Here is a 918227-nt window from a genome sequence, read left to right on the forward strand (position 1 = left end):
GCGGCCAGGTAGGCGGCGAAGCGCTGCCGGACCGTGTCCGACCCCGGCGAGGTGTCCGCCGCGAGCAGCCGGCGCACCTGGTCCGCGTCGGAGGTGAACGCGGCGCCCAGCAGCGGCCGGTAGTCCTCGTCGACGACCCAGCGGCTCTGCCGCGCCTCCGCGTCGGCCGCCGCGACGGAGGCCTGGGCGAGCCCGGCGTAGGGGGTGTAGCCGCGAGTGACCGCGTCCTGGACCGCGGCGCCGGACCCGGCCATGGCCGAGGTGGTGCCCACGAGCAGCGCCAGCACGGCCGCGGTCCCGGCGAGCAGCGGCAGGTTGAGGACGCGTCGGTGGCGCACCGCCAGGTCGCGCTGCCACCACAGCAGCACGAGCACCGCGGCGGCCCCGACGAGGCCGAGGAGGGCCGCGTAGCGCAGGGCCGCGCCGCGGGCGGCGTCCCGGTCGTGGCCGACCTGCTCGTCCGCCTGCGCGAGCAGGGCCTTCACCTGGGGCAGCAGCGTGCTCTGGAGCAGGCTGTCGGCCTGCGCGTAGGTGTCGACGGCCACCGGCAGCGGATGCCCGACGACCGGCTGGGCCTGGGTGCCGACCGCGTACTCCTCGGTGCCGGTCCAGGCGTCGTAGAGGGCCAGCGAGTCGAGCAGCCCCTGCACGTCGGTCGGCCCCGCGGGCCCGGCGGACGCCGCGAGTCGGGCCAGCGCGCGGTGTGCGGCACGCTGGTCCGCCTGCGCGGTCAGCGAGGCCAGGACGCCGTCGTCGACCAGGACCGGCCCGGCGCCGGGGTCCCCGGAGGGGACGGCGGAGTAGCCGACGACGAGCGACTTGGCGCGCTGGGCGTCCAGGTCGGACAGCGCCTGCATGAGCTGGGCGGCCGCGACGGCGCGCGGCTCGGAGACGTCGACGAGTTCGTGGACGCGCGCGGAGGTGTCGGAGAACCCCACCAGGGCGAGTGCGAGCAGCGCCGCGACGAGCAGCATGGCCGCTGCCGCCTGGGCGCGCAGTCGCAGGACCGGCCCGCCGGAGCGCGGCAGCCTGATGCCTGGTCTGCCGGCTGTGGGCCCGCTCGGCGGGTCCAGGTCCGGCCGCGGTGTGGCCGACGGCGCGGCGGGCGGCTGGAGAATGGCGGTCACGGTGACGAGGGTAGGAAGCGTGTGCGTCACCGAGCTGACGGGAAGTCAGCCGAATGGTGAACGCGGTGTCACGATGCGACAGCGGAGGGTCCGGAACCGGCGCCGACGGCCGAACTCCCAGGCTTTACCCAGGTAAGAAGGCCGTGATCTGGGTCACCAGGGGCGGCTTCGGGTGTGATCATGTGACCGGCTAGCGTTGTTCGTCGACAAGCGGCACGGTACCGGGGGCGAACCGAGCGGATCTTTAGTGGGACACAAGTGACGACGACAAGGGAGCTGGAAGCGTGAGTGGGGTGCTTGCCTTCCTGGGATCGTCGTGGTTCCTCCTCGCCGCGCTGCTGGCCGTCTTCTCCGACGCCTTCGTGCCGTTCGTGCCGAGCGGCACGGTGGTGGTCGCCGCCGTGCTGGAGTCCGGCGAGACGCACACGCCGCTGCCGGTGCTGGCCGGGGGTGTGGCGCTGGCCTCCTTCGCCGCGGACCTGGTCCTGCTGCGGCTCGCGCGCAGGGGCGCGGGCCGCGCACGCCGCTGGCTCGAACGGCGGGCCGGAACGGCGGACGCGGCGGCGTCGGTGCTGCGCGCGCTGGAGCGGAAGACCGCGCGGACGGTCATCGTGGCCCGCTTCGTGCCTGGCGGCCGCTCGGTGCTGGACCTCGCGGTCGGCACGGCGGCACGCCCCCCGCGACGGTTCATCCGGTGGTCCGCGGTGTCGGCGACGATCTGGGCGACGTACATCGTCGGCATGGGGTGGCTGAACGAGCACGCGTTCAACACGTTCTGGCTGAGCTTCGCGGTCTCCTGCGCGGCGACCACCACGATCAGCGCGCTCGTCGCCCGCCGCGTCGCGCGCCACCGCGCCCGCACGCGAGCGGAGCTCGCCGAAGCGGCGTAAGCCGCTTCCTTCTTGTGGGGCGCGCGAGGCCACCCCGCCGCAGGCTCTTCTCCGACGCAGCCCGTTGCAACCTCCAGGGGCGCGGGGAACTGCGCGAGCAGCCACCCCGTGCGGACGGCCCTGCACGGTGAGGACCATCCGCATGCGGGTGGCTTTGCGCGCAGTTCCCCGCGCCCCTGGTGGTGCAACTGGCCCCTTGTCGGTAAAGCCCGCGTCCGCGCGGCTTGGCCGCGCAGTTCCCCGCGCCCCTGACGTGGTGCAACTCACCCGCTGCCCGAAAGCCCGCGCCCGCCCGACGGAGGCGCGCAGTTCCCCGCGCCCCTGGTGGTGCCACCGGCCCCTTGTCGGTAAAGCCCGCGTCCGCGCGGCTTGGCCGCGCAGTTCCCCGCGCCCCTGACGTGGTGCAACTCACCCTCCGCCCGAAAGCCCGCGCCCGCCCGACGGAGGCGCGCAGTTCCCCGCGCCCCTGGTGGTGCCACCGGCCCCTTGTCGGTAAAGCCCGCGTCCGCGCGGCTTGGCCGCGCAGTTCCCCGCGCCCCTGGCCCAGTGCAACTCACCGTCCGCCCGAAAGCCCGCGCCCGCCCGACGGCGTCAGCCCTGGAGCAAGGCCTCGGCGATCCGGAGGGCCGGGGCGGGTGCGGTCAGGACGGTGTAGTGGTTGGTGTCGGGGATCACGTCGAAGGGGACGCGGTCGGTGTCCAGGCCGGCGGCAGCCACGCGGGGGGCGTCGAGGAGGGCCTGGGGTTCGTCGAAGAGGCCGCGTTCGGCCAGCAGCAGGCGGGTCCTGGGGGCGAGGTCGTGGACCGCGGCGAGGACTTCGTCCTCGAAGAGGCCCGCGCCGTCGGCGCGGATCGCCGGGAGGACGCAGGAGGAGCGCAGCGTCGGCTCCTTCCCCGTCAGGTCGCGTTGGACGTACGCGTCGACCAGGTCCGACCACCCGCCGCCCACGGCGGGATGCGCCTGCCAGAACGCGCGGTACGCCTCCCGTGACGCGAAGGTCATCGACAGCCGCGTCATCGCCGGCCCGATCACCGCCGTCAGCAGCTCGTCGCCGGAAAGACCCGGCGGCGGCGGGAAGCCGACGCCGCCGTCGACCAGCAGCACCGAGCTGAACAGCTTCGGGCGCCGCGCGGCCGCCAGCGCGGCCACGAACGCGCCCATCGAATGGCCCGTCAGGGCCACGGGGCCGCCGCCCGCCAGCGCCTCGACGACCGCCGCCGCGTCCGCCGCGTGCGCGGCGATGCCCCAGGGCCCGGTCACCCCCGCGCTGCGGGCGCGGCCGCGCAGGTCCGGTGCGAGGAGGGTCGCCCGGCCCGCCAGCGCCTCGGCGACCGCGCCCCAGGCCAGGCCGTTGGCCGTGATGCCGTGCAGGGCGAGGACGACCGGCGCGTCCGGCGTGGTCGCGCGCCACCGCAGCACCGCCAGCTCGCCGCCCTCCACCGGGACGGTCAGCTCCTCGTGACTCATGCCCGAGCCCTCCTCAGCCGCGCGGGCAGACCCGCCACTCCGCCCGGCAACGCGTAGACGACGATCACGAACAGCACCCCCAGCAGGAACAGGGGCTGCGACAGCGGAACCCGCAGCGCCGAGGGCAGGCCGGCGATCGTGTCGGAGCCGGCGAGCCCCGCGAGCCGGTGCTGCGCCCAGGTGTAGAGCACGCCGCCGACCAGCGGGCCCCAGCGCGTGCCCGAGCCGCCCAGGATGACCATCACCAGCAGCGACAGCGTGAAATCCGAGCTCGTCGCCTGCGGCGTCGCGCCACCGGTCAGCAGCAGGTAGACGATGCCGCCGAGCGCGGCCAGCGTGCCGGCCAGCACGAAGGCGACCAGCTTGAAGCCGTAGGGGCGCAACCCCAGCACCTCGACCCGGCGTTCGTTCTCCCTGATGCCCTCCCAGACCCGGCCGATCGGCGAGCGGACCGCCCACTGCACGGCGGCCAGCGTCAGCACCAGGTAGGCCAGGGCGATCCAGTACAGGTTCGCGGTGTGCTGGATGCCGACCAGCCAGCCCGGCAGGCCGGTCGCGGCCAGGCCCTCCTCGCCTCCGGTGACCCCGCCGGGATCGCGCTGGACCAGGATCGAGCCGGCCTGGGCGAAGGCCAGGGTGACCATGGCGAAGCCGATTCCACTCATCCGCAGGCTGACCGCGCCGAGGAGCGCGGAGAGCGCCGCACCCGCCAGCAGCCCGAGTCCGGCCGCCGTCCAGAAGCCGAGCCCGGCCGAGGTCAGCAGCAGGTCGGTGGCGTAGGTGCCGGAGGCGAAGTAGAGCGCGTGGCCGAAGGAGAGCAGGCCGGTGCGGCCCAGCAGCAGGTCGTAGCCGGTGGCCAGGGCCCCGAAGACCAGGCAGAGGGCCAGCAGTTGCAGACTGCCGGGACTGCCGATCGGGCCGTCGAGCAGGCCGGGCAGCGGCAGCGCGCTGTAGGGGACGACCGCGAGGACGACCAGCCCGAGGGCAGGCCACCAGCGGCGCAGGACGTTGACGAGCGGGTTCACGCGAGCCTCCCGGTCAGGCCGCTGGGCCGCACCAGCAGCAGCGCGGCGAGCATGGCGACCACGGCCAGGTCGCCCAGGCCGGAGGTCGTGTAGTAGTTGGCGAACTGCTGGACCAGCCCGACCACGACGCAGGCGAGCGCCGCGCCGCCGACCGAGCCGAGGCCGCCCATCACCACGACGACGAAGCCGAAGATCAGCAGGGAGCTGCCCTGGGTCGGGTCGACGGAACCGAAGTAGAGCCCGGCCAGCGCCCCGGCGAGGGAGGCGGCCGCGCCGCCGATGGCGAAGACCAGGGTGAAGGCCTTGCGCACGTCGATGCCGAGCGCGGTCACCATGGCCCGGTCCTCGACGCCGGCCCGGACCACGAGCCCGTGCCGGGTGCGGCCGAGGAACAGCTTGAGGGCGAGCAGCACCAGCAGCGCGGCGCCGACGAGCACCAGCCGGTTGACCGGAACGGCCGCGCCGAGCACGGTGAAGGTGCCCGCGAGCGCGCCCGGCACCGGGAAGGTGCGGGCGTCGGCGCCCCAGATCGCGGAGAGCAGCGCGGGGACCGCGAGCCCGACCCCGACCGTGGCCAGCACCTGCTCGCGCGGACGCTGGTAGAGCGGGCGGATCAGGCCGAGTTCGAGCGCGACGGAGGCGAGGGTGCCGACGCCGGTGCCGAAGAGCAGCGCAAGCGGGTAGCCGAAACCGTTGCTCGCACCCCACCAGGCGGCGTACGCGCCGATGGAGAGCAGCGCGCCGTGGGCGAAGTTGAGCACGTCCATCAGGCCGAAGATGAGCGAGAGCCCGGACGCGACCAGGAAGTAGAGCGCTCCGAGGCCGAGGCCGGTCATGGTGAGCAGGACGACGGTTGCCATCAGCGGTCTCCTCCCGTGGCGGGGGTGTGGACCCGGCGGCCGACGCCGAGGAGGCTGCGGGAGGCGTCGGGGTCCGCGAGCAGTTCGGCGGCCGGGCCGGCGTGGGCGGTGCGACCGTCGGCCAGGACGACGCAGTGCTGGGCCAGGCGACGTACCAGCGCCAGGTTCTGCTCGACGAGCAGGACCGGGACGGCCTGCGCGGCGCGCTCCAGCGCGACGGCGACCTCGGTGACGATGCGCGGCGCGAGGCCCTTGGTCGGCTCGTCCGCGATGATCAGGCGGTTGCCGCGGTTGAGCAGGGTCCGCCCGATGGCGACCATCTGCTGCTGGCCGCCCGACAGCGTGCCCGCGGCCTGCCGGGCGCGCTGCCTGAGCTCGGGGAACAGCTCGTGGACCAGGTCGTAGGCGGGATCGGGGTCGCGCTCGGCCAGTCGCAGGTTCTCGGCGACGGTCAGCGCGGCGAAGATCCCGCGGTCCTCGGGGACGTAGCCGATGCCCCGGCGCACGAGTTGATGTGTCGCCAGGTCGACGGTCTCGACGCCGTCGTAGCGCACCGAGCCGCTGCGGGGCAGCAGGCCGAGGACGCCGCGCACGGTGGTGGTCTTGCCCGCGCCGTTGCGTCCCAGCAGCGCGGTGACGCCGCTGGGGGCGACGTCGAGGTCGACGCCGTGCAGGATGTGGCGGCCGCCGATCACGACCTTGAGGTCGCGCACGGCCAGCAGCGGGGCGGGCGTCGCGGCGGACGCGCTGGTCGCGGTCACAGGCTCTCCCCCAGGTAGGCGAGTTGCACGGTCTCGTCGGCCATCACCGTGTCCGGCACGTCCAGGGCGAGCAGCGTGCCGTGGTGCATGACGGCGAGGCGGTCGGCGAGGCCGAGCAGCACGTCCATGTGGTGCTCCACCATCAGCACGGTGCGGCCCTCGTCGCGGTGGAGCGAGCGGATCAGCTCGGTCAGCGCGGGGACCTCCTCGGCGCTGACGCCGGCCATCGGCTCGTCGAGCAACATCACCCTCGGGTCGCCGACGAGCAGCACGGCCAGCTCCAGCTTCCGCTTCTCGCCGTGCGAGAGGGAGCCGGCCAGGGCGTCGGCGCGGTCGGCGAGGCCGGTGCGGTCCAGCGTCGCGGTGACCTCGGCGTCGTAGCGGCGGGCGCGCCGCCAGAGCGCGAAGGAGCCGCCCTGGGCGGCCTGCGCGGCCAGCCGGACGTGGTCGGCGGCGGTCAGTCCCGGCCAGAGGCTGGAGGTCTGGAAGGTGCGGCCGAGCCCGCGGCGGGCGCGGGCGTGCGGGGCGAGCCCGGTGATGTCCGCGCCGTCCAGCGCGATGCTCCCGCGCGAGACCGGGCTGAGGCCGCTGATCAGGTTGAACAGGGAGGTCTTGCCCGCCCCGTTGGGGCCGATGAAGGCGAGGAACTCGCCCTCGTGGACCTCCAGCGAGACGTCGTCCAGGATCACCGCGCCGCCGACGCTCCACCCCACCTCGGTGAGGGAGAGCACCGGCGGCGCCGTCGGTGCGGTGGTCACCCGGCTCAGCCCGCCATCGTCCTGGCCGGGGGCGCGACCTGGTCGGCCGTCAGGGTCGCCAGCAGCTTGGGCGCGGCGGCGGCCCCGGTGCCGGTCAGGGTGGCCTGGAACATGGGCTGCAGCAGCGCGTGGTCGGCGGCCCTGACCTGCTCCTGACCCTCGGGGCCGGCGAAGCTCCAGCCCTCCAGGGCCTTGACCATCGCGCCGGTGTCGCTGTCGCTGGCCTCGATCGCGTGGACGACCATCATCGCGGCGGTGAAGCCGTCGGGCGAGAAGAGGTCGGGGGTGCCACCGGACTTCTTGATTCCGTTGATCATCGCCGTCTCGACCGGGTTGCCGCCGCCGGCGCCGGGGAAGTAGTGGGCCAGGAAGGACACCTTGGTCCCGGCGTCGCCGAAGATCGGGTAGGAGGTGTTGCCGGCCAGGCCGGTGACGACCTTGGTGGAGCCCAGCACGCCCTGCTGGTTCAGCGCCGTCCACAGCGCGGGCGCGGTAGAGCCGGCCCAGGCGACGTAGACCAGGTCGGCCCCGGCGGACCGCACCTGGCGGGCGAAGGGCGTCAGGTCGGTCGCGCTCGGTGGCGCGAGCACCGAGGAGACGTGCGCGCCCTTGGCGCCGAGCACGGCGGTGACGGCCTTGACGTTGGCCTGGCCGAAGGCGCTGTCCTGGGCCAGCACCAGGATCTTCTTCCCCTTCGGGTCGCCGACGAAGGAGCCCGCGGCGGCGATGTCCTGGTAGCTCTCGCGGCCGGAGCGGAAGGTGTACTTGTTGACGCCGGTCAGCGCGTCGGTGGCGGCCGGCCCGGAAATGTAGAGGATCTGGTTCTGTGCGGCCAGCGGCGCGAGCTGGAGGCCGATGCCGGAGTCGACGGTGCCGGCGATGATCTTGACGCCCTTGCCGATCAGGTCCTTGGCGTCGGCGACGGCGGTGGCCGGGTCACCGGTGTCGTCCTGCTCGGACAGCACGATCTGATGGCCGTTCACCTTGCCGGTGCCGTGGGTGGCGTAGTCGAGTCCGGCCTGGAAGCCCTGCTCGTACTGCTTGCCGTAGTCCGCCAGCAGCCCGGTCTTGGAGAAGAGCAGCCCGACCTTGACCGGCGCGGCGGACGAGCCGCCGCCCGACTGGGCGGTGCCGGCCGAGGCGCAGCCGGCGAGCAGCGCAGTGGCGGCTGCCGCCGCGGCGAGGGCGACGGCGCTTCTACGGCGGGAGGGCCGGTCGGCGAGGTGGTGGCGGTCGGCGTTGGTCATGGCTGCGGCTCCCTGGCCCTGCGTTCGTCACTGAGTGGATGCCGGAACGGTAGGAGCCCCGCCCGGCACGGGACATGTGACCGGACACCGCATCGCGGGGGCGAAGCATGTGGCCGACCGACATGGCCGCCCGCCGCGCGCGCTGGCGAAGGTGAAGGCTCCCCCGAGAACACCCCGCGGTGGACCGCCGCCGCAGGAGCTGGAGCTGACATGGACAAAGTGATCGGATCGGCCGCGGAGGCCGTCGCGGACATCCCGGAAGGAGCCACGCTCGCCGTGGGCGGCTTCGGCCTGTGCGGCATCCCCTCGACGCTGATCGCGGCGCTGGTGGACACGGGCACCGGCGGACTGCGGGTCGCGTCCAACAACTGCGGCGTCGACGACTGGGGGCTCGGGCTGCTGCTGAGGGCCGGCCGGATCGCCCGGATGACCTCCTCGTACGTCGGCGAGAACAAGGAGTTCGCCCGGCAGTACCTGAGCGGCGAGCTGGAGGTGGAGCTGGTCCCGCAGGGCACGCTGGCCGAGCGGCTGCGCGCGGGCGGCTGCGGGATCCCGGCGTTCTACACCCCGGCCGGCGTCGGCACCCAGGTGGCCGAGGGCGGTCTGCCGTGGCGGTACGACGCCGCGGGCGGGGTGCGGGTGGCCTCGCCCGCCAAGGAGGTGCGCGAGTTCGGAGGCCGCGCCTACCTGCTGGAGGAGGCGATCAGCGCCGACTTCGCCCTGGTCAGGGCTGAGGTCGCGGACCGCCACGGAAATCTGCGCTTCCACGCCGCGGCCCGCAACTTCAACCCGCTGGCGGCGATGGCCGGGCGGACCACCCTGGTCGAGGCCGAACGCATCGTCGAGGCGGGCGAACTGCCGCCGGACGCGGTCCACCTGCCCGGGATCCACGTGGACCGCGTCGTGCGGGCCGACCCGGACGACAAACGGATCGAGCGCCGCACCACCCGCCCGCACGCCTCCCTGGAGATCTGACCGCCATGACCAGCACGCAGAACACCGAGGCCGCCGGGGCCGCCACCGCCACGACCGCCCTCACCCCGGCCCCGCCCACCCCGCTCACCCGTGACGCGCTGGCCGCGCGCGCCGCGGCCGAGCTGCGGGACGGCCAGTACGTCAACCTGGGCATCGGGCTGCCCACGCTGGTGCCGAACCACCTGCCGCACGGCGTCGAGGTGGTGCTGCACTCCGAGAACGGCATCCTGGGCACCGGCCCCTACCCGTACGCCGGGGACGAGCACCCGGATCTGGTCAACGCGGGCAAGGAGACCGTCACGGTGCTGGACGGCGCCGCGTACTTCGACTCCGCCGCCTCCTTCGGCATGGTCCGCTCGGGCCGCGTGGACGTGACGATCCTGGGCGCGATGCAGGTGTCCGCCGAGGGCGACCTGGCGAACTGGATGATCCCCGGGAAGATGGTCAAGGGCATGGGCGGCGCGATGGACCTGGTCCACGGGGCGCGCCGGGTCGTGGTGGTGATGGAGCACACCGCGAAGGACGGCAGCCCGAAGCTGCTGGAGCGCTGCACACTGCCGCTTACCGGACGCCGCGTGGTCCACCGGATCATCACCGACCTGGCCGTCTTCGACGTGCTGCCGGACGGCACGGGCCTGCGCCTGGTCGAGACCGCACCGGGTGTGACGGTGGACCAGGTGCGCGCCGCCACGGAGGCTGAATTCGAATCCTGATTCGAGACATCCCCCGTTCGCGTTAATCCGGCGCAATCCGACGCCGACGCGTAGTCACCCGAAGCAGGCTGGGCACAGTCGCCGGTTCAGGGGAGAGCCGGCGTGCTTCGCACCGCACTCGGGGGCAGGCCGCACAGCTGCGAGGCAGCGGTGCGGCCTCAGGGGGGTTACATGACTCAGTTGTCCGCTGCGCCGCGCGCGGCCGGAGAGGCCGGGAGGACGCAGGCGGAGGCCGGTACGGGGGCGTCCGCCGAGGCCGCCGCCGGTTACGACTACGAACGCTTCAGCCGCCTCGCCGGGCCCGTCGTCGACGCCCCGCCGGGGCCGTACCGGGTGCAGTACCGCAGCCTGCACGCCGACGCGAGGAACCGCCGCAAGGTCCGCACGCTGATGGTGCTGGCCCCGCTGATGGAGCTGGCGCTGCTGGTCTGGATGTCGCTGCCGCGCAACTGGACGACCAGACCGTACGATCCACGCGCCTGGCTGACCGGGCTGGACCGCGTCGTCCTCGGCTGCATCATCGTGATCGAGCTCTTCCGCCTGCTCCAGGTGCTGTCGAACGCGCACGGCTCGCTCTTCGCCCGCGACCCGGTCCCGGTCCGCGCGCAGAGCGGCACCAGGGTCGCCTTCGTGACCACGGCCGTGCCCGGTTCCGAACCGGTCGAGATGCTGCGCCGCACCCTGGAGGCGGCGGTCCGGATCCGTCATGTCGGCACCCTGCACGTCTGGCTGCTCGACGAGGGCGACGCCCAGGAGATGAAGGCGCTCTGCGCCGAGCTCGGCGTGCGGCACTTCTCACGGCGCGGCGTCGACGCGTGGAACACCCGCAAGGGCGGCTTCCGTGCCCGCACCAAGCACGGCAACCACAACGCCTGGCTGCAGGCCCACGGTTCGGACTACGACTTCGTCGCCGGCGTCGACCCCGACCACGTGCCGCACCCCTCCTATCTGGAGCGCACCCTCGGCTGGTTCCGCGACCCCGACGTGGCCTTCGTGGTCGGCCCCCAGGTCTACGGCAACTACGACACGCTGATCACCAAGGCCGCCGAGAGCCAGCAGTTCCTCTTCCACTCGGTGGTCCAGCGCGCCGGCAACCGCTACCGCGCGCCCATGCTGGTGGGCACCAACAACGTGATCAGGATCGGCGCGCTGCGGCAGATCGGCGGCTACCACGACTCCATCACCGAGGACATGGCCACCGGCCTGATGCTGCACACCCGCGCCAACCCGGAGACGGGCCGCCGCTGGAGCTCGGTCTACACGCCCGACGTGCTCGCCGTCGGCGAGGGGCCGTCGTCCTGGACGGACTTCTTCCGCCAGCAGTCGCGCTGGAGCCGGGGCACCTACGAGACGCTGCTCAAGCAGTTCTGGTGGCGGGCCTGGCGGCTCTCCCCCGGGCGCATGGTCAACTACACGCTGATGCTGACCTTCTACCCGATGTCGGCGATCTCCTGCATCCTCGGCGGCCTCAGCAGCGTGCTCTACCTGGTGATCGGCGCGTCCGGGGTCGACGTGCCCACCTCCACCTGGATGATGCTCTACAGCGACGCGGTGCTGCTGCAGATCGGGCTCTACGCCGTCAACCGCCGCCACAACATCAGCCCGCACGAGAAGCCCGGCTCCACCGGCATCGGCGGCATGGTGATCGGCGCGCTGGCCACGCCCATCTACGCCACCTCCTTCCTCGCCGCGCTGCTCCGGCTGCCCAGCGGCTTCCGGGTCACGCCCAAGGGCGACTCCGTCAGCGGCGACCGCGTGCTGACCTTCACCACCCACCTGCTCTGGGCGCTGCTCTTCGGCGGCGCCCTCACCGCCTCCTTCGTCACCCACAACACCTATCTGGCGATGCGGATCTGGGCCGGCATAGCCCTGCTCACCAGCCTGCTGCCGATCGTCATCTGGCGCATCGACGCGGCCCGCAGCGCGCGGAGGACCTCGTGAGCTCCACCCTTTCCCAGCTGCGCGCCCGACGCCGCGCTGCCGACACCCACCTCTCCCTGCGCACCAAGCGCCTCGCGCTGGGCAGCAGCCTGATGCTGACCGTGCTCGGCATGAACGCCCCGGCCGCGGTCTCCTTCGCCCAGCAGCAGTACCACGCGTACGAGATCGCCCAGCCCGCGTACAAGGCCGCCTACGGCTCCTGGAGCACGCTCGTGCTGCCGGGGCAGTTCCGGGTCAACGCCATCCACGCGAGCCTGCTGCGCACCGGCAAGGTGCTGATCGTCGCGGGCTCGGGGAACGACACCGAGAACTTCAAGGCGGGGAGGTTCAAGACCCTGCTGTGGGATCCGGTGAAGGAGACCTACAAGCTGATCCCCACCCCCGACGACATGTTCTGCAGCGGCCACGCCCAACTGCCGGACGGCAACCTGCTCGTCGCCGGCGGCACGCTCAGGTACGAGCTGCTCGGCCGCGCCGTCACCACGGCGGGCGGCACCATGCAGGTCTTCAACGAGGATCCGAACAAGGCCCGTACGGTGCCCAAGGGCACGGTCTTCACGGCCCCCGACGGGCGCCGCTACCTCTCCGACGACGATCTCGTGCTCGCTCCGGCGGCCAAGGTCCGGGTGAGCGCGCCCAAGGCGCCCGGCGGTTACCGCACGGTGGTGCGCCACAGCCAGCGGGCGGTCTTCGTGATCGCGCAGAAGCCGGGCCCGAGCGAGATCGTCAAGGCGAGGGCCAGGTTCTCGGTCTCCGGGCAGCGCGGCAACGACGCGAACACCCTGTACGGCATGGCCGACAGCATCAACACCGGCGACCAGGCCTTCCAGGGCATCAAGGCCGCCTACGAGTTCGACCCTGACACCGAGCAGTACGAACTGGTCGACCCGATGCAGTACGCCCGCTGGTACCCCACCCTCGCCCCGCTGCCCGACGGCAAGGTCCTCGCCGTCTCCGGCCTGGACGACACCGGCACGGTGCTCAACGGCCAGAACGAGATCTTCGACCCGGCGACGAAGTCCTGGTCGCCCGGCCCCACCCGCTACTTCGCCACCTACCCCGCGCTCTTCCTGACCGCGCAGGACAAGCTCTTCTACTCGGGCTCCAACGCCGGTTACGGCAACCCGAAGAAGGGCCGCACACCCGGCCTGTGGGATCCGACGACCAACAGCTTCCAGGTCGTGCCGGGCCTGGCCAGACCCGACCTGACCGAGACCTCCTCCTCGGTGCTGCTGCCGCCCGCACAGAGCCAGAAGGTGATGTTCCTCGGCGGCGGCGCCCCCGGCGAGTCCGCCGTCTCCACCGACCGCACCGCCGTCGTCGACCTCGCCGCGGCCGCCCCGCACTACGTGGCGGGCCCCAAGCTGCCCGGCGGGCCCACCCGCTACCTCAACAGCGTGATCCTGCCGAACGACACCGTGCTCACCACCGGGGGCTCCAGCGACTACCGGGGCAAGCGCGGCAGCGACATCCTCAAGGCCGACATCTACCACCCGGACAGCAACAGCTTCACCCCCGCCGCCGACCCGACGGTCGGCCGCGACTACCACAGCGAGGCGCTGCTGCTGCCCGACGGGCGCGTGGTCACCCTCGGGTCCAACCCGCTCTTCGGCAACAAGCAGGACGTCGGGCCGCAGTTCTTCGAGCAGCGCATCGAGATCTACACGCCCGCCTATCTCTACCAGCGAGGCGCACGGCCGAGCGTGAGCTCGGGGCCGCAGCAGCTCCGCCGGGGGCAGACCGCCGCCTTCGGCGTCTCCTCGCCAGACGACATCGGCGCGGTCCGGCTGATGCGTCCCTCCTCCGTCACCCACGCCACCGATGTGCAGCAGCGCAGCATCGCCCTGCCGTTCACCCGCACCGCGGACGGCTCCGGCCTGCGGGTGAAGGTGCCGACGAGCAGCGGCCTGGTGCCACCGGGCTGGTACATGCTCTTCGCGGTCAGCAGGGCGGGCGTCCCGTCCATAGCCCGGTGGGTGCAGGTCCTGTGAGCCGCCGGCTGCTGGCCCTGGTCCTGGCGGTGGCCGCGATGGCGGCCGGGGTCGTCGGATACGCCGTACTGCGCGGCTCCCCTACGGCTCCGGGGGCGCCGGAGGCCGTGAGGGCACAGTCCGACGACTCCACGGCCGACGGATCGGCGGCCGGCTGGTCGACGGTCTGGCGCGACGACTTCGACGGCCCGGCCGGGGCCGGTCCCGATCCGCGAGGCTGGATCGTCGACACCGGCACCGGCTATCCGGGTGGCGCACCGCACTGGGGCACGGACGAGGTCCAGCGCTACACCGCCGACCCGGCCAACCTCCGGCAGGACGGCCAAGGCCATCTGCTGATCACACCCCTGCGCGACGCCGCCGGCGGTTGGACCTCGGCCAGGATCGAGACCCGGCGCAGGGACTTCCGCCCGGCGGCGGGCTCGGTCCTGCGGATGGAGGCACGGCTCAGGCTCCCCGACGTGACGGGCCCCCAGGCGCTGGGCTACTGGCCCTCGTTCTGGGCCCTGGGCTCCGGCGAGCGCACCGATCCGAACGCCTGGCCCCGCATCGGCGAGTTCGACGTCGTCGAGAACGTCAACGGCGACGACACGGTGCGCGGCACCATGCACTGCGGAGTGGGCCAGGGCGGTCCCTGCAACGAGCGGGTGGGCCTCGGCGGCACGACCCCGTGCCCCGGCGGCACGTGCCGGACCGCCTTCCACACCTACGCGGTGGAGTGGGACCGCAGCCTGCCGGTGGAGGAACTGCGCTGGTACGTGGACGGCGTCCGCTACTGGACGGTCAAGGCCACCGACGTCTCGCCCGACGCCTGGACGGCGGCCACCACCGCGGGCGACTTCCTGCTGCTGAACCTGGCGATCGGCGGCCAGTTCCCCGACGCGCTGGCGCCCGGGGTCCGTACGCCGACGGCGGGGACGAAGCCGGGCGTGCCGATGGTCGTCGACTCCGTCGCGGTGCTGCAACGCGCGGGCAGCAGCATGAGCCCCGTCCCGACGTCCGCCGCGCTGCCGACGCTCACCGGCGACAAGGCCACGGCGCGGCTGCAGGACTTCGACTTCGGCTCCGCGATCACCCCGGCCACCCGCGTCGCCGTCCGCTACCGGGCGTCCGAGGCCGTCAAGCTGGAGCTGCGCGTCGACGACGCCGCCGGCCCGACCATCGGGGCACTCGACCTGCCGGCCGGCACGGGCACGGTCACCGCGGCGCTGCACGTGCCGACCAAGGGCGTCCACACGCTCTGGCTCACCCTGGTCGCCCCGGACAGCGCCGGGCGACTCACTCTCGCCGCGCTCGACTTCAGTCGCTGAGCTGCCAGTTGATCGGCTTCTGGCCGAAGTCGGCCAGCGCCTTGTCGATCTGCGAGAAGGGCTTGGTGCCCAGGAAGTGGCGGGCGGAGAGCGGCGAGGGGTGGCCGCTCTGGACGACGACGTGGCGGGAGGTGTCGATCAGCGGGAGCTTCTTCTTCGCGTAGCCGCCCCACAGCACGAAGACGACCGGCTCGGGGCGGGCGCTGACCGCCTTGATCACCGCGTCGGTGAACTTCTCCCAGCCCTTGCCCGCATGCGAGCCCGCCTCGTGGGCGCGCACCGTGAGCACCGCGTTGAGCAGCAGCACGCCCTGGTCGGCCCACTCCTGGAGGTTGCCGTGCTTGGGCGCGGTGACCTCGATGTCGGAGGCGAGCTCCTTGTAGATGTTGCGCAGCGACGGAGGGACCTTGACTCCGCGGCGGACCGAGAAGCACATGCCGTGCGCCTGGTTGTCGTCGTGGTACGGGTCCTGACCCAGCAGCAGGACCTTGACCTCGCTCAGCGGCGTCGACTCCAGCGCGGCGAAGACCTCGCCGCGGGGCGGGAAGACCTGCCCGGCCTCGCGCTCGGCGGCGACGAACGCCGCGAGCTCGCCGAAGTACGGCTGCTCGATCTCGCCCTGCAGGGCGTCGCGCCAGGACTCGGGCAGCACGAACTCGTCGGTGAGGGCGGGAGTGGACATGCGTGAACCTCCGGAGCCGGCCAGGGTCGGTCCCTAGCTCGTCGTCGTACCGGAAACGGTATCGCCCGCGACTGACACGGCGTTCCGGGTGACGTGGCCAGCACGCTGCAGGGTCACGGCGATGCCGTCGAGGACCTGGTCGAGGCCACGCCCGAACACGACGTCGGGGTCCGGGTGGTCGTCGGCGTCACGGACGTAGCGGGCCAGCAGCGGGTGCCGCCCCTCGGCCATGACCCGCTTCAGGTAGGGGCCGACGGCGCTGCGGTAGTCGTCCTCGCTGACGCCGGTGCGGCGGATCGTCTCGGCCTCGGCGAGCTCGCTCATCACATAGCCCCGCACATAGGCCATCACGGTCCAGCCGAAGCGCGCCATCTCCTCGATGTCGAGGCCGAGTCCGTCCATCGCGCCCAGCATCCGCTCGGTGTTGTCGAGCACGTTGGGACCGAGCGGCGGCCGGGAGCCGGAGACGCCGAGCACCCACTGGTGGCGCAGCAGCAGGGCCCGGTAGCGGACGGCGATGCCGCGCAGTTCGGCGCGCCAGTCGGGGTGCGGCGCGGGGCGCTCCTCGCCCTCGCCGCCCATGACCTGATCGGTCATCAGGTCGAGCAGGTCGTCCTTGGTCTCGACATAGCGGTACAGGGACATGGTCCCCACCCCGAGCTCGGCGGCGATCCTGCGCATCGACACGGCCTCGACGCCCTCGGCGTCGGCGATGGCGACGGCGGCGTCCACGACCGCCTCGACGCTCAGGGACGGCTGGGGCCCCCGCCCGGCGCTGCGCGTCCGGGCCCACACGGGGGTACGGGCTTCCGCCAAGGCGGCCTCCTCCACGACTGGTGCGTACATTGTACGCACCAGCGTTCAGCGGACGGCGGCCAGGTGGGCGAAGAGGACGACGTTGCCGGTGTACTCGTGCCTGGCCCGGTCGAAGCTCCCACCGCAGGTGATCACCCGGAGCTGCGCGCCGGGGCCCTGGCCCGGGCCGTAGACCTCCGCGGCTGGGAAGGCCGCCTTGGGATAGGAGCGCACCTGGTCCACGGTGAAGACGGCGGTGCGCCCGTCGAGACGGCCGACGTCCACCTCGGCCCCGGGCCGGACGGCGGCGAGGTTCCAGAAGACGGCGGGGCCGGTGGCGGTGTCGACATGCCCGACGATCACCGCGGTGCCGGCCTCCCCCGGCGAGGCGGAGTCGCGCAGCCAGCCCGCCGTGCGCGGCAGCGAGAACGGCGGCAGCTCGGCGGCGCCCTTGCCGTCCATGCCGAGGCCGAGCAGCGGCGCGGTCAACCGCACGGACGGGATGGCGAGCGAGAGCGGCGTCGATCTCGGCAGGTTCGCCGGCTGCGCCAGGGCCGTCCCGGCTCCCGTCGTCCGCCCCGTCGGCGTCACGGCGTCCGACCCGGGCCGCGCGGCCGGGCCCCGCCCGCCCGCGCCACCACCGCACCGCCCCGCAGGGACACCCCGCCGATCCCCCCGAGCACTCCCCCGAACGCGACGACGAGCAGCCCCGCCGACACCCCGCCCAGCACTGTCACCAGACGCCCCGTCACCCGCGCCCTCCCATCCCCGGCCCGGTCCTCGCCCCTGCCCACACCCGCCCCGACACCGACCCCGCGGCGGCCCCCACCCGAAGCGCCCTCCAGAGCGCCCGCCCCACGGCCACCCGACCGCTCCACGAACCCACCCGAGGACCGCCGCACGGCCTCCCCCACCCGCGCAGCCTCCACCGCACCACCGCCACCCGACCGCCGCACGGAGCGTGCTGCGGGTGCGGGGGTGGTCTCTGCCGTGCCCGGCACGGTGGTCCTCACCCCGGACACCGGCCGCCCTGCCGCGTTGCCGCTCTGCCGCGACGTCGCCGAGGCGCGAGCCGGGGATGCGGAGCCGCGCCTGGTGGCTGTCGTGCGGCCGCCGGGGTCACGCATCCGCGTCGGCGGCCTGCGTCGCCGGAGCCGCGGCGGGGCGGCGGCGGAGGACGAGCGCGGCGTAGGCGACGACCGAGGCCAGGATGAGGGCGACCGCGGCGTCGCGCAGCAGCGGGGACGGGGCCGCAGCCGCGGCGGTGGTCGTGGAGACCGTGCCCGGCGCGGCCGCGCCCGGGCGGATGGCGCGCCAGCCGCCGCCCGTGGCGGGGGCGCCGAGCTCGGCGATGGTGATCTTGCCTGCGGCCACCGGGTGGCCCGCGCAGAACTCGTGGACCAGGTAGGTGCCCGGCTTGGCGTCCGGCGCGATCCGTGCCGCCGCGTAGAGGCCGCCGTCCGCGGCCAGCGCCAGCCCGACCGGGGTCGCGAACGCGGCCGAGCGGACCTGGCCGGTGCTGGTGCCGCCGCAGTCGGCGAAGGTGCGCAGGTCCACCGAGCCGCCGGCGCGGCTCTCCGCGGGGTCGACGTTCAGCGTCTCCAGCACCACCGGCGGCTGTGCCGGCACCGCGCCCAGCCGGCCCGTCGCGGGCAGGCTCAACGGGGCGTCGCCGACCGTGACCAGGGTGGTGCCGCCGGTGTCGCTGCTTCCCGGCTGCTGCCCGGCCGCGGCCACGCCCGCCGAAGCCGCGGCGACCGCCACACCCGCGCCGCTCCCCAGCAGGAGCGCGCCGGACGCGAGCACGGTCGCGATCGCCCCACCCAGCTTCGTCATCGCCGTCTTCCCTTCGATCCGTCAGGTTCGGACTGACTGACCGTAAGAAATATGACGATCGACCCAATGCTCAAACGGACGGCTGGGCCGCACGGGTGAGCGCCGCGAAAGCGCGGCACTCGATCGGCTCAGCCCGATGCCCGAGGCGTTCGATCAGGCGATCGTGCGGACCGAACGGACGCGGGTGAGCCGACCGCTCGCGGGCCGATTCCACACCGCGGACGACCGCGGGGTCGGCGACCCCGAGATCGCTAGGCTTGAGCCACCCCACAGGCATCGTGACCCCCAGGAGAGTCTCCCCATGGCAGAGCGCAAGCCCATCGATTCCTGGCTCACCGACATGGACGGGGTGCTCATTCACGAGGGCGTGCCAATCCCCGGCGCCGACGCCTTCATCAAGCGCCTGCGCGAGTCGGGCAAGCCTTTCCTGGTACTGACCAACAACTCCATGTACACCGCTCGCGACCTGCACGCCCGCCTGTCCCGGATGGGCCTGGACGTGCCGGTGGAGAACATCTGGACCTCGGCCCTGGCCACCGCGAAGTTCCTGGACGACCAGCGCCCCGGCAGCACCGCCTACGTCATCGGCGAGGCCGGGCTGACCACCGCCCTGCACGACGTCGGCTACGTCCTCACCGACGCGGACCCCGACTTCGTCATCCTCGGCGAGACGCGCACCTACTCCTTCGAGGCCATGACGAAGGCCGTGCGGCTGATCAACAACGGCGCGAGATTCATCGCGACCAACCCGGACGAGACCGGCCCGTCCGCCGAGGGTGCGCTGCCCGCGACCGGCTCGGTGGCGGCGCTGATCACGAAGGCCACCGGCAAGGAGCCGTACTTCGTCGGCAAGCCCAACCCGCTGATGATGCGCGCCGGGCTGAACCACATCGGCGCGCACTCCGAGACGAGCGCGATGATCGGCGACCGGATGGACACCGACGTGCTCGCGGGCCTGGAGGCCGGCATGACGACGTTCCTGGTCCGCACCGGCCTGACCTCCGACGCCGACCTGGAGCGCTTCCCCTACCGCCCCTCCAGGGTGATGGACTCGATCGCGGACCTGGTCGACCTCGTCTGACCGCCCTCGGAAGCCGACGGACGCCGCCGATCGCCGTCCGGACACCACAGGGGCCCTCCCGCAACCGCGGGAGGGCCCCTGTGCCGCTGCTGACGACGCTTCCGCTACAGCACCAGCGCGGGCAGGTCGGCCACGCTCGCCAGGACCTTGGTCGCGCCGTCGGCCAGCAGCCGGTCCGCGTCGTGGGCGCCGGTCAGCACGCCCGCCACCAGGCCCGCACCGGCCCGGACGCCGCACTGCATGTCGTAGCCGGTGTCGCCGACGACGACCATCTCGGCGACGTCGTCCGCCGCCTGCGTCCGCAGGAACGCCGCGAGCGCCAGGTCCGGGTAGGGGCGGCCGCGGCCGCCCGCGTCGGCCGGGCAGAGGACCAGGTCGACCAGGTCCTGCCAGCCGAGCGCGTCGAGGATGCGCTGCTGGGTCGGCCCGGAGAAGCCGGTGGTCAGGACGACGGTCAGGCCCGCGTCGCGCAGTTGCCGGATCGCCTCGACGGCGCCGGGGATCGGGGCGCAGTGGCCCTCGCCGACGAGCCGGTCGTAGGCGGCCTCGAAGGCGACGTTGGCGCGCTGGGCGAGCTCCTCGTCGCCGAAGAGGCGGCGGAAGACGGAGATCTTGCTCTCGCCCATGGTGGCGCGCACGTCGGCGAGCATCGCGTCGTGACGCTCGCCGCCCGGCTCCACGCCGAGCTCGCGGGCCGCCGCCTCGAAGGCCAGCTCGACCAGGCCCCCGTCGGCGACGGTGGTCCCCGCCATGTCGAGGACGACCAGCTTCGTCCGCACTCCCGCAGCCATCACAGCCCCATCTCGTTCGCAGTGTCCTCGCCGATCGCCGGCGAGCAGGTCATGCCACGGCCTCCGGGGCCGGTCACCAGCCACACGCCCTCGCGCACCCGCTCGCGGTGCACCACCCGGGTCGTGTCCAGGCACTGGGCGTAGACGCCGGCCCAGCGGCGGCGGACGGCCGGCATCGGCCGGCCCAGCAGCTCCTCGACCACGCCGCGCAGGTAGGCGTAGGGCTCCTCGACGACGTCGAAGCCGAAGGGCTGGTCGTACTCGTGGGTGTCGCCGACGGTCAGAGTGCCGTCGCGGCGCTGGACCAGCAGCAGTTGCATCCGGTGCTCGGCGGCGACCTCGTCCTGGGCCTGACCGGCGTTCAGCCGGTCCAGGGCGGGGCCCTGGTAGGCGGGGTAGTAGCGGAAGCTGTCGCCGTCGGCGACCGAGGTGGTGAGCGGCACGTCCAGCGGCTCGGTCTGCATCATCTGCAGCCGGACCTTGCGCACCGGCAGCTGCGGGGCCAGCTCGCGGACCAGGCCGCCGAGCCACGCGCCGGTGCAGAGCACGACGCGGTCGCCGCTGTGCAGCTCGCCGCGGTCGTCGCGGACCGCGTGCTCGCCGAGGACCTCGCGGACCTCGCGGCCGCCGAGGAAGCTGTAGCGGCCGCTGCGGGCCAGGTGGGCCTGGAGCGCGCGCTGGGTGACCCGCGGTTCCACCTGGGCGTCGTGCGGGCTCCACAGCGCGCCGAGCAGCTTGCCGCCCAGAGCCGGGTTGGCGGCACGGACGGCGTCCTCGTCCAGCAGCTCCCAGCCGCGCCGGGCCGCGTCCGGCCGCGCCGCGGCCTCGGCGGCGACCTCGCGCTCGGCGTCGGTGCGCACCACGGTGAGCGAACCCGAGGCGCGGAAGCCGACCTCGGGCACCTCGGCCGCGATGGACTCCCACAGCTCGCGCGCCCGCAGCGCGGTGTCGAGTTCGGCGCCCTCGGACCGGCCGCCGACCCAGACGAGCCCGAAGTTGCGCACGGACGCACCGCGCGCCTGCTCCTCCCGCTCCAGGTGGACGACCTCATGACCGCGCTGGACCGCATGCCAGGCATGCATGGTTCCGAGCGCTCCTGCTCCCACAACGATGACCTTCACGCCGACGACCCTCGGTCTCCTCGATTGCGCGTCGGGACCTTCCCGGTGAATCCAGGATGAACAGCGGCGGCATGTTTGGACTAGACCCGTTACCGATCCGTTATCGAATTGCCCACGGGTCGGCCCTCTGACCTCAGTCGGCCGCCCCGGTGGTGAGCTCGGTCGAGAAGCTGAAGCGGTCGCCCCGGTACAGCGTCCGGACCCGCTCGAAGGGCCGCCCGGTCACGTCCCAGCTCCTGCGGTGAAGCAGCAGCATGGGCAGTGCCGGCGGCGTGCCGATCAGCAGCGCCTCGCGCGGGGTGGCCAGGACGGTCTCGATCCGCTCCTCGCCGCCGCCGGAGACCAGACCCCCGGCCTCGCGGGCGTAGGCGTAGAACGACCCCGCCGGGTCGAAGTCCTCGTCCATCCTGGGCAGCAGCGCGGTCGGCGCATAGGTGCTCTCCAGGCCGACCCGCTCGTCGTCGACCAGCAGCACGCGCTCCAGATGCCAGACGAAGTCCCCCCGCTCGACGCCGAGTTCGCCGGCCGCCGCGGCGTCGGCGGCGAAGCGTTCGAGGCCGATCAGCCGACGTCCCGGCACATGGCCGCGCCGCCGGACGCCCTCGGTGTAACTGCCGAGCGAGAGCGGCTGCTCGATCTTGGGACCGGCGACGACCGTTCCGCGCCCCTGGCGGCGGACCCGGCCCTCCAGCAGCAGCTCGCGCAGCGCCAGTCGGAGCGTCTCGCGGGCGACGCCGTAGCGCTCGGCCAGCTCACGCTCGGCGGGAAGCACCGCCCCCTCCCCCAACTCGTCGAGCAGTTCCGCGAGCTGAGCTTTGGCCAGGTAGTACTTCGGCATCCGGCCGTGCTCGGGGATGCCCGCCCTGACCGGCGCGCCGGGCGAGTGCGACGCGCGGGACGGACGCGGGGCCTGCGAAGGTGGTGGACTCACGCCCCCACGGTAGCCGGACGCGGCTGCTCGCCGACGAGATGTCCCCAGGCCACCATCCGGTACAGGGAGGTGAAGGCCGGGGTGCAGGTGGTCAGCGTGAGGTAGCTGCCGGGTGCGCGGTAACCGTAGGCGGCCTCGGAGTGGAACGCGCTGTAGGGCTCGGGCAGGATCACCGCGCCGTCCGTCGGCTCGGTCTGCGGCAGGATCGAGTCGATCCGGTAGACGTAGTCCCAGCCGGAGACCTCGACGATCACGACGTCGCCCACCGAGAGCCGGTCCAGGTGGCGGAAGGGCTCGCCGTGGGTGTTCCGGTGGCCCGCGACGGCGAAGTTCCCCTGCTGCCCCGGCATCGCGGTGCCCGGATAGTGACCGATGTAGCCGTGGTTGAGCACCGCGTACTTGTCGACGCCCTCGGCGACGGGGAAGACCACGCCGATGCTCGGGATCCTGAGCACCGCGAAGGCGGTCAGGTCCCTGGCCATGCTGTCGATGCCGCTCCCGCCGCCGGATCCCCCGTCCGATCCCCCGCCGGAGTTCCAGCCCGACCCCCCGCCGCCTCGGCCCGTGCCCGCGGCCGCCGCCCCCGGCGAGGCGGGAGCCCCGTCGGCCGGCGTGGGGGCGCCCCCGGCGGAGGCGCGGGCCTGGGCGTCCCACTGCCGCTCCAGCGTCGCGACGGTCTGCGTGGCGTTGGCGTCGGCGGCGCGATTGGTCCACCACAGCTCGTAGCCCGCCAGCAGCACCACGACCAGGCCGACGGTGACGGCCAGCTCGCCGAAGAGAATGAGACCGCGGCGCAGTCCCCACAGCCACCGCGGTCCCATTCCTGCCCCCAGGCGTCTCGGTCACATCCTCTGACGCCGCGTCAGATTACGCTCCGGCGCGCCACCCCGCCAGATGCGCGTCGATCTCGCCGAGCAGCACGGCCTTGCCCGTCTCGTCCTGGAACGAGGAGCGGACCGCCTGCTTCGCCAATTCCGCGACGCCCGCCTCGTCCAGGCCCAGCAGCCTGGCGGCGACCTCGTACTCCTGGTTCAGGTCGGTGCCGAACATCGGCGGGTCGTCGCTGTTGATCGTGACGACCAGACCGGCGTCGACCATCTGCCGGATCGGGTGCTCCTCCATCCGCTCGACCACGCGGGTCGCGATGTTCGAGGTCGGGCAGACCTCCAGCGGGATGCGGTGCTCGCCCAGGTGGTCGACCAGCGCGGGATCCTTGACCGCCTGCGTCCCGTGCCCGATCCGCTCCGCGCCCAGGTGGCGCAGGGCGTCCCAGACCGTCTCCGGCCCGGTGCTCTCCCCCGCGTGCGGGACGCTGTGCAGTCCGGCGGCGCGGGCCCGGTCGAAGTAGGGCTGGAACTGCGGCCGCGGCACGCCGATCTCCGGACCGCCGAGACCGAAGCTGACCAGGCCGTCCGGTCGCAGCCCGAGCGCGAGCCGCTCGGTGACCTCGGCGGACTCGAGCCCGGCCTCACCGGGGATGTCGAAGCACCAGCGCAGCGTGACGCCCAGCTCCTTCTCGGCGGCGTGGCGCGCGTCCTCGATGGCCTCCATGAAGGCCTCCCCGGGGATGCCCCGGCGTACCGAGCTGTACGGGGTCACCGTCAGCTCCGCGTAGCGGATGTTCTGGCGGGCCATGTCCTCGGCGACGCCGTAGGTCAGCGCGCGGACGTCCTCCGCGTCGCGGATCAGGTCGACGACGGACAGGTAGACCTCGATGAAGTGGGCGAAGTCGGTGAACTCGAAGTACTTCGCCAGCTCCGCCGGATCGGCGGGCACGTTCGTGTGCCCCTGGTACCGCGCCGCCAGTCCGGCGACCACATGCGGCGACGCCGAGCCGACGTGGTGCACGTGCAGCTCGGCCTTGGGCAGGCCGGCGATGAAGGCCCGGAGGGATCCGTCAACAGCGTTCGCAGTCATCCCCCCAGCCTCTCACGCGGCACGTCCGACCCTCCGGACCACCCGCGCCGCCTTCCCGCTGCGCCGACGGCCTCGACCGCCCACCGGCGCCGTGCCCGGCGCTCAGACCAGTGTGGAGACCGTGTGGATCAGCAGGCCGGCGATCGCGCCGACGACGGTGCCGTTGATGCGGATGAACTGGAGGTCGCGGCCGACGTTCGCCTCGATCTTGCGGGAGGCGTCGTCGGCGTCCCAGCCGGCCACGGTCTCCGAGATCAGCGAGGTGATCTCGCCGCGGTAGGTGTCGACCACGTACTCCGCCGCGTCCTCCAGCCAGCCGTCGACCTTGGCCTGCATCCGCGGGTCCTCGGCCAGGCGGGAGCCGAAGCTGCGGACGCCGTCGCGCATGCGGACCCGCAGCTGGCTCTGCTCGTCCTCCGCCGCCTCCAGGACCATGGCGCGCACCGCGCTCCACGCCGAGGCGATCAGGTCCTGGACTTCGGAGCGGGCCAGCAGGTCCGCCTTGGCCCGCTCGATGCGGCTGATGGTCTCCGGGTCGTCGCGCAGCTCCGTGGCGAAGTCGGCGAGGAAGCTGTCCACCGCGCCGCGGGCCGCATGGCCGGGGTCGTCGCGGACCTCGGTCGCGAAGCGCAGCAGTTCCTTGTGGACGCGCACGCCGATCTGGTTGTCGATGAATCTGGGGGTCCAGCCCGGCGCCTCCTCGGAGATCGTCCGGACGACCTGCTCACGATGCTCCACCAGCCAGTCGTGGGCGCGGATCACGCACAGGTCGACCACGCCGCGGTGGCCGCCCTCGTCGACGATGCGGGCCAGCATCCGGCCTATCGGCTGGGCGATCGGCTGCGCCGCTGCCCGACGGGTGACCGCCTCGCCGACGACGGCCTGGACGTCCTCGTCGCGCAGCACCGCCAGCGCGCCGCGGAGCGCGGCGGAGGCCTCCCTGGTGACCTTCTCCGCACTGCCGGGCGCGGAGAGCCACAGACCGACGCGTCGCCCGACGCCGAGCGCGGCGAGCCGGGCCCGGACGACCTCGACCGAGAGGAAGTTCTCGCCGACGAAGGTGCCGAGGCTGACGCCGAAGGCGTCCTTCTTGGTGGGGATGATCGCCGTGTGCGGGATCGGCAGCCCGAGCGGACGCCGGAACAGCGCGGTCACCGCGAACCAGTCGGCCAGCGCGCCGACCATGCCGGCCTCCGCCGCGGCCTGCACGTACCCGGCCCAGGAGCCCGCCCCCGAGCGCTGCGCCCAGGTGGTCAGGACGTAGACGACGGTCGCCGCGACCAGGAACCCGGTCGCGATGGTCTTCATACGCCGCACGCCACGCCGTTTCACCTCGTCGGAGGCGGTGTAGCGCACCGCGCCCGCCCCGGCTGGCATACGGTTTCCCCGCGCGTCGGACGCTTCTTTCGGCTTCATCGGGAGCGTTTCCACGGAGCAAGTGTCACCCGGCCGTCGGCAAAACGGTCGAACCGTCGGAGAGATCTCGGGGAGATCCATGTCCAGGCCCGCGAGCGCCGCCCGGTCCGCCGCCCATTCCGCCCCGCTGTCGGGGGGCCTGTCGGGCGGCGCGTCCGGCGCCCCGTCGGACAGCGTGTCCGGCGGTCTGTCCGGGTACGGCGAGCACTTCGTCGAGCCCGACGGCTATCTGGACTTCGCCCGCTTCGGCCCGCCCTCCACCGACGTGCTCGACACGACCCGCCGGCTGCAGGAGCAGAGCGCCCGCGCCGGGGCGGACACCGTCGACGAGCTGATGCGGCAGGAGCTCCGGGGCCGCCAGGCCGCCGCGCGACTGCTGGGCGGCGTGCCGGTGGACGCGGTGGCGCTGCTGCCGAACGCCAGCACCGGCCTCTTCCACGCCGCCTTCGGCCTGCCGCGGGGCACCGTGCTGGTGCCGGCCGGGGAGTTCCCCTCGAACGCCTATCCGTGGCTGCGCGCCGCGCAGCTGGGCCGGGTCAGGCCGGTGCCGCTGGAGCCCGACGCGCTGGGCCGGGTGACGCCGGATCTGGTCCGGCAGGCGCTGACGACCGAGACCGTGGCCGTCGCGCTCTCCGCCGTCGACTTCCGCACCGGTTACCGCGCCGATCTCGCCGCGATCCGTGAGGTGATCGGCCCGGACCGGCTCCTCGTCGTGGACGCGATCCAGGGGATGGGCGTGACGCAGCTGCCCTGGGCCGCCGCCGACCTCCTGGTGACCGGCGGTCAGAAGTGGCTGCGCGGCGGCTGGTCCACCGGCTTCCTCTACGCCTCACCACTGGCCCTGGAGCGCCTGGAACCGACCCTCACCGGGTGGACCGGCGTCGCGGACGCGGGCCTGTTCGACGGCCGGGAGCACCGCCCGGCGCCCGGCGCCGGGCGCTTCTCGCTGACCAACCTCAGCCCGGTGGCGGCGGGCGGCTTCGCCGCGGCGCTGGAGCTGGTGCTGCAGGTCGGCGTGGACCGGGTGCAGGCGCACGTCGCGCTGCGCACCGCGCAGCTGATCGACACGGTCCGCAGCGTGGGCGGGCTGGTCCTGTCGCCGGAGGCGGAGCAGGAGCGGGCCGGCATCGTCGCGTTCACGATGCCCCGCGCGGATCCGGCCGTGGTCGCCGAGCACCTGGCGAAGCACGGCGTCACCGCGACGGCTCGCCCGGACCAGCTGCGGCTCTCGGCGCACGCGTCGACCACCCTCGCCACCGTCGACCTGGTGCACCGGGCGCTGTCCTGCCTCCCGGTCTGACCGCCTTCCGGTCCGACGGCCTCCGGGCGCAGATGCGTCCCGCCCCCTAGGCGATCGCGCACGCCCGCCCTACGCTCAGAACCGAACACGGCCAAACAACTTCCCACAGCGAGGACGGCCATGTCTGGTTCTGCCGCCATAGCCCACGACCCCGCCACCCGGACCTGGCTCCTGACGACGCGTGCGACCTGCTACGCCCTCCGCGTCGCCGAGCACGGTGTCCCGCTCCACGTCCACTGGGGCGGCCCGCTCTCCCTCGCCCAGGCGGTCGAGCTGCCGCCGAGCGGCGTCGGCCCGCGCAGCAGCTTCGAGGGCTTCGGCATCGGCGAGGAGCTGACCGTCGACGGCGGAAACCGCTACGGCCCCCCAGCCCTGCGGGTCCGCTTCGCCGACGGCACCCGGGCGCTCACCTGGCAGGCCGCCGGCCACGAGCAGCCCGATCCGGCCACCCTGCTGCTGCACTTCACCGACTCGCACTACCCGCTGCGCACCACACTCGGCTACCGGGTCCACGCCGGGACCGACGTGATCGAACGCTGGACCGCCCTCACCCACACCGGCACCGCCGACGAGATCGTCCTGGTCCGCGCGGACTCCGCGACGCTCTCCCTGCCCCCGCGCGACGACTACCGGCTCAGCCACGCCGTCGGCCTGTGGGCCGCCGAAACGCAGCTGAAGCGGGATCCGCTGCCCTTCGGCGAGACCGTGCTCACCAGCCGCACCGGCACCACCAGCCACCAGGCCCAGCCCTGGGTGATCCTCGACGCGGGCGACGCGGACGGCGGCTGGGCCGACGAGACGCACGGCCAGGTCTGGAGCGCGGCCCTCGCCTGGAGCGGGTCCTGGCAGCTGACCCTGCACCACACCCCCGACAACCGGCTCTCGCTCAACGCGGGCGCGGGCCACGACGCGGTCACGGTCGCCCTGCGCCCCGGCGAGACCCACACCACCCCGTCCCTCCTCACCCTGCACACCCCCGACGGCGGCTTCGGCGGCCTCAGCCGCGCCTGGCACGCGCACCTGCGCACGGCGGTGCTGCCGCACCCGGAGGAGACCCGACCGGTGCTCTACAACTCCTGGGAGGCCACCGGCTTCTCGGTCACCCTGGAGAACCAGTCCCGGCTCGCGGCCCACGCGGCGGCGCTCGGCGTCGAACTCTTCGTCATGGACGACGGCTGGTTCGGCGGCCGTCGCGACGACCACGCGGGCCTCGGCGACTGGACCCCCCACCCCGGCGCGTTCCCCGACGGCCTGCGCCCGCTGGCGGACGAGGTGCACCGGCTCGGCATGGCCTTCGGGTTGTGGGTGGAACCGGAGATGGTCAACCCGGACAGCGAGCTGTACCGGGCCCGACCGGACTGGGTGCTGCACTTCCCGCACCGCGACCGCACCGAGCTGCGTCACCAGCTCGTCCTCAACTTCGCCCGCCCCGACGTCGCGGAGTGGGCCCACGGCTGGCTGACCCGGCTGGTCGCCGAGAACGACGTCGACTACCTCAAGTGGGACATGAACCGCCCGTTCTCCGAGGCCGGTTGGCCGGACGAGCCGAGCGGCCGCAGCGACCGGCTCTGGTTCGACCACGTCCGCTCCTACCACTCCGTCCTGGACCGGCTGCGGGCCGACCACCCGCGGCTGCGGATCGAGGCCTGCAGCGGCGGTGGCGGCCGCGTCGACCCCGCGGTGCTGGCCCGCACCGACCAGGTCTGGATCTCCGACAACACCGACGCCGCGGACCGGCTGGTCATCCAGCACGGCTACACGCAGATCTACCCGGCCCGGACGATGGCGGCCTGGGTCACCGACGTGCCCAACCAGCAGACGGGCCGCTCGATCCCGCTGCGGTTCCGCTTCCACAGCGCGATGAGCGGAGTGCTCGGCCTCGGCGGCGACCTGACGCGCTGGCAGCCGGCGGAGCTGAAGGAGGCGGAGCAGCTGATCGCCGAGTACAAGGCCGTGCGGCACGTGATCCAGCACGGCGAGCTCTTCCGGCTGCGCCCGCCGGGCGATCTGCAGGCCCTGTCCGCCGTCCAGTACGTCACGCCGGACGCCTCGGAGTCGGTCGTCCTCGCCTGGCTCCCACAGCCCCGCTTCGGCCTCCCCCCAGCCCCGCTCCGCCTCTCCGGCCTGCCCCCCGAGTCCCGCTACCGCGACCTGCGCACCGGCGCCCTCCACCACGCCCGCAACCTCACCGAACGTGGCCTCGACCTCGCCCTTCCGCCCACGGACTGGGCCAGCACCCTGGTCCACCTGGTCCGGGTCCAGGACCCTTCGTAGTCAGCCCTTCCCCAGCCGGGCGCGCACGTCGGCGGCCTCGGGTGCGTCGAGCTCCTCGTAGATCGTCAGCGCGTCGGCCAGGGCCTCCCTGGCCGCGCCGGTGTCGCCGAGGCCCTCGTGGGCGCGGGCCAGCCAACTCAGGGCGTTGGCCTCGTCCTGGCGGGAGCCGGCCTCGCGCAGCAGCGCCAGGGACTCGGTCAGATGCTCGGCCGCCTCCGTGAAGCGGCCGAGCCGGATGTTCGTGTCCCCGACGTTGGACTGGAGGACGCCCACGTACAGCGGGCTGTCAAGGGTGCGGGCGTGGGTCAGGGCCTCGGTGTAGGTGTCCAGCGCCTCCAGGTCGCGGCCGGTCTCCTCCAGCATGATGCCGAGGTTGCACAGGGTGATGGTCATCGAGCGCACGTTGCCGTGCCGCCGGTTCAGCTCCAGACTCGCCTTCAGCGACCTCTCGGCCAGCGCGAAGTCACGGGTGAAGTTGCCGACCACCCCCAGGTTGCTCAGCGACATCGCCTCCAGCGCCGGATCGTCGAGCTCGCGGCCCAGCTCGACCGCTTCGAGGTAGAGCGGCTTCGACTCGTCGTAGGCCCCGCGCTCGTCCCTGAGGGTTCCCAGGCCGTTGAGCAGCCGTCCGGTCCAGGCCAGGTCGCCCACCGCACGCGCCGCGGCCAGTCCCGCCTCGCCGCTGACCTGCCACGGTTCCCAGTCGCGTCGCAGCCGGTAACAGCCCATCAGTGCCACGGACAGCCTCAGGCAGAGCTCGTGGCGTGCCGTGACCGCGGCGCGGTCGACGACGGCGGACAGATTGTCCCGCTGGCCGTCGTACCACTCCAGGGCGGCCGCGCCGGAGGCGAAGGTCAGCGGCTCGGGCTCGCCCGGCAGCGTCGGCAGGGTCGGCGGCAGCGGTCGCGGCTCGACCGCCCGCGAGGCGCTCTCGGCCGTGTGCAGGTACCAGCCGAGCAGGCGGTCCTGGGCCGCCTCCCGGTCGCGTCCGGGCTCGTCGGTCTCCGCGCGGCGGGCCGCGTAGGCGCGCAGCAGGTCGTGCAGGGCGTAGCTGTCCTGGCCCAGCTCCTGGACCAGGTGCTCGTCGAGGAGCAGTTCCAGTGCGGCCGCCGCCTCCGGCTCGGGGACCCCGGCCAGGGCGGCCGCCGCTCGGGCGGTGAAGCTGTGGCCCGGCTGCAGGCCCAGCAGGCGGAAGAGGCGGGCGGTGTCGGCGGGAAGGCCGTCGTGGGACAGGTCGAACGCCGTCCACAGATGGCGGTTGCGGGGTGCGACCGAATGGGCGCCGTCCTGGCGCAGCAGCCGGGCGACGTGCTCCAGGGTCCAGGTCGGTCTGGAGCGCAGCCTGGCGGCGACGAGCGAGACCGCGAGCGGCAGTTGTCCGCACAGGGCGGCGATCTCGGCCGCCGCGCCCGGTTCCGCACCGACCCGGTCGGCCCCGGCGATCCGGGAGAGCAGATCCAGTGCCTCGCCCGGCGCGAACACGTCCAGCACGTGCAGGGCCGCGCCGTCCAGGGCGGCCAGGCTGCGTCTGCTGGTGACCAGCACCAGGCAGGTGGGGGTGGCCGGGATCAGGTCGCGCACCTGCTCCTCGCCGGCCGCGTTGTCGAGCAGCAGCAGCACGTCCCTGCCGTGGATCCGGTCGCGGAACATCGCCGCCCGCTCGTCCAGCCCCTGCGGGACCTGCTGCGGCGGCACACCCAGCTGCCGCAGCAGGCCGTCCAGCACGTCCGCGGGGTCGGCGGGCGGGTGCTCGGGGTCGAACCCGCGCAGGTTCACGTAGAGCTGCATCTCGCGGTAGCGGCCGGCCCGCACCAGGGCGTGGGCCGCGTGGACGGCCAACTGGGTCTTGCCGACGCCGCCCATGCCCTCGATCGCGGAGACGACCACGGTGGTCGCCGGCCCGTCTCCGGCCGGCGCGCACTCCTCCAGAAGCCGCTTCAGCTCCTCCTCGCGCCCGGTGAAGGTGGCCAGGTCCGCCGGCAACTGGCGCAGCACCCCCGCGGAGCCTCCGGTTCTCGTCGGCCCGTGGACCCTGACGCAGGCCTCGCGCCAGCGGGGAACGTCGGCCTCCGGCACGTCCAGCGCCCGGACGATCGCCAGCACCAGGTCGAGGTCCAGGCGCCGTCGGCCCTCCTTGAAGGCGTCGACGACCGTGAACGGCGAGACCTCCCGCGCGGGCCGCATCAGCGGACCGACCCGCTTGGCCAGCGCCCGGTAGGAGGGCAGGCCGGCCCAGGCGCGCAGTTCGCCCAGCAGGGCGACGAATGCGGCCATGTCGGTGGCCGCTCCAGGATCCGGCGCTGTCGCTCGCTGCTCGTCCACGGCGGTTCCGTTCCCTGTCGTCGTGCCCCTGACAGGGATCAGTCTAGGAGCAACGGGTGTGTGGGCTTGTGTGGGAAACGCGACGTCGCACGGCAGCCGGTGGCAGGGTGGTCCTGCCGCTTCGCGCGACCGGTCGACGCGGCAGCCGGCGGGGGAAACGCGCCGCCAACGGGGACGACGTCCAGCCAGGTTCGGCGTGTTGTCGCAGCTCGTCACGGTCGCGCAGGTCGGCTACGGGGGTGCCGGCCTCGGTCGCTGGACCGGGGCCGTCGGGCCGGGCCGCTCCCCACAGCGGGAGCGGCCCGGCCCGTCGCCGTTCTACCCCTGCTTCCAGGGAACACCGGACGCGAGCGTGTAGGTCCAGCCCTGCGCGGCCCACAGCGGGGCCTGCGCGGCCAGCCGGACCCGGAAGTCGGACCAGGTCCGCGACACCTGCGGGGTCCAGGCGACCTCCGCCAGCGCGGGGATCCGCGGCAGTTCCATGATCTGCAGGTCGGAGTCCGAGGAGAGCGTCTCGGTCCACAGCAGCGCCTCGACGCCGGCGACCGCGTCGGCGGGAACGCCCGGCACGACCGCGTCCGGGTTCCAGTCGTAGGCCTGCTCGACGCTCACGTAGCCGGCCCAGTGCAGGCCCAGCGCCGTCGTCCCGTCGTACTTCTGGTCCACGTAGGCGTGCTCGGCGGGCGACATGACGACCTTCGCGCCGCGGTCCGCCGCCGCCGCGACGCCGGCCTGCAGCTGCGGGGTCGTCTGGAACGGCGGATGCCAGACCTGGACCACGTCCGGGCCGGTCGGGGCGGCCTCGTCCCAGGCCTCGACCTGCTTGCCGTGCGCGTGGCCGATCGCGATCGCCCGGGTGACGAACGCGCGGTACTCGCTCTCGGAGAGCGTCTTCGCCTCGTCGCCGCCGATGTGGAGGACCGGCCCCGGGGTCAGCTTCGCCAGCTCCCCGATGACGTCGTCGACGAACCGGTACGTCGACTCCTTCGTCGTGCAGACACGACTGAAGCCCACGTCGATGCCCGTGTACGGCGCGGGCGCCGGGTCACCGGGGCAGGCCAGCTCGGGATAGGAGTCGATCGCCGCGTTGCTGTGGCCGGGGAGGTCGATCTCGGGGACGACGGTGATGTGGCGCGCCGCCGCGTAGTCCACGATCGCCGTGTAGTCGCCGGCGGTGTAGAAGCCGCCCTGGCCGCCGCCGACCGCGGTCGCACCGCCGACGGCGGTCAGCTGCGGGCGGCTGCTGATCGCGAGGCGCCAGCCCTGGTCGTCCGTCAGGTGCAGGTGCAAGTGGTTGAACTTGTACATGGCCAGCAGGTCGACGTAGCTCTCGACGGAGGCCACCGAGAAGAAGTGCCGGGCCACGTCGAGGCCGCCGCCCCGGTAGGCGTAGCGCGGCCGGTCCTTGACGGTCACGGCCGGCACCGTGCCGGCGCCGGCCGCCGGGAGGAGCTGACGCAGCGTCTGGCCGCCGTAGAACAGTCCGGCGCCGTCCGCGGCCGTGATCACCACGCCGGAGGGGCCGGAGGTGAGCCGGTAGCCCTCCGACCCGGTCCCGGCCGCAGGGTCCAGCCGGAACGTGATGCCCGCGCCGGGCGTGCCCGAGGGGCTCGCGGTCGGCAGGTGCAGCTCCCAGGCCATCAGCTTCGCGGTCGTCCCGGCCTCCGGGCCGCCCTCGGCGAGGACCGGGGTGGACGCCGTGACCACGAAGCCCGCGCCCCGGCCCGGCGTCATCTCGACCGGCCGGGGCACGACGGACAGCGCCGACGCCGCGGATCCGCGGCCGTCCCCGGCGCCGTTCCCCCCGCCCGAGGAGCATCCGGTCGCGACCAGTGCCAGCACCCCGGCCGCGACACACGCGCGACCGATCCCCCGCCCCAAGATCCCCGTCATGGGGACATGCTGGCACTTGGTCTGGACCAATTTCAATCGATCGGCCCGATCAGCCGGCGTACTCCTTCAGGCAGAGCACGAAGTCGTTGCCGACCTCGGTGTGGGTGAAGCTCTGCGTCGTGTCCGAGGAGCAGCCCGTGTCCGAGGTGGTGTCGGTCAGCTTCTGCATCACCTGGTAGGTGCCGGACCCGCAGGTGACGATCTCCAGGTCGGGCAGGCTGTCGGTGCCGTAGTTCTTGACGCAGTCGCCGACGACCGCACTGTCGCCGGAGTTGGGGCCGGACGTCGCCGGGTCCGTGGGCGTCGTGCCGTCGGTCGGGCTGTCGGTCACCACCGGGTAGGTGCCGCCGCCGTACGGGTCGGAGTTGTCGCTGGAGTTGGAGCTGGTGGCGATGGCGACCACGAGCAGCACCAAGGCCAGGACCGGGAGCAGGAAGCCCAGCGCCTGCGGGCGCTGCAGCAGCGGCTTGCCCGGGTTCATCGGCGGGCCCGGCGGGTTGGGCGCGGGCTCGGGCAGCGCCTTGATCTTGCTGAAGGCGAAGAGGTTGATGAACAGGGTGATCGGTGTGATCAGCGAGGAGCCGTAGCCCCACCACCCCTGCACCAGCGTCTGTGCGGACATGTCGCGGACCGCAGCGGTGCCGCAGGTCTTGCAGAACGGGCCCGGCAGCCGCCGGAAGTACATCATGATGATCAGGCCGCGGTGCGCCCGCACGGTCGTGTTGACCGCAGGAAAGCCGCCGCAGAAACGGCAGGTGACGCCGTTGGGCGCGGGCATGTTCCACTCCGCCGGCGCCATCGGCTGCGGCGGGCCTGGCTGCTGCGGGAAGCCGTACCCCGCCTGCTGCGGCGGCGCCTGGTCCTGCGGGTAGCCGTACCCGGGCTGCGGCGGGACGGGCGGCGCGACCGGCGCGGAGGGCTGCTGCGCGTACGGGTTGCCCTGCAGCGGCATCTGGTCGGCGTAGGGGTTCGGCGCCGGCTGCCCGTAGCCCGGCGCGGGCTGGCCGTACGGGCCGGGCTGGGCGGGCTGGTACGGGTTCGGCTGCCCGTACGGGTTGCCGGGACCGGGCGGCTGCGGCGGTGTGGCCAAGAGGATGTCCCCCATCGAACGGATGTCGCTACATGTCTGACGCTCTCGAACATGCGGACCTTATCCGTTCCTTACCACGCCCCGCAGACCGCCCCCTGCCCCGTCAGCCGCCGACCGCCGCCTCCCTCGGCGCGTCCGCGGACGTCTCCGCGTACATCCGGGCGATGACGTCCTCGATCTCCGGCTCACGCACCGACAGATCCCGCAGCTCGTAACGGCTCGCGACCGCGGCCACCAGCGGCGCGGCGCTCGCCGCCGCGGGGAAGGCGAGCCACTGCCGGCTTCCCTCCACCCGCACCACCCGCGCGCCGGGCAGGTCGATCGGCGGGGCCTCCAGCTCCAGGTCCACGACGAGGGTGCGCTCGCTGCGGCCGTGGTCGTGCAGTCCGTCCAGACCGCCGTCGTAGACGACACGGCCGTGGTCGATGACCATGACCCGCGAGCAGAGCTGCTCGATGTCGGTCAGGTCGTGCGTGGTCAGCAGCACCGTCGTGCCCTGCTCCGCGTTGACCTGGGCCAGGAACTCGCGCACCCGGCGCTTGCTGACCACGTCCAGCCCGATGGTCGGCTCGTCCAGGTAGAGCACCTCGGGTTCGTGCAGCAGCGCCGCCGCGATGTCCCCACGCATCCGCTGGCCGAGCGAGAGCTGCCGTACCGGCACCTCCAGCAGCGGGCCGAGCTCCAGCAGTTCGACGCAGCGCTCGAGATTGCGCGCGTAGGCCGCGTCGGGGATCCGGTAGATGCGGCGGGCCAGTTCGTAGGAGTCGCGCAGCGGCAGGTCCCACCACAGGGTGGTGCGCTGCCCGAAGACGACGCCCATCCGCTGGGCCAGCCGCACGCGTTCGCGCACCGGATCCGCGCCGGCGACGCGCAGTCGGCCACTGCTCGGCAGCAGGATGCCGGTGAGCATCTTGATGGTCGTCGACTTGCCGGCCCCGTTGGGCCCGATGTAGCCGACCATCTCGCCGCGGTCCACCCGGAAGTCCAGGCCCGCGACGGCGTCCACCCGAACCCTCGTCCGCCGCAGCCGGCCCGCGCGGCGGCGGACGACGAAGCTCTTGGTGACGCCCTCGACCTCGATCAGTGCCTCGCTCATGAATCTGCCCCTTCGGTCAGTGCGTGTCAGTGCGTGTCGGTGCGTGTCGGTGCGTGCCGGGTGGACGGTCAACTGCCGGTACTGCGGTAGGAGCGGATGCCGGCCCGCCAGAGCAGCCCGGCCGCGGCCACGCAGGCGAGCGCGGCCAGAGGCGCGGCGAAGCGGAACCAGCCGGGGAGCCCGAGCGGGTCGGACCGGCCGAGCACGTAGAGCGCGGGCAGCCAGTTGACGAAGGCCAGCGGCACGCCGTAGACGGTGCCGCGGACGATGTCCTTGGCGAAGACCGTCGGCGGGTACTGGAGCATGGTCGCCCCGCCGTAGGTGAAGGAGTTCTGCACCTCCGCCGCGTCCGCGACGAAGAACTGGAAGGCCGAGCCGCCGACGAAGACCGCCCCGAAGATGACCGTCCCGCAGAGCACCAGCGAGACCATGACCAGCAGCTTCTCCGGCGTCCACGCCAGCCCCAGGTGCGCCAGCGACCAGCCCAGCACCGCGCCGGACTGGACGACCCTGCCGAGCCTGCGCAGCGCGAAGCGGTCGGCCGCGAGCTGGGCCAGCGCGGGGACCGGGCGGACCAGGACGGTGTCGATCGAGCCGTCGCGCACCCGCACGCCGAGCTGGTCCATGCTGCCGACCAGCAGGTCGGCGAGCCCGAGGGTGATCCCCGAGGTGCCGTAGAGGAAGGCGACCTGCGGCAGCGTCCAGCCGCCGAGCGCCCCGGTGTGCAGGAAGATCACCGCGATGACGACGAAGTCCATCACCGAGGCGGCCATGTTGCCGAACGTGGTCATCCAGAAGGAGGCGGGATAGGCGAGCGCCGCCCTGGTCCACATCCGGACGATCAGTCCGTAGGCGCGCAGCGACCGCAGCACGGTCACCGTCGCGGAGCCGGCCGGGTCAGCCACCCTGGACCACCACCTTGAGCACCGCGCGCCCCTGCACCAGCCGGCCGGCCCCGAGCAGCACCACGGCCCAGGCGAGCTGGACCCCGAGCGCGGCGAGGGCGCCGGGGGCGTCGTAGCGCTGCAGGAAGAGGTCGGCCGGCACCTGGAACACCGCCACGAAGGGCAGCACCCCGGCGAGCCCCTCCAGCAGGGGCGGGAAGAGCGTGATCGGCAGGAAGAAGCCGCCGAAGAAGGAGCAGAACAGGTAGTAGACCAACTGCACGCCGCGGACGTCGAGCAGCCAGAACGCGGTCAGCGCGACCAGGTAGCGCAGCGCGAAGCTGACCACGGCGGCCAGCGCCAGGGAGAGGGCGAAGGCCGCCCAGACGCCGGCCTCCTGCACCGCGCCTCCCTGCGGCAGTCGGAGGTGGAAGCAGAGCGCGCCGGTCAGCATCGGCACGAGGCCGTTGGCGAACAGCTGGTAGCCGGCCCGGCCCAGGTCGACCGAGAGCCACCAGCCCTGCAGGTCGACCGGCCGGAACAGGTCGACGGCGACGTCGCCGTTGGTGATGCGGTTCTGCAGGTCGTCCAGCGCGCCCTGACCGCCCACGGCGATGAAGGCGAACATGGCCTGGCCGATCCAGACGTAGGTGAGCGCGGCGGACAGGTCGTAGCCGCCCAGGTGCGGGCGGACCTGCCAGAGCGCCTGGTAGGTGTAGGCGATGATGAAGCCGAAGGCGGTGTTGGTGACGACCCGGGCCCAGGTGGCGGCGCGGTAGGTCGCGTAGCGCCGGAAACTGCGGGCACAGACTGCGGCGTACATCACACTCCTCTCTGTGCGGTCCAGTGACGCGTTCCTCTGCCGTTCCTGTGCGAGACCTCACGAAGGCGTCAAATGTCGACATGTCGACAGCCATGACGACGGGCGCCCACCGCCGTGCGGGAACGCCGAAAAGGCCCCGTCCGCCGACACCCGGGGGGTGTCGCGAAGGGGCTCTCGCCATCGCTCTTCGATTGTGGTCCAGCTGTGGAACTGCTCTCACAGGGTAGCCGAACGGCTCCTTGCAGTGTCACAGCCCCGCCACAAAAGAGCGACGTGACCCCCAGTCTGTTCGCCCGCGCCTTATCGTTCCGGCAAAGTAGACGGGAATGCCCCGTTTGGGGCGTTTAACGATCATGCAGACGAGGCGGGACACGACCTCGGTCCAGCAGTTCAGCGGTACAGAAGGCGGAGCACCACCGGCATGGGCAAGAGCAGCAGCGGGCGCGGCATGGACGATCCCGACAGCCTCGCCAACCCCATGGACCGCGCCACGCTGGAGGCGGAGGACCGGGCCGAAGGAGGCGGAATGGGCGCCAGCGGGCGCGATCGGCGTCAGGCCAAGAAGGCGGCACGCACGGCGAGGCGTGCGGCGCTGCCGTGGTACCGCCGGATCATCCCGACCTGGCGGATGACCGTCGGCACGCTGCTCACCGTCGTCGCGCTGGGCATGACCGCCTTCGTCGGCATCTACCTGAACGTCGAGCCGCCGAACGCCAACGCCGCCGCGATCGCCCAGGCGAACATCTACTACTACGACGACGGCAAGACGGTGATCGGCCAGACCGGCACGATGAACCGGACCATCGTCCCGATCAGCCAGATCTCCCTGGACATGCAGCACGCGGCGGTCTCCGCCGAGGACCGCACCTTCTACTCCAACCAGGGGATCAGCCTCACCGGCATGGTCCGCGCCGGCTGGGACACCCTGAACGGGAACGGCGTCCAGGGCGGCTCGACGATCACCCAGCAGTACGTGAAGAACTACTACCTGAACCAGAACCAGACGGTGACGCGTAAGGCCAAGGAGTTCTTCATCGCGCTGAAGGTGGACCGGACCGAGAGCAAGCCGGACATCCTGGCCGGCTACCTGAACACCTCCTACTTCGGCCGCAACGCCTACGGCGTCCAGGCGGCCGCACAGGCCTACTTCGGCATCAACGCCGCGCAGCTCAACGCCGAGCAGAGCGCCTACCTGGCGGCGCTGCTGCAGGCCCCGAGCGCCTACGACGTCGCCACCGCGACCGCCGCCGGCAAGCAGGCCGCGACCGACCGCTGGAACTACGTGCTGGACGGCATGGCCAAGCTCGGCTACCTGACCCCCGAGCAGCGGGCCGCGGCCAAGTTCCCGACGGTGAAGCCGAAGGCGCACGTCAAGGGCCTGGACGGGCAGGCCGGCTACATGATCGACATCGCGGTGAACTACCTGGTCAGCAATCACGTGGTAACCAGGGACGAGCTGGCCCAGGGCGGCTGGAAGATCGTCACCACCTTCTCCAGGACCGACCAGAACGCGCTGGCCGACTCGGTGAAGACCCAGCTGCACGACCAGCTGCCGAACACCGCGGCGGCCAAGCAGATCCGCGCCGCCGCGGCGTCGGTCGACCCGAAGACGGGCAAGGTCGTGGCCGCGTACGGCGGTCCCGACTACGCCACCCAGGAGTACAACGACGCGCTGCGCAGGGACATCCAGATCGGCTCGACCTTCAAGGCGATCGACCTGGCGGCGGCGCTGCAGAACGGCTCCACGACCCAGGACGGCACGCCGATCACCCCGAACACGCTCTACGACGGCACCAGCCGCCGTCAGGTCGTCGGCCTGCCCTCCAACGTGTCCTCGTACAACCCTCCCAACGAGGACGACATGAACTACGGGTCGATCAGCGTCACCCGGGCCATGGCCAAGTCGGTCAACTCCGTCTTCGCGCAGATGGCCGCCGACGTCGGGCTGGACAAGGTGCGGCAGGCGGCGCTCGCGGCCGGGCTGCCCGCGGACACCCCGGACCTGAGCGCGAGCAACCCGGCCCTCGCGCTCGGCATCGCCACGCCCAACGCGATCCAGCTGGCGGGTGCGTACGCGACCTTCGCCAACCACGGCATGCAGATCACCCCGTGGTCGGTGCAGTCGGTCACCCACGACGGCGAGAGCCGCACACTGCCGAAGCACGACGCGGTCAAGGCCTTCGACCGGGCCGTCGCGGACACCGTGACCGAGGTGCTGCAGGGCGTCATCCAGAACGGCACCGGCTACAACGCCCAGGCCCTCGGCCGCGACGCGGCGGGCAAGACCGGTACCACGGACAGCAACAAGTCCGCCTGGTTCGCCGGCTACACGCCGCAGCTGTCCACGGCGGTCGGCCTCTTCGCCCAGGACGCCAAGAACAACCGGGTCAGCCTGGGCACGGCCGCCGGGCTCACCCGCATCAACGGCGGCGCGTTCCCGACGCAGATCTGGACCGACTACATGACGCAGGCGCTCGCGAACCAGCCGGACGCGAGCTTCGACCTGCAGACGGGCGACTGGACCACCGCCGCGCCGGCGACCCCCACCCCCACGCCGAGCACCTCGAACTCGCCGACCACCACCCCGACGGCCCCGGTCCCGACCCCGTCGACGCAGACGCAGCCGACCCCGACGTACACCCCGCCGGTGGTGCCGACGCCCACGCCGACGCAGACCACCACCAACCCGACGCCGACGCAGACGACGCCCACCAGGCCGACGCCGACGCGTCAGATCACCCCACCGGTGACGCTTCCGCAGTGACAGAAGGCGGCGGGGCCCGGGGCTGCTGCCCCGGGCCCCGCCGCCTTCTGTCCCGCCGGTCCCTCGCTCGCCGAACCGCGGCTCAGAAGTTGATCATGTGCCCGGCCAGGCCGTGGATGGCCTCCTTGACCGCCTCGCCCAGCGTCGGGTGCGCGTGCACGTTGCGGGCGACCTCGGTGACCGTCAGGTCCCACTGCTGAGCCAGGGTCAGCTCCGGCAGCAGCTCGGTGACGTCCGGGCCGATCAGGTGGGCGCCGAGCAGTTCGCCGTACTTCGCGTCAGCGATGATCTTGACGAAGCCGCCGGGCTCGCCGATGCCGTGCGCCTTGCCGTTGGCCGTGAAGGGGAACTTGGCGACCTTGACGTCGAAGCCCTTCTCGCGGGCCTGCGCCTCGGTCCAGCCGAAGCTGGCGATCTGCGGCTGGCAGTAGGTCGCCCGCGGGATCATCACGTAGTCGAGCTCCATCGTCTCCTCGTCGGCGATGGTCTCGGCGGCGATGACGCCCATGGACTCTGCGGCGTGGGCGAGCATCAGCTTCGCCGTGACGTCACCGATCGCATAGATGTGCGGGACGCTGGTGCGGCAGCGCGCGTCGACGTCGATCGCGCCGCGCTCGGTCAGCCGCACGCCGGTGTTCTCCAGGCCGTAGCCGGTGACGCGCGGCGCGAAGCCGATCGCCTGGAGCACCTTGTCGGCCTCCAGCACCTGCTGCGCGCCGTCCTTGCCGGTGACCGTGACGCGGACCTTCGCGCCGCTGTCGTCGATCGAGTCGACCCGGGTCGAGGTCAGCACGTTCACGCCCAGCTTGCGGTAGCGCTTGGCGAGCTCGGCGGAGACCTCGGCGTCCTCCAGCGGCACCATCCGGTCGAGGAACTCGACGATGGTGACCTTCACGCCGTAGTTGTGCAGCACGTAGGCGAACTCGACGCCGATCGCGCCGGCGCCCGCGATGATGATGCTCTCCGGCAGCGTGTCGGCGAGGATCTGCTCCTCGTAGGTGACCACGCGGTCGCTCAGCTGTGTTCCCGGCAGCAGACGGGTCGTCGCGCCGGAGGCGATGATGCAGTGGTCGAAGGTGATCGTCTCGGTGCCGCCCTCGACCAGCGCCACCTGCAGCGTGTTCGCGTCGGTGAAGTGGCCCCGGCCCTGGAACTGCCTGATCTTGTTCTTCTTCATCAGGAAGTGGACGCCCTTGACCCGGCCGTCCGCGACCTGACGGCTGCGCTCGAACGCCGCCTTGTAGTCGAAGGTGACCTGCCCCTCGACCCGGATGCCGAAGGTGTCCGCCTCCTGGGTGAACAGGTGCGCGAGCTCGGCGTTGCGCAGCAGCGCCTTGGAGGGAATGCAGCCCACGTTGAGGCACACCCCGCCCCAGTACTTCTCCTCCACGATCGCCGTCGTCAGGCCCAGCTGCGCGGACCGGATCGCGGCCACGTAACCGCCGGGGCCTGCCCCCAGCACCACCACGTCAAAGTGCTCACTCATGCCCCGGACTCTACGCCGAACCCGCTCCCCCCACCCGACCTGCCGGGTGTTGCCTGGACCACTCCCAAGCCCACTCCCACGCCCACTCCCACGCCTTCGGCCTCGCTCGGCGCAGCACGTCCCTCGTCCACCCGGCCGGATCGGCCCCGAGCGGGTGCGGCCCGGCCAGAAGGCGCGCAGCCAGGCGGCCCGCGAACTCGGCGTTATGGTCTTCTCGTGACACGGCAGCACCTCCTTTCCCGCCCGGCCTCACGCAGCGGCGCTCGGGATGCTTGCAGGCGACTTTCCCCGGACGTCAGTCGCCGGGGCGCCGCGCGGTTCCGGGCTGCGTCGCCGGAATGCGCTGGAGGAAGAAGAGTCCGACGAGCCCGGCCAGGGCGAGGATGGCGAGGGCGACCTTGAGACCGTCGATGCGGGCGTCGGCGTTGGCGTCCAGCGCCGCCTGACTCACCTCCGAGTTCACGCCGGACTTGTCGAGCGCGGCCTGGAGCTGGGCGTCCGAGACGAACGGGACGCCGGCGGAGAGCTGCACGCTGGCCTGGCTCTTGACCTCGGCGGGGATCGCCTGGCTCTGCTCCACGTTGCTCAGGAACGACGAGGTCAGCACCGCGATCATGACCGACCCTGCAAGCGCCGTGCCGATGGAGGCGCCGAGGTTGGTGACGGTGTTCTGGATGCCCCCGACGTCCGCGCTCTGCTCGTCGGGGACGGCCGAGACCGTCACCGCGCCGAGCTGAGACGCGAGCGCGCCCATGCCCAGGCCGATCAGCAGCAGCGGAACCGTGGTGACCTCCGCCCCCGAGCTGGTGTCCAGGGCCGCCATCAGGACCAAGGCACCGGTGATCATCGCCAGCAGACCGAGCCGCACGACGGCCCGTGGGGACACGTCCGGCAGCAGGCGCGGGATCCCGATCGCCGCCGCGAGCAACGTCAGCGACAACGGCAGGATCCGGACGCCCGTGTCGAGCGCGGAGAGGCCGAGCGCGACGGACAGGTACAGCGGGACGACGAAGAAGACGCCCATCTGGATCAGGTACTGGAAGAAGAACATCGTCAGGCCGCCCGAGAGCTGCCGGTTGTGCAGCATGTCCAGGTCCACCAGGGGCTCCCGGCCCTGCTTCGTCAGCCTGGCCTCCCAGCGGAAGAACAGCCACATCACCAGCAGCCCGGCCAGCATCAGCCAGACGACCGGTGACAGGCCGAACCAGGAGGGCCGGCCCGGCTTCGGAGCGAACCACCCCCACTCGTCCGAGCGGAGCACGCCGTAGACGAAGCCGCCGAGACCGAGCGCCGACAGCACGGCGCCCACGACATCGACCCGAGGACGCCGGTCCGGCGCCGCGTCGGCCACCCGGCGCGCGAGCACCAGGATGCCGAGAACCATCACGACCTCTCCCGCGAAGACCCAGCGCCAGGAGAAGTAGGTCGTGGCGATCCCACCGATGAGCGGCCCGAGCCCGATCGCGACCGCTCCGGCGGCCGCGACCAGCCCGTATGCGGCCGGGCGCTGTCGCTCCGCGAAGTTGCCCGCGACCAGGGCGACGATCGCCGGCAGGATCAGGGCCGCGCCGACTCCCTCCAGGAACGACCAGCCCAGCAGGAGCACCGGCAGGTTCGGCGCGAGCGCCGTGGTGAGCGAGCCGCAGCCGTAGACGACGCACCCGATCATGAAGGCCCGCCTGCGGCCGATGATGGCGCCGACCTTGCCGCCGGGGATCATCAGCACGGCCATCACCAGCGTGTACGCCGTGATCGCTCCCTGGATGCCGGTCACCGAGGTGCCGACGTCCTTCGCCACCGTCGCGATCGACACGTTCATCACGGAGCTGTCGAGCGCCATCAGGAACTGCCCGGATGCGAGCGTCAGAAGGACGAGCCTCGCAGCGCCGGCCGTCGCCGACCGGCCTTTCGCATCGCCGCCACTCTCAGCCATGCCGCATTCTCACCCCGGGGCGTCACCACCAGGGTCCGCCCCGCCGAGGCGAGCGCAAACCCGGCCCCCGGACACCCGAACGGCGGGAACGCCCGGACTGACTGGCGGCGGGTAACCCGGAATGTCACGCTTATACCGTCCTTATCACAGCAGGTGCCAGACCGCATGCCGTCTCCGCCCGAGGCCCCGCACGCCTCCGCGAGTCACGACCTACGGCAGCATGAAAGGGAGGTCACCATGAGCAACGAACGCATGGCGCGCTGGATGGGTCCGCTCGCACTCGCGTTCCTGGTCTCCATCGTTCTGGGCTTCTTCGTCTTCGCCCCCAGCCCGCCGAACCAGAACGCCTCGGCCGCCTCGGTCATCGCCTACTACCAGCTCCACGGGACCGCGGCGCTCGCCAGTATCTACGTCATCGGGGTCGGGCTGGCCCTGCTGACCTTCTTCGTCAGCGCCCTGCGGATCGCCCTCACCGGGACCGGCGGCGGCCACGACTGGATGGCCACCACCGCCTTCGCGGGCGGCATCCTGTTCATCGGCGCGTTCGCCGTCAACGGGGTCCTGCACTACGCCCTGATCCAGGCCGCCCACAACGGCCGCGCCGACATGGTGCGGACCTTGAACTTCCTCGACCAGAACAACCAGATCGCGGTCTTCCTCGGCATCTCCGTGCTGGCACTGGCCACCGGCGCGGCCGTCCTGACCGAGGCGTCCCTGCCCGCCTGGCTCGGCTGGGTCTCGATCGTCATCGGTGTGCTCCCGGTCATCGGCGGGCTCGGCTTCATCGCGCTCCTGGCCCTGCCGGTCTGGATGACCGTCCTCGGCTTCATGCTCGGCAACCGGGCCACGAAGACCGCCCCCGAAGGCGCCGCACCTCCGGTGCCCCGGACGACGACACCCACCCACCGCAGACTCACCCTCCGGCACCACTGAACACCGGCCGGACACCGACCGACCATCACGAACGACCCAAGCTCTACGGTCACCTTCAACCGGCGTGGCATGAGCGACCCGTCAGGTGCGACGTTCGATCCGGACCACGGCTCCATCGCCCCGGGGCACACCTCCGAACCGATCACCGTCACGGATCCGTTCATCTGCCCGATCGCTCTGATCTTCCAGGACGACGATCGGCATCTGCAGGTCACCTACCGCTACGACGATCCGTGCAAATGACGTGACAGCTCCAGGAAGTGGGTGGCCCCGATGAGTTCCGGGACCGCCCACGTGGCAGGAGGACGACGCCCGCTCGTTACAGGTAGAGCCCCGTGCTGGTGCCGTCCGCGTCGCTCACCCGTTCGGAGGCGACCGCGTGGATGTCGCGTTCGCGCAGCAGGACGTAGATCATGCCGCGGACCTCGACCTCCGCGCGGTCCTCCGGGTCGTACAGGACCCGGTCCCCCGGCTCGATGCTGCGCACGTTCTGCCCGACAGCCACGGCCTCGGCCCACGCGCATCTCTTGGAGAGCTCCGCCGTGGCCGGGATGAGGATGCCGCCGGTCGAGCGGCGGTCGCCCTCCGGGCCCTCGGTGCGCACCAGGACCCGGTCGTGGAGCATCCGGATGGGCAGCTTCTCGCCGAAGGAGTCGTGCTTCTTGGTCTGGTCCGCGTTCACGCAGAAACCTTAGCTTGATCTTTAACCGGCGGCCGTTTGTTTCGCGAGATGAGCCTCGAGCGTGAGTTCGCGTTTTACGGTCTTCCCGACGTCGTAGCGGGGTGCTGGCCTGCGGTTCTTTGAGCCCGGCGGGCGCCCCGGGCCGGGGCGTGTCGGTTGCGGCACACCCGCCGGAGAGACGGTCTTCGCGTGGATGTGGCGGAACCCGCGTCGGACCCGGGCTGGCGTGAGCCTGTTCGGCGGCGCCGGCCGCTCCCAGGGGCGTCGTAGGTCGGCTGCGAGGGGGCGGGCCAGGCGGAGCTGGGTGTAGGCGACGATGACCAGCCAGGTCCACAGGTCTGCGCCGTCGGGGTGTCGGATCTTGGGTGCGGTCCAGCCCAAGGTCTGTTTCAGGAAGCGGAAGGTGTGTTCAAGATCGAATCTGCGCAAGAACGCCTGCCACCGCACATCCATCTCCGCGCTGGTCAGGGCGGCTGCCGAGGACCACAGCCACAGCGGCTTGGCCTCTCGTTCACCGGGCAGGCGCTCGACCTGCAGTCGGATCAACGTGCCGTGCAGCACGGGGAGTTCGGCGTCGGTGTACTCCAACCATGGTCCGCGACGCTGCAGCCGGGGGTGCATGTGATCCCACGCCAGCGCCTCGGCCTTGCCGTAGCGGGTGGTCTCGGTCCGGCTGGTGGCATCGGGAGTGTGCCAGGTCTCGGGGCGGGCGAAGGTGAGCACGCCGCCGTGGCGGCGCGGACGCCCGCCGCGGGCGGTGGAGCGGGGCGGGCCCGGATCGCGAAGCATGACGCGGTCCGAGCGCAGCCGCACCACGATCTCCACCGGCAGATCCGCCAGCACGTGGGCCAGGCGTGCGCCGTCGTAGCCGGCGTCCATGACGATCAAGATGTCCCCTTCGGTCTCCTTCCAGTGGCCAGCGGCAATCAACCGCTCGACAACGTCGCGTAGTTGGGTGGCAGTGACGGCGGTGGCGTCGTCGGCAGGCCCCAGGCGCACTGCGTCCAGCAGGGCGACCCAGGAGGTCCGCCCGCGCTCCACCGCTGCGACGAAGGAGTAGGGCCAGCCCGGCACGAACTGGTCACTGGCCCGGCCGCCCCGGCCGTAGCAGTGGCAGAACAGCCGATCGCTGCTGGTGGGGGCGTCGGGCCGCAGCCAGTTGGACACGTCCACAGCCAGCACGATCCGCCCGTCGGCCGCCCTCGGCAGCGGCAGGTTCGCGAGGGTGCGGCGCAGCCGTGTCGGCTCCAGCCAGCCCCGGTCCAGCGCGGCGTACAACGCGCCGTGCCCGCGCCGGTGCTCGACCGCCAGGCTGAGCTCGACCAGGGTCTTCACCGGACTGTCCACGCACAGCACTGCGTCGGTGAGCTCGAAGAGCGAGTCCGCACGGGCGTACAAGCAGTCGTAGAACTCAACTCGAAAGCGGGACAACAGGCCCAACGCGTCACCAGCGGACGGAACGAGGGGCAGACTCATATGCGGCGGCCGTTCTCTCGTGCTTCATGACTCGACATCTCGAAGCGTGGAGAACGGTCGCCCTCGTTGTCCCGGGAAGAACCGCAAACCAGCAGGTCGGGTGACCTGCGAGGTTAAATTTCAAGCTTAGAACGTCCCTACTTCCGCCGCCGCAGCAGGACCAGGCCGACCACCACCGCGCCGGCGACCGCCGCCACCGGCACGATCCGCTCCGGGCGCGGCCTGCCCTTCTCGTTCACGAACTGGACCCTGACCTGCTCGACGCCGCGGTTCACCGCCACGAAGGCCTTGCCGACCGTGCGGTCGACACCCGCCTTGGCCTGCGCCTTCGCCTGACCGACCAGCGTCGAGGGGTGCACCGCGACGGCCAGCTCGTCGAGCGTCGCCGCCAGCTGGGCGCGGGTGCGGACGATGTCCGCCTCGATCTGGGCCGCGCTGCGCCTGTCCCGGCTCTCGTCCCTGGTGCTGACCTCGCCCACGAGGACACCCTCTCTCGCTCGCCTGCCGACTGTTACCTCTACCGGACAGTCTGTCAGGTCGTTCACGGCTCTGCGCAGCGGCACCCCGCAGCGGCACCTCGCGTGATCACCACCCGGGCCGGGCCGGAGCGGTACCGTCGCAGCATGAGTGCCCGACTTGAGCCCGGCGACGCCGCCCCCGCCTTCACCCTGCCCGACGCCGACGGGAAGCCCGTCTCCCTGGCCGACCACCTCGGCCGCAAGGTCATCGTCTACTTCTACCCCGCCGCACTGACCCCCGGCTGCACCAAGCAGGCCTGCGACTTCACCGACAACCTCGACCTGCTGGCCGAGGCGGGCTACGACGTCATCGGCGTCTCCCCCGACAAGCCGGAGAAGCTCGGCAAGTTCCGCGAGAAGGAGCACCTCAAGGTCACCCTGGTGGCGGACCCGGAGAAGGAGGTGCTGCAGGCCTACGGGGCCTTCGGCGAGAAGACCATGTACGGCAAGACGGTGACCGGCGTGATCCGCTCCACCTTCGTCGTGGACGAGCAGGGCAAGGTCGCCCACGCGTTCTACAACGTCCGGGCGACCGGCCACGTCGCCAAGCTGATCAAGGACCTGAAGATCTGATCCGTCTGAACCGTCTGATCCGGTACGCGAAGAGGGCCCCGGCGGCTGCCGGGGCCCTCTCGCGTTCACGTGTCTACTGCATCGAGCTGTTCATGGTGTTGATCAGCGAGCCGGAGGAGTCGTCACCCTCGAAGGAGAAGGCGAAGATGCCGCCCAGGCCCTTCGTGGTGGCGTACTGGCCGCGCGCGGTGATCGCCTGCGGGGTGTCGCCGGTGAAGAAGTTCGAACCGTCGTAGATCCAGGAGCTCTGCGTGGTCGGGTCCCAGTGGACCGTGGAACCGGTGGTCAGGCCCTTCGCCACCAGCTCCTTCCAGTCGGCGATGCCCGCCTGCTGGGTGTAGGTCTGCGCCGGGCTGCCGCCGGTCGCCGACTGGTAGAGGCCGTAGTTGCTGCCCGCCGGCACGCCGGTCCAGCCCCGGAAGTAGAACGGGACGCCCAGCACCAGCTTGTTCGCCGGGAAGCCGCCGGTGATGCCGTAGGACGAGTCGCCGGTGGTGTAGTCCTTGATGGTCTCGTCGATGTTGTACTTCGCGGTGCCCGGAGCGATCGCCTTGCTCGGGTCGGACGCGGTGTCGTGCAGCGGGTCCTGGAAGTTGGTCGGACCGGTCGAGTCCCACGCGCCGTGCATGTCGTAGGTCATCAGGTCGCCGTAGTCCAGGTACTGCGAGATCGCGGCGGGCTGGATCAGCGAGATCTTGTCCTGGCCGGACGGCAGCGCCGCGGTCAGCAGGTAGTGCTTGCCGACGGTCGCGCCGTAGGCGTCCAGCTCGCTGCGGAACTCGCCCAGCAGCGCGGTGTAGTTGGCGGTGTCGGCGGCCGAGGTGTGGTTGCCGGTGTGGCCGCCCGTCGAGGCCGGGTACTCCCAGTCGATGTCGATGCCGTCGAAGAGGCCGGCCGCGGAGCCCGCGCCGCCCGAGGCGTCGCCCGAGATGTTCGTCGGCAGGTTGCCCTTGATGAACATGTCGAGGCAGGAGGAGACGAACTTCTTGCGGGACGCGTCCGTGGCGGCCACGTCGGAGAAGTACTTCGAGTAGGTCCAGCCGCCGATGGAGAGGTTGATCCGCAGGTTCGGGTACTTCGCCTTCAGCTCACGAAGCTGGTTGAAGTTGCCCTTGATCGGCTGCGACCAGCTGTCCGAGGAGCCGTCGACGGAGATGTCGCCGGTGTAGGACTTCTGGTAGTCGGCGAACGCGTCGCCCGCACCGTCACCGGCGTTCGGGTCGGACTCGTTGGTGGAGTCCGAGGCCTTGACGGTCTCGAAGCAGGTGAGGTTGGTCGGGTCGATGTTCTCGAAGGCGTAGGTGATCACCTTCATGTTCCCGGCCGCGCCGGAGGTGCCCACGTTCTTCGGGTAGTACGCGTTGCCGTAGATCGACCACTGGTCGAAGTAGGCCGACTTCATCGCACCGGACGGCATCGCGCCGGTGGTCGCCGAGACCGGGGCCGACTGGGCGGAGGAGTGGCCGTCCTTGTCGTAGCCCTGGACGGTGAAGGTGTAGGCGGTGTTCGGCAGCAGCGAGCTGACCGTGACACTGGTGCCCATCGAGGTCGCGACCAGGTTGGCGCCGTTGTAGACGTAGTAGCCGGGCACGTCGCCCGTCTGCGAGCCGTCGGTGGAGGCCGCCCAGGACAGGGTGACCGCGTTGTTGGTGACCTTGGCCGTGATCCCGGTCGGGGTGGAGACCTTGCCGTCGCCACCGGGGGCCGTGCCGCCGCCGCTGGTCGACGTCGCCGAGGGGCTGGCGGACGCGGACGCGCTGGCGCTCTGGCTCGGGCTCGCCGACGCGGACTGGGACGGGGAGGACGACGCCGAGGCCGAGGGGCTGCTGCTCGCCGAGGCGGAGGCGCTCGGGCTGGCGCTGGTCGAGGACGCGCTCGCGGACGGGCTGGAGCTCGCGCCCGCCGGGCCGGTCAGCGTGACGTCGTCGGCGTAGTAGGTGCCCTGGCCGTACCAGCCGTGCGTGTAGACCTGCACGGAGGTGGTGGACGCGCCGGTGGTGAAGGTCGTCGACAGCTGGGTGTAGCTGCTCGCGCCCGGGGTCCAGTTGCTGGCGGTGACGCCGGTGCCGGTCGCGCCGATGTAGACGTAGTTGCCCTGGACGTAGCCGGCCAGCGTGTAGGTGGTGTTCGGCAGCACCGAGACCGTCTGCGTGCACTGGGCGTCGTCACCGGCGCTGGCGGCCCCCTGGAGGGCGTGGCTGCCGCCGTGGACCGGGGTCGAGACCACCGTGTCGAGGGTCGAACAGGACCAGCCGCTGAGCGTCCCGGCCTCGAAGTCGCCGTTCGTCAGAATGTTGGTGGAGGCCGCGTCGGCCCCAGTGATGCCGGCGGCGAGCGCGAGGGATCCGGCGACCAGCGCCGTGGCGGCGGCCAGGGCGGTGCTGCGCTTCATCCTCCGCTCCGGCGTCGTCGAGACGGGCAGGGCACGCTGGTGCATGGTGCTACTCCGTGGGTTGTGGGGGTGGAGCTTGCGATCCCGTGGGGGGATTGAGGGGGTGGTGACCACCCGCGCCGGAGTGTGGGGCCTTCCGGCGCGGGTGGGTCTCTACGGCTGAGGGAGGATCAGCCGTTGTACTGGGTGAGGATCTTCGTGAAGTCGTAGGGGTTCTGGGTCACGCTGGAGCAGGCCCCGTCGGCCCAGTTGTGGACGACGCTCGGGTCGCAGGCGCGGTCGCGGTTGACGTCCCAGTAGGAGAAGGCCGCGGCGTGGTTGGCCTGGACGTAGCCGAGCAGGTCGGTGAAGGTCTGCTGGGTGTACAACTCGCTGGGCTGGTCGGTGTGACCGTTCATCAGCTGCACCGAGAGGTGCGACCAGGCGGTCGCGGCGGACCAGCCGTAGAGCGTCTGCAGCTGCTGGACGGTGTCGGCGGCGACGGTCTCGGCGGCGGCGGTCATGGTGCCGCTGTTGAGGCCGAAGTCGAAGTCCATCAGGTTGACCCGGTCGATCCTGGCGCCGTTGTTGATCGCCTGCTGGATCTCGTCGCGGCCGGTCAGCGGCAGGCCCACGGTGGTGGCCGGGATGGTGAGGGTGACCAGCAGGTTCGGGTTGGCCGCCTCCAGCTGCTTGATCGCGCCCCAGCGGACGGTCATGTTGGAGTCGAGAGCGGTGTTCTCCCAGTCGAGGTCGATCCGCTTGAGGTTGTACTTGTTGATGACCTGCTGGTACGCGGCGGCCAGCGCGGAGCTGCTGCCGCAGGACGAGCCGAGCTCGGTGCCGTTGTAGCCGCCGAAGGAGATCGCGACGTCACCGCCGGCGGCGCGGGCGGCGTTGACCATGCCCAGCACGGCCGTGTCCGAGGACACCGGGGTGGACGCGTTCCCGCCCCAGGCGGGGGTGCAGCCGCCGGAGTCGAGTACGAAGGCGAGGTTGAACTGGTTCTCGCCGGAGCCCGCGATGATGTCCGAGACGGACTGCGGCGAGTTGTCCAACGGCATGAAGTAGACGGGGTGGTGGAAGCCCGTGTCGGCCGGCGGCGTCACCGTGCTGCTCGGGCTCGGGCTGCTGGACGCGCTGGCACTGGGGCTGGGGCTCGCGCTCTGGGACGGGCTGCTGCTCGGGCTCGCGCTGGCACTGGCGCTGGCACTCGGGGACGGCGACCCGCCGCCGGGCGCGGGGCCGGTCAGCGTCAGGCTATCCGCGCCGAAGGTGCCCTGGCCGTACCAGCCGTGGACCCAGACGGTGACCGAGGTGGTGTTGGCGCCGGTGGTGAACGTCGTCGAGAGGGAGGACCAACTGGTGGCGCCGGGGGTCCAGTTGGAGGTGTCGGTGGTACCGGTGCCGGTGTCGCCGAGGTAGACGTAGTTGCCCTGGACCTGGCCGGAGAGGGTGTAGCTGGAGTTCGGCAGCACGGCGACCGTCTGCGAGCACTGCGCGTAGTCCTGGCCGGCGGGCGTCCCCGACAGTGCGTACGAGCCTGCGGCGACGGGGCTGCTCACGACCTTGTCGTCGGCGGAACAGCTCCAGCTGCTCAGCGAGCCGGACTCGAAGCCCCCGTTCACCAGCAACTGCGCGTTGGCCGCCTCGGCGGCGCCTCCGGCGAGCGCCAGCCCGCCGACCCCCAACAGCCCTGCGGTACACACCGCGAGCAGTGCCTTCACCCGTGCGGGGTTCCTGTCTTCCATGCCTGCTGCCTCCGCGAAGGGACGTCATCGTTGTACGCCGGCAATAACCCGTGCAGATCCACGCCACCCGCCTCCCCGGGCCCCACACGAACTCCCGGGTAACGGTTGCGCATGGCATAAATTGGCCTGGACCAACCCTCAGCGTCAAGACCCCATTTGGCAACGTGTCACTTAAGAGCGCTTAAGGTTCACCGAACTGCCAGCTCGGAGGCATGGTGGCCAATACTGGCCTAGTCCTATTGGTCTCAACCACATGCATCCGGAACCCTTGACGCCACATGTGACGCAGGCCACACTGGGCCGCACGTGACACATCCGCTCCGCCCTCGTTGATCCGTACGAGAACGGAATGGGGGGCCATGCCGAACGAGCCGACGTACACACGCGAACTTCTGACCGCGCTTGCCGCCGAGGGCGGCTCGCTGGACGACATGCTGCGGCGCGCCGGGCGCGAGCCCACGCGCTACACCCGCCGGTATCTCAGACAACGACTCATCGCGCACGGGCTGGCGATCCCCGAACCGCGGAGCTCCCCGTCTACACACCCGAGGTTCTCGCCGAGGCGGTCGCCGCGTCCGTCAGCTACGCGGGGGTGGTCCGGCACCTGCGGGTGCGCCTGGCGGGCGGCACCCACGCGCACATCGCCCGGCGCATCAGGGCCTTCGGAATCGACACCAGCCACTTCACCGGGCAGGCGCACAACAAGGGCGCCCGACGTCCGAGACTCGCCCCCGCGGAGGTGCTGACCAGTCGGCCCGCGGATGCGAAGCGCGTCCCCGGCAAGCGCCTGCGACAGGCGCTCTGCGCACTCGGAAGAGCCCGATGTCTGCGTGGGCTGCGGCACGAGCCCGAGCTGGCACGGCAGGGAGCTGAGCCTCGAGGTCGACCACATCAACGGCGACTGGTCCGACAACCGCCGCGAGAACTTGCGCATCCTCTGTCCGAACTGCCATGCCACCACCGACACATACTGTGGTCGGAACAAGGGGCGGAAAGACAGCGGCCGGGCGCGGGACGCCGCGCCACCGCGGCCCGTCAACCCTGGCGACGAGCAGCCACGCTCTTGAGTACGATGGCTCTGCACGCGGCTGTGGCGAAGTAGGCATACGCGCCAGACTTAGGATCTGGTGGTGGAGACACCGTGAGGGTTCGAATCCCTTCAGCCGCACCAGGTCCCTGCCTTGGAAACGACGGCCCGCCCCGAGTGATCGGAGCGGGCCGTCGTGGCTCTCAGCCGGCGTCTCAGCCCAGCAGCTCCCGCACCACCGGAACCAGTCCGCGGAACGCCTCGCCGCGGTGGCTGATGGCGTTCTTCTGGTCCGGTGTCAGTTCCGCGCAGGTGACGGTGTGGCCGTCCGGCTGGAGGATCGGGTCGTAGCCGAAGCCGCCGGAGCCGACCGGCTCGAAGCGGAGGGTGCCGCGCAGGCGGCCCTCGACGACTCGTTCGGTGCCGTCCGGGAGGGCCAGAGCCGCCGCGCAGGCGAAGTGCGCGGCGCGGTGGGGGGCGGCGATGTCGGAGAGCTGGGCGAGCAGCAGGTCCAGGTTGGCCCGGTCGTCACCGTGGCGGCCTGACCAGCGGGCGGAGAAGATGCCCGGGGCGCCGCCGAGCACGTCGACGCAGAGGCCGGAGTCGTCCGCGACCGCGGGCAGCCCCGTGCCGCGCGCCAGCGCGTGCGCCTTGAGCAGGGCGTTCTCCGCGAAGGTCACCCCGGTCTCGGCCACGTCCGGAATCTCGGGGAACGCGTCCGCGCCGACGAGGTCGACCTCCAGGCCGGCCGCGCCGAGGATCGCGCGCAGCTCGCCCACCTTGTGGGCGTTGCGGGTGGCGAGTACGAGCTTGCGCATCAGCCCTCCAGGACCTTGCGCTGCAGCGCGTCCAGCTCCGCGCAGCCGAGCTGGCCGAGGTCGAGCAGCTGGTTGAGCAGGTCGCGGTCGAAGGGCGCGCCCTCCGCGGTGCCCTGGACCTCGACGAAGCGGCCGTCGCCGGTGCAGACGATGTTCATGTCGGTCTCGGCGCGGACGTCCTCCTCGTAGCAGAGGTCCGTCATCGGGACGCCGTCGATGATGCCGACGCTGACCGCCGCCACCGAGCCGACGATGGGCTCGGCCTTCGCGCGGGTGATCTTCTTCTCCTGGGCCCAGCGCACCGCGTCCACCAGGGCGACGTAGGCCCCGGTGATCGCCGCGGTGCGGGTGCCGCCGTCGGCCTGGAGCACGTCGCAGTCGAGCGCGATGGTGTTCTCCGACAGCGCGCGCAGGTCGATGACGCCGCGCAGCGAGCGGCCGATCAGCCGGCTGATCTCGTGGGTCCGGCCGCCGATCTTGCCGCGGACGGACTCGCGGTCGCTGCGGGTGTTGGTGGAGCGGGGCAGCATCGCGTACTCGGCGGTGACCCACCCCTCGCCGCTGCCGCGCCGCCAGCGCGGCACGCCCTCGGTGACGCTGGCGGTGCAGAGCACCTTGGTGTCGCCGAAGGAGACGAGGACAGAACCCTCGGCGTGCTTGCTCCATCCGCGTTCGATGGTGATGGGACGGAGCTGTTCGGGGCTGCGGCCGTCGATGCGAGTCATGTTCTCGACCCTACCGAAAGACCACACCACGGACGGCCCGAGCCGGGTGGCGCGGGCCGTCCGTGGTGCCCCTCGCAAGGGCGGCTGTGCGATGGATCAGGACGGCCGGTCCTTCACTCCATCATGTCTTCGATGTCGGCGGCGATCGGGTCCGCGTCGGTGCCGATGACGACCTGGATCGCGGTGCCCATCTTCACGACGCCGTGTGCCCCCGCGGCCTTGAGCGCGGCCTCATCGACGAGGGAGGAGTCCTTGACCTCGGTGCGCAGGCGGGTGATGCAGCCTTCGACCTCTTCGATGTTGTCGATGCCGCCGAGTCCCGCGACGATCTTCTCAGCCTTGCTGGCCATCTGGTTCTCCTGTTCTAGCCGGGACACCAAGTCTTATGGCAGTCGTCCCGAGATGTCACGTTAACGCACTAATGGCCCAACTTCGCGAGCGAAGATCAAACAGCGGCCCGAGGATGTGCACTACGGGCACGCCTCACACCTAACTGGTCTACACCAATCCACGGAGGAGACCAAACGCCGGAGTGCAGGAGGGGGACCCGACTCCGCCCACGGGACAGAGGGAGAAGTCGAGATGACGACGGTGCAGGCCACTCCGGGCCCATCGCCCTGGCAGTCGCTCTACAGCGGCATGCAGAAGATGGGGCGGAGCCTGCAGCTCCCCGTCGCGGTCCTGCCGGCCGCCGGCATCATGAACCGGCTCGGCCAGGACGACGTCTTCGGCAAGACCGGACTCGGCTGGAACAACGTCGCCAAGGTGTTCGCCGCCGCCGGCGGAGCACTGCTCAACGCCTCACTCGGCCTCCCCCTGCTCTTCTGCATCGGGGTCGCCATCGGCATGGCGAAGAAGGCCGACGGCTCGACCGCGCTCGCCGCCGTCGTCGGCTTCCTGGTGTACTACTCGATCCTGCAGCAGTTCCCGGCCCAGTGCCCCGGAAGGTCCGAGTTCACCAACGGAGTCTGCGCCGACTTCGCGGCGAAGACGTCGACGATCGCCCCCTACCAGAACCCCGGCGTCCTCGGCGGCATCCTGATGGGCCTGCTGACCGCCTTCCTGTGGCAGCGCTACCACCGCGTCAAACTGGTGGACTGGCTCGGCTTCTTCAACGGCCGCCGCCTGGTCCCCATCATCATGTCGGGCGTCGGCCTCGTCCTCGGCGTCCTCTTCATCAACCTCTGGCCGCCGATCGGCACCGGCCTGAACAGCTTCAGCGACTGGCTGACCAAGCTGGGCTGGCTCGGCTCCGGGATGTTCGGTGTCGCCAACCGTCTGCTGCTGCCCATCGGCATGCACCAGCTGATCAACACCTACGTCTGGTTCCAGTACGGCACCTGGCACTACCAGGGCCAGACCTACCAGGGGGACATCCCGCGCTTTCTGCACCACGACCCCAGCGCCGGCATCTTCATGACCGGCTTCTTCCCCATCATGATGTTCGCGCTGCCCGCCGCGGCGCTGGCGATGGCCCACTGCGCCAATCCGCACCGCCGCAAGGAGGTGATGGGCATGATGATCTCGCTCGGCCTGACCTCGATGATCACCGGCGTCACCGAACCGATCGAGTTCTCCTTCGCCTACATCGCCCCCGCGCTCTACGGCATCCACGCACTGCTGACCGGCTGCTCCATGGCGATCACCTGGGCTCTCGGCGTCCACGACGGCTTCAGCTTCTCGGCGGGCCTGCTCGACTACGCGATCAACTTCAACCTGGCGACCAAACCGCTCATCATCATTCCGGTCGGAGTCGTGTTCGCGTTCGTCTACTACGCGCTCTTCCGATTCGTCATCACGAAGTTCGACCTCAAGACGCCCGGCCGAGAGCCGGAGGCGGAGGACACCGAGGTGGGCGTCACGAAGGACTGAGCCCGGCACATCGCCGGGCGCCCGCACAAGGGTCCTTGGGACGCGCGTCCCGAGGACCCTTGTCGCGTGCTGCCCGGACCCCCGACCCGAAATCGATAACGATGGTCGGATGAGGGCCGGATTCCCCTACTTCCTCCTCATCTCCCTTGATAGGACAGGTCTAGACCACATCGCCGTGGCCCGGACCGACCGCACGCGAGGGAAACGATGAGCGCCACAACCGCACCCCCAGCCATGAGCGCCAGGCCGAAGCCCGGCGCCGGCCTGCTCCAGGGCATGCAGAAGATCGGCCGCAGCCTCCAGCTCCCGGTCGCCGTGCTGCCCGCCGCGGGCATCCTGATGCGCCTGGGCCAGGACGACGTGTTCGGCAACAGCGGCCTGCACTGGGACAAGGTCGCCGCGGTCTTCAACGCGGCCGGCGGCGCGCTGTTCAGCAACCTGCCGCTGCTCTTCTGCGTCGGCGTCGCCATCGGCTTCGCCAAGAAGGCCGACGGCTCGACCGCCCTGGCCGCGCTCGTCGGCTACCTGGTCTTCAAGCAGGTGCTCACCGTCTTCCCGGTCGCCGGGTCGGTGACCGCGGCACTGCCCGCCGGGAAGCCGCAGGATCCCGGCGTGCTGGGCGGCATCCTGGTGGGCCTGCTGGCCGCGGTGCTGTGGCAGCGGTACCACCGCACCAAGCTGGTCGACTGGCTCGGCTTCTTCAACGGCCGCCGTCTGGTCCCGATCATCATGGCCTTCGTCGGCACCGTCCTCGGTGTCGTCTTCGGTCTGGCCTGGGGCCCGATCGGCACCGGCCTGGAGCACTTCGGCAGCTGGCTGACGGGGCTCGGCGCGACCGGCGCGGGCATCTACGGCGTGGCCAACCGGCTGCTGATCCCGGTCGGCATGCACCAGTTCCTGAACACCTTCTTCCAGCAGCAGGTGGGCAGTTTCACCGACCCCCACGGCCAGGTCTGGCACGGCGAGATCCCGCGCTTCATGCACGGCGACCCGACGGCCGGCCAGTTCATGACGGGCTTCTTCCCGATCATGATGTTCGCCCTCCCGGCCGCCGCGCTGGCCATCGCGCACTGCGCCCGCCCCGGGCGCCGCAAGGCCGTGACCGGCATGATGATCTCCGTCGGCCTCACCGCGTTCGTCACCGGCGTGACCGAGCCGATCGAGTTCTCCTTCATGTTCCTGGCCCCGGTCCTCTACGGCATCCACGCCCTGCTGACCGGCGTCTCCATGGCGCTCACCTGGGGCCTCGGCGTCCATGACGGGTTCACCTTCTCCGCGGGCCTGATCGACTACGCCCTGAACTGGAGCCTGGCCACCAAGCCCTGGCTGATCATCCCGATCGGCCTGGTCTTCGCCGCCGTCTACTACGGACTGTTCCGCTTCGCGATCGTCCGGTTCAACCTGCCGACGCCGGGCCGCGAGCCGGAGAGCGAGATCGAGGACCTCACCAAGGCCTGAGCCGGGGCCCGAGCCGGACCGAGCCGGGTTCGAGCGGGGAGATAAACGGAAGCAAACGTTCCACAAACATCACAACTCCGACACGGACGGACGCGGGTCCGTAAAGCCGTGCTAAGAATGGTCTACACCACGTGGTCTAAACCACTAGTGGGTGGACCATTCTTGTCGTTGTTAGGGAACACCATGAGCGCAACCACCGCCGCCGGCACGGTGGCCCCCGCGAAGAAGCGGGGCTCCGGACTCTTCGCAGGCCTCCAGAAGGTGGGCCGCAGCCTCCAGCTGCCGGTCGCGGTGCTGCCCGCGGCAGGTCTGCTGATGAGCCTCGGGAACCTCATCTCGACCTACGGCCACGGCGCCTTCTGGACCAAGACCTCGGCGGTGCTGCTCGGCGCGGGCGGAGGCATCCTCGACCCGAAGCTCGGGCTGCCGCTGCTGTTCTGCATCGGCGTGGCCATCGGCTTCGCCAAGAAGGCCGACGGCTCGACCGCGCTGGCGGCGGTGGCGGGCTTCCTGGTCTACCACAGCACGCTGGCCGCCTTCCCTGTGGCCGGCTCGGTCACCACCCTCGACCCGGCCGGCACGCCGCAGAACCCCGGCGTCCTGGGCGGCATCCTGATCGGCCTGATCACCGCCGTCGTGTGGCAGCGCTACCACCGGACCAAGCTGGTCGACTGGCTCGGCTTCTTCAACGGCCGCCGCCTGGTCCCCATCCTGATGGCCTTCATCGGGACGGCCCTCGGCATCGTCTTCGGCCTCGCCTGGCAGCCGGTCGGTGACGCGCTCAACAGCTTCAGCAGCTGGCTGGTCGGCCTCGGCGCCCTCGGCGCGGGCATCTTCGGCGTCGCCAACCGCCTGCTGGTCCCGATCGGGATGCACCAGTTCGTCAACACCTTCGTCTGGTTCCAGACCGGCTCCTACACCAGCGGCGGCTCCACCTACCAGGGCGACCTGGTCCGCTTCATGCACGGCGACCCGACGGCCGGCCAGTTCATGAGCGGCTTCTTCCCGATCATGATGTTCGGTCTCCCCGCCGCCGCCCTGGCGATCGCGCACTCGGCCCGTCCCGAGCGCCGCAAGGCCGTGATGGGCATGATGATCTCGGTCGGCCTGACCTCCTTCGTCACCGGCGTGACGGAGCCGATCGAGTTCGCCTTCATGTTCCTGGCGCCCGCCCTGTACGTGATCCACGCCCTGCTGACCGGCCTGTCCATGGCCGTCACCTGGGCGCTCGGGGTGCACGCGGGCTTCAACTTCTCCGGTGGCCTGATCGACTACGTCGCGAACTACCACATGGGCCACAAGCCCTGGCTGATCATCCCGATCGGCCTGGTCTTCGCGGTGATCTACTACACCGTCTTCCGCGTCGCCATCGCCAAGTTCAACATCAAGACCCCCGGCCGCGAGACGGACGAGGAGCTTGCCGAACTGGAGGAGCTGACCAAGGCGTAACGCCTCGTCAGAGTTCGTACACCGCGCCCGGTCGAGCCAGCTCGACCGGGCCGCTGTACACCTCGGCCGCGTCGGCGGCGTTCTGGGCCGGGTCCGTCCACGGGGGGATGTGGGTCAGCACCAGGCGGCCCACGCCGGCCTGCGCCGCCAGCTCGCCGGCCTGGCGGCCGTTGAGGTGGACGTCGACGTACTCCTCCTTGCCGTGCGTGTACGCGGCCTCGGAGAGCAGCAGGTCGGCGCCCTCGGCGAGGGTGGCCAGCTGCTCGCAGGGGCCGGTGTCGCCGGTGTAGACGAAGGAGCGCCCGCCGTGCGCCACCCGGAAGCCGAAGGCCTCGACGGGGTGCGCGACGCGGGTCGCGGTGATCGTCAGCGGGCCCAGGTCGAAGCTGCCCTCGCGCAGGGTGTGGAAGTCGAAGACCTCCTTCATCCCCGGGTGCTCGTCCATGTCGTACGCGCGGGCCAGCCGCTCGGCGGTGCCGGCGGGGCCGAAGACGGGGACCGGGTCGGGGCAGCCCTCGACGCGGTAGTTGCGGGCGACGTAGTACGCGCACATGTCCACGCAGTGGTCCGCGTGCAGGTGGCTCAGCAGCACCGCGTCGACGTCGTAGAGGCCCGTGTACTTCTGCAGCGCGCCGAGCGCGCCGTTGCCCAGGTCGATCACGAGCCGGAAGCCGTCCGCCTCGACCAGGTAGCAGGAGCAGGGCGAGTCAGCCGAGGGAAAGCTCCCGGAGCTTCCCACCACCGTCAGTTCCATGCCGCCAGCCCTCCGCGTGCTCACTTCACACACCCGGCTCCATTGCCGTGAGGTCGTGAGTTCATGAGTTTCGAGAGTAAAGCGGAGGCGGGCCCGCGCTCCCGCCCACGGGGCCGGTTGTGTTCGGAATCACCAGGACGAGGGGCCCGCGCGCCGTCTCAGTCGCGATTGTGCGGGCGACGTCGTACCCATGCTCGGATCGTGTCCGCGTGCCAGCGCGGTTGACCGAAGGCGGTGACCAGGTCCGGCGCGGGGAGGATGCCCTGGCGGCGGTACGACTTGACGGTCTCCGGCTTCACGCCGATGTGCGCGGCGATCTCGCGGTAGGACCACAGATCGGCGGAGCTCATGGGGGGCCTCCTGCGTCGGGCTCGGAATCCGCTGGATCGAAGTGAAATCCAGCGTTTTCCGGCCCAACGAGAGGAAAGTCCGGCCATTGGCGCCTGTGGGCGTTCTGTGACGATGCGGTAGCAGGAAACGGATAAAGAATCCCGGTCCGGCGCCGTCTCTCCGGAAGGGGGAGCTGTGCCCGCTGCTGCCGGCCCTGCCGGACCTACGCCCAGAGCTGGCCTTGCAGCGCCTCGACCGCGTCCTCGGTGGTCTCGGCGGTGTAGATGCCGGTGGAGAGGTACTTCCAGCCGCCGTCGGCGACCACGAAGACGATGTCCGCCCGCTCCCCCGCCTTCGCGGCCTTCCGGGCGACGCCGATGGCGGCGTGCAGGATCGCGCCGGTGGAGACGCCCGCGAAGATGCCCTCCTGCTGCAGCAGCTCCCGGGTGCGTTGCACGGCGTCGGCCGAGCCGACGGAGAAGCGCGTGGTCAGCACCTCGGCGTCGTAGAGCTCGGGGACGAAGCCCTCGTCCAGGTTGCGCAGCCCGTAGACCAGGTCGTCGTAGCGCGGCTCGGCCGCGACGATCTGCACGCCGGGGACCTTCTCACGCAGGAACCGGCCGACGCCCATCAGGGTGCCGGTGGTGCCGAGCCCGGCGACGAAGTGGGTGACGGTCGGCAGGTCGGCCAGGATCTCCGGGCCGGTGCCGGCGTAGTGGGCGCCCGCGTTGTCGGGGTTGCCGTACTGGTAGAGCATCACCCAGTCCGGGTGCTCCGCCGCCAGCTCCTTGGCGACGCGGACCGCGGTGTTGGAGCCGCCCGCCGCCGGGGAGGGGATGACCTCGGCGCCCCACATGCGCAGCAGCTCGCGCCGCTCCTCGCTGGTGTTCTCGGGCATCACGCAGACCATGCGGTAGCCCTTGAGCTTGGCCGCCATGGCCAGCGAGATCCCGGTGTTGCCGCTGGTCGGCTCCAGGATCGTGCAGCCGGGGGCGAGCCGGCCTTCGGCCTCGGCGCGCTCGATCATGTGCAGCGCGGGGCGGTCCTTGATCGAGCCGGTGGGGTTGCGGTCCTCGAGCTTGGCCCACAGGCGTACGACACCCGCCTCGTTGCCCGGCACGGCCGCGCTCAGGCGCGGCAGACCGACGAGGGGGGTGTTGCCGACGGCTTCGAGGGGGGTGTCGTACTTCATCTCAGCGCGCGCCGCCGGCCACGGCGGGCAGGATCGTCACGTTGTCGCCGGCGGCGAGGGCGGTGTTGATGCCGGCCAGGAACCGGACGTCCTCGTCGTTCAGGTAGACGTTGACGAAGCGGCGCAGCTCACCGGCGTCGACCAGGCGCTCCCGCAGGCCGGGGTGGCGCGCGTCCAGGTCGCTGAAGAGGGCGTCCAGGGTGTCGCCGCTGCCCTCGACGGCCTTGGCGCCGTCGGTGTAGGTGCGGAGGATGGTGGGGATGCGGACCTCGATGGCCATGGCTGCACTCCAGGGTGGTCTCGTGGGAGAGGGTGAAGCAGGAGGGGGCGGCGCGTGACGCGGTCGCGCGCTGGCGTTCTTCGGGGGCAGTCGTACCGGGGACGGCGGCTGCGGCGGGCTCAGGCGGCGCGACAGATGGCGCTGGCGAGGCGGCACAGGTCGACGTGCAGCCGCGCGACGAGGCGGATGCCGGGCGCGTGAGTGCTCATGTCGACGGAACGCATGGGGTCATCGTATAGATTCCCGACCCCCGAAAGGGATCCCCGTCCCATCTCGCGGACGTTTTCGTCCCACATGCCGAAAAGCCGGCCGGCCCGGCGCGCTGCGCCGGGCCGGTCGGGGTCAGACGTCGGCGCCGAGGACCTCGACATCTTCCTCTGTGATCACGCCGTCCACGATGCGGAACGAACGGAACTGGAAAGGGCCCTCGTCGTTGCCGCAGTCGGCGGTGGAGACGAGCACGTAGTGGGCGTTCGGCTCGGACGCGTAGGAGACGTCGGTCCGGGACGGGTACGCCTCGGTGGCGGTGTGGGAGTGGTAGATCACGACGGGCTCCTCGTCGCGGTCGTCCATCTCGCGGTAGAGCTTGAGCAGGTCACCCGAGTCGAACTCGTAGAAGGTGGGCGAGCGCGCGGCGTTGAGCATCGGGATGAACCGCGCGGGCCGGTCGCTGCCGGCGGGTCCGGCGATCACGCCGCAGGCCTCATCGGGATGATCGGCACGGGCGTGGGCGACGATCGCGTCGTGCAGTTCGCGGGTGATGGTCAGCATGGGCCTAAGAATAGGCAGGCGTGGGCGGGCGGGCGGCCACCCCCGTGCCTCACACCACGGCGGCGACCAGCAGGGCGAAGGCGGCGACGAGCACGGCGACGCGGAGGTAGTGGTAGCGGTCCCAGCGGTTCGCCTGCTGCTTCCAGTCGGCGGGCCGGTTCTCCGCGGTCCAGGTCTTGCTCAGGTTGTTGATCGGCACGAGCAGCAGCACCGACATGACCACGCTGACGATCAGCAGTCCGCCGGAGGCCACGGCGAGACCGGCTCCGTGGTGGTGCCGGCCGACGAAGGCGCAGACCGCGACGAGGGCGAGCGAGGAGAAGTACCAGACCGGCATCACCGCGCCGAGCATCCGGCCGCCGTGGGCGCGGGCCTGCACGGTGCTGTCGTCGGGGAGGGCGTTGACGATGGGGTTGATGACGAAGGCGACGGCGAACTCCACCCCCACCATCACGCCGACGACCACGGTGGTGAAGACCTCGAGTGCGTTGAGCATGACGACCCCTTCGGATATCTAGCATTGCTAGCTGATGAGGCAACGCTAGTACTACTGCCGCTCGGTTGTCTAGCAGTGCTAGCATCAACGCATGTCGGTACAGGAACGCAAGGAACGCGAACGGGCGGAGCGCGAGCGCCTCATCGTGGCGACGGCCCGCGAACTCGCCGAGCAGCAGGGCTGGGACGCGGTCACCACCCGCCGTCTGGCCGAGCGCATCGAGTACAGCCAGCCCGTCCTCTACAGCCACTTCCGCGGCAAGCGCGAGATCATCGGCGCCGTCGCCCTCGAAGGCGCCACCGAGATGGCCGCGGCGCTGCGGGCCGCGACCGCCGCCGCGGACGGCCCGCGGTCCCGGGTGGCCGCCCTCGCCCACGGCTACCTCGACTTCGCCGAGAGCAACCCGGCGGTCTACGACGCCCTGTTCCAGCTGGACGGCGGCCTGGCGTACGCGCAGGAGGACACGCCCGCGCCGCTGAAGGACGCCTTCGCCGCGCTGCTGGAGAGCCTCTCCGAGGTGGCCGGCGACGGCGTCGAACCGGGGCTGTTCACCGAGGTGTTCTGGGCCTCCCTGCACGGTCTGGCCACCCTGACCCGGGCGGGCCGACTGCTGCCGCAGGACGCCGCACGGAGGGTGGAACTGCTGACGGACCGCCTCGCCGTGCTCTGACCCGTACCGCCCCGGCGCAGGGGCTCAGCGCATCAGGACGTCGAGCAGACTCTCCTGGAGGCCGCCGAGCCAGAGGTAGGCCATGACCAGGGGCTTGCGCTCGTCCTCGTCCGGCAGGGAGTACAGCGAGTCGTCCTCCTCGCTGACCTCCAGGCGGCTGCCCAGCGTGAGGCGCAGGTCGTTCAGCGCGCCCAGCGCCCGCCCGCAGCCGGCGGCGTCGAGTTTGACCACCGGCCGTCCGCGCCGGTCGAGTTCCGCGCCGTCCAGCGCGCGGACCAACGCGAACGCGTCCTCGCGCTTCCTGCTGCGCAGATCGTTCTCGGTGAAGCGACGGAACTCCGCCGACTGCTCGTCGGCGTCGGGGCCCTCCGCGTACGCGTTCGGGAAGAGACGGGCCAGGGCCGGGTCGGTCGGGGCCTGGCTCGGGCCCTCGGCGAACAGCGCCGCCAGGGGGTCGTAGTCCGCGTCGGACTCCTCCCCCGCCGGACCCGGACCGATCAGCTCCAGCATCTGCACGACGAGACTGCGCAGGATGGAGGCCTCGATCGGGTCGAGGGTGAGCTGCGCACCGCCACCGTGGGCGCGCTTGAACAGACCGGTCATCGATCGCCCGTCACTTGTCGTGCTGCAGCGTGGCCCACAGCCCGTAGCCGTGCATCGCCTGGACGTCCCGTTCCATCTCCTCGCGGGTACCGCTGGAGACCGTGGCACGCCCCTTGTGATGCACGTCGAGCATCAGCTGACGGGCCTTCTCCTTGGGGTAGCCGAAGTACGCCTGGAAGACGTAGACGACGTAGGACATCAAGTTAACAGGGTCGTTGTGGACGATCGTCACCCAAGGGACGTCGGGGTCGGGCACCTCGAAGGGCGCCGATTCCGACTCGGTGCGCTCGATCTCCACCGGCGCAACGCTCACGCTTGGCACTCCCCGTCCACATTCGCGTCCTACCTGATGCACAGCTGGCACCCCCCATGCTGCCATCCGGGCGATCCCGAAGCGATCCGGGGGCCGTCCGGGTGATCATCGCCGGAGACTATTCGTCAAACTGACGAATACTGCGATACGATGATGCACATGGATGCTGCACAGGCGTCGACCGCCCTGCTGACCGACCGCTACGAGCTCACCATGCTGCAGGCCGCCCTGCGCAGCGGCGCGGCGCAGCGACACTCGGTGTTCGAGGTCTTCACCCGCCGACTGCCCGAGGGACGCCGCTACGGCGTGACCGCCGGGATCGGCCGGGTGCTGGACGCGGTCGAGAACTTCCGCTTCACCGTGCCCCAGCTGGACTGGCTGGCCGACCAGCGCATCGTCGACGAGGACACCCTGCGCTGGCTCGCGGACTACCGCTTCACCGGCGACATCCGCGGCTACGGCGAGGGCGAGTGCTACTTCCCCGGCTCACCGCTGCTCGTGGTCGAGGGCACCTTCGCCGAGGCGGTGATCCTGGAGACCACGATCCTGTCGATCCTCAACCACGACTCGGCCGTCGCGGCCGCCGCCTCACGGATGTCCGCCGCCGCCGGGGACCGCCCGCTGATCGAGATGGGGGCCCGGCGCACCCACGAGGCCGCCGCCGTCTCCGCCGCGCGGGCCGCCTACGTCGCGGGCTTCGGCAGCACCTCCGACCTGCAGGCGGGCTTCCAGTACGGGATCCCGACCAGCGGCACCGCCGCGCACGCCTTCACACTGCTGCACGACACCGAGCGGGACGCCTTCACGGCACAGATCGAGTCGATGGGCCGGGGCACGACCCTGCTCATCGACACCTACGACCTCGGCGAGGCCGTCCGCACCGCGATCGACGTGGCGGGACCGGACCTGGGCGCGGTCAGGATCGACTCGGGCGACCTGCTGCTGCTGGCGCACCGGGTCCGCCGCCAGCTGGACGAGCTCGGCGCGGCCAAGACCCGGATCGTGGTCACCAGCGACCTGGACGAGTACGCCATCGCCGCCCTGGCCATCGCCCCGGTGGACGCCTACGGGGTCGGCACCTCGCTGGTCACCGGCAGCGGGCAGCCGACCTGTTCGATGGTCTACAAGCTGGTCGCGCGCGGCGCCTCCGCCGATCCCGAGGCGCCGCTGGTCCCGGTCGCCAAGCGCTCGGCGGGCGCGAAGGCGAGCCGCGGCGGACGCAAGTGGGCCGCCAGGCGGCTGGACGCGGACGGCGTGGCCGAGGCCGAGGTCGTCGGCACCGGCGAGCTCCCCGGCACGCTGCGGGAGAACCTGCTCCATCGGGAACTGGTCAAGGCCGGAGAGGTCGTCGGTCGCGAACCGCTGGCCGAGGCGCGGGCAAGGCACCTCCGCTCGCGGGCGCAACTTCCGCTGTCGGCAACCCAGTTGTCGAAGGGTGACCCGGTCATCCCGACCGAGTACCCGGAGGGCTGAGGGCGGCGCGGGTCCGCCTCCCGCCACCGCCGCGCCCCCTACCCCTCGCGCAACACCGCGCCCCTCCCTACTCTGCTCTCAACAGGCTGCGACAGCTGAGCTGCGACACCCGAAGAATCGCGTCGAGGAGACTCACCGCCATGCACCGCGCTCTGATCATCGTGGACGTGCAGAACGACTTCTGCGAGGGCGGCAGCCTGCCGGTCGCCGGCGGCGCCGAGGTGGCCGCCGCGATCACCGACCTGGTGGCCGAGACCACCAGCGGTTACGACCACGTCGTCGCGACCCGGGACCACCACATCGACCCCGGCCCGCACTTCTCCCCCGAGCCGGACTACCGCGACAGCTGGCCGGTCCACTGCGTGGCGGGCACCGAGGGCGTCGGCTTCCATCCCAACTTCGCCCCCTCCGTCACCTCGGGCGCGGTCGAGGCCGTCTTCGACAAGGGCGCGCGGGCGGCCGCGTACAGCGGCTTCGAGGGCCGCAACGAGAACGGCGTCGGGCTCGGCGACTGGCTGCGCGCCCACGCCGTCACCGAGGTGGACGTGGTCGGCATCGCGACCGACCACTGCGTGAAGGCGACCGCTCTGGACGCGGTGCGCGAGGGGTTCACGACACGGGTGCTGCTCGATCTGACGGCTGGTGTGGCGAAGGCCACGACGGAGGCGGCACTCACCCAACTCCAGTCGGCCGGGGTGGGCTTGACCGGCACTCCAGTGGTTCTGGCGGGCTGATCCGAGAGGATTTCGACGGGGTACGTGATCCCGTGCGCCCCCCTGTGCTCCGGCTGCCGAGGTTAGGCTGGGCTGACCGGCACGTGCACCGGGTATCTGCCGTACGAAAGCGTTTGTCCCCCGCTCGACCCTCCCCCGGCGGGCCTCGATTGTTCCGTGCCGTGGCCCGCAGTCCCGAAGCGAAGGACGGAACAGCCATGCCACGACTGACACCCTCTCAGCTGGGCCTCGGCACGCTCGCCGTGGTCGCCCCGACGGTCGCCCTGCTGGCCATCTCCGGCGCGCAGAGCGTCCTCGCGATCACCATGCTGGTGGTGGTCTGCCTGGCCATCGGCACCCTCGCCGCGACGCGAAGGCGACGGCCGGCCACCGGCTCCCGCGTGGTCGCGCAGGGAAGCCCGCCCGCGGTCGAGTCGATCCCCGCCGCCGGAACCGTCGCCTCCGTCCCCGAGCGCGAGCGGGTCCACCACTGACGCGGGATCCCCGAACCGGGCCGCACGTCGCAGCCCGTCGACGCGGACCACAACGGCGCGGCGCCCCCTGCCCGGGGCGCCGCGCCGCGTCCTTGCCCGCGACCCCGCGTCAGACCACCTGGACGACGACGGTCTTGGCGGCCTTGTCGTGGATGCACTGCCGGTAGGGCTGGTCCCAGGTGCACCAGAGCGCGTCCACGATCTGCCAGCCGCAGCAGAGGATGGCGGGAAGATCCCAGACCGCGGCCCGCGTCCAGCCGCTCTGGTTGGTGGGCGCCGAGCCGTCGGCGAGGTTGGCGACGCGGATCCGCATCACCTTCTTGCCCACGGTCTGGCCGCCGGCGTGCGTCAGCATCAGTCCCTCGTAGAGGAAGGCCGCGAACAGCGTGACCACCTGGGCCACCACGCTCAGGGCCTGGTGGTCGTTGCCGTTGGCCACGGCCGCGACGATCGCCAGCGGCACCGCGATGACCAGCAGGATCAGCCAGTCGATGATGCGCGCCACCAGCCGCTTGCCGAGAGCGGCGAGCGGCGGCATGCCGACGATCGTGTCGGCGGGCCCCGGGACGCCGCCGTAAGGCTGGGCCCCGCCCGGGCCCGGCGCGGCGTACGGGCTGCCGTACGGACTGGCGTAGGGATCCGCGGACGGGGTGTCGTACGGGGAGCCCCCCTGCGCCGAACCGCCCGCGCCCGGCCGGTCCTTGTCGAAGGAGGGCGGCGTCGGCTCGTCCGGGGGTTCAGGAGTCGTCATAGACAGGAGTGAAGCATTTCGCCTGCGCGGTTTGTCGGATCTTGGGGCGTTTCCTCACGACAGGCCCGATGACCGCGCGTCAGCGCTTGGCCACGAAGGTGCGGGAGAGCCGGTCGTGCCAGCTCTGCCGCAGGCGACGGTCGGCGGCGCACGGAACCAGTTCGAGGATGCCGACGGTCAGGAAGACGAAGGTCTGGCACAGCGCGGTGCGCAGCAGCGCCTGACCGAGCGAGGGGCGCGACCTGGTCCTGGCGTCGAGGACGACGAGCCCGAGACTCGCCTTGCCCAGCGTCCGCCCCCAGACCGCGGTCGGGATCGCCTCGTAGATCACGCCGACGGCGAGCAGCGCGCCGAGCAGGATGCCCGCGTCGGCGAGCACGGTCCAGTCGACCAGCCAGACCGTCTGCGGCAGACCGCTGGCGCGGGCCGCGTCGATCCGCCCCTGCAGATGCGTCACGACGCGCTGCACGAGCACCACGCCGAGGACCCCGACGAGCGCGTAGGCGACGACGGTGTCGATCAGCCGCGCGCCGATCCGCGGCCCGAGCAGGGCGGGCCGCGGCGCGCGCTGCCGTCGCGCTCCTGCGCCGCTCCGCGCGGAGGCCCCTGCCGCGGGTGCGGTCCCGCCGCGACCCGGCGTCGGGGCCGTGGACGCCGAAGCGGTGGACGACGCGGAGAGCCCTGCCGTCGGCACGCCGCTTGGGCGCGGACCGGCGGCGGACAGGGGCGCGGCGGGGGCCGGGGCCGGGGGCTTCGCCGGCGCCGTGCGGTGCGCCGATCCGCCGACCGCCCCGGTGGGAGCGGCGGGAGCGGGCTTCGGCGGCACGGGGGCGGGGACGGGTGCGGGCTCGACGGTCTCGCGGGGCGGCCAGTCCGGGTGGGGCTCCAGCCGCGGTCGAGCGGCGCTCGACGCCTCCGCCGCCGGGGCGCTGCCCGCGGTCGAGCCCGGCACGGCGGACTGCGCCGGGCGCTCGGCCGAACGCTCGTCGGCCACCGCCGGGGCGACAACCGCGGGGGCGAGGCCGGACCACTGCGGTGCTCCCGCGTCCGCGACAGCCTTCGGCGCCGGGGCGGCGACCGACTCGGGTGCGCGGCCCTGCAGTTGGCGTTCGGCCGCGCGCAGGGCCGGAGCCGCGGCCATCGGCCCGCGGACGGTCCAGCCCGCACCGGACTGCTGAGGCGCTCCGGCTGCCAAGCCGACCGCCGGACCGCCGCCGAGCGTGTCCGGCGCCGGAAGGGGCTCGGCCGGGGCGGCCTCGGCGACCGCCGGGCCGTCCGCCGCCCAGTCGAGGTCCGGCCGCACCCCCGGTGCGGGGGCGGCCGGGAGGCCGGACGCGGCAGGAGTGTGCCGTTCGGGCCAGGCGGGCGACTCGTAGTGCGCGGCGGGCGGGAGTTGCGCACGGCGGGTCTGCGTGAGGGCCAACCGCAGGGCGGAGGCGAGCTCCTCGTCGGCGTCGGCCTCCGACGCCCCCGGCGTCACCGAGGCGCGCGCGGCGGGCTCTGCCACCCCCACGGGCCCGGCGGGCTCGGCCGCTTCGGGTTCGGGGACGCCCCAGGAGACGTGCCGTGGCACCGAGCCCGTCTCCAGCAGCCCGTGCTGGGAATCGGGCGACGCGCCCCAGACCGACGGCGCGCGCTCCTGCTGCCGCGCGGCCCCTCCGTCCTGCGCCGTCCCGGCCTCGGGGACCAGCAGCGCGGCCGCGCCCGTCTCGTCGAGGAACACCGGGCCCGTCTCCTCCATCGCGCGCACCTCCTGCCGTGGAGGCGGCGGCGGGGCCACCTGCACGCCGCCCCGCGACCCGGCCCTCGGCGGCGGCGGCATCGGCGCGCCGTCCACCGGTGCGGGACGGGCGCTGCCGGGCGTCCAGACGTGGCCGTCCCAGTAGCGGATGAAGCCGGGGATCGAGGGGTCGGGGTAGTAGCCGGGCGCGGGGCGCTCCGCGGGGGGCTGGACCGTCATTGATTGCGTTCCCGCTTCGTCGCTGCATCGGTCGGGGGAGCGCGGTGGGCCGGGGCCGGACCGGGCCCGTGCGCCGCCCGAACACGACGCGTCCTCACCGCGTCACAAAGCGTAGTACCGCACCCCCGGAACTGACGCGAAAAACATCGCAAACCACTGTAAGAGGCGGGATCGAGCGCGCTCTCTCCCTGTGAAGCGCCCGCACCGCGCGAGCCGGGACCGAGAAGGGGAGTGCCGATCATGACCGCCGCCGACCACCGCAACGAGCACCACGACGAGCCGTCCGCCCACACCTGCGTGGAGCAGGAGCTGACCGTGCAGCTGGTGCTCTCCCCCGAGCGCGGCGTGCCGGTGCCGGCGCTGCTGGCGTACTGCGCGGACGACCCCTACGCCGTGCACATGACCTTCCACCTGGGCCAGGAGTCCCCGGTCACCTGGGTCTTCGCGCGCGAACTGCTGGTCGAGGGCGTCTTCCGCGCCTGCGGCAACGGCGACGTGCGGATCTGGCCGACCCGTGCGGGCGGGCAGTCGCTGCTCTGCTTCGCGCTCAGCTCGCCCGCGGGCGACGCGCTGCTGGAAGCCCCGGCCGCGCCGGTCGCCGGCTGGCTGGAGCGGACGCTGCGACTGGTCCCGCCGGGCACGGAGGCCTCCGTCCTGGACGTGGACGCGGCCCTGACCTACCTGCTGGGCAGCTCCTGAGCGACCGCCGTACCCCCGGACCCCCGCTTCAGCCCCGCGCCCCCACGCGGGGCCGCTCGCGCGCCGGGATCCCGCCCGGCGTGCTGCGCAGCTGCCACCGCCGCACCCGCAGCAGCACGAAGCCGAGCAGCGCCAGCCCGAACAGCCCGTACACCGAGGCGAGCGGCTGCAGGTAGGCGGCGACGTTCACCACGGTCCAGCTCCGGTGCGGGACCATCCACATCGCGAAGGAGCAGAAGACCACGCCCGTGGCGGCCGTCAGCGCCCGCCACCGGCGGCCCCGCCAGCCGGCGACCCCGCGCCGCCGCTCCGCGGAGACCTCCGCGCCGAGCAGCACCAGCAGCGGCACGCACCACACCCAGTGATGCGTCCAGCTGATCGGCGAGACCAGCACCATCGTCACGCCCACGGTCACCACCGACCAGGCCCGCGCCCGCGGCATGCCGCCGCACCGGCGTTCGATCAGCACGGCCGCCGCCAGCCCGGCCACCACGACCACGGCGACCAGGGCGGTGGCCGCCACGCCGCTGTGGGTGGTGCCCAGCATCCGGTCGACCATGCCGCGCAGGGACTGGTTGTCGACGATGAACTCCTTGCCGACCCTGGTCGTGTCGTAGAGCTCCTTGGTCCAGAAGTCCCAGGTCGCGCCGGGCAGCGCGAGCATGCCGAGGAGCACCGTGCCCGCCCCGGCCGCCGCGGCCGCCGCGGCCGCGCGGTAGCGGCGGGTCAGCAGCAGGTAGACGACGAAGAAGCCGGGCGTCACCTTCAGTCCGGCGGCGATCCCGATCGCGATGCCCTTGCGGCGGCGGCTGTCCGGCAGCGTCAGGTCGTAGAGCACCAGGCCCAGGATGAGCAGGTTGACCTGCCCGTAGCGCAGCGTCGTCCAGACCGGTTCGAGCCAGACCGAGAAGCCGGTCACCAGCATGACCGCGGCCGGACGCAGCGGCCGGCTCGGCCAGTCGGCCAACTTGCAGGACAGGTACGCCACGACGACGAGCTGCAGCAGGTTCACCGAGGTCACCACGACGCGCAGGGCGCCCACCGAGAGCAGGGCGACCGGGGTGAAGAGCATCGCCGCGAAGGGCGGATAGGTCGCGGGCAGCGAGGCGGTGCCGTCGACGACCCGCAGCTGGTAGAGGTCGTGTCCGTGCAGCACGGCCGAGCCCTCGGCCTGGTAGACCAGCGCGTCGATCATCGAGACGTGGACCAGGTGGCGCAGCAGCACGTACGCGAGCAGCGAGAGGAGCGAGGCGACGCCCGCGAGGACCGTCGTTCGGCGCGGCGCCTCACGCAAGGTCCGCCGCAGCGCGTCCTGGACGGAACGCGCTTCGCGCACGAGACTCGATCCCCGTTTGTCGGTGGTCACGCAAAACTCCTCAGTCTCCTACCCTGCGTGACACTAGCCCAAGAGCACGCCCCCCGACATGACGAAAACGGTGCCCGGCGGGGTTCCCCCCGGCCCGGACACCGTCTCCGACCTGTGGTTTCCTTCTTCGCGACGCGGCGTTCGCCGGCCGTTCAGGCTTTTCAGCCCGCGTAGGCCCCGAAGGCCTTGGTGAAGGCCAGCGGCGACTGGACGATGCTGCTGCAGGTCGCGTCGGCGTAGCTCTTCGCACCGCCCGAGCACTGGGCGTCACGCGTCGCGGACCACATCGACAGCCAGCCCAGGTGCTTGCCGGACGCGAACTGCGCCAGCTGCGAGGCGTCGGCGACGCCGAAGACCTCGGTGCTGGTGTCGTTCACGCCGATCATCGGGGTGACCGCGACGTGCTTCCACGCGGTCGCGTCGTCCCAGCCGAAGATGCTCTTGACCTGCGCCTGGGTCGCCGTCGCGGCGTCGATCGCGTACTGGCCCATCTTGCCGCTCGGGTTCGGGGCGGCGCCGTCGCCGAAGTCCATGGCCATCACGTTGACGGCGGAGACGGCGACGCCGGCGGACTTGGCGTTCTGCAGCAGGTCCGTCCCCGTCTGGACCAGGCCGGAGGGCAGCACCGGCAGGGTGAACGAGACGTCCAGCGTCTTGCCCTTGCTGCGGGCGGTGGCCTGGAGCTGGGCGATCGCCTGGTCACGGCGGGCGATGCCGGCGGTGTCGCTCGTCGCCGCGCCCTCGACGTCGAAGTCGATCTTCGTCAGGCCGTAGGCGTCGATCGCCTGCTGGTACGCGGCCGTCAGCGCGCTCACGCTGGTGCAGGAGTCGGCGAGCTCGGTGCCGTTCGCGCCGCCGAAGGAGACCCTGACGTCCCCGCCCATCGCGCGCAGCGCGCCGATCTGGCCGGGCACCCCGTCGTTGGTCAGACCGGTGACGCCGCCCCACTTGGGTGTGCAGCCGCCGCCGTCGACGATGAAGGCGAGGTTGAAGTTCTTCACGCCCGTCGCCTTGGCTGTGGCGATCATGTCGTAGGCGGGGTAGAGCGAGGTGTCGATGTAGGGCGAGAAGCCGGCTCCCGAGGCGCTGCCGGTGCTGGTCGGCGTGGGCGTGGGCGTGGGCGTCGGCGTCGGGGTCTTGCTCGGGGTGGGGGTCGGGCTCGGGGTCCTGCTCGGGGTGGGCGCGGGCGTCGGCTTACTGCTCGTCGGCTGACCGGACGGGGTCGGCGCGGCGCCGGTGGAGCAGTCGGCGCCGTTGATGCTGCAGTTGACCGGCGCGCCGGAGCCCTGGACCACGAAGCCGACGACGGCGTGCTGGTCGGACGCGAGGGTGCTGTCCCAGGAGGCCGGGGTGACCTTCACGTGCTGGCCGCTGGCGGTGTAACTGGCGTTCCAGAGCGAGCTGATGTGGGCGCCGGCCGGCAGGTCGAAGCTCAGCGTCCAGTTGCTGACGGTGCCGGAGGTCGGGTTGCTCACGTCGTACTGACCGCTGTAGCCGGTGCCCCAGTCGCTGGTGGTCGAGTACACCGCGCCCACGCTCGCCGCGTTCGCGCCTGCGGCGAGCGCGACCGCACCACCGCCGGCGAGGACGACGGCGACTGCGGACGCCCCGAGGACGGCGCGGCGGCGCGGACGGCGGCGGGAACGATGGTTCGACATGCGGGATTACCTCCACGGTGCGGTCGGGGAAGTGAGAGATCGCGCGGCGGTGCCCAGTCTTTGTGGGGAAGAAGGGAAGTCCCACGGCAACATTCCTGACGCCGGGTCACCACCGCCACGCGATCCGTCGTCCGCGACGCTAGCCCCTTCCCGGGGCCGTATCCGTCCCGCTCAGGCCTAGGTAGTACGGACTTAGGCCCCCTTTAAGGAAGAACTCGCTCCGCATCCACGCGCGAACGCTGCGTGGCAACTTCCAGGGGCGCGAGGCTGGTTCTCGCGTGCAGAAGACGGAAGTCAGCGCGTGGCGCGGACGCGGCGGCGGGGGCGGGGTGGGGGGGTGGGGCGCTGGAGGAGGCGGACGCGGAGTTCCGTGCCGCCGAGGACGGACCGGCCGATGGCCACGTCGCCGCCGGTGCCCTCGGCGACCCTGCGGACGATGTCGAGGCCGAGGCCGGTCGAGCCCTCGCGTTCCGCACCGACGCCGCGGCGCACCGCGGACTCGGGGTCGGCGATCCCCGGGCCCGCGTCCGAGACCAGGACGATGACGCCGTCGCCCGTCTCGTGCACGTCGATCGCGAAGGCCGTGCCCTGCTCCGTGTGCCGGAAGACGTTCCCCAGCATCGCGTCCAGCGCCGCCCCCAGCTCGGCCGCGGCCACCGGCACCAGGACCGGGCGCTCCGCGCCCGCAAGCTGCCAGGGCCGTCCCTCGTCCTCGGCCAGCGCGGACCAGAACTCGGCGCGGTCGCGGATGACCTCCGCCGCGTCGCAGGTCATCGGCTCCGCCGTCGCACCTGACGCCTGCTCGACACCGCGGCCCCGCACCGCGCGGATGATCTGGTCGACCTCGCGCTCCAGCTGCGCGACCGCGTGCCGGGTGGCGTCCGCCGCGACGCCCTGGCCCAGCGACGCCGCGTTCAGCCGCAGCACCGTCAGGGGGGTGCGCAGCCGGTGCGAGAGGTCCGCGGCGAGCTCCCGCTCCGCCGCCAGCAGGCGGACGACCCGGTCCGCCATCGTGTTGAACGCCTCGGCCGCCTCGCGCAGCTCCGGCGGGTTGTCGTCGGCCTGCGGGACCCGGACGGCGAGGTCGCCGCCGCCCAGCGCACGGGCCGCGTTGGCGAGCCGGCGGGCGGAGCCGACGATGCGGGTGCCGAGCCGGTCGGCGACCGCGACCGAGATCAGCACCAGCACCACCGCGACGCCGCTGAGCACCAACCAGGCCGTGGTCACCCCGCGGGTCAGCTCCGCGTCGGGGATGTAGACCTCGACCACGGCCACCCGGCCGTCGCTCACCGCGACCGGCTCCAGGTAGGCGAAGCCGCCGCGCACGCCGACGGTACCGCTGCGCCCGTTCGCCGCCGCCGCCACGACCGCGCCGTCGCCGGCCCGCTCGGTGCCGACGGTCAGGAATCCGGTGCCTCCGCTCGCCCCGCCCCCGGGCAGGTGGATGGCGATGAGCCCGGCCGCGCCGTCCTGCGTGCTGGCGAGCGCACGCCGCAGCGCGTTCTGGTCGGTGGTGATCGCCAGTGCCGGGCCGACCGTCGCCGCCTGCCGCTCGGCCGCGGTGAAGGCGCGTTCGCGCGCGCTGTCACGGACCATCAGGCCCAGCGGGATCAGGAAGGCCAGCGCCACCATCGTGGTGACCGCGACGCAGACCTTGAACAGGGCCCATCTCACTGCGCGTCCACCGGGACGTCGAGCCGGACCCCGACGCCGCGCACCGTGTGCAGATAGCGGGGACGCGACGCCGTCTCGCCGAGCTTGCGGCGCAGCCAGGACAGGTGCACGTCGATGGTCTGGTCGGTGCCGTACGGCTGCCGCCAGACCTCCGCGAGCAGCTCGCGCCGCGAGACGACGACGCCGGGGCGGCCGGCCAGGTAGGCGAGCAGGTCGAACTCACGGCGGGTCAGATCCAGCTCCCGCCCGTCCAGCACCGCCTCGCGCCGCTGCAGGTCGATCCGCAGGCCGCCGGCCTGCAGCAGCTGCCCGGCGCCGCCGCCCGCGCCGGCCCGGCGCAGCACCGCCGCCATCCGGGCGGTGAGGTGTTCCGCGGAGAAGGGCTTGACCAGGTAGTCGTCCGCGCCGTCGTTGAGCAGGCGGATGATCTCCGTCTCCTCGTCGCGGGCCGTGGAGATGATGACCGGGGTGTCGGTCAGCCCGCGGATCATCTTCAGCGCCTCACCGCCGTCGAGGTCGGGCAGACCGAGGTCGAGAATGACCAGATCGCAGCCGACCTGGGCGATCTCGCGCAGCGCCGCGAGGGCGGTGCCGACGCTGCGGACCGCGTGACCGGCGTCCGCCAGATGACGAATCAGGGCAGAACGAACAAACGGATCGTCCTCGACCACCAGCACTGTTGCCATGGCCGTGACGCTACGCCATAAGGGGTAATGGCCAGTACTGCCGGGACGGCATACTGACTCCGTGCGAAGAGAGCTGGTACAGGGCGCCGCGTGGGCCGCCGCCACCGGGGCGGCCGTCTGCGTGTCCTGGTACGGCGTGCACCGCGTGCTGGCTGACGACGGATACCACCAGCCCACCGCACTGGCCCTCTCCGTCGCCGGCTCGGGCTCCTCCCGCACGCCGGCCCCGCCTCCGCCGGCCATCGGCGACCCGACCCAGGTCCCTGCTCCCTCGGCGACCCGTCACGGCCCGAGCCCGTCGCCCGGCCGCTCGCATCCGGGCGGGGCGGCCCCGACCTCCGCGGCGCCGACGTCCGGCACGCCCTCGGCATCGGCCGACGCCTCCGCCTCGGCCTCCGGCGACGTCAGCAGCTACACGCCCGAGGGCGGCCGCGTCGCGGTGTCGATGGGGGCGAGCTCGGCGAGCCTGGTCTCCGCGACCCCGGACAGCGGCTGGTCCATGCACGTCTGGTCCGGCGACGAGTGGCTCCGGGTCGACTTCACCTCCGGCACCGTCGACTCGGCCTTCTACGTCACCTGGAACGGCCACCCGCCGATGGTGTCCACCTGGATCGGCACCCAGGCCCAGTAGCCGTGGGCGACCCGCGCGGGTGAGGCCCGGTCAGAACAGCTTGCCCGGGTTCATGATGCCCAGCGGGTCGAAGACCGCCTTGACCTGGCGCTGCAGTTCAAGGCCGACCGGGCCGAGCTCCCTGGCCAGCCACTCCTTCTTGAGCAGGCCGACCCCGTGCTCACCGGTGATGGTGCCGCCCAGCTCCAGGCCGAGGGACATGATCGCGTCGAAGGAGGCGCGGGCCCTGGCCGACTCCGCCTCGTCGTGGGCGTCGAAGACCACGACCGGGTGGGTGTTGCCGTCGCCCGCGTGCGCGCACATGCCGATCGTCAGGTCGAACTCCTGGCCGATCCTGGCGACCCCGGCCAGCATCTCGCCGAGCCTGGTGCGCGGCACCGCCACGTCGTCGATCATGGTCGTGCCCAGCCGGTCCAGCGCCGGAAGAGCCAGCCGCCGCGCCTGGAGCAGGAGTTCGGACTCGCCGCTGTCCGAGGCCGGGACCACCTCGGTCGCGCCCGCCTGGCGGCACAGCTCGCCGACCGCGGCAAGGTCGGAGGCCGGGTCCAGGCTGTCGAAGCCGACCAGCAGCAGCGCGGCCGTCGAGTCCGGCAGCCCCATCTGCGCCATCGCGTTGACCGCGCGGACGGTGGTGGTGTCCATCAGCTCCATCAGCGAGGGCACGTGCCCGGCCGCCATCACCGCGCAGACCGCCGCGCAGGCCTCGTCGGTGGAGGCGAACTCCGCCGCCAGCACCAGCTGCGGCGGGGGCGCGGGCCGCAGCGCCACGACGGCGCCGACGACCACGCCGAGGGTGCCCTCCGCTCCCACGAAGAGCCGGGTCAGGTCGTAGCCGGCCACGCCCTTGGCGGTCCGGCGCCCGGTGCGCAGCAGCCGGCCGTCCGGCAGCACGACGTCCAGGCCGAGCACGTACTCGGCGGTGACCCCGTACTTCACACAGCAGAGCCCGCCCGCTCCGGTGCCGATGTTGCCGCCGACCGTGCACGACTCCCAGCTGGAGGGGTCCGGCGGGTAGCTGAGCCCGTGCCGGGCCGCGGCGCGGGAGAGATCGGCGTTGACGACGCCGGGCTCGACCACCGCGATCCGGTCGACCGGATCGAGCTCCAGGATCCGGTCCATCTTCACCAGCGACAGCGCGATGCACCCCGCGACGGCGTTGGCCGCGCCGGAGAGCCCCGTCCGCGCGCCCTGCGGCACGACGGGGACCCGCAGCTCGGTCGCGGTCCGCATGACGTGCTGGACCTCTTCGACCGTGCGGGGGAGGACGACCGCCGCGGGCAGGGCGGACTCGCAGAAGCCCGCCATGTCCTGCTGGTAGGCGGCGGCGACGTCCGGATCCTGCACGACGGCAGCCTCGGGCAGCCCCTCGCGCAACCGGTCGACCAGATCGCTCATTCGGCTCTGCCCCCTCGGCAGGGGCCCGTTCCGGACCCCACCTCTACATCTTCGCCGGTTTGCCCGGTCCGTACAGCCAGGTCGCGAAGAGAGCGTCCAGGTTCTTGTGGGAGACGCTCGCGCTGAGGGCCTCGAAGTCGGCCGTGGTGGCGTGGGCGTGTCGGTGCGCGGAGGTCCAGCGCTTGAGGATGGTGAAGAAGTCGGCGTCGCCCACCGCCTCGCGCAGCTCCTGCAGCGTCATCGCGCCGCGTGCGTAGCTGGGCTCCCCGAACAGGTGCGCCAGACCGCCCGGGTCGCCTGCCGGGTTGGCCCACAGCGGGTCCGTGGCCGGCAGCGCGTAGAGCGCGGCGAGCCGCTCGTGCGTGCTCTTGCCTCCGTGGGCGGCGTCCCAGAGCCACTCGGCGTAGGTGGCGAAGCCCTCGTTGAGCCAGATGTCCTTCCACTGCGTCAGCGTGACCGAGTCCCCGAACCACTGGTGCGCCGTCTCGTGCACAAGGGTGTCCACGTCCGGCGCCTCGTCGTAGAGCGGGCGGGTCTGCGTCTCCAGCGCGTAGCCGATGTCCTTGGCGTGGGCCACGATCGCCCCGGCCGCGTCGAAGGGGTAGGGCCCGAAGTTCTGCGCGCTCCAGGCGATCACCTGGGGCAGCTGGTCCAGCACCGGATCGGCGTCGGCGGCCTCGGCCGGGTCGACGGCGGTGTAGACGGGCAGCCCGCCGGACGTCCAGTACTCGCGGACGTCGAAGCGTCCGACGCTGGCGGTGGCCAGGTAGGCGGCCATCGGCGCGGACTCGTGCCAGGCGAAGGTGCTGCGGCCGTTGATGGTGCGCTGGCTGCGCAGCACCCCGTTGGAGACGGCCGTGTAGCCGGCCGGAACGGTGACGGTGACGTCGTAGCTGGACTTGTCGGCGGGGTGGTTGTTGCAGGGGAACCAGGTCATCGCGCCCTGCGGCTCCCCCGCGACGAAGGCTCCCTGGTCGCCGGGCAGGGCGATCCACCCGTCGGCGGAGCCGTCGGCGTCGGTGACCGACTGCGGTTTGCCGCCGTAGTCGACGGCGATCTCGAAGGTGGCGCCCTTGGCGACGGTGCGGCCGAGGGTGATCCGGAGCTCCTGACCGTCCCGGCTCCAGCTGACCGGCTGCGTGTCCACGGTGATCTTGTGGACGTCGAGGCCGAGCAGGTCGAGGTCGAAGCCGGAGAGATCCTCGGTCGCGGTGGCCGAGAGGACGGCGCCGCCGTCGAGGCGCCGGGTCTTCGGCTGGTAGGAGAGCGTGAGCGCGTAGTGGCGCACGTGCAGGCCGCCGTTCCCGGCGAGCGGCAGGTAGGGATCGCCCACCCCCGCCGCGCCGACCGCACCGGCGGGGGTCGGCGAGACAGGGGTGGCTGCCCCGAGCAGCCCGCCGCAGGCGAGGGTGGCGGCAGCGGCAAGAATCAGACGGTTCGTCACCTGACCAACCGTAATTTCGACGCACCGTCAGTCGCCTGCGGAAGTAGCCCAAAAGGTGACCGAGGTCACACAGAAGCGGACGGCTGCCCGCCGCTGCGACTACAGGTTGCCGCGGCGGTCCTGCTCGCGCTCGATCGCCTCGAAGAGCGCCTTGAAGTTGCCCTTGCCGAAGCCCATCGACCCGTGGCGCTCGATCATCTCGAAGAAGACGGTCGGCTTGTCCTGCACCGGCTTGGTGAAGATCTGCAGCAGGTACCCGTCCTCGTCCCGGTCCGCGAGGATCTTCAGCTCGCGCAGCTCCTCCAGCGGGACGCGGGTGTCGCCGACCCACTCCCCCAGGGTGTCGTAGTACGTGTCGGGGGTGTCCAGGAACTCGACGCCGGCCGCGCGCATCGCACGCACCGTGGCGACGATGTCGTTGGTCGCCAACGCGATGTGCTGGACGCCGGGGCCGCCGTAGAACTCCAGGTACTCGTCGATCTGCGACTTCTTCTTCGCGATCGCCGGCTCGTTCAGCGGGAACTTGACCTTGCGGGTGCCGTCGGCGACGACCTTGGACATCAGCGCGGAGTACTCGGTGGCGATGTCGTCGCCGACGAACTCCTTCATGTTCGTGAAGCCCATGACCCGGTTGTAGAACTCGACCCACTCGTTCATCTTGCCGAGCTCGACGTTGCCGACGCAGTGGTCGACCGCCTGGAACAGCCGCTTGCCGGTCTCCACCATGGGCTCGCGCGCGACGAAGCCGGGCAGGTAGGGGCCCGCGTAGCCGCTGCGGTCGACCAGCGTGTGGCGGGTCTCGCCGTAGGTCGCGATGGTGGCCAGCACCACCGTGCCGTGCTCGTCCTTGAGCTCGTGCGGCTCGGCCAGGCCCTGCGCGCCGTGGGCGACCGCGTGCTCGTAGGCGTGCCAGACGTCGGGGACCTCGATGGCGAGGTCGATCACGCCGTCGCCGTGCGCCGCGACGTGCTGGGCGAGGAAGGTGCCGTGGTCCGTCGACGGCTTGATCACGGAGGTGAGGACGAAGCGGGCGCCGCCGGAGGTCAGCACGTAGGTCGCGGTCTCGCGCTCGCCGGTCTCCGGCCCCGCGTAGGCGACCAGGCGCATGCCGAACGCGGTGGAGTAGTAGTGGGCGGCCTGCTTCGCGTTGCCGACGGCGAAGACGATGGCGTCCATGCCCTTGACCGGGAAGACGTCGGTCTGACTGCTCATGGTGGTGCACCTCCGTGGTGGGCCGATGCGCGTACCGTCTCCCCGTTCCACGAGCTGCGCAACCATGGCCCACATCGCTGCGCAAGCTGTACAGCTCACCCCCTTCGGGCGGGCCTCAGCTGCGCAGACTGCTCACTTCCCTCCATTCTCCCCTCCGGACGGCCCAGTCAGCAGTGCGGGACGTCGGCGGCGCCGGTCTGCAGCGCCGAGAGCGCCTTCACCGCCTGGTCCAGCGTGTCCACCGGGACCAGCCGCAGGCCCTTCGGGGTGTTCACCTCGGCGTCCGAGCACTCGCTGCGGGGGACCAGGAAGACGGTGGCCCCGTCGGCGGCCGCGGCCTGCGTCTTGAGCGCGACGCCGCCCACCGCGCCGACGTCGCCGTTGTCGCTGATCTCGCCCGTGCCCGCGACGACCTTGCCGTTGGTCAGGTCCCCCGCCGCACCTGGTTTGCCGCTGCCGTTGCCGCTCAGCTCGTCGATGATCCCCAGGGTGAACATCAGCCCCGCGCTCGGTCCGCCCACGTCGGCCAGCTTGAGCTGCACGGTGACCTGCGAGGCGGGAATCCCGAGATAGCCCAGCGCGGCGGTGGTGGCGGCCTGCTGGGAGTCGTTCATCGCCTGCTGGTTGGTCGCGTTGACCTGCGAGACGGACTGGCCGGCCGGATAGATCGAGTTCCGCGGCACGATCGCGCGCTTCGGGTCCCACCAGGCCTCGGCGATCTCCCCGATGCGGGGCGAGTAGTCCGGCAGGCTCGCGGCGATGGTGGTCATCCTGAGCTGGCCCTCGGGCTGCCTCGTCGGATGGCCGGTGATCGTGATCACCTCCACGCCCTGGTAGCTGCCCAGGGTGTTCACCGAGATCCCCGGCGTGAGCACCGTGTAGGGCAGCGGCACGGACGCGGCCACGGCGATCGGGGCCGCGACGGCGACGGCGCACAGCGCCAGCCGGGTGCGACGCGGGGCGAGCCAGGACAGGTAACGGGACACGGGCGAATTCTAGTGCCGCGCCCCCCGACCTTCGCTGTGCGGCCACGGCCGGCGGACGTACGGCCGCAGGCGGCGACCGGGGCTCACGCGGTTCGCGGCCGGGCGAGAGTCTCGGAGGAGGCACGGGCGGGCGCCGGGCGAGGCCGTCGGGCGGATCCCGGCGAACCCTCCCGGCCGATCGCGGCGCGGGGTCAGCGCAGTGCTTCGGAGACCTCGGTGGCCGCCTCTGAGACGCGCGGGCCGACCCGCTCCGGGGTGAGCCCCGACAGCATCAGCACCCCGACGCTCCCCTCGATCCCGCTCAGACCCAGCAGCGGCGCGGCCGCGGCGCTCGCGCCCGAGCGCTCGTCGGTCGCGGTCACCCAGCCGGGTTCGGGCTGCTGCCCGTAACGGAGCTCGCGGGCGGCCAGGATCGCGCGGCCCGCCGCGTTCTCGTCCAGTGCGTGCCGCACGCCCGTGCGGTACGCGACGTGGAAGTCGGTCCAGCTCGGCTCGACGACCGCGACGACCAGCGCCTCGTTGCCGTCGACCAGCGTCAGGTGCGCCGTCGCGCCCAGGTCCTCCGCGAGCCCGCGCAGGGCCGGCAGGGCGGCCTCGCGCAGCAGCGGGTGCACCCGGTGCGACAGCCGCAGCACGCCCAGCCCGACCCTGGCGCGCCCGCCGATGTCACGGCGGACCAGGCCGTGCTGCTCCAGCGTGGCCAGCAGCCGGTAGACCACCGTCCGGTTGACGGCCAGTCGGATGGCCAGTTCCGTGACGGTCAGGCCGCCCTCGGAGTCGGCGAGCAGCTTCAGAACGCGCACGCCGCGGTCGAGCGTCTGCGATGTCTCTGCGGTCACGACGCGTGCCTCCTTCCGCATGCTGGGAGATTCCGGTGAATCCGGGGTGAGTGCGAGGAACGTAATGACGTTGCACCGCTCTGCGGAAGTACCTGTCCAGATTTCGGTCACCATTCGTTATGAGCGAAGCCCCTGGAAAATGGGCGAATCAGAGCGTTCGGGGCATGAACCGGATCAGTTCGTGGAACCGGCAACCAGGCTGATCGCGTATGTGTTTCAGTCGTTGACAGTCGTACGAATCCGTCGTACGTCCCAGACCCGGGGGCCCCGCTCAGATGCACCGCGCCAAACCACGTCCGCGCCGCAGATCCGCGAGAACGCTGCTCACCTTGGCGCTCGTCGCCTTGGCGCTCGGCGGCGGCTACGCCCTGCTGGGCGTGCTGCGCGGCGGTTCGAACCCCGCGGTCGCGGCACCCGCAGCGCTGAGCTCCCCGGCGCCCTCCCCGTCCACGGCGTCCGCGGGCGACCCGGCGCCCGCCGCGCCGAAGCCGAGCGTGTCGCCCTCACCGCGCGCGACCGCGATCGTGCAGCGCGGCGCCGGCACGTACGGCTACGCCTCGGGCGGGACGGACGTCGTCGGACACGGCCGGCTCTTCCGCTACCGCGTCGCGGTCGAGAACGGCATCGGCGTCAGCCCGGCCACGTTCGCGGCCCAGGTGGACGCGATCCTGGACAACACGCAGCGCGGCTGGAGCGCGGGGGGGCAGTTCTCCTTCCAGCGGGTCCCCTCGGGCCCGGTGGCCTTCACGGTCTTCCTGGTCTCGCCGCAGACGGCGATCACCAAGTGCTGGAACCTGATCCACCTGCACGTGAACGAGTACGGCGGGGTCAACTGCAGCAACAACGGCGACACCGTCGTGATGAACATGAACCGGTGGATCAACCTCACCGGCTACTACACCGGCCAGACCGACCTCTACCACGCCCTGGCGATCAACCACGAGGTCGGCCACTCGCTGGGCCACGGCCACGTCTCCTGCCCCGGACCCGGCCGACCGGCCCCGGTGATGATGCAGCAGATCAAGGGCCTCCACGGCTGCGTCCCCAACGGCTGGCCCTACACCCCCTCCGGCGCCTACCTCACCGGCCCTCCCACCCGCTGACCACAGCGGAGGGCCGGTTGGGGGCGAGGACGCGGCACCTCACTGCGCAGGACGTTGCACCACCCCAGGGGCGCGGGGAACTGCGCGATGAACCACCCGGCGCAGATGGCCCTGCGCGTTGGGGACCATCCGCACGGGGTGGCTTGTCGCGCAGTTCCCCGCGCCCCCGAGGAGTTGCCACTGGCCCCCTGCTGGAACCGACCCGCCGTAGGCAGGCGGCTCAGCCCAGGCGGAGGAGGCCCTCGCGGACCGCGGTGGCGACGGCGGCGCCGCGGGTGTCGACGCCGAGTTTGGCGTAGATGCTGGCGAGGTGGCCCTTCGCCGTCGCCTCGCTGATGTAGAGGCGCGCAGCGATCTTGCGATTGGGCAGGCCCTCGCCGAGCAGCTGCAGGACCTCGACCTCGCGGGAGGAGAGCACCGGCGCGCTGCCGCGCACGCGCCGCAGGACCCTGCGGACCGCGCTCGCGCCCAGGACCGTCTCGCCGCGCGCGGCAGCGCGGATGCCGGAGAGGAGGGCGTCGGGGTCGGTCTCCTTGCCGAGGAAGCCGACCGCGCCCGCGTCGATCGCGGCGAAGATGTCGGCGTCGCTGTTGTGGCCGCTGAAGACCAGCACCGCGGGCGGCTCGTCCATCGCGTCGAAGCGTCGGACCAGGTCCAGGCCGCCGGCCGTGCCCTGGCCGAGGTCGAGATCGAGCAGGACGACGTCGGGCCGCTCCTGCGGCTCCGCCCGCAGGACGAGTCGCAGCGCCTCGCCGACGGCGCCGGTCTCGGCCACCAGCCGGAGATCCTGCTGATCCTCGATCAGTACGCGCAGGCCGAGGCGGATGGCAGGGTGGTCGTCGACGACCAGAACGCGCACACGGGCGTCGGCTTCCGGTCCGTGCGCTGCCACTGCCGCATCAACTCCTCGCCCTGTTTCCGGAACAAGTCTAGGGGGCAGCCCTCTCCGGCAGGACGAGAATGGTTGGCTTTCGCTACTTACCAGCTCGGGATGATGTCTGTCCAGGTTCGATCGGCTGGTTTTTCTGCACCCTTTCAGTCCGATTTGATCCCCACCGAGCGGGGATGAACCCACCGTGATCGATCAGAAATGATCACACCAACGGGCTGCGCGACGGGGGGATACCGTCCGGCACCCTTCCCGGTCCATGGATCGGGGACATCCTCGGAAAGGTACGGACAGACACGATGAACAGCACGCTGCGTGGCCAGATCCTGATGGAGCTGGCCACCCCCGCCGGAGTCAGCTTCCAGATTCCGGTCCGGCTGACGTTCACCAGGATCAAAGCCTGGTCGATCCAGCTGACCTTCTTTCTGCCGGGCGACGAACCGGTGCAGTGGAACGTCTCGCGCGAGCTGCTGCTGGACGGGCTGAGCGACGTCGCCGGCGAGGGCGACGTGCGGGTGCGTCCGTTGGCGTGGCACGACGGCGAGCTGGTGGCCATCACCCTGCGCTCCCCGGAGGGCGAGGCCGAACTGGTGGCCCCGGCCACCGCGTTGCACGCGTTCCTGCTCCGGACGGACCTGCTGGTGCCGTTCGGCGAGGAGTTCTCCGACGAGTGGCTCGACCAGGGCATCGCCCGCCTGCTCACCGACGCGGAGTCCCGCCGCTAGCGCGGCCCGGCCCGGCCGCCGACGCGGCGTCAGGCGCTGAGCCGGGCGGGGCCCGGCAGCGGCAGGTCGACCGAGACGACGGTGCCCCGGCCCACCCGGGAGGAGAGCGCGAGCTCTCCTCCGACGCGTTCCACCCGGGTCCGCATCGCGCCCAGGCCCAGTCCGTCCTGCGCGGGCGGGCGCTCCGCACCGGCGACGACGCCGGGCGGCAGGCCGACGCCGTTGTCGCGGACCTCCACGGTCAGCCGGTCCGTCAGATAGGCGAGGGTCACCTCGACCCTGGTGGCCCAGCCGTGGCGCAGCGCGTTGTTGACGGCTTCCTGGATCACCCTCAGCAGCGCGCTCTCGGTCGCCAGCGGCAGCCGGAACGGCGCGCCGTGCAGCGTGAAGACCAGCGCCTGCTCCTGGCCGCGCACCTGTTCCCGCGCGACCAGGCCGCGCTGGACCAGGGTGACGTAGCGCCGCACGGCCGGTGGCAGCCCGCCCTCGCCCAGCTCGGAGAAGGCGATACCGTGGACGATGTCCCGCGCCTGACCGAGCGTCACCGAGTTGATCTCGGCCGCCGCCCTGAGCCGGGTGCGGGCCTTGTCGAGGTGGGCGACGCCGGGCAGCGAGTCGGCGGCGGCCTGGAGCAGCATCGCCATCGCCGTGAGCCCCTGGGCCACGGTGTCGTGCACGTCCTGGGCGAGTCGGCCGCGCTCCTCGACCCGGCCCGCCTCGCGCTCCTCCTGCATGGTCGACTCGCTGACCCGGCGCAGCTCCTCCGTCAGCGCACGGTCCCGGCTACGGAGCCGGCCGATCAGTACCAGGCACCGGGCCAGGCCCAGTGCCAGGCCCGCGCCGACGAGCAGGCCGAAGGCCGAGAGCGAGGCCTCGGCGCCGTGGGCGACGGCGCGCAGCAGCAGCGCGGCGAAGGTCAGGCCGCCGACCACGTAGCCGGGGCGGACCGGCAGCACCAGCAGGTGGACGAAGTAGAGCGGGGCGACCAGCACCTCGAACTCCAGCACCACCACGGTGAGCGAGAGCCACAGCGAGGTCAGCGCGACCAGCCAGAGCACCGCCTCGGGCGCCACCGCCTTCGCCGTCGACCAGCGCGGCGCGTCGGCGCCCGCCCGGCGGCAGACCTCGGGCGCGAGCAGGTACACCGCCGCGAAGCCGGCGACCAGGGCCAGCACCAGGGGCGCCCTGCGGTGGTGCCCCTCCAGGACGACCACGTGGAAGGTGACCACCAGCAGCAGGCCGAGGACGACCAGGTGCACGGGTGCGCCGAGATCCCGCCCGGCACTGCGCACCAGATCGCCGACCCTGCGGACGTCGCGGACCGTGCCGGCCACTTCTCCCCCTCCGTAGCTCGCGCGGTCCCGCTCGGTGCCCCTGCCCGGATGTGCTGGTCCGGATGTACCTGTTCGGCATATGCCCGCGTGGGAGCACAGCCTACTTCGCACTCAATCGATCCTGGTGGCCCACTCGCGGATCTTGCCGATCCTGGACTGGAGTTGGTTGGCCGTCGCCTGCGCGGTCAGCGGGCCGCCGCAGATCCGGCGCAGCTCGTTGTGGATGGTGCCGTGCGGCTGTCCGGTGCGGTGGTGCCAGGCGCCGACCAGGCCGTTGAGCTCCTTGCGCAGCTCCTGCAGCTGCTTGTGGGTGACCACCGGGCGCTTCTCGGCCTCCAGCTCCAGCAGGTCGGCCTCCTCGGCGGGCTTGCTCCTGCTGCGCTGGATCTGCCGGTGCTGGCGGCGCTGCAGCAGCATCTGCACCTGGTCGGGTTCGAGCAGGCCGGGGATGCCGAGGTAGTCGGACTCCTCCTCGGAGCCGGCATGCGCCTGCATGCCGAACTCCTTGCCGTCGTAGAGCACCCGGTCGAAGACGGCGTCGGACTCCAGCGCCTCCCACGGCATGTCGTCCATGCCGCCGTCGGCCTCGTCCTTGGTCTTCTCGGCCTCGGCGAGCAGCGCGTCCTCCTCCGAGAAGAGGTCGTCCTCGCCCTGCTTCTTCGGCTTGTCGAGGATGTGGTCGCGCTGCACCTCCATCTCGTTGGCGAAGGAGAGCAGGGTGGGGATGGTGGGGAGGAAGACGGACGCGGTCTCGCCGCGCTTGCGGGCGCGGACGAAGCGGCCGACGGCCTGGGCGAAGAAGAGCGGTGTGGAGATCGAGGTGGCGTAGACGCCGACGGCGAGCCGCGGCACGTCGACGCCCTCGGACACCATGCGGACCGCGACCATCCAGCGCGAGGTCCCGGCCGAGAAGTCGCTGATGCGCTGGGAGGACTCGGCCTCGTCGGAGAGGACCAGGGTCGCGCCCTCGCCGGTGATCTCCCTGATGATCTTGGCGTAGGCGCGGGCCGACTCCTGGTCGGAGGCGATGACGAGGGCGCCCGCGTCGGGGATCGACTTGCGCACCTCGGTCAGCCGCACGTCGGCCGCGCGCAGCACGTTGGGCATCCACTCGCCCTGCGGCGCGAGCGCGGTGCGCCAGGCCTGCGCGATGACGTCCTTGGTCATCGGCTCGCCGAGCCGGGCGGCGAGCTCGTCGCCCGCCTTGGTGCGCCAGCGCATGTTGCCGCTGTAGGAAAGGAAGATCACCGGGCGGACCACGTGGTCCTGGAGCGCGTTGCCGTAGCCGTAGGTGTAGTCGGCGATGCTGCGCCGGATGCCGTCGCCCCCGGCCGCGTACTGCACGAAGGGGATCGGGTTGGTGTCGGAGCGGAACGGCGTACCGGTGAGCGCCAGCCGCCGGGTGGCCGGCTCGAACGCCTCCAGGCAGGCCTCGCCCCAGGACTTGGAGTCGCCCGCGTGGTGGATCTCGTCCAGGATCACCAGCGTCTTGCGGTTCTCGGCGCGGTTGCGGTGCAGCATCGGGTTCACGCCGACGCCCGCGTAGGTGACGACGACGCCGTGGTAGTCCCGCGACAGCGGGCCGCTGCTGTAGGCCGGATCCAGCTTGATCCCTATCCGGGCGGCGGCCTCGGCCCACTGCTTCTTCAGGTGCTCGGTCGGCGCGACGACGGTGACCTGCTGCACGACATGGCTGTGCAGCAGGTACGACGCCAAGGTCAGGGCGAAGGTGGTCTTCCCCGCTCCGGGGGTCGCGACCGCGAGGAAGTCACGCGGCTGCTGCTCGACGTACTTCTCCATCGCGGCCTGCTGCCAGGCACGCAGCTTGCCGGCCGTACCCCAGGGCGCACGGCCGGGGAAGGCGGGTGAGAGGTGGTGCGACGCGTGGGAAGAGGTGGCGGTACTCACGGTCTCCGGCGGGGTCGACGTCAGGGACGCTGCCCACCGGACCCGAGCGGGCCCTCGGTCGGACAACCCGGCAAGCTTACCGGCGCGGCGGCGCGGTCTCGTGGAGCACGCGGGGTCGGAGCGCGATGTCGGGCGGCCGGATCGCCGTCCGGCTCACCCGCCGAGGCGTTCCAGCAGGTCGCGCCAGCGGGCGGCCTCCTCGCGGGCGGTGACGGCGACGCCGAGACGGTGGCCCTCGGCGGTCAGGTAGTCGCGCAGGACGCGGGTGGCGAGGGCCTGCGGGGCGACTCCCTCGGACTCCGCCTGGACCAGCAGCGCGACCGAGAGTGCTTCGTCGAGGCTGACGTTCATGGCCATGCCTCCACGCTAACCCCGTCGGCCGCCCGTCAGGAGCGGGCGCGGCCGCAGACCGCGACGCCGACCACCATGAAGGCCGTCATCGCGACGAAGACCGCGGTGAAACCGGAGGTCGTGCCGGTGCCCAGCACGGTGAACAGCACGCCCGCGAGGCCGGTGCAGACGATGTTCCCCAGCGCGTCGCTGACCTGCAGCGACGCCGAGTTGGCCCCGGTCTCCTCGGGAGCGGACAGGGAGAACATCAGCACCCCGATGCTGGCGATCGCCAGCCCCATTCCGGCCCCGCCGAGCGCCCAGGCGGCCGCGACCAGCGGCGCCGGGGCGGACGGCTGCGACGCGAGGGCGACCAGCGCGACCGAGACCGCCGCGGCGGCCAGACCCGCCTGGACCAGCCGCAGCCGGTGGGGCTCCGCCCACGGCCGCCCCTGGAGCCAGGAGCCTCCCGCCCAGGAGACGCCGCCTCCCGCGAGCGAGAGCCCGGCGAAGGTGGGCGAGTAGCCGTGCTGGGTGACCAGCATCAGCGGGATGAACGCCTCGGCGGAGATGAACGCACCCGCGGCGACGCCGCGCAGCAGGATCACGGTCGGCAGTCCGCGCCGGGCGCGGAAGGTCCCGCGCGGCAGCAGCCGCAGCGCGGCCGGGACCAGCAGCGCGGCGCCCACGACCGCAGGCGGCAGCGACCACACGTCCAGCCGCTGCCCGGCGTACTGCAGCAACCCCGCCCCCACGGAGAGCGCGAGCGCCAGCCACAGCCGCCTACGGTCCAGCGGCTCCCCGACCGCGTCGCCGCCGCGCAGTCCGCGCAGCTGCGGCAGCATCAGCACCAGCGGCGCGACGATCAGGACCGGTATCGACAGGAACACCCAGCGCCACCCCACGTGCTGCGTCACCGTGCCGGCCACCAGCGGACCGATCACCGACGGCAGCACCCACGAGGCGGCGAAGGCCGCGAACACCTTGGGCCGCAGCCGCTCCGGGTAGCGCAGCCCGACGACCACGTACAGCGCGACGATCACCAACCCGGCCCCGAACCCCTGGGTCACCCGCCCGCCGACGAAGGTCCACATCGTCGTCGCCGTCCCGGCGAGCACCAGCCCCGCCCCGAACACCGCGATCCCGACCCCGAGCGGGACCATCGGCCCGCGCTTGTCGCACCACTCCCCCGAGACCACCATGGCCAGCAGGCTGGAGGTGAAGAACCCGGTGAACGCGAAGGCGTACAGCCCCACCCCGTGCAGCGCCTTGGCGGCGACCGGCATGGCCGTGTTGACCGCCATCGCCTCGAAGGCGATCAGCAGCACGCAGGCCACGATCCCGACGGTGAGCATGCGGAACGGGCGGTCGAGGATCCCGGCGGAGGACGCGTCGGTGTCGGTGGGACGGGTGAGGGTGGTCACTGACCGAGTGTAAGGGGTGGTGGCGAAGAACGCCCCTGTCTTTTGTTGCCCTTCATGACGGTCGCGTGGCCCCCGACGAAGCCTCGCCCGCAAGCGTTGACCGCCCCCGGGGGCACTCCCCTACGGTCTTTCTCAGCAGCAAGGAACAACGCGAGAACGACTGGCCCGTGTACCCGAGCGGTAAGGGAACCGCCTGCAAAGCGGTAGTCACCGGTTCGAATCCGGTCATGGGCTCTTGACCCCTCACGGGGGCGGCGGTGCAATCCCCCCATGGGGGATTGGATGACGCTGCTCATGCTGGGCGTCGGTTTCGGGCTGACCGGATGGTGGCTGGGGCGGAAGATCAGCGGGTACGAGGCCGCCCTGGGCTACCTGCCCTGGTTCCGCGACTACGGCAGCCCCGCGGCGCCCTGGGTCTCCCTGCTTCCCGCCGGCGGCATGGTCCTCTACCTGGCCGTCATCCTCGGCACCGGCCTCGCCACCGTCGACCCGATCGTCGGCTCGACCACGTTGTCCGCCAGCTATCTGCTGACCGGCGTCGTCAGCTACGTACGCCACCGGTCGACAGCGGACCGGTGACGCGCGCGGTGCCCGCGGCGTGGGCCTCGAAGTCGCCGGGATACGCCGCCATCGCGGCGATCAGCAGCCGCGCGGCGGCGTCCGCGTGCCGACAGCGGCCCCGGGCCTGGGACTGCGTCGCCCAGCGCACGACGGTGTCGAACGCCCCCGGCCGGCTCAGGTCCGCGAGCGCGTCGGCGATGCGGGGCAGATCCCCACTGCAGTCACAGGCCTGCGCGCGCAGCAGGCGCAGGGTCTCCGTGACGCCACAGGGCTTCGCGGGCGCGACGGTGGTCATCGGCGTGTCACTTCTTCCCGGCGCGGGGGACGACGACGGTCCCGCTCCTGGGGTTCAGCCGACGCAGCGGAGCCTCGCCGGGGCGCTTGGATGCCGCGTTCAGGATCATGGTCGTTCTCCCGTCGTGTTCGTCTTCCGCCTACGACAGTCACACTTCCCACCGGCGATGAGAGCCCGATAAACGTTCCGTCCCGATTGCGATGAGAGAGTGCGTTGCAGCCTCCAGGGGTGCAACTCGCCCTTTGCTGGCAGTCCCGCGTCCACGCGCCGAAGGCGCGCAGTTCCCCGCGCCCCTGCGGGGCTAGACCGCTGCGTCTTCCGGGCGGATGGGGAGACGGGTGACCGGCATGCCCGTCGCGGCGCGGACCGCGGAGGCGATGGCCGCCGGGGCCACCGCCGCGGACGCCGCGCCGACGGCCTTCGCGCCGAAGGGGGCCACCACGTCGCGGTCCTCGACGAGGGCCGCCACGCGGATGTCCGGGGCGTCCAGGGACGTGGGCAGGCGGTAGCCGACGAAGTTCGGGGCGAGCAGGCGGCCGTCGCCGACGGCCAGTTCCTCCATCAGGGCCAGGCCGAGCCCCTGCGTCACGCCCGCCTCCACCCGCGCCGCGATCTGCCGCGGGTTCAGCGCGCGGCCGACGTCCTGCGCCGCCGTGACCTCGACGACCCGGACCGTGCCCAGCTCGATGTCCACGTCCACGACCGCCCGCATCGCGCAGAACCCGATGCTGACGAAGGCGTCGCCCTGGCCCGTCTCCGGGTCCAGCGGCTCGGTCGGGTGCGGCCGGCACTGCGCCGTCGCCCAGAGGTCCTTGCCCTCCAGCGCTTCGAGCACCGGCATGCCGAGCACGCCGTCGTAGGAGGTGATCCGACCGTCCTTGATGCTCAGCAGCTCCGGCGACATCGCGAACCGCGCCGCCAGCGGCTGCAGCAGCTGCTGGCGGACCATCAGCGCCGCCCGCTCGACCGCGCCGCCGGCCACCCACGTCTGCCGGCCGCGGGCCGACGGGCCCGCCGCGGGTTGGTCGGTGTCGACCGGGGCGATGTAGACCTCGTCCACGCCCAGGATCTCCTGGACGATCTGCTTGGCCAGCGTGGCGAAGCCGGTGCCGGGGTCCACCGCCGCGCAGATCACCGACGCCTGGGAGCCGGTCACCCGCACCGACGCCGTGGCGACCTCGTCCGTGCCCTCGATGCCGAGCATGTGCACCATGCCGACCGCGTAGCCGATCCCGCGCCGGACCGCCGCGGGGTCGCCCGCGCCGCCGGGGCCCTCGGGCAGCAGCCACTCCGCGTCCGGCCGGTCGACCGGCAGCGGCGGCAGCGGCTCGTCCGCGACCGCGTCCAGCAGCTCGCGGACGGGGGCCGGGCAGGTGACGGCCTGTCCGGTCGGCAGCAGGTCGCCCGTCGCCATCACGTTGCGGCGGCGGATCTCCAGGGCGCTGAGGTCGAGCGCGGCGGCGAGCCGGTCCAGCTGCGACTCGTACGCGAAGCAGACCTGCAGCGCGCCCTCGCCGCGCATCCGCCCGGCGGGCGGGTTGTTGGTGCGCACCGCCCAGGCGTCGACGAAGACGTGCGGGACGACGTACGGTCCCGCGGCCATCGCCGCGGCGGCGGCCAGCACCTCGCTGGAGACGTCCGCGTAGGCGCCGCCGTCCAGCAGGATCTGCGCCTCGACCTTGACCAGGCGGCCCTCGGCGTCGGCGTGGTGGCGGTAGCGCAGCAGCGTGGGGTGCCGGTGGGCGTGGGTGAGGAAGGACTCCTCACGGGTCAGCGACATCTTGACCGGATGGCCGGTGCGGATCGCCAGCAGCGCGAGGGTGGCCTGGAAGCCGAGGTCGTCCCGGTCGGCGGTGGCGCCGGGGACGCCGGAGACGACGAGCCTGACCCGGTCGGGCTCGATGCCCAAGCAGGCGGCGGCACGGTCGCGGTCGCCGTGCGGGTCGGTGGAGGCGACGTGCAGTTCGACCCCGCCGTCCGGGCGGGGGACCGCGAGCCCGGCCTCGGCGCCGATCGGCGCCGGGTCCTGACGGCCCACCTGGTACATGCCCTCGACGACCACCTCGCCGACGACCTCGGGGTCGCCGAAGCGGATCGGCAGCTGGCGGAAGACGTTGCCGTCCGGGTGCAGCGGCGGGGCCTGGAAGGCCTGCTCGGGGTCGGTCAGCGGCGGCAGCGGCTCCCACTCGACCATGATCGCGGCGGCGGCCAGCCGTGCGGTGTCGGGGTGGTCGGCGGCCACGGCGGCGAAGGGCTCGCCGTGGTGGCGCACCACCCCGGCCGCCAGCACGGGCCGGTCGGCGACGACGGGACCGGTGGGCGAACCGCCGGGCGTGCCGTCGGGGCCGGCCGGAAGATCGTCCGCGGTGAGCACGGCGTAGACGCCCGGCACCGCCAGGGCCGGGCGGGTGTCGATGCTGACGATACGGGCGTGCGCGTAGGGCGAGCGGGCCAGCGCACCCCACAGGAGGCCCTCGGCCCACAGGTCGGCCGCGTAGGGGTAGACCCCCATCGCCTTCGCGGCGGCGTCCTCGCGCAGCGGGGAGGCGCCGATGCCCCCGCCGGTCGGGCCGTGCTCGGCGAGGCGCTGGACGGGCGCGGTCGCGGTGACCTCGCCCGCGGGCAGCGTCGCGGTGCTCGCCGTCGCCGGCGCGCCGAGCAGGATCCCGCCGAGCGCGGCGCCGGTGGCGCTGCCGGGCGCGCCCTCGCGCACCGTCGTCGCGCTGGTGAGCGTGTCCTCGCCGGACGACCCTGAGGGGGCGGAGGGGGTGGTCACGAACCGTTCTCCTGGCCGTGCTGGTGGGGCAGGACATACACGCCGGTCGTGGGATCGAGCGACGTCGCGGGATCGGCGTAGCCGGGGACGGGTCCGCCGTAGTGATAGCCCTCCGCCTCGGCGGCAGGGCCGCCGGCCGGCTGAGCCTCGCCGTGCAGCGCGTCGATCCGGAACGAGCCTGTGGTCTCCGTGCCACCGAAGTCCGCGCCGCCGAAGGCCGTCGCGTCGGCGGCGGGCTGGAAGCCCGCGGCGTGCTCGTTCCGCAGCGCGTCGACCCGGAACGAGCCCGTGGCGTCCGCCCCGAGCGACTCCAGGGACGCGGCGGCCGCCGTGACGTCCGCGCCGGCGCGCAGCCGGGCGGCGACTGACTGCGCGCGCAGTCCCGCGCCGAGCGCGGCGCCGAGGCGGAGCTCGCCGCTCCGTTCGGCCGCGGACTCCTGCGGGGGCGCCTGCTGCTCCGTCGGCGGGGAGTCGACCAGCAGCGAGCCGACGGCCTCGGCCGTCTCCGTGAACTGGATCGATCCCGCCGCGCTGCGCGAGCCGGGGCCGTCGGCCTGGCCGGGGAACCGCCCGCCGAACGGGCCGCCGGGATAGGGGCCCTGGCCGTAGCCGGAACCGTCGTGGCCGCCGTACCCCTGGTCCCCGTAGCCCTGGTCGCCGTAGCCGGTGTCCTGGGGCGTGCCGTAGCCGTAGCCGCCGTGCTGCGGGGGCACGTCGACGTAGACCGGCAGTTCGTCCTCCCCGTCGTCGTCCAGCGGGTCGAAGCCCGACTCGTCCAGCACCGGGATGGGCAGCGGGACCAGTTCCTCCACCGGGGAGGTCGCCTCGATCAGCCCGTCGACGGGACCCTCGCCGAAGTAGCCCGCTCCGGCCGGCGAGGAGTCCGCGCTGTCGCCGTCCTCCTCCGCCGCCTCGGTGCGCGCCTCCGCGACCGCCTGGACCGCGGCCAGCGCGCCCTGGTAGCCGGTGCAGCGGCAGAGGTTGCCGCAGAGCGCCTGGCGGGCCTCGAGCTCGCTGGGGTGGTGGTTGCGCTCCAGCAGGTCGTGCACGGCCATGGCGAGGCCCGGCGCGCAGTAGCCGCACTGCACCGCGCCGCTGTCGGCCAGCGCCTGCTGCACGTCGGAGGGCACGCCCTCCTCGGCCAGGCCCTCGACCGTGCGGATCTCGACCCCGGCCGCGAGCGCCGCCGGCACCAGGCAGGCGGACGTCAGCTGGCCGTCGACCTGCACCGAGCACGCGCCGCACTCGCCCTGTTCGCAGCCGCCCTTGGCGCCCGCGAGGCCGAGCCGTTCCCGCAGCACGTAGAGCAGGCTCTCGCCGATCCACGCGTCGTTGACCGGGCGCTCCAGGCCGTTGACCCGGAGCGTGTAGGAGGCGCGCGGCGAGTCCTCCGCGCCGAACCCCAGCGAGGCGGTCAGATAATCCGTCACTTCAGCGCCCTCCCGAGTGCGCGGCGGGCCAGTACGGAGACGGTACGCCTGAGCCGTTGGGCGGCGGCCGCCGGGTTCTGCAGTGCCCCGGCTCCCTGGGCGCCGGACTCCTCCGCGGCGTCGGGGACGCAGGCGGAGGCGACGTACTCGCCGAAGGCCTGCGCCACCGCCGGGTCCACGGTCCGTTCGCCGTCCCAGTCGATGCAGCCGGCCACCCACTGCTCGGCCTCCAGCGGGCGCAGCGGGACCGGCGCGACGGCGCCCACGGCGCAGCGCACGGCGCGCCGCGCCGGATCGAGCACCAGGGCGACCGAGGCCACGGCGCGGGCGGGGCCGGTCCGGCCGCCGGACTTGAGGAAGACCTGGGGGGCGTGCAGCAGCGGAACTCGGACAAAAGCCAGCAACTCGCCCGCACGCAGGGGGTCCAAACCGGTCAGAAGGTGACTGACCGCCACTTCTCGCCCACCTTCGGGCCCGATCAGGGTGACCGTCGCCTCGAGAGCGGACAGCACCGGCAGCGTGTCCCCGGCCGGATGCGCGCTGACGATGTTGCCGCCCAGCGTGCCGACGTTGCGCACCTGCGGCGGGCCGACGGTGCCCGCGGCCTCGGCGAGCGCCGGGATCAGCGCGGCGAAGTCGGGGCGGGCCATGCGCGCGTGGGTCAGGCCGGCGCCGAGCAGCGCCGCGCCGTCCTGGTACTGCCAGCCCCTGAGCTCGGTGACGCGCCCCAGCCCGAGCAGCGCCATGGGGCGCAGCAGCCCGGCGTTGACCGCGCCCATCAGGTCGGTCCCGCCCGCGACCGGCACCGCGCCCGGCGACGCCGCCAATGCGCTGACGGCCTCGTCCAGCGAGGCCGGGAGCATGATCGTCTGGTTCACTCGTGTCCCACCGTGCTCGGGCCGCTCACGCCGCCACCCTCCTGGCCGTACGGTACGTGGAAACGCACCTGCTGCGCACCCTCCTGTGGTGGCGTGGAAGCACCACTGTGGCACACCGGGGCAAGCGGGGAAGCGGGCACTACCCCCAGGGGCGCGGGGAACCGGGCCCCAACGGGCGGAGCCGAGCGCACGCGCCGGTTCCCGCGTGCCCGTCCGTCGCGGTCGCGCGCGGACCGGGGCTACAGCGGGCGGCCGAGCACGCCCGGACGGCGCTGCCAGGGGCGGGGCCCCTCGGGTCGCCGGTACTCCACGCCGAGCGCGTCGAGCCTCGCGTAGTGCGTCTCCATCCGGGCGGCGAAGCCGTCCCAGTCGCGGGCCTCGGGATCGCGCGGCAGCTCGGACCAGGCGACCTCGGCGAAGGCGGCGAGGCGCGGGAACGCGTGGTAGTCGACCTCGCGGACGTCGTCCATGAACTCGGTCCACAGATTCGCCTGAGTGCCGATCACGTGCCGGGCCGCCTCACCGTCCTGACGGAGCTCCGGCGGCACCGGCTCGTAGCGGTAGACGTCCTCCAGGGTGCGCACGTAGCCCACCGGAATCGGTTCGTCGGCGTCAGCCGACTGGCGGTGGTCCAGATAGACGTACTGCTCGGGACACATCACCACGTCATGTCCCGCCCGCGCGGCGGCGATCCCGCCCTCGTAGCCGCGCCACGAGGAGACGGCGGCCCCGGGGGCCAAGCCCAACTTGGTGACCTCTCCTCCGGGCGCTCCTGACCCGCCGTCGACGCTCCCTTCGGCTCGGCCACCGCCTTCGAGGATCTCGTCCCAGCCGATCAGCCGACGCCCGCGGTCGGCCAGCCAGCGGTCGAAGTGACGGATGAACCAGCTCTGCAGCTCGTCCTCGCCGGCCAGCCCCTCCTGCTTGATCCTGGCCTGCGCGGCGGCACTGGCGCGCCACTGCTCCTTGGGGCACTCGTCGCCGCCGAGGTGCACGAAGTCGGACGGGAAGATCTCCAGGATCTCGGTGAGGACGTTCTCGTAGAAGCGCAGCGTGGCGTCCTCGACGTTGAGCACGTTCGGGTTGACGCCCCAGTCCGTCCAGGTGCGCAGGGCCGCGGTGTCGACGACGTCGTGGTTGCCGAGCTCGGGATAGGAGGCGATCGCGGCCTGCGAGTGGCCGGGGATGTCGATCTCGGGGACCACGGTGATGTGCCGGGCGGCGGCGTAGGCCACGATCTCGCGCAGGTCGTCCTGGGTGTAGTAGCCGCCGTGCGGGCGGTCGTCGCGGCGGTTGCCGTCGCGGAAGCCGACCATCGAGCGGTCGCGGGAGGCGCCGACCTCGGTCAGCCGGGGGTAGCGCGCGATCTCGACCCGCCAGCCCTGGTCGTCGGTCAGGTGCAGGTGCAGCACGTTGAGCTTGTGGGCGGCCAGCAGGTCGAGGTAACGCAGCACGTCCGCCTTGGGCAGGAAGTGCCGGGCGACGTCCAGCAGTACACCCCGCCAGCCGAACCGTGGCGCGTCCTGCACGGTGAGGTGCGGCAGCGACCAGCCGTCGGGGCCGGGCCGGACCTGCGCCCGCCGGAATGCGTCCGGGCCCAGCAGCTGCCGCAGGGTCTGCGCGGCCCAGAACACCCCGGCGGCGCTGCCGCCCACGAGCCCGATGCCGTCCGCGTCCACGACCAGCCGGTAGCCCTCCGCGCCCAGGGCCGGGTCCAGGGCCAGCCGGACGCCGCCACCGCCCGGGGGCAAGGCCAGCCCGACGGCCGCGCCGAGCTCGGCGCGGAGCCAGACGGCGACGCCCTCCGTGCCCGGCGCGGCGTCCAGCGGGGTGGTCTCGGTGAGCGCGAACCGGCCCGGCGCGGCGGGATCGGCGAAGGACTGCGGCGCGGGAATCAGCATGGCCTCATCCTGCCGCGCCGCCGCCGTCCGAACCACCGGCGAAAGGCCCTTTTCGTCAGGGACCTTTACTGCTTGTCGCCGCCCTTGTCCTTGCCCTTGTCGCCACCGGGACCCATGCCCTCCCAGATCTCCTTGCAGAGGGGACAGACGGGGTACTTCTTCGGGTCGCGGCTCGGCACCCAGACCTTGCCGCAGAGCGCGACCACAGGCGTGCCGGAGAGCGCGCTCTCCATGATCTTGTTCTTGTCCGCGTAGTGGGCGAAGCGCTCGTGGTCGCCGTCGCCGTGGGAGGTCTGCGGGACCTCCTCGATCAACGTGCCGGTGCCGGTTCCGGTGACGCGCTCGGGCTCAAGGGTGCTCATGCCGGGCAAGTCTAGTTCCGACCGCGCCGAACGAGTCGGCGCGGGGCCGCCGAGTCAGTTGAGGCTCGGATCGTCCGGGTACGTCGCCACGAGCGCCAGCTCGCCGCGCTGGCGGCGCAGCACCGCGCGCCACAGGCGCTCGGGGTCGGGTGCGGAGACGTCGCCGGGCTCGGAGTCCACGACGTACCAGGCGCCCTCCAGCAGCTCGTCCTCCAGCTGGCCGGGGGCCCAGCCCGCGTAGCCGGCGAAGACGCGCAGCCCGCCGAGCTCCGCCGCGAGCAGCTCCGGCGGGGCCTCCAGGTCCACCAGGCCGATCGCCCCGTGCACCCGGCGCCAGCCGAGCACCTCCTCCTCGCCGGGATGCTCCCCCGGCACCACGGCCAGCGCCAACGCCGAGTCGAGCCCCACCGGACCGCCCTGGAAGACCACGGCCGGGTCCCCCGCCAGATCGGCCCAGGACTCCAGCACCGCGCCCACCTCGACCGGCGTCGGGCGGTTCAGCACGACGCCGAGGCTGCCCTCCACGTCGTGGTCGAGCAGCAGCACGACCGCGCGGTCGAAGTTCGGATCGGTCAGTGCGGGCGTGGCCACCAGCAGGCGGCCCGTGAGCGAGACGGGCTCCGTCATGCCAGACATGATCCCGCAACCGGCCCGTGCGCGCGCCAGAACGCGCAGCGGGTCCCGGACCTGCTCTTGCGCCGGGGACAGCCGGAATGAGAGCTTCCCCACAGCCGCCCAGGGCCCATACGCGCTCCCGCCAGGGGCGCAGCGTTTTTGCGGCCGTAAGGAACCACGGTTCGGGCCACTACCATCTCTCAGGGTGCGCACACCCTTGCACACCCGCTCGACCGTCCCACCTCCGCCACCCCGACCACCCCAGGATCGCGAGAACATGACCGACGATGTCCTGATCGTCCACGGCGGCACGCCGCTCGAGGGCGAGATCCGTGTCCGCGGCGCGAAGAATCTCGTGCCGAAGGCCATGGTGGCCGCACTCCTGGGCCACGAGCCCAGCCGGCTCCGCAACGTGCCGGACATCCGCGACGTGAAGGTCGTGCGCGGCCTGCTGCAGCTGCACGGCGTCACCGTCCGCGCCGGCGACGAGGAGGGCGAGCTCGTCCTCGACCCGACCTACGTCGAGAGCGCGAACGTCGCCGACATCGACGCGCACGCGGGCTCCTCGCGCATCCCGATCCTCTTCTGCGGCCCGCTGCTGCACCGGCTGGGCCACGCGTTCATCCCCGGCCTCGGCGGCTGCGACATCGGCGGACGCCCGGTCGACTTCCACTTCGACGTGCTGCGGCAGTTCGGCGCGGTCATCGAGAAGCACCCGCAGGGCACGGTGCTGACCGCGCCGCAGCGGCTGCGCGGCTGCAAGATCGAGCTCCCGTACCCCTCGGTCGGGGCGACGGAGCAGGTGCTGCTGACGGCGGTGCTGGCCGAGGGCGTCACCGAGCTGGCGAACGCGGCCATCGAGCCGGAGATCGTGGACCTCATCTGCGTGCTGCAGAAGATGGGCGCGATCATCTCGATGGGCACCGACCGCACCATCCTGATCACGGGTGTCGACCGCCTCGGCGGCTACAACCACCGCGCCCTGCCGGACCGCCTGGAGGCGGCCTCCTGGGCGTGCGCGGCGCTGGCCACCCAGGGCGACATCTACGTCCGCGGCGCGCGCCAGCTGGAGATGATGACCTTCCTGAACACCTTCAGGAAGGTCGGCGGCGCCTTCTCGGTGGACGACGAGGGCATCCGCTTCTGGCACCCTGGCGGCGAGCTCAAGGCCATCGCGCTGGAGACGGACGTCCACCCCGGCTTCCAGACCGACTGGCAGCAGCCGCTGGTCGTGGCGCTGACGCAGGCCTCCGGCCTGTCCATCGTCCACGAGACGGTGTACGAGTCGCGGCTCGGCTTCACCTCCGCGCTCAACCTGATGGGCGCGCACATCCAGCTCTACCGCGAGTGCCTGGGCGCCACCCCGTGCCGCTTCGGCCGTCGCAACTTCCTGCACTCGGCCGTCGTCTCCGGCCCGTCCAAGCTGCAGGGCGCCGAACTGGTCATCCCCGACCTCCGCGGCGGCTTCTCGTACCTGATCGCGGCGCTGGCGGCGCAGGGGACCTCGCAGGTCCACGGCATCGCGCTGATCAACCGCGGCTACGAGAACTTCATGGACAAGCTGAGGGCCCTCGGCGCGCAGATCGAGCTGCCGAGCGAGCCGAAGTAGCGTTCGCGGGCTCAACGCAGCGAGCCGGTCACCCCGCTGACGCGGGGTGACCGGCTCGCTGCGTCAGACGCCGAGGGCTCACTTGCCCTTGGCGGCCTCCTTGAGCTTGGAGCCCGCGGAAACCTTGACGCTGAAGCCGGCCGGGATGTTGATCGGGTCGCCGGTCTGCGGGTTCCGGGCGGTACGAGCGGCACGGTGGGTCCGCTCGAAGGTCAGGAAGCCGGGGATGGTGACCTTCTCGTCGCCCTTGGCGACGACGTCGCCGACGACCTCGGCGAAAGCCGCGAGGACGGCGTCCGCGTCCTTGCGGGTCACCTCGGCGCGCTCGGAGAGCGCGGCCACCAGCTCACTGCGGTTCATGTGTACTCCATTGTGGTCTGTCGCGTTGCGATCCTCGGCTGCCCCGGAGGACCGCCGCCTCGGCTGCCGGGCCGACCCACCGTTCAGCGTGGCTGTGGTGGCGTCCCGACAGGCGATGGGGTGTGCCTGAGCACGAATCCTGCCCCCACTGCCGCCGGTAAAGCGAATCCGGCACCCGCGAGAGTCACACGAACGGTGCCAAGCGGCTCCGCCCGGACTCTCGCCGGTCACTTTAGGCCGACGTTTCCGCATCTGTCGGAAACGACGCGCCGAGTCCACCGTATCGGTTGCGCTCCGTAGTCCCCAAACAGGAGCCGTCCGGGGGCGCGGGGAACGGCGCGGGGCACCACCCTGTGCGGATGGCCCCGCGCGTCCGGCCTCCGCCTGCGTGGGTGGCTTGTCGCGCACGCAGGCGATCAAGCAGAGCCCCGCGCCCCCGGAGGTGCGACTAGCCGATGGTGGGAATGCTGCCGGTCTCGGACAGCTGGGCCTGGGCGGTGCCGTCGGCGACCGCCGCCTCGCGGACGGCCGCGGCGACCGTCTTGGCCACGTCGGCGTGGAAGACGCTGGGGATGATGTAGTTCGCGTTGCGCTCCTCCGCGCTCACCGTCGCGGCCAGCGCCCGCGCCGCGGCCAGCATCATCTCCGTGTTCACCGTGCGGCTCTGAGCGTCCAGCAGGCCGCGGAAGACGCCGGGGAAGACCAGCACGTTGTTGATCTGGTTCGGGAAGTCGCTGCGGCCCGTGGCGACCACCGCCGCGGTCTGACGGGCCACGGCCGGGTCGATCTCCGGGTCCGGGTTGGCCAGGGCGAAGACGATCGCGTCGTCCGCCATCGCGGCGATGTCGTCGCCGTCCAGGACGTTCGGGGCCGAGACGCCGATGAAGACGTCCGCGCCGTGCACGGCCTCCTTCAGCGAGCCCGTGCGGCCGCTGCGGTTGGTGTTCTCCGCGATCCAGCGCAGCGAGTCGTTGAGGTCGTCGCGGCCCAGGTGGACCACGCCCTTCACGTCCGCCACCGTCGCGTGCGCGACGCCCGCCGCCATCAGCAGCTTCAGGATCGCCGTGCCGGCCGCGCCCGCGCCCGACATGACCACCCGTACGTCGCCGATCTCCTTGCCGACCACCTGCAGCGCGTTCGTCAGCGCGGCGAGCACCACGATCGCGGTGCCGTGCTGGTCGTCGTGGAAGACCGGGATGTCCAGGGCCTCGCGCAGGCGGGCCTCGATCTCGAAGCAGCGCGGGGCGGAGATGTCCTCCAGGTTGATGCCGGCGAAGCCGGGGGCGATCGCCTTGACGATGGCCACGATCTCGTCGCTGTCCTGGGTGTCCAGGCAGATCGGCCACGCGTCGATGCCGGCGAAGCGCTTGAACAGGGCCGCCTTGCCCTCCATGACCGGCAGCGCGGCCTTCGGGCCGATGTTGCCCAGGCCCAGCACCGCGGAGCCGTCGGTGACCACGGCGACGCTGTTGCGCTTGATGGTGAGCCGGCGGGCGTCCTCGGGGTTCTCCGCGATGGCCATGCAGACGCGGGCGACGCCCGGCGTGTAGATCATCGAGAGGTCGTCACGGTTGCGGATCGGGAGCTTGCTCGACATCTCGATCTTGCCACCGAGGTGCATCAGGAAGGTGCGGTCGGAGACCTTGCCGATGGAGATGCCCTCGATGGTCCGCAGCTTCTCGACGATCTCGTCGGCGTGGGCGACCGAGACCGCGGCGATGGTGACGTCGATGCGCAGCGACTCCAGACCGGAGGCGGTCACGTCCAGGCCGGTGACGGTCCCGCCGGAGGACTCCACGGAGGTGGTGATCTGGCTCACCGCGTTGCCGCGGGCCGGGACCTCCAGTCGCACCGTGATCGAGTTGGAGACACTGGGAACCGCCGCCATCGACGTTGCCTTCTTCCTGTACCCGCTGCTTCGACTGCCGCTGTGGTGAGTCGTCACGATCGTCCCACCTACTCGTCGGTAGGCGGAAATATTGTTCCGCAGCGCGGACAGCGGGTGAGACGGGGCGGGATGTTTCCCAGGCGTTCTCCCGCGAGGGGAATGCGTTTCCGAAGAGCTTTGTTACTCTGGCTGTACGACACCGGCTCGATCCAAGCCCCCGGGCCCAACCTTAGTCGCCTAGAGCGACCACTTGCCGCGAGGCGAGCATGGCGGGTCGGTGTCGTACCAGACGGAGAATCAGCGCGGGCCCCCTACCGATCAGGTAGGGGGCCCGCGTCGTGCTGACCCCGCCTCAGCCGCCTCTCGACCGCGCGTCCGTCACAGCCCGGCCGCCCGTCAACCGTGCAGCAGCGCGGGCACGCCGGCCGCGTCCGGCAGGTCCAGCGGACCGCTCAGCACGGTCAGCCGCTGGGTCGCGCGGGTCAGCGCGACGTACAGGACGCGCAGGCCCGCGTCCGACTCCCCGGCGATGCCCGAGGGGTCGGCGACGACCGTCGCGTCGTACTCCAGGCCCTTCGCCTCCAGGCTGCCCAGGGCGACGGCACGGTCGCCCAGGCCCTTGATCCAGCCGCGCGCCTCCTCGCGGCGGTCCATCGGCACCACGATGCCGACGGTGCCCTCGACCTCCTCCAGCAGCCGGCGCACCTCGGCGCGGGCCGCCTCGCCCAGCGCCTCCTCGCGCGCGACCGCGGCGAAGCGCGGCGCGACGCCGGTCGAGCGGACCGCGACCGGCGGCTCGGTGCCCGGCGCGGCCTGGGCCAGGATCCGCGAGGCGACGTCGGCGATCTCCGCAGGATTGCGGTAGTTCGTCGTCAACGTGAAACGGCGCCGCGGCTTTCCCGACAGCGTCTCGTCCATCGCCGCCTGCGCCTCGGCCGGGTCGATCCAGCTGCTCTGCGCCGGGTCCCCGACGATCGTCCAGGTCGCGTTGCGGGCCCGGCGGCCGACCATGCGCCATTGCATCGGGGTGAGGTCCTGTGCCTCGTCCACGATGATGTGCGCGTAGTCGCGGCGCTCGGCGGCGGCCGCGGCCGAGCGCGCCTCCTGCTCCCTGCGCTGGCGGTCGCCGTACACGCTGACCTCGTCCAGGCCGGTGAGCAGGTCCATCGGGTCGACCTCGCGCGCCCGCGGCCGGTACGGCTCGCCCAGCAGCAGCTGCAGCTCGTCCAGCAGTGCCACGTCGTGGGCGCTGACACCGCCGCGCTCCTGCCGGTCCAGATGGCGCCAGGAGTCCGAGAGCAGCCGCAGCTCCTGCCGGCTGAGGACGCCGCGCGCCTGGCCCGCCAGCCGACGGGAGTCGGCCAGCGTGGTCAGGACCCGGCGCGGGGTGAGCGCCGGCCACCAGGCCTCCAGGAAGTCGAGGAACGCGTCCTCGTCGCCGACGTACTCGTCGAAGCTCTCCCGCTGGCGCTGCTGCTCCTCGCGCTCGTAGCGGTCCACCGGCTTGGCCCGGCCGCGCTGGAGCTGTGCCCACAGCGCGTCCAGCAGCAGCCGCCTGGCCCGCGGACGCAGCAGGTTGACGGGGGTCGTGCCGCCCAGCACGCTGCGGCGCAGCTGCCGCAGCGTCTCCGCGTCCAGCCGCAGCACCTCGCCCATCGCGACGATCCGCAGCTCGGCGGGGGTGTCCTTGCTGTCGAGCGCGGCGCGGGCGGCGCGGCGCAGCAGCGGCAGCATCCGCGAGGAGCCCTTGACCCTGGCCGCCTCGGGGCTGTCGTAGCGGTCGGCCTCCTCGCCCTCGATCAGGCTGCCGATGGCGCGGATCGCGACCTGCCCCTCCTCGCCCAGGGCCGGGAGCACGCCCTCGGTGTAGGAGACGAGCAGCGGGGTCGGGCTGACCACGAGGATGCCGCCCGCGTAGCGGCGGCGGTCGTGGTAGAGCAGGTAGGCGGCCCGGTGCAGCGCGACGGCGGTCTTGCCGGTGCCGGGGCCGCCGGTGACCAGGGTGGCCCCGGCCGCCTGCGCCCGGATCACCTCGTCCTGCTCCTGCTGGATGGAGGAGACGATGTCCCGCATCGCGTGGCCGCGCGCCCGGCCCAGCGTGGCCATCAGCGCGCCGTCGCCGACCACGGCGACCGGCTGCCCGTCCAGGCGCGGCTCCAGGTCCGGGCGGAGCAGGTCGTCCTCGACGCCCAGCACCCTGCGGCCGCGCGAGCGGATCACCCGGCGGCGCAGCACGCGTCCGGGCTGGCGCGGGGTGGCCCGGTAGAACGGCGCGGCGGCGGGCGCGCGCCAGTCGATCACCAGCGGCCCGTACTCGGCGTCGAGCACGCCGAGCCGCCCGATGTGCAGGGTCTCGGCGATGTCCGGGTCGGCCGGGTCGAGCGGCGTCTGCGAGGGGAAGCCGTCCTCCTCGGGACGGTCCGGCTGCTGCAGGTCGATCCGGCCGAAGAGGAAGTCCTCGAACTGGTTGGTGAGCCGCTGGAGGTGCCGTCCGGCCTGGTAGCTCTGCGCGTCGCGCTCGGCCAGCGCGCCGGGGGTGCCGGCCTGGGACTTGCGGTTGGCGTCGTCGAGCAGGAACTCCGCCTCGGCGAGCTTCTCGCCGAGGCGGTGGTACACCTGGTCGAGATGGGCCTGCTCGACCGCGACCTCACGGTCGAAGACGGTGGTCCCTTCCACAGCTCTGCGGTCTGCGCCGGTGTGATCGGCGGTCTGGTGGGTGGGCGAGGCCAAGAGATCCCCTGAGGTCCAACGTGGGCTGCTGCGCGTCCCCTGCAAAAGGGAACTGTTGATCCTACGCCCTCGGGCCGCCCAGGTGGAGGCGCACCGTCCGGGACGCCGCGCTCGGGGCCAGGAAGGCCAGCAGGGCCGTGGCCTCGGCCTCGACCTCCTCCTTGACGGCGGCGGGCCGGTCCCCGAACAGCTCGACCGTCAGCTCGGCGGGTGCGCCCTTCCGCTTCGGCTTGGCGTACGCCCACGCTCCGGCGAGCCTTCCGTCGACCAGCAGACCGGGACGGTAGCCGTTGCCGTTCGAGAAGAGCCCGATCCGGTCCGCCTCGTCCATGACCCGGCTCCGCCGGGCGTGCCCGATGAGCACGTTGTCGTAGTCCGGGAGGAAGCGCACCGGCGCGGGCGTCTCCGGATCGGGGCGCGGCGCGTCCGGCAGGTCGAAGAGCTCGCGGCCGGTCCCGGCGTCGGCGAACACCACCAGCTGGGGCCTCAGCTTCTCGAAGACCTCGCCGAGCCGGGTCACCCCGCACCAGTGCTGGGCGTCCTGGACGCTCGCCGGCCCGAACGCGGCGAGGTAGCGCAGCATGACCGCAGCGACGTCGGGCTCGCGCTGCGGCCGGCCCAGCCAGCTCTCGACGGTGGTGAGCGTGGCCGCCCCGCTCCGCCCCCACTCGCCGCGCGGCGTCACCTGGACCAGGGCGAACTTGTACCGCACGGCGGTGCCGAGCGCGGCGGGCTCGTACCCGGGAAAGCGCTCGGCGAGCGCCTGCCCGAGCCTGCCGGTGGCCAGCGGCCCGGCGTCGAGCAGCTCCCTCGCGACGGCCCACAGCGCGTCCGGCTCGACGCCGGCCAGCTGCGACCGGAAGACGCTGCGCTCGCCGTAGGGGGTGGCCTGGTGCACGGGCTGGGTGAAGGCCCGCAGGGTGAGCGCGTCCTCGACATCGTGCAGGTGCACGGTCCCGCGCAGGGTCGACATCCGCACGGTCTCGCGATTCGCCAGCAGCAGGGACGCCTCGGCGGGATCGAAATCGGCGATCCGCGACCAGAACGCGGTATAGGGGTTCCCTGGAATCTGCGACTGCATTCCGACCAGATGCCGCACCGTCTCCAGCGGCGAACGGTCCCCCCGCGCGAGCAGCGACTGACGCGCCATCAAGGCGCGATTCAGCGCCCGATCGTCCAGTGATCCCAAGACCATGATTTCAGCCTACGGTTCCCCGCCGGGGGCGCGGGGAACCGCGCGAGAAATCCACCCTGTGCGGATGGCCCTGTTCGGTGAGGACCAGCTGCTCGTCAGTGGCTTGTCGCGCAGTTCCCCGCGCCCCTGAGGTTGCCACCGGACGTCGTGCCCTATCGCCCCGCCGGAGGCGTACTTGCAAGATCCACCCGTCGCCATGTTGGGTGTGTGCATGACCGGAGACCCCGTCCTGTACCTGCTCGGCACCGGAGCACAACCCGTGCTCAACATCGCCGTCGCAGTCGAGCGCGCCCAGGTCGACGGATGGCAGGTGTGCCTCGGGCTCACCCCCACCGCCGCACGTTGGCTGCACCCCTATCTGCCCGGCCTGGAGGCGCTCACCGGCAGTCCCGTGCGCTCGCACTACAAGCTGCCCGGTCAGGACGACGTCTGGCCGACCGCCGACGTCGTCCTGCTCGCGCCGGCCACGTTCAACACGGTGAACCGCCTCGCCCTCGGCCTGACCGACTCCTTCGTCGTCGGCTACGCCGCTGAGGCGCTCGGCGGGGGCATACCCACCGTCGTGGTGCCCTGCGTCAACGCCGCGCTCGCCGCGCACCCGCAGTTCGCCCGGTCCGTCGAGACGCTGCAGGCGGCCGGCGGTCGCCTGCTGCTGCCGGAGACGGCGACCGCGCCCGGTCAGGACGAGACCCCCGGCTTCGACTGGGCCCTCGGGCTCGCCGAGGCGCGCGCCGCCCACAACGCAACGAGCCGCCCGGTGTGACCGGACGGCTCGTGCTACATGGGATTCTCTCGGTGGAGGTGGCGGGAATCGAACCCGCGTCCTGTGGTGCGGAACCAGGGCTTCTCCGAGCGCAGTCTGCTGTGCTTTTCTCGGCCCCGGCAGTCACGCAGACAAGCTGCCGACGGGCTCAGTCACTGTTTGATTTCCCGTACGTCCCCGTGACCGGGGCGGACGGTGGAGTTCCCTAGATTATGCCAGGGTCCGGGACGGGAACGCGCCCGGTCTGACACCTTCAAGGCCTCGCTCAGGCGGCGAGGGTGAAGGAATCGCGCTTGTTGTTGGCGATTATAGTTTGCGACACGTGGTTAACGAGATCATTGCCGCGTTTCTCGGCTCGCTTCTCCTGCCTCGACATCCCCAGTCGAAACCGATCACCCCCATGCAGGGTGCTATTCAGTTTTCAAGGCGCCGGATTTCTCCGCCGCCGGCCCTCGCGGTCTGGGGGACCGTCCGGAACGCTGTCCATGCTACGGCTCACCCCGTGGCAAGGTCCAGTTCATTAAGTGCGCCGCTCAGCCCTGCCGCCGGCGGGCCGCCGACAGTGCGCGGTCGGTCTCGCGGCGGTCCTGCTTCTCGCGCAACGTCTGCCGCTTGTCGTGCAGCTTCTTGCCCTGGGCCAGGGCGATGTTGATCTTGGCCCGGCCGTCCTTGAAGTAGAGGGAGAGCGGGACCAGCGTGTAGCCCGTCTCCTTCAGCTTCTGGTCGAGCTTGGCGATCTCCCACTTGTGCAGCAGCAGCTTGCGCTTGCGCCGCGCGGCGTGGTTGGTCCAGGTGCCCTGGGCGTACTCCATGATGTGCACGTTGTGGAGCCAGGCCTCCCCCTGCTCCACGTCGGCGAAGCCGTCGATCAGGGACGCACGCCCCTGTCGCAGCGACTTCACCTCGGTGCCGGTGAGCACCATGCCGCACTCGTACTCGTCGATGATGTTGTAGTCGTGCCGCGCCTTCTTGTTGGAGGCGATGAGCTTGTTGCGCGGGTCGTCTTTCTTCTTCGCCATAGTGCGGGCCATTCTCGCACCTCGGACGCCTCGCGGGCACGGGCGTTTCCCGACGGGTCCGGCGAACCGGCGAACGCTACTGCCCGTTCCCGCCGGAGAGGTCGTCCAGCACCGTCAGCGCCGTGTCCTCCGCCGCCTGCGGGTTCGCCCCCGGCGGCACCAGCACGTCCGGCTGGACTCCCTGGCCGTCGGGCGAGCCGCCGGACGGCGTCAGGTAGTTGCCGACGGTGTGCTCCTGGACCATGCCGTCGGAGAGGGTCTGCGGCTGCTGCACCGCGCCCTTGCCGAAGGTGGGGCGGCCGACGACGACCGCGCGCCCACGGTCGCGCAGCGCACCGGTGACGAGTTCGGCCGCGCTCATCGTGCCGCCGTCGACCAGCACCACCAACGGCGTGGCGGTGTCGCCGCCGCGCGCCGCCGTGAGCACCTGGCGGGGTCCGCCGCCCTCGGGCTGGTAGAGCGCGACCTTGCCGCCGTCGAGGAAGGCGGAGGCCGTCGCGACCGCCTCGCTGACCAGGCCGCCGGAGTTGCCGCGCAGGTCCAGCAGGATGCCGCGGCCGTCCTTGGCCGGATGCAACTGCGCCTGGTGCACGGCGGCCTGCACCTGCTCCGAGACGCCGGCGGTGAAGGCGTCCATGCTGATCCGGGTGACCCCGTTCTCCGGGTGGTCGACCCGTACGTCGTCCTCGTCGAGCACGGCGCGCCGCAGCGCCACCAGCCGGACCTCCGACCCGCGCTGGAGCAGCAGGGCCACCGGCGAGCCCACCCGGCCCGCGGCGCCGCCGCGCAGCAGGGCGACGACCTCGGTGACCGGCATCCCGGTGACCGGTACCCCGCCGACCTCCAGCAGCCGGTCCCCCGCGCGCACGTCCGCCAGCCCGGCCGGTCCCTTGGGAAGGGCGCGGCTGACCCGCACCTGGCCCTGCGGCGAACCGACGACCCAGAGGCCCACGCCGACGTAGTGGCCGTCGAGCTCCTCGGAGTAGGCGGCGAACTCCTCAGGGGTGTAGTCGGCCGCCCAGCGGTCGCCGACCGCGGCGGAGCCGCCTCCCGCGCCCAGGACGTCGGCGCTGGACCCACTTCCGGTGCGCGACGCGGCGGTCGGCTCGGGATGGCCTTCGCTGCCCCACGCGCCCGTCGCGACGCCCACGCCGCAGACCGCGGTGAACACCAGCCCCAGCGTGAGCTGGAGGCGGAGTGCGCGTCGTGTGGGTGACATGGTCGAAGAGTCTAGAGGCGAACGAGCCGTATGAGGGCGCACACCCGACGAAAAGCCCCGGACGCAGTACGCGATCCGGGGCTTGTTCGCATGAACTGACGAGCAGTTCGTCAGACGCGGAGGTACTTCCGCAGCGTGAGGAAGGCCGCCAGGGCGGACATCACCACACCGATGACCAGCAGCAGCGGCATGATCTGGAAGACCGGGCCCCAGCCTATGAAGTTGATCAGGGTGATCTGCTTCTTCAGGAACTGATCGATCATCACGTACTTGCCGACGGCCAGCAGACCGGAGGCGAGCACGGCGCCGACGATGGCCGCGAAGGCGGCTTCCGCGATGAACGGCATCTGCACGTAGTAGTTGGACGCTCCGACCAGCCGCATGATCCCCGTTTCACGTTTGCGGCTGAAGGCCGAGACGCGGACGGTGTTGACGATCAGCAGCAGCGTGACGCCGAGCATGATGCCCATGATGACGAGGGCCGTCACCTGGGCGCCGTTGAGCAGGTTGAACAGCGGCTTGAGCACGGCGCTCTGGTCGTCGACCTTGGCGACGCCGGGCTGGCCCTCCATCTGGGCGGCCACGACCTGGTACTGCTGCGGGTTCTTGAGCTTGACCCGCAGCGAGGACTCGAACCAGTCGGCGGTGGCGTAGCTGAGCAGCGGGGAGTCGGGGAACTCCTGCTTGAAGCGGGACGCCGCCTGGTCGGGGCTCTCCGTGTAGACCGTCTCGACCAGCGAGTTCTTGTTCAACTGCGCGTGGGCGTCGTCGATCTGCTGCTGCGAGGCGACGCCCGCGGCGCAGTTCTTGAGCGCCGGGTTGGTGCCGGCCTGCTTGGTGTCGGACTTGCTGCAGAAGTAGATCGACACCTGGACCTTGTCGCCCCAGTACCCCTTCATCTGGTCGACCTGCACACGCAGCAGAATGGCCGCGCCGGCCAGGGAGAGGGACAGGGCCACACTCACGATCACGGCGACGGTCATCGTCAGATTGCGGCGGAGACCGATCCAGATCTCCGACATGACGAATTGGGCTCGCATTGATATGTCCTAACTCAGTGCTGGTAGCCGTAGACGCCGCGGGACTGGTCGCGGACCAGGTGGCCCTGGTCCAGCTCGATGACGCGCTTGCGCATCTGGTCGACGATCGCCTGGTCGTGGGTGGCCATCAGCACCGTGGTGCCGGTCCGGTTGATGCGGTCCAGCAGCTTCATGATGCCGACGGAGTTCTGGGGGTCGAGGTTTCCGGTCGGCTCGTCGGCGATCAGCAGCATCGGGCGGTTCACGAACGCACGCGCGATCGCGACTCGCTGCTGCTCACCACCGGAGAGCTCACCGGGCATCCGGTCCTGCTTCCCGGCCAGGCCGACGAGTTCGAGGACCTCGGGCACGACCTTGTTGATCGTGGCGCGCGGCTTGCCGATCACCTCGAGGGCGAAGGCCACGTTCTGGCCGACGGTCTTGTTGGGCAGAAGGCGGAAGTCCTGGAAGACCGTGCCCAGCTGGCGCCGCATGTGCGGGACCTTCCAGTTGGACATTTTGGCCAGGTCCTTGCCCAGCACGTGCACCTCGCCGGTGCTCGGCCGCTCCTCGCGCAGGATGAGGCGCAGGAAGGTCGACTTGCCCGAGCCGGAGGAGCCGACCAGGAAGACGAACTCACCCTTCTCGATCTCGAGCGAGACGTTGTCCAGGGCCGGACGGTTCTGCTTCGGATAGGTCTTGGAGACGTTGTCGAATCTGATCACGGCTGCATCACGGTGGGCCAGTGTAGGCGGACAGGGCTTGGCCGACCTTACGCGAAGCGGACGCGCGCTCGCAGGCTCGTGTCGGGAAAGGTGGGAGAGTTCACGGACAGTAGCGGGCAAAGTTGGACAAAATGGCAGGCTTTTCTTGGCTCGGTAGGCAGAGCGTGACAGAGTGCAACAACCGGAACCGGAGGAATCAAGCTGGATCGCGCGTGACGTGGCACAGTGGAGGGAACCCACTGAACAGGGTTCTGCGTTGTGCACATCAGAGGAGGAGATCGCGATGACGCTCGACCGCCTGGTGTGCGCCAACTGCTCGGGTCCCGTCAGTGAGGGCCGCTGCCCCACCTGCCGGGCGAGCCGTGCGCGCATGATGCAGCAACAGGGATTCTTCGCCGCCCTGTCCCCCATGGCACTGATCGCGCTGGTGACGGCGCTGGTCGCGTGCGTGCTGATAGCGCGCCACGCGTTCGCGTAGGGTCGCGCGGCCCCCAGGAAGCCGAAAAGGGCTCCGGAACCTCGGTTCCGGAGCCCTTTCCCTTGCCCGTCGGCGCTCGTGCCCGTCAGTGCCTGCGGCTGCCCGCCGCGCGCGGACCGAAACGGAAGACCGCTCCGCCCAGCACGAAGGTGAAGCCGCCGGCGAGGATCATCGGGGTGGCGCTGCTGCTGCCCGTCTCGGCGAGCTGCGTGCGCGCGGGAGCCTGCGTCATCGTCGCGGCGGCGGTGGACGAGTCCTCGCCTCCGGCGGTGGCGTTCGCCCCCGCGTCGGAGCTGTCGCCGGTGTCCGTGGCCGTCGCGGTGGCGGTCGACGTGGCCGTCGACTTTCCGCCCGCGGGCGCGGCCGCGGCGGTGCCGGTGTCCGTCGCCGTCGGGGTGCCCGCGTCGGTCGGCGTGTCCGTCGCCGTGGCGGTGTCGCCGCCGTTCCCTTCGCCGTTCCCGTTGTCGTTGCCGAGCACGACCGTGACGTTGTCGTTCGGACCGTCGACGACCTTGTCCGTCGCCGCGTTGGCCACGCCCGCGATCGTCAGTCCCGCTCCGGCCAGCGCGAGTGCGACGCCAGCGACGCGTATGCCGCTGCTCTTCCTCCGGTGTCCGCGTGTCACGCCCACCCCTTCCATGTGCCCTTGCTGTGCAAAAGACTCTCTTAAGGCCGATACCGCGCGACAGCATGGTGCGACGAGGGCCCGGCGGTCAACTTGCGACCGCCGGGCCCCGGCTGACTCCGTGAAGGAGGCGTGAAAGCAGTGTGTGCGGACTACTCCGCCTTCTCCTGCTCCTTGCGCCAGCGGATGCCCGCCTCGATGAATCCGTCCAGGTCACCGTCCAGGACCGCCTGCGGATTGCCCACCTCGTACTCGGTGCGCAGGTCCTTGACCATCTGGTACGGGTGCAGCACGTAGGAGCGCATCTGGTTGCCCCAGGAGCTCCCGCCGTCCTTGAGCGCGTCCATCGCGGCACGCTCCTCCTGGCGGCGCCGCTCCAGCAGCTTGGCCTGGAGGACGTTCATCGCCGAGGCCTTGTTCTGGATCTGCGAGCGCTCGTTCTGGCAGGAGACCACGATGCCCGTCGGCAGGTGCGTGATGCGCACCGCGGAGTCGGTCGTGTTGACGCCCTGGCCGCCGGGGCCGGAGGAGCGGTAGACGTCGATGCGCAGCTCCTTCTCGTCGATGTCCACGTGGTCGCTGGACTCGACGACCGGCAGCACCTCGACGCCCGCGAAGGAGGTCTGGCGACGGCCCTGGTTGTCGAAGGGCGAGATGCGCACCAGGCGGTGCGTGCCCTGCTCGACGGAGAGGGTGCCGTAGGCGTAGGGGGCCTTGACGGAGAAGGTCGCGGACTTGATGCCGGCCTCCTCCGCGTAGGAGGTGTCGTAGACCTCGGTGGGGTAGCCGTGGCGCTCGGCCCAGCGCAGGTACATGCGCATCAGCTGCTCGGCGAAGTCGGCGGCGTCGATGCCGCCCGCCTCGGCGCGGATGTTGACCAGCGCCTCGCGGGCGTCGTACTCGCCGGAGAGGAGGGTGCGGACCTCCATCTCCTGGACGGACTTGCGCACCGAGTCGAGCTCGGACTCGGCCTCGGCGCGCGCGTCGGCGTCGCCCTCGGCCTCGGCGAGCTCGAAGAGGACGCCGAGGTCCTCGATCCTGCTGCGCAGGGTCTCGATCTTGCGGAGCTCGCCCTGGAGGTAGGAGAGCCTGGAGGTGATCTTCTGGGCGTGGTCGACGTCGTCCCAGAGGTCCGGTGCGGCGGCCTGCTCCTCGAAGACCGCGATGTCGGCGCGGAGCTTGTCCAGGTCGACGACTGCCTCGATCGACCCCATGGTCGATTCGAGGGACTTGAGTTCTTCGGAAGGATCAATGGCTGCCACGTGCCAAGCGTAATGCAGAGCGGCAAGCTGGTTGCCGTTCCGCCTCAGTGGCCGTGGGTGAACTGCAGGCCGCCGCCCGGAGTGACCCGGAACAGGGTGATCCCGCCGCCGTCCGCGTAGGCGGCCGGCGCGTACGAGGACGAGGGGGCCGCGGGCAGGGTGCCGCCGCTCCAGGCCGCCGCCGAGGCGCTCGCGGCCGCGTAGCCGCTCCCGGTGGAGAAGAGGTAGATCCCGCCGGAGGCCGCCTGCACCGCCTCCGGGCGTCCGTCCGCCCCGCCGGCGGTCGCGCCGGACACCGGACGGGAGAAGTGCCACAGGCCGTCGGCCAGGTGGGTGTGCTGGATCTGGCCGGCGGGGGACGCCACGAAGGCGTCGGTGGTCCCGTCGTTCTCGGCGATCAGCGCGGGGGCGCCGGCGACCTGGCCGACGGTGGAGACCGCGGCCCAGACCGTCCAGGCCCCGCCGACGAACGAGGTCGTCGCCAGCTCGCCGCCGATCCGCGCCACCAGGTCGATCCGGCCCGCAGCCGAGGCGACCGCCGCGGGCGGGGCGTCCACGTGGGTGCGGCCGTCCAACTGGCTCCAGGGCGACCAGACCCCGCCGGCCAGGTCGCGCTGGTAGATCAGGCCGTCGGTGCCGCGGGCGAAGAGGCGCAGGTTTCCGCCCGGCAGCGACACCGGCGCGGGCTCGCCGCTGACGTGTATGCCGGTGAGCTTGCCCCAGGGCGCGAAGGCGGATCCGCTCCGGGCGAGGTAGCGGATCGCGCCGGAGGCGTCGGTGCCGAAGACGTAGGCCGTGCCGCCGACCTTGACCGCGCGGACCCCGCTGACCAGCGGTGCGGGCGGGGCGGGCGCGTCGGCCCAGCCGGACCAGGCGGGCAGCCGCGGCGCCCCGCCCGGCGCGGCGGCGTCCGAGGCTCCGGCGACGGGGGCCTTCGGCAGGCCCGCGCTGCGGTCGGGGTGCGGGCTCGGCCAGGCGGCGTCCCCCGGGTTGCCGTGGCGCTGGGTGCCGCCGGAGCCGGAGAACGCGGCGTAGCCGCCGAAGGCGGTGAGCGCGAGGACGACCGCGGCCGTGCCCGCGAACAGCCGGCGCCGTCGGCGCACCGCGGCGCCGCCCGCTCCGCTGCGCTGCGCGCCGGCCGGGCGACGGCCGGCCGCGCCCGCACGCTGCGCGCGGGAGGCCTCGGCGAGTCCGGCCAGCTCCTCGGGACGGGGGCGGCGCAGGTTGGTGTGGGTCTCCCGGTTGGAGTCCGGGAGGCTGCCCGGCACCAGGGGCACGGCCGAGCCGCGGCGGCGGCGCGCACGGGCGGTGTTCGCCGCCTCGTCCTCGTCCTCCTCCTCGTCCAGCAGGTCGGCCGGGTCGTAGCCGGGCAGCGGCGGGACGTCGGGGGCGTCCGGGTGGGCGATGTGCAGGGCCGGCAGACCCGCGAGACCGGGGAGCAGTTCGCGCAGGCCCGCCGCGAGCTCGGCGGCCCGCAGCCGGGAGGCGGGGGCCTTGGCGAGGCACTGGGCCAGCACCTTCCACAGCGGCTCCGGCAGGCCGGGCAGCGGGGGCACCGTCTCGGTGACGTGGCGGCGCAGCACCGCGCCGGTGTGCCCGCCGCCGAAGGGCGTGAAACCGGCCAGCAGTTCGTAGAGGACGGTGGCCAGCGCGTAGATGTCGACGGCGGCGCGCGGCTCCAGGCCCTCGATGATCTCGGGCGCGAGGTAGTCCGGCGTGCCGATGATCCGGGTGGCCCTGGTCCTGCGCGGCGCGTCGACGAGCCTGGCGAAGCCGAAGTCGGAGAGCTTGGCGCGCGGCGCACCGCCAGGTCCGGGGCTGGAGGCCTGGTCGAGCAGGATGTTCTCCGGCTTCACGTCCCGGTGGATGATTCCCGCGGCGTGCGCGGCGGCGAGCCCTTCGGCGACGTCGGCCGCGACGGAGACGGCGGCCTGCGGGGTGAACGGGCCCTCACGGTCCAGGCGCGAGCGCAGGTCGGCGCCGTGCACCAGCTCCATCACCAGCGCGAGGTCGTCGCCGTCGACGACGAGGTCGTGTATGCCGACCACGCGCGGGTGGTCGAGGCTGGTCAGGGCGGTGCGTTCCTGCACGAAGCGGCCTACCAGGACCTGGTCGGAGGCGAGGTCCTCACGCAGGATCTTGATCGCGACCGGCCCCTCCGGGCCCTCTCCGAGCCAGACGGTGCCGGCCGAGCCACGGCCGATCACCGTGTGCGCGGTGTAGCGGCTACCGATCTTGCGTGCCAAGGCTGCTCCGTGCGCGATGTTGGGGCCGATGGGGCCATCAGCCTGTCGAGCGTCAGCGACCAAAGTACGCGGCTTGGAGCCGTTTGGGGGACAGCAGGGGGTGGACGAGCCGCCAGGTGTCGACAAATCGTCAAACCTGCGGCCCGCCCGGGGGCGGAGGACGCGGCGTCCGGCCGACTCGGGGTCAGTTGCCCGTCGGCGGGACGGCGTGCTTGACCTTGTTCGCCGTGTTCGTGATCTGGTGGTACCAGTCCACGACCTGGTTCCACCAGCCGTGCACGACGTTGACGGCATGGTCGATCCAGCCGTGCAGCGGCGAGAACCGCCAGACCAGGAACCCGACGACGATCATGAAGAGCAGGACCTTCAGGCAGCCCATGCCCGGGATGTGCAGGCGCCGCCGCCTGCGCGGCGCGCGCTCGCGGGACCGGTCGGGCTCACGGTCGTAGTCGCGCTCGCTCGGGCGCTCCCGCTCGCGCTGCGGTGCGGGGCGCTGCGGCTCGGGGCGGCGCGTGGGCGCGGCCGCGCGCGGGGCCGGCTCCGGCCGGGCCTGGGGCTGCGGCCGGGCCTGAGGCTGTGCCTGGGCCTGGGGCTGCGCCTGGTACGGACGCGGCGCGACCTGCGGTCGGCGCTGCGGGGTCTCCGGCTCCCGGTAGGGCGGCGGCTGGTAGGCCTGCGGAGCCACCTGGGGAGCCGGCGCGAACGGGTCGTCGACGGCGAAGCCGCCCATCGGACCCACCTGCGTCTGCTCGTTGCGGGTCCGCGCCGCCCGCAGCTGCGACTCCCACGGGTGCGGGCCCTGCGGGGCCTGCGGGTCCGCCCCCGGCTGCTGGGCGCTCAGCGCGCTCGCACCGCCGGCGGCGGCCGTCGGCATCACCCGCGTGCGGTCGGCCGGGTTCGTCCCCTGCGGCAGTACCGCGGTCGGATCGGCCGCGCCGGGCGTGAACGCCTGCCGCGGATCGGGCGCGCCGCCCGGGCCGGCGGCGAAGGCGTTCGGCGGCAGGACCTGGGTCGCGTCGGCCGCGCCGTAGGAGGCCGCGGCGGCCGCACCCTGGGGCAGCACCTGCGTCGGGTCAGCCGGTCCCGGCACCAGCGGGCCGCCGCCGGTGGCGACGCCGTGGGGCAGGGTGGGGTCCTCGCTCGGGGAGCTCGCGCCCGGCAGGTAGGGCGGCGGTGCGAGCAGCACCGCGACCGCGTTCGCGGCCTCGATCTCGGCGACCGTCGCATGCACGCCGATGCCCGCCGCGACCGTGCGCAGCGCCGTCGCCAGCGCGACGGCGGTCGGACGCCGCGCCGGCTCCTTCTCCAGGCAGCGCTCGATCACGGTCCACAGCGGCTCGGGCAGGTTCCGCGGCCGCTCGGGCTGCTGGGACAGGTGCGCCTGAAGGATCTGGATCGGCCCGTCGCCGGAGAACGGCGGTCGGCCGGTGAGCAGCTCGTAGAGCATGATGCCCGCGCCGTAGACGTCGACCGCGGACGTCTGCGGCCGCCCCTCCGCCGACTCGGGGGCGACGTAGGCGGGGGTGCCGACGAACTCGGCGGTCCTGGTCAGTCCGGGGGAGTCGGCCAGCCGGGCGATGCCGAAGTCGGTGAGCAGCGGGTGCATGACCGGACCGCCGGGCCCGTCCACCGTCGCCAGCAGCACGTTCGCCGGCTTCAGGTCGCGGTGCACGACGCCGTCCGCATGGCTGGTGGCGAGCGCGTCGGCGATCTGGGCCATCAGCAGGGCGCCCGCGACGGGCGAGAGCGGGCCGTTGGCCCGCAGGTACTTGTGCAGGTCGGGGCCGTCGACCAGGTCCATCACCAGGGCCAGCAGCTCGCCCTCGACGACCAGGTCGCGGACTCTGACGATGTTGGGGTGCACCAGGCGCACCAGCACCGCGCGCTCGCGCAGGAAGCGCATCACCACGTCGGGGTCGGTGGCGAGCTCCTCCTTGAGCACCTTGATCGCCACGAGGCCCGACTCGTCGTCCCTGGTCCGGGCACGCCAGACCGTCCCGGTGGCGCCGCGTCCCAGCGGCTCCTCCAGCAGGTACTTACTGCCAACCGGCCGCACCGTGCGCTCCTCGTCGTGCCTCGCGCCGTAGGTGGCCGGTCCCCCCGGCCCCGCCGGGCTGCTCGCGTTTTCGGCCACTCTAATGGCGTTCGATCGGATCGGCGTGCCGTGCACGCGACACTGGCCCGGCACTCACCCGATCCACCGATGCAGACGCGTCGGGACGGCCGATACGTTCCGAAGATCATCCGATTGGGTGCCGTGCGCGAACTGACGGTGGCGGATGGGAGGATGCATGCGACACCGTGGCGACCACCATCGCGTGCGGGGCGGGAAGGGGAAGGGCGCATGCAGATCCGGCTGACCGTGCTCGGGCCGCGTGAGGGCGGTCCCGCGTCTGCGACGACGCATTCGACGTCGTCGGCGCAGGCCGCCGCGCCCGCCGCGGACGTGCTGGTCAGCGCCCCCGTCGGGACGACTCTGGGGGCGGTGGCCGCGGCGCTCGCGGGCGCGGTCGGGGTCCGTTCCGGCGGACGCACCGGGCGCGCGGCGACGCACATCCATCTCTTCGCCCAGGGCCGAAGGCTCGACGAGCGTTCCGTGCTCGGGCATCCGCCCCTGGTCGACGGCGCGGTGCTGCGCCTGGACACTCCGGACCCCGACGACGCGGTGGAGCCGGCCGGATCCTCGGCCGCGCTGCACGTGGTCGGCGGCCCCGACGCGGGCGGCATCCACCTGCTCCATCCGGGTCGGGTCGTGGTCGGGCGCTCCGCCGACGCGGACGTCCCTGTGGACGATCCCGACGTCTCCCGCTTCCACCTCGCGCTGGAGGTCGGCGCCGACGGCCGGGTCAGCGTCGCGGACACCGGCTCGACGAACGGCACGGCCCTGGACGGCGCCCCCGTCGGCGGGGAACCGCGGCAGGTCCCGCCCGGCGGGCTGATCGAGCTCGGCGAGAGCGCGCTGCGGCTGGTCCCGGCGCAACTGGGCCGGGCCGAGCTGGTGCCCGACGGCCAGGGCGCGGTGCAGGTCACCACGCGGGCCGCGGGGCGCGGGCCGGTCCCGTCCCGGCCGAGCGGGCGCACCGCCTCCGGCACCGGCTCGCTGCCCACCGCGCACTCACCCGCCGCCCCGCACCACCCGCAGCCGACGCACGGCCGCGGCTTCCGGCTCGGGCTGCGCCGCAGTGCGCCCGCGGCCTCCGCCGTGGTGCCGCCGCAGTCCCCGCCGCGCGAGTCGGGACGCTGGCCCGATCCTGCGGAGCTGCTGCTGACCGCGCTCGGTCCCGGTCCCCGGCTCTGGGAGCGCCACCCCGACCACGAGGACGCCCTCGTCGTCCGTCTCGGCACGCGTGCGCACGCGCCCGTCACGCTGGATCTGCGGGCGGTCGGCAGCGTCGGCCTGACCGGGCCGCGCGCCCGGCTGGCCGGTCTCACCCGCGGCCTGCTGGCCCAGCTGGCCGTGCTGCACGCCCCCTCGATGCTGGAACTGGTCCTGATCGCGGCCGATCCCGCCCGTCCGCTGGACGACCGGACCGACAGCTGGTCCTGGCTCGCCTGGCTCCCCCACCTGCGCCCCACCCACGGTCAGCCGTGCCGCGCGCTCACCGCCTTCGACGCCGGCCAGGCCCAGGCCCGCCTCGCCGAACTCGCGCCCGGCTGGGGCGAGGACGCCCCCGAGGGTCCGCCCCCGCAGCAGAGCGGCGTCACGGCCCGCCAGGGCCACGGCCCCTCCCGCGGACGGTCGACGGTCGTGGTCGTGGACGGCGACCCGGGCAGCGAGGCGGCCCGCGCCGCCGTCGCCGAGCTGATCGCGCACGGCGGCGCGCGCGACGTCCACGTGCTGCAGCTGGCCGAGCACCCCGAGGAGCTCCCGCAGGCCTGCGGGGCGCTGGTGGCGATCACCGGCGAGGTCGGCACGCTGCTCGACATCGAGCGTCCGGCCGACGGCACCGGAGCCGGTCGCGCCGCGGGCCAGCATCGCGCGGCGCCGGAACGGGAGTTGCTCGCGGGCGTCGCCCTCGACGCGGTCGGCGCGGCCTGGGCCGGGAGGCTGGCCCGCGCGCTCGCCCCGCTGCGGGAGCCCGACACGGCGAGGCGTCAGGGCGGCAGGTCCGCGCTCCCCGAGGCCGCCCGGCTGCTCGACCTGCTCGGACTCGACCTGGTCACCCCCGCGAAGATCTCCGCCCGCTGGGCCGAACTGCGGCTCAGCTCGGGCGAGGTCCCGACGGCCACGGTCGGCGTCGGCCGGGACGGCAGCTGCGCGCTCGACCTGACGGACCATCTGCTGATCGGCGGCGCGCCCGGCTCCGGGCGCACGGAGCTGCTGCGCTCACTGCTCGCCTCGCTCGCGGTCGCCGAACGCCCGGACCGGCTCGGCCTGCTGCTGATCGAGGGCCGCCCGCCGCAGGAGCCGACGCGGGGCCTCTCCCCCGCCGTCGAACTCCCGCACGTCGTCGGCCACGTGGCGACCACCGACGGGCCCGCGCTGCGCGAGGCCGCGCACGCGCTCAGCGTCGAGCTGGACCGCCGCGCGGCGCTGCTGCAGGGCCGCTCCTTCGCCGCGTGGCACGCGGAACGGGCCCTCGCCAGCCTCGCGCCGCCGCGACGCCCCGCGGACGACTACCCGCCGCAGCCTTCGGGCTCGCTGGCCGTCGACCCGGAACCGCTGCCGCACCTGGTCGTGGCGGTCGACGACTGGGACGCGCTGCTGAGCTCCCCGCTGGCCCACGTCCTGGAGGACGCGGCGCTGCGCGGCCCGCGGCTGGGCGTCCGCCTGGCGGTGACGACGTCCGCGCCCGAGCGCACGGCGGGCTCCGCCGTCGACGACTCCGCACAGTTGCGGATCGCGCTGCGGGTGGACTCGCCGATCACCTCGGCCCTGCTGATCCACGTCGACGACGCGGCGTCCCTGGCCGACGACCAGCCCGGCCGCGGCCTGGTCCGCCACCCCGACGGCGGCGTCGTCGCCCTCCAGACGGCGCGGGTCACCGGCCGCATCCCGCGTACCGCGACCCTCCGCCCGACGGTCACCCCCTTGGACTGGTCCTCCCTCGGCGAACCCCCGTCCTCCCGCCCCATCCGCGAACTCGGCAACGGCCCCACCGACCTCGCCCTCCTCGCCAGCGCCCTCCAACGCGCCACCGACACCCTCGGCACTCCCCCGTCGGCGCCGCTGCTCTGACCGAACGACTCGAGGCCCAGTTGCGCTCACCTGAGGGGCGGGGGCTCTGCTTGATCGACTGCCGTGCGCGAGAAACCACCCTGGGTGGCTGGCCCCTCACGATGAGGACCATCCGCACGCGGGTGGCTTGTCGCGCACGCAGTCGATCAAGCAGAGCCCCGCGCCCCTGGGGAGTTGCAACCGACCGCCCGCTTCAGTCCTGGAGGCGGGAGGCGAGGCGGGTCCAGAAGAGGAGGACGGCGGGGAGGGCGAAGTAGCCCCAGCGGCTCGCGGGAGCGAGGGCGAAGGCGAGGGCGAGACCGAGGGCGAGGCGGTCGGCGCAGGCCACGGCGTTGCGCGGGGGGCGGCGGACGAGGGAGACCGCCAGCAGGACCGCGCTCAGTGCCAGCAGGCCGAGGGCGAGGGCCGTGCCGCCCGCGCCCAGGCCGGCCAGCAGCACGCCCGGCAGGGGGCTCTTCGCCGGGGTGGCCACCGCGCCGTGGCCGGTAGGGAACAGGAAGACCTGGTCCACCAGCGCCTTCGGCGCGCTCAGCGCGAACGGCAGGACGACCGCCCCCGCGCCGGCCACCGTCACCGCGGCGCACCTCAGCGCGGCCCGCCGCCCGTAGAGGGCGAACAGCGCCGCCAGGACCACAGGGACGACCGGCCACGCGGTCCACTTCAGGGTGCAGGCGAAGGCCAGGACCAGGCCCGCCGCCACCGGCCGCCCCCGCAGGGCCAGCGCCGGAGCGAGACAGCAGACGCCGATCAGCGGGATGTCGACGCCGCTCACGCAGAGCGGCAACGCCAGGAACGGCGAGGCCACCAGCGCCCCGACCGCCGTGCCGTAGGAGATCCCCGACCTGCCGTAGTCGCCGCCGAAGCCGAACCCCAGCGGCGAGCCGCGCAGCACCCTTCGCCCGACGGCCAGGCACAGCGCCAGGAACGCCGCGCAGCACAGCCGCGCGTCGCCCAGCGGGCCGAACACGCCCAGCGCGTGCGGCAGTCCGAAGAGCGACTGGCCCGGCAGGTAGGGGTTGTAGTCGTTCAGCCCGGCAGGTCGTGCCACGTACGGGCTGCCGGTGTGCAGCAGCAGTGCCATCGAGCGCTCCATGACCCGGACCTCCGCCTGCGCCTGCCCGGTGAGCACCAGCCAGGTGAGCGGCAGCGCCACCGCGCCGACCAGCGCGAGGATCACCGACAACCGAAGCCGCCCGAACGCGGCCACGCCCGCCGCCGCCAGATACGCGACCGCCGCCGTGGCACCCCAGGTGCGGTGCGTGACCTGGTCCGAGATGACCAGGAACGATCCCGCCCAGCCTGCCGCGACCAGCCAACCGGCCGCCCAGACCGCGCTCCGCTCCGACCGGGTCCTGCGTGCCGCGACCGGCGGTGCCGCGACGGGCGCGGGTGCCTCGACGATGACGCTGCTCACGGTGGTCCCTCCCTCATCTCCTGCTGACACAGCAGAAGTTACGGTCGGGGCCGGTCACCGCACGTCGGCCGTCGAAGCGACCTTTCGTCCCTCGCCGGAACGACGCCGACGCGACGTCATCCCCGCGATGTACGCCGTTGTGCGGGCACGCGCGTGAGCCGGCCGCCCCCCGGGGCGGCCGGCTCACGCCGTGGGTCGTTCGGGCTCAGCCGTTGGGGCCGGCCGGGGTCGTGGTCGTGGTGAAGCCCTCCAGCTTGTTCGCCGCGATCACGAAGTCGTTGGTGAAGGTGGTGGAGAGGTCGGCCGAGGAGTTCGCGTTGCCGGCCAGCTCCTCCGTCGCCAGCGAGGTCTTCGGGCCGCCGGCCGGCATCAGGCCGTCCGGCAGGAACTGGCCCTTGTCCTGGGTCAGCGCGGTGATGTAGTCGTCCTTGGTCACCAGCGCGTTGGAGACGAACGAGCTCGGCAGGTTGTTCGCGATGTCCGTCGCGGTGTGGGTGTTGATCCAGTGCATGGTCGCGACCAGCGCGTCGACGACCTTCTGTGCCGCGTCCTTGTGGGAGTTGACCCAGTCCGTGCGGGCCAGCACCGAGGCGGCGGGCCACATGCCGCCCAGCGCGGCCGTCGCGCCGCTCGTGGTGGCCAGGTCGATCGCCGAGTAGGCGATGCCCTTCTTCTCCAGCGCGGCGACCGTCGGCTGCGTGGTGATCGCGCAGGCGGCCTTGTGGTTCTGCAGGGCGGCGACCACGGTCGAGCCCGCGCCGACGCCGAGGCGGCTGAAGTCGCTGGTCTTCAAGCCCTTCTGCGCGGCGAGGAACTTGATCAGGGTGTCCGTGCCGGACCCGATGTCCGTGACGCCGATGACCTTGCCCTTGAAGTCGGCCGCGGAGTGGACGTTGGTGCCGTTGGCGCACATCACGCGCTCGCCCGGGGCGCCGGAGAGCTGGATGATGTCCTCGACCGCCTTGCCCTTCATCTGGAAGTCGATGGTGTGGTTGTACCAGGCGCCGGACATGTCGACCTGGCCGGAGGCCATCGCGTCCTCGGCGCCGACACCGCCGTCCTGCTCGGTGCTGAGCACGACGTTGACGCCGTACTTCTTGTAGAAGCCCAGGTTCTGCGCCAGCTGGTAGGGCAGGTAGATCTGCTTGTCGATGCCCCCGACCATGAGTCTCACCGTCGGCACGGCGTGGCCGTTCGCGTCGGTGCTGGTGCTGGAGCCGGAGGAGGAGCAGGCGGTCGCCGCGCCGAGGGTGGCCAGGGCGAGACAGGAGGCGACGAGGGTGCGCTTGAACATGAGGAGCCACGTACCTTTCAAGGGTGGGGGTGCGTACGCGTCAGATGGCGTTGGACGCCTCGGAGGGAGCGGCGGGCCGCCAGGACAGCAGGCGGTGCTCCAGCTTTCCGATCAGCCACTCGGCGACGAGGACAAGGGCCGCGATCAGGAACATGGCCGCGAAGACCGTGTTCGGGTCGAACTGGTTCTGCGCGGTCTTGATGACCAGGCCGAGGCCCTTCTGGGCCCCGAGCACCTCGCCCACCAGGGCGCCGACGATGGCGAACCCGAAGGCGCTGTGCAGCGAGGCGATGATCCAGGTCAGCGCGGAGGGGACGATGACGTGCTTGGTGACCTGGAACCGCGAGGCGCCGAGCACCTTGGCGTTGGCGAGGATGTTGCGGTCCACCTCGCGCACGCCCTGGAAGGCGTTGAAGAAGACCACGAAGAACACCAGCACCGCGGCGAGCAGGATCTTCGGCAGCGTCCCGATGCCGAAGGCGACGATGAAGATCGAGCCGAGGACGATGCGCGGAATGGCGTTGACGATCTTGATGTAGGGGCCCAGCACCTCGGCGAGGAAGCGGCTCTGACCCAGCGCCACTCCGACGACGACACCGGCGAGCGCACCGACCGCGAAGCCGATCAGGGCCTCCTGGATGGTGACCCAGATGTTCTCGTAGATGGAGCCGAACTCCGTCCCGTGCTGGAACAGGTTGAGCAGGCTCTTCCAGATGCCCGAGGGCTGCCCGTAGAAGAACGGGTCGATCACGTTCGTCCGGGCGGCGATCTCCCAACCGCCCAGGACCAGAACGGCGAAGCCGAACCTGGCCGCCCAGACGGCCGCCTTCCGGCGTTGGACCGCCCGCCTCCCGGCGCGGGCGACGGCCTGTCCCTGGGCGACGGGAGCGGCGTCGACCGGAGCGGCGGATGCGGAGGTGGATGCGGTGCTCATGCTGCCTTGCCTTCCTGCGTGGGGCCCCCGGCGGTGTGCGCGTAGGCGCGCTCGACCTCCTCGCGGAGGGTGTCCCAGATCTGGTGCTGCAGTTCCAGGAAGCGCGGCTGGAAGCGGATCTCCTGGACGGAGCCGCGGGGACGGGGCAGGTCGATGTCGTAGACCGCCTTGACCGTGCCCGGGCTCGAGGTCATCACGACGACCTTGTCCGCGAGGGCGACGGCCTCGTCCAGGTCGTGGGTGATGAAGAGGACCGCCGGACGGCTCTGCTCCCACAGGCCCAGCAGCTCGTTCGACATGATCGCCTTGGTCTGCACGTCCAGGGCGCCGAACGGCTCGTCCATCATGAGGATCTTGGGCTCGTTGATCAGCGCCGCGGCCATAGCCACGCGCTTGCGCATACCGCCGGAGAGCTGGTGCGGATAGCGGTCCTCGAAGCCGGCGAGACCCACCCGGCGCAGCCAGTCCCGCGCGCGGGACTGCGCCTCGGCCTTGCCGGCGCCCTTGAAGACCGGCCCGAGAGCGACGTTCGCCAGCACCGTCTTCCAGGGCAGCAGTGCGTCCGCCTGGAACATGAAGCTGACGCCGTCGGTGATCCCGTCGACCACCTTGCCGCCGACCCTGACGGTGCCCTCGCTGGGCTTGTCCAGACCGGAGACCAGGCCCAGCGTGGTGGACTTCCCGCAGCCGGTCGGCCCGACGACGGCGCAGAACTGGCCCGGCTCGACGGTGAACGACACGTCCTGAATGGCGGTGAAGATCTCGCCGCCAGGCGTCAGAAAGCGCTTGGTGACGCCTTCAATCTCGATTCGGCCATTGTTCGTATCGGCCATGAGTCCCGCTCCTTCCAAAACCCCGGTTCGAGGTATTCAGAAGCTAGAGCGGGACTCTTGTTACGTCTCTGTTTCCCTTGTTGTTGGCCGTTGGCCGCGTAAAAGCCTTTCTGCGCGTTCTGCTCAGCCCTTGACGGAGCCCGCCAGCAGACCCCGCACGAAGTAGCGCTGGAGCGAGAAGAAGACGATCAGCGGGATGATCACGGAGACGAAGGCGCCGGCCGTGAGGATCTCCCAGTGGTCGCCGAAGGAGCCGGAGAGCTGGGCCAGCCGTGCCGTCATCGGGGCCACCTCCGGCGTGCCGCCGGTGAAGGTGAGGCCGACCAGCAGGTCGTTCCAGACCCAGAGGAACTGGAAGATCGCGAACGAGGCCAGCGCGGGTGTGGCCAGCGGCAGCACGATGGAGCGGAAGACGCGGAAGTGGCTGGCCCCGTCGACCCTGGCCGCCTCGATCAGGTCGCGCGGCAGCTGGGCGATGAAGTTGTGCAGCAGGAAGACCGCCAGCGGCAGAGCGAACATCGTGTGCGCCAGCCAGACCGGCGCGTAGGTGCCACCGAGACCCAGCGCGGGGAAGACCGTCGCGCTGCCGACGTGCGCACCGCCGGAGAAGAGCTGGAGCAGCGGCACCAGGGCCATCTGCAACGGCACCACCTGGAGCGCGAAGAAGACGAAGAAGATGGTGTCGCTGCCCTTGAACGGCACCCAGGCGAGCACGTACGCGGCCATCGACGCCAGCGCGATCGGGAAGACGGTGGCCGGGATGGTGATCGCCAGCGAGTTGACCAGGTAGGGCATCAGGCCGTCGCTGACGCCGAAGCCGCCGTTGAACAGGACGTCGTGATAGTTGGACAGGGTGAAGTGCGGGTGGACGAAGACCTCCCACCACCCCGACTGTGCGACGTCGCTCTGCGGGCGCAGCGAGGTGACCAGCAGACCGAAGGTGGGCAGCGTCCACAGCAGTGTCATCACCAGCACCGCGAGCGTCGCGAACGGGCTGCTGAGGGCGCGGCGGACGCCGGTGGGCCGCGCGAGAGTCCCCTGCCTCGTCATCGGACTTCCCGTTCCTTCCGCAGCAGCATGATGTTGTACGCGACGAGCGGCAGCACGGCGAGGAAGAGCAGCACGGCGAGGCTGCTGCCGCGGCCCACGTTGAACTCCACGAAGGCCTGCGAGTACATCTCGTTGGCCAGCACCTGGGTGCCGAAGTTGCCGCCGGTCATGGTGCGGATGATGTCGAAGAGCTTGAGCGTGGTGATCATGACGGTGGTCAGCACGACGATCACCGTGCTGCGGATCATCGGGATGGTCACGTGCGCGAAGAGCCGCCAGCCGCGGGCTCCGTCCAGGACGGCGGCCTCGGTGACGTCCTCGGGGATGGCCTTGATCGCCGCGGACAGGACCACCATGGCGAAACCGGTCTGCACCCAGATCATGACGACCATCAGCAGGAAGTTGTTCAGCGGGTGCGACAGGATCCAGTTCGGCGGATGGGACCAGCCGAGCCAGATGCAGATCTGGCTGAGCAGGCCGATCTGCGGCTGCGCGGGATCGCGGTAGTCGTAGACGAACTTCCAGATGATGCTCGCGCCGACGAAGGAGATCGCCATCGGCAGGAAGATCAGCGACTTGTAGACGGCCTGCCCGCGCAGCCGGTCGACCAGCAGCGCGAGTCCGAGCCCGAGGCCGGTGGTGACGAGCGGGGCGACGACGATCCACAGCAGGGTGTTCAGCAGGACCTGGTGGATGTCGTCGTTCTGGAGGGCCCAGGTGTAGTTGCCGGCGCCAAGGTACTTGCTGCTGTCGTCGTTGAAGAGGCTCAGGTAGATCGTCCGCACGACGGGCACCGCCAGCCCGACGACGAGCAGCAGCAGGCCGGGCCCGAGCAGGATGACGATGGCGAGCCGCCGCGACATGCGCCCCTTGGCGCGCCCGCCGAAGTAGAACAACACCAGCAGCACGCCCGCGAAGCCCGCGAGCGCGCCGAAGGTGTTGACGAACTTGACCGATGCGTCGGCCCACATAAGCGTTTCGCTCCTAGGTCAGCCCTCAGGGGCGCGGGGAACTGCGCGAGCAACCCACCCGGTGCGGATGGCCCTGCTCGTTCGGCGACCCACCACACTCGGTGGCTTGTCGCGCAGTTCCCCGCGCCCCTGGAGGTGCAGCTACCTCACTGGGGCCAGGCGGCGTCGATGTCGGAGGCGGTCTTCGTGACCGACTGGTTCTGGGCGAACCAGGCGGTGAAGGACTTCCACTCCTGGCCCGCGCCCACTGCGGCCGGCATCAGGTCGGAGGCGTCGAAGCGGAAGGTCGCCGACGGGTCGGTCAGGTACTTCGCCGAGAGCTGGTCGACCGGGTCGGTGTAGACCGAGGGGTCGACGCCCTGGTTCGCCGAGACCCAGCCGGGAGCCACCTTGATGCGGCTGGTCGCCCAGTCCGAGGTGGACAGGTAGTTCTGCACCGCCTGCACCTCCGGCCTGCTGCTGAAGGCCGCCACGAACTCGCCGCCGCCCTCGACCGGGGTGGTGATCGCCGGGTTCGCCGCCGGGAGGTGGAACGCCCAGATGTCGCCGTCGGGGCCGATCTTGGTGCCCTTGGGCCACTGCGCCTCGTAGAAGGAGGCCTGCTGCAGCATCGAGCACTTGCCGGTCAGGATCGGCGCGCCCGCGTCCTGGAAGGTCGTCGAGGCGATCGACTGCACGTTGCCGATGCCGCCGTTGACCCAGGCGGAGTTGTGCATCCAGCCCTGGACCGTGTTCATCGCGTCGATGATCTGCGGGTCGGAGAACTTGATCTGGTGGCTGACCCACTTGTCGTAGACGTCGCCGCCGTACTTGCCGAGGACGACCTCCTCCAGCCAGTCCGTCGCGGGCCAGCCGGTCGCCGTGCCGGAGCCGATGCCGCCGCACCACGGCTTGTTCTTGCCCGCCTTGGCGATCTTGTCGCTCAGCGACATCAGGTCGGCCCAGGTCGTCGGGACCGTGTAGCCGGCCGCGGCGAAGGCCTTGGGCGAGTACCAGACCAGCGACTTCATGTTGGCGCTCATCGGCGCCGCGTAGAAGGTGCCGTCGACCGACCCGTAGGTCTTCCAGACGGCGCTCCACTTGGCCTCGTTCGCCACGGTCGCGGCCGGGGGCTTGACCACCTTGCCGGTCTTCACCATCTGCTGCAGCAGGCCCGGCTGCGGGATGATCGCCAGGTCCGGGGCGTTGCCGCCGCTGACCCTCACCGGGAGCTGGGACTCGAAGTCGTTGGAGCCCACATACGAGATCTTGATGCCGGTGCAGGAGCTGAACTTCGCCCAGGACTGCTGGAGCGAGTCGGACTCCGGGCTCAGGATCGAGGCGAACATCGTCACCGTGGTGCCGGAGTGCCCCGCGTAGGCCTGGAACGGCGCGCAGTCGCCGGCCAGGGTCGGCGTCGCGCTGGCTTTCGTGCCCGTGCTGGTGGAGGAGTTGGAACAGCCCGCGAGGAGCACGAGCGCGGCGGCTGCCCCCACCGCGAGCACGCTGCGTGCGGAGCTGGTGGATCTGTGCATTGCGAGCCTCCAAGAGGGGTGGCTGGTGCGCGCCGTGCAGGGAGCCAAACAGTGGAGCCGAACAGCGAGCCAAGCAGAGAGTTAGGACCATAACCTGAGGCCAAGTCCTGGCCAAGAGGTCGTGCCGCGTTCAGATCTTGAACGTCATGAAAACGTGATGGGGGCTCCCGGCACAAGCCGGAAGCCCCCGTCGATCACCTGCGGCTCAGCGCATCGACCCGGTCCGCAGCAGCGTGCGGATGACCCGCATCGCGACGCTGAGGTTGGCCAGGTCGTACGACTCCGACGTCCTTATGTCGTCGAGCGTGGTCCGGGCGCGGTTGACCAGCGTGGCGTTGGTCTCGGACCAGGCCTGGAAGCGCTCCTCCGGGGTCGCGCCGGGCTCGCCGTGGCCCAGCATGTCCGCGGTGAGCGTGGCGTGGGCCGCGAAGAGGTCCTCGCGGATGGCCGCGCGGGCCATCGACTGCCAGCGGTCGGTGCGCGGCAGCTCGATGATCCGGTCCAGCAGCTCGGCGATCTGCAGGCGCGAACCGAGGTCGTAGTAGACCTTGGCGACCTCCATCACGTCGGCGCCCTTGCGGTCCGCCACCTCGATGATGTCCAGCGAGGGGAAGGCCGAGGAGAGACCGGCGAACCTGATCGCCAGCTCCTCGGGGACGCCGGCCTCCAGCAGCTCGTCGCGGACGCTCTCGTACCAGGCCAGGTCCGAGCCCTGGACCAGCTCGGGCACCCTGTCCCAGACCAGGTTGACCCGCTCGCGGAAGACCTCGATGGTCTCGGCGATGTCGAGCGGCTGGCGCCTGTTGTTGAGCAGCCAGCGGGTGGCGCGCTCGACCAGACGACGCGCGTGCAGGCGCATCTTGGTCTGCACGTCGGCCGGGACCTCGTTGTCCAGCGCCTCGACGGACCGCCACAGGCCCTTGAGGTCGAAGATCGCGCGGGCCGCGCTGTGCGAGCGGACGATCTCCTCGTAGGTCGCGCCCGTCTCCTCCTTGAGGCGGAAGGCGAAGGTGCAGCCGCCGCGGTTGATGGTCTCGTTGACCACGACCGTGGTGATGATCTCGCGGCGCAGTGCGTGCGAGTCGATCTGCTGCTCGAAGCGCGTCTGCAGCTGCGGCGGGAAGTAGCGGTGCAGCTTGCCCTGGAGGTACGGGTCGTCCGGCAGGTCCGAGGCGAGGATCTCGTCGGCCAGGGTGATCTTCGTGTAGGCCAGCAGCACGGCCAGCTCGGGCTGGGTCAGCCCGCGCCCGGCCGCCGCGCGCTCACGGATCTGCGCGTTGCTGGGCAGGAACTCCAGGGCCCGGTTGAGGTGCCCGTCCGCGACCAGCCTGCGGATCATCCGCTGGTGCACGTTGAGCATGCTCGGCGCCTGCGAGAGGGCGTTGGCCAGGGCGACGTTCTGCGCGTAGTTGTTCTGCAGCACGTGCTCGCCGACGGCGTCGGTCATCTCGGCCAGCAGGGCGTTGCGCTGCTTGGTCGTCATGTCGCCGTCCATGACGACCTGGTTGAGCAGGATCTTGATGTTCACCTCGTGGTCCGAGGTGTCCACGCCCGCCGAGTTGTCGATGGCGTCGGTGTTGACCGCGCCGCCCTCGCCGCCGTTGCCGAGGGTCGCGAACTCGATCCGGCCCAGCTGGGTCGCGCCCAGGTTGCCGCCCTCGCCGAGGACCTTGACCCGCAGCGCGCCGCCGTCGACGCGGATCGCGTCGTTGGCCTTGTCGCCGACCTCGGCGTTGTTCTCGGTCGAGGCCTTGACGTAGGTGCCGATGCCGCCGTTCCACAGCAGGTCGACCGGGGCGAGCAGGATCGCCTTCATCAGCTCGGCCGGGGTCATCCGGGAGACGCCCGCCTCGATGCCCAGCGCCTCGCGCATCTGCGGGGTGATGGTGATCGCCTTGGCGCTGCGCGGGAAGATGCCGCCGCCCGCCGAGATCAGCTTGGCGTCGTAGTCCTCCCAGGAGCTGCGCGGCAGGTCGAAGAGGCGCTTGCGCTCGACGAAGGTGCCGGCGGAGTCCGGGTTCGGGTCCACGAAGATGTGGCGGTGGTCGAAGGCCGCGACCAGCCGGATGTGCTCGCTGAGCAGCATGCCGTTGCCGAAGACGTCACCGGACATGTCGCCGATGCCGACGACGGTGAAGTCCTCCGCCTGGGTGTCGTGGCCCAGTTCGCGGAAGTGGCGCTTGACCGACTCCCAGGCGCCGCGGGCGGTGATGCCCATGCCCTTGTGGTCGTAGCCGGCCGAGCCGCCCGAGGCGAAGGCGTCGCCCAGCCAGAACTCGTACTCGCCCGCCACGCCGTTGGCGATGTCGGAGAAGGTCGCGGTGCCCTTGTCGGCGGCGACGACCAGGTAGGTGTCGTCGGCGTCGTGGCGGACCACGTCCTTGGGCGGCACGACCTCGCCGGCGACCAGGTTGTCGGTGATGTCGAGCAGACCCGAGATGAAGGTCCGGTAGGAGGAGATGCCCTCGTCCATCCAGGCCTGGCGGTCGGCCGCCGGGTCGGGGAGCTGCTTGGCGAAGAAGCCGCCCTTGGAGCCGACCGGCACGATGACGGTGTTCTTCACCATCTGCGCCTTGACCAGGCCGAGGATCTCGGTGCGGAAGTCCTCACGGCGGTCGGACCAGCGCAGGCCGCCTCGGGCGACCTTGCCGAAGCGCAGGTGCACGCCCTCGACCTGGGGCGAGTAGACCCAGATCTCGAAGGCGGGACGCGGGGCCGGCAGGTCGGGGATGGCCTGCGGGTCGAACTTCATCGACACGTAGGCGTGCGGCTCGCCCGCCGCGTCGCGCTGGAAGAAGTTGGTGCGCAGGGTGGCCCGGATCAGCGAGAGGAAGGAGCGCAGGATGCGGTCCTCGTCGAGGCTGACGACCTGGTCCAGGGCGCCGTCGAGCTCCTCCAGGATGCCCTCGGTCAGCTCGGCCGCGCTGTGCGTGTGCGCGGGCGAGAGCCGGGCCTCGAAGAGGTTCACCAGCAGCCGGGTCACGTGGACGTTGTTGAGGAGCGCGTCCTCCATGTAGTCCTGCGAGAAGGCGACGCCCGCCTGGCGCAGGTACTTGGCGTAGGCGCGGAGCACCATGGCCTGACGCCAGCTCAGCGCGGCGCGCAGGACGAGGGAGTTGAAGCCGTCGTTCTCCGCCTTGCCGGTCCAGACGGCGGCGAAGGCCTCCTGGAAGCGCTCGCGGCTCTCGTCGGTGATGCTGTCGGCGATCTCCGGACGCAGCTTGAGGCCGAAGTCGTAGACCCAGGCCACGGCGTCGTTGGTGCGGCGCAGCTCGTAGGGGTGCTCGTCGAGCACCTCGACGCCCAGGCGGGAGAGGACCGGCAGCACCTCGGTGAGCGAGACCGAGCCGCCCTCCCAATAGATCTTGAAGCGGCGCTCGTCGCCCTCGGCGTCGACCGGCTGGTAGAGGTTGAGGCGGAAGTCCCCGGCCCCGCTCAGCGCCTCCAGCTGCCGCAGGTCGGCGACGCCGGTGGCGGGGGTGAAGTCGGCGCGGTAGCCGTCGGGGAAGGCGTTGTTGTAGCGACGGGCCGCCTCGGCGGCGCGCTCCTCGCCGCACTCGCGGACCAGCACCTCGTTGAAGCCGTCGGCCCAGGAACGGGCGGCCTCGGCGAGCTTGGCCTCCAGCCGGTCGATGTCCGACTCGGTCAGGTGCGGCAGCTCGGTGCCGGAGGGCACCCGGATGACGAAGTGCAGACGGGCCAGGACCGACTCGGTGTTCCACGCGGTGTAGTCGATCGTGGCGCCGCCGAGCTCCTGCATCAGCAGGTCCATCAGGCGGAGCCGGACACGGGTGGTGTAGCGGTCACGCGGCAGGTAGACCAGCGCGGAGAAGTAGCGGCCGTACTCGTCCTGGCGCAGGAACATGCGCAGCTTGCGGCGCTCCTGGAGGTAGAGCACGGAGTGCGCGATGGAGAGCAGCTCCTCGACCGGGGTCTGGAAGAGCTCGTCGCGCGGGTAGGTCTCCAGGATCTGGACCAGGTCGCGGCCGTCGTGGCTCTCGGCGCTGAAGCCGGACTCGGCCAGCACCTCGGTCACCTTGCGGCGGGCGACCGGCACGCGGTTGACCGACTCGGTGTAGGCGGCGGCGGAGAGCAGGCCGAGGAAGCGGCGCTCGCCGATGACGTTGCCCTGGGCGTCGAACTTCTTGACGCCGACGTAGTCCAGGTAGGACGGGCGGTGCACGGTGGCGCGGCTGTTGGCCTTGGTCAGCACCAGCAGCTTCTGCTCGCGGGCCTTGGCGCGGGCCGGCGCGGTCAGGCGGCCGAAGGAGGAGGACGAGCTGGCCTTGGGGTCGGAGCGCAGGATGCCGAGGCCGGTGCCGGGCACGGCGTGCAGCGCGTCCTCGCCGTCCTCGGTCTGCACCAGGTCGTACTCGCGGTAGCCGAGGAAGGTGAAGTGGTCGTCGGCGAGCCAGCGGAGCAGGTCCCAGGTCTCGGCGACCTCCTGCTCGGCCAGGCCGGCCGGCGGGGTCGCCTGGAGCTCGTCGGAGAGGCGGAGCGCGGAGTCGCGCATCTTCGACCAGTCCTCGACGACCTCGCGGACGTCGCCCAGCACGCGGCGCAGGTCCACCTCGATGGCGCGCAGGTCGTCACGGTCGGTCTCGCGGTCGATCTCGATGTGCATCCACGACTCGAGCAGCGCGTCGGCCGGGCGGTCGGCGGCGCAGGCGTCGGCGTCGAGGACCTCGAGAAGCTTGCCGGTGATGTCGCGGCGGACCAGCAGCTGCGGGTGGATCACCACGTGGATGCCGCGGTCCTGGCGGGTCAGCTCGTTGGTGACCGAGTCGACCAGGAAGGGCATGTCGTCGGTGACGACCTCGACCACGGTGTGGCCGCAGGACCAGCCGTTCTCCTCGACGGTCGGGGTGTACACCCGGACCTCGGCCGAGCCCTGCGGGCGCTTCGCCGCGAGCCGGTGGTGGGAGGCCGCCGCGCCGTAGACGTCGACCGGATCCCGGTCGAGCAGGTCCTCGGGGGCTGTGTGCAGGTAGTAGTGCTTCAGGTAGGAGGCAAGGGCGCCGTTGCCGAGCGCCTCTCCCTGAGCTGCCTTGCTGAGCAGTTCGGCCTTAGCTGCGTCCAGCTGGGTCTGCATGACTGATCCTGGCTCCTGTCGCGCGCCGTTGCGTGACTCGGTGGGTGCACGGTTACGTCGGTAGGCATCGGTTTGCCCATGATCCACCGGGTCTGTCCCTATCCTCCCCCATCGCGAGGGATGATCGGACAAGCCTTGGTGGTTCCGGTCGAGCCTAACCGGGGTAGGAGTACATGTCCCGGGCCGGATCGGTGCACTGCGTCAGGATCTTTGGGCCGTGCTGTACGACTTGTCCAAGGGCATGCGTACGAGGCCTTCCACCTTGTTCACCTGGGAGCCTCTCCCCTCGGCCTCACACGCCCCACCAGCCCCTCGCCACTCCTCCGGCGCCCCTCACCCCATGTGCGGATAGCGGTGGTCGGTCGGCGGCACGAACGTCTCCTTGATGGAACGCGTGGACGTCCAGCGCAGCAGGTTCTGCTTCGCGCCCGCCTTGTCGTTGGTCCCCGAAGCCCGTCCGCCGCCGAACGGCTGCTGCCCCACGACCGCGCCGGTCGGCTTGTCGTTGACGTAGAAGTTGCCCGCGGCGAAGCGGAGCCTGGCCGTGGCGCGGGCGATCGCCGCCCGGTCCTGGGCGATGACCGCGCCGGTCAGGGCATAGGGGGCGGCGGCATCGACCAGGTCCATCGTCTGTTCCCAGCGCGCGTCCTCGTAGACGTGCACGGCCAGGATCGGGCCGAAGTACTCGGTGGCGAAGATCTCGTGGCGTGGGTCGGTGGAGGTGATCACGGTCGGGCCGACGAACCAGCCGATGGCGTCGTCGCAGTGGCCCCCGGCGACGATGTCGAGGCTGTGGTCGTCACGGGCGCGGGCGATGGCGCCGGCGTTCTTGGCGTAGGCGCGGTCGTCGATCAGCGCGCCCATGAAGTTGGACAGATCGGCCACGTCGCCCGCGGTCAGCCCGCGCACCTCGTCGAGGAAGTCGTCCTTGATCGCCCGCCAGACGCTGCGGGGGATGTAGGCGCGCGAGGCGGCCGAGCACTTCTGGCCCTGGTACTCGAAGGCGCCACGGATCAGCGCCGTCTTCAGCACGGCGGGGTCGGCGCTCGGGTGGGCCAGGACGAAGTCCTTGCCGCCGGTCTCCCCGACCAGGCGCGGATAGGAGCGGTAGGAACCGATGTTCGCGCCGACCGTCTGCCACAGGTGCTGGAAGGTGGCGGTCGAGCCGGTGAAGTGGATCCCGGCGAGTGCGGGGTGGGTCAGCGCGACCTGGGAGAGCGCGCGGCCGTCGCCGGTCACCATGTTGATCACGCCGGGCGGCAGCCCGGCCGCCTCCAGCACCCGCATCACGGCGTGGGCGGAGAGCGTCTGGGTGGGCGAGGGCTTCCAGACGACGGTGTTGCCCATCAGCGCCGGAGCGGTGGGGAGGTTGCCGGCGATGGCGGTGAAGTTGAACGGGGTGACGGCGCAGACGAAGCCCTCCAGCGGCCGGTGGTCGGCCCGGTTCCACACCCCGGGGCTGCTGACCGGCTGGTCGGCGAGCAGCTCGCGGGCGAAGTGCACGTTCCAGCGCCAGAAGTCGACCAGCTCGCAGGGCGCGTCGATCTCCGCCTGCTGCGCGGTCTTGGACTGGCCGAGCATGGTGGCGGCGGCGACGGTCTCCCGGTAGGGCCCCGCCAGCAGGTCGGCGGCCTTCAGGAACACGGCCGCACGGTCGTCGAAGCTCAGCTCCCGCCAGGCTGGCGCCGCGGCCAGAGCAGCGTCGACGGCCTGGCCCACGTCCTCGGCCGTCGCGTTCCCGAGCACGCCCAGCCGTGCGGAGTGGTGGTGCGGCTGCGCCACGTCGATCCGTTCGCCGCCGCCGAGACGCTGCATGCCGCCGACGGTCATGGTGAGCGGGGTGTCGCTCGCCGCGGCGAACTCGGCCAGCCGCGCCTCCAGTCTGGCCCGCTCGGGACTGCCGGGAGCGTAGCCGTGGACCGGCTCGTTCAGCGGGGCCGGGACCTGGGTGACCGCGTCGAGATCTGACATGCAGTCATCATGCGACGAGCGCCTCCGCGCAGGCGACAGCCTCGGCCAGAGTGTCGGCCACCGGCACTCCGATGCGGGACAGCTCGCGCCGCGATCCGGCCCCGCCGGTGTACAGCACCGACCGCACCCCCGCCTCGGCGGCGGCCGCGGCGTCGTCGGGGACGTCGCCGATCAGGACGACGACGGCCGGGTCGACCTCGCCGCCGAGGTGGGCGAGGTGCCGTATCAGGTACTGGCCCTTGCCGGAGATGCCGGAGGTGCCGTCCCGGCCGTCGACCCGGCGGAAGTGGCTCTCGATCCCCAGGCTGCGCACGAGCGGGACCAGTTCGTCGTGCCCGTACATGGACAGCAGCGACTGCGAGGCCCTGGCCCGCAGGATCTCCATCGCGCCCACGGCGAGGCCGCAGCTGTCACGCCTGGCCGTGTAGTGCTCGTGGAAGACGGCGTCCATCCGCTGCCACTCCTCGGTGGACGGCATCCGGCCCAGGCGGTCGGCATAGCAGTCGATCACCGGCACGCGGTACCACTCGCGGTACTCGGCCACGCTGAACGACGGCAGCCCGAGCTCCGCGAAGGCGGCGTTGCTCGCCCCCACCACGGCCTCGATGTCGTCGAAGAGGGTGCCGTTCCAGTCCCAGACGATGTGTGCGCGCATGGTGGCGACGGTATCTCCTCGGTCCGACAGCGCGGCCGGCGCGGGTGAGAGGGTCACGGCAGCAGCCCGGGGATCTCCTGCGTCGCGAACCAGAGCAGCTCGTGGTCCTCGGCGCCGTCGACGGTGAAGCGGGCGTCCTCGTCCCCCGCGTCGGCGGCGGGCAGCGCGAGCGCGGCCGCGGCGACGTCCTCCAGCACCTCCGCGTCGTCCGCGTCCGCGTGCACGGCTGCGGCCTTGGCCAGCCGCAGCGACTCGCCCAGCAGCACGGCCCCGAGCGCGGCGGCGTCCTCGTGCTCGGCGTTCACCTGCAGCGTGACCGTCGCGTCCGGCACGTCCGCGGCGACGACGACCCGGCGGCGCGGCGCGTCCCCGTCCGCGGCCAGCAGCCGCAGCGACGCCTGGGCGGCGCGGACCAGGGCCGCGTACTCCAGCTCCTCGATGTCGTCGCTCAGGTACCACTCGCGCAGGGCCGGCGTCACCGCGTAGGCGCGCAGCGGCGCGGGCGCGACGGCTCCGTCGGCGTGGGCCTGCGCGAGACCGGTCAGGGTGAGGGGCACGTACACGCGCATCGCTGGCGCTCCGGTCGGGAAGGGTCGGCAGGGGTGGTCGGGCTTCCGGGCCCAGGATAGGCGGTCAACCCGACGCCGGTACGGCGGTCGCGCAGCGTAGCCGATCGAGTGGCTTTCCGTCGCTCCCGGTAACCGTCGGGCCATCGGGGGTTCGTACATCCTTGCAGGTCAGCATGGCATTTTCACTCGGATAAGTGATTCTGCCGACGGCCTCCGGCCGGCTACGGGACTGCTTGCCGCGTCCCACGGGGCCGGATAGCACTGCCCCATGAACACGACGACCCGCACCGCGCAGCGCCAGGCCGCCCCCGCCAACGTCCGGATCGGCCGCGTCCACAGCCTGGGCGCGACGCGCCGCCAGGCCCCCGGCACCACCCCGCACAACGCCTTGGCCCGCGCCTACGCCCAGCGCCTGCTGGAGGTCCTGACCGGCCTGCGGCCGCTGGAGCAGCTGCTCGCCTTCGCGACGGAGGACGTCTACTCCCGCGTCCGCACCCTCCGCGCCCTGGCCTGCCTCCGCGCCGACGGCTCGGCCCCGGTCCTGCACCGCGTCTTCGACTCCGCGCCGCGTCGCGACGCCCTGGAGATCACCGCCCTGGTCCGCGTGGGCGACCGCACCGAGACCCTCGCCTTCCGCCTCGAATGCCGCGCCCTCACCCGCAGCCAGCAGGCCACCTGGCGCTTCACGGCTCTGGAGAGCCGCTGGTGAGAAGCGAGCCAGTGGCAACGCCAAGGGGCGCGAGGAACTGCGCGAGCAACCACCCTGTGCGGATGGCCCTGCTCGTGCGGCGACTCCCCACTCACGGTGGCTTGTCGCGCAGTTCCCCGCGCCCCTGATGGTGCAACGGGCCCGGCAGAGACTCGCGCCCCTGGAGAGTGCGACTACTTCTTGCGGCGACGGCCGCCCTTCGCGGCCTTGCGGCGCTCCGCGCGGGTGAGGCCGTCGTCCTCGGAGTCGTCGTCCATGGAGATGTCGGTCTCCACCACGCCGTCGGCGGTGTCCATCGTCGGCGCCTTGTAGTGCAGGCGGTCCGGACGCTGCGGGGCGTCCAGCCCCTTCGCGCGGATCTCCACCGGAGCCGCGTCCACCGGGACCTCCTCCACCTGCTGCTCGACCTGGACCTCCAGGTTGAACAGGTAGGAGACGGACTCCTCCTTGATCCCGTCCATCATCGCGTTGAACATGTCGAAGCCCTCACGCTGGTACTCCACCAGCGGGTCGCGCTGCGCGAGAGCGCGCATGCCGATGCCCTCCTGGAGGTAGTCCATCTCGTAGAGGTGCTCGCGCCAGCGGCGGTCCAGGACCGACAGCACGACCCGGCGCTCCAGCTCGCGCATGACCGTCTCGCCCAGCTGGTCCTCGCGGTCGACGTAGCGGCCGTGGACGTCCTCCTTGACCGCCTCGGACAGCATGTCCGCGGTGATGCCGGAACGGTCGCCGTTCTCGTCCTCCAGGTCCTCGACCTTGAGGCTGATCGGGTAGAGCTGGGCCAGCGCGGCCCAGAGCTTGTCCCAGTCCCACTCCTCCGCGAAGCCGTCCGCCGTGGCGTCGCGCACGTACGCGTCGACGGTGTCGTCGATGAAGTGGTCGATCTGCTCGTGCAGGTCCTCGCCCTCGAGCACGCGGCGGCGCTCGCCGTAGATGACCTCGCGCTGCCGGTTGAGCACCTCGTCGTACTTGAGGACGTTCTTCCGGATCTCGAAGTTCTGCTGCTCGACCTGGGTCTGCGCGGACGCGATCGCGCGGGTCACCATCTTCGACTCGATCGGCACGTCCTCGGGGACGTTCGCCATCGAGAGCACGCGCTCGACCATGCCGGCCTTGAAGAGGCGCATCAGGTCGTCGCCCAGCGACAGGTAGAAGCGGGACTCGCCCGGGTCGCCCTGACGGCCGGAACGACCGCGCAGCTGGTTGTCGATACGGCGGGACTCGTGCCGCTCGGTGCCGAGCACGTAGAGGCCGCCCAGATCCTGGACCTCCTCCTGCTCGGCCTTGACGGCCTCCTTGGCCTTGTCCAGGGCGGAGCCCCACGCGGCCTCGTACTCGTCCGGCGTCTCGACCGGGGAGAGCCCGCGCTGCGCCAGCTCGGCCGCGGCCAGGTGCTCAGGGTTGCCGCCGAGCATGATGTCGGTGCCACGGCCGGCCATGTTGGTGGCCACCGTCACCGAGCCCTTGCGGCCGGCCTGCGCCACGACCTGGGCCTCGCGCTCGTGGTTCTTCGCGTTGAGCACCTCGTGCTGGACCCCGCGCTTGCGCAGCTCCTGCGAGAGGTACTCGGACTTCTCGACCGAGGTGGTGCCGACCAGGACCGGCTGGCCCTTCTCGTGCTTGTCGACGATGTCCTCGACCACGGCGGCGAACTTCGCCGGCTCGGACTTGTAGATCAGGTCCGGCTGGTCCACGCGCAGCGGCGGCTTGTTGGTCGGGATCGGCACGACGCCGAGCTTGTAGATCTGGTGGAACTCCGCCGCCTCGGTCGAGGCGGTACCGGTCATGCCGGAGAGCTTCGTGTAGAGGCGGAAGAAGTTCTGCAGGGTGATGGTGGCCAGGGTCTGGTTCTCGTTCTGGACCTCCACCCCCTCCTTGGCCTCGATCGCCTGGTGCATGCCCTCGTTGTAGCGGCGGCCGGCGAGGATACGGCCGGTGTGCTCGTCGACGATCATGACTTCGCCGTTCATGACGACGTAGTCCTTGTCCGCCTTGTAGAGCTCCTTCGCCTTGATGGCGTTGTTGAGGAAGCCCACCAGCGGGGTGTTGGAGACGTCGTAGAGGTTCTCGATGCCGAGGTAGTCCTCGACGCGGGTGACGCCCGCCTCCAGGATGCCGACGGTGCGCTTCTTCTCGTCGACCTCGTAGTCCCGGTCGATCTTGAGGCGCTGCACCATCTTGGCGAAGTCGCCGTACCACTTGGTGGCGGCGTCGGCCGGTCCGGAGATGATCAGCGGGGTACGGGCCTCGTCGATCAGGATCGAGTCGACCTCGTCGACGACCGCGAAGTTGTGGCCGCGCTGCACCAGCTCGTCCTTCGACCACGCCATGTTGTCGCGCAGGTAGTCGAAGCCGAACTCGTTGTTGGTGCCGTAGGTGATGTCGCAGGCGTACTGCGCCCGGCGCTCGGCGGGCGACATGTTCGCCAGGATGCAGCCGACCTCGAGGCCGAGGAAGCGGTGCACCCGGCCCATCCACTCCGAGTCGCGCTCGGCGAGGTAGTCGTTGGTGGTGATCAGGTGCACGCCCTTGCCGGCGAGCGCGTTCAGGTAGGTCGGGAGCGTGCCGACGAGGGTCTTGCCCTCACCGGTGCGCATCTCGGCGACGTACCCGAAGTGCAGCGCCGCGCCACCCATGATCTGAACGTCGTAGTGACGCTGACCGAGGGTGCGCTTGGCGGCCTCGCGCACGGTGGCGAAGGCCTCGGGGAGGATGTCGTCCAGCGTCTGGCCGTCCGCGAGGCGCTCACGGAACTCTTCGGTGAGCGCACGCAGCTCGGCGTCCGTCAGGTTGACGAAGTCCTCTTCGATGGAGTTGACCTGTTCTGCGATCTTGGTGAGCTTGCGAAGGATCTTTCCTTCGCCTGCACGCAGGATCTTGTCGAAGACGGACACGTGGGCTGGCTCCTTGCCTGGGCGGACCGGGCGGCTGGTTTCTGGCACCTTGCTCGCGGTAACGATTGGGCCACCGCGAGCCCATCGTATGCGAGGAGCCCCACCAGCCGGGAGGTCCGTCAGCACGAGGGATGATGTCGTCCTTGAGAGTGGCATTCGTTTTACGGCGACAGCGGTCGAAAACGGACAGCGGAAATGCGGATGTTCGAAGGTGGGGCTTCCGGGATACTTCTTCGATGGACCCTGTGATCTTGGAAACCGCGCGTCTCTCGCTCCGCCAGTTCACCGACGCGGACATCGACGGCATCCACGCCGCCTGCCAGGACCCGGACACCCAGCGGTTCACCAGCGTGCCGGTGCCGTACCGGCGTGAGCACGCGGAGAGCTTCGTCAGGGAGATCTGCCCCAAGGGCTGGGCGGAGGAGACCCTGCTGAACTTCGGCTGCTTCCGCAGGGACACCGGCGAACTGGTCGCCTCCACCGGCTTCCACGGCCGCCAGTTCCGGACCGACGGCGTGCTGGAGATCGGCTACTGGAGCGTGCCGTCCCAGCGTCGGCAGGGCTTCACGGCGGAGGCGGTGGCCGCGATGTGCGACTGGGCCTTCGACGAGGTCGGCGTGGCCAGGATCGAGTGGCTGGCCATGGTCGGGAACCAGGGCTCCCGCGCGGTCGCCGAGAAGGTCGGCTTCCGCTTCGAGGGCACCCTTCGCTCCCGGCTGCTGCAGCACGGCGTCCGGAGCGACGCCTGGATCGGCGGACTGCTCAGCACGGATCGCGCCATGCGTCGAGACTGAGGTGCTTGCGGATCGCGCTCAGCCCGAGCCGTCGGGATTCCGCACAGAAAGCCGACCCCGGCAGGTGGTACTCGGCCTCGAAGACGGGCTTGTGCGCGGCGACGAAGGGACTGAGCAGGGCGCACTCCTGGAACTCGGCGCACTGCTCGTTGACGGCGAAGTCGAAGTCCGGCTGGAGCGCGACGACCTGGTCGAGGTCGTTCTTCAATCCGACGGCGAGCCCGCGCGCGTGCGCGAGGCGCGCGACGAGCCGGTCGAAGGCGAGCTGGTCCGCGGCGGTGAGGGGAAAGCCGGTGTCGTTGGCGTAGCCGTCGAGCTGGTCCGGCTCGACCCCGTCGAACCCCTTGGCCCGACATGCGTCGACGCGCTGCGCCAGGAGCGGCGCCAGCAGGTCCAGCCGCCGCACGTCCAGCCAGCGCTCGTCGGGCCACCCTTCGAGCGCTTTTCCGAGCAGCGCCTGGGGATACCGCCCGGCGTCGGGCCGATACGGCTCCCACGCACCGGCGTTGACGTAACAGACGACCCTCCGTCCGGCGGCGTGCAGGGTCGCCACGACGGCGGCGGAGTTGTCGACGGCGTCGATGTCGTAGACCTGCGCGGCGACGGTGGTGTCGACGGGCGTGGTCAACTGCCACTGCCAGCTCTCCCCCACCGCTGGCACCCACCGCGCCTGCGCGCTCCGCGCCGACGGCAAGGACGTGGGCGTGACCTCCACCGGTGCAACCCCTCCGGCACACGCGGCCAGTGTGAGCGCGACCCCTGCACACGCGAGGCCCGCCCGAATCGCACGCGGGCCCCTACCGCGCGGGCCCAGCTGCACCATCAGGGGCGCGAGGAACCGGGCGACAAGCCACCCACCCGGGTGGACCCCGAACGCGCAGGGCCATCCTCCCCCAGCCTTCGGCCGGGGGTACCCACTTCGGGTGGGTGTTCGCGCAGTTCCCCGCGCCCCTGGGTGCGTGCACCTGACCCACCATTGCCAAGGGCTCATCGGTGCCTCGTCGCGTCGCCGACGGCCAGCGCGGTGACCGCGAGCAGCACGCAGGCCGCCGCCGCGCTGACGCAGGTCTGCGCCGGGCCGGGAGGCACGCCCGCCGCGCGGGCGGCGACGAGCGCGGCCGCGCCCGCGCAGACCGCGGCGGTCGCCCGGCCCAGCAGGCCGAGGGACTGGAGCAGTTGGGCCGTCCAGATCGCCGCCGCGAGGGCCACCAGACCGCCGACGCCGGGGCCGCCCGCGTTCGGCCAGAGGAGGCCCACGGCCCAGGTCAGCGCCGCGACCACCAGCAGGTAGCCGCCCAGGCCCCGCAGTACCGCGGCGAGGACCAGGCGTTGGAACTCCCTCGTCGCGCCCGCCCGGCCCAGGGCCAGCTCCGTCGCGCCGCGGCAGCGGGCGAGGAACCACTCCGCGCCGCCCATGCTGAGGGTCAGCGCCAGGGTGGCCGGTCCGATGTCCGCCAGGGTCAGCAGGGCGACGGCGAGGCCGAAGCAGCCGGCCTGGAGGGCGTCGCGCCATTCGGGGAGCCAGTCGCCGCGCCGCGCCGTCGCCGGGCGGCCCGTCTCGCGCCAGCCGGCCCGGACCGCGAGGGCGACCGACAGCAGCAGCAGGACCGCGCCGAGCCAGTCCGGCGGGCCGCCCGCCCCCACGTGGCGTGCAGTGAGCATCCACAGCGCGCCGGTGGCCATCGGGGCCAGCGCCGCGACCAGCGCGCGCTCGCGGCCCAGCACCAGCAGCGCCGTCGCCGAGGCGAAGTACAGGGCCTGCCCGGTGGCGAAGACCACCGCGAGCGCCGACGAGCCCGGCGCGAGCGCGGCGAGCAGCGTCGCCAGCACCGCGCCTGCCACACCGCCGCGCGCCAGCACCGCGGCCGCGCCGGTGACGTCCTCGCGTCCCCGCCGGACGTAGGCGAGATGGGCGACGCCCTGACTCCAGCTCCAGCTGAAGAGCAGTGCCGCGCCGACGCTCCACTGCGAGCCGTGCGGCGGTCCGCCGAGGACGTAGCCGAGGCCCGGCAGGGCGAAGAGCAGTCCGCGCAGCGCGCAGCGCGAGGCGGGGACGCCCCAGGCGGACGACGCCGCGTGCTGACGCAGTCGCTTCGGCACCCGCTTGCGCGACGGCCGCGGCTCCGTGTGCGCGCGGTGGAACAGCTCCTCGCCGAGCTCGAAGGCATCGCGTCGGCCGTAGCGCTGTTGGATCTGGCGGTCGGTGAGGCCCTCGGCCTCGATCGCCGCCACGACCTCGAGCGGGTGGACCGCGCTCGCGGCCACCCCGGCGAAGCGCTCCGCGATCTCCTCGCCCGGATCCTCCGCCACCGCGTGCGGGAGCGGCTCGGGCGCCGACTCCAGACGCAGGCCGCGCACCAGCTCCACGAACCCGCTCACGTCGCGACCCTCGCCCTCGCGCCGCCGCCGACCCGCTGCGTCGGCAGCATCGCCCTCAGCGACGACGCGGAGACCGTCTCTCCCGACAACTCACCGTAGAGGGAACGGAATTGCGCGACGGTCCGCTCGACCGTGAACTCCGCCTCGACCCGGCGTCTGGCCGCGGCGCCCAGCCTGGCCCGTTCCGCCGGATCGCGCAGCAGGGCCAGCGTGGCGGCGGCCAGCGCCTCGGGCTCGCGCGGGGGCACGACCAGACCGGTGTCGCCGACCGCCTCCCGCACGCCGCCGACGTCGGTCGAGACGGTGGCCCGGCCGCAGGCCATGGCCTCGATCAGGCTGAAGGGGAACCCCTCGGAGATGCTGGAGAGCAGCACGACCGAGCCGGCCGCGTACGCGTCCTTGACCGCGTCGATGCGGCCTTCGAAGACCATCGCGTCCGTCACCCCCAGCTCGGCGGCCAGCGCGTCCAGGCGCTCGCGGTACGCCTCACCGCCGGCGGGAACCCCGCCGAAGAGGCGCAGCCGCACCTGCGGCAGCTCGGCCCGCACCAGCGCGAAGGCCCGCAGCAGCGTCTCCAGATCCTTGATCGGATCGACCCGCCCGGCCCAGCTCAGCGTCAACTCGGCGGGTTCGGCACCGGCCTGCGGGAACTGCTCCAGGTCGACGCCGTTGTAGACGGTGCGGATCCGGCGCGGGTCGCAGCCGCCCCGTTCCTCCCACCGCCGGTTGTAACGGTTACAGGGCGCCACGATATCGGCACTGCGGTAACTCTCCGTGGCGAGCATCCGGTAGAAGCCCAGCAACAGCGTCTTGACCGGCCGGGAGAAGGGCGCCGCCCGGAAGCTCAGGAAGCGTTCGCGCAGGTAGATGCCGTGCTCGGAGAGAAGCATCGGCACACCGTGGAAGCGCCGCGCGGTCAGCCCCGGCAGCGCGGCCAGACCCCCGGTCGCGACGTGCACGACCCCACGGGCCGGCGGCTGCACGGCGAGCGGCCGCAGCGCGTGCTCCAGCAGGTCCGTTCCCTCCAAGGCGTCGCGGAAGGTCGGCTGGTCGCGGCTGGTGGGCAGGAACGGCAGCCGCCAGACGCCCTGGAGCGAGCGCAGCGCGCCCTCACTGCGCAGGGCGGCGGTCAACGAGCCGCCGGTGAGCGCGAACTCGGAGAGTTCGTAGAGCTCGTCGGCGAAGTACTGCTCGAAGTCCGGGTCGAGCAGGGAGAGCAGGAAACGCTCGTAGCCGGCGAGAAAGCGGCGCAGAGCCCGGCCGCGCGGGGCCCTGCCCGGAGCGGGCGGCCCCCACATCGCCACCGAGCTGACCGAGGCGACCTGCTCGGGCAACGGCCAGACCACCGGCTCCTGGCCGCTGCCGGTGATCCCCAGAACGTGGAATCGCACCTCCGGCATGCCGCGTACCAACTGGTCGCACCAGGTGCTGACACCGCCGTGGATGTACGGATACGTGCCCTCCGTCAGCAGGGTGACCTCCAGCGGCCCCGGGCTGTTCATGCGGGCTTGCCCCCCTCGTGCAGTTGTCGTTCGTGCGGAGTTCGGGGGCGTGCGGCCGCCTGGCCGCACGCCCCCGGTGGTACGGCCGGGCTACTTCTGCCCGTGCAGCAGCTTGGCGACGCCGGTGACCGTGAGCGGGACCGCCTTCGCCACCGTCGAGAGCTGGAGCGGCTGCTGGGTGGTGGGCGCGGCCGGGGTCGCCCCGGAGGTGGCGGCCGGAGCGGCGGGCGCGGCCGGGGTGCCGGCCGCGGTCAGCTTGAGCGTGATCGAGCTCTGCAGCGTGCCCGGGCTCATCCAGCCCGAGAGCTCGCCCGCGTAGGCGCTGCCGACCGGGCCGGAGCCGAGGCCGAGCAGCAGCGTCTGCGTCGTGCCCGTCGGCATGGTGACCGGAACCTGCACCCCGGCCGGGGCCTGGAGGGTGACCGTGCTGCCGACCCGGTAGGCGGTGACCTGGTTGGCCGCGACCGCCGACTGCCAGGCGGCCCGCTGCTGCAGCTCCTTGCCGATCGCGGATTCGCGCAGGTTGACGATCGGGGTGTTGGCCGCCATCAGGCTCGCGTAGTCGGCGAACAGCGAGTTGAGCACCGGGTAGAGGATCCGGTCCTCGGCCAGGTTGGACTGGTGCGCGTAGTGCGGGTCCGGGTTGTCGCCGAGGATGTGGCCCATGTCGATCCTGGACTCCAGCGGCACGATGTAGTCGCTGTAGCCGGTGGAGAGGTCGAGCGGGGCCGGCATGCAGGTCGTCGTGGCCGGGTTGGCGGTGCAGATGCCGCTGCCGCCCTGGGTCGAGGCCGTGTAGAGCCAGTTGTACTCGTCGACCTCGTCGGCCACGTGGCCGGCGTTGTAGTAGACGTTCATCGGGAAGCGCGGCACCGTGAGCGCGCCGCCGACGGCCCGCTGGTCGGGCTCGCGGGAGTGGTCGCTGCCGGTCCACTTGATGCCCGCGCTGTTCAGCGCGGGGGCCAGGTTGGGGTTGTCCACCGGCTGCTGCGGCAGCGTCCTGAGGCCCGAGTGCTCGCCGGTGACGAGCTCGGTGGCGTCGATGGACAGGCCCTTCTGCCGGGCCCAGGTGACGTTCTGGGTGATCGCGTCCTGGATCGTCTTCTGGTCCGTCCAGACCGTGGCGCCGCTCGCGTCCGTGGTGCAGGACCAGGGGACGGTCGTGGTGTTCTGCACGCAGCCGAGGAACGGGTGGCTGTAGGTGTGGTCGACCCAGCGGAACGAGGCCTTGTTCTGCAGCAGGGAGTCGGTCAGCGGGTCGTCGACCGTGCCGTTCTGGGTGGCGTCGTCGCTGCCGCCGGCGTTGAAGAGGAAGTCGAGGGTGAAGTTGTTCGTCTTCTCCCACTGCTGGGCGTAGGTCACGTCCGCCGGGGTCATCCGGATCTGCGACTCGGCGGGCGTGCCCTGGCAGGCCGAGGCGGCGTCGCCGGGGGTGCACTTGGCCGTGCTGCTCCAGCGGTCGTCCGGCAGCATGACGTCGTCGATGTGCATGGCGAAGTAGTTGCGGTCGTAGCCGATGTGGACGCCCTGCGTCATCCAGTCGACGATGCCGCGCGCCAGCAGGCGGTACTGCTGCTGGTACTGGTTGTAGGCGAAGGTGAGCACCAGCTCCGACACGCCGCCGTGGTCGTACTCGCCGGCGAGCACGCCCTGGGCGCCCCCGCCGTTCGGGATCGGCATGGTGACCATCGGGGTGAACGAGGCGCCCGCGGCCTGCGTGGCCAGCGGCGTGGCCAGGTACCCGTAGCTCTCGGTCACGCTCGGGTCGTTGTCCTCGAAGGGCACGCTGCCCTTGAGGTAGCGGAACGGGCCGCCGAGGCCGGCCGTGGTGACCGCGCCCTGCATCCCGTCCAGCGCGCCGATGTAGCCGGGGGAGGCCGGCCAGTTGAGCCCGACGGCGGGCTGCGCGTAGGTGTACGCGTCGACCTGGCGGACGCCGAAGGTCTGCTCGTAGCTCGCCAGCGCCGCCATCTCCGCCGAACCGGCGGGGAACGGCGCGTTGTTGGGCAGCACCACGGCCTGGTAGCGCGCCTCGGCCCGGCCGCTGGAGTCCGTGCCGCTCAGGAAGGCGGCGTTGATCGTGGGCCGCGACGCGTCCGAGAGGCTCACCCTGGTGTAGGGCGTGCCGGTGAGGTCCAGCTCGTTGACGATGGCGGCCACCGAGGGCCCGCCGTCGTCCACGACGAGGACTCTGAGGTCGATCCGCTGCGCGGTGTTCGCCGCGCTCGCCCCGACGGCCGGCGCGCTGAGCGCCAGCAGTCCCGCCGCGGTGAACGCGGCGGCCCAACGGGTCCTACGACCCATGTCGTCCCTCCCAGGGGCGTGCACGGACAGATTTCGCGCACGCCGAAAGAATCGAAGAAGAAAGAATGAAAGGAATCCCCGAAACAGTCCCGAAGACCCGCAGAACCCCCAGCCCCCCGCGGGCAGCTCTCCGGCTGCGAATGCCAGGCTAGGAGCAGCCGGGGCGGCAAACCCACTCCGATCGGCTTTCTCCACTCGTCGGCGTGAGCTTGTGGACGGTCGTTTGATTAGCGTCACTCGCAACGGTGAGGACTGTCAGTGGCGCGGCCTAGGCTGCGGTGCATGACCACCTCGCCGCAGCTTCCCGAGCTCACCGCCGACCAGGCCCGTCGGATCGCCCTGCGGGCGCAGGGCCTGCTCGGGGCGCCCGACCGCCGGGCCGGCGTGCGCGGGATGCTGCGGCGGCTCGGCTCGGTCCAGCTGGACACGATCTCGGTGCTGGCCCGCTCGCACGAGCTGATCCCCTACGCGAGGCTCGGGGCCGTCGGGCGGCCCGCGGTCGAGGCCGCCTACTGGAGCGGCGGCCGGTCCTTCGAGTACTGGTCGCACGCCGCCTGTGTGCTGCCGGTCGAGGAGTGGCCGCTCTTCGCGTTCCGCCGCCGCCGCTTCCTGGAACGCGGCCACCGCTGGCACCGGATGGAGGACGCCGAGCGCTCCTGCGCCGAGATCGTCGCGAAGCTCCGCGCCGAGGGCCCGCTGCTGACCTCGGACCTGGGCGGCGCCAAGAAGGGCGGCGAGTGGTGGGACTGGTCCGAGTCGAAGATCGCCGTCGAGTGGCTGCTGGACACCGGCGTGGTGGTCTGCTCGGAGCGCCGCGGCTGGCGCCGGGTCTACTCGCTGGCCGAACAGGCCGTCCCTGCCGAGCTGTTGAACACCGAGCTCGACGACGCAGCCTGCCTGCGGCAGTTGGTCGCCCAGTCCGGCACCGCCCTCGGCGTGGCCACCGAGAAGGATCTGGCCGACTACCACCGGCTGCGGATCGACCAGGTCGCCGCGGCCCTGCCGGGTTCCGGTCTGGTGCCGGTCAGGGTCCACGGCTGGGCGAACGGCTCGAAGCGCGGCGGCGACGGCGTCACGGCCTGGGCGGATCCGGCCGCCCTGGCTGAGGAGCCGCGCGGCCGTCACCGCACGACGCTGCTCTCGCCGTTCGACTCACTGATCTGGGACCGGGCCCGCACCGAGCGGGTCTTCGGCTTCACCCACCGCCTGGAGGCGTACACGCCGCGGCACAAGCGGGTCCACGGCTACTTCACCATGCCGCTGCTGGCCGGCGGCCGTCTGGTGGGCCGCGTCGATCCCGCCCGCGAGGGCCGGACGCTGGTGGCCCGTCAGGTCTCGCTCACCACCCCCAAGGCCCTGGACGCGCTGGCGGAGGCGCTGCGCGAGGCAGCCGGCTGGGTCGGCTGCGACGCGGTCAGGGTCGAGCAGCTGCACGACGAGTCCCTGCGCGCCCCGCTGCAGAAGCGGCTCGACGCCTAGCCCCGTCCAGCGGCGGGCTGCGCGCGGTGGGAGGCGGTCAGCCTATTTCGAGGATCTTCTCCCGCATCGCGTAGACCACGGCCTCCATCCGGGAGTGCAGCTGCAGCTTCTCCAGGATGTTGCGCACGTGGTTCTTCACGGTGTTCTCGCTGATGAAGAGCTGCTTGGCGATGTCACGGTTGTTCAGCCCCGTCGCCACGAGCTTCAGCACCTCCATCTCGCGGTCCGTCAGCCGTGGTGCGGGCAGCAGCTCCTGCTGGTCCGTCCGCTTCTGGATCATCGACTTGAACTCGGTCAGCAGCTTGGCCGCCATGGAGGGGCTGATCTGCGACTGGCCGTCGGCGACCGCGCGGATGGCCGTGGCCACCTCGTCCGTGGAGATCTCCTTCAGCAGGTATCCGGTGGCGCCCGCCTTGATCGCCTCGTAGAGGTCCGCCTCCTCGTCGCTGATGGTCAGCATGATGATCTTCGTGCTGGGCGCGACCTCCTTGATGGCCGTGCACGCCTCGATGCCGCTGCGGCGCGGCATCCGCACATCCATCAGGATGATGTCCGGCAGCAGATCCGCCGCCTTCTCCACCGCTTCGGCCCCGTCTCCGGCCTCGCCGACGACGGCGATGTCCTCCTCCTGGGCGAGGACGATCTCCAGTCCGCGCCGGAAGAGCGCGTGGTCGTCCACGACCAGTACCCGGATCGGCTCCACCATCCGGTCCTCCCCCTCGGTGGGCGGCTGTCAGCGACATGATTCCACGCTTCGCGGGAGTCGCGATCACCCGTCCACAGAGGGTTCCCCCGGAAGTGTGCCGGGGGAACCCTCGAACGCGACGCTGTGTCGTCGCTTCGTTACGCGGTCACGGCCTGTGTCACCACGGCGGTGACGGCCGTGGAGAGACTACGCCTCGACCTTCAGGTGGATCACACCGTAGTCGTAGGCGTGCCGGCGGTAGACCACGCTCGGCTGCTTGGTCTCCGCATCCACGAACAGGTAGAAGTCGTGGCCGACCAGCTCCATCTCGTACAGCGCCTGGTCCAGCGCCATCGGCTCGGCGGGGTGGGTCTTCTCGCGGACCACCAGCGGCCCGTCGCCCTCCACCTGCACCGATCCCTGCATCGTCTTCCTGGGCGTCGGGTTGAGCTCCTCGGCGGGAGCCTGCCCGGGAGTGTCCGACAGGGACGCGGTCGCCTCGGCGACGCTCATCGGCGCGCGCGGTCCCTTGCTGATCCGCCGCCGGTCCGCAGCCTTGCGCAACTGCGCGTCGAGCTTGGCCGAGGCCAGGTCGAGCGCGGAGTACGGGTCGGAGGAGCTCGCCTCCGCCCTGATGACCGGGCCGCGACTGTGCAGCGTGATCTCCACCTGGTCGGCGTGGTCGGACTGGCGCGGGTTGTGTTCCTTCGAGAGCTCCACGTCGACGCTGATCACCTTGCCGTCGAGCTTGTTGATCCGCTCGAGCTTCTCGGCGACGTGCCTGCGGAACCGCTCCGGAACCTCGGTCTTGCGACCCTTGACGACGATGTCCACGCAGAACTCCGATCTTTCGCGCTTCATGCCCACGGACCCGTAGGTCCTTCGGGCCCATCGAGTACGCTGCGCCGCCCGCTCGGGGCCGGGCGGTGCGCCCCTCAGTCCCCTTCATCCCCAATCGGAACGGTGGGAACCCCATGGAACAACGGTTCCCCGGGATCCGCCTGTCCGACTCGGGCCGAAATTTCCGACCGAGGGGGCCATATGTCCTGACCTCCCAAATTCGCGGCGCAGAGGGGTCTTGTACAGCCCCCGCGCGGTACCTACCCCCGTTCGGATGAACATCGCGTAAATGCTCCACGTCAACGGGGTGCCCGGGGCACTCTTGGCTCCGCTTCGACACCTACCTCGACCGTACCCCCGACCGCGCCGGGAGGCTCCCGTGGAGCGGCCCTCCGTCTCGTTGCTCGACGCCGCCCTCGACCTGCTGCTGCCCGCGTGCTGCGTCGGCTGCGGTCTCGGTCACGCGCAGCTCTGCGGCCCCTGCCGGGCGCTCCTGGAGGGCGCCGAGCCGCATCTGGCGCGCCCTCTCCGGCCGCCGCCGGGGCTGCCCGAGGTCTACGCCGCGCTTCCCTACGACGGCACGGTCCGCCAGGCGCTGCTCGCCCACAAGGAACGGGGAGCCCTGCGGCTCGCTCCCGCCCTCGGCCACGCTCTGGCGCGCGCCGTCCGGGCCGCCGTCCCGCTGGATCCCGGTCACGCGGCGCCGCTGCTGCTGGTCCCGATGCCGTCCACCGCCAGGGCGACCCGCGCCCGCGGCCACGACCCGACGACACGCCTGGCCCGCGCGGCCGCCAGGACGCTGCGCGGCTCCCATGTCCCCGCCCGTGTACTGCCCGTGCTGCGACACGCCCGCGCCGTCGCCGACCAGGCCGGCCTCGACGCGGCGGCACGCCGACGCAACCTGCGCGGCGCGCTCCGCGTGGACCGGCCCTGCCGCGAGCTGCGCTCCGGCCATGTTCTGGTGGTCGACGACCTGGTCACGACCGGCGCGAGCCTCGCCGATGCGGCCCGTGCCCTCAGCGAGGCCGGCGCGGACGTCCTGGCCGCCGCGGTGGTCGCCGCACCCACACGGCTCTGACGCGACACCGGCTCGGCGCCGAAGGGCCGGCGCCCGTCGCTGCTAGCCGGGGTAGCGGACCGCAGTCCCCTTGGGCTCGGAGCCGATCGTCGCCCAGGTCCCCACCGCCTGCTGGAAGAAGACCTGGCCGGCCTTGGCCGTCGTCGCGAAGAGCGGCTCGTCCGGCTCCCCCGGGTTGGCCGTGATGTCGGCGATGTCGGTGAGCGCCTGGAGGGTGCCGGGCGTCGGCGACGAACCGTCCATCTCGACGGAGACCACACTGGTGGTCCCCGCCTGCTGACCGACGACCACCAGACTGTCGCCGTCCTGCCACGCCAACGAGCTGACGGAGCTGATGTCCCTGGCCGTGTCGCGCAGCGCGTCCACCTCGATCTGCGGCGCACTGTCGCTCCCGGTGCGCAGCACCCGGCCGATCTGCACCTTGGTCTGCGTCCCGTCCTGGACCAGCAGCGCCACCCGCGCCCCGTCGGGGGCGACCCTCACCTGCTGCACCACACCCTGGAGGTTCTGGACCCTGACCCGGGCCTCCCGACCGTTGATGACGACCCGGAGCCTGGGATTCCCCGGGTCCAGATCCGCGACCCACAGCGTGCTCGTCCCGTCCCAGCTCGGCGCGGAGAACCCTCCGGGAGCCGCGCTCTGCAGCGTCGACTTGGCGGGCGCCGTCGTCGCGTGCAGCGAACTGACGTACAGCGACTGGCCGTTCTGCGACACGGACGCGACCTGCTGCAGCAGGGTCGGCGCCACCGCGAAGGAGCCGATGGTCACGTTGGCCGGAACCAGCTGCCCGTTGACGCCCGCCACCGAGGCGCCACCCCCGTTGCCGGCCGAGGGAACGACACTCGTCAGATGATGATCCGCGTTGAGGTAGTACGCGGTCCCGCCGTTCGGAGTGACCGGGTTGGCGCTGCCCTCACTGTTCGCCGTGCACCCCGCCCCGCCGCCGTGCCCCGGATAGAGCGCGACCGACTTGGGCTTGGTGACGCCCTGGACCCGCACCTCCAGCTGCGTCAGCGTGGCGTAGAACTGGGCTGCCATCGCCAGGCAGTCGCTGGCGTTCCAGTCCCCGCCGCGCCCCAGCGTCAGATACACCTTCGCCTGGTCGCTGCTGGTGTCCAGATTCACCGAGGAACCGGCCGGGAACGGTGAGGACACGACCGGGGAGAGCCAGTCGCTGGGGCCCGCCAGCAACTGCCGCGCCGCCGTGGTCAGCGGATCGATCCGGCTGCGCAGATAGACCGGGTCGGCGACCAACGGGCTCACCCTGTTGCCGTTCAGTCCCCTGGCGGCGGGAAAGTACAGGTTCACCGACTCGTATATCCGCGAGAAGTCCTGCTGGCGGATCAGGATGCCGTTCGGCAGCGACTTGATCCGCCACTGGCCCTTGTCGTTCTTCGCGAAGACGAAGGTCTGGGAGACCACCTGACCGGACCCGGGCGTGTACGAGCCGTGCACGTCCAACGTGGCCGTCTCACGGCCCTCGACCGTGACGTCGGCGGTCTTGCCGTCGGCGAGGACGTCGGGCGGGGGAACCTGCACCGAGTCCAGGACGGTGACCTTGGCCTGCGGATTCCAGGCCGTGCCGTCGGCCAGGTACCGGCGCGCGACGCTGTAGTTCGCCTCGTCGCTCGCCAGACCGTCCAGAAAACCCTTGGCCAGCGCCTGCGGGTCCTCGCCGTCCTTCGGCGGGGCCGCGATCAGCTCCGCCCGGGTGTTCAGCGTGTTGCCCGTCGCCTCGGCGGAACCGGCCGGGATCGGACCCCGGTCGGGCATCGTCGCGCAGCCGGCAAGCACCAGCACGCCCCCGGCCAGGGCGGTGCCGCGCACCACGTTCCGACGTGAACCGGCCGCACGACGCCCGTCTCGACGTGACATCTCAGGACTCTCCACGGGGCAGCTCACGGTCGTCGGTCTGGTCGGCGGAATCGGGCGCGGCCGCACAGGCGCCCCGCGGCTCCTTGGCCACGACCACCTGGGCGTTCCCCGTACCGAAGCCCGCGCCCAGCCCGGACACCGGGCCGAGATCGGCGGGATTGCTGGCCGGCAGGCCCCGGCCAGGACCCGGCAGCGCCGGAATCACCGAGCCGTAACCGAGCACGCCGCCCAGCCCCGGGCCCAGGCTCGGCTGCTGCTCCACGTCGCCCGCCGTGGCCAGCACGGCCGTCGCCCCCGCCGGGCGGGCCCGACGGTAGGGGCTGCCGGAGACGTCCAGGCCCAGGTTGCCGCGCGAGTCCTCCGGCTCCAGCGGAATCGGCGAACGCGTGATCTCGTGGCCCGCGTTGCGGGGGATCGTCAGCCGGAACTGCGAGCCGCCGCCGGGTTCACCCCAGGCGTGCAGCCAGCCTCCGTGCAGCGCGGCGTCCTCCAGGGCGATGGAGAGACCCAGCCCCGTGCCGCCCGTGGTCCGGGCACGAGCCGGATCGGCCCGCCAGAAACGGTTGAAGACGCGGGCCGCCTCGCCGGGCTTCAGGCCGATCCCGTGGTCCCGCACGGCCACCGCGACCGCGCCGTCGCCGGCCGCGAGCCGCACCTCGATGTCGCGGCCCTCGCCGTGCTCCAGCGCGTTGACGACCAGATTGCGCAGAATCCGCTCGATCCGGCGCGGGTCAACCTCGGCCACGACCGGCTCGCCGCCGCCGATGACATGGACCTCACTGCCCTTGCGCTCGGCCAGCGGACCGGCGGCCTCGATGACCCGGCCCACGACGTCGCGCAGGTCGGCGGGCTCGGAGTCGAGAATCGCCGCGCCCGCATCGAAGCGGCTGATCTCCAGCAGATCCGCGAGCAGCGACTCGAAGCGGTCCAGCTGGTTCTGCAGCAGCTCGGCCGAACGCTCGGCCGAGGGGTCGTTGAAGTCCTCGCGGGACTCGTAGAGCAGGTCGGCCGCCATCCGCACGGTCGTGAGCGGCGTCCGCAGCTCGTGCGAGACGTCCGAGACGAAGCGCCGCTGGACCCGGGAGAGCTCCTCCAGCTGCCGGATCTGGGCCTGGAGCGCACCGGCCATCCGGTTGAAGGACTCGCCGAGCCTGGTGATGTCGTCGGTCCCGGAGACCTTCATCCGTTCTTCGAGGCGGCCGGAGGCCAGCTGCTCGGAGATCTCGGCGGCCATCCGGATCGGCGTGACGACCTGGCGCACGACCAGCCAGGAGATGGCGCCGAGCAGGATCACCACGAACACGCCGGCCGTCGCCAGTGTCCCGGTGACCAGGCTCAGCGTCTTGGTCTCCTGCGTGAACGGGAAGACGTAGTAGAGCTGGTACGGGCTGCCGTCAGGAAGCGAGATCTGCTCGCCGAAGACCATCCCCGGCTCGGACGCAGAACCGTTTCGGTAACTCACGGAGGTGAAGGAGCCCTGGCGGCTGCCGGGGTTGGCCTGGACCCGCTGCTGGAGATCCGCGGGAATCGTCAGACTCGGATCCACGCCGCCGGTCACGAAAACCCCGCGCGAGGTCGGGCTGCTGCCCGAGTCGAGACCGTTGTCAGGCAGTATGCCGACGATGTCGGACGAGCCGGCACCGCTGGTGGCGAGCGCCTGCACCTCGTCGGACATGGCGTCGCCCACGTTGATGGACGTGACGCCGGACCCCGACTGCCCCGCCGGGGTGGTCTTGTGCCCGTTGTAGGCACTGCCGAGGTTGCTCGCGGCCGCCTTGGCGGCGCCGAAGCCGCTGTCCGCCTGCGTCGTGGCCGACTGCAGCTTCGCCTGCAACAGACCGTTCCGGACCTGGTTCATCACCACGACGCCCAGCAGCAGCACGACGCCGAGCGAGAGCACCAGCGTCATCGCGACGACGCGCAGCTGGATGGAGCGCCGGTACAGCCGCACGGCACGGCGGAAGGGACGACGGAGCTGCCGGCGGACCGCCGCGAATATCGGCTTGGAACGCTCGGTCTTCGTTTCGGTCGACTGCCCGCCGTCGGTGTCGGGCTCGACGACGGGCGCCAGACCATTCATGTCAGTTCGGCCCCGCCTTGTAGCCGACTCCGCGCACCGTCACCACGATCTCGGGCCGCTCGGGATCCCGCTCGATCTTGGACCGGAGCCGCTGCACGTGGACATTGACGAGCCGCGTGTCGGCCGCGTGACGGTAGCCCCAGACCTGCTCCAGCAGCACCTCGCGGGTGAACACCTGCCAGGGCTTCCTGGCGAGCGCGACCAGCAGGTCGAACTCCAGCGGCGTGAGCGGGATGCTGCGGCCGTCACGCTTGACGGAGTGGCCGGCCACGTCGATGACCAGATCGCCGATGGCCAACTGCTCCGGGCTCGGCTCCTCCGCCCGACGCAGACGGGCCCGCACGCGGGCGACCAGTTCCTTCGGCTTGAACGGCTTGGTCATGTAGTCATCCGCACCGGACTCCAGGCCGACGACGACGTCGACGGTGTCGGTCTTGGCGGTGAGCATGACGATCGGCACGCCGGACTCGGCACGAATCTGCCGGCAGACGTCGATGCCGTCCCTGCCAGGGAGCATCAGATCCAAGAGCACGAGGTCGGGCTTGACCTCACGGAAGACGGCCAATGCCTTGTCACCGTCGGCAACGAAGCTTGGCTCGAATCCCTCCCCGCGCAGCACGATGCCAAGCATCTCGGCCAGAGCAGTGTCGTCATCGACGATCAGGACGCGTCCCTTCATACCTTCCATGGTCTCATCTCCCAAACGTGACCTGGGGCACAGTCGACGAGACTTGCGCCACTCGTTCGAGCGGGACGCCCGGGACGGGAGTGACGAGAGGGAGGGACCATACGGGTCCGGAACGCAGTGAAGCCCCCTGACCTATGGTCAGGGGGCTTCACTGGAAAGGTTGTTCGGCGGCGTCCTACTCTCCCACAGGGTCCCCCCTGCAGTACCATCGGCGCTGTGAGGCTTAGCTTCCGGGTTCGGGATGTAACCGGGCGTTTCCCTCACGCTATGACCACCGAAACACGGTGAAACAAGCGGTGATCGCTGTCTCAGAACAGCACAGTGGACGCGTAGCAACTATGGACAAGCCCTCGGCCTATTAGTACCGGTCAGCTCCACCCCTCACAGGGCTTCCACATCCGGCCTATCAACCCAGTCGTCTACTGGGAGCCTTACCCCATCAAGTGGGTGGGAGTACTCATCTCGAAGCAGGCTTCCCGCTTAGATGCTTTCAGCGGTTATCCCTCCCGAACGTAGCCAACCAGCCATGCCCTTGGCAGGACAACTGGCACACCAGAGGTTCGTCCGTCCCGGTCCTCTCGTACTAGGGACAGCCCTTCTCAATACTCCTGCGCGCGCAGCGGATAGGGACCGAACTGTCTCACGACGTTCTAAACCCAGCTCGCGTACCGCTTTAATGGGCGAACAGCCCAACCCTTGGGACCTACTCCAGCCCCAGGATGCGACGAGCCGACATCGAGGTGCCAAACCATCCCGTCGATATGGACTCTTGGGGAAGATCAGCCTGTTATCCCCGGGGTACCTTTTATCCGTTGAGCGACGGCGCTTCCACAAGCCACCGCCGGATCACTAGTCCCTGCTTTCGCACCTGCTCGACCCGTCGGTCTCACAGTCAAGCTCCCTTGTGCACTTACACTCAACACCTGATTGCCAACCAGGCTGAGGGAACCTTTGGGCGCCTCCGTTACATTTTAGGAGGCAACCGCCCCAGTTAAACTACCCACCAGACACTGTCCCTGATCCGGATCACGGACCCAGGTTAGACATCCAGCACGACCAGAGTGGTATTTCAACGTCGACTCCACAACAACTGGCGTTGCTGCTTCAAAGTCTCCCACCTATCCTACACAAGCCGAACCGAACACCAATATCAAGCTATAGTAAAGGTCCCGGGGTCTTTCCGTCCTGCTGCGCGAAACGAGCATCTTTACTCGTAATGCAATTTCACCGGGCCTATGGTTGAGACAGTCGAGAAGTCGTTACGCCATTCGTGCAGGTCGGAACTTACCCGACAAGGAATTTCGCTACCTTAGGATGGTTATAGTTACCACCGCCGTTTACTGGCGCTTAAGTTCTCAGCTTCGCCTGGACGAATCCAAGCTAACCGGTCCCCTTAACGTTCCAGCACCGGGCAGGCGTCAGTCCGTATACATCGCCTTACGGCTTCGCACGGACCTGTGTTTTTAGTAAACAGTCGCTTCTCGCTGGTCTCTGCGGCCACCCCCAGCTCTGGCAGCAAGTGCCGTCACCAGGCGTGGCCCCCCTTCTCCCGAAGTTACGGGGGCATTTTGCCGAGTTCCTTAACCATAGTTCACCCGAACGCCTCGGTATTCTCTACCTGACCACCTGAGTCGGTTTGGGGTACGGGCCGCCATGAAACTCGCTAGAGGCTTTTCTCGACAGCATAGGATCATCCACTTCACCACAATCGGCTCGGCATCAGGTCTCAGCCTATTGTGTGGCGGATTTGCCTACCACACGGCCTACACCCTTACCCCGGGACAACCACCGCCCGGGCTGGACTACCTTCCTGCGTCACCCCATCGCTCAGCTACTACCCTGTTGGGCCGGCGGCTCCACCACTCCCCTTTGTCCGAAGACTCCGGGGCGGCTTCACGGCCTTAGCATTCAGAGGTTCGCCGTTGGCGCTTCAAAGCGGGTACGGGAATATCAACCCGTTGTCCATCGACTACGCCTGTCGGCCTCGCCTTAGGTCCCGACTTACCCTGGGCAGATCAGCTTGACCCAGGAACCCTTGGTCAATCGGCGCAAGAGTTTCCCACTCTTGTATCGCTACTCATGCCTGCATTCTCACTCGTGAACCGTCCACCACTGGATTCCTCCGCGGCTTCACCCGGCACACGACGCTCCCCTACCCATCCATGCACCCGTTGGGGCTATAGCATGAATGACACGGCTTCGGCGGTGTACTTGAGCCCCGCTACATTGTCGGCGCGGAATCACTTGACCAGTGAGCTATTACGCACTCTTTAAAGGGTGGCTGCTTCTAAGCCAACCTCCTGGTTGTCTCTGCGACTCCACATCCTTTCCCACTTAGCACACGCTTAGGGGCCTTAGCCGGTGTTCTGGGCTGTTTCCCTCTCGACCATGGAGCTTATCCCCCACAGTCTCACTGCCGCGCTCTCACTTACCGGCATTCGGAGTTTGGCTAAGGTCAGTAACCCGGTGGGGCCCATCGCCTATCCAGTGCTCTACCTCCGGCAAGAAACACGCGACGCTGCACCTAAATGCATTTCGGGGAGAACCAGCTATCACGGAGTTTGATTGGCCTTTCACCCCTAACCACAGGTCATCCCCCAGGTTTTCAACCCTGGTGGGTTCGGTCCTCCACACGGTCTTACCCGCGCTTCAACCTGCCCATGGCTAGATCACTCCGCTTCGGGTCTTGGGCGCGCGACTCATTCGCCCTATTCGGACTCGCTTTCGCTACGGCTACCCCACACGGGTTAACCTCGCCACACACCGCAAACTCGCAGGCTCATTCTTCAAAAGGCACGCAGTCACACCGAAGTGCTCCCACGGCTTGTAGGCACACGGTTTCAGGTACTATTTCACTCCGCTCCCGCGGTACTTTTCACCATTCCCTCACGGTACTATCCGCTATCGGTCACCAGGGAATATTTAGGCTTAGCGGGTGGTCCCGCCAGATTCACACGGGATTTCTCGGGCCCCGTGCTACTTGGGAGTTGCATAAGCGAGCCGAGAACGTTTCGTCTACGGGGGTCTTACCCTCTACGCCGGACCTTTCGCATGTCCTTCGACTACACTCTCGGTTTCTGACTCGCCCAGCCGCCGGCAGACGACTGAAACACAATCCCACGACCCCATGATGGCAACCCCTGCCGGGTCTCACACCACCATGGTTTAGCCTCATCCGGTTTCGCTCGCCACTACTCCCGGAATCACGGTTGTTTTCTCTTCCTGCGGGTACTGAGATGTTTCACTTCCCCGCGTTCCCTCCACATACCCTATGTGTTCAGGTATGGGTGACAGCCCATGACGACTGCCGGGTTTCCCCATTCGGACACCCCCGGATCAAAGCTCGGTTGACAGCTCCCCGGGGCCTATCGCGGCCTCCCACGTCCTTCATCGGTTCCTGGTGCCAAGGCATCCACCGTGCGCCCTTAAAAACTTGGCCACAGATGCTCGCGTCCACTGTGCAGTTCTCAAACAACGACCAGAAGGTTCAGACTGTTTCACCAGCCCGTTCCCTCAGGACCCAACAACGTGCCCGACCCGCAGATCCTCCGAGGAGAACGTTCCACGCCGAAGCAGTACTGGTTCTCTCATCGTCTCTGCGTGCCGAATAGTCAACGTTCCACCCATGAGCAACCGTGCGAGACATGCGCTCGCAAGCGGCTATGTGCTCCTTAGAAAGGAGGTGATCCAGCCGCACCTTCCGGTACGGCTACCTTGTTACGACTTCGTCCCAATCGCTGGTCCCACCTTCGACAGCTCCCTCCCACAAGGGGTTAGGCCACCGGCTTCGGGTGTTACCGACTTTCGTGACGTGACGGGCGGTGTGTACAAGGCCCGGGAACGTATTCACCGCAGCAATGCTGATCTGCGATTACTAGCAACTCCGACTTCATGGGGTCGAGTTGCAGACCCCAATCCGAACTGAGACCGGCTTTTTGAGATTCGCTCCGCCTCACGGCATCGCAGCTCTTTGTACCGGCCATTGTAGCACGTGTGCAGCCCAAGACATAAGGGGCATGATGATTTGACGTCATCCCCACCTTCCTCCGAGTTGACCCCGGCAGTCTCCTGTGAGTCCCCGGCATAACCCGCTGGCAACACAGAACGAGGGTTGCGCTCGTTGCGGGACTTAACCCAACATCTCACGACACGAGCTGACGACAACCATGCACCACCTGTACACCGACCACAAGGGGGCGCCCATCTCTGGACGTTTCCGGTATATGTCAAGCCTTGGTAAGGTTCTTCGCGTTGCGTCGAATTAAGCCACATGCTCCGCTGCTTGTGCGGGCCCCCGTCAATTCCTTTGAGTTTTAGCCTTGCGGCCGTACTCCCCAGGCGGGGCACTTAATGCGTTAGCTGCGGCGCGGACCACGTGGAATGTGACCCACACCTAGTGCCCAACGTTTACGGCGTGGACTACCAGGGTATCTAATCCTGTTCGCTCCCCACGCTTTCGCTCCTCAGCGTCAGTAATGGCCCAGAGATCCGCCTTCGCCACCGGTGTTCCTCCTGATATCTGCGCATTTCACCGCTACACCAGGAATTCCGATCTCCCCTACCACACTCTAGCCTGCCCGTATCGAATGCAGACCCGGGGTTAAGCCCCGGGCTTTCACATCCGACGCGACAAGCCGCCTACGAGCTCTTTACGCCCAATAATTCCGGACAACGCTCGCACCCTACGTATTACCGCGGCTGCTGGCACGTAGTTAGCCGGTGCTTCTTCTGCAGGTACCGTCACTTGCGCTTCTTCCCTGCTGAAAGAGGTTTACAACCCGAAGGCCTTCATCCCTCACGCGGCGTCGCTGCATCAGGCTTGCGCCCATTGTGCAATATTCCCCACTGCTGCCTCCCGTAGGAGTCTGGGCCGTGTCTCAGTCCCAGTGTGGCCGGTCGCCCTCTCAGGCCGGCTACCCGTCGTCGCCTTGGTAGGCCATCACCCCACCAACAAGCTGATAGGCCGCGGGCTCATCCTGCACCGCCGGAGCTTTCCACCCCGGAGCATGCGCTCCAGGGTCGTATCCGGTATTAGACCTCGTTTCCAAGGCTTGTCCCAGAGTGCAGGGCAGATTGCCCACGTGTTACTCACCCGTTCGCCACTGATCCACCCCGAAGGGCTTCACCGTTCGACTTGCATGTGTTAAGCACGCCGCCAGCGTTCGTCCTGAGCCAGGATCAAACTCTCCGTGAATGTATTCCCGTAATCGGGCATTCGCGTTGAGCGGCACGACATCCCACCGGAATAAGGGGGACTCGTGCACAGCGTCCTCGCTGATTTTAAAACATCTCAAAAGTAACTGGCGTTGACTTTTGGCACGCTGTTGAGTTCTCAAGGAACGGACGCTTCCTTCGCTTCCCTTTCGGGCCGCTCCGGGCGCTTCCTTCGTTTTCTACTCTATCAGAACTTTCCGGTCCCGATTTCGCAGTCCCCGTCAACCGAATTTCTCCGATTATCCGAGGGGTTTGGCGCCCCGCTCAGCGGGGCAACTCGAAGAACATTACGTGGCCGTCCGGGCAGAGTCAAATCCAGGGACCTGGTGGCGTCTCCAGGTCCTCCAGCTCCACCCCAGGGGCGGAAAGCACCACGTCACCGGCCAGATGCACCAGCCCCTCCTCCCCCGTCTCCAGGTCCGCGACGCGGAACCGGCGGACCGTCAGCGGGCCGCTGTCGGTGGGGTGTGTTTCGATCCCTTCGAGGGTCCAGCCCTGGTCCAGCGTGCGGGGAGCCAGGACGGGCTCGGTGAAGGAGACGACCCGTACGCGGGTGGACGCGCCCTCGCTCAGGGCCAGCATCCGCGCGGTGGCGACGAGAAACGCGGGCGAGCGGCCGGCGAAGGCGTGTGCCTTCTCCTGGCCCTCGCGGGTGTGGCTGAGATCCACGTCCTCGACATGCGTGCGCACCCAGGTGAGTCCGGCGAGCGTGCCGCCGCGCACCTGCCAGCCTTCCCGACGGAGTTCGAGCCGGACCGGGCGGAAGCGCGAGTCGAGGGTGAGGTCGACCGCGCCGTCGGCCCGTCCGTCGGGCGCGAAGGTCTGTGACGTGTAGCGCCAGCCGGACGGCCCCGCCGCGCAGCTGAAGCGTTCCTCACCCAGGGGGGTGTCGTCGTGCGTGTCGTGGAACGAGTAACGGCCGCTGGGCATAGGTGGAGCCTATGCGCCAGCGGCCGCCGGAGAATCCTCAGGCTGTCCCGGCAGGGATCAGTAGCGGTACTGCTCGGGCTTGTAGGGGCCCTCGACCTTGACGCCGATGTAGTCGGCCTGGGACTGGGTCAGCGTGGTGAGCTTGACGCCGAGGGCGTCCAGGTGGAGGCGGGCGACCTTCTCGTCCAGCTCCTTGGGCAGCGTGTAGACGCCGACGGGGTACTGCTCGGGCTTGGTGAACAGCTCGATCTGGGCCAGGGTCTGGTCCGCGAAGGAGTTCGACATCACGAAGGACGGGTGGCCCGTCGCGTTGCCCAGGTTCAGCAGGCGGCCCTCGGACAGCACGATGATCTTCTTGCCGTCCGGGAAGGTCCAGGTGTGGACCTGCGGCTTGACCTCGTCCTTGACGATGCCCTCGATCTTCGCCAGGCCGGCCATGTCGATCTCGTTGTCGAAGTGGCCGATGTTGCCCACGATGGCCTGGTGCTTCATCTTGGCCATGTCGGCGGCCATGATGATGTCCTTGTTGCCGGTCGTGGTGATGAAGATGTCCGCGAGGCCGACGACCTCCTCCAGGGTGGTGACCTGGTAGCCGTCCATCGCCGCCTGCAGCGCGCAGATCGGGTCGATCTCGGTGACCACCACGCGGGCACCCTGGCCGCGCAGCGACTCGGCGCAGCCCTTGCCCACGTCGCCGTAGCCGAACACGACCGCGACCTTGCCGCCGATCAGCACGTCGGTGGCCCGGTTGATGCCGTCGACCAGCGAGTGCCGGCAGCCGTACTTGTTGTCGAACTTCGACTTGGTCACCGCGTCGTTCACGTTGATCGCCGGGAACAGCAGCGTGCCGTCACGGTGCATCTCGTACAGACGGTGGACACCGGTCGTGGTCTCCTCGGTCACACCCTTGATCTCGGACGCGACCTCCGTCCACTTCTTCGGCGACTCACGCAGGGTGCGGTTGAGCAGCTCCAGGATGATCCGGAACTCGTCGCTGTCCGCGGTGGACGGGTCCGGAGCGGCACCTGCCTTCTCGAACTCGACACCCTTGTGGACCAGCAGCGTGGCGTCGCCGCCGTCGTCCAGGATCATGTTCGGGCCGGAGTGGCCCTCCCAGGTGAGCGCCTGCTCGGTGCACCACCAGTACTCCTCCAGCGTCTCGCCCTTCCAGGCGAAGACGGGAATGCCCTGCGGGTCCTCCACCGTGCCGTTCGGGCCCACCGCGATCGCGGCCGCCGCGTGGTCCTGCGTGGAGAAGATGTTGCAGGAGCACCAGCGCACGTCCGCGCCGAGCGCGGCGAGGGTCTCGATGAGCACCGCGGTCTGCACGGTCATGTGCAGCGAACCGGTGATCCGGGCGCCGGCCAGCGGCTGGGCGGCGGCGTACTCGTTGCGGATCGCCATCAGGCCGGGCATCTCGTGCTCGGCGAGAGTGATCTCCTTGCGGCCGAACGCGGCCAGGGAAAGATCGGCGACCTTGAAGTCGCCGGCGTTGAGGGACGTCACGCTTGTCTCCATCACGTCGAGGGTTGCGGGCGGCGGTGGCCCGGAATCGGCACTCGGCCGCGGACACGCCGAAGAGGCCGCGGGTTACGGGAACCCTTGCGCGTACCTCAACCGTATGACCGATTGTTCCGGACCAGTGCGTCGGAGGCCCTCTCTCCCTCGGCGTGCCCGAGCCTGGAGCCCGGAACCCGCCGACCGCCATCAGCAGCGACGTAAAGGTTCTTGAGACGAATCTACACCGTGCGTACATTCCGAGGGGCGCAGAAAAGTGTTCGCGAAGCCGGACGGGAGTGGGACGGGATGACGGTTCCATGGGGCGGAGGTGGGCTGCCGCCCGCCGCCGCCGAGCGCATGGCGGAGGTCAGCCGGAGCGGAACGTGGACATCCGCGCTGTCGACCGGCGAGTTCGCCTCCGTGAAGGCGGTCGGCTTCGAGCCGGTCGGCCAGGTGATGGGCTCGGCGGTGTTCCAGGTCGCCCGGAGCGGCCGGTACTGGGGCTACCACGACTGCCTCTACACCGGCGCCGGCTACGGCTTCAGCTACGGCAACCGGGGGGACGCGCCGGTCGCCCTCTCCGGCCAGGGCGCCCCTTCGCGCCAGTTGGTCGGCGTCTTCGACCAGGCGCGGCGGACGGCGCTGGGCCGGATGAGGGCGGAGTGCTCCGCGCTCGGCGGCGACGGGGTGGTGGCCGCGCAGCTCACCATGCAGCCCTTCCCCAGCGCGCCCACCTGCCTGGAGTTCAAGGTGATCGGCACCGCGGTCCGGGCGCAGGGGCCGGTGCGTCCCAAGCATCCCTTCACCTGTCACCTGGACGGGCAGGGCTTCGCCAAGCTGATAAGCGCGGGTTGGGTGCCGTCGGAACTGCTGGTCGGCATGTCGATCGGGGTCCGCCACGACGACTACCGCACCCGGTCGCAGCAGTACTCCTGGCAGAACACGGAGATGACCGGCTGGAGCCGGCTGATCCACGACATCCGCGCCGACGCCAGGGAGCAGCTGCGGCGGCAGGCCGGGCAGCGCGGCGGCGACGGCGTGGTGCTGGCCAGCGGGGACCTCCGGGTCTGGGAGGAGTCCTGCATCCGCGCCGCGAACACGAACAACTCGGAGCAGCGTGACCACGTGGCCGAGGCCACCATGGTCGGCACGAGCATCGCCCGCTTCCGCACCCGGGAGCAGCCGCCGCGCACGCTCTCCGTGATGCCGCTCGGCAATCGCGGCGACCGGCTGCGCAAGCGGCTGGAGGCCGTCGCGTCCAGCCCCTACGGCGACCCGAACGAGTACCGCAGGCTGGCCACCGAACTCCGCGACCTCGGAGACCAGGGATGACCACGGCCACGTCCACGACCACCGCCATGACCTTCCTGACCCACACACGACGGGGAGCTGCCCGATGAGCACCACGGACCCGACCGCCCAGGGCGTGCCCGCCGACGCGATGCGGCGGCTGGCCGAGCTGCAGCCAGGCAAGGCCGGCTCGATCTTCACGAGCGACCTGTCGGTCAACGAGTTCCTGCTCGTCCGCGAGGCCGGCTTCAAGCCGATCGGCCTGGTGCTGGGCAGTTCGATCTACCACGTGGGCATCCAGTTCGGGCGCTGGGGCAAGAACCAGGAGCTGGAGACCCTGAGCCAGGCGATGTACCACGCCCGCGAGCTGGCCATGACGCGGATGGAGGCGGAGGCGGCCCAGCTGGGCGCGGACGGCATCGTGGGCGTCCGGCTCTCGGTGGAGGCGCGCGAGTTCGGCAACGACATCGCGGAGTTCATCGCCATCGGCACGGCGGTCAAGGCCGACCACGCGCCCCCCGGCGGCGGCAGCTGGCGCAACAACAAGAACCAGCCGTTCACCTCGGACCTCTCGGGCCAGGACTTCTGGACGCTGATCCGCGCGGGCTACGCCCCGCTGGGCATGGTGATGGGCACCTGCGTGTACCACATCGCACACCAGCGGATGGGCGCGGTGTTCTCGAACATCGGCAAGAATGTGGAGATCGAGCAGTTCACCCAGGCCTTGTACGACGCGCGCGAGTTGGCGATGGCGCGGATGCAGGCCGAGGCCGAGGCGCTGCACGCCGAGGGAGTGGTGGGGGTTCAGCTGAACGCCCACAACCACCGCTGGGGCGGGCACACCACGGAGTTCTTCTCGATCGGCACGGCGGTCCGCCCGCTGCGCCCGGACCACGAGATCGAGCGGCCGACGATGGTCCTGAGCCTGGACGGCTGACGCGAAGAGGGAGAGCGAGCGGGATGAGCGAGATCGAGCTGCTGGCGGCGGCGTTGCGCCGGGACGCGGCGGATCTGGACATGTATGCCCAGGTGCTGACGGGTTCACTGGCGGACGCGCTGCCGCCGGGCTCTGTCGAGTTCACGCGGAAGCGGTCCGTCTCCGACCGGCTGGCGGGCCGCGCCGGCACGGTCGAGCGGCTGGAGATCGCGCTGGACGACCGCCGCCTGATCCTGCTGCTGGCTCACGGCCGACCGCAGGGTGAGGTGGCCACCGTGGTCCGCGGCGTGGTCCTCTCCCGCAAGCAGGTCGCGCTGGACGAGTGGGTCCACGAACTCGCGACGGCGGTCTCGGCTCGCGCCCAGTCCGACGCCCGCGCCCGCGCGGCACTGGAGAAGCTCGTCCTCGGCCTCTAGTGGCACCACCTCGGGGGCGCGGGGAACTGCGCGACAAGCCACCCGCTGCGGATGGTCCTCCGTGATTCAGGGCCATCCGCACAGGGTGGTTACTCGCGCAGTTCCCCGTGCCCCTGAGGTAGTGCAGCCGGCTCAGAGCGAGACGGTGGTGCGGAAGAGGGTCGTGGCGGTGCCGGACGCGGTGACCGGCGGGGCGCCCGCGGGGAGGAAGCAGGACTGGCCGCGGGTCAGGGTGAGGCGGCGGCCGGTGGCGTCGGTCAGGGTCGCCGTGCCCTCCGTGCAGAGGAGAATCTGCGGGGTGTCCGTCGGCAGCGGGGCCTCGCAGCCCAGGCGGTAGCGGGAGAGCCGGAACTCGTCGATCGGGCAGGGGTAGAGCTCCTCCCCCGGGTGCTCGGGGACCGGCTGCGGGTGGATGACCTCCAGCTCCCTGGCCCGGAACTCCACGACCCGCAGCAGCTCGGGCACGTCGATGTGCTTCGGGGTGAGCCCGGCCCGCAGGACGTTGTCCGAGTTGGCCATCAGCTCCACGCCCAGGCCGCGGAAGTACGCGTGCGGCACCCCCGCGCCCAGGTAGAACGCCTCGCCGGGCCGCAGGGTCACATGGTTGAGCAGCAGCGCGGACAGCAGCCCGGGGTCGGCCGGGTAGTGGTCGGCCAGCATCGCGTAGTCCCGCAGCATCGCCGCCTCGTCCGCCGAGGACGCCGCGTCGGCGGACGAGGCGGCCCGCAGCAGCGCGTGGCGGGTCTCGGCGACCAGCCGGAGCACCGTCGGCTGATCCAGCGTCAGCACGAGCGTCAGCGCCTCCCGCAGGGCCTCCTGCTCGGGCTTCCCACGCAGGACCTCGATGACGGAGTCCAGGCCGGGGACGGCGAGCCGTTCCAGCAGCAGCGCCGTCGCCTGCGGGGCGCGGAAGCCGCAGACGCCGGTGAACTCGTCCAGCGCGCAGAGCATTTCGGGCTTGTGGTTGGCGTCCCTGTAGTTGCGCTCCCGCGCGTCCAGGGGAACGCCGGCGGCCTCCTCGGCCGCGAAGCCGGCCCGTGCCTGGGCGAGGTCGGGGTGGACCTGCACGGACAGCGGCTCGCCCGCCGCCAGGACCTTGAAGAGGAACGGCAGCGTGGGCCCGAAGCGGGCGATCGTCGCCGCGCCGAGCTCGGCCTCGGGGTCGGCCGCGATCAGCCCGTCCAGGCTCTGCGGTCCACGACCGCGGTCGACCGCCGACGGGCTGCCGGGGTGCGCACCCATCCACAGCTCCGCCTGCGGCTCGCCGGTCGGCTCCACCCCCAGCAGTCCGGGGATCGCCGTGCGGGAGCCCCAGGCGTAGCCCCGGACGCTGTTCTCCATCAGGTCCATGCGGTCAGCGCCCCCCGGTCTCGGCGGCGAGGCCGAGATAGACGGCTGCGAAGTCGGTGAGCGCGACGAGCTCCGCCAGCGCCTCGACCGGATCGCTGCGGAGCGAGGCCAGCTCCCGCAGGCCGACCTGGTGGTCGGCGGCCAGGCGGTGCGCGCGTGCGACGGTCCGGCGGGAGCGCATCGCGTCGCCCGCCTCCCTGATCTCGTCGGCCGAAGGCTCCTCGGCGTCGTCGGCGCGGCTGCTCGGGGTGTGGCGGAGCAGGACGAGCTGGAGCCTGAGGGCGCCCTCGTCGTCGACCCGGTCCCGGAAGAAGTCGTCCGGGTCGCCGCCGGCCCCGAGGTTGCCGGAGAACAGGCCGCGCTGCACGCTGAGCGCCTCGGGCAGCAGGCCGGTGAGGGCCGGGCGGGCGGCGTGGTCGGCCAGCATCGCGGCGAAGCGGCCCGCGACGGCGGACGCGCAGGGATCGTCGCTCCACAGCAGCGGCAGCGCCGCGTCGAGCTGGACGGCGAGCGCCTTGGCGGGGTTGTCGTAGGCGTCGGCGGAGGGCCGGCAGCGGACGGCGGCCTGGTCGAGGCGGTCGGCTGCGGAGTGCAGGCCCGCTTGCTCACCGTCGACGACGCCAAGGCGCCGCGCGAGTGCGAGCAGGGGGGCGAGGACGCCCCAGAAGTCCGACGGGTCCTCACGGGGCAGGTCTGCGTCCGGTCCGTCGCCGTGGCTGTCCAGGGCGGCGGGCACGCCGGGGGTGTACGGCAGGGGGAGTCCGCGTGCCTGGAGGGCGGCCTCGGCGAGGCCGGATCCGGGCGGGGCCACGGCCACGATCGAGCAGCCGCGCGAGTACGCGCGCTCGACGAGGGTGATCAGTCCTGGACAGCTGCCGACGGTGGCCGCGACGACCAGCAGATCGGAGGGGCCCGCCCAGCCGGGCAGGGTCCAGTCGAGCCCGAGGGCGAAGACGTCGCTGCGGGTCACCTGGTGCACGAGCGCGGGGTCCGGCACCACCGGGGCGGGCCGGAGCACCGTCACCTGGCAGGCGCCGTTGCCGAGCGCGGCGAGCACGTCCCCCGCCTGGGCGGCGGCGCCGTGCGCGGCCACGAGCACGGCGCGGGGCCGCCCCTCGGGGCGCAGCGCCGCGAGGCCCGCCTCGTCGGCGAGCCGCAGGCCGGTCCGCACGCGCGCGCCGGCGGACGCGAGCGCCAGGAGGGCGCCGCGGGCGTCGGCGCGCGCGAGCGCGTCCGTGTCGTCGAGCAGCCGCTCGTCGATCATGCGGGCCGTCGGGCCTCGTCGACGAGCAGGACCGGGATGCCGTCCCGCACGGGGTAGGCGAGTCCGCAGCTGCTGCTGGTGCAGAGCAGTTCCGCCGCGTCGGCGTCCTCGCGCAGAGGTGCGTGGCAGGCCGGGCAGGCGAAGATCTCGAGCAGGGCGGGTTCGATGCTCATGTCGCTGGCGCTCCGGAAGTCGATGGAGGTGTGTTTCGGCAAGCAGATTACTTGCACTCTCGGACGCGCGGTGACGCCGCACTCCCCCCGGGGGCGCGCTCCGCGGTGACGAGCCGGTCGCAGAGCCCTCCGGGGGCGGGGCCCTGCTTGATCAACTGCGTGCGCGGGAGACCACCCTGTGCCGATGGCCCCGCCCGTTCGGCCTGCCACCCGGGCGCAACCGACCGACGTGCGATCGGCCTCTCGTCCGAAGGACTAGGCGCGGACGATGGCCAGGACCGCGTCGCGGCGGGCCGCCATCGTCGCGGCGTCGCGGGCCTCGACGTTCAGTCGAAGGAGGGGCTCGGTGTTGGAGGCGCGGAGGTTGAACCACCAGTCGGAGCCGGAGACGGTCAGGCCGTCCAGCTCGTCGAAGGTGACGCCCGGCTCGTCCGCGAACGCGGCGCGGACCGCGGCGACGCGCTCGGCCTGGTCCGCGACGGTGCTGTTGATCTCGCCGGAGTCCACGTAGCGGTTGTAGGCCGAGACCAGCTCGGACAGCGGCTTCTGCTGCTCTCCCAGGGCGGCCAGCACGTGGAGAGCGGCCAGCATGCCGGTGTCGGCGCGCCAGAAGTCGCGGAAGTAGTAGTGCGCCGAGTGCTCGCCGCCGAAGATCGCGCCGCTGGTGGCCATCTCCTGCTTGATGAACGAGTGGCCGACCCGGGTGCGGACCGTGCGGCCGCCGTTCTCGGCGACGATCTCCGGGACGGCCCAGGAGGTGATCAGGTTGTGGATGATCACCGGTTCGGTCTCGCCCGCCGCCTTCGCCTTGGCCAGCTCGCGGACGGCGACCAGCGCCGTGATCGCGCTCGGGCTGACCGGGTCGCCGTTCTGGTCCACGACGAAGCAGCGGTCGGCGTCGCCGTCGAAGGCGAGGCCGATGTCGGCGCCCACCTCGCGGACCTTGGCCTGGAGGTCGACCAGGTTCTTCGGGTCCAGCGGGTTGGCCTCGTGGTTCGGGAAGGTGCCGTCCAGCTCGAAGTACATCGGGACGATCTCCAGCGGGAGGCCGCCCAGCACGGTCGGGACGGTGTGGCCGCCCATGCCGTTGCCCGCGTCGACGGCGACCTTCAGCGGGCGGATCGACCGCAGGTCGACCAGGCCGAGGAGGTGGTCGGCGTAGGGCTGGAGTTCGTCCTGCTGGGTCAGCGTGCCCGGCGTCACGTCCACCGCGGGGACGGTCACCGCGTCGTCCGCGCCGATCCACGACTGGACCAGCTCACGGATCTCGACGAGGCCGGTGTCCTCGCCGACCGGGGCCGCGCCCTTGCGGCACATCTTGATGCCGTTGTACTGGGCCGGATTGTGGCTGGCGGTGAACATCGCGCCGGGCAGGTCGAGCTTGCCGCTGGCGAAGTAGAGCTGGTCGGTCGAGCAGAGACCGATCTCGACGACGTCCACCCCGCGCGCGGCCGCGCCCTCGGCGAAGGCGCGGGCGAGCGAGGGCGAGGAGGGGCGCATGTCGTGACCGACGACGATCGCGTCCGCACCCGTGACCTGCACGAACGCGGCGCCGAAGGCGCGGGAGAGCTCGGTGTCCCACTGGTCGGGCACGACGCCTCGGACGTCGTACGCCTTCACGATCTGCTTGAGGTCACGCACCGTGGCTCTCCGTCATTCTGTGGTACCGGTCACACTGCCTGTGGCAATCCGCTCCGCACCATACCGGGTGGGGATGAGCAGGTGTTTTGCTTCTCGTGACGGGAGACGTCCGAGCTGCGACGGAGCGCCGCGGGTTCACTCCTCGGGCGGGCGCAGCACGCGCAGGTGGCCACGGCGGCCGACCTCCGTGGGATCCGCCTCGGAGCCGCCGTCCTGACGGCGGGCCGGAGGGCGGGCGACCTCGCGGACCGCGTTGGCCAGGGCCTCCAGGTCGTCGCCCGAGGGGCGGATCGGGCCGGTGTCGACGTTGAGCCGGACGACCTCCCAGCCGCGCGGGGCGGTGAGCCGCTCGGAGTGCTCGGCGCAGAGGTCGTAGCAGTGCGGCTCGGCGTAGGTCGCGAGCGGGCCGAGGACGGCGGTGGAGTCCGCGTAGACGTACGTCAAAGTCGCCACCGCGGGGCGGCCGCAGGCGGTGCGCGAACAACGACGGACAGGGCTCACGACGTTGGACGGTACCGCACTCCTGACCGGGTCGCGAAGACTCTCCCCCAGGATCGGCTCCCGTGTCGCCGTCAGGACCGCCGGGGGCCCTCCCGGAGGGGGAATCCGAGGCCGCGCGGGGGTTGCCGTCGGTGGCAGTGGATACGCTTGGTCGTGATGGAGAGACCACCCGTATCCGCAGGAGCGCCGCGTCGGCGTCGCGACCGCCATGGCCGGGGCCTGCGCGGCCCCCTGGCACCCCGGCAGGTTCCGATCTCGCTGAGCCGCTCGGAGCTTTTCGACGACTACGTCCGCGAGTCGGTGGAGCGGCTGGAGCGGCGCTGGCCGCAGCTGGAGGAGGTCGAGTTCGCCGTCCAGGAGGTGCCCGCGCCGCTTCCCGGCGAGCCGGAGCCTCCCATCGACGACGTCCGGGCCGACGAGGTGCCGTTGGGGCGGCTGGTGGCGGCGGCGAAGGGCCGTCCGGCCAGGATCGTGGTCTACCGGCGGCCGGTGGAGATCCGGGCGAAGGGACGCGAGGAACGCGCCGCGCTGGTCCACGACGTGATGATCGAACAGGTCGCGGAGCTGTTGGGGGTCGAGCCCGAGGCGGTCGACCCCCGCTACGGCGAGGACTGACCACCCCGGGCTCCGGTCCCGGGCCGGACCGGCGGACCGACGCGCGGTCCGGGCGGTCCGGGCGGTCCGGGCCTGCCTACTGCACCAGGATGGCCGGGTTCTGGATCGCGCTGGGCACCATGACGGTGGAGCCGTCGTCGCTGATCTGCTGGATCGTCAGCCCCGACTTGCGGGCGAGCTCACGCGCCGCGTACACCGGTCCGCCGCTCGCCGGGGTGACCGTGACGGCGAAGGTGGCCGCACCCGACGGCGCGGTCAGCGGGACGCCGACGGTCGAGCCCGCCGGGATCTGGACGGTCTTCGTCGTCGGCGTGCCGCCGTTGCCGAGCGTGGCGACGGTGACGCTCGCCGCCCCGTTCGGAGCGGTCAGCAGCAGGGTCGCGTCGCCGCCGGTGTTGCCGGCGACGGTGCCGCGCTGGGTGATCGGCGCGACGGAGGCCAGGTAGGCGGTGTCGCTCCGGCTGCTCGACGTGGCCTCGACGCCCGCGACCACGGGCGTGGCCTGCTTCGGGTCGCTCGGGACCAGACGCAGCAGACCGGGCTGCCCGTGGGTGACGTCGCCGAGGTTGACCATGGTCAGCATCCCGGCCTTGACGTGGACGGTCTCGTGGCCGGCCGGGGTGATCCAGCCGCTCTGCGAGGCCAGCTGGACCTTGAGGTCGGCGTCCGAGTCCCCACTGGCCACGGCGACGGCCAGGTTGTACTGGTGGACGTCGCCCGGCAGGCCGGGGACGGCGACGGTCGGCGCCATCGTCGTCGGGGGGACCCAGTCGTCGCCCGCGTCGGTGGCGGCGTGCAGCGCCGCGGCGATCTGGCCGCTGCGGACGAGCACGTGGACGGCCAGCGTCTGGTTGTCGTTGCCCGGCTGGACCAGTGTGGACAGCAGCAGCGAGCTGGTCCCGTTGGCGGGGACGCTGACGCTGCTCGCGGCGCTGGTGTCCACCTCGCCGGCGGTGCCGAAGATCTGGACGTCGACGTCCGAGTTGTTCGGCGAGGCGTTGGTCAGCTCCAGGTAGTCGCTGCTGGTCTTGACGCTGTCGGCGCCGACGAACCAGAAGTCCGTGCCCGGCCTGGTGCAGCCGGCCCCGGAGAGCCCCTTGTTGCTCGTGGTCGTCTGCTGGACGGTGAACCCGGGGGCGACGGATCCGTTGGCGACCGCCACCACGCCGGGCGCGTTCGCGCCCGCGACGGCCTTGCCCGTGGTCGAGCCGCCGACCTGCGACTGCTGCGCCAACGGGGCGGGAGAGGCCGCGCCCGCGGGAGCGCCCGAGGGCGAAGGCTTGGCCGCGCCGGACGGGGATCCGGAGGGCGAGGGCGTCGTGCCGGGGCTCGCCGCGCCGCCGACCGCCCCGGTGATCGGCGTCAGCGACGCGCCGCCGCCGGAGCCGGTCGAGGAGTCGTGGCCGGGCACGGCCAGGCTGTAGACGGTGCTGCCGGTGACGCCCTGCAGCGGCGGCGGGCAGAGCAGCGAGGTCTGCGTGACCGCGGTGCGAACGCTGTCGCCGGTGGCCGCGGCCTGGCCCTGCGGGGGCCGCAGTTCCGCGATGCCGAGGGCGAGGGCCAGCACCCCGAGCGCGCCCAGCAGGGACTGGGTGGTCCGGTTCATCATCTGGTGCTCAGCTCCCCTGCTCCTGGCCGTGGCCACCGCCCTGGTGACCGCTGCCGTTGTGGCCGCTCAGCCACGGGTCGTCGGGCTCCAGCGAGCCGTACTGGCCCTGTCCCGACGTCGCGTCGTGCCAGCCGTAGGACTGGCCGGGAACGCCCTGCCCGCCCTGGGCCTGCTGGTCGTAGCCCTGCGGTCCGAAGTCGGACTGCGGGTAGCCCTGCTGGTCGTAGCCGCCCTGCTGGTAGCCGCCCTGCTCGTGGCCGGGCTGCTCGTGGCCGGGCTGCTGGTAACCCTGGTGGTCGAAGCCGCCCTGGTCGTAGCCGTTCTGTTCGAAGCCGCCCGACTCGTAGCCGGGCTGCGGGTAGCCGCCCTGCTCGTAGCCGGGCTGCGGGTAGCCGGGCTGCTCCGCGGGGTAGCCGTAGCCGGCCGGGTCCGCGTAGTAGCCCTGGTCCTGGCCGGTGCCCTGACCCATGCCTCCGGCCGGCTGCTCGTGTGCCCGGTCGGCCGACTGCTCGGCGGCCACGGCGGCGTAGACGCCCTCCTGGGCCGCGGCCTCCTCCGCCTCCTGGGCCGGTCCCTCTCCGGCGGCCGCCATCCGGCGGGCCCGACGGGAGCCGGGAACCACCGGCTGCGCCGCCGCCGCGGCGGCGTGGGACAGCTCCTCGGCAGCGCCGTCCTCGGGGCGGTCGTCGTCGACGTTCCGGCGACGGCCCGGCAGCGCCAGGATCACCAGCGCCGCGGCGAAGAAGCACTGCAGGCCGACCCAGCCCAGGCGCAGCGTGCTCTCGTGGTAGCTGACGGCGAGCTTGCCGCCGCTCGCGGGCAGCTGGAAGCCCTGGGCCCAGCCGTCCACCGTCTGCGACTTCAGCGGCTGCCCGTCCAGGGTCGCCGTCCAGCCGGGGTCCGCGCTGTCGGCCAGGCGCAGCACGCGCCCGTCCTGACCGGCCGGAACGGTGGCGTTGACGTCGATCGGGCCGGCGGCCACGGAGACGTCGGGGCTGCCCTGCGTGCGGATCAGCACCCGCGGGGTGGGCTGCTGGACGCGCCAGTAGCTGGCCTGCTGCTGGCTGCTGACGCGGGCGAGCCCGGCCGTGCTGTCCAGCGTCGCGGCCAGCTTGCCGTCGACCGGCGCGAGGACCTCGATGTACTGGACCGCGAAGTCCGCCAGCTCGGTGGACTGGTTCCCGGCCGAGCCGGAGACCAGGGCGTCGACCAGCTGCGTCAGCTGCGCCGAGGGCGCGGCCGCGTTCGTGGTCTCCGAGCTGCCGACGGTCGGACCGCCGGCGCGGACCAGCGTGTAGGAGATGACCTGGCCCTGGTCGCCGGTGCGCAGCACCAGCGACCGGCTCTGGTCGGGCCCCTGGGCCTGCTGGGCGATGAAGGCGGGGACCAGGAGGCCGTCGCCGCGCTTGAGCGGGCCGTCGGCCCCGCGCAGCAGCCACCAGCCGGCGGCCGCCACCGGTGCCAGCGCGGCGGCGAGCACGACGAGCGCGGCGACCGGCTGCCGCCAGCCGAAGTTGATGGCGGCGACGCGCTCTCGCGCGTGGTCGGCGCCGATGGCGGCGGCCGCGAGCAGGGCGACGCCGGTGATCAGGGTGGTCGGGCCGGCCCAGGCGGGGACGGGGGTCTGTCCCGGTCCCGGCACGACGGTGGTGGTGCCCACCAGCGCGGTGCCGATCAGGCCGACGCCGGCCGCACCCCAGGCGGCGACGACGGCGCGGCGGCGGTCGGCGCGCAGCAGCGCGGCGAGCGCGGCCAGCACGACGCCGGCGACCAGGACACCGGGGACCGCGCCGTTGCCGCCGGGGTCGAGCGTCAGCAGGTCCACCGGCGTGGCGGGCGCGCCGACCAGGCCGGGGATGCCGGCCTCCAGCAGGAACCTGCCGGGGTGCAGGAAGAGCCCCAGCGACCAGGGGGCGAGCACGAGCAGCGGGGTGCCGATGATGACGAGCACACGCGGCCCGAGGCCGCGCAGCGCGTCGACACCCTGCCCGAACGCGCCGCCGCGCAGGAACGCGGCCAGCAGCGCGCCGCCGGCCAGCATGAGGCCGAGCACCCAGGCCAGCGGAACGAAGGCGGAGGAGAGGGTCAGCGTGAACGCGGCGACCCAGGCGCTGCGCCAGCCCGGGCGGCCGCCTCGGGCGGCGGTCTCGCGGCGGATGCCGAGGCCGACGCCGATGGCCGCGGCCCGGGCCAGCGGGGGCAGCAGCACGGCCAGTACCGCGGTGCCGATCCGGCCCTGCGCGATGGCGCCGGTGGCGGCGGGCAGCAGCGCGTAGGTGGCGCTGGCCCAGGCGCGGACCAGCCGGGAGTCGATCAGCGGCCGGGAGACCAGGTAGGCGGAGACGCCGGCCAGCGGCACGGTCAGCAGCAGGATGACCGACATGGCCAGGCCGGGGCTGCCGAAGGTGAGGCTGGACAGCGCGGCGAGCACGCCGAGGTAGGGCGGCGCTCCGGCGGCGGTGCCGACGCCGTTCGGCTGCCAGCTCGCCGCGTACTGCTGCCACAGGTCGCTCGCGCCGCCGGGGGTGGGCAGCAGCGAGCCGCCGTAGAGTGCTCCGCTGCCGAGCAGGCCGCGGCAGGCCACCAGGGTCAGCGCGAGCAGGCCGGCGAAGAGCACCGGAGCGGGCTTCCTGGCGATGCGCTTGATCAGCGCGAACTGCTCGACTTCGAGGATGTCGTTGTCGTCGTCCACCGGCCCGGACTCGACCGAGCCGTGCCGGCTGGAGAAGGCCTCGCCGGACCGGCCGCCGCCGAACTCGGCGATCAGGTTCTCCAGCGCGGCGCGGGTGGTGGCGCCGGGCGCGGGGAAGAGCGAGCGGTCGTCGAGCGCGTCGGAGGCGCGGGTGCGGCGGCGCCTGGCGCGGCCGGCCAGCAGCGAGCCGAAGCGCAGCAGGACGTGGCCGAGGCCGCCGATCTCGTCCAGGGCCAGGCCGGGCGTCTTGGCCAGGACGTAGCCGAGGGCGCGCAGCAGCGTGGAGAGGGTGATCCGCAGCAGCAGGTAGGGCAGCAGCAGCGCACGGGAGTTGGCCAGCAGGGTGTAGACCGCGCCGGCCTTGTCGATCCGGTGCGGGCGGTCGGGCCTGGCGCAGTCGATGGGGCGGCGCTCGCGGCTGGCGGCCTCGGCGTGGCGCAGGATCGCGTCGGGTGCCACCACCGCGCGGTGTCCGGCGGCGGCGACGCGCCAGCACAGGTCGACGTCGTCGCGCATCAGCGGCAGCTGCTTGTCGAAGCCGCCGATCTGCTCGAAGACGTCGCGACGGATCAGCATGCCGGCGGTGGAGACCGCGAGCACCGGGCGGACCTGGTCGCGCTGGCCCTGGTCCTGCTCGCGTCGGTCCAGGCCGGTCCAACGGCGGCCGGAGCGGGCGATGCTGACGCCGACCTCCAGCAGCTGCCGGCGGTCGTACCAGGAGCGCAGCTTGGGGCCGATGACGGCGGCGGTGGGGGTGGTCTCGGCAACCTGCAGGAGCTTGCGGAGCGCGTCCGGGTGCGGCTCGCAGTCGTCGTGCAGCAGCCAGATCCACTCGACCGGCTCGGTGCGTCCGCCGCCGCGCAGCTGCTCGCCCGCGAGCTCGTCGTGGTGGCCCAGCGGGTCGCCGAACTGGTCGACGCCGCCCTCCTCGGGGTCGAGCGGGTCGTAGCCGTTCGAGATCGAGTAAGGCAGGTTCTCCGCGTACAGCGGGGGCAGACCGCGGACGCTCTCGTTGACGGCGGTGCCGAAGCCGGTGCGGCGTCCGTACTGGAGGACGGCGTCCTGGCCGAGGGCGTCGGCGAGGAGACGCGGCGTGGCGTCGGTGGATCCGGTGTCGGCGGCGACGATGCGCTGGACCGGACGGTCCTGCTCGAGCAGGCCGCGGAGCGCCTGGGGCAGCCAGCGCGCACCGTCGTGGGCGACGAGCACGGCGGTCACCAGGTGCCGGGGGTAGGCCGGCGGTCGTCCGGCGCCCGGTTGCCCTGGCTGGTGGGTATAGGCAGACATCGCTTTTGCGGACCCCGGTTCGCTGAGTGGCACGACGCGGGCGCGCGTCAGGCGCACCGCTGGCGGACCACACTAACGGGTAGCCGTGGGGTGCGGTGAGGGCTGTCGGGCACGAGGGCCGCGAGGGAAGCCTTCACCTGCGATGTCGTCCTGCTGACGGTTCTGCTTCCGGGAGCGTCGCCGATCCTCCGTTCGCACCACCCGACCGAAGGTCGATCGAGCGTGCGATATGCGGAGGAATCGGGCACTGCCTGTTGAGGTCCCGTCAGACGACGGCCTTCTTCAGCCGCCGGCGCTCGCGCTCGGAGAGCCCGCCCCAGATGCCGAAGCGCTCGTCGTTGGCGAGGGCGTACTCCAGGCACTCGTTGCGGACCTCACAGGCGAGGCAGACCTTCTTGGCCTCGCGCGTCGAGCCGCCCTTCTCGGGGAAGAAGGACTCCGGATCCGTCTGGGCGCACAGGGCGCGCTCCTGCCAGCCAAGCTCTTCCTCGGCCTCTGCCTCGTCGCCGATGACCAACAGATCAAAGAGCTCGCTCATCCGCGCGCCTCCTACCCCTCGTGCTTCTTGCATCCCCGTGATGCGTCCGTGACCTGATGCGGCGTTTGGACACGGGTGAAATTACAAGTGCGTTCTTTCACTGCCGTCAAGCCGAGCTCTGGTATTGGGTCCAGGATTCACTCCCCGGAACCAAGCCGTCACCATAAGTGTGCAAATCCGGACAAACCGGAGGTGCGGCCACCGCCTGACGAAAGCTCACAGCGAGCGCGTCGAGGGCGGCGTTCCCGCCCTCCGACCACTCCAAACCCAGTGGGTGATTTATCCCCCGATCAGGTGATCCAACCCCCACTGTCCCAGAAGTCCCGTCGAGGGGAGTTGACAAGGGCGCTCTTGACAATGTCTGCTAGCTCCATGTCTTCGCACCGCCCCACGTCGAGCAGCCTCCATGGCTCGCTTCGTCGTGCCGCGAGTGCGCTGTGTTGTTGTCGCTGTAGCTAGGGCCCCATCTCCCCCCTGTCTGCTCACAGCCCACAAGGACGACACAGCCGTGACCTCCGGTTCCCTGCCTTTCGCCGTACCCGCACCCACCGCTTCCGCATCCGTCTCCCGCTACCCCGACGGCCTCAGCGACGTCAGCATCGCCGGCGACCCGCTCGCCTGGCCCCACCTGGCGCCCGCCCCGCTCGCGCACCCGACGACCGTCGGCGACTTCGCCGCGCTCGCCCGCCGCGTCGCCGCGGACCGCGCCCGCTGGGAGCCGCTGGTCAGGTACGACGCCCTCACCCGCTGGTACGCGCGGCTGGAGACCGGGCCCGGCTACGAGGTCTGGCTGCTGAGCTGGCTGCCCGGCCAGGGCAGCGGCGCGCACGACCACGGACGGTCCTCCGCCGTGATGACGGTCCTCCAGGGCGAGCTGACCGAACGTTCGCCGGACCGCGATCCGCGCACCCTCGCGACGGGCACGCAGCGGGTCATCGCACCGGGGTACGTCCACGAGGTCGTCAACGACTCACTGGAGCCCGCGGTCACGGTGCACGTGTACTTCCCCGGACTGACGGAGATGACCCCGTACCCGAAGCCGAGCCTGCACCGGCCGACTGTCGCGGGACAGGGTGCGCTGCACGCCCGGCCCGCCGACCTGTCGCACCGCTGACCGCCCCGGCCGGCTCCGGCCGGACAGCCGCGCGCCGACCGGCCGCGCGCCGAAGGCCCGTGCCCACCAGCACCAGTGCCAGCGCCGCCGCGTAGGCGGGTTGTTGCGCGCCCCCGCCGAGGAGGTACTCGGCCATCCCGGCCGCGGGCACGCCCAGCCACTCCCACCGGCCCTCCAGTGCGGCGAGCGCCAGGAGCAGCAGGCTGTACCAGGGGTAACTCGGCGTCGCCAGCAGCAGGGCCGTGCCCGTCACCGTCAGCGCGCCGCGCCACGGCCGCGACGGATCCCCGCGCAGCGCCACCGCCAGCGAGAGCCCGGCGAGCGCCACCGCGGCGACCGGTCCACGCCAGGACTCCGGCACCTGCGCCAACGCCAGCAGGCCGAAGCGGCCGCCCTGGTCGTAGCCTTCCTCCCTGAGGTAGCCGGGCAGGTAGCCGATCACGCCGACGCCGGACAGCACCACGTAGGGCAGATAGCTGAGCAGGAAGGCCCCGCCCGCACCGAGGGCGATCCGCCACCGTCCGCGCCGGTCGGCGAGCGCACCGGGCAGCGCCAGCGCGGGGACCAGCTTCGCCGCCGCGGCCGCGCCCAGCAGGACGCCGGCGAGCAGCGGACGGCGCGCGGTCGCCGCGACCGCCAGTCCGAGCAGCATCAGCAGCACCCCGAGGGTGTCCACGTGCGCGTCGTTCACCGACCAGATCGCGACACCCGGGCACCACGCCCACAGTCCGGCCCAGTAGGCCGGGGCGCGCCGCTCCCCGAGCATGCGCAGCAGGACGACGGTGACGGCGACGGCGAGCAGCAGCCCCAGCAGCTGCATCACCCGCACCGTGCCGCCGAGTGCGTGGCCCAGCAGGAACCAGCCCTCGGCGACGGGCGGATAGATCGTGTGCACCGTGGGCCGGTTGATGTGGGTGCAGATCCCGGCGACCTGCCGCAGGTCCCAGCCCTGGCAGGCCGAGTGCGGTGGGAAGAGCGCGGGCGCCTGCGCGCGCAGCGCGGCGAGGGCGGGGTCGGCGGGGGCGTGGGCGTAGGGCGAGATCCCGGCCGCCTGCACCTGCCCGTCCCAGACGTAGCGGTACACGTCGTCGCTGGTGCGCGGGGCGGCGAACAGCCCGGTCGCGGCGACGGCGACACCGCCGGCCAGGACCAGCGCGCGGCCGACGCGGTCGGGCACGCCCCGGGCGAGCAGCAACGCGAGCCCGAAGAGCAGACCGTCCGCCAGGTACCACCCGTGCAGCGGCTCCGGCCGCCCGAGATTCCCGCCCCCGGTGAACGTCCGCACGAGAGCGAACGCGAGCCCGGCGAGCACGATGGCGCACCCGACGGTGCGGATCTTCACGACCATGCGACCACCGTGGCACCCGCAGCCGCCCCCGGGCAGGCCCGGCGGGCGTTCGTCCGCGTTCCGTAAGACCTGGTCGGCGGGTGGCTCGTGCCCTGCCCGTACAGTGAGGCCGCCCCGGCGACTCCGCCGCGCACGGCACCGGCAACACCGCAAGGAACCACGCTCATGCACCACCCCCGTCGTACTCGTCCCGTCGTCGGCCTGCTCGCCGCCGCGCTCGCCACGGCCTCGCTCGCCGCCTGCGGCGCGCAGACGCCCACCGGCTCGGCGGGCGCGGGCGCCACCGCCTCGCCCACGGCCCCGAAGTCCACCGTCGACCCGGCCACGGCCGCCCGGGGTGCGGAGTTCGCGAAGCTGCGGACCGAGATGGCGCAGGCCATGCGGGCAGCGGGCTTCGACGCCTCGAACACCGAGAACCTGCACCCCTCCGGCTCGCTGACCGGAGTCAAGTACTGCCTGAACAGCTACCTGCTGGTGGTCTCGGAGGCGAAGGCCGCCCAGGTCTCCGCGTCGCTGGCCGGCTCCATGAAGGCGGCGGGCTGGAAGCCGGACCCCGGTGCCGCCCCGGGTGCCGTCACCCTGGAGCGAGGCGACTGGCAGCTCACCGTCACGCACCAATCGTCCGGAACCGACGTCAGCCCGGCGACGGGCAAGGTCCGCAACGCGCCGCTGAGCTTCTTCCAGGCGAAGGACACCAGCTTCGACTGCTCCTGACCCCGGCTCCGGCCGGGTCAGCGCGCGAGCGCGAGGAAGGCGCGGCCGTCGGTGTGCCAGCTCTCGGTGATGCCGAGGCCGGCGGCCGCGGCGGCGCGGCGGGTGGCGGTGGGGCCGAGGCGGGCCCAGGGGAAGGCCGGGCCGGGGGCGGTGTCGGGGGATTCGAGACGGACCGTCAGCCGCTCGTCCACCTCGGCGGGCTCCACCTCGACCAGCAGGTGACCGCCCGGGGCGAGGAGCTCGGCGGCGCGGGCGAGGAGCGCGTGGGGATCACCGCCGATGCCGAGGTTGCCGTCGGCGAGGAGGGCGGTGCCCCAGCGGCCCTCGCCCGGCAGCCGGTCGAAGACCGAGCGGCACAGCGCGCTGCCGCCCAGGCCGACGGTGCGGGCGACGGCGGCACGGGTGATGTCGACGCCCAGGGCCGGCAGACCGCCCCGCTGGAGGGCGGTGACCAGACGGCCGGGGCCGCAGCCGATGTCCAGCGCCGGAAGGCGGCGGCGCAGCGCCCGCGTCAGCAGGCCGGCGTCCGCCGCGTCCGGCTCGCCGCACCAGCGCTCGACGTGCAGCGGCACGCGTGCGCCGGTGTCCTCGCGACGGAGCCAGAGGGGACCGCGGCCGGTCCGCATGGCCTCCGCGAAGGGGTCGTCGACGCGGCCCCAGCCCGGCGACGCGACCGTCGCCGTCACCGTCACCCGCGCACCGCCGCGACCCGCAGCGCCCGCCAGGCGGCGGCGAAGCGGGAGCCGGGGGCCAGCGCGGCGACCTCCGCCGCCGTGGCCGCGGTGTCCACGTCCGTCAGTTCCGGCAGCTCCCGCACCCGCAGTCCCGCGCCGGCGAGTCTGGCCAGCAGCGCCGCGCCGGTGACGGGCGTGGAGATCGGCAGTCCGGCCAGCAGCCGCGTCGCGAGCTCCGGCGTGGGCCGGGCCAGGCCCAGCGCCCAGAAGCCGCCGTCCGCGGCCGGGCCGAACCAGGCGTCCACCCCGGCCCGCGCCGCCGCCGACAACGGCTCGGCCAGGGTGCGCGCGGCGAGCTGCGGCGTGTCCATCCCCACCAGCAGCGCGGGGACCTGACCGGCCACCCCGGCGAAGGCCGCGGCCAGCCGCCGGTCCAGGCCGCCGCCGACCTGGGGGACGACCTCCCAGCCCGGCCGCAGCCAGCGCCCGGGCGCGCCCTCGAGGACCAGGATCCGGCGTGAGGCGGGGATCTGATCGAGCGTCGTCAGCGTGTCCGCGAGCGCCGCCTCGGCCAGTCCGGCGGCGTGCTCCGCCGTGAGTCCCTCGCCGATCAGCCGGGTCTTGACCCGGCCCGCGACCGGCGCCTTGGCCAGCACCAGCAGGACCGGTGCGGGCGCGGCCAGGATCGCGCCCATGTCCCGCACCGCCTGCCGGGTGCCGCGCAGCGTGCCGGTCACCTTGGAGCGGCCCTCGCGCGGCCGGTAGGCGACCGGGATCTCGGCCAGCCGCATGCCCGCCGCCCAGGCGGACAGCACCATCTCCAGCGGATAGCCGGAGCGCCGGTCCCCCAGCCCCAGGGCCAGCAGCCGCTCGCGCGAGGCCGCCCGCATCGGCCCGAGATCGTGCAGCGAGGCGCCCGTGCGCGCCCGCAGCCGCCGGGCGAGCTCGGCGTTGGCCAGCCGGGCGTGCACCGGCCAGGCGCCGCGTCCGGCCGGGACCCTGCGCCCGAGGACGAGGTCCGCCCGGCCCGCCGTCAGCGGTGCGAGCAGCCGGGGCAGCTCCGCCGGGTCGAGCGAGGCGTCGCAGTCGCAGAAGGCCACCCACGGCGCCCGCGCGGCCAGCAGGCCGGCGTGGCAGGCGGCGCCGAAACCGCGCCGCGGCTCGTGCACGACCGTCGCACCGAGGCGGGCGGCGAGTGCGGCCGACCCGTCCGTCGAACCGTTGTCGACCACGATCGGGCGGACTCCGGGCGGCAGCCGGTCGAGCACCCACGGCAACGCCGCGGCCTCGTCCAGGCAGGGAAGTACCAGGTCCACGGCGTCAGCTGCGATCGCCGTCTGCTCCAGGGGCGTCATGCGGCCCACGCTACGAGCGCGATCCGTCCCGCAGGCGGCGACGGCACCTTACGGAACGCGAACATCGGCGCTCCGAAGGGGATCATCGCAGGCGGAAGGCTTCTACCGTGGAGGGGTGACAGAAGCACCCGACGACGCGGCCCCGGCGGTACTCGCCCCGCTGCCGCGCCGGATCCTCGTCGTTGACGACGACCCCACCGTGGCCGAGGTGGTCGCCGGCTACCTGATGCGGGCCGGCTACACCGTGGACCGGGCCGGCGACGGCCGCACCGCGCTGGCCGAGGCGGCGGTGTTCCGGCCCGACCTGGTCGTGCTGGACCTGATGCTGCCGGAGCTCGACGGTCTGGAGGTCTGCCGTCGCCTGCGCGCGGAGCCGTCCACGCGCCACGTGCCGGTGGTCATGCTGACGGCCAAGGGCGACGAGCACGACCGGATCCTCGGCCTGGAGCTCGGCGCGGACGACTACGTCACCAAGCCCTTCTCCCCGCGGGAGCTGGTGCTGCGGATCCAGTCGGTGCTGCGTCGCAGCACCGGGCTGCCCGCGCCTGCCGCGGAGGAGGGCCCGCTCGTCTCCGGCGACCTGCGGCTCGACCCCGCAGCCCGCCGCGCCTGGCGTGGGGGACGCGAACTGACGCTGACCCTGCGCGAGTTCGACCTGCTGGCGTTCCTGCTGGCGCACCCGGGCACGGCCTTCGGCCGCGACGAGCTGATGCACCGGGTCTGGGGCTGGGACTTCGGCGACCTGTCGACGGTCACGGTGCACGTGCGGCGGCTGCGCGAGAAGGTCGAGGACGACGCCGCGGCGCCGCAGCTGATCACCACGGTCTGGGGCGTGGGCTACCGCTTCGACCCCTCGGACGGGCCGTCCCGCGCCCAGGAGACGGCGGTGCCCGATGCATGACCTGCTGGAGATGGCCGCCTACGCGGCCCTGGGCGCGGGCCTGGCCGGGCTGGCGGGCTGGCCCGCGGTGCGGCTGCTGCGGCGGCGCTCGCTGTCGTTGTCGCTGTTCACGGTGGCGCTGGTGACGGTGCTCGCGGTGGCGGCCGGCACGATCGCGGTGGCGCAGGCGATGTTCCTCTCACGCCACGACTACGGGGTCGTGGTCGTGGTGCTCTGCATGGGCTCGCTGGTCGCGCTGTTCGTCGCCTGGCTGCTGGGACGTCAGGTCGCGATCGCCAGTCGGCAGTTGACCCGCGCCGCGCGGACGGTGGGCAGCGACGCGGGCTTCGCGGCGCCGGAGGTGCCGCTGAGCTCGGAGCTGTCGGCGCTGGGCGCGGAGCTGGCCGCGACGAGCGCCAGGCTGGCCGAGTCGCGGCAGCGCGAGCGCGCGCTGGAGTCCTCGCGGCGCGAGCTGATCGCCTGGATCTCGCACGACCTGCGCACGCCGCTGGCGGGGCTGCGGGCGATGGCGGAGGCCCTGGAGGACGGCGTCGCGGACGACCCGCGCCGCTACCACGCGCGGATCCGCCTCGAGGTGGACCGGCTCACCGGCATGGTCGACGACCTCTTCGAGCTCTCCCGCATCCAGGCGGGCGCGCTCACCCTGACGCTCTCCCGCGTCTCGGTCTACGACCTGGTCGGCGACGCGATCGCGGGTGCGTACCCGCTGGCTCGCGAGCGCGGGGTGCGACTGGTCGGCGGCGGGATCGAGCCCGCGCCGGTGCAGGTGGACTCGCGCGAGATGACCAGGGTCCTGGCCAACCTGCTGGTCAACGCGATCCGCGCGACTCCGGTCGACGGCACGGTGGCGGTCGCGGCGTGGGCCGCGGAGCGCGAGGTGGTGGTCTCGGTCACCGACAGCTGCGGCGGCATCCCCGAGGCGGACCTGCCCCGCGTCTTCGAGACGGGCTGGCGCGGCGGCGCGGCGCGGACCCCGCGAGCGCCCGCCGCGGGCGAGGCCGGCGCGGGCCTGGGCCTCGCCATCGTCCGCGGCATCGTCGAGGCCCACGAGGGCCGCGCCAGCGTCCACAACGTCCTCGGCGGCTGCTGCTTCGAGATCGCCCTGCCGTCGGCGAGCGGGTGACCGGGGTGGGCACGTAGCCTGGCCGCATGCGCGCACAGGAGCTGGTCGAGAGCCTCGGTCTCGAGCCGCATCCGGAAGGGGGCTTCTTCAGACGGATCTACACCAGCCCGCACGCGCACCACACACCCGGCGGCGAGCGTCCGACGGCGACCTCGATCCACTACCTGATGACCGACGCCCGGCCGTGCGGTCGGCTGCACCGCAACCGCAGCGACATCCTGCACTTCTTCCTCGAAGGCGATCCGGTCGAGTACCACGTGCTGGACGCCGAGGGCCGCCACCGCGTCCACCTGCTCGGCCCCGACACTCCCGGACGGTTGCTGACCGTGCCCGGCGGCCGCTGGAAGGCGTCGAGGCTGCCACCCGGCTCGCGTTACACGCTGGTGGCGGAGGTGGTCACCCCGGGCTTCGACTTCGCGGACCACGAGTTCGCCACGGAGCACGACCTGCCGCCCGCTCGCCTCGGCCTGTTCCGCCGCTTCCTCGGCTAGGGCCGGGTCCAGGGGGTACGCCACGGTCTTCCCGGGCCCGGCCTGCCTGGCACACACGCCGGCCGCGTCGGCGAGACACCCACGTCCTTCCGGTCCGGGGGCGTCCCGCCGCCTCGCGGTCGCGTGCCGGACACCCCGGACGACCCTGGGCCGATCCGAGAGGATCCGCCTGCCCTGGCTCTCCCCGCGGGAAGGCGCCCGGCGCGACGTCCCTGCGGCAGACCTCCGCACTCGTGCACGGCATCGACACGAGCCGCACGGAGAGCCGCGCGATGCCGGCCGAGCTGGACGACCGCACGCTCGGCCGCTCGGCGGGCGCCGGGGTCAACCCGACCACCCACGGCCCTGGAACGGGGAAAGCTCGACGGAGTCAGTCGGCGGCCCGGGAGAACTCCGCCATCCCCTGGGCGAACGCGACCTTCGGCGCCCAGCCCAGCTCCCGGCGGAGCCGGCGGGAGTCGGCGGTGATGTGGCGCACGTCACCCAGGCGGAACTCGCCCGTCACCTCGGGCTCCGGGCCGCCGCAGGCGGCCGCCAGGGCTTCCGCCAGATCGCCCACCGTGTGGGTCTCGCCGCTGCCGACGTTGTAGGCGCGGAAGAAGCCGGGCTCGCGGCTGTCCAGGGAGGCGAGGGCCGCGAGGTTCGCCGAGGCCACGTCGGAGACGTGGACGAAGTCGCGGCGCTGGGCGCCGTCCTCGAAGACGCGGGGCGACTCGCCGCGGGCCAGGGCGGAGCGGAAGAGCGCGGCGACGCCCGCGTAGGGGGTGTCGCGGGGCAGGCCGGGGCCGTAGACGTTGTGGTAGCGCAGCGCCACCGCCGCACCGCCGCAGGCGCGGGACCAGGCGGAGGCCAGGTGCTCCTGGACCAGCTTGCTCGCCGCGTAGACGTTCCGCGGATCGGTCGCCGCGTCCTCGTCGACCAGGCCCGGCTTCAGCTCCGCGCCGCAGCGCGGACAGCAGGGCTCGAAGCAGCCGGCTTCCAGATCCGCGTACCGGCGCGGCGGCGCGCCGACCCTGCCGTGCTCGGCGCAGTCGTACCGGCCCTCGCCGTAGACCACCATCGAGCCGGCCAGCACCAGCCGCCCCACGCCCGCGCGCGCCATCGCGGCCAGCAGCACGGCCGTGCCCAGGTCGTTGCAGCCCACGTAGTCCGGCGCGTCGTCCAGGTCCACGCCGAGGCCGACCTTCGCCGCCTGGTGGCAGACCGCGTCGACGCCGCGCAGCGCGTCCGCGACCACGGCGGGATCCCGCACGTCGCCCACGATCCCGCCCGGCACCGGCCGGTTGTCCAGCACCCGCACCTCGTGCCCCGCCGCGAGCAGCGTCCGTGCCACGGCCGTTCCGATGAAACCGGCTCCCCCGGTGAGCAGTACCTTCATGCCTGCGACGCTAGGGCCGTCCGGCTCGCCGCGCAGCGGGCAGCGCCCGCGCGTCATGACTCCGTAAGACGCCTGCGAGGATAGGCGGCATGCGCATCACGGTACTGGCCGGAGGAATCGGCGGAGCGCGCTTTCTGCGCGGACTCAAGGCGGCGGTCGGTGAGCAGGACAGCATCACCGTCATCGGCAACACGGGCGACGACATCCACCTGTTCGGGCTGAAGGTCTGCCCGGACCTGGACACCGTGATGTACACGCTCGGCGGCGGCATCAACGAGGAGCAGGGCTGGGGGCGCGCGGAGGAGACCTGGTCGGTCAAGAACGAGCTGGCCGCCTACGGCGTCGGCCCCTCGTGGTTCGGCCTGGGCGACCGGGACTTCGCCACCCACATCGTCCGCACCCAGATGCTCGGCGCCGGCTACCCGCTGAGCGCCGTCACCGAGGCGCTGTGCGACCGCTGGCAGCCGGGCGTCCGGCTGCTGCCGATGTCGGACGACCGGATCGAGACCCACGTCGTCATCGAGGACCCCGAGCAGGACGGCAAGCGCCGCGCGGTCCACTTCCAGGAGTACTGGGTCAAGCTGCACGCCTCCGTCCCCGCACAGGCGATCCTGCCGGTCGGCGCGGAGACCGCGAAGCCCGCGCCGGGCGTGCTGGAGGCGATCGCCGAGGCGGACGTGATCCTCTTCCCGCCGTCCAACCCGGTCGTCAGCATCGGCACGATCCTGGCGGTGCCCGGCATCCGCGAGTCGATCGTCGCGGCGGACGCCCCGGTGGTCGGACTCTCCCCCATCGTCGGCGGCGCACCGGTGCGCGGCATGGCCGACAAGGTCCTGGAGGCGGTCGGCGTGGAGAGCACGGCGGCGGCCGTGGCCAAGCACTACGGCCCCGGCCTGGTCGACGGCTGGCTGGTGCACACCTCCGACGAGGCGGCGATCGCCGAGGTCGAGGCCGCGGGGATCACCTGCCGCGCGGTGCCGCTGCTGATGACCGACACGGCGACCACCGCGGCGATGGCCCGTCAGGCGCTGGAGCTGGCGGAGGAGGTGCGCGGATGAGCGAGGTGCGGATCCTGGGCGTCGACGGCGTCCCCGAGGTGGCCGAGGGCGCCGACCTGGCCCGGCTGCTCGTGGACACCGGCGTGGCGCTGCAGGACGGCGACGTCCTGCTGGTGACCTCGAAGATCGTCAGCAAGGCCGAGGGCCGGCTGGTCCGGGCGACGGACCGCGAGGCCGCGATCGACGCGGAGGCGGTCCGGGTGGTCGCCCGGCGCGGGCGGACCAGGATCGTCGAGAACCGGCAGGGCCTGGTGATGGCCGCGGCCGGCGTCGACGCCTCCAACACGCCGTCAGGCACGGTGCTGCTGCTGCCCGAGGACCCCGACGCCTCGGCGCGGACGCTGCGCAAGCGGCTGCACGAGCTGACGGGCGCGCGGGTCGGCGTGGTCGTCACGGACACGTTCGGGCGCCCCTGGCGCAACGGGCTGACCGACGTGGCCATCGGCGCGGCGGGCGTCGCGGTCCTGGAGGACCACCGCGGCCGGGTGGACAACCACGGCAACGAGCTGGCCCTGACCGTCACCGCGCTCGCGGACGAGCTGGCCGCGGCGGCGGACCTGGTCAAGGGCAAGACCTCGGGCCGTCCCTTCGCGATCGTGCGCGGCCTGGCGCACGTGGTGACGGAGGAGGACGGCGACGGCGTCCGCCCGCTGATCCGTCCTGCGGACGAGGACCTGTTCCGGCTGGGCACCTCGGAGGCGATCCGCGAGGCCGTGCACGGCAGGCGCACGGTCCGCGCGTTCACCGACGAACCGGTCGACGCCGGCGCGGTCCGCCGCGCGGTGGCGGCGGCGATCACGGCCCCGGCCCCGCACCACACCACTCCGTGGCGGTTCGTCCTCCTCGAATCCGCGGATGCGCGGACGCGCCTGCTGGACGCGATGCTGGCCGCGTGGAACCGCGACCTGGTCGAACTCGACGGCTGGGACGAGGAACGGGTCGCCCGCCGGGTCCGCCGCGGGGACGTCCTGCGGAACGCGCCGTACCTGGTCGTCCCGTGCATGGTGATGGACGGCTCCCACCCCTACCCCGACGCCCGGCGCGAGGCCGCGGAGCGGGAGATGTTCGTGGTGGCGCTGGGCGCGGCGGTCGAGAACCTGCTCGTCACCCTCTCGGGGGAGGGCCTCGGCTCGGCGTGGGTCTCCTCGACGATGTTCTGCCGCGACACCGTCCGCTCCGTCCTCGACCTGCCCTCCGACTGGGACCCCATGGGCGCGATCGCCGTCGGCCGCCCCGCCGAACCCCCGCGCGACCGCGCCCCCCGCGACCCGGAAGCCTTCTGCACAGTGCGGTAGTTCGTCAGGGGCGCGAGGAACCGCGCGGCTCTGCCGCGCGGACGCGAGGCTTCCGGCCAAGGGCTCGTTGCAACACCCCGGGGGTGCGAGGAACTGCGCGGCAAGCCACCCGCTGCGGATGGTCCTCAACGCGCGGGGCCATCCGCACAGCGTGGTTTCTCGCACGCAGTTGATCAAGCAGAGCCCCGCGCCCCCGGACAGTGCAACGGGCCCTTGGACTGCGAGGTGCCGCGTCCGCGCCCCGGAGGCGCGCAGTTCCCCGCCCCCCTGGGGGTTGCAGCTACATGTCGCGGAAGTCCAGTGGGCTGTACTTCGGGGCGCGGCGGGGCGCGGCGACGTGCAGGGTGCGGAGGAGGCGGCAGACGCGGTAGCGGTGGGGGCGGTAGGGCTCCAGGAGTTCCAGCATCACCGCGTCGTCGCTCCGTTCCCGCCCGGCAAGGGCCCAGCCGACCGTGTTCGGCAGGTGCAGGTCGCCGACGGACACGGCGTCCGCGTCGCCGTTGCTGCGCTGCAGCGTCTCCGCCGCCGTCCAGACGCCGATGCCGGGGACCGTCGTCAGCCGGGCCTCCGCGTCCGCCGGGGACATCGCCGAGGCCTCCTCCAGCCGCGGAGCGAGCCGCGCCGCCCGCACGACCGTCGCCGCACGCTTGCCGTCGACGCGGGCCCGGTGCCAGGCCCAGGAGGGGATCATCGCCCAGTCCCGCGCCGCGGGCGGCGCGTACATGTACGGGGGCACCGCCGAACCGCCGGGCGCCGGCTCGCCGTACTGGCGGAGCAGCGTGCGCCACGCCTCGTACGCCTCACCGGTGGTGACCTTCTGTTCCAGGATCGCCGGGACCAGCGACTCCATCACCAGCCCGGTGCGTCCGATCCGCAGCCCGGGATTGCGCGCGTGCGCGTCCCGCAGCAGGCGCTGGCCGCGCGGGTCGAACGCGGACGGGTCGTCCTCCGCGCCGAGCCACCGCGGGACCGCGTCCAGCAGCCAGGGCGCGCCTGCGCCCCACGCCGTCGCCTCCACCGCGCCCTCCGCGGGGCGGGTGCGCAGGCGCAGCGTGCCGACGCCGCCGGGGGTGCGGGAGACGCGCCACAACGCGCCGTCGCGGTCGCGGCGGTAGGACGGATCGAGGGGGCCGCGCCGCAGAAAGCCGAAGGTCTGCGCGAGGTCGAGCGGGCCGTCCGGCCGCCACATCCGCGTCGTCTCGCGCGCCCGCGCCACCGCTCCTGTCCCGCTGTCCACCCGAGTCAGGCTACTCGCTGGGAAAGTTAGCGGCGGGGGTCTGGTCTGTTCACCGGTTCCACGCCGTAGGCTGGGCACCACCATGAGCCAGACACCTCTCAGCGGCGCAGAGACCCCCGCCGATCTGCTGCGCTCCCTCCTTGACGCCGATCCCGCCCGTCCGCTGATCACGTACTACGACGACGCGACCGGCGAGCGGGTCGAGCTGTCGGTGAAGACGTTCGACAACTGGGTGGCCAAGACGGCCAACCTGCTGCAGGACGATCTCGCCGCCGCTCCGGACGACCGCGCCGCGCTGTTGCTGCCCGCGCACTGGCAGACCGCGATCTGGCTGTTCGCCTGCTGGTCGGTCGGCGTGCTGGCCTGTCCCGGCGGGGAGCCGGCGAAGGCGCAGCTGGTGGTGAGCGGGCCCGACAGCCTGGAGGAGGCGCTGGCCTGCGAGGGCGAACGGGTGGCCCTCGCGCTGCGGCCGCTCGGCGGGCGGTTCCCGCAGCTGCCGGCCGGCTTCGTGGACTACGCGGTGGAGGTCCCCGCGCAGGGGGACCGGTTCGTCCCCTACGCGCCGGTCGACCCCGACCGGCCCGCGCTGGAGATCGACGGCGAGCAGCTGAGCGGCTCGCACACGGTCGCGCTGGCCGCCGAGCACGCCCGCCAGCTGGGGATCGGCGCGGAGGACCGGGTCCTGTCCACGCTGACCTACGGCGACTGGGACGGTCTCGCGGGCGGACTGCTGGCCCCGCTGGCGGCCGGTGCGAGCGTCGTGCTCTGCCGCAACAGCGAGTCGCTCGCCCCGGAGACCCTGGCGCGCCGCATCGCCGACGAGCGGGTCACCCGCCAACTCGGCTGACTCCGGCCGACCCCGACCGCCCCGGACCGACGGGAGGGCCAGGACCGCCCGGTGGACCCTCCCCCGGACGGGTCAACCCGTCGTGTGCCCGGGCGGGACCCCGGTCATGATCAGTGGAGGGCGGCAAGGGGCTGCCCTCCGTCGACCGGGGGTTCCGTGGGCCGCAGCCGAAGAGACCGCGACAAGACGCCCGGCGGCCACCGCCGCCGGGTGCTGCTGTGGATATCGGTCGGGCTCGGCCTCCTGCTCGTCGTCGCCGCCGGCACGGCGTGGCTCGGCTACAACAAGCTCAACGGCAACATCCACACCGACACCACCACCGACCGGCTGCTCGGCCCCAGCTCGTCCCGGCCGACGCAGGTGAACGGCGAGAACATCCTGCTGATCGGCTCGGACTCGCGCGCCGGGGCGAACGCCGCCTACGGCACCGCGGTCGGGGCCCGCTCGGACACCACGATCCTGCTGCACATCTCCCGCGACCGCCGGCGCGCGGTCGGGGTGAGCATCCCGCGCGACGCGATGGTCGACGTACCCGCCTGCACCCTGCCGGACGGCCGGGTCACCGCTCCCTACCTCGGGATGTTCAACTCCGCCTTCGAGCAGGGCGGCACCGCCTGCACCATCCGCACCGTCGAGCAGATGACGGACATCAGGATCGACCACTTCGTCGTGGTCGACTTCACCGGCTTCAAGAAGATGATCGACGCGATCGGCGGCGTCGACGTCTGCCTGTCCAAGCCGGTGGTGGACAAGGACTCCCAACTCGACCTGCCGGCCGGGCGGCAGAACCTCGACGGCGAGCAGGCCCTCGGCTACGTCCGGGTGCGCTACGCGCTGGGCGACGGCAGCGACACCGAGCGGATGGGCCGTCAGCAGGACTTCCTCTCCTCCCTGGTGCAGAAGGTGGAGAGCTCGGGCGTGCTGCTCAACCCGACCCGGCTCTATCCGCTGCTGGACGCCGCGACCTCGGCGCTGACGGTCGACCCGGGGCTGAACACCCTGAACAAGCTGTACGACCTCGCGTCGAGCCTGTCCCACATGCCCTCCGGCGCCACGGAGTTCCTGACCGCGCCGCGCGAGCCCTACGCCTACGACCACAACCGCGACCAGCTCCAGCAGCCGGAGGCCAACCAGCTGTTCCAGCAGCTGCGCAACGACGAGCCCGTCACCGTCGCGCCCCCGCAGCCGTCCCCGTCCCCGTCAGCCACCACCCCCGCCTCCGGATCCGCCTCTCCGTCAGCCGGCGCCTCGGCCGCCGCGGCGCTCTCCGGCGCCCCCGGCGCGTCCCCCTCACCCGGCCCGGTCAAGGCGGCGTCCGCGGACCTGACCCGACTGCTCTCCGTGGGGGTTGCAGCCGCCTCACCTGCGCCGACCTTCACCGGGCGGAACGGCGCGCAGGACATCTGCTCCACACCCTGACACCGGCTCCCAGGACGCCCCGCTACGCTTGCGCCGCACGATCGGCACGGAACGGAGCGGCACGTGGGCACGCGCGGCAAGAGCAGGCGACGGGCACAGGGCTCCCACAGCGGGCCGTGGCTGGCGGGCGCGGCCGGGTTCCTCGCCCTCAGCGGCGTCGGCGGCTTCCTGCTGCTGCACGGCGGCGGCAGTCCCACGGCGTCCGCGCACGACGCCCTGACCCCGAGTCCGACGGCGTCGTCGTCCGCCGCGGCGTCCGCCTCCGCCGCGCCTGACTGCACCGCGCGGCCCGCCGACGCCGCGTTCGCCGCCGCCGGGCCGAAGGCCAAGCCGATCAACGTCCGGGTGACGGTGCTGAACGGCAGCGGCACCTTCGGGCAGGCCGAGACGGTGCTGAGCTGGATGCAGAACACCGAGAAGTACCTGCGCACCAGCAACGGCGGGCCGGCCGCCCACCGTCAGGCGACGACGACCCTCGTCTACGCCCCCGACCACGTCGACCAGGCGCGCGCGCTCGTCGCCGCCCTGGGCCTGCCCGTCTCCGCGCTGCACGGCGACGGCACCGCGCGAGGGGCGCGGGATCCGATGGTGCTGACCCTCGGCTCGGACTTCCACGGGGTCGGGAAAACTTTCTCCGTCTGCTGAGGAACCACGTCGGGAACGCCTGCGTCCGTGCTGCGCAGGGAGGAAAAACAGCGGGTGAACACAGCGGATTTCCCTGCACACGGCGCGTGACCGAGCGCACCGGAACTAGGGGTTTCTCTTGCCGTTCCCCGACTCCTCCCAGTGAACTCCAGGCAGTGAATGGTTAAAGTCTTCGGGTGCGGCGAGCGGGGGCCGGGCCGCAACCGAACGTTCCGAGGGGGATTGAGCCCTGATGTACGAGGATGACCGTTTTGGTGACACCGTGACGGACAATCCGGCAGAAATACCCCGACAGGGCGGTCGGGCAGCTGCCAGAAAGGCCCTCAAAACAAGACGCAAGAAAGCAAGCCGCGGAAAACGAATACTGAAATGGACCGCGGTCGGCACGGCGTCCGCGGTGCTGGTGACCGCGGGCGGCTTCTATGTCTACCTGAAAATCCTCGACAGCAATATCAAGACCGGCGATCTGCATTCCGGTGGCGTGGGCCCGAATACCGTGGCCGAGCACGCCGGCCCCAACGGCCAGCTGCCGATCAACGTCCTGGTCATCGGCTCGGACTCGCGCAACAACGCCGAGGACGTGTCGCTGGGCGGCTCCCAGTCCTCGGTCGGCGGGGCGCCGCACGCCGACGTCGAGATGCTGGTGCACATCTCCGCCGACCGCACCAACGCGTCGATCACCAGCATTCCGCGTGACACCTTCGTGCACGGCTTCGCCTGCGGCGGCAAGACGCTGCCGTTCGACCGGATCACCGACACCCTCGCCCACGGCCCCGGCTGCGTGCTGGACACCTGGGAGAGCGTCACCGGGGTCCACATCGACAACTGGGTGATGCTCGACTTCTCCGGGGTCGTGAAGATGGCCGACGCCATCGGCGGCGTCCAGGTCCGGGCCTGCAAGAACGTCTACGACTACTACGTCTACCGGGACGCCCAGGGGGTGCGGCACGAGGAGGGCTCGCACCTCGAACTGCCCGGCGGCCCGCACACCATCTACGGCATCCAGGCGCTGGAGTGGCTGCGCACCCGCCACGCCTTCGGCGACGGCACCGACCCCGGGCGCACCGCCGCCCAGCACCAGTACCTGAACTCGATGATCAGGAAGTTCAAGTCGGCGGGCACCCTGCTGAACCCGGCGAAGCTCAACTCGCTGGCCGTGGCGGCGACGACCTCGGTGAAGACCTCGCCGGGCCTCGGCAGCATCGAGGCGATGAGCGGCCTCGCCCTGGAGTTCAACAAGGTCCCGTCCAACCGGGTGACCACGACGACGATCCCGTTCTCCCACATGACGGAGCCCGGCTACACCAACCCGAACAACTGGGTGCCGATCTTCAACGACCAGACCAAGCAGCTGTTCCAGATGATCGCCAACGACATCCCGCTGGACAAGAACGGCGCCGCGCCCTCCGCCTCGGCCTCGCCCAGCCCGACCGCGACCCCGGTCGCCGTCGACAAGGCGGGCATCGCCCTCACGGTGGAGAACGCCAGCGCGACCGTCGGCCGCGGCAAGGCCATGGCCGAGCACCTGGTCTCACTGGGCTTCAGCCAGGCGCAGCGCAGCACCAAGCCCGTCACCGGGACGACCGAGCTGACCTACCCGACCGCCGACAAGGCGCAGGCCGAGGCCGTCGCCGCCGCGCTCGGGCTCACTCCGGGCACGCTCAAGGCGTCCGCCTCGGCCACCGGACTGACACTGAAGATCGGCACGGAATGGCCCAACGGCGACGACTACCGGTCCACGCTGCCCAAGCAGGGCACGCTGCCGACCGGGACCGACGCCCAGAACGCCCAGGACGACTCCGGCTCGTGCATGCCGGTCGCCCCAGGCCACACCTGGACGTCGAGCACCCCGCCCGTCGTCCCGCAGCCTGCGGGCTACCGGCAGTACACGACCCCGTAGCGGGTCGGAGCGGGCGGACGCGTCAGGAGGCGGGCGCGTCCGCGGTGCCGCGGGTGCTCGCGATCACCCGGTTCGCCAGGGACCTGGGGCTCGTCAGGAAACCCCAGCCCCAGGACATGTGCATGGTCGCGAGCGCGACCGGGAGCTGCGCGCGGGCGGCGGGCGAGAGGCCGCGGCCCTCCTTCGCGGAGCCGAGCAGGATCGCCGCCGCGTAGCCGCCGGGCAGCACGAAGGCGACCGGCGTCAGCGCCACGCCCGCGACGAGTCCGACCGCGCAGCCCAGCAGGGCGGCCGGCGGGGCGAGGTAGCGCAGGTTGACCGAGCCGCGGTGGTAGCGGGTGACCACGCGCCGCCACCGGCCGTAGTCCTTGTACTGCTTGGCCAGCGCGCGGACGCTCGGGCGGGGGCGGTAGGTGACCTTCAGATCCGGGGTGAACCAGATCAGGCCGCCGTCCTGGCGGATGCGGTAGTTCAGCTCCCAGTCCTGGGCGCGGATGAACTCCTCGTTGTAGCCGCCCTGCCGCTCCAGCACCTCGCGCCGGAAGACGCCCAGGTACACCGTGTCCGCAGGGGCGGCCTCACCGCCGGTGTGGAAGGCGGCGTTGCCGACGCCGATCTTCGAGGTCATCGCCGCCGCGACGGCCTTCTCCCACTCGGTCTCGCCCTCGGCGTGCATGATGCCGCCGACGTTCGCCGCGCCCTTCTCGTCGAGCAGGCCGACGGCGGTGGCGATGTAGCCGGGGGTGAGCAGGCCGTGACCGTCGACCCTGACCACGATCGGGAAGCGCGAGCCCTTGATCGCGGCGTTGAGCGCGGCGGGCGTGCGGCCGGACGGGTTCGGGACGGTGTGCACCTCGCGTCGGCTGCCCGCGGTCTCGGCGACCAGCTGGGCGGCGATCTCGTCGGTGTTGTCCGCGGAGGGGCCGAGGGCGATCACCACCTCGATGTCGCCGTCGTACTCCTGCTCGAGGATGCGCTCGACGGCGGTGCGCAGGTGCCGGGACTCGTTCAGCACCGGCATGATCACGGAGACTGCGGGGTGGGGCGTGGCGTCCATAGTGCCGCCACGGTACAGCGAGGATCCGGCCCGATTCCAACGCGCGTAAGGAGACGGTGGAAGGTTCGCATCAGGTTTGCTACAGCTTTCCTTTATGTGGCATTCGTCCTTCCGCGGGCCTGCGCGCATCCGGCATGCTCGGCTGCATGAGCGATCAGTCCGGCCCCGGCGGCTTCCACAACTGGGAGACCCACACCTCCCCCGTGGGCGGCACCCCGAGCGGTGAGCCGCCCCTGCCCCCCGAGCTCAACCCGCGTGGCGGCGGTGCGCCGGCACGCCCCCGGCTGCACCAGGGAGCGCCCTCGGTGCCGCGCCCGGGCGGTTCCGCGTCGGCCGCGACCGGCGGCCCGGCCGCGGGCACGCCCAGCGGCCCCTCCGGTTCCGGCCCCGGCCTCCCCGGCACGGGAACGGCCGGCCGGCCGCGCAAGTGGTCGCGCAAGCGCAAGCTGCGGCTGACCGCGACCGTCCTGGTCGTCGGCCTGATAGTCGTCGGCGGCGGCAGCTACGCCTGGGCCAGCTCCAAGCTGAACCACACCGACGTGCTCACCGACTACGCGGGCCGCCCGGCGGCGGGCAAGGGCACCAACTGGCTGATCATCGGCTCGGACAGCCGCGCGGGCCTGTCCACGGCGGACCAGCAGCGGCTGCACACCGGCTACGACGTCGGCGCGCGCACCGACTCGATGATGATGCTGCACATCGGGTCCAACGGGAACACGCTGATGAGCATCCCGCGCGACTCCTACGTCACCATCCCGGCCTGGACCGACAGCAAGGGCGTGCAGCACCACGCGTCCAAGAACAAGATCAACGCTGCCTACGCGTACGGCGACGGCCCGCTGCTGGTCAAGACGCTCGAGTACAACACCGGCATCCACATCGACCACTACGCCGAGATCGGCTTCTCCGGCTTCGTCAACGTCGTGGACGACCTCGGCGGCGTCGACATGTGCCTGGACAAGCCGATCGTCGACAAGGCCTCGGGGGCGAACCTCAAGGCGGGCTGCCAGACCCTGAACGGCACCCAGGCGCTCGCCTTCGTCCGCGAGCGGCACCAGGAGGCCTCCCAGGACCTCGCCCGGATGCAGCACCAGCAGCAGTTCCTGAACGCGCTCGCCCACAAGGCGACCTCGATGGGCACGCTGCTGAACCCCTTCACGCTCTACCCGACGATGGACAGCGGGCTCTCCATGCTCTCCGTCGACAACGGCACCGGCCTGACCGACCTGGGCTCGATGTTCTTCGCGATGAAGGGCCTCAAGAGCGGCGACGGCAAGACCATGACCGTGCCGATCGCGAACGCGAACTACCCGACCCCGGCCGGCGACGCGGTGAAGTGGAACATGACGGAGGCCCAGCAGGTCTTCGACGCCTTCAAGAACGACACCAAGGTGCCGAGCTTCTCGAACTGACGCAGTCTTGGATGCGTGACCGAGCCGCCGCTTCCGCCCGAGCTGAACCCCCGTGGCCCGCAGGCCGCCCCCGAGGCGGCGCGGGCCCGGCGGCGGCCCGGCTGCCTGAAGCTGCTGCTGCTCGGCCTGCTGGTGCTGCTCCTGCTGGCAGCGGGGGTGCTGGGCGGCACGTACATCTGGGCGAACGGACGGCTGGACAAGGTCGCCGCGATCGCCCCCTACGCCGGCCGCCCGGCCGACGGGCCGGGCACCAACTGGCTGCTGGTCGGCTCCGACAGCCGGGCCGGACTGACCGGCCGCCAGCAGCAGGACCTCCACGTCGGTTCGGACGCGGGAGTCAACACGGACACGATCATCGTGCTGCACAAGGGGGCCCACGGGCCCGTCCTGATGAGCATCCCGCGCGACTCGTACGTGACGATCCCGGCCTGGACCGACAGCAAGGGCGTGACGCACGCCGCCCACAAGGACAAGATCAACGCGGCCTACGCGAGCGGCGGCGCTCCGCTCCTGGTGCGAACGGTGGAGACCACCACCGGCATCCGGATGGACCACTACGTGGAGGTCGGCTTCACCGGGATCGTCGACGTGGTGAACGCGCTGGGCGGCGTCCCGATCTGCCTGGACCAGCCGATCAAGGACAGCCGCTCCGGAGCGGACCTCCCCGCGGGCTGCCAGACCCTGAACGGCGTCCAGTCCCTGGAACTGGTCCGCACCCGCTACTCCCTGCCGAACTCGGACCTCAGCCGGATCCAGAACCAGCAGGCCTTCCTGAAGGCCCTCGGCGAGAAGGCGCTCTCCCCCGGAACGACGCTCAACCCGTTCCGCCTCTACCCGTTCCTGAGCGCGTCCCTGGACGCGCTCACGGTGGACCGGGCGAGCAGCGTCTGGACGCTGGGCCAGTTCGCCCTCCAGATGCAGTCCGTCGCGGGCTCCTCCGGCAGGTCGCTCACGGTCCCGCTGGCATCGGAGAACTACACCACCCCGTCGGGCGCCTCCGCCGTCCTCTGGTCCTCCAGCGCGACCAAGCTCTTCCAGGCGATCCAGGGGGACCGGGCACTTCCTTAGCGGTCGTGTCCTGCGGCCCGGCCGTCCCACTCGGCCTTCACCCGCAATGCGCGCAACTCCGTGGCCGTCGTCCCGCTGAGCCGCCGGGCGGCGGAGCGGAGCTCGGCCTCCCAGGCTTGGAAGGCCTCCGGCTGCTCGTCCGCAGTGTTGTCGAGGTAGTAGTCGTCGCCTATGGCCTGAAGAAACGCGTGCTCCGCGTCGGTCCGCGCGGCCGTCAGGCTCTGCCAGACCTTCGCCGCCACCTCGCCGGGGGTCATCACCCCTGCCGCGAGTCGGCCGGCCAGGTGGTGAAGAAGGCAGCGTTCGGCGGTCTCCTGGTCGGGCATGGAGCCGCCGAGCTCGTGCACGGCTTGCCGGAACAACGCCGCAAGTTCGGTGGTGACCTCGCGCCTGCCGCGTCCGGCCAGGTCGCGCAGAGCGGGCGAATCCATGCCCGCGGCCAGCAACCGGGCGGCCTGCATCGGTAGGTCCTCGGACCGGACGATACCGACGACGTACTGCCACGCGACCGTGAACAACTGATCCATGTCGGAATCTTGCCGAATGCGGAGTCCGTCCACGACTGCTTTCCAGGCCCGGTCATGGACCCCGAACCGGACGCGCCGACCTGGGAGGAGCTGGACGCAGGACATCCCGTTCGGTGGCTCAGCCCCCGACGGACCGAGCCCACACGGGAAGGGGCGCAGGGCCGGGAGGGGGCTGGTGGTTCCTCAGGAAGCCTTCCACGACCGGTCCGAGATCATCGGCGAGCACGTGCGCGCCGCCGAAGGGCAGCTGGTCCGGGGGTACCGATCCGGTGGAGCACCGGAGCCGGCCGGCCTGCTGGTCGTGCCAGACGTAGAAGGTCGCCGGCCCGGTGAAGCCCGTCTCGCGGAGGCGGAGCCGGATGGCTGCGGCGGTGCGCTCGAACGCGGCGACGACCTCGGGTACGGACAGGGCCCGGCGGTCGGCGTCGTCCGCGCCGAGCGACCAGGTGTTGGTCGCCCACTCCACCGGCCGGTCACCCGGTTCCAGCATCAGCGGCTCGTCCGCCACCTCGGCGATCCATGTCAGCAGCATCCGAGAAGTATCCAGGCGGAGTGGGGCCCTACGCGCCGGCCGCCGTCACGATGGCGTCGGTGAGGAAGCCCGCCACGACGCCGGCCAGGATGCCCCAGGTGACCAGTTCCTTCATGGCGACCTTGCGGGCCACCGCCAGCAGCTCGATGACGACGTAGAGGATGGACCCCGCCGCCAGCGTCAGGAAGCCGATCGCCAGGGTGTCGTTGGTGACGGACTGCCCCACGACCGTGCCCAGGAAGGTCGGCCCGCCGCCGATGAGGCCCAGCACCGCCAAACGGCCCCAGGACGGCCGGGTGCCCTCCGCCGCCAGCGGGGCCACGATGCCGAAGCCCTCCGTCGCGTTGTGCAGGCCGAAGCCGATGATCAGCAGGACCGCGAGCTGCAGCTCGCCCGACGCCGCGCTGTTGCCGATCGCCAGGCCCTCGGCGAAGTTGTGCAGGCCGATGCCGATCGCGATCATCATCGACAGCGTGTCGAAGCGCGAGCGGCCACCGCCCGTCAGCTCGCCGGCCGCCGCGGTCTTCCTGGCCATGAGCCGGTCGAAGTAGACCAGGCCCATCAGGCCCACACCGAAGCAGCCGAAGAAGACCAGGCCGTTGCCGGTCGCGGAGCCGTAGTGGTGGTTCGAGAGAGCGTTGTCGATCGGCTCCCAGGCGTGCGCGAGCACGTCCCACAGCAGGAAGACCAGGATGCCGATCGCCACCGCGTTCAACAGCGCCCGAGTGCGCGGGAGAGGCGCGCGAAGGCGGCCGACCGGGAGGCCCAGAAAGATGGTGAACCCGGCGATGGCGCCCAACAGCGCGATCTCGGACGAGGACATGGCAGGAGGCCTCTCGACGGCAGGAGTACATGCTTGCGGCGAGTTAGGTTAGCCTAAGCAACTCTTCCCCAGAAACCCTGCCCCACTGCGGCGAGCGTCACACGCGCGCAGGCGCCTCAGGCCTGGCCCGCCCGGCGGGCCAGGGGGTTCGAGCCGATGGAGTTGGCGACCGCGAAGCTGACCGTGCCGGAGACGTAGCGGTCGTCCGACCACTCGATGGGGCGGCCCGCCGGGGTCGTGGTGACCCGGCGGATCCGCAGCAGCGGGCTGCCCCGGCGGATGCCGAGCAGACGGGCATCCTCCGCACCGGCCGCGACGGCGTCGATCACGTGCTCGCCGTAGGCGAAGATCATGCCGATGTCGTCGTAGAGCGCCTGGACCACGGACTCGCAGTCGGCCGGGAGCCGCTCCACCGCGTCCGCCATCCAGTCCGCGTAGACGTTGCGCTCCAGCAGCACCGACTCACCGTCAAGTCCGCGCACCCGCAGGACCTGCAGCACCTCGTCGCCGGGCTGGACCAGCAGGCGCTCGGCGTCCTCGACGGTCGCCGGCCGGCGGAACTGCTGGATCACCTCGCCGGTGGCGGTACGGCCCATCGCGTGGGCCCACTGGGCGAAGCTGCGGAGCTCCGCGAAGCTCTGGCTGCGGCGGCTGCCGAGCACCACCCGGCGGGCGCCCTGACGGGAGCCGATCCGGCCCTCGGCGGTCAGCGCCGCGACGGCCTGGCGGACCGTGCCGCGCGAGACGGAGTAGCGGGCCGAGAGCTCGGTCTCGGTGGGCAGCGTTCCGCCCACCCGGTACTCGCCCCGGTCGATGGCCTCGCGCAACGCCTCGGCGATCTCCTCGTGCCGTGCGGCCACAGTGCGCTCCTCGTCTGGTCCCGAACCACCGCTCCACGCCCTTCGCGGCAGCGGCGTGATCGTACCGTTACGTGCACGACCTGCGAAATGCCGGTCCAGCGTGGGGAAACCCGACAGTGAAATGCATACGGCTGTTGACGCGCCGTTCACCATCCGGACACCATGCTCGGGCGTACTGTCATCGACTTGTTCGGACAAGTGATTCGCAACTGACGCCTCCTCAGGAGACCATCGTGACCCCCTCCCCCGCCAGGGCCGCCGCACTCACCGGTGTACTGGTCGCCTCCGCTCTCGCTCTGACCGCCTGTGGTTCCGCCGCCTCCGTCAAGGGCGGCAGCGCCGGTTCGAATGACGCGGCCAAGGCCTCCACCGCCACCTCCGCCGCCGACTTCGGCGGCATGGACGCGCTCGTCGCGGCGGCGAAGAAGGAGGGCACGCTCAACGCGATCACCCTCCCCCGCGACTGGGCCAACTACGGCAAGCTGATGGACGCCTTCACGGCCAAGTACGGGATCAAGATCAACGACGAGAACCCCGAGGGCTCCAGCCAGGACGAGATCAACGCGATCACGACCCGCAAGAACCAGGACCGGGCGCCCGACGTCGTCGACGTCGGCGGCGCCTTCGCGGTCCAGGGCCAGCAGCAGGGCCTGTTCGCCTCCTACAAGGTCGCCAACTTCGCCGAGATCCCGGCCGGCCGCGCCGCCACCGACGGCACCTGGTTCAACGACTACGGCGGCTACATCTCCATCGGCTGCAACTCCGGCAAGGTCAAGGAGTGCCCGAAGACCTTCGCCGACCTGCTCAAGCCCGAGTACAAGGGCATGGTCGCCCTGAACGGCGACCCGACGCAGGCCAACGCCGCCTTCTCCGCCGTCTACGCCGCCGCGCTCGCCAACGGCGGTTCGCTGGACAACGTCCAGGCGGGCATCGACTTCTTCGCCAAGGTCAAGAAGGCCGGCAACTTCAACCCGGTCAAGGCCACCCAGGCCACCGTCGAGTCGGGCGAGACCCCGATCACCATCGACTGGGACTACCTGAGCGCCGGCTACGCCGCCGAGTTCCAGTCCAAGGGCATCAACTGGCAGGTCAACGTCCCGACGGACGGCCTGTACGCGGGCTACTACAACCAGGCCATCAACAAGTGGGCGCCGCACCCGGCCGCCGCCCGCCTGTGGGAGGAGTTCCTCTACTCCGCCGACGGCCAGAACGGCTTCCTCCAGGGCTTCGCCCGCCCGGTCCTGATGGACTCGCTGAAGACGGCCGGCACCCTGGACAGCGCCGCCGCCGCCAAGCTGCCGACCGTGACCGGCACCGCGCCGATCCCGACGCAGGACCAGATCACCAAGGCCAAGGCGACCGTCTCCGCCAACTGGGCGAAGGCCATCGCCGGGTGAGCACCGCTCCCCTGAGCGCGACGCCCGCCCGCCGCCGCCTGCGCAAGGCGGCGGCGGGCCGGCTGGCCGTCGCCCCGCTGCTGGTCTTCGTCGCCCTGGCCTTCGGCGTGCCCGCCGTGGCCATGGCCTTCGGCGCCTTCACCACGTACAACCCCGGTCAGCCCAGTCAGTACACGATGGGCAACATCACCGCCTCCCTGCACGGCGGCTACCTCGACTCGCTGCTCGGCAGCGTCAAGCTGTCGGCGCTGTCCGCGCTGATCGGCGTGGTGGCCGGGCTGCTGCTGGCGCAGGCCGTGGTGACCTCCCGCTTCAAGATGCTGCGCACCGCGGTGCTCAGCGCCTCCGGCGTGCTCGCCAACTTCGGCGGCGTGCCGCTGGCCTTCGCCTTCATCACCACCCTGGGCAACGCCGGCATGCTGACCACCCGGCTGCACCTGGACCAGCACGGCTGGAGTCTCTACTCCTTCGACGGCCTCACGCTGGTCTACCTGTACTTCCTGATCCCGCTGATGGTGCTGAGCGTCATCCCGTCCCTGGACGGCCTGCGCCGCCAGTGGCGCGAGGCCGCCCAGAACAACGGCGCGACCACCTGGCAGTACTGGCGGCACGTGGCCCTGCCGGTGCTCACCCCCTCGCTGCTGGGCGGCTTCGTGCTGCTCTTCGGCACCGCCTTCGCCGCCTACGCCACCGCGGCGGCCATGGTCGGCGCGAGCGTCCCGCTGATCACGCTGCAGATCGCCACCGCGCTCAGCGGCAACGTGTCCGCGGACGCCACCAACGTGGCCCTGGCCATGAGCCTGGACATGGTCGTCATCGCCACCCTGGTCATGGTCGTCTACCTCCCCCTGCAACGCCGGAGCGCCCGATGGCTGGTCTGACCGCGTCCGCCCCGATCCCCGAGCTCTCCGCCTCGGACCCGAACACGGGCGGCCGCCCGGCCGGCGGCGTGCTGGCCCGGCTGGGCCGGATCCGCTTCGGCCGGGCGTCGGTGCTGCTGATCGCGGGGCTGTACTTCGTCACGCCGCTGCTGAGCACGCTCTGGTTCACGGTGGACAACTCGCCCTCGGGCTTCAGCCTGGACGCCTACCGGCAGATCTTCACCGTGCCGGGGCTCTGGCCCGCGCTGCAGCTGTCGCTGCTGCTGGCCCTGGGCACCATCGCGCTGGTCTTCCTGCTGCTGATCCCGACCGTGGTCGCGGTCCGCCTGGGCAGCCCGAGGCTGCGCACCGTGGTCGAGCTGACCTGCACGCTGCCGCTGGTCGTCCCCTCGATCGCGCTGACCGCCGGCATCTCGACGGTGCTGCGCTGGTGCAACGACAACCTGGCGCCGACGCCGTTCTACCGGACCTTCCTGCTCACGCAGAACGGCACCTTCCCCGTCGTGCTGCTGCTGGCCTACGTCGTCATGGCGCTGCCGCTGGCGTTCCGCACCCTCGACGCGGGCATGCGCGCGCTCGACGTGCGCACCCTGCTGGAGGCCGCGCAGAACAACGGCGCGAGCCGCGGCCGGGCCATCGTCACCGTCATCCTGCCCAACATGCGCACGGCACTGCTGAACACCGCGTTCCTCACCCTGGCCCTGGTGCTGGGCGAGTTCACCGTGGCCTCGATCCTCGGCTACGTGCCCTTCGCCGTCTGGATCGTCAACGGCAACAGCGCCGGACAGGGACCCGTGACCGTGGCCGTCTCGATCGTCAGCCTGCTGCTCACCTGGCTGCTCCTGCTCGTGCTCTCCGCCGGCGGCCAGCGCCGCGGCGGCGGCGCACCGGCCGGCAGCTGAACCATCGTCAAAGCATCACCTCCGAGGAGCTCCAGGAGTGTCCATGACCACCGACCCCGCGCCCGCGACGTCCGTCGCCGCCGTGCCCTCCCCTGCGGGGCCGACGGACGCACCCGTTGCACCCACTGCAGCACCCACCACTGACAGCTCTCGGGAGACCACCGGCGCGACGGTGGAGTTCGTCGGCCTGCGCCGCGCCTTCGGCGCGACCACCGCCCTGGACGGCCTGGACCTGACGGTCCGCCCCGGCGAGCTGCTGGCCCTGCTCGGCCCCTCCGGCTGTGGCAAGACGACCGCGCTGCGGATGCTGGCCGGCTTCGAGTCGCCCGACTCGGGCCAGGTGCTGGTCGACGGCGTCGACGTCACCTCCATTCCCGCGCATCGCCGTGACGCGGGCATGGTGTTCCAGTCCTACAGCCTCTTCCCGCACCTGAACGCGCGCGACAACGTCGCCTTCGGCATGAAGATGCGCAAGGTGGCGACGGCGGAGCGCCGCCGCCGCGCGGACGAGCTGCTGGAGCTGGTGGGTCTGCCGACCCACGGCGACCGCTACCCGCACCAGCTCTCCGGCGGCCAGCAGCAGCGGATCGCGCTGGCCCGCGCCCTGGCCCTGCAGCCGCGGGTGCTGCTGCTGGACGAGCCGCTGTCCGCGCTCGACGCGAAGGTCAGGCTCAACCTCCGCGAGGAGATCCGCCGCCTGCAGCAGGAGCTCGGCATCACCACGCTGTTCGTGACGCACGACCAGGAGGAGGCGCTGTCGATGGCGGACCGCGTCGCGGTCATGCACGCGGGCCGCCTGGAGCAGTGCGACACCCCGGCCGAGCTGTACGCGCGCCCGGCGACGCCGTTCGTGGCGGAGTTCGTCGGCACGATGAACCGGCTCCCCGGCGTCGTGGCCGAGGCGGGCGACGTGGTCGAGGTCCTCGGCCGGAGCCTGGCGGTCGACGGGACGACCGCGGTCCGCGGAGAGGCGGACGTCCTGGTCCGCCCGGAGAACCTCCTCGTCACGGCGGGCGGCGGCCAGGGCTCCCTGGTGACCGGCACCACCTTCCTCGGTGCGGTCACCCGCCTGGCGGTCCAGCTGCCCGACGGCTCCGTCGTCAAGGCCGACCTCTCCACCCACGACGCGGCGGAGCTCCCCGCCGGCACGGGCGTCACCCTCTCCCTCCCCGACCGCCCGGTCCTGGTCGACGCTCGCAGCGACAGCTAGCTGCACCTGAAGGGGCGCGGGGAACTGCGCGAGAAACCGCCCTGTGCGGATGGCCCTGCGCATCGAGGACCATCCGTCGTGGATGGCTTGTCGCGCAGTTCCCCGCGCCCCTGGTAGTGCAACCGACTCTTCTGACTTCTACGAAAGGCGATACCGCGTGTCCAGCCGCACCACCCTGCAAGCGGTCCTGTTCGACATGGACGGCACCCTCGTCGACACCGAAGGACTGTGGTGGCAAGCGGCGGAGGAGGAGGCGCGGACGCTCGGGATCACGCTGGGCGAGGACGACGTCCCCGAGGTGCTCGGCCGGGCCGTCGAGCACACGGCGACGCACCTGCACCGGGTCTCGAACGGCAGCCGCAGTGAGGCGTCCATCGCCGCCGCGCTGGACCACCGCTTCGTCGAGCTGGTGTCGCAGCAGGTCGTCCCGCTGCCAGGCGCGCTGGAGCTGCTCGACGGGCTCGCCGACGCGGGGATCAGGACCGCGCTGGTCTCAGCCTCGCCGCGGCACGTCGTCGACCTGGTCCTGGACGCGCTCGGCCGGCGTCGCTTCGCGACGTCCTTCGCCGCCGGGGAGACGCCGCAGACCAAGCCCGCACCCGATCCGTACCTCGCCGCCGTCCGCGCGCTCGGGGCCTCCCCGGAGAGCTGCGTCGCCGTCGAGGACACCCCGACCGGCGTCGCCTCCGCCGAGGCCGCGGGGGTCGCGGTCATCGCCGTGCCCTCGATGACGCCGATCGCGCCCGCTCCCGGCCGCGCGGTCGTGCGGAGCCTGCTGGACGTCGACCTGTCGCTGCTGCAGCGCCTGCTCGACTCCGCGGCGGCGTGAGCGCGGGAACGGCCCGGGTAGCGTTGCCGATCATGCCTGCTCTCTTTCTCGCCCTCGCCATCAGCTCGGAGATCTGCGCCACGATCTCGCTCAAGTACAGCCATGGCTTCACCCGGCTGCTGCCGAGCGTCATCGTGGTGATCGGCTACGTCGCCTCCTTCGCGCTGCTCAGCCAGGCGCTCAAGCACATCCCGGTCAGCACCGCCTACGCGATCTGGTCGGGGGCCGGCACCGCCGTCGTCGCCGCGATCGGCTTCGCCTTCCTCGGCGAGGGCGTGAACGTGTGGAAGGCCTTCGGCATCGCGCTGATCATCGCGGGCGTCGTCGCCCTCAACCTCGGCGGCGCGGCGCACTCCTGACCGGCTCGTAGCATGACGGCATGACGGACGGGGTGGGGCTGGCGGAGCCGGAGGACGAGCGCGCGGCGGGCGAGGAGCCGACGGAGTTCGGCGAGAAGCGGGTCAGCTACGCGGAGGCCTTCTTCGACCTCGTCTTCGTCCTGTGCGTCACCCAGATCTCCGGCCTGCTGCACGGGGAGCACGACTGGGCCGGGGTCGGGCGCGCGCTCATCGTCTTCATCCCCGTGTTCTGGTGCTGGGTCGGCACGAGCGTGCTGGCCAACACCAGGGACACGGACAATCCGCGCGGCCGGATCGGCATCTTCGCCGTCGGGTTGTGCGGACTCTTTCTCGCACTGGCCCTGCCGCAGGCGTACGGCCCGCGCGGGCTGCTGTTCGGCGGCGCCTATCTGGCGGCGCGCTGGCTGCTGGGCGGCCAGATCGCGGCGGCCGGGGGCGTGCTGGTCGGCCCGATGGGGATGGGCGCGCTGGTCACCGGGCCGCTGATGCTGACCGGCGGCTTCGTCCACGGCCATGCGCGGCTGACGCTGTGGGCCGTGGCCGCCGGCCTGGACCTGCTCACTCCGGTGCTGGCCAGGCGGCAACTGCTGGCGGTCCGCTTCCACCCCACCCACCTGCCCGAGCGCTTCGCGCTCTTTCTCCTGATCGCCCTGGGCGAGGCGATCGTCTCGATCGGCGGACCGGTCGCCGCCGGGCCGACGTTGCGGGCGGACGAGGTGCTGGCGGTGGCGGTCGGCTTCGTCGCGGCCTGCGGGTTGTGGTGGGTCTACTTCGGCTACGCGGCCGACGCGATGCGGCACGCGATGACCACCTCCCGGGTGCCGACGGACATCGTGCGGCAGGTGCTCTCGTACGGGCACCTGGCCTTCGTCGGCGGCGTGATCGCCTTCGCGGCGGGGGTCTCGGCCGCCGCGACGCACCCCGACGAGCGGCTGCCGACCGGTGCGCTGGCCCTGCTCTTCGGGGGCTGCGTCCTGTTCCTGGCGACCTTCGGCTACACCCGCTGGCGGATGTTCAGGAAGATGGCCTGGCCGCGGCTGATATCCGCGGGAGCCGTGCTGCTGGTCGCGCCGCTCTGCGCGCGGCTTCCCGCTCTGGGCGCGCTCGGCGCGCTCGCCGGGGCGTTGCTGCTGCTCAACGCCGTGGAGTACTGGCGGGTGGAACGCTCACCGCGCCACGAGGTCTGAGCGGGCGTCACGCCGTCACGTGCGCCGCAAGGCCTTGGATCTTCCTCCAAAGCCTTACACATTCTGTTGACGCGGATCTTGGGCAGACCTACGTTTTCCTTCAATCGAAATGCGGATACCACATCGCGGAATTTTGCCTCTCCCGGCCCACCCCCGGAGGTCCCCGAGTGCCTGCGTCTCCCGCGTCCTCTCCTGCCACCACCCACCCCGTCGACGAGCTGCTGCCCGCGCCCAGGCTGATCGCCTACGGCCTCCAGCACATCGCCGCGATGTACGCCGGCGTCGTCGCCCCACCCCTGATCATCGGCACCGCCGTCGGCCTGAGCGGCAGTGAGCTCACCCTGCTCATCGGCGCGGCACTGCTGACGTCCGGCCTCGCCACCCTGCTGCAGACCCTCGGCGTCTGGCGGATCGGCTCCCGGCTGCCCTTCGTCAACGGCATCAGCTTCGCCGGCGTCGCACCGATGCTCGCCATCGTCAAGCAGTCCCATCCCGGTCAGGCCCTGCCCGCCATCTACGGCGCGCTGCTGATCGCCGGCGCGGCCGCGTTCCTGGCCGCTCCCTGGTTCGGCCGCCTCAACCGCTTCTTCCCGCCTGTGGTCAGCGGCACCGTGATCACGCTGATCGGCCTCTCCCTCTTCCCGGTCGCGGCCGGCTGGGCCCAGGGCGGGAACCCCGCCGCCGCGGACTTCGGTTCGGCGTCCAACATCGCCCTCGCGGGCGTGACGCTCGCCGTCGTGCTGATCCTCAACCGCTTCCTGCGCGGCTTCCTGGGCAGCATCTCGATCCTGCTCGGCCTGGCCGCGGGAACGCTGCTGGCGATCCCGCTGGGCAAGAGCGACTTCGGCGCGCTCGGCAGGGTGCCGGTCTTCTCGATGCCCTCGCCGTTCCATTTCGGGGCGCCCACCTTCCAGCTGGGCGCGATCATCTCGATGCTGATCGTGATGCTGGTCTCGATGACCGAGAGCACCGCGGACCTGCTCGCCCTGGGCGAGATCGTCGAGCGTCCCGCCGACGAGCGGGTCATCGAGGGCGGCCTGCGCGCCGACGGCGCGGCCACCGTGCTGGCGGCCGTCCTGAACGGCTTCGCCGCCACCGCCTTCGCCCAGAACATCGGCCTGATCGCGCTCACCAAGGTGCGCAGCCGCTACGTGGTGGCGACCAGCGGGGTGATCCTCATCCTGCTCGGCCTCTTCCCGGTGGCCGGCGCGCTGGTCAGCGTGGTGCCGCAACCGGTCCTCGGCGGCGCCGGGCTGGCGCTCTTCGGCACGGTCACGGCGAGCGGCGTGCGGACGCTCACCGCGGCCCGGCTGGAGGAGAGCGGCAACCTGCTGACGGTCGCGGTGGCTCTCGGCTTCGGCGTGCTGCCGATCGCCGCGCCGGGCTTCTACGCGCACTTCCCGCAGCTGGTGCAGACGGTGATGGACTCCGGCATCAGCGCCGGCTGCCTGGTCGCCATCAATCTCAACATCTTCTTCAACCAGCTGGGCCGCCGCCCCGCCCCCCTGGTTCCCGAGGTCGCGCCCGAGCCGGTGGGCACCCCGACCGGCTGAGCCCGACGGGGTAGGCTCCGGAGCCATGAGGATCACCGTCATCGGAACCGGATACCTGGGCGCGACCCACGCCGCCTGCATGGCCGAGCTCGGCTACGAGGTGCTGGGCCTGGACATCGACCCGGAGAAGATCGCCACGCTCTCCCAGGGCCGCGTCCCGATGTACGAGCCGGGCCTCGAAGATCTGCTGGAGCGCCACGTCTCCAGCGGCCGGCTGCGCTTCACCACCGACTGGGCCGAGGTCGGCGCCTTCGGCGACGTGCACTTCGTCTGCACCAACACCCCGCAGCGCAAGGGCGAGTTCGCGGCCGACATGTCCTACGTCGAGGCGGCGTTCGACGCGCTCGCCCCGCACCTGCGCGAGGACGCGGTCGTGGTCGGCAAGTCGACCGTCCCGGTCGGCAGCGCGGCCCGGCTGGCCGAGCGGCTGGCCGCGGTCGCGCCCGCCTCGGTCGAGCTGGCCTGGAACCCGGAGTTCCTGCGCGAGGGCTACGCGGTGCAGGACACCCTGCGCCCGGACCGCCTGGTCGTGGGCGTCCGCAGCGAGCGCGCGGAGGCGGTGCTGCGCGAGGTCTACGCACCGCTGACCGGGGCCGGCGTCCCCTTCCTCGCGACCGACTTCGCCACCGCCGAGCTGGTGAAGACGGCGGCGAACTCCTTCCTGGCCACCAAGATCTCCTTCATCAACGCGATGGCCGAGGTCTGCGAGGCCTCCGGGGCGGACGTGGTCCAGCTGTCGGCGGCGCTGGCCTTCGACGAGCGGATCGGCGGCAAGTTCCTCAACGCCGGTCTCGGCTTCGGCGGCGGGTGCCTGCCGAAGGACATCCGCGCCTTCATGGCCCGCGCCGGCGAGCTCGGCGCGGACCAGGCGCTGACCTTCCTCCGCGAGGTCGACTCGATCAACATGCGGCGCCGCTCCCGCATGGTCGAGCTGGCCCGCGAACAGTGCGACGGCGGCTTCCTCGGCCGCCGGATCGCCGTCCTCGGCGCGGCCTTCAAGCCGAACTCGGACGACGTCCGCGACTCCCCCGCGCTGAACGTCGCCGCGCAGATCCAGCTCCAGGGCGGCCAGGTCACCGTCTACGACCCCAAGGCGATGGACAACGCCCGCAAGCTCTTCCCCGGCCTCTCCTTCGCCCCCACCGCGTTCGAGGCCGCGGCCGGCGCGCACGTCGTGCTGCACCTGACGGAGTGGCAGGAGTTCCGCGACCTCGACCCGGCCGAGCTCGCCGCGGTCGTCGCCGAACCCCGCGTCCTCGACGGCCGCAACGTCCTCGACCCCCAGCGCTGGCGCGCCGCGGGCTGGACCTACCGCGCGCTCGGCCGCCCGGGCGAGTGAAGGGAATGCAGCCCTCCGGCGACGCGTTCTTGTCGGGGTAGGCGGCACTACGGCAGGAGGACGGGAATGTACGGCGACGCGGAGACGGTGCGGAAGATCCTGACGGAGTCCGGGGACACCTGGGCCGTCGTCGGGCTCTCCTCCAACGAGCACCGTGCCGCCTACGGCGTGGCCAGGGTGCTGCAGCGGTACGGCAAGCGCGTCGTGCCCGTCCACCCGAAGGCGGAGACCGTCCACGGCGAGCAGGGGTACGCCCGACTGGCCGACATCCCCTTCCCCGTCGACGTCGTCGACGTCTTCGTCAACAGCGATCTGGCCGGTGCCGTCGCGGACGAGGCCGTGGCGGTCGGCGCGAAGGCGGTCTGGTTCCAGCTCGACGTCGTGGACGTCGAGGCCTACGCCCGTGTGCACGAGGCCGGCCTCGACATGGTGATGGACCTCTGCCCCGCGATCGAGATCCCGAAGCTCTGACCAGTTCGTGAGGTCGCGGCGGCGCGCGGGTGCTGCTGAACTGAGGGCATGTCATCGACGCACCCGCTGCGGCTCTTTCCCGAAGGGCACCGGCACGCGTCGTTGGCTCCGCTGCTGCTGGCGCTGACGTTCGTCGGCGGAGTGGTCGACGCGGTGAGCTTCCTGAGCCTGGGCCGGGTCTTCGTGGCCAACATGACCGGCAACGTCGCCTTCCTCGGGTTCGCGCTCGCCGGGTTCACGGCCCTGTCCGCGACGGCGTCGCTCGCGGCGCTGGCGGCGTTCATGGCGGGCTCCGCCGTGGTGGGACGGGCCTGGCCGCAGCGGTTCGAGGGGGCGGGGCTGCTGGCGCAGGTGGTGGGGGTGCAGTTGGTGCTGGTCGGTGTCGCGCTGGCCTGCCAGGCCGGGACGGGCCGCCGCTACGCGGTGCTGCTGCCGCTGGCGCTGGGCATGGGGATGCAGAACGGCGTGGTCCACCGGCTGGCCGTGCCCGACCTGACCACGACCGTGGTCACCCGCACCCTGGCCGGGCTCGCCGCCGACCCCTGGCGCCCGGCCGGCCTGCGCCGCGTCCTCTCCGTCGTCTGCCTCTTCCTCGGCGCCCTCGCCGGCGCGCTGATCAACCAGGCCTTCGGCCCCTCCTGGACCCTCGCCGTCTCCCTCCCCCCTCTGGCCGCCATCGCCCTCACCACCGCCCGCCTGGCGAAACAGCGCTGACCCACGCAGGCCACTGCCACCACGCCGGGACCACCACCCTGTCCTCCGCCGGCCCGCAGGAGGCTCCGCCCGGCGCCTGACCCAGGGTTTCCCCCACGACCGACCATCCCCTCCCCGACCGGGGCCCGCACCAGGGGTGTCCGGCAGGCGGGCGGGCATTGACCCGGGCCGGGAGGGCTGCTGCACAATGGCCGGATGCACTCCGAGACGCACCTGGTGATCAGGGCCCACATCGACTTCGGTCGCGTGTGGTCCGCCGCGTGTCGCTGATCCAGCGCCCGCCCACCGGCCTGTCCGTCTCCCACCGTCCCGGAGTCCTCCCATGTCCGACCGCGCCCCGGGCGCGCCCGCGCCCGTTCGTGTCGACCCGCGCGGGCCGCGTTTCGCCGCCGTGCTCACCTCTCTGGTCCTGCTCGTCGTGCTGGCCACCGGCAGCGGCGCGCTGCTCGCCGCGCAGGCGGTCGTGTTCGCCGTCGGGGCGGGCCTGGGCCTGCGCTACTCCCCCTACGGTTGGCTGTACCGACGCCTGCTCCGGCCGCGGCTCGCGCCGCCCCGCGTGTGGGAGGACGAGCGGCCGCCGCGCTTCGCGCAGGCCGTCGGCTTCGGGTTCGCAGCCGTGGGGGCGGTCGGCTACCTCTCCGGCGCGACCTGGCTGGGCCTCGCCGCGACGGGGGCCGCTCTCGCCGCCGCGTTCCTGAACGCGGCCTTCGGCTACTGCCTGGGCTGCGAGATCTACCTGACCGCCGTCCGCGCCAGGGCCCGCCTCGGGCACCAGGTCTGAGCAGGGAGGACGACGATGATCGACCCGACCGGACTGGCCGTCGCCCTCGCCGTGCTCGCCGCGGCCACCGTGTTCGGCCTGCTGCGCGCCCGGCGCGACGGCAGGCTCCGCGCCGCGAGCGGGAGCGCCGCTCTCCGCTTCTCCGCGGACGAGCTCGGCGACGACCTGGGCGCACGCGCCACCCTCGTGCAGTTCTCGACGAGCTTCTGCGCGAACTGCCCGGGCACCCGTCGCCTGCTGGCCGAGGTCGCCGGAACGGCCGAGGGCGTCCGGGTGATCGAGATCGACGCCGAGTCCCGGCTGGATCTCGTCCGCCGGGCGGACGTGATGCGCACCCCCACCGTCCTGGTCCTGGACCGGGCCGGCCACCTGGTGCGTCGTTCCTCCGGCGCGCCCGGCCGCGCCGAGCTGCTGACCGCGGTCGAGCTGGCCACCGCGGTCTGAGCGGCAGGCGCTCCCGGCTCAGCGGTCCAGGTCGGTGATCTCCGCGGCGAAGACGGTGCCCAGCGGCTCGGGCCCGACGTAACGCTGGCAGTTGCACTGCTTCGTCTCGTAACGCAGCACCTTGCCGTCGGCGTCCCAGGCCGCGGGGGCCTGGACCTCCTCGTGGCACTTGCCCGAGGTGTCGTGCTTGGCGAGATGGTGCTCGCAGCCGCAGATCGGCACGGGCGGGCGGCCCGCCGCCTCCAGTGCGTCCTGCTTCCGCGTGGTGGCCTCGATCCGGGCCAGCTGGCGTTCGTGACGGTTCTTCTGCGAACGCCGGACCGTGTCGCCGACCCAGCCGCCGCCACCCAGTACCAGCGGAATGAGCACCCAGACCCAACCGCCCATCGCTTCCCTCGCCCCCATGCCGTCCGCGCGCCGCGCGCCCGCGCGCGGTCCTGTCCGCAGCCTACCGGCCCGGACCAGCCGCGGAGAACGGCACGGCCGGGCCTAACCGGCTGCCGCGTCCCGGCGGGCGAACGCGGCGGCGAGGGCCGCGTCGGCCTCGGCCTCGGTCGTCGCGGCGAAGACCGGGTCCTCGCCACGCTCGTAGCCCCGGCCGTCGGCGCTCGCGACGGCCGCGTCCAGACCCATGATCGCGCCCAGGCCCATCGCCGGCATGTCGCCGTAGAGGCACTGGTAGGCGCCGGCCCTGATCGAGAGCATCTCGTGCCAGATGCCGACGGCACCGTTGCTCCTGAAGTACCGCTTCCAGAAGGCGTCCTGGGCCGGGCGGTGACCCCGCTCAGGGGCGTGCGCGAAGGCGCGGATGTCACCCGCGCGACGCCAGTACTGGACCACGGTGGCCTGGCCGGGGGCGGGACCCAGCAGCAGCCGGTAGCCGAGCAGACCGCTGTCCGCGTCGGCGGCGAGCTCGCGCAGCATGCGCGGCATCGCCATCAGCACGGGGAACCAGAAGCGCACCGCGCGCCAGCGGTTGACCCGCAGTCCGATCAGCAGGATCGCGACCGGTTCGTCGTTGACGGCGACGAAGCGGCCGCGCATCGGCCCGCGCCCGTACTCGGCCGTTCGGGGGCCGGGACGGGTCCATTCGGGACGGGCGAACAGGCGTATACCGTTGGCGATGTCGTTTCCACCCATGCATGGATAGTCGCACTATCCTTGCCGTCTGTCGACCCGTCAGAACGGAGATCTGTCCGTGCAGCTCTCGGAGTTGAGCGAACGCAGCGGGGTCTCCGTCGCCAGCGTCAAGTACTACCTGCGCGAGGGCCTGCTGCCCGCCGGCACACCCGTCAGCGCGCGGAAGGCCGACTACACCGAGGAGCACCTGCGCCGGCTGCGCCTGGTCAGAGCCATGCTGACGGTCGGCGGGATGTCCGTCGCGCAGGCGCGCGACGTGCTCGCCGTCGCCGAGGACCCGGCCTTCGGCCGGCACACCCGGCTGGGCGTCGCCCAGTACATGCTCCCCCCGCACGTCACGCCTCCGGCCGAGGACGCCCCCGAGCGGGACGCCTGGACCGCACTGCGGACGGAGGTGCTGACGCTGCTCCAGCAGGAACTCGGCTGGCGGATCCACGACGCCGCCCCCGCCCTGGACACCCTCACCCAGGCCGTCGGCACCCTGCGCGCCCTCGGCTACCGCGCCGGCGCGGACCTGATCCGCCGCTACGCCGAGGCGCTGCACCCGATCGCGGACGCCGAGTACCAGGTCATCGAGGAGTTCCCGGTGCTGGAGGCGGCCATCGAGGCGACGATCGCCTACACGATGCTCTACGAGCCCGTGCTGCTCTCCCTGCGCCGCCTCGCCCACGAGGACGTCTCGGCCAGGCTCCACGCGGAGCCCTGACCGGTCCCGCGGACCGCGTCAGCGACCGGCCGAGAAGACCCGCTCGCCGCCGACGAAGGTCTGCTCGACGCGGGTCGCGCCGATCTCCTTCGCCGGGACGGCGAACGGGTCGCGGTCGACGACGGTCAGGTCCGCGAAGGCGCCGGGGCGGATGACACCGGCGTCTTCGAGGTGGTTCACGTGGGCGCTGCCCGCGGTGTACGCGGCGATCGCGGTGGTCAGGTCGAGACGCTGCTCCGGCAGGAAGACCTCACGGTCGTCGCCGTGGTTGACCCGGTTCACCGCGACGTGGATGCCCTCCCACGGGTTCGGCGAGGAGACCGGCCAGTCGCTGCCGGCCGCCAGCGTCGCACCGGCGCGCAGCAGGTCGCCGAACGGGTACTGCCAGGAGGCCAGCTCTCCGCCCAGGAAGGGGATGCAGAGGGCGTCCATCTGCGGCTCGTGGGCGGCCCACAGCGGCTGCAGGTTCGCGATCGCGCCGAGCCGCGCGAAGCGCGGGACGTCGTCGGGGTGGACCACCTGGAGATGGGCGAGGTGGTGCCGGTTGTCGCGGTGCCCGTTGGCCTCGATCGCGGCCTCGACCGCGTCGAGCGCCTCGCGCACCGCGCGGTCGCCCAGCGCGTGGAAGTGGACCTGGAAGCCCAGCGCGTCGAGCTCGGTGACGTGCGAGCGCAGGGCGACGGGGTCCACGAAGCTCAGACCGGCGTTGCTCGTCGTGCAGCCGCAGGCGTCCTTGTAGGGGACGGTCATCGCGGCGGTGAAGTTCTCGGCGATCCCGTCCTGCATGATCTTGACGGACCCGGCGCGGAACCGGCCCGCCGTCAGCTTGTCGCGTCTCGCGACCAGCTCGGGGATCTGCTCGGCGCCGCGCTCCCTGTCCCACCAGAGCGCGCCGTTGACGCGCGCGGTCAGCCGGCCGTCGGACGCGGCGGCGAGGTAGGCGTCGGAGACGTCGGGCTGCCCGTTGAAGACGCCGAGGATGGCGTCCTGCCAGGCGGTGATGCCGAGCGAGTGCAGGTGCGCCTGCGCGCGCAGCAGCCCCTTGACCCGGTCCTCGACCGTCGCCTTCGGCACCATCCGGGCGACCAGCACGGTCGCCCCCTCCTGCAGCATGCCGCCGGGCGTCCCGTCGGGCTCGCGCTCGATCCGGCCGTCGGCGGGGTCGGGGGTGTCGGCGGTCAGACCGGCGAGTTCGAGGGCGCGGGTGTTGGCCCAGGCGCCGTGGTGGTCCCTGTTGAGCAGGAAGACCGGCCGGTCGGGCACGATCTCGTCGAGCTGGGCCCGGCTGGGCAGCCCGCCGTCGAACGCCTCCATCGACCACCCGGCGCCGGTGATCCACGGCCGGGTCGGCTGCGCGGCGGCGTACTCGGCGATGCGGCGCCGGTACTCACCGAGGTCGGTGGCACCGGTCAGGTCGCACTCGCCCATCTCGACGCCGGCGTACACGGCGTGCACGTGGGCGTCCTGAAAACCCGGCAGCAGGGCGCGTCCGCGCAGGTCGACGATCTCGGTGCCGGGGCCCGCGAGCTCCCGCAGGTCGTCGTGGCCGACGGCGAGAACCCGCCCGTTGCGGACGGCGACGGCGGTCGCGCGGGTCCGCGCGGCGTCCATCGTCAGAACGGGGCCGCCCACGAAGAGGATGTCGATGTCGTTCGCCATGCGGTCTCCCCCAGTCAACGGCGTTGTCACCGCCCAACATGCTAACCGCAACCATCCCCCGGCCTGCGCAGACACCCCCTCGGGGAGACTCACTCACCCGAGGAACCAGGCAGGTGCTCAGGGGCGCGAGGAACTGCGCGAGAAACCACCCGAGGTGGATGGCCCTGCGCGTTGAGGACCATCCGTATGCGGGTGGCTTGTCGCGCACGCAGTTGATCAAGCAGAGCCTCGCGCCCCTGAGGTGGTGCAACTGGCCCTCTGCTCGAAGACGCCGCGCCGGCGCGCCAGAGGCGCGCAGTTCCCCGCGCCCCTTGAGGTTGCCACGAGCCCGCCGTCGCGAAGCGTGCCGGTTCAGGCGTCCAGCTGCTCGATCGTCGCGATCGAAGGGGTCTGCGCACGCAGGTCGCGGGCGACGACCTCCGCGTCGCGGAGGACGCGGACCGCGTTGCCCCAGGTGAGCTTGGCGAGGTCCGCGCGGGACCAGCCGCGCCGCATCAGCTCGGCGATCAGGTTCGGGTAGCCCGCCACGTCGTCCAGGCCCTGCGGGGTGAACGCCGTGCCGTCGTAGTCGCCGCCGACGCCCACGTGGTTGACGCCGGCCACCTCACGCATGTGATCGAGGTGGTCGGCGACCGTCGCCTCCGTCGCGACCGGGCGCGGGTTCGCCGCCTCGAACTCCGCCTGGACCGCGAGCCCGGCCGGCGAGAGGTCCAGCGGGTGGAAGCCGTGCTCGACCATGTTCGCGTCCGCGTCCTGCGTCCAGGAGACCGCCGCGGGCAGCACGAACTTCGGCACGAAGGTCGCCATCGCCACGCCGCCGTTCGCCTGCAGCTGCGCCAGGACGTCGTCCGGGATGTTGCGGGGGTGGTCGCAGACCGCGCGCGCGGAGGAGTGCGAGAAGATCACCGGCGCCCGGGTCACCCGCAACGCCGACCGCATCGTCTCCGCGGACACGTGCGAGAGGTCGACCAGCATGCCGAGGCGGTTCATCTCACGGACGACCTCCTCGCCGAAGCGGGTCAGGCCGCCGGCCTTCGGTTCGTCCGTCGCCGAGTCCGCCCACGCGGTGTTGTCGTTGTGGGTGAGCGTCATGTACCGCACGCCCAGCGTGTGCAGCGCCCGCAGCGTGGCCAGCGAGTTGTTGATGGAGTGACCGCCCTCGGCCCCCAGCAGCGAGGCGATCCGGCCCCTGGCCCGCGCCTGCTCCATGTCGTCCGCGCTCAGCGCCAGCCGCAGCCGGTCCGGGTAGCGGTCGACCAGCGTGTGGACGCAGTCGATCTGCTCCAGCGTCGCGCTGACCGCGTCGTCCCCGGCCAGGCTCGAGGGGACGTAGACGGACCAGAACTGCGCACCGACCCCGCCGGCACGCAGCCGGGCGAGGTCGGTGTGCAGGTGGGCGCGCTGGTCGGTGCTGATGTCACGCCGGGTCAGGTCGTAGCCGACCTGCTCGCGGAGCTTCCACGGCAGGTCGTTGTGGCCGTCCACGATCGGGTACTCGGCGAGCAGGCTCCGCGCCTGCTCCAGCAGCTCCGCCGACTGCGTCACGGTGCTCAGCCCCCGAAGCCGAAGCTGCCGCCGCCGCCCGCGACCTTGGACCGCAGCTTGCGGCCCTTCTCCGCGGCCTGCTCGTTCAGCTCCTGCTGGAAGTCGGCCATCCGCTGGGCCAGGTCGGCGTCGAACGCCGCCAGCAGCCGGACCGCCAGCAGGCCCGCGTTGCGGGCGCCGCCGATGGAGACGGTGGCCACCGGCACCCCGGCCGGCATCTGCACGATGGACATCAGCGAGTCCATGCCGTCCAGGTACTTCAGCGGCACCGGCACGCCGATGACCGGCAGCGTGGTGACCGAGGCCAGCATGCCCGGCAGGTGCGCCGCGCCGCCCGCGCCCGCGATGACCGCCTTGAGGCCGCGGCCCGCGGCGTGCTCGCCGTAGGAGATCATCTCGCGCGGCATCCGGTGCGCGGAGACCACGTCCACCTCGAAGGGGACCTCGAACTCCTCCAGCGCCTGCGCGGCGGCCTCCATGACCGGCCAGTCGGAGTCCGAACCCATGACGATCCCGACGAGCGGACGCCCGTTCTCGGTCATTCTGTGATGTCCCCTCGGAGGTAGGCGGCGGCGTGACGGGCGCGTTCGCGCACGTCGTCCAGATCGTCGCCGAAGACTGTGACGTGGCCCACCTTACGGCCGGGCTTCACGTCCTTGCCGTACATGTGGATGCGCAGCCCGGGGTCGCGCGCCATGCAGTGCAGGTACGCGCTGTACATGTTCGGGTAGTCGCCGCCGAGCACGTTCACCATGACCGTCCAGGGCTGCCGCGGCCGCGGGTCGCCCAGCGGCAGGTCGAGCACGGCCCGGACGTGGTTCTCGAACTGCGAGGTGACCGCGCCGTCGATGCTCCAGTGGCCGGAGTTGTGCGGACGCATGGCGAGCTCGTTGACGAGCACCCGGCCGTCGCGGGTCTCGAAGAGCTCCACGGCCAGGTGGCCGGTGATGTCCAGCTCGCCCGCGATCCGCAGCGCCAGCGCCTGGGCCTCGGCGGCGAGCGCGTCGGACAGCTCGGGCGCCGGGGCGGTGACCTCGTGGCAGATGCCGTTGACCTGCACGGACTCGACGACCGGGTACGCCACGGCCTGCCCGTGCGGGGAGCGCACGACATCGGCGGCGAGCTCCCTGACGAAGTCGACCTTCTCCTCGGCGAGCACCGGCACCCCGGCCAGGAACGGCTGGGCGGCCTCGGTCTCGTCCGCGACGACCCAGACGCCCTTGCCGTCGTACCCCCCGCGGGTGGTCTTCAGCACGACGGGGTAGCCCTCACCCTCCTGGGCGAACTTCGTCACGTCGGCGGGGTCGGCGACCAGGCGGTGCCGGGGGCAGGGCGCGCCGATGGCGTCGAGCCTGGCCCGCATCATGCCCTTGTCCTGGGCGAAGACCAGCGCGTCGGGGCCGGGGCGGAAGACGACGCCTTCCGCCTGCAGCGTGCGCAGGTGCTCGGTCGGCACGTGCTCGTGGTCGAACGTGATCACGTCACAGCCCGCCGCGAAGCGGCGCAGCGTGTCGAGATCGCGGTAGTCGCCGAGCACGACGTCACCGACGACCAGGGACGCCGAGTCCTGCGGCGTGTCCGCCAGCAGCTTGAACCGCACGCCGAGCGGGATCGCCGCGTCGTGCGCCATTCGGGCAAGCTGCCCGCCACCGATCATGCCAACCACGGGAAAAGTCACATGGCCAGGATATCGGTCCCGGAATGAACGGATCCGCGCAGGCCACAGATGGTGCGAATCGGACAGGCTTCCGCGAAGATTTAACAAGAGAAGTATTTGTCACACCGGAGTGCGCTATATCGTCGTCGAGAACACCCCCACGCGCTCCGACAGCAGAGACGGACCCAGCCATGACCGCAACCCCCCTCGGTGGCGACCGTACGCCCGGTACGCTGCGCCGCCTGCTGAACGAGGTGGCGAAGTTCGGCATCGTCGGGATATCGGGTGTGGTGATCCAGCTGATGGCCCTCGCGGTCCTGCTGGACTTCATGCAGACGGTCCGCGCGAACATCGTGGCGACGTTGATCGCGATCGCGACCAACTACGTCGGCTACCGCTACTGGGTCTACCGCGACACGGACAAGAAGACCCGCTCGCGGGAGATCACGCTGTTCCTGATCTTCAGCGGCGTCGGCCTGGTGATCCAGAACGGCGTGCTCTACGCGCTGACGTACGGCCTGGACTTCCACACCAAGCTGGAGAACATGATCTGCAGCATGGTCGGTATCGGCGTGGCCACGCTCTTCCGGTTCTGGGCCTACCGCACCTGGGTCTTCAAGAACGGCGTCCCGCAGGCCGAGGCGGCGATCGAAGCCGCGGAACAGATCCTCGCCGCGGAACACGTCCACCGCGCACCGGCGTACCGCTCCGGCTCCTGAGGTAGTCGCACCACCCCAGGGGCGCGCGGGCGCGAGCCCTTGAGCGGAGAGACGGCTGCACTTCCCCGGGGGCGCGAGGAACTGCGCGAGAAACCACCCTGTGCGGATGGCCCTGCGCGTTGAGGACCATCTGCATGCCGGTGGAATCTCGCGCAGTTCCCCGAGCCCCGGGGGAGTGCAACTGTCCGAGTCAGTCGTCTGAATGCCCCGCCAGGAACAGCGCGAAGACCGGGGGCCGCTGCGAGAGCAGCTCCAGGCGGCCGCCGTCGGCCTCGGCGAGGTCGCGGGCGACGGCGAGGCCGATGCCAGTCGAATTGTGGCCGCTGACCGCGCGCTCGAAGACCCGCGCGCCCAACTCGTCGGGGACGCCCGCGCCCTCATCCTGGACCTCGATGACGACCTTGGTGTCACGGACCCTGGTCCGCAGCGTGACGGACCCATCACCGTGCATCAGCGAGTTCTCCACCAGCGCCGCGATCACCTGGGCCACCGCGCCCGGCGTGCCCACCGCCCAGAGTCCCGGCGGGCCCTCCAGATACAGCTTCCGCCCGTAGCGCCGCAGCGCCGGGCGCCACTCCTCGGCCTGCTGCTTGATGACCTCGTCCACGTCGAAGGCGACAGCCGACGTGTTCCGCGACTCCCTGCTGTTGGTGAGCAGCCGCTGGACCACGTCCGTGAGGCGTTCCACCTGGCCCAGCGCGATCGCGGCCTCCTCCTTCACGGTGCCGAGGTCGTCCGTCTCGACGATCTCCTCCAGCCGCATCGAGAGCGCAGTCAGCGGCGTGCGCAGCTGATGGGACGCGTCGGCGGCCAGCCGGCGCTCCGCCGTGAGCATCCGGCCGATCCGCTCCGCGCTCTGGTCCAGGACCTCGCCGACGCGGTCGAGCTCGGCCATGCCGTAGCGGCGCTGCCGCGGACGCGGGTCGCCGGAGCCGAGGCGCTCCGCGGTCTCCGCCAGGTCGAGCAGCGGGCGGGTGATCCGCTTGGCCTGCCACAGGGCCAGCGCCATCGCCGCCGCGATCGTCAGCGCGGCGACGCCGACGAGCAGCAGAAGCATCCGCAGCACCGAGGCGTCGACCGGCTCGCGCGACTCCTGGACCACGACGGTCTCGCCGTGCGGGCCGGTCTCGGTCGCGGTGACCGGGTTGCCGCCGCGCGGCGGGCTGCCGAGCGTGATCGGCTCGTGGCCCGGGATGCTGATCGTGGCGTAGCGCTCGGAGCCCTTGTCGTTCAGGCCGGTCAGCGCCGCCGGGTCGATCGGCTCCCTGGCCGCGTAGCGGTTCTCGACCACGCCGAGCAGATGCAGCGCCTCGGTCCGCACCGAGTCCTGCGCCGCCCCCTCGATGCTGCGCTTCTCGACGAGCGCCAGCGGCACACTGAACAGGGCGACCGTCACCAGCACCACGGCCAGCGTGGAGTTGAGCAGCCTGCGTTTCACCGGACCGGTCCCGCCTAGCCCTTTTCGAAGCGGAAGCCGACGCCGCGCACCGTGGTGATGTAGCGGGGGCTGGCCGCATCGTCGCCGAGCTTCTTGCGGAGCCAGGAGATGTGCATGTCCAGGGTCTTGGTCGAGGTCCACCACGTGGTGTCCCAGACCTCGCGCATGATCTGCTCGCGGGTGACCACCCGGCCGGCGTCCCGGACCAGGACTCTGAGCAGTTCGAACTCCTTGGCGGAGAGCTGCATCTCCTCGTCGCCGAGCCAGGCCCGGTGCGAGTCGACGTCGATCTTGACGCCGTGGGCGCCGGTGGTCAGGTCCCCGGTGCCGCGGCGGAGCAGCGCGCGGACGCGGGCCAGGAGCTCGGCGAGGCGGAACGGCTTGGTGACGTAGTCGTCCGCGCCGGCGTCGAGACCGACGACGGTGTCGACCTCGTCCGCGCGGGCGGTGAGCACCAGCACGGGGAAGCCGTGGCCCTCGGCGCGCAGCCGACGGGCGACCTCGAGACCGTCCATGCCGGGAAGGCCGAGGTCGAGCACCAGCAGGTCGACGCTGCCGCCCGTGCTCGCGGTCTCCAGGGCGGAGGGCCCGTCCTCGCGGACGATCACCTCGTAGCCCTCGCGGCGCAGCGCGCGGGCGAGGGGCTCGGAGATGGCGATGTCGTCCTCGGCGAGCAGTACACGCGTCATGGCTCGATCGTAGTCCGCCCCGGCACCGGCGTTCCGCTTCCATCGAACGGAGCATGACGGCCCGTCCTGCCGGGCTGAACGCTCCTGCCTGCCCTAACGTCGTCAAAAGGTATGAACCACCTGAATACGGCAGCGGGTCGGACGGCCGGCGAGAGGCGGATCGCGCGATGGCTCAGGATGTGGTGCCGGACCTGTCGGAGCGGCCGCACCGCACCTTCTTCGGGCATCCCTGGGGGCTGGCGACCCTCTTCACCACGGAGATGTGGGAGCGGTTCAGCTACTACGGCATGCGGGCGCTGCTGGTCCTCTACCTGACCGCCACCCCCGCCGAGGGCGGGCTCGGCTACTCGGCCAGCACCGCCACCGCGATCTACAGCGTCTACGTGTCGATGGTCTACCTGCTGACGCTGCCGGGAGGCTGGGTCGCGGACCGGGTCTGGGGGCCGAAGAAGACCGTCGCCGTCGCCGGCGTCGTCATCATGGCCGGCCACTTCACCCTGGCGGTGCCCTCCTCCGGCGCGTTCTTCGTCGGCCTGGTGCTCATCGCACTCGGCTCCGGCCTGCTGAAGGCCAACATCTCCACGATGGTCGGGCACCTCTACAACGGCCCCACCGACCCGCGCCGCGACGGCGGCTTCACGATCTTCTACATGGGCATCAACCTCGGCGCCTTCTTCGCGCCGCTGGTGATCGGCACGGTGGGCCAGCGGGTCAACTGGCACCTCGGCTTCGCCCTGGCCGGGGTCGGCATGGGCATCGGGCTGACCATCTACCTCTTCGGCATGCGGACGCTGAGCCACCACAGCGACGCCGTGCCCACGCCGCTCAGCCACGCGGAGCGGCGCACGGTGCTGCGCAAGGGCCTGTTCTGGCTGGCCGTCGCCGCCGTCTTCTACGGCATCGTCGGCGGCACCGGCCACTACACGCTGAACTGGGTGACCATCCCGCTCACGATCATCGGCCTGGTCTTCCCGGCCTGGACGCTGATCCGGATCAAGCGGGACCGCGACCTCTCCGCCGAGGAGAGCACGAAGATGACCGGCTACATCTGGTTCTTCGTCGCCGCCGCCATCTTCTGGATGATCTACGACCAGGGCGGCTCGACCCTCAACATCTTCGCCCAGGACAACACCGCCAACAGCCTCCTCGGCGTGCACTTCCCCTCGAGCTGGTTCCAGTCGCTGAACCCGCTCTACATCATGGCCCTGGGCCCCTTCTTCGCCTGGCTCTGGCAGTGGCTCGCGGCCAGGAACAAGGAGCCGGAGACGGCGACGAAGTTCTCCATCGGCCTGTTCCTGGTCGGCGCCTCCTTCGCGGTCTTCCTGATGGCCCTGGCGGCGTCCTCGGGCGGCACCAAGGTCACCCCGCTCTGGCTCTGCGTCGTCTACCTGATCCAGACGGTGGGCGAGCTGTGCCTCTCGCCGGTCGGCCTGTCGGTGACGACCAAGCTGGCCCCGGAGAAGTACGGGAGCCAGATGATGGGCGTGTGGTTCCTCGCGGTGACCGCCGGGGACTGCACCACCTCGCTGGCGACCACGGCCGGGGCCGATCTCAACAGCACGGCCTACGTCACGGCGGAGGTGGCGCTGGCGGTGCTGGCGGGCGTGGCGATCCTGCTGAACCGGAGGAAGATCCGGCAGCACCTGGGCGAGGTGCGCTGAGAACCATCTCACAGCGGGGAACCGGAACGGGCCCACCGGCGTGCCGTCGAATCAGGCGCACACACCCGGCCATGGCATAGGATTCGCAGGCAGAGGCAGCCTGAACCGGAGGAATTGCAGTCAAGGGCGGGTAAGTTCCGAAACGGGCATTGAGATCAATCAGCTTGATCATGGCCAAACACGCTCAAAAGCTGACCTACAGTGTTCCGAATCCCGTAGTCCCGTTGCAAGGAACCTGCCGTGCCGCCGATACCTGTCGACGTCGTCGCCGAGGCCACCGCCACCGCTACGAACGTCCCGAGCCAGAAGACCTTCCTGGGCCACCCCCGTGGACTGTCGACGCTCTTCATGACCGAGATGTGGGAGCGCTTCAGCTTCTACGGCATGCGCGCGCTGCTGGTGCTCTACCTGGTCGCCCCGGCGAGCCAGGGCGGCATGCACCTGAACGCCGCCACCGGTGCCGCGATCTACAGCGTGTACAACGCGATGGTGTACCTGCTCGCCCTTCCCGGCGGCTGGATCTCCGACCGCTTCTGGGGCGCGCGGAAGACCGTCATGATCGGCGGCATCGTCATCATGATCGGCCACTTCCTGCTGGCCGTCCCCGCCTCGGTGTCCTTCTTCGTCGGCCTGAGCTTCATCGCCCTCGGCTCCGGCCTGCTCAAGGCCAACATCTCGACGATGGTCGGCCACCTCTACCCGGACAAGAACGACCCGCGCCGGGACGGCGGCTTCACGATCTTCTACATGGGCATCAACCTCGGCGCCTTCGCGGCCCCGCTGGTGATCGGTACCGTGGGCCAGAAGGTCGACTGGCACCTGGGCTTCGCCCTGGCCGGCGTCGGCATGGCGCTGGGCCTGATGGTCTACATCTTCGGCGGTCGCCACCTCAGCCCCACCAGCTCCGTCGTCACCTCGCCGCTGCCCGCAGCCGAGCGCGCGCCGCTGGTCCGCAAGGGCCTGTTCTGGCTGGCCCTGGCCGTCGCCTTCTACGGCGTCGTGGCGCTGACCGGGCACTTCTCGATGCAGTGGGTCATCTGGTCGCTCACCCTGGTGGGCCTGGTCATCCCGATCGTGGTCTTCGCCCGGATCAAGCGGGACAAGGACCTCTCCGGCGACGAGCGCAACAAGCTCTCCGGCTACATCTGGTTCTTCGTCGCCGCCGCGATCTTCTGGATGATCTACGACCAGTCCGGCTCGACGCTGAACCTGTTCGCCCAGAACAACACGGCCAGCAAGCTGTTCGGCTTCGACTTCCCGAGCAGCTGGTTCCAGTCGCTGAACCCGCTCTACATCATGGCGCTGGCCCCGGTCGTCGCCTGGCTGTGGGTGTGGCTGCACCGCCGCGACAAGAACCCGAGCACGGCCGTGAAGTTCGGCATCGGCCTGGTGCTGATCGGCGTCTCCTTCGGCGTGATGATGCTGGCCATGGCCGCGGCCTCGGGCGGCGTCCTGGTCACCCCGCTCTGGCTGGCACTGGTCTACCTGATCCAGACGGTCGGCGAGCTGACGCTCTCCCCCGTCGGCCTCTCGGTGACCACCAAGCTGGCGCCGAAGAAGTACGCCAGCCAGATGATGGGCATCTGGTTCCTCGCGGTCACGGCGGGCGACTGCGTCGCCGCCGTGCTGCAGCAGTTGATGGGCGACGCCTTCCTCAGCACGGCGTCCTTCGCGATCCAGGGTGCCGCGGCCGCGCTGGCCGGTGTCGGCATCTGGATGTACCGGCGGAAGGTCCGCGCCCTGATGGGCGACGTGCACTGACCCGACCGGTCACGAGCGAGGAGGGCGCCCCCGGACGGGGGCGCCCTCCGGCGCGTTCGGACCGCGGAACGGTGATCAGCCCTGCTTGCGCAGGCGACGCCACGGGGTCAGCACGAACACGGCGGCGCCGAGCAGCAGCACGGTTCCGCCGACCAGGCCCAGCGCCCGGTAGGGGGCGCTGCTGCCACCGGTGTTGGCGAGCCCGCCGTCGGTGTTGCCGCTGCTGCCGCCGCCGTTGATGCCGTTGGAGGCGGCCGCGGTCACCTGGAGGGTGAGCGAGGCACCGGGCTTGCCGGCGGACTTGCAGGTGGTGGTCGTGCCCAGCGCCTTGATGGTCAGCACCCCGGGGGCGAACTTCACCTCGCCGGTGTGGGCGGGGGTGTAGGTCCCCGACATGTCGCTCGGCTTGATGGGCGTGTTGGCCGGGATGGCCGCGGCGTTGGCCTGGCCGTTCAGGGTGAGCGTCCCGTTGTCCGCCCCGGCGACGACGACCGTGGTGCTGGGCACCATCGCCCCGGCCGGGATCGCGACCGGGGAGGAGGAGACGCCGCCGGCGAAGGACTCGGTGAGGGTGTACTTCTCACCGGACTTCACCGCGCTGATGGTGATGCTGGAGGTGGCGGACCTGTTGCCGATCGGCGTGACGCAGTTGTAGTCGACGCTGACCGGCGTGCCGGGGAAGTTCCCGCCCCCGCCGCCACCGCCCGTGCTGCCGCCGGACGTGGTGCCGCCCGTGGCCCCGCCGGTCGTCGTGCCGCCCGTCGTGGTCCCGCCGGTGGTCGTCGTCTCGCCGGAGGTGGACGAGCCGACCTGGAGGGTGAGCGAGACGCCGGACGCCCCGCTCGGGGTGCAGGTGGTGGTCGTGCCGAGGGCCTTGATCGTCAGCACCCCGGGGGCGAGGGTGACCGTGCCGACGTGGGCCGGGGTGTAGGTGCCGGTCATGTCGGTGGGCTTGATGGGCGTGTTGGCCGGGATGGCATCCGGGTTGCCGGGACCGTTCAGGGTCAGCGAACCCGAGTCCGCACCTCCGAGGGTCACCTTCGTGCTGGGCACCATCGATCCGGCCGGCAGCTCGACGGGCGAGGAGGAGACGCCGGCGGCGAAGGACTCGGTGAGGGCGTAGGCGTCACCGGACTGCACCGCGCTGATGGTGATGCTCGACGTGGCGGACTTGTTGCCGATCGGCGTGACGCAGTTGTAGACGACGTCGACCGGGGTGCCGGGGAAGTTCCCGCCGCCGCCACCGCCGCCGGTGGTCCCACCGGTCGTGCTGCCACCGGTGTTCGTCCCGCCGGTGGTGCCGCCCGTCGTCCCGCCCGTCGTCGTACCGCCCGTCGTACCGCCCGTCGTCGTGCCGCCCGTCGTCCCGCCCGTGGTCGTCCCGCCTCCGCCCGACGCGACGGTCAGCGTGAGGCCGGGCGCCGGCGTGGCGTCCGGCTTGCACGAGGTGTCCGTGGACATCACGTTGACGTTGTAGTCGGTGGGTGTGAAGGTCACGCTGCCCGCCGCGGTGAGCTTCACGGTGGCCTTCATGTCCGACAGGACCATGGGCGAGTTCTTCGGGATCGGCGGGTTGGTCCGGGTCCCGGAGACCGCCAGACTGCCGGTCTGTGCGCCGCCCATCGCCAGATGGCCGGTCGGCAGCACGGAGTTGGCGCCCAGGTCGATGTAACCCGGGTTGTCGGAGGCCGCCTTGACCGTCTTCCAGGTGATGGTGACCGTGTCGCCCACGGCTGGGCTGGGATTGTCGCTGGTGATCTCGACCGTCGTGGTGCCGTGCACCTGACTGCCGATCGGCGGATTGCAGGTGGTGGCGAAGCTGAGGTCGGCGGCGGACGCGCTCGGCGCGGCCGCCAGGAGTGAGGCGCCGACCAGGGCCATCACGATGCCCCCGGCCAGCCGGATCCTGTTCACGTGTCAGTGGGCCTTTCCGGTTGGGGTGGTGGGACCAGGGGTGCGGGCCTGGGGTGGTGCGGTCGTGGTCACCGTGCCGGGGGCGAACCAGGGCAGGGTGGGCTCGGAGGCCTGCGGCGGCGGGACGACCGTCGGCGCGTAGACCGGCATCGGCGGCAGCACCTGCGTCGGCGCGGCGTCGGACCCGGCGTCGGACGCAGGACCGGCGCCCGTCCCTTCCGCGCCGGGCAGCGGGTCTCCCGCGCGGCGGCGTCCGAGACGGGCGCGGCGGCGCTCCCGGTGCCGGTCGGTCACCTCGGGGCGGACCCTGTCCAGCACCGCGAGGCCGATCCGGAAGAGACCCACCGCCACGACGATCCCGAGCAGCACCCAGAAGACGTCCACGCCCCAGGCCACCGGCAGGTCCTCGCTCTCGGTGGCGAGGGTCCTGCCCTGGTAGCGGAGGGCCACGAAGTAGCGGCCGTCGGCGCCGGAGTCGAACTGCACCGGGAGGTCGATCTCGACCTTCTGGCCCGGCTGCAGGACGCCCTGCCAGGGCGCGGCGCTCCAGTCCGGGGCCAGGACCGAGTGCCAGGTGCCGAGCTCGAACTCCGGGTTGACCAGCGGGCTGCCGCCCATGTTGGCGACGATCGCCTTGAGGGTGCGGCTCGGCGGCGCGCCGAAGGTGTTGAGCCAGCCGCTGTCGCCGCTCAACGCCGCACTCAGCAGCACGAGTTGGCCGCTGCCGGCGGCGTCCTGCGGGATCGGCCGGGTCGGTGCGCCGATGACGTCGAACGGCGTGTTCAGGCTCTGCTGCGGTCCGGTGACGGTGCTGACGTGGATGACGCAGGGGCAGGGCTGCGGCGGCGTCCGCACGTCCAGCTTCTGCACGAAGCGGCCGGTCGCGTCGGTGGTGACCGCCCGTCCTGAGGCGTTGGCGCAGTCGTCGGTGCCGGCGACCGCGTCCTGGCCGCAGAGCAGCACGGTGAGCAGCGCGTGCGCGGGCCAGCCCGACCCGGCGACGGTGGTGGTCGTGCCGGGCTTGGCCGCGTCCGGCAGCGGCGCGGCGACCGGGCCGCCGGCCGCGCGGGCGGCGCCGGCCGGGAACACCACGACCGCCAGGGCCAGCAGCAGCGCCGGGAACAACCGCCTCAGCAGGTCGGCTCCGGTGACCTGCAGCGTCCGGGGGCCTCTCACGCCGCGACCTCCGCGGGCTCACGGGTGCGACGGCCGCCGCCCCGGTGGATCCTGCGGCGCTTCAACCGCCACCGGAGCCACCAGCCCGCGCCGGCCAGCAGGACGGCGACCACGGCCACCACGAGCCAGGGCACCGCCAGATAGTCGCAACCGCCCTGCGCGCTCGTCGTGACGTCGCTCGCCTTGACGGTCACCGTCACGTCGTCGAACTGCGGCGGGCTCGGCAGCGCCAGGGTCAGCTGCACGGACTGGCCCGGCAGCAGCTCGATCCCGGTGGCCGTCGGCGGTCGGTGGTAGACGGATCCGAACCAGCCGGTCTCGCTGATCTCGACCCGCGGGTGCAGCGTCGCGTTGCCGTGGTTGGTCAGCGTGTAGTGCAGCGTGGCCCGGTTCGCGCCGAACCCCGGGACCGGCGGAGCGGTCCGCTGCACGCTGACGGAGTCGACACTGAGCGAGGGCACGGAGGTGCCCGAGACGTGCAGGTAGATCCGCGCGCCGACGGCGCGCTTGATCGCGACGGAGGTCCCGCCCTTGGTGGCGGTGGACTCCGCGCTGGTCTCCACCGCCACGACGGCGCCCGGGTGGTCGCCCGGTTCGGCGGTGACGGGGATGGCGATCGTGAAGGGGATGTCGGCGCGGGTCCGGGCCGGCACGGTCAGCCGTGTGGCGTTCAGCGTGAGCCACTTGCCCACGCCCGTCATCGTCTGGTCCACGGTGCGCAGCGCGAAGCCGCCGTCGCGGGGGGTGTTGTAGGCGTCCGCACCGTACAGCTGGAAGGTCATCGGCTTGTCGGTCAGGTTGACCACGGAGACGTGGTCGCTGACGGTCCGGCCGGGAGCGGATTCGAGGTAGAAGTACTGCCGGTCGCTCGGCCCGGGTGTCGCCGTGCCGGCGGGCGGGGTCGGGAAGACGGCCCAACTGCCGTTGTCCGCCGCGTGTGCGGCGCCCGCGCCGCCCAGCAGCAGCACGCCGAACGCCAGCAGCGCCGCGAGCGCCGCGGCGAGCGCGGTGGAGAGTGCTGTGGGCAGGGACGGTCGGAGCGGCGGCCGCGCGTGCCGTGTCGGTGCGGGCGGTGGTACCGGCATGGGTCAGCCTCCCCTTGCGGAGCCCGGGGGTGTGCGCCCCCGGGCTCCTCGGACAAGTACGGTGGTGCGTCTCGCGCGGTGCCCCTTACGCCAGGGTCAGCGTCAGGGTGGAGCTGTAGCCGCCGGGGGCGGCGAAGGTCGGGACGGCGAGGCTCAGGCCCGCGTCCACGGTGAACGAGCCACCGGTCAGCGTCCCGGCCGGCGTACTGGCCAGGGTCGCGCCGGTCGCACCGACGGCGCCGGCGGAGCCGGGGACGCAGGTGCTCGGGCTGCCGGCCGCGGTGGTGCAGGCCGGCGTCCAACTGAGCGCCGCGGCCGGGATGCTCGCACCCGGGCCGGTGAAGGGGGTGTTGCTGGCCGACAGGGTCCACCCGGTGGTGCCACCGCGGTAGTCCTGGACGGTGACGGTGTTCAGGGCGCCGGTCGAGGCGCCGCCGGTGCCGAAGTTGACCGGGGTCATCGTCACCGTGCTACCGGTCTGCGTCATGCTCAGGGTCCCCGCCAGAACGGTCGAGTTGAGCGTCTGCTGCAGGTCGCCGGGCTTGACGGTGGCGGTGACGGTGAAGGGCATCGGAGCCGCGGCCTTGGTCGGGTCGTAGGTCGAACCCTCGAAGGCGATGATGCCGGTCGTGGTCGGGGCGTTGACGGTCAGCGTCCCGTTGATGTGACCGGTGGCGTCGGAGGTCACCTGGGTGACGTCACCGGTGCCGGAGGTACCGGCGAAGCCGGCGATGGTGACCGTGGTGCTCGGGGTGAAGCCCGCGCCGGTCACGCTCACCGCGGTGCCCGCCGGACCCTGCTGGGGCGTGTCGGTGGCGGTGCGGTTGTTCGGGATGGTGACGGTCAGCGAGTTGGACGTCGGCGCGGGCGGCGTGTCCACGGTGCAGACCGTGTTGGTCCCGGCCACGCTGATGGTGTCCCCGTCCGGCGCGAAGTTGATCGTGCCGGTGGCCGGCGCGACGAAGGTGCCGGTCAGCTTGATCTCGGGGAACGCGCCGCCCGGCGGGATGGCCGGGTTGTTGACGTCCGCCGTCGAGGCGGCGACCTGGACCTGCGCGGTCGAGGCCCCGCTCAACTGGACGTCACCGCTCGCGCTCACGCTGCCGGCCGGAACCGTGAAGCTGGAGACGTTGCCCGAGGCCGCCTGGACGATGTCGAAGGTCACCGTCACGGTCTCCCCCGCCGTGGGCGTGGTGTCCGAGAGGCTGATCTTCGCCTGCGTGGTGCCGTGCTGAGGGGGCAGACCGGCGATGGCCGGCGGCACACAGGTGGTCGCGTACGAGACGGTGTTCCCCGCGGACGCGGCGGCGTGGGCCGGCCCCGCCAGTGCCAGTGGCGCGCCGACGACGAGGGCGGCGGCTCCGCCCCAGGCCGCGAGGCGCCGTGCGGGCGTTCTCGTGAGGTGCTGGAACACGTTGGTGGTGCTCCTTTCGGTGGTCGGACGGCGTGCGCGCCCAGTGCGTGCCCGCCGTCACGGTCACCGCGGCTGATCCGGCCGAGAGGTGCGGCCCCGGACTATCCTGTGATCGGCGCTACGGTGCCGTGCGGGCCGACCGCCCTGATTCCCTTGCCGTGGACGGGGTGGTCGGCCTCGTGCACAGGGAAGTCCCATCCCCCCTGCAGGCCAATATTGACGACCCGTCAGATTTAGAAGTCAAGGCCGTTGCGGTCACTGACGGACACTGGGGCGACCCGGACGGTTGCGGCGGGTGAGCCACAGCGCGCCGGACACGCCCACGAGCAGCACGGTGCCGCCGAAGAGACCGAAGGCGACGGCGTCGTCGGCCGGTCCGGTCTGGGGGAGCGTGCCGCTGCCGCCGGTGGACCCGCCGGTGCTGCCGGTGCCACCGGTCGTGGTGGTGGTTCCACTGCCCGAGGCGCTGGTGACATTGAGGGTGAGCGCGACGGGAACCCCGCTCGCGGTGCAGGTGGTGGTGGTACCCAGCGCCTTGATCGTCAGCACCCCGGGGGTCAGCGTGACCGAGCCGTTCTTCCGTGGCGTGTAGGTGCCGGACATGCTGCCCAGCCGGATGGGCGTGTTCGCCGGAATGGTCGCCGAGTTGCCGGTGCCCTGCGCGACGAAGCTGCCGCTGTCCGCCCCGCCGAGCATCACCTTCACGCTGGGCACCATAGCCCCGGCCCCCAGGGCCACCGGACTGGACGAGACCCCGTTGGTGAAGGTGACGGTCACCGCGTAGTGGGACCCGCTCTGCGTGGCCTCGACGTCGACCTGCGAGGTCGCCGACTTGGTACCGATCGGCGACGCGCACGAGTAGTTGACCGCGACGGTCGAGGCGTGGGCGGGTGTGCCCGCCAGCCCTGCGCAACCGAGGGCGAGCAGGCCCGCCGCGACCCCCTTGGTGATCTTTCTGCTGCTGCCGCTCACGCTCGCCCTCCTCCGGGCCGTGCACCTTACTGACGCATCGTCAGATTCTCGCTGACGGTACGACAGGCACACGGCAGGGGGAACCCTCGTGCAGCGACCTTCTCAGTGAGCAATGGGAGCGTCGTGGTGCGCGAGCGCAGCCGGAGACGGTCAGACGACCCGCACGCCCCCCTGCCAGACACCGCTGACCAGGGGGACACCGGGCCGGTAGGCGAGGTGCACGTGCGAGGGCGCGTCCAGCAGCGCGAGATCGGCGCGCGCGCCGATCCCGAGGCGCCCGACGTCGGACCGGCGCAGCGCCCGTGCCCCGCCGAGCGTCGCGGCGACGACCGCCTCGTCCGGCGTCATGCCCATCTCCCGCACCGCGACCGCGATGCAGAACGGCATGGAGCTGGTGAAGCTGGACCCGGGGTTGCAGTCGGTCGAGAGCGCGACGCTCACGCCGGCGTCGATGAGCCGACGCGCGTCCGGGTAGACGGCGCGGGTGGAGAACTCGGCGCCGGGCAGCAGTGTGGCGACGGTGGTGGCGTGCGCGTCGGCGAGCGCCTTCACGTCCTCGTCGGTCAGGTGCGTGCAGTGGTCGGCGGAGGCCGCGCCGAGCTCGACGGCGAGCTGGACGCCCGGCCCCGCGGTCAGCTGGTTCGCGTGCACGCGGGGGGTCAGCCCCCGGGCCGCCCCGGCGGTGAGGATCGCCCGCGCCTGGTCCCCGTCGAAGGCCCCGCGCTCACAGAACACGTCGACCCAGCGCGCGTGCGGCGCGCAGGCGTCGAGCATGGGCCCGGTGACGAGGTCGACGTAGGCGGCCGGGTCGTCCGCGAACTCCGGCGCGACGACGTGGGCGCCGAGGTAGGTGGTCTCCTCGGTGTGCGCGCCGGCGATCCGCAGCGCCCTGGCCTCGTCCTCGACGGTCAGCCCGTAGCCGGACTTCACCTCGACGGTGGTGGTGCCCTGCCGCCTCATCTCCGCCACGAAGCGGCGGACGTTCCCGTCCAGCTCCGCGTCACTGGCGGCACGGGTGGCGGCGACGGTGGTGCGGATGCCTCCGGCGGTGTAGCTCTGCCCGGACATCCGCGCGTTGAACTCGGCGGTCCGGTCCCCGGCGAAGACGAGATGTGAGTGCGAGTCGACGAACCCGGGAATCACCGCCCGCCCGCCCGCGTCCACGCGGTCGTCGGCGTCCGGCGCGGCAGCGGCCGCGCCGACCCACGCGACGCGGTCACCCTCGACGACGAGCGCGGCGTCGGTCAGAGTGCCGAGCTCGGGGTCGTTTGTCAGGAGTGACCCGATATTGGTGATCAGCGTGGACATTTCGCTCCTTCGGATGGGCCATCAGGGACGCGAGGAACTGCGCGAGCAACCACCCTGCGCGGACGGCCCTGTGCGTTCGGCCGGCCAGCTGCGTGGATGGCTTGTCGCGCAGTTCCTCGCGCCCCTAGTTGTTGCAACTGCCCCGCCATCGCGAAGCGCGCCAAGCTGCTCGCGCCCACGCGGCGGAGCCGCATGTCAGTAAAGCCTCGCGCCCCTCAGCGAAGTGCCGCGATGGCTTCGTGCAGGGCCTTGCCGGTCTCCGGGACGGTGACGTGGACGCCGTCGCGGACGATGACGCGGCCTCCCACGACGACGTCGCGGACGTCCGCGGACGTCGCCGCGAAGACCGCCGTCTCCGCGCCCAGCCGGGCCGAAGGGCCGGCCGTGCGGGGGGTGTCCAGTGCGATGGAGCAGAAGTCGGCGAGCGCTCCGCGCTCCAGACGGCCGGCATCGTCCCAGCCCAGGCTGGCGTGGCCGTCCTCCGTCGCGGCGCGCAGCAGCGCCGCCGCCGTCCAGTGGCCACGGCGCTGCGTCGCCAGCCGCTCGTTCAGCTCCAGGGCGCGCGCCTCCTCGAAGAGGTCGATCACCGCATGGCTGTCCGAGCCCAGCGAGATCGGGCAGCCTGCGCTCGCCAGCTGCCGCGCCGGGCCGATGCCGTCGGCCAGGTCCCGCTCGGTCGTCGGGCACATGCAGATCACCGTCGAGGTGTCCGTCAGCAGTCGCTGGTCCTCGCCGGTCAGGTGCGTCGCGTGCACCACGGAGGTGCGGGGCCCGAGCACGCCGTGGCGGGCGAGCAGCTGCGTCGGCGTCATGCCGTGCGCGTTCTGGCACGCCTCGTTCTCGGCGACCTGCTCCGACAGGTGCACGTGCAGCGGTGCGCGCCGCTCCTTCGCCCAGGCCGCCACCACGCCCAGCTCGTCCGCGGGCACCGCCCGCACCGAGTGGATCGCCGCGCCGATCTTCGCGTGGTCGCGGTCCTTGAGCTGCGAGACCCGCGAGGCCCAGGCTTCCGCCGTGACGTCGCTGAACCGCTCCTGGTGCCGGTTCGGCGGCTCGCCGAAGCCGGAGGAGAGGTAGCAGGCGTCCAGCAGCGTGATCCGGATCCCGGCCCGCGCGGCCGCCTCGATCAGCGCCTCGCCCATCGCGTTCGGGTCGGCGTAGGGGGTGCCGCCCGTCTGGTGGTGGACGTAGTGGAACTCGCCGACCGCGGTGACGCCCGCGAGGGCCATCTCCGCGTAGACCGCCGTCGCCAGCGCGAGGTAGTTGTCCGGGGTCAGCGCGTCGGCGGCCCGGTACATGGTGTCGCGCCAGGTCCAGAAGGTGCCGCTGCCGACCTGTACCGCGCCGCGCAGCGCGCGGTGGAAGGCGTGCGAGTGGGCGTTGGCGTTGCCGGGCAGGGTGAGTCCGGTGAGCACGGTCGCGCCGGCCGGCGCGGGGCCGCTGTCCGGGGTGACCGAGCTGATCCGTCCGGTGGCGTCGACCTCGATGAGGACCGCGTCCTCGACCGCGGGCAGCGCCCCGCCCTCGCGGCGCAGCCACGCGTGCGGTGCCCAGAAGACGCTCGTCGCGGGTGGCGTCAACGACATGCCAGTGCCTCCAGTACCTTGGCCAGCGCGGCGACCCCGGCCAGGCAGTCGAGCTCCTCGGCCGATTCGTCCGGCGAGTGCGAGATGCCGGTGGGGTTCCGCACGAACAGCATCGCAGTCGGGATCGCCGAGGAGAGGATTCCGGCGTCGTGACCCGCCCCGGTCGGCAGGACCGGGGTGTCCGGGCCGAGCACGGCGACCAGTTCGTCGCGCAGCGGGGCGTCGAAGTCGACGACCGGCGTGTACGACTCGCGGACGATCTCGGCCCGCACGCCGTCGCGCTCCGCCCGCTCGCGGGCGGCCGTGCCGATCTCCTCGACCAGCGCCGTCAGCGTGGCCTCGTCGGCCGCACGGGAGTCGAGCCAGCCGCGCACCAGCGAGGCGATCGCGTTGGTGCCGTTGGGCTCGACGCTGACCTTGCCGAAGGTGGCCAGCGCACCGGCCAGCCGGGCCTTCTTGCGGGCGGCGAGGACCGTGTTGGCGTAGGTGAGCATCGGGTCGCGCCGGTCCTCCAGGCGCGTGGTGCCCGCATGGTTCGCCTCGCCGTGGAAGTCGAAGCGCCAGCGCCCGTGCGGCCAGATCGAGGAGGCCACGCCGACCGCGTGCGGAGTGTCCGCCAGGAACCGGCCCTGCTCCACGTGCAGCTCGACGTAGGCGCCGACGCGCGCGAGGCGCGCCGTGTCCCGGCCGATGCCCGCCGGGTCCTGCCCGGCGGCCTCCATCGCGTCCGGCAGCCAGACGCCGTCCGCGTCGCGCAGCTTGTAGGCCTGGTCCTGCGTCAGCACACCGGCGGTCAGACGGGAGCCCACGCAGGCGACGCCGAAGCGCGCGCCCTCCTCGTCGACGAAGTTGGTCAGCGCGATCGGCCGCGTGGGCCGTACGCCCCTGGCGAGCAGCGCGTCGAGCGCGGAGAAGGAGGAGATGACGCCCAGGGGTCCGTCGTAGGCGCCCCCGTCGGGGACGGAGTCGAGGTGGGAGCCGGTGACGACGGCCCCTTCGCCCTCGGGGTCCCCGTACCAGGCCCACTGGTTGCCGTTGCGGTCCACCTCGTAGGTGAGGCCGCGCTTGCCCGCCTGCTCCTCGAACCACGCACGGCACTCGGCGTCGGCGCTGGTCCAGGCGTGCCGGCGGTAGCCGCCGGACGCCTGGTAGCGGCCGACGGGGAGGAGCTCGTGCCACATCCGGCGGTAGCCGTCCGCGGCGTCGCCGAGCTCCTCCTCGTAAGCCTCAGTCATCGGTGGGTCACTCACCCTCGCGCATCGGGACGCGAACGCCGCGCTCGTCGGCGACCTCGGCGGCGATGTCGTAGCCGGAGTCGACATGGCGGATGACGCCCATGCCCGGGTCGTTGGTGAGCACCCGGCGGATCTTCTCGCCCGCCAGCTTGGTGCCGTCGGCGACCGTGACCTGGCCGGCGTGGATCGAGCGGCCGATGCCGACGCCGCCGCCGTGGTGGATGGAGACCCAGGAGGCGCCGGAGGCGACGTTGACCATGGCGTTCAGCAGCGGCCAGTCCGCGATCGCGTCGGAGCCGTCCAGCATGGCCTCGGTCTCGCGGTAGGGGGAGGCGACGGAGCCGCAGTCCAGGTGGTCGCGGCCGATGACGATCGGCGCGGCCAGGGTGCCGTCGGCGACCATCTCGTTGAAGCGCTCACCGGCCTTGTCGCGCTCGCCGTAGCCGAGCCAGCAGATGCGCGCGGGCAGGCCCTGGAAGTGGACCCGCTCGCCAGCCATCTTCATCCAGCGCGCCAGCGACTCGTTCTCCGGGAAGAGCTCCAGGATCGCCTTGTCGGTCTTGGCGATGTCCGAGGCCTCGCCGGAGAGCGCCGCCCAGCGGAACGGGCCCTTGCCCTCGCAGAACAGCGGGCGGATGTAGGCGGGGACGAAGCCGGGGAAGTCGAACGCGCGGGTGTAGCCCGCGAGCTGGGCCTCGCCGCGGATCGAGTTGCCGTAGTCGAAGACCTCGGCGCCCTTGTCCATGAAGCCGACCATGGCCTCGACGTGCTTGGCCATCGCCTCGCGCGAGCGCTCGGTGAACTCGGCCGGCTTCTCGGCGGCGTAGGCGGCCATGTCGTCGAAGTCGACGCCGACGGGCAGGTAGGCCAGCGGGTCGTGGGCGCTGGTCTGGTCGGTGACGATGTCGATCGGCGCGTCCATCTTCAGCAGCGCGGGGACGAGCTCGGCGGCGTTGCCCAGCAGGCCGATGGAGAGCGGCTTGCGCGCGTCGCGGGCCTCGACGGCCAGCTCCAGGGCGTGCTTCAGGTCCTTGGCCTCGACGTCCAGGTAGCGGTGCTCGATGCGGCGGGAGATGCGGCTCGGGTCGCAGTCGATGCAGATCGCGACGCCGTCGTTCATCGTCACGGCCAGCGGCTGGGCGCCGCCCATGCCGCCGAGGCCGGCGGTGAGGGTGATCGTCCCGGCCAGGGTGCCGTTGAAGCGCTTCGCGGCGACGGCCGCGAAGGTCTCGTAGGTGCCCTGGAGGATGCCCTGGGTGCCGATGTAGATCCAGGAGCCGGCCGTCATCTGGCCGTACATGGTGAGGCCCAGGTTCTCCAGGCGGCGGAACTCCTCCCAGTTGGCCCAGTCGCCGACCAGGTTGGAGTTGGCGATGAGCACGCGCGGGGCCCACTCGTGCGTCTGCATCACGCCGACCGGACGGCCGGACTGGACCAGCATGGTCTCGTCCTGCTTCAGCGTCTGCAGGGTGCGGACCATGGCGTCGTAGGAGCGCCAGTCGCGGGCGGCCTTGCCGGTCCCGCCGTAGACGACGAGCTTCTCGGGGTGCTCGGCGACCTCGGGGTCGAGGTTGTTGTTCAGCATGCGCAGGGCGGCCTCCTGCTGCCAGCCCTGGGTGCTGAGCGTCGTGCCGCGTGCGGCACGGACCGTACGCGGGCCGCTCTGCTGCTGCGCCATGGTGTCCGTCCTCCCTTGGATGGATCCATTCAGTAGTGACGTGATTGAAGATAGCCGTTCATTCAGCTCGCCACCAGGGGGCACTCATCCCTTATGTCCTGTTCATTCGCATTTCGCACCTATGCTGACACGGACAACCGAGAGGAGACGGACGTGGGACCGGTGGAATTCCTGGTTCTCGCCTTCCCGGGCGAGCGGACCGGCGCCGACCTCGCGGCTCCCCTGGACGCGCTGCGGCGCGCGGGCGGCGTCAGGCTCCTCGACTCGATGCTGGTGACCAAGGCCGAGGACGGCACGGTCGGCTCCGCCGCAACGGCGGCGCGCGAGCGGCCGGAAGCAGCGGGCTCCACCGGGGCGCGCCCGGAGCCCGGACTCATCGGCGAGGCGGACGCGGCCGAGGCGGCCGAACTGCTCGAACCGGGCTCGTGCGCGCTGCTCCTGCTCGTCGAGCACCTCTGGGCCGCGGAGGCGGCGGAGGCCTTCCGCGCGGCGAACGGCCGGGTGGCCGCCTCGGTGCGGATCCCGCCGGAGCAGGTGGCCGAGGCGGTCGCTACCGCCGCGCGGCCCTGACCAGCAGGCCGCAGCCCACCAGCGTGCCGACGCCCCACAGGCCCGCCAGCGGCTCAAGATCCCCCTTCGTGCCCAGCGCCGGACGCCAGACGGAGCCCGCGTCGCCGGGCACGTAGACCATCGTCACCGGAGCGCCGTCCGGCTTCGGGCAGGCCCCGGTCGCGCGCAGGTCGACGGTGTTCCCGTCCGGCTGCACCACCGAGCACTGGCTGTACCGCGTCCCGTGGCTGCCGGTCAGCTGCGACTCGCTGTCGACGCGGCCGACGCCCTGGCTGCCCAGGGCGATCAGCCACGCGTTGGACGCGCCGACCGCGCCGATCACCAGCGCGACCGAGGCCCAGAGGTAGCTCCGGCGCACCCGCGCGGGAACGGGCGTCCGGCCGAAGACCGTGCGGCGCACGACGAGCGCGTAGCCGGCGATCAGCCAGACGGCGCCCAGCACGACGCCGAAGCCGACGTCCACACCGGCCAGCAGGGTCAGGGAGGCGAGCGCGAGCAGGACGACCAGGAACCAGCCCAGCCACCAGCGGGTGGCCGTGGTCGGGTACCCGCCCGGCCCCCGCTCCGACGCCTGCGGGGCCCGCTGGGCGGGCACCGCGCCGGCGGGCGCGGAGCTCAGTCCGTGGGCCTGCAGCGCTTTCTCGAACTCGCCCGCACTGCGCGAGGTGATCATGCGGTTCGCCTCGCCCGCGCGGGCGATGTCCGCCGCGGCGGCGGCCTGCGGGTAGGCGTCGGTGAAGCAGACCAGCACGCTGACGACGAGGGAACGCCCGTACTTCGTCCTGGCCAGGTGCTGCAGCTTCGGCAGTTCGAACCCCGCCCGTCGCAGCGAGGCGAGCTGAGCGGCGGTCAGCTCCGGCAGGAAGACCTCGGCCCAGTGCGCGGCGTCCGCCTCGTCGTGCCCCCGTGCCGCCATGGCCCCCGCCCCCTTCGTCCGTGTGCGGACTCTAGCGCAGCGGGGGTGGACCGGAGGCGGTGGGTTCAGACCAGGGGCTGATTCGGCGCCAGCAGGTGGGAGAGGTCCTTGGCGATGTTGTTGCTCAGGTTCTGGACGCTCTGGTCGGTGGTGGGCGAGTAGGTCACGGACACCGCGATCGACAGGTCCTTGCAGGGCAGGTAGGCCATGATCGCGGCATATCCGGAGAAGGAGGGGTTCGAGACGATCCAGCCGTTCACCACCAGCACGGAGACGCCGAAGTGGACCTGCTCGGTCTGGGGCAGGCAGACGGTCGGAGGGCACTTCTTCGTGGGCGTGCCCAGGCCGACCGTGCCGGGGTTCATCAGGGTCTTGTAGCTCGCCCGGCTGATGGTCTGCCCTGAACCGATGCCGACGCCGGCGCGGGCCAGGTCGCAGATGTCCATGTTGACGACCGCGCCCGGGGCCGTCGTCCAGGACGGGTTCCAGAACGTCGACTCCTCGTACCTGCCGCGTTCGGAGGTGAAGGCGTGCAGGACGGGCGCCGGCATGTCGGGGGTATAGCTGTTCGACGTGGCGTGCAGGCCGAGCGGGCCGTAGATGCGCTGCTCCAGCAGCCGGTCGAGGCGGGTGTGCGTGATCCGCTCCAACGCCTGGCCCAGCAGCACGAAGTTGGCGTGCGAGTAGCTGAAGTTCGTGCCGGGCCTGTAGAGCAGGTCGTTCAGGTGGGCGTAGGAGAAGAGGTCCCGGGGTGTCCAGTGCCGGAACGGGTGCGCCTCCAGCTCCTTCAGGAAGGCGGGGTTGGTCACGTAGTCGTGGTAGCCGGAGGTGCTGTCGGCGAGCATCCTCAACGTGATCTCGTTCGCGTGCGGCACATCGGGAAGCCAGCGCGAGAGCCGGTCGTCCAGGTGCACCCGCTTCTCGTCGACGAGCTGGAGCAGGATCGTGCCCATGAACGCGATGCCCACCGAGCCCGCCCGGAACCGCATGTCGGGACGGGCCGGCACGTCGGTCATCGAAGGTCCGACGGCGCCGGTCCACAGGTCGCGGCCGTGTTCGGTCACCCGCGCCACGACCGCCCTCAGCTTCAGCTCGCGCTGGTCCTTCCTGACGACGTCGAGGATGTCGCGGCCCACGCCGTGGGCGGGGGTCGGCGAGGAGACGCAGTCCGGACCGCGGCCCCGCGCGGCGGCGTCGGCGGACGCGGCGGGCCCGGCGAGCAGGGCGGTGGAGGAGAGCAGCACACTGACGGCGCACAGCAGTGCGGTTCGCTTACGAGTCATGCTTCACGATGCGCGCGACCCGGTCCGGAATCCGCGCAGGACACCGCCGCTGCCACCCCGACGGCGTACATGACACCGACCGAGGGGCCTCAGCCGTGGACGATCGCCTTCACGTTGCCCGCGGCCGGACCGGTGGTGACGAAGTCACCGACCTTGCCGCGCCGGCCGAGCAGCCGCCCGTCGTCGGTGCGGGACCACAGCAGCTTCTCCTCGCGCCGCTCCCAGCGGCCCAGCGACATCGCCGCCAGCTGCAGGCCGACCCCGTAGCCGAGCACCGCGAGCCCGGCGGCCGGGCCCGCGAGGACGCCGAGCGCGCTGGTCACGCTGATCCCGACCAGCAGCCAGAGCGCGTGCCCGCGCGCCAGCCGCTGCCGGGTCTCGTGCGGCGGCTCCAGGGTGATCGCGAACGCGGCCTTCTCGGCCTGCCGCGCCCGCCCGGCGTACCAGCGCCGCCGCTGCAGCAGCCCCACGAGGCCGCACACGACGAACAGCCCGGCGCCGATCACCGCACCCCGCCCCAACCCGGTCAGGCTCGGAACGAGCAGCCCGGCGACGGCCCCCGCCGCCCCGATCCACATCAGCGTGCGCGCCACAGTGCCCCTGATCACGACGACCCGGGCGCGCGCATAGGTCCCACGCAGCATGGCGGGACGATAACCCCGCGAGATGAGAATTGTCTTGACCGCGGACACGACCTTTCGTCGACGGCTACGGCACCGCCGGCGCGGGCTGCGGGCGCAGGGCGTCGAACAGGGGCCAGCCGTCCGCCTCCGCCTGGCCGCTCTGGGGAAACAACCCGCGGGCCATCGCCTCCTCGAACAACGCCCTGACGTTGCCCGGCTCGTGGAGATTCACATACGCCCGGTCGGGCAGGCGGACGGCGGCGCCCTCGTCGAAGAAGCCGTCGGCGATGTGGCGGTCCGTCGTCGGCCGGAACACCAGCCGCAGCCGGGCCACGCCTTCGGGGCGCCATAGCGTCACGGTGCTCCTGGACCCCGGGTAGCCCCGGACCGGGTCCCACCGGTGTCCGAAGCACCAGCGGTACTCCGTGCCGTCCACGACCAGGCTGCGGACTCTGCGCTTCCTCCCCATACCGGCACAGTAGGGGCGCCGCGGGGAGCTCCGCGACGGCGTTTCCTAAGCGAACGCCGCGGCGGCGACCGGGCGGTGACGCAGGCCCAGGCGTTCGTAGACGCGGCGGGCGGGGGTGTTCCAGTCCTCGACCATCAGGCCCACGGCGGCGTGGCGGGTGAGGGCGGCCGCGGTCAGGACCGAGCAGACGTGGTGGGACAGGCCCTTGCCGCGGGCGTCGGGGTGGACGGCTATGCCGCTCAGCAGGGCGACCTGGGGGGAGGACCAGGCCTGGGCGCCCACCGCGAGCAGGCGGCCCGCGTCGTCGCGGACGCCGGCCCAGCGCTCGACGCCGATGACCCCCGGATACGCGTAGGAGGTGGGGTAGGCGCTGTCGAGCACCGAGCCGATGCCCGCCGCGTCCGCGTCGGGGTCGAGCCACTCCGCCGAGCCGGAGTCGGGGTAGGGGGCGGAGGCCGCGGTCCCGTCCATCCAGCCGAAGCGGCCGACGACCTCCAGCCCGGGGACGGCCGCGGCGACCGCGTCGATCAGCGGGCGCGCGCCGAACGGCCGGAAGCTGCGCGGCAGTCGCGGCAGCACCTCGGCGGCCAGCGCGGCGGCCGCCTCGGGCGAGCGCGCCCAGACGGCGACGCGGTCGCGGGTCGAGATGTCCGCCGCGGCGGCGAGCGCCGCGTCCTCCCCCACCCAGGCCCGCCCCCGCCCGCCGAGCCCCTGCGCGGCCCAGAGCACGAACGGGTCGTCGCCGCAGTGCGCGGCCAGTTCGGGTACGGATGTCACCTCGGGCATCCCCCGAGGCTAGGCCATCGCGCCACGCACCGGCGGCGCCGTGGGCCATCCCGGACCCGCTGTCCCGGGCCCTGTTGTCCCGGGCCCTGTTGTCCCGGGTGCTGCTATCCCAAGAACAGACCGCGGCTCGCGGCCTGGTGCTCGAAGTCCTCCAGGCGCTGGACGGAGCCGGGGAGTTCGTCGCACATCGCCTGGAGCAGCACGCGGCCCAGCATCATCGGCGCGCACGCCGTGTCGAAGACCAGGCTGGAGCCGACCGCCGCCGGCAGCATCACGTCGGAGACCGACGCCACCGGCGCGAACGCGCTGTCGGCGACCGTCACCACGGTCATGCCCGCGGCCTTCGCCGCGGTCAGGGCCTCCATCACCTCGCGCGGGTAGCGCGGGAGCGCGAAGCAGATCAGCGCCGTCGCGCCCGCCTGGTGGGCCTGCTCGATGCGGTCGAGCAGCATGCTGCCGCCCTCGTCGAGCAGGCGGACGTCGGGGTGGACCTTGGCCGCGAAGTAGGCGAAGCCGTTCGCCTGGGCGGAGGCCGCGCGCAGGCCGAGGACGGGCAGCGGACGGGAGGCGGCCAGCACGCGGGCGGCGTGCAGGACCGGCTCGGGGTCGGCCAGGACCGCCGCCAGGTGCTGCAGGTTGGCGATCTCGGAGAGCACCGCCTGCTGCTGCTCGTTGCGGACGACCTCGCCCTGCGTCTCACGGACGCCGGACGCCGGACCGCCTTCGCCCGGCTCCGCGAGCCCGAGCTCGCGCAGCTGGCGGCGGAGCGCCGGGTAGCCGTCGAAGCCGAGGGCGACGGCGAAGCGGGTCACCGAGGGCTGGCTGACGCCGGCCAGCTCGGCGACCTCGACGCTGGAGAGGAACGGCGCCTCGGCGGCGTTCCGCACCAGGCAGTGCGCGATCCGACGCTGGGTCGGGGTCAGCCGGTAGCCCTCGAAGAGGCGCAGCAGCCTGCTGGATGGCCCGCTGACCTGCGGTGTCTCCAGATGGACCGGAGCCTCATCCGTCTGGGGCGGTGTCACGCTCATCTGCGCCTCCAACGGGCGGGCGATTCAGTAGGTGCCGACTCTGCATGAACGCATGCAGAGTCGGCAAGTACCTTCTCGCCCTCCGGACGTCAGGCCTGCTCAGGCGGGCAGACCTGGTCAGGCCCGGTCGTGACCGGCGTGAACCGGTCACGACCGGTCGGGTCAGGCCAGCGGGCCGGTGACCGACTCGACGGCCGCGACGAGGCCGCCGCTGCGGACGAACTGGTAGGCGGCCTCCAGGTCGGGGGCCAGGAAGCGGTCCGGGCCGGGACCGGCGACGCCCGCCTCACGCGCGGCGGCGACCGCCGCGGCCGTGGCCGGGGCGAGCGGGCTGGGGCCCTCGCCGGTGTGGCTGTAGGTGCGGATCTCCAGCGCCCGGGCGGAGGCGACCAGCTCGACGGCCAGCACCCGGGTGAGGTTGTCCACGGCCTGACGCAGCTTGCGCGCGGCGGACCAGCCCATGGAGACGTGGTCCTCCTGCATCGCCGAGGACGGGATGGAGTCGACCGAGGCCGGAACGGCGAGCCGCTTGTTCTCGCTGACCAGCGCGGCCTGCGTGTACTGGGCGATCATCAGGCCGGAGTCCAGGCCCGGGTCGTCGGCCAGGAACGGCGGCAGGCCGTGCGAGCGGTTCTTGTCCAGCAGCCGGTCCGTGCGGCGCTCGGAGATCGAGCCGAGGTCGGCGGCGGCCACGGCCAGGAAGTCGAGCACGTAGGCGACGGGCGCACCGTGGAAGTTGCCGTTGGACTCGACGCGGCCGTCGGGCAGCACCACCGGGTTGTCGACGGCGGAGGCGAGCTCGCGGTCGGCGACCAGCTGGGCGTGGGTGAGGGTGTCCCGGCCCGCGCCGGCCACCTGCGGGGCGCAGCGGATCGAGTAGGCGTCCTGGACCCGCGGCGCGTCGTCCTGGTGGTGGCCGGTGAGGCCGGAGCCCTGCAGCACCTTGAACATGTTGGCGGCGGACGCGGCCTGGCCCGGGTGCGGGCGGATCGCGTGCAGTTCGGGCTGCAGCACCTTGTCGGTGCCGAGCAGGGCCTCCAGGGACATGGCGGCGGTGATGTCGGCGACGGTGAAGAGGCGGCCGAGGTCGGCGCAGGCCATCACCAGCATGCCGAGCATGCCGTCGGTGCCGTTGATGAGGGCCAGGCCCTCCTTCTCGGCCAGCTCGATCGGGGCGATCCCGGCCGCGGCGAGCAGCTCGCCGGTCTCGCGGACCTCGCCGTCGGGGCCGTAGGCCAGGCCCTCGCCCATCAGCGCCAGCGCGCAGTGCGAGAGCGGGGCCAGGTCGCCGGAGCAGCCGAGCGAGCCGAACTCGTGCACGACCGGGGTGATCTGGGCGTTCAGCAGCGCGGCCATCGTCTCGGCGACGACCGGGCGGACGCCGGTGCGGCCGGAGGCGAGGGTCTTCAGGCGCAGCAGCATCAGCGCGCGGGTCACCTCGCGCTCGACCTGCGGGCCCATGCCGGCCGCGTGCGAGCGGACCAGCGAGCGCTGGAGCTGTGCGCGGAGCTCCGGGCTGATGTGCCGGACGGCGAGCGCGCCGAAACCGGTGGACACCCCGTAGACCGGGCGCGGCTCGGCGGCCAGCGCGTCGATCCGCGCGCGCGAGGCGGTCATCTCGGCGACCGCGTCGGCGGAGAGCTCGATCCGCGCGTTGCCGCGCGCGACCGCGATGACGTCGGCCGGGCCCACATTGGCCTTGCCGATCACGATGACGTTCTCGACGTTCTGCATATCCATATACGGAATCTCATCACGTGAATGGCTCTATGACAACAGCAGAGCGGGAACGGAACACTGACCCCTTCCGCGACCTGCACGCCATCAGCGCCCGGACCAGCACGAACCCGCGCCGAGGGCGACCAGGCCGCCGCCGGGCAGAGGCGCCGACAGCGAGGGCACGGGCGGCCGGTGCTCGCAGCCCCTCGGTCCGATCATGGCGGCCGGCGGACGCCGCCCGCGCGAGCTCCGCCCCGGCAGTCACCCCTCCGGCGGCAGGTACCGTGGTCGGGACAGAGCCGAACGAGGGAGATGGGGATCCGGGCATGGGTCGGGTGGCCGAACGTCGCCGAGTGGTCCGCCTGCGGGACGGGCGCCGCGACGCGCGCCCGGACGCGCTGGCGGCGGAGGAGCCGCTGGAGATCCGCGTCGGCGGCCGGGCCCTCGCGGTCACCATGCGCACACCGGGCGACGACTTCGACCTCGTCGCCGGCTACCTGGTCGCCGAGGGCGTGATAGCCACCGCCGAGGACCTGCCTGCCCTGCGCTACTGCGCGGGCACGAACGCCGAGGGCGTCAACACCTACAACGTCGTCGACGCCAGGGTGGCCCGCCCGGAGACCGTCCCGGTCTCCGCCTACCGCTCCCTGCTGACCAGCAGCGCGTGCGGCCTCTGCGGCACGGAGACGGTGGACGCGGTCCGCAAGCGCCTCCCGCACGACCTCTCCGCGGACCCGCTCACCGTCAGCCCGGACGTGCTCTACGCCCTCCCGGACGCTCTCCGCGCGGCACAGCGCGGCTTCGACGCGACGGGCGGCCTGCACGCGGCGGGCCTCTTCTCGGCGGACGGCCGCCTGCTGTGCGTCCGCGAGGACGTGGGCCGCCACAACGCGGTGGACAAGGTCGTCGGCTGGGCCCTCAAGGCGGGCCTGCTGCCGCTGACCGGGCACCTGCTGATGGTCAGCGGGAGGGCCTCCTTCGAGCTCGCCCAGAAGGCGGCGATGGCGGGCATCCCGCTCATGGCCGCGGTCTCCGCGCCGAGCGCGCTGGCCGTGGACCTCGCCACGGAATCCGGCCTCACCCTCGTCGGCTTCCTCCGCGACCGCTCCGCCAACGTCTACGCCGGCGCCCACCGCATCACCGCCTGACGGCGTCCCGCCGACCCACCCGCGGCCAGTTGCACCACCCCAGGGGCGCGAGGAACTGGGGTGGTGCAACGGGCCCTTGGCTGGAACGGCTCACGGTGGGCTCGGGGGGCCGGAGAGGGCGACGGCGACGAGGGCGCGGAGGGTCGGTCCGATGCCCGCCAGGGAGAGCGTCGAGTCGTCGGCGAAGAGCTCGATCAGCCAGCCCCCGGCAGGGTTGGTCCCGCCCGCAGCCACCATCGCGCGGTAGCCGCCGACGACCAGCACCGCCTCCTCCGCCGGGTCGTTGCCCGGTACCCCCGTGCGCAGGCCGAAGTTGCCGCCGCGGACCGCCGCCAGGGTGAGCGGGTACGCGGCGAGGTCGAAGACCGCGTCCGGGGCCTCGTTGACCGCGCGCAGCATCTGCGCGCGCGTGCTGCCCGGCCCGCGCGTCATCCTGCGGATGCCGTACCGCACGGTCTGGATCCGCCCCGAGCCCGGCGGGAGGTAGGAGACCCACCAGGCGACCGCGTCCAGCAGTTGGGAGACGGTCTCGGCCACCGATTCCAGGCGGCCGACGGTGTCCACCGGGTGCGGGCGCTCGTCGAGGACCGCCAGGGTGGCCGCCAGCAGCTGCCCGGGGTCGGCCGTGTGCCTGGCCCCGCGGAATCGGCGGCGTTCGGTGCGGCGGCCTCCGGGGCCCGGCCGGGGACCGGCGTCGGCGAGGCTCACCGTCGGGTCGGGCAGGCTGCCGCGCCCGGCGACGACGGGGTGGGCGGCGGGTCCTGACTTGGCCCGGTACTGCGCCGCGTCGGCCAGCCGGAAGAGCCGGTCGGCGGTGGTCACCGGACCGATCGGGTCGCCGGTGGAGGCCACGCCGCAGGCCACGCCCTCACCCTGATCCAGCGTCAGCGCCTGCGCGCACAGCTCCTCGGCGACCCTGACCACCTCGTCGGCGCCTGGGCCGGCCGAGACCAGGCAGAACTCGTCGCCGCCGAGCCGCCCGACGACCGCGCCCGGCAGCATCGCACCGCAGAGCGAGAGCTGGTTGGCGAACTGCTCCAGCAGCCGGTCGCCGAACTCGTGGCCCTTCTCGTCGTTGACGCGCTTGAGCCCGTTCACGTCGCAGACCACGAGCGAGACGACGGTGCCGTCGGCCCGGTGCCGCTCCAGCGCCGCGTCCAGGTGGGAGTCGACGGCGCGGCGGTTGGCGAGCCCGGTCAGCGGGTCGGTGAAGGCGAGCCTGCTCACCTCCTCCAGCCGCTCGCTCTGGGCCAGCCCGGCGGAGATCTGGGCGGCCAGCACCGTGCCGAACTCCGCCTCGTGGTCGGCGAAGACCGGCTTTCCGGCGATCCTGGCGAGATACAGCTCGCCCCAGGCTCGTCCGCCGAGGAGGATGGGCGCGACCAGACAGCAGGCGCGTCCGCGCCGGCGCAGCGAGGCCGCACGGGCGCGGCAGGCGGGGCCGTTGCTCGCGCCGCCCTCGGCGCTCTGCACCCAGGCCCTGGGCAGACCGTCAGGGGTGAACAGCTCGCCGAGGCCGCGCTGGGCGAGGAACTGGGCGATCTCCGGGTACTCGCCGAGCGGGTAGGACTCGTCCTCGGGCAAGGGCTCCTCGCCCGGCGCGAGCAGCCCGTCGTTGACCAGGACCCGCAGCCTGCCGTGCTCGCGCTCCCAGACCGAGACGGCGGCGAAGTCGGCGTCCAGCGCGGCGCGCGCCCGCGCGGCCCCGGTCTGGGCCGCGCGCCGAGCGTCGGGCGCGACCGCCATCGCCTGCGCCAACCCGACCACCGCGCGCAGCCGCGCGTCCGCGACGGCGCTTCCGCTGGTCTGCTCACTGGCCTGCACGGTGCTCCTCGGTCTCCGTGATCCGTCTCGGCCTCCCAGCCTACGGACAAACAGGACAAATACCATGCAGGTCGCCGAGCCGCCCGAGACCGTCGGAGGTCGCTGGTAGCGTGACCGGGACGCGACACTGCTCCATCCGGGTCAGACACATGCGGGTCAGACAGGTCACGGGGGAAACGGATGGCCATCGAACTGCCGGGGGAAGTCGTCTCCTTCCTCCAGTTCATCGGGGTGAACTGGCCGCAGATCAACGAGGACAAGGTCCGCGAATTCGCTACCCACGTCCGCGAGTTCGCCCACAACATCGAGGACACGCACCAGCAGGCCACCTCGACGGTGCAGGCCATGAACCAGCACTACCAGGGGAATTCGTACGAACTGTTGGTCTCCAAGTGGGCCCACCTGTCGCAGGGTCACATGAGCGAACTGCTCACCGCCTGCCACGTCCTCGCCGACGCGCTGGACGTGGGCGCGGACTACATCGTGGCGATGAAGCTCGACTGCATCGCCGAACTCGGCGTCCTGGCAGCCTCGTTCGTCGCCGACCAGGCGGCGGCGGTGGCCACCCTCGGGCTGGCCGAGGCAGCCATGGCGCTGATCGTGAAGGCGGCCGAGACGGCCGTCGACTTCCTGGAGCAGCAGCTGATCCAGTACATCATCGCCCAGATCGTGGAGGCGGCGCTGACGCCGCTGCTGGGCGTGGTCGAGAAGGCGGTCGCCGGGATGAGCTACTCGGCACTGGAGGACATGCTCGGTGTCACGGGCAACGGCCCGGGCGACGGCTTCATGATCCACCCGGACAACCTCCGCGCCCACGCACAGCTCTTCGCGGTCCACGCGGAGACCGTCCAGGGCCACGCCCAGGCACTGACCGGCAAGCTCGCCGGCATGAGCTTCGAGTGAGGGACCGTACGTGAGCAAAGCCATCGCCCACGCCGTCGAGGACGCGGCGAAGAAGGCGGAGCAGGGCCTGGCCCAGGACTTCAGCAAGGCCTATCACGGCATCCTCAAGGACACCGAGCACGGCGCGACCAAGGCCGCCGACCACGCGGCCGAGAACGAGGCCAGGACGGTCGACGACCTCGCCAAGTCCGCGGAACACCCGGGCCCCACCTCCGCGCACGACCCCCACACCGGCGGCGAGGGCGGCGGCCACCCGGGCGGCGAGGACGGCGCGACCCCCAACGCGGGCCGCGACCAGGTCCAGGACCCGCACGACGCCGGCCGCGGCGACGACGCCGTCTGCCGAGGCGGCGAGCCGGTCGACATGGCCACCGGGCGGATGTACATCGACCAGACCGACGCCTCGCTGCCGGGCTCGCTGCCGCTGGTCTTCACCCGCAGCTTCGAGTCCGGGTACCGGGCGGGACGCTGGATGGGCCGCCGCTGGGTCTGCACCTTCGACGAGCGACTGGAGATCGACGCCGAGGGCGTCGTCCACGTCCGGGCCGACCGGGTGACCCAGGCCTACCCCCACCCCGAGCCCGGCGAGCCCGTCCAGGCCTCCGCCGGCGACCGCCGCTTCCTGGACGTCGACGCCCGCGGTCGCTGCTACACCGTCACGGAGCCGGGCACGGGTCTGGTCCGCGAGTTCACGACGCAGTCGGACAACGCGACGGCCCTGCTGACGCGAGTCCGCGACCGCTCAGGCCGCCACTACGACCTCGAGTACGACGGCGCTGGCACCCCGCTGGCCATCCAGCACTCCGGCGGCTACCGCCTGCTCGTCACCACCGACGCCGGCCGGATCACCGGCCTGTTCCTGGCCGGCGCCGCACCCGAAGGAGGCGACCAGGAGCTGTTGCGCTACGGCTACGGCCAGGACGGCAACCTCACGGAGGTCTACAACTCGTCCGGCCTGCCGATGCGCTTCGGGTACGACGCCTGGGACCGGATCACCTCCTGGACGGACCGCAACAACAGCCGCTACTGGTACGTCTACGACGCCCTCGGCCGCGTGGTCGACGAGGGCGGCGAGGACGGTTCCCTCCGCTTCACCTTCCACTACGGCGAGCCCGACCCGAGCACCGGACTGCGCGTCAACAGCGAGACCAACGCCCTGGGTCACACCACGCGCTACGAGATCAACCCGCAGCACCAGGTCGTCGCCGTCATCGACCCGCTCGGCCACACCACCCGCTACGAACGCGACCCCTTCGACCGCCTCCTCGCCGAGACCGACCCCCTGGGCCGCACCACCCGCTACGCGTACGACGGCGCGGGGGACCTCGTCGCGGTGACCCGCCCTGACGGCGAACGGACCACGGCGGAGTACGCGGGCGAGCTCAGCCTGCCGACGACCATCGTCGAACCCGGCGGCGCGACCTGGCGGCAGACCTACGACGAGGCGGGCCGACGCACCTCCCTGACCGATCCGCTGGGCGCGGTCACGCGCTTCGACTACGACGCCCACGGGCACGTCACGCGCGTCACCGACGCGCTCGGCGCCACCACCGACGTGCAGTGCGACGCCGCCGGCCTGCCCGTCCTGGTCACCGACCCACTCGGCGCGGTGACCCGCTACGAGCGGGACGCCTTCGGCCGCGTCGTCCGGGACGTCGACCCCTTGGGCCACACCGTCGAAACGACCTGGAGCGTCGAGAGCCTTCCCGTCTCCCGGACCGCGCCCGACGGGTCGACCGAAACGTGGACCTGGGACGGCGAGGGCAACATGCTCACGCACCGCGACGCCCTCGAACGGACCACCGCCTACGAGTACACGCATTTCGAGACCCTCGCCGCGCGCACCACCCCCGACGGCGCCAGGATCGCCTTCACCCACGACGCGCACATGCAGCTCGTCGCGGTCACCGACCCGCTCGGCCGAACATGGGAGTACCGGTACGACACCGCCGGACGGCTCGTCGCCGAGAGCGACTTCGAGGGGCGCATTCTCGACTACACGCTCGATGCCGCAGGCCAGGCTGTGCAGGTGCACCGGCCTGCCGTGGGGCAGACGCACTACGGGTACGACCGGCTCGGGCGTGTCACCACCAAAGACACCGACGGGTCCGTGACCGTCTTCGGCTACGACCCCGCCGGCCACCTGGTCAGCGCGGTCACGCCGGACACGCGGCTCACCCGCACCGTCGACGCGCTGGGCAATCCGCTGAGCGAGACCGTCGACGGCCGCACCGTCGCCTTCGCCTACGACGCACTGGGCCGACCCGTCCGTCGGACGACTCCGAGCGGGCACGCCACGACGTGGTCGTTCGACGCGGTCGGCCGCACCGTCAACCTCCACTCCTCCGGCGGCACGCTCGACTTCCGCCACGACGCCGCAGGGCGCGAGCAACTGCGCACCGTCGCCGGCTCCCTCACCCTCAGCACGGACTGGGACGACCGGCACCGGCTGACCGGCCAGTCCCTGCGTTCCGGCTCGGCGGCAGGCGGCAGGCTGCTGCAACGTCGCTCCTACACCTACCGGGCGGACGGAAACCTCGCGGCGGTGGAGGACCTGCTGTCGGGCCGCCGTGCCTTCGACCTCGACCGCACCGGCCGGGTCACCGCCACGCGGGCCGATGGCTGGACCGAGAGCTACGCGTACGACCCGGCAGGAAACCTCACCGACGCGCACTGGCCGTCCACCGCAGCCACGCGCGACGCCGAGGGCCCGCGCGTCTACGCGGGCACGCAGCTCGTCACCGCCGGGCGAGTCCGCTACGAGCACGACGCGGCCGGACGCGTGACGCTCCGCCAGGTCACCCGGCTCTCCCGTAAGCCGGACACCTGGCGCTACGCGTGGAACGCCGAGGACCAACTCACCTCGGTCACGACGCCCGACGGCACGCTGTGGCGGTACCTCTACGACCCGCTCGGTCGCCGCACGGCAAAGCTCCGCCTCGCCGACGACGGCCGGACGGTGGCGGAACGGACCGACTTCACCTGGGACGGCCCGGTCCTGGCCGAACAGACCACCCACGCCCCGTACCTGCCCGGCCCCCACACGCTCAGCTGGGACCACGACGGCTTCACCCCGCTCACCCAGACCGAGACCATCACCACCCAGGACCAGGTCGACCGCCGCTTCTTCGCCATCGTGACCGACCTGGTCGGCACCCCCGCCGAACTCGTCGACCCCACCACCGAATCCATCGCCTGGCGCGCCACGGCCACCCTCTGGGGCAACACCACCTGGCCGCCCGACAGCACGACGTACACCCCGCTGCGCTTCCCCGGCCAGTACTTCGACCCGGAGTCCCGCCTCCACTACAACCTCAACCGCTACTACGACCCCGAAACCGCCCGCTACACCAGCCCGGACCCGCTCGGCCTCGTCCCCGCCCCGAACCCGGACACCTACGTCGACAACCCCCACGCCTGGTCCGACCCGCTCGGTCTGTCGCCGCACGTCTCACGACAGAAGCAGGACCAGCACGTCCTGGGCACCAGCGAGTATCAGAAGCGCATCGCGCTCGGGACCCCGACGTCAGCCTTCGCCTCGCGCGCCGAAGCGGACGCCTACGCGCAGCATGCCTGGGACCACGGAACACCCGTTCCCGGGCGGCCGAACGTCAAGGACTACGAGTACGGAAGGCCGGTGGGCGTCGCTCCGCGGAACGGGCCGAAAATCGGCTGGCAGACGAGGGTCCGGGTCCACATGGACGGCTCGGGAAAGATTCACGGCCATCCCGTCGGCCCTGTTCACTACAATTGAGGTCCGATGAGCAGCAGCAAGAAGAACGCCAAGAAGGACGTTCCCGGTGCGGCCTGGAAGTGGCACGACTGGGAGCTGCTGCAGCAGCATGTCCAGGCCGCTTACGGGGACCTCACGGCTCCCCGACGGGCCTTCGTGTCCAAGGCTCTGCACCGGCAGCCGTATCTCGACCTCATCGGCGTGCTCAGCCGATACGAGACCGTCTCGGACGAGACGGACACGAACAGCGACGTCAGTTTCAACTACCTTGTGGGAGATGGGGATCCGCTGTTCCTGCGGCTGTCCATGGTTGGCCGGTACGCGATGCTCCAAGCAGATCTGGACACACCGACCCCGCATGTGATCGAGCCGGGCGCCAAGGCGGCGGACGGTCGGATCCAGGCCGTGCTGAGGGCCCTCTCACAGGGAGGGCTCGAACTGCTGTCGTCCGAGCAGCTCTCGGCCCGTGTGGAGCTGCAGCTCCCGGATGTCGCCGACGTCCGCGTCTACAACGCCCTGTTCGCGCCTGAGGACGATCTGCCTCACCCCTGGACCGAGTCTGCCTGAGTGCGATCCAGGCTACCTGTCTACGCTGAGGCCTGGATCCGCTCGTCCTCGTCCTCCCAGGCATCGACGGCGATCATGAACCAGACACCCGCTCCGGGCCGGCCTCCAAATCGCAGCGCTGATGGCACGAAGGACCTACGACGGTTGGCCCCGGTTCCCGGAGACCGCGCCGCGAAAGGCGGTTCCCTCGGCCGCCGCCCCCGTGATGGGATCGCGCCGACTGCCGTCGGCAGTCACCCCGTGAAACGGAGACCAGCCCTGATCCCCCTGCGCCAGATCCGCGCCGACCACGACGCCGAGACCCTGACGGTCTACCAGGCCTACCCTCCCGACATCGCCGAGGCCGCGCTCGCCGCCGGGACCTTCGTCGCGCCGTTCAAGCGGGAGCGGATGACGTGGATCAAGCCGTCGTTCCGGTGGATGATGTACCGCTCCGGGTGGGGCCGGAAGGCGGGGCAGGAGCGGGTGCTGGCCGTACGGATCAGCCGGACCGGCTTCGAGTGGGCGCTCGCGCGGGCCTGCCTGAGCCACTACGACCGGGAGCGGCACGCCTCCGCCGCCGAGTGGAAGGCGCTGCTGAGGGAGAGCCCGGTCCGGATCCAGTGGGACCCGGAGCGCTCGACCCGGCAACAGGAACTCCCGCACCGGGCCGTGCAGATCGGCCTCTCCGGGGACGCCGTCCGCCGCTACGTCGACGAGTGGATCACCGGCGTCACGGACGTCACCGCCCTCGCCCACGAGACGCACGCGCTCGTCAGGGCCGGACGCGCCGCAGACGCCGACGCGCTGATCCCGGCCGAGACCCCGTACCCGCTCGCCGAGGCGTTGCGGGCCCGCATCGGCGCCGGCGGCTAGGAGCCCTGGCTGCCCGGCATCCGCCGGGTCAGCAGCCACGGCTCGACCAGGCCGAGGCCGCGGACCGGGCGGCGCCACATCGGCTGCAGGGCGAAGCGGAACTCCGCGTCGGGCAGCGGGAGCTGGACGTGGGTCTCGTCCGAGGGGGCGACGCCGACGGAGGAGATGGTCTGCAGGGCGTCCGCGCCCGACGGCTCGACCGGCGGGACCGCGCCCTCGCGTTCGAGCGCGGCGGCCAGCTGCTCGTCGCAGAGGACCGCGTCCTTCGGGGCGATGGAGGTGAGCCGGGACGCGAGGTTGACCGTGGTGCCGAAGACGTCGCCCATTCGTGTGGTGACCGTGCCGAAGGCCATGCCCACCCGCAGCGCGGGCATGGAGTCGTCCTTGCCCATCGTCTCCACCAGGGCCAGCGCGATGTCCGCGGCCGTCGCCGCCTCGTCGGAGACGAAGAGGATCTCGTCACCCAGCGTCTTCACCAGGCGGCCGCCGCGCCCGGCGACCAGGTCCGCGCAGGTCGACTCGAAGTTCTCGACCAGCTCGCCCAGCTCGTCGTCCTCCAGTCGGCGCGAGAGCCGGGTGAAGCCGACCAGGTCGGCGAAGCCCACGGCGAGCCGGCCGCTCTGCATCTCCTCGTCGTTCTCGGCCTGGACGACCCGCCCGGTCACCGCGGCGAGCTGACGCCGCCACACGTAGATCAGGAACTGCTCCAGCTCCGGCAGCAGCAGCTCGACCAGCGGGTAGGCGACCTCCGCCCGGGTCAGGCCCGGCTCGGACGCGGCGGTCAGGTGCTCGAGGAAGGTGTCGATCTGCCACTCGGCGAGCCGCGCGGTGGTCTGTCCGGTCGACCGGGCGACCTGGATGGCCATCCGCTCGCTCAGCAGTCCGGCCTCGACCAGGCCCGCGAGCCGCCGCAGCGCGATGACGTCGGACTCGGTCAGCGCCCTGGACTGCCCGATGTCGGCGAAGCCCATCGCCCGCCAGAAGCGCGAGGCGAGCTCCATCGAGACGCCGGCGGCGCGCGCCGCCTGGTAGGGGGTGTACTGGCGCTCGGAGTCGAGGATCAGCTGCTCCAGTTGCAAGGCCACCGAGTCGCGATGCTCCTGCTCGCCGTGCTGCTCCCGGTCCCGGTCGCCCACCTGTCCGTCCCGTCCGTCCTCGCGACGCGCCACCCCACGCGGGAGGGGCGTGTCCTTGCTCACACCTCGCCCAGTGATACTCGCACGGAATGCGCGGTTCCGGGGCATCCGCCCCGGTCGAACCGCCCTTCTCCGGCCCGTCGGGGCCCCGCTCGAGGCCCCGCTCAGGCCCCCCGCACGTGGATCACGTCGCCCGCGCTGACGGCGTGCTCCGCGCCGCTGGGCTCGCGCAGCACCAGCCGGCCCAGCTCGTCCACGTCCACCGCCTCGCCGACCAACTGCTTGTCACCCGGCAGCAGCACCCGTACGTGCTTGCCGATGGTCGCGCACTGGTCCAGGTAGGCCTCGCGCAGCCGCGTCGCCGCCGGGTCGCCGCCGTCGGCGCACCACTCCTCGTAGAGCTCGGAGAAGGTGCGCAGCAGCTCGCGCAGCAGGATCTCCCTGTCCGTCACCGGCGCGCCCGCCAGCAGCAACGACGCGGCGGTCGGCACCGGCAGCTCCGGCTCCCGCAGGGTGACGTTGATCCCGAGGCCCGCGACCACCGCCCGGCCTTCGTCGGCCAGCTCGGTGAGGATGCCGCCGAGCTTGCGCTCCTCCTTCCGCGAAGGATCGCTGCCGACGCCGACCAGCAGGTCGTTCGGCCACTTCAGCCGGACGGGCGTCTGCGCGGCCCGGCTGAGCGCGCTGGACGCGGCCACGCCGACCAGCAGCGGCAGCCAGCTCCAGTTGTCCCTGGGCACGCCCGCGTCACCCGGGCGGAGCAGCACGGAGAGAAAGATCCCCGAGCGCGCGGGCGCCACCCAGGCGCGGTCCAGCCGGCCCTTGCCGTGCGTCTGCAGTTCGGCCACCAGCACGGCGCCCTCAGGGGCGCCCCGCGCGGCCAGCTCCGCCAGGTCACTGTTGGTCGAGCCCGTCTCGCCGACCACCACCAGGCTGTTCCACAGCTCGCCCAGGCGTCCGGGGTCGCGGTTCAGCTGGGCGGCGCGCAGCGGCGGGCGGTCGAGGTCACTCCACGGGGATTCGCTCACGACGCAAGCGTATGACCCGTGTCACTCGCTGTATCCGAGGCAGGCCGTCGTGGCTAACCTACTGATCGGAAACCCACCCGTTGGTGCCGTGTGCCCAGGCCTCCCCGGCCGGGCGTCGGCACTACCCCTCCTGACGGGAGCCGCCCCCACATGTCCTCCGCTGACCACGCCAACGCCGACGTGGACATCCACACCACCGCCGGCAAGATCGCCGATCTGCGCCGCCGCGTCGACGAGGCGGTCCACTCCGGTTCGGCGCGCGCCGTGGAGAAGCAGCACGCCAAGGGCAAGATGACGGCCCGTGAGCGGGTGCACCAGCTGCTGGACGAGGGCTCCTTCGTCGAGTTCGACGAGTTCGCGCGGCACCGCTCCACCAACTTCGGCCAGGAGAAGAACCGCCCCTACGGCGACGGCGTGGTGACCGGCTACGGCACCGTCGACGGCCGTCAGGTCGCGGTCTTCGCACAGGACTTCACCGTCTTCGGCGGCTCCCTCGGCGAGGTCTTCGGCGAGAAGATCGTCAAGGTGATGGACTTCGCCCTGAAGACCGGCTGCCCGATGATCGGCATCAACGACTCCGGCGGCGCGCGCATCCAGGAGGGCGTGGCCTCGCTCGGCCTCTACGGCGAGATCTTCCGCCGCAACGTGCTGGCCTCCGGTGTGATCCCGCAGATCTCGCTGATCATGGGCCCCTGCGCCGGCGGCGCGGTCTACTCCCCCGCGATCACGGACTTCATCGTGATGGCCGACCAGACCTCGCACATGTTCATCACCGGACCCGACGTGATCAAGACCGTCACGGGCGAGGACGTCGGCATGGAGGAGCTCGGCGGCGCCCGCGCGCACAACTCCAAGTCGGGTGTCGCGCACCACATGGCCTCGGACGAGAAGGAGGCCGTCGAGTACGTCAAGGCGCTGCTCTCCTACCTGCCCTCCAACAACCTGGAGGACCCGCCGTCCTTCCCGGAGGAGGCGGACCTCGCCACCTCCGCGGAGGACGAGGAGCTCGACGTCATCATCCCGGACTCGGCCAACCAGCCGTACGACATGCACAAGGTCATCGAGCACGTCCTCGACGACGGCGAGTTCCTGGAGACGCAGGAGCTCTTCGCGCCCAACATCCTGACCGGCTTCGGCCGGGTCGAGGGCCACGCCGTGGGCATCGTCGCCAACCAGCCGATGCAGTTCGCCGGCTGCCTCGACATCGACGCGAGCGAGAAGGCCGCGCGTTTCGTGCGGACCTGCGACGCGTTCAACATCCCGGTGCTGACCTTCGTCGACGTCCCCGGCTTCCTGCCCGGGACGGGCCAGGAGTGGGACGGCATCATCCGCCGCGGCGCGAAGCTGATCTACGCCTACGCGGAGGCGACCGTCCCGCTGATCACGGTCATCACCCGTAAGGCCTTCGGCGGCGCCTACGACGTCATGGGCTCCAAGCACCTGGGCGCGGACCTCAACCTGGCCTGGCCGACCGCGCAGATCGCCGTCATGGGCGCGCAGGGCGCGGTCAACATCCTGCACCGCGGCGCGCTGGCCACGGCGGACGACCCCGAGGCCAAGCGGGCCGAGCTGATGCAGAACTACGAGGACACCCTGCTCAACCCGTACATCGCGGCCGAGCGCGGCTACGTCGACGCGGTGATCATGCCGTCCGAGACCCGCCAGCACGTCGTGAAGGGCCTGCGGGCGCTGCGCAACAAGCGCGAGTCGCTGCCGCCGAAGAAGCACGGCAACATCCCGCTCTGACCCGGCCCCGCAGGAAGAGACCCACAGGAAGAGGAACGGCCCCATGGCCCCCATCCGTGTGCTGCACGGTCAGCCCAATCCCGAGGAGCTCGCCGCCGTCCTGGCAGTGGTCTCGGCCAGGGCGTCGGCCGCAGCCGCCGACGCCCCGGAAGCGCCCACCGCCAAGGTCTGGCGTGACCGCGCCTCCGCCATGCGCCGCATGCCCCACCCGGGCCCGCACGCCTGGCGCACCTCCGCCTGGGCGGGTCGCTGACCGCGGCTCCCCGGCACGGCACTCCCGGACCGGGCCCTTCGGGGCCCGGTCCGCCCGATTTGAGTAGCCGTACTCATGCGCCACCCGAGGCACTCGGCGCACAGTGGAGAAATGCTCTGGTCAGACCCGCCCGACGAGACCCGGTCGGAAGCACTTCGCATCCGCGAACTGCTCCGTCGGGCCGGGGTACTGATCGCCGTCTGCGCGTCGCTGGCGCTGATCCTGGTGATGGTCTGAGTGACGCTCAACCCACCGTCGGCGGCGCGTACTTCGCGACGAACGCGGTGAAGTCGGCCAGCGCCGCCGGGTTGCCGAGCACCGCGCTGGCGTGGGATGCGCCCGGATAGAGCTTCAGCCAGTGCACCTGAGCCCGCTTCGCCTCCGCGGCAAGCGACTTGGCGTCGTCGTCGAACGGAGAGTCGTCGGCGTCGGCCATGAAGAGGACCGGCATGGTCAGCCGCGGCACCGCCGCGCCCGCGTCCATCCCCTGGTACTGCGCCGGACCGCTCAGGCTCACCACCGCCGCGACCGGCAACGCCTGCGGCCGCGAGGCGGCGACCAGCACGGCGGTGCCGCCCTTCGACCCGCCGACGAGCAGCACCCTGGTGGCGCCCCTGCGCTTCAGCTCGGTGATCGCGTCGCCCACGTTGGCGTCCGTGGGGCCGACGGCGGTGAAGGTCGTGGCGAGATAACCCTCGGCCGCGAACTTCGACACCCAGGGCGCCCATTCGCACACCGACTCCCCCGCCATGTGGGCGAGGACGACGCCGACCCTGCCGTGTCCCGCGGCGAAGGCGTCCGCCGTCGTGGGCTGGTCGCTCAGCTTGAGCTGGTACGCACCCGGGACCTGATCGGGCGTGAGGCAGCCGTAGTCCTGCGCCGCGGCGGTCGCCGAGGTGGGAGACGCGGGCGAGGCGGTCGCCCCGCCGCCGGTCTGGCCGCTCGCGCACCCCGCCGGCCCCAGCACCGCGCAGACCACCAGTACCGCAGCCCTCCTCCCGAGCATTCGCCACCCCCGTAGCCGACGCCGATCCCGCACTAGTGTGGACCTCATGACCGACAAGCGCACCCTCGTCCTCGCCTCCGCCTCCCCTGCCCGGCTGGGCCTGCTGCGTCAGGCGGGACTGGACCCGAAGGTGATCGTCAGCGGCGTCGACGAGGACGCGCTCACCGCGCCCACGCCGGGCGAGCTGGCGCTCGTCCTCGCCGAGGCGAAGGCCGCGGCGGTCGCCGCGCAGCTGACCGACGGCGAGCTGGTCGTCGGCTGCGACTCCGTGCTGGAACTGGACGGCCAGGCCCTCGGCAAGCCCGCCGACGCGACGGAGGCGCGGGCCCGCTGGCACGCGATGCGCGGGCGCAGCGGCGTCCTGCAGACCGGCCACTGCGTCATCGACCTCCGCAGCGGCGCGCGCGCCTCCGCGACGGCCTCCACGACGGTCCGCTTCGGCACCCCCGACGACGCGGAGATCGACGCCTACGTCGCCTCCGGCGAGCCCCTCCACGTCGCCGGCGCCTTCACCCTGGACGGCCGCTCGGCACCCTTCCTGAACGGCATCGAAGGCGACCACGGCAACGTCATCGGCCTGTCCCTCCCGCTCCTCCGCGCGCTTCTCACCGAACTGAACGTCCGCATCACCGACCTCTGGGCGTGAACTTGCACTCCCCCCAGGGGCGCGAGGCTCTGCGCGACAAGCCACTGATGAGCAGACGGTCCTGAACGCGCAGGGCCATCCGCACACAGTGGTTCCTCGCGCCCACGCGGCGGAGCCGCATCTCAGCAGAGCCCCGCGCCCCTGGCACTGCATGGTTCCTCGCCTGCCCACGGTTCCCCGCGACCCTGTGGGTAGTGCATGCTCTCTGTCGAAGGATCAGTTCTCTTCGGGGCGGGGCGGCCATGAGCAACGGTGACATCTGGAACATCGTCCTCGGCGTGCTCTCCAGCGCGTTCAGCGCCGTCCTCGCCTGGGCGTTGCAGGCGCTGCTGCGCCGCCGGCGGCTCGAACGCAAGCGGGCGTTCTTCGGCATGCGCCCCGGGAGCGAGGCGCTGCTCGTCGTCCCGCGCAAGGCCGGCTCCGCCGACTCGGACCGGATCGTCGCGCAGAACGACGTCTACGCCCTCATGGAGCTGTCCGCGCTCGCGCACGAATGCGGGGGGCAGTACGCCGTGAAGCCCGCCAACCAGATACGTCAGGGCATCGGCGACCGCGCCGAGTTCTGCATCGGCGGCCCGACCGCCAACGAGCGCACCGCCGCGCACCTGCGCCTCAAGCTGCCCGGCTTCGCACACGTCGCCGAGTGGGAGGCGGGCAACGTCAACCAGTTCGTGCTCGGCGGCGCCGACCGCTTCACCCGCGAGCCCGGCGTCGTCGACTACGCGCTGCTGGCCAGGATCGCCGTGGGCGCGCAGGGCCAGCCCACCTTCCTCGTCTGCGGCCAGACCGCCGTCGCCAACCTCGCCGTGGTGCGCCACCTGACGCGCAACTACCAGGAGTTGAGCCGCAAGCACCACACGGGCTCGACCTTCGCCCTGCTCTTCAAGGTGCTGCAGCCCGACAACTACGGCTCGGACGTGATCGAGCTCATCGGCGACGTCACGCGGCAGGTGCAGCAGGCCCCGGCGCCGTCGGAGGAACGGGAGGAGCCGGAGGGGTCGGCGTCGTCGCGGGAGCTGGCGAACCACTCGGCGGAATGAAGAGCACCAGCACCAGCAGCGTCAGCGTGAGCGCCACCACCAGGAACGCCGTCACACCGGACAGGGCGAGCAGCAGGGCCGCCAGGATCCCGTGGAAGACGGCGGCCGCGATCACCGCGAAGCGGGTGAGCCGTCCGGTCTCGCTGGTGGCGCGGATCGCCAGCCGCAGCAGCAGCACGGCGACCAGCAGCAGGAAGGCCGCCTGGACGCTGAGCCCCACGTACGCGCCGTTGGCTATCGCCGAGGTCTTCAGGCCGGCCAGCTGCATGTGCTGGTAGTTCGCGGCCTTGCCCATCACGAGGGCGAAGAGCACCGAGACACCCGCCTCCAGCACCAGCAGGACCATCGCCGCGACCGCTGTCCATCTCCGCATGGCCGTACCTTACTGATCAGTAGTCAAGTGCGGAAGACCGTGGCACAACCCTCCTTCAACCGGCGCGGCGTACCGTGGGATCAAAGCCGCTCACCCAGCGTGTGGGCAAGGTCACCACCGGAACGGACTCGGCAGTACACCCCGAGATTCCCTAAACTCTCCTGGGTTCATGAAGGGAGCCACAGTGCGCAAGGTGCTCATCGCCAACCGCGGAGAAATTGCCGTCCGCGTCGCTCGTGCCTGTCGGGACGCCGGTATCGCGAGCGTCGCCGTCTATGCCGAGCCTGACCGGGACGCGCTCCACGTCCGCGCTGCCGACGAGGCCTTCGCCCTCGGTGGCGACACCCCGGCCACCAGCTACCTGGACATGGCCAAGGTGCTCAAGGCAGCCGCCGACTCGGGCGCGGACGCGGTACACCCCGGATACGGCTTTCTCTCCGAGAACGCCGATTTCGCCCAGGCCGTCCTGGACGCGGGCCTGATCTGGATCGGCCCGCCGCCGCAGGCCATCCGCGACCTCGGTGACAAGGTCACCGCCCGCCACGTCGCCCAGCGCGCCGGCGCGCCGCTGGTCGCCGGCACCCCGGACCCGGTCGCGGGCCCGGACGAGGTCGTCGCGTTCGCCCGCGAGCACGGCCTGCCGATCGCGATCAAGGCCGCGTTCGGCGGCGGCGGCCGCGGTCTGAAGGTCGCCCGCACGCTCGAGGAGATCCCCGAGCTGTACGAGTCGGCCGTCCGTGAGGCCGTCGCGGCGTTCGGTCGCGGCGAGTGCTTCGTGGAGCGCTACCTGGACAAGCCGCGCCACGTGGAGACCCAGTGTCTCGCCGACAAGCACGGCAACGTGGTCATCGTCTCCACCCGTGACTGCTCGCTCCAGCGCCGTCACCAGAAGCTGGTCGAGGAGGCCCCCGCGCCCTTCCTCACCGAGGAGCAGAACGCCCAGCTGTACGCGGCCTCCAAGGCCATCCTCAAGGAGGCCGGCTACGTCGGCGCCGGGACCTGCGAGTTCCTGGTCGCCAACGACGGCACGATCTCCTTCCTCGAGGTGAACACCCGCCTCCAGGTCGAGCACCCGGTCTCCGAGGAGGTCACCGGCATCGACCTGGTCAGGGAGATGTTCCGCATCGCCGACGGCGAGGCGCTCGGCTACGACGACCCCGAGGTGCGCGGCCACTCCTTCGAGTTCCGCATCAACGGTGAGGACCCGGGCCGCAACTTCCTCCCGGCTCCCGGCACCGTCACCCTCTTCGCCCCGCCGTCCGGCCCCGGCGTCCGTCTGGACTCCGGCGTCGAGACCGGCTCGGTCATCGGCCCCGCCTGGGACTCGCTGCTGGCCAAGCTGATCGTCTCCGGCGCGACCCGCGAGCAGGCGCTGCAGCGTGCCGCCCGCGCGCTGGCGGAGTTCAAGGTCGAGGGCATGGCCACCGCCATCCCGTTCCACCGCGCGGTCGTCACCGACCCGGCGTTCACCTCCGACCCGTTCCAGGTGTTCACCCGCTGGATCGAGACCGAGTTCGTCAACACCATCCCGCCGTTCGCGGCCCCCGCCGGTGACGGCGAGGAGCCCGAGGGCCGCGAGACGGTCGTCGTCGAGGTCGGCGGCAAGCGGATCGAGGTCTCCCTTCCGGCAGGCCTGGGCGCCACCGCCGGCGCGCCGCGTGCGGCGGCCGGTGGCGGCAAGGCCAAGCGCCGCGCGGTCTCCGGCAAGGGCGGCTCCGCCGCCTCCGGCGACACGCTCGCCTCGCCGATGCAGGGCACCATCGTCAAGGTCGCCGTCGAGGAGGGCCAGACCGTCGCCGAGGGCGACCTGGTGGTCGTCCTGGAGGCCATGAAGATGGAGCAGCCGCTGAACGCCCACAAGGCGGGCACCATCGTCGGTATCAGCGCCGAGGTCGGCGCGACCGTCACCTCCGGCGCGGTGATCTGCGAGATCAAGGACTGACCCAGCTCCACGTATGAACGCACCACGATCGACGCCCACCACGGACCTGCGCACCGCGCTCGGCCGGGTGGGCGTCGATCCGTTCCTGCTGGCGATCCTGGCCACGGTCGGCCTGGCGGCGCTGTTCCCGGCCGAGGGCGGCGGGGCGCACGCGGTCTCGGTGGCGACCAGGGTCGCCATCGGCCTGCTGTTCTTCCTCTACGGCGCGCGGCTCTCCCCGAAGGCGGCGCTGGACGGCGCGCGGCAGTGGCGCCTGCACCTGGCCGTCCTGCTGGCGACCTTCGCGCTGTTCCCGCTGCTGGGCGTGCTGGCTCAGTGGCTGACCACGCCGCTGCTGGGCGCGTCGCTGGCGAAGGGCGTGCTCTTTCTCACCCTGCTGCCGTCGACCGTCCAGTCCTCGATCGCCTTCACGTCCATCGCGGGCGGCAACGTGGCGGCCGCGGTCTGCGCGGCCTCCTTCTCCAGCCTCGTCGGCATCGCGCTCACCCCGCTGCTGACCGCCTGGCTCATGGGCGGCAGCGCCCATGTCGACGCCGGCTCGGCGCTGGACCTGGTGCTCCAACTGCTCCTGCCGTTCCTGCTCGGCCAGCTCTCCCGGCGCTGGATCGCCGGCTGGACGACCCGCCACCGGCCCGCCCTGTCCCTGGTCGACCGCGGGTCGATCCTGCTGGTCGTCTACGGCGCGTTCAGCGAGGGCATGGTCGACGGGGTCTGGAGCGCGCTGTCGCCTGCGCGGCTGGCGGTGCTGCTGGGCACCTGCGTGGCGCTGCTCTTCGCCGTCCTGGGCATCACCGCCACGGCGGGCCGACGGCTCGGCTTCCGCCGCGCGGACCGCATCGTGCTGATCTTCTGCGGCTCGAAGAAGAGCCTGGCCACCGGCCTGCCGATGGCCGCGGTGCTGTTTCCGCCCGCGTCCGTGAGCCTGCTCGTGCTGCCGCTGATGCTCTTCCACCAGATCCAGCTGATGGCCTGCACGGTCATCGCACGCCGGATGGCCCCGCAGGGGCGCGAGGAACTGCGCGACAAGCCACCCGCCTAGGTAGCTCGCCGAACGAGCAGGGCCATCGGCACAGGCCGGTTGTTCGCGCGGTTCCTCGCGCCCCTGCGGGGCGCCTCAGCGGCGCCCCGACACGACCGGCACCGGGCCGCGGCGCTGCCCCGGGAAGCCGGCGGGGCGGCGGGGGGCGTCAGGAGGGGTGGAGGGGTAGGCCGCCGCTGGGGTCATGGGGGCGATGTGGACCTGGACGCCGCGGTCGGCCAGGGCGTCCAGCTCACGGGCGGAGGGTTCGGCGAGGGTGGACTGCTCGTCCGTGACCAGATGGGTGATCGCCTCGCTGGGGACCGTCTGGAACATGGTGTCGTTGCCGAGCTTGCCGTGGTCCGCCAGGACCACGACCTCCGCCGCAGCGCTGACCAGCGCGCGGTCGACCGAGGCCGACAGCATGTTGGTCGTCGACAGGCCGCGCTCCGCGCTCAGCCCGCTGCCGGAGACGAAGGCGCGGGCCACCCGCAGCCCCTGCAGCGACTGCTCCGCGCCGCTGCCCACGAGCGCGTAGTTGGAGCCGCGGAGCGTACCGCCCGTCATCACCACCTCCACGCGGTTGGCGTGGGCCAGCGCCTGGGCGACCAGGAGCGAGTTGGTGACCACGGTCAGGCCCGGGACTCTGGCGAGCCTGCGGGCGAGCTCCTGGGTGGTCGTGCCCGCGCCCACGACGATGGCGTCGCCCTCGGCGACCATGGTCGCGGCGAGGTCGGCGATGGCGCTCTTCTCGGCGGCGGCGAGATGAGTTTTCTGAGGGTATCCGGGCTCTCGGGTGAATCCGCCGGGGAGCACCGCGCCCCCGTGCCGGCGGTCGAGCAGGCCTTCGGCCTCCAGGGCGCGCACGTCCCTGCGGACGGTCACCTCAGAGGTCTGGACGACGCGGGCGAGCTCACGGAGCGAAACCGCTCCGTTCGCACGCACCATTTCGAGGATCAACTGGCGACGTTCTGCTGCGAACACGAAACAGACGGTAACGTGCACGACCGTTAGCTTTCAGGCGATTGCGCCTACTTGCCCAAAACGTCCACAGCAGACCGGCGCACACCTCTACACTGTGCGCCGCCCACTGCGACGAACGCGCTCCCTCGACGCGCCGTCAACTGCCTTCGGCGCGCTTGCGCACGTGCAGCTGCCTGGCGGCCTCGGCGATCGAGCCGGAGACGGAGGGGTAGACGGTGAAGGCGCTGGCGACCTGCTCCACCGTCAGGTTGTTGTCGACGGCCAGCGAGATCGGGTGGATCAGCTCGCTCGCGCGCGGGGCGACCACGATGCCGCCGACGATGATCCCGGTGCCAGGACGGCAGAAGAGCTTCACGAAGCCGTCGCGGATGCCCTGCATCTTCGCGCGCGGGTTGCTGCGCAGCGGCAGCTTCACGCAGACGGCGTCCATCTTCCCGCACTCCACGTCGGCGGCGCTGTAGCCGACCGTCGCGATCTCCGGGTCGGTGAAGACGTTCGAGGAGACCGTCTTCAGGTTCAGCGGCGCGACCGCGTCGCCCAGCGCGTGGTACATCGCGATGCGGCCCTGCATGGCGGCGACGGAGGCCAGCGGCAGCACGCCGGTGACGTCGCCCGCGGCGTACACGCCGGGCGCGCTGGTGCGGGAGACCCGGTCGACCTTGATGTGGCCGGACTCCGAGGTCTTCACCCCGGCGGCCTCCAGGCCCATGCCCTCGGAGTTGGGGATGGAGCCGACTGCCATCAGGCAGTGCGAACCGGTGATGACCCGGCCGTCGGAGAGGGTGACCTCGACCTTGTCGCCGATCCTGCGGGCCGACTCGGCGCGCGAGCGGCTCATCACGTTCATGCCGCGGCGGCGGAAGACGTCCTCCAGGACGGTCGCCGCGTCCGGGTCCTCGCCCGGCAGCACCCGGTCGCGGCTGGAGACGAGGGTGACCTTGGAACCCAGCGCCTGGTACGCGCCGGCGAACTCGGCTCCGGTGACGCCGGAGCCGACCACGATCAGCTCCTCGGGCAGCTCCTCCAGGTTGTAGACCTGGGTCCAGGTGAGGATCCGCTCGCCGTCGGGCTTCGCGTCGGGCAGCTCGCGCGGGTGGGTGCCGGTGGCCAGCAGCACCACGTCGGCGCGCAGCTCCTGCGTCTGGCCGTCGGCGAGCTCCACCACGACGCCGCGGGAGCCGTCGATGGCCTGCCCGTCGCCCTCGAGGCGGCCGTGGCCGCGCAGCAGGGTGACGCCGGCGCGGGTGACGGACTGGGTGATGTCGTGCGACTGGGCGACCGCGAGGCGCTTGACGCGTCGGTTGACCTTGCCGAGGTCGACGCCGACGACGCGGGCGCTCGACGTGGGACTGTCATCCTGGACGACGATGCCGAGCTCCTCGTAGGAGCTGTCGAAGGTGGTCATCACCTCGGCCGTCGCGATCAGGGTCTTGGAGGGGACGCAGTCGGTCAGCACCGCGGCGCCGCCGAGGCCGTCGCGGTCGACGATGGTCACCTCCGCGCCGAGTTGTGCGGCGACGAGCGCCGCCTCGTAGCCGCCGGGTCCGCCACCGATGATCACAATCCGAGTCACGTGCTCCATTCTCCCGCACTTTCGGCACCGCCGGACACCGGCCGCCGCCGGGCCGGGGCCGCCGGGCGGAAGGTCCCGGCCCGCACCCGGCCGGTCGCGCGGCTCCCGTAGGCTATGACGCATGACGCTCTACGCCGCGTATGCCAGCAACCTCGACGCGCGGCAGATGAGCCGCCGTGCCCCCCACTCGCCGCTGCGCGGCACCGGTTGGCTGGACGGCTGGAGGCTGACCTTCGGCGGCGAGCAGTTCGGCTGGGAGGGCTCGATCGCCACGGTCGTCGAGGACGAGAAGGACCAAGTCTTCGTCGCCCTTTACGACATCGCGCCGATGGACGAGCTGGGCCTGGACCGCTGGGAGGGCGTCCCGCTGGGCTTCTACCGCAAGCTCAAGGTCCGCGTGCACACCCTGGACGGCGATGTGACCGCCTGGACCTACGTGCTGAACGACTACGAGGGCGGCCTGCCCTCGGCCCGTTATCTGGGCATCATCGCCGACGCGGCGGAGTCGGCGGGAGCGCCGCACGACTACGTGATGGAGCTGCGCAAGCGCCCCTGCTGATCGTTCCGCGCGCCCGGGAACGACCTCGGCGAGCCGGAACCGTTAGCCAATCGTTACCGCCAGGTGCGAATGAACGCCGCGAGCACCGTCGCCAGGTGGTCGCGCGCGGCGGGATCGGTGCGCTCGTCCGGGGCCAGCTCCAGATGCACGAAGGGCAGCCCCTGCGCCGCCGCGAAGCGGCCCTCGACGTTCAGCGTGCCGCCGAGGTCCCCGCAGGCCCGCTCCCAGACCCGGCAGGCCGGGATGCCCGCAGCGTCCAGCGAGTCCGCCAGCGCCCGCACCTGTGGCGTCACCGGGCCGTAGCCCGGGGTCGGGATCGCCTCGTAGTCCGGCAGGGACTCGGCCGCGAAGCCGTGGACCTGCAGTCCCGGCAGGGCCAGCCGGTCGATGACCGCCGCGAAGACCGTGGTCAGGTCGTGCGCCGGGTCCGCCAGCGTGCGGTGCGCGCCGGCCACGACCATGATCGCGCCGGGTGCGTCGCGGAAGACCGCGGTCGCGACCTGCTCCGTCGCCATGTCGTAGACCGGATGCGGGACCTGGAGCGTCCAGTGCCGGACGGTGCCCGGCTTCCAGAAGCCCGCGCGCCGGTCCAGGTCGACGTAGACGCGGCCCCAGCCGCGGCGGGCCTCGCGGTCCGCGGAGAGGTCGGCGACCTCCAGCACCCCTCGGCCGGTGGCCTGGTCCCGCAGGGTGGTCACTCCGTAGCCGACGCGGGCCAGCTCCGCCCTGGCGGCCCCGGCGTTCCCTGCGGCCAGCAGCGCGACCCCGTCGGCCAGCGTGGCGCGCTCGGCCTCCGTGGGCTGCTGGTAGGTGCGGCGCACGCCGAACGGGGCGACGTAGTCGCCGATCCGCCGGGCCAGGTCGACCCGCGGCAGCGAGGGCAGGAACGCGGCCCGCGTGGTCGTCGGCTCCGCCGCGGCCCCCGCGATCAGCGGCGGCAGGGTGGGCGGCAGCGCGGCCAGGGTCGCAAGGAGGGCAGCGGTCGTCAGCCGCGTTGCGGCACGCACGTAGAGGACATTAAGGACATTGCGCACGATTACTTCGTAGGCGCGCAGTCGTAGATCGACGTCGCGGTCCCCGACACCTCCTGGTAGGCGCTGGGCGGGACGACCTTGCAGTGCGCCTCGACCCAGCGGCTGCCGGGCGTCTCGGGGCGGTTCGCGATCAGCAGGCCGTAGCGGAGCTGACCGGACGCCACCAGTGCGGCCACGGCGTCGGCGTCGGGGAACGGGGTGTTGCCGGTGAAGCCGCCCATCACCAGGACCGGCGCGTCGGTGCCGCGCAGCAGCGGCTCGGCGGGCTCGGCGCTCTGGGTGGCCACCAGGTAGTGGGCGGAGCCCTGGTGGGCCTCCAGGTAGCCGAGGATGTGCGCGTAGCGGCCCGCGGGCGGGGCGAAGGTGACCGGGGCGGCAGCCTTCTTGTGCGAGGCGGCGACATAGCCCACGCCCACCGGGCCGGCCAGCGGGGAGGTCGAGCTGCCCGCGTACAGCGGATTGAGCACCGACAGAGCCCACACCGCCGGGCTGAGCACCACCGCGACCACGGCGACCCAGCCGCCCCACTCCTTGCCCTTGGCCAGCGCACCGGCGGCCACCAGGCCGCAGGCGCCCACGAACGGCGCCAGCCACTGATGGAAGGTCGGATGCAGGCCGTCGAGCACCACGGCCCACAGCGCACCGGCCATGACCAGGCCGAGCAGCGGGTAGCGGGCGGCCTGCGCCTTGGCGTGCGGCAGGCCCTCGGCCTGCCGGAAGCCCTGCCAGGCGGCGGCCGCCGCCGCGCCGGAGAGGGCGGCGAAGGCGGGGGCGAGGATCACGGTGTAGTAGCCGTGGATGCCGGAGGAGGCGGCGAAGACGAGGTAGTTGACCAGGGACCAGCCGCCCCACAGGAGGTAGCCCGCGCGTAGCGGGTCGGTCCGTTCGCGGCCGCGGCAGGCGAGCAGGCCCAGGACCAGGCCCAGCACCGCGACCGGCAGGAACCAGCTGATCTGCGGCGCGGTGGCGTGGCTGGTGAGCACCCCGATGCCCGCGCCGCCGGTGGGACGTGAGGCGGCGGTGCCGGGCACCGAGCCGAACGCGGTGCCGTTGCCGCTGCCGAAGCGGCTGATGCCGTTGTAGCCGAAGACCAGTGCGAAGGGGCTGTTGCCGGTGGTCCCGTCCAGGTAGGGCCGCGACCCCGCCGGCGTCGCCCACACGATCAGCACCCAGCTGCAGGAGACCAGCAGCGCGGTCGTCCCGGCGATCAGCACGTTCCGCGCCCGGCGTGCCAGGCCGCCGGGCGCGGCGTAGAGGTAGACCGCGCCGAAGACCGGGATCAGCACCCACGCCTGCAGCATCTTGGCCTGGAAGGCGAGGCCGACCCAGACCGCGCAGGCCAGCAGCGGCCGCAGCTGACCGCTGCGGGAGGCCCGCAGGGCCGCGCCGCCGGCCAGCACCAGCAGCAGCGCCAGCAGCGTGTCGGAGATGTTGCGCCGGTCCAGCGCCGCGGCGATCGGTGTGACCAGCATCACCAGCGAGGCCAGCAGCCCGGCGACCGGCCCGGCCCAGGTGCGCACCGTGCGGTAGAGCACCCAGACGGTGGCCATGCCCTCCAGGGCCTGCGGCAGCGCCACCGCCCAGATGTGCAGCCCGAACACCCGCACCGACAGGGCCTGCAGCCACAACGCGCCCGGGAGCTTGTCGACCGTGATCGAGCTGCCCGAGTCCAGCGCACCGTAGAAGAACGCGTGCCAGTCCGCGGCCATGCTGCGCACCGCGGCGGTGTAGTACGGGTGCAGCGAGACGCTGTCCAGGCCCCAGCCGTACAGGTACGCGGCGGCCACGAGCACGGCCGCGAGGCCGACCCGCACGCCCACCGGGGTGCCCCCGGCGACCCGCCGTTCCCGACGGGTCGAGCCGCCGACGTCGTCGGACCCCAAGAGGGTGGGACTGGCCATCGTCGGTGTACCTCTCGAACGCGCATGGGAGGAAAGCAGACTAAGGCGTACGCAAGTGTCCGTTCGAATCGGGTGTGAAATATGTCCGGAACGTAATCGACGTGTGACCCGATGGTCCGTAATCTCTCGTGGGACCCCCCACGAGAGGACCTCTCCTGTCCAGCCACGCCCCGCGGCGCCATCGGACGCGGCTGCGCGCGGACATGCCACTGCTCGGCGGTGTCAGGCCGCCGGTCGCAGCGCTGCTCAGCCTGCTGCTCGCCGTCGCCGCCGTCACCGTGCTCGCGCTCGGCCGATCCGTCGCGCTCGACGTCTCGCCCGCCGTTCTCAGCTCGCAGCAGCACCTCGCCGAGGACGCCGCCAGCGAGGTCCGAGCCGTTCTCGACCAGGACGCCGCGACGCTGCGTCACCAGGCCGCTCAGCTCTCCGACCTGACCGGTGCCAACGGCGCGAACGCCGCGGTCGACACCACCGGACCGCTGACCGCCGACGGACTGCTCAGACGGCTCTCCACGCTCGGGCACACCTGGCTGGGCACGGCCGTCGCCGAGTCGGGCACTGGCAGGCTGCTCGCCGTCAGCGGCGAGCAGATCCCCGCGTCCGCCGTTCAGGCCGCCGCCACGGCGAGCACCAGCCGCAAGGGCAAGCCGGTCCTGATCACGCTGCCCGACCACGAGACCAGGCTGCTGGTCTCGGCGAACGTGGGCGGGCACGTCCTCGTCGCCACCGACACGATCGGCCTGACCGCGCCCGGCGGCGACCTCACCCGTGGGTTCCTGCTCGTGGACGGGCACGCCCGGACCGTCGCCTCGCTCGGGCCCGCCCTCGTGGGCGCCCAGGACCAGCGCATCCCGAGCTCCTCCGCGCACGCCTCGGCGCAGCGCGGAGGCAGCTCCGGCGTGGACCGCAACTCCGGCTACCTGGTCGGCGACCTGCACACCGGCAAGCGCACCGTCGCCGGCTGGGCCGACGTCGCACCGGCGAACGACCCGCTCGTGCACCCGCTGGGGCTGACCGCGGTCGTCGTCATGGCGACGCCGCAGACCTCCAACGTCACCGGCGACTCGCTGCTGGCGCTGACCGCCGCCGGTGCGCTGCTGCTCGCGGCGCTGCTGGTGACGCTGCTGCTGGTGCTGCGACTCCAGCGCCCGCTGCTCAGGCTCCACCTGGGCGCGGCCAGGATCGCCCGCGGCGACCTCTCCCGTCCGGTGGCGCTGGCCCGCGGCGGCGAGGCCGCACGGGTCGGGCACGCGCTGGACGCGCTGCGCCGGCAGCTGCACGGCGAGTCCCCCGAGGTGTTCCGGCCGCTGCGGCGGGTCTTCGGCGCGCGCGCCGTGGTCGTCGTCTGCGCGCTGCTGCTGGCCGCCTGGGGTGTCCCGCTGCTGCTGATGTTCACCCGGCCGGTCAGCGCGACCGCGGTGCCGCAGCAGCTGGTCGCCGACCAGCAGACGCGGACCGTGGCCGCCGCCGAGCGGATGCGGCAGAGCCTCGCCGCCGGCTACCAGGACGTGGCCGGAGTCGCGGCCGTGCTCGACAGCACCGCCACCCCGGACCGCGCGCAGCGGCTGCTCTCCACCGCGCTGGAACAGCACAGCCGCTACCGCACCCTCTACCTGCTGGCCCGCAACGGCAGCGTGCTGACCAGTGTCGGCAAGCAGCCGCGCCAGACCCCTGGCGAGCTCAGCGGCCGGGGCGGACTGGTGCAGGTCAACACGGACGGCAAGATCCCGGTGCTGGACGTCTGGGCGCCGGTGCCCAAGGCCCGGCCGACCATCCCCGGTCAGCAGCCGGTCGACCTCGGCCCGTTCACCCCGGTCGCCGTGGTCGGCGAGTTCGACATCTCGGTGCTGGACACCACCCTGGACCACCCCGGCATGGGCAACGTCTGGCTGGTCGACGACCGGCAGAAGGTCGTCGCCTCCCGCAGCGGCTACCTGGCGTACCAGAACCTGCCGACCGACCGACTGGCCCAGCTCGCCCAGAGCGCCTCGTCGGCCCCGCAGTCGAAGCTCGTCCCCGACGGCGCGGACCAGGACCTGATCGCGGCCGCCCCGCTCGGGGTGCTCGCGGGGGTGTCCACGCAGTTCAACTGGCAGGTGGTCAGCTCTCAGCCGAGCTCCTGGCTGGACCTCGGCGCCTACCGCACCCAGCGGCTGACCATGCTGGCGGGCCTGCTGGGCCTGACGGCCGGCCTGGGCTGCCTCGGCTGGCTGCACGTGATCGTGGTCCGTCCGCTGCGCTCGCTGGCCGTCTCGGCCGAGGCGCTCGCCGGCGGTGACCGCCGTACCGTGCTCTACCCCGTCCACCACGACGAGGTCGGCTCGGTGCTGCGCAGCCTGGAACTGCTGCGTCAGCAGCTCGCGGCCTCGTCCACGCACCGGCGCACGCCCCCGTCGGCCCGGATCTGACGCAACGGAAGGAAGAACCCGCTGTGCTGTTCCTCTACTGCGTCCTGGTGCTGTGCTGCCTCGGGCTGTTGATCGCCGGCATGGTCGAGCAACGACGCCATGACACCTCGCTGGACCAGATACCCGTGCGGGTGCTGGTCAACGGCATCCGGGGCAAGAGCTCCATCACCCGGCTGTGCGCGGGCGCGCTGCGCGGCGGCGGCCTGACCACGGTCGCCAAGACCACCGGCACCGCCGCCCGCTTCATCCACCCGGACGCCACCGAGGAGCCGGTCTACCGCAAGTTCGGCATCGCCAACGTCGTCGAACAGATCGGCATCGTCCGGCGCGCCGCGGCGTACCGGCCCGATGCCCTGGTCATCGAGTGCATGGCGGTCATGCCCGCGCTGCAGGAGATCAACCAGGAGAAGCTGATCCGCTCCACCATCGGCGTGCTGTGCAACGTCCGTGAGGACCACCTCGCCGAGATGGGCCCGACCCTGGACGACGTGGCCCGCTCCCTCTCGCGCTCGATGCCGGTCGGCGGCGTCTGCGTCACGGCCGAGCAGGAGCGGCTGCACATCCTCCAGGAGGAGGCCGACAAGCGGAACTGCCGCCTGATCGCGGTCGACCCGGAGACGGTGAGCGACGCCGAGCTGCGCGGCTTCTCCTGGTTCACCTTCAAGGAGAACGTCGCCATCGCCCTCGCGGTGGCCGAACTCCTGGGCGTGGAGCGGGAGACGGCGCTGCAGGGCATGTGGGAGGCGCCGCCGGACCCGGGCGTGCTCTCGGTCGAGCGCTACCTGACCCCGGGTGGCGGACGGCTGCGCTTCGCCAACGTCTTCGCCGCCAACGACCCCGCCTCGACGCTGATGAACGTGCAGCAGCTGCTGGACCTCGGCGCGATCGCGCAGCCGCTGAGCGTCGTGATCAACTGCCGCCCCGACCGCGTCGAGCGCAACGGCCAGATGGGCGCGATCATCCCGGAGCTGAACCCGGAGACGGTCTTCCTGATCGGCCACCCGACCAAGAGCGCCGCCGACGCGATCCCGGACAGCTGGCGCGGCCGCGTCGTCGACCTCGGCGGCGACCGGCGCGACCCGCAGCAGCTCACCGACGCCCTGCTGGCCGAACTCGGGCCGGACGCCTCGCTGGTGGCGGTCGGCAACATCCACGGCCAGGGCGAGCTGTTCCTGGACTGCCTGGCCGAGCTGGCCCCCGACGAGGAGGCCGAGCGGGACCGCCCGTCCGCGCAGGCCGCGCAGACCGCGGCCGTGGCCCAGACCGCGCAGATCACGCAGGTCACGCTGGCGTCGGAGACGGCGGTGCTGCCGCCGGTGCCCTTCGACCCCTACGCGCCCTACGAGCACGCGGAACCGCAGCAGTCGTACGACCCGCACGCCGCCCAGGCCGCGCAGGCCGCGCAGGCCGCGCAGGCCGCGCCAGGGACGGACCGGCTCGACGCCCCCGATCGCTTCGACGACTTCGAGGACCCCGAGGCCTTCGACGGCTCGCGCACGATCGCCCTGCGGATCCCGCGCCCGGCCCCGCCCGCGCGGCCCGCCGAACCGACCGACCCGCCCAGCCCGTACGACGACCAGACGAGGTACCCGCTGTGATCCCCGCCGCCCTCACCCCGCAGATCGCCGCTCTCGGCATCGCACTGGGCCTGGTCTTCTCGCTGATCTGCTACCTGACCACCAACCTCTCCCCCGGCGGCATGATCACGCCGGGCTGGCTGGCGCTGACCCTGGTCACCGACATCCAGCGGGCGGGGCTTGTCGTGGGCGTCACGCTGCTGACCTACCTCGGCACGATCGGCCTGCAGCGGGCCGTGATCCTCTACGGCAAGCGGCTCTTCGCAGCGGTCGTGCTGATCGCGGTGGTGCTGCAGATGACCGTGATGTTCGCGCTGCAGGCGCAGTTCCCGCTGCTCTACACCAGTCAGACGCTCGGCTTCATCGTGCCCGGCCTGATCGCCTACCAGCTGGTCCGCCAGCCCAAGGCGGCCACCGCCATAGCGACCGGAGCGGTCACGCTGGCCACCTACGTCGTGCTGGCGGCAGGCCTGCTGCTGGGCGCGCTGCCCACCGCCTGACATCCTGTCCCCGCGCACCCGCGCGACCCATCGACCGCCGCACACCCCGACGGTCCGCACACCGACCGGCCCCGCACGAAGGAGCGACCATGGCCCCCCAGCTCTCACGACGGCAGCTGCTCGGCGGAGGTGCGGGCGTGGGCCTCGTCGCGGTCGCCGGCGCTCTGGGCGTCAAGCTCAACAGCCACTCCAACGCCCCGGCCGCCACCGCCACGCAGGCGCCCGGCGACACGGCCGCGCCGCTGCCGACCGCCAGCGCGGACTGGACCTTCCAGCGGCAGACGGGGCCGGACCGCACCATCGTCCGCGACACCTCGGGCAACCAGCTCGCGGTGCTCACCGACGGCGCCCGCACCGTGATGCTCACCGGGCCCAGCCGCACCTTCACCGAGCCGCGCACCACCACCGCCGTGGTCCAGAGCGACGCCTGGGTCCGGCTGATGCCGGACGAGTGGAAGGCGGGACGCGAGCAGACGCCCTGGTTCCACAACTGGTTCCCCAAGGCGCTGGCCGACACCAGCCCCGACCTCATCGGCATCGCGATGCAGTACGAGGACGGCGCCCCGACCATCCACAACGCCAAGGGGCTGCGCATCGCCGGGGACGCGGCCTTCGGGCCGGTCGTACCGGGCGAGTCGCAGACCTCGTTCCATTACCGCGACGAGAAGTCGGACTTCTACGACTACCTCGGCATCCCGTGGGACTTCCCGGACGGCTCGGTGCAGCCGGAGAAGGCCCGTCTCGGGATGCTGGACTGCTCGGGCTACATGCGGATGGTCTACGGCTACCGCGGCGGCTACCCGCTGCACCTGCACAACAACAAGGGCGTCGGCCTGCCGCGCCGCGCGTACGCGATCGCCGCCTACGCCCCCGGCGTGCTGCTGATCCCGGACACCAAGAGCCGGCCGAGCGACATCGGCATGCTGCAGCCCGGTGACCTGGTCTTCTTCGCCATCAACATCGGCAAGCCGCTCGCCATCGACCACTGCGGGATGTACCTGGGCCAGGACACCGAGGGTCACCCGCGCTTCCTCTCCAGCCGCTCGCAGGCCAACGGCCCCACCTTCGGCGACATCGCGGGCGTCGCCCGGCTCGACGGCAACGGCTTCTACGCCGCGGGCCTGCGGGTCGCCCGCCGGCTCTGACGGGTCTCGCACTCGGCGTACCACGAGCCTTTTCGTCCGTTCGCACGAAGATCAGGACCGGAAGGCCGGAAATGTCATCCCTTTGTGCTCTACGCGCGTAGGAGATTGCCGTTATCCTCGACTTGTGAACGCTTTCCCGCAGCCGGACGCCGGCACGAACCCCGTCAGCCCCTACGACGCCGCGCAGGCCGCCGCCGCGCGCCTTCGGGAGCTCACCGACGGGCAGCCGCACGACGTCGCCCTCGTGATGGGCTCCGGCTGGGTGCCCGCCGCCGACGAACTGGGCACGCCCGACTACGAGTTCGCCATCACCGAGCTCCCCGGCTTCCCGCCCCCCGCGGTCGCCGGACACGCCGGCAAGGTGCGCTCGATCCGCATCGGCGACAAGCGCGCCCTGATCTTCCTCGGGCGCACCCACTACTACGAGGGCCACGGCGTCGCCGCCGTCGCCCACGGCGTGCGCACCGCCGTCGCGGCCGGCTGCCGCACGGTCGTGCTGACCAACGGCTGCGGCGGCCTGCGTCAGGGCATGGCCCCCGGCCAGCCGGTCCTGATCAGCGACCACATCAACCTCACCGGCGCCTCCCCGATCGTCGGCGCCAACTTCGTGGACCTGACCGACCTCTACTCCTCGCGCCTGCGCACGCTGTGCCAGGAGGTCGACCCCTCCCTGGAGGAGGGCGTCTACGTCCAGTTCCCCGGCCCGCACTACGAGACCCCGGCGGAGATCGCCATGGTCCGGGCGATCGGCGGCGACCTGGTCGGCATGTCCACCACGCTGGAGGCCATCGCCGCCCGCGAGGCGGGCGCCGAGGTGCTCGGCCTCTCCCTCGTGACGAACCTGGCCGCGGGCATCACCGGCGAGCCGCTCAACCACGAGGAGGTCCTGGAGGCCGGTCGCAGCTCCGCCACCCGAATGGGCGCACTGCTGGCCAAGGTCCTCGAACGGATCTGATCCTTCCTGCTTCTCCCCCGCATGGCATCCGACGGTTTCCGCGCCGGGTGCCATGCTTTTTGAGGTGAGCCGGACCGGGGGAACGGACGAAGGAGCGGGGTAGGCGCCGTTCGGGGCGCGAGCCGCCCCACCCTTCGGGCGGGCGGCGCCGGCCGCACGACGCCGTTCCCGCGCGTCGGCTCACCCCGACCGCGCAATTGCTGTTCTGTTCTGCACTCACCAGGCATCAAGGACGTGACGCGATGACTGCCCATCAGGCGAAGGCCGACGGCGACCTCCTCACCCGGGCCCGCACCTGGCTGGCCGAGGACCCCGACCCGGAGACCCGCGAGGAGCTCTCCAACCTGCTCGCCGCCGCGGAGCGGGGACCGGGCGAGTCGAGCGCGGCGGCCTGGTCGGAGCTGGCCGAACGCTTCAGCGGCACCCTCCAGTTCGGCACCGCCGGTCTGCGCGGCGAGATGGGCGCCGGACCGATGCGGATGAACCGCGCGGTGGTCATCCGCGCCGCGATGGGCCTGGCCTCCTACCTCAAGCGCGAGTCCGGCAACGGCCTGGTCGTGATCGGCTACGACGCCCGGCACAACTCCGAGGCCTTCGCCAGGGACACCGCGGCCGTGATGATCGGCCAGGGTCTCAAGGCCGCGCTGCTGCCCGGGCCGCTGCCCACCCCGGTCCTCGCCTACGCCGTCCGCCACTTCGGCGCGGCGGCCGGTGTGGCCGTCACCGCCAGCCACAACCCGCCCCGCGACAACGGCTACAAGGTCTACCTGGGCGGCTCCTTCGGCGGCTCGCAGATCGTCCCGCCGCACGACGCGGGCATCGCCGCGGAGATCGAGGCCGTCGGCACCCTGGACGAGATCCCGCTGGCGGTCGAGGGCTGGGACGTGCTCTCCGAGGCCGAGGCGCTGGAGCCGTACCTCGCCCGCGCCGCCACCGTCGTCGACGAGCACGCCCCGCGCGACCTCGCCGTCGTCTACACCCCGATGCACGGCGTCGGCCGCGGCACCTTCCTCGCCGCGTTCGAGCGCGCCGGCTTCCCCGCCCCCGTCGTGGTCGCCGCCCAGGGCGATCCCGACCCGGCCTTCCCGACCGTCTCCTTCCCCAACCCGGAGGAGCCCGGCGCGATGGACCTGGCGTTCGCGGCCGCCGCCGAGCACCAGCCGGACCTCGTCATCGCCAACGACCCCGACGCCGACCGGCTCGCCGTCGCCGTGCACGACCCTTCGGCGGCGGGCGGCGCCGACAGCGGCTGGCGGATGCTGCGCGGCGACGAGGTCGGCGCGCTGCTGGCCGCGCACCTGGTCGCCAAGGGCGCCAAGGGGACGTTCGCGACGACGATCGTCTCCTCCTCGCTGCTCGGCCGCATCGCCGCGGCGGCGGGCCTCGGCTACGAGGAGACGCTGACCGGCTTCAAGTGGCTCTCGCGGGTGGACGACCTGCGTTACGGCTTCGAGGAGGCGCTCGGCTACTGCGTCGACCCCGACGCCGTCCGCGACAAGGACGGGGTCACCGCCGCGCTGCTGATGGCCGAGCTGGCGGCGACCCTGAAGTCCCAGGGCCGCACGCTGCAGGACCTGCTCGACGACCTCGCCGCGACCCACGGCCTGCACGCCACCGACCAGCTCTCGGTCCGCGTCGCCGACCTGCGCGTCATCTCCGACGCGATGGCCAGGCTGCGCGAGCACCCGCCGACCCGGCTGGCGGGCCTGCACGTCGACTCGGCGGAGGACCTGGAGGCGGGCTCCGAGGCGCTGCCCCCCACGGACGGACTCCGCTACCACCTCAGCGGCGAGGGCGTGACCGGCGCGCGCGTCGTGGTGCGGCCCTCGGGGACCGAGCCGAAGCTGAAGTGCTACCTGGAGGTCGTCGTCCCGGTCGACAGCCGGGCCGAGCTGGGCGCGGCCCGCGAGCGGGCCGCCTCGCTGCTGGCCGCGCTGAAGACGGACCTGGGGACCGCGGCCGGACTCTGAACCGGACTCCGAGCCCCTGGGCGTTTCGGCCGGACGGCTCTGACATGCTGTCGGAGTGTCGATATCTGGAGCCGAACGGCTGATCCCTGTCCCCGGCGTGCCCAACTTCCGCGACGCCGGGGGCCTGCCGACCGCGTCGGGCGGCCGGATGGCGCAGGCGCTGTTCTACCGTTCGGCCTCGCTGCACCTGCTCACCGAGGAGGGCGCCCGCCACCTCGCCGAGGAGCTCGGCCTGCGCACCGTGATCGACCTGCGCTCGCAGATCGAGCGAGACGTCTGGCCGGACCGCGTGCTCGCCGACGGCATCGAGGTGCTCCACCTGCCGACCTTCCCGCCCCGCGTCCCCACCCAGGAACCGGCGGCGCCCGAGGAGCGCGAGGAGCCCGAGGTACGCGAGGATCGGGACGAGCAGCGCGAGGATCGGGACGAGCGCGACGCGGAGGCGGGCGCGGACAGCCTCGACGGCCTCTACGCCTTCATGGCCGCGACGGCCGGCCCGGCGATCGCCGCGTCGGCCCGCGCGCTGGCCCGTCCGGGCGCCCTCCCGGCCCTGGTCCACTGCGCCGTGGGCAAGGACCGCACCGGCGTGACGGTGGCGACCATCCAGTCCGCGCTGGGCGTCTCCGACGAGGACATCGTGGCGGACTACCACTTCTCCAACTCCGCCCTCGGCCTGGACAAGGGCCCGGTCTACTACATCGACGAACACGGCGAGGAACGCCGCTCCTCCCCGATCCACCCGGCCCTGATGACGGCCTTCCTCACCACCATCCGCGCCACCCACGGCGACGCCGCCGCCTACCTCCTCGCCCACGGCGTCACCGAATCCGACCTCGCCACCCTGCGCGCGGCCCTGCTCTGACCCCGCGCACGGCCGTCGCCTTCGGCGCCGATCGCGAGCCCGCCTACCGCACGAAGTCGGGCCAGAAGGGAACGGTGCCGCGAGGGTTCCAGCAGTCGAGGTGCTCGTGCTCGTCCCCGAACTCGTGGCTGACGTAATCGGCGAGGTCTTCGCCGTAGTAGATGATGTCCGTGCCCCAGACGGAAAAGACCGGGTGCCCGTGGGTTCCGCGGCCTGCGGGCAGGAACCGGTGTCCGTAGAGGGGCACCAGCTGGGGCACGGTCGCAAGGTGCTGCTCGGCGAGAGATCGCGCCGCCTCGCCGTCGACGGGGCGGACGCCCCACGAGGGGTGCCAGTAGCCGTGTTGGACCGACCTGAGCACGCCGTCCACCGGCCACCCGAGGCGGTGGCGGAGGTCGTCGGGGTCGGCGCCGCGCCAGTCGGGCCACGGCTGGTCCCAGGTGGCTCCTTCCTGCGGCGGCGAGCTGACCGGCAGTCCGGCCGCGAGGAAGGCACGGTGATCGTCCGAGAACCGGAAACCGTAGGTCTCCTCGATCCGCTCGAACTCCTCGTCGCCGAGCCCCCGCTCGAAGGTGCAGCAGTCGGCCTCCCGCAGGCGGCGGGCCGCTTCGGCCCCGAGCCGGGCCGCGTCAGTGTCGATCACGGCCTGACAGTAGCGTCCCGTCCGGCCGGGATCAGCTGAGTTTCCCCGCGCACGCCCCACGCCACCGGCGTGCGGACGGTCCTCGACGAACGGGACCCTCCGCAGCGGGTGGGCGGGCTGTGCGCGCAGCCGGGGCACTGCGGGGCTCGTCAGCCGACGGCGAGAATGATGATCAGGGCCAGCACGCCGGCGACGATCGGGGCGATGAAAGCCCAGTTCCAGGCGACCTTGACGTCAGGGGTCGGCGTGTCAGGGTGCCGCTTGTGGTAGGCCTCGGCGACGCCGTTCAGTTCCACGGCAGCCTTGTCGGCCACCGCCTGGGTCGGTGCGGCGGGAGCGGACGGCGCGCCGTACGCGGACGTGCCCTTGCCGCCGCGGGAGGAGAGCTGGCCGCGGTCGCCCGCGGCGATCATGGAGCGGCGGCCGGCACGCTTGCGCTGGCGCAGGGAGACGGGAATCGCCCAGATCACGAACTTGCGGCCGCCCGCACGCAGCTCCACCGAGAGCTGCGCGGTCACGGACTCGACCGCGCCCCAGGGGGCGTCGATCGTGCGGAACGGGTTGCGGACCAGCAGCCGCTCGGCGCCCGAGCGGACGACCGGCCAGATCGTGAAGGCCACGACCAGCGGGATGCCGCCCACCAGCACCGCCGCGGACAGCGCGGGGGCCGTGCCGCCGCCCTTGAACATCGCGTCGATGCAGAGCCAGAGCATGAGCACCAGAATCAGGCCGCCGCCGGCCACCCCGCCGCCGGAGCGGTAGGTCTTGTCGGCGTAGACGGGCTCCTCCTGCGCCGCAGGCGCGGACGCGGCCGCGGGAGCAGGCGCCGGCTCGGCCGCAGGCGTCGGCTCCGGCGCGGGCGTCGGCTCCGCCGCGGGCTGGGGCGCGGCTTCCGCCGCGGCCTCGGGCGTCGCAGCCGGAACGCCGTTGTCCTCGCTGCTGGGGTCCGTGTTCGCACGGTCCGGGGTGTCGCTCATGGTCACCGATTCTGCCCCAGGTTGGGGCGTTCCCCGCGACCGCGCGGGTCTCGGAATGGCATCGGGCCCGGAGGCCCGCCGTGCGCCCCGGCGATCGTCTCGGTCCGGCAACGTCACACGGACGCCCCCCTGACGAAACGCTACGCGTGTAGATATGCTGGATTGGTGAGCATGTCGTCCTCCCCCCTCTCCGCCAGCGGGCTCGCCGAGATCGCCTCCTCCGAGGCGTCCCTGCGTCGCTTCCTGCACGGCCTCCCCGGCATCGACGCCGTGGGCCTGCAGGCGCGCGCCGCCGGACTCGGCACCCGGTCGATCAAGACCACTGCCAAGGCCTACGCCATCGATCTGGCCATCTCCATGATCGACCTGACCACGCTGGAGGGTGCGGACACCCCCGGCAAGGTCCGGTCGCTCTGTCAAAAGGCCAGGAACCCCGATCCGGGCGACCCGTCCGTGCCGCACACCGCGGCCGTCTGCGTCTACCCGGACATGGTCCCCATCGCCAAGGAGGCCCTCGGCGGCGCGCCGATCAACGTCGCCGCCGTCGCCACCGCCTTCCCCTCCGGCCGGGCCGGGCTGCCGGTCAAGCTGGCCGACACCGCCGAGGCCGTCGCCGCAGGCGCCGACGAGGTCGACATGGTCATCGACCGGGGAGCCTTCCTCTCCGGCCGGTACCTGGAGATCTACGAGCTGATCGCCGAGATCAAGAAGGCCTGCGTCCGCCCGGACGGTACCGCCGCCCATCTCAAGGTGATCTTCGAGACCGGCGAGCTCGTCACCTACGACAACATCCGCCGCGCCTCCTGGCTCGCGATGCTCGCCGGGGCCGACTTCATCAAGACCTCCACCGGCAAGGTCGCCGTCAACGCGACCCCCGCCAACACCCTGGTGCTGCTGGAAGCCGTCCGCGACTTCCGCGCCGCCACCGGTGTACAGGTGGGAGTGAAGCCCGCCGGGGGTATCCGTACCACCAAGGACGCCATGAAGTACCTGGTCATGGTGAACGAGATCCTCGGTGACGACTGGCTGAGCCCGGACTGGTTCCGATTCGGCGCGTCCAGCCTGCTCAACGATCTGCTCATGCAGCGGCAGAAGCTGGCCTCGGGCCGCTACTCCGGTCCCGACTACGTGACGGTGGACTGATCACCATGGCTCAACTCTTCGAGTACGCCCCCGCGCCCGAGTCGCGCGCCGCCGCAGGCGACATCGCCTCGACGTACGGGCACTACATCGACGGCGAGTTCGTCGAATCCACCGGATCCGAGGCGCTGAAGACCGTCGACCCCTCCACCGAGGAGGTGCTGGCCGAGTTCGCCCAGGGCACCGAGGGCGACGTCGACCGCGCCGTCGCGGCCGCCCGCAAGGCGTTCACCTCCTGGTCGGCGCTGCCGGGCGTGGAGCGCGGCAAGTACCTGTTCCGGATCGCCAGGATCATCCAGGAGCGCTCGCGCGAGCTGGCCGTCCTGGAGTCGATCGACAACGGCAAGCCGATCAAGGAGACCCGCGACGTCGACCTGCCGCTGGTCGCCGCGCACTTCTTCTACTACGCGGGCTGGGCCGACAAGCTGGAGTTCGCCGGCTACGGCCCGAACCCGCGCCCGGTGGGCGTCGCGGCGCAGGTCATCCCGTGGAACTTCCCGCTGCTGATGCTGGCCTGGAAGATCGCACCGGCGCTCGCCACCGGCAACACCGTCGTCCTCAAGCCCGCCGAGACGACTCCCCTCACCGCCCTGCGCTTCGCGGAGATCTGCCGCCAGGCCGGGCTCCCCAAGGGCGTCGTCAACATCGTCACCGGCGACGGCCGCACCGGCGCCGCGCTGACCGGGCACCCGGGCGTCGACAAGGTCGCCTTCACCGGTTCGACCGAGGTCGGCCGTGCCATCGCCCGCACCCTCGCCGGCACCCGGACCCGGCTCAGCCTGGAGCTGGGCGGCAAGGCTGCGAACATCGTCTTCGACGACGCGCCGGTCGACCAGGCGGTCGAGGGCATCGTCGACGGCATCTTCTTCAACCAGGGCCACGTCTGCTGCGCGGGCTCCCGGCTGCTGGTGCAGGAGTCCGTCCACGACGAGGTGCTGGAGGCGCTCAAGCGCCGGATGTCCACGCTCCGGGTGGGCGACCCGCTGGACAAGAACACCGACATCGGCGCCATCAACTCGGCCGCGCAGCTCGCCCGGATCCAGGAGCTGACGACGGCCGGAGAGGCCGAGGGCGCCGAGCGCTGGTCGCCGTCCTGCGAACTGCCCGCCGCGGGCTACTGGTTCGCGCCGACGGTGTTCAGCAACGTCAGCGCCACCCACCGGATCGCGCGCGAGGAGATCTTCGGCCCGGTGCTGTCCGTGCTGACCTTCCGCACGCCGGAGGAGGCCGTCGCCAAGGCCAACAACACCCCGTACGGGCTCTCGGCCGGCATCTGGACCGAGAAGGGCTCGCGGATCCTGTGGACGGCGAGCAGGCTGCGCGCCGGCGTGGTGTGGTCCAACACGTTCAACAAGTTCGACCCGACCTCGCCCTTCGGCGGCTACAAGGAGTCGGGCTACGGCCGCGAGGGCGGTCGCCACGGTCTGGAGGCCTACCTCGATGTCTGAGCCCACGACTGCGCTCCGCCTGGACGTCTACAAGACCTACAAGCTCTACGTGGGCGGCAAGTTCCCGCGCTCCGAGAGCGGACGGGTGTACGAGGTGACCGACCGCAAGACCGGCGAGTGGCTGGCCAACGCCCCGCAGGGCACCCGTAAGGACACCCGCGACGCGGTCGCCGCCGCGCGCAAGGCCTTCGGCGGCTGGTCGGGCGCGACGGCGTACAACCGCGGGCAGATCCTCTACCGCGCGGCCGAGATGCTGCAGGGTCGCCGCGACCAGTACGTCGCCGAGGTCGCGGTGTCGGAGGGGCTGACCGCGAAGAAGGCCGCGCCGCTGGTCGACGCGGCGATCGACCGCCTGGTCTGGTACGCGGGCTGGACGGACAAGGTCGCCCAGATCGCGGGCGGCGCCAACCCGGTCGCCGGTCCGTACTTCAACCTGTCCACGCCCGAGGCGACGGGCGTCGTCGGGGTGATCGCGCCGCAGTCCGGCACCGGCCACTCGCTGCTCGGCCTGGTCTCCGTGCTCGCGCCGGTCATCGCGACGGGCAACACGGCGGTCGTGGCGCTCGCCCCGAACGCCCCGCTCCCCGGCCTCTCGCTGGGCGAGGTGCTGGCCACCTCCGACCTGCCCGGCGGCGTGGTCAACCTGCTCTCCGGCCGCACCGAGGACATCGCCCCGACCCTGGCCTCGCACGCCGACGTCAACGCCCTGGACCTCGCGGGCGTCGTCGCCGAGGACGGCCCGGCCTCGGCCAAGGCGCTGGAGACCCTGGCCGCGGACACACTCAAGCGCGTCCGGCGTCCCGACTCCGCCACGTCCGACTGGACGGCCGCACCGGGCACCGACCGGTTGCTCGCCTTCCTGGAGACCAAGACGGTCTGGCACCCGATGGGCATGTGACCACCGGGCTCCGCCCCGCCCGCCGCCCTCCGGTCAGCTCACCGCCGACCAGAAGGCGGCGGGCGGCGTCGCGTTCGAGGCCAGCGTGATCGAGGACGGCAGCGCCGTGGAGTTCCCGGTGGTGTTCTGGAAGAACCGGAACGCGGACGCGGCCAGGTTGAGATTGCCCACCGCCCCGCCGGCGTTGCGGCCGAGCGCGGGCGCCCCGGTGAAGCCGGACGCCATCACGCACGCGTAGACGTAGCCGGGGGTCACCACCGTCGGGGTGATCGCCACCGACTGCAGCCCGGCTGTCGCCAGGGCCGCGTCGGCGCTGCCCGAGGCCACCAGTGAGGCGGTGGCGCCGCCCGGCTGCGCCACGTACAGGCCGAAGAAGTTCCGCCCGGCGGTGACCGTGGTCGCCGCCGTGGCCACGTCGAACCAGACCTTGGAAAGGGTGGTGACGTAGCGCACCGGCAGCTTCACGAAGTAGGCCGTGCCGGAGACCAGGGCGGACCCTGCGGAGATCGCCGCCGGGTCGTAGGCCCAGGCGGTCAGCCCGTGGTCCTCGGCCTGCCAGGTGTTGCCGACCACGGCCTTGGTGTGGGCGTAGACGTCCCCGCCGTGGGAGGTCCTGGCGTTCAGCACCAGCGGGGTGATCGCGCCGTTGTCCACGATGTTGGGCGTGAACGCCGTGTCGTTCTCGATGGTCCCGCCGATCACCGTCGGCGACAGCACGCCGCTCGCGAAGCGCATGTTGGCGACGGCGTTGTTCTCCAGGTAGGGGTCGTTCACGGTGGTGGCCACACCGGTGGGCCCGATGTCGATGCCCACCCCCGCCCCGTCCTGCACGTTCGGGGACTGCAGCGAGCAGGACTTCGCGTTGACGTAGATCCCGGTGCTGGTCGCGTCGGACGTGGAGAGCGAGACCCGGCCGCCGAGCACGTGGTTGTTGTTCGAGCCGTTCGCGAAACGGACCCCGACCGCGTTGGCCCCGCCCACGGTGATCTGGCACCAGTTGACCCAGTTGTAGTAGGCGCTGCCGCCGTTGACGTCGATGCCGACGTTCGGGGCGCCGGTCGAGCTGCCGATCACCAGCCGGGTGAAGTCGGAGTAGACGAAGCTGGTCGCGTCGACGGCGGTGCCGACGGGCGTGCCACTGGTCTGCAGGATGGTGAGGTCGCGGAGGTTGAAGTGGCGCCGGGTCGTGTCCGCCATCCCGAACAGGGTCGGGTTGACCGTCCCGTCGAAGCGGAGCACGGTGCCCGGGCCCGCGCCCTGCAGGGTGACCTTGTCGACGGCCGTGATCCTGGCCTGGTTGCACAGGTAGCTGCCGTTCGGCAGGTAGACCACACCGCCGGGGCCCGCCAGCGAGTTCAGCGCCTGCTGGATCGCAGCGGTGCTGTCGGTGGCCCCGGTCGGGTCCGCCCCGAAGCCGGTGACCGCGTTGACCCAGTCCGTCACGCCCTGCCCGGTGCTCGCCGCCTCGGCGGCAGTCGACGGCAGCGCGACACTCAGCGCGGAGAGCCCGGCCGCACCGGCGACCGTACGGGCGAGAAGGCTGCGTCGGCTCGTCACTGAAGGCTCCACCCCGGCGGCGCGGGGCCGCCCTCTGGCGTACTCGATTTCGTTCGATCCCGTGCGATCGGACCGGGGGACGCTACCAGGAGCCTTCCTGGGGATGTCACACTGGTGCTCCGTGAGTACTTCTTCCGTGAACACCGCCCACGTCGTGCTGCTCTGCGGCCCCTCCGGTTCCGGAAAGTCCACCCTCGCCGAGCGCGCCGGCCTCCCGGTGCTCCAGCTCGACGACTTCTACAAGAACGGCGACGACCCCACCCTCCCCCGTCTCCCCGACGGCAGCGTGGACTGGGACGACCCGCTCTCCTGGCACTTCGACCGAGCGGTCGACGCGATCCGCGCGCTCTGCGAGGAAGGCTCGACGGACGTCCCGGTCTACTCCATCCCCGCGAACGGCGCCGTAGGCAGCCGTCGCCTGGAGATCTCCGGCCCGGTCTTCGTCGCCGAGGGCATCTTCGCCGCCGAGATCGTCCGCGCCTGCGAGGCCGAAGGCCTCCTCGCCGACGCGATCTGCCTGCGCAACCGTCCGATGACGACGGCCTACCGCCGCTTCCTCCGCGACGTGCGCGAGGCCCGCAAGTCGGTCCCCTACCTCCTGCGCCGCGGCTACCGCCTGATGCGCGCCGAGCGCGCCCTGGTCACCCACCAGCAGTCGCTGGGCGCGTACGCCTGCGACGGCCACGAAGCACTCGACAGGCTTCGGTCCGTCGCAGCACCCCAGGGGCGCGCGGCTGTGCTCGCCGGCGGCTCCGCCGCGTAGACCCGAGCCCGCCAGGGGCGCGAGGAACGGCGCGACAAGCCACCGACATGCGGATGGTCCTCGACGCGCAGGGCCATCCGCACAGGGGGGTTACTCGCGCGGTTCCTCGCGCCCCTGGCGGGTTGCACCTGGCCGAAGGCGAAAAGGCCTGGGCGGCGACGTCCCCCGACGTCGGCGCCCAGGCCTCGTGCTGCTGCGGACCACCCCCGTGCCCGCAGCATCCCCCCTCGATAAAGTCCTTACGCGACCAGCTCGCCGAAGGCGTGTCCCAGGTCGCCGTCCTGCGAGGCCAGCGTCTCGTCCTCGCGCAGCCGGCGCAGTGCGCGCCAGATGCTGCTCTTGACCGTGCCCACCGAGATGCCGAGCACGTCGGCGATCTCCGGGTCGGTCTTGCCCTCGTAGTAGCGCAGCACCAGCATCGTCCGCTGGTTCTCCGGCAGCTTCGCCAGCGCCTGCCACAGCACCGCGCGCAGCTCCGTGCCGCCCATCGCGTCGCTGTCGCCGACCGTCTCCGGCATCTCCTCGGTCGGGTACTCGTTGACCTTGCGCCGCCGCCAGGCGGAGATGTGCAGGTTGGTCATGGTGCGGCGCATGTAACCGCCGACCGCGGCCTTGTCGGAGATCCGGTCCCAGGCCCGGTACGTGCTGAAGAGCGCGCTCTGCAGCAGGTCCTCGGCCGCGTAACGGTCACCGGTGAGGTGGTACGCGGTCGCGTACAGGGAGGCGCGGCGCTCTCGCACGTACGCGGTGAATTCGTCCTCCACCTGCGACAGGTGCGTCCCCGTCGCCGCGTCTCCCTGTACCGCCTCGGCCGTCGGCTCCCCCACCTGCCGGCCGTTCCCCGTCCCCCCGGGCAGTGCGCGCAGCCGCAGCGTCATCGTGCTGCCGGAGTCCATGGAACCGACCGGTCCCCCCTGGCGTCCGATTCCATGAACGTGCTGCTTGGTGCCGTAGGACGCCGTACGAACGGAGTACAGCGGCTGAGGCAGGGTCGCGGCGGCCTTGGCGGCCTGGGCCTCGATGACTGCGTTCATCGTGTGCTCCCTCGGTGTCCGGTAGTGCTGGGTTCCGTCGGGCCCCCGTTGGTTCAACCCGACAGAGAAAATCCTGCCTGGGGGTCGTCATGGCGCTGTCCGCCGACTGTCACAGGCGTGTCACAGAGGCCCGTGCGCGGGAACAGCGGGGATGCGGCGCTCGATCCGGCGCTGCGCGTAGGCCACAATGAACGCCGTGTCTCACCTGTTGCTCATCGAGGACGACGATGCGATCCGCACCGGCCTCGAACTCGCGCTGACCCGGCAGGGCCACCGTGTCTCGTCCGCCGCGTCCGGCGAGGACGGGCTCCGGCTCTTCAAGGAGCAGCGGCCGGACCTCATCGTGCTGGACGTCATGCTGCCCGGCATCGACGGCTTCGAGGTCTGCCGCCGGATCCGTCGCACCGACCAGCTGCCGATCATCCTGCTGACCGCGCGCTCCGACGACATCGACGTGGTCGTGGGCCTGGAGTCGGGCGCGGACGACTACGTCGTCAAGCCGGTCCAGCCGCGCGTGCTGGACGCGCGGATCCGCGCGGTGCTGCGCCGCGGCGAGCGGGAGAGCTCGGACTCGGCGGTCTTCGGCGACGTGGTCATCGACCGCAACGCGATGATCGTGACCAAGTCCGGCAACGAGCTCCAGCTCACCCCGACCGAACTGCGGCTGCTGCTGGAGCTGAGCCGGCGTCCCGGTCAGGCGCTGTCGCGCCAGCAGCTGCTGCGGCTGGTCTGGGAGCACGACTACCTGGGCGACTCCCGGCTGGTGGACGCCTGCGTCCAGCGGCTGCGGGCCAAGGTGGAGGACGTCCCGTCCGCACCGACCCTGATCCGCACGGTCCGCGGCGTCGGCTACCGCCTGGACACCCCCGCGTGACCGACCGACCCGGCACGGAATCCGAGCCGCACCCCGTGCGCCCGCGCGCGAGTTGGCTGGCCCGGCGGCTGCGGCTGTCCTCGCTGCGGATACGGATGGTGGCCGTGTTCGCGGTGGTCGCGCTGGCCGCCGCCGCGTCCTCGTCCGGCATCGCCTACTGGCTCAACCGGGACGCGGTGCTCAAGCGCACCCAGGACAACACGCTGGCCGACTTCCGCAGTTCGCTGGACCGGACCTTCACGGCGATGCCGCTGAACCCCAGCTGCGACGAGCTGAAGCGGGCCGCCCGGGTCGTGGCCAGCACCGGACTCCGCTACGACGTGCTGCTCACCACGCCGGACTGCTCCTACTCCACCAGCGGCGAGTTCACCCCCTCCACGGTGCCGGCCGCGCTGCAGGAGCAGGTCGGCAAGCCCTGCGGGCACTGCACCGCGGACCCCGGCCAGTACCACCTGTTCTGGCAGCGGGTCAGCCTCGACGGCCTTCCCTACCTGGTCGGCGGCACCAAGGTGCTGCCCAACGGGCCCACGGCGTACATGTTCAAGTCGCTGGACGACGAACGTCGCGACATGGACTCGCTCGCCTGGTCGCTCGGCATCGCGACGCTGCTGGCCCTGGTCGGCGCGGCGCTGCTGGCGCAGGCCGCCGCCGCGACCGTGCTGCGCCCGGTCGCCCGCCTGGCCGAAGCCGCCCGCCAGCTCGGCGAGGGCAACCTCGCCACCCGGCTGGAAGTGACCGGCCAGGACGAACTCGCCGAGCTGTCACGGACCTTCAACCACACGGCGGCGGCGCTGGAGGAGCAGGTCGACGAGCTGAGCGCGCGCGAGCACGCCAGCCGCCGCTTCGTCGCCGACATGTCGCACGAGCTGCGCACCCCGCTGACCGCAATGACGGCGGTGACGGACATCCTGGAAGACGAGGCCGACACCCTCGACCCCATGATCGAGCCGGCGGTCCGCCTGGTCGTCAGCGAGACCCGCAGGCTCACCGAACTGGTCGAGAACCTGATGGAGGTGACCCGCTTCGACGCGGGCACCGCCAAGGTGGTCGTCGACGAGGTCGACATCACGGACCTGATCACCTCGACCATCGACGCGCGGGCCTGGCTGGACGCGGTCGAGGTCGACGCCGAGCGCGGCCTGCTGGTGCGGGTCGACCCGCGCCGGATCGACGTGGTGCTGGCCAACCTGATCGGCAACGCGCTCAAGCACGGCGGCTCGCCGGTCCGGGTGCGCGCCTACGAGGAGGCCGGGTCCGACGGCGACTGGCTGGTCGTCGAGGTCGCCGACGGCGGCCCGGGCATCCCCGAGGACGTGCTGCCGCACGTCTTCGACCGCTTCTTCAAGGCGGACGCCTCGCGTCGCCGCTCCGAGGGCAGCGGCCTCGGCCTGTCCATCGCCATGGAGAACGCACGCATCCACGGCGGCACCATCTCGGCGGCCAACGCGCAGGACGGAGTGGGCGCGGTCTTCACGCTCCGGCTGCCGAAGACCCCGCCGGCGGAAGGCAGCACACAGCAATGACGGCGTTGAGGAGATCGGTGCGTGGGCGCAGCACGTACGTCACGGCCGTGTCGGCGGTGTCCGCGGTGACCGCGGTGCTCGCGCTGAGCGGCTGCGGCATCCGCAGTACCGCGGTGCCGGTCGACGCGGGTCTGCCGGCCTCGCGTACCGCCTGTCCGCCGACACCGGGTGCGACGGCCGCGACCCCGCCCAGCCTGCCGCCCGACCTGGCCAGCGCGGAGGCGACCTACCTGTTTCCGCCGCTGCCCTCGACGACGCCGTGGGAGCAGCTCGCCTCCGCGGTTCCCGAGCCCTGGCCCAGCGTCAGATCGTCCGACCGCGGCGGGACGGCGAGGCCGGGGACGAGCACCACGCCCGCGCCCGCAGCCACCCGTGCCCCGGCCAGGTCCCTCCCTGCGGCGGGATCGACGTCGTCGGCGTCGGGCTGCCTGGGCGAGCCGGCTCCGACGGCGTCCGCCCGGTGACCGCCGACACGGGCCGCGCCGCAACCGCAGGCACCGCGCCGGGCGTCCCTGCAGGCGTGCAGCACGCAGGGAGCAGCGGCGACACCGTGGCGGGCGGCGCTTCGCGGGGCCAGGTGCACGCGGGCGCCCGGCGACTCGGGCTGTTGCTGTTGACGGTGCATCTGGCCGTGCTGCTCTGGGTCTGTCTGCACAGCACGCCGTCCGTCTGGCTGGCGGACAGCAATCTGACGCCCCTGGCCTCGGTCCGGCTCGAAATCGCCTCGGGCACCTGGCACGCCTATCTGGAACTGCTGGGCAGTCTGCTGGTGCTGGCCCCGCTGGGCGTGCTGCTCCCGCTCGCGGGCGGAAGGCTCGACTCGCCGCTGCTGACCTCGTTCACCCGGACCCTGCTGGCCGGCGTGCTGGTGGCGACGGGTCAGGAGGTGCTGCAGACCACGCTCTCGCTGCGGTTGCTGAACGTCGACGACATCCTGCTGGCCTGCGTCGGCATCGCGCTGACGCACCTCGCGGTGGTTCCCGCCACCCGCTCCTGGCTGCGCCGCCGCGTCGGCGCGCAACCGCCCGGCCCGCACGCCCCCGAGGCGCACCCCGAGAGCGCCCCTGGGGTCACCCCTGAGACTTTCCCCGATGCCAGGTCCGCCTCAGGGACGGTACCCGCAAGGGTCCGAATCATCGGTCGGGCTGACGGAACGGGGCTTCCGGCGCGAGAGGCTTGAGACATCAAGTCACCGGCCGGTGCGAGAGCGCCGAGGCCCGATCGTCTGGAGTGATCGCATGTCCGCCACCCTCGCCCGCCCTCGTCGCGGCCGCATGATCGGCGGCGTCTGCGCGGGCCTCGCCCGGCGCTTCGGGGTGAGCCCGCTCACCGTGCGCGTGCTCTTCCTGCTGTCCTGCCTGCTGCCCGGCCCGCAGTTCCTCATATACCTGGCCCTGTGGCTCGTCCTCCCCGCGGAGGACTGACCTTCCCGGAGGGCCAGTTGCACCACCCCGGGGGCGCGGGGAACTGCGCGCCCCCGGCGCGCGGACGCGGCGCCTCACAACGACGGGCCAGTGCACCACCGAGGGGCGCGGGGAACTGCGCGACAAGCCGCCCGAATGCCGATGGTCCTCAACGCGCAGGGCCATCCGCACAGGGGGGTTACTCGCGCAGTTCCCCGTCCGCCGCAGGCGCTAGCCGATCGACGGCGCGTGGACCGGCAGGCCGTGGAGCGCGTCGAGCGCGTGGCCCGTGCCGCCGGAGAGCTGGTCCGCGCCCGGCAGCCCGCCGAGAACGCCGCCCACGGCCGGCAGGCCGTCCCGCCGCTGCGGCATCGCGCGCGTCGAGGAGACCGGCAGCGAGGACGTCGCGCCCTGGACCGTCGGCGCGGTGTTGTTGATCAGACCCTGCGCCGTCGAGGTCACGTCGTGCAGACCGCCGTTCGGCGCGGTGAGCGCAGAGGTCTCGCCGGTCAGCGAGCTGACCTGCGGCAGTCCACCGAGCGGGTCCGCCGCGGCCGGACCGGCGACAGCCGCGACGACCGCGACACCCAGCACGGCGGTACCGGCCGCCTGCAGCGTGGCCTTCTTCATGAGCAGTCTCCTCGATCTTCTGGTGTCCTGCCTGCGAGCCCGGCGATGACGCTGCGTGCTCGACTGGCCGCCCAAGGTATCCACGAGGCGTTGCCCGTCCCAAATCCCGGGTCGCCCGATCGGGTGACCCGGGGATCGGGGTCAGGAGAAGAGCCACTCCGCCTTGAGCGAGGCGTAGCCCGGCTTGATCACGTCGTTGATCATCGCCAGCCGCTCGTCGAAGGGGATGAACGCGCTCTTCATCGCGTTGACGGTGAACCACTGCATGTCGTCCAGCGTGTAGCCGAAGGCGTCGACGAGGTGGCCGAACTCCTCGCTCATGCTGGTCCCGCTCATCAGCCGGTTGTCGGTGTTGACGGTGACCCTGAAGTGCAGCCTGCGCAGCAGCCCGATCGGGTGCTCCGCGTAGGAGGCGGCCGCGCCGGTCTGCAGGTTGGAGGTGGGGCACATCTCCAGGGGGATGCGCTTGTCGCGCAGGTACGCGGCCAGCCGGCCGAGCTTCACCTCGCCGTCGGGCTCGACGGTGATGTCGTCGATGATGCGCACGCCGTGACCGAGGCGGTCGGCGCCGCAGCACTGGATCGCCTCCCAGATGGAGGGCAGGCCGAAGGCCTCGCCGGCGTGGATGGTGAAGTGGTTGTTCTCGCCCGCCAGGTACTCGAAGGCGTCCAGGTGCCGGGTCGGCGGGTGGCCCGCCTCGGCGCCGGCGATGTCGAAGCCGACCACGCCCATGTCGCGGTAGCGGTTGGCGAGTTCGGCGATCTCGCGGGAGCGGGCTGCGTGCCGCATGGCGGTCAGCAGGGTGCCGACGCGGATCCGGTCGCCGTTGTCGCGGGCCCGCTGCTCGCCCAGGCGGAAGCCCTCGTTGACGGCCTCGACGACCTGGTCGAGGGTGAGGCCGCGCTCCAGATGCTGCTCGGGCGCGTAACGGACCTCGGCGTAGACGACGCCGTCGGCGGCGAGGTCCTCCGCGCAGTCCGCGGCGACGCGGATCAGCGCCTCGCGGGTCTGCATGACGGCGCAGGTGTGCGCGAAGGTCTCCAGGTACCGCTCCAGCGAGCCGGAGTCGGCGGCGTCGCGGAACCACTGACCGAGCTTGTCCGGCTCCCGCTCCGGCAGGGCGTCGTAACCGATCGCCTCGGCGAGCTCAATGATCGTCCCGGGGCGCAGGCCTCCGTCGAGATGATCGTGCAGGACCACCTTGGGGGCGCGTCGGATCTGCTCCGGGGTGGCGGCGGGCGTCTGACTGCTGAGGCTGGGGGGCGTATGGGTCACCATTGACCGATGGTAGCTCCTACGCGCGTAGATTTCCACGCGACGCAGGAGCCGCCCACCGCGTTTCGTGCCGCCCTTTCTGCCGCGCTCCCTCCTGCTTCAGCTCATCAGCTCGTAGATCAGGTTGAACGGGGTCTCCGAGGCCCGGCGGAAGTGCGCGAAGCCCGCCTCGGCCGCCACCTCGCGGGTGCGCTCCTCGCCCGCCTGCGCACCGAGCGCCCGGCCGACCTCCTGCGCCTGCGAGGCCGGGACGCAGACCATGGACGAGGCCGCGTACATGGCCCGGCTGAGCGGGTGCAGGTTCTCCGCAAGGTCGTCGGCCGCGTTCGGCTCCACCAGCATGACCACGCCGCCGTCGGTGAGCCGCGCCCGGCAGTGCGAGAGCGCGCCGACGGGGTCGCCCATGTCGTGCAGGCAGTCGAAGAAGGTGATCAGGTCGTACGGACCGCCGCCGAAGTCGGCCGACCCGGCCGTACGGAAGTCGACCCGCGCGGCCAGACCACTCTGCTCCGCCGCCGCCTTGGCCTGGTCGATCGAGGGCGCGTGGTAGTCGAAGCCGACGCAGTGCGCCTTCGGGAAGGCGCGCGCCATCTGCATGGTCGACCAGCCGATCCCGCAGCCCACGTCCGCCACGCTGCCGCCGTTGTTCAGCCGGTCCACCACGCCGTTCAGCGAGGGCAGCCACATGTCGACCAGGAAGGCCGCGTAGCCGTTGCGGAAGAAGCGGCCGACGCTCGGGAACAGCTCGGGGATGTGCTGCTCCCAGCCCATGCCGCCGCCCTTGACGAAGGCCTGCTCCAGCTTGTCGCGGGTCTCGTGCGCCGCGCAGGCCGAGAAGAGCTGGAAGCCGCTCGGCGCGTAGTAGGGACTGTCCTGCTGGGTGAAGACGACCGTCTGCTCCGGGCTCAGCCGGAACCGTCCGTCCGGGTCGAGCGTGACGTAGCCGCTGGCCGCCATGGCCGCGAGCCACTCACGGACGTTGCGTTCCTGGGTGCCGGTCCGCGCGGCCAGTTCGATCGAGCTGACGGGCGCACCGTCCGCCATAGCCGTGAAGATGCCGAGCCGCTCCCCGATCACCATCAACGGCGCGATCGCCACCGCGCCCAGATCGGTGAGCACCTTGCCCATCAGGCTCTCCATCGCATTCTCGTCGACGACCTCGTCCCTGGTGACCTCCAGGTTCACAAAGCGCGGCGCCTCGACGCAGGCTTCCCGCAGTTCCTCGGCGAGGTGCCGGGTCTCGGGCAGATCGCTGTTGCGCATCGCCTCCTCGTAGGAGGGGAACTCGACGATCTGCATGAAGTGGGACGGCTTGTCGCGGTCCTTGCCGGTGGTCGCGTGGTGGGCGGTCCGCTTGCCCTCGGTGATCCGCAGCCACTCGTCCATCAGCCGATCGACGCGGTCTTCCTCGGTGGTTTCGTACTCAATCACTTGCACGAACGTCATGTCGATCAACCCCCTTTCAGAGGTACAGGACCAGCGTCCCGCGCGCGCCGAATCACCACAACCCGGATAATCCGTTCGTTCTCGGACAGTAAGAAGCCGGTCAGCCGTGCAGCGGCAGCCGGTCCTTCATGGAGAGCACGTAGTCCCTGAACGACACCGCGGGCGGCGGGAGCGGCCGCACCGCCGACCAGACCAGAGCCAGCTCCCGGCGCGCCGAGGCCGAGGTGAGCGCGAGCTCCACCACGTCCGGCCTGGGCAGCGAGGCGGGCGGCAGCACGGCGACCCCGAGCCCGGCCGCGGCCAGCCCGCGCAAGGTCTCCGCCTCCTCCCCCTCGAAGGAGACCCGCGGCGCGAAGCCCGCCTCCGCGCACAGCGCGTCGGTGATCCGCCGCAGGCCGTAGCCCGGCTCCAGGGTGACGAAGGGTTCCTCCGCCACCTCCTCCAGCCGCACCCGGCGACGTCCCGCGAGCCGGTGGTCGGTCGGCACGACCAGGCAGAGCCGCTGCTCGCCCATCCGACGGGAGGTCAGCTCCGGTCCCTCCGGGCGGGGCGAGACCAGGCAGAGGTCCAGCTCGCCCTCGCGCAGCCGGGCCAGCATCGAGTCGGTGTAGTCCTGCACCAGCTGGAAGCGCACCCGCGGGTACTCCGTGCGGAAGCCGCGCAACAGCATCGGCACCGCCTCCGAGCCCATGGTGTGCAGGAAGGCGAAGGCCACCCGGCCGCCGGTCGGATCGGCCTCCGCCCGCGCGGCGTCCGCGCCCCGCTCCAGCTCGGCCAGCGCGCGCTCGGTCGAGGCCAGGAAGATCCGCCCGGCGCGGGTCAGCCGGACGGCGCGGCCCTCGCGGGCGAGCAGGGCGACGCCCAAGTCCGCCTCCAGCCGCGCCACGGCCCGACTCAGCGTCGGCTGCGGCATGCCCAGCTCCGCCGCCGCGCGCGTCACGTGCTCGCGCCGCGCCACGGCGGCGAACTGCGCCAGCAGCGGCGAGAGCAGCGCCGCGGGTGATGTGGGCGACAGCTCGGCCGGCTCGACGGGCAGGGGAAGCGGCTCCGAACTGGGCTCATACGTCATGGCATCGATCATTCATCATTCATGTATTGGACGCATCAATGGGACGGTCCTAACGTCAGCAGCATGCCAGCGGTCGCACGCACAGCAGCCAGCATCCGAACCTCGACTCCGTCTCCGACGACGTCCGCCACCGACGTCCGCCACCTTCCCGGCTCGCCCGGCCTGCGCCGGACGCAGCTCGCCCTGTTCGGCGCGGGCCTGGCGACCTTCCTGCTGCTCTACTCGACCCAGGCGCTGCTCCCCTCCCTCTCCGCGGGCCTGCACCTGACGCCGGGCCAGGCGAGCTGGACCGTCTCGGCCGCGTCCATCGGCCTGGCCGTCGCAGTGATCCCGATCAGCGCCCTGTCCGAGCGTTTCGGCCGGACCAGGATCATGACGGTCTCGGTCTTCGCCGCGGTCGCGATCGCGCTGGTGCTTCCGTTCACCGGAGACCTCGCCACGCTCACGGCCCTGCGCGCGCTGCAGGGCGTGGCCCTTGCCGGTCTCCCGGCGACGGCGATGGCCTACCTCGCCGAGGAGGTGCACCCCACGGCGCTGGCCTCGGCCATGGGTCTGTACGTCGCAGGGAACTCCATCGGCGGCATGAGCGGCCGACTGCTCTCCGGCGTGGTAGCAGGCGCCTACGGCTGGCGGGCGGGGCTGGCGACGGTGGCCGTCGCGGCGCTGGTCTGCGCGGTGGCCTTCCGGCTGCTGATCCCCCGCGCGCGGTGCTTCCGTCCCGGCCCGGTCAACCCGCGGGCCCTGTGGCGCACCGTCACCGGCCATGTGGCGAACCCGCTGCTGGCCCGGCTCTTCGCGCTGGGACTGCTGTTCATGACGGTCTTCGGCGCGGTGTACACGGTGCTCGGCTACCGCCTCGTCGCCGCTCCCTTCGGGCTGCCGCAGGGAGTCGCCAGCTCGATCTTCGTCGTCTACCTGGTCGGCACCCTCGCCTCCGCGGCGAGCGCCCGCGTCGGCGCCAGGCTCGGCCGCCGCGGCGCGCTGTACGCGGCGGTGGCCACGACCAGCCTGGGCCTGCTGCTCACCCTCCCGCAGTCGCTGACGCTGACCCTGATCGGCCTGGTCCTCATCACCGCGGGCTTCTTCACCGGCCACTGCGTCGCCTCGGCGGCGGTCGGCCGGACCGCGACCCACGGCCGCGCCCAGGCCTCGGCGCTCTACCTGGCCGCGTACTACCTCGGCAACAGCGTCGGCGGTGCGGCGGGCGCGGACGCGTACCACTCGGTCGGCTGGGTCGGCACGGTCGCCGTCGCCCTGGCGGCGATGGCCCTGGCGGGCGGTGTCACCTTCTACGGCACCCTCCGCGCCCGCCCGTCGCGCCGGAGTCTCGGCGTGACGGCCTGATCAACGTGTGGCGGCGACCGCCCTGACGGCCTGGTCGGCCTGGTCCAGCGCCCTGGTCGCCCTGGCCGCGTCGTCGGTGAGCGCCGCGGCGGAAGCCCCGCTGAGCCGGTCGGTGATGTACTGCAGGACGGCGAGGCTCCCGTCCATGAAGTGGGAGTTCCACGCGTCGAGCCCGGTGGTCGAGGTGATCCCGGCGTCCCACAGCGCGTGCTGGGCCTGGCCGTAGACACCGCCGGCCACCTGCTGCTCCCAGTCCATGTCGGGCTTCGCCCAGGCCAGGAGGGATCCCGGGTCGTTCCCCATCCGCTGTCCCGAGGCGAGCACGCCTCGCTCGTGGTCGTCGGCGCTCTGGAGGACGGCGGCCGCCTTGGCGCCCCCGACAGCCTTGGCCGGCGTCGCATGCACGGCTGTGGGCCGCTGGGTCGACACGGGCGTCGCCATCGACCGCGCGACCTTCGCTGTGACGACCGGCGCTGCCGCCGAGCGGCCGGCGACGCCCGCACCGCAGCCCGTGAGCGCCAGCACGCCGATCAGTCCGCCCGCGGCGATGGCTGCGCGCATGGTGGATCCCCGTTCGATCTTTCCCGCCCCGATGGTGTCGCAAGATCGTACTGGCCTGGCGGTTCCGGGGTACTCGTCGAGTGGGTGGTGCAGGTGCGGCCGGCAGGCGATTCCGTCCGGCTCGGGCCGCACGCCGCACGCCGCACGGCGACGCGCCGCTCGAGCCGGGCCGAGGCGTGGCGCTGCCCGGCACGCTGAGGGTCCGCCCTCAGCACCGCAGGGGCCGCCGCCTTCGCGTCGCCGACCGCGCTCACAACTCGTCAGGACGCCGGTGTCGACCGCCTGATCATGAAGACGTCCACCGGGTCCTCCGACTCCTGCGTGAAGCCGTGCCGCTCGTACAGCCGGCGGGCCTGGCTGCCCTGGAGCACGTTCAGGCGGACCGCACGGCCCTCCGCGTCCGCGCGGCGCAACAGCGCGTCGAGGACGGCCGAGCCTATGCCGCGGCCCTGGACGTCGGGGTCGAGGTAGAAGTGCTCCAGCCAGTAGGCGTCGGCGGCGGGTCGCAGGGCCACGCAGCCGACGAGCCTCCCTTCCGCCTCGATCACCGCGGTGTGGCCCGACTCGAAGCCGTCCCTGAACCGCTGACGCACGCGGTGGGGGTCGTAGCGGCCGAGCCGTTCCAGGTCCGGCCGCATCACGACCGCGCGGATCTCCGCCACCAGCTCCACGTCCGCCGCGACCGCCGGTCTGATCGTCCAGTTCTCCATGATCGGCATGCTACGGCGGTGCGCCGTGCGGGTGACCTTCCGTCCGGGACCTCTCCCAACTGGGTACCGCCCAGTGGATCCCTGCGCCGAGCGAAGAGAGAGGTGACCATGCCGGAGTCCGGCGAAACGCCCGGTGACGCGGCCGCCCCCGCACCGTCGGAACCGCGGTCGACTCGCCGCCGCCGACTGCGCTGGGCCGCCCTCGGCACCGCGCTCGTCCTGGCCGGAACCGCCGGCTGGTGCGTCCAGGACGCGCTCACCGCGCCCGGACGCGGCAGCGCGCAGACGAAGCTGGCCCACTGGGGTCGCTGCCACGGCCTGTCCACCGTCGTCGATCTCGTCGACAACCGGCACCAGCCCGCCGCCGCGCACGACGCCTGCGGCACCGCGATCGCGACCGTACACGCCGCGCCGGTCCGGCCCAGGCCGAAGCCGACGCCCACCGTCCCGCCGATCCCGCTGCACGCGGCGGTCCAGCCGCTGGTCTCGCCCGCGCTCCCTGGCGAGGGGGTGTTCAAGCCGCTGTCACTGGTCGACGGCCAGCCGGCGATCCAGAGCGCGACGGTCCGGCCCGACGCCACGGACACCGAATTCATGATCGGCGTCGTCTGGATGAAGCAGCACGACCTCCGCTTCGACCTGCACCCCGGCGTCTCCGAGCCCGGCGGCAACTGGACCGTCCCGGCCACCATCGCGCCCGGTCGGCGCACCGGTCTGCTGGCCGCCTACAACGGCGGCTTCAAGGTCTCCAACGGCGACTCGCACGGCGGCTTCTACCTCGACGGCCGGACCATCGGCGAACTGCGCGACGGCGCGGCCTCCGAGGTCTTCCACCGCGACGGCACGGTCACCGTGGGCGTGTGGGGACAGGACGCGCGGATGGCCCCCGACGTGGTCGGCGTGCGCCAGTGCCTGGTCCCGCTGGTGCGCAACGGCCGGGTCACCGAGGACGCGCTCTACGGCGGCACCAGCACCTGGGGCTTCACCGACGGCGGCTACGCCGTCGTGCCGCGGTCGGGCGTCGGCATCGACCGCAACGGCGAGCTGATCTACGTCGGCGGCCGCGCACTGACCGTCCAGTCGCTCGCGACGATGCTCCAGCGCGCGGGCGCGGTCACCGCGATGATGCTGGACATCAACCTCAGCTGGCCGTCGTTCATCTCCTACGACTCCACCAAGAACCCGCACGACCCGGTCCCGCACAACATCGTCAACTTCGTCCGCGACCCCACCCGCTACTACGACTACTCCAGCCGCGACTTCGTGGCGGTCTACGCCCGCACACCCGCGACGACCGTGACGACGACGGCCCGGGGACAGGCAGGACGCTGAGGTCCTGCCCGGCCACGGGCCGTGCTCCTGTTCCGCCCTGCGGTCAGGCGATCCGGTCCAGCACGATGGGGGTCGGCCGGTACGACGTCCCCTCCGCGCCGACGGTGATCGCGTCCGGCGCGGCGAGGGCCTCCAGGGCGTAGTCGAAGCGCTCGGGGGTGTCCGTGTGCAGGGTCAGCAGCGGCTGGCCGGCGGTGACGCGGTCGCCCGGCTTGGCGTGGAGTTCGACGCCCGCGCCCGCCTGCACCGGGTCCTCCTTGCGCGCGCGGCCCGCGCCGAGACGCCAGGCCGCGACGCCGACGGCGTAGGCGTCGAGACCGGTGAGCACGCCGGTGGCCGGGGCGGTGAGCACGTGCTGTTCGCGAGCGACCGGCAGGGCCGCGTCAGGGTCCCCGCCCTGGGCGGAGATCATGCGACGCCAGTGGTCCATCGCCGAGCCGTCCTTCAGCGCGGTCTCAGGGTCCTTTCCGGTGACGCCCGCCGCGGCCAGCATCTCGCGCGCCAGCGCGAGCGTCAGCTCCACGACGTCGGCCGGGCCGCCGCCCGCCAGCACCTCGACCGACTCCCGCACCTCCAGCGCGTTGCCGGCCGTCAGGCCGAGCGGGGTGCTCATGTCGGTCAGCAGCGCGACGGTGTTGACGCCGGCGTTGGTGCCCAGCCCGACCATGGTGCGGGCGAGCTCCTGCGCGTCAGCGAGGTTCTTCATGAAGGCGCCCGAGCCGACCTTCACGTCCAGCACCAGCGCGCCGGTGCCCTCGGCGATCTTCTTCGACATGATCGAGGAGGCGATCAGCGGGATTGCCTCGACCGTGCCGGTGACGTCCCGCAGGGCGTAGAGCTTCTTGTCGGCGGGGGCGAGCCCGTCGCCCGCCGCACAGATGACCGCACCGGCCTCGCGCAGCACGTGCATCATCTCGTCGTTGGAGAGCAGCGCCCGCCAGCCGGGGATCGACTCCAGCTTGTCCAGCGTCCCGCCGGTGTGCCCGAGGCCGCGCCCGGAGAGCTGCGGCACGGCCGCGCCGCAGGCGGCGACGAGCGGCGCGAGCGGAAGGGTGATCTTGTCGCCGACGCCGCCGGTGGAGTGCTTGTCGCTGGTGGGCAGCGGCAGCGCGGAGAAGTCCATCCGGACGCCGGAGCGGATCATCGCCTCGGTCCAGCGGGAGATCTCGCGCAGATTCATCCCGTTCAGCAGGATCGCCATGGCGAGAGCGGACATCTGCTCGTCGGCGACCTCGCCGCGCGTGTAGGCGTCGATGACCCAGTCGATCTGAACATCGGTCAACTCGGCGCGGTCGCGCTTCGCGCGGATGACGGAGATGGCGTCCACGTGCACTCCATGGTTGTGCGAAGGGGGAGACAGACAGAACTCTACGCGCGTAACCGTCAGTTGCAAGCGCGGCAGGGGCGCGAGGCTGTGCTGTGCGGCTTCGGCGCGTGGGCGGCGCGACGAGCCCGGGCAGACGGGTCGCTCGCAACGCCCAGGGGCGCGAGGAACTGCGCGACGAACCACCGAAGTGGTGTGTCGCCGAACGAGCAGGGCCATCCCGACCGGATGGTTGCTCGCGCAGTTCCCCGCGCCCCTGGAGGTGCGACCGGTTGCGGCAACGAAGGTCAGAGCCGTTCGGGTCCGAAGGCGTCCGGGAGCAGCTCGCTCAGCGGGCGGATGCCCGAGACCGACTCCACGATCAGCTCCGCGCCGCCGTGCTCCCACAGCAGCTGCCGGCAGCGACCGCACGGCATCAGCGGATCGCCGTTGCGGTCGCAGCAGGTGAACGCCACCAGTCGCCCGCCGCCGGTGGCGTGCAGGGCGGACACCAGTCCGCACTCCGCGCACAGCCCCAGCCCGTACGACGCGTTCTCGACGTTGCACCCGCTGACGATCCGCCCGTCCTCGACCAGGGCCGCCGCGCCGACCGGGAAGCCGGAGTACGGCGCGTACGCGCGCGCCATGGCCTCCCGGGCGGCGGCCCGCAGCGCGTCCCAGTCGACGGCGGCGGCCAGGGTCACTTCCCCTGCCCCTTCCGGTACGGCATGCCGTCCGCCTTGGGCATCCGCAGCCGCTGCGAGGCGAAGGCCAGCACGACCAGCGTGATGACGTAGGGCGAGCAGTTGACCAGAGCCGGCGCCACGTCGTGGACGCTGGCCCACCAGCCGCCGAAGAGCCCGGCGAAGACGGCATAGATGATCGTCTGCCTGTACTCCTTCGCCAGCAGCTTCTTCAGCGCGATCGCGGCCAGCAGCACGCAGACGCCGAGCAGCAGCGCGTGCACCGCGTCACTGCCGCGCAGCTGCAGCGAGTCGGTGTAGCCGAAGAGCATCGCGCCGAGCGCCATGCCGCCGACACGCCAGTTGCCGAAGATCAGCGCGGCGAGGCCGATGAAGCCGCGGCCTCCGGTCTGACCGTCCTGGTAGACGTTCGAGGAGACCATCACCATGAAGACGCCGCCCAGACCGGCCAGCGCGCCGGAGACGACCACCGCGATGTACTTGTACTTGTAGACGTTGACGCCCAGCGACTCCGCGGCCGTCGGGTTCTCGCCGCAGGACCGCAGACGCAGGCCGAACGGCGTGCGCCACAGCAGGAAGTACGTGCCCACCAGCAGCGCGATCGCGAGCACCGTCAGCACGGACAGGCCGGTGACGAAGCCGCCGATGATGCCGGCCAGGTCGGAGACGAAGAACCAGTGGTGCGCCTCGAGCTTGGTCAGCCAGGGCGAGATCCCGGGGATGTTCCAGGAGGAGAGCGAGGCGAGCGGCGGGGACTGCTTGGAGCCGACCACCTTCTGGAAGGTCTGCGAGGCCAGGTACTCGGTGGCGCCCAGGGCCAGCAGGTTGATCGCGACACCCGAGACGACGTGGTCGACGGTGAAGGTGACCGTCACGATCGCGTGCAGCAGGCCGCCGAGCGCACCGCCGATGACGCCGCACAGCACGCCGGCCCAGGCACCCCAGTGCCAGGAACCCCAGGCGCCGAAGAAGGTGCCGAGGATCATCATGCCTTCGAGGCCGATGTTGACCACGCCGGAACGCTCGGACCAGAGGCCGCCGAGACCGGCCATGCCGATCGGCACGGCCAGCGCCAGCGTGCCGCCCACCTGACCGGAGGAGGTCAGGTCGGTCGCGCCGGTGATGGCGCGGACCGCGGAGACGCCGATCAGCGCGGCCGCGACGAGGAGGTAGGCGGTCGAGCGGCGCATGCCGACCCGCTTGCCGTTCGTGACTGCGGTGGGCGAGCTCATGCCGCCGCCTCCTTGTTGGTGGAGCCGGCCGCCTGGGCAGCCGCGGCGGCGAGTTCGCGGCCGACCCTGGACTGCTGGCGCTTGAGACCGTAGCGGCGGACCACCTCGTAGGCGACGACCACCGAGATGACGATGGTGCCCTCGATGATCAGCACGATCTCGGGCTGGAAGCCGTCGAAGCCCAGCTGGTTGGAGGCGCGGTCGAAGGCGCCCCACATCAGCGCGCCGAGCGCGATGCCGATCGGGTTGTTCCGCCCGAGCAGCGCGATCGCGATGCCGGTGAACCCGACGCCCGAGGGGAAGGTCAGGTTGTAGCTGCCCGCGTCCTGCAGCAGCTCGGGGACGCCGGTCAGACCGGCCAGACCACCCGAGAGCAGCAGCGCGATGAGGATCATCTTCTTGGTGTTGACGCCGGAGGCCTGCGCCGCGCCGTCCGACTGACCGGCGGTGCGCAGGTCGAAGCCGAAGCGCGTACGCGCGAGCAGCAGGTGGAAGCCGACGCCCAGGAGCGCCGCGATGATGACGAAGCCCCAGATGTTGCCGCCGTAGGTGCTGATGGTGAAGAACATCGCGCTCGCGGGCAGCGGCTTGGTGCTGACGTTGTTGCTGCCGGGCGCCTGGAAGCCGAGGGTGTTCGGCTGGAGCAGGTACGCGATCAGGTTGATGGCGATGTAGTTCAGCATGATCGAGGCGATGACCTCGTTCACGCCGCGGGTCACCTTCAGCACAGCGACGATGCCGGCGTACAGCGCACCGGCGACGACGCCGGCCACGATCGCCAGGATGATCTTGATCGGGCCCGGGGCGCCGACGATGCCCGCGACGTACGCGGCGAAGAAGACGCCGATCTTGTACTGGCCCTCGACGCCGATGTTGAAGATGTTCATCCGGAAGCCGAGCGCCACGGCCAGACCGGCCAGGAAGTAGGTCGTGGCCCGGTTGAGAATGGCGACCGTGGAGTCCGGGTGGATGTCGTAGCTGAAGATGTCGCTCAGCGCGAGCGTCGGGCTCTGCCCGGAGATCAGCAGCACGATCGTGGTGACCAGGGCCGCGAACAGGATCGCCAGCACGGGCGCGGCGATCGCGAGCCCGATGCGCTCCCAGTCGAGACGGTCGAAGTAGGCGCGCACGCGGGAGCTCGAAGACCCCGCCGTGCCCGCGCTCTGGTTGTCGCTCATGCTCACTCCCCCGCCTGCTGGTCTGCGGAACCCTGAGTCGGGGTCTCTTCGATGCGGCCGGTCGCCGCACCGGTCATCGCGGTGCCGAGGGCCTCCGGCGTGACGGTGTTCGGGTCGGCGTCGGCGACGAGACGACCGCGGTAGATGACGCGCAGGGTGTCGGACAGGCCGATCAGCTCGTCCAGGTCGGCGGAGATCAACAGGACGGCCATGCCCTCGCGCTGCGCGGTGCGGATGTGGTCCCAGATCTGCGCCTGGGCGCCGACGTCGACGCCGCGGGTCGGGTGGGCGGCGATCAGCAGCTTGGGCGCGTGGCTCATCTCGCGGCCGACGATCAGCTTCTGCTGGTTGCCGCCGGAGAGCGAGGAGGCGGTGACCTCGATGCCCGGAGTGCGCACGTCGAACTCGCGCACGATGCGCTCGGTGTCCTTGCGGGCGGCCTTGGGGTTGATCAGCCCCTTGCTGCCGTTGGGCTCCTCGGTGACGTGACCGAGGATCCGGTTCTCCCAGAGCGGAGCCTCCAGCAGCAGGCCGTGGCGGTGCCGGTCCTCGGGGATGTAGCCGATGCCGGCCTCGCGGCGGGTGCGGGTCTGCGCCTGGGTGATCTCCTGCCCGTCCAGCAGGATCGTTCCGTCATCGGGCTTGCGCATGCCCATGATGGCCTCGACCAGTTCGGCCTGGCCGTTGCCCTCGACGCCGGCGATGCCGAGCACCTCGCCCTTGTGGATGGTGAGGCTGACGCCGCCGAGGATGGTCCGCTCGATGCCCTCGGAGTCGATCTCGGCCAGGCCGAGGTCGGTGATCTCCAGCATCGGCAGGCTGGTCACCGTCGACTCGCGCGACTCCGGCGAGGGCAGCTCGCTGCCTACCATCATCTCGGCCAGCTGCTTGGTCGTGACCGAACGCGGGTCGGCGTCGCCGACCGTGGTGCCGCGGCGGATGACGCTGATCGCGTCGGCGACCGAGAGCACCTCGTTGAGCTTGTGCGAGATGAAGATGACCGTGAGGCCCTCGGACTTCAGCTCACGGAGGTTCGCGAAGAGCGCGTCCACCTCCTGCGGCACCAGGACGGCCGTCGGCTCGTCCAGGATCAGCGTGCGCGCGCCGCGGTAGAGGACCTTGAGGATCTCCACGCGCTGCCGGTCCGCCACGCCGAGGTGCTCGACGAGCACATCGGGGCGGACGCCGAGGCCGTAGGAGTCGGAGATCTCCTTGATCTTCGCCCGCGCCTTGCCGCCGATGCCGTGGAGCTTCTCGGCGCCGAGGGTGATGTTCTCCAGCACGGTCAGGTTGTCCGCCAGCATGAAGTGCTGGTGGACCATGCCGATGCCGCGGTTGATCGCGTCGGCCGGCGAGTGCAGTTCGACCTGCGCGCCGTCCACCGTGATCGTGCCCTCGTCGGGGCGCTGCATCCCGTAGAGGATCTTCATCAACGTCGACTTGCCCGCACCGTTCTCGCCGACGAGAGCGTGCACGGTGCCGCGTTGAACCGTGAGATTGATGTCGTGGTTGGCCACGACGCCGGGGAACCGCTTCGTGATACCGCGCAGCTCGACGGCTGGCACGTCTGCGGCCTGCGGGGAGGGGGCGTTGATGGCGCACTCCTGGGGAAGAGTTACGGCGGGTGAAGCAGAGTGTCCCGCTCGGGCGACCGAGGGAGAAGACACAGGGAGAAGGGGGGTTGCGCGCCCGGTCCAGCCGGGTGCGCGACCCCCCTTCCTACCGCCTCACGAAGGTGAGGTCAGCGGTCCTGAAGACAGGTCAGGACGTGGTGGTCGGGACGGTGACCTTGCCGGAGACGATGTCCGCCTTGGCCTGGTCCAGCTGCGTCTTGATGTCGTCGACGAAGCCGCCGGAGGTGGCGTAGCCGACGCCGCCCTTGGCCAGCGAGAAGGTCTGGGTGCCGGTCAGCGGGCTGCCGTCGTGGATCGACTTGATGTAGTCGTAGACCGCCACGTCGACGTTCTTCAGCGCCGAGGTGAGGATGCTGTTCTTGTACGGCGCGAGGGCCGGCAGCTCGTGCTGGTCCGAGTCGACGCCGATGGCCCAGGCGCCCTTCTGGGCGGCGACGGCCTGGATCGAGCCGTCACCGGAGGAGCCGGCGGCGGCGTAGATCACGTCGGCGCCCTGGGACAGCATGCCCTGCGCGGCGGCCTTGCCCTTGTTCGGGGAGGCGAAGCCGGAGAAGTCACCAGCCGGCGACAGGTACTTGACGATGACCTTGTCGTTCGGCTTCACGGACTTCACGCCGGCCTGGTAGCCCGCCTGGAACTTGTGGATCAGCGGGACGTCCACGCCGCCGATGAAGCCGACGGTGCCGGTCTTGGACTTCAGCGCGGCGGCGACGCCGACCAGGTAGGAGCTCTGCTCCTCGGTGAAGACCAGGTTGGTGACGTTGGTCGCCGTGTTGGAGGCGTCGTCGACAATCGCGAACTTGACGTTCGGGTACTTGGCCGACTCGGTCTTGACGGCGTTCGCGTAGTTGAAGCCGATCGCGACGATCGGGTTGTAGCCGTTGGCCGCCAGCGAGTCGAGCTTCGCGGCGCGGTCGGCGTCGGACTCGCCGTTCACGGCCTGCAGCTCCTTGAACTGCACGCCGAAGTCCTTGACGGCCTTGTCCAGACCCGCGGCGGCGGAGTCGTTGAAGGAGTGGTCGCCGCGGCCGCCGACGTCGTAGGCCATACCGACCTTGATCGTCGAGGAGGAAGCGGCGCCCGTGGAGCTGCCCGAGGGCGCAGAGGAGGACGAGGTGCTGTTGCTGCCACAGGCCGTGAGGGCGGTGACACCGAGGGAGCCGCACAGCAGAGCCGCGGCGATCTTGGTAACCCGGCGCAAGGGAATCACTCCTTGGTCGACGCGCACCTGGTTCGGCGCGGATTGGATGCGACGTTAACGCGCGTAGAACACGTTTGTGTTACGGCCACGGGGCCGTTATCAGATCGTCGCATTTCTGCCATCCCGGCCGATGCGAACAAGCCGGAGCAAACGGATGAATTCGCTCCGGATCCTGTCCCGTTACCCGCCTCTCTACCCCAGTGCGAGGCTCGCGAAAAGCTCCGTGCCGATGCCGATCGACCGCTCGTCCGCGTCGAAGCCGCCCTGATGAAGATCACGGACGCCCTGCTCGTCCGGACCCCGGACGCCGAGGCGCGCCAGCGCCCCCGGAGTCTCCTGCAGATACCAGGAGAAGTCCTCCCCGCCGAGGCTCTGCTCGGTGGGCTCGATCGACTCCGCGCCGAAGCCCGCCGCCATCGCGTGCTCGATCATCGCGATGGACTCCGCCTCGTTGACGACGGGCGGAACGCCGCGGCGGTAGTCCAGCACCCACTTCGCCCGGTGGGTCTCGGCGATCTGGCCGACCAGCTCGTCGATCGCGCCGGGCGCCTCGCGCCAGCCGGCCTGCTCCAGGCAGCGGACCGTGCCCTCCAGCTCCGCGTGCTGCGGGATCGCGTTGGCCGCGGACCCGGAGGAGATCCGGCCCCAGACCAGGCTGACCCCCCAGCGCGGGTCCATCCGGCGGGCCAGGGCGGACGGAAGCTCCGCGGCGACCTTGGCCACCGCAGTCACCAGGTCCGTGGTGAGGTGCGGACGGGCGGTGTGCCCGCCGGGGCCGTCCAGGTTGAGCTTGAGCAGGTCGCAGGCGGAGGTGATGGCCCCGACCTTCAGGCCGACCTTGCCCACCTCGACCCGTGGGTCGCAGTGCACGGCGAAGATCCGCTCCAGGCCGTCGAGCACGCCGCACTTCAGCACGTCGAGCGCGCCGCCGGGCATCTGCTCCTCGGCGGGCTGGAACACCAGCCGCACGGGGCGCCGGAGCGCTCCGGTCCGCGCGGCCTCGGCGAGCACCAGGCCGGTGCCGAGCACCACGCTGGTGTGCACGTCGTGCCCGCAGGCGTGGGCGCGGCCGGGGACGGTGGAGCGGTACGGCACGGTCGCGGGTTTGGTGTCGTCGAGCGGCAGCGCGTCGATGTCGGCGCGGAACCCCATGACGCCGCGGGCGGCGGAGAGCCCGTCAGGGACGATGTCGCAGAGCAGACCCGTGCCCCCCGGCAGCACGCGCGGCGCGAGACCGGCCTGCTCGAGACGCGCCTTGATGAGCGCGGTGGTGCGGAACTCCTCCCGGCCCAGCTCGGGGTGCATGTGCAGATCGCGCCGGAAGGCGACCAACTCGGGCTGGAGAGCCTGCACGCGGGACCGCAGCTCAGATGACTGGTTCACCTCCACAAGGCTACGGCCCTGGGGAAGTTGTGGCAGGGGATCACTGAAATTCATACCGCCGGACGAGAAGGTTGTCGCCCGCTCGGCGCATGGATCCGCCTGGGCGGGGTAGATAAGCCTTTTCACGCCCTTTTCAACGAGCGACCACGCCCGGAGGGCACCACAGGGGCGCGAGGAACTGCGCGAGCAACCCACTCCAGGCGAACGGCCCTGTCCGCTCGGGATCCGACTCTCGTGGGTGGCTTGTCGCGCACACAGTTGATCAAGCAGAGCCTCACGCCCCTGACCGTGCAGCTGCCCCGCCGTCGCGAAGCGCGCCTCCCGGCGTCAGAAGCTGTCGACCGGGACGTACGTCCCCCAGACCTCGCGGAGCGCGTCGCAGGTCTCGCCGACCGTGGCGCGAGCGGCCAGCGCCTGCTTCATCGGGTAGAGCACGTTCTCGCCGCTTGTCTCCGCCGCCCGGCGCAGCGCGGAGAGCGCGCGGTCCACCGCGGCGCTGTCGCGGTCGGCGCGGAGCTTGGCGAGGCGCTCGGCCTGCTGGATCTCGATCGCCGGGTCGACCCGCAGCGGCTCGTACGGCTCCTCTGCGTCCAGCTGGAAGCGGTTGACGCCGACCACGGTCCGCTCGCCCGAGTCCGTCTGCAGTGCCACCTGGTACGCGCTGCGCTCGATCTCGGACTTCTGGTAGCCGCGCTCGATGCCGGCCACCGCGCCGCCCATCTCCTCGACCTTGTTCATCAGCTCCAGCGCCGCCGCCTCGACCTCGTCGGTCATCTGCTCGACGACGTAGGAACCGGCGAACGGGTCGACGGTCGCGGTCACGTCCGTCTCGTAGGCGAGCACCTGCTGGGTCCGCAACGCCAGCCGGGCGGACTTCTCCGTCGGCAGCGCGATGGCCTCGTCGAAGCTGTTGGTGTGCAGCGACTGCGTCCCGCCGAGCACCGCGGCCAGCGCCTGTACCGAGACCCGGACCAGGTTGACCTCGGGCTGCTGCGCCGTCAGCTGCACGCCCGCCGTCTGGGTGTGGAAGCGCAGCATCATCGACTTGGGGTTCTCGGCCTTGAACTCCTCCTTCATCACCCGTGCCCAGATCCGGCGGGCGGCGCGGAACTTGGCCACCTCCTCCAGCAGGGTGGTGCGCGAGACGAAGAAGAAGGAGAGGCGCGGCGCGAAGTCGTCGACGTCCATCCCGGCGGCGATCGCCGTCCGCACGTACTCGATGCCGTTGGCCAGCGTGAACGCGATCTCCTGCGCGGGCGTGGCCCCGGCCTCGGCCATGTGGTAGCCGGAGATGGAGATGGTGTTCCAGCGCGGGATCTCGGCCTTGCAGTACTGGAAGATGTCCGAGATCAGGCGCAGCGAGGGCTTGGGCGGGAAGATGTACGTCCCACGCGCGATGTACTCCTTGAGCACGTCGTTCTGGATCGTGCCGGTCAGCTTGCCCGACGGCACGCCCTGCGCCTCGCCGACGAGCTGGTAGAGGAGCAGCAGCAGCGAGCCGGGCGCGTTGATGGTCATCGAGGTGGAGACCTCGCCCAGCGGAATGCCGCCGAAGAGCACGCCCATGTCCTCGACCGAGTCGATGGCCACGCCGACCTTGCCGACCTCGCCGGAGGCGATCCTCGCGTCCGAGTCGTAGCCCATCTGGGTCGGCAGGTCGAAGGCGACCGACAGGCCCATGGTGCCGTTGGCGATCAGCTGCTTGTAGCGGGCGTTGGACTCGGCGGCGGTGCCGAAGCCGGCGTACTGCCGCATGGTCCACGGCTTGCCCGTGTACATCGAGGGATAGACGCCGCGGGTGAAGGGGTACCGGCCGGGCTCTCCGAGCTTCGTCGCGGGATCCCAGCCCTCCTGGGCCGCCGGTCCGTAGACGGGCTCGATGGGCAGTCCGGACTCGGACAGGCGGGCCATGGGGGTCCTCCGCGACTCTGGTGAGGGTGTTAGCAGCGATTAACGTCTGCTTCGCTACGTACGGTAATGATGCGCTCGGGGGAGGAATAGTCGCATCCTCTGGGAGCTTGCTCACATGAGTCGAACGGCTTTGGAGGAACGGTTCACATGACAGTGCAGAAGGTCGCGGTCGTCACGGGCGCCAGCAGCGGCATCGGCGCGGCGACCGCGCGCGGGCTGGCCGCGGCGGGTTACCGCGTCGCGTTGGTCGCCCGCCGGGCGGACCGGCTGGAGGCTCTGGCCAAGGAGATCGGCGACGCGGCGAGCGTCCACGTGGTGGACGTCACCGACCGCGCGGCGGTGGACGCGTTCGCCGCGTCGCTGGACCGGGTGGACGTCCTGGTCGACAACGCGGGCGGCGCGTTCGGCGCGGACCCGGTCGGCACGGCGGACCCCGCGGACTGGCAGCGGATGTACGAGGTGAACGTGCTGGGCGTGCTGCACGTGACGCAGGCGTTGCTGCCCGCGCTCCGCGCCTCGGGCGACGGGGTGATCCTGATCCTCTCCTCGACGGCGGCACTGGCCACCTACGAGGGCGGCGGCGGCTACGTGGCGGCGAAGATGGGCGCGCACGCGATCGCGGGGACGCTCCGCCTGGAACTGGTCGGCGAGCCGATCCGGGTGATCGAGATCGCTCCCGGCATGGTCAGGACGGACGAGTTCGCGCTGACCCGCTTCGGCGGCGACGCCGCGAAGGCCGCGGCGGTGTACGCGGGCGTGGCGGAGCCGCTGACCGCGGAGGACGTGGCGGACACGATCGTCTGGTCGGTGACCCGGCCCCCGCACGTGAACATCGACCTCCTGGTCGTCCGCCCCCGCGCCCAGGCGGCGAACCACAAGGTGCACCGCGCCTAGCCCACGCAGGGCGAGCCAGGTGCAGCACGCTGGGGACGCGAGGAACGGCGCGGGCAACCAACCCGGGCGGATGGCCCTGCACGTTGAGGACCCACCGCACGCGGGTGGCTTGTCGCGCACGCACTTCATCAAGCAGAGCCTCGCGCCTCTGGGTGGAGCAACTGTCCCCCCGGGGAAGGGTGCAGGTCCTCGCAGTTCACTTCGCTGACGCCGTCTCATAATTCGGCCGTCGGGGTCTCGACTTAATACCCCGTGCGAGTGAATCCTGGTCTCGGGCGTCGTTGCAGCAGCGGCCCCGGCGTCTATGACTGTGCCGACGCCGTCGGCAGCAAGCCCTAACCTCAGGGGCTTCCGTCCGTCCGCCACCCGCAGTCCGAGGAGGACCCGCTGGCCAGGCCGCCGATCCCGCCGCAGTCCACCCAGCCGTCGACGCCCGGGTCTCCCGCACCCGGTCTGTCGCGGCTCAACGAGGCGACCCCCGGCGCAGCCGAGGAAGCCCTGCTGGCCTGCTGCGGAAGCCGACGCTGGGCGATAAGGATCGCCGCGCACCGGCCGTACCCGGATGTCGACTCCCTGCTGGCCGCCGCCAGCGAGGCGTCGTACGACATGTCGCACCGTGACCTGACCGAGGCGCTCGCCGACGAGAGCTGCATGCCCCAGCCCCTGCTGGGCATGCGGGCGCCGGGGAGCAACGCCGCGCGGACCGCGCTCCGCGCCGCGCACGCCGCGTACGAGGCGCGGTTCGGGCATGTGTTCGTGGTCTCACTGGACGACTGCCCGCCGGAGGAGATGCTGGACCGGGTGCTCGCCAGCATCCGCACCCGGCTCGCCAACGACCCCGACGAGGAGCGCAGCACCACCGCCGAGGAACTGCGCCGCATCACCATCAACCGGCTCGCCCACCTCGTCGCGTCTCACGCTTCGGCGGCTTCGTGAGATGACGGGGTGAGATCGCCCACACCCGTCCAGGCGTGATCCACTCCGAAGGTCACAAAGGCCCTGCAAACCGGGGCGAAAGTCCTCCGGTTCGCCGAGTCCGTTGATCATCTGAGTGGATCTGCGCCCGCCGCACGGCCCCCAACAGGCCCGAGGGCCTCCCGCCTGGCTACGATGGCCGCGGCCGGTGGACAGTATCCGGCCGGGCCGACCGACACCGACGTTGCCGCCGAGCTGCTCGGGCGACCCCCGCCCCGCTCCCGGAGGGTTCTTCCGTGCCGGCTGGAACGCTGTACCGCGGCCGGGAAGGCATGTGGTCCTGGGTGGCTCATCGAGTCACTGGCGTCCTCATTTTCTTCTTCCTGTTCGCCCACGTCCTCGACACCGCTCTCGTCCGCGTGTCCCCGCACGCGTACAACAGCGTGATCGCGACGTACAAGACGTGGCCCGTCAACCTGATGGAGTACGGCCTCACCGCCGCCATCCTCTTCCACGCGTTGAACGGCCTCAGGGTCATCGCCGTGGACTTCTGGGCCAAGGGGCCGAAGTACCAGGCCCAGATGCTGTGGACCGTCGTGACCGTCTGGGTCCTGCTGATGGCGGGTGCGTTCTACCCGATCCTGCAGGAGACCCTGAAGAACTGGTTCGGGTGATCGAGAGATGGCAACCGATTCCATCGGCAGCGTCGAGCTGACCGAGTCCAGCGCCCCCGCGGACCCGGCCTCGTTCCTGATCGAGCCGCCGCGCAAGCGGACCAAGACCACCGCGGGCCGCCGCAGCCGGACCAACTTCGAGATGCTGGCCTGGCTCTTCATGCGCCTGTCCGGTGTCGTGCTGGTCTTCCTGATCCTGGGCCACCTGATCATCCAGCTGTTCCTCGACGGCGGCGTGAGCAAGATCAGCTTCGCCTTCGTCGCCGGGCGCTGGGCCTCGCCGTTCTGGCAGGGCTGGGACCTGCTCATGCTCTGGCTCGCCATGCTCCACGGCGCCAACGGCATGCGCACCGTCATCAACGACTACGCCGAGCGCGACACCACTCGGTTCTGGCTGAAGGTCCTGCTGGTGACCGCCACGGTCTTCACCGTGCTGCTGGGCACCCTGGTGATCTTCACCTTCGACCCGAACATCAGCTGACGCGGACGGACGAGGCAGCAAGAGACATGCAGATTCACCAGTACGACACCGTCATCGTCGGCGCCGGCGGCGCCGGGATGCGCGCCGCGGTCGAGGCCACCAAGCGCAGCCGCACCGCGGTGCTGACCAAGCTCTACCCGACCCGCTCCCACACCGGCGCGGCCCAGGGCGGCATGGCCGCCGCCCTCGCCAACGTCGAGGACGACAACTGGGAGTGGCACACCTTCGACACCGTCAAGGGCGGTGACTACCTGGTCGACCAGGACGCCGCCGAGATCCTGGCCAAGGAGGCGATCGACGCCGTCCTCGACCTGGAGAAGATGGGTCTGCCCTTCAACCGCACCCCCGAGGGCCGGATCGACCAGCGCCGCTTCGGCGGCCACACCCGCAACCACGGCGAGGCGGCCGTGCGCCGCTCCTGCTACGCGGCGGACCGCACCGGCCACATGATCCTCCAGACGCTGTACCAGAACTGCGTCAAGGAGGGTGTGGAGTTCTTCAACGAGTTCTACGTCCTCGACCTCCTCCTCACCGAGGTCGACGGGGTCAAGAAGACCGCCGGCGTCGTCGCGTACGAGCTGGCCACCGGCGAGGTGCACGTCTTCCAGGCGAAGTCGGTCATCTTCGCCTCGGGCGGCAACGGCAAGTTCTTCAAGGTGACCTCCAACGCGCACACCCTGACCGGTGACGGCCAGGCCGCCGCGTACCGTCGCGGCCTGCCGCTGGAGGACATGGAGTTCTTCCAGTTCCACCCGACGGGCATCTGGCGCATGGGCATCCTGCTCACCGAGGGCGCCCGCGGCGAGGGCGGCATCCTGCGCAACAAGGACGGCGAGCGCTTCATGGAGCGCTACGCACCCGTCATGAAGGACCTCGCGTCCCGTGACGTCGTCTCCCGCGCGATCTACTCGGAGATCCGGGCCGGTCGTGGCTGCGGCCTCAACGGCGACCACGTCTACCTGGACCTCACCCACCTGCCGCCGGAGCAGCTGGACGCCAAGCTGCCGGACATCACCGAGTTCGCGCGCACCTACCTCGGCATCGAGCCCTACACGGACCCGATCCCGATCCAGCCGACGGCGCACTACGCCATGGGCGGCATCCCGACGAACAACGAGTCCGAGGTCCTCCTGGACAACACGACCGTCGTTCCCGGCCTGTACGCCGCCGGCGAGGTCGCCTGCGTGTCGGTGCACGGCGCCAACCGCCTGGGCACCAACTCGCTGCTCGACATCAACGTCTTCGGCCGCCGCGCCGGCATCGCCGCCGCCAAGTACGCCGAGACGGCCGAGTACGTCGAGCTGCCGGAGAACCCGGCCGCGAAGGTCGTCGAGCTGCTCGAGGGCATCCGCACCGCGACCGGCACCGAGCGCGTCTCGGACATCCGCAGCGCGCTGCAGGAGTCGATGGACACCAACGTGTCCGTCTACCGCACCGAGGAGACCCTGAAGCAGGCGGTGGCCGACATCGCCGAGCTGAAGGAGCGCTACAAGAACATCTCGGTGATGGACAAGGGCAAGCGGTACAACACCGACCTGCTGGAGGCCGTCGAGCTGGGCAACCTGCTCGACCTGGCCGAGGTCACCGCGACCTCCGCGCTGGCCCGCAAGGAGTCCCGCGGCGGTCACTACCGCGAGGACTTCCCGACCCGTGACGACGTCAACTTCATGCGGCACACCATGGCGTACCGCGAGGTCGACGCCCAGGGCAACACGACTGTCCGCCTGGACTACAAGCCGGTCGTGGTGACCCGCTACCAGCCGATGGAGCGTAAGTACTGATGAGCACCCCCACCATCGAGGACGCAACCCCGCACAACTCCGCGGCGCTCGACGCCGCCGAGTCGGGCAAGGTCGAGCTGATCACCATCACGCTCCGCATCCGCCGGTTCAACCCGGAGGAGCACCCGGAGGCGGTGTGGGTCGACTACCAGCTCACGGTGGACCCGAAGGAGCGCGTCCTCGACGCGATCAACACGGTCAAGTGGGAGCAGGACGGCACGCTGACCTACCGTCGCTCCTGCGCCCACGGCGTCTGCGGCTCCGACGCGATGCGGATCAACGGCAAGAACCGTCTTGCCTGCAAGACCCTCATCAAGGACGTGAACCCGGAGAAGCCGATCACGATCGAGCCCATCAAGGGCATGACGGTCCTCAAGGACCTGGTCGTGGACATGGACCCGTTCTTCCAGGCCTACCGCGACGTGATGCCCTTCCTGATCACCAAGGGCAACGCGCCGACCCGGGAGCGGATCCAGTCGGAGGAGGACGTCCAGCGCTTCGAGGACACCACCAAGTGCATCCTCTGCGCCGCATGCACCTCCTCCTGCCCGGTGTTCTGGAACGACGGCCAGTACTTCGGTCCGGCCGCGATCGTGAACGCCCACCGCTTCATCTTCGACTCGCGTGACGAGGGCGCGGAGCAGCGGCTGGAGATCCTGAACGACCGTGAGGGCGTGTGGCGCTGCCGCACCACCTTCAACTGCACCGACGCGTGCCCGCGTGGCATCGAGGTGACGAAGGCGATCCAGGAAGTGAAGCGCGCGCTGATCACGCGTCGCTACTGAGCCTGAGCCGAGCCGCAGGCCCGAGGGCGGACCACTCACACGAGTGGTCCGCCCTCGCGCGTTCGCGGCCGAGGATCCTCACGGGGGCCCGTACGGGCGACTGGCTCCCCTCGCACGTCACTCGTCCCGGTGAGCCGCGGACCGCGGTGACGTCCGGTCGGATCTTCACCGGTCGGGGCGTGTTTCCCTGGACCGGGAGACGGCGAGGAGGAGGTCCTGATGCCCGTGCGGTTCGCTGCGCCGCTGCGCCGGATCGGCCCCGAGCTGGGACGCTTCGGCGCGGTCGGTCTGGCGGCCTACGGCACCGACGTCGCGCTGTTCAACCTGCTGCGCGGGCACGGCGGCGCCGGGCCGCTGGCGGCGAAGGCGGTGTCGCTGACCTTCGCCACCGCCGTGGCCTATCTGGGCAACCGCTGGTGGACCTACCGCGACCGCGTCCGCGAGCCGCAGGCCCGCACCGGGGTCTGCCGGGAGGTGGTGCTGTTCGTCCTGGTGAGCCTGGGCGGACTGCTGATCCAGCTGAGCTGTCTCGCGGTCTCCCACTACCTGCTGGGCTTCACCAGCCTGCTCGCCGACAACGTCTCAGGCAGCGTCGTGGGCATGATCGGCGCTACGGGCTTCCGCCTGCTGGGCTTCCGCACCTGGGTCTTCCGTGCGCGCAGCGTCTGAGCCCGCGGCGGCCGGACCCGCCGCCCGCAGCGCGCGCAGGCTGCGGACGCCGAGGGAACCGACCACGAGGCCGAGCAGCAGCGAGGACAGGGCGAGGGTGGCGTGGATCCAGAAATAGGCCGTGGGCCGGGAGTGGTCGCCGTGGGTGAAGGCGAGCCCCTCGCCGTCGGCCCACAGGTTCTTGAAGAACGTCACCCAGATCCATACCGACCAGACGCCGAACGCCGTCAGGAACCAGGATGCACGTCGGCTGAGTCTCATAAGGTCAGTATGGTCGGCCACTCGGACGCGCCCGGACGAGGGGTCCCGTCTGCTTTTATGACCATAGGTGATTCGGATTGGGTACGGTCGACCGCGTGCAGCTACGTGATCAAGCGCTGAGGAAGGCCCTCTCCGGGGTGGCCGTCATGACGGCCGTACTGACCGTCACCGCCGCGAAACCCGCCCCGAGTCCGAGCGGGAGCCCGGTCAGAAAGCCCCCGGCGCAGATGTCGACGGTCGGCGGCGAGGCGCTGGGCCGACCGGGCCCGCAGGTCGGCGCGGGCGCGCCGGCCCTGCCCAAGGGGATCTCCTCGCTGTCCTGGATCGTCTCCGACGCGGACACGGGCCAGGTGCTCGCCGCGCAGAACCCGCACTGGGCGCTGCCGCCGGCCAGCACGCTGAAGACCCTCTTCGCCGACACGGTGCTGCCGAAGTTCTCCCAGACGGCGACGCACAAGGTCGCCGAGGCGGACTTCGACGGCATGGGCGCGGGCAGCAGCATGGTCGGCGTGATGCCCGGTCAGACGTACACGGTCTCCGACCTCTGGCTCGGCGTCTTCCTCCGTTCGGGCAACGACGCGGTGCACGTGCTCGCCGCGATGAACGGCGGCGTCGCGACGACGGTGCAGGAGATGCAGGCCAAGGCGGAGGCGCTGGGCGCGAAGGACACCCGCGTGGTCAGCCCGGACGGATACGACATGCCGGGGCAGGTTTCCTCGGCCTACGACCTGACGCTCTTCGCCAGGGACGGGCTGAAGAACCCGGACTTCGCGAAGTACTGCTCGACCGCGATCGCGCACTTCCCCGGCGGCCCGAGCACGAAGGGCAAGCCCTTCGAGATCGACAACACCAACCGGCTGCTGACCGGCTTCGACGGGGTGGGCGGCCGCTATCCCGGCGTGATCGGCGTCAAGAACGGCTACACGACGAACGCGGGCAACACCCTGATCGAGGGCGCGCGACGTGACGGCCGCACCCTGCTGGTCACCCTGATGAACCCGCAGGCCCCGGTCAGGGACGAGGTCTACCGCGAGGCACGGGCCCTGCTGGACTGGGGCTTCGCCGCGGAGGGCAGGACCCGGCCCATCGGCACCCTGGACGCCGCGAAGTCGGTGGCCCAGGACGCGGCGACCCCGTCGGCGACGGCTGCGGCGCGGCCCTGGGCCGCGGCGACGACCGCCTCGTCCGGCTCCCCCACCACGCTGTACGCCGCCGCGGGCGTCGCAGCCCTGGCCCTCCTCTCCGGCGCCTACGTCCTCCTCACCCGCCGCCGTCGCCGCCACCGCTAGCGCGAGGCTTCAGGCGGCGAGTGCGTTGCACTTTCCAGGGGCGCGGGGAACTGCGCGACAAGCCACCCGCATGCGGATGGTCCTCACTGTTCAGGGCCATCCGCTCGGGGTGGTTGCTCACGCAGTTCCCCGCGCCCCTGGGGACGTGCCTGGTCGCCCGCCTGCGGAAGATCCGCGCCACTGAATCACTCGTCGGCCTTGGCGAGGGCCTCGCGGGCGCGGGCCCTGGCGCGGGCGCGGGCGGCGGCGGGGTCGGCGGTGGCCGTCCAGGCGACGCAGTAGAGGAGCCAGCGGCACATGAAGTTGATCCAGAGCAGCAGGGCGATCGGCGTGCCGAAGGCCCCGTACACGCTCTTCGTGGCGACGCCCGCCACGTACGCCGCCAGGGCCTGCTTCAGCAGCTCGAAGCCCACGGCCCCCATCAGCGCCGCCTCCAGGACCACCCGCCGGCGTTGGCCGAAGATCCGCGGCAGGCCGGTCAGGAGGTAGGAGAAGACCAGCAGGTCCGCCGCCACCGCGATCACGAACGCCGCCGCCGTCAGGCCCGCGCGGCCCGCGCCCGCGTGGCCCGCGCCGATCCACTTCGCCACCTGGTTCGCCGCCGCGCCCGCCGCGGTCGACGCGCCGAGGGAGACCGCGCCCACGAGACCGAGGCCGATCAGGACGCCGACGTCCCACAGCTTGCGGACGATCACGTTGCCCGGCTCGATCGGCAACGCCCAGGACGTGCGGATGCAGACACGCGTGGTGTCCACCCAGCCGAGGCCGGAGACCAGCAGGATGACGCCGCTGATCACGCCGACCGTGCCCGCGTTGTTCGCGATGTCGTGAATGTTGAGCTGGTCGGAGAGGCCGGGGAACTGCTCCGCGATCTTCTGCTGCAACTGGTCGGTCCGATGGTCGCTCAGCAGCGCCGCCGCGACCGCCAGGGCCACCGTCAGCAGCGGGAAGAGGGCCAGGAAGCCGAAGAAGGTCACCGCCCCGGCCATCCTGTTCGAGCCGACGTCGTTGAAGTGCTCGAAGACGCGGTACGCACGCGTCCGCAGCACCCACCCGACCGCCGGTCCGACCACCGGCACGCGCTTCAGCCACTCCATCGCTCGAACCTAGCGCCCGGACCCCCGTGACCGGGGCAGACACTCGTCGCCGCTCAGAGAGGCAGCCGCCGGAAGAGAGGGCGCGGCAGGTGCCGCAGGCCGGACATGACGTAGCGCAGGGCGCCGGGCACCCAGACGGTCTCGGTACCGCGGCGGAGCCCGGTCGTGATCGCCTCGGCCACGGCGTCGGCCGTGGTGGCGAGCGGGGCCTCCTGCATGCCCTCGGTCATCCTGGTCCGGACGAAGCCGGGCCGGACCACCATCACCCGCGCGCCGGAGCCCTGGAGGGAGTCCCCGAGGCCCTGCGCGAAGGCGTCCAGACCGGCCTTGGTCGAGCCGTAGATGAAGTTGGACCGCCGGGCCCGCTCCCCCGCCACGGAGGAGAGCACGACCAGCGCGCCGTGGCCCTGACGGCGCAGGGCCTGCGCGCAGACCAGGCCGGAGGTGACCGCGCCCAGATAGTTGACCCGGGCGACGTCGGCCGCCGCCATCGGCTCGTGCTCGTCGCGCTGCTGGTCGCCGAGGACGCCGAAGGCCAGCAGGGCGACGTCGATGTCGCCCTCGGCGAAGATCTTGCCGAGGACCGTTTCGTGGGTGTCGACGGCCGCCGCGTCGAAGTCGTGCACCGAGACCTCCGCGCCGAGCGCCCGCAGCTCGTCCGCGGCGGCGTCGAGCGCGGGCGAGGGACGCCCGGCGAGGTGGACCACGCGGACCCGGCCCGTGACCAGTCGGCGCGCGGTGGCCAGGCCGATCTCGGAGGAGCCGCCGAGGAGCAGCAGGGACTGGGGGTCGCCCAGGGCGTTCAGCATCAGCAGTGCTCTCTTTCGGAGGGGCGGACGTGGAGCCGGCCGTCAGAGTGCGAGGCGGCGGGCGAGGTCGGAGGTGAGGGCGCCGTGCGGGTCGATGCGCTGCCGCAGCGCGCGGAACTCCGCGAGCCTCGGGTACATCCCGGACAGTGTCTGCGGGCGCATCCGTGAGTCCTTGGCCAGGTAGACCCGGCCGCCGGCGGCCAGCACCTGCTCGTCGAGCCGGTCCAGCAGCGGCCCGAGGCCGGGAACGCCGGCCGGGAGGTCGAGGGCGAGGGTCCAGCCGGGCATCGGGAAGGAGAGCCAGCCGGGGCCGCCCTCGCCGAAGCGCTTGAGCACGGCCAGGAACGACGGGCAGCCGTGCCGGCTGAGCTGCTCGACGATCGAGCGCAGCGTCGCCTCCTGCCCGTAGGGGACGACGAACTGGTACTGCAGGAAGCCCGCCCGCCCGTAGACGCGGTTCCAGTCGGGGACGCCGTCGAGCGGGTGGAAGAACGCGCCGATGCGCTGGAGCTGTCCGCGTCTCTCGCGCGGGGCCTTGCGGTACCAGAGCTCGTTGAAGGCCCCGACCGTGGCGGTGCGCAGCAGCCCGCCGGGGATGCCGCGCGGGACGGCGGGGAGGCTGCGCGGGCGGAAGGCCAACGGATCGGCCAGCTGACGCGGGCTCAGCAGGTCCGCTGTGGCGTGCTCGCCGCGGGTCAGCACGGCCCGGCCGGTGGCGGCGCCGCGGGCCACCAGGTCGATCCAGGCAACCGAGTAGCGGTAGCGGTGGTCCGTCGTCTCCAGGCGGTCCATCAGGTCGTCGAGGTCGTGGGCGCGTTCGGTGTCGACGGTCATGAGGGAGGTGGAGACGGGCAGCAGCCGGATCGTGGCGTCGAGGATCACGCCGGTCAGCCCCATGCCACCGGTCGTCGCGTCGAAGAGCTCCTCGCCGGGGAGCAGTTCGTGCGTCCCGCCGTCGGCGGTGAGCAGCCGCATCCGGGTGACATGCCGGCTGAAGCTGCCGCTCACGTGGTGGTTCTTGCCGTGGATGTCCGCGCCGATCGCCCCGCCGACGGTGACGTGGCGGGTGCCGGGGGTGACCGGGACGAACCAGCCGAAGGGCAGCAGCAGCCGCATCAGCCGGTCGAGGCTGATCCCCGCCTCGACCTCGACCAGGCCCTGCGCCAGGTCGAGGGACCGGACGGCGGCCAGCCGGGTCATGTCGAGGACGGTGCCTCCGGCGTTCTGGGCGGCGTCGCCGTAGCTGCGGCCGAGCCCGCGGGCCACAGCGCCGCGTCCACCCGCCCCGCGCAGCGCGGCGGCGGCCTCGTCGGCGGTGGTGGGCGCGCAGAGCCTGGCCGTCGTGGGCGCGGTGCGCCCCCACCCGGTGAGTTGTCCTTCCATGCGAGCGACGCTAAGCCCGGGGGCCGACAGGTCGCAGGGGGCCCGCTCGGGGGTGCGGCGCGCCCTCAGCCCCAACCCGCCGGTCAGGCACGCGGAATGCCGCACGGCGGGCCTGCGGCGGTCCGGCCGCCGGGCACGCCCGAACGGGTGAGTGACGGTGGCGTCGGTGAGTTGACGACGAGGTGACGCGCGTTCGAAGCGCCCGTCGTGACGCCTCCCGCAGCCGTCGGGCGGGCCTGCCGCGGCGGCCGGGCACGGCCGCGCCGCGCGGAGCCCCTCGTCGAGCCCCGGGGCCCGGGCCGCCGGAGAGGCGGCCGGATCGGGCAGCCGGCGGCGACGGCTCAGGAGTTGCTGAGCAGTTGCTCGGGCTCCTGCCCCGACTGCTGTCCCGGCAGCCGCCCCGCCGAAGCGCCGGACTCGGCCTGCTCCGGGGTCGGCGCGGGGGTCCGCGCGGCCGGCGGGAGGACCGGCAGCGGCTCGGTCTCGCCGAGGAACACCGTCCGCACGACCCGCTCGGCGGCACGGCCGTCGTCGAACTCGCAGAACCGCTCCCGGAACGCGGCCCGCAGCGTGGCCGACTCCTCGCCGCGCCAGGCGCCGGAGCGGAACACGTCGACCAGTTCGACCTCGGTGGTGGCCACCGGACCCGGCGTCTCGCCGGGCCGGCCGGAGAGCAGGTCGAGATAGACGCCGCGGGTCTGCCGGTAGACCTCCCAGTCGTCGGCGAAGACGACGATGGGCCGGTCCAGGTTGGCGTAGTCGAACATGACCGAGGAGTAGTCCGTCACCAGCGCGTCCGCCGCCAGCGCCAGGCGCTCCAGCGACGGGTGCCGGGACACGTCGATCACCTGCGCGCCGCCGGGGCCCGCCGGTCGCGCGGCGGTGTCGTAGAGGTAGTGGGCGCGGTTGAGCACGACGTACTCCTCGCCCAGCGAGGCGGCGAAGCGGTGCAGGTCCAGCTGCGGCCGGTAGGAGGCGCGGTAGTCGCGCAGCGTGGGGGCGTAGAGCAGGACCTTCGCGCCCTCGGGGACGCCGAGCTCGCGCCGGGCGGCCCGCACCTGCTCGCCGTCGGCCGCGTAGTAGACGTCGTTGCGCGGGTAGCCGTACTCCAGGCTGCGGAACGAGGAGGGGTAGACCCGCTCCCAGATCAGCGTCGAGAAACGGTTCGAGCTGAGGCTGTAGTCCCAGCGGTCGACCCGCCCCAGCAGCTTGGCGAAGTCGATCGACTGGCCCGCCGCGGGGTAGTCGCGCAGGTCCAGGCCCATCTTCTTGACCGGGGTGCCGTGGTGCGTCTGCAACTGCACGGTGCCAGGGCGCTTGGGCGCGCCGTCGGGGAAGTTCACGTTGTTGACGAAGAACTTCGCGCGGGAGATCGCCTCACGGTAGCTGCGCGAGCCGGGCGAGACGATGTCGATGCCCTTGGGGGCCTCCGCCCTGCGCTTCGCCTCCACCACCCACACGGTGCGCAGCTCGGGCGCGAGCTCGCGCAGCTTCGCGTGGATCGCGGCGGGGTTGCAGGCGGGCGTGCGGGCCCAGTAGCTGGCGAAGACGGCGAGGTCGTCGTCGATCGGCAGCCGGCGCTGGATCCGCTGGTAGCCGCCGAGCAGCGGTCCGGCGACCGCGCGGCGCAGCTCCGGCTGGGCGGCGCGGGCGACGTTCTTGGCCTTTCGGGCGGCCTGCCCGAGCGCGGACGCCTTCCAGCTGCCGCGCAGCTCGACCGCGGCGCCGCCGGCGGGGCGGTGCCGCTGCTCGGCCTCGACGGCGCGCTCGAAGAACTCCTTGCGGGCGGCGGCGGGCACCCGGTCGGGGTGGTTGCCGATGGTGCGCAGGTGCTCGGCCATCCGCCGGTGCAGCAGCGGCCGCCAGTGGTCCAGCTCGGGGTGGGCGTCGACGAACGCGAAGACCCGGTCGTACTGCCCGAAGATGTCGAAGTGCTTGCGGCTGACGGTGGCCAGGATGTTCCCGCCCTGACGCCGCTGCCGGTAGTGAACGGCGACCAGGTCGAGCATGGCCACGGTCCTCGCGGCCAGCATCACCGGGTAGGTCCAGGGGGTGTCCTCGTAGTACCCGGGCGGGAACTCGAAGGCGTGCTTCTGGACGAAGTCGCGGCGGTAGACCTTGTTCCACACCACCATCAGCAGCCCGAGGACCTCCTCGCGCTCGGCGACGGCGAAGACCTCGGGCCTGCCCTCCTGCGGGGCGAAGAGCCCGGCGTCCCTGCTGCGGACCTCGCGGCCGTCCCAGTAGGTGCGCGCGTAGTCGAAGATCAGGACGTCCGGGTCCGCGGTCGCGTCCAGCCGGTCGGCGATCGCCTGGAGCGCGCCGGGGGTCAGCGTGTCGTCGCTGTCGAGGAAGAACAGGTAGTCCCCGGTCGCCTGTTCCATTCCGGCGTTCCTGGCCCGGCCGAGGCCGACGTTCTCGGGCAGGTGAAGCACCCGTACCCTGGCGTCCGCCTGTGCGAATCCGTCCATGATCGCGCCGCTGCCGTCGGGCGAGCAGTCGTCGACCGCGATGACCTCGATATCCCTGAAGGACTGCCCCAGGACGGACTCAAGACACTCGCCCAGGTAGGCCTGGACCTGGTAGGCGGGCACAACGACGCTGATCCGGGGCATGCCGGTACGATACAGGCAAGCAAACGGAGGGTGAACATCCGAGATCCCCCGGTCTGTGGGCCGACCGTGGGAGCGAATGCAAGGCCGCTCGGCAAGACTCCTCTTACCCGGACGGAGGTCGCCACCCCCGCATCACCGCTTGGTCGGTTCCGGGTGCCGATAGGCTATGGGTCGTTCCTCTGTACGGTTAGCCCGAGTTTCGCCCCCCGGGGGCTGCCGTGCCAGCAAAGAAAGGCTCGTGCGTACCCCATGGCCCCCCGCCTCTCCGTCGTCGTTCCGATCTACAACGTCGAGCGGTACCTCGACGAGTGCCTGGCCTCGCTCGCCGCACAGACCATGAGCGACCTCGAGGTCGTGATGGTGGACGACGGCTCGAAGGACGGCGGCGCCGACATCGCCCGCGCCTGGGAGGCCAAGGACAGCCGCTTCCGGCTGGTCCAGAAGGAGAACGGCGGCCTCGGTCCGGCCCGCAACACGGGCATGGAGCACATCTCGCCCGACAGCGAGTTCCTCGCCTTCGTCGACAGTGACGACACCCTGCCGCCGACCGCGTACGAGTTGATGCTGGAGACCCTGGACCGCACCGGCTCCGACTTCGTCGCGGGCAACGTGCTGCGCTTCCGCTCGGTGGGCTACCAGCAGTCGCCGGTCCACCGGCGCCCCTTCGCCAAGACCCGGCTGGCCACCCACATCAGCAAGTTCCAGCCCCTGACCACGGACCGCACGGCCTGGAACAAGGTCTACCGCCGCTCGTTCTGGAACAAGCACAACCTGCTCTACCCCGGCATCCTCTACGAGGACGCCCCGGTCTCGATCCCGCTGCACTACCTGGCGGACAAGGTCGACATCCTCGCCGAGCCGATCTACCACTGGCGCGAGCGCGAGATCGGCGCCCGTTCCATCACGCAGAACCGGACGGACCCCAAGGGCCTGATCGACCGGGTCGCCTCCATCGGCCTGGTCCGCGAGTTCCTCAAGGGGCAGGAGGGTCCGCAGTTCGCGAAGTTCCTGGCCGCCTACGACCGCAACGCGCTGGTCGAGGAGATCCCGCTCTTCTTCAAGGCGCTCGTCGAGGGCGGCCCCGAGTACCGCACCGCGTTCCTCGACCACGTCGGACCGCTGATCGAGAACATCGGCCCCGACGCGATGAACTCGCTCGCGCAGCCGATGCGGCTCAAGTACTACCTGACCGTCAAGCGCCGCCTGGACGACCTGCTGGCGGTGCTGGAGTTCGACCGCACCCACCCGTGGACCATCCCGCTCCGTGGCAACGTCCGCCACCTGGCCGACTACCCGTTCCTCAGCGAGCCCGTGCCGGACGGCGTGCTGCGCCTGGACTCGGAGCTGGTGGTCCGCACCGGACTGCACCGCGCGGACTGGAACGAGGACGGCAAGCTCTTCCTCAAGGGCTTCGCCTACCCCCGCCACCTCGGCGCGATGCACCGCCGCGACTCGATCAAGGCGCTGCTGCTCCGCGAGCAGGGCAGCCGCCGCACCCTGGTGCTGCCCGCCAGGACGGTCAAGGACCTGGAGGCCACCGCCGAGGCCTACGACCAGCCGATGCGCCACGCCGACCTGGCCGGCTTCGAGATCAACTTCGACCCGAAGCGGCTCAAGCAGCGCGGCAACTGGGTCGACGGCACCTGGCGGGTCACCATCGGCGTCTTCGGCCCCGGCCGTCCGCGCCGCAGCCGCCTCAAGGCCGGCAAGTTCGACTCCGCCGCCAACCCCGCCCCGCACTGGGTCACCGACAACGTCCGGGTGATCCCCGAGATGCGCGACGAGCACCTCTACGTGCGGGTCGAGACGGTCAGGGCCGTCGTCGGCTCGGCCTCGTCCGCCGGCGACTCCTTCGAGCTCAGCGGTCTGATCGAGACCTCGCAGGCGGGCCTGGTGCGCTCGCTGCGGCTGACGCACCAGGAGGACGGCGCCTCCGCGGAGCTCGACTGCCCGATCGTCCTCGGCGAGGCCGTCGGCACCTGGACCGCCTTCACCGCCACCGTGGACCACGCGCTGATGGCCGCCGCGCGCAAGGAGCTGCTGCGGCTGCGCCCGAGCGTGCAGGAGCAGGCCCAGGACCGCTGGGGCGCCGACCTGCTGCTCCACGACGGCTCCTCGATGGAGCTGGTGATCGACGACCGCGAGGGTCGCACCACGGTGCAGTACCCGGTGACCAGCGCGGTCGAGGACCCGCAGGTGCTCTGCTTCAAGCGTTCGCCGCGGGGCTACCTGCAGCTCGTCGAGCAGCCGCTGCAGCCGCTGTTCGAGAAGGTCACCGCGCTCCCCGCGGAGCAGGGCTTCGCCCTCGAGGGAACCTTCCCGCTCGACGGCCGCCACGCGATGGAGCTGGTGCTGCGGCACCGCTACCACGCGCAGGTCCACATCTACCCGGCGGAGGCCGTCGACGGCCGGATCTACGCGACGCTGCCCGCGCTGCCGAACGCCGGCTGGAACGGCGAGGTCCCGCTGCTCTCCGGCCAGTGGGCGGTGCACGTGCGGCTGCTCGCCCCGGCCACGGCCACCGAGGACGAGCGGGCCGCCGCACCGGTCGAGGTCCCGGCCAGGCTCGCGGCCCCGGCGCACGCCGCGCTGCCGCTCCCGGTCGAGGCCCGCGGACGCACGGTGTCGCTGCGCCGCCGCCACTACGACGCCATGCTGCTCGACGTCGAGCCGGCCGTCCCGCTGGCCGAACGCGGCACCTTCCACCGCCGTCAGCTGCGCGAGGAGTTCTACCCGGCCGCGCTGACCAAGCCGATCCTGCCGCAGGTCCTCTACGACGTCTTCGAGGGCAAGGACTACTCCGACTCCCCCAAGGCGATCCACCAGGAGCTGCTGCGCCGCCGCGACGACCTGGAGCACCTCTGGGTGGTCAGGGACCACCGTGCGGTCACCCCGCCCGGCACCCGCGCGGTGATCCTGGACAGCCAGGAGTGGTACGAGGCGTACGCGCGCAGCCGGTACGTCGTCGGCAACACGCACTTCCCCCGCTGGATCACCAAGCGTCCCGGCCAGACGATCGTGCAGACCTGGCACGGCACGCCGCTGAAGCGGATCGGCTTCGACTTCGACAACGACTGGTTCGCCGACACCGACTACCTGGAGGCACTGGAGCGCGAAGGCCGCCAGTGGCGGCTGCTGCTCTCCCCGAACCGGTTCAGCACGCCGATCTTCGAGCGGGCCTTCCGGTACGAGGGCGAGATCCTCGAGTCGGGTTACCCGCGCAACGACATCCTGCTCGCCGAGGACCGCGAGCTGCTGGCGGCCCGGGTGCGGGAGCAGCTCGGTGTGCCCGAAGGTAAGAAAATCGTCCTCTACGCGCCGACCTGGCGTGAGGACCGGGTCCGCCACGCCGGCGGCCACCAGCTGGACCTGCACCTGGATCTTGAGCTGCTGCAGCGCGAGCTCGGCGAGGACCACGTGGTCCTGGTCCGCCCGCACGCGCACGTGGTGGACCGGGTCCACGGCGCGGGCAACGGCTTCGCCTGGGACGTCGGCAGCTACCCCGACATCGCCGAGCTCTACCTGATCGCGGACGTGCTGATCACCGACTACTCGTCGGTCATGTTCGACTTCGCCGTGACGGGCCGCCCGATCCTGTTCTTCACGTACGACCTCGAGCACTACCGTGACTCCCTGCGCGGCTTCTACTTCGACTTCGAGCAGCAGGCCCCCGGCCCGCTGCTGGGCACCTCGGGCGAGATCGTCGACGCGCTGCGGAACATCGACCAGGTCGCAAAGGACAGCGCCGCGGCCTACGAGGCGTTCCGTGCCACCTACTGCGACCTCGACGACGGCCACGCCACCAGGCGCGTGGTCGACCGAATGCTGGAGCTTTGATGGCTGTGGGCTCGACCTCGACCCGCCCCGCTTCGCCCGCGCCCGAGTCGGGCGGGGTGCGGGCGCGGGTCGACCGCCTCACCCGGCGGGTCAGGCCGCTGGTGGAACGCGTCCCTTCACGGCTGCGCTTCCCGCTCGCCGTGGCCGGGATCTCGTTCCTGCTTGCGTTCGTGTGGTGGGCGGCGTACTACCCGGGCCTGATGAGCTTCGACAGCTACACGTACACGTGGGAGTCGACGACCGGTCACTGGATCAACGACCACTCGATCCCCTACATCACCTGCGTGTGGCTGACCCTCAACATCACCGGCACCTACGCGCTGCTGACGTTCTGCCAGATCGTGGCGGCCGCACTGGCGACCGGATACCTCGCCGCAGGCCTGCGGAAGTTCAGGATCCGCAAGCGCTGGATCGTGGGCTCGGTCGTGCTCTGCGGCGTGCTGCCGCCCACCGGTGACTTCTTCGTCTTCGTCTGGAAGGACGTCCCGTTCGTCCTGGGCGCCCTGGTGGCCGCGGCCGCCGTGACGCACCTGGTGGGCGACGCGCTGAAGCGGCCGCGCTCGACCCGCCGGGCGGTCCCCGGCCGGCGCCGCGACTGGCTGGCCTTCGGCGGCGGCATGCTGCTGCTCTGCCTGGCGCGCAACAACGGCTTCCTGACCGTCGTGCTGATCGGCCTGGTCCTGCTGGCCTGCCTGCCCTGGCAGTGGCGCAGGATCGCCCCGCTGACGGTCGTGCCGGTGCTCTTCTACTTCTTCCTCGCGAACGTGATCTACCCCGCCGTCGGGGTGCAGCCGCAGGTGAACAACTCGGCCTACAGCTTCTTCTACGCCGACGTGGCCTACGCCTACGGCAAGAACCCGTCGATGTTCGACCAGGACCAGCTGGCGGCGATGGAGGCCGTGGCCCCACTGAAGCAGTGGAAGGACGCCGGCTGCTGGGACACCGACCTGCTCACCCAGAAGAACTTCAGCATGACGGCCGCCGCCGCGCACCAGGACGAACTGATGTCCACGTTCACCATGGTGCTGAAGAAGGCTCCGCAGTACGTCGCGGACGCGCACCTGTGCCGCGCGCACAACGCCTGGGCGGTCTTCCCCGACCACGGCATCTTCATGGCGCCGGTCACCTACACCGGTCCCTTCCACGACTCGCTGATCTCGCACCCCGAGCTCAAGGACAGCCCCTTCTACAGCGCGTTCCACTCGGCCCCGCTGTCGACCACGCTGCACCGCGCGGGCGACTGGTGGTTCGGGGTCTCCAGGACGCCGCAGCTGCAGTGGATCCTGTGGGGCGGCGCGGTGTGGTGCTACATCACCTACTTCTTCGTGGTCCGGCTCACCCGCAGGGTCTGGCGCCGGGAGATCCTGGCGATCGCCGCGACGACGGCCGGGCTCCAGCTGACCGTGCTGGCGGGCACGCCGGCCCCGCTCTACCGGTACATGGCGGCCCCGACCACGCTCGGCGTTCTGCTGCTCCCACTGGCCTCCTCCAAGCTCAAGCGCGACGAGCCCGACAGCGGAACGGCTGAGACCCAGGAATGACGATGACCCCCGTCCGCGAGGCCTCCACGGCGGCCCGCCAGCGCGTCGAGACGATGACCGCCCGGATCCCGTCGCGGCTGAGGATGCCCCTGGGCGTCGCCGCGCTGGCGCTGGTCGGCTACCTGCTGTGGTGGGCCGCCTTCTATCCGGGGCTGATGACCTACGACAGCTTCAACTACACCTGGGAGTCGACGACCGGGCACTGGATCGACGACCACTCGATCTTCTACCTGGCCTGCGTCTGGCTCTCGCTGAAGATCACCGGCACCTACGCGCTGCTGACCTTCGGCCAGGTGGTGGGGATGTCCCTGGCCATCGGGTACCTGGCCGGCGGCCTGCGCAAGTTCCGGATACGGACCCGCTGGATCGTCGCCTCCGTGGTGGTCCTGCTGGTGCTGCCCTCCAGCGGCGACTTCGTGATCTACATCTGGAAGGACGTCCCCTACGTCATCGGGGGCGTCCTCGGCTTCGGCGCGCTGGCGCACATCGTCGGGGACGCGCTGCGCATCCCGCGCGCCGAGCGCCGCGACCGGCAGAACCGGAACACCCCGGCCTGGGGCCAGCGCCGCGACTGGCTGCTGCTGGGCGGCGGGCTCACCCTGGTCTGCCTCTCGCGCAACAACGGCTTCCTGGCCGTCTTCCTCAGCGGCGTCGCCCTGCTTCTGTGCATGCCGTGGCTGTGGAAGCGCGTCGCCGTGGTGACGATCATCCCGATCATGATCTTCATGGGGCTGGACAAGGGCGTCTACCCGGCGCTGGGCGTCACCAAGCCCACCGACTTCGCCGGCAACACCTTCTTCTACGCCGACATCGCCTACACCTACAGCAAGTCGCCGCACGTGTTCTCGGCGCAGGACAAGGCGCTGCTCGCGTCCATCGCCCCGCTGTCGCACTGGAAGACCAAGGGCGCCGACTGCTACGGCGTCGACGGGCTGATGAGCGGTTTCGACAAGCGCGCCGCCGTCGCCCACCACGCGCAGCTGATGGACCTGTTCTACAAGTCGGTCCAGAAGGCTCCGGCGGACTTCGTCGACGCCACGTTCTGCCGCGGCACCCCGGCCTGGGCGATCAACCCGAGCCAGGACCGGACCTTCGTCATGGACGTCCGCTCCTCCGCCGACGGCTACACCTTCATGAAGTACCACCCCGAGCTGTACGCGAGCCCGTACTACCCGGCGATGCACGTGTCGCCGCTCTCGACGGGCCTGCACAAGGCCGCGAACTGGTGGTACAACCTGGGCAAGACGCCGCAGCTCAACTGGATCATCTGGGGCGGCGCCACCTGGTGCTGGTTCGGCTACCTCGTGCTGATCCGGCTGACCCGCAAGATCTGGCGCCGTGAGGTGCTGGCGATGGCGGCGATCAGCATCGGCATGCAGCTGAACGTGTTCGTGGCCACGCCAGGACCGCTCTACCGGTACATGGCCACGCCGTTCTTCATCGGGGTGCTCACCCTGCCACTGGCCTTCTCCCGCCTGCGGCGGAACGAGCACGAGCCCCTGGCCCAGGCGCAGCCCCAGCCCGAGCCCCAGCCGCAGTCCTAGCCGGCGAACGTGAAGGTGCGGACGGGACGCCAGATCTCGTCCGCACCGAAGCGGTAGAGGCTGAATCCGCGGACGGTGAACTCCCCGCGGAACTCCTTCAGGTCCGCGTACGCGCGGTCCAGCGCCTCGGGCTCGACGTCGTGCGCCACCGTCACGTGCGGGTGGTAAGGGAAGGACAGCTCCCGGGCCAGCGGCCCGGAGCGCACCGAGGCCTCCAGCTCGCGGCACTGGCGCACGCCCGCCTCCAGGCGGACGAACACCACCTGCGAGACCGGCCGGAAGGTGCCGGTGCCGTGCAGTTGCACCGTGAACGGCCGGTGCGCGGCCGCGGCGGCGGCGAGGTGACGGTCGACGACCTCCACCTCGCCCACCGGAACGAGGGTCGGCGGCAGCAGGGTCACGTGTGTCGGGATCGCCCGGGCCCTCGGATCGCCGTAACCCGCCCTGGCGTCCTGGATCGCCGAGGCGTACGGCTCGGGCACCTCGAGGGAGACCCCGATGAGCGCGGCGTCTATGTGACTCTGCTCCATGCGGTCGCTCAGCGCTGAGTCGGCTGCAGGAAGCCGATCCGGTCGTACGCCTCGGCGAGCGTGGGCGCGGCCACCGCGCGGGCCTTCTCCGCGCCGTGCGCCAGCACCCGGTCGAGCTCGGCCGGGTCGTCCAGGTAGAGGCGGACGCGGTCCTGGATCGGGGCGACCCACTCGCTGTAGTAGTCGGCCAGCTCGGTCTTGAGCGCGCCGTACATCTTGCCCTCGAAGTGCTCGACGAGCTCGGCCACGGAGCGGCCGCTGATCGCCGAGTAGATGCTGAGCAGGTTGGAGACGCCCGGCTTCTGCTTCTCGTCGAAGGCGATCACGGTGTCGGTGTCGGTGACGGCGCTCTTGAACTTCTTCGCGCTGACCTTGATCTCGTCCAGCAGGTTCACCAGGCCCTTGGGCGAGGAGGCGGACTTGCTCATCTTCGCCGCCGGGTCCTGGAGGTCGAAGATCTTGGCCGTCTCCTTGAGGATGTACGGCTTCGGCACGGTGAAGGTCTGCCCGTAGCGGCCGTTGAAGCGCTCGGCCAGGTCGCGGGTCAGCTCGACGTGCTGCCGCTGGTCCTCGCCGACCGGGACCTGGTCGGCCTGGTACAGCAGGATGTCGGCCACCTGGAGGATCGGGTAGGTGAACAGGCCGACCGTGGTGCCGTCGCTGCCCTGCTTGGCGGACTTGTCCTTGAACTGCGTCATCCGGCTGGCCTCGCCGAAACCGGTGAGGCAGTTCATCACCCAGCCGAGCTGGGCGTGCTCGGGCACGTGCGACTGGACGAAGAGCGTGCAGCGCTCGGGGTCGAGTCCGACGCCGAGCAGCTGGGCGACGGAGACGCGGGTGTTCTCGCGGAGCACCGCCGGGTCCTGCGCGACGGTGATCGCGTGCAGGTCGACCACCATGTAGAACGCGTCGTGCGACTCCTGCAGGGCCACCCACTGGCGCACCGCGCCGAGGTAGTTGCCCAGGTGGAAGGAGCCCGACGTGGGCTGGATACCGGAGAGCACGCGAGGACGGTCGATGGCCATGCGCACATTCTCTCAGGTGCGCGGCGGATCTTTCGCGCAGCTTCCGGCGACCGAGCGCCCCCCGTTCGTGGCACGGCCGCCACCTCAGGCCTCGGCACGGCGTTGTGCACCGCGCGGACCTGTAACAAAGGCACGGAGGTACGGCCGCATGCCCACGCCCCTGGTGACGGTCATCACACCGGTCCACGACACTCGGGACAGTCTGCGCCCCTGGTTCGACTCACTGCGCGAGCAGGCGCTCGCACCCGGCGGGCTCGAAGTGCTCGCGATCGACGACGCCTCCACCGACGGCAGCCGCGAGGAGCTGCGGCGGCTCGCCGCGCTCTGGCCCGAGGCGATCACCGTGGTCGGCCTGGAGACCCGCGGAGGCCCTGGCCGGGTCAGGAACGAGGGCTTACGCCTGGCGCGCGGCCGCTACGTCTTCTTCCTCGACTCCGACGACCGCCTGGGCGCGGAGGCGCTGCGTCGGCTGACCCTGACAGCGGAGGTCTGCGGCTCGGACGTGGTCGTCGGACGCGTGGCCGGGGTCAACGGCCGCTGGGTGCCCGAGTTCGCCTGCCGGGAGACCGACGACGACGTGCGCTTCCCCGGCGGCGACCTGGCCTGGACGCTGACGCCCTCGAAACTGTTCCGACGGGAGCTGGTGCAACGTTTCGGCATGCGGTTCAGGGAGGACCTGCCCGCCTACAGCGACGGGCCCTTCGTGCTGGAGGCCTTCTTCCGGGCCCGGCGCATCTCCGTGCTGGCGGACTACGACTACTGCTACCTGGTGGCGAGACCCGACCGGAGCAACATCACCTGCAGCTCCCGGCCGGCCGACCGGCTGCGGGGCGTCGCGGCGGCGGTCGAGATCACCAACCGCTTCGCCGCGCCGGGCGCGGTGCGCGACGAGGTGAACGACCGGCTCCTGCGCGGCGACCTGGTGAACCTCTTCCGCGCGGACTTCCCTGCGCTGGACGCGGCGGAGCGGACCTCCCTGGTCGCCGCCGCGGGCGAGCTGGTCCGGGCGAACCTGACCGAACCGATCCGGCTCCGCTGCAGCGAGTCGCAGCGCCTGAGGCTGCACTGCCTGCAGCACGGTCTGGTGGACGAGCTGACGGAGCTGGTCCGCCACGAGTCCGAGCACGGCTCCCTGCCCGAACCGGTCACCGCGACGGCGTCGTGGACCCCCGACGGTCTCCGCGTCCGCACCCGGCGCCCGCTGCCGACCCTGGTCCCCTCCCCCGTGGCCTGGCTCGCCGGCGCGGGCGGGCCCAGGATCGCCCAGGAGACGGCGGACGACGAGACGGTCATCCCGCTCACCTCCCTGCTGCCCAGCCCCCGCCTGGCCCTCCACGTCGAGTCCACCTACGCCGGCCGCGACGTCACCGGCCCGATCACCCCCGCCGCGGACCTCTCCCCCCGCCGCATCCGCCACGGCGTCCGCGTCTACCGCCTCACGCCCCTGCCGGGCCCCCGCGGCGAGCTCGTCGTCTGGGTCGCCCCGCTCCGCCTGCGCCGGCTGCTGAAGCAGCGCCTGCTGCGCCTGCTCGGCCGGACCTCGGCCGCTTCCGACGCGTAGCTCGCGCCGCTCGGCCTCCGCGCGGCGCCGGCCGCGCGCGCCCGGTCGTCAGCCCTGGTCGACCGGCTGCGGCGGGGCCGTGACGCGGACACGGGAGACGCGGCGGCCGTCGAGGGCGGCGACCTCGACGACGTAGCCGTCGTCGGTGGTGATGCGGTCGGAGACCTGGGGGAGACGGCCCAGGGCGGCGACGACGTAGCCGGCGACGGTCTCGTAGGGGCCCTCGGGGAGGGTGAGGCCGGTCTCCTCCTCGAAGTCGGAGAGGTTCAGCAGGCCGTCGACCTCGATGGAGCCGCCGGCCAGGCGGCGGGTGGTGGAGAGCTCCTGGGAGTCGTACTCGTCGCGGATCTCCCCGATCACCTCCTCGACCAGGTCCTCCAGGGTGACGATGCCCGCCGTGCCGCCGTACTCGTCCACCACGATGGCCAGGTGGTGGCCCTCGTGCCGCATCTCCGACATGGACGGCAGGACCCGCTTCGTCGCGGGCAGCAGCTTCACCGGGCGGGCGATGTCGCGGACCGTGCCGAGCGCGTCGGCGCGGTACAGGTCCTTGACGTGGACGAAGCCGACCACGAGGTCGTAGGAGCCGTCGACCACCGGGTACCGGGAGTGCGGGTAGGCGGTGACCTCCTCGCGGACCTCGGCGACCTGCTGGGCCGCGTCCAGGAAGGTGACCTCCGTGCGCGGCACCATCACCTCGCGCAGCTGCCGCTCGCCCGCCGCGAAGACCTCGCCGATCAGCTGCCGTTCGTCCGAGCCCAGCTCGGTGTTGGCGGCGACCAGGCCGCGCAGCTCCTCCGAGCTCATGGCGTTGCGGCCCGCCTTCGGGTCGCCGCCCAGCACCCGGACCATCAGGTTCGTCGACACGGACAGCAGCCAGATCACCGGACGCAGCACCCGCGAGATCGCGTCGACCAGCGGCGCGGCCGCCACGGCGATCGACTCGGCCCGCTGCAGGCCGATCCGCTTCGGAGTCAACTCCCCCAGGACCAGCGAGACGTAGGAGATCAGCAGGGTCAGCCCGACCAGCGCGACGGCGTCCGCGACGCCCTGGCTCATGCCCCAGTCCACGAACAGCGGCGACAGCTTCTTCGCCAGCGTGTCCGCGCCGAACGCCGCCGAGAGGAAGCCCATGCAGGTCACGCCGACCTGCACCGAGGCCAGGAACCGGTTCGGGTCCGCGGCCAGGTGCGCGGCGCGCGAGGCGCGCTTGGTGCCACGCTCGGCGAGCGCGCGGATCTGGCCCTCGCGCAGGGAGATCAGGGAGATCTCGGCGACATTGAAGATGCCGCCGACCACGATGAAGAGAAGGACCAGCCCGGCGTCGCGCAACGTCTCGCTCACCGGGCCAGTCTAGGAGGGCCGCAGCCGCGGCCGGACCGCGGCTACCGGACCGGGAGCCCCGGCGCCGGGTAGGCGTCCATGAGCGCCTTGACCTCCGCGCGGACCTTGCCGATCGTCTCCTCGTCGCCGCTGCCCGCCGCGGCGACGACCCGGTCCGTCCACGCGGCCACCGTCGCCATCTCGCCCGCCGGAATCCCGCGCGAGGTCAGGGCCGGCGTGCCGATGCGGATGCCGGACGGGTCGAAGGGCTTGCGGGTGTCGTAGGGCACGGTGTTGTAGTTGACCACGATGCCCGCGCGGTCCAGCGCCTTGGCGGCGACCTTGCCGGGGACGTCCTTGCCGGTGAGGTCGATCAGCAGCAGGTGGTTGTCGGTGCCGCCGGAGACCAGGTCGAAGCCGCGGGCGGCCAGCTCCTCGCCGAGCGTCTGCGCGTTGGTGACGACCTGCCGGGCGTACGCGCGGAACTCCTCGCCCGCCGCCTCCTTGAGCGCGACGGCGATGGCGGCGGTGGTGTGGTTGTGCGGACCGCCCTGGAGGCCGGGGAAGACGGCGCGGTCGATCGCCTTGGCGTGCTCCTCGGTGGAGAGCAGCATCGCGCCGCGCGGGCCGCGCAGCGTCTTGTGGGTAGTGGTCGAGACGACGTCCACGTGACCGGCGGGGGACGGGTGCGCGCAGCCCGCGATGAGGCCGGCGATGTGCGCGACGTCGGCGACCAGCACCGCGCCGACCTCGCGGGCGATCTCGGCGAAGCCGGCGAAGTCGATGGTGCGCGGCACGGCCGTGCCGCCGCAGAAGATCACCTTCGGCCGCTCGGCCACCGCCAGCTCGCGCACCTTGTCCAGGTCGACCCGGCCCGTCTCCCGCTCGACGCCGTACTGCACGCCCCGGAACCAGGTGCCGGTGGCGGAGACGCCCCAGCCGTGGGTGAGGTGGCCGCCCATCGGCAGCGCCATGCCCATCACGGTGTCGCCGGGCTTGAGGAAGGCGAGGTAGACGGCGAGATTGGCGGGCGAGCCCGAGTAGGGCTGGACGTTGGCGTGGTCCATCGAGAAGAGGGTCTTGGCGCGCTCGATCGCCAGCGACTCGACCAGGTCGATGTTCTGCTGGCCCTCGTAGTAGCGCTTGCCGGGGTAGCCCTCGGAGTACTTGTTCGTCAGGACCGTGCCGGTGGCCTCCAGCACGGCGTGGGAGACGTAGTTCTCACTGGGGATCAGCCGCAGCGTGTCGGCCTGGAGCTGCTCCTCCGCGACGATCAGCGCGGCGATCTCGGGGTCCTGCTGGGCAAGGTGCGACATGGCGTCCTCCGGGTCTCACTCCCTGCCGCGGCCGTCGCGGCGGGGTCCGACCCGGCTGCCCAGGCGTACGGCGGACCGGAGGCTGTGCCCTCGCCGCTCCCTCGGGGTTCCCTCCCCGTGCGCCAGTCGCGGCCCGGCCAGGATAGCCGGACGGCCCGGCCGCGCGGGCGGCCGGGCCGAAGGCTGAGACGGACGGGAGGACGCGGCTCAGAAGGTGACGGAGGTGACGCGCAGCCCGAACGAGGCCGGTCCGGTCGACGCGCCGAAGGTGCCGCCGTCGTGGCCGGGCAGGGACCGCAGCAGGCCCCCGGTCGTTCCGTTGCCGGCCGCGCCCGCGAAGGCGGTGAGGTCGGTGGTGCCGTCCCCGGTCACGTCGCCGACGCTCCCCAGGACGTGCCGCTCGGCCCAGGCCCAGGAGCCGGGAACGGCCGTGCGCAGGGAGGAGGACACCGTGCCGTTGCCCCGGCCGGGGTAGATCCAGCCGTGGTTGGTCGCGTCGCGGACGAAGACGTCGGCCTTGCCGTCGCCGGTCACGTCGCCGACCGGAACGATCGCGGTGAGCGACTTCCAGCCGGTGCCGACCTGGCGGCGGGGCTGGAAGGTGCCGTTGCCGTTGCCCAGGTAGAGCCAGAGCTGCCCCAGGGAGTCCGTGGCGTAGAGGTCCCCGCGCCCGTCGCCGTTGAGGTCGCCCATGGCGAGGAGCCGGGTGTAGGTCCAGCCGCCGCCGATCCGCACCCGGGTGCCGAAGGTGCCGTCCCCACGGCCGGGGTAGAACCAGAGCACGTTGGCGGCGTCGCGGGCGAGGAAGTCCTCGCGGCCGTCACCGTTCAGGTCGCCGTGCCGGGCGAAGAGGCCGTACGAGCCCCAGCCCGAGGAGATCAGCCGCGCGGGCCCGCCTGGCGCGCCGGACAGGCTCCACAGGCCGCCGATCTTGTCCCTGACCATCAGGTCGGCGTAGCCGTCGTGGTTGAGGTCGCCGAAGCCGGTCCCCGAGCCGGTGGCCGGGCGGTGCTGCGGGACGCCCGCCCAGGTGGGGTGGTAGTACGGCATGCCGCAGTCGAGCGAGTTGGAGACGAGCTCGACCGAGCGGAGCCTGTTGTCGAACTGGTCCAGGAAGGGAATCCCACCACGGCCCGCGATGAAGTAGTCGACCGGTGCCTTCCCCGCCGTGAAATTCTGGTTCGGGTAGCCGCACAGCGTCTTGCCCGTGTTGTTGACGAAGGAGCTGACCGCGAGGTCGAAGCTGCCCAGGGTCGCCCGGTCGCCGGTGACGACGAGCTTGGACCCGGTGTCGCTGGTCCCGGTGAACAGGCAGAGCTGGTTGCTGCCGCAGCTGCTGGTGGCGGCCGAGGCGGGTCCGGACGCGGTCAGGCCGCCCAGCAGCAGGCCCGCGCCCAGCGCGAGTCTGGCCAGAGCCCGGCCGGATACTGAAAAACGCACGAGAGTGCCCCCAAGATGACGGCTGATCATCGGATCAGCGGGCACACCCTAGCGAACGTGCGAGGCCCGGCGGGCAGTGAGCCGCCGGGCCTCGGAACGCAGGCAGAGGAAGGTCAGATGAGACCGAGCTCCTTGACCGCGTCGCGCTCCTCGATGAGCTCCTGCACGGAGGCGTCGATGCGGGCGCGGGAGAAGTCGTTGATGTCCAGGCCCTGGACGATCTCGAACTTGCCGTTCTTCGCGGTGACCGGGAAGGAGGACATGAGGCCCTCGGGAACGCCGTAGGAGCCGTCGGAGACGACGCCCGCGGAGGTCCAGTCGCCCTCGGCGGTGCCGTTGGTCCAGGTGAAGACGTGGTCGATGGCGGCGTTGGCGGCCGAGGCGGCGGAGGAGGCGCCACGGGCGTCGATGATGGCTGCGCCGCGCTTGGCGACGGTCGGGATGAAGTCCTCGGCCAGCCACTTCTCGTCGGAGACCGCCTCGGCGGCGTTCTTGCCGGCGACCTCGGCGTGGAAGATGTCCGGGTACTGGGTGGCGGAGTGGTTGCCCCAGATGGTCAGGCGCTTGACGTCGGAGACCGTGACGCCGAGCTTCTTGGCCAGCTGCGCCACGGCGCGGTTGTGGTCCAGGCGGGTCATCGCGGTGAAGCGGTCGGCCGGGACGTCGGGCGCGTGGTTCTGGGCGATCAGCGCGTTGGTGTTGGCCGGGTTGCCGACGACCAGGACGCGGATGTCGTCCGCGGCGTTGTCGTTGATGGCCTTGCCCTGCGGGCCGAAGATGCCGCCGTTGGCGGAGAGCAGGTCGCCGCGCTCCATGCCCGCGGTGCGCGGACGCGCGCCGACCAGCAGGCCGACGTTGGCGCCGGCGAAGGCGGCGTTCGGGTCGTCGAAGATGTCGATGCCGGCGAGCAGCGGGAACGCGCAGTCGTCGAGCTCCATCGCGGTGCCCTCGGCGGCCTTGACGCCCTGCGGGATCTCCAGCAGGCGCAGCTTCACCGGCACGTCCGCGCCCAGCAGGTGGCCGGAGGCGATGCGGAACAGCAGCGCGTAGCCGATCTGGCCGGCGGCGCCGGTCACGGTGACATTGACGGGGGTGCGGGTCATTTCTACCTTCTCCAGCTGTCGCCGACGCGTCTCTCGACATCGAGAGACCAGCGTCAGGCTATCGCAACCGGCCGGGGCCGAGGGCGCGCTGTCGACACGCCCCCGGGAGTCCTTCGTCACGTTTCCGACGTGCTCATGCCGATTCGGCATCGGCCCAGCTCAGAGCGGTATGACCGGGGTGCGGCCGGGGTCGCCCCGGCGGCTCAGCCGCCGCCGGTGTCGCTGTGCACGAGGTCGCCGAGGCGACCCACGAGCGGCAGGTGAATCACCGGATCGGGCAGTGCGGCGAGCGCGAGCACGACGATGACCGCCCCCAGCACGCCCATCACCACGATGTCGGTGAAACGGCTGCGCACCGCCAGCATCCCGACCTCGGGCAGCACGATCCGCAGCACCGCGCCGACGAGCATGCCGACGCCGATCGTGACGATCCCGGCCCGCCACGCGCCCAGCGCGGTGACCAGCAGGCCCACGCCGACGAAGGCCAGCACCAGCACGATCGGCCACTGCCGCACCGGCACCGGCATGTCGCGCCCGGCGGCCGCCGAACCGCCCTCGGGACGGAACGTTCCCGTGGTCTTCACCGGCGGCCGCTGCGACGAGGGACGACGCTCAGCGCCTTCAGACGGCGGCACTGCGCTCCGCCGCCTCAACGACGTTCGACAACAGCATCGCCCGGGTCATCGGGCCCACGCCGCCGGGGTTCGGGGAGATCCAGCCGGCCACCTCGGCGACCTTCGGGTCCACGTCGCCGGTGTAGACGCCGTCCACACGGCTGACGCCCACGTCCAGCACGGTCGCGCCGGGACGGACGTCCTCCGGCTTGATCAGGTGCGGCACGCCGGCCGCCGCGACGATGATGTCGGCGGCGCGCAGGTGCTCGGAGAGGTTGCGGGTGCCGGTGTGGCAGAGCGTGACCGTCGCGTTCTCGCTCTTGCGGGTGAGCAGCAGGCCGATCGAGCGGCCGACGGTGATGCCGCGGCCGACGACGCAGACGTTCGCGCCGTTGAGCTCCACCTTGTGGCGGCGCAGCAGCTCGACGATGCCGTAGGGGGTGCACGGCAGCGGGGCCTCGACGTTCAGGACCAGCCGGCCCAGGCTCATCGGGTGCAGGCCGTCGGCGTCCTTGGCCGGGTCGATCAGCTCCAGGACGCGCTTCTCGTCCAGGTGCTTCGGCAGCGGCAGCTGGACGATGTAGCCGGTGCAGTCGGGGTTCGCGTTCAGCTCGCGGACGACGTCCTCGACCTGCTCCTGCGTGGCGTCGGCGGGGAGCTCGCGCTGGAGGCTGGCGATGCCGACCTGCGCGCAGTCGCGGTGCTTGCCGCGCACGTAGGAGTGGCTGCCGGGGTCGTCGCCGACCAGGACGGTGCCGAGGCCGGGGTTGATCCCCCGCGCCTTCAGCTGCTCGACCCTGGTGACGAGCTCGGACTTGATCGCTGCGGCGGTGGCCTTGCCATCGAGAATCTGGGCGGTCATGAGGACATTCTCCCGGATCGCGGAAGCGGTTGTGTCACGGGGCCGCCGGGTCGCCGCCCGTGCACGGACCGTGCAGGTCCGGTTGCAAATGCGCCACAAGTCCCCGCCCGCCCCACAACGAGGTGGACACGGCAGGGACGGATCGGAACGATGGTGGCGTATCAGAAACGGGGACGGGTTCGGGGGGATCGTGAGCACTACCAGCGCGCATCAGTCCGCGCCGGGTCCACAGGTACGGCCGGGGGCACGCGCCGCGTGGGAGTACCGCTGGACGAGGATCGCGGGGGGACGCTACGGCGGACCGCTGCGGGTGCTGCTGCGCGGCAGCGGCGCCGGCGTCCTCGCCGTGGCGGCTGCGGAGGTCCACGCGACGCACGATCCGGGCGTGCTCTGTCCGCTGCGACGCTTCACCGGGATTCCCTGTCCCGGCTGCGGCAGCACCACGGTGTTCATGGAGTTGGGCGCCGGTCATCTGGGCGCGGCGGTCGCCGCCAACCCGGTGACGGTGCTGGTCGGCCTCGGCCTGCTCTTCGCGCCGCTCGGCGGCGGGAAGTGGTGGTGGCGGCTGCCGACGCGTCAGAAGAACGTGGTGATCTTCACTGCGGCGGCCGTCTCCTGGGCCTGGCAGTTGCACCGATACGGCTTCCTGCCGACCTGACCGTCAGCCCTCTCCGATAATCTCACCGCTCGTCAGTACGTCACGTCCCGTCACGCATCCCTGCCCGGAGGCACGATCATGAGCTACCCGCCCGACCCGAACAACCCCTACGGCCAGCCGCAGCAGCCCAACCCTTACGGGCAGCAGCCGCAGCAGCCCCAGCCGGGTTATGGCTACCCGCAGCAGCCCCAGCAGCCCCAGCCGGGCTACGGCTACCCGCAGCAGCCGGCGGCGGACCCGTACGCGCAGCAGCAGCAGCAGCAGCAGGCCTACGGCTACCCGCAGCAGGCCCAGCCGGGCTACGGCTACCCGGTGGGGGACCCGTACGCGGGCTACGTGCAGAACGCGTACGCCGGTTGGGGATCCCGCGTGGTGGCGCGCATCATCGACACCATCGTCATCGGGCTCATCCCGTGGATCCTCCTGTTCGCGCTCGACGGTCCGTCGACGACGATCAACGCGGACGGCTCCGTCAGCAGCAACACCGCCGGCTACGAGCTGGGCGCCTTCTTCGTGAACATCCTGGTGCTGGTCGGCATCGGCGTCATGAAGGGCACCATGGGCCAGTCCCTGGGCCAGAAGGCCGTCAACATCCGTACCGTGCGAGAGGCGGACGGCCAGCGTCTGGCGGTGGGCCCGGCGATCGTGCGTGAGGTCGCCCACGTCCTCGACAGCATCTGCTGCATCGGCTACCTGTGGCCGCTGTGGGACGCGAAGAAGCAGACCTTCGCGGACAAGATCATGACCACCGTGGTCACCAAGTCCAGCTGAGACGCTGCCGCTTGAGCCAGAAGGCCCGCCGTCCCGAGGAGGAACGGCGGGCCTTCGTCATGCCGTGGAGGTCACCGGTGGGCGACCTCGGCGGCTCAGTGGAAGAAGTGCCGCGTGCCGGTGAGGTACATGGTGATGCCGGCCGCCTTCGCAGCCTCCGCCACCAGGTCGTCGCGGACCGAACCGCCCGGCTGGACCACGGCCTTGACGCCGGCCTCGATCAGCACCTCGAGCCCGTCGGGGAACGGGAAGAACGCGTCCGACGCCGCGAAGGATCCCTGCGCCCGCTCGCCGGCCCGCTGGGCCGCCAGCCGCGCCGAGTCGACCCGGTTGACCTGGCCCATGCCGACGCCGACCGAGGCGCCGTCCTTGGCCAGCAGGATCGCGTTGGACTTGACGGCCCGGCAGGCGCGCCAGGCGAAGGCCAGCTCCGCCAGGTCCGCCTCGCCCAGCGCCTCACCACAGGCGAGGGTCCAGTTGGCCGGGTCGTCGCCGGCCGCGTCGATCCGGTCCGCCTGCTGCAGCAGCAGGCCCCCGGTGACCGCACGGGTCTCCACCGCCGGGACGGCGGGGGTGCCGCGCAGCACGCGGATGTTCTTCTTCTGGGCCAGCACCTCGACCGCGCCCGGCTCGTAGTCCGGGGCGAAGACGACCTCGGTGAAGATCGGCGCGATCTGCTCGGCCAGCGCCACCGTCACCGGACGGTTGACGGCGATGACGCCGCCGAAGGCCGAGACCGGGTCGCAGGCGTGCGCCTTGGCGTGCGCCTCGACGACGTCCGCGCCGACGGCGATGCCGCAGGGGTTGGCGTGCTTGATGATCGCGACGCACGGCTCGGCGTGGTCGTACGCGGCACGGATCGCGGCGTCCGTGTCGGCGTAGTTGTTGTAGGACATCTCCTTGCCGTGCAGCTGCTCGGCGGCGGCCAGGCCGGTGCCGGTCCCGTCGACGTACAGCGCGGCGGCCTGGTGCGGGTTCTCGCCGTAGCGCAGGACGTTCTCGCGCTCCCAGGTGGCACCGAGGAACGCCGGGAACTGCTCCTCGTCCTGCGGGGCGTAGCCGCCGGCGAACCAGGAGGCCACGGCCACGTCGTAGGCGGCGGTGTGGGCGAACGCCTCACCGGCCAGACGCTTGCGGGTGGCCAGGTCGAAGCCGCCGTCGCCGACCGCCTTCAGCACGTCCGCGTAGCGGGCGGGCGAGGTGACCACGGCCACGGAGGGGTGGTTCTTGGCCGCGGCGCGGACCATGGACGGGCCGCCGATGTCGATCTGCTCGACGCACTCGTCCGGGCTCGCGCCGGAGGCGACGGTGGCCGCGAACGGGTAGAGGTTCACGACGACCAGGTCGAAGGGCGCGACGCCCAGCTCCTGCAGCTGCTCGCGGTGGGACGCGAGGCGCAGGTCGGCCAGGATCCCGGCGTGCACGCGCGGGTGGAGGGTCTTCACTCGGCCGTCGAGGCACTCGGGGAAGCCGGTCAGTTCCTCGACCGGGGTGACCGGCACGCCCGCGCCGGCGATCTTCGCCGCGGTCGAGCCGGTGGAGACCAGCTCGACGCCGGCCGCGTGCAGGCCCTGGGCCAGCTCGGTGAGGCCGGTCTTGTCGTAGACGCTGACGAGCGCCCGACGGATGGGACGAACCCCCGCGGGGGTCTGGGGGTCGCCCCCCGGGATGTGGCTGTCGGAGGTGGGCTGCGGCTGGTTGCTGCCTGAGCTCATTACCGAATCCTTCTGCAATGCCCCGACAGGATGACCACCCCGTCGGCGCGGTTGATGTGGTGTGGTGCGCGCCGCGGGCTACTCGGCGGGCGCCGGGATCAGCACCCGGCGTCCGTCGACCCGGTGGCCCTCGCGGGCCATCCGTCCCACGGCGTCGACGAGCAGTCTGCGCTCGACGTCCTTGATGCGCTCGTGGAGCGCCTCGCCCTCGTCCTCGTGGTCCGAGTCGGCGACCTCGACCACGCCCTGGGCGATGATCGGTCCGGTGTCCACGCCCTCGTCGACCAGGTGCACGGTGCAGCCGGTGACCTTGACCCCGTACGCCAGCGCGTCGCGCACGCCGTGCGCGCCGGGGAAGGAGGGGAGCAGGGCGGGGTGGGTGTTGACGATGCGGCCCTCGAAGCGGCGCATGAACGCGCCGCCGAGGATCTTCATGAAGCCCGCCGAGACGATCAGGTCCGGCTGGTGGGAGGCGGTGGCGGCGGTCAGCGCGGTGTCCCAGTCGGTGCGCTCGGGGTAGTCCTTCACCCGGTGCACGAAGGTCGGGATCCCGGCCCGCTCGGCGCGTTCCAGGCCGGCGATGCCCTCGCGGTCGGCGCCGACGGCGACGATCACCGCACCGTAGGCCGGGTCGGCGGCGGCGTCGATCAGTGCCTGGAGGTTGGTTCCCGAGCCGGAGACGAGGACGACGAGGCGGGCGGGCGCCGCGGGTGCGGCGAAGTCCAGCGGTGCACTGCCAGGCGCAAGAGCCACAGCTCGGTCCTTCGGGTCGGGCCCGCCGCCGTCCCGCCTGCCTGCTGCCGAGGTGCCGCTTCGTGCTGCGTGCGGCTTCCGCGCGGCCTGCCGGGACGTGCGTCGAGCTCATTCGGGTGGCAGGCGCGGGGTGTCATCTCGTGACCGGCATCCGCGTCCGCCGAAGTGTGCCCGCAGGCGTGCCGCGGACCGGAAGGGAACCTCTTGGGCACGCCGTCCGTCAGCAACTTTACCGGTACCCGCGCGCGTACCCGCACCCCGGCGGTTCCCCGACGGCCACCCGGCCGACGATCATCCTGGGGTCGCACACCGCGGGAGGGCCCGGAGTGAGAGGGTGTCCCCGTACAGGGATACACAGACGGAGGCCGCGCAGCGCGTCCGAACCGGAAGATGCGACCAGGAGTAACGGCGAAGACCATGGGCCACAGCGGCGACACCAATCGGACCGGCTCGCAGCAGTCGCGCGACCCCTTCGCGCCGCCGCCTGTCGGCACGCCCGACCGGCCCTGGCAGCCGCGCGGCCCGGTCGCGCAGCAGCACCAGCATCAGCCGCCGTCCCGGCAGCAGTCCCAGCCGCCGCGTGACGCTTCGGAGGAGCGGCCCGGCGACGAGGACGCGCAGGAAGGGACGCCGGGCGGCACCGGCACCGGCCCGACGCCGGAGGACGACCCCTCGCGCGGTCGCGCGCAGGTCCCGCCCCCGCACCCGTGGAGCCCCGGCTACCAGGGCCAGCAGCCGCCGCTGCCGCGTTTCTACCCGCCGCCCCCGGCGCCGCGCTTCGACCCGACCGACCCGGTCCAGCGTCGGGCCAGGTACGCGCTGCTGAGCGGGATGTGGGGGTTCCTCTTCCTGATCCTCGGCATCCCCTATCTGACGCTGCTGCTCGGGGCCTTCGCGCTCTACTGGGGCATCAGCGCGCTGCGCGGCCAGGCCAAGCCCGCCAACCCCGCGCAGCAGGCCGTCCAGCCGGGCCCGCAGTACGGGCCGCAGTACGGTCGGCAGCCCTCCGGGTACTCGCCCTACTACCCGCAGCCCTCGCCCAAGCCCCAGGCTCCGGCCGCGATCGGCGGACTGATCGCCGGCACGGTCAGCCTGGCGCTCGTCGCCGCGCTGTTCGGGTTCCAGCTGTACTACAAGAGCTTCTTCGACTGCCGGGCGAACGCGCTGACCAACACCGCCTACAACGCCTGCGCGACCTCGGTCACGCCGACCCCGCCGGCCTGGCTGGTCCAGATCAACACCGGAAACTGAGCACGGCGACCGCGTCGGTCGCGGTCAGAGCGGGCTGAGCACCTCGTCGGCCGGCTCGTCCGTCGGAGCGGCGTGCTCGGCCGCCGCCCTGAGCTCCTGGCGGGCGGCGTACGCCCGCAGGGCGAGGACCGTCGGCAGGGCGAGCGCGGCGGTCCAGCCGAACGCCGCCAGCGCGGTCCAGCCGACCGGCGGCCCCACCCGGGCCAGCGCGGCGCTGCCGAGACTGCCGCCGGACCACAGCGCGGCGGCTCCGGCCAGCAGTCCGGTCCAGCCGGCCGCGGCGAGGGCCGTGCCCGCCGCCGCCCAGCCGCCGCGCGGCGGCGCCGTGACCGCCGACGCGGCGACGAACCAGCCGACGACCGGCCCCGCGACGACCGGGACGGCCAGCGCGCAGAGACCGAGCAGCGAGCGGCCGGGGGCGGGCGCGTCAGCGAGCAGCGGCAGCGCGATCGGCGGAAGCGCGGCCGCGCCGGTGGCGGCGACATGCCCGCCGAGCACGAAGCCGGGCCCCAGGGCGTAGCCCATGGACCAGACGACGGCGTTCGGCACCAGCGCCACGCAGAGCAGCAGCAGCGCGGCGCGCCCGGCCGCGTCCGGCGCGAGCAGCGCCGCGAGCGTGCCGGCCGCGCCGAAGTGCACCACCAGCGACCCGAGCAGCAGCAGTCCGCCGCCGCAGAGCAGCGAGAGCGCGCCGGCCAACCCCGCCCGCAGTGCGACATCCCGGTACGGAGCGAGCAGCCGTGCCTGCTCGACGCGGGGAGCGAGCCGGCCGTCCGGCCTGCGGACCGGCCAGACGCCGAGCCACTCCCCGCGGGCGCGCAGCGCCTGCCACCCCGCGGCCAGCCCCCAGGCGCCGGTGTTCCGCCGCGCCCCGGCCATCGCGGCGGGCAGGACGAGCAGGACCACCCAGCACAGGTCCGGCAGCGGCTCGCTGCGCGGAGCCCCACCCAGCGCGAGCAGGCTCGCCGGCAGCGCGACGGAGAGGTACCCGAGCACCACGGCCCCGATCCCGGCCGCACGGACGGCGGCACGTGCGGCGGCACGGAAGGCCAGCGCGGCGGCGAGCGCGGTGACCACCAGCGGAGCGACTCCCAGCGTGGTGCTGCCGGCGATCCCCTCCCAGCGCAGCGGCCCGCCGTGCCCGAGCAGCCAGATGGCCGCGGAGGTCCTGGGCACGGCGGCGAGACCGTCCCCGGCGTAGGGGGTGGCCACCCAGAGCAGGAACACGGGTCCGGCGACGCAGCCCCAGCCGACGGCGGCGGCCGCCGCGCCGGCGAGGAGGGCTGATCGGTCGATGAGCGCCATGGAGTTCAGGGTGACGCCGTGACACGCCCGATCTGTCACAAAACATGCAGTTATCACTCTTTGCCCAAACAATTCATATATGCGACTGAGCCCCACCGTGGCCGCGACGACCCTCCGGGGTGTCGGATGACCGCGCCCTCACCCCGCACCTCCCGCACCAAACGCAAGGCCCAGGCCGCCCGCCGCGCCGCGACGAAGCCCGCGACGGGCAAGCCCGGCACCCCGTCCAAGGCCGGACCCACCATGGACGGCACGGCAGCTGACCCCTCGTCCGCTGCCGACGCTCCCGCGGGCGAGGGCAGCCGGCGTGCAGGGCTCGACGGCGACGGCCGCACCGCGGGGCGGTCCGGCGATGCAGGCCGCAAGGCCGCACCCGTCGCCGATCCCGCCGCGGCCACCGCACCTGACGCCCCCTCGCCTGCGACGCGGCCCCCGGCCCACTCCGCATCCCGAGGCGCGCCTCCCGCAGCAGCCACCCCGGCCATCACCCGCCCACCACGCGCCGGCGAAGCCCCGTCAGCCGAAGACACCGACCGGCCATCCGCTCCGCCGCGCGACGGCGAAGCCGGTGCAGCGGCGGCCGGGGGAACCGGCGCAACCGGTCCAGCGGGCGCAGCAGGCGAAGCGGGCGCAGCCGGTCGAGCAGGCGCAGCAAGCGCAGACGGGGGAGCCGACCGGACGGCCGCTGCCGGTCCAGCAGTCGCAGCCGGTCCAGCAGTCGCAGCCGGTCGAGCAGGCGCAGCAGGCGCAGCCGGGGGAGCCGACCGGACGGCCGCTGCCGGGTGCAGCGGTGGGCCTTCGGCCGACGGCGGGGCTGACTCGGCCGCCGCTGCGCGGGAGGCGCACGCCGGGCCGCCGGCTCCTCCTAGTCCGCCGTGGGGGCGGGGTGCCGGGGAGCCGACGCTGTCGTCGTTGGCGCCGCCGCCGGCGCCGGGGAGGCGTGGGGCCGTGGGGCATGCGGCCGTCGACGGGACGCGGAGCGTGGAAGCCGCTGCGACCGGGCGGGGCGGGCTGCGGGGCGGTGCGGTGGCCGTGGCGGAGTCGCGGGCCACGGAGGCGACGGCCGAGGCGTTCGACCTGCTGTACGCGGCCGCCGCGCCGAGGCTGCTGTGGCAGACCTACCTGCTCACCGCGCACCGGCACCGCGCCGCCCACTGCGTGCGCCGGGCTTTCCAGCTCGCCTGGACGAACTGGGACACCGTCAGCGCCGACTCCTCCCCTGAGGGCTGGGTCCGCGCCGCCTCGTTCGAGCTCGCGCTCTCGCCGTGGCACACCGGCGGTCCGCGCATGCAGCACCTGATGCACCTGCCGCACCGTCGGCTCCGCGTCCCCGAGGACCACGGGAACCTGACCCGACGTGACAAGGCGCTGATGGCGGCGCTGATGCGGCTGCCACGACCCCAGCGCCGCGCCCTGGTCCTGCACGACGTGATAGGGCTGGACTGGGCGCAGACCGCCGTCGAGGTCGAGGGCAGCACGCCGGTGACGTTCGGGCGGGTCGCCCTCGCCCGCCGCGCGCTGGCCGGCACCGTGCCGGGGATCGTCGGCCCCGACTCCGAGGTTCCCGGCTTCGGTCGCCGCGTCGGCGAGCAGCTGCGGGCCGCGGCGGGGCGTGCCCTGGACGGCGGCGACCCGGAGTGGCAGCCCCACCTCGCCCCGGCGCAGCACACCAGGGTCCGCGCCCGTCTGCACGACCGGGGCGTGACCGCCGCGGCCGGCGCCCTGACACTGGCGACCGCCGGCGGCCTCGCCGCGGCGCTTATCTGGGGCACGCCGCTGCACCCGAGCGAGCAGCCTTTCGTCAGCCACCGTCAGCCGACCCCGGCCGACCAGGCCGTCTACGCGCCCACGCCGAGGCCGAACCAGCCGTTGACGCACACCATCCCGGTGACCCGTCACGAGCCGCCCGACAGCGCCGGCGACGCCGTCGACACCGGTGTGAAGGCGTCGCAGCACACAGGCGGCGGCGGTCAGGGCGGCAGGAGCCGCGGCGACCAGCTGCAGCGCATCCACCACTCCGCTCCGCACGCCCCGCCGCACAAGAAGCACCGGTGAACGCCCGAAGGGCCGTCCCCCGCGCAGCTGCGCGGGGGACGGCCCTTCGTCGCCTGGGTGGCGTCGCCTCGTGGCGAGCGATCAGCCGATCAGCTCGCGCGCCAGGCGCGCGGTCTCGGACGGCGTCTTGCCGACCTTGACGCCGGCGGCCTCGAGGGCCTCCTTCTTCGCCTGGGCGGTGCCGGAGGAGCCGGAGACGATGGCGCCGGCGTGGCCCATGGTCTTGCCCTCGGGCGCGGTGAAGCCCGCGACGTAGCCGACGACCGGCTTGGTGATGTGCTGCGCGATGTACGCCGCCGCACGCTCCTCGGCGTCGCCGCCGATCTCACCGATCATCACGATGATGTCGGTGTCCGGGTCGTCCTGGAACGCCTGGAGGGCGTCGATGTGCGTGGTGCCGATGACCGGGTCGCCACCGATGCCGACGGCGGACGAGAAGCCGATGTCGGACAGCTCGTACATCATCTGGTAGGTCAGCGTGCCGGACTTCGACACCAGGCCGATGCGGCCGGCCGAGGTGATGTCGGCCGGGATGATGCCGGCGTTGGACTGTCCGGGGCTGATCAGGCCGGGGCAGTTCGGGCCGATGATCCGGGTCTTGTTGCCCTTGGCGGTGGCGTAGGCCCAGAAGTTGGCGGTGTCGTGGACCGGCACGCCCTCGGTGATCACGACGGCCAGGCCGATCTCGGCGTCGATCGCCTCGATGACCGCGTCCTTGGTGAAGGCCGGCGGCACGAAGATCACGGAGACGTCGGCGCCGGTGGCCTGCATGGCCTCCTTGACCGAGCCGAAGACCGGCACCTCGGTGCCGTCGACGTCGACGGTGGTGCCCGCCTTGCGCGGGTTGACGCCACCGACGATGTCGGTGCCCGAGGCCAGCATGCGGCGGGTGTGCTTCATGCCCTCGGAGCCGGTCATGCCCTGGACGATGACCTTGCTGTCCTTGGTGAGGAAGATAGCCATTTTCGGTTCCCCAGCCCTTACTTCGCAGCCGCGAGCTCAGCGGCCTTGTCGGCCGCGCCGTCCATGGTGTCCACCTGCTGCACGAGCGGGTGGTTCGCGTCGGTCAGGATCTGACGACCCAGCTCGGCGTTGTTGCCGTCCAGACGGACGACCAGCGGCTTGGTGACGGCCTCGCCCTTGCTCGCGAGGAGCTCGAGCGCCTGCACGATGCCGTTGGCGACCGCGTCACACGCGGTGATGCCGCCGAAGACGTTGACGAAGACGGACTTGACGTCCGGGTCGCCCAGGATGATCTCCAGGCCGTTCGCCATCACCTCGGCGGACGCGCCGCCGCCGATGTCGAGGAAGTTGGCCGGCTTGACGCCGCCGTGGTTCTCGCCGGCGTAGGCGACGACGTCGAGGGTGCTCATGACGAGACCCGCGCCGTTGCCGATGATGCCGACCTCGCCCTCGAGCTTGACGTAGTTCAGGCCCTTGGCCTTCGCCTTCGCCTCGAGCGGGTTGGCGGCGGCCTTGTCCTCCAGCGCCTCGTGCTCCGGCTGGCGGAAGTCGGCGTTGGCGTCCAGGGAGACCTTGCCGTCGAGCGCGACGATCTTGCCCTCGCCGGTCTTGACCAGCGGGTTGACCTCGACCAGCAGGGCGTCCTCGGCGACGAAGACCTTCCACAGCTGCTGCAGCACGTCGGCGACCTGGTCCGCGACCTCGGCCGGGAACTTCGCCGCGGCGACGATCTCGGCGGCCTTCGCGGCGGTGACGCCCTCGACGGCGTCGACCGGGATCTTGGCCAGCGCGTCCGGGTTTTCCTCGGCCACGACCTCGATCTCCACGCCGCCCTCGACGGAGGCCATGGCGAGGAAGGTGCGGTTGGTCCGGTCGAGCAGGAACGAGACGTAGTACTCGTCCTTGATGTCCGCCGTCTGGGCGAGCATCACCTTGTGGACCGTGTGGCCCTTGATGTCCATCCCGAGGATGGCCTCGGCCTTGGCCACGGCGTCCGCCGGGTCCGAGGCCAGCTTGACGCCGCCGGCCTTACCGCGGCCGCCGACCTTCACCTGAGCCTTGACGACCGCGCGGCCGCCCAGGCGCTCCGCGGCGGCGCGAGCAGCCTCCGGAGTCTCGATGACTTCACCGTCCAGCACCGGTACACCGTGCTTGGCGAAGAGGTCCCTCGCCTGGTATTCGAACAGGTCCACGCGCGTCCGTCCTTGTGATCGCGACTGCTTGTCTTCCCAGCGTGCCGCACGGACCGATGGCCGGCGGGGTACCCGGGCCCTGGCAGGGGCCTCGCGTCAGCGCCGTCGCTACGGGGAGCACACGGCGGCGTGGCACGCGGCATGTCCGTCTCGCAGGTTATCCCCGTCCGGGGGGCTGGGTTGACCCAGAGGACTCCCCAAGCCGGTGATAACCATCACAACGGGGTATCGGACGGGTCGCCGCCCGGCCCGGACGGCGCATCCGGCGACCTTCTCCCGCCTGGTCGGATACCCGTTCGAGCGGGCGGCGGGATGGCGTCCGGATGGCCGTGGAGCAGCCGCCGGGCGGCGGTTCGACGGCGCTCGCGGGGATCCGCCCTGACGGTGCATCAGACACGTTCGGCCGATCACGCGAAGCGCCCCGGCGCAGGCCGCAGAACGGGTATAACGGATGCATCACGTCGGTGGCAGCCGTGAGGCCACCCGTGCCGAGAAGCGGACGCCCGATGCAAAGTAGCGCGCACAGTCCCGGTCATAGACCCGGCCCGGAAGAGCTCGCCTGGGAGCTCACCACCGAGCCGCCCGTCGACCGCGCCGCGCTGGGCTCGGCGCGGCAGACCTGGGCGATGGACCGGCAGGCCGCGGCCACCTTCCCGGCCACCGCGGAGTCCGTGACCCGCGCGCGCTGCTTCGTACGGATCACCGCGGCGATGTGGCGGCTGCGGCCCGACACCCTCGCCGACACCGAGCTCTGCATGTCGGAGCTGGTCGGCAACGCGGTCCGGCACACCAGCAGCGTGCGCCTGCACTGCAGGCTCTGGAGCGCCCGCGGCATGCTCTTCGTCGAGGTCGACGACGAGGACCTGCGGGACGTCCCCCGGCTGGAACACGCGGGCGAGGACGACGAGGGTGGCCGGGGCATGCTGCTGATCGACACCTTCACCACCGCGTGGGGCAGCATCCCCCGCCCCGCCGGCGGCGGCAAGACCGTGTGGGCCGCGCTGCCGCTGCCGCGCTGAGCCGGGCGGGGCCGGGCCGCTCAGGGCGCCGGTATCGGCAGCGGCAGCTTCTGCAGGGCCGCGGCCATGACCTCGGGGAACAGGTCCGGCGTGCAGGCGAAGGCGGGCGCGCCGAGGGCCGCGAGCGCGGCCGCGTGCTCCCGGTCGTAGCCGGGCGCGCCCTCGTCGCTCAGCGCGAGCAGGGCGACGAACTGCACCCCGGCCGCCTTCATCGCGGCGACCCGCTTCAGCATCTCGGTCCGGATGCCGCCCTCGTAGAGATCGCTGACCAGCACGACCACGGTGTCGGCCGGACGGGTGATCCGCGACTGGCAGTAGGCGAGCGCCCGGTTGATGTCCGTCCCGCCGCCTAGCTGGACCCCGAAGAGGACGTCCACCGGGTCGGACAGCTCCTCGGTCAGGTCGACGACCGCGGTGTCGAAGACCACGAGCCTGGTGCTGAGGGCGCGCATCGACGCGAGGACCGCGCCGAAGACGGACGCGTGCACCACGGAGGCCGCCATCGAGCCCGACTGGTCGATGCAGAGGATGACGTCCTTCGCCACCGCCTGCTGGGCCCTGGCGTAGCCGACGAGACGTTCCGGCACGACGGTGCGGTGATCGGGGAGGTAGTTCCCCAGATTGGCCCGGATGGTGCGGTCCCAGTCGATGTCGCGGTGGCGCGGGCGGTGCGTGCGGGCGCCGCGGTCGAGCGCGCCGCCGACGACGGAGCGGGTGCGGGTGGCGATCCGGCGCTCCAGATCGGCGACGACCTTGCGGACCACGGCGCGGGCGGTCTCCCTGGTGGTCTCCGGCAGCGCCCTGCCGAGGGAAAGAAGCGTGCCGACGAGATGGACGTCGGGCTCGACGGCCTCCAGCATCTCCGGCTCGGTCAGCAGCCGGGTGAGCCCCAGCCGCTCGATCGCGTCCTGCTGCATCAGCTGCACGACGCCGGTCGGGAAGTAGCTGCGGATGTCCCCCAGCCAACGGGCGACCTGCGGCGCGGAGCCGCCGAGACCGGCGCTGCGCGGCCCGCTGCCGGGCTGCGCAGCGTAGACGGCGGAGAGCGTGCGGTCCATCGCCGCGTCGCGGCCGGTGAGCGCCCGGCCGGTGCCGTCGGCGTCCCCGCCGAGCACCAGCCGCCAGCGGCGCAGCCGCTCGTCGTGGGCGTCGGTGGTGGTCATCCTGCCTCCTGCAGGCCGAGGATCAGGTGGGCGGTCGCGACCGCGGGCGCGGCCTGCGCCGGGTCGAGCCGGTCCGCGAAGCCCGGGTGCCCGGCCTCAGCGTCGTCGCGGCGGCCGCCGCGAACCAGCTCGCCGACGCTGCGGCGGACGCCGGGCTCCAGCCGGGAGAAGGTGCGGCGCAGCAGCGGCAGCACGTCGGGGAAGGCGGTGTCGGGGATCCCGGCGATCCAGGCGTCGACGAGCGCGAGCAGCCGCTGGTCGTGCACCAGCAGCACCCCGCCTCCGGCGAGGAACCCGTCCACCCACGCCGCGCCCTCCGCCGGCGGCACCCCAGGCGTGAGCACCAACCCCAACTGCCGCGCCGCCTCCCCCTCCTCCAGCCACCCGTCGTCCAACAACAGCCTCGCCGCCCTCCCCCTCACCACCCCGCCGCCAACTCCCGCTCCACCAACCCCCTCAAACACCCCACCCACCTCTCCCGCACCCCAGCCCCTCCCCCCGCTGCGCCGGGCCCAGCCCCCGGCAGGACGGCAGCAGGCGACGCCTGCGGGGCGTGGGCTGCCGCGTCGGGCAGAGCCTCCGGCTCCACCCCCTCCCATGCCTCCCGGCCGAGCCCGCCCCGCTCCGCAGGCGCGCTCTCCGCTGCGCCGGGACCAGCCCCCGGCAGGACGGCAGCAGGCGATGGCTTCGGGGCATGGGCTGCCGCGTCGGGCAGAGCCTCGGGCTCCACCGCCTCCCATGCATCCCGGCCGGGCCGGACCTGCGCCGCAGGCGCGCTCTCCGCTGCGCCGGGCCCAGCCCCCGGCAGGACGGCAGCAGGCGACGGCTTCGGGGCGTGGGCTGCCGCGTCGGGCAGAGCCTCGGGCTCCACCGCCTCCCATGCATCCCGGCCGGGCCGGACCTGCGCCGCAGGCGCGCTCTCCGCTGCGCCGGGACCAGCCCCCGGCAAAACGGCAGCAGGCGACGCCTGCGGCACGCGAGCCGCCGGAGGCGAGGGCTCGGTCGTGGGGGTTGTCGCGAGGAGGGAGATGGCTGAGTGGGTGGCGGTGAGGTGGTCGGCGAGGGCCTGGGCTGCGGTGGGGTCGAGGGAGGAGGCGGCGGAGGGGAGGCCGATGCAGATGCGGGTGGCGAGGGAGGTGGCCAGGTCGGCGAGGAGGGGGGTGGCCGTGGAGCGGACGTCGCCGTAGCGGAGGGAGCGGACCAGGGCCGGGAGGGCCTGCGCGAGGTGGGCGACGTCGGTGTCGAGCGCCGCGCGGTCGGCCAGGCAGCTGAGGACGACGGGCAGCGCCTCCGGCAGCGCGGCGAGCAGGCAGGTCTCGGCGAGGGCCGTGACCTCGCCGAGCCGCTGGGCGTCCACCGCACGGGCCGACACCCGCGCCGACGCCGCCGCCTCGACCGTCGTGCCCCAGATGCCCGCCTCGGCGACCCTGACCGCCGACTCCGGCTCCCAGGCCAGCTCCCAGCTCTCCCTGAAGGTGCCCGTGGCCCGGGTCTGCGACTCCGCCGGGACGGCCCAGTCGATGTCCAGCAGCGCGAGCCGGTGCAGGAACCGGCTCCGCGCCGCGTCCAGTTCCTTGCGCAGGTCGAGTTCGAGGACCCGCACCCGCGTCTCCGGCTTGAGCCTGAGCTCGCGCTGCAGGCGCGACAGGTCACGCTGCAGCGGCACCGCCGGGGCGGCGTCGGGTACCTGACCGAGCGCGTCGCCGACGATCAGCCGGTCCTCGACCAGCCGCAGCGGCACGTCCGACCCCTCGCAGAGCACCGCCCGCACCGCGTCGACCGTCTCGCTCAGGCCCGCCAGCGGCCGGCCCCGCACCGCCGCGAGCGTCTCGGCGAGCCGTACCGCCTCGATCACGTGCGCGGAGGAGACGGCGTAGTCCTCCTCCCGCAGCAGCCCGGCGACCCTGGTCAGCCAGCGCTCGACGACCTGGTGGCCGTCCGCGTCGAACAGGTGCTGGTACCAGCCCGGCGAGGCGATGCCCGCGCCGTAGCCGGTGTGCTGGGACAGCCGCCGGTGCGTCCAGGGGACCCAGGTCACCTCCACCTTGGCCTTGGGCAGCCCGCGCAGCAGCGCGTTGTCCGCGGCGACCGGGACCCGCGCCGCCAGCGCGGGAACGTGCCAGGCCCCGCAGACCACCGCGATCCGCTCGGCCCCGGCCCGCACGGCCGCGCGGATCTGCCTGCGCATGTACGCCTCGCGGCGCGCGTCCTCCTCCACCTCGGGGGCCTGCTCGCGCAGCGCCGTCATCGCCTCCGCCAGCGCCAGGAAGGGCGCCAGCGCGTCCTCGCCACCGCCGCCGGGACGCGCGTGCTCGACGACGTCGTCCCACCAGCGTTCGGCGTCCTCCTGCCCGGCTGCCCGCGCCAGCTCGCCGATCGGATCGACCCCGAGCGCCTCCCGCTCCTCGCTCTCCTCGGCGCAGGAGGCGGCCAGCGCGAAGGTGTGCGCGGCGGGCAGGTCGATGAACCTGACCGGGATCTCCCGGTCCAGGGCGTGCCGCAGCGCCACCCACTCCGGGGAGAACGCCGCGAACGGCCAGAACGCCGCCCTGGCCGGCTCGTCGACCACATGCGCCAGCAGCGCGACCGGCGGCGCCATGTCCTTGCCTGCGGCGAGCGCCAGCAGCGCGTCCGCCTCGGGCGGGCCCTCGATCAGCACCGTGTCGGGCCGGAACTGCGTGAGCGCCGCGCCCACCGCCCGCGCCGAACCGGGGCCGTGGTGGCGCACGCCGAGCAGCGCGATGTCCGTCAACGCGGCCCCCTCAGTGCGCGGCCGCGTCGCGGCAGCTGCGGTAGAAGTCCTTCCAGTCCGCGCGCTCGCGCACGACGGACTCCAGGTACTCCTGCCACACGAGTCGGTCCGTCGCAGGGTCGCGGACCACCGCACCGAGGATGCCGGCGGCCACGTCGCCCGCCCGCAGCTCGCCGTCGCCGAAGTGCGCGGCCAGCGCCAGGCCGCTGGTGACCACGGATATCGCCTCCGCCGTGGAGAGCGTCCCCGAGGGGGACTTGAGCTTGGTGCGGCCGTCGGCGGTGACGCCGTCGCGAAGCTCGCGGAAGACGGTGACGACGCGCTGGATCTCGGTCAGCGCGCTCGGCAGCTCCGGCAGGTCGAGCGAGCGGCCCAGCTCGGCGACGCGGCGGGCGACGATGGCGACCTCGTCGTCGAGCGTCGCGGGCAACGGCAGCACCACCGTGTTGAAGCGGCGGCGCAGGGCCGAGGAGAGCTCGTTGACGCCGCGGTCACGGTCGTTGGCGGTGGCGATCAGGTTGAAGCCGCGGACGGCCTGCACCTCCTCCCCCAACTCCGGTATCGGCAAGGTCTTCTCGGAGAGGATGGTGATCAGGGTGTCCTGCACGTCGGCCGGGATCCTGGTCAGCTCCTCGACCCTGGCCGTCTTGCCCTCCGCCATCGCGCGCAGCACCGGGCCGGCCACCAGCGCCGCCCGGCTGGGGCCCTCGGCGAGCAGCCTGGCGTAGTTCCAGCCGTAGCGGATGGCCTCCTCCGGCGTGCCGGCCGTGCCCTGCACCAGCAGCGTCGAGTCACCGCTGACCGCGGCGGCGAGGTGCTCGGAGACCCACGTCTTGGCCGTGCCCGGCACGCCGAGCAGCAGCAGCGCGCGGTCCGTCGCCAGCGTCGTGACGGCGACCTCGACGATCCGGCGCGGGCCCACGTACTTGGGGGTGATCACGGTGCCGTCGGGCAGCGTGCCGCCGAGCAGGTAGGTGGCGACGGCCCAGGGCGACAGCCGCCAACGGACCGGCCGCGGCCGGTCGTCCGCGGCGGCCAGCGCGGCCAGCTCCGCCGCGTAGGCCGCCTCCGCGTGCGGCCGGATCGGCTCCGGGGAGGACGTCGGGGTGGGTACGGACGTGGACATAGGTCTCCTCAGGGAGGAAGGCACCAGGGCATCGTCGAAGAGGCGGAGGCAGCTGTCGGAAGGGCGCCCACCGCTCGGGCGCCGCCTGCGGGTACCACTCTGCCGGGTGGGTCTGACAGATGCCGGCACTCGCGCGCCGACGGCCCTGGCCCGTCAGGTCAGGGCCGGTCCGGCCCGGCCCGGCACCCCACCGTCCCCCGGCCCTGACGCGGACTCACCCCGGCGCCACCACCTCACCGACGTGCGCCGCGACCGACTCGCCGCCACTCGGCACCGGGAGGAGCGGCCCAACCGCGGCGCTGCCCGGCTCCGTTGTCAGTGGTGCGCCCTAACGTCGGGGGTATGGACGATCGCTGGACCGCCGAGCACGTTCTCTCGCTCTCCCCCGACGCCGCGTCACGGAAGGCCGCCGCCGAGCTCGGCACGGCGGATCCTTGGTCCGGCACGGGGGCGAACGAGACGGCCGTGTGGGGTGCGTGCAGGGGCAGCGGGTCCCGTCCGTACCGGACGGTGGTCGCGCTGGACGGCCCCGCCTACCACTGCTCCTGCCCCAGCCGTAAGTTCCCGTGCAAGCACGCGCTCGCGCTGCTGCTCCTCCGGTCCGCCGGCGAACTCACCGGAGCGGCCGCGCCCGACTGGGCGGATGCCTGGCTGACGGCCCGTCGGCAGCACGCCGACGGCGCGGCCTCGCCGACCGCCTCCGCGACCGGTCCGGCCGACTCCCCGACGCCCGCCCCGGCGCGGGACGACGCAGCGGCGGCCGCCCGGCGACGACGACGCGAGGCGCGCGTCGCGGCCGGCGCGGCGGAGCTCCAGGCGCGCCTGGAGGACCAGCTGCGCGGTGGTCTCGCCGACGCCCCGACCCGCGGCCAGGCGTTCTGGGAGGGCGTGGCCGCCCGTATGGTCGACGCCCAAGCTCCCGGTCTCGCGGCGCGGGCAAGGGAGTTGGGCGCGCTTCCCGCGTCCGGCGGTTCCTGGCCTTCCCGCCTGGTGGAGGAGTACGGCCTGCTGCACCTGCTGGCGGCGGGCTACCAGCGCGTCGACGCACTGCCCGCGCCGCTGGCGGCGACGGTGAGGGCCCGCGTCGGCTTCACGGTCGACAACGCCGAGGTGCTCGGCGGCGGTCCGCTGATACGCGACCGCTGGCTGGTGCTGGGCTCCCGCGACAGCGCCGACGACCGCCTGACGACCCGCCGGCTCTGGCTCCACGGCGCCAGGTCGGGGCGGCTCGCGTTGCTGCTGTCCTTCGGACGCCCCGGCGTCGCACCGGAGTTGGCGCTCCCCACCGGGCTGGAAGTGGACGCCGATCTCGCCTTCCACCCGGCGGCGCGGCCACTGCGCGCGGCACTCGGCTCGCGCTACGCCGCGCCCGTGGCGCCGACCGCGCCCGGCCCCGTGGGCGTCACCCTGGACGCCGCGCTGACGGAGTACGCCCGCGCGCTGGGCGAGGATCCGTGGCTGGAGTCCTGGCCCACGGTGCTCACCGGCGTGACGCCGGTCCCCACGGAGTCCGGCTGGCAGCTCGTGGACGCCACCGGCGCGGTTCCACTGCGGACCGCCTCGCTCTGGCGTCTGGTCGCAGCCTCGGGCGGCCGCCCGGTGACGCTGTTCGGCGAGTGCGGCCACCGCGGCTTCTCCGCGGTCACCTGCTGGACCGAGGCGGGCTCGCTCCCGCTCTGACCGGTCGCCGCCCCCACCCGGCACCGCAGCACCGCAGCACCGCAGCACCGCAGCACCGCAGCACCGCAGCACCGCAGCATCGCAGCACCGCAGCACCGCAGCATCGCAGCACCGACCGAGGATCCCCGGCCACGACAGGCACCGCCCGACACGCCCGACACCGCCCGAACGAAGGGTTCGCTGTGAGCGACTGGACCGACCTCGTCGAGGACGCGCTGCTCGGCACCAACCGGCGCGACAGCCCCGACCTCCTCGACCGCGCCGCCGTGCAGACCCTCGTCCGGCGCGCGGGGCTGCGGCCCGCCCCGGCCCCGCGCGTGCCCGCCCCGCTCCGCTCGACGAGCGGCCCGCCCTGCCCGGCCCGGCCGCCCGGCGGCTGGCCTCGCTGCTCGCCGAGAGCGGCAGCGAACTGCTGCCGCAGTGGCTCGGCCGAGCGCGGGACCGCGGCTTCGCCCTCCCGCCGGCCCTGGTGCCGTCCCTGCTCGACGCCGCGCGTCAGCGCAGCGACCTGCGCGGGGACGCCGTCGCGCTCGCCGGACCGCTGGGCCGCTGGCTCGCCGGAATGAACCCCGACTGGCGCTACGTGCTGCGACTGCCCTCCGCCGACGAGGACGCGCACCCGGAGGCGCGGGCGGGCGCGGACGCCGTGTGGCAGGAGGGGCTGTTCGCGGAGCGGGTCACCCACCTGACCCGGCTGCGCCGTCGCGATCCCGCCGCCGGGCTCGCCCTGCTCCGCTCGACCTGGCGCACCGAACGCGCGGAGGACCGGCTGCTCTTCCTCGACGCCCTCCAGGAAGGTCTCGGCGCCGGCGACGAGGAGTTCCTCGAGGAGGCCCTGGCCGACCGCGCGAAGAACGTCCGTGCCACGGCCGCCGAACTGCTCTCCACGCTGCCGGGTTCGGCGCTCTCCGAGCGGATGGCGGCGCGGGCCCGCCTGGCGGTCGCCGTCGGCCCCGAGGGCGGTCTGGTCGTCGAGCCTCCGGCCGCGTGCGACACGGGGATGCAGCGTGACGGGATCGCGCCCGTCTCACCGACCGGCCGGGGCGACCGGGCCTTCTGGCTGGGCGAGGTGGTCGCGGCGACGCCGCTCTCCTGCTGGACGGAGCTGCTCGGGGCGCCCGAGCGGGCCCTGGCCCTGCCGACGGCTCCCGAGTGGGCCGACGAGCTCCATGAGGCCTGGGCGCGCGCCGCGGTGCGGCAGCATGCCGCCGACTGGGCGCGGGCCCTGCTCGCCCTGCACCAGGGCCGCGGCACCAGCGGGACGCAGTCCCGGCTGCTCTCCGTCCTGCCGTCGGCGGAGCGGGCGGCGTGGACGGCGCGCTTCGTGCTGGAGCAGGGGCTGGCGGAGGCTTTCCAACTCCTGGTCACCTGCCCGCCGCCCTGGTCCGAGGAGCTCGCCGAGGCCGTCCTGGACGCGCTCGCGAGGGCGGCGGCCGCCGGGGCCTACCCGTGGAGCCACAGCGGCGTGCTGGGCGTGGCCGAGCGCTCCCTGCCGTTCGCGGCAGCCGCACGCGCGGACGCGTTGGCCGAGGCGTCCTCCTCGGCCTGGGCGGAGGTGTTCACCCGGCTCGCGACGACGCTGCGCACCCGCTCCGCGATGCTGGCGGAACTCGCCTGAGCCCGGCCGGCCACAGGTCCGGCCGCCGCGGCCCGCCCGACGACAGGCCGGACGAGCGCGGCGTTCGAGCTTGTGTCTCAGGCGGTCGCGCCGGCCCGGAGGTTGGCCTCGACCCAGCTCACGACATCACGCGTGGGCGTGCCCGGCGTGAAGATCTCGGCGACGCCGAGCTCCTTGAGCTGGGGGATGTCGTCGTCGGGGATGATGCCGCCGCCGAAGACCACGATGTCGGCAGCGTCGCGCTCGCGCAGCAGCTCGACGATCTTGGCGCACAGCGTCATGTGCGCACCGGAGAGGATCGACAGGCCGATGCCGTCGGCGTCCTCCTGGATCGCGGTGTCGACGATCTGCTCCGGGGTCTGGTGCAGGCCGGTGTAGATGACCTCCATGCCGGCGTCGCGCAACGCGCGAGCGATCACCTTGGCGCCACGGTCGTGACCGTCGAGCCCCGGCTTGGCCACGACTACGCGGATAGGGCCGGACACGCCCATCTTTGCCTCCTGCATCCCTGCGTCCTTGCAGCTGCTGCGTTAACCGGCGTTCCCATCCGGTGGTGGAACGTTATCGCCAGCCGGGCCCAAACGCCGTTTCACGGGCCGAAGCGAGGGGAGAATCACATCGATCCACCAGTTCACTGCGCGTTCGAGCACCGGCCGCACCGGCGACACCCACTCGCGTCGCCGCCTCCCGGCCCCTCGCGGACACGCGCAACGGGGAGCCGAGCCGTCACGCGCTGCTGCCGCCTTGCCTCATTCCGCGATGCCCGCGCACGCTCGCCCGTCCGCGCCGCACGCTTCCCGGATCTGCACCTGCGGGGAGGTCGGAGCCGTGAGCATCCCGTTCTGTCGTACCGCCGCGCTGGCCAGGGGCGTGGGCCTGGAGGGCGCCGCCCTCGCCGGACACCTGGCCCTCTACCCGGGCGGCTTCGCACCCGAACGCCGTCCGCTGCCGCCGCAGCACTGCGGCCACGACGCCGGCGCCGGACACAGCCCGGTCCTGCTGCTGCACGGGCTCTTCGACAACCGTGCCGTCTTCACCCTGCTCCGCCACAACCTGCACGTCCACGGCTGGGACCACCTGCACGGGCTGAACTACAACCCGCTGACCCTCGACATCCCCCGCGCCGCGGCACTGCTGGGCCGCCATGTCGAGCACGCCCGCCGGGCCTACGGCGGTGAGCGGCTCGCGATCGTCGGTCACAGCCTGGGCGGCCTGATCGCCCGCTACTACGTCCAACTGCTGGGCGGCGGCGCCCACGTGCACACGGTCGTCACGCTGGGCACCCCGCACCGGGGCACCGTCGTCGCACACGCGCTGCGGCCGTTGCCGATCGTGCGGCAGATGCTTCCCGACAGCGAGGTGATGGCCGCACTCGCCGCTCCCGCGCCCGGCTGCCGGACGCGTTTCGTCTGCTTCTGGGGCGATCTCGACCCGTTGATCCTGCCGCACGGGAGCGCCCGGCTGACGCATCCCGATCTGACGGCGGAGAACGTGCTGGTCAGAAATGCCGGCCATCTGACACTCCCGGTCCACTGGGAGGTGCTGGCGCGGATCCGGGCCGAGTTGCGGCCCGCGTCGCCGACGGTGACCGATCGTCAGATCGCTTGATCTGACAAATGGTACAGGGGGGATAATTCGGCTGTTCTCTTGTCTCCGATCAGCGACCGGGGATACAGTCACGCTCAATTTCTCGCTGTCGCCGAGGTGGATTGGGAACCCGTGACCACTGACACCAGTTGGTACGGCCAGCAGACCCTGGTCCACCCCGAGTACCCGCAGTACACCGAATACGCGCAGGTCAGCGACTACGCCGCCTACGGGTACCAGCAGCAGCCGCAGTACCAGGGCCACGGGTACGACCACCAGCACCAGCAGTACTACGCGCAGCCGGTGTACGGGGTCTACGAGCAGCCGGTCCACCAGGTCTACGAGCAGCCCGTCCCGGTGCCGGACTACTACGAGTACTACGAACCGCAGGTCGGGTTCGCGGTCGGGACCGGGCCGGAGCCGGAGCCGGAGCTCGAGGCGGAGCTCGCGCACGAGCCGGACCCCGAACCCGGGTACGCGTACGACGCGCCGGAGTACGAGTCCGAGGCCGCCTACGAGCCCGAGCCCGAGGCGGAGTACGCGCCGGAGCCGGCCGTCGGCGGCCGCGCCGCGGCGCGGGGGTCGCGCCGGCGCCAGGTGCGACGCAGGTCCGCCGTGCTGACCATCGCCGTGCCCTCGGTGGCCGTGCTGGGCGTCGCCGGGGCCGCCGCGGCGACGATAGGGCCGCTGCGCCCGCACCAGAGCTCGACGACCGTCTCCGCGTCGGCCGACGCCTCCGCCCAGGCCAAGGCGCTCGCCGCCGCCGAGGCCAAGGACGCCGCCGAGCGGGCCAGCCGGGACCAGCAGCGCACCGCCCTGGCGCTGCGCAACGCCGCCGCCAAGAAGGCCGCCGCCGAGGCACCCGTGTTCACCCTGCCGATCGCCTACCACTCGGGGCTGAGCGCGCTCTTCGGCCAGGCGGGCACGCACTGGATGCAGCTGCACACCGGCATCGACTTCCCGGTGCCGGTCGGCACGCCCGTCCACGCGGTGACCGGCGGGACCATCTCCACCGAGTGGAACCCCTTCTACGGCTACATGGTCAAACTGACCGCGCCGGACGGGACCATCACGTGGTACTGCCACCTCAGCTCGTACCGCGTGCGCAGCGGGCAGGTGAAGGTGGGCGACATAATCGCCTACTCCGGCGACACGGGTAACTCCACCGGACCGCACATGCACTTCGAGGTGCACCCGAACGGTGGCCCCGCCGTCGACCCCCTGCCCTGGCTGCTGGCGAGGGGCCTCGACCCCCGCTGAGCGCGGGGGCCCACGACCCGGCCGGGCCCGCCCGCTACAGCTTCTCGACGGGCGCGTAGCGCAGCAGCAGCTGCTTGGTGCCCTCGCCGCCGAAGTCGATCGTCGCCTTGGCGTCGTCCGCCGGACCCGAGACGGACACGACGGTGCCCAGCCCGAAGCGGTCGTGGGTGACCCGGTCCCCGACGGCCAGCGTGACCGTGGGGCGGTCCTTCATCCGGCCCGCGTTCTTGCCCCAGCCCGCCGCCGGGGACGAGCGCCGCGCGGCGCCGCCGGACCCCGCAGAGCCGGACCGTGAGCCGAAGCCGGACGGCACCGCCGCAGCGGCCGAGCGCTTCTCGTCCACCAGCGTCGGCGGGATCTCCTCCAGGAAGCGGGAGGCCGGGTTGTAGGACGGCTGGCCCCAGGCGCTGCGCAGCACCGCGCGGGAGAGGTAGAGCCGCTCCCGCGCCCGCGTCAGACCGACGTAGGCGAGGCGGCGCTCCTCCTCGAGCTCCTTGGCGTTGCTCATCGCCCGCATGTGCGGGAAGACGCCGTCCTCCATGCCGGTCAGGAAGACGACGGGGAACTCCAGGCCCTTGGCCGTGTGCAGGGTCATCAGCGTGATGACCCCGCGGGGCTCGCCGCCCTCGCCCTCCTCGTCGGGAATCTGGTCCGAATCGGCCACCAGCGCCACCCGCTCCAGGAAGCCGGGCAGCCCCGGCTGCGTCAGCGGCTCGCCGTCCGGGCCCTCGACGGGCTCCTCCTGCTCGAACTCCAGCGCCACGGCCGCGAGTTCCTGCAGGTTCTCCACGCGCGTCTCGTCCTGCGGGTCCGTCGACGCCTGGAGTTCGGCCAGATAGCCGGTCTCCTCCAGCACTGCCTCCAGGACGGCGGCGGGCCCTGCACCCGACTCCACCACACCGCGCAGCTTCGCCATCAAGTCGTTGAACTTCTTCACCGCATTGGCCGAGCGCGCGGCCATGCCGTACGCCTCGTCCACGCGCAGCAGCGCCTGCGGGAAGGAGATCCGCTCGCGAGAGGCCAGCGCCTCGATCATCGCCTCGGCCCGGTCCCCGATGCCGCGCTTGGGCACGTTGAGGATCCGGCGCAGCGGCACCGCGTCCTCGGGGTTGGCCAGCACCCGGAGATAGGCCAGGACGTCCCTGACCTCCCTGCGCTCGTAGAAGCGGACACCGCCGACGACCTTGTACGGCAGGCCGACCCGGATGAAGACCTCTTCGAAGACACGGGACTGCGCGTTGGTGCGGTAGAAGACCGCGATGTCACCGGGCTTGGCGTCGCCCCCGTCGCCGAGCCGGTCGATCTCGTCGGCGATGAACTGCGCCTCGCCGTGCTCGTCGTCCGCGACGTAGGAGGTGATCCTGGTGCCCTCGGCGCCGGCCGTCCACAGGTTCTTCTTGCGGCGGTTGCTGTTGCGCTCGATGACGGAGTTGGCGGCGCTGAGGATCGTCTGCGTGGAGCGGTAGTTCTGCTCCAGCAGGATCGTGGTCGCGTTCGGGTAGTCCTCCTCGAAGTCGAGGATGTTGCGGATCGTCGCGCCCCGGAAGGCGTAGATCGACTGGTCCGCGTCACCGACGACGCAGAGCTCGGCCGGCGGGATCTGCGCCAGCCCGGCGGCGGCCGGGTTCACGAACTCGCCGTCCGCCGTCATCTTCGGCGCCTGGCCGCTCGCGCCGCCGCTCAGCTCCCGCACCAGCATGTACTGGGCGTGGTTGGTGTCCTGGTACTCGTCGACCAGGATGTGCCGGAAACGGCGGCGGTAGTGCTCGGCGGCGTCGGGGAAGGCCTGGAGCAGGTTGACCGTCGTCATGATGATGTCGTCGAAGTCCAGCGCGTTGGCCTCGCGCAGGCGGCGCTGGTAGAGCGCGTAGGCCTCGGCCAGCTTGCGCTCCATCGGGTTGGCCGCCTGGCCGGCGTAGGTCTCCTCGTCGACGAGCTCGTTCTTGAGGTTGGAGACCTTGGCGGTGAAGGACTTCGGCGGGAACTGCTTCGGGTCCAGGTCGAGGTCGCGGCAGACGAGCGCCATCAGGCGCTGCGAGTCGGCTGCGTCGTAGATCGAGAAGCTGGAGGTGAAGCCGAGCCGCTTGCTCTCGCGGCGCAGGATGCGGACGCAGGCGCTGTGGAAGGTGGACACCCACATCGCCTTGGCCCTCGGCCCCACCAGCGCCTCGACGCGCTCGCGCATCTCGCCGGCGGCCTTGTTGGTGAAGGTGATCGCCAGGATCTCGCCCGGCTGCACGCCGCGGGCGGCGAGCAGGTAGGCGATGCGGTGGGTGAGCACACGCGTCTTGCCCGAACCGGCGCCGGCCACGATGAGCAGCGGGGAGCCGGCGTGCACGACGGCCTCGCGCTGTTGCGGGTTCATCCCGTCCAGCAGCGTCTCCGGGTCGGCGACCGGGTGCGCGGCGCCGTTGCGGTAGTACGAGCCGGGGACCGGCTCGGCCGGGTCGAACGACTGGAAGAGATCCGCCGGGATCTCCTCCTCGTACGGTGCGTCGTCATACCCTGCCTCGTGGGCTCCGGCGTCGTCGTACGCGCCGTCGGCCGGGGGCGGCACCGTCACGGGGACGTCCAGGCCGGGCAGGGGGATGTCGTCAAAGAGGCTGCTCATCACCCCCGAGTCTAGGCCGCCCGACCGACAGCCAGGGACGGCTTCAGCCCACTCGGCCCCTGACCTCGGCGAGCAGCCCCTCGCAGCCCGCCTCGCAGAGCTGCAGCACCTCGTCGAAGCCCTCCTTGCCCCCGTAGTACGGGTCGGGGACGTCGAGGTCGGCGCCGGCGGCCGGGTCGAAGGAGCGCAGCAGCCGGACCTTGGCGGCCTCCTCGGGTGTGCGGGCCAGGCGCCGCAGGGCGCGCTCGTGGCCTTGGTCGAGGGCCACGACCAGGTCGAGCGAGCGGAACCACTCGGGCCTGAACTGGCGGGCCTCGTGCTCGCTGGAGTACCCCGCCTCGCGCAGCACCTGCACCGCCCGTTCGTCGGCCGGGTCACCCGCGTGCCACGAGCCGGTGCCGGCGCTGTCGACCCGGACCAGGCCGTCGAGCCCGGCGTCGGCCAGCCGGTCGCGCATGACGTGCTCGGCGATGGGCGAGCGGCAGATGTTCCCGGTGCAGACGAAGCAGATGCGCATCACGACACCATGATCCTCCCGCCCCCGGCCGCGGATCGCACCGGGGACGGGAAACTCGCACGACGTACGCCCCGACGGCCTCTACCGTGCCGGTATGGAAGACAACCGAAGAATGATCAAGAACTCCAAGTTCCTCTCCCGGGTGCTGCGGCACGATCCCGGCAGCATCGGGCTGCGGCTGGACGGGGCCGGCTGGGTCGACGTGTCGGAGCTGCTCGCGGCGGCCGCCGCGCACGGACGGGTCATGTCCAGGGCGCAACTGGACCAGGTGGTGGCCGAGAACGACAAGCAGCGCTTCGCGTTCAGTGCGGACGGCCTGCGGATCCGGGCCAGCCAGGGCCACACCGTGCAGGTCGAGCTCGGCTACGAGGAGTCCGCGCCGCCCTCGCTCCTCTTCCACGGCACCCACCCGGGCGCGCTGGACGCCATCCGGCGCGAGGGACTGCGGCCGATGACCCGGCACGCCGTGCACCTCTCCCCCGACGTCGCGACGGCCGAGCGGGTCGGCGGACGGCGCGGACGACCGGTGGTGCTGGCTGTGGACGCGGCGGCGATGGCCGCGGCGGGCTTCGCGTTCCGGGTGAGCGCGAACGGGGTATGGCTTGCGGAGCGAGTGCCGCCGGAGTATCTGAGCGCGGCCGTTCAAGGGTCGGACGAAATCAGATCGTCGGACTGATGCTCTGATCGATCGTCAAACGATCGCAATTCGCCGGTGAATCGACAGGAAGCCGTGATCGGAACAACGCGTTCCGGCTAGTTCCGGCCAGCCTCGTCAACCACAGGGTGCACACCACTCGCACGGGGTTAGCGTCACGGTCCGACCACACCCCCGGCGAAGGGAACGCCCTCGTGGCGTCACATCGAAAACCCCGCACCACTCCGCTTGTGGGCCCCGCGGCCCGCACCGCCGCCACCCTGGCGACGGCGGCGGCGGCTTCGGTCGCCGTCCTGGCCCAGCCCGGACACGCCGCCCCCCAACCGACCGCGAGCCAGGTCAAGGCCCAGGTCGACGCGCTCTACCAGCAGGCCGAACAGGCCACCCAGCAGTACGACGGCGCCACCGCCGCCGTGACCGCGCTGCAGGCCCAGGCGGCGCAGCTGCTGCAGGAGACCGCCCGCACCGACGAGGCGATGAACGCGCTGCGCACCCGCCTCGGCTCCATGGCCGCCGCCCAGTACCGCAGCGGCGGGCTCGACCCGCAGCTGGCGCTGCTCACCTCGGCCCACCCCGACGACTACCTCCAGCGAGCCGGGGACCTCTCCCAGGCCATGGACTCCCAGTCGACGCTCATGCGGCAGTTCCAGGTCCAGGCCGACACCCTCGCGGCGCAGCGCTCCGCCGCCGAGGCGAAGCTCTCCGCCCTGCACGCCGAGCAGACCCGGCTCGCCGCCGCGAAGGCCGAGATCCAGGGCAAGCTGGCCGCCGCGCAGGCGCTGCTCGCCAGTCTGGACGCGGCCACCCTGGCCGGTGTGGACCAGGCGCTGAACCCCCCGGGCGGCGCGGTGCCGCCACCGGACCTCGGCTCCGCCCCGATGTCGGCGCGCGCCGCGGTCGCCGTCGCCTTCGCCCGCGCACAGCTCGGCAAGCCGTACGTCTGGGGCGCGACCGGCCCGGGTTCCTACGACTGCTCGGGGCTGGTCCAGGCCGCCTGGGCCGCGGCCGGCGTGAGCCTGCCCCGCACCACCTACGACCAGATCAACGCCGGCCGCCGCGTGTCGACCGCGGACCTGGCCCCCGGCGACCTGGTCTTCTACTACTCCGGCGTCAGCCATGTCGGCATGTACGTCGGCGGTGGCATGATCATCCACGCTCCGCATCCAGGAGCCTCCGTGGAGTACGCCCCGGTCGGCGAAATGCCGATCGTCGGCGCCGTCCGCCCCGGCTGACGGACCGACCGGCCCGAAGCCGGCCGCCGGAGAACTGGCCCTGCGGGAGCCCGGCACGCGATCATTGATGCCGAAGGCGACAGCGGGCAGGGGGGCTCCGGTGGACGGAAACGTGGTGGCGCTGATCGTCGCCGTGGTCGGCGTACTGGGCACGCTCACCTCGCCGGTGCTCAGCCAGCGGCTCTCGACGCACGCCCGGCGGGAGGAGCAGGCGGCCCAACGGCAGGACGCCCGGGAGGCCCGCGATCACGCCAGGGCGGAGACCGTCCAGGCCGAGAAGAAGACGGCGTACATCACCTTCAACGCCGCGATCCGCCGCTACCGGGTCGAGCTGATGAACTACCTGCACGCGGTGGCGGAACGCACTCCGGACGAGACCGACCGGAGCGAGCTGTACGAGGCCCGCCGGGCCTACTCGGCCGCGGTGGCCGAGATGCAGATCATGGCGGCCGACCCGGTACTCAGCGCGATGGAGGAGATCACCACCCGGCTCACCTCGGCGTTCGACGCCGTCAAGAAGATCGAGCTCGGCGCCCCGAAGCCCGGCTGGTCCTTCGAGGAGACCAGGGCGGAGCTGGTGACCCTGTGGAACTACTGGGGACCTCTGCGCGAGGCGATCCGCCGCGACCTCGGCATCGCCGAGGCCGTCGCGCTGCCCGCCCCGACTACACCAGCCGACGCGCCGTCGCCCAGCGTGTGAGCTCGTGACGGTTGCTCAACTGGAGCTTGCGCAGCACCGCGGAGACGTGGCTCTCCACCGTCTTCACCGAGATGAACAGCTGCTTGGCGATCTCCTTGTACGCGTATCCGCGCGCGATCAGCCGGAGCACCTCGCGCTCCCGCTGGGTCAGCCGGTCCAGATCCTCGTCGACCGGCGGGGTGTCCGTGGCGGCGAAGGCGTCCAGGACGAAGCCGGCCAGGCGCGGCGAGAAGACCGCGTCGCCGTCCCTGACCCGGAAGATCGCGTCCACCAGATCGGTGCCGGTGATCGTCTTGGTGACGTAGCCGCGCGCGCCGCCGCGGATGACGCCGATGACGTCCTCGGCCGCGTCGGAGACCGACAGCGCCAGGAACTTCACGCCTTCGAGTGAGGCGCAGCGGCGCAGCACCTCGACCCCGCCGCCACCGGGGAGATGGACGTCCAGCAGGACCACGTCCGGACGCGTCGAGGTGACGACGGAGACCGCCTGCTCGACGTCGGCCGCCTCGCCCACCACGTCGACGTTGGTCCGCTCGGTCTGGCCGATCTCGGCGCGCACGCCCGTCCGGAACATCCGGTGGTCGTCCACCAGGACGACCCGCGCCTGGCTCCGCTCCGCGTTCGCGCTCATCCGCTCGCCCTCTCCATCTCCAGCTCGACCTCCGTGCCGCCCGCGGGGGCCGGGCGCACGCGGGCGTGACCGCCGTTGCGCTGCATCCGGCCGATGATGGAACCCCGCACGCCCATCCGGTCCTCGGGGACCGCGTCCAGATCGAAACCGGGCCCGCGGTCGCGGACGAACACCCACACGGTACTGCCCTCGACCTCCGCGTAGACGGAGACCGGTTCGCCGCCACCGTACTTCGCGGCGTTGACCATCGCCTCCCGCGCCGCCTGGAGCTGGGCAGCGAGGCGTTCGTCCATCGGGGCGTCGCCGACGCAGATGACCTCGACGGGGATGCCGTGGAGATCCTCGATCTCGGCGGCGACGGCGCGGATCGACTCGGCCAGGGTGTCCGGCGTCGACTCGTCCTTGGGGTCGGCGGACCGGTAGAGCCACTGCCGGAGGTCGCGCTCCTGGGCCCGGGCGAGACGGGCGACCTCCTTCGGGTCGTCCGCGTTCCGCAGGATCAGCGTGAGGGTGTGCAGCACGGAGTCGTGGATGTGGGCGGCGACCTCGGCGCGCTCCTGGGCCCGGATCCGCTCGCGGCGCTCCGCCGTCAGGTCCTGCCACATCCGCAGCAGGTACGGGCCGGCCAGCAGCAGCACGCCGGCCAGCACCACCAGCACCGCCTGCATCACCTTGCCGAAGTCGGCGAGCGAACCGGACACCACCAGGAAGCTGATCACCCCGGCCGCCACCAGGACCACGCCCGCGCCGAGCCGGACCGTGACCGCGCCGCGGCTGTTGTCGTCGAGCGAGAACCAGCGGGACCAGCGGGAGTCGTCCACCTGTCGCCAGACGAGGGCGACGCCGGCCCCGGAGATCAGCACCGGCCAGAAGTACGGGTCGTCCTGGCCGGCGGTGAGGACGTTGACCAGGACCAGCACGCCGGCCAGCACGGCGACCAGCGCCAGCAGCCGGCCGCGGTCCTTCGTCGCCCGCTGCCCCTCGGGCGAGGGGTCTCCCCGGAAGAGCGCCTGGAGCGAGCGCCTGGCCCGCGCCAGGCGGCCGACCGGCCGGCCGGCCGAGCCGTGGTCGGCCGCCGCCCCGTGATCCCCCGCCTCGGGGGCGCCCGGCAGGGCGGGCGCCCCCACGCCGCCCGCCCTGCCCATCGGCACGACGAACCAGAACGCCGCGTAGAGCACCAGCCCCAGCCCCTGACCCAGCGTCAGCACCACGAAGGCGGCCCGGACCCAGAGCACCGGGATGCCCAGGTGTGCGGCGAGGCCGCTGGCCACGCCGCCGATGACGCGACCCTCGGGACGGCGGTACAACTTGCGTACCGGCGTGCCGGGCGCGCCCGGCACGTCGGGGCGCTGCTCGGGCCGTGGGTCGGTCCGAGCATCGGCCCGTGCGTCGGTCCGGCCGTCCGGACGGTCGGGAGTGAGGTCGCTGCTTGCCACGGGTCGATCGTCACACGTCGCGCCCACCAAAAGCATCAGGGTCGACCCCGATCGTCGCCCTGGTTGGAGCCCGGGCATGTGTCAGGGTGGATCTCAGGGTTCGACCAGGGAGATGACGGATGGGCACAGCCGCCGACGACCCGCAGGATGAGGGTATGGATGTCACACCCGGCACGCCCCCCTTCTCGGACGGCGCCTCCGCCCACGACGGCGGCGGGCCGGAGGGCTCACGCCCGCCGCTGGAGCGCAGCGAGAGTCATCGGGTGGTCACCGGCGTCTGCGGCGGTCTCGGCCGCAGGCTCGACATCGATCCGCTGGTCTTCCGCGTGGTCATCGCCGTGCTCTGCCTCTGGGGCGGCGTCGGGCTCTTCATCTACGGCGTCGCCTGGCTGATGATCCCGATGGAGGGCACGGGGAAGAACGAACTGCAGCGGCTGATGTCCGGCCGCGTGGACGGCCAGTCCCTCGGAGCGGTGCTGGTCACCGTGCTCGGCACGGGCATCTTCTTCTCCTACATGGGCGCCAAGGGCCACATCTTCCCGCTGCTGCTGATCGCGGCGCTGGCCTTCGCCGCGCTCCGCTACGACCCCAAGCGCCACCAACTGCCTCCGCGCGAGCCCGAGCCCGCGGTCGCACCCGAGCCGCCGCCGACCGCGCCGAACTGGTGGCAGCGGCCGGATCCGCTGCTCAAGACCTCGGCGCCGCCGACCCCGACCCACTCGGTCCCCGGCGGGACGGGCCCGCTCGGCGGCCTCGAAGAACCGCTGGACACGCCACCGGCCTGGGCCTCCGCCCCGGTGCCCCCGGTCAAGCCGCCGGGCAGGGGGCCCGCACAGCCCGAGGGCCCGCGCCCGGTCCGCGGTCCCTGGGGGCTGCTGACGCTGCTGCTCGCCGGTGCCACCGCCGCCGCGGTCCTGGTCCTCGGCCACCGCCACGACGACCACGTCAACACGCTGGCCGTGCTCGCCTCGGCGCTGGTCGTCGTCGGCCTGGGTCTGCTCCTCAGCGGCCTGCTGCGCCGCCGGGCCGCCGGGCTGGCCCTGGTCGCCGTGCTCCTGTCGGGCGCCACGACGGTGGTCGGCGCCTCCCCCTGGCAGCACTGGAGCGACCACACCTGGGCGCCGGCCTCCGCCGCGCAGCTGCAGACGCACTACTCGCTGCGGGCCGGCGACGCCACGCTCGACCTCACCAAGGTGCTGCCCCTCCCCGGCCAGGGCGTCAGCACCGACGTCCAGCTCGGTGCGGGCCGCCTCGAGGTGCTGCTGCCCTCCGGGCCGGACAGCCCGGAGATAAAGATCGACACGCAGGTGGGCGCCGGTGAGGTCAGGCTCCCCGACGGCTCCTCCAGCTCGGGCCTGGGCCGCTCCCGCACGATCGACCTCAATCCCGGTGCCGCCGCGGCGCACGGCACGGTGGACGTCAAGCTCCAGGTGGGCGCCGGACAGGTGGAGGTGGTCCGGTGATGCCCCAGCGCGGAGTCCGTCGGGTGCGGCTCTTCCCGATCCTGAGCGGCCTGGTCTTCGTCGTCGTCGCCGTGCTCTACCTGCTCCAGGCGAACGGCGTGCTGACGGTCGCCTGGAGGGTGCTGGTGCCGCTGGAGCTGATCGCCCTGGGCCTCGCCTGGCTGCTCGCCGCCGTCTACAACCGCTCGCCCCGGCGGGACGCCAGCCACGAGTCGAGGGAGAGATAGGGCGTTCCGGCCAGGATCAGCGGCAGCCAGGCCATCAGGTAGATCAGGTCGTTGCCCAGGAAGTACGGGTAGGTCTGCCAGCTGACCGTGAGGAAGAGGCTCAGGTTCAACAGCGCCCCGCCCACGGCGGCGACCCGGCCGAGCAGCCCGAAGAGCGTGCCGAGGCCGACGGCGAGTTCGCCGATCGCGAAGGCCACCGCGAAGGCGGTCGGCGCCTTGAGAGCCAGGTCCAGCAGCGGGCCGATGGGGCTCGCCGCCTTGACGCCCTGCGTCATCGAGGCGAAGGAGAGCGGGTCGGAGAGGCCGCCGAGATAGTGCGGGTCGGTCAGCTTGTAGAGCGACGCGTAGACGAACGTCACCCCGAGGAAGACCCTGAGCGGCAACAGCGCATAGGTGGTGCCGAGTTCCTTCAGGCGCTTTCGCGAAGGCGTTCCACCCATGGCTGCTGCTCCCGGCGTTCTCTTGCTCAGCGTGTCCCTGTTCATGGTCGTTACTACGCGGGCCGACCGCACCAGGTTCAGCCAAGATTGTCAGCCGGGGTCGTCAGTCCTCGTCGTACGCGCCGACCAGCGCGTCGGAGTGACCGGCGACGAGCGGCTGGTAGTTGATCCAGGCGACGAGGTCGTTGCCGAGCTGGTCGCGGGTGAGCACGGCGCTCTCGTGGTCGATGGGAACGATCTTTCCTGCGGCCTGGGCGAGCAACTGCACCTGGCAGGAGCGCTCCATCGTGGTGAACCACCACGCCGCGGCGTCGACGGAGTCGCCGACGGTGAGCAGCCCGTGGTTGCGCAGCACGACGGCCTTGTGCGGCCCGAGGGCGGCGCCGATCCTGCGCCCCTCCTCACGGTCCAGCACGACGCCGGTGTAGTCGTCGAAGAGCGCGTGCGACTGGTAGAAGGCGCAGACGTCCTGGGTGATCGGGTCCAGCAGCTGGCCCAGCGCGGAGAAGGCCCGACCGTAGGTGGAGTGGCTGTGCGCGGCGGCGACGACGTCGGGGCGGGCGGCGTGCACCTCGGAGTGGATGGCGAAGGCGGCCTGGTTCACGTGGTGCCGGCCGTGCACGACCTGGCCCTCGTGGTTGACCAGCAGCAGGTCGCTGACCTTGATCTGCTTGAAGGACATCCCGAAGGGGTTGACCCAGAAGTGGTCGGTCCATTCCGGGTCGCGCGCGGTGATGTGGCCGGCGACGCCCTCCTCGAAGCCGAACTTCCCGAAGAGGCGCAGCGCGGTGACGAGCCGCGCCTTCCGGTGTGCCCGCTCGGCCTCGACGGTGTCGAACTTCTCCGGCAGGGCGAAGTGGAGCTGGTCCATGGGCACGGGCTGCGGCGGGGGGTTCGTCATGGTCGGAAGCTACCGCGCAGTAGCGCGAACCGCCAGGGGCGCGGGGAACTGCGCGAGCAACCACCCCGTCCGGATGGCCTGCCCGCTGAGCGACCCGCCACGTCGGTGGCTTGTCGCGCAGTTCCCCGCGCCCCTTGCGGTGCGACCTCAGCAGCTGCCGAGGGTCACTCCCACTCGATCGTGCCCGGCGGCTTGCTCGTCACGTCGACGACGACGCGGTTGACGTCGCGGACCTCGTTGGTGATGCGGGTGGAGATCTTCTCCAGGACCTCGTACGGCAGGCGGGACCAGTCCGCCGTCATCGCGTCCTCGGAGGAGACCGGGCGCAGCACGATCGGGTGACCGTAGGTGCGGCCGTCGCCCTGGACGCCGACGGAGCGGACATCGGCCAGCAGCACGACCGGGCACTGCCAGATCTGCCGGTCCAGGCCCGCGGCCGTGAGCTCCGCGCGGGCGATCGCGTCGGCCTCGCGCAGCAGGTCGAGGCGGTCCTTGGTGACCTCACCGACGATGCGGATGCCCAGACCCGGGCCCGGGAACGGCTGGCGCTGGACGATCTCCTCCGGCAGACCCAGCTCCTGGCCGACCATCCGGACCTCGTCCTTGAACAGCTTGCGCAGCGGCTCGATCAGCTGGAACTCCAGGTCCTCCGGGAGCCCGCCGACGTTGTGGTGCGACTTGATGTTCGCGGTGCCGGCGCCGCCGCCGGACTCGACCACGTCGGGGTAGAGCGTGCCCTGGACCAGGAACTCGACCGGCTCGCCGGCCGCGCCCGCCTCGGCGATGATCTCCACCTGGGCCTGCTCGAAGACGCGGATGAACTCACGCCCGATGATCTTGCGCTTCTCCTCGGGGTCGGTGACCCCGGCCAGCGCGGTGAGGAAGCGCTCCTCCGCGTCGACGACCTTGAGCTTGACGCCGGTCGCCGCGACGAAGTCCTTCTCGACCTGCTCGGTCTCGCCCTTGCGCATCAGGCCGTGGTCGACGTAGACGCAGGTCAGCTGGTCGCCGATGGCACGCTGCACGAGCGCGGCGGCGACGGCGGAGTCCACGCCGCCGGAGAGGCCGCAGATCGCCCGCTTGGTGCCCACCTGGGCGCGGATCGCGGCGACCTGCTCCTCGACGACGTTGGTCGTGGTCCACGTCGGGGCCAGGCCCGCGCCGCGGTAGAGGAAGTGCTCGAGCACCTGCTGGCCGTGCGTGGAGTGCATGACCTCGGGGTGGTACTGCACGCCGTACAGGCGCTTGGCGTCGTTCTCGAAGGCGGCGACCGGGACGACCTCGGTGGAGGCCGTCACGGTGAAGCCCTCGGGCGCGGCCGAGCAGGCGTCGCCGTGCGACATCCACACGGGCTGCTCGGCGGGCGTGCCCTCGAACAGGGTGGAGCCGGTCTGGCTGACGGCCAGCGGCGTGCGGCCGTACTCGCGGGCGCCGCTGTTGTCGACCACGCCGCCGAGGGTCGTGGCCATCAGCTGGAAGCCGTAGCACATGCCGAAAACCGGGACGCCGGCCTCGAACAGGGCCTTGTCGACGGTGGGGGCACCCGGCTCGTAGACCGAGGACGGCCCGCCGGAGAGGATGATCGCCTTGGGGTTCTTGGCGAGCATCTCGGAGACCGGCATGCTGTGGGGCACGATCTCGCTGTAGACGCGGGCCTCACGGACTCGCCGTGCGATGAGCTGGGCGTACTGCGCGCCGAAGTCGACGACCAGAACGGTGTCGACGGCGGTGTCCGCGGGGTCGGGGGTCGCTGTTGCCACAGGGCGGCCTTCCGGCGGTTGCTATGGGGGGTCAACCGTCATTCTACTGGTCGACCCACCCACCCCGACCCACGCACCGCACGGCTCAGACGCGGCCGCGGCAGAGCTCCAGCATCAGCATCGCGATCTCCGTGCCGGGGCGGCCCAGCGCGGTGCGGTAGCGGTCGAGGATCTCCATCTCCCTGGTCAGCGAGAGCCGCGGACCGCCGGCCGCGATCCGCGCGGTCTGCACTTCCGCGGAGACGGCGATCCGGCGCCGCAGCAGGTCCAGGATCTCGCCGTCCAGCCCGTCGATCCGGCCACGCGCCTCGGCGATGACGGTCTCGGCGGCTTCCTTCGTCATGGTGTCACTCATGTCCGTGTCCTCCAGGGTTCGGTCGGGCCTCGCCGCCGACGGCCCCGGGGAACGAAAAAGCGCCCCTGGGCCATCGGCCCGGGGCGCTCTCAGGGTCTGCGTCGGTTCAGACGGCATCACCATGGCGACCGGAGCCTCCGGTGCCATAGGTAAAGAAGTAGGCCATCTGGAACATGCGGACATCGTAGCGCGTGACCCGTCGCCGGAAGAATCGTTGTGCCCGATGACCGCACGGGGTGCAGCGTCCCCGCCAAGGACGGGCTCCAGCCTCCTTCCGGGGGCGATCGTGCGGCAGGCAGGACCACGCGTGGGAGTGACACCCAGTCCGTGGGCGCGATGAGGCGTACGCCGTGGCGTGCGTCGTGGGACCTCGCGGCCACGCTGTGACCGGACAGCAGGGGACAGCGGCCCGGTTGCGACTGTGGAGAAGGGGTGGTCGGCGACGGGGACGCCCGACGCCGACCACCCCCGATCCCGTCCCGTCACACCCCGGGGGTGGCTTTGCGCCACCCGGCGCACACTGCGCCCCGCGCTACCAAGCGGAATCCTTGCGGAGCGTGACCAAAATCGAGTGTGCCGAAGTATGTCGAACTGGTTGCGCCGAACGGTCCATATCCCCCACGATGCTGGTGAGGGGGTGGAGCAGACGCACCAGGGACGCCCGGCGGCAGGCCGGTCCCTGCTGCCGAGAGCGGGCGACCACGAGCAGTATTCGGTGACGTTCCGTAGTCCCTTGGCCGCTCGTGCAACGCAGCAGGCGCACACCGAACGCGCGCGCCCCCGTCCTCAGGCAGAGCAGAAGCCAAATGACCGACGGCACCCCTCCCCCGGTGCCGTTGCCACAGCACCGGCGCAGCCCTGACGCCGCGTGCTGCCAGCAAGGGGCCCCGTCTTCCCCCGCGGGGCCCCTTGCCGCTGCCTCGGCCGCCTCAGGCGGAGACGACGGACTCGTCGTCCGGGTCGGCGTTGGGGTTGAGCGGGATCGGCAGCTGGTTGAAGGCGTAGTAGAGCGCCATCGCCCCGTGCAGCCCGAGCGTCACCACGGGCGAGACGAAGGACAGGCCGACCAGCACGGGATAGACCACCGTCCCGGCCGCGAAGCGCCACCGCAGCGCTCGCGCGGCGACCACGTCCACCCGCGAGTCGAAGAGGTGACCGGTCCGGGTGAGCCACCACCACAGGGCCTGGAACGTGAAGGCGTGCAGCACCATGAAGCCGCTGAAGACGGCGACGGCGACCTTGTCCGGTCCCGGGATCTTCAACCAGTCGGAGACCAGCGCGGTCGGGAACGGCAACGCGGCGACCACCAGCAACAGCAACAGGTTGAGCACCAGCAGCCCTCGGTCGACCCGGGCGACGTAACCGAAGACGGTGTGGTGGTTCAGCCACATGATCCCGATGACCAGGAAGCTGACGACATAGGCGTCGTAGGCGGTCCAGATCTGACCCAGCTGGCCCCAGGCCTCCTTCGCCGTGGTCACGCCCGGATCGTGCACCGCCAACTGCAGGACCAGCAGCGTGATCGCGATCGCGAAGATCCCGTCGCTGAACGCCTCGACCCGCCCCGACTCACTTCTCCCCGTGTTGTCCACGAGCGACAACGTACCCGACCCCGGGGCCTACTCCCCCTTGCGCGGCGGAACCTGAGGCACCGCCAGCAGCGGGAGCCGCAGCGCCCCGAAGGCCTCCTCGGGAACGACCGGCCGGACCGGAACGACCGCCTGGACGCGGCGGTACGGCTCGTCCTGCGAGGGGCGCTGGTCCGCCTCGCCCTTGTTCGGCCAGAAGGACATCGCCCGCTCCGTCTGCGCGGTGATGGTCAGGGACGGGTTGACCCCCAGGTTGGCCGAGACCGTCGAGCCGTCGGCCACGGTGATGCCCGGGTAGCCGTAGAGCCGCTGGTAGGGGTCGACGACGCCGCGCTCCGGCGAGTCGCCGATGGCGCAGCCGCCGAGGAAGTGGGCGGTGAGGGTGCGGCCCATCAGGTCGCCGAGGTTGGTGCCGGGGAAACCGCCGATCTCCGTCGCGATCGCGGCGGCGGCCTGCTCGGCGGCCGGGATGAACTTCGGGTTCGGTGCGCCGTGTCCCTGACGCGAGCTCAACTGGCCCTTCAGCGGCCCGCTCTTCCGCCGCGAGACGTTGATCGAGTTGTCCAGCGACTGCATCACCAGGCCGATGATGGTCCGCTCGGACCAGCGGCGCTTGTTCATCGCCCGCGCCACCAGGTCGGGCCGCTTGAGCGAGAGCCCGAGCGCGCGCAGCAGCCGCGGGGCGCGTCCCTCTCCCGGCACCTGGATGGTGGTCATCAGGCTCATCGCGTTCGAGCCCTTGCCGTAGCGGACCGGCTCGATGTGGGTGTGCTCGTCCGGGTGGACCGACGAGGTGATGGCCACGCCCTTGGTGAAGTCGACCCGCTGTCCGTAGCGCTTGTCCGAGGTCATCGCGCCGACCAGGGCCTCGGAGTTGGTCCGGGTCAGCGCGCCGAGCCTGTCCGAGATCTTCGGCAGCACACCCTCGTCGCGGAGCCGGTGCAGCAGCTTCTGGGTGCCGTAGGTGCCGGCGGCGACCACGACCCGCTGCGCGCGGATGGTCCGGAAGCCGTTCTTGGCGGGGTTCTTGGAGCGCGAGTCGGTCCGCCGCACGTCGACCGCGTAGCCCTCGCCGTCGACCCTGATCGTGGTGACCGTGGTCATCGGGACGATCTCCGCGCCCGCCTTCTCGGCGAGGTAGAGGTAGTTCTGCGTCAGCGTGTTCTTGGCGCCGTGGCGGCAGCCGGTCATGCACTCGCCGCACTCGGTGCAGGCCTTGCGGCGCGGCCCGGCGCCTCCGAAGTACGGGTCCTCGACCTCCTCGCCGGGGCGCGTCTTCGCGCCCGCCCCGCCGCAGTCCTGGCCGTCGCCGAAGAAGACGCCGACCGGCGCCATGTGGAAGGTGTCGCCGTAGCCGAGCTTCTCGGCGGCGTTCTTCAGGTGCACGTCCGACGGGGTGACCGTCGGGTTGGTGCGGACGCCGAGCATGCGCTGCGCCTGGTCGTAGTAGGGCGCGAGCTCCTCCGACCAGTCGGTGATGTCCTTCCACTGGTTGTCCTGGAAGAAGGCCTTCGGCGGGACGTAGAGGGTGTTGGCGTAGTTCAGCGAACCGCCGCCGACGCCCGCGCCGCCCAGCACCATCACGTCGTCGAGGACGTGGAAGCGCTGGATGCCGTAGAGACCGAGGGCGGGGGCCCAGATGTAGTTCTTGGTGTCCCAGGAGGTCTTGGGCAGCGTCTCCGGCGTGAACCGGCGACCGGCCTCGAGCACGGCGACCTTGTAGCCCTTCTCGGTCAGCCGCAGCGCCGACACCGACCCGCCGAACCCCGAGCCGACGACGACCACGTCGTAGTCGTACCCGGTCTCCGCGACCGGCCGCTCCTGCACCTCAGAACTCATCGACGCGCCCCGCCTTCAGCTTCAGCAGACAGATGTGGGTGGTGGGTGACTTACTTGAACCGCAGTGCCTTGAGCATGCCGAGCGACTTGCCCATGAGCTTGGCGTAGCCCTCGTCGTCCATCCCGAAGGAGGGCGTCATCTGGATCAGCCGCTGCACGGCGACCGTCTGCACCTCGGTGTACTTCCAGATACCCTCCGCGCCGTGGCGGCGGCCGATGCCGGAGTCACCCATGCCGCCCATCGGCGCGGCGACGCTCGCGTAGGCGGGCGCGTAGCCCTCGTTCACGTTGACGGTGCCGGTGTGCAGCCGCGCCGCGACGGCCTTCGCGTGCCGCAGGTTCTTGCTCCAGACACTGGAGTTGAGCCCATAGGCGGTGCCGTTGGCCCGGTTGATCGCGTCGTCCTCGTCGTCGAAGCGGTAGATCGAGACGACGGGCCCGAAGGTCTCCTCGTTGCAGACGGCGCTCTCGCTGCCGACGCCGTCGAGGATGGTCGGCTCGAAGAAGAGCGGACCCACGTCCGGGCGCGGCCGGCCGCCGGCCAGGACGGTGGCGCCGTTCTTGACCGCGTCCTCGACGTGCCGGGTGACGGTGTCCATCTGGCGCTGCGAGACCAGGGAGCCCATGTCCGCGCCCCAGGAGAGGCTGTTGCCGAGCTTCAGCGCCTGCGTCCGGGCGACGAACTTCTCCAGGAAGGCGTCCGCGATCGACGAGGCGACGTACATCCGCTCGATCGAGATGCAGAGCTGACCGGCGGAGGAGAAGCAGGCGCGCACCGCGCCCTCGGCGGCCTTGTCCAGGTCGGCGTCGGCCAGCACCAGCATCGCGTTCTTGCCGCCCAGCTCCATGGACGCGCCGATCAGGCGCGCGGCGGCGCGGGTCGCGACGTCGCGGCCGGTGCGGGTGGAGCCGGTGAAGGAGACGTAGTCCGCGTGGGCCACGACCTCGGGGCCGACGACCGGGCCGTCGCCGATCACGATCTGCCAGACCTCGGCGGGGAGACCGGCCTCGATCATCAGCTCGCGGGCCCGCAGCGCGGTGAGCGCGGTCTGGGTGTCCGGCTTGGTGACGACGGCGTTGCCCGCGACGAAGGCGGGGACGGCGTCACCGGTGAAGAGCGCCAGCGGGTAGTTCCACGGCGAGATCTGCCCGATCACGCCCTTGGGCTGCCGCAGTTCGAGCACCTGGGTCAGCACCGGGAACACCCCGCCGCGCCGCCGCGCCTTCAGGTACCTGGCTCCGGCGCGGCCGTAGTGGCGCGCCTCGATCGCGGAGGCGAGCACCTCCTCGAAGGCGTGCGCGCGGGTCTTACCGGTCTCGGCCTGGACCAGGTCGAGCAGCTCGTCCTTGTGCTTGAGCACCAGGTCGTGGAAGCGCAGCAGCACGGCGGCGCGCTCGCGCACCGGCCGCATGGCCCAGTCCCGCTGCGCGGCGCGGGCCCGCACGAAGGCGGTGGCCACGTCGGCGGGTGAGGACTCGGGGATCTCGGCGAGCACGTCGCCCGTGAACGGGCAGCGGCTGGTGGCGATCGTGGGCTCGGAGCCGGTGACGACCGCGCCGACCAGACGCGCGACCAACTGCGGCGACACGGCGTCGGCGGCGCTCCGCGCCCCCGGGGTGGCCACGGGATTGCCTGCGACGGCAGTGCTGCTGCCGGTGCTGATGTCAGTCATGCCCGCAGCGTAGGCGCTTTCGGCCCGTTGCGATACCCATGGGTAACCATAAATATGTCGGTACCCGATATATCGAGGACGTCCTTGGTTCAGGACGGACGGCAGCGCGGACGAGGGGTCAGCCCAACGCCGCGACCGCCGTGCCCACCGCGCGGTGGAAGGTCGGGTAGGCCCAGATCGTCGCGGCCAGTTCGCTGACCGGAACCCTGGCGGACACCGCCAGCGCCAGCAGCCCGAGCACCTCGCCGCCGGAGGGGCCCGCGGAGGTCGCGCCGACGAGGGTGTCGCCGGAGGCGACGAGCTTGATGAAGCCCGCGTTGCCGTTGGCCCCGTGGACGTAGCCGCGGCTGCTCGCGGCCAGGTCGGTGGTCGCGACCCGGACGTCGGCCAGGCCCTCCGCGCGCGCCTGGGACTCGGTGAGGCCGACCGCGCCGATCTCCGGATCGGTGAAGGTGACCCTGGGCACCGCGTGGTAGCGCGCCGTCGCGCCGCCCTGACCGAGGATGGCGCGGACGGCGACGTCCGCCTGGTACATCGCCATGTGCGTGAACGCACCCTTGCCGGTGACGTCGCCGATCGCCCAGACGCCGACCGGCCAGACGCCCGCCGTGCCGACCACCCGCAGCCGCTCGTCCACCGGCAGCGCCCGCGCGTCCGCGGGGACGCCTAGCACCCCGCCGCCGATGCGGTCCAGGGCGACCTTGCGGCCCGTCGCCACCAGCAGCCGCTCCCCGGTCAGACGTTCGCCCCGGCGGCAGCGCACCTGGAAGCGGCCGTCGACGTGGTCGACCCCGACGATGTCGGTGCCGGTGTGCACGGAGACCCCGTCCGTGGTCAGCACCCTGGTCACCAGGTCGCTCGACTCCGGCTCCTCCCGGCCCAGCAGCCGCGGTCCCGCCTCGATCACCGTGACGTCGCAGCCCAGTCGCTGCCAGGCCTGGCCGAGTTCGAGGCCGATCGCCCCGCCGCCCAGGATCAGCAGCGACTCGGGGAGCTCCTCCGCCTCGATCAGCTCCCTGTTGGTCCAGTACGGCGTCGACGCCAGCCCCGGCACCGACGCGATTAGGGGCTCCGATCCGCTCGCGATGACGATGGCCTGACGCGGCCTCAGCACCGTCTCCCGCCCGTCCGTGCCCAGCACGGTCACCTCGCCGGGGGCGGTCAGCCGCGCCGTCCCGCGCAGGAAGCTCCCGCCGCGTCCGGTGAAGCGGTCGACGGCGACCTTGTCGTCCCAGGAGTCGGTGGCCTCGCGGACACGCCGGGCGACCGGCCGGAACTCCGCGTGCACCCGGGAGATGCCCGCCATGCCCGGGATCCGGTGGGCCTCGCCGACCAGGTTGGCCGAGCGGACCATGATCTTCGAAGGGATGCAGCCCCAGTACGGGCACTCCCCGCCCACCAGCCGCTCGTCGATGCCGACCACGTCCAGCCCGGCGTCGGCCAGGCGACCCGCGACGTCCTCACCCCCGGGGCCCATGCCGATGACGACCGCGTCCGGGGTCTCTCGCACCGCAGCGGGCATGGCGTGCCTCCCGGTGAATCGGCGAACCGGAGTAACTCGGGAACGGCTCGGTTCACACCACGGTACCGGTCTACTGCCCGCCGGGCACGGTGAACGACAGCATCAGCTCCTGGAAGCGCGCATAGCCGGTGGTGGTCCAGTCCTGCTCCGGGTACGAGACCAGGAAGTCGTACTCGGTGCCGTCGGGCGCCTGGTAGAACTGCTCGATCTCGTGCCGCAGCTGGCCGTTCTTGTCGTTGTAGGTGAACTCCCACTGGGCGCCCTGGGTGCCCTTGTAGGTGTTCTTGCCGTGGCCGAGCACCTTGTAGCTCGAGTCCTTGGCGGCGACCTCGGCCCGGAGCGCCTCCTCGGTCTCGTACGGCGTCTTCACCGCGCCCCGGGTGACCCCGAACCGGATGAAGTGCACGTTGCTGTCCGGGCTGTAGGTGATCGAGCCGGCGCCCTTGCTGCCGTCCCTGGTCCAGCCGCCGTCGGGCAGTGCGAAGGAGAAGCCGAGATACGGGTCGTGCTCCCAGTGGTAGCCGGCCGGCAGAGCTCCCGGGGAGGACTGCCCCGAGGGCTGGTCCGACCCCTTCGAACTGCTGTCGCTCGGCGAGGGGTTCCCCTGGCCGAGCATCGCGTGGGGGTGGCGGTTGTACCAGTAGGTGGCGCCCGCGCCCGCCGCCGCGGCGATCAGACCGGCGATCAGCAGCCACGGCCAGACCCTGCGGCGCCGCCGCATCGGCTGCCGCCCGTTGCCGCCGGCCTGGTACGAGACCGCGTCCACCTCGTACGTCGGCGACTGCTGCGGGGACTGCTGCGACCGGCCCGCCCCCGTCGGGCCGGTGACCCGCGTCGGCGCGGGCTCGGCGTACAAGGGGCCGCTGATCACGCGCGGCGAGCCGGACGCGGCGGCGGGGACGAAACCGCCCTGCGCGGGGACGCGGGCCGTCGGGCCGGTCGGCACGCCGCCCGAGCGCTCGCCGGTCTCCGGACCCGTCACGGCCGTGCCCAGCGCGGTCGGGGTGTATCCGCCGTCGTCCTGCCGGTCCACGGCGGGGACGGACTGCGTGGGTGTGCGCAGCGGGGTGGGGCCAAGGGTCATGTTGGTGGTGTGGCCGCCGGCGACATGCTCCAGCATCCGGACCACGTCCGCCGCCGGGGGCCGCTCCTGCGGCTCCTTGGCCATCAGCGCGCGTAGCACCGGCGCCAGGGGCCCGGCGTTGCGCGGCTCGGGCAGCGGGTCGGTGACGACCGCCGCCAGCGTCGTGAGGGGGGATTCGCGGCGGAACGGCGACTGTCCCTCGACGGCCGCGTAGAGGGTCGCGCCGAGCGCCCACAGGTCCGACTCGGGGCCGGGACGCCCGCCGTGCACCCGCTCGGGCGCCAGGTAGTCGGGCGAACCGACCAGGTCGCCGGTGCGGGTCAGCGCGGAGTCGCCGACGAAGGTGGCGATGCCGAAGTCGGTCAGCACGACGCGCCCTGTGCCGCGCTCCAGCAGCACGTTGGCGGGCTTCACGTCGCGGTGGATCACGCCCACCTGGTGGCCCCGGTCCAGCGCGGCCAGCACCTGCGCGCCGATCCGCGCGGCCTCACGCGGGTCGAGCACGCCGTCCTGCTCGACCAGCTCGGAGAGCGAGCGGCCGTCGATCAGCTCCATCACGATCCACGGTTTGCCGTCCTGCTCCAGGACGTCGTGGATGGTGATCACGCTGGGGTGCTTGATCCGCGCGGCGGCGCGGGCCTCCTGCTTCATCCGGGACTGGACGATCTGCAGGTCCTCCTCGGCGAGGTGCCCGACGGAGAGCTCCTTGACGGCGACCTCCCGGTCGAGCATCTGGTCGGTCGCCCGCCAGACCGTGCCCATGCCGCCTCGTCCGAGGCGCGCGCCGAGCAGGTATCTGCCCGCGAGCATCCGCCCCGTCTCCGTGCCCACCGTCTGCCCCCTTGTCCGCGGGTCCTGCCGTAGGTCGTCCCGTGTCCGGCCGCGGCTGGGACCGCGGTCACGCGCACCCTATCCCGATCCTCGAACACTCCGCCGCACCGGTCGCCGTCGAGACCGGGATGTGACGCTCCGGCACCCTGACGCCCGACCGGTGGGAGGTGCTCGCCACCCCGACCGCGGGCTGCGGTCAGTGTTCGAACAGGGCGATCAGCGCCATCGCGCCGACGACCCCCAGGATTATGGCACCGACCAGCAGCGGGCCCAGGAGGACCGATCCCCGCCGTGGTGCGGCATGGTGATGACGCTCCGCGGCCTCCGACGGTTCCCGCTGCGCGGGCAGTCGCGCGCCCGTGAACGGCGCCACGGCCGGCCGCGCGGAGCTCGGCAACAGCGGCGTGGAGAGCACGGTGAAGGGCGTCGGCTCCTCCAGCGGCTCCGGCGCACGTTGCAGCAACTGCCGTAGTGCGGCCCTGACCTGGGGCAACGTCGGGCGCCGCGCCGGATCCTGGTCGAGCAGCCGGTCGATCAGCGGGCGCAGCAGGCCGGTCTGCGCGGTGTCGGGACGTGCGCCGGTGCGCACAGCGTCGAAGAGCCGGTCCGGATCCCGCTCAGGGAACGGCGGCGCGCCGGTGACCACCCGGTACAGCAGCACGCCCAGCGCCCAGGCGTCCGCGCCGGGGCCGACCGGCACGCCGACGCCGCCGACGATGCCCAGCTGCTCGGGCGCCCAGCGCTCGGGGACCGCGCCGACGATGACCGCGCGCGCGTCCCTGGCCCGCACCCGTGCCGGGCTCCACAGCGCCGTCGGCACGCCCGCGCCCGACTCGGCCGTGCCGGGGCCGCCGCAGAGCGCCTCCTGCGCGGCCGAGACGACCAGCCCGCCGACCAGCGCGGTGCCGTCCTCGCAGACGGTGACCGTCGCCGGCGTCAGGTTGCCGTGCACCAGACCGGCCCGGTGCACCGCGCCGAGTCCTGAGCTGAGGTCGTAGGCCAGCTCCGCGGCCCGATAGGGCGTCAAAGGACCGGCCTCCAGCACCTGGGCCAGCGGAACTCCGGCGACCCACTCGCCGGCGACCCACAGATAGCCGTCCTCGGCGAACACCTGGAAGACCTGGCTGAGCCGCGGGTGGTCGGCCACCGCCTGTGCCGCGAAGGCGGCGTGGGACAGCGCCAGCCCGGCCGCGTCGTCTCCCCCGGCCTCCGCGTCGGCGCCCTTCGCCGGGGGCGGCTCGTCGGCGAGCTGGTCGAAGGGGGTCACCAGCTCGGGCAGCGGCACCGCGTCCAGCAGCACCGGCGCGCCGCTGCGCAGATCCCGCGCCTCGGCCGTGCCGCCGCGCCGACGGTCCGTCAGCTGGTACCGATCGGCCAGGAGTCGGCCACCGGACGCCCTCGCCATCGGCTCAGCCCCCCGGCTTGAAGGTCTTGAAGAAGTGCGTGAGCAGCTGCTCGCTGCGGTGGTCGGCCCAGCTCGCCTCGGGCGCCGTCCAGTAGATCGCGTACGCGTGGCCCGCGTCCACCACGAAACCGCGATTGAGCGAGTGGCGGGTCGTCCCCCCCGAACGGAAGGTCCACTCCCAGTCGGCGGCGTCCCAACCGCGCCAGTCGACCTGGGCCAGCTTGATCCGGTGGTAGTCGTTCAGGCTGGGCGCGACGGAGGTCTCCTCCTTCTGCCAGGCGCGCAGCGCTCCTTCGGCGAGCGGGTGGGCCGAGAACTCGATGTCCAGCGTCCCCGCCGGGCCGGTGTACACGGTGACCGAGCCGCTCTTCCTGGTGACCCGCCAGCCGTCGGGGATCTCGATGCTCGCTCCGCCCGGCCCGTCGACGCGCTGGTAGCCGAGCGAGGAACCGGCGTCCGTACCGGTGGGGGTGCTGCCCGCGCCCGCGGCCACCGCGGCCGTACCGGTCGGAGTGGCCGCGGGGGCGGCGGCCTTCGGCTTCCGCACGGTCCCGTCCTGGCTGCCGTGCCTGCCGCCGTTGTCGTTCATCGCGGCGACGGCGGTGATCAGCAGCGCCACCGCCAGCACGACGCCGCCGACGACCAGCGCGCGCTTGTTCCTCCGGGCGGGCGGCGTGGGGACGGCCGGCTGCGGGACCGGGGCCGGCTGCACCCGCGTCCGCTCCGGCTCCGGAATCGGCGCCGGCGCCGTCTGCGTCGCGACGCGCGAGCGGCGCTCGTACTCGCCGATCACCCCGCGCAGCATCGCCTGCACGGTCGGCGCCTCCAGCCGCGCGGCCGGGTCCTTGTGCAGCAGGCCCTCGATGACCGGGCCCAGCAGTCCGCCGTTGACCAGCGGCGGCACGGGCTCGGTCATCACCGCGGTCAGCGTGGACAGCGCCGAGCCCTTGTCGTACGGCGGCACGCCCTCGACCATCGCGAAGAGCGTGGCCCCCAGCGACCACATGTCGGCCGGCGGCCCGGGCACGCCGCCACGGGCCCGCTCCGGCGAGATGTACGAGGGCGCGCCGACGAGCATGCCGGTGGACGTGACGGAGGGGTCCCCCTCCACCCTGGCGATGCCGAAGTCGGTGAGCACGACGCGGCCGTCATGGCCGATCAGCACGTTGGACGGCTTGACGTCCCGGTGCAGGATGCCGACCCGGTGCGCCTCGGCGAGCACGCCGAGCAGTTCCAGCGCGACCTCCGCGGCGCGCTGGGGCGGCAGTACGCCGTCCTGCTGGATCACCTCGCTGAGCGAGCGCGACTCGACCAGCTCCATGACGATCCAGGGCCGGCCGTCCTCCTCGACCACGTCGTAGACGGTGACGGCGGCGGTGTGCCGCACCCGGGCGATCGCCTTGGCCTCCGTCAACGTCCTTGCGACCAGCCGCCGCTGTTCGTCCTCCTCGACCCCGGCGGCGAACCTCAGCTCCTTGACGGCGACGTCGCGCCCGAGGAACGAGTCCTCGGCCCGCCAGACCGTCCCCATCCCGCCCTGCCCGAGCACGGACTCCAACCGGTACCGCCCTGCCAACAGCCCGCGCTGCTGCTCGCCGTTCATCCGGTCCCCTCCGCGTCGCTGCTGTCACCGCCCATCATCCCGTGACAGACGCGCACCAAGGAAACGGGGTTCCGCCGGCAGCCCCGTCAGGGGCACGGTGAACTGCGCGAGCAACCACCCTGCGCGGATGGCCCTGCTCGTTGAGGACCCTCCGCACAGGGTGGCTTGTCGTGCCCAAGCGCCGGAGCCGCATATCAGCAGAGCCCCGCGCCCCTGAGTGTTGCAACTGCTCCTCTGCTGAAAGGCGCCACGTCCGCGCGCCCCTGATGGTGCGGCTACTTCAGCGGAACGATGTCCGCCGCGCCGAGCCTCGCCGCGTCGGCCGCGAGGTCGTCCGGCTGTTCCTGGGACTCCCGCTCCGCGGCCACGCGCTTGCGGTAGTGCTCGACCTCCTTGTCGATCTGCGCCTTGTCCCAGCCCAGTTCGGGCGCCATCAGCTCCGCCGCCTCGGTCATCACGGCCGTCCCCCGGTCGAAGGTCTCGATCGAGATCCGGGTGCGTCGGGCCAGCACGTCGTCCAGGTGCCTGGCCCCCTCCGCCCGTGCCGCGTACACGACCTCCGCGCGGAGGTAGTCGTCCGCGCCGGTCAGCGGCTCGCCCAGACCGGGGTCGTCCACGATCAGCCGCAGCACCTCCTCCGCCAACGAGCCGTAGCGGTTCAGCAGATGCTCGACCCTGGCCACGTGCAGGCCGCTCCCGCGCGCCAGTTCGCCCCGCGCGTTCCACAGCGCGCGGTACCCCTCCGCGCCGGCCAGCGGCACCGTGTCCGTGCAGCAGGGGGCCACGCGCTGGTCCAGCGCGTGCACCACCTCGTCCACCGCGTCCTTCGCCATCACGCGGTAGGTGGTGTACTTGCCGCCCGCCACCACGACCAGGCCCGGCGCCGCATGCTGCACCACATGCTCGCGGCTGAGCTTCGAGGTCGCGTCGGACTCGCCCGCCAGCAGTGGGCGCAGGCCGGCGTAGACGCCCTCCACGTCCTCGCGCGTCAACGGCATCGCCAGCACCGAGTTGACGTGCTCCAGCAGGTACTCGATGTCCGCGCTGCTCGCGGCGGGGTGGTCCTTGTCGAGGGTCCACTCGGTGTCGGTCGTGCCGACGATCCAGTGCCGTCCCCAGGGGATCACGAAGAGCACGCTCTTCTCGGTCCGCAGGATGAGCCCGGTCGAGGAGTGGATCCGGTCCCTCGGCACCACCAGGTGAATGCCCTTGGAGGCCCGGACGTGGAACTGACCGCGCTCGCCCACCATCGCCTGGGTCTCGTCGGTCCAGACGCCCGTCGCGTTCACGATCTGCCGGGCGCGGACCTCGAACTGCGCACCGGTCTCCAGATCGTGGACCCGCGCGCCGACCACGCGCTCGCCCTCGCGCAGGAAGCCGACGACCCTGGCGCGGTTCGCCGCGTAGGTCCCGTAGGTGGCCGCGGTGCGGACCAGCATGGTCACCAGCCGCGCGTCGTCGACCTGCGCGTCGTAGTACTGCACCGCGCCGACCAGCGCGTCCTTCCGCAGCGCGGGTGCGGCACGCAGCGCCTGACGCCGGGAGAGGTGCTTGTGCAACGGCAGCCCCCGGCCGTGGCCGCTGGACACCGACATCGCGTCGTAGAGCGCCACGCCGGAGCCGACGTACGGCCGCTCCCAGCCGCGCCCCTGCAGCGGGTACAGGAAGGGCACCGGCTTCACCAGGTGCGGCGCCAGCCGCTCCAGCAGCAGGCCGCGTTCCTGAAGGGCCTCCTTGACCAGGGCGAAGTCCAGCATCTCCAGGTAGCGCAGGCCGCCGTGGATCAGCTTGCTGGACCGGGAGGACGTCCCCGCAGCCCAGTCCCTCGCCTCCACCAGCCCGGTGACCAGCCCGCGCGTCGCCGCGTCCAGCGCGGTGCCCGCGCCGACGACCCCGCCGCCGACCACCAGCACGTCGAGCTCGCGCTCCGCCATCCGCGCGAGCGCGGCCGCACGCTCCTCCGGACCCAGCTTGCTGCTCCGCATGACGCCTCCGCGTATCGCCCAGCACTGCTGATCAACAGTCTGCCGTGAAGTCCGGCAAAACGGGCGATCGTCCTGGTGAAGTCCAGGAGACCGCCCCGTGCACGGGCCGGAATCCCCGTGCCCGCTTCGCCTCGCTGCTGCTAGCCTGCGCCCGCCGATCAGAGATCCACTGGGGGACACCATGAGCGAAACCGTCAGAACCGAGGCCACCGCGTCGCCGACGACCGTCGAGGGCGAGCGCCGGCGCGGCAGCGTGGCGGTCGGCGTGCTGACCGCCGTGGGCACGGCCGTGCTCTGCGCCGTCGCCTACGCCGCGGTCATCGGCACCACCCGGACCGTCTACGGCTGGATCGGCGTGATCATCGGTGGCGCGGTCGGCAGCGCGGTGGCCCGGCTGAGCCGTGGCGGCGCGGTCACCTCCGTGGCGAGCGGGCTGAGCGCGCTCGCGGCGACCTTCCTGGGCCAGATCGTCGGCATGGGGGTGCTCACCGCGAAGGACAACAGCCTGCCCATGTTCGACGTGCTGCTGCACCACACGGACGTCGCGATGACGGTCTGGCAGGACCACCTCGGCTTCACCAACCTCCTGGGCCTGGTCCTCGCGCCGGTCTGCGGCGCGATCTTCCCGAACATCGAGCCCACCAGGAAGCGCTAGCGGCACGCTGAAGGGCCCCGGCCGAAGCCGGGGCCCTTCACGGAGTCAGCCTGGGTCAGCGGGCGACGGTGACCTCGACGCGCTGGAACTCCTTCAGCTCCGAGTAGCCGGTCGTGGCCATGGCCCGACGCAGCGCGCCGAAGAGGTTCATCGTGCCGTCGGGGGTGTGCGACGGGCCGAGCAGGATCTCCTCGGTCGTGCCGACGGTGCCGAGGTCCACCCGCTTGCCGCGCGGCAGCTCCTCGTGGACGGCCTCGCTGCCCCAGTGGAAGCCGCGGCCCGGCGCGTCGTTCGCGCGGGCCAGCGCCGCGCCGATCATCACCGCGTCCGCGCCGCAGGCGATCGCCTTCGACAGGTCGCCGGAGAAGCCCACGCCGCCGTCCGCGATCACGTGCACGTAGCGGCCGCCGGACTCGTCCATGTAGTCCCGGCGCGCCGCCGCGACGTCCGCGACCGCGGTCGCCATCGGGACCTGGATGCCGAGCACGGTCCGGGTGGTGTGCGCCGCGCCGCCGCCGAAGCCGACCAGGACGCCCGCCGCGCCGGTGCGCATCAGGTGCAGGGCGGCCGTGTACGTCGCGCAGCCGCCGACGATGACCGGGACGTCGAGCTCGTAGATGAACTGCTTGAGGTTCAGCGGCTCGGCGGCGCTGGAGACGTGCTCGGCGGAGACCGTGGTGCCGCGGATGACGAAGATGTCGACGCCGGCGTCGACGACGACCTTGGAGAACTCGGCGGTCCGCTGCGGCGACAGGGCCGCCGCCGTGACGACACCCGAGTCGCGGATCTCCTTCAGGCGCTGCGTGATCAGCTCGGCCTTGATCGGCTCGCGGTAGATCTCCTGGAGACGACGGGTCGCGACGGCCTCGTCCTTGACCTCGGTGATCTCCTGCAGCAGCGGGCGCGGGTCCTCGTAACGGGTCCACAGGCCCTCGAGGTTCAGCACGCCGAGACCGCCCAGACGGCCGAAGGCGATGGCCTGCTCGGGCGAGACCACGGAGTCCATCGGCGCGGCCAGGAACGGCAACTCGAAGCGGTAGGCGTCGATCTGCCACGCGATCGAGACCTCCTTCGGGTCCCGCGTGCGGCGGCTCGGGACGACCGCGATGTCGTCGAAGGCGTACGCCCGTCGGCCCCGCTTGCCCCGCCCGATCTCGATCTCGGTCACCTGTCCTGCTCCCTCGGTTGTGCTCAGCGTGCGACTGCCGTGCCCCAGTATCCCGCACAACGCGCAGGGGAGCCGCCCGGTCTCATTCCGGAGCGGCTCCCCTGCGGGGCTGCGACGATCAGCTGTGGTAGTTCGGCGCCTCGACCGTCATCTGGATGTCGTGCGGGTGGCTCTCCTTCAGCCCCGCCGAGGTGATCCGGACGAAGCGGGCGTCCTGCTTCATGGACTCGATCGACTCGGCGCCGACGTAGCCCATGGACTGCCGCAGACCGCCGACCAGCTGGAAGATCACCGAGCTGAGCGGGCCGCGGTAGGCGACCTGGCCCTCGATGCCCTCGGCGATCAGCTTCTCGTCGGAGGTGACGTCGCCCTGGAAGTAACGGTCCTTCGAGTAGGACTTCGCCTGGCCGCGCGACTGCATGGCGCCCAGCGAGCCCATGCCGCGGTAGGACTTGAACTGCTTGCCGTTGATGAACAGCAGCTCGCCCGGGGACTCCTCGCAGCCGGCGAGCAGGCTGCCCAGCATGACCGTGTCGGCGCCGGCGGCCAGCGCCTTGCCGATGTCGCCGGAGTACTGCAGGCCACCGTCGCCGATCAGCGGCACGCCGGCCGCGTGGGCGGCCACGGCCGCCTCGTAGATCGCCGTGACCTGCGGGACGCCGACACCGGCGACCACGCGGGTGGTGCAGATGGAACCGGGGCCGATGCCGACCTTGATGCCGTCGCAGCCGGCGTCGATCAGCGCCTGCGCCCCGTCACGCGTCGCGACGTTGCCGCCGACGACGTCGGCGTCGATGGACGACTTGATCTTCGCCATCCAGTTGAGCGCGTTGCGGTTGTGGCCGTGGGAGGTGTCCACGACGATGAAGTCCGCACCGGCGGCGGCGAGCGCCTGCGCCCGCTCCAGCGCCTCGGCGGAGGCGCCCACGGCCGCGCCGACGATCAGACGGCCCTCGGCGTCCTTGGCGGCGTGCGGGTACTTCTCGGCCTTGACGAAGTCCTTGACCGTGATCAGGCCCTTGAGCTTGCCCTGGTCGTCGACGAGCGGCAGCTTCTCGATCTTGTGGCGGCGGAGCAGCCCGATGGCGTCCTCGCCGGAGATCCCCACCTGGCCGGTGATCAGCGGCATCGGCGTCATGACCTCGCGGACCTGACGCGTGCGGTCCAGCTCGAAGGCCATGTCGCGGTTGGTGACGATGCCGAGCAGGCGACCCTCGGGGTCGGTGACCGGCACACCGCTGATCCGGAACTTGGCGCACAGCGCGTCCGCCTCGGCCAGCGTGGCGTCCGGGGACACCGTGATCGGGTCGGTGACCATGCCGGACTCGGAGCGCTTGACCAGGTCGACCTGGTTCACCTGGTCCTCGATGGAGAGGTTGCGGTGCAGCACGCCGACGCCGCCCTGACGGGCCATGGCGATGGCCATCCGGGCCTCGGTGACCTTGTCCATGGCAGCCGAGAGCAGCGGGATGTTGACCCGCACATTGCGCGAGACGCGCGAGGAGATGTCCACAGCGTTCGGCAGGACCTCGGAGGGGCCTGGCAGCAGCAGCACATCGTCGTAGGTAAGCCCGAGCATGCCGAACTTCTCGGGTACCCCAGCTGCGTTGTAAGACATGACACCCTTCCCGAAGTGGATCCGTGGAACTCCTGGACGGGAAGCTGGTGGCCGCACCCGCCCGACGCGACACGGCGCCTACGGGGGCCGCGTTGGTGGGCAGCTCGGCACCGTTGACTAATTCTACCGGGCCCGACGGGGCCCCCTTGTGCATCAGGAACAACTGAGGTAGCAGTCACATTCCCGACTCCTGGACGATCATCCAGTTGCGCAGCCCTTCGCGTCGGCGGGCCGGTTGCACTGACCTCAGGGGCGCGGGGAACGGCGCGGGCGACCACCCGGGGCGGATGGCCCTGCCCGATCGGTGTCACACGTCCCAGGGTGGCTTGTCGCGCAGCTCCCCGCGCCCCTGGGGTGCCGCAACCGACCGTCTGCCCGAAACGCTACGCCGAGAGGCCTTCCGTGCCGCCCTCCGCGAGTGCGCGGAGGCGCGAGAGCGCGCGGTGCTGGGCGACGCGGACCGCGCCGGGCGACATGCCCAGGACCTCGCCCGTCTCCTCCGCCGTGAGCCCCGCGCCGATCCTCAGCAGGACCAGTTCACGCTGGCGCTGCGGCAGGAGCGCCAGCAGCTCGCGCATCCACGCCGCGTCACTGCTCAGCAGCGCCCGCTCCTCGGGACCCAGCGCGTCGTCCGGGGTGTCCGGCAGCTCCTCGCCGAGCGGCACGCTGTGGCCGGGGCCACCCCGCATCGCCGCGCGTTGCAGATCGGCGATCTTGTGCGCGGCGATCCCGTAGACGAACGCCTCGAAGGGGCGGCCCTCGTCGCGATAGCGCGGCAGCGCGCAGAGGACGGCGAGGCAGACCTCCTGCGCCACGTCGTCCACATGGTGCCGGGCGTTGCCCGGCAGCCGGACCAGACGGGCCCGGCAGTACCTCAGGACCAGCGGGTGCACCTGCGACAACAGCGCGTCGACCGCGTCGGGATCACCCTCGACCGCGTGCACCACGAGCGACCCGATGGGCACGCCCGGCCCCGTCGCGGGGCTCGCCTCGTCGTCACGCACTGGTCCATGGTGCCTGGTCATGGGCGAAAACGTGACACCGCACCCTGACTTGTGCATCGGAACGTTATCCGCCACGCCACCATCCCCGCCCAGCCGGACTCCGCGCTACACCCCCATGGTGCGCCCTCGGGTGGGAAGCAGGCCATGCCCCCTCCCACCCGGGTGAGGACTCAGCGAACCAGGCCCCAGCGGAAGCCGAGCGCCACCGCGTGCGCCCGGTCCGACGCACCCAGCTTCTTGAACAGGCGACGCGCGTGCGTCTTGACCGTGTCCTCGGAGAGGAAGAGCTCGCGGCCGATCTCTGCGTTGCTGCGGCCATGGCTCATGCCCTCCAGCACCTGGATCTCACGTGCCGTCAGCGTGGGAGCCGCGCCCATCTCCGCGCAGCGGAGCCGGCGCGGGGCGAGCCGCCAGGTCGGGTCGGCCAGCGCCTGGGTGACCGTGGCGCGCAGCTCGGCGCGGGAGGCGTCCTTGTGCAGGTAGCCGCGGGCGCCGGCGGCGACGGCCAGGGCCACGCCGTCCAGGTCCTCGGCGACCGTGAGCATGATGATGCGGGCCCCGGGGTCGGCGGACAGCAGCCGCCGCACCGTCTCCACCCCGCCGAGGCCGGGCATCCGGACGTCCATGAGGACCAGGTCGGAGCGGTCCGCGACCCAGCGGCGGAGCACCTCCTCGCCGTTGGTGGCCGTGGTCACCCGGTCGACGCCGGGGACGGTGGCCACCGCGCGCCGCAGCGCCTCCCTGGCCAGCGGGGAATCGTCACAGACGAGAACGGATGTCATGACCCGCCTCCGCAGCTGATGAGCGTCACGTTGAGCCTCCTGGCTGGTACGAATCGTCACCGGCACGGCCTCCGGTGTACTGGCGTCTTCCCCGACGCCCGTGCCGTTTGCCGCCTCCGCACTCCCAACGACCGTCACCCGAATGAGTTACGGCCTGGCAGCAGCCTCCACCACTCTACGTGGCTGAACCGCTACGGATCATCCACCTCGCGGGGCATACCGGCGCAAATGCGTCGCTCGTGCGACGCCCGCGCGCCTCGCCGGGCGTGCCGTTAGGCCCAACGAGTGCACCCGCATGCAGGACACGCTTCCCTTCCGTGCGTCCGGTTAGTCCGTTTTCATGGGATTTGATGGTTATCGGCACGTTATGCAACGCTGATGGCCTCTTGTCCGTTAGATCTGCATGAGTCATATTTCCATCAGTTCGTACTGAATCGCTAGCACCACTCAAGGGAATGACGACCATGGCCGACTACTCACGGCTCCCTGGCCCGAACGCAGACCTGTGGGACTGGCAGCTCTCCGCCGCATGCCGCGGCGTGGACAGCTCTCTGTTCTTCCACCCGGAGGGCGAGCGGGGCGCGGCCCGCAGCTCGCGCGAGCAGTCCGCGAAGGAGGTCTGCATGCGGTGCCCGGTGCGCGCGGAGTGCGCGGCGCACGCGCTGGCGGTACGGGAGCCCTACGGGGTGTGGGGCGGACTCACCGAGGACGACCGCGAGGAACTGCTCGGGCGCGCCCGCCGGCGCACGCTCGACCCGCTCTCGCTCCTGCCCGTCGACTGAAGGAACGTTTCTGCACCACTGCACGCTGCGCGCCGGGGATCCGGCGCGCAGGTCAGGGCCTGTCGCCACCCCGCTACAGGCCCTTCAGCTTCTCCAGCATCAGCGCGACCGCCGGCACCCGTCCCAGGTCCGGCAGCGTCAGCGCGACGATCTCGCGGGCGACGCCCGCAGCCAGCGGTACCACGGCGACGCCGTCGGTCCGGGTCGCCGCCAGGGCGAGCTCGGGCAGCACGGCCACGCCCAGACCGGCGGCGACCAGGCCGAGCACGGCCGGGTAGTCGTCGGTCGCGAAGTCGATCCGCGGGGTGAAGCCCGCGGCCTCGCACAGGTCCACGAGATGTCCGCGGCACTGCGGGCAACCGGCGATCCACGGCTCGTCCGCGAGGACGGCCAGGTCGCCCGCCTCGGCCTGCCCGGCGAGGGCGTGACCCTCCGGCACCAGCGCGACCAGCGGGTCGCGCCGCAGGTGCGTGACCGCGAGGTCGCTCCAGTCCTCCGGCTCGGTGCTCGCCCCCGCCGCTCTGGGGTACCTGAACGCCAGCACGACCTCGCACTCCGCCGCGCGGAGCATGCCCACGGAGTCCGGTGGCTCGGCCTCGGTGAGCGAGACCTTGACCCCCGGCCGCTCGGCGCGGAGCGCGGCGACGGCGGCGGGTACGAGGGTGGCGCTCGCGGTCGGGAACGAGACCAGGCGCACGCGCCCGGCCCGCAGCCCGGCGATGCCGGCGAGCTCGTCCTCCGCGGCGGTCAGCCCGGCGAGGATGCCCGCGGCGTGCCCGGCCAGCACCTCCCCGGCCTCGCTCAGCGCGACGCCGCGGCCGACGCGGACGACGAGCGGGGTGCCGACGGACTTCTCCAGCGCCTTCATCTGCTGGCTGATGGCCGGCTGCGTCAGCCCGAGCTCGCGTGCGGCGGCGGAGAAGCTGCCCTGCCGGGCGACGGCGCGGAGCACTCTCAGATGACGGGCCTCGATCACGGTCCTCAGCATAGGCAGCCCCCAACGGGCGCACCTCACAGCGGAGGGTCAGTGGCAACCACCCAGGGGGGCGCGGGGAACTGCGCGACAAGCCACCCACCCAGGTGGCAGGCCGAACGCGCAGGGCCGTCCGCACACGGTGGTTTCTCGCGCAGTTCCCCGCGCCCCTGAGGTGTTGCCACTTAACCTTGCTGGTCATGGGAACGCTTGTGTCAGTCAACGTGGGCCGCGCGGAAGCGACCGTGCACTCCGAGGTCGGGGCGACCGGGATCGGGAAGACGCCCGTCGCCGGGCCGGTGCAGGTCACCGCGCCCCTGGCGGTCAAGGGGGTGAGCGGGCTCGCCGGTGACGTCGTGTGTGACGACCGGTTCCACGGCGGCGTGGACCAGGCCGTGTACGCGTACGCACGCGAGGAGCTGGACGCGTGGGCCGCCGAGCTCGGCCGGGAACTGCGGGACGGGATGTTCGGGGAGAACCTGACGACCACCGGGCTCGCCGTGTCCGACGCCGTGATCGGAGAGCGCTGGCGGATCGGCGAAAGCCTGCTGCTGGAGGTCAGCGCGACGCGGATCCCGTGCCGGACCTTCGCCGGGTGGATGGACGAGGCGCAGTGGGTCAAGCGCTTCACCGAGCGGGCGCGGCCCGGCGCGTACCTCCGGGTGATCACACCGGGGCCGGTCGCCGTCGGCGACGTGATCACCGTCGTGCACCGTCCGGACCACGGCATCACCTCCGCCGACGTCACCCGCGCGCTCTCCGCCCGGGCGCCGGAACTGCTGCCCGCCATCGCCGCGCTGGAGACGCTCGGCGTCGCGTACCGGGACGCCGCCGCGAACCGGCTCAAGGCCGCCGCCGGGGCCTGAAACGCCGGAAGCCCGGCGCCCCCTCGGGGGCGCCGGGCTTCGGGACTGACGGGTGTCAGTGGGAGTGGCCGTGGCCACCGTGCGAGTGGCCAGCGGCGGCCTGCTCCTCTTCCTTCTTCTCGACGACCAGGGTCTCGGTCGTGAGCAGCAGGGAGGCGATGGACGCGGCGTTCTCCAGCGCGGAGCGGGTCACCTTGACCGGGTCGATGACGCCGGCCTTGACCAGGTCGCCGTACTCGCCGGTCGCGGCGTTGTAGCCCTCGCGGACGTCGCCCAGCTCGGCCACCTTCGTGGTGATGACGTAGCCCTCGAGGCCCGCGTTCTGGGCGATCCAGCGCAGCGGCTCGACCAGGGCGCGGCGGACGACGGAGACGCCCACGGCCTCGTCGCCGGCCAGGCCCAGGCCGCCGTCGAGCACCTTCTGCGCGTGGACCAGGGAGGCGCCACCGCCGGCGACGATGCCCTCCTCGACCGCGGCGCGGGTCGCCGAGATGGCGTCCTCGAGACGGTGCTTCTTCTCCTTGAGCTCGACCTCGGTGGCCGCGCCGACCTTGATGACGCAGACGCCGCCGGCCAGCTTGGCCAGGCGCTCCTGCAGCTTCTCGCGGTCCCAGTCGGAGTCGGTGCCCTCGATCTCGGCCTTGATCTGCGCGACGCGGCCCGCGACCTCCTCGGAGGAGCCGGCGCCGTCGACGATCGTGGTGTCGTCCTTGGAGACGGTCACGCGGCGGGCGGAGCCCAGCACGTCCAGACCGGCCTGGTCGAGCTTGAGGCCGACCTCCTCGGCGATGACGGTCGCACCGGTCAGCGTGGCGATGTCGCCCAGCATGGCCTTGCGGCGGTCGCCGAAGCCGGGGGCCTTGACGGCCACGGCGTTGAAGGTGCCACGGATCTTGTTGACGACGAGGGTGGAGAGCGCCTCGCCCTCGACGTCCTCGGCGATGATCAGCAGCGGCTTGGAGCCACCGCCCTGGAGGATCTTCTCCAGCAGCGGGAGCAGGTCCTGGATCGAGGAGATCTTGCCCTGGTGGACGAGGATGTACGGGTCCTCGAGCACGGCCTCCATGCGCTCCTGGTCCGTGGTCATGTAGGGCGACAGGTAACCCTTGTCGAACTGCATGCCCTCGGTGAACTCGAGCTCCAGGCCGAAGGTGTTGGACTCCTCGACGGTGATGACACCGTCCTTGCCCACCTTGTCCATGGCCTCGGCGATGAGCTCGCCGACCTGCTGGTCCTGGGCGGACAGCGCGGCGACGGCGGCGATGTCCTCCTTGCCCTCGACCTCGCGGGCGACGGAGAGCAGGTGCTCGGAGACGGCCTTGACGGCGGCGTCGATGCCGCGCTTCAGGCTCGCCGGACCGGCGCCGGCGGCGACGTTGCGCAGACCCTCGTTGACGAGCGCCTGGGCCAGCACGGTGGCGGTGGTGGTGCCGTCGCCCGCGACGTCGTTGGTCTTGGTGGCGACCTCCTTGACGAGCTGCGCGCCAAGGTTCTCGTACGGGTCGTCCAGCTCGACCTCACGGGCGATGGTCACGCCGTCGTTGGTGATGGTCGGGGCGCCGAACTTCTTGTCGATGACGACGTTGCGGCCCTTGGGGCCGATCGTCACCTTGACCGTGTCGGCCAGCTTGTTGACACCGCGCTCCAGCGAGCGGCGGGCGTCCTCGTCGAACTGCAGGATCTTCGCCATGCCTAGGGGTTCCCTCTCGAACAACCGCGCCCCGGGCCCCGTGTACGGGTCCCGGGGCGGGTCACGACTTAGCCGTCTTGACGGTCAGGTCAGTGGAGCTGACTTACTTCTCGATGATCGCGAGCACGTCGCGGGCCGAGAGGACCAGGTACTCCTGGCCGTTGTACTTGACCTCGGTGCCGCCGTACTTGCTGTACAGGACGACGTCGCCCACGGCGACGTCCAGCGGCAGACGCTGGCCGTCCTCGAAGCGACCCGGGCCCACGGCGAGGACGACGCCCTCCTGGGGCTTCTCCTTCGCGGTGTCCGGGATGACCAGGCCGGAGGCCGTGGTCTGCTCGGCGTCGAGCGGCTGGACCACGATGCGGTCCTCAAGCGGCTTGATGGCAACCTTGGAGCTGGTGGTCGTCACGATCCGACCTCCCCCTTCGGAGATCCGGGGTACACATGTCTTGGGGCGTGAAGACATGGCATGCCCGTCGTCGCGGTGCCGGACGTGCCGTTTCACGCTTAGCGCTCTCTGGTGGAGAGTGCCAACGACGACAGTAGGCGGCGCTTAGCACTCAGTCAACCAGAGTGCCAACGCGTTGCTTATGTCCCCGCCCCGGCCAGGCCGTTCCGGGCCCGAACCCGGCCTGCTGCCCGGGCGTGTCGCAGGGGTCGCCGCCGCGGCCCGGCCGACCCGCGAGAATGGGGCCGTGGAGATCGACGCGTTTGCCGCCCTGATGACGGACGAGGGCCAGGCCCTGCTCACCGAGCTCAAGGACTACTCGCCCGCCGACGAGCTCGCGCTGGCCACGCGACTGCGGCGCTCGTACGAGGCGGGGCTGGTCTCGGCCGCGCTCGCGCAGGCGCGGCTGCGCAGCCGGGCGGCGGCCAAGTTCGGGGCGGACGCGGAGCGGATGTACTTCACGCCCAACGGCGTCGAGCAGTCCACCCGGTCGGGTGTCGCGCAGTGGCGCGCGCAGCGGTTCACTGCGCTGGGGGTCCGCTCCGTCGCGGACCTCTGCTCGGGGATCGGCGGTGACGCCATCGCCCTGGCCCGGGCCGGGATCCGGGTGCTGGCCGTGGACCGGGACGAGGCCGCCTGCGCCGCCGCGGAAGCCAACGCGCGGGCGCTGGGGCTGGCGGATCTGATCGAGACCCGCTGCGCCGACGTCGCCGAGGTCGACACCGTCGGCTACGACGCCGTGTTCGTCGATCCCGCGCGCCGAGGGGGCCGCGGCAGGATCTTCGATCCCGAGGCGTACTCGCCGCCGCTCAGCTGGGCCGTGGAGGCCGCCAGGCGCGCGCCCTTCGCCGCGCTCAAGGTCGCCCCCGGGATCCCGCACGAGGCCGTGCCGGAGGACGCCGAGGTGGAGTGGGTGTCCGACGGCGGGGACGTGAAGGAGGCCGTGCTCTGGTTCGGCACGAAGGCCCCCCAGCCCCACCGGGCGACCCTGCTGCCCGCCGGCGCGAGCCTGACCGGCGGACGGCTCCCCGACCCTCCGGCCGGACCGGTCCTGAGCTACCTCTACGAACCGGACGGCGCGGTGATCCGCGCCCATCTGGTCGCCGAGGTGGCCGCACAGCTCGGCGACGCGACGCTGATCGACCCGACGATCGCCTATCTGACCAGTGATCAGCTGACCGCGACCCCTTACGCGACGGCCTACAGGATCACCGACGTGCTGCCGTTCAACCTGAAGAGGCTCAAGGCCCTGGTCCGCGAGCGGTCCATCGGCACCCTCGTGATCAAGAAGCGCGGCTCGGCGATCGAGCCGGAGGAGCTGCGCAGAAAGATCAAGCCCGAGGGGGTGAACTCGGCGGTCGTCGTCTTGACGCGGGCCGCCGGGGCGCCGGTGATGCTGCTGGGGCAGCCTGCCGACCGACCGGGGGCCGTCGGCGCCGTCAGCCCGTAGGCGGCTGGATGTAGTCGTCGAGCCTGGCGACGGTGAAGCCCTGCTCCTCGATCCGCTTCACCAGGTTCACGAACATCGCCACCATGGTCTCCCCCTTGAGCTCGGAGGGGCCGCGGAAGTGCGCCAGGATGATGTCGCCGGGCCGGAGCTTCTTGTCGGCCGTCTGGTACTGCAGGCCCGTGATCTGCATCGTCTCCTTCCAGAGCACGATCGCGCGCGGGCCGCAGGCCTGGACGGCCTGGTTGAGCGAGGTGGTGTAGGCGCCGGCGCCGAAAGGCGGGCGGAAGAGGAACGGCGCCGTGCCGTACTCGGTCGTCAGCGTCGACTGGTCCTCGCACACCTGCCGCTTCTGCGCGGCGAGCGGGATCGTGTTCATCGGCGGGTGGCTGACGGTGTGGTTCTGGATGCTGTCGCCCAGCGCCTGAAGGGGCTTGAAGTAGCCGTAGTCGTTCTTGATGATGTCCTCGGTCAGGAACATCGTGACCGGGATCCGCAGATCCTGCATCAACTGGACGAAGCGCGGATCCTTTTCGGCCCCGTCGTCGAGCGTGATGAAGACGATCTTGTCGGAGGCGGGCACCGGCACGTTCGAGAAGACCGGCACCTTCCCGGTCTTCGTCAGCCTGATCGGCCGGTCCGCGGGCGCGGCCGGCGCGGGGAGCAGCGGCCGCAGCCCCCACTTCGCCCAGGCGGCCGGGTCGACCGTGCCGCTCCCGTCGCTCGCCAGGGGCGAGGCGGAAGCCGCGTCGCCACCGCCCCCGGGCGCCCCCTGACTCGTGGTCGGCGTGGACGCCGGTCCGCCGCTGCCGCTGCCGCACGCGCTGACGGCCAGCGCCGTCCCGAGCGCGATCGCCGCGCCGAGCCACTTCTTCATGTCGTGCTCACGAACCCTTACTCAGACAAACGGTGCAGTTCATCGTGAGACGCGGGTACATGAGTATCGGTTACCGGCAGGGAAGAATCTGCCGAGAGATCGAAGGCCGAGGGCGACCGGTCGCGCCAGACCATCTCCGCGCCGAGCGCGGCGACCATCGCCCCGTTGTCGGTGCAGAGCTTGGGACGCGGCACGCGCAGCGTGATGCCGGCGCGGTCGCAGCGCTCCTGGGCCATGGCGCGCAGCCGCGAGTTGGCGGCCACCCCACCGCCGATCATCAGGTGGTCGACGCCCTCGTCCTTGCAGGCGCGGATCGCCTTCTTCGTCAGCACGTCGGTCACCGCCTCCTGGAACGACGCGGCGACGTCCCGGATCGGCACCTCCTCGCCGGCGCGGCGCTTGGCCTCGACCCAGCGGGAGACCGCCGTCTTCAGGCCGGAGAAGGAGAAGTCGTACGCCGGATCCTTCGCGCCGCTGAGTCCGCGCGGGAACGCGATGGCCTTCGGGTCGCCCTCGCGGGCGTAGCGGTCGATGACCGGGCCGCCGGGGAAGCCGAGGTTGAGCAGCCGGGCGACCTTGTCGAAGGCCTCCCCCGCCGCGTCGTCGATGGTCGCGCCGAGGGAACGGACCTCGCTGGTGATGTCCTCGGTGAACAGCAGCGAGGAGTGCCCGCCGGAGACCAGCAGCGCCATCGTCGGCGAGGGCAGCCGGCCGTGCTCCAACTGGTCCACGCAGATGTGCGAGGCGAGGTGGTTCACCCCGTAGAGCGGCTTGTCCAGCGCGTAGGCGTAGGCCTTGGCGGCGCTCACCCCGACCAGCAGGGCGCCGGCGAGGCCGGGCCCCGCGGTGACGGCGATGCCGTCGAGGTCGCTCGCCCTGACCCCGGCCTCGTCCAGCGCGCGCTGCACGGTGGGGACCATCGCCTCCAGGTGCGCCCGGCTGGCGATCTCGGGCACTACGCCGCCGAAGCGGCCGTGCTCCTCGACGCTGGAGGCGACGGCGTCGGCGAGCAGCGTGGTGCCCCGGACGATGCCGACGCCGGTCTCGTCGCAGGAGGTCTCGATCCCGAGGACCAGCGGTTCGTCAGCGGCCATCGTCAGTCTTTCCTTCATCCTTCATGTGGCGGAGCATCACCAGGGCGTCGACACCGGACGGTTGGTAGTAGTTGCGGCGGATGCCGACCGGCTCGAAGCCGAAGCGGGTGTAGAGGCGCTGGGCGCGCTCGTTGTCGACGCGGACCTCCAGCAGCAGTTCGGTGCAGGAGGCGGCGGTGGCCTGGTCGATCAGGCGCTGCAGGAGCCTGGTCCCGAGCCCCGTGCCCCACTGGTCCTGCGCGACGGCGATCGTCTGCACGTCCCCCTCGCCGGCGACGGCCATCAGCCCGGCGTAGCCGACGATGCGTCCGGCCTCGTCCTCGGCGACGGTGTACCAGCGGCTGGCGCGCGGGTGCCGCGCGTCGGCGAGCTCGGACCAGAACATGCCGGCCGACCACGCGTCCTCGGGGAACAGCTCCCGCTCCAGCTCCAGCACCGGATCGATGTCCCACCACCGCATCTCCCGCAGCACGGCGGCGGCGGGCAGGGCGTCACCGGTCATGCCGGGAGCACCGTCTTGTAGTTCTTCGGGACCTCGGCGTCGGGGCGGCGCAGGTAGAGCGGGGTCGGCGGGAGCAGCGGCGTGCCGGAGGCGAGCGCCTCGGCGGCGAAGGCGGCGAGCGCGGCGGCGGACTGGTGGGCCGGGGCCTCGCCGCACGCGTCGGGGAAGGTCTCGGGGTAGAGCAGCGCCCCCGCGCCGACGGAGGCGAGCCCGGCCACCGCCTTGGCGATCTCGGCGGGCCGGTCCACCGCAGGGCCCTCGACGCGGACGCCGTCCGCGTCGTACCTGGCCCAGTAGACCTCCTTGCGCCGCGCGTCCGTCGCCGCGACGAGCGGCCCGCTCACGCCCGCGTCGCGCGCCGCGCGGGCGACGCCGTCGAGCGTGCAGACGCCGTGCACGGGGATCCCCAGCGCGTGGCCGAGCGCGGCGGCGGTGGCGAGACCGACCCGCAGGCCGGTGTAGGGCCCGGGCCCTACCCCGACGACGATCGCTCCGAGCTCCTCCTTCGGCGTGCCCGCTTCCCGCAGCACCGCGTCGATGGTGGGAAGCAGCAGTTCACCGTGGCGTCGCGCGTCGACCTGGTCGGCGGAGCCGAGCACCGCGCCGGTCTCGGTGTCCAGCACGGCGGCGGTGACGGCGGGGGTGGCGGTGTCGAAGGCAAGCAGCAGCACGCCCCCAGGTTAGTCGCCCCGACCCCCACCCCGTCCCCGCCCGCCCCTCCCGCAACGATTCGCCACCCCCGCGCGGGCCCACCCCGCCTCGCCCGCGCCACGAGCAGGGCGACGACAAGGCGCAGCGGGCCGACGGGAAGGACGGTGACGTCGCCCGAGCCGCCCGACTGGTCCGCGCGCGTCGGCCCGGTGGCGGGGCGTCGGGCGCCGTGAGCCTCCAGCCCGCAGTCCGGTCGCCCCCCGCCGCGGCTCCCGTGCCCGGCCGGGGTGAGCTTTCCCGCCCCGTGGGCGGCGATGTGGCGGACCGGGGCTGGCAGGATGAGAGGCTTAGGACGGCCAACGCGATGATCGCGATTCATGTGTGGAGGAGACCGTGGCGAAACTCGGGTCGGGCGCAGTCGTCACCGCGCTGACCGCCGGTGCGCTCGCCCTGGTGGCGATGCTCGCCGTGCAGGCGAAGAGCTCCGCCTCCACCACGGCCGGGACCGGGACCGTGGGCAAGCCGCCGGCGGTGAGCGCGTCCAGCACGCCCGGCGCGGCGGGTTCGGCGAAGGCCGCCGCCGTGCCGAAGGACTCCGGCACCGGGAAGCGGGTCGTGTACTCCGTCGGCCAGAAGCGCGTCTGGCTGGTCGACCCGGGCCAGTCGGGGCCCTCGAAGACCTTCACCGTGCAGCCGGGGACGGTCGACCCCGCTCCGGGGAGCTACGCGGTCTTCCGCACCCGGTCCGGCCCGTACGCGGGTTCGGACGGCAAGCAGATCAAGAACGCGGTGCTGTTCGCCTCCCACGACGGCTCGATCATCGGCTTCAGCTCCGCCGTCGACGGCAGCACGCCCGCGCCCGACCCGAGCAAGCACACCGGCGGCATCCGCGAGACGGTCGCGGACGGCCAGGCCCTGTTCGACTTCGCCCCCTACAACACCAAGGTCGTCGTCGTCGCCTGACCGGTCGGCGAGAACGCACTGCGCCCCCGCACCGTCGGTGCGGGGGCGCAGTTCACGCGGTGATCAGTGGATGTGGCGCCACATGAAGGACTCGAGGTAGTCCTCCGTCGGGCTGCCCAGACCGGTCACGTTGTCGTAGCCCCGCGTCGCGGACAGGGACGAGTCCTGGCCGAGCGTGCGGAGGGAGGTGACGAGGCCGTTCGAGGCGTCCACCGTGTTGGCGAAGTCCACGCGCGCCACCGCAAGGCCCACCTTCGGGCCGAACGGGTGGTCGGTCACGTCGTGGAGCGTGCGGTGCTTGGCGTAGATCGCCGGGTCGGCGAAGCCGATGGCGAAGCCCTGCGCCTGCTGCGCGAGCGCCTGGATGCCGGCGAAGACCGGGGAGGCCAGGCTGGTGCCGCCGATGCGGTACTCGCTGTACTTCACCGTGCCGTCCGGGAAGGTCTGGGTCTGACCCACCAGGAAGCCGGTGTTCGGGTCGGCGATCGCCGAGACGTCAGGCACGACGCGCTTCGCGCCGCCGCCGTTCGCGTTGGCCAGGGCCGAGGGCACGAAGCCCTTCTGGTAGAACGGCTGCGGAACACGCGCGCTGGTACCGCCGCCACCGCCGCCGTGGAACGAGCCGGGGAAGCCGACCCAGCTCTTGCCGTCCGCCGAGAGCGAGGACTTGCCGGTGCCCCAGCCGGTCTCGAACTCGTAGTTGCCGTGCTTGCCGATCGCCAGCGAGGTGCCGCCGACGGCCGTCACGTACGGCAGGGAGGCGGGCATGTCGCTCTGCTTCGTACCGGTGTTGGCGAGCTCGTCGCCGTTGTCACCGCTGGAGAAGTAGAAGCCGATGCCCTCGACCGCGCCGCGCTCGAAGATCTGGTTGTAGACCGCGTCCTCGGCCGGGTCGCTGCCGTTCTCCGGGGAGCCCCAGGAGTTGGTGACGATGCTGGCCAGGTGGTTGTCCACGATGCGGGTGAGCGCGTCGCGGAGGTCCTGGTCGTTGCAGGAGCCGGCGCCGACGTAGGCGATGTTGGCTGCCGGGGCGATCGCGTGCACCGCCTCGACGTCCAGCGACTGCTCGCCGTACCAGCCGGACGCGCCGCAGCCGTTCGGGTTGGCGTCGGACGGGTCGGCCGTGTCGGTCCAGGCCGCCGCGTCGTACTGCTTGAACTGGCCCTTCTTGTACGCCGCGTCACCGTTGCGCTTGGCGTAGGTGGCGGCGTCGGCCGCGATGGTCGGCGAGTCGTACGCGTCGACGATCGCGACCGTCTGGCCCTTGCCGGTCAGGCCGGTCGCGGTCGCGCCGTAGGCGTCGCGCAGCTGGTGGCCGTTGTAGCCCTTGACGGTGTACGACACAGTCCTGCCGAACGCCTTGGGCAGCGTCTTGGCGAGGTTCGAGCCGTAGTACGACGAGAACGGACCGGCGTTGACGAACGCGGCTCCCGGAGGGGGCAGCGTGTCGTCGTGCTTCATGACGGCGGGCTTGGTGTTGAGCCCGGCCACCGTCAGGATCGCGTCCGCGACGTCCGCCGGGACGCTGAGCGCACCGGCCGGGGCGCGGTAGCTGTGGCCGCCGGTCGTGTAGGTGCGCAGCTGGGCGCCGAAGGCGCGCTGCGCGGCGGCGACGTCACCGCTGACCGAGATGTAGTGCTGGTTGACACCGGTGATCTTCAGACCGGCCGAGCGCAGCCAGGCCGAGACCCGCTTGATCTGGTCGGCGGTCGCGCCGAACCTGGCGTCGGACTGCTGCGGCGTCAGGTAGTGCCCGTACTGGGCGCTCTGGGGGTCGGACACCTTCTGCACGAAGGCGTCGAGACCGGCCTGGTCCCCTGCGAGGTAGACGCGCGCGGTGACCCCGCCGTTCAGCGCCGCCTGCCCCTTGTCCGCGGCGGCCGCGGTCCACGCCGGCTTGCCGCCCGCGATGTCGTGCCGCACGGATGTCGCGCTCGCGGGAGACCCCGCGGCGACGGCGGCGGCCAGCATCGGCAGGGTCGCTGCCAATGCGATGCCGACACGCCGATGTGTTCCCCTGCTGTGCATCAAACGCCCTCCCCGGGCCGTTGACTGTGGGCCTAGCGTTTCCCCTGTGATGAGGGGGCAAGGGTAAGAGAACCGGTGAATGAACCGTCGGTCAAGAGTGCGAAGCCCCCGTGTTACCGACCCGAGTGGTGACACCGGGGATTTTTAACGACCGGAAACATCCGGGCAGCACTGACACTCCGTCAGGCCTGACCTGACGGAGCGTCGACGAGCTGGGGCTATTCGCCCGCGGACGAGCTGCCGTCGTCCGGCGGCAGACAGACGGCCACGACGGAGGCGGTGCAGGCGAGCACGCGGGCCGCACTCACCTCGGGCGCGCGGACGGCGGCGGTCCGCAGGACGGCGTCGCGCGCGGCGGTCGCGGGGCGCGGCTCCTTGCGGACGGGCGGGGTCGTGCCGGGCATGCTGGCTCCCGGGGGGCACCCCCGGCCGGAGGCCGGGGCGGTGTCGGCGCTGGCTGATCCCATCTTCCCGACACGGCGTCGGAATAACAACAGCAACCGCTCCGGCCGTCGGCGGGCCGGAGTCGCAGCCCGGCACGGGAACGTCCTGATGACGCCCTCGTCCGCCCCGGTCAGGCCCGATGCGTGCTGGGAGCAGAAGGCGCACCCGCCCCGCGCCGCGCCGCCGCAGCGCCGTGGCACGACGACGCGCAGGGAGGCACAGGGAAGCGCGGGGAGGCGCAGCCGCGTTCCCGGAAGCGGGGCGTCCTGCGGCCGTCGCCGGTCGATCGGGAACGTCCGACCGGACGGCCTACGCGCGGGCGACGGCCAGCGCGGCGAGCCCGACCTCGGCCCAGCGGGCGCCCAGGCCGGTGAGGGTGACCGACCGCTCGTCGGGCACGTCGGGGTCCAGGTCCTGATCCAGCGAGAGCTGGGCGTCGCCGCCCATCGCCCGCTCGATCCTGACCTCCAGGCGGGACTCGGAGAGCTCCTCGACCTTGCCCTCGCCCCACTCCACCACCACGACCGACTCGGGGAGGCTGACGTCCAGGTCGAGATCCTCCATCTGGTCGAGCCCCCCGCCGAGCCGGTACGCGTCCACGTGGACCAGTGCGGGGCCGCCGACCAGGGAGGGGTGCACCCGGGCGATGACGAAGGTCGGGGAGGTGACCGCGCCGCGCACGCCCAGGCCCTCGCCCAGGCCGCGGGCCAGCGTCGTCTTGCCCGCCCCGAGCTCGCCGGAGAGCAGGACGAGGTCCCCGGGGCGCAGCACCGTGGCGAGCGTCCGGCCGAGTTCCTGCATCGCGGCCGGGTGGGGGACGGTGAGGGTGGCGACGTTACCCATGGTGGTGCGTGTCCTTCCGTGCTGCGGTGGGGCGGGGAGGTGCGGGGTCAGGCGCGTCGGGCGAGATCGTGGACGTGCGGGGGCAGCGGCGCGCCGCAGTGCGCGGCCGCGCGTTCCAGCAGGTCGGCGAGGCGGGCGTCCACCAGCGCCGGGCGTTCGAGCATCAGCAGGTGACCGGTCTCGGGCACGATCTCCAGCGCGGCGTCGGGGAGTTGCGCGGCGATCGCGGCGCTGTGCGCGGGCGGCGTGAGCAGGTCCTGCTCGCCCGCCATCACCAGGGTCGGGATCTCGCTCAGCGTGGCGAGCGCCGCCGTCTTCTCGTGGGCGGGGAAGACCGGGAAGAACTCGGCGACGACGTCCACGGGCGTCGCCTCCAGCAGCTGCTGCGCGAAGCGCGCCAGCGCCGGGTCGATGTCGTCGGAGCCGAAGGAGAACCGGTGGTAGACGGCGGCGGTCAGCTCGCTGCTGAGGCGTCGGCCGCGCTCGACCAGGGCGGCCTGACGGCCCAGCGCCTTGATGATGCCGGGCCCCACCCGATGGAACATCTTCGCGCCGACGCCGGGCAGCCCGAGGGTGACGCCGCGCCAGCTGCCGGAGGTGGTGCCGAGGAAGGCGACCCCGGCGACCCGCTCGGCGAAGAGCTCGGGGCGCTGGGCGGCCAGGGCCATGATGGTCATGCCGCCCATGGAGTGACCCACCAGCACGAGCGGACCTGTGGGGGCGACGGCGTCGATGACCGCGCCGAGGTCGCCGCCGAGCTGGTCGATGGAGGCGGGCTCCCCGCCGAGGAAGCTGCGGCTGCGCTCGGACCGGCCGTGGCTGCGTTGGTCCCAGAAGACCAGCCGGAGCCCCTCCCTGAACGCCTCGCGCTGGAAGTGCCAGCTGTCCTGGTTCAGGCAGTACCCGTGCGTGAAGACGACGGTCAGCGGCGGCGTCGGCGGCAGGCCGAGCCAGCTGCCCACCCCGGACAGCACCCCGCCCAGCGGCCCGGGAGCGGCCGGCTCTGCGGAGGCGCCGCGTCTGCGCCCGAGCCAGCTGCGCCGGAAGCTCCTTGGGGAGGCGGTGGTCCTGCCCTGCTCCGCCGGACCTGCCGGATCGGCGGCCTCGGCCGGATCGCCCGCAGCGGTCGGCGCGGCGTGGGCGACCTCACGGGCGACGACGGGGTCGGTGCCCGCCCAGCCGGAGCCGTCCAGTTCGACGTAGAGCTCGGTGCCGTCCGCGGCCGGGACGCGCAGCGGGGTGCCGCGCAGCGAGCCGAAGGCGGCGGCGGCGTCGAGCTCGGCCTCGGCGCGGCGGCGCATGTCGCGGCCGACGGTCAGGCGTTCCAGCGCGACCCCGGCGACGGCGCCGGCGGCCACCACGCCGAGGGAGACGCCGACGATGCCCGCACGGCTCCAGCGGCCTGCGGCGACGTCGCCGACGACCGCCCCGGCCGCGTCCCGCACCTGGCGGACGACGTCGCCGCCACCGCCGTCGCTGCCGCCGGCCATCAGTCGTCGCCGCCCAGATAGCGACGCGGGACCCGGGCGCCGATGCGGGTGACGATCTCGTACGAGATCGTTCCCGCGGCGCGGGCCCAGTCCTCCGCCGTGGGCTCGCCGCGCTCGCCGTTGCCGAAGAGCACCGCCACGTCGCCGACCTCGGCCGCGTCGCCGCCGAGGTCCACGACGAACTGGTCCATCGCCACGCGTCCGGCGACGGTGCGCCACTTGTCGGCCAGCCAGACCGGGCCGGCTCCGCTCGCGTGCCGCGGGATGCCGTCCGCGTAGCCGAGCGGCACCAGGGCGAGCGTGGTCTCGCCGGGGGTGACGTAGGTATGTCCGTAGCTGACGCCGTGCCCGCTCGGGACGCGCTTGACCTGCGCGACCCTGGCCACCAGCGACATCACCGGGCGCAGGCCGAAGTCGGCCGGGCTGCCGAGCTCGGGCACCGGCGACAGCCCGTACTGGGCGAGGCCCGTCCTGACCAGGTCGAAGTGGGACTCGGGCAGCGTCAGCGTCGCCGGGGAGTTGGCGATGTGCCGCACCTCCGGACGCAGGCCGGCCGCCTCGGCGACGGCCAGCACCTCCTGGTACGCGCGGAGCTGCGCGGCGATCGAGGGATGCCCCGGCTCGTCGGCGCAGGCGAAGTGCGACCAGACGCCGGTGACGCTGATCAGGCCCTCGGCCTCGGCGGCCCGCGCGGCGGCGACCAGCTCGGGCCAGTCGGCGGGCTGCGCGCCGTTGCGGCCCAGGCCGGTGTCGGCCTTGAGCTGCACCCTGGCCGGGCGTCCGACCGCGCGCACCGCGTCGAGCACGTGCGGCAGCGCCCAGAGCCCGCTGACGGAGATGTCGATGTCGGCGGCGACGGTCTCCCGCCACGGGCTGCCGGGCGTCCACAGCCAGCAGAGCACCCTCGCGTCCTGCGGGCCGATCCCGGCCGCGCGCAGGGCCAGCGCCTCCTCCGGCGTGGCCGTGCCGAGCCAGCTCGCCCCGGCGGCCAGCGCCGCGCGGGCGCACGGCACCGAGCCGTGGCCGTAGGCGTCCGCCTTGACCACGGACATGACTCCGGCCGACCCCACGCGGTCGCGCAGCGCGGCGATATTGCCGCGCAGCGCCGCAAGGTCGATCAGGGCTTCGGCTCGCATTGCAGTGTCCATCGGGTGACAGTCTCCCAGAAGCGCGAGGGCGCCCGTCCCGAAGTGACGGGCGCCACAGTGGCGCGTCGCGCGAGGAGCGGCCCCCGGCGCCGGGCCGGTCAGGTGCCGGGCTTGCGACCGAAGACGTCGACGGCGTTGCCGACCTTGAGCAGCTTCCAGACGGCGGCGGCGTCGTGCATGGTCATGTTGACGCAGCCGTGCGAGCCGGGCGGTGTGGACATCGGGATGTCGACGGCGTGCAGGGCCTGGCCCTTGTCGAAGAACTGGCTGTAGGGCATGGCGACGTCGTAGAGCGAGGACACGTGGTGCAGGTCGCGCCAGTAGACGTGCCAGAGGCCGGGCCTGGTGGCGTAGCCCTTGCGGCCGGTGCGGACGGTGACCGGACCGTAGATCGTCTTCCGGCCGTCCTGTATCCAGAGCTTCTGGTGCGTGAGATCCACGCAGACCACCCGGCCGATGGTGGTCGGACAGGGCGACGCGGCCGCCGCCCTGGTGACGGCGTCGGCCTGCCCGGCCCCGACGGTGCCGACCCCGCCGACCAGCGCCGCCGTCGCCAGTGCGACCGCGGTGACGCGCGCCTTCAACTGCTTCAACTCGCCCCTGCTTTCGTAGTCCGAGACTCTGAGCTGATTGTCGTGACGTTCAGAAGACATGGGAGTCCCCCGATTGGTTGCACGGAACACTCAGATGTCACTCGAAAGGTCGAGACAGAGCCGCCAGGCCTCGGGCAGGGCTGCGGTGATCGCGGTCGCGCTGGTCGGCGCGCCGCCGGAGGAGAGCCGGCCGGCGAGCCCGTGCAGGTACGCGGCGACGGACCCCGCGTCGAGCGGGGCGAGCCCGGCGGCGAGCAGCGCGCCGGCCAGGCCGGCCAGCACGTCGCCGCTGCCGGCGGTGGCGAGCTGGGCGGTGCCGGTCGGATTGACCCTGGCGGGGCCCTCGGGGCCGGTGACCACGGTGGTGGATCCCTTGAGCAGCACGGTGCAGCCGTAGGCGCGGGCGATCGCGCGGGCGTAGCGCAGGCGCTCCGCCTCGACCTGCTCGCGCTCGGCCGCGATCCCGGCCCCGGCGAGCAGCGCGACCGCCTCGCCGGCGTGCGGCGTCAGCAGCGCGTCGGCGGGCGCGGAGCCGCGCTGCGCGAGCAGCCGCAGGCCGTCGGCGTCGACCAGCACCGGCGTGCCCGCGGCGACCGCCTCCGCCACGGCCCGCTCCGCGTCCTGCCCCTGCGCCAGCCCCGGACCGACCACCCACGCCTGCACCCGGCCCGCGTCCGCGGGCCCGCCCTCGCCCACCAGCGCCTCCGGATGCGCCCGGACGACGGCCTCGGCGGCGGCCCCGACATACCGCACCGCCCCGGCCCCACCCCTCAACGCGGCCCCGACCGCCAACACCGCCGCCCCCGGATACCTCCCCGACCCCGCCGCGATCCCGACCACCCCCCGCCGGTACTTGTCACTCTCCCCCACCGGCTCCGGCAACAACGCGGCCACGTCCCCCGCCTGCAGCACCTCCACCACATGCCCGCCCCGCCGAGCCCCCGAGCCGGCGAACCCCGCCCCGGGTTCCCGCTCCGCGCCGGCAGCGGCCGGACGCGGACCCGACGTCGAGCCCGCCTCCGGGGCCGAAGGCCGACCGGCAGCGGCACCCTGCCCCGGAGCACCGCCGGAACCGCCCCCCGCTTCCGCCTCCAACCCCGCTCCGGGTTCCCGCTCCGCGGAGGTGGCGTTCGCGCCTCGCAGGCCGATGTCGATGAGGTGGAGGACGCCTGCGTGGGAGGCGCCGGGGTCGATGAGGAGGCCCGGTTTGTGGGTGCCGAAGGTGACTGTGACGTCCGCGTGGACCGCCCGGCCGGGGACCGCGCCGGTGTCGGGGTCGACGCCGCTGGGAAGGTCGACCGCCACCACCGTCGCAGCGCCGCGTTCCGACGCGGCGACCCAGGGCAGGGCGGCCTCGCGCAGCGGCCCGCGGCCGCCGATGCCCACGATGCCGTCGAGGACGAGGTCGGCCCGTTCCGCCTCGGCCAGGTCGGCCGTCACGCGGCCGCCCGCCGCCAGCAGCGCGGCCAGCGCGGCCGCGTGCGTGCGTTCGGGCGCGAGCAGCGCGGCGTGGACGCGGGCGCCGCGGCGGGCCAGGCGCGCGCCCGCGTAGAGGGCGTCCCCGCCGTTGTCGCCGCTGCCCGCCAGGACCAGGACGCGACTGCCGTAGACGCGCCCGAGCAGGGACGCGCAGGTCGCCGCCAGCCCCGCCGCCGCCCGCTGCATCAGCGTGCCCTCCGGCAGACGGGCCATCAGCTCGCCCTCGGCCGCCCGCACCCAATCCACAGGGTGTGCATAACGCATCGCGCTCGACCCGCTTCCTTCGACGTGGACCTGGGTGGACCTCACCCCTCGGCGATCACCACCGCCGACGCTACGCCCGCGTCGTGGCTCAGCGAGAGATGCCAGGAGCGCACGCCCAGCCGCGCCGCGCACGCCGCCACCGTCCCGTGGACGGTCAGGATCGGCCGGCCGGACGGCTCGGTCCGCACCACCGCGTCCGTCCAGGCGAGGTCGCCGGGCGCGCCGAGGGCCTTCGCCACCGCCTCCTTCGCCGCGAAGCGCGCCGCCAGCGAGGCGATGCCGCGGCGTTCGCCGCTGGGCAGCAGCAGTTCGTCGGGCGTGAAGAGCCGGTCGGCCATGCCGGGCGTGCGCCGCAGCGCCTCGTCGAACCGGTCGATCTCCGCCACGTCGATGCCCACACCGATGATCACCAGCAACTCCCAAGGTCATGACGAAGGGCCCGGGCACCGCCGACGAGAGTCGACGACGGCGCCCGGGCCCCACCTTGCCACTGACCGCGGCTACTCCACGGTCACCGACTTCGCCAGGTTGCGCGGCTGGTCCACCTCGTGGCCCTTCGCCGTCGCCAGCTCGCAGGCGAAGACCTGCAGCGGGACCGTCGCGACCAGCGGCTGCAGCAGCGTCGGGGTCTGCGGGATGCGGACCAGGTGGTCGGCGTAGGGGACGACCGCCTCGTCGCCCTCCTCCGCGATCACCACGGTCCGGGCGCCGCGCGCACGGATCTCCTGGATGTTGGAGACGATCTTGTCGTGCAGCACCGAGCGCCCGCGGGGCGACGGGACGACCACGACGACCGGCAGCCCCTCCTCGATCAGCGCGATCGGACCGTGCTTCAGCTCGCCCGCCGCGAAGCCCTCGGCGTGCATGTAGGCGAGCTCCTTGAGCTTGAGCGCGCCCTCCAGTGCCACCGGGTAGCCGACGTGGCGGCCGAGGAACAGCACCGCCGGTGCGTCCGCCAGCGAGCGCGCGAGCTCGCGCACCGGCTCCATGGTCTCCAGGACCTGCTCGACCTGACGCGGCGCGTCCGCGAGCTGGCGGATCACCTCGAAGATCTCGTCGCCCCACTTGGTGCCGCGCACCTGGCCCAGGTACAGGGCGACCAGGTAGCAGGCGACCAGCTGGGTCAGGAACGCCTTGGTCGAGGCGACCGCGACCTCGGGGCCCGCGTGCGTGTAGAGCACGGCGTCGGACTCCCGCGGGATGGTGGAGCCGTTGGTGTTGCAGATCGCCAGGACCTTCGCGCCCTGCTCGCGCGCGTGCCGCAGCGCCATCAGGGTGTCCATGGTCTCGCCGGACTGCGAGATGGCGATGACCAGCGTCTGCTGGTCCAGGATCGGGTCGCGGTAGCGGAACTCCGAGGCGACCTCGACCTCGCAGGGGATCCGGGTCCAGTGCTCGATCGCGTACTTCGCGATCAGGCCCGCGTGGAAGGCGGTGCCGCAGGCCACGATGACGACCTTGTCGATCTCGCGCAGCACGGAGTGGTCGATGCGCAGCTCGTCGAGCGTCAGCGAGCCGTTCGCGTCGATCCGGCCCAGCAGCGTGTTGGCGACGGCCTCGGGCTGCTCGGCGATCTCCTTGAGCATGAAGTAGTCGTAGCCGCCCTTCTCGGCGGCCGACGCGTCCCAGTCCACGTGGTACTCGCGGAACTCGCCCGGCGCACCGTGGAAGTCGGTGATCGTCACGCCCTCGCGGCGCAGCTCGACGACCTGGTCCTGGCCCAGCTCGATGGCCTCGCGGGTGTGCGCGATGAACGCGGCAACGTCGGAGGCGAGGAAGTTCTCGCCCTCGCCGCGGCCGACCACCAGCGGCGAGTTGCGCCGCGCGCCGACCACCACGTCCGGCGCGTCCGCGTGCACGGCGACCAGGGTGAAGGCCCCGTCCAGCTGACGGCAGACCACGCGCATGGCCTCGGCGAGGTCCACCTCGCCGACCTGCGCGTCGACGGCCTCGGCCAGCAGGTGCGCGACGACCTCGGTATCCGTCTCCGAGGCGAGCACGTGGCCGCGCTCGGAGAGCTCCAGCCGGAGCCTGGCGAAGTTCTCGATGATCCCGTTGTGCACGACGGCGACCTTGCCGGCGCCGCCCACGTGGGGGTGCGCGTTGGCGTCGGTCGGCCCGCCGTGGGTGGCCCAACGGGTGTGACCTATCCCGACTGTGCCCTCAGCCAGGGGGGTCTCGGCGAGCAGCTTCTCCAGATTGGCGAGCTTGCCTGCCTTCTTCGCGACCGCGAGGTCGCCTTCGGGGGTCTGGACGGCGACACCGGCCGAGTCGTATCCCCGGTATTCCAGACGTCGCAGCCCGGACAGCACAACGTCCAGGGCGGGCTGCGCGCCCACGTAACCAACAATTCCGCACATCGCCCCAGCTTAAGGCGCGTTCTCGGACGCCTGCGCGAGGTGCAATCCTCGTCACACGTTTACATGGTGCATATGGGTCAGATCAGATGTGATCACCCATACGACGCCCGACGGGCCGGTCGCCCCCGTCAGGTGGGGACGACCGGCCCGTCTGCTGGGGTCGGCGTCAGCGCGCCGTCATGCGGAGGGCGCCGTCCATGCGGATGGTCTCCCCGTTGAGGTAGTCGTGCTCGGTGACCATGGTGACCAGGCGGGCGTACTCCTCCGGGCGGGCCAGCCGCTGCGGGAAGGTGACGCTCGCGCCCAGGCCGGCGCGGACCTCGTCGCTGAAGCCGGCCATCATCGGGGTGTCCACGATGCCCGGGGCGATCGTCACCACGCGGATGCCGTGCTGCGCCAGGTCGCGCGCCGCCGTCACGGTCATCCCGGCCACGCCGGCCTTGCTCGCGGCGTAGGCGATCTGGCCGATCTGCGCCTCGAAGGCGGCGATCGACGCCGTGTTGACGATCAGTCCGCGCTGGCCGTTCGCGTCCGGCTCCTGCCGGGCGATCGCCTCCGCCGCGAGCCGCATCACGTTGAAGGTGCCCAGCAGGTTGACCTTCAGCACGGTGTGGAAGAGGTCCAGGTCGTGCGGGCCGCCGCGGCCCAGGATGCGGGCCGAGGGGGCGATCCCGGCGCAGTTGACCGCGAGCCGCAGCTCCGCGCCGTCGTCGTCGATCCGCGCCAGGGCCTCGCGCACCGGGGCGTCCTCGGTGACGTCGGCGGCGAGCAGGGTGACGCCGTCCGGCTGCGGGCCGGCCGCGGCCACGGCCTTGTCCAGGTCAAGGCCGTAGACGGTCGCGCCGCGCGCGGCCAGCGCGGCCGCCGTCGCCGCGCCAAGACCTGACGCGGCGCCGGTGACCAGGGCGGCGGATCCGGCGATGTCCATGGGTCTCCTCGGGGTTGGAGCGATCGATCGTTTCGACGTTACTGCGCGAGCTGACGGCTGATCACCAGCCGCTGGATCTGGTTCGTCCCCTCGAAGATCTGCATGATCTTCGCCTCGCGCATGTAGCGCTCGACCGGGAAGTCGCGGGTGTAGCCGTAGCCGCCCAGCACCTGGACCGCGTCCGTCGTCACCTTCATCGCCGCGTCCGTGGCGATCAGCTTGGCGACGCTGGCCTGACGGCTGAACGGGCGGCCGAGGTCGCGGCGGCGCGCGGCGTCGAGGTAGGTCGCGCGGGCGGAGTCGACGGCGGCGGCCATGTCGGCCAGCAGGAAGCCGAGACCCTGGTGGTCGACGATCTTCCGACCGAAGGTGGTCCGCTCGTTGGCGTAGCCGACGGCCGCGTCGAGCGCCGCCTGGGCGAGCCCGGTGGCGCAGGCGGCGATGCCGAGGCGACCGCTGTCGAGCGCGCTGAACGCGATCTGGAGGCCCTGCCCCTCCGTGCCGATCAGCCGGTCCGCGTCGATGACCGCGCCGTCCCACATGGCCGAGGTGGTCGGGACCGCCTGGAGCCCCATCTTCTCCTCCGGCTTGCCGAAGCTCAGCCCGTCCGCCTGGCCCGGCGCGAGGAAGCAGGAAATGCCGCGGCTGCCCGGCGCGGTCCGGGCGAAGAGGGCGTAGAAGTCGGCCTTGCCGCCGTGGGTGATCCACGCCTTGTTGCCGGTGATGCGGTAACCGGTGAGCTCGCCGCCCGCATCGGTGACCTGCTCCGCCTTGCAGGTCAGCGCGGCGGCGTCGGAACCGGCCTGCGGCTCGGAGAGGCTGTAGCCGCCGATCAGCTCGCCGCCGAGCATGGCCGGCAGCCAGCGCTCCTTCTGCGCGTCGGTGCCGAAGGCGCTGACCGGGTGGCAGGCGAGCGTGTGCACGCTGGTGGCCACCGCGATGGCGGCCCAGCGGGCGGCCAGCTCCTCCAGGACCTGGAGGTAGACCTCGTACGGCTGCTCGCCGCCGCCGAAGTCCTCGGAGTACGGCAGCCCCAGCAGTCCGGCTCGGCCGAGGGTGGCGAAGAGGCCCTCAGGGTAGATCTCGCCCTTCTCGTGCCCGTCCGCCTTCGGGGCGAGCTCCTTGTCGGCGAGTTCCCTGGTCAGCGCGATCAGGTCCTCGGCCTCCGGGGTGGGAAGCAGACGGTCAACGGGCATCGCGGGCTCCAAGCGGTACTCTGAGCGGTACGTCAGTACCGGAAATCGTAGCGCTAATCGCTCGCCGCGATAATGGGGCACGTGATCGAGACCTCCGAGACCATCGGACCCAAGCAGACCGGCCGTGGCGCCGCGCGCCGGTCCGAGCTGTTCGAGGAGCTGGTGGGCCTGCTCACCCAGGAGGGGTTCGCCCACCTCACCCTCGACGACCTGGCGGCGCGGCTGCGCTGCTCCAAGCGCACGCTGTACGGGCTCGCGGACAGCAAGGAACAGCTGGTCAGGGCCGTGGTGGTGCACTTCTTCCGCAACGCGACGGTGCGGGTGGAGGCGGCCGTCGCCGCGGAGCCCGGCCCGGCCGACCGGCTCGCCGCGTACCTCCGCGCGGTGGCGGCGCAGCTGGCGCCGCTGTCGCCGCGGTTCTTCGAAGATGTAGCCGGCTTCGAGCCGGCCTCCGAGGTCTACGAGAGGAACACGCGAGCGGCGGCCCGGCGCGTGGAGCAGTTGATCGAGGAGGGCGTGGCGGCGGGGGAGTTCCGCGAGGTCCATGTGGCGTTCGCGGCGGACGTCATCTCCTCGGTCATGGTCCGCATCCAGCAGCGGCAGGTCGCCACGGCGACGGGCCTCGCCGACGCGGAGGCCTACGCCCACCTCGCCGAACTCCTGCTCCACGGCCTCAGCCGCTGACGCGCCCTTGGGGGCGCGAGGAACCTTCGCACGCGAGAAACCCGGCAGTGCCTCAGGGGCGCGAGGAACTGCGCGAGGAACCGCCCTGTGCGGATGGCCCTGCGCGCCCCGGACCATCCGCACGCCGTTGGCTTGCCGCGCCCACGCGCCTGAGACGCATATCGGCAGAGCCCCGCGCCCCTGAGGTAGTGCAACCGGCCCTCCTGCGCGGAGCGCCCTGCACAATTGGTCCGTGCGGATTCGACTGCTCGGCCCGATGATCGTCGCTGGCCCCGAAGGTGACACCGTCCAGCTCAAGGGCGAGCGGCTTCGTACCCTTCTCGTCGCGCTCGCGCTCACGCCCGGGAGGGCGGTGTCCCTCGGGGCACTGACCGAGACGCTGTGGCCCGACGCCGCGCCGGCCAACCCCGCGAACGCGGTCCAGGCGTTGGCCTCGCGGCTGCGGGCCGCGCTCGGGCGGGACGCGGTCGCGCTGACACCCGCCGGGTACCGGCTCGCACTGGAGCCGGACGAGGTCGACGCCGTCGTCTTCGCCGAGGCGCTGCAGGCGCACGACTACCCGCGCGCGCTCGGGCTCTGGCGCGGGGCGCCGGACCTGCCGGGGCACCCCGACGAGGCCGCACGGCTGCTCGCGCTCCGGCAGGGCGCGGAGGACGAGCAGACCGACGCCGAGATCGCCCGGGGCAACGGGCCCGCGCAGATCGCCGCGCTGCGCGCCGCCGTCGCGGCGGAGCCGCTGCGCGAACGGCCGCGCGCACAACTGCTGCGCGCGCTGTCGCAGGCCGGACGGACCGGAGAGGCGCTGGCCACCTACGAGGAGGGGCGCGCCGTCCTCGCCGAGGAGCTGGGCGCCGACCCCTCACCGCTGCTGCGCGCCGCGCACCTCGCCGTGCTCACCGAGGAGGAGGGCCAGCAGACGCCGCCAGCGCCGAGCACCGCGCACGCGCTGCCGGCCGCGCTCACCAGCTTCCTCGGCCGCGAACCCGAGATCGCCGCGCTCCGCACGGCGCTCACCGGGAGTCGGCTGGTGACCCTCATCGGCCCCGGCGGGGCGGGGAAGACCAGGCTCGCGATCGAGTCCGCACGGTCCCATCCGACGCCGCTGCGCCTGGTCGAGCTCGCCCCCGTCGGCGATCCCGCCGACGTCCCCGGGGCCGTGGCCGCCACCATGAACTGGCGTGAGGCCACCCCGACCCGCCCGGTGCCCGGGGCCGCGGGCGCCGATGTGACCGAGCGTCTGATCGACGCGATCGGCACCACCGACATGCTGCTCCTGCTCGACAACTGCGAGCATCTGGTCGAGGCCGCCGCCTCGCTCAGCGCGCGCCTGCTCGCCGCCTGCCCACGGCTCCGGATCCTCGCCACCAGCCGCGAGCCGCTCGCCATCACCGGGGAGCAACTGCTGCCCGTCCCGCCGCTCGGACTGCCCGCCCCGACCGACGAGGTGGGCGGGGAGGACGACACCACCGGTTTCCCCGCCGTCCGGCTCTTCCTCGACCGGGCTCGCGCCGTGCGCCCCGGATACGCGCCGACCTCGGCCGAGCTGCGCGCGATCGTCACCGTCTGCCGCGCCCTCGACGGGCAGCCGCTCGCCATCGAGCTCGCCGCCGCCCGGATGCGCAGCCTGGACCCCGAGGGCATCGCCGAGCGGCTGGCCCAGCGCTTCCAGCTGCTGACCGGGGGCAGCCGCGCCGCGCTGCCGCGTCACCGCACTCTGCGCGCCGTCGTGGACTGGAGCTGGGACCTGCTGGAGACCTCCGAGCGCGCGCTGCTGGCCCGGCTCTCCGTCTTCTCCGGCCAGGCCGAACTGGACGCGATCGAGCAGATCTGCGGCGCCCCGGGGCCGACGGAGGGGCCGACCGGGGACCCGGCCGGGGACGAGATCTTCGACGTGCTGGCCGCGCTCGTCGACAAGTCGCTGGTGGTCCGGACCGACGCCGGCCGTTACCGGCTGCTGGAGACCATCCGTGTCTACGCCGCCGAGCGTCTGGCCGCCGAACAGGCCACCACTGCCACCAGGGACGCCCACGCCGCCTACTACCTCGCCCTCGCCGAGCGCGGCGAACCGAAGCTCTACGGCCCGGAACAGGTCACCACCCTCGCCTGGTTCACCGGCGCCCACGACAACCTCATCGCCGCGCTGCGCTGGTCCGTCGAGCGCGGTGACGCCTCGACCGCGCTGCGGCTGGTCGCCGCACTCGGCTGGTACCTGTGGCGGCGCGGCGAGCAGGGCGAGAACCTGCCGCTGATCCACCAGGCGCTGGCGCTGCCCGCCGACGGGGTGGACCCGCTGGCGCGCGCCGTCTCCTACGGCATCACCGCGCTCTACAGCCTGGACTCCGACTGGGTGCTCGACCCGACGATGGAGCTGCTGCGCGGGGCGATCGCCCTGCGCGACGGGCTGTCCGACCCGGACGCCCACCCGCTGCTGCCGATGCTCGACATCATGACCGCGCTCTTCGAGCAGAAGGACTGGCAGGTCCTGGACCTGGCCCAGCGGCTGGCCCGCACGCCGAACCCGTGGGTGCAGGCGACCGGCTGCCTCTTTCTGGGCTACGCCCTGCAGAACGAGGGCCGGGCCGAGGAGGCCGAGCGGACGCTGTGGGAGGCGGCCGAACGCTACCGCGAGGTCGGCGACCTGTGGGGGCAGTCCTTCGTCCGCTCGGGCCTGGCCGACTTCGCTCTCTGGCGCGGCGACCCCGACGGAGCGGTGGCGCTCTGGGAGGAGGCCATCGCCTGCGAGCAGCGGATGGGCGTCAACGCGGACTCCCCCGAGTACCGGGCCAGGATGATCGCCGCCCGCTACGCCTCCGCGGGCGCCGCCGAGGACGTGGCCGAGCTGGAACGGCTGGCCGACGCCGCCCGGGCCAGCGGCTCCTGGTCCCCGTTCATCTCGACCTGCACCGCCCTGGCCAACGCCTACCGCAGGTCGGGCGAGCCGGAGCGGGCGCTGCCGCTGCTGGAGGAGGCCCTGTCGCTGCTGGACCGCAGGATGAACGGGCTGCCCCAGATCAAGGCGCTGCTGCTGATGGCGACGGGCCAGGCCCAGGCCGCCTGCGACAACATCGCCGAGGCGGAGCAGGCGCACGAACAGGCGCTGCGCTCGGCCGCCGCCTCCTACGACGGGCCGATCATCGCGGCGGCGCTGCAGAGCTACGCCGACCTGGCGCTGCGTCGGGACGAGCCCGAGCTGGCCGCGTTCTGCCTCGGCGCGTCGCACGGCCAGCGCGGGGTGCCCGACCTCTCCTCCTGGGAGCTGGCCAGGGACTCGGCCGCGGCCACTGAACGGCTGGGCGAGAGCGCCTACCTGGCCGCCTACGAGCGCGGCCGGGCGTGCCCGCGCGCGGAGGTCTTCGCGGAGCTGGGCGTCGAGCTCGACGCCCCTCCCCCGCACATGCTCTGACGGTCCGTCCGAAAACCCGTCGACAGCGGCCGCCGGCTCGACCAGGATCGACAGCCATGACGCGAACCGACACTCCGCCCGCCTGGGACGAACGCACCCAGCTCGCCACCTTCCTCGACTACGTCCGCGCCACGGTGCGGGACAAGTGCGCCGAGCTGTCCGCCGAGGACGCCCGCAAGGCGCCGCTGCCCGGCTCGCCGCTGATGACCCTGTGCGGACTGGTCAACCACCTCCGCTGGGTCGAGTACTTCTGGTTCGAGGTGATCTTCCTGGGCGGCGAGGACGAGGGCCCGTGGACGGACGAGGACCCCGACCGCGAGATGCGGATCGCGGTCGACTTCCCGCTGGAGCAGCTCCTCGCCGAGTACGAGGCGCAGTCCGTCCGGTTCAGGGAGCTCGTCGCAGGCTCCGACCTGGACGCCACCGCCAAGCGGCCGTTCCGCGACGGCACGTACCCCAACCTGCGCTGGATCCTGCTGCACCTGATCGAGGAGACGGCGCGCCACAACGGCCACGCCGACATCCTGCGCGAGATCGCCGACGGCCGCACCGGCGCCTGATCGGCGCCCGTCACGCGCCTGGGGACCCCCAGGCGCGCAGCGCGCCGTCGAGCGCGCCGAGCGCGGCCTGCCAGGACTCCTCCACCGGGCGCTCGGCCCGGAACCCCCAGCTCGACTCGAAGACCGCCCAGCCGTGGAAGGTGCTGCGCAGCAGCCGCGCGGCGTCGATGGCGGCGACGGGCTCCAGGTCGTAACCGCGGAACAGCGCGGCGCAGGCCTCGACGATCCTGGTCCCGCCCTCGGAGGGCACCGGCAGCTGCGTCGCCGCGTACCGGCCCGGGTGGGCCAGGGCGAAGCGGCGGTACGCGTCGCCGAACGCGAACAGGGCGTCCCTGCCGGCCCGCCCCGCGACCGCCTCCTCCAGCAGCGAGGCGAACTCCCCCGCCGCGAAGGCCGCGACCTGCTCGCGCAGCGCGGCCAGGTTGCGGACGTGCGAGTAGAGGCTCGCGTCGGCCACCCCGAAGCTCCGCGCCAGTGCGGCGACGGTGACCCGCTCCAGCCCCACCTCGTCCGCGAGGTCCGCCGCCGCCCGGGTCACCCGTTCAGCGGTCAATCCCGCGCGTGCCATCCCACCGCCTCCAACCTAATCCGCTAAATAATTTGCCTAGGGCTCCTAGGAAAGCTTAGCGTCGCTCCCATGGACCGGCTCACCGAACACGACATCCGCGCCTCCTTCGTCAACTGCACCAAGGGCGAGGCCGCCCGCCTCCACGTCCCGCACGACCTGGACGAGCGCCCTTGGGCCTCGCTCGACTTCTTCGGCTGGCGCGATCCAGGCGCACCGGACCGCTGCGCGCTGGTCTCCATGCGTCCCGACGGTGCGCTGGTCGGCATCACGCTGCGTTTCCCGCCTCCGCAGCGCGGCTTCCTGGCACGCAGCCTGTGCTCGCTCTGCCTCACCACGCACCCGCGCAACGGCGTCTCCCTGCTGACCGCACGCCGGGCGGGCAAGGCAGGTCGGGAGGGCAACACGGTCGGTCTGTACATGTGCACCGACCTCGCCTGCCCGCTCTACATCCGGGGGCTGAAGAAGGCCGAACCGGGCGCCAGGCTGGAGGAGTCGCTCACCGTGGAGGAACAGGCCGAAAGGCTCCGCGGCAAGCTGGACGCCTTCCTCGACCAGGTCCTCGACCCGGCCGGCCCACGCTGAGACGTATCTCTCGCCGCTGTTCCCCCGCTTCTCGGCAGACAATAGGACCGTGCCGACCACGCTGGAAGCCCACCGCCGCGCTGACGCGTCCCCCTTCGTCGACCTCGACCGCGCCGAGTGGAGCGCGCTCCACGAGCGCACCCCGCTGCCGCTGACCGCCGCCGAGCTGGAGCGGCTGCGCGGTCTGGGCGACGTGATCGACCTCGCCGAGGTCCAGGACGTCTACCTGCCGCTCTCCCGTCTGCTCAACCTCTACGTGACGGCGACGGGCCGGCTGCGCGGTGCCCTGAACGACTTCCTGGACAGCAACGAGCACACCCACACCCAGGCGGGCACGCCCTTCGTCATCGGCGTGGCCGGCTCGGTCGCGGTCGGCAAGTCGACCACCGCCCGTCTGCTCCAGGCCATGCTGGCCCGCTGGCCCGAGCACCCCCGGGTGGAGCTGGTCACCACGGACGGCTTCCTGCTGCCCAACGAGGAGCTGCGCCGGCGCGGCCTGATGTCCCGCAAGGGCTTCCCCGAGTCCTACGACCGCAGAGCGCTCACCCGCTTCGTGGCCGACATCAAGTCCGGCAAGGACGCGGTCAGCGCGCCGGTCTACTCGCACCTCGTCTACGACATCGTCCCCGACGAGCGGCTGACGGTCCGTCGCCCCGACATCCTGATCGTCGAGGGCCTGAACGTGCTGCAGCCCGCCCTGCCGGGGCAGGACGGCCGCACCAGGGTCGCGGTCGCGGACTTCTTCGACTTCTCGATCTACGTCGACGCCCGCGCGGACGACATCGAGAACTGGTACCTGCAGCGCTTCAGGAAGCTGCGCGAGACGGCGTTCCAGAACCCCGACTCCTACTTCCGCCGCTACGCGGAGGTCTCCGAGCCGGAGGCGCTCGACTACGCCCGCCATCTCTGGCGGACCATCAACCGCCCCAACCTCGTCGAGAACGTCGCGCCCACCCGCGGCCGCGCGGACCTCATCCTCCGCAAGGGCGGCGATCACAAGGTCCAGCGCGTCCGCCTGCGCAAGCTCTAGCCCTCCTGCGCGACCTTCGCCTCCTCGGCGGCCAGACGCACGCAGAGCGCCACGGCCTCCATCGCCTCGCGCAGCTCGGGCAGCGAGGGGTAGCTCGGGGCGATGCGGATGTGGTGGTCGCGCGGGTCGTGCCCGTAGGGGAACGCCGCTCCGGCCGGGGTCAGCGCCACGCCCGCCTCCTTGGCCAGCCGCACGACCTCCGCCGCGCAGCCGTCCGGCACCTCCAGGCTGACGAAGTAGCCGCCCTCGGGCCGGCTCCAGCTCGCGATCCCGCGCCCGCCGAGCTCGTGCTCCAGCACGTGCTCCACGGTCTCGAAGCGCGGCGCCAGCAGCGCCCGGTGCTTGGCCATGTGCGCGAGCACGCCGTCCGCGTCGCCGAAGAAGCGCACGTGACGCAGCTGGTTGACCTTGTCGGGGCCGATGGTCTGCTTGGCCAGCAGGCCCTTGTACCACTCGACGTTGGCCACCGAGGAGCCGAAGAAGGCGACGCCCGCCCCGGCCAGGCTGATCTTGGAGGTCGACGCGAAGACGAAGGCCCGGTCGGCGTTCCCGGCCAGCGCGCAGGCGTCCAGGATCGAGTCGAGCTCCACCCGGCGGTCCGTCAGGTCGTGCAGGGCGTAGGCGTTGTCCCAGAAGATCCGGAAGTCCGGCGCGGCCGTCGGCATGGCCGCCAGGCGGCGGACGGTCTCGGCGCTGTAGACCTCACCGCTGGGGTTGCTGTACGCGGGCACGCACCAGATGCCCTTGATCCGCGGGTCCTCGGCGACGAGCCGCTCGACCTCGTCCATGTCCGGGCCCGCGCCGGTCAGCGCGACCGGAATCATCGTGATCCCGAAGCGCTCGCACAGCGCGAAGTGCCGGTCGTAGCCGGGCACCGGGCACAGGAAGGCGATCTCGTCCTCCTCCACCCACCGGCGCGGGGCGCCGGGCACGGCGGAGAGCAGCGCGTCGGCGATCACGTCGTGCATGATCTGCAGGCTGGCGTTGCCGAGCGCCAACAGCTGCCCCTGCGGGATGCCGAGCAGCGGCGAGAAGATCTCGATCAGCTCGGGCAGGCCGGTGGGACCGCCGTAGTTGCGGGTGTCCGACCCGTCGGCGGCGAGGTGGTCCGCGCCCCCGGGCAGCTCCAGCAGCCGGGCCGCCAGGTCCAACTGCTCCGCGGAGGGCTTCCCCCGCGTCAGATCCAGCTTCAGGCCGCGCGCCTGCAGAGCTGTGTATTCCTCACGAAGCGTCACTTTTCCGCACTCCCTCAGGTGGCAAACGTGAGAGGCGCGGGGAACTGCGCGAGAAACCACCGACATGCGGACGGCCCTGTGCGTTCGGGGCTCTACCTGCGTGGGTGGCTTGTCGCGCAGTTCCTCGCGCCCCTGATGGTGCAACTACGTCTTAGCTCAACCGGTCCTTCACCACGGTGGCGAGCCGCTCGCAGACCGCTTGGGCCTGCTCGTGGTTGGCCGCCTCCACCATGACCCTAACGAGCGGCTCCGTCCCGGAGGGACGGAGGAGGACGCGACCGGTCTCGCCCAGTTCCGCCTCGGCCGCCGCGACAGCGGCGAGCAGCGCTTCGTCCTGCGAGGCCCGCGCCTTGTCGACGCCCTTGACGTTGATCATGACCTGCGGCAGCCGCGTCATCACCGAGGCCAGCTCCGCCAGCGTCTGCTTGGTCGCCGCGACCCGAGCCGCCAGCATCAGGCCGGTCAGCGTGCCGTCGCCGGTCGTCGCGTGGTCCAGCAGGATGACGTGGCCCGACTGCTCGCCGCCGAGCGTGTAGCCGTGCTCCTTCATCGACTCCAGCACGTAGCGGTCGCCGACCGCCGTCTGGATCAGGTCGATGCCCTCGCGCTCCATCGCCAGCTTGAAGCCCAGGTTGGACATGACCGTCGCCACGACGGTGTCCTTCGCCAGGACCCCGGCCTCGCGCAGCCCCAGCGCCAGGATCGCCAGGATCTGGTCGCCGTCGATCTCGTTGCCCTGGTGGTCCACGGCCAGGCAGCGGTCGGCGTCGCCGTCGTGGGCGAGGCCGAGGTCCGCGCCGTGCTCGACGACCGCCGCACGCAGCGGGCCCAGGTGGGTCGAGCCGACGCCGTCGTTGATGTTGAGCCCGTCAGGCTCGGCGCCGATCACGTGGACGACCTCCGCGCCCGCGCGGCGGAACGCCTCGGGGGAGGCGGTCGACGCGGCGCCGTGCGCGGTGTCCAGGACGACGCGCAGGCCGTCGAGCCGGTTCGGCAGCACGCTGACCAGGTGCGCGACGTACTGGCCGAGCCCGGCGTCGTGGTCGCGGAGGCGGCCGACGGCCGCGCCGGTCGGGCGGGTGGGCTCCTCGCCGCCGAAACGCTCGTAGTGCGCCTCGATGGCGTCCTCGATCGCATCGTCCAGCTTGAAGCCGCCCTTGGCCAGGAACTTGATGCCGTTGTCCGGCATCGGGTTGTGGCTCGCCGAGAGCATGACGCCGAAGTCCACGCCCAGCGCCTCGGTCAGGTACGCGACCGCCGGGGTCGGCAGCACGCCGAGGCGGAGCACGTCCACGCCGGAGCTGGCGAGGCCGGCGACGACCGCGGCCTCAAGGAACTCCCCCGAGGCGCGCGGGTCGCGGCCCACCACGGCCACCGGCCGATGGCCCTCGAACGCGCCCAGGTCACCGAGCACGTGCGCGGCGGCGACCGAGAGTCCCATCGCCATCTCGGCGGTCAGATCCACGTTCGCGAGCCCGCGTACGCCGTCGGTGCCAAAGAGTCGTCCCACTGCCAAAACCTCCGGGTGTCCGGGTATGAACGAACCACGCCCTGGGAACACAAGGTGCTCCCAGGGCGTGGCGAAAACCAGCTCCCCCATCTGAACGGCGGAGCGGGGTGCGACTAGCGCTTGCTGTACTGCGGCGCCTTGCGGGCCTTCTTGAGACCGGCCTTCTTGCGCTCGACCGCACGCGGGTCACGCGTCAGGAAGCCGGCCTTCTTCAGCGCCGGGCGGTTGGCGTCGACGTCGGCCTCGTTCAGCGCACGGGCGACACCGAGACGCAGGGCGTAGGCCTGGCCGGAGATGCCGCCGCCGTTGATGCGGGCGACGACGTCGTAACGGTCGTCCAGCTCAAGGATCTTGAACGGGTCGTTCACGGTCTGCTGGTGCACCTTGTTGGGGAAGTACTCCTCCAGGGTGCGACCGTTGATCTTCCACTGGCCGGTGCCGGGGACGATGCGCACGCGGGCGATCGCCTCCTTGCGGCGACCCAGACCGGCGCCCGGAAGGGCCTCGCCGAAACGGGAGGGAAGGGACTCGCTGGTGTACTCGGTCTCCTCGACCTCGAAGGTCTCCTCGACCTCGAGGGGGAGCTCGGCAGTGGTCTCGGCCACGATTCTCCTCAGCTACTTCTTGTCAGATTCGGGGTGGCCGGTATTACTGCGCGACCTGGGTGATCTCGAACGGCACCGGCTGCTGCGCAGCGTGGGGGTGCTGGTCGCCCGAGTAGACCTTCAGCTTCGAGAGCATCTGACGGCCCAGGGAGTTCTTCGGGAGCATGCCCTTGATGGCCTTCTCGACGGCCTTCTCGGGGTTCTTGTCCAGCAGCTCGTCGTAGCGGACGGACCGCAGACCACCCGGGAAGCCAGAGTGGCGGTAGGCCAGCTTCTGGGTCTTCTTGTTGCCGGACAGGTGCACCTTGTCAGCGTTGATGATGATGACGAAGTCACCCATGTCAACGTGCGGCGCGTACACCGGCTTGTGCTTACCCCGGAGGAGGGTGGCGGCCTGAGAGGCCAGACGGCCGAGGACAACGTCCTGGGCGTCGATGACGAGCCACTGACGCTGGACGTCGCCGGGCTTGGGGCTGTACGTACGCACGGTCGTAGCCTTCGCTTTTCAGTGAGTGTGTGCCTGACAGGGCCACCGGGACGATCGGAACAGCCTCAGCACCGGACCCGGACGCAATCGGGTGATCAGTGCCGCCGTTCATCGACCTGGCGGACCGGCGTACCGACCTCTCACGTGAGATAGAGCGAGCCAATACGCACAACGAACTCGCAGAATACCGGCACGGTGGCGGGCGGGTCAAAACGCGCACCGCGAACCGTGCTGGTTATCCACAAGCTATGGACAAGTCTACGTGCCCGTTCACCGTTCCCGAACCACTCGGGCGACATCCCAGACCGGCTCGGGCGCCTCGACGACCCTTCCGTCCTCGCCGAAGACCAGGAAGCGGTCGAAGGTACGGGCGAACCAGCGGTCGTGCGTCACCGCCAGAACCGTGCCTTCAAAAGCCTCCAGGCCCTCCTGCAGCGCCTCGGCGCTCTCCAGGTCCAGGTTGTCCGTCGGCTCGTCCAGCAGCAGCGCCGTCGCGCCGGAGAGCTCCAGGCGCAGGATCATCAACCGGGCCTGCTGACCGCCGGAGAGGTTCTCGAAGCGGATGTCCTCCTGGTGATGGAGCTCATAGCGGCGCAGCACGCTCATGGCCGCCTTGCGGTCCATCGCGTGCTCGGACTCCAGGATCTCCCTGGTGGTGCGGCCGTAGAGCTCCGGGTGCGCGTGCGTCTGCGCGAAGTGGCCCGGCACGACGCGGGCGCCCAGCTTCCAGGCGCCGGTGTGCGTCACGTCCTGGCCGGCCAGCAGCCGCAGGAAGTGCGACTTCCCCGACCCGTTCGAGCCCAGCACGGCGACCCGCTCGCCGTAGTAGACCTCCAGGTCGAAGGGCTTCATCAGCCCGGTGAGCTCCAGCTTCTCGAAGGTGAAGGCGCGCACGCCGGTGCGGCCGCCCTTCAGCCGCATGGTGATCGCCTGCTTGCGCGGCGGCTCCGGCGGCGGGCCGACCTCCTCGAACTTCCGCAGCCGCGTCGTGGCCGCCGCGTACCGCGAGGCCATGTCGTGCGAGCGGGCCGCGTACTCGCGCATGTCCAGGACCAGCTTCTTCAGCTGGGCGTGCTTCTCGTCCCAGCGTCGGCGCAGCTCCTCGAAGCGGGCGAAGCGCTCCTCGCGGGCCTCGTGGTAGCTCGCGAATCCGCTGCCGTGCACCCAGACCTCGCTGGAGTCCAGGCCGCGCTCCACGCTGACGATCTTCTCGGCGGAGTTGGCCAGCAGCTCGCGGTCGTGCGAGACGAAGACCACGGTCTTCTTGGTCTGCCGGATCTGCTCCTCCAGCCAGCGCTTGCCGGGGACGTCCAGGTAGTTGTCCGGCTCGTCCAGCAGCAGCACCTCGTCGGTGCCGCGCAGCAGGGCCTCCAGCACCAGCCGCTTCTGCTCGCCGCCCGAGAGCGTGGCCAGCGACCGCCACTGGGCCCGCTCGTAGGGCGTCCCGAGGGCGGCGACGGTGCACACGTCCCAGGTGGTCTCGTACTCGTAGCCGCCCGCGTCGGCCCAGTCGGCCAGCGCCTGGGCGTAGGCCATCTGCGTCCGCTCGTCGTCCTGCGCCATCATCGCCAGCTCGGCCGCGTCCACGGCCAGCGCCGCCTTCTTGACCTTCGGCGGAGCCACGGCCACCAGCAGGTCCCGCACCGAGGCGTCGTCGGCGAGCGGCGACTCGCGACCCGTCGTCCCGACGAACTGGCGCATCACGCCCAGGCCGCCGCTGACGGTCACGGTGCCGCCGTGCGGCTGGAGGTCACCCGCGATCAGCCGCAGCAGCGTGGTCTTGCCGGCGCCGTTGGCCCCGACCAGGGCGACGGCGGCGCCCTCGCCGACCCGGAAGGACGCGTCGTCGAAGAGCACCCGCCCGTCCGGCAGGTAGTACTCCAGGTGCGAAATCTCGACGTGTCCCATGGTCAGCGATTCTCTCCGCCCGCGGCTTCGGGGCAAAACGGGTTTTCCACAGGCCCCCTCACCTCGGCGATTGGCAGAACCCACGGAATGACCCACTACGATTCCGGCGCATGACGACAGGGTCTGGGCAGGACCGTCAGAAGCCGCCGCTCCCCCGCCGCGGTGAGCAGCAGCACGGCACCATCCCCACACGCTACGCACCCGGCAGCGGCAGGCTGCGCGCCCGCGCGAAGAGCGCGGCCAGAACCGCGGCACGCAGCGCCGCCGTCCGGATCAGACCGGGCGCGCCGATACCGCTGCTGCCCGAACCGCAGCAGGGCACGGCGCCGTCCACCGGCGGGGCGAGGACCGCGACCACCTTCGCGATACGGCCCGGCACCCCGGCCGACCCGAAGCCCGAGGGCGCCGACGCCCCCGAGTGGGACGCGCCCGCCGCTGACGCCCCCGCCCCACCGCGCCGCCGACGCGCGCGCCGGCTGGCCGTGACCCTGCTCGTACTGGGCCTGGCGGGCGGAGGGACGGCCGTCGCCCTCACCACGGGCGGGCACCAGCGCCCCCACCACGCGACCGCCGCACCGGCCCCGCAGAGCCCGAGCCCGACGCCCACGACGGAACCGTCGACCGCGTCGGCAGCGCCGACCGCTCCCCCCTCCGCACAGCCGACGCCGAGCCCCACCCTGCTCGACCCGCTGGTGCTGCTCTCCGCCGCCGCCACGGACAAGGCCCCGCTGAGCGTGACGACGCTCTTCCCCGGCAAGAGCGTCACGCTCAACAACCACGTCTACACCCAGGCGCTGACAGCCACGACACCCTGTGCACCGGCCGCCTCGGCGCCGCTGGCCGGGGTCCTGGCCAAGAACGGCTGCCAGGCCGTCTTCCGGGCGACCTACGCCAACGCCGCGACCGAGGTGACCGTCGGCATCGCCGTCTTCGACTCGGCGGCCCAGGCGAACGCGGTGAAGCTGCAGGCCACGGGCGGCAATCTGCAGTCGTTGTTCGGCGGCGCGGTGAAACCGTTCTGCCGCGGCGTGGTCTGCAGGCTCTCCGTGAACGCGATCGGCCGCTACGCGTACTTCACGGTCGCCGGCTACCCGACCGGCAAGCCGGTCCCCGCCAACGACACGACGGCCCTGGCCGCGAGCAACGACCTCGCCTCGCTGGCCTTCCAGACCCTCGCCGACCGCGGTCGCGCGGAGGCCACGGTCAAATAGCGGCGCCGCCGAGCACGCGCAGCCGACGGGCTGCGCGGTTCCGCTCCGCGAGCTGTTCGTCGGCGGGGTAGCCGACCTCCTCCAGGGTCAGCCCGTAGGGCCGCACCACGTTGACGGCGGAGTTCCGCTCCCCACCGGCGAGCACCTGGCCGGGGAAGTCCACCGGCCGCTGCCCGCCGCCGACCAGCAGCATGGAGCCGACCAGCGCGCGCACCATGTTGTGGCAGAACGCGTCCGCGCGGACCGTCCCGACGACGAGCCCGGGCACCCCTGGACCGAGCAGAGCGTCGCCCTCGGTGCGCTCCCAGGAGAACTCCAGGAGCTCGCGGATGGTCGTGGCGCCCTCGCGCTTCTTGCAGTAGGCGGCGAAGTCGTGCTCCCCGATGAGCAGGCGCGCGGCCTCGTTCATCAGCGGCACGTCGAGCGGCCGGTCGTGCCAGAGCACGTGCCCGCGCCGCAGCGGGTCGACGCCGCCCTGGGTGTCGCAGATGCGGTACGCGTAGCGGCGCCAGACCGCGCTGAAGCGCGCGTCGAAGCCCGCCGGGGCCGCGCCGATCCGCCACACCCGGATGTCCCCCGGCAGCCGCCCGGCGAGCCGCCGCATCAGCTTGTCGCCCTCGGCCGCCCACACCCCTTCGGGCAGATCCACGTGCGCGACCTGCCCGCGCGCGTGCACGCCGGCGTCCGTGCGTCCGGCGACGGTCAGCGGGAAGATCTCGGGCTGCCGGGTGACGACCTTGATCGCCTCCTCCAGCTCCTGCTGCACGGTCCGCCGACCGTTCTTCTGCCGCGCCCACCCGGAGAAGTCCGCGCCGTCATAGGCGAGGTCCAGCCTGATCCGGACGAAGCCGTCGGCGGGGCCGTCCTTGCGGGGTTCTTCTTCGCAGCTCACGGGGGCAACCATCTATCCGAGGGACGTTGGAGACACCTAAGGGGCGCGAGGAACTGCGCGACAAGCCACCGTGTGTGGTGACTCGCCGAACGAGCAGGGCCACCCGCACCGGGTGGTTGCTCGCGCAGTTCCTCGCGCCCCTGAAGACGAGGCTTACGCCTCAGCGGCGGCGACCTTGGTCGCAGCCTCGGCCTCGCCCACGGCCTCCTGGGCCACGGTCAGGGCCTCGACCAGCTCGATGACGGCCATGGGCGCGTTGTCGCCACGGCGCGTACCGATCTTGGTGATGCGGGTGTAGCCACCGGGACGGTTCGCGTAGCGCGGGCCGATCTCGGTGAACAGGGTGTGCAGCACCGCGACGTCGGTGATGACCTTGCGCGCCTCGCGGCGGTTGTGCAGGTCACCCTTCTTGGCCTTGGTGATCAGCTTCTCCGCGTACGGACGCAGGCGACGGGCCTTGGCCTCCGTGGTGGTGATGCGGCCGTACTGGAACAGCTCGCGAGCCAGACCGGCGAGCAGCAGACGCTCGTGGGACGGGCCGCCGCCGAGGCGGGCACCCTTGGCGGGACGAGGCATGGTGTCTCCTTCAATATCCGGACTCGGCCGTATGAGGAACCGACCCGGGCGTGCGGGCAGTTTCGCGCGCACGACTTAGACATACAGCTAACAAGAATACGGGACCGCCGAAGCGGTCCCGTACCCCCACGAGTCAGAAGACTCAGTACTGCTCGGTCTCCGCGAAGCCCGTGTCGTCGTCGTCGGCGCCGAAGGCGTCCGCGGCGGCGGTCGGGTCGAATCCGGGCGGGCTGTCCTTGAGGGCCAGGCCCATGCCGGCCAGCTTCGCCTTGACCTCGTCGATCGACTTCGCACCGAAGTTGCGAATGTCGAGCAGGTCGGCCTCGGAGCGGGCCACGAGCTCACCCACGGTATGGATGCCCTCGCGCTTGAGGCAGTTGTAGGAGCGGACCGTGAGCTCCAGCTCCTCGATCGGCAGCGCCAGGTCGGCGGCAAGGGCGGCGTCCGTCGGGGACGGGCCCATGTCGATGCCCTCGGCGTCGATGTTCAGCTCGCGCGCGAGACCGAACAGCTCGACCAGGGTCTTACCGGCCGACGCCATCGCGTCGCGCGGACGCATGGCGGGCTTGGTCTCGACGTCGACGATCAGCTTGTCGAAGTCGGTGCGCTGCTCGACACGCGTGGCCTCGACCTTGTAGGTGACCTTCAGCACGGGGCTGTAGATCGAGTCGACCGGGATACGGCCGATCTCCTGGCCGGACTGCTTGTTCTGCACGGCGGAGACGTAGCCGCGACCGCGCTCGACGGTCAGCTCCATCTCCAGCTTGCCCTTGCCGTTCAGCGTGGCGAGGACCAGCTCGGGGTTGTGCACCTCGACACCGGCCGGGGGCGCGATGTCGGCGGCGGTGACCAGACCCGGACCCTGCTTGCGCAGGTACATCACGACCGGCTCGTCGTGCTCCGAGGAGACGACCAGCTGCTTGATGTTCAGGATGAGGTCGGTGACGTCCTCCTTGACGCCCGGCACGGTGGTGAACTCGTGCAGGACACCGTCGATCCGGATGCTGGTGACAGCAGCGCCGGGGATCGAGGAGAGGAGCGTACGGCGGAGCGAGTTGCCGAGGGTGTAGCCGAAGCCCGGCTCCAGCGGCTCGATCACGAACCGGGAGCGGAACTCGTCGACGACCTCTTCGGTCAGCGAAGGACGCTGAGCGATCAGCATGAGGTGAATCCTCCAGATAGATCTTCGGCACCCACTATTTGATGCCGACGAAAGCAAGGATACGGCCTCCGGGTGAACCGGAGGCCGTATCCCAAGTTGCTACGCGTTTTGCGGAGCGACGTGCGTCAGACGCGACGTGGCTCGCTTCGACGAAGCGAGCAAACGGCGAACCGTCAGACGCGACGACGCTTCGGCGGGCGGCAGCCGTTGTGCGGGGTGGGGGTGACGTCCTGGATGGAGCCGACCTCCAGGCCGGTGGCCTGGATGGAGCGGATCGCGGTCTCACGACCGGAACCCGGGCCCTTGACGAAGACGTCGACCTTGCGCATGCCGTGCTCCTGCGCGCGGCGGGCGGCGGCCTCGGCGGCCATCTGCGCGGCGAACGGAGTCGACTTGCGGGAGCCCTTGAAGCCGACGTGGCCCGAGGACGCCCACGCGATCACGTTGCCGGACGGGTCCGTGATCGAGACGATCGTGTTGTTGAACGTGCTCTTGATGTGGGCGTGCCCGTGAGCGACGTTCTTCTTCTCCTTGCGGCGGATCTTCTTCGCGCCGGCAGCCTGACGGCCCTTGGGAGGCATGAGCTGATTTCTCCTACTGAGGTGGTCGGTCCGCTAGCCCAGCGGGCCGGATTAAGTCCGGTTTATGGGGCGGACTACTTCTTGCCCGGCTTCTTCTTGCCGGCAATCGCGCGACGCGGGCCCTTGCGGGTACGCGCGTTGGTGTGGGTGCGCTGACCGCGGACCGGAAGGCCACGGCGGTGACGCAGACCCTCGTAGCAGCCGATCTCGACCTTGCGGCGGATGTCGGCGGCGACCTCACGGCGGAGGTCACCCTCGACCTTGAAGTTGGCGTCCACGTACTCGCGGAGCTTGACCAGGTCGTCCTCGGTGATGTCGCGAACACGGACGTTCGCGTCGACACCGGTCTCGGCGAGAACCTGCTGGGCGCGGGTACGGCCGATGCCGTACACGTAGGTGAGGGCGATCTCGATCCGCTTCTCGCGGGGGAGATCAACGCCGGCGAGGCGTGCCATCGATTGGCTCCTGTTGTTTCTTCGGAGGTCTGACAAGACGCCTACTCGTTCAGCTCCCGCTGATCGAGCCCCGGCCTCCGACCGGGGGTGGCAGTCCACCCGTCCCTGTGAGGAGAACGAGCGGATCGGGCATCCCGCTTCATGTTGTTTTTCGCGTCGCGCGAAGAGTTACGACCCGTACAGGGGGTGAGATCAGCCCTGGCGCTGCTTGTGGCGCAGGTTCTCGCAGATCACCATGACCCGGCCGTGACGGCGGATCACCTTGCACTTGTCGCAGATCTTCTTGACGCTCGGCTTGACCTTCATCTGACTGTCAATCTCCGGGTCTGGATCTGCTGGTTACTTGTACCGGTAGACGATGCGACCGCGGGTCAGGTCGTACGGGCTGAGCTCGACGACGACCCGGTCGTCCGGGAGGATGCGGATGTAGTGCATGCGCATCTTGCCGCTGATGTGCGCGAGAACCTTGTGACCGTTCTGCAGCTCTACCTTGAACATCGCGTTCGGCAGAGACTCGATCACGGTGCCCTCGATCTCGATGGCGCCTTGCTTCTTGGCCATAATCCTGCGGAATTCGCCTTCCGGAATCGACTACCGTAGTCGGCACTCACGCATGGACGATCATCGTTTCGACGATCAGGTCCACCTCGGCCCTGCCGGGCGAGGACGTGCGAAAGCAAGCTACGAGTGAGCCGACACAGCAGTCTACGTCAGTGGGCAAGCGAACGCGAAATCACGCGAGCGGGTCCGGCGCGGCCGTGATGCCGAGCTCGGCCAGCTTCGCCCGGCCGCCGTCGAAGGCGGTCAGGACCAGCGGGCCCTCCTCGGTGAGAGCGATGGAGTGCTCCCAGTGCGAGGCCCAGGTGCCGTCGTTCGTCTTGACCGTCCACTCGTCCTCGAGCGTGTGGGTCTTCGGGGTGCCCAGCGAGACCATCGGCTCGATCGCGATGCAGAACCCGGGCACCAGCTTCATGCCGCGGCCGCGCCGGCGGTCGACGTAGTTCAGCAGGTGCGGGTCCATGTGCATGGCCGTGCCGATGCCGTGGCCGCCGAAGTCCTCGATGATGCCGTACTTGCCCTTGGGCGGCAGCGGCTGGCGGCGGATGTAGGTCTCGATGGCGCGGCTGATGTCGGAGAGGCGGTTGTTCTTCTTCACCGCCGCGATGCCGGCCCACATCGACTCCTCGGTCGTGCGGCTGAGGTCGTGCAGCTCCGGGGCGTGGCCGCCGCCGACGAAGACGGTGATCGCGGCGTCGCCGTGCCAGCCGTCGACGATCGCACCGCAGTCGATGGAGATGATGTCGCCGTCGTTCAGCACCCGGTCGCCGGGGATGCCGTGGACCACCTCGTCGTTGACGGAGGCGCAGATCACACCCGGAAACCCGTGGTAGCCCAGGAAGTTGGACTTGGCTCCGGCGCTCTCGATGACCTTCTTGGCGACCGCGTCCAGCTCGCCGGTCGTCGCGCCCGGCACCGCGGCCTCGCGGGCGGCCTTGAGCGCCTCGGCGACGACCAGCCCGGCCTCGCGCATCTTCGCGATCTGCTCGGGGGTCTTGATCTCAACCATGCGCTCTTCCGCTCTCCTCTTCCAGGGGCCGACAGCGAAAAGCCGCGGCCGCGACATCCCTCAAGGGTGTCACGGCCGCGGCCAAGACAGGAAACTCAGTCGTTCGCGTTCTCCCGCAGCGCGGCGATCGCGCGCCCGGTGACCTCGTCGACGGTACCGAGCGCCGAGATCGTGGTGACCAGGCCCTGCTTGCGGTAGTAGTCGATGATCGGCTCGGTCTCCGTGTGGTAGACCTCGAGCCGGGTGCGGACGGTCTCCTCGCTGTCGTCCGAACGCTGGTACAGCTCGCCGCCGCACTCGTCGCAGACGCCCTCCACGGCCGGCTTCTTGTAGAGCGCGTGGAAGATGTGCTGACTGTCGTTGCGGCACAGGCGACGGCCCGCGATGCGGCGGACCACCTCGTCCTCGGGAACCTCCAGGTCCAGCACACCGTCGAGGGTGATGCCGAACTCCTTGAGGATCTCGTCCAACGCGACGGCCTGCGCGGTGTTGCGCGGGAAACCGTCCAGCAGGAAGCCGTTCTCCGCGTCGGCGTGCTGCAGGCGGTCCTTCACCATCGCGATGGTGACCTCGTCGGGTACCAGCTTGCCCGTGTCCATGATGCTCTTCGCCAGGCGACCGAGCTCGGTGCCCTGAGAGATGTTGGCGCGGAACAGGTCGCCGGTGGACACGTGCGGGATGGACAGGGTCTTCGTCAGCCTTTCGGCCTGAGTACCCTTCCCGGCCCCCGGGGGTCCGACGAGGACGATACGCATCAGCGGAGGAACCCTTCGTAGTTGCGCTGCTGGAGCTGGCTCTCGATCTGCTTCACAGTTTCAAGGCCGACACCCACAACGATGAGGATGCTCGTGCCGCCGAACGGGAAGTTCGAAGACGACTTGAACAACCCGAGCGCGATGAGGGGCACCAGAGCGATCAGGCCCAGGTAGAGCGAGCCCGGCCAGGTGATCCTGGTCAGCACGTAGTTCAGGTATTCCGCCGTCGGGCGGCCGGCCCGGATGCCCGGGATGAAACCACCATACTTCTTCATGTTGTCGGCCACTTCCTCGGGGTTGAAGGAGATGGCCACGTAGAAGAAGGCAAAGAAGACAATCAGGACGAAGTAGAGAACCATGTACAGCGGGTGGTCGCTCTTCGTCAGGTTGTTCGTGACCCACTGACCCCAGCCGGAGTTGGTCTTCGAGCTGAGCTGGACCACCAGCGCGGGGATGTAGAGCAGCGAGCTGGCGAAGATGACGGGAATCACACCCGCCTGGTTGACCTTCAGCGGGATGTAGGTCGAGGTGCCGCCGTAGGCGCGGCGACCGATCATGCGCTTCGCGTACTGGACCGGGATCCGGCGCTGCGCCTGCTCGACGAAGACCACCAGGCCGACCATGGCCAGGCCCATCACGATGACGAAGGCGAACGTCAGCCAGCCCTTGCTGGCCTTGATGCTCCACAGCTGCGACGGGAACTGCGCGGCGACCGAGGTGAAGATCAGGATCGACATGCCGTTGCCGATGCCGCGGTCGGTGATGAGCTCACCGAGCCACATGATCACGGTGGTGCCGGCCGTCATGGTGATGACCATCGTGGCGACGGTGAAGACCGACTGGTTCGGGACCACGGTGTTGCCGTTGCACGCGCCGCCGAACAGGGCGCCGCTCTGCGCGGTCGCCGAGATCGCGGTCGCCTGCAGGATCGCCAGGGCGATGGTCAGGTACCGGGTGTACTGCGTGATCTTCGCGGTACCGGCCTGGCCCTCCTTCTTCAGCGCGTCCAGGCGCGGGATCACCACCGTCAGCAGCTGCAGGATGATGCTCGACGTGATGTACGGCATGATCCCGAGCGCGAAAATGGTGATCTGCAGCAGCGCACCGCCGCTGAAGAGGTTCACCAGGCCCAGCAGCTGATTGCCGCCCGACTTGTTCAGGCTGGTGAGGCAGGACTGCACGCCCGCGTAGTTCACGCCGGGGACGGGAATGTGGGCACCCATCCGGAACACGACCATGATGGCCAGCGTGAACAGCAGCTTCTTGCGCAGGTCAGGCGTCTTGAACGCGCGGGCGAACGCGGTGAGCACGGGGCCTCCTGCTGCTCCCTGCCGATGGCGGCGGGAGGGACGGTGGATCGGGGGGCTCCGTCAGGGTCGTCTGCCGAGACGGGGGGCCAACCTACTACTGGACTCCACGGACTCTAACAGCCTGTGGCCACACGAATGAAGCAGTGAACACGGCCGGGGTAAGGACTGCGTCAGGCTGACGCACCTTCGGGACGTTTCTGTCCGGTTTGGACGGCCGTCAACGCGCCGCCCGCCCCGTTCGGAGTAATCCCCCGGGCATCGGCCCAGCACGGGAGCCCGGTGTCCGGCATGGCTGATTTGCCCCTGCTAGACAGGATTCGTGGAGGGACGGATCTCGGCCGCGCGGGCTCGCGCGGCGCTCCGACGACTGCCCGTGTGGGCGCCGCCCGTTGCGCTGGCGCTGTTCCTCGGCGTCCGGCATCTGGGCCGCCCGCTCCTCTGGCGCGACGAGCTCGCCAGCTGGAGCGCGGCACGGCGCAGCGCGGGCCAGCTGTGGGGCCTGCTCGACCATGTGGACGCGGTCTCCGGGGCCTACTACTTCCTGCTGCACGGCTGGATCCAGCTCTTCAGCGGCTCGGCGGTCGGCCTGCGCCTCCCCAGCGTGCTGGCGACGGCGGCGACGGCGGGGCTGACCGCACTGGTCGGCCGGCAGATCTTCGGCGCCCGCGCGGGGCTGTGGGCGGGGATCCTCTTCGCCTTCGTCCCGACCGTCCTGCGCTACGCGCAGGAGGCGCGTTCGTACGCGCTGGCCGACACGGCTGTGCTCTTCGCCACCTGGCAGCTGGTGCTCCTGCTGGACCGCAAGGGACCGCGCCCGCGCGGGCGGACCGCCTGGGCCTGGGCCGGTTACGGCGCGACCCTGGTCCTGGTGGGACTGCTGCACCTGGTCGGGCTGAGCGTGCTGGCCGCCCACGCGTGGCTGCTGGTGACGCGGCGCCGCGACGCGTGGCGCGGCTTCGCCGTCGCGGTGGCCCTGGCCGTGCTGGCCCTGTCGCCGCTGATGCTCTTCGGCCAGGACCAGTCCGACCGGCAGCTGGGCTGGGTCCCCCGCCCCGGGCTGACGGCCGTGCCCGGCATGTTGCACGACCTCACCGCGTCCTGGCCCGTCACCGCGGCCCTGTTGCTGCTCGCCGCGGTCGGCGCGGCCCGCCGTCCCGGGCTGGTCTACCTGCCGGTCCCGCTGCTGCCGGTGTTCGTGGTCTGGATCGGCTCGCAGGGCGCGCACTCGTTCTGGGTCCAGCGCTACCTGCTGTTCGTGGTCCCGCTGTGGACCGTCCTGGCGGGCGCCGGCGCGGAACGCCTGCCGTGGTCCCGCTGGACCGCGCCCGCGTCCGTGCTGCTGGTCGGCGCGCTGGCGTTCACCTCACTGCGCAGCGAGAGCCAGCCCTTCGCCCACACCGACACGGACTGGCACGCCGGCGCGGCCGTCATCGCCGACGGCTACCGCGCGGGCGACGCGATCGTCCCCGAAAGGGGTCCCGGCGCGCCGTACATGACCGACCTGGGCATCTCCTACTACCTGCCGCCCACCATCCACCCCAGGGACCTGTTCGTCAGCGTCCCCGCCGTCGCCCGCGACGACCTCCTCGCCTCCGAGTGCGCGAGACCCGCGTCCTGTCTCCACGACGCCCCCCGCATCTGGGTCGTCGGCTACGGCCACACCCTCAGCCCCCTGACCGGCCTCCCCCGCGCCCAGCAGTCCGCCCTCACGGCGTACTACCGCCTCACCGAGATCCGCTACGTCAACAACCTCACCCTGGGCCTGCTGACCCGCAAGAGCTAGGACCGGTCCGGGCCGGGCCGGACGTCGGGAGGCGGCCGGTGGCGACCCAGGCGGCGACGAGCGGCTCAGCGGGTTCGCCGAGCGAGCGCGCCCGCAGGATGTGCAGCAGGAACTCGGCGGCCATCGCGAAGAGCAGCGGGGAGGACTCCTGGTCGTGGCCCGCCCGATCGAGCACCAGTCGGCCGGCCGGGAGGACTCCGCTCTCGAGACCTGCCTGGACGCCTCTCGTCGCGGCACGGTCCAGCTCCTCGGGCAGGCCCGGCAGCAACGTCCCCGGCAGCAGCCCCGCCAGCGGCACCGGGGCGACCGTCTCCCAGCACCTGACCCGCCAGGCCAGGCGATGGCCCTCTCCGGGCACGAACTCACCGCCCACCAGTGCCACGAACCGGCACCCACCCCGGTTCTGGTGCAGCTCCAGCAGCGCTCGCGTCCGGGGTCCTGGGGCCGCGGGCCGCGCGGGGACGAGCCCGCTCGTCTGCCGCCTGCCCATGAGCCCGAACTCCGGCCGGTCCTCGTCGACGGCCGCCTCGCGGCCGGCCGTCCTCACCTCGATCACCTGGCGTACCCCCTCTCGCACCGGTGCAGAAAACATCAGGCCCGGTCCCCCCGAAGGGGGACCGGGCCTGAGTGTCAGGGACGAGCTCAGATGAGCTCGGTCACCGTGCCGCCGGCGGCGGTGATCTTCTCGGCGGCGGAGCCGGAGACGGCGTCAACCGACACCTGCAGCGCCACGGAGATCTCGCCGGTGCCCAGCACCTTGACGAGCGAGTTCTTGCGAACAGCGCCCTTGGCGACCAGGTCCTCGACCGTGACCTCGCCACCCTGCGGGTAGAGCGCGGCCAGCTTGTCGAGGTTCACGACCTGGAACTCGACACGGAACGGGTTCTTGAAACCCTTCAGCTTCGGCAGACGCATGTGAAGGGGCATCTGGCCACCCTCGAAGCGCTGCGGAACCTGGTAACGGGCCTTCGTACCCTTGGTACCACGACCAGCGGTCTTACCCTTGGAGCCCTCACCACGACCAACACGGGTCTTGGCGGTCTTGGCACCCGGGGCGGGACGCAGGTTGTGGATCTTCAGCGGGTTCTGCTCCGCCATCTCAGTCCACCTCCTCGACCGTGACGAGGTGGCGGACGGTGTGGGCCATCCCGCGGATCTCGGGACGGTCCTCCTTCACGACCACGTCGTGCATGCGCTTGAGACCAAGCGAACGCAGGGTGTCACGGTGGTTCTGCTTGCTACCGATGTAGGACTTGACCTGGGTGATCTTCAGGCGAGCCATTACGCAGCCCCCTGCCCAGCGGCCCGGGCGCGCAGCAGCGCAGCCGGGGCGACGTCCTCCAGCGGCAGACCACGACGGGCGGCGATCTCCTCGGGGCGCGAAAGGCCCTTCAGCGCGGCCACCGTCGCGTGGACGATGTTGATCGCGTTGTCGGAGCCCAGGGACTTCGACAGGATGTCGTGCACGCCGGCGCACTCGAGCACGGCACGCACCGGACCACCGGCGATGACGCCGGTACCCGGGGAAGCCGGCTTGAGCAGGACGACGCCCGCGGCCTTCTCGCCCTGGATGGGGTGAGGGATGGTGCCCTGGATACGGGGGACCTTGAAGAAGTGCTTCTTGGCCTCCTCCACACCCTTGGCGATGGCGGCCGGCACCTCCTTGGCCTTGCCGTAACCGACACCCACGGTGCCGTCACCGTCGCCCACCACGACCAGCGCGGTGAAGCTGAAACGACGACCACCCTTGACAACCTTGGCGACACGGTTGATCGCTACGACGCGCTCGACGTAAGCGGTCTTCTCGACGACGGCGCCGCCGTCACGACCATCACGCTTACGGTCCCGCCGCTCGCCACCGCCGGTGCCGCCGCCGGCGCCGCTACCGCGGCGCTGGGGTCCAGCCATTGGATTTACCTCTCTCGTTTACGTCCGTCAGCCTGTGGCGGGCGGGTCAGAAGTCCAGACCGGCCTCACGGGCGGCGTCCGCCAGAGCCGCAATGCGGCCGGCGTACTGGTTGCCCGCGCGGTCGAACACGACCTGCTCGATGCCGGCAGCCTTGGCGCGCTCGGCGACCAGGGCTCCGACCTTCTTCGCCTGCTCGGTCTTGTCAGCCTCGTTGCCCTTGATGGACACGTCGAGGGTGGACGCCGAAGCCAGCGTGTGGCCCGCGAGGTCGTCGATCACCTGCGCCACGATGTGGCGGTTGGACCGGGAGACCACGAGGCGCGGACGAACCGGAGTACCGGAGACGCGCTTGCGGACGCGGATGGCGCGGCGCTTACGGGCGGCGGCCTTGTAGCCGTTGCCCTTGCCGATCTTCACACCGACAGTCATGGGTTACTTACCACTCTTTCCGACCTTGCGGCGGATGACCTCGCCCGCGTACTTGACGCCCTTGGCCTTGTACGGGTCGGGCTTACGCAGCTTGCGGATCTTCGCGGCGACCTCGCCGACCTTCTGCTTGTCGATGCCGTCCACGTGGAACTTGGTCGGCGACTCGACCACGAAGGAGATGCCCTCCGGGGCCGGGACCAGGATCGGGTGGCTGTAGCCGAGGGAGAACTCCATGTCGGAGCCCTTCGCCGCGACACGGTAACCAACACCGCTGATCTCGAGCGACTTGCGGTAGCCCGCGGTCACGCCGGTGATCATGTTCGCCACCAGCGTGCGGGTCAGGCCGTGCAGGGCCTTCGACATACGCTCGTCGTTCGGGCGAGAGACGAGCAGGGTGCCGTCCTCAGCCTTGGCGATGTCGATCGGCGCGGCGACGGTGTGGGAGAGGGAACCCTTGGGGCCCTTCACCGAGACCGTCCGGCCATCGATGGTGACGTCCACGCCGGCGGGAACCGGGATGGGCAGCCGTCCAATGCGAGACATTGCTGTACCTCCGTTTCCCTGAATTACCAGACGTAGGCGAGGACTTCCCCACCCACGCCCTTCTTGGCAGCCTGCTGGCCGGTGAGCAGACCCTGCGACGTGGAGATGATCGCCACGCCCAGGCCGCCGAGCACCTTCGGCATAGCGGTGGACTTGGTGTAGACCCGCAGACCCGGCTTGCTGATGCGCTTGATGCCAGCGATCGAGCGCTCACGGTTCGGGCCGAACTTGAGGTCGATGGTCAGCTTCTTGCCGACCTCGCCCTCCTTCGGCTCCTCGACCTTCCAGCCGGTGATGTAACCCTCCTGCTGGAGGATCTCGGCGATGTGAGTCTTGATCTTGCTGTGCGGCATCGCGACGGTGTCGTGGTAGGCCGAGTTCGCGTTTCGCAGACGCGTCAGCATGTCTGCGATCGGGTCGGTCATGGTCATGATGGCCTGTGGCCTCTCTCACCGCGGTTTCCGCGCGCCTCGTTTGCAGAAGGGGCACGGGACCTACGGTGTAGTAAGACGAATTCGGGGCAGCACGGGCCCCGACCTCCCGAGGATACAGGAGGCCGGGAGCCCGGCTGACGCGAGGTTGCTTACCTAAGAGCCTCAGCAGTCCGAAGGACGGACTACCAGGAGCTCTTGGTCACGCCCGGCAGCTCGCCGCGGTGCGCCATCTCACGAAGGCAGACACGGCAGAGGCCGAACTTGCGGTACACGGAGTGCGGACGGCCGCAGCGCTGGCACCGGGTGTAACCCCGGACGCCGAACTTCGGCTTGCGCTCCGCCTTGGCGATCAGCGCCTTCTTCGCCATGGGTCAGCTCTCCTTGAACGGGAAGCCGAGAGCCCGCAGCAGCGCCCGGCCCTCGTCGTCGGTCTGGGCGGTGGTCACCACGGTGATGTCCATACCACGCTGGCGGTCGACCTTGTCCTGGTCGATCTCGTGGAACATCACCTGCTCGGTCAGACCGAAGGTGTAGTTGCCCTTGCCGTCGAACTGCTTCGGCGACAGGCCGCGGAAGTCGCGGATGCGCGGGAGCGCAAGCGAGACCAGGCGGTCAAGGAACTCCCACATGCGGTCACCACGGAGGGTGACGTGGGCGCCGATCGGCTGACCCTCACGCAGCTTGAACTGCGCGATGCTCTTGCGAGCCTTGGTCACGGTCGGCTTCTGGCCGGTGATCGCGGTGAGGTCCTTGACCGCACCGTCGATCAGCTTCGAGTCGCGAGCGGCCTCGCCCACACCCATGTTGACCACGACCTTGACCAGGCCGGGGATCAGCATGACGTTCTCGTAGCTGAACTGCTCGTGCAGCTGACCCTTGATCTCGGAGCGGTAGCGCTCCTTGAGGCGGGGGCTGACCTTCTCAATCGAGGTGTCGGTCATCAGATGTCCTCACCGGTGCGCTTGGCAACACGGATCTTGTTGCCCTCGTCGTCGAAGCGGTAACCGACGCGGGTGACGACCTTCTTGCCGTCCTTCTCCACAACCAGCTGAACGTTGCTGACGTGGATCGGGGCCTCGACGGTCACGATGCCGCCGGCCTTGGAGCCGTTGGCGGTGGGCGTGGCCTTGGTGTGCTTCTTGACCCGGTTGACACCCTCGACGAGGACCTTGGACGTGGTCGGGAAGGCCTGGATGACCTTGCCCTGCTTGCCCTTGTCCTTGCCGGTGATGACCTGGACCAGGTCACCCTTCTTGATCTTCATGCTGTTAGCCATTGGTTAGAGCACCTCCGGCGCGAGCGAGATGATCTTCATGAACTTCTTCTCACGCAGCTCACGGCCCACCGGGCCGAAGATGCGGGTACCGCGCGGGTCGCCATCGGTGTTCTTGAGGATGACGGCGGCGTTCTCGTCGAAACGGATGTAGGAACCGTCCGGACGACGGCGCTCCTTCACAGTCCGCACGACGACGGCCTTGACCACGTCGCCCTTCTTCACATTGCCACCGGGGATCGCGTCCTTGACGGTCGCCACGATGACGTCGCCGATGCCCGCGTAGCGCCGGCCGGAGCCACCGAGAACGCGGATGCAAAGGATTTCCTTCGCGCCCGTGTTGTCGGCGACACGCAGTCGCGACTCCTGCTGGATCACGTCTTTCTCCTGATCGTCAACGATCGGGACCGGGCCCGCCGCTGCTCACCCTGACACTCCCGGGGGAGTTCCTGGCACATACGACGGCGCCCAATCGCGTTCGTTACTTGGCCTTCTCGAGGATCTCGACGACGCGCCAGCGCTTCGTCGCGGACAGCGGACGCGTCTCCATGAGGAGAACGCGGTCGCCGATGCCACAGGCGTTGGCCTCGTCGTGCGCCTTCAGCTTGTTGGTACGGCGGATGACCTTGCCGTACAGCGCGTGCTTGACGCGGTCCTCGACGGCGACGACGACGGTCTTGTCCATCTTGTCGCTGACGACGAGACCCTCACGGGTCTTGCGGAAACCGCGCGTCTCGTTGGTGTTCTCAGTCATCAGGCGTCCTTCACCGTCTCGATGCCCAGCTCGCGCTCGCGCATCAGGGTGTAGATCCGCGCGATGTCCTTCTTGACGAGCTTGAGGCGCCCGTGGTTGTCGAGCTGCCCGGTCGCCGCCTGGAAGCGGAGGTTGAACAGCTCCTCCTTGCGCTCACGCAGCTGGGAGACCAGGGCCTCGTTGTCCAGCTCGCGCAGCTCAGCAGCCTTCGTGCCGGCCATCAGCTCTCACCTGCCTCGCGCCGGACGATCCGGCACTTCATCGGGAGCTTGTGAGCAGCGCGGGTGAGCGCCTCACGAGCAACCTTCTCGTTCGGGTAGGACAGCTCGAACATGACCCGACCCGGGTGCACGTTCGCGATCCACCACTCCGGCGAACCCTTACCGGAACCCATGCGGGTCTCGGCCGGCTTCTTGGTCAGCGGACGGTCGGGGTAGATGTTGATCCACACCTTGCCACCACGCTTGATGTGACGGGTGATGGAGATACGAGCGGACTCGATCTGCCGGTTCGTCACATACGCCGGGGTGACGGCCTGGAGGCCGTACTCACCGAACGTGACCTCGGTGCCGCCCTTGGCGGCGCCGCGGCGCTTGGGGTGGTGCTGCTTGCGGTGCTTGACCCTGCGAGGGATCAGCATGGTCAGGCCTCCGTAACAGTGGTCTCAGCCGCAGCCGGAGCCTCGGTCGCGGCGGAAGCCGCGGGAGCCTCGGTGTTCTGCGGACGGCGGCCGCGGCCACCGGCGGGACGCTCGCCACCACGACGGGGGCGCTCGCCCGGGCCACCCGCACGCGGCGGACGGTTGCCGGCCTTGGCGGCAGCGTTGTCGGCGCGGACCTCGGCGATGTTCTTGACGTCGCCCTTGTAGATCCACACCTTGACGCCGATGCGACCGAAGGTGGTCTTGGCCTCGAAGAAGCCGTAGTCCACGTTGGCGCGCAGCGTGTGCAGGGGCACACGGCCCTCGCGGTAGAACTCGCTGCGGGACATCTCAGCGCCGCCCAGACGGCCGGAGCACTGGATCTTGATGCCCTTGGCGCCGGACTTCATCGTGCCCTGCATGCTCTTACGCATGGCGCGACGGAAGGAGACGCGCGAGGACAGCTGCTCCGCGACGCCCTGAGCCACGAGCTGGGCGTCCAGCTCGGGGTTCTTGACCTCGAGGATGTTCAGCTGGACCTGCTTGCCCGTCAGCTTCTCGAGGTCGCCGCGGATGCGGTCGGCCTCGGTGCCGCGACGGCCGATGACGATGCCCGGACGAGCGGTGTGGATGTCCACCCGCACGCGGTCACGGGTGCGCTCGATCTCAACCTTCGAGATACCGGCGCGCTCCATGCCGGACGTCATCATGCGACGGATCGCGACGTCTTCCTTGACGTAGTCCTTGTACAGCTTGTCGGCGTACCAACGCGACTTGAAGTCGGTGGTGATGCCGAGGCGGAACCCGTGCGGGTTAACCTTCTGGCCCATTACCGGGTCCCTTCCTTCGACGCGACGACCACAGTGATGTGGCTCGTCCGCTTGCGGATCCGGTACGCGCGGCCCTGGGCCCGCGGACGGAAACGCTTCAGGGTCGGGCCCTCGTCGACGTAAGCCTCGGAGATGTAGAGGCTCTCGACGTCGTTGTGGTTGTAGTTGTGCTCGGCGTTCGCAATGGCGCTGTTGAGCACCTTGAGAACGGGCACAGACGCGGCCTGCGGAGCGAATCGCAGGACCGCCTGGGCCTCCGTGGCACTCATGCCACGGACAAGGTCCACCACGCGGCGGGCCTTCATGGGCGTTACGCGGATGTACCGCGCCGCTGCCCTGGCTTCCATGGTTGTCCCCTTGATGGTGATTGTCATCGTGTCTTCGCTTCGCAGGTCAGCGACGCTTGGACTTGCGGTCGTCCTTGACGTGACCCTTGAACGTGCGGGTCGGCGCGAACTCACCGAGCTTGTGGCCGACCATCGACTCGGTGACGAACACCGGGACGTGCTTGCGGCCGTCGTGCACCGCGAGGGTGTGCCCGAGCATCGCCGGGACGATCATGGAGCGACGGGACCAGGTCTTGATGACGTTCTGGGTACCGGCCTCGTTCTGGACATCCACCTTCTTCATGAGGTGGTCGTCGACGAAGGGCCCCTTCTTGAGACTGCGCGGCATCGAGACTGCTCCTAGCGCTTCTTGTTCGTCTTGCGGCGGCGGACGATCATCTTGTCGCTGGCCTTCTTCGGCTTGCGAGTACGACCCTCCTTCTGACCCCACGGCGAAACCGGGTGGCGACCACCGGAGGTCTTGCCCTCACCACCACCGTGCGGGTGGTCGATCGGGTTCATGGCGACACCACGCACGGTCGGGCGGACGCCCTTCCAGCGCATACGGCCGGCCTTGCCCCAGTTGATGTTGGACTGCTCGGCGTTGCCGACCTCTCCAACAGTCGCGCGGCAGCGCGCGTCCACGAGGCGGACCTCGCCGGACGGCATGCGCAGGTGGGCGTAGACGCCCTCCTTCGCCAGCAGCTGCACCGAGGAGCCCGCGGAACGGGCGATCTTCGCGCCGCCACCGGGACGGAGCTCGATGGCGTGGATGACCGTACCGACCGGGATGTTCCGGAGCGGGAGGTTGTTGCCCGGCTTGATGTCGGCCGTGGGGCCGTTCTCAACCCGGTCGCCCTGGCCGAGCTTGGCCGGAGCGATGATGTAGCGCTTCTCGCCGTCTGCGTAGTGCAGCAGCGCGATGCGCGCGGTGCGGTTCGGGTCGTACTCGATGTGAGCGACCTTGGCCGGGACGCCGTCCTTGTCGTGACGACGGAAGTCGATGACACGGTACGCGCGCTTGTGGCCGCCACCCTGGTGGCGAACAGTCACACGACCGGTGTTGTTACGACCGCCCTTGCTGTGCAGCGGGCGGACCAGCGACTTCTCCGGCTCGGACCGCGTGATCTCGACAAAGTCGGCAACGCTGGAGCCGCGACGGCCCGGCGTTGTCGGCTTGTACTTGCGGATGCCCATGGCTTCTTCTGTCCTTAACCGTTACGGGATACCCGCCGCCCTCAGGCGGCCGGGGCGTTCCCGAAGATGTCGATGCGGTTGCCCTCTGCCAGCGTCACGATGGCGCGCTTGGTGTCCTTGCGCTTGCCGAAACCGGTGCGGGAGCGCTTGCGCTTGCCCTTGCGGTTGATCGTGTTGACGTCAGCGACCTTGACCGAGAAGACCGCCTCGACGGCTTGCTTGATCTGCGTCTTGTTGGCGTCCGGCGACACGATGAACGTGTACTTGTTCTCGTCGAGGAGCGCGTAGCTCTTCTCCGAGATGACCGGCTTGACCAGGACGTCACGGGGGTCCGTGAACGTCTTGCTGGTGATCTCGCTCATCAGGCGGCGCTCCCATCGAGCTCGCCCTCAGCGGCGACAGCCTTGGCGGACGCGACCGGACCGGCCACGAGACGCTCGAAAGCAGCCTGGGTGAAGACCACGTCGTCGGAGACGAGCACGTCGTAGGTGTTCAGCTGGCCGGCGTCCAGGATGTGCACGGTCGGCAGGTTGCGGGCGCTCAGAATCGAGAGCTCGTCGTCGCGCTCGACGACCAGCAGCACGTTCTTGCGCTCGCTGATCTTGCCGAGCAGCGTGCGGGCAGCCTTGGTGGACGGCGCCTCGGTCGCGGTCACGCCGGTGACGACGTGGATGCGAGCGTTGCGGGCCCGGTCGGTCAGGGCGCCACGCAGAGCGGCGGCCTTCATCTTCTTGGGCGTCCGCTGCGAGTAGTCACGCGGCACGGGACCGTGCACGACGCCACCACCGGCGAACTGCGGCGCACGGGTCGAGCCCTGACGGGCGCGGCCGGTGCCCTTCTGGCGGTACGGCTTCTTGCCGCCACCACGGACCTCGCCACGGCTCTTCGCCTTGTGCGTGCCCTGACGAGCGGCGGCGAGCTGAGCCACGACGACCTGGTGCAGCAGCGGAACGCTGACGCGCGCGTCGAAGATCTCAGCCGGCAGCTCGACGGTGCCGACGGTCTCACCCGCGGGGGAGAGAACGTTGATGGTGCTCATTGATTCAGGCCCCCTTCGCCGCAGTGCGGACCAGGACGAGGCCGCCGTTCGGACCGGGGACCGCGCCCTTGATGAGCAGCAGACCCTTCTCCGCGTCAACGGCGTGGATGGTCAGGTTCTGCGTGGTGACACGCTCGTGGCCCATGCGACCGGCCATGCGCACGCCCTTGAACACGCGACCCGGGGTGGCGCAGCCACCGATCGAGCCGGGAGAGCGGTGCTTGCGCTGGACGCCGTGGCCGGCGCCGAGACCCTTGAAGTTGTGACGCTTCATGACACCGGCGAAGCCCTTGCCCTTGCTGGTACCGGTCACGTCGACCTTGATACCGGCCTCGAACACCTCAGCGGTGATCTCCTGGCCCAGGGTGTACTCGGAGGCGTCGGTCGTGCGCAGCTCGACCAGGTGGCGGCGCGGGGTCACGCCGGCCTTGGCGAAGTGACCCGCGAGGGGCTTGTTCACCTTGCGCGGGTCGATGTCGCCGAAGCCGATCTGCACGGCGTCGTAGCCGGTGCCATCGGCGGTGTGGACCTGGGTGACGACGTTCGGGCCGGCCTTGACGACGGTCACCGGGACGATGCGGTTGTTCTCGTCCCAGACCTGCGTCATGCCGAGCTTCTCGCCCAGGATGCCCTTGATCTGCTTAGCCATCTTCAGCTCACGCCCCTCAGAGCTTGATCTCGATGTCGACACCGGCCGGGAGGTCGAGTCGCATCAGAGAGTCAACGGTCTTGGGCGTCGGGTCGAGGATGTCGATCAGGCGCTTGTGCGTGCGCATCTCGAAGTGCTCGCGCGAGTCCTTGTACTTGTGCGGCGAGCGGATGACGCAGTACACGTTCTTCTCAGTGGGCAGCGGCACCGGGCCCGCGACCTGCGCACCAGTACGCGTCACCGTCTCGACGATCTTCTTCGCCGAGGAGTCGATGACCTCGTGGTCGTAGGCCTTGAGCCGGATGCGGATCTTCTGTCCCGCCATGGCTACTTCGTAGTCCTTCGTTTGTCGACAGTTGCCTCTGCAGCCCAGGAGCTCCGGGTGGAGTCCTGAGTGGTGTTTCTCCGACCCACGCGGTCGGGCGTGTCGCACTGGCCTTCGTAAAAAAGCCTTGGCCGAAACACCGGATCGGCACCGCTGACCACGCTTCCCGAAAGATTCCCGTACTTTCGCGCTGCAGCTGCCGCGCCTCGTCCACGCAAGGTGGATCACAGGCAAACGGCCATCACAGGCACGACGAGTACTGTGGGACTCGCTTTCGGTCCTCCAAGCGACCACCGGCCCCAGGGGCCGGAGCGCAGCGGAGGCGCGCAACAGCGGCGCTCAACCGAGCAACTTGGCCAGTGTGCCATACCGGACAGCGAGGACGCCAATTCGGGCAGGTCGGAGGCGGCCGCTGTCAAGCACTCAGCGGCGCGCCGGACCCAGCGCGAAGCCCGTCAGCGTACGCGCGCCGTCCCGGTGGCCGAGGCGGAGCGCCGTCGGAACCAGCGTCAGCGCGTGCAGCCGGGTGGAGAAGTGGTGCCGGGCGGCCTTGGCCGCCTGGGTCCAGCCGAGGGCCTCGACCCGGTCGGCGGTCTCCAGGAAGAAGCGCCGGGCCTCGGCGAAACGCGCGCCGGTGAAGGCCTTGGCCGAGGACTCGCTCTCGGCGTGCCGGCGGTAGCTGAAGCAGACCTCGGGCTCCAGGGCCAGCCGCTCCCCCGCCACCAGCAGGTCCATCACCAGGGCCAGGTCCTGGATCACGCCCAGGTCCGCCCGGAAGCCGATCGGCTTGACGGCGTCGGAGCGCCAGCAGATCGAGGGGAAGTAGAGCCAGTTGCCGCGCAGCAGGCCGGCCGCCAGCTCCTCGCCGCCGAGCACCGAGGGGCCGGGGTTCTTGGGGGCGTAGAGCCTGCGCTTGACCGAGTCGGCGAGCGTGTCGGTCTCCCGGCCCGCGCCGTCGATCACCTTGACGCCCGGCTGGACCATGCCCACGCCGGGGTTGGCGTCCACGGCCCGGCGCACCACCGTGAGGTAGTTGGGGTGCATCAGGTCGTCGCAGCCCATCATCACCAGGTACTCCGCCGTCGCCAGTTCCAGGCAGCGGTTGAAGTTCCCGGTGACGCCGAGGTTGCGCTCGTTCCTGAAGTAGCGCACCCGCGGATCGCCGAGCGCCTCGAACCAGCCGGGGACCGAGGGCTCCTGGCCGTCGTCGACCACGGTGAGCCGCCAGTCGTCACCCGACTGGGCGAGGACGCTGCGGACCGCGTCCTGCATCTGGGTGACATCGCCGTAGTACGGCAGCAGGACGTCGAAGCGCGGCTCGGACCCCGCGGCGGAGCTGGGGAACGTCATTTGGCGGTCGCACCCGCCAGCTGCGCGGACTGCTTCTCCAGGTCGGGGACCTCGGGCATGCGGCGGATCATCGCCAGCAGCAGCACGAAGCCGGCCCGGACCAGGTAGACCGTCGCCTTGAGCGGCGAGGCGCTCGGCGTGCCGGTGGTGCGCTCGCGCATCGCGACCGGGATCTGGCGGACCACGAATCCGCAGCGGACCGCGCCGACCAGGGTCTCGATGGTGTCGCCCAGGTACTCGACCGGGTACCAGTTCGCGAAGAACGCGATCATCTGGCGGTTGCAGGCCTTGAAGCCCGAGGTGGTGTCCGTCAGCCGGGTCTTGGCGACCCGCGACAGCACCGTGGAGAGCAGCTTCATGGCCCACGAGCGCGGTCCGCGCACGTGGTAGGAGCCCTCGCCGGCGAAGCGCGCGCCGATGACCATGTCCGCCGACTCCAGCGCGCGGACCAGGCTGGGGACGTACCCGGGGTCGTGCTGACCGTCGGAGTCGCACTGGATGGCGACGTCGTAGTCGTGCTCGTAGGCGTAGCGGTAACCGAGCCGCATCGCGCCGCCGACGCCCAGGTTGTAGGGGAGCCGGGCGACCGCGGTGGCGCCCGCCGCGGCGGCGACGAGAGCGGTGGAGTCCTCCGAACCGTCGTCGACGACCAGGGTGTCGACTCCGGGGAGCTTCTCCTGGATCTCCTTCAGTATCGAGGGCAGCCCCTCGGACTCGTTCCAGGCAGGCAGTATGAGCAGGATCCGCTTGTCGTCCATCACGCCCGGACCTCCCGCTTCGGCTCCAGCGCGTCGCGCAGTTCGGCGATGTCCGCGGCCTGCTGGTCCAGCTGCGTGCGGACCAGGGCGATGTCCTCGGAGAGCGTGCGCGTCTCCTCCTCCAGCCGGCTGGCCTCCCAGCTGAGGTGCAGGCAGACGAGCAGGACCAGGATGAAACCGGCGAAGAGCACGAGGCTCGCCCCGCTGGCCACACCCAGATGGTGGGCCACACCGTCGAGCAGGGAGGGGAAGAACCCGATCGGTGCGACCACGATGCCGATCGTGAGCCAGATCGCGGCGTACTTCTCCCTCAGCTGCTGGCGGCGCAGCAGCTCCAGGATGCACCCGAGCACCAGCACGCTGGTGATCGAGGTGAGGACGGAGAGTTGCACGACGAGGGTGCCTTTCAAGGAGAGGGCTGGTGAAATCCTACTGGCTCACTGCGAGGCACGACTCACGGTCGGACTGGGCTCTCCCACCCGTCCGGCCGCCTCCGGGGCCTCGTTCCAGCGCCCGGAGACCCGCCACAACAGCACCAGAAGCACAGCCGCGGTTACGGCCGAACCGGTGAAGTACGCGAACTCCACGCGGGTGGAGACCGCTCCTTCGACGAAGGTCGCGCCGACGAGCGCGGCGGTTCCCAGCGCCCAGCCGAGCAACTGCAGACGGTGTCGGTCCATGGCCATCAGTGCCTGGCCGAGGATCAGCGCCAGCATGTAGCACATCGTTCCGGCTGCAAACCAAAAGAAGTCAAGAAAATGGAGAACATCCGGTGCCTTGAAGAAGACGCGGATCAGCCACGCCCCGAGGAGCACCGAAGGGATCCCGCCGAGCAGGCCCAGCGCGCCGATGACGCCGCCGGTGCGCACCAGCATCTTCCGGAAGGCCTGCCGGTCCCCCGCCGTGGCCGCCGTGGAGAGGCCCGTCATCAGCGTCGGCTGCAGCGAGCCGAAGATGAACAGCGGGATCCGGCAGAGCACGCCCGCGGTGAGCACCGCGAAGGTGAGGTTCCCGTACGCGTGGCCGGGATCGGAGACGGGTGCGAGCAGGGCCAGGGTGATGACCGGGGCGTTGACGACGATCTGGGCCAGCACCGAGGCGCCCATCATCATCGTCATGTTCTGCAGCAGCTCGGGCCAGGCCATCGGCGGTCCGTCGTGGCAGCCGCGCAGCGTGGGCCGCAGCGTGAGCAGCATGGCCAGGAACGGCGCCGCCGCCAGGACCAGGGCGTAGGCGATCGCCTCGTGCACCCCGGCGAGGTAGAGCCCGAGCGCCAGCACGATACGGAACGCGCCGTCGTAGGCCAGCGAACGGCCGTAGGAGTCGAACAGGCCGAGCCCGGCCAGGACGCCGCGGGTCAGGTAGACCAGGCCCATGCCGATCAGCGAGCCGCCGAAGGCCCACACCAGGCCGACGTCGCCGCCGAAGAAGCGTTCCGCCAGGGGGTGGGCGAAAGCGGCCAGTCCGCCGCAGAGGAGCACCAGCAGTCCGGCCGTCAGCAGCGCCGCGCGCCGCAGCACGGGAGCCACGCCCTCGCCGCGCACCACGCGGGCGGCGACGACGCGGGTGAGCTCCTGCTCGACCGGGAAGAAGAGGCCGAGGCTGAGGGTCATCACCAGCGACCAGAGCTCGGAGACCGCGGCGCGCGGGTCCGTCCCGAGCGCGTGGCCCGCGATGGCGATCTGGATGTAGGAGGCCGCGCCGAGGACCACTGTTCCGCCGATGACCAGGTGGGTCCCCGGCGGAATGACCCGCATCAACCTGGCGAGCGGACCGTCACCGGACTTCTGCCCTCGCCCGTCGTTCATCCGCTGTCGCCGCCCGCGTCCGCACGGGCGCCGGCCGCGGTGACGAGCTCGGCGAAGGCCGGACGCTTGAGCGCCTCGGCGAGGCTCTGCTGCCACTGCGGCAGCGGCTCGAAGCCTGCGGCGGCCCAGCGGTCGTGGCCGAGCACGCTGAAGGCCGGGCGCACGGCGGGGCGGGGGAAGGCGTCCGAGGTGGTGGCGCCGACCCGCTGCGGGTCGAGTCCGGCCAGCTCGAAGACGGCGCGGGCGAGCCCGCACCAGGTGGTCCGCCCGGATCCGGTGCCGTGGTAGACCCCCGCGGGCGCCGTGCCGGCGAGGGCCGCGCGGCCGAGGGCGACCAGGCGCTCGGCGAGGTCGGCGGTCCAGGTGGGCTGCCCGTGCTGGTCGTCGACGACGGCCAGGGTGTCCCGCTGGGCGGCCAGCTTCAGCATGGTGGCGACGAAGTTCGGACCGTGCTCGCCGTAGAGCCAGGCCGTGCGGACCACGTAACCGGAACCGGGAAGGAGCTCGGCGACCGCCTGCTCGCCGACCAGCTTGCTGCGGCCGTAGGCGTTGACCGGGCCGACCGGGGCGTCCTCGGGGCAGGGCTCGGTGGCGTCGCCGGGCAGCACGTAGTCCGTCGAGACGTGCAGCAGCACCGCGCCGGACTCGGCGCAGGCCGCGGCGAGGTGCCGGACGGCCGTGCCGTTGACCGCGGTGGCCTCGGCCTCCGCGGTCTCGGCGCCGTCGACGTCCGTCCAGGCGGCGCAGTTGACCACGACGTCGTGTCCGGCGACGGCCGCGCGGACCGCCCCGGGGTCGGTGACGTCGAGGTCGGCCCGGCCCAGCGCGGTGACCTGCTCGCCGGCGAGCGCCGCCAGCACGTCCTGCCCGAGCATGCCCCGGGCCCCGGTGACCAGCCAGCTGGTCACAGCGCGGCCTGCGCCTTCAGCGGCTCCCACCAGGCGCGGTTCTCGCGGTACCAGGCGATGGTGTCGGCCAGGCCCTGCTCGAAGGTGACCTGCGGGGTGTAGCCCAGCTCGTTGCTGATCTTGGTGATGTCCAGCGAGTAGCGCAGGTCGTGGCCCTTGCGGTCGGCCACCCGCTCGACCATGTCCCAGTCGGCGCCCGCGGCCTGCAGCAGCAGGCCGGTGAGCTCCTTGTTGGTGATCTCGGTGCCGCCGCCGATGTTGTACACCTCGCCCGCGCGGCCCTTGGCCAGCGCCAGCGCGATGCCGCGGCAGTGGTCGGAGACGTGCAGCCAGTCGCGGATGTTGCCGCCCTCGCCGTACAGCGGGACCTTCTTGCCGTCGATCAGGTTGGTGGTGAAGAGCGGGATGACCTTCTCCGGGAACTGGTAGTGCCCGTAGTTGTTGGAGCACCTGGTCACCACCACGTCCATGCCGTGGGTCCGGTGGTATGCCAGCGCCAGCAGGTCGGAGCCCGCCTTCGAGGCCGAGTACGGGGAGTTCGGCGCGAGCGGCCACTCCTCCGTCCAGGAGCCCTCGGAGATGGAGCCGTAGACCTCGTCCGTGGAGACGTGCAGGAAGCGGCCGACACCGTGCTTGCGGGCCGCGTCGAGCAGCACCTGGGTGCCGAGCACGTTCGTGGTCACGAACGGGCCCGCGCCGGCGATCGAGCGGTCCACGTGGGACTCCGCCGCGAAGTGCACGACCGCGTCGTGGCCGGCCATCGCCGCGTCCACGGCCTCGGCGTCGCAGATGTCGCCCCGGACGAAGGTGTAGTCGGGGTGATCCGCCACCGGGTCCAGGTTGGCCAGCACGCCGGAGTAGGTGAGCTTGTCGAACACCGTGACCTTGGCCCCCTGCAGCGGCGTGGGGGTCGAGAGCAGCTGGCGGACGAACTCGGAGCCGATGAACCCGGCACCGCCGGTGACAAGAATGCGCATAGTGCGGCCAGCATATCCGCACGAATGCCGCCCCACCGGTGCCCGGGGCGGGCCCCGGGGCTCGTCCGGCGGGGGTAAGAACGGAGGCCCTAGAGTGGCCGCATGCGCGGAATTCTTCTCGCGGGTGGAACCGGCTCCCGTCTCTGGCCTCTGACCAGGGCGGTCTCCAAGCAGCTGCTCCCCGTCTTCGACAAGCCCATGATCTATTACCCGCTGTCCACGCTGATGATGGCGGGGATCACCGAGGTGCTGATCATCACCACCCCGGACGACCAGGACCAGTTCCAGCGGCTGCTGGGCGACGGGTCCCAGTGGGGTCTCCGGCTGAGCTACGCCGTGCAGGAGCGGCCGGAGGGGATCGCCCAGGCGTTCGTCCTCGGCGCCGACTTCATCGGCGACCAGCCGGTGGCGCTGATCCTGGGCGACAACATCTTCCACGGCAGCGGGCTCGGCACCCGGCTGCGCGAGAACGCGGGCCTGGAGGGCGGGCGGGTGTTCGCCTACCCGGTGGCCGACCCGTCGGCGCTGGGCGTCGTCGAGTTCGACGCGGAGGGCCGGGTGATCTCCATCGAAGAGAAGCCCGAGAAGCCCAAGTCCCGCTACGCCGTCCCCGGCCTGTACTTCTACGACGCCGACGTCGTGAAGATCGCCCAGGGGCTCAGCCCGAGCGCCCGCGGCGAGCTGGAGATCACCGCCGTCAACGACGCCTACCTGCAGCGGGGCCGGCTGAACGTCACCGTGCTCGACCGGGGCACCGCGTGGCTGGACACCGGCACCTTCGACTCGATGGTGCAGGCCTCGGAGTACGTGCGCGTCATAGAGCAGCGGCAGGGCCTCAAGATCGGTTGTGTCGAGGAGATCGCCTGGCGCATGGGCTACATCGACGCCGAGCAGTTGCGCGCCCTGGCCGAGCCACTGGTCAAGAGCGGCTACGGCTCCTACCTGCTGAACCTGCTGGACGAAGGGACCACCCGGTGAAGATCCGCCCGCTGAGCATCGAGGGCGCCTGGGAGATCACCCCGGTGCAGCACGGCGACCCGCGTGGTCTGTTCATGGAGTGGTACCGCTTCGACCACCTCGCCGAGGCCGTCGGCCACCCGCTCCGGCTGGCCCAGGCGAACCTGTCCGTCTCCGCCGCCGGGGTGGTGCGCGGCATCCACTTCGCCGACGTGCCGCCCGGCCAGGCCAAGTACGTGACCTGCGTGCGCGGGGCCGTGCTGGACGTGATCGTCGACCTGCGGGTCGGCTCCCCCACGTTCGGCCGCTGGGAGGGCGTCCGGCTGGACGACGCCGACCGCCGCGCGGTCTACCTCTCCGAGGGCCTGGGCCACGGTTTCTGCGCGCTGAGCGACGACGCCACGCTGTCCTACCTGTGCTCGGAGACCTTCAACCCGAAGGGCGAGCACGGCATCCACCCGCTCGACCCCGAGCTCGGCATCGAGTGGCCCGCGGAGACGCCGCAGCTCTCCGCGAAGGACGAGGCCGCCCCGACCCTGGCCGAGGCCCGCGCGTCGGGCCTGCTGCCGGTCTACGAGGAGTGCCGCGCGTTCACCGAGTCGCTGCGGGGCTGATCCGCGCGGGGTGAGAAGTCGGTGTGAGGGGGTCGGGGCGGTCGCCCCGACCCTCACTCACTTCTTTCCGAGCGCCGCGCCGGCGTGCGCCGGGGGCAGCAGCCGGACGGTCACCGGCACCGAGGGGACGCGCAGCGAGAGGTCGTGCTGCAGTCGCGCCACGAGCGTCGGCTCGGCCACCCAGATCGTCGTCGCCCGCCCCTGGGCGGTGAGGGCCTTCTGCAGGTCCCACAGCCCGGCGGCGTACTGCTTCGCACTCGGCCTCCCCCGCCCGATGTTGACGTAGTAGAGGTCCATCGCCCAGGGCAGCATCAGGCCCTGCTGCCGCAGCAGCGTGTTGGCCAGGAAGGTGTCCTGCTCGTTGGCCCAGCCGATGTTCGCGTCCAGCACGATGACGGGTTCGTGCGGGGCCGTGGCGAGCGGGCCGTCGATGTAGGCGCCGGCCGGCGGCGTCGGCATCGCCATCTGGCCGCTGCCCCAGGCGAGCAGCGGGACGGCCGCGGTGGCGCTGCCGCCGCTCTTGCCGAGCGCGACCGCCCCCGCGTGCTGCACCGCGCGCGGGGCCCAGCTGAGGTTGACCGCGACCAGGAAGGCCGCGGCGGCCGCGGCCGCGGCCGGCAGCGCCGCGCGGACCGGCCGCCGAGCGGGCGCGGCCGGACCAGGAACCCGCTGCGGTGCGAGCCGGATCCAGCCGAGCGAACCCGCCAGCACCAGGAGGACCAGGACGACGCCGGTGACGAGCTTGTCGAAGTAGTAGCTGCTCAGCGTGTGAACGGTGGCCAGCTGCCAGAGCCCGAAGGCCGCCAGCAGCGCGGCGACGGTGAGCGCGGTCAGCAGCCCGGTGCGGCCCACCGCCGTGCGCTGCCGGTACTCCGCCGCCAGGGCGAGCAGCACCACCGCCATCACGCCGGCGGCGAAGACCAGCGACGGCGCGGTGGCAGAACCGTTTCCGCCGGTGGCCGCCTGCGAGGCCGGGTCGAGCGAGGTGAACACGGAGTACGCCGTCGGCAGGGCGGCCAGTCCGAGCCCGACCAGGACGGAGGGGATCCACCACAGCGCCACCGGTCGCAGCGCACGCCGGTGCACCACGACCAGAGCCGCCGCGGCGACGAAGACGATCGGGGCGTAGAGGTTGTAGCCGTAGGCGACGGCCGTCGCGCCGGTCACGACGACCGCCGCGCGTTCGGCCCAGCCCATGGCCGGCCGCACCAGCACCGCCACCGCCAGCGGCAGGCAGAGCAGCCCGAATATCTGGGAGAAGTACCCGGCGGGCACCAGCGTCACCAGCGGGCTCACCAGCGCCAGCCCGCTGAGGCCGCCGAGCACCGCCGCCCCGCGCGGGCCGCGCAGCCGCGGCCCGGCCACCCAGCGGGCGCCCCACACGACGACGGCGGGCACCAGCGCCAGCACCACCAGGTTCTCGTGGAAGAAGGCGGTGTAGCCGTCCAGCGCGACAGGCTCCGGCCTGCCGTTGTGGATCAGCAGGTCGAACCAGGCGAGCACGAAGTGCGAGCCCTGCGGGTAGGACGTCTGGGTCGGCGTCTGGACGTACGGCGCGGCGGCGGAGGCGTGCAGGAAGAGGAAGCCGGGCAGTCGCTGGATGGTGTCGAAGATCGCGAAGTGCACGTAGCCGTCCGCCGAGGAAGCGCCGAAACGGAGCTGCTGCGTCGCGTTCAGGCCGGCGATCGGCCGCCACAGCTGCCAGAGCGTGACGCCGAAGGTGCCGAGCACCAGCAGGTCGCTGCCCCTGGCCCGGAGCGGAAGCGACGGCAGCCGTCCGGAGACCCACCAGCGCAGACCGGCCGCGGTGAGCAGGATCGAGCAGGACAGCGGACCCGCCAGCCCCCAGGGCCAGACCGAGAGCAGCAGTCCGAGCAGCAGCACCGCACCGATGATCACCAGCGCCGACACCATCAGCCGGTCCAGCAGTCCGCCGCCGACCCGCAGCGAGGCGGCGACGCCGAACAGCAGCAGGAACGCCAGCACCGGGCCGAGGTGGAGGGCCGTGAGCGCCCACGGCAGCAGCCAGGCGCCGACGGCCCAGGCGACCGCCACGGCGGCGCGTCCTGGCCGGAACCGCGCCGAACGCCGGGAACGTCCGGTGAGTGCGCTCGCGGTGCCGGTCTCCCCCGGCTCGGCCTCCGCCCTCCTGGGGGCGGAAAGTCTGCTCGGGCATCTGTGCAACCTCGTCGTCTCGGGGGCGTTCCGGTCAGGTGCCGGAGGACGCGGAGGGCAGGAAGGCGACGGTGACCTCTGCCCCCTTCACCAGGGGTGGAAGATCATGGGCCAGCAGCACGGCCAGCTTGCGGTCGCCGACGTACACCTCGACGGGCTGACGGCCCTCGGACCTGACGGCGAGCACCAGCGCGTCCAGTGAACGCTGGTACGCGGCCCCGTGGGGCACGAAGGTGCCCATGTTCACCGAGCCGAGGTCATTGTTCATCCCGACGACCGATCCCTGACGGTGCGCCAGCGTGTTGGCCAGGATGGTGTTGCGGCGGTTGGACCAGCCCCGGGGCGTGTCCAGCATGATGATGGTGCCGTTGGCCGACAGCACCGCCGGGTGCGAGGTGACGAACGCGCCGGGGCTCGGCCGCGTCGCGGTGATCCGGCCCTGGCTCCAGGCCATCAGCGGCAGCTTGCCCAGGGAGGAGTCCGAGCTCGGCGGCTTGGCGTAGACGTTGACGCCCCAGGCCGCGTTCAGGCCCACCAGCAGGGCGCCGAGGCCCGCTGCCAGCGCCAGCCCGGCGGTCACCAGGCGGCCGGCCCTGGCCCCGCCGAAACGCAGCGCCGGCAGGGTCACCGTGGCCCGCAGCCCCCAGCCGACCGCGCCCAGCAGCACGAGCATCGCGAAGGTGGCCCCGGTGGCGGACTTCTGGAAGTAGTAGGCCAGATGATGCAGCGTCGCGTGCTGGTAGGCGCCGTACAGCGCGAGCGCCGCGCCGGAGCCCGCGGTCAGCAGGAAGCCGGCCCGGGCGACCGCGAAGCCGCGCAGCGCCGGACGGACCAGGGCGGCCAGCACGACGACGGTCAGCGCCAGCTGGAAGACCAGCGACTGGGTGCTCGCCCCCGCGCCCGACTCCATCGACTGCGAGCCGACATCGAGCGAGGTGGTCACGGCGATGAAGGTGGGCAGCGCGGCGAGTCCGAGGCCCACCGCGACCACCGGCAGCCACCATCGCAGCGCCCTGCGGATCCGGTGACGCTGCAGCACCACGTGCGCTATCAGCACGAATCCGAAGAAGATGAGGAAGAGGTTGTAGCAGTAGGCCGTCGCGACGGCTCCGGCCACCAGGACCGCCGCGCGCTCGGCCGTCGGCATCGCGGAGCGGATCAGCAGCGCGGTGCCGAGGACCACGAAGAGCAGTCCGACGAGCTCCGAGTAGAAGCCCTGCACGACCAGCACCACCAGCGGGCTGGCCAGCAGCAGGCCGCCCACCAGGCCGCAGACGGCGCCCGCGCGCCAGCCGCGCAGCCGCGGCCCGCCGACCCAGCGGGCGCCCCACACGGTCAGCGCGCACAGCAGGGCGGCGACGACCAGGATCGCGTGGAAGAGCCAGGTGTAGGAGACCAGGGCGTCGGGCTCCAGCCGGCCGCCGCGCAGCACCAGGTGGACCCAGGCGAGCAGGAAGTGCGAACCCTGCGGGTAGGACGACTCGGTCGGGGTCATCACGTACTGGCGTGCCTGCTCCGTGTGCAGGAACAGGTACCCGGGGATGCGCTGGATCGCGTCGAAGATCGCGAAGTGCACGTAGGCGTCCGGCGCCTCGCCGTTGTAGTCCAGCTGCGCCGCCGGGGAGAGCCCGGCCACCGGGATCATGAGCCGCCAGAACACCAGGCCCGCGGTGCCCAGCACCGTCACGTCCGACCAGCGGAACCGGAGCGGCAGCCGCGGCAGCCCTCCCGCGCACCACCACCACGCCCCGGCGACCAGGAGCAGCACCGAGCAGGAGATCGGCACCGACAGACCCCACGGCCACACCGACATCAGCAGTCCGAGCAGCAGTACCTCGCCGCAGAGCAGCAGCAGCGCCAGCACGAGCCGGTCCAGCAGCACCCCGCCCGAACGTATCGCCGAGGCGGTGGCCACCAGGACGACCGCGAGCAGCAGCGGACCCTGGCCGAGGGCCGTGAGCAGCGGCGGCAGTGTCAGCGAGGCCGCCAGCCAGATCAGGCCGACGACAGCCCGCGCCTTCCGCTTCTCCACCACGATCCCTATCGTCCCCCCGGCCGAGCGTTCGAGGCGCGCCCGGTTCGCCCAGGAAAGGATAGGGCCCCGCTTCCCTGGGGAAGCGGGGCCCTGCCCTGTTTAAGAGACACTCACACCCATCCCGTACCTCGAATTTCCAGACTTCGAGTGAACAGGTGGACGACGGCTGAACGTCAGGCGAAGTAGCCGAAGACGTCCGCGACGATGTGGGTGGTGCTGCTCACGTACAGCTTGACCTTGCCGTCGGCACCGACCGGGACCAGGACCAGGTTCGGGACGGTCTCGCCGGCGACCCAGTTCAGGTTGGAGGTCTTCGGCTGCGTGGTGCCGTCCGCGAAGGCGGTCAGCACGCCGCTGCCGGTGGTGCCGGTGACGGTCACGTTCAGCACGACCGCCTTGATGCCGGTCGGCACGTTGCCGCCGGTCACCTGCAGCACGACCGTGTGGCCGGCCGGGATCGCGGTCTTGGTGGTGACGCCGAGCGCCGCGCGGGTGTCCAGCAGCCGCTTGGGACCGGTCTTGGTGTACTTCGAGGCACCGTTCGGGTCGAAGTAGCCGAAGACGTCGGCGATCACGTGCGACTTGCCGGCCACGGCGAGGTTCACCGCGCCGTTGCTGCCGATCGGCACGATCACCAGGCCCGGCAGGGTGGTGTTGCTGGCGCTCCAGTTGATGTTGGACGCGTTCGGCTTCGTGGTCCCGCCCGGGTAGGCGGTGATGAAGCCGCCGCCGACCGTGCCGGTTGCCGTCACGTTCAGCACCACCGCGGTGGCGGTGGCCGGAATGCCGGCCACGTTGCGGATCGGCACGCTGACCGCGCCGTTGGTGATCGGCGTGGTGCCGGGAACGCCGATCTTCGCGCGGGTGTCCAGCAGACGCTGCGGGGTGTGCGCCGTGTAGGACGCGCCCGAGGTGTCGTTGGTGTAGTAGCCCTGCACGTCGGCGATCACGTTCGTCGCGGAGGAGGCGTAGAAGTCCACCCAGCCGTCGCCCGAGAGCGGGACGGTGACCAGGTTGGAGATGATGTTGCCCTTGACCCAGTTCAGGTTGGACGTCTTGGGCCGGGTGGTGCCGTCGCCCCAGGCGGTCAGCACGCCGCCGCCCTGGGTGTTGACCACGGTGACGTTGAGCACGACCGCGGTCACGCCGGAGGTGGGGATCCCGGCCGAGGTGTTGCCCTCGATCAGGGCGGAGGCGATGCCGCCGGCCGCGACCTGCGGGGCGGTGCTGCCCGACTTACGCGTGTCGAGCAGTCGCTTCGGGGCGACCGGGTGGTACGTGCTCGCACCCTGGGCCGGCACGGGAAGCGCGGCGCACAGGTCGCCGGCGACGGTCGCACCCTTCGGCTCACCGAGACCGGTGGCCAGGTCGTACCCGGTGGCGGCCGGCAGGGCCGTGGCGTCGGCACCGCTCGTGGTCACGTCGGTGAAGGCGCTGCCCGAGTTCGCGTACAGGGTCGGGTTGATGAACCCGGCCGGGCCGCTGGTCTGGCAGGAGGCCTGCGCGTCGGCCTGCGCGACGAGGGCGGCCCAGGTGGGCGAGGCGCCGCTGGTGCCGCCGACCGGGCCCCACTGGCCCGCGATGTAGACCGGGTAGCCGGTGTCGGGGTCGGCCAGGGCCGAGACGTCCGGCACCTGACGGCAGACGTAACCCGCGGACGGCTTGCAGTTGGCGGCGGAGAAGCCGGGACCGGTGAAGCCGTGCTGGTAGTTGTAGCCGTCGACGTCGTCCAGCGACCAGATCTTCGAGGTGCCGCCGCCGGAGCCGGAGCCGTCGTGCGACCACGAGGTGCGGCCGGCCGATGCGCCCGAACCGGAGAGCGAGGTGCCGCCCACGGCCGTGACGTAGGGCTGGTCGGCCGGGTCGGAGACGACCGGGCTGTTCTGGTACGGAGCGCCGCTGTCCCCGATGCAGCTGGTCCTGCCGCTGTCACCGGAGGAGTTGAGCACCGTCTGGCCCTGGAGCGCGGCCTCGATGAAGGTCCAGTTCTCCGTGTTGACGACCGTGGAGTCGCTGTCGAGCTCACAGCCGCCGTAGCTGATGGAGACGACCTGGGCGCTGTCGTCCGTCACCATCCGGCGCATCGGGTCGAGCCAGTCCGCGTCGGTGAACTTGGTGTTGGGCTTGCCGTTCGAGAGGGTCAGGTCGGGACCCTCGTAGTCGATGACGTGCGAGCCCGGGGCCATGCCGGCCAGGATCTCCAGGTCGAGCAGCGACTCGATGCCGACGTTGATGTTCGGGTTCGGCGCGACGGTCGGACCGCCGTCGACCGGGACCACGCTCACCGGCACATGGGTGCCGTAGCAGGCCTGGTAGGCGGCGAGGTCGGAGGCGCTGTACCGCTCCCACTCCAGGACGCCGACGGTCACGCCGGCGCCGGTGGTGGAGGTGTGGTCCATGCCGTACACGGACGCGAGGTTCTGCGCGCTGTACCAGCCGTTGCCGTCGGAGCTGCTGCGGCCGGTCTCGTTCTGGATGGTCTGCTCGACTCCGGCGATGCCGGTGCTGCAGAACTGCGGCCCGGAGTCGCTGGGCGTGACCGCCCGCGCGACGCGCGTGCTCTTGGTCGACTTGCTGACGACGGCGGCGTTCTTGGACGCGCCGACGATGTGGTTGGCGACCGGACGGAAGGTCGCGTCCAGACCGGCGATGCCGGTCAGCTGCGCGGCCACGGCACCGCTGATCTGCGGCGCGGAGGTGTTCAGGAAGCCGGTCGTGCCGTCCTTGAGACGGTACGACGCGAAGCCGGTGTGGAAGGCCTTGGCGGCCTGGCCCACGGTGGTCCTGACCGGGATGGAGAGACGGTCGGCGCTGACCGCGCCGGGGGTGAGACCCTCGGCGCGCAGCGAGGCCTCGACCGCCGCGATGGTCTGCGGGGTGGCCCCGTAGACCTTCCCGAACTGACCCTTCGACAGGTAGTGGTGGTACAGCGGGTTGTGCTTGGTGGTGACCGCCTTGGCGAGGGCCCGCACCTCCGCGGGGTCCCGCGGCTGGAGGTTGACGCTCAGGCGGAGCGCGGTGTCGTCCGACGGCGCGCCGACCTGGACGGCGCCGACCGGGGCCTGCGGGGCGGAACCGACCCGCTGCGGGCTCGCGGAGACCGCGCCCGGCTGGCCCACCGGCGAGGCGTTGGCGGTGGCAAGAGCAAAAGAACCGCCCACCAGGGCGGTGGCCGCGATGGCGGCGGGCAGCCCGAAACGGCGGGCTCGCCGATGCTTGGGCGCGTTGACCTGCAAGGCCATACAGACACTCCTAGGAACTGGGCCGAGGTCCGGTCCAGGGAGGAGGTGTCCGGTGTGCCGCGTCTGGATCACAGCTGCGTCAGCTGTCGCACAGAAACGCGCATCCCCCGTACGAAGAGCCGTTCGGCCAGTCCCCCTCCTGGGTGAACGATGCACCTGTCTATCAGGGATGTGTCATACGTGTGCACGATCAATGGGTGTTCTGTCGCATTTTGACAGCACTGGGCGGGCGCATGTGACGGAAGTCACAGGAGGGCAGAAACGAGCGGACCCCGCTCCCCCGTCCGCGAGGACGGGAGAGCGGGGTCCGAGTGGTACAGGAGTACCTGGCCCGAAGGATCCGGAATTACTTCAGGATCTTGGTGACCTGGCCGGCGCCCACGGTGCGGCCACCCTCACGGATGGCGAACTTGAGGCCCTCCTCCATGGCGATCGGCTGGATCAGCGCGACCGTCATGGCGGTGTTGTCGCCCGGCATGACCATCTCGGTGCCCTCGGGGAGGGTCACGACGCCGGTCACGTCCGTGGTACGGAAGTAGAACTGCGGGCGGTAGTTGTTGAAGAACGGGGTGTGGCGGCCACCCTCGTCCTTCGACAGGATGTAGGCCTGGGCCTCGAAGTCGGTGTGCGGCGTGACCGAACCCGGCTTGATGATGACCTGGCCGCGCTCGACGTCCTCGCGCTTGATGCCACGGAGCAGCAGACCGACGTTCTCACCGGCCTGGCCCTCGTCGAGCAGCTTGCGGAACATCTCGATGCCGGTGACCGTGGTGGTGGTCTTGGTCTCCTTGATGCCGATGATGTCGACAGTCTCGTTGACCTTGAGGACACCACGCTCGATGCGGCCGGTGACGACGGTGCCACGACCGGTGATCGTGAAGACGTCCTCGATCGGCATCAGGAACGGCTTGTCGACGTCGCGGTCCGGGGTCGGGATGGCCTCGTCGACCGCGTGCATCAGGCCGAGGAGCTTCTCGCCCCACTCCTTGTCGCCCTCCAGCGCCTTCAGCGCGGAGACGCGGACGACCGGAAGGTCGTCGCCCGGGAACTCGTACTCGGAGAGCAGCTCGCGGACCTCGAGCTCGACGAGCTCCAGGATCTCCTCGTCGTCCACCATGTCGGCCTTGTTCAGGGCGACGACGATGTAGGGGACGCCGACCTGGCGGGCCAGGAGGACGTGCTCCTTGGTCTGCGGCATCGGGCCGTCGGTGGCGGCCACGACCAGGATCGCGCCGTCCATCTGGGCGGCACCGGTGATCATGTTCTTGATGTAGTCCGCGTGACCGGGGCAGTCGACGTGGGCGTAGTGACGCGCCTCGGTCTGGTACTCGACGTGCGCGATGGAGATGGTGATACCGCGCTGACGCTCCTCCGGCGCCTTGTCGATCTGGTCGAACGGCGTGAAGGGGTTGATGTCCGGGTACGCGTCGTGCAGCACCTTGGTGATCGCGGCAGTCAGGGTGGTCTTGCCGTGGTCAATGTGACCGATGGTGCCGATGTTGACGTGCGGCTTGCTCCGCTCGAACTTGGCCTTAGCCACTTTGGGGTCCTCCTGAGGACAGTTTCTGTACGCCGTTCGACGTCAGGTGGTCTGGTTGGGGGCCGGAGGGGCCCGGGGTTCACCGTTCGGGTGAACCCCAGGACCACCTCCTCACAGCCTAAGGGGTGTTACGTACCGGAATGTTCCGGTCGTCACTCGCCCTTGGCCTTGGCCACGATCTCTTCCGCCACGTTCCGGGGAACCTCGGCGTACGAGTCGAACTGCATGGAGTAGCTGGCACGGCCCGACGTCTTGCTGCGCAGGTCGCCGACGTAGCCGAACATCTCCGACAGCGGGACGAGGGCCTTGACGACCCGGGCGCCGCTCCGCTCCTCCATGGCCTGGATCTGGCCACGGCGGGAGTTGATGTCGCCGATGACATCGCCCATGTAGTCCTCGGGCGTGGTGACCTCGACGGCCATCATCGGCTCGAGCAGCACGGGGGACGCCTTGCGAGCACCCTCCTTGAACGCCATCGAACCGGCGATCTTGAACGCGAGCTCCGAGGAGTCGACGTCGTGCGAAGCACCGTCGAGGAGGATGACCCGGACGCCCTGCAGCGGGTAGCCCGCCAGGACACCGAACTCCATGGCCTCCTGGGCACCGGCGTCGACCGAGGGGATGTACTCCTTCGGCACGCGGCCACCGGTGACCTTGTTGACGAACTCGTAGCCCTCGCCGGACTCCAGCGGCTCGATCGCGATCTGGATCTTCGCGAACTGGCCGGAACCACCGGTCTGCTTCTTGTGCGTGTAGTCGATGCGCTCGACGGCCTTGCGGATCGTCTCGCGGTAGGCGACCTGCGGCTTGCCGACGTTCGCCTCGACCTTGAACTCACGACGCATACGGTCGACCAGCACCTCGAGGTGCAGCTCGCCCATACCGGCGATGATGGTCTGGCCGGTCTCCTCGTCCGTGTTGACCTGGAAGGAGGGGTCCTCCTCCGCGAGACGCTGGATGGCGACACCCAGCTTCTCCTGGTCGCCCTTGGACTTGGGCTCGATCGCGACGCGGATGACCGGGGCCGGGAAGTCCATGGACTCCAGGATGACCGGGTTCTTGTCGTCGCTCAGCGTCTCACCGGTGGTGGTCTGCTTGAGACCCATCACGGCGATGATGTCGCCGGCGCCCACCGAGTCGATCTCCTCACGCTTGTTCGCGTGCATGCGGTAGATCTTGCCGATGCGCTCCTTCTTGCCCTTGACCGAGTTGAGCACCTGGGTGCCCGCCTCGAGGCGGCCGGAGTACACGCGGACGAAGGTGAGCTTGCCCAGGTGCGGGTCAGACATGATCTTGAACGCCAGCGCGGACAGCGGCTCGTCGTCGGACGCCTTGCGGGCGATCTCGACGGACTCGTCGCCCGGCTTGTGGCCGATGATGCTCTCGACGTCGAGCGGCGAGGGCAGGTACTTCACGACCGCGTCGAGCAGGGGCTGGACGCCCTTGTTCTTGAACGCGGTGCCGCAGAAGACCGGCGTGAAGTTGCTGGCGAGCGTGCCGCGACGGATGCCGGCGATGAGCTGGTCCTCGGTGGGCTCCTGGCCCTCGAGGAAGAGCTCCATCAGCTCGTCGTCGCCCTCCGCGGAGGTCTCGAGCAGCTTGGCCCGGTACTCCTCGGCGAGCTCGGTGTGCGTGGCCGGGATGTCGACGACGTCGTACATCTCGCCCTTGGTGGCCTCGGCGGACCAGACCAGCGCCTTCATCTTCACCAGGTCGACGACACCGGTGAAGTCCGACTCGGCGCCGATCGGCAGCTGCATGACCAGCGGGGTCGCGCCCAGGCGGTCGACGATGGAGTCGACGCAGCGGAAGAACTCCGCGCCGGTGCGGTCCAGCTTGTTGACGAAGCAGATGCGCGGGACGCCGTAACGGTCGGCCTGACGCCACACCGTCTCGGACTGGGGCTCGACACCGGCGACACCGTCGAACACCGTCACGGCGCCGTCGAGGACGCGGAGCGAACGCTCCACCTCGACGGTGAAGTCGACGTGACCCGGGGTGTCGATGATGTTGATGGTGTTGTCGACGCCGTCGACCGTCCAGTGGCAGGTCGTCGCGGCCGACGTGATCGTGATGCCGCGCTCCTGCTCCTGCTCCATCCAGTCCATGGTGGCAGCGCCGTCGTGGACCTCACCGATCTTGTACGAGACACCGGTGTAGAACAGGATGCGCTCGGTCGTGGTGGTCTTGCCCGCGTCGATGTGCGCCATGATCCCGATGTTGCGGGTCCTGGCCAGGTCAAGGGAGGTTGCAGCCATGGTGGCTCAGCTCTCTCAATCGTGTTTCGAAGGGGGTACGGACTACCAGCGGTAGTGCGCGAAGGCCTTGTTGGACTCGGCCATCTTGTGGGTGTCCTCGCGACGCTTCACGGAGGCGCCCAGACCGTTGCTCGCGTCCAGGATCTCGTTGAGCAGACGCTCGGTCATGGTCTTCTCGCGACGGGCGCGGGAGTAGCCGACGAGCCAGCGCAGGGCCAGCGTGTTGGCGCGGCCGGGCTTGACCTCGACCGGCACCTGGTAGGTCGCGCCACCGACGCGGCGGGACTTGACCTCGAGAGTCGGCTTGACGTTCTCCAGGGCGCGCTTGAGCGCGACCACCGGGTCGTTGCCGGTCTTCTCGCGGACGCCCTCGAGGGCGCCGTACACGATGCGCTCGGCGGTGGAGCGCTTGCCGTGCAGGAGGATCTTGTTGACGAGCTGGGTCACCACAGGGGAGCCGTAAACCGGGTCGATGATGACCGGGCGCTTCGGGGCAGGGCCCTTACGAGGCATTTTTTACTTCTCCTTCTTGGCGCCGTAGCGGCTGCGGGCCTGCTTGCGGTTCTTCACACCCTGGGTGTCGAGAGAGCCGCGGATGATCTTGTAACGCACACCCGGCAGGTCCTTCACACGACCGCCACGCACGAGCACGATGGAGTGCTCCTGCAGGTTGTGGCCCTCGCCCGGAATGTAGGCGGTGACCTCGATCCCGCTGGTGAGGCGCACACGGGCGACCTTACGCAGAGCCGAGTTCGGCTTCTTCGGGGTGGTCGTGTACACACGCGTGCAGACGCCGCGGCGCTGGGGCGAACCCTTCAGTGCGGGCGTCTTGTTCTTCTCGACCTTGTCCTGCCGGCCCTTTCGGACCAGCTGCTGGATCGTAGGCACCGTATCTCCGATTCTCTGTGCCAAGGCTGGTGAAACTAACCTGGTGCGTCACGCGCCGACTCCCCGACCCACGCGGTCGGGTGTGTCGGGCACCTTGCACGTCCCCGAACTGGCGAAGCTCGGATGTGTGGAAGCGCGGTATCCCATGGCGCGGCGGCCAGAATGCACGCACGCGCGAGAGACCCGGGGACACCCCAGGCACAAGGTCAGAGCGTACCTAGCGCAAAGGCGCGGGTCAAAACAAATGCGTGTGGACCCAAGGCGCGACTGTCAAGCCACTGGGCCGAATGGGTGAGCGGACGGCGGCGGACCGCCGGGACGATCTCTCAGGGACCGACCGGACCGCTCCCCGCGACGATTCCGAACAGGAAGATCAGCACCCACAGCACGGAACCGAGACTGCCGAGGACGATACCCGCCGTGGCCATGCCCTGGCCGTCCTCGTCCCGGTCGCGCAGCTGCCGTTTGGCGATCACGCCGCAGATCACCGCCGGCACACCGGACAGCCCCGCGGTGAAGACCTGGGCCAGTCCGAGCAGCAGCGCCGCGACCGACGCGCCGTTGGTGCGTCGCCGCACCGGCGGCCACGGGGGCGGGCCGTAGTAGTACGGACGCGGGTAGCCGTAGGGCGGGGGCGGCAGCGGCGCCGGGGGCTGGAAGAGCTGCGGCGCGGGCGGATACGTCGGGGCGGGCATCGGCGTGGGCATCGGGCCGACCGGCAGGTCCTGCACCAGCTGCGCGAGCTGGCCGTAGGTCTGCGCGGCCTGCGCGGCGGCGGCCCGGTCCTGGTACTCGTCCAGGGCGAGCCTGCCCTCGGCGAACGCCGCCTTCAGCACGTCGACGGTGCGTTCCCGGTCGGCCTGCGCGGCGCGCATGGCCTCCTGCGGGAACGGCACGGGCGCCACCGGCACCGGCGGCACAGGCGGACCCGCCGGCCGCGTCGCCCGCTGCCACGGGTCCATCGGTTGCATGGGCTGCATCATGGACACTGCGACCTCCCCGCTCGCTCGCGTGCTCCCGCTCCCATAGTGCAAGACGAACGGCGGTCCCGCACGGTGCCCGATCCGGCGGACGAGGACTGTCGCCCAGTTGTGACAGACCTTCAGTCCGGGCCGCTCCGGACCGGAACGGGTGCGTCAGGACGAGGTCTCGACGCGCTCCGCGTAGCGCTGACGCAGCTCCAGCCAGTGACGGTCCAACAGCGCGGGCGCGACCTGGGTGCCGTAGTGGGCGGCCAGGTACTCGCTGAGTCGCTGCGGGTCGGGCTGGTGGCCGAAGTTGTCCATGTAGGAGCTGAGCGCCTCGAAGTAGAGGTCGAAGGCCTGCTCGGGCTCGGCGCGCGGGGAGAACCAGGCCTCGGGGCCGGGGTCGGGCTGGGGCGGCTGCTGGTTCGGCAGCCAGCCGATGCCGCGGGTGGACGGGTCGGCGGGGGTCTCCACCTCCTCCCCCTCCGGGGCCGGGGCCCCGTCGGGGTCGCTCAGCGGCCGGCGGTGCCGGTTGCGGGCGAGGGTGTTCAGCACGCCGACGGCGACCTTCGTCGGATCCGGGGCGGGGCCGACCAGCGGCGGTGCGGAGGCGGGCGCCACGGCTTCCTGCTGCGCCTCGGCGGCCTGACCCCCGGCCTGACCCCCGGCCTGACCTGCGGCGGTCGCGGGGACCTGGCCGGCGACCGGGGCGTGGGTCTGCGGCTGGGGGTGCGGCTCGTCGTGGGCGAGCGGGGCCTCCAGCGCCGGCGCGGCGATCGCCGCGGGTTCCGCGACCTGCGGCCGGCGCACCAGGTCGAGGTCGAGCGGAACGCCGTACCTGGCCAGCTTGAGCGGCAGCAGCATCTCCAGCGGCGCCCGGTAGCGCCAGCCGCGTCCGAACTGTGCGCGCAGGTGGGTCCGGTAGACCAGGCGGTTCTGCTCCAGCCGGATCACCTCGTCGTAGGAGCGCAGCTCCCAGAGCTTCATCCGGCGCCACAGCCGGAAGGTCGGCACCGGGGAGAGGATCCAGCGGAGCAGGCGGACCGACTCCATGTACTTGTCGGCGGTGATGTCCGCGATCCGGCCGACCGCGTGCCGCGCGGCCTCCACGACCACGATGAAGAGCAGCGGGATGATCGCGTGCATGCCCATCGCCAGGGCGTCGCCCCAGGAGGAGGCGGCGTTGAAGACGATCGTCCCGACGGTCAGCAGCCAGGCGGCCTGACGCAGCAGTGGGAAGGGGATGCGCAGCCAGGTGAGCACCAGGTCGAGCGCGAGCAGCACCGCGATGCCGACGTCGACGCCGATGGGGAAGACGTAGGCGAACAACCCGAAGCCCTTGCGGGCGGCGAGGTCGCGCACGGCGGAGTAGGAACCGGCGAAGCCGATTCCGGCGATGATGAACGCACCGGCCGCCACCGCGCCGATGAGGGCGCGGTGGGCCTTGGTTATCACGGGGCGGTCGGCCATGGGGCGTGCTCGCTTCGTGGTGATCGTGCTGACCGTGGGACCCCGGGGGGACGGGGCGGGGACAGCTTGCCACATACAAGCGTCGGACATGTGATCGAGTCAGCCGTGATCGGCAACCAGTGGGCCCCGTGTGCGAATTGTGACCTGGGGCGCACTTTCGCGGCGCGCTCGTGGAGCCCCCGGCGAGCTGCTGAAACACTGGTCGCACCGGGCCGTACCGAGCGTGAGGCAGCACGATGAGCAAGAGCAACCAGCAGCGCCGTGCACGGAGGAAGCACGAGCGCGCGGCGCGCGAGCGCCACGCCGCGCAGCACCACGCCGCCCACGCCGCCGCCGCGCCTCCGCCGCCGGAGGATCTGCCGGTCCCCGAGCTGGTCTCCCGCGCGGTCCACGCGGCGGGCGGCGCGCACCCGGATCTGGCCGAGGTGGTCGTCGAGGACTGGGCCTCACGGCTGGCGGCCCGCGCGTCCGAGCGGGGCCGGGTGGACCGGGAGCTGCTGAACCAGGGCGAACAGTTGCTGTCGGTGCTGTGGGGGCAGGCCTTCTGGCGTCCGGCGGATCTGGTCCGGCTGACGCGCCGTCGGCTGAAGCCGGCCCATGTCGCCCTGGCCGTCGCCCTGATCGCGGCGGAGGCCAGGCGCTACTCCCCCGCCGCCTTCGACCGCCGCTGGACGGACCAGCTGCGTGAGATCGAGGCGGTCGTCCGCTGGGAGCGCGACGAGGCCTGGCTGGACGAGGCCGCGGCGGAGCTGCGCCTGGACCGCTTCTCCGCGCTGGCCTGCCTGCTGGAGCTGCTCGGAATGTGGTCCACCGCCCCCGTGCTCACCCAGGTCGGTCCGGTGCCTGGGCGGTCCGCGGCGCCCCGCCCCTCGCTGACCGAGCCGGTGGCCGGTGAGCCCAAGCTGCTGGCCAGGATCCGCGCGCTGCTGGCCAAGGCCGAGTCGACGGAGTATCCGGAGGAGGCCGAGGCCTTCACCGCCAAGGCGCAGGAGCTGATGACCCGTCACAGCATCGACGAGGCGCTGCTGGCGGCCCGCAGCGGCCGCGCGGACGCCCCGGGCGCCTGCCGGATCGGCATCGACAGCCCCTACGAGAACGCCAAGGCCCTGCTGCTGGACGCGGTCGCGCAGGCCAACCGGGCCCGCTCGGTCTGGGACAAGCAGAACGGCTTCTGCACCGTCGTCGGCTTCGAGAGCGACCTCGACGCGGTCGAACTGCTCTTCACCTCCCTGCTGGTGCAGGCGGTCGCCGCCATGAACAGCAGCGAGGTGCAGCGCAGCGGCCGCAGCCGCTCCTTCCGGCAGTCCTTCCTGGTCGCCTACGCCTCGCGGATCCGCGAGCGGCTCACCGCCGCCACCGCCAAGGCCACCGCCGAGGCCACGGTCCCGGTCGCCGACGCCGAGGTCACCGCAGACCCGGGAGAGCTGCTGCCGGTGCTGGCCGCCCGCGAGGAGGCGGTGGAGGAGCAGACCGCGGTGCTCTTCCCCCGTACCACGACCGGCCGGGCCATCCGGGCCACCGACTGGGAGGGCTGGCAGCAGGGCCAGGCCGCCGCCGACCGCGCCCGCCTGCACGGCCACGACCCCGCTCTTGACGGCTGACGTGATCGCTCCGAATCTGCCAGGAACCGCCAAGAACCGGCCGCGTGAAGGAAGTTGGAAGAGTAGCGTCATATTTCGAACACGAGCGGAACCCATCATGCGATTTACGGGGGACCTGTGGCGACTCGTTGGGACAACGCCCTGGACGACCGGGTGCCCTTCCTGGCCCGGCTGGAGCAGGCGGAGCGCGAGGAACTGCTCGGGCTCGGGTATCCGATGCGCTTTCCGGCCCGCTCCATGGTCATCCACCAGGAGGAGCCGTCCACCCATGTGCTGCTCATCCTGTACGGATGGCTGAAGGTCACCGCCTCCGCGATGAACGGGTACGAGGCGTTACTGGCGTTACGCGGCCCCGGTGACATCGTCGGGGAGTCCGCCGCGCTGAGCGGCAGGCCCCGTTCGGCGACCGTCACCGCACTCGAAGAGGTCCGTGCCGTGGTCGTGGACAAGGACCGCTTCACCTGGTTTCTGCACCGCTCCCCGCAGGTCGCCCTGCAACTGCTCGGCCTGACCGCCGACCGGATGCGCGTCGGCGACCGGCGCCGCCTGGAGTTCGCCGCACTCACCGTGAGCGAGCGGCTCTCCGGCCTGCTGCTGGAACTCGTCCGCACCCATGGCGTGCAGACCGACGAGGGCATACTCCTGGCCGTCCCGCTCAGCCAGCAGGAGCTGGCCGGCTCCGTGGGCGCCTCGCGGGAGGCGGTCACCCGGCTGCTGCGACGCCTCAGGGAGCGCGGCGTCCTGGTCACCCGGCGCCGCAGCCTGCTGGTGCTGCGCCCGGATCTGCTGCGCACCCCCGACCGCGAGCTCTGATCCACCTCCGCCCCACGCATGTTCCGCCAACTCCCTTGAAGCAAATGGGTATTCGGTCACAGAACGGGTGAGCAATCCGTCCTCGTGCCGGCGCCGCGCCGCCCCCAGACTTCCAGCACCAGGGCCGAGCGGCGGAAGGCAGCCATGTCCGATCCCATCAACCGCACCATCCTGCTGGCCGACATCGAACGCTTCGGCCGCCACGACGACGTGCAGCAGGTCTTCCTGCGCCGGGTGCTCTACGACGTGCTCAGGGACACGCTCAGGGCGGCCGGCGTCGAGCCCGACGAGGCCCGGCTGGAGGACCGCGGGGACGCGGTGATGGCCCTGATCAGCTCGGCCATTCCGAAGACGCGCCTGTTGAAGGCGCTGCTGGAGGAGACTCCCGCCGCGCTGCACGGCTACAACCGGCTGGCCGCCAGGGACACCCAGGTGCGGCTGCGGCTGGTGCTGGCCGAGGGCGAGGTGGCCCTGCAGCAGCTGGCCGGCCTGGCCGCGGGTCCGGAGCGTGCGGTCGAGGGGGCCGTCGGCTCCGACCTCAACCAGGCGTTCCGGCTACTCAACGCAGACGAGCTGCGTCAGCTGCTGCGCGAGCGCGCCGACGACTGCGTGCTCTGCGTCTCCGACCCGGTGTACAGGGGGATCGTCCGGCACGGATACAGGGGGATCCGTCCGGACGACTTTCACCGGATCAGCCTGACCAGCAAGGAGGGCGAGCTCCATGCCTGGGTGCACGGCGGCCGGGTCGGGGGTCCCGGCACGTCCGCCACCCAGGCCGAGCCCGCCGCTGCCTCCCGGCCCTCCGGCGGCGGTGCGCCGCCGTCGGAGGGCCGGGGGGTGCACTTCACCGGCGGCTCCCCCAGCTTCGGCGGCAGCCTGGTCCAGGGCGACCAGCACATCGTCTCCGGCGGCACCGTCCGCGACGTCCACGTCGGCAACGGCATCGGCAGCAGCGGAGCCGGCACGCCGAGAGCGCCGAGAGAGCCCGGTGAGCGGCCATGAGCGACGAACCCGCGGCCGCCCCGCGCGAGGAGAAGCCCGCACGCCAGCAGGCGGCGGCAGCATCCGCGGCCGTACCCGCGGCCCAGGCCAGACCCGGCGAGCAGCCCGCGCCGACCGCCGCCGCAGAGCCGGAACCGGCCCCGCCCGACGCCCGCGAGGCGGCCAAGGAGCTGCGCCGGAACACCCCGCGCAGCTTCATCGACCGGGGCAACTACTTCACCGGCGGCTCCCCCAGCTTCGGCGGCAGCCTGGTCCAGGGCGACCAGCACATCGTCTCCGGCGGCACCGTCCGCGACGTCCACGTCGGCGACACGCACATCTACCAGGTCGCGGCGGCCCGCGCCGCGGTGCACGCCTCGGGGGAGATCCCGGCCGAGGAGATCGACGCGCTGGCTGCCGCGTTCGAGCCCGGCCCGGCCTTTGACGCGGCGCTGGCCACCCTGCGCGAACAGCACGTCGTGGTGCTGCTCGGAGCCCCGGGGAGCGGGCTGCGCACCGCCGGGCTGATGCTGCTGCGCCGGGCCGGGGCGCGCGTCGTCCGCGCGTTGGAGCCCGAGGTCGCCGCCGCCGATCTGCTCCGCGACCCGGCCGAGGCCGACGGCTACCTGCTGCACCGCGTCCGCACCACGCAGGGCGAGCCGCTGAGCCGGCTCCGGCAGTTCGAGATCGAGAAGGAGCAACGCGAGCGCGGCCGCTACCTCGTGGTCACCGCCACCGACCCGAACCTCGTCCGCGAGCTGCGACCGCTGCTGTGGAAGCCGCCGAAGCTCGCGCGGGTGCTGTCGGCGCAGCTGCGGTCCCGGCGGCCGGACGCGGAGCTCGCTCCGCTGCTCGCGCTGGAGCCCGTGGCGGAGTTCGTCGAGGGCTCCTGGTCGATGGCCGAGACGGCGGACTTCGCCGCCCTGGTCGCCGACCACGACGCAGGCGCTGCGGACGCGGCGCGGCTGGCCGAGTTCGGCGGACGGGCGGTGCGCGCCCGCGTCGACCGCTGGTTCGGGGACACGGCGCTGCCGCTCCGCGAGAAGGCCTTCCTGCTGGCGCTGGCCGTCTTCGACGAGGCCCCGTACGCGCTGACGGTCGAACTGTCCGACCAGCTCTACCGCGCCCTGGAGCGGATCGCCGCACCGGACGTCGAGCCGGGCATCGAGCCGTTCGGCGACTCGGTCGCCAACCGGGTGCAACTCGCGGGCGCCCGCGTCTACGGCGAGAACGAGGAGACGCCCTGGGGCCCGGTGCCGCAGCGCATGGCCGCGTTCCGCAGCACCGGCACCGCGTCGGCGGTGCTCCGCGACACCTGGACCGGGCACCCCTCGGCGCGCCCCGCCCTGGTCGAGTGGGTGCACGAGCTGGCGGCCGACCCGCGACCGCTGGTCCGCACCAGAGCCGCGTGGGCCACGGCGCTGCTGGCCACCGAGGACCTCTCCTCGGTGATGGGCCGCCTGCTGCTGCCCTGGTCGGTCTCCCCGCTCTTCCAGCTCTGCCTGCAGGCCGCCAACGCCCTGGCCCTGGCGCACTACGCGGGGCTGGCGACGGTCCCGCGCATCCTGCGCATGTGGTCGGGGGACGCCGACACCCGGCGCCGCTGGACCGCGATCCGCTGCTTCGCGCTGATCGGCGACCAGCTCCCCGAGGCCGCGCTCGAGGCCGTCGCCGCGGCGACGGAGCGTCTGGACGCGGAGCTGACCGAGGAGCTCACCGAGGCCGAGGAGCAGGCCGGCCCCGTCCCCCTGTCGGAGTGGGAACTGCCCTACGAGCTCGCCGGGTTGATCGACGCCCTGGTGCTGCTGCTGTTCTCCGCCGCGAGCGCCACCGTGCTGGAGGCGCTCACCGGCTGGCTCGACGGCGGGCCGGCACTCCGCCTGCTCGCCCTCTGCGGTCTGCTGGGCGGCGCGGCCGAGACCACGGCGCCGGCCGAGGACGGGGCCACGGCGGTGCGGGACCGGCCCGTGCTGCTGGAGCTGCTCGCCGCCGTCCCGACGGCCGCGCCCGGTGCGGCGGTGAGCGTGACCACGCTCCCGCCGGTCGACGGCCCCACCGCCGTGCACGACCGGATCGTGCGCCTCTGGCGCGCCGCGCTCGCGGACCGGCTGCTCGGCCGGGCCGCGCTGGAGCAGCTGCGCCGCTGGATCACCGACGTCGCCTGGTTCCCCGACCTGCAGGAGGCCCTGATCCGGCTGCTGCAGGCGCTCGCGGAGTCCGACTTCGAGCGCAGCCGCATGGAGCACCTGCTGCGCAGCGTCGCCAAGAGCGAGCCCGACGCCGCGGCCTTCTGCGAACGGGTCCGCGCGACCGGCCACGGCGGCCGACCGGCCGCCGCCCCCGCACTGCACCCGTGAAGCAGACGCACCCCGACGAACCCCACCCCACCCCACGCCACGCCAGACCCTCGCCCACAGGAGTGATCGAGATGCCAGAGTTCCGCAGCTCGTCCGACCGGTCCGCGGCCAGATTCACCGAGCTCACCGACCCCGTGCTGACCGTGCGCCAGCTCGGGACCTTCGACTCCTTCGCCCGCAAGCAGCCCGGCCGCGTCGACTCGGCGCTGGTCTACGCGACCGGCAGCGGCAAGTGCGCCGTCTTCCTCCCGCCGAGCCGGCCCGGCCGCAGCGACCTGACCGGCCGCGGCTACCGCTCGCTGTACGAGATCGACATGGGCATCCACCACTTCACCCTCTCCGAGCGGCTGCCCTGCGAGGAGGACGCCGGCGGCTTCCTGGCCACCATCGACGTGGACTGGCGGGTGAGCGCGCCGGAGCGGGTGGTGACCAGCGGGCTGCGCGACGTCCGCGCCCTGGTCACGCCGCGGATCCAGCGCCGGCTGCGGCGGATCACCCGCCGCTTCCCGCTCGACTCCAGCAGCGCCGCGGAGGCGGCGGCGCAGGAGGACCTGCTGGACGAGCCGCTGGCCGAGGACGCCGGGCTGACCATCAGCTGCTCGGTCCAGCTCGACCTGGACGAGGCCGGCGCGGAGCAGAAGGGCGCCGTCCGTCAGCTCGGCTACCGGCACGGCATCCAGGAGAAGCTGCTGGTCGCCGCGGACGACGACGCCGAGCTCGCCTCCAAGAAGGCCGCCTTCTACCAGTACTACCTGCAGCGGGGCGGGGTCGAGGCATGGGCGCTGCAGGTGGCGCAGCACCCCGAGGACCTGCCCAAGGCGCTGGAGCAACTGAACGCCGAGCAGCAGCAGGTGGTCCGCAACCAGCTGGACCTGATGAACACGATGATCGAGGGCAAGCACATCGAGCACTTCCAGCTGGAGGGCATGTCCCAGGCCGCCGCCGACGCGCTGACGCGCATGCTGCGCCAGACCGGCGGACTGCCGGACCAGTCGCACCCGCAGCGCCCGGAGCTGGACCAGGGCCCGCAGGACCAGCCGCCCGGCCGCCGGGAGTGACCGTGACCGCCGAGCCGAGGGGCGAGCGCGCACTGGGGCTGCTGGGCGACCTGCGGGCCGAGACCGCACGGGCGGACGGCAAGGCGGCCGTGCTGGTCACCGTGCTCGGCCTGCTGAGCGGCCTGCTGGTCGGCCGGGACTGGTCGCACGCCCGCGCCTCCGCGGTCGGGCTCACGCTGCTGCTGGCCGTCGGCACGAGCCTCACGGTCTCGCTGCTGGCCATGCTGCTGGCGATCTTTCCTCGCTACCGCGCCAGCCGCTGGGCGCCGGGAGAGCCGCTGGCGTTCTTCGGCGACGTGCTGCGCGCCCAGCGGGCCGGGCTGCTGGACCGGGCGCTGACCGACACCGAGCAGGCGGCCGGTCCGGCCCTGGCGACGTCCGTCGCCGAGATCGCCGTCATCGCCGCCCGCAAGAACCGCTGGATCCGGATCGGCACCTGCGCGTTCGCCCTGGCCGCAGGGCTGCTGCCGCTGCTGCTCCTCGTCTCCGACTGACCATCCGTCCGGCACCACCGGCACCACCGGCACCACCGGCACGACCGGCACGACCCGCACTCAGCACCGCCCGCACCGCCCGCACCGCCGCCGAAGGAGGAACCGACCATGTCCGACTCGACCCCACCGGCCTACCCGGGAGCACCCGCGTACCCCGAACCGCCCGCGTACCCCGAGCCGTCCGCCTACCCCGAGCCGTCCGCCTACCCCGAAGCCGCCGCCGGCGAGGCCCCGCCCGCCTACCCCGAAGCCCTCGCGCCCGCCGGCGCCCCGGAGTACCCCGAGCCGCCCGCCTACCCCGAAGCCGCCCTCCAGGCCCCGCCCGCGCCCGCGGCCGCTCGGGGAGGCATCGGAGCCCAGGCCGCCGCTCCCGCCGTCGAGACCGCCCCGGCGGCTCCCCGCGGTGCGGATCCCGAGAGCACGGTGCACACCGGCACCGCCGACTCCGACAGCACAGATCCGGACCGCAATCCCGCCCTGGACCTCGATCTCGACCACGTGGGCGGCCGGGTCCACATGGCCGACCACGCGCGCAAGGCCGACGTCACCGTGCTGGGCAAGGCCCTGCTGCTGGTGCCGAACTTCCTCGGCAGCCTGCTGGTCGTGGTGCTGGTCGCCTTCATCCTGCCCACCCCCTTCAACTACCTGCTGCTCGTCCTCTGGCTCGCCTCCGGCGCGCTGGTCTTCCACCGGCCGGCCGAGGCCGTGATCGCCCGGTACCTGCTGAACCTGCGGCCCCCGCTGCGCGCGGACCTGGACCGGCTGAAGCCGATCTGGTCCGAGGTGGCCAGACGGGCCGGAGTCGACGGCGACGTCTACGACCTCTGGATCGAAGAGAGCGACGACCTCAACGCCTACGCCGCGGCCGGGCACATCGTGGGGGTCACCCGCTTCTCGATGGACAAGCTGGAGCCTGGCCTGCTGGCCGGCGTGCTGGCGCACGAGCTGGGGCACCACCGCGGCGGGCACGCCTGGTCCTCGCTGCTGGGGCTCTGGTACTCGCTGCCGGGACGGTTCGCCTGGCGGCTGGTCCGCCGCGTGGTCTCGTTCGCGGTCAGGGTGATCGCGGCCTTCTCGGTCCTGGGCGCGCTGCTGGTGGTCGGCGTGGTCGCGCTGATCGTCTTCGCGGTCGTCAGCACCTACCCCTGGCTGCTGCTGGCGCTGCTGGCTCCGCTGCTGCTCGCGGCGGTGGACCGCAAGGCGGAACTCAAGGCCGACCTGCACGCGGCCGAGCTCGGCTTCGCCCCGGCGATGATCGAGGTGTTCCAGCGCTTCCAGGCCGCCGAGGAGACCGAGGCGGCCGAGGCCGCGGCGGCCGCGCGAGCCGCGGGGGGCCGCAAGGCCGTGGAGAAGTCGACGGTGGCCAAGCTGCTCGCCAGCCACCCCGACAACTTCACCCGGATCCGGCAGATGGAGGACTACCTCTCCGCCCGCTCCTAGCCGGGAAACGCCGCAGGGCGGCTGCCCCACCCCGTTCGGGGGGAGCAGCCGCCCTGCGGCTCACTGCGTGACCGGTCAGCCCGTGTAGGGGCCGTAGTCGTAGTCGTCCAGCGGGACGGCCTGGCCGGAGCCGGCGCCGAAGGGCGAGTAGTCCATGTCGTCGTAGCCGACGGCGGAGTACATCGCGGCCTTCGCCTCCTCGGTGGGCTCCACCCGGATGTTGCGGTAGCGGGGCAGACCCGTACCGGCCGGGATGAGCTTACCGAGGATGACGTTCTCCTTGAGGCCCAGCAGCGGGTCGGACTTGGCGTGGATCGCCGCGTCCGTGAGGACCCTGGTCGTCTCCTGGAAGGAGGCGGCCGACAGCCAGGACTCGGTGGCCAGCGAGGCCTTGGTGATACCCATCAGCTGCGGACGGCCGGAGGCGGGGTGACCGCCCTCGGAGACCACGCGACGGTTCTCGACCTCGAAGCGGCCGCGCTCGACGAGCTCGCCCGGGAGCAGCTCGGCGTCGCCCGACTCGATGATCGTCACACGGCGCAGCATCTGCCGGATGATGATCTCGATGTGCTTGTCGTGGATCGACACACCCTGGTTGTTGTAGACCTTCTGGACTTCCTCGACCAGGTGCACCTGCACGGCGCGCTGACCCATGATGCGCAGCACGTCGTGCGGGTTGACCGTACCCGCGGTCATCTTCTCGCCGACCGAGACCGCGGAGCCCTCCTCGACCAGCAGCTTGACGCGCTTGGAGACGGGGTAGGCGATCTCGTCACTGCCGTCGTCCGGCGTGATGACGATCTTGCGGGTCTTCTCGGTGTCCTCGATCCGCACGCGGCCCTGGGCCTCGGAGATCGGGGCCACACCACGCGGGTTACGGGCCTCGAAGAGCTCGACGACACGCGGCAGACCCTGGGTGATGTCGTCACCGGCCACACCACCGGTGTGGAAGGTACGCATCGTCAGCTGGGTGCCGGGCTCACCGATGGACTGGGCGGCGATGATGCCGACCGCCTCACCGATGTCGACCAGCTTGCCGGTGGCCAGCGAGCGGCCGTAGCACATGGCGCAGGTGCCGACGGCGGACTCACAGGTCAGGATCGAGCGGATCTTGACCTCGGAGACGCCGACGCGGACCAGCTCGTCGATCATGACGTCGCCCAGGTCGACCCCGGCCGGGGCGATGACCTGGCCGTCCACCACGATGTCCTCGGACAGCGTGCGGGCGTAGACGCTGGTCTCGACGTTGTCGACCTTGCGGAGGACGCCGTCGGCGCCCACCGTGGCGATCGGCAGCTTGAGACCGCGCTCCGTCTGGCAGTCCTCCTCGCGAATGATGACGTCCTGGGAGACGTCGACCAGACGACGGGTGAGGTAGCCGGAGTCGGCGGTACGCAGGGCGGTGTCGGCGAGACCCTTACGGGCACCGTGGGTGGAGATGAAGTACTCCAGCACGGACAGACCCTCACGGAACGACGCCTTGATGGGACGGGCGATCGTCTCGTTCTTGGCGTTCGACACCAGACCACGCATACCGGCGATCTGACGCATCTGCATCATGTTTCCACGAGCACCCGAGTCGACCATCATGAAGATGGGGTTCGTCTTCGGGAAGTTCGCGTTCATCGCCTCGGCGACCTCGTTGGTCGCCTTGGTCCAGATCGCGACGAGCTCCTGCTGGCGCTCGTCACGGGTGATCAGACCGCGCTCGTACTGCTTCTGGACCTTCTCGGCCTGGGCCTCGTAGCCCTCCAGGATCTGCGGCTTGGTCGGCGGAACGACGACGTCCGAGATCGAGACGGTGACACCCGAGCGCGTGGCCCAGTGGAAACCGGCGGCCTTGAGGTTGTCCAGGGTCGCCGCGACGACGACCTTGGGGTAGCGCTCGGCCAGGTCGTTGACGATGGCGGAGAGCTGCTTCTTGCCGACCTCGTAGTCGACGAACGGGTAGTCCTCGGGCAGCAGCTCGTTGAAGAGCGCGCGACCCAGGGTCGTCCGCAGACGCAGCGGCTCGCCCTCCGTCCACGACGGCTTGCCGTCCTCGTCGACCGGCGGGGTCCAGCCACGCGGCGGGACGGTGCCGACCGGCAGGCGCAGGTCGATCGGGGCCTGGAGGTCCAGCTCCTTGGCGTCGAAGGCCATGACGGCCTCCGAGGTCGCGCCGAAGGCACGGCCGACACCGCGGAGCGTGTCCAGCTCGCGGTCGGAGGTCAGGAAGAACAGACCCAGGACCATGTCCTGCGTCGGCATCGTGACCGGGCGACCGTCGGCCGGCTTGAGGATGTTGTTCGAGGACAGCATCAGGATGCGGGCCTCGGCCTGCGCCTCCGCGGAGAGCGGCAGGTGGACGGCCATCTGGTCACCGTCGAAGTCCGCGTTGAACGCGGTGCAGACGAGCGGGTGGATCTGGATGGCCTTGCCCTCGACCAGCTGCGGCTCGAAGGCCTGGATGCCGAGGCGGTGCAGCGTGGGCGCACGGTTCAGCAGAACCGGGTGCTCGGCGATGACCTCTTCGAGCACGTCCCACACGACCGGACGGGCACGCTCGACCATGCGCTTGGCCGACTTGATGTTCTGCGCGTGGTTCAGGTCCACCAGGCGCTTCATCACGAACGGCTTGAAGAGCTCCAGCGCCATGGCCTTCGGCAGACCGCACTGGTGCAGCTTGAGCTGCGGGCCGACGACGATGACCGAACGGGCCGAGTAGTCGACGCGCTTGCCGAGCAGGTTCTGACGGAAACGACCCTGCTTGCCCTTGAGCATGTCGCTCAGGGACTTCAGCGGGCGGTTGCCCGGACCGGTGACCGGACGACCACGACGGCCGTTGTCGAACAGCGAGTCCACGGCCTCCTGGAGCATGCGCTTCTCGTTGTTCACGATGATCTCGGGCGCGCCGAGGTCGAGAAGCCGCTTCAGGCGGTTGTTGCGGTTGATGACGCGGCGGTACAGGTCGTTCAGGTCGGAGGTCGCGAAGCGGCCACCGTCCAGCTGCACCATCGGACGCAGGTCCGGCGGGATGACCGGGACGCAGTCCAGGACCATGCCGGCCGGCTTGTTGTTGGTCTGCAGGAACGCGGAGACGACCTTCAGACGCTTGAGGGCGCGGGTCTTCTTCTGACCCTTGCCGGTCTTGATGATCTCGCGGAGGCGCTCGGCCTCCTCCTCCAGGTCGAAGGACTCCAGGCGCTTCTGCAGCGCGGCGGCGCCCATCGAGCCCATGAAGTAGGTGCCGAAGCGGTCGCGCAGCTCGCGGTAGAGCAGCTCGTCGCCCTCCAGGTCCTGGACCTTGAGGGACTTGAAGCGCGCCCACACCTCGTCGAGGCGGTCCAGCTCGCGCTGGTTGCGGTCGCGCAGCTGCTTCATCTCGCGCTCGGCGCCCTCGCGCACCTTGCGGCGCACGTCGGCCTTGGCGCCCTCGGCCTCCAGCTCGGCCAGGTCGGCCTCGAGCTTCTTGGCGCGGGCCTCCAGGTCGGAGTCACGGCGCTGCTCGATCTGCTGGCGCTCCACGGAGACGTGCGCCTCCAGGGACGGCAGGTCGCGCGTACGGCGCTCCTCGTCCACCCACGTGATCATGTAGGCGGCGAAGTAGATGACCTTCTCGAGGTCCTTGGGAGCAAGGTCCAGGAGGTAGCCGAGGCGCGACGGGACGCCCTTGAAGTACCAGATGTGCGTGACGGGCGCGGCCAGCTCGATGTGGCCCATCCGCTCACGACGCACCTTGGCGCGAGTGACCTCGACGCCGCAGCGCTCGCAGATGATGCCCTTGAAGCGGACGCGCTTGTACTTACCGCAGTAGCACTCCCAGTCCCGGGTCGGGCCGAAGATCTTCTCGCAGAAGAGGCCGTCCTTTTCGGGCTTGAGGGTGCGGTAGTTGATGGTCTCGGGCTTCTTGACCTCGCCGTGGGACCACTGACGGATGTCGTCAGCGGTCGCCAGGCCGATTCGCAGCTCATCGAAGAAGTTGACGTCGAGCACGGGTCGTCAATCCCACCTTCGGGGTCGAAGTCTTACTGGTGGTCTGAGTAGGGGGTCCTGGGGGCGGCGGGCCGGCTCAGCGGACTGAGCCGGCCCAACCCCTGTCAGACCTCTTCGACGCTGCTCGGCTCGCGCCGGGACAGGTCGATACCGAGCTCCTCCGCGGCGCGGAACACGTCCTCGTCGGAGTCACGCATCTCGATGGACATACCGTCGGACGACAGCACCTCCACGTTCAGGCAGAGCGACTGCATCTCCTTGATGAGGACCTTGAAGGACTCGGGGATGCCGGGCTCGGGGATGTTCTCGCCCTTGACGATGGCCTCGTAGACCTTCACGCGGCCGAGGACGTCGTCGGACTTGATGGTGAGCAGCTCCTGCAGGGCGTAGGCGGCGCCGTACGCCTCGAGGGCCCACACCTCCATCTCACCGAAGCGCTGACCACCGAACTGCGCCTTACCACCCAGCGGCTGCTGGGTGATCATGGAGTACGGACCGGTCGAACGCGCGTGCAGCTTGTCGTCGACCAGGTGGTGCAGCTTGAGGATGTACATGTAGCCGACCGAGATCGGCATCGGGAACGGCTCACCGGAACGGCCGTCGAAGAGACGGGCCTTGCCGGAGGAGCCGACCAGACGGTCACCGTCACGCGTGAGCGTGGTGTGGTCCAGCAGACCGGTGATCTCGTCCTCGCGGGCGCCGTCGAAGACCGGGGTGGCCACGTTGGTCCCCGGGTCGGCCTTGTCGGCGCCGATCTTCTGCAGACGGCGGGCCCACTCCTCGGCGATGCCCGAGACGTCCCAGCCGGTCTTGGCGAGCCAGCCGAGGTGGGTCTCCAGCACCTGTCCCGGGTTCATTCGGGACGGGACACCGAGGGGGTTGAGCACGATGTCGACCGGGGTGCCGTCCTCGAGGAACGGCATGTCCTCGACCGGAAGGATCTTGGAGATGACACCCTTGTTGCCGTGGCGGCCGGCCAGCTTGTCACCGTTGGTGATCTTGCGCTTCTGCGCCACGTAGACGCGGACCAGCTGGTTCACGCCCGGGGGCAGCTCGTCGCCCTCTTCGCGGTCGAAGACGCGGACGCCGATGACCTTGCCGGACTCACCGTGGGGAACCTTCAGCGAGGTGTCGCGGACCTCACGGGCCTTCTCACCGAAGATCGCGCGCAGCAGGCGCTCCTCCGGGGTCAGCTCGGTCTCACCCTTGGGCGTGACCTTGCCGACCAGGATGTCACCGGTGGTGACATCGGCGCCGATGCGGATGATGCCGCGCTCGTCGAGGTCCGCCAGGACCTCCTCGGAGACGTTCGGGATGTCCCGGGTGATCTCCTCGGGGCCGAGCTTGGTGTCACGGGCGTCGACCTCGTGCTCCTCGATGTGGATCGAGGAGAGGACGTCGTCCTGCACGAGGCGCTGCGACAGGATGATCGCGTCCTCGTAGTTGTGACCCTCCCACGGCATGAACGCCACGAGCAGGTTCTTGCCGAGGGCCATCTCGCCCTCGTCGGTGCACGGGCCGTCGGCCAGCACCTGGCCGACCTCGATGCGCGCGCCCTCGTCCACGATGACCTTCTGGTTGAAGGCCGTGCCCTGGTTGGAGCGGGTGAACTTGGCCACGCGGTACGTGGTGTAGGTGCCGTCGTCGTTGGCGACCGTGACGTAGTCCGCGGAGACCTCCTGGACCACGCCGGACTTCTCGGCCGAGATGACGTCGGCGGCGTCGACGGCGGCGCGGTACTCCATGCCGGTGCCGACGAGCGGGGACTCGCTCTTCAGCAGCGGAACGGCCTGGCGCATCATGTTCGAGCCCATGAGCGCGCGGTTGGCGTCGTCGTGCTCGAGGAACGGGATCATGGCGGTCGCGACCGACACCATCTGGCGCGGCGAGACGTCCATGTAGTCGATCTCGACACCGGGGATGTAGTCGATCTCGCCGCCACGGCGGCGGACCAGGACACGGGCCTCGGCGAAGTGGTTGTCGTCCGTCAGCGGGGCGTTGGCCTGCGCGATGACGAAGCGGTCCTCCTCGTCGGCGGTCAGGTAGTCCAGGTCGTCGGTGACGACACCCTCGACGACCTTGCGGTACGGCGTCTCCACGAAGCCGAAGGCGTTGACCCGGCCGTAGGAGGCGAGCGAACCGATCAGACCGATGTTCGGGCCTTCAGGGGTCTCGATCGGGCACATGCGTCCGTAGTGGGACGGGTGCACGTCACGGACCTCGAAGCCGGCGCGCTCACGGGACAGACCACCGGGGCCCAGCGCGGACAGACGACGCTTGTGGGTCAGCCCCGACAGCGGGTTCGTCTGGTCCATGAACTGGGACAGCTGGCTGGTGCCGAAGAACTCCTTGATGGAGGCGACGACCGGCCGGATGTTGATCAGGGTCTGCGGCGTGATCGCCTCGACGTCCTGGGTGGTCATGCGCTCGCGCACGACACGCTCCATACGGGCGAGACCCGTACGGACCTGGTTCTGGATCAGCTCGCCGACGTTGCGCAGACGACGGTTGCCGAAGTGGTCGATGTCGTCGTCCTCGATGACGATCGTCGAACCGTTCGGCGCGACCTGCTCGGTCTCACCCGCGTGGAGCTGCACCAGGTAGCGGATCGTCGCGATGATGTCGTCGACGGTCAGCACACCGGAGTCGAGCCCCTGGGCGACACCCAGCTTCTTGTTGATCTTGTACCGGCCGACCTTGGCCAGGTCGTAGCGCTTCGGGTTGAAGTAGAGGTTCTCCAGAAGCGTCTGCGCGGCCTCGCGGGTCGGCGGCTCGCCCGGGCGCAGCTTGCGGTAGATGTCGAGCAGCGCGTCGTCCTGACCCTGGGTGTGGTCCTTCTCCAGGGTGGCGCGCATCGACTCGTACTGGCCGAACTCCTCCAGGATCTGCTCGGAGGTCCAGCCGAGCGCCTTGAGCAGGACGGTGACCGACTGCTTGCGCTTGCGGTCGATGCGGACACCGACCATGTCGCGCTTGTCGATCTCCATCTCCAGCCAGGCACCACGCGAGGGGATGACCTTGGCGGAGTAGATGTCCTTGTCAGAGGTCTTGTCCAGGGTGGTGTCGAAGTAGACGCCAGGAGAACGGACCAGCTGGGACACGACGACACGCTCGGTGCCGTTGATGACGAAGGTGCCCTTGTTGGTCATCAGGGGGAAGTCACCCATGAAGACCGTCTGGGACTTGATCTCACCAGTTTCGTTGTTGGTGAACTCGGCCGTGACGAAGAGCGGGGCCGCGAAGGTGAAGTCGCGGTCCTTGCACTCCTCGATCGAGTTCTTCGGGGGCTCGAACCGGTGGTCGCGGAAGGTCAGCGACATGGACCCGGAGAAGTCCTCGATCGGGGAGATCTCCTCGAAGATCTCCTCCAGACCGGACTTGGTCGGGACGTCGTGACCGTCTGCGAGGGCGGCGTCGACCCGCGCCTTCCAGGCGGCGTTGCCGAGGAGCCAGTCAAAGCTCTCGGTCTGGAGCGCCAGGAGGTTCGGGACCTCGAGGGGCTCGCGGATCTTCGCGAAGGAAACACGGAGCGGGGCGGTGGATGCGGAGGTGTTCGAGGCGTTGCGCGAGGCGGCCAAGAGGGGGTCCTTCCGAGGGCTCGGACTCACTACGCGCGTACCGGGCCCGCCCGTCTCACGGGTAGCATCCGCGCTCCCGCACTGGACTCGTCACCAGGGACGTTTCTCCTGGTCAGAGCCGGTGCGCGAACGGGGTGCCACCCCTGGTCGGGGCAGCGCAAACTCCGGGCGACGAGTCACGGAGCAGCTAAAAGGCAGCGCAAAGGGACAGTGTAGCCAGACGGCACACTGCTGTCCAGTCCGGATTCGGAGACCGAATCGTCGAACTCCCTACCTCGCGGGCGATCCCCTCTCGGGGCCGCCTCTTCCGTCCACTGAGGGCGGTCACTGCGTCACGTGGTGAATGCTTCCCACCACGAGGCGAATCCATGCCTTCGTGCTGTCGGCTGCCTGCCGACTTCGCTGCCTGCTCGCTCAAGACCTCGCGTCCTGAGAATTGCGCGCCGCGTCCCGTTCGTCAAGGGCGCGGCGACTGCGGACTCGGTTACGGACCGGCATCGCCGCTGCTCGGGACGGACTCCTGGGCAACGACGATCACCATACTCGCCTGCACTGACAGTCGGCACCCCGTCTAGTCCAGATGGCCTGAAACGGTGCTATTCGGACATACAAAAAACCGGGGCGATCACTCCTGGGAGTGATCGCCCCGGCCGGTGCTTCCGTTCAGAAGCGGCAGAGCGCTCGGGCGGCGGCCCGAAAGGTCTTACTTGACCTCGACGCCGGCGCCGGCGGCCTTGAGAGCCTCGGCAGCCTTGTCAGCGGTCTCCTTGTTGACCTTCTCGAGCAGCGGCTTCGGCGCACCGTCGACCAGGTCCTTGGCCTCCTTGAGGCCCAGGGAGGTCAGCTCACGCACGACCTTGATGACCTGGATCTTCTTGTCGCCGGCGCCGGTGAGGATGACGTCGAACTCGTCCTTCTCCTCGGGAGCCTCGGCGGCAGCGCCACCACCGGCAACGACGACCGCGGCGGCCGGGGCGGCGGCGGTGACGTCGAACTTCTCCTCGAAGGCCTTCACGAACTCGGAGAGCTCGATGAGGGTCATCTCCTCGAACTGCGCGAGCAGGTCGTCCTGGCTGAGCTTCGCCATGATGGCGTCCTTCCACTAATCGGCTGGTGCCGGATGTATTGATACGGCGGGCGTACGGGCCCGCTGCGAGAACGGATTACTCCGCGGCGGGAGCCTCGTCCTCGACGGCGGGGGCCGGCGTACCGGCACCGCCCTGCTCCTCGACCTTGGCGCGCAGCGCCTCGATGGTGCGAACCATCTTGGACGGCAGAGCCTGGAAGAGCGCGGCAGCCTGAGACTGCTTGCCCTTCATGGCACCGGCCAGCTTGGAGAGCAGCACCTCGCGGGACTCGAGGTCCGCGAGCTTCTTGATCTCGTCACCGGTGAGCGGCTTGCCGTCGAGCACGCCGCCCTTGATGATGAGCGCAGGGTTGTCCTTGGCGAAGTCACGCAGAGCCTTGGCCGACTCCACCGGGTCACCGGCGACGAAGGCGACAGCCGTCGGACCCGCGAACAGGTCGTCCAGCGTCGTGATCCCGGCCTCGTTGGCCGCAATCTTGGTCAGCGTGTTCTTCACCACGGCGTACTCGGCGTTCGCGCCGAGCGAGCGACGCAGCGTCTTCAGCTGCGCCACGGTCAGACCGCGGTACTCGGTCAGCACGGCCGCGTTCGAGCCGCGGAACTTGTCCGTGATCTCGGCAACGGCGGCAGCCTTGTCGGGCCTTGCCATAGGCTTACGCCTCCTTCCGTGATGTCGATGCGTGGCCGACCAATGAGTCGACCTGCTACGCCTATCGCGCTGGAAGGAAAGCTTTTGAAACTACGACGAGCCCCGGCGCAGGCGCACGGGGCTCGGACCTCCGCTCGACATCACCGGGTGATGGAGCGGCGGGACTGATGTCCTCGAATCAACCTGCGCGGGCTGTCCGCAGCATTCGCTGTGCGGATCCTTCGGCTCCCGTGACCCTTGCGGGCACACGCGAGCAACCAGCGGTCAGTGGCTTGATGGGAAGACTACGTGACCGACCGCCCGGGGGGCAAATCGCCCCCCGGGGCGGCGCGGAATCAGGACTTGAGGCCCTTGAGCAGCTGGCCGAAGTCGAGCGTGTCGGAGGCAGCCGGCGGCGTCACCGTGACGGAGCTCGCGCTGTAGTCGGAGTAGTCGACCGTGGAGGAGAAGGTGCCGGCGTTGGTCGCGGCCGACGTGGAGATGCGCACGGGCAGGTTGTCCGCGCCCACCCAGGCGTCGACCGTCTCGCTGGTCAGCCCCTCCTTCTGCGCGGACTCGAGCAGGTTCTTGAGGCCGCCGCTGGCGTTGGCCGGCAGGTCGGAGACGTTGACGGTGCCCTGGTAGTGCGTGGCCTTGACGCCGTTCACCGTCTCCGTGCCGACCCGCTTGATGCCCTTCGAGGTCGTCAGCAGCTTGAGCTGGGTGGCGGGGTCCTGGCCGCCGCTCTGGTTGATCATGTCCGAGAAGCTCTTGCCGGACGGGCCGAGGGTGGAGAGGTCCATCTTCATCCAGTGCTTGCCGCCCATCTTCGCGGCCGCGTCGGCGCCCATGTTCAGGTACATGGTCGAGCCGGAGAACATCTCGCGCATGGTGCCGGACCCCAGCTGGGCGAGCTTGGGGCTCTGGACCGAGACGTCCATCGCGAAGGGCTTCCAGCCGATCCGGCCGGACATCGACATCTGCCCGCTGCCACCGCTGCTGATCTGCGCGGTGACCTTGACCGAGCTGTAGCCGTCGGTCTTCGTCGTCGCGAGCGACATCGCGTCGGCGACGCTGACCAGCGGGGCCGCGGCGCCCTCCGCGGCCTGCTTGGCAGCGCTGCAGGCGGAGACGGCGCCGAGAGCGAGCGCGACGGTCGTCGCGGCGACGAGCGTACGGGTGTGACGCATGTGGTTCCCCCTCAGAAGATTCTGTCGGCCATCGACGCTACACCCGTGTCATGACAAGAAAACGGGCCGGTACCCGTTCCCGAGGGAACTGGTACCGGCCCGTTTCAGAACTGCCGCGAACCTGGCGCGTCGGACGACGAATCGTCAGACGTTGGCCGGGTCCTCCTCGACGAGGAGGTTGCGGGTGCGGTTCGGGTCGACCTGGATGCCGGGGCCCATGGTGGTGCTCACGGCGACCTTCTTGATGTAACGGCCCTTGGCGGCGGACGGCTTGGCCCGGAGGACCTCCTCCAGCGCCGCGGCGTAGTTCTCCACCAGCTTCTCGGTGTCGAACGACGTCTTGCCGATGATCAGGTGCAGGTTCGAGTGCTTGTCGACGCGGAACTCGATCTTGCCGCCCTTGATCTCGGTCACGGCCTTCGCCACGTCCGGGGTCACGGTGCCGGTCTTCGGGTTCGGCATCAGGCCACGGGGACCGAGCACGCGGCCGAGGCGGCCGACCTTGCCCATGAGGTCCGGGGTGGCGACGACGGCGTCGAAGTCCAGACGACCCTTGGCGACCTCGTCGATCAGCTCGTCGGCACCGACGATGTCGGCGCCCGCAGCCTCCGCGGCCGCGGCACGGTCACCGGTCGCGAAGACCAGGACCCGGGCGGTCTTGCCGGTGCCGTGCGGGAGGTTCACGGTGCTGCGGACCATCTGGTCGGCCTTGCGCGGGTCGACACCCAGACGCATGGCGACCTCGACGGTCGAGTCGAACTTGGTGGTGGAGGTCTCCTTGGCCAGACGGATGGCCTCGAGGGGGGCGTACAGACGCTCGCGGTCGACCTTGGCGGCCGCGGCAGTCAGAGCCTTGCTGCGCTTCACTGCTGCTCCTACTGGATTTCTTGGCGTGGAGTCGTGGTTGCTACGGGCCGCGCCGGCCCTACCACGGGAAAAGCTCTACCGAGGGGTTCAGCCCTCGACGGTGATGCCCATCGAACGAGCGGTACCGGCGATGATGCGCTCGGCCATCTCGATGTCGTTCGCGTTCAGGTCGGGCATCTTGGTGGTGGCGATCTCGCGGACCTGGGCAGCCGTGATCTTGGCGACCTTGGTCTTGTGCGGCTCGCCGGAGCCCTTCTCCACGCCCGCGGCCTTCAGGATGAGGCGAGCGGCCGGCGGAGTCTTGGTGACGAAGGTGAAGGAACGGTCCTCGTAGACCGTGATCTCCACCGGGATCACCATGCCACGCTGCGACTCGGTGGCCGCGTTGTAGGCCTTGCAGAACTCCATGATGTTGACACCGTGCTGACCCAGCGCGGGGCCGACGGGCGGCGCGGGGTTGGCCGCGCCGGCGTTGATCTGGAGCTTGATAAGCCCCGTGACCTTCTTCTTCTTGGGAGGCATGCTCTCTCCGGGTCCTTACGAGAGGTGTTCCCGACCGGCGTGCGTCAGCGCACCGGCGGGGCCTTGGATGTCCGTGTGTCGTTCGCGGCGACTCAGAGAGCCAGCAACCCGCAGTGCACACACATCGAACCAGAATAGCCCGAGACCCCGGCCAGCCCGAAATCCTCCCCCAGCCTCCGGCCGGGGAGACCGCCTAACGACCCAGCAGCCGGGCCACTCCCTCGGCCACTCCCCCGACCACGCGCGCCGCGCCCTCCAGCCCCGCACGGACCGGCGGCGGCAACTGCGCGTCGTCGAACAAGCCCTCGTCAGCCTGCTCCGCCTCGACGACCGGGACGCCGGGGGGCGCCTCCAGCCGGTAGGACTCCGCTTCCTCGGGTGCGGGCCCGAGGTCGTGCAGTTCCAGGTGGCCGGTGGCCAGCACCAGACCCGTCGCCAGGTCGACGACGAGTCCGTCGCCGCCCGCGGTGATCCGGACGGCACGGCGCCCCTCCCAGACCACCACGTCCCGCACGGCCAGCGGTCGGCGCAGCTCCGCGCGGGGGCGACGCAGGGAGTCGAGGAGGAACACCGGCGGCTCGCCGGGCCGGACGACGAGGCGGTGCGGCATCAGGCGGTAGTGCCGCTCGCCGTCGTAGGCCTGAGCCTGCGCGGCAGCAGGCCCGATGCTCCTGGTGGGGTCGATCCGGAAGCGACCGTCCTCCGCCAGGGCGATGCGGGCCTCGCCGAAGTCGGTGCGCAGCGTGCCCGCCAGACCGGTCGGCCGGGCGAGGGCCAGCAGCCGGACCACCTCCTCGACCGACGGGGCGGGCTCGTCCAGCGGCTCGGGCTCGGTCGGCTCCATCGGGGCCGGCAGCGGGACCTGGCCCTCACTCCCGCGCAGCGCCCGGCGCAGCGCCGGATCGAAGGCCATCCGCCCGAGCGTCAGTACCAGGCCCCGCGCGGTGCGACCCACCTGCGCGGCGGTCATCGCCGGCCCGGGGCCCAGCTCCGGGCCCGCCTCCGCGTGCGGCTCCGGTACCGCCGCCTCCGGGCCGATCGCCCGCACCGTGAGCGTCCGGAGGGGTCGGCCGTCGAAGACCTCGGCCAGGCGCAGCAGCAGACCCGTCTCCGCGTCGACCAGCAGCTCGATCCGCTCCACGAAGTCCATGCGCAGCACCGGCACCCTGCGGTCGGGCCGGAGCATGAGGGAGACGGCCGGGCGGCCCAGCGCCTCGGTGGACCCGCCGAGCTCCCAGCGGACGTCGCCGAAGAGCCAGTCCGGCCGGCGCACGACCGCGTCGGGATCCCGCTCCGGTATCTCCACGCCGAACGAGAGCCCTCCGCTCAGGCGTCGCACCTCCGCCGCGGCGTGCCGCTGCAGCGCGGCCTCGGCCTCGGCATGCCGCTCGACGTCCAGCTCGACCGTCGGCCGCAGCGGCGCGTGCGCCGCGCGGTACAGCAGAACGGCGAGATCGCCCTCGTCCTCGATGCCCATGCGTTCCCCCGTGAACGACGAAGCCCCGCACCCATGATGGGTGCGGGGCTCGCGGCTGTCAGGCGATCAGTCGTTCTTGGCGATCTGGTCGAAGGAGAGCTCGACCGGGGTCTCGCGGCCGAAGATCTCGACGAGACCCTTGACCTTCTTGGAGTCCGGGTTGATCTCGTTGATCGTCGCCTGCAGCGTGGCGAACGGGCCGTCGGTGACGGTGACCGAGTCGCCGACCTCGAAGTCCAGGACCTGGACCTCGGACGGGCGGACCGGGCTCGGCTTGCCGGCCTCCTTGGCCGCGGCGCGCTCGACGTCGGGCGCGAGCATCTTGACGACCTCGTCCAGCGTCAGCGGGTACGGGTCGTAGGCGTTGCCGACGAAGCCGGTGACGCCGGGGGTGTTGCGGACGACGCCCCAGGACTCGTTCGTCAGGTCCATGCGCACCAGCACGTAGCCGGGGAGCTTGTTCTGGCGAATGGTCTTGCGGTCGCCGTTCTTGATCTGGACGACCTCTTCCTGCGGCACCTCGGCCTGGTAGATGTAGTCCTCGACGTTGAGCGAGACGGCGCGCTGCTCCAGGTTGGCCTTCACGCGGTTCTCGTAACCGGCGTAGGTGTGGATGACGTACCACTCACCCGGGGCGATCCGCAGTTCCTCGCGGAAGGCGGCCACGGGGTCGATCTCCACGCCGTCATCCTCGGTGACCGCGGCCTCGGCCTCCTCGAAGGCCTCCACGGCGGAGGACTCGTCGGCGGAGACCACGTTCACGGCCTCCTCCTCGGCGGAGCGACCGGCCGCTTCCTCAGCAGCCTCGACCTCGTCGACGTCGGAATCGGCGTTGTCGACGATCTCCTCGACGGAGTCGTCGCCCCACGCCTGCTCCTCGGCCTCCAGGGCCTCAGCGGCGTCGTACGAGTGGGACTCAGACACGTTGGCTGCTTCTTCCTGCTTGTTGCGATCGGTGGATTCAACGATACCGACACAACGTTAGCGGAGCGCCCGGACAAGTGACGTCCGGGCGCTCGGTGCTGCAGTTTGGACGGAGCAGGCCTCGGGTGCGTCAGCCGAAGACGATCGAGGCGAGCTTCACGAAGCCGGTGTCGAGACCGTAGACGAGCGCCATGATCACCAGCACGAAGACGATGACCACCGAGGTGTAGGAGGTCAGGTCGCTGCGGGACGGCCAGACGACCTTGCGCAGCTCGGTGATGATCTGGCGGTAGAAGAGCGCGGTGCGCGCGAAGACGTTCGGGCCCTTGGCGCGCTTGCCGCGACCGCCCTTGCCCTCGGGGTCGCCGGCCTTGCGAGCGCGCTTCCGGTCGCGACGGGACGCTTCGTCCCCGCCGGAGCCGCTCTCAGGTGTGGCGGTGGAGCCTACGGTCTCCGTCACTTGTCCCTCACCTGATAATCCGGGTACCAGTAGGGGCACCCGCGAACTTGCGGGGCCCCTGAATTGCACTGCCGACGGTACCGCCTGAGTCGGGATTCCGACAGGGCGGAACAGCAGGGCCGGAGGGACTTGAACCCCCAACAACCGGTTTTGGAGACCGGTGCTCTACCAATTGAGCTACGACCCTTCGAGCCCGGGGTGCGGACTCGCAGACCCAACCTACAACATCCCGGCGTCCGCATCCGCGTCCTGCCGTCGTGCCGTCGGTGGGCTTCCAACGAGGGTTGAGTGTAGGGGGTAGCGGGCCCGCACGTCGAATGAGTTCCGCAGCTCGCGCCCGTTCGGGTCGTATCGCGGAACGCCGCGCCCCGGATTCCGGGCTTCTGCGAGCATGCAGACATGAGCGCTGGAACCCCCACCCCTGACGCAAGCACCCGTCCGGCCGACCGCCGGGTCTCGGCCCGCATCGGCGCCATCGCGGAGTCGGCGACGCTGGCCGTGGACGCCAAGGCGAAGGCCCTCAAGGCCGCCGGGCGCCCGGTGATCGGCTTCGGCGCGGGCGAGCCGGACTTCCCGACGCCGGACTACATCGTCGAGGAGGCCGTGGCCGCCTGCCGCGACCCGAAGAACCACCGCTACACGCCGGCCGGCGGGCTGCCGGAGCTGAAGGCGGCGATCGCGGCCAAGACGCTGCGCGACTCCGGCTGGGCGGTCGACGCCTCCCAGGTGCTGGTCACCAACGGCGGCAAGCAGGCGATCTACGAGGCCTTCGCGGCGCTGCTCGACCCCTCCGACGAGGTCATCGTGCCGGCGCCCTACTGGACCACCTACCCCGAGTCGATCCAGCTCGCGGGCGGCGTGACGGTGGAGGTCGTGGCCGACGAGACGACCGGCTACAAGGTCTCCGTCGAGCAGCTGGAGGCGGCCCGCACGGAGCGCACCAAGATGCTGCTCTTCGTCTCCCCCTCGAACCCGACCGGCGCCGTCTACACCCGCGCCGAGGTCGAGGCCGTCGGCCGTTGGGCGGCGGAGCACGGCCTCTGGGTGCTCACCGACGAGATCTACGAGCACCTGGTCTACGGCGACGCGGAGTTCGTCTCGCTGCCGGTGGCGGTGCCCGAGCTGGCCGACAAGTGCGTCGTGGTCAACGGCGTGGCCAAGACCTACGCGATGACGGGCTGGCGCGTCGGGTGGGTGATCGGCCCCGGCGACGTGATCAAGGCGGCGACGAACCTGCAGTCGCACGCCACCTCGAACGTGAGCAACGTCGCCCAGCGGGCGGCGCTGGCGGCGATCGCCGGGGACCTCTCCGCGGTCGACGAGATGAAGGTCGCCTTCGACCGTCGGCGGCGCACGATCGTGCGGATGCTGAACGAGATCCCCGGTGTGGTCTGTCCGGAGCCCGAGGGCGCGTTCTACGCGTACCCCTCGGTCAAGGGCCTGCTGGGCAAGGAGATCCGCGGCAGGCGCCCGGCCACCTCGGCCGAGCTGGCGGCGCTGATCCTCGACGAGGCCGAGGTCGCGGTCGTCCCCGGCGAGGCCTTCGGCACGCCCGGCTACCTGCGCCTGTCGTACGCGCTGGGCGACGCGGACCTGGTCGAGGGCGTCACCCGGCTGCAGAAGCTGCTGGCCGAGGCAGAGTAGGCGGGCACCGGATCCAGCGCAGGAGCGAGCGCTGGAGCAGGCACGACGCGGCACGGCTCACGGAGGCCCCTCGATCACTCGATCGGGGGGCCTCCGATTGTTGTTTCCCTTCGGGCGGGTCGATGCGCAAGGATCTGTGGATGGAACAGGTCCTCGCCCCGTCCCGTCCCTCCGACACGCCGTCCGACACCTCCGGCACCGCGTCGTCCACCCGGCGCGATGTGCGCCTGCTGCCCAAGGCGCACCTCCATCTGCACTTCACCGGTTCCATGCGCCCGGCCACGCTGCTGGAGCTGGCGGAGAAGCACGGCGTGCGGCTGCCGGAGGCGCTGAGCTCGGGCGAGCCGCCGAGGCTGCGGGCGACGGACGAACGCGGCTGGTTCCGCTTCCAGCGGCTGTACGACGCGGCACGCTCGGTGCTGCGGGACGAGGACGACATCCGGCGGCTGGTGCGCGAGGCCGCGGAGGACGAACGGGCGGACGGCTCGGGCTGGCTGGAGATCCAGGTCGACCCGACCTCGTACGCGCCACGCCTGGGAGGCCTGATCCCGGCGCTGGAGTTGGTACTCGACGCGGTCGACGAGGCCTCGCGCGAGTCGGGCGTGGGCATCCGGGTGCTGGTCGCGGCGAACCGGATGAAGCACCCGCTCGACGCCCGCACGCTGGCCCGCCTCGCGGTCCGCTTCGCCGACCGGGGCGTCGTCGGCTTCGGCCTCTCCAACGACGAACGCCGGGGCCTGGCACGGGACTTCGACCGCGCCTTCAGGATCGCCACGGAGGCGGGCCTGCTGGCCGCCCCGCACGGCGGCGAGCTGGCCGGGCCGGAGAGCGTCCGCTCCTGCCTGGACGATCTCGGCGCCCGGCGGGTGGGCCACGGCGTCCGCGCCGCGGAGAGCCCGGTGCTGATGCGCCGTCTCGCGGAGGAGCAGATCACCTGCGAGGTGTGCCCGGCGTCCAACGTCGCGCTGGGCGTCTACGAGCAGCAGGAGGACGTCCCCCTGCGCCGCCTCTTCGACGCGGGCGTGCCGCTGGCCCTGGGGGCGGACGATCCGTTGCTGTTCGGCTCCCGTCTGGCCGCGCAGTACGAGCTGGCGCGCGACAGCCACGGCTTCACCGACGAGGAGCTGGCCGAGCTGGCCCGTCAGTCGGTGCGCGCGTCGCGGGCCCCGGAACCGGCCCGGGTCTCACTGCTGAGCGGCATCGACGCCTGGCTGGCGCAGCCTGCCTGACCGGCGGCTCCGGCCCGGCCGGGGGCCGGCGGCGCGCACAGGGCCACGGCGACCAGGGCCGCGCCCACGGGCAGGAAGTCCAGGTCCCCCGTCCCCAGCAGCATGCCGCCGAGCACCACGAACGGCGCCCAGCGCGGCAGCAGCCGCGGCGCCGCACCGTAGGCGGCGAGGGCGGCGAGCGTGGTGAGGCCCGCCACGAAGCAGGCGGGGCCGCTGGAGTAGAACCAGGCCTTGAGCACCGGCACGGCGTCGACCCGGTCCCAGACCGAGACCATCGCGGCGTGGTTCGCGGAGGTCAGACCCGCCCAGAGGTCGACGACCGCCTGGCCGATCGTGCCGACCAGGCCCACCTGGGCGAGAGCGAGCACCAGCCGGCCGGCCAGGGGGCGGGTCGCGTACCGGGCGAGCGCGACCAGCACGGGCGCGAAGGCCAGCAGCGAGAGCAGGAAACAGAGGTGTCCGAGGGTCCAGCCGAGGCCGGGAGCCCGGTGATGGCTGGCGAGCCGGATCGCGCCGTAGGCGGCCAGCAGCAGCGGAGCGGTGAGGAAGGCGGCCCTGGGCCGCACGCGGCGAGTCATGACGATCATCGTCCCGGCCCCCCGCCGCCCGCGCGGTAGCGCGGACATCCCACTCGGTGGTGGTGCCTGCTCCAGTGCGACCCCCACGCCCGGCCTCCCAGGCGCGCCCGACGGCTGCGGCACCGCCGCGCCCCGGCTCCGCCGCGCGGCGGCCCGTGGATCCCCGGCATCCCGCGCACCGAACCCTTCGCCGCCGTCCTCACGCTCCGCGTCGCCCGCGACAGTGGTCCCGCCGCGCGGCCGTGGCCGGCAGGCCCTACAGCGCGACGCCCACCATGACCGGCTCGTTCACCAGCGTCACGCCGAACGCCGCCGCGACGCCGTCGCGGACCTCGCGGGCGAGGGTCAGCAGGTCGGCGGCGGTGGCGTCGCCGCGGTTGGTGAGGGCGAGGGTGTGCTTGCCGGAGAGGCGGGCGCGGCCGGCGCCGTACCCCTTGGTGAAGCCGGCCTTGTCGATGAGCCAGGCCGCCGAGGTCTTCACGTGTCCCTCGCCCGCCGGGTAGGCGGGCGGCTCGACGTCGGAGCCGAGGCGCTCGGCCGCCCGGGCCAGGAACGCGGCGTGCTCGGCCTCGGTGAGGATCGGGTTGGTGAAGAAGGAACCCGCCGACCAGGTGTCGTGGTCCTCGGGGTCCAGCACCATGCCCTTGCCCGCGCGGAGCTTCAGCACCGTCTCCCGCGCGGCGCCCAGCTCCGCCCGCTCGCCCGGCGCGACGCCGAGCGCGCGGGCCGCCTCCGCGTAGCGGACCGGGGTGGACGCGCCGGACGCGTCCTCCAGCGCGAAGGTGACGCGCAGCACCACGTAGCGGTCGGGGTCGGCCTTGAAGCGGCTGTGCCGGTAGCCGAAGCCGCAGTCGGCGGCGGCCAGCGTCACCGTCTCGCGGGCGTGGCGGTCGTAGGCGACGACCTCCGTGACGGTGTCGGCGACCTCCTGGCCGTAGGCGCCGACGTTCTGCACCGGTGTGGCGCCGGCCGAGCCGGGGATGCCCGCGAGGAACTCGATGCCGGCCAGGCCGTGGTCGACGACGACGCGGTCCACCGCGTCCGCCCAGACCTCGCCGGCGGCGAGGGTGAGCCGGGTGCCGTCGAGGGCGAAGCCCTCGGTGGCGATGCGCAGCACGGTGCCGGGGAAGCCCTCGTCCCCGATCACCAGGTTGCTGCCGCCGCCGACGAGCAGCAGCGGCTCGCCCGCGTCGTCCGCGGCGCGCACGACGGAGACCACGTCGGCGTCGGTCGTGGCCGTCACCAGGCGGGCGGCGGGTCCGCCGATGCGGAGGGTGGTCAGCGGGGCCAGGGGCGCGTCATGGAGTTCCTGCACGGGGACAAGCCTACGGGCCCGCCGTGGCGGGCCCGTCGCTCCACTGCTTCGGCTGGGTTCAGGCCACCGGCTGCGCGGCGGGGACGCCCTCGACGCCTTCCGCACCGGCGACCGCGTCGCGCGGGGCCTCCGCCACCGGGGCCGGCAGGCCCCGGCCGCGACGCGGCGCGATCAGGATGGCCGCGGTGGCCGCGACGATCACGCTCGCGCCGACCCAGAGCGCGGGGGTCAGGCCGTCGACGAAGCTCTGGCCGCTGCTGTAGCCGCCGTGCGCGGTGAAGACCGAGGTCAGCACCGCCACTCCGAGGGCTCCGCCGACCTCACGCAGCGCGTTGTTCGCGCCGGAGGCCACACCCTGCTGGTCCGGCCGGACCGAGCCCATCAGCATGGTGGCGACCGGGGCGAAGAAGAGGGCCATCCCCACGCCGGAGAGGACCAGCGGCGGGACCTGGCTGATGTAGCTGGTGTGCGTCCCGACGATCACGGCGAACCAGCCGAGGCCGAGCGCCTGCAGGGCCAGGCCGGCGGCGATCACGACGCGGCCGCCGATGCGGCCGGCCAGGATGCCGGCCAGCGGGGCGACGAGCATCGGCATGCCGGTCCACGGCAGCATCCGCACGCCCGCGCTCATCGGGCTGTTGCCCTGGACGTTCTGCAGGAACTGGCTGAGCAGGAAGATCGAGCCGAACATGCCCAGCGACATCAGCATCGACGCGAGGTTCACCGCGGTGAAGGAGCGGCTGCGGAAGAGGCGCAGCGGCAGCAGCGGGTTCGGCGTGCGGGCCTCCCAGACGACGAAGGCGACCAGCAGGGCCGCGCCGGTGACGAGCGCGGCGAGCACCGGCGCGCTGGTCCAGCCGTCCGCGTTGCCGCGGATCAGCCCGTAGACGATGCCGAAGAGTCCGCCGCTGGCCAGGGCCGTGCCCAGGACGTCCAGCCGGCTGTTCGGGCCGTGGGACTCGTTCAGCCGCAGGCGGGCCAGCGGCAGCAGGGCCAGGCCGATCGGCACGTTGAGGGCGAAGATCCACTGCCAGGAGAGGTGCTGGACGACGGTGCCGCCGATCAGCGGGCCGAGGGCGACGGCCATGCCGTTGACCGCTCCCCAGGCGCCGAAGGCGAGGCCGCGCTTGGCGACCGGGACGGCGGCGGTGAGCAGGGTCAGGCTGACCGGTGCGAGCAGGGCCGCGCCGACTCCCTGAGCGGCGCGGGCGGCGACCAGGGCGCCGATGTTCGGAGCGAGGGCGGCCGCCAGCGAGGAGAGGGTGAACAGGCCGAGCCCGGCGATGAAGAGGCGACGGCGGCCGAAGCGGTCGCCGAGCGCCGCGCCGAGCATCAGCAGCACGGCGAAGGTCAGCGTGTAGGCGTTGACCGTCCACTCCAGGTCGGTGATGCCGCCGCCGAGGTGGGCCCGGATGGAGGGCAGGGCGGTCGTGACGACCAGGTTGTCGAGTGCGGCCATGAAGCCCGCGGTGCTGGTGATGACGAAGGCCCAGACGGCCGGATTGCCTTTGCGCATGATTCCCCCAGGCGCGAATAAAGTGATCGATCAATAACTTTTGCGGCCAAAAAAATCCGCTGCCCGGGACGCGCACCTGTCCGGCACGCGGCGCGGTCAGCAGAGCGGTTCGGGCCCGAATCCCTGCCACAGGCGGTGCTCCTGCGGGAAGCCCATGGCGACCAGTGCGTTGATCAGCATGCCGTGCGCGAAGAACTGGCCGACCTCCTCGGGGGAGGCGCCGGACGCCGCCGCCACCGAGTCCCACAGATCGGTCCACATCTCGCGGACGGCCTCGCCGACCTCGTGATCCCCCGCGGCCTCGGCGGCCGCGGTGGAGACGTACATCTGCATCTGCATGAGGAGCCGACTGCGGTCCTCGATCAGCTCGAAGTAGGCCACACCCATCGCATCGAGCGCGTCCTTGCCGTGCCGCCCTTCGGCGGCGGCGAGGAACGCGCCCTTGATCTCGGCCGTGCAGCGACGGACCGCGGCCTCGAAGAGGGCGCGCTTGTTCTCGAAGAGCCGGAAGAGATAGGGCTGCGACACCCCGACCCGGCGAGCGATCGCCTGGGTCGAGGTGCCGTTGTAGCCGGTTTCGGCGAACTCGATCATCGCGGCGCGGATGACGCTCTCGCGCCGTTCCTCCGCGCTCATCCGGATGCTCGTCTTCGCCATGAGTCAAAGTTAGTGGTTGATTACTAACTTCGTCAAGGGGGGCGGGAGACGGATGTCTCAGGCCAGCTGGACCACGGCCCGCGACATGCCGAGGACCTTCTGGCCCGCGCTGGAGGCGACCAGGTCGACGCGCACCCGGCGGTCGTCCAGCTTGGCCGCGACCTTGCCGGTGACCTCGATCACGGCGCCGGCGTCGTCGTTCGCGACCACGACCGGCTTGGTGAAGCGCACGCCGTACTCGACCACCGCGGCCGGGTCCACCGTCCAGTCGGTGACCACGCGGATCGCCTCGGCCATGGTGAACATGCCGTGGGCGATCACGTCCGGCAGGCCGACCGCCTTGGCGAACGCCTCGTTCCAGTGGATCGGGTTGAAGTCGCCGGAGGCGCCCGCGTACTGGACCAGGGTGGCCCTGGTCACCGGGAACGACTGGGCCGGCAGCTCGGTGCCGACCTCGACCTCGTCGTAGTTGATGCTCGCGCTCATCGCCGCCTCACTCCCCCGCCGTCGTCGACTCGGCCGCGTCGGACTCCGCCGCCCGCGCGACCAGCATCATGTAGGCGGTCACCACGTGCTCGCCGCTCGCCTCGTGCACCTCGCCGCGGACCGACAGGACGTCGTTGCCCGCCAGCGACTTGATCGACTCGATGACGCAGGTGACGCTCAGTCGGTCACCGGCGCGGACCGGGCGCGTGTAGACGAAGCGCTGGTCGCCGTGGACGACCCGGCTGAAGTCCAGGCCGAGCTCGGGGTCCTCGACCACCTGGGCGGCGGCCCGGTAGGTGATCACGAAGGGGAAGGTCGGCGGCGCGATGACGTCCGGGTGCCCCAGGGCCTTGGCCGCCTCGGGGTCGGTGTACGCGGGGTTGGCGTCGCGCACCGCCTCCGCGAACTCGCGGATCTTCTCGCGGCCGACCTCGTAGGCCGGGGTGGGCGGATAGGACCGCCCGATGAAGGAGGGGTCCAGCGGCATGCGTGGCTCCTGACGTCCGTTCGTGTGGCGGGAAACCGGGTACGACAAAGGCCGCCCCCGAGACGGGGACGGCCTTCGCCTTGTGCTCTCAGATCGAAACCCGACCCTTGCGGTGGAGCTGCAGGGTCAGCGAGTCTCGCGGTGCGCGGTGTGTGCGTTGCAGCGGGGGCAGTGCTTCTTCATCTCAAGACGATCCGGGTCGTTACGCCGGTTCTTCTTGGTGATGTAGTTCCGCTCCTTGCACTCCACGCACGCCAGCGTGATCTTCGGACGGACATCAGTGGCGGCCACGGGAGTGCCTTCCTCGGACAGACAACGTTACAGACAGACAAGAGTAGCCGATCGGGCCAGTGACCCGGAAATCGGCTACGGGTGTGGTAGCGGTGACCGGACTTGAACCGGTGACACAGCGATTATGAGCCGCTTGCTCTACCAACTGAGCTACACCGCCACGACGATCGCGTGCCCTGCCGGGTGGCAGGGAACCCTCTCATCCGAGCCCCCATGCGGAATCGAACCGCAGACCTTCTCCTTACCATGGAGACGCTCTACCGACTGAGCTATAGGGGCGAACGGGGAAGACATTACACGGTCCGCAGCCCAACCGTGAAATCCGTTTGGCGCCGGTCCGGTACGACTTTTGCGACCGGGCCCGCCGGTCCCCACGCGCCTCCCGGAACGCCGTCCCGCAGCGCCATAGGCTCACAGTCTTCGATCTTGGCGAACGCGGAGAGGGAGCGGGCCGGTCCATGGGCACAGCGGCGGGGACCGGAGCGACCGGGTCGACGGCACTGCTGCTGTCCGGGGCCAGACTGGCGGACGGCCGCAGCGTGGACGTCAGGATCAGCGGTGAACGGATCGAGGCGGTCGGCACCGTCGGCAGCCTGAGCGCGCCCGAGCGGCTGGATCTGAGCGGCTATCTGCTGCTGCCGGCCCCGGCGGAGCCGCACACCCACCTGGACGAGGCCTTCACGGCCGAGCTCGGGACCGGCCCCGCCGCCCCGGCCGCGGCCGCGGGCCCGGAGGAGGTGCGCCGCCGGGTCACCGAGGCCGCGCTGACCTGCCTCGGCTACGGCGCGACGGCGATCCGCAGCCAGATCCTGGTCGACACGCACGCCGGACTCGGCCGCCTGGAGGGGGCGCTGCAGGCGGCGCGCGACCTCCGCGGCCTGGTGGACCTTCAGATCGCGGTCATGCCTGGGCGGTTGACGGGAAACGGCGGGCACGAGGGGCGCGAGCTCCTGCGCGAGGCCCTGCGCTCCGGCGCGCACGCCCTCGGCGGACGCCCCGCACAGGATCCCGACCCGACCGGCCACCTCGACGCCCTGCGGGCGCTGGCCCGGGAGTTCGACCGCGCGCTGGACCTGCATGCGGACGCGAAGTCCGCAGCCGCGCTCACCGAGAAGGACCGGAGCGCCGTCCTCTGCCTGGAGGGCGGAGCGGACCGGCGACTGCCGGACGCGCTGCTCCGGGCGGGGGTCGGCGTTGTCGTGCTGCCCCAGAGCGGGCGCTGCGCCGGCGGCGCGGCGGGCCCGACCGGCGGCTACGAGCCGACGACGGTCCGGGCACTGGTCGAGGCCGGGGTCCCGCTGGCGGCGGGGAGCGGCGCGCTGCGGGACGCGCGCTGCCCGGTCGGCCGGGCCGATCCGCTGGAGGCCGCCTTCCTGCTGGCCGCGACCGCGGGCCTGACGGCGGGCGCCGCCTACGACGCCGTGAGCGCCACCGCGCGCGCCCTGCTCGGCCTGCCGCAGGTCCGGGTCGAGGCCGGCTACCCGGCCGAGCTGCTCGCGGTCCGCGGCGACAGCCTCGCCGCGGCGCTGGCCGGCGGCCACAGCCGCGTGGTGGTCCACGGCGGCCGTGTCGTCTCCCGCACCAGCGCCGTCCGCGAGTACGCCGAGACCACGGCCGCCGCCGTCCCGCGCCAGGTCCGCCCCGGCCCCGCGTAGCCCCCGCCCGGCCGAGGCCATGCCCGCAGTCTCCCTGCGCGGGCTGCATGCCCCGCCCTGCGAGGACCCCGCCGACGTGCGGTCGGCCCACGCACGGTCCATCGATGCCGCCCACAAGCACCCGCGCGGGCCCGGCCGTAGGCCGTGGACCGCCCCGGAGGCGCCCCGCGGGGACCGGCCCACGCGCGCACCTTCCAGCGATGCCGCCCAGGCAGGCCGCCGCCCGCGCGGGCCCGGCCGTAGGCCGTGGACCGGCCCGGAGCCCGGCGAGGAACCCTGACATGGGGACCGGCCACGCACACATGGTCCAGCGATGCCGCCCGACACGGGCCCCGCCCGGCGGGAAGCGCGGGTCAGTCCGGGGAGGTGAGGTCGCGGCGGTAGTGGACGAGCAGTTCGCCCCAGTCGTCGATCTTCACCCGGCCCGTGCGGCGGAAGCCGATCGCGCGGTAGAGGCGGTTCGCGCGGAGGTTGTCCGCGTGGGTCCAGAGCTGGGCCGTGGAGAACTCCTGCGCCCGGCCGTCCGCCAGGAGTTGTTCGATCAGGCGGCGACCGACCCGCTGGCCCCAGCGGTCGGGGGCGACGCTGAGCAGACTGAGGTGGAGCAGGCCCGGCTCGGGCGGGCCCGCGCCGTCCTCGGTCAGGCCCTGGACGCCGAGGATGGTGCCGACGATGCCGCTGCCGGGGCGGCCCTCCTCGCGCGCGAGGAGCAGCATCGCGCCGGGCGCGGCCATCCGGCCGTGGGCCAGCCGGACGTGGTCACGCGGGAGCGGCCGGCCGTTGCGCCGGATCAGGTGCGAGTGCTGCCAGACGGCGAGCGCCTCGTCGACCTCCTCGGCCGTGGCCGGACCCACCGCCAACGTGCCGCCCATTCGGCCCTCCTGGAGCTCCGCGTCCCGGCATCCCAGCCAGCTCGTGGCCAAGGTTTCTACCACGCGGGGCCCCGGCCGTCAGCAGCGGCGACAGGCTCGTGACAGGAGTGAAAGCGGTGACGCCAGTGACGGTCACGGCGTAGCAGAAAGCCGGTTGCCCCGGTACCGCCGTACCGGGGCAAGCGACGTTTCGGGCGGAGCGCGCTCAGGCGGAGACCCGGTGCGGGTCGGCGTGGGCGTCCCGGGTCGGGTCGTCGACGGTGGGGAGGCGACCCTCCTTGCGGGCGCGCCGCAGATCGTCGACGTACTCGCGGGTCAGCATGGCCGAGAGGGTGGCGATGCCGCCCCGGTGCACCCGGATCTCGCCGTCGGCCACGTGGCCGACCAGCCGGATCCTGCGCTCCGGGCCGCGCCCGGCGGCGTCGGTCGGCGCCTGGCCGTCCTTGACCCTGCCCTTGCCGGTCCAGCGCAGATCCCAGTGGTCGACCACCGCGTCCTCGGGGACGAGCAGCTTCACCAGCGCGCGCTGCATCCGGACGTCGACCTCGACCACGTCGGGGATGCCCGGCGAGCGCAGGTCGATGACGACGCTTCCGCCGCGCGCCCTGATCTCGAAGGCGTCGGCCGCGGTCCAGTTGCCCAGGCGCTTGGCGACGGTGTGGTCGACCTGGATGCGCTCGGCGGTCCCGGGCCGCGCCGCCTCGGCAGGTGCCGTGACGGGAGCGGTCGTTGCGGGGGTGTTGCCCTTGGCGAACTTGTCCTGGCTCACGGTGAGCCCCTTCCGGTGGAGGCGACGAACGGGAGCGGGCGGCCTTGGCGGCGGTGTGCCCGGCCGGCGTTTCCGCCGACAGATAGATAGTTGCATTGCAACTAGTCTCTAGTCAACTAGTGCCGGTGAGATTAGGTCGAAGGGTACGATGACGGCCATGAGCACCCCCCTGCGGAGTTCCCCCCTCTACCTGACCGTGCTGTCGCTGCTGCACTACCAGCCGCTGCACCCGTACGGGATCCAGCGCCTGATCAAGCAGTGGGGCAAGGACCAGGTCGTCAACGTGAGCCAGCGGGCCAGCCTCTACCGCGCCATCGACCGGCTGCTGGCGGCCGACCTGATCGCCGTGCGCGAGACCGGGCGCGACCAGCTCTACCCGGAGCGCACGGTCTACGAGGTCACCGACGCCGGCCGCACGGTCGCCAGGGAGTGGCTGGTCGAGATGCTGGCCACGCCGAAGCAGGAGTTCCCCGAGTTCCCGGCCGCGCTCTCACTGCTGCTGATGCTCGAACCCGACGAGGCCCTGGAGGTCTTCGAGCGGCGGGCCGAGCACGTGCGGGCGGCGCTGCGGGAGATCGACGCGGTCACGGCGGTCGAGGCGCAGCACCGGCTGCCGCGCGTGGCCATGCTGGAGACGGAGTACCAGCGGGTGGTGACGGCCGCCCAGCTCCAGTGGCTCGACGCCGTCGTGGAGGACCTGCGCACCGGGCGCCTGTCCTGGACCCCGGAGGAGCTGCTGGCCTTCGCCGAGCCCTCGGACACCCCGACGGACACTCCGCCTGACACTCCGTAGGACGCCCCACAGGACGCCCGCAGGACCCCCGCGGACCCCCGCCGGACGCCCCTTCGAACGCCAGGTCCCTCGGCCGGCCAGGGCGGCTGACCCATGGTCACCACCACGCTCAAGGGAGTCTCGACGACCGGACTACCTGCCGGAACAGGGAATGTGCCACCGTCCCGTGCCGTGCGAACACCGCTAACATGTGGGGTGCGCCTGAACGGCGTTGGAGGACTTGGGGGGCTCCATGGTCCGCATCCTGTTGGCCGAGGACATGCACATGGTCCGGGGGGCCCTGGCCGCGCTGTTACGGCTGGAGCCGGACTTCCAGATCGTCGCGGAGGTCGAGCGCGGGGACGCCGTCGTCGCCACCGCGCTGGAGTGCAAGCCCGAGGTCGCCGTCCTGGACGTGGGCCTGCCCGGCATCGACGGCCTGACCGCTGCCGCCCTGCTCCACCAGGAGTTGCCGAGCTGCCGCACGCTGATCCTCACCAGCATGGGGAAGGCCGGCACCTTACGCAGGGCCCTGGCGGCGCAGGTCTCCGGATTCCTGCTGAAGGACGCCCCTCCCGCCCTGCTGGCCGAGGCGGTCCGCAGAGTCGCCGCCGGGGAACGGGTACTCGACCCGCAGCTGGCCCTGGTCGCCTTCGACAGCGTCGAAGGCCCGCTGACCGAGCGGGAGTTGGAAGTCCTGCGGCTGGCCGCGGGCGGCGCTGACGCGGGCGAGATCGCCGCCGCCCTCTTTCTCTCCGTGGGAACGGTGCGCAACTACCTCACCGCGATCGTCACCAAGCTCGGCGCACGCAACCGCCTCGACGCGATCAGGATCGCCCGCGAGGACGGCTGGCTCAGCTGAGCCGCTTCCGCCCGCCCGGCGGAATCGGGTCCGCGAGCGGCACGGCCTCCGAACGCGGCGCCGGAATGGGGCCGGGGGCCTCCCCGGACAGCGGCGCGACGGCCCGGAGGACGAACCACCGGCCCCCCTCCACCTCCCAGGCCAGTCGGCCGCCCGCCTCGGACAGCCTGGCGGTCAGGTTCTGCAGCCCGTTCCCGCTCCCCATGCGCTCGCCGGGACCGGACGCGCCGGTCACCCCGTCGTTGGCGATGGTCAGCCGGATGCCCTCCCCCTCCGGGCAGGTCGTGATCAGGCACTGCTCGGCCTTGCTGTGCCGCAGCAGGTTGGTGACCGCCTCGCGCAGCACGGTGGCGAGGATGGTGTCCAGCTCCCCCTCGGGCGGTCGCGCCCCCAGATCGACCAGGGCGCGGATTCCGGCCGCGCGCAGCACCGACTGAGCCGCCTCCGCCTCCTCGGCCAGCGACATCTGCCGGTACCCGCGCGAGACCGCGCGGACGTCGGTGAGGGCCTGCCGGGAGACCAGCAGGATGTCGTCGAGCTCGTTCAGCGCGTCCTTGGGGCTGCCGTCGACGAGACGCTTGGTCAGCTCGCTCTTGAGCACGATGGCCGACAGGCTGTATCCGAGCAGGTCGTGCAGGTCTCTGGCGAACCTGAGCCGCTCCCTGACCACGGCCACCCGGGCCAGCTCGCCCTGGCTGGCCTGCACCTGAATCACCAGCAGCGAGAGTCTGGTCAGACCCCAGAGGGTGAGGCTGGCCAAGGTCGTGGAGACGACGAGGTAGATGTCCGAGAGGACGGTCCAGCCCTCCAGCGGTCCGCTCACGGCCGCGGCCAGCACCACCAGGGCGAAGAGGGTCCAGCCCCAGCGCGGGCGGAGCAGCAGCAGGCCGCTGGCGCCCAGGAAACCGGCCATGCCGCCCCAGAAGATCCCGAAGGCCAGCGGCGGGGTGTAGGTCAGCACCGCCTGCAGCAGCAGGCTCCAGGGCATCAGCCTGCTTCTGAGTTGGTCCAGTCTGCGGTCGGAGTGGAGCAGCTGGATCAGGGCGATGAGCAGGAAGCTGCCGCCGCCGATCAGTATCCTTCGCCAGCCCAGCCCCCCGGCGATGAGGGTCGTGATCCCCATCACCGCGTAGCCGCCCACCAGCGCGGCCACCAGGCTGTCGGCGACCTTCGGCGAGGGGGCGCCGCGTCCGAGGTTGCCGAGCACGGCGCCCACGTCCGCCTCGGGCTCCCCGGCCCGCAGCGCGAGCTGCCGCGCCTCCCCCGACTGCGCCTGACCGACGAGCCGGCCCCTGGACCTGGTCACCGGGCCCCCTCCACGCGCGCCGACTGTGGTCAAGAGCCACCAGCCTACGCGCCGGGCGTTGCCCCGAGGTGACGTGCGCGCGTACGGACGGCTCTTCCGGTCTCCCGCCGATGTCAGATGAACATCGGCAGGGGGTTGAGGTTCTGATACTCCGTCGGCTCGTGGAGGCGGCCGAGCGCGACCGGCACGTCGAAGAGCCTGCCGGGTGCGAACCTGGCCCAGAAGTGCCGCAGCCCGGGAACCACCACCTTCACCACCGGCAGCCCCAGGTCCGGACGGGTCTGGTCGAGCACCAGCGTCTCCAGCCCCTTCGCCGCGAGCCGGCCGACGACCAGCTCGACGTCGTCGAGCAGGTCGTCGTGGCGGACCGCGGCGAAGTCCTGCGGCCGGGCGGGACGGGCCGCGGGGTCCGGCAGGAGCCAGCGCTGGCTCTCCACCGTCTCCCGCGTCCACCAGTGCAGCAGCTCGGGATCGTCGAGCCGGTAGCCCCCGCCCGCCGCGTCCGCCTCGGCGACGGCGGGCAGCAGCTGGTTCATCTCGGTGAGGGCGCGGCTGAGCGCCACCGCCGGATCCAGATGCGCGCCGAAACCGAACATCACGTCCTGCGCGGGCTTGTCGAGCCGCCGGGAGAGGGCCGCGAGGACGGGGACGCCCAGGTCCGAGGTGAGGTCCAGCACCCAGACCCGACGATGCATCAGGTCGTAGGCGCCGAGCAGCCGTTCCACCCAGGGGTCGGCGAACGCGGCGAGGTCGACCGCGCGCTGGCGGGTCCGGTTGTACCACCAGAGCGCCACGGCGTCCCGCTCCACGAGTTCCAGCAGGCCCTGGAGCACGGCGTCCTCCAGGCTGCTGCCGGCCGCGTTGCCGTTGGAGCAGGCGAAGAGGGACTCCCGGCCCGCCACCGGTACGACCTGCTCGTGCACGGGGTTGAAGTAGAGCAGTCCGGTCGGCAGCAGACGCTGCCGGTTCCCGGACAGCGACCACACAGGGGTCCAGTCGACGGGGGTCTCCGCGTCGAAGGGCTCGGGCACCCGGTGGTACGCCGAGGCGCGCCGGTTCCAGTCCGCGCGGTCGCGGTACTGCCGCTCGTCGAAGAGCAGGCAGGCGCGCGGATCCACGGCGGTCCTGCCCAGGCCGCGCAGCGTGTCCCTGACCCGGGACTCGTCGCCGTGCAGGGTCGCCGAGTAGCGCTCGACGGCCTCGCACAGCGCGCCGACCTCGGCGTCCAGGCGGGTGGCGCCCTTGCCTCCGCTGTTCTGGCGCAGGCCGGAGCGGAGCTGACGCAGGTCCGCCCCGCCGAGCGCCAGATTGTGCCCGGAGGAGTAGCTGTGCAGGCCGGCCGGACTGCCGGGCACCGCCCGGATCTCGGCGACGACCCCGGTGAGCGGGCTCACCAGGTGGCCGTAGCGCTGCTGGACCTCCTCCGGGGTGCGGGCGCGGTGCCCGCCGGACGCGCGCGAGGCCTTGGGCGTCGGGCGCAGCGTCACCGGGCGCTCCGCCTGCCGGGCCGTCAGGCCGGGGTCCCCGCAGCTCGGGCACTGCGGCCTGCGGCGTGCCTCGTGGTGCCGGGAGACCAGCGTCAGCGTGTCCATCTCCATGACCGCGTCCTGCCCGGGGTGGCGGTATCCGGCGAGCCACTTGACCGCCTCGTGCACCAGCAGCTGGGCTCCGGCACCGCTGCCGCTCGGCAGGTAGGCGGCGGGCCGCAGCACCGGTCCGTCGAGGCCGAGCGCGCGGCGCACCGGCGCCTCCGCGGTGCGGTGCGCGGACATCCGGTGGGCGAGGCAGTGCCAGCAGGGGCCGCCCGCGCCCGGCCGGAAGACCGGGCCGATCCACAGCGCGGACGCGGTCAGCCGGGCGGGCAGCCAGGCCCGCCCGGCGGCGCGGTGCTCCGCGTCCACCTGGGCGAGCTCGGGACGGAGGTAGTCGTCGGTGACGACCAGCGTCAGCAGCGCGGACCCGGCGTGCTCGTCCGCGAGTTCCAGGCCGGCCGCCCGGCAGGCGTGCCGCACGGCGTCGGTCGGCGCGCGGCCGACCGTGCACAGGGCCACCCGTACGCGGGTCAGCAGGCCGGTGGTCTCCTCTCCGTCCAGGCCGATCAGGTCCCAGTACGCCTCGGCGGGCGGCGCGGCCGGGCCGCTGCGGTAGCCGATCAGGCCCTCGCGGGCGAGTCGGCCGATGGTCCGCCCCGCTTCCTCGGCCGGGACGTGGCGGGTGGCGGCGTCGAGCACCGACGAGAGGTCCCTGGTCCCGTCCAGCAGGGGGACCAGTGCCTCGACGGCTGCGCCCTGGAGCGCGGTGACCCCGCGTTCCGACAGGAGGTAGGCGGCGTCCCCGGCCACGGGCTCGGCCCGGAGATGACGGCGGAAGCCCAGAAGCCTGGGCTTCTGGGCTTCCGCGGCGGTGTCCCGCCCCTCGCGCGAGAGGTCGGTCACCGCAGGACGAGCTCCCTGGTCGACGCTGTGGGCCTCATCTCGGACCAGCTGTCCTCCACGTCCACGCCGCACACGGCGCAGGGCGGGAAACAGGCGCGGGCGGCCTGGAGCGGCGCGCCCTCCAGCGCTTCGATCAGTAGGTCGTCGCCCGAGGACGTCGACGTGGACAGGAACGACTGTGCGATGAGCTCCGCGAGCCGCAGCTCGCTCTGGGGCCCCTGGTTCATGCGAGCCTCCTCCGGGGAAGGGAGAGTCGGCCGCATCCCCGTGACCACGGGACGCGACTTGATGGCGGCTCGATTTTCGAATGAAACGCGCTGGAGAGGTAAGTGATTCTGTCATGAACCCATCGTGAGATGTTCATGATCCAAAGCGTGCGCATGGCCGTCGGCATCGACGTGACCTGGGCCGACAGCGCCGCGGACCGCGCTCCCGAGCGCCGGAATCCTCGGCGGCGGCACGACCGCGCTCGTCCCCCACGGACCCGCCCACGGCCGCAGACCACCGACCCCGGAGGCGGCCACCCCGTAGCCGCCCGAGCCCACCGAGCCGACGGGACCGACCGGCGCCACCGGATCGAGCGAGGGGTCCGCGGAGAGCACCGCGCGCCGCAGCCGCTGGACCGGAGCGGACGGCTCCAGCCCCAGCTCTTCCATCAGCGAGACGCTCAGCTTCCGGTAGACCTCCAGCGCGCGGGCGGACATCCCCGAGCGGTGGAGCGCGAGCATGAACTGCGCGTGCAGGTTCTCGTGCAGCGGGAACTGCGCGGTCAGCCCGGCCAGCTCGCCCAGGACCTCGCGGTGGCGGCCGAGTTGCAGGTCCGCGTCCAGCCGCCGCTCCAGGGCCGCGCCGCGGCTCTCCCCCAGACGGGCCGCCTCGATCTCCAGACGGCTGCCGCGCGGCAGATCGATCAGCGCCGGCCCCCGCCAGAGCGCCAGCGCCTGGCCCAGCAGCCGCGAGGCGCCCTCGGGATCACCGGCGTCGAAGGCGGCGTAGCCCTGGAGGGTGAGCGCGTCGAAGCGGCAGGCGTCGACGTCCTGCGGTGCGACCAGCAGCAGGTAGCCGGCGCTCCGGGTGATCAGCACGTCCTTGGCCTGCCGCCCGGATCCCTCCAGCGCGGCCGCGAGCGAGCGGCGCAGCTGCAGGATGTACGTCTGCAGCGTGGTGGACGCGCTGCGCGGCGGGCGCGAGCCCCAGAGCTCCTCCATCATGGAGGCCACCGGGACCATCTGACCCGCGTTCAGCGCCAGCAGCGCGAGCAGCTGGCGCGGTTTTCCCGCCGACGGCACCACGGAGCGGTCGCCTTCGGCCGCTTCCAGCGGTCCCAGCACCTTGATGTCCATGCACACCGTCCCCATCCGCAGCTCCTGCCTCGGCTCCCACGTCCAGGGGAGCCCGTTCAGGGAGAAAGCCGGCCCCCAGGCTGCCACCTGGTGTGACCTGGCAACAGTGAGAAGTTCATGACTTCGCCGGGCGTTCGTCAGCACCGGGACGGTCCGCGCCGCCCGGCCCGGCGCGGAGGCCGGCCCGGCGCGCGCGCCGCCGGTGCATGCGTAGGCCGCAGGGTCGCCCGACTACGTATCGAAAAGCCGTATCCCGGTCCCGCTTTTCAGTATGTACCAACGATTCCCACGCATGTTTCAATGGCCGCATTGTCGTATTTCCTTAAGTCTTCACGGCATTTCGGCGGCCCAGAAAGAGGAATTCGTGGTGGACACCGGGGCAACGGAATACTTCCTCTCCTGCTACCTGACCCCGCCCGGACCCGGCGCGGTGTTCTCCGTGCGGCACGACCAGAACGTGGCGCTGTGGGAACACCGCGACGGCCGGGTCTCGCTGCGGCGGGTCTGGGAGCTCGAACGCGTCAGCGGGCAGAAGCACCATTTCTGGCCGCTCTACACGCCCGAGCGCGCCGCCTCCTTCCTCGGCGCGCTGCTGGCCGAGGAGGGGCTGCGGCTGCAGGACATCAGCGCGAGCTGGGGCACGCCGGGGCTGCCGGCCGCCCAGCCGGTGCCGGTGCCCAAGGGCGCCGAGGACTTTCCGCTGCACAGCCTCGCGCACCTCTTCAGCGGGGTGCTGCGGGACACCGAGCTGTTCCGCACCGAGCAGATCGTCGGGCTGGCCATCGACGCCCTGCCCGACTACGTACAGGAGCAGCGCCCCAACCGGTACTGGTACGCGGGCTGCGTGTCCCGCGCCGGGCAGCTGGAGTTCGCGCCGGTGGAGTCCCCCGGCCCGCTCTACACCGCGGCCGAGGCGCTGTTCGGCCTGGAACCCGGCTCGCTGATGGCCCTGGCCTCCGCCTGCCGCACCACCGTCGCCTTCGACGCGGAGCGCGCCGTCAAGGAGCTGACGTTCTACGGCGGTTCCTCCACCCAGCCGTGGAAGGAGGCCTTCACGCTCGTCCGCGAGATCGTCGCGGAGACCGAGCGGCAGTTGGAAGCGCTGCCCGACAGCGCCCTGGACAGCGCGCTGAGCCGGGAGGACAACCTGCGCAGCGCCGCGATGAAGGTCGTGCAGCGCTGCTCGGAGCTGGTCGCGATCCGCAATGTGGAGCGGCTGCTGGAGTTCGGCGGCGTCCGCGCGGACGAGAGCTATCTCGCGACCAGCGGCGGCTACGCGCTCAACTGCCCCACCAACACGCTGCTGATGGACCGTTTCGGCTTCCGCGGCCTGCTCACGCCCCCGTGCGCCAACGACTCGGGTCAGGGCATCGGCCTCGGCCTGCTCGGCCTGCACGGCGCCGGCCTGCTCGACCACGCGGAGCTGCGGATCGACGGCGCCTACTACGGCCGCGACATCACCGACCTGGACGAGGCGCTGACCGAGTTCCGGCCGTGGATCGCCGAGGTCTCCGACTTCTCGCCCGAGCGCTTCGCCGAGGACGTCAGCGACGCGGTGGTGGCCTGGGCGGACGGCCCCTCCGAGCTCGGCCCGCGGGCCCTCGGACACCGCAGCCTCCTGGGCGACCCGCGCTCGCTCGCGGTCAAGGACCTGCTCAACGACTACAAGCGGCGGCAGTGGTGGCGTCCGGTCGCCCCGGTGGTGCTGGCCGAGCACGTCGGGGAGTGGTTCGCCTCCGACCGGGACTCGCCGTACATGCTGGAGGCGGTCCAGGTGCGGCCCGAGGCGCGCGAGCGGGTGCCCGCCGTCGTCCACCTGGACGGGTCGGCGCGGCACCAGGTCCTCTCGGAGCAGGCCAACCCGCTGCTGCACCGCGCGCTGACCGCGTTCCACGCGGCGACGGGGGTCCCGCTGCTGTGCAACACCTCGCTCAACGACAAGGGCGAGGCCATCGTGGACACGGCGGCCGAGACGCTCACCCTCTGCGTGCGCAAGGGCCTCAAGGTCGCCTACATCTCCGGCCGGCGGATCGAGCTGCGGCCGGAGCCGGTGCCGCCGACGGCCGCGCCCGAGGGTCCGCGTCCGCGCGCGCTGGAGTACTTCACCGGCCAGGAGGCGGACCGGGACGCGCTCTGGCAGAGCTGGCTGGACTCGGGCTACACCGTCGAAGGCATGTTCCTGCTTGCCCGCAGCCACGGGCTCCGCGCCGAGCAGGAGCTGTCGACGCCGGAGCGGGTCAACCTGCTGGCGGCGTACCGGGCGAAGGTGGACCCGTCGTTCGCGGGGCTGGTGGACAGCTTCGTCCGCACCCACGGCCCCGGCGCCTCCTTCGTCTCGCCCTCCACCCTCACCGGCGCGTTCGGGGTCATCAACCCTCTGCGGTCCGGGCGTTGAGGATGCGGATGCGCCCCCTGGCCGTGGCCGGGGGGCGCATCCGCATGCGGCGGCCTCAGACGCGGTAGCCGAGACGGGCCAGCGCCGGTGCGGTCATCGCGGTGGAGACCAACGCCATGGCCACCAGCATCGTGTAGCAGGCGGTGCTGATCACGCCGAGGCTGAGGCCCACCGAGAGCACCACCAGGCCGGTGACCCCGCGGCAGTTCATCAGCGCGCCGAGCGCCATCGCCTCCCTGCGCGGCGCGCCGACCGCGCGGGCGGCGAGCGCGCTGCCGACGCCCTTGCCCAGCACGGCCACCAGGACGATCAGGCCGACCCAGGCCCACTGGCGCAGGTTCGTGCCGAGCAGTCCGAAGCGGGTGTGCAGACCGGCCGAGACGAAGAACAGCGGGAGCAGCACCGGCACCGACACGGCCCGCAGCCGGCCCGCGACCCGGGTCAGGGACGCGGAGCGACGCGGCAGCACCACGCCGTAGAGGAAGGCGCCGAAGATCGGGTGGATCCCGATGGCGTCGGTGGCCAGCGCGCTGAGCAGCAGACCGCAGACGATCGCCGTCGTCCCGTTCGGCGGGTGCCGGACCAGCCACGGCCTGACCAGGAACAGCATCGCCGCCGCGAAGGCCAGCGTGAGCACGACGGTGACGGCCGTGCGGGCGGGACCGCCGCCGTGCGACTGCGCGGCGACCAGGGTCAGCAGACACCAGGCGGTGATGTCGTCGACGGCCGCGCTGGAGAGCGCCACCGTGCCGAGCCCGGTGCGGGAGAGGCCGTGCTCGTCGAGGATCCGGGCCAGCACCGGGAACGCGGTGACGCTCATCGCCACGGCGAGGAAGAGCGCGAAGGCCGTGAAGGGCACGCCGGCCGGGGCGAGCGGCCGGTACAGAGCCGCGGCCAGGGCGATGCCCAGCAGGAACGGCAGGGCGATCGAGGCGTGCCCCACCGTCAGCAGGGTGGCGCCGCGCCGCCGCAGCGGGCCGGTGTCGAACTCGTACCCGACCAGGAAGAGGTAGCAGACCAGCCCGAGTTGGGAGAGGCCGTCGAGCAGGGGCGCGAGCGCGGCGGGAAAGAGCCAGGCGTAGCCGGCCGGCCAGAGCCACCCGAGCAGGGAGGGGCCGAGCAGCACCCCGGCCACGATCTGGCCGACCGACTCCGGCTGCCGCAGCCGGCGCGCGCCGCGCACGACCACTCGCGAGGCGATCAGGACGACGGGCATGGTGCGCAGCAGCGCGAGGAAGGGGTCGACCCCGCCGGTCCCGCCCAGCGGCGCGGCCGCGCTCGGCGGCGCGGGGGCCGGGCCGGTGCGGAGGCCGAACAGCGTCGGCAGTGCGGTCAGCAGGAGCACGGCGATCGACGCGGGAACGACGACGAGCCCGGCGTAGAGCGCGACGGCGCGTGCGTGGGTGGGCGGGGGCCCGAGCGGGGACCCGGTCTCGGTGGGCTCGACCGCCCGGGTGCGCGTTCTCGTGCGCGTGCTCGTGCTCGTGCTCGTCTGCACGGGACCTCCGACGGTGGAACGGATCGACGAACAGACGTGGGGCGCGGGGACGCGCGGGGGGCGGCCGGGTTGCGGACCGGCCGCCCGGGAGCGCGTCGGTGGGTCAGTAGCGCGGCTTGCGGGTGAGGGCCATGCCACCCATCAGGAAGACGACGCCGATGACCCCGGCGACGATCGCGGAGGTGGTCTGCGCCGGCTTGTGGGCCGCGTCCATCACCGCGGTGACCAGGCCGGCCACGCCGCTGATGTAGCAGAAGATGGTGATGAAGATCTTGAGGTTGGAGTTCAACGTGGTGCTCCCTCGTGGTTGGGGGTTTTCTCCTGACCGTGATCCGCGGGTGCGGTCGCGGCGACTGTGAAGCCGAGCAGCATCACCCAGGCCTGCGGGTCGGCCAGGAACCGCCGCCAGCGGTCCGCGGCCAGCGCGAGGTCGCGCAGTCCCAGGACTCCGGCGGCGACCAGCGGTTCCAGCCGCTGGGGGCCGAGGTGGGGCGCGAAGGCCTCGGTGGGGTGATCGGCATTGGTGGTGGCGAAGGGCCGCAGCACCGGGCGGTCGAAACCGGCCGAGGCGAGCAGCGCGGGCAGGCGCCTGGCGATGGAACGGTCCCCGCCGGCCTCCGCCTGCGCGGCGGCCATCCTGGCGTGGATCCCGGCCAGTTCCGGGTAGGCGGGGTGGGCGACGCCCCAGCAGCCGGCGTCGACCTCGGTGACCGCGACGACGCCGCCGGGGCGCAGCACCCGGAGCGTCTCCGCCAGCACCCGTTCCGGCGAGGGCACGTGCTGCAGGACGTAGCGCAGCAGCACGAAGTCGACGCTCCGGTCGGGCAGCGGCAGGTCCGCCGCGTCGGCCACCAGGACCCGGTCGGCCGCGCCGCCCGCGTGGGCGACGAGTTCGGGGTCGATGTCGACGGCGATCAGCTCCGCCGCCGGGAGGGCGGCGCGAAGTCGCCGGGTCACCGCGCCGGGGCCGGCTCCCAGTTCCAGGAACGTCCCGGCGGTGTCGGCTCCGAGCTCGCGCAGGATGCGGAACTCCTCGGCGAAGGAGAGCTCCGCCTGGGCCTCCAGGCGGGCCAGCTCGCCGGCGAGTCCACCGCCGGTGGTCCGGGCCGGGTCGTAGGAGCCGCCCGGCGGGGGCGTGGTCGGCGCCGTCCCGGCCGGGGCGCTCATCGCGCGCTCGCGATCATCTGCATCCCGTGCCGGGGGCGCAGCGTGACCAGCGCCTCGGGCTCGACGGGGAACCCGGGGACGAGCGTCAGCCGTACCGACTGGACCAGCACCGCCAGCGCCAGCACCGCCTCCAGCATGGCCAGGTGCTGGCCCACGCAGATCCGGTCGCCGCCGCCGAAGGGCAGGTAGAGGTGGCTCGGCAGGGCCGCGCCGTCGAAGCGGTCCGGCCGGTACACCTCGGGGGCGTCCCAGTAGTCGGGGTGACGGTGCAGCACCCACTGGCTGACGCAGACCAGGGTGCCGGGCTCCACCCGGTAGCCGCCGATCTCGTCCTCGCCCACCGCGCGGCGGGAGATGAGCCAGACCGGCGGGTAGAGCCGCATCGCCTCCATCACGGCCCGGCGGCAGACCGGCAGGTCCGCCAGGTCGGCGGCGGTCGGCGGCCGTCCGCCCAGCACCCGGTCGACCTCCTCGCGGACCTTGTCCGCCTCCTCGGGGTGACGGTCCAGCAGGTACAGGGTCCAGGTGAGCGACTTGGCGGTGGTCTCGTGGCCGGCCATGACGATGGTCAGGACCTGGTCCCGCAGGTCCGCGTCGGAGACCAGATGGTCGCTGGACATCATGGTGTCCAGCAGCGTCCCGTCCGAGCCCGCTCCGCCGCCGGACGCCCCGCCCGCGCGACGGGAGGCGATCAGGGTCCGGGTCACCGAGTCGAGGAAGACACGGGCCTGCCGGAAACCCCGCTGCCGTAGCGCCGTGTCCGCAGGATCGGGGTCGGGATCCGGCACGTAGTGCCCGATGCAGCGGTTGACCGCGTCGACGGCACGTCCGAAGCCCTCGCCGATGCCGTCGATGTCCGTCCCCAGGATCGCCCGGGTGAGGATGGCCAGTGTCAGCGCGGTCAGGTGGTGGTCGACGGCGAGCGGCGTGCCCGACTCGACGGCGGGCCGCCAGCGCTCCAGCATCCGGGAGGTCGACTCGGTGACGATGCCGTCGAAGGTCCGCACCGAACTGGGCCGGAACGCGGGCGCGGTGAGCCGGCGCTGGCGCGCCCAGTCCTCACCGTTGCTGGTGAGCAGGCCGTTGCCGAGGAGCGGGCGGAGCATCCGGTCGTCCGGAGTCTCCTCCTTGGTGTAGTTGGCGCCGTTGTCCTTCAGTACGTGCCGGGCCAGCTCGGGCCGGTTGAGCAGGTAGACGGTGTCGCCGTCGGCCTGGTGCCGGGTGACGTCGCCGTACTCGCGGGCCAGCCCGTCGATGAAGGCCAACGGCGAGCGGCGCATCAACTCGAGGTCGACCTCCCCGGGCCCGGGCGGTAGTACGCCGGTCTGTGCATACGGACTCATGTCGAGGACCGTCCCCCTCAGCGCTGTGGATCCTGCGGATACGTACACGGGATACGCATGGGAAAGAGAAATACGTACTCCGCGAGACTCGATACGTATGCGGATGCGTATTTCAATACGTATTCGCGGCTACTTCCCGATGGAAATCTACCGCACCGGTCCGACCTGCTCAATACTTACTCCTGGACGCCGGAACTGAGGTCTTGGCAGGGATTTCCATGCCATGACAGTCTTCAATTCGTCGGCAGCGGAGAACACGCGGACCGACAATCCGGAATCCACCAAGGAGTTCACATGGCTTTGGACCAAAGGAAGCGCGCCGAGTTCGTCAACGGCTACACCCGGGCGCTCATCAGCGCCTGGTCGAGCGAGGACTACGCGGCCAAGCTGCGTAACGACTCTCGCGCGGCCCTGGCCGAGGCCGGCCTGGAGCTGCCCGCCGACGCGGAGATCGTGATCGTCACGACCGTCCCCGAGGGCGAGCACGAGGGCAACCTCGAGGTGCAGGTGGAGCTGTACGAGATCGGTCTCGCGACCGGTCGCTACGAGTTCCACATCCCGGAGACCCCGCAGATCGACACCGCTGAGCTCAGCGAGGGCGACCTGTCGGACATCGCCGCCGGTGGCACGTCCTGCTGCTGCCCCTGCTCCTGCTGCACCTGATCGACCTGTTCCACCTCAACAGCTACTGAGGAGTCGTAGTGGCAACCGTCGTCGGGGAGAACCCCGTCACCGTTCGCGGCCTTCGCAAGAGTTACGGCGACTGGCACGCGGTGCGCGGGCTGGATCTGGAGATCGAACCGGGAGAGGTTTTCGCACTGCTGGGGCCCAACGGCGCCGGCAAGACGACGACCGTGGAAATCCTGGAGGGAATCCGCCAGCGAACCGACGGCGACGTGCGGGTCCTCGGCTGTGACCCAGCCGAGGACCGGCGCGAGTGGCGCGCCAGGATCGGGGTGGTCCCGCAGACCACCGGCGCGTACACCGATCTGACCGTCCGTGAGGTCGTTCAGCACTTCGCGGCCTTCTACCCCAAGCCGCTGCCCGTCGACCAGGTCCTGGACATGGTCGGGCTCGGCAAGCACCAGAAGAAGCAGAGCACCGACCTCTCCGGGGGCCAGGCGCGCCGGCTGGACGTGGCCGTCGGCATCGTCGGCGACCCGGACCTGATCTTCCTCGACGAACCGACCACCGGTCTCGATCCGGTAGCCCGGCGCGAGGCCTGGGACCTGGTCCGTTACTTCTCGGACCGGGGCCGCACCACGGTGCTCACCACGCACTACCTGGACGAGGCGGAGGCGCTGGCCCGCAGGGCCGCGGTCATCGTCGCCGGCCAGGTGGTGCAGAGCGGACTGCTCTCCGAGTTCGGGGACCGCTCGCACACGCCCGCCACCGTCTCGTTCCGGCTCCCCACGGAACTGGCCGGAAGGAACCTGCCGACGCTGCCGGGCGACGCCGAGGTCGAGCCCGCCTCCGTGGACGGGCTGCAGCGGATCCGCACCCACACGCCGACCGCACTGCTCTCGGTGCTGCTGCCCTGGGCGCGGGAGGCGCGCGTCGTCGAACTGCCCGACCTGCGGGTGCACCGACCCACGCTGGAAGAGGTCTACCTCGACCTGATCACCCAGTCCGCGGCGACCGAGGCGGAGGCCACCCGATGACCCTGACCGCTCCCACCGAGGCCGTGGAGGCCCCGATCACCGAGGACCGGCGTCAGCGACGCGCGGTGCGGATGCCCGGCGTGCTGCGCGCCGGGGTCGCCCGCTCCTCCGTCGAGCTCAAGGCCTTCTTCCGCAACAAGCAGTCGCTGGTCTTCACGCTGATGTTCCCGGTGCTGCTGCTCGTCGTCTTCGGCTCCATCTTCTCCGGCAAGGTGGCCGGTACCGACACCGACCTCAAGCAGGTCTTCATGGCCGGCATCATCGCCGCCGGCGTGATGAGCACCTCCTTCTCCGGGCTGGCCATCAGCATCGCCATCGAGCGGGACACCGGCACGGTGCGCCGGCTCGCGATGACTCCGATGCCCAAGTCCGCCTACTTCATCGGCAAGCTGGTCCGGGTGGTGGTCACCACCGTGCTGGAGACGGTGCTGCTGCTCGGCATCGCCTGGAGCCTGTTCGGGCTGCCGATGCCGAGCAGCCCCGAGCGCTGGCTGACGCTGGGCTGGGACCTGGCGCTGGGCACCGTGGCCTGCGCGCTCATCGGCTCCGCCTACGCCGCCGCGATCCCGAACAGCCGCTCCGCGGCCGCGATCGTGACCCCGGTCTTCATGGTGCTGCAGTTCATCTCCGGCGTCTTCTTCCCCTTCAACCAACTGCCGCACTGGATGCAGACGGTGGCCTCGTTCTTCCCGGTGAAGTGGATGGCCCAGGGCTTCAGGTCGGTGTTCCTGCCGGACAGCTTCACCGTGGTCGAACCGGCCCACGCCTGGGAGTTGAGCAGGATCGCGCTGGTGCTGGGGCTCTGGGCGGTGGCCGGCCTGGTGCTCACCGCCATGACCTTCCGCTGGCGCGGCCCCCGGGTCCGCTGACCGGCGCCGGGCCCCGCCACCCGCACTGCTGAGAACCTGCCCTCCGGGTCCGGCCGCCTCCCCTTGGCGGCCGGGCCCGGAGTCCTTACCAGGGGGGAACCCGCTGATGAGCACGACGGCTGTGACCCTGCCCGACACGCTGGTCCACCCGTTCGCCCCGGCCGGGCGCCGCGACCCCTACCCCGCCTACCGCTGGCTGCAGACCCACGCCCCGGTCCACCACGATCCCTTCTCGGGGATGTGGCTGGTCACCGGGCACGCGGCCTGTTCGGCGCTGCTGCGCGACGCACGCTTCTCCGCCGCGCTCGGCCAGCGCGAGCGGGCCAGGGACGACCGGCTTCCGGTCTCCATGCTGACCACCGATCCCCCGGACCACCAGCGGCTGCGCGCCCCCGGCGGGCTGCTGCTCGGACCGGCGGCGCTGCGCTCGATCACCGACGGACTGTCGCAGGACGTGGACGCGGTGCTGGACGCGCTGGCGCGGCGGCGGGACGAGCCGGACGCGATCAGGGACCTCGGCACCCCGCTGGCCACCGCGGTGTTCGGCCGGCTCTTCGGGCTGCCCGCGCACGAGCACCCGGCGTTCACCACTCTCGCCCGGGCGGCGTCGGTCAATCTCGACCCGATGACGCCCCCGGCGCTGGCCGCCCGCGGACGGCTGGCGGCCGGCGCGCTGACCCGCTATCTCGACGCCCACGCCCGCGGCCTCAAGGCCCGCGGCGACACCTCCGCCCCGCTGGCCGCGCTGGCCGACGACGACCGGCTGGAACGCGGGGAGATGCTGGGGATCCTGTCCCTGGCCGTGATCGGCGGCTGGCAGCCCCTGGCGGAGACCGTCGGCAACGGTCTGCTGTGGCTGCTGCCCCACGCCGCGACGGTGCGCCGGCAGCTGGTGGAGGACCCGGAGTTCGCCCGCTCCTGCGTCGACGAGCTGCTCCGCCTGGAGGCGCCGATCCCGTTCGCCGCCCGGGTGGCGACTGAGGCGGTCGACCTTCCCGGCGGCAGCGTCCCCGCCGGGGCCCGGGTGCTGGCGGTGATCGCCGCCGCCAACCGCGACCCCGCCGTCTTCTCCGATCCCGACCTGCTGGTCCCTGACCGGCGGCCCAATCCGCACCTCGCCTTCGGGGCCGGGGCGCACTTCTGCCTGGCGGCCGCGCTGGTGCGGCAGGTCCTGCCCACGCTGCTGGCGCGGCTGCTCGCCCGCTTCCCGGAACTGCGCGGCCCCGACGTGCCGCCGGCCTGGGAGCCGACGCTGGTCCCGCGCCGCCTCACGGCCTACCCGCTGCGGCTGGGACCCAGCGGCCCGCCCACCGGGCCCACGACGTCAGAGGGGAACTGATGCGAACCGACATCCTGGTGATCGGCGCAGGCGCGGCCGGTCTCGCCTGTGCCCGGCGGCTGCACGACGAGGGTCTTGCGGTGGTCGTCCACGAGGCGCGCCCGCGGCTGGGCGGACGGATCCACAGCCATCACCCCGCCGACGGAGGCCCGCCACTGGAGCTCGGCGCCCAGGTGGTGCACGGCGACCGCAATCCGGCGCACGCCCTGGTCGGCGCCGCCCGCATGCGCGCCCTGCCCCGCGACGTGACCGCCCGCATCGTCCAGGACGGCGTCGAGCAGGGCATGTCCGCGCTGGCGCGGGGCCGCCGCGCGCCGTGGCTGGTCGAGGCCCAGCTGCACGCCGCTCCGGGACCGTCAGGGCTCTCCGTCGCGGGCTGGCTCGGTGGACGCGGCTTGTCCGGGGCCGAGTCGGGCGCCGCGGCCGAATGGTTCCGGCAGAACTGGGCGGTCGACCCGGACCTGCTCAGCGCGCCAGGAGTGGCCGCCGCCCAGCGCGGCGACCTGGCCGGGTCGGGGGAGTTCACGATCGACGGCGGTCTGGGCACGCTTCCCGCGCTGCTCGCCGAGGGGCTGGACGTGCGGCTGGGCAGCCCGGTGCGCCGGCTGGACCACGGCCCCGGCCGGGTGACCGCCCATACCGACGAGGGAAGGGTGACGGCGGTCGCGGCCGTGGTGACGGTGCCGCCGCCGGTGGTCGTCTCCGGGGCGCTGTCCCTGACCGACCTGCCCGCCGCCAAACGGGCGGCCGCCGCCGGACTGCCGCTCGGCGACGCCTGCTGTGCGGTGGTGACGCTGGACCGGCCCGCGCCGGCCTCCGCCGTCACGCTGGACCTGGACGGCCGCACCGGCTTCCTCCGCGCGACCGAGGGACGCCCCGAGGTGCTGGTCGTGGCGAAGGCGGGGGCCGCCGCCTCGGTCCGGGCCGCGCTGCGCGATCCGGAGGAGTTGTCGGGGCTGCTGCGCGTCGCCGTGCCGTGGACCGCGGGCGCCCGGATCGTCGAGGTGACCGCGGCCGACTGGGGCGCCGATCCGCTGAGCGGCGGCGGCTTCACCGCCCCGCTGGTCGGCGCCGAGGGCGCCGCCCGCACCTGGGCCGAACCGGTGGCCGACACGCTCTTCTTCGCCGGGGAGGCGACCTGGTGCGGCAGTGGACTTCCATGGATGCAGAGCGCTCTCGCCAGCGGTGTGACGGCGGCGGAGCAGGCGCTGAAGGCGGTGCGCAGATGACCCCGACGACCCCGACGACCCCGCACAGCGGCTGGTACCTGCTGGCCTTCCGCTCGGAACTGCCGGTGGAGCCCTCGCCGTTGGCGATCGGCGACCGGCAGCTGGTGGCGCTGCGCGAGGGCGAGCGGGTGCGCGTCTTCGACGCCGCCTGCCCGCACCGCGGCGCGCATCTGGGCTACGGCGGCCGCCGCGAGTCCGACTGCCTGGTCTGCCCCTTCCACGGCCGCCGGATCGCGCTCGGCGACAGCTCACGGGCCTGGTCGGTCGCGGAGTACCCGGTGCTGCTCTGGGGCGACGCCGTCTTCGCCAGGCTCTCGGACGATCCCGCGGGCGACCGGGGCTTCGAACGGGCCGTCAAGGAGTACGCCGACGACTACCCGCTCGTCCCCGCGGTCTCCCTCCCGGTCGCCGTGGACGCCGCCTACGTGGTGGAGAACGCCTTCGACGCGGACCACTTCAAGGCCGTGCACAAGGTGCCCGGCGTGCGCGGCATGACGGCGGGCCCCGGCCCGAGCGGGGAACTGACGGTCGAGGGCGAGTTCCTGATGCAGACGTCCCCCTGGCAGGACGAGCGGCGCAAGGAGGAGGTGCGCTGGCAGGCCATCCGCACCAACACCGTCCGCTGGGACTACCGTCCGCGGTTCCTGGCCCGTGCCTACAGCCCCGGCGTGGTGGTGACCGAGTTCGGCCCCGAGAACGACGTGCAGGTGATCGTGACGGGAGCTGTGCCCACCGCCGGAGGCTGCACGGCCAGGGTGGCCGTCGCCGTCAGGGAGAACCAGCACGGCGCGCTGCCGGTCCTGATCGAGGGCAGCCGCAAGGCGCTGGCCGAGGACAAGGTCGTCTGGGAACACCTGGTGCCCGGCGCGCCGGAACGGCTGGACGGCCGGGACGCGCCGGTCGTCGCCTTCCGCGACTTCTGCGCGGACTTCCCCGCGGCGCCGGAGGCCTTCCGGTGACCGCGCACGGCCTGCACCTCACCGAGACGGGCACCGGCCCCGCCGTGCTCTGGGTGCACGGCTACACCATGGACTCCTCGCTCTGGCGACCGCTGTGGGAGCTGCTGCCCGGCTGGCGGCACATCGGTGTCGACCTGCCGGGACACGGTCGGTCCGAGCCGTTCCCACCCGGCCTGACCCTGCCGCAGGTGGCGGACCGGCTGGCCCTGGTCGCGACGGAGACCGGAGCACGGCGGGTGGTCGGCCTCTCCTTCGGCTCCACCAGCGCGCTCCAACTCGCGATCCAGCGACCGGAGCTGGTCCAACGGCTGGTGGCGGCCGCCCCCACCCTGGCGGGGACCGCCAACGAGCCCGCCGCCAAGCGGCGTTACCAGCAGCTGACCATGCTGCACCGGCTGACCGGCCCCGGCGAGCAGCTGACCGACCTGTGGATGCAGTCGCCCCCCGACATCTTCCGTGGCACCGAGCGCCACCCCGAGCTGCGCCGTCGGGTCCGCGAGACGGTGCTTCGGCACCGCTGGACCGAACTGGCCGACGGCTCCATGGACACCCTCACCGCCCATCGGCACACCACGGCCGACCTGCGGCTGATCAGCGCCGCGACGCTCGCCGTGGTCGGCGCCGAGGACATGCCCGCCTTCACCGCCAACGCCGAACTGCTCAGGGACACCGTCCCCGACTGCCGGATGCTGACGGTGCCCGACTCCGGCCATCTTCCCCTGCTGGAACGGCCGGAGACGGTGGCCGACGCCCTCGCCGAACACCTGCGTTGACCCGACGAACGCGTTGACCCGACGAAACGGAGAGAATGTCGATGTCCCCCAGAGTCCTGGTCGTAGGCGGCGGCCCCGCCGGCTCGACCGCTGCCGCGCTGCTCGCCCGCGAGGGGCTGGAGGTCCAGCTGCTGGAGCGCGCCCACTTCCCGCGCTACCACGTCGGCGAGTCCATCTCCCCCTCCTGCCGGGCCATCATGGAGTTCTCCGGCGTCCACGAGAAGGTCGCCGCCCGCGGCTACACGGTCAAGCGGGGCGTGCTGCTGCGCTGGGGGGCCGAGCAGGACTGGGCGGTGAACTGGCAGGAGATGTTCGGTGAGGACATCCGTTCCTGGCAGGTCGACCGTGCCGACTTCGACAAGGTGCTGCTGGACCACGCCGCCGAGCTGGGCGCGCAGGTGCGGCAGGGCGCCCAGGTCCGCGCGATCCGCTTCGAGGGCGAGCGCGCGGTGGCGGCGGAGTGGACCTCCGACCAGGACCCGGGGCGGACCCGGACGACGGAGTTCGACTTCCTGGTGGACGCCTCCGGCCGGGCGGGCCTGCTCTCCACCCGGTACCTGCACAACCGGCACTCCCACGAGGTCTTCCGCAACGTCGCCATCTGGGCCTACTACCAGGGCGGTTCGCTGCTCCCCGGGACGCCGTCGGGCGGGATCGACGTGATCTCCTCGCCCGAGGGCTGGTACTGGGTCATCCCGCTGGCCGAGGGCCAGTACAGCGTCGGCTTCGTGACCCACCAGGACCGCTTCCTGCAGCGGCGTCCGGAGTTCGCCTCGCTCGAGGAGATGTTCCACGCGCTGGTCGACGAGAGCGAGACGGTGCGCGGACTGGTCGCGGACGGCGAGTTCCAGGGTCCGGTCCGGGTCGAGCAGGACTTCTCCTACGCCGCGGACAGCTTCTGCGGCCCCGGCTGGTTCATGGCCGGCGACGCCGGCTGCTTCCTCGACCCGCTGCTCTCCACCGGCGTGCACCTCGCGATGTTCAGCGGGATGCTGTCGGCCGCCGCCATCAACGCGACGGTCACCGGCTCCGTCACCGAGCAGGAGGCCCGCGACTTCCACGAGGCGCTCTACCGCAACGCCTACGCCCGGCTGCTGACGCTGGTGTCCGGGATGTACCAGAAGTACCAGGGCAAGCAGAGCTACTTCTGGCTGGCGCAGCGGCTGCTGGGCAACAGCGCGAGCCGTCACCGTCCCGACAACGCCTTCGGCGCCATCGTGGCCGGTCTCAGCGACCTGCACGACGCGGAGACGACGGAGGTGGCCCCGATGACGGGCCTGCGCGAGGCCGCAGACCACGCCCGCGAGCGCGCGACCGGCGGCGCGGCGGCCTCCGACGTCACCACCGCGCCCATGCGCATGGATCCCAACGACCTCTACGACGCGGCGTCGGGACTCCACCTGGTCACCACCCCGGCCCTGGGCATCCGCCGCGCGGCGCTCCCGCTCGCGACGGCCTGAGCCGGCACGACCGACCCGGCGAACACGACGAACACGACGAAGGGGCCGGTCCACCTCGGTGGACCGGCCCCTTCGTCGTGTCTCGTGCCATCGTGTCTGTTCGTACGTCAGGTCGCGCGGACCGGGCGGATCTCGACGAGGTCCCCGGGCGCGTAGGGCATCCGGCGGGCCCACTCCTCGGCCTCGGCCTGGCCGGGCAGGTCGAGCACCCACAGGCCGCCCAGCTGCTCCCGGCCCTCGGCGTAGGGGCCGTCGACGACGGGCCCGGAGAGGACCGGGCCGGGGGCGCGCACCAGGCGCGACGCCCGGCTGCGGGCCAGGCCGCAGCCGTAGACGACCTTGACGCCGGCCTCGTGCAGTTCACGGCCGAAACGGGCGTGCGAGGCGTCCATGCGGGCCTCGTCCGCCTCGGACATGGCGTCCCAGACCTTCTCGTCCCCGTGGATCAGGAAGACGAATTCCATCGTTCAGTTCTCCTCACGTCGGCGCGGCCCGTCGCAGCGCCTCAGCTCAACCCGGTTCTCGCCGAAGACCGGGACCCGGTCGGCCCAGGTGCGGGCCTCCTCCTCGGTCTCCACGTCGATCAGCCACATCCCGCCCAGCTCCAGCACGCCCTCGCCGGCGCGGGGCTCCGCCTCGGCGAAGTCCGGACGGGCCAGCCGGGCGCCGTACACGACCCGGACGCCGGCCTCGAACATCGCCCGGCCGAAGGCCCGGTTGGCGGTGAAGCGCTCCTCGCGCTCGTTCTCCGACATCTCGTCCCAGGCCACCTCGGGCCCGTAGATGAGCAATGCGTACTCCATGTGCTGCCTCCCTTGCGACTACTGCGACTTCGCGGGGTCGACTTCGTCACATCTGGCGGCTCGCCAGCCGGGCGAACAGGCCCTCGGCATCGGCGAGCAGCTCCTGGTAGGTGCCCTGCTGCACCACACGGCCGTGGTCCAGCACGATGATCCGGTCCGCCTCCGCCACGGTGGAGAGGCGGTGGGCGATCACGATCCGGGTGGCCTTGAGCCGTCGGGTGCTCTCGGTGACCAGGCGCTGGGTCGGGTTGTCCAGGGCGCTGGTGGCCTCGTCGAAGAAGACGATGCGGGGCCGGGAGACGAGCGCGCGGGCGATCATCAGGCGCTGTCGCTGGCCGCCGGACAGGGTGCTGGTGCCCTCGGACAGGACGGTGTTCATGCCCATCGGCATGGCCGCGATGTCCTCGGAGATGCCCGCCATCTCGGCCGCCGCCCAGGCGTCGTCCACGGTGTGGTTGCTGCTGCCGATGATGTTGGCCTTGATGTCCCCGGCCAGCAGGGCTCCGTGCTGGAGCACCACGCCGCACTGCCGTCGCACCGCCGAGATCTCCAGCTCCGCCAGGTCCTGGCCGTCGTAGAGGACGGTCCCCGACTCCGGCCGCTCGAAGCCGAGCAGCAGGCGCAGCACCGTCGACTTGCCGCTGCCCGAGGGCCCGACCAGGGCCACGAACTCCCCGGGCTCCACCTGGACTGTGACGTCCTGCAGCACCGGCGGGCCGTCCTGCCCGTAGCGGAACGAGACGTGGTTGAGCCCCACCCGTCCGGACAGGTCGCCGGGTTCGGCCTTGGTGTCGTCGACCTCGGGCTCCTCGCTGAGGATCGGCCTGAGTTTCTCCAGCATCGGCACCACGCCCATCGCGGTCACCGCCGCGGAGGTGAACTGCAGGCTGGACGCGATCAGCAGGTTGAAGGCGGTGAAGAAGGAGAGGAAGACCGGGATCGACACCTGCCCCTTCAGCGGCCCGCCGATCACCGCGAAGATGACGACCGAACAGACCAGCGGGAACCCGGCGTTGAAGGTCGTGACCAGGTTCTGGATGCGCCGCGAGGAGGCCGCCAGGCTGCGGCCCCGGCTGAACTGGCCGGCCCAGACCCCGAACACCCGGTCCTCGACCGCGGTGACCCGCAGCTTCGGCACCGCGGTGAGCAGTTGGAAGACCCGCGAGGACATCGCCTGCTCGTGCGCGTACAGGCGGCGCTGCCAGCGGATCTCGATCCGGCCCGCCAGCGCCGCGAAGAGCGCGCCGGCCAGTACCAGCGCGGTGGCCAGGCCGGCCAGGCGCAGGTCGTAGAAATAGACCAGGACCAGGTTGGCCAGCCCGGTGAGCAGACCCAGGGTGGCCGTGGTCATCATGCCGGAGAGCGTCTCCTGCGCGGCGCTGACGCCGAGCACGGTGGTGCCCAGCTCGCCGGTGGACCACCCGGAGAAGAAGGAGGCGGGCAGGGAGAGCAGCCGGGTCCAGATGCCGACCTGCATGGCGGCGGCCGAGCGGCTCTCGATCCGCAACACGGCGATGTTCTGCACCACCGACAGCGCCGCGACCGCCAGCGCCGAGCCGATCACCACCAGCGAGCCCTCGACGATCAGGTTCCGCTGGGCGTGCGCGACGAAGGTGCCGAGCACCTCCCCGGTCATCACCGGGACCAGCAGGCCGATCAGGGCCACCAGGGTGCCCATCCCGGCGAACATCCACAGGTCGCGGCGGTTGTTGCGCAGCCCGAAGCGGAGCAGGCCGCCGACGCTGCGGACGCTGTGCGGCAGCGGCTGGTAGAGCACGGTGGCACGGTTCTCCAGCTCGGCCGCCAGGCCGGGGCCCAGCGGCGTCACCGTGCCGGCCTCGGCCACCACGTAGCGGCCGCCGACCGGCAGCAGCGCCACGGCGGCGCCGCCCTTGCGGTAGCCGACCATCGGGCCGAGGTCCTTGCGCCACCAGCGTCCGTCCAGACGGACCGGGCGGGTGCGCACGCCGGAGGCGAGCGCGATGGCCTGGAGCTGGTCCAGATGGCGGTCGTGGCCCGGTCCGGCGACCGGCGCCTTGACGGTGAAGCCGAGCTGCGAGGCGACCAGCCGGGCGGCGGCCAGCGTGGGCGGGTCGGCGGCGGCGTCGGCCAGGCGGACCCGGGAGGCGGTGTCGCGCAGGACCGTGTCGAAGCCGCGCGCGGACTCGCCCAGGGTGCCCGCGTCGCGTTCGGCGCGGGCGGCGAACAGCTCCTGCTCCTGGGCCCGCTGGCGCTCGACCCTGCGGTCGACGGTGAACAGCAGGCGTCCGCTGTGGACGGTCAGCTGCTCCCAGAGCCGGCCCTGTTCGAGCAGCTCGCGCAGCGAGCAGGCGGTCACCCGGGCCGGGCCGCCGGCGACGAGCCAGTCGCGGTCGGTCAGGAAGAGCTGCTCGCCGGCGGTGAGCTCCCCGGCGACGCCCTCCGGCATCTCGACCGTGCCCGACTCGATCCGTACCCAGCGCACCCCGTCGACCGACCTGAGCGCCTGGCCCTTCGTCAGTTCGGTGCTGCCGCTCGGGTCGAGCGGGACGAACTCGCGCGGCGGCAGGCCGTCCCGCAGCGAGCCGGCCAGGCCGCTGATCCCGCGCTCCAGCCCGCTGACGCACTGCTCGACGGCGCGCTGCCCGGCGTCAGGACCGGACAGCTGCTCCAGACGCCGGGTCGGCACCAGCGCGACGCGGGCGCCGAGCACCGGACGGGCCACGATGCCGTGCCGGGGACCGGTGGGCGCGCCGGGCAGCAGGGTGCCCGTCCCGATCCGGCACAGGAAGGTCCACCGGCCCACCGGGGCACCGTCCTCCAGCTGGACCGCGAAGAGATCCACGGCCCCCTGCTCCACCAGCAACACCTGACGCGGGTCGTCCAGGACCAGGTGCCGGTCGGCGCTGGGCGTCGCGGCGTCGGTGAAGAACTCGTCGAGCGCCGCTTCGCGTTCGACCACAGGGCTGCTCACAGCTCGTCCTCCTCGTCGCGCCTGGCCGACTCGATCAGCGCGGCGTAGCGCCCGTCGAGGGCCAACAGCTGGTCGTGGGTGCCGCGTTCGGCGATCTCGCCGCGCTCGAGCACGATGATCTCGTCGGCGTCGCGGACGGTGGAGAGGCGGTGCGCGATGATCAGGCAGGCGCAGCCGCGGCGGCGCAGGTTGTCCATGATCACGCGCTCGGTCTCCGGGTCCAGCGCGCTGGTGGCCTCGTCCAGCACCAGCAGGGTGGGCTGGGCGGCCAGGGCGCGGGCCAGTTCGAGCCGCTGCCGCTGTCCGCCGCTGAAGTTGCGGCCGCCCTCCAGCACCATGCTGTGGATGCCGCCGGGCCTGGTCATCACGGTCTCGAAGACGGCGGCGTCGTCGAGCGCCGCGGAGACCGCCTCGTCGGGCACGTCGTCGTTCCAGAGCGTCAGGTTGTCCCTGACGGTCCCCTCGAAGAGGGAGATCTCCTGGTCGACGTAGGCCAGCGAGGAGGCCAGCACGGTGCGCGCGATCTCCTCGCGGGGCTTGCCGTCCAGCAGGATGCGACCCGACCACGGCGTGTAGAGGCCCGTCAGCAGGCGCCCCAGCGTGGACTTGCCGCTGCCGGAGCCGCCGACCACCGCCACCCTGCTGCCGGGGAGCACGGTCAGCGAGAGGTCCTTGATGACCGGCTCGCCGAGCGGGCTGTAGCCGAAGCGGACGTGCTCGAACTCCAGCCGCCCGTCCAGCCGGGGACCGGCCGCGGGCTCGGGCCGGGAGAAGACCTCCGCGACGGGGTAGCGCTCCACGTCGTAGAGCCGCTTGATGTCCGCCGTGACGTCCTGCAGCCGGCCGCCCAGGTTGGTCAGCTGCGTGACCGGGCGGCTCAGCGCCACCAGCAGGGTCTGGAAGGAGACCAGCAGACCCACGCTCATCGCGCCGTCCACCACCCGCTGCCCGCCGACCAGCAGGATCAGCCCGCTGTTGAGGGCGGCCAGCATGGGCGGGATGACGGTCAGCACCGCGGTCGGCACGCCCAGCTTCTGCTTGGCGGTGACGACCTTGGCCATGAAGCCGGCCCAGCGGCTGAACGCGTCGGGCTCGGCGCCGGTGGCCTTGACCGTCTCGATCAGGCTCAGCGTGGTGAAGGTGGTGGCGGTGAGGTTGCCCCGGTCGGTGCGCAGCGCCGCGACCGCGTCGGTGCGGGAGCGGGAGACGGAGCGCAGCACGACGATGTTGAGCAGCGCCATGCTGACGCCGATGACGCCGAGCAGCACGTCGTCGCGGATCAGCAGCACCGCGTAGAAGAGCACCAGGACCAGGTTGACCACGGTCAGCACGAAGTCACGGGAGAGGATCTCCGCGACCACGTCGTTGCCGGAGACCCGCTTGGCCACCTCCGCCGGGCGCCGCTGCAGGTAGAAGTCGACCGGCAGCCGCAGCAGGTGCCGGAAGAAGCGGGCCGAGCTGACCAGCCCCATCCGGATCTCCAACCGCAGCAGGTAGTGCCGCTGCACGGAGGTGAGGACGAAGGTGGCCAGGGCGGTGAAGGACATCGCCGCCAGCAGCGGCACGAAGTAGCCGGTGCCGCTGCCGGAGAGCACCCGGTCGATGTAGACGCGGGTGAACGCGGGCACCGCGAGACCGGGGACGACCAGCAGGATGCTGGCCATCAGCACCAGCGGCATGGCGCGGCCGCTGGGCAGCCGCCGTTCCAGCAGAGCGAGTCCGATGCCGCCCTTGTCGCCGCCGGGCCGGAAGTCGGGGCCCGGCTCGAAGGAGAGGACGATGCCGGTGAAGCCGGAGTCGAACTCCTCCCAGTCCATCAGCCGCGGGCCGCTGGCCGGGTCGTTGACCGCGACCACGGTGCGTCCGTACCGGCTGCGCACCCCCTCGACCACCATGAAGTGCTGGAAGGCCCAGAAGATGATGACCGGTCCGGTCAGGTCCTTGAGCTGGTCCGCCTCGGTCTGGTAGCCGCGGGCCACCAGGCCGTAGCTGCGGGCCGCACCCAGGACGCTGGAGGCCCTGGCCCCGTCGCGGGAGACACCGCAGGCGCTGCGCAGGTCCTCGAGCGGGACGTGGCGGCCGTAGTGGCCGAGGATCATGGCCAGGCTGGCCGCGCCGCACTCCACCGACTCCATCTGCAGCACGGTCGGCACGGTGTAGCGCCAGCCCCGCGAGGGTCTGGGCCGCCCGCCGCGCTGCCGCAGGCCGCGGCGGCTCCGGCGGGGCGGCTCGGGAGCCTCGGGCGGAGCCCCGGTCGTACCTCTGGCAAGGGTGTCCGTCATGCTTCCGCCCCCCTCATCGGCCGAGGAACATGTCGAACGGGGTCTGGTGGCCCAGGTCGATGGTCGCCGTGACGGAGACCTGGGTGGTCAGCCGGCCCGGCGGTCCGCTGGCCGAGGTCCAGGCGAAACCCGTCGGCGTGTGCGGATCGGGCAGCAGGTCCACCACCACCAGGCGCGGCGGCGAGCTTCCCGCGTAGGCGCCGGCCGCCAGGTCGCCGCCGACCAGGCCGGAGACCGCCTCCCTGGTCAGCGGGTAGGGGCTGACCGACTCGATGGTGCCGCGCAGCAGCCCGAAGGCGCCCGCCGGCGCCGTGGAGACGGACAGGTCGACCGGCTCGCCGGGGGCGAGTCCGATCGCGCGGGCGGCCGGGACGAAGACCATCGCCACCACGTCACCGCCGGAACCGGTGGCCGAGCCGTCGGCGGAGGAGCCGCCGACGTCGGTGCGCTCGATCGCGGCCACCGTGGAGCCCGGCTGGACCACCTCGCCGTCGCCCACAGGAACGCCGACCACCTGTCCGGCGAACGGGGCGCTGACCACCCGCACGTGCCCGGAGTCGTCCTCGACCCTGGCCAGCGCCTGACCCTGCGTCACCGTGTCGGCCGGCTGGGCCAGCACCTCCTGGACCATCCCCGCGTACGGGCTCTGCACCAGCGCGGTGCCGCCGTGCCGGGTCAGCAGCCCGGGCGCGTCCACGCTGATCGGAATGCGCCCGACGAACACCCACAGCAGCGCCGCACCCATCGTGATCATGACCACGAAGAGCGCGATCCAGCCGCGCGGCGCGGCCAGCAGCGTCGGCGAGTCCAGCTCGTCGGGCTCCCGCATGCGCTGCAGCGCCTTGAAGCGGAACTTCATCGCCCTTCTCCCCCCAAGCGTCTCATCTGCCCGCGTCTCATCTGCGGGCTTCTCTTCTGGGCACGCCGATGTCCTGACGCAAGGTCGCCGGACGGCTGCCCACCACGAACTCGCCGACCGTTCCCTCGGTCAGCCAGTCGAGTCCGCTGGCCGTCGCGAAGTCCGCGGCATCCCCACCGCCCAGCCCGCAGACCGCCAGTCCCATCGCCGTGCCCGTCAGGTAGAGGCTCTGGTAGAGCACGCCGACATGCTTGAGGATCAGCGGGTAGGCCACCGCCTCGTACTTCCACATCACCCGGCCGAAGCGCGCGGTGATCAGCAGCAGCACCTGCGGATCCGCGGTCATCAGGGAGGTCTCCCTGGCCGCGGTCAGCAGCGCCGCGGTGGCCGGTCCCGGCTCGGCGACGCGCTCCAGCTCGTGCCGGTCGGTCGCGTAGTGCCACAGTCCGGCGGGCACCCCGGCGCAGGAGCCGACCAGCGGGTAGACCTCCAGCTCGTGCACCGCTCCCCCGCTGGGGCAGGGCCGGTCGGCCAGCTCCTGGCCGTCGCTGCCGACGAAGGTCTGCCGGCGGCGCACCGTGCGGTAGAGCAGCTCCGCCAGCTGGTCGACCGTCAGCGGTTCCTCGTCGTGGTCGCGGATCGAGCGGCGGTCCTCCAGGATCTGGGCGAACGGACGCTCGCGCCCGGCCGCCAGCTCCAGGTCCGGGACCGGGAGCGCGATCCGCTCGCCGGGGAACGGCGGGGGCGAGGCGGGCTCGGGCGCGAAGCGCGCGGCGCCCGGATAGGTGCCGCCCGACGCCGCCACTGTGCCGGGGAACCGGGTGTGCGCGTGGAAGGCCAGGTCCGCGGCGGACCACTGGGCCAGACGCCGCTCCTCGGGCTGCTCGCGGCCCGGCCCGCCCTGGGTCAGCAGGCCCGCGGCGGCGAAGAGCCGCAGCGCCTGCCGCACCGCGTCCAACGGCAGGCTGCCGGCCCGGTGGGCCAGCAGCGCCGGGGTGGTCCAGTCCGCCAGTGCGCCGAGCAGCACCGCGCCGGCCGGCCCCAGCTCGACCGCGAGCGGGTTGCCGGGGGCGCGGACGGCCAGCAGGCCGTCCTGGGGCGTGGCGGTGGCGAATCTGGACAGCCTCAGCCGTCCGGCCGGGTCCGGCGCGGGGCCCGGAGCGCCCGCGCCGCGGCCGACCACGCGCAGCCGCGCCACCGGCCGGACCTGCTGCGGGGCGTGCGCCTCGGCGTCCGGACGGTCCAGGTGCAGCGCGTGCTCCAGCAGGCCGTGGCCGTCCAGCTTGCGCAGCATCAGGTGCCAGCGCAGCAGTCCGGCCTCGCCGTCCCGCCGCACCACCGTCGCGGCCAGCTCGTCCTCGGACCGCTCGCCGCCCGCCAGGGCGGCCAGCGCCGCCCGGATCCCGGCCGGCGGCGCGCCCAGGGCCAGCGCCCCGAACGGCGCGGTCACCTGGAGCGTGCCGCCGGGACGGCTCGAGTCGAGCTCGGCGTCCCGGCGCAGTCCCAGCCGCCAGTGCACGGCGCCGTGCTCGGCCTCCGGCCCGACCTCCGGCCCGGCCTCGGGCCTGGCGCCGGTCTCCTCGCCGACGTACTCCGAGGCGATCGTCATCGGTTTCCCTCCGGCCCGCTCTAGAAGAAGACGTTCTTGGGGTTGAGCTCCGCCTCGGTCCTGGGCGCGTCCAGCCAGCGCTGGCGGACCGGGACGTCGAAGAGCCGGCCGGGACCGGTGCGGCGCCAGAAGTGCCGCATGCCGGGGGCGATCACCTTGACCACGCTGAGATCCAGGTCTGGGCGGCTCTGGTCCAGCACGATCACCTCGACCCCGCACGCGCGGGCGCGGGCCACACAGTCCGCGACGTGCCCGGCCAGGTCGTGCCCGACCAGCGGGGCGAAGTCGGCCACGGTGGAGGGCCTGGCCGTCGGGTCGGGCCGGAGCCAGGGCTCGTCGGCGACCTTGGCCTCCCGGCACCACGCCAGGGTCTCCAGGTCGTCGGTGCGGTAGACCGTGGCGCCGTTCTCGTCCCTGCGGTCGACGAACGGGAGGAACTGGTTGACCTCGGTCAGCGCCCGGATCGCGGCGATCCGCGGGTCGGGGTGCGCGCCGAAGCCGACCATCACGTCCTCGACCTCGTGGTCCCGCCGCGAGATCGCCGCGAAGGTGGGCACGCCCAGGTCGGAGGTGATGTCCAGGACCCACAGCTCGCGGTCCATCGACGCGTAGAAGGCGCGCATCGTGTCGACGTAGGGATCGCCCAGCGAGTCCAGGTCGAACGCCGGGCGGGCCAGCCGGTTGTACCACCAGAGCGCCACCGCGTCGCGCTCAACGACCTCGCAGAAGCCCTGGAGGACGGCCTCCTCGACGGTGTTGCCGCTGGCGCAGCCGTTGGAGTCGCTGACGCAGTAGAAGTGCCGCGCCATGTCCGGGTGTCCGTACCAGGCGTAGCCGGCCGGGACCAGGCGCTCGGTCTCGTGGGTCAGCGACCAGGCGGTGGACCAGTCCAGCTGCAGCTCGGTGCGGAAGGGGTCCGGCACCAGGTGGAGCCGGTGCATCGGGTTGGCGTTCCACTCCAGCCGGTGGGCGAACTGCTCCGGCGAGAAGAGCAGCAGCTCGTCCATGTGCAGCGCCACGGCCGGGTCGAGGTCCTGGTAGGCGGCGTGGACCACGCGCTCCTCGCCGCGCCAGACCGCCGAGTACCGCTCGATGGCCTCGCAGACGGCGCTGACCTTGGCCTGGATCTCCGAGCGCCCCTTGCCGCCGCTCTGGCCGCGCATGTTGCGGCGCAGCAGGTCCATGTTGTCGTTGACCATGGCGAAGTTGTGGCCGGCGGTGAAGCTGAAGGTGATCCCGTTGCCGGTCTCCTCGTGCGCGCCCAGCTTGGTGATGGCGCCGAGGTAGGGGCTGATGTGCTTCTTCAGCCGGTCGTAGGTGGCCTGCGGGGCCTGCACCCGGTAGCCGCCGTCGGTGGTGTGGCGGGCGGGACGGGCGGTCAGCACCACCTTGGGGCTGCGCTCGCCGATCAGTCCGGGGTCGCCGCAGGAGGGGCACTGGGGCTGGCGGATCAGCACGTGTTCCTCGGTGCCGAGCGTCGGCAGGTCCAGGCTGATCATGCGGCCGTCCAGCCGCTCCGACGCGCCGGTCGCCAGCAGCTTCGCCGTCTCCGCGGCCAGCAGCTGGGCCACCGTCCGCGGCCCGGCCGGCACGGCGGCGGTGGCGGGGTGGAACGGGACCGTCTGGCCGCGCTTGCCGCTCAGGTAGCGCTCCACCTGGCGGTTGCCACTGATCCGCTGCCGGATGCAGCTCCAGCAGCCGGTGCTGCCAGGACGCAGCAGCGGGCCCAGCCAGGGTGCGGTGCCGGTGGGCCGGGCCAGCAGCCACGGCCGGCCGTCCGCGAGCCGGGCCTGGTTGAGGCGGTCCAGCAGCGGGTCGAGGTAGTCGTCGACCAGCACCACGGTCATGGTGTCGGGTCCGGCCAGGACCGCCTGCTCGTGGTCCACCTCCCTGGCCCGCAGTCCCATGGCGCGCAGCGCGTCGAGGAAGGGCGCGGTCTCGGCCAGGCCAGAGGCGGTGACCAGGAGTTCGGTCCGCTCGGCGGCGGCCACCACCTGGGCAGGGTCGATCCCCTGGGCGTCCCAGTAGGCGAGCGCGGCGTCGGGGAGGTCGGGGCGGCCCTCGGCCAGGTGGCCGGCCACCTCGTAACGGCGCAGGGCGGTGAGCGCGGGGCCGAGGGACAGCGTCCCGCTCAGCTGCTCCAGGATCTCCGCGACGGTACGGCGCCCGTCCAGATACGGCAGCAGGTGCACCGCCGCGGCGCCCTGGACCAGATAGTCCTGGCCCTCGCCCAGCAGGAAGACCTTGGACCCGTCCACCACTTCGGTCAGGAAATGCGCTTTGAGGCGCGGTCGCTCCATATAGGATCCCCCGGAGTCTGAGTACCCGTCGATTCGACGATCGGCCACTCATTCGAGCACGCCGCCAAAACGGCTGTACATACTGCACATTCGGTATCGGTACCCGCGTACGTATCGGCGCCGGCGGGGTATTGCGCGACCGGGATACGTACGCCGATACGTATTCGTCCGGTCGCGTTGACACACCGCGGGCTCCCGCCAAGACTGGGGGTGCCGTGCGTCGAGTGACGGGGGATCAAATGTCGACGGGCCGCCTGCTGCATCGTGAACGCGAACTGGCCGCACTTGAACGAGCCCTGGCCGGGCTGGCCGAGGGCCGGCCCTCGGTGCTGGTGCTGAGTGGACCGAGGGGGATCGGGAGGACCGCGCTGCTGCGCGCCATGACGGCCAGGGCCGCCGCCGGGGAGGCGGTGCCGATGCGCGCCCGCTGCCACCAGAACGAACGTGATTTCCCCTACGGCGTGGTGCGCCAGCTCTTCGACCCCTTCACCCACCGCTCGGCGCAGCGCGAAACTCCGCTGATGGAATTCTCCGCGCAATCCGCGGACGCAATTCCGGGACAGGGCGAAAGCACTCCGGGCGGCGAACAGGCGGTGCTGGACGAACTGTTCCGCGCGGCCCGCAACCTCAGCAGCAGCCGGCCCGTGCTGCTGGCCATCGACGACCTGCACCTCGCCGATCCGCAGTCGCTGCAGTGGTGCACCTATCTGGCCCGGAGGCTCGACGGCCTGCCGGTCCTGCTGATCACCACCGTCGACTCCGACGCGGACCCGCGGATCGCCGCCGAACTCGGCGCCCTCGCCCACGCCACCATCCTCAAGCCCGAGCCGCTGTGCGACAGTTGCAGCACGGACCGGCTGGCCGAGGGGCTCGGCGCGCCGGTCGATCCCGAGCTGGCGGCCCTCTGCCACACCCTGTCCCAGGGCAATCCGCTGATCCTGGCGGAGCTGACCTCACGCCTGACCGCGGAGCAGGTCTCCCCCGGCACCCCCGAACCGGACGCGGTGCGCCGGATCGGCGCGGCGACCCTGGCCGACACCGCGCTGGCCTGGCTGCGGCAGCGCAACCCGGACGCCTTCGAACTGCTCACCGCCCTGGCGGTGCTGGGCCCGGAGGCGACGATGGCCGGCGCCGCGATGCTGGCCGGCCAGGGCGACCTGGTCGCCGACGAGGCCCGCACCGCGCTGCGCCGCACCGGCCTGGTGGACCCGGGGCCGCCGGAGGCGCTCCGGCACGACCTGGTGCGCAGCGCCGTTCTGGCCGGGACGGACGCCGGGGCCCTGGTGAACCTGCACGAGCGCGCCGGCGAGCTGATGGTCCGCCTCGGCGCACCGGCCGCCCGCGCCGCCGAGCACCTGCTCAACTCCGGTTCGACGGGCCTGGACTGGGCCCTTCCGGTGCTGCGGGCGGCGGCCAGGGACGCCGCGGAGAACAGCAGCTGGGACCTGGCGGCACGGTACCTGCGGCGCAGCCTGGCGGAGCCGGGGCCCGAGGAGACGGTGCGGCAGCTCACCGTGCAGCTGGGCGCGGTCGAGCTGCACCGGGACCTGCCGGCCGCGGCCCGTTGCGTGGTGGCGGCGGCGGAGGCGGCGTCCGATCCGGTGGAGCGGGCGCAGACCCTGCTGCCCTTCGCCGGTCCGGTTCTGGCCCTCTCCGCGACCTCGGCGACCGAGCCCTTCGCGGAGGCGGCCAGCGCGCTCGCGGCGCTGCCGTCCCCGCCCAGGGAGCTGCTGCTGTCGATGAGCGCCCAGGCCACGCTGGTCGGCCACCGCACCGGGCTGCGGCGCGCGGTCCGGGCGCTGGGCACCGGTCGGCCGGACCCGGCCGGCCAGGCGTTCCTCGGTGCGCTCGCCGCCATGACCGCGGCGGGCGGGCGCTCGCACCGGCGGGCGGTCCGACTGGCGATGCGCTGCGTGCGGTCGGCCTCCGCGGCGGAGGCGGGCAGCGGCGTGCTGGGCGCGGCGATGGCCCTGGCCTGGTCCGGCCGCCTGGACGAGGCCGCGGTCTGGGCGGGCCGCGCGGTCCGTTCGGCGCAGCGCTGGAACCGGCCGGGCGAGCTCGCGCTGGCGCTGCTGGCCCGCGCGGACATCGCGGCCAGGCAGGGCCGTCCGGCCGCGGCGGAGGAGGACGCGCGGGCTGCGCAGGAGCTGACCGAGCAGCAGATCCAGGCCCCCGCGCTCCGTGCCGCGGCGGCCGCCGTCCAGCTGCGCCTGGCGGTCCGCCGGGGCGACGCGCCCGCCCGCCCGGACCTGCCCGAACCGCCGGCCGACGCGCATCCGCTGCTGCGCGGTCTGGTGCTGGAGGCCGCCGGCCTGGCCGCGGCGGCGCGGGGCGACCACACGGAGGCGCTGCGGCTCTTCCTCGAGTGCGGCCACCAGCTGGCGGTCCGCGGCATCGCCAATCCCGCCTGCATCCCGTGGCGCGCCCATGCCGCCGCGTCGTACCACGCCCTGGGCGAGCCGGGCGCCGCCCGTACCATCGCGGCCGAGCCGACGGCGGGCGTCTCGCCGCCGCACCACCCCACCGGCGACCACGCTCCGGCCATCGGCCGCACCGCGGCCGCGCCGGTCCGGCTCACCCCCAGCGAACGCCGGGTGACCGAGCTCGTCCTTCAGGGCCTCAGCAATCTGGAGGTGGCCGAGCGGCTCTGCCTCAGCAAGCGCACCGTCGACACGCACCTGGGCCGGATCTACCGCAAGCTCGCGATCAAGGGCCGTCCGGAACTGGCTGCCGCGGTCAAGACCCTGTGACCGCCGCGACCCCGACGGGCCCGAGCGCGAACACGGCCCCGGCGGGGTCGCGCAGCAGGGTGGGCCCGTGCGGCACGGCGTGCAGGACCTGCGCGCCGAGCGCGACGGCACGGGCGACGGCGTCCTGGACGGACGCGTCGGAGGCCTCGGAGGCGTCGGGGACTTCGGAGGCGTCGAGGGTTTCGGAGGTGTCGAGGGCTTCGGCTGCGCCGGGCACGCCGAAGTGCGGCAGCCAGTGCGGGTGTTCGCCGAGCCCGATCCGGGTGAGCCTGGCCTGCGGCACGCCGCCCAGGTCCAGGGTCTCGTGCGGGTCCTGTTCGCCGGCCAGGTCCAGGGTCTCGTGGCGGTTCGGCGCGCCGAGCGTGTAGCCGAACAGACCCCCGTAGAACTGTTCGGCCCGCTCCGGCCAGGGCGTGCGCAGCTCGAAGTCGCAGACCGCGCCCGCCTCGTCGGCCAGCACCACGCCGACGTTGTGGTGCCCCTCCCAGAAGCCGACCGGCGCGCCGCTCGGGTCCACCGCGAGGAAGAGCCGTCCGTCCTCGCCCGCCGCCACCGGTCCCATCACCGTCCGGCCGCCCAGCTCCCGCACCTGGGCACAGGTCGTGTCGGCGTCCTTGGTGGCCAGATAGACCGTCCAGATGGCGGCGGGCGGCAGACCCGGCGGGGAGGCGCCGAGTCCGCCGATGATCTCCCCGCCGAGCCGGATCAGCTGGTACCCGATCCCCTCCTCGGTGAACTCCCAGCCGAACAGCTCCCGGTAGAACCGCTGTGTGCCGGTCAGGTCAGGAGTGATGCAGTCAACCCAGCAGGGACTGCCGGGCTGGTAGCCGGTACGTCGAGGCATGCGTCGTCCTTCTTCCGCGTGAGTTCTGCGTCAATGAGCCCGGCCGCCTCCTCGGCTCCGTTCGCCGAGGCCAGCTCCAGCTGGTACCTCGGCGCCTCCGCGAAGGCCGCGGAGGACTCCGGCGGCCACACGTGCGGGGTGAACTCCGACGGCGTCAGCCGCACTCCCTCGCCCGCGCTGCGGCAGAGCCGCACCAGGGTCGGCATCTCCACCCGGGCGTGCACCGGCACGACGCCGCCCAGGCACTCGGGACGGATCAGCAGCAGCTCGCCGTCGGCGGCCGAGGGCACCGAGCGGCACCCCTCCTCCGGCAGCCCCGCGGCGCGCATCCGGGCGGCGGCACGCCCCCGCGCCTCCAGGGGCAGCAGGAACGGCATGACCTGACGGTTCGCCAGGTCCAGCACGAGCAACTGCCCGGAGACGAACCGCCAGGAGCGATGCGCCAGCGCGGCGGCCACACTCAGCTTCTCCGAGTAGGGGCCGCCCACCAGCGCCACCGTGTGCGTCCGGTCGGCCAGCACGACCGCCTGCAGCAGGGCGAAGCGGTCCCGCATCACCGCGAACGGCGGGAGCGCCGGCGGCAGGTTGCCCCAGCCGCGGAAGGCGCGCCGGAGCAGCGGGGTCCCGTCGCTGTGCCGCACCAGGAACTGGGGCTCGCCGGCGACATTCCCCGGCGCCGACGGCGCCGGAACCATGAATTCCACCCGAACTGATGCCACCGATCCTGAGTCCCGCACCACGTGGGGGCCGAACAGGAAAGAGATCTCTGAATAGTCAGGGGAGGTCACTTCGACCTCGATGCCGGAAAATCGTAGGATCATCTGCCGTCACCGTGCCTCGGCAGCTTCTCCCGCGGTGATTCCCCGGACTGTTCCATCGGTGTTGCCACGGCACCGGAGAGGGTCATTCTTCCTCCTGCCGCCTGCATGTCAGTCCCAGTTCTGGTTCGCGCTGCAGACGCTCGCGATCGCGGCCACCGCCTGCGGCGGAACCCAACCGGGCACCGGCTGACCGGCCAGGACGGGACAGATCGCGGGCTGCGGCGGAGCCGCCTCGGCGACGGAACTCAGACAGACCGCCGCAGTGAAGGCCAGCCCGATGGTCCCGGCAATTTTTCCGAACGTACGCATGCTTCCCCCTGAAAACAATGTGCGTGATTTCCCGGGGGCATTTCGCGCCTCCCGGTGATCTGTAGTCTGCGCGAACCGACGCGGGTGGCGGAAGACTTCTCGGCTGGCATGAAGATCCGGCTGGCACTTTCGTGCCAGCCGAGGAAGCTGTGCTACCGGATTGTCCGCATGGCGGACAGTTGGCATGATGGGCGCCGGCGCCGCAAGATCCCCTGCGGCGAGGGGGCTGCACGTGGGGTGGGAGAGGCCATGTCCTTCATCAGGAGTCTTGGAAGCTCTGCCCAGGCGGTCTATCGCCTGATTCTGACGGATCACCAGCTCGACGCGGCCGGACTCGCCCGGCGCCTGGACCTCAGCGAGACCGAGGTGCACGCCGCCCTCGACGAACTGTGCGTCCTGCGGCTGCTCCGGCGCTCCGAGGAGATCCCCGGAGAGGCCCCCGGCAGCCTGCGCCCGGTCGACCCGCGCGTCGGCCTGCCGACGCTGCTGCAGCACAACGAGGCCTTCCTCGAGCGCAGCAGACGCGAGTTCGAGCAGAACCAGGAAGCCATCGCGCGGATGCTGGCCGAGTTCACCGAGCCCCGGACGGCGGGCGACTCCTACCGGACGGAGTACCTGACCGGCGTGGTCACCGTGCAGGCGCGGCTCGAGGAGCTCTCCCTCGGATGTGCCGTCGAATGCCGCACGCTCAACCCCGGCGGCGCCCAGTCCGCCGCCTCCCTGGAGGCGAGCAAGCCCCTGGACCGGCAGCTGCTCGAACGTGGCGTCGCCATGAAGACGATCTACCTCGACAGCCTCCGCAACGACCGCACCACGACGGACTACGCCGACTGGCTGACCAACCTGGGCGGCGAGGTGCGCACCGCCCCCAGCCTCCCGCTGCGGATGCTCATCTTCGACGGCGAGACCGCCCTGGTCCCGATCGACCCGGCCCACACCCGGGCAGGCGCCGTCCAGATCACCGGCCCCGGCGTGCTGGCCGCGCTGATGGCCCTGTTCGACCGGATCTGGGTCGACGCCACGCCGATCAGCAACCCCACCGAGCGCGACGACCACGGCCTCAGCGCCCAGGAACGGGAGCTGCTGCGCCTGCTCAGCCAGGGCCTGACCGACGAGGCCGCCGGCAAGAGCCTCGGCCTCAGCCTGCGGACGGTCCGCCGCATGATGGCGGACCTGATGGAGCGCCTCGGCGCCCACAGCCGCTTCGAGGCCGGCCTCCACGCCGGCCGCCGCGGCTGGCTGTGAACGCCCGCCCCCGCACATGCGAGAGGCCCCGGACCGTTTGTGCTGGTCCGGGGCCTCTCGGCTTCCACGTGGCGGGTGCAGGGTTCGAACCTGCGTAGCTTGCGCGACAGATTTACAGACCGCGCGCCGAACCATGCCTGACCTGCCGTGACGCCCAAGCCCGGCCGGGCGGCCCCACACATGCCCCACCGCGAACGTCGGCTATCCCCGGTTGGGCGTGTGGGGCACGATTCGGTCATGGATTTTCGGATCGAGTGGCCTACGTCCATGGACGAGTACGACTGGGCAGTTCAGGAGGCCAAAGGCTGGCTGAATGTGACCGTCGCGTGGGACGGGGGCCGGCAAGTGGTCGAGGTGTACGATCCGGTCCGACTTGCACAGGCAGTGGCCGACGAGACTGCTCGGCTCGGTCTCTTCACAGCCAGACGCCTGCTGGTGGTCCCGAGTGTCACGCGCGAGAACATCGAATCTGCCATCTCCGCGATCGCAGGCAAGGATTTCTTCGATCACGGATAGCCCGATGCGGCGCGGCGGCCTGCTGCGCCCGCCACCCCAGTCGTCGGAGACGGCACCGTATCCTTCGAACGACTGAAGGGGGGCGCCATGACAGAAGCCCAGCAGCACTTCCCGAAACGGCCAGTCACCTGTGAACTACGAAGCGGCGAACGTGTGATCGGCCTGCTCGTCGAGGTCAGTGTCGACCAACCCTGGATCTGGTGCGACTTCACTCCCGGGCCCGCCTGGGAAGAGGTCAGCTGGGTCTTCAGCGGCATGAAGGGCGAGCTCGCCGCTCAGTTCCCGGGCAGGAGCCGCGAAGCCATGACTGCCTATCGGGGACTTGGGCTACTGCTGCACCCCTTGAGCAAAGGTGACGTGATCAAGCCAGCCATCGTCTGGATCGAAGGCAGCTCGGCGCGCTACCGCTACTGAGAGCGCCTCCGTCCACCCTGGCCTGTGAGCAAGTGCGACGCCCAACTGGGTATCGGTTGCAGCCGGAGCCCGCAACGGGGCAGGACCTGTCTACCGCGAGCACGGTGAGGCGGCAGTCTGATCATTGCCGCGCTGCCGCGCTGTGATGACTTTCTCTACTGAATCAAGACGACCACGCCGCGCCATGCGCGGCGCGGCCCGCCCCGCCGCTCGGGCCCGCTCTCGTCTTCGCCGCCGCGTGCCCGGCGGCAGGCGGCCCGCCGCACAACGACGAGCCACACCAGTGCAAACCCCCACAAGGGGCGGTCGCTGCGCGATCAACAGCCTTTTCGCAGAGCGGACGCGGGGACCGCCGAGAGTCCAGCCAGCCAGTGGCGACGCCCACGGTCACGAGGACGGTCACGACTCAGGACCGGGGCGGCAGCAGTGCGCCGGCCAACCGCAGATCATGGCTCCGCCCCAAACCCCGGCCCTCCTCGGAGGGGCCACGCTCCGCAGAGAGCTGCGGGTGGTGGTGGGTTGGGATTGGGGGGGTCGTGGGGTGCGGCGGAGCAGCCGAGGGCGACAAGCTATGTTGCCCGCTGAGACGGATGCCCCGGAGGGGGGACTACATGGAACAGCGGGTGATTGCGCACTTCACCCTTGGCGGTGCTGGCTTCGGAGACCCGGAACAGCGCAAGACCATGTTCGAGGCCGAGAAGCGCCTCCGCGCGTTGGTTGCAGAGGCGAGTGTCGGCGCAGTCGATGGCAACGAGTACGGCGGTGGCAGGGTCGCGCTCTATGCGTACGGCGCCGACGCGGATGCTTTGTTCGCAGCGATGGAGACTGAGTTGCGCGCAGTGCCCTTCCGGCCTGCGCACGTGTATGTCGTCTACAGTGACGACTCTTCAAGGCGTGTGGATCTCTAGCCATGGGCGTGCGCGGCGTGCCACTGGCGTGCCAGATTGGTCGGGATGGGGCGGGGACTCCCGGGGACTCGCGGGAGAAGCGCGACCGTTGCCGCAGTTCGCAGAAGCGCAGATTGGCCTAGGTTACCTAGACGGAGCCTCCTAAAGCCGGTGTCACAAGGAGCGGTAGAGTGCCGCAACCACATCGCTTACGGGACGGCTGGACGTACATACCCTCTTCGTCGATCGCCTGATTCCACTGGCGGTCGCCGGTCTCATCTGGCGCTTGGTGATCCAACCGCCGCTTGATCGCTGGGCAGCCCCCAAGATCGCCAGACAGCAGGAGCGAGTCCGAGCCCGCCGAGCGGAACGGAAGCGGTAACCCACTCGCGCAGTGGCGCGCTGAGCAATAGTCAAGAGTTGTGGGTGGGGCCTTCCGACGCGGTGATCTCGGCTGCCGCGAGCCGGGCGTCCTCACGCACTCGCGGGTCGGGGTGGTGGAGGAACGGCTCGATCAGCAGCCGGGCCCGCGGGTCGTGGGTGGCGCCGAGGATGTAGAGGGCGTGTTCGAGGAGCTCGGACTCCATTGTCGGCATGGCGATCGCCAGCGGTTCGACGAGGTCCAGGGGCAGGCGGTGGTGGTTGAAGGCCTCGCTGATGGAGTTCAGGGCGGACTCGCGGACCTTGGTCTCCGGTTCGTTGAAGGCCAGGCTGATCAGGCGTCCGACGACGAGGTGGGCGGTGTCCGTGTCGAGCGCGGTGTCGCGCAGGAGGTCCCCGAGTGTGTCGGCTGCGGCATCCCGACGGTTCGGATCGCGGTCGGTCAGCGCTTCAAGCGCCGTGATCATGTCGCTCATGCTGCCACCTCGGACCGCTCGACCAGGACGCCGTTCTCGAAGCGAGCGCCGGCGCGGACCAGGGACACCAGGTGAGCTCCGGTGATCGCGCGCCATCGCGCCTGAGCGGACTCGACCAGCTTGAACACCATCGCCAGCGCCGCCGCCGGGCTGCCCGCACCGCGGGTGACCTTGGTGCGGAGTTTGACCGTGGAGAAGGTCGACTCGATGGGGTTCGTGGTCCGCAGGTGGATCCAGTGCTCGGCCGGGAAGTCGTAGAACGCGAGGAGCTCGTCCCGGTCGTCGGTGATCTTCGCGACAGCCTTCGGGAACTTGGCCCCGTAGGCCTTCGCGAACGCCTCGATCGCTTTCTCGGCATGGCCGCGGTCCTCGGCGTTGTAGATCTCCTGCATCGCCTTCACAGCCCCAGGCTGTGCGGACTTGGGCAGGCAGTTGGTGACGTTGCGGGATTTGTGAACCCAGCACCTCTGCGGCCTCGCCGCCGGGAACACCTCGGCCAGCGCCCGCCAAAGGCCCATCGCGCCGTCGCCGACCACCAGCTCGGGGTCGCGCATGCCCCGTCGGCGGCAGTCGCACAGCAGGTCGGCCCACGACTCGGTCGACTCCCGCAGGCCCTCGGCCAGCGCGATGAGCTCCTTCGTGCCGTCCAGGCGGACGCCGAGCAGGACCAGGACACACGAATGGGCCTGCCCGAGTCGGACCTTCGGGTGCACGCCGTCGGCCCAGACGTAGACGAAGTCGCGATCGGACAGGTCCCGGGCCTGGAAGGCGGCGTGGTCCTCGCTCCACTGCTTCGTCAGCCGGGTCACGGTCGCGGCCGACAGGCCGGCGGTGCCGCCGAGGAACTGCTCCAGCGCGGGCACGAAGTCCCCGGACGACAGTCCGTGCAGGTAGAGCAGCGGCAGCACCTCGGAGATTTTCGGTGACTTGCGGCACCACGGCGCCAGGATCTTCGAGGAGAACCGCTTGCGCTCGCCGGTGGCGTCGTCGACGCGGCGGTCGTTCACCCGCGGGGCCTTCACCTCGACCGGTCCGGCGGCGGTGACCACGGTGCGGGGCCGGTGGTGGCCGTTGCGGACGACCAGGCGACGCCCATGCTCGTCGGTCTCGGCGGTCAACTCGGCTATGTACTGGTTGACTTCCGCTTCCAGCGCGGCGGCCAGCATCCTGCGGGCGCCCTCGCGGACGATCTCGTCGATCAGGGAGCCGGACTGGGTGGAGCCGTCGTCGGTGACTACGCTGAGCACGGGCGTGCCTTCCCGACCCGCGCTGCAACGCGGGCCTACTCGGAGACCATCAAAGGATCATTCGGGAAGGTACGCCTTCCGCGTGCCTGCCGGCACTGATCCACAGGTCTCCAGCATTGCTCGGCGCGCTCCACCTGGACATCAGGGGGGCGAGAGCGGACTGTAAAGCCGCCCCCTCTGGGGGCTAAACTCCCGCCGGATAGGGAGGCGCCATGTCGGCATGGATCATGTTGGTCGTCGGCTGCACGTTCATCGTTGGTGGCGTCTCTGTCCTCAATGGCTGGCGAGCGGCGACATACTCAGACAAGCGCCTAAGTGGCTGGGGCAACATCGCGGTGGGGGCGGGCTTCACGCTGGATGGCTTGCCAAAGATCGTTGGATCATCCGACGCCGTTGGCCTGCTCTTTGCCATCGCTGGGCTTGCCCTCATCGTCGTGGGCGTTGTGCTTGGTGCCCGCGACTTGCGGCGCCGGCGGGGCAACGCCTGAGACCGTGCCCGCTGCGTGCCCGTCACGAAGGCAATGGGTGGCACATAGCGGTAACTGGCGGTCATCCCCTTGAGACTGTGCAGGTCAACGCCGTCGCACGTCAGTCCACATCCGGCATAGAGTCTTCCCAAGCTCAGAGCCTTTGCCTCCCGGAGACTCAGTCTGATCGGATCGGTTGATGGACGCTTATTCAGGCGACTACTCGGAGGTCACGCCAGCCCTCAGGGAGTACGCCGCCCAGTTCGCAGGGGCGATCGCCGAGGTTCGTGCCGAGCATTCGGGCAAGGACTACGACATCGTGCGCGAGGCCCTGGCCGTCCGTCTGAGGTCCGTTGGTATCGCACCAGTGCCTCAGGTCCTTGACGACCTCTCCCGCCAGATCCACGCCGGCGAGCGCTGACTGTTGCGGCTACGCCAATGTCAGCGTGCGGGGGTCACGCCCTCAGGCCGTGAGGCTTCCAGCAAGATCCGGACCAGGCACGGACCAGAGCCCCGCACGTGTCAGGCGCAAGACGACCTCGTGCAGGTCAGGGCGCTTGACCCACCGATTTGCGGAGCGGCCTGTAAATCCGCCGCATAGAGACCCCGCCCGGCCCGGCTCGAACTCGGCTGGTCCCCTCCACAACGGGCCGGGCTTGGGGGTCTCCAGCAGCCGGCCGACGCGGGTAAGCACGACTATATGAGGCGGTTCGGGAGCCAGGGAGGTCAGTTCTGCCCCGCAGCCTGCTCCCAAGCCGCCAAGTCGTTCCTGTCCCCCACGAAGGCCGCCCTACAGCCAGGGGGCAGGTGCTCCACGACGAGGGCCGCCGCTGCCTGAGCGGAGTCCGCTGGCCCTACCGCTTCAATCCGGGACGGCCCTGCGACAAGGAAGCCACCACCCTTCATAGGGGCGATGTAGGGCACGTCTCAGGTACAGGGATGCTGGGTGCAACGGCTGAAGTGCAGCTCCCACATCCCGACCCAGGGGAAGAGCTGCCGCAGTCGCGGTTGCTCGTAGGCCGCCCGGACCATCAACGGGTCCACCCTGTCCTCGGCCGTCAGCAGTCGTTGCCACTCAGCTTCTACTACGTCGGCGCCGTGGCCGAGCTCTTCGCTCATGGCAGAAGTCTGCCGTGCCATTCGCGTGCCAGACAGACCGGGGAACGGCGGGGAGCTACGGGGTAGAGCGGGGACCGCACATGCGAGAGGCCCCGGACCGTTTGTGCTGGTCCGGGGCCTCTCGGCTTCCACGTGGCGGGTGCAGGGTTCGAACCTGCGTAGCTTGCGCGACAGATTTACAGTCTGCTCCCTTTGGCCGCTCGGGCAACCCGCCAGGGATGGTGTCTCGCGGTCTCCCGCTCGACGTCGTAAACCATACCCGATGGTGGGGGGTGCTTCGCCACTCGGTTGATCAGTGTGGGGGCGGGCATGAGGCCGAGTGGGTGGCTAGGCTGGTTCGGCCGCCGTTCCCGGGCGGGAACCGAATCACCAAGGAGACTCAACGATCATGGCCGACTCCAGTTTCGACATCGTTTCGAAGGTCGAGCGGCAGGAGGTCGACAACGCGCTCAACCAGACCGGCCGCGAGATCGCCACGCGCTTCGACTTCAAGAACGTCGGCGCCTCCATCGAGTGGTCCGGCGACAAGATCGAGATGCGGGCCAACGGCGAGGAGCGGGTCAAGGCCATCCTCGACGTGTTCCAGGGCAAGCTGGTCAAGCGTGGCATCTCGCTGAAGTCGCTCGACGCCGGTGAGCCGCAGCTGTCGGGCAAGGAGTACAAGATCTTCGCGACGATCGAGGAGGGCATCTCCCAGGAGAACGCCAAGAAGGTCTCGAAGATCATCCGCGACGAGGGCCCCAAGGGCGTCAAGGCCCAGGTGCAGGGTGACGAGCTCCGCGTGACGTCGAAGAGCCGCGACGACCTGCAGGCCGTCCAGGCGCTGCTCAAGGGCAAGGACCTGGACTTCGCGATCCAGTTCGTGAACTACCGCTAGACCCCCACGCTGACCTGCGGAAACGCATGGTCCGAGCGACCTCGGGGCACAACGGGGGCCCGGCGGACACCGACTCCGCCGGGCCCTCGTTGTGCCCGTGTCGTTCCGCCACTGGGAAGCCCTTGCACCTCCAGCGGCTGGAGGTCGCAGACTCGGACCCATGGACGGCACACACGCGGCAGCGTCGCCGCTGCTGAGCATCGGCGACCTCGCCCGCCGGACCGGGCTGCCGGTACGCACGATCCGGTACTGGTCCGAGACCGGCGTGGTGCCCGAGGCGACGCGCAGCGCGGGCGGGCACCGGCTCTACGACGCGGCCGGCGTGGCCCGACTGGAGCTGGTGGCCACGCTGCGGGAGCTCGGGCTGAGCCATGCCGAGGTCCACCGCGTGCTGAACCGCGAGAGCACCGTGGCCGAGGTGGCGGCGATCCATGTGCGGGCGCTCGACGCCCAGATCGCCACGCTGCGGCTGCGCCGGGCCGTGCTGTCCGCCGTCGCCGCAGGGGACCGGGAGGAGCCAGGACACATGGATCGTCTGAACCGTTTGGCACGGATGTCGGCACAGGAGCGGCAGCAGACCATCGACGACTTCGCAGCCGAGGCCTGCGCGGGCTTGGAGGCCGAGCCGCAGCTGCGGGACCGGCTCAGGGAGCGGTTGCGCGGCGGAGGCCACCGGCTGCCGGACGCCCCGACCCAGGATCAGCTGGACGCCTGGCTGGAGCTGTCCGAGCTGATGCAGGATCAGGAGTTCCGGCGGCTGGCGCGGCGCGCCGTCGAACGGAGTTCCGAGCCTGACCGGCATCGCTTCTTCAGCCAGAATCTCGACCGGACCGTCGGAGCGGCGATGCGCGAGGGGGTCGAGCCGGATTCGGCGCGGGCGGCGGCCGTCGTCGACGAGTTGCTCGACCGCCCCGGCCCGGATCGTCGCAGGGCCGTCCGCGACCGGCTCCGGGCCCAGCTGGACGCGGGCCCCGACGTCCGCCTGGAGCGCTACCGGCACCTGCTGGCGGTCATGCAGGGCCGGCAGCCCCCGTCTACCCGCAGTGCTCTGTACGCGTGGCTGGCCGACGCCATCGACGCGGGGGCGGCGGGGGCCGGTCCCCGGTCCGACGGGTGACACCGGCCGACGCCGTACGCGCCGGCGGTGCGAGACTGTGCCGGTGAAGCCCACCGCAGAGCAGCTCGCCGCCGCGCAGGACCGCACCATCGAGGACGTCATCGGGCCGGATCTGCGGGTGCTGTTCTGCGGGATCAATCCGGGGCTCTGGTCGGGGGCGACGGGGCATCACTTCGCCCGGCCCGGCAACAGGTTCTGGCCGGCGCTGCACCGCGGCGGGTTCACCCCGCGGCAGCTGGCGCCGGAGGAGCAGGGCGAGCTGCTCGGGCTCGGCCTCGGGATCACCAACGTCGTCGCCCGGACGACCGCGAAGGCCGACGAGCTCAGCGCCGAGGAGTACCGCGTCGGCGGCAAGGCGCTCGTCGCGCGCGTGGAGCGGTGGCGGCCGCGGACGCTCGCCGTCCTCGGGATCGGGGCGTACCGGACCGCGTTCGGGCGGCCCAGGGCCGCCGTGGGGCGGCAGGAGGAGGGACTGGGCGGCACGGAGGTGTGGGTGCTGCCCAATCCCAGCGGGCTCAACGCCCACTACACGCCGGACGGAATCGCGGCGGAGTTCCGCCGACTGAGGGACGCCGTCGGCGACTGAGGCGACGACCGAGGCGAACCGGCGGCGCCGGACGGTTGCCGGCCGCCGGTTGCCGGCCGCCGGACGCAGCCGCCCGCCGCCCGCGTCACCAGCCGGCGAAGCGCTCGTCGGTCGAGACGATCTCGCGCCCCAGCGGCATCAGCGAGATCGGGATCATCTTGAGGTTGGCCCAGGCGAAGGGCAGCCCGATGATCGTCACGGCCAGCGCGATGCTGGTCGCCAGATGGCCCAGGGCCAGCCACCAGCCGGCGAAGATCAGCCAGATCACGTTGCCCGCACAGGAGGCCGCACCGGCGTCCTGGCGCTCGCGGGTCATCCGGCCGAAGGGCCAGAGCACGTAGCCCGCGATCCGGAACGAGGCGATGGCCCACGGGATGGTGATGATCAGGATGAAGCAGATGATCCCCGCGACGGCATAGGCGATCGCCATCCAGAGGCCGCAGAGCAGAAGCCAGAGCACGTTGAGGACGAGGTTGATGACCTTCACGCGTGAGTCCCGTCTCTTCCGAAGTCCTTTGAAGTCCCGACGTTCGTTCCTACCTTCGGAGTCTGCCACGGTGGGCGCACCCCCGCCCGGGGGCCGTGGGCTGGACCGATGGCGCGGCCCCCACCGGCACGGGTAGAATCCGCCAGGTTGTCAGCGGCACACCTCAGTTCGGTGAGGCGCCGGGGACATCTCTTTCATTTGAGGTGCCGGCCGCTCCTTGCCGAGTCGTAGCGACGCCAGGGCGTCAAGGCGTCACCGACCGGAAGGAGGCGAGCGATGGACAGTAGTCCGGGCCATAGTCAGCCCTACCCCAGTCACGCCTCGTCCTCCGCATTCTCCTGCCGCACGAGGCCGGTCTCCCTGCGCTAGGCGCGCTCCCCCACATCGCGCCGCCATGCCCAGCCGAGGTCTGCCGGTCGCGTGCTGCCCTGCTCCCGCGTTCGCGGGTCTTGGGGGTGTTTCCGCATGACGTCCAACACCATGCTGATGTCCACGACGGCCAAGCTGCGCGGCCGCCGCGTGCAACTGGTGCGCCAGGCCACCGCCACGCGCTCGGTGCGCGAGACGCTGGTCTCCCTCGCCGGGCTGACCGGCCGGCCGGTGCTCAACCCGATGGGTGACGAGGTCGGCCGCGTGGTCGACGTCGTGGCCCGGCTCTACGGCAACGACGCCTACCCGCCGGTGACCGGACTCGTCGTCCGCGTGGGCCGACGCCGCTCCTTCCTCGCCGCCTCCGCCATCGGGCAGATCGCCGGCGACCGGGTGCGGCTCAGCAGCGCGCGGATGGATCTCAGTGAGTTCGTCCGCCGACCCGGTGAGGTGCTGCTCGGCCGCGATGTGCTGGACCATCAACTCGTCGACGTGGACGGGGTGCAGGTGAACCGCGCCGCCGACCTCTACCTCGCGCCGGTCGGCGGCCGGGTGCTGCTGGTCGGCGTCGACGTCAGCCTCCCCACACTGCTTCGGCGGCTCGGCCCGCGCCGCTGGCAGGCGCGCGCCACACCCGAAAGGGTGGTGGACTGGCAGACCGTCGCCCCCTTCGCCGAGAACGCGACCGACGGCCCGGCCGAGGTCCGGCTGCGCTCCTCGCGCGGGGCCCTGCACCGGCTGCGCCCGGCAGAGCTGGCGGACCTGCTGGAGGACCTGGGCCGGGCCGAGCGCCAGCAGCTGCTGGCCATGCTCGACCCCGGCCACGCCGCCGACGCGCTGGAGGAGATGGAGCCCGCCGAGCTGGAGAACCTGCTCCGCGAGGCGCCGCCCGAGCGCGCCGCCCGGCTGGTCGAGGAGATGGAGCCGGACGAGGCCGTGGAGGCCCTGCGCGACCTGCACACCGACGAGCGCGAACAACTGCTCACCCGGATCCCCGACGCCGAGGCGGCCCAGCTGCGCGGCCTCCTCGCCTACCCCGAGGACACCGCGGGCGGCTCGATGACCACGCGTCTGGTGACCGCCGTGCGCGACCAGACCGTCGCCGAGCTGCGCGCAGAACTGGCGACCTCCGCCGAGCACCGCACCGAGATCGACGCGGTGGCGCTGGTCAGCGCCGACGGGCGGCTGCTCGCCGACATCCCGCTCTTCGACCTGGCCGTCGCCGACGACCGCACCACCCTGGGCGAGCTCGCCGACTGGCTGGCCCAGTTCGGCGGGCACGACGCGGTGCAGGCCGGCGCGCGGCTCGGCGAGGTGGCCGAGCAGCTGGTCGCGGCCCGCGCCTCCTCGCTGCTGGTCGTGGACGAGCAGCAGCGCCCGCTCGGCCGGATCCTCGCCGACGACGTCCTCGACTACCTGCTGCCCGCCCGTGGCCGCCTGCACTTCCGGAGGTTCCTGCAGTGAGCCTGGACACCGACAGCACGCCGGACAGCACGCCCGACAGCGCGGCGCAGAGCGCCCGCGTCGGGGAGACGACCGCCTCGGGGCCCGCCGTGGCCAGCAGCGGGCTGACCCGCGGCCTGGCCCGGGTGCCGTTGCTGGGCCGGGTGACCCGCTGGAACCGTTGGGCCAGGCTGGCCGCCCTCGCGGGCGTGGCCGGCCCAGGCCTGGTCGCGGCCAACGCGGGGAACGACGCGGCGGGGATCGCCACCTACGCGAGCGCGGGGTCGCAGTACGTCTACGGGACGCTCTTCTTCATGGTGCTGGTCACCGTCGCCCTGGTGCTGGTGCAGGAGATGGCGGTCCGGCTCGGCGCCTTCACCGGCAAGGGCCTGGGCGCGCTGATCCGCGAGCAGTTCAGCCTGCGCGCCACCGCGCTGGCGCTGACCTGCCTGCTGCTGGCCAACACCGGCCTGGTGGTCTCCGAGTTCGCGGGCATCGGCGCCGCGTTCGAGCTGCTCGGCGTGCCGAAGTGGGCGATCATCCCGCCCGCCGCGCTGCTGCTGTGGGCACTGGTGCTGTTCGGCTCCTACCGGTACGCCGAGCGGATCTTCCTGGTGATGTCGCTGGTCTTCTTCGCATACCCGATCGCGATGATCCTCGGCCACCCGAACTGGGGGAAGGTCGGCCACAGCCTGGTCGTTCCGCACCTGCAGGGCGACAAGGGCTTCATCCTGCTCGCGGTGGCCCTGATCGGCACGACGGTCAGCCCCTACATGCAGTTCTACGCCGCGGCCGGGGTCGTGGACCGGGGCACCAAGGTCGCCGACTACCCGCTGATCCGCGCCGACGCGATCATCGGCGCGGTCTTCGCCTGCGGCATCAGCCTGACGATCATCATCGCCACGGCGACGACGATCGGCGGCACCGGTCCGCTGGCCTCGGCGGCGCAGGCCGCCAAGGCGCTGGAGCCGGTGGCCGGGCAGAGCGCGGAGGTGCTCTTCGCCGTCGGCCTGATCGGCGCCTCCGCGCTGGCGGGCGCGGTGGTGCCGCTGTCGGCCAGCTACGCGATCGGCGAGGCGGCCGGGGTCGAGCGGTCGGTCTCCCGCAGGTTCAGGGACGCGCCGTTCTTCCTGAGCCTGTTCACGGCGCAGATCGCGCTCGGCGCGGCGGTCGCGATGACGCCGATCGACGTGATCCAGCTGCTGATCGGCACTCAGGTGCTGCAGGGTCTGATCACCCCGGTGGTGCTGGTCTACCTGCTGATCCTCACCAACCGGCGCAGTGTGCTGGGCGCGGCGGCGAACGGGCCGAGGTACCGGATCGCGGCGACGGTGGTGGTGGTCGGCGTGGCGGCCATGTCGACGATCCTGCTGGTCCAGACGGTGCTCAGCTGGTTCGGCCTGGGCTGACGCCGCGGAGGGGCGGCGTCAGCGCTGCGACGGGTAGCCGGCCATCTGCTCGAGCCTGGCGATCCGCTCCGGCATGGGCGGGTGGGTCGAGAACAGCTTGGTGGCCAGCCCGCCGCCGGAACCGGCCCGGAACGGGTTGGCGATCATCATGTGGCTCGTGGTCTCCAGCTCGGGCCGGGCCGGCAACGGCAACTGCTGCGTGCCGCGCTCCAGCTTGCGCAGCGCACTGGCCAGGGCCAGCGGGTCTCCGGTGAGCTGGGCCCCGGACGCGTCGGCCTGGTACTCGCGGGAGCGGCTGACGGCGAGCTGGATGATGCCCGCCGCGAGCGGGCCCAGGATCATGATCAGCAGCATGCCGACCAGGCCGGGCCCCTCGTCGTCGTCGCTCCGGCCGATCGGGATCAGCCAGGCGAAGTTGACCAGGAACATCACCACGGAGGCGAGCGCGCCGGCGACCGAGGAGATCAGGATGTCCCGGTTGTAGACGTGGGAGAGCTCGTGGCCGAGGACGCCGCGCAGCTCGCGCTCGTCGAGCAGGTTCAGGATGCCCTGGGTGCAGCAGACCGCCGCGTTGCGCGGATTGCGGCCGGTGGCGAAGGCGTTGGGGGCGTCCGTCGGGGAGATGTAGAGCCGCGGCATGGGCTGGCGTGCGGAGGTGGAGAGCTCGCGCACGATCCGGTACATCACCGGCGCCTCGATCTCGCTGACCGGGCGTGCCCGCATGGAGCGCAGCGCCAGCTTGTCGCTGTTCCAGTAGGCGAAGCCGTTCGTCGCCAGGGCGACGAGGAGGCCGAGGAGGAGCCCCGTGCGGCCCCAGAAGCTGCCGATCACGATGATCAGCGCGGACATCGCGCCGAGGAGTACGGCCGTCTTGAGACCGTTGTGCTGGCGGTGCACGGATGCCCTCCGGGACGTGCGTCGGTGGGTGTCTTTCACAGCCCGTTCGGACATTTCAACGGGTGAGACGGACTTTCTAGTTCCCTTCTCACCTGTGGCGGGCTCGCGCGCAACTCGGGCGGCGGCGGTGCCCGGACGGCGGCGCGCCGCCCGGCGGGCGACCCGGAGGGTCCCGGGTGCGGGCGGCGCCGCCGCCCGCACCGGAACGCCCCGGCGTCAGCCGAAGAGGGTGCCGGAGGCGAGCTGCAGGACGAGCTGCGGGGCGAGGGACAGCGCCACGCCCAGCACCGTCGCCACGGCGACCGCCGCGGTGAGCGCGGCGGGAAGCCTGCGGCGCCCCTCGGCCGAAGCGGCCGGAACGCCCGGCGCGCCCGGCGCGGGCTGGAACAGCTTCGCCGTCCAGGTCAGGTAGTAGTACAGGGCGATGACGACGTTGACCGCCATGATGACGGCCAGCCAGCCGAGCCCCGCGTCCACGGCGGCGCGGAAGACCACGACCTTGCCGAAGAGACCGACGATGCCGGGCGGCAGGCCGGCCAGGTTGAGCAGGAAGAACGCCATCGCCAGGGCCACGGCGGGCCGACGGGCGAACAGGCCCTGGTAGCCGTCGAGGCGGGTGCCGCCGAGCATGACGACCGCGAACGCGCCGAGGTTGACCAGGCCGTAGATCAGTCCGAAGGCCACCGTCGAGCCGATAGCGCCCGCCCCCGCGCCGCGGTCGAAGCCGGCCGCGGCGATCGGGACCAGCAGGTAGCCGGCCTGGGCGACGGAGGACCAGGCCAGCAGGCGCACCGCGCTGTGCGGGGCGTCGGCCTTCTGCCGCAGCGCACCGACGTTGCCGACGGTCATGGTCAGCGCGGCCAGGACGGCGAGCGCGGTCCCCCAGTCTCGCCCGTACGAGTGAAAACCCAGGACGGCGATGGCGGCGAGGCCCGCCAGTCCGGCAGCCTTGCCGACCACGGAGAGATACGCGGCGACGGGGACGGGGGCGCCGGCGTAGGTGTCCGGCACCCAGAAGTGGAACGGCGCGGCCGCCGTCTTGAAGGCGAAGCCCACCAGCGTGAGCACGGCGCCGACGACGGCGAGCGTCCCCAGCTGCGGCTGGACGTGCGGCAGGGCGGCGGAGATCCGGTCGAGGTAGAGGCTGCCGGTCGCGGCGTAGACGAAGCTGACGCCGAGCAGGGTGACCGCGGTGGCCGTCACCGACGACAGGAAGAACTTCAGCGCGGCCTCGGCCCCGCGTCCGTCGCGGCGCAGCGCGACGAGCGCGAAGGCCGGCAGCGAGGCGAGTTCGAGCGCGACGACGAGCGAGGCCAGGTCCCGGCAGGCGGGCAGCAGGGCCGCGCCGCAGGCCGAGGCGAGCAGCAGGAACCAGTATTCCCCGGCGGGGAGGCGGTCCTGGTCCACGGCGAACAGCGAGAGCAGTGCGACCAGCAACGCTCCCGCCACCACCAGGAGTTGGAAGGCCAGCGCGAAGTGGTCGGCGACGTAGGAGCAGGAGCCTGCCGCGTCACCGGGGACGACGGCCCTGGTGCAGAAGGTCGAGCGGTGGCCGTTCCACAGCGGGATCAACAGCGCCAGCGCGGCAACGAATCCGGCCACGGAGAGCCACCCGAGCAGCGCCTTCCTGGCGGGCGGGAGGAAGAGGTCGGCCACCAGGACGAGGAGCGCCACGACGGCGAGCGCGAGCGGGGGCGCGACGGCGAGCCAGTCGACCGACTGGATCAGCGAGCCTGCGGCGGGGACGGCGATGTTCAGCATGGCTCAGCTGCCTCCCAGCAGCGCCTTGACGGCGGGCGTGGTGAGCCCGAGCAGCAGCGCGGGCCAGAACCCGGCGACCACCGTGAGGGCGACCAGCGGGGTCCACGCGGCGGCCTCGTAGCCGTGGACGTCCGCGACGGCGGGCGTGGCGGTGACGGCCGGGGTCGGTCGGGCGGGGTCGCCCATGCAGACCCGGCGGACGACGGAGAGCAGGTAGGCCGCGGTGAGCAGGGTGCCGAGACCGGCGAGCGCCATCAGCACCAGGTAGGTCGGCCGGGAGAGACCGGCAGCGGGCTGGAAGGCGCCGAGCATCGCCAGCAGCTCGCCCCAGAACCCGGCGAGCCCGGGGAGACCGAGGCTGGCCACCGCGCCGAACGCGAGCAGCCCGCCCAGGCGCGGGGCCCGGCCGTAGAGGGCGGCCCCGGTGTCGCCGCCCGCTCCGGCGAGGGAGTCGAGATCGGCGGTGCCGTAGCGGTCCTTGACCGCCCCGACCAGGAAGAAGAGCAGGCCGGTGATGAGCCCGTGGCCGATGTTGGCGAAGAGCGCGCCGTTGACCCCGACGGGGGTGAGCGTCGCGATGCCCAGCAGCACGAAGCCCATGTGACCCACGGACGAGTAGGCGATGAGCCGCTTCAGGTCGCCCTTGACGCCCGGGCGGACCAGGGCCAGGCAGGCCAGCGACCCGTAGAGGATGCCCACCACGGCGAAGGCCGCGAGGTAGGGGGCGAGCACGTGCATGCCCTCGGGGGTGCTGGGCAGCAGCACCCGCACGAAGCCGTAGGTGCCCATCTTCAGCAGCACACCGGCCAGCAGCACGGAGCCCGCGGTCGGGGCGGCCGTGTGGGCGTCGGGGAGCCAGCTGTGGAACGGCCACATCGGCGCCTTGACGGCCAGTCCGAGACCGATCGCCAGGACGACGAGGATCTGCGTCTCGCGGGAGAGCCCCGCGCCGTGACGGGCCGCCAGGGCGCTCATGTCGAAGGTGCCGGCCTTGAGGCCGAGCAGCAGCAGGCCCAGCAGCATGACGGCGGAGCCGAGCAGCGTGTAGAGGATGAAGCGGAAGGCGGCCGGACCCCGGTTCTCCCCGCCCCAGCGGGCGATGAGGAAGTACATGGGCACCAGCACGATCTCGAACGCCACGAAGAACAGCAGCAGGTCGAGCACGGCGAAGGTGGCCAGCATGCCGGTGGCCAGGAGCAGCAGCAGCCCGGTCCAGCCGCGCTCGCTGCCGCCGGCGGGGAGCCGCTTGAGCGAGTAGAGCGCGCACAGGAAGGTCAGCAGCGCGGTCAGCACGAGCAGCGGCAGCGAGATGCCGTCGACGCCGACGTGGAAGCGGACGTTCAGCGCCGGGATCCAGGCCACGTCGGTGACGCCCTGCATGCGGGCCGGGTGGCGCAGGTCGAAGCCGGCGGCGAGCGCGACGGCGACGGCCAGGTCCGCGCCGGTGACGGCGACGCCGAGCCACAGGGCGCGGCGGCCGCCGAGGGCGGGCACCAGCGTGGCGGCGGCGCCGAGCAGCGGCAGCGCGAGGAGGGCGAGGAGCAGGGCGGTCATCGGGTGGTCGCCTCCGGGGCGGGCGCGGGCACGCGGGTGCGGGCGGCGGTCACTGCGCCACCGCCACGAGGACGGCGAGGATGACGACCCCGGCGAGCAGCGCGTTCAGGTAGCCCTGGGCGTTGCCGTTCTGGGCACGCCGCACGGCGCGGCCGAGCAGACCGGGGCTGACCGCGGCGCCCTTGACGTAGGTCTCGACGACCTCGCGGTCGAGGAAGGCCACCAGCCGCGCCGCGGCGACGAAGGGGCGGACGAAGACGCGGTCGTAGAGCCGGTCGACGCCGAAGCCGTCCCTGGCGGGCGCGAAGAGCGGTCCGAGCAGCACCGGTCCCGGGTCGGCGACGACGCCCTCCGCCGCCCTGGCGGCGGACCGCCGCCAGGCGGCGTAGCCGAGGCCGAGGCCGAGCAGCGCCACGCAGGTGCCGAGGACGCCGGTGAGCAGCGAGGGGGTGAGCGAGACGCCGTTCAGCCAGGCCGGCAGCCAGCTGGCCCGGAGCCCGACCAGGCCGAGCGCGAGGCTCAGCACGGCGAGCACCCAGAGCGGCCACCGCATCGCCGCGGGCTCGGCGGTGGCGACCGCCGTGCCGTCCGCCTCCGCCGACAGCGCCGCCCCGGCCTCGGCCGAGGTGCCGCGCGGGTGGAAGGCCAGCAGCCAGAGGCGCGCGGCGTAGGCGGCCGTCAGCAGCGCGGTGAGCAGCCCGCCGACCAGGACGGTCCAGCCCAGCCAGCACGGCACGTTGCCGGCCGGGCCCAACCCGCCGGTCACCGCCTCGCCCCGCGCCGCGTGCTCGGCGGCGGTGAGGATCGACTCCTTGCTGAAGAAGCCGGAGAAGGGCGGCAGTCCGGCGAGCGCCAGCAGGCCGATGCCCATCGTCGCGTACGCGTCGGGGACGCGGCGGCGCAGGCCCGGGGTCCTGGCCATGGCGGTGAGCGAGTTGGTGTGGGCGGCGTGGATGACGACGCCCGCCGCGAGGAAGAGCAGGGCCTTGAACGCGCCGTGCGTCAGCAGGTGGAAGAGCGCGGCGTCGCGGTCGCCGACGGCGAGCGCCGCCGCCATGTAGCCGAGCTGACCGATCGTCGAGTAGGCCAGGACCCGCTTCATGTCGTCCTGGGCCAGCGCGCAGAGCCCCGAGCCGATCATCGTGATCACGGCCATCAGGCCCAGCACCGCCAGCGCGACGGTGGAGAGCAGGAAGACCGGCAGCAGCCGGGCCACCAGGTAGACGCCGGCGGCGACCATCGTCGCCGCGTGGATGAGCGCGGACACGGGGGTCGGGCCCGCCATCGCGTCCGGGAGCCAGGTGTGCAGCGGGAACTGCGCGGACTTGCCGGCGACGCCGCCGAGCAGCAGCAGCGCGGCGAGCGTCGCGTGCTGCAGGTGGCCGGAGGCCGCCGCGCCCAGGATGCCGTTGATCTGGAAGGTCCCGGCGTCCGCGGAGAGGACGAAGATGCCGAAGAGGAAGGGGACGTCGCCCAGCTTGGTGACCAGGAACGCCTTGATCGAGGCGGACCGGGCGTCGGGTCGCTCCCAGTGATGGCCCACCAGGAAGTACGAACAGATGCCCATCACCTCCCAGCCGACCAGCAGCACGATCAGGTCGCCGGAGAAGACGACCAGCAGCATCGCCGCGGTGAAGAGCGAGACCAGCGCCGCGTAGGAGGGGTAGCGCGGGTCCTCGCGCAGGTACGCGGTCGAGTAGATCTGCACACAGCTCGCGACCAGGGTGACCAGCACGGCGAGCAGGACGGCGATGCCGTCCAGGTGCAGCGAGAGCGTGATCGGCAGGCCGCCGGTCGGGGTGAGCCGGGTGGCGGAGTCGAGGTGACCGCCGGCGCCGAGTCTCGCGGCGAGGATCACCGCGAGAACGGCCGAGGTCAGCGTCGGCAGCACCGCCAGCGGGCGGACCAGCCCCGGCGCGCGGCGGCCGGAGGCCAGTCCGGCGAGCGCGCCGAGGAAGGGCAGCAGCGGAACGAGGATCGCGAGAGCGAGGGTCATCCGACGGTGGCCTTCCCCTGGAGCTCCGGATCTGCGGCCGCCGACGCGGCGGGCTCGGCCTCGTCGCCGTCGGTGAGCCGTCCGACGCGGTCGACGTCGGCGGTGCCGCGGTTGCGGAAGATCAGCAGCACGATGGCCAGACCGAGACCGATCTCGGCGGCGGCCACGGTGATCGTGAACAGCGTCAGCGCCTGGCCCGCGTGCAGGGTGTCGCGCAGCCACACGTCGAAGGCGACGAGGTTGAGGTTGACCGCGTTGAGCATCAGCTCGACGGACATGAGCATCAGCACGGCGTTGCGCCGCGCCAGCACGCCGTAGAGGCCGACGCAGAACAGCAGGGCCGCGAGGACGGCCGGACAGACGAGATGCACCGCGCTCAGCGCTCCTCTCGGTGGCGGCGGGAGAGCACGATGGCCCCGACGAGTGCGGCCAGCAGCAGGACGGAGAGCGCTTCGAAGGGCAGCACCCAGTAGCGGAACAGGGTCACGCCGTTCGCCTGGGTGCTGCCCGCGACGGTGCCGAGGTCGATCCAGGTGCTGCGGAAGGCGTCGACGACGAGGGTGACCAGCGTGGCGGCGGCGGCGAGGGCGACACCGAGGGCCACCCAGCGGTTGCCGGAGTCGGCGTCGGGCGAGACGCCGATGGGCGCGCGGGTCAGCATCAGCCCGAACAGGACGAGCACGACCACGGCGCCGACGTAGATCAGCACCTGCACCCAGGCGATGAACTCCGCCGTCAGCAGCAGGTACTCGATCGCGAGCCCGCCGAGCGCGACGACCAGCCAGAGCGCGGCGTGCACCAGCTGCTTGGTGGTCACGGTCAGCAGCGCCGCGCCGAGGACGGCGAGGCCGACCAGCACGAAGACGATCTCGACGCCGCCGGGGGAAAGGAAGGAGTGCGCGGCGGAGGCCGCCATCGGGTTCACTCTCCGGCCTCCTTCTCGTTCTCCTGTGCGGCCTGCTCCTGTGCGGCCTGCTCCTCTGCGGCGACCTGGGCCGCGGCCGCCTTCTCCGCGGACTTGCGGGCGGCGGCGATCTCCTTCGGCTCCTCGGCGGCCGGGTCCAGCGCGGGCGGCGCGGGCACGGTCCACATCCACTCGCGCAGGCGGTCGCGCTCGTGGGTGAGGTCGAGGATGTCCTCCTCCGCGTACTCGAACTCCGGCGACCAGAAGAGCGCGTCGAAGGGGCAGACCTCGATGCAGATGCCGCAGTACATGCAGAGCGAGAAGTCGATCGCGAAGCGGTCCAGCACGTTGCGGGTGCGGGCGCGGGCGTTCGGCTCGGCGGCGGGCAGCGTCTCCTTGTGGGAGTCGATGTAGATGCACCAGTCCGGGCACTCGCGGGCGCACAGCATGCAGACCGTGCAGTTCTCCTCCAGCAGCGCGATGACGCCGCGCGAGCGCGGCGGCAGTTCGGGCTGCACGTCGGGGTACTGCGCGGTGACGGTCTTCTTCGTCATCGTGCGCAGGGTGACGGCGAGGCCCTTGGCCAGACCTCGGCCGGGGATGGGCGCCACTAGGAGATCACCACCTTGACGACGCCGGTGAGGGCGAGCTGGGCGAGGGCGAGCGGGATGAGCACGGTCCAGGCGAAGCGCATGAGCTGGTCCTCGCGCAGCCGGGGATAGGTGACCCGCAGCCAGATGACGACGAAGGCGAGCGCGAAGGTCTTCAGCAGCATCCACAGCCAGCCGAGGGTGTCCGCCATCGGCCCGTGCCAGCCGCCGAGGAAGAGCACGGCGGTCAGCGCGGAGACGACGAGGATGCCGGCGTACTCGGAGAGCAGGAACAGCGCGAAGCGCAGGCCGGTGTACTCGGTGTAGGCGCCGAAGATGATCTCGGAGTCGGCGACCGGCATGTCGAACGGCGGCCGCTGGAGCTCTGCGAGACCGGAGACGAAGAAGACGAACCCGCCGACGATCTGCCACGGCACCCACCACCAGTGGAACTCGCCGAGGATCCCGGTGAGGGACACCGTCCCGGCGGCCATCGCGACGGACGCGGCGGCGAGCAGCATCGGCAGCTCGTACGCCATCAGCTGGGCGGCGGTGCGGATGCCGCCGAGCAGGGAGAACTTGTTCGCCGACGCCCACCCGGCCATCAGCGAGCCGAGCACGCCGACGCCCATCACGGCGAGCACGAAGAACAGCCCGGCGTCGATGGACTGTCCGACCAGGTCCCCCGGCCCGAGCGGGATCGCGAGCAGGGCGAGCAGGTAGGGCAGCAGCGCGACCGCGGGCGCGAGCTGGAAGATCTTCCGGTCCGCACCGGCGGGGACAACGTCCTCCTTCTGCGCGAACTTCACGCCGTCGGCGACGAGCTGCGCCCAGCCGTGGAACCCTCCGGCGTACATGGGGCCGAGCCGGCCCTGCATGTGGGCCATGGCCTTGTGCTCGGTCTGCCCGATGACGAGCGGCACGACCAGAAAGGCCAGCAGCACGGCGAGGCAGCGCAGAAGCGCTTCCAGCGTGGTCACGCCCGGCCCTCCTCGGGATCAGTGGTGGTCCCGCCCTCGTCCGACGCCTCCGGCGCGGACTCCTCGACGGCAGGCTCCGGCGCGGTCGCGGGCGCAGCGCCCGACTCGACCCCCTCCACCGGAGCCGCCTCCCCCTCCTGCCCGGCGGACTCCGCCGCCGCAGGCTCGTCCGGACCGGACGATGCAGGAGCGGCGACCGAACCGGAGCCGGAGGTCGGCGCAGCCTGGCGGCCCGCCTCGTCGGCCGCCTCGTCGGCAACCGCGGGCGCGGACGGCTCAGCGGTCTCACCGACGGACTCCGCCGCAGGCGCAGGCTCACCGGCGACAGCCGGACCCGGCGCAGCGGCCGAGGCGGGGCCGGTGGTCGGCGCGGTGTCTTCGGCCTGCTCGGGCTGCGCCGCCTGCGGAGCGGGGGTCGGCTCCGGCGGGGGCTGGCTGACGCTGCCGTCGGAGACGGAGCGGGCGCGGCGGGGGCGGGTGGTCGGGGGCTCGGGGGACTGCCAGGGCGCGTCGGGCGTGGCCGGCTGCGGTTCCGTCTGGCTGGTGCTGCCGGAGGAGACGGAGCGGGTGCGGCGGGGGCGGTCGGCGGCCGGGCCGGCGGCCGCGGCACGGGCGCCGCGGGCCGGGCGTTCCGGCGCGGGCGGGAGGGTGCCCTTGAGGGGACCCCACTCGTTCGGGTCGGGAACCCCCGGCGGCAGCATGCGGCGGCGGGCGCCCTCGGCGGGAGCGTGGTCGCTCTCCCCCGGCTCCTTCGCGCCCGGCCAGGCCTTCGCCACCCGCGCGGCCAGGACGAACTCCTTGCGCAGCGGGTATCCCTCGAAGCCGTCCGGCAGCAGCAGCGTGACCAGGTGCGGGTGTCCCTCGAAGCCGATACCGAACATCTCGTGCGTCTCGCGCTCGTGCCACGCCGCACCGGCGTAGACGCCGACGGCGGTCGGCAGCGTCGCCGCCTCGCGCGGGACGCGCGTACGCAGCAGCAGGCGTGCGGTCGCGCCCTCGCCGACGCGGGCCAGGTGGGCGCAGACGGAGAAGCCCTCACCGAGCTCGTCGACGGCCGAGAGCCAGTCGAAGTAGCGCAGGCCGAGCCCGTCCCTGCAGGCCGTCAGCGCCTCGATCCAGTGCTCGGCGGGCACGTCAACCGTCAGCAGCTCGTACGACTCCGCCGCCGTGGCCCACGGCCCGACCGCGGCTGCGATCTCCTCATGGGAGAGGTCGAAGCTCACGCCGGACCACCCTCCGACCCCGGGCCCTGCACCAGCGGACGGGCGAGCGCGGCGGCGGAGACGGCAGCGGCGGGCGCCGCCGGCGCGGCGTACTGCTCGGCCAGCGACTCGCGCGCGATCTTCTCCTGGAGCTTCAGGATCCCCTGCAGCAGCGCCTCCGGCCGCGGCGGGCAGCCGGGCACGTAGACGTCGACGGGGATGATCTGGTCCACGCCCTTGGTCACGGAGTAGGAGTCCCAGTACGGGCCGCCCGAGTTCGAGCAGGCGCCGAAGGAGATGACGTACTTCGGCTCCGGCATCTGCTCGTAGAGCCGCTTGATCGCCGGGGCCATCTTGTCCGTGACCGTGCCGGAGACGATCATCAGGTCCGCCTGGCGCGGGCCGGGCGCGAAGGGGATGACGCCGAGCCGGATGAAGTCGTGCTTGGCCATCGACGCCGCGATGAACTCGATCGCGCAACAGGCCAGCCCGAAGTTGAAGACCCACAGGCTGTACCGGCGGCCCCAGTTCAGCACCACCTTGATCGGGTCCGGCGCCATCCGCGCCAACGGACCCAGCCGCCGCGGTTCCACCGCCGAGGCGGGTCCGCCCGGCCGGGACGGGTCCGGCGTACCGAGGTTCACGACCATTCCAGGACGCCCTTCTTCCAGGCGTAGAGCAGACCGACGGCCAGGAAGCCGATGAAGAGGAACATCTCCACCAGCGTCGCCGCACCGAAACCCGACTGGGCGTAGACCGTGGCCCAAGGGAAGAGGTAGATCGCGTCCACCGCGAAGATCACGTACAGGAAGGCGTAGACGTAGTACCGGATCTGGGTCTGCGCCCAGCCCTCCCCCACCGGGTCCACGCCGCACTCGTACGCGAGCAGCTTCTCCGGCGTCGGCGCGAAGGGTCGCAGCAACTGGTTGGCGGCGAACGAGGTGCCGACGAAGAGGACGCCGATCAACGCCATCAGGCCGACGGCGGAGTAGGCGCGGAAGTATCCCGTGTGGGATGCCGCCAATGCCTGCACGGCCTGCATGCTCGGTCGCCTCCGGAGTGGGTGCTCAGCGGGTGTTCTGCGGTCGTTCGGTCGGTACTCAGCAAATTCTTGTCTTTACGGCGCATGAGTCTAGGTCCCAGCCGGTCCGAGCTGTGAACCCCGCCCACCCGATGGGACGTGCGCTGAGACGGCGCCGCCCTGCACGGGGGTAGGGCTGTCCCTACCCCGGACCGGCGACCTGCCCCATGGCGCCGAGGACCCCCGACCCGCCAGCCTGGGATCATGGACCTGATGAAGACCGAGCCCGCGCGCCGCCCCCGCTTCGACGCCCGCATGTGGCAGGAGGTCGCCTACCTGCTCAGCAGCTTCCCGGTCGGCCTGGCCGGCTTCATCGTCACGGTCGTGCTGATCACGGTGAGCATCGGCACGGTCTTCACCGTCATCGGCATCTGGCTGCTCGCGGCCACGCTCCTCGGTCTGCGCTCCGCCTCCCAGCTGGAGCGGGGCCGTGCCCGCGCGCTGCTGGGCGAGGCGCCGGGCGAGCCGCTGCCGGTGCAGCCGACGAAGACCGGCAGGCTGAGCCGCGCGCTCGCCGTGCTCAGCGACGGTCTGGCCTGGCGGTCGGTGCTGTACTTCGTCGTGATGCTGCCCTGGGGCATCATCACCTTCACCATCGGCCTGGTCTCCGTGATCACGCTGTTCCCGTTCCTGCCCTGGATCGCGTGGGGGCTGACGCGGGTGAGCCGGGCGCTGGTCGGGGCGCTGCTCTCGCCCGGCGCGCTGAACGAGCGCGTCCGCGAACTGGAGGACGACCGTGGCACGGTCGTCGACTCCGCCGCCGCGGACCTGCGCCGGATCGAGCGCGACCTGCACGACGGCGCGCAGGCGCGGCTGGTGGCCCTGGCCATGGACCTCGGCCTGGCCAAGGAGAAACTGACGGAGGATCCCGAGTCGGCGGCACGGATGGTCTCCGACGCGCACAGCGAGGTGAAGCTGGCCCTCCAGGAACTGCGCGACCTGGCTCGCGGCATCCACCCCGCCGTGCTGACCGACCGGGGCCTGGACGCGGCGCTCTCCTCCGTCGCCTCGCGCTGCCCGATCCCGGGCGGGGTCAGGGTCAGCGTCGAGCTCGACGAGCGGCCGGCCTCGGCGATCGAGGGCATCGCCTACTTCACCGTCAGCGAGCTGCTCACCAACGCGGCGAAGCACGCGAAGGCGCAGACCGCGCACGTCGAGGTCTGGCGCAGCGGCGAACGCCTGATGCTGCAGGTGCGGGACGACGGCGTCGGCGGCGCGGAGGAGCGCCCTGGCGGCGGCCTGGCGGGTCTCGCGGAGCGGATCCGCGCGGTGGACGGCGTCTTCGTGGTCGGCAGCCCGATCGGCGGCCCGACCGTCGTGACGGCGGAGCTCCCCTGGCGGACCCGGGGCGGGACGGCTACGACGTCCTGACGTGCGGTCGGGACGGATCGGGCGTCAGCGGCGGTGCGAAACGCCGGTTTTGACCGGACCTTGATCACGCTTGAACGGCTGTGCCGACACGGTTACGTCTCGGTCGCGTCGTTGACCCTCGGTGATCAATAGTCTGCGGCGTTCGACCGTCCACAGCCAGCGCACAACCAACGAGGGAACCCGTGACCACTCCTCCCCCCACCGTCCAGGGTCAAAACGCCAGCGGCTACCCGGTGGCCCCGCAGCCGACCTCGAAGAAGAAGGCCGTCCTCGGTGGCCTCGGAGCGCGAATCGTCGGCGGCATCATCGTCTTCGCGGTGATCTCCGGTGGCTACTGGGCCTACGACCAGATGAGCGGTGGCGCCGACACGGCGAAGGTCGGCGACTGCGTGCAGAACTCCGGCACGGACAGCAGCCCCGACGTGTCCGTCGTGAAGTGCACGGACGCCAACGCCAAGTACAAGGTGCTGAAGGTCGTCGACGGAACCGACGACTCCAAGTGCTCGGGCTCCGGCGCCACCATGGCCTACGTCCAGAGCGGCGGCCGCGGCACGAGCGACGTCGTCCTCTGCCTCACCGACAACAAGTAGTCGGCCGGCTCACCGATGACCACGCCCCCGCCCGCGTACGAGGCGGAGTACGAGTCCAACCCGTATCTCGCCGACGCCGAGCCGCCGGCCGCCGTGGAGGAGGCTCCGAAGCCGAAGTCGGGGCTGCTCAAGCAGTCGCTGGTCTTCCTCGGCGTCGGGGCGCTGGTCCTGGGCGGGCTGCTCTGGGCCAGCCTGTCCTCGAACGACCCGACGGCGGCGCGGGCCGGTGACTGCGTGCAGAACGCCGGCACGGACGCGGCTCCGGACGTCACCGTCGTGGACTGCGCGAGCAGCGCCGCCCAGTACAAGGTGATCAAGACCTTCCAGAGCAGCGACATGAACGTCTGCAAGGACGTGCCGGGATCCGAGGCCGCGTACGTGCAGACGCAGGGCGGCTACGGTTTCGTCCTGTGTCTGGGTCAGAAGTAACGCACACCGCATTCCCGACGAGGGTCGTCCGCCATCCCGAGGCCGACGTGCCGCCCGAGCTCCGCGCGCAGGCCCTGCGCCTGCAGGAGCAGGCGTGGCCGTCCGAGCCCGGCGAGGCGGGCGACCCTTCGCACGACCCGGCCCTGGCCCCCTACTCGCTCCTGCTGGTCGACGGGGCCGGGACGGTGCTCGCCGCGCTGGACGTGCTGAGCAAGGAGATCGGGCACGCAGGGGAGGGCTGGCGGGTCGCCGGTCTCAGCCGGGTGGTGACCGACCGGACCCGGCAGCGCGCGGGCCACGGGCGAACGCTGGTCGCCGCCGCGCTGGCGGAGATCCGCGCCGACGGCGCCGACCTGGGGATCTTCACCTGCGACCGCCCGCTGCGCGGCTTCTACACGAGCGCGGGCTGGCGGGAGCTGCCCGGCTCGGTCCTGGTCGGCGGCACGCCGGAGGCGCCGTTCCCCAGCGACCAGTGGGACAAGGTGACCATGGCGGCCTTCCTCACCCCCCGCGCCCGGGCGGCCGCCCCGCGCTTCACCGGGGCGCGGATCGGGCTCTACCCCGGTGACGTCGACAGACTCTGGTGATCTCCCTCGGACCGGGGTAGGGGTAGCCCCACCCCGAAGACACCGAGGCACCCCAGTGTTCCCCCGCCTCTCGCACGGCAGTCTGGAGTGCAGAAGGAAGCAGCAGGACGCCGCGAGGACGAGGGAGCCGAAACCATCATGAGCAGCAGCACCGCGGAGTACGGCATGACCACCCGAACGGGCGGCGGCGACACGGTCCGGCGCGAGCCGCGGTTCCTTCTCGCGCCCTTCTCCGGACGCACCTGGCGCGAGACCCTGCACCTGGTGCTGGACCTGCCGGTCGGCGTCGCCGCCTTCAGCTACGTGATCACCACGCTCGTGGCCGGGATCGGCACGGTGCTGACCTTCGTCGGCTTCCCCGTCCTGGCGGCGTCCCTGGGCGGTGCACGCGGGATCGGCGCGATGGAGCGCGCCCGCGCACGGGCCCTGCTGGGCACGGACGTCCCTGCGCCGGTCCAGCCGAAGCCGAACCGGCCGGGACCGGTGGCCTGGCTCGGCGCGGTGCTGAAGAGCGGCGCGAACTGGCGGGCGGCGCTGTACAGCGTGCTGATGCTGCCGGTGGGGATCTTCAACTTCACGGTGGCGGTGGTGCTGTGGAGCGTGTCGCTCACGACGGCGCTGTATCCGCTGTACCACTGGGTGTTCCCGACGTACGTGGGGTGGCCGGGTTACCGGTTGTGGGAGAACAACGGCCACGTCCACTACATCTCGACGCTGCCGGAGATCGCGGGCACGTGCGTGGCGGGGATCGTGCTGACGCTGCTCACCGCCCAGGTCGTCCGTGGCCTGGCCGGCGTCCGCCGGGCGATGGTCTCCGGCCTGCTCCGGTAGAGACAAGGTCCGGTCGCACCACCTCAGGGGCGCGGGGAACTGCGCGACAAGCCACCCGCGTGCGCATGGTCCTCACCGAACAGGGCCATCCGCACCGGGTGGTTTCTCGCGCAGTTCCCCTCGCCCTTGGGTAGTGCGACTAACCCCTGGTCGACACGGTCCTCGTGTCACGCCCGGAGCGGAGCACCGTGCCCGGCACCGCGCCGGTCAGCTTCGTCTCCCGGACCGTCTCGACCCCGTTGACGCGGACCGCCACCACGCCCTCCGGGCGGGAGTCGAGGCGGGGGCTGTCGCCAGGGAGGTCGTGGACCAGGGTCGCCGGGCCGGCGTCGATACGGTCGGGGTCGAAGAGGACCAGGTCCGCGAAGTTCCCGACGGCGACCGTGCCCCGGCCGCGCAGGCCGAACAGCTCGGCCGGGTCGGAGGTCAGCATCCTGACCGCCTGCTCCAGCGGGACCAGCCGGCGCCGCCGCAGGCAGTCGCCGAGGAAGCGGGTGGTGTACGGCGCGCCGCACATCCGGTCCAGGTGCGCGCCCGCGTCCGAGCCGCCCAGCATGACGTCCTCGTGCTGCCAGGTGGCGCGGCGCAGCTCCCAGCTGTCCGGGTCGTTGTCCGTCGGCATCGGCCACAGCACCGTGCGCAGCCGGTCGTTGACGCAGATCTCCACCAGCGTCGCGAAGGGGTCCTGGCCCCGCTCCGCGGCGATGTCGCGGACGACCCGGCCGGAGACGCCGATGTTGGCGTCCGAGTAGGTGTCCCCGATGACGTACCGGCCGAAGTCGGCCAGCCGCCGGAAGACGCCCGCCTCCGGGCTGTCCGCCCGGCGCAGCATCTCGGCGCGGACCTCGGGACGCTGGAGCCGGGCGATCCGCTCGGGCACCGGCAGGCCGAGGATCTCGCCCCACCCGGGGATCAGGTTGAGCGCGCAGAAGGTGCCCAGGCTCATGTTCATCGGGGTGAGGATCGGCATGGTCAGCGCGACGATGCGGCCGCCCGCCTCCCGCGCCCGCTGCGAGGCGAGGAGCTGGCGCGGGACCCGGCCCGGCACGGCGGCGTCGATGGTGAGGACGTTCCAGTTGAGCGGGCGGCCGGCCACCGCGCTCATCTCGACCAGCAGGTCGATCTCCTCGTCCGCGAACATGTCCAGGCAGCCCGCCACGATCGCCTCGATCTGGGTGCCAGGGGCCTCTCCCACGGCCCGGCACAGGGCGAGCATCTCCTCGCGCCGAGCGTGGCGCGAGGCGACCGGCTTGCCGTCGCCGTCCGAGTGGGTGCCGGACTGCGTCGTGGAGAGCCCCCACGCGCCCTCCGTCATGGCCTGCTTGAGCAGCGCGGTCATCGCGTCGAGCTGTGCGGGCGTCGGCTGCCCGCCGACCGCGTCCGGGCCCATGACGTAGCGGCGCAGCGCGCAGTGGCCGACCATGAAGCCCGCGTTGACGGCGATCCTGCCCTCCAGTGCGGCGAGGTACTCGCCGAAGGAGGACCACCCCCACGGCACGCCCTCCTCCAGCGCGGCCAGCGCCATGCCCTCCACCCGCGCCATCATCCGGCGGGTGTAGTCGGCGTCGTCCGGCCGGGCCGGGTTGAGCGGGGCGAGGGTGAAGCCGCAGTTGCCGCCGGCGACGGTGGTGACGCCGTGGTCCAGCGAGGGCGTGGCGTACGGGTCCCAGAAGAGCTGGGCGTCGTAGTGGGTGTGCGGGTCGACGAAGCCGGGGCTCAGCACCAGGCCGGTCGCGTCCTCCACCGAGACGGCGGACTCCTGGCAGCGGCCGGCCTCCGCGATGACGGCGATCCTGCCGTCCTTCAGTCCCACGTCCGCGCCACGCGCCGCCGCGCCGGTGCCGTCGACGAGCGTCGCGCCCTTGATCAGATGGTCGAGCATCGTGCCCTCTCCTCAGCTCGCGGCCTGCCGGAACCGCGTGGTGCGGTGGACCGGATCGGTGTCGATCTTGGGAATGACGTGCTCGCCGATCAGGCTGATGGTCTGCGCGGTCTGCTCCGGCGGGATGCCGATCGGCAGACCGAAGACGAGCTGGTCCGCGCCGGCCGACTCCCAGCGCTTGCACTGTCGCAGCACCTCGTCGGGGTCGCCGCAGATCATCAGCTCCTCGGCGATCAGCAGGTCGATGAGCTCCTCGTTGTACTCGGGCAGCAGCTCCGGCCAGACCGGGATGCCCTCGGGGCGGGGGAAGGTGTCGTGATAGCGGAAGAGCAGCGACTGCAGGTAGTTGAGCCCGCCGTTGACCGCGATCCGCCTCGCCTCCGCGGAGGTCTCGGCGCAGATCGCGGTCGAGGTGACCATCACGTTGTCGTTGACGAAGGCGCCGACCGGCTCCGCCTCGCGGATCGCGTGCTTGTAGCTCTCGACGACCCACTCCATGTCGGAGACCTTCTGCACGCTGAAGCCGAGGACCCCCAGGCCCTTGCGCGCGGCCATCTCGTACGAGGAGGGGCTGCCGGCCGCGTACCACATGGCCGGGTGGGAGGCCCCGTACGGCTTGGGCAGCACCTTGCGCGGCGGCAGCGACCAGTGCTTGCCGCTGAAGCCCGGGTACTCCTCGTTCAGCCACATCCTGGGGAACTCGCCGATCGTCTCCTCCCACATCTCCTTGGTGGCGTTCATGTCGGTCACCTCGGGGAGGAAGCCGAGGATCTCGTGGCTGCCCGCGCCGCGACCGGTCCCGAACTCGAAGCGCCCGCCGGAGAGATGGTCGAGCATGGCGACCCGCTCGGCGACCTTGACCGGGTGGTTGACCCTGGGCAGCGGGTTGAAGATGCCCGAGCCGACGTGGATCCGCTCGGTGGCGTGCGCGAGGTAGCCGATCACCACGTCGTTGGCGGAGATGTGCGAGTACTCCTCCAGGAAGTGATGTTCGGTGATCCACGCGTACTTGAACCCGGCCCGGTCGGCCTGGACGACGTAGTCCATCTCCTCCATGAGGGCGTGGTGCTCGGCCAGCGGATCGGCCAGGGAGCGACTTCTGGGCACGTAGCCCTGGATGAAGATGCCGAACTCCATCGGTTCACCGTCCTGTCTGCGTGCGGACTCCAGCGGACCCCAGTTGATCCGGCGCGACTCGGATGCATGATCTGACGATCCGTCAGATCATGCAAGACCCGTCCCAGCCTGCCACTCGGCACGCGACGCGTCAGCCGATACTGACGCCCGCCATCCAGCCGCCGTCGGCGACCAGGGGCTGGCCGGTGAGATAGGAGGAGTCGGCGGAGGTCAGGAAGAGGGCCAGCTTCGCCATCTCCTCCGGGCGGCCGATCCGGCCGAGCGGGACGGCCTTGGCGTAGAGCTCGTGCGTCGCCGCCGCGATCGCCGCCGCGTCCTCCGCGCTCATCAGCGGCGCGCCGCTCTCGCCGACGAAGGCGTTGGCCGGGTCGGACATCGGGGTGTCGATCGCTCCCGGGCAGATCGCGTTGACCCGGATGCCCTTCGGAGCCAGCTCCAGCGCCGCGACGCGGGTCATCGCGACGATCGCGCCCTTGGTGGCCGCATAGGAGGTCAGTAGCGCCATGCCGGTGAGTGCGGTGTAGGAGGCGGTGTTGACGATGCTGCCACCGCCCGCGGCCTCGATCGCGGGCGCGGCGGCGCGCATGCCGAGGAAGCAGCCGATCTGGTTGACCCGCACCACCGTGAGGTACTCCTCCAGCGGGGTGCTGACCAGCTCGTTGAAGCGCAGGATGCCGGCGTTGTTCAGCAGGCCGTCGAGCTTGCCGAAGGCGGAGACGGCGGCGTCGACCGCGGCGGCCCAGTCCTCCTCGCTGCCGACGTCCAGATGCTGGTAGCGGACCCGATCCTCGCCGAGCTCCAGCTGCAGCTCCTTGGCCAGGGCCTCGCCCTGGTCGTCCAGGACGTCGCCGAGCAGCACCTGGGCGCCCTCGGCGGCGAAGAGGCGGGCCTCGGCCTCGCCCTGACCGCGCGCGGCGCCGGTGATCAGGACGGTGCGGCCGGCGAGACGACCGGAAGGTGCGGACATGTACGGGCTCCCCTCGGAGATCATCTGACGGTTCGTCAGTTCTGATCCCAGTCTCCGCCGGAAGCCCGTACAAGGGAAGACCCGCAGCACCGCGCCCGACGCCGGCCCGGAACCTCAGACGAGCGGCAGCACGTCCGTGGCGATGAGCTCCAGCTGGGCCAGGTACTCGGCCAGGTCGCGGCTGCGCGGCCGCAGCTGGAGATGGGTGACGCCCACGGCCAGGTACTTCCGCAGCAGCTCGGCCAGCGCGTCCGGCTTGCCGGAGACGGAGCGACGCCCGATCGCCCAGCCGGGCTCGCCGACGTACAGCGGCGGCGCGATGGCGTTGACCACGAAGTCGCCCCCGCGGCCGGCGCGTTCGCGCGTGGTGCGGATCAGCTCCAGCTGCGCGGGCAGCGTCTCCAGCGTGTCGCCCTGCGACAGCCAGCCCTCCCCCTGCGCCGCGGCCCGCCGCACCGCGGCCGGGGCCGAACCGCCGACCCAGATCGGCGGTCGCGGCGACTGGACGGGCCGTGGACTGACCGCCAGGTCGCGGAACGGGAAGCGCGGGCCCTCGTGCACCGGGTACTCGTCCGTCAGCGCGACGTCGAGCGCGGTGATCGTCTCGGTCAGGATCTCCCCGCGCCGGTGGAAGTCCACGCCGAGCGTCTCGAACTCCTCCAGCACGTGGCCCGCCCCGACCCCGAGGATCAGCCGGCCGCCGCTGAGCCGGTCCAGCGTCGCGTACTGCTTGGCGGAGAGCAGCGGGTGGCGCAGGGGTGCGACGGCGACGTGCGAGAGCAGGCGGGTGCGGGTGGTCAGCGCGGCGAGGTAGCCGAGCGTGGAGACCGGGTCGTACCAGGTCGCCCCCATCGGCCCGGCCAGCCTGCGCGGGATCGCGACGTGGTCGCAGCAGGCGACGTACGCGTAGCCGAGCCGGTCGGCCGCCTGCGCGACGGCGGCGAGCTCGGTCGGGCCGGCCTCGGCCTCCCAGGGCTCGACGAACATCGTGCTCTGCGCCTGGACCGGCAGCTGGATCCCGAACTCAGCCACGGCCCGCCCCCGCCCACAGGCCCTCGGCCGTCAGCCCGAGCAGGCCGATCGCGTTGCCGCGCACCAGCTGCTCGACGACCGGCGCCTCCAGATGGCCCATCTGCTCCTCGCCGACCTCCCGGCTCCTGGGCCAGGTGGAGTCCGAGTGCGGGTAGTCGGTCTCGTAGAGGACGTTGGCGGCGCCGATGGCGTCGAGATTGCGCAGCCCGTGCGGGTCGTCGAAGAAGCAGCCGTAGATGTGCTCGGCGAAGAGCTCGCTGGGCCTGGTCAGCACCTTGTCGGCGACGCCGCCCCAGGCGCGGTTCTCCTCCCAGACCACGTCGGCGCGGGCCAGGATGTAGGGGATCCAGCCGATCTGCCCCTCGGCGTACATGATCTTGAGGCCGGGGAAGCGGTCGAACTTGCCGCTCATCAGCCAGTCGACCATCGAGAAGCAGCAGTTGGCGAAGGTGATGGTCGAACCGACGGCGGGCGGCGCGTCGGCGGAGGTCGACGGCATCCGCGAGGAGCTGCCGATGTGCATGGCGATGACGGTCTGCGTCTCCTCGCAGGCCCGCAGGAACGGGTCCCAGGCGTCGGTGTGGATGCTGGGCAGGCCCAGGTGCGGGGGTATCTCGCTGAAGCAGACGGCCCGGAACCCGCGCGCCGCGTTGCGCCGGACCTCGGCGGCGGCGAGCTCGGCGTCCCAGAGCGGCACGATGCCGAGCGGGATCATCCGCCCCTGTGCGGCGGGGCCGCACCACTCCTCCACCATCCAGTCGTTGTAGGCCCGGATGCAGAGCAGCCCGAGCTCGTGGTCCTTGGCCTCGGTGAAGGTCTGCCCGCAGAAGCGGGGGAAGGTCGGGAAGCAGAGAGCGGACTGGACATGGTTGACATCCATGTCGGCGAGGCGCTCGGGTATGGAGAAGGAGCCGGGGCGCATCTGCTCGTAGGTGATCGCCTCCAGTCGCACCTCCTCGCGCGGGTAGCCGACGGCGGTGTCGAGCCGGGTGAGCGGACGGCGCAGGTCCTCGTAGACCCACCAGTCGGCGACGGGGCCCTCACTGCCGGGCTCGCCCATCCTGGGCGCGAAGCGGCCGCCGACGAAGGTCATCTCGGCGAGCGGGGCCCGGACGATGCGCGGGCCGAGCTCGCGGTACTTGGCGGGCAGCCGGTCCTGCCAGACGCCCGGCGGCTCGACGGTATGGTCGTCCACCGAAATGATCCAGGGGAAGCTCTCCATGCGGGCCAGGCTACGCCGAATCTGACGATCCGTCAGGAGTCGCGAGGCAGGGACTTGCACGATCCGGGGGCGCGAGGCTCTGCCGATGTGCGGCTCCACCGCGTGGGCGCGACAAGCCACTGACGGCAGTTGGTCCGCAACGTGCAGGGCCGCCCGCGTCGGAGGCTTGCTCGCGCAGTTCCCCGCGCCCCTGTCGAACTACCCCAGCGTGCCCAGGGTGACCGTCACGGTCCTGGACGCGCCGTCGCGGACGAAGGTGACCGGGACCTTGTCGCCCGGCTTCTCGGAGGCCAGCGCCGCGGACAGCGTCGCCGCGCTGTCGATCGGGGTGTCGCCGAGCTTGGTGATCACGTCTCCCGCCTGGAGGCCCGCCGTGGCCGCGGGGCCGCCGGGCGTCACCGAGACCACGCCGGCGCCGCTGCTGCCGCCCTGGGTGACCACCGTTCGCGTCGTGATCCCCAGCGCCGCGCGGCCGGAGTTGGTGACCTTGCCGCTCTGGATCATCTGGTCGGCGAGATTGATCACCGTCGCCGCGGGGATGGCGAAGCCGATGCCCGGCGCCTGACCGCTGCCGCTGCTGTCCACCGCCGCCAGCGTGTTGACGCCGATGACCTGGTCGGACAGGTTCACCAGCGCGCCGCCGCTGTTGCCCGGGTTGATCGCCGCGCTCGTCTGGACCATGTTCGGGATGGTCGCGCCCTGCGGGTTCTCCTGGGTCCCGGCCTCGCTGACGGTCCGGCCGACCGCCGAGACGATGCCCTGCGTCACGCTGGAGGAGAGCCCCAGCGGGTTGCCCATCGCCAGCACGATCTGACCCACCTGGACCTTCGTGGTGTCACCGAAGACGGCCGGCTTGAGCCCGGACGGCGGACTGGTCAGCTTGATCACCGCGAGGTCGTTCGCCGGGTAGGAGTAGACCAGGCTCGCCGGCAGCGTCTTGGACTGGTCGGAGAGGGTCACCTGGAAGCTCTTGGCGCCCCCGACGACATGGGCGTTGGTGACGATGTCGCCCTTCGTGTCGTAGACGATGCCGGTCCCCAGGCTGCCCTCGGCCGTGATCTGCACGATCGACGGGAGCACCGCCTTCACGGTGTTCTGGTAGTCGGTCTGCAGATCGTTGCTGACGCTCGGCGCGGGCGCGGCGCTGCCCCCGTCGGAGGACTTCGCACTGCTGCCGCCGCCACCGCCGGTGCAGGCGGTGGCGGTCAGCAGCAGTGACGCCGCGGCGACGGCGGCGGGGACGAGGCGACGTGCCGTGGTCTCCATGGGGCGCGACCTTCACTGTGGATGACATTTTCTCCACATTGTCCCTTTTGTCGGAAAGGATCCCCGGAGGCGCGCTAGCTCGCCCTCGCCTTTGTCAGGTCGTAGACGGTCACCCCGTTCACGGTCGTCGAGCTGTAGTTCTTGGCCACCCAGGCCACGATCTGCGCCGAGTCGCCGGAGCCGGAGCTCGCCCCGCCCATGGAGAGGGTGCCGCCGAGGAAGTAGTGGATCTTTCCGGCCCGCACGTCGTTCTCGAACTGGGCGAGGGTGGGCGACGGGTCGGTGCCGTTGAAGCCGCCGACCGCCATGACCGGGGCGTCCGAGGCGAGCTGGTAGCCGGCCGCGTTCTGGGACCCGACGGTGGCGGCGGTCCAGGTGTACGTCGACGCGTCCTGCTTGAGCAGCGCGGTGAGCGCCGCCCCCGGCGTAGTGCCGTTCAGCAGCCCGCCCGCACCGCCACCACCGCCGCCGCGCATGCCACCGGCCCCGCCCGGCATCCCGCCGCCGGTGGTACCGGTCCCGGTCCCGGTGCCGCCGGGGAAGCCGCCGCGTCCGGCCGTCCCGCCCTGCGCGCCCGCACCGCCGGGGAAGCCGCCGAAGCCGCCGCGGGCACCCGTGTGCGTCCCGCCGGGCATGCCGCCCGGCATGCCGCCGCCGAAACCGCCGCCCTGGACCGACGGGCCGGCCGAGGGCAGCGAGCCCGCGTGCGTCGTGCCCGCCGTCTCCACGCTGTACGCGGCCGGACCGGCCAGGCCGGAGGCGATCGCCGCCGCGGCCACGACCAGGGCGATCCTGCGTCCGAGCAGCGGTCCGAAGGCCAGGCCGAGCGCCGCGGCCAGGCCCACCAGGAGCACCGCCCAGCGCAGCCACGGCATCCAGTCGGCGCTCCGCGCCAGCAGCACGTAGGACCAGACCGCCGTCACCGCGACCACGACCCCGGCGAGACCGGACACCGTCCAGGACCGCCGCTGCTCCCACAGCAGGCCCGCGCCCATGCCCACCACGACCGCGATGTACGGCGCGAGGGCGACGTTGTAGTAGGGGTGGAAGATCCCCTGCATCTCGCTGAAGACCAGGAAGGTGGTGAGCAGCGCCGTCCCCCAGAGGGCGAGCGCGGCCCGGCGCCCGTCCGTGCGGCCGGCCCGGCGGGTCAGCCAGAGGCCGCCGACCAGGAGCAGCAGCGACGCCGGAAGCAGCCAGGCGATCTGACCTCCCATCTCGGAGCCGAAGAGCCGGGTCAGCCCGGTGCTCCCCCACATGCTGCCGCCGCCGGCCCCGCCGCCCCCGCCGCCGACGCTGCCGGTCTCCGAGCCGGTGATCCGGCCGAAGCCGTTGTAGCCGAAGGTCAGCTCCAGGAAGGAGTCGGTCTGGCTCCCCCCGATGTACGGCCGGTACTGCACCGGCGTCAGCTCGACGATCGCCACCCACCAGCCGGAACTGACGACCAGCACGACGGCCGCCAGCAGCAACTGCCGCACCCGCCGCCAGAAGCCGGTCGGCGCGAACAGCAGGTACACCAGCGCGAAGGCGGGCAGGACCAGGAACGCCTGCAGGGTCTTGGTCAGGAAGGCCAGGCCCACGCAGCCCGCGGCCAGCAGCAGCCACCTGGTCCGCGCCTGCTCCTGGGCGCGCTGCACGGCGTAGCCGGCCAGCGCGAGCAGCAGCGCCAGCAGCGCGTCGGGGTTGTTGAAGCGGAACATCAGCGCCGCGACGGGCGTCAGCGCGAGCACCGCGCCCGCCAGCAGCGCGGGTCCCGCGGCGAAGCGCCGCTTGACCGCCGCGTACACGACGGCCACCGCGGCGACGCCTTCCAGGGCCTGCGGCACCAGGATCGACCAGGCGTTGACGCCGAAGACCCGGGCGGAGAGCTCCATCACCCACAGGGACGCCGGTGGTTTGTCGACGGTGATGGCGTTGGCGGCGTCCGAGGAGCCGAAGAACATCGCCTTCCAGTTGTGCGCTCCGGCCTGGACGGCCGCCGAGTAGAACTGGTTGGCCCAGCCCGACGCCCCGAGATCCCAGAGGTAGAGCAGCGCGGTGAGCGCCAGCAGGGCGAGGAGGGCGGGCCGGACCCAGCGCGGGTCACCGGACGTCGGGGGGACGGACGGCGGCGCGGGCTGGTCCGGTTGGTCCAGGTTCGGCTCAGGCAGCGTGGTGGTCATGCCTCCACCGTCGCCAAGGGCTCTGTACGGCCGGTATGGGGTAGCTGTGCGGAGCCCGTCAGCTTGCGGCGGCTACCGACCCGCGAGCGGCAGGCGGACGGTGAAGACCGTCTCACCGGGCTCACTGGTCACCCACACCTCGCCCCCGTGCGAGGAGACGACCGCCGCGACGATGGCCAGCCCCAGCCCGGTGCTGCCGGCCACGCGGGAACGCGAGCCGTCGCCGCGGGCGAAGCGCTCGAAGACGGTGGGCAGCAGTTCCTGCGGGATGCCGGGACCGTCGTCGGCGACGGTGAGCACCGCCGCGCCGCCGTCCAGGGCGAGCGAGCCGGTGACCGTCGTGCCCTCGGGCGTGTGCTTGCCGGCGTTCGCCAGCAGGTTCACCAGCACCTGGTGCAGCCGGTGCTCGTCGCCGAGCACCTCGGCGGGCCCGTCGGTCTCCTCCTCCGGCAGCCGGACCTCCCACTTGTGGTCCGGCACGGCCGCGTGCGCGTCCCGCACCGCGTCGACCAGGAGCGGCGCGAGATCCACGGGCTCCCGGTCCAGCGGGCGGCCCGCGTCGAGCCGCGCGAGCAGCAGCAGGTCCTCGACGAGCGCGGTCATCCGCGTCGCCTCGGACTCCACCCGGCTCAGCGCGTAGGCCGTGTCCGGCGGCACGGTCTCCCGGCTCCGCCGGGTCAGTTCGGCGTAGCCCTTGATCGAGGCCAACGGCGTGCGCAGCTCGTGACTGGCGTCCGCGACGAACTGCCGCACCCGCGTCTCACTCGCGTGCCGGGCCTCCAGCGCGGCGGAGACGTGGCCGATCATGCGGTTCAGCGAGGCGCCGACGAGGCCGGACTCGGTCCGGGGATCGGTGTCCTCGACGGGCACCCGGGCCAACGAGATGACCTCGCCCCGGTCCAGCGGCAGCGTGGAAATGCGGGCGGCGGTCGCAGCCACCCGGTCCAGCGGCCGCAGGGAGACCCGGATGAGACCGAAGCCGACAAAGCCGACGATGATCACGCCGGTGACGCCGAGAACGGCCTCGGTGGTGACCAGGGTGCTGATTATGTTGTTGATGTCGCTGACCGGCAGGCCGACGACGCTCTTTCCGCCCCCGCGCGACTGCGGATCGCCCGTCCCGGGCGGACCGAACTCGACCAGATAGGTGCCGAGGCCCGGGATATCCACCAAGTGCGTGTCTCCGTCCGCCGGAACGGAGTCCAGCGCCGCGGTCTGGGCGGCGGTGAGCGCCTTTCCGGTGGCCCTGCTCCCGGATTCCACCGTGCCTTGGCTGTCGGTACGCACCGCGATGACGCCCTCGGAGAGACCCGGCAGTTGGAGCTGGTCGGCCAGGCTCATCGACTGACCCTGCGGACCCGGGTGCGGGCCGGCCATCACGCGCATGGCGGTGTCCCTGACCTTGCTGTCCAGATTGCCCAGCATGTAGCTGCGCAGCTGAACCGTGGTCAGCCAGGCCATGGCCGTGAAGACCACGGCCAGCAGCACGGTCATGACGACGACCAGTCGCGTGCGCAGCGGCCAGGTCGACCAGCGTCGGATCACGACGCGGCCGCCTCCACCACCGCCGGCTTGAGCACGTAGCCCGCGCCGCGCATGGTGTGGATCATCGGGGCGCGGCCCGCGTCGATCTTGCGGCGCAGGTAGGAGATGTACAGCTCGACGACATTGCCCTGGCCGCCGAAGTCGTAGTTCCAGACACGGTCCAGGATCTGCGGCTTGCTCAGCACCCGGCGCGGGTTCCGCATCAGGAAGCGCAGCAGCTCGAACTCGGTGGCCGTCAGGCGGATCGAGGTGCCCGCGCGGTGGACCTCGCGGCTGTCCTCGTCCAGCGTCAGATCCCCCACCACCAGCAGCGACTCGCTCCGGGCCGCCGCCGCGCCGGAGCGGCGCAGCAGGCCGCGCAGGCGAGCGACGACCTCCTCCAGGCTGAACGGCTTGGTGACGTAGTCGTCCCCGCCCGCGGTCAGGCCGGCGATGCGGTCCTCGACGGCGTCCTTCGCGGTCAGGAAGAGCACCGGCACGTCGTGCTGCTCGGCGCGGAGGCGGCGCATGACCTCAAGCCCGTTGAGGTCCGGCAGCATGACGTCGAGGATCACCGCGTCGGGGCGGAAGTCGCGGGCGGCCCGGATCGCGGCCGCGCCGTCGCCGGCGGTCGTGGTCTGCCAGCCCTCGTAGCGCAGGGCCATGGAGAGCAGGTCGGCGAGGGGGGCCTCGTCGTCGACGACGAGCACCCGCACGGGGGTGCCGTCGGGACGGCGAAGCTCGGTGGCGGCGGCATCGGCGGGAGTCGTGGTCATACCGACACGGTGCCGTTGTTGAATGAGAAATTTATGAGCTGGGTCTACGGCTTCTCTGTGGATTTCCTGGCAGCTCGCGCTCCCACGGCACAGCCGCAGTGACAACACGCCTCACAGCAGGCCGAGGTCCCCGAGCTCCTTGTGCAGGTCGGAGCGGTCGAGCTCCTTGCCGGGCGCGGACGGGGCCGGCGCGCCACCGCCGCCGAACACCGGATCCGGCGCGGGTCCCGCCGGAACGGTCGCGGCCGCTCCGGCCGGACGGCGGTCCCGCAGCAGCCACGCGCCCGCGACGCCGCCGACCAGCCCGCCCAGGTGCGCCAGCCAGCTGACGCCCGGCGTGCCGGGTACCGCGACGGTGAGGATGTAGGCGAAGGAGGCCGCCATGACCAGGCCGATCAGCGTGTCTATCAGGTGCCGGTCGAAGACCCCGCGCAGCACCACGTAGCCGAAGTACCCGAAGATGACGCCGCTCGCCCCGACCCCCACGGTGTTGCTGCCCTGGAAGATCCAGACCGCCATCCCGCTGGTGACCGTCACCAGCAGGGTCAGCCACAGGAAGCGGACCACACCCCGGTAGGCCGCCAGGAAGCCGAAGACGAAGAGCGGTCCCGAGTTGGACTCGATGTGGGCCCAGCTGAAGTGCAGGAACGGCGCGGCGAAGATGTCCTGCAGCCGGGAGACGTCGTGCGGGACCACGCCGTAGTCCGCGGAGAGGTGCTGGCCGTCCATCCAGTTGACGATCTGGAGGACCCAGACCACCACCATGAAGCCGAACATCACGAAGAACGCCTTGCGCGCCTCCGCGATCATCTGCTCCGGAGTGTCCAACTCCTTCGGCGCCCACAGCGGCCTGATCGCCATCCTGGCCCACCCCCACCCGCAACTGTCCCTGCCAGCACTGTAGGCCGCGGGGAGCGCCGACCGACAGCGCCCGGGGCCCGCTACAGCGCGCTGATACCGAAACGGTGCACGACGCGGCCGCCCGGCTCGACGGAGAGCAGGTCCTCGCCGCTGGCGAAGGCGTTCGGCGGGCAGCTCATCGGCTCCACGGCGACGCCCGCGCGCCGGTAGTTCGGGCCGAGGGTGTCGCCGGTGTAGAGCTGGAGCCAGTCCATGCCCTCGCCGAGCCAGAGCTCGACGCCGCGGCCGCTCTTGGCCGACGTCAGCCGGACCCTGGCCCGGCCGTCCGCGTCGCGGGTCAGCCCGGTGTACGCCGTGTCCAGCTCGGTGGCCCCGATGGCGTGCGGCTTGCGGAAGTCGTAGGAGGTGCCGTCGACCGACGCGCGCCCCGTCGGGAGCTTGCGCTCGTCGACCGGCAGCCAGGTGTCCGCGGGGACCTCCAGCACCGCCTCGTCGATGCTGCCCGGGCCGCGACCGAGCGTCAGGTACGGGTGGGCGCCCAGGCCGTAGGGGGCGACCCGGTCGCCGACGTTGCGCGCGACGATCTCCACCGCCAGCCCGGCCTCGCTGAGCTCGTAGTGGGCCGTCAGCTCCAGGATGTGCGGGTAGCCGTGCGAGGGGTAGAGCCGCAGGCCGTAGCGGACGTAGGCCGAGCCCTGCCCGGCGTCCTCGGCGACCACGCGCCAGGGCAGCCAGCGGGTCAGTCCGTGGCTGGCGTTGCCCGTGGCCGGCTCGGAGAGGTCGAGCTGGCGGTCCTCGCCGTCGAAGCGGTAGCGGCCGTCGCGGATCCGGTTCGGCCAGGGGATCAGCAGCTGACCCGCGGCGCCCGGGGGCTGGATGCCGTCCGGGTACTTCACCACCAGCGGTCGCCCGCGGTGGCTCAGCCCGCGCAGCCCGGCTCCCACGCCGCTGATCACGGCCCGGTAGTCGCCTGCCTCGATCGCCTGCTGCGGCCCGTTGGGGGACAACCCGGCCGGGTGGGCCGCGTGGGAGAGCTTCGCGTCAGCCATGCGGCCATCCTTACATCTGTTCGGCGCCCCCGTCGGCCCGGCGGGGCAGCGGTCTCACCCCCCGGACGGCCGACCGGACGGGAGTGCTAACCTCACGCTCACATCTCACTGCCCCTCAGCTGTCCCCCGCGGGTCGTTCGGTCCCACCCGATCGGCCCAGCGGACCCGGTTCATCCGGTTATCGACCCCCCGCAGAGGCTTCCGTTGACGGCTCGACACGTCCGCAAACGGTCACGGCGCTGGATCGGCGCGGCCGTCACCCTCTCCGCAGGCGCACTGGTCGTCGGCGCGGTCGCCGAGGCGGCGCCCGGCCGGGCCACCGCCCAGAAGAGCACCGCGACCGCCGCGCCCGTCCGCGGCGCGCTGGCCTGGCCGCACATCCCGGTGCGCCCCACGGTCTCGCTGCAGCAGGACTTCACCACCGCCTCGGCCGAGTTCCACGTACCGGTCGAGGTGTTGATGGCGGTCTCCTACGAGGAGACCCTCTGGGAGTCCCACGGCGGCAGGCCCAGCACCACCGGCAACTACAACGTCATGGGCCTCACCCAGGTCTCCCCCGACGACCTGGTCGCCCCCGCCCAGTCCGCCGACGGCAGCGGCGCGGACGGCGCCGCCTCCGGACAGTCCTCGGCCGCCTCGCTGACCCTGCTCCACACGGTGGACACGGCCTCCCCCGCGCTGCACACGCTGCAGACGGCGGCGGCGCTCGCGGGGGACTCGGTCGGCCAGGTGCAGACCGACATGGCGCAGAGCGTGCGCGGCGGCGCCGCCCTGCTCGCCTCCTACGAGCAGCGGCTGCGCCCGGCACCCGCCGCGCCGGGCGGCGTGCCGGCCGACGCGGCCCAGTGGTGGCCCGCGGTGGTCGCCTACGCGCAGGCCGAGACCCCGGCGGCGGGGCAGCAGTTCGCCGCCCGCGTGTACACGCTCGTCCAGCAGGGCGCGTCCCGGCTGACCGACGACAACCAGTCCGTGACGCTGACCGCCGAGCCGAAGGTCCGGCCGGCCGAGCTCGCCGCCGCGCTCTCCTCGCCGGTCTCCGCCTCGGGTTCGGGCTCGGCGTCGGTCTCCGCCGAGTGCCCGGCAGGACTGGCCTGCTCCTTCACCCCGGCCGCCTACGCGCGGACCGCCAAGGGCGCTGCCGCCGCGGGCGCCGGACAGAGCGCCGCCGGTGGCTACGGCAACTACGCCCGCGCCGACCGCCCCACCGACGGCGACCAGATCCAGTACCTCGTACTGCACGACACCGGCGGCTCGCGCAGCGGTTCCCTCGCCTACTTCCAGGACCCGACCGCCGAGGCCAGCACGCACTACCTCGTCGGCCGCGACGGCTCGGTGACGCAGCTGGTGCGGACGAAGGACATCGCCTGGCACGCGGGCAACCAGACCCTGAACGCCCACTCGATCGGCATCGAGCAGGAGGGCTTCGCCCTGCTCGACGGCACCTGGTACAGCGAGTCCGAGTACCAGTCCTCGGCCGCGCTGGTGAAGTACCTCGCCGCCCGCTTCGGCGTCCCGCTGGACCGTCAGCACCTGCTCGGCGACGACGACGTGCCGGGGCCGGTGCAGGCCAAGACCGCCACGATGCCCTGGGGTCCCGGTCCCTACTGGGACTGGAGCCATCTGCTCGCCCTGGTCGGCGCCCCGCTGACCGGCCTGCACGGCAAGCCGGTCGTCGGCGGCACCGTCACCGTGGCGCCGCCGTACAGCCGGGTCACCCAGCCGCGGATCACCGGCTGCGGCGCACCCGGCGCGACCTGCGCCGCTCACCCCGCCAACTTCGTCTACCTGCGCCTGGACCACGCCTCCGACGCCCCGCTGGCGGGCGAAGGCACCACCGACGCCTGGGACTGGACCGACCGCGCGGTGTACGGGCAGACCTTCGTCGTCGCGGGGGTCTACGAGGACTGGGTCTCCGTCTGGTACGGCGGCCGCCAGGTCTGGTTCGAGGATCCCGGCTGGTCCGACACGCTGGTCCCGGACGCGGCGGCCAACGCCGCGCTGACGTTGGTCGCCCCGGCCGACGACAAGCCGATCCCGGTCTACGGCCGCGCCTACCCTGAGGCGTCCGCGTACCCGGCCGGGCTCGCCTCCCTGGCGGCCTCGCCCGACCAGCAGTTGAGCCCGCTGGCGGACACCATCGCCCCGGGACAGGCCTACCTGGCCGGTCCGCAGACCAGCGGTGACTTCTACGCCCAGTCCTTCGACTGCGCGGGACCGGTCGGCTGCCAGGTGGTGATCGGGACGACGCAGTACTACCCGATCCGCTTCAACCACCGGCTGGCCTTCGTCCGCGCCTCCGACGTCCAGCTGATCACCCCCGCGGGCTGATCCTGTCCGGGTTCCCCGCCTGCGGGGAACCCGGACGGCGCCCGCCACGTCCCAGGGCCGACGAGAGCCGGCGGCACGCGGCCGACGGCGGGTCCCGGGGGTGCCGAGATGGCGGATCCACGCAGAAGAGCAGCCCGACGCGCGACGGCCACGGCACTCGCTGTCGCAGCGCTGCTGACGGGCTGCGGCCTCGGCGGCCCGCAGTCGCAGACGACGGACCGGACCGCCGTCGCCGCCGCGCTCACCGCGGTGCGCACCGGCCACTGCCCGGCCCAGCCTCCCGACCTGCAGGCGACCGATGTCACCGGCACCGGGGACACACTCGAACCGCTCGTCTCGGACCGGCTGCTGCTCTGCGGCTACGGCCGCCCGCCCGGAGCTCCCAACGGCAGGGTGCTGCTCGCCTCCGCGGCGCTGACCGACCGAACGACGATCGAGGGCTTCCGGGTCGCCCTGGACGGCCTCGGGAAACCCCCCGGCGGCAACTGGAGCTGCCCCGGCGCCACCGGTGCCGGGGTGCTCGAGATCTTCACCGACGGCCGGCGCGAGGTCGAACTCGACCAGGACCTCAGCGGCTGCCAGGAGGTCACCAACGGCGTCAGGGACGGCTGGGTGGGCACCTCGGACCTCGCCTCGCGGGTCCTCCGCCTGATGCCGAGGAGCTTCTGCGCCGCGATCTGGGGGCCGAAGGAGTGCGCCTTCCTCGGCTGACGCGGCGAGCGCTCTCCTCCGGTTCGGGAAGGCGGCCAAAGCCGGAGCCGGTCGGTCGGTCGGGAGCGTCAGCGGGCCCGGGCCGCCCCGCGACATCAGCGGCAGATCGCTCGTTCAGTGCCGCGGGCCTCGGTCGGCCACATGATGCGGGACGGCTCACGTCGGGGCACTCTGGACACGGAGGCTACCGCCGATTAACTTAACGTTCGTTCGACAGGTTGTCTGACAGCCCAGTCCGTCCGAGAGGAGCGCCGTCGTGCGCCGCACCGTTTTCACCGAGGACCACGAGGCGTTCCGGGAGACCATCCGCGACTTCATCGCCAACGAGGTCGTGCCGGTCTACCCCGAGTGGGAGCAGGCGGGCCGCGCGCCCAAGGACTTCTACCTGAAGCTCGGCGAGCTGGGCGTCTTCGGCATCGAGGTGCCCGAGGAGTTCGGCGGGGCCGGCATGACCGGCTTCAAGTACCAGGCCATCGTCACCGAGGAGTGCGCCCGCGCGGGCGTCAGCTTCGGCTCCGCCGGCGTGCACACCGGCCTCTGCCTGCCGTACATCATGGAGTACGCCAACGAGGAGCAGAAGAAGCGCTGGCTGCCCAAGTTCGTCTCCGGCGAGATGATGACGGCCATCGCCATGACCGAGCCGGGCACCGGCTCCGACCTGGCCGGCATGACCACCACGGCCAAGCTCTCCGAGGACGGCACGCACTATGTCCTCAACGGCGCCAAGACCTTCATCACCGGCGGCGTCCAGGCCGACCTGATGCTGGTCGTCTGCCGCACCTCCCCCGCCTCCGCCGAGGACCGCCGCGGCGGTCTGTCGATCCTCTGCGTCGACACCACGCTGCCGGGCTACTCGGTCGGCCGCAAGCTCGACAAGATCGGCCTGCGCACCTCCGACACCGGGGAGCTGGCCTTCGTCGACGTCAAGGTCCCGGTCGAGGACCTGCTGGGCGAGGAGGGCAAGGCGTTCTCCTACCTGGCCCACAACCTGGTCCAGGAGCGCCTGGCGATCGCCGTCGGCGCCTACGCCGCCGCCCGCGCCGCCGTCGACCTGGCCGTCGCGTACACCAAGGACCGCAAGGTCTTCGGCCAGTCCGTGGCGTCCTTCCAGAACACCAAGTTCGAGCTGGCGGCCTGTGAGGCCGAGGTCGACGCCGCGCAGGCGGTCGTGGACCGCGCCCTGGAGCACTTCGAGACGGGCGACCTGTCCGCCTCGGACGTGGCCAAGGCGAAGCTGTTCACCACCGAGGTCTGCTCCCGCGTCGTGGACCGCTGCCTCCAGCTGCACGGCGGCTACGGCTACATCCTGGAGTACCCGATCGCCCGCCTCTACGCGGACAACCGCGTCTTCCGCATCTACGGCGGCACCAGCGAGGTCATGAAGATGGTCATCGCGAAGTCGCTCGGCCTGTAAGGCCCCTGGAGCCCCACGGCCCACCGCCGCACGGCCGCGCCCGCACCGGGCGCGGCCGTCCGTCGTCCTCGGCCCCTCGCGGGTCAGCGCCCTCCGCTCTCCTCGACGTCCGCCACCGCGCAGGCGACGTTGTCAGGGCCGCCCGCGCGACGGGCGAGGACGACCAGTCCGCGCACGGCCGCGTCGGGGTCCTCCGCGCCCACCAGCACACGCCGGATCTCCGGCTCGGGCAGGACCGCGGAGAGCCCGTCCGAGCAGAGCAGGTAGCGGTCGCCGGCCTGGACCTGGCGCAGCACCAGGTCGGCCCGGCTGTCGGCGCGCCCGTCCAGCGCACGGGTGAGCAGGGCGCGCTGCGGGTGTGCGGCGGCCTCGTCCGCGGTCAGCCGGCCCTCGTCGACCAGCGTCTGCACGTGGGAGTGGTCCGTGGTGATCCGGAACAGCTCGCCGCCGCGCAGCAGGTAGGCCCGGGAGTCGCCGACGTGCACCAGGGCCAGCTCCGATCCGGTCCAGAGCAGGGCGGTGAGCGTCGATCCCGACTCCTCCAGCGCCCCCATGTCCCGGTTCGCGGCCGCGACGGCCTCGGCCAGCGCGTTGAGCACGTCGCCCTGGCCCGGCGGCGGCCCCGTCAGCGGCTTGAGCGCGTCGACGGCGAGCGCCCCCGCCCTGGCCCCAGCGGCGCCGAAGCCGTCCGCGACGGCGAGCAGGCCGGGGCCGGCGTAGGCGGTGTCCTGGTTGGCCTCCCTGACCAGCCCGGTGTCCGAGGCGGCGGCGCAACGGAGGGTGAGCGTGGTGTTCTGACGGTTCGACATGGTCGCGGGGTCCTTCCCTTCCAGGTGGTCCGCGAGGAAGAGGGCCAGTCGGCGCCGGGACTCGGTGTCCTGCTCGACCTGCGCCCAGTAGGCGCCGACCTCGGCCGCGGCCTCCGCCGGCGGCAGCGCGCCGACGGCAGCGATCCGCGCCAGCGGCATGCCGAGCAGCCGCAGCCAGGCCACGAGCCGGGCCTGTTCCAGCTGGTCCGTCCCGTAGTACCGGTAGCCGGACGCCGGATCGACCCGCGCCGGGCGGAGCAGCCCGAGCTCGTCGTAGAGCCGCAGCGCCTTCGGCGTGAGCCGGGCCAGCCGGGCGAACGCGCCGATCGTCAACAGCTCCGTCATGGCCCCATCCTCCTCGCACCGGGTCCGTCCGGAACCCGGTGCCCCGATGCTGGGCCTTCCCCCGAGGTCAAGGTCAACAGCGGGGCCGAGACCGGGGTCAGGGACACCGCGTGGCGGTGCGGCCAGGCCGGAGCCGAGGCAAGTCGGCCGGGCCAGAGCAAGGGCCAAGCCGCCGGGCCGAGCTGGAACCGGGCCAAAGCCCCCGGGCGGGCTGAAGCCTGGCCAAAGCGGCCAGGCCGGAGCCGAGGCAAGTCGGCCGGGCTGGAGCCGCGCCAAAGCCCCCAGGCCGGAGCCGGGGCGGCCAGGGATGACGGGGGTGGGATCCGGCGGCACGGCGCGTGCCGAGGCGGCGAGGCCCCGCGTTCGGGTCGGGTACGGCGCAGGCAGGAGCGCCCGGGTCAGGGGTGGGGTTGTTGGCGCAGGGGGCGGATGAAGTCGAGGCGGACCACCGGCCGCTTCTCGCGGCGGCGGCGCACCTCGCGGAAGCCGGCCCGCTCGAACATGCCCGTCGTCCCGGTGTAGAGCGACGCGGCCGTGCCCCGCTCGCCCTTGGTGTCGACCGGATACGCCTCCAGCGCCGTCGCTCCGCGCTCGCGCGCGTGGGCGACGGCCGCCGTGAGCAGCGCGGTGGCGACCCCCCGGCCGCGCCGGACCCGCGGGATCCAGAAGCAGGTCAGCGCCCAGATCCCGGCCTCGTGGTCCGGGTCCACCGCGCCCGCCTCGGGATCAGGCCTGAGCGTCGGGGAGCGGAGCAGCCGCGGGTACTGACCGCGCGGAGCGAGGCCGACCCAGCCGACCGGCTCGCCGCTCCCGTCGTAGCCGAGCAGCCCGGGCTCCGCCCCCTCACCGGTCAGCCGCTCCAGCAGCGTCCGGTTGCCGGCCCCGCGCTCCGCGCAGCCCGCGTCGAACTGCGAGCCGCTGACCCGCCACCAGACGCACCAGCAGTGCGAGTAGGCGCCGCTCGGCCCGAAGAACGCCTCCAGCTCCGGCCACAGCTCGGGTGTGACCGGGCGGACGCGGACGACGGCCTCGGACGGTTGGGCGGCGCTCATGGGTCAGTCCTCCAGTGGGTCAATCCTCCAGCAGCGTCCCGCGCAGGCGGCGCAGCAGCGCGTCGTCCACGCCGAGCCGTTGCTCCGCGTAGCCGCGGACGGAGCCGTAGCGTGCGGCGAGCCCGGCCAGGAACAGCTCCATGACCTCGCCCGGCGCCGTCCCGTAGCCGGGCCAGCGCGGCTCCTGGCCGTTGCCGTGGGCGGCGGACCAGTCGGCGCGCAGACGGGCGGTCGCCAGGCCGGTGAGGGCGAAGTCGGCGACGATCTCGGCCTCGTCGACCTCCAGCAGCGCCAGCACGGTCGCCGCGAGCTGCCCGGTGCGGTCCTTGCCCGAGGCGCAGTGGAAGACCAGCGGCCCGGACTCCGGGTCGGCGATCACCTCCAGCGCCTGCCGGATCTCCGCGACGCCGTCCTCGGCGATCTCCAGGTACTTCCCCGACAGGTAGGGCCCCACCTCGACCTCGGGGCCCTGGCCCGGCTGGTCGTACCACTGGTGCTCGATGCTCAGGTGGTGGTACGTCACCCCGGCCCGCTCGGGGATCCGGCCGCGCGCCTCGAGCTCGAAGCCGTGCCGCAGGTCGATCACGGTCCTGATCTTCAGCGCCTCGAACACCGCCCAGTCCGCCTCGCTCGCCAACTTGCCCAGCGAGTCCGCCCGGTAGAGCCGGCCCCAGCGCACGGCGCGCCCGTCCCCGGTGCGATAACCGCCCAGGTCGCGGAAGTTGATGAGGTCGTCGAAGCGGATGTGGCGCGGCGTCGTCGTCATGTGGATCACCCTAACGAGGCGGCGCGCCGGGCGGGGCCGCTCAGCGCGGCATCGTCCGCGCCGCCCGGGTCAGCGGGAGCCACCGGGCCTCTGCGGCGAGCGGCAGGCAGATCCAGTCCTTCATCGGACGGCCGCCCATCGGGTCGAAGAGGTGACTGCCGGGGACCCCGAGGGCGGCGGCGTGCTCATCGGCGGCTGCTCCGTCCGGTGAAGGCGAGCAGCCGTTCGAGGGCGGTCGCGTCGGCGGCGGGGGCGAGCTCGGCGCCGAACGCGCCGCTCCGCCGCGCGCCGGAGCCGATCTGCTCGGCGACGGTCGCGGCGGTCGCGACGACGTCGTCCTCCGCCTTGAAGGCCTGACCCGTCGCCTGTGCCAGGTCCCAGCCGTGAACCGTGAGCTCCATGACGGTCATCATGCCCGCGAATCGCGCCGAACACACGTGCGAATCGAAGGACGTGTCGCCCTCCCAGGCCTCGGGCTTGGACCACCCGGCGACCAGCCGGTCCACGACCGGCGGGTAGGCCCGCCAGGGCGCGTCGGTCAACGTGCGCGGCGCGTCCACGGGGAGCGGACGCTTGGCTGCCGCGTGGGTGCTGGCGACCATCGTGCCGAGCAGATGCTCGCACAGCCGGTGCACGTCGAACTCGGCGCAGGGCGTCGGGAGTTCGCGCTTGCCGTTCAGCTCGCGCTCGGTGGCGTGGGCCAGCAGGTTGCGCGCGGCGCGGGTCAGCTGGTCGGCCAGCTCGACGGGGGTGGCCGGGTTCGCCGGCGACACAGCGGGGGTGGTGCTCATCCGGGTCTTTCCTTTCTCGATCTGGGGACCAGTGTGTCCGGGCCCGCCCCGGTTCGCTCGCTCACGGTGACACCGCGGTCACGCCCAGGACCGCCTTCCCGCACCTCGGAGCGCTGCGCGACGCCGGGCCGGTCGTCGTCCGAAAGGACGGCGCCGAGCGGTACGAGCTCGCGGACCATGCTGGGATGGGACCACCGGCCGACCGCCCGGCGGCCGTCGGGGCGGCCTCGCCGGACACCCTCGCCGCCCCGGAAGAGCGGGCGGAGAAGGAGGAGCGGAACCGTGACGAGCAGGGACGAGGGCGGCGTCGTCCTCCGGCGCCGGATCAGGGCCGCCCCGGAGACGGTGTTCTCCTTCTTCACCGACCACGACCGCAGGCTCTCCTGGCAGGGCGCCGAAGGCAGCTTCGATCCGCGGCCGGGCGGCGCCTACCGGATGCGGGTCGTCGGCGACGCCGTCGCCTCCGGCGAGTTCGCCGAACTGACCCCGTACCGCCGGATCGTCTTCAGCTGGGGCTGGGAGAACGAGGGCGACCCGGTCCCGCCGGGCAGCAGCCGCGTCGAGATCGACCTGACCCCGGTGGCCGAGGGCACCCTGCTCACCCTCACCCACTCCCAACTGCCCGAGAACGCGCGGGCCCCGCACGAGGCCGGCTGGGAGCACTACCTCAGCCGCCTGGCCGTTCGCGCGGAGGGCGGCGACCCCGGCCCCGACCTGTGGCTGCAGGAGGCGGAGGAGGCCGAGGACAACGACTGACCGGCCGCCGCGCCGGAAAAGCGTTCGCCCTCGCGGTCGGCTTCGCCGAGGATGCCCCCATGGTCGATTTCGCGCAGTTCGACACCCGCGGCTACCCCGTCGTCGACGTCCGGACCGGTTACGCCGCCTGGGTCGGCATCTACGAGGACACCGTCGAGGACCTGATGGATCTCGACGTGCTGGCCGGACTCACCGTCCCGCGCTGGAGCACGGTCCCCCGCGCCGCCGACCTCGCCTGCGGCACCGGCCGCACCGGCGCCTGGCTCAGGGACCGCGGCGTCGCGGCCGTGGACGGCGTGGACCTCACCCCGGAGATGCTCGCCGTCGCCCGCGAGCGCGGTGCGCACGCCCGTCTGGTCGAGGCCGACCTCGCCGCGACCGGCCTGGACGCCGCCGCCTATCCGCTGGTGATCACCTCACTCGTCGACGAGCACCTGCCCACCCTCGGCCCGCTCTACCGCGAGGCTCACAGACTGGCCGCGCCCGACGGACTGTTCGTGCTGGTCGGCCTGCATCCGCAGTTCATCATGGCGGCCGGCATGCCGACCCACTTCACCGCCGCCGACGGCACCGAGGTCGCCATCACCACGCACGTCCACCTGGTCAGCGACCACGTCGCCGCGGCCTTCGCCGCCGGCTGGCGGCTGGCCGAGCTGCGCGAGGCCGTGGTGGGCGACGACTGGGTGGCACGCAAACCCACCTGGGAGCGGTTCCGCGGACAGCCGGTCTCCGCCGCCTACGTCTGGAGCAGGGCGGACTGAACGCCGGCCGACGCGCGTAGCTCGCCGAGGACGGTCCCTGCACGCAACTTGTCCAGACAAGTCGCGCGATCTGTTTCGCTCGAGTTCTTCAAATCGTCGCCCTGCGCCGGTAATCATGTCCCGTTCAGTTCAGCTGACCCCACGGGATGAGGTTCACGTAATGCGACTGCGGTGGAGATCCCTCGGCGGACTTCTCGCCCTCCTCGGCGCGCTGCTCGTCACCACCAACGCTCCGGCCGGCGCGACGGCGAGCAGCGGCAATCTGATCGTCAACGGCGACGCCGAGTCGGGTGGTTACTGCACCACCGACTGGGGCTCGGCCGGCACCCTGCCGGGCTGGACCGTCGAGTCCGGCAGCCCCGACGCGATGTGCTACTCGTCCGGCAGCTTCGGGCTGCCCAGCGGCGCCACGCCCGGCCAGGCCTTCTTCGCCCCGGGCAACCAGGGCGACGGCGCGATGACCCAGACCGTCGACGTCTCCTCCGCCGCCGCGGCCGTCGACGGCGGTGGCGTGATCTACAACCTCTCCGGCTGGCTGGGCGGTTGGACCGTCTACAGCGGCTACGTCCAGGTCAGCCTGCACTTCCAGGACGCGAACGGCCGCCCGGTCGGCGCGACGGCCAAGCTGCCCACGGTGTCCACCACCGACCGGCTCTCCGTCACCAAGTTCCTGGCCCGCAGCGCCACCGGCAGCGTGCCGTCCGGCACCCGCTCGATCCAGGTGGAGGTGCAGTTCCTCTCCAGCTCCAACGAGTCCGGCTACCTGGACAACCTCTCGCTGACGCTGAACACCCCCGTCGCCGCGCCGACGCTGGCCCCGCCGGTCTCCAAGGTGCCCGGCTACGACCACGTGTTCATGGTCATGATGGAGAACACCGACTACTCCCAGATCATGAACGACCCGACCGACACGGCGTACATGCACAGCCTGATGTCGCGGGGCGCCACACTGACGGACTACCACGCCGTCTACCACCCCAGCGACGAGAACTACCTCGCCGTCGCGGGCGGCGACACCTACACCAAGGGCGCCACCTACTGGCCGAACATCAACTCCCCCGAGCGCAACCTCGGTGACACCCTCGAGGCCGCCGGCAAGAGCTGGAAGGCCTACGAGCAGGGCATGGGCGCGCCCTGCACCGCGGCCAAGGGCGGCGCGGACAGCTACTACGAGCCCGACGACGCCCCGTTCATCAACTACACCGACATCAGCGGCAACGCGGCCCGCTGCGCGGCGCACCTCTTCGACACCACCCAGCTGACCACGGACCTGAAGTCCGCCGCGACGACGCCGAACTTCTCCTGGATCGCAGCCGACGACTACTACGACGGCGAGGCCTCCGGCAACGGCAGCGCCACCAGCCTGAAGACCCAGGACGGCTGGCTCCAGCAGACCCTCGCCCCGGTGCTGGCCTCCCCCGCCTGGACCCAGCAGAAGTCGCTGCTCATCCTGACCTGGGACGAGAGCGAGAACGAGGGCTACAACCACGTCGCCACCGTCGTTCTCGGCTCGCAGGGCACCGTCCCCGCCGGCACCAGCAGCCCGAGCCACTACGACCACTACAGCACCGGCCGCACCATCGAGGCGGCGCTCGGCCTGCCGGGCCTGACGGCCAACGACAGCTACGCGACCCCGCTGAACGACGCCTTCGCGCCGTCCACGGCGGGCACCCCGACGCTGACCGGCAACCAGGCCGCGGTCGCCAACGGCGGCAACGTCACGCTCCGCTACAGCGTCCCCGCCGCGCAGGCCGGTGCGAAGAACTGGGTCGGGATCTACCCGGCGGGCGTGCTTCCGGGCCAGAAGTCCTCGCTGACCTGGTCCTACGCCCCCAACGCCAGTGGCGCGCTCACCTTCTCGACGAGCAAGCTCTCCGGCGCGGGCACGTACAACGCCTACTTCCTGGCCAACGACGGCTACTCGGTCCTGGCCGGGCCGTTCCCGCTGACGGTCGGCTGACACTCCGGCCGCCGTTCGTGAGTCCCTGAGCGAGGGGCCTGCCCGCACCCGGGCAGGCCCCTCGCGCTGTGCGGAGCCCCGGACCGAGCTGTGCCTGCGTTATGTCTTGACGCTTCGTCAGCCGACCGCTGAAATGCTCATGGCGTTGAACTTCGTTCGGTCATGTTGAGTTGTGTCACAAAGGGGTTCCCATGCACCGGAGAGTCCGCACCCTGCTCGCGACCTGCGGTGCTGCCGCAACCGCACTGCTCGGCCTGCTCCCGTCCGCGCCGGCGGCCCATGCCCAGGCGAACGGCGTCGCACTGACGCCGCCGATGGGCTGGAGCAGCTGGAGCTTCATCCGCAAGAATCCCACCGAATCAAACATCGAGGCCCAGGCGCTGGCGATGAAGACCAGCGGCCTGGTCGGCCACGGCTTCTCCTACGTCAACGTGGACGACTTCTGGTACCTCAACCCGGCCGGCACCGTCGACTCCTACGGCCGCTGGGTCACCGACAGCAGCCGGTTCCCCGACGGGATGGGCGCACTCGGCAGCTACATCCACGGCCAGGGCGAGAAGTTCGGCATGTACCTCACCCCCGGCATCCCGGTCGCCGCCTACAACCAGAACACGCCCATCCAGGGCACCTCGTTCCACGCCCGGGACATCGTCTCCGACACGAGCCGCTACGAGACCAACTACAACTTCGGCAGCGGCTCGATGTACTACATCGACTACGCCAGGAACCCGGCCGCCGCCCAGGCCTACCTGAACTCCTGGGCCGACCAGCTGGCCTCCTACGGCGTGGACTACCTGAAGATCGACGGCGTCGGCGACTGGGACGTCGCCGACGTCCAGCACTGGTCCCAGGCGCTGAACCAGTCCGGCCGCCCGATCCACCTGGAGCTCTCCAACAGCCTGGACGTCGCCAACGGCGCGACCTGGCGGCAGTACGCCAACGGCTGGCGGATCGACGGCGACGTCGAGTGCTACTGCGGCTCCAGCTCCTACCCGCTGACCAGCTGGAACTCGGTCTCCTCCCGCTTCACCGACGCCCCGAGGTGGACCGGGTTCGCGGGCCCGGGCGGCTGGAACGACCTCGACTCGGTCGAGGTCGGCAACGGCTCGAACGACGGCCTGACCCTGGACGAGCGCCGCACCCAGCTCACCCTGTGGGCGGTCGAGGGCGCCCCGCTGCTGCTCGGCACCGACCTCACCCACCTCGACCCGACCGACCTCTCGCTGCTCACCAACGACCAGGTGATCGCCGTCGACCAGGCCGGCAACCCGGCCCGCCCGGTCGACCAGGTCAGCCGCCAGCAGGTCTGGTCGGCGGCCAACCCCGACGGCAGCTACACCGTGGCCCTGTTCAACCTCGCCTCCGGCAGCGCCACCGCCACCGCGCACTTCGCCGACCTCGGCTTCAGCGGCACGGCCGACGTCCGCGACCTCTGGAGCAACACCGACCTGGGCAGCTCCACCGGCTCCTTCGGCGCGACGCTGGCCGCGCACGCCTCCCGACTGCTGCGGATCACCCCGGGCGCGGGCGCCGGCTTCACGACCATGCGCTACAACCTGGTCAACGCCGCCACCGGGCAGTACCTCGACGTCTCCGGCGCGAGCACCGGCAGCGGCGCGAAACTGCTGACCGGAACCGCGAACGGCGGCGCAGACCAGCAGTGGCAGCTCGCGGCGGCGGGCAACGGCGTCTACCGGATCGCCGACGTCAACAGCGGGATGCTCGCCAACATCCCCGGCGGCAGCAGCACGCCTGGCACCCAGCTGATCCAGTACCCGGACGACCACGCCGCCAACTCGCAGTGGACCTTCACCCCGAACGGCAGCGGCTCCTACCAGGTCACCTCCCGGCTGACCGGCCAGGCGCTGGACCTGAGCGGCACAGCCGTGGTCGAGCAACCCGCGAGCGGCGCGGCCACGCAGCAGTGGAAGCTGGTGCCCGTCCCGGTGGCCGGCGCCCAGTACCGGCTGGTCAACGGCGCGACCGGGGGACGGATGGACGTGGACGGCGACTCCACCGCCGACAGCGCGCACATCCTGCAGTGGCAGGACAACGGCGCGGCGGACCAGCGCTGGTCCTTCGTCCAGCAGAGCGGCGGCGCCTACACCGTCGTCAACGCCAACAGCGGCAGGCTGCTGAACATCCCGGGCCCGACCACCGGCCAGGGCACCCAGTTGATCCAGTACCACGACGACGGCAACAGCAACTCCCGCTGGACGATCACCGACGCCGGTCCGAACCTGGTGCAGTTCCGCAGCGTCTACGACGGGCAGCTGATCGACCTGAGCAACAGCAGCCTCTCGAACGGCGCGTCCGTCCTCCAGTGGCCGGCCGACGGCGGCGCCAACCAGACCTGGACGCTCCTCGCCCCCGAATAGATCCGGGTCGGCAGTCGCCCGTGATGGCGACTGCCCGTGATTGCATGGGGCCGTGACCGCCGAGAAGATCGTCACGGCCCTCCGTGCGCACACCACCCTCACCCTCGCCTACGTGGACGCTGAGGGCCCCCAGGCCTGCGCGGTGCTCTACGCGGTGACGCGGACCGGCTCGCTGGTCTTCGTCACCTCCCCCGGCACCCGCCACGGCCGCGCTCTGGCCGCCGGGCGCGGCCCAGGACCCGGAGCCGCGCCCCGTGTGGGGCCCGGCTCCGGGCCCGACTCGGCATCGGCTGCGGCGCGGGTGGCCTTCACGGTGCAGGCGGACGGCCAGGAGTGGACCGAGCTCACCGGCGTCCAGGGCCGGGGCGAGGTGATCGGGCTGGCCGACGGCAGCCCGGAACGCGCCGCGGCCTGGGCCGCCTACACGGAGCGCTTCCCCTTCGTCACCGAGGACGACCGGCTCGGCGCCGCCCTGGCCGCGACCGCCCTGTGGGAACTGCGGCCCGACTGGCTGCGGCTCGTCGACAACAGACTCGGGTTCGGCTCGAAAGAGGAGTGGGCGAGTCCGCCCAGGGGTTGAACTCCCCGGCACCGGGCATGACGATGGAATCGGCAGCCTCGTTCCACGAGGACCGATGCCTCTGGGCGGGAGGGCAAAGGAGGCGGTGGCCATGGCCACGCCGTCAGTCGCGCCACAACCGTCCGCGCCGGTTCCACGACGCGGTAATCCGCTGCACCGGCGCAGCGACTCGCTGCGTGTCTGGTTGCGTGTGGGCTTCTCGCTGGCTCTGGCGCTGGCGGTCGGCCTGACAGTCCTGCTCGGCCTCAAGCTCTACGCCGACGGCCGCGCCGCGGCGGCCCGGCAGATCGCCGGCCTGCACCAGGTGAACGCCGTGGCGGTGGGCGAGCCCTCCTCCGCCGGCGTGGGCGCCTGGGTGGCTCCGCTGCGCTGGACCGACGCCGGAGGCGTCCACACCGCGAACGCGGCCGTCCCGGTCTCCACGGTCTCGGGCCAGCACGTGATGCTCTGGATCAACGCCCAGGAGGACCCGCAGCCCGGTCCGATCCCCGCCGTCCAGAGTGCGGGCAGCGCGGCGACGTACTCGCTGGCGGCCTTCGCCGCGGCGGCGATGGCGCTCAGCGGGCTCTACGCGCTGGCCAGGCACCGGGTCGACTCCGCGGCGTGGAAGTCCTGGGAGAGCGAGTGGGAGCGCGTCGAGCCCGAGTGGACCCACCGCCGCTAGGGCCCTGTCCCAGTCCCGCTCGCCCGCCCACGTGCCGCCGCGCCCACCCGCCGACCTGCAGCCGTCCTCCGACGCGACGCCGCCCCCGGGCCCGAATCCCGGGGGCGGTCCGTGCGCGTGCGTACCCGCTAGGCCAGCGTCACGTCGTCGTAGCGCGTGTAGGTCGGGTCACCCGCATAGTTGTCGTCCTTGCTGACCAGCGTCAGCGTGTAGCTGTGCCCGGCCGTGACGGCGGTGCTGACCTGCTTCCAGCCGGAACTGGAGACGCAGGTCTTGGCCAGCACCGTCTTCGTCGTGTTGGCCGTGTTGTCCTTGAGGGTGACCGTCGCCCAGTCGTAGGTCACCGTGTCCGGGCAGGTCACGCTGTACCAGAAGGAGAGCGTCGAGCTGCCGGTCGGCGCGGTGAAGGTCTGCGCGGCGGTGGAGTTGCCGTTCGTCGGCGCGGTGCTGCCGAGCTGCGCGGCGTAGCCGCCCGAGTGCGCACCGGAGTTGACGACGCTGGTGGTGCCGGTCGTGGTCCAGCCGCTGAAGCTGCCGGTCTCGAAGCCGCCGTTGACGATGCCGCCACCGGTGACCACCGGGTTCACGGTCCAGCCGAAGCTCGCGCTGCCGCTCGCACCGGTCGTGTCGGTCGCGGTGACCTGGACCGTGGAGGTTCCCGCGGTGGTCGGCGTGCCGGAGACGAGACCGGTGGCCGGGTTCATCGAGAGCCCGGCCGGCAGACCCGTCGCGCTGTAGCTCAGCGTCTGTCCGGCGGCGGAGTCGCTCGCGCTGATCTGGAGCGAGGCGGCGGTGCCGACCGTCCCGGTCTGGCTGCCCGGATTGGTGACACTGACGGTGTTCGCGCCGCTGCCCGTGCCGAAGACGTCGGTGATCGGGGCGGCGCCGGCGCTGTTGCCGACCGGGGCGAGGCCGAAACTGTCCTCGACGGTGCGCAGCACGTTGTCGTGCGTGACGGTCTCGGCGTAGTTGCCCGGCGTGACGCCCGCGCCGACCATGAGGGTCGGGATCTGGTTGCTGGCGCTGGAGTCGTCCTCGTCCCAGGTGACGACGAGCAGGCTGTTGTGGGTCTTCGCCCACTGCGCGTAGCCGTCGATGTTGTTCCGCAGCCAGGTGTCGCCCTGCTGGACCGTGCCGTCGTGCATGTCGTCGTTCAGGTTCGGCACGACGAAGCCGAGCCGCGGCAGCTGGGTGTAGTCGGTCGGGAAGGCCGAGAAGGTCCGGTTGCTCGCGGCGGGCACGTCGGTGAAGTCGACCCAGGGGTTGTGCTTGCGCGCGTAGGCGCCGCTGGTGCAGCCGGTGTAGCCGTCGGAGGGCATCGTCTCGGAGTAGCCGGTGAAGCTGACCGAGGCGGCGATCGCCTCACCGCCGAGATCCGGCCCGGAGAAGCTGTGCGGGCAGCTGTCGTCGGAAAGTCCCTGCGTCGAACCCGAGAACAGCTCCAGGTAGTTGGGCTCACTGGGGTGGGTCACGGCGAACGACTGCGTGAACACGGCGCCCTGGCCGGCCAGGCCGTTGATGTACGGCGCGGACGAGCTGCCGATGATCTCGTTGAACGCGTGGTTCTCCTCGATCACCACGAGCACGTGGTCGAAGTGCGGCACCGTCGTCGCGGCGTGGACCGCGGGCGCGGCGGTCACCGCCGCCGTGCCGAGGCCGACCAGCGAACCGGCCAGCACCGCGGCGGCGGCGGAGAGGGTGGTGACGGTCTTTCGGATCACGGTGGTCTCCCGAAGGCTTCCCGACATCGCTCCGAGGCGACCGGGTCCGGCCGCCTCGGACACGGTGACGGGGGTCCGCGCGAGCCGACAAGGTCGTCCCCGGAGTCTTGCACGGAAATTCACCTGTTGTGAACATGATGAACAAATCCGCGAAGAACGGGCGACCGAACGGTCGGCCGACCCGCCCCACCTGCACGTTCCGCCCGGTCCGACCCCGGCTCCCCACGGGCACCGTCTGCCGAGTCCCGCTACCGCCGACCCATGCCGGCGAGTCTCAGCGGCAGGCCCCGAAGACCACTCCCGCCGTGACCGCGCCCACCACCGCCCCGACCACCGTCTGAGCCGCGGTGTGGTCCCGCAGCACGACCCGCGACCAGGCGATCACCGCGACCACCAGGTACCCGAGCAGCCACCACACCCCCAGCGCCACGGCCAGCATCGCCACCGCCCCGCCGGAGGCCGCCGTGTGGATCGAGACCTTCCACTTCAGCGCCGCCGTGATCACCAGAATGGGCACCAGCGTGGCGAGCATCGCCAGAATCGTCGCGATCACCTCGCGCGGCGCGCCCAGCAGCCACATCAGCGTCAGGCCCACGGCCACGGACAGCCCCAGCACGGGCAGCACCTTCGCCCGCTGCGAGCGATCGCCGACGTACCGGTCCCCCAGCCTGCCGCGCCGCATCCCGAACTTGATGATCCCCTGCGGTATCACCCCCGCGAACAACGCGGCGAACAGCGCCCACCCCACCCCGCCCCACCCGTGATGCGCCGCGCCGATCACCACCAGCACACCCACGATGATGTTCTGCGGGTCCAGCCCCCGCGTCACCACCCGCGCCGCCAACGGCGCCTCCGGCACGGACGACTCGGCGGGGGCGGGGGCGTCGGTGGCCGTGACGGCATCCATGCGGCGTGCGCTCCAAGGCTGTTCGGGACGGATCGACTGCTGCCCGCGTCACCGCGGAGCCGGTGAAGACTAACCGAGCGGGCCTCCACCGCACGGACCGACGCACGAAGGCCCCCGGACCGATCACGGTCCGGGGGCCTTCGGTTGGTCGCTGCTGTGCCCCATGCAGGATTCGAACCTGCGACACCGGCTTTAGGAGAGCCGTAGTAATCAAGGAAATTGACGGTCCCTAACCCGCTCTGACCTGCTGCCGAGCCCGACGCCCCACCGGCAGAGTGATCATTTGGGCGGTATTTGGGAGATCATCTGCAGGGGTCCACTTCAGCAGGTTCACCCGGCCCCAGAGCGACTCCCAGCCGAGCGTCCGCATGCCGCGCTCGAAGATCTCCTGCAGACCCTCCAGCCGCTCGACCCGCATGGGCACGGTCGGGTGCTGGTACACCGCTTTGATCCCGGGGCGCTTGTGGCCGGCCTGCTCGTAGGCGAGCGCCGGCCGCACGCCGATCTCGTCCTGCCACGAGTCGTGGGTGTGCCGCAGGATGTCCATGGAGAGACCGGGCATGAGGGGCGCCCAGGCCTCCTTGCCGGCTGTCCCCTGGCGGCGCTTCTCAGCGACACGGCCGTTGACCGCGGGCCGCATCACCTTTGACCAGTTCGAGCGGCGCCAGAACGTCCCCTTGCTGTCCGGCGAGAACACGTAAGGCCAGGGCCAGTCCGCCAGGTGATGCCGCAGCAGGATCGCCAGGAACGGCGGCACATCGATGTCGCGGACCGAGTAGTCGTTCTTCGGCGGCTCCAGCCCCAGGAACGTGCCGAGCTTGTTCCCGTCCTCGTCGCGCTCCTCGTACTCGGCGAGCTCGCCGACATCCGGGTCTATCCGGATCACAGGACAGCGCCAGACGCCGGCGCCGTAGCGCTCCTCCCGGAACAGCAGCACGTTGTCGCGGTGCAGCCCGCAGCCCTCGCCCCAGCGCAGGCCGCTGAACGCCGTTGCGAGGACGTGGATACCGCGCGCCGGGCCGAGGCGCTCGGCGACCTGCAGCACGATCTCGGGCGTGGCCGCGCGCTTCTCCTTCTGCTTCGCCACACTCGCGGACTTCTTCGCCTTCGCCGCGGTGTTGCCCGTCGACACGGACCGCCGGCGGCCGTAGAGCGGATTGACGAGCAGGTGTTTCCGGTCGACCGCGGCCGTGAGGATGGTGGACATGAGGGAGACCGAGTGGTCGACTTCGGTCTCGTGCGCAGGGTGTGAGTTGGCCCAGGCCTCGACGTCGAACCAGTTGAACGCGATGAGCGGGGTGTGCTCCCACTTCGGCAGGATGACGCTCTCCAGCATCCGCCAGCGTGTGCTCACCGTGTTCCCGCGCGGGTTGCGCGCCTTCATGAACTCCCGGGCGAACTCGCCGAACGCTTTCCGCATCAAGTCAGGGTCGATCCAGCGGCCGGCCCTGATGGCGGCTTCCTGCTCCTCGCCCCACGCGACAGCGAGCTTCTTCGTCGCGAAACCGGGCTCGCTGCCGAGGGTTCCGTCGGGTCTCATGTAGCGGGCGCGCCAGGAGACTTTCCCTTTGCTGCCCTTGGCCGTGCTGACTCGCTTCTCCGCGTATGCCACGGGTCGATCCTCCAGCCCTGGGGGCGGGGTCTTCGCCGGACCCCGCCTACCCCAGAGACCTACTTACGAAGCAGCAACCGCGATCAGCAGATCCAGGAGCGACGGGTCGTCGTCGAGGCGGCGCTGAAGGAAGTAGGCCTCACTCTCGGTAAAGACCCGCTCGTCCAGCAGCAGCACTGACTCGTCACCGCCTTCCTGCTCAACTCTCACTTCGCCGCGGGGGTTGTGGACGCGTTTGACCTGGAACCGCATGCGCGGGCCCCCCTTGTCACCTGGAGAGTGACCCCCCTCTCAGGTAACCGGAAGCCAACCACACGCTTGCTCACTGTCACACCAAGAACACACAAAACCTTCAAGAATTGGCTACACGGCGGAATCGTCCTCCTCGGCGAAGATCTCGCGCGCGGCCTGCTGCAGACGCGCCCACTTGCGAAGTTCCGCGCGGCGGCGCTCCGGTGAGTCATCACCGGTGCCCCGCTTGAAGATCAGCACCGCCGCCGTGTCCTCGCCCGTGGGGAGGTCGATCACGTCCGAGTCGACGGTGCGCCCGCGCAACAGCGCGTCGATCGCCCGCTCGGACAAGCCGGCCGCCAGCTCGCCGCGGATCACGTTGACCGCCAGCTGGCGCGGTGAGTTGGTCGGACGCGCACCGTCGCCCGCATCAGGCTCGGTCTTGATCGGCTCTCCGCCGGCGAGCACGCGCTCGATCGACTCGGGGGCCCAGCCGTAGTACGTGGCCGCGAGGCGCTGGAGGGCGGCCACCTTGGCCCAGTCCGCGCTCTCGCGCTCAAGCTTCTGCACCGACGATCGGCTCACGCCAAGAGCTTCGGCGAGGTCGTCTTGCGACATGCCGGCGACCCTTCGCTCCTTGGCGAAGGTGCGCGCGAGATGCGCCCAGTCCAGGTCCATGCACTCATCATGCCTCAAATCCATGCAACCACTAAGGCTCGTTCCAGCCTTTTGACCAGCGCTTAAGGCTCAGATAACGCGCACATGGTTTCATCGCGCCCCTCTGTTCGCATGCCTCCTCACGCCGCACTGTGGTCACTGCAAGCTTTCCGCGTCGGCCGAGAGTGTCCTCAAAGTGGACGCAGAGTGCTTGCAACACAAGCTTGCGTCGTGCTTACCTGTTTCCGTGACACCGAACGGCACAGCGATTCGCTGCTTCCGCAAAGCTCGTGGTCTGAGCTTGCGCCACATGGCTGCGGTGACCGAGCGATCCAGGGGATTCCTCTCGCTCGTCGAACGAGGCCAAGCGGGTGCGAGCAGGGACACGCTGTGCCGGATCGCCGACGCCCTTGAGATCCCCGTGGCTGCGATCAACAGAGAGGAGATGTCGTGAACACGAAGGCCAGCGCCAAGACGCCCGTCCCAGAGCTCCCATTCGCGCTGACCGCCGAGGAGAGGCTGCGGCACTACACGCCGGAGGAGGTCGTCGAGCTCAGGCTGCTCCCGGTTGGCGTGCGGTGGCTGAAACGGAACGCGAACGCCAAGCGGATCCCGCACACCCTGCTCGGCGAGCGGATCACATTCCGGCTTGAGCACCTCTACGCGATCTCCCTGTCCCGGGAGATCGACCCCGCGCTCCAGGGCCGCGTGGCCTGAGCGCACGCGGGCCGTCCCGAGATCTGCAGTCCCGGAACGGCCCTGGCGATCAACCCAACCAACACCACTGAACTGGAGGGGACCGCTGTGCACCCCATGATCTCTCATCAGGCGAGCGCCACGGTAGCTCGCCGGCCCGTTGTCCCGGTCGAGCGGACCGTGCCCGAGGCCCGCCCCTACGTCGCCTTCGCCGACACCCACAACCCGGACCCGCAGGAATGGCCGACGAGCGAGCGCGCCGAGTACCTCGCCTTCGCCAAGGTTTTCGTGGCGCCCACCGCCTCCGGCTGGGAGGTGACCGAGCGCGCGGCGCACGAATCCCGCTCCCGCGTCTTCCCGACGGCCCTCGCGGCCGAGACCTGGCGCGACCGCCCCCATCGGCCCGCGATGACGTCCGGCTGCGCCTGCGACGGCGTCATGCACGCCCTGGACGCCGACGACCGCCAGCGCACCCGCAAGGCCCTGGACCGGGCGCTCGACCGCGGCCAGCACGACGTCGCCGCCCACTGCGAGATGCGCCTGACCCAGTGCCCGACCGGCCGCCCGACGAACGACACGGAGACTTCGCGATGACCGACACCACGCTCGTGCGGAAGGCCGCCGAGGCATTGCCCGCGTCGACGGGCGCCCACATGCACCGCGCCGCCGTCCTCCTGGCGGTCCTGCAGCGCCTGGACGACCCGGCCCTGCCCGAGATCGCGACCTGGTCGAGCGAGTGCCGCACCTACCGTGATGGCGCCCTCGGCGGGCCTGCGCTGACCGGCCTCTTCGCCGGCTACTTCCAGATCGAGAGGGCCCGTGAAGCCGTTCGGGCGTGGGCGGCCGCGTTGGGCACGACGATGACCGAGCGGTACATCGAGGACCACGGCCGCCGGGTGGAGCTGCACGCCGCGGCCGAGGTCGACGGTGTGCTGATCCAGGTGGGGCACTCGATCGGCGTCTACGACAGGTGCCCGGGCTGCGGCGGCCCCGCGATCGGCGACACCGTGCTGCGGCACTACACCGACGCGCCGTGTGCCGGCGCCCGCGCGCTGCAGGCCTGAGCCTCGCCCCTTGTGCTGCCGGGCGGCGCCGCTCCCCCCGCCGCCGCCCGGCTCCCCATCGTCCTGCCTGGAGGCAGCCATGTTCGGGAGCAAGACAGACCGGATCAACGACCTGACCGAGCGATGCGACGACCTGCTGGAGGACCTGGAGACTGCCCGCAAGAGGGCCCGCACCTGGGAATTCAACTACAAGCGGCTGTTGCGGCGCGTCGAGGCGCTGGAGTCGGAGAACGCCGTCCAGGCCTCGAAGCTCGCCGCGGTGCAGCCCCCGCCTCCCCCGGTCCGTGAGCGGGTGCGGCTGACGAAGGACTTCGACGTCTCCGGCGCGAACGTCCGCCGACGGGACGAGCCCGTTGACCAGGGCGACGAGCTGGCCCGGGCCCGGGCGCACGCCGCCCGGCTCGAGGAGCGCCTGGCCGAGCTGCAGGCCGCGAACGAGTCCGCCTACGCCGAGCTCGCCCGGCGCGCCGGCACCGCACCGTCGCCGGACGCGGCCGCCGCCGACGAGGCCCTGGCGGCGACCGCATGAACCCGGACGTCTACGGCGTCGGCGCGGCCGCGGTCGGCTTCGGTCTGCCGTGCCTCCTCGCGGTCTGCCGGACGCTGCACCGCCGTCCCACCAGCCAGTCCCGCGGGGAGCTCTCGCCGGGCCCCGTGGTGACCCGCTTCCGGGCCTGCCCCAACTGCCGCCGCACCCAGGCGTGCTCCGTGCACCGCGACGGCTCCTTCACCTGCCTCACCTGCATGACCACCGAGCGAGCAAGGACGAACCGATGAACCGAGAGAAGCTCATCAGGATTCTGGCGAAGGACGCACGGATCGGCGGCCCGCACCAGGCCGCGGCCGCGCTCGCCGCGATCGAGGAGGCCATCGGCGGCGAGCTGCAGCGCGGCCGCCCCGTCTGTCTGGACCGCTTCGGGACCTTCGCCACCGTGCTGCGCACGACGGACGCCCCGTCGGCCGAGGTCGGCAAGCCGGGCCCGCCGCGCGTGCACAAGGTCCCGATCTTCCGCGCCGCGACCGAGCTCCGCTCGCGCGTCAACGGCATCGCCCCGACGGCCGAGCAGAGAACCGCGTGAGCCGCCCGGGCGCGCACCGGCGCACCCCGGAGGCCTGGGAGCAACTGCGCGAACGCCTGTACCGCGCGCAGTGGGACGTCCTGGAGCTCGGATTCACGCTCACCGAAGAGCGCCAGCTGCGCCAGCAGTCCGACGCCCTGATGGGTCCTCTGGTGACCCGGGCCGAGGACGCCGAGGCCCGCGCGGCCGCCGCCGAGGAGGACCTGGAGATCGAGCGCGGGCGGCTGACCAAGGCCATGGAGCTGATCTCCGTCCTACGCAAGCAGCTCGCCGGCCCCCAGCCGCCGTCCGACCAGCAGCAGACCCAGGAGATCCGGCGGACCGTCGTCCCGCTCGGCTCCCCGACCTGGCACGCCTCCCAGTTCACCTGACGTCCGGGCACCGGAAGCGCACCACACCGACACCCCGCCATCCATCCCGCCAGGAAGCAGAACCTGATGACCACGACCAACTACCAGCCCGCACCGCCCAGCCCGGAGCGCCTCGATCAGATCCGCGAGGCCCTCGCCCGGCTCGCCAACCCCGACGTCGCCTTCGCTCGGCCGCACACCTGGGCCGCGATGCTCCGCGACACCATGGCCGGCCTCGACCAGCTCACCGCCCAGCTCGCCGCCGACCGGCCCGCGTACCGGCTCCTGGTCGGTGACATCTCCTGCGGCTACTACGCCGCCCTCGAAGCCGCCCAGGAACACGCCATGGACGTCGCCACCACGGCGGAAGGCCTGCCGCTCAAGGATCCGCACTGGGTGCCCGAGAGCGGCGAGGAAGACGCCGCCCAGGAGCTGTGCCACGTCGACGGTCACATGGACTCCGTCGGTACGGGCTACCGGATCCGGCCGGTCACCATCCACGCCGCATACGACCCCGCCGCCGCGTGGTGAGCGCGTTACCGCGGCCGCCGCCGCGCCCCGCACCAACTCCGCACCAGGGAAGGCCTTTCGCTCTTGTCCGGCTCACCCGACTCCGCCCGCACCGAGAGTGTCCGCAACGCCTGGACCCGCATGCTGCGCAACGAGATCATCCGCACCGGCGACAAGGCCGTCGCCAGGATCGCTCACGTCGGCGTGTGGCTCGCGACCTACGGCAACGCTGACGGGAGCAACTGCCTCCCTCACACGGACACTCTGGTCACGCTGACCGGCACCTCTGAGGAGACCGTCGGCCGCGCGCTCCGGGTCCTCCGCACCCTCGGACTCATCACAGGGAAGCGCCGGCCGAACGACACCACCGTCTACCAGCTACACATGCCCATCGGCGGCCAGGTCGACTGGCAACCCCATCTCCACCTCTTCACCGAGACGCGACAGAAACGGGCCTGGGCCAAGCGCAAGCAGGCCGAGATCGCCCAGCACCTCGACGCTCGGAACCCGTCCACGGACGGACTCCGGAACCCGTCCGCATCGGGGGTTCCGGAACCCGTCCGCAGTGGGGGTACCAACCCGCCGGTAACCGACCCGAAAGAGCCCCGGAACCCGTCCGTGGACGGGTACGGAACCCGTCCACGGACGGACTCCGGAACCCGTCCGCATCGGGGGGGAGACAGTTACCTACCTACCTCCGGTAGGTACACCCCCTCTTCTGACCCGGAGATGGCTGATCACTCACCTCAGCCACAGGCCGCGCGCGAGAGCCCGCCGCGAAGAGCAATTCAGCCGCCGCTCATGACGTCCGTGCCGACCGCGGCCCTGCGGGAACCGGACACCCCCGATGCACCCGCCGGAGGCCTGGCCGAGTTCCTGCGCGCCAGGGCGGCCGAGCATGACCGGCTCGGTGTCCGCCCGCCCCTACCTGAACGAGAACGGAGGCCCGCGTCGTGACGATCTCCCGCTACGGGCTCGGCGTCTGCGGCCAGTGCGGCCAGCAAATCCGCTGGAGTCTCACCGAGGCCGGCAAACGCCAGCCCCTGGACCCCGAACCGAACAGCGAGGGCAACACCGTCGCGCGGCTCTCGTCGACCAGGACGTGGCTGTCGCGCGTCCCGACGGCCGAGCTCCCGCAGATGAGCTATGAGCGGCGCTTCATGCCCCACGCGGCGACCTGCCGGGGCCTCAAGCCCGTGCAGCCGCCGCTGGTGAACCTGCCCAGCAACGTCACCCAGCTCGCCCACCGTCGCGGCCGCGGCGGCCGACGGTGATCCGCCTCGACTTCGACCTGCCCGACCTGGACGCGGCCGCCGACCTCGTCGACGTCCTGCAGAACGCCGCCGGCGTCGCCGACCGCCGCAACCGCCAGGAACGCGCCGCCCTCTGGCGCCGCCTGGCCGCCAGCATCACCGACGGAATCGACACCCTCGACCAGCTCTACACACACCCGGAGTAGGCCCATGCTGATCCGACTCCTCGCCCTGGCCGCCGTCGCGGTGGCCTGTATCGCCCTTGTCCGGCGCGCCCGACGCTTCAGCGGCTACCCGGCCGCCCCGGACCCCTACGAGGCCGCTGACGACGCCACAGACGATCTCGGCGAGCCCGCCGAGCAGCGGGTCGACGTCCCCGAGCCCAGCGCGCCGCCGCCCGCGGCCGCCGTCGGTCCGAGGCGCACGCTTCCCCGCCGGCTGCGCAGTGTGCCGATCCAGTTCCCGCCGCACGTCGACCCGCCGCTGACCGATGAGCAGCTGGCCGTCGTCCGCGCGCGCTGGCCGCTGCTCGTCAGCCTCCTCCTCCGCGACGACGCGAACTGACGCCCCACCGAACCAGGAGAAACACCATGCCGACCGAATCGCCTGTGAAACCCACCGTCAGCCCCACCGAGCTCGCCGTCCTCCAGCTGGTGGCCGAGGGCCAGAAAAACCACCTGATCGGCGCCGCCCTCGGCCTCTCGCCGCTCACCGTCAAGACCCACCTGGCCAACATCGGCCGCAAGCTCGGCACCGGCAACCGCGCCGGCATGGTCGGCGTCGCGTTCCGCCGCGGCCTCATCCGCTGACCACCCGACGCAACCGCGGCCCCGCCTGCATCACAACAACCCGGAGGAAACCGTTGAGCATCCACACCCCGACCGTCGACGAGGCCGGCTACGCCCCGGGGCCCGACCTGGCCGCGCGCCTGGACGTCGCCCTCGGCACGATCGGCGCCCCCGAGCTCGCGGGGCTGATCCTGACGGCCGGCCTGGCCACGGTCTACGAGCAGCTGCAGCGCACCCGCAAGCTGCTCGGCGACGGCGTCGGCAACGAGATCGCCCTGCACCGCGACAAGGCTCACCTGATCAGCGAAGCGCGCCGCTGGAAGAGCCGCTGGAAGGGCGCCGTCGCCCAGGCCCGCAAGGAACACGCCCGCGCCGACGCGCTGGCCCGAACATGCCCGCCAGAGTGCGCCAAGGCCCACCTTTACGACGGCGCTTGCCTGCTCGACCCGATGCTCGTCGCTGTCATCGCCTACTACGGCAGCGGCGGCGAATACCCGGGCTGGTCGTGGTCCTGCAGCACCGACGAAGGCTGCGGCATTTTGAGTCTCAGCCACTCCAGCGCCGCCGCCGCACGACGCAGCTATGAGCGTCACCTGCAGAGCGCCACTCACCAGGAGTACGCCGCCGAAGCTGGCATGACCGCCCACTTCACCACCCTGCGACAAGAGAACGAGCGGCTGCGGGGCAGGCTGGCCGCCGAGGAGCTGGCGAACGAGGAGCTGCGGGGCGAGCGCGCCGATCTGCGCCTGGCGCTCAGCGAGTTCGAGGGCGCCAAGGCCCGGGCGGCAGCGACCGAAGCGACCGAGCCACTGTCGCCCCCCGCCCTCTTCTCGCCCGCGATGCTGCGCCAGGCCGCATCCGCCATCGCGGACGCCGCCGACCGCGGCGACAAGACCGGCGTCGTCCGGATCTACCTTCGCGACCTCGCCCGCAAGCTCCGCCAGGTCGCCGAAGGACGAGAGGCCTACGAGCAGGAACAGGACACGGACGGATGAGCGGCGACCTGCGGATCACGCCCTGGAAGTGCCCGTTCTGCATCGGCGGCCTGGCCACCGCGGATGGCGGCCGGTGCCTGCACTGCTCCGGCAGCGGCCTGACCGACGACCCGTGCGGGCCCGCCCAGCGGGCTCCGCGGCCGCCAGCCGTGATGCGCGCAGCCTGCGCGGACTGCGCGTTCCGCCCGGGCTCGCCCGAGCTGGAGGCCGCAGGCGCGAGTCTTCCCGAGGACGAGCCGTTCTTCTGCCACCAGGGCCTGCCCGTCTCCGCGACCGGCGCCTACGAGCCCGTCGCGACGTTCCGCGGACTCCCGCTCGGCGCGATGGTCTGCGCCGGCTGGTGGGCGATGCGGACCGGCGAGCAGCTGCCCGGCCGCCCGTACCGCGAGGTCCCGATCACCGAGGACCAGGTCGAGGAGCGCTGGGGAGCCGTCCCGTACGCGCTCACCGGGCAGCAGCTGACGCCCGACCAGATCGCGGCCATCAAGGCCAGCGGGATCCTCGACCAGCTCGACCCCGGCGGGTTCCTCACAGCGGCTCTCGTCAACGAGGCCATCGACCAGCTTCGCCAGGAAGGACCCACCTCATGAGCGACCAGAGGACGCACGTCCCCGTCCCCATCCCGGACGTCGACGAGGGCCAGGACGACGCCGACGGCTGCCGCTCGGGCGTCTGCTACGACCGCGAGGACTGCGGCTGCTACGGCGAGGACGACTACTGCACGTTCTGCGGCGGTAGCGGCGAGCGCGTCCCCGATCACTGCTGCGACTGCGGAGGCGGCGTCTACGACTGCACCTGCTGCGGCCAGTGCGGCGGCTCCGTCGAGACGTGCTCCTGCCCGCTGACCGTCCAGCGCGCCGACGGCAGCACCCTCACCGTCTGACACACAACCAGAACGGGCCAGGCACGGGGACTGACACCCCGGCCCGGCCCTTGACCACGGAGGAATCAGCTCCATGATCCGACCGCAGGCTACCGCGCCCCAGGGCCGGTCACGCACCCGAACGCTGTACCGCCAGGTCCCGCACACCATCAACGGCCGCACCCACACCGTCACCGAGGCCTACGAGGTCACCGTGCCGCGGCCGCCGGCCGACTGGGACCGCATCGTCGCCGCCGCCGTCACGACCGCCATGTCCCTCTTCGTCGTCGCGTCGATCGCCTGGACCACGGCCAGCGTCGGGGCACTCCTCGCCCGCACCGTCCCCGCGCCGATCGGCTACGCCGCCGCGAGCGGCTTCGATCTCGCCTGGATCATCTGCATGGGCCTGGAATGGCTCGACCGCCACGAGCCCGACCGCGCCGCCGGCGCCCGCCACGCCGGGCACGTCTTCCTCGCCCTCGCCATGGCCGCGGTCTTCGCGCACGGCTGGCTCGCCGCATCGATCTGGGCCGGCCTGTTCGGCTGCACCATCTCCGCGATCGCCAAGTGGCTCTGGACCCTCACCCTGGCCCGCCACGCCCGCCCGCTCGACCCGCACACCCAGCAGTGGTACGCGCAGGAGGCCGGACAGCTCGCCGCCGAGCTCGCCCTGACCGCCCTGCACCGCCAGCTCAACCGTGCCCGCGGCAACATCGCGGCCGAGCAGCTCGCCCTCGCCGCGGACAGCCAGGACAACGACGGAGACAGCGAGGACAGCACGTCAGGGGCACTCTTCACCCCCGACACGGAGACAATCACGGACACGGTCCGACGCCTGATCGGACAGGGCGTCACCAAGCAGCATCTTGTCGTCTTCGGCGTCCAGGCCGTCCACGGACCCGACGTGAACGCCAAGAGCGTGACCCGGATCCTCAACCGCGAGCTCCCCGGCGGCCAGCCGTGACCAACCGACTGATCCGGCACGCGGCGGCCGCGAGCATCGCCCTCCTGGCCCTCCCGGCCGCCCGCAGCGTCCTGCACATCGCCGGCGACGGCTACGCCTTCGCCTGGGTGCTCTTCGCCCTCACGGGCTTCGCCTACCGGCGCCGCGGCGGCCTGTTCTGGCTCACCCTGGCCTGGCTCGCGCTCCTCGCCGCCGTCACCGACCTCCGCGTCGTCGCCGACACGATCACCGAGCTGACGGGAGCGCGCTGGTGAACACCATCACCGTCGGCGGCGTCCTGGTCGGCCTCCTGGCCGCCGCGATCGTCGTCGTCCCCTGGTGGCGCAAGGGCGGCGGCGCGAAGCCGGCCGATCCGCTCGCCAAGGGACCCGCGAAGAGCTCCAAGGGCCGGAACTGGAAAGCCCTCGGCCCGTTCGGCTCCGCGCTGTCGTTTGGCACGCTCTGCGCGCTCTGCACGGGCGGCCTCCTCGGTCAGGCCGCGCACCGGCTTGGCCAGGGCTCCGACACGCTCGGCGACAAGCTGCTCTCGACGCTCACCGGCTCCAACAGTCCCGCCGTCAGCCACCAGGGCCTCGCGATGCTCCAACCCGGCGGCGCGGTGGTGCTCATCCTGCTCATGGTCGGCATCATCATCTGGTGGCGCGGCTCCGGCCGCACGATGCGCCGAGACATGCTCCTCGGGCTGCTCTCCGGCATCACCCTGGGCCCAACGGCCGGCCTGGCAGGCCTCGCGGGCCTCCTGCTCGCCCCAGCGGCCAATCAGGTCGGCGCGTGGGTGGTGGGACTGCTGTGAGGGCTCTCCCGTGGCTCGCCGAGCTCCTCAAGCGGCTCGGCGAGCGCACCGGACGCGGCGCGGCCGCCATCGGCTGGCGAATCGCCGCCTGGACACTCCGGAAAGGCCCGCCGAAGGTCCGGATCGGCCGCCTGGCCGTCGCCGCGGCCGCCGTATGGGCCGGCGAGCGCGTCCTGGCTCATCAGCGCCTCGCCGCCGCCCTGATCGCCATCTTCCTGGTCGTCAGCTACCGCGAGGGCGCCGCGCAAGCCACCCAGGCCGCACCGGAGCCCGAGGAATGGCCTAGCGCCGACGAGATCCTCCTCGGCATGGTCCTCGACCTCATCGGCGACGCCCCGGGCATCCATCTCGCCGATCTCCTCGTCGAGGTCCGCAAGGCCGGCCCGGACTGGGCCGGATTCGAGCTCCCGGAACTCCGCGAGATGCTCGCCGCGATCGGCTGTCCCATCCGCCGCCAGCTGCGCGTCGGAGACCGCACCGGCATCCCCGGCGTACACCGCGACGACGCCCAGGCCGCCCTCAACCGCCTGAACCACTCCCCCGACCTGTAGCCCACCCCGTAGAAGACGCGTAGGCCCAGGTCGTAGCACCTGGGCCACACGCCGTAGCCGCAACCGTAGGACCGACGTAGCAACCCCGACTGGGAACCTGCTGACCTCGCCGCAGCATCCGCGACGAGGGACCCTTGATCACGCGGCCATCCCACGCACCACGGATCCAACCCACCGAGGGGACGAACCTGTGACTGCCTGGACCCTGCACCAAGCCGACGCACTCACCACGCTCACCGCGCTCCCCAGCGGCAGCGTCGACGCCACCATCACCGACCCGCCCTACAACAGCGGCGGCCGCACCCCCAACGACCGCACCGGCGCCAGCGCCCGCGACAAGTACGTCAGCGGCGACGCCAAGCACCAACTGCCCGACTTCGCCGGCGAAAGCCGCGACCAGCGCGGCTACCTCGCCTGGATGACCCTCATCCTCACCCAGTGCCTCCGCGCAACCACCACCGGCGGACCGCTGCTCCTGTTCACCGACTGGCGCCAGCTCAACGTCAACTCCGACGCCCTGCAGGCCGCCGGCTGGATCTGGCGCGGCGTCGTCCCCTGGAACAAGCCCATCGCCCGCCCCACCCCCGGCGGATTCCGCCGCTCCTGCGAGTACATCCTCTGGGCCAGCAACGGCCCCGTCGACGCCACTCGCAACCCGATCTACCTGCCCGGCCTGTTCACCTGCAGCCAGCCACGCGGCAACCAGCGCCACCACATCACCCAGAAGCCCGACGAGCTGATGGACGAGCTGGTGAAGATCTGCGCCCCGGGCGGCACCGTGCTCGACCCGTTCGCTGGATCCGGCTCAACCGGGGTAGCAGCGCTGCGGTCTGGGCGCGCGTTCGTCGGCATGGAGATCACTGAGCAGTATGCCGCTGTCGCCCGTGCGCGCCTCGGCGCTGCGTAAGGGCCCAGAACCTTAGTGGTCGCCAGGAAGGTTGAGGGCGAGCTCCGAGAGGTATTCGCGCGACTTGGCGAGCAGCTCGTCCCTGTTCCTGGCGCCACGCTCCTTGCCGATTTCCAGGAGCATCAGTTGACCGAGGTTCAGCAGGCCGGCGATGACCAAGTTGGAGTCGGGCGCATCGTCGGTATGCAGCACCTCGACGATGTGCTCGGCGGCAGCGTGCCGGTCCATGTCCATCCACACGTTGAGGAATTCGATCGCGAGCCGGGTGGAATCCTGCGGGCCTTGGTAGGAGTAGCTCATCTGACCAGCGTAGATTCGGCCGAGCGTACCGTGGGCAGCGTCGGGCCCGGGTCACTCGAAAGCGGGAGCAAGCCATGCCGAAGCGCTTCTGCCTGGACTGCCGCGCCCTGTTCGACGCGGCCACCGGCAAGTCACGCTGCCCGACCTGCCAGGACCGGATCACCAAGGTCATGGACGCCAAGCGAGGCAGCACCACCGAGCGCGGCCTGGGCTGGTCCCACCAGCAGCGGGTGAAGCGCGAGGTCGACAAGACCGCGGCCTGCTGGATGTGCGGCAAGCCGGGCACCCCGGCTGACCCCATCACCGCGGACCACGAGACACCCCGCGCCGCTGGCGGTGTCGACTCCCCCCTGCTCCCTGCTCACCGGTCGTGCAACGCTCGTCGGGGCGGCGCTCGTCAGCAGCGCGGCGGGGCACACTGAGGGCGGACGATCTTTTGGCAAGATCGTCTTCCTGACCCGCGCCCTTGGCTCCATTTTTTCGTGGTACCAAAGCCGCGCGTTTTTTGTCCGCGCGTCTTCGGCCGAGGAGGACCCAATGCCCAGGACGAAGAAGCCCGCCGGGACCGTTGCGGACCGGCGCAACGGCCGCCGCACCGAGCTGACGGCCGTTCAAGGCGCGCGGCTGGCGCTCCCAACGCCGCCACCTGGTGTGGAGTGGTGCGATGATGCTGTAGCGGCGTGGGAGCGTTACTGGGATGATCCAGTTGCGCAGGCACTCACGCCTGCTGATGGTGTGCTGGTCCTGCGATGGCTCGAGGCCGTCAACAGGCACCTGATCACCTCGCGCGAGGCCGACAAGTCACCTCTGTCGGTGGGCTCGCAGGGCCAGATGGTCCTCAACCCGCTCTACAAGGCCGCCGAGATGGCGCTGCGCACCGCTGAAGCGTGCGAACGGCAACTCGGGATCGGGCCGGCGCACCGGGCTTCCCTCGGTATCGCCCTTCTGACCGAGAAGCGCACGCTGGCCGATCTCAACACGGCGTACCGAGAGGCGGTGGCCCATGACGACGACGTCGACGAGGACCCCCGCCTCGGCGCGCACTGAACCAGGCTGCAGCAACTGCGGCTGGGAGCCCGCCCCCGGCGCGCTGTGGCCCACCTTCGGGCGGATGGCCTGCAGGTGGATCGAAGAGAACTGCATCTGCGGCGAGGGTGACTTCTACGGGCAGCGGATCATCCTGCGCCCCGATCAGAAGGCCTTCGTGTACCGCTGGTACGAGTACTGCCCCACGTGCGATTACTGGCGCTACGACGAGGCGATCCGTACCGCGGCCACCGGCGACGGCAAGACGACGTTCATCGGAGCCCTCGCGGTCCTGGAGTTCGCCGGCCCGCCGGAGGTCGCGCCGGCGTCACCGAACATCGTCATCAGCGCCGCCTCGTACGAACAGGCCGACCTGCTCTACACCGTCGCGGCGACGATGCTCGGCGGCCGCGACCAGATCGCCACCGAGTCCCCGCTGTGCGGCTTCTTCGAGGTCTACGACGCCAAGGCGTCCTTCCCCGACGACCGCCCCGGCCAGCTGCTGCGCGTCGCCGCGGTCGCCGGCACCAACGAGGGCGGCTTCCCGACCCTGTTCCTGGGCGACGAGCTGCACGAGTGGGGCGACGTCGGCTCGAACAAGGCCCGCGTGTGGACCGTGATCGGCAAGTCCACCAAGAAGCGTCGCATCCGGTACGACATTCCGCAGAACGACGGCACAATCCGGGCCGTTTTCCGCGGTCCTGGGCGCCGTCTGGCCCTTTCCACGGCCGGATTCGACATCTACCGCAGCCTGTTCGGGCAGATGGTCATCCACGCCCGGCGGGCCGAGCAGGACCCCGACGTCGCACCCAAGCTGCTCTTCGACCACTTCGAGGCCCCCGACGGCCTGGACTACGAGAACCCCGCCGATCGGCGCCTCGCGGTCGAGGCGGGCTCGCGCGCGGCCGGGGTCCTGTGGGACGTCGAGGCCCGCGTGAACGAGTGGGGCACGCCGGCCATGCCCAAGCACGAGTGGCTGCGCTACTACGCCAACGCCTGGGTCGACCAGGCCGCCGAGAGCTGGCTCTCGGACCACCCCGGAGCCTGGGACGCCTGCGCCGGCTCCTGGGAGCTGACCGGCGAGGAGCCCGCGGTCCTGGCCGTCGACATGGCCCTCAAGCACGACACCGTCGCCGTCGTCGAACTGCGCGCCCTCGAGGACGGCCGGTACGCCGCGACCGCCCGTGTGTGGGAGCCGGGCGACGGCCGGATCAACCACCGCGCGGTGTTCGCGTACATCGCCGAGCGAGCCGCCGAGCTCGGCCCGGCGTTCTGCGGCCTGGTCTACGACCCGCGGTTCTTCGAGCTGCCCGCCCGAGACCTGGAGGACGACGGACTGCTGGTCATCGAGATGCCCCAGTCCCCGGAGCGGATGATCCCCGCCGTCGGCCTGGCCTACGAGTCGATCGTCGGGCAGCAGCTGGTCCACGACGGCAACCCGGAGTTCACCGCGCAGGTCAAGGCCGCCGTCAAGCGCCCGGGCGAGCGCGGCTTCACGCTCTCCAAGGGCAAGTCCCGCCGCCACATCGACGCCGCGGTGGCGATGTGCATGGGCCTGTGGACGCTGGCCGAGCTGGCCGGCACCACACCGAGTGCATCGGAGTCGATCTGGTGAAACGACACCTCAGCAACCTCGCCGGAGGCCTCGCCACGGCCGCCGGCCACAGTGTCCGCCTCGGCCGGACCGCGCTGCGGTACCTGCCCGGCTGGGCCGGAGCCGCTCTGGTCAGCGTCGGCGCGTGGCAGGCCTGGCACCCTGCCGGGTTCATCACCGGGGGCGTGTTCCTCCTCGCGATGGACGCGATGATCCCCGTCCGCCGCCCGGGAGGCGAGCCCTGATGGCCGTGTTCTTCCGCCAGGGCCTGGGCCGACGCGAGCAGCGCGCCCTGACGTTCATCGCGCCGCCGATCGGCGCGCACATCCAGGCCGCCGAGGACTACGCCGCCGGCAGCGTCGAGGGCGCCATGCGGCACCACGCCGTGTGGAAGTGCGTGCGCCTGGTCTCCGACGTCGTCTCGTGCATGAGCCCGATGGTCTACCGCGGTCAGCCCGGCGTCCCCGGTGCCGAGCGCCTGCCCAACCCCCTGGTCCTGACCCAGCCCATGGCCTCGGCCGACGTCAACGACTTCGTGTACATGGGCCTGACTTCCGCGTTGCTGCGCGGCAACATCTACGGCGAGATCCTCGAAGTCTCCGGCGGCCTGCCCACGCAGATCGAGCTGCAGCACCCTGACCGGGTGAGGGTCACCGTCAACAACGACGGCACGACGACCTACAAGTACGGCAGCCGGACCATGAAGCCGCACGAGGTCTGGCACAAGATGGCCTACCGGATGCCCGGCTCCCACCTGGGCCTGTCCCCGATCAGCTACGCCATGGCGACGGTGCGCCAGTCCATGGCCGCGCAGCGGTTCTCCACCGACTGGTTCGACGCCGGCGGCCACCCGACCGGCGTGATCACCAACCCGAACACCAAGAAGCTCGTCGACCAGGACGAGGCGAACACCATCAAGCAGCGCTTCCTCGCCGCGTCTCGCTCGCGCGAGGTCGTGGTGATGGGCGGCGGCTGGGACTGGCGCGAGATCAAGATCTCGCCGGAAGAGTCGCAGTTCCTCGCCACCCAGAAGCTCACCGGTTCGCAGATCTGTGGGTACTTCGGGGTGCAGCCGGAGATGGTCGGCGAGGCCTCGGAAGGCTCCGCGATCACGTACGCGAACGTCGAGTCCCGGTCGATCGACTTCTCCAAGTACGGCCTGGCCGGCTGGATCGGCCGCTGGGAGCGCTGGTTCGGCCAGCTCACCCCGCGCGGCCAGTACGTCCGCCTGGACAAGTCCGCGCTGCTGCAGGGCGACACCATGACCCGCTACCAGGCCATTCACATGCTGGTCGCGGCCCGCATCATCACCCAGGACGAAGCCCGGGCGATGCTCCTCGAACTGCCCCCGCTGACCCCCGAGCAGCGCGCGATGGTCGACGCCCTGGTGGTGTCGACGCCGCCGCCGATCGGCTCCCCGAAGATCGGATCCTAGGAGGCCCGCATGCCCACCAGTCCTCTGCAGGCCCGCCCGGCCCTGCACACCACCACCGCCCCCGCGCTGCTCGCCGAGCGCCGCTCCGCGATGCGCGGCCAGCGCGAGACGCGCCGCCAGCACATCCCCGCCGCGTTCGAGTTCCGCGCGAACCCCGACAGTGCCTCCGGTCCCTCCTTCCGGTTCTCCGGCTACGCCGCCACGTTCGAGCAGCCCTTCGAGATGTGGGACATGTGGGGCGACCCCTACCTGGAGACCCTCGCCGCGACCGCCTGCGCCCGGACCCTGGCCAACCAGGCCGACTGCCAGTTCCTCGTCGGCCACGACACGGCCGGAATCCCGATGGCGCGCACCAAGTCCGGCACCATGACGCTGACCGCGGACTCCACCGGCCTGCAGGTGTCCGCTCCTAACCTGGACGGCCGTAACCCGCAGGTCCAGGCCCTCGCCTCCGCCATGGAGCGCGGCGACATGGACGAGATGAGCATCGGGTTCATCGCGCTCGCGCAGCAGTGGTCTCCGGACTTCATGGAGCGGCGCATCACCGAGATCTCGTTGCACCGCGGCGACGTCTCGATCGTGTGCTGGGCCGCGAACCCGAACGCCGCCGGCGCCACCCTCACCACCGCGCTGCCGGTTTCCGAGGCGGCCGCCCGGGCGGCCGGCGGCGGCCGCGAGGCACGGACGCCGACCGCCCCGTACTCGGCGAAGGGCGGCGAGGACGCCGAGTGCCCGCAGTGCCACTCCATGAACGACCCGGCGGCCGCCTACTGCGACCAGTGCGGTACCGCCGTGCGCGCCACCGCCACGCAGGCGGCCGCCGACGAGGAGCTCACCCAGCGCTGCAGCTGCGGCACCTGGAACGCGGACGATGCGAAGTTCTGCAGTCAGTGCGGGCAGAACATCGCCTCGGACCGCGACGCGGACAACGGCGGCCGCGGCAACGGCAACGCCGACGACACCACGAGCAGCTGGTGGGACTGGAACGCGCAGCGTCAGGGCGGCGAGCGGCGCGCGATGCCGGCGGACGGCGAGCAGCCCGACTTCAGCGGCAAGCCCGCGCACGACCCGGGCGCGCACGGCGACGGCTCCCCGCAGTGCCCCAATGAGGCTTGCGGCGCGGCGAACGCCGCCGACGCCGGCTACTGCGACCAGTGCGGCACGCTCCTGTACGACCAGGGCGGCCTGGTCGCGTCGGTCGGCTCCATGGATGACGTCGTGTCGGACGCCTCGGGCATCGTCGAGATCGACCAGGACGAGGCCCTCGCGGACGCCCGCGCCCGCGTCCGCGTGCTGCAGCTGGCGGCGCGCCGCTGAGATTTCCTACTCCACCGCTGGCCACCGGCGGTGCTAGCCTGATGAACTGATCAACAGTTTGGCCGGAAGACCCGGAGCACCTGCGCCCCGCCGACCCCGACCCCCACCAGATCCCGGGGGCACGACTCGGCCCGCAGCCCGCCACCACTCCTCGCGGCTACGTCACCCATCGACGTAGAGGAGTGGCTGTGCCCACTGCACCGACTACCGACCCCCTTGCCCAACTGCGCGAGCGGCGCTCGGCGCTGGTCGCCGAGATGTCCACGCTCACCGCGGCCGCCATGACCGCCGAGCAGCGCGCCCGCTTCACCGAGGCCGACGCCGAGGTCACCGAGCTCGACGGCGAGATCGAGCTGCGCGAGCGCCAGGCCGAGCGCGAGACCCGGGCGGCCGCCGCCCGCGCCGCGTCCGGGAACACCGGCACCGACGCACCCGGCACCGCCGAGCAGCGCTCCGGCAGCGGCTGGACGGTGGGCGACGAGCCCACCACCTACGGCCGCGGCTCCGGACACTCGTACTTCCTGGACATGGCGCGCGTCGCCGCGAAGCAGGGCATGGGCGACGGCGGCGTCGTCGCCTCCGAGCAGCGCCTGCAGCGCCACGCGACCGAGCTTCGCACCGACCTGCCGCGCCGAGCCGAGCGCCGGGCGGCCGCGGCCGCCCGGGCCTTCGAGCGGATCCACGAGACCGGCTCGCCGGCCGAACGCCGCGCCCAGGCCCGCGCCATGGCGATGATGGACCGCGAGGGCGTCTCCCCGTTCGAGCGCGAGAGCCGCGCCCTAAACCGGACCGACGGCACCGGCGGGTACCTGGTCCCGCCGCTGTGGCTGATCGACGAGCTGATCCCGTACCTGCGCGCGGGCCGGACCTTCGCCGACCTGTGGCACGGCATGCCGCTCCCCGCAGGCACGGACTCGATCAACGTGCCCCGCATCACCATCGGGACCGCGACAGGCCCGCAGGTCGCCGACGGCGGCGTGGTGCCCGGCCGCGACATGACCGACAACTTCGTCAACGCCCGCGTCATGACGATCGCCGGCCAGCAGGACGTCGGCCTGCAGCTGCTGGACCAGTCGCCGATCTCCTTCGACGAGATGATCCTCGCGGACCTCGCCAGCGACTACAACAGCCAGCTGTCGGGGCAGTGCTTCGTCGGCTCCGGCATCGCCGGCCAGCTCCCCGGGGTGTGGCCGGGCGGCGCCATCGCCAACACCAGCGGCATCTACATCCCGAACACCAACAACACCGCGGCCCAGACCTGGGTCAACGGCGGCGGCGCGTCCCCGTCGGTGACCGGCTCGGTGTTCCAGTCCGGCGGCCAGATGCTCTCCCTGGTCGCCCGGACCCGCCTGCGGCCGCCCACCCACCACGTGTGGCACCCCTGGGTCTGGTACTACCTCCTGACCCAGGTCGACGGCCAGCAGCGCCCCCTCGTCGTGCCCGGGACACCGAACAACGTCGGCTACAACCAGGTCGCCGTCGACGACGACGGCCCCCTGGCCATGGGCATCGCCGGCTACTACCAGGGCCTGCCCGTCGTCCTGGACCCCAACGTCCCGGTGACCTTCCCGTCCTCGGGCGGCACCGTCCCGCAGATCACCACCGTCAGCAGCGGCCAGTTCGCCCCGGCCCCCGGCTCCGGCGTCTTCACGCCGCTGCTCACGGGCCTGTGGGACGACCTGTTCCTGTGGGAGGGCGAGCAGCGCACCCGGGCCCTGACCGAGGTCCTGTCCGGCAACCTGCAGGTCCGGTTCCAGCTCTACAACTACGTCGCCGCCATGCCGAACCGATACCAGGCGTACGCCGACGTCCAGACCGGCTCCGGACCCACCACGGTTGCCAAGGCGGGCTCCTCGGTGTCCTACGCCACCCTCACGCAGTACTCCGCCACGGCCGGCAACTCGGTCCTGAACATGATGAACCAGGGGTTCTGATGGATCTTGCAGGCGGGCGCTACCCCGACTTCGAGCAGGAGTGGCTGCTGGACGGCCAACCGTCGCAGCCCTACCGCCGCAGCATCAGCCGCGGCGACATCAACACCGCCGCCGTCACCGGCGCCGCGACGCAGGTCCCCTACGTCGTCGCGGTCCCGGCCCAGATCGGCGACGTCATCAACTACGTCACCTTCGGGATCGGCACGCTGGCCGGCACGGCGGGCAACAGCTCGTTCGTCGTCGTCTACTCCGGCATGCCGACCGCCTCGGCGGCCGTCACCGTCCTCGGCGTCTCGGCCACCACGACGTTCACCGCGGGCGCGAACAAGGTTGCCCTGTCGGCGCCGGTCGTGGTCGCGGGCACCGTCGGCACGCCGCAGAACGCCGTCGTCTCCGGCATCCCGAACGCGCCGATCGTGCTGGGCGTCGCGATCGTCGAGGCCTGGACCACCACCGGCTCGCAGTACGACGCCATGGCGGGCGGCAGCGCCGCGTTCAAGGGCCTGCTGACCGGTCAGATCCCGCTGGTCACCAAGCTCCCGACCCTCGGCGGCACGCCGCCCGCGGTCGGTGCCAGCTCCGGCACGACCGTCACCGCGCCGACCACCGGCCTGGTCCCGTACGTGGTCCTGAGCCGGTCCTGAGACATGCGACGGGTCCGGCCCGGGGATGGCCGGCCGGACCCGTCGCAGCAGCCATCCCCTGCACACCGAGAGGACTCCCACCGTGGCGTGGACCGACCCGACCAAGGCCGCCGGCCTGCTCTGCCTGACGTGCATCGTCGAACGCAAGTCGGCCGAGGCCAAGGGCCACCCCGAGGCCGAACTGCCGCCGCTGCGACCGGCCGTGACCCTGCTGGCCACACCGCACCTGGGGCCGTGCGCACCGCACTGCTACGAGCACATCCAGGTCGGCACTCCCTCCCAGCTGGCCGTCGCCGGCCCGGGGGCGCTCGCCGGGCTGCGCGGATGAAGCGCACCGACCCAATCCCGCCCCCGGTGCCGCGCGGCGACGCCGTCGGCGTGCTGCGGCGCGAGCTGTGGATCGCCGAAGACGCCGGCGAGAGGGTCCTCGCCGCGCAGCTGCGCCGGCGCCTGGCCGAGCTCGACCAGGACCAGGCCGCCGCACCGTCGCACGAGACCGCCGCCGCGCAGCCTCCCGAGCGGCAGACAGCCGCCCGCACCACCGCGAAGAAGACCGCGGCCAGCAAGCCCGCCCGTCCCAAGCCCGCAAGGAGCAACCGCCATGTCCCTCGCCAGTGACCTGCTCTCCGTCCTCGGCCGCGTCCGCGGCCACTTCGCCTCCCTGGTCAACTCCGGTGTCCTGGTGACCCTGGACGACCACATTGCCCAGATCGCCGCCGTCGTCGACCACGACGTCGACGCCGCCGAGGCCAAGGCGAAGGACATCGTGGGCGCGCTCTACAACGCGCTCCACGGCGCGCCCGCCACCGACCCGCTGCCCGTCGCCGTCCAGCCGCCGGCCGACCCGGCCCCGGTGACCCCGGCCGCCCCCGTGCCGGTCGAGGCCGACCCCGCTCCGGCCACCCCGGTCGAAGCGACGCTCGCCTCGCCGCTGCAGGCCGACCCGGGCGCCGTCCAGGCCGACCCGGTCCCGGACGAGAGCGCCCTGGCCGACGTCGCCGAGCAGCCCCCGGCGAGCTGACGTGCCCAACTTCCAGGTCTCCACCACCACCGCGACGCTGGTCGCCTCGACGGCGTATACCGCGATCGAGCTGCGCACCTCCAGCAGCACACCAATCAAGATCATCAAGTGGTGGTGCGACTTCAACTCGTCGACGTCGACAGACAAGCCGCTGCTGGCCGCGGCCGCGCGCTTCACCGCCGCGGTCACCACGGCCAGCGCGGCCACACCGATGGCTCTGTCGTTCGTCGGCTCGGACAGCACCGCCTCGACGTCGGCGAGCGTGAACACGACCGTCGAGGGCGCCGGCGCGATCTCCGGCATGCCGGAGTCGCACTACGTCGCCGCGCAGGCCGGCCTGTGGGCGGCCTGGGAGACGGACGACAGCGCGCTGTGGGTCGCCACCAGCTCGTTCTGGCGGCTGCGCATCACGCCGGGATCCGCCATCACCTCCACGACCGCGAACTGCGGCGTGGTCTGGGTCGAGTAGCGAAGGGAGGACGGCATGTCCTACGACCTGGGCGGCGTGGCCGTCCTCAGCTTCACCGCGACGGATACCGCCGGGACTCCAGCGACCCCGGCGGGCATCACCGTCACGGTCACGCTGCCGGACGGCAGCACCGCCACGCCCACGCCGCAGCTGGTGAGCACCGGCGTCTACCAGGCGCTGTACCTGACCACCCAGGCCGGGCGGCACACCTACCGGTGGCTGGCCACCGGCGTTCCCGGGCCCGGCGTCGGCGTCGGCGCGCTCACCGACTCCTTCGACGTCGAGCCCGCGGTCGCCGGCACCGTGCTGTCGCTGCAGGACTGCCGCGACACCCTGAACGTCACCAGCACCGCCACGGACGCCAAGATCCGCACCTACAGTGCCGCGATCACCGGCGTGCTGGAGAAGCTCTGCGGGCCGATCGTCGTGCGGCAGGTCACCGAGCGCTACCTGGAGTCCGGCGAGTCCGAAGTCCTCATGCTGCGCAAGACTCCGGTTTTCCAGCCCGCCGGCCAGGCCTACCCGATCGCCGCGATCACGCCGGTGCTGACCTACGGCGTGACCTACGACGTGTCGCTGCTGACCGTCGACAAGAGCACCGGCCTGCTGCGGCATGTCGCGGGCATCCCGTTCTGGAACGGCCCCTACGACATCACCTACAGCTGCGGGCGGCCGGTGATCCCGGACAACATCCTCACCGCCGCGCGGATCATCCTGCGACACCTGTGGTCCCTCGAGCGCGGCGGCGCGGGCGCCAACTCGATCGGCTACCCGGCCGACGACGCCGTGATGCTCTACGGCTTCAGCATCCCCAACCGAGCCCTGGAGCTCCTCGACGGCCCCGGCACCCGCGACCCGGGAGGCATCGCGTGATCGCGCTCCTGCACCGCTGGCTCTACGAGGACCTGTGGCTCCCGATGTGGCCCAACGTCTTCGCGCCCAGCATGCCCTCGCTGCTCGCCATCGCCTGGCACCACCTGCAGCTGCGACGACACGTCACCAACACGGCGGCCGCGCACTGCCCGGGCTGCACCTGCGGGGGTGAGCACCCGTGACCACCTCCGCGATCAGCGCCGCCGTCGACTACCTGGTCACCGCCGCCACCACCGCCTACGGAACCAGCGCGCACGTCTTCGACGGCCCGCCAGCCACCGACACGGCCCTGGATCTGGACGACCGGATCTGGATCGGCTTCGACCCGGTCAACGAAGGCGTCCCCGCGGTGACCGGCGACCAGGAGTTCGCCGCCCTGGGGGCGCGCTCGCGCAACGAGACCTTCGAGATCGTGTGCGCGGTCGAGCACTGGTCCGGCGACAGCACGTTCCGGGGCCTGCGCGACGGCGCGTTCGCCCTGCTCGCCCAGGTCGAGATGCTGCTGCGCGGCACCGGCGGGCAACCGGGCGACTGCACGCTCGGCGGCGCGGTGCTCTACGCGCAGGTCTCCGGCGGGATCGAGCTCCACCAGTCCTCGACAGCCAACGGCGCCGCCGTCCTGGTCCTGTTCCACATCTCCTGCCGCGCGCGGCTCACCAGCTGAGGAGCACTCATGGCCCGCTTCCGCAACGACCACGGCGAGGACCGCATCGTCCCGACCCTGGGCTACATCCTGGTCCCCGCCGGCACCGAGGTCACCGTGCCCGACGACGAGTGGGAGCACTGGGAGGCAGGCGGCTGGACCCCGCTCACCCCCGACCCGCGACCCGCCGACGAACCCGCCGCCGCGCCTGCCCCGGTGGCCGCGGCCGCGCCCGCCAAGACCGCTGCCCCCGCGGCCGCCCCTGCCCCAGCCAGTGCGCCGACGGCGCCCGCCGAGAGTGAGGCCACCCGATGACCCTGACCACCGTGGGCGCCGGCATCGGCGCCACCCTCGGCATGGTTCCCGAGACCAGCTACTCCGGCGTCGTGGGCTCGCCGACGTGGCAGTTCTTCGAGCCCAACACCATCACCCCGAAGAAGATCAAGACGACGAAGCAGAGCAGCGGCCTCGCGGGCGGCCGCATGGTCGACGTCACCGCGCGCCGCGTCGTCGTCGAGCGCTCCGCCACCGTCGATTTCCCCATCGACTGGTGCCAGAGCGGGCACTTCACCACCCTGCTCAACCAGATCAGTTCCAGCTACACCAGCGGCGCGGCGGGCTCCCAGACCGCGTCCGGCGGCATCTGGTCCGCCGGCGCGCGCCTGACCCCGGCCACGCCCGTCTACGGCTACACGCACACCTTCCGCAACTCCATCGCGGGCCGCTCGGCGGCGCTGCAGATGGGCATCCCGACCACCGACGGAATCGTGCGGCAGTACGACGCCCTCGGCTCGAAGATGACCAAGCTCGCGTTCACGTGCAAGAGCGGTGAGCTGCTGGTCGCGACGACGTCGTGGGACTGCCGTTACCTGGCGGACCCGCTGATCGACACCCTGTACCCGACGGCCACGACCGGCGGCAGCACCCAGACCCCGTACACGCAGGCCACCCCCAGCTATGCGGCTGCGATCCCGTGGGACTTCGCCAACGCGCAGATCCAGATCGGCTCCACCATCGCCGGCGCATCGGCCGCATCGCCGGTCGACGGCGTCACCGGCTTCGACTTCACCATCGAACGCCGCATGAAGACCGGCCGCCAGTACTACGGCAACGCGGGCCTCAAGGACGAGCCGGTCACGAGCGACGAGGTCCTGCTGACCGGCACCTTCACCAGCGACTTCGTCAACAAGACGTACTGGGCTGACGCGTTCTACTCGGACACGCCGATCTTCGCGATCATCACCTTCGGCACGATGGCGGCCAACGCCCCCGCGGCGCAGTTCGTGCTGTCGAACCTGTTCCTCAACGACGGGTCACCGGCCGCCACCAACAAGGACGTCGTCAACACCAGCTTCCCGTTCGCCTGCACCTACGACCTGACGAACGAGCCCGCCTCGATCATCCTGCAGACCGCGGACGCGACGGTCTGATGGCCGGCATCCGGATCGAGGGAGCCGAGCAGCTGCGCGAGCTCGGCCTGCGCCTGGCCGAGGCCGACAAGTCCGTCGGCCAGGAGCTCGGCAAAGGCCTGCGCGCCGCCGCGAAGCCCGTCGTCGCCGAGATGCGGGCCACCGTCAAGGAGGGCGGCGGCGGCACGCGCGGGTCCGGCGCCCGGGCCCGCGCGGCATACCGGCTCTCCCGCTCGAAGAGCAAGCGCGAGACCGCGGCGGCGTCAGCCGAGCGCCGCTCCGGCCTGCGCGCCACCATTGCGGCCGCCACCGGCTCCACCGTCTCCACCGCAGGCAAGCGCACCAACCTCACGTTCCGCATGAAGTCGACGCAACTGCCGCCCGACCAGCGGACCCTCGGCAAGCGCTGGAACTCCCCGAAGGGGTGGCGTCACCCGGTCTTCGGCCACAACGCCTGGGTGACCCAGCTGGGCCGCCCCTACTTCGACAAGGTCATCAAGGACAACCAGGCCGTCCTCGAGGCGGGCATCGCGCAGGCGATGACCGTGCCCCAGCGCGTCCTCGACGCCGGCCGACTGTAACGAAAGGGCCATCCCCCGTGATCACTCTGATCATCAACGGCGTCGAGCGCCGGTACGACAACTCCCGGCTGATGTTCTCCGAATCCATGGAGATCCAGAAGGCCACCGGCCTTGGCACCGCCGCCTACGAGAAGAGCCTGGGCGAAGGCGACGCGCTCGCCTGGGCGGCCCTGTACTGGGTGGTCGAGGTCCGCGTTCTGGCCGCCGAGCAGAACCTCTCCTTCCGGGAGGCGGCCGGCCTGATGCCGTTCGCAGACTTCGACGTGAACCTCAACGAGGCCAACGCCTCCATGAAGCGCGCCATCGCCGAGCAGGCGGAGGCGGCCGCCGAGGACCCTACCCCGGCGTCGGCGGACCCGAGTGGGCCGACGGCGCCCACGTCCCCCGCCACGTCCGAGCCGGCCTCGCCGCAGACGACCTCGCCCGTCGTCAGCGCAGCCACCTCGGAGCCTTCGCCGAGCTCTTCGGAATCCGCCCCTGGGAGTGGGATCTCCTCACCGTCGCCGACGTCGACGGCCTGATCGCCTACCTCGACCGCCGCAACGCCGAGACCGCAGCCCAGTCCAGCTGACCCGCCCGCTCACCGAAGGAGGCCTCAATGTCGGGTACCGACCTGGTGTTCCGCGTCCTCGCGATGAACGAGGCCTCCAAGGTCTTCAAGGAGGTCGCCGCGTCGGCGCGCGAGACCGCCGTCGCCGTCGACGAGTCGAACGCGGCCGCCGGCGTCTCGCTGGAGAAGACCGCCGCGAGGGAGGAAGAGGCCGGCGCGGGCATGGGCAAGGGCCTGATGGGCGTCTCGCCGGTCCTGCTCGGCGTCGCGGCCGCCGCCGCGGTCATCGGCGCCAAGTCCGTCGAGATGGGCCAGGAGTTCGAGAAGGGCATCACCACCCTGGCGACCGGCGCGGGCGAGAGCCAGGCGAACCTGAAGAAGGTCGCCGACGGCGAGCTGGCGATGGCGACCCAGACCGGCACCACCACCGAGGCCCTGACCAAGGGCATGTTCATGATCGAGTCTGCCGGGTTCCACGGCGCGGAAGGACTCACCGTCCTCAAGGCGGCCGCCGAGGGCGCGAAGGTCGGCAACGCCGACCTGTCGACCGAGGCCAACGCCGTCACCGACGTCCTGAACGACTACCACCTCAAGGCCTCGTCGGCGACGCAGGTCACCGACATGCTGGTCAAGACGGTGGGCTCGGGCAAGACGTCCATGGAGGAGCTCGCCGGCTCCCTGTCCGCGGTCGTGCCGCTCGCGTCGTCCGCGCACATCGGGTTCGACCAGGTCGCCGGCGCGCTCGCGACGATGACCGCGCACGGCATGTCTGCCCAGCAATCCTCGCAGGACCTCGCCAGCACCATCGGGTCCCTGCAGTCCCCGAACGCGGTCGCCGTGCACGAGATGCAGCAGCTCGGCCTCAGCAGCAACAAGGTGTCGCAGGACCTCGGCCACAAGGGCCTGTCGGGCGTGCTCACCGAGCTCACCGGCGCGATCACCTCCCACATGGGCCCGGCCGGCCTGGTCGTGCAGTCCGCGTTCAACAACAGTGCCGAGGCGGCGAAGAACGCCAAGACCGAGATCGCGAACCTGCCCGTCTCGCTCCGCTCGGCCGCGCAAGGCCTCCTCAACGGCACCACCTCCGCGAAGGAGTGGGCGGCGGCGACCAAGGGCCTGGACCCGATCAGCAAGAACCTGGCGCACCAGTTCCTGCTGACCGCGAAGCAGACCCACTCCTTCAACGACCTGCTGCACGGCGGCGGCCCGGCGGCGCAGACCTACAACGCGGCGCTGGAGAAGATGACAGGCGGCTCGACCGGCCTGGCGACAGCGCTGCTGCTGACGGGTGAGAACGCCGACCAGTTCGCCGGCAACGTCAAGGCCGTCGGCGAGGCCGGCAAATCGACGGGCAAGGACGTCACCGGCTGGTCCCAGGTCACCTCCACGCTCAGCTTCAAAATGGACCAGGCCAAGGAGGTCATCGAGACCACCGGGATCAAGATCGGCTTGATCCTCATGCCCGCCGTCAAGCTCCTCGTCGGCGGCTTCACCGACGTCGCCCGGGTGGTCGGCTCCTCGATCGGCTGGCTGGAGCAGCACAAGACCGTCGCTGAGTCCCTCGGCATCGGGATCGCCGCCGTCCTGGTCCCCAGCGTCTGGGCCCTGGTCACCGCGCTCGGCGCGGCCGCCGTCGAGGCGGCCATCGCGGCCGCGCCGTTCATCGCCGTGATCGCGATCATCGCGGGCATCGCGTTCGGGATCATGGAGCTGGTCAAGCACTGGAAAGACGTCGAACATGTGTTCGTCGAGGGCTTCGACTTCGTGAAAGATCACTGGAAGATGTTCGTCGCCGCGCTGCTGCCCGGCGTCGGCCTGATCATCGTCGGGATCACCGAGATCGTCACGCACTGGAAGGACATCCAGCGTTTCCTCGGCGACATCTGGCACGAGACCGTGAAGTTCTTCGACGAGTTCTTCGTCTCGCCCCTGCAGCAGTCCTGGCACACCCTGGTCTCCTGGTGGGACACCGGGACCCAGTTCTTCAAGAACCTCTTCACCCGGGACCTGCCGTCCTGGTGGCGCGAGGGCATCCACCTCTTCGAGTCGTTCTTCGTCTCGCCGATCGAGTCGGCGATCCACCGCGTGCAGGGCGCCTTCTCCGCGGTGTTCTCCGCGATCCACGGCTTCGTCTCCGCAGCCTTCGAGGGCCTGATCGGCATCGTCAAGACGCCCATCAACGGCGTGATCTGGCTGATCAACAGCGCGATCTCGGCGCTCGACTCGATCTCGGTATCGATCCCGTCCTGGGTCCCGGTCGTGGGCGGCCAGACCTTCGGCGTGAACATCCCCCACATCCCGACCCTCGCGGCCGGCGGCATGGTGATGCCCCGCCCGGGCGGATCCACCGTCACCGTCGCCGAGGCCGGCGAACCCGAGATCGTCACCCCGCTGCCCGCCATGCAGCGCGCCCTGACCGCCGCCCTCACCGCCTCCGGCGCCCACCCCGGCACCGCGCCGCTCGGCACCGCCGAGAACCCGCTGTACGCAGAGGTCGCGTTCAAGCTCGACGGCCAGGTGATCGACAAGCAGCTGGTCAAGTTCCAGACCAGGGGCGGCCGCCTGCAGTCCGTTGCGATGGCGGTGGGCTGATGCCCTTCGCCACCAACCGGGTAATCCGGCCGCTGCCGCGCCGGCCCCGCCCGCGCCCCGCACGCCGGTACCGCTCCGTCGTGCCCAAGGGCACCGGCCAGACCCTCGCGCAGCAGCTGGGCGGCCTGGCGTTCACCGTCCAGGCTTACATCTCCTTCGACCCGCCCACCACGGCCAACCCGGCCTGGGTGGAGATCACCGAGTTCGTCGACCAGGACCAGCCGCTCACCATCAGCCCGGGCCGCTCCGACGGCCTCTCTGACGCGAACGCCGCCACCTGCTCGCTGACCGTCGACAACACCGACGGCCGGTTCACCGCGACCAACCCGTCCGGGGCTTGGGTCGGGCAGATCCGCAAGGGCGCCTGGCTCCGCGTCGACGTGCTGCCGCTGTCCGGCGTCGTGAGTCGGCGCTTCACAGGCTTCATCACCTCACTGCCCACCACCATCGACGGCTTCTCCGCCCAGTGCGTCATCAGCGCGTCCGACGTCCTGGTCCTGCTCGCGAACGCCCCGAAGTACAAGTCGATGATCGTCGAGGACTTTCTCAACGACCCGCAAGGTTCGCCGCTCATCGCCGGCTACTGGCCGCTGCACGAGCCCGCCGGCGCCGCCTACGCCTCCGACGTCTCCGGCATGGCCGCCGCCGGCTCCCAGTCCCTGACGCTGCGCTCCTTCGGCGTCTCCTCCGGCTCCGGCCTCACCTGGGCCAACACACCGGCTCCCGGCTTCGACGGCGAGTCCACCGTCACCTTCGCGCCCTCGGGTACGCCGCTGCCATACACCGGCGGCGGCAACACCGGAGCCCTGCCCAACGGCAGCTTCCTGCACGGCACCCTGCCGATCACCAACGTTGCGCAGGTCACCATGTGGATCAAGACGACCGTCGCGCTGCAGCCAATCTGGTCCTGGGCCGACACCGCCCACAACTACGCCATGGGCATGGACCTCACCCCGTCCGGTCAGATCCAGGTCTGGCAGGCCGCCATCAGCCCCGGCGGCACCGCCGCGAACGCCAAGTCAGGCGCCCTGTCTCGCACACCGCTCAACGATGGCGTCTGGCACCAGATCAGCCTGAAGATCCAGCAGCCGGTGAACGGCTTCTCCTTCACCGCCACCATCGTCGACGGCGACGAGGTGAACTTCGCCTTCGGGCCCGCCACACCGACCACCGGCATCTGCCCGAGCAGCGCCATGAGCCGCTTCTTCCTCGGCGCGGCCGAGGGCTGGAACGAGGACACCAGCGGATCCGGACTGGCGATGTTCACCGGCTCCATCAGCGACTTCGTCGTGCACCTGTACCAGGACTCGACCCTCAACCCGAACTGGTACAGCCCCTACCTGGCGGCCGCGAACGGGCACGCCCCGCAGAGCGCCGGGAACCGCGTCGCGCGCCTGGCGTGGCTGGCCGGCCTGCCCGTCCCCGTCGCCCCGTTCAACGGCCCGGGCACCACGATCACCATGTACGCGCCGACGACCGGCACCAGCAGCGCGGTGAACCTCGCCGCGACGGCGCACCAGTGCGGGCCGCAGTCCATCGTGGGCAAGAACCCGATCGACATGATGCGCCAGGCCGCGCACACCGAGAACATGCCGCTGTTCACCGACGCGTACGGGCGCATCACCCTGCAGTCGTCGACGCTGCGCGAGAACCAGACCGCCGCGTTCACGATCAGCGCCGTCGACCTGGACAAGTCGACCAACTTCCCCGACGACTTCCAGTACACCGTGAACCAGGTCGTGGTCACGCCGTCCGGCCAGGGCTCCCTGACCGTCGACACGGGCGGCGCTGCCTCGGTGGCCAAGTACGGGACGTACTCCGTCTCGGTCGACTGCGCCAGCGCGTCCGCGGCCGACGCTGCCTCGCTGGGGGCCGCGATCATCGGCCTGCAGTCCGACCCGCCGCCGCGCCTGGCCCCGCTCGCCGTCGACGCCGGAACCCTCGCCCTGCAGGCCGGCTACGGGTCCGCCTGGTACGACGCCGTCCTGGCCGCGACCGTCTCCAGCCTCGTCGGCGTCACCGGCTGGGTCGAGCAGTCCCCCTACGGAACGAACGGCAGCAGCAGCCACATCGTCGAGGGCTGGACCGAGACCCTCACCGCCGGGAGCCACCTGTTCGCCTGGTCGACCAGCCCGCCGCATCCCCCGTCGTTCCAGCTCGACTCGCCCACCCTCGGGCTGCTCGACAACCCCGCCGTCGTCCTCGCGTACTGACCAACCGCCTCACGGAAGGAGGCCAGCATGGCCGCCCGCACGCTGCCCACCCTGCCGACGTTCGCCGCCAACTCCGAGCTGACCTCCGCGCAGCTCACCCAGATCACGACCTACCAGAGCTTCTGGGCTAACCCGCCCATGTTCCGCGCCGAGCAACACAGCGTGCAGTCTGTCGCCTCCGGGACACCCACACAGGTCACCTGCGAGACCGTGATCCACGACAGCGACAGCGGCCTGGCCGTCGCCACCCCGTTCAGCTACGTCATTCCGTTCGCCGGCATCTGGGATCTCGCCGGCGGCGTCGGGTTCACCGGTGCTGCCACCGGCGTCCGGCTCGCAATGATCTTCCTCAACGGCGGCGCGATCAACGGTTCCGAGAACGAGTACGCCCCCTGTCCCAACTCGAGCAACTACCTGACCAACGCGCCCGGCACCTCCTGCAACGTCGGCGACGTGATCGCCCTGTACTGCGAACAGACCACCGGCAGCGCACTGTCCACGGTCACCTCCGGCCTTGCCTCCTGGTTCACCGGAAAGCTCGTCTCCCTCAACACACCCTGACCCCGGGAAGGACCGCGTCATGGCCATCCGCGCCAAGTTCCGCTGCATGACCGTCGAGCAGTCGACCGATCAACCACGCACCGAGGAGCGCTACGTCAACGGCGAAGTCGCCTCGGTCTCCGTCTGGGCCCGCACGTACCGGTTCAGCGCGAACTACGCCCAGGACGTCCCCGAAGACCAACGGTTCTCCCTCGCCACCCCGGCCGGCAACTTGACCCTGGTCGTCGACAAGCCCGACGTCGTCTTCGAGCCGGGCCGCTCCTACTACCTCGACTTCACCCCGGCCGACTGACCGCGAAGGGCAACCCATGACCCGCACCATGTACGACGCCGTCACCACCCTCAACGTCCCCGCCGGCGCGACGCTCGTTGCCGGGTACGGCGACGGCTACTACCAGAACATCGACGAGTTCAGGGCCCGCTTCCCGCGCGCCACCATCGTCGAAATCGCCGTCTCCTCGCACCACAACCTCGGCGTCGTCCTCGACGTCGAGACCGGCGACGCCACCCCCGCCGAGGCACCGGGCTGGGTGACCATGCGCCGCGCCGCCGGCGTCGACCCGACCGTTTACTGCAACTCCTCGACCTGGCCCGCCGTCCGCGCCGCGTTCCGCGCGGCCGCTGTCGCCGAGCCGCACTACTGGATCGCGCAGTACGACAACAACCCCGTGATCTTCGCGGGGGCAGTGGCCAAGCAGTACGCCGACCCCGGCCCCTACGACCTCAGCACCGTCGCCGACTACTGGCCCGGCGTCGACCCGAAACCCCAGGAGGATGACATGCCCTACACCCCGCAGCAGTTGGTCCAGTTCGCCCAGCAGGGCGCGGCCGCCGCGCTCGCCGACCCCGCGTTCCGCCGCCTGGCCGTCGCGGACAACCTCTGGTGGTGGGAGCACGCCCTCGCCGGCACCGTCCCGGCCAGCGCCTCCCCGGCGGCCGCCGCCGCGATCCAGGCAATCCACGCCGCGGTGAAGACGCTGGAGACCGAGCCGCAGCCGCCGAAGCCCGCCGTGAGCCAGGCCGGATAACCGTCCGTCCGTCCCGCCGCGACCAACCCGGACCACCCGAGCAGGAGAGCCAGCATGACCCAGGCCATCACCAACTACGGTGCGCTGATCGCCGCGATAGCCGCCACAGTCGGCCTCCTCGGCTGGCTCTCCCACGCCACCCGGCGCATGCACCGCTCCGCCGACACTGTCGACCGCGTCGCACGCCTCCTGCAGCCCGACGACAACAGCCCCGGCCTCGCCGAGCGGCTGCGCGTCCTCGAGGAGCGCACCGCCCGGATCGAGGCCGAACTACACCCCAACGGCGGCAGGACCGCACGCGACGCCATCATCCGCATGGAACGCCGCCTCGACGAGCTAACCGGCCGCCCGCCAGCCAACCCGAGCTGACCTACGCGCGGGCGGGCCGGACCTCGTCGACGGCATCGAGCGCCAGCTGCCACGGGTATGCGTCGGGGTTCCCCTTGCCGGGCTCGTTGGGCTCGAACCCGCCGGGGCCGAGGAGCACCCGCACGCCGGCCCCGCGCAGCGCCTCGACGCTCCGGTCGAACTGGGGGTGCTCCGTGAAGGCCCTGTTGACGCACGGCATCGTCACCAGCGGGATCCCCTTGCCGATCGCCTCCGCCGCGAACCCGACCGCGAAGTTGTGCGTGATCCCCTGCGCCCAGCAGTTCAAGGTGTTGAACGTCGCCGGAGCCACCAGGACCGCATCGGCGGGCGGCCAGACGTCCGGCTGTCCGGGCAGCTTGTACCGGGACCGCACTGGATGCCCGGTCAGCGCCGAAAGACCCGGCAGGTAGGCGTCGAGCCAGAGAGCCGCCGTCGGCGTCAGCCCCAGGCAGACATCCCACCCGCGGCGCTGCGCATCCTCGATCACGGGGGTGACGTTCAGGATCGGCGGGGCCGCGGAGCCGAGCAGGTAGAGCACGCGATCAGTAGGCATGCGGCACAGCCAACCCCGCGCCGTGCCAGACATGCAACCGCCCCCGCTTCGAGATCAAGCGGGGGCGGAATGCTCTACTCCCAACGGCGGCCGGGAGTACCGTTCCAGATGACTAGTCAGGAACGGAGCCAGTATGCCTCCTATGGACGAAGATCACATCGGACGGCGGATCGCGCACCTGCGCAAGCTGCGCCATCTCACCCAGCGAGGCCTCGCCGACCGCGCGCACATCTCGCTCGGCTACGTCCGGGCAATCGAACAGGGGACCAGGTCAGCGAGCCAAAGCACGCTCGGCACGATCGCCCGCGCGCTGTCCGCCTCAGTGGGTGACCTCCTCGGCCAGCCCTACCTCGTCGAGCTGCAGCAGGACCAGCTCGACGGCCTGATTCACCCGATCCGCGAAGCGCTCGACGTCTACGACCTCGGCGCAGACTCCGCGATCGAGCCGCGGCCGCTCGCCGATCTCGCCGCCGCCGGCGAGGAGGTCTGCAGGTCCATCCGCGCCACCGACCTCCGCGCCGCCGCAACCGAGCTCCCGGCGCTGATCGAAGAGCTCACAACCACGGCGCATCTCACCGAGACCGCGAGAGCCTGGGCCGCGCTGGCCACCGCCTACCGGTCCGCCCACGACGTCGCCACCAAGTTGGGGTTCCACGACCTCGCGTCCGTCGCTCTCGACCGGATGGCCTGGGCGGCGGAGCGCGCGAGCAACCCGGCCCTCGCCGGCCTGCGCCAGTACCTCCGCTCGCTCACCTACCTCCGCGCGGGCCAGTACCGGACCGGCCGGCGTCTCGCCGAGCTCGGACAGAAGACCGTGCTGCAGGCCGACCCGGGCAGCGAGCGCGACGCGGTCCAGGGCCAGTTGCACCTGGGCGCTTCCGTCCTCGCCGCGAGGGACCGCGACGAGGCCTCGGCGGCGGGCCACATCGAGGAGGCGCGGATCCTGGCCCGGGCCACCGGCGAAGTGCCACGCATCCACTGGATGAGCTTCGGGCCCACAAACGTCGACGTGCACCACGCCAGCATCCTGATCGAGCAGGACCGCTACGCCCGGGCCCTCGATGTCGCCCGAGGCATCCGCGTGCCCGAGGACTGGGCAGCCTCGCGCGCGGCTCACCACCGCGCCGAGATCGCCCGCGCACTCCTGTGGACCGGGCGCGCCGACCAGGCCTTCACGCAGCTGCTGCAGGCCCGGCAGCTGGCCCCGCAGCAAACCCGCTACAGCCCGATGGTGCGTCAGACCGTCGCCGAGCTGGTCGCCACCCGGCGCGCCGCCCCCGACTCACTGGCCAACTACGCCCAGTGGCTCGGTGTCCGATAGCACCCAGGGCGGTACCACAGATCTGTAGTACTTGACGCAGCGCGCTGCATCCACCCTGTGACTGTACGCACACAGCCGCAGGGAGATCACCGTGATGACACGCTCCGGGCCTGCCTGGATGCCGCCACCCGGAACCATCAGCGCGCATCCGGCGGGCGAGGACTGGGACGCGATCGTCGTGCCGCAGACGCGCGGCCTCGACGCTCTGCAGGTCCTCGACCACCGCACCGACCGCTACCCCGGCCCCGTGATCTGGGAGGTGAGCGCGCCCCAGGCGCGCCTGTACTTCCTGGTCCCCGCCGGCACTTCGGCGGAGTGGACGGTTGAGGGTACCCGGGCATGCGGGCGCGGCACGTTCATCGGCGTCCCCGGCCCCACCGTGATCGATCCGCCCGGGCCGCACTGGCTGTGCCCGCCGGACCCTGACGACCCCGAGGGACTCGTCGACGCCGACGCCCTGCGAGACGCGCTGCTGCTCCTGGCGCCCGGGACCGCGGCATGACCCCCACCCAGGACGACGCGGCCGCACCGCAGGCGGCGGATCCGGTCGTCGACCGCGCCGTGTGGCTGCGGCTGCGCGACGTCGCGCGCCGGGGCCAGCTTGAGTGGGAGGGCGCGGCACTCGTCGACGAGCTGCACGAGCTCTACCCGGCCTGGCGCGAGGAGTGGTGACGTGAGCGACAGTCAACCGCTTCCCAGCATCATGGCCGAGATCGCGACGGCGCTGCCGTGGCCGCCGGCCGAGCCCACGGAAGACACCATCTGGTGCGCGCACTGCGATTTCCCGCTCAGCGCCACCGCGCATCACCGATGCTGCCTCGGCTACATCGTCGGCGCACCCGATCTGCCGCTGTGCTCCTGCCCGTGCAACGAGCCGCGGCGCCTGGCCGCAGCGCAGCGCCGCCCCGATCCCTTCTACGACCGGCCGCGCTGGTGGCAGGTACTGGAGGCCGACCGGACGACTGTGCGGCGCGGGACATGAAGTTGACCATTGGGGGCACGCGCCGTCCGCGCGTTTGCGGACACCTCACCCTCGGAAGAGAGATGCCACCTGGCAGCTCGTCACACTTCCGCAGGCCGGTCCGTCAGAGACGCGGATACGTGCTCTGGTTGTCGGCCCTGGTGCCGCATGGACAGTTCCGGCCCTCGAAGATAGGGAGGCGCGCGCGATGGTCGCCACGATGCGCGCACGCGGCGTACAGCAGTCCTCCGACGCCCCCGCGGGCGGCCCCGGCTTACGCCGGTAGTTCGCCGGCCGCCGGATCACCCTCGCGCTCGCTGGGCCGGTCGTCTGTGAAGAGCCAGGTGATAGGGACCTTGAGAGCCAGAGCGATGGCAATGATGTGGTCCACGCGGGTGCTGAACTGTCCGAGCTCGATCCTGTAGATCGTCTTGCGGCTCAGCCCCGTTTGCTCCGCGAGCGCCTCGGCCCGGACGTTCCGCCACGTGCGCAGCGTGCGGACCCGGCCGCCGATCGCGATGCGCTCCCGCACCACGCGGTCTGTCTGTTCCTGGTCCACCCTGTCACGTTGGGGTGATCATGGAACAGAATCAGCCCCAACAGGTTCCCGCTTGGTGATCACGGGGTATTGCCCGGACACCCAGCCCCCGCTACGTTCGAACATGTATTCGATCAGTTGCACACCCCACCCAAGATCGCGCGTTCGGGCTCAGAAGTGACCCCCCAGCCGGACGTGCAAGCGCCCCCGCCAGTTCGCCGCTGTCGGGGGCACTTTCTTGCAGGTGGGAGGCTAGATCATTTGGGAGCGGAATGGGAGTGGATCTTGTGTATTGAGAGTGAGTTGATCTTGTACTCAGAGTGCGCGCAAAGTGCGCTCAAAAGTCAGGCCCAGCTCAGAGAACATGCTCTGAGCTGGGCCTTTAGGCCTCAAAAGGCCTGGTCACTGCTGTGCCCCATGCAGGATTCGAACCTGCGACACCGGCTTTAGGAGAGCCGTGCTCTATCCCCTGAGCTAATGAGGCAGCGGGTTGGACGAAGGAGTCCGTTTCCCCTGCTCAGCACCTGCGCGCTGGGCCTCCCCGGCCAGGCCGGGACGGCTCCGGACGCGCTGGTCCCGAACAAGGACAGACTAGCGGATCAGTTGCCCCGGTCGCGGACCTTAGTCCAGGAGGGAATGGGCGACGAGCACCGGCCTGTCGCCTGACCTGCATTTTCATCCCGCGCTCAGCTCACCAGCGTGATCACGGTGCCGAGGCCCTTGGGGCCCGTGTCGGCGTACAGGGTGACGTGCCCGTCGGCCCAGACGGTGAGCAGGTCGTCGGGGCGGCCGTTGCCGGTGTCGTCGCCGACCGTGGCGTCGGTCAGCGTCTGCCAGGTGGGGCCGGCCGGGGCGAGCGGTATCTCGGTGTGGGTGCCGGCGGTGTCGACGTCCGGGTAGAGGCCGAGTTCTCCGTCGGACCGGCGGACGACGAGGTCGAGGCCCTGGTCGCCGCCGAGGTCGCCGCCGGCGACGGTGCGGATGTCGGCCCAGACCGGGCCGGCGGCGATCAGCTGGATCTCGCCCGCCAGGGAGTGGGCCGCGAGCCGCGGGAACTCGCTGACGTGACCGTCGTCCCAGGTGACGACGAGGGCGTGGCCGGCGACTGCGACGGCCACCGCATGGGTCCATTGGGAGTGGGGTGCCGCGAGTTGGATCTCCCCGCCGATGCCGGCCGAGTCGACGTGGGTGTAGAGCGTGAGTTCGCCGTCCGACCAGCGCACCACCAGATCGGAGGCGGCGCTGCCTGAGGTGAACGCCCCGGCGGTGACGGAGACGACGTGGGTCCAGGTCGAGTTCGGGGCGAGGAGCCGCGTCTCGCCGGTGAAGTGGGCCTTGCCGTCGCCGCGGTAGAGGGTGACCTCGCCGTCGGACCAGACCGTGATCATGTCCTCGGCGCGGCCGTGGCCGGTGAAGTCCCCGGCCACCACCCGCCTGGCGTGCTGCCAGACGGCGCGGTCGCCCATCGAGTAGGCCGGAGGCGGCGGGGTAGGGCCGGTGTCGGCGGTGGCCTGCTGGTACAGGCTGAAGATCTGGTCGTCGTAGACCGGGCTGTAGGAGATCTCCTGGTACCGCGGGTCGTTCGGGTTGGCCAGGCCTCCGCCGTTGAGTCCGCCGACGTTGCCGATGATGTCGCCCGTCGCCCCGTTGAAGTTGATCATCCAGGGTCCGCCGGAGACCCCGTCCCAGAAGCCGCGGCAGTCGATCCGCAGCTGGGTCAGGCCCGCCCCGCCCAGGCGGGAGGTGGGCACGGTGCAGCGGATCGCCTGGTCCTTCGGGTCCTTGCTCTTCTCCGGGTAACCGATCACGGTGACGGCGGGATTGGCGTACCCGGGGGTACGGGTCAGGGTGTTCCCGCCGGTGACGTCCTCCAGTTTCCGGCCGTTGAGATCCGCGACGACCCCGAAGGCGAAGTCCAGATTGGATCCGGCCCCGGTCGTCCCGTGTCCCGGCAGCGTGTAGCCGCGGGTGACCGCCCAGATCCCGAACGGCTCCGCCTTCCGGTCGTAGCCGGGGACGAAGGCGGCGCGGCCGTTGGGGCCCGGGCTGCAGTGTCCTGCGGTGAGGATCAGGTTCCTGCCCGGGCTGGTGACGACGCTGGCCGTGCAGTTGTGCGCGGCCTGGTCCTTGCCCAGGTAGTAGAGCGTGCCGACCGAAGGGACGCCGGCGAAGTGCTGGGCGGTCGGAACCGCGGCCCGCGCTCCCGGCCGGACGGCGGCGCGGTTCAGCGGAGCCGACGGGGGCGGCGGCGTGGCCCCGACGCTCTCCGGCACGGCAGTCGCCATGCGCTGGGGCGTCCAGAACCTTTCGGCGTCGGCGCCGGTCCACCCGGCCCCGCCCCCGGCCCCCCACGGCGCACGCAGGGCCGTCGGCCCGGCCGACGGGTGGCCCGTGCGCGTGGGTGCGGGCGCGAGCGCGAAGACATCGGGGGTCGCGGGTGCGAGCGCCGCGAGGGCAAGACCCATGGTGACGGCGGCTCGGGCCGACCGGACGTAACGCATCGACAGTCCTTGTTCGGTGTTCGGGTTCGGCGGCGGAGCGCCTCGCGCGGCGGCCGGCCGCGGCGTGTCTCCGGGAACGGCGGTCAGCTCCGGGGCACCCTGCTGAGGTCGAAGGTCTGAGCGGCGGGAGGAACACGGAAGGCGACGGGCCTGCCGTAGTCGGTGAAGGACAGTCCGGGCCGGTCGCCCAACCGGATCGCGTAGGGGGTGCCCTCGGTCGCGATGTACGCCGTGTAGCTGCCCTTGCCCACGGTTTGGACCGCGACCACGTGGACGCCGCCGACGGTGGTCGGGCCCAGCTTCTGCGCGTTCTCGTCGCCCTCGTCGGGGATCGACAGCTCGAACGCGCCCCACCTGCACAGATCGCTGCTGTCGTCGCCGGGCGTATCGCCGGTCAGGTCGGCGAATCGGGGATCGTTGACCGGGCCCTTCAGGTACTTCCCGCTCAGCGTCGCCGCTGCCGCCGGGCCGAACTCCGCCGTGGCGAAGGCAGCGTCCGGCCTGACCCACATCGTCGTGCCCGAGGCGACCAACTCGGCGCTGCCGTGGCCCGCCAGCGTGACCTCGCCGACGCAGTGCCCACCGCGGTCCCAGGACAGGCGACCCGACAGCGCGGCCTGAACGCGGCCGTACCGGTTCGGGTCGAAGCTGAAGGTCATCGTGAACGAGGACGCCGCGGCCCCCGCCTCCCGCGCCCGCTTCAGGATGTCCGGGCCCGACAGCGCAGCCGTCCCCGGCGCGGTCGCCGTCGCCGTCGCCGAGACGGAGGACCCCGCACCGACGCCGTGCCCCGGCGCGCCGCCGCTCGCACACCCCGTCAGCGCGACCGCCGTCGCGGCCGCGCAGGCCACCACGCCGGCCCGGACCCGCGAGGTCCGCATGTGTTCCCCCATGTGCCTTGCCCGCCCGGGCCGGCGGTCTACCGGCGCGGGCACCGATGGTCGGCCTCGTACGGCCGGAACGAAGCGGTCCCCCCCCCGGCATGATGCCTGGTCACTCCCCTCGACCAGGCCGACCGACCGCGGGCTCAGACGCTACGGATCCCGACCCGGCACGGTCAATCCCGCCATTCGGCGGGGGCCGCCCCACCGACCGGCCACGGCCCCCGTCGGGCAGCGGACCGGCGCGGTTGGTCGCCCTTCCGGCCCAGGACGACCCTCCCCGCCCACACGGACCTCGCCCGGCGCCTCGCCTGCCGCTGACGTCCACTCGGGGCGACGCTCCGCACACGCCGTCAGCAGCGTTACAGAACTGGCACGCTGAGGCCATGAAGGAGAACCGCGAGCCCCGCGCCGACCGGATCGAGGTCCGTGTCGCGCACACCGCCGAACTGGACGCCCGCGATCTCGCCGAGGCGCGGGCGCTGCTGTACCGGGTCTTCGACGACATGGCCGAGGACGACTGGGAGCACTCCCTCGGCGGCATGCACGCGCTGGTGCGGGAGGGCGGGCTCGTGGTGGCGCACGCGTCGGTGGTGCAGCGGCGGATGGTGCACCGGGGGCGGGCCTGGCGGGTCGGGTACGTCGAGGGCGTCGGCGTGGAGCGGCGGTTGCGGCGGCAGGGGTACGGCGCGGCGGTGATGGCGGCGCTGGAGGGGGTGATCGCGCGCGGCTACGACTTCGGCGCGCTCGCGGCGACCGACGAGGCCATGGAGTTCTACGCCTCCCGCGGCTGGCGACGCTGGCAGGGCCCGACCTCGGCGCTCACGCCCGCCGGGATCGTCAGGACCGAGGACGCCGACGACTGCCTCTTCGTGCTTCAGGGAGACGCTCCGCTGGACCGGACCGGCGAGCTCACCTGCGACTGGCGCGACGGCGACGTGTGGTGACGGTGGTCGTGCTGACGGACGGCCCGGGCGACGCCTCGCCCTCACCCGAACGGACCGGTTGGCGCAGCTGACCGAATTGAGACGCAGCCCTCACCAGCGGGCCGCTCCAGGACGCGTGTCCGTTCGCACGAAAAGCGCCCGGGTGACGGACACTCGTCAGACAGACGCGGGCGGCATGCGAGGAGGCGCGAGGATGAGCACGAGAGAGACCGAGGCCGAGGTCATGGTCGCCGACGCGCCGGAGGCACAGCGCTTCGAGGCGCGCATCGAGGGCGATCTCGTCGGCTTCGCCTCCTACCTCAGGGACGACGTGCGCGTGGTCTACCAGCACACCGTCGTCGGCCCGGCCTACGAGGGCATGGGCATCGGGGGGCTGCTGGCACGCGCCGCGGTCGAGGACGGGATCAGCCGCGGCATCGAGGTGCGGGTGACCTGCCCGTTCATCAAGGCCTGGCTGACACGACACCCGGAGTACCAGGACAAGTTGTCCGGTACTCCGGGTGCGTGAACAACGGGGGAGAGAACCCGTTCAGTCAGCCCGTCGAGAGCATCAGGAGACGCGACCCGCGAAGTCGGGGGTGTAGTTGCTGATGGTCTCCCACTTCACGCCCGCGCTCGGGTTGGCGGCCTCGACGTAGCGGCCGTTGCCCACGTAGATCGCGACGTGGTAGGTGCCGGCGGCGGAGCCGTCGTTCGACCAGAAGAGCAGGTCGCCCGGCTGCACCTGGTCGATGGAGATGCGGGTGGTGGACGCGGCCATCTCCTCGCTGGTGCGCGGGAGCGAGACGCCGGCCTGCGCGTAGGCGGCCTGGACCAGACCGGAGCAGTCCCACGCGTTGGGGCCGTTGCCGCCCCAGACGTAGGAGTCGCCCACGTGAGACTCGGCGAAGGCGATCGCCGCGGCCACACCGGAGGAGCTCGCGGTGGAGGTCGTCGCCGAGGCGTTGGTCGCCGTGGCGGCGGAGCTCGACGAGCCGCCGGAGGAGGAGCTGTCGGACGAGGTGGCCGGGGCGGACGCCGCGGCACCGCCGCCGAGGACCAGGCGCTGACCCGGGTAGATCAGGTCCGGGCCCGAGGTCAGGACGGACCGGTTCAGCTCGTACAGACGCTGCCAGCCACCGGAGACGTGCTCCTTCTGCGCGATGGTGGACAGCCAGTCACCGCTCTGCACGGTGTAGCTGCGCGCCGCCGTGGTGGTGCTCGCGGCGGGGGCGGAGCTGCCGGAGTCCGCGCTCTCGCTGTCGCTGCTCGACGCGTTGTCCGAGCTGCTGGAGGGGGTGGAGTTGCTCGTCGAGGACGAGGAGCCGGAGGTGTTGAGCTGCGGCGAGCCGCCGCCCTGGGACAGACCGGCCTGCGGGCCGCAGACGGGCCAGGCGCCCGGGCCCTGGCTGGCCAGGACCTTCTCGGCGGTGGCGATCTGCTGGTCCTTGCTGGCCAGGTCGGCGCGGGAGGCGTACTGCTGGCCGCCGTAGGCGTCCCAGGTGGACTGGTCGAACTGCAGACCGCCGTAGTAGCCGTTGCCGGTGTTGATCGACCAGTCGCCGGAGCTCTCGCACTGGGCGACGGCGTCCCAGGTGGAGACGGTGGCGGCGTGGGCGCCGGTCGCGGTGACCAGCGGGAGCGCCATGCCGGCGCCGGTCAGACCGACGGTGGCGAGCAGGCGACGGGAGGTGCGGCGGGCGAGTTTGGGCGCGCGGTGGCGACCCGTGCTGTTGGACAGCATGAAGTAGGTCCTCTCCCACGCCTGCGAGGTGAGCTGTCGGGTTCGGGCTGGAGTTGCCCGGCCGTGCGGTGTCACGGCTTCACCCCAAGCCGCGAGCGCTGGGCTCGCGGCGACTTACCTGGGTCCCCCGCTCCTGCCGTTCGTTTGCGTCGGGTGACTGCTGACATGACCGGTGGCAGGACTCGGCGTTCCGGAGATGTCAGTTCCGCTTAAGTGCGAATGACGGTGACCGTAGGCAGGTCCGACTTCAAACCTCAAGTCGCCAAGACGCCAATGAGACGTCCATCACGGACGCGCTTCATGATTCACAGACAAGGGTCGGCGGAATGCCCGAATTGCCGTCCTGATATGGCGTCATTCATCTGATATGTCCGATTGACTATGCTTCCGCCGCCGTCGTCAGTCTCACAGGAACACAAAGGCCCGGGCCGACCCGCGCACGCGAGTCGACCCGGGCCGAGCAGGTACCGATCAGGTCAGCCGGGTGAGCTTCTCGCCGAAGCCGGGCGTGCCCAGGTCCGACTGCAGCGTGACGGGGACCGTCTGCGCGCCCGCCCCGCTGCCGACCACCAGCTCACCCACCGTCGTCCCGGCCGGCGCGCTGTGCGGGATGGTCGCGCCCGCGAGCGGCTTCAGCGACAGCTGGACGGAGAGCCCGCCCCAACCGGCCACCGAGACGTCCTGGGTGGCCACGACGGGCGTCCTGCCGCCCAGCCCGTCGTCCACGTAGCCGACGACGTCGCCCTTCTTGGCGATCACGTGCGACTGCAGCGCGGCCTCGGCGCTGATGATCAGTTTCTTGCTCTTGGCCAGCACCTGGGGCAGCCAGCCGCCGCCGTCCCCGCCGATCGCCGGCTGGCTCAGCACCACGCCGTAGAGGGTCTCCGTGGTGTCGCCTGCCTTCTGCCGCGCCGCCCACATCAGGTTGCCGAGCGCGGCGCTGCTGCTGCCGGTCTTCACGCCGATGACGCCGTTCCTCAGCAGCAGCCCGTTGTTGTTCTGGATCAGGCCGTTCTCCGGCGGCGTGAAGGACGCGGTGCCGACGATCTCCCTGAACACCGGGTCGGCCATGGCCGCCTTCTCCAGCATCAGCTGGTCGTTGGCGGTGCTCTTGGTGGTGCTGGTCAGCCCGCTGGGGTCGGTGTAGGTGGTCTTGGTCATGCCGAGCCCGACGGCGGTGGCCTGCATCTTCTGGACGAACGCCTCCTGGCTGCCGGCGTCCCAACGGCCCAGCAGACGGGCGATGTTGTTGGCGGACGGGATCAGCAGCATCTGCAGCGCCTGGTACTCCGTCAGCTGCTCGCCGACGGAGACCTTCATGACCGACTCCTGGCCGGCGGTGCCGGTGACGTAGTCGTTCACCGCCTGCTGGTCGACGGTGAGGGACGGGCCCTGCTCGCCCTTCTTGAGCGGCTTGTCGTGCAGGATGACGTAGGCCGTCATGACCTTGGTGACACTCGCCAGCGGCACCGGGTCGTCACTGCCGCTGTGACCCATCACGCCGAGACCGGGAACCTCCACCGCCGCCTGGCCCTTGACCGGCCAGTCGAGCTGCGGCGCCCCGCCGTCGAAGGCGAAGTTCGTCGCGGCGGTCATCGCGAGCTTGGGCGACGGCAGCGGACGGAACAGCTGCACCGCGCCGAGCACCACGACGAGCACCAGCAGCAGGATGCCCCAGAGCCGGATGCGACGCAGCGCGATCCTCGCCGGGGTCATCGGCCGGGCGCTGAGGCCGGCCAGGATGTCCATCGCCTCGATCGTCGACTCCGGCGAGACCGCGACGGCCGTCGCCCCGGCGGGCGCGCCCGCCTCCGACTGGGTCGAGGTGCCGGCGCTCGGGAGCGGCGGCACCGGCGGCAGCGGCACCCGCGGGAACGCGTTCATGGCACGCGTCTCCGCCGCCGCGCCCGGCGGCACGGCCGGACCCCGGCCGCCGTCGCGGCCGTCCCGACCGGCGGCGCGGACGCCGGCGGATCCTTCGTCGCCGGACTCGTCGTCGGCCCCGTCGGACTCCTCGCCGGCACTGCGCGCGCTCCTGGCCGGGGCCGCGGCCGGCGGCGGAATGCGCAGGGTGCGGGTCGCGAAGTCCGGCAGCGGCTCCGCCTCAGGCTCCGCGGCCGACTCGGCAGCGGGCCGGTGCTCGGGCTCGGGCTCCGCGTCGGCCGCGGGCTCGGCCGGGAGGCGCGGATCCCTGATCGCGCGCTTCACCGCGACCGGCACCGGCGCAGACGCCGGCTCGGCCTCCTCGTCCGCCGCGGCCTCGTCCTCGGCCTGGGCCTCGTGCCGGGCCTCCTCGCCGTTCTCGCCGCTCTCGGCGACCCCGGCGTTCGCGCCGCCCTCGCCGTTCGCGCCGCTCTCGGCGTCCCCGGCGTTCTCGGCGTCCCCGGCGGAGCTCTCCTCCGCCTCGGCGGCCGAAGCGGAGGCGGCCTCGCCGGCCTCCTCCGTCTCCTCCGCGTCGTCGGTGGGGTGCTCGCGCGGGCCCTCGATGTCCTCCCTGCGCAGCGGCCGGGTCGGCGGGTCCACGTCCGCGCCGCTTCCGGCCGCCCGCTCCTCCGCCCGCCTCTCGGCGGCGTCCGCCGCGTCATCCTCGGCGGCGGCTCCCACGGAGGCCTCCGTGCCGGCCGTCCCGGCGCCCTCCTCGCCGTCCGCCTCGCCCTGCGACGGAGCCGGGGTCGGGTCGACGTCCGGCGTGGCGGACGCCGGGGTGTGATCCGCCCGTTCCGCCTCCCGCTCCTCGCCCGCGGTCCGGTTCGACCTGTCGGGGGACTCTCCCACGTAACCCAGCCTCCTCAAGCTGCTCACGCCACTGCGTGCGACCCACTGCGTACGACCCACCGCGTACGGCTGCTCACCACTGCCTGCCACTGCCCGCGACTGCTCACGACAGCACGGCGCGCCTCCCGGTCTTCCGGGGCGCGCCGGACACCAGTCTCCTGCACTCGCGGGGGCAATCCCGCTCACCAGGCCGCTGACCGGCGATTCCGCCGGGCGGACCCACTCCATGGGCAGACGCGGAGCCGCGCCCGAACGGTTCCGAAAGATCACGGAGTCGTGTCACTCTCCAGGCCCTCTCGACAGCAGGGTGTGAGAGGCGTCACTCTGTTGTGCATCCACGCGGGGAGGCTTGGATGGGCAGGAGCCGCAGAACAATTCCCGAGGAGCTGCTGTTGCTCGCTCTGGACCCGGCCACGGGTACCACGGCGCAGCCGCAGACGCTCGACCTCGGACTGGCCGGAGCACAGCTCGTCGAGCTGGCCATGGCCGGACGAATAGTCCCGGACGGGGACCAGATCACCGTGGTCAATCCACGGCCGACCGGGGACCCGACCCTCGATCACGCGTTGGAGCTGCTGCGCAGACGTGGCAGCGCCGTGCGCGCCGTGCAGTGGATCGGCGGCCCGAGACTGGGCCTACGCCAGACCTACCTGGCGCACCTGGAGCGGTGTGCCATGGTCAAGGCGGTGCCGGGCCAGGTGTGCGGGGTCTTGCCGACGACCCGGTACCAGGCGTCGGACGACTGCACGAACAGCGCCATCAAGGAACGACTCGACACGGCGATCCGGACCGGCGTTCCGCCGGACCCGCGCACCGCCGCGCTCGCCGCCCTAGCCCACGCGGTCGGCCTGGGCAAACATCTCTACCCGGGCAACGAGGGACGCTCGTCCAGGTCGCGCCTGCGTGACCTGATTCGCTACGACCCCCTCAACGGCATGGTCGCGCACGCGGTCATGGACGTGCAGAACGGCCTGCCGGCCGCTCAGGTGCGTGCGGCGGGCGTCCGCCCGGCGCCGACACGCCCGACGTCACGACCCGCGGTGGTCTCCGGCATGGTCCGCGCGGCAGTCCGGTAGGAGCACCGGCAGCCGAAGCGCGCGAGCAGGTCGAGAGTGCACCGATGGAGCACCGACAGGCGGGACGTAGCACCACCCTGGTCGGGAGCGGCGGCGAACCACCCTTCGCCGTCGCTCTCTCCATGTGTGGGCGCAGAATCGTTCCTTCTCGGACCTGATTCGTCAAGATCCGGGGTGATTGAGCCACATGAGGGCGTGTCGGGTGGCATTCTGCTGACACAGGGGCGTGCCACACCACCGATGCCCAGGAGAGACCGTGTCGACCGCCAGTGTCAATCCCACCGTCCGCCGCCGTCGTCTCGGTGCCGAGCTCCGACGACTGCGCGAGCAGAAAGGCCTGACCGCGGAGGAGGTCGCGCAGCAGCTGCTCGTCTCGCAGTCGAAGATCAGCCGACTGGAGAACGGCCGACGCAGCATCAGTCAGCGCGACGTCCGTGACCTGTGCGAGGTCTACGGCGTCAACGACTCGGCGATGATCGACGGCCTGATGACGATGGCCCGCGAGTCCCGGCAGCGAGGCTGGTGGCACGCGTTCGGCGACGTCCCCTACAGCGTGTACATCGGCCTCGAGGCCGAGGCGGTGGGCATTCGTACCTACGAATCCCTCTTCATCCCCGGCCTGCTGCAGACCCGCGACTACGCGCACGCCGTCGTCACCGGCATCCAGCCGGAGGCCCAGCCGGCGCAGATCGACAAACGCACGGACGTCCGGATGGTCCGTCAGGATCTGCTGCGCAACGGCGAGGAGCCGCTCCGGCTCTGGGCCGTCATCGACGAGGCGGCCCTGCACCGCGTCGTCGGCAGCCCGGAGACGATGCGCGGGCAGCTGGAGTCGCTCATCGAGACCAGTCTCCTGCCGCATGTGACCGTCCAGGTCCTGCCGTTCAGCGTGGGCGCGCATCCCGGCATGACGTCCAACTTCTCCATCCTCGAATACCGCGACGCCTCCGACGCGACCGTCGTCTACCTGGAGGGCGTCACGAGCGACCTGTACCTGGAGAAGGAGACGGACGTGCGCGCCTACGCCACGCTCTACGAGCATCTGCAGGCGCAGGCGCTCGGCCCGGAGCAGACCCGCGAACTGGTCGACAGGGTGGCGAAACGGCACACACATTGAGACGGGCAGAGGCGAACGCGGAGCATACACCACAGGCAGTGGCCTGTGGTGCCCGGTTCACCGATTGCTATCCAATGGGTGAACACGAACGGCCCAAGGTTCCCAGACGCCGGACGGTGTGGGCAGACTGACACCAGCAATCACGATCACCTGATTGTCGGTCCCCTCATTGCGGAACTGGAGAATGAAATGATCACTGAGGACAACCGCCTCGACGCTCTCGACTGGCGCAAGTCGAGCTACTCCGGGGCCAACGCGTGCGTCGAGGTCGCCAGGCCCGGCGAGGCCGTCTTCGTGCGCGACTCCAAGGACCTGTCCGGCCCCTCGCTCGGCTTCTCCCGCGAGGCCTGGCAGTCGTTCCTCGCCGAGGTCGGCACCGGTTCCCTCGACCTCGACCGGGCCTGACCCTCGCCCTGCCGCAGCGGCGGGGCGGCGGGACCGGGCGCACCCGGTCCCGCCAACGCCATCCCCACCGCCGTTCAGCACAGCGCCGTTCAGCGCAGCTCGTCCACGTAGACGTCGGTCCCCGGCAGCGTCGGGACGAACGGCGCCACCAGTTCCACCCGCGCCCCGGGCACCGCGGCGGCCACCTCCCCGTCCAGGCCGGTGAAGGCGTCCCAGCAGCTGCGCGGGTCCTGCTGCAGGAACCAGATCAGCGTGAGCCGGGTGTCGGTCCCGTCCACGGGCTTCACGTAGGACATCCGGTCGACCGGCAGCGGCAGCGGCTCGAAGAGCGTGCACATCGCCGCCGGAGCACCGCTGCGCAGCCGGGACGGCAGATGCCGGTCCATCAGCCAGTCGGCCAACTGCCGCCGCTGCTCCGCGTTCTCGGTGTCGATCACCTCGAGCACCAGCCCCTGGTAGGGGTGGTCCAGCGCGTGGATGTCCCGCGGTCCCGCGGCACCGTCGCGGTAGTAGGTGCTGACGTGCTGCTGGAAGGCCGTGAAGACATGGGTGCGGTCGCGGTAGACCCGGCCGTCGCGGTTGAGCCGCTTGTTGATCTGCACGGTCCAGCGCATGTGCGCGTCGTGCCGGCCCTCGGTGACCCAGTAGACCGACAGGTAGCAACCCGCGGTCACCGGCTCCGCCACGGCCGACTTCTCCGGGTACCGGAGCAGCTGGAGTTCGCGGGTGGCGACGAAGCGCCGGCCCGCGAACATCCACGGCATGGCCATGGCCCCGGCGTAGAAGTGGTCGTCCTCGTACCAACGGTTGTAGGCGTACTCGTGGCCCGGCAGGGGCTCGACCATGGTGATCAGCGAGCTGCCGATGGCGACGCCGTACGGCCCGCTCGCGGCCAGCTGGGTGTACTGCTCCAGATCGTCCGTCATGGAGCTGACGGTAAGTCAGATTCTGACAACTTCCCATAGGTCACGCAACGGTCGGCACACGCAGGGCCTGCGAGAAGTCGGTCGGCCCTGGATGATGCTCCAGCGGACCGCTCCGGCGACCGCCCGCTCCCTGTGTGATCCTGTGCTGGGGCGCGTCCGCCTTGTCCGCATAACCTCCGTTCATGCCGAGACGCGCGTCCGCCTCCCCCGCCCCCGTCCCGTTCGACCCGGCAGCCGCCCGCGCCGTGCGCAGCGCCCTGGGCATGAGCCCGGCGATGGTGGCCCGGGTGCTGGCGGACTCCTACGCACTGCCCGCGCCACCCGCCCTGGTCATCGCCTGGGAGACCGGCGCGGCCCACCCCGACGAGCGCGAGCTCACCGCGCTGGCCCGGGCGCTCTGGTGCCTGCCCGGCCAGCTGATGGGCGGCCGGGCCGAGTCGCTGCGCGACTACCGACTCGCCCTCGACCTGCCCCAGGAGGAGGTCGCCCGCCGCCTGCGGGTCCCCGTGCGCGCCTACGTCCGGATGGAGCTGGAGTGGGACGGCGACCGGCTGCAGACCATCGACCTGGCGACGATCCTGCAGCTCAGCCCGCGCGCTCTGGTGCAGGCGACCGGACGGGCGGAGCGCCTGGACGAGATCCTGCGCCGCGCGGTCGACGGACGGTGGCAGTCCCAGGTCGAACCGCTCCGCATCCTGGTGCCGACGCTGGACGAGGACTGGATCTCCTACGCCCTGAAGTCGCTGGCCGGCGAGAGGGCGACGGCCAGCGCGCTCTGGGGTACCACCGGGCCCGCGGCGGCGGAGACCCGGCAGTCGTCGGAGGAGGAGCTGTCCGACCGCTTCTGGCTGCTGATCGGCTGACCCCATCCGACCGAGCCCCGTCCGACCGCGCCCCGTCGGCGCCCTTCCGCCGGCACGCCGTCGCGCGGTCCTCGCTCTGGATTTCCCCGGGACCCGGGCCTAGTCTGACGCATCGTCAGATGTGAATCGGAGTGATCCCGCCAGGGAGGGCCCATGCTGCTCGAAGGTCGCACCGTCGTGGTCTCCGGGGTCGGGCCCGGTCTCGGACACCGGGTCGCGGTGGCCGCCGCCCGCGACGGGGCCAACGTGGTCATGGGTGCGCGCACCCAGGAGAACCTGGCCAAGACCGCCGCCGAGATCGAGGCCGACCACCCCGGCCGCACCGCCTGGAAGCGGACCGACATCGCCGACCCGGAGCGCTGCGACGCCCTCGCCGCCCTCGCCGTCGAGCGCTTCGGCCGGATCGACGCCGTCATCCACGTGGCCGCCCTGGACAGCCACTTCGGCGGACTCGCCGACGCCGACTTCGAGGACTGGCGCCGGGTCATGGACGTCAACCTGTTCGGCACGCTGCAGCTGACGCGCTCCTGCCTCCCCGCGCTGCGCGAGCGCGGCGGCTCCGTGGTCATCATCGGCACGCAGTCCTCCGTGGCCGCGCCGACCCAGGTCCGGCAGGCCGCCTACGCGGCTTCCAAGGGCGCGCTGACCAGTGCGATGTACTCGATGGCCCGCGAGCTGGGCCCGGAGCGGATCCGGGTCAACACGGTGCTGCCGGGCTGGATGTGGGGACCGCCGGTGGAGAACTACGTGACCTGGACCTCCGCCACCGAGAACATCCCCGAGGAGGAGGTCAAGAAGCGCCTGACCTCCCGCATGGCGCTGCCGGAGCTCGCCACCGACGGCGACGTGGCGGAGGCCGCGATCTTCCTCGCCTGCGACCGGGCCCGCGCGATCACCGGTCAGTCACTCCTGGTCAACGCCGGAGAGCTGATGCGCTGACCCCGACCACCGGCTCCCGCGGGCCGATTGACGCCTTCTCTATTCTCGTCAGTATGACGATTCGAACTGAGCCCACCACCCTGTTCGACGCCCTTCATGCCGACGCCGTCCGCACGACCGAGGCGCTGCGCGAGCTCTACCCCGAGCCCGGCGCCGCGGCCGTGCGGAAACAGATGGACCGGCTGACCGAGCAGACCCGCACCCTGATCGGCTGTGCCTCCCTGGTCTTCGTCGGCAGCGTCGACCCGGACGGGCACGCCGACGTCACGCCGCGCGGCGGGCCGGCCGGATTCGTCTCCGTGCTCGACGACCGGACCCTGGTCATCCCCGACGCCACCGGCAACAAGCGGCTGGACACCCTGCAGAACGTGATCAGCACCGGCCGGGTCGGGCTGCTCTTCGTCGTCCCCGGCCGCCCCACGACGCTGCGGGTCAACGGCCGCGCCTGCGTCTCGGCACGCCCCGAACTGCTCTCGCAGCTCACCGCGGTGGGGAAGCCGCCGGTCAGCGCGCTGGTGGTGGCGATCGAGGAGGTCTACCCGCACTGCCCCAAGTCGCTGCTGCGCGGCAACGCGTGGAAGCCGGAGAACTGGCTGCCCGCCGACGCGCAGCCCAGCTCGGCCGAGGTCACCCTGGCCCAGCTGAACCTGCCCGGCCTCACCCTGGAGCAGATCCAGCAGGACGAGCGGGAGGCCCTGCTCTACCGCTACGAGTGAGGCCCGCGAGGCTCAGTCCAGCACGGGCAGCAGCTCCGGCAGGTGGCCGTCCGAGGCCAGCGCCGCCGCCCTGCGCTCGGCGGTCACCTCCCCGTAGACCGTCGTGCGCTGGGCGGCCGGGCGGCCGGCCGCCGCGGCGACGGCCTCCAGGTCGCGGATCGACTTGTAGCTGCCGTACGAGGAGCCGGCCATCCGCGAGATGGTCTCCTCCATCAGCGTGCCGCCCAGGTCGTTGGCGCCGCAGCGGAGCATCTCCGCCGCGCCCTCGCTGCCGAGCTTGACCCAGCTGGTCTGGATGTTCGGGATCCGACCGTGCAGCAGCAGCCTGGCCATCGCGGTGACCGCCCGGTTGTCCCGCACGGTCGGACCGGGCCGGGAGATGCCCGCCAGGTAGACCGGGGCGTTGGTGTGGATGAAAGGCAGCGTCACGAACTCGGTGAAGCCCTCCCTGCCCGCCTCCAGCGCGCGGTCCTGCATGTCCGCCAGCAGCCGCAGGTGGCCGAGCCAGTGGCGGGGCTGGTCGACGTGCCCGTACATCATGGTGGCCGAGGAGCGGATGCCGAGCTCGTGCGCGGTGGAGACCACCTCGACCCACGTCGCGGCGGGCAGTTTGCCCTTGGTCAGCACCCAGCGGACCTCGTCGTCCAGGATCTCGGCGGCGGTGCCGGGGATGGTGTCCAGGCCCGCCTCCTGCGCCTGCCGCAGCCACTCCCTGACGGACAGCCCGGTCCTGGTGGCCCCGTTGACGACCTCCATCGGCGAGAAGGCGTGCACGTGCATCCCCGGCACGCGCTGCTTCACCGCCCGCGCGATGTCGAAGTACGCGGTGCCGGGCAGGTCCGGGTGGATGCCGCCCTGCATGCAGACCTCGGTCGCGCCGACGGCCCAGGCCTGCTCGGCCCGGTCGGCGACCTGCTCCAGCGAGAGCGTGTAGGCGTCAGCGTCGGTCCTGCGCTGGGCGAAGGCGCAGAAGCGGCAGCCGGTGTAGCAGACGTTGGTGAAGTTGATGTTCCTGGTCACGCAGTAGGTGACGGTGTCCCCGACCACATCGCGGCGCACCGCGTCGGCGACGGAGCAGAGCGCGTCGAGCGCCGGGCCCTCGGCGTGCAGCAGCGCGAGCGCCTGGTCGTCCGTCAGCCGGCGCGGGTCATCCGCGGCGACGGCCAGGGCCGAGCGGACCTCGGCGTCCAGGCGGGCCGGGGTGGCCGCCGACTCCGACGCGCCGGCGGCGACCTGCTCGCGCAGGGCGTCCCAGTCGCCGTAGACGTCGTCGAAGTCCGAGCGCCGGTCGCCGCTGCGCCCCTCGGTGTCGATGCCGACGTGCAGGTCGGTCCGGCCGCTCGCGACGAACGCGTCCTCCGGCTCCTGCCAGGGCAGGCCGACCGGCATCGCGTCCGTGCGGGCCAGGCCGGTCTCCGGGTCGGCGAGCGCCCGGACGTGCGGCAGCACCCGCGGGTCGAGCCACGGCTCGTCGTGCCGCCCCTGGAGCGCGGGGCGGACGTACTCCGGATACACCGTCAGCCGCTCGCGCAGGGTGAAGCCGGACGCGGCGGTGCGCGCCGCCAGCGCCTCGATCTGCGGCCAGGGCCGCTCAGGGTTGACGTGGTCGGGGGTCAGCGGCGAGACGCCGCCCCAGTCGTCGATGCCGGCGTCGATGATGAGCGCGTACTCCTCGTCGACCAGGTTCGGCGGCGCCTGGATGCGGGCGGCGGGGCCGAGCACCACGCGCGCCACGGCGATCGTCGCGGCCAGCTCCTCCAGCTCGGCGTCCGGCATCGCGCGCATCGCGGTGTCCGGCTTGGCGCGGAAGTTCTGCACGATGACTTCCTGCAGCCCGTGGTACTGCCGGGCCACCCGGCGCAGCGCGAAGAGCGACTCGGCACGCTCCTCGTGGGTCTCGCCGATGCCGATCAGGATGCCGCTGGTGAAGGGCACCGCCGAGCGGCCCGCGTCCTCCAGCACCCGGAGCCTGACGGCGGGCTCCTTGTCCGGCGAGCCGTGGTGCGGGCCTGAGGGCTCGGACCAGAGCCGGGTCGCCGTCGTCTCCAGCATCATCCCCATGGAGGGCGCCACCGGCTTCAGCCGCTGGAAGTCGGTCCAGCCGAGCACACCCGGGTTGAGGTGCGGCAGCAGGCCGGTCTCCTCGAGCACCCGGATCGACATGGCCCGCACGTAGGCGAGCGTGTCGTCGTAGCCGTGCGCGTCCAGCCACTCGCGGGCCTCGGGCCAGCGGTCCTCGGGCCGGTCGCCGAGGGTGAACAGCGCCTCCTTGCAGCCCAGCGCCGCGCCCTGACGGGCGATGTCCAGGACCTCGTCGGGCGAGAGGTAGAGGCCGTGGCCCTCGCGGCGCAGCTTGCCGGGGACGGTGACGAAGGTGCAGTAGTGGCACCGGTCCCGACAGAGCCGGGTCAGCGGGATGAAGACCTTCTTCGAGTAGGTGATCACGCCGGGCCGCCCGGCCTCCGCCAGGCCCGCGTCGCGCAGCCGCGCGGCCGTGGCGCACAGTTCCCGCAGGTCCTCCCCGCGGGCGTGCAGCAGGACGGCGGCCTCCGCCGTGTCCAGCGCGACTCCTTGCCTGGCCCGGTGCAGCGCGCGGCGCATGGCGGTGGTGGTCGGGTGATCCTTCATGAGGTGAACCATACGCGCAGCGCCTCGAAGTGAAACGTGTTGCTGCCGCGCACCCCTGAGCGAACCCTGAGATCGTCTCAGGGTTCCGTAGTACGAGGGGTGGAATCCCTTTTGCGCCCACGGGCCGATGCCGGTGGACGGGTCGGAGGCGTTCAATGGTCATCGTGGGGAGCCCCGCAGGAAGGCGGGGCGGCAGGATGGCAGTGCAGCAGAATGACGGAGGGACGAGCAATGTCGAACACCACCGATGACACCGCGGGCACCCCGGAGGGCACGCCGGAGGGCACGCCGTCCGGCGCGGGCGGCCGCGGCCGCGGCGCGATCGGCAGCCGCAAGCGGGTCCTGCTGGTGTCGGTGGCCGTCGCGGCCGTCGCCGGCTCCGTCGCGGCCGGAACCGCCCTGGCAGCGGGGCCTCCGCTGCCGTCGATCAGCGCCGAGGCCCTGCTGTCGAAGACGCTGAGCAGCCATGTGGACAGCTTCTCCGGCACCGTCGAGGCCACCGTCGACCTGGGCATCCCGTCCCAGCTGCTCGGCGCGCTGCCCTCGGCCGTCGCCTCCGGCACCAAGGGCGGCGGGGCGCACGACGCCCAGGCCCAGCTCGCCGAGCAGCAGCTGGTCTCGCTGCTCTCGGGGACGCACACGGCGGACGTCGCGTCCGACGGCCAGACCAAGCAGAGCTTCAGCCTCACCGACGCGGGCCGCACGGTGCGCGTCGTGCACAACGGCACGGACGCCTGGGCCTACGACAGCCAGACCAAGCAGGCCGTCCACTACGTCGGGATCGGCAGGAACGACACCGCGCCGGCCGCCCCGGACACCCCTTCGGTGACCACGCCGGCGCAGGCCGCCCAGCTGCTGCGGACGATTGCGCCGTTCAGCGACGTCTCGGTGGACAACACCTCCATGGTGGCCGGGCGTTCGGTCTACATGCTGGTGGTCTCCCCGAAGGGCCACGGCTCGACGATCGGCGACGTCAGGATCGCGGTCGACGCGAAGACGTACATGCCGCTGGAGGTCCGGGTGAACCCGGCGGACGGCAGCAGCCCGATCGCGGACGTCCGCTTCGCCTCGATCTCCTTCGACACTCCGGCGGCCGGCTCCTTCACCTTCCTGCCCCCGGCGGGCACGAAGGTCACCACGCAGTCCGCCGCGGACCGCGCGGGGCACCCGGCGAAGCCGCAGGGTCAGCAGGGTCCGAAGGGCGAGAAGGGTGGCAAGGGCCTCCCCGGCACGGCCGGCCGGAACAACGACGTCAAGGTCGTCGGCACCGGCTGGACGACGGTCTACGAGATCAGCCCGTCCGCCACGGCCAAGGGCGGCACGTCCGGAGCCAAGGACCCGCTGGCCGAGCTGAAGACCTTCGGCACCCCGGTCAACGGCGGGACGCTCTTCTCGACGAAGCTCCTCAACGTCCTGGTCGCCGACAACGGCACCGTCTACGCCGGCGCGGTGACCCCCGGGTACCTGGAGAGCCTCGCCAAGTAGCTCCGGACAAGCAAGTAGTCCGGACAAGTGATCGGCCGACCGATTCTTCGGTCGGCCGATCACGACTGCTCATGCACAGTTCTTCAATAATTACCCCTCGGTAGCTAGCGTGCAGCCTGTCATGCTCAGGCCCGCCTCCACCGAGGAGACCACGTGCGCACGCGTCACCTGCTCGCCGCCGCTCTCGCCGCCACCACCGCGCTGATCGGCGACGCGACAACCACGGCCCACGCCACCACCGGCGGCAACACCCTGTCCGTGTTCGCCTGGAACGTCGACCTCGGCACCTCGATCGTCGACAGCACCCAGAACGAGCAGGCCGCCACCCGCACGCCCGTGGTCGAGTCGATCGTCCGCCAGCACAACGCCGACGTCGTGGTGCTCGACGAGCTCTTCAACCACGCCTCGACCAGCGACATCGAGAGCAAGCTGGCCGACCTGTACCCGTACCACACGCCCGTCGTCGGCCAGGTCTGCTCCGGCGGCGGCTGGAACGGCATCAGCGGGGACTGCTCGAACTCCTGGTTCGTCATCAACGGCGGCACCATGATCTTCTCGAAGTACCCGATCGACGCGCAGTACGCGCACGTCTTCTCCAACTCGACCTCGGGCACCTGGGACTACAACGCCAACAAGGGCGCCGCCCTCGCCGAGATCGACAAGAACGGCGTGAAGACCTGGGTCGTCGGCACGCATCTCCAGGCGGACCAGTCCAACACCTCCACGGACACCACCCAGGCGACCCGCCTCGCCCAGCTCGGCGAGATCCGCGGCTGGGTCAACGGCATCGTCGGCTCGACCGCCCCGGTGCTGATCGGCGGTGACCTGAACGTCGAGTACTCCCACGGCGCGGCGCGCGGCGACTACGCCAACGCGCAGAACGCCGTCGGCGGCGTCCTCGGCACCCCGGCGACCGACCCGTCGCAGCACTGGACGATGGACTGCCCGGTCTCCGCCTGGTGCCAGTACATGGCCGGCGTCGAGACCTTCCCGGTCGACTACCAGGACAGCCTGGACTACCTCGGCTACCTCAACGCGCCCGGCCGCCCCGTTCCGACGGCGCTGCCCGCCGTGGCGACCGACTTCGACCCGCAGTCCGGCTGGACTTCGGGCGCGCTCGACACCCGCTCCCCCAGCGACCACTACCCGGTCCAGACCACCTTCCAGCTGCCGTAACGACCGCATGTCCACGGAAAGGGAATTGCACCCCTCAACGGGGTGTCAATTCCCTTTCTTCGCTTGCGTCTCACCTAATGAAAGGACCCTTGACGACTGCAGGTAATACGGATGCCATGGACCGTCCCACTCGCCCAGTGCGGGGGCGAATCCGGTCCGACCAGAGAGCTTCACCTATGAGCATCAGCCGCCGCGCCTTTCTCGCTGCTGCCGGTTTCACCGCCGTTTCGGCCGGTTCGGCGCTGTTGAGTGGCTGCGGAAGCAGCAATACACGCGTCACCGGGGAGTCGGGCGCCCCGAGTTCACTGGAGGTCTTCTCCTGGTGGACCGAGGGCGGGGAGGCCAACGCACTCTCCTCCCTGGTGAGCGAGTTCCATCTGCACAATCCGAACATCAAATTCATCAACCGCTCCGTCGCCGGCGGCGCCGGCGCCAACGCCAAGGCGGAGCTGGCCCGTCGGATGAAGGCCGGAAACCCGCCGGACACCTTCCAGGCCCAGGCCGGCGCGATGCTGGACGACTACGTGGACGCCGGCCAGTTGGAGGACCTCGGCTTCCTCTACCAGCAACAGGGCTGGGACCGCTCGGTCAACCCGACACTGCTGGCGCTGGCCAAGCGCAACGGCAAGCACTGGTCGGTGCCGCTCGACATCCACCACATCAACGTGCTGTGGTCCAACAAGCGCCTCTGCGACCACCTGAAGATCTCCTCCGCCCCCACCTCGGTGCCCGAGTTCCTCACCGCCCTGAACAAGGTCGCGGCCGCCGGCAAGGTCCCGATCGCCATCGGCACGACGCCGGACCAGAACTGGCAGGTCAAGCACCTGATGGAGGTGCTGCTCGTGGCCGAGCTCGGCCCGGACGCCTGGTCGACGCTCTGGCGGCGCGGCGGCGACTGGACCAGCCAGCCGGTCAGCGCGGCCCTCGCGGCGTTGCGACAGATCATGTCGCTGACCAGCCCCCAGACCGCGGCGATGACCTGGGACCAGGCGAGCGCCATGGTCGGCAAGGGCGAGGCCGCCTACCAGATCATGGGCGACTGGACCGAGGCCACCTTCACCCTGTCCGGCCTGATCGCGCACCGGGACTACGACTGGTCCCCCGCTCCCGGCACCTCAGGCACCTTCGTCTTCGCCTCCGACTGCTTCACGCTCCCCAAGGGCGCGAAGGACCGGGACGCGGCCATCGCCTGGCTGATCGAGTGCGGCAGCCAGGGCGGCCAGGACTCCTTCACCGCGGCCAAGGGTGCGATCCCGCCGCGGTCGGTCGTCGGCTCGACCGAGCGGGGCCTCTTCGACACCTACTCACGGTGGTCGATGGACCAGTGGACCTCCACCCACATCGTCGGCTCGCTGACTCACGGCGTGGTCGCCCGCGCCGCATGGAACGGGGCCATCGACGCGGCCGTCACCACGTTCGTCAACGACCGCAACCCGACCCGGCTGCAGTCCGCGCTCGTCACGGCGGCCCACACCTACGCGGCGTAGGGCCCGCCACGGCGTGGTGCCGCCCTCGGACTACGCCGGCTGTCCGGCCACCAGCAGCCGTCCCACCGCCGACACCGCGAGCTCCCTGACCTCCGGGGGCATCGCGGCGTCGGTGATGAGCGTGTCCACCGCCGAGAGCGGCGCGTAGGAGCTGAGGCTGACCATGCCCCACTTGCTGTGGTCGGCCAGCACCACCACCTTGCCCGCGCAGGCGATCAGGGCCCGGTTGGTCTCCGCCTCGGCCAGGTTGGGCGTGGTCAGCCCGGCCTCCGGGTCCAGGCCGTGGCAGCCCATGAACAGCTGGTCCACGTGCAGGTCGTGCAGGGCCAGCGAGGCCATCGGGCCGACCAGCGCGTCGCTGGGGGTGCGTACGCCGCCGGTGAGCACGACGGTGGGTCCGGTGCGCCCGGGCCGGCGCGCCTCCTCGAACACGTCGGCCACCCGCACCGAGTTCGTCACCACCGTCAGCCGCTGCACCCGCAGCAGGTGCCGGGCCAGCGCGTGCGTGGTCGTCCCCGCGGACAGCGCGATGGCCGTGCCGGGCCGGACCAGACCGGCCGCGAGCCGGGCGATCTCGTCCTTGGCCTCCGGCTCCCACTCGACCTTGGCCTCGAAGCCCGGCTCGACGCTGCCCGCGTTGCCGGCCTGCAGCGCCCCGCCGTGGACCTTCTCGACCAGGCCCAGCCTGGCCAGCTCGGACAGGTCCCGACGGATCGTCATGTCGGAGACGCCGAACCTGGCCGACAGCTCCCCCACCCGGACGCTGCCACTCCGCCGGATCTCCGCGAGGATCACGGACTGCCGCCGCTTCGCGAGCATCTCGCCCCTCTCCCCCGACGGAGTCGGACATGCTTGAACGCAATCAAACAGGACCGCGCATATCACATGCCCCGGCGTGCAGTCGTGTCAAGAGGTCCGGCGTCAGGACGCCGTGACGCCGACCGCCTCCGCCCCGGCGGTGTCCCGGAGTTCGGCGAGGCGGCTGCGCCGCGCCTGGCGCAGCCCGTCGAAGGTGAGCACCGCCAGCGCCGCCCACACCAGTCCGAAGCCGATCCAGCGCGCGGTCGGCATGTGCTCGTGGAAGACGGCGATGCCGAGCAGGAACTGGAACACCGGCGCGAGGTACTGCAGCAGACCCATCGTGGTCAGCGGCACCCGCACCGCGGCGGCGCCGAAGGCGACCAGCGGAACGGCCGTGATCAGCCCGCACAGCGCCAGCAGCAGCGCGTGGCCGGGCCCGTGGGAGGTGAAGGTGGAGTGCCCGGTGCCGGAGAGGAAGAACAGGTAGCCGAGGGCGGGCAGGAAGAGGAAGGCGGTCTCGGTCGCGAAGCCCTCCAGGCCGCCGAGTCCGACCTTCTTCTTGATCAGCCCGTAGGTGGCGAAGGAGAGGGCCAGGGTCAGCGCGATCCAGGGCAGCTGTCCGTAGCCGACCGTCAGCACGGCGACGGCCACCGCGCCGATCCCCACCGCCGCCCACTGCGCGGGCCGAAGCCGCTCGCGCAGGACGAGCACGCCGAAGGTGATGGTGACCAGCGGGTTGATGAAGTAGCCCAGCGAGGTCTCCACGACGTGCCCGCTGTTCACGCCCCAGATGTACATCCCCCAGTTCACGCTGATCACCGCCGCCCCGAGCCCGACCAGCGCGAGCCGCCCGGGCTGCCGCAGCAGCGGGCGTATCCAGGACCAGGCGTCAGGGCGTCGCAGCCTGGCCACGGCCAGCAGCAGCACGCCGGTGACCAGCGACCACACCATCCGGTCGGCCAGGATCTCCCCCGCCCCGGCCGGCTTCAGCAGCGGCCAGTAGAGCGGGAAGAACCCCCACATGCCGTACGCGGCGAAGCCCAGCATCAGGCCCTTGCGTTCTTCGTTCCGTCCCACCGTGTAACCCCTCGAACCCGGATGCGTCCCCTACCTCCCCCTCGCACGGTAGACGACCGCGCCCCCGCTCGGAAATCCGAACGGGGGCGCGATCAGGCAACGATTCCGCCGGTCGCCGGGCCGGACGGTCAGACGGACGGGGTGTCCAGGTGCTCCAGCTTCTCCACCCGGACGCCGGAGGCCTCAGCCTCCTCGAGTTCGTAGTGGGCGCTCACCACGTCGAAGGGCACGATGGTCGCCACGACGTTGGGCAGCTTGCCGACCGCGCGGGCGATCTGGTCCGCGGTGCGGCGGTGCAGCAGCCTGCCCAGGACGGGCGAGTAGTTCCGCTCCGGGATGAGCAGAGTGATCTGGCTCCTCTCCCGCTTGGCCGTGCGGGCGATCAGCTCCACCAGCGAGCGGGTGATCCGTCGGTCAGGACACTCGACGATCTCCAGCGGCAGGTCGCCGACCTCGACGTTGCCCCACTGCGTCCTCAGTCGCTCGGCCTCACGGTCGTCGATCATGAAGTGCACCGCGCGGACCTCGGTGGGGCGCATCGAGCGGGCATAACGGATCGCCTTGAGTACGGCCAGGTCGACGCGGTCGACCAGGATGTACATCACCTGGCGGCGGTAGTTCGGGTTGACCGTGTCGACCGGGACGGTGGCCAGCGCCTCGGCCTCTTCCCGGTAGCGCTTGTTCACCTTGATCAGCGACCAGACGCCGATCGGGAAGATCACGACGACCACCCAGGCGCCCTCGGTGAACTTGGTGACCGCGAAGATCCCGACCACGAGGGCGGCGCAGACCGCCGCCGCGCCGTTGATTGCGACCTTGACCTTCCACTTGCCGGTGCGCCGGTCGAGATGATGCTTGACCATTCCCGCACCCGCCATGGTGAAGCCGGTGAAGACGCCGATCGCATAGAGGCTGACCAGCTGGGTCAGGTTGCCGTCGGTGACGATCAGCAGCACCAGCGAGATCACGGTCAGCACGATGATCCCGGCGGAGAACGCGAGCCGGTGACCGCGGCGAGTCAGCTGGCGCGGCAGGAAGGAGTCCTCCGCGACGAAACTCGCGAGGAACGGGAAGCCGCTGAACGAGGTGTTCGCACCGGTGTAGAGGATGAGGGCCGTGGCCAGCTGCACGAAGACCAGCCCGGCCTGCCCGAACCAGCTGTTGCCGAAGGCCCAGGCCGCCTCCTGCGAGACCACGGTGGGCACGCCGGCGGTGTAGGGCATGGCGTGGGTGATGTTGGCCAGGAGCGAGACACCGAGCACGCCGGTGCCCAGGATGGTCGACATGATGACCATGGTTTTGCGGGCGTTCGGGCCCTGCGGGTTGCGGAAGGCGCTGACGCCGTTGGAGATGGCCTCCAGGCCGGTCAGCGATGAACCACCGTTGGCAAAGGCCCGCAGCATGGTCAGCAACGCCGCACCGTAGAAGAAGCCGTGCTCGCCCGTGCCCAGCGACATCATGCCTGGCTGGTGCACGTCCAAGTGGCTGTGGTCGCCCAGCAGGAATCGACCGATGCCGACCACGACCAGCAGGCCCATGCCCGCGAAGAAGAGGTACGCCGGGATGGCGAAGGCGCGCCCGGCCTCCCGGATGCCCCGAAGATTGCCGTAGCAGAGCAGGAGCACGACAGCGACGGTGAGCCAGATCTTATGGGCCGATACGAAGGCTATGAAGCCGTCGTTGCCCCACAGGAACTGGCCGAGCGAGACCAGCGCGTCGGTACCGGCGGCGGCCTGGACCGCCACCGTGACGATGTAGTCGATCAGCAGCGCCACCGCCGCGACCTGGGCGACGCGGGGGCCGAAGTTCTCACGCGCGACGACGTAGGAGCCACCGGCCCGCGTGTAGACCATGACGACCTCGCGGTACGAGAGCGTCAGCAGGACCAGTACACCCAGAATGACGAAGGTCAACGGGATCAGAGCGCTGAACGCCGCGAGGCCGATCGCCGGGATCAGGATCACGAGCATCTGCTCGGAACCGTACGCCGTGGAGGAGATGCAGTCGGAGGCCATGACGCCGAGTGCGACAGGGTTCGAGAGCTTCTCGTCGGTGAGCTGTTCGGTGACCAGGGGCTTGCCGAGGAGACGTTTCTTCACTCGGTAGCCCAGGCTCTCCGGGAGGTCGACCTCTCCAGAGGGGCTGATGGTGCCGGCCATGGTGGGGAATCCGATCCGGGCGGGAGTTGACGTTCACATGCTTACTCCCGCCCGACCGGGCAAATCGGACATCTGTCCCAGCGGAGACGGATCTTAGCGCGTCCCTAACGCCGGTGTGACCTCACCGAACCATCCACGTGTCGCTACCGGTAAGAAGGTCCTCCAGCCGCCCTTCGCCCCGGTTTGTCACGGCCTCGGCCACCTGCTCGTTCAGCTGCCGGTCGTACACCGGCCGGCGGACCGAGCGCAGCACCCCGATCGGGGTCGGCGAGCTCAGCCGGGACAGGGCGAAGGCGCGGGTGGGGTCGGGGTCGTGCGCGTCGTGCACGATCTCCTCGCCGTCGGCGCTGAGCCGGTACGGCTGCCCCTGCTCCAGCCGCAGCAGTGCGGTGTCCCGCGTCGACGGGTCCTTGAGGATCTCGAAGGCGCCGTCGTTGAAGATGTTGCAGTTCTGGTAGATCTCCACCAGGGCCGTGCCCTCGTGCTCGGCCGCCTGCCGCAGCACTTCGGTCAGGTGCTTGCGGTCGGAGTCGACGGTGCGGGCCACGAAGCTCGCCTCCGCGCCGATCGCCAGCGAGAGCGGATGGAAGGGCGCGTCCAGCGAGCCCATCGGCGTGGACTTGGTGATCTTGCCCTGCTCGCTGGTGGGCGAGTACTGCCCCTTGGTGAGCCCGTAGATCTGGTTGTTGAAGAGCAGGATCTTCAGGTTCACATTGCGGCGCAGCGCGTGGATCAGATGGTTGCCGCCGATGGACAGCGCGTCGCCGTCACCGGTGATCACCCACACCGACAGGTCCGGGCGGGTCGACGCCAGGCCGGTCGCGATGGCCGGGGCGCGCCCGTGGATCGAGTGCATCCCGTAGGTGTTGAGGTAGTACGGGAACCGGGAGGAGCAGCCGATGCCGGAGACGAAGACGATGTTCTCCCGCGCGATGCCGAGCTCCGGCAGGAAGCCCTGCACCGCGGCGAGGATCGCGTAGTCACCGCAGCCCGGGCACCAGCGCACCTCCTGGTCGGACTTGAAGTCCTTCGCGGTCAGCTTGACGTCAGTCATGGATGGCCTCCTTGATGACCTCGGCGAGCTGCGCCGCCTTGAACGGCATGCCGCTGACCTGGGTGAACGACTGCGCGTCGACGAGGTACCTGGCCCGCAGCAGCAGCGCGAGCTGCCCCAGGTTCATCTCCGGCACCAGGACCCGGTCGTACCGCTTCAGCACCTCGCCCAGGTTGGCCGGGAAGGGGTTGAGGTAGCGCAGGTGCGCCTGCGCGACCCTGCCGCCGCCGGCCCGGACCCGCCGCACCCCGGCCGCGATCGGCCCGAAGGTCGAGCCCCAGCCGAGCACCAGCAGCTTCGCGTCGCCGCCCGGGTCGTCGACCTCCAGCGCCGGGACCTCGATCCCGTCGATCTTGGCCTGGCGGGTGCGGACCATGTGGTCGTGGTTGGCCGGGTCGTAGGAGATGTTCCCCGTCCCGTCCTGCTTCTCGATGCCGCCGATCCGGTGCTCCAGGCCCGGCGTCCCCGGCACCGCCCAGGGGCGCGCCAGCGTCTGCGGGTCGCGCAGGTACGGCCAGAACTCGCCCGAGCCGTCGGGAGCGTTGACCTCGGTGGCGAACTCCACCCGCAGATCGGGGAGCTCGTCGACCTCCGGCACCCGCCAGGGCTCGCTGCCGTTGGCCAGGTAGCCGTCGGAGAGCAGGAACACCGGGGTGCGGTAGGTCAGCGCGATCCTGGCGGCCTCCAGGGCCGCCGTGAAGCACTCCCCGGGCGAGGCGGGGGCGACGATCGGGACGGGCGCCTCGCCGTTGCGTCCGAACATCGCCTGCAGCAGGTCCGCCTGCTCGGTCTTGGTGGGCAGGCCCGTCGAGGGGCCGCCGCGCTGGATGTCGACCACCAGCAGCGGCAGCTCCAGGGAGACCGCCAGGCCGATCGTCTCCGACTTCAGCGCCACCCCGGGCCCGGACGTCGTGGTCACGCCCAGCGAGCCGCCGAAGGCCGCTCCCAGGGCCGCGCCGATGCCGGCGATCTCGTCCTCGGCCTGGAAGGTCCGCACGCCGAAGTTCTTGTGCTTCGACAGCTCGTGCAGGATGTCCGAGGCCGGCGTGATCGGGTAGGAGCCCAGGAAGAGCGGCAGCCCGGACTGCTTCGAGGCGGCGATCAGCCCGTAGGCGAGCGCCAGGTTCCCCGAGATGTTGCGGTAGCGGCCCGGCCTGAAGGCCTTGGACGCCGGGGCGACCTCGTAGGAGACGGCGAAGGACTCGGTGGTCTCGCCGTAGTTCCAGCCGGCCCGGAAGGCCACGACGTTCGCCTCGGCGATGTCGGGCTTCTTGGCGAACTTGGAGCGCAGGAAGCGCTCGGTGCCCTCGGTGGGCCGGTGGTACATCCAGCTGAGCAGCCCGAGCGCGAACATGTTCTTCGCCCGCTCGGCGTCCTTGCGCGAGAGCCCGGAGTCCTTCAGGGCCTCGACCGTCAGCGTGGTCAGCGCCACCGGATGCACCGCGTACGCCGACAGGGTGCCGTCGTCCAGCGGATCCGCCGCCCAGCCGACCTTCGACAGCGCCCGCTTGGTGAACTCGTCCGTGTTGACGATGATCTCCGCGCCGCGCGGGAGGTCGCCCAGGTTGGCCTTGAGCGCCGCCGGGTTCATCGCCACCAGCACGTCGGGCGCGTCGCCCGGCGTCAGGATGTCGTGGTCGGCGAAGTGGAGCTGGAAGGACGAGACGCCCGGCAGGGTTCCTGCGGGGGCGCGGATCTCGGCCGGAAAGTTGGGCAGCGTCGACAGGTCGTTGCCGAATCCCGCCGTCTCCGACGTGAACCTGTCGCCGGTCAGCTGCATGCCGTCGCCGGAGTCCCCGGCGAAACGGATCACGACGCGGTCCAGGCGTCTGACCCGCTTCCCCCCAGTGGGGGGTTCCTCGAACGTGGAACCCGTCTCCTCGACCCTGCTGGTCACGACGTGGGCCTCCCTCGTCACCGATGGTGGTGCTACACCGCCTGAAATCCTATGCCGCCGAAAGCCCGGAGCGCGGGATCATGAGCACAGGATATCTGACGGTCCATCAGATTTTGAGGTCGGCGCCCGTCCGGAACCGGCCCGCGCCCCAGCCGTACCCCAGTGGGGTGTGCCGGGGTCCGTCTCAGGAGTTCAGGTAGGTCAGCACCGCCAGCACCCGCCGGTGGTCCTCCGGGCTCTGGGTCAGGCCCAGCTTGAGGAAGATGTTGCTCACGTGCTTCTCGACCGCGCCGTCGGAGACCACCAGCTGCCGCGCCACGGCCGTGTTGCTGCGGCCCTCGGCCATCAGCCCCAGCACCTCCCGCTCACGCGGGGTGAGCACCGCCAGCGTGTCGTGGCGGCGGCTGCGGCCCAGCAGCTGGGCGACGACCTCGGGGTCCAGCGCGGTGCCGCCCCCGGCCACCCGGGTGACCGCCTCGACGAACTCCCGCACCTCCGCGACGCGGTCCTTCAGCAGGTAGCCGACCCCGCGTGTCGTGCCCGCCAGCAGCTCGGAGGCGTAGCGCTCCTCCACGTACTGGGACAGCACCAGCGTACCGACCTCAGGGTGCCGCTCCCGCAGCTCGATGCAGGCCCGCACGCCCTCGTCGGTGTGGGTGGGGGGCATCCGCACGTCCGCGACCACCACGTCCGGCACGCCCGTCGCGCCGCCCGCGAGCTCGTCGACCAGCGCGACCAGGGCCTCGCCGTCGCCCACCGCGCCGACGACCTCCATCCCGCGGTCGGTGAGCAGCCGGGTCAGGCCGTCACGGAGCAGCACGGAATCCTCGGCGATCACGACGCGCAGGGCAGCAGACATGCTCCCGATCCTAGAAGAGCAACATCAACACGAATGCCGTAACCCGCGAACCGCCGGGGCCGGCGGCTACATCGTGCGCAGCGCCACCGCGTCGCACAGGCCCTCAAGGGCCGTCTTGGCCGGGCACTCCGGCAGCGGGCCGAGCAGCGCGCGGGCCTCCTCCGACCAGCGGAGGGTGGACTCGCGGGCCATCGCCAGCGCCGGGTGGGCGCGGAGCAGCGCCAGCGCCTCCGCGTGCAGCGCGTCGTCCTCCAGCGGGCCCGCCGTCAGCTCGCGCAGCCGCAGGTCGCCCGGGACGGACGGGTCGGGCTCGGAGGCGCGCAGCAGCAGCACCGGCAGCGTGGGGACGCCCTCGCGCAGGTCCGTGCCGGGCGTCTTGCCGGACTCGTGGCTGTCGCTGGCCACGTCGAGCACGTCGTCGGCCAGCTGGAAGGCGGTGCCGATGCGCTCGCCGAACTGGGTCAGTATCTCGACGACCGTCTCGTCCGCCCCGGCGAGCAGCGCGCCCAGGTGGCAGGAGACGGCGACCAGCGAGCTGGTCTTGCCGGAGAGGACCTCCAGGTAGTGCCGCACCGGGTCCTCGTCGGGGCCCGGGCCGACGGTCTCCAGGATCTGGCCGGTGACCAGCCGCTCGAAGGCCTCGGACTGCAGCCGGACCGCCTCCGGGCCCAGGTCCGCCAGGATCCTGGAGGCGCGGGAGAAGACGAAGTCGCCGGTCAGGATGGCGATGGAGTTGTCCCAGCGGGCGTTGGCGCTGACCGCGCCACGGCGCATCGCCGCCTCGTCCATCACGTCGTCGTGGTACAGCGTGGCCAGGTGGGTCAGCTCGACCACCACCGCGGCCGGGACCACGCCCGGCGCGCTGGCGTCGCCGAACTGCGCGGCCAGCAGCGCGAGCAGCGGGCGGAACCGCTTGCCGCCCGCGTACAGCAGGTGCTGTGCGCCCACTGTGATGAAGGGCACGTCGCTCTTGGTGGCCTCGACGAGTGCCTGTTCGACCGCGGCCATGCCCTCACGGACGTCGGTCTCCAGTGCCTGATCCTGCACGCTCAGCCCGAAGGGCCCCACGACGGTCACCGGGAACACTCCTGTCGCTGGTCGGGTGGCTGGCGAAGACAAACCATCAAAGGGCAGCGTATCCGGTCCGTAGTGGATCACGGAGCGCGCCCGGCCTCTGGGATGCGGAGAGCCGGGCGCGCTTTCGTGTTTCACCGGACGAACAGTGACGCCTGGTTCGCGAGGTGGAGGAACTCCTGCGGGAGCACGCCCAGCACGATGGTGACCACCGCGCCCAGCGCGATCGCCGTCCCGGTCATGACGCTCGGAACGGCCACGGTGGGACCGTCCGGGCGCGGGTCGGAGAAGAACATCAGCACGATGACCCTGATGTAGAAGAACGCCGCCACGGCCGAGGAGAGCACACCGACGATCACCAGCGGCGTCGCGCCGCTGCCCGCCGCGGCCTGGAAGACCGCGAACTTCCCGGTGAAGCCGGACGTCAGCGGGATGCCCGCGAAGGCCAGCAGGAAGAGCGCGAAGACCGCCGCCAGCAGCGGCGAGCGCCGCCCGAGTCCGGCCCAGCGGGACAGGTGGGTCGCCTCGCCGTCCGCGTCGCGCACCAGGGTGACCACGGCGAAGGCGCCGAGGGTCACGAAGGAGTAGGCGGCCAGGTAGAACAGCACCGCCGACAGGCCGTGTTGGTCCAGCGCGATCACACCGGTGAGGATGAACCCGGCGTGCGCCACGGACGAGTACGCCAGCAGCCGCTTCACGTCCGTCTGGGTCACCGCGATCACCGCGCCCGCGACCATGGTCAGGATCGCCACGCCCCACATCACCGGCCGCCAGTCCCAGACCAGGCCGGGGAAGGCGACGTAGAGCAGCCGCAGCAGCGCGCCGAAGGCGGCCACCTTGGTCGCGGCGGCCATGAAACCGGTGACCGGCGTCGGCGCGCCCTGGTAGACGTCGGGCGTCCACATGTGGAACGGCACCGCGCCGACCTTGAAGAGCAGGCCGACGCCCAGCATGGCCAGGCCGATCAGCAGCAGCGCGTCGTTGCCGGTGGTCTCGGCCAGCGCCGGGGTGATCGTCGCCTTGCCGGAGACCACGTCGGCGATCCCGCTCAGCTGCACGGTGCCCGCGTAGCCGTAGAGCAGCGCGAGACCGAACAGGAAGAAGGCCGAGGAGAACGCGCCGAGCAGGAAGTACTTGACCGCCGCCTCCTGCGAGAGCAGCCGGCGGCGGCGCGCCAGCGCGCACATCAGGTAGAGCGGGAGGGAGAAGACCTCCAGCGCCACGAACATCGTCAGCACGTCCGAGGCGGCCGGGAAGAGCAGCATCCCGCCCACCGCGAACATGGTCAGCGGGTAGATCTCGGTGGTCGCGAAGCCGGAGTTCGCCGCCCGCCGCTCCGCGTCGCTGCCCGGCACGGCGGCCGCCTGCGGCGCGAAGGAGTCCACCGGCGCGCCGGCGCCGGACCGCGGCTCCAGCCGCCGCTCGGCGAAGCCGAGCACCGCCACGACGGCGATCAGCGCGATCACGCCCTGGAGGAAGAGCGCCGGGCCGTCGACGGCCACCGCGCCCATCGCGGCCAGATGGGCCTTGGTGGTGGCGTAGCCGTCCAGGGCCAGGTAGAGGATCAGTCCGAAGGCCGCGAACAGGCCCACCAGCGCGATCCCGACCTGCGCCGCGTAGCGCCTGCCGCGCGGCACGAAGGCCTCGGCCAGCACGCCGACCAGGGCCGCGGCGAAGACCGCGAGCATCGGCGACAGCTGCAGGTACTCGATGTGCGGCGCGGGGATGGGCGGCACGGTCGCCGCCAGCGTCATGGCAGTCACTGCCCGCCTCCAGTTGAGCTGTCAGCCGTGTTGATGTGCGGTGCCGGGTCGGTCTGCCCCACCTGGGAGAGCGTGGTGTTCACCGACGGGTTGACGATGTCCGCGACCGGCTTCGGGTAGACGCCCAGCACGATCAGCAGCGCGATCAGCGGGGCGACGACGACGAGCTCACGCGCCTTCAGGTCGGACACGCCCTCGTTGCCGGGCTTGACCGGGCCGGTCATGGTGCGCTGGTAGAGCACCAGCACGTACAGCGCGGCCAGCACGATGCCCGCGGTCGCCACGATGCCGACCGCCGGGTAGCGCGAGAACGTCCCGACCAGCACCAGGAACTCGCTGACGAAGGGAGCCAGGCCCGGCAGCGACAGGGTCGCCAGGCCGCCGATCAGGAAGGTGCCCGCCAGCACCGGTGCGACCTTCTGCACGCCGCCGTAGTCGGCGATGAGCCGGCTGCCGCGCCGCGACATCAGGAAGCCCGCCACCAGCAGCAGCGCGGCCGTGGAGATGCCGTGGTTGACCATGTAGAGCGTCGCCCCGGACTGGCCCTGGCTGGTCATCGCGAAGATGCCCATGATGATGAAGCCGAAGTGCGAGATCGACGCGTAGGCGATCAGGCGCTTGATGTCCTTCTGCCCCACCGCCAGCAGCGCGCCGTAGATGATGCCGATGACCGCCAGCACCAGGATCGCCGGGGCGAAGGTCTTGCTCGCCTGCGGGAAGAGCTGCAGGCAGAAGCGGAGCATCGCGAAGGTGCCGACCTTGTCGACCACGGCCGTGATCAGCACCGCGACTCCGGCGGTGGACTCGCCCATCGCGTTCGGCAGCCAGGTGTGCAGCGGCCAGAGCGGCGCCTTCACCGCGAACGCGAACATGAAGCCGAGGAAGAGCGCGTTCTCGGCGACCGGCGAGAAGTGGAGCGAGCCGGACTGCAGCGCGTCCGTGATCCGCACCAGGTCGAAGGTGTGCGTGATCGTGTAGAGCCCGATCACCGCCGCCAGCATGACCAGGCCGCCGAGCAGGTTGTAGAGCAGGAACTTGACGGCCGCGTAGCTGCGCTGCCTGGCGTCCTCGCCCCTGGTCCGGTCGCCGAAGCCGCCGATGAGGAAGTACATCGGGATCAGCATGGCTTCGAAGAAGACGTAGAACAGGAAGACGTCGGTCGCCTCGAACGACAGCACCACCATCGCCTCGACCGCCAGGATCAGCGCGAAGAAGCCCTGGGTGCGGCGGTTCCGCTCGAAGGTGCCCGAGTCGTCGGCCACCGGGTCGGCGTCGTGCCAGGAGGCGAGCATCACGAAGGGCACCAGCAGCGCCGTCAGCAGGATCAGCACGACGGCGATGCCGTCGACGCCGACGCTGTAGCCGATGCCGAACTGGGAGATCCAGGCGTGGTACTCGGTCATCTGGAACCGGGCGCCGTGCGGGTTGTAGCGCCCCGCGACGACGGCGGCCAGCGCCAGCGTGGCGAGCGCGAAGGCCAGCGGGATGATCTTGTTCCGGTCCCGGCGCTTGGCGTCCGTCGCAGGCGGCAGCGCGGCCGTGAGGATCGCGCCCACCGCCGGAAGGGCTGTCGTGATCGTCAGAATGGGGAATGAACTCATGCGACGGCCCTCATCAGAAGCGTCGTGGCGACCAGTACCAGCGCCCCGCCGAACATCGACAGCGCGTAGGACCGGACATAACCGTTCTGCACCTTGCGCACCCGGCCGGAGGTGCCGCCGACCAGCGCCGCGATGCCGTTGACCAGGCCGTCCAGGCCCTTGGCCTCCAGGTAGACCAGGAAGCGGGTCAGGTGGGTGCCGCCGCCGACCAGGACGACGTGGTTGAAGTCGTCCTGCAGCAGGTCCTTCCTGGCGGCCCGGGTGAGCAGCGAGCCCAGCGGCGGTGTCGCCGGGACCGGGCGCCGCCCGTACATCAGCCAGGCGACGGTGACGCCGACGACCAGGACCACCATGGTGCAGATGGTCACCGTCGTGGTGCTCAGCGGCGAGTGGCCCTCGGAGACACCCGTCACCGGCGACAGCCAGTTGACGAAGTTGCCGTTCAGGTTGAACAGGAAGCCCGCCGCGACCGACCCGACGGCCAGCACGATCATCGGGATACCCATCACCAGCGGCGACTCGTGCGGGTGCGGCTCGTGCCCTTCGGCGTCCGGCTGCCAGCGCTTCTCTCCGAAGAAGGTCATCAGCATCACGCGGGTCATGTAGAACGCGGTGACCGCCGCGCCGACCAGTGTCGCCGTGCCGAGGATCCAGCCCTCGGTCCCGCCGTGGGCGAAGGCCGCCTCGATGATCTTGTCCTTGGAGAAGAAGCCGGACAGGCCGGGGAAGCCGATGATGGCCAGGTACCCGAGCCCGAAGGTCGCGAAGGTGAGCGGCATGTACCTCCGCAGTCCGCCGAACTTCCGCATGTCGACCTCGTCGTTCATGCCGTGCATGACCGAGCCGGCCCCGAGGAACAGCCCGGCCTTGAAGAAGCCGTGCGTCACCAGGTGCATGATCGCGAACACGTAGCCGATGGGACCGAGCCCGGCCGCCAGGACCATGTAGCCGATCTGCGACATGGTCGAACCGGCCAGCGCCTTCTTGATGTCGTCCTTGGCGCAACCGACGATCGCACCGAAGAGCAGCGTCACCGCGCCGACCACGACCGTGGCCAGCTGTGCCGTCGGCGCCAGGTTGAAGATCGCCGAGGAGCGGGTGATCAGGTAGACGCCCGCGGTCACCATCGTCGCCGCGTGGATCAGGGCCGAGACCGGGGTCGGGCCCTCCATCGCGTCGCCGAGCCAGGACTGCAGCGGCACCTGGGCCGACTTGCCGCAGGCCGCCAGCAGCAGCATCAGGCCGATGCCGGTCAGCGTCGCCTGGGTGGCCGCGCTCGCGTGGGCGAAGACGGGGGTGTAGGCGAAGGTGCCGAAGGTGGTGAACATCAGCATGATCGCGATCGAAAGGCCGACGTCGCCGACCCGGTTGACCAGGAAGGCCTTCTTCGCCGCCGTCGCCGCGCTGGGCTTGTGCTGCCAGAAGCCGATCAGCAGGTAGGACGCGAGACCCACGCCCTCCCAACCGACGTAGAGCAGCAGGTAGTTGTCGGCCAGTACCAGCAGCAGCATGGCGGCCAGGAACAGGTTCAGGTAGCCGAAGAACCGGCGCTTGCGCTCGTCGTGCTCCATGTACCCCATCGAGTACATGTGGATGAGCGAGCCGACGCCGGTGATCAGCAGGACGAAGGTCATCGACAGCTGGTCCAGCTGGAAGCCGACCTGCGCCTGGAAGCCGTCGACCGGGATCCAGGTGAACAGGTGGTCGGTGAGCACCCGTTGGTTGGTCGGGCCGACCGGCTTGCCGAGCATGTCGAAGAAGAGCGTGAGCCCCACGCCGAAGGAGGCGAAGGCGAGGGCGGTGCCGAGCCAGTGCCCGACGCCGTCCAGGCGGCGCCCGCCGCAGAGCAGCACGACTGCTCCGAGCAGCGGCGCCGCGACCAGTACGGGGATGAGATTGTCCACGGTCAGTCAGCCTCCGCCGCTACAGCTTCATGAGGTTGGTGTCGTCGACCGAGGCCGAGTGACGGGTGCGGAAGACACTCACGATGATGGCGAGACCGACGACCACCTCGGCCGCGGCGACCACCATGGTGAAGAAGGCGATGATCTGCCCGTCCAGGTTGCCGTGCAGCCGGGAGAAGGTGACCAGGGCCAGATTGCAGGCGTTGAGCATCAGCTCGACGCACATGAACAGCACGATGGCGTTGCGCCTGACCAGGACGCCGACGGCGCCGATGGTGAACAGCAGGGCTGCCAGGTAGAGGTAGTTGACGGGGTTCACTTGCTCTCCTCCACCTCGCGCTCGGCGGCCTCACTGCTCTCCGGCCGCTCGCCCTCGACGTGCGCGAGCTCTGCGCCCGCGCGCTGCTTGGGGGCCCTGCGGCCGAGCCAGCCGGCCGTGCCGGACTCCAGCTCGCCCATCCGCCGCAGCAGGTCGCCGCCGAGCTGACGCATCTGACCGCGCTGACGCAGCGTCGGGTTGACGCTGATCTCGGCCGGGGTGCCGTCCGGCAGCAGGCCGGGCGCGTCGACCGCGTTGTGGCGGGCGTACACGCCGGGCGCCGGCAGCGGCGTGACCTGCGTGCCCAGCCGGACCCGCTGCTCGGCCAGCTCGCGCTGGGTCTGCCGGACCTCGGTGGCCTCGCGGTGCGTCAGCACCATCGCGCCGACCGCGGCGGTGATCAGCAGCGCGCCGGTGACCTCGAACGCCCAGACGTACTGGGTGAAGATCAGCCGGGCCAGCCCCTGCACGTTGCCGCCGGCCGCCTCGTTGGCCTCGCCGACGCCGGTGAAGTGGCGCAGCTTGGCGTTGGCGATGCCCGCGATCAGCAGCGTGCCGAAGCCGAGACCGCCGACCACGGCGGCGACCCGCTGTCCCTTCAGCACCTCCTTGGCCGCGTCGGCCGAGGTGACCCCGACCAACATCACGACGAAGAGGAAGAGCATCATGATCGCGCCGGTGTACACCACGATCTGCACGATGCCCAGGAACACGGCCCCCTGGGCCATGTAGCAGATCGCCAGCGCGATCATCGTCCCGGCCAGGCAGAGCGCCGAGTGGACCGCCTTCTTGCAGAGCACCATGCCCAGCGCCCCGCCGACGGCGATCACCGCCAGCACCCAGAACTGGACGGCCTCCCCGGTGGAGGTCATGCCGTCACCTCATTCGCTTCAGGGCTCGCGTCCTGCTCGCCCTTGCTGTGCGCGACCTGCCGCACCGTGCCGGGGGCCGCCTCGGTGACGTGCCCCTGGTAGTAGTCCCGCTCGTCCATGCCGGGGAAGATCGAGTGCGGCGAGTCGACCATGCCCTCGGTCAGCCCGGCCAGCAGCTGCTCCTTGGTGAAGATCAGCGACTCGCGCGAACTGTCCGCCAGCTCGTACTCGTTGGTCATGGTCAGCGCACGCGTCGGGCAGGCCTCGATGCACAGACCGCAGAGGATGCAGCGGGCGTAGTTGATCTGGTAGACCCGCCCGTACCGCTCGCCCGGCGAGTAGCGCTCCTCGTCGGTGTTGTCCGCGCCCTCGACATAGATCGCGTCCGCCGGGCAGGCCCAGGCGCACAGCTCGCAGCCGACGCACTTCTCCAGCCCGTCCGGGTGGCGGTTGAGCTGGTGGCGGCCGTGGAAGCGGGGCGCGGTGGGCTTCTTGTACTCCGGGTACTGCTCGGTCAGCCGCTTCTTGAACATGGCCTTGAAGGTCACGCCGAAGCCTGCGGCGGGTCCCAGCATGTCAGGCACCGTCGTCTCCCTTCAGTGCAGCAACGGGGGCGCTGCTCTCCTGTGCGTTCTCCTGCCGGGAGCGTCGCCGCGGCACGGCCGGGAGCGTCTGGCCCGGCAACGGCGGCACGGGGAAGCCGCCCGCCATCGGGTCGAAGCCGCCGGACTCCGCGGCGACCGCCTGGCCCTTGTCCTTCTTCGGCCGCAGCATGTCGACCAGGATCGACAGCAGCAGCAGCGCGACCACCCCGCCGGCCACGTAGAGCACGACGTGGCCGAAGTTGTAGCCCTCGTTGCGCAGCGCCCGGACGGTGGCCACCAGGACCAGCCAGACCAGCGAGACCGGGATCAGCACCTTCCAGCCCAGCTTCATGAACTGGTCGTAGCGGAGCCTGGGCAGCGTGCCGCGCAGCCAGATGAAGACGAAGAGCAGCAGCTGGATCTTGACGATCAGCCAGAGCATGGGCCACCAGCCGTGGTTGGCCCCGGCCCAGAAGGCGGTGATCGGCCACGGGGCCCGCCAGCCGCCGAGGAACATCACGCTCGCGACGGCCGAGACCGTCACCATGTTGATGTACTCGGCGAGCATGAACATCGCGAACTTCAGCGAGGAGTACTCGGTGTTGAAGCCGCCGACCAGCTCGCCCTCGGCCTCGGGGAGGTCGAAGGGCGCACGGTTGGTCTCGCCGACCATCGACACCAGGTAGACCAGGAAGCTGACCGGCAGCAGGCAGGCGAACCAGGTGTGCTGCTGCGCGTCCACGATCGCCGAGGTCGACATCGACCCGGCGTAGAGGAAGACGCCCGCGAAGCTCAGACCCATCGCGATCTCATAGGAGACCATCTGCGCCGCCGAGCGCAGCCCGCCCAGCAGCGGGTAGGTCGAGCCGGAGGCCCAGCCCGCCAGCACGATGCCGTAGATCCCGATCGAGGCGGTGGCCAGGATGAACAGGATGCCGACCGGCAGGTCGGTCAGCTGCATCGTGGTCCGGGTGCCGAAGATGGAGATCTGGTGGTCGGCCGGGCCGAAGGGGATCACCGCGAAGGCCATGAAGGCCGGCATCGCGGAGAGCACCGGGGCCAGGATGAAGACCACCTTGTCGGCGCCGGTGACGACCAGGTCCTCCTTGAGGGCCAGCTTCACGCCGTCGGCGAGGCTCTGCAGCATGCCCCAGGGGCCGTGCCGGTTGGGGCCGATGCGCAGCTGCATCCAGGCGACGACCTTGCGCTCCCAGACGATGGCGATCAGCACCGTCAGGACCAGGAACGCGAAGCAGAACACCGCCTTGAGCAGGACCAGCCACCAGGGGTCGAGGCCGAAGAAGGAGAGGTCCTCGGCCGCGAGTTGCACCGAGTGAGACGTCATCGCTGCTCCTCCATGTCCAGCTGCTCCGCACTTTCGGACGTGGCGACGGCGGCCAGGCCCAGCCCCACGATCCGCCCGGGGACCGCGCCCAGGGCCCGCGCGGCGCTGCCGCCCGCGCCGCCGTCGGACGGGCTGCTGTTCAGCGGGATCCACACCACCCGGTCGGGCAGTTCAGGGGTGATCGCCAGCGGCAGCGTCACGCTGCCCGCCGGGCCGGTCAGGGTGAGCGGCGCGCCGTCGGCGACGCCGACCTCGGCCGCCGTGGCGGGCGAGAGCCTGGCGACCGCCGGGTGCCGGGTGCCGGCCAGGGCGGTGTCGCCCTGCTGCAGCACGCCGCCGTCCAGCAGCTGCCGCCAGCCGGCCAGCACCGCCTCGCCCGCGCTCGGGCGCGGCAGCGGACGGGCCAGCTCGATCGGCGCGTCCACCCGGTCGCCGCGCCAGAGCCCGAAGGCGTCCAGCTCGCCGCGGGCCGCGCCGACGTCCGGCAGGCCCAGGTGCCGGTCCATGGCGTCCGCCAGCATGTGCAGCACCCGCAGGTCCGCGTTGAGGTGGCGCTGCGTCATCTGGTCCGGCTTGAGCGCGGCCTCGAAGAGGCGGGCCCGACCCTCCCAGTCCAGGAAGGTGCCCGCCTTCTCGGCGACCGCCGCGACCGGCAGCACCACGTCGGCGCGCTCGGTCACCGCGCTCGGCCGGAGCTCCAGGCTGACCAGGAAGCCGACCCGGTCCAGCGCGGCCTCCGCCGCCACCGGGTCCGGCAGGTCCTCGGTCTCGACGCCGCCGACCAGCAGCACCTCCAGCTCGCCGCTGTCCGCCGCCGCGAGGATGCCCGCGGTGTCCCGGCCGAAGCCGGACGGCAGTTCGGCCAGGCCCCAGGCCGCCGCCGTCTGACGGCGCGCCTCCGGGTCCGTCGCCGGACGGCCGCCGGGCAGCAGCCCCGGCAGCGCGCCGACCTCGACGGCCCCGCGCTCACCCGCGCGGCGCGGGATCCAGGCCAGTCGCGCGCCGGTGATCCTGGCCAGCCGCAGCGCGGAGCTGTAACCGCCGGGCGTGCCCGCCAGCCGCTCGCCGACCAGCACGATCGCGCCGGGCTCACGCAGCCTGCGTGCCGCCTCGCCCGCCGCGCCGTCCAGCGGCTCGCCCTCGGCCAGCGCCTCCAGCCACTCGGCCTCGGTGCCGGGCGCGGCCGGGAGCAGCGTCCCGCCCATCTTGCCCAGACCCCGCGAGGCGTGGGTCGCGATGGAGAAGACCGCCGTGCCGTGCGTCCGCGCGGCCTTGCGCAGCCGCAGGAAGACGATCGGCGACTCGTCCTCGGGCTCGAAGCCTGCCAGCAGCACCGTCTTCGCCGACTCCAGCGCCGCGTAGTCCACGGCGCTCCGGTCGTGCGACCCGCCGACGCCCTGGCCGTCCAGGTCCACGCCACGCCCGGCGACGGCGGCGGCCAGGAACTCGGCCTCCTCCGCGCTGTGCACCCGGGCCCGGAAGTCGATGTCGTTGGTGCCCAGCGCCACCCGCGCGAACTTCGCGTAGGCGTAGGCGTCCTCGACCGTCGACCGGCCGCCGACCAGCACGCCGGCCCGGCGGCCCGCGAGCCCCTTGGCGGCTGCGGCCAGCGCCTCCGGCCAGGAGGCGGGCTCCAGTTCACCCGTGGTGGCGTTGCGCACCAGCGGCGTCCTCAGGCGGTCGGGCAACTGCGCGTAACGGAACGCGAAGCGGCCCTTGTCGCAGCTCCACTCCTCGTTCACCGCGGGGTCGTCCCCGGCCTGGCGGCGCATCACCTTGCCGCGCCGGTGGTCCGTCCTGGTGGCGCAGCCGCTCGCGCAGTGCTCGCAGACGCTGGGCGAGGAGACCAGGTCGAACGGCCGGGACCGGAACCGGTAGGCCGCCGAGGTCAGCGCGCCGACCGGGCAGATCTGGATGGTGTTGCCGGAGAAGTACGAGCGGAAGTCGTCGCCCGCGCCCGTCCCCACCTGCTGGAGCGCCCCACGCTCCACCAGGTCGATGAACGGGTCGCCGGCGATCTGCTCGCTGAAGCGGGTGCAGCGCGCGCACAGCACGCAGCGCTCGCGGTCGAGCAGCACCTGGGTGCTGATCGGCATCGGCTTCTCGTAGGTCCGCTTCACGCCCTCGAAGCGGCTGTCGGTCTGGCCGTGCGACAGCGCCTGGTTCTGCAGCGGGCACTCGCCGCCCTTGTCGCAGACCGGGCAGTCCAGCGGGTGGTTGATCAGCAGCAGCTCCATCACGCCGCGCTGCGCCTTCTCGGCGACCGGCGAGGTGATCTGGCTGTGGACCACCATGCCGTCGGCGCACTCCATCGTGCAGGAGGCGACCGGCTTGCGCTGGCCCTCCACCTCCACGATGCACTGCCGGCAGGCCCCGGCCGGGGCCAGCAGCGGGTGGTCGCAGAAACGCGGGATCTCCACGCCGACCTGCTCGGCGGCGCGGATCACCAGGGTGCCCTTGGGCACCTGGACCTCGACGCCGTCGATGGTGACGGTCAGCAGGTCGGTCGCCGCTTCCTTCTTCGCTGTGCTGTCCTTTTCGGGGACCGTCGCGGTCACGCCAGCACTCCGTTCTCACTCGCCGGGTCGAAGTCGCCGTGCGCTTCTCGGTCTGCGGGGTCGTCCTCCGCGCTGCGGTCCTCGGACAGCTGGTTGCGCCGCCCCCGGCCCGCGGCCCAGACGGTCGAGGCCGCCGGGTCGAAGGGGCAGCGGCGCTCGCGCAGGTGCTGCTCGTACTCGTCGCGGAAGTACTGCAGCGAGGAGAAGATCGGGCTGGCCGCGCCGTCGCCCAGCGCGCAGAAGGACTTGCCGTTGATGTTGTCGGCGATGTCGTTCAGCTTCTCCAGATCGCCCTCGACGCCCTGGCCCGCCTCGATCCGGCGCAGCAGTTGGACCAGCCAGTAGGTGCCCTCGCGACAGGGGGTGCACTTGCCGCAGGACTCGTGGGCGTAGAACTCGGTCCACCGGGTCACCGCCCGCACCACGCAGGTGGTCTCGTCGAAGACCTGCAGCGCCTTGGTGCCGAGCATCGAGCCCGCCGCGCCGACGCCCTCGTAGTCGAGCGGCACGTCGAGGTGCTCCTCGGTGAACATCGGCGTCGAGGAGCCGCCCGGCGTCCAGAACTTCAGCCGGTGCCCCTCGCGGACGCCGCCGGTGACCTCCAGCAGCTGGCGCAGCGTGATGCCCAGCGGCGCCTCGTACTGGCCGGGGTTGGTGACGTGGCCGGAGAGCGAGTACAGCGTGAAGCCGGGCGACTTCTCGCTGCCCATCGAGCGGAACCAGTCCTTGCCCCGGTGCAGGATCGCCGGGACGGACGCGATCGACTCGACGTTGTTCACCACCGTCGGGCAGGCGTACAGACCGGCGATGGCGGGGAACGGCGGCCGGAGCCTCGGCTGGCCACGCCGTCCCTCCAGCGAGTCGAGCAGCGCCGTCTCCTCGCCGCAGATGTAGGCGCCCGCTCCGGCGTGGACGGTGATGTCCAGGTCGAAGCCGCTGCCCAGCACGTTCTGCCCCAGGTATCCGGCGTCGTACGCCTCCTGGACCGCCGCGTGCAGCCGCCGCAGCACCGGCACGGTCTCGCCGCGCAGGTAGATGAACGCGTGGCTGCAGCGGATCGCCCAACTCGCGATGATCATGCCCTCGATCAGCGAATGCGGGTTGGCGAAGAGCAGCGGGATGTCCTTGCAGGTGCCCGGCTCGGACTCGTCCGCGTTGACCACCAGATAGTGCGGCTTGCCGTCGCCCTGCGGGATGAACTGCCACTTCATGCCGGTCGGGAAGCCCGCGCCGCCTCGGCCGCGCAGACCGGCGTCCTTCACCAGCGCGATGACGGCGTCCGGGTCCATCCGCAGCGCCTCGTGCAGGCCCTTGTAGCCGTCGTTGGCGCGGTAGGTGGCCAGCGTCCACGGCTTGTCCGCGTCCCAGGTCGCGGAGAGGACCGGGGAGAGCAGCTTCTCCGGGTGCGTCGCGGTCATGCCTCGTCCCCTTCCGTGCCGGTCCGGTCGGCCTCGGTGCCGCCCGCGTCGCCGGTGGGCTCCGCCTCCTCGTGGCGCGGCGCGACCACCCGGGTCGGCGCGGCGCCCGGCAGCGTCTCGCCGCGCGAGAGCCGCAGCCCCGCCAGGCTGGGCGCGCCGCCCGCACCGGACTCGTCCACCGCGCCGGGCCGCTCGTCGGGGAAGCCGGCCAGGATCCGCGCGGTCTCCTTGAAGCTGCACAGCCGCGCCCCGCGGGTGGGCCGTACCTCCTCGCCGGCGCGCAGCCGGTCGACCAGCTCGCGGGCGCTCTCGGGGGTCTGGTCGTCGAAGAACTCCCAGTTGACCATCACCACCGGCGCGTAGTCGCAGGCCGCGTTGCACTCGATGTGCTCCAGCGAGACCGAGCCGTCCTCGGTGGTCTCGTTGTTGCCGATGCCCAGGTGCTCCTGCAGCTCCGCGAAGATCTGGTCACCGCCCAGCACCGCGCAGAGCGTGTTGGTGCACACCCCGACGTGGTACTCGCCGGCCGGACGCCGCCGGTACATGGTGTAGAAGGTCGCCACCGCCGTCACCTCGGCCGTGGTCAGATCCAACTGCTCGGCGCAGTACCGGATCCCGGTCCGGCTGACGAAGCCCTCCTCCGCCTGCACCAGGTGCAGCAGCGGCAGCAGCGCGGAGCGCGACTGCGGGTAGCGGGCGATGACCGCCGCCGCGTCCGCGTCGAGCCGCTCGCGCACCTCCGCCGGGTAGGGCGCCGCCGGCAGCTCCGGCAGACCCAGCTGCACTTGCTCGGTCGCACTCACCGGTCCACGCCTCCCATCACCGGGTCGATGCCGGCCACGGCGACGATCACGTCGGCGACCTGCCCGCCCTCACACATCGCGGCCATCGTCTGCAGGTTGGTGAAACTCGGGTCGCGGAAGTGCACCCGGTACGGACGCGTGCCGCCGTCGGAGACGACGTGCACGCCGAGCTCGCCCTTGGGCGACTCCACCGCCGTGTAGGCCTGGCCCGGCGGGACGTGGAAGCCCTCGGTCACCAGCTTGAAGTGGTGGATCAGCGCCTCCATGGACTCGCCCATGATGGTGCGGATGTGGTCGAGCGAGTTGCCCATCCCGTCCGGTCCCAGCGCGAGCTGCGCGGGCCAGGCGATCTTCTTGTCCGCCACCATGACCGAGCCGCCGACGCCGGCGCCCGAGGAGCCCTTCAGCAGCTCCAGGCACTGGTCGACGATCCGCAGCGACTGCTCCATCTCGCGCAGCCGGATCAGGAAGCGCCCGTAGGAGTCGCAGGTGTCGGCGGTCTCGACCTCGAAGTCGAACTGCTCGTAGCCGCAGTACGGGTCGGACTTGCGCAGGTCGTGCGGCAGTCCGGTGGCCCGCAGGATCGGCCCGGTCGCGCCGAGCGCCATGCAGCCGGGCAGGTCCAGGTAGCCGACGTCGACCAGCCGGGCCTTGAAGACCGGGTTGTCCGTGGCGAGCTTGTCGTACTCGTGCATCCGCGAACGCAGCAGCTTCACGCCCTCGCGGATCTGGTCCAGCGCGCCGGGCGGCAGGTCCTGCGCCAGCCCGCCGGGGCGGACGTAGGCGTGGTTCATGCGCAGGCCGGTGACCAGCTCGAAGATGTCGAGGATGATCTCGCGGTCACGGAAACCGTAGATCATCAGCGTGGTGGAGCCGATCTCCATGCCGCCGGTGGCCAGGCAGACCAGGTGCGAGGAGATCCGGTTGAGCTCCATCATGAGCACCCGGATGACGCTGGCCCGCTCGGGCACGTCGGCGGTGATCCCGAGCAGCTTCTCGACGGCCAGACAGTAGGCGGTCTCGTTGAACAGCGGGGTCAGGTAGTCCATGCGGGTCACGAAGGTGGTGCCCTGGACCCAGTTCCTGAACTCCATGTTCTTCTCGATGCCGGTGTGCAGGTAGCCGATGCCGCAGCGGGCCTCGGTCACCGTCTCGCCGTCGATCTCCAGGATCAGCCGTAGCACGCCGTGCGTGGACGGGTGCTGCGGGCCCATGTTGACGATGATCCGCTCGTCGTCCGCCTTCGCGGCGGCGCTCACGATCTCGTCCCAGTCGCCGCCGGTGACGGTGTAGACGCGTCCCTCGGTCGTGTCGCGGCCCGGCGCCTCGGCCTGGCGCGGGGCGTGCGGGGCCCCGGGGGCGTGGGGGGCAGACTGAGTACTCATCAGTTGTACGACCTCCGCTGGTCGGGAGCCGGGATCTGCGCGCCCTTGTACTCGACGGGGATGCCGCCGAGCGGGTAGTCCTTGCGCTGCGGGTGGCCCAGCCAGTCGTCCGGCATCATGATCCGCGTCAGCGCCGGGTGCTCGTCGAAGACGATGCCGAAGAAGTCGTAGGTCTCACGCTCGTGCCAGTCGTTGGTCGGGTAGACCGCGACCGTGGACGGGATGTGCGGGTCCGCGTCCGGCGCGGAGCACTCCACCCGGATCAGCCGGCCGTGGGTGATCGACCGCAGCTGGTAGACCGCGTGCAGCTCGCGCCCGGCGTCGCCCGGGTAGTGCACGCCGCTGACGCCCGCGCAGAGCTCGAAGCGCAGCGCCGGATCGTCGCGCAGCGTGCGCAGCGCCTGCACCAGGTGTTCGCGCCGCACGTGGAAGGTGATCTCGCCGCGGTCGACGACGGTCTTCTCGATCGCCGCGTCCGGGCTCACCCCCTGCTCCTCCAGCGCGCCCTCGAACTCGTCCGCCACCTCGTCGAAGTAGGCGCCGTAGGGCCGGCCGCTCGCCGCGGGCATCACGATCGGCCGGACCAGCCGCCCGTAGCCGGAGGTGTCGCCGCTCGTCCCGCTGGAGTCGCCGCCGAACATGCCGTGCCGGACGCCGATGACCTCCAGCTCGGTCCGCCCCTCGCGCGGCACGGGCACGCCGCTCTCCGCAGCCTCTCCGGCTCCGGCGTTCTGCTCGCTCATCGCAGCAGCCCCTTCATCTCGATCGTGGGGACCGCCTGCAGCGCCTGCTTCTCCGCCTCCGCCTCGGCGCGGCGCTTGTTGACGCCGAGCTTCTCGGTGCGGATCTGCTCATGGAGCTTGAGGATCGCGTCCATCAGCATCTCCGGACGCGGCGGACAGCCGGGCAGGTAGATGTCGACCGGGATGATGTGGTCGACGCCCTGGACGATCGCGTAGTTGTTGAACATCCCGCCGGAGGAGGCGCAGACGCCCATGGAGATGACCCACTTCGGGTTCGCCATCTGGTCGTAGACCTGCCGTACGACGGGCGCCATCTTCTGGCTCACCCGGCCGGCGACGATCATCAGGTCGGCCTGCCGCGGCGATCCGCGGAAGACCTCCATGCCGAAGCGCGCCAGGTCGTAGCGGCCGGCGCCGGTGGTCATCATCTCGATGGCGCAGCAGGCGAGCCCGAAGGTCGCCGGGAAGAGCGAGCTCTTCCGCACCCATCCTGCGGCCTGCTCGACCGTGGTGAGCAGGAAGCCGCTGGGCAGCTTCTCCTCGATACCCATCCGTCGTTCCTCTTCTCAGCCTCGGTGTTGTCCGTACGGTGCGGTGATCCGCTCGGTCAGTCCCACTCGAGCCCCCCGCGCCGCCAGACGTACGCGTAGGCGACGAACACCGTGGCGATGAACAGCACCATCTCGACCAGGCCGAAGATCCCCAGCGCGTCGAAGGTCACGGCCCACGGGTAGAGGAAGACGATCTCGATGTCGAAGACGATGAAGAGCATCGCCGTCAGGTAGTACTTGATCGGGAACCGGCCGCCGCCGGCCGGCTGCGGCGTGGGCTCGATGCCGCACTCATAGGCGTCGAGCTTGGCCCGGTTGTAGCGCTTGGGACCGGTGAGCGCGGCCATCGCCACCGAACCGACCGCGAACGCAGCCGCGATGGCGCCAAGTACCAGAATCGGCGCATAAGCGTTCATGCCGAACGACCTCTCCAGGCGTCAGTCCGAGCCGACGTCCCTGTCGGTGACTGCGGTCCGTGCTTCGCGGGCTCTTATGACTGTGATCCCCACATGTGAGGCAGTTCACAAGCCCCTGAGACGGCTGCATCCTATGCCTCTTCGCATGTGATCTGCGACACGCGGTCACAGACCAAGATTGTGATCTACGCCACCTGACGAATGATCATGAAGCAATGAGAGTGCAAAATCGGACACATTGCGTGTGCCTGCGTTCACAAGCAGTGGGGATGCTGTGCATTGACGCAGCTCGGAGGCCCTGCACCTAGCATCGGCCGTGGATCCAAGGCAAGTTTTGATCCTGGGGCAACCACGTGTTAGTGAATCCCGACTCGCCAGGGTGACGCCCCCGCCGGAACTTGACCCCACACAGCAGCGCGCCGCCGGGAGGAACCCGACGGCGCGCTGAAATCGCTGGAGATCGCTGGAGATCTGGTGGGAACAGGCGGCCTACGGCACGCCGAGGTTGAAGATCGCGTAGCCGCCGTACCAGCCCGACAGCGCGCCCAGGATCAGCAGCAGCGCAACCGCCTGGCCGCGGCTCATCCGCCGCAGGGCCAGCGCCAGCGGGATGGCGAGCGGGAAGAGCGGCATGACGAAGCGGTTGATGGTGCCGAACATCTGCTGGCTGAGAATGATCATTGCCAGGGTGCCCAGCGTGTACACCACCAGCACCGCCGGCGGTCGCAGCCGCAACAGCAGCAACACCAGGATCGGCAGGCTCATCAGTACCGCCAGCCCCACCAAGTCCTCGGTCGGGTAGGGGAAGAGGTAGTCGTAGCGGCCGAGCAGCAGCCCCTGGATCGACTTGAAGGCGTTCGCGCCCCAGTCGAAGGAGTGCGCCCAGGCCTTCTCCTGCAGCGTGAAGTAGCCGCGGAAGTCGTGCAGCTGGAAGCCCAGCCAGGTCAGGTAGCCGACCAGGCCCAGTGGCGCCGCAAAGAAGGCGAAGACGGGACCGCGCTGCGCCCGCCAGCTGTCCCGGTCCGGTCCCCCGTCCAGGCCCCCGCTGCCCACGACCCCCTCACGCCGCCACAGCGCCAGCAGGGCGGCCAGGCAGACGCCGGCGATCAGGGTCACCGCCGAAGGCCGGGTCAGGCCGGTGGCGAGGGTCAGCAGCCCCGCCGCGAACCAGCGCCGGGAGACCACCGCGTAGCAGGCCCAGGCGGCGAACGCGGTGAAGAGCGCCTCCGAGTAGACCGACCACTGCACGGACGCGGCGGGGAAGACCGCCCACAGCCCGGCGGCCAGCACGCCCGCCCGCCGGCTCCCGGTGACCTTCTCGGTCAACGCGAAGATCCCGGCGGCCGCCACGAACGAGGCGACCACGGAGACCAGCATCCCGGCCCCGTAGAGCCCGAGCCCGGTGACCTCGCTGACCAGCCTTATCAGCCCCGGATACAGCGGGAAGAAGGCGACGGAGTTCTGCTCCATCGTGAACGGCCCGAGCGGCGCCATCGGCGTCAGCGCCGGGTGGTAACCGCGCGCGGCGACGTCCAGGTACCACCAGCCGTCCCACGACCCCAGCACGTCCCAGGGCTTCGCGCCGCCGCCGTAGCGGGGCGTGTTGGTCCGGTACGTGCCCGAGTAGGCGAGCAGCCGCAGGAAGACCAGCAGGCCGATCAGCTTCACCGTGCCGTACAGCGCCAGCGGCGCACCGAAGCGCCTGCCGAGGCGCTCCCCCGAGGCACGCAGCCTTCCGGCCCTGCTCCCTCCTGGCGGCGGCTCCTCGATCAGTTCCTGCGTGTCGGCGGCGTCTGTTGTCACGGACCGATACTCATGCCTTGGGGGCGACCTTGGCCAGTCCGTTGATGATCCGGTCCATGGCGTCACCGCCCTGCGGGTCGGTGAGGTTCGCCAGCAGCTTCAGCACGAACTTCATCAGCACCGGGTGCGTGAGCCCGTGCTGGGCGGCCATCCGCATCACCAGCGGGTTGCCGATCGCCTTCACGAAGCCGCGGCCGAGCGAGTAGTAGCCGCCGTAGACGTCCTTGAGGATCCGCGGGTACGCCTCCAGCGCACGCTCGCGAGCCTGGTCCGTGGTCCGGGCCAGCGCCTGGACGATGACGCCCGCCGCGATCTGCCCGGACTCCATCGCGTACGCGATGCCCTCCCCGTTGAACGGGTTGACCATCCCACCCGCGTCGCCGACCAGCAGGAAGCCCCGGCTGTAGTGCGGCTGCCGGTTGAAGGCCATCGGGAGCGCCGCGCCGCGGATCGGCTCGGTCATGTTCTCCGGCGTGTAGCCCCACTCCTCGGGCATGCCGGCGCACCAGACCTTGAGCAGCTCGCGGTAGTCGATGTCCTTGAACGACTTGGTGGTGTTCAGCAGGCCCAGGCCGACGTTGCTGGTGCCGTCGCCCATGCCGAAGATCCAGCCGTAGCCGGGCAGCAGCTTGTCCTGCCCGTCCCGCCGGTCCCAGAGCTCCAGCCAGGACTCCAGGTAGTCGTCGTCCGCGCGCGGCGAGGTGAAGTACGTCCGGTACGCGACGCCCATCGGGCGGTCCTCGCGCCGGTGCAGTCCGAGGGCGAGCGAGAGCCGGGTCGAGTTGCCGTCCGCCGCGACGACCAGCGGGGCGCGGAACTCCACGAGCCGCTTCTCCTCGCCCTCGCCGAGCTTCGCGGTCACACCGACGACCCGGCCGGTCCGCTCGTCCAGCAGCGGTCCGGTGACGTTGCAGCCCTCGTGCAGCTTGGCGCCGACCTTCTCCGCCTGGCGCGCCAGCATCTCGTCGAAGTCGGCGCGCTTGCGCACCAGCCCGTAGTCGGGGAACGCGGCCAGCTCCGGCCAGTCCAGCTCCAGCCGCACGCCGCCGCCGATGATGCGCAGGCCCTTGTTGTGCAGCCAGCCGTTCTCCTCGGACACGTCGATGCCCATGTCGACCAGCTGCTTCACGGCGCGCGGGGTCAGACCGTCGCCGCAGACCTTCTCGCGCGGGAAGGCGGACTTCTCCAGCAGCAGCACCTCCAACCCGGACCGGGCCAGGTGGTACGCGGTCGCCGACCCGGCCGGACCGGCGCCGACGACGATGGCGTCGGCGTACGCCTCCACGGCGGGGGTGCTCGCAGCGCTCTCCACGGCGGGGGTCTCGCTCAACCTGGGCTCCTGGGTCGTCGGGGTGCGCACGGGGTGCTTGGCTGGATGCTGGGCTGGATGCTGGGCTGTCCTGCTGGCGAGTCTAGTGAGCGGTCGGCGCCGTACCCCGGTGCAGGGAGACGATTCCGCCGGTCAGATTGCGCCAGGCGACCGACTCCCAGCCGGCCTGCTGCAGCCGGGCGGCGAGTGCGGGCTGGTCCGGCCAGGCCCGGATGGAGTCGGCCAGGTACACGTACGCGTCCGGGTTGCTGCTCACCGCGGTGGCCACCGGCGGCAGCGCGCGCATCAGGTACTCGCTGTAGACGGTGCGCAGCGGCGCCCAGGTGGGGTGGCTGAACTCGCAGATCACCACGCGCCCGCCCGGCTTCGTCACGCGCAGCATCTCGCGCAGCGCGGCGTCCGTGTCCTGCACGTTGCGCAGCCCGAAGGAGATGGTGACGGCGTCGAAGACGTCGTCGGCGAAGGGCAGCCGGGTCGCGTCGCCCGCCGTCAGCGGGAGTTCGGGGTGACGCCGCTTGCCCTCGCGCAGCATCCCGAGCGAGAAGTCGCACGGCACGACCCGCGCGCCGGCCTCGGCGAACGGAAGCGAGGACGTCGCCGTCCCGGCGGCCAGGTCCAGCACCCGCTGCCCCGGCCGGGCGTCCACGGCCCGCGCGACGGCACGCCGCCACAGGCGGGCCTGGCCGAGCGAGAGAACGTCGTTGGTGAGGTCGTACTTCGCCGCGACGTCGTCGAACATCGAGGCGACCTCGTGCGGCTGCTTGTCCAGGGAGGCTCGGGTCACGCGGTCATTCTCCTCTGCTTCTCCACTGCGCTCGGCAGCGCCCCCTCGGCGTGCTGCCGCTTTTCTGCTGCCCGGGTGTGCGTTCGCGTCATGCGCGGCGGTGCACGAGACGGCCCCCGAGGACTGTGGCCAGGCACACGCCGTCCGCGCCCACGGCCGCATCCGGGTCCTCCGAGGACATCGGGAAGACGGCGAAGTCCGCCCGCGCGCCCACGGTGAGCGGGGCGGGGGACCCGAAGGGCAGCCCGACCCGTGCCGCCGCCGGTCCGAGCGCCGGATCGTCGTCCAGCGCGTCGGCGGCCAGCGCGGTCACCCCGCGCAGCAGCAGTGCGTGCACCCGCTCGCGCGGGCTGGGCGCGGCCGGCAGTGCGCCCTCCCACCGGAGCCCCGCCCGCAGCTCCCCCGGCCATTCGCGCACACGCGCGCCGGGGTAGGCCGCGCGCAGCGCGCTGACGTCCGCGTCACCGGACGCCACGGCGACGATCCGGTCCCGCTCGACGGCGACAGCGGTGGACGTGCCCGTACCGGCGCCGGTGTGAATGGTGAGCATCGAGGGGTCAGTTGGTCGGGCTGAGCAGCTTCAGCTCCGGGTGCGCCGTGCCCCCCTCGATCGCCGTCGAGGCGATGTGCGAGAAGACGTGGTCATCCACCGGGTCATGGGCCGGGTCGTCGTGGACGACCAGGTGCTCGTAGGTGGTCGCCCGCTGCGCGGGGACGCGGCCGGCGGCGCGGATCAGGTTGATCAGCTCCATCCGGTTCGAGCGGTGCTTCGCGCCCGCCGAGGAGACGACGTTCTCCTCCAGCATGACCGAGCCCAGGTCGTCCGCGCCGTAGTGCAGCGACAGCTGCCCCATCTCCTTGCCGACGGTCAGCCAGGAGCCCTGGATGTGGGCGACGTTGTCGAGGAAGAGACGCGCCACCGCGATCAGCCGCAGGTACTCGAAGAGCGTCGCCTGCGTCCGGCCCTTCAGGTGGTTGTTCTCTGGCTGGTAGGTGTACGGGATGAAGGCACGGAAGCCGCCCGTGCGGTCCTGCACGTCGCGGATCATCCGCAGGTGCTCGATCCGCTCGGCGTTGGTCTCGCCCGTGCCCATCAGCATGGTGGAGGTCGACTCGACGCCCAGGTTGTGCGCCAGCTCCATGATCTCCAGCCAGCGCTCGCCCGACTCCTTGAGCGGGGCGATCACCTTGCGCGGCCGCTCCGGCAGCAGCTCCGCCCCCGCACCGGCGAAGGAGTCGAGCCCGGCGGCGTGGATCCGGCGGATCGCCTCCTCGGCGCTGACGCCGGAGATCCGCGACATGTGCTCGACCTCGGACGCGCCGAGGGAGTGGATCACTAGCTGCGGGAAGTCCTTCTTGATCGCCGAGAAGGCGCGCTCGTAGTACTCGACCCCGTAGTCCGGGTGGTGCCCGCCCTGGAACATGATCTGGGTGCCGCCGAGCTCGACCGTCTCCGCGCAGCGGCGCAGGATCTCGTCGAGGTCGCGCGACCAGCCCTTCTCGGTGTCCTTGGGCGCCGCGTAAAAGGCGCAGAACTTGCACGCCGTCACGCAGACGTTCGTGTAGTTGATGTTCCGCTCGATGATGTACGTCGCGATGTGCTCGGTCCCGGCGTAACGGCGACGGCGCGCCGCGTCGGCGGCAGCGCCGAGCGCGTGCAGCGGCGCGTGCCGGTACAGCTCCAGCGCCTCCTCGGCGCTGATGCGTCCCCCGGCGGCGGCGCGGTCGAGGACGGCCTGGAGGGACTCGGTTTCTGCGGCGGGCGTAGTCACCTCGTCAGCCTACGCCAGGGCCCTTCCGCTCCCGGGGCTGACCCGGCCCGGCCCGCCGTGGCGGGTCGGAGCGGGTCCAGGGTGGCCAGGAGGTCAGGGTGGACGGTGGCCAGTCAGGCCAGTGCGGTCCGGGCGGTCCGGGCGGGTCGGCGAGCGCTCAGGTCCCGAGGAGGCGGATCTCGTCGGTGGCGAGACCGATGCGCGACGCGAACTCACGCATGCCGGCCAACTGGCGTTCGCCGAAGCTGAAGTCCAGCGCCTCCGAGTAGTAGCGGTGCAGCGTGGCGGCGTCGAACGCCTCCCAGCGGGCGGTCTGCTCGCAGACCTTGTCGATCTCCTCCATGGAGAGGTCGCGCGAGGCCAGGAAGGCACGGTGCACCTCGGCCACGGTCTCCGGCTCCCGGGCGAGGAAGTCACGGCGGGCCGCGAAGGGAGCGAAGACGAACGGCAGTCCGGTCCAGTCCTTCCACATCGCGCCCAGGTCGTAGACGTTGAGGCCGAGACGGGGCGCCTCGTGCAGCGAGGCGCGCAGCGCGGCGTCGCCGATCAGGACGGCGGCGTCGGCCTCCTGCATCATCGCCCCGAGGTCGGGCGGACAGGTGTAGTACTCCGGCGTCACGCCGAAGCGCTCCGCAAGCAGCAGCTGGGCCAGCCGGACGGAGGTCCGGCTCGTCGAGCCGAGTGCGACCCGACGGCCGTCCAGCTCGGCGAGCGGAAGCTCGCTGATGATCACGCAGGACATCACCGCACCGTCGCTGCCGACGGCGATGTCGGGGAGAAGTGTCAGCTGGTCGGCGTGGCGCAGGTACTCGACGCAGGAGATCGGCCCGATGTCGAGCCGACCGGCGACGAGCGCGTCGTTGAGAGCGTCCGGATTGTCCTTGGTCAGGTCCAGATCGATGAGGCTGCCCGTCCGGGCCAGCCCCCAGTACAGCGGGAGGCAGTTCAGGAACTGGATGTGTCCCACGCGCGGCCGCTGCTGGCGCTCTTGCAGGTGCGGGTCTTGCCTGTGCGGGTGTTGCCCGTCGTGTTGGGTGTCCACCCGAAGAACAGTAGACCCGCCTGACGATCATCCCTGGCCGGGGGCGGGGCTGCGTGCTAGGGTTTCTGCAGTTGCAGTTTGATTTCCCATGCAGTACTGAAGCCTGCGGAGCACATGTGACCGCGGGCTTCTGTGGTTTTCAGAGCTTTGTCACAGAAGTACCTGGAAGGCACGGCGGGGTGATCAGCGCAGCGGACCGGATGCCACGCAGTGTGGCGTCCATTTCGTCCCTCGCAAGGAGAACGGTATGGCGACCGGAACCGTCAAGTGGTTCAACGCCGAGAAGGGCTTCGGCTTCATCGCCCAGGACGGCGGCGGCCCCGATGTCTTCGTCCACTACTCCGCCATCAACTCGAGCGGCTTCCGCTCGCTGGAGGAGAACCAGACCGTGGAGTTCGACGTCACCCAGGGCCCGAAGGGCCCGCAGGCGGAGAACGTCACCCCGCTGTAGGTCTGACTTCCAACTGAGTCACCAGTAGTCCACGCAGTACCCAAGAGGGCCTGCCCCGGCACACCGCCGGGGCGAGGCCCTCTGCCTTTTGCGCGGCCGCCTTTGCCGACGTCTGCCGACGTCTGCCGGCGTCTGTGCAACGGGCGTTGCGGCGGTCATTGCCATCGCCATTGCCGCAGTCATCACCACCGCCTTTGCTGCCTTTGCCGGGCCCTCGCGGGCGGCTTGAACCGCTGCCCGGCGGTCGTCTTCAGGTCGGCTCGGTCCGTGAGTTCGAGGTGCCTTTTCCGCTTCTGGCCGAGCTTGACCGAATCCCGATCGACGGCGGCTTTGCTTCTCATCGGTTATACGTATAACTTGTTTATCCATGGGCTATCTCTCCGTGCTGCGCGCCCCCGTCGTCGCCCGCCTCCTCTCCGGCACCCTGACCGGACGTCTCCCCGCGGGCATGACGGTCGTCGCCATCGCACTCGCACTGCGCGGCGCGGGCGCCTCCTACGCCCAGGTGGGCCTGACCACCGCCGCCTACGCGATCAGCGCGGCCGTCGGCGGCCCGGTGCTCGGCCGCGCGGTCGACCGGCTCGGCCAGCCCCGCGTGCTGCTCGCCTCGGCCGTCGTCGCCGCGACGGGCTACGTCCTGCTCGCCGTCGACCCGCGCTCCGCCGCCATGGCGGTCACCGGTGCGGCCCTGGCGGGCGTCGCCATGCCGCCGCTGGAACCGTGCCTGCGCGCGCTGTGGCCGGACATCGTCGCCGAGGAGCAGTTGGAGACCGCCTACGCCCTCGACTCCGCCTCGCAGCAACTCCTCTACGTCGCCGGCCCCCTGCTGGTCGCCGGCATCGCCGCCTTCGGCTCGCCGAACGCCGCGCTGTGGCTGGCAGCCGGTCTCGGCATCGCGGGCACCCTCCTCGTCGCGACCTCCGCCCCGCCCGCGCCTGGCGGCCAGCGTCGTCCGGGGCCGCGGCTCCGGGGGCAGCAGTCGGCGCGAACGGTGAGATCGGGCCGGGAGCCGCAGGTCGACCCCGCCACCACTGGCTCGGGCCGCTGCGCTCGCGCGGCCTGGTGCTGCTGCTGCTCGCCTTCGCCGGGACGGGCTGGTCCGTCGGCGGCCAGAACATCCTCTTCGTCGCCTACGCCCAGGAGCACCACGGACTCCCCGGCGGAGCCGGGCTCCTGCTCGCGCTCGCCGCCTTCGCAGGCCTGCTCGGCGCCCTCGCCTACGGCGCGGTCCGCTGGAAGTCCCCCACCTCCACGCGCACCTGGGCCCTCGCCGCCGGCATGGCCGCCTGCTACCTGCCGCTGCTCGCGGTGCCCGGTCCGTTGGGGATGAGCGCGGCCGCGACCCTCTCCGGCCTCGGCCTCGCCCCGCTGCTGGCGGCGGCGTTCGTCCTCATCGCGGAGCTCGCCCCGGCCGGAACCACGACGGAGGCCTTCGCCTGGCTGGTCACGGTCTTCTCCACCGGCAACGCGCTGGGCTCAGCCGCCTCCGGGGCCGTGGTCGGCGAATCCCTGCGCGCGGCAGCCCTGATCGCCTGCGGCGGCATCGCCGCCGGGGCCGTGCTCCTGGTCACCTGCCGGAAGTGGCTGACCGCGCCCACCGAGGCGACGACGACGTCCGTTGCGGGGTCTGTTGCGGAGTCCGTTGCGGAGCACGGCTCCACGGCGGAGCGTCGGCCCGGGTCCTCCGGGCCCGGGATCGAGTCCGAGCCGGTGGGCGCCGCATCCGTCTGAGGGGTTCGGATCCTCGGCGTCGCGGGTCAGCTCTCAGGCGTGAGCGGCCATTCCCCGACGACCTCGTAGTGCGCGGGTCCGGCACCGAGGTAGCTACGCATCAGACAGAGCGTGCCCGCCGTCCACTCCTCGCCTTGGAAGTCCGCCAGCGCTCCGGCCAGAGCCTTCAGGTCCGCGCGAGCCGTGCCGCTCCGGGCCAAGGTGAGATGGGCGCGGAAGGGTCGCTCGTCCACCCCTATCCCGCTGCGGCGCGCGGCGTCCGCCGCCGCTTCGGCGAGCTTGCGGAGCGCGAGCGTGTCACCGGAGACACCTACCCACAGCGCCCGGTCCCCGAAGCGCCCCGCCCCGGCGAGCCGGAGCCGGTGCGCCGCATGCTCGTGCGCGATGTGCGCCAACCGCGGTTCGAGCGCCGCGAGCTGCTCCGCGTCCACATGGCCCAGGAAGGCCAGCGTCAGGTGCCACGACTCCAACCCCGTCCAGCGCAGCCCCGTCCCCTGCGGAAGCATGCGCAGCGGACGCACGGCAGCGTCCAGTTCCTGGACCGCCGACTCCGGCGGCAAGACGGCGAGGAAGAGTCTCATCCCGGCAGTCTCTACGAAGACCTCCGGCAGCGGAATGCACGTCCACGTGAGTGCTCACCAGTCGGACGCCACAGGTGGGATAGAAATGATCACATGACCAACACCACCGGACACGAACTACGCATCCGCCCGGCCACCTCGGACGATCTCGCAGGCGTGCTGGCCGTCATGGACGGCATCATGGACTGGCTCGTCGGCCTCGGCCGCGTCGCCCAGTGGGGCACCGACCACTGGTCCGAGAATCCGCTGCAGGTGGAGCGGATGCAGGGCCGGATCGACCGCAACGAACTGCGCGTGGCGGTAACGGCGACGGACGAGATCGCGGGCGTCCTCTCCGTCTCCGGCACTCCGGGGGCCTATATCGCCCCCGTGGAGGAGCCGGAGCTGTTCATCAACCTGCTCGCCACCTCCCGAGCGTTCAAGGGCCGCGACGTCGGCGGGTTCCTCATCGCGGAGGCCGTGGCCGAGGCGGCCCGACGCGGCCTGGACCTCGTGCGGGTCGACTGCTTCGCGGGCGACGACGGCCGGTTGAAGGCGTGGTACGCCGACCAGGGCTTCGTGGAGGTCGCACCCTTCGAGGTTCCGAGGGAGGGCCGCCCGAGCTGGCCCGGCATGCTCTTCGCGATGCGGCTGAAGTAGGGGCCGTTGCCCCTTGGGCATGCGGACATGTGGGCGTGCCGATGGGCCGCCGGGTGGGCGGCTCATCGGCACCTTGTGGGGTTGTGGCTACCGGTTGGGGTAGCGGGTGTTGGGGGGTGGGGGTGTGTCCGGTGGTGGGACGGCTGTGGGTCTGCCGCCACTCATTTCGAGTTCCCAGCCGGTGTGGTGGAGGTCGGTGTGGTGTTCTCCGCAGAGCAGGGCGAGGTTGTTCAGGCTGGTGTGGCCGCCGTCGGCCCAGTGGGTGAGGTGGTGGGCCTCGCACCAGGTCGGTGGCCTTGTGCAGCCGGGCCAGACGCAGTGCCGGTCCCGGGCGATGACCGCGTCCCGCAGGTGCGCGGGGACGGTGCGGGTGGCGCGGCCGATGGAGACCGGCTTGCCCTGGCCCTTGGTGAGGATCACCCGGAGCCGGCAGTCGCAGGACTCCTTACGGGCCTGCCACCGCGGCAACCGAAACCCCCGCGTGGACGTGGCGACACCGACGGGGTGCAGCAACCCCGACACGTCGTCGTCGGCCGGGGGCTGCTCGGGGTCGTCGTCCCCGTCGAAGGTGGGGTGGGCGGGGCACTCCTCCCGCAGCGCGTCCAGGTCCGCGATGACCGTGAAGTGAGGGCGCTGACCACCGGTGGTGGGCAGCTTGTCGCAGCCCAGCGCGAGGTCGGCGACCGCCTCCAGGGCGTCGCCCATCCGCTCCGGATGCGTCCGGGTCTCCCCCTCCACGGGGGTGCCCATCGCCGCCTCCAGCGCCACACGCAGCTTCTCCCCCGCCACCGCCGACAGCTCCGCGGTCAGCACCCAGAACGGGTCATCCGACGTGCCGGTCTGCGACAGCCTCGCCGTGGAACGGAACAGCGCCGGGGCATCCTTCACCTGCGGCTCCTGTTCTTCGACCAGGTGGGCGCGGACCTGCCGGGCGGCCTGCTTGAGCTGACCGAGGTGGAGTTCCTTCGCCTGCCCGACCAGAAGTTCTTCGGCCTGGGCGCGGGCCTGGGGGTCTTCCACGTCGGTGATCTCGTGGGCGATGACGTCGGCCTGGCTGGCGGAGAGTTCCCCGTCGGTGAGGGCGGTGCGGACGGTGCGGAGGGTGTTCAGGCGGCGGGCGCGGTCGACGATCTGCTTCGCCGCCCGGTCGCTCAACTGGCCGTGCGTCTGCAGGAACCCCTTCGCCGTCCGGGAACGGGTGGCGGCCACCGCACCCGTGCGGTCGAACACCGCGACCCGGCGTGCGAGCTCCGCCCCGACCATCTCCTCGAACCGGACCAGCGCGAGAAGCTGCTCGGCCTGGAACGGGGCACCGGCCGCACACAGGGCGTCGTCGTCCTCCGCTGCCAACGCGGCCAGGAACGTCATGCACGAGGCGGGCAGGGTCCGCAGCGGCTCGGTGCTCGCAGCACGGGCCTGGCGGGAGCTTGAGGGGGTCAGGGGATCGGCACGGAACACGTCCCCCAGCGAGGCGGAAAACACCTCACCCATGGACGCATCTCCGTCTTCACACCCGCCCCCGAACATCGAGGCGTCCATAGAACAATTATGACACCCCATCCAGCCCCACACCATCACTCACACGAGTGAAAACCCCCAGCTCAGAGCCATGGTCGATCAAGCGCTCGACGCCGGGAGGTACCTCTCCTCCAGCCAGCACAGGCAGAGGACGAGGAGCAGGCCGCCAACGGCCCGGAACAGGTGGACGTATGACGTCGAGTACGAGTCGTCTCCGACGCGCGAGTCGATGGGCCGTCGCCCTGACGACCGCGCTGATGTCGGGGGTGGTCACGGTGGCAGGGGCTGCAGCCGACCCTTCGCCGCAGCGGTCGGGGCTCGGGCCTGAGATCACGGCCATCATGCACAAGCCCGCCTACAAGCATGCCCAATGGGGGCTGCTGGAGGTGGACGACCGGAGCGGCAAGGTGATCCACTCCGACTTCCCTGACCAGTTCTTCATCCCGGGATCGACCGCCAAGCTGGTGCCGGTGTCGACCGCATGGCACGTACTCGGCAGGGAACACCGGTTCACCACACCCGTCCAGGCGCTCGGCAGACGTTCCGGTTCCGTCCTCACGGGCAACCTCGCGCTCGTCGCGCAGGGCGACCTGACGATGGGCGGTCGCACGAAGCCCAACGGTTCGGTGGACTTCACGTCGATCGACCACACCTACGCGAACGACGCCCCCGGCGCGACCCTCACGCCCGAGAACCCGCTCGCCGGCCTCGACCAGATCGCTCGTCAGGTGCGGAAGTCCGGCATCACCCGGGTGGCGGGGAACGTCGCCATCGACTCCCGGCTCTTCACGTCCTTCTCGGGGCTCGACCCGACGCCCACCCCGCTGATCATCAACGACAACCTGATCGATCTCCTGACCACCCCGACCAGCCCGGGTCGTCAGGCCAAACTGAGCTGGCGTCCCCAGGTCGCGCCCTACCACGTCGTGTCCACCGTGCGCACGGTCGCCAAGGGCCGGACGACCGACATCACCGTGTCGGCCTCGCCCGACGGCACCCACATCACCCTCACCGGCACCATCGCGGCCGGCTCGCAGCCCGTCCTGCGCGTCTCCGGCATCAAGGATCCAGCGGCTTTCGGGCGCACCGCTCTCATCGAGGCACTGGCCCGCGCGGGCGTCAGTGTCACCGCGCCTCCGACCGGCGCGAACCCCACCGCACTCCTCCCCGCCTCCTACGCGGGCAGCACGCGCGTCGCCGCCTACACCTCACCGGTCTTCGAGCAGTACGCCCGCCTGATCCTGAAGGTCAGTCACAACCTGGGGGCCAACCTCACCGTCTGCCTGATGGCCGTCACAGCGCACAGTCACCAGTGCGCTGACGGCTTCCCGGTGATCCGCGACTTCCTGCGTCACGCAGGTGTGGATCCGACACAGGTCCAACTGCTCGACGGTCGTGGCGGCAACCCCGTCGACCGGGTCACACCACGCGCCGAGATCGAGCTGCTGCGCTACTGGGAGGGCACGCCGGACGCGGCCCGCTTCCGTGAGGCCCAGGCGATTCTCGGGGTGGACGGCCTGCTCGCCTTCGTCTGCAACGGAAGTCCCACCTGTCCCGGCAAGGGGAAGGTGTGGGCCAAGACCGGCACGGTGGCCGGGGAGGACGCGGTGAACCGGCGGATCGCCGTCGGCGCGTTGGCGATCGGCGGCTACCTCCAGGTGCGCCCGGGACACTACGACAGCTTCTACCTCGTCGTGAACGGCGCATCCGTGCCCGACATCAACGGGGTCATCACGGGCGGGGACGACCTGGCCAGGATCGCCGGCCTGCTGCAGGAGCAGGCAGAAGCCAGACACTGAGCCCCGCACCCGCACCCGCACCCGCACCCGCACCCGCACCCGCACCCGGCGGAACTGAATGTCTGTCATGAGTATTTACCCTTCACGCGGTTCGGAGTAACACCGTTACAGACACCCGGCGCGGCACCCGCTGCGCCGGGGCGTCCGACGGACGGACATCACCCCGCACCGAGCGAAGGGACGGCACCGCCATGGCACGCGTACGCTACGGACCCCGCACCGAGGCCGAGATCCAGGCGGCGAGGGACGCACGGTCCGTTCTGCCCGACATCTGGTCGACCGGCGTGGTGGCCGTCTGGGAGAGCGACCCGGACGCGGTCGCCCAGGTGCTGCCCGCACCGCTGAAGCCGGCCGAGCGGCCGCTGGTGCGAGTGAACATCAGTCAGGTCGACATCTTCGGCTCGCCCCTCGGGGCCGGTTCCTTCGCCGTGGCGGCCCAGCACGGCGCGCAGAGCGGGTGGTATCCGCTCGTCATGCCGATGACCACCGAGCGGGCGCTGATCGGGGGACGCGAGGTCTTCGGCGAGCCGAAGAAGCTCGGCGAGGTCTCGGTCTCCCGCGAGGCCGAGGACGTGGTGGCGCGGCTGGGCAGGCACGGGATCGACTTCGTGGAGGTGCGCGGCCGGGTCACCGGGGAACTGCCGATCCCCGAGCCGGTCGAGAAGGTCGACTTCTACTTCAAGTTCCTGCCCGCGGTCGACGGGGATGGCTTCGACCTGGACCCGGTGCTGGTCCACTGCACCCGCAACGAGCGCGTGCGCAGGCTGGAGGCCGTCGCCGGTGAGGTGATCCTGCGCGAGTCGGCCTTCGACCCGGTCGCGGACCTGCCGGTCCGGCGGCTGCTGGAGATCACCATCGGCGAGAAGACCTCCGACCAGCGCGGTCGTGTCGTCGAGCGGGTCAGCGCGCAGGCGCTGCTGCCCTACGTCCACCAGCGTTACGACGACCCGGCCCAGGTGCTGGACTCCGTCCCCGCTCCGGCCGCCTCCAACTCCGCCTCCTCGAACTCCGCCGCCTCGAACTCCGCTACCGCCAACTCAGACGCCGCCCCCGGGCAGGCGCGGTCCGCCACGTCGTCGTCGGAGGCCTGAGTGGAACTGACCCGTGGACAGGTTGCCGTGGTCACCGGCGCGGCGGGCGGCATCGGGCTCGCCATGGCGCAGCGGTTCGCCGCCGAGGGCCTCCGCATCGTCCTCGCCGACGTCGAGGAGGCGGCGCTGGACAAGGCCGTCGCCGGCCTGCGCGAGCAGGGCGCGGAGGCGGTCGGGCGGGTGACCGACGTCTCCGAACGCGACAGCGTGGAGGCGCTCGCGGACGCCGCCTACCGCGCCTTCGGGGCCGTGCACGTGCTGTGCAACAACGCCGGTGTCGGCTCGGGGGCCGAGGGCCGGATGTGGGAGCACGAGCCGAACGACTGGAAGTGGGCGTTCGCGGTCAACGTCTGGGGTGTGTTCCACGGCATCCAGGCCTTCGTGCCGCGCATGCTGGCCGGCGGCGAGGCGGGACACATCGTCAACACCTCCTCCGGTGACGGCGGGATCGCACCGCTGCCGACCGCTTCCGTGTACGCGGTGACGAAGGCGGCGGTGGTCACCATGTCGGAGTCGCTCTACGCGCACCTCCGTGCCGAGGGCTCCCCGATCGGCGCGTCCGTGCTCTTCCCCGGTCCGCACATGCTGCGCACCGGCCTGTGGGAGTCGCACCGCAACCGCCCCGAGCGTTTCGCCAAGGAGCGACCCCGCCGGACGCCGTACCGCAGCCTCGCGCAGTGGGAGGCCGCGATGGAGGCGGCAGGGCAGAAGATCGAGTTCACCCCGGTCGAGGACGTCGCGGGCGTCGTCGTGGACGGCATCCGGGCGGACCGGTTCTGGATGCTGCCGCCGAGCGAGCACAGCGACCGTCAGATCCGGGCCCGCTCACAGTCGATGCTCGACCGCAGCAACCCGGCGTATCTGGAGAAGTTCATCCTCGGCGACGACTGAGCCGCCCCTCCCGAACCGACCGCACTCTCCCGCATCGATCGCGCGCCCGCATGCCCTCGCACTCCCTCGCGCGCCTCGCACCACGTACGCCACGTGCACCACGTGCGCCACATGCCTTCACGAGAGGAGGACCCGCAGGTGTCCTACGACGACCCGTATCTGATCATCTCGTCCGACTGCCACGCCGGACTGCCGACCGAGCAGTACCGCCCCTACCTGGAACAGGCCCACCACCGCGCCTTCGACGAGTTCCTGGCCCAGGCCGACGCGCGCCGCGAGGAGTCGACGCGGCTGGGCGTGCGCAACGAAGCCTTCGCCGAGAAGTGGTTCCACGACCACGAGGAGGGTCTGCGCGGCGGCTGGGACGCGGCGCAGCGCGACAAGGAGCTGGACAGCGACGGCGTCGCCGGCGAGGTCGTCTTCCCCGACGCCGACGCCGTCGACTCGCGTACCGCTGCGCCCTTCGGCGTCGGCCTCGGGCTCAGCGGCGACCAGGACCCGGTGCTCGGCATGGCCGGGGCCCGTGCGCACAACCGCTGGCTCGCGGAGTTCATCCGCGACGGCGGGAGCCCGGAGCGGCGCTGCGGCGTCGCGCTGCTGCCGATCACCGGCGACCCGGAGATCGTCGTCGCCGAGGTCCGCCGCGCGCACGCGGACGGACTCGGCGCGGTGATGATCCCGGCCATGTGGGTCGACAAGGCGCCGTATCACGACCGGCGCTACGACCCGGTCTGGGCCGTCTGCGAGGAGCTGCGGATGCCGGTGGTGACCCACTCGGGCGCGGCACCGCGCCACGAGTACGGGGGCCATCTGGGCATCTACGTCACCGAGGTGACGTTCTGGCCGGCCAGACCGCTCTGGTTCCTGCTCTGGTCCGGGGTGTTCGAGCGGTTCCCCGGCCTGCGCTTCGGGGTGGCCGAGTCGGGCTGCTGGTGGCTGCCGAACCTGCTCTGGTTCATGGACCGGCTCTACCTCGGCGCGCACGGCGGCAAGAAGCTCTCGCCGTTCTCGGAGCTGACCATGGCTCCGAGCAGCTACGTCGACCGGAACTGCTTCATCGCCGCGACCAACACCAAGCGCCGCGAGCTGGCCCACCGCTACGAGATCGGCCTGGGCAACATCTGCTGGGGCAGCGACTTCCCCCACCCCGAAGGAACCTGGCCGAACACCCGGCAGTGGATGCGCACCACCTTCCACGACATCCCCGTTGCCGAGACCCGCCAGATGCTGGGACTCTCCTGCGCGGAGGTCTTCGGCTTCGACACGGCCGCGCTGGCCCCGATCGCGCAGCGGATCGGCCCGAGGCCGGCCGAACTCGGGCAGCCCGAGGACCAGTCCGCGGTCGAGGCCGCATGGGCACCCGCACGCGAGGTGGGCAGGCACTGGCTGACGGGCCATGACTTCCCGTTCCTGGGCACCGCCGCACCGACGGAGGGAAGAACGCTTTGAGCAAGCAGCAGGGGGATCCGAGCGAGCGCCCCGAGCCACACCGCAACGACCACGACCACGACCACGACCACGGGCGGCACGGGCAGCACGGGCAACACGAGCACCAGCAGCACCAGCACCACCACCGGCACCAGCCCCAGACCGAACACCCCGAGCGCTACACCGTGGTCTCCGCCGACTGCCACGCCGGCGCGGACCTGCTCGACTACCGGCCCTATCTGGCCTCCGCCCACCACGAGGCCTTCGACGCCTGGGCCGTGGACTACGTCAACCCCTTCACCGACCTGATGGCGCCGGAGGCCACCCGCAACTGGGACTCCGACCGACGCCTGGCCGAGCTGGAGCAGGACGGCATCGTCGCCGAGGTCGTCTTCCCGAACACGGTGCCGCCGTTCTTCCCGAGCGCGTCGCTGACCGCCGTGCAGCCGACGGCAGAGGAGTTCGAGCTGCGCTGGGCCGGGCTGCAGGCGCACAACCGGTGGATGGCGGACTTCTGCGCGCAGGCGCCGGGCCGTCGGGCGGGGACGTTCCAGATCCTGCTCAACGACATGGACGCCGCCGTCGCCGAGGTGCGCCGGTGCCACGCCGCCGGGCTGCGGGGCGGTCTGGTGCTGCCGGGCGTGCCGCCGGGGTCGCCCGTGCCGGAGCTGTGGTCGCAGGTCTACGACCCGCTCTGGGCTGTCTGCGCCGAGCTGGGCGTGCCGGTCAACCACCATGCGGGCTCCGCCAGTCCGACGCTGGGCGAGGAGCCCGCAGCACGAGCGGTGTTCATGGTGGAGACGACCTGGTTCTCGCACCGGGCGCTGTGGCACCTCATCTTCGGCGGCGCGTTCCGGCGCCATCCGGAGCTGAGACTGGTCCTCACCGAGCAGGGTTCCGGTTGGATACCCGGGGTGCTGGACATGCTGGACTACTACCACCGGCGGCTGGTCGGCGCGGCGACCCGGGCGGCGACGGCGGAGTCCAAGTTCGGCGCGGGGCTCGCCGAGTTGATGGGCGACACCCCGCGCGCGGTCTGGGAGCGGAACTGCTTCGTGGGCGCGAGCTTCATGCGGGCGCACGAGGTGCCGCTGCGCGACCGGATCGGCCTGGACAAGATCATGTGGGGCAGCGACTTCCCCCACGACGAGGGGACCTTCCCGTTCACCACCGAGGCGCTGCGCACGTCGTTCGCAGGGGTGCCGTACCCGGAGGTGGCGGCGATGGTCGGCGGCAACGCGGCCCGGGTCTACAGCTTCGACCTCGACGCACTGGACGCGATCGCGGCCAAGGTCGGCCCGCTGGTCGAGGAGGTCGCCGAGCCGCTGGCCGAGCCGCCGACCGGGGCGACCAGCCCGGTCTTCGCCAAGGGGGCCTCGGTGCGGGTCTGGTGAGACCCGCACCGGAGGGAGCCCCGGGAGGGGCACGGCGGGGAGCAGGCGGGGCGCGAGCGGGGAACGGGCGGGGCGCGGGCGAGTCCCCGTCTACCACTCGGTAACGACCTCTAGCCAGCGCAGATCGCCACCTCTACGCTGCACGCTATGCCGAACCTGCCCGACCCCGTGCTCTGGTCCATACCCGCGTTCGTCCTGCTCACCGTGGTGGAGCTGGTCTCGTTCCTCGTCCATCCCGACGAGGACGAGGTCGGCTACGCCACCAAGGACACCGCGACCAGCCTCAGCATGGGGTTGGGCAGTCTGGTCACCAACCTGGCCTGGAAGATCCCCGCGTTCGCCCTCTACAACCTCGCCTACGCGCTGACCCCGCTGCGGCTCGGCGTGCACTGGGCGACGGTGCCGCTGATGCTGCTCGGTCAGGACTTCTGCTACTACTGGTCGCACCGCAGCAACCACCGGGTGCGGCTGCTCTGGGCGCAGCACGTGGTGCACCACTCCAGCCGGCACTACAACCTGTCCACCGCGCTGCGGCAGCCGTGGACGGACCTCAGCTTCGGCGTCTTCTACCTGCCGCTGGTGCTGCTCGGCGTCTCCCCTGCCGCCGTGGCCTTCTGCTCCTCGGTCAGTCTGGTCTACCAGTTCTGGATCCACACCGAGCGGATCGGACGCCTGGGTCGCCCGATCGAGTGGGTCTTCAACACCCCGTCCCACCACCGGGTGCACCACGCCTCGCAGGGCGGCTACCTGGACCGCAACTTCGGCGGCATCCTGATCGTCTGGGACCGGCTGTTCCGCAGCTTCACCCCGGAGACCGGCAGGCCGGTCTACGGCCTGACGAAGAACATCTCCACCTACAACCCGCTGCGCGTGGCCACCCACGAGTACGCCTCGATCGGCCGCGACCTGGTGGCCGCCCGCGGCTGGCGCGACCGACTCGGCTACCTGTTCCGCGGCCCCGGCTGGCTGCCGGCCGACCTGGCGGCCCAGGCCGCGTCCGGCGGCGGCGCCACCGCAACCGCCTCCACCTCCACCTCCACCGCGGTGCTCGCGAAGGAGACGGCCGCGTGAACGACCTCAGAACCAGGCGCGGCCTGCTCGGCTACCTGCTCCTCTGCGCTCTCTACCTGCTCTTCACGCTGCTCGGGCTGCACCTCGCCAAGAACGTGGCCAAGCCGCTGCTGATGCCGGCACTCGCACTCGCGGTGTGGCCCCGCGCGCCCCGGCTGCTGATCGGGGCGGTGCTCGCGTCCTGCCTCGGCGACACGATGCTGATGTTCGGCGGTTCGTGGTTCCTGGTCGGCATGGGTGGCTTCGCCGCCGCGCACGTCTGCTACATCACGCTCTTCGTCCGCGGCGGCGCGCTGCGCACGCCGAACGCGGGCGGCGGCACGCGGGGCCGACTCGCCCTCGGCGGCTACGCGCTGGTGTGGGCCGTGCTGATCACCCTGCTCTGGCCGGACCTTGCCGCCGGTCTGCGCATCCCCGTCGCCTGCTACAGCCTGCTGCTGGCGGGCATGGCGGCGACCTCGATGGCCGCGGGCGCGCGCACCGGCCTGGGCGGCGGGCTGTTCCTGCTGTCCGACTCGCTCATCGCCACCGGTCTGGCCCACTGGCCGCAGCTGCCAGCCGCCGACTTCTGCATCATGCTGACCTACCTGGCCGGCCAGTACCTGCTGGTGACCGGCGCGCTCGGACGGACCGCCGAGGCCGGGAACAGTGCGCCCGGCCTCACCGCCGACCCCACCGCGCCGAGCCTCGCACCGCAGTCCTCGCCCGCCTAGCAGCGGTGGCCCGGCGACGTCGCCGGGCCCACTGCGCGAACGTGCGAACGGCGCGAACGGGCGAACGTGCGAACGCGGTCAGAGGTCGAGGTCGAGGTCGACGACGACGGGCGCGTGGTCGGAGGTGCCCTTGCCCTTGCGGGCCTCGCGGTCCACGTACGCGTCGCCGACGGCCGCGAAGAAAGGCTTGTTCGCGTAGGCCAGGTCGATCCGCATGCCCAGGTTCTTCGGGAAGCCGAGCCCGCGGTAATCCCAGAAGGTGAAGGGCTGGTCGTACTTGAGCGCGCGCGGGAAGACGTCGTTCAGGCCCGCCTCGCGCAGCTCGGCCAGGGCCGCGCGCTCCGCGTCCGTGACGTGCGTGGCGCCCTCGAACTTCTTGATGTCCCAGACGTCGGTGTCCGCAGGGGCCACGTTGAAGTCGCCGAGGACGGCGAAGGGACGCTGCCCGGCGGCGTCCTGGCGCACCGCGTCGCGCAGGGCGGAGAGCCAGCGCAGCTTGTAGGCGTAGTGCGGGTGGTCGACCTCGCGGCCGTTGGGGACGTAGACCGACCAGACCCGGACCGGACCGCAGGTCGCCGCGACGGCGCGGGCCTCGATCTCCGGCTCGGCGGGGACCAGCGTGTCCTCGGCGGCCAGCGCAGGGTCGAGGTAGCCGGGCTGGCCGGGGAGGTCCCTGACGACGTCCTCGATGCCGATCCTGGACAGGATCGCCACGCCGTTCCACCGGCCGTTCCCGTGGGCGGCGGCCTCGTAGCCGAGCTCGCGGACGGAGTCGTAGGGGAAGGCGTCGGTGGCGCACTTCAGCTCCTGGAGGCAGAGCACGTCCGGCTGCGCGGAACCGAGCCACTCCAGCAGCTTGTCCAGTCGGGCGTTCACCGAGTTGATGTTCCAGGTGGCGATGCGAACGGTCATGCGCCCAACCTACCGCCGGGCACCGACAGCGACGCCGCCGAGCGCGCCCAGCGCGCCGCGGGCGACCGAACAGCATCCGAACACGCCCCCGGTCGGGGCCCGCCCGGGGGGTCGGTGCGTCCGCCGGGTCCGGCGTCCGCCATGATGGTCTGCGCCCGGAGGGTCACCGGCCCCCGGCACGATGCGGGACAGAGCGGGACAGAGCAGGACAGAGCGGCAGCGGGAAGCAGGCGAGGACGATGACCGGAACGACGCTCGCGTCGGGTTACAGCGGCCCGCCGGCCTGGCAGTGGTCGGACCTGGTGACCAGCTGGCAGCTCGAACCCGTCGTGCTGGCCGCCGCCCTGCTCCTGGGTGCGCTGTACGGACTCGGTCTGCTGCGGGTGCGCCGCACCGGCGGCGCCTGGCCGGCCGGGCGCACCCTCGCCTGGTACGGCGGACTGGCCCTCTGGGTCTGGTCGACCATGTCGGGCGTCGGGGTGTACGAGCGGATCCTCTTCACCGACCGGGCCGCGCAGGTCGTCGTGCTGCTGATGCTGGTGCCGCTGCTGCTGGGCATGGGCGGGCCGGTCTCGCTGATCGCGGAGTCGTCGAGCGAGTGCGGCCGCGACCGCCTGCTGCGGGTGCTGCGCAGCCGGCCCTCCAAGGTGCTGATGTTCCCGGCCGTGTCGACGGCGCTGCTGATGCTGCCGCCGTGGCTGCTCTACTTCACGTCCTGGTACCAGCACACGATGACCAGCCAGTCCTGGAACGTCGGCCTGCACGTGGTCCTGGTGGTGCTGGGGCTCGCCTACTTCTGGCCGCGCCTGCAGATCGACCCGGTCGCGCACGAGTACCCGCAGCTGGTGGGTCTCTTCATCACCATGGCCGAGGTCATCTTCGACGCGGGCCTGGGCATCCTGCTCGTCTACGGCCACACCACCATCGCCGAGCACTACTACACCGGGCTGCGTCGGCCCTGGGGGCCCTCGGTCCACCAGGACCAGATCTGGGGCGGCTGCACGCTCTGGGCGCTGGGCGACATGGCCGGGCTGCCCTTCCTCGCGGCGCTGGTGCGCCGCTGGATGGTGAAGGGCCGCGCCGAGACCGCTGCCGTCGACGCGGCGATCGACGCGCAGATCGCCCGCCAGCGCGAGGCCGCCGCCTCCCGCCGAGCGGCCACGGCCGGCGCCGCCGCCGCCTCGGGCGACCCCTCCCCCGGCGCCGCGGCTGCGGCCGAGCCGGAGGACGACGACCCGGAGATGATGCGCCCCTGGTGGCTCGACGACCCGAACCTCGCCCACCGCTACAGCAGGGACCAGGGCTGAGTTCCGTCGGCCTGATCAGCCGCGGGTGCCGCGGGGAGGCCGGCCGCGGCGGACCCGGCCGAGGGGCAGGCAGACACCCTGCAGCCGTCCGCCGCCTCAGAGGAGCTGTGAGCCCTCGGCCACGACGACCCCGTACAGGTCGTGGACGGTGACCAGCGCGGCACGGTGGAGCTGGTCGGCGGTCACCTCGCCTGCGGCGGTCCGCAGCGGACGGGTGGCGCAGGCGTCGGCGACAATGGTGACGTGACTGCCGCGGAGGAAAGCGCCCTGGGCGGTGAAGGCGACGCACATGTGGGTCATGAACCCGGCGAGGACCACCGTGTCGTTCCCCGCCTCCTCGACCAGGCGGTCCAGCCCGGTGCCGAGGAACGCGTCCGGCTTCCCCTTGACGACGGTGGGCTCGCCCTCGACCGGTGCCACCCTGGGGTGGATCCGGCCGATCTCGGCACGGATGTCGTAGGGGGTGCCCTCGCCGCCGTCGTTGACGACGTGGATGACCTTCGCCCCGGCGGCGCGGGCCCGGCCCAGCAGCTCGGCGGCCGCGTCCAGGGCCTCCCTCCAACCGTCGAGCTCCATGACGCCCTGGGTATAGGTGTTCTGGTAGTCGATCAGGATCAGCGTGGAATCCGCCAGGACGGCCGGCGCCTGGTCGAAGCCGTTGAGTTCACGGAGGGTGGTCGTCGTCATGGGAAGGGCACCTTTTCGATCGTCGATTCGAGGCCTTCTGGCGACTCCCACGCTACGATCAACAAATTGTTGACAACAAGGTCGTACAAGCCGCAGAAACGGACACCGAACGGGGATTCCTGTCCCCCATGGGGAGGAACCACAGGTGGCCGTGGTCACGAAACGCATCGTCATCATGCTGTTCGACGGCGTGGACCTGCTCGACGTCACCGGGCCGCCGGAGGTCTTCGCGCTGTTGCGGCGGGAAACCCCGGACGCCGCCGGTTGTCAGGTGCTGCTGGCCGCGCGCAGCATGGAGCCGGTTCGCACCGCCGCCGGGGTGCGGGTGCTGCCCGACCTGACCTTCGAGGAGGCGGCCGGGCGACGCATGGACACCCTGATCGTGCCCGGCTCGGTGGAGGTCGACGGCGACGGCCGGATCCGCGCGCTGACCGACCCCGAGGTGGTGCGGAGCGTCCGGGTGCTCGCGGCGCGGGCGCGGCGGGTGGCGTCGGTGTGCGTGGGCGCCCATCTGCTGGCGGCCGCCGGGCTGCTGGACGGCAGGCGGGCCACCACGCACTGGTCGACGGCGGCGCAGCTGGCCGCCGACTTTCCCGCGGTGGAGGTCGACTGCGATCCGATCTTCATCCGGGACGGACGCGTCTGGACCGGCGCAGGCATCACGGCCTGCCTGGACCTCGCGCTGGCCCTGGTGGTCGAGGACTTCGGGGAGCCGGTGGCCATGGCGGTGGCCAGGCAGTTGGTGATGTACCTGAAGCGCTCCGGCGGGCAGAGCCAGTTCAGCGTGCCCACCAGGCCGACGACGACCACCCGCCGCATGGACGCGCTTCGCCAGTACGTGCTGCGGCACCTGGACGCCCCGCTGACCGTGGCCGACCTCGCCCGGCAGGCCCAGGTCGGCGAACGCCAGCTGGGAAGGATCTTCCGTGCGGAGGTCGGCTCGACCCCGGCCGCCTACGTGGAGTCACTTCGGGTCGAGGCCGCGCGCAACCGCCTGGAGGCGACCGAGGACACCGTGGAACGGGTGGCCACGACGTGCGGCTTCGGCACCACGGACACCCTGGTCCGGGCCTTCCGCCGCAGTCTGGGCGCCACGCCCACCGAGTACCGGCAGCGGTTCCGCCGCCCCGGCTGAGCGTGGCAGCCCGACAAGCGCCGTACCCCTCCCCGAGGACCGGGGAGGGGTACGGCGTGGCACGGAAGCGGAAGCGGGCGCGGGCGCGGGAGCGGGAGCGGGAGCGGGAGCGGCGGGCGCGGCCTAGCCGACCGGGACCTGCTGCGGGCGGGAGCTCGCGCCGTGGTCATCGCCGGTGCCCAGGGCCTGGAGGATCTCGTCCACGCTCTGCTTGGCGTCGCCGAAGAGCATGCTGCTGTTCTCGCGGAAGAACAGCGGGTTCTGCACGCCCGCGTAGCCGGAGGCCATCGACCGCTTGAAGACGACGACCTGCTCGGCCTCCCAGACCCGCAGCACCGGCATGCCGGCGATGGGGCTGGTCGGGTCCTCGGCCGCGGCCGGGTTGACGGTGTCGTTGGCGCCGATGACCAGCACCACCGAGGTGTCCGAGAAGTCGTCGTTGATCTCGTCCATCTCCAGGACGATGTCGTAGGGCACCTTGGCCTCGGCCAGCAGCACGTTCATGTGTCCGGGCAGGCGGCCGGCCACCGGGTGGACCCCGAAGCGGACCTCGACGCCGCGCTCGCGCAGACGGCGGGTCAGCTCGGCGACCGGGTGCTGGGCCTGCGCGACGGCCATGCCGTAGCCCGGGGTGATCACCACGGAGGTGGCGCGGGCCAGCAGTCCGGCCACCTCGGCCGCGCGCATCTCGCGGTGCTCGCCCTGCTCCTCGTCGCCCCCGCCGGAGGGCGCCTCGATGCCGAAGCCACCGGCGATCACCGAGAGGAAGGAACGGTTCATCGCCTTGCACATGATGTAGGAGAGGTAGGCGCCGGAGGAGCCGACCAGCGCGCCCGTGACGATGAGCAGGTCGTTGTCCAGCAGGAAGCCGGCCGCGGCCGCGGCCCAGCCGGAGTAGCTGTTCAGCATCGAGACGACGACCGGCATGTCGCCGCCGCCGATCGAGGCCACCAGGTGCCAGCCCAGCGCCAGGGCCAGCACGGTGACGGCGATCATCAGGCCGAGGCTCGGGCTGACCGTGAACCACACCGTGAGGGCGGCGAAGGCGACGAGCGCGCCGAGGTTGAGGTAGTTCTTGCCGGGCAGCATCAGCGGGCGCGAGGCGATCCGCGCGGACAGCTTCAGGAAGGCGACGATCGAGCCGGTGAAGGTGACCGCGCCGATGAAGATGCCGATGACGACCTCGGCGTGGTGGATGCTCAGCAGGTCCGCGGCGACGTGGGTCTGCGCTGCGCCGTGCGACTCGACCTCGAGGTAGCCGTTCCAGCCGACCAGCACGGCGGCCAGGCCGACGAAGCTGTGCAGCACGGCGATGAGCTCGGGCATCTGGGTCATCTCGACCCGGCGCGCGCGGTAGAGGCCGATGGCCGCGCCCAGTGCCATAGCGATGACGATCAGGGCCACGGCTCCGGCGTTGATGCTCTGGGCGGCGAACACCACGGTCGCGACCAGGGCGAGGGCCATGCCCACGATGCCGTAGGCGACGCCGGCCCGGGAGGTGCGGTGCTGCGAGAGTCCGGCCAGGCTGAGGATGAACAGCAGCGCGGCGACGAGGTCCGCGGCGTGTGCGGCCGTCGTGGAAGTCATCGTGGCTCAGCCCTTCGAGAACATGGACAGCATGCGGCGGGTGACGGCGAAGCCGCCGAAGATGTTGATGCTGGTCAGCAGGACGGCCACGAAGGCGAGCGTGGTGACGATCCAGCTCTCGTGCCCGATCTGCAGCAGGGCGCCGATCACCATGATCCCGGAGATGGCGTTGGTGACCGACATCAGCGGGGTGTGCAGCGCGTGGTGGACCTTGCCGATCACGTAGTAGCCGATCACCACCGCCAGCGCGAAGACCGTGAAGTTCTGCGCGAGCTGGGCCGGGGCGTAGGCGACCAGGCCGAACATGGCGAGCATCCCGGCCCCGATCAGGGCGAACCGGGCCGCAGGGGTCAGCTTCGGCTCCTTGGGCGCCGCGGGCTGGGCCGGCGCGGCCGCGGGCTGCGCCACCGGGGCGGCGGAGACCTGGACGGGCGGCGGCGGCCAGGTGATCTCGCCGTTCTGGACGACCGTGACGGCCCGCTGCACGACGTCGTCGAAGTCGACGGTGAGCCGGCCGTCCTTGCCGGGCGTCAGCAGCTTGATCAGGTTGACCAGGTTGGTGCCGAAGAGCTGCGAGGCCTGGGCGGGCAGCCGGGAGGCGAGGTCGGTGTAGCCGATCAGGGTCACGCCGTTGTCGGTGACCACGGCGCGGCCGGGGACGGTGCCGGCGACGTTTCCGCCCATGGCGGCGGCCATGTCGACGACGACGCTGCCGGGCTTCATCGCGGCCACGTCCTCGGCGGTGAGCAGGCGCGGCGCGGGACGGCCGGGGATCAGCGCGGTGGTGACGACGATGTCCACGTCCTTGGCCTGCTCGTGGTAGAGCGCGGCGGCGGCCAGGTCGTAGTCGGCGGAGGTGGCCTTGGCGTAACCGTCGGTGCTGGCCTCCTGGGCCACGTTGACCGGCAGGTACTCGCCGCCCAGGGACTTGACCTGGTCGGCGACCTCGGGGCGCGGGTCGGTGGCGCGCACGATCGCGCCGAGGCTGGACGCCGCACCGATGGCGGCGAGACCGGCCACACCGGCGCCGGCGACCAGGACCTTGGCCGGCGGCACCTTGCCCGCCGCGGTGACCTGGCCGGTGAAGAAACGTCCGAAGACGTGCGCGGCCTCGATGACCGCGCGGTAGCCGGCGATGTTGGCCATCGAGGAGAGCACGTCCATCGACTGCGCGCGCGAGATGCGCGGCACGGCGTCCAGGGCGAGCGCGGTGACGGGACGCGTCGCCAGCTCCGCCAGCAGCTCGGGCTTCTGCGCGGGGGCGAGCAGGCCGACCAGGGTGGCGCCGTCCCGCAGTCTGGCGATCTCACCGCTGGAGGGGGCGTTGACCATCAGGACGACATCCGCCGCCCACGCCTCGCCGATGCTCGCTCCGGCCTCGCTGTAGGCGGCGTCGGTGAATCCTGAGGCTGCTCCGGCCTCGGACTCGACCACGACCTCGTAGCCGAGGCCGAGCAACTGGCGTACCGTCGCGGGCGTCGCGGCCACGCGGGTCTCGCCGGGCGCGGACTCGGCGACCACACCGATGCGCTGCGGTGGGTGGTCCGCGTGTTCTTGTGCCGACATATCTCGTGTCTCTCTCACCTGGGGAAACAACAGCTGACAGGGATGTGCGACCGCCAGGCGCCCTCACGTCTGGTGGCAGGAACCTACACGTCCGGCACCGGCCCGCCGACGGGGCCGGACCGTGACATGTTTCACCACGGAAATGCGGGCGCCACTCCTCACATGCCCCCCACCCGCCCCCGCAACCGGGGGCGCGGCGCGCGGCGCGGCGACTTCGGCGGGCGCCGGCCCGGTCGCCGCGCCTGTGACCGGGCGAGATGGGTCGGAGCCAGGCTGTTCGGACATACAGCACGAAGGTCATTGTTCTGAGCATGTTGACGCCTGGTCAGAGGCCTGCTTCTCTGTGGGGTGGACAACACCACCTGAGGTGGTGGCACGAAGCTCCTCACGTTCCCCCGCAAGCAGGCTCAGCGCGTCGACGGCGCATGTGCAGCGATCCGGGCACTCCTATGTCGTGGACACGTCATCCTGTTGTGCGTTCGGTCGATCACCGTTCCGCCACAGAGAGGATCTTCCGACGATGGGCATCACCCTTCGCCGCGGAGTGCGCCGTGCGGCCCTCACCGGCCTCACCTCGCTCGCCGCAGTCGGAGCGCTGGCGTTCGGCGTGGCCCCACAGGCCAACGCCGCCGCGAGCTCCCCGACCGCCAACCCCTACAGCCCCGCCTACCAGCACCCGTACCGTCACGGCGTGCTGCCCACCATCGGGCAGAACGCGAAGATGAAGTCGTGGGACGCCAGCCATGCGTCACCTGCGGCGACCGGTCCGGAGACGCTGTCCTACGGCGGCGGCATCGACGGCATCGGCGTCCAGAGCGGCCACTCCAAGGTCTACCTGGTCTTCTACGGCACCCAGTGGGGCACCCAGAGCACCGACGCCAACGGCAACGCCAAGTTCACCGGCGACCCCGACGGCGGCGCCTCGGTCGCCCAGCAGATGTTCAAGGGCATCGGCACCAACAACGAACTGTGGTCCGCCGACCTCACCCAGTGGTGCGACGGCGCAGGCGTCGCCACCGGCGCCACCTCCTGCCCCGCCAGCGGCGCCAGCTACATCCCCTACCAGAGCGGCGGCGTCCTCGCCGGCGTCTGGTACGACAACAGCGCCGCCTCCCCCAGCGCCGCCAGCGGCCACCAGCTCGGCCAGGAGGCCGTCAACGCCGCCGCCCACTTCGGCAACACCACCGCCGCCTCCAACCGCTACGCCTACTACGTCATCCTCTCCCCCCACGGCACCAACCCCGACAACTACCAGAACCAGTACTGCGCCTGGCACGACTACAACGGCGACTCCACCCTCACCGGCGGAGCCGTCACCTCGCCCTACGGCGACGTCGCCTTCTCCAATCAGCCCTACAACATGGACTCCGGCGCCGGCTGCGGCGTCGGCTTCGTCAACAGCCCCGGAACCCTGGACGGCTACACCATCACCATGGGCCACGAGTGGCACGAGATGATGTCCGACCAGAACCCCGCCGGCGGCTGGACCAACAACACCGGCAGCAGCTACAACGGCCAGGAGAACTCCGACGAGTGCGCCTGGCTCTCCCCCGGCACCACCGGCGGCGCCGCCAACATCAGCTTCGGCTCCTTCGGCACCTACCCCGAACAGGCCAGCTGGTCCAACGACACCAACGCCTGCGCCATCTCCCACCCGATCGTCAACCACGGCGAGACGGTCACGGTGAACAGCCCCGGCAACCAGACCACCACCGTCAACACCGCGGTCTCCCTGCAGATCTCCGGCAGCGACTCGGCCGGCAAGTCCCTCACCTACAGCGCCACCGGACTCCCCGCCGGCCTGTCCATCTCCAGCTCCGGCCTGATCACCGGCACCCCGACCACGACCGGCAGCTCCTCGGTCACCGTCACCGCCACCTCCGGCACCGCCTCCGGCACCGCCTCCTTCAACTGGACCGTCAACCCGGTCAGCACCGAGACGGTCACCGTGAACAACCCCGGCAGCCAGACCGGCACCGTCGGCACCGCCGCCTCTCTGCAGATCTCCGGCAGCGACTCGGCCGGCAAGTCCCTCACCTACAGCGCCACCGGACTCCCGGCCGGCCTGTCCATCTCCAGCTCCGGCCTGATCTCCGGCACCCCGACCACGGCCGCGACCTCCAGCGTCACCGTGACCGCCTCCTCCGGCACCGCCTCCGGCAGCAACTCGTTCAGCTGGACGGTCAACCCGAGCAGCGGCGGCTGCGCCAGCCCGGGCCAGAAGCTCAGCAACCCCGGCTTCGAGTCCGGGAGCTCCGGCTGGACCGCCACGGCCGGTGTCATCGGCCAGAACGGCCCCAGCGAGCCCGCCCACTCCGGCAGCTGGAACGCCTGGATGGACGGCTACGGCACCACCCACACCGACACCCTCGCCCAGAGCGTGGCGGTCCCGTCCGGGTGCACCTCGAACTTCTCGTTCTGGCTGCACATCGACACCAGTGAGACCACCACGACCACGGCCTACGACACGGTCAAGGTCCAGGTCCTGAACAGCTCCGGCACCGTGCTGGGCACGCTGGCGACGTACTCCAACCTGAACGCGGCGGGTGGCTACCAGCAGCACACCTTCAACCTGTCCAGCTACGCGGGACAGACCGTCACCCTCAAGTTCACCGGTCACGAGGACGTCAGCCTGCAGACCAGCTTCGTCGTCGACGATACGGCGCTGAACGCCTCCTGATCACCCTCCCGCACCGCTGACAGGCACGAAACCCGAGGCCCCGTCCCCGCTCAGCCGGGGGCGGGGCCTCAGGCCTGGCCGGGTCTCAGCCGCGCCCGTACTGGTCCTCCGCGCGCCAGAAGTGGACGTAGCCGAAGCCGCCCGCGAACACCGCCCAGAGCAGCGCCGACAGCCACACGTGCGGGCCCAGACTGCTCGCGTGGACGGTGTCCATCAGGGCGTAGCGCATCAGTTCGTTGAAGATCAGCGCCGGGTTGAGGTAGAGCAGGGTCTGCACCGGCTTCGGAATGTGCGCGCTGAGGGTCTGCACGCTCCAGAAGACCCCGGAGAGGTACATCCAGGTGCGGATGACGAAGGGCATCAGCTGCGCCAGGTCGGTGGTTCTCGCTCCCCAGCGGGCGAGCAGCAGCGCGAGGCCGGTGTTGAAGACGGTCTGCAGCAGCAGCGTGGGCAGGACGAGCAGCCACTTGACGGTGACCGGTTCGCCGGTGACCAGGATGATCACCCCGAGCACGCCCATGGAGAACATCAGCTGTTGCAGCTGCATGATCGTCATCGCGATGGGCAGACAGGCCCGCGGGAAGTGCAGGGCACGGATCAGGCCCAGGTTGTCGGCGATGGCGCGGGTCCCCGACAGCACCGCCGACTGGGTGAACTGGAAGGTGAAGATGCCCGTGCAGAGATAGGCGACGTAGTTGGGGATGCCCCGGTTGGTCCCCAGGAGCAGGCCGAAGACGAGGTAGTAGACCGCCGCGTTGAGCAGCGGCGTCACCACCTGCCAGATCTGGCCCAGCTTCGCCGAGGTGTAGGACGCGGTGGTCCTGGCCGTCGCGAACGCCCAGATGAAGTGCCGGCGCGCCCACAGCTCGCGGGTGTAGGCCCGCAGCGTGGGGCGGCGCCCGCTCAGGTCGAGACCGTATTTGGCCGCGAGTTCGGCCGGTGCCAGTCCGGCGTCGACCCCCTCCACGACGGCGACTCCTTCGCTCACCCCACGACGTTCTCACGCGCCGCCCGGGGACGCGCGTCGTCAGACCCGGACGGCGGCCAGGTCGAACGAGGCGACGGAGGGTTCGGTGAGCGAGCCCAGCCAGAGGCGGCCGCCGTGTTCGGCCACGCCGGTGACGGCGCGGAACGCGGCGCTCGGGCCCTGGAGGTCGTGCACCACGCGGCCCGCGGTGTCGACGGCGATCACCCAGACGGTGGGCTTCGGTCCGGGCAGCAGCGCCTCGGGGACGCGCCACAGGACCTGGCGGGCGGCGGGGTGGACGCGGTGCAGCGTGTCCAGAAGGGGGTCGCGCGGGGCGACCATGGCGATCCAGAGCAGTCCGTGGGTACCGGCGCCGAGGTTGTCGGGGAAGCCCGGCAGGTCGACGAAGGGCTCGTAGTCGCCGGCCCGGTCGCCGGTCAGCCAGTAGCGGGTGACCCGGTAGTCGCCGGTCTCGGCGACGGCGAGGTAGGACTCGTCGGGACCGAAGGCGACGCCGTTGGCGAACTGGAGCCCGTCCAGCAGCACCTCCGGTTCGCCGCCCCCGGCGGCGAGGCGCAGCAGCCGGCCGGTCCCGGAGTGCTCCAGCACGTCGGCGCGCCAGTCGTCGATGCCGAAGCGGCGGCTGGACTCGGTGAAGTAGACCGTCCCGTCGGCGGCGGCCACGACGTTGCTGACCAGCCGCAGCGGTTCGCCGCCCTGGCGGTCGGCGAGGGTCTCGACGCTCCCCTTGTCCGGGTCGACGCGGAGCAGGCGTCCGCGCCGGGCGTCGCAGACGAGCACCCGCCCGTCGGGCAGCACCTCCAGGCCCGCGGGGCGGCCGGGGGCGATGTCGGCGATGGTGACGGCCTCGCGCCCGTCGGGGCTGAGCCGCAGCACGCGCCCGTCGGCGACCCCGCACAGCACCCGCCCGAGTGCGTCGACCACGACGTCCTCCGGGCCGAGACCGGAGAGCGGGACGAGGTCGAGCGGCGGGAGCGAACGGTGCTTGCGCCAGGCCCGCGCACGGCCGCTGCGTGGCGGCGGGGTCCAGGTCTGCGGTCGGATCGGCGGGCGGGCCATGGCGGTGTACCCCCAGTCGGGGTGGGCGGATGTCTGCTGAGCCCCCATCATGCCGTCCGACCTGGGCTCGGGGAACCCGCCCCTCGGGGGGTCACGGCGCGTTTCACCAGCGCACCGGGAGCGCGAGCAGGCCGCGGGCGCGGATGGAGGGGCGCCACCGCAGCTCCTCCGGCGAGGCGTCCAGTGCGAGGCGGGGGAAGCGGTCCAGGAGGGCGATGAGCGCGATCTCGGTCTCCATCCGTGCGAGGGGCGCGCCCAGGCAGTAGTGGATGCCGTGTCCCAGGGCGAGGTGTCCGCTCGCGTCGCGGTCGAGGTCGAGCCGGTCGGGCTCGGGGAAGCGGCGCGGATCGCGGTGGGCGGCGGCCAGCGAGAGCAGCACGGTCTCGCCCGCGGGGACGGTCACGCCGCCGATGGTGACGTCCTCGACGGCGAAGCGGCGGATCGCGAGGGGCGCGGGACCGTCGTAGCGGGCCAGCTCCTCGACGGCGGCGCCGATCCGGCCGGGGTCGCGGCGCAGCGCCCGCAGCTGCTCGGGGTGGCCGAGCAGGGCAAGGGTGGCGTTGCCGATGAGGTGGACGGTGTTCTCGTATCCGGCGAAGAGGATGAGGAAGGCGAGCGACATCAGCTCGTCCTCGGTGAGCCGGTCCTCCTCGTCCCGGACGGCGATCAGGTCGGAGAGCAGGTCGTCGGCCGGGTCGGTCCGCTTGGCGGCGAGGAGCCGGGTGAGGAAGGCGAGCATGCTGCCGACCGCCTCCTTGGCCTGGCCCGGCCGGGCGGGGTCGGGGGTGATCAGTGCGTCGGTCCAGGCGCGGAAGTCCGCGCGGTCGCCGGGGGCCACCCCGAGCAGCTCGCAGATGACCGTGATCGGCAGCGGCGCGGCGTACGCGGAGATCAGTTCGGCGCGGCCGTGCGGGGCGACGGCGTCGAGCAGGCGGTCCGCGGTCCCGCGGATCGGCTCGCGCAGCTGCTCGACGCGGCGCGGGGTGAACGCCCGGCTGACCAGGCGGCGGATGCGGGTGTGGTCGGGCGGGTCCATGTTGAGCAGGTTCGCGTCCAGCGCGGGCGGCAGGGCGAGCCCGCGGTAGCCTCCGGGCGCGGCGTGGCGCTTGTCCAGCGCGAGCCGGGGGTCGCCGAGCGCCCGGCGGACGTCGTCGTATCCGGTCACCAGCCACGCAGGCAGTCCGTCGGTCCCGGCGATCCGGTGCACGGGTCCGGCCTCGTGCAGCTCCCGGGCCGCCGCGCCGGGATCCGCGACCAGCCGGGAGGGGTCAACGAGGGGCGGCGGGCCGGGCGTTGTGGTGGAGGACATGGGTGCACCCTAGGCCCTGCCCGACAGTTCGCGCCCAATCGGCCCGCGTCGTCCGCCGCCGGACGCCGCAAGTCGGAACGTCGGCGTCGCACCGGTCGTACCTGGGCGGGCCCAGGTCGGCGGCGTGCTCCAGCGCCGCGAGGAAGACTCCCAGCTTGCTGCCGAAGTAGTGGTACAGCAGCGGCCGGGACATGCCGGCCTCCCGCGCCAACTCGTCCACGGAGACGGCCGCGTAGGGCGTCGCGGCGAACTTCGCCAGGGCCGTCTCGATCAGCGCCTGCCGACGCTGCTCCGGCGCCGGCCGGACCCGTTCGACCCGCTCGGGCCCGGTTTCGACGGGATCCATTCCGCGCACCCCAAGGACGATCAAGGCGCCGAGTACAGACCCGCGCCCCGCCGGACCCCATCCCCGCGGCGCGGTTCCGGCTGTGGGCGAGGCTCGTTGAGCGTCCGTCAGGCGTGCGCCGGCAGTGCGGAACCCGCCGCCGACTCCTCCGCCGCCCGCCCCGCCTGCGCGAGCGCGGCGTCGACCCGGGCGTTGCTGGTCAGCCGGGCCGCCAGGACCGACATCACGGCCAGGATCGCCGCACCGGCCAGGAACGGGGCGCGGAGGCCGGCGACGTGGGCCAGCCAGCCGCTGAAGAGCGCACCCACCGGCCCGGCGCTGTAGCCGGTCAGCCGCGCCGCCGCGCTGACGCGACCCATCAGCTCGTCAGGAACGATGGCCTGCCGGATGGAAGGGCCGATCGTCATGGTGACGGCCATCGCCGCGCCGACCAGGGCGAGTCCCGCCGCGGCGAGGTAGGCGTTCGGCGCGATCCCGACGCCGAGCACCGCCGCCGCCTCGACGATCGCGGTCAGGGTCAGCGTTCCGCCGCTGCCGAGGCGCGCGACGAGCCGGCCGGCGACGAAGGTCCCACCGAGTCCGCCGACGGCCTCGCAGGTGAGGAAGGTGCCGTAGCCGGCGGTGCCGAGGTGCAGGGTGTCGTGGGCGTAGAGGGCCAGCACCGCGCCGACGCCGCAGAAGGCGAAGTTGCCGACCGCGGGACGCAGCGTCAGTCCCAGCAGGAAGCGGTGGTGCAGCAGGTAGGAGGCGCCGGCTCCGGCGTCCTTGAGGATCGAGCCCTTCGGCGCGGCGGCCTTCTTCGGTCCGGCGGGCAGTGTGCGGATCATCAGCGAGCTGAACAGGAAGGAGACCGCGTCCGTCACGAACGGCACCGCGCGGCCCAGCGCGAAGAGCAGACTGCCGGTCGGCGGGCCGACGAAGCCGTCCAGGGCGCGCTGCGCGCCCTGGAGGCGGGAGTTGGCGCGCTGGAGGTTGTCCGGGTCGCGTTCCAGCAGCTCGGGCAGGTAGGCCATGGACGCGGTGTCGAACAGGACTCCGCCCATTCCGAGCAGGAAGCCGATGCCGATCAGCACGGCGAGGTTCAGGAAGCCGCCCAGCACCGCGACCGTGGCGAGCGCGAGCAGCCCGAAGCGGCACAGGTCCGCGATCACCATGGTGCGGCGGCGGTCCCAGCGGTCCACGAGTGCGCCGCCGATCAGGCCGAAGAGCAGCCACGGCAGCAGGGTGACGGCCTCCATGAGGCCGAAGGCGACGGAGTCGTGGGTGAGGGTCAGGGCGAGCAGCGGCAGCGCCGAGTAGTACACGCCGTCGCCGAGGGAGGAGACGGCCGAGGCCGCCCATATGCGGTGGAAGGTGCCGGGCAGCTTCGGCCGGTCGGTGCGACGCTTCAGGGTCACGTGGTGGCGGTTCCGTTCTCGGTGGAGGAAGGTTCGTTCGGGTCGGCCGGGCGGGTGTCGAGCGGCCGGTAGAAGGCGGTGAAGAGGTCGGCGGCCGGCTGCGTCGGGTCGTGCAGCGCGGTGATCTCCTCGTGGAGGGCGATCACCTTCTCGACGGCCAGCGCGAAGTGCTCCGGGCTCAGGCGCAGGTGCTTGAGCCGTTCGTCCTTCTCCGCCCCGGCGGGCGCGGACTCGACGTCGGCCAGGGCGTGCCGCATGAGGATGTCGGGCTGTCCTGGTCCGCTCTCGGGCAGGTGGATGCCCTTGCCCGCCATGCCGTAGTAGAGCTCGGTGACACCGCGGACCTTGCGGGTGTCCACGACCTTGATCAGACCCGCCTTGGCCAGCACCTTCACGTGGTAGTTCGAGCTGCCCTTGGCGATGCCGAGGCGCGTGGCGATCTGGGTGACCGTCGCCGGTCCGTCGCGCAGCACGCGCAGCACCCGGTGGCGCATCAGGCTGCCGATGGCGTGCAGCTGTTGGTCGGTCTCGACGTGGACGGGGTTCTCGTCCGGGGAGGCCGACCGGTCGTCGCTCATGAGGTCAATGGTCAACATTTCTTGACCGTTGTCAATGCACTTCCCTGCGGACGCTGACTCCTCGCCGGAACGACGAAGGCCGCGTCCCCGGGTGGGGACGCGGCCTTTCGGGCGCGCAGCGGTCGCAGGCTCAGATCACCGGCGGACGGCCGAGTCTGGTCATCCGCCAGACCGTGGACCAGCGCATCGGACGGCGTGGACCGGCCGGCTCGCGCCAGCCCGCCGCGAAGCCGCCGAACCAGGCGCGCAGCGCCTCGCCGGAGGGTCGCCGGGCGATGGTCAGCAGCATCCAGACGCCGAGGTAGACCGGCACCAGGACCGCGGGCAGGTTGCGCCGGGCGAGCCAGACGCGGTTGCGCGCGATGTTGTGGTTGTAGGTCGCGTGCCGGCTCGGCAGCGTGCGCGGGTGGCGCAGCACGATGTCGGGGCAGTAGGCGATGTCCCAGCCCGCGTCGAGCGCGCGCCAGGCCAGGTCGGTCTCCTCGTGCCCGTAGAAGAACTCGCCCGGCAGCTGACCGGCCGTCGGGAAGACCGCCGAGCGCACCGCGCTCGCGCCGCCCAGGAAGGTGGTCACCTTGCCGGCCCGCATCGGGTCCGAGGCGCGCAGCCGCGGCACGTGCCGACGCTGGGTCAGGCCCTCCTCGTCGGCGATGCGCATGCTGACGATGCCGAGCTTCGGGTCCGCCGCGAAGGCCGCGCGCACCAGCTGCGCCGAGTCGTCCAGCGGCAGCAGCCCGTCGTCGTCGAGGAAGAGCACGACGTCCACGTCGCAGCCGTCCTTGCCGAAGGCGTCGATGCCGACGTTGCGACCGCCGGGGATGCCGAGGTTCTCCGGCAGGCTGACGCCGCGCACGCCCTCGGGCAGCTCCGGCAGCGGAGCGCCGTTCGCGACGACGACGACCTCGACGGCCGGGCCGCGCTGGGCGGCCACGGAGTCGAGCAGCGCCTTGAGCTCGACCGGGCGGGTGCCCTGCGTGATGACGACCGCGCCCAGCTTGAGCTCGACGCCCGGCGCGGTGCCGGCGTCCGGCTGGGTCTCGGCCACGGCGGTCACCGGAGCCTGCTGGAGAGGACGATGCTGAGCAGGTGCAGGACCGTCTGCAGCATGGCGATCGCCGCGAGCACGACCACCGCGAGGCGGCTGAAGTACAGGCCGCCGTGGATCTGGTCGGCGATGCCGGCCGCCAGGATGAACAGCGAGGCCTCGACCCCGCCGATCAGCCGGTGGAACTTGAGCATCGAGGCGAGCTTGCGCGCCTTGGCGACACCGGCCGCGCGCGGCACCGAGGCCGCGTCGTCCACGGCGGTCAGGCCGCGGCGGATGCGGGCGACGTCGACCAGGTCGGTCTCGGCCTTGATCAGGATCGCGCCGAGCGCGGCCAGCGTGCCGAGGAAGGCCCAGAGCCAGGCGCGGGAGCCGTCCTGCTGGAACAGGTCGGCGGCGCGCAGGCCGAAGCCGGTCAGCAGCGCGGCCTCGGAGAGGTAGTGGCCGACCCGGTCCAGGTAGACGCCGGTGGTGGAGGTCTGCTTGCGCCAGCGCGCGAGCTCTCCGTCGACGCAGTCGAGGCCCAGGTAGACCTGGATCAGCAGGGCGCCGAGGACGGCGCCGGCGAGGCCGGGGATCAGCAGCGCGGCGCCGGCGAGGACGCCGGTCAGCATCATCAGCCAGGTGAGCTGGTTCGGCGTGACCGGCGCGTTGACCAGGTGCCGGGTGACCCGCGAGGAGATCCTGCGCATGTAGATGCGGCCGGCCCAGTGCTCGCCGGAGCGGCGGTCGAGCAGCCCCTCCGGGTGTGCGACGGCGCGGAACTCGGCGAGGGTGGGCTTACCGGTCTTCATGGCCGTACCTGCGGGGGCAGACTCAGGAGCAGACGTCTTTGACATAGGAGGTGTACGCGTCCCGGATGGCGGAGGGGTCGAGATCGAGGTGTTCCAGGATGGTGTAGCGACCTGGACGGGTCTGCGGAGCATAGTGCACGGCCGCGACGAACTCCGCGTCGGTGAAGCCGATCTGGTCGGCTGTCACCGGCAGGCCGTGGCGGCGCAGCGCCTGCACCATCTGACCTGCGACGGGGAGGTCCCCGCGCAGGTAGGTGGCGAAGGCCGCGCCGAGGCCGCACTGCTCGCCGTGCTGGGCCTTGCGCGTGGGGTGGAGGATGTCGAGCGCGTGGTTGATCTCGTGGCAGGCGCCGCTCGCGGGCCGGCTGCTGCCGGCCACGTTCATGGAGATGCCGGTGAGCACCAGCGCCTCGGCCAGCGCGACCAGGAAGTCGTTGTCGGCGATCGTTCCGGGGTGCCGCAGGATCGTCTCGCCGGAGGTGCGCGCCATCGCGGCGGCCAGGCCGTCGACCGTCTCACCCGTCTCGCGCTGGGACAGCTCCCAGTCCGCGATGCAGGAGATGTTCGAGATGGCGTCGCCGATGCCGGCGGCGACGTAGCGGGCCGGGGCCTGCCGGATGACGTCGAGGTCGACGATCATGCCGATCGGGCTGGGCACGCCGTAGGAGCCGCGTCCGGCGTCGTTGTCCAGGGTGGAGACCGGCGAGCAGAGACCGTCGTGGGCGAGGTTGGTCGCGACCGCGACGACCGGCAGGCCGACCCGGGCAGCGGCGTACTTCGCCACGTCGATGATCTTGCCGCCACCCAGTCCGACGAGCGCGTCGTAGTGGCCGCCGCGCATCTGGTCGGCGAGGGTGACGGCCGCGTCGAGGGTGCCGTCGGCCACCGTGAACCAGACGGCGTCCGGCAGCTGCGGCGCCAGCCGCTCGCGCATCGCCGCCCCGGATCCGCCGCTGACCGCGACGGCGATCCGGCCGGAGGAGGCGATGCCGGGGTTGGCCAGCACCTCGCCGAGGCGGTCGAGCGCGCCGGAGCGGATGTCCACCACCAGCGGCGAGGGGACCAGTCGGGTCAGTACCGGCACGCGATCTCCCGGCCCTTGGCGAGGTCGTCGTGGTTGTCCACCTCGACCCAGGACACCTCGCCGATCGGCTGGACGTCGATCCGCAGGCCGCGGTCGATCATCTCCTGGTAGCCGTCCTCGTAGTAGAGCTGCGGGTCGCGCTCGTAGGTGGCCTGCAGGGCGGAGGCGAGGTCGTCGGCGGCGGAGGGGTTGATCAGCGTGACGCCGATGTACTCGCCGGTGGCGTCGGCGGGGTCCATCAGCTTGGTGATCCGTCGGGCGCCCTTGTCGGGGTCGACGGTGACCTTCATCTCCTCGTCGGCCAGCTTCTTGACCGTGTCCAGCGCCAGCAGCACGCCGGGCTCGCGGCCGGCCGCGGCCAGGCGGGCGTTCGCCTCCAGCAGGGTGCGCTCGACGGAGGAGGGGTGGATGGTGTCGCTGTTGGCGAGGATGACGCCCTCGCGGAACAGCTCCCGCGCGCACCAGACGGTGTAGGCGTTGTTCCACCGCTCGGCCTTGGGGTTCTCGATCAGGTGGAGCGTGACGCCGTGGCGCTGCTCGAGAGCGGTCTTCCGCTCCCGGATCGCGTCGGCGCAGTAGCCCACGATGATCGCCACGTCGCGCATCTCGACCTCTGCGAAGTTGCGCAGGGTGATGTCGAGGATGGTGCGGTCGTCGTCCAGCGGCACCAGTGCCTTGGGCAGGGTGTCGGTGTAGGGACGAAGGCGGCTGCCCGCGCCTGCGGCCGGAACAAGGCCGATCATGTGAAATCTCCAGTGCTTGCCAGTACTCGGTGTCCTGCGCGTCTGCGGGAGCCGCCCCCACCCCGCATGCAGATCATCATTGCGGACCGTGACGCCGCGGGACAAGCCGCGGCCCGTCGGGAGGCCTTTTGGGGCAGACTGTACCCGGCCAGACATGGCGCGACCGACGTGAAAGGTGATCCATGACCGCCACCACCGTGACGACGACGACCGAGATTCTGCTCGAGCTGGTCGACGAGCAGGGCCGGACGATCGGCACGGCCGAGAAGCTCTCCGCGCACCAGGCCCCCGGCCGGCTGCACCGGGCCTTCTCCGTGTTCCTCTTCGACGCGCAGGGCCGGATGCTGCTCCAGCAGCGGGCGCTCGGCAAGTACCACTCCCCCGGCGTTTGGTCCAACACCTGCTGCGGACACCCCTACCCGGACGAGCCCCCCTTCGTCGCGGCGGCCCGCCGCACCGCGGAGGAGCTGGGCGCCGCCCCGGTCCGCCTGGAGCAGGCCGGCACGGTCACCTACGACCTCCCCGACCAGGCCTCCGGGCTGGTGGAGAAGGAGTACAACCACCTCTTCGTCGGGATCGCGGCGGCCGAGTTCACCCCGGACCCGGACGAGGTGGCGGCCACCTCCTTCGTCACCCCCGGGGAACTGGCCGCGCTGCGCGCGGACAAGGCGTTCTCGGTCTGGTTCCAGACCGTCCTGGACGCGGCGCTCCCGACCATCCGCACGACCTTCCCCACCGCGGGCTGGTAACCGGCCCCTGGCCCTTGCCGGGTCCCGGCCGTCGTGGACGGCCGGGACCCGGGTCGGCCCGAGGCGTCGTTCTTCCCGCGGCCGCCGCCGCAGTCGCAGGCGCAGGGGTCGCCCTGGGCGTGGGCCCGCCCAGAGACCCCGCCGAGATCAAGGCTCGTCGTCGGGTAGCCGGGCCTGCCGCCACCCGCCGGCACCGGAAGCAGCAGCGCGTAGAACCGTACGGCCGTGAACGCCGTCGGCTCGGGCAGTCCGAGCGCCGCCATCGCCGCCGACGCGGCCGCGTGGCGCTCGCCGTTGACCCGGACCTCGGCCTCCATCGCGCCGGGGCGGCCGCCGTAGAAGACCTTGACGCCGTTGAAGTAGGGCGATTCCAGGTCGGCGGTGAACGTGTCCGCGATCCGGTGCAGCACGTTCGCCTCCACCAGGGCGCTCTGAAGCCGCCGGTTCTCGGCGACGTCGACGCCGAGACCGACCGCGCCCGACACGATGGCGTCGAAACCGGGCACGCCGCGCTGGTGGCGCGGGCCCGCGTGGTCCGCGAAGCGCTCACGGCGATCGAGGAGTTCCAGCAGGCATGCGCCCGCTGTCTGCACCCACGTCCTCGCGGCGTCGCGTGGATCGGCGGACATCGACACCACACAGTCCACGAAGCACGGCACGTCGGGCTGGACAGCGACATCCGGCATCGCGACCAGGTCGTAGTGATGCCCACCCCCGTGGTGCGGCGGGGCCACGCCCACGGCCCACCCCTGAGGACTGCTCAACGAGTTGCCCCTGAGCCGGGCGCCCTGCGTGACGCCGGGAGCGAGCTCCTCGAGCCCGCTCCTCACCAGCTCGAGGAACTCCAGATCGGGCAGCCGCTTCGCGGACGGCTCTTCCTTGCGCGTACGACGTCGTATCCAGGACACGCGGGGATCGTACTGAGCCGGGCCCACCGTTGCGCAGGTCAGGGGGTCTGCGGCAGCTCACGGAGGCGGCGGATCGGGCTGGTGAGGAGGATCGCCGGGCTGGCGACGGCGATCAGAGCCATGATCGCCAGAGCGCCGCGGGTTCCCCACAGGGCGGCGGCGCCTCCCGCCGCCAGCGCGCCGAAGGGGATGGCGCCCCAGGAGATGAAGCGGACCGTCGCCATCACGCGCGGCAGCAGCTCGGCGGGTGTGGCCGTCTGGCGGTGGGTGCGGGTCACGATGCTCAGCACCACCACCGCTCCGGCGAAGCCCGCGTTGCCCAGCACGAAGAGGGCGAGCCCCGCGCCGTGGCCGGCCAGCGGCATCAGCGCCGCGAAGCAGGGGGAGGTCACCGCGGCCCAGCAGACCGCACGGCCGCTGCCGAGGCGGGCCACGATCCGCGGCGTGAGCGCCGCGCCGAGCAGGCTCCCGATGCCCTCGGTGGCGATGAGCACGCCCACCAGAGCGGGCGGCGCGCCGAGGGTGCGGACCAGGAACACCGGCGTGAGCGCCATCAGACCGCCGCACACGAAGTTGACGGCCGTCGCGTCGGCGACGCACGGACCGATGATCGGGTGGCGGGTGACGTAGCGCCAGCCCTCGCGGATCATCTCGCCGACGGCCCGGCGCGGACCCTCCTGCGCGGGGTGCGCCACCTGGGGCAGGGTGCCCATGAGCGCGGCCGAGGCGAGGTAGCTCACCGCGTCGACCACGATCGACGCTGCCGCGCCGAACAGCTGGACCAGCACGCCGCCCAGCGAGGGGCCGCCGAGCTGGGTCGCCGCGCGGGTCCCCGAGGTGAGGCTGTTGCGCGCGGTGAGCTCCTCCTTGCTGACGATGGAGGGCAGGAAGGTCGAGTTGCCGACGTCGAAGACGACCGACGCCAGGCCGACGACCAGCGCCACGGCGACCAGCTGCGGCAGCGTCAGCACTCCCAGCGCGGCGGCCGCCGGGACCGAGGCCACCGCGGCGGCCCGGAGCAGGTCCATCGCCACCTGCGTGCCGCGCAGCGGCAGACGGTGCACCAGGACCCCGGCGGGGAGGCCGATCAGCAGCCAGGCGGCGTAGGCGGCGGCCGTGACCAGGCTGACCTCGAAGGCCGAGGCGTGCAGCGCCAGGACCGCGAGCAGCGGCAGCGCCACCGCGGTCACGGCGTCGCCGACCCCACTGACCGTCGACGCTCCCCAGTAGCGCCAGAACGCCGCCGCGCGGGACCCGGCCGACAAGGGCGCGGCCCCGGCCGGCTTCGGTTCCCGCTCTTCCCGTCCCTGTACCGCCGTCGCCGCCATGCCCCGCCCCGTCCGCCAGTGAGTCTCTTTAGGGAACTCACTATACTCATGGCCCATGCGGTACACAGAGCTCGGGGACCCGGACTGCGCGATCGCGCAGGCGCTGACGGTGGTCGGCGACCCGTGGACGTTGCTGCTCGTCCGTGACGTCGCGGGCGGGACGCACCAGTTCGACGCGCTGCGGGACGGGCTCGGGATCAGCCGCAAGGTGCTGACCGAACGCCTGAAGAGCCTGGTCGCGGACGGGGTGCTGGAGAAGCGCCTGTACAGTCCGCATCCTCCCCGCTACGCCTACCATCTGACGCCGGCCGGACGCGGCCTGCTCCCGGTGCTCGTGGCCCTGCAGGACTGGGGCGGCCGGCACGTGTTGGGCGACGGCACCCTCTCGGCGACCAGCGCGGCCGACTCCGCCGAGACCCGGCGGGTCCACGCCCTGGTCGGACATCGGCTTGCCGAGCTCGAGCTGGCGGGCCGCGGGGGCGAACCGGTCGACCCGGTCTCGGCCGGGCAGGCCTGGACGGTCCTGTACTGCTTCCCCGGGGCCTACGCGCCCGGCAGGCACGACTACCCGCCCGGCTGGGGCCTGATCCCCGGGGCGCGCGGCTGCACCCTGGAGTCGTGCACCTACCGCGACCGGATGGCCGACTTCACGGCGCGCGACGTGCGGGTCCACGGCGTCAGCACCCAGCGGCCCGACCAGCTCGCCGCCTTCGCCGAGCACGAGCGGATCGCCTTCCCGCTGCTGTCCGACGCCGAGCTGCAGCTGGCGGCGGCGCTGCGGCTGCCCACCTTCCGCGCGGGGGGCGCGGACCGGCTCAAGCGGCTCACGCTGGTCCTGGACTCCGCGCGCACGGTGCGCGGCGTGCTCTACCCGCTGGAGGACCCGGCCGGTTCGGTCGACGACGTGCTGGCCCTGGTCAACTCACTCGCCGCCGGGGACGTCAGGGGATGACGGCGAGCACCAGGTAGGCGCCCAGGATGGAGAGGTGGACGCCGCCCTGGAGGGGGGTGGACCGGCCGGGGACGACGGTCAGGGTGCCGACGACCATCGTCAGGGCGAGCAGCACCATGGCGGTCGGGTCGAGGCCGAGGACGAGCGGGCCGCTCATCCAGATCGAGGCGACCGCGACCGCGGGGACGGTCAGGCCGATGCTGGCCATCGCCGAGCCGAGGGCGAGGTTGAGGCTGGTCTGGACCCGGTCGCGGCGGGCGGCGCGGACCGCGGCGATGGTCTCCGGCAGGAGCACCAGCAGGGCGATCACCACGCCCACCACGGAGGAGGGCAGTCCGGCCGCCGCGACGCCCTTCTCGATCGTGGGCGACTCCACCTTGGCCAGGCCGACGACCGCCACCAGGGCGACGGCGAGCAGCCCGAGGCTGGCCATCGCCTGCCTCGTGGTGGGCGGGTCGGCGTGGTCGTCTCCGTCGATGACCTCGCCCGCCCGGCTCAGCGGCAGGAAGTAGTCGCGGTGGCGGACCGTCTGGGTGAGCACGAAGAGGCCGTAGAGCGCGACGGAGGCCACCGCGGCGAAGGCGAGCTGGCCGGCGGCGAAGCGGGGTCCCGGCGTGCTGGTGGTGAAGCGGGGCAGCACCAGGCTGAGCGTGGCCAGCGTCGCGACGGTGGCGAGCGCGGCGCCGGTCCCCTCGCTGTTGTAGACGGCGACGCGGTGCCGCAGCGCGCCGACGAGCAGGCAGACGCCCATGATGCCGTTGCAGGTGATCATCACGGCGGCGAAGACGGTGTCCCTGGCGAGGGTGGCGTTCTTGTCGCTCGCGTCCGCCATGAGCGTGAGGATCAGGGCGACCTCGATCGCGGTGACGGCGACGGCGAGCACGAGCGAGCCGAACGGCTCGCCGACCTTGTGGGCGATCACCTCGGCGTGGTGGACGGCGGCGAGCACCGCTGCCGCGAGGAAGCAGGCCACCACCGCCACCAGGATCCAGGGCAGCGCCCGACCCCAGGTCGCGAGCAGGGCGAGCAGGGCGAGCACCGGAGCATAAACGGTCCATTGCAGGGCGTTCCGGCGCAAACGATCACTCATGGCCACGAGCTTGCCACAGCGGGTCCGTCGCATCCGGCAGGGCGACACCGGGTCGCCCGGCGGAGTCGGCAGCGCAACTCAACAGGAAAACTCAACAGGTAAACTTGCTATCAGAAGCGCAGATCCTTAGGTTGGAACCATGCCACTGATCGACTCCGGGCCCGAGGCCGCCGAACCGGCCCCGGCGTCCGACCCCACCGGCGCGGACCGCGTCGATCACGCCGACGAGAGCGTGCCAGGCGACACCGCCGCCCTCGCGTCGGAGCTGCACACCGTGCTCGGGCTGCTGGTCCGGCGCACCCGCGCGGCCTCGGGCGAGAGCGAGCTGACCCCCTCCCAGCGCTCCGTCGCGGCCCGGCTGCTCAGGGACGGCCCCACCACGACCGCCGACCTGGCCCGGGCGGAGCTGGTGCGCCCGCAGTCGATGCGGATGACCGTCTCCGCCCTGGAGGAGCGCGGGCTGATCCGGCGCACCCCGCACCCGACCGACGGCCGCCAGGTGCTGGTGGAGCTGTCGGAGGCGGGCCGGGTCACGATCACCGGCATACTCCGGGCCAAGCAGGACTGGCTGACCGAGGCGCTGGACGGCGCCCTGGACGCGGACCAGCGGGCGGTGCTCGCCGCCGCGCTGCCGGTCCTGCGCACACTCGCGGGCGCGGAGGCATGACCGCCCCGGCAGGCGTGGTCTCCGGCCGCCTCGGGCAGACGGACGGACGCAGGCCGTTCGCGGCGTCGATGATGTCTCCGCTGCTGCTCGGCGTGGCCCTCAACCCGGTCAACACCACGATGATCGCGACCACGCTCGTCGCGATAGGCGGCGCGTTCGGCGTGGGCGCGGCGCAGACGGCGTGGCTGGTCGCCGTCCTCTACCTGGCCAGTGCCGTGGGCCAGCCGACCATGGGCCGCCTGGCGGACCTCGTCGGTCCGCGGAAGGTGTTCCTGACCGGCCTCTGCGTGGTCGTGGTGGCGGGCGCCGTCGGCGCGTTCGCCCCGGCCTTCGGCTGGCTGATCGCCTCGCGCGTGCTGCTCGGCGTCGGCACCTCGGCGGCCTATCCGGCGGCGATGGCCATGCTGCGCGCCGAGACCCGGCGCACCGGCGTCGAGGCGCCGCGCCCGGTCCTCGGCCGCCTCTCCCTCGCCTCGCTGGCCAGCGCCGCCGTCGGCCCGGTGCTCGGCGGCGCGCTCGCGGCGACGCTGGGCTGGCGGGCGGTGTTCGCGGTCAACATCCCGGTGGCCCTGGTGGCGCTGCTGCTCGCGCTGCGCTGGGTGCCGGCCGACGAACCGCGCCCGGCTCGGGGCGCCTCGGCTCGCGGCGCCTCGGCTCCGACGGACGGGCTGCGTTCGCAGATCGACCCGCCGGGTCTGGTCCTGTTCGCGGCGACGATCGCCACGACGATGCTCTTCCTGATGCGGCTCACCCACCCGCAGTTGCTGCTGCTCGCGCTCGCCCTGCTGCTGGGCGCGGCGCTGGTGCGCTGGGAGCTGCGGGCCGCCCACCCCTTCCTGGACCTGCGCCTGCTCGGCCGTAACCCGGGGCTCACCCGAAGTTTCGTCCGCAGCGGGCTCACCTACCTGGTGCTGTACTGCATGCTCTACGGCTTCTCGCAGTGGCTGGAGCAGGCCCACGGCTTCAACGCCTTCCACGCCGGCCTGATCGCCCTGCCGATGTCCGGCACCGCCGCCGTCTTCGCGCTGCTCGGCGCGCGCACCAGGACGCTGCGGGCGCCGTTGGTGGCACTGACCGGACTGCTGCTGGCCGGCTCGGTCCTGCTGCTGGTCATCGGCGACGGCTCGCCGGTCGCCCTGCTGGTCCTGGCCAGCGCGCTCTTCGGCGTAGGCCAGGGACTGGCGTCCAGTTGCAACCAGGCCGCCGTCTACGCGCAGGCCCCCGCCGACGTCATCGGTTCGGCGGCCGGGCTGCAGCGCACCTCGATCTATCTGGGCGCGATCCTCTCCTCCTCCGTCATCGCCATGCTCTACGGCAGCCGCGCGACGCAGGCGGGGCTGCACGGCGTCGCCCTGGTGATGTGCGCGCTCAGCGCGGTCCTGATTCTCTTCACCGCGCTCGACCGCGCGCTGCGCCCGCGCCCCTGATCTTCCGCTCCCTTTCCCACTCCCTCTCGCTGAAGCACGAAAGGCTCCCGATGAACGCCACCGTCCTCGACCCGAACAGCGCGCTGATCCTGATCGACCTGCAGAAGGGCATCTCCGCGTTCGCCGCGGAGCACGGCGGCGCCGAGGTGATCGCCAACTCCGAGCGCCTCGCCTCCGCGTTCCGCGCCCGCGGACTGCCGGTGGTGCTGGTCAACGTCACCGGCGGCGCGCTCGGCCGCACCTCGATGCCGCGCCCGCAGGGCGAGCGCCCGGCCGACTGGGCCGAGCTGGTGATCCCGGCCCAGTCCGGCGACATCACCGTCACCAAGCAGACCTGGGGCGCGTTCCACAACACCGCGCTCGACGCGGAACTGCGCGGGCGCGGAGTGACGCAGGTCGTCGTGGCGGGCATCGCGACCAGCATGGGCGTCGAGTCCACCGCCCGTGCCGCGCACGAGCACGGCTACCACGTCACCGTCGCCTCCGACGCGGTGACCGACCCCGACCGCGTCTCCCACGAGCACAGCCTGACCCGCGTCTTCCCCAAGCTGGGCGAGACCGGCACGACCGACGAACTCATCAAGCTCCTGGGCTGACCCCGGTAGGCGCCCCGCCAGGGGCGCGAGGAACTGCGCGGGCGGCCACGGCCCTGTGGCGGGGCGATCAGCGCCGGCCCCAGGTCCTCACGCCCCATTGCCGACGCTGTCCGAGCCACCGGCGAAGCCGCCCCTCAGGGGCGCGAGGAACGGCGCGGGCAACCGTCGACCCACCCGGGCCGACCCGCCCGCGGCCGGCCTCTCGCGCCCCCGCTCGTCGCCTCAGCCCCGTCCCAGGTACGGCATGCCCGTCGCCATGATGGTCATGAACGGCACGTTCACCTCGAGCGGCAGCGAGGCGATGTGCACCACCGTCGAGGCCACGTGCGCGGCGTCCATCACCGGCTCGACGGCGATGCGGCCGTCCGCCTGCAGGATGCCCTGCGTCATCCGCTCCGTCATCTCCGTGGCGGCGTTGCCGATGTCGATCTGGCCGACCGCGATCCGGTGCGCGCGGCCCTCCAGGCCGAGCGACTTGGTCAAGCCGGTCATGGCGTGCTTGGTCGCCGAGTAGGCGACGCTGTTCGGGCGCGGCACGTGCGCGGAGATCGAGCCGTTGTTGATGATGCGGCCGCCGCCCGGCTGCTGGTCGCGCATCAGCGCGAAGGCGGCCTGGGCGACCAGGAAGGCGCCGGTCAGATTGACGTCCACGACGGAGCGCCACGCCGCGGCCGGCAGCTCCGCGGCGGGAGCGGGCGTGCCGAACGCGCCCGCGTTGTTGAAGAGCAGGTCCAGGCGCCCGTAGCGGGCCCGGAGCGCGCCGAAGAGGTCGGTCACCGCCTTCTCGTCGGTCACGTCGGCCGGGACCACCCACGCCTCGGCGATCTCGGCCGCGGTCTCCTTGAGCGCGTCCTCGCGGCGGCCGGTGAGCACGACGGTCCAGCCCGCTCGGCCGAGCGCCCGCGCGGTGATCCGGCCGATGCCCGATCCCGCTCCCGTCACCAGCGCGATCCGCCCCGGCGTTGCTTCCGTCTCCTGCGACTGCCACTGCGACATGCGTCTCCTCCCGTTGATCACAACTTACCGCGCGGCGGCTTCCGCGGCTTCGTGACCTTCGCGTGGCGGGGCGACGGCCGAGACCGTAGGCTGTGCGGGCCTCGAACGGTGATGCGTCATCAGTCGCCGTCACCACCCCCGCACCGGGAGCCACCGCCGCCATGCCGCTCGCGTCCCACGGCCGCCACGCCAAGCCCCGCACCCCCGTCCTGCGGTCCGCGGCGGCGACCGCCGCGCTCGGCACGGCCGCGGCCGCGGTCTCGGTGCTCGGCTCGGGCACCGCGCAGGCGGCGCCGGCGGGCCACTCGAACGTCGCGATGCTCGGCTCGACCGGTCCGGCCTTCCACGCGCCGACGCGGGTCGGATCGGCGCAGCAGGTCATCACCGTGCAGTCGAACGGCAGCTACGCCACCGTCACCGCCTGGCAGATCGGCGCCACCGGCTGGCAGCAGGTCGTCTCGACGACCGCGGGCAGGGTCGGCGCGAACGGGGTCACCAACGGTCTGACCCGGACTCAGGGCACCAACACCACCCCGACGGGCACCTTCACCATCACCCAGGGCTTCGGCGTCGCCCCGAACCCGGGCACCCGGATGCCGTACCACCAGGTGACCGCACACGACTGGTGGGTGGAGGATCCGACGTCGGCCTACTACAACCAGATGCGCACCGACACCCAGGGCGGCTTCCACCTGACCGAGGCCGGGGACGACGGCAGCGAGCACCTGATCAACTACCCGACGCAGTACCACAACGCGCTGGTGATCAACTTCAATATGGATCCCGCCGTGCAGGGCCGGGGCGCGGGCATCTTCCTGCACGACCTCAGCTCCTCCGCCGGACCGACGGCCGGCTGCGTGGCCGTGCCGGCGAGCGTGCTCACCAAGATCATGACCTGGATCGACCCCGCCGCGCACCCCGTCATCGTGATCAGCTGACGCTCACGCGGCCCGGCTCACAGGCCCGGTCAACGGCCGGGCTCACCGGCCGGGCGCCGCCGTCGGCGGCGCGTCCAGGACGCGGAAGCGGATGCCGGCCGCGACCAGACGGTCGATCAGCGCCGTGCCGCAGGCCGCCGCCGTGGTGAGCTGGCCGGCGGTCTCGGGAAGCTCGTCGTGGGCGAGGCAGAGCGCGGTCTCGACCAGCATCTTCGCGGTCTCGCCGTAGCCGGGGTCGCCGCCCGAGACCTCGGTGTGGATCCTCACTCCGCCGCTCTCGCCGACGAACCTGACGGTGAACCAGCTCTTGGCCCTGGTCGCCGCGTCGGGTCCCGCGCCGGAGGGACGCAGCCTGGTGATCCCCCGGCGCACCGGCGGCACCTGCGCGCCCAGCGCGACGCCGACCACGCCGAGCAGCCCGCCCACCATGATCGGCAACCGCTTGACGGCGGCGTAGTGGCCGTAGCTGAAGTCGGGGCCGTACTCCGGCAGCGCGGCCGCCGAGCGCAGCACGACCTGCGGGTCGATCGTGGGCATCGGCACGACCCAGGCGTGCGCGTCCTTCGACCAGCGCGGACCGGACATCCGCCCGCCGACCTTCCGTCCGGCGGGACGCTCCTCGACCGCGCGCCGGGCACTGGCGGCCCGGCCCATCTGCCGGGGACGGGAGAACGCGAGCAGCGCCGAGGCCAGGGTCCCGCCGGAGATCGTCCCGCCCGCGCGCACGAAGCCCTGGACGGCGACCGGCCCGTCCAGCTTCCCCTGACGCCTGGCCAACTCCGTGACGGTGTACAGCGCCCCCAGGTCGTGCGGCACCGAGTCGAAGCCGCAGGCGTGCAGCATCCTCGCGCCGCTGGCGACCGCGGTGGCGTGGTGCCGGGCGTACATCAGGTCGACGAACTCGGGCTCCCCGGTGAGGTCGACGTAGTCCGTCCCGGCCGCCGCGCACGCGGCGACCAGCGGCTCCCCGTGCTCCAGATACGGCCCCACGGTCGTCACCACGACCCGCGCCGACCCGGCCACCTCTCCGAGCGCCTTCGCGTCCGCACTGTCGGCCACCAGCAGCGGCAGCTCGGGCAGCCCCAACCGCTCCCGCAGCGCCTCCAGCTTGACCCTGCTCCGCCCGGCGACGGCCCACCGGCACCCCTGCGGCGCGTTCCGCGCAAGATACTCGGCGGCCAGCCCCCCGGTGAACCCGGTGGCCCCGAACAGGACGATGTCGTACGCACGCTCAGCCTGACGCTCCATGCGGCGCACTCTAGCGCTACTGGACGGTAGCCGGGCAGGTCCGCGTCAGACCGGCCGGGTCCGCGGGCGCCCCCAGCGCAGGGTGAGGGGCAGGAGGGCGAAGCCGATCGCCGCCGCCAGGAGGTGGCCGAGGGTGGTGAAGTCCGGTAGCGGACCGGTCATTTCGAGGCCGCCCAGCGGCCAGCACAGGACGAGGAGGGCCCAGGGCGGTCGGGCGCGGCGGGGCAGGAGGGAGGTGCCGGCCGCCATCACGGTCTGGGCACCGTAGCTGATGCCGTAGTCGAGGCTGTGGCGCACGCTCGCGGGATACCAGCCCTGCCGCACGGCGAGGACGATGACGGCGGCGGTGAGCAGGGTCGCCCCGACGTGGCCGGCGAGGAAGACGGCGAAGGCGCGCAGGCTCCCCCAGCGGCGCTCGGCCCAGGCGAGGAAGCAGCAGACGCCGATGCCGAGGGTGATGAAGGTGGCGGCGAAGGAGCGGGACGTCAGGTCGGTGAGCGTGCCGTCGAAGAAGAGGGCGCTGCCGAGCAGCGCGCGGACCGGGTGGTCGGCGAGGTTGTCGGTGTTGGTGCTGACGTAGCGCAGCACGGCGGCGGCGCGGGCGGGCGGGAGGCCGTAGAGGATCCAGGCGTGGGTGAGCAGCAGCACGCAGACGTAGCCGAGGGTGAACGGCGAGCGACGCAGCAGCGCCCACAGTGCGAGCGGCGGCGCGGGCTCGCGGGAAGCCGTCACCGCGTCCCGTCCGCGAGGGCGAGTCGGGCCTCCAGGCCGTCCAGGATCGCGCGCAGGCCGAAGGCGAAGCTGTCGTCGGGAGCCTCGGCGTAGCCCGTCGCCGCCGCGGTCTCCAGGCGGGCGCGCAGGCGCGGGAACCGGGAGGCGACCTCGGTGGCGCGGGCCATGCCCTCGGCGAGCGAGCCGCCCTCGGGCTCGCCCTCCAGGCCGCGTTCCAGCGAGGCCGCGGCCGCCGGGCCGAGCGCGTTGCCGAGCACGTAGGTGAAGACGGCGGCGGCGGCCCGGTCGGCCTCCTGGCCGACGAAGCCGGCGGCCTCGTGGACGGCGAGGCTGCGGTCGTCGTAGCCGGCCTTGCCGGGCCCGAACATCAGGTAGGCGCCGAAGGCCTGCACCAGCCAGGGGTGTCGCACCAGGGTCGCGTGCAGGTCGGCGGCCATCGCGGTGGCCGCCGCGCGCCAGGGGACGGCCTCGGGGTCGGGCAGCGGGATCGCGCTCCACACCTGGTCGCCCGCGAGGGAGATGAGGTCGGCCTTGCTGCCCACGTGCCAGTAGACCGCGGTCGCCGCGGAGCCGAGGCGCTTGCCGAGCGCCCGCATGTTCAGGCCCTCGAGACCCTCCTCGTCCAGGAGCCGCACGGCGGCGTCGACGATCTGTTCGCGGGTCAGCGTGGAGCGGGGCATGCGGTCACTGTAGTGCGCGGATCAAGACTTTCACAATGTTCAAGAAAGGGACTTGCACAGTGTTCAAGTCCACGGCTACGGTCTGCTTGAACACAGTGCAAGTACCTGCCCGACAGTCCGAAGGGGAACCGAAATGGCAGAGCACGACGACCGGTTGGCCGCCTTCGTCCGCGAGGCCGCCGAGAGGTTCGGCATCCCGGGCGTCGCCGTGGGCGTCTGGGCCGACGGCAGCGAACGGCACGCCTGCCACGGCGTCACCAGCCTGGAGAACCCGCTGCCGGTCACACCGCGGACGCTGTTCGTGCTGGGCTCGGTCACCAAGACCCTGACCGCGACGGCGCTGGTGCGGCTGGCCGAGCAGGGCCGGGTGGAGCTCGACGCGCCGGTACGCCGCTATGTGCCGGACCTGGTCCTCCAGGACGAGTCGGCCGCCGCGAGGATCACCGTGCGGAACCTGCTCAACCACACCGCGGGACTGGACTGGAACCTCATCACCGACACCGGCGAGGGCGACGACGCGCTGGCCGGGTTCGTGGCCGCGATGGCCGAACTGCCGCTGATCGCCGAGCCCGGGGCCCGCGCCTCCTACAGCCAGGCGGGCTTCAACCTGGCCGGCCGGGTCGTCGAGCGCGTCACCGGGCAGACCTACGAGGCGGCGATCGCCTCCCTGCTCCTGGAACCGCTCGGGATGGACGAGAGCTTCTTCGCTCCGGCCGACGTGCTGACCCGCCGCTTCGCGGTCGGCCACAACCCGGACGAGGCGGGGGAACTGACGGTCGGCCGGCTCTGGCGTGGCGTCAGGGGCAACAACCCCGGCGGCGGCCTGGTCTCCTGCGTCGCCGACCAACTGCGCTGGGCCAGGTTCCAGCTCGGCGACGGCCGCACGGCATCCGGCGCACCGCTGCTGCCGACCGAGGCGCTGCACCGGATGCGCGAGGCCACCGTCGCCCTGCGCGGCAGCACGCTCGGCGACGCGATCGGCCTCGGCTGGTTCCTGCGCGAGGTCGACGGCGTCCGGACGGTGGGCCACGGCGGCTCGGCGAACGGCCAGTTCGCGGAGCTGCTCACCGTTCCCGAGCGGGACTTCGCGGTCGTGACGATGGCCAACGCGGGCCCCAACGGCCTGCTGTTCAACCAGGCGGTCGTCCGCTGGGCCCTGGAGAACCACCTGGGCGTCGTCGACCGCGACCCCGAGCCGCTCCCCTACGACGCGTCCCGCGCAGGCGAGGCGGTCGGGACCTACGCGATCGACGCCATGCTGCTGACCATCGCGACCGACGGCGCGTCCCTGACCATGGACGTCGGCATCCGCCCGGAGATCCGCGCGGCCGCCGACACCGAACTCCCCGCGGACTACCTGGGCGCCGCCCTCGGGCTGCTCCCCGGCGACGGCGACGACTACCTGGTCACCTCCGGCGGCCTCCAGGGCCAGCGCGGCTTCTTCACCCGCGACGCCTCCGGCGCGATCACCGGCGTCGACCTGGCCGGCCGCCTCTTCACCCGGGTGACGCCGGCATGACCCCGCACAGACAGCTGTGGCCCCCGGTCGAAAACCGGGGGCCACAATCCGGACCAACTCTGTGCGCGAGGGGGGACTTGAACCCCCACGCCCCGAAGGGCACTAGCACCTCAAGCTAGCGCGTCTGCCATTCCGCCACCCGCGCAGGTGACCAACGCGGTGACCCGCGCTGACGTGGTCAACAATACCAAGAAAACAGAGTGCTCCCGACCGCCCCCCGGCGCGATCGGAAGTGATCCATTCCGCTCTCAGGCGATGACCGAACGTGTAAAAGCGGTCACTTTGCGCTCTCATGCCGCCGCCTGGGTAGCACGAGGCTGTGATAGGACGACCTGTCTGCCCAGAAGACCTCTACCTCAGCACTCCAGCGACCCGAGGATGGCGGAACGAAACATGCATGTCCGCGGAGACCAGCCCGGCGAAGCGCCGCTCGGCACAGGAACGGTTCCGGCCGCAGGCGCCGGGCCAGGCGTGGCCGGGCCGCCGGTGCCCGGGGTCGAGGGGGTGTGGCGGTTCGCCGCACCCGCCGTGGACGTGACCGTGTCGCACGCGCGGCACGCGGTCAGGGACCTGCTGCTCGCGCAGGGCGTGGCCGGCCCCGTCTACGAGGAACTGCTGGACGGCATCCTGCTGATCGTCTCCGAGCTGGTGACCAACTCGGTCCGGCACGCCGCGCTGCTCTCCCCCGAGCTCGTCGTGGAGATCGTGCTGTCGGCCGGCTGGGTGCGGCTGTCCGTCGAGGACAGCCACCCCTACCGCCCCAAGGCGCTCTCCGAGGACTTCAACCGGCTCGGCGGGCGCGGGCTGCTGCTGGTCAAGGCGATCACCGCCGAGGCCGGGGGCGCGTGCGACGTGGACCGGACCTCCGGCGGGGGCAAGGTCGTCTGGGTGGAACTGCCGCTGCCGCGCCCCCGCACGGGTCGGTGAGGGTTCACCTGGCTCACCCGGCTCACACCACCGCGCGCCACCAGTGGTCGAGCTTCGGGGGCGCGGCGGCGAGGACCCGCTCCCCCGGGCGCGGGACCGCCAGCCGCACACCCGCGGCGTCCGCGGCCTCGCAGAGCCGCTCCACCGGCTCCGACCAGTCGTGCAGGCCGAGCACGAAGGTGCACCAGTGCACCGGCACGAGCAGTTCGCCGCGCACGTCCAGGTGGGTGCGCAGGCCCTCCTCGGGCGTCATGTGGATGTCGGGCCAGTGGTCGCTGTAGGCGCCGATCTGGATCAGCGTCAGGTCGAACGGGCCGTACTGCTCGCCGGTGCGGGCGAAGCCGTCGAAGTAGCCGGAGTCACCGCTGTAGAAGACCTTCCTCTCCTGCCCGAGGATCGCCCACGAGCTCCACAGCGTCCCGTTGTTCGAGAAGCCGCGGCCGGAGAAGTGGTACGCGGAGGTGCACACCAGCCGCAGGCCACCGACCTCGGCGGTCTCGTCCCAGTCCAGCTCGATGATGCGGGACAGCGGCACGCCCCAGCGCTCCAGGTGCGCGCCCACGCCCAGCGGGACGACGAAGGGCGCGTTCTGCAGCCGGGACAGCGCCATGATGGTGTGCATGTCCAGGTGGTCGTAGTGGTCGTGGGAGATCAGCACGGCGTCGACGTCGGGCAGACGCTCCAGCTCGACCGGCGGGTTGTGCAGACGGCGCGGTCCCGCCGACTGCGAGGGCGAACAGCGCTCGCTCCAGACCGGGTCCAGCAGCACCCGCTGCCCCTCGATCTCCACCAGCGCGCTGGAGTGGCCGAACCAGGTCACCGCGATGTCCTCGGCGGCCGTCTGCGCGATGTCGCGGACGAGCGGGACCGGGCGGGAGGGCTTGCGCTGCTGCTTGCCGAAGAGCATCTCCCTGGCCACGCCGCGGGCGTCGGGACGGGCCATGTCGCCGGACCGGTCGGGGCCGGGCGGGTTGTGGAAGACGCCGTCGCGGTAGCGGGGCGACTCGGCCAGCCGCAGGCCGCGGCCGCCCTTCTTCGGGTCGCCGCCGAAGGCGACCGGGATCTCACGCGCCGCCCAGGCCAGGGCCGCCGCGCCCGCCGCGCCGACCCCCGTGGCGATCTTCCCTGCCCGGTTCAGTCCCATGCCTGGCTCTCTCCTTGTTCGCGCCTGTTCGCGCCCGCTCCGTGCCCGTGCACGACTCGTGCACGCTGCGTGCCGTCCCCCCATCACTTCCCGGGGAGCCGCACCACGACCCCCGCTGAAGCGGGAACCGCCACTGCGGCCAACGGTCGACCGGAAGCCGCTGTTCCCACCCAGCAAAGAACCGCCACCCGGACGGCCGTGACCTGCGCCGACGCGCAGGGGCCCGGAGACACACCGGTACCGACCGGGACGCACCCACGTGACCAGCACCACGCGTGACAGGTCGAGGCGAGTCGGGCACTCTGCTTGCATGGATCACCACCCTCATCCTCTCGGCGGTGGCTCCCCGGCTCCCACGACGGCGACCCCGTCCACGGCACCGGACCTGGAGCTGCTCGACGAGATCCAGCAGCGCGTGCTCTGGCTCGCGACCCGGATCGTCGACTCCGCCAACCACGACCGCGCCACCGGCGACGGCGTCAAGGTCGGCGGACACCAGGCGTCCAGCGCCAGCCTGGTCAGCGCGATGACCGCGCTCTGGTTCGCCCACCTGGACGCGCCGGACCGGGTCAGCGTGAAGCCGCACGCCTCGCCGGTCTTCCACGCCATCCAGTACCTGCTCGGCAACCTGGACCGCTCCTACCTCACCACCCTGCGCGCCCGCGGCGGCCTGCAGTCCTACCCGAGCCGCACCAAGGACCCCGACCCGGTCGACTTCTCCACCGGCTCCGTCGGCCTCGGCCCCGCCGCCCCGCTCTTCGCCGCCGCGACCCGCCGCTATGTGGACGCGCACTTCGGCGAGCGTCCGGCCTCCCGCTTCGTGGCCCTGATGGGCGACGCGGAGCTGGACGAGGGCAACGTGTGGGAGGCGATCGCCGACGACGCCACCAACGGGCTCGGCAAGGTGATGTGGATCGTCGACTTCAACCGCCAGTCCCTGGACCGCGTGGTGCCCGGCGTGCGGATCGCGCAGTGGACGGCGCAGTTCGCCGCTGCCGGCTGGCACGTGGCCGAGGTCAAGTACGGGCGCCGGCTGCGCGCCGCGTTCGCGCGCCCGGGCGGGGAGGCCTTGCGCGCCTGGATCGACGGCATGCCGAACGAGCACTACCAGTCGCTGTTCGGGCTGCCGGAGCAGGACCTGCGCAAGCAGTTCCTCGACGGCGCGCCGCAGGCGGTGGCGGACTTCTGCGCGGAGGTCCCGGACGCCGAGCTCGCGGCGCTGGTGACCGACCTGGGCGGGCACGACCTGGGCTCGCTGCTGGAGGCCTTCGCCGAGTGCGACGCGGTCGCCGACCGGCCCAGCGTCGTCTTCGCCTACACCGTCAAGGGCTGGGGCCTGCCGACGGCGGGCAACCCGCGCAACCACTCCGCACTGCTGACCACCCCTCAGGTGGACGCGCTGCGCGAGGCGCACGGCCTGACCGCGGAGACCGAGTGGGACCCGATCGACGCGGCGAGCGCGGCCGGCCGCCTGGTCGCCGAGCGGGCCCGGCTGCTGACGCGTCCGGCCGCCCCGGCGTTCACCGCTCCGCCCGTGCCGGCGTCCAGCGGGGTGCGGACCGGCAAGCCGCTGTCCACGCAGGAGGCCTTCGGCCGCGTGCTGGCCGAGCTGTCGCGGCAGCCGGAGCTGGCGCCGCTGCTGGTGACCACCGCGCCGGACGTGGCGACCTCCACGAACCTGGCCGGCTTCATCAACCGCACCGGCGTCTTCGCGCCGACCGAGCGCCGCGCCTGGAACAGCGACCCGGTGCTGCGCTGGGCCGAGGGCCCGAGCGGGCAGCACATCGAGCTGGGCATCAGCGAGATGAACCTGTTCCTGCTGCTGGGTCAGCTGGGCCTGTCCTTCGACCTGTCCGGGCAGCCGCTGGTGCCGGTGGGCACGGTCTACGACCCGTTCGTGCTGCGCGGTCTGGACGCGTTCATCTACGCGGTCTACTCGGGTTCGCGCTTCATCGTGGCCGGTACGCCGTCCGGTGTGACGCTGGCCCCGGAGGGCGGCGCGCACCAGTCGACGATCACGCCGTCGGTGGGCCTGGAGCTGCCGAACGTGGTCACCTTGGAACCGGCCTTCGCGGGGGCGCTGGACTGGCTGCTGTGCGACGCGGTCGGGCAGGTGGCCAGGGGTGAGGGCGGTGCGCACTACTTCCGCCTCACCACGCGTCCGCTGGAGCAGTCGCCGTTCGACGCGGCGCGGGAGCGGCTGGGCGAGACGGTGCTGCGCCGCCAGGTGCTGGCCGGCGCGTACCGGCTGGTCGACGCCGTCGAACAGCCGGGCGCGCCCGTGGTCCGCCTCGCGGCGTCGGGCGCGGTGCTGCCCGAGGTGCTGGCGGCGGCCGCGGAGCTGGCCGAGGAGGGCATCGCGGCGCACGTCATCGATGTGACCTCGCAGGACCTGCTCTACGCGGAGTGGCAGCGCACGCTGCGGTCCGGCTACCGGGCGGCCCGTACCCCGGACTCCCCGGGCGCGCTGCGCGCGGCCTTCGGCACCGGCCGTTCGCCGCTGGTCACGGTCCACGACGCGGCCTCGCACTCGATGGCCTGGCTCGGCGGCGCGCTCGGCGTGCCGACCGTCCCGCTGGGCGTCGACGCCTTCGGCCAGTCGGGCACGGTCGGCGACCTGTACGAGCTGCACGACCTCACCTCCGGCTCGATCGTCAACGCGGCGCTGGCGGCGCTGAGCCTGGCGTAGTCACGCCGGCCGGCCAGGGGGCGGCGGCAACTCCGTCGCCCCCACGGCCCGGGCGCAGCGCGGGCCGACCGCGTCCCCCGCCGCGCCCGCGCCCGCGGCGGCCCCACGGGCGGGATCGCCTCACCGGCTCCCGGTAGGATTCGGCTCCTGATGACTGCCACTCTCGTCGCCAAAGACCTCGCCGCCGGACATGGTGAGCGCGCCCTCTTCTCCGGGCTGGACCTGGTCGTCGCCCCCGGCGACGTGATCGGGCTGGTGGGGGTGAACGGGGCAGGGAAGTCCACGCTGCTGAAGCTGCTCGCCTCCGTCGCCGCGCCCGAGCACGGGGAGGTGCGGCTGAGTCCGCCCACCGCGACCGTCGGGTATCTGCCGCAGGAGCCCGAGCGGCGGCCCAACGAGACCGTGCAGGCGTTCCTGGCCCGGCGGACCGGTGTCGCCGCCGCGCAGGAGGCGCTGGACGCGGCGACGCAGGGGCTGGTCGACGGCGCGCCCGGCGCGGACGACGCGTACTCAGAGGCGCTGGACCGCTGGCTGGACCTGGGCGGCGCCGACCTGGACGAGCGCGCCGAGGAGGTCGCCGCGACCCTCGGGCTGACCGTCGGCCTGCAGCAGGAGATGACCTCGCTCTCCGGCGGCCAGGCCGCCCGCGCCGGGCTGGCCTCGCTGCTGCTGAGCCGCTACGACGTCTTCCTGCTCGACGAGCCCACCAACGACCTGGACCTGGACGGCCTGGAGCGGCTGGAGGCCTTCGTCACCGGTCTGCGCGCGGGCACGGTGCTGGTCAGCCACGACCGCGAGTTCCTGACCCGGACCGTCACCAGCGTGCTGGAGCTGGACCTGCCGCAGCAGCGGGTCAACCACTTCGGCGGCGGCTACGCCTCCTACCTGGAGGAGCGCGAGCGGGCCAGGCGGCACGCGCGCGAGGAGTACGAGGAGTACGCCGACACCGTCTCCGGCCTGGAGGCGCGGGCCCGGATGCAGCGCTCGTGGATGGAGAAGGGCGTCAAGAACGCCCGCAGGAAGCAGAGCGACAACGACAAGATCGGCAAGGCGTTCCGCACCGAGTCCACCGAGAAGCAGGCCGCCAAGGCCCGCCAGACGCAGCGTCTGATCGAGCGGCTCGACGTCGTCGACGAGCCCCGCAAGGAGTGGGAGCTGCGGATGGAGATCGCCGCCGCGCCGCGCTCCGGCTCGGTGGTGGCGACCCTGCGCGCGGCCGAGGTCGCCCGCGGGGACTTCCGGTTCGGGCCGGTGGACCTGCAGATCGACTGGGCGGACCGGGTGGCCATCACCGGCTCGAACGGCGCCGGCAAGTCGACGCTGCTGGCGGCGCTGCTGGGCCGGCTGCCGCTGGACGCCGGGCACGCCGCGCTCGGCCCCGGCGTGGTCGTGGGCGAGGTCGACCAGGCCCGCGGGCTCTTCTACGGTGACCTGCCGCTGCTGGAGGCGTTCGGCGCGGCGGTGCCGGAGACCTCCCCCGCGGACGTGCGGACGCTGCTGGCGAAGTTCGGCCTGAAGGCCGCGCACGTGCTCCGTCCGGCCGCGACGCTCTCGCCCGGCGAGCGGACCCGTGCCGCGCTGGCGCTGCTGCAGGGCCGGGGCGTGAACCTGCTGGTGCTGGACGAGCCGACGAACCATCTGGACCTGGCCGCCATCGAGCAGTTGGAGTCGGCGCTGGCCTCCTACACGGGGACGCTGCTGCTGGTCACGCACGACCGCAGGATGCTGGACGCGGTGGCCACGACGCGTCGTATCGCCGTCGCCGACGGGCGGATCAGCGAGAGCTGACCCGCCTCCGGGCGTCCTGGACAGTGCTCAACGGGCGGTCGGCGGAACGTACTTGTAGCCGACCCGACGGACCGTCACGATGCGGTTGCGGTAGCCGGCGCCGAGCTTGCGCCGCAGCCGGGCCACGTGCACGTCGACGGTCCGGCCGTCGCCCACGTGTCCGTAGCCCCAGACCGCCTCGACCAGCCGGTCGCGGGTGTGCACCCGGTGCGGGTGCGCGGTGAGGTGGGCGAGCAGTTCGAACTCCAGGTAGGTGAGCTCCAGAAGTTCGCCGTCGAGGCGCGCGGTGCGCAACTCCGGGTCCAGCGCGATCCCTTGGTCCGACCGCACGGCCGGGGCGGCGGCCGGGGTCGGGGCAGCCTCGGTCACGGGCGCCGAGGTCAGCGTGGGCGCGAACACCGGGGCGCTGCCGGCGGGCACCAGCACCAGGTAGCCGACCAGCGGCACATCGGCCGCGGCCGGCTGGAGCCCGGCGACGACGTGCTCGGGCAGGCGGTACACGCCGGGCCGGGCCGGCTGCCCGCTCTCGCCCGCGGACTCCTCCGGTCGCACCGAGCGGAGCCGGGGCAGCGGAACGGCGCCGGTCGGGGCGGGGTTCAGGACGGAAACAGACATGTCGGGACTCGATTCACGCGGAGGGGCGGGCACGGGGCGGAGTCCAGCGGAACTGCCGTGCGTCTGCGCGTCGAGAGAGCCTGAACGGGCTGGTCAGATCCAGGCCGACGCGCGCGTACAGCGGCGACAGGTCTGGTCGAAGTGGAACTGCTGGCGCGACGGCCAGAACGGCTCGAGGACGGGCAGGGCCGCCTCCGCGCGCACCGCGCCGCCGTCCGTGATCAGGTCCATGCCCCTATTGAAGCAGATGCAGGCCAGGCTCGCTGTTCCCTTCATCTTCCCTTCTTTCTGACGGTCTGTTAGATACACACCCTGCGGACGACCCGTCCGGGGCCATCCGCACCCCTGGACCACTAGGAGCCGCCTCGTGACCTCCGCACCGGACCCCGTCCAGTCACCGCCCTCCCCCGACCCCGAGCCCGTCTCCACCAACCGCCTCGACGGCGCCTCACGACTGCGCATCTTCGCGGTCGTCGGCGTCGTCGTGCTCTTCGCCGAGATCGCCGCGCTGCAGTACACGATGGTCGCCTCGGCCGCCCGGCAGATCTCGCCCAGCTTCCCGGGCGTCGGGGCCAACATCAGCTGGATGGTCATCATCTTCGGCCTGGTCGGCGGGGCCACCACCCCGATCTTCGGCAAGATGTCCGACCTGTGGGGCAAGCGGCGGATGATGCTGGTCTCCGGCGTCTCCTTCGCGTTCGGCACCCTCATCTGCGCGTTGACCAGCAGCTGGTGGCTCTTCCTTGTCGGCCGCGGGCTGGAGGCGGTCGCCATCTCGGCGCCCACCGTCGCCTACGGCCTCTTCCGCGACATCCTGCCCAGACGTTACATTCCGGCGGCGATCGGGGTGGTGGCCACCGGCCTGGGCATGTCGGCGCTCTTCGCACCGCTGCTCGGCGGCTGGCTGCTCGACGCGTACGGCTGGCGCTCGCTCTTCTGGTTCCTGCTCATCTTCGTGGGCGTGATGGTGCCGCTGATGGTGTGGGTGGTGCCGGAGACCACGCTGCGCAGCAACCAGAGGCTCGACGTCGCGGGAGCCCTGCTGCTGGGGTGCGGGGTCGGGCTGGTGCTGGTCTACCTGTCCAACGGCGCGGTCTGGGGCTGGGGTCGCTGGAACTCGGTCGCCTACCTGGTCGGCGGGCTGGTGCTGCTGCTCGCCTTCCTCCTGGTGGAGCGGGTGGTACCGGACCCGATCATGGACATGAAGCTGCTGTTCTCGCCGAAGGTGCTCGTCGTGCTGGCCGCCGCGACGCTCGGCAGCATGGTGATCGGGATCCAGGGCTACAGCATCCCCTACATGCTGCAGACGCCCAACGAGCAGCAGTTGCACGGGAAGATCCTGCAGACCGCCCTCTCCGGAGCGAGCGGGCAGACCCTTCCGCCGTCGATGGCGCCGCTGTTCCACACGGTCTTCAACTCGACGCTGGCCTACGGTCTCGGCGCCTCGCTGCTGATGTACGGGGTCTACTCGGCGGTCTACTCGGGCGGCTTCGGGATGCTGTCCGGCGCCGGCGCGGGCGAGCTGTCCCGCAAGGTCGGACCGCGACTGCCGCTGATCGTCGCGATGACCGTCTTCACGGTCTCCACGCTGCTCTACGCCTTCTACCCGCACTCCAAGTGGCAGTACGGGCTCTTCGCGGCGATCTTCGGCATCGGCTTCGGCGCGTTCTACGCGGCCTGCCCGAACCTGATGATCGAGGCGGTGCCGGCCCGTCAACAGGGCATCAGCGCGGGCATGCTGGGCGTCGTCAACAGCCTGGCGACCTCGGTGGGCACCGGCGCGCTGACGGCGTTCCTGCGGGCCGACCCGCTGAAGGTGAAGGTCACCATCACGGGCATCGCCGCGTCGGCGACCGGAGGCTTCAACGTGATCCCCGACCTGAACGGCTTCACCGGCTACCAGAACGGCCTGCTGCTGGCCGCGGGGTGCGGCGCGCTCGGGCTGGTCGTGGCGCTGCTGATGCGGCACGGCCGCGCTCCGGCGACGGGCGGCGAGATCAGCGACTGATCCGCCGTCCGTCGGCGGTCGCGGGGGCCCGGGTCCGGGGCGCACGAACTGCCCCTGGCCCGGGCCCGGCGTCGCCTCGACCCCTACTCGACCCTGATCAGGCTGCCCTGCGGGTCTATCCGGTCCGCGTAGTCGTCGTCGAACCAGACGCCGCCCGTCGCCAGATACCGGAACCTGTGCTCGCCGGGCGGGAACGAGACGCTCACCGTCCGGGTCCCGTCCCTGCGGGTGACCAGCTCGGCGACGCCGGGCTGCCAGCCGTTGAAGTCACCCACCACGCTGACCGTCCCGGCGGGCTCCTGCGCCGCCAGTCGGAACGTCACCCGCGTCCTGCCTCCGAACAGTCGTGTCCGCGAGAGCATCGCCTCGTTCTCCCTCCCGCCGCGCCGAAGCCGCCCCTCGGCCTTCGTTCTCAGGTCCACAGCATGGCCGATGCGGCGCGCGGACAAAAGGGAGCCCGGGCTCCGACGCCCGGCGCACTGTCGTTACCGGAGGGTAGCGACCCTGTCAGTGGGCTGCCCTAGCGTGCGGTCATGGGCATGTACCTGGTCAGCATCGGCGCGGAGGAATGGTTCGACGAGGACGAGGGCGGCTGGGGCCGCACCGCCGCGGCGCTGAACGAGGAGCTGACGCGCCGGGGCCTGACGTCCTACACGTCCGTGCCGGAGGAGTCCGCGTTCGTCCGCGGTTCCGGTCAGAGCTTCGAGGAGAAGCTGATTCCGCCCATGGACGGCTTCGACGCACTGTGCCGGGCAGAACTGGGGCCTCAGGACGCCGGGACGATCTGCGGCTGGACCGTGCTGGTCCCGCTCTCCCTGAAGGAGGAGATCTGCCTGCCGATCGAGTCCGGCTGCACGGAGGAGACCGTGATCGCCGGGGCCCGGCAGGTGCTGGCGATCGCGGAGAGGCTGGCCGCGGCGATCGACCTGCCCGCCGAGGTGCCGGCGATGTGCGACAACCTGGATCTGACCATGTGGTTCAGGGACGGCGCCGCGAGCGGACTCGCCGCCCTGCGGCCGGGGCGATGGGCGCAGGACCTCGACACCGCCTTCTACGTCGCGCTCTACCTCCGCGCCGCCCAGCACTCACTCCGTCGCGGTTGCCCCATGGCCTTCAGCTGACCGCGTGACATCACGCCGGAGTGGCGGGCACGGCGGATGCATCCGCCGCCCCGCGACGTCCGCGCCGCCGCCCGAGGCGGCTCCCACCGCGCCCACCCCCTGCCCTCCCCTTCCGCGACACTTGTGGTTACTCTTCGGTAATGACCGCTGACGCCTTCTTCCTGCCCCTCGGCGACGCCCGCGAAGGCCGCTTTCTCGCCACCGCCGCGACCCGCGGGCCCTGGTCGCCCGACTCCCAGCATGCCGGGCCGCCCGCCGCGCTGCTGGGCCGGGCGGTGGAGCGGCGCCCCGGTGCGCGGGAGGGGTTCCGGGTGGTGCGGATGACCTTCGAGATCCTGCGGCCGGTGCCGCTCGGCGAGGTCACCGTCGCGGTGCGGGAGGCGGAGACCGGGCGGAGCGTGGAGCGGGTGGAGGCGGAACTGCGGGCCGCCGACGGCCGGGTGGCGATGCGCGTCGCCGCGCTGCGGATCCGCGTCGGCGAAGCGGGCACAGCGCCGACGGTCGAGCCGCCGGTGACCGTACCGGGGCCGGACGAGTCCCCGGTCATGAGCTTCCCGCTGCCGTGGGACGAGGGCTACCACACGTCGGTGGAGACGCGCTTCGCCCGCGGCTCGGCGACCGAGCCCGGCCCGGCCTGCGCCTGGTTCCGGATGCGGGTGCCGCTGCTGCCGGACGAGGAGCCCTCCGGGCTGGTCCGGGTGCTGGTCGCCGCCGACTCCGGCAACGGCGTCTCGGGCGAACTGGACATCCGCCGCCACGTCTACGTCAACCCCGACCTCACCGTGCACCTGCGGCGACCGCCGGTCGGCGAATGGGTCGGCCTCGACGCGCGCACCGCCATCGACGAAGCCGGCATCGGCGTCGCCGACGCGCAGTTGCTGGACGCCAAGGGCGTCATCGGCCGCTCGGCGCAGAGTCTCTTCGTCAACCCGCGCTGAGGCCCGGCCACCCTGACGCGTGGATCCTGCGGGGCGCCGAGGCGAGGCGCCACCCAGGGCTTTCGGAACCGGAGGGCGGCAGCGTCTAGGATCGGGTCTCGTCGCCTCCCCAGGTCAGCAGGGTCACGGGGTATCGCACCCCGGCCGGGGAAACCGAAGGGATGGACCGCTCGGTGATCATCACCACCGCCAACGTCAACGGCCTGCGCGCCGCCTCCACCAAGGGCTACGTCGAGTGGCTCGCCGCGACCAGGGCGGACGTGATCTGCCTCCAGGAGGTCCGCGCGGAGCCCGAGCAGCTGCTCGCCGAGGTCGCCGAGCCGGCCGGCTGGCACGTCCTGTGGGCCCCGTCGAAGACGGCCAAGGGCCGCGCGGGCGTGGCGGTGCTGTCCCGGGTGGAGCCGGAGCGGCGGAAGATCGGTTTCGGCTCGGACGAGTTCGACGGCTCGGGCCGCTACGCCGAGATCGACCTGCCCGGCCTCACGGTGGCCAGCCTCTACCTGCCCTCGGGCGATGTCGGCACGCCGCGGCAGGACGAGAAGGAACGCTTCATGGCGGAGTTCGTCGACCACCTGAAGGTGATGCGCGAGCGCGCCGCCGCCCAGGGCCGCGAGGTCGTCGTCTGCGGCGACTGGAACATCGCCCACCGGGAGGCGGACCTCAAGAACTGGAAGGCCAACCAGAAGAAGGCCGGTTTCCTCCCCGAGGAGCGCGCCTGGCTGTCCCGGGTCTTCGACGAGGTCGGCTACGTGGACACCGTGCGCCGGCTCCACCCCGACGTCGCGGGCCCGTACACCTGGTGGTCCTACCGCGGGCGCGCCTTCGACGCGGACTCCGGCTGGCGCATCGACTACGTCACCGCCACCGCCGGGCTCGCCTCCCTGGCCACCTCGGCCGTGGTCGAGCGCGCCGCCACCCACCCCGAGCGCTGGAGCGACCACGCACCGGTGACGGTCGAGTTCGACTTCACCATCCAGCCCCGCTAGCCCGCCTGGCTCGGCCGGTCCGGGGGCTCGGCCGGTCGGGGCTCGGCAGTTCGGAGGGCAGGGGTCGGGCACCGGGGTCAGGGCGACCCGCGCGCCGCGGGAGACCGGAGGACGTGTCGCCAGGGGCGCCGCCGCGCGGGAGCGGCGCACGTCACCCTCGCGGCGCTCCGGCCCGCTCCGGCGTCTCCGCCCGTTGGGGCGCGGTGGCCTTCGCCGTCCCCGTCGCCGTCCGGCCGAGCCGGGTGCGGACGGCGGCGCCGGCGCCGGCGATCACGGTGAGGCCGCCGAGGACGACCGGCCAGGTGAGCGGCTCGCCGAGGAACGAGGCGGCCCAGCAGATCGTCAGCACCGGCTGGACCAGCTGCACCTGGCTCACCTGCGTCATCGGCCCGACCGCGAGCCCGCGGTACCAGGCGAAGAAGCCCAGGAACATGCTCACCACGCCCAGGTAGCCGAACGCCGCCCACTGGAGCGGGGTGCCGGTCGGCGGATGCTGCCGCATCGAGAAGAGGGTCAGCAGCAGCATCAGCGGCGAAGAGAGCACCAGCGCCCAGGAGATCGTCTGCCACGCCCCGAGCTGACGGGCCAGCAGGCCGCCTTCGGCGTAGCCGATACCGGCCGCCAGCACGGCGCCGAGCAGCAGCAGGTCCGACCAGTGCAGACCGCTGAACGCGGCCCCCTGCACGGAGGCGAAGAGGAGGGCCGCCGTCGCACCGACCGCGGCCAGGACCCAGAACCGGGTCGGCGGCCGCTCGTGGCCGCGCAGTACCGCCAGCACCGCGGTCGCGGCGGGCAGCAGGGCGATGACGACGGCGCTGTGGCCGGCCGAGGCGGTGGCCAGCGCGAAGGAGGTGAGCACCGGGAAGCCGACGACCACGCCGCCCGCGACCACGGCCAGCCTGGCCCACTGGACGCCGCGCGGCAGGCGCTGCCGGGTGAACGCGAGGGCGGCGGCCGCGAGCAGCGCGGCTATCACCGCCCGGCCGCCGCCGATGAACAGCGGCGCCATGCCGCCCTCGGCGACCGCCACCCGGGTGAAGGGGACGGTGAACGAGAAGGCCGTGACCCCGAGCAGTCCCCAGGCGAGACCGGCTCTGGAGTGGGATAGCACCGGGTCTCGCTGGACAGTAGCGCTACTCTTATGCTTCATGGACAACGATAGCAGCTCGCGGATCGCCGCCGAGCTCCGCGAGTGGATCGAGACCGCCGCGCCGGGCGCGAAACTGCCGTCCACCCGGGCGCTCGTCGCCCGGTACGGAGCGAGCCCGGTCACCGTGCAGAAGGCGCTGCGCGCCCTCACCGCGCAGGGCCTGGTGGAGAGCCGGACGGGGATCGGCACCTTCGTCCGCGCGATCCGCGTGGCGCGCCCTCATGACTACGGATGGCAGACCGGGGCGCTCGGCTCTCCGCAGAACCGGATGCCGCAGCTGTCCTCCGCGCTGCGGACCCTGCCCAACGACGTGATCGCGCTCCACTCGGGCTACCCGGACCGGGAGTTGCTGCCCGAGCGGCTGGTGCGGTCCGCCTTCACCCGCGCGGCTCGCGGCGACGCGGCGGTGAGCCGGCCCCCGGCCGCCGGACTGCCGGAGCTGCAGGCGTGGTTCGCGGCGGAGCTCGGCGGCGCGACGCGGGCCGGAGCGGCGCCGCCGACGCCCGGCGACGTCGTCGTCTTCCCCGGCAGCCAGAGCGGACTGAGCACCGCCTTCCGCGCTCTGGTCGGGGCCGGCCGGCCGCTGCTGCTGGAGTCGCCGACCTACTGGGGGGCGATCCTGGCCGCCGCACAGGCGGGCGTGCAGGTCGTGCCCGTCCCGAGCGGACCGCAGGGCCCCGACGTCGACGAGCTGGCCCGGGCCTTCGAGCGGACCGGGGCCCGCGCCTTCTACGCCCAGCCGAACTTCGCCAACCCCACGGGTGCGCGCTGGTCGCCGGCGCTGGCGGAGCAGGTCCTCGACCTGGTGCGCAGCCACGGCGCGTTCCTCGTCGAGGACGACTGGGCCCACGACTTCGGCATCACCGCGGACCCGGCGCCGATCGCCGCACAGGACGACGGCGGGCACGTCGTCTATCTGCGCTCCCTGACCAAGAGCGTCTCCCCCTCCGTCCGCATCGCCGCCGTCGTCGCCCGCGGCCCGGCCAGGGAGCGGATCCTGGCGGACGCCCAGGCGGAGTCCATGTACGTCAGCGGCCTCCTCCAGGCCGTCGCGCTCGACGTGGTCACCCAGCCGGCGTGGCGCACCCACCTGCGTCACCTCCGTCACCAACTCGCCGCCCGCCGGGACCTCCTGGTCGGCGCGCTGCGCGAGCACGCGCCCGGGGCCGTGATCGAGGCCGTGCCACAGGGCGGCCTCAACCTCTGGGCGCGCCTTCCGGACAGCACCGACCTGCCGCGCCTCGCCCGCGACTGCGAGTCGGCGGGCGTCGTGATCGCCCCCGGCGACGAGTGGTTCCCCGCGGAGCCGACAGGGAAGCACCTGCGGCTGAACTACTCCGGCCCGAACCCCGGCGCCTTCCCCGACGGCGCCCGGGCCATCGGCCGGGCCCTGTCCGAGCAGGAGGGCTCGCGTCGCGGCTGAACCGGACCGACGGGCCCGCCCGGCGCTACGCGATGCGATCCGACACGACTCCCGCTTCGCCACGTCGGCGCGTCGGCACGCCAGGACGCTGGGATTCCGGAATGCCGCGATCCCGGCGGGATGCCGGGTTTCACGGGTGCGGAAGGCTACAGTTCACTCCGCTGACGCGAACTCGTCAGCGGCGCGGCACCTGCCGGGCCGAGCATGACCGGTGACAGGAAGTCAGGCCACGCACGCCACCTCGCCCGGGAGTGAACCCCATGCGTCCCAAGTCCCGCCTCTTCACCGCCTGCACCGTTGCCGCGGCCGGCGCCGCGATCGCGGCCGTCGCGCTCGCGCCGCAGGCCGGTGCGCAGGCCGCCTCGCCCAAGGCCGACGCCGTGCACGCCCAGCTCGCCGCCTCGACCCTGCCCACCTACTCGCACGTCGTTGTGGTCATGGAGGAGAACCACGCGTACAACGAGATCATCGGCAGCAGCTCCGCGCCCTACATCAACTCGCTGGCCAACGGCGGCGCGCTGATGACGCAGTCCTTCGCCGTCACCCACCCGAGCGAGCCCAACTACATGGCGCTCTTCGCGGGCAGCACCTTCGGTCTCTCCTCCGACAAGTGCCCGGTCAGCGAGGGCACCACCGCCAACCTGGGCTCCGAGCTGCTGGCCGCCGGGGACACCTTCAAGGGCTACTCCGAGGGCCTGCCGAGCACCGGTTCGACCGTCTGCACCTCCGGCAAGTACGCGCGCAAGCACTCCCCGTGGATCAACTTCAGCAACGTCCCCGGCGCGGACTCGGTGCCCTTCACCTCGTTCCCGTCCAGCTCCAACTACGCGAGCCTGCCGACGCTCTCGTTCGTCATCCCGAACCTGAACGACGACATGCACGACGGCACCGTCGCCGCGGGCGACACCTGGCTGAAGAACAACCTGTCCGCCTACGCCACCTGGGCCAAGGCCAACAACAGCCTGCTGATCGTCACCTGGGACGAGGACGACTCGACCGAGAGCAACCAGATCGCGACCATCTTCTCCGGCGCGAACGTCGTCACCGGCCAGTACTCCGAGAAGATCAACCACTACAACGTGCTCTCCACCCTGGAGCAGATGTACGGCCTGGCCAAGACCGGCAGCGCCGCGTCCGCCACGCCGATCACCGACATCTGGGGCTGACGCGTTGTCCGCTCGTCCCCGGTTCCGCCGCCCGCTGCTCGCCGGGGCTCTCGCCCTGACGGTGGCGGGCGGCGCCCTCGCCGTCGCGCTCGGCTCCGACGACGCCCCGGCCACCGCCGCACCGGCCCCGCTCACCGTCAGCGTCGACCGGCACAGCTGCGGCGCGCCGCCGGCCCGCCTGCCCGCCGGCCCGGTCGCCTTCGACGTCACCGACGCCGCGCCGACCTTCGTCACGGTCTACCTGACCGACCCCACCGGCGCGCGCGCCTTCGCCGAGATCCGCTGGCTCGGCCCGCGCCACACGCTGCCGCTGACCGGCTCGCCGGCCGCCGGGCGCTACGCGCTGCGCTGCGTCTTCTCCGACGGCCCGGTGGTGACCTCCGCACCCTTCGCGGTCACCGGGCAGGCGTCCGGCGCCGAGTCCGGGTACCGGCCGATGACCAGCACCGATCTGGAGCAACCTGTCACCGGCTACCGGGCGTGGGTCTCCGCCGCGCTGCCCGGACTGCTGGCCGCGGCCCGCACGCTGGACGCCGACGTCGCCCGTGGCGACCTGCCCGCCGCGCGCTCCGACTGGCTGCCCGCGCACCTCGCCTACGAGCGGCTCGGCGCGGCGTACAACTCCTTCGGCGACTTCGACGGCTCGATCGACGGCCGCCCCGACGGGCTGCCGGACGGGGTGGACGACTCCGGCTGGACCGGTTTCCTGGCGATCGAGCACGCACTGTGGCACGGCGCCCCCGCCGGGCGGGTGCGGCCGCTGACGCAGAAGCTGGTGGCCGACGTCACCGGGCTGATCGCCGACTTCCCCAGCGAGGACATCGACTCCGAGGACCTGCCGCTGCGCACGCACGAGATCCTCGAGAACGCCCTGCAGTTCCAGCTCACCGGCCACGACGACCAGGGCGCGGGCACCACGCTGGCGACGCTGGACGCGAACGTCCAGGGCACCCAGGAGGTGCTGTCGCTGCTCACGCCGCTGCTGCGGGAGCGCGACCCGGGCCTGGTCGACGGCCTGGAGGGGCAGCTGACGGCGCTCCGCGCCGAACTGGCCGCCGCCCGCGCCGGGCAGGCCTCGTGGCCCGCCGCGGCCGGTCTGGACCGGAGCACGCGCGAGCGCCTGGACGGCGCGCTCGGCGCCCTGCTGGAACAGCTCGCCCGCATTCCCAACCTGCTCGCCGCGAGGAACGACGCATGACCATGAGTGACCGTCAGCCCGCCTTCGGACGGCGCGGCTTCCTGCAGCGGGCGACGGCCGGCGTCGTCGGGGTCGCCGCGCTCGGCGCGACCGCCGCGGACACCGCGCAGGCGGCGGGCGCAGTGCCCGCCGGCTCGCAGCCGACGGGCTCGGGCCGGGTGATCCCCTTCGAGGGACCGCACCAGGCCGGGATCCTCACCCCGCCGCAGGCGGCGGCGAGCTTCGTCTCCTTCGACGTCATCGCCCAGGACCGGGCGGCACTGCAGGACCTCTTCGGCGTCCTGACCGACCGCATCCGCCGCCTCACCGCCGGCGGCCAGGTCCCGGCGACGGACCTCGCCTCGGCCCCGACCGACAGCGGCACCCTCGGTCCGGCGCTGCCCTCGGACGGACTGACCGTCACCGTCGGCGTCGGCGCGTCCCTGTTCGACGACCACCGGTACGGCCTCGCCGGGCTGCGCCCGGCCAAGCTGACCGCCATGCCGGTCTTCCCCGACGACGACATGGCCCACTCCACCGAACTGCACGGCGACCTCTCGCTGCAGCTGTGCGCGGACTCGCGCGACACGGTCACCCACGCGCTGCGGGACATCACCCGGCACACCCGGGGCGCGATCCAGGCGCGCTGGAAGATCGACGGCAGCCACGCGGCCCCGCGCCCGACCGGCGCCCCGCGCAACCACCTCGGCTTCAAGGACGGGATCGCCAACCCGGACACCACCAGCGCCGCCGCCACCGACGCCCTGGTGTGGACCCACGGCGGCAGGGGCGGCGAGCCGGCCTGGACCGAGGGCGGCTCCTACCAGGTGGTCCGCATCATCCGGATGCTGGTGGAGTTCTGGGACCGGGTCTCGCTGAACGAGCAGGAACGCATGATCGGCCGCCGCCGTGACTCCGGTGCGCCGCTGGACGGCTCCGCGGAGTCGGACGTCCCGGCCTACCACGCCGACCCGCAGGGCCTGTACGTCCCCATGGACGCCCACATCCGCCTGGCCAACCCGCGTACCCCGGCCACCGCCGACCAGCAGATCCTGCGCCGCGGCTACAACTACGAGCGCGGCCTCGACCTCGACGGCAACCTGGACATGGGGCTCCTCTTCTGCTGCTACCAGCAGGACGTCTCCCGCCAGTTCGCCGCCGTCCAGGCCCGCCTGGCGGGCGAGCCCCTGGTCGACTACATCTCCCCGACCGGCGGCGGCTACTTCTTCGCCCTCCCCGGCGTCCGCGGCCCCCACGACACCCTGGCCTCGGGCCTGCTGCGCCGCTAGCGCGGCGGACCGAGGCGAGGTCGAAGCGTCAGGACGCCGGGAGGCTCCGGGCCGCGCTGACTCACCGGTACGGGAACGCCGATCGGTGACTCGCAGGGTGACGGCATGTCAATCAACTGCGCTCGATACCCCATAGGGGTATGCTCGCGATCATGTCGGCCGTACACGCAGTCCTCCATGCCCTGTCCATCACCGGATCCATGACCTGGGCCATCACCTGGGCGCTGATCCTCGGCTTCCTGCTGTCCGCGATCGTGCAGGCGGTCGTCCGCAAGGCGACCGTCGTCCGACTGATGGGTGACGACCGTCCGCGGACGCTCGCCGTCGCGTCGGGGCTGGGTGCGGCCTCGTCGTCCTGCTCCTACGCCGCCGTCGCGCTGGCCCGGTCGCTGTTCCGGCGCGGCGCGGACTTCACCGCCGCGATGGCCTTCGAGATCGCCTCGACCAACCTGGTCCTCGAACTCGGGGTGATTCTGGCCCTGCTGATGGGCTGGCAGTTCACCCTGGCGGAGTTCACCGGCGGTCCGATCATGATCGTGGTGCTGGCCGTGCTGTTCCGGCTCACCCTCAGGGACCGCCTGCTGCGCGAGGCGCGCGAGCAGGCCGAGCGCGGAGTGGCCGGGTCGATGGAGGGCCATGCGGCGATGGACATGTCGGTCGACGCGGAGGGCTCGTTCCGGCGGCGGCTGGTCTCCCGGCAGGGCTGGACCGCCGTCTCCCACGTCTTCGTGATGGAGTGGGCGGCGATCCTGCGCGATCTGGTCCTCGGGCTGCTGATCGCCGGCGCGATCGCCGCCTGGGTGCCGGACTCCTTCTGGCAGAACTTCTTCTTCGCCGGCCACCCGCTCGCGTCCAAGATCTGGGGCCCGCTGATCGGCCCCGTCGTGGCGGTGGTCTCCTTCGTCTGCTCCATCGGCAACGTGCCGCTGGCGGTGGTGCTGTGGAAGGGCGGGATCAGCTTCGGCGGCGTGGTGGCCTTCATCTTCGCGGACCTGCTGATCCTGCCGATCCTGAACATCTACCGGAAGTACTACGGCACCCGGATGGCGCTCTACCTGGCGGGCACCTTCTACCTGGCCATGGTCGTGGCCGGCTACGCGGTCGAGCTGGTCTTCGGCGGGCTGGGCCTGGTGCCGGACCAGGCCGACGCCACGATCCCCATGGACGAGGTCAGTTGGAACTACACCACCTTCCTGAACATCGCATTCCTGCTGCTGGCGGCGGCGCTCCTGGTCCGCTTCCACCGCACCGGCGGCCGGCAGATGCTCGCCATGATGGGCGGCTCCCCGGACGCCGGTCATGCCGGTCATGCCGGTCATGGCGGGCACAGCGGGCACAGCGGTCCTGGAGGTCACGACGAGCACGACGGCCACCACGAGCACCACTGACCCCGTGGTCAGGCGACTCCTTCGGCCGCCCGTTCGAGCGAGGCGAGGTCCACGCCCGCGTCCAGCAGGACCGCGCGGGCCAGGCCGCCGCCCTCGCGGAGGAGACCGAGGAGCAGGTGCGCGCACTCGATCCGGCGGCCGGAACGGGACGCCCGCGCGGCGCGCAGTGCGAGGGCGAGGCTCTGCTTGGCGCGTCCGGTCATCCGGACGCGGAGGGTCGCGGTCCTTGCCGGGGCCGGGTCGGGTGCGGCGAGGGCGCCGGGGCCGAAGACGGACTCGACCTGGTCGGTGACCTCGGCGAGATCGATCCCGATGCTGCGCAGCGCGTCCGCGTCCAGCGGGTCGACGCCGGCCGGTCCGCCGCCGGCGAGGAGCCGTCGGACGGCGGCCCTGGCGTCCTCCAGGGTGAGGCCCGCGTCGGCGAGCAGCCGGGCCGCCGGGTCGGTGTCCTGCCGCAGCAGGCCCAGCAGCAGGTGCTCGGTGCCGAGGAAGTCGTGGCGGAGGAGGACGGCCTCCTCGCGTGCGGACTCGACGCAGCGGCGCGCCGCCGGGCTGAAGGTCTCCAGCATGGCCTACTCCCTTCCCTTCGCGTACTTCTTGTGGACGGCCTGCCGGCTGACGCCGAGGCATTCCGCGATGTCCTGCCAGGACCAGCCCTGACCTCGGGCATTGCCCACCTGCAGCGCCTCCAGGCGCTCCGCGAGGGCCTGCAGGGCGCGCACGGCGCGCAGTCCCACGGCGGGGTCGCGGCTGCCCGCGGCGTCCGCGAGCTGTCGGGTTTCGCTCATGGTGTCAACATACGTTGACGCCGGGGCGACGTCAACCCACGTTGACATCGCCCCGGCGTCAGGCCCGGCCGGACCGGAGAGGGAGGGTGCGGAGCGTCAGCCGGTGAAGGCCGTCAGACCGTTCGGGGTGCCCAGGCCCGTCGGGCCGTCGTAGCCGACCTCGGCGGTGCAGAGGTAGGCGGGGCTGCAGCCGGCGGTCGAGCCGACCGTCACGTCGTTCAGCGACGAGGTGTGCGCGTACAGGTTGGCCGCCGGGATCGCCGCGTGCGCGCCCGCGTCGGCGTAGACGCCGGCGATGAGCGGCGCCGCCACCGAGGTCCCGCCGTAGACGGCCCAGCCGCTGCCGCCGTAGGTCTGGTAGACCGCGACACCGGTGGCCGGGTCGGCGACCGCGGACACGTCGGCGACGGTGCGCTTCGAGCAGCCGGAGTCCTTCTGCCAGCCCGGCTTGGGCTCGTAGGCGGAGCAGCCCGAGCTCGCACCCTCGGTGGAGCTGGTGTTCCACACGCTCTCGCTCCAACCACGCGAGTTGGACGCCTTGGTGAGCGCGGTGCCGCCGACGGCGGTGACGTTCGGCGAGGCCGCCGGGTACTCCACGCCGTAGCCGCTGTCACCGGAGGAAACGGTGATGGCGATGCCCGGGTGGTTGAAGTAGGTGGAGTCGTAGCCGGTGTCGGCCGAGGACTCGGAGCCGCCGTAGCTGTTGGAGATCTCGGTGGCGCCGAGCTTGGCCGCGGTGTTGACCGCGGTGCCCAGGTTGGTCATCGAGGCACTGGTGGCCTCGACCAGGATGATGTGCGCGTTCGGGGCGATCGCCGAGACCATGTCGAGGTCGAGCGAGATCTCGCCCGACCAGGAGGCGTTGTTGCGCGGCAGGCTGGTGGTGCTGCCCTTCTGGTTCACCTGCTTGAAGCAGCCGCTGGCCACGGTGCAGGCCGGCAGGCCGTACTGGGACCGGTAGGTGGCCATGTCGGCGGCGGCGTTGGGGTCGTTGTAGGCGTCGACGATGGCGACCGTCTGGCCGGCGCCGCCGTTGGCCGGGAGGTTGTACGCGGAGAGCAGGTCCGACGGGCCGAAGCCGGACGGGGTCGCGTTCGGGGTGACACCCAGCGCCTTGACGCGCTCGGCGACGCTGGTCACGTGCAGGGCGTTGCAGAAGGCGTGACCCGGCACCAGATCGACGGCGCAGGCACGGCTCCAGGAGACGCCGTGGCCGGCCGCCTGGGCGGGGCTCGCGGCGAGCATTCCAGTGACGGCGAGGGCCGCGGCGGCGGGGACGACCAATATCGAAGAGCTACGCAACGTACTGCCTCCTGTGAAAGGGGTGTCCAAGGGGCGTGCTCGTCCGACCGACGGCAGGGGGGTTTCCCCGCGCCGGTTCGAACATGGCGAAGCGGTGAACCTCTGAACACCCTCTGCCGGGGTGTCAGCTGGCGAGAACGCTAGCGGCGCTCATCGGAACATGACAAGGGATGAACGGAAGATCATCATCAGGTTTACCTGCGCGCAACAAACGGCAGCTCGGAAGCGGTAGTTCAGGTGTGAACACGCTGTGTGCGGCCTGCGAAGAGGTGGCGGGGAATCAGAACAGAACCTCGGACCCGGCGAGGGAACGGACCGGGGAGTGATCAGACCCAGGCGCGGCGCAGGCCCTCCAGCACCTTGCCCTCGGTCGACAGCAGCCCCGCCCGCAGGTCGAAGCGCGGCGTCGCGGAGAACATCAGCCACAGGTACTTCAGGTTCTCCGCGAACCAGTAGCCGGGGGTCAGGTCCTCGGGGACGGGCACCGCCGCGGTCACGTCGCGAATGACGCTGTAGCCGCCCTCGACCCGCTGCCTGCCGCGCATGCCGGTGAACCAGCGGTAGGCACAGCTGCGGTAGTGGTCGTCGCCGGTCAGCCGCCACAGGTCGAACGCCGAGTTGGCGTACTCGGGCCGCAGCTGTCCGGAGCGGTCGACGGCCGCGAGGGTGGTGAAGTCCACCACCTCCGGCAGCACGCCGTACCGGTCGAGCACGGCGGTCCACGCGTCGAAGTGCGCGGCGCCCCGACGCAGGTCGCCGCCCTTGGCCAGCAGCCCGGCGTAGAACGCGCCCAGTTCCCCGGCCCGGTTCCCCCCGGTGGGCCGGCCGGTGCGGAAGTCGACCGGGCGGAACCAGAGCCTGCCGCCGCTCACGACGGCCTGCCGCCGCACGATCGCGTCCGTCAACTGCCGGTACCAGTCGGTCAGTCGGGAGTCGCCGAGGAAGGACCCGCCGACCTGGAGGTACTCGTAGAAGGAGTCGACCGGGGCGTTGGGCGCGGCGGCCGCACAGCCGACCCAGCGTCCGGACTCGACATGGAGCGAGGTGCCCAGCAGCCCCAGCGCGCTGCGCCGCGCCAGCACCGCGCGATAGGCCCGCAGGCTGGCGTCGTAGTAGCGGGCGTCGCCGGTGAGCCGGCTGAGCAACCCGAACTCCAAGGCGTTGCTGCCGATCTCGGCGAGCGTCGAGACGGCGCCGCGGACCGCGCCGGTGCGCAGGTTGACGTGGGTGTACGGCATCCCGGTCGGCGAGTGGGCGAACGCGGGCAGCAGCCGGTCCGCCAACTGCCGCGCCCGGTCCAGCAACGCCGGGCGGCCGGTGGCGAGATGCCCGGACAGCAGCCCGCCGACGAGCCGGATCACGGCCTCGAAGACCTGGACGGACGCGTCCTGGACGGGGTCGAGGTGCCGCTCGATCCACTCGCAGCAGCGGGTGACCTCCGCGTCCTCCCCCATCAGGTAGAGCGTGTCGAGGGCCTCGACGATGGAGAGGCCGAAGGTGTGCCCGGGTGCGAAGAAGTCGTGCCGCCTGCGGCTGACCGGCCGCACCTCGTCGTATCCCCAGGCCGCGGCGACGTACCCACGCCACCCGTGCAGGAACTCGTCCCGCACCTGCTGCGCGATCAGCGCGTCCTGCGACACCGCCGGCTCCGAAGGACCGGCCGCCCCCACCACGAGCGTGGCCGCCGCGACCCCGCCCGCCCCCGCGGTGAGCACGCTCCGCCGCGTCGGACGGGCGACGGGACCGAGACGGGAGAGGAAGCGGCTCATCCCACCAGTGGGACATCCTGCCCACTTGTCACATCATCAGCACGCCCTGCCGGTCACCCGTTCGTGTGCCCCCGGTCCGCCGATCGGCACCGGTCCAGGGGCGGGCACGGACGACGCGCACCCCCGGCCGGAGCAGGACCGTCACCGCCACGGGTGGCCCGGGCCTGGCAGCGGCCACGACGGCGCCTGAGTCCTCGGAGTCCGACCGGTGTGCTCAGACCGCCTGCGGGACGCGCTCGGCGAGGAAGTCCTCCCAGGTGCGGGTGCCGAGGAGCGCGCCGTCGAGAGTGAGGTTGTCGCCGGCGCGGTAGGCGCGGCCGACCTTGCCGGGGACGCGGAGCGGAAGGGTCGGGCGGTGCTTGCCGCAGGCGCTGAGGTAGCCCCGGGTCAGGTCGTCGAGACCGTAGACGCGGGGGCCGGCGATGTCGGGGACCAGACCGGCCGGGGCCGACAGGGTCAGTTCGGCGAGGCGGGCGGCGACGTCCCTGGCGTCGACCGGCTGCCACCGCAGGCCGCCCGGCGCGGGCAGGACAGGAAGCCGCGCCATCGAGGCGGCGACCTTCAGGGCCAGGTCGTGGAACTGGGCGGCGCGCAGCACGGAGCAGGGGATGCCCGATCCGGTGACGGCCCGCTCCGCGGCCAGCTTCATCCTGAACCAGGCCAGCGGCACCCGGTCGACGCCGATCACGGAGATGTGCACCAGGTGCCGCACGTCCGCGCGCCGGGCCGCGGCGACCAGGTTGTCGGTGGCCGCCTCGTCGCCCTTCGGGCCGCCCGCCAGGTGCAGCACGGTGTCGACGTCGGCGAGCGCCGCGTCGAGGCCCCCTCCGGTGGCGAGGTCGACGGCGACGAAGTCGACGCCGTCCTCCGCCGCGTGCGCGTGCCGGCTCAGCACCCGGACCTCGCGGCCCGCCTCCCGCAGTCGCGGTACCACCAGCCGTCCCAGCGTGCCGGTGCCGCCGGTGACCAGGATCGGTGACGTCGTCATCATGACTCCCTCGTGACTCCGATATCGGGAGGCCTTCTCCCGTCGGCGTCCGTTAGTTTTCGTGGACCTGCAGCGTTGACCCCGGGCGAAGAAGGAACGTGACACGGTGGACGAGATCGATTTCCTGAGCCTCGGGTTCGAGGAACACCGGCCGCATCTGCGGGCCGTCGCCTACCGGATGCTGGGCTCCCTCAGCGAGGCCGACGACGCCGTCCAGGACGCCTGGCTGCGGCTCGACCGCGCCTCGGCGGACCCGGAGGGCGAGCCGATCGAGAACCTCGGCGGCTGGCTGACCACGGTGGTGGCCCGGCTGTGCCTGAACCGGCTGCGCTCGCGCGAGCACCGGGCGGAGGATCCGCTGGACGCACGACCGGTCGAGCCGGTCGTCCGGCGGGAGGACGGCGGCGACCCCGAGCAGGAGGCGCTGCTGGCCGACGCGGTCGGGCTGGCGATGCTGGTCGTCCTGGACCGGCTCTCCCCCGCCGAACGGTTCGCCTTCGTGCTGCACGACATGTTCGCGGTCCCCTTCGAGGAGATCAGCGTGATGATGGAGCGCACCCCCGAGGCGACCCGCCAACTGGCCAGCCGGGCCCGCCGCCGCGTCAAGGGCGCGACGACGGCGCCTGCGGCGGATCTCGACCGGCGGCGCGTGGTGGTGGACGCCTATCTGACCGCCTCCAGGGGCGGGGACTTCGACGCGCTGGTCGCCCTGCTCGATCCGGACGTGGTGCTGCGTGCGGACCCCGCGGTCGGCCCCACCCCGACGCCGATCAGGCTCAGCGGCGCGCAGGTGGTGGCGAAGGCGGCACTGGCCTCGGTCGACCGGGCCAGGACCACGCAGGCTGCGCTGGTCGACGGCACGGTCGGCCTGGTCATGGCGCCGCTCGGCCGCCTCACCGTGGTGCTGGTCTTCACCGTCGCCGCGGACGGGGCGATCACGGAGATCGAGGTGATCGCCGAGCCTGAACGGCTGCGGGCACTGGAGATCGCCGTCCTGTAGGCGGCCCGGCGCACACGACGGCCCCGGCCGGAAGGGCGGGTTCTAACGATCCCCGCAACACTCTGAAGTTCAGGGAGTTGCGGGGATCGTGGATTTTGAGGACTTGAGGGCGCGGTTCTTCGAGGCGTTGGACCGGGAGAACGGCAGCGTTGCGGGGGCTGCTCGGGCGGTTGGGGTGAATCGCTTTACGGCGGCTGCCTGGGCGCGGAAGGCCGGCGTCCGTGGCCGCGGGAAGACAGGCACGAGTGGGCATCCGGGTCGGGCGGAGTACGAGCGGCTGCGTGCGGCCGGAGTCCGGCGCCGTGAGGCCGCCGCGCAGGCTGGCGTCCATGAGCGCACTGCTGACGACTGGGACCGTGGCATCCGGCAGATCGGTCACTCGCGCTTGCATCCTGACGGGCGCCGGATCGACTACAAGACCGGTGTGACCACCATTGTTGCCGCCTCGTCGCAGCCGTCTGCTGCTGCGGTCGAGGCCGCGCTGCACCCCAGGTTCCTCACGGTGACCGAGCGGGAGCTGATTGCCGATCTGCACCGTGAAGGCCGGTCGCTGCGCGCGATCGGGCGGGCACTGGGTCGACCGGCCTCCACGATCAAGCGGGAGGTCGACACCAGGTCGGTCGACGGCGTCTACCGGCCGCACCGGGCCCAGCGGGCATGGGCCGGGAGCAGGTCACGCCCCAAGGGCTCCAAGCTCGCCCTGGACGGCCCACTGCGCCGGTTCGTCGCGGACAAGCTGCAGGAACGGTGGTCGCCCGAGCAGATCTGCCACGCTCTGGTCATCGAGTTCCCCGACGACGAGGGCATGCGCGTGAGTCCGGAGACGATCTACCAGGCGATCTACGTCCAGGCCCGTGGCGGACTGCGCCGCGAAGTCGCGGCCGCGTTGCGCACCGGGCGCACCCGCCGCAAGCCGCACCGCAGCCCGGACCAGCGCACGTCCAGGTTCGTCGACGAGATGGTGATGATCTCCGAGCGTCCTGCCGAGGTCGCCGACCGGGCGGTTCCCGGCCACTGGGAAGGCGATCTGATCGTCGGTCCCCGCAGTGAGAGCGCGATCGTCACTTTGGTCGAGCGCTCCACCCGCTACGTCATGTTGGGGCATCTGCCCGGCGGGCACACCGCCGGGGAGGTCCGCGATGTGCTGGTGCCCTTGATCCAGGCCCTGCCCGGGCACCTGCGCGGCTCGCTTACCTGGGACCAGGGCTGCGAGATGGCCGCGCACAAGCAGTTCACCGTGGCCACCGGAGTGCCGGTCTACTTCTGTGACCCACACTCGCCTTGGCAGCGCGGATCGAACGAGAACACAAACGGCCTGCTGCGGCAGTACTTCCCGAAAGGCACCGACCTGTCCGTGCACAGCGCCGAAGACCTCGAACACGTCGCCCAGCAACTCAACGGCCGGCCACGCAAAACGCTCGACTGGAAAACCCCAGCCGAGCGCCTGCGTGATCTACTGACGACCACGTAGACCGTCAGGTGTTGCGAGGACCCCAAGAATCCGCCAAGAAGACGCCCGGGGCTGTCGTGTGTCGACGACCGACATCGGACGCCCGCGACCTGCTTCCTGCTCTCGGACGCGGCCTCCTACGTCACCGGCGCCGAACTCGCCGTCGACGGCGGCTGGACCACCGGACCGACCGTCAGGTACGTGATGGGCCAGTAGCCGCCCCGGGGGCGGGGCTTCGGGCGCGCGATCCACGGGTGAACGCGCTTGAGGTCACAGCTCGGTAACGCCTCGTCAGTTCCGATTCTCAATGCCATTGTACATATCACATGCTATGCACCATGAAAAAAGTCATCGCACTCCTCTCCGCCGCCGCGGCTTTCACCGCCGTCGGCGCCGTGGTCCCCGGCGTCGCCCCCGCCTCCGCCGTACCGAGGACCACGGCCGGGGAGCAGGCGACCCCCGAGCTGAACGACACCGGTCAGGGCACGCTCGACTGGCAGTCCTGCAACGACCCCACCACGCCCACCCTGCAGTGCGCGATGCTCGAGGTGCCGCTCGACTACGCGCATCCCCACGGCACGAAGATCAAGATCAAGGTGGACCGGCTGCCCGCCACCGCGCCGAAGGCGCAGCAGCAGGGGCCGATCCTGCTGAACCCCGGCGGCCCCGGCGACTCCGGTCTGTGGATGCCCGCCTACATCGCGGGCGCGATCCCCAAGGACGTGGCCGCCACCTACGACTGGATCGGCTTCGACCCGCGCGGAACCAACGCCAGTGAGCCGCACGTCACCTGCGACGCGCACTTCTTCGACGGCGAGCGGCCCGACTACCAGGTCAGTCAGGGCACCTCGCAGGCCTGGCTGGAGAAGTCGGCGCGCTACGCCGCCGACTGCGCGGCGAACTGGAGCTGGTTCCTGCCGCACATGACCACCGTGGACAACGCGCGCGACCTGGACAGCATCCGTCGCGCGCTGGGCGTCAAGAAGATCAACTTCTACGGTGGCTCGTGGGGCACCTCACTGGGCTCGACGTACGGCCAGCTCTTCCCCTCGCACGTGCGCCGGATGGTGCTCGACAGCATCGTCGGCCCGAGCATCAGCTGGTACGACCACAACATCCTCCAGGACAAGGAGCACCAGCGCCGTTTCGACGCCTTCGCCGCCTGGACCGCGAAGGCCGACTCCGTCTACCACCTCGGCACCGACGCGGCCGACGTGGAGAAGGCCTACTACCAGGTCGAGGCCGACCTGCGGACGCACCCGGTGGACGCCTCCCCCGCGCCGGGCAAGATCGGCCCGGCCGAGTTCGAGGACACCTTCTACGGCGGCGGCTACAACTTCCTGCGCTGGCCCCGGATGGCGACCGTGCTGTCGGCCTACCTCACCAAGCACGACACCAGCGCACTGAACATCGCGTACAACCGCTACGCCGCGCCCGGCGCGGACGACGGCACCTTCCCCGCCTACAACGCGGTCCAGTGCACCGAGAACAGCTGGCCACGGGACTGGGAGTTCTGGAAGAAGGACCAGGCGAAGGTCGACGCCGTCGCGCCGTTCTACACGTACAACAACATGTGGTTCAACACCGCGTGCATGTTCTGGCCCTACCAGGGTGACCAGAAGGGCCGGCTGAAGATCACCGGCAAGGGCCTGCCGCCGGTGCTCCTGTTCCAGGCGACGGAGGACGCGGCCACCCCGTTCCAGGGCGGCCTGGCGATGCAGAAGGCGCTGCCGGGCTCCAAGCTGGTGGTCCAGGAGGGCGGCAGCTTCCACGAGATCCTGTTCCACGGCGACGCCTGCCTGGACGACACCTTCACCGCCTACCTGCGCGACGGCAGCCTCCCCACCGGCACCGGACCGATCGCCAAGACCTGCGCCCCCGAGGCAGACCCGGCCCCGGTCTACGTGACCCCGCCGCCGGCGACCGCCAAGTCGGCCGCCACCGCCGCGAGGCCGCTCGCCGCGACGGACCCCGAGGCGATCCACGGCCGGCTGTAGCCGGACGGACGAGGCCGCCACCCGTCGACTGCCGGGCCGGTAGAGTGCGGGCGACCACCGAGCACGGAACCAGGGGGAGCCGTGGGGCTTTTCGACGCACCGGCCGAGTCGCCGCCCGGCGAGGACGAACTGGGGCCGCGGCCACCGCGGTCACGGCGCGGGCTCTGGTGGCAGTTCTGGTTCCAGTGGACCTATCTGCTGGTCGGCTCCGTCCTCATCCTCGCCGTCGCGGGGCTGCTGCTGTGGCTCGCCGCCCTCGGCGGGGACGTCGGCGGCGTCGGTGGCGGCGGCGGTTCCGGATCACAGAACCGGATCGGCGGCTCGGTCCTCCTGACCCGTCGTCAGTACCTGCTCGAACGCGACGGCGGACCTGACGCCTGGGCCGCCCGCGTGCAGGAGGCCCTCCGCCTGGGCACCCAGCGGGCGGACAGGCGGAGGGCCGAGCAGGAGCGGAGACGGGCGAAGGCGCTCGCCAAGGGCGGGACGCCGCCCCCGCTCGGCCCGGACCGGCTCCAGCTGACCCTGCCGGTCCACCGGGGCGCGGGCCTCGGCGTGGTCGCCGACCTGGCCGCGGCGTTCGGCTGGGAGCTGGACTGGAAGCCGACCCGGACCGCCCGCCTGGAGACCGCCCATCTGGTGCGGCGGTCTCCAGGCGGGGCCGAGGCGGAACCGGTCAGGGGTAACTGACCAGATCCGCCACGCTGTGGCCGGAGTTGGACGGGCCGCCGACTCCGTTCACGATGCTGCTGATCGTGCCGGTCCCGCCCAGCGAAACCGTCACCATGTCGTGCAGCGAGACGCCGGAGGTGCTGGGCACCTCGATGGCGTGGTCGGCCACGACCGACGAGTTGACGTTGAAGTAGCAGTAGACGCCGAGCCCCCAGGCCTGGTGGCTGGTCACGCCCGCGGCGACCTTGTAGGCCGCGTAGCCGCGGGTGCTGCCGTTCATCCAGCTCGACTGGTTCGGCGGGTCGTAGGGCAGCTCGTTCTGCAGGAAGTAGGTCCGGCCGCCGTTGCCGTTCCACAGCACCGCGTACTGCTGGTAGTGCTCGGCCGCCAGCCCGTACATGGTGACGTTCGCGCCGTTGACGACCAGGCCGTTCTGGGCGGTGTTGCTGGTCCAGCCGACGCCGCTGCCGTGGTCGGCGCGCCACAGCCACAGGTCGTCGCCGATGGTGTTGTTGCTGTTGACCTGGACGCTGACGGTCGCCTTGCCGACGGCCGCGCCGCCGACGCGGGCGAAGACGTCCGAGAGGACGGTCGGGTCGGCGGAGTGGTCCGCGCTCGCGCCGGTCGGGCCCACCTGCAGCAGCACCGGGGAGTTGGCAGTGCCGGCGTCGAAGAGCAGCCCGGCGATGCGGACGCCGTTCACGTCGGCGGTCGACATCGCGGTGACGCCGTTGTCGGCCTCCAGCGTGGCGAGCCCCAGGCCGAGCACGACCGTGTCGGCGCGGGTCACCCTGATGGTGTCGGTGAGGTGGTAGACGCCGGGGGTGAACAGCAGATTCTGCCCGGCGGCCAGGGCCGCGTTGATGGTGGCGGCGCTGTCGCCCGGTTTGGCGATGTAGAACTGGCTGATCGGCAGTGAGGTCCCGGCCGTCTGTCCGCCGGACCAGGTGACGCCCTGGCTGTTGGTCCGGTCCCCGGGGACGAAGACCTGGTAGGCGCCGGAGCCGTCGACGTAGAGGTAGGGCTTCTCCGCGATGACCGGCGTCTGCCCGACGGTGGTGTAGGGCGGGTTCGGGAAGCTGGTCGTGGGGGCGTTGGTGTCGCCCACGAAGACCATGTTCCAGTTGGAGCCGGTCCAGCTCCCCCACTTGTCGTTGCGGGACAGCCACTGCTGCTGGCTGCCGGAGTCGACCTGGCCGTCCACCAGCGAGTCGCCGAGGAACCCGCCGCTGGACCAGCCGCCGTTGTCGTCCAGCACCATGTTCCCGGCCACGTGCACCCGGCGCATCGGCGAGGCCTGCGACACGGCCCACTTCACCGTGCCGCTGGACGGCGTGTCGGTGAGGTTCTCCACGGAGCGCCAGAAGTTCTGGGTGGCGTTGCCGCCGTCCCACTGCGCGTCCGCGTTCACCCCGCCGCCGTTGATCGTGACGTCGCCGGGGTTCTGCCCCAGACCGGCCACCTGCGTGTAGTAGCCGACGGGCACGTTCACGTCGTACGAGCCGGGCTTGAACAGCAGGGCGTAGCGCTGCCCGCCGAACTGGTTGGTCTGCTGCTGGTTGTAGACCGCGTCGATCTGGCTCTGGATCGTCGCGGCCGACATCGAAGGATCGAAGACCCGCACGTTGGGCCCGAGGTCGGGAGTGCCGGGCGGCGGGGTGACGCCCCCGACCGGGTTGAGCGTGAACGACTGGGCGGCGGTCCCGTTGCAGCTGTACTGCTGGAGCTGGACGCTGTCCGCGGTGGAGGCGGAGGGGGTGTCCAGGCACTTGCCGCTGTAGCGGTTGACGAAGTGGTAGGTGCCGCCGGACTCCGCGACCGGCAGCCACTGCTGGTTGCTGCCGCCGCCGTAGGCCCACAGCTGGATCGGCGAGCTGTCGGCGGCGGAGACGTTGCTGTCGTCCCAGACCTGGCCACTGCTGTTGGCGGTGCCGACCTGGAAGTAGCCGCCGCTGGTGGCGGTGAGGACCCACTGCTGGGCGGTGGTGCCGTTGCAGCTGTACTGCTGGACGGCAGTGCCGTTGGCCGTGGCCGCGGCGCGGGCGTCGACGCACTTGCCGCTGTTGAGGTTGGTGACGGTGTAGCTCGTGCCCGAGGTCACCGCGGTGGCCGCGTCGGCGACGGCGGCTCCGGCGAGCAGCGGGGACAGGGCGCCCGCCAGGAGCAGCGCGGTGGTCAGGCAGGTGGCGGCGGCCGCTCGGCGGGGCGTCGGTCGTCGGGTGCGCATGGTCTGGGTCCTTCCTGGTGCGTGGTGGTCATGGGGCCGTCGACACGCCGGCCGGCGAGCCGCGTCGGAGGACGGGGCGGCACCGGCCGGCGGCTGGCGGGCGGTGTCAGCTGGGCAGCGACCACTTCTGGTTGGCGCTGCCGGCGCAGGACCAGATCTGCAGCCGGGTGCCGTTCGCCGAGCTCGGACCCGTGGCGTCCAGGCACTTGCCGGAGTTCGGGTTGAGCAGGCTGCCGTCCGCGCGGGCCTGCCAGACCTGCGCGCCGGTCCCGTTGCAGTCGTACAGCTGCACCTGGGTGCCGTTGGCGGTGCCCGCGGCGGTGACGTCCATGCACTTGCCGAGCGCCTGCAGGCTGCCGTTGGCGGCGACCGTCCAGCTCTGCGCGTTGGTGCCGTTGCAGTCGTAGAGCTGCACGGCGGTGCCGTTGGCGCTGTTCGCGCCGGCCACGTCCACGCACTTGCCGCCGTAGCCGGTGATCTGCCCGGTCGGGCTGCCGGTGCCGCCGCCACCGCCGGTGAGCGCGTTGAAGGTGCTCGCGAACTGGTAGGGGCTCTGCGAGGTGCCGCTGCAGGTGTCGGAGAGCGTGCCGTTGCTCGAGCAGGCCTTGTCGCGGCCGAGCGACCAGTAGGCCAGCTCCTGGATACCGTTGGCGGCGGCGAAGTTCTCCAGGGCCGAGGCGTTCCCGGTGGAGAAGACCTCGTTGGTGGAGTCGTTCACGCCGATCATCGGCGTGTTGCCCTCCATCGCCCACAACTGCGCCGAGCTCTTGGTGGTCCAGATCTGGCCGAGCTGGCCGTGCAGGGCGGTGGCCGCGTTGATCGCCGCCTGGCCCATGTCCTCGTTCGGGCCGTAGTCCATGGTCATGATGTTGACCAGGTTGACGTTGAGGTTGTGGCTCTTGGCGTTGTTCAGCAGGCTGAGCGAGTCGGAGAGCAGGCCGGTGGGGTCGACCGGGAGCGTGTAGTCGACCGACAGCGTCTTCCCCGCGGCCGCGTACTGCTGCTGGAGGTTGGCGAGCGCCTGGTTGCGGCGGTCGTTGGCCGCGGTGTCGTCCAGGGCGGCGCCCTCGACGTCCAGGTCGATCCTGGTCAGGTTCAGCGTGTCGATCACGCTCTTGTACGCGCTCTGCAGGCTGCTGACGCTGGTGCAGGCCTGGGCCAGCTCGGTGCCGGACGCGCCGCCGAAGGAGGCGATGACGTCGCCGCCCGAGGCGCGCAGGCTGTTGATCGCGCCGGTCCAGCCCGCGTCGGAGACGGAGGTGTCCCCGTTGAAGGTCGGACTGCAGCCGCCGCTGTTGCTGTTGATGACGAAGGCCAGCGTGTAGTACTTCAGCCCGGTCGCGTTCTGGGCCGTCGCCATGGCGGAGGGCGAGTTCCAGGTCTCGATGTAGGGGGCCGCGTAGTGGGCGGGGAAACCGGGTCCGGGATTGGCGGCCGCCTGAGCCGGTCCGGCGGCGGCGAACAGGCCCGCCACCGACAGCGGCAGGGCGAGCGCGGGGGCGAGGTGCTTGGTGACGCGCATACGGGTCTCCTCCGACCGACCGTGTGTGGGGGAGGACGGTCGGCCAGCACCGGAGTCAATAGGCGGACATGTCAGTACGTCAATAGGCCAGACAGGAAAGCTTCCTAACACTTCATGTCGTCAACTCTCAGATTCGCACATCCGACAGGTCTGGCCTGCGCGTTCACAAGGCGGCGAGAGAGAGCGCTCTCAGAGGAATTCGGGGCACTTTCGTCTTCGATGCTTGAACGAGGTGACGGGTCAGGACGGCGCGCCGATCTCCACGACCCGCGCCCAGGACGGCGGGGCGTCCGGGCGGTAGTCGGGGTCGTTCTCGTTCGCCTTCCTGCTCCGCGGGAAGAGACCCACCACCGTGCGGCAGGAGGGCCGCGCCTTCGGCCACGGGGTCTGACCGTCCGTCAGTACCACGATCACGTCCGGCCCGGGCCGGGCCCGCAGCGCGGCGTCGAAACCGGTGCGCAGGTCGGTCCCGCCGCCACCGAGCAGCGCGATGCCCTCGGCCCGGCACAGCGGCTGCACCGACTGCGCGGCCGCGTCGCACGACACGACGGTGACCAGGTCCTTCCTGCCCCCGACGGCCCGCGTGATCGCGGCGACCTCCAGCAGCGCGCTGCCCAGCTCCGTGTCGCTGACCGAGCCGGAGGTGTCCACCACCACGAAGACGCGTGGCGGCCTTCGCCGCAGCGCCGGCAGCACGACACCGGGCAGGCTCGCCGATCGGCGCGCGGGTCGCCCGTAGCTGTAGTCGTCGCCCGCCCCGCCGCCGCAGACCGCCGAGCGGATCGCCCCGCCGAGCAGCTCCCGCCAGGGCTGCGGCGGGTGGAAGGCCTCCTCGGCCCAGCGCTCCCAGCCCTTCGGGGCCTCCCCCGGACGCCCGTTGATGCCCTGGGCGACCCGGAACCTGACCGCGTCCCGCTCCTGTGCGCTCAGGCCGTGCGCGCCCTCGGGTCCCAGCTCCCAGCCGCGCTCCAGGCCGTCCGCTCCACTGCCGCAGTCCAGCCAGGCGTACTCCTCGGTGCGGGGGCCGAGCCGGAACCAGCGGAGGTACTCCTCCATCAGCTTCCCTGAAGGCAACCCCAGTCGCACGGGGTCCACCGCGCCCTCCGGCCTGGCGAGACCGTCGCCGAAGGCGTCGTCGTTGATCTCGCAGTCCGCCGCGATGTTCATCCGCAGCCGCTCGGCCCGGCCGGTCAGGCCGTGCTCACGCGCGTAGCGGTCACCGCGTCCGTGGTGGTCGCGCAGCAGGTGCGAGACCTCGTGGACCCAGACCCCGGCCAGTTCCTCGACGGGCGTCCGGTCCACGAAGGCCGACGAGGCGTAGCAGCGCCAGTACCGGTCCACGGCCATGGTCGGCACCTGGCGCGACTCCACCAGGTGCAGCGCGAACAGCGCCGTGGCGAGGTAGGGCCTGGCGCGCACCGCCTGCATCCGGGCGGCGAAGAGCTTCTCGCGGTCCAGCTGGGCCCGCTCCGGTCGCCCCGGGGCCGTCATCGGCCCGCCCCGGACCCGGCCGCGGCCAGCCGGGCCGCCGCGCGGTCCGCCCGGCCGGAGATCGTGACCACGCCGGTGAGCCGTTCGACGGCGGCGGGCACCTCCCAGTCCTCACGGCGCAGCGAGGCCAGCGTCATGGCCGGGACGACCACCAGGTCGGGTGCGCCCGTCTCCACCGCGCGGACCAGCAACGTCCATGCCGCGTCCCAGCGTTCGCGCTCCGGGCGGCTGCGGACCGCGGCGACGACGGCGTCGAGCACGGACTGCCGCAGGTCCCCGCGCTCCGGCAGCGCGGCCCCCGCCGGGTCCGCGAGCAGGTCCTCGGGGTCCGGCAGGTCCATCCGGTCCAGGCTCGCCAGCAGTTCGAGGCCCGGGCCGTCCCCGACGGTCCCGCGGACCAGCAGCGAGAGGACGTCCCTCGACGCGCCCGCCGCCGTGGCGAAAGCGATCAGTTGCAAGGTCATCTCCCAGCTCCGTGGCGAGGGCCAGGGCCCGCCGCGGCGCGCCTCGCTGCTGGGCAGCCGGTGCACCAGGGCGGGCCTGGCGGTGAGCAGTCCGCAGACGGCACGGCGGGCGAAGGCCACCGCCTCCCCGAGCTGTTCGGGATCCAGACGCGGCAGCGTCGCGCGCGGCCAGGTGCCGCCGAGGCCGCGGACCACCACCTCGTGGTCGTGGACCCACTGCAGGTGGACGAAGCGGTTGGCCAGCGGCGGGCTCAGCTCCCAGCCGTCGGCGGCCGAGGAGCGCGGGTTGGCGGCCGCCACGATCCTGACGCCGGGCGGCAGTCGCAGCGCGCCGATGCGTCGCTCCAGCACCAGGCGGAGCAGGGCGGCCTGGACGGCGGGCGGCGCGGTGGACAGCTCGTCCAGGAAGAGCAGGCCGCGCCCGGCCCGCACCAGGCGCACCGCCCAGTCCGGCGGGGCCATCGGCACGCCCTGACGGGCGGGGTCGTCGCCGACGACCGGGAGCCCGGAGAAGTCGGACGGCTCGTGGACGCTGGCGATCACCGTGGTGAGCGGCAGGTCGAGGGCGTCGGCGAGCTGCGTCAGCGCCGCGGTCTTGCCGATCCCCGGCTCGCCCCAGAGCAGCACGGGCAGGTCTGCGGCGACGGCGAGGGTGAGGGCTTCGAGTTGACTGTCGGGACGCGGCTCGGTGCCGGTCTCCCGCAGCAGGGTCAGCAGCCGGTCGGCGACGTCGAGTTGGGCGGTGGGCGCGGGGGCGGTCAGCGACTTCTCGGTCATGTGGCATCACCTTGGGGTTCGTCGGGGTGTTCGGGACGGGTGTGTGGGGGCCGGCGCCGGCCGGTCTCCCCGCCCGGCGTCGAAGGCGTCCGTGGCCTGCGGTCGGCCTGCGGCGGCCGGGAGTGGGGTCCGCGGGCATGACGGGGCGGCTCCGGACCGGCGTTCCTCGGCCGGTCGGCTCAGCGGGAGTGCCTGCGCCTGCGGCGCGGGCGGTGTCCGGTCGGACGAGCGGTGTCCGGCGGGGGTGCGGGGGCCGGCTCGAAGAGGCCCGCCCGGAAGAGACCGTGCTCGATCCGGCCCCGGACGGCGTCCTCCAACTCGTCCCGCAGGTCGCCGTTGCGGACGGCGGCATCCGGGCCGAGCAGGTCTTCGACCATGGCCAGGGCGCCGGGGAGGTCCCCGTGGTCGAGCCGTTCGCGGACGCCGGGGAGGCAGTCGGGGCGGCGGTGCGCCCGGTCGACGGCCTGGAGGCAGGGCAGCGGGGTGCCGCTGAGCGCGGCGAGCAGTTCCTCGCGGCGGATCTCCTCCGGCGTGTGGTCGAGTGGGGCGAGCGCCCCGTCGACCAGCCCGATGCGGTGCCGCGCTCCCCGGCATTCGACGATGCGCGGATCCCAGGGCCGGTCCGACGGCCGGGGGGCCGAGGCGGCGGCGGGCCGGCCGGGGGCGAGGGCGGCGGCGACCAGCGGGTGCAGCCGGTCGGCGTCGATCGCTCCGGCGCGCAGCAGAGCGAGGTCGGGCGGCACCCAGGTCGCCGCGTCGGGCAGGAGCGGCACGGCGGAGGTCCTGCCGACGCTGCCGGTCGCCGGGGCGATCCGCAGCCCTGGCGACCCGTCAGGTCCCGTGCCGGTCAGCTCGAGCAGCAGCCGCTGACGCCGGTCCAGGCGCGCCACGGCCAGGCCCGAGGGCCGGCCCTCGGCGCGGAGCAGGATCGCCGTCTCCTCCGCCCAGCGGTCCACGGCGTACGGCCCCGCCGGTACCGGGTCCGGCGCGGGCGGCCGGTCGGCGCCGGAGCGGTGGCGCAGTTCGTGGGCCCGCTCGGCGTCCCAGAGGTGCCGATGCAGGTCGAGGCGGAAGCGCGGGCTCGGTCGCGGGTGCGGGTGCCAGGACCGGTGCCGGTCCTCACGCTCGCCGTGCCACAGCGCGAGGCTGACGCGCTGCCCGGTCTCCGCCCCGGCCGGCGGCGTCCGGGCCACCAACCGCACCGGGCCGTAGCGGGCCAGGGCGATCGTCAGGCCCGGGCGCAGCAGTCCGTCCGGGGCGATCCGCGGCAGGTGCCAGCGCAGCAGCTCGGGTGCGAGGCGGCGCAGGTCGGCCCGGAGGGCGGCGGCGACATCCGTGCCGTGGTCACGGGCGACCGCCCGGAGGCGGAAGTCGACGTCGACGCCCGCGGCGGCGCAGGCCCCGCCCCAGTCGCCGGCGAGGCGGCGGGCGGTCGCGGTTTCGATCATGGAGGCCGGCACGGCGAACTCGCGCACGCGCGGCCAGTAGGAGGCGCAGGAGGGGGCGGAATCCCGGTTCGCGATCGGTGTGAGCATCAGCACTCACCTTGCGCGGACGGGACCCCCATTCTGATCAGCGGGTGAGTCGTCATCGCCGCGGAGCATAGCCTCCGGCCGCCGCCGGGCGCCAGGGACTTCTGCGGATCGGCCGCGCGGGAGGGGTGGAACACCACCCCCCTTAAAGTTGCATCGCAGATGCATGTTAATTTGAGCAGGCAAGCCAGTCCCCGTCACTCAGGAAGTGCGGCATGCTCAGCGAGACCTCGACCACCACCGTTCGCGCCACCCTGCCGGTCGTCGGCGCGGCGATCGGCGACATCACCGACCTCTTCTACAAGAGGCTCTTCGCCGCCCACCCGGAACTGCTGCGGGACCTGTTCAACCGCGGCAACCAGGCGGCCGGCACCCAGCGCCAGGCCCTGGCCGGCTCGATCGCCGCGTTCGCCACCCACCTGGTCGAGCAGCCCGACACCCGCCCGGACGCCATGCTGCTGCGCATCGCGCACAAGCACGCCTCGCTCGGCGTCTCCCCGGCGCAGTACCAGGTGGTGCACGAGCACCTGTTCGCCGCGATCGTCGAGGTGCTCGGCGAGGCCGTCACCCCCGAGGTGGCGCAGGCGTGGGACGAGGTCTACTGGCTGATGGCCAACGCCCTGATCGCCGTCGAGGCCCGCCTCTACGAGGAGCAGGGCTGCCTGGCCGGCGGCACCTGGCGGGAGTGGGAGGTGGTGGGCCGCGCCGAGGAGACCGCCGACGTGGCCTCGTTCCTGCTGCGCCCGCTCGACGGCTCCGCGCCGCGGCCGTTCCGAGGCGGGCAGTACGTGTCCGTCCAGGTCGAACTCCCGGACGGGGCCCGGCAGATACGCCAGTACAGCCTGTCCGGCGCACCCGACGCGACGGTGCGCCAGATCGGCGTCAAGCGCGAGCGCGGCGTCGACGCGGGCCCGGCCGGCGAGGTCTCCAACCACCTGCACGACCACGTCGGGGTCGGCGACCGGCTGCTGGTCTCCGCTCCCTTCGGCGACCTCGTCCTCGGCGCGGACGCGCCCGCGGAGGCGCAGCGCCCGGTCCTGCTCGCCTCGGCCGGGATCGGCGTCACCCCGATGCTGTCGATGCTGCACGAGCTGAACGCCAGGAACCACCGGGCGCCCGTCGTGGTCGTCCATGCCGACCGCTCCCGCGCCGCGCACGCGCTGCGCGCCGACCAGAGCACGCTGACCGCCAAGCTCGCGGCGGGCCGCACCCACTACTGGTACGAGGAGAGCACCCCGGCCCAGGAGACCGAGGAGGCCTTCGGCGAGGAGCGCCGCGGCTTCGCCGACCTGACGGGGATCGACGTCCCCGAGGGCGCCGTCGCCTACCTGTGCGGCCCGCTCCCCTTCATGCGCGCGATGCGCGGCCAGCTGCTCGCCCTGGGCGTCCCGGCCGCCGACATCCACTACGAGGTCTTCGGCCCCGACCTCTGGCTCGGCGCGGCCTGATCCGCCGGCCCCGACGGCCTGCTGCTGATCGCCAGGAGCAGCGGGCCGGTCGGCGCCGCCACCGTCTCCATGACCGACACCCCGTCCAGCGAGGCGTAGAACGCCTCCTGCGCGGTGCGCAGCGCGCCGCGCAGCCGGCAGGCGGAGTTGAGCGGGCAGGCCTGGTTCTCCCCCACGCAGTCCGCGAGATCGCCGGAGCCCTCGAAGGTCCGCACCACCGCGCCGACGGACGCCGCGCGTCCCGCGACCGTCAGCACCAGCCCGCCGCCGCGCCCGCGCCTGGCCTCCACCAGCCCCAGATGCTGCAGCCTGGCCACGACCTTGGCCATGTGCGTGTACGCCGCGTCCAGCGCGTCCGCCACCTCGCGCGTGGTGGGCGACTCCGGCGCGTCCGCCGGAACGACCGCCAGGCGCATCAGCAGCCGCAGGGCCAGATCCGTGGACTTCATCAGGTGCATGCCCTCGAGCCTAGCTCGGGCCGTGGCTGAATATGCACCCCCGGCGCAACTATTTCCCGGGCCGGGACGGAGCGCCGCGCCGCTCGGCCGTTCGCGCCTCCCTCGGTGTGCGCGCTAACAATCGGATGATCCCGACACCGTCTCCACAGAGTCGTAATGCAACCGAAACCCCACAAGCCGTTGCCCGTCTCAGATGTGAGCGTTAACAATCCTCTTCAACACCCATGGCTCCAGCACGCGTCAGCGCACAGCAAGGAGAACCACATGCGATTCCGGAGACTGGCGACGGCGACCGCCTCGGCGGCCCTGGCCCTCCTCCTCGCCGCCTGCGGCAGCAGCACCAAGACCGTCGACGCGGCTTCGGCGCACTCGGCGGGCTCGAACGCCGGCGCACTGGTGGGCGTCACCATGCCCACCAAGTCCTCGGAGCGGTGGATCCACGACGGCGACAACCTCAGGTCCGCGCTGCAGAAGCTCGGCTACAAGGTCGACCTGCAGTACGCGGAGAACGACATCCCGACCCAGGTCAACCAGATCGAGGACCAGATCACCAAGGGCGCGAAGCTGCTGATCATCGCCTCGATCGACGGCACCGCGATCACCACCCAGCTGCAGGAAGCGGCCGACAAGCACATTCCGGTCATCGCCTACGACCGGCTGATCAGGAACAGCCCCAACGTCAGCTACTACGCCACCTTCGACAACTACAAGGTCGGCGTCGAGCAGGCCACCGAGCTGCTGGTCGGTCTCGGTCTGAAGAAGGAGGACGGCTCCGCGGGGCCGGCCAAGGGGCCGTTCGACGTCGAGCTGTTCGCCGGCTCGCCGGACGACAACAACGCCACCTTCTTCTACAACGGCGCGATGGCGACGCTCAAGCCGTACATCGACGCGAAGACGCTGGTCGTCAGGAGCGGCGAGACCGACTTCAAGACCGTCGCGATCCTGCGCTGGGACCCGGCCACCGCGCAGAAGCGCATGGAGGACCTGATCACCAAGACGTACTCGTCCGGCGCCAAGGTGCAGGGCGTGCTCTCCCCCTACGACGGCCTGTCCATCGGCATCCTCTCCGCGCTCAAGAGCGCCGGCTACGGCACCGCCGGCCAGCCCTACCCCGTGGTCACCGGGCAGGACGCGGAGCTCGCCTCGGTCAAGTCCATCATCGCGGGCGAGCAGTACTCCACGGTCTACAAGGACACCCGCCAACTCGCCGCCGTCACCGCCCAGATGGCGGACGCCGTGCTCAAGGGCGGCACGCCGCAGGTGAACAACACCACCGACTACAACAACGGCGTCAAGGTCGTGCCCTCCTTCCTGCTCCAGCCGGTGGCGGTCTACAAGGACAACTACCAGCAGACGCTGGTCGCCACCGGTTACTACACGGCGGCCCAGCTGCAGTAGTCCCGCGACTCCGCCGCCGGCGCCCGTACCGCGCCGGCGGCGGGCCTTCGGGCCCCGAGGCCGCAGAGCCGGGGCCGAACCGAACAGAAGGTGCAGCCAGATGACCGACGTCATCCTCGAGATGCGTGACATCACCAAGGCGTTCCCCGGCGTCAAAGCCCTGCAGCAGGTCAACCTCTCGGTCCGCCGCGGTGAGATCCACGCGATCTGCGGCGAGAACGGCGCGGGCAAGTCGACCCTGATGAAGGTCCTTTCCGGGGTCCACCCGCACGGCAGCTACGAGGGCGAGATCACCTTCGACGGGCAGCCCTGCCGCTTCGCCGGGATCAGGGACAGCGAGCAGCAGGGCATCGTGATCATCCATCAGGAACTGGCCCTGTGCCCGCAGCTGTCGATCGCCGAGAACATCTTCCTCGGCAACGAGCGGGCCTCCCGCGGCCTGATCGACTGGAACCGGACCAACCACGAGGCGGCCCGGCTGCTGGAGCGGGTCGGGCTGCGGGAGAGCCCGGTGACCCGGGTGCTCGACATCGGGGTCGGCAAGCAGCAGCTGGTGGAGATCGCCAAGGCGCTGTCCAAGGAGGTGAAGCTGCTGATCCTGGACGAGCCGACCGCCGCGCTCAACGACGAGGACTCGTCCCACCTGCTCGACCTGCTGCGCGGACTGCGCGAGTCCGGTATCACCTGCGTGATCATCTCGCACAAGCTCAACGAGATCGCCGCGGTCGCCGACTCCACCACGATCATCAGGGACGGCCGCACGATCGAGACCCTCGACATGCACCGGGACGAGGTGACCGAGGGCCGCATCATCGCCGGGATGGTCGGCCGCGACCTGGAGCACCGCTTCCCGCCGCGGACGCCGCGGATCGGCGAGGAGGTGCTGCGGATCGAGGACTGGACGGTGCACAGTCCGACGCAGCACGGGCGGGTGGTCGTCTCGGGCGTGAACCTGACGCTGCGCCAGGGCGAGATCGTCGGCCTGGCGGGCCTGATGGGCGCCGGCCGGACCGAGCTGGCCATGAGCGTCTTCGGCCGGTCCTACGGGGTCGACATCATCGGACGGCTGGTCAAGGACGGCCGGCCGATCCAGGCGCGGACGGTACGGGAGGCGATCCGCCACGGCCTCGCCTACGCCACCGAGGACCGCAAGCGGTACGGCCTGAACCTGGTCGAGGACATCCAGCGCAACGTGTCGGCGGCGGGGCTGCGCAAGCTGGCACGCCGCGGCTGGGTGGACGAGCACCGGGAGCGCGACGTCGCCGACGGGTTCCGGCTGAGCATGAACATCAGGGCTCCCTCGGTGCGGAGCGTGACCGGGAAGCTGAGCGGCGGCAACCAGCAGAAGGTCGTGCTCTCCAAGTGGATCTACACGGATCCCGACGTGCTGATCCTCGACGAGCCGACCCGCGGCATCGACGTCGGGGCCAAGTACGAGATCTACACCCTCATCAACCGGCTCGCCGACGAGGGCAGGGCGGTGCTGGTGATCTCCTCCGAGCTCCCCGAGCTGCTCGGCCTCTGCGACCGGATCTACGCCCTCGCCGAAGGCCGGATCACCGGCGAGGTGGACCGGGCCGAGGCGACCCAGGAGCGCCTGATGCACTACATGACCATGGGACAGGAGCACGCGCGATGAGCGATGTCGCACCCGAGGCCGCCACCGGCCTCGCCACCGCGCCGGACCCGGCGCCCGCCCCGGCGCCCCGTACCGGCCCGCTGACGCGGCTGCGGCTGCCGGTCAACCTCCGGCAGAGTGGCATCTACATCGCGTTCGCTCTGATCGTGGCGCTGTTCTCGGTGCTGACCGACGGTCAGCTGCTGCAGCCGGAGAACATCTCCAACATCATCGTGCAGAACTCCTACATCCTGATCCTGTCGATCGGGATGATCCTGGTCATCATCGCCGGTCATATCGACCTCTCCGCCGGTTCAGTGGTCGCGGTGACCGGGGCGCTGTCGGCGGTGCTGATGGTCGACCATCATGTGCCGTGGCCGCTGGCCGTGCTGCTCACGCTGCTGGCGGGCGGGCTGATCGGGGCCTGGCAGGGCTACTGGGTGGCGTACTTCGGGATTCCCGCCTTCATCGTCACCCTGGCCGGGATGCTGGTGTTCCGCGCGCTCACCATGACGGTCCTGGGCGACCAGGGCATCGGCCCGTTCCCCGACGGCGTGCGGACCCTGTCGAACGGCTTCACCGGCGGGATCCTGGGCAACATCGGCCTGGGCCCGCTGGGCGGCGCGGACCTGTTCAGTCTGCTGGTCGGCCTGGTGGCGATCGCCGGACTGGCCACGACGCAGTGGCGCACCCGGCGGGCCAGGATCGGCTACGGGCAGGACGTCGAGCCGATCGCGCTGTTCGCGGCGCGGATCGCGGCGGCCTCGTTCGTGATCATGGCCGTGGTGGTGCAGCTGGCCAGGTTCAGGAACCTGCCGTGGGTGCTGGTGCTGCTGGCGGTCCTGGTGCTGGGCTACTCCCTGGTCAGCAGCCGGGCGGTGTTCGGCCGCCAGATCTACGCCATCGGCGGCAACCTCCAGGCGGCCACGCTGTCCGGGATCAAGGTCAAGTCGGTGACCTTCTGGATCTTCGTCAACATGGGGGTGCTGGCCGCGCTGGCGGGCGTCATCTTCGCCGGGCGGCTGAACCAGGCGGGCCCGACCGCGGGCAACTCCTTCGAACTGGACGCCATCGCGGCGGCGTTCATCGGCGGCGCGGCGGTCCAGGGCGGTGTCGGCAAGGTCGTCGGCGCGATCACCGGCGGCCTGATCATGGGCGTGATCAACAACGGCATGTCGCTGGTCGGCGCGCCGAGCGAGCGCGTGATGCTGGTCAAGGGCCTGGTCCTGCTCGCGGCCGTCGCCTTCGACGTCTGGACCAAGCGCCGCTCGGGAGCGGGCGCCCGCTGAGCCGCGCCGGCGCAGGTCCCCGTCCGCCGCCGTGGACGGGGACCTGCGCCGTGTCTGACGTGAAATCAACTGTCGTGCGCACGGGGGTCGGCCCTGATTGCCCCAGCGCGGCCCGGCACCCATATGATCGTCGGCTGAACGCCGACACCTCGCACCGAGTGGAGACTCCCGTGGGCTCGCCGCCTCCGAACATCGCCCGCGTCTACGACTACCTGCTGGGCGGCAAGGACAACTACGAGGCCGACCGGACGCTGGGCGAACGGATCGCGATCGCGCTGCCGCAGGTGCACCTCGGGGTCCAGCAGCAGCGGGCGGTGCTGCGCCGCGTGGTCGACCACCTGGTCCGCGAGGCCGGACTGCGGCAGCTGATCGACATCGGCTCCGGTCTGCCGACCGCGGAGAACGTGCACCAGGTGGCCCAGCGCATCGCCCCGGACACGCAGGTCGTCTACGTCGACAACGACCCCAGCGTGCTCGCCCACGCCCGCGCGCTGCTCGCCGACGACAAACGCACCGTGGTCACCGACGGCGACCTGCGCCACCCCGCCGAGCTCCTGGCCGATCCGGCGCTGCGGGCCCACATCGACTTCGACCGGCCGGTCGGCCTGCTGCTGTGCGGCATCCTGCACTACGTCCTGGACGACGAGGACCCGTACGGCATCGTGCGCGCCCTCGTCGAGGCGCTGCCCTCCGGCAGCTACGTCTTCGTGCACCACCTCACCACCGCCGGCCCCGAGGTCGACGCCGACACCGCCGAGGCCGAGGCCGCGCTGCGCCAGGGCGTCGGCCGCGGCCAGTTCCGCACGCACGAGCAGGTCGCGGCCTTCCTCGACAGCCTCGACCTGCTCGAACCCGGCGTCGTCACCGTCCCCGAATGGCGGCCGGACGCGGACACCCCCTCCCCCGACGACCACCCGGTCCTCCGCCTCGCCGCGGTCGGCGTGGGCCGCAAGCGCTGACGCGGCGGAGGCGGCAGGGAGAGGGCGGGATCAGGTCCCGTAGACCTGGAAGGACCACAGCGAGTAGCCGTAGCCGGTGCCGCGCGCGGTGCCGTACATGCGGACGTAGCGTCCGCTCCCGCTGAGCCCGGTCAGGTCCTGGGTGCCGCCGGTCCCGGTGGTCGTGGACCAGATCGTCGTCCAGGTGCTGCCGTCGGCCGAGGTCTGGATCTGGAACGCCTTGCCGTAGGCCGCCTCCCAGCTGAGCCTGACCTCGTCGACCGCGTAAACGGCGCCGAGGTCGACCTGGAGCCACTGCGGGTCGGCGTAGGCGCTGGACCAGCGGGTGGCCGCGTCGCCGTCGGTGGCCAGTGCGGCGGTGAAGGCGGTGTTCGGCTCGACCGAGGAGGCGGTGGCCGGCCGGTTCAGGGCAAGGTCGGGCCGCTGGCCCTGGTCGTGGAAGACCTCGAACTCGTAGAGCGAGTAACCCCACTGGGTGCCGCGCGCGGTGCCGTACATCCGGATGTACCGGCCGGTTCCGGTGAAGCCGGTCAGGGTCTCCGTGCCGCCGGTGCCGTTGGCGCGGGTGTACACCGTGGTCCAGGTGCTCCCGTCGGTCGACATCTGAATCTGGTAGTTCTTCCCGTACGCGGCCTCCCAGGCCAGCACCACCCGGTTGACGGTCTGCACACTGCCGAGGTCGACCTGGAGCCAGGTCGGATCGACGTACTGGCTCGACCACCGGGTGCCCGTGTCACCGTCGGTCGCGTTCCCGGCCGGGAAGTCCGGGGTCTCGACGCTGGAGGCGGTGGCGGGGCGGCCCTGGGCGAGGTCGCCGGGGATGGTCGGCCCGGCCCACAGCGGGTTGCGGCCGACGGCGTCCATCAGCGGCACGAAGGCGGCGTAGGTGCTGACCGGCTTCGGCGAGCCCCAGGTCATCTGCGCCAGGTCGCGCAGCGGGTACGTGATGCCGGCGGCGGTCTGGTCGACGGTCTCCGCCGAGGGGTTGTCGCACCAGACGTGCAGCAGCGTGCCGAGGTTCCGGCTCGGGTCGGTGATCGTGTTCGACCCCTGGAACAGGTCGGGGTTCCAGGTCTCGTACATCCACGTGGTGTTCGGCTTCGCGCCGCCGTAGACGTAGTAGGTCGGGTCCCAGGACTCGTTGGCGACGGTGTGCCCGGCGTCGATCAGCTGCTGCGGGGTCTCGCCGTAGTCGTACCAGTACTCGACGACGATGTCGGCGTTCGGGGTGAGGGTGCCGTCGCCCGCGTCGATCCCGTCGTTCCACATCCGCATCGTCCTGCCGCCAGCCCGCACCAGCGAGTCGGCCCAGTTGACGAAGCCGTAGTAGGTGTCCTTCGCGGTGGCGTTCGCGCCGTAGTTCGCCCGGGCGTAGCTGAGCAGTTGCGGATAGGAGGCGTAGTCGGTGACGTACTCGTCCGCGCCGAGATGCCAGTAGGCCGAGTTGGTGAACAACGGCTCGTACTCGTGGATCAGATCGCTGATCAGCTGCCGGGCCCCGGGTATCGTCAGGTCGATGTAACTCGAGCTGACGTTTCCCTTGTTGTCCTTGAGGCGGTAGTCCTTGCCGACCGACAGCTCGCCGGAGAGGATCGCGTCCATGTGGCCCGGCATGTCGATCTCCGGGACCACGGTGACGTGGTACCGGTCGGCCAGGGCGACGATGGCGGCGATGTCCTGCTTGGAGTAGTGCTGCGCCGAGGTGATCTCCGGGTGCGTACTGCTCTCCAGACGGAAGCCGAAGGTGTCCGACAGGTGCAGGTGCAGGTAGTTCATCTTCAGGTACGCCATGTCGCGGATCTGGTTCTCGACCCAGGCGACCGGGAAGAAGTTCCGCCCGGTGTCGATCATCAGGCCGCGCTCCGCCTTGACCGGCCAGTCGCGCGCGGTCCCGGCCGCCACGGTGGGCGCCTGGTGCAGGAGCTGCAGCACGGTGCGGGTGCCCCAGAACTCCCCGGTCGTGCTCGCCCCGGACACGACGACGCTCGAACCGACGGTCAGCCGGTAGCCCTCGGCGGGGAGTCCGGTGGCCCCCAGGGTCAGTTCGACGTCGCCGGCCGCGGGCGTGCCCTGCACCACGGAGACGGTCCGGCCCTCCAAGGCCGACAGGTCGGCGGCGAAGGTGGCGGCGTCGCCGCCGAGCTGCGCGGCGTACGCGGGGTCGACGACGACGCGCGAGCCCGCGCCGAAGGTGAACGCGCCGGTGCCGGCCGTCCACTGCTGGAGCGCGGGGACCGTCGTCGGCGCGGGGGCCGCGGCGACGGCCGGGGGCGCGGTCGCCACGGCGGCGAGCGGTAAGGCGAGCGCGGTCAACGCGCCGGCGAGGAGAACTCCGATGGATCGCATGGCCTGCCCTGGGACTGGAAGGGACGGTGCATGACAGTGATCACATCTGCGCGTTGTCTAGACCTCTTGCGCAGCAATGCGCAGTATTGGGCATCGATGCGCACCGCACAAGAGGCCTGCGTCGCAGCCGACTTGACCGGAGCCTCGGGCTACGGTGGTGCAGGTCCGACTCCGGCGGGCGGCGGGTCCCATGGCATCGCGGGCACGCGGGCCGCCCTCTTGCCCTGCTCGGTTCTGATCAGGTTACGAAGAAGTTATGCAGAAATGAGCACGGAGATCTGTTCACGACTGCCTCGGTTTCCCTAGCATCGCTCCCGAAGCCGATTGACAATTCACCAGAACTGCCGCAGGTCGGCCGTCAGGCCGCTTCGGCGAAGGAGCCAGCTATGAACCGACGCCTTCTGGCGGTGTCCGCCCTCGCCGCGTGCAGCGCACTCGTGCTGACGGCCTGTAGCAGCAGCGGCGGCGGAGGCACTTCCGCGGACGGTGTCACCACGATCAAGTTCGTGGCCGCGGACTACGGGTCCAACGGCCAGAACCCCAGCCAGGCGTACTGGGACGGCGTCGTCAAGGCCTTCGAGACGGCGAACCCGAAGGTCAAGGTCGACCTCCAGGTGATCAACTGGAACGACATCTCCACCAAGCTCGCCACGATGGTCCAGAACAAGCAGTACCCGGACATCGTCGAGGGCCCGGGCTACGCGAGCTTCGCGCAGAGCGGCCTGCTCTACACGGTCAACGACGTGCTGGACTCCTCGGTCCAGAGCAACCTGATCCCCGCGCTGGCCAAGGCCGGCCAGCAGAACGGCACCGCCTACGGCGTCCCGTTCGTCTCCTCCTCCCGCGCGTTCCTGATCAACAACGCGCTGTGGAAGAAGGCCGGTCTGCCGATGAACGGCAACCAGGCCGTCGCGCCGAAGACCTGGGCCGACGTGGAGACCGCCGCCACCAAGATGAAGGCCGCCGGGGTGTCGATCCCGCTGGGTCTGCCGCTGGGCTCGGAGGAGGCGCAGGCCGAGTCGTTCATGTGGGAGATGAACAACGGCGGCGGCTACGTCGACGCGAGCGGCAAGTGGGTGATCAACTCGGCCGCGAACGTGGCCACGTTCAAGCAGCTGGGCAAGTGGGTGGACGCGGGCCTGACCGAGAAGGACCCGGGCTCGGTCAAGCGCACCGACCTGTACGCCGACTTCGCCTCGGGCAAGGTCGGCATGCTCAACGGCATGCCGATCCAGCTGGACGACATCAAGAAGAACAACCTGGACGTGACCTGGGCGTCGCTGCCCACCGCGCAGGCCGGCGGCACCCCGCAGACCCTGGGCGTGGGCGACTGGATCTACGGCTTCAAGTCGGGCGGCCACGCCGCGCAGATCAAGGCGTTCCTCGACTTCGCCTTCCAGAAGGACAACCAGGTCAAGTTCGACGAGGAGTACAACCTCCTCCCGGTCACCAACGACGCTGTCACGCAGGTCAGCTCGGACGTCCCGGCGCTGGTCCCGTTCCTGAAGGCGCTGCCCGCCGCGCAGTTCGTGCCGGTCTCCAACCCGGCCTGGGACACCGTCAACGCGCAGGTCAAGACCCAGATCGGCGGCGCGCTCAAGGACCCGCAGGGCGTCCTGACCACCCTGCAGACCGCCGCCACCTCGGCCGGCCAGTAACAAGCGAAGCGGCGGGACGCGAGCCGACAGCGCGTCCCGCCGCCCCGCCGGCCTGTCCCGACCCCGCAGGAGAACGTGCCCGTGTCCGAAGAGTCCGCCGCCCTCGCGCCGTCACCGGCCGCCCCGCCCCGCCCCGCAGCGGCGAAAGCCGTCAGAGCCTCGGCCGCGGGTGGGCGTAACAGTCTGGCCCGGTTGGGTCCGTTGCCCTGGATCGGTCCGTGCATCGCGCTGATCCTGCTGGTGGTGGTCTGGCCCGTCGTCGAGATGGTGCTGACCTCGACCCACAAGATCAGCGGCCTCGGCATCGACTTCGGCTTCAACGGCATCGGCCGCTACCAGAAACTCTTCAGCGACCCCCGCCTGGGCACCGTCATGCTGTGGACCCTGGTCTGGACCGTCCTGGTCGTCGGCTTCACCATGGTCATCTCCCTGGCCCTGGCCCAGCTCTACAACCAGAACTTCCCCGGCCGCAAATACACCCGCTGGGCCCTGATCATCCCCTGGGCCGCCTCCGTCATCGTCACCTCCATCGGCTTCCGCTGGATGCTCGACGAGGTCGCCGGCGTCCTCAACCGCCTCATGCTCGACCTCCACCTCATCCACAGCGCCCAGAACTGGACCGGCGACGCCGCCCACTCCAAACCCTGGCTCATCCTGGTCGCCGTCTTCGTCTCCCTCCCCTTCACCACCTACACCCTCCTCGCCGGCCTGCAGACCGTCCCCGGCGAGGTCTACGAAGCCGCCCGCGTCGACGGCGCCACCACCTGGCAGACCTACCTCAAAATCACCCTCCCCCTGCTCCGCCCCTCCTTCCTGGTCGCCCTCGTCATCAACCTCATCAACGTCTTCAACTCCTTCCCCGTCATCTGGGGCATGACCCAGGGCGGACCCAACACCGACACCTCCACCTCGACGGTCTTCATGTTCATCCTCGGCCAGACCGACGTCGGCGAATCCGCCGCCATGTCCGTCGTCAACTTCGCCGTCGTCATCGCCATGGTGCTGCTCTTCCTCAAGGTCAGCCGCTGGAACGAGGAGAGCTGACCATGCCCGCCACCCTCAAGAAGACCGCCCTGGCCACCCTCGCCTGGCTCCTGGCCCTGGCCTTCCTGGCCCCCTACGCCGAAATGGTCCTCACCGCCGTCCGCCCCGCCGGCGAACTACGCGACAACGGCTACCTCCCCCACCACTTCCAATGGGGCAACTTCCTCGACGTCTGGTCCCACACCACCATCGGCCAGAACCTCCAGGTCTCCCTCCTGGTCGCCGCCGGCGCCACCGCACTGACCCTGCTCGTCGCCCTCCCGGCCGCCTACTACACCGCCCGCATCCGCTTCCGCGGCCGCAAACTCTTCCTCCTGCTGGTCCTGGTCACCCAGATGTTCCAGCCCGCCGCCCTCCAGGTCGGCCTCGCCCGCGAATTCACCTCGCTCGGCATGATGGACTCCGACCTCACCCTGATCATCGCCAACGCCGCCTTCAACCTCGCCTTCGCGGTCTGGATCCTGTCCGCCTACATCTCCTCCATCCCCGCCGAACTGGAGGAGGCCGCCATGATCGACGGCACCAGCCGCATCGGCGCCCTCTTCAAGGTCACCCTCCCCCTCGCCCTCCCCGGCGTCGTCACCTGCGTGATCTTCACCTTCATCACGGCCTGGAACGAATTCATCATGGGCCTGATCCTCATCAACACCCCCTCCAAACAACCCCTCACCGTCGGCATCGACTCCATGATCGGCGCCTACAACCCCCAGTGGAACTACATGTTCGCCGCCTCCGTCGTCGCGATCATCCCCGTCGTCATCCTCTTCGCCTCCATCGAACGCCACGTCGTCTCCGGCCTCACCGCCGGATCCGTGAAATAGGAAGCGCAGGTGAGCGGAGCCGGGGGCGAGGCCGTCCTCGCCCTGGAGGTGGGCGGCGCGCGGATCGAGGCCGCCGTGATGGCGGCGGACGGCAGTGTGCTGCACACGGCCGCCGCCGAGACCGGGGCCGAGCGGGGACCCGACGCGGTGGTCGAGAACATCCTGACGCTCGCCGGAACCCTGGCGGCGCGTCACCGGCCGGTCGCCGCCGGCATCGCGGTCCCCGGCGTGGTCGACGAGACGACCGGCGTCTGCGTCTTCGCCGCCCATCTGGGCTGGCGGGACGTGCCGGTGCAGCGATGGCTGGAGGAGGAGCTCGGCCTCCCGGTGGCACTCGGCCACGACGTCAGGGCCGGTGGGCTCGCCGAGGCCAGGCTCGGCGCGGGTCGGGGCTGCCGCTCGTTCCTCTACGTGCCGGTCGGCACCGGGATCGCCGCGGCGATCCTGCTGGACGGCAGGACCCTGCGCGGCGGGCACGGCGGCGCGGGCGAGCTCGGCCATCTGGTGGTCAGGCCGGGCGGGGACGCGTGCCGCTGCGGCAACCGGGGCTGCCTGGAGACGGTCGCCTCCGCCTCCGCGATCGCCCGGCGCTACCGGGAGGCCGCGGGCGATGCGGTGACGGCCGATCAGGTGGCGTTGCTGGCTCGGGAGGGCGACCCGGTGGCGGCCGGGATCTGGCGCGAGGCCGTGGACGCGCTCGCGGACGGCCTCGCGGCGGGCGCCACGCTGCTGGACCCCCGGCGGATCGTCCTCGGCGGCGAGCTCGCCCGCACCGGTCCGGCCCTCTTCGACCCCCTGCGCGCAGCCCTGGCGCAGCGGCTCACCTTCCAGACCGTCCCCGAGGTCACCGCCGCCGCGCTCGGCCGCCGGGCCGGCAGCCTCGGCGCGGGCCTGCTGGCGCTCGACCTGCGGCAGGCGCGCCGCGCGCCCCGCTCCCCACGCCGACGGCTGCTCGCGGTCTCCGGACCGGTGCGGTCGGCGGCCCGCGAGGCCCGCTCGTCCTGACGGACCGGGGCCGCCCGCCTGCCGGCCCGGTTACGCCGAGCGGGCCTCGTCCGGCGGGGCCGTCCTTGGCCGCCGGGCACGGGCCAGGGCGGAGGGCAGCGCGACCCGCTGCTCCTGGGTGAGGTCGCCCACCCGCGTGTCGTCGGTCGCGTGCAGGTGGACGAGGATCTCGTGGGCCGTGAGCGGTCCCATGTCCGGCAGCGCGCGGAGCAGGGCGCCGAGGCCCATGCCCGCCGCGACGGCGTCCCCGCCGTCCCAGGCGTCGAGACAGATGTGCGCCAGGCGGGCCGTACCGCCCTCCGCCACCGCGGCCAGCAGCAGTTCCCTGGCTCGGTGCAGGGCGGGGCTGACCTGGGGTTCCGGCGCAGGACGAGCCGAGGACTCACGGGGCATGGCGGCCACCTCTCAATCTCCACTCGTGTCGCAGCCTTGCAGTAGACAAGTCTACGTCGATGCAACCCTTCGTGCATGCAATACTTCTGTCATGGCGATTCCAGCGACTCGACCCCCGCAGGCGACCCCCGGCGCGGACGAGATCCAGGCGTTCCAGCGCGCGACCCGCGATCTGATCGGCGTGGCCCTGCACAGCCTGGAGGCCGCGGGCGGCGGCATCTCACTGCCACAGATGCGGATGCTCCTCGCGCTCGACGACCTCGGGCGGTGCCCTTCCTCCACTGTGGCGCGAACCCTCGGCCTCGGCGCGTCCTCGGTCACCCGACTGGCGGACCGGCTGGTCGGTTCGGGTCACGTGCTGCGCGGATCGGACCCGCATCACCGCAGCGTGGTCACCCTGGAGCTGGCCCCGCTCGGCCAGACCCTGGTCGACCAGGTGCTGCGCTGGCGCGAGCAGGAGCTCGCCCGGATCCTGTCCCGGATCCCGGCCGAACTCCGCGCCGCCACCGCGGACGGACTGGACGCCTTCCACCACGTCGTGGGCGAGGACTACGCGGCCGACCTGCACGGTCCCGTCCCGCTCTGACGCGCCCGACCACGGTCGGCCGGGCCCACGACGTCGACCAGCGCACGACGTGGGCCGGCTCACCCCTGCCCCTGAAGAGAACCGGAGCAACATGCGTACCGCGCACGCCTCCAAGCCGGTCCATCTCGGCGACTTCACCGCCCGCCCCCGGATGCTGCTGATCACCGCCCTGGCGCTCGTCGTCGGCGGCACCGGCTCGATCGCCGCGCTCGCCCTGCTGCGGCTGATCGGGCTGGTCACCAATCTGGTCTTCTACCAGCGCTGGAGCAGCGCCCTGATCGCCCCCGGCTCGGTGCACCACCCCTGGTGGCTGGTGCTCGGCGCGCCCGTGGTCGGCGGTCTGCTGATCGGCGGCATGGCCCGCTACGGCTCCGAGAAGATACGCGGGCACGGCATGCCCGAGGCGATCGAGGCGATCCTCACCGGGGGCAGCCGGGTCCAGCCCAAGGTCGCGGTGCTCAAGCCCGTCTCCGCGGCGATCAGCATCGGCACCGGCGGCCCGTTCGGCGCCGAAGGGCCGATCATCATGACCGGCGGCGCGATCGGCTCGATCATGGCGCAGCTGCTGCACCTGACCGCGAACGAGCGCAAGACGCTGCTCGTCTCCGGCGCGGCCGCCGGCATGGCGGCGACCTTCAACTCGCCGCTGGCCGCGATCCTGCTCGCGGTCGAGCTGCTGCTGTTCGAGTGGCGGCCGCGCAGCTTCGTGCCGGTCGTCGCGGCCGTCGCCGTCGCCACGGTCTGCCGGGGCTCCCTGCTGGGCACCGCACCGGTCTTCCCCGTCGACACCTCGGGGCTGCATCTGAACCCGACCCTCGACCTGCTGGCCGCCGTGGTCGGACTGACCGGCGGCGCCCTGGCCGTCGCCGCGACCTGGCTGGTCTACCGCGCCGAGGACGCCTTCGCGCGGCTGCCGTTCCACTGGATGTGGTGGCCCGCCATCGGCGGACTGATCATCGGTCTCGGCGGCCTGGTCGAACCGCGCGCCCTGGGCGTCGGCTACGACGTCATCGACCAACTGCTCACCGGCCGGGCCACGCTGGGCCTGATCGTCGGCATCCTCACGGTCAAGACGCTGATCTGGTCGCTCTCGCTCGGCTCGGGCACGTCCGGCGGTGTGCTCGCGCCGGTCTTCATGATCGGCGGCGCGCTCGGAGCCTGGGAGGGCATGGCCTTCCCGCACACGATCCCCGGCTTCTGGGCGATCCTCGGACTGGCCGCCGTGGTGGGCGGCGTGATGCGCTCCCCGCTCACCGGTGTGGTGTTCACCCTCGAACTCACGCACGCCTGGGGGACGCTGCTCCCCCTCGTGGTCGCCTCCACCGCGGCCTACGCGCTGTCCGCGCTGGTGCTGAAGCGCTCGGTCCTGACCGAGAAGATCGCCCGCCGCGGGCTGCACCTCACCCGTGAGTACTCCACCGACCCGTTGGAGACCTTCTTCGCCCGCGAGGTGATGCTCCCGTTCGACCACGCCGACGCGCTCACCGAGCACGACGACGTCACCCCGGAGCGGCTGCGCGCCCTCACCGGACCCGGCAACGCGCTGCTCCCCGTCGTCGACACCCTGGACGGCACCCTGGTCGGCGTCACCACCCGGCGCCGCCTGACCGAGGTCAGCTCGCCGCACACCGTTCCGGGGACGGTCCGCGAGGCCACCCTGCCCTGCCGCCTGGCGGTGCACCCGAACCACACCCTGCGTCAGGTGGCGTACCTCTTCGCGGAGACCGGCCTCAGCAGCGCCCCCGTGATCGATCCGGCGACCCGGCGGCCGACCGGCGTCATCACCCTGCGTCATCTGCTGCACGCCAGGCTCCACGACCTGACCGAGGAGCACCACCGCGAGCGCGTCCTGCCCCGCCAGGCGGACGCCGACCCCGTCCCGGCCGCCGCCCCCGCGCGGGCCGAGGCCGCCTGAGACCCGCGCCCGGCGTCGGCCCGAATCCGACCCCGGGCGCGCACGCCTTCCCCGAACCGACCACCGCCCGAGGAGCCCCACGTGATCATCTACCCCGCGGCGATCGCCGCCAGGCTCCGCACCGCCCTGCACGAGGGCGACAGCGGCACGCTGGCCGCGCTGTTCCACCCGGACGTCCACTTCCAGCCGCTCGACCCCTTCGAGCCGGCCGGCACCGGCTCGGACGCGGCCCTGGCCTGGTACCGGGACCGCCGCGAGCTCGGCTACCGCACCGAGGTCGAGGAGCTGTTCAGCTTTCCCGCCGGTGTCGTCCTCGGCCTGCGGATCACCCGCCCGGCCGCGGACTCCGGCTCCTCCGCGCTGCTGTACCGTCTCTTCCGCCTGAAGGACGACCGGGTCGTCCAGATCCGCGACTTCACCGACCGCACCCGCGCCCTGAACCTCGCCGAAGCACCGTTCCCTTCGGCAGGCTGAACCAGAGAGGGACAACGCCATGACCGCTGTGCAGGGGTCCACCGTCGAGATCCGCACGGCCGACGGCACCGCCGACGCCTACTTCACCCACCCGGACGACGGGGCGGCCCACCCGTCCGTGCTGTTCTACATGGACGCGTTCGGCCTGCGCCCGCAGCTGCGGAAGATGGCCGACCGGCTCGCCGCCGCCGGTTACACCGTGCTGGCGCCCAACGTCTTCTACCGCAGCGCCCGCACCCCCGTGATCGAGCTGCCCGACTTCATCGGCGGGGAGAACCGCGAGGGCCTGTTCGCCCCGCTGATGCCGATGATCGCCACGCTGACTCCGGACGCCGCGGTCTCCGACGCGGACGCGTACCTGACCTGGCTGGCCGCGCGTCCCGAGAGCGACGGCCGCCCGGTCGGGGTCACCGGCTACTGCATGGGCGCCCGCCTGGCCCTGCTGACCGCGGGCCGCCACTCCGACCGGGTCGCGGCCGCGGCCGGCTTCCACGGCGGGCGGCTGTTCACCGACGCGCCCGACAGCCCGCACCTGGTCGCCCCCGACGTCACCGCGGAGCTGTACTTCGGCCACGCCGACGACGACGGCGGCAACACCCCCGAGCAGCAGGCCGGTCTCGCCAAGGCCCTCACCGAGGCCGGGGTCAGGCACACCGCCGAGCTGTACCCCGGCGCCCAGCACGGCTACACCATGGCCGACACCGACAAGTACGACGAGCAGGCCGCCGAGCGCCACTGGGCCGCCCTGCTGGACCTGTTCGGCCGGAACCTGTGACCACCCGGCGCGCTCGAACGGCCGTACGCCCGCAGCCTCCGGCTCACCCGCTCGGCGTACGCCTTCGAGCGCGCCGCCCGCGCCCCGGGCGCAGCGCGCAGTTCGATGGAATCCATGAACGAGCTGCGGTGGTGCGCGTGTGAGGCAGTCCCGGGGAACGCCAGGTGATCCGGTTCGAATCGGTCACCAAGGCGTACCCGGACGGCACGGTCGCGGTCGACCGGCTCGATCTGGTCGCCCCCTCCGGCGAGATCACCGTGCTGGTCGGCCCTTCGGGCTGCGGCAAGACCACGAGCCTGCGCATGATCAACCGGATGATCGAGCCGACCGGCGGCCGGATCTGGCTCGACGACCGCGACGCCGCCTCGGTTCCCACGCACCAGCTGCGCCGGGGCATCGGCTACGTGATCCAGCACGCCGGGCTCTTCCCGCACCGCACCGTGCTGGACAACATCACCACGGTGCCCGAACTGCTCGGCCACGACAGGAAGCAGGCCCGCGCCCGTGCCAGGGAGCTGATGGAGCGCGTCGGGCTGCCCGACCACTTCGCGGCCCGCTACCCGGCCCAGCTCTCCGGCGGCCAGCAGCAGCGCGTGGGGGTGGCCAGGGCCCTGGCGGCCGACCCGCCGGTGATGCTGATGGACGAGCCGTTCAGCGCCGTCGACCCGGTGGTCAGGGAGCAGTTGCAGAACGAGTTCCTGCGGCTCCAGGGCGAGCTCGGCAAGACCATCGTCTTCGTCACGCACGACATCGACGAGGCCATCAAGCTCGGCGACCGGGTCGCGGTGCTCAGGGCGGGCGGCCGTCTCGCCCAGCTCGCGCCGCCCGCCGAGCTGCTCTCCGATCCTGCGGACGCCTTCGTGGCCGGCTTCGTGGGCCGTGACCGCGGCTACCGCGCCCTCGGCTTCGCCGTCGCCGGCGAGCTGCCGATCCGTCAGGAGCGTTCGGTCAGGCTCGGGGCGGAGTTCGAGCGGGCCGGGGAGGCGGCCGAGGAGGGATGGGTCCTGGTCACCGACGCGGAGGACCGGCCGCAGGGATGGCTCCGCACGGACGGGCCCGCCGCCGGGGCGGCCCCCGGCCAGGTGGCCCCGGAGCGGCTGAACCTCGGCGGCACCCTCGCCACCGAGAACGCGACCCTGCGCGAGGCCCTGGACGCCGCGCTCTCCTCGCCGAGCGGCCGCGGGGTGATCGTCGACGCCTCCGGCCGGCTGCTGGGCACGGTCGCGGCCTCGGAGGTGCTGACCCGGATCGAGGACCAGCGCCGCAGCCGGGGAGGTGCGGCGACGTGACCGCACCGCCGCCGGCCCCGGTGACGGCCGTGTTCGCCGTGGACTCCTCGCCGCTCGGCATGTTCGGGTACTTCAGCGAGCACCGCAGCGAGGTGCTGACCTGGCTCGGCTACCACGCCTGGCTCTCCGCGCTGCCGGTCGTGCTGGGCCTGCTGATCTCGCTTCCGCTCGGCTGGCTGGCCCACCGGCACCGGTGGACCTATCCGCCGCTGGTCACCGCCGCGGGCCTGCTCTACACCATCCCCTCGATCGCGCTGTTCGTCTCCATGCCGAGCATCATCGGCACCCAGATCCTCGACCCGATCAACGTCGCGGTGGCGCTGACCGTCTACACGGTGGCGCTGCTGGTCCGGGTGGTGGCGGACGGCCTCGCGGCGGTTCCCGAGGATGTCGCGCAGGCCGCCACCGCGATGGGGCTGACCAGGCGTCAGCGGCTGTGGCGGGTCGAGCTGCCGCTCGCGGTGCCGGTGATCGCGGCCGGGGTGCGGGTGGCCGTGGTGGCGAACGTCAGCCTGGTCGCCGTGGCCGGCACCATCGGCGTTCCCGAGCTGGGCCAGCTGTTCACGACCGGGTTCCAGCTCTCGGTCGGCAGCCCCTACTATCCGCCGATCACCCTGGGCATCGTGCTGTGCGTGCTGCTGGCGCTGGTCTTCGACCTGCTGGTGGTGGGCGGGACCTGGCTGCTCACCCCGTGGCGCAGGGCGGTGGGCCGCTCGTGATGGCATGGCTGAACGACCCGGGCAACTGGACCGCGCCCGGGGGCGTCTTCGACCAGTTGGCCGCTCATCTGCAGTACGCCCTGATCGCCCTGGTGATCGCCACGGTGCTGGCCCTGCCCGCCGGGCTGCTGATCGGTCACACCGGGCGCGGCCGGTGGCTGATCACGGCGGCCAACGCGATGCGCGCGCTGCCCGTGGTGGGCCTGCTGATCCTGCTCTACGTGATGCTGGCCCCGCACATCCACGGCCGGGGCGACACGGTCTACCTGGTGCCGACGGAGATCGTGCTGGTGCTGCTGGCGATCCCGCCGATCCTGTCCAACACCTTCGCCGGGGTCGACAACGTCGACCCCGCGGTGCGCGACGCGGCGGCCGGGATGGGCATGCGCGGGGGCCAGGTGGTGCGGCGGGTCGAGCTGCCCAACGCGCTGCCGCTGATCTTCTCCGGCCTGCGCAGCGCCGCCCTCCAGGTCATCGCGACCGCCACCGTCGCCGCGTATCTCGGCCTCGGCGGGCTGGGCCGCTTCGTCTACGACGGGCAGGCCAGCCAGAACTTCGCCGAGCGGAACGCGGGCGCGCTGCTGGTGGCCCTGCTGGCCGTCGCGGTGGACCTGGTCCTCGCGGTGGCCCAGCGCTACTCGGTCTCGCGCGGCGTCTCCGGCCGCTTCCCGAAGGGCGCCGCGCCCGGCCGCGCCGACGTCCCCGGCGAGACCGGCGTCGCCGAGCCCACCAAAGCCCCGCCGCCTGCCACGCACACCGCATGACCCCGCGTGACCCGCGTGACCTCCCTCCCCTCACGTCAGGAGCATCCATGAAGAAGGCCCTCACGCTCGCCCTCGGCGCGGTCACCGCGCTGGCGCTCTCCGCCTGCGGCAGCAGCGGCAGCAGCGGCGCCAGCGGGCTCTCCGGCACCGGCGGCACCGCCGCCGCGACCGGCGGGGCGACCGTCGCTTCGACGCTGATCCTGGGCGGCTCACCGGAGTTCAAGACCCGCACCGACGGCGTCCCCGGTCTGGAGCGGGTCTACGGGGTGGTGTTCGGCTCGTACAAGTCCCTGGACGCCGGAGGTCCGCTGACCATCAACGCGCTGAAGAGCGGTCAGATCGACGCGGGCGACATCTTCACCACCGATCCCTCGATCGCGGCCGACAACTTCGTCGTGCTGCAGGACCCGAAGAACCTCTACGCCGCGCAGAACGTGCTGCCGTTGATCAACAAGGCCAAGGCGACCCCGGGCGTCACCGCCGCGCTCAAGGCGGTCTCCGACAAGCTCGACACCCCGACCCTCGCCGCCCTCGACGTGAAGGTCATCACCGAGAAGCAGGATCCGGCCGCGGTCGCCAAGGCCTGGCTCGCGCAGGAGGGGCTGGACACCGCCGGCACCGGCGCGTCGGGCGTCTCGGTCAAGGTCGGCTCGGCGAACTTCCAGGAGAGCGTGCTGCTCGCCCAGATCTACGCCGAGGCCCTGCGCGCGCAGGGCGCCAACGTCAGCACCCGGCTGAACATCGGGAGCAGGGAGACCTACATCCCCGGCCTGAAGGACGGCTCGATCGACCTGATCCCCGAGTACAGCGGCGTGCTGCTGCAGTACTTCGACCCGAAGGCCACCGCGGTCTCCTCGGCCGACGTCTACGCGGCCCTGCAGAAGGCCGTCCCGGCCCCGCTCACGGTGCTCGACCAGTCCAGCGCCCAGGACAAGGACGCCATCGTCGTGACCAAGGCCACGGCCGACAAGTACCACCTGGTGTCGATCGCCGACCTGGCCAGGAACGGCTGACCGCCGCCGGGTCGGGCAGGCCGGGCCGGACCGGCGGGCGGCTACTCGAAGCGCGCGGTGTCGCCCGCCCCCCGGCGCACGATCTCGGCCTCGCCGCCGGAGAAGTCGATGACCGTGGTCGGCTCGGTGCCGCAGTCGCCGGAGTCGAGCACCGCGTCGACGACGTGGTCGAGCCGTTCCTTGATCTCCCAGCCCTGCGTCATCGGCTCCTCCTCGTCCGGCAGCAGCAGGGTGGTGGACAGCAGCGGCTCGCCCAGCTCGGCGAGCAGGGCCTGGGTGACCACGTGGTCGGGGATCCGCACCCCGACCGTCTTCTTCTTCGGGTGCAGCAGTTGGCGCGGCACCTCGGAGGTGGCCGGGAGGATGAAGGTGTAGCTGCCCGGCGTGGCCGCCTTGATCGCGCGGAACACGTTGTTGTCGATCTGCACGAACTGGCCCAGCTGGGCGAAGTTCTGGCACACCAGGGTGAAATGGTGACGGTCGTCGAGCTGCCGGATCTGGCGGATCCTGGCCAAACCCTCGCGATTGCCCAGCTGGCAGCCGAGGGCGAAACACGAGTCGGTCGGGTACGCGATCAGCGCACCGGTCCTGACCAGGCCTGCCACATTGTCGAGGACGCGCTGCTGCGGATTCTCCGGGTGCACGTCGAAGTACTTCGCCATCCGCAGAGCCTACGAGATCGGGGCCGCCCGCGCTGGCCGAGCCCCGCCGGGCGCAGGGTGGAATGCTGGACATGTGACCGAAGCTGCTCTCGGGCGGACGGAGGACGGTCGGCTGGGGCGCTGGTGGACCGCCGCGGTCGGCGTGGTCCGCGTGCTGGGGCAGGCGCCGGTGTCGATCGCCCTGGTCGTGTCGTTCCTCGTGCTGGGCCTGGCCGCGAGCGGTGCAGTCGGCTGGACGGGCATGGGCACCGGGTCGATCACCCAGGGTCGCTGGTGGACCCTGTTCAGCTACGGTCTGTGGGACTCCGGGGCCGGCGGCTTCCTGGTGGCCACCGGCCTCACGCTGATCACCCTGCTTCCGGCCGAGCGACGGCTGGGCTCCCTCCGGGCGGCGGGGATCTTCCTGCTCTGCCAGGTCGGCGGCGCGCTGCTGGCCATCGCGGCGATGGAGCTCGGGGGCCTGGCGGGCGATCCCTGGCTGGGCGGGCTGATCGGCGCCCGGACCGTCGGGCCGACCCCCGGCCTGGTCGGCGTGGGGCTGGCGCTGAGCGCCTCGCTGACCGCCCTGTGGCGACGCAGGCTGCGGCTCCTGCTGGTGGTCGCGCCGCTGCTGTTCCTGTTCTACTCCGGCGAGGTCGTGGACGTGGCCAGGACCGGTGCGGCGCTGATCGGCCTGGTGACCGGCGTGCTGCTCTTCACGAACCACCGCTCGCCGCGGGACTTCCGCCCGCTGCCGTCCTCGGCCAAGGAGACCAGGCTGCTGGTCGCGGTCTTCGCGTCGGTCTCGGCCCTCGGGCCGCTGGTCACCTGGTTCACCCACGACACCGACGGTCCGCTGGCGCTCTACCGCGCGCTGTTCATCGGCGTGGGCGTCTCGCCCGCCTCCGTGCGGGCGACCTGCTCCGGTGCGCTGGCGAACACGCAGAGCTGTCTCAACGCCCGGGTCGACCACGCGCTGGCGAACAGTCCCGACGTGTTCGTCTACTGGGTTCCGGTCTGCCTGATCGTCGTGGTGGCGGTCGGGCTGTGGCGCGGGCGGAGGATGGCCTGGTGGGCCGCGGTACTGCTGCGGATCCTGCTGATCGCCGCGGAACTGCGCTACTTCCTGCTCCGCCGCGACGCCGCGACCGGGACGTTCACCTTCTACTCGATCCTGCAGATGTGCATTCCGGCGGCGGTGCTCGTGGTGCTGGTCCTCACCCGGCGCCGGTTCCAGCTCCGGGCCGAGCGGGAGACCGTCGCGACCTTCCTCGGGGTCGCGGTGCTCACCTTCGTCGTGGTGGGCGCCGCGTACATCAAGTTCGCCTACGACGCCCGCAACCAGTTCACCCCCGTCCCGGCCTTCCACCAGATCGTGTCCGACTACCCCAAGCGCCTGGTGCCGCCCGCCTACCTGCCGCTGCTGGGGAAGCACCTGGGCGCCTTCCTTCCTGACACGCTGCACGCCAGGGCCCTGTGGGAGTTCACCGGACCGGTGTTCTGGGTGATCGTGCTGGTCGGACTGTTCGTGGCGTTCTGGCGGGCCGGCGTGCGCCGGAAGGTCGACAACTCCGCGCAGGCGAAGCAACTGCTGCTGCGCTACGGCGGTTCCACGCTCTCGTACATGTCCACCTGGCCGGGCAACGACCACTGGCTCTCCGCCGACGGCCGGGCCGCCGTCGCCTACCGCGTCATCGGCAGCACGGCGCTGACGCTGGGCGACCCGTACGGCGATCCGGACAGCCGGGGCGCGGCGGTCGCCGAGTTCACCGCGTACTGCGACGAGCACGGCTGGTCGCCGTGCTTCTACAGCGTCACGCAGGGGACCAGGGACGTCACCGAACGCCTGGGGTGGTCCGCCGTCCAGGTGGCGGAGGACACCTGGCTGCACCTGCCGGACCTCGCGTTCACCGGCAAGCGGTGGCAGGACGTCCGCAGCGCGCTCAACCGCGCGGGCAAGGCGGGGATCACCGCGCACTGGCACAGCTGGCCGACCGCGCCGATCGCCGTGCAGGAACAGGTCCGCGCGCTGTCCGAGGAGTGGGTCGCGGACAAGGGCCTGCCCGAGATGGGTTTCACCCTGGGCGGCCTGGACGAGCTGAACGACCCGCGGGTGCGCGTCCTGGTCGCCCTCGACGAGGAGGGCGTGCTGCACGGCATCACCAGCTGGCTGCCCAGTTACGAGGACGGTGAGCCGGTCGGCTGGACCCTGGACTTCATGCGCCGCGGCGACGGGGCCTTCCAGGGCGTGATGGAGTACCTCATCGCCACGGCGGCGCTGACGTTCAAGGACGAGGGCGCCCGGTTCCTGAGCCTGTCCGGCGCCCCGCTGGCCCGGGTGGACCGCGGCGAACAGCAGGCTCCGCTGCAGCGGGTGCTGGACGTCCTGGGCCGCACGCTCGAACCGGTCTACGGGTTCCGTTCGCTGCTGGCCTTCAAGTCGAAGTTCCAGCCCACCTATCTGCCGCTCTACATGGTCTATCCCGACCCCGCCCAGCTCCCGGCCATCGCGGGCGCGATCGGCAAGGCCTACCTCCCCGAGACCAGCCCCGCGCAGATGCTCAGGCTCAGCCGCCGGCTCACCCAGGCGACCGCGGGGAGACAACCGAGCGCCGCCGGACGGCGCTGACGCGGACGGCCACCGCGGAGGCCGGCCGAGGTCGCCCGTTCGGGTCGACGGGGCGGGCGCGCGGGCGTGGCTGAGGCAGGCGAGCCCGGGTCGGAGGTTATCGAGGAGGGATGCGCATCCGAACAGGCCGACGTGCCGGCCGTACCGCCGCGATGATCCTCGCCGCCTGCCTGGCGGCCTCCCTGCCCTCGATGGCAGCCCCCGGCGCTGCCGCCGCCACCGCGAAGGGGCCGGCCGCCGCCCCGCGGTCCTGGGCCGCGACCGCGGCGGAGCTCGACCGGGTGATCCAGCGGACCGCCACCGACGCCGGGGTCCCCGGCGTGATCGTGGGCGTCTGGAAGCCCGGGCAGCCGCGCTATGTGCGCGCCTTCGGGATCGCCGACAAGAGCGACTGCGCCCCGATGCGCGCCGGCCTGAACATGCGTATCGGCAGCGAGACCAAGACCTTCACCGTCACCGCGCTGCTCCAGCTCGTCGACCGCGGCCGTGTCGGGCTGGACGACCCGATCTCCGCGTACGTGCCCGGCGTGCCGGACGGACGGCACATCACGCTGCGTCAGCTCGCGGAGATGCGCAGCGGCCTGTTCCCCTACAGCAAGGACACCGGCTTCCAGCACCTGCTGACGACCCAGCCGCACCGCCAGTGGGCGCCCAGGGAGCTGCTCCGGATCGCCTTCGGGCACGCCAACCAGTTCCCGCCCGGCGCGCGCTTCGACTACTCCAACACCAACACCGTGCTGCTCGGCCTCGTCGTCGAGAGGGTCACCCACCGCCCGCTGCGGGACGTGATCCGGGATCTGATCACCCGTCCGAGCGGCCTTGACCACACCTTCCTGCCGAAGGCGGCGGAGTTCCCGCTGCCGCACGCCCACGGCTACACCGACTTCACGCCGGACGGCACGGTGGCGGACGCGACGGACTTCAACCCCAGCTGGGGCTGGGCGGCCGGCGCGATGATCTCGGACCTCGACGACTTGCGCTCCTGGGCGGTGAACGTCGCGACCGGCGGACTGCTGACCCGGCAGACCCAGGCCGAACGCCTGGACGCGAAGCCGACCGGCGCGCCCGGCGACTTCTACGGGCTGGGCATCGACGTCAACCACGGGTGGATCGGCCACGCGGGCTCCCTGCCCGGTTACCAGAGTCTGACGATCTATCTGCCCGCCATGAGGGCGACGCTGGTGATCCTGCTCAACACCGACATCCCCTCGCGCGGCGAGAACCCCAGCACCGTGCTGGGCCGGGCGATCACCCAGGTGATCAGCCCCGGCAACGTCTACGGCGACGCCTCCGACCAGAGCTGAGGTCAGCCGGAGATCCAGTGCCGGCGGCCGACGCTGATCAGGCGCAGCTGGCGGCGGGCGGTGGCGGCGATCCGCTGCCCGCTGTCGGCGTCGGCCTCCAGGAGCGCCGCCGCCGTCAGCACCATGTGGTCCACGTAGAGTTCGGCGACCATCCTGACGTCCGCCTCGCTCCAGTGGGCGGAGACCGGCTGGGCGGCCAGCGCCCGGGCCACCTCGTCGGTGAACCGCTCGAGTTCGGCGGCGATCGCCTCGCGGACCTGACGCACTCCCCCGAACCGCTCGCGGGCGATGAAGCGGATGTGCGCCGGGTGGGCGCGGACGTGGTCGGCGATGACGGCCACGGCGTGGTCGATCAGCTCCTCGGCCTCGCCCTGCTCGGCGAAGGCCGCACGGATCATCAGATGCAGGCTGGCGAGCGCCTCCTCGACCAGGGCGACGCCGAGGTCGGCCAGGTCGCGGAAGTGCCGGTAGAAGCCGGCCGGGGACATCCCCGCCTCGCGGGTGACCTCGCGCATGCCGAGGCTGGAGAAGCTCTGATGCTCCAGCAGTTCCAGTGCGGCGTCCATCAGGGCGCGGCGGGACTGCTGTTTCTGGGCCTGACGGACCCCGGTGGTGTGACTCACGCCATTGAGTAAACAACTGTTTGCCGAAACGCGCCACTCGGGGATAGGCTGAGGAAGTCAGCGAACAGTTGTCATCTCAAGTGTTCGCCGAATGTTCGGATCCCTGCCATCTGCTCACTCCCCAGAGAAGAGCCTCGCAATGAGTCTCCTGCTCGCCGCCGCCCTGCTCAGCCTGCTGGCCGGCGCGGCGCTCCACACCAGCCTGTCCGTCTTCCTCACCGGCGCCACCGCGATCCTCGCCTGGCTGCTCGCCTTCGGCGTCCGCGAAGGCCTCGCCCGCCGCAAGCAGCAGCACTGACCCCAGGGAGCCGCACCGTGGACACCACCCTCACCACCCGCACCGAGCGCCGCAGCGCTTCCGACGCCGACCAGATGGCCGTCGCGTCGTTCGTCCTGGGCCTGCTCGGTCTGCTCGTCTTCAACCTCGTGCTCGGCCCGTGCGCCGTCGTGCTGGCCGTCCTCGCGCTGGTCCGCCGCACCGGCCGGCCGGTCAGGGCGGGCCTCGGCCTCGCCCTCGGCGTGGCCGACCTGGCCGTGCTGGCCTCGTCCGTGCTGATCGGCGGGCACGGCCTGTTCTGGTAGTTCCGGCCCGATCGGCCGTCAGGGCCCGGTGACCTCGTCACCGGGCCCTGTTGCGCTCCCTGGTCCGGTGCATGCAAATGGGTGGTGGGCACGGTCAGGCACCGCGCCCGCACGGTGTCGCGTCCGAACGGTGTCGCGTCCGCAGGAGGTGCGCATGTCGCTCGGATGGCTACGGCGGCACGACCCGGGGCTCGCGGCGACCCGGCGGGCCGGAAGGACGGCCATCCTGATGCCGGCCCTCTTCGCCCTGTGCACGCAGGTCCTGCACGCGCCGACGACGGCGAGCTTCGCCGCGTTCGGATCCTTCTCGATGCTGCTGCTGGTCGACTTCAGCGGCCCCATGACGGAGCGGCTGCGCGCCCAGGCGGGCCTGGCCGTGGCCTGGGCCGTGCTGATCTGCCTCGGCACCCTGGTCGCGCGGCAGGCCTGGCTCGCCGTCCTGACCACCGTGGCGATCACCTTCCTGGTGCTCTTCTCCGGCGTGGTCAGCTCGGTCCTGGCCGGGGCGGCGACCGCGCTGCTGCTGGGATTCGTGCTGCCGGTCGCGACTCCGGCGCCGCTGTCGCAGCTGCCCGACCGGCTCGCGGGGGCGGGGCTGGCGGCCGCCGTGGCGCTGCCCGCGGTCGCCCTGCTCTGGCCCCGGCCGGTCGCCGATCCGCTGAGCACCCCCGCGGCCCGCGTCTGCGTCGCCGCCGCCGCGTACCTCCGCACCGACGCGGCCCGCGCGGCGGGCGGCGACAAGGGGCCGGACACGGCGCACTGCCGGGCCGCGGCGGAGCGGACCGCCGACGCGGGCGCCGAGCTGCGCCGGGCGTTCGACGGCACCCCGTACCGCCCCACCGGGCTGTCCACCAGCTCCCGCACCCTGGTCCGGCTGGTCGACGAGCTCACCTGGCTGACCGGCGTGCTCGCGGACCGCCCGGCCTACACCGAGGAGCCGCCCGCCTGCGACCTCTCCGCCCGCCGGGTGCGGCTGGCCGCCGCGGACGTCCTGGACGCCGCCGCCGGGCTGCTGGCGGACCTCCGCGGCGAGGTCGGCCCGCTGCGCGACCGCGTGGCACAGCTGCACACCGCGATGACCGCGATGGCGGAGAGCTCCACGACCCGGCTGCCGGTCGACCGGCCGGTCGGCGAGGGCCCGGCCGAGGTGTTCGGCTTCATCGCGACCCTCGACTTCTCCTTCCGGGCCCAGGAGCTCGGCTTCGCCGTCCTGCAGATCGCCTCCAACGTGGAGCTGGCCGCGACCGCCTGGCAGCGCAGTTGGCCCGACCGGCTGCTGGGGCGCGAGCCCGACGCCCTGACCGCGCCGCTGGTCTCCGCGCGCGAACGGGCCGCCGCGCATCTGGGTCGCGGCTCGGTGTGGCTGCACAACAGCCTGCGCGGCGCGGTCGGGCTCGGCATCGCGGTGCTGCTGGCCGACCTGACCAGCGTCCAGCACTCCTTCTGGGTGCTGCTCGGCGCGCTGTCCGTGCTGCGTTCCAACGCCCTGAGCACCGGCCAGAACGCGCTGCGCGCGGTGCTCGGCACGGTGGTCGGCTCGATCGTCGGCGCCGGACTGCTGCAGCTGATCGGCCACCACGGCACGGTCCTGTGGTTCCTGCTGCCGATCGCGATCCTGGTCGCCGGCATCGCCCCGGCGGCGATCTCCTTCACCGCTGGGCAGGCCGCGTTCACCATCACCCTGGTGATCCTGTTCAACATCGGCCAGAACCCCGACTGGCACATCGTCGTGCTGCGCGTCCAGGACATCGCGCTCGGCTGCGCGGTCAGCATCGTGGTCGCCCTCTTCTTCTGGCCGCGCGGCGCGGCGGCGGCCGTGGACCGGAACCTCGCGCAGGCCTACACCGCCGGCGCCCGCTACCTCTCCGCCGCCGTCGACTACGCCCTCGGCCACTGCTCGGCCACGCCGGACCCGAGGCCCGCCGCCGCCGAACCCGAGGAGCAGAGCCGCGAGGCGGCCGCGTCGGCCCGGCGGCTCGACGACGCCTTCCGCAGCTACCTGGCCGAGCGCGGCGCGAAGCCGCTGTCGCTGGCCGACACGACCACCCTGGTCACCGGCGTCGTCGGGCTCCGCCTGGCCGCCGACGCGGTGGTCTCGCTGTGGCGGGAGTGCGGGCGGACCCGCACCAAGGCCGACCAGACCGAGGCGCATCTGGCGATCCTGCGCACCGCGGACCGGGTCACCGACTGGTACCGCGGCCTCGCCGCCAGCCTGGACCGGCACACGCCCGTCCCGCCCCCGGTCGCGCTGCGGCCCGAGTCCGCCGCCCGGCTGGTCGAGTCCGTCCGGACCGACCTGGTCGACGGTGAGGGCCAGGCGACCGCCACCGCGGTCCGCATCATCTGGACCGGCGACCACGTGGACGTCGCCCGCAGGCTGCAGCCGGGCCTGCTCGCCGCGGCGGCCCCTGCGGCGGGCCCGGCGCAATAGTTGCGCCAGCCGTATACTTGCCCCAGCCGGTATTTTCAGCCGCGCCCGAGAGGAGACGGATCCGATGACCGCCACGGACCCCGCGCTGACCGCCCTGGCCAACGGCTGGGGCGCGCTGTCCCTCCTGCACAGCAAGATCGAGGCGCACATCGAGCGGGCACTGCAGTCGCGGCACGACCTCAGCGTCCGGGAGTACTCGCTGCTCGACGTGCTGAGCCGCCAGCACGACGGCGAGGGCGGGCACCTGCAGATGAAGCAGGTCGCGGACGCCGTCATGCTGAGCCAGAGCGCGACCACCCGCCTCGTCACCCGGCTGGAGGACCGTCGGCTGCTGTCCCGGTACCTGTGCCCGACGGACCGCCGCGGCATCTACACCGACGTCAGCGAGGCCGGCCTGGAGCTGCTCGCCGCAGCCAGGCCGACCAACGACGCCGCGCTGCGCGAGGCGCTGGACGAGGCGGCCGGCCACCGCGAACTGGCCTCGCTGGTGGCCGCCGTGGAGGCGGTGGCCGCGCCCTCCGCCCCGGCGCAGGCGCGCTGAGGGCCGGTCAGCCGCAGGCGGCGCCGTTGAGCGTGAAGCCGGTGGGCGCGGCGTCACTGGCGGACCAGGTGCCCTGGAAGCCGAAACTGGTGTCGGCGCCGGGGGCGATGGTCCCGTTGTAGGAGAGGTTGGTGGCGCTGACCTTGGCGCCGCTCTGGGTGACGGCGGCGTTGTAGGGGTTGGTGATCTTCTGGTCGCCGCCGAAGGTGAAGCCGAGCGTCCAGCCGTTGACGGCCGTGGCGCCGGTGTTCTTGATGTCGACCACCCCGTTGAAGCCGCCGGCCCATTCGCTCTGCCTGGTGTAGGTCACCTGGCAGCCCGCTCCGGCGCTCGCGCTCGGGGAGGGGCTGGTGCTCGGCGTGCCGCTGGGACCGGAGCTCGCGCTCGGCGACGGCGATCCGCCGCCGGGCCCGGGGCCGAAGGGGAACTCGACGGTGTTCAGCGCCGCCTGCTTGGGCGCGGAGACCGGGGTCGGGTCGTAGCCGTTGTCGAGCAGCCCGTAGGCGTCCTCGCCGTTCAGCGCCCAGTAGGTCCAGCTCAGGCCGTTGCCCTTGATGTACGAGACCAGGCTGCTGAACCACTGCCCCTGCGAGCCCGGCGTGCTGTCGGCCGCGTCGGTGGCCGCGTTCGGCGTGCCGAACTCGCCGACCCAGACCGGCGCGATGTTCTGCTTGGCCAGGTAGCCCCAGTGCTTGTCCCAGACCGCGTCCAGACCGGCGGGCGTCGTTCCTGAGTTGAACCAGGTCTGGGCGTACTCGTGCGGGCCGTAGTCGTGCGCGGAGTAGACGACATGGCCCGGCGAGTCGAGGGTGACCGGGTAGGTTCCCGCGCCGTCGAGGTTGCCGCCCCACCAGTCGGTGGAGTAGCCCCCGCTGACGCTCGCGTCGGGGTAGTTGCTGATGCCCTCGACGAAGACCAGCGCGCCGGGGTCGTCGGCCTCGACCGCGTTGCCCGCGGTCTGCGCGGCCAGCCTCCAGTCGGTCGCCGGGTCCCCGCTGCCCCAGGTGGCCCCGGCGCTGTAGGCCGTGTAGGCCGGGGTGTGCGGCTCGTTGCGCAGGTCGAAGCCGATCACGGTGGAGTTGCCCGCGTACCGCTTGGCCATGGTGTTCCAGTCGGCGAGCCAGGCCGAGGCCGGGTAGGCGCCGGTGTACCAGAGCCCGTTCTGCTCGGCGCTGTTGCCCGCCTCCGAGCGGTGGTCGTCCAGGATGACCTTGAGGTTGTCCTGGCCCGCGTACGCGATGATCCGGTCGAGGATCTGCAGCGAGGTCAGACCCTTGAGATCGGTGTTGATCGGCCCGCCCTGCCCGTAGTACCCGAGGTTGTTCGGCACCGGGTTCGTCTCGACCATCTGGTTGGAGAAGGGGATGCGGACGGTGTTGTACCCGAGGTTCCTCATGTCGTCGATCAGCGCCTTGTAGTCCGCGCTCCACAGGCCGTGGGCGACGGCGTCCGGCGTCTCGAAGCCGTACCAGTTGATCCCCGCGATCCGCACCGGGTTGCCGGCCGCGTCCAGGATCGTGCTGCCCGACGTGTGCCAGTACCCCTGCCCCACCGCCCCGGCGGCGCGGGCCGAACCGGGGAGCGCCAGCGCCCCCGCGAGCAGCGCGCCGGCGGCGACGGCGGGAAGGACCGTTCTCATCGAGCGTGGCAGCGTTCGATTGCTCATGCCTCTAGCCCCTTCGTCCTGGTGGGAGGGTGGGACCGGTCCTATGCCGCCGTGACGCGCATGGTCAACGGACACAGGACCCGGACGCTCCTTGACCTGGTCACGGCAATGGCAGCGGCGAAACTTCCAGCCCGGCCGCCCCGCCTACCGGCTCGCCCTCGTCCGGCTCTCCCGCGTCCGGCTCCGTCCACGAGGGGCAGTTGTACAGGCGGGCCGCGGCCGGGGCCGCGCGAATGACCGCGGCGACGACGTCGGCCGCGAACGGGCCTTCCCCGGGCGGGGCGCCGGTCACGGGCGGGTCGGGGCTCGGTGGCGGCGGGGACAGGCGTGCGCGTCCGCGAGGAGTTCCTGGATGCGCAGTCCGGCGTCGTCCGGATGGTCCAGCCGGGCACGGAACGGCAGCCGTACGTCCTGCTGCGTGCGGGCGCGTTCGAGCCGCAGCACGATGCCGTGCCGGTCCAGGCGCAGCGGGTGCACCCGGGCGACGCCGAGCAGCAGTCGGCTGTCGACCAGCCGGGCCAGCGCGGCGACCGCGTCGAGGTGCCGGTCGACCAGGTGGGACAGCAGCACCGCCTCGCGATCGGCGAGCGGATCCGGCTCGGCTTGCCTCAGCTCGTCCGGGCCGATCTGCTGCGTCGACCCGTTCTCCGTCAGTTCGGCCGCCGCGCAGCGGAATCCCAACATCGCGGTTCCCGCCGGCCCCAGCTGCTCCGCCGGGCCCAGCCACCCGCGCAGCGACAGCCGCGCCCGCACCCGGTCGCGCACCGGCGCGGGCGCCACGTCGGTGAAGTCGAGCCCGACCGCCGCTCCCTGACGGGGCGCCTCCCGCAGCGCGGCGCGCAGCACCCCACCCGGCGGCTCGACCAGCAACAGCCGACCGTTCGCCTCGAAGGCGCGCATCTCCAGGTGCGCGACCTGGACTCCGACGGCGGTCGCCGTCAGCGAGGTGGCCCCGGCCAGGATCGAGCGGGCGCGCTCGGCCGGTGTGGGTTCCGCGGAACGGGCATGCGACATGCGGGCCTCCTGATTAGGTAAGGCTTACCTTACTAGACCGGAGTCGCCGTAGGAATCACCGACAGGCCGTCAGTCCGCCGCCGGGTCGGGCCTCCCTCAGCACACCGGACCGACGAGGAAGTCGAGGACGGCGGAGACGAGCTCCGGAGCGGCCGCCGCGCTCCCGTGGTCGCCGGGGACCTGGACCATGCGGGCGGCCGGCAGCACGGCCACCAGCTCCCGCGCCGAGGCGAGCCGTTCATCCTCGGACCCCATGGCGACCAACGTCGGCACCCGCAGCTCCGGCACCAGGTGTGCGGGGGTGGGCACGATCGAGTCGAGCACGTGCAGCATCGCGACCGGATCCACTCCGCGGGCCCGGAGGTACTCCTCGGACCGGGCCTCGCGCGAGCCCTCGGGGAAGGTGCCCGCCCCGGCGAACACGCTCCGCAGGAAGGCCCCGCCCCGCCGCCCACGCCGAGGATCTCCCGCAGCCCCTGACCGGCGATCACCGCGCGGCCGGGCGTGGCCCCGCGCACCAGCATGCGGGCGGCGATCCTGGCTCCCAGCGAGTAGCCGCCGAGGTCGTACGCGCGCAGTCCGAGGTGGTCGACGAGGGCGAGTGCGTCGTCGGTGAGCACGTCGCGCGGGTAGGAGGCGGCGTCGTGCGGTCTCGCGCTCGCGCCGTGGCCGCGGAAGTCGGGCATGATCACCCGGTGTCCACGCTCGGCGAGCGCCGGAGCGAAACCGGCGTGGAACCACATCTCCGCGTCCGAGGTCAGGCCGTGCAGCAGGAGCAGCGGGCGGCCCTCGCCCAACTCCCGGTAGACCAGGCGCACTCCGTCGGGGGAAGGGAAGGGGACGACATCGGGAATCACCATGCCGGGCACGCTACCCCGCCCTGTGCGAGCTGACGTGTACTCCGAAAGCAGCACATCACGCCCTGTCGGCCGGGCGGTCGCGCCCGTGCTGGCCCACGCTGGCTTGTATGAAGTCCCGGATCCGTTCGTGCGGGCGCACGCTCGCCGCCGCTCTCGCGGCCTGCGGCGTCCTCGGCTCCGCGCTCCCCCTGGCCACCCCGGCGTCCGGCGCGACCCGGCAGCGCCTGGTGTTCGCCGCCGACTTCCGCCCCGCGGCGCTGGGACGTCAGTGGGGCTGGCAGAGCGGATCGTTCGCCGACTGCAGGACCAACCCCGGCGACCACAAGCTGGACGTCCTCACCCGCTCGGCGCTCAGGTTCGACGGCGGTTCGCTCACCATCACCGCCTCGCCCCGCGGCGACGGCTCGTGGAACACCGGGCTGATCACGACCGGGGACTCCTGCTCGACCGGCGGCAGCGGCTTCCAACTGCGCACCGGCGACCTCGTCACGGCGCACCTGAAGTTCCCGGCCGCGACCTCGGGGGCGTGGCCGGCCGTGTGGTCCTGGCGCGCCGGCGACCACGAGATCGACCTGATGGAATGGCACAGCGCGGCGCCGCACCGGCTCGAGTTCGTCAACCACGCCCGCGGGACCTACACCTACTGGTCCTCCTCCGCCGTCCACCCCGGCGCGTCGCTGTGGCTCGGGGTACGGCTGGGAGCCACCCGCGTCACCTGGTACGCCGGAGCCACCCAGAAGACGATGAAGGCCGTCTGGCACGACGCACGCGGCGTCGGGTCGGCCTTCCGTGCCTACCCGGCCATCAGCCTCTCGGTCAGCGACGGCGAGATCTACCCGCGCCCGGCCTCCTCGCGCCCGATCTCGTTCACCGTGTACGACTACCACGTGCTGCGCTGAGCGGGAACGCCGACCGGCCGCTCGGACCACGCCGAGCGGCCGACCGGTGCGGGACCGCCGGGATCAGCCCTCCGTGTCCGAGGACGGGATGTACGCGCCGGGGACGTCGTTCGGAGCGTAGATCCGGCTCTCACCCGGGTACGGCGTGACCCAGTTGTGGGTCTCGTACCAGGTGAGGTGGTTCATCTGCGCCGGGTTGGCGAAGTCGGGCACCGCGTTGGGCCCGGTGAGCCGCTGCTGCGTCTTCCACGCGTTCCACAGCGCCACGATCCCCCGCTCCGCCGCCGGGGCCGGCAGCGTGCGCTGCACCAGGGCGGCCTTCGGGTCCTGCGCCGCGGGGACGTCCACGCCGCAGCTGGGCGGGGTGGAGAGCCCGTCGGTGAGCGAGGTCCGGTTGGGCAGCGCGGTGAACGGCGTGTAGTCCGGCGTCCGGGTGAAGGCCGCGGTCATCGGCGAGGCCGCGCTGTCCTTCTGGTTCATCGGGTGGATCCCGAGGATCTGCTCGATGGTGCGGACCATGGTGATCTGCGTGTAGTAGTGGTCGTCCACCACGCCGTGCTGCGCCCAGGGGCTGATGATCTGGATCGGGGCGCGGTGGCCGTCGACGTGGTCGAGGCCCGCCTGGGAGTCGTCCTCGACCACGAAGATCGCGGAGTCCTTCCAGTAGGGGCTGTGCGAGATCTCGTCCACGATCTTGCCGGTGGCCAGGTCGTTGTCGGCCACCTGGGCGGCGGGGCTCGCCGGGCCGCCGGTGTGGTCGCTGGAGAGCCAGAACATGTTGAGGTTGGCCGGACCGTTCTTCTGGAAGTCCTGCTTCCAGATCTGGTACCGGTACTGGTCGGGCACGCTGGTGTCGAACTTCGGGAAGCCGGAGACCGAGACGCTGTTGAGCGAGGGGATCGGCGAGGCCGAGTTCAGCGTGTAGGCCGTGCCCTGGCCGGTCGCGTCCATGTTCTTGGCGTCGCAGTACAGGTTCTGCCAGCTGGCCGCGGCCGGCTTGGTCAGGAACTGCTGGAACTCGCCGAAGTCCCGCACCGAGTCGCCCGCCGCCTGCGCGCCGGTCCACAGGAAGCCGCTGGACTGGTGGCCGAGCGCGTCGTCCTCGGTGTCGTAGCTGCGCAGGTACTCGCCCGCCGAGGACTCGGTGTACTCGGGGTCGTCGGCCTGCATCAGCCAGTTGTGGCCCTCGGCGGAGTTGGTGCCGATGTCGTAGGTGTTGTCGTAGAGGCCGAACTGGTTCGCCAGCGCGTGCTGGTTCGGCGTCACGTTCTCACCGAACTGGGCCAGCGCCGGGTCGCCGTTGCCCTTGGCGACGTCGCCGAAGACCTGGTCGTAGGTGCGGTTCTCCTTGACGATCAGGAACACGTGCTTGATCGTCGACGGGTCGCCGAGCCGCGCGGGCACCGGCACCGGCTTGGCCTTGTGCCGGTCCGCCGTCGCGACCGCGCCCTGGGTCCAGCCGTTCTGCCGGAAGACCTTGGCGGTCTGCGCGCGGATGACGGAGTCGCCGGGCAGCGTGAAGCGGGTCAGGCTGGAGGTGGTGTCGTGGGTGTTGTGCGCGCCGCTGCTGTCGGGCCGGAGCGCGTCGACGCCGCGGGTGTTCGAGACGACCACGGTGCCGTGCACGGTGGCGATCTCGGCCGGGAAGTAGTCCGTCGGCAGCAGCCCGACGAAGCTGACCGGCTCCTGCGGGCGGGTGTAGCGGTACACCGCCACCGCGTCGGCGCGGCCGAGGGAGACCAGCAGCCGGCCGTCGTCGGTGAGGGTCACTGCGTCGGGCTCGTAGCCGACGGTGGCCTCGGGCCAGGGCTGGGTGGCGATGGTCTGCACGACCTTGTCGCGACGGGTGTCGATGACCGACACGTCGTTGGAGGCCGTGTCGGTGACGAAGACGGCGCCCCTGCTCGCGAAGACGGCGGTGGGGTGCAGGCCGACCTCGATCGTCCCGACGGAGGCGGCCGGGTCGGCCAGGTCGATGACGCTGACCGTGCCGGTCGTCGTCGCACCGGTCGCCGGGTTGGCGGGCACCTGGGTGCCGTAGGAGTTCAGCGTGGTGTCGCCGGCCTGGGCGGTGCGGCCGCCCTCGTTGCTGACGTAGAGCTTGTGGCCGACCATCGCCATGCCGCGCGGGGCGTTGCCCACCGCCCAGCTCTGCTCGACGGCCCCGGTCGCCGCGTTGATCGCGACGACCTTGTTCTGGCCGTTGACCGCCGCGTAGACGGTGGAGCCGTCGGCGGAGAACACCGCCGCGGACGCCAGCGCGTGCTCGGCGCCGACGGCGGGGATCGTGATCGTGGTCGGGTTGGCCAGGCTGCCGTCCGGGTTCACGGTGAACCGGGTGTAGCCGTCGGGCTGGCCCAGCCACAGCTGTGTGCCGTCGGGCGAGTAGACCGGCTTCTCCTGGCCCACCGCGCCGGTGGCGATCCGCAGGTCGTCCGCCGCGTTGGCGCCGACGCGCTGCTGCACCTGACCGGTGCTCAGGTTCACCACGACCAGCGCGGCGTCGCCGTCGGCGACCGAGGCGGCCAGATGACCGCCGTCCGGGCTGACGGTGGACGCCATGAGCTTGCCGTCGTTGATGACGAGCCTGCTGCCGTAGGGGGCGAGGTACTGGTCGCTGGAGATGACCTCGCCCTTGGCGGTCACCTGACCGACCTGCTCGGTGCCGAACTGGTGGGTGCCGGCGACGGCGGTACCGGTGGCCAGGGTGGCGGCGGCGATGCACGCCGTCACCAGGGTCGCCCGGCGCCCGACGCGTCGGCCGAACAGGACGTACTGCTGCTGCTCCGCGACACGCCGGCGGCGCGTTACCTGCATGGAGGTCATCCCTTCGGGGAGGTGGAGAGCAGGTCGACATTGCCGTCGAACTGCCACAGCGGGTTCGGCGCGTCCCCGGTCGGGGTGTGCACCAGGAAGTAGCCGTTCACTTCCTTGGGCCCGTCGCCGTCGGCCTCGAGGCGGCCGTTCGAGCTGACGTCGAGCTGGTAGACGGCGGTCCCCGGCGCGGCCGCGCCGGGAAGTTCCCAGGTGACGACGCAACGCCAGTCGTTGCCCGGTCCCACGGGGTCGACCTGTCCGCCGCTGCGGTCGCAGGCCGCGGTGACCTGCAACTGCCGTTCGGTGACGGCGGGGCGGTGGAGCTGCTCGGTCTGCAGGCGGTAGAGGTGCGCGAAGGCGACGGCCACCGCGCGCTGCACCTTGACCTGGGTGATCCCGGACCCGGTGGAGGGGGTGGCCGCGGCGACCGCGCCGAAGGTCAGCGCGAGCAGTCCCGCCAGGGGCAGCGCCGCGACGGTCACCGCTCGGCGTCCGATGCCGTCCTCGGTGGCGTTGGTGAAGTCGCGTCGCAGGAAGAGCCGCCAGGCCAGGAACGTCGCGGCGAGGGCCCAGACCAGGCTGACCGCCACCGCGACGAGCAGCTGTCCCAGCTGGGCGGGATCGGCGAAGAGCCCGTTCCAGGCGATGAAGGCGTAGCCCGGCAGGGCCAGCCGCAGCGCGACCGGCAGCGGCAGCATCTGGGCGAGCTGCATCGCGACCGCCACCAGCGCCGGCAGCAGCAGCCCCATCGGGGAGCGTCCCAGCACGACGGAGCCGAGCAGGCCGATCGCCGCGAGCGCCAGGGTGGGGGCCAGCGCGCAGGCCCAGGCGAGCAGGACGTCGCCGGCCGCGTCGGACGGTGTCAGCAGATGGCCGTCGAGGCCGACCAGCGGCCGGTCGCCGACCGTCGCGAGCCCGCCGACGGCGCTGGAGGCCACCAGTCCGCCCACCAGCAGCGTGAGGACGGTGACGCTCGCCAGCGCCTTGGCGGCGAAAACGGTCCGCAGCGACCTGACCGCGACCAGCAGGTGCCGCCAGGTGCCGAGCCGGTCTTCGGCGGCGAAGACGTCCCCGGCGACCACCGAGGTGAGCAGCGGCAGCGCCCAGGATCCGGCGAAGCCGAGCACGACCAGCGGCCCGGCCCAGCCCGTGGCGTGCATCCAGCGCCCGAAGAGGGTGTCGGAGGGGAGGGTGCCCTGCTGGCTGACGGCGGCGACGAAGAGGCCGGGCACGGTCCAGCAGGCGAGCACCAGCAGCCGGATCCGCCACTGCGAGACGAGCTTGACCAGTTCGAACCGGTAGGCGCGGCGGAGCGGCACGCGCAGCAGGTCGTCGTCGGCCGGGGCGGCGGCCCCGGCGCCCGCGTGGGCGGGCTCGTCGGTGAGGGTCGCGCTCATCGGCCGTCCTCCGGTTCTTGGGTCAGGGCGAGGAAGGCGGCCTCCAGCGGCGAGACCACGGGCGCGACCTCGCGGACCGCGATGTCGGCCGCCACCAGCGCCGCGACCAGCCCCTCGACGGCGGGCGTCCGCGCCCGCACGACGAGCGCCTCGGCGCCGCGCCACAGCGCGGGTTCAGGGGCGACGCGGAGGCCGGGGATCCCCGAGGCCATGCGGCGGGCGGCGCGCGGGTCCGAGGTGAGCAGCCGGTGGTCCAGCTCGCGGTTCTCATCGGCCAGCTTGGCCGGCGGGCCGGAGAAGCGGACCCGTCCCGCGGCCAGGATGGTGACCTCGGAGCAGAGCGATTCGAGGTCGTCCATGCGGTGGCTGGAGAGCACGACGGTGGCGCCCGCAGCGGCGAGCCGGGTGAGGACTGCGTGGACGTGGTTCTTTCCCGCGGGATCGAGGCCGTTGGCGGGCTCGTCGAGCACCAGCAGCCGGGGTTCGGTGAGCAGCGCGGCGGCCAGTCCGAGGCGCTGACGCATGCCCAGGGAGAAGCCGCGGGCCCGGTCGTCGGAGACATCGGTGAGACCGACCTCGCCGAGCACGTCGTCGATCCGCTTCGAGCGGGCGTCCAGGCCGTGCAGGGCGGCCAGAGCGGCGAGATTCTGCCGTGCGGTCAGCGAGGGGTACAGGCCAGGGCCGTCCACGAAGCCGGCAACGCCGCGGGGCGCGGCGAGCGCCCGTCCGGCGGGCCGGCCCAGCACTTCGAGGCTACCGCCGTCCGCGACGGCGAGGCCGAGCAGCAGGCCGAGCAGCGTCGTCTTGCCGGCGCCGTTGGGCCCGAGCAGGCCGTGGATCTGGCCGGGGGCGAGATCCAGGTCGACTCCGTCCAGGGCGACGACGTCGCCGAAGCACTTGGTCACCCCACGAGCCCGTGCCGCACGTTGCGTATCCATAGCCCCCCGTCTCGCAGGCCCGGGGAAAACCTAGGACTCGTCAGAACACGCTCAGGGACGCTCGCCTGAACGTTCGTGGAACGGAGGGCGACCTACTGCCGGGCGGACCGGCCGTCTACGCACGATACGCCCCACGGGCCCCTTCGGGTCACCGCCGCACCGACGGGGCGGGGCGTGCGGTGCGCCTGCTGCTGTGCTCCATCGGTATGGCTGTGGGAGTGTCCTGCGCGGTTCCGCCGAAGCGGGCAGCTGATGGTGAGTCATGACTCGTAAGAGAACCGCACTGACGTGCGCCACCGCGCTGCTGCTCTCCTGTGCCCCCTTCCTCGCGGGGGCCGCCGCGCCCGCCGACGCGTCGCCGGGAGGCGACCGCGACTGCGCCGCCTCGCGGGGCCCCGTGCACGGCGAGGCGCGCGCCGTCGTCGACGCCGTCACGAAGGCCCAGCACGATCTGAAGCTCCGGGCCGTCGTGGTGCGGGTGACCCAGGACGGCCACGACGTGTGGACCGGCGCGCTCGGCCCCTCGATGACCGGCGTGCCCGCCCGCACCGACATGCGCTTCCGTGCGGGTTCGGTCGCCATCACCTACATGGGGACGATCCTGCTGCAGCTGGCCGACGAGAAGCGGATCAGCCTCGACGACAAGATCTCGCGCTGGCTCCCCGAGGTGCCGCACGCGAACGAGATCACCCTCCGGATGCTCGGCGACACCACCAGCGGCTACCAGGACTACGTCAAGAACCCCGCCTTCGCCGCCCGGATCCCGGTCGACCCGTTCAAGCAGTGGACCTCGAAGGAACTGCTGGGCTACACGAACCCGAAGACCCTGCTCTACAAGCCGGGCACCAACTTCAGCTACGCGCACGGCAACTTCCTGCTGCTGGGGCAGGCGCTGGAGCGGATCACCCACACCCGGCTCGACCGCCTGCTGGAGCAGCGCATCTACCGCCCGCTCGGGCTGCGGTCGACTTCGAACAGCTTCACCCCCGACATCCCCTCCCCCGTACTGCACGCCTTCACCAGCGGGCGCGGCCCGTACGAGGAGTCGACGTACTGGAACCCGTCCTGGACCACGGCGCCGGGCGCGGTCATCACCCAGGACGTCTGCGACCTGGCCCGCTCGGCCGCCGGGATCGGAGCGGGGCGGACGCTGACCCAGCAGGGTTACCGGACGCTGCTCGACCCGGGCACGATCGGCCTGGGCAAGAAGACCAAGCAGTGCCCGTTCTGCTTCCCGCAGACCAAGGCGGCGCACTTCGGCATGTCCGTGATCGTGGTCAACAACTGGCTCTTCCAGAACCCCTCGTTCACCGGCTACGCGGCGATCATGGCGTACCTGCCGTCCAAGCACCTGTCGATCGCGGTCGCCGCGACGGACTCGCCGAACTCCGACCCCACGGTCACCAACCTGGCCCAGAACGTCGCCGAGGCGATCTCCAAGCCCCTGGTGCCGAACAACCCGCTGACCGTGGGTCCCTTCTGAGCCCAGCGGTTCCGGCGACAGTCCTTCCGTGATCGTTTGCGAGCACCCGCAATGTGCATTTGCATATATCCCGCGTGTGCAATTATTGTGAATGCACACTAGGTGCCCACTCAAGCAATCACGGAAGGGTCGAGCCCATGCCTCTCGCACTCCTCGCACTCGCCATCGGGGCCTTCGGAATAGGCACCACCGAGTTCGTGGTCATGGGTCTGCTGCCGCAGATCGCCGGGGACTTCCACACCTCCGTTCCCACCGCCGGTCTGCTGGTCACCGGCTACGCGCTCGGCGTCGTGGCCGGCGCGCCGCTGATGACCGCGCTGGGCGCCAGGGTCAGCCGCAAGCGGATGCTCATGCTGCTCATGGGGCTGTTCACGGTCGGCAACGTGCTCTCCGCGCTCGCACCGAGCTTCCCGCTGATGCTGGCCGGGCGCGTCGTGACCTCGCTGGCACACGGCGCCTTCTTCGGCATCGGCGCCGTCGTCGCCGCCGACCTGGTCGCCCCGACCAGGAAGGCCGGCGCCATCGCCACCATGTTCACCGGCCTCACCGTCGCCAACGTGGTCGGCGTGCCGCTGGGCACCTTCGTCGGCCAGGCCGTCGGCTGGCGCGCGACCTTCGGCGGCGTCGCCGCCCTCGGCCTGCTGGGGCTGCTCGGCATCGCGCGGCTCGTACCCGCGCTGCCCCGCCCGGAGGGCACCCGCCTGCGCCGCGAGCTGGCCGCGTTGCGCAACGTCCAGGTCGTCCTGGCGATGGCCATGACCGTGCTCGGCTTCGGCGGCGTCTTCGCCGCGATCACCTACATCGCGCCGATGACGACCCACGTCGCCGGCTACTCCGAGGGCGCGGTCACCTGGCTGCTGGTGCTGTTCGGCGTCGGGATGTTCCTGGGCAACCTGCTGGGCGGCCGCTACGCCGACCGCAGGCTGATGCCGATGCTCTTCGTCACCCTCGGCGGACTCGCGGTGGTGCTGGCGCTGTTCACCCTCACCGCGCACAGCAAGGTCCTCACCGCCGTCACGATCCTGCTGGTCGGAGCGCTGGGCTTCGCCACCGTCCCCCCGCTCCAGAAGCGGGTGCTCGACCAGGCCCACGGCGCGCCCACGTTGGCCTCGGCCGTCAACATCGGCGCCTTCAACCTCGGCAACGCGCTCGCCGCGTGGCTCGGCGGGCTCGTCATCTCCGCCGGGCTCGGCTGGACCGCCCCGAACTGGGTCGGCGCGCTGCTGGCCGCCTCCGCGCTGGTCCTGGCCGCCTGGTCCGCCGCCCTCGAACGCCGCGGCTCCCGCCGCGCCGAGGCGGCCGTCGCACCGGACGCGGCGGCCCCCCGCCCCGCCCTCCACCACGTCTGACCCTCCCCCACTCCCGCAGAGGAAAGACCGCACCATGACCACCCCGGCCGTCCCCACCGTCACCCTCGACAACGGCGTCGCGATCCCCCAACTCGGCTTCGGCGTCTTCCAGATCCCGGACGACGAGACCACCGCGGCCGTCACCACCGCCCTGGAGGCCGGCTACCGCAGCATCGACACCGCCGCGATCTACGGCAACGAGGCCGGCGTCGGCCGCGCCCTCGCCGCCTCGGGACTCCCCCGCGAGGAACTCTTCGTCACCACCAAGCTGTGGAACGCCGACCAGGGCTACGACGCCACGCTGCGCGCCTTCGACGCGAGCCTGGCCGCGCTGGGTCTGGACCATGTGGACCTCTACCTGATCCACTGGCCGGCCCCGGCCCGCGACCTCTACCCGGACTCCTGGCGCGCGATCGCCCGCCTCACCGCCGAGGGCCGCGTGCGCGCCGCCGGCGTCTCCAACTTCCAGCCCGCGCACCTGCGGCGACTGATCGACGGCAGCGGCCTCGTACCCGCCGTCAACCAGATCGAACTCCATCCCGGCCTCCAGCAGTCCGAACTGCGGGCCTTCCACGCCGCCCACGGCATCGCCACCGAGGCCTGGAGCCCACTCGCCCAGGGCGCGGTCCTGGACGACGCCGTGGTCACCGCCATCGCCGCCCGCACCGGCAAGTCCCCCGCCCAGGTCGTCCTCCGCTGGCACCTCCAGCTCGGCACGATCGTCATCCCCAAGTCGGTCACCCCGTCCCGGATCCGCGAGAACCTCGACGTCTTCGACTTCGCCCTCACCGACGCCGACCTCTCCGCCCTCTCCACCACCGACCGCTCCCTGCGCACCGGCCCCGACCCCGACACCTTCAACTGAGCCGACGCCTCGGAGGGATCCGGTTGTCCCCGACACCGGGGTACGTGAATGATCTCCGCATGAGCCAGTACTTCGAGCTGGGCGGGCAAACCCTGTGGAACCCGTCCAACGGCGTGGCGCGGATGTTCCTGCGTCAGGTCGCCGTCTTCGAGACCGAGCTCGGCCTTCCCTCCGGCATCGGCGAGATGCGGGACGACGAGTGCCAGATCGACCCGGCGGCATACGCGGCGTTCGTCGACAGCCTGCTTGCCCGGCACGTGCGAACGACCCACGCCGTCCTGATCGCCCTGTCCGAGGGCTTCGTCACGACGGTGCTGGTCCTGGCCGAGCGGGCCGGGATCGAGCCCGGCCGGCCGGATGGCGGAGCCGCGGGCGTTCGGGAGGAGATGGCCCGGCTTCGGGAGGCGTCCCGCGCGCTGGGCGAGAGCATGGCCCGCTGAGCGGCCGCCGCGTCAGCTCAGGTGGAAGAGCGGGCCCCTGGGGGTGAAGGGGAGGGAGGCGCCGCGGGGGAGGAGGTAGGCGTGGTCGCGGGCGCGGATGCGGAGGACGTCGCAGTCGCCGTCGGTGATGATCAGGAGCGGGGCGGTGGGTGGGAAGTCCGGGGCGCGGGTGAGGAGGTCGACCCCCGGTTGGAGGACGGTGCCGCCGCGGCCGTGGACGCGGACGCGGCCGGCGATGTCGGCGACCGGGAGGTAGCCGGCGTCGTGGGGGGCGGCGTCGCAGAAGACCACGCGGGCGGCGGGAACGTCGCGGGAGGCCGCGTAGGAGGCGATCGCGCCCAGCGCCTTGCCCAGGAGGGTGCGGCTCATCGAGCCCGAGGTGTCCAGCAGGACGCCGAAGGTGCAGCGGGCCACCTCCTCCGGCGGGAAGTACCGTCCGGCGCGCGGGATGTCGGGGGTCGCGGACTGGCGGCGCGCCGGGCGGGCGTAGGACCGGACGGCTTCGGGGCGGGGCACGAACTCGTCGAACCAGCGGGCCAGACGCGCGTCCCACGGCAGCGGCGGCTGGGCCAGCGCGCGGATCTCCTCGACCAGACCGGCCGGCAGGAGGCCGCGGTCGCGCTGGTGCAGCTCGAAACCCTGCTGCAGGCCGCGGCGGTAGAACTCGTCCAGGTCCACGAAGGTCCCGCCGCGCCCGTCGCGCGGCAGCGGCTCGCCGAGGATGTCGCCGAGGCCCTTGCCGCGCAGCGTGGCCAGGCGGCGCAGCCTCCGCTGGTCGCGGACGATGCGGTCGTAGACCTCCTCCGCGGACAGGCCCCGCAGCTCAGGGTCGTGCAGCAGCCCCTCCGGCATCTCGCCGACGCCCATCTCCAGCAGCCAGCCGTTGACGACATAGTCGGCGGCCACGTTGAACAGGTAGGGGTCGCGGCCGCCCGCCCGCTCGCCGTGGCGCAACGCGGCGTGGAGCATCTCGTGGGCCAGGATGAAACGCCACTCCTCGTCGCCGTACCGGCGCAGCGGATTGACGTAGATCTCGCCCGCCTCGGCGTTGACGGCCGCGACGGAGATGCCGTGGGCCCGCGCCAGTTCGGCGTCGGCGACCAGGGTGAGGCCCGCGGCGAGGCCGCCGAGCAGCGGGTAGGATGAGACGAACCAGCTGAGCGCCCGCTCCCACGGGCGCTGCGGCAGGCGGGCGCCCGTGAGTTCCTGGCGGCGGCCCGCCGCCAGGTCCATCGCGGCGGAGACGGTGCTGGTGAGCGCGTGGGCGAAGGCGAGCGTCCAGTCCTGCGGACCTTGCCAGCCCGTCCACGGCTCGAGCACCTGGTCCGGCTCGGTCCCGGCGACCCCGCAGGCGGCGTACTCGGCCGGGATGCCGTCGCGCCGCCAGCGGGAGGTCAACTGCTCCTCGTCGGCGCCCGGATGGACAGCGGGGATCCCGTCGGGTGCGCGGCCCACCCCGAAGGTCGCCAGGAAGCGGTTGACGACGGTGCAGCGCGCCGCGAGCTCGAACCTGTCGGGCTGGGTGCGCGCGCCGCGCAGGGCGGGGACGTGCCCGAATCCGAGGTGCAGCAGGGCGTGCGCGAGCGCCCACGCCCACTCCTCCGGCTCGGCGCGGCGACGCCGGTTGTGGTGCACCAGGCCGTTGGAGGTGACCACCGCCCAACCGCGGTGCCCGTGGTGCGGGCAGACGTTCTCCGCCCGGGTGCAGAGCGTCACGGGGACGGCCGCCAGCGCGGTGTTGCGCTGGACCAGCGCCATCCCCGCGGCGAACGCGACGGCGGCCGGGTCCTGCTCAGGCTCCGACGCGCCGCCGCGACGCCGTGCGCTCACCGACGCGCCTCGACCAGCCGCGGCATGTCCCTGGCGGCCTCGATGAGGAACCACGCGGGGAGCACCGGACTGCCGTCCGGACCGTCCGCGATCACGGTCTGGGCGACCTCCACGGAGATCTCCGCGAGCTGCACCAGCAGCGACTTGGCCCGGTAGGCGGTCTGCCGGACCGAGGGCGAGGCGTGCTCCTTACTCGTGGGCAGCTGCTTGACCAGACGGCCCCGGAAGGCGTCGGCCAGGTAGAACAGCAGGTCCCTGTCCTCGATCCGGTTCGGCCACGAGGCGTCCCCCTTGAGGATCGCCTCCAGGCCGTAGGAGTGGCGGACGATCTTCGCGTAGCCGCAGAACGACACCGCGTGGGCGGGCGTCAGGAGACCGTGGGTGAGCACCTTGAGCGTGGGCTCGTCCAGCGTCGGGCCGAAGGAGTGCAGCGCGTCGGAGAGCATGTGCCAGGCCCGCGGCGTGGAGAAGGGCTCCTCGGTCTTGGGCGGCGCGGACCACAGGTGGTCCGGGCGGTCACCGAGGTAGTCGGCGACCCACGGGTGGATCCCGCTCCCGGCCGCCCAGCCCAGCCAGTCCGTGGCGCTGGCCCGCAGATGGACGTGGACCAGCCGGTTGACCAGCGCGGAGGGCATCAGCCTGGCGAGCGCGCCGTCGGTGGCGCGGTTGCCCGCGCCGATGACGATGCTGCCGGCGGGCAGCTCGTAGGAGCCGATCCTGCGGTCCAGGATCAGCGAGTAGAAGGCCTTCTGAACGTCCGGAGTGGCCGCGTTGAGCTCGTCGAGGAAGAGGCAGTACGGCTCCTCGCGGGCGACGGCCTCGGGCGGGCAGAAGCGGGAGCGCCCCTCGGGGGTGATCTGCGGGACGCCGATCAGGTCCTCGGGTGCGAGCTGGGTCCCGAGCAGCGACACGCACTCCAGCCCGAGCGACTGGGCGAACTGGTTCACCAGCGAGGACTTTCCGATCCCCGGCGCGCCCCACAGGAACACGGGCCGCACCGTGGCCAGTCCGAGCAGCAGCTCGGGCACCTGCGACGAGGACACCGTGACGGAACTCTGCACAACACTCCTCGACGGGATTCGTCCGGCGCGACGGATGCCCGACCGGGACGCCAGTATGAATCGGGGAGTTGGAGCGACGCACCCGACTTTTGCGCCCGGCGGGGGGTCTCAGTCGGTGGCGGGGAGTGCGTAGCCGTGGTCCGGGGTGAGGATCGACGTGACGGCCCCCGCGGGAGGCTGCTCGGCTCGGAGCCGTTGTGACGGCGCCCGGTCCCCTCCCCGGCACGGTCGGACCGCCCCCGGCGAGTCCACCCGTACGGCCCCGGCAGCCCGGCCTTGGCGCCGGTGGGCCCGGGTCGTCACCGGGCCGGATCACGGCTCCAGATCTAGCATTGATCAAGGATGTCGTTCCGCCGACCCGAGACGCGAGGAGGGACGCCGGTGGCGGCTGTCGTTCCCACCGCCGCGGAGGGTGACGCCCCCGACGTGCCGCGCTCCCTCCTCCGGAGTCTGTTCGCGGATCCGGCCGGAACGCCCGAGGAGCTGGCCCTGTTCGCGGTGCGCCGCAGAGGGCCACGGGCGGAGGCGGTCGTGGCCCGGATCAGGGGCCGCGATCCGACGGCGGGCCAGGAGCAGTTGCACGCGCAGATCACGGCCCGCGGCATGCGGGCGTGCGTGGGCCAGGGCGCCTTCGTGGGCGGGCCGTTCCTGCTGCTGATCCCGGTGGCCTTCTGCGCAGCGATTCTCGCGCAGGCGCAGCTGACCCTGGAGCTGGCCGCGCTGGCCGGAAAGGATCCGCGGGCGCCGGAGCGCGCCGCCGAACTGCTGGTGCTGCAGGGCGCGCATCCCGACGTCGACGCCGCCTCGGCCGCCCTCGAGGCCCACGATCGCCGGCACACACGCGAGCGCCATCCGCGCGGCCGGTGGGTGGGTGCCTGGCAGGTCTGCTGGCGGATGGCCGGGCTGCTCGGGCTGACCGGGGTGGACGACCCGGACCGGCCCCTCCCTCCTGGCCGCGCCGCGGGCTGCAGTGGCTGCTCCTGGCCGGCGTCCTGGTCGCCGGATTCTTCGCGCCGCTGGTGTGGCTCCCTTACATGGCCAACTCCTACCGCACCGCGACCCGGGCGGCCGTGCACCGCGCGAACGCGTACTACTTCGGTCCGGACCACGTCCTGTCGGCGGGCAGCCGGAGACTGGATCTGGGCATGGCCGTCGCCGTCCTGAGGGCGGTGCTGTCGGTGCTGCTCGTGGCCGGGCTCCTGGTGCTGGTGCTCTTCACCGACCTGCGGCTGTTCGGCGGGAGGTGGCCCACGCTGGCCCTGGTGATGGTCTGCACCCCGTTCGCCGTCGGGGCGTGGTGGCACCTGCGCCGGCGCCGCCGCGCCGAGGCAGAGTCCGAGGCGGAGTCCGAGGCCGGGTCCGCAGCCGGGTCCGAGTGCGAGACCGAGACCGAGTCGCCGCCGGCCGGGTGAGACCCCGCGTCAGCCGTGCTTCGCCGCGCGCGCCTGGCGGCGGCGTGCCAGGTCCTCGCGTGCCGTCTGCCAGTGCGCCATGGTCTGCCGGCGGATGGTGGCCCACTCCTGCCGGATCTCGTCGTCCGGCGGCGCCTCGTGCCTGGCGATCCGTCCGAGCTCGTCGTTCACCTCCCGCCCCAGGGCCGCGGACCCGACGAAGGTGAGCATCGCCCCGAAAAGGGCGGTGATCATCGCGAAGACCGCCCCGAGCGCCCCGTAGCGGGTGCCGTAGGAGCTGAAGACACGCGGCAGGTACACCGCGGAGCCCATGGCGTAGAGCGCCGAGAACAGCGCACCGATGATGCCGAAAGGGACCAGGTGCGGCCAGGGGCAGCGACGCGCGGTGAGGATCCAGCCGCCCCAGATCAGCAGCGCGGCGGTCAGCGGCACCTGGCAGGCGGTGGCCGCGAACTGCAGCCGTCCGCCGCCGAACAGGGCGTGCAGCCAGCCCACCGCGACGGCGTAGACGACGACAGCGAGCAGCCAGAGCAGGCCGTTCAGGGAGTTCCGCACGCTCAGCGGCGTGAGCTCCCAGGTCTGCTCGTAGAGACGCTGGGCGGCGCGCGCGAAGCTCAGGGACGAGACGACCAGGAAGATCACCCCGAAGAATCCGAGGCTGACCCCGGGGCCGTCGGGGAAGGAGAAGAGTGACCTGACCGCGTCGGCCCCTCCCCCGGTGAGACCGTAGCGATTGACGATCCGGTCGGCGACGTCCTGCCGCCCGAGTCTGCTGAGGACCGATGCGACCAGGAGGGCCACCGGCAGCAGCGTGGTGAACGCGCTCGAGGCCAGCGCGATCGCGCGGTCGAAGCCGATGATCCGCTGGAAGCGGCTGACCACCCGCAGCGCGAACGCCGGACGCAGCCAGAAGGTGAGCGTCCGCACGAGGCGCGTAGGTTGCACCGTCGCCTCCGCCCTCCGTGTCGACCGGGCTCTGCCTCGGCGCGAGCATAGCCCGGTCCCCGCCGCGCGAGGCCTCGGCACGCGGAGCCGACGCCGACCGTCCAGGGCGAACAGATCGGCTACCCAGAGTATCGAGCCGCTACTTGCCGTAGTCGCGCCGTTCCACTATCGTCCATTCACGTTGGACAGTTCGTCCAACGTAATTGGACATCCGTTGTGCTGTCCGCCGCCACTTCCAAGGAGACCGCCATGAGCATCAACATCACCGAGCTGGACAACGAGTCGGCCGAACTCCTCCCGGGCCGCGAGGCGCTGGGGCGGCTGAGCTTCCGCTTCACCAGGACGACCAACGTGACCAAGCACATCGCCAACGTGAACGCCCACAACACCTCCGTGGCCGTGAACCTCGGCTCGGACGACGCGACCGCCGCCTCCGAGGCCTGCCAGAGCATCACCATCCACCAGTAGAGCCCCGGCCCTCGGCCGGACACGACGGAAACCGCCGGGCCGGACGCCCGACAGAGCACGGTGAAGGGGACTCGCCCGATGACTGTCACGGCGGACACGGGGACGACCGTCCCCGGGCCCGGCGGTTTCGCCACGCTGGTGCAACCTGCTGCCGAACCCCCCTCTCGCGCCGCGGTACCGCTGCCTGTACCGCGGCTGTCGGCCGGGTTGCGCCTGCACGGCGAGTACCAGGGCTCGGGCTTCACCGAGCCCCGGTACATCGCTCGCCGTGGAGACGGCCAGGTGGTGCAGCTGACCCGGCTGCTCCACCTGGTCGCGGGGGCGATCGACGGTGAACGCGACACCGAGCGGATCTCCCACCGCGTCAGCGGCCTGTACGGCAGGGAGCTCAGCGAGGCGAACATCGCCTATCTGATCGACAACAAGCTCACCCCCCTGGGCGTCACCGTCCCCTGGGGCCAGGAGGACGACGAGGTCGACGCCCCGCGCTCCGACCTGCTGCTGGCCCTGAAGGGCCATCGGGTGCTCTTCGACGAGCGCCGGGTCGCCCGCATCGGCCGCTCGCTGGCTTGGCTGCACCGGCCACCCGTGGTGGCGGCGGTCCTGCTGGCGGCGATCGCCATGGACGTCTGGCTGTTCGGCTCCTACGGGGCGATGACCCCGGTCCTGCACGTGCTGGACCAGCCGGTGCTGCTCCTGGCGGTCTTCGGGCTCACCGTCGGCTCGCTCGTCTTCCACGAGTTCGGCCATGCCTCGGCCTGCCGCTACGGCGGGGCGAGACCGGGGTGCATCGGCTGCGGCCTCTTCCTGATCTGGCCCTCCATGTACACCGACGTCACCGACGTCTACCGGATCGGCCGCGGCGGCCGGATCCGCACCGACCTCGGCGGGGTCTACTTCAACGTCGTCTTCATGCTCGGCCTGACCGGCTGCTACCTGCTGACCGGCCAGCCGTTCTTCCTCAGCGCGGTCTACCTCGGCCACTTCGAGGTGCTCGAACAGCTCATGCCCGCGGTCCGGCTGGACGGCTACTACATCCTCGGCGACCTGGCCGGCATCCCCGACCTCTACGGCAAGATCCGCCCGATCCTGCTCAGCATGGTCCCCGGCCGGCCCTCTCCGCCCGAGGTCACCGGACTGCGACGCTCGGCCCGCGTCATCGTCACGACCTGGGTGGCCACCATGGTGCCGCTGCTCCTGGGCGACCTCGGCTACGCCCTGTGGAACCTGCCGCGGATCCTGGCCACCGGCGCCCGCTCGCTGACCGAGCAGCTGTCCGGCACCGCCGACGCGTTCACCCACCTCCATCTCGCCACCGGAGCGGTGGGCCTGCTCGGCTGCATGATGCTGGTCTTCCCGCTGGCCGGCATGACCTACCTGTCGATCCGGCTGGCCGGACGCCTGCTGCGCGCCGCTCGCCGGGCCACCCACGGCCGACCGCGCCTGCGCGTCTCGCTGGTGACGCTCGGCCTGGTCGGCGCGGGCGGGCTCTGCTGCGCCTGGATCGTCGGCCTCACCCCCCGCCCGCTGCCGCCGCAGCCACCGATCGTCCCGGTGCTCCAACCGGGCGTCCACCCGACCCCCCTGGCCCAGCCGCCGACCGCGCCCTCGCCCTCTCCCTCACCGCGGCACCGCGCTCCGTCGCCGTCGCCGTCGCCGTCCGCGGTGCCCTCGCCGGGCACGCCGCCAGGGACCGGCCCCGCGTCCCCGAGCCCCACGCCTACCGCCGCCGCGCGGACGACCCCCTCCGCACCGGCAGCCCCGCCCACCACCGCGGCCCCCTCGCCGAGCCCCACGCCCACGAAGTCCGGGCCCTCGACGACTCCCAGCCCCAGCCCCTCGGCGTCGCCCCCGGTCAGCACGACACCGAGCCCACCCCCCACCACGCCGCCCCCGACCACCAGCCCCGCCCCGACGCCCTGAAGGAACCCCCGTGGACCTGAACCAGCACCGCACGACCGCCGACCGCCCCGGCCCCGCCCGCCGAGTCCTGCGCGCGGGACTGCTCGCCGCCGCAGGACTCGGCGTCCTCGGCACGACCACCGTCGCCCAGGCCGTCCACGGCGTCGCCGTGGACACCGACGCCGCCCACACCCTCGCCAACCCCGGCCACCGCCAGGCCTTCGCGGACTCCTTCAGCGTCCACCAGGAGGGGCTGGTCTACGCCGCGAGCGCCAGGAACCAGGCCACCGCCGTCTCCGGCGGCTGCAGCGCCGACGATCCCTGCCGCTCGATCGCGCTCTCCTTCCAGATCGTCACCATGGCGGGCACCGACATCCACCTCAACGCGCTCAACCTGGGCCGGGCCGTGAACCACCACTGCGACGCCTGCGAAACCCTGGCCGGCGCCTACCAGTTCATCGTCTCCACCCCGCGCCCCTTCACCCTCGGCGCGGCCGCGCAGCGCCGACTCGCCGACATCCACCGCAGGCTCGACGCCCTGCGCGGCTCCACCGCGCCCGTCTCCGAGATCCAGCACCAGGCCGACGCGCTCGCTGCCGAGGTGACCGCGCTGCTCGAGGCAGCCGCCGCGACGGCGCCCAAGGGCCCGGGCATCAGCGCGCTCGCCGCCATGGAGCCGAAGGTCACCGTCCACCGCATGTTCGACCGGAGCTGACCCGACGTCCATTCCGCCGCACCTCCGCGCCGCCGGGGGCGTCACCCGGTTCCAGGTCGTCGCCCTGGTCCACCGGAACCACGACCTGCTGCTGGTCGAGACCCCCGGCGGCGACACCTGGACGGTCCCGCTGGCGGGCGTCCACGCGGGCGAGTCGGTCGCCGACGCGCTCGACTGGCTGTGCAATCCGCACCTCGGCCTGACCGGATGGCGGGCCACCCTCAACACCGTCGTCGAACGTCGGCAGGCCGACGGCAGCGCGGCCCTGCAGATCGTCTTCGACGTGACCACCGGCGCCGACGCCGCCACCGCCCGCCGCCACCGGTGGTGGAACACCCGGCTCCCGCCCCCGCCGCTGCACCGGCAGGCCCGCCCGCTGGTCAGCGGCCTGTACGAGCCCTGAGCGGCCGTGCACCACACTGGGGTGCATGCACCCCAGTGTGGTCACCTCCGTCCCCTACTACGCCCAGTGGGAGTCCCCCGAACTGGTCCGCCGGATCGTGACCGGCGGGCTGGCCGCCCGCGAGGACCCGATGTGGCCGAGGTCCGGCGCGGACTCGGCCGAGGAGTACGAGTGGTGGGCGGTCCGCCTCTGCGGCATGGCGTGTCTGCGGATGGTCCTGCACCACTGGCGCGGGACGGCGCCGCCGGCGCTCGCCCTGGCCCGCGAATGCACCGAGGCCGGCGCCTACGTCGTGCACCCGGACCGGGTGGACGGACTGATCTACGCACCGTTCGCCGCGTACGTCCGCCACCGCTGGCAGTTGGACGCCGTGGTGGAGACGGACCTCGACCCGGCCGGGCTGCGCGCCCGTCTCGACGCCGGCCACCTCGTGATGATCTCCGTCCACCCGGGCATCCGCACGCTCGACGCCGCCCCGCCCGGCCGTGGCGGACATCTGGTCCTCGCCGTCGGCCACACCGAGGACGCGCTGCTGATCCACAACCCGTCCGGCTGGGCCGACACCGGCACTCAGCGGTCCGCGCCGGTTCCCTGGGAGGATCTGGACCGTTTCTTCGCCCGTCGCGGCGTGACGCTGGTCAACCCCGGCCCGTCGGCTCCCCCGTCCGCTCCGGCGCCGGAAGCGGGCGACGGCCGGCGAGCGTGAGCAGCAGCTCCTTGGCGGGCAGGTCGACCGGCTCGCCCGTGCCCACCCGGATGTCGGCGTCCGTGGCCCGCAGTTGAACGCCGGTGAGGTCGACGCCGAAGAAGGCCAGGCTGCGGGGGCTGGTGTGGGCCAGCACGAGGGCGATGCGGTCCGTGGGCGCGGGCGGCAGGCCGAGCGGCTCGGTGATGTCGAGGCCGTGGATGAGGTCGTGGCTGAGCGCCCCGACCGGCCCGCCGCCCGGCGGCTGCCAGGGGTGGTCGATGTTGGCGCGGAGCGCGTGGAGCAGGTCCGCCTCGGTCATCCGGGCGGCGTCCCTGCGGGCGGCGGTGTCCGCGTAGCGGTTGAAGGAGAAGCGGGCCCTGGCGAGACCCGCGAGGAAGCGCGGGGTGCCGGTACGGAACGGCAGGGTGAGGTGGGCCACGACCTCGCGGACGCGCCACCCCTCGCACAGGGTCGGCGCGTCCCACTCGGCGGGAGACAGCGCGGCCAGCAGGTCCGCGAGGCGTTCCCGCTCGGCGCGGGTGTGCGCCCGCAGGGCGGGGTCGGCGGGGTCGGGTGAAGCGGTCATGGGTCGGTCTCCTCGTCGTGGCAGGTACGGCTCTCACTCCTGCTACGACGGCGGGCCGCAAAACTCATCGGTCGTCGCGGACAATCTCCATGGGCAGCCCGTACGCGGGGAAGTGCTCGCCCCAGCCGAGGTAGGTGGCGATCTGGACCACGGCGCTGCGGCGCACCTCCAGCAGCAGCAGCGCGAAGGGCCGCAGCACTCCGTCGGGGTCGGGGCGGTACTGGCCGAGGGTGAGGGCGCCGTTCGCCGGGGCGCCGGGCAGGAGGCGGTGGCCGTCGCAGCCGTCGCTCGCGGCCATGACCGCGGCGATCGCCTGCGGGCCGTCCAGCCACCACACGAAGGGCGGCATGCCGGAGCGCACGTCGTCGCCGAGCAGGGTGACCAGCCGGTCGATGTCGTGCGCCTCGAACGCCTCGACGTAGCCGCGCAGCAGCTCGCGCTGGAGCGGGTCGCCGGGGTCCGGGGCGTCGGCGGGGAACGGCCGGTGCTCGTCGAGGGTGGTGCGGGCCCGTTGCAGGGCGCTGTTGGCGGAGGCGACCGAGGTGTCGAGCATCTGCGCGGTCTCCTCAGCCGTGAAGCGCAGGACGTCGCGCAGCACCAGCACGGCCCGCTGGCGCGGCGGGAGCCACTGGAGCGCGGCGACGAAGGCCAGCCTGACCGACTCCCGGCGCAGCGCCAGCTCGGCCGGATCCGCCGGCTCGACGGCGTTGAGCAGCCTGGACTCCGGCATGGGTTCGATCCAGGCGTCCGGCGGCAGCGGCGTGCCGAGCTGCCCTCCGGTACTGGCCGGCCCCAGGTCCCAGGGCAGGGCGCGGCGGCCGGCGCCGCGGAGCTGGTCCAGGCAGACGTTGGTGGCGATGGCGTGCACCCAGGTGGAGAAGGCGGCGCGGGCCGGGTCGTAGCGGTCCAGGCTCCGGTAGGCGCGCAGCAGCGTCTCCTGGACGGCGTCCTCGACCTCGCCGACGGCGCCCAGCATGCGGTAGCAGTAGCCGGTGAGCGGTCCACGCAGCATCTCCAGCTGCTGGTCCGCGACGTCGGTCCCGCCTCCGCGTGCCGTGCTCACCGCTCCATCATGCCAAGACGTGCGGCCGGACGGCGGTCAGCGGCCGAGGTCGAGGCGGTCGAGGAAGGCCCACAGGGTGGCGCGGCCCGCGGTGTCCTCGGCGCCCGCGGTGGTCTCGCCGACCGAGAGTTCCGCCGACATGGCGACCACCAGACGGGCGGCCGAGGCGGCGTCGGGCCAGCCCATCGCCCGCAGGTCGGGCTCGGCGGCCGCGAGGAAGGTGTCCGCGCGCATGGCGACCTGGTCGGCCAGGGCGGGATCGTTGCGGGCCTCCAACAGCAGCGCCTTGACGCCGTTGTGACGCAGGCACAGGTCCAGGTAGGTCGCAAGGCCCCGGCGCAGCCGCTCCCGGCCGGGCGGCAGCGCGTCCATCGCCTCGCCGACGGCCGCGGCGACCTGGGCGTGGAAGCGCCCGTGCATCGCGCCGAGGAAGGCGCCGCGGTCGGGGAAGTGGACGTAGAAGGTCCCCTTGGCCACGCCGGCCGTGGCGACGACCCGGTTGACGCTCATCGCCGCGAGCCCGTCCCGGCCCGCGATCTCCAGACCGGCCTCCAGCAGGGCTTCTCGGGTGCGCTCGGCCGCGGCGGCTCGGGTGGTCATGCCGGGAGTCTACGACCCGGCGGCGGCGCGCCCTGGCGGCGTCGCGGTGTGATGCGCTACGGTGACCGACCGGTCGGTCATTCAATTTGACCGGAGCCGTCCCCCGTCGCCCACCGCCCCGGCCGGACCGCGACAGACACGAAGGAGAGCGCGATGCGCGCAGCGATCGTGAACCACCTCGGCAGCCCGCCCCGCTTCGCCGAGCGCCCGGACCCGGCCGACCGCCCCGGTCACACCCTGGTGCGGGTCACCGCCGCCGCCCTGAACCCCGTGGACCTGCACATCGCCGCGGGCACCCACCCTGCGGGCACGCCCGCCGTCCCGTACGTGCCCGGGATCGAGGCCGCGGGCACCGTCGTCTCCGGGGGCCCGCTCGCCCCCGGCACCCGGGTCAGGGTCGCGGTCCCCGGCGGCTTCGTCGACGGAACCCTCGCAGAGCTGGTCTCCGTTCCCGACCAGGCCTGCCTGCCGGTTCCCGACGGGCTGGACGACGACCTGGCCGCCGCGGTCGGCGTCGTCGGCGTGAGCGCGCTGACCGCGCTGCGGGACGAGGCCGGACTACGGCCCGGCGACTCCGTACTGGTGCTGGGCGCGACCGGAGCCCTCGGGCAGGCCCTGGTCCATCTCGCCCGCGCGCTGGGCGCCGCGAGGGTGGTCGCGGCCGGCCGCACCGCCGACCGCCTCAAGACGCTGGCGGACACCGCCGACGCCACCCTGCTGCTCGACGCCGCCGCGGACGCGGCGGACCCCTCCCGGATCGCGGCGGCCGTCGCCGCGACCGGCGGACCGGTCGACGTGGTGGCCGACCTGCTCTGGGGTCCGCACACCGGCGTGGCCCAGGCGGCGCTGGGCAGCGGCGGACGCTGGGTCAACCTCGGGCAACTGGCGGGCGGCACGGCCGCACTCGACGCCGCCGCGCTGCGCCACCGACACCTGCGGCTCTCCGGATTCAGCGCGACCGCCCTGCCCGCCGACCGGGTGGCCGCGGCCTACCGCGAGGTCGCCGACATCGCCGCGCGCGGAGCCCTGCCGCTGACCGTCACCGCGCACCCGCTGGAGGACATCGCGGACCTCTGGACCGCGCAGGCCGCCTCGCCCGGCGGCAAGCTGGTCCTGCGCCCCTGACCCGGCCGACCCGCGGGCACGCGGCCGGAACACGCCCGCGGGCGTGGGGCCGGACGATACTGGGGCTCAGGCTGCCCTGATCGAACCAGGTTCCGGAGAGGAAGACCGATGATTCCCGAGGACGCCTACGACCCCTCCGTCCCGCCCAGCGGCGCCGGCTGCGTCGAGTGCGACGCGGCCGGCGGCTGGTGGATCCACCTGCGCCGCTGTGCCCTGTGCGGTCACATCGGCTGCTGCGACGACTCCCCCGCCAAGCACACCACCGCCCACGCCAAGGCGACCGGGCATCCGGTCATCCGCAGTTTCGAACCGGAGGAGACCTGGTTCTGGAACTACGACACCTCCGAGTACTTCGAGTCCGGGCCCGCGTTGGCCTCGCCCCAGAACCACCCGCTCGACCAGCCCGTCCCCGGCCCGCTGGGACGGGTCCCGACCGACTGGGCGGAACGTCTCGCCCGCCCCTGACCGGAACGCTCACGCTGCCGCGCCCGCCGCCCGCAGCGTGAGCCCCGGCCCGTAGGGGGATTTCTGCGTATACGCAATCGTCCCGACCCGTGTTGCCCAGGGGACGGCGCGACCGCACCGTCGAATCAACCCGCGAAACGCACCCCGGGCCGGACGACCGAGGAGAACCCTGCATGGTCGGCGTCATCCCTGGCCAGGTGGCGGCAGGCGACACTGACACCGGCCGACTCCCGTGTCGTGGCCTGGCTGCCGCTCGTGGAAACCGGCGCCTGAGCGCGGCGTCCCCGGCGCGGGCGGCGGGGCGGGCAGCCGGTCGGCGAGGTCGGGCAGCAGCCGGCCGAGCGCCGCGGTCGCGGGCGGCAGCCCGGATGCGGGCAGCCAGGGCCCGGCCTTGTGCAGCGCGTCGACGACCGGCCCGTAGGCCAGCGGTTCGCGCAGCGGATGGCAGTAGCAGAAGAGCACGCAGCGCTGTTCGCGCGCCGGCACCGCGGCGGCCTCCCTGACCAGCCGCGACTCTCCGATCCCCGCCTCGCCCTCGACCAGCACGGTCGCCGGCGGATGCCGGGCGGCGGCGAGCAGCAGGTCCGACTCGCGCGTGCGGCCGACGAACCGGAACAACCCCGCCGGGCCGCCGGAAGGCTCGTGCACGTCCGCCACGGGGATCACCTGCCTGTCGCCGTCACTCACCGTAACCCGGGGTGGAGGGGCCAGCGACCGACGGACGGCGGCGCGGTCGGACGAACGCGCGGACGGTCAGTCGGTCCCCACCGGGCTCCGGGGCGCGTGCGCCGGGCCGACCGGGAGCATCTCCGCGTAGCCGCGGCGGCAGACCGGGCACAGCCGCTCCGGGAAGATGTCGGCGCGCTGCTCCAGCGGCCGCGTCGCCGCGTCGGGGCTCAGCCGCAGCGCGCACAGGGCGGTGTCGCCTCGCACCTGGGCGAGGTGCCACAGGTGGATCTCTCCTTCGACCCACCCGCAGCCCGGTTCCGCCTTCAGCTCCAGTTCCACTGATCTCACCTCTGCTCTGCTCGGGCACCCCTCCCCCAGGTTCACACACAGGACCGCCGAAGGCGGCGCGCCTCGCCCGCCGCCGACGCCGGGACCTGGGAGAACGCGGGGATCAGGTGTGCACGTAGCCGTTGGTCCCGTCGTGGTGGTCCGCGTCCCCCTCGTCGAACCAGTGGCCGCCACCGGCCAGGTAGCGGAACGCGGTCATCCGGCCCTTGGGCAGCACCACGCTGACGGCGCGGCTGCCGTCCTCGCGGGGCTTGAGGACGTGCGCGCCGGGCTTCCAGTCGTTGAAGTCCCCGACCACGCTCACCGGCCGGTCCCCGTCCCCGTCCTCGGGCAGCACGAAGGTGACCTTCGTACCCTGCTTGACGGCCGCACGTTCCAGCATGACGCCTCCTCGTTCGGGTGGAGCGGAGCTCCCAGCCTGACGCGTGCCGGCGTGCCGAACGGGCTTCCGCCCGCGCGGCACGACCCGGTGCCACCCGTTCAGCCCCCGACGGTGGTCGCGCGGTCCGCGGTCAGCGGTTCGGCGCGGCCGCGCTGATCCGCCCGAGCGCGGAGCCGGGGTCGCGGTCCTCGGCGAGGTCCCCGAGGGAAACGATGCCGACGGGCCGTCCGTCGGCGTCCACGACCGGCAGTCGCCGGGCGGGGCCGCGCGTGCGGCTCAGGACTTCGCCGGGGCGGTGGTCCAGGCGACGTCGGGGATGTAGTCGACGGAGGCGGCGAAGCCGCTGATCCGGTGGGAGTCGTAGGCGTAGATGCCCTCCATGCGCAGCACCGAGACGAACCAGGCCTGGTCGACGACGTAGCGCATCACCTCCTGGTCCAGCGCCGGCGCCTGCGCGGCGGGGGCGGCGGCCGCGGTGGCGAGCATCTTCGTGAGCGTGGGGTCCTGGGAGGCGAAGGGGTTGAAGGCGGTGGCGTGCGGGAGCATCCAGTCCAGCGAGAGCAGGTAGGTGCTCGCGCCGCCGTAGCCGAAGCCGAGGGTCGGGAAGCGCCTGGAGGTGGCGTTGCCGAGCCACTGCCCGATGCTGGTGTCGGTGGTGAGGTTCACCGTGACGCCGATCTTCCGCCACTCGGCGACGACCGCCTGGGTGACCAGGTCGATCCCCAGGAAGCCCTGGGTCTCCATGCCGAGCGAGAAGCCGTTCGGGTAGCCGGCCTCGGCCAGCAGCTGCTTGGCCTTGGCGGGGTCGTAGGGGTAGCGGTTGTCGGCGTCGGGCGCGTACCCGTCCAGGCCGGGCAGGCTGATCTCGTCCGTCGGGCTGCCGTACTGCTGGACCACGGCCTTGGTGATCGCGGCACGGTCGACGGCGTAGTTGAGCGCCTGCCGGACGCGGAGGTCCTTCAGCGGCGGCGCGAGCACGCCGGCGCGGTCGACGAGGTTGACGCCGACGAAGGCGGCCGGGGACATGGTGACCGCGAGGCCGCCGCCCTTGGCGGTGCCGACCTGGCTGGAGTTGATGCCGAGAACGTCGGCCTGACCGGTCTCGACGGCCTGGAGCGCGGAGTTCGGGTTGGCGATCACCTTGATCACGACCCGCTTCCAGTGGATCCTGCTCCGGTCCCAGTAGTACCGGTTCGGGGTGTAGGTGTAGTGGTCCCCGGAGACGGTGTGCGCGGCGTCCAGGACGTAGGGGCCGGCGCCGTAGGACGCGGTGCCGAGGTCGCCCTGGTGGGCGAGCCCGCCGGGGCTGATCACCGAGCCGACCAGGAGCACCTGGGTCAGCAGCTGCGGCAGGTCGGGGTGGGGCGAGGAGCAGTGGATGCGGACGGTGCGCGGGCCGGTCGCGGTCACCGAGTCGATCGCGGAGTCCCAGGAGAGGTTGAGCCCGTGCGTGCGGGTGTAGTCGAGCGAGGCGGCCACCGCCTGGGCGGTGACGGGCGTGCCGTCGGCGAAGCGGGCGCCGTCGCGCAGGGTCAGGGTGAACTCCCGGTTGCCCGAGCCGACGTAGCCCCAGGAGGTGGCGAGGTCGGGGCCGACCGTGCCGCCGGGCCCCATCCGCAGCAGGGAGTCGTAGGTGAGGTTGACGAACCAGTTGTCCGAACCCACGTTGGCCTTGGCCGGGTCGAGGCTGGCGGGGGCGGCGGCCGCGACGAGGGTGAGGGTGTCGCCGCTCGCGCCGCCGGCGCCGCCCGAGGAGCCGCCGCAGGCGGTCATCGGGGCGGCGAGCAAAGCGAGGGCGGTCAGGGCGGTGGCGGTTCTGCGTCTGGTCATGGCATGTCCTCCGGTGGGCGAGGGCGGGGTTGAGGGACGGTCCGACTCCTCGGGGCGGGTCAGGGCCGGGCGACGAGTTCGGCCGCGCGATGGCACGCGGCGCTCCTGGCGTCAGGACCGGCCGGGCTCGGGGACCCGGCGGGCCCGGCCGGGACCCGCTCGGCGACCGGCAGCAGCCGGGGGCGTTCGCGACGGCACAGGTCGAGGGCGTGCGCGCAGCGCGGCGCGAAGACGCAACCCGCGGTGGGGTTCCCGCCCGCCACGCGCGCGGTCACGACGGTGTCGGCGCGCGCCGCGGCGGCCCTCCGGGCCCGCTGCCGTGCCGGGTCGGGCTCGGGCACGGCGGCGATCAGCATGCGGGTGTACGGGTGGACGGGGTGTTCGTACAGCTCCTCGGAGGGGCCGGTCTCCATGACCTGACCCCGGTACAGCACGACGATGCGGTGGGAGAGATGGCGCACGACGGGCAGGTCGTGCGCCACGAACAGGTAGCTGAGCCGCATGGCCTCCTGCAGTTCGGCCAGCAGGTTCATCACCTGCGCCTGCACGGACAGGTCCAGGGCGCTGACCGGCTCGTCGCAGATGACCAGACGGGGGCCGGGCATGAGCGCGCGGGCGATGGCGATGCGCTGCCGCTGGCCGCCGGAGAACTGGGCGGGGTAGCGGTGCGCCGTCTCCCGCGGCAGCCCGACCCGGCCGAGCATGTCGGCGACCTTCTCCCCCGCCTGGCGGGCCGTCAGCCGCTGGTGCACCAGCAGGGGCTCAGCCAGCGTGCTGCCGATCGTGCGGGCCGGGTTGAGGGAGGAGTACGGATCCTGGAACACCACCTGCAGTCGGGCGCTGAGTTCGCGGCGGGTCCGGGCCCCGGCCCGGGTGATGTCCGCGCCCTCGAACCGGATGGTTCCCGAGCGGACCGGGTTCAGCCCGAGGACGGCCCGACCGATCGTCGACTTCCCCGATCCCGACTCGCCGACCAGCCCGAGGGTCTCGCCGTGGCCGATGGCCAGGCTGACGCCGTCGACCGCCCTCAGCGGCGGGGTGCGGCGTCCCTGGCGGAACTCGACGGACAGGTCCCTGACGTCGAGGATCGCGGGCGTTCCTCGGTCGGTGGTGGCCGCGTCGGTGGGGTCTGCGGTCATCGGCTGCTTCCTTCCTGGACGAGCCGGTCGGTGTGGACGCACCGGGTGGCGCGTCCGGGTGCGGGTTCGGTCAGCGCCACGGGCGCGGCGCACGCGGGGCTCGCCAGCGGGCAGCGGGCGGCGAAGCGGCAGCCCTCGGGCCAGGCGCCCGGAGGCGGGACCGTGCCCGCGATGGTGGGCAGCGGCTCCCCGGGGGCGGCGGCGTGCGGGTTGGCGGACAGCAGGCCCGCGGTGTAGGGGTGCAGCGGGCGGGTGAACAGGGCCTCCACCTCGGCCTGTTCGACGACCTGGCCGGCGTACATGACCACCGCCCGGTCGCACAGGTCGGCCACGACACCCCAGTCATGGGTGATCAGGAGGACGGCCATGCCGGTCTCGGTCTGCAGCGCGCGCAGCAGACCGAGGATCTCGGCCTGCACGGTGACGTCCAGTGCGGTGGTGGGCTCGTCGGCGATGAGCAGTCGGGGGCTGCCGGCGAGCGCGAGGGCGATCGCGGCCCGCTGGGCCAGGCCGCCGGAGAGCTGGTGCGGGTGGCGGTCGGCCACGGCGGCGGGGTCGGGGACGTTGACCTTGTCCAGCAGTTCGACGGCGCGGGCGCGCGCCGCCCTGCGGCCGCATCCGGTGTGCCGGGCGACCGCCTCCGCCAGTTGCCGGCCGACGGTGAACGTCGGGTCCAGCGCGACCATCGGCTCCTGCGAGACGTAGGCGATGCCGGAACCGCGCACACCGGCGAGCGCCTTGGGCGCGGCCACCAGGTCCGTTCCCTCGAACAGCACGCGTCCCGCGCTGATCCGGCCTTGGCCGGGCACCAGCCCGAGGATGCCGAGCGAGGTGACGGACTTGCCGCAGCCGGACTCGCCGACGACGCCCAGGGTCTCGCCGGGCCGGATGTCGAAACTGACGTCCTGGACGACCGCCGTGCCCGCGATCTCGACGGAGAGCCGGCTGACCGAGAGCAGGGCGCGCGGGTCCCGGGCCGCGACGTCCGGATCCGCCGCGGCAGCCGCGGGGGCCGGGCGCGGGAGGGCGCGGCCGGCCGGGAACGCCGGAGCCCAGGCCTCGACCGCCGCGTCGCGGACCGCGTCCCCGAGAACGCCCAGGGCGACGACGGTGATCACGAGCGGCAGACCGGCCGGGAGCAGCATCCACGGATCGCGGTCGATCACCTGCGAGGCGTCCGCCACCAGGCCGCCCCAGGAGGGCGCGGGCGGCGGCGCGCCGAGGCCGAGAAAGCCGAGCCCGGCCTGGATCGTCACCACGATGGCCGCGAACAGGGCGGCCTGGACGACGACGGTGCTGGTCAGGCGCGGCAGGACGTGTCGCCGCAGGATCTGCGGGCGGTTGAGCCCGGCCACCCGGGCGGCGGCCACGTAGAGCTCCTCGCGGACCCGGAGGGTCTGGGCGCGCAGGATGCGGATCAGGCCGGGGCTGCCGATCACCCCGAAGGTCACCATCGCGGCGTGCAGGTTGCCGGGGAAGACGGCCAGCACCACCAGGATGATCACGATCCCCGGCAGCGCGAAGACCAGGTCGGCGGTCCTGGTGATGAGCCAGTCGAGCCGTCCGCCCAGATAGCCGGAGGCGAGTCCGGCGCTCACGCCGATGACCAGGTAGACCACGACGGCCTCGGCCACGGCGAGGAGCGTCGAACGCCCGCCGAAGAGCAGCCGGCTGAGCAGGTCCCGGCCCAGCGTGTCGGTGCCGAGCGGGTGGCCTCCGGTCGGGCCGGTCAGGACGCTGTTCAGGTCCTGGTCCAGCGGTCCGTGCGCGGTGACGAGCGGTGCGGCGGCGGTGGCGAGGGTGAGCAGCAGCAGCCAGCCGAGGGCGAACGCGGCCGGGCGGCGTCGCAGCACGCCCCGGACGATTGCGCTGCGGGCGCGAGCGGGGCGCGAGCTGTCGGCGGTGTCGGTCATGCGGCACGCACCCGGGGGTCGAGTCGGCCGTACGCGAGGTCGACGACGAGGTTGACCAGGACGACGAGGACGCTGACGTAGAGCACGGCCCCCTGGATGACCGGGATGTCGTGCTCGACGGTGGCCTGCTGGATCAGGCCGCCCAGCCCCGGCATGGCGAAGACCGTCTCCACGAAGACCGTTCCGGCGAGCAGGCTCACCAGCACCACGCCGAGCACGGTCACCAGCGGCAGGGCCGCGTTGCGCAGCACGTGCCGGTAGGTGATCGACCGCGTGGAGAAGCCGTTGGCGGTCATCACGCGGACGAAGTCCCTGCCCATGGCGTCCAGGACGGCGTCGCGGGTCTGCTTGGCGATGACCGCGACCCCGCCCAGCGCCAGCGAGGCGACGGGCAGGACCAGCGAGCGCAGCCACTGGCCGGGGTCCTCGGTCAGCGGCACGTAGCCGGTGACCGGGAACCAGCGCAGCCGTACGGCGAAGAGCAGGATCAGCACCAGCGCGAACCAGAACGCGGGAACGCCCAGGCCGAGGAGGGCCAGCCCGTCGACGGTCCGTACCAGCCGACCCCCACGACGGGCGCTGAGCAGTCCGAGGCCGAGGCCGAGGACGCCGGACACGAGGGTCCCGGCCAGGATCAGGGACAGCGTCACCGGCAGTCGGCTGTCCAGCATCGAGGTGACAGACTCTCCACTGAACAGACTGGCCCCGAGGTCGCCCCTGGCCGCGCCCGCGAGCCAGTGCCCGTACTGCGACACCAGGGGCCGGTCCAGGCCGAGTTGGGCGCGGACGGCCGCGTACTGCGTGGCGGTCGCATGCTGGCCGACGAGAGTACGGGCGGGGTCTCCCGGGACGAGCGACACCAGGACGAAGGTCAGGGCGGAGACCACGAACAGCAGGGGGACGGACGACAGCAGCCGTCGACCCACCAGCCGGAGAGTTGCCATGCTCACCTCTTCAACAGGTTGCTTGTACTTGTCACCTAGGTGGTTACACGTGCTATCAATGAGGCGGGGCGAGCCTATAGCGCTCCACTGACGACCGCCAGGGTTGTTGCACATCTCCGGAACGGGATGTGCCACGTAGCCTCGCGGCCATTGATTACACGTGTAACACTGGAGCCCGGGGAGCCTCACCGCCCCGGCCCGACGCCACCCACCGCTCCGGCATCACCGCTTTGTGAGAGCTCATGACACACATCCAGTCCCCCGCCCCGACACAGGCCGGCACCACCGCCGCCTCACCCGCCGGCCGCTTCGACCCCGGCCGGGTCCGGCTGCTGGCCGGCCTGGCCTGCGCCGTCGGAGCGGCCCTGATCGCCCTGGCCGTCGCCCTCGACACCGCCCGTCCGGTCTTCCAGAGCTGGGACAACCGCTGGCTGGCCTGGATGGGCGGCCCGCACGCGGGCTTCCCCCACGCGGTCGCCATGGCCCTGAACTGGTTCGGCGCCCCGACCGGGATCGTCGTGCCGATCGCCCTCGCGCTGCTGCTGGCCGCGCTGCGGCGCTGGTGGTCACTGCTCTTCTTCGTCACGGCCTACCTCGGCGGGAGCATGGTCGTGGTGCAGGTGCTCAAGAGCGCCGTCGACCGGCAGCGCCCGGTCCATCCGCTGGTTCTGGTCGACCACGGCTCCTTCCCCTCCGGCCACGCGTTCGGCGCCGCGCTGCTGGTCGTGCTGGTCGGCGCACTGTTCGTGCCGGCCGCCCGCCGTGGCCGGTGGTGGCTGTTCGGCTGCCTGTTCGTGCTGACCATGATGTGGAGCCGCACCTGGCTGCACGCCCACTGGCTCAGCGACACCGTCGCCGGAGCGCTCGCGGGGACGGCCACGGCCCTGCTCCTGTGGTGCGCCTTCGCCCCGCTGCTCGCCCGTGAGGCCGGGCGCCCCCGCCGTCACTGAGCGGCCGTCACCCGCCTCGGCTCCGACGGGACCGTGCTGCGCCCGCGCGAGCAGGCGCAGCACCCGGTCCGGATCCCTGGCCACCGCCGTGACCCGGTCGAAGAGCATCACCTGCCGCCCTTCGGGCTCGTACCTGGGCCACAGACCGGGATCGCCGATGCGGGCGAAGCGCGCCCAGCAGCAGGACATCACGTCGGCGAGCTCCTGCGGGGGCCTTGGCCCGGTGAACCTGTCCACCCCCTCGACGTCCAGGTTGTCGAAGACGAAGGGGAGTTCGAGCGAGTGGCAGGCGCCCAGGCGGCCCTCGTGCGCGGACGAGGCCCAGTCGAAGCGGTAGCGCCAGACCGCTCCGCCGCAGGCGGCCTGCGCCTCGGCGAGCCGTCCGGTCGGGCCGCCGAAGAGCCGCTCGCCGATGAGCGCGGCGAGCAGGCCGGCCGCCGAGCCGTCAGGCCCGACCGAGCGGTAGGCGTCCAGAGCCGCACCGGGGTCGGCGTGGTCGGCCGCGAACAGCGCCGTCAGCGCCTCCTCGGGCAGGTCGCCGACCGGGTCGGGGCCGAGCACGGTGAACATCCGGCCCTCGTCCCTGTTGGTCCCGAGCAGCAGCGGCACCCGGCGGGCCGCGCCCGCCGCGATCGCGTCCAGGGGTGTGCGGGGCAACACCTCGCCGTCGACGTGCGGGACGAACGCGAGACCGACGCCGTCGCCCCTGGCCTGCCAGGCGCGGGTGACCGCCTCCTGCGCCCGGAGCAGGTCGGCGGCCGGACGGGTCAGCAGCTCGGCGGCGGCGTGCGGGGCGACGCCGAGCTCGTCGAGGAACGCCCGGGTGACCTCGCCCGCCTGGTCGAGGTCGATGGTGCCCTCGCCGCTGCCGCTCTGGACGATCGCCTTGTGGAACAGCCCGGCCGACCCCGGCGAGGCCAGGTGGGCGACCACGCTGAACGCTCCGGCCGACTGCCCGAAGAGGGTGACATTGCCGGGATCGCCGCCGAAGGCCGCGATCTCGTCACGGACCCAGGTCAGTGCGGCCCGCTGGTCGAGCAGACCCACGTTGCCCGAGGAGGCGTACCTCCCTCCCAGGACCTCGGCCAGGTGCAGGAAGCCGAGCGCGCCCAGCCGGTGGTTGAGGGTGACCACGACCACGTCGTGGCGCTCGGCGAGGCGCCCGCCGTCGAAGACGGGGTCGCTCCCCGCGCCGGTCAGGAAGCCGCCGCCGTGGATCCACACCAGGACCGGCCGCCGCCCCGAACCGCTCTGCGGGGTCCAGAGGTTGAGCGTCAGGCAGGACGCCTCGTCGTGGGCGGACGGGGCGCGCCCGAACATCTGCTCAAGCACCGCGTCGTGGTTCTGTGGCGCGGTCGGACCGTAGGACCGCGCGTCCCTGGTCCCCGGCCAGGGGCTCACCCGAGCGGGCGGCAGAAAGCGGAGCTTTCCGACCGGCGGCGCGGCGTAGGGGATGCCGAGGAAGGCCTCGGCGCGCCCGTCGTGCTCGCCGCGGACGCGGCCGGACGAGGTGGGGACGACGACCGGCGGACGGGCGGGCGCGGGACGGTGCGGCGGGCCGCTCCAGGGCCTCGGGTGCGGCACCGGCATGGGCTTGCCTCCTTCGGGGCTCGGTGGTGGCGCGCGGCGGGGCGGACCGGCCGCCGCGCGGGGGGCGTCAGCGGACGGTGCGGATCGGGGCGATGGCGAGGCCGCCCAGGACGGAGAGGACGCCGCCGACCACGAACAGGCCGTTGTAGCCGCCGAGATGGGCGATGACCTGGGAGGCGACGAAGGGCGCGACGATCTGCGGCCCGGCGCCGGCGATGTTCAGCACGCCCATGTCCCTGGCCGTGTCCTCGGAGCTGGGCAGGACGAGGGTGACCAGCGCGGTGTCGACGGCCACGAAGCAGCCGAAGGCGAGGCCGTTGAGGGCGCTGAAGACCAGCATCCCGGTCCAGGTCGGGCTGACCACCGGCACCACCATGACCAGCCCGGACAGCGTGGCGGACGCGCCGACGAACAGCTTGCGCCGGTTCCAGCGGTCCGACAGCACCCCGCCGACCAGGGTGGAGACGATCATCGCCGCCATCGACACCGGGGTGAGGACCGCGATGGCGGCGGCCGGGGTCAGGCCTGCGGGGAGCCTGACGTGGTCGGAGAGGATGTAGAGCTGGTAGCCCATGACCGAGAAGTAGCCGAGGACCAGCAGCGCCCGGCCTATGAAGGCCCAGCGGAAGTCGTGGTTCGCCAACGCCTGCAGGAAGGTGGCGAACTGACGCCGCAGAGGCACGGACGGCTTCGGAGCCCGGCGGGGCTCGCGCCCCAGGGTGGTGAGCAGCAGGCCGGCCACGGCGACGATCGCGCCGAGCACCAGGTATCCGGTGCGGGGCGCGCCCGCGGTCGCGGACGCCACCAGGACGCCGACCGTTCCGCCGACCGGCAGGCCGAGGCCGACCAGTGCGGAGGCGGTGCCGCGCCGCTCGGCGGGGATGCGGTCGGGGACGACCGCGGTGGTGGCGGCCTGGTAGACGCTCATCGTGGCCTGGCCCAGGCACCAGCCGATGCCCGCCATCAGCACGGTGTCGACGCTCCCCAGGAACGCCATCGCCGCCAGGGAGGCCAGGGCCCCGCCGACGATCCACGGTCCCCGCCGTCCGGTGCGGTCGGACAGGGCACCCGCGACCGGGTTGAGCACGGTGGCGAACAGGGCGCTGACCCCGCCGACGAGGCCGAGGACCGCCACCTTGTGCGCGGGGTCCAGGTGGGCGATCTGGGTCGGCAGCAGGACGCTGCCGACGCCGAGGTAGAGGGCGAACATCGAGGTGTTGGCGAGGGACAGCAGGGCCATCAGGCCGCCCTGCCGGTCCTGCCCGGCGCGGGAGCCCCGGGCGGCCTCGCCGGTCCCGGTTCCCGCCCGGTCGGTGCTCGCTCCGTCGCTTCTCGGGCTGTCGTCGATGGTCTGGCTGGGCTGGTCGGACATGGTCGGCTCCGGTGCAGAGGCCCGTCGGGAGGGTGCGCCGAACGGGCGGGCGGTTCACGCGGGTGGAGTGGAGGGGACGCGGCACTCGGTCCGCAGACGCGGGAGTCAGGGGGAAGGGTCGTCCCTGACCTGGCGCGGGCGTCGGCCGCGTCGGGGCTGCGATGATCGGCAGCGGCGTGATAACACGTGTAAACTTGCTTCCGACCTGTATACACCCGTCGGACTGGCTGCACCAGACCTGACGACCTGGAATGATGCAAACGCCATGGCATTCAGCAAGGGGCCGCACGCCGGCCAGATCACCAGCACCGACGTCGCCCGCGCGGCGGGCGTCTCCCGCGCCACCGTGTCCTTCGTGCTCAACGGCACGCCGACCGCCCGGATCAGCGAGGAGACCCGCACCCGGGTGCTCGCCGCCGCGGACGAGCTGGGCTACGTGCCGCACGCCGCCGCCAGGTCCCTGCGGGCCGGACGCACCGACCTGATCGTGCTGCCCGCCGCGGTGTCGGCCGCCGGGCGGCTGTTCAGCGACTGGGTCGACGAGATGGAGACCGCGCTCGGCGAGCGCGGCTACACGGTGGTGCTCCACGGGAACCGCTCCCCCGACCCGGTGACGGCCGCCCGCGCCTGGGCGCAGCTGCGGCCGGCCGCCGTCCTGGCCATGGCCCCGACGGGACTGACCGCCGAGGCGGTCCAGGTGCTGGCCCAGGCGGGCACGACGGCCGTGCTCACCATCGCGCCCGAGCCGGTGCCGGGCGTCCTGACGCTGCTCGGCGACCAGACCGACATCGGCAGGATCGCGGCAGAACACCTGATCGCCCGGGGGCGTCGCCGGATCGGCGTGCTGATGCCGACCGAGCGCGGTCTCTCCGCCTTCGCGGAGCCCCGGCTGGCAGGGGTCCGGCAGGTCGCCGCGGAGCACGGAGCGGCGGTGACCCCGCTGCCGATGCCCTACGGCGGCGACGCGGCCGCCGCGCTGGCGGTGCTCTGCCGCGAACTCGGCCTGGACGCGGTGTTCGGCTACAACGACGAGTACGCGGCACTGTTGTGCGCGGCGCTCAGCGACCACGGGGTCGACGTGCCCGGCCGGATCGCGGTGGTCGGCGCGGACGACCTGCTGCTGGCCCAGATCGTGCGCCCGCAGCTGACCTCGGTGCGGTACCGGCTCCCCGGCGCCGACGTGATCGCCGAGGCCGTGGCCGGCCTGATCAACCACGGCACCGCCGAACCACTCCCCCCTCTGTGGTTCGAGCTGGTGCCGCGGCAGTCCTCCTGAGCCGGAGTCCGCCGGCTCAGACGGGGCGCCGCTCCGCGACCCGTGCCGGGTCAGCGGGCGTCGAAGACGTCCGGCCCGAACGGCAGCAGGCCCGCCTGGGCGGCGAAGCCCAGGTGCCCGCGACCGTCCGCGCCGCCGACCCACAGTCCGAGCAGGTCCTCGTAACTGCGAAGCGCCGAGTAATGGTTGTAGCTCCCGGCGGTGTCCACCGTGCCGGGCTTGATGTAACGCTTGTTGAACAGCACCGCACCGGTCCGGCCGCCGCCCGGCGCGGTGTCGCTCGTCGCCTGGAAGGTGCTGTCGCCGGGAGCGACCACATTGGGGCCGGGCGGCTCGTCGCAGCAGGCCGCGGCGTAGTCGGGGTCGGCGGGGTCGGCGTCGGCCTCGTCGAAGGTGAGCACCACGAGGGTGTCGCCCTTCTGGTAGGCGGGCGAGCCCAGGATCATCGGCATCCAGTGCCTGAGCCAGAGGTCGGCTGCGGCCAGCCCTCCGGTGTGGCCGCCCTCGGCGTTGACGCCGGCACAGGTGGCGTCGTGGCCGTCGTCGCACAGGTTGGGCGTGAGGAAGCCGAAGCGCGGGGTGTGCGCGGGGTCGGCGAGGTCCTGGACGAGGCGGCCTGCGGGGTCGGGGGTGCCGTCCGCGCGCAGTCCGCCCAGAGGGACGACGTTGGCCCGGCACTCGGCGGTCTTGTCGATGACGGAGTGGAAGTACATGAACGGGTTGTGCCGGGTGGCGTACTGGTCGGTCGCGGTGGCGACCTCCGCCCCGTCCGTGCCGCCGAGCGCCGGATGGGCACAGGAGGTGCCGCCGTCACGGGAGGGGTCGTTCCCCATGTCCTCGGCGTACTCGCGCCAGGCCGCCCGATGGGTGACGGGGTTGGGCGGGAAGACGCCGTCGAGCTGGTCGGCGATGGTGGGCGCGCCGTGGGTTCCGGCGGCCGGGTTCGGCGCGGGGTAGACGCAGCCGTTGCCGTCGACCTGGCCGGGGTCGGCGGTCGGATTCGGGTCGTCGGTACCGGGGGTGACGTCCACGTAGTGGAACGTGCGGGTGGCGAAGTCGGCGCAATCCGCCTTGGTGAGCATCGTGGGCGCCTGGCCGGAGACCTGGGCGATGTAGTTGTCCAGGCTGAAGTGCCCGGTGGCGTAGTACCCGGGGATCAGCTCGCCCTGGGCGCGCAGGGCGGTGTTGAGGTAGACCGCCGGGGACTGCGCGCCGAAGGTGGTGTCGTAGCCCTCGTTCTCCAGGTCGATGACCAGGATGTGGTTGATCAGACCGGGGGGCAGGAATGCCCGGCCGCTCGCGGCGGGGTCGGCGGGGCGGCGCGCCGGAGCGGTGGCCCCGGCCGCGTTCGTCGCGAGGCCGACACTGATCAGGACCAGCGCGGCGGCGCCGGCGTAGAGGCGGGGGCGGCGCGAGACGGGGCGTGCGAAGGGACGTGGCAGCGTGGGCAACGTCGTCTCCCTGCTGTGAGGGTGCGGGAAGAAGGGGATGGTGGTTCGCAGCTGGTTACTCGTGCCATCAGTGACACGTGTAAGTAGATACCAGTCGGTATGCCGGACCGCCAGACCCCTGGCGCGAGAACTTCGGTCAGTGAACGGCCGGAGCGGCCGTGCGGGACAGTCCGGTCTGCTGCTCGACGTGCCGCAGCGCGGGCTCGGCCAGCAGTTCGTGCAGGTCGACGAAGAGCCGCCGGGCCGCCACCGCGTTCCAGTCGGCCGGCAGGAGCTCGCTCGGCAGACCGGGGTCGAGATACGGCAGGCGGCGCCATTCCGTCAGCAGCGGGACGTACTCGCGGAACGCCTCGACCGGGTCCGGCTCCGGCTCCTGCCGCAGGTCCTCGGCCAACAGCCGGTAGGCATCCGTGAACTGGGCGTACTGGGCCTCGATGGCGGGGAAGTCCCACCACTCGGCCACCGCCGCGCGCAGCTCGGCGAAGCCCGCGTAGGCGGAGGTGAACAGGTGCACGTACGGGCTCAGCCCGTCGCGTTCCAGCGTGCTGCGCGCGTCCGGCAGCAGCCGCGCGGGCGCGAGCCAGACGCCGGGGGCGGCGTTGCCGAAGCCGAGCCAGGTCAGCCTGGCGCGCAGCTGGTGGCGCTGTGCGCGCTCGGACTCGGGCACGGAGAACACGGCGACCACCCAGCCGTCGGCCAGCGCCGCCGGCTCCAGCCTGTCGAAGATGCGCCGGTCGCCCTCGTCGAACAGCGGCTCCATGGCCGCGGCGAGGCGGTAGCCGATGCCGATCCCCCGGCCCCGTTCCTGGACCAGCGTGCCGGACTTCTTCAGGCGCGAGGTGGCCGAGCGCACGGAGGAGCTGTCGACGTCGAGCTGGGCCATCAGCGCGATCAGGTCCGCGATGGAGATCCAGCCTCCGAGGCGCCGGACGAAGTCTCCGTAGATCGTCTGGATCAGGGAACTCGGCCGGGTCGCGGTCTCCGCCATCCTCGCCCTACCTCCTTGCGCGCCCGCCCGTGATCATACCTGGGCGGACGTGCGGAGGCGGTCCCGGTCAGGGCTCGCGCAGCGGCGTCTCCGCGAAGGCTCCGGAGAGCAGGTGGCCCGCGCCCGGGGCCACGGCGGGCAGGCCCAGCCGGCGCAGCATCTGGTGCGCCGTGCAGACGGCGGCGGAGACCACCGGCTTGCCGAGCAGTTGCTCGGCCTCCCCGATCGCGGCCAGGGAGGGCATCTGCACGCAGGCCGACAGCACGACGGCGTCGGCGTCGGCGTGGTCGAGTCGGCGCGCGATGCCGGGCAGCGCGGCCGGGTCGTGGGCGGCGACGTCGAGGTTGCCGGGGATCTCCAGCGAGGTGTGGTCCAGCACCTCGACGCCCTCGTGGGTGAGGTAGTCCACGACGGTCGCGGTGAGCGGCTTCAGGTAGGGGGCGACCAGCACGATCTTCTTCGCCCCGAGGGTGTGGAGTCCGTCGACGAGCGCGCCGGCGCTGGTGACGACGGGCGCGGGGGCGTCGTTCTCCGCGGTGCGCAGGTGCAGCCGTTCCTGCGCGGTGCGGTGGTAGCCGATGCCCATGCTCATGATGGCGACCAGGCAGGCGTAGCCGAGGACGTCGACATGGGCGTCGGAGAGCTCGACGGCGCAGCGGTCGGAGTCCCCGTCCATCGCCTTGAGCTGTTCTGCGGTGACGTGGGTCATCCGCATCCGGCTGGAGTGGAAGGTGAAGCGCTCGGGCGCGATCGTCTCGCGGGCCCGCAGGATCGCGGGGACCTCGGTCTCCATGGTGACGTTGGAGCTGGGGACGATCTGGCCGATCCGGTAGGTGCGTGGGGCCACGGGCGGGTTCTCCTTGACAGAGGTCGGGGGGCGGCGGGCCGCGGGGCCGGGTCAGGGCCGGGATCCGGCCCCGCGGGGTCTCAGGGCCTGCGGGCGTCGACGACCGGGTTGGCGAGGGTGCCGATGCCGGCGATGGTGGCCTCGACCAGGTCGCCCGGCCGCAGGAACTGGGGCGGGACGAAGCCCGCGCCGACGCCGGAGGGCGATCCGGTGGCGATGACGTCGCCGGGTTCGAGGGTGACGCCGGAGGAGATGTCGGCGATCAGGCGCGGGATGCGGAACAGCATGTGACGGGTGTTGGAGTCCTGCTTGACCTCGCCGTTGACGGTCAGCCGCAGGTCCAGGTCGTGCGGGTCGGTGATCTCGTCGGCGGTGACGACGACCGGGCCGAAGGGGGCGTAGGAGTCCTGGCCCTTGGAGAAGAACCACTGGCCCGAGCGCCGTTGGTCGCGCGCGCTGATGTCGTTGACGATGCTGTAGCCGAAGACGTGGTCCCACGCCTCCTCCTCGCTGACCCGGACGGCCCGGCGACCGATCACGACGGCCAGCTCGCACTCCCAGTCCAGCTGCTCGGTGAGGCCGGCGTCGTGCAGGATCGGCTGCCCCGGTCCGGTGACGGCGGTGGCGGGCTTGGAGAACAGCACCGGGCGGTCGGGGACCTCGCGCCCGGTGTCCAGGGTGCGGTGCGACTCGGCGACGTGCTCCACGTAGTTGAGGCCGACTCCGACGATCTTTCCGGGCCGCAGCGGGGCCCGCAGCGTCACCGCGGCCAGGGCGTGGCCGTCGTCGAGCGACGCTCCCTCGGCCAGACGCTTCGCCAGCAGCCGTCCGGCCTCGTCCAGGGCGGGCTGCCCGGCCCGGATCAGCGTCAGGAGGTCGGCGGGCAGTTCGGCGCCGTCGGCCGTCGCGAGGGCGGTCAGGTCGATGATCCGGTCCTCGACCTGCGCACCGAGGCGGGCGGGCACGTCGGGGGCGGCGTTGAGGGTGTAGCTGACCAGTCGCATGGTCGTCTCCTTGCGGTCGTGCGGCGGGGATGTGCGAACGCGGGGCGGTGACGACCGGCTAGGGCTGCCGGTCGAGGACGGGCTGGTGGCCGTCGTGGTCGGGGTGGGCCTCCTCGCGCAGGAAGCCGAGGGAGCGCATGGCCGGGAAGTCGTTGAAGGAGAACAGGCAGGCGTCCTCGGACGGGTCGAGGTTCGCGTGCTCGTGCCAGGCCCAGGAGGGGACGCAGAAGACGTCGCCCTTCTGCCAGGTGTAGCGCCGCCCGGCGATGACCGACACGCCTCGTCCCTTCGCCGCCGTGTAGACGACGGAGCCGGTGTGGCGGTGTGCCCTGGTGGCCTGTCCGGGCCGGAGCAGCTGGAGGTGGGCGCCCATGGTGGGCATGACCGAGCCGCCCGTCACCGGGTTGGTGTACTCCATGATCACGCCGTCGAACGGTGACCCCTCGCTGGCCTTGGCCAGGTTGCACAGCGCCTGGTAGCTGGGTTCCCACGGGTAGCCGAGGACCGGGGAGTACGGGCGGGTCCACCGTTCCAGGCCGTAGGGCAGCAGGTTGGCCCCGTGACTGAGGACGGAGGAGTTGACCACCGGGCCCGACTTCTGGTGCAGCTCGGGGTGGATCTCGTAGAAGTTGGCGTCGAGGGTGTTGGTCAGCGGGATGTCGAGGCCGTCCTGCCAGATGACCGGCGCGTCGGTCGCCTCGTTGCCGTGCTCGTGCCAGGTGCCGTTCGGGGTGATCGCGAAGTCGCCGGGCCCGACCCTGAGCTTCTGGCCGTCCACGATCGTCCAGGCACCGGTGCCCTCGTGGACGAAGCGCAGCGCCGCGGCGGCGTGCCGGTGCGCGCTCATCGACTCGCCGGGTCCCATGATCTGCAGACCGGTGTAGAGCAGGCCGACGGCGGCGCTCTGCTCCTTGCGACCGGGGTTGACCAGCATCACCACGCGCCGTCCGGCATCCTCGGCCTTGACCATGGCCAGCGCCTTCGCGACGAGCGGGCGCAGCTGCTGGTAACGCCACACCATCGGAACGGACGTGGGCTGCGGGTACCAGGGCTCGATCTCGTTGGCGACCGTCCACAGCGCTCCGGCGTCGAGCTGGGACAGCTCGTCGTAGTAGGCCAGCAGTTCGGGGCTGTCGGCGACGCGGGCACGGCCGATCTGGTCGTCGTCGTAGGCGTTCATGAGTCCTCCTTCGGAGGGGTCGGTTCCGCGGGGCCCCGGTCGCGGCGTCCGGCGGCCGGATCGACGGCGAGGGCGAGCGGGCTGCGCGGACGGTTGTCGACGTGGAGCTGGAAGACGTCGAAACGGTTGTAGTGGCCGACGATGTCGTGCATCTGCTTGGGCTGGATGCAGCGGCCGAGGTCGATCTCGCCGTAGACCACGCCCTCGTCGTCGACGAGCGGTTCGGTCACCGGGCGGCCGTCGGGGCCGAAGACGCCCGACAGCGCGCTGCGCTTGCGGCCGAGCATGGTGCGGACGCTCTCGTCCTCGCCGGCGATCAGATCCACGATCTCGGGCGAGATCGTGGAGCAGGCCACCACGGAGAAGACCTTCCCCTCGAAGCAGTGGGCGGCCGTCCGGACCGCGATGGCGTCGGCCATGTCGTAGTCCTCGGGGGCGACCGGCAGCGCGATGTAGCTGGCGGTGTGCACCAGCTCGCCCTGGGCGAGCAGGGCGAAGCGGGCGAGGGTGTTGGTGTTCTCACCGCAGGCGAGTGATCCCAGCGGGCCGATCCCGGTCCGGTGCACCCGCAGTGAGCTGCCGTCACCGCCGGTCCAGGTCAGCTTCTCCGCCCAGGTGGGCACCAGCTTGCGGTGCACGCCGATCAGTTCGCCGTCGGCGTCGATGGTCAGCAGAGTGTTGTAGAGGACGCCGAGGCTGTGCGGCGCGCGTTCGTTGACGCCGATCACCACGACCGTCCCGGCCTGTCGGGCGGCGGTGCGCAGCGCGTCCACCTGCGGGCCCGGCACGTCGATCGAGGCACGCTGAAGGCGCTCGAACCAGGGCGAGCCCTGGACCGGGTTCATCGTCCAGTTCCAGTAGGGGTATCCGGGCACGAGCGCCTCGGGGAAGACCACGAGTCGCGCGCCGTTCCCTGCGGCTTCGTGGATCAGCGCGACGGCCTTGTCGACGGTGGCGTCGGGGTCCAGGTAGACGGGTGAGGTCTGGACGGCCGCGGCGGTGAAGCGGGACAGGTTCTCCATCGGTTTCTCCGTTCGGTGCCGGCGGGGCGGGGGGCACGCTCAGCAGGACGCGGTGACGGCGGCCGGCCTGCGGGAGGTCGGGGGCTGCCAGCGCCGGTGGACGGGGGCCGCGGTCTCGCGGAGCAGGTACAGGCGCGGCGGGACGCGGTCGGCGCGGGGGCCGGGCGGCTTGCGGCTGCCGGCGCGCCAGGGTTCGGGCCAGCGCGCGCCGGGGCCGGTGTAGCCCTGGTCGGCGGCGGCGTGCAGGGTCCACTGCGGGTCGTACAGGTGGCCGCGGCCGACCGCGACCAGGTCCGCGCGTCCGGCCAGCAGGATCGAGTTGGCGTCGTCGTAGCCGCTGACGGCCCCGACGGCGATGGTGGGCAGCCCGGTGGCGTTGCGGACCAGGTCCGCGAAGGGCGTCTGGTACGTACGGCCGTAGGCGGGCCGCTGGTGCGCGACGACCTCCCCGGTGGAGACGTCGATCGCGTCCGCACCGGCCTCGGCGAGCGCCCGGCTGATCTCGACGGCCTCGGCCGCGCTGGTGCCGTGGGCGGCCCAGTCGGTGGCGGAGATCCGCACCACCAGCGGCTTGGCCGCGGGCCAGACGACTCTGACGGCGGCGAGGACCTCGCGCGGGAGGCGCAACCGGCCGCGCAGGTCGCCGCCGTAGCCGTCGGTGCGCCGGTTGGTGAGCGGGGAGAGGAAGCCGGAGACCAGGTGCCCGTGGCCGAACTGGAGCTCCAGCACGTCGAATCCGGCGCGGTCGGCACGCCGCGCGGCATCGGCGAAGTCCCGGGTCACGGCAGCCAGCTCGGCGGCGGTGGCCTCACGGGGGGCGGGGTAGCCGCTGTCCCAGGCCAGCGCCGAGGCGGCGAGGGTCGGCCAGCCTTCCTCCCCGGCCAACGGCCGGCCGACCCCGTCGGGTCCGGGCACCGCGGTGGAACCGCGCCGCCCGGCGTGGGTGAGCTGGATGCCCAGCGGTGTGTCGGTCACCTCGTGGACCGCCCGAACGAGGTCGCGCCAGGCGGTCTCCTGCCCGTCGTTCCACAGCCCGGGGCACGCGGTGCCGACCCGTCCCTCTGGACTGACCGCCGTCATGCCCGCGAAGACCAGCCCGGCGCCGCCGAGGGCCTGGGCGGTCAGCTGCGCCTGGGCGAAGCCGTCGGGCATCCCGTCGACGGAGGTGAAGGTGGCCAGCGGCGGCACCACCACACGGTTGCGCAGCCGCAGTCCGGCCAGCCGCAGCGGCTGGAACATCGGCGGGGCGCCCGAACCGTCGCCGACCGCGGCGTCCACGGCGGCGACGAAGCCGAGGTCGCGGGCGCGCAGGTTCCCGTAGGTGACGCGGCGGCTGCGGGTGAGCAGGTTGAAGGCGAACTGGTCGGGGTCCTGGCCGGTGTAGCGGCCGATGGTCTCGAACCACTCCAGGCTGGCCTGCGCGGCCCGCTGCACCGACTCGACGGCGGGCCGCCTTTCGGCCTCGTAGGCGGCCAGCGCCTCGGCCACGGTGGGCCGTTCGTGCAGGCTGGCCACGAGCGCGAGGGCGTCCTCCATGGCGAGCTTGGTGCCCGAGCCGATCGAGAAGTGGGCGGTGTGGGCGGCGTCACCGAGCAGGACGATGTTGCCGCGGCTCCACGAGGCGGTGCGCACCGTCGAGAAAGTGATCCACTTCGAGGCGTTCGGGATCAGCCGGCAGCCGTCCAGGTGGTCGGCCAGCAGTTCCTCGCAGCGCCGCACGCTCGCCTCGTCGCTCTCGCCGCGGGCGAACTCCCTCTCGGCGAGCGCCGCGAAGCCGCCGCGTCGCCAGGCGTCCTCCTCCATCTCGACGATGAAGGTGGAGCGCTTCTCGTCGAACGGGTAGGCGTGGACCTGGAGGACGCCGAAGTCGCACTCCTCCACGATGAACGTGAACGCTTCGAAGACACGGTCGGTGGCGAGCCACATGTAGCGGCAGGTGCGCTCGTCCAGGCGCGCGCCGAAGTCGTCGGCGAAGGCCAGGCGGGTCTCGGAGCGGACGCCGTCGGCGGCGACCACCAGGTCGTAGTGCTCGGCCAGCTCGGCAGCGGGCGGGGCATGCGTCCCGTAGCGCACGTCCACGCCGAGGTCGGCGCAGCGCTGCTGCAGGATCTCCCGCAACCGGTTGCGGTCCAGGGCGGCGAAGCCGTGACCGCCGGAGGTCCGGACCTCCCCGGCGTAGCGGATGTCGATGTCGCTCCAGCGGGCGAACTCGGCCTCCATCGCGGCGAACGCGGTCGGGTCGGCCTGGGCGATGCCGCTGAGGGTCTCGTCGGAGAAGACCACGCCGAAGCCGAAGGCCGCGTCGCGGGCGTTGCGTTCCCAGACGACGACCTCCCAGTCCGGGGACAGTTGTTTGGCGAGGGCGGCGGTGTAGAGCCCTCCGGGTCCGCCTCCGATGACGGCGATGCGCATGGGGTCCTCCCTGGCGTGTGGAGCCGGGTTCGGTCGGTGAGGTGTGGTCTGTCTGCCGCGGTCCGGCGGCCGGGGTCGCGGTCGTTCGCGACTGCCGCGCGTGTGCGGCTCGGGCGGCTCCGCCTGCCCTGCCCGGTGCCGGCCCGGCTCAGGCGTAGGTCTCGGGAGCCTGCGCTCCGGAGTGGGCGAGGACCTGCCGGACGTGGTCGGGCCAGCGCTCCGTCGCGCGGGCGGTGGCGGCGGAGTGGACGACCGACATCGCGCCGGTGGCCGAGAGCCCGCGCGGTCCGTGCACGTCGAAGGTGTAGTGCAGCGACGAGCCGCCGACCCTGGCGACCCGGAAGTCCACCCGGACGGTGTCGCCGAACCACAGGCGCTCGCGGTAGTCGGCCTCGAAGTGCACACGGGGAATGCTGCCGAAGAGCTCGGCCAGGCCGAGCCTGCGCAGCAGCACCGCCTCGGCGGCCTCGGCCCAGCGCTGGACCGAGGAGAAGTGGTAGTGCCCGGCGGCGTCGGTGTCGTGCCACTCGACCCTGCGCTCGACCACGACGCGGGCCGGCTCCCCCGTCACGTTCGCCTCCCCGGCCGGGCGGGCGGGGCCGCCGAGGGCCATGAGCCGCAGCTGTCCGCGGTTGACCTTCCCACTGGAGTTGCGCGGGAGTTCGCTCAGGAACTCCACCGAGCGCGGGTACTTGTAGGGCGCGATGCGCTGCTTGACGTGGTCCTGGAGGGCGCGGACCGTCTCCGCCCCGGCCGGTGCGCCGTCCCGCAGCACCACGTAGGCCTTGACGACGGCGCCGCGTCGCAGGTCGGGCGCGCTGGTGACCGCGCAGTCGGCCACGTCGGGATGGCCGGCCAGGGCGTGCTCGACCTCGGGAGCGGCGATGTTGTAGCCGGAGGAGACGATCATGTCGTCGCTCCTAGCCTGGAACCAGAAGTAGCCTTCGCGGTCCCGCACATAGGTATCGCCGGTGATGTTCCAGCCGTTGCGGACGTACTCGGTCTGTCGCTCGTCGTCCAGGTAACGGCAGCCGGTGGGGCCTTTGACGGCCAGCAGGCCCGGCTGCCCGTCCGGCACGGGGTTGCCCTCGCGGTCCACCACCGCCGCCCGGTAGCCGGGCACCGGTCTGCCGGTGGCGCCGGGTCTGATGTCCTTGTCCGCGGCGGAGATGAAGACGTGCAGCATCTCGGTGGCGCCGATCCCGTCGATCAGCCGGTGCCCGGTGGCGGCGTGGAACTCCCGCCACAGCGACTCCGACAGCGACTCCCCGGCGGAGACGCACCGGCGCAGGCCGGACAGGTGACCGGCCAGCCCGGCGGACAGGATCGCCCGGTAGGCGGTCGGCGCGGTGAAGAGCACCGTGACCTGATGCCGGCTCACCTGGTGGGCGAGCTCGGCCGGGGTGGCCTGTTCCACCAGCAGGCTCGCCGCCCCGACGCGCAGCGGGAAGACGACCAGGCCGCCGAGGCCGAAGGTGAACGCGAGCGGGGGCGTGCCGGTGAACAGGTCGTCGGGCTCGGGGGCGAGGACGTGCCGGGAGAACGTGTCGGCGTTGGCCAGCACGTCGCGGTGGAAGTGCAGGGTGGCCTTGGGCCGGCCGGTGGTGCCGGAGGTGAAGGCGATCAGGGCGACGTCGTCCGCGGCGGTGGGCACGGCGTCGAACCGGCCCTCCTTCGCGCCGCTGCGCACCGTCAGGTCCGCCTGGTCGTCGCCACCGTAGGCGAGGACGGTGAGTCCGGGGACGCGGGCCCCGGTCAGTTCGTCGAGGAAGCGGTGGTCGCAGAGCGCGAGGGAGGGCCTGCCGATCTCGCAGACCTCCGCCAGCTCTCCGGCGCGGAGCAGCGGCATCGTGGTGATCACGACTCCGCCGGCCTTCAGCACCGCCAGCCAGCAGGCGACCAGCCAGGGGGTGTTCGGGCCGCGCAGCAGCACCCGGTTACCGGGCACGAGCCCGAGGTCCTGGGTCAGCAGCTCGGCCAGGCGGTCCACCCTGGTCCGCAGCTCGCCGTAGGACCACTGCTCGGTGGGGGTGACCAGGCAGCGCCGGTCCGGGCCGAGCCGGGCGATCGTGTCGTCCAGCAGCGCCCCGGCGCAGTTCAGGCGGTCGGGATAGGCGAGCTCGGGGAGTTCGAAGAGCAGTTCGGGCCACTGCTCGAAGGGCGGGAGGCGATCGCGACAGAACGCGTCGACATGAGCCGAAGGTGAGAGCTCCATGGCAGTACCTCGTTCGGGTCGGCGGGGAGTGAGGCAAGTATTGCGTCTTCATGACGACAGTCAAGCAAACGACATATTCTGAGACGACCACCCGCTTTCGGTCGCACCGAACGGGACTTCCGCGGCCGGCAGCACTCCACAGCGGTGGTTACACGTGTTATCTTCTAACACCAGGCGGAGATCGACTCAAGAGCAGCGCTGAATATGCAGCAATCTTGACGGTCGTCGTACATACGCATACTCCCCCACTCGGCCCGAGGAGCACCCATGACCCAGCAGGACTTCCCCCCGCTCGACTCGGGCTGGCCCCCGCCGCGCTTCCTTCCCCCGCCGCCGCCGCGCGTGGCCGCCGACGGCACCCAGCACTTCGAGGGCGTCACCTACGCCACGACCTTCGGCTACCGACCCCGGCTGCTCGACGTCCACGTCCCCGCTCGGGCGGTGGCACAGGGTCTCGCGCCCGTGGTGCTGTGGATCCACGGCGGCGGCTGGATGGACGGGGACCGGCGCTACCCGCCGCCGACCGTTCCGGCCGAGCTGCTCTTCGGCACCGCTCTCGCCGCGGGCCTCGCCGTGGTCACGGTGGACTACCGGCACAGTCTGGAGGCGCCGTTCCCGGCCCAGCTCCACGACGTCAAGGCCGCCATCCGCTACGTGCGGCACTTCGCCGGGATTCTCGGCGTCGACGCCGGCAGCCTGGCCGTCTGGGGCGAGTCGGCGGGCGGCCATCTGGCGGCGATGGCCGGACTCAGCGGTCCCGGATCCGCCGGCGGAGCTCACGAGGGTGACGAGGGGGTGACCGGCGAGGACTCCTCGGTGCGCGCGGTCGTCGACTGGTACGGCGTGTCCGACATCACCGCTGCCGCCCGGGCGTTCCCGGCGCAGCTCGCGCCGGCGCCGTCGGGTCCGGCCGGCGTCGTGGATCCCTACACCGCGCTGCTGGGCGCCGCCCCGGCTGACCGCCCTGAGCTGGCCCGCGCCGCCAGCCCGGTGTCCTACACACAGGGCGGCGGCCATCCCCCGTTCCTGCTGATCCACGGGACGTCCGACGGCCTGGTCCCGTTCGAGCAGAGCGTGGCGCTGGCCGAGGGCCTGCGCGAGTCCGGCTCCCCGGTCGAGCTCGTCCCCGTGGAGGGCGCCGACCACATCTTCCTCGGCGCGCCGGACATTCCGGCCCTGGTGCGGCGCAGCGTCGACTTCCTCGCCGACCACCTCATGGCCCGTCAGGCGCCGTGAGCCGCGGACCGGTTCGCCGCAGACCGGTGCACTGCGGAGCGGTTCGCCGCCACGCCGAAGGCCGGGGCCCGACAGAACGTCGGGCCCCGGGCCTCGGGCGTCGCCCGCTCCGGCCGCAGTCCGAAGCGGGCCGACGCGGGGGCGGGGGCGCTACCCCTCCGTCCCGACCTCGCGCAGCAGCAGGCCGGCGAAGGCCCGCCACAGCAGCAGCGCCGCGCCCGCGCCGAGGCACGCGCCGGCCACCACGTCGCTCAGCCAGTTGGCGTGCAGCCAGGTCGCGCTCCACATGTCGAGCGCCGTGGCCGATCCTCCGGCGACCCACCACAGCCGGCGTCCACGGCGCCGGAGGACCAGGACGCCCACCAGCACGGCCAGCGCCGCCGCACTGCAGGCGTGGCCCGAGGGAAAGGAGGCACCGCTGACCAGGGTCAACGGCTCGTCGGGGCGGGGACGGTCGAGGATCGCCTTGGCCGGAAGCAGCAGGATGTTGCTCGCGATGCAGGCGCTGACCGCGCACAGGGCCGACCAGGGCCGCTTGACCGCGGCGAGCCAGCCCGCCAGCGCCACCCAGGCGATCACCCCGGCCGGTCCGCCGAAGCCGCCCTCGATCATCACGGCCACCAGGTTCCGCAGGCCGCCGTGCTCGCCGGCCGTCGACGCCGCCCAGGCGTCGTCGATCGACTGGAGGAACCCGTGCGGGGCGACGGCGAGGGCGATCCCGGCCGACGCTCCGGCCGTGAGAAGGACTGCGCCCGCGAGCGTGGCGAGCCCGCCGGGTCTCAGTGGTGCGTCTTCGGTCTCGAGTCTCGCCGACGGCCGGAAAGGCAGTCCGGGGGTCGGCTGGGCTTCGGTGGGCATGCGGGGGCACCCGTCTTCCTTCGTGGGACTGGCGTCGTGCGAGTGGTGGGCCGCGCCGGCGGAGGTGATCACGGGCGCGCGCCGAGGCACGCCGGGCCGCGTCGGTCGTGCCGACGGCCACGGGGTTCACACGGGGGTCGCGGACATCGGATTCCGTCGACCCGCCCCAGATTGTACGGGTATTTTGACGCTCGTCACAGCAGCTGCATAAAAATGGGGTTTCGGGCACGGCCCACCCAGGTACGGCGCCGACGAGCCGGCCCGCATCGCACAGCGTCATGGGCTCCGTGTTGCCGCTGGAGCGCCCGCTCACCCAGCCTGGGCGCTGACCCTTCCGCTCTTGACGGCCGCCACGAGCGACGCGTGGTCACGATCGTTCTGGTCCGCGTAGCTGCTCGCGAAGCGCACCAGGGCCTTGTCGAACGAGTCGCTGCCACCGAGGTAGGCGGCGATGGCGATCCGGTCGCCGGAACGGGCGTGGGCCCGGGCGAGGGTCGCCCCGCAGAGCGCGGCGAACTCCGACATGTCCTGCGGCAGCATCAGCGAGGGCTGGGCGATGCCCTTCCAGTCGCGCAGCTGGCGGACGTAGAAGTCGCGTTCGAGGCCGTCGATGCCGACCGCGTGCTCCCAGCCGAGGAAGATGTCGCTCGCCGTCTGCATCAGCCGCTGACCGGCGACGACCCGCTCCCCCTGGGTGGCGTACTCGCTCGCGCCGACGTACTGGGCGAGCACCGACTCCGAGGCCTCCTTGGCCTGGAGGAACAGCGGGTCGTCGCCGTCCCGGCCGAGCAGCAGCACGATCCAGCAGCGGGTGCCGACGCTGCCGACGCCGACGACCTTGCGGGCGACGTCGACCACGTGGAACTGCTCCAGCAGGTGTCGGCGGTCCGTCGACAGCGACCGCCCGTAGCGTTCGATGATGTCGGTGACCGAGTCGCGCTGCACCAGCCGCTGGTCACCGCTGAGCACGTCGTCCAGGCGGCGGATCAGCGGCGGGTCGGACCGGATCAGCCGCTCGCCGTCGACCAGCTCGGTGAGCTTCTCGAAGGCGTTCATGCTGTCCCTGGTGCGGGCCTTCGCCATGGCGGTCGTCATCCGCTTGCGGGCGCCCTTGCCGAGCTCGTTCGCCACGGCGGCCAGGACGCGCTCGGGGTCGTTCTTCGCGTACCAGACCTCGAGATTGCCGAGCCCCGCGAAGGCACGCATCGTCTCCCGGTAGGAGCGCACGCAGGTGCGGACGATGCCGGCGCTGATCCCCTCCTCGAACTCGTTCTCCCGGCCCGCGATCACCAGGCTGGCCGCGAGCCGCTTCACGTCCCACTCCCAGGGGCCGGGGAGCGTCTCGTCGAAGTCGTTGATGTCGAACAGCAGCTGGCGCTCGGGCGACCCCACCAGCCGGAAGTTGAGCATGTGCGCGTCCCCGCACAGCTGGACCCGCAACCCCGAGGCCGGGGTGTTGGCGAGGTCGCACGCCATCACCGCGGCGGCGCCCCGGTAGAAGCGGAACGGCGTCTCGGTCATCCGGCCGTAGCGGATCGGGATCAGCTCCTGGAGCCGGGTGGCCGACTGCCGTTCCACGATGTCCACCACGTCCGGGCGGTCGGCGGCCGGTTCGAAGTCGCCGTGGCTCGACCGCGGCACCCGCGCCCGCGCCGCGCGCCCCAGGTCCGCCCGCTCCCTGGGCGACAGCGGTGCCCCGGCAGATCCGACAGTCCCGACTCCGGTCTCACTCATGGTGGATCTCCTCGCCGCCGCGAACGGCACTCGCGCTCACCCTTCATCGTCCGCGCCCTCGCGTTGCGCCGCATGCGCGGCTGCCCCCGTCGGGTGAGGCGCACGCCGTCGGGATAGGGTGCCGCCGTGGAACGGATCTTGGTGGTGGGCGTCACCGGCGCGGGGAAGTCCACACTCGCGCGCACGCTGAGCGCACGCCTGGGCCTGCCCTTCCACGAGATGGACGCGCTCTACTTCGACGGTCCCGACTGGTCGGTCAACAGCAGGCTGACCGAGGACGTGACCGGGCTGACCGCCGAGCCCCGCTGGATCATCGACTCCCTGGGCTACCCCGAGGTCCGCGACCTGCTGTGGACCCGCGCCGACACGGTGATCTGGCTGGACTACCCCAGGCGCGTCGTCATGCCCAGGGTGCTGCGCCGGTCCTTCCGGCGTTCAGTGACCCGCGAGGCGCTCTTCGGCGGCAACAGGGAGACGTGGACGGGCTGGCTGAGCCGGGAGCACCCGGCCTGGTGGGCGTGGTCCCAGCACGGGACCCGCCGCCGCGAGCTCGGGAGCCGGGTCCGCGACCCCCGCTTCGCCCCTCTCGACACGCTCCGTTTCGGCAGGCCGCAGGAGACGGCTGCCTGGCTGACCTCCCTCTGAGCGCGGCTGCGAGGCCGGGGGTCCGCCTCAGGCCGAGGGCAGCGCGGCGCGGGTCAGAGCGGTGGCGGTGCGGACGAGGCCGGCGACGGCCGCCTCGGGGTCGAGGCCTTGGAGGTCCGTGAGCGCGAACAGGGCCTCGGCGCTGATCACCACGGCGAGCCCCAGCTTGAGCTGTGCCAGGGCTTCCGGGTCGGTCCTGCCGACGGTGGCTTCGAGCGGCGCGAGGGCGTGGTCGATCAGGCCGAAGCGGAGGCCGGGACGGCGCGGGCCCGCGTCGGGGCGGACGACGGTGGCGGCGATCATCGCCCGGACCGCGCCCTGTCGGGCCAGGACGTGCCGCAGCAGGTACTCGGTCGCGGCGGCGACCCGCTCGACCGGGTCGGCGGAGTCGGTGGCCAGGTCCAGCGCGGCGGCGGGGTCCGGCAGTTGGTCGGCCATGGCCTCGCCGAGCAGACTGGCCAGGTCGGGGAAGTACCGGTAGGCGGTGGCCTCGGAGACCAGCGCCGCCCTGGCGATCTCCGGCATGGTCATCTCCCGGCCGGTGAGCATCAGCTCCGCGGCGGCCCGCACGATGGCGTCGCGGGTGCGCTTCTTCTGGTTCGCCCGCCCGCCGCCGGCCCGAGCCGTCTCCACCGCCGCAGCTGCCACCGGTTCGGCTTCGAACGCATGGGCACGGGCGGACATGGGGGCCTCCTTCGGCCAAAAGCGGTGGCGGGCGCAGGACCGCGAGGATTTGACTCAAGTCCACTCTATCAATGCGAGTCGACTTGCACGAAGGCGCACCGGCTCCTATCTTCGCGAGAGACGACTCTCACGAAGGGGCATGCCATGGAATCGGCTCCGAACGTCTCGCTGGTGGGGCCGGACGACGGCGAGCACATCGACCTGGGACCGGCCCGCCTGCGCATCCTGGAGGACGGCCGGACCACGGCCCACCGCCTTGGCATCGCCGAGATCACCCTGGCGCCCGGCATGGACGGTCCGCCCCAGCACCGGCACGCCCAGCACGACGAGGGCTTCTACATCGTCTCCGGCACCGTGCACTTCACCGTCGGGGAGGCCGTCCACGCGGCGCGGCCCGGGACGCTGGTCATGGTGCCGCCCGGCGCCCCGCACACCTTCGCGAACCACGGCGACGAGCCCGCCGTCATGGTCAACACCTTCACGCCCGACCTGTACGTCCAGTACTTCAGAGACCTGCGCACGATGATCGAGGCTGGCGGCGCGCCGACACCGGAGGCCACGATCCAGGTGATGCGCCGTTACGCGACCGAGCCGGTGCCGGACATGACCTGACCACGGCTCTCCGCGAAGTCGTCGAGGGCCGCGAAGACGGCCTCGGGGTTCTCGATGAAGGGGAAGTGACCGGCTTCGGCCACGGGCACGAAGCGGGCGCGCGGGAAGGACGCGGCGAAGGTGCGCCCGTAGGCCGTCGGAATCACTCCGTCGTGCTCGCCCCACAGCACCAGCACCGGAATCCTGACGCGGTGCAGGCGGCCGCGCAGCTTGGGGTCCTCCAGGCTCGGGCCGCCCGAGTAGACGGACAGCGCCCGCTGGTTGGCCGCGACCACCGCGCGGCGCTCGTCGTCGAGCGCGGTGGGATCGGGGCGGAACTCGGCCCGGTGGAACGAGAGCAGGGATATCTCGGCGGGCGACATCCCGGTCAGGTCGGTGACCCCCTGCCCCGGCTCGGCCCGAATCCCCGCCGCATTGACGATCACGAGAGAGTCGATCACGCCGTGGTTGTCGCGCAGGGCCATCTCCGCCGCGATCCAGCCGCCGAGCGAGCTGCCGACGACCGTCACCCTGCTCAGCCCGAGCGCGTCGAGCAGGTCCAGGTAGGCGGTCGCCAGATCGGCGACGGAGTCGAAGCCCTCGGGGCGCGGCGTCCGGTCGAAGCCGGGATGGGTCGGGGCCACGACGTAGCCGCGCGCGGAGAGCGCGGTGGCGAAGCCGATCAGCGTGCCGGGGCCGGCGCCGCCGTGCAGCATCAGGACGGCGGCGCCCTCGTCGGCCTCCGGGTCGCCGAATTCGGTGAAGGTCAGGTCCAGGTCCTGCGACAGGGTGAGCTTCCGGGTGTTCACGACGTGACTCCTCGCGAGTGCAAGCATTCATCATGAGAGCTGACTCTCACGAGAGTAGTCACGCCGCCATCTTCGTGCAAGTCCGCTCTCACGAAGCGGCCTCAGTGCACGGCGAGGTGCAGGACCCGGCGCACCGATCCCCCGCGCCGGGGCCGGCTCGACTCACCGTCCCTCCGGTTCTTGTGAGCCCGCTGAGCCTCCCGGACCAGGCGGTCCTGTGCGGCCTGCGCGACGAGCTCGGCGTGGCGGGACTTGAAGGCGTCGTACTCGAACATCGTGTTCTCCCCTGGAGGGTGGGTGGCTCCGGGATTCCTTGGCCGGTCTCCCTGACAACCTCTAATTTCCTCCCCCAGTAGGGCCTCGGGCATGGGGCGCATGCCCGATCCTGGACGGGCCCGCACCCCTAGATCCGACACGCCGTCACACTCCGGAGCGCCTAAGAGGAGCTAACACAAAGAGCTCTGCGGACCCATGTCTCCTTTCCTGCTGCCTCGTTGGTCAGAGCGTGGGGAAGGGGATGGGGCCGCCCTGGCTTGTGGCGGACGACCTGTGGGAGCGGATCGAACCGCTCTTGCCAGTGCGGGAACGGCGTCGGCGGTTCCCGGGCAGGCTGCCGCTGGACGATCGCAAGTGTCTGCAGGGGATCTTGTTCGTGCTGCACACGGGGATCCAGTGGGAGTGGCTGCCGCAGGAGCTCGGTTTCGGCTCGGGCATGACCTGCTGGCGTCGGTTGCGGGACTGGAACGAGGCTGGGGTGTGGGACCGGCTGCACCTTGTGTTGCTGAGCGAGCTGCACCGGGCCGGTGAGCTGGACTGGTCGCGGGCGGTGATCGACGGCTCGCATCGCCAGGCCCGTCGGGGCGGCCCAAAACGGGGCCGAGCCCGGTCGACCGCGCCCGACCCGGCTCGAAACACCATGTGATCACGGACGGTCGCGGCACCCCGCTGGCCATCGCGTTGACCGGCGGCAACCGTCACGACGTGACCCAACTGCTGCCACTTGTGGACGCCATCCCCCACGTCCGCGGCAAGCGGGGCCGACCGCGTCACCGACCGGACCGGCTCTATGCCGATCGCGGCTACGACTACGACAAGTACCGGCGCTTGTTGTGGCAGCGCGGGATCAAACCGGTGATCGCGCGTCGCGGAGTCCCGCACGGGTCCGGACTCGGCACTGTCCGGTGGGTCGTCGAGCGGACAAACGCGTGGATTCATGGCTTTCGTCGCCTGCGAATCCGGTGGGACATCCGCGACGACATCCACGAGGCATTCCTCAAGCTGGCGTGCTGCATCATCACCTACAGACGCGTCCGCGCGTTGTGTTGACTGCTCTCAGTTGAAATAGTCGCGGTGCGCCAGGCGTACCACCCGGCTGATCGCAGTGAGAAAGGCAGCACGTGTTTGACGCGTTCGCGGTGAAGTGGCCCGAGACAGCCAGGGAACAGTTGGAATCGGCACAGTACGAGCTTCCGTTGCGTGGCAACGCGACGCCGGCCTACCAGCAGCTGGCCGAGGTCTTCCGGCATCACGCTGGAACCTCATTCGCGGATGGCCTGTACCGGGTTCACGGTGTCGAGACCGCCCAGCAAGCGCGCGACTACTGCCTTCAGTTGGCTCCGGAGGCTGGACGCGTTACCTTCCCTTTCGCCTTCGACTGGCTGGGGCGGCAGCTTGCCGTCGATCTGAGGGATCCGCAGAACCTGCCCGTCATCCAGTTCGATCCTGCGGCCGGAAAGGCCTACGAGAGCGAGATGGCACTTGCTGAGTTCCACGACTTGATCTCGGAGGAGAGCCTGGATGGGGAGGCTCTCTCATGGGAGCTGTACCGAGAATGGCGCGCACAGGACATGGACCCTCTCGGATTCGATGAGTGCGTGGGACTGGGGGTTCCGCTCTTTCTCGGAGGAGAGGAGTCGGTGGGCAACCTCCAGCGATCCAACATGGATGTCTACTGGGAGCTCTCGTGCCAGCTGGCACGCGGAGTGAGTGGACTCTAGGCGGCCCGACACCCGTCCGCCAGGCCTGGCCAGCGAGGTATCCGGGCGGACGACCTGGCACCAGAGCTCTTTGTGTTAGCTCCTCTAAGCACGCGGCAGGGCGTCCCGGACGGCCTAAGGATGGTCTGAGCAGGCACGATTCGCCGCGCGTCCGCCTAAGGCAGGCCCTGCGGACCGCCGGTCAGCGTGTAGTGCCAGCCCGGCCGCCAGGGCGGCGGAGCGGCGAGCACCTGCTCCAAGCGGGTGCCGGCCAGCAGGCAGTCGAGCGACCAGCGGTTCGCCGAATGGGCGATCACCAGAATCCGCGCGCCGTCCCGCTCCGCGAGGAGGTCGCGCAGGAACGACGCCGTGGCGTCGAGGACGTCACGGTAGCTCTGGCCGCCGGGATACGGCTCCTCGATCCGCCGCAGCCGCTGCGCCGCGACGACGGCGAGCGGGGCGCCGTTGAGCTCCCCGTAGTCGCACTCGCGCAGACGCGCGTCCTGCGTGGTCCCCGGCCGACCGCCGGGGAAGGCGATCGCGGCCGTCTCGACGGCCCGGTGCAGGTCCGAGGTGTACACGGCGTCGAAGCCCTCGGCTCTCCGACGCTCCCCCAGTTCCGCGGCCTGGCGCCGTCCGAGCGCGGAGAGCCGGCCAGGGAGCCATCCGGTGGCGATGCCGGCCTCGTTGTCGGTCGTGGTCGAGTGGCTCTCACAGACGATCTCCACGGCCATCGGGCCCTCCTCACCGACGCTCAGCAACGGTCTCCGGGGGCGATACCCGCGCCCCGGGGAAGAAGCACGCCCAGGAGGCGTGCCGCCGGCCGGGCGAAGACGGGCCGCCGCGGTGCTGGACGGCGGCCCACCGGGTAGACGGCCTGGTGGACCACCCGCCCGTCGAGAGAGGTGCTCATGAAGCGGCGCCGGCTCAATCTGGAGCTGCTGACCTGTGCCTCACGCGGGCACGCGCCGGCCGAACCCGAGGACCTGGAGGGCGGCGCCGACCCGGTGCTCGTGCGCTGGACGCCGGACGGGCTCTGCTGGCAGCGCTGCCTGCGCTGCGACGCCTGGATCCCCTCCCGTCGCGAGCGGCCGGCCCGGCCCGCGGCACGGCCCGCCGCCGAACTCGTGGTGCCGGAACGCGGCCGGGAACTGCGGGACCGGTACGTGCTGCGGCTGATCGCCCTGGACCGGCTGTTCCACTTCGTGCTCCTGGGCACGGCCGCCGTCGTCGTGCTGCTCTTCACCGCCGACCGCAAACGCCTGTCCGACCCCTTCTACCGGGTCGTCGACGCGCTGCAGAACGGCGCGGGCGGCCTGGGCGCGCGCCCGGGCACGGGACTGGCCGGGGAGATCGAGAAGGCGTTCCAGGAGCCGTCCACCAAGCTGTGGTTCCTCGGCGCGGTGCTCGCCGCGTACGCGGTGCTGGAAGGGGTGGAGGCGATCGGGCTGTGGCGGGGGCGGCGCTGGGCCGAGTACCTGACCTTCGTCGCGACGACGGTGCTGCTGGCCCCCGAGGTGTGGGAGCTGACCCGCCGGGTGTCCTTCTTCAAGGTCACCGCTCTGGTCGTCAACATCGCCGTCGTCGTCTATCTCCTCTACGCCAAGCGCCTGTTCGGTCTGCGCGGCGGGTACCCCGCGCAGCGGCGCGAGCAGGCCAGGGACAGCGGCCGCCAGGCCCTGGAACGCGCCTTCCCCTGAGCGGGGCCGGTCAGGAGCGGCGGATCAGGCCGGTGCGCTTGACGGTGGCCAGCAGCGGCGTCGTCTCGATGGCGGCGATCCCGTCCAGGGGACCGACCGTGGAGACGAGGAACGTGTACAGGGCGTCGAGGTCCTTCGTCGCGACGGCGACGAGCAGATTGGCGGGCCCGGCCGTCGCGGCGGTGAAGCGCACCTGCGGGTGGACGCTGAGGGATCGTGCGGTCCGCTCCAGTGCGCCGGGCTGCACGGTGATCCAGAGCAGCGCCTCGGCCTGCGCGCCGAGCAGGGCGAGGTCCGTCTCGGTGGCCAGGCGCAGGACTTGGCCGCGCAAGAGGGCGTCGAGGCGTCGGCGCGCCGTGAGCGCGGTGGTGCCGACCCGGCGGGCGAGTTCGGTGTAGGTGGCGCGCCCGTCCTCCGTCAGGGCCTCGATCAGGGCGGTGTCGCCGTCACGGAGCGGACCCGGGGCCGCCGGTGCCGTCGCCGTGGTCAGCGGATCGGGCGCGAGCGCGGCGGTCTCCTCGGCGGTGAGCAGGCCCGCGGTCCAGCGGAACGCGGTCGGGAAGACGCGCAGCAGTGTGTGGGCGGTCCAGGAGTCCACCGCGTCGGTGGCCGGGAGGTCGCGCAGCAGCAGGGAGTTGCGGGCGTCGGGGCCGTCGAGGAAGAAGACCGCGGAGATCTCGTCCCCGCCGCCGAGGATGTCGACCCAGACGGTGTCCGGGCGACGGGCCAGCACCCCGGCGATGGCGCGGATCCGTTGCGGGCGGCAGCGGATGCGGAGCGCGAGGGGGATCAGCCGGGGAAAGTGCCGGGGGTTGCGGACGGCCGTGGCGCGCAGGGTCCCGTCCGCGTAGAGGGGGGTGGCCCGGCGGACGACGGTGCGCTCCGACAGGCCGAGGCACTGGCTGATCTCGCGCCAGGAGGCACGCGACGAGGCGAGCAGGACGGCCGCGATCCTGCGGTCCGTGTCGTCGAGCTCCTGTCGCATGATCTGCATCCTATGCCGCTTGATTGGCAGGGTTTCTGCCTTTCGTACGCCGAGATGGTGGGAGACCAGCACTCCGCGGCTACAACGGTCGGGTCAGCGTCCGCGAACGACGGGAGGAAGACCATGACGGAACACGGCGCCGATCTGCTGATCCGGGCCGGGGCGGTGCACACACTGGTCCCCGGGCAGGCTCCCCAGCGGGCCCTGGCCGTGCGGGGCGACCGCATCGCGGCGGTGTCGCCGGACCCGAACGGCCTGGACGGGCTGGTGACCGCGCGCACCACGGTCCACGACCTGCCGGAGGCCACCGTGCTGCCCGCCTTCGACGACACGCACACGCACCTGATCTTCGCCGGGCACAGCGCGCACGACGTCCCGGTCCACCTGGCGCGCACGATTCCCGAGTTCCTGGAGCTGATCCGCGAGCGTGCCGCCCGCACGCCCGAGGGTCAGTGGATCCGGACCACCACCAACTGGCAGGAACTCGATCTCGCGGAGCGGCGCATGCCGACGGCGGCCGAGCTCGACCTGGCCACCGACCGCCACCCCGTCCTGGTCAAGCGCGGCGGTCACAACGACGTGGTGAACCATTACGCGCTGCGGCTGGCGGGCATCACGGAGGACACCCCCGTCCCGGCGGGCGGGGTGATCGGCCGTGACGCCGAGGGCCGACTCAACGGGCGGTTGATCGACAACGCCATGGGACTGGTGGAACGGCTCGTCCCCGCCGCGGACCGGTCGCGGCAGGTCGAGGGGCTTCGCCTGGCCAGTGCCCGGTACGCGGCGACCGGGATCGGCACGGTCCGCGACTGCGCGGTCTCGCTCGACGACTACGCGGTGCTCCGCGCCGCCGCCGGGATCGGCGCGCTCAGCACCCGGGTCCGCGTGCTGATCGCCGCGCTCGGCCTGAGCGGCGCGGCCCAGGTGGAGGACCTGCTGGACGCGATGGAGCCCTGGCGCTACCAAGTGGACCCCTGGCTGCGCGTGTGGGGGGTGAAGTTCGGCCTGGACGGCGGCCTCGAGGCCGGCGCCACGGAGGAGCCCTACGCCTGCGACCACGCCTTCTCCGGCACGCTGACCTGGGAGCCCGACGCCCTGGTCGAGGCGGTCGACGCCGTGGTCAGGCGCGGCTGGAGGGTCGGCACCCACGCGTACGGCGACCGGGCGGTGCGCATTCTCCTCGACGTGTACGAGGAGGTGCTGCGACGCCACCCCGGCCTGCCTTCGGGGACCCTGGTCATGGAGCACGGCGGTCTGGCCGGCCCCGCCCAGCGCGGCCGTGCCGCCGCCCTCGGCGTCCCGGTCACGATCCAGCAGCCGCTACTGCACGACACCGCCGAGGTGGAGCGGGAGTTCTGGGGCCCCGAGCGGGTCGCGGCGCTCTTCCCCGCCCGGGGCTGGCTGGACCAGGGGGCTCTGGTGACGGCCGGGTCGGACTTCCCGGTCGGACGTTTCGGCGCGATGCGCTCCGTCTGGGGCATGACGACCCGCCAGACCGTGATCGGCGTCCAGGGGCCCGAGCACGCCATCTCCTTCGACGAGGCCGTGGCCCTGCACACCGCCAACGCCGCACGCCTGCTGGGCGAGGCGGACCTGCGCGGCGTGCTCACCCCCGGGCGCCTCGCCGACCTCACCCTCTGGGACCGCGATCCGGCCGGCTGCGCGCCGGACGAGCTCCGCGACCTGCTGCCCTCGCACACCTTCCTCGGCGGCACGGCCGTCCACGGCCCCGGGCCCGGCCGCTGACGCCGGGGCCGAGAGCCGCGCCGACTGCGTTTGCAATGGCCCCGGGCCGGGGTTTGAGTGGTGCTGCGACCTGAGGAGGAACCATGGCCCACCACAAGTCGAACAAGGCCGTCGAGGGCGACCCGGACACCGGCCACGGCCGCGGCCTGCCCCTGCGCCCCGACGAGGACGAACTGGAGGCCCGCACCGAGTTCGACCGCGAGGAGGCCGGTCTCGTCCGGGAGGACGAGCCGGACCCGGACGGCGAGTAGGCGCGCGAACGGGCGGACGGGCGGTCCGGCAGGGCCGCTCGTAGGCTGAGGTGCAGCGATCGTCCTGTTGGGAGGCCGGTGTGAGGGTGCTGTTCAAGCTGCGCTGTCCCGGCAGCGAGACGGAGTTCTACAACGAGGCGGAGATCGAGCTGGACTGGGCCTGGCCCGCGCTGCCGCGTGAGGCGGAGACCGTGCTGGTGGACGGCGCGGAGTTCCACGTCACGAAGGTCTGCTGGCGCCTGGACGTCGAGCCGCCGGTGGTGATCGAGGCGGAGGTGGACGCCGCCGTGGCCGCCCACAAGGTCGACTGGCTCACCGGACTGGGTCCGCACGCGCTGCGGACCTTCGTAGATCTTCCCCGCGGCGGCTGAGCGGCGACGAGACGGGGGTTCCCATGCCTGTGCACCGCATCGGACTGGTCGTCCACGAGGGCCGCGCCGCCGCGCGCGAGGCCGCGCGGTGCGTGCGGGCGTGGGGCGATGCGCATCAGGTGCCCTGCACCGAGATCGACGTGTGGTCGGAGGACAGCCGACGGCGTTCCGGCCGCGAGGAGTCGGCCGCGGCCGGTGACCCCGACCTGGTGGTGACGCTCGGCGGGGACGGGACCTTCCTGCGCGGCGCGCGGATCGCGGTGAAGACCGGCGCCGGGGTGCTCGGCGTCGACCTGGGCAAGGTCGGCTTCCTCACCGAGGTGCCGGTGCGCGACGTCACGACGGCCCTGGACGCCGTCCACGCCGGCGCGGCGGTGGTGGAGGAGCGCATGACACTGACCATGCGGGCCTCCCGGCCGCCGGAGGTGCCCGGCGCGATGGAGGCCTTCCTCTGCTACGGACGCGGCCCCGCCCTGCCGCCGCCGACCGTGCGGCCTGAGCGCGGCGCGGGCGACGGCTGGGGCGTGGCCCTGGACGTCAACGCCCTCAACGACATCGTGGTGGAGAAGCTGGCCCGCGACCACCAGGTCAGCGCGGGCGTGTACCTCTCCGGACGGCTGCTGGCGGCCTACTCCGCCGACGCGCTGGTGGTCGCCACGCCGACCGGCTCGACGGCCTACTGCTTCGCGGCCGGCGGGCCGGTGCTCTCGCCGCACATGGACGCCCTCGTGTTCACCCCGATCGCGCCGCACATGACGTTCAACCGCACCGTCGTGGCCGCCCCCGACGAGCCGGTGGCGCTGCGCATCCTGCCGCACTCGGGCCGCGCGGCGGTCAGCATCGACGGGCAGCTGCGCGGGGTGCTCGACCCGGGGGACTGGATCGGGGTCTACCGCGCGCCGCAGCGGGTGCGGCTGGTCCGGCTCGGTCCCACCGACTTCTACGGCCGGCTGCGGGACCGCTTCCGGCTCACCGACGCGCCCGCCACCGCGACCGACGGGGAGTCGGCGCCTTTCTTCCGCCCCGACTCCCCCGTGCCGCCGGACCTGGCGGGCCTGCGGTTGCCGCCGCCCGCGGCGGCCCGCTGAGATCCCACGCGGTCGTCATGTCGAGGTGTCGACGGCGTCGCGCGGCGCGGGGTCGATCGGCAGGAGCACCTGGAAGCGGGTGTCGCCCGGTGCGGACCGCAGCCGCAGTTCGCCGCCGTGCCGGTTGACGACGATGCGCCAGGAGATGTCCAGGCCCAGGCCGGTGCCCTCGCCGACGGGCTTGGTGGTGAAGAACGGGTCGAAGACCCGGCTCGCCACCTCCTCCGGCACCCCGGGGCCGGTGTCGCGGAACTCGACCAGCGCCCGGTCGCCCTCCCTGCCGGTGCGCACGGTGAGGGTGCCGCCCGCACCGGTGCTGCGCATGGCCCAGGCCGCGTTGTCGACCAGGTTCGTCCAGACCTGGTTCAGCTCCGCGGGGTAGCAGGGGATGCCCGGCAGGGTGCGGTCGTAGTCGCGCTCCACGGCGATGTCCTGGCCGAGCTTGCCCGAGAGCAGCAGCAGCGTGCTGTCGAGCAGCTCGTGCAGGTCGGCGTTCTGGAACGGGGCGCGGTCCAGCTGCGAGTACTCCTTCGCCGCACCGACGAGCACGGAGATGCGGCGGGTGGCGTCGTCGATCTCGCCGATCAGGAGCTCCACCTCCACCGTGCAGCCCAGCCACTCCACCGCCCGGCCCAGCGCGTCCGCGGAGACCGCGCCGGCGACGCGGTCCAGCCAGTCCGGGCCCAGACCCGCCTGGACGAGGACCGGCGCCAGCGCCCAGCCGTCGGGCACCCGGTGCTCCTCCAGCCAGTCCCCGACCTCGTCCTCCAGGTCCGCGGCCTGCAGCGGGCCGAGGGAAGGGACCTGCCGGATCGCGGCGACGGTGCTGTCCTGAAGCTCGCTCAGACGGGCCAGGTCCTCGGCCCGCTGCGGATCGGCGGCCAGTTCGCCGAACTCGCGGCGCAGCCGGGCGATGCGCTCCCGCAGCGCCTCGGTGGCGCGCATGGCGGCGGCCGCGGGGTTGTTGAGCTCGTGCGTGAGTCCGGCCGTCATGGACCCGAGAGCCAGCAGCCGCTCGCGCTGGCCGATGGCCTCTTGGGTGTTCTTGAAGCCGAAGAACAGGCCCTCCAGAAGGTGGACGGCCATCGGGAACCACTCCCGCATGATCTGCGCGAACGCCTCGGCGGGCAGCAGGAAGAACCTCGAACGCTCGGTCACCCGAAGCGAGTTGTTGTACACCTGCGGCACCTGGTCGCCGAGGTAGGCCTGGAAGGCTCCGGCGTAGACGCCGGGCGCGGAGGTGCGGCTGACGTCGACGTCGTCGCCGCCGACCAGCCGGGAGAGCACCACGGTGCCCTGGAACAGCACGAAGAAGTTCTCCGCCGGATCGCCCTCGCGGTAGACCGGCCCAGGGTCGAACCACTCCACCCGCCCGACGTGGCACAGCCGGCGCAGTTGCTCGGGCGTGAGCTTCTCGAACAGGAACAGCGTGCGCAGCTCCTCCTCGTCGCAGCCGGCCGGACGGGCGGTCAAGACTGCTCCAGGTAGCGGTGCGCGAGCATGACGGCCATCGCGCCCTCGCCGACGGCGGAGGCCACCCGCTTGGCGGACTCCGAGCGCACGTCCCCGGCGGCGAACACGCCGGGCACGCTGGTCTCCAGGTGGTACGGCGGCCGGTCGAGCGCCCATCCGGCGGGCGGGCGGCCGTCGGCGCTGAGGTCGGGCCCGGTCAGCACGAAGCCGTGTCGGTCCCTGCGCACCGTGTCGTCAAGCCAGTCGGTCAGCGGAGCCGCGCCGATGAAGACGTAGAGCCACTGCGCGTCGACGGTCTAGCTCTCCCCCGTCGCGCGGTTCCGCAGCGTCAGTCCCTCCAGGTGGTCCTCCCCGTGGACCGCCTCCACCACGGTGTCCGTGCGGACCGTGATGCCGGGCGCGTTCTCCACCCGCTGGAGCAGGTAGTACGACATCGAGGCGGACAGCTGCGAGGCCCGCACCAGCAGGGTGACGCGGCGGGCGGTCCTGGCCAGGAACATCGCGGCCTGGCCCGCGGAGTTCGCCCCGCCGACGATGTAGACGTCCTGGCCCTGGCAGGCGGCCGCCTCGGTCAGCGCCGAGCCGTAGAAGACGCCGCGCCCGGTCAGCCCGGCCGCCCCCGGCACCTCCAGCTGCCGGTAGGAGACGCCCGTCGCCAGGATCACCGCCTGGGCGGAGACCGCGGAGCCGTCGGCGAAGCGCAGCGTGCGGGCGGCCCCGGTCACCTCCAGGCCGGTGACCTTGCACGCGGTCAGCAGCTCGGCGCCGAACTTCGTGGCCTGGCGGCGCGCCCGTTCGGTGAGCTGCGCCCCGGAGACGCCGTCGGGGAAGCCCAGGTAGTTCTCGATCCGGGAGCTCTGACCCGCCTGCCCACCGGTCGCCTCACGCTCGACCAGGACCGTGCGCAGCCCCTCGGAGGCCCCGTAGACGGCCGCGCCGAGGCCGGCCGGGCCGCCGCCGACCACGACCAGGTCGTAGAAGTCTGCCGCGGGTGTGGTCGACAGCCCCACATGGTCGGCCAGATCCCGCTCCGTCGGTTCGACGAGAGGGGTGCCGTCGGGGGTGACCACCAGCGGCAGCCGCAGTCCCGTCTCCCCGGCCGCGGCCAGCAGCCGTCTGCCCTCCGGTTCCTCGCTGGAGTACCACCGGTAGGGCACCTGGTTGCGGGCCAGGAACTCCCTGATCTGCGAGGAGCGGGCCGACCAGCGGTGGCCGACCACCTTGGTGGTGTCCACGTCCCTGCCGTCGGTGACCTGCCAGGACTCCAGCAGGTCGTCCACCACCGGGTAGAGCTTCTCCTCCGGCGGCTCCCACGGCTTGAGCAGGTAGTGGTCCAGGTCGACGACGTTGATGGCGTCGATCGCGGCGTTGGTGTCGGCGTAGGCGGTGAGCAGGACCCGTCTGGCGGCGGGGTACAGGTCGAGCGCCTCCTCCAGGAACTCGATGCCGTCCATCCGGGGCATCCGGTAGTCGGCCAGGATCACCGCGACCGGCGCTCCCCGCAGCTTCAGCTCGCGCAGCGCCTCCAGCGCGGACCCGCCGGACTCGGCGCGGACCACCCGGTAGCGGTCCCCGTAGCGACGGCGCAGGTCCCTGGCCACGGCCCGGGACACGGCGGGATCGTCGTCCACGGTCAGCAGCACGGCCCGTACCGCTCCGGCGGCCTCTGTCATGGTTCACCACCCGGTACGTCGCGGGGCTGGAGGGGACGACCCCTCCAGTCTGCTCGTCCGGGCGCGCCTCGGCCCGCCGTCGCGGCCAGGCCGGATCGCGGCCGCCGCGAGGCCGGGCGCGGTGCCGGGTGACGACACACCGCCCGGCGACGAGCCGGTGGGGCGGGCTCGTCGTCGGGCGGTGAGGGGTCGGGCGGTGAGGAGTCGGGCGGTGAGGGGTCAGGCGGCCGGCGGGGTGGCGAACGGGGCGGCCCAGGTCTGGTTGGTCTGGATCGCGCCGGGCGCGGCGCCGCAGCTGTAGAGGTCGACCGGGGTGCCCGCGGCGGTGGTCGCGCCGCCGTAGACGTCCAGGCACTGGCTGGTTCCGCCGAGCTTCAGGTTGCCGTCACGGTCGTAGGCCCAGGTCTGGTAGCCGGGGGCCGAGCCGCAGGCGGCGATGCCGACCCACTGGCCCTGCTTGCTGTTGATCGTTCCCTTGGTGGTGCCGCTCTGGGCCGTGAGGCACAGGTTCGAGGTGCCGGACTGGAGCAGCTTGACCGAGCCGTCGGCGTTCATCTGCCACTGCTGGTTGCCGGTGCCGCTGCAGGGGTAGACGTCGGCGGGGTTGTTCGCGCCGGTGCCCGAGGCGTAGTTGTCCAGGCAGAGCGACTCCTTGCTCCAGTCGTCGCGGGAGACGGTGATCTGTCCACGCGGCGTGAAGCTCGCCCCGCTGGGCGGAGTGATCTTCAGCATCGCGCTGTCGTGGGAGCCGACGGTCAGCGCGACGGTGCCGGTCGAGCTGCTGGTGCTGTGCGCCCACAGGTCGCGGACGGTGTAGCTGCCGCCGGTGCCGTCGAAGCCGAGGGCGTTCAGGTTGAGCGTGTAGTTCGCGCTGGAGGCGCCCTTGTTGAGGACGACGACGGCGCGGCTGCCGTCGGCGAGCGGCTTGACCACGACGTCGATGCCGCTGCTTGCGGCCGGGGTGCCGTCGGCGTTGCGGGCCCCGCCGGTGACCCGGTAGCCGCCTGCGCCCAGCGGGTCCTGGTCGACCGCGATGACCTCGCTGTTGCCGAGGATCGCGACCGAGTTCTGCAGGTGGGTCGCCATGGCCGGGTCGGTCGTGGCGAGGGAGGAGAGGTAGGACGGCTCGAACTTGCGGGCGTCCGTGGAGATCACCAGCGGCGCCGCCAGGGCGGAGAAGAGCGACATCTGGCTGCGCTCCTCCGCCGTGGTCATGCCGTTGTCGCCGATCAGCAGCATGTCGGCGTCGTTCCAGTTGCCCGGCCCCTGGTAGCGGCTGAGCTCCACGGTGTTGTCGAAGCTCTGGTAGGCGCCGAAGTTGTAGCCGCCGTTCTGGATGGCCTGGTTCCACGGGTCCTTGCCGTCGCCGTAGGTCCAGATGTCGGGGCCGACCCGCCACAGCTGCCCGAGCGGGCGGACCCAGTCCATGGATGCGAACTTGGCCGAGCCGTTGCCGTAGCCCGCCGGCGCGGAGATGTCGAACATGACGTTGGGCTTCGCCGTGCCGGCCTTGTTCGCGTTGGTGACGGCGGTGGCCAGGTCTCCGGACATCCGGGTGTCGAGGGTCTGCACCGCCTCCTGGTCACCGCAGTTGTCGTACTTGAGTTCGTCGACACCCCAGTAGACGAAGGAGTTGGCGTCGCTCTGCTCATAACCCTCGCTGCCGTTGGGCAGGTTGGGAGAGGTCGGCGCGGCGGTGCTGCAGGTGTGCGTGCCGGAGGTCTCGTAGATGCCGAACTTGGCGCCCAGGCTGTGCAGGTAGGTGCCGTAGGCGGTCAGCTCGTAGTCGAAACCGGGCTGCTGGGAGGTGTTGCGCACGTCGGTGGCGCCGCCCCAGTTCAGTGCGCCGTGCAGGTAGCCCGAGCTGTTGCGGTACATCCAGCAGTCGTCGACCGTCACCGACTTGTAGCCGGCGGCGATCAGTCCGGTGTCGGACAGCGCCTTGGCGTTGTCCTCCATGTACTGCTGGAACGAGTAGTTGATCTGCGGCGAGCCGTTCAGCGGGGCCTGCGGCGTGCATTCGATGCGGGCCCAGTTGTTGAAGCCCATGGGCGGTGTCACGGCGATCGCGCCGTTCGGGGTGGCGGAGGCCGAGTAGTTCGCGGCCGTCTGGTTCACTCCGTCGTTCGCGACGGCGGGGGGTGCGGCGAGGACGGCCCCTCCCACGAGCAGCGCACCGCTCACCAGGGCCGGAGCCGTGCGGCGCAGGGGGTTGTTGATCACCTGATTCTGTTCCTTTCGTCAGTTTCTGCTGATTCCTGGGAAGGTGGGCTGGGTGCGGCGGGACGGGGCGGTCAGGTCGGCCCCGTCCCGCCGCGGCTTTCACCGACCCGCGGAGACGGCGGCGGTCTGCAGGGTGGTCAGGACGCCCTGCGGGTCCTTGAGCGCGCCGCCGATCCGGGTCTTGACCTGCGCGTTGACGACGTCCCACTCCGGGGCCGACACCGGCACGAACTGTGCGTTCGGCAGCGCCTTCAGGAACGGCACCAGCTCGGGCACGTCCGACTCCACCTGCCTGACGGCGTCCTCCGTGACCGGCAGCAGGTCGTACTCCTCGTCGAACCTGACCTGCCACCGCTTCTGGAAGGCGAAGTCGAGGAACGCCTTGATCTGCGCGGCGTGGCCGCCCGACGTGAAGCCGTAGATCCAGTCGCCCACGCCCAGGGTCTGCGGGGTGCCGCCGGCCTGCGCGGTGGGCAGCGACGCCCAGGTCACGTCCAGGTTGTTCTTCTTGATGTCGTCCAGCTGGATCGGCATGCCGTTGAGCATGCCGACCTTGCCCGAGGCGAAGTCGGCGTACAGGTCGGTGCGCTTGACCGAGCCCGGGTCCTTCTCGGTCAGGCCCGCGTCCACCCACTTGCCCAGCTGCTTGAACGTGGCCACGTTCGCGGCCGAGTTGATCACCCACTTGCCGCTCGCGTCGACGTAGCCGCCGCCGTTGTTCATCTCCCACATGAACGACTCGGCCTGCGCCTCCTCCGAACCCAGCGGCAGACCCAGCGGGATCGACACCCCGGCGGCCTTCATCCTCGTGGCGGCCCGCTGCACCCCGGCCCAGGTCTTCGGCGCTACGGCCTGGTTGCCGTTCATCGGCAGGCCGGCCTTCTTCCACAGCGCGTTGTTGATCAGGAACGCGCGGGAGGAGGAGACGAACGGGACGCCGTAGAGGGCGCCGCCCTGGTCGCCCGCCCGGGCCAGCGCGGGGATCAGGTCCGACTGCACCGACTGGTTCAGCTCCTGGTCGGTGGTGTAGAGCAGGCCCGCCGCCGAGAAGCTCGCGTAGCCCGGACCCTCGACGATGTCCGGGTACTGCTTGTTCTGGACCATCGTGGCGAGCCGGGCCGAGATGTCGTTCCAGTCGAAGACCTGCACGTCGACCTTGATCTTCGGATTGACCCGCTCGAACGCGCCGACGAGGTCGTCCCAGTAGGCCCGGCTCGGGTTCCGGCCGTTGGACCCGTAGTCCGCGGCCACGAACCTGAGCGTGGTGACGCCGTCCGCCGCGGCACCGCCGGAGCCGCCCGCGCCCGGGCTGCCACAGGCCGTCAGTACCAGTACGCCGGTGACCGCCGGTGCAAACGCGGCCGGAACACGCCGATTCATCGCCTACTCCCTTCGATCGAGCGCCCGCCGGCTTGGCAGGTACCCAGCAGGTGCCGCCGTTGCCGCGATGCTAGGGAGCGAAGAGGGCGACTGACTAGAGGTTGGATGCTCATTTCTGCATAACTTCTTTGTTATCTGCTCATAATCAAGCACTCATTCCTGCTCACATGCGCATCCCGCCGCAGCTCGGCGACACCGGCGCCGAACGCGCGTGGGCCGCCCCCGCAGCAGTGCGGGGGCGGCCCACGGGCCTTGCGAGAAGGGGGTGTTCAGGAGTCCAGAGCCGCCGCCACCACGTCCTTGGCCTCCTGCTGCACCTGGCCGAGGTGCTCCGCGCCGTGGAAGGACTCGGCGTAGATCTTGTAGACGTCCTCGGTGCCCGAGGGACGCGCCGCGAACCAGGCGTTGGCCGTGGCGACCTTGATCCCGCCGATCGCGGCGCCGTTGCCGGGCGCCTCGGTGAGGACCGCGGTGACCTTCTCGCCCGCCAGCGTCTCCGCGCCGACCTGGGCCGGGGAGAGCTTCGCCAGCAGTGCCTTCTGCTCGCGGGAGGCCGGCGCGTCGATCCGCGCGTAGGCGGGCGCGCCGAAGCGGGCCGTCAGCTCCGCATACCGCTCCGACGGGGTCTGCCCGGTGACCGCCGTGATCTCCGAGGCGAGCAGCGCCAGGATGATGCCGTCCTTGTCCGTGGTCCACACCGAGCCGTCCCGGCGCAGGAAGGACGCCCCGGCCGACTCCTCGCCGCCGAAGCCGAGGCTGCCGCCGACCAGCCCGTCGACGAACCACTTGAAGCCCACCGGCACCTCGACCAGCTCCCGGCCCAGATCCGCGGCGACGCGGTCGATCATGCTGGAGGAGACCAGCGTCTTGCCGACGCCCGCGCGCGCGGGCCACGCGCCGCGGTGGCTGAAGAGGTACTCGATCGCGGCCGCGAGGTAGTGGTTCGGGTTCATCAGCCCGGCGTCCGGTGTGACGACGCCGTGCCGGTCGGCGTCCGCGTCGTTGCCGGTCGCGATCCGGTAGCGGTCACGCTGCGCGATCAGGGACGCCATGGCATACGGGGAGGAGCAGTCCATGCGGATCTTCCCGTCCCAGTCCAGCGTCATGAAGCGCCAGGTGGGATCGGTGAGCGGGTTGACGACGGTCAGGTCGAGCCGGTGCTGCTCGGCGATCCGGCCCCAGTACGCGACCGACGCCCCGCCCAGCGGGTCGGCGCCGATGCGGACGCCGGCCGCCCGCACCGCGTCCAGGTCGAGGACGGCGGGCAGGTCCGCGACGTAGGCGCCGAGGAAGTCGTAACGGCCGGTCCCCGGCGCGGCCAGCGCCTGCGTGTAGGGCAGCCGCCGCACCTCCTTGAGGCCCCCCGCGATGATCTCGTTGGCGCGGTCCTGGATCCAGGAGGTGGCCTCCGAGCCGGCCGGGCCGCCGCTGGGCGGGTTGTACTTGAAGCCGCCGTCCGCGGGCGGGTTGTGCGAGGGGGTGACCACGACACCGTCGGCGAGACCGGTGGTGCGGTTCCGGTTGTGGGTCAGGATGGCGTGCGAGACCGCCGGGGTGGGGGTGTAGCCGTCGGCGCTGTCGATCAGCACGGTCACCTCGTTGGCCGCGAACACCTCCAGCGCGGTGACCCTCGCGGGCTCGGACAGCGCGTGGGTGTCAGCGCCCAGGAACAGCGGCCCATCGGTGCCCTGGGCGCGCCGGTACTCGCAGATGGCCTGGCTGGTGGCGGCGATGTGGTCCTCGTTGAAGGCCGTCGCCCGCGAGGAACCACGGTGCCCCGAGGTGCCGAACGCGACCCGCTGGGCGGGTTCGGCCGGGTCGGGATGGAGCGCGTAGTACTCCGTCACCAGACGGGCGACGTCGACGAGGTCGTCGGGACGGGCCGGTTGCCCGGCACGTTCGTGCGGCATGGGATCACTCCTGGTCGATCCGGAGGCGGGAGGCCAGCAGTTCGGCGACGAGGGTCTCGGCGAGCAGTCGGACGCCCTCGTCCGTCTCGCCACGTTAGCGCAGCTCGTACCCCGCGCCGGGGACCTCGAAGCGGTCCGGCGAACAGCCGCGCGGAACCGTCGGGGGCAGCGGTCGGCGCACCGGCGTAGTGTCGGTGGCGTACCCCGATCCAGGAGTGGGTGGCGATGACGGCTGCACCCGGCCTGACGAGCGGGCACCGGCGCGCGCTGGAGCGGATCAGGCGGCGTGAGGACGCCGCCTTCCGCGCGCGGGTGCCGATCTCGCTGGCGCTGACGGACCGGGCCCGCGCCCATATGCCCAATGGCGTGCCGACGCCGTGGATGGCCGGTTTCTACCGGACGCCGACGCTGTGGGTGGACCACGGCAGCGGGCCCTCGTTCACCGACGTCGACGGGAACAGCTACCTCGACTTCAACGTCGGCGACATGTCCACTGTGCTCGGCTACGCCCATCCGCGGCTGACCGAGGTGATCGCCGCCCAGGCGGCCCGCGGCGTCCAGCTGTTGCTGCCCTCCGAGAGCGCCCTGGGCGTGTGCGAGCAGTTGCGTCTGCGTTTCGGGCTCCCGCAGTGGCAGTTCACGCTCTCCGCCTCGACGGCCAACGCCGAGGCGCTGCGGATCGCGCGGGTGGCCACCGGCCGGCAGGGCGTGCTGCTCTTCGCCGGCAAGTACCACGGCCAGCTGCACGAGACGCTCTGGGACGGGGCCGGAGGCGCGGGCCTGGTGTCGGAGGGAACCGGCCTGGGCAGTCCGCCTCCCGGACTCGACGTCGTGGAGTTCAACGACCTGGAGGCCGCGCGGCGGGTGCTGGAGCGTGGACGGTGCGCCGCCGTGCTCGTCGAGGGGGTGCTCACCAACTGCGGCACCGTGCTGCCCGCCCCCGAGTTCCTGCCCGGCCTGCGGGAGGCGTGCACGCGCAGCGGAACCCTGCTGGTGCTGGACGAGACGCACACGCAGTTCGACTGCTACGGGGGCGCGGTCGCGCACTTCGGGATCGCCCCCGACATGGTGACCGGCGGCAAGGGCATCGCGGGCGGGGTCCCCATCGGCGCCTACGGTCTCACGGACGAACTCGCCGCGCTCGTGACGGAGCAGTTGGGCGACGAACTGGGCGAGACGGTCGGGATCGCCCTGGGCGGCACGCTGTTCGCCAACGCGCTGTCGATGGCCTGTGCGGAGGCCGTCCTCGCCGAGCTGATGACGCCGGACGCCTACGAGCGGATCGGCGCTCTCGGCGCCCGGCTGGCCGACGGCATCGAGGCCGCCGCGAGGAAGCACGAACTGCCGTGGCGCGCCCACCGGTTCGGCGCCCGCTCCGGGTACTGCCTGAGCCCGGAGCTGCCGCGCAACGCCCGCGAGGCGCACGCCGACCTGGACGCGCTGTTCATCGACACCCGGCGGGTGTACTTCGCCAACCGCGGCATCTGGGACGCCATCGCCTCCTCGGGACCGCATGCCGGATTCGCCCACGGCGCCGCGGACGTCGACGCCTATCTGGCGGTGCTCGACGTGTTCCTCGACGAGATGTGCGCGGCCTGAGGGCTCGACCGCCCGGCCGTCCGTGGTCAGGACGTCGGCGGTCGGGGCGTCCGCGGTCAGGGCGTGCGGACCGGGGCGCCCAGTCGGTAGGCGTCGGCGGAGAACGCGGCGGCGACGGCGAAGCGGTCGGCGCGCACGAGCGTCTGCCGCCACTCGACCGGGCGTCCGTCGGCGTCGTGCCCGAGGCGGTCGATGGCGAAGAGCGCGGTGGTCGGCGGGCAGTCGAGCAGAACGCGCTCGCCGCGTCCGGGCACGACCGCACGGATCCGCTCCCACCCGCCGGAGACGCGGGCGCCGCAGTGGCGTTCGAGTTCGTCGTAGAGCGAGGTGTGGGTGAAGTCCACCGTCAGCAGCGGAGCGGCCAGATCCGCGGGAAGCCAGACCCGGTCGACGGCCAGTGGCTCCCCGTCGGCGAGTCGGAGACGTTCGAGGTAGACGAGCGGCGTGGACTCCTCCAGTCCCAGCCGGGCCGCGATGACTCCGTCGGCGCGCCGGTCGAGCACCCGGGTGATGCTGCGCTGGACCGCACCGACCTCCTCGACGGAGCGGAAGAGGCTGTACGCCTCGCCCATCCGCTGCTCGAGCGGTCGGCCCGCGCCGAACCGGGAGACCCTGCCGCGTTGGGCGGTGACCAGGCCCTCCGCGCGGAGCTGCCGCAGCGCCTCGCGGACCGTGTGCCGGCTCACCCCGTATTCGGCGACCAGGTCGTGCTCGCCGGGGAACACGTCCAGGAACTCGCCCGCGTCGAGTCGGCGCAGTAGGTCGGCCCGCAGCTGGGCCCAGAGCGGACTGCCCGCCGAGCGGGCGAGGGGGCGGGGGCCGGACGGGGGCTTCACCGGCGCCGTCGCGGCGGTCGGCGTCTGCCGGGTGGTGTGGACACGCAGTGAATGTTCGTGCTTCCGGGCAGGCAACGCAAACGTGGCGGCTCGGCGGGGAGGCCTCACACCAGGACGCCGAGCAGCATGGACGCGGCCACGGCGAGCAGCAGCACGGCGAAGGCCCGCTGGAGTGCGGCGCCGGAGAACCTGGCTGCCAGTCGCTTGCCGTCCCACGCGCCGAGGACCGCTGCTCCGGCGAACGGACCGAGGACGGCGAGATCGAGCGAGGCGCCGTCGGTCGCCAGGCGGGTGGTCAGGGACACCGCCGAGTTGATGAGGATGACCACCAGGCTGGTGCCGACGGCCCTCCGCATCGGCAGCCGGAGCACGGACACCAGCGCGGGCACGACCATGAACCCACCGCCCACCCCGAGCAGTCCGGTCACCGCGCCCAGGCCTGCTCCGGCCGCAGGCGTCCGCAGGTCACCGGCCCTGCCGGTCGATCCGTCGGCCGCCGTTCCCTCGGCCGGTCCGGCGTGCGCACCGTCGCGCCGCGTCGTGCGGTGCGTCGTGCGCACGCTGCGGAGCATCGCCGCGGCGGCCAGCGCGGCCACGGCGGCGAAGGCCGAGGTCAGCACGGACGGCGGGAGGCGATGCGCGAGAACCGACGCGACGACGGCGGGCGGCACGCCCGCGGCGGCGAACACCGCGCCGGTCCGCCAGCTGACGTCGCCGGTACCGGCATGACGCGCCAGCGCGGCAACGGAGGTCGCGGCGACGACGGCTAGGCTGGTGGTCCCGGCGACCTGGGGCGCGACGCCCAGCAGGTAGACGAGCGCCGGGACCGCGAGGACGCCCCCGCCCCCGCCGAGGGCGCCGAGCGCCAGACCGACCACCGCACCGCACAGCAGGGCGAGGACGACCGCGCTCACGGCGCTCCGCCGTCGCGGGTCGTGCGCGCGGCCCGGCCGGCGGCCGCCGGGTCGCAGGTCCGGGCCACCATGTCCCGCCAGGCCGAGTAGCCGCCGCGCAGGTCCACCGCCTCGTAGCCGCGGGCCCGCAGCACGGAGGCGGCCACGGAGGAGCGGTTGCCGCTCGCGCACAGCACCACGAGCGGGCGGCCGACCGGCAGTTCGCCCAGGCGGGCGAGCAGTTCGGGCAGCGGGACGAGGCGGGCGCCAGGGACGGTGCCCGTCTCGCGGACCTCGCCCGGACCGCGCACGTCCACCGGTTCGGTGGCGTCCGCGGCTTCGGCGAGCCGGTCGGCGAGGACGTCGGCGTCCACGCGGACCACGTGCGTCAGGTGCGCGGCGGGGAGGGAGCCGATCCCGGTGGCCAGTGCGCCGAGGACCTGGTCGAAACCGATCCTGGCCAGACGCTTGCGTGCCTCGTGGGCGTCGTCGGGGGCCCCGCACAGGAGGACGCGCTCGCCCGCGTCGAGCACCTCCCCGGCGAGCTCGGCGAACCGGCCGCCGAGGGGGACGTTGACGGCCCCGACCAGGTGCGCGGCGGCGAACGACTCCGGGTCGCGGGTGTCCAGGACGGTGGCTCCGCCCGCCCGCGCGGCGAGGAACGCGTCCGGGGCGAGCAGGCGTACGGGGGTGTCCTCGTCCAGCACCGGCCGGGCCTGGCGGTTGCGGACCGAGGTGAACGCGAAGTAGCCGGGCGCGGCCGGCTGCCCCTCGGTCACGAGCGTGACGAACTCGTCCTCGGTCATGGCCGCCAGGGCGTGGTTGTCGCGGCGCTGCCTGCCGATCGTGCAGCTCAGCTCCGTCGAGAGGTTCTTGCCGCAGGCCGATCCCGCCCCGTGCGCCGGATAGACGCGGGTCGCGTCCGGGAGGGCGAGCAGGCGCTCGCGCGTGGACCGGTACAGGGCGCGGGCCATCTCCTCGGCGGGCGTGCCTGCGGCGGCCAGCAGGTCCGGGCGGCCCACGTCGCCGATGAACAGCGTGTCGCCGGTGAGGACTGCGTAGGGGAAGGGATCCCCCGCGTGTTCCCTGACCACCACGCAGACGGACTCCGGGGTATGCCCTGGCGTGTGCATGATCTCCAGGTCCACCTGACCGAGGCTCAGGTGCGCACCGTCCTCCAGGGGCTCGGTGGCGAAGTCGACGACGGCGACGGAGCCGTAGGAGATGCGGGCGCCGGTGCGCGCGGCCAGTTCGAGGTGCCCGGAGAGGAAGTCGGCGTGGACGTGCGTCTCGATGACCCGCTCGACGGTCAGGCCGTGCCGCGCGGCGGCCGCGACGTACTCGTCGACGTCACGTTGCGGGTCGACCACCACCGCCCGGCCGGTGGTGCGGTCACCGACCAGGTACGAGGCGTGGGAGAGGCAGTCGAGGTAGTACTGCTCGAAGACGAGCGGCCCGGTGCGGGGCGGCGTCATGGCGGACTCCTGGGTGGGGTGTCGAGCGTCGTGCGTGGGCGTCGGGCGTCGGGCGTCGGGCGTCGGGCGTCGGGTCAGGCGAGGCCGCGCAGCATGAGGTTCCAGTAGAGGAAGGGCAGGCCACGGCGCTTGAGATGCCACATGTCGGTGCGCTCGCGCATGGTGTCGATCAGCGGGATCGACGGCGTGGGGCGGCCGCTGTAGTCGAACTCGGCGAGCAGCATCTTGTTGCGGGCCGTGGTCAACGGGCAGGAGGAGTAGCCGTGATAGGCGGCGGTGGGCTCCCGGCCGTCGATCGCGGCGAGGAGGTTCTCCACCACCACGGGCGCCTGCTTCCGCACGGCCGCGCCGGTCTTGGAGTTCGGCGACGACCCGGCGTCGCCGAGTGCCCAGATGTCGGGGTGGCGGACGTGCCGCATCGTGTGCGGGTCGATCTCTACATAGCCGGCCGGGTCGTCGGCGCCGGCGAGCGGGCTGCGCTTGATCCAGTCAGGGGCGCTCTGCGGCGGCACCAGATGGGCCATGTCGTACCGCAGGGTCTTCGTGCTCCCGGTGGCCAGCTCGGTGACCACCACCTCGCGCGCCTCCGCGCGCACTTCGGTGATCTCGCTGCCGTAGTGGACGTTGATTCCGTACCTGCGCACCACCTCGTCGAGGACCCGCGCGAACTCGGGAACGCCGAAGATGGCGGCGCCCGGAATCACCAGGTGGACGTCGATCCTGCCGAGCACGCCCTGCTGCCGCCAGTGGTCGGCGGCGAGGTAGGCGATCTTCTGCGGCGCGCCGCCGCACTTGATCGCGCCGGACGGCATCCCGAACACCGCGCTGCCGGAGCGGGTCCCACGGATGAAGCGCCAGGTCGCGGGGGCGGTCTGGGGCAGGTAGTTGCTGGAGAGGCCGTTCCGGCCCAGCCCCGCCGCGAGCCCGGGCACGCGGTCCCAGTCCAGTTGGATTCCTGGGCAGACCACGAGGTGCTCGTAGCCGACGGTGCCCCCGTCCTCCAGCGTCACCTGCCGGCCCTCGGGGTCGACGGCCACGGCGGCGGCCCGTATCCAGCGCACGCCCTTGGGGATGACGGACGCCTGCGGCCGGACGCTCTCCGCCAGCGGGGCGCGCCCGCCGCCGACCAGCGTCCAGAGCGGCTGGTAGTGGTGGTCGCGGCTGGGATCGAGGACGGCGACGTCCCGCTGGCCGGCACGTCGCAGCCGGGCCGCGACCGAGATCCCGGCGGACCCTCCCCCGACGATCACGATCCGGTGGTGCCACTCGGTCGCCATGCACACCTCCCTGGCTAAATGTACGGACATTAAGCTAGATCGCACTGCCTGCAGAATGCAAGCCATCGAAGGGGGCTGAGGCCCTTTGTCCGTACATTTGCCGGGTCGAGGGACAGGGCCCACGGGGGCCGAGGAGGGGCAGCGGGCCAGCATCGACGGCGCGCCCGGAGCACGCTGCGCCTGCGGCCTGCGCCGGCCCCGGGTTCGCCGGGACCAGTGGCCCCGGGCTCCTGTCACGGCCCTGCCAGGCGGACCACGAGGCGCCCGTCCAGCCTGACGCGGTGCGCCCGGGCGCTGCCGGCGAACCCGCCCCAACAGCTCCCTGGCCGGCGACGGTCGAGCCGCTCAGCCCTGGCCCAGACGATCGACCGCGGCGCGCTGCTCGTCCCGTCTCCGCCGGGCCTCCTGGGAGCGCTGCTCCGCCGCGGCAGCTTCCGCGTCCGCGGCGGTTCGCCGCTCCTCCGCCGCCGCGAGCGCCTCACGGGCGCGCACAAGATCCTCCTCCGCCGACCGCACCCGCTCCCCGGCCGCGGTCCGCTGCTCGGCGGCGCGGTCGGCGCGGGTCCGCAGACGCCCCGCCGCAGCTGCCGCGGTCCGCTGCTCCTGCTCCAGGTCGCGCAGCGCCTTCCTGGCCTCGGCCCGGCGCTCCCGCAGGGCGGCGCGGGGCGGCGACGGCGGGCGGACCTGGCGGCCCGAGGGTTCCGGGACGTGCCCGACGGGCGGCGCCGGCAGCTCGGGGAGCACGCTGCCGGGCATGAGCGCCCGGGTGAGCCGGCCCCGGGCGAGCTGCTCGGCCGCGTGTTCGTCGGCGAGTGCCGCACGCAGGGTCTGCTCGATGTCGCCCACCGCCTGCCCGCCGACCGTCTGCCCCGCCCGGACGGCGAGCTCCCGCGCCTCTTTGGCAAGCGCCGTGACCAGCATGTTCCGCTCGGCGGCGAGTTCACGCAGCCGAAGCCGCGCCAGCTGCTCCGGTCGCGCGCGGGCGAAGAGGTTGAGGGCGTACGCGGAAACGGTCGGCCGGCGCAGGTCGCCCAGCCGGTCGGCGAGGCCGCGGTCGCCGGCACGTCGCGCCCGGTCGACGGCGGACCGGCGCGCCGCCACGAACTCGGACGGCGCCAGCGCGTACAGCGCGTCGGCCGCCTCGTCGAACGTCTCCGCCGCCACGACGTCACCGCCTCGCCACTGACGAGGGCCGCTTCCGGCCCGCCTCGTCGCCGCCGAGCGCACGACGCGCGTGTCCCGGCGGGCCGACGTGTCCTCCTCCAGCCTCGCGCCGCGCGGCGGGAGGCGCACGACGGCCCCACCTCGGCCCCGATGGCGTCCGCGCGCGTCGCACCCGACACGCGGTCCTGTGAGACGGTTGAGCGAACGACACGTCACCGCCGGTACAGCACCGCGGCGGCGACGGAGCCGAGCGCGTCGACGGCCGTCGGAAGCCGGGCCCACTGGTGCACTAGTTGATTCTTCAACTATGGTGATCCGCAGCAGACCTTCGAGGAGGCAGGCCATGGACCAGCGTCTGACGGACAACACCGGCGAGTCGCGCTTCGAGGTGTTCGACGGCGAGGAGCTCGCCGGGTTCGCCCAGTACCACCGCTTCGGCAACGAGATCGCGTTCATCCACACCGAGATCGACCCGCGGTTCGAGGGGCGAGGCCTCGGCAGCCTGCTCGCCCGCGCCGCGCTCGACAGTGCCAGGGAACGCGGGCTCGACGTCCTGCCCTTCTGCCCGTTCATCCGCGGCTGGATCTCCAAGCACCCCGAGTACACCGACCTGGTCCCGCAGGCCCAGCGAGCGCGGTTCGCCCTCTGACCGGCACGCCGTCCCCGGAGGTCGGACCCGTGTTCCCGGCACGACCATCCCGCAGGGGCTCGTTCGCGCGGGCGCGGCGCGAGTAGGGTGCGGTCATGGACCTCTCGTGGGACTGGCTGCGGCCCGTGATGCGTGTTCCGTACGTCCCGACCCTGGGGCCCGTCCACCCGGACGCGCTCTCCGCGGAGCTGATCTCCGAGGTGTTCGGGGTCGCCGGCACCGTGCGATTCCTGCCGCACGATCCGGACCATCGCTGGTCGGCGATGAAGGACGAGAGCGTGATGCTGAAGGACGTGGAGCACGGTCCCGAGCGGACGGTGATCCCGACGATCAGCACCTGGGGTCGCGGGATGGTGAAGGTCCACTACTTCGGCAGGGCCGAAGCCCCGGTCGAGGAGCTGCGGCAGCTCGCCCGCACCCTCGCCGCCCGCGAGGACATCGACCGGGCCAGGGTCGTCTGGTGCGAGACCGGGCAGACGGCGCCCCGGCCGTCGGTGACCGTGAGCCGCATGCAGCTGAAGACCTTCCGGCCCGGCCAGGACGCGGCCGTCGACGGCGTCGAGGACCTGCGCCGTCTGCCCGATCAGGTGCGCGCACGCTTCGCGGTGTTCGCCGAGCAGTTGGCGGCGGACGGCTTCGCCTTCCTGTGGCGCAGGTTCGAGGCCGATGCTCTCGCCGGACCGATCCTCACGATCGCCTCCGGCGACCGGGTGATCGGTGCGATCGGCCCCATGGAGACCATGAAGGATCCCGTCGGCAAGCTGCGCCTGCTCCCGCTGCACTTCGGGGTCCTGCCGCAGCTGCGGGGCCGCGGCCACGGCCGGCACCTGTGGCGGGCCGCGATGAACTGGGGCGAGATCAACGGCGCCGACTACCAACTCCTGCTCACCGAGCCCGGAGGCGCGGCGGACTCGCTGTGCCGGTCCGAGGGCCTGGACACCCTGGGGTACGTCCACACCGCGGACGCCAACGCCACCGACACCGCCACCTGACCGGCCTCTTCGGCCCGACGCCCGGCGGAGGTGCCCCCGGCGGAACCCCGTACCGCCGGGGGCAGGCCTGTCCGGCCCGTGTCAGCCGGCGATCCGGCGGCTGACGCCTCCCCGGGAGGCGTCAGCCGGGCTTCCGGGCCCGCAGTCGTTCTCGAGCGCGTCGGTCCCGTACGAGGCCCGTTCTCCGCCGCCGATCGGCCCGCGCCCGGTCCTGCCCGGCGGAGGTGCAGGGGGGCCACGAGCGTCTCTCCTCCGGGCTGGTCCGGAGCGGCCTCGGTGCCTGTACCGAACGTAGTTGCCCGCTCGCTCCCCGCCCAGTTCCACTCTGCACAGTCAGGGTGGGGCCGGAGGTTCCGGAGTGCACAGCGAGCGGCACGGACGGGTAGCCTCGGCTCATGCATGAGCGATCCGGCTCCGTGGCTGAGTCCACGTCAGAACGACGTGAACGAAGAGCCGATGACATCCTCGCCCTGCAACGGGCCGCTCGCGGCGGCGGCAGCGGCGCACTGCTGGGCTGGCTGGCCGGCCGCACCGGCGCCCGTGTCCTCCTGGTCACCGCCGACGGCGTCACCACCTCCGACCGCGGCTGCGCGGTGCCGGACGTCGACCTCGCGCGGGAGGCGGTCACCGAGATGCACGCCCGCAGCCTGGACTCCCTCGCCCTGGACGGCACCGGCCACAGCGTGGTCAGCGTGTCCCTGGGTCGCGCCCACGAAGGCCTCCGCCGGAGCGGCGAAACACCGCCCGTGCTCGTCGCCGTCACCGCGCGGCCGGTGCCGGACGGACTGGCCGCGGTGCTCGCCGACGCCTCCGCCGTGCTGGACCTCTGCTGGCGGCTGGAGCGCGCCGAAGGGCAGTGGCGTCGTCTGGAGGTCACCGAGGCGCACAACCGTGAGGCGGTGCTGCACCTGCTCATGAACGGCCATGTCGCCACCGCCCGGCAGATCGCCGATCTGCTGGAGCCGGCGCTGCCGGACGTGATGCGTTTCCACGTGGTGGAGTCGCCGCCGGACCTGCGCGATGACACGGCCCGCCGGTGCGCGGCGCTCGCCCCCGACGCCTGGGTGGTCCCCTGCCCGGTCTACCACGACCACGTGCTGGTCATCGCCCCGGCCGGGTCCTCCGCCCTCGCCCGGACGCTGGCCGAGGCGCTCGACGGGTGCCTGGTGGGGGTGAGCGACAGCGTTCCCCTGCGCGACACGGCGCTCGGCTACGAGCAGGCGTTCCGCGCCCTGGTCACCGCGCGCGGCCGGGCCGGCCGTTGGGCGACCTTCGCGCACCGCCCGGATCCGGTCCTGCTCATCGGCCCGGAACTGCGGGACTGGGCCCGCCAGTTGCTGGATCCGCTGCGCTCCCGTCCGGCCCGCCGTCCGCAGGACCCCGACAGCGCGGAACTGTCGGTCACGACCGCCTCCTGGCTCGCCTTCTCGGCCCGGGCCGCCGCTCTGCTGAAGATCCACCGGAACACCGTCGCGGCCCGGCTGCGGGAGGTCGAGGCCCTGCTCGGTCTGGATCTGGACCGCCTCCCCGACCAGGCCGTCCTGGCGCTGGCCCTGCGCGCCGACACGCGCCGACCGGTCGGCTGGGACGCGGCACCGGTGTCCGACCGACCCGCGCCACTCGACGAGTTGCTGACGCGCCCTGCCGTGGTGGCCTGGGCGCGCAACCTGCTGCAGCCCGTCGACGACGCCGGCCTCGGCCCGACCCTGGACGCCTGGCTGCGCCACGACACCCGCCTCGCCCCGACCGCCGCCGAGCTCGACGTCTCCACCACGGCCGTCCGCAAGCGCCTCGGCCGGGTCGAGGAACTGCTGGAGCGCCCACTGCTGCGCCCGCCGAGCGACCGCCACGAACTCTGGCTCGCCCGCCGCGCCCTGCTCCTGGCGGCGGAGCCGCCCGCCGACCCGGCAGGGTCGAACGGCTAGAGCCGGCCTCGCAGTACGGCTGGGCCGAGTACCTCGCGGAGCCGCGCTGACGGCCGTGGATGTCATGAGCTTTGAGGCGGACGGCTCTTCGGGTTACACCCTCGAGCCCATCAGCAGGGACTCCACCGAAGGAGGAGCTCGTCAAGACCTGGTCCGACGGCTTCGACCCGGTCGGCTACCACCAGTTGCGGATCTCGCCCCTCGCCTCCTCCTTCGCCCGCAACGCCACAGCCCGCGGCGAGTCCCCGAACTTCCACCACTCGTACCCGGCCTTCACCAGACCCGTCGCGAGCAGGACCAGCTGAAACTGCCACCTGACGTGCCAGCCAGGGTTGATGGACCCAGCAAGCCAGGCGACGGCGATGATGGCAACCGTGCTACCGAGGGAGACCAAAGCCTTCTGCAAGCGGAGCGACATGCGCGCACTCTAGGGGCCCGACCGCACCCCGCGCGAATCACTGAAACCAGCCCTGAACTGCCGAAACTCCGGCAAACGAACCGAACCGCACACGGCAGACCACCCTGTGGAGTGGCTGGATCATGGCCCGAGCCGACCTTCGCCGCGATCCGGCAGCCGCGTCTCGCGCGCGAGCCGCGCCTACATCCTGCGGAGCACCGCGACGACCGTTCCCAGGATCCTGGCGCCCGCCGCGTCGATGCGCGGGTAGGCGTCGTTGGCGGGGACGAGCCAGCTCCCGGCACGGCCGCCGTGGTGGAGGCGCTTGACGGTGGCCTCGGTCTCGTCGACCAGGGCGGCGACGATGTCGCCGTGGTCGGCGGCCTGGCCGGCGCGGACGACGACGGTGTCGCCGTCCAGGATCCGGGCTCCGGTCATGGAGTCGCCGCGCACCCGCAGGGCGAAGAACTCCCCGGTGGACGGCAGCAGCGCGGCCGGCAGCGGCAGCAGCTCCTCGATGTGCTCTTCGGCGGTGATGGGGACCCCGGCGGCGATCTGCCCGACCAGCGGCACCAGCACCGGCGCGCTCGCGGCATCCTCGACGTCGGCGACGGGCGGCGGCTCCTCGGAGCCCTGGGCGAGGTCGGTCAGGGCGTAGGCGCGGGGCCGATGCGGGTCCCGGCGCAGGTAGCCGAGCCGTTCGAGGCTGTGCACCTGGTGGGACACCGACGACGTCGACGCGAGGCCCGCGCTCTGGCCGATCTCGCGGAGCGAGGGCGGGTAGCCGTGCTCCGCGGTCCAGTGCCCGATCGCGTCGAGAACCGCTTCCTGCCGGGCGGTCAGGCCCCGGGCACCACGGAGATGCGCGCCCGCAGGCCGGCCGCGCGAAGGTGGCTCCTCCATCAGCGGGTCCTTTCTCTGCTGCGTGCCCTTCGCCGCGACGCTACCCCGTGCTGCGACGCGCCGGGAGGCCAGGGCCCGTTTCGGCCCTCGCCGACGCCCCCGCGGGAGCCGAACCGGAAGGGGGCGCTCCACGGTCACGGGCAAGCTGATGCCCGCTCCGCTCCCCCGCCCGGGCGGTTGTCCGACACTCTGGGCACACCACGACGGCCGGCCCCGGGGAACCGGAGGCCGGCCGTCACCGTCCAAGCAGCGACGCGCCACCGCTGTCCGCCCGGGAGCCACGATGAATCGCCGCAGCACCGCCTCCGTCGCAGCCGCCATCCTGGTCGCCCTCGCCCTGTCCGGCCTCACCGCCTGCGGCAGCGACGCCCGCCGGAGCACCCCCTCGGCCGACGGGCAGCCCAGCGCGACCACGCCGACCGCGATCGCCACCTCCCCCGGCCCCACGACCGGCACCCCGAGCGCCACCGCGACGTCGACCGCCCCGCCCGCAAGCGCCGCTCCGCGGCCGGTGAGCCCGCCGCCGAACCCCGGCTCCCGCTGCCTCAGCGGCACGGTCGACGTGACCTACCCCGGTGGAGACAACCCGCCGCGCGGCGTCTGCGTCCATGTGGGCACCCGCATCGAGATCACCCTCCACGGGACTCCTGGCCATCCCTGGCGGGCCGTCACCACCAGCGCCCCGCAGATCATCGCGCTCACCGCCGACACCGTCGCGGCGGGCAGCGTCCGGGCGGGCGCCCAGGCCGTCGGGGCGGGCACGGCGGTGCTGTCCGCCACCACCCGCGCCGCCTCCGACCCCACCGGGCCGATGACCCAGCACTGGCAGCTCACAATCACCGTCGTGCCCTGACCCGGATGTCGGCGGCGGCACAGCGGGCGGCACGGCTCTGGCGCGGCCTCAGGGCAGCAGGACGGCCTTGCCGTGGTTGCGGTGGGCCTCCAGGTCGGCCTGGGCCCGGGCCGCCTCGGCGAGCGGGTAGGTGCGCCAGATCGGGAGGGAGAGCTTTCCCGCAGCGGCGAGCCGGACCAGTTCGGGCAGGGACTCCTGGGTGCGGTCGGCGGAACCGTCGCTGAATCGGACACCGTGCTGCGCGGCGGCCGGGTCGGCGATGGTGATGACGCGTCCGGCGTCGCCCGCGAGGGCGACGGAGTCGGCCAGCACCCCGGCTCCCGAGGCGTCGAAGACGGCGTCGATCCCCTGCGGGGTCACGGCGGTGACGCGCTGCACCCAGCCTTCGCCGTAGCGGACCGCCGTGGCGCCGAGCGCCGTCACGCGCTCGGTGTCGTGCCGGCCGACGGTGGCGACGACGGTGATGCCGCGGGCGACGGCCAGCTGGACGGCGATGAAGCCCACGCTGCCGCCCGCTCCGTGGACGAGCAGGGTCTGACCGGACTGCACGCCCAGCTGCCCCAGCACGCGGTGCGCCGTCTGGCCGACGGTGACCAGGGAGGCCGCGACCTCCCAGGGCAGGCTCTCGGGCTTGGCCACCGGCAGGTCGAGCAGCGCGTACTCGCTGTAGCTGCCGCCGAGGGTGCGCCCCAGCACCTCGTCGCCGACGGCCGCCTGCGCGCCCGCGCCGACGGCGTCGACGACGCCGGCCGCGTCCAGACCGGGAACCGCGGGGAACTGGACCGGGGCGACGGCGGCCATCCGGCCGGAACGGATCTTCATGTCGAGCGGGTTGACCGAGGCGGCGCGCACCCGGATCCGCACCTGGCCGGGGCCGGGCTCCGGCGGGGTGACCTCGGTGAGCCGCAGGACGTCGGGCGCGCCGTACTCGGAGAAAGTGATCGCTCGGGACATCGGAAACTCCTGGTGCATGTCGTCGGGGAGGTGGGCCGCAGGCTCTCTGCCTCACTGTGCGGCCCGGGCGGCGGGGTCGCCCGTCAGTCGGAGAGGGCGGCGTAGTCGGTGTAGCCGCGGTGGTCGCCGCCGTAGAACGTGGACGGGTCCGGAGTGTTGAAGGGGCCTCCGGCGGCCAGGCGGGCCGGGAGATCGGGGTTGGCCAGGAACAGCGCCCCGTAGGCGATCATGTCCGCGGTGCCGTCCTCGACCAGGCCGAGCGCGTCCGGGCCGGTGGCGGCCGGGTGGGTGAAGGGGTTGAGGACGAACACGCCGGCCCAGGCCTTCCGCAGCCGGGCGGTGAGCTCGCGGTCCGGACCCTCCATCAGGTGCAGGTAGGCGAGGTCCAGACCGGCCAGCCGGCCCAGCAGAGCCTCGTAGACCTCGCCGGGGTTGTCCTCGGAGATGTCGTTGAAGGGGTTGCCGGGCGAGATGCGCAGCCCGACCCGGTGGCCGCCGATCGCCTCGGCCACCGCGGTGGCGACCTCGACGGCGAAACGGATCCGGCCCTCGGTGTCGCCGCCCCAGGCGTCGGTGCGCCGGTTGGTGTTCGGCGCGAGGAACTGGTGGATCAGGTACCCGTTGGCGCCGTGGATCTCCACGCCGTCGAACCCGGCCGCGACGGCGTTGCGGGCCGCGGCGGCGAAGTCGGCGATCGTCTGCGAGATCTCCGCCTCGCCCAGCTCCACCGGGGTCACGAAGTCCTTCGGGCCCTGGTGGGTGTAGACCTGCCCCTTGGCGGCCACCGGCGAGGGCGCCACCGGCGCCAGGCCGTCGGGCAGCAGCACGGGGTGACCGATCCGGCCGGTGTGCATCAGCTGCGCGAAGATCACCCCGCCCTCGCGGTGCACGGCGTCGGTCACCGTCCGCCATGCCTCCACCTGCCCGGCGGTGTGCAGACCGGGCGTGTCGGGGTAGCCCTGGCCGACCGCCGACGGCTGGATGCCCTCGGTGACGATCAGCCCGGCGCCGGCACGCTGGGCGTAGTACGTCGCCATCAGCTCGGTCGGCGCGGCGCCGGGCCCGTAGGCGCGACTGCGGGTCATCGGCGCCATCACGACGCGGCCGGCGAGGCGGCGGCCGCCCAGGACGATGGGATCGAATGCGGTGGTCATGGTCGTCTTCCTTTTCCTTCAGGCTGTGGCTGCGCGAGGGCCCTGGATCAACCCGGCGTGGCAGATACCTGTTCGAACAAGTAAGTCCTACGGAACCATTCCGCTGCCTGCATGTGACTCACGTCACGTATACCTGCCAGCGAGAATGCACTCCCCCACACATCTGGCCCTTGACATCCCCTTGACCCCGCGATCCGGACGCTAGAATTGGCTGCCCGAGCAAGGAGGAGCGAGGAAGAGATGAGCCGGTCCACTCCGGAGCCCGCCGGGGCGTCCACCGACGCGAGGTCCGCGGCCACCGTCCCGGTACCGGCCGCAGCCGGCGGCGGCCCGGTCAGTCACGCGATCTTCCGCCTGGCCCGTCTGCACCGCATGTTCGCCGGACAACTGCTGCGCCCCCTGGGCCTGCACCCCGGTCAGGAGCTGGTCATGATGCACCTGTGGGAACTCGGCCCCCAGCGCCAGACCGACCTCGTGCGTCTTCTGGACTCCGACGCCGCCACCATGACTCGCACCGTCCGCCGCCTGGAACAGGCGGGCTTCGTCCGCCGCCGCCCCTGCCCCACCGACAAGCGGGCGTCCCTCATCGAACCCACGGCCGCCAGCCAGGTCCTGCGCCGCCAGGTCGAACAGGTCTGGGCCCAGCTCGAAGCCCTGGTCACCGCCGATCTCTCCCCCGCCGAAGGCGCTGCGGCCCTGGCCACCCTGGAGCGCCTGGAAGACAACCTCGCCCAGGCCGAAGCCCCCGCGGACACGGACACGGACGGCTGACCCGCTCGCGTCGGGCCCGCCGCTACCCCCTCTACGCCTGCCCGGACGCGGGGGCGACGCGGGTGTGGACGAGGGAGTCGTCGGCGGGCGGGACTCACATGACCAGGGCAGGCGTGCGCCGGCGCGCCGCCCGGCGGCGCGCCGTCCTCTCCATCGTTCCTCGACCCGGGGGTGTTCTTCCGCACGGCTCGCGTGGGCCCGTCACGCGGGACGGCCCCACGCCTCACACGTCGTCGAGCGGCTCCGAGTAGCCGGGGCCCTCTTCCCACGCGGCGGTCGCGGCCGGCGGACCTGCGGCCTCGCCCTCCCAGACCCGCACCTCGACCCGGTGCGGCAGCTGCCCCTCCCGTACCCAGCGTCCCTGCAGCTCGGCCCGCAGATGCTGGGCCGCCAGGGACTTGGCGGAGACCGGCAGGTCCTCGGGCTCGCTGGGCGCGAGCAGCCGTACGCGCTCCTCCGCCCCGTCCTCGGTGATCCGTAGTTCGCAGCGGTACATCATCGCCTCCTGACCCTCTCGCCCGGGCACAGCGACTTTCCGGACGTTCTGCCCCCTACCCCGGATCGACCCCCGCACACGAACCACCCGGCCGGCCACCGTCCGGCCGCGGGGGTCGCAGGACCGCCCACCCGGCGTGGGATCGAGGTAGACGCGGGCGATCTGCCGGGCGCACGTCCGTGCACGGGACCGCCGAGCCTCGGGCGAGACCGACGGCCTCCGGCGGCTGCGGGGGCCGGACCGCGTGGGCGTGGCGCGCCGGGGTAGACGTCCTTGGGCGACACGGCCGGAGGGGGTCTTCATGCGGGTGTTCCGAGAGGCGTCGGGGATGGGGCGGAGAGCGTTGGGGGGCTTGTTCCGGGCGCTGCTGCGCACGCTGGTGCGGAGCGTGGCGCTGTTGGCGTTCGCCGCCTGCGCGGCGGTGGTCATCAAGCTGACCCTGACGCCGTCGCCCGGGTCGGTGGGCATCGCCCACACCAATCTCCATCCGGGCGCGACCATCCGCCTGTACCTCGACCGGCCCTCGGTCCGCGAGGCGCTGCTCCAGGTCGGCGGGAACATCGTGGTCGGGGTGCCGTTCGGGCTGCTGCTCCCGGTGGTCAGCCGCAGGTTCAGGGGGCCGGTGCGGGTCACCCTGCTCACCGCGCTGTCGATCAGCGTGCTCGAGGGGTTGCAGCACTACTTCGTCGCCGGTCGCAGCTTCGACGTCGACGACATCATCCTGGCCGCCGCCGGAGGTCTGGTGGGCTATGTCCTGCTCGGCCGTCGGCTCTCCCGCCGGATCCATCCCGTCGGACGGCCGGGACGGACCGCCATGCGCACGGTCTGACGGCCGGTCACTCCGACGCGGTCCTGACGCGGCGACCGCGTGGGCCGTGGCAGAGTCTGTCCCATCGGTCCGACCTGATCCCTGGAGACCATGACACCCCGCACGGCTCAGCTCGTTCTCGCGCTCGCCTTCCTGCTCGGCGCGCTCTTCCCAGGCCGGACGCTGCGGCGCAGCGGGCTGGCGGCGCTCTGCCTGACCGCGGCCGGTATGACGCTCCTTCCCGAGCTGGCGGCCCCGCACGGAGCGCCCGGCGCCGTGGCCCGGGTACTCGGCATGACCGTCGCCGCGCTCCTGCTCGCCGTCGCGCTGCTTCTGCTGCTGGACGGCGCCGTCCTGCTGTGGCAGCAGGGAATCGCTGGCCCTCCGGTGGGGACCATGGCGGCCGGCCTGCTCCTGGCCGCGGCCGTCGCCGTCGCCGCGGCCGGGACGGTGGGAGCGCTGCCCGCCGCCCCGGCCGTCGTTCTCGGGGCCCCGGCCTTCTGCCTCACGGTGTTCTTCCTGCTTTTCCTCCGGCAGACGATGACGCGCGGCCGCCTGTGGCCGCGCCGGCCGGCGGGCTATGTCGTCGTGCTGGGGGCGGCCCTCGCCGGCGGCGAGGTCTCCCCGCTGCTCGGGGACCGGCTGGACCGGGCCCTCGCCGCCTACCTGCACCTCCGCTCCCGGGGCGGCGATCCGACCGTGGTCGTGTCCGGAGGCCAGGGCGCGGACGAGGAACTCCCCGAGGCCGAGGCGATGTACCGCTACCTGCTGGCCCACGGGCTGCCCGCGCATCGCATGCTGCGGGAGAGCCGTTCCCGCAGCACCGAGGAGAACCTCGCCAACACCGCCGCCCTGATCGACACCCTGATCGACACCCGCGGAGCCTCCGCAGACCTGCTCGTGGTGACCAGCGACTTCCACGTCGTACGGACCGCGCTGATCATGGAACGTCTCGGGCTGCGCGGCAGCGTCGTCGGCGCTCGCACCCGCCTGGCGTACTGGCCGACCGCCGCGTTGCGGGAGTTCGTCGCCGTGCTCTGGTACGACCGACGGGCGGCCGCTTGCCTCGGCGCGCTGCTCGTCCTGCCGTGTGCGGCCCTGCTCCTGCCGGGCTGACCAGGGGCCGCGCGCGGCCGGGCCTGCGCCTGCCCGGATGGGCGCGCATGCCCTGAGGGTTGCGGGGCAGGCGCGTCCCGCGGGGATCCCAACGGTGGATCCTCAGGACGGAGACCGTGATGAGCGCAGGAGACAAGGCCGCCCATGCGGCCCAGAAGGCGAAGGGCAAGGCGAAGGAGGCCGCGGGTTCCGCCGTGGGCAACGAGCGGTTGAAGACCGAAGGGCGTGCCGACCAGGCGGCGGCGGACGTGAAGCAGGCGGCGGAGAAGGCCAAGGACGCGGCGAAGGACGCCTTCAAGGGCTGACCGCCACGGCCACCGCGGGGCGGGCGCCGCCGGCGCTCCCGCCCCGCGCGCACGCCCGCCGCCTGCCCGGGCCGGTCAGGCCTCGGCGTTGCCGCGCAGGACCAGCAGTGCCCGTCCCTCCACGTCGACGGACGCGCCGGCCTTGAGCAGGGGCCGGAACTCGGTGTACGGGATGGCGGTGTCGACCTCCACGGCCCACCACGGGTCGAGGCCCTCGGGAATGGTGAAGACCAGCGGCTCCCAGTGCGCGTTGAACAGCATCAGGAAGGAGTCGTCCACGACCGGCAGTCCGCGCAGGTCGGGCTCGGGGATGGCCCTGCCGTTGAGATGGACCATCAAGGACTTGGCGAAGCCCGCGTTCCAGTCGGCGTCGGACATCTCCTCCCCCGCCGGGGTGTACCAGGCGATGTCCTTGAGGCCGTCGTGGGTCCCGCGGGGCGCGCGTCCCTGGAAGAAGCGCCTCCGGCGGAAGACCGGGTGCTCGCGGCGGAGCCTGATCAGGCTGCTGGTGTACTCCAGGAGTTCGCTGCCGTTCTCGGCCACGGACGGCCAGTCGATCCAGCTGAGCTCGTTGTCCTGACAGTAGGCGTTGTTGTTGCCGTGCTGGGTGCGCCCGAGTTCGTCGCCGTGGGCCAGCATCGGCACGCCCTGGGACAGCATCAGCGTGGCGATCATGTTGCGCTGCTGCCGGGCGCGCAGCGCGAGGACGGCGCGCTTGCGGGTGGGCCCTTCGACGCCGCAGTTCCAGGAACGGTTGTGGCTCTCGCCGTCGCGGTTGTGCTCGCCGTTGGCCTCGTTGTGCTTGCCGTCGTAGGAGACGAGGTCGCGCAGGGTGAAGCCGTCGTGCGCGGTGACGAAGTTGACCGAGGCGTGCGGTCGGCGCCCGTCGTCCTGGTAGAGGTCGGCGGATCCGGTGAGCCGGGAGGCGAACTCGCCCAGGGTGCCCCCCTCGCCCCGCCAGAAGTCGCGGACGCAGTCCCGGTACCTGCCGTTCCACTCCGTCCACAACGGCGGGAAGTTGCCCACCTGGTAGCCGCCGTCGCCGAGGTCCCACGGCTCGGCGATCAGCTTGACCTGCGAGACCACCGGATCCTGCTGCACCAGGTCGAAGAAGGAGGAGAGCCGGTCGACCTCGTGGAACTGACGGGCCAGGGTGGCGGCCAGGTCGAAGCGGAATCCGTCGACGTGCATCTCGGTGACCCAGTACCGGAGCGAATCCATGATCAGCTGAAGTGTGTGCGGGTGGTTCATCCGCAGGCTGTTGCCCGTGCCGGTGGTGTCCCAGTAGTAGCGCGGGTTGTGCGGGGCCAGCCGGTAGTAGGCGGCGTTGTCCAGGCCGCGGAAGGAGAGCGTCGGCCCGAGGTGGTTGCCCTCGGCGGTGTGGTTGTAGACCACGTCCAGGATGACCTCGATCCCGGCCTCGTGCAGGGCCTTCACCATCGCCTTGAACTCCTGCACCTGTTCGCCCCGCTGCCCCGAGGAGGCATAGGCGTTGTGCGGCGCGAAGAACCCGATGGTGTTGTAGCCCCAGTAGTTCGACAGGCCCTGCTCGACCAGCGTGTGGTCCTGGAGGAACTGGTGGACCGGCATCAGTTCGACGGCGGTGATCCCCAGTTGGGTGAGGTACTCCACGACCGCCGGATGGGCCAGTCCCGCGTAGCTGCCGCGCAGCGCCTCGGGGACGCCCGGATGGGTCCGTGACAGGCCCTTCACGTGGGCCTCGTAGATCACGGTCTCGTGGTACGGGGTCCGCGGCGGATGGTCGGTGCCCCAGTCGAAGTACGGGTTGATGACGACCGAGCGTGCCGCGTGCGCCGCGGAGTCGAGGTCGTTGCGCCGCCGGCGGTTGGCGAACTCGTACCCGTACAGCGCCTCGTGCCAGGCGACGTCACCCTCGATCGCCTTGGCGTAGGGGTCGAGCAGCAGCTTGGCGGGGTTGCCGAGCAGGCCCTGCGACGGACGGTGCGGGCCGTGCGCGCGGAAGCCGTAGCGTTGCCCCGGGTGGACGTCGTGGAGGTGGATGTGGTGCACGAACCCGTCCACCTCCCGCAACGCCACCCGGTCCTCACGGCCGGACTCGTCGAACAGGCACAGCTCGACCTTGTCGGCCGCCCCGGAGAAGACCGCGAAGTTGGTGCCCGCACCGTCGAACGTCGCGCCGAGCGGCCAGGCCGCCCCCGGTCGGCTGCTGATGTCCGCGCTCGTCCGCCAGATCTGCATCCCGACCCCCAGCACGTAGGTGTGACCCGACTGCGTGTGCCTACCGTCTGCCCGCTCGCCGAAATCCCAAGCAGGGCTGCTTGTCTGACTGAGCGACAGTTCGCGTCGTCCGTGCCGGGACCGGCTAGTGCTCGAAGGTGATCGGGTACGGCGACGGACCGCCGTCCAGCAGGTGGTCGTCGCAGCCCTTCAGGAACCGGTCGAAGAACGAGCCCACCAGCGCCCGGTCGGCGGCCACCGCCCCGCTGCGCGTCCACGGTTCCGACCGCCGCGTCCAGCGTCGCGGCCGGCACCTTGCCGGCCAGCTGCGGCAGCAGCGCCTTGGCGTCGGTGAACGAGGCGTGCTCGGACCCGTTCAGCGTGACATCGGCCTTCCAGCCGCGCTGGTGCTGCCAGAACGACGCCCACGACGGCTCGCCGTGAATACTGCTGGCCTCGCTGCCGGAACTGCCCATCAGCAGGAACGGCCGGTCCAGTCCGTGCAGGGCGACCTGGCTCAGCTGGGTGCCGTCGGGCTTGACGGTGTACTCCAGGGTCCCGTCCAGGTCGACACCCGCCCTGATCCGCGGATCGGCCTCCATCACGTTCGCCGCCGTGAACCCGCCGGCGGAGTGCCCGAACATGCCGATCCGGTGCAGGTCCATGCCGTCGGTCAGCCGGTGGGGCAGGCTCGGCAGCCGGTCGAGCACCAGCTCGGTGTCGGCCTGGCGCGCCGCCATCAGCTTGGTGAAGAACGCCAGGGTCGTGCCGTTCCGGTACGCCTGGTCCCAGGCCTCCAGCACCGTCGCGTTCCCGACCACGTGGCCGTCGGGGAACTGCGTCGCCGGGGCCTCCCCGGTGTGGTCGACGGTGACCACCACGTAGCCCCGCGAGGCCAGGTCCTCGACCAGCGACACGTTCCAGTCCCGCGAGTCACCGGCGCCGGGCGAGTACAGGACGACCGGGAAGCGGCCCGGTGCCATCGCGGCGTCCTTGACCGAGTGGGTCCTGGTGGCGGCCCAGTTCACCAGACCGGCGGGCAGGCCGTCGCCCTGCTCGACCGACGCCCCGACCGCCGCGGCCACCGCCGGGGGGAACTGGTGGGTGACCGCCTTCCCTGCCGTGCGCACCGCCGGGTAGAAGACGCTGATCATCAGCTCCCGATAGGGCCGGCTCGGCGTCCACGGGTCCGCGCGCCGGTCGTCGACGATCCGGAAGGCCGACTCCCCCGTGGCGTAGTGACCGCGCGGCGCGGGAAGCGTGAGCGTCCGTCCCTTCGCGGCGTCCGGCGACGCCGGCGCGGACAGCGGCGCCACACCGTGCGCGACGGGAACGGCCGACGCCGGGACCACGGTCGAGACGGCGAGACCGGCGACGACGAGGCCGGCCACGGAGGCGGCGACGAGACGAGAGCTGCGCATGTGAGGATCCTTCAGATGCGACGTTACGTGCACGGACCTCTCGATCCTCGCAACGCGCCCTCCCACGGGCCACGGTGCTACCAGGCGTGTCGCCCCGGGGGACATCCCCACCGCCACGCGGTGGACAGCCGGTAGGCATCGCTGCGGCGGGCACCCGCCCGCGACTGCAGAACCCGGGCTCGTGCGGCGTGAGTAGGACGGACCCGGGCCGGGAACCAGCGTGGCATGGTGCCGGCCGCCGGCCCGAGGGGGTTGATCGCATGGCGTGGAACGTCCTCGCCGTGGTGCTTCGCCCCTCACCCCGCCTCCGGCCGCCCCTCAGCCGTGAGCCGCGCCCCGCGCGCGCACGGCCCCGAAGCGGGTCAGGTCAGGGTGCGCACCGGGGCGCCGGCGGCCCAGGCGGCGATGTCCTCGACCGCGTCGCGGTAGAAGACCTCGAACAGGTCGCGGGTCAGATAGCCGATGTGCGGGGTCAGGACGGTGTTCGGGGCGGAGCGCAGGGGGTGGTCCACGGGCAGCGGTTCGCGGTCGAAGACGTCCAGTGCCGCTCCCGCGATCGATCCGCCGGTCAGGGCGTGCAGCAGGGCCGGCTCGTCGACGATCGGCCCGCGTGAGGTGTTGACCAGGATGGCCGTGGGCTTCATCAGGCGCAGCTCGGGCTCGCCTACGAGGCCGCGGGTCCGCTCGCTGAGCCTCAGGTGGACGCTCAGGACGTCCGCGCGGGCGAACAGTTCCTCGCGCGGCACGTGCGTGACTCCGTGGGCCCGGGCGTCCTCGGGACGCAGGTTCTGGCTCCAGGCGATCGTCTCCATGCCGAAGGCCTGACCGACCCGCGCCACGCGGCTGCCGAGGTTGCCCAGGCCCAGCAGCCCGAGGGTGGCCCGGTTCAGGCTGGTCCCCATGCCCACCTGCCAGCCGCCGCGGCGTACGGACTCGGCGCTCCGGGGGATTTGGCGGGCCGCGGCGAGGATCAGCCCCCAGGTCAGTTCCACGGTGGGCTGGGGGAAGTAGCCCGTGCCGGTCACGGTGATGTTCAGCCGCCGGGCGGCGTCGAGGTCGATGGACGCGTTGCCGGGGCCGGTGGTGACGAGCAGGGCCAGCTGGGGCAGGCGGCTCAGCGTGGAGTCGGGGAACGCGGTCCGTTCGCGCATGGCGACGACGACGTCGTGGTCGGCCAGGGCGCCGACGACCGCCGCCTCGTCCGGGAAGGGCTCGGTGAACACGTCGATGCGGGCCGCGCCGAGGGAGTCCCAGTCCGCGAGGCCCAGGGCGACGTTCAGGTAGTCGTCCAGTACCGCGACCTTCATGGTCAGTCACCGGCTCTCGTGTGCGGCTCGCCCCGCGCGCGAACGGCGCGCACGTCCTGCCCCACGGTAAGCCCTCGGCCGCCGCGGGGTGCCCGGCACGCCCGGCCGGGAGGAACCGCCCCGGCAGCCCCGAAGCGCCGATCCGCGACAAGTCGGATACCTTGCCACTCGGGGGCCGTACACCGTTCGGAGCGCTCATGGACCGCTATCCGCCCATCGCCGATCACGGACTCGTCGGGAATCTCCAGACCGCCGCGCTGATCTCGTCGAAGGGGGTGCTGGACTGGTTCGCGGCTCCGCGATTCGACTCGCCGAGCGTCTTCGCGGCGCTGCTGGACCACGACAACGGCGGATACTTCCGCCTCGCGCCCGTCGAGAGCAACCCGACATACCGGCAGATGTACTACCCGGACAGCGCCGTCCTGGTCACCCGCTTCCTGTCGGAGGACGGCGTCGGCGAGGTGATCGACTGGATGCCGCCGCACACGGACACCGCGGCGACGGACCGGCACACCCTGATCCGGGTGATCCGCGCGGTGCGCGGCACCGTCCGCTTCACCCTGGACTGCCGACCGCGGTTCGACTACGGCCGGGCCACGCACGAGCTGCGCGTGGACGGCCAGGACGCCGAGTTCCACGCGCCCGGTGCCACACTGCACCTGCGGGCCCTCTTCCCACTCCACCGCACGGGTGACGACGTGCAGGGCAGCGTCACGCTCCAGGCCGGCGAGTCGTCCGGGGCGGTGCTCACCTTCTGCGCTCCCGGCGGTGACGCGCCGGAGGCGCCCACGGCCGATGCCCTCACCGAGGAGCTGTGGCGGACGGTGGACTTCTGGCAGAGCTGGGTGCGGAAGTCCACCTACAAGGGCCGCTGGCCCGACATCGTGCGCCGCTCCGCGATCACCCTCAAGCTGCTGACCTACGCCCCGACGGGCGGACTGGTGGCGGCCGCCACGATGGGGCTGCCCGAACAGGTGGGCGGTGAGCGCAACTGGGACTACCGCTTCACCTGGGTACGGGACGCCTCCCTGTCGGTGCGCGCCCTGCTCGATCTCGGATTCACCGAGGAGGCCCAGGCGTTCACCAACTGGCTCGGGGAGCGCCTGCGGGAGCGGCTCGACGCTCCGGGCGAGCGTCTGCAGATCATGTACCGGATCGACGGCGACCCGCGCTTGACCGAGGAGATCCTCGAGCACTTCGAGGGCTACCGTGGCTCCTCGCCGGTCCGCGCCGGGAACGCGGCCATGGACCAGCTCCAGCTCGACATCTACGGCGAGGCCTTCTACGCCCTGTCGCAGGCCCGTTCGGTCGGCGTCCAACCGGGTTACGACGGCTGGAAGGCCGCCGCGCGGACGTTGGACTGGCTCTGCGACAACTGGAACCGGCCCGACGAGGGCATCTGGGAGACCCGGGGCGGGCGCAAGGAGTTCACCTACAGCCGGGTGATGACCTGGGTGGCCTTCGACCAGGGGCTGCGCCTGGCCGAGCAGTTCAGCCGACCGGCCGACGTGGCGCGTTGGCGTGCGGCGCGGGACGCGGTCCTGGAACAGATCATGACGCGCGGCTGGAGCGAGAAGGAGCAGGCCCTCGTCCAGCACTACGACGGGGACGTGCTGGACGCCTCCCTGCTGGTGATCCCGCGGGTCGGCCTGCTGGGGCCGAAGGATCCGCGGTGGCTGTCCACGCTGGACGCCATCGACCGCAAGCTCGTCTCGGACAGCCTCGTCTACCGCTACGACCCGGCCGCGTCGCCGGACGGTCTGCGCGGCTCCGAGGGCACCTTCAGCCTGTGCTCGTTCCTCTACGTCGACGCCCTCGCCCGCGCCGGACGGCTGCGGCAGGCACGGTACGCGTTCGAGAAGATGCTGACCTACGCCAACCACGTGGGGCTGTTCGCCGAGGAGATCGGCCCGTCCGGCGAGCAGCTGGGCAACTTCCCGCAGGCCTTCACCCACCTCTCGCTGATCATGGCGGCCACCTCGCTCGACGACGCGCTGGACGCGGCGGCGCAGCGGCCCTGAGCCGTCGGCCGACCGGCCCCGCTCCCGCTCCCGCCAGGGAAGGACGAGACCATGGACGTTCCCCCGCCCGGCCCCCGGCGCACCCGGCTGGGGCCGGCGGCCTTCGAGGAGCTGCGCGGGCGGGTGGCCGGCCTGGCGCCGGCCAGGCAGCGGCCCGAACGCGGCGCCCTCGGCTACCTGACGGCGGCACAGGTGCGCGCCGCCGTCGGCGAGGTGCGGACGGGGCGTCACGTCAGCCTGGCGGCGCCGGTCGCGACGGACCGGACCCCGGAGAACCCCGACCCGGCGCGGCATCCCATGACCGGTGCGATCGGCGGCCGGATGGCGGGCCAGGGGCTGGAGTTCGCCAGGGACCGGATCGAGATGAACGTCCATGGGGACGTCGACAGCCACCTCGACGCCCTCTGCCACGTCGTCTACCGGGGCACCCTCTACGGGGGCGTGCCGGCCGCCGCCACGCTGACCGACGCCGGGGCCGGTGCCCTGGCGGTGACCGCGGCCGAGGCGGGGATCGTCGGCCGCGGTGTGCTGCTCGACATCCCTGCGCTGCGGGACGTGCCCTGGCTGGAACCGGGCGAGTACGTGACGGCCGGGGACCTGCTGGCCGCCGAGGAGGCGCAGGGGGTGCGCTTCGGCGAGGGCGACCTGCTGTTCGTCCGCGTGGGCCACCGCCGCCGCCGGCAGGAGCTCGGCCCGTGGAACGCGGCCGAGGCCCGCGCCGGCCTGCACCCGGAGGCCGCGGAGCTGCTGGCCGAACGGCAGATCGCGGTCCTCGGCAGCGACGGCAACAACGACTGCGCGCCCAGCCTGGTCGAGGGCGTGGACTTCCCGGTCCACGTCCTCGCGATCCACGAGCTGGGCCTGCACCTGCTCGACTACCTGCAGTTCGAGGAGCTGGCGCCGCTGTGCGCGGCGGAGCGGCGCTGGTCCTTCCTCGCGGTGGTCGCACCGCTCAGACTCCCCGGGGGCACCGGATCCCCGGTCAACCCGATCGCGGTGCTCTGATCGAGGCGGGCGCGCCGGGATCTCACTCCGGAGCGCCCGCCGTCTCGTCGGCGAACTGCTCGGCGGAGACGCGGCGCCGGAACACGTGGTAGGTCCAGCCCTGGTAGGCCAGGACGACCGGGACCAGGACGATGGCCACCACGGACATCACCTTGAGCGCGTAGTTCCCCGAGGCGGCGTTGCCGACGGTGATGTCGTACGCGGGGTTCGTGCTGGAGACCAGCAGCCTGGGATAGAGGTCGACGAAGACCGACAGGACGGTGGTGGCGATGGTGACGGTGGTGGCCGCGAAGGCCCAGCCCTCGTGACCGGTCGTCACCAGCCAGGCGGCGGCGAGCACGAGCAGGACCGCGATCAGCTGCATGATGCTGGGCAGCACGCCCTTGCCGGCGGTGGAGTGCGTCCAGGGGAGGAACGCCAGCACCGCCAGGGCGGTGACCGGGGCGATCCGCCGGGCCAGCAGCCGGGCCCGGCCCCGGAGGGCGCCGGTGGTGCGCAGGGCGAGGAAGGTCGCGCCGTGGAGGAGGCAGAGCAGCACCAGCGTGAGGCCGGTGAAGACGGCGTAGCCGGAGAACAGGTCGGCGAAGGTGCCGGAGAACTCCTGGTCCTGCCCGATGGGGATGCCGTGGAGCATCCCGCCGAGGAAGACGCCGAGGAAGAACGGGACCAGCAGACTCCCGGCCGTCAGCGTGGTGTCCCAGAGGTGACGCCAGCGGCTGCTCGCGAGCTTGCCGCGGAACTCGAAGGAGACCCCGCGCACGATCAGTCCGATCAGCACCAGGACCGTCACCAGGTAGTAGGCCGAGAACGAGGTGGCGTACCAGCCGGGGAAGGCGGCGAACATGGCCGCCACGGCGACGATCAGCCAGACCTCGTTGCCGTCCCACAGCGGGCCGATCGTGTTGATCGCGGCGCGTCGGCCTGGCTCGTCGCGGGCCACCACGGTGTGCAGCAGGCCGACGCCGAGGTCGAAGCCCTCCAGGACGAAGAAGCCGGTCCACAGCACGGCCGTGAGGATGAACCAGAAGGTGGCGAGCGCCATCGTGCGACCTCTTGATGCGGTGTCAGTAGGTGAGGGACGGCAGGGGCGCCTCGGGCGTCGGGGCCGGTTCGGGGTCGCGCCGGGCGTAGCGGGCCATCAGGACGATCTCGACCACGGCGAGCGCGGCGTAGAGCAGGAGGAAGACGAGGATGCTGATGGCCACGGTCGTCGTGGTGATCGACGGCGAGACGCCGTTCCTGGTCAGCTGGATGCCCTGGACGATCCAGGGCTGGCGCCCGCTCTCGGTGAGCAGCCAGCCCGCGGTGTTCATCAGGAACGGCAGGATCACCAGCCAGGTCGCCGCCCACTGGAAGGCCCGGGCCGAGCTGAGCCGTTTGCGCAGCAGCAGCCACAGCCCCCACAGGCCCACCAGCAGCACCACGACGGCGAGGTAGGCCATCACCCGCATCGCCCAGTACTGGATGAAGATGTTCGGGACGTAGTTCCCCTGGCCGAACTGGGCCTGGTACTGGCTCTGCACCTGGTCGAGTCCGAGGACCTTGCCGTTCCAGTGGTTGGTGGCCAGCAGGGAGAGCAGGTGCGGGATCTCGATGATCTTCGTCGGCGTCCGGTCGTCGTTGCCGCCGCCGACCTGGAACAGGGAGAAGGAGCAGGGCTGGCAGGTGGTCCACTGGGCCTCGGCGCCCGCGATCTTCATCGGCTGGTACTTGCCCTCGGTGACCCCGAGCTCGCTGCCGACCAGCATCGCCACCAGCAGCGTCGGCACCAGCACCAGCAGGGAGAGCCGGGCGGAGGCGTGGAACACCAGGGGGGACCGGCCCTTGCGCAGCTGCCAGGCCGAGACGGCGAGCATGACCACGGCCCCGGTGACCACCGAGGCGAGCAGGACGTGCAGATAGCCCCGGAGGAAGACGGGGCTGGTGAACAGCTTCCACACGTCGTTGAGCTGCGGCCGACCCGTGGTGGCGTTGACGGTGTATCCGACCGGGTGCTGCATCCAGGAGTTGGCCGCCATGATGAACGCCGCCGACAGCGCCCCGCCCAGGGCGACGGCCCAGATCGTGGCGAGGTGGACCCGTTTGGGCAGCCGGTCCCAGCCGAAGACCCACAGCCCGAGGAAGGTCGACTCCAGGAAGAACGCGGCCAGTCCCTCCATGGCCAGCGGCGCGCCGAAGACGTCGCCCACGGTGCGGGAGTAGGCGGACCAGTCCATCCCGAACTGGAACTCCTGGACCAGGCCGGTCACCACGCCGACGGCGACGTTGATCAGCAACAGGGTGCCGAAGAACCTGGTCAGCCGCAGGTGGTCGGCCAGGCCGGTCCGGTGCCAGGCGGTCTGGAGCAGTGCGGTCAGGAAGCCGAGACCGATCGTGACCGGGACGAAGAGGAAGTGGTAGATCGACGTCATGGCGAACTGGAGCCGTGCAAGGTCGAGTTGACTCATGCCGCTCCTGCCGCATCGGTGCCGCTTTTCGTACATATGCCGCTTTTCTCCGGCGAGTGAACCACGCGGCGACCTGTGGAGGGACGGCAACATGCCGAGGCTCAGCCGATCAGCCGTATTCGCACGTCTTTTCGATTCATGGCGCTCGCGGTCGCAGCCGGAGAGCACTCGCTATAGCGTGCTGATGTCAGGGCACGACCAGTGGTCCAGGAAAGCGACCACCACGGCACCCGGTTCAGGCGAGGAGTCCTCGTGGCTGACAGTGACCACTACGACGTCATCGTGATCGGCACCGGCGCGGGCGGCGGCACACTCGCCCACCGCCTGGCGCCGACCGGCAAGCGGATCCTGATCCTGGAGCGCGGCGGCTACCTGCCCCGCGAGCGGGACAACTGGGACTCGACCGCCGTCTTCGTCAAGGGCAAGTACCGGGCCCCCGAGTACTGGTACGACAAGGACGGAAACGCCTTCCCGCCGGAGGTCAACTACTACGTCGGCGGGAACACCAAGTTCTACGGCGCGGCGCTGTTCCGGCTGCGCCCCGAGGACTTCGGCGAGCTGCGCCACCACGACGGTGTCTCCCCCGCCTGGCCCATCGGCTACGAGGACCTGGAGCCGTACTACACGCAGGCCGAGCACCTCTACCTGGTCCACGGCCGGCACGGCGAGGACCCCACCGAGGGTTCCGCCAGTGCGCAGTACGCCCATCCGCCGGTCGCCCACGAGCCGCGCATCCAGCAGCTCAGCGACGATCTGGAGAAGCAGGGCCTGCACCCGTTCCACCTCCCGATCGGCGTGAACCTCACCCAGGACGAGCACGGAGCCGCGACGCACGGAAGCGTGTGCATCCGCTGCGACCGCGTGGACGGGTTCCCCTGCCTGCTGGGGGCGAAGTCGGACGCCCAGGTGACCTGCGTCGACCCGGCCCTGCGGCACGACAACGTCCGGCTGGTCACCCACGCGGACGTCCGCCGGCTGGAGACCGACCCGTCCGGCCGCACGGTCACCGGTGTGGTCGCGGAGCTGGACGACGGCGGTACCCACACCTTCACCGGCGACATCGTCGTGGTCGCCTGCGGCGCGGTGAACTCCGCCGTGCTCCTGCTGCGTTCCGCCAACGACCGGCATCCGGCCGGGCTGGCCAACAGTTCCGACGTGGTCGGCCGGCACTACATGCGGCACAACAACCTGGCCCTGATGGCGGTCTCCAAGGAGCCCAACCCCACCGCGTTCCAGAAGACCCTGGCCCTGCACGACTGGTACCTGGCCGGGGACGACTGGGAATTCCCCATGGGCGGCATCCAGATGCTCGGCAAGTCCGACGCCGACCAGATCCACGGCGAGGCCCCGCGCTGGGCCGGCGCGGTCGCGCCCGACATGCCGTTCGAGGTGCTGGCCCACCACGCCGTCGACTTCTGGCTGTGCGGCGAAGACCTGCCGCTGGCGACCAGCCGGGTGACGCTCGACCAGCAGGACAACGTCCACCTCGCCCTGGACGAGAAGAACAACGTCGCCGGGCTGAAACGGCTGCGCCACCGGCTGCAGGGCATGCTCGGGCAGCTGGGCATGCACGAGCACCACCTGCTCCCGCACAGCATCTACCTGCACAAGGGGATGCCCATCGGGGCCACCGCCCACCAGGCCGGCACCGTGCGGTTCGGGACCGACCCCGCCTCCTCCGCCCTGGACG

The 918227-nt window shown here is 71.9% G+C and carries 828 protein-coding genes, 8 tRNA genes, 3 rRNA genes, 1 other RNA gene, 15 pseudogenes and 2 riboswitches (2 of these 857 only partly in view); of the genes and pseudogenes, 351 read left to right on the top strand and 504 right to left on the bottom strand.

Translation table 11 applies throughout. From position 1 onward, the window contains the following. A protein-coding gene (locus tag BS83_RS22255; RefSeq protein WP_157597277.1) for a hypothetical protein crosses the window boundary here: on the bottom strand, positions 1-1127 show its 5' portion. Its footprint begins 277 nt before the window's first position; only the first 1127 of its 1404 coding nucleotides appear in the window; the start codon lies at positions 1125-1127; its stop codon lies off the left edge, out of view. A gap of 284 nt (positions 1128-1411) precedes the next feature. Here BS83_RS22255 and BS83_RS22260 point away from each other — a divergent pair, with 284 nt between their 5' ends. Continuing rightward, positions 1412-2017, top strand: a complete 606-nt coding sequence (locus tag BS83_RS22260) for a DedA family protein (RefSeq protein ID WP_157597278.1) — start codon at positions 1412-1414, stop codon at positions 2015-2017. Positions 2018-2608: 591 nt separating this feature from the next. On the opposite strand, the gene BS83_RS22265 is transcribed toward BS83_RS22260, so the two are convergent. From BS83_RS22265 to BS83_RS22290, 6 genes are read right to left on the bottom strand one after another with little or no spacing between them, the layout of a single operon-like run. Next, positions 2609-3484 (bottom strand): alpha/beta fold hydrolase, encoded by an 876-nt coding sequence (locus BS83_RS22265; protein WP_037605341.1) that lies wholly within the window; start codon positions 3482-3484, stop codon positions 2609-2611. After that, positions 3481-4509 carry a branched-chain amino acid ABC transporter permease gene (locus tag BS83_RS22270; protein WP_051943608.1) on the bottom strand — a complete coding sequence of 343 codons (1029 nt, stop codon included), beginning with the start codon at positions 4507-4509 and terminating at the stop codon, positions 3481-3483. The genes BS83_RS22265 and BS83_RS22270 overlap by 4 nt, the downstream gene beginning before the upstream one ends. After that, positions 4506-5369: a branched-chain amino acid ABC transporter permease gene (locus BS83_RS22275; RefSeq protein ID WP_037605342.1), complete on the bottom strand. Its 864-nt coding sequence runs from the start codon at positions 5367-5369 to the stop codon at positions 4506-4508. The genes BS83_RS22270 and BS83_RS22275 overlap by 4 nt, the downstream gene beginning before the upstream one ends. Then, positions 5369-6082: an ABC transporter ATP-binding protein gene (locus BS83_RS22280; RefSeq protein ID WP_198035454.1), complete on the bottom strand. Its 714-nt coding sequence runs from the start codon at positions 6080-6082 to the stop codon at positions 5369-5371. The genes BS83_RS22275 and BS83_RS22280 overlap by 1 nt, the downstream gene beginning before the upstream one ends. Positions 6083-6126: 44 nt before the next feature. Further along, positions 6127-6888, bottom strand: coding sequence for an ABC transporter ATP-binding protein (locus BS83_RS22285; RefSeq protein WP_232248452.1), 762 nt, complete (start codon positions 6886-6888; stop codon positions 6127-6129). Between the two features lie 5 nt (positions 6889-6893). Continuing rightward, positions 6894-8135 (bottom strand): substrate-binding domain-containing protein, encoded by a 1242-nt coding sequence (locus BS83_RS22290; protein WP_037605343.1) that lies wholly within the window; start codon positions 8133-8135, stop codon positions 6894-6896. A gap of 210 nt (positions 8136-8345) precedes the next feature. Here BS83_RS22290 and BS83_RS22295 point away from each other — a divergent pair, with 210 nt between their 5' ends. From BS83_RS22295 to BS83_RS22315, 5 genes are all read left to right on the top strand, one after another. Next, positions 8346-9110: a CoA transferase subunit A gene (locus BS83_RS22295; protein ID WP_037605344.1), complete on the top strand. Its 765-nt coding sequence runs from the start codon at positions 8346-8348 to the stop codon at positions 9108-9110. Positions 9111-9115: 5 nt separating this feature from the next. Beyond that, the gene (locus BS83_RS22300; protein ID WP_084713847.1) at positions 9116-9823 is read left to right on the top strand and encodes a 3-oxoacid CoA-transferase subunit B; all 708 of its coding nucleotides are present in this window, start codon (positions 9116-9118) and stop codon (positions 9821-9823) included. A 171-nt stretch (positions 9824-9994) separates the two neighbouring features. Then, a complete protein-coding gene (locus BS83_RS22305) occupies positions 9995-11764 on the top strand; it encodes a glycosyltransferase family 2 protein (RefSeq protein ID WP_084713850.1) in 1770 nt (589 codons plus the stop codon). A gap of 92 nt (positions 11765-11856) precedes the next feature. After that, positions 11857-13755: a radical copper oxidase GlxA gene (gene glxA, locus BS83_RS22310; RefSeq protein WP_051945509.1), complete on the top strand. Its 1899-nt coding sequence runs from the start codon at positions 11857-11859 to the stop codon at positions 13753-13755. Continuing rightward, on the top strand, positions 13752-15065 hold the full coding sequence (locus BS83_RS22315; RefSeq protein WP_051943612.1) for a family 16 glycosylhydrolase: 1314 nt from the start codon (positions 13752-13754) through the stop codon (positions 15063-15065). Before glxA ends, BS83_RS22315 begins: the two co-directional genes overlap by 4 nt. Here the strand turns inward: BS83_RS22315 and ung are convergent. The 4 genes from ung to BS83_RS22340 form a co-directional block, all read right to left on the bottom strand. Next, entirely contained in the window at positions 15055-15747 is a 693-nt protein-coding gene (ung, locus tag BS83_RS22320; RefSeq protein ID WP_037605345.1) for a uracil-DNA glycosylase, read from the bottom strand. The genes BS83_RS22315 and ung overlap by 11 nt on opposite strands. 33 nt (positions 15748-15780) lie before the next feature. Next, positions 15781-16563 (bottom strand): TetR/AcrR family transcriptional regulator, encoded by a 783-nt coding sequence (locus BS83_RS22325; RefSeq protein ID WP_198035282.1) that lies wholly within the window; start codon positions 16561-16563, stop codon positions 15781-15783. A gap of 45 nt (positions 16564-16608) precedes the next feature. Continuing rightward, a complete protein-coding gene (locus BS83_RS22330) occupies positions 16609-17133 on the bottom strand; it encodes a class F sortase (RefSeq protein WP_084713855.1) in 525 nt (174 codons plus the stop codon). Positions 17134-17661: 528 nt separating this feature from the next. Continuing rightward, on the bottom strand, positions 17662-18378 hold the full coding sequence (locus tag BS83_RS22340) for a hypothetical protein (protein ID WP_037605347.1): 717 nt from the start codon (positions 18376-18378) through the stop codon (positions 17662-17664). Between the two features lie 301 nt (positions 18379-18679). Between BS83_RS22340 and BS83_RS22345 the strand changes: the two genes are divergently transcribed. After that, positions 18680-19459 (top strand): HAD-IIA family hydrolase, encoded by a 780-nt coding sequence (locus BS83_RS22345; RefSeq protein ID WP_037605348.1) that lies wholly within the window; start codon positions 18680-18682, stop codon positions 19457-19459. A gap of 104 nt (positions 19460-19563) precedes the next feature. Here the strand turns inward: BS83_RS22345 and BS83_RS22350 are convergent, their stop codons facing one another. From BS83_RS22350 to BS83_RS22375, 6 genes are all read right to left on the bottom strand, one after another. Next, a complete protein-coding gene (locus tag BS83_RS22350) occupies positions 19564-20250 on the bottom strand; it encodes a phosphonatase-like hydrolase (RefSeq protein ID WP_037605349.1) in 687 nt (228 codons plus the stop codon). Further along, positions 20250-21371 (bottom strand): TIGR03364 family FAD-dependent oxidoreductase, encoded by a 1122-nt coding sequence (locus tag BS83_RS22355; RefSeq protein ID WP_037605350.1) that lies wholly within the window; start codon positions 21369-21371, stop codon positions 20250-20252. The genes BS83_RS22350 and BS83_RS22355 overlap by 1 nt, the downstream gene beginning before the upstream one ends. 133 nt (positions 21372-21504) lie before the next feature. Further along, complete coding sequence (locus BS83_RS22360; RefSeq protein ID WP_037605351.1) at positions 21505-22302, bottom strand: GntR family transcriptional regulator; 798 nt, start codon at positions 22300-22302, stop codon at positions 21505-21507. After that, positions 22299-23123 carry a class E sortase gene (locus tag BS83_RS22365; RefSeq protein WP_051943617.1) on the bottom strand — a complete coding sequence of 275 codons (825 nt, stop codon included), beginning with the start codon at positions 23121-23123 and terminating at the stop codon, positions 22299-22301. The genes BS83_RS22360 and BS83_RS22365 overlap by 4 nt, the downstream gene beginning before the upstream one ends. Positions 23124-23169: 46 nt before the next feature. After that, positions 23170-24219, bottom strand: a complete 1050-nt coding sequence (locus BS83_RS22370) for an adenosine deaminase (protein WP_037605352.1) — start codon at positions 24217-24219, stop codon at positions 23170-23172. Between the two features lie 102 nt (positions 24220-24321). Continuing rightward, a complete protein-coding gene (locus BS83_RS22375) occupies positions 24322-25635 on the bottom strand; it encodes a DUF445 domain-containing protein (protein WP_408641029.1) in 1314 nt (437 codons plus the stop codon). A gap of 79 nt (positions 25636-25714) precedes the next feature. On the opposite strand from BS83_RS22375, the gene BS83_RS22380 reads away from it, so the two are divergent. Continuing rightward, a complete protein-coding gene (locus BS83_RS22380) occupies positions 25715-26935 on the top strand; it encodes an aminotransferase class V-fold PLP-dependent enzyme (RefSeq protein WP_084713861.1) in 1221 nt (406 codons plus the stop codon). A gap of 120 nt (positions 26936-27055) precedes the next feature. Next, the gene (locus BS83_RS22385) at positions 27056-29209 is read left to right on the top strand and encodes an alpha-galactosidase (RefSeq protein ID WP_037605354.1); all 2154 of its coding nucleotides are present in this window, start codon (positions 27056-27058) and stop codon (positions 29207-29209) included. Here the strand turns inward: BS83_RS22385 and BS83_RS22390 are convergent, their stop codons facing one another. The 6 genes from BS83_RS22390 to BS83_RS22415 form a co-directional block, all read right to left on the bottom strand. Then, positions 29210-31531: an ATP-binding protein gene (locus BS83_RS22390; RefSeq protein WP_157597280.1), complete on the bottom strand. Its 2322-nt coding sequence runs from the start codon at positions 31529-31531 to the stop codon at positions 29210-29212. A gap of 318 nt (positions 31532-31849) precedes the next feature. Continuing rightward, positions 31850-33424: a beta-N-acetylhexosaminidase gene (locus tag BS83_RS22395; protein ID WP_063774381.1), complete on the bottom strand. Its 1575-nt coding sequence runs from the start codon at positions 33422-33424 to the stop codon at positions 31850-31852. A gap of 49 nt (positions 33425-33473) precedes the next feature. After that, the gene (locus tag BS83_RS47710) at positions 33474-34529 is read right to left on the bottom strand and encodes an LppU/SCO3897 family protein (protein WP_051943624.1); all 1056 of its coding nucleotides are present in this window, start codon (positions 34527-34529) and stop codon (positions 33474-33476) included. 88 nt (positions 34530-34617) lie between these two features. Next, positions 34618-35610 (bottom strand): ABC transporter ATP-binding protein, encoded by a 993-nt coding sequence (locus BS83_RS22405; RefSeq protein WP_037605355.1) that lies wholly within the window; start codon positions 35608-35610, stop codon positions 34618-34620. Positions 35611-35678: 68 nt separating this feature from the next. Continuing rightward, entirely contained in the window at positions 35679-36515 is an 837-nt protein-coding gene (locus BS83_RS22410) for an ABC transporter permease (RefSeq protein WP_408641030.1), read from the bottom strand. After that, positions 36508-37317: an ABC transporter permease gene (locus BS83_RS22415; protein ID WP_037605356.1), complete on the bottom strand. Its 810-nt coding sequence runs from the start codon at positions 37315-37317 to the stop codon at positions 36508-36510. Before BS83_RS22415 ends, BS83_RS22410 begins: the two co-directional genes overlap by 8 nt. Positions 37318-37738: 421 nt before the next feature. Between BS83_RS22415 and BS83_RS22420 the strand changes: the two genes are divergently transcribed. After that, entirely contained in the window at positions 37739-40081 is a 2343-nt protein-coding gene (locus BS83_RS22420) for a transglycosylase domain-containing protein (RefSeq protein WP_051943626.1), read from the top strand. A gap of 82 nt (positions 40082-40163) precedes the next feature. Here the strand turns inward: BS83_RS22420 and lpdA are convergent, their stop codons facing one another. Beyond that, positions 40164-41567, bottom strand: coding sequence for a dihydrolipoyl dehydrogenase (gene lpdA, locus BS83_RS22425; RefSeq protein WP_037605358.1), 1404 nt, complete (start codon positions 41565-41567; stop codon positions 40164-40166). Between the two features lie 295 nt (positions 41568-41862). Continuing rightward, positions 41863-43500, bottom strand: a complete 1638-nt coding sequence (locus tag BS83_RS22430) for an MFS transporter (protein ID WP_037605359.1) — start codon at positions 43498-43500, stop codon at positions 41863-41865. Between the two features lie 237 nt (positions 43501-43737). On the opposite strand from BS83_RS22430, the gene BS83_RS22435 reads away from it, so the two are divergent. Both BS83_RS22435 and BS83_RS45645 read left to right on the top strand, forming a co-directional pair. Beyond that, positions 43738-44433, top strand: a complete 696-nt coding sequence (locus tag BS83_RS22435; RefSeq protein WP_037605360.1) for a hypothetical protein — start codon at positions 43738-43740, stop codon at positions 44431-44433. 69 nt (positions 44434-44502) lie between these two features. Then, complete coding sequence (locus BS83_RS45645; RefSeq protein WP_157597281.1) at positions 44503-44676, top strand: hypothetical protein; 174 nt, start codon at positions 44503-44505, stop codon at positions 44674-44676. Positions 44677-44752: 76 nt separating this feature from the next. Here the strand turns inward: BS83_RS45645 and BS83_RS22440 are convergent, their stop codons facing one another. The 3 genes from BS83_RS22440 to BS83_RS22450 all read right to left on the bottom strand — a co-directional run bounded on the left by BS83_RS22440 (position 44753) and on the right by BS83_RS22450 (position 47070). Beyond that, a complete protein-coding gene (locus tag BS83_RS22440) occupies positions 44753-45058 on the bottom strand; it encodes a GroES family chaperonin (protein ID WP_084715043.1) in 306 nt (101 codons plus the stop codon). Positions 45059-45136: 78 nt separating this feature from the next. Beyond that, positions 45137-46591 carry an NF041680 family putative transposase gene (locus tag BS83_RS22445; protein WP_037600757.1) on the bottom strand — a complete coding sequence of 485 codons (1455 nt, stop codon included), beginning with the start codon at positions 46589-46591 and terminating at the stop codon, positions 45137-45139. 137 nt (positions 46592-46728) lie between these two features. Further along, positions 46729-47070 (bottom strand): DUF3618 domain-containing protein, encoded by a 342-nt coding sequence (locus BS83_RS22450; protein WP_037605362.1) that lies wholly within the window; start codon positions 47068-47070, stop codon positions 46729-46731. 144 nt (positions 47071-47214) lie between these two features. Here BS83_RS22450 and bcp point away from each other — a divergent pair, with 144 nt between their 5' ends. Then, a complete protein-coding gene (bcp, locus tag BS83_RS22455; RefSeq protein ID WP_037605363.1) occupies positions 47215-47682 on the top strand; it encodes a thioredoxin-dependent thiol peroxidase in 468 nt (155 codons plus the stop codon). 73 nt (positions 47683-47755) lie between these two features. Here the strand turns inward: bcp and BS83_RS22460 are convergent, their stop codons facing one another. Next, positions 47756-50119: a glycosyl hydrolase family 18 protein gene (locus tag BS83_RS22460; RefSeq protein ID WP_051943629.1), complete on the bottom strand. Its 2364-nt coding sequence runs from the start codon at positions 50117-50119 to the stop codon at positions 47756-47758. 125 nt (positions 50120-50244) lie between these two features. Further along, positions 50245-51804: a carbohydrate binding domain-containing protein gene (locus BS83_RS22465; protein WP_037605364.1), complete on the bottom strand. Its 1560-nt coding sequence runs from the start codon at positions 51802-51804 to the stop codon at positions 50245-50247. Positions 51805-52565: 761 nt separating this feature from the next. On the opposite strand from BS83_RS22465, the gene BS83_RS47715 reads away from it, so the two are divergent. Both BS83_RS47715 and BS83_RS22475 read left to right on the top strand, forming a co-directional pair. Then, positions 52566-52871, top strand: coding sequence for an HNH endonuclease signature motif containing protein (locus tag BS83_RS47715; RefSeq protein ID WP_232248454.1), 306 nt, complete (start codon positions 52566-52568; stop codon positions 52869-52871). Positions 52872-52888: 17 nt separating this feature from the next. After that, a tRNA-Leu gene (locus tag BS83_RS22475) sits at positions 52889-52975 on the top strand. 71 nt (positions 52976-53046) lie between these two features. Here BS83_RS22475 and rdgB read toward each other — a convergent pair. From rdgB to BS83_RS22490, 3 genes are all read right to left on the bottom strand, one after another. After that, entirely contained in the window at positions 53047-53649 is a 603-nt protein-coding gene (gene rdgB / locus BS83_RS22480; RefSeq protein ID WP_037605366.1) for an RdgB/HAM1 family non-canonical purine NTP pyrophosphatase, read from the bottom strand. Continuing rightward, complete coding sequence (gene rph, locus BS83_RS22485; protein ID WP_037605367.1) at positions 53649-54374, bottom strand: ribonuclease PH; 726 nt, start codon at positions 54372-54374, stop codon at positions 53649-53651. Before rph ends, rdgB begins: the two co-directional genes overlap by 1 nt. Before the next feature lie 113 nt (positions 54375-54487). After that, a complete protein-coding gene (locus BS83_RS22490) occupies positions 54488-54724 on the bottom strand; it encodes a glucose PTS transporter subunit EIIB (protein WP_037605368.1) in 237 nt (78 codons plus the stop codon). Positions 54725-54956: 232 nt separating this feature from the next. Here BS83_RS22490 and BS83_RS22495 point away from each other — a divergent pair, with 232 nt between their 5' ends. The 3 genes from BS83_RS22495 (at position 54957) to BS83_RS22505 (ending at position 59153) form a co-directional block, all read left to right on the top strand. Further along, the gene (locus BS83_RS22495; protein WP_037605369.1) at positions 54957-56246 is read left to right on the top strand and encodes a PTS transporter subunit EIIC; all 1290 of its coding nucleotides are present in this window, start codon (positions 54957-54959) and stop codon (positions 56244-56246) included. Between the two features lie 234 nt (positions 56247-56480). After that, positions 56481-57704 (top strand): PTS transporter subunit EIIC, encoded by a 1224-nt coding sequence (locus BS83_RS22500; RefSeq protein WP_037605370.1) that lies wholly within the window; start codon positions 56481-56483, stop codon positions 57702-57704. A gap of 183 nt (positions 57705-57887) precedes the next feature. Continuing rightward, positions 57888-59153: a PTS transporter subunit EIIC gene (locus BS83_RS22505; RefSeq protein WP_037605371.1), complete on the top strand. Its 1266-nt coding sequence runs from the start codon at positions 57888-57890 to the stop codon at positions 59151-59153. 7 nt (positions 59154-59160) lie between these two features. Here the strand turns inward: BS83_RS22505 and BS83_RS22510 are convergent, their stop codons facing one another. From BS83_RS22510 to BS83_RS22540, 7 genes are all read right to left on the bottom strand, one after another. After that, positions 59161-59907: an MBL fold metallo-hydrolase gene (locus BS83_RS22510; RefSeq protein WP_037605372.1), complete on the bottom strand. Its 747-nt coding sequence runs from the start codon at positions 59905-59907 to the stop codon at positions 59161-59163. Between the two features lie 158 nt (positions 59908-60065). Further along, complete coding sequence (locus BS83_RS22515; protein ID WP_037605373.1) at positions 60066-60257, bottom strand: helix-turn-helix transcriptional regulator; 192 nt, start codon at positions 60255-60257, stop codon at positions 60066-60068. Between the two features lie 203 nt (positions 60258-60460). After that, on the bottom strand, positions 60461-61429 hold the full coding sequence (locus tag BS83_RS22520) for a PLP-dependent cysteine synthase family protein (RefSeq protein ID WP_037605374.1): 969 nt from the start codon (positions 61427-61429) through the stop codon (positions 60461-60463). 1 nt (position 61430) lies between these two features. Continuing rightward, entirely contained in the window at positions 61431-61709 is a 279-nt protein-coding gene (locus tag BS83_RS22525) for a MoaD/ThiS family protein (RefSeq protein WP_037605375.1), read from the bottom strand. Positions 61710-61828: 119 nt separating this feature from the next. After that, entirely contained in the window at positions 61829-61933 is a 105-nt protein-coding gene (locus BS83_RS48610) for a putative leader peptide (protein ID WP_332262344.1), read from the bottom strand. A 118-nt stretch (positions 61934-62051) separates the two neighbouring features. Further along, on the bottom strand, positions 62052-62480 hold the full coding sequence (locus BS83_RS22535) for a Mov34/MPN/PAD-1 family protein (protein WP_037605377.1): 429 nt from the start codon (positions 62478-62480) through the stop codon (positions 62052-62054). A gap of 49 nt (positions 62481-62529) precedes the next feature. Then, on the bottom strand, positions 62530-62976 hold the full coding sequence (locus BS83_RS22540) for a DUF1772 domain-containing protein (protein WP_037605378.1): 447 nt from the start codon (positions 62974-62976) through the stop codon (positions 62530-62532). Positions 62977-63067: 91 nt separating this feature from the next. On the opposite strand from BS83_RS22540, the gene BS83_RS22545 reads away from it, so the two are divergent. Beyond that, on the top strand, positions 63068-63646 hold the full coding sequence (locus BS83_RS22545; RefSeq protein ID WP_037605379.1) for a TetR/AcrR family transcriptional regulator: 579 nt from the start codon (positions 63068-63070) through the stop codon (positions 63644-63646). 24 nt (positions 63647-63670) lie between these two features. Here the strand turns inward: BS83_RS22545 and BS83_RS22550 are convergent, their stop codons facing one another. Beyond that, complete coding sequence (locus BS83_RS22550) at positions 63671-64249, bottom strand: DUF2017 domain-containing protein (RefSeq protein ID WP_037605380.1); 579 nt, start codon at positions 64247-64249, stop codon at positions 63671-63673. Between the two features lie 10 nt (positions 64250-64259). Beyond that, positions 64260-64571 carry an ATP-dependent Clp protease adapter ClpS gene (gene clpS, locus BS83_RS22555; protein WP_051943633.1) on the bottom strand — a complete coding sequence of 104 codons (312 nt, stop codon included), beginning with the start codon at positions 64569-64571 and terminating at the stop codon, positions 64260-64262. A 150-nt stretch (positions 64572-64721) separates the two neighbouring features. Between clpS and BS83_RS22560 the strand changes: the two genes are divergently transcribed. The 3 genes from BS83_RS22560 to BS83_RS22570 all read left to right on the top strand — a co-directional run bounded on the left by BS83_RS22560 (position 64722) and on the right by BS83_RS22570 (position 67242). Continuing rightward, entirely contained in the window at positions 64722-66035 is a 1314-nt protein-coding gene (locus BS83_RS22560; RefSeq protein WP_051943635.1) for a nicotinate phosphoribosyltransferase, read from the top strand. Between the two features lie 140 nt (positions 66036-66175). Further along, complete coding sequence (locus BS83_RS22565; protein WP_037605383.1) at positions 66176-66769, top strand: isochorismatase family protein; 594 nt, start codon at positions 66176-66178, stop codon at positions 66767-66769. 197 nt (positions 66770-66966) lie between these two features. Then, positions 66967-67242 (top strand): hypothetical protein, encoded by a 276-nt coding sequence (locus BS83_RS22570; RefSeq protein ID WP_037605384.1) that lies wholly within the window; start codon positions 66967-66969, stop codon positions 67240-67242. 109 nt (positions 67243-67351) lie between these two features. On the opposite strand, the gene BS83_RS22575 is transcribed toward BS83_RS22570, so the two are convergent. Beyond that, entirely contained in the window at positions 67352-67993 is a 642-nt protein-coding gene (locus tag BS83_RS22575; RefSeq protein ID WP_037605387.1) for an RDD family protein, read from the bottom strand. A gap of 79 nt (positions 67994-68072) precedes the next feature. Continuing rightward, positions 68073-69953: an RDD family protein gene (locus tag BS83_RS42045; protein WP_051943637.1), complete on the bottom strand. Its 1881-nt coding sequence runs from the start codon at positions 69951-69953 to the stop codon at positions 68073-68075. A gap of 240 nt (positions 69954-70193) precedes the next feature. On the opposite strand from BS83_RS42045, the gene BS83_RS22585 reads away from it, so the two are divergent. Further along, entirely contained in the window at positions 70194-70652 is a 459-nt protein-coding gene (locus BS83_RS22585) for an SsgA family sporulation/cell division regulator (RefSeq protein ID WP_084715045.1), read from the top strand. Positions 70653-70680: 28 nt separating this feature from the next. Here BS83_RS22585 and BS83_RS22590 read toward each other — a convergent pair whose 3' ends face one another. The 4 genes from BS83_RS22590 to BS83_RS22605 all read right to left on the bottom strand — a co-directional run bounded on the left by BS83_RS22590 (position 70681) and on the right by BS83_RS22605 (position 76036). Further along, positions 70681-72018, bottom strand: a complete 1338-nt coding sequence (locus tag BS83_RS22590) for a glycosyltransferase 87 family protein (RefSeq protein WP_157597283.1) — start codon at positions 72016-72018, stop codon at positions 70681-70683. Positions 72019-72179: 161 nt separating this feature from the next. Then, complete coding sequence (locus tag BS83_RS22595) at positions 72180-73676, bottom strand: cellulose binding domain-containing protein (RefSeq protein WP_037605388.1); 1497 nt, start codon at positions 73674-73676, stop codon at positions 72180-72182. 294 nt (positions 73677-73970) lie between these two features. After that, entirely contained in the window at positions 73971-75350 is a 1380-nt protein-coding gene (locus BS83_RS22600; protein ID WP_037605389.1) for a sensor histidine kinase, read from the bottom strand. Continuing rightward, positions 75347-76036: a response regulator transcription factor gene (locus tag BS83_RS22605; protein ID WP_084713867.1), complete on the bottom strand. Its 690-nt coding sequence runs from the start codon at positions 76034-76036 to the stop codon at positions 75347-75349. The genes BS83_RS22600 and BS83_RS22605 overlap by 4 nt, the downstream gene beginning before the upstream one ends. Before the next feature lie 61 nt (positions 76037-76097). Here BS83_RS22605 and BS83_RS22610 point away from each other — a divergent pair, with 61 nt between their 5' ends. Then, positions 76098-76667, top strand: a complete 570-nt coding sequence (locus BS83_RS22610; protein ID WP_037605391.1) for a hypothetical protein — start codon at positions 76098-76100, stop codon at positions 76665-76667. A 30-nt stretch (positions 76668-76697) separates the two neighbouring features. On the opposite strand, the gene BS83_RS22615 is transcribed toward BS83_RS22610, so the two are convergent. From BS83_RS22615 to BS83_RS22635, 5 genes are all read right to left on the bottom strand, one after another. Further along, entirely contained in the window at positions 76698-78062 is a 1365-nt protein-coding gene (locus BS83_RS22615) for an FAD-binding oxidoreductase (RefSeq protein WP_051943639.1), read from the bottom strand. Positions 78063-78105: 43 nt separating this feature from the next. Continuing rightward, the gene (locus BS83_RS22620) at positions 78106-79506 is read right to left on the bottom strand and encodes a M1 family metallopeptidase (RefSeq protein ID WP_408641031.1); all 1401 of its coding nucleotides are present in this window, start codon (positions 79504-79506) and stop codon (positions 78106-78108) included. A gap of 99 nt (positions 79507-79605) precedes the next feature. Continuing rightward, on the bottom strand, positions 79606-80718 hold the full coding sequence (gene hppD, locus BS83_RS22625) for a 4-hydroxyphenylpyruvate dioxygenase (RefSeq protein WP_037605393.1): 1113 nt from the start codon (positions 80716-80718) through the stop codon (positions 79606-79608). A gap of 167 nt (positions 80719-80885) precedes the next feature. Then, positions 80886-81704, bottom strand: coding sequence for a S16 family serine protease (locus BS83_RS22630; RefSeq protein WP_232248456.1), 819 nt, complete (start codon positions 81702-81704; stop codon positions 80886-80888). A 191-nt stretch (positions 81705-81895) separates the two neighbouring features. Further along, a complete protein-coding gene (locus tag BS83_RS22635) occupies positions 81896-82543 on the bottom strand; it encodes an IclR family transcriptional regulator (RefSeq protein WP_037609663.1) in 648 nt (215 codons plus the stop codon). A gap of 329 nt (positions 82544-82872) precedes the next feature. Here BS83_RS22635 and BS83_RS22640 point away from each other — a divergent pair, with 329 nt between their 5' ends. Next, a complete protein-coding gene (locus BS83_RS22640; RefSeq protein WP_051943642.1) occupies positions 82873-83646 on the top strand; it encodes a DUF3152 domain-containing protein in 774 nt (257 codons plus the stop codon). 220 nt (positions 83647-83866) lie between these two features. Here BS83_RS22640 and BS83_RS22645 read toward each other — a convergent pair whose 3' ends face one another. Beyond that, positions 83867-84538 (bottom strand): response regulator, encoded by a 672-nt coding sequence (locus BS83_RS22645; protein ID WP_232248458.1) that lies wholly within the window; start codon positions 84536-84538, stop codon positions 83867-83869. Between the two features lie 296 nt (positions 84539-84834). On the opposite strand from BS83_RS22645, the gene BS83_RS22650 reads away from it, so the two are divergent. Next, positions 84835-85260: an SsgA family sporulation/cell division regulator gene (locus BS83_RS22650; protein WP_051943644.1), complete on the top strand. Its 426-nt coding sequence runs from the start codon at positions 84835-84837 to the stop codon at positions 85258-85260. Positions 85261-85289: 29 nt separating this feature from the next. Here BS83_RS22650 and BS83_RS22655 read toward each other — a convergent pair whose 3' ends face one another. The 4 genes from BS83_RS22655 to BS83_RS22670 form a co-directional block, all read right to left on the bottom strand. After that, positions 85290-86594, bottom strand: a complete 1305-nt coding sequence (locus BS83_RS22655) for a sensor histidine kinase (RefSeq protein ID WP_037605394.1) — start codon at positions 86592-86594, stop codon at positions 85290-85292. Positions 86595-86705: 111 nt separating this feature from the next. Then, positions 86706-88502 (bottom strand): DEAD/DEAH box helicase, encoded by a 1797-nt coding sequence (locus tag BS83_RS22660; protein ID WP_037605395.1) that lies wholly within the window; start codon positions 88500-88502, stop codon positions 86706-86708. Between the two features lie 153 nt (positions 88503-88655). Next, on the bottom strand, positions 88656-88859 hold the full coding sequence (locus BS83_RS22665) for a hypothetical protein (RefSeq protein WP_037605396.1): 204 nt from the start codon (positions 88857-88859) through the stop codon (positions 88656-88658). 29 nt (positions 88860-88888) lie between these two features. Continuing rightward, positions 88889-90256 (bottom strand): MFS transporter, encoded by a 1368-nt coding sequence (locus tag BS83_RS22670; RefSeq protein ID WP_037605398.1) that lies wholly within the window; start codon positions 90254-90256, stop codon positions 88889-88891. A 163-nt stretch (positions 90257-90419) separates the two neighbouring features. Between BS83_RS22670 and BS83_RS22675 the strand changes: the two genes are divergently transcribed. Beyond that, positions 90420-90490 (top strand) — tRNA-Cys (locus BS83_RS22675). Between the two features lie 36 nt (positions 90491-90526). Next, positions 90527-90835 carry a hypothetical protein gene (locus BS83_RS22680; protein WP_157597284.1) on the top strand — a complete coding sequence of 103 codons (309 nt, stop codon included), beginning with the start codon at positions 90527-90529 and terminating at the stop codon, positions 90833-90835. Here the strand turns inward: BS83_RS22680 and BS83_RS22685 are convergent. The 7 genes and pseudogenes from BS83_RS22685 to BS83_RS22715 all read right to left on the bottom strand — a co-directional run bounded on the left by BS83_RS22685 (position 90798) and on the right by BS83_RS22715 (position 99095). After that, positions 90798-91112, bottom strand: coding sequence for a hypothetical protein (locus BS83_RS22685; protein WP_037605400.1), 315 nt, complete (start codon positions 91110-91112; stop codon positions 90798-90800). The two genes, BS83_RS22680 and BS83_RS22685, sit on opposite strands and share 38 nt — an antisense overlap. Before the next feature lie 301 nt (positions 91113-91413). Then, positions 91414-93738, bottom strand: coding sequence for a xanthine dehydrogenase family protein molybdopterin-binding subunit (locus BS83_RS22690; RefSeq protein ID WP_051945513.1), 2325 nt, complete (start codon positions 93736-93738; stop codon positions 91414-91416). 1046 nt (positions 93739-94784) lie between these two features. Then, positions 94785-95270: pseudogene (locus BS83_RS46595) on the bottom strand ((2Fe-2S)-binding protein); the annotation flags it as partial. Between the two features lie 44 nt (positions 95271-95314). Continuing rightward, positions 95315-96181, bottom strand: a complete 867-nt coding sequence (locus tag BS83_RS46600; RefSeq protein ID WP_084715051.1) for an FAD binding domain-containing protein — start codon at positions 96179-96181, stop codon at positions 95315-95317. A gap of 254 nt (positions 96182-96435) precedes the next feature. Then, positions 96436-98097: a beta-N-acetylhexosaminidase gene (locus BS83_RS22705; RefSeq protein WP_037605401.1), complete on the bottom strand. Its 1662-nt coding sequence runs from the start codon at positions 98095-98097 to the stop codon at positions 96436-96438. 65 nt (positions 98098-98162) lie between these two features. Continuing rightward, on the bottom strand, positions 98163-98459 hold the full coding sequence (locus tag BS83_RS22710; RefSeq protein ID WP_037605402.1) for a DUF3039 domain-containing protein: 297 nt from the start codon (positions 98457-98459) through the stop codon (positions 98163-98165). 54 nt (positions 98460-98513) lie between these two features. Next, positions 98514-99095, bottom strand: coding sequence for a YqgE/AlgH family protein (locus tag BS83_RS22715; protein ID WP_037605403.1), 582 nt, complete (start codon positions 99093-99095; stop codon positions 98514-98516). Between the two features lie 256 nt (positions 99096-99351). Here BS83_RS22715 and murA point away from each other — a divergent pair, with 256 nt between their 5' ends. Beyond that, positions 99352-100683, top strand: coding sequence for a UDP-N-acetylglucosamine 1-carboxyvinyltransferase (gene murA / locus BS83_RS22720; RefSeq protein WP_037605404.1), 1332 nt, complete (start codon positions 99352-99354; stop codon positions 100681-100683). Between the two features lie 78 nt (positions 100684-100761). Here murA and BS83_RS22725 read toward each other — a convergent pair whose 3' ends face one another. From BS83_RS22725 to BS83_RS22740, 4 genes are all read right to left on the bottom strand, one after another. After that, the gene (locus BS83_RS22725) at positions 100762-101043 is read right to left on the bottom strand and encodes an HU family DNA-binding protein (protein WP_037605405.1); all 282 of its coding nucleotides are present in this window, start codon (positions 101041-101043) and stop codon (positions 100762-100764) included. Between the two features lie 448 nt (positions 101044-101491). Beyond that, positions 101492-102931 (bottom strand): NAD-dependent malic enzyme, encoded by a 1440-nt coding sequence (locus BS83_RS22730; protein ID WP_037605406.1) that lies wholly within the window; start codon positions 102929-102931, stop codon positions 101492-101494. Positions 102932-103327: 396 nt separating this feature from the next. Further along, complete coding sequence (locus BS83_RS22735; protein WP_037609670.1) at positions 103328-105607, bottom strand: HelD family protein; 2280 nt, start codon at positions 105605-105607, stop codon at positions 103328-103330. Between the two features lie 115 nt (positions 105608-105722). Next, entirely contained in the window at positions 105723-106856 is a 1134-nt protein-coding gene (locus tag BS83_RS22740) for a winged helix DNA-binding domain-containing protein (RefSeq protein WP_037605407.1), read from the bottom strand. 211 nt (positions 106857-107067) lie between these two features. On the opposite strand from BS83_RS22740, the gene BS83_RS22745 reads away from it, so the two are divergent. Further along, positions 107068-107619: a flavoprotein gene (locus tag BS83_RS22745; RefSeq protein WP_037605408.1), complete on the top strand. Its 552-nt coding sequence runs from the start codon at positions 107068-107070 to the stop codon at positions 107617-107619. A 30-nt stretch (positions 107620-107649) separates the two neighbouring features. Here the strand turns inward: BS83_RS22745 and ssrA are convergent. The 5 genes from ssrA to ftsE all read right to left on the bottom strand — a co-directional run bounded on the left by ssrA (position 107650) and on the right by ftsE (position 111601). Beyond that, positions 107650-108019, bottom strand: a transfer-messenger RNA (tmRNA) gene (ssrA, locus tag BS83_RS42900). Positions 108020-108152: 133 nt separating this feature from the next. Beyond that, positions 108153-108650 carry an SsrA-binding protein SmpB gene (smpB, locus tag BS83_RS22750; protein ID WP_157597285.1) on the bottom strand — a complete coding sequence of 166 codons (498 nt, stop codon included), beginning with the start codon at positions 108648-108650 and terminating at the stop codon, positions 108153-108155. Between the two features lie 64 nt (positions 108651-108714). Beyond that, positions 108715-109857, bottom strand: a complete 1143-nt coding sequence (locus tag BS83_RS22755) for a S41 family peptidase (protein ID WP_037605410.1) — start codon at positions 109855-109857, stop codon at positions 108715-108717. Positions 109858-109967: 110 nt separating this feature from the next. Next, entirely contained in the window at positions 109968-110897 is a 930-nt protein-coding gene (gene ftsX / locus BS83_RS22760; protein ID WP_037605411.1) for a permease-like cell division protein FtsX, read from the bottom strand. A gap of 14 nt (positions 110898-110911) precedes the next feature. Then, positions 110912-111601 (bottom strand): cell division ATP-binding protein FtsE, encoded by a 690-nt coding sequence (gene ftsE / locus BS83_RS22765; RefSeq protein WP_037605412.1) that lies wholly within the window; start codon positions 111599-111601, stop codon positions 110912-110914. Positions 111602-111884: 283 nt separating this feature from the next. Between ftsE and BS83_RS22770 the strand changes: the two genes are divergently transcribed. Then, a complete protein-coding gene (locus BS83_RS22770) occupies positions 111885-112079 on the top strand; it encodes a hypothetical protein (RefSeq protein WP_037605414.1) in 195 nt (64 codons plus the stop codon). An 85-nt stretch (positions 112080-112164) separates the two neighbouring features. On the opposite strand, the gene BS83_RS22775 is transcribed toward BS83_RS22770, so the two are convergent. The 4 genes and pseudogenes from BS83_RS22775 to BS83_RS22790 all read right to left on the bottom strand — a co-directional run bounded on the left by BS83_RS22775 (position 112165) and on the right by BS83_RS22790 (position 118268). Beyond that, a complete protein-coding gene (locus BS83_RS22775) occupies positions 112165-112704 on the bottom strand; it encodes an LAETG motif-containing sortase-dependent surface protein (protein WP_157597286.1) in 540 nt (179 codons plus the stop codon). A 152-nt stretch (positions 112705-112856) separates the two neighbouring features. Beyond that, positions 112857-113966 (bottom strand): peptide chain release factor 2, encoded by a 1110-nt coding sequence (prfB, locus tag BS83_RS22780; RefSeq protein ID WP_037605416.1) that lies wholly within the window; start codon positions 113964-113966, stop codon positions 112857-112859. Positions 113967-114943: 977 nt separating this feature from the next. Next, a pseudogene (locus BS83_RS47720) lies at positions 114944-116212 on the bottom strand (serine/threonine-protein kinase); the annotation flags it as partial. Between the two features lie 184 nt (positions 116213-116396). After that, the gene (locus BS83_RS22790; RefSeq protein WP_037605418.1) at positions 116397-118268 is read right to left on the bottom strand and encodes a serine/threonine-protein kinase; all 1872 of its coding nucleotides are present in this window, start codon (positions 118266-118268) and stop codon (positions 116397-116399) included. A gap of 288 nt (positions 118269-118556) precedes the next feature. Between BS83_RS22790 and BS83_RS22795 the strand changes: the two genes are divergently transcribed. Then, the gene (locus tag BS83_RS22795; protein ID WP_037605420.1) at positions 118557-121391 is read left to right on the top strand and encodes an FHA domain-containing protein; all 2835 of its coding nucleotides are present in this window, start codon (positions 118557-118559) and stop codon (positions 121389-121391) included. A gap of 193 nt (positions 121392-121584) precedes the next feature. On the opposite strand, the gene BS83_RS22800 is transcribed toward BS83_RS22795, so the two are convergent. From BS83_RS22800 to BS83_RS22850, 11 genes are all read right to left on the bottom strand, one after another. Then, on the bottom strand, positions 121585-122805 hold the full coding sequence (locus tag BS83_RS22800; RefSeq protein ID WP_051943650.1) for a glycosyltransferase 87 family protein: 1221 nt from the start codon (positions 122803-122805) through the stop codon (positions 121585-121587). Positions 122806-123010: 205 nt separating this feature from the next. Further along, the gene (locus BS83_RS22805; protein ID WP_051943652.1) at positions 123011-124099 is read right to left on the bottom strand and encodes an ABC transporter substrate-binding protein; all 1089 of its coding nucleotides are present in this window, start codon (positions 124097-124099) and stop codon (positions 123011-123013) included. Positions 124100-124139: 40 nt separating this feature from the next. Further along, entirely contained in the window at positions 124140-125033 is an 894-nt protein-coding gene (locus BS83_RS22810; protein ID WP_037605422.1) for an ABC transporter permease, read from the bottom strand. Continuing rightward, a complete protein-coding gene (locus BS83_RS22815; protein WP_037605424.1) occupies positions 125030-125866 on the bottom strand; it encodes an ABC transporter ATP-binding protein in 837 nt (278 codons plus the stop codon). The genes BS83_RS22810 and BS83_RS22815 overlap by 4 nt, the downstream gene beginning before the upstream one ends. Before the next feature lie 123 nt (positions 125867-125989). After that, a complete protein-coding gene (locus BS83_RS22820; protein WP_037605425.1) occupies positions 125990-126916 on the bottom strand; it encodes a carbohydrate ABC transporter permease in 927 nt (308 codons plus the stop codon). After that, positions 126913-127887 carry a carbohydrate ABC transporter permease gene (locus tag BS83_RS22825; RefSeq protein ID WP_037605426.1) on the bottom strand — a complete coding sequence of 325 codons (975 nt, stop codon included), beginning with the start codon at positions 127885-127887 and terminating at the stop codon, positions 126913-126915. Before BS83_RS22825 ends, BS83_RS22820 begins: the two co-directional genes overlap by 4 nt. 146 nt (positions 127888-128033) lie before the next feature. After that, the gene (locus tag BS83_RS22830) at positions 128034-129401 is read right to left on the bottom strand and encodes an ABC transporter substrate-binding protein (protein ID WP_037605427.1); all 1368 of its coding nucleotides are present in this window, start codon (positions 129399-129401) and stop codon (positions 128034-128036) included. A gap of 205 nt (positions 129402-129606) precedes the next feature. Beyond that, positions 129607-134493 (bottom strand): NAD-glutamate dehydrogenase, encoded by a 4887-nt coding sequence (locus BS83_RS22835; protein WP_037605428.1) that lies wholly within the window; start codon positions 134491-134493, stop codon positions 129607-129609. A gap of 333 nt (positions 134494-134826) precedes the next feature. Further along, the gene (gene pruA, locus BS83_RS22840) at positions 134827-136464 is read right to left on the bottom strand and encodes an L-glutamate gamma-semialdehyde dehydrogenase (protein WP_037605429.1); all 1638 of its coding nucleotides are present in this window, start codon (positions 136462-136464) and stop codon (positions 134827-134829) included. Between the two features lie 7 nt (positions 136465-136471). Then, positions 136472-137119: an HAD family hydrolase gene (locus tag BS83_RS22845; RefSeq protein WP_037605431.1), complete on the bottom strand. Its 648-nt coding sequence runs from the start codon at positions 137117-137119 to the stop codon at positions 136472-136474. A 53-nt stretch (positions 137120-137172) separates the two neighbouring features. Continuing rightward, entirely contained in the window at positions 137173-137688 is a 516-nt protein-coding gene (locus BS83_RS22850) for a DUF6912 family protein (RefSeq protein ID WP_037605432.1), read from the bottom strand. Positions 137689-137956: 268 nt separating this feature from the next. On the opposite strand from BS83_RS22850, the gene BS83_RS22855 reads away from it, so the two are divergent. Continuing rightward, the gene (locus BS83_RS22855) at positions 137957-138397 is read left to right on the top strand and encodes an Rv3235 family protein (protein WP_037605433.1); all 441 of its coding nucleotides are present in this window, start codon (positions 137957-137959) and stop codon (positions 138395-138397) included. A 173-nt stretch (positions 138398-138570) separates the two neighbouring features. On the opposite strand, the gene secA is transcribed toward BS83_RS22855, so the two are convergent. Continuing rightward, a complete protein-coding gene (gene secA, locus BS83_RS22860; protein WP_037605434.1) occupies positions 138571-141291 on the bottom strand; it encodes a preprotein translocase subunit SecA in 2721 nt (906 codons plus the stop codon). Positions 141292-141527: 236 nt separating this feature from the next. Between secA and BS83_RS22865 the strand changes: the two genes are divergently transcribed. Beyond that, the gene (locus BS83_RS22865; RefSeq protein WP_037605436.1) at positions 141528-142085 is read left to right on the top strand and encodes a GNAT family N-acetyltransferase; all 558 of its coding nucleotides are present in this window, start codon (positions 141528-141530) and stop codon (positions 142083-142085) included. Here the strand turns inward: BS83_RS22865 and BS83_RS22870 are convergent. The 4 genes from BS83_RS22870 to BS83_RS22885 form a co-directional block, all read right to left on the bottom strand. Next, positions 142054-142746 carry an endo alpha-1,4 polygalactosaminidase gene (locus tag BS83_RS22870; protein WP_332262345.1) on the bottom strand — a complete coding sequence of 231 codons (693 nt, stop codon included), beginning with the start codon at positions 142744-142746 and terminating at the stop codon, positions 142054-142056. The two genes, BS83_RS22865 and BS83_RS22870, sit on opposite strands and share 32 nt — an antisense overlap. A 326-nt stretch (positions 142747-143072) precedes the next feature. After that, a complete protein-coding gene (locus tag BS83_RS22875; RefSeq protein ID WP_051943654.1) occupies positions 143073-144464 on the bottom strand; it encodes a hypothetical protein in 1392 nt (463 codons plus the stop codon). Beyond that, positions 144461-145966, bottom strand: a complete 1506-nt coding sequence (pelF, locus tag BS83_RS22880; RefSeq protein WP_051943656.1) for a GT4 family glycosyltransferase PelF — start codon at positions 145964-145966, stop codon at positions 144461-144463. Before pelF ends, BS83_RS22875 begins: the two co-directional genes overlap by 4 nt. A gap of 90 nt (positions 145967-146056) precedes the next feature. Further along, a complete protein-coding gene (locus BS83_RS22885; protein ID WP_063774215.1) occupies positions 146057-148270 on the bottom strand; it encodes a hypothetical protein in 2214 nt (737 codons plus the stop codon). 282 nt (positions 148271-148552) lie between these two features. On the opposite strand from BS83_RS22885, the gene BS83_RS22890 reads away from it, so the two are divergent. Next, positions 148553-149749: a winged helix-turn-helix domain-containing protein gene (locus BS83_RS22890; protein WP_037605438.1), complete on the top strand. Its 1197-nt coding sequence runs from the start codon at positions 148553-148555 to the stop codon at positions 149747-149749. Positions 149750-149786: 37 nt separating this feature from the next. Here BS83_RS22890 and BS83_RS22895 read toward each other — a convergent pair whose 3' ends face one another. Both BS83_RS22895 and hpf read right to left on the bottom strand, forming a co-directional pair. Beyond that, positions 149787-150455 (bottom strand): response regulator, encoded by a 669-nt coding sequence (locus BS83_RS22895; RefSeq protein ID WP_051943658.1) that lies wholly within the window; start codon positions 150453-150455, stop codon positions 149787-149789. Positions 150456-150641: 186 nt separating this feature from the next. Beyond that, positions 150642-151268 carry a ribosome hibernation-promoting factor, HPF/YfiA family gene (gene hpf, locus BS83_RS22900; protein ID WP_408641100.1) on the bottom strand — a complete coding sequence of 209 codons (627 nt, stop codon included), beginning with the start codon at positions 151266-151268 and terminating at the stop codon, positions 150642-150644. Positions 151269-151653: 385 nt separating this feature from the next. Here hpf and BS83_RS22905 point away from each other — a divergent pair, with 385 nt between their 5' ends. Then, positions 151654-152352, top strand: a complete 699-nt coding sequence (locus tag BS83_RS22905) for a ComF family protein (RefSeq protein ID WP_232248461.1) — start codon at positions 151654-151656, stop codon at positions 152350-152352. A gap of 42 nt (positions 152353-152394) precedes the next feature. Here BS83_RS22905 and BS83_RS22910 read toward each other — a convergent pair whose 3' ends face one another. From BS83_RS22910 to ahcY, 8 genes are all read right to left on the bottom strand, one after another. Then, positions 152395-154227: an LpqB family beta-propeller domain-containing protein gene (locus BS83_RS22910; RefSeq protein WP_157597287.1), complete on the bottom strand. Its 1833-nt coding sequence runs from the start codon at positions 154225-154227 to the stop codon at positions 152395-152397. Position 154228: 1 nt separating this feature from the next. Next, on the bottom strand, positions 154229-156307 hold the full coding sequence (gene mtrB, locus BS83_RS22915) for an MtrAB system histidine kinase MtrB (RefSeq protein WP_051943661.1): 2079 nt from the start codon (positions 156305-156307) through the stop codon (positions 154229-154231). Between the two features lies 1 nt (position 156308). Then, entirely contained in the window at positions 156309-156986 is a 678-nt protein-coding gene (gene mtrA / locus BS83_RS22920; RefSeq protein ID WP_037605443.1) for an MtrAB system response regulator MtrA, read from the bottom strand. A gap of 171 nt (positions 156987-157157) precedes the next feature. Next, a 5S ribosomal RNA gene (rrf, locus tag BS83_RS22925) occupies positions 157158-157274 on the bottom strand. Positions 157275-157333: 59 nt separating this feature from the next. Further along, positions 157334-160434: ribosomal RNA gene (locus BS83_RS22930) — 23S ribosomal RNA — on the bottom strand. Between the two features lie 236 nt (positions 160435-160670). Next, positions 160671-162189: ribosomal RNA gene (locus BS83_RS22935) — 16S ribosomal RNA — on the bottom strand. Together the 16S, 23S and 5S rRNA genes form the textbook arrangement of a ribosomal RNA operon. 329 nt (positions 162190-162518) lie before the next feature. Then, positions 162519-163139: a hypothetical protein gene (locus BS83_RS22940; protein ID WP_037605446.1), complete on the bottom strand. Its 621-nt coding sequence runs from the start codon at positions 163137-163139 to the stop codon at positions 162519-162521. Positions 163140-163196: 57 nt separating this feature from the next. Further along, on the bottom strand, positions 163197-164657 hold the full coding sequence (gene ahcY / locus BS83_RS22945; RefSeq protein WP_037605447.1) for an adenosylhomocysteinase: 1461 nt from the start codon (positions 164655-164657) through the stop codon (positions 163197-163199). A 288-nt stretch (positions 164658-164945) separates the two neighbouring features. Here ahcY and BS83_RS22950 point away from each other — a divergent pair, with 288 nt between their 5' ends. The 3 genes from BS83_RS22950 to BS83_RS22960 all read left to right on the top strand — a co-directional run bounded on the left by BS83_RS22950 (position 164946) and on the right by BS83_RS22960 (position 167282). Next, positions 164946-165971, top strand: coding sequence for a heavy metal-binding domain-containing protein (locus BS83_RS22950; protein ID WP_084713879.1), 1026 nt, complete (start codon positions 164946-164948; stop codon positions 165969-165971). A gap of 64 nt (positions 165972-166035) precedes the next feature. Beyond that, on the top strand, positions 166036-166866 hold the full coding sequence (locus tag BS83_RS22955; RefSeq protein WP_198035283.1) for a heavy metal-binding domain-containing protein: 831 nt from the start codon (positions 166036-166038) through the stop codon (positions 166864-166866). 23 nt (positions 166867-166889) lie between these two features. Then, positions 166890-167282, top strand: coding sequence for a hypothetical protein (locus BS83_RS22960; protein WP_037605449.1), 393 nt, complete (start codon positions 166890-166892; stop codon positions 167280-167282). A 132-nt stretch (positions 167283-167414) separates the two neighbouring features. Here the strand turns inward: BS83_RS22960 and manA are convergent, their stop codons facing one another. From manA to BS83_RS44195, 5 genes are all read right to left on the bottom strand, one after another. Next, positions 167415-168632, bottom strand: a complete 1218-nt coding sequence (manA, locus tag BS83_RS22965; RefSeq protein WP_037605450.1) for a mannose-6-phosphate isomerase, class I — start codon at positions 168630-168632, stop codon at positions 167415-167417. A gap of 4 nt (positions 168633-168636) precedes the next feature. Beyond that, positions 168637-169896, bottom strand: a complete 1260-nt coding sequence (locus BS83_RS22970) for an SIS domain-containing protein (protein WP_037605451.1) — start codon at positions 169894-169896, stop codon at positions 168637-168639. After that, positions 169893-170069 (bottom strand): Trm112 family protein, encoded by a 177-nt coding sequence (locus BS83_RS44190; protein WP_084713882.1) that lies wholly within the window; start codon positions 170067-170069, stop codon positions 169893-169895. Before BS83_RS44190 ends, BS83_RS22970 begins: the two co-directional genes overlap by 4 nt. Positions 170070-170324: 255 nt before the next feature. Then, complete coding sequence (locus BS83_RS22975; protein WP_037605453.1) at positions 170325-171710, bottom strand: phosphomannomutase/phosphoglucomutase; 1386 nt, start codon at positions 171708-171710, stop codon at positions 170325-170327. Between the two features lie 135 nt (positions 171711-171845). Then, positions 171846-172262, bottom strand: a complete 417-nt coding sequence (locus tag BS83_RS44195; protein WP_232248733.1) for a DUF3499 domain-containing protein — start codon at positions 172260-172262, stop codon at positions 171846-171848. A gap of 105 nt (positions 172263-172367) precedes the next feature. Here BS83_RS44195 and BS83_RS22985 point away from each other — a divergent pair, with 105 nt between their 5' ends. After that, positions 172368-172826, top strand: a complete 459-nt coding sequence (locus BS83_RS22985) for a metallopeptidase family protein (protein WP_084713885.1) — start codon at positions 172368-172370, stop codon at positions 172824-172826. A gap of 76 nt (positions 172827-172902) precedes the next feature. Here BS83_RS22985 and BS83_RS22990 read toward each other — a convergent pair whose 3' ends face one another. The 3 genes from BS83_RS22990 to BS83_RS23000 all read right to left on the bottom strand — a co-directional run bounded on the left by BS83_RS22990 (position 172903) and on the right by BS83_RS23000 (position 178952). Continuing rightward, a complete protein-coding gene (locus tag BS83_RS22990) occupies positions 172903-174435 on the bottom strand; it encodes a DUF5719 family protein (protein WP_051943665.1) in 1533 nt (510 codons plus the stop codon). Between the two features lie 7 nt (positions 174436-174442). Next, positions 174443-178414 carry a glycosyltransferase gene (locus BS83_RS48375; protein WP_084713888.1) on the bottom strand — a complete coding sequence of 1324 codons (3972 nt, stop codon included), beginning with the start codon at positions 178412-178414 and terminating at the stop codon, positions 174443-174445. Between the two features lie 265 nt (positions 178415-178679). After that, positions 178680-178952 carry a WhiB family transcriptional regulator gene (locus tag BS83_RS23000; protein ID WP_037605457.1) on the bottom strand — a complete coding sequence of 91 codons (273 nt, stop codon included), beginning with the start codon at positions 178950-178952 and terminating at the stop codon, positions 178680-178682. Between the two features lie 598 nt (positions 178953-179550). Here BS83_RS23000 and BS83_RS23005 point away from each other — a divergent pair. After that, positions 179551-180066 carry a cysteine dioxygenase gene (locus tag BS83_RS23005; protein ID WP_037609685.1) on the top strand — a complete coding sequence of 172 codons (516 nt, stop codon included), beginning with the start codon at positions 179551-179553 and terminating at the stop codon, positions 180064-180066. 232 nt (positions 180067-180298) lie between these two features. On the opposite strand, the pseudogene BS83_RS44200 reads toward BS83_RS23005, so the two are convergent. Then, positions 180299-181414: pseudogene (locus BS83_RS44200) on the bottom strand (glycosyltransferase 87 family protein); the annotation flags it as partial. A gap of 165 nt (positions 181415-181579) precedes the next feature. On the opposite strand from BS83_RS44200, the gene BS83_RS45655 reads away from it, so the two are divergent. After that, positions 181580-182128 carry a hypothetical protein gene (locus BS83_RS45655; RefSeq protein ID WP_037605459.1) on the top strand — a complete coding sequence of 183 codons (549 nt, stop codon included), beginning with the start codon at positions 181580-181582 and terminating at the stop codon, positions 182126-182128. A 17-nt stretch (positions 182129-182145) separates the two neighbouring features. Here BS83_RS45655 and BS83_RS23020 read toward each other — a convergent pair whose 3' ends face one another. The 3 genes and pseudogenes from BS83_RS23020 to BS83_RS47740 form a co-directional block, all read right to left on the bottom strand. Next, positions 182146-182820, bottom strand: coding sequence for a class I SAM-dependent methyltransferase (locus BS83_RS23020; RefSeq protein ID WP_037609687.1), 675 nt, complete (start codon positions 182818-182820; stop codon positions 182146-182148). Next, the gene (locus tag BS83_RS47735; protein WP_408641101.1) at positions 182817-183458 is read right to left on the bottom strand and encodes a TIGR04282 family arsenosugar biosynthesis glycosyltransferase; all 642 of its coding nucleotides are present in this window, start codon (positions 183456-183458) and stop codon (positions 182817-182819) included. Before BS83_RS47735 ends, BS83_RS23020 begins: the two co-directional genes overlap by 4 nt. Continuing rightward, positions 183432-184157: pseudogene (locus BS83_RS47740) on the bottom strand (glycosyltransferase family 2 protein); the annotation flags it as partial. The pseudogene BS83_RS47740 and the gene BS83_RS47735, both read right to left, overlap by 27 nt. A 115-nt stretch (positions 184158-184272) precedes the next feature. Here BS83_RS47740 and BS83_RS23030 point away from each other — a divergent pair. Genes BS83_RS23030 through BS83_RS23040 form a run of 3 tightly spaced genes read left to right on the top strand, consistent with a single transcriptional unit; the run spans position 184273 to position 186672 of the window. Continuing rightward, positions 184273-185058, top strand: coding sequence for a response regulator transcription factor (locus BS83_RS23030; RefSeq protein ID WP_051943671.1), 786 nt, complete (start codon positions 184273-184275; stop codon positions 185056-185058). Beyond that, complete coding sequence (locus BS83_RS23035) at positions 185051-186181, top strand: sensor histidine kinase (RefSeq protein ID WP_037605460.1); 1131 nt, start codon at positions 185051-185053, stop codon at positions 186179-186181. The genes BS83_RS23030 and BS83_RS23035 overlap by 8 nt, the downstream gene beginning before the upstream one ends. Before the next feature lie 26 nt (positions 186182-186207). Continuing rightward, positions 186208-186672, top strand: coding sequence for a cupin domain-containing protein (locus BS83_RS23040; RefSeq protein ID WP_051943673.1), 465 nt, complete (start codon positions 186208-186210; stop codon positions 186670-186672). A 370-nt stretch (positions 186673-187042) separates the two neighbouring features. On the opposite strand, the gene BS83_RS23045 is transcribed toward BS83_RS23040, so the two are convergent. Beyond that, complete coding sequence (locus BS83_RS23045) at positions 187043-188050, bottom strand: NAD-dependent epimerase/dehydratase family protein (RefSeq protein ID WP_037605461.1); 1008 nt, start codon at positions 188048-188050, stop codon at positions 187043-187045. Positions 188051-188139: 89 nt separating this feature from the next. Between BS83_RS23045 and cofD the strand changes: the two genes are divergently transcribed. Together cofD and BS83_RS23055 are read left to right on the top strand one after the other, a co-directional pair. After that, positions 188140-189108, top strand: a complete 969-nt coding sequence (gene cofD / locus BS83_RS23050) for a 2-phospho-L-lactate transferase (RefSeq protein ID WP_037605463.1) — start codon at positions 188140-188142, stop codon at positions 189106-189108. Beyond that, positions 189105-190403: a coenzyme F420-0:L-glutamate ligase gene (locus BS83_RS23055; RefSeq protein ID WP_037605464.1), complete on the top strand. Its 1299-nt coding sequence runs from the start codon at positions 189105-189107 to the stop codon at positions 190401-190403. The genes cofD and BS83_RS23055 overlap by 4 nt, the downstream gene beginning before the upstream one ends. A 280-nt stretch (positions 190404-190683) precedes the next feature. Here BS83_RS23055 and BS83_RS23060 read toward each other — a convergent pair whose 3' ends face one another. Next, the gene (locus BS83_RS23060) at positions 190684-191592 is read right to left on the bottom strand and encodes a DNA-3-methyladenine glycosylase family protein (RefSeq protein WP_037605465.1); all 909 of its coding nucleotides are present in this window, start codon (positions 191590-191592) and stop codon (positions 190684-190686) included. A 130-nt stretch (positions 191593-191722) separates the two neighbouring features. On the opposite strand from BS83_RS23060, the gene BS83_RS23065 reads away from it, so the two are divergent. The 4 genes from BS83_RS23065 to BS83_RS23080 all read left to right on the top strand — a co-directional run bounded on the left by BS83_RS23065 (position 191723) and on the right by BS83_RS23080 (position 196451). Further along, on the top strand, positions 191723-192487 hold the full coding sequence (locus BS83_RS23065) for a TIGR03089 family protein (RefSeq protein WP_037605469.1): 765 nt from the start codon (positions 191723-191725) through the stop codon (positions 192485-192487). A gap of 156 nt (positions 192488-192643) precedes the next feature. Further along, the gene (locus BS83_RS23070) at positions 192644-193906 is read left to right on the top strand and encodes an LCP family protein (protein ID WP_232248463.1); all 1263 of its coding nucleotides are present in this window, start codon (positions 192644-192646) and stop codon (positions 193904-193906) included. 63 nt (positions 193907-193969) lie between these two features. Beyond that, complete coding sequence (locus tag BS83_RS23075; RefSeq protein ID WP_051943675.1) at positions 193970-194551, top strand: LytR C-terminal domain-containing protein; 582 nt, start codon at positions 193970-193972, stop codon at positions 194549-194551. Between the two features lie 397 nt (positions 194552-194948). Next, a complete protein-coding gene (locus BS83_RS23080; protein WP_051943677.1) occupies positions 194949-196451 on the top strand; it encodes an LCP family protein in 1503 nt (500 codons plus the stop codon). Between the two features lie 22 nt (positions 196452-196473). Here the strand turns inward: BS83_RS23080 and BS83_RS23085 are convergent, their stop codons facing one another. Next, positions 196474-197508 carry a glycosyltransferase family 2 protein gene (locus BS83_RS23085; protein WP_037605471.1) on the bottom strand — a complete coding sequence of 345 codons (1035 nt, stop codon included), beginning with the start codon at positions 197506-197508 and terminating at the stop codon, positions 196474-196476. A gap of 146 nt (positions 197509-197654) precedes the next feature. Between BS83_RS23085 and BS83_RS23090 the strand changes: the two genes are divergently transcribed. Both BS83_RS23090 and BS83_RS23095 read left to right on the top strand, forming a co-directional pair. After that, entirely contained in the window at positions 197655-198920 is a 1266-nt protein-coding gene (locus BS83_RS23090) for an LCP family protein (protein WP_084715055.1), read from the top strand. Between the two features lie 15 nt (positions 198921-198935). After that, positions 198936-199988 carry an LCP family protein gene (locus tag BS83_RS23095; protein WP_051943679.1) on the top strand — a complete coding sequence of 351 codons (1053 nt, stop codon included), beginning with the start codon at positions 198936-198938 and terminating at the stop codon, positions 199986-199988. Here the strand turns inward: BS83_RS23095 and BS83_RS23100 are convergent. The 4 genes from BS83_RS23100 to BS83_RS23115 all read right to left on the bottom strand — a co-directional run bounded on the left by BS83_RS23100 (position 199985) and on the right by BS83_RS23115 (position 202730). Then, a complete protein-coding gene (locus tag BS83_RS23100) occupies positions 199985-200515 on the bottom strand; it encodes a hypothetical protein (protein WP_157597288.1) in 531 nt (176 codons plus the stop codon). The genes BS83_RS23095 and BS83_RS23100 overlap by 4 nt on opposite strands. A 118-nt stretch (positions 200516-200633) precedes the next feature. Beyond that, positions 200634-201047 (bottom strand): hypothetical protein, encoded by a 414-nt coding sequence (locus BS83_RS23105; protein WP_037605473.1) that lies wholly within the window; start codon positions 201045-201047, stop codon positions 200634-200636. 28 nt (positions 201048-201075) lie between these two features. Next, positions 201076-201870: a ZIP family metal transporter gene (locus BS83_RS23110; protein WP_037605474.1), complete on the bottom strand. Its 795-nt coding sequence runs from the start codon at positions 201868-201870 to the stop codon at positions 201076-201078. A gap of 116 nt (positions 201871-201986) precedes the next feature. Next, the gene (locus BS83_RS23115; RefSeq protein ID WP_037605476.1) at positions 201987-202730 is read right to left on the bottom strand and encodes a GntR family transcriptional regulator; all 744 of its coding nucleotides are present in this window, start codon (positions 202728-202730) and stop codon (positions 201987-201989) included. Between the two features lie 233 nt (positions 202731-202963). Here BS83_RS23115 and BS83_RS23120 point away from each other — a divergent pair, with 233 nt between their 5' ends. The 13 genes from BS83_RS23120 to BS83_RS23180 all read left to right on the top strand — a co-directional run bounded on the left by BS83_RS23120 (position 202964) and on the right by BS83_RS23180 (position 214797). Beyond that, a complete protein-coding gene (locus BS83_RS23120; RefSeq protein WP_037605477.1) occupies positions 202964-204127 on the top strand; it encodes an ABC transporter substrate-binding protein in 1164 nt (387 codons plus the stop codon). Then, positions 204124-205008, top strand: a complete 885-nt coding sequence (locus BS83_RS23125; RefSeq protein ID WP_037605478.1) for an ABC transporter permease — start codon at positions 204124-204126, stop codon at positions 205006-205008. The genes BS83_RS23120 and BS83_RS23125 overlap by 4 nt, the downstream gene beginning before the upstream one ends. An 80-nt stretch (positions 205009-205088) precedes the next feature. Next, positions 205089-205910 carry an ABC transporter permease gene (locus BS83_RS23130; protein ID WP_037609696.1) on the top strand — a complete coding sequence of 274 codons (822 nt, stop codon included), beginning with the start codon at positions 205089-205091 and terminating at the stop codon, positions 205908-205910. 43 nt (positions 205911-205953) lie between these two features. After that, a complete protein-coding gene (locus BS83_RS23135; protein ID WP_084713901.1) occupies positions 205954-207120 on the top strand; it encodes an ABC transporter ATP-binding protein in 1167 nt (388 codons plus the stop codon). A gap of 157 nt (positions 207121-207277) precedes the next feature. After that, entirely contained in the window at positions 207278-207949 is a 672-nt protein-coding gene (locus BS83_RS23140) for an HAD family hydrolase (RefSeq protein ID WP_037605482.1), read from the top strand. Between the two features lie 32 nt (positions 207950-207981). Beyond that, a complete protein-coding gene (locus BS83_RS23145; protein WP_037609697.1) occupies positions 207982-208308 on the top strand; it encodes a DMT family transporter in 327 nt (108 codons plus the stop codon). A gap of 20 nt (positions 208309-208328) precedes the next feature. Further along, positions 208329-209495 (top strand): low temperature requirement protein A, encoded by a 1167-nt coding sequence (locus BS83_RS23150; RefSeq protein WP_051943680.1) that lies wholly within the window; start codon positions 208329-208331, stop codon positions 209493-209495. A gap of 167 nt (positions 209496-209662) precedes the next feature. After that, positions 209663-211048, top strand: coding sequence for a nucleobase:cation symporter-2 family protein (locus BS83_RS23155; protein ID WP_037605483.1), 1386 nt, complete (start codon positions 209663-209665; stop codon positions 211046-211048). A 25-nt stretch (positions 211049-211073) separates the two neighbouring features. Next, positions 211074-212387 carry a UDP-glucose dehydrogenase family protein gene (locus BS83_RS23160; protein WP_037605486.1) on the top strand — a complete coding sequence of 438 codons (1314 nt, stop codon included), beginning with the start codon at positions 211074-211076 and terminating at the stop codon, positions 212385-212387. A 66-nt stretch (positions 212388-212453) separates the two neighbouring features. Further along, on the top strand, positions 212454-212858 hold the full coding sequence (locus tag BS83_RS23165) for a CoA-binding protein (RefSeq protein ID WP_037605488.1): 405 nt from the start codon (positions 212454-212456) through the stop codon (positions 212856-212858). A gap of 48 nt (positions 212859-212906) precedes the next feature. Next, a complete protein-coding gene (locus BS83_RS23170) occupies positions 212907-213572 on the top strand; it encodes a YoaK family protein (protein ID WP_037605490.1) in 666 nt (221 codons plus the stop codon). Positions 213573-213894: 322 nt separating this feature from the next. Then, positions 213895-214353, top strand: a complete 459-nt coding sequence (locus BS83_RS23175) for a DUF4395 domain-containing protein (RefSeq protein ID WP_037605493.1) — start codon at positions 213895-213897, stop codon at positions 214351-214353. Between the two features lie 15 nt (positions 214354-214368). Then, complete coding sequence (locus BS83_RS23180; protein ID WP_037605495.1) at positions 214369-214797, top strand: TlpA family protein disulfide reductase; 429 nt, start codon at positions 214369-214371, stop codon at positions 214795-214797. 18 nt (positions 214798-214815) lie between these two features. On the opposite strand, the gene BS83_RS23185 is transcribed toward BS83_RS23180, so the two are convergent. Together BS83_RS23185 and BS83_RS23190 are read right to left on the bottom strand one after the other, a co-directional pair. Further along, complete coding sequence (locus tag BS83_RS23185) at positions 214816-215184, bottom strand: hypothetical protein (RefSeq protein ID WP_037605498.1); 369 nt, start codon at positions 215182-215184, stop codon at positions 214816-214818. 102 nt (positions 215185-215286) lie between these two features. Further along, positions 215287-215937, bottom strand: a complete 651-nt coding sequence (locus BS83_RS23190) for a monooxygenase family protein (protein WP_063774216.1) — start codon at positions 215935-215937, stop codon at positions 215287-215289. A gap of 58 nt (positions 215938-215995) precedes the next feature. Between BS83_RS23190 and BS83_RS23195 the strand changes: the two genes are divergently transcribed. Further along, a complete protein-coding gene (locus tag BS83_RS23195) occupies positions 215996-216643 on the top strand; it encodes a MerR family transcriptional regulator (RefSeq protein ID WP_037605501.1) in 648 nt (215 codons plus the stop codon). 18 nt (positions 216644-216661) lie between these two features. Here BS83_RS23195 and BS83_RS23200 read toward each other — a convergent pair whose 3' ends face one another. From BS83_RS23200 to BS83_RS23215, 4 genes are all read right to left on the bottom strand, one after another. Continuing rightward, complete coding sequence (locus BS83_RS23200) at positions 216662-218302, bottom strand: amidohydrolase (RefSeq protein WP_037605504.1); 1641 nt, start codon at positions 218300-218302, stop codon at positions 216662-216664. 351 nt (positions 218303-218653) lie between these two features. After that, the gene (locus tag BS83_RS23205) at positions 218654-219847 is read right to left on the bottom strand and encodes a dipeptidase (protein WP_037605506.1); all 1194 of its coding nucleotides are present in this window, start codon (positions 219845-219847) and stop codon (positions 218654-218656) included. 5 nt (positions 219848-219852) lie between these two features. After that, positions 219853-220389, bottom strand: coding sequence for a 5-(carboxyamino)imidazole ribonucleotide mutase (gene purE / locus BS83_RS23210; RefSeq protein WP_037605507.1), 537 nt, complete (start codon positions 220387-220389; stop codon positions 219853-219855). Continuing rightward, positions 220386-221525 (bottom strand): 5-(carboxyamino)imidazole ribonucleotide synthase, encoded by a 1140-nt coding sequence (locus BS83_RS23215; RefSeq protein WP_084713904.1) that lies wholly within the window; start codon positions 221523-221525, stop codon positions 220386-220388. The genes purE and BS83_RS23215 overlap by 4 nt, the downstream gene beginning before the upstream one ends. A gap of 170 nt (positions 221526-221695) precedes the next feature. On the opposite strand from BS83_RS23215, the gene BS83_RS23220 reads away from it, so the two are divergent. Then, positions 221696-222223, top strand: coding sequence for a GtrA family protein (locus BS83_RS23220; protein ID WP_051943682.1), 528 nt, complete (start codon positions 221696-221698; stop codon positions 222221-222223). 190 nt (positions 222224-222413) lie between these two features. On the opposite strand, the gene BS83_RS23225 is transcribed toward BS83_RS23220, so the two are convergent. Both BS83_RS23225 and BS83_RS23230 read right to left on the bottom strand, forming a co-directional pair. Then, complete coding sequence (locus tag BS83_RS23225) at positions 222414-223661, bottom strand: ATP-binding protein (RefSeq protein WP_037605510.1); 1248 nt, start codon at positions 223659-223661, stop codon at positions 222414-222416. 14 nt (positions 223662-223675) lie between these two features. Next, positions 223676-224350 (bottom strand): response regulator transcription factor, encoded by a 675-nt coding sequence (locus BS83_RS23230; RefSeq protein WP_037605512.1) that lies wholly within the window; start codon positions 224348-224350, stop codon positions 223676-223678. A 167-nt stretch (positions 224351-224517) separates the two neighbouring features. Here BS83_RS23230 and BS83_RS23235 point away from each other — a divergent pair, with 167 nt between their 5' ends. Together BS83_RS23235 and BS83_RS23240 are read left to right on the top strand one after the other, a co-directional pair. Beyond that, a complete protein-coding gene (locus tag BS83_RS23235; RefSeq protein WP_037605513.1) occupies positions 224518-226011 on the top strand; it encodes a peptide MFS transporter in 1494 nt (497 codons plus the stop codon). Positions 226012-226260: 249 nt separating this feature from the next. Then, a complete protein-coding gene (locus BS83_RS23240; protein ID WP_037609701.1) occupies positions 226261-227772 on the top strand; it encodes a peptide MFS transporter in 1512 nt (503 codons plus the stop codon). A gap of 75 nt (positions 227773-227847) precedes the next feature. Here BS83_RS23240 and BS83_RS42050 read toward each other — a convergent pair whose 3' ends face one another. The 9 genes from BS83_RS42050 to hutU form a co-directional block, all read right to left on the bottom strand. Further along, positions 227848-229686: a hypothetical protein gene (locus BS83_RS42050; RefSeq protein WP_051943684.1), complete on the bottom strand. Its 1839-nt coding sequence runs from the start codon at positions 229684-229686 to the stop codon at positions 227848-227850. A gap of 3 nt (positions 229687-229689) precedes the next feature. After that, a complete protein-coding gene (locus BS83_RS23250; protein ID WP_051943686.1) occupies positions 229690-230862 on the bottom strand; it encodes a neocarzinostatin apoprotein domain-containing protein in 1173 nt (390 codons plus the stop codon). Beyond that, positions 230859-231947, bottom strand: a complete 1089-nt coding sequence (locus BS83_RS23255) for a hypothetical protein (RefSeq protein ID WP_051943688.1) — start codon at positions 231945-231947, stop codon at positions 230859-230861. The genes BS83_RS23250 and BS83_RS23255 overlap by 4 nt, the downstream gene beginning before the upstream one ends. Positions 231948-232032: 85 nt before the next feature. After that, a complete protein-coding gene (locus BS83_RS23260) occupies positions 232033-233361 on the bottom strand; it encodes a WxL domain-containing protein (protein ID WP_037605515.1) in 1329 nt (442 codons plus the stop codon). Between the two features lie 255 nt (positions 233362-233616). Then, on the bottom strand, positions 233617-234333 hold the full coding sequence (locus tag BS83_RS23265) for an LPXTG cell wall anchor domain-containing protein (protein WP_051943690.1): 717 nt from the start codon (positions 234331-234333) through the stop codon (positions 233617-233619). Positions 234334-234483: 150 nt separating this feature from the next. Continuing rightward, complete coding sequence (gene hutI, locus BS83_RS23270) at positions 234484-235641, bottom strand: imidazolonepropionase (protein WP_037605516.1); 1158 nt, start codon at positions 235639-235641, stop codon at positions 234484-234486. Between the two features lie 215 nt (positions 235642-235856). Next, a complete protein-coding gene (locus BS83_RS23275; RefSeq protein WP_084713907.1) occupies positions 235857-237227 on the bottom strand; it encodes a formimidoylglutamate deiminase in 1371 nt (456 codons plus the stop codon). Further along, positions 237218-238462, bottom strand: coding sequence for an allantoate amidohydrolase (locus BS83_RS23280; protein WP_037605518.1), 1245 nt, complete (start codon positions 238460-238462; stop codon positions 237218-237220). Before BS83_RS23280 ends, BS83_RS23275 begins: the two co-directional genes overlap by 10 nt. A 7-nt stretch (positions 238463-238469) precedes the next feature. After that, complete coding sequence (hutU, locus tag BS83_RS23285) at positions 238470-240140, bottom strand: urocanate hydratase (protein ID WP_037605519.1); 1671 nt, start codon at positions 240138-240140, stop codon at positions 238470-238472. 153 nt (positions 240141-240293) lie between these two features. Here hutU and BS83_RS23290 point away from each other — a divergent pair, with 153 nt between their 5' ends. After that, positions 240294-240710, top strand: coding sequence for a DUF6325 family protein (locus tag BS83_RS23290; RefSeq protein WP_037605520.1), 417 nt, complete (start codon positions 240294-240296; stop codon positions 240708-240710). On the opposite strand, the gene BS83_RS23295 is transcribed toward BS83_RS23290, so the two are convergent. From BS83_RS23295 to hutH, 7 genes are all read right to left on the bottom strand, one after another. Beyond that, entirely contained in the window at positions 240691-241626 is a 936-nt protein-coding gene (locus BS83_RS23295; protein WP_037605522.1) for a hypothetical protein, read from the bottom strand. The two genes, BS83_RS23290 and BS83_RS23295, sit on opposite strands and share 20 nt — an antisense overlap. A gap of 65 nt (positions 241627-241691) precedes the next feature. Next, on the bottom strand, positions 241692-242909 hold the full coding sequence (locus BS83_RS23300; protein ID WP_051943693.1) for a serine hydrolase domain-containing protein: 1218 nt from the start codon (positions 242907-242909) through the stop codon (positions 241692-241694). Positions 242910-242998: 89 nt separating this feature from the next. Next, positions 242999-243553 carry a hypothetical protein gene (locus BS83_RS23305; RefSeq protein ID WP_037605525.1) on the bottom strand — a complete coding sequence of 185 codons (555 nt, stop codon included), beginning with the start codon at positions 243551-243553 and terminating at the stop codon, positions 242999-243001. Between the two features lie 64 nt (positions 243554-243617). Further along, positions 243618-244001 carry a hypothetical protein gene (locus BS83_RS23310; protein ID WP_037605526.1) on the bottom strand — a complete coding sequence of 128 codons (384 nt, stop codon included), beginning with the start codon at positions 243999-244001 and terminating at the stop codon, positions 243618-243620. Positions 244002-244046: 45 nt separating this feature from the next. Then, on the bottom strand, positions 244047-244787 hold the full coding sequence (locus BS83_RS47745) for a GNAT family N-acetyltransferase (protein ID WP_037605528.1): 741 nt from the start codon (positions 244785-244787) through the stop codon (positions 244047-244049). Positions 244788-244891: 104 nt separating this feature from the next. Then, positions 244892-245815 (bottom strand): MurR/RpiR family transcriptional regulator, encoded by a 924-nt coding sequence (locus BS83_RS23320; RefSeq protein ID WP_051943695.1) that lies wholly within the window; start codon positions 245813-245815, stop codon positions 244892-244894. A gap of 162 nt (positions 245816-245977) precedes the next feature. After that, positions 245978-247555 carry a histidine ammonia-lyase gene (gene hutH, locus BS83_RS23325; RefSeq protein ID WP_037605534.1) on the bottom strand — a complete coding sequence of 526 codons (1578 nt, stop codon included), beginning with the start codon at positions 247553-247555 and terminating at the stop codon, positions 245978-245980. A gap of 305 nt (positions 247556-247860) precedes the next feature. On the opposite strand from hutH, the gene fdhD reads away from it, so the two are divergent. Beyond that, entirely contained in the window at positions 247861-248682 is an 822-nt protein-coding gene (gene fdhD / locus BS83_RS23330) for a formate dehydrogenase accessory sulfurtransferase FdhD (RefSeq protein WP_037605535.1), read from the top strand. 90 nt (positions 248683-248772) lie between these two features. On the opposite strand, the gene BS83_RS48970 is transcribed toward fdhD, so the two are convergent. Then, entirely contained in the window at positions 248773-250506 is a 1734-nt protein-coding gene (locus BS83_RS48970) for a GGDEF domain-containing protein (protein WP_051943697.1), read from the bottom strand. 180 nt (positions 250507-250686) lie between these two features. Here BS83_RS48970 and BS83_RS23340 point away from each other — a divergent pair, with 180 nt between their 5' ends. The 4 genes from BS83_RS23340 to BS83_RS23355 all read left to right on the top strand — a co-directional run bounded on the left by BS83_RS23340 (position 250687) and on the right by BS83_RS23355 (position 256564). Continuing rightward, on the top strand, positions 250687-251409 hold the full coding sequence (locus BS83_RS23340; protein ID WP_037605536.1) for a WXG100-like domain-containing protein: 723 nt from the start codon (positions 250687-250689) through the stop codon (positions 251407-251409). A gap of 10 nt (positions 251410-251419) precedes the next feature. Beyond that, on the top strand, positions 251420-255163 hold the full coding sequence (locus tag BS83_RS23345) for a DUF6531 domain-containing protein (protein WP_051943699.1): 3744 nt from the start codon (positions 251420-251422) through the stop codon (positions 255161-255163). A 6-nt stretch (positions 255164-255169) separates the two neighbouring features. Continuing rightward, positions 255170-255709, top strand: a complete 540-nt coding sequence (locus tag BS83_RS23350) for a hypothetical protein (protein ID WP_037605537.1) — start codon at positions 255170-255172, stop codon at positions 255707-255709. Between the two features lie 240 nt (positions 255710-255949). Further along, positions 255950-256564, top strand: a complete 615-nt coding sequence (locus BS83_RS23355; protein WP_232248465.1) for a DUF4291 domain-containing protein — start codon at positions 255950-255952, stop codon at positions 256562-256564. Here BS83_RS23355 and BS83_RS23360 read toward each other — a convergent pair. Then, positions 256561-257763, bottom strand: coding sequence for an adenylate/guanylate cyclase domain-containing protein (locus tag BS83_RS23360; RefSeq protein WP_408641032.1), 1203 nt, complete (start codon positions 257761-257763; stop codon positions 256561-256563). The genes BS83_RS23355 and BS83_RS23360 overlap by 4 nt on opposite strands. Before the next feature lie 101 nt (positions 257764-257864). Further along, positions 257865-258728, bottom strand: a complete 864-nt coding sequence (locus tag BS83_RS23365) for a biotin--[acetyl-CoA-carboxylase] ligase (RefSeq protein ID WP_037605540.1) — start codon at positions 258726-258728, stop codon at positions 257865-257867. A gap of 150 nt (positions 258729-258878) precedes the next feature. On the opposite strand from BS83_RS23365, the gene BS83_RS23370 reads away from it, so the two are divergent. From BS83_RS23370 to mmpB, 3 genes are all read left to right on the top strand, one after another. Then, positions 258879-260474 carry an acyl-CoA carboxylase subunit beta gene (locus BS83_RS23370; RefSeq protein WP_037605541.1) on the top strand — a complete coding sequence of 532 codons (1596 nt, stop codon included), beginning with the start codon at positions 258879-258881 and terminating at the stop codon, positions 260472-260474. Between the two features lie 43 nt (positions 260475-260517). Continuing rightward, positions 260518-260727 (top strand): acyl-CoA carboxylase subunit epsilon, encoded by a 210-nt coding sequence (locus tag BS83_RS23375; RefSeq protein ID WP_037605543.1) that lies wholly within the window; start codon positions 260518-260520, stop codon positions 260725-260727. Positions 260728-260838: 111 nt separating this feature from the next. Then, a complete protein-coding gene (gene mmpB / locus BS83_RS48380) occupies positions 260839-260964 on the top strand; it encodes a morphogenic membrane protein MmpB (protein ID WP_269664863.1) in 126 nt (41 codons plus the stop codon). A 7-nt stretch (positions 260965-260971) separates the two neighbouring features. Here the strand turns inward: mmpB and BS83_RS23380 are convergent, their stop codons facing one another. Beyond that, positions 260972-261733 carry an alpha/beta hydrolase family protein gene (locus BS83_RS23380; protein ID WP_157597291.1) on the bottom strand — a complete coding sequence of 254 codons (762 nt, stop codon included), beginning with the start codon at positions 261731-261733 and terminating at the stop codon, positions 260972-260974. 46 nt (positions 261734-261779) lie between these two features. On the opposite strand from BS83_RS23380, the gene BS83_RS23385 reads away from it, so the two are divergent. Next, positions 261780-262379, top strand: a complete 600-nt coding sequence (locus BS83_RS23385) for a nucleoside triphosphate pyrophosphatase (protein ID WP_037605546.1) — start codon at positions 261780-261782, stop codon at positions 262377-262379. Between the two features lie 242 nt (positions 262380-262621). Next, complete coding sequence (locus BS83_RS23390; protein ID WP_051943702.1) at positions 262622-263419, top strand: hypothetical protein; 798 nt, start codon at positions 262622-262624, stop codon at positions 263417-263419. On the opposite strand, the gene BS83_RS23395 is transcribed toward BS83_RS23390, so the two are convergent. Continuing rightward, entirely contained in the window at positions 263319-263792 is a 474-nt protein-coding gene (locus BS83_RS23395) for a hypothetical protein (RefSeq protein ID WP_037605547.1), read from the bottom strand. The two genes, BS83_RS23390 and BS83_RS23395, sit on opposite strands and share 101 nt — an antisense overlap. A gap of 184 nt (positions 263793-263976) precedes the next feature. Between BS83_RS23395 and BS83_RS23400 the strand changes: the two genes are divergently transcribed. Continuing rightward, a complete protein-coding gene (locus BS83_RS23400) occupies positions 263977-265734 on the top strand; it encodes an acetyl/propionyl/methylcrotonyl-CoA carboxylase subunit alpha (RefSeq protein ID WP_037605548.1) in 1758 nt (585 codons plus the stop codon). 13 nt (positions 265735-265747) lie between these two features. Further along, positions 265748-266773, top strand: coding sequence for a bile acid:sodium symporter family protein (locus tag BS83_RS23405; RefSeq protein WP_051943707.1), 1026 nt, complete (start codon positions 265748-265750; stop codon positions 266771-266773). Positions 266774-266881: 108 nt separating this feature from the next. On the opposite strand, the pseudogene BS83_RS23410 reads toward BS83_RS23405, so the two are convergent. Both BS83_RS23410 and BS83_RS23415 read right to left on the bottom strand, forming a co-directional pair. Next, positions 266882-267700, bottom strand: a pseudogene (locus BS83_RS23410) (DeoR/GlpR family DNA-binding transcription regulator); the annotation flags it as partial. Between the two features lie 172 nt (positions 267701-267872). Continuing rightward, a complete protein-coding gene (locus BS83_RS23415) occupies positions 267873-269318 on the bottom strand; it encodes an NAD(P)H-quinone dehydrogenase (RefSeq protein ID WP_037605549.1) in 1446 nt (481 codons plus the stop codon). Between the two features lie 112 nt (positions 269319-269430). On the opposite strand from BS83_RS23415, the gene BS83_RS23420 reads away from it, so the two are divergent. Continuing rightward, positions 269431-269868, top strand: coding sequence for a gamma-glutamylcyclotransferase (locus BS83_RS23420; RefSeq protein WP_037605551.1), 438 nt, complete (start codon positions 269431-269433; stop codon positions 269866-269868). 53 nt (positions 269869-269921) lie between these two features. Here BS83_RS23420 and BS83_RS23425 read toward each other — a convergent pair whose 3' ends face one another. Both BS83_RS23425 and BS83_RS23430 read right to left on the bottom strand, forming a co-directional pair. After that, positions 269922-270902, bottom strand: a complete 981-nt coding sequence (locus tag BS83_RS23425; RefSeq protein WP_157597292.1) for a hypothetical protein — start codon at positions 270900-270902, stop codon at positions 269922-269924. A gap of 2 nt (positions 270903-270904) precedes the next feature. Then, entirely contained in the window at positions 270905-272803 is a 1899-nt protein-coding gene (locus tag BS83_RS23430) for an ArnT family glycosyltransferase (protein WP_051943714.1), read from the bottom strand. Between the two features lie 203 nt (positions 272804-273006). On the opposite strand from BS83_RS23430, the gene BS83_RS23435 reads away from it, so the two are divergent. The 7 genes from BS83_RS23435 to BS83_RS23465 all read left to right on the top strand — a co-directional run bounded on the left by BS83_RS23435 (position 273007) and on the right by BS83_RS23465 (position 282220). Continuing rightward, positions 273007-275211, top strand: coding sequence for a HAMP domain-containing protein (locus BS83_RS23435; RefSeq protein ID WP_051943716.1), 2205 nt, complete (start codon positions 273007-273009; stop codon positions 275209-275211). A gap of 23 nt (positions 275212-275234) precedes the next feature. Continuing rightward, positions 275235-276809 carry a poly-gamma-glutamate synthase PgsB gene (gene pgsB, locus BS83_RS23440; RefSeq protein WP_037605552.1) on the top strand — a complete coding sequence of 525 codons (1575 nt, stop codon included), beginning with the start codon at positions 275235-275237 and terminating at the stop codon, positions 276807-276809. Then, the gene (locus BS83_RS23445) at positions 276806-277288 is read left to right on the top strand and encodes a poly-gamma-glutamate biosynthesis protein PgsC/CapC (RefSeq protein WP_037605553.1); all 483 of its coding nucleotides are present in this window, start codon (positions 276806-276808) and stop codon (positions 277286-277288) included. Before pgsB ends, BS83_RS23445 begins: the two co-directional genes overlap by 4 nt. Before the next feature lie 89 nt (positions 277289-277377). Continuing rightward, a complete protein-coding gene (locus BS83_RS23450) occupies positions 277378-278433 on the top strand; it encodes an NlpC/P60 family protein (protein WP_037605554.1) in 1056 nt (351 codons plus the stop codon). 124 nt (positions 278434-278557) lie between these two features. After that, a complete protein-coding gene (locus BS83_RS23455) occupies positions 278558-279388 on the top strand; it encodes a purine-nucleoside phosphorylase (protein ID WP_037605555.1) in 831 nt (276 codons plus the stop codon). 242 nt (positions 279389-279630) lie between these two features. Continuing rightward, positions 279631-281358: a phospho-sugar mutase gene (locus BS83_RS23460; RefSeq protein ID WP_037605556.1), complete on the top strand. Its 1728-nt coding sequence runs from the start codon at positions 279631-279633 to the stop codon at positions 281356-281358. A 55-nt stretch (positions 281359-281413) separates the two neighbouring features. Then, entirely contained in the window at positions 281414-282220 is an 807-nt protein-coding gene (locus tag BS83_RS23465) for a tyrosine-protein phosphatase (protein WP_084713919.1), read from the top strand. Positions 282221-282263: 43 nt separating this feature from the next. On the opposite strand, the gene BS83_RS23470 is transcribed toward BS83_RS23465, so the two are convergent. After that, positions 282264-282863 carry a hypothetical protein gene (locus BS83_RS23470; RefSeq protein WP_037605559.1) on the bottom strand — a complete coding sequence of 200 codons (600 nt, stop codon included), beginning with the start codon at positions 282861-282863 and terminating at the stop codon, positions 282264-282266. Positions 282864-283012: 149 nt separating this feature from the next. Beyond that, positions 283013-283840: a hypothetical protein gene (locus tag BS83_RS23475; protein WP_051943722.1), complete on the bottom strand. Its 828-nt coding sequence runs from the start codon at positions 283838-283840 to the stop codon at positions 283013-283015. A 171-nt stretch (positions 283841-284011) separates the two neighbouring features. Here BS83_RS23475 and deoC point away from each other — a divergent pair, with 171 nt between their 5' ends. The 3 genes from deoC to BS83_RS23490 are packed head-to-tail and all read left to right on the top strand — an operon-like array spanning position 284012 to position 287326. Beyond that, positions 284012-284983: a deoxyribose-phosphate aldolase gene (deoC, locus tag BS83_RS23480; RefSeq protein ID WP_037605560.1), complete on the top strand. Its 972-nt coding sequence runs from the start codon at positions 284012-284014 to the stop codon at positions 284981-284983. A 5-nt stretch (positions 284984-284988) separates the two neighbouring features. Continuing rightward, entirely contained in the window at positions 284989-286428 is a 1440-nt protein-coding gene (locus tag BS83_RS23485) for an aldehyde dehydrogenase family protein (protein WP_037605562.1), read from the top strand. Then, positions 286421-287326 carry an aldehyde dehydrogenase family protein gene (locus BS83_RS23490; protein ID WP_037605564.1) on the top strand — a complete coding sequence of 302 codons (906 nt, stop codon included), beginning with the start codon at positions 286421-286423 and terminating at the stop codon, positions 287324-287326. Before BS83_RS23485 ends, BS83_RS23490 begins: the two co-directional genes overlap by 8 nt. A gap of 33 nt (positions 287327-287359) precedes the next feature. On the opposite strand, the gene BS83_RS46605 is transcribed toward BS83_RS23490, so the two are convergent. Beyond that, complete coding sequence (locus BS83_RS46605) at positions 287360-288883, bottom strand: glycosyl hydrolase family 28-related protein (protein WP_037605565.1); 1524 nt, start codon at positions 288881-288883, stop codon at positions 287360-287362. 121 nt (positions 288884-289004) lie between these two features. Between BS83_RS46605 and BS83_RS23500 the strand changes: the two genes are divergently transcribed. Continuing rightward, positions 289005-289646 carry a uridine kinase family protein gene (locus BS83_RS23500; RefSeq protein WP_037609719.1) on the top strand — a complete coding sequence of 214 codons (642 nt, stop codon included), beginning with the start codon at positions 289005-289007 and terminating at the stop codon, positions 289644-289646. Between the two features lie 239 nt (positions 289647-289885). Here BS83_RS23500 and BS83_RS23505 read toward each other — a convergent pair whose 3' ends face one another. Beyond that, on the bottom strand, positions 289886-290680 hold the full coding sequence (locus tag BS83_RS23505) for a SigE family RNA polymerase sigma factor (RefSeq protein ID WP_063774218.1): 795 nt from the start codon (positions 290678-290680) through the stop codon (positions 289886-289888). A 196-nt stretch (positions 290681-290876) separates the two neighbouring features. On the opposite strand from BS83_RS23505, the gene BS83_RS23510 reads away from it, so the two are divergent. Genes BS83_RS23510 through BS83_RS23530 form a run of 5 tightly spaced genes read left to right on the top strand, consistent with a single transcriptional unit; the run spans position 290877 to position 294501 of the window. Continuing rightward, positions 290877-291554 carry a response regulator transcription factor gene (locus BS83_RS23510; protein WP_198035284.1) on the top strand — a complete coding sequence of 226 codons (678 nt, stop codon included), beginning with the start codon at positions 290877-290879 and terminating at the stop codon, positions 291552-291554. Between the two features lie 35 nt (positions 291555-291589). Beyond that, complete coding sequence (locus BS83_RS23515) at positions 291590-293077, top strand: sensor histidine kinase (protein ID WP_037609721.1); 1488 nt, start codon at positions 291590-291592, stop codon at positions 293075-293077. A gap of 17 nt (positions 293078-293094) precedes the next feature. Further along, entirely contained in the window at positions 293095-293541 is a 447-nt protein-coding gene (locus BS83_RS46610; protein WP_198035285.1) for a hypothetical protein, read from the top strand. Then, the gene (locus BS83_RS46615) at positions 293538-294257 is read left to right on the top strand and encodes a VanZ family protein (protein WP_198035286.1); all 720 of its coding nucleotides are present in this window, start codon (positions 293538-293540) and stop codon (positions 294255-294257) included. The genes BS83_RS46610 and BS83_RS46615 overlap by 4 nt, the downstream gene beginning before the upstream one ends. Before the next feature lie 58 nt (positions 294258-294315). Continuing rightward, entirely contained in the window at positions 294316-294501 is a 186-nt protein-coding gene (locus BS83_RS23530) for a PspC domain-containing protein (protein ID WP_037605569.1), read from the top strand. A 210-nt stretch (positions 294502-294711) separates the two neighbouring features. Here BS83_RS23530 and BS83_RS23535 read toward each other — a convergent pair whose 3' ends face one another. The 4 genes from BS83_RS23535 to BS83_RS23550 form a co-directional block, all read right to left on the bottom strand. After that, positions 294712-295110, bottom strand: coding sequence for a hypothetical protein (locus BS83_RS23535; RefSeq protein ID WP_037605570.1), 399 nt, complete (start codon positions 295108-295110; stop codon positions 294712-294714). Between the two features lie 141 nt (positions 295111-295251). Further along, positions 295252-296388 (bottom strand): adenosine deaminase, encoded by a 1137-nt coding sequence (locus BS83_RS23540; protein WP_037605575.1) that lies wholly within the window; start codon positions 296386-296388, stop codon positions 295252-295254. 96 nt (positions 296389-296484) lie between these two features. Continuing rightward, positions 296485-297816, bottom strand: a complete 1332-nt coding sequence (locus tag BS83_RS23545) for a methyltransferase domain-containing protein (protein WP_232248467.1) — start codon at positions 297814-297816, stop codon at positions 296485-296487. Between the two features lie 115 nt (positions 297817-297931). Further along, a complete protein-coding gene (locus BS83_RS23550) occupies positions 297932-298900 on the bottom strand; it encodes a LysR family transcriptional regulator (RefSeq protein ID WP_037609724.1) in 969 nt (322 codons plus the stop codon). Positions 298901-298963: 63 nt separating this feature from the next. Between BS83_RS23550 and BS83_RS23555 the strand changes: the two genes are divergently transcribed. Next, positions 298964-300244 (top strand): MFS transporter, encoded by a 1281-nt coding sequence (locus BS83_RS23555; RefSeq protein ID WP_037605577.1) that lies wholly within the window; start codon positions 298964-298966, stop codon positions 300242-300244. On the opposite strand, the gene BS83_RS23560 is transcribed toward BS83_RS23555, so the two are convergent. Further along, a complete protein-coding gene (locus tag BS83_RS23560; protein ID WP_037605580.1) occupies positions 300245-300805 on the bottom strand; it encodes a hypothetical protein in 561 nt (186 codons plus the stop codon). It lies immediately after the preceding gene. Positions 300806-301065: 260 nt separating this feature from the next. Further along, positions 301066-301515 (bottom strand): GNAT family N-acetyltransferase, encoded by a 450-nt coding sequence (locus tag BS83_RS23565; RefSeq protein WP_037609725.1) that lies wholly within the window; start codon positions 301513-301515, stop codon positions 301066-301068. A 108-nt stretch (positions 301516-301623) separates the two neighbouring features. Between BS83_RS23565 and BS83_RS23570 the strand changes: the two genes are divergently transcribed. Then, entirely contained in the window at positions 301624-302847 is a 1224-nt protein-coding gene (locus tag BS83_RS23570) for a phosphodiester glycosidase family protein (RefSeq protein WP_157597293.1), read from the top strand. A gap of 43 nt (positions 302848-302890) precedes the next feature. On the opposite strand, the gene BS83_RS23575 is transcribed toward BS83_RS23570, so the two are convergent. From BS83_RS23575 to BS83_RS23610, 8 genes are all read right to left on the bottom strand, one after another. Continuing rightward, complete coding sequence (locus tag BS83_RS23575; RefSeq protein ID WP_037605583.1) at positions 302891-304174, bottom strand: thymidine phosphorylase; 1284 nt, start codon at positions 304172-304174, stop codon at positions 302891-302893. 284 nt (positions 304175-304458) lie between these two features. Beyond that, positions 304459-304854 carry a cytidine deaminase gene (locus BS83_RS47755; protein WP_269664864.1) on the bottom strand — a complete coding sequence of 132 codons (396 nt, stop codon included), beginning with the start codon at positions 304852-304854 and terminating at the stop codon, positions 304459-304461. Then, positions 304851-306086 carry an ABC transporter permease gene (locus BS83_RS47760; protein ID WP_037605585.1) on the bottom strand — a complete coding sequence of 412 codons (1236 nt, stop codon included), beginning with the start codon at positions 306084-306086 and terminating at the stop codon, positions 304851-304853. Before BS83_RS47760 ends, BS83_RS47755 begins: the two co-directional genes overlap by 4 nt. Continuing rightward, positions 306083-307216 carry an ABC transporter permease gene (locus tag BS83_RS23590; RefSeq protein WP_037609727.1) on the bottom strand — a complete coding sequence of 378 codons (1134 nt, stop codon included), beginning with the start codon at positions 307214-307216 and terminating at the stop codon, positions 306083-306085. Before BS83_RS23590 ends, BS83_RS47760 begins: the two co-directional genes overlap by 4 nt. A gap of 50 nt (positions 307217-307266) precedes the next feature. After that, positions 307267-308859, bottom strand: coding sequence for an ABC transporter ATP-binding protein (locus BS83_RS23595; protein ID WP_051945532.1), 1593 nt, complete (start codon positions 308857-308859; stop codon positions 307267-307269). 166 nt (positions 308860-309025) lie between these two features. After that, positions 309026-310099 carry a BMP family lipoprotein gene (locus BS83_RS23600; RefSeq protein ID WP_037605586.1) on the bottom strand — a complete coding sequence of 358 codons (1074 nt, stop codon included), beginning with the start codon at positions 310097-310099 and terminating at the stop codon, positions 309026-309028. Between the two features lie 192 nt (positions 310100-310291). Continuing rightward, positions 310292-311488, bottom strand: coding sequence for an amidohydrolase (locus tag BS83_RS23605; RefSeq protein ID WP_051943738.1), 1197 nt, complete (start codon positions 311486-311488; stop codon positions 310292-310294). 321 nt (positions 311489-311809) lie between these two features. Further along, entirely contained in the window at positions 311810-313393 is a 1584-nt protein-coding gene (locus BS83_RS23610) for an acyl-CoA mutase large subunit family protein (protein WP_037605589.1), read from the bottom strand. Positions 313394-313540: 147 nt separating this feature from the next. Between BS83_RS23610 and BS83_RS23615 the strand changes: the two genes are divergently transcribed. The 7 genes from BS83_RS23615 (at position 313541) to BS83_RS23645 (ending at position 319592) form a co-directional block, all read left to right on the top strand. Further along, positions 313541-314287, top strand: coding sequence for an SDR family oxidoreductase (locus tag BS83_RS23615; protein WP_037605590.1), 747 nt, complete (start codon positions 313541-313543; stop codon positions 314285-314287). 501 nt (positions 314288-314788) lie between these two features. Beyond that, positions 314789-315223 carry a 2-oxo-4-hydroxy-4-carboxy-5-ureidoimidazoline decarboxylase gene (locus BS83_RS23620; protein ID WP_408641102.1) on the top strand — a complete coding sequence of 145 codons (435 nt, stop codon included), beginning with the start codon at positions 314789-314791 and terminating at the stop codon, positions 315221-315223. 275 nt (positions 315224-315498) lie between these two features. Continuing rightward, positions 315499-315876 carry a succinate dehydrogenase, cytochrome b556 subunit gene (gene sdhC, locus BS83_RS23625; RefSeq protein WP_037605593.1) on the top strand — a complete coding sequence of 126 codons (378 nt, stop codon included), beginning with the start codon at positions 315499-315501 and terminating at the stop codon, positions 315874-315876. A 7-nt stretch (positions 315877-315883) separates the two neighbouring features. Next, positions 315884-316357, top strand: coding sequence for a succinate dehydrogenase hydrophobic membrane anchor subunit (locus tag BS83_RS23630; protein ID WP_037605594.1), 474 nt, complete (start codon positions 315884-315886; stop codon positions 316355-316357). A 26-nt stretch (positions 316358-316383) separates the two neighbouring features. After that, the gene (gene sdhA, locus BS83_RS23635) at positions 316384-318138 is read left to right on the top strand and encodes a succinate dehydrogenase flavoprotein subunit (RefSeq protein ID WP_037605595.1); all 1755 of its coding nucleotides are present in this window, start codon (positions 316384-316386) and stop codon (positions 318136-318138) included. Continuing rightward, complete coding sequence (locus tag BS83_RS23640; RefSeq protein ID WP_037605597.1) at positions 318138-318923, top strand: succinate dehydrogenase iron-sulfur subunit; 786 nt, start codon at positions 318138-318140, stop codon at positions 318921-318923. Before sdhA ends, BS83_RS23640 begins: the two co-directional genes overlap by 1 nt. A 219-nt stretch (positions 318924-319142) precedes the next feature. Next, positions 319143-319592, top strand: coding sequence for a GtrA family protein (locus BS83_RS23645; RefSeq protein ID WP_037605598.1), 450 nt, complete (start codon positions 319143-319145; stop codon positions 319590-319592). A gap of 24 nt (positions 319593-319616) precedes the next feature. On the opposite strand, the pseudogene BS83_RS44220 reads toward BS83_RS23645, so the two are convergent. Then, a pseudogene (locus BS83_RS44220) lies at positions 319617-319853 on the bottom strand (SCO4848 family membrane protein); the annotation flags it as partial. Positions 319854-319948: 95 nt separating this feature from the next. Here BS83_RS44220 and BS83_RS23650 point away from each other — a divergent pair. After that, positions 319949-321142 (top strand): D-alanyl-D-alanine carboxypeptidase family protein, encoded by a 1194-nt coding sequence (locus BS83_RS23650; protein ID WP_332262346.1) that lies wholly within the window; start codon positions 319949-319951, stop codon positions 321140-321142. 185 nt (positions 321143-321327) lie between these two features. Here BS83_RS23650 and BS83_RS23655 read toward each other — a convergent pair whose 3' ends face one another. The 4 genes from BS83_RS23655 to BS83_RS23670 form a co-directional block, all read right to left on the bottom strand. Then, complete coding sequence (locus BS83_RS23655; RefSeq protein WP_051943742.1) at positions 321328-322239, bottom strand: YihY/virulence factor BrkB family protein; 912 nt, start codon at positions 322237-322239, stop codon at positions 321328-321330. Positions 322240-322292: 53 nt separating this feature from the next. After that, complete coding sequence (locus BS83_RS23660) at positions 322293-323048, bottom strand: decaprenylphospho-beta-D-erythro-pentofuranosid-2-ulose 2-reductase (protein WP_037605599.1); 756 nt, start codon at positions 323046-323048, stop codon at positions 322293-322295. 42 nt (positions 323049-323090) lie between these two features. Then, positions 323091-324431: an FAD-binding protein gene (locus BS83_RS23665; protein ID WP_051943747.1), complete on the bottom strand. Its 1341-nt coding sequence runs from the start codon at positions 324429-324431 to the stop codon at positions 323091-323093. A 341-nt stretch (positions 324432-324772) separates the two neighbouring features. Continuing rightward, the gene (locus tag BS83_RS23670; protein ID WP_051943752.1) at positions 324773-327046 is read right to left on the bottom strand and encodes a bifunctional glycosyltransferase/CDP-glycerol:glycerophosphate glycerophosphotransferase; all 2274 of its coding nucleotides are present in this window, start codon (positions 327044-327046) and stop codon (positions 324773-324775) included. Between the two features lie 249 nt (positions 327047-327295). Between BS83_RS23670 and BS83_RS23675 the strand changes: the two genes are divergently transcribed. Genes BS83_RS23675 through BS83_RS23685 form a run of 3 tightly spaced genes read left to right on the top strand, consistent with a single transcriptional unit; the run spans position 327296 to position 333968 of the window. Further along, on the top strand, positions 327296-330883 hold the full coding sequence (locus BS83_RS23675) for a bifunctional glycosyltransferase/CDP-glycerol:glycerophosphate glycerophosphotransferase (RefSeq protein WP_037605602.1): 3588 nt from the start codon (positions 327296-327298) through the stop codon (positions 330881-330883). Continuing rightward, the gene (locus BS83_RS23680) at positions 330883-332424 is read left to right on the top strand and encodes a hypothetical protein (RefSeq protein WP_037605603.1); all 1542 of its coding nucleotides are present in this window, start codon (positions 330883-330885) and stop codon (positions 332422-332424) included. Before BS83_RS23675 ends, BS83_RS23680 begins: the two co-directional genes overlap by 1 nt. Positions 332425-332426: 2 nt before the next feature. Further along, on the top strand, positions 332427-333968 hold the full coding sequence (locus BS83_RS23685) for a hypothetical protein (protein WP_037605605.1): 1542 nt from the start codon (positions 332427-332429) through the stop codon (positions 333966-333968). Here BS83_RS23685 and BS83_RS23690 read toward each other — a convergent pair. Both BS83_RS23690 and trpS read right to left on the bottom strand, forming a co-directional pair. Next, the gene (locus BS83_RS23690; RefSeq protein WP_037605606.1) at positions 333965-334498 is read right to left on the bottom strand and encodes a 2'-5' RNA ligase family protein; all 534 of its coding nucleotides are present in this window, start codon (positions 334496-334498) and stop codon (positions 333965-333967) included. The genes BS83_RS23685 and BS83_RS23690 overlap by 4 nt on opposite strands. A gap of 8 nt (positions 334499-334506) precedes the next feature. Beyond that, positions 334507-335523: a tryptophan--tRNA ligase gene (gene trpS / locus BS83_RS23695; protein WP_037605607.1), complete on the bottom strand. Its 1017-nt coding sequence runs from the start codon at positions 335521-335523 to the stop codon at positions 334507-334509. A gap of 148 nt (positions 335524-335671) precedes the next feature. Between trpS and BS83_RS23700 the strand changes: the two genes are divergently transcribed. Further along, entirely contained in the window at positions 335672-337084 is a 1413-nt protein-coding gene (locus BS83_RS23700) for a glycosyltransferase family 2 protein (RefSeq protein ID WP_051943759.1), read from the top strand. Positions 337085-337132: 48 nt separating this feature from the next. Here BS83_RS23700 and BS83_RS23705 read toward each other — a convergent pair whose 3' ends face one another. From BS83_RS23705 to BS83_RS23730, 6 genes are all read right to left on the bottom strand, one after another. Then, positions 337133-338428 (bottom strand): hemolysin family protein, encoded by a 1296-nt coding sequence (locus BS83_RS23705; RefSeq protein WP_037605608.1) that lies wholly within the window; start codon positions 338426-338428, stop codon positions 337133-337135. A 41-nt stretch (positions 338429-338469) separates the two neighbouring features. Next, positions 338470-339723 (bottom strand): serine hydroxymethyltransferase, encoded by a 1254-nt coding sequence (locus tag BS83_RS23710; RefSeq protein ID WP_037605609.1) that lies wholly within the window; start codon positions 339721-339723, stop codon positions 338470-338472. A 50-nt stretch (positions 339724-339773) separates the two neighbouring features. Beyond that, a riboswitch (ZMP/ZTP riboswitch) is annotated at positions 339774-339863 on the bottom strand. 67 nt (positions 339864-339930) lie between these two features. After that, entirely contained in the window at positions 339931-341163 is a 1233-nt protein-coding gene (locus BS83_RS23715; protein ID WP_051943761.1) for an FG-GAP-like repeat-containing protein, read from the bottom strand. A 113-nt stretch (positions 341164-341276) separates the two neighbouring features. Then, the gene (locus BS83_RS23720) at positions 341277-342266 is read right to left on the bottom strand and encodes a malate dehydrogenase (protein ID WP_037605610.1); all 990 of its coding nucleotides are present in this window, start codon (positions 342264-342266) and stop codon (positions 341277-341279) included. Between the two features lie 203 nt (positions 342267-342469). Then, positions 342470-342850 carry a DUF3017 domain-containing protein gene (locus BS83_RS23725; RefSeq protein WP_232248469.1) on the bottom strand — a complete coding sequence of 127 codons (381 nt, stop codon included), beginning with the start codon at positions 342848-342850 and terminating at the stop codon, positions 342470-342472. Between the two features lie 37 nt (positions 342851-342887). Beyond that, complete coding sequence (locus tag BS83_RS23730; protein ID WP_037605612.1) at positions 342888-343742, bottom strand: bifunctional methylenetetrahydrofolate dehydrogenase/methenyltetrahydrofolate cyclohydrolase; 855 nt, start codon at positions 343740-343742, stop codon at positions 342888-342890. 190 nt (positions 343743-343932) lie between these two features. Here BS83_RS23730 and BS83_RS44225 point away from each other — a divergent pair, with 190 nt between their 5' ends. Both BS83_RS44225 and BS83_RS23740 read left to right on the top strand, forming a co-directional pair. Continuing rightward, positions 343933-344400 carry a DUF2752 domain-containing protein gene (locus BS83_RS44225; RefSeq protein WP_198035288.1) on the top strand — a complete coding sequence of 156 codons (468 nt, stop codon included), beginning with the start codon at positions 343933-343935 and terminating at the stop codon, positions 344398-344400. 78 nt (positions 344401-344478) lie between these two features. Further along, entirely contained in the window at positions 344479-345171 is a 693-nt protein-coding gene (locus BS83_RS23740; protein WP_037605614.1) for an RDD family protein, read from the top strand. Positions 345172-345266: 95 nt separating this feature from the next. Here the strand turns inward: BS83_RS23740 and purH are convergent, their stop codons facing one another. Both purH and purN read right to left on the bottom strand, forming a co-directional pair. Continuing rightward, on the bottom strand, positions 345267-346886 hold the full coding sequence (purH, locus tag BS83_RS23745; RefSeq protein WP_084713950.1) for a bifunctional phosphoribosylaminoimidazolecarboxamide formyltransferase/IMP cyclohydrolase: 1620 nt from the start codon (positions 346884-346886) through the stop codon (positions 345267-345269). A gap of 78 nt (positions 346887-346964) precedes the next feature. Further along, positions 346965-347639 carry a phosphoribosylglycinamide formyltransferase gene (purN, locus tag BS83_RS23750; protein ID WP_051943763.1) on the bottom strand — a complete coding sequence of 225 codons (675 nt, stop codon included), beginning with the start codon at positions 347637-347639 and terminating at the stop codon, positions 346965-346967. Positions 347640-348029: 390 nt separating this feature from the next. On the opposite strand from purN, the gene BS83_RS23755 reads away from it, so the two are divergent. Continuing rightward, entirely contained in the window at positions 348030-348890 is an 861-nt protein-coding gene (locus BS83_RS23755) for a hypothetical protein (protein ID WP_157597294.1), read from the top strand. A 24-nt stretch (positions 348891-348914) separates the two neighbouring features. Here BS83_RS23755 and BS83_RS23760 read toward each other — a convergent pair whose 3' ends face one another. Both BS83_RS23760 and BS83_RS23765 read right to left on the bottom strand, forming a co-directional pair. Continuing rightward, entirely contained in the window at positions 348915-350195 is a 1281-nt protein-coding gene (locus tag BS83_RS23760; protein WP_051943768.1) for a cell division protein PerM, read from the bottom strand. Positions 350196-350711: 516 nt separating this feature from the next. Then, entirely contained in the window at positions 350712-351041 is a 330-nt protein-coding gene (locus BS83_RS23765) for a hypothetical protein (protein WP_037605615.1), read from the bottom strand. 135 nt (positions 351042-351176) lie between these two features. Here BS83_RS23765 and BS83_RS42055 point away from each other — a divergent pair, with 135 nt between their 5' ends. Further along, a complete protein-coding gene (locus BS83_RS42055; RefSeq protein WP_157597295.1) occupies positions 351177-352250 on the top strand; it encodes a SigE family RNA polymerase sigma factor in 1074 nt (357 codons plus the stop codon). An 81-nt stretch (positions 352251-352331) separates the two neighbouring features. On the opposite strand, the gene sucD is transcribed toward BS83_RS42055, so the two are convergent. Then, the gene (gene sucD / locus BS83_RS23775; RefSeq protein ID WP_037605616.1) at positions 352332-353213 is read right to left on the bottom strand and encodes a succinate--CoA ligase subunit alpha; all 882 of its coding nucleotides are present in this window, start codon (positions 353211-353213) and stop codon (positions 352332-352334) included. A gap of 17 nt (positions 353214-353230) precedes the next feature. Continuing rightward, the gene (gene sucC, locus BS83_RS23780) at positions 353231-354406 is read right to left on the bottom strand and encodes an ADP-forming succinate--CoA ligase subunit beta (protein WP_037605617.1); all 1176 of its coding nucleotides are present in this window, start codon (positions 354404-354406) and stop codon (positions 353231-353233) included. 506 nt (positions 354407-354912) lie between these two features. Between sucC and BS83_RS42060 the strand changes: the two genes are divergently transcribed. Continuing rightward, complete coding sequence (locus tag BS83_RS42060) at positions 354913-355425, top strand: ATP-binding protein (RefSeq protein WP_051943771.1); 513 nt, start codon at positions 354913-354915, stop codon at positions 355423-355425. A 20-nt stretch (positions 355426-355445) separates the two neighbouring features. Here the strand turns inward: BS83_RS42060 and BS83_RS23790 are convergent, their stop codons facing one another. From BS83_RS23790 to BS83_RS23805, 4 genes are read right to left on the bottom strand one after another with little or no spacing between them, the layout of a single operon-like run. Next, entirely contained in the window at positions 355446-356588 is a 1143-nt protein-coding gene (locus BS83_RS23790) for a vWA domain-containing protein (RefSeq protein ID WP_037605618.1), read from the bottom strand. Continuing rightward, entirely contained in the window at positions 356585-356986 is a 402-nt protein-coding gene (locus tag BS83_RS45665; protein ID WP_408641033.1) for a DUF5682 family protein, read from the bottom strand. The genes BS83_RS23790 and BS83_RS45665 overlap by 4 nt, the downstream gene beginning before the upstream one ends. A 20-nt stretch (positions 356987-357006) precedes the next feature. After that, the gene (locus tag BS83_RS23800) at positions 357007-359340 is read right to left on the bottom strand and encodes a DUF5682 family protein (RefSeq protein ID WP_051943773.1); all 2334 of its coding nucleotides are present in this window, start codon (positions 359338-359340) and stop codon (positions 357007-357009) included. Positions 359341-359350: 10 nt separating this feature from the next. Then, the gene (locus BS83_RS23805; protein ID WP_037605620.1) at positions 359351-360466 is read right to left on the bottom strand and encodes an ATP-binding protein; all 1116 of its coding nucleotides are present in this window, start codon (positions 360464-360466) and stop codon (positions 359351-359353) included. A gap of 342 nt (positions 360467-360808) precedes the next feature. On the opposite strand from BS83_RS23805, the gene BS83_RS23810 reads away from it, so the two are divergent. Both BS83_RS23810 and BS83_RS23815 read left to right on the top strand, forming a co-directional pair. Continuing rightward, complete coding sequence (locus BS83_RS23810; protein WP_037605621.1) at positions 360809-362146, top strand: SWIM zinc finger family protein; 1338 nt, start codon at positions 360809-360811, stop codon at positions 362144-362146. A 190-nt stretch (positions 362147-362336) separates the two neighbouring features. Continuing rightward, entirely contained in the window at positions 362337-363764 is a 1428-nt protein-coding gene (locus BS83_RS23815; RefSeq protein ID WP_456300480.1) for a DUF5691 domain-containing protein, read from the top strand. Positions 363765-363841: 77 nt separating this feature from the next. Here the strand turns inward: BS83_RS23815 and BS83_RS23820 are convergent, their stop codons facing one another. Next, positions 363842-364255, bottom strand: a complete 414-nt coding sequence (locus BS83_RS23820) for a cobalamin B12-binding domain-containing protein (RefSeq protein WP_037605622.1) — start codon at positions 364253-364255, stop codon at positions 363842-363844. 337 nt (positions 364256-364592) lie between these two features. On the opposite strand from BS83_RS23820, the gene BS83_RS23825 reads away from it, so the two are divergent. Continuing rightward, positions 364593-365372, top strand: a complete 780-nt coding sequence (locus BS83_RS23825; RefSeq protein ID WP_037605623.1) for an esterase/lipase family protein — start codon at positions 364593-364595, stop codon at positions 365370-365372. Between the two features lie 111 nt (positions 365373-365483). Beyond that, on the top strand, positions 365484-366611 hold the full coding sequence (locus tag BS83_RS42065) for a M23 family metallopeptidase (RefSeq protein WP_051943777.1): 1128 nt from the start codon (positions 365484-365486) through the stop codon (positions 366609-366611). Between the two features lie 34 nt (positions 366612-366645). Here the strand turns inward: BS83_RS42065 and pcrA are convergent, their stop codons facing one another. Together pcrA and BS83_RS23840 are read right to left on the bottom strand one after the other, a co-directional pair. Beyond that, positions 366646-369222 carry a DNA helicase PcrA gene (gene pcrA / locus BS83_RS23835; protein ID WP_037605624.1) on the bottom strand — a complete coding sequence of 859 codons (2577 nt, stop codon included), beginning with the start codon at positions 369220-369222 and terminating at the stop codon, positions 366646-366648. A 43-nt stretch (positions 369223-369265) separates the two neighbouring features. Further along, positions 369266-369739: a low molecular weight protein-tyrosine-phosphatase gene (locus BS83_RS23840; protein ID WP_037605625.1), complete on the bottom strand. Its 474-nt coding sequence runs from the start codon at positions 369737-369739 to the stop codon at positions 369266-369268. Positions 369740-369833: 94 nt separating this feature from the next. Between BS83_RS23840 and BS83_RS23845 the strand changes: the two genes are divergently transcribed. The 3 genes from BS83_RS23845 to BS83_RS23855 all read left to right on the top strand — a co-directional run bounded on the left by BS83_RS23845 (position 369834) and on the right by BS83_RS23855 (position 372326). After that, positions 369834-370415, top strand: a complete 582-nt coding sequence (locus BS83_RS23845; RefSeq protein WP_051943779.1) for an RNA 2'-phosphotransferase — start codon at positions 369834-369836, stop codon at positions 370413-370415. A 209-nt stretch (positions 370416-370624) separates the two neighbouring features. Continuing rightward, on the top strand, positions 370625-371626 hold the full coding sequence (locus BS83_RS23850) for an NlpC/P60 family protein (protein ID WP_456300476.1): 1002 nt from the start codon (positions 370625-370627) through the stop codon (positions 371624-371626). Positions 371627-371726: 100 nt separating this feature from the next. After that, positions 371727-372326 carry a hypothetical protein gene (locus tag BS83_RS23855; protein ID WP_037605627.1) on the top strand — a complete coding sequence of 200 codons (600 nt, stop codon included), beginning with the start codon at positions 371727-371729 and terminating at the stop codon, positions 372324-372326. Here the strand turns inward: BS83_RS23855 and BS83_RS23860 are convergent. Together BS83_RS23860 and BS83_RS23865 are read right to left on the bottom strand one after the other, a co-directional pair. Continuing rightward, positions 372292-372957: a LuxR C-terminal-related transcriptional regulator gene (locus tag BS83_RS23860; RefSeq protein ID WP_037605628.1), complete on the bottom strand. Its 666-nt coding sequence runs from the start codon at positions 372955-372957 to the stop codon at positions 372292-372294. The genes BS83_RS23855 and BS83_RS23860 overlap by 35 nt on opposite strands. Beyond that, positions 372954-374297 (bottom strand): ATP-binding protein, encoded by a 1344-nt coding sequence (locus BS83_RS23865; RefSeq protein ID WP_037609744.1) that lies wholly within the window; start codon positions 374295-374297, stop codon positions 372954-372956. The genes BS83_RS23860 and BS83_RS23865 overlap by 4 nt, the downstream gene beginning before the upstream one ends. A 251-nt stretch (positions 374298-374548) precedes the next feature. Between BS83_RS23865 and BS83_RS23870 the strand changes: the two genes are divergently transcribed. Then, complete coding sequence (locus BS83_RS23870) at positions 374549-375856, top strand: PspC domain-containing protein (protein WP_037605629.1); 1308 nt, start codon at positions 374549-374551, stop codon at positions 375854-375856. Then, entirely contained in the window at positions 375856-376083 is a 228-nt protein-coding gene (locus BS83_RS23875; protein ID WP_157597296.1) for a hypothetical protein, read from the top strand. Before BS83_RS23870 ends, BS83_RS23875 begins: the two co-directional genes overlap by 1 nt. On the opposite strand, the gene BS83_RS23880 is transcribed toward BS83_RS23875, so the two are convergent. The 12 genes from BS83_RS23880 to BS83_RS23935 form a co-directional block, all read right to left on the bottom strand. Beyond that, complete coding sequence (locus BS83_RS23880; RefSeq protein WP_037605631.1) at positions 376032-376523, bottom strand: DoxX family membrane protein; 492 nt, start codon at positions 376521-376523, stop codon at positions 376032-376034. The two genes, BS83_RS23875 and BS83_RS23880, sit on opposite strands and share 52 nt — an antisense overlap. 103 nt (positions 376524-376626) lie before the next feature. Continuing rightward, entirely contained in the window at positions 376627-377424 is a 798-nt protein-coding gene (locus BS83_RS23885; RefSeq protein WP_198035289.1) for a class II aldolase/adducin family protein, read from the bottom strand. Between the two features lie 164 nt (positions 377425-377588). Next, a complete protein-coding gene (gene guaA / locus BS83_RS23890) occupies positions 377589-379184 on the bottom strand; it encodes a glutamine-hydrolyzing GMP synthase (protein ID WP_037605632.1) in 1596 nt (531 codons plus the stop codon). Positions 379185-379269: 85 nt separating this feature from the next. Beyond that, positions 379270-379539 carry a chorismate mutase gene (locus tag BS83_RS23895; protein ID WP_037605633.1) on the bottom strand — a complete coding sequence of 90 codons (270 nt, stop codon included), beginning with the start codon at positions 379537-379539 and terminating at the stop codon, positions 379270-379272. A gap of 929 nt (positions 379540-380468) precedes the next feature. After that, positions 380469-381131, bottom strand: coding sequence for a TMEM175 family protein (locus BS83_RS23900; protein ID WP_051943783.1), 663 nt, complete (start codon positions 381129-381131; stop codon positions 380469-380471). 27 nt (positions 381132-381158) lie between these two features. Next, entirely contained in the window at positions 381159-382967 is a 1809-nt protein-coding gene (locus BS83_RS23905) for a GMC family oxidoreductase (RefSeq protein WP_037605635.1), read from the bottom strand. Between the two features lie 50 nt (positions 382968-383017). Continuing rightward, positions 383018-384640 carry a succinic semialdehyde dehydrogenase gene (locus tag BS83_RS23910; RefSeq protein WP_037605636.1) on the bottom strand — a complete coding sequence of 541 codons (1623 nt, stop codon included), beginning with the start codon at positions 384638-384640 and terminating at the stop codon, positions 383018-383020. Positions 384641-384758: 118 nt separating this feature from the next. After that, positions 384759-386162, bottom strand: a complete 1404-nt coding sequence (locus tag BS83_RS23915; RefSeq protein ID WP_037605637.1) for a dihydrolipoyl dehydrogenase family protein — start codon at positions 386160-386162, stop codon at positions 384759-384761. Positions 386163-386232: 70 nt separating this feature from the next. Continuing rightward, positions 386233-388077 (bottom strand): serine/threonine-protein kinase, encoded by a 1845-nt coding sequence (locus BS83_RS47765; RefSeq protein ID WP_232248470.1) that lies wholly within the window; start codon positions 388075-388077, stop codon positions 386233-386235. A 196-nt stretch (positions 388078-388273) separates the two neighbouring features. Then, positions 388274-389482, bottom strand: coding sequence for a protein kinase family protein (locus tag BS83_RS23925; protein ID WP_051943784.1), 1209 nt, complete (start codon positions 389480-389482; stop codon positions 388274-388276). A 4-nt stretch (positions 389483-389486) separates the two neighbouring features. Beyond that, a complete protein-coding gene (locus tag BS83_RS42910; protein WP_037605641.1) occupies positions 389487-391085 on the bottom strand; it encodes a serine/threonine-protein kinase in 1599 nt (532 codons plus the stop codon). 275 nt (positions 391086-391360) lie between these two features. Beyond that, positions 391361-393070 carry a glycerol-3-phosphate dehydrogenase/oxidase gene (locus tag BS83_RS23935; RefSeq protein WP_037605642.1) on the bottom strand — a complete coding sequence of 570 codons (1710 nt, stop codon included), beginning with the start codon at positions 393068-393070 and terminating at the stop codon, positions 391361-391363. A gap of 181 nt (positions 393071-393251) precedes the next feature. On the opposite strand from BS83_RS23935, the gene BS83_RS23940 reads away from it, so the two are divergent. After that, positions 393252-393725 (top strand): hypothetical protein, encoded by a 474-nt coding sequence (locus BS83_RS23940; RefSeq protein ID WP_037605643.1) that lies wholly within the window; start codon positions 393252-393254, stop codon positions 393723-393725. A 55-nt stretch (positions 393726-393780) separates the two neighbouring features. Here BS83_RS23940 and BS83_RS23945 read toward each other — a convergent pair whose 3' ends face one another. The 4 genes from BS83_RS23945 to BS83_RS23960 all read right to left on the bottom strand — a co-directional run bounded on the left by BS83_RS23945 (position 393781) and on the right by BS83_RS23960 (position 398297). Next, positions 393781-394893 (bottom strand): GuaB3 family IMP dehydrogenase-related protein, encoded by a 1113-nt coding sequence (locus BS83_RS23945; RefSeq protein WP_037605645.1) that lies wholly within the window; start codon positions 394891-394893, stop codon positions 393781-393783. Positions 394894-395011: 118 nt separating this feature from the next. Next, positions 395012-396511, bottom strand: coding sequence for an IMP dehydrogenase (gene guaB / locus BS83_RS23950; protein WP_037605646.1), 1500 nt, complete (start codon positions 396509-396511; stop codon positions 395012-395014). Between the two features lie 383 nt (positions 396512-396894). Next, positions 396895-397515, bottom strand: a complete 621-nt coding sequence (locus BS83_RS23955; RefSeq protein WP_037605647.1) for a sigma-70 family RNA polymerase sigma factor — start codon at positions 397513-397515, stop codon at positions 396895-396897. Between the two features lie 170 nt (positions 397516-397685). After that, positions 397686-398297: a response regulator transcription factor gene (locus BS83_RS23960; RefSeq protein WP_030251459.1), complete on the bottom strand. Its 612-nt coding sequence runs from the start codon at positions 398295-398297 to the stop codon at positions 397686-397688. 464 nt (positions 398298-398761) lie between these two features. Here BS83_RS23960 and BS83_RS23965 point away from each other — a divergent pair, with 464 nt between their 5' ends. Continuing rightward, complete coding sequence (locus tag BS83_RS23965) at positions 398762-399079, top strand: WhiB family transcriptional regulator (RefSeq protein ID WP_037609747.1); 318 nt, start codon at positions 398762-398764, stop codon at positions 399077-399079. A 73-nt stretch (positions 399080-399152) separates the two neighbouring features. On the opposite strand, the gene BS83_RS23970 is transcribed toward BS83_RS23965, so the two are convergent. Continuing rightward, a complete protein-coding gene (locus BS83_RS23970) occupies positions 399153-400055 on the bottom strand; it encodes a LysR family transcriptional regulator (RefSeq protein WP_037609748.1) in 903 nt (300 codons plus the stop codon). A 197-nt stretch (positions 400056-400252) separates the two neighbouring features. Between BS83_RS23970 and BS83_RS23975 the strand changes: the two genes are divergently transcribed. Further along, positions 400253-400918 (top strand): MOSC domain-containing protein, encoded by a 666-nt coding sequence (locus BS83_RS23975; protein WP_051943785.1) that lies wholly within the window; start codon positions 400253-400255, stop codon positions 400916-400918. 55 nt (positions 400919-400973) lie between these two features. Here BS83_RS23975 and groL read toward each other — a convergent pair whose 3' ends face one another. Both groL and groES read right to left on the bottom strand, forming a co-directional pair. Beyond that, the gene (gene groL / locus BS83_RS23980; protein ID WP_037605648.1) at positions 400974-402608 is read right to left on the bottom strand and encodes a chaperonin GroEL; all 1635 of its coding nucleotides are present in this window, start codon (positions 402606-402608) and stop codon (positions 400974-400976) included. A 103-nt stretch (positions 402609-402711) separates the two neighbouring features. Beyond that, positions 402712-403020 (bottom strand): co-chaperone GroES, encoded by a 309-nt coding sequence (gene groES, locus BS83_RS23985; protein ID WP_037605649.1) that lies wholly within the window; start codon positions 403018-403020, stop codon positions 402712-402714. Positions 403021-403333: 313 nt separating this feature from the next. Between groES and BS83_RS23990 the strand changes: the two genes are divergently transcribed. Beyond that, positions 403334-404509 carry a class I SAM-dependent methyltransferase gene (locus BS83_RS23990; RefSeq protein ID WP_232248739.1) on the top strand — a complete coding sequence of 392 codons (1176 nt, stop codon included), beginning with the start codon at positions 403334-403336 and terminating at the stop codon, positions 404507-404509. On the opposite strand, the gene BS83_RS23995 is transcribed toward BS83_RS23990, so the two are convergent. From BS83_RS23995 to tsaB, 4 genes are read right to left on the bottom strand one after another with little or no spacing between them, the layout of a single operon-like run. Beyond that, a complete protein-coding gene (locus BS83_RS23995; protein WP_037605651.1) occupies positions 404499-405383 on the bottom strand; it encodes a polysaccharide deacetylase family protein in 885 nt (294 codons plus the stop codon). The genes BS83_RS23990 and BS83_RS23995 overlap by 11 nt on opposite strands. 17 nt (positions 405384-405400) lie before the next feature. Further along, positions 405401-406477 (bottom strand): tRNA (adenosine(37)-N6)-threonylcarbamoyltransferase complex transferase subunit TsaD, encoded by a 1077-nt coding sequence (gene tsaD, locus BS83_RS24000; protein ID WP_037605653.1) that lies wholly within the window; start codon positions 406475-406477, stop codon positions 405401-405403. Beyond that, positions 406467-406979 (bottom strand): ribosomal protein S18-alanine N-acetyltransferase, encoded by a 513-nt coding sequence (rimI, locus tag BS83_RS24005; RefSeq protein ID WP_037605654.1) that lies wholly within the window; start codon positions 406977-406979, stop codon positions 406467-406469. The genes tsaD and rimI overlap by 11 nt, the downstream gene beginning before the upstream one ends. Continuing rightward, the gene (tsaB, locus tag BS83_RS24010; RefSeq protein WP_037605655.1) at positions 406976-407650 is read right to left on the bottom strand and encodes a tRNA (adenosine(37)-N6)-threonylcarbamoyltransferase complex dimerization subunit type 1 TsaB; all 675 of its coding nucleotides are present in this window, start codon (positions 407648-407650) and stop codon (positions 406976-406978) included. The genes rimI and tsaB overlap by 4 nt, the downstream gene beginning before the upstream one ends. Positions 407651-408023: 373 nt before the next feature. On the opposite strand from tsaB, the gene BS83_RS24015 reads away from it, so the two are divergent. Beyond that, positions 408024-408593, top strand: coding sequence for a hypothetical protein (locus BS83_RS24015; protein ID WP_037609751.1), 570 nt, complete (start codon positions 408024-408026; stop codon positions 408591-408593). A gap of 63 nt (positions 408594-408656) precedes the next feature. Here the strand turns inward: BS83_RS24015 and BS83_RS24020 are convergent, their stop codons facing one another. The 11 genes from BS83_RS24020 to BS83_RS24070 all read right to left on the bottom strand — a co-directional run bounded on the left by BS83_RS24020 (position 408657) and on the right by BS83_RS24070 (position 421366). Continuing rightward, complete coding sequence (locus BS83_RS24020; protein WP_051943791.1) at positions 408657-410621, bottom strand: S53 family peptidase; 1965 nt, start codon at positions 410619-410621, stop codon at positions 408657-408659. Between the two features lie 218 nt (positions 410622-410839). Further along, positions 410840-411025 (bottom strand): hypothetical protein, encoded by a 186-nt coding sequence (locus tag BS83_RS24025; RefSeq protein ID WP_037605658.1) that lies wholly within the window; start codon positions 411023-411025, stop codon positions 410840-410842. A 349-nt stretch (positions 411026-411374) separates the two neighbouring features. Continuing rightward, on the bottom strand, positions 411375-411908 hold the full coding sequence (tsaE, locus tag BS83_RS24030; RefSeq protein WP_037605659.1) for a tRNA (adenosine(37)-N6)-threonylcarbamoyltransferase complex ATPase subunit type 1 TsaE: 534 nt from the start codon (positions 411906-411908) through the stop codon (positions 411375-411377). 47 nt (positions 411909-411955) lie between these two features. Next, the gene (locus BS83_RS24035; RefSeq protein ID WP_084713973.1) at positions 411956-413398 is read right to left on the bottom strand and encodes an alpha/beta fold hydrolase; all 1443 of its coding nucleotides are present in this window, start codon (positions 413396-413398) and stop codon (positions 411956-411958) included. Next, positions 413398-414534: an alanine racemase gene (alr, locus tag BS83_RS24040; RefSeq protein WP_084713976.1), complete on the bottom strand. Its 1137-nt coding sequence runs from the start codon at positions 414532-414534 to the stop codon at positions 413398-413400. Before alr ends, BS83_RS24035 begins: the two co-directional genes overlap by 1 nt. 110 nt (positions 414535-414644) lie before the next feature. After that, complete coding sequence (locus BS83_RS24045) at positions 414645-415139, bottom strand: L,D-transpeptidase (RefSeq protein ID WP_408641034.1); 495 nt, start codon at positions 415137-415139, stop codon at positions 414645-414647. A gap of 90 nt (positions 415140-415229) precedes the next feature. Next, entirely contained in the window at positions 415230-416882 is a 1653-nt protein-coding gene (locus BS83_RS24050; protein ID WP_037605661.1) for a bifunctional ADP-dependent NAD(P)H-hydrate dehydratase/NAD(P)H-hydrate epimerase, read from the bottom strand. A gap of 41 nt (positions 416883-416923) precedes the next feature. Further along, complete coding sequence (locus BS83_RS24055) at positions 416924-417292, bottom strand: holo-ACP synthase (RefSeq protein WP_037609754.1); 369 nt, start codon at positions 417290-417292, stop codon at positions 416924-416926. Between the two features lie 90 nt (positions 417293-417382). Next, on the bottom strand, positions 417383-419242 hold the full coding sequence (glmS, locus tag BS83_RS24060) for a glutamine--fructose-6-phosphate transaminase (isomerizing) (protein WP_084713985.1): 1860 nt from the start codon (positions 419240-419242) through the stop codon (positions 417383-417385). A 166-nt stretch (positions 419243-419408) separates the two neighbouring features. Next, complete coding sequence (locus tag BS83_RS24065; RefSeq protein WP_037605664.1) at positions 419409-420170, bottom strand: SDR family NAD(P)-dependent oxidoreductase; 762 nt, start codon at positions 420168-420170, stop codon at positions 419409-419411. A gap of 38 nt (positions 420171-420208) precedes the next feature. Next, positions 420209-421366, bottom strand: a complete 1158-nt coding sequence (locus BS83_RS24070; RefSeq protein WP_037605665.1) for an acyl-CoA dehydrogenase family protein — start codon at positions 421364-421366, stop codon at positions 420209-420211. 72 nt (positions 421367-421438) lie between these two features. Here BS83_RS24070 and BS83_RS24075 point away from each other — a divergent pair, with 72 nt between their 5' ends. The 3 genes from BS83_RS24075 (at position 421439) to BS83_RS24085 (ending at position 426013) form a co-directional block, all read left to right on the top strand. Further along, the gene (locus BS83_RS24075) at positions 421439-422050 is read left to right on the top strand and encodes a TetR/AcrR family transcriptional regulator (RefSeq protein ID WP_084713988.1); all 612 of its coding nucleotides are present in this window, start codon (positions 421439-421441) and stop codon (positions 422048-422050) included. 232 nt (positions 422051-422282) lie between these two features. Next, on the top strand, positions 422283-425453 hold the full coding sequence (locus BS83_RS24080) for a BTAD domain-containing putative transcriptional regulator (RefSeq protein WP_063774220.1): 3171 nt from the start codon (positions 422283-422285) through the stop codon (positions 425451-425453). 56 nt (positions 425454-425509) lie between these two features. Then, a complete protein-coding gene (locus tag BS83_RS24085) occupies positions 425510-426013 on the top strand; it encodes a DinB family protein (RefSeq protein WP_037605666.1) in 504 nt (167 codons plus the stop codon). Positions 426014-426023: 10 nt separating this feature from the next. Here the strand turns inward: BS83_RS24085 and BS83_RS24090 are convergent, their stop codons facing one another. Continuing rightward, a complete protein-coding gene (locus tag BS83_RS24090) occupies positions 426024-426581 on the bottom strand; it encodes a TetR/AcrR family transcriptional regulator (protein ID WP_037605668.1) in 558 nt (185 codons plus the stop codon). A 69-nt stretch (positions 426582-426650) separates the two neighbouring features. On the opposite strand from BS83_RS24090, the gene BS83_RS24095 reads away from it, so the two are divergent. Both BS83_RS24095 and coaA read left to right on the top strand, forming a co-directional pair. Beyond that, positions 426651-427163, top strand: coding sequence for an FBP domain-containing protein (locus BS83_RS24095; protein WP_037605669.1), 513 nt, complete (start codon positions 426651-426653; stop codon positions 427161-427163). 49 nt (positions 427164-427212) lie between these two features. Then, the gene (coaA, locus tag BS83_RS24100) at positions 427213-428193 is read left to right on the top strand and encodes a type I pantothenate kinase (protein ID WP_037605670.1); all 981 of its coding nucleotides are present in this window, start codon (positions 427213-427215) and stop codon (positions 428191-428193) included. On the opposite strand, the gene BS83_RS24105 is transcribed toward coaA, so the two are convergent. The 5 genes from BS83_RS24105 to BS83_RS24125 form a co-directional block, all read right to left on the bottom strand. After that, positions 428190-429428, bottom strand: a complete 1239-nt coding sequence (locus BS83_RS24105; protein WP_232248471.1) for an aminotransferase class I/II-fold pyridoxal phosphate-dependent enzyme — start codon at positions 429426-429428, stop codon at positions 428190-428192. The two genes, coaA and BS83_RS24105, sit on opposite strands and share 4 nt — an antisense overlap. Positions 429429-429579: 151 nt before the next feature. Further along, a complete protein-coding gene (gene glmM / locus BS83_RS24110; RefSeq protein ID WP_037605672.1) occupies positions 429580-430938 on the bottom strand; it encodes a phosphoglucosamine mutase in 1359 nt (452 codons plus the stop codon). Positions 430939-431051: 113 nt separating this feature from the next. Next, positions 431052-431543 (bottom strand): 30S ribosomal protein S9, encoded by a 492-nt coding sequence (gene rpsI, locus BS83_RS24115; RefSeq protein WP_037605673.1) that lies wholly within the window; start codon positions 431541-431543, stop codon positions 431052-431054. 43 nt (positions 431544-431586) lie between these two features. Continuing rightward, positions 431587-432030, bottom strand: coding sequence for a 50S ribosomal protein L13 (rplM, locus tag BS83_RS24120; protein WP_037605674.1), 444 nt, complete (start codon positions 432028-432030; stop codon positions 431587-431589). 270 nt (positions 432031-432300) lie between these two features. Then, a complete protein-coding gene (locus BS83_RS24125; protein ID WP_037605676.1) occupies positions 432301-433938 on the bottom strand; it encodes an ABC-F family ATP-binding cassette domain-containing protein in 1638 nt (545 codons plus the stop codon). Between the two features lie 110 nt (positions 433939-434048). Here BS83_RS24125 and BS83_RS42075 point away from each other — a divergent pair, with 110 nt between their 5' ends. Next, on the top strand, positions 434049-435149 hold the full coding sequence (locus BS83_RS42075; protein ID WP_051943798.1) for a hypothetical protein: 1101 nt from the start codon (positions 434049-434051) through the stop codon (positions 435147-435149). Here BS83_RS42075 and truA read toward each other — a convergent pair. The 10 genes from truA to secY form a co-directional block, all read right to left on the bottom strand. Continuing rightward, positions 435142-436041: a tRNA pseudouridine(38-40) synthase TruA gene (gene truA / locus BS83_RS24135; RefSeq protein WP_232248472.1), complete on the bottom strand. Its 900-nt coding sequence runs from the start codon at positions 436039-436041 to the stop codon at positions 435142-435144. The genes BS83_RS42075 and truA overlap by 8 nt on opposite strands. Before the next feature lie 153 nt (positions 436042-436194). Next, positions 436195-436617 carry a 50S ribosomal protein L17 gene (rplQ, locus tag BS83_RS24140; RefSeq protein WP_037609759.1) on the bottom strand — a complete coding sequence of 141 codons (423 nt, stop codon included), beginning with the start codon at positions 436615-436617 and terminating at the stop codon, positions 436195-436197. Between the two features lie 142 nt (positions 436618-436759). Next, positions 436760-437779 carry a DNA-directed RNA polymerase subunit alpha gene (locus tag BS83_RS24145; protein WP_037605680.1) on the bottom strand — a complete coding sequence of 340 codons (1020 nt, stop codon included), beginning with the start codon at positions 437777-437779 and terminating at the stop codon, positions 436760-436762. 173 nt (positions 437780-437952) lie between these two features. Continuing rightward, complete coding sequence (gene rpsK / locus BS83_RS24150; RefSeq protein WP_030251538.1) at positions 437953-438360, bottom strand: 30S ribosomal protein S11; 408 nt, start codon at positions 438358-438360, stop codon at positions 437953-437955. Between the two features lie 74 nt (positions 438361-438434). Beyond that, positions 438435-438815, bottom strand: coding sequence for a 30S ribosomal protein S13 (gene rpsM, locus BS83_RS24155; protein ID WP_037605682.1), 381 nt, complete (start codon positions 438813-438815; stop codon positions 438435-438437). Positions 438816-439007: 192 nt separating this feature from the next. After that, complete coding sequence (gene rpmJ / locus BS83_RS24160) at positions 439008-439121, bottom strand: 50S ribosomal protein L36 (RefSeq protein ID WP_009740505.1); 114 nt, start codon at positions 439119-439121, stop codon at positions 439008-439010. Positions 439122-439154: 33 nt separating this feature from the next. Continuing rightward, complete coding sequence (gene infA / locus BS83_RS24165) at positions 439155-439376, bottom strand: translation initiation factor IF-1 (RefSeq protein WP_003956442.1); 222 nt, start codon at positions 439374-439376, stop codon at positions 439155-439157. Positions 439377-439548: 172 nt separating this feature from the next. After that, positions 439549-440382, bottom strand: coding sequence for a type I methionyl aminopeptidase (gene map, locus BS83_RS24170; protein WP_037605684.1), 834 nt, complete (start codon positions 440380-440382; stop codon positions 439549-439551). A 95-nt stretch (positions 440383-440477) separates the two neighbouring features. After that, positions 440478-441137, bottom strand: coding sequence for an adenylate kinase (locus BS83_RS24175; RefSeq protein ID WP_037605686.1), 660 nt, complete (start codon positions 441135-441137; stop codon positions 440478-440480). Beyond that, a complete protein-coding gene (gene secY, locus BS83_RS24180; protein ID WP_037605690.1) occupies positions 441137-442447 on the bottom strand; it encodes a preprotein translocase subunit SecY in 1311 nt (436 codons plus the stop codon). Before secY ends, BS83_RS24175 begins: the two co-directional genes overlap by 1 nt. A gap of 319 nt (positions 442448-442766) precedes the next feature. Between secY and BS83_RS24185 the strand changes: the two genes are divergently transcribed. Continuing rightward, positions 442767-444230 (top strand): glycosyltransferase family 39 protein, encoded by a 1464-nt coding sequence (locus BS83_RS24185; RefSeq protein ID WP_084713993.1) that lies wholly within the window; start codon positions 442767-442769, stop codon positions 444228-444230. Here BS83_RS24185 and BS83_RS24190 read toward each other — a convergent pair. From BS83_RS24190 to rfbB, 28 genes are all read right to left on the bottom strand, one after another. After that, positions 444199-444786, bottom strand: a complete 588-nt coding sequence (locus BS83_RS24190; protein ID WP_037605692.1) for a hypothetical protein — start codon at positions 444784-444786, stop codon at positions 444199-444201. The genes BS83_RS24185 and BS83_RS24190 overlap by 32 nt on opposite strands. 86 nt (positions 444787-444872) lie before the next feature. Further along, positions 444873-445328 (bottom strand): 50S ribosomal protein L15, encoded by a 456-nt coding sequence (gene rplO, locus BS83_RS24195; protein WP_037605694.1) that lies wholly within the window; start codon positions 445326-445328, stop codon positions 444873-444875. 1 nt (position 445329) lies between these two features. Further along, a complete protein-coding gene (gene rpmD, locus BS83_RS24200; RefSeq protein WP_037605696.1) occupies positions 445330-445512 on the bottom strand; it encodes a 50S ribosomal protein L30 in 183 nt (60 codons plus the stop codon). After that, positions 445512-446138 carry a 30S ribosomal protein S5 gene (rpsE, locus tag BS83_RS24205; RefSeq protein ID WP_037605698.1) on the bottom strand — a complete coding sequence of 209 codons (627 nt, stop codon included), beginning with the start codon at positions 446136-446138 and terminating at the stop codon, positions 445512-445514. The genes rpmD and rpsE overlap by 1 nt, the downstream gene beginning before the upstream one ends. Positions 446139-446184: 46 nt before the next feature. Next, entirely contained in the window at positions 446185-446568 is a 384-nt protein-coding gene (rplR, locus tag BS83_RS24210; protein ID WP_037605700.1) for a 50S ribosomal protein L18, read from the bottom strand. 3 nt (positions 446569-446571) lie between these two features. Further along, positions 446572-447111, bottom strand: a complete 540-nt coding sequence (gene rplF, locus BS83_RS24215) for a 50S ribosomal protein L6 (protein WP_037605702.1) — start codon at positions 447109-447111, stop codon at positions 446572-446574. Between the two features lie 23 nt (positions 447112-447134). Further along, positions 447135-447542, bottom strand: coding sequence for a 30S ribosomal protein S8 (gene rpsH / locus BS83_RS24220; protein ID WP_037605704.1), 408 nt, complete (start codon positions 447540-447542; stop codon positions 447135-447137). Positions 447543-447727: 185 nt separating this feature from the next. Continuing rightward, positions 447728-447913 carry a type Z 30S ribosomal protein S14 gene (locus BS83_RS24225; RefSeq protein ID WP_037575347.1) on the bottom strand — a complete coding sequence of 62 codons (186 nt, stop codon included), beginning with the start codon at positions 447911-447913 and terminating at the stop codon, positions 447728-447730. A gap of 3 nt (positions 447914-447916) precedes the next feature. Further along, entirely contained in the window at positions 447917-448486 is a 570-nt protein-coding gene (rplE, locus tag BS83_RS24230; RefSeq protein ID WP_037605706.1) for a 50S ribosomal protein L5, read from the bottom strand. Continuing rightward, on the bottom strand, positions 448486-448809 hold the full coding sequence (rplX, locus tag BS83_RS24235) for a 50S ribosomal protein L24 (RefSeq protein ID WP_037605708.1): 324 nt from the start codon (positions 448807-448809) through the stop codon (positions 448486-448488). The genes rplE and rplX overlap by 1 nt, the downstream gene beginning before the upstream one ends. A 15-nt stretch (positions 448810-448824) precedes the next feature. Next, positions 448825-449196 carry a 50S ribosomal protein L14 gene (gene rplN / locus BS83_RS24240; RefSeq protein WP_037605709.1) on the bottom strand — a complete coding sequence of 124 codons (372 nt, stop codon included), beginning with the start codon at positions 449194-449196 and terminating at the stop codon, positions 448825-448827. A 103-nt stretch (positions 449197-449299) separates the two neighbouring features. Next, complete coding sequence (rpsQ, locus tag BS83_RS24245; RefSeq protein WP_037605711.1) at positions 449300-449572, bottom strand: 30S ribosomal protein S17; 273 nt, start codon at positions 449570-449572, stop codon at positions 449300-449302. Continuing rightward, entirely contained in the window at positions 449572-449796 is a 225-nt protein-coding gene (rpmC, locus tag BS83_RS24250) for a 50S ribosomal protein L29 (protein ID WP_037605713.1), read from the bottom strand. The genes rpsQ and rpmC overlap by 1 nt, the downstream gene beginning before the upstream one ends. Beyond that, positions 449793-450212 carry a 50S ribosomal protein L16 gene (gene rplP, locus BS83_RS24255; protein ID WP_037605715.1) on the bottom strand — a complete coding sequence of 140 codons (420 nt, stop codon included), beginning with the start codon at positions 450210-450212 and terminating at the stop codon, positions 449793-449795. Before rplP ends, rpmC begins: the two co-directional genes overlap by 4 nt. A 2-nt stretch (positions 450213-450214) precedes the next feature. Then, positions 450215-451042, bottom strand: coding sequence for a 30S ribosomal protein S3 (gene rpsC, locus BS83_RS24260; RefSeq protein WP_037605716.1), 828 nt, complete (start codon positions 451040-451042; stop codon positions 450215-450217). Continuing rightward, complete coding sequence (gene rplV / locus BS83_RS24265) at positions 451042-451389, bottom strand: 50S ribosomal protein L22 (protein WP_037609761.1); 348 nt, start codon at positions 451387-451389, stop codon at positions 451042-451044. The genes rpsC and rplV overlap by 1 nt, the downstream gene beginning before the upstream one ends. A gap of 46 nt (positions 451390-451435) precedes the next feature. Beyond that, positions 451436-451717: a 30S ribosomal protein S19 gene (gene rpsS / locus BS83_RS24270; protein WP_037605718.1), complete on the bottom strand. Its 282-nt coding sequence runs from the start codon at positions 451715-451717 to the stop codon at positions 451436-451438. 11 nt (positions 451718-451728) lie between these two features. Next, a complete protein-coding gene (rplB, locus tag BS83_RS24275) occupies positions 451729-452565 on the bottom strand; it encodes a 50S ribosomal protein L2 (RefSeq protein WP_037605720.1) in 837 nt (278 codons plus the stop codon). Between the two features lie 41 nt (positions 452566-452606). After that, on the bottom strand, positions 452607-452927 hold the full coding sequence (gene rplW, locus BS83_RS24280; RefSeq protein WP_037605722.1) for a 50S ribosomal protein L23: 321 nt from the start codon (positions 452925-452927) through the stop codon (positions 452607-452609). Continuing rightward, positions 452927-453604: a 50S ribosomal protein L4 gene (rplD, locus tag BS83_RS24285; protein WP_037605723.1), complete on the bottom strand. Its 678-nt coding sequence runs from the start codon at positions 453602-453604 to the stop codon at positions 452927-452929. Before rplD ends, rplW begins: the two co-directional genes overlap by 1 nt. 4 nt (positions 453605-453608) lie before the next feature. Beyond that, positions 453609-454253: a 50S ribosomal protein L3 gene (gene rplC, locus BS83_RS24290; protein WP_037605724.1), complete on the bottom strand. Its 645-nt coding sequence runs from the start codon at positions 454251-454253 to the stop codon at positions 453609-453611. A 16-nt stretch (positions 454254-454269) separates the two neighbouring features. Continuing rightward, entirely contained in the window at positions 454270-454578 is a 309-nt protein-coding gene (gene rpsJ / locus BS83_RS24295; RefSeq protein WP_020549238.1) for a 30S ribosomal protein S10, read from the bottom strand. A gap of 423 nt (positions 454579-455001) precedes the next feature. Beyond that, positions 455002-455928 (bottom strand): glycosyltransferase family 2 protein, encoded by a 927-nt coding sequence (locus BS83_RS24300; protein WP_051943803.1) that lies wholly within the window; start codon positions 455926-455928, stop codon positions 455002-455004. Continuing rightward, entirely contained in the window at positions 455925-456686 is a 762-nt protein-coding gene (locus BS83_RS24305; protein ID WP_051943805.1) for a glycosyltransferase family 2 protein, read from the bottom strand. Before BS83_RS24305 ends, BS83_RS24300 begins: the two co-directional genes overlap by 4 nt. Then, the gene (locus BS83_RS24310; RefSeq protein WP_037609764.1) at positions 456686-457078 is read right to left on the bottom strand and encodes a DUF2304 domain-containing protein; all 393 of its coding nucleotides are present in this window, start codon (positions 457076-457078) and stop codon (positions 456686-456688) included. Before BS83_RS24310 ends, BS83_RS24305 begins: the two co-directional genes overlap by 1 nt. A 45-nt stretch (positions 457079-457123) precedes the next feature. Then, positions 457124-458494, bottom strand: a complete 1371-nt coding sequence (locus BS83_RS24315) for a lipopolysaccharide biosynthesis protein (protein ID WP_157597297.1) — start codon at positions 458492-458494, stop codon at positions 457124-457126. After that, entirely contained in the window at positions 458491-459369 is an 879-nt protein-coding gene (rfbD, locus tag BS83_RS24320; protein WP_051945538.1) for a dTDP-4-dehydrorhamnose reductase, read from the bottom strand. Before rfbD ends, BS83_RS24315 begins: the two co-directional genes overlap by 4 nt. Positions 459370-459398: 29 nt before the next feature. Continuing rightward, positions 459399-460379, bottom strand: coding sequence for a dTDP-glucose 4,6-dehydratase (gene rfbB, locus BS83_RS24325; RefSeq protein ID WP_037605726.1), 981 nt, complete (start codon positions 460377-460379; stop codon positions 459399-459401). A gap of 102 nt (positions 460380-460481) precedes the next feature. On the opposite strand from rfbB, the gene rfbA reads away from it, so the two are divergent. Together rfbA and rfbC are read left to right on the top strand one after the other, a co-directional pair. Beyond that, on the top strand, positions 460482-461357 hold the full coding sequence (gene rfbA, locus BS83_RS24330; protein WP_037605727.1) for a glucose-1-phosphate thymidylyltransferase RfbA: 876 nt from the start codon (positions 460482-460484) through the stop codon (positions 461355-461357). A 2-nt stretch (positions 461358-461359) separates the two neighbouring features. Then, on the top strand, positions 461360-461950 hold the full coding sequence (gene rfbC / locus BS83_RS24335) for a dTDP-4-dehydrorhamnose 3,5-epimerase (RefSeq protein WP_198035457.1): 591 nt from the start codon (positions 461360-461362) through the stop codon (positions 461948-461950). A 57-nt stretch (positions 461951-462007) separates the two neighbouring features. Here rfbC and BS83_RS24340 read toward each other — a convergent pair whose 3' ends face one another. From BS83_RS24340 to BS83_RS42915, 9 genes are all read right to left on the bottom strand, one after another. Continuing rightward, a complete protein-coding gene (locus BS83_RS24340; RefSeq protein ID WP_037605729.1) occupies positions 462008-464005 on the bottom strand; it encodes a hypothetical protein in 1998 nt (665 codons plus the stop codon). 154 nt (positions 464006-464159) lie between these two features. Further along, positions 464160-466160: a hypothetical protein gene (locus BS83_RS24345; RefSeq protein WP_037605730.1), complete on the bottom strand. Its 2001-nt coding sequence runs from the start codon at positions 466158-466160 to the stop codon at positions 464160-464162. 173 nt (positions 466161-466333) lie between these two features. Continuing rightward, the gene (locus BS83_RS24350; RefSeq protein WP_037605731.1) at positions 466334-469402 is read right to left on the bottom strand and encodes a S53 family peptidase; all 3069 of its coding nucleotides are present in this window, start codon (positions 469400-469402) and stop codon (positions 466334-466336) included. Between the two features lie 346 nt (positions 469403-469748). Continuing rightward, positions 469749-470942 (bottom strand): elongation factor Tu, encoded by a 1194-nt coding sequence (gene tuf, locus BS83_RS24355; protein WP_037605732.1) that lies wholly within the window; start codon positions 470940-470942, stop codon positions 469749-469751. 152 nt (positions 470943-471094) lie between these two features. Then, entirely contained in the window at positions 471095-473200 is a 2106-nt protein-coding gene (fusA, locus tag BS83_RS24360; protein WP_037605733.1) for an elongation factor G, read from the bottom strand. A gap of 42 nt (positions 473201-473242) precedes the next feature. Further along, the gene (gene rpsG / locus BS83_RS24365) at positions 473243-473713 is read right to left on the bottom strand and encodes a 30S ribosomal protein S7 (protein WP_037605734.1); all 471 of its coding nucleotides are present in this window, start codon (positions 473711-473713) and stop codon (positions 473243-473245) included. Between the two features lie 3 nt (positions 473714-473716). Then, complete coding sequence (gene rpsL / locus BS83_RS24370; RefSeq protein WP_014144289.1) at positions 473717-474088, bottom strand: 30S ribosomal protein S12; 372 nt, start codon at positions 474086-474088, stop codon at positions 473717-473719. 326 nt (positions 474089-474414) lie between these two features. Continuing rightward, positions 474415-475059 (bottom strand): DUF1707 and DUF4190 domain-containing protein, encoded by a 645-nt coding sequence (locus BS83_RS24375; RefSeq protein ID WP_232248473.1) that lies wholly within the window; start codon positions 475057-475059, stop codon positions 474415-474417. Positions 475060-475224: 165 nt separating this feature from the next. Beyond that, on the bottom strand, positions 475225-476523 hold the full coding sequence (locus tag BS83_RS42915) for a DUF2637 domain-containing protein (RefSeq protein WP_037605735.1): 1299 nt from the start codon (positions 476521-476523) through the stop codon (positions 475225-475227). A gap of 236 nt (positions 476524-476759) precedes the next feature. On the opposite strand from BS83_RS42915, the gene BS83_RS24385 reads away from it, so the two are divergent. The 7 genes from BS83_RS24385 to BS83_RS24415 all read left to right on the top strand — a co-directional run bounded on the left by BS83_RS24385 (position 476760) and on the right by BS83_RS24415 (position 485267). Continuing rightward, positions 476760-478124, top strand: coding sequence for a DUF2786 domain-containing protein (locus tag BS83_RS24385; protein WP_084713999.1), 1365 nt, complete (start codon positions 476760-476762; stop codon positions 478122-478124). 117 nt (positions 478125-478241) lie between these two features. Beyond that, positions 478242-478937: a Crp/Fnr family transcriptional regulator gene (locus BS83_RS24390; RefSeq protein WP_232248474.1), complete on the top strand. Its 696-nt coding sequence runs from the start codon at positions 478242-478244 to the stop codon at positions 478935-478937. 144 nt (positions 478938-479081) lie between these two features. Continuing rightward, positions 479082-479939: a hypothetical protein gene (locus tag BS83_RS24395; protein ID WP_051943813.1), complete on the top strand. Its 858-nt coding sequence runs from the start codon at positions 479082-479084 to the stop codon at positions 479937-479939. Continuing rightward, a complete protein-coding gene (locus BS83_RS24400; RefSeq protein ID WP_051943816.1) occupies positions 479936-482275 on the top strand; it encodes a hypothetical protein in 2340 nt (779 codons plus the stop codon). Before BS83_RS24395 ends, BS83_RS24400 begins: the two co-directional genes overlap by 4 nt. Positions 482276-482346: 71 nt before the next feature. Next, positions 482347-483333 carry a hypothetical protein gene (locus BS83_RS24405; protein WP_037605737.1) on the top strand — a complete coding sequence of 329 codons (987 nt, stop codon included), beginning with the start codon at positions 482347-482349 and terminating at the stop codon, positions 483331-483333. 2 nt (positions 483334-483335) lie between these two features. After that, the gene (locus BS83_RS24410) at positions 483336-483827 is read left to right on the top strand and encodes a Pycsar system effector family protein (protein WP_037609770.1); all 492 of its coding nucleotides are present in this window, start codon (positions 483336-483338) and stop codon (positions 483825-483827) included. A 108-nt stretch (positions 483828-483935) separates the two neighbouring features. Next, complete coding sequence (locus BS83_RS24415) at positions 483936-485267, top strand: M48 family metalloprotease (protein WP_037605738.1); 1332 nt, start codon at positions 483936-483938, stop codon at positions 485265-485267. Positions 485268-485342: 75 nt separating this feature from the next. Here the strand turns inward: BS83_RS24415 and BS83_RS24420 are convergent, their stop codons facing one another. The 11 genes from BS83_RS24420 to BS83_RS24470 all read right to left on the bottom strand — a co-directional run bounded on the left by BS83_RS24420 (position 485343) and on the right by BS83_RS24470 (position 500162). After that, complete coding sequence (locus BS83_RS24420; RefSeq protein WP_037605739.1) at positions 485343-489242, bottom strand: DNA-directed RNA polymerase subunit beta'; 3900 nt, start codon at positions 489240-489242, stop codon at positions 485343-485345. A 104-nt stretch (positions 489243-489346) separates the two neighbouring features. Beyond that, positions 489347-492820, bottom strand: coding sequence for a DNA-directed RNA polymerase subunit beta (rpoB, locus tag BS83_RS24425; RefSeq protein WP_037605740.1), 3474 nt, complete (start codon positions 492818-492820; stop codon positions 489347-489349). A gap of 703 nt (positions 492821-493523) precedes the next feature. After that, positions 493524-493907, bottom strand: a complete 384-nt coding sequence (gene rplL / locus BS83_RS24430; protein WP_037605741.1) for a 50S ribosomal protein L7/L12 — start codon at positions 493905-493907, stop codon at positions 493524-493526. 76 nt (positions 493908-493983) lie between these two features. After that, entirely contained in the window at positions 493984-494556 is a 573-nt protein-coding gene (gene rplJ, locus BS83_RS24435; RefSeq protein ID WP_037605742.1) for a 50S ribosomal protein L10, read from the bottom strand. 335 nt (positions 494557-494891) lie between these two features. Next, positions 494892-495725 (bottom strand): LolA-like protein, encoded by an 834-nt coding sequence (locus BS83_RS24440; protein WP_037605743.1) that lies wholly within the window; start codon positions 495723-495725, stop codon positions 494892-494894. Between the two features lie 144 nt (positions 495726-495869). Next, positions 495870-496592, bottom strand: coding sequence for a 50S ribosomal protein L1 (rplA, locus tag BS83_RS24445; protein WP_037605744.1), 723 nt, complete (start codon positions 496590-496592; stop codon positions 495870-495872). 87 nt (positions 496593-496679) lie between these two features. Further along, positions 496680-497114: a 50S ribosomal protein L11 gene (rplK, locus tag BS83_RS24450; RefSeq protein ID WP_037605745.1), complete on the bottom strand. Its 435-nt coding sequence runs from the start codon at positions 497112-497114 to the stop codon at positions 496680-496682. A 193-nt stretch (positions 497115-497307) separates the two neighbouring features. Beyond that, a complete protein-coding gene (locus BS83_RS24455) occupies positions 497308-498591 on the bottom strand; it encodes a hypothetical protein (RefSeq protein ID WP_037605746.1) in 1284 nt (427 codons plus the stop codon). Positions 498592-498657: 66 nt separating this feature from the next. After that, positions 498658-499515 carry a transcription termination/antitermination protein NusG gene (gene nusG / locus BS83_RS24460; protein WP_198035293.1) on the bottom strand — a complete coding sequence of 286 codons (858 nt, stop codon included), beginning with the start codon at positions 499513-499515 and terminating at the stop codon, positions 498658-498660. 130 nt (positions 499516-499645) lie between these two features. Next, the gene (gene secE, locus BS83_RS24465) at positions 499646-499975 is read right to left on the bottom strand and encodes a preprotein translocase subunit SecE (protein WP_037605747.1); all 330 of its coding nucleotides are present in this window, start codon (positions 499973-499975) and stop codon (positions 499646-499648) included. Between the two features lie 114 nt (positions 499976-500089). Then, positions 500090-500162, bottom strand: a tRNA-Trp gene (locus tag BS83_RS24470). A 212-nt stretch (positions 500163-500374) separates the two neighbouring features. Here BS83_RS24470 and BS83_RS24475 point away from each other — a divergent pair. Continuing rightward, entirely contained in the window at positions 500375-501619 is a 1245-nt protein-coding gene (locus BS83_RS24475) for a pyridoxal phosphate-dependent aminotransferase (RefSeq protein WP_037605748.1), read from the top strand. A 140-nt stretch (positions 501620-501759) separates the two neighbouring features. Next, the gene (locus tag BS83_RS24480; protein ID WP_084714008.1) at positions 501760-502848 is read left to right on the top strand and encodes an adenosine deaminase; all 1089 of its coding nucleotides are present in this window, start codon (positions 501760-501762) and stop codon (positions 502846-502848) included. On the opposite strand, the gene BS83_RS24485 is transcribed toward BS83_RS24480, so the two are convergent. The 9 genes from BS83_RS24485 to BS83_RS24525 all read right to left on the bottom strand — a co-directional run bounded on the left by BS83_RS24485 (position 502761) and on the right by BS83_RS24525 (position 508457). Next, positions 502761-503426 carry a hypothetical protein gene (locus BS83_RS24485; RefSeq protein ID WP_157597298.1) on the bottom strand — a complete coding sequence of 222 codons (666 nt, stop codon included), beginning with the start codon at positions 503424-503426 and terminating at the stop codon, positions 502761-502763. The genes BS83_RS24480 and BS83_RS24485 overlap by 88 nt on opposite strands. Before the next feature lie 256 nt (positions 503427-503682). Beyond that, positions 503683-504741, bottom strand: a complete 1059-nt coding sequence (locus BS83_RS24490) for a UDP-N-acetylmuramate dehydrogenase (RefSeq protein WP_037605749.1) — start codon at positions 504739-504741, stop codon at positions 503683-503685. A 58-nt stretch (positions 504742-504799) separates the two neighbouring features. After that, the gene (locus BS83_RS24495) at positions 504800-506257 is read right to left on the bottom strand and encodes a DHA2 family efflux MFS transporter permease subunit (protein WP_037605750.1); all 1458 of its coding nucleotides are present in this window, start codon (positions 506255-506257) and stop codon (positions 504800-504802) included. Between the two features lie 96 nt (positions 506258-506353). Continuing rightward, positions 506354-506914, bottom strand: a complete 561-nt coding sequence (locus BS83_RS24500; RefSeq protein WP_232248475.1) for a TetR/AcrR family transcriptional regulator — start codon at positions 506912-506914, stop codon at positions 506354-506356. Between the two features lie 57 nt (positions 506915-506971). Further along, entirely contained in the window at positions 506972-507400 is a 429-nt protein-coding gene (locus tag BS83_RS24505) for a MaoC family dehydratase (protein ID WP_037605751.1), read from the bottom strand. 7 nt (positions 507401-507407) lie between these two features. Continuing rightward, the gene (locus BS83_RS24510) at positions 507408-507887 is read right to left on the bottom strand and encodes a MaoC family dehydratase N-terminal domain-containing protein (protein WP_037605752.1); all 480 of its coding nucleotides are present in this window, start codon (positions 507885-507887) and stop codon (positions 507408-507410) included. Between the two features lie 126 nt (positions 507888-508013). Continuing rightward, positions 508014-508178, bottom strand: a complete 165-nt coding sequence (gene rpmG / locus BS83_RS24515; RefSeq protein ID WP_004571794.1) for a 50S ribosomal protein L33 — start codon at positions 508176-508178, stop codon at positions 508014-508016. A gap of 84 nt (positions 508179-508262) precedes the next feature. Next, positions 508263-508338, bottom strand: a tRNA-Met gene (locus BS83_RS24520). A 46-nt stretch (positions 508339-508384) separates the two neighbouring features. Further along, positions 508385-508457: transfer RNA gene (locus tag BS83_RS24525), tRNA-Thr, on the bottom strand. A 179-nt stretch (positions 508458-508636) separates the two neighbouring features. Here BS83_RS24525 and BS83_RS24530 point away from each other — a divergent pair. After that, positions 508637-509833 carry an amidohydrolase family protein gene (locus tag BS83_RS24530; protein WP_037605753.1) on the top strand — a complete coding sequence of 399 codons (1197 nt, stop codon included), beginning with the start codon at positions 508637-508639 and terminating at the stop codon, positions 509831-509833. Between the two features lie 353 nt (positions 509834-510186). On the opposite strand, the gene BS83_RS24535 is transcribed toward BS83_RS24530, so the two are convergent. Next, positions 510187-510705 carry a GNAT family N-acetyltransferase gene (locus BS83_RS24535; RefSeq protein WP_037605754.1) on the bottom strand — a complete coding sequence of 173 codons (519 nt, stop codon included), beginning with the start codon at positions 510703-510705 and terminating at the stop codon, positions 510187-510189. A gap of 205 nt (positions 510706-510910) precedes the next feature. Then, positions 510911-511474 (bottom strand): hypothetical protein, encoded by a 564-nt coding sequence (locus BS83_RS24540; protein WP_051943822.1) that lies wholly within the window; start codon positions 511472-511474, stop codon positions 510911-510913. Positions 511475-511631: 157 nt separating this feature from the next. Between BS83_RS24540 and BS83_RS24545 the strand changes: the two genes are divergently transcribed. Further along, on the top strand, positions 511632-512267 hold the full coding sequence (locus BS83_RS24545) for a PadR family transcriptional regulator (protein WP_037605755.1): 636 nt from the start codon (positions 511632-511634) through the stop codon (positions 512265-512267). Between the two features lie 232 nt (positions 512268-512499). Further along, positions 512500-513108, top strand: a complete 609-nt coding sequence (locus BS83_RS24550; RefSeq protein WP_037605756.1) for a response regulator transcription factor — start codon at positions 512500-512502, stop codon at positions 513106-513108. Here the strand turns inward: BS83_RS24550 and BS83_RS24555 are convergent. The 4 genes and pseudogenes from BS83_RS24555 to BS83_RS24570 all read right to left on the bottom strand — a co-directional run. Further along, positions 513101-514414, bottom strand: a complete 1314-nt coding sequence (locus tag BS83_RS24555) for a sensor histidine kinase (protein ID WP_063774221.1) — start codon at positions 514412-514414, stop codon at positions 513101-513103. The genes BS83_RS24550 and BS83_RS24555 overlap by 8 nt on opposite strands. 113 nt (positions 514415-514527) lie before the next feature. After that, positions 514528-516849, bottom strand: coding sequence for a TOMM precursor leader peptide-binding protein (locus tag BS83_RS24560; RefSeq protein WP_037605757.1), 2322 nt, complete (start codon positions 516847-516849; stop codon positions 514528-514530). Further along, complete coding sequence (locus BS83_RS47770) at positions 516846-517076, bottom strand: hypothetical protein (RefSeq protein ID WP_037605758.1); 231 nt, start codon at positions 517074-517076, stop codon at positions 516846-516848. The genes BS83_RS24560 and BS83_RS47770 overlap by 4 nt, the downstream gene beginning before the upstream one ends. Positions 517077-517415: 339 nt before the next feature. After that, positions 517416-518192 (bottom strand): annotated as a pseudogene (locus tag BS83_RS24570) (AfsR/SARP family transcriptional regulator); the annotation flags it as partial. A 367-nt stretch (positions 518193-518559) separates the two neighbouring features. On the opposite strand from BS83_RS24570, the gene BS83_RS24575 reads away from it, so the two are divergent. Further along, positions 518560-520587, top strand: a complete 2028-nt coding sequence (locus tag BS83_RS24575; RefSeq protein ID WP_051943824.1) for a carbamoyltransferase C-terminal domain-containing protein — start codon at positions 518560-518562, stop codon at positions 520585-520587. Between the two features lie 55 nt (positions 520588-520642). Here the strand turns inward: BS83_RS24575 and BS83_RS24580 are convergent, their stop codons facing one another. The 4 genes from BS83_RS24580 to BS83_RS24595 all read right to left on the bottom strand — a co-directional run bounded on the left by BS83_RS24580 (position 520643) and on the right by BS83_RS24595 (position 524595). Then, complete coding sequence (locus tag BS83_RS24580) at positions 520643-522085, bottom strand: cation:proton antiporter domain-containing protein (RefSeq protein ID WP_157597300.1); 1443 nt, start codon at positions 522083-522085, stop codon at positions 520643-520645. A gap of 103 nt (positions 522086-522188) precedes the next feature. Then, the gene (locus BS83_RS24585) at positions 522189-522374 is read right to left on the bottom strand and encodes a hypothetical protein (protein ID WP_037605759.1); all 186 of its coding nucleotides are present in this window, start codon (positions 522372-522374) and stop codon (positions 522189-522191) included. Beyond that, on the bottom strand, positions 522371-523252 hold the full coding sequence (locus BS83_RS42085) for a class I SAM-dependent methyltransferase (protein ID WP_051943826.1): 882 nt from the start codon (positions 523250-523252) through the stop codon (positions 522371-522373). Before BS83_RS42085 ends, BS83_RS24585 begins: the two co-directional genes overlap by 4 nt. Then, positions 523249-524595 carry a cytochrome P450 gene (locus BS83_RS24595; protein WP_037605760.1) on the bottom strand — a complete coding sequence of 449 codons (1347 nt, stop codon included), beginning with the start codon at positions 524593-524595 and terminating at the stop codon, positions 523249-523251. The genes BS83_RS42085 and BS83_RS24595 overlap by 4 nt, the downstream gene beginning before the upstream one ends. A gap of 294 nt (positions 524596-524889) precedes the next feature. Between BS83_RS24595 and BS83_RS24600 the strand changes: the two genes are divergently transcribed. The 8 genes from BS83_RS24600 (at position 524890) to BS83_RS24635 (ending at position 532885) form a co-directional block, all read left to right on the top strand. Next, positions 524890-525258 carry a hypothetical protein gene (locus BS83_RS24600; RefSeq protein WP_232248476.1) on the top strand — a complete coding sequence of 123 codons (369 nt, stop codon included), beginning with the start codon at positions 524890-524892 and terminating at the stop codon, positions 525256-525258. Positions 525259-525296: 38 nt separating this feature from the next. Then, entirely contained in the window at positions 525297-526256 is a 960-nt protein-coding gene (locus BS83_RS24605; RefSeq protein ID WP_037605762.1) for an ABC transporter ATP-binding protein, read from the top strand. After that, positions 526253-527125: an ABC transporter permease gene (locus BS83_RS24610; protein ID WP_084714013.1), complete on the top strand. Its 873-nt coding sequence runs from the start codon at positions 526253-526255 to the stop codon at positions 527123-527125. Before BS83_RS24605 ends, BS83_RS24610 begins: the two co-directional genes overlap by 4 nt. Positions 527126-527231: 106 nt before the next feature. Further along, complete coding sequence (locus BS83_RS42090; RefSeq protein WP_084714016.1) at positions 527232-528464, top strand: cytochrome P450; 1233 nt, start codon at positions 527232-527234, stop codon at positions 528462-528464. After that, positions 528464-529693 (top strand): flavin monoamine oxidase family protein, encoded by a 1230-nt coding sequence (locus tag BS83_RS24620; RefSeq protein ID WP_037605763.1) that lies wholly within the window; start codon positions 528464-528466, stop codon positions 529691-529693. The genes BS83_RS42090 and BS83_RS24620 overlap by 1 nt, the downstream gene beginning before the upstream one ends. Beyond that, the gene (locus BS83_RS24625; protein ID WP_037605764.1) at positions 529690-530652 is read left to right on the top strand and encodes a Rieske 2Fe-2S domain-containing protein; all 963 of its coding nucleotides are present in this window, start codon (positions 529690-529692) and stop codon (positions 530650-530652) included. The genes BS83_RS24620 and BS83_RS24625 overlap by 4 nt, the downstream gene beginning before the upstream one ends. Then, positions 530649-531425 carry an alpha/beta fold hydrolase gene (locus BS83_RS24630; protein ID WP_037605765.1) on the top strand — a complete coding sequence of 259 codons (777 nt, stop codon included), beginning with the start codon at positions 530649-530651 and terminating at the stop codon, positions 531423-531425. Before BS83_RS24625 ends, BS83_RS24630 begins: the two co-directional genes overlap by 4 nt. Before the next feature lie 41 nt (positions 531426-531466). Further along, positions 531467-532885, top strand: coding sequence for an NAD(P)/FAD-dependent oxidoreductase (locus BS83_RS24635; RefSeq protein ID WP_051943830.1), 1419 nt, complete (start codon positions 531467-531469; stop codon positions 532883-532885). 107 nt (positions 532886-532992) lie between these two features. On the opposite strand, the gene BS83_RS24645 is transcribed toward BS83_RS24635, so the two are convergent. Genes BS83_RS24645 through BS83_RS24675 form a run of 7 tightly spaced genes read right to left on the bottom strand, consistent with a single transcriptional unit; the run spans position 532993 to position 543691 of the window. Further along, the gene (locus tag BS83_RS24645) at positions 532993-533349 is read right to left on the bottom strand and encodes a YciI family protein (RefSeq protein WP_051943832.1); all 357 of its coding nucleotides are present in this window, start codon (positions 533347-533349) and stop codon (positions 532993-532995) included. 3 nt (positions 533350-533352) lie between these two features. Continuing rightward, positions 533353-533688 (bottom strand): YciI family protein, encoded by a 336-nt coding sequence (locus BS83_RS24650; RefSeq protein ID WP_037605767.1) that lies wholly within the window; start codon positions 533686-533688, stop codon positions 533353-533355. Positions 533689-533734: 46 nt separating this feature from the next. After that, a complete protein-coding gene (locus BS83_RS24655; RefSeq protein WP_051943834.1) occupies positions 533735-536641 on the bottom strand; it encodes an NHLP bacteriocin export ABC transporter permease/ATPase subunit in 2907 nt (968 codons plus the stop codon). Further along, entirely contained in the window at positions 536638-538923 is a 2286-nt protein-coding gene (locus BS83_RS24660; protein ID WP_084714021.1) for an NHLP family bacteriocin export ABC transporter peptidase/permease/ATPase subunit, read from the bottom strand. The genes BS83_RS24655 and BS83_RS24660 overlap by 4 nt, the downstream gene beginning before the upstream one ends. 13 nt (positions 538924-538936) lie before the next feature. Next, on the bottom strand, positions 538937-539782 hold the full coding sequence (locus tag BS83_RS24665; RefSeq protein ID WP_037605769.1) for an HlyD family efflux transporter periplasmic adaptor subunit: 846 nt from the start codon (positions 539780-539782) through the stop codon (positions 538937-538939). Positions 539783-539819: 37 nt separating this feature from the next. Next, positions 539820-541391, bottom strand: coding sequence for a SagB family peptide dehydrogenase (locus tag BS83_RS42095; protein WP_051943836.1), 1572 nt, complete (start codon positions 541389-541391; stop codon positions 539820-539822). A 20-nt stretch (positions 541392-541411) separates the two neighbouring features. Continuing rightward, positions 541412-543691 (bottom strand): TOMM precursor leader peptide-binding protein, encoded by a 2280-nt coding sequence (locus tag BS83_RS24675; protein ID WP_037605770.1) that lies wholly within the window; start codon positions 543689-543691, stop codon positions 541412-541414. Between the two features lie 239 nt (positions 543692-543930). Between BS83_RS24675 and BS83_RS24680 the strand changes: the two genes are divergently transcribed. Further along, a complete protein-coding gene (locus BS83_RS24680) occupies positions 543931-546441 on the top strand; it encodes an AAA family ATPase (RefSeq protein ID WP_037605771.1) in 2511 nt (836 codons plus the stop codon). Here BS83_RS24680 and BS83_RS42100 read toward each other — a convergent pair. The 3 genes from BS83_RS42100 to BS83_RS24695 all read right to left on the bottom strand — a co-directional run bounded on the left by BS83_RS42100 (position 546428) and on the right by BS83_RS24695 (position 548415). After that, positions 546428-547285, bottom strand: a complete 858-nt coding sequence (locus BS83_RS42100) for a VOC family protein (protein ID WP_051943840.1) — start codon at positions 547283-547285, stop codon at positions 546428-546430. The genes BS83_RS24680 and BS83_RS42100 overlap by 14 nt on opposite strands. Next, the gene (locus tag BS83_RS24690) at positions 547219-547980 is read right to left on the bottom strand and encodes a hypothetical protein (protein ID WP_037605772.1); all 762 of its coding nucleotides are present in this window, start codon (positions 547978-547980) and stop codon (positions 547219-547221) included. The genes BS83_RS42100 and BS83_RS24690 overlap by 67 nt, the downstream gene beginning before the upstream one ends. Before the next feature lie 234 nt (positions 547981-548214). Next, positions 548215-548415 carry a hypothetical protein gene (locus BS83_RS24695; protein WP_037605773.1) on the bottom strand — a complete coding sequence of 67 codons (201 nt, stop codon included), beginning with the start codon at positions 548413-548415 and terminating at the stop codon, positions 548215-548217. Between the two features lie 249 nt (positions 548416-548664). Between BS83_RS24695 and BS83_RS24700 the strand changes: the two genes are divergently transcribed. The 4 genes from BS83_RS24700 (at position 548665) to BS83_RS24715 (ending at position 551498) form a co-directional block, all read left to right on the top strand. After that, positions 548665-549660 (top strand): helix-turn-helix domain-containing protein, encoded by a 996-nt coding sequence (locus BS83_RS24700; protein ID WP_037605774.1) that lies wholly within the window; start codon positions 548665-548667, stop codon positions 549658-549660. Positions 549661-549927: 267 nt separating this feature from the next. Further along, positions 549928-550176, top strand: coding sequence for a hypothetical protein (locus BS83_RS24705; RefSeq protein WP_157597301.1), 249 nt, complete (start codon positions 549928-549930; stop codon positions 550174-550176). Between the two features lie 87 nt (positions 550177-550263). Further along, entirely contained in the window at positions 550264-550590 is a 327-nt protein-coding gene (locus BS83_RS24710) for a hypothetical protein (RefSeq protein WP_157597302.1), read from the top strand. Positions 550591-551201: 611 nt separating this feature from the next. Next, a complete protein-coding gene (locus BS83_RS24715) occupies positions 551202-551498 on the top strand; it encodes a hypothetical protein (protein WP_232248477.1) in 297 nt (98 codons plus the stop codon). Positions 551499-551890: 392 nt separating this feature from the next. On the opposite strand, the gene BS83_RS24720 is transcribed toward BS83_RS24715, so the two are convergent. Then, entirely contained in the window at positions 551891-552334 is a 444-nt protein-coding gene (locus BS83_RS24720; RefSeq protein WP_037605778.1) for a HEAT repeat domain-containing protein, read from the bottom strand. Then, a complete protein-coding gene (locus BS83_RS24725; RefSeq protein WP_084714024.1) occupies positions 552331-553581 on the bottom strand; it encodes an IS256 family transposase in 1251 nt (416 codons plus the stop codon). The genes BS83_RS24720 and BS83_RS24725 overlap by 4 nt, the downstream gene beginning before the upstream one ends. 212 nt (positions 553582-553793) lie before the next feature. Between BS83_RS24725 and BS83_RS24730 the strand changes: the two genes are divergently transcribed. Together BS83_RS24730 and BS83_RS24735 are read left to right on the top strand one after the other, a co-directional pair. Further along, positions 553794-554069: a hypothetical protein gene (locus BS83_RS24730; RefSeq protein ID WP_037600765.1), complete on the top strand. Its 276-nt coding sequence runs from the start codon at positions 553794-553796 to the stop codon at positions 554067-554069. A gap of 178 nt (positions 554070-554247) precedes the next feature. Next, positions 554248-554469 (top strand): hypothetical protein, encoded by a 222-nt coding sequence (locus tag BS83_RS24735; protein WP_037600768.1) that lies wholly within the window; start codon positions 554248-554250, stop codon positions 554467-554469. Positions 554470-554774: 305 nt separating this feature from the next. On the opposite strand, the pseudogene BS83_RS24740 reads toward BS83_RS24735, so the two are convergent. Then, positions 554775-555188 (bottom strand): annotated as a pseudogene (locus tag BS83_RS24740) (DUF6193 family natural product biosynthesis protein). A gap of 112 nt (positions 555189-555300) precedes the next feature. Continuing rightward, positions 555301-555381 (bottom strand) — tRNA-Tyr (locus BS83_RS24745). 174 nt (positions 555382-555555) lie between these two features. Here BS83_RS24745 and BS83_RS24750 point away from each other — a divergent pair. The 3 genes from BS83_RS24750 (at position 555556) to mug (ending at position 557747) form a co-directional block, all read left to right on the top strand. After that, positions 555556-556044, top strand: coding sequence for a YajQ family cyclic di-GMP-binding protein (locus BS83_RS24750; protein WP_037600771.1), 489 nt, complete (start codon positions 555556-555558; stop codon positions 556042-556044). A 160-nt stretch (positions 556045-556204) separates the two neighbouring features. After that, positions 556205-557161: a helix-turn-helix domain-containing protein gene (locus tag BS83_RS24755; protein ID WP_037605779.1), complete on the top strand. Its 957-nt coding sequence runs from the start codon at positions 556205-556207 to the stop codon at positions 557159-557161. Positions 557162-557204: 43 nt separating this feature from the next. After that, on the top strand, positions 557205-557747 hold the full coding sequence (gene mug / locus BS83_RS24760) for a G/U mismatch-specific DNA glycosylase (protein ID WP_232248478.1): 543 nt from the start codon (positions 557205-557207) through the stop codon (positions 557745-557747). A gap of 85 nt (positions 557748-557832) precedes the next feature. Here mug and BS83_RS24765 read toward each other — a convergent pair whose 3' ends face one another. Then, positions 557833-558234 (bottom strand): YccF domain-containing protein, encoded by a 402-nt coding sequence (locus BS83_RS24765; RefSeq protein ID WP_037600774.1) that lies wholly within the window; start codon positions 558232-558234, stop codon positions 557833-557835. Positions 558235-558699: 465 nt separating this feature from the next. Here BS83_RS24765 and BS83_RS24770 point away from each other — a divergent pair, with 465 nt between their 5' ends. Beyond that, positions 558700-560067, top strand: coding sequence for a magnesium transporter MgtE N-terminal domain-containing protein (locus tag BS83_RS24770; protein WP_037605781.1), 1368 nt, complete (start codon positions 558700-558702; stop codon positions 560065-560067). Beyond that, on the top strand, positions 560064-561455 hold the full coding sequence (locus tag BS83_RS24775; RefSeq protein ID WP_232248479.1) for an NRAMP family divalent metal transporter: 1392 nt from the start codon (positions 560064-560066) through the stop codon (positions 561453-561455). The genes BS83_RS24770 and BS83_RS24775 overlap by 4 nt, the downstream gene beginning before the upstream one ends. 18 nt (positions 561456-561473) lie before the next feature. Here the strand turns inward: BS83_RS24775 and htpX are convergent, their stop codons facing one another. The 11 genes from htpX to BS83_RS24830 form a co-directional block, all read right to left on the bottom strand. Further along, the gene (htpX, locus tag BS83_RS24780; RefSeq protein WP_037605782.1) at positions 561474-562352 is read right to left on the bottom strand and encodes a zinc metalloprotease HtpX; all 879 of its coding nucleotides are present in this window, start codon (positions 562350-562352) and stop codon (positions 561474-561476) included. Between the two features lie 216 nt (positions 562353-562568). Further along, positions 562569-564113, bottom strand: a complete 1545-nt coding sequence (locus BS83_RS24785) for an NADH-quinone oxidoreductase subunit N (protein WP_037605783.1) — start codon at positions 564111-564113, stop codon at positions 562569-562571. 3 nt (positions 564114-564116) lie between these two features. Beyond that, on the bottom strand, positions 564117-565667 hold the full coding sequence (locus BS83_RS24790) for a complex I subunit 4 family protein (RefSeq protein ID WP_037605784.1): 1551 nt from the start codon (positions 565665-565667) through the stop codon (positions 564117-564119). Positions 565668-565716: 49 nt separating this feature from the next. Further along, positions 565717-567663, bottom strand: a complete 1947-nt coding sequence (locus BS83_RS24795; RefSeq protein WP_037605785.1) for an NADH-quinone oxidoreductase subunit 5 family protein — start codon at positions 567661-567663, stop codon at positions 565717-565719. Continuing rightward, entirely contained in the window at positions 567660-568034 is a 375-nt protein-coding gene (nuoK, locus tag BS83_RS24800) for an NADH-quinone oxidoreductase subunit NuoK (RefSeq protein ID WP_037605786.1), read from the bottom strand. Before nuoK (BS83_RS24800) ends, BS83_RS24795 begins: the two co-directional genes overlap by 4 nt. Before the next feature lie 5 nt (positions 568035-568039). Continuing rightward, complete coding sequence (locus BS83_RS24805; RefSeq protein WP_051945553.1) at positions 568040-568579, bottom strand: NADH-quinone oxidoreductase subunit J family protein; 540 nt, start codon at positions 568577-568579, stop codon at positions 568040-568042. Positions 568580-568584: 5 nt separating this feature from the next. Continuing rightward, entirely contained in the window at positions 568585-569178 is a 594-nt protein-coding gene (locus BS83_RS24810) for a NuoI/complex I 23 kDa subunit family protein (RefSeq protein WP_037605787.1), read from the bottom strand. Continuing rightward, the gene (nuoH, locus tag BS83_RS24815) at positions 569178-570137 is read right to left on the bottom strand and encodes an NADH-quinone oxidoreductase subunit NuoH (RefSeq protein WP_037605788.1); all 960 of its coding nucleotides are present in this window, start codon (positions 570135-570137) and stop codon (positions 569178-569180) included. Before nuoH (BS83_RS24815) ends, BS83_RS24810 begins: the two co-directional genes overlap by 1 nt. Then, positions 570134-571360: an NADH-quinone oxidoreductase subunit C gene (locus tag BS83_RS24820; RefSeq protein ID WP_051943841.1), complete on the bottom strand. Its 1227-nt coding sequence runs from the start codon at positions 571358-571360 to the stop codon at positions 570134-570136. Before BS83_RS24820 ends, nuoH (BS83_RS24815) begins: the two co-directional genes overlap by 4 nt. Then, positions 571357-571989: an NADH-quinone oxidoreductase subunit B gene (locus BS83_RS24825; RefSeq protein ID WP_037605789.1), complete on the bottom strand. Its 633-nt coding sequence runs from the start codon at positions 571987-571989 to the stop codon at positions 571357-571359. The genes BS83_RS24820 and BS83_RS24825 overlap by 4 nt, the downstream gene beginning before the upstream one ends. Next, the gene (locus tag BS83_RS24830; RefSeq protein WP_037605790.1) at positions 571980-572381 is read right to left on the bottom strand and encodes an NADH-quinone oxidoreductase subunit A; all 402 of its coding nucleotides are present in this window, start codon (positions 572379-572381) and stop codon (positions 571980-571982) included. The genes BS83_RS24825 and BS83_RS24830 overlap by 10 nt, the downstream gene beginning before the upstream one ends. A gap of 243 nt (positions 572382-572624) precedes the next feature. Between BS83_RS24830 and BS83_RS24835 the strand changes: the two genes are divergently transcribed. From BS83_RS24835 to BS83_RS24855, 5 genes are all read left to right on the top strand, one after another. Then, positions 572625-573791 carry a sensor histidine kinase gene (locus tag BS83_RS24835; RefSeq protein ID WP_037605791.1) on the top strand — a complete coding sequence of 389 codons (1167 nt, stop codon included), beginning with the start codon at positions 572625-572627 and terminating at the stop codon, positions 573789-573791. Between the two features lie 182 nt (positions 573792-573973). Then, positions 573974-574381 carry an LppU/SCO3897 family protein gene (locus BS83_RS24840; RefSeq protein WP_051943842.1) on the top strand — a complete coding sequence of 136 codons (408 nt, stop codon included), beginning with the start codon at positions 573974-573976 and terminating at the stop codon, positions 574379-574381. A gap of 15 nt (positions 574382-574396) precedes the next feature. Continuing rightward, positions 574397-574810 (top strand): LppU/SCO3897 family protein, encoded by a 414-nt coding sequence (locus BS83_RS42105; RefSeq protein ID WP_051943843.1) that lies wholly within the window; start codon positions 574397-574399, stop codon positions 574808-574810. Beyond that, positions 574792-575397, top strand: a complete 606-nt coding sequence (locus BS83_RS24850) for a GNAT family N-acetyltransferase (RefSeq protein WP_051943845.1) — start codon at positions 574792-574794, stop codon at positions 575395-575397. The genes BS83_RS42105 and BS83_RS24850 overlap by 19 nt, the downstream gene beginning before the upstream one ends. Positions 575398-575535: 138 nt before the next feature. Next, the gene (locus BS83_RS24855; RefSeq protein WP_051943847.1) at positions 575536-576228 is read left to right on the top strand and encodes a sensor domain-containing protein; all 693 of its coding nucleotides are present in this window, start codon (positions 575536-575538) and stop codon (positions 576226-576228) included. 139 nt (positions 576229-576367) lie between these two features. On the opposite strand, the gene BS83_RS24860 is transcribed toward BS83_RS24855, so the two are convergent. The 11 genes from BS83_RS24860 to BS83_RS24910 all read right to left on the bottom strand — a co-directional run bounded on the left by BS83_RS24860 (position 576368) and on the right by BS83_RS24910 (position 590106). Next, positions 576368-578110 carry an N-acyl-D-amino-acid deacylase family protein gene (locus BS83_RS24860; RefSeq protein WP_037605793.1) on the bottom strand — a complete coding sequence of 581 codons (1743 nt, stop codon included), beginning with the start codon at positions 578108-578110 and terminating at the stop codon, positions 576368-576370. Positions 578111-578122: 12 nt separating this feature from the next. Further along, a complete protein-coding gene (locus BS83_RS24865) occupies positions 578123-579247 on the bottom strand; it encodes an LLM class flavin-dependent oxidoreductase (protein WP_037605794.1) in 1125 nt (374 codons plus the stop codon). Positions 579248-579377: 130 nt separating this feature from the next. Continuing rightward, a complete protein-coding gene (locus tag BS83_RS24870; protein WP_037609795.1) occupies positions 579378-580214 on the bottom strand; it encodes an SDR family NAD(P)-dependent oxidoreductase in 837 nt (278 codons plus the stop codon). Between the two features lie 114 nt (positions 580215-580328). Beyond that, on the bottom strand, positions 580329-581201 hold the full coding sequence (locus tag BS83_RS24875; RefSeq protein WP_084715086.1) for a TIGR03619 family F420-dependent LLM class oxidoreductase: 873 nt from the start codon (positions 581199-581201) through the stop codon (positions 580329-580331). A 37-nt stretch (positions 581202-581238) separates the two neighbouring features. After that, on the bottom strand, positions 581239-582468 hold the full coding sequence (locus tag BS83_RS24880) for an amidohydrolase family protein (protein ID WP_037605796.1): 1230 nt from the start codon (positions 582466-582468) through the stop codon (positions 581239-581241). Positions 582469-582666: 198 nt separating this feature from the next. After that, entirely contained in the window at positions 582667-583734 is a 1068-nt protein-coding gene (locus BS83_RS24885) for a S1C family serine protease (RefSeq protein WP_037605797.1), read from the bottom strand. Between the two features lie 74 nt (positions 583735-583808). Continuing rightward, the gene (locus tag BS83_RS24890) at positions 583809-585896 is read right to left on the bottom strand and encodes a glycosyltransferase family 39 protein (protein ID WP_051943849.1); all 2088 of its coding nucleotides are present in this window, start codon (positions 585894-585896) and stop codon (positions 583809-583811) included. 72 nt (positions 585897-585968) lie between these two features. Beyond that, positions 585969-587441 (bottom strand): sensor histidine kinase, encoded by a 1473-nt coding sequence (locus BS83_RS24895; RefSeq protein WP_232248480.1) that lies wholly within the window; start codon positions 587439-587441, stop codon positions 585969-585971. Next, positions 587438-588196 carry a response regulator transcription factor gene (locus BS83_RS24900; RefSeq protein WP_037605798.1) on the bottom strand — a complete coding sequence of 253 codons (759 nt, stop codon included), beginning with the start codon at positions 588194-588196 and terminating at the stop codon, positions 587438-587440. Before BS83_RS24900 ends, BS83_RS24895 begins: the two co-directional genes overlap by 4 nt. Positions 588197-588307: 111 nt before the next feature. Continuing rightward, positions 588308-589057 (bottom strand): rhomboid family intramembrane serine protease, encoded by a 750-nt coding sequence (locus BS83_RS24905; protein WP_051943851.1) that lies wholly within the window; start codon positions 589055-589057, stop codon positions 588308-588310. Positions 589058-589137: 80 nt separating this feature from the next. After that, positions 589138-590106 (bottom strand): aldose 1-epimerase family protein, encoded by a 969-nt coding sequence (locus tag BS83_RS24910; RefSeq protein ID WP_051943853.1) that lies wholly within the window; start codon positions 590104-590106, stop codon positions 589138-589140. Positions 590107-590310: 204 nt separating this feature from the next. Between BS83_RS24910 and BS83_RS24915 the strand changes: the two genes are divergently transcribed. The 3 genes from BS83_RS24915 (at position 590311) to BS83_RS24925 (ending at position 594559) form a co-directional block, all read left to right on the top strand. Next, positions 590311-592434: an N-acetylmuramoyl-L-alanine amidase gene (locus BS83_RS24915; RefSeq protein WP_051943855.1), complete on the top strand. Its 2124-nt coding sequence runs from the start codon at positions 590311-590313 to the stop codon at positions 592432-592434. Between the two features lie 108 nt (positions 592435-592542). After that, positions 592543-593145, top strand: coding sequence for a hypothetical protein (locus BS83_RS24920; protein WP_037605799.1), 603 nt, complete (start codon positions 592543-592545; stop codon positions 593143-593145). A gap of 256 nt (positions 593146-593401) precedes the next feature. Next, complete coding sequence (locus tag BS83_RS24925; RefSeq protein ID WP_037605800.1) at positions 593402-594559, top strand: acyl-CoA dehydrogenase family protein; 1158 nt, start codon at positions 593402-593404, stop codon at positions 594557-594559. Between the two features lie 83 nt (positions 594560-594642). On the opposite strand, the gene BS83_RS24930 is transcribed toward BS83_RS24925, so the two are convergent. The 4 genes from BS83_RS24930 to BS83_RS24945 all read right to left on the bottom strand — a co-directional run bounded on the left by BS83_RS24930 (position 594643) and on the right by BS83_RS24945 (position 598322). Next, positions 594643-595713 (bottom strand): MerR family transcriptional regulator, encoded by a 1071-nt coding sequence (locus tag BS83_RS24930; protein ID WP_037605801.1) that lies wholly within the window; start codon positions 595711-595713, stop codon positions 594643-594645. Between the two features lie 398 nt (positions 595714-596111). Beyond that, positions 596112-596765: a GNAT family N-acetyltransferase gene (locus BS83_RS24935; RefSeq protein ID WP_037605802.1), complete on the bottom strand. Its 654-nt coding sequence runs from the start codon at positions 596763-596765 to the stop codon at positions 596112-596114. 19 nt (positions 596766-596784) lie between these two features. After that, positions 596785-597531, bottom strand: a complete 747-nt coding sequence (locus tag BS83_RS24940; protein ID WP_037605803.1) for a tyrosine-protein phosphatase — start codon at positions 597529-597531, stop codon at positions 596785-596787. A gap of 185 nt (positions 597532-597716) precedes the next feature. Then, positions 597717-598322 (bottom strand): TIGR03086 family metal-binding protein, encoded by a 606-nt coding sequence (locus BS83_RS24945; protein ID WP_051943857.1) that lies wholly within the window; start codon positions 598320-598322, stop codon positions 597717-597719. Between the two features lie 282 nt (positions 598323-598604). Between BS83_RS24945 and BS83_RS24950 the strand changes: the two genes are divergently transcribed. The 6 genes from BS83_RS24950 to BS83_RS24975 all read left to right on the top strand — a co-directional run bounded on the left by BS83_RS24950 (position 598605) and on the right by BS83_RS24975 (position 605421). Further along, a complete protein-coding gene (locus tag BS83_RS24950) occupies positions 598605-599078 on the top strand; it encodes an SRPBCC family protein (protein WP_037605804.1) in 474 nt (157 codons plus the stop codon). A 59-nt stretch (positions 599079-599137) separates the two neighbouring features. Beyond that, the gene (locus tag BS83_RS24955; protein WP_037605805.1) at positions 599138-599839 is read left to right on the top strand and encodes a class I SAM-dependent DNA methyltransferase; all 702 of its coding nucleotides are present in this window, start codon (positions 599138-599140) and stop codon (positions 599837-599839) included. A 160-nt stretch (positions 599840-599999) separates the two neighbouring features. Further along, positions 600000-601799 carry an alkaline phosphatase family protein gene (locus BS83_RS42110; protein ID WP_051943859.1) on the top strand — a complete coding sequence of 600 codons (1800 nt, stop codon included), beginning with the start codon at positions 600000-600002 and terminating at the stop codon, positions 601797-601799. A 191-nt stretch (positions 601800-601990) separates the two neighbouring features. After that, positions 601991-604177, top strand: coding sequence for an alpha-galactosidase (locus BS83_RS42920; RefSeq protein WP_063774223.1), 2187 nt, complete (start codon positions 601991-601993; stop codon positions 604175-604177). A gap of 52 nt (positions 604178-604229) precedes the next feature. Then, the gene (locus BS83_RS24970; protein WP_037605806.1) at positions 604230-604757 is read left to right on the top strand and encodes a pyridoxamine 5'-phosphate oxidase; all 528 of its coding nucleotides are present in this window, start codon (positions 604230-604232) and stop codon (positions 604755-604757) included. Between the two features lie 91 nt (positions 604758-604848). Further along, positions 604849-605421, top strand: coding sequence for an Rv1733c family protein (locus tag BS83_RS24975; RefSeq protein ID WP_157597303.1), 573 nt, complete (start codon positions 604849-604851; stop codon positions 605419-605421). A 128-nt stretch (positions 605422-605549) separates the two neighbouring features. Here the strand turns inward: BS83_RS24975 and BS83_RS42925 are convergent, their stop codons facing one another. From BS83_RS42925 to BS83_RS25000, 5 genes are all read right to left on the bottom strand, one after another. Then, entirely contained in the window at positions 605550-607142 is a 1593-nt protein-coding gene (locus BS83_RS42925) for an alkaline phosphatase family protein (RefSeq protein ID WP_063774224.1), read from the bottom strand. Positions 607143-607416: 274 nt separating this feature from the next. Beyond that, positions 607417-608049 (bottom strand): hypothetical protein, encoded by a 633-nt coding sequence (locus BS83_RS42930; protein WP_063774225.1) that lies wholly within the window; start codon positions 608047-608049, stop codon positions 607417-607419. A gap of 229 nt (positions 608050-608278) precedes the next feature. Beyond that, positions 608279-609661 carry a site-specific integrase gene (locus BS83_RS24990; RefSeq protein ID WP_198035294.1) on the bottom strand — a complete coding sequence of 461 codons (1383 nt, stop codon included), beginning with the start codon at positions 609659-609661 and terminating at the stop codon, positions 608279-608281. Between the two features lie 63 nt (positions 609662-609724). After that, entirely contained in the window at positions 609725-609913 is a 189-nt protein-coding gene (locus BS83_RS24995) for a hypothetical protein (protein ID WP_037605808.1), read from the bottom strand. Between the two features lie 111 nt (positions 609914-610024). After that, positions 610025-610570 carry a helix-turn-helix domain-containing protein gene (locus tag BS83_RS25000; protein ID WP_037605809.1) on the bottom strand — a complete coding sequence of 182 codons (546 nt, stop codon included), beginning with the start codon at positions 610568-610570 and terminating at the stop codon, positions 610025-610027. A gap of 226 nt (positions 610571-610796) precedes the next feature. Here BS83_RS25000 and BS83_RS46620 point away from each other — a divergent pair, with 226 nt between their 5' ends. The 22 genes and pseudogenes from BS83_RS46620 to BS83_RS25105 all read left to right on the top strand — a co-directional run bounded on the left by BS83_RS46620 (position 610797) and on the right by BS83_RS25105 (position 621361). Continuing rightward, the gene (locus BS83_RS46620) at positions 610797-611003 is read left to right on the top strand and encodes a helix-turn-helix domain-containing protein (protein WP_198035295.1); all 207 of its coding nucleotides are present in this window, start codon (positions 610797-610799) and stop codon (positions 611001-611003) included. Further along, entirely contained in the window at positions 611000-611266 is a 267-nt protein-coding gene (locus BS83_RS42115) for a hypothetical protein (protein WP_051943863.1), read from the top strand. The genes BS83_RS46620 and BS83_RS42115 overlap by 4 nt, the downstream gene beginning before the upstream one ends. Before the next feature lie 96 nt (positions 611267-611362). Next, positions 611363-611839 (top strand): hypothetical protein, encoded by a 477-nt coding sequence (locus tag BS83_RS25010; protein WP_157597305.1) that lies wholly within the window; start codon positions 611363-611365, stop codon positions 611837-611839. Further along, positions 611836-612309, top strand: coding sequence for a hypothetical protein (locus tag BS83_RS25015; RefSeq protein ID WP_037605811.1), 474 nt, complete (start codon positions 611836-611838; stop codon positions 612307-612309). Before BS83_RS25010 ends, BS83_RS25015 begins: the two co-directional genes overlap by 4 nt. Positions 612310-612388: 79 nt before the next feature. Beyond that, positions 612389-612838, top strand: coding sequence for a hypothetical protein (locus BS83_RS25020; protein ID WP_037605812.1), 450 nt, complete (start codon positions 612389-612391; stop codon positions 612836-612838). After that, positions 612835-613086, top strand: a complete 252-nt coding sequence (locus BS83_RS25025; protein ID WP_037605813.1) for a hypothetical protein — start codon at positions 612835-612837, stop codon at positions 613084-613086. The genes BS83_RS25020 and BS83_RS25025 overlap by 4 nt, the downstream gene beginning before the upstream one ends. Next, the gene (locus BS83_RS25030; RefSeq protein WP_037605814.1) at positions 613083-613388 is read left to right on the top strand and encodes an HU family DNA-binding protein; all 306 of its coding nucleotides are present in this window, start codon (positions 613083-613085) and stop codon (positions 613386-613388) included. Before BS83_RS25025 ends, BS83_RS25030 begins: the two co-directional genes overlap by 4 nt. Next, a complete protein-coding gene (locus BS83_RS25035) occupies positions 613385-613759 on the top strand; it encodes a hypothetical protein (RefSeq protein ID WP_037605815.1) in 375 nt (124 codons plus the stop codon). The genes BS83_RS25030 and BS83_RS25035 overlap by 4 nt, the downstream gene beginning before the upstream one ends. Positions 613760-613825: 66 nt before the next feature. Next, on the top strand, positions 613826-614269 hold the full coding sequence (locus BS83_RS25040; protein WP_037605816.1) for a hypothetical protein: 444 nt from the start codon (positions 613826-613828) through the stop codon (positions 614267-614269). A gap of 120 nt (positions 614270-614389) precedes the next feature. Next, positions 614390-615205 carry a helix-turn-helix domain-containing protein gene (locus BS83_RS48975; protein WP_037605817.1) on the top strand — a complete coding sequence of 272 codons (816 nt, stop codon included), beginning with the start codon at positions 614390-614392 and terminating at the stop codon, positions 615203-615205. Further along, complete coding sequence (locus BS83_RS25050; protein WP_051943866.1) at positions 615202-615522, top strand: hypothetical protein; 321 nt, start codon at positions 615202-615204, stop codon at positions 615520-615522. Before BS83_RS48975 ends, BS83_RS25050 begins: the two co-directional genes overlap by 4 nt. Further along, the gene (locus tag BS83_RS25055) at positions 615519-615707 is read left to right on the top strand and encodes a hypothetical protein (RefSeq protein ID WP_037605818.1); all 189 of its coding nucleotides are present in this window, start codon (positions 615519-615521) and stop codon (positions 615705-615707) included. The genes BS83_RS25050 and BS83_RS25055 overlap by 4 nt, the downstream gene beginning before the upstream one ends. A 4-nt stretch (positions 615708-615711) precedes the next feature. Continuing rightward, positions 615712-616065 carry a hypothetical protein gene (locus tag BS83_RS25060; protein WP_037605819.1) on the top strand — a complete coding sequence of 118 codons (354 nt, stop codon included), beginning with the start codon at positions 615712-615714 and terminating at the stop codon, positions 616063-616065. A 68-nt stretch (positions 616066-616133) separates the two neighbouring features. Further along, positions 616134-616310: pseudogene (locus tag BS83_RS25065) on the top strand (response regulator transcription factor); the annotation flags it as partial. A gap of 53 nt (positions 616311-616363) precedes the next feature. Further along, on the top strand, positions 616364-617284 hold the full coding sequence (locus BS83_RS25070; protein ID WP_037605820.1) for a hypothetical protein: 921 nt from the start codon (positions 616364-616366) through the stop codon (positions 617282-617284). Then, the gene (locus BS83_RS25075) at positions 617281-617874 is read left to right on the top strand and encodes a hypothetical protein (RefSeq protein ID WP_037605821.1); all 594 of its coding nucleotides are present in this window, start codon (positions 617281-617283) and stop codon (positions 617872-617874) included. The genes BS83_RS25070 and BS83_RS25075 overlap by 4 nt, the downstream gene beginning before the upstream one ends. Then, positions 617871-618167 carry a hypothetical protein gene (locus BS83_RS25080; RefSeq protein ID WP_037605822.1) on the top strand — a complete coding sequence of 99 codons (297 nt, stop codon included), beginning with the start codon at positions 617871-617873 and terminating at the stop codon, positions 618165-618167. Before BS83_RS25075 ends, BS83_RS25080 begins: the two co-directional genes overlap by 4 nt. Before the next feature lie 73 nt (positions 618168-618240). Then, positions 618241-619110 (top strand): hypothetical protein, encoded by an 870-nt coding sequence (locus BS83_RS25085; RefSeq protein WP_051943871.1) that lies wholly within the window; start codon positions 618241-618243, stop codon positions 619108-619110. Further along, complete coding sequence (locus BS83_RS25090) at positions 619107-619364, top strand: hypothetical protein (protein ID WP_037605823.1); 258 nt, start codon at positions 619107-619109, stop codon at positions 619362-619364. The genes BS83_RS25085 and BS83_RS25090 overlap by 4 nt, the downstream gene beginning before the upstream one ends. Continuing rightward, positions 619361-619903, top strand: a complete 543-nt coding sequence (locus BS83_RS25095) for a hypothetical protein (RefSeq protein WP_037605824.1) — start codon at positions 619361-619363, stop codon at positions 619901-619903. Before BS83_RS25090 ends, BS83_RS25095 begins: the two co-directional genes overlap by 4 nt. Continuing rightward, on the top strand, positions 619900-620454 hold the full coding sequence (locus BS83_RS25100; protein ID WP_037605825.1) for a hypothetical protein: 555 nt from the start codon (positions 619900-619902) through the stop codon (positions 620452-620454). The genes BS83_RS25095 and BS83_RS25100 overlap by 4 nt, the downstream gene beginning before the upstream one ends. A gap of 190 nt (positions 620455-620644) precedes the next feature. After that, a complete protein-coding gene (locus tag BS83_RS25105) occupies positions 620645-621361 on the top strand; it encodes a DNA-methyltransferase (RefSeq protein ID WP_037605826.1) in 717 nt (238 codons plus the stop codon). 12 nt (positions 621362-621373) lie between these two features. Here BS83_RS25105 and BS83_RS25110 read toward each other — a convergent pair whose 3' ends face one another. Beyond that, positions 621374-621661: a hypothetical protein gene (locus BS83_RS25110; RefSeq protein WP_037605827.1), complete on the bottom strand. Its 288-nt coding sequence runs from the start codon at positions 621659-621661 to the stop codon at positions 621374-621376. 74 nt (positions 621662-621735) lie between these two features. Here BS83_RS25110 and BS83_RS42120 point away from each other — a divergent pair, with 74 nt between their 5' ends. The 25 genes from BS83_RS42120 to BS83_RS25235 all read left to right on the top strand — a co-directional run bounded on the left by BS83_RS42120 (position 621736) and on the right by BS83_RS25235 (position 641920). Further along, the gene (locus tag BS83_RS42120) at positions 621736-622083 is read left to right on the top strand and encodes an HNH endonuclease (protein WP_051943873.1); all 348 of its coding nucleotides are present in this window, start codon (positions 621736-621738) and stop codon (positions 622081-622083) included. 115 nt (positions 622084-622198) lie between these two features. After that, positions 622199-622708: a P27 family phage terminase small subunit gene (locus tag BS83_RS45680; protein ID WP_157597306.1), complete on the top strand. Its 510-nt coding sequence runs from the start codon at positions 622199-622201 to the stop codon at positions 622706-622708. Next, on the top strand, positions 622665-624302 hold the full coding sequence (locus tag BS83_RS25125) for a hypothetical protein (protein ID WP_037605829.1): 1638 nt from the start codon (positions 622665-622667) through the stop codon (positions 624300-624302). Before BS83_RS45680 ends, BS83_RS25125 begins: the two co-directional genes overlap by 44 nt. After that, entirely contained in the window at positions 624299-624526 is a 228-nt protein-coding gene (locus tag BS83_RS25130; RefSeq protein WP_037605830.1) for a hypothetical protein, read from the top strand. Before BS83_RS25125 ends, BS83_RS25130 begins: the two co-directional genes overlap by 4 nt. Then, positions 624526-625716, top strand: a complete 1191-nt coding sequence (locus BS83_RS25135) for a phage portal protein (RefSeq protein ID WP_037605831.1) — start codon at positions 624526-624528, stop codon at positions 625714-625716. The genes BS83_RS25130 and BS83_RS25135 overlap by 1 nt, the downstream gene beginning before the upstream one ends. A 9-nt stretch (positions 625717-625725) precedes the next feature. Continuing rightward, positions 625726-627033, top strand: coding sequence for an HK97 family phage prohead protease (locus BS83_RS42125; RefSeq protein ID WP_051943875.1), 1308 nt, complete (start codon positions 625726-625728; stop codon positions 627031-627033). Between the two features lie 188 nt (positions 627034-627221). After that, entirely contained in the window at positions 627222-628967 is a 1746-nt protein-coding gene (locus BS83_RS25145; protein WP_051943877.1) for a phage major capsid protein, read from the top strand. Continuing rightward, positions 628967-629611 (top strand): hypothetical protein, encoded by a 645-nt coding sequence (locus BS83_RS25150; RefSeq protein WP_037605832.1) that lies wholly within the window; start codon positions 628967-628969, stop codon positions 629609-629611. The genes BS83_RS25145 and BS83_RS25150 overlap by 1 nt, the downstream gene beginning before the upstream one ends. Before the next feature lie 82 nt (positions 629612-629693). Continuing rightward, positions 629694-629939 carry a hypothetical protein gene (locus tag BS83_RS25155; protein ID WP_157597307.1) on the top strand — a complete coding sequence of 82 codons (246 nt, stop codon included), beginning with the start codon at positions 629694-629696 and terminating at the stop codon, positions 629937-629939. Then, the gene (locus BS83_RS25160; protein WP_157597308.1) at positions 629936-630229 is read left to right on the top strand and encodes a hypothetical protein; all 294 of its coding nucleotides are present in this window, start codon (positions 629936-629938) and stop codon (positions 630227-630229) included. Before BS83_RS25155 ends, BS83_RS25160 begins: the two co-directional genes overlap by 4 nt. Next, a complete protein-coding gene (locus tag BS83_RS25165) occupies positions 630213-630632 on the top strand; it encodes a hypothetical protein (RefSeq protein ID WP_037605835.1) in 420 nt (139 codons plus the stop codon). The genes BS83_RS25160 and BS83_RS25165 overlap by 17 nt, the downstream gene beginning before the upstream one ends. A 1-nt stretch (position 630633) precedes the next feature. Further along, the gene (locus BS83_RS25170; protein ID WP_037605836.1) at positions 630634-631101 is read left to right on the top strand and encodes a hypothetical protein; all 468 of its coding nucleotides are present in this window, start codon (positions 630634-630636) and stop codon (positions 631099-631101) included. 15 nt (positions 631102-631116) lie between these two features. Further along, complete coding sequence (locus tag BS83_RS25175) at positions 631117-631974, top strand: Ig-like domain repeat protein (protein WP_037605839.1); 858 nt, start codon at positions 631117-631119, stop codon at positions 631972-631974. After that, on the top strand, positions 631971-632156 hold the full coding sequence (locus BS83_RS25180) for a hypothetical protein (RefSeq protein WP_037605840.1): 186 nt from the start codon (positions 631971-631973) through the stop codon (positions 632154-632156). The genes BS83_RS25175 and BS83_RS25180 overlap by 4 nt, the downstream gene beginning before the upstream one ends. Further along, on the top strand, positions 632153-632638 hold the full coding sequence (locus BS83_RS25185; RefSeq protein ID WP_051943879.1) for a hypothetical protein: 486 nt from the start codon (positions 632153-632155) through the stop codon (positions 632636-632638). Before BS83_RS25180 ends, BS83_RS25185 begins: the two co-directional genes overlap by 4 nt. A gap of 9 nt (positions 632639-632647) precedes the next feature. Further along, the gene (locus BS83_RS25190) at positions 632648-632932 is read left to right on the top strand and encodes a hypothetical protein (RefSeq protein ID WP_037605842.1); all 285 of its coding nucleotides are present in this window, start codon (positions 632648-632650) and stop codon (positions 632930-632932) included. Continuing rightward, the gene (locus BS83_RS25195; protein WP_037605843.1) at positions 632929-634047 is read left to right on the top strand and encodes a hypothetical protein; all 1119 of its coding nucleotides are present in this window, start codon (positions 632929-632931) and stop codon (positions 634045-634047) included. Before BS83_RS25190 ends, BS83_RS25195 begins: the two co-directional genes overlap by 4 nt. Beyond that, on the top strand, positions 634047-634607 hold the full coding sequence (locus tag BS83_RS25200) for a hypothetical protein (RefSeq protein ID WP_037605844.1): 561 nt from the start codon (positions 634047-634049) through the stop codon (positions 634605-634607). Before BS83_RS25195 ends, BS83_RS25200 begins: the two co-directional genes overlap by 1 nt. Before the next feature lie 17 nt (positions 634608-634624). Continuing rightward, on the top strand, positions 634625-635128 hold the full coding sequence (locus tag BS83_RS25205) for a hypothetical protein (RefSeq protein ID WP_037605847.1): 504 nt from the start codon (positions 634625-634627) through the stop codon (positions 635126-635128). A gap of 77 nt (positions 635129-635205) precedes the next feature. Beyond that, positions 635206-637749 (top strand): phage tail tape measure protein, encoded by a 2544-nt coding sequence (locus BS83_RS42130; RefSeq protein ID WP_051943881.1) that lies wholly within the window; start codon positions 635206-635208, stop codon positions 637747-637749. An 80-nt stretch (positions 637750-637829) separates the two neighbouring features. Next, positions 637830-639962 (top strand): hypothetical protein, encoded by a 2133-nt coding sequence (locus BS83_RS25215; protein ID WP_157597309.1) that lies wholly within the window; start codon positions 637830-637832, stop codon positions 639960-639962. Positions 639963-639989: 27 nt separating this feature from the next. Then, entirely contained in the window at positions 639990-640523 is a 534-nt protein-coding gene (locus BS83_RS25220) for a hypothetical protein (protein WP_037605850.1), read from the top strand. Between the two features lie 19 nt (positions 640524-640542). Next, on the top strand, positions 640543-640815 hold the full coding sequence (locus tag BS83_RS25225) for a hypothetical protein (protein ID WP_037605851.1): 273 nt from the start codon (positions 640543-640545) through the stop codon (positions 640813-640815). Positions 640816-640831: 16 nt separating this feature from the next. Next, the gene (locus tag BS83_RS46625; RefSeq protein WP_051943884.1) at positions 640832-641551 is read left to right on the top strand and encodes a glycoside hydrolase family 25 domain-containing protein; all 720 of its coding nucleotides are present in this window, start codon (positions 640832-640834) and stop codon (positions 641549-641551) included. Between the two features lie 54 nt (positions 641552-641605). Next, a complete protein-coding gene (locus BS83_RS25235; RefSeq protein ID WP_037605853.1) occupies positions 641606-641920 on the top strand; it encodes a hypothetical protein in 315 nt (104 codons plus the stop codon). Between the two features lies 1 nt (position 641921). Here the strand turns inward: BS83_RS25235 and BS83_RS25240 are convergent, their stop codons facing one another. Further along, entirely contained in the window at positions 641922-642473 is a 552-nt protein-coding gene (locus tag BS83_RS25240) for a flavoprotein (RefSeq protein ID WP_037605854.1), read from the bottom strand. 142 nt (positions 642474-642615) lie between these two features. Here BS83_RS25240 and BS83_RS25245 point away from each other — a divergent pair, with 142 nt between their 5' ends. The 4 genes from BS83_RS25245 to BS83_RS25255 all read left to right on the top strand — a co-directional run bounded on the left by BS83_RS25245 (position 642616) and on the right by BS83_RS25255 (position 644776). Continuing rightward, entirely contained in the window at positions 642616-643794 is a 1179-nt protein-coding gene (locus BS83_RS25245; protein ID WP_232248481.1) for a helix-turn-helix domain-containing protein, read from the top strand. Positions 643795-643885: 91 nt separating this feature from the next. Then, complete coding sequence (locus tag BS83_RS42140; protein ID WP_157597310.1) at positions 643886-644296, top strand: hypothetical protein; 411 nt, start codon at positions 643886-643888, stop codon at positions 644294-644296. Then, positions 644293-644466: a hypothetical protein gene (locus tag BS83_RS45685; RefSeq protein ID WP_157597311.1), complete on the top strand. Its 174-nt coding sequence runs from the start codon at positions 644293-644295 to the stop codon at positions 644464-644466. Before BS83_RS42140 ends, BS83_RS45685 begins: the two co-directional genes overlap by 4 nt. A 1-nt stretch (position 644467) precedes the next feature. After that, positions 644468-644776: a hypothetical protein gene (locus BS83_RS25255; protein ID WP_037605856.1), complete on the top strand. Its 309-nt coding sequence runs from the start codon at positions 644468-644470 to the stop codon at positions 644774-644776. A 253-nt stretch (positions 644777-645029) separates the two neighbouring features. Here BS83_RS25255 and BS83_RS25260 read toward each other — a convergent pair whose 3' ends face one another. From BS83_RS25260 to BS83_RS25275, 4 genes are all read right to left on the bottom strand, one after another. Next, on the bottom strand, positions 645030-645314 hold the full coding sequence (locus BS83_RS25260; protein ID WP_063774227.1) for a helix-turn-helix domain-containing protein: 285 nt from the start codon (positions 645312-645314) through the stop codon (positions 645030-645032). 390 nt (positions 645315-645704) lie between these two features. Continuing rightward, positions 645705-645777: transfer RNA gene (locus tag BS83_RS25265), tRNA-Arg, on the bottom strand. 202 nt (positions 645778-645979) lie between these two features. Continuing rightward, the gene (locus BS83_RS45690; protein ID WP_051943888.1) at positions 645980-647794 is read right to left on the bottom strand and encodes a trypsin-like serine peptidase; all 1815 of its coding nucleotides are present in this window, start codon (positions 647792-647794) and stop codon (positions 645980-645982) included. An 83-nt stretch (positions 647795-647877) separates the two neighbouring features. After that, complete coding sequence (locus BS83_RS25275) at positions 647878-648675, bottom strand: hypothetical protein (protein WP_037605857.1); 798 nt, start codon at positions 648673-648675, stop codon at positions 647878-647880. Positions 648676-649061: 386 nt separating this feature from the next. Between BS83_RS25275 and BS83_RS25280 the strand changes: the two genes are divergently transcribed. Together BS83_RS25280 and BS83_RS25285 are read left to right on the top strand one after the other, a co-directional pair. Beyond that, positions 649062-649622 (top strand): GNAT family N-acetyltransferase, encoded by a 561-nt coding sequence (locus BS83_RS25280; protein ID WP_051943890.1) that lies wholly within the window; start codon positions 649062-649064, stop codon positions 649620-649622. Between the two features lie 193 nt (positions 649623-649815). Further along, entirely contained in the window at positions 649816-650130 is a 315-nt protein-coding gene (locus BS83_RS25285; RefSeq protein ID WP_037605858.1) for a GNAT family N-acetyltransferase, read from the top strand. Positions 650131-650172: 42 nt separating this feature from the next. Here BS83_RS25285 and BS83_RS48385 read toward each other — a convergent pair whose 3' ends face one another. Then, the gene (locus BS83_RS48385; protein WP_051943893.1) at positions 650173-651345 is read right to left on the bottom strand and encodes a transglycosylase family protein; all 1173 of its coding nucleotides are present in this window, start codon (positions 651343-651345) and stop codon (positions 650173-650175) included. A gap of 5 nt (positions 651346-651350) precedes the next feature. Continuing rightward, positions 651351-651511: riboswitch (cyclic di-AMP (ydaO/yuaA leader) on the bottom strand. A 305-nt stretch (positions 651512-651816) separates the two neighbouring features. After that, on the bottom strand, positions 651817-654120 hold the full coding sequence (locus BS83_RS25300) for a D-alanyl-D-alanine carboxypeptidase family protein (protein WP_051943894.1): 2304 nt from the start codon (positions 654118-654120) through the stop codon (positions 651817-651819). 353 nt (positions 654121-654473) lie between these two features. Between BS83_RS25300 and BS83_RS25305 the strand changes: the two genes are divergently transcribed. From BS83_RS25305 to BS83_RS25315, 3 genes are all read left to right on the top strand, one after another. Then, positions 654474-655196 carry a GOLPH3/VPS74 family protein gene (locus BS83_RS25305; protein ID WP_037605860.1) on the top strand — a complete coding sequence of 241 codons (723 nt, stop codon included), beginning with the start codon at positions 654474-654476 and terminating at the stop codon, positions 655194-655196. Between the two features lie 256 nt (positions 655197-655452). Then, positions 655453-656313 carry a helix-turn-helix domain-containing protein gene (locus tag BS83_RS25310; protein ID WP_037605861.1) on the top strand — a complete coding sequence of 287 codons (861 nt, stop codon included), beginning with the start codon at positions 655453-655455 and terminating at the stop codon, positions 656311-656313. Between the two features lie 189 nt (positions 656314-656502). Beyond that, the gene (locus BS83_RS25315) at positions 656503-656718 is read left to right on the top strand and encodes a DUF397 domain-containing protein (protein WP_037605862.1); all 216 of its coding nucleotides are present in this window, start codon (positions 656503-656505) and stop codon (positions 656716-656718) included. An 89-nt stretch (positions 656719-656807) separates the two neighbouring features. On the opposite strand, the gene BS83_RS25320 is transcribed toward BS83_RS25315, so the two are convergent. Further along, positions 656808-657644 carry a hypothetical protein gene (locus tag BS83_RS25320; protein WP_037605863.1) on the bottom strand — a complete coding sequence of 279 codons (837 nt, stop codon included), beginning with the start codon at positions 657642-657644 and terminating at the stop codon, positions 656808-656810. 182 nt (positions 657645-657826) lie between these two features. Here BS83_RS25320 and BS83_RS25325 point away from each other — a divergent pair, with 182 nt between their 5' ends. The 3 genes from BS83_RS25325 to BS83_RS25335 all read left to right on the top strand — a co-directional run bounded on the left by BS83_RS25325 (position 657827) and on the right by BS83_RS25335 (position 660162). Beyond that, positions 657827-658507: a hotdog family protein gene (locus BS83_RS25325; RefSeq protein WP_037605864.1), complete on the top strand. Its 681-nt coding sequence runs from the start codon at positions 657827-657829 to the stop codon at positions 658505-658507. Positions 658508-658660: 153 nt separating this feature from the next. Then, positions 658661-659446 carry an SDR family oxidoreductase gene (locus tag BS83_RS25330; RefSeq protein WP_037605865.1) on the top strand — a complete coding sequence of 262 codons (786 nt, stop codon included), beginning with the start codon at positions 658661-658663 and terminating at the stop codon, positions 659444-659446. A gap of 53 nt (positions 659447-659499) precedes the next feature. Further along, positions 659500-660162 carry an MSMEG_1061 family FMN-dependent PPOX-type flavoprotein gene (locus BS83_RS25335; RefSeq protein ID WP_037605866.1) on the top strand — a complete coding sequence of 221 codons (663 nt, stop codon included), beginning with the start codon at positions 659500-659502 and terminating at the stop codon, positions 660160-660162. Between the two features lie 12 nt (positions 660163-660174). Here BS83_RS25335 and BS83_RS25340 read toward each other — a convergent pair whose 3' ends face one another. Continuing rightward, positions 660175-662790: a bifunctional FO biosynthesis protein CofGH gene (locus BS83_RS25340; protein ID WP_269664865.1), complete on the bottom strand. Its 2616-nt coding sequence runs from the start codon at positions 662788-662790 to the stop codon at positions 660175-660177. Between the two features lie 231 nt (positions 662791-663021). Between BS83_RS25340 and BS83_RS25345 the strand changes: the two genes are divergently transcribed. From BS83_RS25345 to BS83_RS25355, 3 genes are all read left to right on the top strand, one after another. Further along, complete coding sequence (locus BS83_RS25345; protein WP_051943898.1) at positions 663022-664275, top strand: LolA family protein; 1254 nt, start codon at positions 663022-663024, stop codon at positions 664273-664275. A gap of 153 nt (positions 664276-664428) precedes the next feature. Beyond that, entirely contained in the window at positions 664429-665451 is a 1023-nt protein-coding gene (locus BS83_RS25350) for a sphingomyelin phosphodiesterase (protein ID WP_037605868.1), read from the top strand. 176 nt (positions 665452-665627) lie between these two features. After that, complete coding sequence (locus tag BS83_RS25355; protein ID WP_051943900.1) at positions 665628-666938, top strand: ABC transporter substrate-binding protein; 1311 nt, start codon at positions 665628-665630, stop codon at positions 666936-666938. Positions 666939-666968: 30 nt separating this feature from the next. Here the strand turns inward: BS83_RS25355 and BS83_RS25360 are convergent, their stop codons facing one another. From BS83_RS25360 to BS83_RS25490, 27 genes and pseudogenes are all read right to left on the bottom strand, one after another. Continuing rightward, complete coding sequence (locus BS83_RS25360) at positions 666969-667757, bottom strand: DeoR/GlpR family DNA-binding transcription regulator (protein ID WP_037605869.1); 789 nt, start codon at positions 667755-667757, stop codon at positions 666969-666971. Positions 667758-667859: 102 nt separating this feature from the next. Next, entirely contained in the window at positions 667860-668786 is a 927-nt protein-coding gene (gene rarD / locus BS83_RS25365; protein ID WP_037609823.1) for an EamA family transporter RarD, read from the bottom strand. 158 nt (positions 668787-668944) lie between these two features. Continuing rightward, complete coding sequence (locus BS83_RS25370) at positions 668945-670975, bottom strand: APC family permease (RefSeq protein WP_051943902.1); 2031 nt, start codon at positions 670973-670975, stop codon at positions 668945-668947. Between the two features lie 121 nt (positions 670976-671096). Next, the gene (locus BS83_RS25375) at positions 671097-672029 is read right to left on the bottom strand and encodes a 2-oxoacid:ferredoxin oxidoreductase subunit beta (protein WP_037605870.1); all 933 of its coding nucleotides are present in this window, start codon (positions 672027-672029) and stop codon (positions 671097-671099) included. Then, the gene (locus BS83_RS25380) at positions 672022-673926 is read right to left on the bottom strand and encodes a 2-oxoacid:acceptor oxidoreductase subunit alpha (RefSeq protein WP_051943904.1); all 1905 of its coding nucleotides are present in this window, start codon (positions 673924-673926) and stop codon (positions 672022-672024) included. Before BS83_RS25380 ends, BS83_RS25375 begins: the two co-directional genes overlap by 8 nt. 184 nt (positions 673927-674110) lie before the next feature. Further along, positions 674111-674785 carry a LuxR C-terminal-related transcriptional regulator gene (locus BS83_RS25385; protein ID WP_037605871.1) on the bottom strand — a complete coding sequence of 225 codons (675 nt, stop codon included), beginning with the start codon at positions 674783-674785 and terminating at the stop codon, positions 674111-674113. A 66-nt stretch (positions 674786-674851) separates the two neighbouring features. Continuing rightward, positions 674852-675862 carry a polyprenyl synthetase family protein gene (locus tag BS83_RS25390; RefSeq protein WP_037605872.1) on the bottom strand — a complete coding sequence of 337 codons (1011 nt, stop codon included), beginning with the start codon at positions 675860-675862 and terminating at the stop codon, positions 674852-674854. A 131-nt stretch (positions 675863-675993) separates the two neighbouring features. Further along, a complete protein-coding gene (gene nuoN / locus BS83_RS25395; RefSeq protein ID WP_051943907.1) occupies positions 675994-677613 on the bottom strand; it encodes an NADH-quinone oxidoreductase subunit NuoN in 1620 nt (539 codons plus the stop codon). A gap of 5 nt (positions 677614-677618) precedes the next feature. Beyond that, positions 677619-679223 carry an NADH-quinone oxidoreductase subunit M gene (locus BS83_RS25400; RefSeq protein WP_037605874.1) on the bottom strand — a complete coding sequence of 535 codons (1605 nt, stop codon included), beginning with the start codon at positions 679221-679223 and terminating at the stop codon, positions 677619-677621. Next, entirely contained in the window at positions 679220-681127 is a 1908-nt protein-coding gene (nuoL, locus tag BS83_RS25405; RefSeq protein ID WP_037605875.1) for an NADH-quinone oxidoreductase subunit L, read from the bottom strand. The genes BS83_RS25400 and nuoL overlap by 4 nt, the downstream gene beginning before the upstream one ends. Before the next feature lie 19 nt (positions 681128-681146). Continuing rightward, positions 681147-681446, bottom strand: a complete 300-nt coding sequence (nuoK, locus tag BS83_RS25410) for an NADH-quinone oxidoreductase subunit NuoK (protein ID WP_037605876.1) — start codon at positions 681444-681446, stop codon at positions 681147-681149. Further along, positions 681443-682318, bottom strand: coding sequence for an NADH-quinone oxidoreductase subunit J (locus BS83_RS25415; protein WP_037605877.1), 876 nt, complete (start codon positions 682316-682318; stop codon positions 681443-681445). The genes nuoK (BS83_RS25410) and BS83_RS25415 overlap by 4 nt, the downstream gene beginning before the upstream one ends. Continuing rightward, complete coding sequence (gene nuoI, locus BS83_RS25420; RefSeq protein WP_037605878.1) at positions 682315-682893, bottom strand: NADH-quinone oxidoreductase subunit NuoI; 579 nt, start codon at positions 682891-682893, stop codon at positions 682315-682317. Before nuoI ends, BS83_RS25415 begins: the two co-directional genes overlap by 4 nt. 1 nt (position 682894) lies before the next feature. Then, entirely contained in the window at positions 682895-684247 is a 1353-nt protein-coding gene (gene nuoH, locus BS83_RS25425; RefSeq protein ID WP_051943909.1) for an NADH-quinone oxidoreductase subunit NuoH, read from the bottom strand. Further along, positions 684244-686805, bottom strand: coding sequence for an NADH-quinone oxidoreductase subunit G (locus BS83_RS25430; RefSeq protein ID WP_051943911.1), 2562 nt, complete (start codon positions 686803-686805; stop codon positions 684244-684246). Before BS83_RS25430 ends, nuoH (BS83_RS25425) begins: the two co-directional genes overlap by 4 nt. A 113-nt stretch (positions 686806-686918) precedes the next feature. Further along, positions 686919-688223 (bottom strand): annotated as a pseudogene (gene nuoF, locus BS83_RS25435) (NADH-quinone oxidoreductase subunit NuoF); the annotation flags it as partial. Next, the gene (gene nuoE / locus BS83_RS25440; protein ID WP_037609829.1) at positions 688220-689026 is read right to left on the bottom strand and encodes an NADH-quinone oxidoreductase subunit NuoE; all 807 of its coding nucleotides are present in this window, start codon (positions 689024-689026) and stop codon (positions 688220-688222) included. The gene nuoE and the pseudogene nuoF, both read right to left, overlap by 4 nt. Then, positions 689023-690411, bottom strand: coding sequence for an NADH-quinone oxidoreductase subunit D (locus BS83_RS25445; protein ID WP_037605879.1), 1389 nt, complete (start codon positions 690409-690411; stop codon positions 689023-689025). The genes nuoE and BS83_RS25445 overlap by 4 nt, the downstream gene beginning before the upstream one ends. Beyond that, complete coding sequence (locus BS83_RS25450) at positions 690411-691154, bottom strand: NADH-quinone oxidoreductase subunit C (protein WP_037605880.1); 744 nt, start codon at positions 691152-691154, stop codon at positions 690411-690413. The genes BS83_RS25445 and BS83_RS25450 overlap by 1 nt, the downstream gene beginning before the upstream one ends. Next, positions 691151-691705 carry a NuoB/complex I 20 kDa subunit family protein gene (locus tag BS83_RS25455; RefSeq protein ID WP_037605881.1) on the bottom strand — a complete coding sequence of 185 codons (555 nt, stop codon included), beginning with the start codon at positions 691703-691705 and terminating at the stop codon, positions 691151-691153. The genes BS83_RS25450 and BS83_RS25455 overlap by 4 nt, the downstream gene beginning before the upstream one ends. A gap of 56 nt (positions 691706-691761) precedes the next feature. Beyond that, the gene (locus BS83_RS25460) at positions 691762-692121 is read right to left on the bottom strand and encodes an NADH-quinone oxidoreductase subunit A (protein WP_037605882.1); all 360 of its coding nucleotides are present in this window, start codon (positions 692119-692121) and stop codon (positions 691762-691764) included. Positions 692122-692610: 489 nt separating this feature from the next. Continuing rightward, positions 692611-693924: a hypothetical protein gene (locus BS83_RS25465; RefSeq protein WP_157597312.1), complete on the bottom strand. Its 1314-nt coding sequence runs from the start codon at positions 693922-693924 to the stop codon at positions 692611-692613. 10 nt (positions 693925-693934) lie between these two features. Beyond that, on the bottom strand, positions 693935-695254 hold the full coding sequence (locus tag BS83_RS25470; RefSeq protein WP_037605883.1) for a geranylgeranyl reductase family protein: 1320 nt from the start codon (positions 695252-695254) through the stop codon (positions 693935-693937). Between the two features lie 82 nt (positions 695255-695336). After that, a complete protein-coding gene (locus tag BS83_RS25475; RefSeq protein WP_037605884.1) occupies positions 695337-696038 on the bottom strand; it encodes a demethylmenaquinone methyltransferase in 702 nt (233 codons plus the stop codon). Between the two features lie 88 nt (positions 696039-696126). Beyond that, on the bottom strand, positions 696127-696588 hold the full coding sequence (locus BS83_RS25480) for a hypothetical protein (protein WP_051942803.1): 462 nt from the start codon (positions 696586-696588) through the stop codon (positions 696127-696129). A gap of 7 nt (positions 696589-696595) precedes the next feature. Beyond that, positions 696596-697810 carry a cyclic dehypoxanthinyl futalosine synthase gene (mqnC, locus tag BS83_RS25485; protein ID WP_037602392.1) on the bottom strand — a complete coding sequence of 405 codons (1215 nt, stop codon included), beginning with the start codon at positions 697808-697810 and terminating at the stop codon, positions 696596-696598. Positions 697811-697967: 157 nt separating this feature from the next. Next, positions 697968-698804 (bottom strand): menaquinone biosynthetic enzyme MqnA/MqnD family protein, encoded by an 837-nt coding sequence (locus tag BS83_RS25490; protein ID WP_037603286.1) that lies wholly within the window; start codon positions 698802-698804, stop codon positions 697968-697970. A gap of 295 nt (positions 698805-699099) precedes the next feature. Between BS83_RS25490 and BS83_RS25495 the strand changes: the two genes are divergently transcribed. The 3 genes from BS83_RS25495 to BS83_RS46630 all read left to right on the top strand — a co-directional run bounded on the left by BS83_RS25495 (position 699100) and on the right by BS83_RS46630 (position 701034). After that, complete coding sequence (locus BS83_RS25495) at positions 699100-699303, top strand: cold-shock protein (RefSeq protein ID WP_037602390.1); 204 nt, start codon at positions 699100-699102, stop codon at positions 699301-699303. A gap of 367 nt (positions 699304-699670) precedes the next feature. Continuing rightward, on the top strand, positions 699671-700633 hold the full coding sequence (locus BS83_RS44255) for an MFS transporter (RefSeq protein WP_198035296.1): 963 nt from the start codon (positions 699671-699673) through the stop codon (positions 700631-700633). Further along, entirely contained in the window at positions 700582-701034 is a 453-nt protein-coding gene (locus BS83_RS46630) for a hypothetical protein (RefSeq protein WP_198035297.1), read from the top strand. Before BS83_RS44255 ends, BS83_RS46630 begins: the two co-directional genes overlap by 52 nt. Before the next feature lie 26 nt (positions 701035-701060). Here BS83_RS46630 and thpR read toward each other — a convergent pair whose 3' ends face one another. Then, positions 701061-701615, bottom strand: coding sequence for an RNA 2',3'-cyclic phosphodiesterase (gene thpR, locus BS83_RS25510; RefSeq protein WP_037602388.1), 555 nt, complete (start codon positions 701613-701615; stop codon positions 701061-701063). 93 nt (positions 701616-701708) lie between these two features. On the opposite strand from thpR, the gene BS83_RS25515 reads away from it, so the two are divergent. Further along, the gene (locus tag BS83_RS25515) at positions 701709-702254 is read left to right on the top strand and encodes a GNAT family N-acetyltransferase (RefSeq protein ID WP_037602386.1); all 546 of its coding nucleotides are present in this window, start codon (positions 701709-701711) and stop codon (positions 702252-702254) included. Positions 702255-702341: 87 nt separating this feature from the next. Here BS83_RS25515 and BS83_RS25520 read toward each other — a convergent pair whose 3' ends face one another. Then, entirely contained in the window at positions 702342-703745 is a 1404-nt protein-coding gene (locus tag BS83_RS25520) for an HNH endonuclease signature motif containing protein (protein ID WP_037605885.1), read from the bottom strand. A gap of 284 nt (positions 703746-704029) precedes the next feature. Here BS83_RS25520 and dacB point away from each other — a divergent pair, with 284 nt between their 5' ends. The 7 genes from dacB to BS83_RS25555 all read left to right on the top strand — a co-directional run bounded on the left by dacB (position 704030) and on the right by BS83_RS25555 (position 712159). Further along, the gene (gene dacB / locus BS83_RS25525; protein ID WP_037605886.1) at positions 704030-705571 is read left to right on the top strand and encodes a D-alanyl-D-alanine carboxypeptidase/D-alanyl-D-alanine endopeptidase; all 1542 of its coding nucleotides are present in this window, start codon (positions 704030-704032) and stop codon (positions 705569-705571) included. Positions 705572-705762: 191 nt separating this feature from the next. Next, positions 705763-706662, top strand: a complete 900-nt coding sequence (locus tag BS83_RS25530; protein WP_084714052.1) for an acetoacetate decarboxylase family protein — start codon at positions 705763-705765, stop codon at positions 706660-706662. Then, positions 706663-707553, top strand: coding sequence for an SDR family NAD(P)-dependent oxidoreductase (locus BS83_RS25535; RefSeq protein ID WP_037605887.1), 891 nt, complete (start codon positions 706663-706665; stop codon positions 707551-707553). It begins immediately after the preceding gene. Positions 707554-707664: 111 nt separating this feature from the next. After that, positions 707665-709002 carry an amidohydrolase family protein gene (locus BS83_RS25540; RefSeq protein WP_037605888.1) on the top strand — a complete coding sequence of 446 codons (1338 nt, stop codon included), beginning with the start codon at positions 707665-707667 and terminating at the stop codon, positions 709000-709002. A 164-nt stretch (positions 709003-709166) separates the two neighbouring features. Further along, a complete protein-coding gene (locus BS83_RS25545; protein ID WP_037609834.1) occupies positions 709167-710375 on the top strand; it encodes an amidohydrolase family protein in 1209 nt (402 codons plus the stop codon). Positions 710376-710522: 147 nt separating this feature from the next. After that, positions 710523-711446, top strand: a complete 924-nt coding sequence (locus tag BS83_RS25550; protein WP_037605889.1) for a sterol desaturase family protein — start codon at positions 710523-710525, stop codon at positions 711444-711446. Continuing rightward, positions 711443-712159 (top strand): lysoplasmalogenase, encoded by a 717-nt coding sequence (locus tag BS83_RS25555; protein ID WP_063774228.1) that lies wholly within the window; start codon positions 711443-711445, stop codon positions 712157-712159. Before BS83_RS25550 ends, BS83_RS25555 begins: the two co-directional genes overlap by 4 nt. A 78-nt stretch (positions 712160-712237) precedes the next feature. Here BS83_RS25555 and BS83_RS25560 read toward each other — a convergent pair whose 3' ends face one another. After that, a complete protein-coding gene (locus BS83_RS25560) occupies positions 712238-713071 on the bottom strand; it encodes an exodeoxyribonuclease III (RefSeq protein WP_037605890.1) in 834 nt (277 codons plus the stop codon). A gap of 239 nt (positions 713072-713310) precedes the next feature. On the opposite strand from BS83_RS25560, the gene BS83_RS25565 reads away from it, so the two are divergent. Beyond that, positions 713311-714378, top strand: coding sequence for a cytochrome c oxidase assembly protein (locus BS83_RS25565; RefSeq protein ID WP_051943923.1), 1068 nt, complete (start codon positions 713311-713313; stop codon positions 714376-714378). A 96-nt stretch (positions 714379-714474) separates the two neighbouring features. Here the strand turns inward: BS83_RS25565 and BS83_RS25570 are convergent, their stop codons facing one another. Beyond that, complete coding sequence (locus tag BS83_RS25570) at positions 714475-715065, bottom strand: cysteine hydrolase family protein (protein ID WP_037605893.1); 591 nt, start codon at positions 715063-715065, stop codon at positions 714475-714477. A gap of 145 nt (positions 715066-715210) precedes the next feature. On the opposite strand from BS83_RS25570, the gene BS83_RS25575 reads away from it, so the two are divergent. Beyond that, positions 715211-716200: a GlxA family transcriptional regulator gene (locus tag BS83_RS25575; protein WP_232248483.1), complete on the top strand. Its 990-nt coding sequence runs from the start codon at positions 715211-715213 to the stop codon at positions 716198-716200. A gap of 123 nt (positions 716201-716323) precedes the next feature. On the opposite strand, the gene pntB is transcribed toward BS83_RS25575, so the two are convergent. Together pntB and BS83_RS25585 are read right to left on the bottom strand one after the other, a co-directional pair. Beyond that, complete coding sequence (pntB, locus tag BS83_RS25580) at positions 716324-717787, bottom strand: Re/Si-specific NAD(P)(+) transhydrogenase subunit beta (protein WP_037605894.1); 1464 nt, start codon at positions 717785-717787, stop codon at positions 716324-716326. A gap of 6 nt (positions 717788-717793) precedes the next feature. Then, the gene (locus BS83_RS25585) at positions 717794-719353 is read right to left on the bottom strand and encodes a Re/Si-specific NAD(P)(+) transhydrogenase subunit alpha (protein WP_037605895.1); all 1560 of its coding nucleotides are present in this window, start codon (positions 719351-719353) and stop codon (positions 717794-717796) included. 520 nt (positions 719354-719873) lie between these two features. Between BS83_RS25585 and BS83_RS47785 the strand changes: the two genes are divergently transcribed. Continuing rightward, positions 719874-722033, top strand: a complete 2160-nt coding sequence (locus BS83_RS47785; RefSeq protein ID WP_063774229.1) for a putative Ig domain-containing protein — start codon at positions 719874-719876, stop codon at positions 722031-722033. An 85-nt stretch (positions 722034-722118) separates the two neighbouring features. Here the strand turns inward: BS83_RS47785 and BS83_RS25595 are convergent, their stop codons facing one another. The 10 genes from BS83_RS25595 to BS83_RS25640 form a co-directional block, all read right to left on the bottom strand. Beyond that, positions 722119-723021, bottom strand: a complete 903-nt coding sequence (locus tag BS83_RS25595) for an ABC transporter permease (protein ID WP_037605896.1) — start codon at positions 723019-723021, stop codon at positions 722119-722121. Between the two features lie 39 nt (positions 723022-723060). Further along, the gene (locus BS83_RS25600) at positions 723061-724131 is read right to left on the bottom strand and encodes an SMP-30/gluconolactonase/LRE family protein (RefSeq protein ID WP_232248484.1); all 1071 of its coding nucleotides are present in this window, start codon (positions 724129-724131) and stop codon (positions 723061-723063) included. Between the two features lie 52 nt (positions 724132-724183). Next, positions 724184-725389: a cytochrome P450 family protein gene (locus tag BS83_RS25605; protein ID WP_037605899.1), complete on the bottom strand. Its 1206-nt coding sequence runs from the start codon at positions 725387-725389 to the stop codon at positions 724184-724186. After that, positions 725349-725735, bottom strand: coding sequence for a TetR/AcrR family transcriptional regulator (locus BS83_RS42155; RefSeq protein ID WP_051943926.1), 387 nt, complete (start codon positions 725733-725735; stop codon positions 725349-725351). The genes BS83_RS25605 and BS83_RS42155 overlap by 41 nt, the downstream gene beginning before the upstream one ends. Positions 725736-725842: 107 nt before the next feature. Continuing rightward, positions 725843-727132 (bottom strand): MFS transporter, encoded by a 1290-nt coding sequence (locus BS83_RS25615; RefSeq protein ID WP_232248485.1) that lies wholly within the window; start codon positions 727130-727132, stop codon positions 725843-725845. Next, positions 727129-727710 (bottom strand): helix-turn-helix domain-containing protein, encoded by a 582-nt coding sequence (locus BS83_RS25620; protein WP_051943928.1) that lies wholly within the window; start codon positions 727708-727710, stop codon positions 727129-727131. Before BS83_RS25620 ends, BS83_RS25615 begins: the two co-directional genes overlap by 4 nt. Positions 727711-727840: 130 nt before the next feature. Next, positions 727841-728755 carry a glycosyltransferase family 2 protein gene (locus BS83_RS25625; RefSeq protein ID WP_051945559.1) on the bottom strand — a complete coding sequence of 305 codons (915 nt, stop codon included), beginning with the start codon at positions 728753-728755 and terminating at the stop codon, positions 727841-727843. Between the two features lie 5 nt (positions 728756-728760). Beyond that, on the bottom strand, positions 728761-729549 hold the full coding sequence (locus tag BS83_RS25630) for a CDP-alcohol phosphatidyltransferase family protein (protein ID WP_051943930.1): 789 nt from the start codon (positions 729547-729549) through the stop codon (positions 728761-728763). A 22-nt stretch (positions 729550-729571) separates the two neighbouring features. Further along, a complete protein-coding gene (locus BS83_RS25635) occupies positions 729572-730633 on the bottom strand; it encodes an iron-containing alcohol dehydrogenase family protein (protein ID WP_037605901.1) in 1062 nt (353 codons plus the stop codon). After that, the gene (locus tag BS83_RS25640; RefSeq protein WP_037605902.1) at positions 730621-731376 is read right to left on the bottom strand and encodes a phosphocholine cytidylyltransferase family protein; all 756 of its coding nucleotides are present in this window, start codon (positions 731374-731376) and stop codon (positions 730621-730623) included. Before BS83_RS25640 ends, BS83_RS25635 begins: the two co-directional genes overlap by 13 nt. A gap of 182 nt (positions 731377-731558) precedes the next feature. Here BS83_RS25640 and idi point away from each other — a divergent pair, with 182 nt between their 5' ends. Next, complete coding sequence (gene idi, locus BS83_RS25645; RefSeq protein WP_037605903.1) at positions 731559-732125, top strand: isopentenyl-diphosphate Delta-isomerase; 567 nt, start codon at positions 731559-731561, stop codon at positions 732123-732125. A gap of 209 nt (positions 732126-732334) precedes the next feature. On the opposite strand, the pseudogene BS83_RS47790 reads toward idi, so the two are convergent. Together BS83_RS47790 and BS83_RS25650 are read right to left on the bottom strand one after the other, a co-directional pair. Further along, positions 732335-733060 (bottom strand): annotated as a pseudogene (locus BS83_RS47790) (DUF6348 family protein); the annotation flags it as partial. A gap of 11 nt (positions 733061-733071) precedes the next feature. Continuing rightward, positions 733072-734361: an MFS transporter gene (locus BS83_RS25650; RefSeq protein ID WP_037605904.1), complete on the bottom strand. Its 1290-nt coding sequence runs from the start codon at positions 734359-734361 to the stop codon at positions 733072-733074. A 55-nt stretch (positions 734362-734416) separates the two neighbouring features. Here BS83_RS25650 and BS83_RS25655 point away from each other — a divergent pair, with 55 nt between their 5' ends. Continuing rightward, on the top strand, positions 734417-735313 hold the full coding sequence (locus BS83_RS25655; RefSeq protein ID WP_037605906.1) for a winged helix-turn-helix transcriptional regulator: 897 nt from the start codon (positions 734417-734419) through the stop codon (positions 735311-735313). Here the strand turns inward: BS83_RS25655 and BS83_RS25660 are convergent. Further along, a complete protein-coding gene (locus BS83_RS25660; protein ID WP_037605907.1) occupies positions 735303-736403 on the bottom strand; it encodes a calcium:proton antiporter in 1101 nt (366 codons plus the stop codon). The two genes, BS83_RS25655 and BS83_RS25660, sit on opposite strands and share 11 nt — an antisense overlap. A gap of 139 nt (positions 736404-736542) precedes the next feature. On the opposite strand from BS83_RS25660, the gene BS83_RS25665 reads away from it, so the two are divergent. Genes BS83_RS25665 through BS83_RS25675 form a run of 3 tightly spaced genes read left to right on the top strand, consistent with a single transcriptional unit; the run spans position 736543 to position 739093 of the window. Then, the gene (locus BS83_RS25665) at positions 736543-737070 is read left to right on the top strand and encodes a MarR family winged helix-turn-helix transcriptional regulator (RefSeq protein WP_084714058.1); all 528 of its coding nucleotides are present in this window, start codon (positions 736543-736545) and stop codon (positions 737068-737070) included. Continuing rightward, positions 737067-738497 (top strand): MFS transporter, encoded by a 1431-nt coding sequence (locus BS83_RS25670; protein WP_037605909.1) that lies wholly within the window; start codon positions 737067-737069, stop codon positions 738495-738497. The genes BS83_RS25665 and BS83_RS25670 overlap by 4 nt, the downstream gene beginning before the upstream one ends. Positions 738498-738547: 50 nt before the next feature. Next, positions 738548-739093 (top strand): isochorismatase family protein, encoded by a 546-nt coding sequence (locus BS83_RS25675; RefSeq protein ID WP_037605910.1) that lies wholly within the window; start codon positions 738548-738550, stop codon positions 739091-739093. A 222-nt stretch (positions 739094-739315) separates the two neighbouring features. Here BS83_RS25675 and BS83_RS25680 read toward each other — a convergent pair whose 3' ends face one another. Then, positions 739316-740089, bottom strand: coding sequence for an SDR family oxidoreductase (locus BS83_RS25680; protein ID WP_051943932.1), 774 nt, complete (start codon positions 740087-740089; stop codon positions 739316-739318). 161 nt (positions 740090-740250) lie between these two features. Here BS83_RS25680 and BS83_RS25685 point away from each other — a divergent pair, with 161 nt between their 5' ends. Then, positions 740251-741027 carry a L,D-transpeptidase family protein gene (locus BS83_RS25685; protein ID WP_051943935.1) on the top strand — a complete coding sequence of 259 codons (777 nt, stop codon included), beginning with the start codon at positions 740251-740253 and terminating at the stop codon, positions 741025-741027. 42 nt (positions 741028-741069) lie between these two features. Here BS83_RS25685 and BS83_RS25690 read toward each other — a convergent pair whose 3' ends face one another. Genes BS83_RS25690 through BS83_RS25700 form a run of 3 tightly spaced genes read right to left on the bottom strand, consistent with a single transcriptional unit; the run spans position 741070 to position 743687 of the window. Further along, complete coding sequence (locus tag BS83_RS25690) at positions 741070-742275, bottom strand: saccharopine dehydrogenase family protein (protein ID WP_037605912.1); 1206 nt, start codon at positions 742273-742275, stop codon at positions 741070-741072. 45 nt (positions 742276-742320) lie between these two features. After that, entirely contained in the window at positions 742321-743007 is a 687-nt protein-coding gene (locus BS83_RS42160) for a rhomboid-like protein (protein ID WP_051943937.1), read from the bottom strand. Continuing rightward, positions 743004-743687: a TetR/AcrR family transcriptional regulator gene (locus BS83_RS25700; protein ID WP_037605914.1), complete on the bottom strand. Its 684-nt coding sequence runs from the start codon at positions 743685-743687 to the stop codon at positions 743004-743006. Before BS83_RS25700 ends, BS83_RS42160 begins: the two co-directional genes overlap by 4 nt. Before the next feature lie 133 nt (positions 743688-743820). Between BS83_RS25700 and BS83_RS25705 the strand changes: the two genes are divergently transcribed. Continuing rightward, complete coding sequence (locus tag BS83_RS25705) at positions 743821-745206, top strand: serine hydrolase domain-containing protein (protein WP_037605916.1); 1386 nt, start codon at positions 743821-743823, stop codon at positions 745204-745206. Between the two features lie 62 nt (positions 745207-745268). Here BS83_RS25705 and BS83_RS25710 read toward each other — a convergent pair. Then, positions 745269-745351, bottom strand: a tRNA-Leu gene (locus tag BS83_RS25710). Positions 745352-745599: 248 nt separating this feature from the next. Between BS83_RS25710 and BS83_RS25715 the strand changes: the two genes are divergently transcribed. Then, a complete protein-coding gene (locus BS83_RS25715) occupies positions 745600-746133 on the top strand; it encodes an ATP-binding protein (RefSeq protein WP_084714061.1) in 534 nt (177 codons plus the stop codon). A gap of 22 nt (positions 746134-746155) precedes the next feature. Here the strand turns inward: BS83_RS25715 and BS83_RS25720 are convergent, their stop codons facing one another. Next, on the bottom strand, positions 746156-747277 hold the full coding sequence (locus BS83_RS25720; RefSeq protein ID WP_037605918.1) for an MBL fold metallo-hydrolase: 1122 nt from the start codon (positions 747275-747277) through the stop codon (positions 746156-746158). A 310-nt stretch (positions 747278-747587) separates the two neighbouring features. On the opposite strand from BS83_RS25720, the gene BS83_RS25725 reads away from it, so the two are divergent. Next, positions 747588-749966, top strand: a complete 2379-nt coding sequence (locus tag BS83_RS25725; RefSeq protein ID WP_084714064.1) for a transketolase-like TK C-terminal-containing protein — start codon at positions 747588-747590, stop codon at positions 749964-749966. 150 nt (positions 749967-750116) lie between these two features. Further along, positions 750117-751754, top strand: a complete 1638-nt coding sequence (locus BS83_RS25730) for an ABC-F family ATP-binding cassette domain-containing protein (RefSeq protein WP_037605920.1) — start codon at positions 750117-750119, stop codon at positions 751752-751754. A gap of 27 nt (positions 751755-751781) precedes the next feature. Here the strand turns inward: BS83_RS25730 and BS83_RS25735 are convergent, their stop codons facing one another. Both BS83_RS25735 and BS83_RS46635 read right to left on the bottom strand, forming a co-directional pair. Beyond that, positions 751782-752369: a winged helix-turn-helix domain-containing protein gene (locus tag BS83_RS25735; RefSeq protein WP_037605922.1), complete on the bottom strand. Its 588-nt coding sequence runs from the start codon at positions 752367-752369 to the stop codon at positions 751782-751784. A 93-nt stretch (positions 752370-752462) separates the two neighbouring features. Next, a complete protein-coding gene (locus BS83_RS46635) occupies positions 752463-752600 on the bottom strand; it encodes a hypothetical protein (RefSeq protein WP_198035298.1) in 138 nt (45 codons plus the stop codon). A 136-nt stretch (positions 752601-752736) separates the two neighbouring features. Between BS83_RS46635 and BS83_RS25740 the strand changes: the two genes are divergently transcribed. Further along, positions 752737-754377, top strand: coding sequence for an MFS transporter (locus tag BS83_RS25740; protein WP_037605924.1), 1641 nt, complete (start codon positions 752737-752739; stop codon positions 754375-754377). An 83-nt stretch (positions 754378-754460) separates the two neighbouring features. On the opposite strand, the gene BS83_RS25745 is transcribed toward BS83_RS25740, so the two are convergent. After that, positions 754461-754700: an isoamylase early set domain-containing protein gene (locus tag BS83_RS25745; protein WP_332262347.1), complete on the bottom strand. Its 240-nt coding sequence runs from the start codon at positions 754698-754700 to the stop codon at positions 754461-754463. 210 nt (positions 754701-754910) lie between these two features. Here BS83_RS25745 and BS83_RS25750 point away from each other — a divergent pair, with 210 nt between their 5' ends. The 3 genes from BS83_RS25750 to BS83_RS25760 all read left to right on the top strand — a co-directional run bounded on the left by BS83_RS25750 (position 754911) and on the right by BS83_RS25760 (position 757422). Next, positions 754911-755498: a hypothetical protein gene (locus tag BS83_RS25750; RefSeq protein WP_037605928.1), complete on the top strand. Its 588-nt coding sequence runs from the start codon at positions 754911-754913 to the stop codon at positions 755496-755498. Positions 755499-755638: 140 nt separating this feature from the next. After that, positions 755639-756436 carry a thioesterase family protein gene (locus BS83_RS25755; protein ID WP_037605930.1) on the top strand — a complete coding sequence of 266 codons (798 nt, stop codon included), beginning with the start codon at positions 755639-755641 and terminating at the stop codon, positions 756434-756436. A 161-nt stretch (positions 756437-756597) separates the two neighbouring features. After that, complete coding sequence (locus BS83_RS25760) at positions 756598-757422, top strand: exodeoxyribonuclease III (protein ID WP_037605932.1); 825 nt, start codon at positions 756598-756600, stop codon at positions 757420-757422. A gap of 151 nt (positions 757423-757573) precedes the next feature. Here BS83_RS25760 and BS83_RS25765 read toward each other — a convergent pair whose 3' ends face one another. Next, on the bottom strand, positions 757574-758533 hold the full coding sequence (locus BS83_RS25765; RefSeq protein ID WP_232248486.1) for a DMT family transporter: 960 nt from the start codon (positions 758531-758533) through the stop codon (positions 757574-757576). A gap of 37 nt (positions 758534-758570) precedes the next feature. Between BS83_RS25765 and BS83_RS25770 the strand changes: the two genes are divergently transcribed. The 5 genes from BS83_RS25770 to BS83_RS25790 all read left to right on the top strand — a co-directional run bounded on the left by BS83_RS25770 (position 758571) and on the right by BS83_RS25790 (position 765015). After that, the gene (locus BS83_RS25770; protein ID WP_037605934.1) at positions 758571-759995 is read left to right on the top strand and encodes an aminotransferase-like domain-containing protein; all 1425 of its coding nucleotides are present in this window, start codon (positions 758571-758573) and stop codon (positions 759993-759995) included. A gap of 260 nt (positions 759996-760255) precedes the next feature. Then, positions 760256-761161, top strand: a complete 906-nt coding sequence (locus BS83_RS25775) for an alkaline phosphatase family protein (protein ID WP_084714070.1) — start codon at positions 760256-760258, stop codon at positions 761159-761161. 4 nt (positions 761162-761165) lie between these two features. Further along, positions 761166-762359: an EfeM/EfeO family lipoprotein gene (locus tag BS83_RS25780; RefSeq protein WP_037605936.1), complete on the top strand. Its 1194-nt coding sequence runs from the start codon at positions 761166-761168 to the stop codon at positions 762357-762359. Continuing rightward, complete coding sequence (gene efeB, locus BS83_RS25785; RefSeq protein WP_232248487.1) at positions 762356-763627, top strand: iron uptake transporter deferrochelatase/peroxidase subunit; 1272 nt, start codon at positions 762356-762358, stop codon at positions 763625-763627. Before BS83_RS25780 ends, efeB begins: the two co-directional genes overlap by 4 nt. Positions 763628-763779: 152 nt before the next feature. Continuing rightward, positions 763780-765015, top strand: coding sequence for a permease (locus tag BS83_RS25790; RefSeq protein WP_037609855.1), 1236 nt, complete (start codon positions 763780-763782; stop codon positions 765013-765015). A gap of 8 nt (positions 765016-765023) precedes the next feature. Here the strand turns inward: BS83_RS25790 and BS83_RS25795 are convergent, their stop codons facing one another. The 5 genes from BS83_RS25795 to BS83_RS25815 all read right to left on the bottom strand — a co-directional run bounded on the left by BS83_RS25795 (position 765024) and on the right by BS83_RS25815 (position 769862). Beyond that, a complete protein-coding gene (locus tag BS83_RS25795; RefSeq protein WP_037605938.1) occupies positions 765024-765584 on the bottom strand; it encodes a Clp protease N-terminal domain-containing protein in 561 nt (186 codons plus the stop codon). Between the two features lie 3 nt (positions 765585-765587). Further along, positions 765588-765803 (bottom strand): helix-turn-helix domain-containing protein, encoded by a 216-nt coding sequence (locus BS83_RS25800; RefSeq protein ID WP_037605939.1) that lies wholly within the window; start codon positions 765801-765803, stop codon positions 765588-765590. A gap of 96 nt (positions 765804-765899) precedes the next feature. Next, positions 765900-767048 carry a S53 family peptidase gene (locus tag BS83_RS25805; RefSeq protein ID WP_232248488.1) on the bottom strand — a complete coding sequence of 383 codons (1149 nt, stop codon included), beginning with the start codon at positions 767046-767048 and terminating at the stop codon, positions 765900-765902. Between the two features lie 383 nt (positions 767049-767431). Next, positions 767432-768874 (bottom strand): glycoside hydrolase family 47 protein, encoded by a 1443-nt coding sequence (locus BS83_RS25810; RefSeq protein WP_051943939.1) that lies wholly within the window; start codon positions 768872-768874, stop codon positions 767432-767434. Between the two features lie 214 nt (positions 768875-769088). Next, a complete protein-coding gene (locus tag BS83_RS25815; protein ID WP_037609857.1) occupies positions 769089-769862 on the bottom strand; it encodes an SDR family oxidoreductase in 774 nt (257 codons plus the stop codon). Positions 769863-769968: 106 nt separating this feature from the next. On the opposite strand from BS83_RS25815, the gene BS83_RS25820 reads away from it, so the two are divergent. The 5 genes and pseudogenes from BS83_RS25820 (at position 769969) to BS83_RS25835 (ending at position 774996) form a co-directional block, all read left to right on the top strand. Beyond that, positions 769969-770862, top strand: a complete 894-nt coding sequence (locus BS83_RS25820; RefSeq protein WP_037605941.1) for a sigma-70 family RNA polymerase sigma factor — start codon at positions 769969-769971, stop codon at positions 770860-770862. Between the two features lie 277 nt (positions 770863-771139). After that, positions 771140-772333 carry an IS30 family transposase gene (locus BS83_RS25825; RefSeq protein WP_157597567.1) on the top strand — a complete coding sequence of 398 codons (1194 nt, stop codon included), beginning with the start codon at positions 771140-771142 and terminating at the stop codon, positions 772331-772333. A gap of 84 nt (positions 772334-772417) precedes the next feature. Continuing rightward, positions 772418-772528, top strand: a pseudogene (locus tag BS83_RS45695) (SDR family oxidoreductase); the annotation flags it as partial. A gap of 122 nt (positions 772529-772650) precedes the next feature. Then, a complete protein-coding gene (locus BS83_RS25830; protein ID WP_063774231.1) occupies positions 772651-774309 on the top strand; it encodes an alpha/beta hydrolase in 1659 nt (552 codons plus the stop codon). A gap of 81 nt (positions 774310-774390) precedes the next feature. Then, the gene (locus tag BS83_RS25835) at positions 774391-774996 is read left to right on the top strand and encodes a hypothetical protein (RefSeq protein WP_037605943.1); all 606 of its coding nucleotides are present in this window, start codon (positions 774391-774393) and stop codon (positions 774994-774996) included. On the opposite strand, the gene BS83_RS25840 is transcribed toward BS83_RS25835, so the two are convergent. The 5 genes from BS83_RS25840 to BS83_RS25860 form a co-directional block, all read right to left on the bottom strand. Beyond that, positions 774983-777205, bottom strand: a complete 2223-nt coding sequence (locus BS83_RS25840) for an RICIN domain-containing protein (RefSeq protein ID WP_037605944.1) — start codon at positions 777203-777205, stop codon at positions 774983-774985. The two genes, BS83_RS25835 and BS83_RS25840, sit on opposite strands and share 14 nt — an antisense overlap. Positions 777206-777311: 106 nt before the next feature. Next, positions 777312-778727, bottom strand: coding sequence for a chitinase (locus tag BS83_RS25845; RefSeq protein WP_051943942.1), 1416 nt, complete (start codon positions 778725-778727; stop codon positions 777312-777314). A 240-nt stretch (positions 778728-778967) separates the two neighbouring features. Continuing rightward, positions 778968-780218 (bottom strand): vWA domain-containing protein, encoded by a 1251-nt coding sequence (locus BS83_RS25850; RefSeq protein ID WP_037605945.1) that lies wholly within the window; start codon positions 780216-780218, stop codon positions 778968-778970. After that, a complete protein-coding gene (locus BS83_RS25855) occupies positions 780215-781459 on the bottom strand; it encodes an AAA family ATPase (RefSeq protein WP_037605946.1) in 1245 nt (414 codons plus the stop codon). Before BS83_RS25855 ends, BS83_RS25850 begins: the two co-directional genes overlap by 4 nt. 179 nt (positions 781460-781638) lie before the next feature. Then, entirely contained in the window at positions 781639-782994 is a 1356-nt protein-coding gene (locus tag BS83_RS25860) for a serine/threonine-protein kinase (RefSeq protein ID WP_037605947.1), read from the bottom strand. A gap of 212 nt (positions 782995-783206) precedes the next feature. Here BS83_RS25860 and BS83_RS25865 point away from each other — a divergent pair, with 212 nt between their 5' ends. Beyond that, a complete protein-coding gene (locus tag BS83_RS25865; RefSeq protein WP_037605948.1) occupies positions 783207-784439 on the top strand; it encodes a globin domain-containing protein in 1233 nt (410 codons plus the stop codon). Here the strand turns inward: BS83_RS25865 and BS83_RS25870 are convergent. Then, on the bottom strand, positions 784397-784897 hold the full coding sequence (locus BS83_RS25870; RefSeq protein ID WP_037605949.1) for an RrF2 family transcriptional regulator: 501 nt from the start codon (positions 784895-784897) through the stop codon (positions 784397-784399). The genes BS83_RS25865 and BS83_RS25870 overlap by 43 nt on opposite strands. A gap of 264 nt (positions 784898-785161) precedes the next feature. Here BS83_RS25870 and chvE point away from each other — a divergent pair, with 264 nt between their 5' ends. The 4 genes from chvE (at position 785162) to BS83_RS25890 (ending at position 790161) form a co-directional block, all read left to right on the top strand. After that, the gene (gene chvE, locus BS83_RS25875; RefSeq protein ID WP_037605950.1) at positions 785162-786295 is read left to right on the top strand and encodes a multiple monosaccharide ABC transporter substrate-binding protein; all 1134 of its coding nucleotides are present in this window, start codon (positions 785162-785164) and stop codon (positions 786293-786295) included. 100 nt (positions 786296-786395) lie between these two features. Beyond that, positions 786396-787934, top strand: a complete 1539-nt coding sequence (gene mmsA, locus BS83_RS25880; RefSeq protein WP_037605951.1) for a multiple monosaccharide ABC transporter ATP-binding protein — start codon at positions 786396-786398, stop codon at positions 787932-787934. After that, positions 787931-789202, top strand: a complete 1272-nt coding sequence (gene mmsB / locus BS83_RS25885; RefSeq protein WP_037605952.1) for a multiple monosaccharide ABC transporter permease — start codon at positions 787931-787933, stop codon at positions 789200-789202. The genes mmsA and mmsB overlap by 4 nt, the downstream gene beginning before the upstream one ends. A gap of 170 nt (positions 789203-789372) precedes the next feature. Continuing rightward, positions 789373-790161, top strand: coding sequence for an SAM-dependent methyltransferase (locus tag BS83_RS25890; protein WP_198035299.1), 789 nt, complete (start codon positions 789373-789375; stop codon positions 790159-790161). 30 nt (positions 790162-790191) lie between these two features. On the opposite strand, the gene BS83_RS25895 is transcribed toward BS83_RS25890, so the two are convergent. Beyond that, the gene (locus BS83_RS25895; protein WP_157597314.1) at positions 790192-792507 is read right to left on the bottom strand and encodes a discoidin domain-containing protein; all 2316 of its coding nucleotides are present in this window, start codon (positions 792505-792507) and stop codon (positions 790192-790194) included. Between the two features lie 386 nt (positions 792508-792893). Between BS83_RS25895 and BS83_RS25900 the strand changes: the two genes are divergently transcribed. The 4 genes from BS83_RS25900 (at position 792894) to BS83_RS25915 (ending at position 797035) form a co-directional block, all read left to right on the top strand. Continuing rightward, a complete protein-coding gene (locus BS83_RS25900) occupies positions 792894-794165 on the top strand; it encodes an extracellular solute-binding protein (protein WP_037605954.1) in 1272 nt (423 codons plus the stop codon). 81 nt (positions 794166-794246) lie between these two features. After that, the gene (locus BS83_RS25905; protein WP_408641035.1) at positions 794247-795209 is read left to right on the top strand and encodes a carbohydrate ABC transporter permease; all 963 of its coding nucleotides are present in this window, start codon (positions 794247-794249) and stop codon (positions 795207-795209) included. Positions 795210-795211: 2 nt separating this feature from the next. Next, positions 795212-796030 carry a carbohydrate ABC transporter permease gene (locus tag BS83_RS25910; protein ID WP_037605956.1) on the top strand — a complete coding sequence of 273 codons (819 nt, stop codon included), beginning with the start codon at positions 795212-795214 and terminating at the stop codon, positions 796028-796030. A gap of 78 nt (positions 796031-796108) precedes the next feature. Continuing rightward, positions 796109-797035: an ROK family protein gene (locus tag BS83_RS25915; RefSeq protein ID WP_084715094.1), complete on the top strand. Its 927-nt coding sequence runs from the start codon at positions 796109-796111 to the stop codon at positions 797033-797035. A 30-nt stretch (positions 797036-797065) separates the two neighbouring features. On the opposite strand, the gene BS83_RS25920 is transcribed toward BS83_RS25915, so the two are convergent. Beyond that, positions 797066-797428 carry a hypothetical protein gene (locus tag BS83_RS25920; RefSeq protein ID WP_157597315.1) on the bottom strand — a complete coding sequence of 121 codons (363 nt, stop codon included), beginning with the start codon at positions 797426-797428 and terminating at the stop codon, positions 797066-797068. A 91-nt stretch (positions 797429-797519) separates the two neighbouring features. Here BS83_RS25920 and BS83_RS25925 point away from each other — a divergent pair, with 91 nt between their 5' ends. The 8 genes from BS83_RS25925 to BS83_RS46640 all read left to right on the top strand — a co-directional run bounded on the left by BS83_RS25925 (position 797520) and on the right by BS83_RS46640 (position 804963). Further along, entirely contained in the window at positions 797520-798014 is a 495-nt protein-coding gene (locus tag BS83_RS25925; protein WP_037605958.1) for a MarR family winged helix-turn-helix transcriptional regulator, read from the top strand. Positions 798015-798105: 91 nt separating this feature from the next. Then, positions 798106-799929: a chloride channel protein gene (locus BS83_RS25930; RefSeq protein WP_037605959.1), complete on the top strand. Its 1824-nt coding sequence runs from the start codon at positions 798106-798108 to the stop codon at positions 799927-799929. Positions 799930-800010: 81 nt separating this feature from the next. Then, complete coding sequence (locus BS83_RS25935; protein WP_037605960.1) at positions 800011-800403, top strand: nuclear transport factor 2 family protein; 393 nt, start codon at positions 800011-800013, stop codon at positions 800401-800403. 19 nt (positions 800404-800422) lie between these two features. Then, positions 800423-801178 carry a dienelactone hydrolase family protein gene (locus BS83_RS25940; RefSeq protein WP_037605961.1) on the top strand — a complete coding sequence of 252 codons (756 nt, stop codon included), beginning with the start codon at positions 800423-800425 and terminating at the stop codon, positions 801176-801178. A gap of 164 nt (positions 801179-801342) precedes the next feature. Further along, entirely contained in the window at positions 801343-802467 is a 1125-nt protein-coding gene (locus tag BS83_RS25945) for an ATP-binding cassette domain-containing protein (protein WP_037605962.1), read from the top strand. Then, positions 802464-803186: an ABC transporter permease gene (locus BS83_RS25950; protein ID WP_232248489.1), complete on the top strand. Its 723-nt coding sequence runs from the start codon at positions 802464-802466 to the stop codon at positions 803184-803186. The genes BS83_RS25945 and BS83_RS25950 overlap by 4 nt, the downstream gene beginning before the upstream one ends. After that, positions 803186-803950 carry an ABC transporter permease gene (locus BS83_RS25955; RefSeq protein ID WP_051945563.1) on the top strand — a complete coding sequence of 255 codons (765 nt, stop codon included), beginning with the start codon at positions 803186-803188 and terminating at the stop codon, positions 803948-803950. Before BS83_RS25950 ends, BS83_RS25955 begins: the two co-directional genes overlap by 1 nt. A gap of 47 nt (positions 803951-803997) precedes the next feature. After that, complete coding sequence (locus BS83_RS46640; RefSeq protein ID WP_051943945.1) at positions 803998-804963, top strand: glycine betaine ABC transporter substrate-binding protein; 966 nt, start codon at positions 803998-804000, stop codon at positions 804961-804963. Between the two features lie 41 nt (positions 804964-805004). On the opposite strand, the gene BS83_RS25970 is transcribed toward BS83_RS46640, so the two are convergent. Then, the gene (locus BS83_RS25970; protein ID WP_037605963.1) at positions 805005-805625 is read right to left on the bottom strand and encodes an L-threonylcarbamoyladenylate synthase; all 621 of its coding nucleotides are present in this window, start codon (positions 805623-805625) and stop codon (positions 805005-805007) included. A gap of 73 nt (positions 805626-805698) precedes the next feature. Between BS83_RS25970 and BS83_RS25975 the strand changes: the two genes are divergently transcribed. Next, positions 805699-808233 carry a bifunctional lysylphosphatidylglycerol flippase/synthetase MprF gene (locus BS83_RS25975; RefSeq protein ID WP_051943948.1) on the top strand — a complete coding sequence of 845 codons (2535 nt, stop codon included), beginning with the start codon at positions 805699-805701 and terminating at the stop codon, positions 808231-808233. A gap of 110 nt (positions 808234-808343) precedes the next feature. Continuing rightward, positions 808344-809537, top strand: a complete 1194-nt coding sequence (locus BS83_RS25980; RefSeq protein WP_037605964.1) for a serine hydrolase domain-containing protein — start codon at positions 808344-808346, stop codon at positions 809535-809537. 2 nt (positions 809538-809539) lie between these two features. On the opposite strand, the gene BS83_RS25985 is transcribed toward BS83_RS25980, so the two are convergent. Continuing rightward, on the bottom strand, positions 809540-810160 hold the full coding sequence (locus BS83_RS25985; protein ID WP_037605965.1) for a TetR family transcriptional regulator: 621 nt from the start codon (positions 810158-810160) through the stop codon (positions 809540-809542). Between the two features lie 139 nt (positions 810161-810299). Between BS83_RS25985 and BS83_RS46645 the strand changes: the two genes are divergently transcribed. From BS83_RS46645 to BS83_RS26000, 4 genes are all read left to right on the top strand, one after another. Continuing rightward, positions 810300-810458: a hypothetical protein gene (locus BS83_RS46645; RefSeq protein ID WP_198035300.1), complete on the top strand. Its 159-nt coding sequence runs from the start codon at positions 810300-810302 to the stop codon at positions 810456-810458. Positions 810459-810475: 17 nt separating this feature from the next. Then, a complete protein-coding gene (locus tag BS83_RS25990) occupies positions 810476-810742 on the top strand; it encodes a hypothetical protein (protein ID WP_051943950.1) in 267 nt (88 codons plus the stop codon). A gap of 154 nt (positions 810743-810896) precedes the next feature. Further along, the gene (locus BS83_RS25995; RefSeq protein WP_037605966.1) at positions 810897-813173 is read left to right on the top strand and encodes an FUSC family protein; all 2277 of its coding nucleotides are present in this window, start codon (positions 810897-810899) and stop codon (positions 813171-813173) included. Positions 813174-813237: 64 nt separating this feature from the next. Continuing rightward, a complete protein-coding gene (locus BS83_RS26000; RefSeq protein WP_037605967.1) occupies positions 813238-813714 on the top strand; it encodes a MarR family winged helix-turn-helix transcriptional regulator in 477 nt (158 codons plus the stop codon). A 7-nt stretch (positions 813715-813721) separates the two neighbouring features. Here BS83_RS26000 and BS83_RS26005 read toward each other — a convergent pair whose 3' ends face one another. From BS83_RS26005 to BS83_RS48980, 3 genes are all read right to left on the bottom strand, one after another. Further along, positions 813722-815380 carry a cellulase family glycosylhydrolase gene (locus BS83_RS26005; protein ID WP_232248490.1) on the bottom strand — a complete coding sequence of 553 codons (1659 nt, stop codon included), beginning with the start codon at positions 815378-815380 and terminating at the stop codon, positions 813722-813724. A gap of 288 nt (positions 815381-815668) precedes the next feature. Continuing rightward, positions 815669-816394, bottom strand: coding sequence for a DUF2470 domain-containing protein (locus BS83_RS26015; RefSeq protein WP_037605970.1), 726 nt, complete (start codon positions 816392-816394; stop codon positions 815669-815671). 32 nt (positions 816395-816426) lie between these two features. Further along, positions 816427-817254 (bottom strand): alpha/beta fold hydrolase, encoded by an 828-nt coding sequence (locus BS83_RS48980; protein WP_198035301.1) that lies wholly within the window; start codon positions 817252-817254, stop codon positions 816427-816429. 107 nt (positions 817255-817361) lie between these two features. Here BS83_RS48980 and BS83_RS26025 point away from each other — a divergent pair, with 107 nt between their 5' ends. Further along, positions 817362-818153, top strand: coding sequence for a LamG domain-containing protein (locus tag BS83_RS26025; protein WP_051943951.1), 792 nt, complete (start codon positions 817362-817364; stop codon positions 818151-818153). A gap of 63 nt (positions 818154-818216) precedes the next feature. Here BS83_RS26025 and BS83_RS26030 read toward each other — a convergent pair whose 3' ends face one another. From BS83_RS26030 to BS83_RS26040, 3 genes are read right to left on the bottom strand one after another with little or no spacing between them, the layout of a single operon-like run. Further along, positions 818217-820970: a bifunctional YncE family protein/alkaline phosphatase family protein gene (locus BS83_RS26030; protein ID WP_037605971.1), complete on the bottom strand. Its 2754-nt coding sequence runs from the start codon at positions 820968-820970 to the stop codon at positions 818217-818219. Positions 820971-820975: 5 nt separating this feature from the next. Further along, on the bottom strand, positions 820976-822367 hold the full coding sequence (locus BS83_RS26035) for an ABC-2 family transporter permease (protein WP_037605972.1): 1392 nt from the start codon (positions 822365-822367) through the stop codon (positions 820976-820978). Then, positions 822364-823305 (bottom strand): ABC transporter ATP-binding protein, encoded by a 942-nt coding sequence (locus BS83_RS26040; protein WP_037605973.1) that lies wholly within the window; start codon positions 823303-823305, stop codon positions 822364-822366. The genes BS83_RS26035 and BS83_RS26040 overlap by 4 nt, the downstream gene beginning before the upstream one ends. Positions 823306-823567: 262 nt before the next feature. Here BS83_RS26040 and BS83_RS26045 point away from each other — a divergent pair, with 262 nt between their 5' ends. The 4 genes from BS83_RS26045 to BS83_RS26060 all read left to right on the top strand — a co-directional run bounded on the left by BS83_RS26045 (position 823568) and on the right by BS83_RS26060 (position 827442). Beyond that, entirely contained in the window at positions 823568-824788 is a 1221-nt protein-coding gene (locus tag BS83_RS26045; RefSeq protein ID WP_051943953.1) for a serine hydrolase domain-containing protein, read from the top strand. 137 nt (positions 824789-824925) lie between these two features. Further along, the gene (locus BS83_RS26050) at positions 824926-826137 is read left to right on the top strand and encodes an MFS transporter (RefSeq protein WP_037605974.1); all 1212 of its coding nucleotides are present in this window, start codon (positions 824926-824928) and stop codon (positions 826135-826137) included. 34 nt (positions 826138-826171) lie between these two features. Further along, positions 826172-827002 carry an aldo/keto reductase gene (locus tag BS83_RS26055; protein ID WP_037605975.1) on the top strand — a complete coding sequence of 277 codons (831 nt, stop codon included), beginning with the start codon at positions 826172-826174 and terminating at the stop codon, positions 827000-827002. Positions 827003-827061: 59 nt separating this feature from the next. Further along, entirely contained in the window at positions 827062-827442 is a 381-nt protein-coding gene (locus tag BS83_RS26060) for a DUF6086 family protein (protein ID WP_037605976.1), read from the top strand. 12 nt (positions 827443-827454) lie between these two features. Here the strand turns inward: BS83_RS26060 and BS83_RS26065 are convergent, their stop codons facing one another. The 3 genes from BS83_RS26065 to BS83_RS46650 all read right to left on the bottom strand — a co-directional run bounded on the left by BS83_RS26065 (position 827455) and on the right by BS83_RS46650 (position 831170). Next, a complete protein-coding gene (locus tag BS83_RS26065) occupies positions 827455-829272 on the bottom strand; it encodes a vWA domain-containing protein (RefSeq protein WP_037605977.1) in 1818 nt (605 codons plus the stop codon). Then, positions 829269-830333: an ATP-binding protein gene (locus tag BS83_RS26070; protein WP_037605978.1), complete on the bottom strand. Its 1065-nt coding sequence runs from the start codon at positions 830331-830333 to the stop codon at positions 829269-829271. Before BS83_RS26070 ends, BS83_RS26065 begins: the two co-directional genes overlap by 4 nt. Positions 830334-830669: 336 nt before the next feature. Continuing rightward, complete coding sequence (locus tag BS83_RS46650) at positions 830670-831170, bottom strand: hypothetical protein (protein ID WP_051943955.1); 501 nt, start codon at positions 831168-831170, stop codon at positions 830670-830672. Between the two features lie 197 nt (positions 831171-831367). Here BS83_RS46650 and BS83_RS42175 point away from each other — a divergent pair, with 197 nt between their 5' ends. After that, the gene (locus BS83_RS42175; protein ID WP_051943959.1) at positions 831368-831745 is read left to right on the top strand and encodes a hypothetical protein; all 378 of its coding nucleotides are present in this window, start codon (positions 831368-831370) and stop codon (positions 831743-831745) included. Between the two features lie 9 nt (positions 831746-831754). Here BS83_RS42175 and BS83_RS26080 read toward each other — a convergent pair whose 3' ends face one another. Further along, entirely contained in the window at positions 831755-832690 is a 936-nt protein-coding gene (locus tag BS83_RS26080) for a hypothetical protein (protein WP_232248492.1), read from the bottom strand. Positions 832691-832939: 249 nt separating this feature from the next. Between BS83_RS26080 and BS83_RS26085 the strand changes: the two genes are divergently transcribed. The 4 genes from BS83_RS26085 (at position 832940) to BS83_RS26100 (ending at position 836884) form a co-directional block, all read left to right on the top strand. Continuing rightward, positions 832940-833158 carry a hypothetical protein gene (locus BS83_RS26085; RefSeq protein WP_037605979.1) on the top strand — a complete coding sequence of 73 codons (219 nt, stop codon included), beginning with the start codon at positions 832940-832942 and terminating at the stop codon, positions 833156-833158. Positions 833159-833236: 78 nt separating this feature from the next. Beyond that, positions 833237-835081 carry a zinc metalloprotease gene (locus tag BS83_RS26090; protein WP_051943961.1) on the top strand — a complete coding sequence of 615 codons (1845 nt, stop codon included), beginning with the start codon at positions 833237-833239 and terminating at the stop codon, positions 835079-835081. A 10-nt stretch (positions 835082-835091) separates the two neighbouring features. Continuing rightward, the gene (locus BS83_RS26095; RefSeq protein ID WP_232248493.1) at positions 835092-835775 is read left to right on the top strand and encodes a hypothetical protein; all 684 of its coding nucleotides are present in this window, start codon (positions 835092-835094) and stop codon (positions 835773-835775) included. Between the two features lie 428 nt (positions 835776-836203). Further along, positions 836204-836884: a C39 family peptidase gene (locus tag BS83_RS26100; RefSeq protein WP_051943963.1), complete on the top strand. Its 681-nt coding sequence runs from the start codon at positions 836204-836206 to the stop codon at positions 836882-836884. Here BS83_RS26100 and BS83_RS26105 read toward each other — a convergent pair. The 3 genes from BS83_RS26105 to BS83_RS26115 all read right to left on the bottom strand — a co-directional run bounded on the left by BS83_RS26105 (position 836817) and on the right by BS83_RS26115 (position 839115). Continuing rightward, positions 836817-837452: a maleylpyruvate isomerase family mycothiol-dependent enzyme gene (locus BS83_RS26105; RefSeq protein ID WP_037605980.1), complete on the bottom strand. Its 636-nt coding sequence runs from the start codon at positions 837450-837452 to the stop codon at positions 836817-836819. The genes BS83_RS26100 and BS83_RS26105 overlap by 68 nt on opposite strands. 64 nt (positions 837453-837516) lie before the next feature. After that, a complete protein-coding gene (locus tag BS83_RS26110; protein WP_232248494.1) occupies positions 837517-838515 on the bottom strand; it encodes an RNA polymerase subunit sigma-70 in 999 nt (332 codons plus the stop codon). Between the two features lie 36 nt (positions 838516-838551). After that, positions 838552-839115, bottom strand: coding sequence for a TetR/AcrR family transcriptional regulator (locus BS83_RS26115; RefSeq protein ID WP_037605981.1), 564 nt, complete (start codon positions 839113-839115; stop codon positions 838552-838554). Between the two features lie 153 nt (positions 839116-839268). On the opposite strand from BS83_RS26115, the gene BS83_RS26120 reads away from it, so the two are divergent. Next, positions 839269-840240, top strand: coding sequence for a quinone oxidoreductase family protein (locus BS83_RS26120; protein WP_037605982.1), 972 nt, complete (start codon positions 839269-839271; stop codon positions 840238-840240). 108 nt (positions 840241-840348) lie between these two features. After that, positions 840349-840705 (top strand): UBP-type zinc finger domain-containing protein, encoded by a 357-nt coding sequence (locus tag BS83_RS26125; RefSeq protein WP_037605983.1) that lies wholly within the window; start codon positions 840349-840351, stop codon positions 840703-840705. A gap of 183 nt (positions 840706-840888) precedes the next feature. Here BS83_RS26125 and BS83_RS26130 read toward each other — a convergent pair whose 3' ends face one another. From BS83_RS26130 to BS83_RS26165, 8 genes are all read right to left on the bottom strand, one after another. Further along, positions 840889-841362 (bottom strand): AAA family ATPase, encoded by a 474-nt coding sequence (locus BS83_RS26130; RefSeq protein ID WP_037605984.1) that lies wholly within the window; start codon positions 841360-841362, stop codon positions 840889-840891. A 96-nt stretch (positions 841363-841458) separates the two neighbouring features. Continuing rightward, complete coding sequence (locus tag BS83_RS26135; RefSeq protein ID WP_037605985.1) at positions 841459-841713, bottom strand: hypothetical protein; 255 nt, start codon at positions 841711-841713, stop codon at positions 841459-841461. Between the two features lie 112 nt (positions 841714-841825). Beyond that, positions 841826-842104, bottom strand: a complete 279-nt coding sequence (locus tag BS83_RS26140) for an isoamylase early set domain-containing protein (protein WP_037605986.1) — start codon at positions 842102-842104, stop codon at positions 841826-841828. 130 nt (positions 842105-842234) lie between these two features. Continuing rightward, positions 842235-842408, bottom strand: coding sequence for a CBS domain-containing protein (locus BS83_RS46655; RefSeq protein ID WP_198035460.1), 174 nt, complete (start codon positions 842406-842408; stop codon positions 842235-842237). Next, positions 842381-843934: an ABC transporter substrate-binding protein gene (locus BS83_RS26150; RefSeq protein WP_051943966.1), complete on the bottom strand. Its 1554-nt coding sequence runs from the start codon at positions 843932-843934 to the stop codon at positions 842381-842383. The genes BS83_RS46655 and BS83_RS26150 overlap by 28 nt, the downstream gene beginning before the upstream one ends. A gap of 59 nt (positions 843935-843993) precedes the next feature. After that, complete coding sequence (locus tag BS83_RS26155) at positions 843994-845073, bottom strand: ABC transporter ATP-binding protein (RefSeq protein ID WP_063774233.1); 1080 nt, start codon at positions 845071-845073, stop codon at positions 843994-843996. Next, positions 845070-846986, bottom strand: coding sequence for a dipeptide/oligopeptide/nickel ABC transporter permease/ATP-binding protein (locus BS83_RS26160; protein ID WP_051943968.1), 1917 nt, complete (start codon positions 846984-846986; stop codon positions 845070-845072). Before BS83_RS26160 ends, BS83_RS26155 begins: the two co-directional genes overlap by 4 nt. Beyond that, positions 846983-847930 carry an ABC transporter permease gene (locus tag BS83_RS26165; RefSeq protein WP_037605987.1) on the bottom strand — a complete coding sequence of 316 codons (948 nt, stop codon included), beginning with the start codon at positions 847928-847930 and terminating at the stop codon, positions 846983-846985. Before BS83_RS26165 ends, BS83_RS26160 begins: the two co-directional genes overlap by 4 nt. A 605-nt stretch (positions 847931-848535) precedes the next feature. Between BS83_RS26165 and BS83_RS46660 the strand changes: the two genes are divergently transcribed. Beyond that, complete coding sequence (locus tag BS83_RS46660) at positions 848536-848880, top strand: phosphatase PAP2 family protein (RefSeq protein WP_232248744.1); 345 nt, start codon at positions 848536-848538, stop codon at positions 848878-848880. A 99-nt stretch (positions 848881-848979) separates the two neighbouring features. Here the strand turns inward: BS83_RS46660 and BS83_RS47800 are convergent. Then, positions 848980-850470 (bottom strand): annotated as a pseudogene (locus tag BS83_RS47800) (carboxylesterase/lipase family protein); the annotation flags it as partial. Between the two features lie 67 nt (positions 850471-850537). Then, positions 850538-851842, bottom strand: coding sequence for an MFS transporter (locus BS83_RS26180; protein ID WP_037605989.1), 1305 nt, complete (start codon positions 851840-851842; stop codon positions 850538-850540). A gap of 265 nt (positions 851843-852107) precedes the next feature. Between BS83_RS26180 and BS83_RS26185 the strand changes: the two genes are divergently transcribed. After that, entirely contained in the window at positions 852108-853118 is a 1011-nt protein-coding gene (locus tag BS83_RS26185) for a LacI family DNA-binding transcriptional regulator (RefSeq protein WP_037605990.1), read from the top strand. A 50-nt stretch (positions 853119-853168) separates the two neighbouring features. Here the strand turns inward: BS83_RS26185 and BS83_RS26190 are convergent, their stop codons facing one another. The 8 genes from BS83_RS26190 to BS83_RS26225 form a co-directional block, all read right to left on the bottom strand. Continuing rightward, positions 853169-854569: a hypothetical protein gene (locus tag BS83_RS26190; RefSeq protein WP_051943972.1), complete on the bottom strand. Its 1401-nt coding sequence runs from the start codon at positions 854567-854569 to the stop codon at positions 853169-853171. Between the two features lie 136 nt (positions 854570-854705). Continuing rightward, positions 854706-855557 (bottom strand): PaaX family transcriptional regulator, encoded by an 852-nt coding sequence (locus BS83_RS26195; RefSeq protein ID WP_037605991.1) that lies wholly within the window; start codon positions 855555-855557, stop codon positions 854706-854708. 67 nt (positions 855558-855624) lie between these two features. Then, positions 855625-856350 (bottom strand): maleate cis-trans isomerase family protein, encoded by a 726-nt coding sequence (locus BS83_RS26200; RefSeq protein ID WP_051945571.1) that lies wholly within the window; start codon positions 856348-856350, stop codon positions 855625-855627. Between the two features lie 134 nt (positions 856351-856484). Beyond that, positions 856485-857408, bottom strand: coding sequence for a fumarylacetoacetate hydrolase family protein (locus tag BS83_RS26205; RefSeq protein WP_037605993.1), 924 nt, complete (start codon positions 857406-857408; stop codon positions 856485-856487). A 58-nt stretch (positions 857409-857466) separates the two neighbouring features. Continuing rightward, on the bottom strand, positions 857467-858588 hold the full coding sequence (locus BS83_RS26210) for a cupin domain-containing protein (RefSeq protein ID WP_037605994.1): 1122 nt from the start codon (positions 858586-858588) through the stop codon (positions 857467-857469). Further along, positions 858585-859610 carry a carbon-nitrogen hydrolase family protein gene (locus BS83_RS26215; protein WP_051943974.1) on the bottom strand — a complete coding sequence of 342 codons (1026 nt, stop codon included), beginning with the start codon at positions 859608-859610 and terminating at the stop codon, positions 858585-858587. The genes BS83_RS26210 and BS83_RS26215 overlap by 4 nt, the downstream gene beginning before the upstream one ends. Before the next feature lie 39 nt (positions 859611-859649). Continuing rightward, positions 859650-862022, bottom strand: a complete 2373-nt coding sequence (locus tag BS83_RS26220; protein ID WP_037605995.1) for an oxidoreductase — start codon at positions 862020-862022, stop codon at positions 859650-859652. A 148-nt stretch (positions 862023-862170) separates the two neighbouring features. Continuing rightward, positions 862171-864237: an AMP-binding protein gene (locus BS83_RS26225; RefSeq protein WP_084714084.1), complete on the bottom strand. Its 2067-nt coding sequence runs from the start codon at positions 864235-864237 to the stop codon at positions 862171-862173. A gap of 267 nt (positions 864238-864504) precedes the next feature. Between BS83_RS26225 and BS83_RS26230 the strand changes: the two genes are divergently transcribed. Then, on the top strand, positions 864505-865473 hold the full coding sequence (locus tag BS83_RS26230) for an alpha/beta hydrolase (protein ID WP_037605996.1): 969 nt from the start codon (positions 864505-864507) through the stop codon (positions 865471-865473). 150 nt (positions 865474-865623) lie between these two features. Here the strand turns inward: BS83_RS26230 and BS83_RS26235 are convergent, their stop codons facing one another. Continuing rightward, positions 865624-866331, bottom strand: coding sequence for a phosphatase PAP2 family protein (locus BS83_RS26235; protein ID WP_051943976.1), 708 nt, complete (start codon positions 866329-866331; stop codon positions 865624-865626). 309 nt (positions 866332-866640) lie between these two features. Next, complete coding sequence (locus BS83_RS26240; protein ID WP_037605997.1) at positions 866641-868065, bottom strand: DUF2252 domain-containing protein; 1425 nt, start codon at positions 868063-868065, stop codon at positions 866641-866643. Positions 868066-868191: 126 nt separating this feature from the next. Between BS83_RS26240 and BS83_RS26245 the strand changes: the two genes are divergently transcribed. Next, on the top strand, positions 868192-868710 hold the full coding sequence (locus BS83_RS26245) for a P-loop NTPase family protein (RefSeq protein WP_037605998.1): 519 nt from the start codon (positions 868192-868194) through the stop codon (positions 868708-868710). Between the two features lie 27 nt (positions 868711-868737). Here BS83_RS26245 and BS83_RS26250 read toward each other — a convergent pair whose 3' ends face one another. After that, positions 868738-869394: a TetR/AcrR family transcriptional regulator gene (locus BS83_RS26250; RefSeq protein WP_084714087.1), complete on the bottom strand. Its 657-nt coding sequence runs from the start codon at positions 869392-869394 to the stop codon at positions 868738-868740. Positions 869395-869538: 144 nt separating this feature from the next. Here BS83_RS26250 and BS83_RS26255 point away from each other — a divergent pair, with 144 nt between their 5' ends. After that, on the top strand, positions 869539-870006 hold the full coding sequence (locus BS83_RS26255) for a cupin domain-containing protein (protein ID WP_037605999.1): 468 nt from the start codon (positions 869539-869541) through the stop codon (positions 870004-870006). Here the strand turns inward: BS83_RS26255 and BS83_RS26260 are convergent. Together BS83_RS26260 and BS83_RS45710 are read right to left on the bottom strand one after the other, a co-directional pair. Further along, positions 869973-870794, bottom strand: a complete 822-nt coding sequence (locus tag BS83_RS26260; RefSeq protein WP_037606000.1) for an alpha/beta fold hydrolase — start codon at positions 870792-870794, stop codon at positions 869973-869975. The two genes, BS83_RS26255 and BS83_RS26260, sit on opposite strands and share 34 nt — an antisense overlap. Before the next feature lie 101 nt (positions 870795-870895). Continuing rightward, positions 870896-871069: a hypothetical protein gene (locus BS83_RS45710; RefSeq protein ID WP_157597320.1), complete on the bottom strand. Its 174-nt coding sequence runs from the start codon at positions 871067-871069 to the stop codon at positions 870896-870898. Between the two features lie 242 nt (positions 871070-871311). Between BS83_RS45710 and BS83_RS44280 the strand changes: the two genes are divergently transcribed. Both BS83_RS44280 and BS83_RS42180 read left to right on the top strand, forming a co-directional pair. Further along, a protein-coding gene (locus BS83_RS44280; RefSeq protein ID WP_157597321.1) for an IS5 family transposase occupies positions 871312-872120 on the top strand; the annotation gives its coding sequence in 2 pieces (ribosomal slippage) (positions 871312-871660 and positions 871660-872120; 810 coding nt in all). Between the two features lie 71 nt (positions 872121-872191). After that, a complete protein-coding gene (locus tag BS83_RS42180) occupies positions 872192-872791 on the top strand; it encodes a T6SS immunity protein Tdi1 domain-containing protein (protein ID WP_051943978.1) in 600 nt (199 codons plus the stop codon). Positions 872792-872946: 155 nt separating this feature from the next. Here BS83_RS42180 and BS83_RS26280 read toward each other — a convergent pair whose 3' ends face one another. Beyond that, the gene (locus BS83_RS26280) at positions 872947-873504 is read right to left on the bottom strand and encodes a histidine phosphatase family protein (protein ID WP_037606002.1); all 558 of its coding nucleotides are present in this window, start codon (positions 873502-873504) and stop codon (positions 872947-872949) included. A 177-nt stretch (positions 873505-873681) separates the two neighbouring features. Here BS83_RS26280 and BS83_RS26285 point away from each other — a divergent pair, with 177 nt between their 5' ends. Beyond that, positions 873682-874470, top strand: coding sequence for a DUF2127 domain-containing protein (locus BS83_RS26285; protein WP_051943980.1), 789 nt, complete (start codon positions 873682-873684; stop codon positions 874468-874470). Positions 874471-874480: 10 nt separating this feature from the next. Here BS83_RS26285 and BS83_RS26290 read toward each other — a convergent pair whose 3' ends face one another. After that, on the bottom strand, positions 874481-875455 hold the full coding sequence (locus BS83_RS26290) for an Lrp/AsnC family transcriptional regulator (protein WP_037609889.1): 975 nt from the start codon (positions 875453-875455) through the stop codon (positions 874481-874483). A gap of 123 nt (positions 875456-875578) precedes the next feature. Here BS83_RS26290 and BS83_RS26295 point away from each other — a divergent pair, with 123 nt between their 5' ends. The 4 genes from BS83_RS26295 (at position 875579) to BS83_RS26305 (ending at position 878911) form a co-directional block, all read left to right on the top strand. Further along, the gene (locus tag BS83_RS26295) at positions 875579-877201 is read left to right on the top strand and encodes an amidohydrolase (RefSeq protein ID WP_037606003.1); all 1623 of its coding nucleotides are present in this window, start codon (positions 875579-875581) and stop codon (positions 877199-877201) included. 83 nt (positions 877202-877284) lie between these two features. Next, positions 877285-877452: a hypothetical protein gene (locus tag BS83_RS46665; protein WP_198035303.1), complete on the top strand. Its 168-nt coding sequence runs from the start codon at positions 877285-877287 to the stop codon at positions 877450-877452. 80 nt (positions 877453-877532) lie between these two features. Continuing rightward, positions 877533-877823, top strand: coding sequence for a hypothetical protein (locus BS83_RS26300; protein ID WP_037606004.1), 291 nt, complete (start codon positions 877533-877535; stop codon positions 877821-877823). A gap of 23 nt (positions 877824-877846) precedes the next feature. Beyond that, positions 877847-878911 carry an NAD(+)/NADH kinase gene (locus BS83_RS26305; RefSeq protein WP_037606005.1) on the top strand — a complete coding sequence of 355 codons (1065 nt, stop codon included), beginning with the start codon at positions 877847-877849 and terminating at the stop codon, positions 878909-878911. A gap of 15 nt (positions 878912-878926) precedes the next feature. On the opposite strand, the gene BS83_RS26310 is transcribed toward BS83_RS26305, so the two are convergent. The 5 genes and pseudogenes from BS83_RS26310 to pgm form a co-directional block, all read right to left on the bottom strand. Further along, on the bottom strand, positions 878927-880384 hold the full coding sequence (locus BS83_RS26310; RefSeq protein WP_037606006.1) for an ATP-binding protein: 1458 nt from the start codon (positions 880382-880384) through the stop codon (positions 878927-878929). Continuing rightward, positions 880381-882057: pseudogene (locus BS83_RS26315) on the bottom strand (FAD-dependent oxidoreductase). Before BS83_RS26315 ends, BS83_RS26310 begins: the two are co-directional and overlap by 4 nt. Positions 882058-882276: 219 nt before the next feature. Next, entirely contained in the window at positions 882277-884280 is a 2004-nt protein-coding gene (locus BS83_RS26320; RefSeq protein ID WP_037606007.1) for an alpha-galactosidase, read from the bottom strand. Between the two features lie 99 nt (positions 884281-884379). Beyond that, positions 884380-885660, bottom strand: a complete 1281-nt coding sequence (locus BS83_RS26325) for an extracellular solute-binding protein (protein ID WP_037606008.1) — start codon at positions 885658-885660, stop codon at positions 884380-884382. A gap of 269 nt (positions 885661-885929) precedes the next feature. Further along, positions 885930-887570 (bottom strand): phosphoglucomutase (alpha-D-glucose-1,6-bisphosphate-dependent), encoded by a 1641-nt coding sequence (gene pgm / locus BS83_RS26330; RefSeq protein ID WP_037606009.1) that lies wholly within the window; start codon positions 887568-887570, stop codon positions 885930-885932. 225 nt (positions 887571-887795) lie between these two features. Between pgm and BS83_RS26335 the strand changes: the two genes are divergently transcribed. Next, on the top strand, positions 887796-889169 hold the full coding sequence (locus BS83_RS26335; RefSeq protein ID WP_051943982.1) for an aminotransferase class III-fold pyridoxal phosphate-dependent enzyme: 1374 nt from the start codon (positions 887796-887798) through the stop codon (positions 889167-889169). Positions 889170-889225: 56 nt separating this feature from the next. Here BS83_RS26335 and BS83_RS26340 read toward each other — a convergent pair whose 3' ends face one another. The 5 genes from BS83_RS26340 to BS83_RS26360 form a co-directional block, all read right to left on the bottom strand. Beyond that, positions 889226-890005: a GntR family transcriptional regulator gene (locus BS83_RS26340; RefSeq protein ID WP_037609891.1), complete on the bottom strand. Its 780-nt coding sequence runs from the start codon at positions 890003-890005 to the stop codon at positions 889226-889228. 104 nt (positions 890006-890109) lie between these two features. Continuing rightward, the gene (locus BS83_RS26345; RefSeq protein WP_037606010.1) at positions 890110-890919 is read right to left on the bottom strand and encodes a sulfite exporter TauE/SafE family protein; all 810 of its coding nucleotides are present in this window, start codon (positions 890917-890919) and stop codon (positions 890110-890112) included. Next, a complete protein-coding gene (locus BS83_RS26350) occupies positions 890916-892373 on the bottom strand; it encodes an MBL fold metallo-hydrolase (RefSeq protein WP_051943984.1) in 1458 nt (485 codons plus the stop codon). Before BS83_RS26350 ends, BS83_RS26345 begins: the two co-directional genes overlap by 4 nt. A 74-nt stretch (positions 892374-892447) precedes the next feature. Beyond that, the gene (locus BS83_RS26355; protein ID WP_037606011.1) at positions 892448-893650 is read right to left on the bottom strand and encodes an NAD(P)/FAD-dependent oxidoreductase; all 1203 of its coding nucleotides are present in this window, start codon (positions 893648-893650) and stop codon (positions 892448-892450) included. A 345-nt stretch (positions 893651-893995) separates the two neighbouring features. Next, complete coding sequence (locus BS83_RS26360) at positions 893996-894814, bottom strand: hypothetical protein (RefSeq protein WP_051943986.1); 819 nt, start codon at positions 894812-894814, stop codon at positions 893996-893998. Positions 894815-895157: 343 nt separating this feature from the next. Here BS83_RS26360 and BS83_RS26365 point away from each other — a divergent pair, with 343 nt between their 5' ends. The 3 genes from BS83_RS26365 (at position 895158) to BS83_RS26375 (ending at position 898380) form a co-directional block, all read left to right on the top strand. Beyond that, positions 895158-895463: a GNAT family N-acetyltransferase gene (locus BS83_RS26365; protein WP_037606012.1), complete on the top strand. Its 306-nt coding sequence runs from the start codon at positions 895158-895160 to the stop codon at positions 895461-895463. Positions 895464-895558: 95 nt separating this feature from the next. Beyond that, positions 895559-896455 (top strand): GNAT family N-acetyltransferase, encoded by an 897-nt coding sequence (locus BS83_RS26370; RefSeq protein ID WP_037606013.1) that lies wholly within the window; start codon positions 895559-895561, stop codon positions 896453-896455. Positions 896456-896850: 395 nt separating this feature from the next. Beyond that, complete coding sequence (locus BS83_RS26375; protein ID WP_063774234.1) at positions 896851-898380, top strand: helix-turn-helix domain-containing protein; 1530 nt, start codon at positions 896851-896853, stop codon at positions 898378-898380. A 175-nt stretch (positions 898381-898555) separates the two neighbouring features. Here the strand turns inward: BS83_RS26375 and BS83_RS26380 are convergent, their stop codons facing one another. Both BS83_RS26380 and lexA read right to left on the bottom strand, forming a co-directional pair. After that, positions 898556-898798, bottom strand: a complete 243-nt coding sequence (locus BS83_RS26380; protein WP_037606014.1) for a hypothetical protein — start codon at positions 898796-898798, stop codon at positions 898556-898558. Between the two features lie 180 nt (positions 898799-898978). Then, complete coding sequence (lexA, locus tag BS83_RS26385) at positions 898979-899680, bottom strand: transcriptional repressor LexA (protein WP_037606015.1); 702 nt, start codon at positions 899678-899680, stop codon at positions 898979-898981. Positions 899681-899963: 283 nt separating this feature from the next. Between lexA and BS83_RS42185 the strand changes: the two genes are divergently transcribed. After that, entirely contained in the window at positions 899964-900533 is a 570-nt protein-coding gene (locus tag BS83_RS42185; RefSeq protein ID WP_051943994.1) for a hypothetical protein, read from the top strand. 48 nt (positions 900534-900581) lie between these two features. Here the strand turns inward: BS83_RS42185 and BS83_RS26395 are convergent, their stop codons facing one another. Next, complete coding sequence (locus tag BS83_RS26395) at positions 900582-901487, bottom strand: NADP-dependent oxidoreductase (RefSeq protein WP_037606016.1); 906 nt, start codon at positions 901485-901487, stop codon at positions 900582-900584. A gap of 83 nt (positions 901488-901570) precedes the next feature. Beyond that, positions 901571-902641, bottom strand: a complete 1071-nt coding sequence (locus BS83_RS26400; RefSeq protein WP_037606017.1) for an alkene reductase — start codon at positions 902639-902641, stop codon at positions 901571-901573. A gap of 240 nt (positions 902642-902881) precedes the next feature. On the opposite strand from BS83_RS26400, the gene BS83_RS26405 reads away from it, so the two are divergent. After that, positions 902882-903412 (top strand): MarR family winged helix-turn-helix transcriptional regulator, encoded by a 531-nt coding sequence (locus BS83_RS26405; protein ID WP_037606018.1) that lies wholly within the window; start codon positions 902882-902884, stop codon positions 903410-903412. Positions 903413-903635: 223 nt separating this feature from the next. Here BS83_RS26405 and BS83_RS26410 read toward each other — a convergent pair whose 3' ends face one another. Next, positions 903636-903938 (bottom strand): hypothetical protein, encoded by a 303-nt coding sequence (locus BS83_RS26410; protein WP_157597322.1) that lies wholly within the window; start codon positions 903936-903938, stop codon positions 903636-903638. Between the two features lie 313 nt (positions 903939-904251). Here BS83_RS26410 and BS83_RS26415 point away from each other — a divergent pair, with 313 nt between their 5' ends. From BS83_RS26415 to BS83_RS26425, 3 genes are all read left to right on the top strand, one after another. Next, positions 904252-904737 carry a VanZ family protein gene (locus BS83_RS26415; RefSeq protein WP_198035304.1) on the top strand — a complete coding sequence of 162 codons (486 nt, stop codon included), beginning with the start codon at positions 904252-904254 and terminating at the stop codon, positions 904735-904737. Between the two features lie 90 nt (positions 904738-904827). After that, positions 904828-905832 (top strand): YdcF family protein, encoded by a 1005-nt coding sequence (locus BS83_RS26420; protein WP_051943997.1) that lies wholly within the window; start codon positions 904828-904830, stop codon positions 905830-905832. Positions 905833-905951: 119 nt separating this feature from the next. After that, positions 905952-906137 carry a CsbD family protein gene (locus BS83_RS26425; protein ID WP_037606020.1) on the top strand — a complete coding sequence of 62 codons (186 nt, stop codon included), beginning with the start codon at positions 905952-905954 and terminating at the stop codon, positions 906135-906137. A 75-nt stretch (positions 906138-906212) separates the two neighbouring features. Here BS83_RS26425 and glgX read toward each other — a convergent pair whose 3' ends face one another. Continuing rightward, positions 906213-908357 carry a glycogen debranching protein GlgX gene (gene glgX / locus BS83_RS26430; protein WP_037609898.1) on the bottom strand — a complete coding sequence of 715 codons (2145 nt, stop codon included), beginning with the start codon at positions 908355-908357 and terminating at the stop codon, positions 906213-906215. Positions 908358-908999: 642 nt separating this feature from the next. Between glgX and BS83_RS47805 the strand changes: the two genes are divergently transcribed. Further along, on the top strand, positions 909000-909221 hold the full coding sequence (locus tag BS83_RS47805) for a hypothetical protein (RefSeq protein ID WP_232248812.1): 222 nt from the start codon (positions 909000-909002) through the stop codon (positions 909219-909221). Positions 909222-909244: 23 nt separating this feature from the next. On the opposite strand, the pseudogene BS83_RS47810 reads toward BS83_RS47805, so the two are convergent. Continuing rightward, positions 909245-909319, bottom strand: a pseudogene (locus BS83_RS47810) (hypothetical protein); the annotation flags it as partial. Positions 909320-909329: 10 nt separating this feature from the next. On the opposite strand from BS83_RS47810, the gene BS83_RS47815 reads away from it, so the two are divergent. Further along, complete coding sequence (locus tag BS83_RS47815; RefSeq protein ID WP_232248813.1) at positions 909330-909476, top strand: hypothetical protein; 147 nt, start codon at positions 909330-909332, stop codon at positions 909474-909476. A gap of 120 nt (positions 909477-909596) precedes the next feature. Then, positions 909597-909761: a hypothetical protein gene (locus BS83_RS47820; RefSeq protein ID WP_232248814.1), complete on the top strand. Its 165-nt coding sequence runs from the start codon at positions 909597-909599 to the stop codon at positions 909759-909761. Positions 909762-910119: 358 nt separating this feature from the next. Here BS83_RS47820 and BS83_RS26440 read toward each other — a convergent pair whose 3' ends face one another. Then, positions 910120-911064 (bottom strand): D-2-hydroxyacid dehydrogenase family protein, encoded by a 945-nt coding sequence (locus tag BS83_RS26440; protein WP_037606021.1) that lies wholly within the window; start codon positions 911062-911064, stop codon positions 910120-910122. A gap of 197 nt (positions 911065-911261) precedes the next feature. On the opposite strand from BS83_RS26440, the gene BS83_RS26445 reads away from it, so the two are divergent. Further along, positions 911262-913085 carry a glycoside hydrolase family 15 protein gene (locus tag BS83_RS26445; protein ID WP_037606022.1) on the top strand — a complete coding sequence of 608 codons (1824 nt, stop codon included), beginning with the start codon at positions 911262-911264 and terminating at the stop codon, positions 913083-913085. 51 nt (positions 913086-913136) lie between these two features. Next, the gene (locus BS83_RS26450) at positions 913137-914090 is read left to right on the top strand and encodes a cyclase family protein (protein ID WP_084714096.1); all 954 of its coding nucleotides are present in this window, start codon (positions 913137-913139) and stop codon (positions 914088-914090) included. A gap of 22 nt (positions 914091-914112) precedes the next feature. Here BS83_RS26450 and cydB read toward each other — a convergent pair whose 3' ends face one another. After that, positions 914113-915132, bottom strand: a complete 1020-nt coding sequence (cydB, locus tag BS83_RS26455; protein WP_037606023.1) for a cytochrome d ubiquinol oxidase subunit II — start codon at positions 915130-915132, stop codon at positions 914113-914115. A gap of 22 nt (positions 915133-915154) precedes the next feature. Then, entirely contained in the window at positions 915155-916537 is a 1383-nt protein-coding gene (locus tag BS83_RS26460) for a cytochrome ubiquinol oxidase subunit I (protein WP_037606024.1), read from the bottom strand. 252 nt (positions 916538-916789) lie between these two features. Here BS83_RS26460 and BS83_RS26465 point away from each other — a divergent pair, with 252 nt between their 5' ends. Then, on the top strand, positions 916790-918227 hold the 5' portion of the coding sequence (locus BS83_RS26465) for a GMC oxidoreductase (RefSeq protein ID WP_037606025.1). The gene runs 143 nt beyond the window's last position; 1438 of the gene's 1581 nt are visible here — the first part of the coding sequence; the start codon lies at positions 916790-916792; its stop codon lies beyond the right edge, outside the window.

Origin of the sequence: Streptacidiphilus rugosus AM-16 (assembly GCF_000744655.1) — a bacterium.
Taxonomy (GTDB): domain Bacteria; phylum Actinomycetota; class Actinomycetes; order Streptomycetales; family Streptomycetaceae; genus Streptacidiphilus; species Streptacidiphilus rugosus.

Excerpts from the sequence above, each read along its gene's own strand:
- BS83_RS22265 (WP_037605341.1), bottom strand. The coding sequence starts at position 3,484 with ATGAGTCACGAGGAGCTGACCGTCCCGGTGGAGGGCGGCGAGCTGGCG.
- BS83_RS22275 (WP_037605342.1), bottom strand. The coding sequence starts at position 5,369 with ATGGCAACCGTCGTCCTGCTCACCATGACCGGCCTCGGCCTCGGAGCG.
- BS83_RS22290 (WP_037605343.1), bottom strand. The coding sequence starts at position 8,135 with ATGACCAACGCCGACCGCCACCACCTCGCCGACCGGCCCTCCCGCCGT.
- BS83_RS22295 (WP_037605344.1), top strand. The coding sequence starts at position 8,346 with ATGGACAAAGTGATCGGATCGGCCGCGGAGGCCGTCGCGGACATCCCG.
- BS83_RS22300 (WP_084713847.1), top strand. The coding sequence starts at position 9,116 with ATGACCAGCACGCAGAACACCGAGGCCGCCGGGGCCGCCACCGCCACG.
- BS83_RS22305 (WP_084713850.1), top strand. The coding sequence starts at position 9,995 with ATGACTCAGTTGTCCGCTGCGCCGCGCGCGGCCGGAGAGGCCGGGAGG.
- glxA (WP_051945509.1), top strand. The coding sequence starts at position 11,857 with ATGCTGACCGTGCTCGGCATGAACGCCCCGGCCGCGGTCTCCTTCGCC.
- ung (WP_037605345.1), bottom strand. The coding sequence starts at position 15,747 with ATGTCCACTCCCGCCCTCACCGACGAGTTCGTGCTGCCCGAGTCCTGG.
- BS83_RS22340 (WP_037605347.1), bottom strand. The coding sequence starts at position 18,378 with ATGACGAAGCTGGGTGGGGCGATCGCGACCGTGCTCGCGTCCGGCGCG.
- BS83_RS22345 (WP_037605348.1), top strand. The coding sequence starts at position 18,680 with ATGGCAGAGCGCAAGCCCATCGATTCCTGGCTCACCGACATGGACGGG.
- BS83_RS22350 (WP_037605349.1), bottom strand. The coding sequence starts at position 20,250 with ATGGCTGCGGGAGTGCGGACGAAGCTGGTCGTCCTCGACATGGCGGGG.
- BS83_RS22365 (WP_051943617.1), bottom strand. The coding sequence starts at position 23,123 with ATGGGACCGCGGTGGCTGTGGGGACTGCGCCGCGGTCTCATTCTCTTC.
- BS83_RS22370 (WP_037605352.1), bottom strand. The coding sequence starts at position 24,219 with ATGACTGCGAACGCTGTTGACGGATCCCTCCGGGCCTTCATCGCCGGC.
- BS83_RS22375 (WP_408641029.1), bottom strand. The coding sequence starts at position 25,635 with ATGAAGCCGAAAGAAGCGTCCGACGCGCGGGGAAACCGTATGCCAGCC.
- BS83_RS22380 (WP_084713861.1), top strand. The coding sequence starts at position 25,715 with ATGTCCAGGCCCGCGAGCGCCGCCCGGTCCGCCGCCCATTCCGCCCCG.
- BS83_RS22385 (WP_037605354.1), top strand. The coding sequence starts at position 27,056 with ATGTCTGGTTCTGCCGCCATAGCCCACGACCCCGCCACCCGGACCTGG.
- BS83_RS22395 (WP_063774381.1), bottom strand. The coding sequence starts at position 33,424 with ATGACGGGGATCTTGGGGCGGGGGATCGGTCGCGCGTGTGTCGCGGCC.
- BS83_RS47710 (WP_051943624.1), bottom strand. The coding sequence starts at position 34,529 with ATGGGGGACATCCTCTTGGCCACACCGCCGCAGCCGCCCGGTCCCGGC.
- BS83_RS22405 (WP_037605355.1), bottom strand. The coding sequence starts at position 35,610 with ATGAGCGAGGCACTGATCGAGGTCGAGGGCGTCACCAAGAGCTTCGTC.
- BS83_RS22415 (WP_037605356.1), bottom strand. The coding sequence starts at position 37,317 with ATGTACGCCGCAGTCTGTGCCCGCAGTTTCCGGCGCTACGCGACCTAC.
- BS83_RS22420 (WP_051943626.1), top strand. The coding sequence starts at position 37,739 with ATGGGCAAGAGCAGCAGCGGGCGCGGCATGGACGATCCCGACAGCCTC.
- lpdA (WP_037605358.1), bottom strand. The coding sequence starts at position 41,567 with ATGAGTGAGCACTTTGACGTGGTGGTGCTGGGGGCAGGCCCCGGCGGT.
- BS83_RS22430 (WP_037605359.1), bottom strand. The coding sequence starts at position 43,500 with ATGGCTGAGAGTGGCGGCGATGCGAAAGGCCGGTCGGCGACGGCCGGC.
- BS83_RS22435 (WP_037605360.1), top strand. The coding sequence starts at position 43,738 with ATGAGCAACGAACGCATGGCGCGCTGGATGGGTCCGCTCGCACTCGCG.
- BS83_RS45645 (WP_157597281.1), top strand. The coding sequence starts at position 44,503 with ATGAGCGACCCGTCAGGTGCGACGTTCGATCCGGACCACGGCTCCATC.
- BS83_RS22440 (WP_084715043.1), bottom strand. The coding sequence starts at position 45,058 with ATGCTCCACGACCGGGTCCTGGTGCGCACCGAGGGCCCGGAGGGCGAC.
- BS83_RS22445 (WP_037600757.1), bottom strand. The coding sequence starts at position 46,591 with ATGAGTCTGCCCCTCGTTCCGTCCGCTGGTGACGCGTTGGGCCTGTTG.
- bcp (WP_037605363.1), top strand. The coding sequence starts at position 47,215 with ATGAGTGCCCGACTTGAGCCCGGCGACGCCGCCCCCGCCTTCACCCTG.
- BS83_RS22460 (WP_051943629.1), bottom strand. The coding sequence starts at position 50,119 with ATGCACCAGCGTGCCCTGCCCGTCTCGACGACGCCGGAGCGGAGGATG.
- BS83_RS22465 (WP_037605364.1), bottom strand. The coding sequence starts at position 51,804 with ATGGAAGACAGGAACCCCGCACGGGTGAAGGCACTGCTCGCGGTGTGT.
- BS83_RS47715 (WP_232248454.1), top strand. The coding sequence starts at position 52,566 with ATGCGAAGCGCGTCCCCGGCAAGCGCCTGCGACAGGCGCTCTGCGCAC.
- rdgB (WP_037605366.1), bottom strand. The coding sequence starts at position 53,649 with ATGCGCAAGCTCGTACTCGCCACCCGCAACGCCCACAAGGTGGGCGAG.
- rph (WP_037605367.1), bottom strand. The coding sequence starts at position 54,374 with ATGACTCGCATCGACGGCCGCAGCCCCGAACAGCTCCGTCCCATCACC.
- BS83_RS22490 (WP_037605368.1), bottom strand. The coding sequence starts at position 54,724 with ATGGCCAGCAAGGCTGAGAAGATCGTCGCGGGACTCGGCGGCATCGAC.
- BS83_RS22495 (WP_037605369.1), top strand. The coding sequence starts at position 54,957 with ATGACGACGGTGCAGGCCACTCCGGGCCCATCGCCCTGGCAGTCGCTC.
- BS83_RS22500 (WP_037605370.1), top strand. The coding sequence starts at position 56,481 with ATGAGCGCCAGGCCGAAGCCCGGCGCCGGCCTGCTCCAGGGCATGCAG.
- BS83_RS22505 (WP_037605371.1), top strand. The coding sequence starts at position 57,888 with ATGAGCGCAACCACCGCCGCCGGCACGGTGGCCCCCGCGAAGAAGCGG.
- BS83_RS22510 (WP_037605372.1), bottom strand. The coding sequence starts at position 59,907 with ATGGAACTGACGGTGGTGGGAAGCTCCGGGAGCTTTCCCTCGGCTGAC.
- BS83_RS22515 (WP_037605373.1), bottom strand. The coding sequence starts at position 60,257 with ATGAGCTCCGCCGATCTGTGGTCCTACCGCGAGATCGCCGCGCACATC.
- BS83_RS22520 (WP_037605374.1), bottom strand. The coding sequence starts at position 61,429 with ATGAAGTACGACACCCCCCTCGAAGCCGTCGGCAACACCCCCCTCGTC.
- BS83_RS22525 (WP_037605375.1), bottom strand. The coding sequence starts at position 61,709 with ATGGCCATCGAGGTCCGCATCCCCACCATCCTCCGCACCTACACCGAC.
- BS83_RS48610 (WP_332262344.1), bottom strand. The coding sequence starts at position 61,933 with ATGCGTTCCGTCGACATGAGCACTCACGCGCCCGGCATCCGCCTCGTC.
- BS83_RS22535 (WP_037605377.1), bottom strand. The coding sequence starts at position 62,480 with ATGCTGACCATCACCCGCGAACTGCACGACGCGATCGTCGCCCACGCC.
- BS83_RS22540 (WP_037605378.1), bottom strand. The coding sequence starts at position 62,976 with ATGCTCAACGCACTCGAGGTCTTCACCACCGTGGTCGTCGGCGTGATG.
- BS83_RS22545 (WP_037605379.1), top strand. The coding sequence starts at position 63,068 with ATGTCGGTACAGGAACGCAAGGAACGCGAACGGGCGGAGCGCGAGCGC.
- BS83_RS22550 (WP_037605380.1), bottom strand. The coding sequence starts at position 64,249 with ATGACCGGTCTGTTCAAGCGCGCCCACGGTGGCGGTGCGCAGCTCACC.
- BS83_RS22560 (WP_051943635.1), top strand. The coding sequence starts at position 64,722 with ATGGATGCTGCACAGGCGTCGACCGCCCTGCTGACCGACCGCTACGAG.
- BS83_RS22565 (WP_037605383.1), top strand. The coding sequence starts at position 66,176 with ATGCACCGCGCTCTGATCATCGTGGACGTGCAGAACGACTTCTGCGAG.
- BS83_RS22570 (WP_037605384.1), top strand. The coding sequence starts at position 66,967 with ATGCCACGACTGACACCCTCTCAGCTGGGCCTCGGCACGCTCGCCGTG.
- BS83_RS22575 (WP_037605387.1), bottom strand. The coding sequence starts at position 67,993 with ATGACGACTCCTGAACCCCCGGACGAGCCGACGCCGCCCTCCTTCGAC.
- BS83_RS42045 (WP_051943637.1), bottom strand. The coding sequence starts at position 69,953 with ATGACGGTCCAGCCCCCCGCGGAGCGCCCCGCGCCCGGCTACTACCCC.
- BS83_RS22585 (WP_084715045.1), top strand. The coding sequence starts at position 70,194 with ATGACCGCCGCCGACCACCGCAACGAGCACCACGACGAGCCGTCCGCC.
- BS83_RS22595 (WP_037605388.1), bottom strand. The coding sequence starts at position 73,676 with ATGTCGAACCATCGTTCCCGCCGCCGTCCGCGCCGCCGCGCCGTCCTC.
- BS83_RS22605 (WP_084713867.1), bottom strand. The coding sequence starts at position 76,036 with ATGGCAACAGTGCTGGTGGTCGAGGACGATCCGTTTGTTCGTTCTGCC.
- BS83_RS22615 (WP_051943639.1), bottom strand. The coding sequence starts at position 78,062 with ATGAGCGATCTGGTCGACCGGTTGCGCGAGGGGCTGCCCGAGGCTGCC.
- hppD (WP_037605393.1), bottom strand. The coding sequence starts at position 80,718 with ATGAGCAGTCAGACCGACGTCTTCCCGGTCAAGGGCATGGACGCCATC.
- BS83_RS22650 (WP_051943644.1), top strand. The coding sequence starts at position 84,835 with ATGAACAGCACGCTGCGTGGCCAGATCCTGATGGAGCTGGCCACCCCC.
- BS83_RS22665 (WP_037605396.1), bottom strand. The coding sequence starts at position 88,859 with ATGGCCATGAACGTCAGCCTCGACGAAGCACTCTCGGTCGCGCTGCTG.
- BS83_RS22680 (WP_157597284.1), top strand. The coding sequence starts at position 90,527 with ATGGGGGATTGGATGACGCTGCTCATGCTGGGCGTCGGTTTCGGGCTG.
- BS83_RS22685 (WP_037605400.1), bottom strand. The coding sequence starts at position 91,112 with ATGACCACCGTCGCGCCCGCGAAGCCCTGTGGCGTCACGGAGACCCTG.
- BS83_RS46600 (WP_084715051.1), bottom strand. The coding sequence starts at position 96,181 with ATGCTCCCGGCCTCGCTGGACGAGGCCGTCAGCGCATTGGCGGCGTCG.
- BS83_RS22705 (WP_037605401.1), bottom strand. The coding sequence starts at position 98,097 with ATGCTGATTCCCGCGCCGCAGTCCTTCGCCGATCCCGCCGCGCCGGGC.
- BS83_RS22710 (WP_037605402.1), bottom strand. The coding sequence starts at position 98,459 with ATGAGCACCCTTGAGCCCGAGCGCGTCACCGGAACCGGCACCGGCACG.
- BS83_RS22715 (WP_037605403.1), bottom strand. The coding sequence starts at position 99,095 with ATGTCTGGCATGACGGAGCCCGTCTCGCTCACGGGCCGCCTGCTGGTG.
- murA (WP_037605404.1), top strand. The coding sequence starts at position 99,352 with ATGACCGACGATGTCCTGATCGTCCACGGCGGCACGCCGCTCGAGGGC.
- BS83_RS22725 (WP_037605405.1), bottom strand. The coding sequence starts at position 101,043 with ATGAACCGCAGTGAGCTGGTGGCCGCGCTCTCCGAGCGCGCCGAGGTG.
- BS83_RS22730 (WP_037605406.1), bottom strand. The coding sequence starts at position 102,931 with ATGGCGGCGGTTCCCAGTGTCTCCAACTCGATCACGGTGCGACTGGAG.
- BS83_RS22740 (WP_037605407.1), bottom strand. The coding sequence starts at position 106,856 with ATGGTCTTGGGATCACTGGACGATCGGGCGCTGAATCGCGCCTTGATG.
- BS83_RS22745 (WP_037605408.1), top strand. The coding sequence starts at position 107,068 with ATGACCGGAGACCCCGTCCTGTACCTGCTCGGCACCGGAGCACAACCC.
- smpB (WP_157597285.1), bottom strand. The coding sequence starts at position 108,650 with ATGGCCCGCACTATGGCGAAGAAGAAAGACGACCCGCGCAACAAGCTC.
- BS83_RS22755 (WP_037605410.1), bottom strand. The coding sequence starts at position 109,857 with ATGTCACCCACACGACGCGCACTCCGCCTCCAGCTCACGCTGGGGCTG.
- ftsX (WP_037605411.1), bottom strand. The coding sequence starts at position 110,897 with ATGCGAGCCCAATTCGTCATGTCGGAGATCTGGATCGGTCTCCGCCGC.
- BS83_RS22770 (WP_037605414.1), top strand. The coding sequence starts at position 111,885 with ATGACGCTCGACCGCCTGGTGTGCGCCAACTGCTCGGGTCCCGTCAGT.
- BS83_RS22795 (WP_037605420.1), top strand. The coding sequence starts at position 118,557 with ATGCAGATCCGGCTGACCGTGCTCGGGCCGCGTGAGGGCGGTCCCGCG.
- BS83_RS22805 (WP_051943652.1), bottom strand. The coding sequence starts at position 124,099 with ATGTTCAAGCGCACCCTCGTCGCCTCCTGTCTCGCCCTGGCCACCCTC.
- BS83_RS22810 (WP_037605422.1), bottom strand. The coding sequence starts at position 125,033 with ATGAGCACCGCATCCACCTCCGCATCCGCCGCTCCGGTCGACGCCGCT.
- BS83_RS22815 (WP_037605424.1), bottom strand. The coding sequence starts at position 125,866 with ATGGCCGATACGAACAATGGCCGAATCGAGATTGAAGGCGTCACCAAG.
- BS83_RS22820 (WP_037605425.1), bottom strand. The coding sequence starts at position 126,916 with ATGACGAGGCAGGGGACTCTCGCGCGGCCCACCGGCGTCCGCCGCGCC.
- BS83_RS22825 (WP_037605426.1), bottom strand. The coding sequence starts at position 127,887 with ATGTGGGCCGACGCATCGGTCAAGTTCGTCAACACCTTCGGCGCGCTC.
- BS83_RS22830 (WP_037605427.1), bottom strand. The coding sequence starts at position 129,401 with ATGCACAGATCCACCAGCTCCGCACGCAGCGTGCTCGCGGTGGGGGCA.
- BS83_RS22835 (WP_037605428.1), bottom strand. The coding sequence starts at position 134,493 with ATGCAGACCCAGCTGGACGCAGCTAAGGCCGAACTGCTCAGCAAGGCA.
- pruA (WP_037605429.1), bottom strand. The coding sequence starts at position 136,464 with ATGTCAGATCTCGACGCGGTCACCCAGGTCCCGGCCCCGCTGAACGAG.
- BS83_RS22845 (WP_037605431.1), bottom strand. The coding sequence starts at position 137,119 with ATGCGCGCACACATCGTCTGGGACTGGAACGGCACCCTCTTCGACGAC.
- BS83_RS22850 (WP_037605432.1), bottom strand. The coding sequence starts at position 137,688 with ATGCGCGTGTACGTGCCCCTCACCCTGACCGGTCTCGCGCAGGCCCAC.
- BS83_RS22855 (WP_037605433.1), top strand. The coding sequence starts at position 137,957 with ATGAACACGACGACCCGCACCGCGCAGCGCCAGGCCGCCCCCGCCAAC.
- BS83_RS22865 (WP_037605436.1), top strand. The coding sequence starts at position 141,528 with ATGGACCCTGTGATCTTGGAAACCGCGCGTCTCTCGCTCCGCCAGTTC.
- pelF (WP_051943656.1), bottom strand. The coding sequence starts at position 145,966 with ATGAACAGCCCGGGGCCGCTGGAGGTCACCCTGCTGACGGAGGGCACG.
- BS83_RS22885 (WP_063774215.1), bottom strand. The coding sequence starts at position 148,270 with ATGGGTCGTAGGACCCGTTGGGCCGCCGCGTTCACCGCGGCGGGACTG.
- BS83_RS22890 (WP_037605438.1), top strand. The coding sequence starts at position 148,553 with ATGACCACCTCGCCGCAGCTTCCCGAGCTCACCGCCGACCAGGCCCGT.
- BS83_RS22895 (WP_051943658.1), bottom strand. The coding sequence starts at position 150,455 with ATGGTGGAGCCGATCCGGGTACTGGTCGTGGACGACCACGCGCTCTTC.
- BS83_RS22910 (WP_157597287.1), bottom strand. The coding sequence starts at position 154,227 with ATGTCACGTCGAGACGGGCGTCGTGCGGCCGGTTCACGTCGGAACGTG.
- mtrB (WP_051943661.1), bottom strand. The coding sequence starts at position 156,307 with ATGAATGGTCTGGCGCCCGTCGTCGAGCCCGACACCGACGGCGGGCAG.
- mtrA (WP_037605443.1), bottom strand. The coding sequence starts at position 156,986 with ATGAAGGGACGCGTCCTGATCGTCGATGACGACACTGCTCTGGCCGAG.
- BS83_RS22940 (WP_037605446.1), bottom strand. The coding sequence starts at position 163,139 with ATGCCCAGCGGCCGTTACTCGTTCCACGACACGCACGACGACACCCCC.
- ahcY (WP_037605447.1), bottom strand. The coding sequence starts at position 164,657 with ATGGAGACAAGCGTGACGTCCCTCAACGCCGGCGACTTCAAGGTCGCC.
- BS83_RS22950 (WP_084713879.1), top strand. The coding sequence starts at position 164,946 with ATGACGGTTCCATGGGGCGGAGGTGGGCTGCCGCCCGCCGCCGCCGAG.
- BS83_RS22955 (WP_198035283.1), top strand. The coding sequence starts at position 166,036 with ATGAGCACCACGGACCCGACCGCCCAGGGCGTGCCCGCCGACGCGATG.
- BS83_RS22960 (WP_037605449.1), top strand. The coding sequence starts at position 166,890 with ATGAGCGAGATCGAGCTGCTGGCGGCGGCGTTGCGCCGGGACGCGGCG.
- manA (WP_037605450.1), bottom strand. The coding sequence starts at position 168,632 with ATGGACCTGATGGAGAACAGCGTCCGGGGCTACGCCTGGGGCTCCCGC.
- BS83_RS22970 (WP_037605451.1), bottom strand. The coding sequence starts at position 169,896 with ATGATCGACGAGCGGCTGCTCGACGACACGGACGCGCTCGCGCGCGCC.
- BS83_RS44190 (WP_084713882.1), bottom strand. The coding sequence starts at position 170,069 with ATGAGCATCGAACCCGCCCTGCTCGAGATCTTCGCCTGCCCGGCCTGC.
- BS83_RS22985 (WP_084713885.1), top strand. The coding sequence starts at position 172,368 with ATGGAGAGACCACCCGTATCCGCAGGAGCGCCGCGTCGGCGTCGCGAC.
- BS83_RS22990 (WP_051943665.1), bottom strand. The coding sequence starts at position 174,435 with ATGATGAACCGGACCACCCAGTCCCTGCTGGGCGCGCTCGGGGTGCTG.
- BS83_RS48375 (WP_084713888.1), bottom strand. The coding sequence starts at position 178,414 with ATGTCTGCCTATACCCACCAGCCAGGGCAACCGGGCGCCGGACGACCG.
- BS83_RS23000 (WP_037605457.1), bottom strand. The coding sequence starts at position 178,952 with ATGAGCGAGCTCTTTGATCTGTTGGTCATCGGCGACGAGGCAGAGGCC.
- BS83_RS45655 (WP_037605459.1), top strand. The coding sequence starts at position 181,580 with ATGCACCACCCCCGTCGTACTCGTCCCGTCGTCGGCCTGCTCGCCGCC.
- BS83_RS23035 (WP_037605460.1), top strand. The coding sequence starts at position 185,051 with ATGCATGACCTGCTGGAGATGGCCGCCTACGCGGCCCTGGGCGCGGGC.
- BS83_RS23040 (WP_051943673.1), top strand. The coding sequence starts at position 186,208 with ATGCGCGCACAGGAGCTGGTCGAGAGCCTCGGTCTCGAGCCGCATCCG.
- BS83_RS23045 (WP_037605461.1), bottom strand. The coding sequence starts at position 188,050 with ATGAAGGTACTGCTCACCGGGGGAGCCGGTTTCATCGGAACGGCCGTG.
- cofD (WP_037605463.1), top strand. The coding sequence starts at position 188,140 with ATGCGCATCACGGTACTGGCCGGAGGAATCGGCGGAGCGCGCTTTCTG.
- BS83_RS23055 (WP_037605464.1), top strand. The coding sequence starts at position 189,105 with ATGAGCGAGGTGCGGATCCTGGGCGTCGACGGCGTCCCCGAGGTGGCC.
- BS83_RS23060 (WP_037605465.1), bottom strand. The coding sequence starts at position 191,592 with ATGTGGCGGCCGGACGGCCCGCTCGACCTCGCGCAGACCTTCGGCTTT.
- BS83_RS23065 (WP_037605469.1), top strand. The coding sequence starts at position 191,723 with ATGAGCCAGACACCTCTCAGCGGCGCAGAGACCCCCGCCGATCTGCTG.
- BS83_RS23085 (WP_037605471.1), bottom strand. The coding sequence starts at position 197,508 with ATGGACGCCACGCCCCACCCCGCAGTCTCCGTGATCATGCCGGTGCTG.
- BS83_RS23090 (WP_084715055.1), top strand. The coding sequence starts at position 197,655 with ATGAGCGATCAGTCCGGCCCCGGCGGCTTCCACAACTGGGAGACCCAC.
- BS83_RS23100 (WP_157597288.1), bottom strand. The coding sequence starts at position 200,515 with ATGGATCAGTTGTTCACGGTCGCGTGGCAGTACGTCGTCGGTATCGTC.
- BS83_RS23105 (WP_037605473.1), bottom strand. The coding sequence starts at position 201,047 with ATGCTGCTGACATGGATCGCCGAGGTGGCGGACGAGCCGCTGATGCTG.
- BS83_RS23110 (WP_037605474.1), bottom strand. The coding sequence starts at position 201,870 with ATGTCCTCGTCCGAGATCGCGCTGTTGGGCGCCATCGCCGGGTTCACC.
- BS83_RS23135 (WP_084713901.1), top strand. The coding sequence starts at position 205,954 with ATGACCACCGACCCCGCGCCCGCGACGTCCGTCGCCGCCGTGCCCTCC.
- BS83_RS23145 (WP_037609697.1), top strand. The coding sequence starts at position 207,982 with ATGCCTGCTCTCTTTCTCGCCCTCGCCATCAGCTCGGAGATCTGCGCC.
- BS83_RS23150 (WP_051943680.1), top strand. The coding sequence starts at position 208,329 with ATGACGGACGGGGTGGGGCTGGCGGAGCCGGAGGACGAGCGCGCGGCG.
- BS83_RS23160 (WP_037605486.1), top strand. The coding sequence starts at position 211,074 with ATGAGGATCACCGTCATCGGAACCGGATACCTGGGCGCGACCCACGCC.
- BS83_RS23165 (WP_037605488.1), top strand. The coding sequence starts at position 212,454 with ATGTACGGCGACGCGGAGACGGTGCGGAAGATCCTGACGGAGTCCGGG.
- BS83_RS23170 (WP_037605490.1), top strand. The coding sequence starts at position 212,907 with ATGTCATCGACGCACCCGCTGCGGCTCTTTCCCGAAGGGCACCGGCAC.
- BS83_RS23175 (WP_037605493.1), top strand. The coding sequence starts at position 213,895 with ATGTCCGACCGCGCCCCGGGCGCGCCCGCGCCCGTTCGTGTCGACCCG.
- BS83_RS23180 (WP_037605495.1), top strand. The coding sequence starts at position 214,369 with ATGATCGACCCGACCGGACTGGCCGTCGCCCTCGCCGTGCTCGCCGCG.
- BS83_RS23185 (WP_037605498.1), bottom strand. The coding sequence starts at position 215,184 with ATGGGCGGTTGGGTCTGGGTGCTCATTCCGCTGGTACTGGGTGGCGGC.
- BS83_RS23190 (WP_063774216.1), bottom strand. The coding sequence starts at position 215,937 with ATGGGTGGAAACGACATCGCCAACGGTATACGCCTGTTCGCCCGTCCC.
- BS83_RS23200 (WP_037605504.1), bottom strand. The coding sequence starts at position 218,302 with ATGGCGAACGACATCGACATCCTCTTCGTGGGCGGCCCCGTTCTGACG.
- purE (WP_037605507.1), bottom strand. The coding sequence starts at position 220,389 with ATGACCGAGAACGGGCGTCCGCTCGTCGGGATCGTCATGGGTTCGGAC.
- BS83_RS23220 (WP_051943682.1), top strand. The coding sequence starts at position 221,696 with ATGACCGCAACCCCCCTCGGTGGCGACCGTACGCCCGGTACGCTGCGC.
- BS83_RS23230 (WP_037605512.1), bottom strand. The coding sequence starts at position 224,350 with ATGACGCGTGTACTGCTCGCCGAGGACGACATCGCCATCTCCGAGCCC.
- BS83_RS23235 (WP_037605513.1), top strand. The coding sequence starts at position 224,518 with ATGGCTCAGGATGTGGTGCCGGACCTGTCGGAGCGGCCGCACCGCACC.
- BS83_RS23255 (WP_051943688.1), bottom strand. The coding sequence starts at position 231,947 with ATGCCGGTACCACCGCCCGCACCGACACGGCACGCGCGGCCGCCGCTC.
- hutI (WP_037605516.1), bottom strand. The coding sequence starts at position 235,641 with ATGTCCACGCTGATCACCAATATCGGGTCACTCCTGACAAACGACCCC.
- BS83_RS23275 (WP_084713907.1), bottom strand. The coding sequence starts at position 237,227 with ATGTCGTTGACGCCACCCGCGACGAGCGTCTTCTGGGCACCGCACGCG.
- BS83_RS23280 (WP_037605518.1), bottom strand. The coding sequence starts at position 238,462 with ATGACTGAGGCTTACGAGGAGGAGCTCGGCGACGCCGCGGACGGCTAC.
- hutU (WP_037605519.1), bottom strand. The coding sequence starts at position 240,140 with ATGGCGCAGCAGCAGAGCGGCCCGCGTACGGTCCGTGCCGCACGCGGC.
- BS83_RS23295 (WP_037605522.1), bottom strand. The coding sequence starts at position 241,626 with ATGGCGGCACGGGGGCACGACGAGGCGGACGCCGCGCACTGGGCCGAG.
- BS83_RS23300 (WP_051943693.1), bottom strand. The coding sequence starts at position 242,909 with ATGACTCGTAAGCGAACCGCACTGCTGTGCGCCGTCAGTGTGCTGCTC.
- BS83_RS23305 (WP_037605525.1), bottom strand. The coding sequence starts at position 243,553 with ATGCTGCGTGGGACCTATGCGCGCGCCCGGGTCGTCGTGATCAGGGGC.
- BS83_RS23310 (WP_037605526.1), bottom strand. The coding sequence starts at position 244,001 with ATGGGGAGGAAGCGCAGAGTCCGCAGCCTGGTCGTGGACGGCACGGAG.
- BS83_RS47745 (WP_037605528.1), bottom strand. The coding sequence starts at position 244,787 with ATGCCCGAGGTGACATCCGTACCCGAACTGGCCGCGCACTGCGGCGAC.
- BS83_RS23320 (WP_051943695.1), bottom strand. The coding sequence starts at position 245,815 with ATGAGCGTGACACCGCCCCAGACGGATGAGGCTCCGGTCCATCTGGAG.
- hutH (WP_037605534.1), bottom strand. The coding sequence starts at position 247,555 with ATGGATATGCAGAACGTCGAGAACGTCATCGTGATCGGCAAGGCCAAT.
- fdhD (WP_037605535.1), top strand. The coding sequence starts at position 247,861 with ATGGGTCGGGTGGCCGAACGTCGCCGAGTGGTCCGCCTGCGGGACGGG.
- BS83_RS23340 (WP_037605536.1), top strand. The coding sequence starts at position 250,687 with ATGGCCATCGAACTGCCGGGGGAAGTCGTCTCCTTCCTCCAGTTCATC.
- BS83_RS23350 (WP_037605537.1), top strand. The coding sequence starts at position 255,170 with ATGAGCAGCAGCAAGAAGAACGCCAAGAAGGACGTTCCCGGTGCGGCC.
- BS83_RS23370 (WP_037605541.1), top strand. The coding sequence starts at position 258,879 with ATGTCCTCCGCTGACCACGCCAACGCCGACGTGGACATCCACACCACC.
- BS83_RS23375 (WP_037605543.1), top strand. The coding sequence starts at position 260,518 with ATGGCCCCCATCCGTGTGCTGCACGGTCAGCCCAATCCCGAGGAGCTC.
- mmpB (WP_269664863.1), top strand. The coding sequence starts at position 260,839 with ATGCTCTGGTCAGACCCGCCCGACGAGACCCGGTCGGAAGCACTTCGC.
- BS83_RS23380 (WP_157597291.1), bottom strand. The coding sequence starts at position 261,733 with ATGCTCGGGAGGAGGGCTGCGGTACTGGTGGTCTGCGCGGTGCTGGGG.
- BS83_RS23385 (WP_037605546.1), top strand. The coding sequence starts at position 261,780 with ATGACCGACAAGCGCACCCTCGTCCTCGCCTCCGCCTCCCCTGCCCGG.
- BS83_RS23390 (WP_051943702.1), top strand. The coding sequence starts at position 262,622 with ATGAGCAACGGTGACATCTGGAACATCGTCCTCGGCGTGCTCTCCAGC.
- BS83_RS23395 (WP_037605547.1), bottom strand. The coding sequence starts at position 263,792 with ATGCGGAGATGGACAGCGGTCGCGGCGATGGTCCTGCTGGTGCTGGAG.
- BS83_RS23405 (WP_051943707.1), top strand. The coding sequence starts at position 265,748 with ATGAACGCACCACGATCGACGCCCACCACGGACCTGCGCACCGCGCTC.
- BS83_RS23415 (WP_037605549.1), bottom strand. The coding sequence starts at position 269,318 with ATGGAGCACGTGACTCGGATTGTGATCATCGGTGGCGGACCCGGCGGC.
- BS83_RS23420 (WP_037605551.1), top strand. The coding sequence starts at position 269,431 with ATGACGCTCTACGCCGCGTATGCCAGCAACCTCGACGCGCGGCAGATG.
- BS83_RS23430 (WP_051943714.1), bottom strand. The coding sequence starts at position 272,803 with ATGGCCAGTCCCACCCTCTTGGGGTCCGACGACGTCGGCGGCTCGACC.
- BS83_RS23435 (WP_051943716.1), top strand. The coding sequence starts at position 273,007 with ATGCCACTGCTCGGCGGTGTCAGGCCGCCGGTCGCAGCGCTGCTCAGC.
- BS83_RS23450 (WP_037605554.1), top strand. The coding sequence starts at position 277,378 with ATGGCCCCCCAGCTCTCACGACGGCAGCTGCTCGGCGGAGGTGCGGGC.
- BS83_RS23460 (WP_037605556.1), top strand. The coding sequence starts at position 279,631 with ATGACTGCCCATCAGGCGAAGGCCGACGGCGACCTCCTCACCCGGGCC.
- BS83_RS23475 (WP_051943722.1), bottom strand. The coding sequence starts at position 283,840 with ATGAGCGACACCCCGGACCGTGCGAACACGGACCCCAGCAGCGAGGAC.
- deoC (WP_037605560.1), top strand. The coding sequence starts at position 284,012 with ATGTCGTCCTCCCCCCTCTCCGCCAGCGGGCTCGCCGAGATCGCCTCC.
- BS83_RS23485 (WP_037605562.1), top strand. The coding sequence starts at position 284,989 with ATGGCTCAACTCTTCGAGTACGCCCCCGCGCCCGAGTCGCGCGCCGCC.
- BS83_RS23490 (WP_037605564.1), top strand. The coding sequence starts at position 286,421 with ATGTCTGAGCCCACGACTGCGCTCCGCCTGGACGTCTACAAGACCTAC.
- BS83_RS23505 (WP_063774218.1), bottom strand. The coding sequence starts at position 290,680 with ATGAACGCAGTCATCGAGGCCCAGGCCGCCAAGGCCGCCGCGACCCTG.
- BS83_RS23530 (WP_037605569.1), top strand. The coding sequence starts at position 294,316 with ATGTCCGCCACCCTCGCCCGCCCTCGTCGCGGCCGCATGATCGGCGGC.
- BS83_RS23535 (WP_037605570.1), bottom strand. The coding sequence starts at position 295,110 with ATGAAGAAGGCCACGCTGCAGGCGGCCGGTACCGCCGTGCTGGGTGTC.
- BS83_RS23540 (WP_037605575.1), bottom strand. The coding sequence starts at position 296,388 with ATGGTGACCCATACGCCCCCCAGCCTCAGCAGTCAGACGCCCGCCGCC.
- BS83_RS23550 (WP_037609724.1), bottom strand. The coding sequence starts at position 298,900 with ATGACGTATGAGCCCAGTTCGGAGCCGCTTCCCCTGCCCGTCGAGCCG.
- BS83_RS23555 (WP_037605577.1), top strand. The coding sequence starts at position 298,964 with ATGCCAGCGGTCGCACGCACAGCAGCCAGCATCCGAACCTCGACTCCG.
- BS83_RS23560 (WP_037605580.1), bottom strand. The coding sequence starts at position 300,805 with ATGCGCGCAGCCATCGCCGCGGGCGGACTGATCGGCGTGCTGGCGCTC.
- BS83_RS23565 (WP_037609725.1), bottom strand. The coding sequence starts at position 301,515 with ATGGAGAACTGGACGATCAGACCGGCGGTCGCGGCGGACGTGGAGCTG.
- BS83_RS23570 (WP_157597293.1), top strand. The coding sequence starts at position 301,624 with ATGCCGGAGTCCGGCGAAACGCCCGGTGACGCGGCCGCCCCCGCACCG.
- BS83_RS47760 (WP_037605585.1), bottom strand. The coding sequence starts at position 306,086 with ATGAGCTCGCCCACCGCAGTCACGAACGGCAAGCGGGTCGGCATGCGC.
- BS83_RS23610 (WP_037605589.1), bottom strand. The coding sequence starts at position 313,393 with ATGGCCCGCCTGTCCGAGTCCGGACTGCCCATCGAGCCCGTCTACGGA.
- BS83_RS23615 (WP_037605590.1), top strand. The coding sequence starts at position 313,541 with ATGACAGTGCAGAAGGTCGCGGTCGTCACGGGCGCCAGCAGCGGCATC.
- BS83_RS23630 (WP_037605594.1), top strand. The coding sequence starts at position 315,884 with ATGGCAACCGATTCCATCGGCAGCGTCGAGCTGACCGAGTCCAGCGCC.
- sdhA (WP_037605595.1), top strand. The coding sequence starts at position 316,384 with ATGCAGATTCACCAGTACGACACCGTCATCGTCGGCGCCGGCGGCGCC.
- BS83_RS23640 (WP_037605597.1), top strand. The coding sequence starts at position 318,138 with ATGAGCACCCCCACCATCGAGGACGCAACCCCGCACAACTCCGCGGCG.
- BS83_RS23645 (WP_037605598.1), top strand. The coding sequence starts at position 319,143 with ATGCCCGTGCGGTTCGCTGCGCCGCTGCGCCGGATCGGCCCCGAGCTG.
- BS83_RS23655 (WP_051943742.1), bottom strand. The coding sequence starts at position 322,239 with ATGGAGTGGCTGAAGCGCGTGCCGGTGGTCGGACCGGCGGTCGGGTGG.
- BS83_RS23660 (WP_037605599.1), bottom strand. The coding sequence starts at position 323,048 with ATGCTGAACGCCCTGGGCGACCCCCAGTCCCTGCTGCTCCTCGGCGGC.
- BS83_RS23665 (WP_051943747.1), bottom strand. The coding sequence starts at position 324,431 with ATGGAAGGACAACTCACCGGGTGGGGGCGCACCGCGCCCACGACGGCC.
- BS83_RS23670 (WP_051943752.1), bottom strand. The coding sequence starts at position 327,046 with ATGCCCCGGATCAGCGTCGTTGTGCCCGCCTACCAGGTCCAGGCCTAC.
- BS83_RS23675 (WP_037605602.1), top strand. The coding sequence starts at position 327,296 with ATGGCCCCCCGCCTCTCCGTCGTCGTTCCGATCTACAACGTCGAGCGG.
- BS83_RS23680 (WP_037605603.1), top strand. The coding sequence starts at position 330,883 with ATGGCTGTGGGCTCGACCTCGACCCGCCCCGCTTCGCCCGCGCCCGAG.
- BS83_RS23685 (WP_037605605.1), top strand. The coding sequence starts at position 332,427 with ATGACCCCCGTCCGCGAGGCCTCCACGGCGGCCCGCCAGCGCGTCGAG.
- BS83_RS23690 (WP_037605606.1), bottom strand. The coding sequence starts at position 334,498 with ATGGAGCAGAGTCACATAGACGCCGCGCTCATCGGGGTCTCCCTCGAG.
- trpS (WP_037605607.1), bottom strand. The coding sequence starts at position 335,523 with ATGGCCATCGACCGTCCTCGCGTGCTCTCCGGTATCCAGCCCACGTCG.
- BS83_RS23700 (WP_051943759.1), top strand. The coding sequence starts at position 335,672 with ATGCCCACGCCCCTGGTGACGGTCATCACACCGGTCCACGACACTCGG.
- BS83_RS23710 (WP_037605609.1), bottom strand. The coding sequence starts at position 339,723 with ATGTCGCACCTTGCCCAGCAGGACCCCGAGATCGCCGCGCTGATCGTC.
- BS83_RS23720 (WP_037605610.1), bottom strand. The coding sequence starts at position 342,266 with ATGACCCGCACCCCCGTCAATGTCACCGTGACCGGCGCCGCCGGCCAG.
- BS83_RS23730 (WP_037605612.1), bottom strand. The coding sequence starts at position 343,742 with ATGACCGCCCAGATTCTCGATGGCAAGGCCACCGCCGCAGCGATCAAG.
- BS83_RS23740 (WP_037605614.1), top strand. The coding sequence starts at position 344,479 with ATGAGCTACCCGCCCGACCCGAACAACCCCTACGGCCAGCCGCAGCAG.
- purH (WP_084713950.1), bottom strand. The coding sequence starts at position 346,886 with ATGAGCTCAGGCAGCAACCAGCCGCAGCCCACCTCCGACAGCCACATC.
- BS83_RS23755 (WP_157597294.1), top strand. The coding sequence starts at position 348,030 with ATGCGACCAGGAGTAACGGCGAAGACCATGGGCCACAGCGGCGACACC.
- BS83_RS23760 (WP_051943768.1), bottom strand. The coding sequence starts at position 350,195 with ATGGCGCTCATCGACCGATCAGCCCTCCTCGCCGGCGCGGCGGCCGCC.
- sucD (WP_037605616.1), bottom strand. The coding sequence starts at position 353,213 with ATGGCTATCTTCCTCACCAAGGACAGCAAGGTCATCGTCCAGGGCATG.
- BS83_RS42060 (WP_051943771.1), top strand. The coding sequence starts at position 354,913 with ATGCAAAGTAGCGCGCACAGTCCCGGTCATAGACCCGGCCCGGAAGAG.
- BS83_RS23790 (WP_037605618.1), bottom strand. The coding sequence starts at position 356,588 with ATGACCACCACCGACGCCCACGACGAGCGGCTGCGCCGCTGGCGGCTG.
- BS83_RS23805 (WP_037605620.1), bottom strand. The coding sequence starts at position 360,466 with ATGTCCACGTCCGTACCCACCCCGACGTCCTCCCCGGAGCCGATCCGG.
- BS83_RS23810 (WP_037605621.1), top strand. The coding sequence starts at position 360,809 with ATGGACGATCGCTGGACCGCCGAGCACGTTCTCTCGCTCTCCCCCGAC.
- BS83_RS23820 (WP_037605622.1), bottom strand. The coding sequence starts at position 364,255 with ATGGGCGTGTCCGGCCCTATCCGCGTAGTCGTGGCCAAGCCGGGGCTC.
- pcrA (WP_037605624.1), bottom strand. The coding sequence starts at position 369,222 with ATGAGCAGCCTCTTTGACGACATCCCCCTGCCCGGCCTGGACGTCCCC.
- BS83_RS23840 (WP_037605625.1), bottom strand. The coding sequence starts at position 369,739 with ATGCGCATCTGCTTCGTCTGCACCGGGAACATCTGCCGCTCGCCCATC.
- BS83_RS23845 (WP_051943779.1), top strand. The coding sequence starts at position 369,834 with ATGGAAGACAACCGAAGAATGATCAAGAACTCCAAGTTCCTCTCCCGG.
- BS83_RS23860 (WP_037605628.1), bottom strand. The coding sequence starts at position 372,957 with ATGAGCGCGAACGCGGAGCGGAGCCAGGCGCGGGTCGTCCTGGTGGAC.
- BS83_RS23870 (WP_037605629.1), top strand. The coding sequence starts at position 374,549 with ATGGATGTCACACCCGGCACGCCCCCCTTCTCGGACGGCGCCTCCGCC.
- BS83_RS23875 (WP_157597296.1), top strand. The coding sequence starts at position 375,856 with ATGCCCCAGCGCGGAGTCCGTCGGGTGCGGCTCTTCCCGATCCTGAGC.
- BS83_RS23880 (WP_037605631.1), bottom strand. The coding sequence starts at position 376,523 with ATGGGTGGAACGCCTTCGCGAAAGCGCCTGAAGGAACTCGGCACCACC.
- BS83_RS23885 (WP_198035289.1), bottom strand. The coding sequence starts at position 377,424 with ATGACGAACCCCCCGCCGCAGCCCGTGCCCATGGACCAGCTCCACTTC.
- BS83_RS23895 (WP_037605633.1), bottom strand. The coding sequence starts at position 379,539 with ATGAGTGACACCATGACGAAGGAAGCCGCCGAGACCGTCATCGCCGAG.
- BS83_RS23905 (WP_037605635.1), bottom strand. The coding sequence starts at position 382,967 with ATGAGTTCTGAGGTGCAGGAGCGGCCGGTCGCGGAGACCGGGTACGAC.
- BS83_RS23910 (WP_037605636.1), bottom strand. The coding sequence starts at position 384,640 with ATGACTGACATCAGCACCGGCAGCAGCACTGCCGTCGCAGGCAATCCC.
- BS83_RS23915 (WP_037605637.1), bottom strand. The coding sequence starts at position 386,162 with ATGCCCGCTGCGGTGCGAGAGACCCCGGACGCGGTCGTCATCGGCATG.
- BS83_RS23925 (WP_051943784.1), bottom strand. The coding sequence starts at position 389,482 with ATGGCGAGGGCGTCCGGTGGCCGACTCCTGGCCGATCGGTACCAGCTG.
- BS83_RS42910 (WP_037605641.1), bottom strand. The coding sequence starts at position 391,085 with ATGAACGGCGAGCAGCAGCGCGGGCTGTTGGCAGGGCGGTACCGGTTG.
- BS83_RS23935 (WP_037605642.1), bottom strand. The coding sequence starts at position 393,070 with ATGCGGAGCAGCAAGCTGGGTCCGGAGGAGCGTGCGGCCGCGCTCGCG.
- BS83_RS23940 (WP_037605643.1), top strand. The coding sequence starts at position 393,252 with ATGAGCGAAACCGTCAGAACCGAGGCCACCGCGTCGCCGACGACCGTC.
- guaB (WP_037605646.1), bottom strand. The coding sequence starts at position 396,511 with ATGTCTTACAACGCAGCTGGGGTACCCGAGAAGTTCGGCATGCTCGGG.
- BS83_RS23960 (WP_030251459.1), bottom strand. The coding sequence starts at position 398,297 with ATGACATCCGTTCTCGTCTGTGACGATTCCCCGCTGGCCAGGGAGGCG.
- BS83_RS23965 (WP_037609747.1), top strand. The coding sequence starts at position 398,762 with ATGGCCGACTACTCACGGCTCCCTGGCCCGAACGCAGACCTGTGGGAC.
- BS83_RS23975 (WP_051943785.1), top strand. The coding sequence starts at position 400,253 with ATGGGAACGCTTGTGTCAGTCAACGTGGGCCGCGCGGAAGCGACCGTG.
- groL (WP_037605648.1), bottom strand. The coding sequence starts at position 402,608 with ATGGCGAAGATCCTGCAGTTCGACGAGGACGCCCGCCGCTCGCTGGAG.
- BS83_RS23990 (WP_232248739.1), top strand. The coding sequence starts at position 403,334 with ATGACGGACGAGGGCCAGGCCCTGCTCACCGAGCTCAAGGACTACTCG.
- BS83_RS23995 (WP_037605651.1), bottom strand. The coding sequence starts at position 405,383 with ATGAAGAAGTGGCTCGGCGCGGCGATCGCGCTCGGGACGGCGCTGGCC.
- tsaD (WP_037605653.1), bottom strand. The coding sequence starts at position 406,477 with ATGGCCGCTGACGAACCGCTGGTCCTCGGGATCGAGACCTCCTGCGAC.
- rimI (WP_037605654.1), bottom strand. The coding sequence starts at position 406,979 with ATGACCGGTGACGCCCTGCCCGCCGCCGCCGTGCTGCGGGAGATGCGG.
- BS83_RS24020 (WP_051943791.1), bottom strand. The coding sequence starts at position 410,621 with ATGCACAGCAGGGGAACACATCGGCGTGTCGGCATCGCATTGGCAGCG.
- BS83_RS24025 (WP_037605658.1), bottom strand. The coding sequence starts at position 411,025 with ATGCCCGGCACGACCCCGCCCGTCCGCAAGGAGCCGCGCCCCGCGACC.
- tsaE (WP_037605659.1), bottom strand. The coding sequence starts at position 411,908 with ATGGGTAACGTCGCCACCCTCACCGTCCCCCACCCGGCCGCGATGCAG.
- BS83_RS24035 (WP_084713973.1), bottom strand. The coding sequence starts at position 413,398 with ATGGCCGGCGGCAGCGACGGCGGTGGCGGCGACGTCGTCCGCCAGGTG.
- alr (WP_084713976.1), bottom strand. The coding sequence starts at position 414,534 with ATGCGAGCCGAAGCCCTGATCGACCTTGCGGCGCTGCGCGGCAATATC.
- BS83_RS24050 (WP_037605661.1), bottom strand. The coding sequence starts at position 416,882 with ATGCGTTATGCACACCCTGTGGATTGGGTGCGGGCGGCCGAGGGCGAG.
- glmS (WP_084713985.1), bottom strand. The coding sequence starts at position 419,242 with ATGTGCGGAATTGTTGGTTACGTGGGCGCGCAGCCCGCCCTGGACGTT.
- BS83_RS24065 (WP_037605664.1), bottom strand. The coding sequence starts at position 420,170 with ATGGACATCGCCGGATCCGCCGCCCTGGTCACCGGCGCCGCGTCAGGT.
- BS83_RS24070 (WP_037605665.1), bottom strand. The coding sequence starts at position 421,366 with ATGCCCGTTGACCGTCTGCTTCCCACCCCGGAGGCCGAGGACCTGATC.
- BS83_RS24075 (WP_084713988.1), top strand. The coding sequence starts at position 421,439 with ATGGGGCACGTGATCGAGACCTCCGAGACCATCGGACCCAAGCAGACC.
- BS83_RS24085 (WP_037605666.1), top strand. The coding sequence starts at position 425,510 with ATGACGCGAACCGACACTCCGCCCGCCTGGGACGAACGCACCCAGCTC.
- BS83_RS24090 (WP_037605668.1), bottom strand. The coding sequence starts at position 426,581 with ATGGCACGCGCGGGATTGACCGCTGAACGGGTGACCCGGGCGGCGGCG.
- BS83_RS24095 (WP_037605669.1), top strand. The coding sequence starts at position 426,651 with ATGGACCGGCTCACCGAACACGACATCCGCGCCTCCTTCGTCAACTGC.
- BS83_RS24125 (WP_037605676.1), bottom strand. The coding sequence starts at position 433,938 with ATGGGACACGTCGAGATTTCGCACCTGGAGTACTACCTGCCGGACGGG.
- BS83_RS42075 (WP_051943798.1), top strand. The coding sequence starts at position 434,049 with ATGACGACAGGGTCTGGGCAGGACCGTCAGAAGCCGCCGCTCCCCCGC.
- rplQ (WP_037609759.1), bottom strand. The coding sequence starts at position 436,617 with ATGCCTCGTCCCGCCAAGGGTGCCCGCCTCGGCGGCGGCCCGTCCCAC.
- BS83_RS24145 (WP_037605680.1), bottom strand. The coding sequence starts at position 437,779 with ATGCTGATCGCTCAGCGTCCTTCGCTGACCGAAGAGGTCGTCGACGAG.
- rpsK (WP_030251538.1), bottom strand. The coding sequence starts at position 438,360 with ATGCCTCCCAAGGGCCGTCAGGCTGCCGGCGCGAAGAAGATCCGCCGC.
- rpsM (WP_037605682.1), bottom strand. The coding sequence starts at position 438,815 with ATGGCACGCCTCGCCGGCGTTGATCTCCCCCGCGAGAAGCGGATCGAG.
- rpmJ (WP_009740505.1), bottom strand. The coding sequence starts at position 439,121 with ATGAAGGTCAAGCCGAGCGTCAAGAAGATCTGCGACAAGTGCAAGGTG.
- infA (WP_003956442.1), bottom strand. The coding sequence starts at position 439,376 with ATGGCCAAGAAGCAAGGCGCCATCGAGATCGAGGGCACCGTGATCGAG.
- map (WP_037605684.1), bottom strand. The coding sequence starts at position 440,382 with ATGGTTGAGATCAAGACCCCCGAGCAGATCGCGAAGATGCGCGAGGCC.
- BS83_RS24175 (WP_037605686.1), bottom strand. The coding sequence starts at position 441,137 with ATGCGTATCGTCCTCGTCGGACCCCCGGGGGCCGGGAAGGGTACTCAG.
- rplO (WP_037605694.1), bottom strand. The coding sequence starts at position 445,328 with ATGGCGGAGCAGAACCCGCTGAAGATCCACAACCTGCGTCCCGCCCCG.
- rpmD (WP_037605696.1), bottom strand. The coding sequence starts at position 445,512 with ATGGCTCGCCTGAAGATCACCCAGGTCAAGTCCTACATCGGTAGCAAG.
- rpsE (WP_037605698.1), bottom strand. The coding sequence starts at position 446,138 with ATGGCTGGACCCCAGCGCCGCGGTAGCGGCGCCGGCGGCGGCACCGGC.
- rplR (WP_037605700.1), bottom strand. The coding sequence starts at position 446,568 with ATGACTGTCGGTGTGAAGATCGGCAAGGGCAACGGCTACAAGGCCGCC.
- rplF (WP_037605702.1), bottom strand. The coding sequence starts at position 447,111 with ATGTCTCGCATTGGACGGCTGCCCATCCCGGTTCCCGCCGGCGTGGAC.
- rpsH (WP_037605704.1), bottom strand. The coding sequence starts at position 447,542 with ATGACCATGACCGACCCGATCGCAGACATGCTGACGCGTCTGCGAAAC.
- BS83_RS24225 (WP_037575347.1), bottom strand. The coding sequence starts at position 447,913 with ATGGCGAAGAAGGCGCTGATCGCCAAGGCGGAGCGCAAGCCGAAGTTC.
- rplE (WP_037605706.1), bottom strand. The coding sequence starts at position 448,486 with ATGACCGACACCTCGATTGAGAAGGTCAGCCCCCGCCTCAAGGAGCGC.
- rplX (WP_037605708.1), bottom strand. The coding sequence starts at position 448,809 with ATGAAGATCAAGAAGGGTGACCTGGTCCAGGTCATCACCGGCAAGGAC.
- rpsQ (WP_037605711.1), bottom strand. The coding sequence starts at position 449,572 with ATGACTGAGAACACCAACGAGACGCGCGGTTTCCGCAAGACCCGTGAG.
- rplP (WP_037605715.1), bottom strand. The coding sequence starts at position 450,212 with ATGCTGATCCCTCGCAGGGTCAAGCACCGCAAGCAGCACCACCCCAAG.
- rpsC (WP_037605716.1), bottom strand. The coding sequence starts at position 451,042 with ATGGGCCAGAAGGTTAACCCGCACGGGTTCCGCCTCGGCATCACCACC.
- rplV (WP_037609761.1), bottom strand. The coding sequence starts at position 451,389 with ATGGAAGCCAGGGCAGCGGCGCGGTACATCCGCGTAACGCCCATGAAG.
- rpsS (WP_037605718.1), bottom strand. The coding sequence starts at position 451,717 with ATGCCGCGCAGTCTCAAGAAGGGGCCCTTCGTCGACGACCACCTCATG.
- rplB (WP_037605720.1), bottom strand. The coding sequence starts at position 452,565 with ATGGGCATCCGCAAGTACAAGCCGACAACGCCGGGCCGTCGCGGCTCC.
- rplW (WP_037605722.1), bottom strand. The coding sequence starts at position 452,927 with ATGAGCGAGATCACCAGCAAGACGTTCACGGACCCCCGTGACGTCCTG.
- rplD (WP_037605723.1), bottom strand. The coding sequence starts at position 453,604 with ATGAGCACCATCAACGTTCTCTCCCCCGCGGGTGAGACCGTCGGCACC.
- rplC (WP_037605724.1), bottom strand. The coding sequence starts at position 454,253 with ATGGCTAAGCAGATCAAGGGCATCCTGGGCGAGAAGCTCGGCATGACG.
- rpsJ (WP_020549238.1), bottom strand. The coding sequence starts at position 454,578 with ATGGCGGGACAGAAGATCCGCATCCGGCTCAAGGCCTACGACCACGAG.
- BS83_RS24300 (WP_051943803.1), bottom strand. The coding sequence starts at position 455,928 with ATGACGTTCCCCAGCTCCGCCGCGGGGTCCGAGCCGCGCTTCGACGTC.
- BS83_RS24305 (WP_051943805.1), bottom strand. The coding sequence starts at position 456,686 with ATGGACGACAAGCGGATCCTGCTCATACTGCCTGCCTGGAACGAGTCC.
- BS83_RS24315 (WP_157597297.1), bottom strand. The coding sequence starts at position 458,494 with ATGAACGACGGGCGAGGGCAGAAGTCCGGTGACGGTCCGCTCGCCAGG.
- rfbD (WP_051945538.1), bottom strand. The coding sequence starts at position 459,369 with ATGCTCGGGCAGGACGTGCTGGCGGCGCTCGCCGGCGAGCAGGTCACC.
- rfbB (WP_037605726.1), bottom strand. The coding sequence starts at position 460,379 with ATGCGCATTCTTGTCACCGGCGGTGCCGGGTTCATCGGCTCCGAGTTC.
- rfbA (WP_037605727.1), top strand. The coding sequence starts at position 460,482 with ATGCGCGGAATTCTTCTCGCGGGTGGAACCGGCTCCCGTCTCTGGCCT.
- BS83_RS24350 (WP_037605731.1), bottom strand. The coding sequence starts at position 469,402 with ATGGCCTTGCAGGTCAACGCGCCCAAGCATCGGCGAGCCCGCCGTTTC.
- fusA (WP_037605733.1), bottom strand. The coding sequence starts at position 473,200 with ATGGCTGCAACCTCCCTTGACCTGGCCAGGACCCGCAACATCGGGATC.
- rpsG (WP_037605734.1), bottom strand. The coding sequence starts at position 473,713 with ATGCCTCGTAAGGGCCCTGCCCCGAAGCGCCCGGTCATCATCGACCCG.
- BS83_RS24375 (WP_232248473.1), bottom strand. The coding sequence starts at position 475,059 with ATGCAACCGATGGACCCGTGGCAGCGGGCGACGCGGCCGGCGGGTCCG.
- BS83_RS42915 (WP_037605735.1), bottom strand. The coding sequence starts at position 476,523 with ATGGCCGACCGCCCCGTGATAACCAAGGCCCACCGCGCCCTCATCGGC.
- BS83_RS24385 (WP_084713999.1), top strand. The coding sequence starts at position 476,760 with ATGAGCAAGAGCAACCAGCAGCGCCGTGCACGGAGGAAGCACGAGCGC.
- BS83_RS24395 (WP_051943813.1), top strand. The coding sequence starts at position 479,082 with ATGTCCGATCCCATCAACCGCACCATCCTGCTGGCCGACATCGAACGC.
- BS83_RS24400 (WP_051943816.1), top strand. The coding sequence starts at position 479,936 with ATGAGCGACGAACCCGCGGCCGCCCCGCGCGAGGAGAAGCCCGCACGC.
- BS83_RS24405 (WP_037605737.1), top strand. The coding sequence starts at position 482,347 with ATGCCAGAGTTCCGCAGCTCGTCCGACCGGTCCGCGGCCAGATTCACC.
- BS83_RS24415 (WP_037605738.1), top strand. The coding sequence starts at position 483,936 with ATGTCCGACTCGACCCCACCGGCCTACCCGGGAGCACCCGCGTACCCC.
- rplL (WP_037605741.1), bottom strand. The coding sequence starts at position 493,907 with ATGGCGAAGCTCAGCCAGGACGACCTGCTCGCGCAGTTCGAGGAGATG.
- rplJ (WP_037605742.1), bottom strand. The coding sequence starts at position 494,556 with ATGGCAAGGCCCGACAAGGCTGCCGCCGTTGCCGAGATCACGGACAAG.
- BS83_RS24440 (WP_037605743.1), bottom strand. The coding sequence starts at position 495,725 with ATGCGTCACACCCGTACGCTCGTCGCCGCGACGACCGTCGCGCTCGCT.
- rplK (WP_037605745.1), bottom strand. The coding sequence starts at position 497,114 with ATGCCTCCCAAGAAGAAGAAGGTCACGGGGCTTATCAAGCTCCAGATC.
- BS83_RS24455 (WP_037605746.1), bottom strand. The coding sequence starts at position 498,591 with ATGGGCATCGAGGACGAGGGCGATCTCGCCGTTCTGCTGTACCGCGCG.
- BS83_RS24475 (WP_037605748.1), top strand. The coding sequence starts at position 500,375 with ATGAGCGCTGGAACCCCCACCCCTGACGCAAGCACCCGTCCGGCCGAC.
- BS83_RS24480 (WP_084714008.1), top strand. The coding sequence starts at position 501,760 with ATGGAACAGGTCCTCGCCCCGTCCCGTCCCTCCGACACGCCGTCCGAC.
- BS83_RS24485 (WP_157597298.1), bottom strand. The coding sequence starts at position 503,426 with ATGACTCGCCGCGTGCGGCCCAGGGCCGCCTTCCTCACCGCTCCGCTG.
- BS83_RS24495 (WP_037605750.1), bottom strand. The coding sequence starts at position 506,257 with ATGCGCAAAGGCAATCCGGCCGTCTGGGCCTTCGTCATCACCAGCACC.
- BS83_RS24500 (WP_232248475.1), bottom strand. The coding sequence starts at position 506,914 with ATGGCGAAGACGAGCATCCGGATGAGCGCGGAGGAACGGCGCGAGAGC.
- BS83_RS24505 (WP_037605751.1), bottom strand. The coding sequence starts at position 507,400 with ATGAGCGCGAGCATCAACTACGACGAGGTCGAGGTCGGCACCGAGCTG.
- BS83_RS24510 (WP_037605752.1), bottom strand. The coding sequence starts at position 507,887 with ATGCCGCTGGACCCCTCCTTCATCGGGCGGTCCTATCCGCCCACCCCG.
- BS83_RS24530 (WP_037605753.1), top strand. The coding sequence starts at position 508,637 with ATGGGCACAGCGGCGGGGACCGGAGCGACCGGGTCGACGGCACTGCTG.
- BS83_RS24535 (WP_037605754.1), bottom strand. The coding sequence starts at position 510,705 with ATGGGCGGCACGTTGGCGGTGGGTCCGGCCACGGCCGAGGAGGTCGAC.
- BS83_RS24545 (WP_037605755.1), top strand. The coding sequence starts at position 511,632 with ATGAGCACCCCCCTGCGGAGTTCCCCCCTCTACCTGACCGTGCTGTCG.
- BS83_RS24550 (WP_037605756.1), top strand. The coding sequence starts at position 512,500 with ATGGTCCGCATCCTGTTGGCCGAGGACATGCACATGGTCCGGGGGGCC.
- BS83_RS47770 (WP_037605758.1), bottom strand. The coding sequence starts at position 517,076 with ATGAACCAGGGGCCCCAGAGCGAGCTGCGGCTCGCGGAGCTCATCGCA.
- BS83_RS42085 (WP_051943826.1), bottom strand. The coding sequence starts at position 523,252 with ATGAGCGCCCCGGCCGGGACGGCGCCGACCACGCCCCCGCCGGGCGGC.
- BS83_RS24595 (WP_037605760.1), bottom strand. The coding sequence starts at position 524,595 with ATGAGTCCGTATGCACAGACCGGCGTACTACCGCCCGGGCCCGGGGAG.
- BS83_RS24600 (WP_232248476.1), top strand. The coding sequence starts at position 524,890 with ATGGCTTTGGACCAAAGGAAGCGCGCCGAGTTCGTCAACGGCTACACC.
- BS83_RS24610 (WP_084714013.1), top strand. The coding sequence starts at position 526,253 with ATGACCCTGACCGCTCCCACCGAGGCCGTGGAGGCCCCGATCACCGAG.
- BS83_RS42090 (WP_084714016.1), top strand. The coding sequence starts at position 527,232 with ATGAGCACGACGGCTGTGACCCTGCCCGACACGCTGGTCCACCCGTTC.
- BS83_RS24620 (WP_037605763.1), top strand. The coding sequence starts at position 528,464 with ATGCGAACCGACATCCTGGTGATCGGCGCAGGCGCGGCCGGTCTCGCC.
- BS83_RS24625 (WP_037605764.1), top strand. The coding sequence starts at position 529,690 with ATGACCCCGACGACCCCGACGACCCCGCACAGCGGCTGGTACCTGCTG.
- BS83_RS24635 (WP_051943830.1), top strand. The coding sequence starts at position 531,467 with ATGTCCCCCAGAGTCCTGGTCGTAGGCGGCGGCCCCGCCGGCTCGACC.
- BS83_RS24645 (WP_051943832.1), bottom strand. The coding sequence starts at position 533,349 with ATGGAATTCGTCTTCCTGATCCACGGGGACGAGAAGGTCTGGGACGCC.
- BS83_RS24650 (WP_037605767.1), bottom strand. The coding sequence starts at position 533,688 with ATGGAGTACGCATTGCTCATCTACGGGCCCGAGGTGGCCTGGGACGAG.
- BS83_RS24660 (WP_084714021.1), bottom strand. The coding sequence starts at position 538,923 with ATGACGGACACCCTTGCCAGAGGTACGACCGGGGCTCCGCCCGAGGCT.
- BS83_RS24665 (WP_037605769.1), bottom strand. The coding sequence starts at position 539,782 with ATGAAGTTCCGCTTCAAGGCGCTGCAGCGCATGCGGGAGCCCGACGAG.
- BS83_RS42095 (WP_051943836.1), bottom strand. The coding sequence starts at position 541,391 with ATGACGATCGCCTCGGAGTACGTCGGCGAGGAGACCGGCGCCAGGCCC.
- BS83_RS24675 (WP_037605770.1), bottom strand. The coding sequence starts at position 543,691 with ATGGAGCGACCGCGCCTCAAAGCGCATTTCCTGACCGAAGTGGTGGAC.
- BS83_RS24680 (WP_037605771.1), top strand. The coding sequence starts at position 543,931 with ATGTCGACGGGCCGCCTGCTGCATCGTGAACGCGAACTGGCCGCACTT.
- BS83_RS42100 (WP_051943840.1), bottom strand. The coding sequence starts at position 547,285 with ATGCCTCGACGTACCGGCTACCAGCCCGGCAGTCCCTGCTGGGTTGAC.
- BS83_RS24690 (WP_037605772.1), bottom strand. The coding sequence starts at position 547,980 with ATGGTTCCGGCGCCGTCGGCGCCGGGGAATGTCGCCGGCGAGCCCCAG.
- BS83_RS24695 (WP_037605773.1), bottom strand. The coding sequence starts at position 548,415 with ATGCGTACGTTCGGAAAAATTGCCGGGACCATCGGGCTGGCCTTCACT.
- BS83_RS24700 (WP_037605774.1), top strand. The coding sequence starts at position 548,665 with ATGTCCTTCATCAGGAGTCTTGGAAGCTCTGCCCAGGCGGTCTATCGC.
- BS83_RS24705 (WP_157597301.1), top strand. The coding sequence starts at position 549,928 with ATGGACGAGTACGACTGGGCAGTTCAGGAGGCCAAAGGCTGGCTGAAT.
- BS83_RS24710 (WP_157597302.1), top strand. The coding sequence starts at position 550,264 with ATGACAGAAGCCCAGCAGCACTTCCCGAAACGGCCAGTCACCTGTGAA.
- BS83_RS24715 (WP_232248477.1), top strand. The coding sequence starts at position 551,202 with ATGGAACAGCGGGTGATTGCGCACTTCACCCTTGGCGGTGCTGGCTTC.
- BS83_RS24720 (WP_037605778.1), bottom strand. The coding sequence starts at position 552,334 with ATGAGCGACATGATCACGGCGCTTGAAGCGCTGACCGACCGCGATCCG.
- BS83_RS24730 (WP_037600765.1), top strand. The coding sequence starts at position 553,794 with ATGTCGGCATGGATCATGTTGGTCGTCGGCTGCACGTTCATCGTTGGT.
- BS83_RS24735 (WP_037600768.1), top strand. The coding sequence starts at position 554,248 with ATGGACGCTTATTCAGGCGACTACTCGGAGGTCACGCCAGCCCTCAGG.
- BS83_RS24750 (WP_037600771.1), top strand. The coding sequence starts at position 555,556 with ATGGCCGACTCCAGTTTCGACATCGTTTCGAAGGTCGAGCGGCAGGAG.
- BS83_RS24755 (WP_037605779.1), top strand. The coding sequence starts at position 556,205 with ATGGACGGCACACACGCGGCAGCGTCGCCGCTGCTGAGCATCGGCGAC.
- BS83_RS24770 (WP_037605781.1), top strand. The coding sequence starts at position 558,700 with ATGACGTCCAACACCATGCTGATGTCCACGACGGCCAAGCTGCGCGGC.
- BS83_RS24785 (WP_037605783.1), bottom strand. The coding sequence starts at position 564,113 with ATGCTGAACATCGCCGTCCCCGCCGCAGGCTCGCTGATCCAGTCGGTC.
- BS83_RS24790 (WP_037605784.1), bottom strand. The coding sequence starts at position 565,667 with ATGACCGCCCTGCTCCTCGCCCTCCTCGCGCTGCCGCTGCTCGGCGCC.
- BS83_RS24795 (WP_037605785.1), bottom strand. The coding sequence starts at position 567,663 with ATGACCCTCGCTCTCGCGATCCTCGTTCCGCTGCTGCCCTTCCTCGGC.
- BS83_RS24805 (WP_051945553.1), bottom strand. The coding sequence starts at position 568,579 with ATGGCGGCCTCCGCCGCGCACTCCTTCCTTTCCCCCGGCGGCGTCGAG.
- BS83_RS24825 (WP_037605789.1), bottom strand. The coding sequence starts at position 571,989 with ATGGTCGTGAACCTCGGTACGCCGGACCCGTCCCGGCCGGGCGGACCC.
- BS83_RS24830 (WP_037605790.1), bottom strand. The coding sequence starts at position 572,381 with ATGCAGGCCGTGCAGGCATTGGCGGCATCCCACACGGGATACTTCCGC.
- BS83_RS24835 (WP_037605791.1), top strand. The coding sequence starts at position 572,625 with ATGGACCTGATGAAGACCGAGCCCGCGCGCCGCCCCCGCTTCGACGCC.
- BS83_RS42105 (WP_051943843.1), top strand. The coding sequence starts at position 574,397 with ATGACCACGCCCCCGCCCGCGTACGAGGCGGAGTACGAGTCCAACCCG.
- BS83_RS24855 (WP_051943847.1), top strand. The coding sequence starts at position 575,536 with ATGAGCAGCAGCACCGCGGAGTACGGCATGACCACCCGAACGGGCGGC.
- BS83_RS24860 (WP_037605793.1), bottom strand. The coding sequence starts at position 578,110 with ATGCTCGACCATCTGATCAAGGGCGCGACGCTCGTCGACGGCACCGGC.
- BS83_RS24865 (WP_037605794.1), bottom strand. The coding sequence starts at position 579,247 with ATGGAGTTCGGCATCTTCATCCAGGGCTACGTGCCCAGAAGTCGCTCC.
- BS83_RS24870 (WP_037609795.1), bottom strand. The coding sequence starts at position 580,214 with ATGTCCGCACCTTCCGGTCGTCTCGCCGGCCGCACCGTCCTGATCACC.
- BS83_RS24875 (WP_084715086.1), bottom strand. The coding sequence starts at position 581,201 with ATGTTCGTCGAGCCCTGGGAGGCCGAGGCCGGCCCGACCGAGCTCGCC.
- BS83_RS24880 (WP_037605796.1), bottom strand. The coding sequence starts at position 582,468 with ATGGAGAGCTTCCCCTGGATCATTTCGGTGGACGACCATACCGTCGAG.
- BS83_RS24885 (WP_037605797.1), bottom strand. The coding sequence starts at position 583,734 with ATGGAGACCACGGCACGTCGCCTCGTCCCCGCCGCCGTCGCCGCGGCG.
- BS83_RS24890 (WP_051943849.1), bottom strand. The coding sequence starts at position 585,896 with ATGACCACCACGCTGCCTGAGCCGAACCTGGACCAACCGGACCAGCCC.
- BS83_RS24900 (WP_037605798.1), bottom strand. The coding sequence starts at position 588,196 with ATGACCACGACTCCCGCCGATGCCGCCGCCACCGAGCTTCGCCGTCCC.
- BS83_RS24905 (WP_051943851.1), bottom strand. The coding sequence starts at position 589,057 with ATGGCGATCAGGCCGCTGTGGGCGCCGAAGGAGTTGGACACTCCGGAG.
- BS83_RS24910 (WP_051943853.1), bottom strand. The coding sequence starts at position 590,106 with ATGGCTGACGCGAAGCTCTCCCACGCGGCCCACCCGGCCGGGTTGTCC.
- BS83_RS24920 (WP_037605799.1), top strand. The coding sequence starts at position 592,543 with ATGGCGGATCCACGCAGAAGAGCAGCCCGACGCGCGACGGCCACGGCA.
- BS83_RS24930 (WP_037605801.1), bottom strand. The coding sequence starts at position 595,713 with ATGACGGAGCTGTTGACGATCGGCGCGTTCGCCCGGCTGGCCCGGCTC.
- BS83_RS24935 (WP_037605802.1), bottom strand. The coding sequence starts at position 596,765 with ATGAGCGCCGCCCAACCGTCCGAGGCCGTCGTCCGCGTCCGCCCGGTC.
- BS83_RS24940 (WP_037605803.1), bottom strand. The coding sequence starts at position 597,531 with ATGACGACGACGCCGCGCCACATCCGCTTCGACGACCTCATCAACTTC.
- BS83_RS24945 (WP_051943857.1), bottom strand. The coding sequence starts at position 598,322 with ATGAGCACCACCCCCGCTGTGTCGCCGGCGAACCCGGCCACCCCCGTC.
- BS83_RS24955 (WP_037605805.1), top strand. The coding sequence starts at position 599,138 with ATGGTCGATTTCGCGCAGTTCGACACCCGCGGCTACCCCGTCGTCGAC.
- BS83_RS42110 (WP_051943859.1), top strand. The coding sequence starts at position 600,000 with ATGCGACTGCGGTGGAGATCCCTCGGCGGACTTCTCGCCCTCCTCGGC.
- BS83_RS42920 (WP_063774223.1), top strand. The coding sequence starts at position 601,991 with ATGCACCGGAGAGTCCGCACCCTGCTCGCGACCTGCGGTGCTGCCGCA.
- BS83_RS24975 (WP_157597303.1), top strand. The coding sequence starts at position 604,849 with ATGGCCACGCCGTCAGTCGCGCCACAACCGTCCGCGCCGGTTCCACGA.
- BS83_RS42930 (WP_063774225.1), bottom strand. The coding sequence starts at position 608,049 with ATGGATGCCGTCACGGCCACCGACGCCCCCGCCCCCGCCGAGTCGTCC.
- BS83_RS24995 (WP_037605808.1), bottom strand. The coding sequence starts at position 609,913 with ATGCGGTTCCAGGTCAAACGCGTCCACAACCCCCGCGGCGAAGTGAGA.
- BS83_RS25000 (WP_037605809.1), bottom strand. The coding sequence starts at position 610,570 with ATGGACCTGGACTGGGCGCATCTCGCGCGCACCTTCGCCAAGGAGCGA.
- BS83_RS25010 (WP_157597305.1), top strand. The coding sequence starts at position 611,363 with ATGATCTCTCATCAGGCGAGCGCCACGGTAGCTCGCCGGCCCGTTGTC.
- BS83_RS25015 (WP_037605811.1), top strand. The coding sequence starts at position 611,836 with ATGACCGACACCACGCTCGTGCGGAAGGCCGCCGAGGCATTGCCCGCG.
- BS83_RS25020 (WP_037605812.1), top strand. The coding sequence starts at position 612,389 with ATGTTCGGGAGCAAGACAGACCGGATCAACGACCTGACCGAGCGATGC.
- BS83_RS25025 (WP_037605813.1), top strand. The coding sequence starts at position 612,835 with ATGAACCCGGACGTCTACGGCGTCGGCGCGGCCGCGGTCGGCTTCGGT.
- BS83_RS25030 (WP_037605814.1), top strand. The coding sequence starts at position 613,083 with ATGAACCGAGAGAAGCTCATCAGGATTCTGGCGAAGGACGCACGGATC.
- BS83_RS25040 (WP_037605816.1), top strand. The coding sequence starts at position 613,826 with ATGACCACGACCAACTACCAGCCCGCACCGCCCAGCCCGGAGCGCCTC.
- BS83_RS48975 (WP_037605817.1), top strand. The coding sequence starts at position 614,390 with ATGCTGCGCAACGAGATCATCCGCACCGGCGACAAGGCCGTCGCCAGG.
- BS83_RS25060 (WP_037605819.1), top strand. The coding sequence starts at position 615,712 with ATGCTGATCCGACTCCTCGCCCTGGCCGCCGTCGCGGTGGCCTGTATC.
- BS83_RS25075 (WP_037605821.1), top strand. The coding sequence starts at position 617,281 with ATGAGCGGCGACCTGCGGATCACGCCCTGGAAGTGCCCGTTCTGCATC.
- BS83_RS25080 (WP_037605822.1), top strand. The coding sequence starts at position 617,871 with ATGAGCGACCAGAGGACGCACGTCCCCGTCCCCATCCCGGACGTCGAC.
- BS83_RS25085 (WP_051943871.1), top strand. The coding sequence starts at position 618,241 with ATGATCCGACCGCAGGCTACCGCGCCCCAGGGCCGGTCACGCACCCGA.
- BS83_RS25110 (WP_037605827.1), bottom strand. The coding sequence starts at position 621,661 with ATGAGCTACTCCTACCAAGGCCCGCAGGATTCCACCCGGCTCGCGATC.
- BS83_RS42120 (WP_051943873.1), top strand. The coding sequence starts at position 621,736 with ATGCCGAAGCGCTTCTGCCTGGACTGCCGCGCCCTGTTCGACGCGGCC.
- BS83_RS45680 (WP_157597306.1), top strand. The coding sequence starts at position 622,199 with ATGCCCAGGACGAAGAAGCCCGCCGGGACCGTTGCGGACCGGCGCAAC.
- BS83_RS25125 (WP_037605829.1), top strand. The coding sequence starts at position 622,665 with ATGACGACGACGTCGACGAGGACCCCCGCCTCGGCGCGCACTGAACCA.
- BS83_RS25135 (WP_037605831.1), top strand. The coding sequence starts at position 624,526 with ATGGCCGTGTTCTTCCGCCAGGGCCTGGGCCGACGCGAGCAGCGCGCC.
- BS83_RS42125 (WP_051943875.1), top strand. The coding sequence starts at position 625,726 with ATGCCCACCAGTCCTCTGCAGGCCCGCCCGGCCCTGCACACCACCACC.
- BS83_RS25150 (WP_037605832.1), top strand. The coding sequence starts at position 628,967 with ATGGATCTTGCAGGCGGGCGCTACCCCGACTTCGAGCAGGAGTGGCTG.
- BS83_RS25160 (WP_157597308.1), top strand. The coding sequence starts at position 629,936 with ATGAAGCGCACCGACCCAATCCCGCCCCCGGTGCCGCGCGGCGACGCC.
- BS83_RS25165 (WP_037605835.1), top strand. The coding sequence starts at position 630,213 with ATGTCCCTCGCCAGTGACCTGCTCTCCGTCCTCGGCCGCGTCCGCGGC.
- BS83_RS25175 (WP_037605839.1), top strand. The coding sequence starts at position 631,117 with ATGTCCTACGACCTGGGCGGCGTGGCCGTCCTCAGCTTCACCGCGACG.
- BS83_RS25190 (WP_037605842.1), top strand. The coding sequence starts at position 632,648 with ATGGCCCGCTTCCGCAACGACCACGGCGAGGACCGCATCGTCCCGACC.
- BS83_RS25195 (WP_037605843.1), top strand. The coding sequence starts at position 632,929 with ATGACCCTGACCACCGTGGGCGCCGGCATCGGCGCCACCCTCGGCATG.
- BS83_RS25200 (WP_037605844.1), top strand. The coding sequence starts at position 634,047 with ATGGCCGGCATCCGGATCGAGGGAGCCGAGCAGCTGCGCGAGCTCGGC.
- BS83_RS42130 (WP_051943881.1), top strand. The coding sequence starts at position 635,206 with ATGTCGGGTACCGACCTGGTGTTCCGCGTCCTCGCGATGAACGAGGCC.
- BS83_RS25220 (WP_037605850.1), top strand. The coding sequence starts at position 639,990 with ATGGCCGCCCGCACGCTGCCCACCCTGCCGACGTTCGCCGCCAACTCC.
- BS83_RS25225 (WP_037605851.1), top strand. The coding sequence starts at position 640,543 with ATGGCCATCCGCGCCAAGTTCCGCTGCATGACCGTCGAGCAGTCGACC.
- BS83_RS46625 (WP_051943884.1), top strand. The coding sequence starts at position 640,832 with ATGACCCGCACCATGTACGACGCCGTCACCACCCTCAACGTCCCCGCC.
- BS83_RS25235 (WP_037605853.1), top strand. The coding sequence starts at position 641,606 with ATGACCCAGGCCATCACCAACTACGGTGCGCTGATCGCCGCGATAGCC.
- BS83_RS25240 (WP_037605854.1), bottom strand. The coding sequence starts at position 642,473 with ATGCCTACTGATCGCGTGCTCTACCTGCTCGGCTCCGCGGCCCCGCCG.
- BS83_RS25245 (WP_232248481.1), top strand. The coding sequence starts at position 642,616 with ATGGACGAAGATCACATCGGACGGCGGATCGCGCACCTGCGCAAGCTG.
- BS83_RS45685 (WP_157597311.1), top strand. The coding sequence starts at position 644,293 with ATGACCCCCACCCAGGACGACGCGGCCGCACCGCAGGCGGCGGATCCG.
- BS83_RS45690 (WP_051943888.1), bottom strand. The coding sequence starts at position 647,794 with ATGCGTTACGTCCGGTCGGCCCGAGCCGCCGTCACCATGGGTCTTGCC.
- BS83_RS25275 (WP_037605857.1), bottom strand. The coding sequence starts at position 648,675 with ATGCGGACCTCGCGGGTCCGGGCCGGCGTGGTGGCCTGCGCGGCCGCG.
- BS83_RS25280 (WP_051943890.1), top strand. The coding sequence starts at position 649,062 with ATGAAGGAGAACCGCGAGCCCCGCGCCGACCGGATCGAGGTCCGTGTC.
- BS83_RS25285 (WP_037605858.1), top strand. The coding sequence starts at position 649,816 with ATGAGCACGAGAGAGACCGAGGCCGAGGTCATGGTCGCCGACGCGCCG.
- BS83_RS48385 (WP_051943893.1), bottom strand. The coding sequence starts at position 651,345 with ATGCTGTCCAACAGCACGGGTCGCCACCGCGCGCCCAAACTCGCCCGC.
- BS83_RS25305 (WP_037605860.1), top strand. The coding sequence starts at position 654,474 with ATGGGCAGGAGCCGCAGAACAATTCCCGAGGAGCTGCTGTTGCTCGCT.
- BS83_RS25315 (WP_037605862.1), top strand. The coding sequence starts at position 656,503 with ATGATCACTGAGGACAACCGCCTCGACGCTCTCGACTGGCGCAAGTCG.
- BS83_RS25320 (WP_037605863.1), bottom strand. The coding sequence starts at position 657,644 with ATGACGGACGATCTGGAGCAGTACACCCAGCTGGCCGCGAGCGGGCCG.
- BS83_RS25325 (WP_037605864.1), top strand. The coding sequence starts at position 657,827 with ATGCCGAGACGCGCGTCCGCCTCCCCCGCCCCCGTCCCGTTCGACCCG.
- BS83_RS25330 (WP_037605865.1), top strand. The coding sequence starts at position 658,661 with ATGCTGCTCGAAGGTCGCACCGTCGTGGTCTCCGGGGTCGGGCCCGGT.
- BS83_RS25335 (WP_037605866.1), top strand. The coding sequence starts at position 659,500 with ATGACGATTCGAACTGAGCCCACCACCCTGTTCGACGCCCTTCATGCC.
- BS83_RS25340 (WP_269664865.1), bottom strand. The coding sequence starts at position 662,790 with ATGAAGGATCACCCGACCACCACCGCCATGCGCCGCGCGCTGCACCGG.
- BS83_RS25345 (WP_051943898.1), top strand. The coding sequence starts at position 663,022 with ATGTCGAACACCACCGATGACACCGCGGGCACCCCGGAGGGCACGCCG.
- BS83_RS25355 (WP_051943900.1), top strand. The coding sequence starts at position 665,628 with ATGAGCATCAGCCGCCGCGCCTTTCTCGCTGCTGCCGGTTTCACCGCC.
- BS83_RS25360 (WP_037605869.1), bottom strand. The coding sequence starts at position 667,757 with ATGCTCGCGAAGCGGCGGCAGTCCGTGATCCTCGCGGAGATCCGGCGG.
- rarD (WP_037609823.1), bottom strand. The coding sequence starts at position 668,786 with ATGCTGGGCTTCGCCGCGTACGGCATGTGGGGGTTCTTCCCGCTCTAC.
- BS83_RS25370 (WP_051943902.1), bottom strand. The coding sequence starts at position 670,975 with ATGGCCGGCACCATCAGCCCCTCTGGAGAGGTCGACCTCCCGGAGAGC.
- BS83_RS25375 (WP_037605870.1), bottom strand. The coding sequence starts at position 672,029 with ATGACTGACGTCAAGCTGACCGCGAAGGACTTCAAGTCCGACCAGGAG.
- BS83_RS25385 (WP_037605871.1), bottom strand. The coding sequence starts at position 674,785 with ATGTCTGCTGCCCTGCGCGTCGTGATCGCCGAGGATTCCGTGCTGCTC.
- nuoN (WP_051943907.1), bottom strand. The coding sequence starts at position 677,613 with ATGACGCTGGCGGCGACCGTGCCGCCCATCCCCGCGCCGCACATCGAG.
- BS83_RS25400 (WP_037605874.1), bottom strand. The coding sequence starts at position 679,223 with ATGAGTTCATTCCCCATTCTGACGATCACGACAGCCCTTCCGGCGGTG.
- BS83_RS25415 (WP_037605877.1), bottom strand. The coding sequence starts at position 682,318 with ATGACCTCCACCGGGGAGGCCGTCCAGTTCTGGGTGCTGGCGGTGATC.
- nuoI (WP_037605878.1), bottom strand. The coding sequence starts at position 682,893 with ATGCTGGGACCCGCCGCAGGCTTCGGCGTGACCTTCAAGGCCATGTTC.
- nuoH (WP_051943909.1), bottom strand. The coding sequence starts at position 684,247 with ATGACGTCTCACTCGGTGCAACTCGCGGCCGAGGACCTCTCCTTCTTC.
- BS83_RS25445 (WP_037605879.1), bottom strand. The coding sequence starts at position 690,411 with ATGAGTACTCAGTCTGCCCCCCACGCCCCCGGGGCCCCGCACGCCCCG.
- BS83_RS25450 (WP_037605880.1), bottom strand. The coding sequence starts at position 691,154 with ATGAGCGAGCAGAACGCCGGAGCCGGAGAGGCTGCGGAGAGCGGCGTG.
- BS83_RS25455 (WP_037605881.1), bottom strand. The coding sequence starts at position 691,705 with ATGGGTATCGAGGAGAAGCTGCCCAGCGGCTTCCTGCTCACCACGGTC.
- BS83_RS25460 (WP_037605882.1), bottom strand. The coding sequence starts at position 692,121 with ATGAACGCTTATGCGCCGATTCTGGTACTTGGCGCCATCGCGGCTGCG.
- BS83_RS25480 (WP_051942803.1), bottom strand. The coding sequence starts at position 696,588 with ATGCTCACCATTCACACCGGCGCCGGTACGGGCACGTCCACCGCTGTC.
- BS83_RS25495 (WP_037602390.1), top strand. The coding sequence starts at position 699,100 with ATGGCGACCGGAACCGTCAAGTGGTTCAACGCCGAGAAGGGCTTCGGC.
- BS83_RS44255 (WP_198035296.1), top strand. The coding sequence starts at position 699,671 with ATGGGCTATCTCTCCGTGCTGCGCGCCCCCGTCGTCGCCCGCCTCCTC.
- BS83_RS46630 (WP_198035297.1), top strand. The coding sequence starts at position 700,582 with ATGGCCGCCTGCTACCTGCCGCTGCTCGCGGTGCCCGGTCCGTTGGGG.
- thpR (WP_037602388.1), bottom strand. The coding sequence starts at position 701,615 with ATGAGACTCTTCCTCGCCGTCTTGCCGCCGGAGTCGGCGGTCCAGGAA.
- BS83_RS25515 (WP_037602386.1), top strand. The coding sequence starts at position 701,709 with ATGACCAACACCACCGGACACGAACTACGCATCCGCCCGGCCACCTCG.
- BS83_RS25520 (WP_037605885.1), bottom strand. The coding sequence starts at position 703,745 with ATGGGTGAGGTGTTTTCCGCCTCGCTGGGGGACGTGTTCCGTGCCGAT.
- dacB (WP_037605886.1), top strand. The coding sequence starts at position 704,030 with ATGTCGGGGGTGGTCACGGTGGCAGGGGCTGCAGCCGACCCTTCGCCG.
- BS83_RS25530 (WP_084714052.1), top strand. The coding sequence starts at position 705,763 with ATGGCACGCGTACGCTACGGACCCCGCACCGAGGCCGAGATCCAGGCG.
- BS83_RS25540 (WP_037605888.1), top strand. The coding sequence starts at position 707,665 with ATGCCTTCACGAGAGGAGGACCCGCAGGTGTCCTACGACGACCCGTAT.
- BS83_RS25550 (WP_037605889.1), top strand. The coding sequence starts at position 710,523 with ATGCCGAACCTGCCCGACCCCGTGCTCTGGTCCATACCCGCGTTCGTC.
- BS83_RS25560 (WP_037605890.1), bottom strand. The coding sequence starts at position 713,071 with ATGACCGTTCGCATCGCCACCTGGAACATCAACTCGGTGAACGCCCGA.
- BS83_RS25565 (WP_051943923.1), top strand. The coding sequence starts at position 713,311 with ATGACCGGAACGACGCTCGCGTCGGGTTACAGCGGCCCGCCGGCCTGG.
- BS83_RS25570 (WP_037605893.1), bottom strand. The coding sequence starts at position 715,065 with ATGACGACGACCACCCTCCGTGAACTCAACGGCTTCGACCAGGCGCCG.
- pntB (WP_037605894.1), bottom strand. The coding sequence starts at position 717,787 with ATGACTTCCACGACGGCCGCACACGCCGCGGACCTCGTCGCCGCGCTG.
- BS83_RS25585 (WP_037605895.1), bottom strand. The coding sequence starts at position 719,353 with ATGTCGGCACAAGAACACGCGGACCACCCACCGCAGCGCATCGGTGTG.
- BS83_RS47785 (WP_063774229.1), top strand. The coding sequence starts at position 719,874 with ATGGGCATCACCCTTCGCCGCGGAGTGCGCCGTGCGGCCCTCACCGGC.
- BS83_RS25600 (WP_232248484.1), bottom strand. The coding sequence starts at position 724,131 with ATGATGGGGGCTCAGCAGACATCCGCCCACCCCGACTGGGGGTACACC.
- BS83_RS25605 (WP_037605899.1), bottom strand. The coding sequence starts at position 725,389 with ATGTCCTCCACCACAACGCCCGGCCCGCCGCCCCTCGTTGACCCCTCC.
- BS83_RS42155 (WP_051943926.1), bottom strand. The coding sequence starts at position 725,735 with ATGGATCCCGTCGAAACCGGGCCCGAGCGGGTCGAACGGGTCCGGCCG.
- BS83_RS25620 (WP_051943928.1), bottom strand. The coding sequence starts at position 727,710 with ATGAGCGACGACCGGTCGGCCTCCCCGGACGAGAACCCCGTCCACGTC.
- BS83_RS25630 (WP_051943930.1), bottom strand. The coding sequence starts at position 729,549 with ATGAAGACCGGTAAGCCCACCCTCGCCGAGTTCCGCGCCGTCGCACAC.
- BS83_RS25640 (WP_037605902.1), bottom strand. The coding sequence starts at position 731,376 with ATGATCGGCCTTGTTCCGGCCGCAGGCGCGGGCAGCCGCCTTCGTCCC.
- idi (WP_037605903.1), top strand. The coding sequence starts at position 731,559 with ATGACCGCCACCACCGTGACGACGACGACCGAGATTCTGCTCGAGCTG.
- BS83_RS25650 (WP_037605904.1), bottom strand. The coding sequence starts at position 734,361 with ATGGCGGCGACGGCGGTACAGGGACGGGAAGAGCGGGAACCGAAGCCG.
- BS83_RS25655 (WP_037605906.1), top strand. The coding sequence starts at position 734,417 with ATGCGGTACACAGAGCTCGGGGACCCGGACTGCGCGATCGCGCAGGCG.
- BS83_RS25660 (WP_037605907.1), bottom strand. The coding sequence starts at position 736,403 with ATGAGTGATCGTTTGCGCCGGAACGCCCTGCAATGGACCGTTTATGCT.
- BS83_RS25665 (WP_084714058.1), top strand. The coding sequence starts at position 736,543 with ATGCCACTGATCGACTCCGGGCCCGAGGCCGCCGAACCGGCCCCGGCG.
- BS83_RS25670 (WP_037605909.1), top strand. The coding sequence starts at position 737,067 with ATGACCGCCCCGGCAGGCGTGGTCTCCGGCCGCCTCGGGCAGACGGAC.
- BS83_RS25675 (WP_037605910.1), top strand. The coding sequence starts at position 738,548 with ATGAACGCCACCGTCCTCGACCCGAACAGCGCGCTGATCCTGATCGAC.
- BS83_RS25680 (WP_051943932.1), bottom strand. The coding sequence starts at position 740,089 with ATGTCGCAGTGGCAGTCGCAGGAGACGGAAGCAACGCCGGGGCGGATC.
- BS83_RS25685 (WP_051943935.1), top strand. The coding sequence starts at position 740,251 with ATGCCGCTCGCGTCCCACGGCCGCCACGCCAAGCCCCGCACCCCCGTC.
- BS83_RS25690 (WP_037605912.1), bottom strand. The coding sequence starts at position 742,275 with ATGGAGCGTCAGGCTGAGCGTGCGTACGACATCGTCCTGTTCGGGGCC.
- BS83_RS25700 (WP_037605914.1), bottom strand. The coding sequence starts at position 743,687 with ATGCCCCGCTCCACGCTGACCCGCGAACAGATCGTCGACGCCGCCGTG.
- BS83_RS25705 (WP_037605916.1), top strand. The coding sequence starts at position 743,821 with ATGGCAGAGCACGACGACCGGTTGGCCGCCTTCGTCCGCGAGGCCGCC.
- BS83_RS25715 (WP_084714061.1), top strand. The coding sequence starts at position 745,600 with ATGCATGTCCGCGGAGACCAGCCCGGCGAAGCGCCGCTCGGCACAGGA.
- BS83_RS25720 (WP_037605918.1), bottom strand. The coding sequence starts at position 747,277 with ATGGGACTGAACCGGGCAGGGAAGATCGCCACGGGGGTCGGCGCGGCG.
- BS83_RS25725 (WP_084714064.1), top strand. The coding sequence starts at position 747,588 with ATGGATCACCACCCTCATCCTCTCGGCGGTGGCTCCCCGGCTCCCACG.
- BS83_RS25730 (WP_037605920.1), top strand. The coding sequence starts at position 750,117 with ATGACTGCCACTCTCGTCGCCAAAGACCTCGCCGCCGGACATGGTGAG.
- BS83_RS25735 (WP_037605922.1), bottom strand. The coding sequence starts at position 752,369 with ATGTCTGTTTCCGTCCTGAACCCCGCCCCGACCGGCGCCGTTCCGCTG.
- BS83_RS46635 (WP_198035298.1), bottom strand. The coding sequence starts at position 752,600 with ATGGACCTGATCACGGACGGCGGCGCGGTGCGCGCGGAGGCGGCCCTG.
- BS83_RS25750 (WP_037605928.1), top strand. The coding sequence starts at position 754,911 with ATGGGCATGTACCTGGTCAGCATCGGCGCGGAGGAATGGTTCGACGAG.
- BS83_RS25755 (WP_037605930.1), top strand. The coding sequence starts at position 755,639 with ATGACCGCTGACGCCTTCTTCCTGCCCCTCGGCGACGCCCGCGAAGGC.
- BS83_RS25760 (WP_037605932.1), top strand. The coding sequence starts at position 756,598 with ATGGACCGCTCGGTGATCATCACCACCGCCAACGTCAACGGCCTGCGC.
- BS83_RS25770 (WP_037605934.1), top strand. The coding sequence starts at position 758,571 with ATGGACAACGATAGCAGCTCGCGGATCGCCGCCGAGCTCCGCGAGTGG.
- BS83_RS25775 (WP_084714070.1), top strand. The coding sequence starts at position 760,256 with ATGCGTCCCAAGTCCCGCCTCTTCACCGCCTGCACCGTTGCCGCGGCC.
- efeB (WP_232248487.1), top strand. The coding sequence starts at position 762,356 with ATGACCATGAGTGACCGTCAGCCCGCCTTCGGACGGCGCGGCTTCCTG.
- BS83_RS25790 (WP_037609855.1), top strand. The coding sequence starts at position 763,780 with ATGTCGGCCGTACACGCAGTCCTCCATGCCCTGTCCATCACCGGATCC.
- BS83_RS25795 (WP_037605938.1), bottom strand. The coding sequence starts at position 765,584 with ATGCTGGAGACCTTCAGCCCGGCGGCGCGCCGCTGCGTCGAGTCCGCA.
- BS83_RS25800 (WP_037605939.1), bottom strand. The coding sequence starts at position 765,803 with ATGAGCGAAACCCGACAGCTCGCGGACGCCGCGGGCAGCCGCGACCCC.
- BS83_RS25805 (WP_232248488.1), bottom strand. The coding sequence starts at position 767,048 with ATGCTCGCCGCGAGCCCCGCCCAGGCGGCCGGCCACGGCGTCTCCTGG.
- BS83_RS25810 (WP_051943939.1), bottom strand. The coding sequence starts at position 768,874 with ATGAGCCGCTTCCTCTCCCGTCTCGGTCCCGTCGCCCGTCCGACGCGG.
- BS83_RS25815 (WP_037609857.1), bottom strand. The coding sequence starts at position 769,862 with ATGACGACGTCACCGATCCTGGTCACCGGCGGCACCGGCACGCTGGGA.
- BS83_RS25830 (WP_063774231.1), top strand. The coding sequence starts at position 772,651 with ATGAAAAAAGTCATCGCACTCCTCTCCGCCGCCGCGGCTTTCACCGCC.
- BS83_RS25840 (WP_037605944.1), bottom strand. The coding sequence starts at position 777,205 with ATGCGCACCCGACGACCGACGCCCCGCCGAGCGGCCGCCGCCACCTGC.
- BS83_RS25845 (WP_051943942.1), bottom strand. The coding sequence starts at position 778,727 with ATGCGCGTCACCAAGCACCTCGCCCCCGCGCTCGCCCTGCCGCTGTCG.
- BS83_RS25850 (WP_037605945.1), bottom strand. The coding sequence starts at position 780,218 with ATGACGGCCCCGGGGCGACCGGAGCGGGCCCAGCTGGACCGCGAGAAG.
- BS83_RS25855 (WP_037605946.1), bottom strand. The coding sequence starts at position 781,459 with ATGACCGAGAAGTCGCTGACCGCCCCCGCGCCCACCGCCCAACTCGAC.
- BS83_RS25860 (WP_037605947.1), bottom strand. The coding sequence starts at position 782,994 with ATGCTCACACCGATCGCGAACCGGGATTCCGCCCCCTCCTGCGCCTCC.
- BS83_RS25865 (WP_037605948.1), top strand. The coding sequence starts at position 783,207 with ATGCTCAGCGAGACCTCGACCACCACCGTTCGCGCCACCCTGCCGGTC.
- BS83_RS25870 (WP_037605949.1), bottom strand. The coding sequence starts at position 784,897 with ATGCACCTGATGAAGTCCACGGATCTGGCCCTGCGGCTGCTGATGCGC.
- chvE (WP_037605950.1), top strand. The coding sequence starts at position 785,162 with ATGCGATTCCGGAGACTGGCGACGGCGACCGCCTCGGCGGCCCTGGCC.
- mmsA (WP_037605951.1), top strand. The coding sequence starts at position 786,396 with ATGACCGACGTCATCCTCGAGATGCGTGACATCACCAAGGCGTTCCCC.
- mmsB (WP_037605952.1), top strand. The coding sequence starts at position 787,931 with ATGAGCGATGTCGCACCCGAGGCCGCCACCGGCCTCGCCACCGCGCCG.
- BS83_RS25895 (WP_157597314.1), bottom strand. The coding sequence starts at position 792,507 with ATGCGATCCATCGGAGTTCTCCTCGCCGGCGCGTTGACCGCGCTCGCC.
- BS83_RS25900 (WP_037605954.1), top strand. The coding sequence starts at position 792,894 with ATGAACCGACGCCTTCTGGCGGTGTCCGCCCTCGCCGCGTGCAGCGCA.
- BS83_RS25910 (WP_037605956.1), top strand. The coding sequence starts at position 795,212 with ATGCCCGCCACCCTCAAGAAGACCGCCCTGGCCACCCTCGCCTGGCTC.
- BS83_RS25915 (WP_084715094.1), top strand. The coding sequence starts at position 796,109 with ATGGCGGCGGACGGCAGTGTGCTGCACACGGCCGCCGCCGAGACCGGG.
- BS83_RS25920 (WP_157597315.1), bottom strand. The coding sequence starts at position 797,428 with ATGCCCCGTGAGTCCTCGGCTCGTCCTGCGCCGGAACCCCAGGTCAGC.
- BS83_RS25925 (WP_037605958.1), top strand. The coding sequence starts at position 797,520 with ATGGCGATTCCAGCGACTCGACCCCCGCAGGCGACCCCCGGCGCGGAC.
- BS83_RS25930 (WP_037605959.1), top strand. The coding sequence starts at position 798,106 with ATGCGTACCGCGCACGCCTCCAAGCCGGTCCATCTCGGCGACTTCACC.
- BS83_RS25940 (WP_037605961.1), top strand. The coding sequence starts at position 800,423 with ATGACCGCTGTGCAGGGGTCCACCGTCGAGATCCGCACGGCCGACGGC.
- BS83_RS25955 (WP_051945563.1), top strand. The coding sequence starts at position 803,186 with ATGGCATGGCTGAACGACCCGGGCAACTGGACCGCGCCCGGGGGCGTC.
- BS83_RS46640 (WP_051943945.1), top strand. The coding sequence starts at position 803,998 with ATGAAGAAGGCCCTCACGCTCGCCCTCGGCGCGGTCACCGCGCTGGCG.
- BS83_RS25970 (WP_037605963.1), bottom strand. The coding sequence starts at position 805,625 with ATGGCGAAGTACTTCGACGTGCACCCGGAGAATCCGCAGCAGCGCGTC.
- BS83_RS25980 (WP_037605964.1), top strand. The coding sequence starts at position 808,344 with ATGCGCATCCGAACAGGCCGACGTGCCGGCCGTACCGCCGCGATGATC.
- BS83_RS46645 (WP_198035300.1), top strand. The coding sequence starts at position 810,300 with ATGAGTCTCCTGCTCGCCGCCGCCCTGCTCAGCCTGCTGGCCGGCGCG.
- BS83_RS25995 (WP_037605966.1), top strand. The coding sequence starts at position 810,897 with ATGTCGCTCGGATGGCTACGGCGGCACGACCCGGGGCTCGCGGCGACC.
- BS83_RS26000 (WP_037605967.1), top strand. The coding sequence starts at position 813,238 with ATGACCGCCACGGACCCCGCGCTGACCGCCCTGGCCAACGGCTGGGGC.
- BS83_RS26005 (WP_232248490.1), bottom strand. The coding sequence starts at position 815,380 with ATGAGCAATCGAACGCTGCCACGCTCGATGAGAACGGTCCTTCCCGCC.
- BS83_RS26015 (WP_037605970.1), bottom strand. The coding sequence starts at position 816,394 with ATGTCGCATGCCCGTTCCGCGGAACCCACACCGGCCGAGCGCGCCCGC.
- BS83_RS48980 (WP_198035301.1), bottom strand. The coding sequence starts at position 817,254 with ATGGTGATTCCCGATGTCGTCCCCTTCCCTTCCCCCGACGGAGTGCGC.
- BS83_RS26025 (WP_051943951.1), top strand. The coding sequence starts at position 817,362 with ATGAAGTCCCGGATCCGTTCGTGCGGGCGCACGCTCGCCGCCGCTCTC.
- BS83_RS26030 (WP_037605971.1), bottom strand. The coding sequence starts at position 820,970 with ATGCAGGTAACGCGCCGCCGGCGTGTCGCGGAGCAGCAGCAGTACGTC.
- BS83_RS26035 (WP_037605972.1), bottom strand. The coding sequence starts at position 822,367 with ATGAGCGCGACCCTCACCGACGAGCCCGCCCACGCGGGCGCCGGGGCC.
- BS83_RS26040 (WP_037605973.1), bottom strand. The coding sequence starts at position 823,305 with ATGGATACGCAACGTGCGGCACGGGCTCGTGGGGTGACCAAGTGCTTC.
- BS83_RS26045 (WP_051943953.1), top strand. The coding sequence starts at position 823,568 with ATGACTCGTAAGAGAACCGCACTGACGTGCGCCACCGCGCTGCTGCTC.
- BS83_RS26050 (WP_037605974.1), top strand. The coding sequence starts at position 824,926 with ATGCCTCTCGCACTCCTCGCACTCGCCATCGGGGCCTTCGGAATAGGC.
- BS83_RS26055 (WP_037605975.1), top strand. The coding sequence starts at position 826,172 with ATGACCACCCCGGCCGTCCCCACCGTCACCCTCGACAACGGCGTCGCG.
- BS83_RS26060 (WP_037605976.1), top strand. The coding sequence starts at position 827,062 with ATGAGCCAGTACTTCGAGCTGGGCGGGCAAACCCTGTGGAACCCGTCC.
- BS83_RS42175 (WP_051943959.1), top strand. The coding sequence starts at position 831,368 with ATGGCCAACTCCTACCGCACCGCGACCCGGGCGGCCGTGCACCGCGCG.
- BS83_RS26085 (WP_037605979.1), top strand. The coding sequence starts at position 832,940 with ATGAGCATCAACATCACCGAGCTGGACAACGAGTCGGCCGAACTCCTC.
- BS83_RS26090 (WP_051943961.1), top strand. The coding sequence starts at position 833,237 with ATGACTGTCACGGCGGACACGGGGACGACCGTCCCCGGGCCCGGCGGT.
- BS83_RS26100 (WP_051943963.1), top strand. The coding sequence starts at position 836,204 with ATGCACCCCAGTGTGGTCACCTCCGTCCCCTACTACGCCCAGTGGGAG.
- BS83_RS26105 (WP_037605980.1), bottom strand. The coding sequence starts at position 837,452 with ATGACCGCTTCACCCGACCCCGCCGACCCCGCCCTGCGGGCGCACACC.
- BS83_RS26115 (WP_037605981.1), bottom strand. The coding sequence starts at position 839,115 with ATGACCACCCGAGCCGCCGCGGCCGAGCGCACCCGAGAAGCCCTGCTG.
- BS83_RS26120 (WP_037605982.1), top strand. The coding sequence starts at position 839,269 with ATGCGCGCAGCGATCGTGAACCACCTCGGCAGCCCGCCCCGCTTCGCC.
- BS83_RS26125 (WP_037605983.1), top strand. The coding sequence starts at position 840,349 with ATGATTCCCGAGGACGCCTACGACCCCTCCGTCCCGCCCAGCGGCGCC.
- BS83_RS26140 (WP_037605986.1), bottom strand. The coding sequence starts at position 842,104 with ATGCTGGAACGTGCGGCCGTCAAGCAGGGTACGAAGGTCACCTTCGTG.
- BS83_RS26150 (WP_051943966.1), bottom strand. The coding sequence starts at position 843,934 with ATGACCAGACGCAGAACCGCCACCGCCCTGACCGCCCTCGCTTTGCTC.
- BS83_RS26155 (WP_063774233.1), bottom strand. The coding sequence starts at position 845,073 with ATGACCGCAGACCCCACCGACGCGGCCACCACCGACCGAGGAACGCCC.
- BS83_RS26160 (WP_051943968.1), bottom strand. The coding sequence starts at position 846,986 with ATGACCGACACCGCCGACAGCTCGCGCCCCGCTCGCGCCCGCAGCGCA.
- BS83_RS26165 (WP_037605987.1), bottom strand. The coding sequence starts at position 847,930 with ATGGCAACTCTCCGGCTGGTGGGTCGACGGCTGCTGTCGTCCGTCCCC.
- BS83_RS46660 (WP_232248744.1), top strand. The coding sequence starts at position 848,536 with ATGGTCGTGGTGCAGGTGCTCAAGAGCGCCGTCGACCGGCAGCGCCCG.
- BS83_RS26180 (WP_037605989.1), bottom strand. The coding sequence starts at position 851,842 with ATGTCCGACCAGCCCAGCCAGACCATCGACGACAGCCCGAGAAGCGAC.
- BS83_RS26185 (WP_037605990.1), top strand. The coding sequence starts at position 852,108 with ATGGCATTCAGCAAGGGGCCGCACGCCGGCCAGATCACCAGCACCGAC.
- BS83_RS26195 (WP_037605991.1), bottom strand. The coding sequence starts at position 855,557 with ATGGCGGAGACCGCGACCCGGCCGAGTTCCCTGATCCAGACGATCTAC.
- BS83_RS26200 (WP_051945571.1), bottom strand. The coding sequence starts at position 856,350 with ATGGAGACCGAGGTCCCCGCGATCCTGCGGGCCCGCGAGACGATCGCG.
- BS83_RS26205 (WP_037605993.1), bottom strand. The coding sequence starts at position 857,408 with ATGCGACTGGTCAGCTACACCCTCAACGCCGCCCCCGACGTGCCCGCC.
- BS83_RS26210 (WP_037605994.1), bottom strand. The coding sequence starts at position 858,588 with ATGAACGCCTACGACGACGACCAGATCGGCCGTGCCCGCGTCGCCGAC.
- BS83_RS26215 (WP_051943974.1), bottom strand. The coding sequence starts at position 859,610 with ATGGAGAACCTGTCCCGCTTCACCGCCGCGGCCGTCCAGACCTCACCC.
- BS83_RS26220 (WP_037605995.1), bottom strand. The coding sequence starts at position 862,022 with ATGCGCATCGCCGTCATCGGAGGCGGACCCGGAGGGCTCTACACCGCC.
- BS83_RS26225 (WP_084714084.1), bottom strand. The coding sequence starts at position 864,237 with ATGGAGCTCTCACCTTCGGCTCATGTCGACGCGTTCTGTCGCGATCGC.
- BS83_RS26230 (WP_037605996.1), top strand. The coding sequence starts at position 864,505 with ATGACCCAGCAGGACTTCCCCCCGCTCGACTCGGGCTGGCCCCCGCCG.
- BS83_RS26235 (WP_051943976.1), bottom strand. The coding sequence starts at position 866,331 with ATGCCCACCGAAGCCCAGCCGACCCCCGGACTGCCTTTCCGGCCGTCG.
- BS83_RS26240 (WP_037605997.1), bottom strand. The coding sequence starts at position 868,065 with ATGAGTGAGACCGGAGTCGGGACTGTCGGATCTGCCGGGGCACCGCTG.
- BS83_RS26250 (WP_084714087.1), bottom strand. The coding sequence starts at position 869,394 with ATGTCCGCCCGTGCCCATGCGTTCGAAGCCGAACCGGTGGCAGCTGCG.
- BS83_RS26255 (WP_037605999.1), top strand. The coding sequence starts at position 869,539 with ATGGAATCGGCTCCGAACGTCTCGCTGGTGGGGCCGGACGACGGCGAG.
- BS83_RS45710 (WP_157597320.1), bottom strand. The coding sequence starts at position 871,069 with ATGTTCGAGTACGACGCCTTCAAGTCCCGCCACGCCGAGCTCGTCGCG.
- BS83_RS26280 (WP_037606002.1), bottom strand. The coding sequence starts at position 873,504 with ATGGCCGTGGAGATCGTCTGTGAGAGCCACTCGACCACGACCGACAAC.
- BS83_RS26285 (WP_051943980.1), top strand. The coding sequence starts at position 873,682 with ATGAAGCGGCGCCGGCTCAATCTGGAGCTGCTGACCTGTGCCTCACGC.
- BS83_RS26290 (WP_037609889.1), bottom strand. The coding sequence starts at position 875,455 with ATGCGACAGGAGCTCGACGACACGGACCGCAGGATCGCGGCCGTCCTG.
- BS83_RS26295 (WP_037606003.1), top strand. The coding sequence starts at position 875,579 with ATGACGGAACACGGCGCCGATCTGCTGATCCGGGCCGGGGCGGTGCAC.
- BS83_RS46665 (WP_198035303.1), top strand. The coding sequence starts at position 877,285 with ATGGCCCACCACAAGTCGAACAAGGCCGTCGAGGGCGACCCGGACACC.
- BS83_RS26305 (WP_037606005.1), top strand. The coding sequence starts at position 877,847 with ATGCCTGTGCACCGCATCGGACTGGTCGTCCACGAGGGCCGCGCCGCC.
- BS83_RS26325 (WP_037606008.1), bottom strand. The coding sequence starts at position 885,660 with ATGAATCGGCGTGTTCCGGCCGCGTTTGCACCGGCGGTCACCGGCGTA.
- pgm (WP_037606009.1), bottom strand. The coding sequence starts at position 887,570 with ATGCCGCACGAACGTGCCGGGCAACCGGCCCGTCCCGACGACCTCGTC.
- BS83_RS26335 (WP_051943982.1), top strand. The coding sequence starts at position 887,796 with ATGACGGCTGCACCCGGCCTGACGAGCGGGCACCGGCGCGCGCTGGAG.
- BS83_RS26350 (WP_051943984.1), bottom strand. The coding sequence starts at position 892,373 with ATGACGCCGCCCCGCACCGGGCCGCTCGTCTTCGAGCAGTACTACCTC.
- BS83_RS26355 (WP_037606011.1), bottom strand. The coding sequence starts at position 893,650 with ATGGCGACCGAGTGGCACCACCGGATCGTGATCGTCGGGGGAGGGTCC.
- BS83_RS26365 (WP_037606012.1), top strand. The coding sequence starts at position 895,158 with ATGGACCAGCGTCTGACGGACAACACCGGCGAGTCGCGCTTCGAGGTG.
- BS83_RS26370 (WP_037606013.1), top strand. The coding sequence starts at position 895,559 with ATGGACCTCTCGTGGGACTGGCTGCGGCCCGTGATGCGTGTTCCGTAC.
- BS83_RS26375 (WP_063774234.1), top strand. The coding sequence starts at position 896,851 with ATGCATGAGCGATCCGGCTCCGTGGCTGAGTCCACGTCAGAACGACGT.
- BS83_RS26380 (WP_037606014.1), bottom strand. The coding sequence starts at position 898,798 with ATGTCGCTCCGCTTGCAGAAGGCTTTGGTCTCCCTCGGTAGCACGGTT.
- lexA (WP_037606015.1), bottom strand. The coding sequence starts at position 899,680 with ATGGAGGAGCCACCTTCGCGCGGCCGGCCTGCGGGCGCGCATCTCCGT.
- BS83_RS42185 (WP_051943994.1), top strand. The coding sequence starts at position 899,964 with ATGAATCGCCGCAGCACCGCCTCCGTCGCAGCCGCCATCCTGGTCGCC.
- BS83_RS26395 (WP_037606016.1), bottom strand. The coding sequence starts at position 901,487 with ATGTCCCGAGCGATCACTTTCTCCGAGTACGGCGCGCCCGACGTCCTG.
- BS83_RS26400 (WP_037606017.1), bottom strand. The coding sequence starts at position 902,641 with ATGACCACCGCATTCGATCCCATCGTCCTGGGCGGCCGCCGCCTCGCC.
- BS83_RS26405 (WP_037606018.1), top strand. The coding sequence starts at position 902,882 with ATGAGCCGGTCCACTCCGGAGCCCGCCGGGGCGTCCACCGACGCGAGG.
- BS83_RS26420 (WP_051943997.1), top strand. The coding sequence starts at position 904,828 with ATGACACCCCGCACGGCTCAGCTCGTTCTCGCGCTCGCCTTCCTGCTC.
- BS83_RS26425 (WP_037606020.1), top strand. The coding sequence starts at position 905,952 with ATGAGCGCAGGAGACAAGGCCGCCCATGCGGCCCAGAAGGCGAAGGGC.
- glgX (WP_037609898.1), bottom strand. The coding sequence starts at position 908,357 with ATGCAGATCTGGCGGACGAGCGCGGACATCAGCAGCCGACCGGGGGCG.
- BS83_RS47805 (WP_232248812.1), top strand. The coding sequence starts at position 909,000 with ATGCCGTCGGTCAGCCGGTGGGGCAGGCTCGGCAGCCGGTCGAGCACC.
- BS83_RS26440 (WP_037606021.1), bottom strand. The coding sequence starts at position 911,064 with ATGAAGGTCGCGGTACTGGACGACTACCTGAACGTCGCCCTGGGCCTC.
- BS83_RS26445 (WP_037606022.1), top strand. The coding sequence starts at position 911,262 with ATGGACCGCTATCCGCCCATCGCCGATCACGGACTCGTCGGGAATCTC.
- BS83_RS26450 (WP_084714096.1), top strand. The coding sequence starts at position 913,137 with ATGGACGTTCCCCCGCCCGGCCCCCGGCGCACCCGGCTGGGGCCGGCG.
- cydB (WP_037606023.1), bottom strand. The coding sequence starts at position 915,132 with ATGGCGCTCGCCACCTTCTGGTTCATCCTCACGGCCGTGCTGTGGACC.
- BS83_RS26460 (WP_037606024.1), bottom strand. The coding sequence starts at position 916,537 with ATGAGTCAACTCGACCTTGCACGGCTCCAGTTCGCCATGACGTCGATC.